Raw genomic sequence first — 922,746 nt, 5'->3', positions numbered from 1 at the left:
AACTACTACAGTTGGAGTAATTATCCCTGATATCTCAAGCACATTCTACGCGGAATTAGCAAGAGGTATTGAGGATATTGCTACAATGTATAAATATAATATTATTCTAAGTAACTCTGATCAAAATAAAGATAAAGAGTTGCACTTATTAAATACCATGTTAGGCAAACAAGTGGATGGTATTGTATTTATGGGTGGCAATATAACAGAGGAACATGTTACTGAATTTGAAAAGTCTCCTGTACCAATTGTGCTTGCGGCTAGTATTGAAGAAAGCAAAAAGATTTCTTCTGTTAACATTGATTATGCGCAAGCTACGTACGATGTAGTAACTAGCTTTGTTGAAAAGGGCCATAAATCTATTGGAATTGTCCTTGGATCCTTAGAAGAACCAATCAACAAAAATGAGAAATTAGGCGGTTATAAAAAGGCATTAGAAGCAGCTGGAATCGAATTTAATGAATCCTTAGTTGTTGAAGGAGATTATAGCTATGAATCTGGTATGGAAGCTTTCGATAAATTAATTGAAGGTGATAATAAACCAACGGCAATCTTTGTTGGTTCAGATGAAATGGCTCTAGGTGTCATTCATGGAGCAGAAGACAAAGGATATAAAGTTCCGGAGGATTTCGAAATTGTTACCTCTGATAATACAAAATTAACACTAATGGTTCGCCCGCAACTGACAACTGTTGTACAACCATTGTATGATATCGGTGCCGTGGCTATGAGATTGCTTACTAAATATATGAATAAAGAAACAGTAGAAGATCATATTGTTACACTTCCACATCGTATAGAATCTCGAAAATCTACAAAATAAGTTTAGATACGGAAAAGACCAAAACCGGATTAAACATCCAGCCTTGGTCTTTTTTTGTTTAAGAAAAAAGGAAACGAGAAAAGAGTTGCTAGGACGGACAAAATATATTGCATAATGACGAATACTCTCTAATTTAGTGCGAAACACCAATCCAATCCAATTCACTACTCTACAGACACGATGCACTGTCTGCTTCCTGCAGAAACTAAAGACGCGAGGAGCATGGCGCTCACTTCATGGAAAGCGAAGTATATTCAGTTTGCGGGTGATTATCACAAACCTTCTTTCGTAAAATAAATAAAAACCCCAAACCATTATACGAATAGTTATTAGTGTGTACGAATAATAGTTTGAGGTTATGGTTATTGAAATATTTATGTTCCAACCTTATTGGAGTTAATTATTTTCTGTCTTTTTATCAGGCTTTTCTGTTTGTTCTTTATTGTTTTGCTGGTTATTTTCTGGTGGCTTGTCGTCTTTAGGTTTGTCATTATTTGGCTTGCTATTTTTTTCTTTGTTGTCTTTTGGCTTGTTCGCTGTTTGCTCTTTAGTATTGGTCTTTTTTTCTTGACTTTCCTTTTTAGTTTGACTCTCTTGCTTTTCTTGTGAATTGCCAATTACCACTTCATTTGATGCCTTTGATTCTTTCCCAGCAATATCAACTGCTTTAACAATATATTTTCCATTACCACCTTTAAAACTTAAGGTATTTGCTGCTTTTAAACTCTTTACTTTTTTGCCATTTTTATAGACCCGGTAACCAATTACATCTTTTTCGCTATGCTTGCTCCATTTAATAGTGTCACCTTTAAGATTGACTTTTAGTGCACTAGGAGCCTTCCCATTGTCTTCAATTTTATTGCTTGGAATGATAAGATTCTTGAGCTTTTGATTGTTCTCGCTTAGAATACTTGGATCGCTGATACGAATACCAAATAGCTTTTCGATATAGTCTGGATTTAGCATTAATCCTGGTTCAGCGAATTCACTTGGAGTAGAATCTAAAGCCATGTATTTCTTATCACCGATTTTTACATATTTACCTGCAACTAAACTGTCGTCCCTCTTAGATGGAACCGTTCCTGACTTGAATAAATCAGTTGTCACTAATCCGGCTTTTGAGCATCCCTCAGAAGGCAGTAGTCCAGAAATAGAACATACAGATTGTCTTACGATTCCACCAGGCATCTTGAAGCTTTTGGACGGAGCTACAAGATCAGGTGCAACGTCATATGCAGCATTCAGTAAATCTGCCCATAAGTAGTTAGTACGGTTACTATAAGAAGGCAGCGAACCAGTTTGTAAAGATTTTGGTGTATCATAACCTGTCCAAACTCCAAAAGTTACATTTGGATTTGTCGCAACTAACCAAGAATCTGTAAAGTCTTGGGCTGTTCCGGTCTTACCTGCCCAGTCAGAATTAAATTTTAGGCGGCTGTTTACGGCAGCGGCTGTTCCGCGATTCATCACATCTCTCATCATGTCTAATGTTAAGTATGCGGTTTGTGGGCTAAATACATCGACAGGTTTTACTTCATGCTGATAAATAACATTGCCATCTTTATCTTCAATCTTGTCAATCATATAAGAATCGATAAATTTCCCACTATTAGCAAAGGTAGAAAAGGCATTGGTATTTTCTTCAACAGTTATACCATCCTCCAGTCCACCGATAGCAGTAGCCCTGTTTGAAGCATCAGCAGGAGTTAATGACGAAACGCCCATTTTTTCTAAGAATTTAATTGGTTTCTGTGGCAATATATCAATATATGCTTTTACTGCTGGAACATTGTATGATTGCTGTAGTGCATATCTTGCTGTTACTAAACCATGAAATCGCGAGTCATAGTTGTTTGGCCAAATACTCCCTGGTTTACTAGGATTTAATCTTAATGGAACGTCTGGTAAAACACTTCCAGGCGATAATGTTCCCAGTTCAATTGCTGGACCATAAACTAAAAGTGGTTTCATGGTTGAACCATTTGATCTGACACTACGTGTGGCATGATTTGTTGCTTCTCGATTATAATCACGCCCTCCAACAAAACTTAAAATAGCCCCAGTTTTGTTTTCTATCAAAATTGCTCCAGTTTCAACAGGTTCCATAATAGTCACTTTTTCTTTTGTTTCTGGATCAATCACTTGTTGTTTCTTATCTGGTCCAAAAAGAGAGAAATTTTTGACTGCCTTTTGTTGAATATCATAGATTTTTTTATTGATGGTACTATGAATTTTGTATCCATTTTGATGGATCTGACGATCAGCAAGTGTAGTGTATTGTTCTGCTAATACATCGTCTTCTTGCAAGTCTTCTTTTGTATATCCATCTTCTTTTGCTAACAATTCGGCAATAATTTCTATGCTTCTTTGTTGGATTTCAATCGTAACAGCCGGATAATCTTCAATTGGACTTTTTTGCGGACCGATAAAATCCTTCGTTATGTCATATTTCATGGCAGTATCATATTCTTGTTTAGATATTTTCTTTTGGTCATACATTCGGTTTAAAACTGTTTTCAATCGATTTAAACCTGGTTCTAAATTCTTTTTTAATTTTCCTTCTTGTGTAAAAGGAGTGTAGCCAAATGGACTTTGTGGAAGCCCTGCGATAAATGCAGCTTGAGGCAAAGTTAAATCCTTTGCATCTACACCAAATATACCATTTGCTGCAGCCTGTACACCTGCAATGTTTCTGCCAGATGAATTTCTTCCTAAGGTTGAAACATTTAAGTAAGCTTCTAATATTTCATCCTTCTCAAAGAATTTCTCTAGCCTCAGTGCTAGGAGAATTTCTTTTGCTTTTCGTTCAAAAGAGACTTCGTTAGTTAAAATTTGATTCTTTATTAACTGTTGAGTTAACGTACTTCCACCAGATTGCGTAGAAGAGTTTGCTACTTCTTGAAATAATGCACGGAAGATTGCTTTTGGAACTACTCCGTTATGATTGTAGAAATTTTCATCTTCAGTAGCGATAACAGCATCTTTTAAATAGGGAGAAACATCTTTAATTTTTACTTCTTCCCTCTCAAGGTCTGTAGGCACTTTTCCTAAATACTCATTGTTAGCAAAGAATAACTCTGAAGTTTCTTCGTAATTATAAATATCTTTTTGCATTGTTGTGTAAGGACGGATTGGCTCATCCTTAACAAGTGATGCAAAGTATCCTGCACCAATTCCTAGCCCAAATGCACCCCCTACCACAGTAATGATGATAAAGAGCAAAGCTATATTCCATGTTACTTCATAGGTTAAACGGGCTCCTTTCAGTGTTCGTTTATTGGTGAAGAAGTTTTTAAAATGGTTTAAAGCATTTTTCCACTTCGGCCTTTCGTTCATGGTATCATTCCCCCTAAAATCACATACATTATAGCATAAAGGAGAGGGGAATATAGACAGAGTTCGATATTTTTCCTGTTTCTTCGAATAATTGTTTGACATTAACAGCTTTTATGTGATAAAAATAAACTAACTATATATTGATTCGTTATTGCTTTGAAGGGAAGAAGTAGTTCTTTTATCACTATAAACAGAGAGCCATTGGTCGGTGCAAAATGGTATAAATAAAAGAATGAATTACCTCCTGGAGCTTTCACTGGGAAAGTTATAGTAAATTAGTAGCAGTGAACGGCTTGAACCGTTATTCAAATGAAGTGGAGAATCTATTTTCTCAAGTTTTGGGTGGTACCGCGCTGATTTGGCGTCCCTGCATATTAGATGCAGGGACTTTTTGTGTTTTTAAATCAATAACGAAAAATAGGACAAGGATATTTTACTTTATAATGGAGGAATATACATGAATTTACTAGAAGATCTTCAATGGAGAGGTATTATTTACCAACAGACAGATGAAGCAGGATTGAAAGAACAATTGGAAAAAGGAATGACTAGTTTATATTGTGGCGTTGACCCTACTGCTGATAGCATGCATATTGGACATCTATTACCGTTTTTAACATTAAGACGTTTTCAAAACGCTGGACATCGCCCAATTGTGTTAGTAGGTGGGGCAACAGGTTTAATTGGGGATCCAAGTGGAAAAAGCGAAGAAAGAAAGCTACAAACATTAGATGTTATTGGCTATAATGTAAAATGCTTACAAGGACAATTGGAAAGAATCTTTGACTTTGATGGAACAAAAGGTGCAATTATGGTGAATAACTATGATTGGGCAGGGAAAATGGATATTGTTACATTCTTACGTGATTATGGAAAACACATTGGAATTAATTATATGTTAGCAAAAGATACCATTGCTAATCGTTTAGAAACAGGGATATCTTTTACTGAATTTACGTATACAATTTTACAAGCATTAGACTTTTTACATTTATATGAACATCATGATTGTAAATTGCAAATTGGCGGAAGTGACCAGTGGGGGAATATTACAACAGGGTTAGAATTAATTAGAAAGAACATGCCAGAAGGGGCTAAGGCGTATGGTTTAACCATTCCACTTGTGACAAAGGCAGATGGTACGAAGTTTGGTAAAACGGAAAGTGGTGCTGTTTGGTTAGATCCTGAAAAAACAACTCCTTATGAATTTTATCAATTTTGGATTAACACAGCAGATGCTGATGTGATTAAGTATTTGAAATTCTTTACTTTCCTTTCTAAAGAAGAAATTGAGGAATTAGAAAAGTCTGTACAAGAAGAGGCTCATCTCCGTAAAGCTCAAAAAACATTAGCGGAAGAGATGACGAAATTAATTCATGGAGAATCTGCCCTAGAACAGGCACAAAAAATAACGGCAGCGCTCTTTAGTGGAGATATAAAAAATTTAACGGCAGAAGAAATCAAACAAGGTTTTAAAGATGTGCCAACATATGAACATACAGAAGGAGAAGCTCTGCTTGTTGATTTATTAGTGGCTGCTGGTATTGTATCCTCGAAAAGACAAGCGCGCGAAGATATAACAAATGGTGCTGTCTATATTAATGGAGAGCGCAAACAGGAACTAGATTATGCACTTACTGAAGAAGATCGAATTGAAGGACAGTTTACCGTAATCCGTCGAGGCAAGAAAAAATATTATTTAATTAAGTTTTAATGGCAACCACCCTAAAAGGAAACTTTTAGGGTGGTTTTTTTGAAATGAAATAATGGTGTTTAATAAAATGAAATCAGTTTGTCGACAAACTGATTTTAGAAAAGTTAAAAGGGATTTTGATGCATTGCTTGTAGTGTGTAAGGGGTGAGATTCCTGTGGATTAGCGAGACAGCCTGAGATCCTGCAGGCTGTCAGCAGACCGCGGCTCAGCGCAAGTTCCACGGAAAGCAATGTCACTATTCTAAGAAATTATTAAATATACCATAGACCAACTTCTATTTCTAAAATTCTAAGGTTTGTCTACTGTCTGATGAAAGAACCATTTTTCATCAGACAGCATTTTTATGGCAACATTTTGTTACAATATATTGTCTAAAATGTGAAAAAGATATATTTTTTTCCATTTCTAATCTGTTTATCCAACAAATTGTTTTATACTTATAATAAACAATTGTTGAAGGAGGGAGAAACGGGAAGATGTAATAGACTTACTTTTCCTGTGAAATCAATGAAACTAAACAGTGAAGTCTTAAATGTACCGTCTCCTTTTTTAGAGTATATTGTAATGCGAATGTTTATGATGAAGTATTATGAAAAGGATCATTATTCTATCGCTTTTCAATACCCTTTAAGTCGTTTTGAGAGCAGCTATGTGATTCCGGAATTTCAAATGCTTTTTGATAAAGTAAAGTGGAAAAATAATATTGTTACTTTAATTAATCTACGGGCAAATATATATGAACAAATCCTCCTGCAAGTGAATCAATGTGATAGTCGATCATCCTATATGGCGATAATAGATTATTTGAATCAACAAACAAAAGTAGAAGATCGAATGGACTGCTTTCCGACAATCCTAACAGGAGATCTCGTTTCCCCCGAATGGAGTGTGGACTTCCAAAAGGACGGTATAATAGAACTATTTAAGAATCAAGAGATATTAGGGGATAAAATATGTCTTACTAGCAGGGAAGAAAAGGGGAAAGAAAAATGGGAATTTCAACAAATAATAAACCAGGTTGTCCATGAATATTGGCTTGTATATGAACAAAAAAGAGAAAAGACTGTTATTCAGATTAGTCTCCCGAATGTTAAATATACAAGAGATATAGAAATGAGAATAAAGGATTTGTTCTTTCCTTTTTTTCACCAAGTGCAAGTAGCAACATTTTTTTATGAAGAGGGATTATTTATAAATAATATTCTTGTAAAAAGACCAAAAAAGAAAGAAAAGGCTAATTGGGGAGAGCTCCTTTTTCCTTTGGGAGGAAAAGGGAATTGTGACTAGAAAAGACATAATGTCATTAAAAAAAGCCCTAATTCCAAAAGGAAAAAGGAGCTTTTTTTAGTAATTCTATTAACGAGAATAGAACTCAACGATAAGAGCTTCGTTAATTTCAGCTGGTAATTCAGAACGTTCTGGTAAACGAGTGAATGTACCTTCTAATTTATCTGCATCGAAAGTTAAGAAATCAGGTACGAAGTTATTTACTTCTACTGCTTCTTTAACAACTTCAAGGTTGCGAGATTTTTCACGTAAAGTGATAGTTTGACCAGCTTTAACGCGGTATGATGGGATATCAAGGCGTTTGCCATCTACTAAGATATGACCATGGTTAACTAATTGACGTGCTTGACGACGAGTACGAGCTAAACCTAAACGGTAAACAACGTTATCTAGGCGAGTTTCTAATAAGATCATGAAGTTTTCACCATGCTTACCAGTCATTTTACCTGCGATATCAAAAAGATTACGGAATTGACGTTCGTTCACACCATACATATGACGAAGTTTTTGTTTTTCTTGTAATTGTAATCCGTATTCTGATAATTTTTTACGTTGGTTTGGACCATGTTGTCCTGGAGCGTAAGGGCGTTTATCTAACTCCTTACCTGTACCACTTAAAGAAATACCAAGACGACGAGAAAGTTTCCAGCTTGGACCTGTATAACGAGCCATAATTGACTCCTCCTTCATGTTTTTATTTGGTAAAATAAAAACAGATGTAACATGTCTTCTTGTTTATTTTGTCTTCCTGTACCTTCGCCCTAGCAGCCAAGGGTTACTCAATACACCATCAAATCAATATTTGAGGAACAAAATAAGACAAAAAGTGTTTACATATGCTGCGCTATTTTACACAAAGAATATTATATGTTTTTTATAGGTGAAAAGTCAAGTAGTATTTGCAGATACGTTACTTTTCGAGAAAATCGTAGTATATCAACAAGATCTTATCATTTTTTTTCTACCTATTTATTGCCAATATGATATAATTAGTATAATTTAACTAGATTATCCTATTAGGTAATATATCCTAGAAATCCTTTTACATATATTTCATTGAAAGCCTATTGGGTAGCAATACTTTGAAGGATTTTATGCGTAATATTCCTCCAGTTTGAATAGGTATACATTATAAGTAATTAGAACTGTTTTTTGTTATTAGCATTATTAGTTAATGTCCTCCAAGAAATTATTTCCCTGTTATTAATTATGTGCTTTGTTTCTCAGAAATTTGTTGCGATTTAATTTCCAAAACTATATTTATTATTAAATAACCAAAATGGGATGGGAATTTATTTATAATGAGATTGCATATATCGATTTATTTTGTCTATGTAAATTATGAATAAATAATCAAAGAATGAATAGTTAGGTGAATTAGGTGATAAATACATGGACTTCCTTGGCCACCAAAAAATATTAATGTTAAAAAGTCGTTTTTTTGATTTATATAATACGAAAGTGATACATGAAAACATTGGCATCATCACGCAAGCTGCACTTGAAGCAATCCGAGAAGTATTTGGTGCCGTTGAAGTAACTTTGTATACTAACGAAGAATGGGATGTTAATTGGAAGATTGTATCTTCAACTGTATTAAAGAATTGCGAAGATAAAGCTGTTTGTCTGAACGAAGACATATCTTTTCTATGCGAATATAAATTTTCTCGAACTTCTATAAAAGATGATTTGGCACATGATTATATGTTGTTAGCACTTAATAACAAGAAAAAAGAAAAAGTCGATTATATTTTAGCGATTAAAATGAAGAAGGAAATATTGGATGACCCCAATGAAGAGAGTTTTTTGTTAGAGATGGCAGGGAAAGAAGTCGGAAGTTTTTTTGCGAATATGCAGAATATTGCGGACGCAATGAAAGAAAAAAAGAAATACAAGCAGTTATTTAAAGTGACGGAGAAATTTCATTCATCCATGATGATGGAAGACGTATTAAGAGAAGTTATCTTCACTTTAAAGGAAGTTTACCCATTCTATCATTATTTTCTTCTGCTTTCCCACGATAACAATAGTCCAACAGATTTACCAGTTAAGGACTTAGAATATGATGGCGAAAATATGGCTGCGATGGAAGCTTATGTCACTGCTGAATTGCAATTCGAAAACTTAAAAGAGGAAAAAAGTTCAGTTATTTATGCTCCTTTAAAAGGAAAACAAGGAGTCTATGGCGTTTTGCAAATTATTGTTCCAAATGCAATCTCCTTTCCGAAAAACGAAGTGGAATTTATTTCTTTATTAGCTAATACAGCAGGAGGGGCTTTGGAAAATGCTCAGTTATATCAACAATCAAAAAAATTAGTTACAGATTTGCAACTAATTAATGAGGCATCTCATCAATTAAATTCTAATTTGCGCTTAAACGAAATAATGACCTATATTTGTGAAAGAATATCTGCTAGTTTTGATGCACAAGAAGTAGGATTTATCTTATTTTCACTTGAAAACAATTCTACAAAAGTGCTGTCAGGGAGCTCTTCTTTCTTTTTTAATCAAGAATCACAGCAATATATTAAATATGTTAAAGAAAAAATTCAAATCGAGAAAGATTCTCTGTTTCTAGGAGATTTTAGTATGCAGCTTGAGGGGGCACGATATAAATCCATTATGGCTGTGCCGATGATGCAAACAGGTGTATTAAAGGGGGTTGCGATTGTCATGCATCCTTCTGCCTATCATTTTTCCTTTGATACATTTAAACTATTACAATCATTGATTCATCATTCGACCCTTGCCTTAACCAATTCTTTGTTAAGAGAAGAATTAGAAAAAATGGTTGTTACAGATCATTTAACAAAATTATATTCAAGAAATTATTTGGATGAAAAAATCCAAATGTCTTTACGGGAAGATAAGGAAGGAACGTTTATTTTAATTGATATCGATGATTTTAAATTGATAAATGACACATATGGTCATCAAATTGGCGATGATATTATTATACAGGTAGCGAATATTATTAAAGATAATATTCGAAGTTCTGATATTGGTTCTAGATGGGGTGGAGAGGAATTAGCCATTTATCTTCCTAGAGTTCCTCTTTCTTTAGGTGTTACTATTGCTGAAAGATTAGTAAAAAAGGTAAGGGGAAATTCTAAACCAGCAGTAACCATTTCATGCGGGGTTTCTTATTGGAATAAACAAAGTAATGATACGTATAATACCCTTTTTAAGCGTGCTGATAAAGCATTGTACACGGCAAAAGAAACAGGAAAAGACAAGGTTATTATTCAAAATACTCTTCTTATTTAGAGAATAAAAAGGTGTTTTACCTTTCTCCACAGGAAAGATAAAACACCTTTTTTGCAAGCTGACAATAACAAAATTATTCTTATAATTATAAATACTTAACTAAAGTAGAAGCGAATAATTCTAAGTATTTTTGATCCAATTCATCAAATCGATTCTTTTCTGGGGAATCGATATCAAGTACTCCAATTAATGTGCCATCTTCTTTGACTAATGGGATGACAATTTCGGATTGAGAAGCTGCATCACACGCAATATGGCCAGGGAATTGATGGACATCCTCAACTCTTACAGTTTCTTTATTGTGAGCAGCTGTACCACAAACACCTCTCCCAAATGGAATACGAACACAAGCAGGTAATCCTTGGAATGGTCCAAGAACTAGTTCATTTTCTTCTACCAGATAAAAACCTACCCAATTGATGTTTTGCAAAAATTGATTCAATAATGCGGAGGCATTAGATAGATTCGCAATAGCATTATGTTCTCCCTCTAATAATGCACGTAATTGCTTTTCAACTAATTGATACTGTTGTTCGCGGTTACCATTATATGTTTCGACACTAAACATGTATATCACCAATCTTTCTCATTTTAAATGTTGTTTTTTGACGATAAATACAGAAGAATCCAGCACTTTGTCGGAAGGTTTTTAAAGGATTCTTCCTACTGATAAAGAAATGTAATTAAATAGAAAACGATTGTCTTTACAAAAACAGTCTTTCTCAATTATATAGAAGTTTTTAATATTCAACCATACTTTTTAATGATTCGCAACAGAAAAGAGGTAGACTAGATGAAAGAAATTTCAACAAGGGATGCCATTGTGGAAGCAGCCGTTTCTTTATTTAATCGAAAAGGCTATCACGGTACTTCTATACGTGATATTGCTGGATTAGCAAAGGTGAATATTGCCAATATATCGTATTATTTCAATGGGAAACAAGGATTGTTAGAGTATTGCTATATGAACTTTTTTGAAACGTATTTAGAACTGCTTGAACAAGTATTTCTTCAGTCTGATAGTCCAACAGAGAAATTGAAGAAAATGGTGGATTGCATTATTACCTATCAATGTAAAAATCCACAGCTGACAAGATTTGTTTTACGAGAGGTATCCATCGATTCACAAGTTGTAAGAGAAATAATGTCCACCTATTATGTGAAAGAAAGGTATATTTTTACGCAAATCCTTGAAAAAGGAATCGAGAGGAAGGAATTTAGAAAACAATCTATTTCCTATAGTATTATACAATTAAAAGGACTGCTCTCGATGCCTTTTATTCATTCTTATTATGTGACCGAAGTTCTTCATATTTTTTTAAATGAGGACTACTTTAAAAGAAAATATTTAGAAGAGATTCATCGGTGGATTCACGATGTTGTTTGTTTGAACGAAAAAGAATTATTGATTATTCCATAACATGACGTCCCAGCCTTGCCCTAAATCTTTTGCCTGATGAGCATCAGATCCATATACTAAAGGGATATCACGGTTTATCGCTTCCTGCACAATCCATTTAGGGGGATATGGTTCTTTGCAATATGGCTTATTTACGCCTGCACCATTATAATCCAGTTCATATCCATGTATTTTCACTTCATCTAAAATGGTGAAAATAATAGTTTGAAAGTTTTGTTCCTGTGGATAAAGCTGCTGGAACTTATGTATAAGGGTGATGTGGCCTAGTCTTTTTGGCTTGGCTGGGCCTAAGTCTGCTTTAATCGATTTAAGAAGTGTTTGATAGTAGCAGTCATATAGTTTTGAAACTCCCCCATACTGTTCCACCATATGTCCAAAATATTCAGGACTATAATCCACACAATCATAACGATTAGATAATGGATTTTTCAAAAAGTGAACACTTAGGATACTGTCGTCCAAAAAATGTCCCCATTCAGCTAGAAAATCTTTTATTTCTAGTTCGAATCCTTCTATATAATCTATTTCAAGTCCTATATTGATCTTTATTCTTTCTTTATATTCTTTCTTGATATGCTGAACTTCCTTTATGTAGAAAGGCAATGCTTCCAGCGTTATACTACTATCCTGTGTTGGGGTGGTATCGATAAAACTTTTTGGTAAGGGTGCATGCTCTGTAAATGTCATTTCCGTAAAACCCAGCATAATTGCTTGTTCAACGTATTGCCTAAGCGAATCCTTCGTTCCATGAGGACAAAATGGTGTATGGATATGTCCGTCCTTCTTCATTGTAATTACCATCCTTTCTATTCCTTCTATATTCAATATATACTTAATTTAACAGCGAGGTAAATAAAGAAGTTTTCCTACGTGTATTTTTAAATGAATCCTTATATAATGAAGATATCTATCGAACTTTGAAAAAAGAATACGAAATTATGAAAAAAACGTAAAATAATAGTCAAAAATTGTCGTTTACATGTTATCATAAATACAAAGAATTTTACTTGCTTATAAGGAGACATCTCTTAATTGTTTTAACATATTTCGTTATCACATAGATTTGTTGAACTTAATAAGTTTTTTAGGGCATTTAATCCTTTGTCTTTATTTACGGATTACTGCTGCTTAATTTTGATTAACAATAGTGAAAATAGATACGGAATTATGGCCGGTGTATGAACAGGGGGCTTCAAATGAATTACATAATTGGAGGAATAGGAATAGTTATTTGCCTATTCGTAGCGGGATATTTTATTAAAAGAAAGTATTATAACGGAGTAGATGAATTAGAAAACTGGAAAATAAATATCATGAATCGTCCAGTACTGGAAGAGCTCGCGAAGGTTAAACAATTAAATATGATTGGACAAACTGAAGAGTTATTTGAAAGATGGAGAAAAGAATGGGACGATATCGTTACGGCTGAATTACCTGAAATTGAAGAGCTGCTTTTTGATACAGAGAGTTATATTGATAAATATAATTTTCCAAAAGCGAAAAAGACACAAGATATTATTCGGATGAAAATGGAAAGTGTGGATAAAAGAATTGATACACTATTAGAAGAGCTTAATAACCTTGTCGGCAGTGAAGAAAAAAACCGCACTGAAATGGAAGAACTTAAAGAATCTTATCGTGTCAGCAAAAAAAATCTTTTAGCCCATCGCCATACTTTTGGTGATACAGAGAAAAAGATTGAAACAATGCTTCAAGAAATAGCGGAATTATTTATTACTTATGATGAGAAAACGAATAATGGAGATTATTTAGAAGCAAGAGAAATAGTATATAAAATCCAGGATCGTTTATCAACTATTACTTATTTGATTGAAAAAATTCCTCCATTATTAATTGAATGTCAAACGAAGCTGCCAGAACAACTTGATGAGTTAAAAGATGGGTATGCAGATATGATAGAGCAAGGATACATTTTAGAACATTTGCAAATGGAAGAAGAAATAGCAAGTTTAACTAATGAACTTGCTTCCACAGAAACAGATTTAAAGGAAGGAAATGTGGAAGCTGTAGAGAAGGTTGTTTCTGAAATTCAGGATAAACTAGATTTACTTTATGACTTATTAGAAAAAGAAGTGCTAGCAAAAAATTATTGCCATATCAATATGAATGCAACAAAAGAAATCTTAGCAGATGTACAGCAAGGAAATGCGCAGCTTCAAGTAGAGGTTGGATTGTTACAAAAGAACTATAATTTAGATAATGAAGATATTGAGCTTCAATTTAAGCTAGAGAAGAAATTAAATTTTCTTTTCAAGCAATATGAAGTATTAGAGCATAAACTACTGACCGAATCAGCAGCACATACACTTTTGGGAGAAGAGTTAAAAGTATTAAAGGAACAGTTAGAAAATGCTTCTTTAGAACAAAAAGCACTATTTGAAAAGCTTCATGCCCTTCGTAAAGACGAAGTTTCTGCCCATAATCGCTTAAGAGAATTAAGTAAACAAGTGGCCGATGCGGTAAGAAGAGTGACAAATAGCAATTTGCCAGGTGTGACAGAGGAATATAATCAACTAATGCAAGAAGCAAAAGAGAGTATTGATCAAGCAAAAAGAATGCTAGAGCATACGCCGTTAAATATGGTTGAAGCGAAGAAGATCATTGATGTGACCGAAGAAAAAGTGACAATGCTAGTAAACGTAACAATTGAATTGGTTGAAACGGTTTATTTAGCAGAGAAAATTATTCAATATGGAAATAGATATCGTCGTAAATATCAAAAAGTCCATCAAGGTTTATTAGAAGCTGAAGCTCATTTTAGAAACTACCGCTATAAAGAGGCATTGCAATATGCAGCAGCCACCATCGAAGAAATAGAGCCAGGCAGTATGAATAAAATCGAAGCTTGGTCAAATGAATGGAAAGAAAATCAACATTAAGAAGCCAAAGTAATATGTGTAAAAAAGTCTGAGGAAATCAACTCAGACTTTTTTTTACGGAATGAAGGGAATGGTGCAGCTTATCCGTGTATTTGCAAAAGGTTTAACATATGGTAGCATTATAAAGTAAAACTTTCATGGTGGGGCTTAATACCTAAATGCAACGGGCATCTGTCGTTAAGTGTTTGGCTTAGCGGATATCCTGTCAAAGAGTATAAAAAAGCAGCGCAGTTTTCAATCGATAAATATTCTTTTGAAAAACCACTTCTTTCTAGAAAGATCCTATTTTTAAGATATGATACGACTAATGGCTGTTAATAAATATATCCATTTAACTAAGTAAAGTTAACTTTTTCAAGGAAAGGAAATTCCGATGTAATGATCTATATAGATAATAGTGCTACAACTAAACCTTTTTCAGAAGTTCTTGAATCTTATACAACAGTATCTCAAAAGTTTTTTGGAAATCCATCCTCGATCCATCGGATAGGTATGGAAGCGGAGAAACTACTAATACAGGCAAGAGAGCAAATTGCTGAGCTCTTAGAAGTAAAGAGTAATGAAATATATTTTACTTCAGGAGGAACAGAAGGGAATAATACTGTTTTAAAAGGGATAGCTCGTACGTTTAAAGGAAAAGGAAATCATATAATAACAACAACTATTGAACATGATTCTATTCACAAGGTAATGGAACAATTAGCAGAAGATGGTTTTACTATTACGTATGTCCCCGTTAATAAATATGGACAAGTTTCTGCAGAAGATATAGTCAAACATATTCGTAAAGAAACCATCCTAGTCTCAGTGATGCATGTTAATAATGAAGTAGGTTCAATTCAGCCGATTGAAGAGATAGGCAAGTGTTTATCTAATTATCCGAATGTTTTTTTTCATGTGGATGGAGTTCAAGGAATTGGAAAGCAGCCAATTTCTTTAAAGAAGGCTAATGTAGACGCTTATACGATTTCAGCACATAAATTTCATGGACTTAAAGGGAATGGCGTTCTTTATATAAAAGAAGGTAAAAGAATTCAACCACTATTAGCCGGCGGTGGTCAAGAAAATACTTTTAGAAGTGGAACAGAGAATGTAGCTGGGGCAGTAGCAACTGCCAAGGCATTACGGATGCAGTTACAAAATCAAAAAGAGAAAATGTCTGTCCTCACACAAATAAATCTTTATTTGCGTGAACAGCTAGCTAGAATAGATGGTGTCTCTATCCATTCGCCAGCTCTAGGAAAAAGTGTGGCCCATATTCTTAATTTCTCTATTGAAGGAATAAAAGCAGAGGTATTTGTTCATGCATTAGAAGAACGTGATATTTATATTTCTACAACGAGTGCATGTTCTTCCAAAACTAATAAAGTTAGTAAGACATTATTAGGTATGGGTGTACCCGAACAAATTGCTGAAAACTCTTTTCGAATTAGTTTATCGTATGCAAACACAATGGAAGAAATGGAAAAAGTAATGGCTGCAATACAAGATATTAAAGAATGGTTGAGAGGTGTAATGAAATGAAATATGATCGTATTTTAATACGCTATGGGGAACTATCTACAAAGGGGAGAAATAGAAAACAATTTGTAGATAAATTAAGACGGACAATTGCAAAGTCTTTAGAGGCATTTCCGACTGTGTCTATTGAAGCAAAAAGAGAAAGAATGTATGTATTATTAAATGGGGAAGATGTTGACGGAATTTCCAAAGTTCTAAAAAATATCTTTGGTATTCAATCTTTTAGTCCTGCAATAAAGCTAGAAAGAGATATCGAAATAATCAAAGCGGCAGCTTTAGAAATTGTTACTTCTTTATATGAGGAAGGGTCTACTTTCAAAATAAGTGCTAGACGCGCAGATAAAGGGTTTGAACTTGACACTAATGAAATCAATCAGACAATTGGTGGTCATTTATTAAAAAATATCCCTGGTTTAAAAGTAGATGTTAAAAACCCTGATATAAATGTCCAAATTGAAGTCAGAACAGAAGCTATCTACCTTTCCTGTGAAAATATAGCAGGAGCAGGAGGATTACCTTCAGGAACAAGTGGAAAAGCAATGTTGATGTTATCTGGAGGATTAGATAGTCCGGTAGCTGGATACTTGTCCATGAAAAGGGGACTTGAAGTAGAGGGAGTACATTTCTTTAGTCCGCCGTTTACTAGTGAAAGAGCAAAACAAAAGGTAATTGATATTTCGGAGAAACTGGCCAGTTTTAACGGACATTTTGTTTTGCATATTGTTCCATTTACGACAATTCAGCAGTTGATTCATAAACAAATTCCAGAGAACTATACGATGACTGCAACACGAAGAATTATGTTAAGAATCACAGATGAAATTCGGAAAAGACAAGAAGCATTAGCTATCATTACGGGAGAAAGCTTAGGGCAAGTGGCGAGCCAAACGCTCGAAAGCATGTATGCGATCAATGACGTGACTAATACTCCTATTTTAAGACCTTTAATAACAACAGATAAAACGGAAATTATTGAATGGGCAAAGAAAATTGATACCCATGATATTTCCATTCGTCCATATGAGGATTGTTGTACAGTATTTGTGCCTTCTTCTCCAAAAACAAAACCGAAAAAGGAAAAAATACAGTATTATGAAAGTTTTACTGATTTTGAGCCCTTGATTGAAGAAGCAGTCAAAAATGTGGAAACGATAATTCTGAAAAGAGAAGAGAGTAATAAAGTAAACACGGAAACGGATTCCCTTTTCTGAGCGAAGCAGTATAATTTTTGGTAACAAAAATTCCCAATATTTTATTTTTGTGAAGAATTACCAGTAATTAAAACGAATGAATGCCATGTGTATTACACATTCTATTATCACAAGGAGGTGATACACATGGCAAGCAGCAACAATTCAAATCAATTATTAGTACCTGGAGTTTCTCAAGCTCTAGATCAAATGAAATATGAAATTGCTACTGAGTTTGGTGTAAACTTAGGTGCTGAAACAACTTCTCGCGCTAACGGTTCAGTTGGTGGTGAAATCACTAAACGTTTAGTTCAAATGGCTGAGCAACAATTAGGCGGCGGTTTCTCAAAATAATTGAATAAAATGGCTACAAGGAGCAAGGCATAACGCCTTGCTCTTTCTTTGCGGTATTGTTTAAAAATAAATGGGGCTGAGACAAAACTAAAAAGGATATGCTTAAAGCTGAATAATCATTTGTTGAATTAGACGAATGATAAATAAAATCTATTTTTGTTTCTCTCCCCGCGGAAAGCGAGTGACTGGAGCGCAATGGAACGAACTTGTTTTTTAGCTATAAAAAAGATAAATCAGCGAAAAGAAAAACCCGAACTATTACGATGTTTTATTGTATTATAGTTTGGCTTTTTCTTTATGTAAAATTCTTTTGTCCCACCCTCTTCTATCGAACTTCCATGTAGATATTAGAGTAATTCTTTAAAAAACTATCAATTTCCTAGTGCTTTGAAATTTAAATAATTTAAAAAATACAAATGGGGTAGTATAATGGGTTAAGTATTTACAATTAGAATCAGGAGGAATTGATTATGAAGACGGAAGATTTAATAGCTCCAAAACAATATAATTTTGTTTCGGAGATTGAGAAATTTGCCCAGAATCAAGATAGACTTGCATTGAAATGGGAGAACGAAGAAGGCGAAACAAAAGAAGTTACATATTCCTCCTTAATGAAAGCAGCAAATAGAATAGGAAATGTATTTAAGGATGAGGGTTTACAAAAAGGAGATGTCGTGCTTGTTATTGTTCCGCGAATAATAGAAGCATATCAAGTATATTTAGCTGCATTAAAATTAGGATTAACGATTTTACCAAGTTCCGAAATGCTGCGTGCCAAAGATTTGCAATATCGGATCAAGCATGGAGATGTAAAAGCAGTTGTTAGTTATTATCCTTTCATAGGCGAATTAGAACTAGTGGAAGATATACATATGATTAAACGGTTTGTGCTGGGAGAAGAAAAAGAAGGATGGATGCATTTAGATGCAAGGGCACAGGATGTTTCTGACGAGCTACAGTTAGCTCCTACATTGAAAACAGATACGGCTTTTATTTCCTATACTTCAGGAACTACAGGGAACCCAAAAGGTGTTGTACATACGCATGGCTGGGCATATGCTCACCTAAGAACAGCTGCTCCAAATTGGCTCTGTATTGAAGAAGGAGATTTAGTGTGGGCAACAGCAGGACCTGGATGGCAAAAATGGGTATGGAGTCCTTTATTATCAGTATTAGGTTCAGGAGCAATTGGACTTGTTTATCATGGTAGATTTAATCCGGAAAAATATTTACAGCTTTTGGAGAAATATGAGGTTAATGTTTTCTGTTGTACACCAACGGAGTATCGTCTAATGGCGAAAGTGGAGGATATTCATAAGTATCAATTAAACCAATTACGAAGTGCTGTTTCTGCTGGCGAACCCTTAAACAGGGAAGTAATTGATGTATTTAAAGAACATTTCCACCTAGATGTACGTGATGGATATGGACAAACAGAAAATACATTATTAGTTGGGATAACAAAAGGAGTCGAATTAAGACCTGGATCCATGGGAAAACCAACACCAGGAAATTTGGTGGAAATTATCAATGAAGATGGTGAAATTTGTTCAGTTGGTGAAGTAGGAGACATAGCAGTTCACAAAGATACGCCAGCGTTGTTTAAGGAATATTTAAAAGAACCAGAAAGAACACAAAATCAATTTCGCGGGGATTATTACGTTACAGGAGATCGTGCGAGAAAAGATGAAGATGGCTATTATTGGTTTGAAGGTAGAAGAGATGATATTATTATCAGTTCTGGCTATACGATTGGACCATTTGAAGTGGAAGATGCGCTTGTTAAACATAAAGCGGTGAAAGAATGTGCGGTTGTAGCAAGTCCAGATCCAATAAGAGGGAATGTAGTGAAGGCATTTGTCGTCCTTAGAGATGGAATCGAAGGAAACGAGGAATTAACGAAAGAGCTGCAATCCCATGTAAAGAAATTAACCGCTCCTTATAAATATCCTCGGAAAATAGAATTTATGAATGAGCTACCAAAAACGACGTCAGGTAAAATTAGACGAGTTGAATTAAGAGAGAATGAAAAAAATAGTAAGTACTAAAATAGTATATTAAATGAAATAGGGAGACAAAAAGGGCACTTTAAAGAGTGTCCTTTTTGTAAAAAGAAAAGTGGAAATGGGAGGGGTTTTCATGAAAAAACTTATTTATGGTGGGAAAATATACACACTTAAAGAAGACGGAGATCTCATAGAAGCTATACTAACAGATGGACAGTATATAGTAGATTATGGTGATAAGGAATATTTGCAAGAAAAACATGGCGGAACCATAGAGGGAGAAATAGACTTAAAAGGCGATGTGCTTCTACCAGGCTTTGTCGATAGTCATATGCATTTGATTGGCCACGGAGAAAAGCTTTTAAGACTAAATTTATCTGCTTGCACATCAAAAGAGGAAGCTTTACAGATGTTAGCTAGTTATGCAAGGGATATTAAAGAAGGGCAATGGATTATTGGCGATGGTTGGAATGAAAACATGTGGCCTGAACAGAAAGTCCTGACAGCTAAGGACATCGATCAGCATGTTTCTAATCATCCCGTTCTCCTTAATCGGATATGCAAGCATGCGATTGCGGTGAATTCATATGCTTTAAAGATTGCCAATATTACAAATGATACACCAGTTCCATTCGGGGGAGTTATGGAGAAGGATGAATTAGGCAATCCTAACGGTGTATTTAAAGATCAAGCTCAAGAATTAATTACAAGTGTTCTACCAAAAGTAACAGACGAATATGTGGAGAATGCATTGCGAGCGGGAATTAAAGATGCTTATCGATTAGGCCTTACTGGAGCTCATACAGAAGACTTAAATTACTATCATGGATATAAAGGAACATATCAGTCCTTTAAAAAAGTAATCGAAGAAGAGGGCAATCTATTTAGAGCCCATCTGCTTGTGCACCATGAAGTGTTTGAAGAGATGATAGAAGATGGTGGGAAATACTTAGGTGGTTCCGAATGGGTAGAGTTTGGTAGCATGAAGATATTTGCAGATGGCGCTTTCGGAGGAAGAACTGCCTTTTTAAGTAGACCGTATCATGATGATCCTTCGACAAATGGAGTAAGTATTTTTACCCAAGAAAGGTTAAATGACCTAGTAGCAATGGCTAGAGAAAAAGAATGCCCGATTGCTGTACATGCCATTGGGGATGCTGCCTTTGAGATGGTGTTGAATGCCATTGAAAAGTATCCTTTGCAAGGCTTTGGGAGAGACCGTCTTATCCATGCAACCATGCTGCGCAAGGATTTAATCGAACGCTTGAAGGGATTACCTTTAATACTAGATATCCAGCCTAGCTTTGTAGTTTCCGATTTTCCATGGGTTATCGACAGACTGGGAGAGGAAAATTTAGCATACTGTTATGCTTGGAAAACTTTATTAGAAGAAGGGTTGCATTGTGCAGGAGGTTCAGATGCTCCAATTGAAAATGTGAATCCTTTAGTAGGAATTCAAGCAGCAGTGACAAGATCTAACCAAGAGGATAAACAAGGAAAAGGATATATTCCCAAAGAGGCTTTAACGATTTATGAAGCAGTTTGCCTGTATACAAAAGGCAGTGCCTATGCAATTTGTCATGAAGAGGATCGGGGGAAAATTGAGAAAGGGTATGTAGCGGATTTTACGATTTTAAATAAGGATATTTTTCACGTAAATCCACATGAAATAGAGAAAATCAAGGTAATGAAAACGATTGTTGGAAATGAAATAATGTATGAACGTAATTAACAGAGGAAGTTAATCCATTCCAAAGATTTCTAAAAAAGATTGATTGTCAGCCTCCAAAAAAATATATATAATATGGAATATTTCGATTGTAGAAAGAAGCGATGAAAAATGGAGAAAAATAATGTACGGATAGGGGCCATCTTTGCGGGAATTTCCTATTTAATATGGGGGCTGTTTCCGATATATTGGAAACATCTGCAAGGAGTAGGAGCAGATGAAATACTTGCAAACAGAATAGTTTGGTCGTTTATTTTTATGTGTATTTTACTAACTATTACACGGAAATGGACACTGTTTTTTCAAACACTACGATCTTTTAAGTATCAAAAAAAACAGGGGATTATGCTATTTATAGCCTCTGTGCTAGTTAGTTGTAACTGGTTTATCTATATTTGGGCGGTAAATGCCAACAAAATAATCGAAACGAGTCTTGGGTATTATATAAATCCATTAGTAAGTGTATTATTAGGCATTTTTGTGATGAAAGAAAAATTATCGAAGATCCAGTATGTTTCCGTTTTATTAGCTGCAATTGGAGTTTGTATTATTACATTCGCCCATGGAGCCTTTCCTTGGATAGCAATATCTTTAGCAATGACATTTGGTTTATATGGCTTGGCCAAAAAATTAATCAAAGTTGATTCCGATGTAGGATTAACATTGGAAACCATGTTTATTACCCCATTTGCACTCCTTTATATCGGTTATTTATTTGCTAAAGGGGATCATGCCTTTTTGGCCATTTCAACCAGTTTAGACTTTTTGTTAATTATATCAGGCGTGTTAACAGCTGTTCCGTTATTATTTTTCGCTAAGGGAGCGCAACGAATTCCTTTATCCATGCTAGGATTCATACAATACTTAACACCTACATTGACATTAATTCTTGGTGTATTTGTCTATCATGAGCCTTTTACAACGGCACACTTATTAGCATTTATATTTATTTGGTCTGCATTAACAATTTATTCTCTTTCACGAACAAAGCTATTTTCTTCAGCAAAAAAGAAAGAAGCTAAAGGAATAGCATGAGAAGTAAAATAATAAATATTGAAGTTGGTTTTTCTGAAACATTTTTGTTGGTAGGACGTATAGAAAATAGAACAAATATTAGGGGGTTTTGAGTGAATGAATGGAAAACGTTGGGCGGCTTTAGGAATAGCAGGTGTTATTTTTGCCTTCTCCATTATTACTAGTTTGGTATCAATAGCATTTACAACCGATGTGGAAGAGTTATTTGGGCAATTTCTAGGCGAAGGTAAAGCGCCTTATGTAGAAGAATACATAGAGGATGGTAATATTGCTAAGAAAATAGCGGTTCTAGAAGTGTCTGGAACGATACAGGATACTGGGGATGCTGATTCTCTTTTTTCAGCAGCTGGTTATAACCATACTTCCTTTATGGAAAAGCTGGATTACATAAAAGAAGATCCAAGTGTAAAAGGAGTTATTTTGAAAGTGAACTCTCCAGGTGGAGGAGTAGTGGAAAGTGCGCAGATTCACGATAAAATAGTGGAAATTCAAAAGGAAGCTAAAATACCTGTCTACGTATCAATGGGATCAATGGCAGCTTCTGGTGGTTATTATATTTCAGCTCCTGCTGATAAAATTTTTGCAAGTCCTGAAACATTAACGGGATCGCTTGGTGTTATTATGAGTGGATATAATTTTGAAGGTCTTGCTGAAAAGTACGGAGTCGAGTTTGTTACAATTAAAAGTGGTAAATACAAGGATATCATGAGTTCTACTAGAGAAATGACAGAGGAAGAAAGAGAAATTTTACAACGATTAATTGATAATTCTTATGCGGGCTTTGTTAAAGTCATTGCAGACGGACGAGGTATGAAAGAGGCAGAAGTAAAGAAAATCGCAGATGGTCGTATCTATGATGGAAGACAAGCGAAGGAATTAAATTTGATTGATGATTTTGGTTATTTTGATGATGTTGTAGAAAAGATGAAAGCAGACTATAAATTAAATGATGCTGCGGTTGTTAAGTATACGGACAATACTGGCTTTGGTTCCTTGTTTGGCATGACTGCGAAAAAATTAATAACAAGTGAGGATAAAGAATTAGCAAATATATTAAAAATCGTCACAAATGCTAACTCACCTCGTTTAATGTATTTATATGCAGAATAGGAGGGGAACTAATTGAGTAATGAACATGAAAAGTTGGAAACTGAAAATTCTTTAAAGGAAGAAACGGTGTCAGAAACTACTTTTTCGTACAATGAAATAGTAGATAGGAATGAGCAGACACCAATTGTACCAAAAGAAAAGAAGTTGCCATTGGGGGAAGTTTCTTATGTATATGCAGGATTTTGGATGCGCTTTTGGGCATATTTGGCAGATTTAATTATTGTTTCAAGTGTTAATCGTATTCTAATCTATCCTATTTTACGAATAGCAGATGTCCCGTTATATGAATCAGGTATTTTCTCTACGGTAAACATTTGTACTGCTATTACGTTTTATTTATATTTTGTGCTAATGACAAAATTTTTGAAACAAACATTAGGGAAAATGATTTTTGGGTTAAAAGTAGTCCCGATAAACAAAGAAAAACTAACATGGGATACTATTCTTTTCCGTGAGTGGATAGGCCGATTTATCTCCAGCAGCTTTTTCATTTTATATGCTTTAGTTGCCTTCTTACCAAAGAAACAAGGAATTCATGATTTATTTGCTGATACGGCAGTAGTACATGATCGTTAACAGAAAATGAGATTAGGATTGCAGTATTCTAACTAATATAGACCTGAACAATTATATGGAAATGTTTATTTTTCGTATAATTGTTCAGGTTTTTTGTATTGATTGGGTGAGATACGGATTCTGGTAATTCCACCTGACTTAGCATGTTTAATTTTGGCTGTTTTATCCAATAATAATAAGCTGAAGGGAAGTGTTACCAAAATGAAAGTTCTTTTCATTCTAGCTATTATAATTGGTGCTTTTTTATTACTTCTACTATTTTCATTTTTTTAAAATTAACGATACATATCCGCTATTACCATAAGAAAGATAACGATGATTTAAAAATAGAAGTTCGTGCGTTATTTGGAATTATTCGCTATAAGAAGACAATACCTCTAATTAAAATAGATGAGGACTCTCCGACATTGGTAATAGAAGAAGAAACAGAAATAACAGGCAAAAAAGAGAAAATAGAGGATACAAAACAATTTTCCGGCTCAGATTTATTAAATTTTTTGTCCAATTCCCAAGAGCTATTAAATCATGTTGTTCATTTTCACCGCATAGTAAGGTTATTTTTAGCAAAACTAACAATAAAGAATATAGAATGGAGCTCTATTGTAGGTTTAGGAGATGCCGCACATACAGGGATGATTTCAGGTGCTATTTGGTCAGTAAAAGGCAGTATCATCGGAATGATTAGTAATTATATGAAGCTGCATGATATGCCGAAAATAAACATCTATCCTCAATTTCAGGGAGTTGCCTCTGAAACATTATTTTCTTGTATGATTCAATTTCGGTTAGGGCATGCTATGATGGCAGGAATTAAACTGGTGAAATATTGGAAAGATGGTTTCCCTAATTTTAAAACAAAGGAAACGTCTATCCAAAGTAAACAATAGACAATGGAGGAATAGGAAAATGTCAGATCATCCGATTCAAGGCTTAATGACAACTGCAATGGAAAATTTAAAAGAAATGATTGATGTTAATACGATTATTGGCGATCCTGTGGAAACACCAGATGGCAGTGTGATTTTAACTGTGTCTAAAGTTGGATTTGGATTTGCGGCTGGAGGCAGTGAATTTACGTTAGAGAACCATTCATTAAATGATTCTTTAACAAAGCATCCTTTTGGTGGAGGTAGCGGTGGTGGAGTTAGTATTACACCAATTGCATTTCTGATTGTAAATGCTCAAGGAGTAAAAATGGTCCACTTAGATGAAAGTACTCATCTTTATGAAAAAATCTTGGATATTGCTCCACAAGCTGTTGATAAAATTCAGCAAATGTTTGCTAAGAAAGATTCGTCTTCTGATTCCAACAGTAGTGAAGGACAATCACAGCAACAAAAAGAAGATATTGAATTTTAATATTCAGCAAGCCGCAAATTTAATTGTTAGCAAAACGAGTTCACAAGAATCGGTGAGCTCGTTTCACTTTGCCTGTAAATGTTCTTTAAACAGTTCGTATTTTTTGCAAATAGTAGCAACTATCGATATGATGAAAGTAATTACATAAGAATATGGAGGAGAGACCAATGGCAAATGTAACTTTTAAACATAATCCAGTCACACTGATTGGGAACGAAATCAAAGTTGGAGACAAAGCTCCCGATTTTACAGTATTAGCGAATGATATGTCAGAAGTATCTTTAGCTAGCTCAAAAGGAAAGATTCGTCTTTTTAGTGTAGTTCCTTCTGTTGATACAGGTGTCTGTGATGCACAAACAAGAAAATTTAATGAGGAAGCTTCCAAGCTTGAGAATGTGGAAGTAATAACAGTGAGTGTCGATTTACCTTTTGCGCAAAGAAGATGGTGTGCAGCAAGTGGGTTGGATAATGTTATTACCGTATCAGACCATAGAGATTTGTCTTTCGGGGAAGCATATGGTGTAGTGATGAAAGAATTGCGATTATTAGCACGTGCGGTTTTCGTAGTAGATGCTAGTGATACAGTAACATATGTTGAATATGTTAGTGAAGGAAGCAACCATCCAAATTATGAGGCAGCAATCAAAGCAGTAAAAGAAGCTAATTAATTTGCTGAATGGCAGATAAAACAATCGATTATCTGGTTAATTTCTTAACCGTATGATAAGCTAGAGTTTGGCCTTTTAAAAGGGACAGACTCTTTTTATTTGGCTTATTTTTTAAGAAATCTATAATAATTAGGTGATAAAATGAACATTTCTCCAGTAGAAGAATTATTTACAGTTTTTAATGAAACAGCTTTGATTATACAAGAGGAACTAGAATATACGTATTTAGAATCTTTAGCTTTAACAGGAGAGAATATTTTTCAAGAAGCGATTTTACAGGAAGAATTGAGTGAATTAAGTAAAAAAAGATTAAAAAAATCATATGAATCGATTCACTTGGCTAAATACTCAAAAGAGGAAATTCGTAAAGCGTTTCAATTAGTCATTTTAAAAGGGATGAAAGAAAATACACAGCCTAATCATCAAATGACACCAGATTCAATTGGAATCCTGTTTGGTTATTTAGTACAAAAGTTTTATACGAAAGAAGAACTTCGGTTATTAGATTTGGCAGTTGGGACAGGGAATTTATTAACCACTGTGATGAATCATCAAATCGGTAAGAACATCGCTGCCTACGGTGTTGATATTGATGACTTGCTTTTACAGTTAGCGTTAGTAAATGCTAATCTTCAGGAACAACCGATTGAATTTTTCAACCAAGATAGTTTAGAACATTTGTTTATCGATCCAGTAGACGTTGTCGTAAGTGATTTACCAGTAGGGTATTATCCAAACGATATTCGTGCGAATGAATTTAAAGTGAAAGCAGAAGATGGGCATACATATGCACATCATTTGTTCATCGAACAAAGTTTAAATTATGTTAAGCCTGGTGGCTATGCTTTCTTTGTTATTCCCAATAATTTATTTGAATCAGAGCAAGCGGCTAAACTTCATGACTATATAAAAGAAGAAGTACACATACAAGCAATAATGCAATTGCCAGAGACGCTTTTCAAAAGTAAACAGTCCGCAAAAAGTATATTGATTCTACAGAAAAAGGGGAATAATATAGTAGCACCAAAGCAAGTTTTACTTGCAAAAGTGCCTAGCTTCTCTAATATGCGTGCAATGGAAAAAGTTTTAAGTGAATTGGACACATGGATACAAGCAAATAAATAAGGATAATAATTTAAATTACGTTAAGTGTTATAAGACAGTTTCCTTTTATTATATAGAAGATAATCGGCATAAATTTGTCTTTTTTTCGAAAAAACGACGAAAATCTAAAAAAAAATGAATAACTGGGCATAATGTGCTTGAAATGTTTCTAGTAGAATGTTTTAATGAAAAACTGAAAGAAGTAAATCTTGTCTGTTGTATGATCCGATCTGTTCAATGTCAGGCAAATAAATAAAAAGTTGTTATACAAAAGGGGAGTAAATCATTTTATGGCAAAAATAATTGCGATTAATGCTGGTAGTTCTTCACTAAAGTTTCAATTGTTCGAAATGCCAAGTGAAGAAGTAATTACAAAAGGTTTAATAGAGCGTATTGGATTAACTGATGCTGTATTTAATATCTCTGTCAACGGAGAAAAAATCAAGGAAGTTACAGAAATTCCTGATCATGATGTCGCTGTAAAGATTCTTTTAGGCAAATTAACAGAGTTAGGTATTATCGCTTCTTTAGATGAAATCGAAGGAATTGGTCATCGTGTAGTTCATGGCGGAGAAGAATTTGCTGATTCTGCATTAATTACAGATGATGTAATTGGTAAAATTGATACTTTATCTGAATTAGCGCCTTTACACAATCCAGCTAACTTAACTGGTATTCGTGCATTCCAACATGTATTGCCAAATGTACCGGCTGTAGCAGTATTTGATACAGCGTTCCATCAAACAATGCCGGAAAAATCTTATTTATACAGCCTTCCATATGAATATTATGAGCAATATGGAATTCGTAAATATGGTTTCCATGGAACAAGCCATAAATACGTGTCTCAACGCGCTGCTGAATTATTAGGCCGTCCTATTGACCAATTACGTTTAATTTCATGTCACTTAGGAAATGGCGCTAGTATTGCAGCTATTGAAGGTGGAAAGTCTGTTGATACTTCAATGGGATTCACTCCTCTTGCAGGTGTTACAATGGGAACTCGTTCTGGTAATATTGACCCTGCGTTAATTCCATTTATCATGGAAAAAACAGATCAATCTGCTGATGAAGTATTACAAGTGTTAAATAAGAAGAGTGGTCTTTTAGGAATCTCTGGTTTCTCCAGTGATTTACGTGATATTACAGAGCAAGCAAAAGAAGGCAACGATCGTGCGGAACTTGCATTGAGAATTTTTGCAGATAACATCCATAAATACATTGGCTCATATGCATCTGGAATGAACGGTGTAGATGCAATCATCTTTACTGCTGGTATTGGGGAGAATAGTGAAATTGTTCGTGCAAGAGTTCTTCAAGGCCTTGAATTTATGGGAGTATATTGGGATCCAACATTGAATAAAATTTCTGGAGAAGAATCATTCGTTAACTATCCACATTCTCCAGTAAAAGTAATGGTAATTCCAACAAATGAAGAAGTAATGATTGCAAGAGACGTTTGTAGATTAGCTGGTATTTAAGTTAAGTCTGCAAAGATCTAGGATAAGAATAACAAGACAATCTTTTTCGTAGCTCAATGTACGATAAAGATTGTCTTTTATTGGCTTCTTTTAGTAAAATAAGGAATGATTCTTATTATTCAGGGGGGATTAAATGCTTACAAAAGCTGAAGCTTATTATTTGGATAAAATAGAACAATGGGAAAAGGAAAGGAAAAGTGAGCGCCCAATCAAAATTCTCCATCTTTATTCAGATTACATAGATACTGGCTTATCCTATTTACCTGAATGGCAAAAACAAAAAATTGTACGATCACTTAATAATATCTTATTTCATCTTCATGCCATCTTAATTAATTCCACATTTCAACGAAACACCGCCCAAAAAATTATGCAGCAGGCAAGAGTACATAATGAATCCATCTTCACTTTAAGAGATATGACAAAATTGAGTATAGACCAATTACAATCCATTGCAGAAAAACAAATGGCTCATTACAGGATGCTTGCCTCGGTCCAAGGGCTTTGGCTTCAAAGCATACTGGTTTTTTCATGGGAGATTTTCTCTCGATGCTTATTATTAATCTTCGATCCGTTCAGGTTCTTGCTTCGCTATATGGGAGACCAGCAGATAGTCCCAATGAAATCATGACGGCATTGAAAGTTTTCTGTGCAGGCTGTTTACCGCATGAGCAGCGAAAAGAAGCATGGAATGAGCTAATGGATGAATTAGAGCAAGAACAGCAAGGTTTCTTTTATGATGGAAAGGATGAAATAGTTCAGGAAAAGATGCTGCATTCTTTATTAAATGAGCTGATAAAGCTTTCCTTTATTTTATTTCTTAAAAGGAAATACAGTAAGGCTGGTACCATAATAGGAGCAGCTGCGAATTACCATTTTACGAAAAGGATGACGGAAATGGCAAATCATTTTTATCAAAAAAGCTATTTACTAAGCAAACAAGATAGAATTTATCCGACTTTGAGATAGGTGCAGCAACCGTGGACTAAAATACGGATGGAAGTTTCTTATAAATGGAGAAAGGGGAAACAATGGAAGACTTTTCAATAGACGAATGGGAACAGGAAAAGAAAAGACTTGAATATACGAAAAATTATATGAATGACGTTTTGCATGAGGCGCAAATCAATCAAGGGACTTTACAGGAAAATGTGCGAGAATCCATAAGCAATGAAGAGGCGCTTGACAGTAGTTTGAGTTATATCAACTATTTAACGAATAGTAAGTTTTTGCAGCTTGCAACAACCGAGTTAAGTATTTTAAAACGTATTTTAGATGCTCCCTATTTTGCGCGGATTGATTATCAAATGAAAGGGAAGTCCCAAAAGAATGTCTATTATTTAGGAAAGACATCGCTTTTTGAAAAAGACACACAAAAACCAATTATAGTAGACTGGCGTTCACCAATTGCAAATGTCTATTACGATGGACGATTGGGAGAAGTTTCATATGAAGTCAATGAAGAAACGATTGATGGGCATTTATCGTTAAAAAGACAATTTAAAATTGAAAAAGGGGAGCTCCTTCATTATCAGGATATAGATTTAACGACGACAGATGAATTATTGCAGCAATCTCTTGCTGGAAAAGCAGACCAACGACTAACAGAGATTATTTCAACCATTCAAGCAGAACAAAATGAAATAATTCGAGCTGATTTAAATCGACCGATCATTGTGCAAGGAGCGGCCGGAAGTGGTAAGACAACTATTGCTTTACACCGAATATCCTATTTTATCTATAACTATGCAAAATATTTTCAACCTGAGCAATTAATGATTATTGCGCCAAATAATATGTTTATCGGATATATTGCACAAGCACTGCCTGATTTGGGCGTAGAGAAGATTCGCCAAACGACATTCCTAGATTATGTTTTACTATGCATTGGCAAGAAAATGAAAGTAATTCAGTCAAATAAAAAACTACTAACATTTATAAATCATACGAACAAACAAGAAGAATTGGTTAAGTGGCTTTCCCGTTATAAAGGATCTTTAGAATATAAAAAGGTAATGGATAAATATTTAGTGGATATATGTAATGAAATGAGTCCAAAAGAAGATTTTCGGGTAGAAAAATTCCCGTTATATGGAGCAAAGAAACTGGAGCGTTTATTTAAGAAGGAATACGATTATCTTCCTTTAATCAAACGGAAAGAGAAAATAAAGGGAATCTTACAAGCTGATTTAAAACGGAAAAAGAAAATAATCTTAAGTAAGTTGGAAGATAAGTATGAAGATGCATTAGATCGAGCCTTAAAGATAAAAGAAGATACAAAGCGTAAAGAGAAAGTTGTCTATTTTCTAGACACGAAGGCAGAAAGATTAGCAACAGTAAAGAAAGAAGCATCAACTGCTGTTAGAAGATATATGAAGACGATGGAAACAACCGATTTATATGGGTATTATTCCAGATTATTTGCGGATAAGGAGCTCCTTAGAAAATATACGGAAGATTCGCTAACAGAAAAGCAATTAGATTATTTGATTGCCTTCCAGCGAAAGATATTAAAACAAAAGAAAGTGGAAATCGAGGACTTAGGGGCATTATTTTATTTGCAGTATAAAATATTTGGCATAGATAAAGAATATCGAGCGAAGAATATTGTCATTGATGAAGTGCAGGATTATAGCGAATTTCAGCTATATGCCTTAAAAGCAGGACTAGAAACAGATATGTTTACCCTTGTTGGAGATTTAGCACAAGGGATTCACTCCTATCGAGGATTACAGAACTGGCAGACATTACAGCAAACTATTTTTCCGCGCGCGAATTATATGACCTTGCAAAAAAGCTACCGGACTACGATTGAAATTATGTTTTTGGCAAATGAAATTTTGCATTTAGTCAATGAAGATTTGCCCAAAGTAAAACCAGTTGTCCGCCATGGAGAAAAACCAACTGTTCATTTATATGAGCAAAAACAAGAATTGGTTGACAGAATGATTCAAGTAGCAGATCGACTGCATAATGACGGTTATCACTCTATTGCTATTATTGGTAAAACAGAGGAAGAATGTAAAGCAATATTGAAAGAGATGCAAAAAAGAAAAGTGCCTAATGTCCAATTTCTTCAAGAAAATGAAGATCTTGAAAAGAATTATTTAATTATTGTCCCAAGCTACCTTTCCAAGGGACTGGAATTTGACGCAGTTCTTCTTTTTACGTTAAATGAGTCTTTTTCCCAAGAAGAAATAGATTTAAAGCTTTTATATGTAGCAATGACAAGACCAATGCATCGCCTTCATTTATTTACACGCGACAAAGCATCGTTATTATTGGATAAGACACATGAAGCATATTTTACAGTGGAGAAAGAAAACGAGCGAAAGAGTGGGGAAAGATGAATAAACAAATCCATACGAAGCATCAATACTTACAGGTGGGCTGTAAAATAATAACCGTTAGTGATACAAGATCTGAGGAAAATGATAAAAGCGGTAAATTGATGATTGATCTGCTAGAACAGGAAAACCATTCTATACAAAAGTATGTCATTGTAAAGGATGAGAAAGAACAAATTGTACAAGAAATAATAACGGGCGTGCAATCAGCTGAAATAGACTGTATTCTCCTAAATGGAGGGACAGGAATTTCACCAAGGGATGTTACCATCGAAGCTATTAAACCTCTTTTAACAAAAGAATTAGATGGATTTGGAGAACTGTTTCGAATGTTAAGCTATACAGAAGATATAGGCTCTAGTGCCATACTAACAAGAGCGATTGCTGGAACGATTAATAATACGGTCATTTTTTGTACTCCAGGATCTACAGGGGCTGTACGGCTTGCGATGAACAAATTAATCCTTCCTGAATTAAGTCATGTCGTCAGCGAGTTGCATAAATAATAATAAAAAGGTCAATAACTTTTCATGTAAAGAAAAGGGTTGACCTTTTTTATATATAAAAATAGATTTATCTAGTAATGAAATGTATAAAATAATGCATAAAACATTAAGCTTATTTTTATAGATACAAATAATTAGTTTATTAATAGGATGTATACTGAGACTTCCTATCTTTTTGTGTGTATAAAAATAAAATTATTTAAATTTTTATAAAAATTCTATTGAAATTATTAGGGAAAGTTGTTAAAGTGATACATATAGTTTTTGAATAAAAATATAAATAAATGAATATTTATTCGCATATAGGAGGAATTAGGTAATGGCAAATCCAAAAGTAGTCTTAGCATATTCAGGAGGATTAGATACATCTGTAGCAATAAAATGGTTACAGGATCAAGGTTATGATGTAGTAGCTTGCTGCTTAGATGTTGGTGAAGGAAAGGATTTGAACTTTATACAACAAAAAGCACTTTCGGTTGGTGCAGTTCAATCTTATGTCATCGATGCAAAAGAAGAATTCGCACAGGATTTTGCACTTACTGCTATGCAGGCACATACCCTTTATGAAGGAAAGTATCCCCTTGTCTCTGCATTATCTAGACCTTTAATTTCCAAAAAATTAGTAGAAGTAGCAGAAAAAGAAAATGCTATTGCGGTCGCACATGGATGTACGGGAAAAGGAAATGACCAAGTGCGTTTTGAAGTATCTATCCAAGCATTAAATCCTAATTTAAAAGTATTAGCACCAGTCCGCGAGTGGGGATGGTCTCGTGAAGAAGAAATTGCTTATGCAAAAGAAAAAAATATTCCAATCCCGGTTAACTTGGATAGTCCATTTTCTATAGACCAAAATCTATGGGGAAGAAGCAATGAATGTGGAATTTTAGAAGATCCTTGGGCTGCCCCTCCAGAAGAAGCGTATGACTTAACAGTAAGTCTCGAAAATGCTCCTGATCAAGCAGATATTATTGAAATTGAATTTAAGGAAGGTGTCCCTGTCAGCATAGATGGTATTACTTATTCTTTATCTGCGCTAATTCTTGAGTTAAATAAGATCGCCGGAAAACATGGTGTGGGTAGAATCGATCATGTAGAAAATAGATTAGTAGGAATTAAATCAAGAGAAGTGTATGAATGTCCAGGTGCTTTAACATTGATGAAAGCACATAAAGAATTAGAAGATATTACGCTTGTAAAAGAAGTAGCACATTTTAAACCAGTTATCGAAAAGAAAATCACAGAAGTTATTTATGAGGGACTTTGGTTCTCTCCAATTACAAAAGCATTGCAAGCTTTCTTGCAAGAAACCCAGAAAAACGTGACAGGAACGGTTCGCGTGAAACTATTTAAAGGGCATGCGATTGTAGAAGGAAGAAAATCACCATATTCTTTATATGATGAAAAACTTGCTACGTATACTTCCGACGATGAGTTTGATCATGCAGCAGCGGTTGGCTTCATTAAACTTTGGGGACTTCCTACAAAGGTTCAAAGCATTGTGGAAAACGACAAGAAGGTGTCTGTGTGAAGAAATTATGGGGAGGTAGATTTACAAAATCTGCCGAGGAATGGGTAGATGAATTCGGTGCGTCCATTTCCTTTGATCAGGAGCTAGTATTAGAAGATATAGAAGGGAGCATTGCCCATGTGGCAATGCTCTCTAAAACAGGGATATTGTCAGTAGAAGAGGCAGAGAAAATCAAAAATGGGTTACTTACGTTAAAAAAGCAAGCAGAAAAGGATGAATTAACTTTTTCTGTAAAATTAGAAGATATCCATCTTAATTTAGAAAGTAAATTAACGGATTTAATTGGTCCTATAGGTGGGAAGCTCCATACTGGTAGAAGTAGAAATGATCAAGTTGCAACAGATATGCATCTTTACCTGCGAACACAAGTAAAGCAAATTATTCAATTATTGAATGAGCTGCAAAGCGCGTTGTTGGAAAAGGCAGAGCATCATATTGAAACAGTAATGCCTGGGTATACACATCTTCAGCGTGCCCAGCCTATCTCTTTTGCGCATCATTTAATGGCGTATTTCTGGATGTTTGAAAGAGACAAACAGCGATATCAGGAAAACGTAACGAGAATTAATGTATCACCACTAGGTGCCGGTGCTTTAGCAGGAACAACCTTTCCTATTGATCGTTCCTATAGTGCTGACCTACTTGGCTTTGATTCCATTTATGAAAATAGTATGGATGCAGTAAGCGATCGTGACTTTATCCTAGAATTTCTATCAACTAGTTCTATTTTAATGATGCATCTATCGCGCTTTAGTGAAGAAATTATTCTTTGGTCTTCTCAAGAATTTAAATTTATTGAATTAGACGATAGTTTTTCCACGGGAAGCAGTATTATGCCCCAAAAGAAAAATCCAGATATGGCTGAATTAATCCGTGGAAAAACCGGGCGGGTTTATGGAAATTTAATGGGCTTGTTAACTGTATTGAAAGGTTTGCCTTTAGCTTACAATAAAGATATGCAGGAAGATAAAGAAGGGATGTTTGATACCGTAAAAACGGTGGTTGGCTCTTTGCGCATTTTTGCTGGTATGATTCAAACAATGAAGGTTAATGAGCAAGGAATGGAAAATGCCACGAAAAATGACTTTTCTAATGCTACAGAATTAGCTGATTATTTATCAGAAAAAGGGATGCCTTTCAGAGAGGCGCATGAAGTAGTAGGGAAATTGGTTCTATATTGTGTGAATAAAAAATGTTATTTGCAGGATTTAAGTATTACAGAATTACAAGAAGCGAGCAGCTTATTTGAACAGGATATCTACCATGTATTAAATCCCAGAACGGCAGTTGAAAGACGAAATAGTGCTGGCGGAACTGGATTTACCCAAATAAAGCAAGCGATTGAAAAAGCAAAGCTTTGTGTTTGGGAAAAAGAAGAAGTGAAGTAAAAGAAGAAAGTTCTATTATTTGATTGCAAACACTGCTTTCTATAATAGAACTTTCTTCTTTTTATATCTATTGATCACTGCTTCTAACAATTAAAACATCACAAGGAGCATTTCTGGTAATTCCTTCAGAGACACTACCGATAATAAATCTCTCAACGGCATTTAAACCTGTCGCTCCACACACGATTAAATCTGCTTTATACTTTGTCGCAATTTCCCGAGGAACTACTGCTCTTGGAGAACCGAATTCAATTGCCTTTACAACATTCTGAACTCCTGCTGCAGTTGCTTGAACAATATATTTATCTAAGAGCTCATTAGCGAATTCATCTGATTTAGCTGCAATGGATTGATCGTACGCAGCTACCGTTGCAAAAGATCTCGTATCAATAACGTGGGCAATGACAAGCCTAGCATTATTTTCTTTTGCTATCGAAATCGCTTTCTTTATAGCATTATCAGCCTCATCTGAACCATCTACTGCCACAATAATGTTTTGATAGTTTACGTTCATAGCATTCACTCCTTAAGTTTATCTCCTTCTATTATATACCCAATTCATGCATAAGGTTAACTTTTCATTCAAATAATAGGGAAGAAAATAAGAAAGGAAGGAATAGGGATGCACAAACAAAATGAAAGAATACAGAATGATTTTGAATTTGATGAAAAGGGAAGCGAAGAAGTAACTGCCCAAGTGATGGATTCCTATAACGACGGCGCGGTTGATGCCTTCTTGGACAAAGAGCAGAAACAAATAAAAGACTAAAACAAAAAGGACAGTAGGAAGAGCAAAACTAGTTTGTTTAATCTACGGATACATGAAGTAGGCTGAACCTCCCTCAGCGCTCCCTACTAACCAGCCTATGAGTGCTGTCATAAAAAAGTCGTTTTTTTAATGAATAATTTTTGGTACCTCATCTGAACTCTATTTGTTAGTAATTTCTTGGAATGTAGTAAGGCTGATAGATAGGCTGAGGATAATTGGCGTCAGCATAATAATTTTGGCTAGGGCTATTTCTACTAATAGCCGGACCTAGAATCGTTGTTTTATTAATAGGAGAGATGGTGGATTTCCACTTATTAAGATCTAATGAATAAGTATGTGCCATTAAGTCTGGAGGAGTTAGACGAAGTAAATCAGAGCCAAAGATTGCTTCAGGTGTAGGTGCATTGAATATAGCTAATAAATGCGTCTTATTTGTATTTGCGATTTCATAATGCCACCAGCCTTGAGGAACATTAGCTACTTGGCCAGGCGTAATGGTATAGTTTAGAACTTTTTTTGTGAAAGGATTTAACAGTGAAACAGTAGCAGAACCAGAAATGCAGTATACGAGCTCTGCCGCATTTTGGTGAATATGTGGTTCTACAACAATATCTTTACTTAAATAGATATCTAGCAAGGATACATTTTCTAACGAATTTAACTGTTGTTCTCCTAAAACATTAATATAGTTATGACTATCTCTTGTGAAAAAATTACTTTTATTTACATCAAAATGGTATTGGACTTTTGGATCTGTATAATCTACATATTTAACCATTCTCTTCATCCCCCTTTTCTGCCCCTTTTAAGTTTAGGTATTTTATGTAAAATATAAAATTAGGTGCAAGTACATTTAAAAGAGATGATAATAGTGGTTTTAAGTATTCTAACCAAATATAAACCCCAACGATTATATGGAGATGCTAGAGGAAACTCCGAATTATCGTTGGGGTTTTTAGAAAACAGGTTTGTGTTTGGCACCCGCATAATAATTAGCAAAAAATCAAGCGGATTTTCTTATTTACCATTTATTGAATAATTTGAAGCTCTTTCGGAAATTTTGTTAAAATCTCTACTCCATCTTTTGTAACATATACATCATCTTCTATCCGGACTCCTGCAACATTCGGTACATAAATGCCCGGCTCGATTGTATATACCATACCTTCTTGTAAAACAAGGGAATTTGTTTCAGTTAAGGAAGGGAATTCGTGAACACTAATACCCAATCCATGTCCTAAACGGTGAGGGAAAAACTCTCCATAACCAGCTTCTCTTATTGTGTTACGAGCAGCTAGATCAACAGTAGCACAAGAAACGCCAGGCTTAGAGGCTTCGATAGCTGTTAGCTGAGCTTTTAAAACTGTATCATAAATATCCTTTTGCTTCTCATTAATGTCGCCAAATGCCACTGTTCTTGTTATATCAGAACAATATCCATCAACAACAACCCCCAAGTCGAATAATACTAAGTCTCCTTTTTTTATTTTTGTCTCTCCTGGATTTCCATGAGGGGAAGCGCCGTTCACTCCAGTTAGTACCATGGTTGAAAAGGACATCTTACCAATTCCTTGTTTCTTTAATTCATATTCAATAGCAGCTAGAATTTCCATTTCAGATTTGCCTTCTACTATTTCATTACAGCCTACTTCAATAGCAAAATCAGCCCATTTACAAGCTTCTTTTATCTTAGCTAATTCATCTGATGTTTTTATCATGCGCAAAGTATTAATTTTTTCTTCTGCAGAAACATATCCTTCAATGTTAGGAAATGATGTTTGAAGTGCCTGATATCTTGCCACATTCATGTGATCCATTTCAAGAGCTACTTTTCTTGTACGGCTTGTACGGCTTTGAACCATACTTTGAATAGTTTCCCATGGATTTTCTGTATCGCTATAGCCGATGATATCATAGTTCCACCCGGCATCTTTTGCATCATTTGTTTCCATTGCAGGACAAACTAATATCGGATCGTTTTCTGGGAAGACAATCAAAGCCAATAATCTTTCATGTGGATCACTATAGAATCCGCTAAAATAGAAAATATTATCTGTAGATGTTAAAAAGGTGAAATCAATTTCTTCCTGCTTCATCCAATTTGCTAGAGACGCTATTTTTTTTTCCAATTCAACCTACCTCCAAGTGTTTCTTAACAAGTCTATACTTTTTCCTTTTTCTTATATTGTAGGACGAGTTAAATATTATTCTTATCCTATAAGATTATCAACATAAGTCGTGTATGTAAATATTTAGACTTGCGAAATTTTCTGTGTGAATAGATGCTTTAGCTAATTTTAAATACTTTTTTTATTCTTGTCCGCATAGGATAGTATCAAGGAGGTTTTAGCGACTATGAATAAGAATAGATATTTATTATGTATATTACTATGTGGTGTTCTTTTATATTATGGCATGCCAAGACTTTCTCCCTTCAGTGATGGGGTTGAAGGAATATTTTCGATTACATGGCTAGCCTTTGCCTTAATGGTGGTAGCGGGAAATTTAACGGCATTACTATATACCCCTAAAAAACCACGAACAGCCAAAAGGTCTTATAGTAAAGTGCAGAAAAAGAAGAAAATCTATTATTACCAATAAGATAAAAAAGGAGAGGGATAGAATTAAAACGAACAATCTATCTCCCGTTATTAATAAATAAGGACCGTTTGTTGATAAATAATTATATGAGGCTTTATTGGTGATATACGTATAGTGGTTCGATTTATCTTCGGCTGGGATTATTTTCTTCCAGCCCTTTTTTGCTTGTAATATGTTAAAACCAATCAGACTTTTTAAAAAGAAATAAGATGTTCACAAAAGATATACTCCACACAAAAACGAAATGACTGAATGTTTTAATGCCGATTAACAGAGAATTCATTGAATACCCTAGTAGTTCACTCTATAATAAAGATATACAAGCTTTTTTCAATAGATTTTTTACTTAGGGAAAACATAGATACTAAAGAAGGCAGCTTTAAAGAGAAGAAATTAATAGTTAGCCGCAAACTATTGAAACATAGATGAATAAATTATAATAAATTGCAAGAAATGGTATGAAAATGTCTAGTACAGGCAGTATTCGCTTAGAGCAAACGAGAGATATAAGCAATAGAATTTTCTAAGTTTGTTTGCGAGAAGCAGTGTGCTTTTCTTAAAAGAGGGTGGTAATTTGGCTACAAAACATGAGCAAATATTAAATTATATTGATGAATTACAAGTAGGAGAAAAAATTTCTGTTCGACAAATTGCGAAAGCATTAAATGTAAGTGAAGGAACAGCATATAGAGCGATAAAAGAAGCAGAGAATAAAGGGTATGTAAGTACCATTGAAAGAGTTGGTACGATTAGAATTGAACGAAAGAAGAAAGAAAATATTGAAAAGTTAACCTATGCAGAAGTAGTTAATATTGTAGATGGACAAGTTCTTGGTGGGCGAGCTGGTTTACATAAAACTTTAAATCGTTTTGTTATTGGGGCGATGAAATTAGATGCGATGATGCGTTATACAGGTCCTGGAAACCTTTTGATCATAGGGAACCGTGTACGGGCACATGAACATGTATTAAAAGCTGGTGCTGCGGTTTTAATTACAGGTGGATTCGATACAGAGGAGCATGTGAAACGTTTAGCAGACGATTTGCAACTCCCAATAATTTCAACAAGCTATGATACATTTACTGTGGCAACGATGATAAACCGGGCAATCTATGACCAGCTCATAAAAAAAGAAATTGTTTTAGTAGAAGATATTTTAACACCGCTTAAAGATACGATTTATCTAAAGACAACAGATGATGTGGCTTTATGGCATAAATATAATAAAGAAACATTACACGGTCGTTTCCCAGTAGTGGATCAAAGCTTAAAAGTACAAGGGATGATTACTTCAAAAGATGTCATTGGAAAATCGATGGATATGACGATTGATAAAGTCATGACAAAACACCCAATGACGGTTAGTGGCAAAACAAGTGTTGCTTCTTGTTCTCATATGATGGTATGGGAAGGAATTGAAGTCCTGCCAGTTGTAGATGAAGCAAATAAGCTAGAAGGGATTATTAGTAGACAAGATGTATTAAAAGCGTTGCAAATGAACCAAAGGCAACCGCAAATTGGGGAAACGATTGATGATATTGTCACAAAGCATGTCTTATTGACTAAAGGAAAAAACAAAGGGGAAACAAGCTTTTCCTGTGAAGTAACTCCGCAAATGACTAATCACTTAGGGACCATATCTTATGGGGTGTTTACTACGGTTGTTTCCGAAGCGGCGAACAGAGTACTAAGAGGGTTTAAAAAAGGTGATTTAGTTGTCGAAAATATGACCATCTATTTTATTAAGCCAGTTCAAATGGATAGTGTCATTGAAATAGTTCCTAAAATTTTAGAAGTTGGACGAAAATTTGGGAAAGTGGATGTAGAAGTGTTTAACCATGGAATACTTGTTGGAAAAGCGATGATGATGTGTCAATTAATTGATCGTCATTAATGAAGGGAGAAATAAATGAAACAGAAAATATTAGATGCTATAATAGCCTTTAATACTATCATTATTCATAGACACGTCCGTCCAGATCCAGATGCATATGGATCGCAAGGTGGATTAGCAGAAATCATAAAAACTTCTTTTCCGGATAAAAACGTCTATACGGTAGGAAAAGAAGAAGCTTCCTTAAACTTTTTGCGAAGACTAGATGTCATTGATGACAGCACCTATGCTGATGCGTTGGTGATTGTATGTGATACGGCTAATCAAGAAAGAGTATGTGATCAGCGCTACCTGACTGGGAAAATGCTAATAAAGATAGATCATCATCCCAATGATGATGCATATGGCGATATAGTTTGGGTAGAGACTACAGCAAGTTCCACAAGTGAGTTGATCTATGAATTTTATTTGTATGGAAAAGATCAGGGGCTAAAGATGAGTGATGAGTCTGCGAGGCTGCTATATGCGGGAATTGTTGGAGATACTGGGAGATTTCTATATCCAAGCACATCAGAAAAAACATTTCATTATGCTGGAGAATTAATCAAATATTCTTTTTCGCGCACAGAAATGTATGATCAAATGTATGAACTCGATCCTCATATTGTCAAGCTAAGTGGCTATGTTATGCAAAATTTTCAAGTTCATGCCAATGGAGTAGCAAGTATGAAGCTTAATAAGGAAATATTAGCTCAATTTCAGGCAACTCCTGCAGAGGCATCGTTACTTGTTAGCAGTTTAGGGAGTGTAAAAGGTTTAAAAGCATGGGTCTTTTTTATTGAAGAAGCAGATCAGATTCGCGTAAGATTGCGTTCCAAAGGTCCAGTTATTAATGGAATTGCAAAAAATTATAATGGTGGAGGACATCCAATGGCCTCAGGCGCAACCATTTATCAATGGGATGATGCAGGTAAAGTAGTGAAGGATTTAGAGGAAGTTTGTAGATAAGGTAATTCTCTAATAGTTTAATTATTCGTCAAGAAAGAAAAAAGGTGCTGCTCCGTTATGCTTGACGGATAGCCCCTTTTTTTAATCGCCAAAGGTGACTCTTAATTCGACATGAACTGTTGTATAAATAATCAACTCTGTTACTTTAAATTTATAACGCTTTTTATCAGAAACAACTACTTTGTTTTCAATCGATTTTTTTAACAGTGCGCGACTTTTATAGACCATATCGAGGTCTTTTGCAATAATGGTCGATAAATCTTCTTTAATGGCATCTTCCATCTCTAAGGCATTAAAGGGCTTAATATCATATTTTTCTTTATCTGCATTGCTAATCTTTACAACGATATCCTCGACTGTCAGCTTTTCTTCGGTCGTTTTATTTTGGGCAGCAAATTCCTCTTGCCATATTTTTTTCTCTCTTTCTAAATCCTCAATAGTTGCTTTCTGTGTTTTAATTTCCGAGCTATATCGTTCCTGCCATACACCAAAAATAAAGACAAAAATACACCAACTGATTACTCCACCGATAACCATTCCGGCAAAAAAACGTTGTACAGCTTGATTTTTATAATATGGTGGAATTCTCATTTATATATACTCCTGTGTAATCCACTTAATAATTGTAATGCCTGTATGTGCTCCTCCAAAAGCAGAAACAATTAATAAGATTTGTTTGAACAAGTCTTTTGTACCAGCATCATAGATTCCCTTTTCAATCGTATCAATAGCATCAAATGTCCCGCCAATCGCTGTAACAATCGCCCAAATTTTGATGATTCCAGAAATGCGAATGATTTCAGTAAGGAGTGGTTTTCCAGTTAGAAATGCAGCAAGTCCACCTAAAAGTGCGCCTCCTAAAATAACCCCTAAGGCAATAAAGTAGCTTTCGATGAAGGTAGGGAAGAATGGTTGTTGATTCATACGTTTACCTCTCTAACTTTTATTAGTTTTTGTTTCTATCCAAGCAGCAAATCAAATAGGAATGATTCTTCTCCATAGAATAAAATATTTATTCTCACGGTTGTGTATTTTTTCTCTTTCGCATATCTTGTAATCTTCTATTCTTATTATTATGGACAATCTATTCCATTTATGAATGATTTTAAAGGTCACTTATACTTGTGTGGAACTTTAACGTCATTTCTTAATAAAGAGAACATATTTTCTTTTTTTGCTGTGAACATCTATAATGAAAGGAAAAAGTCTTTTATTTTGAGATAAACTAATAAGATAGAATAATAATTATTGCTTTTTAAAAAGGAATAGCCTTTATAGTGGTAAAAGGTTATAAATAAAGAAAAAATGACACCTTTTCCAAGCATTTTTTACATATTTTCTTGTTTAGAAGGAATAAAAAATTTTAAAGAAAAGTGGTGAATTAATTTTATGTCTTTTATACATCTTCAAGTGTCTAGTGCATATAGCCTTTTATCTAGCACGCTTTCAATTAAAGAGTTAGTTACAAATGCTAAAAAGTATGGCTATCGTTCCATTGCTTTAACGGATCGCAATGTGATGTATGGTGCAGCTTCTTTTTATAAAGAATCATTAAAGCAAGGGATAAAACCGATTATCGGACTAACGGTTGATGTAATAAGTGAATGGGAAGAAGATAAAGCTTACCCATTGGTCTTATTAGCTAGAACTAGTCTCGGCTTTAAAAATTTATTAAAAATAACGAGTGCTGTTCAAACAAAAAACCCACAAGGAATTCCTGTGAAATGGTTAAAGCATTATGCCAAAGGCTTGATTGCAATCTCACCTGGATTTGAAGGAGAGATTGAACAAAATTTACTGAAGGATGATTCGGAATCAGCAAGAAATACATTAATGTTATGGAAGTCCATTTTTGAACCAGGTCAATGCTTTTTATCTATTCAAAGACACGGCATTGCTATTGAAGATGCATTAAATGAAAAGTTATCCAGATTAGCTTCCGAAGAGAAAGTGAAGCTGGTAGCAACGAATAATGTATTTTACTTGGAGGAGGAGGACCATTTTGCTTATGAATGCTTAAAGGCAATCAAAAATGGGGAGAAGCTTTCCGATATAGAGCAAGATGAATGGAGTTCTAATCAACATTATCTAAAAGACAAAGAAGCAATGATCACGTTATTCAATGATCAACCAGATATTCTGGAAAACACATGGAAGGTAGGAGAGTCTTGTCAGATTGAAATGAATGGCATACTTGCAACCTTGCCTAAATATACTGTACCTGCAGGCAAAAATGCTCTTAGTTATTTGAGAGAATTATGTATGGCTGGTTTAAATGACAGATATTCTCATCCTTCTCCAGAACACACTGCACGGTTGGAATATGAATTGGACATCATTGGGAGAATGAATTATAGTGACTATTTCTTAATAGTTTGGGATTTTATGAAGTTTGCGCGAGAGAATGGAATATTAACAGGTCCTGGAAGGGGTTCAGCTGCGGGATCTATTGTTGCTTATGTTTTACATATTACAGATGTAGATCCTATTAAATATCAATTGCTTTTTGAAAGGTTTCTAAATCCAGAGAGAATCTCCATGCCTGATATCGATATTGATTTTCCTGATAATAAGCGGGAAAAAGTTATTTCATATGTGAAAAATAAATATGGAGAGCTTCATGTTGCGCAAATTATTACCTTTGGTACACTTGCTGCTAAAGCAGCCTTACGCGATGTTGGCCGAGCATTTGGCTTATCTGTTAAAGAGTTGGATGAACTGTCAAGAATGATCCCATCAAAACTAGGCATTAATCTCAAACAAAGCTATCAAGAATCCATTCGTTTGCAGCAATTTGTTGAATCATCTCCTCGTAATCAAAAACTATTTGATACTGCATGTAAAATCGAAGGGCTTCCAAGGCATACATCAACCCATGCTGCCGGCGTGGTTCTTAGTCAACAGCCCCTTGTTGATATTATTCCGATCCAAGGGAGCCATGACGATATTTATTTAACACAGTATAGCATGGAATATTTAGAGGAACTAGGCTTATTGAAAATGGATTTTCTTGGATTAAGAAATCTATCTTTTATTGAAGCTATTCTTGACATGCTTTATAAAGCGACGAAGAAAAGAATAGATATACGAAAAATACCAATTGATGACCAAAATGTTTTCAAGCTATTAAGTAGAGGAGAGACAACTGGGATCTTTCAATTGGAATCAGAAGGAATGCGTAATGTATTAAAGAGGTTACAGCCAACTGATTTTGAAGATATTGTAGCTGTTAATGCGCTTTATCGTCCAGGACCAATGGAGAATATACCTCATTACATCAATAGAAAACATGGCAAAGAATCGATTAACTATTATCACCCTGATTTAGAAGAGATACTAAAGAGCACCTATGGAGTGATTGTTTATCAAGAGCAAATTATGCAGATTGCTTCTAAAATGGCAGGGTTCTCACTAGGAGAGGCGGATTTGTTAAGACGAGCTGTGAGTAAGAAGCAAAAGGAAATTCTGGAAAAAGAAAGGATTCATTTTGTAAAAGGAGCAGAAAGAAAAGGATATCACGAAAAAACAGCGAATGAAATATATGAGTTAATTGTGCGTTTTGCCAACTATGGTTTTAATAGAAGTCATGCAGTAGCATATAGCATGATTGCTTATCAGCTTGCCTATTTAAAAGCAAACTATCCTCTATATTTTATGGCGGCACTATTAACATCATCCCTTGGAAACACAGGGAAAATAATTCAGTATATTCAAGAGTTAAAACAGATGGATATTGAATTGACTCCGCCTTCTATTAATCAAAGTAATTACTTTTTCCGTGTAGAAAAGAATAAAATTCGTTATAGCTTAGCAGGCATAAAAGGTATAGGCGGAAATGTATTAAGAGAAATACTTAAGGCGAGAAGTCAGAAAAAATTTGAAGATTTATTTGATTTTTGTATACGAATATCCCCGAAGACGGTTAACAGAAGAGTGCTGGAAATGCTTATTTATTCCGGAAGCTTTGATGAATTCGGAGTTGATCGTGCTATTTTGCTGGCATCTATTGATGTAGCGATACAGCATGCACAATTGGTTCACCCAGAGGATGAAGAGCAAAATGATTTATTTAGTGAGGATGATTTCTTTTTTAAACCGAAATATGTAGAAGTAGAACCACTTAGAGTGGAAGATAAATTGGCTTTAGAAAAAGATGCCTTAGGATTTTACTTATCAGACCATCCAGTGTCTATCTATAAGCCGTATCAAGCAACTCTGCAAACCTTTGCTATTAATGAAATGGAAGTAGGAAAAAAACATAAAAGCATTGTCTATGTAACAGAAATAAATATCATTCGCACTAAAAAAGGAGAGCCAATGGCATTTATCCAGCTTAGTGATCAGAGTGGAGAAATGCAGGGTGTTATTTTTCCAACTATTTTTAAGAAATATCAAAGTCTGCTTAACTCGGGTGAAATCGTATATTTGGAAGGGAAATGTGAAGAAAGAAACGGCAATAAACAATTTGTTATTCAATTAGTTGAATCGATGAGGACGATTGTCCAGTCACTTTCTAAAAAGGAACATAAGTTGTTTATTAAAGTGATGAATGAGAAGCATATGATGAACCAAAGATTAGAGCTATTGGCGGTTATGAGGAAATTTCCAGGAACTACTCCAGTTATTATTCATTATGAGGAAACAGGAAAAAACATCGTTTTAAACGAAGAATATAAAATTTCACCAAGTAAGGAATGTATCGCTGAATTATCTACTTTACTAGGTGCTAATCGCGTTTTCTTATCTGAATAAAACTTTACAACTTTAAAAAGTTGTTATATTGTTTAATAAGCTGACTGGTCAGACCACTTAGCCTAAATTTTTGGATTGGATTTTTTGTACTTATACTTTATTTATTTTCTAATAACATTGCCAAAAAAAAGGCAAGAAAGAAGTGAGTGATGACATAAGGTGAATGAATCATCTTCAAAGGAATCCAAATTATATGTGGATATCGTGAATCATTTACGAGAAATGATTAATCAAAACGGCCTGAAACCAGGGGACAAGCTTCCCTCTGAACGAGTATTAAGTGATACCCTACACGCAGGCAGATCATCCATTAGAGAAGCTCTGAGGGCATTAGAGCTGCTTGGACTGATTGAAACAAGAAAAGGGGAAGGAACCTTTCTTCGTGATTTTCAAGGTCATAAATTAGTAGAATTGATCAGTACTTTTATATTGCAGAATGATAAAGCAAAACAAGACGTTTTGGAAACTAAGAATTATATTCAATTAAATGCTCTATATATTGCCATGGAAAAAATTACAGAAGATGAATTGGCACATTTAAAACAGTTGGTAAATGAACGAGAAATATCAGAAAGTGAGTTTTTCTTTCAAATCATTAAAATAGCTGATAATTTCTTGGTCCATCGTTTATGGACTATTTTAAATGACTATTATCATTCACTAACAATTCCTGCGAAAGAATGGAAGAGGGAGGATTACCTCCTTCTTTTAGATTCATTAAAACAAAAGAATCAAATGCAATTATGGAGTGTATTTAGTAATTACAATAATTTCAACTGATTATTGGTGCTTGGAAATGATAGGAATCCGATTCAAATCTAAATTGTTACTTATGGGGAGGTTTCCATATTGATTAAGGGAATATTTTCGAAATCAAAAAAACTAAAATATGCAACATTACCTTCAGAATTATCAAAAAATGAAGTTCCTGAAGGGATTATGACAAAATGTTCTAATTGTAAGAAAATAATGTATACACGTGAATTACAGAAGAATCATAAGGTTTGTCTAAATTGTGGGTATCATCTGCCCATGAAAGCTTATGAAAGAATGAACTGCATCTTAGATGAAGCAACTTTTGTTGAGCTAAATGCAGAAATGAGAACCGGAAATCCTTTGCAATTTCCTGGTTATGAAGATAAAATTGCCGGTGATATAAAAAAAACAAATATGAATGAAGCTGTTGTTACAGGAACAGGAGAAATAAATGGCAAAAAAGTAGTAATAGCTGTAATGGATTCTTCTTTCCGGATGGGGAGTATGGGTTCAGTAGTTGGAGAAAAAATTACTCTCGCTGTTGAAAAGGCTGACGAGCTTTCGCTACCCTTTATAATTTTTACGGCTTCTGGTGGAGCAAGAATGCAAGAAGGCGTGCTAAGTCTTATGCAAATGGCGAAAACAAGTATAGCATTAAAACGATTTAGCGATAATGGCGGTTTATATATTACCATTATGACCCACCCAACAACAGGAGGCGTTTCTGCAAGCTTTGCCTCACTTGGCGATTATAATTTTGCGGAACCAGGTGCATTAATTGGTTTTGCGGGACGTCGTATTATTGAACAAACAATAGGAGAAGAGCTTCCGGAGGACTTCCAAACGGCAGAGTTTTTACTAAAGCACGGTCAATTAGATGCGGTAATACCTAGATTAGAATTAAAAGAAAAACTTAGCCTAGTGCTTGAAATGCATCAAACTGGTGGTGAATTAGAATGGTAGGATTAGATTTTGATAAACCAATTAATGAATTGAAAGATAAAATCCAAGAATTAAAAGACTTCTCGGAAAATGCGAATGTTGATTTAAGTACAGAAATTGAGAAATTAGAAATACGTTTAAAAAAACTGGAAAAAGATGTGTATGATAATATGAAACCTTGGGATCGAGTTCAAATTGCTAGACATCCAAATAGACCAACGACCCTTGACTATATTCCCCATTTGTTTACCGATTTTATCGAATTACATGGAGATAGAGGCTTTGGAGATGACGAGGCAATTGTAGGTGGAATTGCGAAATACAAAGGACTACCAGTAACGATTGTCGGCCATCAAAGAGGAAAGGACACGAAGGAAAATATTCGCAGAAATTTTGGAATGCCTCACCCAGAAGGATATCGAAAAGCCCTGCGCCTAATGAAACAAGCGGATAAGTTCAATCGTCCCATTATTTGTTTTATTGACACAAAAGGTGCATATCCTGGTAAAGCTGCTGAGGAAAGAGGACAAAGTGAAGCTATTGCCAAAAATTTATTTGAAATGGCATCGATGGAAGTCCCAATTGTCTGTATTGTAATTGGAGAGGGTGGTAGTGGTGGTGCTTTAGCACTTGGCGTTGGTAACCATATTCATATGCTAGAGAACTCCACATACTCGGTTATTACACCAGAAGGAGCAGCATCTATTTTATGGAAAGATGCTGGGCAGGCTAAACAAGCAGCTGAAAAAATGAGAATTACTGCACCAGATTTAAAAGAGTTGAGCATTATTGATTCCATCATTAAGGAAGTAAAAGGTGGAGCACACCATAATATAAAAGAACAAGCAGAACAAATTGATGAAGTATTATATACATCTCTAAAAGAGTTAAAAGAAATGACAAAGGAAGAACTTGTGAATCATCGCTATGCTAAGTTTAAAAATATGGGTGCCTATTTAAATCATTGATAACCTTTTTTAAACGAGATTGGGAATAAATATTCCAAGTGACAAAAACCCCCATACTTATACGGAGATAGTAAAAATATTTCGTATAAGTATGGGGGTTTTTATTAGGTATGAAAATGCGGTAAGAAGGTAAAAATGTACTTTGCAGAAGATTTTATAGAAGCAGTAATTAAATGCATATTATTTTAAAACTATTAACGCTATTTTTTATCATGTTTCTTTTCTGACTGTTAGTTAATATGTTTAAAGTTTGTAATAACGGGAAATAGCTACAAAAATAACGTCGTATAAAACGTTTGCATTTTGCTGATTATTCCGTCTTTTATTTTTTTTTCATATTAAGTTGAGATACACGATTCTTCATGATATGGTAGAATTGTTTAATGGATAATTGGATAAATGCAAGATAAATTAATAGAGAAAAGCCAATTTCTTGATTAATTTACAAAAGTTAGCATTACATAGATTATATATGTAATTTTTGTGAAAAATGTTACAGACAAGTAATTTGTTATATAATAGTATATGTATGTTATGCTACATAATTTATTTGTTAATGAAATTATGAGGTGAGGAAATTGACAGTTAAAAGAATTGGTGTATTAACAAGTGGTGGTGACGCACCAGGAATGAACGCGGCTATAAGAGCAGTAGTTCGTAAAGCGATATTTCATGGTGTGGAAGTATATGGGGTAGTTGGTGGTTATGCTGGGCTAATTAGTGGCAACTTCAGAAAATTAGAAGTTGGTTCAGTTGGTGATATAATCCATCGTGGTGGAACTTTCCTTTTCTCTGCACGTTGTGAAGAGTTTAAAACAAAAGAAGGACAACAAAAAGGGATTGAGCAATTAAAGAAACATAATATCGATGGACTAGTTGTCATTGGTGGAGATGGATCTTATATGGGCGCGAAGGCGCTTACAGAACAAGGATACCCTTGTGTTGGAGTTCCAGGAACGATTGACAATGATATTCCAGGCACTGAATTCACAATTGGTTTCGATACTGCTTTAAATACAGTTATTGATGCAATTGACAAAATCCGTGATACTGCTACATCTCACGAGAGAACATTCATCATTGAGGTAATGGGAAGAAATGCTGGTGACATCGCATTATGGGCTGGTTTAGCTGGTGGTGCTGAAACAATTCTTATTCCAGAAGAAGGCTTTAATCTGGAGGAGATTGTAGGCAGATTGAAAAAGGGTCAAGAGCGCGGTAAAAAACATAGTATTATTGTCGTAGCTGAAGGAGTAGCCAGCGGTGTTGAAATCGGTAAATTGATTGAAGAAAATACAGATTTCGATACTCGTGTGTCTGTGTTAGGACATATGCAGCGTGGTGGATCACCTACAGCCCAGGACCGTGTATTAGCTAGTCGTCTAGGCGCATATGCAGTTGAGCTTCTAGTAGAAGGCAAAGGCGGAAGAGCTGTTGGTATCGAAAAAAATCAATTGGTTGATTATGATATCATCGAAGCGTTAGCACGTAAACATACGATTGATAATAATTTATATCACTTATCAAAAGAATTATCCATTTAATAAACAGCAGGAATTTATGATCTTCTAGTGCATTTTATGATTAGATAATTCATAAATTCCTAAAATGCTGTTTTAGTTCGCTATTATTATTTACTAATATTTATCGGAGGTTATTATTAATGCGTAAAACGAAGATTGTATGTACTATTGGTCCTGCAAGTGAAAGCGTAGAAAAATTAACGCAATTAATGGAAGCTGGAATGAATGTTTCACGTCTTAACTTTTCCCATGGTGATTTTGAAGAGCATGGAGCAAGAATAAAAAACATTCGTGAAGCAGCTGAAATTACTGGTAACAATATTGCGATTCTTTTAGATACAAAAGGTCCAGAAATTAGAACAAACAACATGAAAGATGGTTCTATTGAATTAGTTGCTGGCAATGATATTATCGTATCTATGACAGAAGTAGAAGGTACTACAGAGAAATTCTCTGTTACTTACGAAGGTTTAATTGATGATGTGGAGCCAGGTAGCAAAATTCTATTAGATGATGGTTTAATCGGCCTTGAAGTAACGAAAATAGACAAAGCTGCTGGAGAAATACATACAAAAATATTAAATTCAGGGACTTTGAAGAATAAAAAAGGTGTTAACGTACCTGGTGTTGCTGTAAATCTTCCTGGTATCACGGAAAAAGATGCAAATGACATCCTTTTTGGTATTGAACAAGGAATTGACTTCATTGCAGCATCTTTCGTTCGTCGTGCGTCTGATGTTCTAGAAATCAAGCAATTATTAGAGGATAATAATGCTTCTCATATCCATATCATACCTAAAATCGAAAACCAAGAAGGTGTAGATAATATTGATGAAATCCTTGAGGTTTCTGATGGACTAATGGTTGCACGTGGTGATTTAGGAGTAGAAATTCCTGCTGAAGAAGTACCATTAGTTCAAAAAATGCTCATTAAAAAATGTAACACATTAGGAAAACCAGTTATTACAGCAACACAAATGCTAGATTCTATGCAACGTAATCCACGTCCAACTCGTGCAGAAGCAAGTGATGTAGCAAACGCAATTTTTGATGGAACAGATGCTATTATGCTTTCTGGAGAAACAGCAGCAGGATTATATCCTGTGGAAGCTGTACAAACTATGAATAATATTGCAGCAAGAGCAGAAGAGGCATTAAACTATAAAGAAATCCTCTCAAAACGTAGCAAAGATTCAGAGCATTCTATTACAGACTCTATCGGACAATCTGTTGCTCATACTGCGTTAAATTTAGAAGTTAAAGCAGTAATTACACCAACTGGTAGTGGTCATACTGCAAGAATGATTTCTAAATATCGTCCAGAAGCTCCAATTATTGCGGTAACATATGATGCAAAAATTCAAAGACAATTAGCGCTAGTTTGGGGAGTATATCCACGCCTTAGCCAAAAATCAGAATCAACAGATGAAATGCTAGATGTAGCAGTTCAAGAAGGTGTTAACAGCTCGATTGTTACACATGGTGATTTAGTTGTGATTACTGCTGGACTTCCAGTTGGAGAAGCAGGTACAACAAACATCATGAAAATCCATGTAATTGGCGATGTGCTTGCTAAAGGACAAGGAATTGGCCGCAAAACAGCCTTTGGTAAAGCTGTAATTGCTACTAGTGCTAAAGAAGCCCTAGATAAAGTTAATTTCGGTTCTATTCTTGTAACAAATGCTACAGATCGTGATATGGTACCTGCATTAGAAAAATGTAGTGCCCTAATCGTTGAAGAAGGTGGCTTAACAAGTCATGCTGCGGTTGTAGGATTAAATATTGGAATTCCTGTTATTGTAGGAGTAGAAAACGCAACTAGCATCTTAAAGGATGGCTTAGATATTACAGTGGATTCTCGTAGCGGCTATGTATATAGCGGACATGCGAGCGTACTATAATCTATAAAGCATAAAAATTGGAAGAGTATCCATACCTAATAATCATTAGGCAATGGATACTCTTCTTTTGCAGTTCTTAAATATCCAAAGGAGAGGCTATAAGCAACAACGTGTTATAACATTAATTAACAGGGAAAACAATAGGCAGCTAACTATCAGCACAGATCAAAAAAGGGTATAATAAAAAGAAAGGAAATGAAAAGGAGGATGGTGACAATTTGAGAAATTTTATGATCAGCTTGCTGTTATTACCATTAATTGAACTTGTGATTTTTCTGATAGCTGGAAACATAATTGGTATACCAGAAACCTTAATTATTGCAATAGGCACTGGAATTCTAGGCGGTATTTTACTAAAGAAACAAGGGTTAAAGGCGATTCGTAATGTTCAAGTTCAAATAAATCAAGGTATCATGCCAGGAGATGCTATATTAGATAGCTTTTGTATTCTTATTGGTGGGCTTTTATTACTGTTTCCGGGCTTTTTAACAGATATTGCAGGTGTCCTTATTCTATTTCCTCCAACAAGAAGAATTGGAAAAAATTTATTCATAAGAAATATACAAAGAAAGCTGCAAAAGAGAAATCGAGTTACCATTATTCACTCATATAAATAAGCATAAAAGGAGAGTCTGATTTTCTTACAATAGTAAAATAGTCAGACTCTCTTTTTTTGTTAAATAAGTGATAAGATTTTTTAGATAGCAGAATAATTATTATGTTTATTTGTATAATGAATAAACAAAGTAAATAGGATTTTTGGTATAATAAGTTGCAAATGGGGCGAAAGGCGATAAAAATCTATGTTCAGCTTATTAAGGAAATGGAATACACTTCGAAATCAAATTTTATTTGTATTTTTATCCGTAATGCTAGTCGTACTTTTATTTGTGAGTATATTGATATTTAATCAAGTATCTACTTTATTAGAAAAAAATGCAGAAAAACAAATTCAGCAAGTTGCAGTGGAAGCAAGTGGAAGAATTGAAACCCTGTATGAGCAATTAAATATGGCCTCAAAATTAGCGGCAACGAATGATAAAGTACAAAAGCTGTTAACAAGGGAATACGAACACAAGAAAGCGACCTTTTATGAAAAACAAGAATTAATGGGGACTGTTAATACAGTTACAGCAAATTCTGATGGAATTTTTTCGTTTCAATTATTTACCAGGGAACAGGAACGAATACTCCCACTTGATGATGCAAAAATAATGACAGATTTGCATGCTGATTGGGTAGAAAAGGCGGACCAAGCAAAGGGGAGTCTAGTTTGGATTGGAGAAGATCCGAATGACAGCAATTATTTTCTTGCTATAAGGAGAGTAAATTTAATTAATCGCAGTTTTACCAATGGAGGATATTTACTCTTTAGTATTTATGCTAATTATTTTCAATTTGCTAATCAAACATTAACAGACAAAACGGATCAGTATTTTATTCTTTTAGATGAATTAAATAAACCGATTATTACTAATTATCAGCAATCAAGTGAGTTCATTTTACAGACCAAGAAAAAAACAGTACCAATAAATGAAAGGGATTACATGATTACGAAAAATTCTTCGTATATGACAGGGTGGACTGTCCTTATTTTAACTCCCTATAATACGTTAACGGAAGGCATAACGGTTGTGCGCACAAGCATTCTTCTTGCTGGCATAATTGGATTAATGATTTTCTTTGTATGCTCTTTTTTTCTTTCTAACATGATTACTCGCCCGATTATCCGCTTAACGAACACAATGAGATTTGCAAGTGAAGGGTCTTTGCCACTGACACCAAAGATTCCCTCTGTAAATGAAATTAATGAATTAAATAGTACATACAATCAGCTCGTAAAAGAAACAAACCATTTAATCACAATGGTTTATCAAAAAGAAATTACTCGAAACCGTAGTGAATTAAGAGCTTTGCAAGCACAAATTAATCCTCACTTTCTATTTAATACATTAGATGCTCTCCATTGGTCATTAGAGGAAAATGACGAAGAAGAATTAGCCGAACTAGTTGTTACCATGTCTAATTTATTTCGCTATACCATTTCGCGATCTACAGAGGATGAGTGGGTTCGCATAAAAGAGGAGATTGCCCACATTGAAGACTATATGGAAATAATGAAAATGCGATTTGGAGAACTATTGAAGTGGCAAATACAACTCCCAAAGGCGTTTGAAGAAGTGAAAATCCCCAAATTTTTAATACAACCATTAGTAGAAAATGCTGTCTTACACGGAGCTGAGAATAAGGTAGGACAATGTACTGTTGACGTTATTGTGCAACAAGGAGAGATGGATAACAACATAAAGGTAATTGTTAGAGATGATGGAATTGGCATAAGCGAGTCTAAATTAAAGAAGATTAAGGAATCGATGGAAAAGGAAGGAATTTCTTCAGCCACAGGTAAGGGAATGGCTATTTCTAATGTATATAAAAGGCTTACACTCTATTATCAGGAAAGACAGCAAAAGGGATTAATGATAGAAAGTATAGAGAATAAAGGGACATTCATTTCTTTTGAAATTCCAAAAGATGGGGGTATGTAAGATGTATGCGAAAACAATATTGATTGTTGATGATGAGCCGAGATCGAGAGAAGGAATCAAAAAAGTACTGGAGAACTGGTCTAGCGGTCAATATCAAATTTTAATTTCGGAAAATGCAGAATCGGCCATTGATATTATGCAAAAACAAAAAATAAATATTCTTCTAACAGATATTCGCATGCCTAAAATAACTGGAATAAAAATGTTGAAAACAATCAGAGACCAAAAACACCTCCCTGTTGTTATTGTTATCTCTGCATATTCAGAATTTGAATATGCGCAAGAAGCTCTTCGCTTAGGTGTTATTAATTATTTATTAAAGCCAATTAGTAAAAAAAAATTAATAGAAGCTGTCGAAGATGCCCTAAAGATTGATAGAGATAAAGACAGAAATGATATTATCTCAAAAGTAGTTGATAATAAGCTGATTGATGCAAGAGTAACAAAAGAATCAGTAAGAGAGCCAATTCAGAAAGCCTTACAATATATTGATAGTCACTTAAATGAGGAATTAACCCAACGTGACGTAGCCGCTCATGTGTATTTAAATCCAAGTTATTTTAGTGTACTGTTTAAGGAAGAGATTCGGTTAACGTTTAGTGAATATATCACCAGAAGACGAATTCAGCATGCGAAAAATCTACTTATCTCCACAAAACTTTCCATTGCGGATATTGCAGAAGAGTCAGGATACAAAACGGCCAAATATTTTATTAAAATATTTAAAGATTTAGAAGGAATAACACCAAGCGGTTACCGAAAAATAAATAACGAAAATAATGAAAGGGCTTTCTAAAAATAGTAGAACTTTTCCTAATCATTGTTACCTTTTTTAGAAAAATCATTAATGATAGACTTTAGATTGTAACAAAGAAATAATTAAAAAGGAAAGTATAGGGGGTAGTTTAAATGTTTCATAGAAAAGTACTGTCAGCATGTCTATCTGTTGCTTTATTGCTGGTATTAGTTTTAGCAGGATGTTCTTCATCCACCTCTTCTAACAATGAAAGCGCTTCAAAAAATGGAGATAAAACAGTGATTAAATTCATGCATCTTTGGCCAGAGGGAAGTTCAAAAGCACAGTTCACTATTGTAAACGATATCATTAAACGGTATGAAAAAGACCACCCAGATGTAAAAATTCAGACAGAAATTCTTGGAAACGAGCAATATAAAGATAAAATTAAAGTATTATCAGCTTCAAATGAGCTACCAGATATTGGTGTGACATGGGCAGCAGGATATATGCAGCCGTTCGTTAAAGGGGAAATGTTTGCTCCGTTAGATGATGTAATTGATAGTAATTTTAAAGACCAATTTGTTGCAGGTACAACAGAGGCATTTGCTATGGATGGGAAAACATATGGTCTTCCACTTGAATTAAATATCACACCTGTTTATTACAATAAAGAAATCTTTGAGAAATATAATTTAGAAGTTCCTGCAACATATGATGAGTTTTTAAATGTTGTAAAAACGTTAGCTGATAACGGTGTTACACCAATTACTTTAGGTAATAAAGACCGTTGGACTGGTTCTATGTGGTATATGTATCTTGCAGATAGAATTGGTGGACCTGAAGTGTTAACGAATGCGATTAATCGTACTGGAAGCTTTGAAGATCCAGCACTTGTTCAAGCAGCCGAAGAAGTAAAAAAATTAGTGGATATGGGCGGATTTGTCAAAGGGTTTAATGGTCTTTCCAATGATGAGGCAAAAGGGTACTTTATGAATGAGCAAGCAGCTATGTATTTAATGGCGACTTGGGAATTGCCAAACTATACAACAAGCCCAGATGTTACACAAGAATTTAAAGATAAAGTAGGATACTTTAAGTTCCCAACATATGTAGGCGGAAAAGGAGACATAAACAGTTTTGTAGGTGGTCCTGGTGTTGGACTATTTGTTTCTGAAAAATCAAAGGTAAAAGACGAAGCGAAAGAATTTGTCGCATATTTAGTAAAAGAATGGGGCAAAAACTCTGTTAAGGATGCAGGTGTAATTCCAGCGACAGTTGTAGACACTGCCAATATTGAACTAGATCAAATGTATATCGATATTTTAAATGATCTTGGAAATGCTTCTAATTTAACTTTATATGCAGATGTTCAAATGAGTTCTAGTGTTGCACAAGTGCACTTAGATATGATCCAATCACTATTTGGCGGTCAGGCAACACCAAAAGAATTTACAGCCAAACAAGAGCAAGCTTTAGCGGAAGAAGAATAATAAACAATGAGGTGGAATCTATCGGATAAAAAGGTGGATTCCACTATTTAAAAGGTAATCACTTTAGATAATTAGGAAGATATACACATTATTGATTTTTGAGAAGGCTCTGTTAAACAATGATATTGGTTACATGTATAACTAGTGAATAATTATATATCATTTAACAAAGCTCCTCCCAATCAATAAGGAGGGAAAGTAGAAAATGAAAAACGTAATGTCAAACAAATGGGTAATCACTCTTTATGTGCTCCCTGCACTGTTGCTCATTTTAGTTTTAATCTATATTCCTATTGTATTAACAGGATATTATGGCTTAATGGATTGGGACGGTATTGGGGCTAAGACTTTTATTGGACTAGATAATTATATACAGCTTATGAAAGATAAAATGTTCTGGTCTAGTACGTATCATTCCGTTTTATTAGCCGTTTTTTCTGCAATAAGTCTTATTGCATATTTAGTAATTTCACTTATATTAGCAAGCAAGATTAAGGGAGCTGGAATACTTCGCAAAATATATTTAATTCCGATGTTATTATCATCTGTAGCTATTGCACAGCTATGGTTGAAAATTTTTGATCCAACAAATGGAATGTTAAACAAGCTTTTAACCATGTTTGGAGTAGAAAATACACCCTTATGGCTTGCAGATCCCAATTTAGTACTATACTCCATTTTCATTCCAATTGTGTGGCAATATGCAGGGTTTTACATCATTATTTATTATGCAGCTTTAAAAGGAGTAGCGGATGAAATTATTGAGGCAGCTAAAATAGATGGGGCAACCCCATTGCAGATTGCTTATAGAATTAAAATTCCATTAATTGCACCAGTAATAAAAGTAACTATTGTTTTAGCCATTGTAGGTTCTTTAAAATACTTTGATTTAATCTATGTAATGACTGGTGGAGGACCAAATGGAGCAAGTGAAGTAATGGCCTCTTATATGTATAAAGAAGCATTCAAAACATATGATTTTGGCTACGGCAGTGCCATTGGCTTTGCTTTATTAATCATTTGTCTTGTTATGACATGGGTTATACAAAAATTAACAGCATCAAAAGAAGATGCTCAGTATTAAGGAGAGAGGTAATCATGAGTGAAGTAATCCTGAAAAAACAAAATAAAACTGAATTATCCACATCTCCTAAAACGAAAGGATCTCTAGGAAGCAAGATTGGATACGGTCTTTTGTATCTAGTGCTTGGAGTAATTGCCATTTTTCAAATATACCCACTCGTTTGGTTATTCTTCTTTTCCTTAAAAACGAATCAAGAAGTTTTCGGCTTATCTCCATTTGCTCTTCCGAAAGACCCACAATGGGGGAACTATGTAAAAGTATGGACCCAAGGGAACATCAGCTTATATTTCTTTAATAGTGTATGGATTACAGTCGTAGCAGTAGTATTGACGGTTATACTAGCAAGTTTTGTTACCTTTGCGATTACAAGAATGCACTGGAAGCTAAGCAAACTTGTTCTTGGTTTGTTCATGGTGGGCATTATGATTCCATTACATTCTACGTTAATCCCTTTATTTAGTTTCTTTAATAACTTGGAGCTGATTGATAATCCTATTTCTATTCTTTTATCCTATACAGCGTTTAATTTGCCGCTAACTATCATGATTCTATTAGGATTCTATCAGGCACTGCCAAGAGAATTAGAAGAGGCAGCTGTAATGGATGGTTGTTCGATTCATCGTATATTCTTTCAAATTACATTGCCCATGACGACTCCTGTTATGGCTACAGTTGTTATTATAAATATGATTTATAACTGGAATGAATTTGTATTTGTTAATACGTTCATTAGCTCTGATCAATGGAAGACATTAACGGTTGGTGTAAATAACTTTGTAGGTCAATATTTAACAGATTGGGGAGCGATTGGAGCAACCTTAATGATTAGCATTATTCCTATTTTAATCGCGTTCATTCTATTAAGTAATAAAATTGTAGAAGGTTTAGCAGCAGGATCTGTAAAAGGATAATAAAAGAGGGGTTCATCTGATGTCCAAAAATTTTTTTTAATATGCACCATTCTTAGATTGGCGCGTTCTCAAGCTTTACATTAGGCTTTCGAGGTGCAGGTGGCGGATTAGATTTAGAATCAGAACGTTCTCCGAAACAAAATATTTAAGTTTTCATCGCTAATAATGAAAACAATGCCTAGAAGGAAAGAGAAAGAAGAGGGGATAGTATGACAACAAAACCAATGGGAAAATTATATATCATCTGTGAATGGATAATGAAGCTGGCCTCTGTTAATTTGTTATGGATTATGTTCACTGCAAGTGGTCTTTTCCTATTTGGTTTTATGCCTGCAACAGTTGCACTTTTTACCATTGTCCGTAAATGGTTTCGGAAGGAAACAGAAGTTCCTATTTGGAAAACATATCTATCTGTCTATAAAAGCGAATTTACCAAAAGTAATACTTTTGGGTTCATATTTATAGTGGCTGGTCTTATCTTGTATGTAGATTACTATCTAATCTTACATTTAGACGGATTTATGCGGATTGTTTCCATAAGTATTTTACTACTTATTACATGCCTATATGCTATCACTCTTTTATTCTTCTTTCCTGTCTATGTACATTATCAGTTAAGATTCATCGATTACTTTAAATACTCCTTTTTTCTAGGAATTCTAAATATCCATATTACATTATTGATTTTGCTTGGGTTAGCAGCAGATATTTTTCTATTATTATATATACCTGGACTTCTCCCTTTTTTTAGTGGAATTTCCGCAGCATGTATACTAATGTCAAGTAGCATTCTGCTTTTTCAGCGGCTGCAGAAGCAGAACATGAATAAAGCGATTATTGAATAAGAGGAAGTATATGACTTATTGTTTATAAAATATATTAAAATTCGCAAAAAATATAGTTTGTATATTGAATAAACAAACTTGAGCGTGGTATAATTGGATTAACTTGATGGGAGAGATAGAATGACAACTATTCAAGAAGTAATAGATAAGTTAATGGAGCCAGCAAAAATGGTTGATTCCACAACAGATGTATTAATAAAAGGGTCAGCCGATACGGAGGTGAAGAGAATTGTAATCGCATTCACGGTGACGCAACAAGTGTTGGAGAAAGCGATATCGATTGGAGCAAATATGATTATTAGTCATGAAGGACCATTTTATAGTCATGAGAATAGGAAAGAATTATATGAGAAAGATCCAGTATACATGACTAAGCTCCAATTAATAGAAGATGCTGCTATTAATATTTTCCGCTTTCATGATTATTATCATCGTTACAATCCAGATGGCGTTATGGTGGGATTAATTCAAAAGCTGGAATGGGAGAATTATATTGAAAAGCATCAATCCATTGCAACAACTATTGTCACTCCAAAGAAAACTGTCGCTGATATTGCAACATACGTGAAAGTTAAGCTTGATGCCCCGTTTGTAAGAGTGGTGGGGGAGTTATCCATGGAATGCCAAAGAATTGGCTTGTTAGCAGGTTATCGCGGAGGAGGCGAAGTAGTAATCCCTTTATTTCAAAATCAAAATTTAGACCTAATTATAGCTGGAGAAGGACCAGAATGGGAGTCTCCTGAGTATGTCAGAGATGCCGTTCAACAAGGAAGAAAGAAAGCATTAATCTTGATTGGGCATGCAGTTAGCGAAGAGCCTGGCATGGAATACTTAACCACTATACTAGCAAATGATTTTCCACACATTCCTGTACATTACATAAAAGAAAAGCCACTATTTCAGATTATTTAAATAGCAATATATTTTTAGTTAATCTACCATACTAGTATGGCTAAAATAAGTTAACAAAACCTGCTTCATACAACCAGTTTACTTTTCTCATTTCACTAATCACTCCACTACCGAGATTATCATCATTAATATTGCTTGCGCCATCTATTAGTTATTCATAAGAGGCTATTGCTGTTTTTTTTAAAAAGTAAGCGCTTTATTTTTGATGTGTTTACTTCATTCTCTAAAAAGATGAAGCTTTATAATAGTCGGCTGCGATATAGCAAAAGGCTACAGATAGTATTAAAAACAGAGGGGGGTACTTATGGAAACAGAGGTTGTTCATTCACATGTAAATAAAACAATGAAGGCAAAAAGAAGCAAATTTAAAACAACATTAACAGCAATTAGAAAGGATTGGCAGCTTTATTCATTATTAGTTTTACCACTTATTTATTTAATTATTTTTAAATATGGTCCAATGTTAGGAAATGTTATTGCTTTTAGAAGATATATGCCAGGTGGAAAAATTTATGGTGAACAATGGGTTGGGTTGTATTACTTTAATATGTTTATTAATGACCCAGTTTTTTGGAATGTATTTAAAAACACATTTATTTTGGGCGGAATTACCTTGTTATTTTGTTTTCCTATGCCCATTATATTTGCTCTTCTTTTGAATGAAGTGAAATCCAAAAAGTTTAAGAAGTTTGTACAAACAGCTTCCTATCTACCGCATTTCTTATCTATTGTTATTATTGCTGGAATGATCTTGCAATTAACAGCGCTAAACGGTTCCATTAATGGAATAGTCGAATTTTTCACCGGAGAAAAAATAAGCTTTATTCAAAGTCCAGAATGGTTCCGCACTATTTATGTTACCTCCGAAGTATGGCAAGGAATGGGTTGGGGGGCCATTTTATACTTAGCTGCATTAACAACGATTGACGATTCCTTATATGAAGCAGCGAAAATTGACGGTGCGAACAGATGGAAGCAAACCCTTCATATTACGATACCAGGGATATTGCCAACTATCGTTACCTTATTAATTTTGAATATTGGCAGCTTTCTTGCAATTGGCTTTGAAAAAATCTTATTAATTTATAACCCATTAACCTATGAAACTTCTGATGTTATTTCAACTTATTTATATCGTGTTGGTTTAGAATCCAATAATTTTAGCTATGCAGCAGCTATTGGATTATTTGAATCTATTATTGGCTTAGTGCTTGTATTAACGGCGAACAGCATATCAAGAAAACTAACAGAAAGAAGTTTATGGTAGGGAGGGAGATTTAATGAAAGAATCGAAACAGTACAAAGTTTTTAAAGTCTTTAATGTTTGTATTCTCTTAATTATTATATTTTGTACGTTATATCCATTTATTAATGTAGTTGCACAATCCTTTAGTAGTGAGTCCTATATCAATTCTGGACAGGTAAATTTAATACCAAAAGGATTCAATGTAGACACATATGAGAAGGTACTTTCTGACACCATGTTTTGGATTAATTATAAAAATACGGTTGTATACACAGTGGTAGGAACAATCATTTCTATGTTTTTAACAACAATGTTTGCATATGCGCTTTCTAAAAGAAGATTAGTAGGACGAAGATTTTTAACTGTATTTGCTGTATTTACGATGTTTTTTAATGGCGGCTTAATTCCCAATTATGTTTTAATCAATTCACTAGGCTTTGGCAATACAATGTGGGCTATTGTCATTCCTGGTGCAATTAGTATTTATAATATGCTGATCATGAAATCCTTTTTTGAAAATATGCCAGAAGAATTAGAAGAGGCAGCCTCTATTGATGGTTTAAGCACATATGGCATTTTACTAAAAATAGTATTGCCGCTAAGTAAAGCAGTAATGGCCACTATGGTGTTATTTTACGCAGTCGCTTATTGGAACTCTTGGTTCAGCGCTTTTATTTATATGGATAAAAAAGAATTATTTCCAGTAACGATTTATTTGCGGAATATGATTGCGGGAACAACAGGTGGAATGTCAGCAGGTGCTACTTCAGCTGATAACTTAACTCAAATTTCCGCTAATATTAAATCCGTAACAATGGTCTTAACAATTTTGCCAATATTAACGGTATATCCATTTGTACAGAAATATTTTGTTTCTGGAGTAATGCTAGGCTCTATTAAATAGTCAAAATAGGACCTGCTGGAGTTAGGGAGTTCAGCGTAGGTTATTATTCCATATGCCTTTTAAGGAAACAACTTACGCTTTTCCTATATATATAAGGGGAGGAAATGCCATGAAAGAAAGTTGGAAAAAGGTTGGGTTATTTCTAGGTCTAATAGTATTCGTAATGATTGCTGTTGCTTGTTCAAAGAATGATTCAGCAAGTAAGGAAGTAGAAGTAGCAACAAAAGGGGCAATGGAATCATATAGCGCAGGTGACACCTTTAAAGCAACAGAGCCATTTGATTTATCTATTTTATATATGGATCAGCCGACATATCCATATAAAAAAGACTGGCTATTATGGGATAAGATAAAAGAAATTACGAATGTTACCTTGAAGCCGACAATTGTACCATTGAGTGATTATACGCAAAAGAGAAGTTTGTTAATTAGTTCAGGAGAAGCCCCAATCGTTATTCCAAAAACCTATCCAGGAGAGGAAGCTGCCTTCGTGGCATCAGGGGCGGCACTTCCGGTAAGCGATTACATTGATAAAATGCCTCACTTCAAAGAAAAAATTGAAAAATGGGATATGGGTCCAGAATTAGATACATTACGACAAAATGATGGGAAGTTCTATGTCCTGCCAGGTTTACATGAAGAGGTTTGGCCAGATTATACGTTAATTGTAAGAACTGATATTTTTGAAGAAAATAATATTGCTATTCCAACAACTTGGGATGAACTATATACAGCAATGAAGAAATTAAAAGAAATCTATCCAGATTCTATTCCTTTCTCTGATCGTTTTACATTTAACAGTACATTAAATATTGCTGCAACAAGTTTTGGAACGAAAGCAGGTTGGGGATTTGGAAACGGATTATCTTATGATCAAGATGCTGATGAATTTGTGTATGCAGCAACAACCAATAACTATAAAGAAATGCTCACTTACTTCCATAAATTAGTAGAAGAAGGGCTGTTAGATGAAGAGAGCTTTACACAAAGCGATGATCAAGCGGTACAGAAATTTGTAACAGGAAAATCATTTATTATAAATGGAAATTCTCAAACAATCAACTTGCATCGAGTTGATATGGATAAAACGTTAGGAAAAGGGAAATATTCTATTTCCAAAATCACGGTTCCCGGCGGTCCTGCTGGTCAATTAATGTCAGGGTCTAGATTAGAAAATGGTGTAATGATTACCTCCAAAATTAAAGAAAGTGAAAACTTTGAAGCAATTCTTCAGTTTATTGACTGGTTATATTACAGTGATGAAGGACAAGAATTCACTAAATGGGGGGTAGAAGGAACAACATTCACGAGGGAAGATGGAGTAAGAAAATTAATGGAAGATATTAATTACAATGGATTAAATCCAAATGGAACAAAGGATTTACGGGTTGACTATGGATTCTCTGGTGGAGTTTTTTCCTATGGAGGAACAACCGATTTACTTCATTCGATGATGAGTGAAGAAGAGATTAAGTTCCAAAATGATATGAAAGCAGTAAAAACGCCAATTCCAACTGATCCGTTAATTCCATATTCAATTGAAGACAGAGAAAAAGCAACATTACAAAGTACACCTTTAAAAGACTATACGAATCAAAATACATTAAAATTCATTTTGGGAACACGTGATTTAAGTGAGTTTGATGCTTTTGTAAAAGAATTACAAAGTCAAGGATTAGAGCAATATGTGGATACAGCAAATCAGACGTATCAAGAATACAAGAAAAATAACAAATAAATAAAATGGATAAGTTCATTCCTAGCCATCCTGATGAAGGGTAAGAAGAACTAACCTAAACTAGTCCTAACTGTACTGTTATGTGAGGCTAACCAGCAGTGGGGAAAAAAGAAACACACACTGCTGGTAATATTATTATATTCTGAAAGAAGGTGACAAGGATGAAGCAGCAAAGAGAGTTTGGGCAAGGAGTTTTATATACATTTTGTAATTATGTGTATTGGGTTTTACTAACGAATATCTATTTTGTCGTAACAAATCTTATCTTTATTTTTTTCTTCATGACATTAACACCATCGTTTTCAAATATTCTCATCTATGCTCTTGCCTTAATACCGTCTGGACCTGCTATATCTGGACTGCTTTATTCGATGGAGAAATTAGTAAGAACGAAAGAGCTATCACCAACAACTGACTTTTTCTATGGATATCGATCGAATTTAAAAGGCACATTTTTTCTGTGGATAATAATCTTAGCTGTATTCTTTGTCTTATTCATCGACTTACAATACCTTCAAATAACCATAACACCAGTTAATCAAATCATTTTTATTGTTGTGCTTGCACTTACGCTTATTTGGACAATGCTTAGTATAAATATGTTAATAATTAATGCAAAATATACTTTTCGAATAAGGGATTTAATAAAGTTGTCTGCGTATTATCTATTCATAAAATGGAAAGAAACAATAGGTAATATATTGATTCTCTTTTTTACTGCTGTTGCAACAGTAATCACTAATGATTTCTTAATTGTTTTCATTGCTAGTTTGCTTGCATGGATAATGGTGTTTAATTCTAGAGAGCTGCTTAAACATATAGATCGTAATTTTTTGAAAAAATCTCCTTCTAACAATATAAGTGAAAAATATGATGCACCACCTTTGCAAGGTTCATAAATGAAAGGAGAAGTACTAAGAAATGACTCTATATAAAAAAATAGTTTATAATCTCTTCATTTCATTTAAAAGAAATTTTAATTTGGAAGGACACATATAGATGGAAAGAGAAGTAGTTTAGAGGTTATGAGAAAAAATGAGGAGGAAGACAAAATGTTACCCTTAATGAAGAATTTATCCGGAAAAGTAGCAGTTATTACTGGAGGTGGAGGCGTACTTTGTGGCTGCATGGCGAAAGAGTTAGGCAGACAAGGAGTAAAGGTAGCCATTTTGAATCGTACATATGAAAAAGCGCAAAAGGTAGCAGAGGAAATTAATAACGAAGGTGGCATGGCTATTGCTATAGCATGTGATGTTGTTGATGTAAACAGTGTGAAGGAAGCGGAAAAAATAGTCTTAGATACTTTTGGAAACTGTGACATTCTTATTAATGGGGCTGGAGGAAATCATCCAAAAGGTATTACTTCAGAAGAAATTCTGCGATTAGAAGATCTTGATAAAGAAGGAATTACTAGTTTTTTTGATTTAACAATGGAGGGATTTTCCTTTGTATTTAATTTGAATATAATCGGTACTTTAATTCCTACTCAAATATTTTCAAAACAAATGGTTGGAAAAAGTGGAACCATTATAAATATATCCTCTATGAGCGCCCCAAGTCCAATGACGAAAGTACCTGCTTACAGCGCAGCTAAAGCTGGTATAGAGAATCTTACAAAATGGTTGGCTGTTCATATGGCTGAAACAGGAATTAGGGTTAATGCAATTGCTCCAGGCTTTTTCTTAACAAAACAAAATGAAGGACTGCTAAAAAATTCAGATGGGACTTATACAGAGCGGACGAAGAAAATATTAGCCCATACACCAGTAAAAAGATTAGGAAAACCAGAGGACTTATTGGGGACATTATTATGGCTAGTGAATGAAGAAACAAGTGGTTTTGTTACAGGGATTAGTGTGCCAGTTGATGGCGGATTTATGGCGTACTCAGGTGTTTAAAAATACTCCCTGATAAGAAAGGATTAGTTATTCTAGCTAGTGACGGGCAATCAAAATGAGATCTTCCACTGATCCTTAAGTGAATTGTAGATTTATAGAGTATTTAGTCCCGTTAGTATTAGGGTGGAGGTGAATCCTCACTATTATCCTATAAATAGTTAAATATTCACTTTGGTAAACCTATCATTTTTTAGATAGGAAAAAAGATAGAACATGTTATCAAAAATAATATTTCCCGGAAAATTTCACCATGCAGCACCTTGTTGGGATTAAATGTATTTTTTATATTCCGTTTGGATAATTTATCAGATAAAGATTCAAAAGATTATCGAAGGTACAAAATAGATGAAGCGGCATTTGTAGAGAAATCCCTTCAATCAAATGGATTAATTGCTACAAATGCAAAGGCTTCCTTAGCAGCAGATGGACTTTTTCACCCTACATATGGTTGGATTGGTTTGGAATACGCTGATTAGAACTGGCGTAAGACGTTATGATGCTAATTGTTTATACGTTTTTAGTTTGCTTTAAGTGGTAAAAACCTAATATATTTAAACTTTATCTAAATCTAAAGAGAAATTATTATTCTGGATGAAGCATAAATTTTAAAAAATTCTCGGTTGAAAAAGCAGCAGCACCTAATGCAGAGGAAGCAAAATTAATATCAGAAAAATGGATAGCAAGTTGTGATTGGTGAAAGGGCAAAGTATAATTGTCTATTATTTTTTTCACTTGTGGCTCTATCCATTTTTTAGCTAAGGTAAGTCGATTGCCGATTATGATTTGCTCTGGATTGAAGATATGAATAATATTAATAATTCCAGCACCTAGATGATTGCCAACTTCATTGAATAAATGGATAGCTTGCGTATTTCCTTGGTCGGCAAGCTCAATCAAATCATTCAAATAAACCTGACCTTTTATACCTAGCTTTAATTCGACAGCCTTGTTGAGTAAATATTGTTCGGAAGCGTAGAGTTCCCAGCAGCCTTTATTGCCACAGCGGCATTCTAATCCATCCTTTTGAATTATCATATGGCCGATTTCTCCAGAATATCCGAGGTTTCCTTTATACAGTTCTCCATTAATGATAATTCCAGCGCCGATTCCAATAGCAGCACTTACATAGATTAAATTTTGATAGGTCTGACCTACTCCGAATTTTTTTTCTCCATAGGCCCCGGCATTTGCTTCATTTTCAACTAATACAGGAAGATGGAATTCTTCTTCCAGATGGCTTTTTAGTGAAACATTATTCCAATCTAAGTTTGGAGCGAAGAGAATGTCACCGTCCATATTTGTAATCCCTGGTGCCCCAATCCCTATGCCAATTACTCCATAAACAGAGTTAGGAGCAGTGTCTATTAACAAAGTAATAATCTTTTTTATTATTTGTAGTGTATCTTCATAAGATAAATTAACATATTTTTCATTTATACGGTATATGATATTCCCCTGCAAATCAGTTAAAATTCCTAATAGATAGTTAACGCCTAAGTCAATACCAATGGAATAACCGGCCTTCTCATTAAATAGAAGCATAACAGGTCGCCTTCCTCCACTAGATTCACCATGCCCTGATTCATAGATCAATTGTTCATTAATAAGCTCTGATACTAAGGAGGAAACAGTCCCTTTTGTTAATCCTGTCTGCTGGGCAATATCCGCCCGAGAAATAGGCGCATTGTTCTTAATTAAATTTAAACAAAGAGATTTATTTTCTTTTTTTACTAACTGCTGATTCCAAGTAATATGCATCCTTTTCGCAATCCCCTCTTATCTATTTCTGAAATTCATATGAATATAATTACTTTCAGAAAGGTCTTTCTCTTCCAATTGATTAATTATACTACAGTTTATCTATTAACCAAACAGAGTGGATTGATAAAGTTAGTTCGTTTATTTAATATACAAACTTATATATAATTGATATAATTCCTATAGAATAGGGTTATCTATATAGAGGAAAAAGGATAATTTACTTGAGAAAATTCTTGCTTCTTTTTTATGGTGGCCATTCAATCAAAAATATCATAGCTGGCGGAGGTGCTAATGGAAATGAATTACAGAAATTTAGGGGGTACCGGTCTAAAAACCAGTGAAGTCAGTTTCGGTACATGGGCTATGTAACGGAATCTATATATATTTCATTTTATATAAAAACGAAAATAATCCTTTAAGAATGGTTATTTTCCGATTTAACGTTATGCTCCTCCTCTAACGGCATTATCGATAGCCAATCTTGAAACTTTTGGATATATATTTGATGAAGTACTTTAAATAATTGAAATAGTTTTTGCAGTGAAGATATGTCCAACCCAAACTGGATACATTTTCTAATAATTGTTTGTACACGATTAATAAATCTCTGCTATATTCCTCAATCGTATTTTCCATTCTATTTTTCCGTTTATCCATATCCTTTTTTGGATGTAGTAATATATATAAATCATTTTTATCCCTTCATTGGCAGACACATCCTCCAAAACGAGTAACTCATCGATAATTCAGTTATAAGAGATGGATCTATTAGTTTTTTCGAAAAAGATACAATCGAAGAATCTGTTTCTACAAAGGTTAACGAATTTCTTTCAGAAAGAGATAAAATCTTTTTTTCTACCATGTTGTCACTTCTTTTAATTTGTTTGTTGATAAAAGGAAATATATGGGGGTGGATAACTTGTGATTAAATCGATTTTATTTATATTTTATTTAATGTATACCTCTATGATAGTAGAAAAATCATTGTTATTTGTCTATTAATATTGGTTTTGTTTTAATAATATATATTATTAATGTTTATATTAAAATTATAGACTATTATTTTTTATTAAAACACTTAAAGTAATTGAAGTTTATATTAAATATAAAGATATATAAGAAATTGCTAAAGAATTTTTACATTAATGTATTTTACATAAAATTAACATTTATGATTTTAATTAATATTAAGAATTGTATATAATCTATTTAATGTTAAATATAGAAGGGGAGTAATATTCTTGTTTGAAAGGAATCTATATAAATTCTCAGCAAAGAATAGTATTAGAGTAAGTAAGTATAAAATGAAAACCACTACTTATTATCTCCAAGAATTAGGAAATACATTATATAATAAGTTAGTTAATATAACGATTACCAGAAATAGAATAAATAACTGTCTTTTTCTTTTGTCATTCATTTTATTTCAACACCTCACCTAATTATCAAATTCTACAACTGCAATAAAATCCTGATGCTAGACTAAAAGTAGACACAGATTGTTAGTAGGTTGGATAAGTTATGCATTTGATAACCTAACTTACTTTAACGGAAGGTCAAAACTTGTGGAAGGTAATAATTTTGCTTAAGTGTCGTAAACAATATAAATTTCTATATACAAAAACCCCGCTCAATAAGAGTTGGGTTTTTTAATCCTCTATCAAGTATTAACATATGATCGTTTTTTTTCCCTTCCGACAATTTTTAAAACTCTTTTAATTTGTTTTTTTTCTGGTGGACATGGAGCCTTTCCTGTCTCAATTCTAACTAGTGGACATGCAGCACCTTGACAAGATGGTCTAAAGAAACATTTTTGACAACCCGGGTCTTCACCTTCATCATTCATTATCCAAAGTGCGTATTTGTCCATATCAAGTGTCATTTTTCCATCTGGGTGAATTCTACCTACATGATTTTTTTCGTTGTATAATGCAACTGTGCATTTATAAACAATTCCATCTGAACCAATCACAAAAGAATTATGCTTTGCAGCATAGCAGACGTTTCCGCCGGGTTTAAGTATACTATCCATTACATTATTTAAACCTTTTTCTACAGCTAGGTCACATAAACTTAGTGCAGCATTTGTTGCATCTTTTTCCGAAAGAACATTTAAGTCTTCGTCATTTTCTCCCCCCCATTGACCAACAGGGAAAAAGTTAACAGCATATCTCTCATCACAATCAAACTCTTTCACAATTTCATCAATAAAATCAGGTACTCCTTCCAAGTTTTCCTTAAGGAAATTCACCCTAATTCTACATAGGAATTTAGCTTCCATTGCTTTCATTGCTTTCAAATTACTCCAAATCTTGTCAAAGGTAGGTTGTCCTCCTTTTAAGTGTCGAGTACAATTGTGATATTCGGGATTACCGTCAACAGTGACTTGAAAGTATGATACATTGTAATTTATTAATTTTTCTACGTTTTTTGGTGTTAAATTGAAACCATTTGTTGTAACACTTGCTGTATATGTGATGTCATACTCCTCACATATTTGTTTAAATGCTTCAGATAAATCTTCAATAACATCCATAGCTATTAATGGTTCTCCTCCGAACCAGTGAATGTTTAAATATTTTAAGTATCTTGCTTTGCTTCTAACATACTCTTTAATACCATTACGAACTTCCTGAGTCATCTTACCTTTTTCAAACTTTTCATAGCAATATGTACATCTAAAGTTACACTGCTCAGTTACAAGAAAGATTAATTGTAATGTGTCATCTCTTCTGCCGACAATTTCGTGTAACATACGGGCTCTAAATAGTTCATTTGTATCCTCTTTGACGATAAATCCACGCTCAGCAAGTAATTTAGGCAGACCTTCTAAGTCTCCATTATAACCTTGACTAAGTATTTTTTTAACATTAGATACATGTTGCTCTGGAACGCTGATAAATGACCCCGTATATGTATTAGAAAGGTATAAACTGCCGTCTAACTCATCAGACGCTTGTATTGTATACCTAGATCTTTTCCATTCTTTAGTTTCAATTAATTTATTTTCCTTTGGTATCTTAACAAATGGTTCCAAGAAAATCCCGCCTTTCTAAAGATAAAAGGAGGAAAAATATTCCTCCTTTTAAGTGATACATTAGATAAAAAAATCCCAAGTTAGTAAAGTAGTTATATACTAAATCAGCAACTGTTGCAATTAGTATTTGCTACTGCACCACGAATAAGAAGATCCATATCTTCATTGGTTGTATCTAGGCAGTCAAAACCTATTGACAAATCCAAAATTCCTAATTCTTCCATATCTTTCACCCCCTTTCAAGTAAAGGATTGTATTAAACTAATTGTTAACTGAAGTTTCAGTATTGTTTATGTTATAAATTTTTCTGATATATTCTGCTGCAGCGTAAGGGGGAGGCATGTGTCCATTTTCAACTGATTCTCCAGTTGCTGTTATCCATCCGTTTCCATTAGGTATAGCTACTTTGTGACCATCATTGATAAGCAACTTAGCATTACGCTGGACAACAGGTTTACTCCACATGTTGGGATTCATATTAGGGAAGAATATAACAGGTACCTGACTACAAAGAATAAGCATTGATAATAAGTCATCTGTAGTACCATTAGCTGCTTTGGCAAGTGTATTAGCTGTGCATGGTAGTATAATGAAAGCATTAGCCCAATCATTCAAGTCAGAATGGGGAACATTAATTCCATTCTTACTTTGATAAAAATCACTATATAGTTGGTTTTCTACTAATGCATTTAAAAATTCTAAGGATATGAAGTTCTTAACATTTGGTGAAGCTACTATTTTAATGTCTGCATTTAACTTTTCTTTGAAAATTCTAATGTAAAGAGGTAACTCAATTAAACCAGAAGACCCTGTAACTCCAATTAATAAGTTCATTTTAAATAGCTTTCCTTTCTAATACTTGTTTTAATTTCAATTTCTTTACATAAAATAAGGCAATAAGTGCAACAGCGGTTTCTATTAATCCAGCAATAAGAAACATTATAGAAGGACTGTAAAGATCAGTTAAGAAACCGAAAATAAAGTGGGAAATAGGTGTTGACGCCATTGAAAAAGTCATCAATACACTACTAACTCGTCCCATAAGTTGTTGTGGAACAATAGTTTGAAGTATAGTAGGAATAAATACTCCTACAAGAGCAGTAAAAATACCAACAATAAATAAGGATACTAGAATATAAGTAAAAGAATTAAACCAAGTAATTATTCCAAAGAAAACACCTTGACCAAGGAAGCCGATGAGAACATAATTCAAAGATGGTGTCTTAATTGATTTGAATGTAAATATTCCACCAGCTATAGCTGATCCTAAAGCTAAAGACATTTGTAACATTCCAAGACCATTTGCTCCGAATTCTAATACCTTTACTTGAAAAGGTAATACGGCCATAATTCCGTTAGCCCCTATATTTGCTAATGTCATTGTACTAATGAGTATGATTAGAATTTTTTCATTTTTGACAAAGAGTAAGCCTTCCACTACATCATCAATAAATTTTCTTACTATTTTCCCACCTTTATTTATATATTTTATTCTTTCCTCTTTTAAATCGATAAAATTGATTGAGATTGCAGATAGTATAAAAGATATGAAAATGAGCAGGTATATTAAACTATAAGAATATAAGCCAAGTAAAAATCCACCAATTGCTGGACCAACAATGTTTAAAATTCTTACCATAGTATAATAACTGCTGTTTGCTTTTGAGTATAATTCTTTAGCTACTAGTCTTGGCTTAATGGCATCTGCTGCTGGCCAATAAAACGCATCAACTATCCCAAAAGTGATAGAAATTATGATAATTAGCCATAATGGTATGGTAGAAAAGATAAAGAATGAATAAAAGACAGCAATAATTATACCTCTTAATAAATCAGATGAAATCATAACTCTTCTAGGACCCATGTTATCTACTATGGCGCCACCTATAAGACCAAAGACAAATCTTGCAATTCCCATTAATAGTAATACTGTTCCCATTATGTAACCAGATTGATGGACATCTACAATGTACCAAGATAAAGTTATTGTGAATATTGCATCTCCTATACCAGAGAATAAATTCCCTAGAAAGTAAAAATTGAAATTTTTTACTTTAAATATATTAGACAATTCTGTTCCTCCGTAATATTGAAAATATTTTATTTATGACAATATTATACAATTTAAGAATTAAAAAAAAAGTTTAAAAATGTCGAAAAATATTATTTTTTCAAAATTTCAATAACTAAAAGAAGTTGAAATGAACATTTAATAGTTTCCCAATATTTAAAGATAATTTAGTAAAAACAATGTTAGATAACCAAAACAGTTCGCGGAATTATTAATTAAGTGTACAAAATAGAATTAATATTATTTTTGGTATGTTAAAAAATCATTAAAATTATTAACATTAAGTATATTATCTATTTTACCAATCTCATATTATTTTTTCGGAGCAGAAAACATATTCAGAAACTTAGTGTTTCTACCTTTAATTCCTTTAAGTGTTCTTTTATATTATTTAATAAAAAAAGGCTGACTCATTAACTGTCAGCTTTTTTCATTGAATAACATTTATTTAATTAACTTCTACATATAAATCAAGAAGTATCCAACTTTCTCCACTTCTTACCCAATCTACAAAATAATCATATGTTCCATTATTTTTAGCTACTATTTTTACAACATGTCGTACATTCGTAATTTATCGTTATCTAAGAAATCATAATTATGGAAAGCTGCTTTACCTACAACTTTTAAATCTGCTTTAGTAGTGGCTAATGTTGAAAAGACAGGTGATTTACTTTCTGTTACCTCCTTTTTCTCCACTTCATAAGTACCTTCATCTTTATTTAGGATTATTTTGTATGCTTCTGCATCTTCACTAACCTTCTTATTACCATATATATGTTTATCTTCTCCTTCAACCGTATATTTTACTTCTTGGAAAATTTTATCTTCAGATGTTTTTGGCTCTAAAATCTGTGTTTCTCCTTCTTCTGCTTTTGAATAGATGTTAAAAGTAGCCATAATACTGAAAACAATTGTTACAAAAAATGCTTTTTTAAATGAATAACATACTAAGTTTACAAAAGTTGGGGAAAAACAAAGCGGTTTAGATGTAGTCCTATGGAAGTGAAGAATATTCAGTCTGCGGCTGCTTACTACAAACCTTCTTTTTTAATGAATAAAAAACCGAACAATTATACGAAACTTGGATTAGCTTCTCTGTATAATTGTTCGGGTATATATTTTGGTTGGAATGCTAATGTTCCAGCTTTTTTTTATGTAACTTTTATTTGGGTATTTCACTATCTCCTTTAATAAACCTCCATATATCATGAAAAACCTTAGCTCGATGTAAGGAAGTAACGATAACGAGTGAAACTGGACCAATGATGAGACCGATGAAACCAAAAAGCTTAAACCCAACAAACAAAGCAATTAAAGTAGCTAAAGGATCAAGTCCGATATTGGATGAAAGGATTTTTGGCTCCATGATTTGTCTTTGAACTAAAACGATGATATATAGCACGGACAAGCCAATCGCCAGTACAATCTGCCCTGTAATAATTTCGTAAATAATCCATGGAACAAAGATTAACCCTGTACCAAGATAGGGGATAATATCTACAATTCCAGTTAACAGTGCGATAGTAATAGCATAATCCACTCGAAGAATTAACAAGCCAATTAAAATAATGACAGTCGTAATAGAAACAAGCGTTAATTGGGCTTTTAAAAATCCAAACAAAGCCTTTTTTAATTCAAAGAATACTGTTTTACCGCTATTTAACCACTTGGAAGGAAAGAACTTCCCAAATTTTAATGATAATCGCGCCCAGTCCTTGCTGATAAAAAAAGTGGCTAAGAGAGAAAAAATGAGGACGCTTGCTGCATTTGGAAACCAGGACAGGAAAATAGGGATATTAAGAAAGAAAGATTGTAAAAAATCTCCCATTACCGTTCCAACTTGTTCGCCCACTTTATCTATATTTGTCATAATGGTATCTTGTTGACCTGTACCGAGATTATTGAACGTTTGAGAAATTTTATTATATAATGGAATAATTTGCGCTGCAAACAAATCTTCTATGTATCGAATAATGATGTCTATATGTTTGGGAACGACTTCTCCAAGATAGGCAGCTCCTGCTACAATTTCAGCAATTAGTAAAGAAACCAAACCAGCAAAAATGGATAAAATGAGTAAAATACTTAAAACAACAGCAAAAGCCCTTGGTAATTTGCATTTAAATTGTAAAAAATTAACGAGTGGATTCATTAAAAAAGCAATCAGAAATCCAATAATAAAAGGATAAGTTACTTTGGATAAATAAAAAAAGCTAACAAATAATAGGATAGTAGCTGCTATCACTATGATAAACCGAATGGTTCGGTTAAGATAAGTTAAATTCAATGTCAATCCTCCCGTTTTTAGTATAATAGAAAATGGACCATTAGTGATTAGGAACTAGATATAGATTATATATATTCCTTTTTTATTTATATTTTCTATACTTATGCTTTTTTAATCGAAATTCCTGCTTATTAATTTAAATATAGAAGAGAGAATTTTTTAGTCAATGGCTTTCGAAAAGGAGAGTTAGTTATGTTTTTATTTAGCCAGCCATATTTATTTCTATATTTGCTGTTAGCAATTGCTCTTATAGCTAAGAACAATTCCTTGATTATCGCAGTTGTTTTCTTATTAGTATTGAAATTAATTGGGGTAGATAGTAAGTTATTTTCATTGATTCAATCTAAAGGTATTAATTGGGGCGTAACGATTATTACGATAGCTGTTCTTGTTCCGATAGCCACTGGAGATATTGGTTTTAAAGATCTTACCGCTACCTTTAAATCACCGTATGCATGGATAGCTTTGATTTCTGGAATTATGGTTGCTCTGCTCGCAAAAGGAGGAGTTAGTTTATTAGCCGATTCTCCAGAAATTACAACAGCACTTGTTCTAGGAACCATTTTGTCTGTATCGGTTTTCAATGGGGTGGCAGTAGGCCCATTAATTGGCGCTGGAATAGCGTATGCAGCCATTAAAGTAGTAGAGTGGATAACCTAATCCGCTCTCTTGCTCTAATTTACCGTTTAAGATATAAGACAGGATAAAGGAATTTATGGTATAATTTTTAAAGGAAAGAAATATAGTGTAAAGGAGAATCAGAAAAAAATTTTTTTACTATATCTACAGTTTTTAAGTATAAAATATGAGACATTTTGAAGTTTTTTGTTTATAATGAATGTGTAGTTACATTTTATCTCATCTATAACGTACCAAATAGTTTATTTTTTTATTTGAAAATGTAAGCATTTTCAAATGGATGATGCTCACTTTAATTTTTTTTGAAAAAACTCCCCCATCTTTTTATAAAATAAATCCGGATTATATTATTAATTGATTTTTTGGTACATATTCAGTTAATCTAACAAAATAGTAAACATTTATTTAAGGTGAATTCCATCGTTTTGTTTTACAGATTTTCACAATATTGGTAACTACGACAGGGACAATACTGGGAGTTTGAATGGGTTGTACTAACTAAAAGAAAAGGTGTAAAGGAGAGATATGTATGGCTGTTACAAAAGGGCTTGAGGGGATTATTGCTACAACATCTTCTATTAGTTCCATTATAGATGATTCACTTGCTTATGTGGGTTATGATATTGATGTGTTAGCAGAGCATTCCAGTTTTGAAGAAGTAGTATTTTTATTATGGCATCAAAAGTTGCCAACTGATACGGAACTGGCAATGCTAAAACAAGAATTGGCAGATAATGCTGAATTACCTGTCTCTTTGATTGAACAAATGAAGCTCATGCCATTAAATAAAGTGCATCCAATGGCAGTACTTCGTTCAACTGTGTCTTTGCTAGGAGCATATGATGAACAAGCAGATGCTATGGATACTGAAGCAAACTATTTAAAAGCTGTAAGACTTCAAGCAAAAATTCCAACTATCGTAACAGCTTTTTCAAGATTAAGAAAAGGGCTAGATCCAATTTCTCCAAGAAAAGATTTAGGATTTGCTGCTAATTTCCTTTATATGCTTAACGGAAAAGAACCAGAAGCGATTGCTATTGAAGCCTTTAATAAAGCACTTGTGCTTCATGCTGATCATGAATTAAATGCGTCTACATTTACTGCAAGAGTGTGTGTAGCTACTTTGTCTGATGTATATTCTGGTATTACTTCAGCTATCGGGGCGTTAAAAGGACCTTTGCATGGCGGCGCAAACGAAGCAGTAATGAAAATGCTGAAAGAAATCGGAAGCATTGATAATGTCGAGCCATATATTCGAGAAAAGATGGCAAACAAAGAAAAAATAATGGGATTTGGCCATCGAGTTTATCGAAAGGGAGATCCTCGTGCCAAACATCTAAAGGAAATGGCAAGAAAATTAACACAATTGACGGGTGAACCTGAATTATATGATATGAGTGTAAAGATTGAGACATTGTTAAAAGAAGAGAAAAATTTAGTGCCAAACGTAGATTTCTTTTCAGCTTCTGTTTATCATAGTTTAGGTATTGACCATGACTTATTCACCCCGATTTTTGCGGTGAGCAGAGTTTCTGGCTGGCTGGCTCACATTCTGGAGCAGTATGATAATAATCGCCTGATTCGACCTAGAGCAGATTATATTGGGCCAGAGCGCTTGGAATATATTCCAGTTCAAGAGCGATAAAAAAGGATATAATTTCCCATAGAGTAATAGAATAATATATACTTAATGATGGGTTAATTTACTTTGCGTATTGGCGTTTTCCTTTTTTTTATTCGTCAGAATAGTAAATATAATTAGCTTATAAAAGCTTGTTATAATAAATTTATTTCATTCTTTTTCCAATGAATGTTATTACATTGGAAAAGGAAACTATTTTTTACGGAGGGATAGAAACATGCAAGGAGAAAAAATTACAGTAGTAGATGGAGTATTAAATGTACCAGCAAATCCGATTGTTCCTTATATTGAGGGAGATGGAATTGGACCAGATATATGGGCAGCATCATCAAGAGTGTTAGATGCAGCTGTTGAAAAAGCATACAATGGGGAAAAGAAAATTGTTTGGAAAGAAGTACTAGCTGGTGAAAAAGCATTTAATGAAACTGGAGAATGGTTACCTTCTGAAACATTGGATGTAATTAGAGAGTATTTAATTGCTATAAAAGGGCCATTAACTACACCAGTTGGCGGTGGTATTCGTTCTTTAAACGTTGCCCTGCGCCAAGAATTGGATCTTTTTGTTTGTTTACGTCCAGTGAGATGGTTTGAAGGAGTTCCTTCTCCTGTTAAAAGACCTCAAGATACAGATATGGTTATCTTCCGTGAAAATACTGAAGATATTTATGCAGGAATTGAATATGAGAAGGGTTCAGAGGCTGCTTCAAAATTAATTAACTTTTTACAACAAGAGATGGGAGTTAATAAAATTAGATTCCCTGAAACATCTGGAATTGGAATTAAGCCGATATCAGAAGAAGGAACAAGTCGTTTAGTAAGAGCTGCGATTAATTATGCGATTAAAGAAGGTCGTAAATCGGTAACTCTAGTACATAAAGGAAACATTATGAAATATACAGAAGGCGCATTTAAGAACTGGGGTTATGAATTAGCAGAACAAGAATTTGGAGATAAAGTATTTACATGGGCCCAGTATGATCGCATTAAAGAAGAACAAGGTTCTGATGCAGCAAATAAAGCTCAATCTCAAGCGGAAGCAGAAGGTAAAATCATTATTAAAGATTCTATTGCTGATATTTTCTTACAACAAATTCTTACTCGTCCAAAAGAATTTGATGTAGTTGCGACAATGAATCTAAACGGAGATTATATTTCTGATGCTTTAGCAGCACAAGTGGGTGGAATCGGTATTGCTCCTGGAGCAAACATAAATTACGAAACTGGCCATGCTATTTTTGAAGCTACACACGGAACGGCTCCTAAATATGCTGGTTTAGATAAAGTAAACCCATCTTCTGTTATTCTTTCAGGTGTTCTATTGCTTGAACATTTAGGCTGGACTGAAGCTGCACAATTAGTGATTCAATCCGTGGAAAAAACAATTGCTTCCAAAGTTGTTACATATGACTTTGCTCGTCTAATGGATGGTGCTACAGAAGTGAAATGTTCCGAGTTCGGTGATGAATTAATTAAGAACATGAATTAATTAAGAACATGAATTAATAACAAATTGAAGAAGAGATCGTCTCATCTCTTCTTCCTTTTTGTCCAAAATAGAAGATTTACGGTATTGGATTAGAATGGGATAAGCTGGGAAAAGTATTTACTAAATAGAGTAAAAGGGGACTCTGCTTTGTAACTGCTTATTGGTGGGCTTCATTCATTCTCGGTCTAATAAGGGGGAAATAATATGGTTAAACGTAAGAAGATTTCCATCATTGGTGGAGGTTTTACTGGGGCTACAACTGCTTTTTTGCTTGCTCAAAAAGAACTTGGTGATATCGTATTATTAGATGTTCCGCGAAATGAAAACTCTACAAAGGGAAAAGCATTAGATATGTTTGAAGCAAGTCCTGTACAAGGGTTTGATGCAAATATAACGGGAACTTCCGACTATAAAGATACAGCTGATTCTGATATTGTCGTAATAACTGCTGGTATGGCAAGAAAGCCAGGTATGAGTAGAGATGACCTTGTACAAACAAATCAAGCTATTATGAAATCGGTAACAAAGGAAATTGTGCAATATTCACCTAATTGTGTCATTATCGTGCTTACGAACCCTGTTGATGCCATGACATATACTGTTTATAAAGAATCAGGCTTTCCTAAGAATAGAGTAATTGGGCAGTCGGGGTTTTAGATACAGCACGCTTTCGCAGCTTTGTGGCAATGGAGTTAAATCTTTCCGTTAAGGACATTACAGGATTTGTATTAGGCGGACATGGTGATGATATGGTTCCACTTATACGTTATTCCTATGCAGGTGGTATTCCATTAGAAGCACTAATTCCAAAACATCGCTTGGATGAGATTATTGAAAGAACAAGAATTGGTGGAGCGGAAATTGTAAATTTACTTGGAAACGGAAGTGCTTATTATGCTCCAGCAGCTTCTGTGGTAGATATGTGTGAAGCTATAATTAAAAGTCAAAGACGTATCCTTCCTACTATCGCTTATTTAGAAGGAGAATATGGCTATAACGATCTTTATCTAGGTGTACCTACAATTCTTGGCGGAAACGGAATCGAACAAATTATTGAACTGGAACTAACTGAGGAAGAAAAGGCAGCCTTAGATAAATCTGTTCACTCCGTTCGAAGTGTATTGACAGTATTAAATTAAGTATAAAAGTCGGCAGCTCGATAAAAAAGAGCTAGCCGATTTTTTTATTTCATTTAATCAATAAACTTAACCAGAGACACCTATAATAATTTATAAGAATTATTTCCTATTTGTAAACAGGATATAAATGTTTTTTCCATTTTTATTGGACAATATATTATAATGTAAATAGGTATAAGGGGACTTTAGGGGAATTAACATATTTGGAGGCTGTATATGAAGAAAAAGGTTTTAGTTGTAGATGATGAACAATCTATCGTAACTCTACTTAAGTATAATTTACAACAGGCAGGTTATGATGTATTAACTGCCATGGATGGAGAAGAAGGATTGAATCTAGCATTAACTGCTAATCCGGATGTCATCTTACTAGATTTAATGCTGCCAAAAAAAGATGGGATGGATGTTTGTAAAGAATTACGCCAACAGAAAGTGTTAACTCCTATTTTAATGTTAACAGCTAAAGACGATGAATTTGACAAAGTTTTAGGGCTTGAACTAGGTGCAGATGATTATATGACTAAACCTTTTAGCCCCCGGGAAGTCATTGCTCGAATTAAAGCTGTATTAAGACGAATTCAAATGCAAGTGCCAGCAGCCTCGGATGAAGTAGATGAAGAAGAGGACGATGGTATTAAAATAGGTGAATTAAGAGTGCTTCCTAATTATTATGAAGCATATTTCAAAGGGGAACTATTAGAGTTAACTCCGAAAGAATTTGAGTTATTATTATATCTTGTTAAAAATAAGGGAAGAGTTCTTACAAGGGATCAACTATTAAGCGCTGTTTGGAATTATGACTTCGTCGGAGATACAAGAATTGTAGATGTACATATTAGCCACTTACGTGAAAAAATTGAAGAAAATACGAAAAAACCAATATATATTAAAACGATTCGTGGATTGGGTTATAAGTTAGAGGAACCAAAGTAAATGAAGAGCTTTAAATCTCGATTAATGGCGAGTGTTTTATTTACTATATTTATTGTGTTTTTGTTCGTAGCAATATTTATTGAATCATATAATAAAAAGACGTTTATGGACTCTTTTGACAGTCGATTGAAACGCGAAGGTACTTTAATCGCAAAGCAAATAATGAAAAATGGCGATGGGTTAGACATTAATAATAGTCTATTAAAAGAATATAGTGAAGCATTAGATATACAAATTACTGTTATAGATGAAACTGGAGAGATTCTCTTTAACGAAGGAGAGCTGCAGACAGATACAGAATATGAAAATCGAATGCAAAGGCTGCTTTCAAATGAAAAAGCAAAAGCGGTATCTATTAATGGAAATCCTAACTTTCACTTTTATCAACAACAGTTAACTGGTGAAGAGGGGAGATTAGGATATCTATTAATTGGTGCAAAAATAGAAGAAATAGAAAAGGCTTATCAGCATATTAATTGGATTATTTTTGCTTCTTTTTTCTTGTCGCTTTTAGTGATTTATTTAATTGGCTATAAATTAATTTATCGTTATACGAGACCTATTGAGTCAGCTACCAAGGTTGCTGTCGATTTAGCGAATGGGAATTACCATGCGAGAACCTATGAAGATCGAGTAGATGAAACAGGAGTACTTAGTTCTTCGCTAAATAAAGTAGCTAAAGATATGCAAGAGATGGTAAAAGCACAAGAAATTCAAGAAGATCGTCTAGGAACATTGATTGAGAGTATTGGTAGCGGATTATTATTAATAGATAGCCGAGGATATATTAATTTAATCAATAAATCCTATAAGGATATGTTCTTTGTCCGTTCTGCTGATTATCTCTATAAACAATACTACAAAGTCATTCCATATAGACAAGTGACTGATTTAGCGGAAGAAATATTTATGACTGAACATAAAGTAATCCGAGATATGACCCTAGAGATTAAAAATGAGAAAAAAAGCTTTCAAGTGTATGGAGTACCTATTATTGGGACGAATGACAGATGGATGGGGATTTTACTCGTTTTTAATGATATAACAGAATTGAAAAAGCTTGAGCAAATTCGTAAAGACTTTGTAGCCAATGTCTCTCATGAATTAAAAACTCCTATTACTTCTATTAAAGGCTTCTCGGAAACACTTCTTGATGGAGCGATGGAAGATAAGGAGACGTTAGAGGAATTTTTACGAATCATTTTAAAAGAGAGTCACCGATTACAGACGTTAATTCAAGACCTTCTGGATCTTTCAAAATTGGAACAGCACCATTTTGCCCTTAATAAAGAGGAATTTAATCTGATGGAAATTCTCAATAAAGCGACAAAAATGTTGGAAGGTAGAGCGGAAGCGAAAAATATTAAGTTACTGTTTCCTCAAGCGAATGAAATTGTTCAAATTGAGGGTGATAGAAGTCGATTAACGCAAGTTTTTTTAAATCTTATAACGAATGCGGTTATCTATACTCCGAATGATGGAGAAATTACTGTCTACGTCGTGGAGAAGAAAAAGAAAATCGAAATAAGAATTCAGGATACTGGAATTGGAATAGAGCAAGAAGAAATTCCTAGAATATTTGAACGCTTTTATCGAGTGGATAAAGCGCGAAGTAGAAATTCTGGAGGCACTGGATTAGGACTGGCAATCGTGAAGCATTTAGTAGAGCTTCATAGAGGAACAATTCAAGTAGAGAGTGAGATGGGAGAAGGAACGACTTTCACTGTTATTTTGCATAAGGAATTTCCATTTTAGGAAAAAGGCTGTAGCTTAAGTGTTTTAACTAAACATAACCCCAAACAACTATACGTAAAATGCTGGAAAATTCGTATAATGTTTTGGGGTTTTTAATTTATTTTAAGAAAGAAGATTATCCTTTATCTCAGTCGATAGTCTCCAGTTTGTACACCGATGAACAGTCTCCTCCGCTTTTCATTGTCTAGCTGCGGAGCCTATCGGTTAGCAAACTTCCGACGATCTCCTTACGATAAGTCAACATCGACTCTCTATCGTTCGTCGTGTATCCTTTATCTTAGTCGATAGTCTCCAGTTTGTACACCGATGAACAGTCTCCTCCGCTTTTCATTGTCTAGCTGCGGAGCCTATCGGTTAGCAAACTTCCGACGATCTCCCTACGATAAGTCAACATCGACTCTCTATCGTTCGTCGTGTATCCTTTATCTTGAGAGAATCGCTCCAGTTTACAAGGCGCTAAACGGTGCCTTCCGCTTTTCATTGTCTAGCTGCGGAGTCTATCGGTTAGCAAACTTCCGACGATCTCCCTACGATAAGTCAACATCGACTCTCTATCGTTCGTCGTGTATCCTTTATCTCAGTCGATAGTCTCCAGTTTGTACACCGATGAACAGTCTCCTCCGCTTTTCTACTTCCTTTACATTGTTTTTACATTTGGTTTATGGTGGGTTTACACTTTGTTGGTACAATTATTTTTGAAGTCCCCCTTATCCATTTGGTTAAGGACTTAAGCTAAAAGCTACCCCGCTTTTGGCTTCCCCTTTTAATAGTGGGTATGGTAGGAAAGGAATCGTAAATGATTGTTGGTAGAATTGTGATCCTCTTATCCATGCCAGTGTCGATATACCTAAATTGTTTTTTGATGCTGTAAAAATAGCGGAGTTTGTTGCTAAAAGATGTGTACTGCACGCTTATTTCCTTGTAGGGTGAAATAAGCACGTGTCTGGTAAGACCTCTTTTATCACAATCTCTGCTTTTTTACATTTATGAATATGTCATGTAAAATAAATAATATTAAGTCGTGTAATAATCCCCGTTTATATACGAGAAAATATACCATATTAAAAGGATGGAGGAGGATTTCTTGAAAAAGAAATTAATCTTAATTGACGGTAATAGTATTGCGTATCGAGCGTTTTTTGCTTTGCCTCTATTAAACAATGATAAAGGTGTGCACACAAATGCTGTTTATGGTTTCACGATGATGCTTATGAAAATTATTGAAGAAGAAAAGCCAACACATGCTCTTGTTGCCTTTGATGCAGGGAAAACAACTTTTCGCCATAAAACGTTTAGTGAATATAAGGGGGGCGCCAAAAAACGCCACCAGAATTGTCGGAGCAATTCCCGTATATTAGAGAGTTGTTGAAATCCTATGGTATCCATCATTACGAATTAGAAAACTATGAAGCTGATGATATTATCGGAACACTTTCTCTTCAAGGAGAAAAAGATGGTTTTGAAGTAGTTGTAATTTCTGGTGATAAAGATTTAACCCAATTAAGTTCGGATAAGACAACTGTCTATATCACTAGAAAAGGAATTACAGACATGGAGTCCTATACGCCAGACCATATCCAAGCAAAATATGGCCTGACGCCTGACCGAATTATTGATATGAAAGGTCTAATGGGTGATAGCTCAGATAATATTCCAGGTGTCCCCGGTGTTGGAGAAAAAACAGCTATCAAATTGCTGAAGGAATTTGATTCCTTAGAAAATTTAGTCCAATCTATTGACAAAGTAAGTGGTAAAAAGCTGAAGGAAAAGTTAGAAGAATTTAAGGACCAAGCATTAATGAGTAAAGAACTTGCTACTATTTTCAGAGAAGCTCCTTTAACCATAACATTAGAAGATACAGAATTTCCTGGGATGCAAATAGAGAAATTAAAGGAGATTTTCAAAGAGCTTGGCTTTAATTCTCTTCTCGAAAAATTAGGAGATGCACCAGAAAAAGAAGAACTTGTTTTAGAAGATATCGAGTTTAAAACCGTTGAAAATATCACAGACGATATTTTTTCTGATAGGAATATTATGTATGTTGAAGTATTAGAAGATAATTATCATTATGCACCTATTCTAGGGATTTCTCTTTTAAATGATAATGGCGCATACTTTCTTCCAATTGATCATGCTTTAAAGTCGTCTGCTTTTAAAAATTGGGCAGAAGATGAGAAGAAAGAAAAGATTGTTTATGATGCTAAAAGATCGGAAGTATCGTTACGTCATCAAGGAATTCATTTAAAAGGAATTACATTTGATATTCTTATCGCAGCATATTTAGCGGATCCTTCTGCAACGATTGAGGATGTTGCCTCTGTTGCTAAAAAATATGATTTTACTAATTTACAATCAGATGAAGTATTTTATGGAAAAGGAGCAAAAAGAAAGGTTCCCGAACAAGAAATATTAGCAGACCATCTCGTGAGAAAGGCATTCGCATTGAAGGCTATCCAAGAGACAATGGAAGATGAATTGAAAAAGAACGATCAAGAAGCCTTATTTTACGATTTAGAAATGCCTTTAAGCTTGGTACTTGCTGATATGGAATCAACGGGGGTTAAGGTGGATGTATCTCGCCTAAAAGCAATGGGGCAAGAGCTTTCCGAAAGATTGAAAGAAATTGAAGGGCGAATTTATGAGCTGGCTGGTGAAACCTTTAATATCAATTCTCCAAAACAACTTGGTGTGATTTTATTTGAAAAACTTGGATTGCCAGTTGTAAAGAAAACGAAGACAGGCTATTCCACATCTGCTGATGTATTAGAGCAACTTGCTAGTTCACATGAAGTAATTAGAGAAATATTAGAATATAGGCAACTGGGGAAATTGCAATCAACCTATATAGAAGGCTTACAAAAAGTGGTCCATAATGGAAGAATTCATACAAGATTTAACCAGGTACTAACACAAACAGGTCGCTTAAGTTCGATTGATCCTAATTTGCAAAATATCCCGATTCGTTTAGAAGAAGGAAGAAAAATAAGACAAGCGTTTGTGCCGACAGAAGAGGATTGGGTAATTTTTGCTGCTGATTATAGTCAAATAGAGTTACGGGTACTTGCTCATATCGCTAATGATGAGAAATTAATCGAAGCATTTAGAGAAGATCATGATATTCATACAGAAACAGCTATGTCTGTTTTCCATGTAGAAGCTGACGAAGTAACCTCTAATATGCGAAGACATGCTAAAGCAGTTAACTTTGGTATTGTATATGGAATTAGTGATTATGGACTTTCTCAAAGTCTGCATATTACAAGAAAAGAAGCGGCGAAATTCATTGAACGTTACTTAGAAAGTTATCCAGGAGTAAGAAATTATATGGAAGAAATTGTGGCAGATGCAAAGCAAAAAGGCTATGTCTCCACTTTGCTTCAGAGAAGAAGATATTTAGCTGATATCACAAGCAGAAACTTTAATCTTCGCGGTTTTGCAGAGAGAACGGCGATGAATACACCAATCCAAGGAAGTGCAGCTGATATCATCAAAAAAGCGATGATTGATATGGCAAAGCGCTTGGAAGTAGAAGGGTTGAAAGCAAAATTGTTGCTGCAGGTTCACGATGAATTGATTTTTGAAGCTCCTAAAGACGAAATAGAAAAGCTGAAAGAAATTGTGCCAGATGTAATGGAACATGCAGTTGAATTAAGCGTGCCTTTAAAAGTGGACTATTCTTACGGTCCAACTTGGTATGATGCAAAATAATAAAGACTGTTCTCTAAAAGATTATTCTTTTTTCTATAGAAATAATTAGGCGATAGTTTAAAGGAACAAATTTTCACGAATCTTATAATAGAAATTTTTTACATGAAAGGAGGGGATGGAAATGCCAGAATTACCAGAAGTTGAAACGGTACGAAAAACGCTGAAACAGCTGACGCAAAATAAAGTAATAAAAGAAGTGGTTGTATCATGGGCAAAAATGATTAAAAAACCAGAAAATGTGGAAGAATTTTCGGATGCATTGGTTGGTCAAACCATTTTAGATGTTAAAAGACGTGGGAAATTTATATTAATTGAAACAAATGATTTTACCATCGTCTCCCATTTGCGAATGGAAGGCAAATATGGAGTATTTCAAGCACAAGAGCCAGTTGATAAGCATACCCATGTTATTTTCTTTTTTGAAGATGGTTCAGAGCTACGGTATAAAGATGTCCGGAAATTCGGTACCATGCATTTATTTAAAAAAGGGGAAGAATCAAACGCCATGCCTCTTTCGCAATTAGGACCTGAACCTTTTGCTGCTGACTTTACGATAGCGAATTTTTCAGAGCGTTTATCGAAAACAAATCGCAGTATCAAAACAGCATTGTTGGATCAAAAGATTGTGGTTGGGTTAGGAAATATATATGTAGATGAATCTTTATTTCGAAGTGGCATTCATCCGGAGAGAACAGCAAATTCCCTAGATGTGAAAGAAATAGAAAAATTATATAAAGAAATCATCGCTACTTTATCTGAAGCGGTCGAAAAAGGTGGTAGCACGATTCGCTCTTATGTAAACACCCAAGGACAAATTGGAATGTTTCAGCTTGAACTATATGTATATGGTCGTAAGGGCCAAGAGTGCAAAGTATGTGGCCATACTTTAGAAAGAATTATAGTCGGGGGAAGAGGAACCGTTTTTTGTCCTAATTGCCAAAAAAAATAAAACAATAAACCTGAATTAACATTGGATGGGCTCTTTCCATATAGTATATTACTATTGATTTGGAAGGAGCTTATCTTTATGGTCCAGGTGTTTTCTCTTTTATTGTTAGCAATCGCTGTTAGCATCGATAGCTTTAGTGTTGGTTTTACGTACGGACTTCGAAAAATGAAAATGCCCTTAAATTCTATCCTGATTATCGCCTGTTGTTCCGGTTTAACACTTCTGATAGCGATGTTAGTTGGTCATGTTATCTCAAGGATATTCTCCCCTTCGTTTGCAGAGAGTATAGGTGGGATTATTTTAATCCTATTAGGTGGTTGGATTCTTTACCAATATTTTAAGCCGAGCAAGGAAAAGGAAATACTAACAGAAGAAAAGAATATTATTAATTTTGAAATAAAATCTTTAGGGATTGTCATCAATATTTTAAAGAAGCCATTAACAGCCGATTTTGATAAATCAGGAACAATTACAGGGCTAGAAGCAGTTGTGTTAGGTTTCGCCTTGTCTTTGGATGCATTTGGAGCTGGAATTGGTGCCTCTATGCTAGGGTTTCCTCCATTATTTTTAACACTTGCTGTGATTTTTATGAGTACTTCCTTTGTTTCATTAGGGATTTATCTAGGGAGATTTCTTTCAGAGAAAAGTTATATGGATAAATTCTCCTTTATTCCTGGGATTATCCTAATCATTATTGGGATCTTTAAACTTTAATTATTTATTTATGAAATAGGTTGTTTCTTTTAGGCGGTGAACCTCCTTGGTGAATCGCCTTTAGAATTCATCTATCTTCTCTATTAATAAAAAGAGAAGGCTTTTTTATCGATTTTGTTACATACTAAAAATCAATAAGGTAGGTATTTTTATGACGTTAATAGTTGGATTAACGGGAGGAATTGCGAGTGGAAAATCAACAATCTCCTCCTATTATCAATCACTAAATATTCCGATTATCGATGCGGACATTGAATCAAGACTTGCTGTAGAAAAAGGAGAACCAGCATATCTAAAGATAGCGTCTCATTTTGGCAAGGGAGTTTTACATTCAGATGGAACGCTAAATCGTCAAAAGCTGGGAGAAATTATTTTTTCAAATGAAGAGGAACGCCGTGTGCTTAATAGCATTGTGCATCCTGATGTTAGAAGAAGGATGGATGAGAAGCAGAAAAAAGCAGTGGAATCGGGCGAAAAAGTAGTGATCTTAGATATTCCCTTGCTCTTTGAAAATAAACTAAATCACACAGTTGATCGAACAATCTTAGTATATGTGGATCAGGATACTCAAATTACGCGATTAATGAAAAGAAATGATTTAAGTTATGAGCAAGCGCTCAAAAGAATAAACGCTCAAATGCCGTTACAGGAGAAACTTGCTCTTGCTGATGAAGTAATTAATAATAATGGATCGATGGAAGAGTCAATCCAACAAGCAAACAGAATTTTAAAAAAATGGAATGTTTCCCCTCGCTGAATTTCATCTTTTGATAGAGAAATTTAGATAATTACTTGTACAAGCTTGCAATTTTATATAATATGAAGATAAGTATATACATGGAACAATGAATTCGGAGCTGATAATAGAAATGAGATGTCCTACCTGTCAACATAATAACACCCGCGTTCTTGATTCACGACCAGTTGATGAGTATAAATCGATTCGAAGAAGAAGAGAATGTGAGGCTTGTGGGAATCGATTTACTACTTTTGAAAAGGTAGAAGAAATTCCTTTGATTGTAGTGAAGAAGGAAGGGACGCGTGAAGAATTTAGCAGGGATAAAATATTGCGTGGCTTAATAAGAGCTTGTGAGAAGAGACCGGTAGCTTTAAAACAATTAGAGGAAATAACAGCAGAAGTAGAGAAAGAACTTCGCAGTAATGCTGCTTCCGAAATAAAAAGTGAGGCAATCGGTGAGATGGTAATGGATCGATTGGCGAAGATCGATGAAGTAGCGTATGTACGTTTTGCATCTGTATATCGCCAATTTAAAGATATTAATGTGTTTATTGATGAATTGAAAGAATTAATCAAAAAAGATTATTAAAAAGTTACATGGAAAAGATTACTAAGGGAGCTAAAGATTTCTTTGGCTCTTTTTTGCCTTTCCTCCCTCTATGGCGGGAAGGATTGAAATAGAAAGGAAGGATGATGAGTATGTCTCAGCATTGGCAAGACCTGCTTCCTGTCGATAGATATCGAGTAGCGGTGAATGGACTGTTGAGTGATTATGATCGAAAGACAATCACCTTCTTATATCAGCCATTAATTGGGACAAAGTGTTTAGCTTTATACATGACCTTATGGGCAGAAGTGGAAGAGAATCGCTTGTGGTCTCTGACAAATACACATCATAGCTTAATGAATTTTATGAGTTGTGGTTTAAATGATATATATGAAGCAAGACTAAAGTTAGAAGGAATTGGTCTTTTAAAAACATATTTAAAGAAAGAAGATGGCAATCGGTCGTTTATATATGAACTACAGCCGCCTTTATCACCCGCTCAGTATTTTCTTGATGGAATGCTAAATGTTTATTTATATAGAAAAATTGGAAAAGCACAGTATAGCAGATTGAAGAAGTTCTTTTCTGATGAAAAAATCGCAGATCCTAGTTTCCAGCCAATAACGAAAGCATTCCAAGAGGTATTTATGTCTGATCATAGTGGTGCTGTTCGAGCAATACATGAATTAGAGGAAGAAGAGACTACTGATCAGACCTATGTGGGGAGAGAAGAACAACCGGGAATACAAATTACTAAGAGCGACTTTGACTTTGAATTGTTATATGCGGGAATTCACGATTCTTTATTATCGAAAAAGGCATTTACGAAAAAGGTGAAGGAAGCGATCCAAAATCTTGCCTTTATTTATGGAATTGATCCAATTCAAATGAAGAATATTGTTATTAGTGCGATTAATCAACAGGATGAGATTGATATTGAAGAGCTGCGTATAGCTGCTCGTGATTGGTATCAATTTCAACATAATGATTTACTGCCGATGTTAGTTGATCGGAAACAGCCGCAAAAGGATTATTCATCAACCGATGCTCCAAAATCACAAGAGGAAGAATTAATCTATTATTTAGATCATGCTTCACCGCGCCAAGTGTTGAAGGATGTTTCAGGAGGTGCAGAACCTTCCAAAACAGATTTGCAAATAATTGAAGAAATTATGTTCTCGCAGAAGCTGCTCCCGGGTGTAATAAATGTGCTGATTCAATATGTTATGCTTAAAACAGATATGAAATTGACAAAGGGATATATAGAGAAGATTGCTGGCCAATGGGTTAGAAAGAATATCCGTACAGTAAAAGAGGCAATGGATCTAGCGAAAAAAGAGCACAAGCAATATATGGAATGGGCTCAAGGTAAAAAAAATCCACAGTCGAAGTCAACTCGAAAAGCTATCCGGACAGAAAAAATCCCCGAATGGTTTGGGCAAAATCAGGATAACGAAGGAACGAAAAAAACGGAAGAAAATACTTCTTCCAAGGAAGCAAACGATCAAGATTTGGAACAAAAAAAGCGTGAACTGGAAGAGCGCATAAAAAAATTATAATATCAGGTGGTGGAGTAAACGGTGGAAAGAATTAACGATACCTTAAAGAAATTTGGTGCGGGTAATAATTTTCAGGAACGATACCGTGCTATGAAACAGGAAGTGCTTGCACATCCTGATGTAAGGGCCTTTCTACGAGAGCATGAGGACGAGCTTACTTCCAATGCAGTTGATGTTGGCATGATAAAGCTATATGAATATGCCAATCAAAGCAAAGCTTGCAATAAATGCCCTAGTCTTCAAGGATGTGTAAATATGATGCAGGGATACCATCCTAGTCTAGTAATAGTCAGAGGGAATATTGAGATTCAGTATGACCGTTGTCCCCGTAAGTTGACGGAAGATAATCAGAAGAAAAAAGAGAAGTTGATTAAAAGCTTATATGTACCAAAGGATATTCTGGAAGCTTCCTTCAATACCATTGATCTTGACGGAGAGAGAATGGAGGCAGTGGAAGCTGCTATCCGATTTGTAGAGGATTATAAACCTGGTGAAAGACATAAAGGAATCTATTTTTATGGAGAATTTGGGGTTGGCAAATCATATATTTTAGGAGCCATTGCTAATAAACTTTCTCAAAAGCAAATTTCGTCTATGATTGTATATGTTCCTGAATTATTTAGAGAAATGAAGAGCTCCATTGCTGATAGCACATTAAATGATAAAATCGAAAGTATAAAACGTGAGCCTATTTTAATGCTGGACGATATCGGAGCAGAAACAATGTCTAGTTGGATTCGAGATGAGGTGCTTGGACCGATTTTGCAGTTCAGAATGTTAGAGAATTTACCTACGTTATTTACGTCTAATTTTGACTTTAGTGGCTTAGAGCATCATCTTACTTATTCGCAAAGAGGAGAAGAGGAAAAGATGAAAGCGATGAGAGTAATGGAGAGAATTCGTTACTTATCTACACCTATTCGCGTGAAAGGAAAAAATAAGCGAACATAATAGAGTTAAAAAGTTTCAATTTTTAGTAAGGAGAAGTGTGCGTTGACGGAAATTTCAAATGCAGAAAAATTAGTAATAAAGCGGTATAACCAGTTTCTTTTCTTTGTATCGATGACGATATTGTTATTATTAATTCCCTTTTTTCTGTCTTTTTATAGTCCGGGAATCTATAAAATAATCCTAGCGTTATTGGTATTTGGTTTAACCTATACGTATATAACAAAGAATAGAAGATTACTTGCATATATAAGAACTCGATGCGAAAAACGATCCATTTCGTTTCAAAAATTGTATAGTGGATATATTATTTTGTATGCTCTCGTATTAGGAGCTATCCTATTGTTTTTGTGATGGAATTTTATTAATGATGAAGATAGACTAAGTCGATAATCTGTCTCTGTTTGTCGATAAAAGGATATGGGAGAAGTATAATTGCATTTTCACACATTGCTTGGAGTGGAGGGGGTGAGACTCCTGTGGGATTAGTACGAACCTCACGGAAAGCGAACCCCTGAAATGGAAAGTAACATCCCTATTCGAAGGAATTGATAAATATACTGTAGCCAAACCTCTATTTCCAAAATATGGGTGTTTGACTACAGTGTGAGACAGACTAAGTGGATAGTCTGTCTTTTTTGTTTTTTAACTATTTTTTATAAACGTCCATTCATCTGCATACATATTTTATAGTCTAATTTCTACCTCTCCCCCATATATATGAAATCGAGGACTTCTTTATAAAAGGGGGGATACGGTTGATTGAAATTCAATTTCATGATCAAAAAGATGCTTTGAGGTTTTTGCGCATACTGAAGAAACAAGTAAAATATGCGGAGTCGTTTGACAGAATGGACGACGACAATAAGTGTATTATTGTTAAAACAGATGGAAGCAGTAAGGAGATAAAGAAATGCTTAACTGCTTTTATCTTGCATATAAAAACAGATGATTGGGCAAGAGAAATATTAAAAAATCGTTATTTCTATATGGATGAACTAGAACAGCGAAGTATATTAGAAATACTTCATAGTTTAGTGGAGGAAGAGCGGGAAGGACTTACCACTTTAACAAAAGAGATAAACATAAAAAGTTGTCTGACAGAGTGTATGAATAACTTCATAATAGAACAACATAAAGAATTTTCCTTTGATTCCTTTGTGACCTTTCGATTAAAGTCTTTTATTGGAAAGTTGATAAAATACATAGAATTATCGATTGATGAGTACAAAATGGAACAAGAATATCAGGTGTTTATTCATACTTTGCGAAATTCCCTTTCCAAAAAGGCTGCAAAAGTGAATCATATCCATGTGTTAATCGATCTAGAAATACAATTTTTTGATACAGAATACCGGGAAATTCCCCAGCAAGAGCTAATGATGCTGTATGATCAAAAAAATGTTGTTTCTTCTACCCATTATATCGATCCCTATTCTCTAGGACCATTGCTTGCCCTCGCACCGAAAACTATCTTTTTGTATACAGAGGATAGAGAGTTACCTATTGTGCGAACTATTGTAAATATTTTTGAAGAACGAGTACAACTTTTAGAAAAGGAACAATTTTTTCTAAGAATAAGCACACAGACAGAAATGAAGTAAGTTTCCCTTTAATTCCCTTGATTTTATGTCTAGAAAAGCATATAATAACGTACATAAATTAACTATAACTTATACCTGTAATGATAAGGACAATAGTTTTCTTGTACGGTTTTAAGAGAGGGAAGGATGCTGGGAACTTCCTAACACGATAAGATTGCTTACCACCTTTAAACTTCAGTCAGGAACGGGATTATCCTCAGTAATGACTGGCGGTCTCAGCAGCCGTTATCTGTTTAAACTAAAGCCAGACATTTTCATTGTTTGGGAATTAGGGTGGAACCACGTGTTTTTACTATAAAACTCGTCCCTTCGTATAGGGACGGGTTTTTTTGCGTTTTAATCGGTTCTTATCGTACAAGGAAAGCTTAATGGCAAAAATAAAGGAGGAAGTTTCATGTCAGAATTAATTAAGATTACATTTCCAGACGGAGCGGTAAAGGAGTTTCCAGAAGGGACTACAACAGAAGATATTGCAGGTTCCATTAGCCCAGGCTTAAGAAAAAAAGCACTAGCAGGGAAGATTAATGGCTCTTTATATGATTTGAAAAGACCTATACTAGAGGATGCTTCTTTTGAAATCATTACACCGGATAGCCCAGATGCTTTAGAAATCTTGCGCCATAGCTCAGCACACTTAATGGCACAAGCTATTAAACGAATTTATGGAAAAGTCAAGCTCGGTGTAGGGCCAGTTATCGAAAATGGATTTTACTATGATATTGATTTAGACCAATCGTTAACACCAGAAGACTTACCAGCAATTGAAAAAGAAATGAAAAAAATTATTAACGAAAACCTGGAAATTATCCGTAAAGAAGTAAGTCGCGCAGAAGCGATTGAGCTTTTTAAAGAAATGGATGATGAATATAAACTAGAATTAATTGAAGCAATTCCTGAAGACGAGACAGTAACATTATACCAACAAGGAGAATTTATTGATCTTTGTCGCGGTGTTCATGTACCATCTACTGGAAAACTAAAAGAGTTTAAATTGCTGAACATTGCAGGTGCATACTGGAGAGGGAACAGCGATAATAAAATGCTTCAACGTATTTATGGAACAGCATTTTTTAAGAAGAATGAGTTAGAAGAGCACTTACGCTTTTTAGAAGAGGCAAAAGAAAGAGATCATCGCAAAATCGGAAAAGAATTAGATTTATTTATGACTTCTCAAAAAGTGGGACAAGGCTTGCCGCTATGGCTGCCAAAAGGCGCAACAATCAGACGCATTGTAGAGCGTTATATTGTAGATAAAGAAGAGCGATTGGGCTATAACCATGTATATACACCAATCATGGGAAGTGTCGATTTGTATAAAACATCTGGACACTGGGATCATTATCAAGAAGATATGTTCCCTGTGATGGAAATGGATAATGAGCAGCTAGTTCTTCGTCCGATGAACTGTCCGCACCATATGGTTGTTTACAAAAATGATATTCACAGCTATCGTGAATTACCAATCCGTATCGCAGAACTTGGCACAATGCATCGTTACGAAATGTCTGGTGCTTTATCAGGATTACAGCGTGTTCGCGGGATGACTCTAAATGATGCACATATTTTTGTAAGACCAGACCAAATTAAAGATGAATTCAAGCGTGTGGTAAACTTAGTGTTAGAAGTATATAAAGACTTTAATATTACAGATTACTCGTTCCGTTTATCTTATCGTGATCCTGCAGATACAGAGAAATACTTTGATGATGATGCGATGTGGAATAAAGCACAAAGCATGCTGAAAGAAGCAATGGACGACCTAGGTTTAGATTACTTTGAAGCAGAAGGAGAAGCAGCTTTCTACGGTCCGAAATTAGATGTGCAAGTGAAGACAGCCTTAGGAAAGGATGAAACACTTTCTACTGTCCAATTGGACTTCTTATTACCTGAACGCTTTGACTTAACATATGTTGGAGAAGATGGAAAGCAGCATCGTCCAGTAGTTATCCACAGAGGTGTAGTGTCAACAATGGAGCGTTTTATTGCATTCTTGATTGAAGAATACAAAGGAGCATTCCCTACATGGTTATCACCAGTACAAGTACAAGTTATTCCAGTATCACCTTCTGTTCATTTTGAATATGCAAAAGAAGTACAAGAAAACTTACAAAGACACGGTTTCCGCGTAGAGTTAGATGAGCGCGACGAGAAAATCGGCTATAAAATTCGTGAAGCACAAATGAAAAAAATTCCCTACATGCTAGTAGTAGGAGACAATGAAGTGGAAGACAAAGCCGTAAATGTCCGCAAATACGGAGAACAAAAATCAGAAACAGTTTCTTATGTAGATTTCTTAGAAAAGTTAACACAAGAAGTGAAATTATCAAATTAAAAGAGTTGTAATTCCAAACGGGATTTTCTAATTTTCAACCTATATTCCGAGCTTTTCTGAAATTATGCATAAAAAGTATTGCATTGAATCCATTATTTTGATAAAATTTTTCTCGTTGTGATATTTCTTTCGTTGACTTATAGATATCAATTGTGATATAGTTACTAAGGTAAATTGAATACGAGTTTGAGGAAAAGAAGAAGCACCCGCTTCTCACCTGATTGACACAGATTCCAAGTAGTTAACAGGTATTACGTAAAACATTTTAGGTATTACTTTTGTTTCGTAAGTGTGGGTGAATTCATCATCCACACTTTTTTATTTGGATGATAAAGATTACAAAGCCTACGATGTCAACTTGGGAGTCAAGTGTCAATTAGTATCTAAACTAGAGAAGGTGACCTAGGATAGAATATTCTTGACTCGAACGTTGTATTCGTCATTAACCTTGGAGGTGTTTAACTATTAGCAAAGATATGATTTTAAATGAAGGCATTCGTGCTAGAGAAGTTCGTCTTATTGACCAAAATGGAGAACAGCTTGGGATTAAAACGAAATTTGAAGCTCTTGAAATTGCAACACGTGTTAATCTTGATGTGGTTCTTGTTGCTCCAAACGCAAAGCCGCCGGTAGCTCGTATCATGGACTACGGTAAATACAAGTTTGAACAGCAAAAGAAAGAAAAAGAAGCACGTAAAAATCAAAAAATCATTAATATTAAAGAGGTTCGCCTTAGTCCAACTATAGATGAGCATGACTTTAATACAAAGCTTCGTAATGCTATTAAGTTCCTAGAAAAAGGCGATAAGGTAAAAGCATCCATCCGTTTTAAGGGACGTGCTATTACACATAAGGAAATCGGTCAACGTGTACTTGTTCGTTTTGCAGAAGCTTGTGCAGAAGTTGCCACTGTGGAATCACATCCAAAAATGGACGGTCGAAGCATGTTCATGACTTTAGCGCCTAAAAACGACAAGTAAGAGGAGGAATACCAAATGCCAAAAATGAAAACTCACCGCGGAGCTGCTAAACGTTTCAAAAAGACAGGCTCTGGTAAATTAAAACGCTCAAAAGCTTATACTAGTCACTTATTTGCTAACAAATCTACTAAGCAAAAACGTAAACTTCGCAAAGCTGGATTAGTATCCAAAGGCGATTTCAAACGCATTCGTCATTTATTAGACAACATTAAGTAATTTTTTCAATATAGGAGGGAAATAATATGCCACGTGTTAAAGGCGGTACAGTTACACGCAAACGTCGTAAAAAAGTTCTTAAATTAGCTAAAGGTTATTATGGTTCAAAACATACATTATATAAAGTTGCAAACCAACAAGTAATGAAATCATTAATGTATGCATACAGAGATCGTCGTCAAAAGAAACGTGATTTCCGTAAATTATGGATTACTCGTATCAACGCAGCTGCTCGTATTAATGGTCTTTCTTATAGCCGTTTAATGCACGGATTAAAATTAGCTGGTATCGAAGTAAACCGCAAAATGCTTGCTGAACTTGCTGTAAGCGATGAAAAAGCATTTGCTGAATTAGCAACAGTTGCAAAACAAAACTTAAAATAAGTTTTTAAAAGAAGGTAGCTTATACCTTCTTTTTTTCTATACTTTTTTGCGAAAGGGGAAGAGCATGTGATTACATATGTATTAATCTATTTGGCAGTAGTGAATATATTCGCATACTTTTTAATGGGAATAGATAAAAAAAGGGCTATTAAGCATCAGTATCGGATAAGTGAAAGGACATTATGGATTACGGCTATTCTATTTGGGGCGTTTGGTTTATTTATTGGAATGCAAAAGTTTCGTCATAAAACAAAGCATGCTTCTTTCAAATATGGTTTACCTCTCTTGACATTACTAGATGCTGGGATTGTACTTTACATACTAAATGTTTAGGCATATTCTCGTCTTTTTTCTTATACACTGTAATAACAACATGATTCTATAGAGCAGAAGGTGATAAGATGGAAGAGCAGTTATCAGTCCTCTTTGTTATGGTAGAAGTTAGTGGCATATTAGCACCGATTATTTTTATTTTATTCCATACACTTCGGCAATTTTTGTTTATTCCTCCTATTCTAGTCTGTATTGCGGGAGGAATTTTATTTGGAGTGACGCTTGGCACCATCTATTCTATTATCGGCTTAACCATTAATTGTCTCTTATTCTATGCAGTCATTCACCGCTTGCCAAAAACACATAACAAACTATCTCATCTTAAAAAAAGATGGTTTGGTGAATATCGTAATTTAACACTCGGACAAATCTCCATTTTAAGATTGATCCCAGTGTTTCATTATCATTTATTAAATTTCTGCTTGTTGGAAAAAAGAAAAAGTTTAAAGGAATATAGTAAAACTTCTTTTATAAGCAATATTCCTTTAGCATTTTTCTATACTATTTTTGGCCAATTCATAAGCCAATTCTCGTTGACGATGGTTGTTATCATTATGTTTGCTTTGGCAATTCTTGTTTATATCTTACGAGAAAAAATTACGATAATAAAATGGAGAGAATTTTTTAAAGAGGCTCATGAATAAAAAGAGAGAATGAAGATCTTCTTTCTTAAAATGAATAAACCCCCAAACAATAATACGAAGCTTTCTTAGTAAGGAAGTATCATTGTTCGAGGGTTTATTTGGTTGATTACGTATGTCTGAGCTTCCGGTATTTACGATTTTTTAAACCGTGTCCATTCGATTCTTGCCTTTGGATAGATAGACAAAAGCGACTGCTCTATATAGGCTTTGTCTTGAGTGGACAACTTTGTATTATAAGGATTTGTAGGAAAGAGTAAAATGTGATCCACTTCTTCAGCAGCAGCGTATTTTTCCCCCTCAAGCAAATGACCTTTATATGTTAGTAAGAGATTCATTCTTATATTGTCTTTATTATCAAACAAATAAAATGTTCCACGCTTTTGCGCGAATGTTAATCTTCGCTGCGGATTCGTTAAGAAAGAAGTGAGTCGAAACAACCCATAAATAAGAAATGCGAGAAGAACGAATAACAAAAGCCATTTCATAAAAGAGCCTCCAGTAACTTAAATTTTCAGGATTAACTAATAGAATACGAAAGAGAACATAAAAGGTTTCATTTTTAGAAAAATATTTTAAAAAAGAAATAAAAATAAATAGAAACAAAGAATTGATACATAATATAAGCAAGGATTCTATTCTGTACCCATATGACGAAGGAGAAATCTCTTTTCAATAAAGCTATAAGTAGTATTTTATATTTTGTACTATAATTATTTTCTAGTATAATAATGAAGAATATATTATATTAAGGGAGTCGAAATAATGGCGAAATTAGATGAAACATTAACAATGCTTAAGGATCTTACTGATGCAAAAGGTATTCCAGGAAATGAAAAAGAACCAAGAGAGATCATGAAAAAGTACATAGCAGAATATGCAGACGAGGTAACAACAGATAATTTAGGAAGCTTAATTGCTAAGAAAGTTGGCCAAGCAAATGGACCGAAAATAATGGTTGCAGGTCATCTTGATGAAGTTGGTTTTATGATAACCCGTATTGATGATAAAGGTTTTCTCTATTTTCAAACAGTAGGCGGTTGGTGGTCACAAGTAATGTTAGCTCAACGAGTAACAATTGTAACAAGCAAAGGAGAGATCACTGGTATTACAGGATCCAAACCACCTCATGTATTAAGTCCAGAAGCAAGAAAGAAACCAATCGACCTAAAAGATATCTTTATTGATATTGGCGCATCTTCTAAAGAGGAAGCGATGGAGTGGGGCGTGAAACCAGGCGATATGGTCGTTCCATATTTCGAGTTTACGGTCATGAATAATGAAAAAATGCTGCTTGCAAAAGCATGGGATAATCGTATTGGCTGTGCTATTGCGATAGATGTATTAAAGAATTTAAAAGACAGCAACCATCCTAATATTGTCTATGGTGTTGGTACTGTTCAAGAAGAGGTCGGTCTTCGTGGAGCAAAAACAGCTGCAAACTTTATTGAGCCGGACATTGGTTTTGGAGTAGATGTTGGTATAGCTGGGGATACACCAGGAGTAACAGAAAAAGAAGCATTAAGTAAAATGGGCAAAGGTCCACAAATTATTTTATATGATGCTTCCATGGTGTCTCATAAAGGTTTACGTGATCTGGTAACAGATACTGCTGATGAGTTGAAGATTCCTTATCAATTTGACAGTGTGCCAGCAGGTGGTACAGACTCAGGCTCCATTCATTTAACACATAATGGAGTGCCGGCTTTATCTATCACGATTGCAACTCGCTATATTCATTCACATGCTGCAATGCTGCATCGTGATGATTATGAAAATGCTGTTAAGTTAATCGTCGAAGTAATAAAAAAATTAGATCGTGAAACAGTAAATTCATTAACATTTGCATAATTAAAAGGGAATTTGATTTTTAATCAAATTCCCTTTTTTAAGAAGCTTTATCGACAAGTCCTATATCTTATCCCTAATAGCTATATGATATTTATTCTAGTGGAGGTATCTTAGTATTCAATATCGCTGCCTTCCTTGCTTTGAGCAGGCGGTTAATATTGATTACAATCGTTTTAACAGCAGCGTAAGTTGGTACTGCAAGAATCATTCCTAAAATACCTGCTAAATTTCCTGCTACTAATAGCAGAATAATAATGGTTGCTGGATGTGTATCCAATCTTTTTCCAAGAATTAAAGGAGATAGAATATTTCCTTCAATTTGTTGAGCAATGGTAATGACGATAATAACTAGTAAGGCTTGTGTTGGTGATGTGAAAATAGCGATAATAACAGCAGGAGCACCACCGATTAATGGTCCAACATATGGGATCATGTTTGTTACAGCCACAAGTAAAGCCATTACAAGCGCATAATCAAGACCAATTATTAAATAACCAATTAAAGCCAAGGTTCCTACAAATAGAGCTACAATAACTTGTCCTTGTATGTAGGCAGCAATTGTTTCGCTTGTATCTTTGATAATATGTAATCCTTCTTTACGATAAGATGCAGGGAAAAATTTAGAGAGAGCCTCTGGAAATTTGCTGCCATCTTTTAAACAATAGAAAAGTAAAAATGGAACAGTGACAATCGTAATGGTTATATTAGTCATAGTGCTGATGATTTTACCGATTCCATTTGTTATATTGCTTGGAATTGTTTGAGCATAAGCCTTTAAGTTTTCTGTTATATCTTCAATTTTTACATATTCTTGATTCATAATCCATTTGTACTGTTTTGTATCATTTAAGTATTGGAAATATTGCACTGCTTCATCAGCATATTTAGGTATATTTTTAAATAACTCACTAAATTCTTTGCTGATCATAGGAACGATACTGCCAATAACCAAAATCAAAATGCCGATAACACCAACATAAAGAATAATAATGGAAAGTGTCTTTGGAATTTTATTTTTTTGCAAAAACTTAACGATTGGATTAAGTAAAAAGTATAAGAAACCAGTAATGATAATGGGAACAAAAAGAGTAGAAAATAACACTGCAACTGGTTTAAATAAAAATGAAATTTTTGTGCATAAATAAACAATCGCAACAATGATAAGAACTTGTAATAACCAATAATGAAACTTCTTTTTTGTCAAAATTTTTCACCTTTTTCATATTTTGTATAGCAAGTATAGCATATTCGCTCTATTTCTTGTAATGATAGCCAAACATTATATAAAACGATTATAGCATCCTTATATCCATCATGATATTAACGAAATAACTGTGAAAAAAGTTTCAAAAAACGATAAAAAAATAATGGTATTTTGGGAAGGTGAGAGGTAGAAATAAAAAGAAATGATACAATCTACTCCACTTGTATGAAAAGATTGTATCACCCTTTAACGTAAGCAAAAAAAGTCGTGTTACTCTACATTGATAATTTTTAAATGGGAAATATTTAAGAAATTACGAATGTTTAGAGCGGTAGCGCCGAATAAAGATGCCTTAGAACCCAGACGTGAATTTTCAATGGCGATATCTTTATTAAAGGAACTTTCTAGGTTATTATGAATGATTGAAAGTATATCAGGGATTCTTCGAATAACAGAACTATTCATATATATAATCTTTGGAGCAAAAAAAGTCATTATATTGTTTAACCCTTTTGAAAGATTATAACAATGTTGCTGAATGAGTTCTTGTATAGCTGAATCATTATCATAATAATGCTCAGCTAATAAATCTGGTGTAACATTGGATAATTGTTTTAACTCTTTAAACTGCTCTAGAAGCACCTTATCGGAACAATATTGCTCTAAGCAGCCTTTATTTCCACATGGGCAAGTTCTGCCATCAGGATAAAGAATTGAATGACCAACTTCACCAGCTCTTCCGTCTAAACCTGTAAACAATTGCCCATCAATAATAATTCCAGCACCAATACCACTATGGATACTTAAACTAATTAAGTTATTAAATTCTGTTGAAAAAGTAGACTCTCCAATGGCAGTTAAATTAGCTTCATTTTCAATATGGATAGGATACTGATACAGTTTCGTTAACTTTTCATAAAGTTCTATTTTGTCTAAATCATAATAGGGAGTAAATAAAATGTTATTTTTATTTACAATACCATGTATAGCAATCCCAATCCCAACAATACCATAGGTTGTCAGATTACTTATTTTCGCATATTTTTCAATAATATCAGAAATATGGGTAAGAACATTTTCTTTCTTAATAAACGTACCCCTTTCTTTATTATAAAAAACCACTTCTCCATCTAAATAAGTAACCATTGTAGAAATAAAGTCATAGCCAAGCTCTATGGCAATCGAAAGACCAGCTTTCTTATTTAGTTGTAAAAGAATTGGCTTTCTTCCCCCAGAATGACTACTTTCGCCAATGCCGATTTCTTCTATTAATTTCTCTTCAAGTAACTTCTTTGTTATATCAGAAACAGTTGCTTTATTTAACCCAATATTAGCCGAAAGGGTTGCCCGCGAGATAGGGGCATGCTGAACAATTTGCTCCATAACAAGAGAAGCATTTTGTTCTCTAATTACATATTTGTCTGTAACCATTATTTTCCTCCAAACAGTTTATCACCTAGTAACGATGTATGTATTGTTAGGTTACCATACTAATTATAATTCTTCTATCAAATTTATTAATAAAATAACAAAAATAATATTGTAAGCGCTTGACAAAAAGCAAAGTTAGATTTATGATAAATTCAGTTAGTATATTGAACTAACAAATAGAAAGTAAATTAATAGATTTGTAGAAAATGGATGAGAAAAGAAAAAGTAAGTTTAAATGATCTTGATTTTTATAACAAATAGGAGGGAATTAGAATGGAATTTTTTCCAATGATTAAAAAAGTAAAATATGAAGGACCAAAGACGGAGAATATTTATGCATATCGTCACTATAATCCAGAAGAAGTTGTATTAGGAAAAACGATGAAAGAACATTTGCGTTTCAGTATGGCATGGTGGCATACATTAACGCAGGATGGTTCTGATCCATTTGGTGCTGCTATAAATAATCGTAACTGGTTTGGTGAAACGCCAATGGAAACAGCAAAAAATCGTGTAGAAGCTGGATTTGAATTAATGGAAAAAATGGGTTTTGAATACTTCTGTTTTCATGATGTGGATATTGCTCCAGAGGGTGATACGCTTCAAGAGTTCTTCGATAATTTAGATGTAATCACAGATTTAATTAAAGAAAAGATGGATCAAACAGGGATTAAATTACTATGGAATACAGCTAATATGTTTACAAACCCTCGCTTTGTACATGGTGCTGCTTCTTCATCCAATGCAGAAGTTTTTGCATATGCTGCTGCACAGGTGAAAAAAGGCTTAGAAATCAGCAAAAAGCTTGGCGGCAAGAACTATGTATTCTGGGGTGGACGTGAAGGTTATGAGTCTTTATTAAACACAGATTTACAATTAGAACAAGATAACATGGCTCGTTTCTTCCATATGGCAGTTGATTATGCCAAAGAATTAAACCATGAAGTTCAATTTTTAATTGAACCAAAACCAATGGAGCCATCCAAACACCAATACGATTTTGACGCTGCTACGGCAATGGCATTCTTACAAAAATACGATCTTGATAAATACTTTAAACTAAATCTAGAAGCAAACCATGCTACATTAGCAGGACATACTTTTGAACATGAAATGGCTGTTGCGAGAAGTTATAATGCACTTGGATCCCTAGATGCGAACCAAGGAGATATAATGCTTGGATGGGATACAGATGAGTTCCCAACTAATATCTATGATACAACTCTAGCAATGTATCAGGTGCTTGAAAATGGAGGAATTGCTCCAGGTGGTATTAACTTTGATGCGAAAGTTCGCCGTTCTTCATTCTCTATGGAAGATTTAGTGCTTGCACATATTGCTGGTATGGATACTTTTGCACGTGGACTTAAATCAGCTGCAAAACTAAAAGAAGATGGTTTCTTCGATAAAGAAATTGAACGTAGATATAAGAGCTATACAACTGGAATTGGTAAATCTATTGTAGAAGGAAAAGAAAATCTGAAAACATTAACTGAATATGCATTACAACATGATCAAATTGAAAATGAGCCAAATCATCTGGAATTCTTAAAATCTCGTTTGAATGATTATTTAGTATAATACAAATAGAAAAATAAGTAATATAACACCAATAAAGGGGTGTCTCAATAGAAGGAGTTGGCATCACAAGTTTATTAGTAGTAGCTAATTGAAAAAATCTACTAGAAATACTTGTGGAGGTCGAAATCTCTCTGAATGAGACATCCCTTTACATTGGTCTTCAGAAGGGAGCGTTTATAAATGTCATATGTAATAGGGATTGATTTAGGAACAAGTTCCTTAAAGGGATTGTTAGTGGATAAAGAAGGCAAGGTTCTTATCACAAAGAGCTCCGAGTACGAGCTTTTAACTCCACAGCCGAAGTACAGTGAACAGAATCCAAATGTGTGGATAGAAGCATTAGATATTGTACTAAAAGAAATTATTGAGGCATTTCCAGAAGCAGCATCCAAAACGGAAGGAATTAGTTTTTCTGGACAGATGCATAGCTTAGTTTTATTAGATGCAAATGGAAGAGCCCTCAGGAATGCTATCTTATGGAATGATGTAAGAACAAGTAAGCAATGTCAGGAAATAATGGATAGGGCAGGACAAGAAGTTATTAGCATCACGAAGAACAAAGCACTAGAAGGGTTTACCTTGCCTAAGCTGCTTTGGGTAAAAGAAAATGAACCGACTATATGGGAACAGGCAAAGCACTTTTTATTGCCTAAAGATTTTTTAGGATTCTATTTAACTGGTAATAAGCAAATGGAGTATTCAGATGCTGCTGGAACATTAATGCTGAATGTGGAAAAGAAGGTTTGGAGTGAATCAATTGCTGAATTATTTGATCTTCCATTAGGTATTTTTCCTAAGCTTGTTGAGTCCTCTGACAAAATAGGCGTAATGAAAGCAGAACTTGCAAAAAAGTATGGTTTTACAAATGATATTGCTGTATTTTCTGGAGGAGCAGATAATGCCTGTGCAGCAGTTGGTGCAGGAATTGTTAAAGAAGGTATGGGATTAGCTAGTATCGGAACATCAGGCGTATTTCTTTCCTATGAACAAGATGGGAAAGAAGATTATGCAGGGAAAGTTCATTATTTCAATCATGCAATAAAGGATAGTTTTTATTCCATGGGGGTAACATTATCTGCAGGATATAGTTTAAATTGGTTTAAAAATACGTTTGCTTCAGAGAAAAGTTATGATGAGTTACTTTCAAATATTGAAAATATTCCAATCGGTTCAGATGGATTAGTGTTTACTCCTTATATAATGGGAGAAAGAACACCCTATACAGATAGTCAAATAAGAGGCAGTTTTATTGGAATGGACGCTAGACATACAATAGATAACTTTGCACGCGCTGTTGTAGAAGGTATTACTTTTTCATTGAATGATAGTAAGATTTTGATGGAGGAAAATGCGAATAAGCAGTTTACACGCATTGTTTCCGTAGGCGGAGGAGCAAAAAACAGCAAGTGGCTACAAATTCAAGCAGATATTTTTAATACGCCAGTTGTTAATTTAACAGTGGAACAAGGGCCAGGTTTAGGTGCGGCGATGGTTGCTGCAGTTGGGTTAGGGTGGTTTGCAACGATGAATGAGTGTGTGGAAAAGTTTGTTCAATATAAAGAAGAATTTCACCCTATTCCAGAAAATGTGAAAAAATACGAACAAGTATATAATATTTATAAAGAAGTTTATGCGGAGACGAAAGAAACTTCACATAAATTACAAGCGTTAAATGAATTAAAACAAAACTAAATGGTCGGAGTCCAATAGTATATCGAGCTCAGAACAAAGGTTAAAATAATGTGTCTAATTTTTGGGGACACTCCAAAAGCCTGTGGAGTCTTAGGTTTTGCATCCCGCAGGAGTCAGGTGTCCTCCGCTCCATTTTACTCCGTTTTTAAAGATTATTTAGTTTTTAAGCAAACTAAAATTACTAGGAGAAAATGGAGCAGACTGAATAAAAACCCGAATAATTATGAGAAAATCCAATTATATTGGCATTTCCCTCTAATCGTTCGGGTTTATGGTTGGAATAGTTGTTTTACTTTAGTCCATTTTCTAATGTCTGCAGCATTTCTACTTTATCTTCTTCAGAAGAATTTTTCCAAATTACTTCGAATAAAACGCCTAAACCAGGCAGCATTTTTTCTTCTCCGTTTTGGATAGCATCCACGATTGTATCTTTTAATTCATCTTGAGAATTGCCAGAAACATTATGGATTATTGCATTTCGTAAATTTAAATTCATAATAAGCACCTTCTTTCCCATTGTTACCTATCCACATCCAATCACTTATTGAATGATATGGTATAGAGTTTTTGTAAAACATATCTATTTTTATCATTTCACTAATGGCGTTTATTATGTATTTTATTTACGCTATAATAGAGGCAATAGAGATCAATTGGTGATTGTGAAGGAGAATAGCAAGTGAAACACATACTTTCGGTTAAAAATCCACAAATTAAAGAATGGAAAAAACGATTAACAAAAAAGGAAAGAGATAAAACGGGAACGTTTTTGGTGGAAGGCTTTCACCTTGTGGAAGAAGCATTCAAAGCAGATTCTATTATTGATTTAATCGTTTCAGAGGATATCGATGTACCTGCTTGGGATTATGGAGATACTCCGATAACGATCGTTACAAAAGAGATTATTAAGGAGCTTTCAGATACAGAAACACCCCAAGGCATTCTGGCCTTATGTAAGCAGCAAAGCCATCCAGAAATTCTCCCTACAGCGCAAACTTTTATTGCGATTGATCAAGTTCAAGATCCGGGGAATTTGGGAACGATTATCCGAACAGCTGATGCAGCAGGAATCGATGCGGTTATTATCGGAGAAGGAACGGTAGATATATACAATCCAAAGGTAGTTCGATCAGGCCAAGGAAGCCATTTTCACTTGCCAATTATAAAAGCAAATTTAGCATCGTTTATGGATGAATTAAAAGAAAGAAATATTCCCATTTATGGCACTGCCCTTGAAAATGGAAGGGATTATCGGGAGGTAGAAAAAACAGCCACATTTTGTTTAATTGTTGGGAATGAAGGTAATGGTGTAAGGAAAGAAGTATTAAGTAAGACTGATACCAACCTATATATACCAATTTACGGGAAAAGTGAATCTTTAAATGTTGCAGTCGCAGCTGGTATTTTAATGTATTATTTTAAATAATGTGTTGGTAGGCTGGCAAAGGCAAAAAAGGCATTTGAAAACTAATTAGATATATATTATAATTAAAATCAAATTACATGAAAAGACATTGATGGAGAAAAGTAATTGATGATTTTTAATTAAGGGAGAAAATGCCGCAGACTGTAAGCATTTTTATTAAAAACATGAATGAAGTTCACCTCCTGAGTCGGCATCGGGACCATTTTTCTTGTTTAGAAAGATGTAAAGATGTACCGGTATAGACTACCGTTATCCAAATGAAGTGAACTTGTTTTTTTTATACATACAAGTTAATTAGGGTGGTACCGCGACAATAACCTCGTCCCTTTTTGGGGATGGGGTTTTTTTTATGCCAATTTTCATGCGAGAACAAACCATATATAAGGAGGAAATGTAATGGAAGATAAATTAAAAGAATTGCAAGCTGAAGCACTAACACGCATTGAAAGCAGTATTGATATGAAAGAACTAAATGAAATTCGTATCGCATACTTAGGGAAAAAAGGCCCAATTACAGAAGTATTAAAAGGAATGGGCAAACTATCTGCTGAAGAAAGACCAAAGATGGGGGCGTTAGTAAACGTTATTCGTGACGAAATTACAAGCCGCATTGAGGCTAAACAAAAGGCGTTAGAAGAAGCGCTCGTCCAAGAAAAAATTGCTTCTGAAACAATTGATATAACTCTACCTGGTCGTCCTGTTTCTACAGGTAATCATCATCCTCTAACAAGAGTCGTAGAAGAAATTGAAGATTTATTTATTGGAATGGGCTATACCGTTGAAGAAGGCCCCGAAGTGGAAAATGATTACTATAATTTCGAAGCATTGAATCTGCCTAAGGATCACCCAGCAAGAGATATGCAAGATTCATTTTATATTACAGAAGAAACATTGCTTCGAACGCAAACATCACCAATGCAAGCAAGAACATTAGAGAAACATAAAGGGAAAGGTCCAGTGAAGATTATTTGTCCGGGTAAAGTATATCGTCGTGATAATGATGACGCGACACACTCCCATCAATTTATGCAGATTGAAGGACTTGTGGTTGATGAAAACATTCGTATGAGTGATTTAATTGGTACGCTTGAAGTTTTTGCGAAGAAAATGTTTGGGGAAGATAGAGAAATCCGTTTACGCCCAAGCTTTTTCCCATTCACAGAGCCTTCTGTTGAAGTGGATATTTCTTGTTTTATTTGTAAAGGTGCAGGCTGCAGTGTCTGTAAAAAAACAGGCTGGATTGAAATTCTAGGAGCTGGAATGGTTCATCCAAATGTATTGGAAATGTCCGGTTTTGACTCTAAGAAATATTCTGGGTTTGCCTTTGGAATGGGTCCAGAGCGAATTGCGATGTTGAAATATGGAATTGATGATATTCGTCATTTCTATACAAATGATGTACGTTTCTTAAAACAATTTTCAGTACCGGAATATTAAGGGTGGAGGAGAAAAAATGTTAGTATCCTATAATTGGTTAAATGAATATGTAGATTTAAATGGCATAAGTCCTGATGAACTAGCAGAAAAAATTACAAAGAGTGGTATCGAGGTAGAAGGCGTCGAGGTTCTTGATGAAGGAATTAAAAATGTAGTAATCGGTTATGTTGTCGAGCGTGAACAACATCCGAATGCAGACAAATTAAATAAATGTTTAGTCGATGTTGGCGAGGGAGACCCAATCCAAATTATCTGTGGCGCTCCCAATGTAGATAAAGGCCAAAAAGTAGCTGTAGCAAAGGTTGGTGCAGTTCTTCCAGGTAACTTCAAAATTAAAAAAGCGAAGCTACGGGGGGAAGAATCAAACGGGATGATTTGTTCCCTGCAAGAGCTTGGTATCGAAGGAAAAATTGTCGCAAAAGACTATGCGCAAGGAATTTTTGTTTTTCCAAGTGATGTAGAGGTCGGAAAAAACGCATTAGAATATTTACAACGAAATGATGCTGTACTAGAACTGGGGTTAACTCCAAACCGTGCTGATTGCTTAAGCATGCTTGGTGTAGCGTATGAAGTAGCTGCCATTTTAGAAAAAGAAGTAAAACTACCTAATACAGAATATCCAACTATTAACGAAAAAGCATCTGATTATATTAAAGTTTCAGTAGAAGAGAATGCAGATGTACCATTATATACAGCAAGAGTGATTAAGAATATTAAAATCGCTCCATCTCCATTATGGATGCAAGGAAAATTAATGGCTGCAGGAATTCGCCCACATAACAATGTGGTCGACATTACGAACTTTATTTTACTAGAATATGGTCAACCGCTGCATGCTTTTGATTATGATAAAATTGGCTCAAAAGAAATTCTCGTAAGAAGAGCACAAAGTGGTGAAAAGATTACAACACTTGATGAAACAGACAGAACATTATCAGAAGATAATCTACTTATTACGAATGGAAAAGAAGGAATAGCTGTTGCTGGTGTAATGGGTGGTGCGAATTCTGAAGTTCAAGCTGGCACTACTACTGTTTTATTAGAATCGGCTTATTTTGACAGTAAAGTAATTCGCAGATCCTCTAAAGTAATTGGTTTAAGAAGTGAAGCGAGCGCAAGATATGAAAAAGGAATTGATCCAAATCGAGTACGTGAAGCTGCAGATAGAGCTTGTCAATTATTACAATTATATGCTGGCGGAGAAGTGCTTGAAGGGGAAGTCGCAGTTGATACACTAACTGCCGAGCCAAAAGTAGTTTCGATTACGCTCGAAAAAATCAATCAAACATTAGGAACGACATTAGAGACGAATGCAGTAACGGCTATTTTTAATAGTCTTCAATTTGCGACACAAATGGAAGGTGATACATTCATCGTAACTGTGCCAACAAGAAGAAATGATATTGTTATCGAGGCAGATTTAATCGAAGAAGTTGCTCGTCTTTATGGCTATGATAACTTGCCGAAAACATTGCCGATAGGTGCTGCTACACCAGGTTCTTTAACTGCTTATCAGAAAAAACGTCGTATGGCACGAAGATATTTAGAATCGGCTGGGTTATATCAAGCAATTACCTATTCATTAACAAATGAAGCGAAAGTGCATAGCTTTGCTTTAGAGAAAAGAAACCCAATCAACCTTGCAATGCCAATGAGTGAAGAACGTGCATTATTACGTCAAAGCATCGTGCCACAGCTGCTAGAGGTGCTTAAATATAATGCAGCAAGACAAAATGAAAACATAGCTGTTTATGAAACAGGGGTTGTGTTCTTAGCGAATGGAGAGCAGGAGCTTCCTGAGGAAAAAGAACATCTAGCTGGTGCAGTTACAGGCATTTGGAGTATGCACCCATGGCAAGGAGAAAAGAAAACTGTTGATTTCTTTGTTGTAAAAGGTGTATTGGAAGGATTATTCCAAAAGTTAGGTGTTATGGAGCAAATTACATTTGCTAGAGCGAATTTGGATGGTATGCATCCAGAAAGAACGGCTGAAATCGTTCTTAATGGGGAGATCATTGGATTTGTCGGTCAAGTGCATCCGCAAATGCAAAATGATTTAGATTTAAAAGAAACATATTGTTTCGAACTAGACTTAAGTAAGTTATTTGCTGTAGAAGTAGAAGCATTACATTATACGTCCATCCCTCGTTTCCCGTATGTAACAAGAGATATAGCGCTTGTTGTTGAGAAAGACGTGTTAGCTGGTACGCTTCAAGAAGTTATTATTGAAGCTGGCGGAAAGTTATTGAAAGATGTCCAAGTGTTTGATTTATATGAGGGCGAAAAAATGGAAGCAGGCAAAAAATCGATTGCATTCTCTTTAACATATTTTGATCCAGAACAAACATTAACAGATGAAATGATTAGCAAGACCCATGACAAAGTACTTGCTGCAGTAGAAGAAAAAGCTGGTGCTTCGCTAAGAGGCTGAGTCGGATAAAAAAAATCCCAGAGTTCAATTCTGGGATTTTTTTATTGAAGCTGGTATGTGGTGAACACAACAGCCTGAATTCATTTTTTCTTTCCATGGGGCGAATCGGGAGAGAAGCATATAATTACGAAAACGGTTTCGAATGGCAATTCTTATTTATTCACTATTTATGGCGATAATAGTGAATAAATAAATTAAAATTATATGATTTTTTAAAAAAATTCAATAAATTGGTTATTTTTATATTGATTTTTTGAAGTAATGATATTATTATATGTTTTGTAAGCGATTTCTGTAAGTGCTTTCGAAACCGATTTCGTTAAATTGAAATCTATCATTTTTGGGGGTGTTCATTTCTTTATAGAAATCTCATATTTAAGAAAGACTATTAAAATATTAAATAATTTTGGGGGGTTATGATTTTGAAAAGAATGAAAAAGTTTGCTGCCATAGGTTTATCGTCATTGCTTGCACTGTCTTTAGCAGCTTGTAGTGGGAATGATACATCAAGTAAAACAAGTGGTAAAGATGAAAAAATCACGTTGGATTTTTGGACATTTGGTTCGACTGGTTATGAGGATTTAGCAAAAGAATACGAGAAAGAAAACCCAAATATTAAAATTAAAGTAAAGGCATCTGAAACAGCTGATCATCATGATGCGCTTTTTACAGCATTATCTGCGGGTAGCGGTGCACCTGATATTACGATGTTAGAGATTGACCAATTTGACCGTTTTAAAGTAGCTCAAGATCGTTTTGAAAATCTATATGATCTTGGTGCGAAAGATGTGAAAGACCAGTACTTAGAGTGGAAATGGAAGAGTGGAGAAAACCAGGACGGAGATTTCTTATTTGGTCTTCCTACAGATATTGGACCTAAAGGATTGTACTACCGAACTGATGTATTTGAAAAAGCAGGACTTCCAACTGATCCACAGGAAGTAGCCAATCTGATTAATTCACCTGAAGCATTTGAAAAAGCTGGATTACAAGTTAAAGAGAAAACAAAATTGCCATTTGTTGATAGTATTGAAATGGCATATAGAGCTTATCTAGATTCTGCAAAAACAGCTTATTTGACTCCTGATAATAAATTAAATTTAGGAGCAGACAGTGAAGTGAAAAAAGCATATGACTATGCTATTCGCTTAAATGAACTTGGAATTATAGGTAAATATGATATGTGGACTCCAGAGTGGGCAAATGCTGTTAACAAAGGCGAATTTGCGGCAGAGTTAGGAGCAGGATGGTTAAAAGGATGGATGGAAGGAAATGCTCCTGATGCTGTTGGGAAATGGAGAGTTGCTACATTACCAACTGAGTTTGCTGCAAACTGGGGTGGTTCATACATTGCCGTACCATCTGAAACAAAACATTCCCAAGAAGCTTATGATTTTATTGAATGGCTTGTATCACCAGAAAATCAATTGAAATCATTCCAAAGCCATGGATTATTCCCATCTGCTCAATCTGTATATGATATGGAAGAATTTAAAACGAATGCAGATGAATTCTTTGGTGGCCAAGCAACAGCTCCAGTATTTGCAGAAGCTGCAAAGGACATTAGTGGCATAGGATATAAAGGTGAAAAATATGCTTCAATCCATAGCGAAGTATTGAATGCGCTTAAGAATGTCCAAAATAAAGGAGCAGACCCAGAAAAAGAATGGAAAGCTGCCGTGAAGCGCGCAGAAGATTTATTAAGCCGTTAATCTAGCATTTGTTCTATAAAAAACAAAGTTACTAAAATCTACTAACCTTTAAATAATTTGAAAAGTCGGTCGGCTTACATATATGAGCCTTTAGCGAGAAAAAGGTTTGTGGTAAGCCGGCGATACTTCATATATTGGTTTTTGTGAGGAAAATGAATAATGATGGATAGATAGGGAAGTTTGGACGTTTATATGTACCATGCTCCCTCGAATATGAAAAGAGGTGGGGAAATGAATCCTAGCAGTAATAAGGAAACTGTGAACACTGTCAGTAAGAAGCAACCTATTCATAAAAAACAGAAAAAATTTAGGTCGGAGCAAAAAAAGGATATGCTGTCAGGATATTTATATATAGCGCCTTTCTTCATAATTTTTGCCGTTATCGGCTTATATCCTATGCTTTTTAGTATTTACCTAGCCTTCCAAAAATGGAATGGCTTAAGCCCGATGACATTTAACGGACTGGCTAATTTTGAGACTGTACTCACGGATCCTCTATTTTGGAAATCGGTTTATAATACGATAATTATAGGAATTATGGGAACAGCTCCACAGTTAGTCGTCGGTCTTATTTTAGCTTATTTGTTGAATATGGCTTTTCTTAAATTTAAAAGCTTCTTTCGTGTAACAATTTTTATGCCCTATTTAACTTCCATGGTTGCTGTAGCCCTTATCTTTAGTGTGTTATTCAGTAATCATGAATCTTCTTTAGCCAATTATGTATTAACTCATTTCTTTGGACTTGACCCTATCCAATGGGCAGCCTCTGAATGGGGGACGAAAATTGCGATATCCATTATGGTGTTCTGGCGATGGGTAGGATATAACACGATTATCTATCTAGCTGGAATTCAAGGTATACCAAATGATTTATACGAGGCAGCTACCATTGATGGTGCCAATAAATTTCATCAGCTTTTTTACATTACTATCCCAATGATGAAACCATTTATTATTTTAACGGTATTCACTTCAACAGTTGGTGCCATGCAGTTATTCTCTGAACCAACTGTGTTTTTAGGAACTGGTGCTTTCACAAGGGATGAAGCGATGACAATTGTTATGTACCTGTATAGAGATGCATTTAAATTGCAGTCATTTGGAACCGCATCCGCAACTGCAATCATTCTATTGGTCATTATATCATTATTTGCTGTCATAAACTTAAGTTTAACGCAAGGATTTAGAAAGAAAAAGAGAGGTGTGGATCAATGAGGAAGCATGACAAAAGAAACCGGAGAAAGTTTTCCATAGGCAGATTATCCGTTTACTTATTTTTATTTATTGCTGCTATCGTTTCGTTGTTTCCATTTTACTGGATGTTTGTCATGGCAACAAGGCCGAGTGCTGCCTACAATTCCATCCCACCAACTTTAACACCAGGAAATATGCTGGTTGAAAACTTTAAAAAGGTATTAAGTCAAATTGATTTTTTTGGTGGGATGTGGAATTCATTTATACTCTGTTTTGTTGTAACGATCATAGTACTACTCATTAGTTCATTAGCAGGCTTTGCCTTTGCCAAATTTAGATTCCCAGGAAGAAACATTTTTTTCATTGCTATTTTGGTAACCATGATTATTCCACCGCAATTAGGGTTAATCCCACAATACTTCTTAATTTCTAAAATAGGACTTCTAGATACCTTACAAGGAGTTATGATTGTATCCTTTTTAAATCCTTTAGGGATATTTCTAATGCGCCAATATATATCCGAGGGAGTTCCTGATGAATTAATAGAAGCAGCGAAATTAGATGGGTGCTCGAATTTCCGTATCTATTGGGGAATTGTATTACCGATTATCTTACCAGCGTTTGCTACTCTTGGAATTATTGTATTTACTGCTGTTTGGGGAGAGTTCTTATGGCAGTTTACGGTTTTAAGAGATCCAGAAATGTATACCATCCAGGTTGCATTAGCACAGTTGGGCAATACTCATAATATTGATTTCGGTATGATTTTATCTGGTGTGTTCTGGGCAACTGTTCCATTATTAGTCATTTTCTTATTATTTAACCGATTATTTATATCAAGTATTACGGAAGGGTCTGTGAAATAAAGACTATTTCCTGCCATGCTATTGTTTCATTCTCTAACTTTTATTAATCTAATATTAGGAATGAATTTAGACGGAAATAGAAGGGAAAAAACGATGAGTTTAACGATAAAGGACATTGCACAATTGGCAGGGGTATCACCATCAACCGTTTCGAAAGTATTAAATAATTATGGCGAAATAAGTGAGATGACTAGAAAAAAAGTCATGACAGTTATTAATGAAAAGGGCTACGCACCAAATTTTTCGGCTCGGTCACTGGCAACGAAAAAATCAAATCTCATTGGTCTTGTCTATGCAGGTAAAATCAATGTAGACATGACCCATCCATATTTTAATGAAGTTATTTCGACTTTTAAGAAAAATATTGGATTACTTGGATACGATATCTTAATGTTTTCTAATGAACAATTTCAAGGAAGTTATTTAGCAAGATGCAAGCACTTTAATTTGGATGGCTGCTTGATAATTGCAGGTGAAGAAGTAGAGGACGCTACTTTTGAACTTGCTGAGAGCGGTTTTCCTTGTATTGGAATTGATATTGAATTAGTAGGTCCAAAAGCGAGCTACGTCATGACGGACAATGTAAATTTATCAAGGAAAGTAGTAGAGCATTTTTATTTGAATTCTCTTAGAAAAATTGGCTATATTGGCGGGATGAGTGAATCCGTCATTTCTAATTTAAGGTTAAAGGGATTCAAGGATGCGATGAATCAGTTTGGTCTTGAAATCAGGGAAGAGTGGATTCAATATGGAGATTACCATGAAGAGAGTGGTTATATCGCAATGAAGAGAATACTAGAGTTGAAGGATTATCCAGAAGCTATTTTTGCTGCATCCGACTTAATGGCTTTAGGTGCACTAAGAGCTATTAAGGAAGCTGGACTTCATACACCTAGAAACATCCGAATTGTAGGATGTGATGATATTGCTGCTTCCCGCTATAGTGATCCTAAATTGACCACGGTCAAACAGGATAAGGAGAAAATCGGTAAATTATCTGCTTTTATGCTAAATGACTTGATAGAAGGAAAATCAAAATTAAAGCCAGTGTATACAGACTCTAAAATTATTGTAAGGGAAACGTGTGGGACGAACAAAGCCTACAGGTGAGCTCTGGGCTGATTTAGGAGCTTTCTTACATAAATAATAAGACTTGTATGGATGTCAGGAGGTTTTTTGGTGAATTATTATGCAGTATTTGATGTAGGTGGCTCTGCAATAAAATTTTCGCTTATGAATGAATTGGGAAACTTTGTAGAAAAGTCTTCTGTTCCTACTCCAAAAGATGGAATCGATTCTTTCGTGGATACAATCGAAACAGTAGTGAAGAATTTTCAAGAAAAGAATGAGATAATCGGTATCGCCTTAAGTATGCCAGGAGCAGTAGATGTAGAAACAGGATTTATAAAAGGAACCTCAGCTCTGCCATATATTCATGGGCCGAATATAAGGGATGTCATCCAAGAACGGACAAAATTGCTTGTTGAGCTTGAAAATGATGCTAATTGTGCAGGGTTAGCGGAGGGATGGATGGGTGCTGCAAAAAATGTCGATGATTATATTTGTATTGTAATTGGGAGTGGTATTGGTGGTTCTATTTTTCTAGATAAGAAAATTCGTCATGGTAGCCATCTTTTCGGAGCCGAATTTGGTTACATGATTTTAGAGGATTATCTGAATCAGCCGCTAGGGGAATCATGGAGTTCTCTTGCAGCAACTGGAGGTTTAATTAAGCAAGTTGCGAAACGGAAAAACTTGGATCCAATAACTTTGGACGGTCAAATTGTATTTAACATGTCTGATGAAGGCGACTGGGAAGTACAGGAAGAAATAGAAAAATTCATTAAGCGCTTAGCTGTAGGAATTTATAATTTACAATACATTATTGATCCGGAGAAAATTCTAATCGGCGGAGCAATCAGTAAACGCGAAGGGCTTATTGAACAGATTAACGAAAAGCTAAAAATTATGAAGCCAACAGAAGAGTGTTTAAACATTCAAGTTCAGCCATGCCAATTTGGAAATGACTCGAACTTAATTGGAGCTCTATACCATTTCTTACAAAGAAGATCTAGTCCATTAAGTGGTGTATCTAAAGGGAAATAAGTACATCCTCTTTAAAACCTGTATCTGGATAAGAAAGAATAGGGGGAGGTTGCCTTTTAGTGTTTTTTCTCATTCACTTCTATAGCTGGAAGGAATGTCATTTACGTGTTAATTTTTCAGTAGTAATCATTTGATTGTACATAAAAATCATCCTTTCTTTTAATGTTGTTGGTAACTTCATTTTACTCAAAAGGATGATTTTTTTTGTTCCAAAAATCAGCTTTCATTACTTTTTGGACAGCCCCCTACTCACTATGTGAAGCTAGTTTTGTCCCAGTCTGTTTTTTTAATCATAATTATTTCTCTATATCAAAAGTCTTAAGATAGAATCTATTCGAATGACTTCCCTACCAAGAATAGTTCATGATATGATAGAAACTAGGATTCTTTAGATTGGAGGCATGGGCGTGTCAAATACCCCTAAAAATCGTACAAATGTTGATATATATGGAACACAATATACAATAATAGGGAAAGAACCTTCTAACCATGTTAGACTGGTTGCCTCCATAGTTGATGAAAAAATGCGTGAAATTCATGTTTTGAATCCCTCACTTGATACCAATAAACTTGCTGTACTTACCGCAGTAAATATAGTAAACGACTATGTAAAGCTAGAAGATCGAGTGAAAGAATTAGAGGAAGAATTAAAAAGAAGAGAAAAGGACTGACATTGTTCATGTTAGATATTATTTTGGTTATATTGCTGCTTTTTGGTCTTCTTAGAGGACTAAAAAGAGGATTTATTATGCAAATTATACACTTAACAGGATTTATTGTTGCGTTTATTGTTGCTAATAAATATTACATCCCATTATCGCAAAAATTAACACTATGGATTCCATATCCAAATATAGGGGAAAATAGTTTGCTGCAATCTTTTATTCAAACGGCAAATATGGAAGATGTCTTTTACAGAGGGTTCTCCTTTGTGGTGATATTTTTTGTAGTGAAAATTATTTGGCAAATTATTGGAAGTATGATAGATTTTGTTGCTAGTATTCCTATTTTAAAACAGTTAAATACATGGGCTGGTGCGGTCCTAGGATTTGTCGAAACGTATTTGCTATTATTCCTTCTATTATTTATTTCTATTTTAATTCCGGTTGATTTTATTCAATCTCAATTAAATGAATCCTCGGTTGCCGCATGGATGATAGAAAACACTCCATATTTTTCAGAGAAAATAAAAGATTTATGGTTTGATTATATGGCTTCATAGAAAGAGGAAACTCTTCTAGCTTTATATGTAGCTAGAGAGTTTTTTTGTTTAGTTAAACAGGTGCTGCATGATTATTGAATTTATACAGTTCATGGTATGATAGGTAGGATGAGAAGATGAGTTATTTTACATATGTGGGTGATAAAGGATGATTACAAATAAAGATATTATTCGATTATTAGAGCAAATCGCGATATATATGGAGTTGAAAGGAGAAAATCCATTTAAAATATCTGCCTTTCGAAAAGCTGCCAATACGATTGAAACAAGTGAATTAAACTTAACCGAAATAACCGATCTTACGGAACTGCCGGGAATAGGAAAGGGAACAGCAGCTGTTATAGAAGAATATCTAAAAGAAGGTAAGTCGTCTGTTTTACAAGAGTTAAAAGACGAAGTTCCAAAAGGGTTAATACCATTGCTGCAGCTGCCAGGTCTCGGTGGGAAAAAAATTGCAAAATTATATAAAGAGCTATCTGTTGAAAATGCAGAGGATTTAAAAAATGCATGTTTAAAAGGAGAAGTGCAAGCATTAAAAGGTTTTGGCAAAAAGACGGAAGAAAAAATTATGGAAGCCCTTCAAAATGCCGGTTCTCGCCCAGAGCGACTGCCGATTGCATTTATGATTCCGATAGCAGTTTCCATTGAGGAACACCTAGCTAAGATGGCAGGTGTTGTGCAATACTCTAGAGCCGGGAGTTTAAGAAGAGTTAGGGAGACGATTAAAGATTTGGATTTTATTATTGCCACAAAAGATCCTAATCAGGTGAAAGAGCAGTTGATTCAGCTTCCGTCCATAAAAGAAGTAATTGGAGCAGGATTGACAAAAGTTAGTGTAATTCTGGGGCTGGATTATGACGTTTCTATTGACTTTCGGTTAGTGAAACCAGAGGAATTTGCAACAACCTTACATCATTTCACAGGTTCAAAAGAACATAATGTGCGAATGAGACAGCTAGCTAAAGAACGCGGAGAAAAAATAAGCGAGTATGGTGTGGAAAATAATGAAACAGGCGAAATAAAAACCTTTAAGACAGAAGAAGCGTTTTATCATTATTTCGAACTGCCCTTTATTCCTCCTGAAATAAGAGAAGATGGGAAAGAAGTAGAAAATTATTCAGATGATAGTGAGCTTATTTCCTTGGAAGATATTAAAGGAGATTTGCATATGCATACTACTGCGAGTGATGGTGCACATTCATTAGAAGAAATGATAGAAGCAAATCGAAAATTAGGCTATCAATACATGGCTATTACAGACCATTCTCAATATTTAAAGGTTGCCAATGGATTAACACCAGATAGAGTGAGAAAGCAAATCAAAGAAATTAAAAGGTTAAATGCAAAATATGAGGATATAACTATTTTAGCTGGTGCTGAGATGGATATATTACCAGACGGCACACTAGATTATGATGATGAATTATTGAAAGAATTAGATATTGTAATTGCCTCCATCCATTCTGCCTTTTCACAATCGAAAGATAAGATAATGAATAGATTAAAAGCTGCCATGGAAAACAAGTATGTTAATATCATTGCACACCCGACTGGTAGGAAAATTGGCAAAAGAGATGGTTATGATATTGACATGGAAATGCTTATTCAGTTAGCGAAAGAAACGAATACTATCTTGGAATTGAATAGTAATCCTAACCGCTTAGATTTAAATGCAGCACATGTCAAAATGGCCCAGGATGCGGGCGTAAAGATTGTAATTAATACAGATGCTCATTATAAGCATGAGCTTAATAATATGGCTATCGGAGTATCCACCGCGAAAAAGGGCTGGATAAAAAAATCTACTGTATTGAATGCAATGTCCAAAGAAGAATTATTAGCCTTCTTATATAAAGGATGATCAGTATATAGGTAAGTAGTTAGCTTGGAAAACAATGGCTGAAACTCTGCAAGGAAAAGCTGTTTTCGCCTCAGTCCAAGTGTTGAAATGAAAAGCAATCTCTCTGTTGAAAGATAGCTCAACGGAAAAGAACGCTCAAAAAGTCAGAAGAACCATTAAAAAATATGATTAAACCCGAAATGGGGATAGCAAAGGAGATTACTCCATGCAGGAAAGAGTATTTAAAACGTTAGAATTTGATAAAATTAAAGATCAATTAATCGAACATGCATCTTCTTCATTGGGAAGATATAAAGTGGAGGAATTAGTTCCATCTACTGATTATAATGAAGTTGTAAGATGGCAAGAGGAAACAGATGAAGCTGCTAAGGTATATCGCATGCGTGGATCCATCCCTCTTGATGGAATCTATGATATCCGCGCCCATGTGAAAAGATCTTCTATTGGCGGTATGCTTAGCCCATCTGAATTAAATCAGATTGCAAGTACTGTTCATGCTAGTAGACAAATGAAACGATTTATTGAAGAATTTCATGAAGAAGAGCCTATTCCGATACTGTTTACTTTAACAGACAGTATCATGGTGCTTGCTGAAGTAGAAGAAGAAATTAAGATGGCTATTGATGAACAAGGTGCAGTGATGGATAGTGCAAGTGATGCTCTTAGAACGTTAAGAAATCAGCTGCGTAGAAATGAATCAAAAGTACGAGAGAAACTAGAAAGTATGATTCGTTCCTCAAGTGCCCAAAAAATGCTGTCTGACAGTATTATTACAATTAGAAATGATCGGTATGTTATCCCGGTTAAGCAAGAATATCGAGGCAATTATGGGGGGATTGTTCATGACCAAAGTGCCTCTGGGCAAACCCTGTTTATTGAACCACAGTCTGTAGTGACACTAAATAATGAACTTCAAGCTATTCGGGTCAAAGAACAACAAGAAATTGATCGTATCTTAACGCAATTAACTGCACTTGTAGCACAATATGAAGAAGAGCTATTGCATATTGTCACTGTATTAGCAGAAATTGATTTTATGTTTGCAAAAGCAAAATATGCTCACCGCTTAAAAGCATCCAAACCAAAAATTAATAATGAAGGAAAGATTGTTCTTCATAAGGCGAAGCATCCACTTATACCGCCAGAGGTTGTGGTAGCGAATGATATTATTCTTGGGGATTCCTATACATCTATTGTTATTACCGGACCAAATACGGGCGGTAAAACAGTAACTTTAAAAACAGTAGGTCTATGTACTTTAATGGCACAGGCAGGCCTGCAAATACCAGTATTAGACGGTTCAGAAATGGGCGTTTTTAAATCTGTATACGCAGATATAGGGGATGAACAGTCTATTGAACAGTCTTTAAGTACGTTCTCTTCCCATATGGTTAATATTGTTAGTATTCTTGAAAAAGTGGATCATAAAAGTCTTGTTTTATTTGATGAATTAGGAGCTGGTACAGATCCTCAAGAAGGAGCAGCTCTAGCTATTTCAATTCTCGATGAAGTAAATAAACGCGGGGCAAGAGTTATTGCAACTACTCATTATCCGGAGTTAAAGGCTTATGGATATAATCGCGAAGGCGTTGTAAATGCAAGTGTGGAATTTGATATTGAAACATTAAGTCCAACCTATCGATTACTCATTGGAGTCCCGGGAAGAAGTAATGCCTTTGAAATTAGTAAGCGCTTGGGTTTAAAGGAAGATGTGATTAATACAGCTCGGTCACATGTAAGCGAGGATAGTAATAAAATCGAGAATATGATTGCCTCTCTGGAGAATAGTCGTAAGCAAGCAGAAAGAGAGCATGAAGAAGCGAAAGATCTATTAAAACAAGCGGAAATGCTTCATCGTGATTTACAGAAACAAGTAATGGAATATTACGAGAAGAAAGAAACACTGCAAGAAAAAGCAAAAAGAGAAGCGAAAGAAATTATCGAAAATGCTAAAAAAGAAGCCGAAGCGGTTATTGGCGATTTACGAAAAATGCAGCTCGAAAAACGAGCAGAAGTAAAAGAACATGAACTAATTGATGCAAGAAAACGTTTAGATGATGCAACACCACAAATAGAAAGACAAAAACAACCAGCTGCATCGAAGACGAACCATGTTTATCAGCCTGGCGATGAAGTGAAGGTTCTAACCTTTAATCAAAAAGGCCAATTACTAGAAAAAGTTTCCGACAAAGAATGGCAAGTCCAAATTGGTATTATGAAAATGAAGGTCAAAGAAAAAGATCTTGAATTCATCAAAGCGCCTAAGGTAGTAGAAACAAAACCACTAACTACGATAAAAGGAAAAGACTATCACGTTAGCTTGGAGTTAGACCTACGTGGCGAAAGATTTGAAAATGCTCTTGCTCGAGTAGAAAAGTATATAGATGATAGCTTGCTTGCTGGCTATCCGCGAGTCTCCATTATTCATGGGAAAGGAACAGGAGCCCTCCGTTCAGGTGTTCAAGAGTATTTGAAAAATCATCGCGCAGTAAAAAGGATTCGTTTTGGCGAAGCAGGAGAAGGCGGCAGCGGCGTAACGGTTGTCGAATTTAAATAAATATTCTTTTGGAGAATAATGGTAGAGGAGAAACCTTATGGCACAATTTTGGGAAAATGAATATGTAAAAACGGCCGGCGATTATAGTGTTGTTATTCTAAGCCTTGTTGTATTTTTAGCTATATTTGAACTTGTAACAAAATATAATAATTGGGATGAAATAAAAAATGGGAATCTAGCAGTTGCGATGGCGACAGGCGGAAAAATCTTTGGAATAGCGAATATTTTCAGCCATTCAATTATGCAAAATGATTCTTTACTGAAAATGATTATCTGGGGTGTATATGGTTTTGTCCTATTGTTAATTGGTTATTTCATCTTTGAATTTTTAACCCCTAAATTTAATATTGACGATGAAATAAAAAATGATAATCGAGCAGTCGGCTTTATTTCTATGATTATTTCTGTTGGTTTATCTTTTGTAATTGGTGCAGGTATCTCTTAATAAATATAGTATTTTAAAGGAAGGTTGGACGTAAATATTCAAAGCCAAAAAGCCAAACAAATCACATTCGCATGATTGTTTGGCTTTTTTAGTTACTATTAAAAAGGCTGTTTTTATGCGGAATTGTGTCAATTAAAGGGAAAGTAGGCTTATACATAATCCAATGAATATGTTCCTCCATATAATAAGCTAGTACAACAATAGAATTAAATGGAGGAATTGTGTTGGAAACAGAGAAAAGATGGTTAAAACTTTATCCTGAACAAATTGCCAAAAATGTTTATTATCGTGCAGATACTCTCCCACAATTATTAAAATACGCGGCAAATGAGTATCCAAAACATAAAGCTATTCATTTTATGGGAAAAGAAATGACGTTTAAAACACTTTATAAGAAAACATTGCAATTTGCAGCTTATTTACAGCACTTAGGTGTAAAAAAAGGGGACAGGGTTGCAGTAATGCTGCCGAATATTCCACAAACAGTTATTAGTTTCTATGCAATCTTGCAGGCGGGAGCTATCGCTGTACCAGTAAATCCGCTTTATCAAGAGCGAGAAATAGAATTTATTATGAAAGATTCAGGGGCGAAAGTAATTATAACATTAGATATGCTCTACAATAGAGTGGAAAGAGTAATGAAGCAAACAGATCTTGAACAAATTATTGTTACATCTATTAAAGATTATCTCCCATTTCCCAAAAATATTGTCTATCCATTCATTCAAGCGAAAGAGCAAGGAAAACCTCCAACAATTTCATCATCAAACTCTACTCATCTATTTATCCAAACATTAAAGTCCAAAGAATCAGTACTAAAGGAAGTACCGATAAATTTTGAAGAAGATATAGCGATTCTACAATACACTGGCGGAACGACAGGTTTTCCAAAGGGAGTTATTCTCACCCATCAAAATTTAGTAGCCAATACTTCTATGTGCAGACAATGGCTATATAAGATGGAAAAGGGAAAAGAAAAAATGCTTGCCGTCATGCCATTATTCCATGTGTATGGGCTTATGACAGTTCTTGTATTATCAGTAATGGAAGTATATAAAATGATTCTTGTTCCGAAATTTGATGCGAGTGGTTTGTTAAAAACAATCCATAAACAAAAGCCAACTGTCTTTCCAGGAGCACCTACTATCTACATTGGTTTAATGAATCATCCAGACATAAGCCAATACGATCTTTCCTCGATTAAAGGAGCGATTAGTGGTTCTGCTCCATTACCAGTTGAGGTTATTGAGAAATTTGAGGAGAAGACAGGCGGGAAAATAGTAGAGGGCTATGGATTAACGGAAACTTCTCCTGTTACCCACGTGAATTTTCTTTGGGACAATGAAATTGTAAAAGGAAGTATTGGTGTTCCTTGGCCAGGGACTGATGCAGCTATTTTTTCATTAGAGTCAGGTGAAATATTGCCAGTGGGAGAAGTTGGTGAGCTTGCAATTAAGGGGCCGCAAGTAATGAAAGGATATTGGAACAATGAAGAAGAAACCAATAAGGTTTTAAAAGATGGCTGGTTACTAACTGGTGATATCGCATATATGGATGAGAAAGGGTATTTTTATATCGTCGATCGGAAAAAGGACATTATCATTGCAGGCGGCTTTAATATCTATCCTCGTGAAATTGAAGAAGTTTTGTATGAGCACCCAGCTGTTATGGAAGCATCAGTTGTGGGAGTGAAGGATTCTTATAGGGGAGAGACAGTGAAAGCATTTATTGTATTGCGCGAAGGAATGACGGTTACAGAAGAAGAACTGAATCAGTTTATGCGTAGGAAATTGGCATCTTTTAAAGTACCTCGTATTTATGAATTTAGAGAAGAACTTCCGAAAACGGCAGTAGGAAAAGTATTAAGAAGACAATTGAAGAAAGAAAGTGAAGAAGAAAATGAGTAATAAAGCATTGCAGATTGTGGTTTTATTATCGAGAACCGTTTCTCCTGAAGCTTCCCTCGTACTTGAAGCAGAACAACCATTGGTAGAAGAAAAAGAGTTTATCATCAATCCGCCAGATGCGATAAGTTTAGAAGAAGCCCTTCAATTAAAAGAAAAATATGGTGGGCGTATAACGGTGCTGATGGTAAGTAAAAAAGAAGGAGAAAAGCAATTGAGAACAGCTTTAGCTATGGGAGCAGATCAAGCTGTTTTAATAGAATCTAATCCTAATGAAGATCATCCAGCTCATATAGCTAAAAAGATACAGGAATATTTGCAGAATATAGACTACGATGTTCTATTAGCAGGAGATTTTTCTACAGATGGAGCAACAAGTCAAGTAGGTCCTAGGGTTGCTGCTTTATTAGATATTCCCTACTTTGTGAAAGCAATTCGAATCGAACAAGAGGAAAAACATGCAAGAATTATAAGAAATGCAGATGGAGACATCGAAACATATCGAGTTCCGTTTCCTTTTTTAGCTACCATTCCACAAAGTTTACATGTTCCAAGATTGCCATCACTTGCTGGAATCATGAAAGCAAAAAAGAAGCCTTTTCGAATCATCCAGTTAAAGGACAGTCGAGCAAAAAAAACGCTCAACCACTATTCGTATCCACAATTAAATCGTAAACAAATAATGTTGCAAGGGGAAATAAAAGATCAAGTTGCTTCATTATCCAAATTATTAAAGTCATAGTAATGGAGGAGTTAATATGAAGGGAAAAATCGTTGTGTTGGGAGAACATCAAGAAGGAAAACTTGCCTCCATTACCCTTGAATGTATTTCAGCAGCAAAGGAATTACAAACGGAGGCAGAAACGATTCTCTTGCTAATGGGAGAGGATATGAGAAAGAACGCATCTGAATGGGATGAAACGGATGTCGATCAAATCATTATCGTGGAACATCCTTTGTTAGCTAGATTTTCGAATGAATCATATATAAAAGCCCTCTTATCTGTTTGGGAACAACTTGAACCCTCTATTCTTTTATGTGGACATAATGATATCGGCAGATCCATCTTCCCGTATTTAAGTGAGAAATGGAATCTATCCTTATTTTCAAATATAGAGAGTTTTGTCTTTCATGATAATAAACTGTCTATAACTCGGTCTGCTTATTCTGGAAAATTAACGGAACGGACAGAAGTTGAAGATTCTTCTTTTCTTATGACAATAAAGCCCAAAAAATGGATGACTCTCCCAAAGAAAGAGAAAACAAAACCGAATGTTCGTTCTTTGAAAGTAAATATCGATAAGCCAGTAGCTACTTTAATTGGACTCGAACAAAAAAGAGAAAAGGCAGCTGGCTTAGTAGATGCAAAAATTATTGTTGGCGCTGGAAGAGGCATTCAAAACGAAGAGGGATTTGCACTAGTGAAGAAATTAGCTGACACTCTTGGCGGAACAGTTGGTGTTTCCAGAGGTGCAGTAGAATTAGGAGTATGTGATGCTTCTATTCAGCTTGGTCAGACAGGAAAAACCGTGGCTCCAGATATATATATCGCCTGCGGAATATCAGGGGCTATTCAACATCTTGTTGGCGTAACATCTGCTAAAACCATTATCGCTATTAATAAAGATCCAAATGCTCCCATTTTTGAAGTAGCTGATTATGGGATTGTAGGAGATATTTTTGAAATAATACCTTCTTTATTAAAAGAATGGGAATGATCTAATTATGGGTGAATGTATTAGCTGATAGTAGGGGAAAATGATATTTGAAACATATTATTAGTATCATCTAAGAAACCATGGTATACTTTCGATATTGTTAGTTTATCAAATAAGGAGGCAAATTATAAATGGCCATTACACATGCAACAGATCAAACATTCCAAGAAGAAACAGGTTCAGGTGTAGTATTAGTAGATTTCTGGGCACCATGGTGCGGACCTTGTAAAATGATCGCTCCAGTTCTTGAAGAACTTGATGGCGAAATGGGAGATAGTGTAAAAATCGTTAAAGTAGATGTAGATGAAAACCAAGGATCAGCATCTAAATTTGGCGTAATGAGCATCCCAACTTTACTTGTTCTTAAAGACGGTGAAGTAGTAGATAAAGTAGTTGGATTCCAACCAAAAGAAGCTCTTTCTGAACTATTAGCTAAACATGTTTAATGAAACTCTTTCATTTTTGAAAGAAAAAGACCTGTAGACACCACTAGTGTCTGCAGGTTTTTTTATGGAGAAAAAATAAACTTGCTGGTAGAAATGGAAAATATAATCATAATTCGATAAAAGCCGTTATAACAAAACATCGCAATAAAATCATTCCCCCTCTTTTCTCCTTATTTTTCATATAACAATAAACCGTTTTCCCTAAAATATTCCCATTCCATACTTTTTCCTTGATGAATCGATGAAATTCTCTATAATTAGAGAAGATAGTATATATGTTCGTTTATAAGGTTTGTGAGCTGGGAGGGAAAATTGTGAACGACATCATTAAAAATAAATTAATGATCTTACCTGATCAGCCTGGATGTTATTTGATGAAGGACCGACAAGGTACCATTATTTATGTAGGAAAAGCAAAGGTATTAAAAAATCGAGTTCGTTCCTACTTTACAGGCTCTCATGATGGCAAGACATTAAGACTAGTCAATGAAATTGAAGATTTTGAATACATCATAACCTCTTCCAATATTGAAGCATTAATATTAGAAATAAATTTAATTAAGAAGCATGATCCAAAATATAATATTATGCTGAAGGATGATAAAAGCTATCCATTTATTAAATTGACGGCTGAAAGGCATCCAAGGCTGATTACAACTCGAAATGTAAAGAAAGACAAGGGCAAGTACTTTGGCCCATATCCAAACGTCCAAGCAGCAAATGAAACAAAAAAACTGCTTGATCGCATTTATCCTTTACGTAAGTGCAATGTGCTGCCAGATAGAGTTTGTTTATATTATCATTTAGGACAATGTTTAGCTCCTTGTGTAAATGAGGTTACCGAACAAGAATATAAGAAGATGACAGATGATATCATCAAGTTCTTAAATGGTGGATATAAAGATATTAAAAAAGAACTATCTGAAAAAATGATGGCAGCATCAGAAGAATTAGACTTTGAACGCGCTAAGGAATACCGTGACCAAATCGCTCATATCGAAGCAACAATGGAAAAGCAAAAAATGATGATGACGGATTTAGTAGACAGAGATATTTTTGGCTATTCCTATGATAAAGGCTGGATGTGTGTTCAAGTATTTTTTGTTCGTCAAGGAAAGTTAATTGAACGCGATGTTAGTACGTTTCCTATTTATCAAGAGCCTGAAGAGGAAATGCTAACATATCTAGGGCAGTTTTATGAGAAAGCCAATCATTTTAAACCAAAGGAAATTTATCTTCCAGACGAGATCCAAGGAGATATTGTCGAAGAATTATTAAATGTAAAAGTGATAAAGCCGCAGAGAGGGCAAAAAAAGGAACTTGTATTATTAGCTAATAAAAATGCGAAGAACGCTTTAACAGAAAAGTTTGCATTAATCGAACGTGATGAGGAGCGTACGATAAAAGCAGTGGAAAACCTAGGCAGACAAATGGGGATTTACACACCACTGCGGATTGAAGCATTTGATAACAGTAATATTCAAGGGACGAATCCAGTTTCAGCGATGATTGTCTTTATCGATGGAAAACCAGCGAAACGAGAATACCGCAAGTATAAGATCAAATCGGTAAAAGGACCAGATGATTATGAATCCATGCGGGAAGTAGTTCGAAGAAGATACCAGCGTGTTTTAAAAGAAGGGCTGCCGCTTCCAGATTTACTATTAATTGATGGTGGAAAAGGGCATCTTGAAGCAGTTAGAGAGGTTCTACTCGATGAATTAAGCTTAGATATTCCAGTTGCTGGTTTAGTAAAGGATGATAAGCACCGCACTTCTCAACTGCTATTCGGAAATCCATTGGAGATTATCCCGCTTGAGCGAAATAGTCAGGAATTCTATTTATTACAAAGAATCCAAGATGAAGTTCACCGCTTTGCCATTACGTTCCATCGTCAATTAAGAGGGAAGAATGCTTTTCAGTCTTTATTGGATGACATTCCTGGGATTGGAGAAAAGCGCAGAAAATTACTTTTAAAAACCTTTGGATCTGTGAAGAAAATGAAAGAAGCTACGATCGAAGAATTTGTGAAAGCAGGTATTCCCGCAAATGTGGCTGAACAATTACTTGCTAAATTAAAGGAATAAAAAATTAATTGTCGGAATGAATCCACTGTGCTATAATGATGGCAACTTATAACTTAATAAGTGAAGGTAGAGGTGCGAGCTTCAAGAGTAATAATTCGGAGAAGAATGAGCTTCAGGGAAGAATTATGAAAGGGATAGATCGCCGAAGTAAGGAAAGTTCTCATGACTTTCTTTGCTGGTTTTGCATTGAATAAATGTAAGACTGTCAAAACAAGAAACTGTTTTGGAGAGCTATCTCACTGTTTGTGCATATTTATAATGTATTTAGCTGCACGGCAATGAGATATTCTCATTGCTTTTTTTATTTGTCTTTTACTAATTAAGATTGCGAAAGAGGAAAAGAAAAGTACATAAAAAAAAGCAATGAGAAATAAAAAGAAACCTCTAAGATTACAAGAAGGTAGGGAATGAAGTGGGATTAGTTGTACAAAAATTTGGTGGTACTTCCGTAGGCAGTGCAGAAAGAATTCTTCATGTAGCAGAAAGAGTAATCGAAGAAAGAAATCGTGGCAATGATGTAGTCGTCGTCGTATCCGCTATGGGGAAAACAACCGATTCGCTTGTAACGCTTGCAAGTGAAATAAATCCAAAGCCATCTAAACGAGAAATGGATGTCTTACTATCCACAGGAGAGCAAATTACCATCAGCTTACTATCTATGGCTTTACAGGCGAAAGGAGTAGATGCCATTTCCTATACTGGTTGGCAAGCAGGAATAGAAACAGAGAATGTTCATGGGAATGCGCGAATAGTAAATATACAAACAGAAAAAGTACAAGAACAGATACAACAAGGAAGAGTAGTAGTAGTAGCTGGATTTCAAGGAGTAACTGACACGGGAGATATAACAACACTTGGACGTGGTGGATCTGATACAACGGCGGTTGCGATTGCAGCAGCTTTAAAAGCGGATAAATGTGATATTTACACAGATGTAACAGGCGTATTTACAACCGACCCACGTTTTGTGCAAAGCGCACGAAAACTATTAGCTATTTCTTATGATGAAATGCTGGAATTAGCTAATTTAGGGGCAGGAGTCCTGCATCCAAGAGCAGTAGAATATGCAAAAAACTATCAAGTACCATTAGTGGTTCGCTCAAGTATGGAACAAGAAGAAGGAACAATCATCGAGGAGGAAGTTTCCATGGAACAAAATTTAGTTGTACGCGGAGTGGCATTTGAGGACAATATTACGAGTGTGACGGTATTTGGATTAAGAAATCCCTTAACAAGTCTCTCTACTATTTTTACCACCCTTGCGTCCCATCATATAAATGTCGATATTATTATTCAAAGCTTAACAAATGACCAGCTGACAAATTTGTCTTTTTCGATAAAAGATAGTGACTTAGAAGAAACATTGAATGTGCTAGAAGAAAATAAGGCGGAATTAGGATACGATAAAGTAACTTCTGAACAAGGATTGGCAAAAGTATCGATAGTCGGTTCTGGAATGATTTCTAATCCGGGAGTTGCAGCAGATATGTTTAAAGTATTATCACAAGAAAAAATTATTATTAAAATGGTTAGCACATCCGAAATTAAAGTATCAACGGTAATTGAGAAAGAGAAGATGGTAAAAGCAGTAGAAATTCTTCACGATGCATTTGAATTAAGTAAACTACCTGTGCATGCATAAGAAATGATTAGTAGAAGCAAAAAAGACTCCAAAGGAAGGAAGACTATTAAAATTCTTCTTTCTTTTGGAGTTCTTTTTATCCTTCTACAGGATCTTTACTATCCCAGCGAACCGTTATGGTTACTTTTTTTTCTTTTCTTTTTGGGTCTTCAAAGGCTTCTGCAATAACTTTTTTTGTCTGTTCGTATTGTTGAGCTAAATAACCTGCTTCTAATTGAAAGGTGCATTTCCCTTTTTCCTTTAATCTTTTTTCAATCAGCTCGCTGGATAATTGATAGATAATTTCATTTTTTGTTTGTTTAACAACTTCTAAATTTCCCCATCCGACCTTTTGAAAAAAAGCATACGCTTCTTCTACAGTATTTAAAGGAAATAATCGGGCAATACGTTTACCGGCCCAATATAACAGATCAGGCGTGTCCCGACCTAATAATTCGGGGATAAGTATCTCTCGAATTAATTCATATCCATACGCGGGAACAGTAAGGGGATCTGACTCCACCTGTGTTTTTTCTTCTAAGGATGTTAAATCACTCAATATGCTCTCCTCTTTCTATGATTCTATTATATTTACATAATTACAAGATAGTCTCTTCCTAAAAGTTATCATTTTTGGCATTTGCAATATTTCCATACATCGGTTTATGTAAAAAGTACGGAAACCAAATAAAATAGAATAAAATATATTGTCTAAATAGTATACTGTAAAAACGGAAAAAAATCATAAGAAAAGGGAACGATTTTTGAATTAGGGTGACTAAAAAACGTGAAAAATCTATTTAAACAATAAGCAATTTTTTAAATAATGTCTTAATAATTTTTTTCCTTTTAAAGGAAAAAATCTTGCTTCCATAACGATAAAATCAATATTTGTTCAAGTTCTTTACATTGATTCTATTATTTGATTTGTTTGTTAAATTTATGCACAGAAGAGAAAGGAGGAAATTTTTCCTTTTTTGGGACATATAGATAGAAAAAAAGCGAAAGAAAATTTATTTAATGTATCCGTTTTCTTGACCGCATTTTTTTTTAAGAGTACAATTAAATTGTCACTAAATTGTAAGAATTTTTGGTTATGTTATCGCTTTATGGGCAATGGGAGTATGTCATCAATTAGGGGGGAATTTTATGGCAGCAAATCGAGAGTTTTTATTCAGAAGGCTTCACTCGTTATTAGGAGTGATTCCAGTAGGTGTATTTTTAATCCAACATTTAGTTGTCAATCACTTTGCAACTAGAGGTCCAGAAGCTTTTAATAAGGCAGCTGGCTTTATGGAGCATTTACCTTTTCGGTATTTTCTCGAAATTTTTGTAATATTTTTACCGATTTTGTATCATGCGATTTATGGAATTTATATTGCGTTTACAGCCAAAAATAATACAAAAAATTATAGTTTTTTTCGAAATTGGATGTTCTATATTCAAAGGGTGACAGGGATCTTTACGTTAATTTTTATCGTATGGCATGTTTGGGAAACAAGAGTAGCAGCTCAATTAGGCCAAGAAGTAAATTATGACATGATGAGTGAAAATTTAGCAAACCCAGGGATGCTTGCATTTTATTTAGTGGGTGTTATCTCCACGATTTTCCACTTCTCTAATGGCTTATGGTCATTCTGTGTAAGCTGGGGAATTACTGTTTCGCCTAAGTCTCAACGAATTAATACATATGTAACGCTAGGAATATTTGTTGCATTATCAATTGTAGGTGTACGAGCAATATTGGCGTTTGTTTAATAAATACTAGATTAGTAGAGCAATAGATGAAGGAGTGAACGGTTGTTATGAAGAAAGGGAAAGTGATCATCGTTGGCGGTGGTTTAGCAGGATTAATGGCAGCAATCAAAGTAGCAGAGACAGGGACTCCTTTAGAATTATTTTCCCTTGTGCCTGTAAAAAGATCTCATTCTGTTTGTGCCCAAGGCGGGATTAATGGAGCGGTAAATACAAAAGGAGAAGGAGATTCTCCATGGGAACATTTTGATGATACGGTTTATGGCGGTGACTTCTTAGCGAACCAACCACCGGTTAAAGCAATGGCTGAGGCAGCTCCTGGCATTATCCACTTGATGGACAGAATGGGAGTTATGTTTAACCGTACACCAGAAGGATTACTGGACTTCCGCCGCTTTGGAGGAACACAGTATCACAGAACGGCTTTTGCAGGTGCAACAACAGGACAACAGCTTCTATACGCATTGGATGAGCAAGTAAGAAGATACGAAGTCGACGGACTTGTTGTGAAGTATGAAGGCTGGGAATTCCTTGGTATTATCACAGATGACGAAGGAGTATGCAGAGGAATTAAGGCACAGGATTTAAAAACAATGGAGATTAAATCCTTCCCTGCAGACGCTGTTATTATGGCAACTGGCGGCCCGGGAATTATCTTTGGGAAATCCACAAACTCTATTATAAATACTGGCTCAGCAGCATCTGTTGTTTATCAGCAAGGAGCTTATTATGCAAATGGTGAATTTATTCAAATCCATCCAACTGCAATTCCTGGTGATGATAAATTACGTTTAATGAGTGAATCAGCTCGTGGAGAAGGCGGTCGTATCTGGACATATAAAGATGGTAAACCATGGTATTTCTTGGAAGAGAAGTATCCAGCTTATGGAAACCTTGTACCAAGGGATATTGCTACACGCGAGATTTTTCATGTATGTGTCGATCAAAAGCTCGGCATCAATGGAGAAAACATGGTGTATTTAGATCTATCTCATAAAAATCCAAAAGAGCTTGATATTAAACTGGGTGGTATTATCGAGATTTACGAAAAATTCACTGGTGAAGATCCTCGTAAACTTCCGATGAAAATTTTCCCTGCTGTTCATTACTCCATGGGTGGATTATGGGTAGATTACGATCAAATGACGAATATTCCAGGCTTATTTGCCGCTGGTGAATGTGATTATTCACAGCATGGAGCAAACCGCTTAGGTGCCAACAGCTTGCTTTCAGCTATTTATGGCGGCATGGTAGTAGGTCCGAATGCGGTTAAATATATAAGCGGATTAAGCAAAAGTGCAGAAGATTTATCATCATCCATCTATGATTCCGCTATTAAAGCAGAAGAAGCTAAATGGCAGGGCATTTTGAAAATGGATGGAACAGAAAATGCCTATGTGCTTCATAAGGAATTAGGGGAATGGATGACAGATAATGTTACAGTGGTTCGTTACAACGATAAGCTGCTGGCAACAGATGATAAGATACAAGAACTGTTAGAGCGTTATAAAAAAATTAATATCAATGATACAGCAAAATGGTCTAACCAAGGAGGCGTATTTACGCGTCAATTAGAAAATATGCTTCAGCTAGCACGTGTGATTACTCTCGGTGCATACAACCGAAATGAAAGCCGTGGGGCACATTATAAACCAGAATTTCCAGAAAGAAATGATGAAGATTTCCTAAAAACAACAATGGCTAAATTTGTTGGCGCAAATGAGGCACCAGATTTCCATTATCAAGAAGTCGATACCTCCTTAATCAAACCAAGAAAAAGAGATTATTCAAAGCAAAAAGAGGGAGTGAAATAAAATGGGGGAGCAAAAAACTGTAACATTACAAATTGAAAGGCAAGATGACCCTAATTCACCATCTTATGTAGAAGAATTTAGTTTACCTTATCGTCCTAATATGAACATCATTTCTGCATTAATGGAGATTCGCAGAAATCCAGTTACAAGCGACGGGAAAAAGACCTCTCCAGTTGCTTGGGATATGAACTGTTTGGAAGAAGTTTGCGGAGCCTGTTCTATGGTCATCAATGGAAAACCACGCCAATCCTGTACAGCACTCATTGATCAATTAGAACAGCCGATTCGTCTAGAGCCAATGAGAACCTTCCCTGTGGTGCGCGACCTGCAAGTCGATCGAAGCCGCATGTTTGACAGTTTAAAGAAAGTCAAAGCGTGGATACCAATTGATGGCACATATGATTTAGGGCCTGGACCAAGAATGCCAGAGAAAAAACGCCAGTGGGCATATGAGTTATCGAAATGTATGACATGTGGAGTCTGCTTAGAAGCTTGCCCAAATGTAAATAGTAAATCTAATTTCATTGGACCAGCACCTCTTTCTCAAGTCCGTCTCTTTAATTCACATCCAACAGGAGAGATGAATAAGGAGGAAAGACTGCAAGAGATAATGGGAGACGGCGGACTGGCTAACTGTGGTAATTCTCAAAACTGTGTGCAGTCCTGTCCAAAAGGCATTCCACTAACTACATCAATTGCAGCCTTAAACCGAGAAACAACGTTCCAGGCATTTAAAGAGTTCTTTGGAAGTGACCATTAAACAAAAGACCACCAGTTAAGGTGGTCTTTCTTGTGCTAATATTTTTCCATAAATTGATGATAAGTGAAAATGAATTCCTCTGCTATTGTTTGTTCCTCGCTAGCTAGTCTACTTACATTTGTCTTTAGATATTCAATAGCATGTTCGAGGGCTTGCAGATTCTCTGTTAAGATACGTTTATCTTCTTCATTTTTTATATCAGCAGTCTTTTGCCCGTAATCATACTCGTATAAGGTATCATATAATTCATTATTACTGGCCGATAAGACCATTTTTCTTTGCAAGCATGGCAGACAAATTCCGCATGGAACTTTCGCTGATATATACCCATCTCCTCGTATTCGGAGACACTCTGCCGTGTTTTTTATTTGCAGCTTATATTCTTTAGGAATCTCATTGATGACACGATGGAAGGGTCTATATAAGATAGGCGTCTGGATAGTCAAATCAAGCTCCAAGCTGGAATAAAGAGCATTTATTAGATTAAATGTTTTTGGATGAGTAGCTTTAAGCAGTACATCTCCATCGATAGAAACATCCTTATTAATTTTGCTATTTTGATAGACATATACAGTACCTTTCCCGTTAAAATATGTTTTTGCTGCTGCAATCGATACAAGCAAGCATATGCTAGCGGCTGATCGATTTCTTCTGATCTTCTTGCAAATTGCCGAGCCTAAATGAATAATCTCTCCAGCATCTGAAACACTACTTCGTAAAAATGTAGCTAGTTTTTCTTGTTTGCTCTGTTCATTGTCCATGTTTTTTAGTCGAATGTAGTCAGAAGTGATGGGCGGATCTATGCAATTATTTTTCGCAACACCCACAAGTGATGCTATATCATCCAAAAATAAGGTTACTTCCTGATGATTAGGAAGGTAAAAAGATGGAGCAAAAAGCTCTGCTTCATTTTGCTGGAAAGTCAGATAAACAGGTTCATCCATTATCCAATCTATTAGCTCTGTTAAGATAGCTTTATTTTTTTCCCAGAGGCTTAAATTAAAAACAGGCACAATTAAGCGATTATTTTTTCGCGCCTTTTTCGTTTGTTGCTCAAAATAAAATAGACTCCCCATAATCGTTACCATATCAATATATGTAGTACTATTCTCTTCATAATCAAAATACATATCCTGAAGAATTTCTATATGTAAATTTGCCAATAATTCAATGTTTAAGTCCATCAATATCACCAAAACTTTCTTTGATAACAGAAATTTACTACGAACTAAGGTTCATTGTTTAAATTATAACACGATTTTTTTAGAAAGCTTGGAAAAAGGGATGATAATTGCACGTACTACATTTTGACTATTTTATAATGAAAATTCGTGTGTTGAAAGTTCATAAGTACGTAAAATTATCGTCAAATGTTGGGAATGGAGTACTAATCATGAAAAACCGAAAAAACCTTTCCTAATTTGCTTAAATCCAGTCACTCCAAGGTGTCATCTTACATAATATATTCAGACTATAACTATACCCATCCCAAAGTTCATAGCTGGCAAAGGCAAGGAGGGTTACACTACTTGAAGGAGAATGAATTTACTCACAAGCCATTATTAACCAAAAGAGAAAGAGAAGTATTTGAGCTGTTAGTCCAAGATAAAACGACTAAGGAAATCGCGAGTGATTTATTCATAAGCGAGAAAACAGTTCGAAATCATATTTCTAATGCTATGCAGAAGCTGGGCGTGAAGGGGCGTTCACAGGCTGTTGTAGAACTCCTTAGAATGGGAGAACTAGAACTATAATAAAGAAGATGATCTTGTATAAGCGGGCAGGAAATTCCACTCCTTTACCGCTTATATGGGTCATCTTCTTTTTAATGTGAATAAGTAGTGGAATCATGGCTTTATTCGGCAATTTTTACATGGACATTAACTTTTCACCTTATACATTTACGAGGGGAGAATTGTAGATTATAATTAGAGGTACTGATTTATAGAAAATTGTCGGATATTCATTATATTTGTATATTTATATATGGGAGTTGTAATCATGATGACTGAAGAAAAAGATGTAAAGGAATACTTAAAGAATATAGCTACAATCGAAAAAGATATGCGCTACATATCTGGTATTATCAAACAAAAGGGAAGAGAGATTTTAAGTAATTATACGATGACTCCTCCTCAATTTGTTGCCTTACAATGGCTATTTGAAGAAGGGGATATGACGATTGGGGAATTATCTAATAAAATGTTCCTTGCGTTTAGTACTACGACAGATTTGGTTGATCGGATGGAAAAAAATCAGTTAGTTCAAAGAGTGAAGGATCCCAATGATCGACGTGTGGTTCGTATTCATATGCTAGAAGAAGGAAAAAGATTAATTGACGAAGTTATCAAGAAGCGTCAAGGTTATCTTCAAGAGGTATTAAATGAGTACTCAACGGAAGATATTGAAGAATTAAAGAAAAATTTTATGCGGTTACATCAAGTAATGCGAGAAAAATGAGGCGGTTTTTTGGAAAGAGCAATAGGGGTTATAGATTCTGGGGTTGGTGGATTAACAGTTGCAAAGGAGATAATGCGCCAGCTTCCTTTTGAAAATATCGTTTACTTAGGGGATACGGCAAGATGTCCATATGGCCCAAGAACGGGAGAAGAAGTGAAGAAATTTACTTGGGAAATGACTAGGTTCCTGTTGAAGAAAAACATAAAGATGCTTGTGATTGCCTGTAATACAGCTACTGCAGTCGCACTAGAGGAGATACGCGAACAGCTGTCTATTCCGGTGATTGGCGTAATCGTTCCAGGTGCACGGACAGCAATTAAGGTAACGAAAAATAATTATATAGGTATGATTGGAACATTAGGTACTGTTCGAAGTCGGGCATATGAAACAGCATTAAAGAAGATTAATAATCGAGTGAGAACAATTAGTTTAGCATGTCCAAAATTTGTCCCTTTAGTGGAGAGCGGCGAATATGATGGACCAGTCGCAAGGAAAATTGTGAAAGAAACGCTATGGCCATTAAAGAATAAAGAGATAGATACTCTAATTCTTGGTTGTACCCATTATCCTTTGTTAGCAAAAGTTATACAGGAAGAGATGGGAAAAAAGGTAAAGGTAATTAGTTCTGGAGCAGAAACTGCCCGCGAAGTTAGTACTATTCTCAACCATCATGATGAACTTGCTTCTGGAGAGAATCAAGTAGAACATTATTTTTATACAACTGGATCAAAAGAGATGTTTGCCCGCATCGCTTCCAATTGGCTGAATCAAGAAATACATGCTGTTGAAACAGTTAAATTAACATAATAAAGAAGACTGTCTTCTGTTCTATTACATCATGTTTAGACGATTTCCCATCTAAACATTTTGCAATGGAAATAGGGAGACAGTCTTTTTTTGAAAAAAATATCCTAAAGACGGTCTAAAAAAAATATAGGCTCGTATATATATTAGTACAAACTGTCTTAGGAGTGATGAAGATGTCTAAGAATAACAAATTGACCATTGTTTCAGCGGTTATCATATCATCTGTGTTGATCTCTGGTTGTAGCTTGTTAGGAGATAAAGAAAAAGTCGATCCACCGCAAACTACTTCGTATAAAGAGGATGCAGTTAAAAAGGATGCGGATAAGGAAACAACTGGTGAAGTGGCGAAAGAGGATGCAATGCCAGTTGAATTATACTTAATGGATAAAAATGGGTATGTCGTTCCTCAAACATTAAATCTGCCAAAAACGAATTCGATTGCAAAAGAAAGCTTGGAATATTTAGTTAAGGGTGGGAAAGTTTCTGAATTGCTACCAAATGATTTTCAAGCAGTAATTCCTCAAGATACAAAAATAAGTATTAATGTAGATAAAGATAAAGTGGCTACTGTAGATTTTTCCAAGGAATTCAAAGAATACGAGGCTAAAGATGAAGAGAAAATCTTGCAGTCCATTACATGGACATTGACACAATTTGATTCCATCGATAGTGTGAAGCTTTCGTTAAATGGTCATGAGCTGACAGAGATGCCTGTAAATAAAACGCCAATTCAAGGGGCATTAACAAGAGCGGATGGCATCAACATTAATACAGATGATGTCACAGACATTACAAACACAAGACCATTGACTGTTTATTATATTGGTGGAGAGTTGGACTCCTATTATTATGTGCCAGTAACGAAGCGTATTAGTAATGGCGAAGAAAATAATGTCGCTGCTGCAGTAGGAGAGCTAATAGAAGGACCTGGTATGGGCGGAGGAGCAGCTCTGACAAGCTTATTACCTAATGACGTAAAGCTGTTGGATGATCCAATTGTAGAAGATGGCAAGGTTACGTTAAACTTTAACGAGAATATATATTCGAGTGGCTTAAATGGAGAAGAAAAGGTACTGGCTGATGAAGTATTAAATTCATTAGTATTATCCTTAACAGAGCAAGAAGGCATTGAAAGTGTTGCTGTTACTGTGAATGGAGAAGCAGATTTAGTGAACGCAGAAGGAAAAAGTTTAACTAAACCAGTGACACGCCCAGAAAATGTGAATACTGGTAGCTTCTAATAATGGATAAAGGGGACGAGAATAGTTATATTCTTGTCCCCTTCTTCGTATGAGCGTTATTTTTTGGGAGACAAAAACTTTCCTTAGCAAATAATAAATATTAACTTATCACTTTACATTCATTTAGTAAAACACCTTTTTGAATCCACGTTTCGACCATATGATTAAAAAAATCAGGCATAGCGAAAGATACTCCATGGCCAATATTAGGGATAATCACGCCGATTCCATTCGAATTTGCCGCTACAATATCTTTTGCAGATTTTTTCATCATGGCTTTTTCTTTTTCACCAACCGTAACCAATATTTTTCCAGTGGCCTCTGCAAAGTTTTTAGGGAGTTGATAGGACATATTTTCTACCAATACTCGAACAAGGGTATCAGAACTTATTTGACAACTTTCTTCATAATATTTTTCAAAATAGTCATTGCTGATATATAGTGTTCTGGCTTGCAGTTTGGAAAAGGTCTTATTTTGAATTAATGGGTAGGTTAATGCAATAGTAGGTTTTATTACTTTCTTTGCCCATAAAATCGGTCTAACTGAAGCGCTATTGATTATGGCAAAATTCATTATATCTGGTTTCATACTGATCATTTCCACAATGACTTGAGAACCTAAAGAAAATCCAATTAAGATTACTTTCTTTCCTCTAGCTTTATCTTCCACTAATTTAATTAATGCTTGTGCACTCCCTTTTATAGTAAATTTAACTTTATCATTATTCAATCCATGTTCAGGTAAGAGGGGAACAACACAGTGATAATGAGTGAAGTATTGAATTTGCTTATCCCACATCCAATCACTTACTCCACCACCATGTATAAATAGCATCAGTGGAGCACTTTTATCACCATACTCCTGATAGTGTAAAGACATGTTTTACCTCTTTTCTTTGATTAGTGGTATAAATTGGCTTGTTATAATAAATACGTTCTTAGGGTGAAATTGTTTCGTTCAAATGAAATAATAACTTTATTTTTATTTAGTGATAAGTGATTCTAGGAATAATGGTTTGCTTTCTGTAGGTGAGCGAATGGATATCATCGCATAAACTTCACAAAACTGCCTTTGGAAATAAGAAAGAAAGGGTATATACTGATATTAGACGGATGATTTTAAGCGTAGTAAACTATAAGAAAGTACATTAATTTACATAGTTCAACATAAGAAATAACAAATAGAGACTAAAGGAGTTTTACAATGAAAGAAATTATTATTGCAACTAAGAATACAGGCAAAGCAAAAGAATTTGTACAAATGTTTTCACCACTTGGCTATGAAGTAAAAACACTATTAGATTTTCCAGATGTCCAAGATGTAGAAGAGACAGGAACAACATTTGAAGAAAATGCTCTCCTTAAAGCAGAAACGATTTCTAAGCTGTTAAATCGTGTCGTTATTTCCGATGATTCTGGTCTTGTTATTGATGCATTAAATGGGAGACCAGGAGTATATTCCGCACGTTACGCAGGAGAACAAAAGAATGATCAAGATAATATGGACAAGGTTTTGTATGAATTAGAGGGTGTACCATTAGAAAAACGAACTGCTCGTTTTTGTTGTACATTAGCAGTTGCGATTCCAAATGAAGACTCCTTAACATTTACTGGAACTTGTGAAGGGGTTATTCTGGAGGAAAGAAGAGGAGAATATGGATTTGGCTATGATCCAATCTTTTATGTAGAAGCAGAAGAAAAGGCAATGGCGGAATTGCCGCCTGAAAAGAAAAATAAAATTAGTCATCGTGCAAACGCATTGAAAAAACTAAAAGAACAGCTTCCGACTGTTTTTAAAGAAGGGAAATAGAACTGGATGAAAATTTTGATTGTAAGTGACAGTCATGGATTGGTATCCGAGTTAGGTGCTTTAAAAAAAAGACATGAAGAAGATGTCGAGTTATTTCTGCATTGTGGGGATTCTGAGCTATCAGCAAGTGAGGAAGTGATGAAGGGGTATATTACTGTTCAAGGTAACTGTGATTATGAAGACAAATTTCCAACAGAGACCACTCAAGAAATTGCAGATAAAAAGATTTTTTTAACACATGGACATCTATATGGCGTCAAATCCTCCCTTAATAACTTGCTGTATAAGGCAAAGGAAGTGGGGGCAAATATTGCCTGTTTCGGCCATTCTCATTTCTTGGGGATGGAAGTAGTTGATGATGTTCTTTTCATTAATCCCGGTAGTTTAAGACTGCCTAGAGGAAGAAAAGAACAAACGTATGTTATTTTAACGATTGAAATGGATCGATTTGTGACAGAAGTTTATGATTTTCATAGTGGATTACTACCAGAATTAACAAGTGAATTTCCTTTTTAGTCGGCTTTTTCCTAATGAGGAAGAAAAAAATTCCTCATTAGGAAAAAAAGGTTCACTAAACTATTGACTTTATGTTGCTATAATCATATAATAACTATTGTCCTCATAAGGACTGAATAAATACATAGCATGTCCCAGTAGCTCAGCTGGATAGAGCAACGGCCTTCTAAGCCGTCGGTCGGGAGTTCGAATCTCTCCTGGGACGTATTTTTGTAAATAGTTAATTGGTTGTTTCAGGGCTTTTTGTAAATGCGTTATTGACGAATAATTAATGAGAAGATTTGCTTAGAGATACTATTCTAATGAACTTGTATATGATATACTAGTTGAGGTAGTTATCGCTGAAATAATTGATTGCAATTTAAAACATGTCCCAGTAGCTCAGCTGGATAGAGCAACGGCCTTCTAAGCCGTCGGTCGGGAGTTCGAATCTCTCCTGGGACGTAACAATAAAGGATTCTGTCGCAGCTTCGGCCATCGATTCAGAATCCTTTTTTATTATGCAAGCATTTTAAGCTATGCTTTTAAATGCCCCTCCAGTTTAATGTAACTGGAGGGGTTTTTATGTGAGAAAAGAAGAAATTTTACCTAATTAAAGGTTGGGACATATCAAAAAAAAGAGGGGGCGTTCCCCCTCTTTTTCTGGCTATATTTTTTTGCGTTCCACTGTTGTATTCATCGTTTGAGATGGTATAACATCTACTTCATTATTATCGAAGTTTAATTTATTTAGCTTCTCTTCTTCTGACTCTGTGTCATTATCGAGAAGAACAATGTATTTCCCTTCTTGTAACTCTTTTTCATATGGCTCTGTATCAGTATCGGAAAAGAAAGTCTTTAACCGATCTAAAAAAGATGTTGGTTCTACTTCATCAATTCCACTTGCAGTATCTACATTTGTCTCTTGCTCGATTAATGCAGTTTGTTCGCTTCTTGTAATAACGGAAATATGATTTGGTGAATATCCTTTAGAGAGAAGTTCCTCAATAGCATTTACTGTAGCTTCAGGAGAATCATATATACCTACAACACTTTTTGTCATATACCTATTCCTCCTTTAAACAATTAGTTCTTGCATATAGTATATATTCCCCCTTATGAAAAGAATAAACAGAGATTTTTTTAGAAAAAGAGTCCTTTATTAGCTGTTAGGAAGTTTTGTTTTTCAAATAGAAAGAAAATTTTGTCTATCTTATATTAGAATAATGATGAAGGAATAACCTTTGTGAAATCCTATTATAAGCTCTTGTTTGGTTATCTTTTTTTACAAACGATGTAAGAGTTAGAAAGGGATACCCCTTTTCTATATAACGATTTATTCGCACTGAACTTTCCCAATCTACAGATGCAATAGGAATTGGCAAGGAAAAAGGGGGAGAAAATTACCTGGAAAGGAATAAAGAGAAACAAAATAGGTAATAATGGAAGTAAGAAAAATAATGTTCAGAAAATCACGTAAAATACTTGAAAACGCTTACTATTATTATGTATAATAGATTTAAGTTAAATAAACTAGAAATGAAACAATGTGAATAGATGAACATTAATATAAAAAATATAGAAGGAGATATGCACCATGATTCTCAAGGAATTAGGAAGAAGTAGGCTTATAGTTATTAATTATTATAAGAATGGATTATTAGAAACAATTAAAGGACAGGTTCAGAAGTTAAATCTCAACGATCAAACAATTGATTTAAAAGATGACAAAGAAAATACGTATCAAATCCGTTTATCGTGGATTCAAGATATATGTGCCGTATCTTAATTTAACTCTCTAATGCAATCGCTTTCTTTAAGTGCGGTTGCATTTCTTGTTTTAGGGAGTATGTTGCGCAATAAAAAAACGTGTTAGATTATTTAACACTTTTCTTTAAAAGAAAGAATTATTTTATTATAATGAGCACCATAGGAAAATGGAAATGTAAGAAAGTGATGTATTTTCAGTAAAAAAAGAATTTTAAAAAATTTTTTGAACGATTAAAAAGTACAGGCATTCTTTATAGACCAATAATGTAAGCGTTTCCTGATTAGTGGGTTGTTGTTTAAATAATCAAATAATTCTCAAAAATGGTGTTGACTCCTGTTTAAATTCAGCGTAAGATAACCTCAATAAATGAAAAACACAAGATGTTCAACTTGTAAAAACAGGCAAAAGACAACATGACAAACTGACTTTGTTTAACATAGTAAATATAGTAATTCGATGAAGAGGATAAGTAGTTTTCTATTTGGATTCCACAGAGAGCCGGTGGTTGGTGTAAATCGGTGAACCAATAGTTAATGAACTCACCTCAGAGTGTTAGCTTGAAAGGTCTCCCTATTAGAGCTAACCGAGTGTTTCCACTCGTTATCAAAAGAGAACGAACCGTTCATAAAGTGCATACGCTTATCCATTAGTGTATGAATGAGGGTGGTACCGTGGAAAGGAAATGCCTTTTCACCCCTTTGTTTACTAAAAGCCATTAGTAACCATTGGAGGTGGGAAGGCTTTTTTGTTAGAAAAGCCTTTCTTGGTAGTATTTATGTAAAGAAGTAAAAGGAAAGTATTTTAGGGAGGTTATACAAATGTTACAGGAGACTGCCTTTGAAAATACAAAGGCCCAAGTGAAACCGTTAACTGGTGCTGATCTCTTATTGCAGGCTTTGGAGAAAGAAAATGTAGAATTTATTTTCGGATACCCTGGAGGGGCTGTTTTACCAATTTATGATAAGATTTACGATTCGAAAATATTTCATGTTTTACCTAGACATGAGCAAGGCGGCATTCATGCAGCAGAAGGGTATGCGAGAATTTCTGGAAAACCAGGAGTAGTCATTGCAACATCAGGTCCAGGTGCAACAAATATTGTAACAGGGCTTGCCGATGCGATGATGGATTCATTACCGCTAGTTGTCTTTACAGGCCAAGTAGCAACAGGGGTGATTGGTACAGATGCTTTTCAAGAAGCGGACATTTTAGGGATCACTACCCCAATAACAAAATATAATTGTCAGGTTCGTAACCTTGAAGATATTCCAAGAATCATTAAAGAAGCGTTTTATATAGCGACAAGTGGAAGACCTGGTCCTGTATTAATTGATATTCCAAAGGATATTGCTGCAACCATTTCAGACGTTCCTGCTGAACAGGATATTGAGCTTCCTGGTTATCAGCCGAAGACACAGCCGAATTACTTGCAGATTCGAAAATTAACAGAAGCTGTAAGTGCTGCAAAAAAACCAGTAATTTTGGCAGGTGCTGGTGTCAATTTTGCAAAAGCGAGTGCAGAATTACTGGAATACGCAGAACAACAACAAATTCCAGTTGTACACACGCTTCTTGGATTAGGTGGTTTTCCAGCTGATAATAAGTTGTTTGTTGGGATGGGAGGAATGCATGGGTGCTATGCTGCTAATATGGCCTTATATGAGGCGGATTTATTAATCAATGTCGGAGCAAGATTTGATGATCGGTTAACAGGAAATCTAGTTCATTTTGCACCAAATGCTATTAAAGCCCATATAGATATTGATCCAGCAGAAATCGGCAAAATTGTCCCAACGAAGATTCCAATAGTTGCAGATGCGAAAGAAGCATTAACTATGCTAATAAAACAAAAAGGCTTGCAATCAAACCATAACGCATGGTTAGAAAAGATTGAAAATTGGAAAAATGAGTATCCGTATTATTACAAAGAATCCAATCTTCTAAAACCGCAGCAAGTTTTGGAGATGCTCTTTGAAAAAACAAAAGGGGAAGCGATTGTTACAACAGATGTTGGACAGCATCAGATGTGGGCAGCGCAATACTATCATTTTAAAGAATCCAATCGCTGGGTAACATCTGGAGGATTAGGAACAATGGGATTTGGTCTTCCATCCAGTATTGGAGCGCAATTAGCAGATCCAAAAGCAACAGTGCTTGCAATCAGCGGGGATGGCGGCTTCCAAATGTGCAGTCAAGAGCTTGCTTTAATAAGAGAATTAAATTTGCCAATCAAGATTATTATCTTTAATAATCGGGCGTTGGGAATGGTAAGACAGTGGCAAGAAATATTCTATGAATCTCGTTTTTCACATAGTAAAGAATCTTATCAACCGTCCTTCGTTGCTTTAGCAGAAGCATATGGAATAAAGGGATATCAAATCTCATCAGTTGATGAAGCTGCTAATATTCTGGATGAAGTGTTAGCGATAAGAGAACCTGTATTATTGGATTTCCGTATTGATCCAGATGAAAATGTCTATCCAATGATTGCACCAGGGAAAGGATTACACGAAATGGTAGGGATGAAGCCATGAAGAAAATAATTAGCCTAACTGTTATGAATAAATCTGGTGTGTTAAACCGAATTACTAATCTTTTTTCAAAACGAAACTACAACATTGAAAGTATATCGGTAGGGCATACGGAGCATGAAGGAATTTCAAGGATTACTTGTGTGGTGCATGTTGAGAGTGATGGCATCATTGAACAAATCACAAAACAGCTAAATAAGCAGATTGATATTTTGAAAGTGGTGGATATCACCGATCAAGCAATTGTCCAAAGAGAGCTGGCTTTAATTAAAGTACTTGCAACACCGCAGACAAGGCATGAATTATACTCAGTTATTGAGCCATTTAGAGGTTCGGTAATCGATGTAAGTAAAGAAAGCCTCGTTATTCAAATTACTGGTGAATCATCAAAAATTGAAGCTTTTATTGAACTGCTTAGACCATATGGGATTAAAGAGTTGGCTAGAACAGGCACAACCGCATTCCCTCGTGGCTCTCAAAAAATAGCAAATCATAAAAGTAACTATTCTATCGTTTAATTCTAATATTAAATAAATCTAATTTTTACAGACGAAAGGGAGATTAATTATGGCAAAAATGTATTATAACGGAGACGCAAATTTAGGATATTTTAACGGGAAAACAGTTGCAGTGATTGGTTATGGATCACAAGGCCACGCACATGCTTTAAATATGAAGGATAGTGGTGTTTCAGTAATCATCGGGTTAAGAAAAGGGAATTCATGGAATAAAGCAGTGGAAGACGGATTTGACGTATTTCCAGTTGGAGAAGCAACAGCTAAGGCTGATATTGTGATGATTTTGCTTCCAGATGAACTACAAACAAAAGTATATAATGAAGAAATTAAACCTAACTTAACAAATCAAGCGTTAATGTTTGCCCATGGATTTAATATTCATTTTAATCAAATTGTTCCACCTAGTGAGAGTGATGTACTATTAGTTGCTCCTAAAGGTCCAGGTCACCTAGTAAGAAGAACATATGAACAAGAAGCAGGAGTCCCAGCATTATTTGCAATCTATCAAGATGTAACTGGTGAGGCGAGAGAACTGGCACTTGCTTACGCAAAAGCGATTGGAGCATTACGTGCAGGAGCGCTGGAGACAACGTTTAAAGAAGAAACAGAAACAGATCTTTTTGGTGAACAAGCGGTTCTATGTGGAGGGCTTACAGCACTAGTAAAAGCAGGCTTTGAAACATTAGTAGAAGCTGGATATCAACCAGAATTAGCATATTTTGAATGTTTACATGAGCTGAAATTAATTGTTGACTTGATGTATGAAGATGGAATGGCAGGAATGAGATATTCTATTTCTGATACCGCACAATGGGGCGATTTTGTAACAGGACCACGTATTGTTACAGATGAGGTGAAAAAAGAAATGAAAGCTGTCCTTACAGATATTCAAGAAGGTAAATTTGCAAAAGGATGGATTCTTGAAAATCAAGCGAATAGACCAGTATTCAACGCAATTAATGATAGAGAGAGCGAGCATCTAATCGAGAAGGTTGGGAAAGAATTGCGGGCAATGATGCCATTTGTTAAAAGCTCGCGAAAGAAAGAAGTGGTGGGTAGTGGCAAAAATTAAGATATTTGATACGACATTGAGAGATGGAGAGCAATCTCCTGGCGTAAACTTAAATTTGGCTGAGAAGTTGGTTATTGCTGAGCAGTTAGAAAAATTGAATGTAGACATTATAGAGGCAGGCTTTCCTGCTGCCTCTAAAGGTGATTTTCAATCTGTTCAACAAATTGCACGTACAATAAAAAATAGCTCTGTTACCGGCCTAGCAAGAGCGGTAACATCTGATATTGATGCAGCTTGGGAAGCATTAAAGGATGGAGCAGAACCAAGAATTCATGTATTTTTAGCAACAAGTCCTATCCATCGGGAATATAAGCTAAAACTTTCGAAAGAGCAAGTGATCGAAAGAGCTGTTTCAGCTGTAAAGTATGCAGCTGAAAGATTCCCAGTTATTCAATGGAGTGCAGAGGATGCATGTCGGACAGAATTGCCATTTTTAGCAGAGATAATAGAAGAAGTTATTCAAGCGGGAGCACGAATTATTAATATACCAGACACAGTAGGCTATATAACGCCTAACGAATATGGAGAAGTTTTTCAATATTTAAAAAATAATGTTCCATCTATTGACAAAGTTTCTCTCTCTACACATTGTCATGATGATTTAGGGATGGCGACAGCAAACTCATTAGCTGCTATCGAAAATGGGGCAACACAAGTAGAATGTACGATTAATGGTATCGGAGAGCGTGCTGGCAATGCTTCTATGGAAGAAATAGTGGTAGCGCTTCATATTAGAAATGATCATTATCAAGAAAAAACAAGAATTAATTTAAAAGAAATTAGTAGAACAAGCAGTCTTGTAAGTGAATTAACGGGCATGCTAGTTCCTGGAAATAAAGCGATTGTTGGTCGCAATGCTTTTGCTCATGAATCTGGTATTCATCAGGATGGTGTTCTTAAGGAGAAAACGACTTATGAAATTATTTCTCCAGAGCTTGTAGGCTATGTAAACAACAATAATATGGTTCTCGGGAAGCATTCAGGCAGCCATGCGTTTAAAACAAAGCTGAACGAACTAGGGCTGCGAGTGAATGATGAGGATGTGAAAGATCTTTTTATGGCCTTTAAGGATTTAGCAGATCATAAAAAAGAAATTTCTGATGAAGACATTATTGCCATTGTTTTAGAGAAGAAGCTAGCTAAAGAAGAGAAGTATTATGAGTTAGTGGACGTAAAGGTTCAACATAAAAATGATAATGAAGCAGATGCAACAGTGAAACTTTTCGGTCCGAAAAATGAACTGATTATTCAACATGGCACTGGTTCTGGAAGTGTTGAAGCATTATATAACACATTGGAAATGTCTATATCTGGCCAGGTGAAGTTGGAAGATTATCGAATTCAGTCACTGGGAGCTGGCAGAGATGCATTAGCTCAAGTATTTGTCAGAGTTCAATATGACGAAAAAGAAAGTACAGGAAGAGGTTTAGACCAAGATGTATTAATAGCCTCTGCAAAGGCCTATATAAATGCGATTAATAGAGGGATTCTTGCCAAAGAACAATTTCTTGAAAAAGTGTAGGGATTGAGGTCTAAAACATCAAGCTTTGATATAGGGAGCGAGTAGAAATGAAAAAAAGAATCGCCGTATTGCCAGGTGATGGAATTGGACCTGAAATAGTAGCAGGCGCTATGAAGATTTTGCAGTTAATAGAGACATTATTTAGTCACCAGTTTGAAGTTACATACGCAGATATTGGTGGATGTGCGACAGATAAAACAGGAACACCATTACCTAATGAGACGATTACCATTTGTAAAAATAGTGATGCAATTCTTTTAGGGGCAGTAGGTGGACCGAAATGGGATGCGCTTCCTGTTGAAAAACGTCCAGAGCAAGGACTATTAAAAATAAGAAAAGAATTGAACTTATTTGCGAACATTCGTCCAACAACCTGTTATGAAAGCTTGGCGGAAGCATCTCCCCTTAAAGCAGATATTATTGAAGGAGTAGATTTGGTTGTTGTCCGTGAATTGACAGGCGGCATCTATTTTGGAAAGCCAAGCGAACGAACGATTATCGATGGGAAACCTGGTGCTGTAGATACACTATTATACAAAAATGAAGAAATCGAGCGAGTTATTGAGAAAGCATTTGAAATTGCTAGAACGCGATCAAAAAAAGTTACTTCTGTTGATAAAGCCAATGTTTTAGAGACTAGTAGAGTATGGCGAGAAATCGCAAGTAAAATAGCGGAAAAATATCCAGATGTTATGCTTGAACATATGCTTGTAGATAATGCAGCAATGCAGCTTGTTCGAAATCCAAAACAATTTGATGTGATTGTCACAGAAAATATGTTTGGTGATATCTTAAGCGATGAAGCATCCGTGCTAACAGGATCATTAGGAATGTTGGCATCAAGCAGCATGTCAGCAAATGGACCATATCTTTATGAACCGATCCACGGATCTGCACCAGATATCGCTGGAGAAAATATCGCTAATCCCCTTGCAACGATTTTATCTGTAAGTATGATGCTGCGATTATCTTTTCAAATGGAGAAAGAAGCTTCGATTATAGAAGAGGCGGTAAATAATGTTCTAAATCAAGGTTATAGAACAAGAGATATTCTTTCACCAAACTGTAAAATTGTTTCGACGACTGCGATGGTGGAAGCAGTTGAGAAAGAAATTCATCAGCTTGCAAAAGTGACACAAGTATTATAACAAGGTTGCTCTGCTGTGGGATAATGAGTTTGGCTGATAAATAGCGTGGTTTGGCTGAAAAAACAGAAGTTTGGCTGATAAGTAGCGTGGTTTGGCTGAAAAAACAGAAGTTTGGCTGATAAATAGCGTGGTTTGGCTGAAAAATCAAGAATTTGGCTGATAAGCAATGCAAGTTAGTTGAAAAAATAGAAAATCACCTAAGAACAGCTCAAATTAATGTAAAAATTGCACAAAGGGCATATAAATAAACACAGTTCATCAAAAGTGGCAGTGATTGGATAAGGGACTAATAATAGAGAGAAATGAAATGTTAAAGGGCTCGTCAAAAGAATACTTTGACAGCCCTTTAATCAACAACAGGGAAAAAATATGGATTGGAGGGTAAAGTAATGGGAAAATCCATTATCGATAAAATTTGGGAAAAACATGTAGTACATAGAGAAGAGGGAAAGCCGGATTTATTATATATTGATTTGCATCTTGTCCATGAAGTAACCTCACCGCAAGCATTTTCCGGATTAAGAATGAAAAATCGCAAAGTGAGAAGGCCAGACCGAACTTTTGCCACAATGGATCATAATGTGCCAACGATTAACCGCTTTAAGATAGACGACGAAATTGCCTTAAATCAGATGACCACATTAGAAAAAAACTGTGTAGAATTTGATATCCCATTAGCTGGTCTGCAAAGTCCGGAGCAGGGGATTGTTCATGTGATTGGTCCAGAACTTGGATTAACTCAGCCTGGTAAAACAATCGTTTGTGGGGATAGTCATACATCAACCCATGGTGCGTTTGGGGCACTAGCATTTGGAATAGGCACAAGTGAGGTAGAACATGTACTTGCTACGCAAACGTTATGGCAAACAAGACCTAAAACATTAAAAGTTGAGGTCAATGGAAAGCTAGCCTTTGGTGTGAATGCGAAAGATGTCATTCTTTATGTGCTTTCTAAACATGGAGTCAACTTTGGAACTGGCCACGTTATTGAATATACAGGGGAAGTGATTCGCAATCTATCGATGGAAGAAAGAATGACCATATGTAATATGTCCATTGAGGGCGGAGCGCGTGCAGGCTTAATTTGTCCAGATGAAACGACTTTTGCCTATTTAAAAGGCAGAAAACACGCGCCAGAAAATTGGGATGAAGCAGTACAAGAATGGCGTAATTTAGCTTCAGATAAGGATGCTATTTACGATAAAGTTATCACGATTGATGGCAATGATATTGCGCCAATGGTAAGCTGGGGAACCAATCCATCTATGACGGCTAAAGTAGATGAAAAGATTCCAACAGCAGATTCTTATCAAGAGGAAACGGATCGTCGCGCTTTACATAGTGCTCTTCAATATATGGGGCTAAAAGAAGGAATGGCGATTACCGATATCGCGATCCAGCATGTGTTTATTGGTTCTTGTACGAATTCAAGAATAGAAGATTTAAGACAAGCAGCATCAGTGATTAAAGGACAAAAAGTTTTTCCTGGAGTAAGAGCATTAGTTGTTCCAGGTTCCCAGCAAGTTAAAAAACAGGCAGAAGCAGAAGGCCTAGATAAACTGTTTGTTGAAGCAGGGTTCGAGTGGCGAGATGCAGGATGCAGTATGTGCTTAAGCATGAATAACGACGTAGTTCCAAGCGGTGAGCACTGTGCTTCCACTTCTAATCGTAATTTTGAGGGAAGACAAGGAGCAGGTGCAAGAACCCATTTAGTCAGTCCTGCAATGGCAGCAGTAGCAGCGTTAAATGGACGATTTGTTGATATTCGCAAAGTGAATACAGAATTACAAGCAACAGTGTAAAGGAGGAGTCTCTAATGAGTGGCTTTAAGAAGCTTTATGAAAAAGCAGTAGCAATGGATCGAGTAAATGTGGATACAGATCAAATTATCCCTAAGCAATTTTTGAAACGTATCGAAAAGACAGGATTTGGTAGATTTGCGTTTTTTGATTGGCGCTATTTGAAAAATGGCGAACCGAATCCTGAATTTGAACTGAATCAACCTGAAAATCAAGGAGCCTCTATTTTAATTGCGAATAAAAACTTCGGATGTGGATCTTCAAGAGAGCATGCACCGTGGGCTTTGCAGGATTTTGGCTTTTCCGTTGTCATTGCTCCTTCTTTTGCAGATATCTTTTATCAAAACTGTTTGAAAAATGGGATGCTTCCAATTCAATTGCAGACAGATGAAGTAGAATATCTTTTAAAAGCTGCCCAAAGCCAACCCTATTTTCTTCATATAGATCTTGAAAAAGAGAGAGTAGAGGACGACCAAGGGTTTTCAACATCGTTTTCTATCCATCCATATTGGAAAAAAATGTTGATTAACGGCTGGGATGAAATTGAAATCACCCTTCAATACAGTGATAAAATAGCAGAATATGAAAATAGAGCCGTTTCAAAATAATCTAATGAAGGGACCCTTAGGAGATCACATCATTATCTTCTAAGGGTCTTTCCTTTTGCTGTTGTTTGTATTTGTAGATTAAAAATATTAGCAGCAACCACATTATGGAAGAGGTAGGTTGCATCCTAGAGAAAAAAAGCTACACTAGCAACAAAAAGAATATGTATAGGCGGTTAAAAGGATGAAGAAACGGGAGCAGGAAAAAAAGGATAACGTTGTTTTTTTTCCCGATTTAGATAAACGATTATTGCAAAAAGGATTAGATGCTATTCAAGAAAAGCAATACAAAGAGGCTATTTCATTTTTAGAAGAAGCAAAAGAACGAAATCCATTTCATCGTGACATAAACATTGGACTCATTCTCGCTTACTATGAATTAGGATTGTTGGAACAGGCAAAGCATCTAGCGAAGGAAACACTGAAACAAGATGATGGAGACTACATCCATGTACTTGAATTGTATATTATGATTCTAGTCCAGCTACATGAATATGAAGAAATAGTTACTACGATTGAAGGTTTGCTAGAAGAACACCAAATACCAGCAAATAAAATAGAACATTTCTCTAAAATGCTTTTATTTAGCAGAAAAATGGCTGAGTCCGCTTCCATATCGCAAGCGGATGATTATCGAGAAGAGGAATCTGAAGAGACAACCGAGAGTTTAATGAACTTAGAGGATCCTCAGGAAGAAATGTTGCTAATAGCTAAAATGTCTAGCAAAAATATTCGCGCATATATAGAAGAAGTAAAGCAGTATCTTCTTGATGTGGAGAAAAATCCTTTTTTAAAAACGATGCTAATCAATATTTTAAGAGAGCAAGAATATGAAAAAGAAGTAGAAATTGAGAAGTTTGATCGAAAGATTGTCATACAACCAACAGCATTAAAGGATATGAAAGAACAGGAGCAATATAAGAAAATTATTACTATTCTCATTGATTATGTGGAAAGTAATAACCCTATTTTATTTGAAAATATTAAAATGTTAATAGATCGACAAATGTTTTTGCTGTACCCATTTGCGCTAGCAGAATACAAGGATGAAACATGGGCTGCGGCTTATCATGCAGTTGTAAATCAATATTTTGGCCAAGAGGATGAGGAAGAAATATTTGTATTATACGAAGTAGATGAGACTGAATTTGAACAAGCAAAAACGTTTATTTATCAGCTGGAGCAAATTTCTTATCCTAATATTTAGGCAAGGATGTTGAAACAACTAGAACCTATGATATAATGTAATGGTTGCATTTAGAAAATGCGAAGATGTATATTTCTTACTAGATAACTTTTTTCCTATTAGGAGGTTCTTTCTGTTTCGATAGAAATAGTAGCCAAACAAGAATAAAGAAGTTAATCTATACATTAGTAGAAGTAATGAAAAAGTAGAATAGATTGTTGGAGGGAATTTATAGTATGTCAGCTAAATGGGAAGTTTTAGAAGGGAACCGCGGTGTTCTTACAATTGAATTAGATGCAGAAAAACTAAACGAAGGTTTAGATTTAGCATTTAAAAAAGTAGTTAAGCAAGTAAATATTCCAGGTTTCCGTAAAGGTAGAATTCCACGTGGAATGTTTGAACAACGTTTTGGTGTTGAGTCTTTATACCAAGATGCAATTGATATTCTTTTACCAGAAGCTTATGCAAATGCAATTGATGAAACTGGAATCGAGCCAGTTGATCGTCCTGAAATCGATGTAGAACAAATCGAAAAAGGAAAATCTTTAATTTTCAAAGCAACTGTTACAGTGAAACCTGAAGTAACATTAGGTGAATACAAAGGGTTAGAAGTACCTGCTGTAGAAACAACAGTTACAGATGAAGAAGTTGAAGCGGAAATTAAAGCATTGCAAGAAAAACAAGCTGAATTAGTAGTAAAAGAAGAAGGAACTGCTGAATTAGGAGATACAGTTGTTATCGACTTCGAAGGATTCCAAGATGGAGTTGCTTTTGAAGGTGGAACTGCTGAGAACTTCTCATTAGAACTTGGTTCAGGACAATTTATTCCTGGGTTTGAAGAAAAATTAGTGGGAGTTGCTACTGGCGAATCAACTGAAGTTGAAGTTACATTCCCAGAAGAATACCATGCTGAAGATTTAGCTGGTAAGCCTGCGACATTTAAAGTAACAGTTCATGAAATCAAAGGGAAAGAACTTCCTGAATTAGATGATGAATTTGCTAAAGATGTTGATGAAGAAGCGGAAACATTAGCTGAATTAAAAGAAAAAATTAAAACTCGTTTAGAAAATGATAAAAAGCATCAAGCAGAGCACACAGTTCGTGATACAGTTGTAGAAAAAGCTTCTGAAAATGCGAAAATGGATATTCCATCAGCAATGATTGATACAGAAATCGACCGCATGATGAGCGAATTTGAACAACGTTTACAAATGCAAGGTATGAATCTTGAGCTATACTTCCAATTCTCAGGACAAGATGAAGCAGCACTTAAAGATCAAATGAAAGAAGACGCTGAAAAACGTGTTCGTTCAAACTTAACACTTGAAGCTATCGTTGCTGCAGAAAACATCGAAGTAACAGAAGAAGAAGTGAATGCTGAACTCGAAAATATGTCTCAAATGTACAATATGCCAGTAGATGCTATTAAACAAGCATTAGGCGGAGTTGAAAACTTACAAATGGACATAAAAATGAGAAAAGCAATCGATTTCCTTGTAGAAAACAGTAAAACTGTTGCATAATAGAAGTAAGTAAAAAAAACTAAGGCGCGACTATTTCGTGCCTTAGTTTTATATTAGTGTTAAATAACATATAATATGGGTAACTATAAAATAAGTTACTCTAACCGTACAGGAGTATACAATCAAATAAGAGATAATTTTCCAGATTTAAAGAAGCAAAATCTGGTTATGATTAAAGAAGTATATCCATTTTACCGTTATTGGATGATAGAGAACTGCAAATCCGAGTTGTATTATTTCCTGTACATTACTATCATGTGATACAATTCAATACATAACTGTTGAAAAAAGTAAAATTTGTTTCTGAACAAATAATAATCCGTAACGGTAAAAATATACAAAAGAAGTTTTAAGGGGTGAAGGCATGTTTAAATTTAATGACGAAAAAGGCCAGCTAAAATGTTCATTCTGCGGAAAGACACAAGATCAAGTTCGTAAATTAGTTGCTGGACCTGGTGTATACATTTGTGACGAATGTATAGAATTATGTACAGAAATCGTAGAAGAAGAATTAGGGACAGAAGAAGAAGTAGAATTTAAAGATGTACCAAAGCCAGCAGAAATTCGCGATATCCTTAACGAATATGTAATTGGACAGGACCAAGCGAAAAAGGCTCTTTCTGTTGCAGTGTATAATCATTACAAACGTATTAACTCAAATAGTAAAATTGATGATGTAGAATTATCAAAAAGTAATATTGCGTTAATCGGACCAACTGGTAGTGGTAAAACACTTCTTGCCCAAACATTGGCAAGAATATTAAATGTACCATTTGCTATTGCAGATGCAACTAGTCTAACAGAAGCTGGATATGTAGGGGAAGATGTTGAGAATATTCTTTTGAAATTAATCCAGTCTGCAGATTATGATGTAGAAAAAGCAGAAAAAGGTATTATTTATATAGACGAAATTGATAAAGTAGCACGTAAATCTGAAAATCCTTCTATTACACGTGACGTTTCCGGTGAAGGGGTTCAGCAAGCATTATTAAAAATTCTAGAGGGTACCGTTGCAAGTGTTCCGCCTCAAGGTGGCAGAAAGCACCCTCATCAAGAATTTATTCAAATTGACACAACGAATATTCTCTTTATTTGTGGTGGAGCATTTGATGGTATCGAACCAATTATTAAAAGACGACTAGGTCAAAAAGTAATTGGATTTGGTTCTGACGGTAAACAAGCTGAAATAGAAGATAAAGATTTATTATCTAAAGTACTTCCAGAAGATTTATTACGTTTTGGCTTAATACCTGAATTTATTGGTCGTCTTCCAGTTATTGCCAGTCTTGGTCAATTAGACGAAGAAGCATTAATGGAAATATTAACAAAGCCCAAAAATGCATTAGTAAAACAATTTAAGAAAATGATGGAATTAGATGATGTCGAATTAGAATTTGAAGAAGAAGCACTGAAAGAAATTGCTAAAAAAGCAATTGAAAGAAAAACAGGTGCACGCGGATTACGTTCTATTATCGAAGGCATTATGTTAGATGTTATGTTTGACCTGCCTTCAAGAGAAGACATTGTTAAATGTGTCATTACGAAAGAAACAGTAACGGATAATGCTTCACCTAAGCTTGTTCTAGAAGATGGAACAGTGGTGGATAAAGAAACAAAAACTTCAGCTTAACAACAGTTACGAGAAGAATCAATGATATCTATCATTGATTCTTTTTTTGCGGGCGAAAGTAGAAGGATGTAACAATTGCTACAAGCCCATACTTCGATTTTAATCATCAATTATATATCATTCCTATATATTTTTTCCTTGAAATCTTGTTTATTCCAACAAAGGGAAGGAGATACTATTTTTAAAGACAAGGCACAATTTGTATATAGTCTTTATGGAAGAATCTATTTATAGCCTGATGTGACTGCGGAATTTGATGCTGATATTCAATCAAAAAATTTTCCTTTCCATCTGAGCTGTAGGGATAGATACATATCGCTAACCATTGAAGGAAACTTGAGCTAATACATGTGCGAAGTTTTAAAACAACAAGATTTCAGGAGGTAATTTTTTATGAGTTGGGCGGAGATTGCTTTATTTGTACAACTATTCTTTGGAATTATTATCGGACTATATTTCTGGAATTTATTAAAGAGCCAGAGAAGCCAAAAAGTTTCGATTGACCGGGAATCAAAAAAAGAAATGGATCAATTAAGAAAGATGCGCGCCATTTCATTAACGGAACCTCTTTCTGAAAAAGTACGTCCAACAAGCTTCTCAGATATTGTGGGACAAGAGGATGGGATCAAAGCTTTAAGAGCCGCTCTCTGTGGACCAAATCCCCAGCATGTCATTATTTATGGACCACCAGGGGTTGGAAAAACAGCTGCAGCTAGGCTTGTATTAGAGGAAGCAAAGAAAAATCAAAAGTCACCCTTTAAGCCAAACTCTGTGTTTGTAGAATTAGATGCTACAACAGCTAGATTTGATGAAAGAGGGATAGCGGATCCATTAATCGGTTCTGTACATGACCCGATTTATCAAGGGGCTGGAGCAATGGGGCAAGCTGGAATCCCACAGCCAAAACAAGGTGCTGTTACAAATGCACATGGCGGCGTTCTATTTATCGATGAAATCGGAGAATTGCATTCTACGCAAATGAATAAGCTTCTAAAAGTATTAGAGGACAGGAAGGTTTTTTTAGAAAGTGCTTATTACAATGAGGAGAATACGCAAATTCCTTCCCATATACATGATATTTTTAAAAATGGACTACCGGCTGATTTTCGTTTAATCGGGGCGACGACAAGAACGCCAAACGAGATACCTCCAGCCATTCGCTCGAGATGTATGGAAGTGTTTTTTCGAGAATTAACGAAAGAAGAAGTGATTCAAATTGGCAAAAAGGCTGCTGATAAGGTGAAGATGAGAATAAGTGAGAAAGCCCTTGATACACTCTCTGAGTATGCAAGAAATGGAAGAGAGGCTGTTAATATGGTCCAGATTTCTGCTGGACTAGCAATTGGAGAGGATCGCGATTTTATAAAGGATGATGAAGTAGAATGGGTGATTCATTCTAGTCAACTTTCTCCAAGAATGGAAAGGAAAATTAATAACCATTCTGTTATTGGAGCTGTTAATGGATTAGCAGTATATGGTGCCAATATCGGGGCTTTGCTGGAAATTGAAGTAACAGTAATTCCAGCAAAAGATGGAAAAGGAAGCATAAATATTACTGGGATTGTCGAGGAGGAGAGTATTGGCGGACAAGGAAAATCCATTAGACGGAAAAGTATGGCGAAGGGATCCATTGAAAATGTCATTACTGTATTACGTTCTATGGATGTTCCTGCAGATCAATTTGATATTCATGTAAACTTTCCAGGCGGTATTCCAATTGATGGGCCTTCTGCAGGCATTTCAATGGCTACAGGGATTTACTCAGCGATCTACAAGCAGCCTGTTGATCGGCAAGTAGCGATGACCGGTGAGATCAGTATTCACGGAAAAGTGAAGCCTATCGGGGGAGTTGTCGCAAAGGTGAAAGCTGCTAAAGCTGCGGGTGTTCAAAAAGTTATTATCCCACAGGAAAATATGCAAGCAATATTAGAGGAAATAAAGGATATCACCATTATTCCTGTGAAGACATTAAATGAAGTGCTGGAAAATGCGCTCCTTAAAGAAGAGTGGAAAGAAGAAGCAATCCCAGCTTCCACCATTGCATTAACAAAGAAAGAGAGTATATAATTTTAAGCTAAAATGCTAATTAAATTAAGCATTGTCACTGTCGGCTAATTCTGTATAGAGAGAGTTAGTCGGCGTTTTTTTTGTGGGAAAATAGCCTAAACAAGCTTTATAGTTTTTCGTGCAGAAATATCCTTTTAAAATAAGGCTATATTTTCTTAAATCCAATTATTATTATATAATTGAATATATATGTGTAAGCATAAACAGTCTTTTTTCTTGAATGGAAATCGTCTAAATAAGCCATTTTAAATAAGGAAGGCTTGTTTTTAATTGCAATCTTTTCTTTTTATCTTTCTGCTTTCTGCTTTCTTTAATGAGCTATTTTAATAAGGATTAGCAAAAAAACGAAGGCGAAAAGTAGTTCTATTTTTACGGCTTGTCTAATAACCCTAGTTAATAGACACATTTTCATAAATAAGATAGAATTGTACAAAGCATTAGAATGCAAAGGGAGCCTATGTGGTAAATAATGATTAGAAATAGGCGATATAAGGAAAGAGATTTTTAAAGCTGGAGGTGCAACGTGATGGAGGAAAATAAAAAAACAATAGTCCCCCTCCTGCCGCTTCGGGGTTTACTGGTTTATCCAACGATGGTGCTTCATTTAGATGTTGGTCGTGATAAGTCAGTGCAAGCTCTCGAAAAAGCAATGGTAGAAGACCATTTAATTTTTCTTACAATGCAAAAAGATATGGATATAGATGAACCTGAAGAAGAGGATCTATATAAAATGGGAACTTTAACAAAAGTGAAGCAAATGTTAAAGCTGCCAAATGGAACAATTAGAGTTCTTGTTGAAGGGGTACAAAGAGCAGAATTAGAAGAATTGATGGAGGAAGATGGTTATTTTGCTGCAAGACTACGTTTGTTTGAAGAAGAAACTACCAAAGACGTAGAAGATGAGGCATTAATGAGAACAATGCTTCAATATTTTGAGCAATACATAAAAATTTCTAAAAAAATATCGCATGAAACATATGCAGCTGTTTCCGATATGGAAGAGCCGGGCAGAATGGCCGATATTATTGCTTCCCATCTACCAATTAAATTAAAAGAAAAACAGCAAATTTTAGAAACTTTAAATAATAAGCAGAGAATGAATTATGTTATCGACATTATTCAAAATGAAAAAGAGGTGTTAAACCTCGAGAAGAAAATAGGTCAGCGCGTAAAGAAATCAATGGAAAGAACACAAAAGGAATATTATTTACGCGAACAAATGAAAGCCATTCAAAAAGAATTAGGTGACAAGGATGGCAAAACTGGCGAAGTAAGTACACTGCTTGAAAAAATTGAAGAGGCGGGCATGCCAGACCATGTAAAGGTAACAGCATTAAAGGAATTAGATCGCTATGAAAAAATTCCTTCTACCTCTGCAGAAAGTTCTGTCATCCGCAATTATATTGACTGGCTCTTGGCATTACCATGGACCAATGCAACAGAAGATGATTTGGATCTTATTAAGGCAGAAAAAATCCTTAATGATGATCACCATGGACTAGAAAAGGTAAAAGAAAGGGTATTGGAGTATTTAGCTGTACAAAAGCTGACAAATTCTTTGAAAGGCCCTATTCTTTGTCTTGCTGGACCTCCTGGAGTGGGGAAAACCAGTCTTGCTCGTTCTATAGCTCGCTCCTTAAACCGTAACTTTGTCCGCATCTCTTTAGGTGGTGTGCGTGATGAATCAGAAATTAGAGGTCATAGACGAACTTACGTTGGGGCGATGCCAGGAAGAATCATTCAAGGAATGAAAAAGGCAGAAACCATTAATCCGGTATTTTTATTAGATGAGATTGATAAAATGTCTAATGATTTCCGAGGCGATCCTTCATCAGCCATGCTAGAAGTACTTGATCCAGAACAAAACCACAACTTCAGTGATCATTATATTGAAGAAACTTATGATTTATCGAAAGTTATGTTTATCGCAACAGCTAATAATTTAGCTACCATTCCTGGTCCATTACGTGATAGAATGGAAATTATCTCGATAGCTGGATATACAGAAATCGAGAAAATTCATATTGCGAAAGATCATCTATTGCCTAAACAAATTAAAGAGCATGGATTATCGAAAGCGCAGCTCCAAATTAGAGAAGACGGACTCCAAAAAATTGTTCGTCTCTATACTAGAGAAGCTGGAGTTCGTACTTTAGAAAGACAATTAGCTACAATTTGCCGCAAAACAGCAAGAATGATTGTAACAGCTGAGAAGAAAAAAGTCGTTATCACAGCTAAAAATGTAGAGGATTTCCTTGGTAAGCCAATTTTTCATTATGGTCAAGCAGAGGAAGAGGATCAAGTTGGCGTAGCAACTGGTCTTGCCTATACTACAGTTGGCGGTGATACTTTGCAAATTGAAGTATCCTTGGCGCCTGGAAAAGGTAAATTAGTCTTAACGGGAAAATTAGGGGATGTAATGAAGGAATCTGCCCAAGCGGCATTCAGCTATATACGTTCTAAATCGGAAGAGCTGGGCATTGATGCGAATTTCCATGAGAAATATGATATTCATATTCATGTTCCAGAAGGTGCTGTACCAAAGGATGGCCCATCAGCAGGAATCACCATGGTAACCGCACTTGTTTCTGCTCTTTCTGGAAAGCCAATCAAGAAAGAGGTTGGAATGACGGGAGAAGTAACATTGAGAGGTCGTGTTCTTCCAATTGGAGGATTAAAGGAAAAATCTCTTGGTGCTCACCGTGCTGGGTTAAAGACAATTATTATCCCGAAAGATAATGCGAAGGATATCGATGATGTTCCTGAAAGTGTAAGAGAAGAACTAGACTTTATCCTTGTTTCACATGTAGATGAAGTATTAAAACACGCGTTGAACGGAAGTGTAAATCTTTGAAAGTAAATCAAGCAGAAATAGTAATTAGTGCCGTAAAACCAAACCAATATCCTGAAGGAAATCTGCCAGAGTTTGCTTTAGCGGGTAGATCGAATGTTGGTAAATCTTCCTTCATTAATCGCATGCTTGGGCGAAAAGCATTAGCTCGCATTTCCTCGAAGCCAGGGAAAACACAAACATTAAATTTTTACTTAATTAATGAAATCATGCACTTTGTAGATGTACCTGGTTATGGATATGCAAAGGTTTCGAAAAAGGAAAGAGAAGCATGGGGGAAAATGCTGGAAACGTATTTCACCTCTAGAGAACAATTAAAAGCAGTAGTTTTAATTACGGATCTTCGCCATCCGCCAACTGCTGATGATATTTTAATGTACGACTTTTTAAAGCATTATGGGATTCCATGTGTGGTTATTGCGACAAAAGCCGATAAAATATCCAAATCTCAATGGCAAAAACATTTAAAAGTTACAAAAGAAACATTAGGACTAAGTGCAGATGATTACCTTATCCTATTCTCATCTGAAACTGGAGAAGGAAAAGATAAAGTTTGGTCATTACTAGAGCATTTAGCTAATAAATAAAAAAAGCGACTCACATCAGCTAGCTAGGTTGAAAAGTGAGTCGCTTTTTTATTTGTTTATAAATGAAATAATATCCTGAATAGCAAGCCTAAAAAGACGTCCAACCCGCGGAAAGCGAACAGGAATCATGCTTGTGAGTTATTCTCATGTATTATGTACGAACATCATTATTTCCTCTTTTTCGAAACTAAATAATATCCCCCCAAGATAATGAATAAAATAGGTATTAAATTATTTAACGTATGAGGACTTATTTTTAAGAATGTTAGCGAACCAAGAATTTCTTGATAGAAAAGCAAAAGAACAGCTAACAAAAGAAAAAGAAGACCGTTTAATAAGCTTTGCCCTGTTTTTTGATTTTGAAGAATAAAGCCAAGAGCGATAATTAGAATAAAAGTGCCCGTATGATCAGGCCAAATAGCAAGTTTATTTACTAAGTGAAAGTGTAAACCAAAGCCAGTTAAAATCACACCTGGCAAAATAACGCCATAATCCTTTCCTCCATAACCTTGAAAAAGAAAAGCAATCCCAATGATAATTAATAGGGTTGGCCAAGTGTACAGATTGGGTAGAATAGTAATATCAAATTCCTTTAAGATAAAATAAAATCCAAAACCGATTAATACGATACCAGAGAACCATTTTTGTGTTTTCATTATTTCCTCCACTTCCAAAAAACTAAGCTTGAATACATAGAAGATTTTTGTTACTGTACAATGAGTAAAGTGCAATATTGTACAAAAAAACGAATAAAATAACGATAATTTTGCAAAAGAAGTACAAACTATTATAGTAAATAACGTAAGTATAATTCTTTTTCTATTATCAATACTATATCTTACCATATGAATTCACAATTTGTTCACAATTAATAGGCAAATTGTTACCCATTTTTGAAATGATTTTGTTATAATAACTACATGTTAATAATTATTATAATTTAATCCGTTTATATAAAAGGTTTAAAAAAATTCAATAGGAATAATTAGGTATAACTTACTTTGGGGGTGTCACAAAGAAATGCATATAGTAGCTGTCGGACTAAATTTTAAAACGGCCCCAGTAGAAATTCGTGAACGTTTAACATTTGATTCAGAGCAAATAGGGGAAGCTATGAATCAATTACAACATAAAAAAAGCATTTTAGAAAATGTGATTATTTCAACATGTAATCGTACGGAAATATATGCAGTAGTAGATCAGCTTCATACTGGTCGCTATTATATTAAACAATTTTTAGCAGAGTGGTTTCAATTGGAACAAGAAGAGTTTGTTCCTTATTTATTTGTGTATGAACAAGATGGTGCATTAAACCACTTATTCCAAGTGACATGTGGCTTAAATTCCATGGTGGTTGGAGAAACACAGATTTTAGGGCAGATACGAACTAGCTTCTTAACAGCGCAATCCATTAAATCGACTGGATCGGTGTTTAATCAATTATTTAAGCAAGCTATTACCTTTGCGAAAAAAGCACATACAGAAACAGATATCGGTGCGAACGCTGTATCTGTAAGTTATGCTGCGGTAGAATTGGCGAAAAAAATATTTGGTACCTTGCTAAATAAGAATGTCCTTATATTAGGTGCAGGAAAGATGGGCGAGCTTGCTATTCAGAATCTGTATAGCAATGGAGCAAAAAACGTAACTGTGATAAATCGCACATTTGAGAAAGCAGAAGTACTTGCACATCGTTTCGAAGGTCAAGCCAAACCGATGAATGAACTACAATGTGCTTTAATAGATGCAGATATTGTGATTAGTTCAACAGGGTCTAATGCATTTGTCATTACAAAGGCAATGATGAAGGGCGTGGAGAAAATTCGTAAAGGGAATCCACTATTCATGGTTGATATTGCTGTGCCAAGAGATTTAGATCCTGAAATCGCGGAATTAGATAGCGTATTTCTTTATGATATTGACGATTTAGAAGGAATTGTAGAAGCGAATCTGCAAGAACGACAAAAAGTAGCAGAAAAGATTATGATCATGATAGAGGCAGAAATTATCGAGTTTAATCAATGGCTTCACTTATTAGGTGTGGTGCCAGTCATTTCTGCTCTTCGCGAAAAGGCACTTGCTATTCAAAGTGAAACAATGAAAAGTCTAGATCGAAAACTTCCTAACCTTACTGAAAGAGAAAGAAAGATTTTAAATAAGCATACGAAGAGTATTGTGAATCAAATGTTAAAAGATCCAATTCTTCAAGCGAAGGAATTAGCGGCTCAACCGAATGCAGATCAATCAATGCAGCTTTTTATGAAAATCTTCAATTTAGAAGCCGATGCACCGAAAGAAGCGAGCGATATAGGAAAGAAAGAAGAGAAAGAAGCATTTTCTCCAATTGCACAGCCGTCTATTCAAGTATGATTGAGATAATGTTTTAATTACTGCCTAATGTGAATGAGCTCTTGATTTCTTTCTTTGTCATCCGATAATAAACTTTTCGGGTCGTAGTTTCACTTTCCTTTTCTTAGGTTAAAATATAGATGGGGTTATAGAAATAAGAGTTATATTAAGTTGAAAAACTTGGTATTATGATCTTTTATGTTCAAAGGGGAAGCGCTGATGCAGGATATATTTATGACTAGACTCCATGAATTCACGATTATTCTTTATGCGTTATCTGTGCTATTATATTTTTTTGATTTTATGCATAATAACCAGAGAGCAAATCGAGTCGCTTTCTGGTTACTTTTATTTGTCTGGATATTACAATCATCTTTCTTAATTATCTATATAGTGGAGATGAATAGGTTTCCGATTCTCACAATTATGGAAGGATTATACTTTTATTCTTGGGTATTGGTAACCTTTTCTTTGGTAATAAATAAGTGGCTGGAAATTGATTTTATTGTATTTTTTACAAATGTAGTCGGATTTATTGTTATGGCAATACATACTTTTGCTCCTGCACGAGATTCTGCCAGAATTCATGTGGAACAGGTTGTTTCTGAGTTACTGTTCATTCATGTGACAGCGGCCCTTTTAGCCTATGGAATGTTTACGATCTCTTTTATTCTTTCTGTCCTTTATTGTATACAATATGATTTATTGAAACAGAAAAAATGGGGAAGGAGGGTAATGCGGATCGCCGATTTAGCCAAACTAGAACATATATCTTACTTATTAAGCGTGTTTGGTGTACCATTATTATTAATTGGCTTAATTCTTGGGGTGCAATGGGCCATTATTCAAAAACCTGATTTTCTCTGGTATGATCCGAAAATTATCAGCTCCTTTATTGTGTTACTCGTATATAGCAGCTTTTTGTACTTACGAGTTTCTCGAAAAATGAGGGGGAAAAATATTGCCCTCTTAAATATTGCTAGTTTTTTAATTATGTTAATTAATTTCTTGTTAGTAGGTAATTTTTCCACCTTTCATTATTAAAAGGAAGACTACATAACGGAAATATGTTGGAGGTACTTTTTATGCGTAAAATAATTGTTGGTTCGAGGAAAAGTAAGCTTGCTATTACTCAGACAAATTGGGTAATTAATCAGCTGAAGAAATTAGATTCTTCTTTTGAATTTGAAGTGAAAGAAGTGGTTACCAAGGGAGATGTTGTGCTCGATGTCACTTTATCCAAGGTTGGAGGAAAGGGGCTATTTGTAAAAGAAATCGAGCAAAGTATGCTGGATAAGGAAATTGATATTGCTGTTCACAGTATGAAAGATATGCCGGCTGAGCTTCCAAAAGGATTAACCATTGGCTGTATTCCTGAGCGTGAGGATTATCGAGATGCTTTGATTAGTAAAAATCATATTCCTTTAAAAGATTTAAGAGAAGGGGCAGTCATTGGGACAAGCAGCTTGCGAAGAGGTGCTCAATTACTTGCAGTTCGTCCTGATCTTGAAATCAAATGGATTCGCGGAAATATAGACACCCGTCTAAATAAGCTAGAAACAGAAGAATATGATGCCATCATATTAGCTGCTGCTGGGTTAGCGAGAATGGGATGGACAAGCGATGTAGTGACAGAGTTTCTAGAGCCTGAAGTATGCTTACCGGCAGTTGGCCAAGGTGCCCTTGCTATTGAATGCCGCGAAGATGATAAAGAGGTATTGGAACTTTTAAGCAAGCTGTCCAACCAAGATACGACGCGTACTGTTTATGCAGAAAGAGCCTTTTTACAGCGTATGGAAGGCGGCTGCCAAGTTCCGATTGCAGGGTTTGCACAAGTAGAAAAAGATGAAGTGTCATTAACAGCATTAGTTATTTCACCTGATGGCAAACAGATATACAAGGAAGAAGTATCGGGAAAAAACCCAGTAGAAGTAGGGGAGCAAGCAGCAGCCATTTTAACAGACAAAGGTGCGAAGGCCTTAATTGATCGGTTGAAAGAGGAGAATGTTATCGATGGTTAATCTGCTTCTTGGAAAAAAAATTCTCGTCCCTCGATCAAAAAAACAAGCGAGTGTGTTATCAAAGCAGATTATTGATCTAGGCGGTATTCCGGTTGAAGTGCCTTTAATCGCGTTTCGAGAAAAACAACTTCCAGATGGAGTAATTGCTTCTTTAAAAAATAAAGCATATGATTGGCTTGTCTTTACGAGCCGTAATGGAGTAGATGCTTTTTTTAAAGAAATGAACAGATTAGAATTAACCCTTGTAGCTCCAATTGCTGTTATTGGCGAAAAGACAACAGCTGCTATTGCGGGATATGGGTATCAAGCTGATTTTATGCCGACAGATTTTGTTGCTGAACAGTTTGCCAAAGAGTTTGCAGCCATTTTGGAAAAACAACAGAGAATTCTAATTATAAAAGGAAACAGATCAAGAGAATTTCTAGCAGAGCAATTAAAGAAAGCCTGTTTACAAGTAGATGAAGCTATATTGTATGAAACGTATTTCCCGCTAGAAAGTGAAGAATTGCTTGTTAATGAAGTAAAGGAAAATGATATAGAGGTATTACTGTTTACCAGCTCCTCCACCGCCCATCATTTTATGCAAATCATCCAAAAACATCAATTGATTGATAGGGTGGAAAGGTGTATCGTGATTAGTATTGGACCAATCACAACAGAAACCTTGCACAGCTATGGAATGCATGTAACAATCACAGCAAAACCATATACAACAGATAGTATTCTGGAACATTTAGTGCAGTATTTAACAAATTAAGTTGGGGGTAAGAACATGGTTGAATTTAAACGTCATCGCAGATTAAGACAATCTGCCAATATGAGAGCATTAGTGAAAGAAACATATGTACATCTGGATGATTTAATTTATCCGATTTTTATTACAGAAGAAGAAAATAGTAAAACTGAAATTTCCTCTATGCCTGGTATTTATCAGTTTTCCATTGATCGATTGAAGGAAGAGATGGATGAGGTTCAAGAGCTTGGAATCAAATCTGTGTTATTATTCGGTATTCCAAAGGAAAAAGACGAATGTGGAACGCAAGCATTTCATGATCATGGTATTGTTCAGGAAGGTATCAAATACATTAAAGCTAACTATCCGGAAATGATTGTCGTTGCAGATACATGCTTATGTGAATATACTAGCCACGGACATTGTGGAGTAATTGAAGCTGGAAGAGTGCTTAATGATGAATCATTAGAATTACTTGTGAAGGCTGCAGTAAGCCAAGCAGAAGCTGGAGCGGATATTATTGCCCCTTCTAATATGATGGATGGCTTTGTAGCTGCGATTAGAAAAGGGTTAGATGAAGCTGGATTCATTGATATACCAATTATGAGTTATGCTGTAAAATACGCTTCTGCCTTTTATGGTCCATTCCGTGAAGCTGCTGATAGTACTCCACAATTTGGAGATCGCAAAGCCTATCAAATGGATCCCGCTAATCGTCTGGAAGCATTTAGAGAAGCTGAAAGTGATGTAGCAGAAGGAGCAGATTTTCTTATTGTTAAGCCAGGTCTTCCTTATTTAGATATTGTTCGTGATATGAAAAATGAATGGAATCTGCCGATTGTTACCTATAATGTAAGTGGAGAATACAGCATGGTAAAAGCTGCGGCACAAAATGGCTGGATTGAGGAAGATAGAATTATAATGGAAACAATGATTAGTATGAAACGTGCTGGAGCAGATTTAATTATTACGTATTTTGCTAAAGATGTTGCACGTATGTTAAAAGAACAATAAAGGAGGAAAGATAAATGCGTTCCTATCAAAAATCAGAAGCTGCATATAAAGAAGCAGTAGAATTAATGCCAGGAGGGGTAAATAGCCCTGTCCGTGCCTTTAAATCTGTTAAAAGAAACCCAGTGTTTATGGAGGCAGGGAAAGGCTCTAAAATCTACGATATTGATGGCAATGAATATATTGACTATGTTTTATCATGGGGGCCGCTTATTTTAGGACATGCTGATGATCGAGTAGTCGAGGGTATTAAAAAAGTTGCTGAAAAAGGAACTAGTTTTGGAGCACCAACGTTAATTGAAAACGAACTTGCTGCCCTTGTAAAAGAACGAGTGCCTAGTATCGAAATCGTTCGGATGGTTTCTTCTGGCACAGAGGCTACAATGAGTGCAATCCGTTTAGCTCGAGGCTATACGGGGAGAAATAAAATTCTGAAGTTTGAAGGTTGTTATCATGGTCATGGCGATTCCTTGCTTATTAAAGCAGGATCTGGGGTAGCGACACTTGGTTTACCAGATAGTCCTGGAGTGCCTGAAAGCGTTGCAGCAAATACGATTACGGTTGCTTATAATGATTTAGAGAGCGTAAAATACGCCTTTTCTATGTATGGCGAAGACATTGCAGCTATTATTGCGGAGCCGGTTGCGGGAAATATGGGAGTTGTTCCTCCGAAGCCAGGGTTCCTGCAAGGTTTGCGTGATGTGACAACAGAATATGGTGCTTTACTTATTTTTGATGAAGTCATGACAGGATTTCGTGTGGACTACGGATGCGCGCAAGGCTATTTTGGCATTACACCTGATATAACTTGTCTCGGAAAAGTAATTGGTGGAGGATTACCTGTTGGTGCATATGGTGGAAAAGCAGAAATTATGAACCAAATTGCGCCAAGCGGACCAATATACCAAGCTGGTACCTTATCTGGTAATCCACTTGCAATGACAGCAGGTTTTGAAACAATATCGCAATTAACAAAAGATACGTATAAAGAGTTTATCCGAAAAGCGGACCGTTTAGAAGAAGGCTTAAAAGAAGCAGCTGCAAAATATGAGATTCCGTTCACAGTAAATCGCGCTGGCTCTATGATTGGTTTCTTCTTTACTAATGAAGATGTAAAAGATTATGAAAGTGCAAAAACATCTAATCTAGATTACTTTGCAGCCTTTTATAATAGTATGTTAGAACAAGGCGTATTTCTTCCTCCTTCTCAATTTGAAGGGATGTTTTTATCTACAGCATTAACGGATGAGGATATTGAGCACACGATTCGTGCTGCTGAACAAGCTTTTTCTACGTTGAAGGCTTAAATAAAACTGTAAAGTAACTTATTCGTTATAGAAAAATAAAACAGCCTAAAATCCCCATGGCAATTTATCGGGATTTTAGGCTGTTTTACTTGATCCCATCTTTCTATGTATTCAAATTACCTAGAACTGTCGATTTTTTGCCACTTTATGAAGGGAAATAGTATGTTATGATGCAACTATTAATAGGACAAGAAGGGATTTTTATGGATTCATTTATAAAGATGCAGGACGTTAGTTTTACGTATGATCATACTACTATCTTACATAAAATCAATTTGGATTTAGAAAAGGGCAAATCATATGCTTTAATTGGTAAGTCTGGAGTGGGGAAAAGTACACTTCTCCATCTTCTCGCTGGTTTCTTAAGCCCAACGGAGGGAGAAGTATTAATGGATGGGAAGAAAATCCAGCATCCACAAAAGGATATTGGCTTTATGTTTCAAGATTTAGGCCTTTTTCCTTGGTTAAAAGTTTTTGATTCTATTTCAATGCCTTTAAAGTTAGATAAAAGAAAAGCAAAACAGGAAATAAAGGAAAGTGTAACAGCATTAATAAGAGAAGTGGGATTAAGTGGGATGGAGAATAAATATCCAACGGAGTTAAGTGGAGGGCAGCAGCAAAGGGTAGCTTTAGCAAGAACACTTATTAATAAACCTGATTTGTTGCTAATGGATGAACCAACATCTACATTAGATGAAATGACAAAAGAACAAATTCAACAGTTAATTGCTGAGCAGGTGGAAAAACGGCAGACCACGTTATTGTTTGTTACACATAATATTGAAGAGGCAGTCCTTCTTGGGGAGTATATTTTATTGCTACAAGATAATGGTGATATCGAGATGATCGAAAATCCCTTATTTGGAGTAGAGAGAGCAAAAGAAAATTTGTCCTTCTATAAGGCTTGTATTGAAGTCCGAAAAAGATTAGCGGTGGTAGAGGTATGAAGAACATTATAAAAAAAATCATCGTGAATCAACTATTCTTAGGTTTTATAAGTGTCGGTTTATTTTGGTATATTGTCTATTTTCTCCTCCAGTCTCACACCATCCCATCTCCGCTTTTAACAGTTACCTATATGTGGCACGACAAATATATATTGCTTCTTCATTCAGGAGCCAGTTTGTTAAGAATTTTCATTGCATTATTTATTTCTTTGGTAATAGGTATTCCCATGGGAATTATTTTAGGGAAAAATAAGAGAGTTAATACATGGCTATCCCCTTTTTTATATTATATATATCCAATTCCCAAAGTAGCATTTTTACCGATATTTATGATTTTGTATGGTTTAGGAAACGAGTCTAAAATCATGTTAATTATTTGGATTATTATTTTTCAAATCATTTTGTCTGTCAGAGATGGTGTCTTACAAATACCGGCAAGCTATTTCAAAGTGATGAACGGCTATCGGGCAGCTATTTTTCAGCAATTCATTTATTTAATTTTTCCAAGCATACTACCTGCGATATTTACGGGGATAAGAATCAGCATAGGGATTAGTTTAGCAACCTTATTTTTTGCCGAAAACTATGCAACGACATATGGAATTGGCTACTATATTATCAGCGCCTGGACAAAAATGAATTATGAAGAAATGTTCGCAGGAATTGTAGCCTTAGGATGTATTGGTTTATTGCTATTTATTTTATTAGATAAACTAGAATTAAAAATGACACCTTGGAATTATAAGTAAAGAGAGATACATATAGTTTAGAGGGAAGGCGTTAATTTGTTCCATTTAACTTAAGAAAGTAGGCTGGGGGGAGCACATCAGCATGTACTTCGCGCAGCCCCATAGGAGCATTCCTGTGGGATTAGTCATAAAGAAGATCCTCTATGCTGCATATATCAACTGCAATCAATACGCAGCAAGGAGAATCTACTATGAATAGTATTCGTAAACAAATTAAATCAGTCTACTTGTATTCTGTTTTTCCTAAAAAGTATACTTTTTAATTTGGCAATAAAGTAAAGTCTGTTAAATCTTCATAGGTATAGCTTTCTTTAATTTGCCCTTTCTCTTTTGTCCATTGAACAATCGAATCAAAGGAATTTTTTGGCACTACACTGGCATAAGGAAAGCTTTCTTTTGTTGATAAATAATTGCTCATAGCATCAGGAAATTGGTATTTAGTTAATATATCAGCATATTCCTTAGCTTTTGTATTGTTCATATAGTCAATAGCTTTATTATAAGCTTTATAAAAAGCTTTGATATCTGCTGGTTTAGAGGATATTAGTTCATCTGAAAATAAAATGGTTCCTCCTTTAATCCCTGCATCTGTTGAGCTTCCTAAAAGGTGAGCTCCTTGGCTGACTAGCATGCTAGCCTGTGGTTCTGTAAAAACTACTCCATCCACTTTATCTGCCATAAGTGCTTCCGCACGGCCAGAAAAAGAAGGGATTTCCACGATATTATAAGTGAAGTCTTCTTTCGCTGCAAAATCATCCATAATATATTCCAAGATAAAATTCGGTACAAGTGAAACATTTTTACCATCTAACTCTTTCATCTCTGTCACTCCTGAGTTTGGAGAGGAGAGAATTTTAAAATCTTCACTTATATCAGAAGTAATCTTCATCTTTATGCCATTCTCCATAAAAGCTGCTGCTGTCATGACATCTGCGATTGTCCCGTCTACTTCATTCGCTTGGATGGCAACATTTCGATCAGTAGGAGCAGAGAAGGATTTGATGGAAACCTTTAGTCCTTCTTTATCAAAGTAGCCATTTTCTTTTGCCAAAATAATCGGTATTGCTGATTCTGCGGGCAAAATGCCGATCGTTAGTTCTTCCCCGGATGGTTTTTCAGTCGTGTTACTTTTTTGATCATTTGTTTTAGTTGCTGTTGTCTTTCCACAAGCAGCAGCAACTAAAACGAAAACGAGTATGAAGGATAGGGTCCATATTTTTTTCATCATTTTTCTCCTAAATAGTTATAATTTTTTTAAATGCCTCTAAGTCTATTAAATAAGGAATGGCATTTCTTTTTAGTAAAAGAGGATTAGTCTGCATATCATTGTGACCATTTTCACAAGTGAATGCAAGTTTAAATTCTTTTTCTTTTAAAGTGAGTACATTGGATTCGTTAAATAGGCCAAATGGATAGGCAAATACATTTTTATGGTTGATTAGAATATGATTGTTGCATTCATCTAGATCTTTGGCAAAGGTTTCTTTACGAGATGTCATTAATAGACTTTCTGACTCACTTGTACGTATATGCATATGATGTGTATGGTTGGCATATTCAAATACGTCTTTCATTTCCTCTAGGTCCCTTGCAGATAAACATACAGATTTATCTTTTACAAATATACGTTTATTATCATGCAGCCATCCTGTTACCACAAATGCTGTTGCGTGAAATTGATATTTTTTGAGAATCGGGTATGCATATTCTTTGATGGATTGAAAGCAGTCATCAAAAGTAAGTAATATTGATTTTTCCGGTAAGGGATTGCCTCTTTCATAATATGCCTTTACTTCCTCTAAAGATAAAGTGTGGAAACCATTGTGAAACAAATACTCCATTTGTTGTTCAAATTTTTCTAGTGTAATGAAAAGGGGAGAGGGCAAGAAATCCTTATATGCTTGTTTGACATCAATGGGATGTTGTTCTGCTGCTTGAAAATCTTCCTCTTTTCTTATTTCGTGATACATTAACACAGAAAAAGCCATCATAAAACCTCCTCTTTCATAAAATGCAGAATTTCTGCGTTTCCAATTTAAGTAATTTTGTTAACTTACAAAATCTTCTTTTATTATATCGGACCCTAATAGGAAAAAACGGCTAGAATTATAAATAGTTTTAACAATTTGGTGTATAAATTCAGAAAAATTAGATTTTTGTTAAAGTTCGATTCTTTCTTAGCTAAACAAATAAAAGAAATATTCATAAAGTGTTACAGATAATCATAAGTTTTTAAAGACAATAGTGATATACACGTGAAAGGAATGAGAGGAGGAGTCGCTTTGTCTCAAGAAAATTCGTCTATTTTACGGTTTTCGTTGGAAGAGTCCGTCTGGTTTCAAAAAGGACAGGAAGTAGCAGATCTGCTTTCCATTTCACTTGATCCCAATATAACAATCCAAGAGAACGATCAGTATATTATCATTCAAGGCTCTTTAGAGCTTAGTGGTGAATACAAGCGCTACAATGAAGGGGAACAAGAAGAGGAGGAGGTTTTTAAAGCTCCTAAATTAGTGCATTCTGTTATGGAGAGAGAGGAAGGGGTATGTGAATTTTTACACCATTTCCCTGTCGATATTACGATTCCTCTTGAAAGAGTGACAAGTCTTGATGATGTGGAAATCGAGATTGATACTTTTGATTATGTTTTTCCCGAAAGAAGCTGCTTAAATTTAACGGCTGATTTAACTATTTCTGGCTTGGCTTCAGAAGAAGTGGAGGAGGATATAGCGGAAGAGGAAAGGGAAGAAGAATTGGAAGTAGCACGGCATACGCAAGAAGAGGAAGAAGTAGTGGAACTAATACGGGATCATTCGAAGGAAGAAGAGGAGGTTTTAACTGATTCCATAGAAGAACCTGTTGAAATTGCCGTTAGTCCATTTCAAAATGTTAGTCCCTTACTAGAGGAATTACGTGAAGAGAAGGAAACAGAGGATGACTTATATTCTTCCTTCGAACTAGAGGTTAGAAAGACTCCAGAAGAGGATGATGAATGGAGCACAAACGAACATACAAAGATCCCTTATTTTTCTGAGGAAGTTAGAAAAGAGGAGGAGGCTGCTCCTGCAGAACCAGAGATGAAAGTTTCCATATTACGTAGTGAAGAAAAAGTATTTACTGCAGAAGAAGTTTTCCAGAAACCGGATCACGAGTCCTCCTCTGAAGCAAAGCAAGAAGAGGTTGTTATGGAAGAAGAAGAACTAGAAGAATCATCTTCTTCTCCTAATGAGGAGCCTAAAAAGAAGAAAGGCCTTTTTAATAAGACAAAGTCTCTTACTTTTACAGAATTTTTTGCTAGAAAAGAAGAAGAGAAGCATACAAAAGTGAAAGTTTGTATTGTACAGCAAGGCGATACATTAGAAAAATTAAGTGACCGATACAATGTAAATATCCATGCATTGTTAAAAGAAAATCGCATGGAAGCAAATCAAGATATATATGAGGGGCAAGTTCTATATATTCCTGGGAATTTTGTAGAGAAATAGGGCACAAACAGCAGGCAGGAGAAAATCCTGCTTGACTGTTTTTCTTGACTTTTCACCCGTCTTTTACTCTTGAAGTTTAAACGGTAAGAGAGTGAAAGGAATTGGAAGGAAAACAAAACAGAGTCGATTGTTAATCGAATATATGGTAAATGCCCGAATCGTCAACTAACCATCGATAGAAACGGAGAAGATGGCAGTTTCACTTTATGAGAAAGTGTGGGCGGATATGAATGAACAAAACATATTAAAGAAGTATACACCGATTTTGAAGCCATATGCAGTCGAACCGAATTTTGTAGAGGAGTTCGGAAAAGTAGCGAAGATTTACAGTAATAAAGGAACTTTTGCTTTGAAACGAATGGATCCTCATCACGGTGCTGATTTCACCCGTCATATTCGAATGCTATATCAAAAAGGCTATAATCGGATTGTTCCGATCTATCCAGCTGTAGATGGTAGATACGCTATTTTTTATGATAATAAGCTGTTCTACTTAATGCCCTGGTTACCAAATGAGGAAAGAGAGAATTATTCCAGGAAGCATCAGCAAATGTTTCGCGAGCTTGCACGCCTTCATATTTTATCTTCGAAGGAAGTGAAAATTGAGAAGGAAGATCGACAGGAGCATTTTGAAAATACACAGTTAGATATTGAAAAAGAACAAGAGTTTTTAAATGGCTTTATTGAGCTATGCGAAAATAAAGAGTATATGTCACCATTTGAATTAATGTTCTGTCTGTATTACCATGATATTCGGCAGGCGTTGATCTATTCGGAAACAAAGCTAAAAGAATGGTATGAGGAAACGAAAGAAGATGAAAAGGCAAGAGTCTCCATTATTCATGGGAAACTGTCACCAGAGCATTTTCTTTATGATGATAGAGGATATGGCTACTTTACTAATTTTGAAAAAGCTAAGTATGGAACGGCCAGTCATGATTTACTTCCATTTCTCGCACGCTCATTAAAAACGGGACCGAAGCAGAACGATGAATGTATTGAGTGGCTATATACGTACTTTAAGCATAATCCGTTAAAATACGATGAAATGCTATTGTTTTTAAGTTATTTAGCTCATCCAGGCCCCATTATTCGAGTTTGTGAGAAATATATGAAAGCAAATAAGAAAGACATTAATGAACGAAAATATGTTCAAAAGCTGCTTAAACAATATTGGCTTTTAAAAAATACTGAATATGTTGTTATGCGAGTGGATGAGATAGAAAGACAAAAAAAAGCACAGCAGGATGCTGCGGAACAAGCAGAGACCCAGGATTAAAAAACTTGGGTCTATTATTATTGGGTGTAATAATTGTCACCATTTTTTCACATGTACATAAAGTAAAGACAAACAAAAAAGGAAATGAATAAAATTAAAAAATTTAGGCAATCCTTATTGACGAGATTAAGTTATTTTCGGTAGTATAGCATATATAAAATAAATTATTAAAGCAATGACAGGGAGTAGTACAATGAAAGTTGTTTCAAAGAGAGGAAATCAACAGCTGCGAGATTTCTATTCAACCCATTGGAAGGTAGCCCTCGAGCTTCTTTTGCGAACGGTGTGCTTATTAGTAAAAGACGGACAGTATCCGATATCATCTTTTAAAGAGCCAATACCTATTTTGTATTGGAAAAAAGGTGGTACCGCGAACAAACTCCATTCGTCCTTTTAAGACGAGTGGAGTTTTTTATTTGCTTTAAAAAGTACAAAGGAACACGATTAGGAGGAAATTAGGATGGAAATGAAAGAAATCTCCATGCCGACAAAGTATGATCCAGCAAGTATTGAAAAGGGTCGCTATGATTGGTGGTTAGAAGGCAAATTTTTTGAGGCAAAGCCAGATGAAGGAAAAAAGCCTTATACAATCGTAATCCCGCCTCCAAATGTAACAGGTAAACTGCATTTAGGGCATGCATGGGATACAACATTACAAGATATTTTAACAAGAATGAAAAGAATGCAAGGTTATGATGTATTATGGTTACCTGGAATGGACCATGCCGGTATTGCTACCCAGGCAAAGGTAGAAGAAAAGCTGCGCGCCCAAAATATAAGCAGATATGATCTTGGTCGTGAAAAATTTGTAGAAGAAACATGGAAATGGAAAGAGGAATATGCAAGTCATATTCGTGCCCAATGGTCTAAATTAGGTCTAGGATTAGATTATTCTCGTGAAAGATTCACATTAGATGAAGGGCTATCCAAAGCAGTTCGTGAAGTGTTCGTTTCTTTATATAAGAAAGGGCTTATCTACCGCGGAGAATATATTATCAACTGGGACCCAGCTACCAAAACTGCACTCTCTGATATTGAGGTTATCTATAAGGATGTACAAGGTGCCTTTTATCATATGAAATATCCTTTAGCAGATGGATCTGGATATATTGAAATAGCAACAACTCGTCCAGAAACAATGTTAGGCGATTCAGGTGTTGCTGTTCATCCGAAAGATGAAAGATACCAGCATTTAATTGGTAAAAAAGTAGTTCTTCCGATCGTAGGCAGAGAAATTCCGATTGTTGCGGATGATTATGTGGAAATGGACTTTGGATCAGGCGCTGTTAAAATGACTCCAGCCCATGATCCTAATGATTTTGAAGTTGGAAACCGTCATAATTTAGAAAGAATCTTGGTAATGAACGAAGACGGTACGATGAATGAGCGTGCTGGCAAATATGAAGGAATGGACCGTTTCGAATGTCGTAAGCAAATTGTCAAAGATTTACAGAAAATGGGAGTTTTGTTCAAAATTGAAGAGCATATGCATTCTGTTGGTCATTCTGAGCGAAGTGGTGCAGTAGTAGAGCCGTATCTATCTACGCAATGGTTCGTTAAAATGCAGCCATTGGCTGATAAAGCAATCGCCCTGCAAGATAAAGATGCTGAAAAAGTTAACTTTGTTCCAAATCGCTTTGAAAACACGTATATGCGCTGGATGGAAAATATTCGCGATTGGTGTATTTCTCGTCAGCTTTGGTGGGGGCATCGTATTCCTGCTTGGTATCATAAAGAAACAGGTGAAATTTATGTAAACCATGAAGCACCAGCAGATATAGAAAATTGGACACAGGATACAGACGTATTAGATACATGGTTCAGTTCAGCATTATGGCCATTCTCTACATTAAACTGGCCAAATACAGAGGCAGAAGATTATAAGCGCTATTATCCTACTGCTGCTTTAGTAACTGGATATGATATTATTTTCTTCTGGGTATCTCGCATGATTTTCCAAGGTATTGAGTTTACTGGGGAAAGACCATTTAAAGATGTATTAATTCACGGACTTGTTCGGGATGAACAAGGTCGCAAAATGAGTAAGTCTCTAGGAAATGGTGTCGATCCTATGGATGTAATTGCTAAGTATGGTGCAGACTCCTTACGTTATTTCTTATCAACAGGAAGTTCACCTGGTCAAGATTTACGTTTCAGTATTGAAAAAGTAGAGTCTACTTGGAACTTTGCGAATAAAATTTGGAATGCTTCCCGTTTTGCGTTAATGAACATGGATGGTTTAACGTATGATGAGATTGATTTATCAGGTGAAAAATCAGTTGCGGATAAGTGGATCCTAACGAGATTGAATGAAACTATTGAAACTGTGACACGTCTATCTGACCGCTATGAATTTGGAGAAGTAGGAAGAGTCCTTTATAATTTTATCTGGGATGATTTCTGTGACTGGTATATTGAGATGGCAAAGCTTCCATTATACGGTGATGATGAAGCAGCAAAACTAACAACACGCTCTATTTTAGCGTATGTGCTTGATAATACAATGCGTTTATTACATCCATTTATGCCATTTATCACAGAAGAAATCTGGCAAAACCTTCCGCATGCTGGCGAATCGATTACTGTTGCAGACTGGCCAGAAGTAAATCCGGCATTTACAGATGATAAGGCTGCAAATGATATGAAGCTATTAGTAGAAATCATTCGCTCTATTCGTAATAGCCGTGCAGAAGTCAATACACCAATGAGTAAGAAAATCAGCATTTTATTAAAAGCTAAAGATGAAGAAGTGAAAGCTACCCTTCTTGAAAATAAATCTTTTATTGAGCGTTTCTGCAACCCGGAAACATTAAGTATTGATACAGATATAGCTGTACCGGATAAAGCTATGACGGCTGTAGTAACAGGTGCTGAAATCATTCTTCCTTTAGAAGGTTTAATTAATATGGAAGAAGAAATAGCTCGATTAAATAAAGAGTTAGAGAAATGGAATAAAGAAGTAGAACGTGTTCAAAAGAAATTAAGCAATGAAGGCTTTGTAAAAAAAGCACCAGAAAAAGTAATTAACGAGGAAAAAGCAAAAGAAAAAGATTATTTAGAAAAACGTGCCGCAGTTGAAGCACGTATTAATGAACTAAAAGGTTAATTTCATAGTAGAACGAAGGGTGTCTCCGCTATCAAACCTTTGAGGCACCCTTCTTCTATGGATGAAGCTTTTACTTTTCATAATACTAGCCAAAGTTAATTAGAGAAAATACTGGCAATCATTAATCTTATAAGAGGGTGTAGCAATGTTTCATAATTATGAGGAAGCATTAAATTGGATTCATTCTCGTTTGCGTTTTGGAATAAAGCCTGGGTTAACAAGAATGGAAATGATGATGGAAAAGCTAAATCATCCGGAAAAACAGATAAAGACAGTTCATATAGGTGGAACAAATGGAAAGGGATCTACTGTTACTTATTTAAGAAATATTTTGCAACAAGCAGGATTAACAGTTGGAACCTTTACTTCTCCATACATCGAACAATTTAATGAGAGAATTAGCGTAAACGGAATACCAATTAGCGACGAAGAAATTTTTGCATTAGCAAATAAACTATTACCAATTGTCGAAGAAATGGACCAGATGGAGATTGGTGGACCAACTGAATTTGAAATTATTACAGCGATGTCTTTCTACTATTTTGCTTATATCAATAAAATGGATATTGTCATTTATGAGGTAGGATTAGGTGGTCGTTTTGATTCAACTAATATCATCTCCCCTTTGCTTTCTATTATTACAAGTATAGGATTAGATCATACAGCGATTTTAGGAGACACCTATGAAAAAATCGCCTTTGAAAAAGCTGGCATTATTAAAACAGAAACGCCGATTATTGCAGCAGTGAAACAAAAGGGTGCTCAAAAAGTAATCGTAAATCAGGCAATGGAAAGGAAAGCGCCTATCTATCTATTAGATAAGGACTTTATGATTGATAAATACCATTCAACACCTTCTAGTGAATCATTTGAATTAAAGTCAATGTTTTTTAAATGGGAAGATTTACAGATTACCATGTTTGGTAAGCACCAAGTGGAAAATGCATCACTAGCTGTAATGGGTGCCCATCTATTGCAGGATACATTTGAATCCATAAATGAAGATAGTATTCGAAAGGGATTATACCAATCCAAATGGCCTGGTCGATTGGAAATTCTGTCAGGAAATCCTTTTGTCGTAGTAGATGGGGCGCATAATGAAGAAGGAATCGATGCACTGGTAGATGTATTAGTTAATCGCTATAAAGATAAGAAAAAACATATTATCTTTGCAGCACTTTCTGATAAAAAAACGGACAAAATGATTGCTAAATTGGATCAAGTGGCAACTTCAATTACTTTTGTTACATTTGACTATCCAAGGGCTGCAAGCAGCAAGACATTATATGAAGAAAGTAACCATCCATCGAAGGAGCAGAATAGCGACTGGCAGAAAGCAATTCTCACGCAACTGGAAAAGATTAGAGTAGATGACCTGTTCCTTATAACGGGATCTTTGTACTTTATTTCAGAAGTAAAGGAATTTTGGAGAAACTATCTGAAATAACTATATCGCACAAAAAAATATAGATTATTAGAAAAGAAAAAGGTAGTATATATTTATTAGGTTTAAAATGTGGGAATTTTAAGAATTTGATGCGATTTTTTTGTTTCTATATAAATTAAAAGTTATATAAAAATATAAACTTAACCGACAGATGAAAGGTAGGGGGAGAGAGTGGATGATTAATCCAAGCTACAAAAAAATAATATGGACAGTTTGGACACTCCTTCTACCTTTGGGTTTGTGGTTTTCTTATACCTTGTACCCTCCGCAAATTTATGATAAGGGTTGGGAGTTAGTTGCTTTTTTACTATTTATGACAATTGTCGCTAGTATGCCGATGATTATAAATGGCACCCCTGTGTTTTTTCTGCAATGGGCAACTTTATCTGTTTTCTTAATTTTTGGATTAGTTACGGAAATTATTCTTGTACAAATCTCATTATTAGCGGTGCTCTATCAGGCTAAATTAGATAGGAAGTCGTTATTCCGCTTACCTATGAATTCGATTATGTTTTTCCTTGTTTCCTTTTTTAGTGGGATTATTTACTATAGTTTCGGAGGGGGACATGGATTTGATATTGCCTTAAATTTTAAATCATTTTATTTAATTACTGTATATCTTATTTCCTATCTCTTACTCAATACTTTGGGTATCTTTTTTATTGTTCGCTTTATCTATAAGCGAAAGCAACGGTTTGTCACGAAAGACTTAATTTGGGAAATAATCACAACGATTATCACATATCCGGTAGGTATTGTTTTATATCTCATGTATGAATATATTGGTCTAGCTGCCTTAATCTTAATCGGTGTTCCATTTATATCGTTATCGCTTATATTAAAGCTATATCATTCTAGTCAAACGGCAAATGATTATTTACGAAAAACAGCCGAGATTGGCCATCAACTTTCTCAAAATTTGTATGTAAATGAAACAATCGATTTCTTTATCGAAAAGCTATATGAATTATTTAAAGTTGATTTCGTGTTTATTCATCAAGTTAATACGAATGAAGAATTAGAAATGATATCACGTGTGGAGCAGCAAGAGAAATTACCGCTATTACCTGAAATAATGAAAGAAAATGAGGGGATATGTGGGAAAGTGTTGGCGTCGAAAAAAGCAGAAGTATACCATTCTAAACAGGATTGGCAGAAGGTAAACAAGGGGTATATGCCGGATGGAGTTCAAAGTATACTTTGTATGCCGCTAATTAAAAATAATAAAGTAATTGGTGTTTTATTGCTGGGAAGCAGACAGAAGAAGGCATTTGCAAACATCAAGTTAATGGTTTTGGACCTTTTATGCAGCCAATTTGCCATTGCGCTAGAAAACGCTAAATATTTTGAAACAACAAAGGAAAATAGTGAAAGATGTGCTCTAACGAAGCTATATAACTACCGCTATTTTGATAAAATCTTAAGTGAGCAGTTCACTGAATTGAATGAAAAGAATTTGGACAATCTAGTGCTCATTATGTTGGACATTGACCATTTTAAAGCGATTAATGATCAATATGGTCATCAAGCTGGAAATGAGATTTTAATAGGTTTCGCCAAAAGAATTCAAAATCTTATTGGTGACCACGGATTGGTTGCTAGGTATGGTGGAGAAGAATTTGTCATCCTCTTAAGCAATATAGAGAAGAAAGAAGCATTTGATTTAGCGGAGTTTATCCGCAAGAGGATTGCCTCTAGTCCATTTGTCATTAAACAAAATATCGATGATCGTCACCAAGTGAAAAATGTAAATATTACTGCTTCCCTTGGATTAGCTTATGCGCCAGTAGATGCGGATGAGCCGTTAGCATTGATTCGCCATGCGGATCGTGCATTATATGTGGGTGCTAAACGAGCAGGACGTAATCGTGTCGCGGGTTATGTGAAATAAAATGCTTCTTGCAAAAAGGGTCGAATAACCAGAAAAGTATATTTACCTAACTGTTTGATAGTTGGGTGAATAGTCAATAATTAAAAGCTCTTTGAACTTCTTGGGAGAAGTTCATTTTTTTTTGAGATTTTATCGTAAAGCGATTATTGATCCCCCTTATAAAAAGGCTATACTAGTTCAAAAGTACTTGATATAATGATGGTAATATTGCGTTTATAAAATAAAACTAGTAAAAGAGTTATAAATAGAGGTGCAATTTAATGAGGAGAACGAAATTAGCTAGTAAATTTTTCACCGTGTTATTGATATTAGTATTCATTTTACCTGTACAGACTAATGCATCTACCACTACTCCATCTGTTAGCTTTTCTGTTACCCCATCCCAAAATATTATTGTAAAACCAAGCGGTGGTGTAGCACAAGGAAATTTAGATGTTCGCTTGACACCGGAAGGGAAAGTGACCAGCAGCAATCGTTCTCCTATTGATTTAGCATTTGTATTCGATAAATCAGGATCGATGGACGAGCTTGGTTATAATCCATACAAATTTCAAAGTGCAAAAAATGCAATTACACAGGCTGTTAATTACTTTAGTGAAGATCCAAATGTATATGATAGATTTGCATTTATTCCCTTTTCAACGGATGTAGAAAAAGAAAAAATGGTTTATTTTCCTATTTATGCTTATAATTCAGCTGATAATGTCAGAAATAATTTAAAGACTATTAATAATGTAGCGAATCGCCTTGTTGCAACTGGGGGAACAAATTATACTCAGTCCTTTCAAACAGCGGGATCTATGCTGGCAAGCGGCAATAATAATGCTAATAAATATATTGTATTTTTAACAGATGGCGAACCAACTTCTTCTATGATGGAGGAAACATTTACAGATAAAGTTTGCACAAATTATTATTTCTGGCAATCATGTTCAAATAAGCAGGTTAAGGATACAGTTACGTATACTATTTATACAAATAACACTGCTAGAGCTGTTAGATCCAATGGAACTATCGTTTCAACAAGTTTAAGTTATGTGGAAAAAGCAATAAAATCTCATATCGAAACAGAGGTAAATAATCTTGCCGCCAATAACTATAAACTCTATTCCATTGGTTTTGGAACAAACAAGGATGTAGATATGAGTTATTTGAATAAATTGTCCGAAACAACAGGCGTAACAGCCCAACAAGCATCTGAACAATCTATTGCAAAAATATTTGAGACGATTTCGGAAAAAGTAAATACACCTACTATTTCAGCTACGATAAAAATAAATATTGCGAAGTTTGGTAACAAGGTCAAATTAAGTGATAATGCAAATGTAACAACAGATAGCGTGGGGGATATCATTATTAAGAAAGACATTCTTTTCCCTGTCAATCAAGAGCCATCAGGATCTATTGATATGGCTTTGCCGTTGACTTTTAGTGAAACGGGAACGTATGTATTTGATGATATAACTTTGCAATATAAAGATTTAGACGGAAATAATCAAACTAAGAAAACAAGTGCAACAATCCAAGTAAAAGAGGATGCACCAGCTAGTTTTTCTTCGACCATGATGTTAGAAAAAGAAGTAAATGAACTAAATGATTTAATTAAGACAAGCAATTCATCAGATAAAACGAATCATTTTAATGTCAAATACACGCTGAATCCGATTGGTCTTGTGAATAATACAGTAAGTGGCACGCTATCTAACTTAGTTATCGAACAACCTTTGCCAGATAGTGTATCCATCGTCACCACAGATAGTGTGAAAGAAGTGACAAAGGATGGCAGTCGATATGCCATTATTACTTTACCGAATGAGATTCATTACTCGACTGGAAGCTTTACTCCTTCGACAATTAATAGAACAGTTGAATATAAGATCAATTATGCTGTAAATAATATAAGTATGCCAAGAGCAGACTTATATTTTAAGGATTCTCGTTTCCAGCCTATAAATGCCACAACTATATCTCCGTCTGCACAAACGATGAATATGAAAGTACAATTAAAAGAGTTTACAATGATTAAATATACTGGAGATGCAGCAGGGATAATCGAAAAAAGGGAACAAGAAACAAATAAGAAAGTAGCTAATACCGAATACCCAAATGATTATAATCTTGCTAATAAGCCTGTAAAAGAAATGGTATTTGCGCAAGAATCTGAAAACCAAACCATTGAAATTACCTATTCAGATAACAGTAAAGCATATTTGCACTTTTTACCTGACTTTGAATTAATTGGACAGGATACTAAAAAACGCTATAAGAGTGGTTCCACTTCAACAGAGTTTATTGATACTGTATTAACCCAGAAAGTACCAGGACAAAATGTGACTTATGCTTATAAAATCGATAACGGTTCTGAGAGTACTGGCTGGAAAACATTCAAGCCAGAGGATAATATCAGCATCGAGACATCAGGGGAAAATACGCTATCGATCAAAGCAGCTGGTGGGTTTGCGAATAATACAGAGATAATAAAAACGATTAAAATAGCATGGCCGATAACTTCCATAACAATTGAGCCTAATCCGATAGAAATGAACGTTGATGGTACAAAGAGCTTTACGATAAAAGTCGAGCCGAATCATGCTACGAATAAGACTTTGGATATAGCTGTCGCTAATCCATCTATCTCTAGCTTAATTCCTGGACAAAATACCTTAATAGGAAATGCAGCAGGAATGACAGAATTAATTGTGAAGACGACAGATGGATCCAATCTTGTACAAAGGGTTCCAGTACATGTTATAGAACCCTATGTAAAACTAGAGGATATTTCATTTACGAAGCCAGTTTATACAATCGAACGTAGTGCTGAAACAAATGACAAGCTTATAGCAGTAGATGATCTCTTAATCTTTAACCCTGCTAATGCAACAGATAAAGAGATTGAGCAAGTTCTGTCAAATGCTCCTGATACCGTGGAAGTAATTAAGCAGGATGGTCAATATTATTTGAAAGCAGCGGATGTTGGTTATGCAGAAATAACCGCCATTGCAGAAAAGCAAAAAGATGGTACCCAACCTAAAGATTCTACCCTTTTCAAAGTAGTAAAAGAAAAGGAAGGAAATAATGGCAGTGGAGAAGACAGAGATGGACGCTGGTAAATTGTTTGTACCCTAGCGGAACAAAGACTGGAACACAAGTATCCCACAAATTAAGCCCGAATAATTACAGGGAGGTAAATAGTCTCTCGTGTAATTGTTCGGGCTTTTTGTGATATTTAGGAAAGGTGGTTTGTGATTATCACTATCAGACTGACTACTAATTATTCAATCACAAAGTCATCCGGTATTATTTGTAGTCGATCCACTATAGGAAGTGCATCTATTCCTCTTAATAAAACATCTTGGTCATAATCAACGATAAATCGAGAAAGCATTCCTTCCCTTGAATTTGGGATATCAGAAATGGAAGAGAACTCTCTGTTGGCGCGAATTGCATTTATTTCGAGAGAATCTCTTGCAAAAACGCCACCTTTAATATAGAACAGGGAACCAACACCATATAATTCTGCGTTTTTTTCCGTGTAAAAGAAAGCTTTTAAAGGTTGGATGATTGTCTCCTCCTCTGGAAGATAAGGAAAACCAGTTTCTTTCATTGGATGAAAATGATTAAATTCATTCATCCTTGTAATCGTCAGTTTTTCCTTGGCTAATAAAATCAGTTGTCCCACTTGATTGGCACCTGTTCTGTTATCAATATATGGCAAGCCAAGAATATTAATGTTGGAAACGAAGCTTTCATTTAATGTGTAAACAACAGAGTTAATTTTGACTATATCATTTTCTCCAGACTCTTCTCCTTTTTCATCTCCGTTTATAGTAAATGAATCTAGACTGATCATATTGCTATTTAAAGAAATGGTTGTATTTAAAGGACGGATATGGATAGACTTCCCTGTAAGAATATCTCCGTTGATGCTGATACCGTTATGAGGATTACTTTTATTGTCAGCAGCAGACTCGATATTTAAATCACCTGCAACAAATAGATTTCCTTGTAAATCCATTTCACCATCAAAATTGATTAGATGTAAATCACCCGAAACATAAATATTATCCGCTAACTTTAATTGGTTGTTGCTTACTAAATATAAATCACCGTTAACAACCAAATCTTTGTCGAACGTAATAGGATAATTGCTGCTGTTAATAACGGTATCTCCATTGATGCTTACTTTGTTCTTGAAATCTAATGGATGATTGTCACTCTTAATCTGAAAACTATTGGAGAGTCGTTTGAGAGAATCTCCTAATACAGAAGAAGGTGCTTCTTGTTCTGGGACATTTTCAATCAAGGCAGCACTGTTTGGTTGATCGTTCACCATACTAGCCACTTTGTGCTGAAGAAGACTTGGAAAATTAGCTGTTTCACTTATATCTCCAATAGCTATACTATTCAAATTATCATCTGTTCTTAACATAGTATCCATTCGTTGGATAAAAGTACGGTTGTAATCAATATTAATAAATTGACTATCATGATTTAAAGAAGGTACTTCTCCTTTATAGAAATTCTTGTCTTTCAGCACTGGTAATAAGTTTGCAGAACTACTATAAATATTACCGGTAATAGAAGGGGGAAGAGATGATTTTTCTTGTCTACTCCCATTTTTTAGCTGGTATTTCGCATGATCATTAATTTGAAGCTGATTTGCATAAATATTGCCATTAACATTAGGTGATCCGTTAATAAATAGTCCTTCATCATCCTGTTCAGAATAAGATCCTAGCGCATACTTCAAAAAGCTAGGAAGGGGAGATAAAATTACTCGCTTCTTTAAAGTTCTCGTGATAGCTCCTTCTGTTTCGTTAGGGTTATTGGTTACAAGAATAATTTCTAGCACTCTGGTGAAATCCAATCCTCGATCAATCGAATAAGTGCTATCCGAATCGTAAGTATTTTTAGAGCACGCTTTATGAGAGGGAATCTCTACTTTAGTAGCAGCGCTTAAATCCACTACACTAAGACAACTAATCGCTTCATTATACGGTTGATTTGCTAAAATTTTATTTAATGTTGGCATAATAACATTGGATGCAAGCTGTGTATCAAAAGAATCACTCACGATATATTGGTTATCGATCTGCTTATAATCTAACGGTAAGGATTGTAAGGCATTAGCCATTTCGTACGTTATTTCTTCGAGTACTTTTTTGCTCTCGTACGTAATACTGATATCTGATTCTCTCGTCTCTACCCTTTTTGTACTGCTTATACTAGATGCTACAATTGCAAGACCTATTGTGGTGAAAACTAATGAAATTAATAATACGGTAATTAGGGCGTTCCCTTTTTGATTCCAATTGAACATAAATGGTATTCTCCTTAAAAGCCAAATTGACTTTCTAAAGTTAAAGGTCGATTTAATCGTGCTTGATCAATGACAAAAGTGATATAGATTAACCCATGAAGGCAACGATTTTTATCTTCTTGGGCCGTTTTACTACAGGACAACCTTATTTTAGAACCAGTAAAATCCCCGCTCCCCTCTAGAATTTGATTATTGATCGAAACAGCAGTAATCGTTTCGCTTTTAAGCTGCTGATCAACAAATTCAATACTTCTTACTTTTGCATTCTCTGATGTTATTTTTTCTTTCTCATAAGTATAAAAAGAAGAATTCTCTTTAGTATTCTTTTCAAATACAGTCTTTTCTGTATCATAGAAGCTGATTTTCGAATCACCTTCTATCGTCACATAGTCATAAGGGATACTGTTAAACGAGTTCATCATCATAGAAATGGCATAATCTGCATCGTCGCGGATTTGTCCTTCTATCTGAATTTTATTATATAAAGATAACCCAGACTGAAAGACACCATAGATGACCGGCAAAACGATCGCAAGAATAGTGATTGTTGCCAATAGTTCATATAGTGTTATCCCTTTTTCATCGAAGATCCTCACTTTTGATGGCTCCCTCCATGGAAGTATTGTACTCTTTTTTGTTTACATTCCATGTAACAGTTACCGTTAAAGGAATGAAAAAATTGCTGTAATTTTTATCTAAAACAGGCTTAATGGTTACATGATAATCAATATTATTAATTTTAATAGGTGTACAGGAAGCTTGATTATCTTTGTTCCAGATTACTTTATACTCATTATTGCAGATGAACAGCTCACCTGTTGCTTCCTTATTATGGTCTATTCTATTTTTTATGCTGATAAAGGAGTCTTCTTGGGTAGTTTGTTCCATGTATGTCAAAGCATTTCTAGCAACATTTATACCAGCAGTTTTTTTCTGATTAAGATTTGTATAGGAATAAGCCTGAGTAAAAAAGTTCATTATACCTAAAATGATTATACTAAGGATAGTAAGAGACAATAAGACCTCTATTAACGTCAATCCTTTGGAACTAGATATCAGCTTTGAAATTTTCATATTTTTTACCTACTTTCAAAAATACTAATCTTATTATACAATACTAAATAGCTATTATAGGATGGGAAATACCAAAAAAATAATACAAAAGTTTTAGATAATTTACAAAAAATGTCGTATGATTAGAGAAATGATTCGAAAAGAGGAGGTGTTTGAATGAGTGTATATATTTTGGCGCTTTTGTCCTTGATTTTTGTTGTGCCTATTCTGTATATCTTGCCTTTAGGACTTTCGAATCAAGGGAAGTTTACTATTATCGGATTAGCGTTTTGTATTTCTGCTATCGGATTACTTTCAAGGGAGCTCTTTTCTTTCTGGCAAAGTATTTTAATCATGCTGTTGTTCCTTATTAGTGCAAGCTATCTTTTGTTGAAAAATTGGTCAACAGTACTTTTTGTCATGCCAGAAGAAGTAGAAGAATCTGTTATAGAGAAGAGACAAGAACCACGAGAAATAAAGCCTATAAAAACTACCCAGAGTGACGTAAAACAAGAAGGGGATATCATTACCTATGTCCCAGAGGTAAACCGAGAAGGTATTTTAACAAATGAAGAGGATATCATTCAGGAGGAAACAGTCGAGAGCATAGACATAAACCTTGATGTGATGGAACAGTTAGAAGTTGTTGAACTGGATGAAGAATTTTCACTTTCCATAGAGGAAGAAGTTATCGATAAAGAAATAGATAAAGAACCAGCGGAGACAAACTATCTAGCTGAAATTGAAAAAATGCTGGAAGAAAACGATCTTTCCACTGCAAATGAAGCAAATGAGGAAATTGCCGAAGAGGATCAAATAGAGGAAATCTCTTTTTCTATTAACGAGGACGCTGAAGTTGCAGTGTCAGTGGAAAAGATGGAACAGGAACAGATCTGGAATAATATAGAAGACAATGATTTAACGGAAGAGGAAAAAACAATCCTATCAGAAGAAATGACTGCTATAAGTGAACATATAGAGGAATCGCAAGAGTTTTCTGCGATTGAAATGTTGGGTGAACAAGCAGAAGTATCCCAGAATCAAAGCCAAGAAAATCAAATCGGATCAGATGACGACAAACACGAAAATGTGGTAAGTGGATTAGCTCATAAGATAATTAACAATACTTTAACACAATTAGTAATGTTGAAGAATTCCATGGATATGGAAGAATTTGAGACTGTATTAACTCTGTGTTTGAAGAAGCCTATTCCTTTAAATGAATATTTTGCTTATTCTGCTTTGTTAATCGATGCATATGTTCAAAATAACGAAAAGGATAAATTAGAAAGTTTAATATATTCACTTAGGGAAAAATTTATGGAACAACCGATTGTATTGGAACAAATCAAATTTATGGAAGAAAAGTATCTGAAGAATAGATAGTATAGGGGAGATAGATTATGAAAATTAGCACACAGTTTAAAGGTTTACCGATTATCAGCATTTCTAACGGACAACAAGAAGGAAATGTGCAGTCTTTAATCATCAATCCAGAAAAAGGTTTTGTGGATTTTTTAACATTAGAGCAAGAAGAATGGCAAGAGAGTATTCAAGCAATCCCTTTTAAAAAGGTGATTGGTGTAGGGGAATATGCTGTAACGATCGAAAGTGCAAACTCTATCATTGATTTAACACAGATTCCTATTGCTAGTGAGCTGGCAAGCAAAAAAATCGCGATTATTGATACAAATGTTATTACGAGAAAAGGAGATCTTGTAGGTAAAGTGACAGAGTATCAAATGAATGAAGAGACAGGTGAAATCATTGGACTTGTTTTGGAGGAACAAGAATCAGTCATTTCATCCGAAGCTGTTATCACCTATGGAAAAGATATCATTATTGTGAAAGAAGAAGTAGCTACACCTAATTTTGTTCAAGAAGAAGCTGTATCTTCAAATGACCACTTAATCCAAGCGTTAGAAGAAGTGGAGCGAGAAAATGAAGCTGGTCTTAATGGGTTAAAAGAAAAACAAAGAGAATTATTGCTAAATAAACAAGTAACAAAAGATATTTATGCAGCAGATGGTGAATTGATTGTTGCAAAGGGTTCGATATTAGCACTAGAGGATATTGAGAAAGCGCAAAACGCGGGACCGAGTGTAGTAATTGATTTATCCATGAGTGTGAATGCATAACAAAAGGAGTCATTACTTCATGAAAAACGTTCAAGCTGTAAAGCTATTTATAGCTATAGCCATTACAACTGCATTTATTTTTAGTTTTTCGCATTTTGGTGTAAAGGCATATGAAAGGATTTTTTCGACCAAGCAAGGGTATGAAGAGGGTACAACTGTGGGTGGAATAGATATCTCTGGAATGTCTTTAGAAGAAGCTTTAAAAGCATTGAAGGATTCTCAAGAAGAATGGATTCAGGCAGTCTCCATTAAATTAAATTATAAAGAAAAAACAATTGACTTTGCTACTGATTTATTTACATTCCAATTCCAAGAAAGCTTAGAAAAGATCCATCAGGGCACAGACAATGCATTGATTGTATCGTTAAATCAAGATGATTTAATCGGATTACTTTATTCAATATCTCCCTATCTCGTAGAAGAAGATGTTTTTTACGTCAATAAATGGAGTGATTCTTTAATAGCGATAGCTTCCCAGTTAGACAAAGGAAATCACGAACTTGCGCTCCAAGATTATTTAGTCAGCCAAAAGGAAGAAGAAGTAATCTTAGTAGATACTACATTAGACGTTCAGGAAAACAAAAAAAATGTTGCAAAATGGGTAAAGCAATTTCCAAGTATTGAAGTGGGGCAAGAAGCGACGGTCTCGTTGCTAGATATAATGGGAAAACAGACAGATTCCTATTCAGATACCACCTTAAGTATGGTTGCGACAGCTTTTCATCAGCTAGTCTTAGCAACTAATTTTACTATTACTGAGCGGTTTATAAGTAATCAATTGCCTAACTATGCTCCATTAGGATATGAAGCGAAAATCAATCAATCTAAAAAAATGGATTACCGGTTTTATAATCCTAATGCTGCTGCTTATCAGCTTCAATTCAAAATGTCTGGCAATAAATTATATGCTTCGGTAGTCGGGGTTCCGTTTTTATTTAAATATGATGTTGTTCTCTCCAATCAGGAAGCATTTAAGCCAAAAACGGTCATCCAATTTGATTCTTTATTAGAGTTTAATGAATATAGAACCATCACAGAAGGAACAGATGGACTTTTAATTAAAGTCTATCGTTTAGCCAAAAATGAAGATGGAGTCGAAGTGAAAAAAGATTTAATGAGTGAAGACTTTTATCCTCCAATCAATAAAGTAGTTGCTTCTGGATTAATAAAAGAACAGGAAACAGTGATTGATACAGATAATGTCGAAGATTCAACCGATTTAAATGATCCTTCAGATTCTGAAGAAAACATCAAAGAGGAAGAGAAGGATAGTAACAATCAAACGACAGTGAATCCTTCACAGACAGAATCAAACAATCAGGATTTGAAAGAGAATAAGGAAGAGACTCCACAAGCAGAAATAGAAAAATAATAAGTATAGAAATCAGGAGCTAAAGCAATGAAACAAATACGAAAGCGTTTAGGAGATTTGTTGGTGGAGGCTGGCTTGTTGACAGAAGATCAATTGCAGCAAGCACTTAAAGATAAGCATCCAGATCAAAGGCTTGGAGATAGTCTGCTTCAAAAGGGTTATATTACAGAACAACAATTGATCGAGGTATTAGAATTTCAATTAGGTATTCCTCATGTTAGTTTGTATCGCTATCCCTTTGATCCTAAGCTATTTACGATCGTTTCAAAGGAAACAGCGAAAAGACAGTTAATTATTCCGCTAAAAAAAGAAGGCGAAAAGTTATATGTGGCAATGGCTGATCCAATGGATTTTTATACCATAGATGATTTGCGCTTATCTACTGGTTTTCAAATCGAGACAGCTATTGCGACAAAAGATGATATTTTGCGTGCAATCAATAAATATTATGATATGGACGAAGGGTTTGAAGAGTTGCTATCTGATAATGGCGCAGTTGGCGAAGATGTGAGCGACAGCATGGTTGAACAACAAGATACGCCGATTGTCCGCTTAGTCAATCAGATATTATCGAATGCTGCGACCCTAAAGGCAAGTGATATACATGTGGACCCTCAAGAAACGAAAGTGGTAATCCGTTATCGGATTGATGGTGTATTGCGTATAGAAAGAGTTTTGCCAAAACATATGCAAAGTGTATTGATAGCACGGTTGAAGATAATGGCAAACTTGGATATTACAGAGCACCGCATCCCGCAAGATGGAAGAATGAAGTTCAATTTGGACTTTCATCCCATTGATCTCCGTGTATCTACACTTCCAACTATTTTTGGAGAAAAGGTAGTTATGCGAATTTTGGATCTTGGAAGTACACTAAATGATTTAGATAAACTAGGTTTTAATAAAGTGAATTTAGCTAGATTTACAAAACTTATTGAGAAACCAACCGGGATTATACTTATTACAGGTCCTACAGGATCTGGTAAATCCTCCACACTCTATGCAGCGCTAAACCGTTTAAACAGTGAAGAAGTCAATATTATTACAGTAGAGGATCCGGTTGAGTATCAATTAGAAGGAATTAACCAAATTCAAGTAAATACGAATGTAGGGATGACATTTGCAAAAGGGTTACGGGCAATATTACGTCAGGATCCTAATGTAATCATGGTCGGTGAGATACGAGATAAAGAAACAGCAGAGATAGCCGTGCGTGCTTCTTTAACTGGTCACCTTGTTTTAAGCACCTTGCATACAAATGATTCACTAGGCTCTGTTACAAGACTGTTAGACATGGGGGTAGAGCCATTTTTAGTGGCTTCATCTGTAACAGGAATTGTAGCACAGAGGCTTGTTCGTAAAGTATGCAGAGACTGTGGACAAGTTCATAGTGCAACAGTAAGAGAAAAAGAAATCTTCGCAAAACGGGGTCTAACAATCGAAAAAGTTGTTAGAGGAAAAGGTTGTGCTTCTTGTAATATGACAGGTTATAAAGGAAGAGTAGCTATTCATGAAGTGCTAGTTATCAATGAGGAAATGAGAAAAGTCATTATGAATGGCGAATCTTTTTCGAGATTACGAGATCTTGCAATGAAAGCAAAAACCATCTTCCTAATTGATGATGGATTATTAAAGGTGAAGCAAGGAATTACTACTACAGAAGAAGTATTAAGAGTAGCTATCCCTGATTAGGAGGGACATTATTGAACCATAGTATTGATTACTTATTGAGAGTAGGCTTTGAATTAAAAGCATCAGATATTCATCTTACAGTTGGTGTTCCTCCTGTTATGAGAATAAATGGAGATTTAAAGCGGTATGGCAAAAATAATCTAGAACCAAATGATACAGAAATAATGGCAAGAACAATGGTTCCAGAGAAGTTATGGGAAGTCTTCCAAGATCGTGGTGAACTTGATTTCTCATACAGTTTAAAAGGAGTGTCTAGATTTAGGGTTAATGTGTATAAGCAAAGAGCATGCATTGCTTTAGCTATTCGAGTTGTACCAACATCGATCCCTAGTCTAGATGATTTAAAGCTTCCTGCTATTATAAAGAAAATTGCTGAAAGGCCTCAGGGGCTTATTTTAATTACAGGACCGACAGGCAGTGGCAAATCAACGACATTAGCGGCGATGATTGCCTATATGAACGAAACTATGCGCAAGCATATTATCACGTTAGAGGATCCGATTGAGTATTTGCATAAGCATGGCAAGTGTATTATTGACCAACGAGAAGTTGGGTTTGATACCAATAATTTTGCCAATGGCTTACGAGCATCTTTGCGCCAAGATCCAGATGTGATTCTTGTTGGAGAAATGCGTGATTTAGAAACAATTCAAACAGCCATTACAGCAGCGGAAACGGGGCATTTGGTACTGGGAACACTCCATACATCGAGTGCTCCAGCAACCATTAACCGAATTATTGACGTTTTTCCACCCACGCAGCAGGATCAAATTCGAATCCAGTTGGCTTCTGTTTTAGTAAGCATTGTAGCTCAACGCCTATTCCCAACCCCAGATAAATCGGGAAGGGTTTCAGCAACAGAGATTCTTGTGAACAATTCAGCTGTAGCCAATTTGATTCGTAATGAAAAAATTCATCAGATTTTAAATATTATGCAAACCTCAAAAGCAGCTGGAATGCATACATTGGAAAGCAATGTAAAAGAATTAGTTCACGCTGGTGCTGTATTAAGAGAAGCTGCACTTCCTTATCTACAAGAAAAGGAGCAATAAATATGGCTCGCTATAAATATACGGGAAGAGATCGAAAAGGAACAAAAAAAGGGATAGTAACAGCTTCATCCAAAAGAGAAGCGATCGTGCAGTTAAAAGAAAAAGGGATTAAGATAACAGAAATAAATGAAGTTCCTGAAACTCTTTTAACAAAGGAAATTACATTTGGCAGTCCTGTAAAGCTCCAAGACTTTGTCATTTATTTGCGCCAGTTCGCTACCCTGATAAAAGCAGGTATATCAGTAGTGGATGCAACTGCGATACTTGCTGAGCAGACAGAAAGTAAGGCATTGCGGAAGGCTTTATTAGTGGTAGAACAAGATTTAAAAGATGGGAATCCTTTATCCACAGCAGCAGCGAAACATAGAAAGGTTTTCTCCAGTATGTTTGTAAATATGATTCGCGCAGGAGAAGCTACAGGGAGTATGGATGAGACTTTAGAAAGATTAGCCAATCATTTTGAAAAACAGCATTACACAAAACAAAAAATTATTTCAGCCTTAACATATCCGATTGCGATTGCCGTTATTGCTTTTATAGTTGTTATATTTTTATTGGTGAGTGTTGTACCAACGTTTGTGGATATGTTTGCTGATTTTGATAGTGAGTTACCTGCCATTACACAATTTGTTCTATCGGCAAGCAGCTTTATGCAAAAATTTTGGTGGCTAGTATTTTTGTTGCTGATCGCATTTATTATTGCCATCATGGTTATACGAAATAATAAAGCATCGAAGTATTATCTCGATTATTTTCTATTAAGAGTGCCGATTTTTGGAAAAATTCTGCAGAAAGCAGCGATTGCGAGAATGACCCGCACACTTAGTTCGCTATTTTCAAGCTCTGTTCCCATCTTACAGGCCATTTCGATTGTCGAAAGAGTTATTGAAAATGAAGTAATGGCAAAAGTCCTTGTTCAATCAAGAGGTGCGCTTGAACAAGGTCAGTCATTAACTGTGCCAATGAAAGCCCATTGGGTGTTTCCGCCACTTGTGACGCAGATGATAGCAATAGGGGAAGAAACAGGATCATTAGATGACATGCTTGCAAAGGTAGCTGACTTCTATGAAAAAGAAGTCGATACAGCAACAGATCGACTAAAGTCCTTGATTGAGCCTATTATGATTGTTTTTCTTGCAAGCATTGTTGGAACAATTGTGTCATCTATCCTAATACCAATGTTTGAGATTTTTAATCATGTCCAATAATTTCTAGAGGATTCTAGTAAAAAAAAGATATAATTAAAATTAACAATCTAGTATAATAGTAATAGATTTAAAACAAAAAATACCAATTTTAAGGAGAAAGATATATGCGTCAATTAATTAAGCAACGTATTAAAAATGAAAAAGGATTAACACTTATCGAGTTATTAGCAGTTATTGTTATTTTGGGAATTATTGCAGCGATTGCGATTCCTAGTATTTCAGGGATTATTCAAAAATCAAAAGAAGATGCAGTTAAGGCTGATGCGATTACAATTCTTAATGCAGCTAAAAACTATGTTGCGGGTAATGATATGGCAAAAGGTGGTACCATTAGTGATGAGGAGCTTTCAAGTTATGTTAGTGGTGTAAATTTAAAAGAATTTGGTGAGTATACTGTTACTGTAGGAGAAGGCGGTACAACATTTGGTTTGAACGCTACTAATGTTGAGGCAGGAAAAATAAATATCACATTTACCAATGCTACAATTGACCAAATTAATAAATCAAAAAAAGGGCAAAAAACAATACCTAGCACCACAGGTAGTTGATGTATTTTTCTAAAAGATAGGAGTTTATAACATGATCTACCTACTAATCTTCCTATACGGCATAACCCTTGGCTCATTCTATAACGTAGTAGGTTTAAGGGTGCCATTAAATGTATCGATTGTTAGGCCGAGATCTCATTGTTCAAGCTGTGGACGCACGTTATCAGCGATGGAACTTGTACCAGTTTTAAGCTATGTATTATTAAGGGGGAAATCAAAATGCTGTAAAGCATCGATTTCCCCCTTCTATCCTATATTTGAGCTTTTGACAGGTATTCTCTTTGTCGTTAGTCCGCTTCTGCTTGGCTGGAGTTCTGAGCTGTTTGTTTCCTGGACACTTATTTCCTTATTTATCATTATTACTGTTTCTGATTTAAAATACATGATTATCCCAGATAAAGTGCTGTTGTTTTTTTCGATTGTTTTTATGATCGAACGATTCTTTATTCTTTTGCATCCCTGGTGGAGTTCTTTGCTGGGGGCAGCGGTTGGTTTTACGCTTCTTCTAGTTATTGCGATTGTATCAAAAGGAGGAATGGGGGGAGGAGATATAAAGCTTTTTGCGGTAATTGGCTTTGTTTTAGGGACTAAGCTAGTCCTTGTCTCCCTTTTTCTTTCGACCTTTCTAGGGACAATTGGCGGTATTATCGGAATGGCTATTGGTAAATCAAAAAAGAAACAACCAATTCCTTTCGGTCCGTACATAGCCTTAGGAACTCTTATAACCTATTATTTTGGTAATCAGATTATCCAATGGTATCTAAGTATTTTTCTTTAAAAGGCTGATACCCTTTTTGGGGAGTAATTTTTCTTCCTCCATCTAGTAACAATAAGGAGTTTTCAATATGGCATTAAATTTTAATTTTGGAAAAAATAAAGTAGTTAACTTAACCATAAAAGATCATGTAATACGATTTGTGGAAATGAAGAATTCCCAAGATGCTGTAGTGCAAAATTTTGGAGAACGCTATTTGCCGCCTGGATTAATTCATGATGGAGTGATTCAAGATGTCGAGAATTTTTTATGGATTTTAGAAGAATGTGTGGATGAATGGAAACTATCAAAAAAACAAGTTCGTTTTCTAGTTCCTGACTCCTCCATTGTCATTCGAAAGCTCCCTATTCCGGAAGATGTAAGCGAAGATGAAATTAAAGGGTACTTGTATATGGAACTTGGAACATCGATTCATTTGCCATTCGAGGATCCTGTATTTGATTATTATCTATTGAAAGCAAAAGAAAAAAATAAGCAGCAAATTATTTTATTTGCTTCACCAGAAGAAAGTGTCGCCCAGTATGCGGATTTATTAGAAGAGGCGAAATTATCGCCACAATCTGCTGATATATCTGCGTTAGCACTATATCGCTATTTCTATCGCTCTGAAAAAGTCGAAGACAATGACATTATCATGTTAGTTGAAATCGATATTAAAACAGTGAACGCAAGTATTTTTGAAGAACATTATCCTTTATTGATGAGACATTTATTACAAGAGATGGAGGAAGACCACTGGACCGTTACGACAGATGAGTTACTACTGCAAGAAAAGCTGACATTTACTGGCGATCATACTGAAGTTTGGAATGGTCTTGAAGATGTTTATAATGAATTAGAAAAAGTGATGAGCTTCTATCGCTATACTTTAAATAAGGGTGACAAACTAGTAACAAAATTAGTAGTAACAGGTGATCATCCGTGGCTTTCTGCCATTATTGAAAATATGGTGAATCGTTTTGAAATTCCTGTTTTTGAATTAAAAGTGAACCAATCAGTTTCTAATAAGCCTATACCATCGAGTTTCCTTTTAAACATTGGTTTAGGATTAAAAGAGGTGTAAAAATGTTAGTAGAAATTAACCTCCTTCCTAAAAAAGAACCAAAGAGAAAGTCGCAATTGCTTTGGATTATCCTAGCTTTCTTGATTACTTTTTTATTAATAGGCTTATTTATCTGGCAGTATATGACTAAAAAAGCTGAATTAACGGCAACAGAAAACTCGTTAAAAATGACGACTAATCTGGTTGATACTTACAATCAGAAGTTAGAGAGGTACAAAAGTTCACAGTCTGTCCAAAGCCTTGAATCAGCAATCAGTTGGGCGAATAATCAATCAATGGATTATGTTCTTTTTCTGCAGGAATTAACAAAGAACTTGCCGGAAAGAGGTTTTATTCAGGAACTAAAGGTATCTGATGACCATAAGACAAACATGATTGTCCAGTTTGATACAAAAAGTGATGCTGCCTATTATTTAAATTCTTTGCTTGAAATTAGCTGGATAGACGAGGCGCTTTTGACGGAAGGAAAATCAACCGATGTACTTGAAAATAAAATTAGCGAACAAGTAAATCAAGCCATTGATATTTTAAAACAATCAGAAGTGGAACCTCGCTATTTTGCAAGCTACGAATTTGTCCTAAATAAAGCAAAGCTGCGAGATGAAATGGAAAAGCAAAAAGACAAAAATGAAAAAGGGGAGGATTCCCCATGAAATTAAGCGATCATAAGCCAATGATATGGTTTGCATTTAGCATTATTTTCCTCGCATTAGGAGCGATATATAGTTATTATTTCTATTTAATGCCTTTAAATAATGAACTAGCTATGAAAAAAACGGAGCTGCAAATGACAGAGCAGCAAGCGGATATTTTGGAATCCAAACTAAAATCGACTGGTTCAGAAACAAGTACGAATACTATCGAGTTGCAGAAAAAGGTACCGGTTAAACGCTTATTAGAACAGGCGCTTCTTGAAATAGAAAAAGCAGAAATTATTTCTGATTCGAATATACTAGAAATAAGTGTGAATGGATCTGACGTTGATGAAAATGTTACAGATGGAGAAGTTTCTACAGCAGATGAAGCAATCGATGATGCCAACAAGCAAGAAAATAGGGAAACAGATGAAAAGAAAAATACAGAAGAAATCATCCTCCCAAGTGGTATCCATCAAACAACAATCAATATGATAGGAGAGGCAGCTACTTATTTTGAACTAGAAAAATTCTTAGAAAAAATCCAATCCTCTCAGCGTATTATGACCGTTGATTCTTTAAATATTACTGGACCTAAAGAAATCATCGCCGTTGAAGAAAGTGATCAACAAATAGATTTTGAATTAACAGTGTCTGTATATTATTATCCGACATTAACTGATTTAATGGAGGATCTTCCGCAATTGGATCCACCAAAGGTATCTGAACGAAAGAATCCTTTTGATACTGGAACATTAGAAAATAGTAAAGATCAATAGAGGAACTGAAAAAAGAAGGTGGGTCTAGCGATGCTAAAAACTAGACTAAATAATAAGGGATTAACCTTGATGGAATTGCTTGCTGTGATTGTCATACTTGGAATAATAGCTGCAATAGCGATTCCCTCTGTCTTAAAAGTAATAGGAGATATGCGCGATCGAGCTTTTATTGCAAACGCATGGAATATGAAGGAAGCTACTGATTTTTATATTAAGGAAGCGACAACTAGTGGAGCAGATGCAAAGGAAAGAATCACTTACTTTGAACTTGTTGAAAGTGGGTATATGGGCACGTTTCATGATCCAGATACAGATCGAGAGTTAGTTCCATCAGATAAAAGCTATGTAACCATTCAAAATAACATAGCGATTGCTGTTTGTTTAAAAGGGGAAAATCGGAAGCTTTGTACAGAAGAAGAGGGAGTAGACCAAGCTATACAATATAACGATCTTTCTCCAAGTCAGATTGTGTCTAACAACAACTGAATTTGACGAAATCATTCTATAACAAGACGACAAAAGTCTTGTTATTTTTTTTTGCTTGTATGATAGGATTAACGAAATAAATGGAAATGGGGGTAGGACGAGTGAATGAAAAACCGGAGAATCGCAAAACGATAACGATTAAGATCAACGGAAATGACCGTCCATTCCAAAATAAGGACAATGACGACATGGTGGAGCGGAGTGAACCTTCTGTTTTTTATAAGGATCAAAATAGCGAAGGAAAAGAACAGGATATTTTTAAAGAAGAGTCTGCGGCTGGACAAGAAGCTGAATTTGAGGAAAGCTTTGATTGGATTTTGCCCGCATCAGAGGAAATTCCAGCAAAAAATAAAGAAAAAAGTATATTTAGCTTTCAATCGTCTGTAAATAAAAAGGACAAGCAACCATTCAAAAAAGGCAAAAAAGAGAAAGAGGGAAAGAAAAAGCGGTTGCCAAAGGAAGTAATTGCTTCTATTTTCTTTGCTGTATTTTTTGCTGTCATCTTAGGCACTAGCTTTGGATTTATTTTATTAAACATGGTAAGCAATGATCAAAGCAACACTACAAATGGAAAAATAGCAGCTTTGGCCAATGATTCTTCCGATAAACCTAAAAGTGGACAAGCTGTATCGACAACAGAAAGTGCTACCAAACCGGATATTACTACATATGTCCTTCAAAAGGGAGTTTTCTCTAATGTAGAGCGTGCGAAAAGCGAGCAGCAGAAGCTAACAGATGCAGGGAAGAAGAGTCAAATTCTTCCGATAGATAAGCAGCAGTTTCTTCTTGTTGGTGTTGTGAGTAATTTGGAGAATGCGAAAGCATGGCAGAAACAAGTAAAAGATACTTACGCAAAAGAGATGGTGTTTAGTGGCAATGAAGTGAAAAATGTCTCGAAAGAAGAGAAGGAGATTATTGAAGGATCGTCCGCTATCTATTCTGCCATTCTGCAAATGGTAACAAGTGTTCAATTTGATCAATCTATTGCAACGGAGGATAAAAATAAGCTAGAGAAGGCACTCTCTCTAGTCGACGAGAAAAAAACAGCCAAGTTTACTAATGAAAAAGTAAAAAAAATGGCAGCCTATCTTTTAGAAGGTGGTGAGCTTACCATAAAATTAAAGGAAAAGAGCAGCGAGAACGAAATAGCGGAAGTTCACCAGAAATTGCTAGACTATTTAGCTGTATATGTCTCATTATAATGGATTAGGGGAGCGCACTGTTTATTAAACGGTGGCTCCTTTTCTTTGTTTCAAAGGAAAGTTGATGGGGAATGGTACCCCATCTATACAGCTTCGAACGATTGACTAGAGTATAGATTATCTGCCGCAATACAACTAAATAGGCAAAAATATCTTTTGTATTAATTGTATAAATATTTCTACAAATTTCGTCATATTACATTTTATTTACTATTATATAAAATTTTTCGTTTCAAAATTGTATATCGGCGAATTCTTTGATAGGATTAATCTGTATCTCACAATTTGAAATAGTAGGTAGGTGTAATCATGTTAAAGCAAACCCTCATATTGGCCTCTTCTTCTCCTCGACGAAAAGAGCTCCTTGAAGAACTCCAAATACCATTTGTAATATCCAGTAGTAATGTAGATGAAAGTTTCGATCCTTCTCTTTCTCCTAATGAAATTGTCATGGAATTAGCGAGACGAAAAGTTGAAGCAATTTATGCTGATGAACAGTATCCATATATACTAGGTGCTGATACGATAGTATATCTTAATGGTGCGATATTAGGCAAGCCTGCTTCGCATGGGGAAGCGTTTCGTATGTTAAGAGAACTTTCTGGCAAAACGCATTCTGTCTACACTGGTGTCGCCATTATGGCAAATGGAATATGTTCCACATTTTATGAAAAAACAGACGTGTTATTTTGGGAATTAACAGATGAAGAAATACACGATTATTTAGACACCGGGGAACCATTTGATAAAGCAGGTGCGTATGGAATTCAAGGAGTAGGCAGAACGCTCGTGAAAGAAATTAAAGGAGATTATTTCACCGTAGTCGGTCTTCCGATTTCTCGAACGGTACGCGAATTGAAAGCGAAAGGCTTCAATATGCCTAAATAATTCAAAGGTCCCTTATTCTTTTCTTCCCAAAATCAAATGATAGGGAGGAACTAAGAAAGAATGGATTCACTATTAATAAGAGATTTTCCAAATGATGAACGACCAAGAGAACGTTTTATGAAACAGGGACCAAAAAGTTTAGCAAATCATGAACTGCTTGCTATCTTGATTCAAACAGGTTCCAAAAATGAATCTGTATTAACATTAGCGAACAAACTTTTAGTCCATTTTGATGGACTTCGCTTATTGAAGGATGCAAGTCTTGATGAGTTAAAAGAAATGAAAGGAATTGGAACGGCAAAAGCGATTCAATTGATGGCAGCAATTGAATTAGGGAGACGTGTTTCCAATTTAGAATTTACCGATCGATATTGTATTCGATCACCAGAGGATGCTGCCAAATATATGATGAATGAAATGAGATTTCTAACTCAGGAGCATTTCGTCTGTCTATATTTAAACACTAAGAATCAAGTCATGCATAAGCAAGTCATTTTTATTGGTAGTTTAAATGCTAGTATCGTCCACCCTAGAGAAGTATATAAAGAAGCATTTAGAAGATCTGCAGCTTCTATCATTTGTCTTCACAATCATCCATCAGGCGATCCATCCCCAAGCAGAGAGGATATTGAAGTGACAAAAAGATTAGTGGAATGTGGAAAAATAATTGGTATTGATCTGCTAGATCATATCATAATTGGGGAAAATAAATTTATCAGCTTAAAAGAAAAAGGGTATGTATGATACTGTTCTTTTTTGTAGATATAAGCTATAATATAATTTATGATTTTTTGGCTATTTATGTCTAAACATGACAAAATATAGATAAGTAACATTTAAAGGAAATTACAAAGAGGAGAACATCTACCTACTTTATAATATTGCATTAGTTTCAGAAAGGGAGATACATTTATGTTAGGTTTTGGAACAAGAGATCTTGGAATTGATTTAGGAACAGCAAATACGCTAGTTTATGTAAAAGGTAAAGGAATTGTACTAAGAGAACCGTCAGTTGTTGCACTACAAACCGATACAAAGAGCATTGTAGCGGTTGGTAACGATGCAAAGAATATGATTGGTAGAACACCAGGAAATGTTGTTGCACTACGTCCTATGAAGGATGGTGTAATTGCAGATTATGAAACAACAGCAACGATGATGAAATATTACATTAAACAAGCAACAAAGAATAAGGGCTATTTTTCTGGCAAACCGTATGTAATGGTTTGTGTACCATCAGGCATTACAGCTGTAGAAGAAAGAGCTGTAATTGATGCAACACGTCAAGCTGGTGCAAGAGATGCCTATACGATTGAAGAGCCTTTTGCTGCTGCTATTGGTGCTAATCTTCCAGTGTGGGAGCCAACTGGTAGTATGGTTGTTGATATCGGTGGTGGTACAACAGAGGTAGCTATTATTTCCCTTGGTGGTATTGTTACTAGTCAATCCATTCGCATTGCTGGTGATGAAATGGATGACGCAATCGTTAACTATATTCGTAAAACGTATAATTTGATGATTGGGGAAAGAACTTCTGAAAGCATTAAAGTGGAAATTGGCAGTGCTGGAAACCCAGATCAAATTGAAAACATGGATATTCGCGGAAGAGACTTATTAACAGGTCTTCCAAAAACAATTAAAATTACTGCAGATGAAATTTCGAAAGCGTTAAAAGATACAGTTGCTGCAATTGTTGATGCAGTCAAAGTAACGTTAGAAAAAACGCCTCCAGAATTAGCTGCAGATATTATGGATCGTGGTATAGTTCTAACAGGTGGTGGAGCATTGCTTCGTAATCTTGATAAAGTTATCAGTGAAGAAACAAAAATGCCTGTTGTGATAGCAGAAGATCCATTGGATTGTGTAGCTATCGGAACTGGTAAAGCTTTAGACCATATTCATTTATTCAAAAATAAAGCAAAAGATTCACGATAATTTTAGTAGAGGTGTAGAAGCATGCCACAGTTTTTTATGAATAAACGCTTGATTATATTGCTTGTTAGCATCATTATTCTCGTGGCATTAATAGGGTTTTCATTGAGTAATCGAAACAAATTAACCTGGCCGGAACAATTCGTAAAGGATACTACCGGCTGGGTTCAAACCCTTGTATCTAGACCTGCCCATTATGTGGTGGGTTTTGTTGATAATGTCCAATCCTTGCAAGATACATATAAAGAGAATAAAGAATTAAAGGCAAAGCTAGAGGAAAATGCTCAGCTTAAATATCAGGTTCAAGGTCTCAAAAAAGATGTACAGGCATTACAGGAAACATTGGAAGAAAAAGAGTCATTAAGTGACTACACACTTATGAAAGCAACGGTAATTCGGAGAAATCCTTCTCAATGGACAGAACTAGTTACCATTAATCGGGGAGATAATGACGGCGTAGAGAAAAATATGGCGGTTATAACTTCTGCTGGGTTAATAGGAAAAATAAAGTCAGTAGCACCTAATACTGCGACTGTGCAGCTGCTTAGTTCTGAAGATCCAGCTAATCGAATTTCTGCTTTTATTCAGTCAAAAGATGATGGTAAAAAGAAGAAAGAAAAATCCGAAGTTTTTGGGATTATTGCTGATTATGATAAAGAAACAAAGCAATTAATTATGACTTGGGAAGAAGTTCCTAATGGGTTGAAAGTGAAAAAAGGTCAGCTTGTTACAACCTCAGGTATGGGTGGAGTCTTTCCGAAGGGATTAGCTATTGGTACAGTAGATAAAGTAGAGCCAGATGAAAATGGACTGCAGAAGAAAGTATACATTAAGCCGGCAGCGGACTTCTATGATATTGAGCATGTAATGGTGGTAGACAGGGCAGCGTTATCTCCTAAAGAGGAAGAACAATGAGAAAAGTTTTAATTGGCTGTTTAATTTCCTTTATGTTTATTTTGGAGAGTGTATTTCTTGAGTTGCTCCCTACAGATCCTTTTGGGAAAAACTGGATTTTTGTCCCGTACTTTTTGCTCATTACTATCCTTTTCTTTTCTGTTTATGGAAATAGAAATGTTGGTGTCATATATGGCTTTGTTTTTGGACTACTTTTTGATATTGTTTATACAGAAATTTTAGGTATCTACTTTTTTACTTTTCCTTTTATCATTTATATTTTTAATAAATTGATGAAAATTTTTCATAGTAATATTGTTGTTGTATCTGTGATGAATTTACTCGCTGTTTCGGCACTGGAAATGATTGTGTATCAAATGATAAAAGTGATAAATTTGACAACGATTGATTTTGCGAGTTTCCTACATTTACGACTTCTACCGTCTTTAGGATTAAATCTTATTTTTATCATCATTGTCGCTTATCCTTATAAACGATTATTTGAGAAGTATGCAGCAGAGTTAAAAGAATGATATAGTTAGAATGCATGATAATAAATTTCAGGTTGGACATTAAGTTGTCAACAATCTGAAATTTATTTGATTAGTGACTATTTGTCTTTTGTTCTTTTTGAGAAGAAATATATTTAGCTCGAAAAGGAATTTTAAAAGCGTTTGTCGAATGATATAAAAAGGAATTAGAAATAAAGGTCTAAAGTCTTTAATGTTATATCATAGTGTTGGTGAAAGACACTTATTTAAAAAGTGAACGGAGAAGTAAAACATTATTTTTGCATGTGGAAACAGCATTTATGCAAAGCAGTAAATGCTTTAAGTTAAAGTGCCAACCATCTATCAAATTAAATTGTTGGATCGATTAGGAGACTTGTATCATCTAATAGACAGCATGATACTTGTTTAGAATCGATAGCTCTTCTTTATTTGATAAGGATGTTTGCGCTTTTTTATGCAAAGTGAGATTTATAAGTATAACGATATCCGAGCATTTGCGTCTTATATCTAAGGAACGATAGACTATTAGTATGGTGGATGAAATAGATGTATTATGTCTTTATGTCCAAGCAGGATAAAGAGACGCTTACGCTTTTCTTACAGAGGTGAACAACTTGAAATGAAAAAAAGGCAACTAGTAACAATTAAAGGAACAAAAAATGGGCTGAGTTTGCATCTATATGATAATTGTTCTTACGAGGATCTACTAAAGGAATTACAGTATAAATTGAATGAGAGCTCCAGTCTACATAATGAAAATCGAGACATAAAAGTGACAGTAGAGCTTGGAAATAGATATGTAACAGATGAACAAAAAGAAACCATTATTCATCTCATTCAGGAAAAACAAAATTTAACTGTTCAAGCGATTAATAGTAATTTAGTGACAAAGAAAGAAGCGGAGAACTGGCTAAAACAAAATGAATTGAAATCGATAACCAGTATTGTGCGCTCTGGTCAAGTTTTAGAGGTCCCCGGTGATTTATTATTAATAGGTGATGTGAATCCAGGTGGAAAAGTAATCGCCGGCGGCAACATCTATATTATGGGACAGTTAAAAGGAATAGCTCATGCTGGATATAATGGGAAGGATGACGCGGTCATTGCTGCGTCCGTTATGAAACCGACACAAATTCGAATTAGTCGTTTTATTGAGAGAGAGCTTGGAAATACCTCATCTGAAAAAACAAGAGAAATGGAATGTGCATATGTGAATGACAGTGTCATTAAGATTGATAGATTACAAGTATTACCACATTTAAGACCTAATTTGCTGAAATTGGAAGGAGGATATTAAGATGGGAGAGGCAATTGTTATAACATCAGGAAAAGGTGGAGTTGGAAAAACGACCACTTCTGCAAACATTGGAACAGCACTTGCGTTACAAGGGAAAAAAGTTTGTTTAATAGATACAGATATTGGCTTGCGAAATCTTGATGTCGTGATGGGATTAGAAAATCGTATCATTTATGATTTAGTAGATGTGGTGGAGGAAAGATGTAAAATTCATCAAGCGCTTGTGAAAGATAAACGATTTGATGATCTATTATATTTATTACCTGCTGCGCAAACGAGTGATAAAACGGCTGTACGACCAAATCAAATGAGAGAATTGGTTCTTCGCTTAAAGCAAGATTATGATTATATCATCATTGATTGTCCTGCAGGAATTGAACAGGGATATCAAAATGCAGTGGCTGGAGCGGATAAAGCCATTGTTGTTACGACTCCTGAAATATCTTCTGTTAGAGATGCAGATAGAGTAATTGGGTTATTGGAAAAAGAAGAGCAGATGGAACCTCCTATGCTTGTTATCAATAGAATTAGAAATCATATGGTGAAAAATGGCGATATGTTAGATATTGATGAAGTAACTAGCCATCTATCCATTGATTTATTGGGAATTGTAGCAGATGATGATGCGGTTATAAGAGCTTCTAACAACGGGGAGCCGATTGCTTTAAACCCCAATAGTAAATCTGCGATTGCTTACCGAAATATTGCAAGAAGAATTTTAGGCGAAACGGTTCCTTTGCAGCAGTTAGAAGAAGAATCAAAAGGCGTGTTTGCAAAAATTAAGACATTCTTTGGTGCTAGATAAATACAACGATTGTAAATTTATAAACTTGTATAAATAAGTCGGTTGCGAAACTGTTTTAAAATATGAACGAAACTTCTATCTGCTGATAGGAGATAATCGTAATAGCTGGCCCTGTAAAGAGTAAATTGATTCATGCGTAATCAATTTATTTCTTTACAGTTTTTTTATATCTCTACCATTCTTTTATTAGTGGCATAACTTATAGCTCCCTAACATAAATATAGGGTAAAGAGGACAAGTATGTTAGGGGAGAGGAGTATATGGGGTCAAGAAATGATGAGGTTAGAAAAAAAATCGAGAGAAGAAGAAAAGAACGGGCGAGAATAGAAAAAAATATTGATAACCGAGTGCTTTGGTCTGATGAAGAGGACAACTTCGATTATACGTTTTCATCAAAAGAGGAAAATTACCCTCCTAAAATTCACCCTTTATTTCGAAAAGATTTATTTATGTTGAAAATTTTAGGAGCAGCTATTCTTTTTCTTGCTGTTGCCATCATAGTAGACCATCCATCCACAAAAATAGCAAAAGTCGAAAATGCGATTAGACAAGCAATGTCGACAGAATTTAATTTTATGGTTGTTACAGATTGGTATGAAGAGAAATTCGGTAAACCATTAGCTTTTTTACCGGAACAAAAAGGAAAAGAACAAGATACAGAACAATTGCAACAATATGCTTTATCTGCTTCTGGTAAGGTATTAGAAGAATTTCAGAAAAACGGGCAAAGAATTGCGATAGAAACCGGAGTAGATACAACGGTACAATCCTTTAATGAAGGACAAATTACCTTTATTGGCGAGAAAGAAGGCTTTGGAAAAACTGTCGTTATTAAGCATAGTGATCAGAGTGAATCATGGTATGGCAACTTAGAAGAAGTGGATGTAAAGTTATATGAAAATATTAAAAAAGGAACAAAAGTTGGAAACGCTTCAAGATATGAAGGAGATGAAACATTAGGTTTATTCTTTTTTGCGATTAAGCAAAATGATGATTTTATCGATCCTTTACAGGTGATTGAAATTGAATAGGTTTCTTAGCGTTTTTAAGTACCTTCATATTCATCCACTATTATGGGTTGTCATTGCTATCGGGGTAATGACTGCCCATTTTTATGAATTATGCTTATTGTTTATGATTATTTTTATTCATGAATTAGGTCATGCGTTTGCTGCCGCATTTTTTTCGTGGAGAATAAAGAAAATATCTTTATTACCATTTGGCGGAGTGGCGGAAATGGATGAACACGGAAATCGTCCTTTGCGAGAAGAGGCAATCGTTATAATATCTGGACCTATACAGCATATTTGGCTGGTTGGATTAGGGTTTCTTTTATGGCAGTGGGGGATTTTCACAGAATCCTTGTATCATACCTTTATTCAATATAATTTCATGATCCTTTTCTTTAATTTGCTACCAATTTGGCCATTGGACGGTGGCAAATTGATGTTTCTTTTATTTTCCTTGAAAAATTCCTTTCCCAAATCTCATAAATATACGCTTTATTTTTCCATTGTTGGAACCTTAATCTTTCTGTTAATGGTTCTTATTATGATGCCGAAGAATGTAAATGCATGGATTATTATTAGTTTTTTAGTTTTTTCTATTTATTTTGAATGGAAACAAAGAAGGTTTCTGTTTATGCGATTTTTACTGGAACGATATTATGGGAAATCGACTGAATTAAGAAAGTTACTTCCTCTAGAAGTCCAAGAAGACGATTCCTTATTGGATGTGTTAGAGCGATTTCATCGAGGATGCAAACATCCGATTATTGTAAGGTCCAAGCGGAAAGAAAACACGATTTTGGATGAGAATGAGCTATTACATGTTTATTTTAAAGAAAAGAACGTAACGGCAAAAATAAAAGAAATACTATGCGTCTTATAAGATATACATAGTTAAAACGGTGATTACTGATGAGATCTCTTTAGTTAGAGTTTACTTGAAATTTGTCCAATAAATAGGTCCTTAAGTTTACTAAAACATTTCATCTAAGCTACAATAAAAGGATAACCAGAAAAAGAGGATGTATGATGTTGAATCAAGTAATCATTAATATAAAAACAAGAGAAAATAGATTTGCTTATCTAAAAGATGGGAAAGTAGAAAAAATATATGTCCAGCAGCCGCAATATAAAACAACTGTTGGAAATATTTATTTAGGACAAGTGACAAAGGTGATCCCAGGAATGAACGCTGCATTTGTAGAAATTGGGGAAGGCAAAGGAGCCTATTTGCCGAGAGAGAAAATGGCTTCATTTGTGCGGAGTGATGGAACTTTAGAGGAGAAAAAAAAGAAAAGTGTCTCATCTTATATAAAACAAGGAGAACGAGTATTAGTTCAAGTAATAAAAGATGCTGCTGGGCCAAAAGGTGCTAAAATAACGGGGATAATTGAGATTAACGGAGAGCATTTAGTGTATATGCCTTATGGGCGATATGTAGCGGTATCCAAAAAAATTCATTCTCATACTGCGCAAAAAGAGTTAAGAAGCATAGGGAGTCGTATAAAAACAGACAAAGAAGGCTTAATCTTTCGCACATCTGCAGCTAATTGTTCGGAAGAAACAGTAAAGGAAGAGCTCGAAGCATTACGGCAGGAATATAAGAGATTGGAACAAAAAGCTAGCCAAAAGAAAATAATGCTTGTCTATGAAAATGATGAATTTACTAAACAGTTGAATGTTCTCTTTAAACAAATGAAAGAGGGAGAAGTTATTGTGGATAGTCTTGAAGAGCAGAAAAAATGGCAAGCGATGTACCCCCATTTAACTGTTTCGTTTCATCAAGGAAATGAAAATTTATTTTCTTATTACCATGTCGAAAGGGAAATAGATAAAGCTTTGAAAAGAGTTGTTTGGCTAACAAATGGCAGCTATTTGATAGTCGATCAGGCTGAGGCGGCGACTATTATTGACGTAAATACAGGTAAATATGAAGGGAAACATCAGTTAGAGCAAACGGTCTTTCAAACAAATATACTTGCTGCAAAGGAAGCTGCAAGGCAAATTAAATTAAGAGACCTTTCTGGCATTATATTAATTGATTTTATTGATATGAAGAGCGAGGAAGAAAAGAAAGTGCTGGATATCCTGGAGAAGGAATTGCAATCAGATAATAGACAATCGAAAGTAATTGGATTTACTACACTAGGAATATTGCAGCTCACCCGAAAGAAAACGATGAAATCCTTATCCGAAACACTGCAAAGTAAGTGTGTGATTTGCGAAGGCACAGGCTTAGTGAATAGCGCAAGTAGTATGGCCTTTCAATTAGAAAGAGAGTTATGGGAATATCGCCATATGGATATCGAACTTGTGGAAGTTATCGTATCACAAGATGTCCATACTCTATTTACGGGAGTAGGAAATAAACATAAAAAACGATTAGAGGAAGTATTAGGCTTTATGATTAAAATGGAAATAGCTGAATTTCCAAAGCCGGATTATTTTATTCGAATGGTTAAATGATTCACCATAATGCTAATAATAGATAATATGATTGACAGTATCTTTTAAACATGTTAGTATTTTAATGTTGTTTGTAGCACCCGTGCTCTACAACCGCACATAGCAGGTAATTAAGCTTTTGCTTCGCAAAACGCCTGTCATTGGCGAGTCTTAGTCTATTAAGGAGGTGCAGTTTAATGTACGCAATTATTGAAACAGGCGGAAAACAAATCAAAGTTGAAGAAGGTCAAGCTATCTACATCGAGAAATTAAACGGTGAAGCTGGTGACACTGTTACTTTTGATAAAGTTCTTTTCGTTGGCGGAGAAAATGTAAAAGTAGGAAGTCCAGTTGTTGAAGGAGCTACTGTTACAGCTAAAGTTGAAAAACAAGGCCGTCAAAAGAAAATCATCGTTTTCAAATATAAAGCGAAGAAAAATTATCATAAAAAGCAAGGTCATCGTCAACCTTACACTAAAGTCGTTATCGAAAAGATCAACGCATAAGGTTGAATTTGTATGATCGAAATTACGATTAACAAATCGAATGATGGTCTCATTCATTCCTTTACGATAAGTGGTCATGCTCTTTTTGCGAATAGTGGGGATGATATCGTGTGTGCAGGAGTATCAGCTGTTTCTTTTGGAAGCATTAATGCCGTTATTTCTCTTACTGGTATTACACCCATTATAAAGCAAGGAAAGGATGGAGGTTTTATTTCTTGTACGATTCCTGGAAATATTCCGGCAGAGACAAGAGATAAAATTCAACTTCTATTAGAGGGAATGATTGTTTCTTTAGAAACAATTGAACGAGACTATGGAAAATACGTAACTATCACTTATAATTAAATAGGAGGTGGAACGAAATGTTAAGATTAGATCTTCAGTTTTTTGCATCTAAAAAAGGGGTAGGTTCTACTAAAAACGGACGTGACTCCATTTCTAAACGTTTAGGAGCTAAACGTGCAGATGGTCAATTAGTAACTGGTGGAAGCATTCTTTACCGTCAACGCGGTACAAAAATCTATCCAGGAGTAAACGTTGGTCGTGGTGGCGATGATACACTATTCGCAAAAGTTGACGGAATCGTTAAATTTGAGCGTCTTGGTCGTGATCGCAAACAAGTTAGCGTATACCCAGTAGCACAAGAAGCATAAGATAATGTTCAGATAGGCTGGCTCGTTTAGGGTCAGCCTATCTGTTTGTTAAGGGATAGATTTTTTTGATTAAGAATATATGTTGTGATCAGATAGGTGAAGGATGATTTCAACACTTAGACAAAAAGCAGGAGGGGCTTTTTGTCTAAGTGTTGAAAAATAGAGAGAAATCAATTGCTTTTTTGTATGCAATCAAGAAGGTTGCCTCTTATGTATATAGTTTGTTGTTACCACAGTCTTCATATACTTCGCTTTCAACATTTCTTGATCGAATCAATCCAAAATAACTTGGTGCATAAATTGGATAGAACTTTTAGAAAACGGGTATTTTTTAATTCATATTTTCCAGTAGTAAAAACCTAAAGTTCAAGTGGATATAATTGAATGGCTAACATGATGGAGTTATCGTTTTTGTTCATAGATGGTTCATTTTTTGTTATACTTACTTCAAGCAGTCTTCTAAGACTTAATAACCTTTGTAGGAGTACAAGAATGAATAAAGACTGGAATACGATAGAGTTTTTAAGACATGTTCGTCATGATTGGCTAAATAAAATTCAATTGATAAAAGGGAATTTGGATTTAAATAAACCGGATCGAGTGAAAGAAATTATTAATGATATTATTACAGAGACAAAACAAGAAGCTAAGTTATCAAATCTAGATATTCCACAATTTGCTACAAAATTATTAATCGCAAACTGGGAAAATTATTATTTTCGATTGGAATATGAAGTGTTGGCCGAAGAAAAATGTCAAGGGACAGAAGATGAAATACTTGCCAAATGGACAACCTTATTTTTCCAGACGTTAAATCAATATAGCAAACCCTTTGCAGATAATCATTTATACATCTCCATTCATTCCATGGTAGAAGGATTTCGTTTGTATGTTGATTTTAACGGAGAGCTGCTAGATAGTGAATCTATGTTTCAATTTCTTCATCAACCTTTTTCTCATTTGAAATTGGAAAATATTGAAATGAGAAAAGAAGAACTCCTATTTGAAGTTTGGATGGATAGAGAGCAAACAGGTAAATAATAAGAAGGACTTGTTTGCAATAGCATAAAAGAAAATTGTGATTTTTAGAAAAAATAGCTGCAAATGTTTGTAGGAATAAAATAATTAGTCCTTCTAGTGAGGAGAGCAACCCTCCTTTCATAAGGATTAGTCCTTGTTCACTATTAGACAAGTAAGCTGCTTATGTTTTTCTTAATAGGAGGAAATAAATTTATGTTTGTGGATCAGGTTAAGATTTATGTGAAGGGCGGAGATGGCGGAAATGGTATGGTAGCCTTTCGCCGAGAAAAGTTTGTTCCAAAAGGTGGCCCAGCTGGTGGCGATGGTGGAAAAGGTGCAGATGTAATATTCCAAGTAGAAGAAGGTCTGCGTACTTTAATGGATTTCCGATATCAACGTCATTTCAAAGCACCTCGCGGAGAGCATGGAATGTCAAAAAATCAGCATGGTCGCAATGCCAAAGATATGATTGTCAAGGTTCCGCCTGGTACAATCGTTGCAGATGCGAATACAAAAGAAGTTATTGCGGATTTAACTGAACATGGCCAACAAGCAGTAATTGCACGTGGCGGTCGTGGAGGAAGAGGAAATTCTCGTTTTGCAAGTCCATCTAACCCTGCCCCAGAATTATCGGAAAATGGGGAACCAGGTCAGGAAAGAGATGTTACTCTGGAGTTAAAGGTATTAGCAGATGTTGGTTTAGTTGGATTCCCAAGTGTTGGTAAATCTACATTGCTGTCTGTTGTATCTGCTGCCAAACCAAAAATAGCTGACTATCATTTTACAACAATCGCTCCTAATTTAGGAATGGTGGAAACAGAAGATAATAGAAGTTTTGTTATGGCGGATTTGCCGGGGTTAATTGAAGGAGCTCATTCGGGTATCGGATTAGGTCATCAGTTTCTTCGTCACATTGAACGTACAAGAGTTATTGTCCATGTGATTGATATGGCTGCTATTGAAGGCAGAGACCCATATGAGGACTATGTTACGATTAATAACGAGCTTCAGGAATACAATATGCGCTTATTAGAAAGACCACAAATTATTGTTGCTAATAAAATGGACATGCCAGATGCAGAAGAAAACCTTAAAGTATTTAAAGAAAAATTAGAGGAAGACTATCCAATTTTTCCAGTGTCCGCTTTAACTAGATCAGGTCTGCGTGAACTTCTTTTTGCAATTGCGGATAAATTAGAGAATACTCCTGAGTTCCCATTAGAGGAAGTAGAAGAGGAAGCAGGTATTCACCGCGTTGTTTATAAACATGAAGTAGATGAGCGTCAATTCTATATTACAAGAGATCCTGATGGTAGCTTTGTTCTTTCAGGTGAAGGTATTGAAAAGCTATTTAAGATGACAGATTTCTCTCGTGATGAGTCTGTTCGCAGATTCTCTCGTCAAATGCGCGGCATGGGCATCGATGAAGCATTACGTCAGCGTGGCGCTAAAGATGGAGATACTGTAAAGTTAATGGAATATGAATTTGAATTCATTGACTAAGAAAACATGGTTTAAAAAAGATGAAAGATCTTCCCTCTCGTAAAAATAAATAATACGAGAGGGCAGTTTCTCATACGGAATAGAATGACTAAATCGAAATGTCTAGTTCTTATAAACCAGAGTTATTTCTATCATACATATTAAGTATCCGTTATACCTTATAGGGGTGAGCAGATGAAACAAAGTAAAATAGATCATAAATTTTTTATTGTAAGAGAAGATGTACTATCAGAGGCAATGCGCAAAACCCTAGATGCTAAAGAGCTCTTAGAAAGAGGAAAAGCAGAATCTGTCCATGAGGCAGTAAAAAAGGTAGACCTAAGCCGAAGTGCGTTTTATAAATATCGTGATACAATCTTTCCTTTCCACACAATAGTGAAAGAAAGATTGATTACGTTATTCTTTTATATTGAAGACCGATCGGGTACCTTGTCTAAATTGCTAAGTGTTGTTGCTTCTGCTGGATGCAATGTACTGACAATCCATCAAACGATTCCGCTGCAAGGAAGAGCCAATGTAACACTGTCGTTAAATACCGCAGAAATGGAAATATCCATTGATATGTTGTTAGAGCGATTGCGTATGCTTGAATTTGTGGAGAAAGTGGACGTTTTGAGTACGGGCGCATAAAAAGTCATTTATTTATAAGGAGACCCTGTTGTTTATTAGGAAGATGACTTTTTCAGTCAATCTTCTTTTTATAAAGATTAAATTCAGAATAAATAATTTTTTTTGGAGGAGAAAGAAGTGAAAGTAGGCTACTTAGGTCCAAAAGCAACATTTACAAATATGGCGGTAAATCAGCAATTTCCTGGGGTGGAATCCATTCCTTTTCTAACCATTCCCAATTGCCTCGATGCTGTGATGGAAGATAAAGTGGATGTTGCTTTAGTTCCGGTTGAGAACACATTAGAAGGATCGGTCAACATTACATTAGATTATTTAATACATGAAGTATTTTTACCTATTCATGGGGAAGTGACGGTTCCGATAAAACAACATATAATGGTTCATCCATTCCGGGAAGACACATGGAGAGAAATTGAAGTAGTCTATAGTCATTCCCATGCAATTGCTCAATGCCATAAGTTTCTACATACAGAATTAAACGGGATTGCTTGTGAGTATATGACGTCAACAGCAGCAGCAGCACAGTTTGTTAAAGAAAATCCGCATATCAACGGGGCTGCTATTGGCAATTTGCTAACAGCTGAAGAATATGGTCTGAAGATTGTAAAACATAATATTCATGATTCAATGAATAATCATACTCGTTTTCTCATTTTATCGAAAAATCCTGTACATTATTCAGCAACAACAAGTCAACTGGTTGGTCATAAAACAAGTCTTATGGTCACTTTGCCTGCCGATCGTTCTGGTGCTCTCCATCAAGTATTGTCTGCCTTTGCATGGAGAAAACTAAACTTAGTGAAAATTGAATCAAGGCCAACAAAAACTGGATTAGGGAATTATTTCTTTCTTATTGACTTAGATAGAAAAATGGATGATGTATTAATACCAGGTGCTATTGCAGAATTAGAGGCAATAGGCTGTGAAGTAAAGATACTGGGGAGTTATCCTTATTACATGACGGAATAGATAGAACCACTATACGAAGAATGACAAAAAATCACTAATGACGATTAAAGTCTTAGTGATTTTTTGTCATTTACGTTAAGCTTCTTCTTCCATTAAAAAATCTGCTTTTCGTAAAGCTTCTTCTGCCTCTAGTAATGTATCAAGGGATGGTGCGGTAATGGTATGCAGATGAATACCTGCCGTTAATTCAGATAAATAAGCAGCATTTGTATGCTTAATTTTCTTCATAAATTGTTTCACTTCTTTTCGATTAGAGACGAGGATGGAAGCCGTCAAATCGCCGTATACTGGATGTTCAATTGTGACATCCTTAACAGTTACTCCATTATCAACAAGGATATTTAACTCTTCCTCCGTTTTTTCTGGTGGATGATTACACGCAATAATTCTTTCGTAGAGCATCGGTTTTGATTCTTGTAAATATAAATAGCCTTGACTAGTTGCCAAAATTGGTTCATTTTTCGCCTTTAGCAGTGTAATATCTCCAACAATTATTTGTCTACTAACATTTGTCAATTTTGAAAGTTCACTGCCGGTATAAGGTCGATTTTTCTCTTTTAGTAAAGTAAGAATATAAGCCCTTCTTTCTTCACCAAGCATTTTTTTTGATTCAGTCATCCAATCTCTCCTTTTGTTGCAGTTACTCTGATTAGAAAGCTTCCTTTTCTTTATCTGCTTTTTCTGTTATCTCCGGTAAAGGTAACAACACAAATTTATTTGGCATTTACTTTAAAAATAGTGGCAGTTAGCCTGTTTCACTTGAAAGGGAGAACTCAGTATTTATTTTTCTTTCTTTCTATTTTACCAAAAGAATATCTAAATGAATAAACCAATTTATTTTTATAAATTAATGGCGAAAAGAAGGACAAAGATCTGGGCAATCTTTGTACGACCAGAACACATATTTTGAAAAAAAACGCATAGATTTTTGAATAGAATGATAACCATTTTGCAGTGTGAACATAGACTATATGGACATATGCATAGGAGGGAATCTATAGTGAAGATCCATATTGTTCAGAAAGGGGATACTCTTTGGGAAATTGCCAAAAAATATGGGGTGAATTTCGAAGAGTTAAAGTCGTTAAATTCCCAATTGACTAATACTGATATGATTATGCCTGGCATGAAAATTAAAGTCCCTACTTTAGGAGGGAGTATAAAGAAAGAAGCTCCTCAAATGGGATCAAAAAAAGAAATGCCGATTACGATGGAACCAATTGTGAAAGAAGCACCGAAAAAAGAAATGCCAGTAAAAGAAACACCAAAAAAAGAAGCGCCAAAAAAGGAAATGCCCAAAAAAGAGATACCAAAAGAGAAACCATTTACACCAAAAATGCCTGCTCCAATCATTCCCGAAATTGATATAACGAATTATTATTCCATGAATATGACTAATGTTGATGTGGATATTGATGTGGAAATGAAAGAAAAACCGGCACCGGTAAAACCGACACCAGTAAAACCGGCACCAGTAAAACCAGCACCAGTAAAACCGGCACCAGCCAAACCAGCACCAGTAAAACCAATGCCAGCCAAACCAGCACCAACAAAGCCTGAACCAACACAACTTGCACCTGTTTTGCCAAATCAAGAACCAGTTCAAAAAGATGTATGTCCACCCATTGTCCCTTATCAGCCTTATTGTTATGAAGTATCGCCAATGATGCCAGGTAGCGGTTTTCCTCCAGGGGTTTGCCCTCCTGAAGGAGTTCCGGTTGAACAAGTTGCATCCCAAGTTTATCCAACATTTCCTGGAGTAGAATTTACAGAAAAACACCATTGGGAAGAGTCTTCCTCGTCCTATTCTGCTTTTATAAATCAGGCGCCTTCCCATGTTAATCAGATACCACAGGAAAATAGTCAAAAACCATGGGCTCAGTTTAGTCAGATGCCTATAGAGAATGAACCTACTTCCCATGTAGCTGGTGCAGCTCAAAAACCAAATGTTGCGCATAAACCAAATGCACCTACGCACACAGCGGTTCATCCGACTATTACTCTTCCTGTTAAAGAGGATTGTGGTTGTGGTCCATCATTCCCTACAGCAAGCAATTTTCAAGTAGATGGAATGATGAAAGGAGCCACTTCTGGAAAAGGAGGAATGCCACAAGGATTCGACCCACAAATGGGAGGACATCCAATGGGTGGAGGATTCGACCCAGGAATGGGAGGAATGCCACAAGGATTCGACCCACAAATGGGAGGACATCCAATGGGTGGAGGATTCGACCCAGGAATGGGAGGAATGCCACAAGGATTTGGCCCAGAAATGGGAGGATATCTAATGGGTGGAGGATTTAATCCAGGAAAAGGAGGAATGCCACAAGGATTCGACCCACAAATGGGAGGACATCCAATGGGTGGAGGATTCGACCCAGGAATGGGAGGAATGCCACAAGGATTCGACCCACAAATGGGAGGACATCCAATGGGTGGAGGATTCGACCCAGGAATGGGAGGAATGCCACAAGGATTTGGCCCAGAAATGGGAGGACATCCAATGGGTGGAGGATTTAATCCAGGAATGGGAGGAATGCCACAAGGATTTGGCCCAGAAATGGGAGGACATCCTATGAGTGGAGGGTTTAATCCAGGAATGGGAGGAATGCCACAAGGGTTTGGTCCAGAAATGGGAGGACATCCAATGGGTGGAGGTTTTAATCCAGGAATGGGAGGAATGCCGCAAGGGTTTGGCCCAGAAATGGGAGGACACCCAATGGGTGGAGGATTTAATCCAGGAATGGATATGAGAGGAGTGCCACAAGGATTTGGCTTAGAATTAGGAGGCTATCCGATGGCGGGAGGATTCACTTCAGGAATGGAAATGGGAGGACATCCGATAGGATATCAACCATCTATAAATCAATCTCCGTATCCTCAAGATGCTGTTGGAAATACGCCAATCTCATATACAACGGAAAATTATGGTGCAGATCAAGAAGCGCCATCATATGAAGGTAGTAGTATGGCGCAGCCAGTTTCTACAGACGTGACATCACCTGTATATGGACCGGGAGGGAATGCTCCAGTATTCACACCGCCTTATAATCCTACTATTGGGCAGCCGCCATTTATGAATCCATATGGCATGAATCAAGGTACTCCATTTGGAATGCCAAGATACCAAGAGGATGAAAGCAGTGATCTATGATTTTTATCATAGAGGGGACGATACTTTTTTTTATCGTCTCCTTTCTTTATTAGAAAAAAAAATACCAATCCAAATTATCGAATTAAACAGGATTAGAAATGATGTATATCTAATAAAAACGAAGCAATATTGGATAATTTTAAAAGGGTACAATAGTTATCAAAAACTCAAGGTTCAAGTTGCTTTTACAAGAGCACTTAAACAAGAAGGTTTTACACAGACATATCAATTTTATGATTTCGATGATGAGCCAATCATTATCGATAATAAAGTGTATGGGCTGATTGAATATCTTCCCCCTCATAGAGATACTTTTTCCTATCATAGTAAGCGGAATAGAAGGGAAGCACTTCAATTATTGGAACATTATTATTCGGTTACAGAGCGACTGGTAGAAATATATAAGTATATCTTGCCAACTTTTCATTTAATAAAGAAATTTGAACAAAGGCTAGAAGAATTTCGAGGGAATTTACTAATTATTGAGCAATATATAAAAAAAGACATAGCGGAGGAAATAATGGAATGGGCTGATTATTCATTTGGTTTAATAAAAAAACAAATGGACTACTTGGACACAACCCCAAACGTAATCATACATGGGGATGTTGCTCATCATAATTTCTTACGAGTTAAGAATAATGAATTATACTTAATTGATTTTGATTTAATAAGTATTGGTCCACGAATTGCTGACTATTTACAATTTGCTAATCGCATTCTCCCTGATATAGGATGGTCTTTACAAGATTTACAAAAAATGCAAGTATATGCCGATCTTTTTAAAGATAAATGGTTTTTAACAGCTTTAATATATCCGACAGATATTTTGAGGGAATGGAATAGAATAATCAGAAATAAAGATGTAAATAATGACTTCTTGTTAGATCAAGTACAATTACTAACAACTAATCAATATAAAAGGAGGAAGAAGTTTTATCAAAAACTTCAACAACTCGTAGGAACATAAGACATGAAAAAGACTGGCTAGACTTTACAGTATGTTTCTTTCCAAACAGTAGAAGATAAAAGAGAGCAAGGATATTGCTCGAGATTTACATGAAGGGGAGAATTCTACTATGCGTAAAGTTAAACTAGTTGCTCCAGTTCTGTTGACACTGTCTTTTGGATTGACAGGTTGTGGTGTAAATGAGGATGAGACTGCTGATCGAAATCGCCTTAATAATACTAGGCCGATTGGATACTATTCAAATGAACAGCATGAAGGAAACAATGGCGTCGGCAATACAGATAACGATGGACCAATTACAGAAATGATGGACCATACTTTTGGGGATGAAGGCAATAGAAATGGATCGAATGTTCGAAATGTAAACAATAGAAACGGAACAAACGTTAGAAATATAAATAATCGCAACAATGATCATGATAACGTAAATACAAATGATCGGGATGAAAGAGTATCCTATGACACGGAATTAGCTGAAAAAATATCCGATCGGGTTACTAAAATGGATAATGTTAAAAATGCACGGACGCTTGTTTATAGAGAGAACGTTTTAGTTGCATTGGAAGTTGAAAACACAAAGAATATAGCCAAAACAAAAGCGCAGGTAAAAGACAAACTAAATGATTTACTAAATGGAAGAGATATTTCAGTCGTCACAGATAGAGGAGTATTTAACAGTATAGAAGATATAAATCGTTCGATTCGAAATGGTCAGCCGCGACAAACGATTAACAATAATATTGAAAATATTTTTCAGGATTTAAATCCTGCAAGAGATAACAGATAAAATAAAAACTAACTTTGAGTGGAATAAACCACTTGGAGTTAGTTTTTATACATTTGTTCTTTATAAGGAACATATTAAAAAAAGTAGACAAGATTCACCCAAATTATAAAAGAAGAAAAGAATGAATACTAACAGAAAAAAGAAAGAAGGAAAAGAAGGTGTTCTATATAATGAATTAGTTGTTGTAATTATAAAAGAAAAGATGTATACTTTATAATGAAAAAAACATTCGTTATAAAGAACTATCAGAGAATTAGTTAAAAGCCGAAAATGGCGGAGGGATATATGGTGAGAGTGCTAATCGTAGGTGGACAAGAGAATAAAATTAGATATGCTCTAATGCAAGAACTTTCAAACAAGCAAATTTATCATATAGTAGCTGATCAAGCAAATGATAATAGTATCCTTACCTCTCTAGTTCAGCATCAAGTACACACTTTCTTAAACACGATGGAATTAGCAGGTTTAATGGCAAAGTATCAAATCGATTGTGTAATTGACTTATCGAATGAGCCAATTATATCAAACAAAATGAAAGACTCCTTTGAACAGTCAGAGAAGAATATTGGCCGTACGATTGAAGTACTGGAAGCATGTGTGGAAGCTAAAGTAGAAAAAATTATCTTTCCATCTACCATAGCAGTTTATGGGGACTTGGAAGGAGTGATCACAGAGGATATGACTTTACAACCAGTACTATTTGAAGGATTATCGAAGAAGATAGTGGAAAAATACATACAAAATTATCATACATTATATGGTCTTTCTTATACGATTTTAAGATTTCCTATTCTTTATGGAGAATATTCCTTCCATAATCAGAATGACAATATAGTGGAAACAACAATCAAAAATGTGCTAGAAAATCGCCCGTCTAATTGTTTTAAAGATGGAGAACATAAGAAGCATTTCCTATATATTAGTGATGCTGTTAGAGCCTTTGTTTCTAGTTTAAATAAAGGCGGGAATGAAATTTTTAATATTTGTCCAATGGAAAAATACTCGATGAAAGAAGTTGTCTCTATTATTCAGTCGTCGATAAAAGAGGATTCTCTCCCTCACAAGGGTTTGAAAGAAGGAGAGAAAAGTAGAATTTCAATAAAGAAGGCACAAGTCCATCTAGGATGGCAGGCACAAGTGCCGTTTTTAAAGGGGATTCGTTTAGCGATAGATAATATAAAAATAGGCACCAAAAAAGAAAAATGAACTATTGAATAGGATTCTTCAATAGGAAAAGAATATGCAAACTGGAGTGAGGTACTACAATACGTTATGAGAGAATCCTCCGGAATAAGATTGCTATAAATTAGGAATGAAATTATTTTTTATGGTGAGAATAATAGAGAGTAAGGTTGTTTTAAAACCAAGCTTTAGATTGACAGTACCCTATTTCCTTGGAAATAAAGCTACTGTTGTGAGTAATGTGAAGAGGTGGTTATAATGAAAACCAGATTCCTTTTATTTTCAACTGTTCTTCTTGTCAGTATTCTTACTGTCTTTTTATCTAATGGACAAGTATATGGAAAGACTGGAAGCGGTGTCTCTCAAAATGAGAATCCTAAAAAGTTGGAAGTCGTATTGCAAAGGATTTATTTAGACGGAGAAATGAGTGAAGAAACAATAGAAGAGACAGTATGGTCGATGGAAGATTTCTGGTCAAAGTATGATAAATGGCAGCTGGTAGATATGACAAGCAGGGAGCTTGTTTTTAAACAAGAAGTTGATGATATATCACCATTGTTGAAAACAAATGGTTATTTTGGTATTAATGAAGAAGGGATATTAACCATTTATAATGGAAAACCTGCTGAAGAGAACATTATTCAGTCCTTTTTCCAGATTGATCTGAAGAAACTGGAATCGAAACAACATGAAGATTTACAAAAAGGGATTCCGATTAAATCAAGAGATCGCTATGTTAAAGTACTAGAAACCTTTAAAAACTTAACAACAATTGAAACTACTAATTAAGGAATTGGCAGTGAACAGAGGAAGCACAATGAAATGTGTCGAATCTGCTCACTTTTTTTGTTTTTTTGTAAGAATATTATGAAAAACATCTATAATAGCAGTTCTACAAAATAGTATGATAAAATAAGGGCTAGGATTTATCCCACACTCAAGGGGCACGGAGCCCTATTTATGGAAGTTTTCTTTATAAGGGAGAGAAATTAATTTGTACGAATATATAAAAGGGAATGTAGAATTTGTTGGACCAGAATACATCGTAGTGGAGAATAATGAGATTGGTTATCAGATTAAAACACCTAATCCATTTTCGTTTTCTGCTTTTTCAGGTAGTAAGATTACTGTATATACATACCATTATGTTAGAGAAGATAATATTAGCTTATACGGTTTTCGTTCGCAAGATGAAAAAGCTTTATTTACAAAGCTCCTTAACGTTTCAGGAATTGGTCCTAAGGGAGCATTGGCTATACTTGCATCTGGAGAACCGAGCCAAGTAATATCCGCCATTGAAGCGGAAGATGAAGTATTCCTTGTGAAGTTCCCTGGTGTTGGCAAGAAAACAGCAAGACAAATGATTTTGGATTTGAAAGGAAAATTAGCAGAGTTTATGCCAGATTTCTCTCCGGATCTATTTACAGTAGATAAGCATGTAGCGAAAGCAGAAAGTGATTCAGCAATGGATGAAGCGATGCTTGCTTTAACTGCACTTGGATATTCGGAGAAAGAAGTCAAAAAAATTATCCCACATTTAAAGAAGGAACAGTTAACAACAGATGGTTATATCAAACTGGCATTAAAGCTTCTTTTAAAAAGATAAGTGTGGTTCAACGAATTAATTTTGGATAAACGACTATCTAGAAGAAAGGAGTGAATGCTATGGATGATCGAATTATTTCAAGTGAAGCAGATAATCAAGATTTATCATTTGAAAAAAGTCTTCGACCCATTCAATTACAGGAATATATTGGGCAAGATAAAGTAAAAGAAAATTTAAAAGTGTTTATTGAAGCGGCTAAATATAGAGAAGAAGCTCTCGATCACGTATTGTTATATGGCCCACCTGGATTAGGGAAAACCACACTTGCTACGATTATTGCTAATGAAATGGGAGTTAATATTCGAACAACTGCTGGTCCAGCAATCGAAAGACCAGGTGATTTAGCAGCAATTTTAACTGCCTTAGAACCAGGTGATGTGTTGTTTATTGATGAAATACATCGCTTGCCGCGAGCTATTGAAGAAGTCTTATATCCTGCAATGGAAGATTACTGTTTAGACATTGTAATAGGCAAAGGTCCTAGCGCTCGGTCAGTCCGGCTAGATTTACCTCCATTCACGCTTGTGGGTGCGACAACCAGAGCTGGTTCCGTTTCTGCACCGTTAAGAGATCGTTTTGGGGTTCTATCTAGATTGGAATATTATGAGGTAGATCAACTCAAAGATATTGTTTCCCGAACAGCAGATGTACTTCAAATTGGAATAGAGGACCTTGCCGCATGGGAAATTGCTAGACGTTCAAGAGGAACACCTCGAATTGCGAATCGCCTTTTACGAAGAGTGCGGGATTTTGCACAAGTAAAGGGTGATGGAATGATAACGAAAGAATTGGCAGATCATTCCCTTGAACTTTTGCAAGTAGACCGTTTAGGGTTAGATCATATTGACCATAAATTATTACTAGGAATGATTTATAAATTTAAAGGTGGACCTGTAGGATTAGAAACCATTGCTGCTACAATTGGAGAAGAAGCACATACGATTGAAGATGTCTATGAACCATATTTGCTGCAGATTGGTTTCTTGCAGCGAACTCCTAGAGGAAGAAGTGTCACCCATCTTGTTTATGAACATTTAAATATAAAATTGGATTGAGGAAACATCTAAATAATAAAAAAGAATATGCGAAATGAAGGACGAAAACAATGAATGACATTCCTAAGTATATAATGACTATTGGTGTGATTGTATTTCTTATTGGATTAGTAATGCAGTTAGTCCCGATTGGAAAACTTCCAGGTGACATTTTGATAAAAAAAGAGCATTCAACTTTTTATTTTCCGATTACAACTTGTATTGTGATTAGTATTATTTTATCTTTAGTTTTTTATTTTATTGGGAAATTTCGCTAAAAAATGATTGTATAAAAGAGAATAGGTGGATAGACATGAAAGTAGATTTATTTGATTTTCATTTACCAGAAGAATTAATTGCGCAAACTCCATTAGAGGATCGTACAAGCAGCAGACTCATGATCGTTAATAAAGAAACTGGCGATTTAGAACATCGCAAATTTAAAGATATATACGAGTATATTAATCCTGGAGATTGTTTAGTATTAAATGATACAAGGGTATTGCCAGCAAGATTACATGGCGAGAAAGAAGATACTGGAGCACATATTGAAGTATTATTGCTGAAGCAGCAAAAAGATGACATGTGGGAAACACTTGTTAAGCCGGCAAAAAGAGTTAAAGAAGGTACCGTAATTTCCTTTGGAGATGGAACACTAAAAGCGGTTTGTGTAAAAGAGTTGGAACACGGTGGTCGTATTCTTGATTTTCAATATGAGGGCATTTTTTATGAAATCTTGGATCAACTCGGCGAGATGCCGCTGCCTCCTTATATTAAAGAAAAACTAGACGATCAGGATCGTTATCAAACTGTTTACGCGAAGGAAAGGGGATCTGCAGCAGCTCCAACAGCAGGGCTCCATTTTACGACAGAATTGTTAGATGCGCTGAAAAAGAAAGGTGTACATATTGCCTTTATTACTCTGCATGTCGGTCTAGGCACTTTCCGGCCTGTAAACGTCGAAGATGTAGATAAGCATGAAATGCATGCTGAGTTTTATCAGCTTAACAAGGAAACAGCTGCTTTATTAAATAAAGTAAGAGGTCAGGGCGGACGAATAATTTCTGTAGGAACAACCTCAACTAGAACACTTGAAACAATTGCTGCTGCGAATAATGGTGAATTTGTAGAAAGCAGTGGCTGGACAAGTATCTTTATTTACCCTGGATATGAATTTAAAGGAATTGATGGCATGATTACGAATTTCCATTTGCCTAAATCGACGTTAATTATGCTAGTAAGTGCACTGGCAGGAAGAGAGAATGTACTTCATGCTTATGAAACAGCAGTCAAAGAAAGATATCGTTTCTTTAGTTTTGGCGATGCAATGTTTATACAATAGTAATAGATCCGCATGATAGGGTTTATCAATTGCTTGAGTTTCGTAGTAATATTCATTAGAATAATATAGTTGATTCTATTGCTTTTTTGTTAATAGATATTTTTCATTAAAAATGGAAGTGAATTATGAATCTCGAGGAAGATTCACTTTATATGAAGGAGAAAATAATTTGACAGCAATACGTTATGAATTCATAAAAACTTGTAAGCAAACAGGCGCCAGATTGGGGATTGTGCATACACCTCATGGATCTTTTGAAACGCCGGCTTTTATGCCAGTTGGAACGTTAGCAACAGTAAAAACAATGGCTCCAGAAGATTTAAAAACGATGGGAGCAAATATCATTTTAAGTAATACGTATCATTTATGGCTAAGACCAGGTCATGACATTGTAAAAGAAGCGGGCGGGCTTCATAAATTCATGAATTGGGATAAAGCGATATTAACGGACTCTGGCGGATTTCAAGTTTTTAGTTTAAGTGATTTCCGCAAAATTGAGGAAGAAGGTGTACATTTTCGTAACCACTTAAATGGGGATAAATTATTCCTTTCTCCAGAAAAAGCAATGGAAATCCAAAATGCATTAGGGTCAGATATTATGATGGCATTTGACGAGTGTCCGCCATACCCAGCAGAATATGATTATATGAAGAAATCAGTGGAACGTACTTCTCGTTGGGCAGAACGCTGCCTAAAGGCACATAATCGTCCAGAGGATCAAGGTTTATTTGGTATTATTCAGGGTGGAGAATACGAAGAACTTCGCAAACAAAGTGCAAGAGACTTAGTTTCTTTAGATTTACCTGGCTATGCAGTCGGTGGATTATCAGTTGGAGAACCTAAGGATGTGATGAATCGTGTCCTCGAATTTACAACACCATTAATGCCGGATAATAAACCGCGTTATTTAATGGGAGTAGGTTCACCAGATTCATTAATCGATGGTGCGATTCGTGGGATTGATATGTTTGATTGTGTGTTACCAACTAGAATAGCAAGAAATGGTACGGTGATGACAAGTGAAGGCCGTCTTGTTGTGAAAAACGCTAAATATGCTAGAGATTTTGGACCTTTGGATCCAGATTGTGATTGCTATACTTGTAAAAATTATAGCCGGGCATATATTCGTCACCTTATTCGATGTGACGAAACATTCGGAATAAGGCTTACATCTTACCATAATCTATATTTTCTGTTAAACTTAATGGAGAATGTCCGAGACGCAATCAGAAACGACCGTTTAGGAGATTTTAAAGAAGAGTTTTTCGAACGTTATGGATTTAATAAGCCGAACGCTAAAAACTTTTAATAGAGAATTTGAAAGGAGGGGAAATATAGATGGGAAATTTAGCTGGTTTACTACCGTTTATTTTAATGTTTGTACTATTCTATTTCTTGCTTATCCGTCCACAGCAAAAGCGTCAAAGAGCTGTGCGTGATATGCAGAGTAGCTTAAAAAAAGGGGACAAGATTGTCACGATTGGCGGCATGCATGCTACAATCGATGCAATTGATGAAGGAACGGTTGTGTTAAAAGCAAAAGATGGTTCACGCCTGACATTTGATCGTAATGCAATTCGTGAAGTCGTAGAATCCTCTGCTGCAGTAGCTAGTCCAACATTAGAAAAAACAGAACAATAAGTAAAAAAAGTGCAGTCTTAAAAAATAAGACTGCACTTTTATATTTTATTTGAAGTATTTTTGGTTAGTTATTTTTGGAAAGATTTACCCCTAATATCCCTCCCATCATACAAATAAGGGTATAACATACATGATAAATGGTTTGTTCTATCGTAAATAGTTGGTCTGAGCCTAAAAAGGAAAATAAAAAAATGATGATGGAATAGATGAACCCAGTAAGTCCCCCAAGAAACCAACCTCTTTCTTTTCCTTTCCCGCCAGAAATAAAACCACCTGCAAATAAAGTTATAAAGGATACGGCTGTAATAATATGTTGCAGGGATGATTCTTGAATAGATGTAAATCTTAATAAAAGGGAAAAGAACAAACTACTTGCTATTAACATAATGAAAATGGCAATTAGACCGTATAAAATGGAACTGCCAACATGTTTACTCTCTTCTATTGTAAACCTCTCCTTTCCAAAACATCTAAAGTTTTCTATAAAAGTTCTCTAGTACAAGCATATTCAGGAAGGAAGAAAATAGAATTAAAAAATATTTAAAAATACATTTTTCTCTCATCGTTATAATGCTGCTTTCCCGTATTATTTTTATCTTATAGAGCAGATTAAAAGAGAACATATTTGATCGGAGGAGATAATATGGACCAGTATTTGATCATTTTGTTTAGAACGATTTTAATCTATTTCTTAATCGTTCTTATTTTTCGAATGATGGGAAAAAGGGAAATAGGGGAATTAAGCATACTAGATCTTGTTGTATTCATTATGATCGCAGAAATTGCTGTTGTTGCTATAGAAGATTATAAGGATCCGATTTTACCAACACTATTTCCAATGTTTATCCTTCTAGCCATCCAAGTGCTTCTTGCGTTCTTTTCCTTAAAAAGCAAAAAAATGCGTGATTTTATTGAGGGAGAACCAACATTGATTATTAAAAATGGCAAGATTGACGAAAAAGCCATGAGAAGTCAGCGCTATAATTATGATGACTTATTAATTCAGCTGAGAGAAAAAAATATCCGAAATATTGCAGATGTAGAGTTTGCCATACTAGAAACATCAGGTAAACTTTCTGTATTTGAAAAGGAAGAAAATAAGTCATCTATTACCATCCCATTAATTATGGATGGAATTATTCAAGAGAGCAACCTAGATAGAATAGGAAAAACTAATCTATGGTTAAGACAGCAATTGAAAGATAGAGGATATGTTAATATAAAAAATATCTCCTTTTGCAGTTATCAAGAAGGTGAATTTTATATTGATTTGATTGATCATTAAAGAAAGAACAACAATGAAATCTTTCAGTAAAAAAGCAACCAGTGAGAAGCGGAATGCTCATTGGTTGCTACAGTTTAAGTAGTTTTAAGAAAAAAATGGACCAATCCAAGGGATTTTTGCTAAATCTCTTTTGTTCATTAAACGGAAAAGGAAAAGCAATACGATATAAAAGATACAGATTAAACTAGTAATACTAATGATTTGTATCAGAATGGAAGGGAATGTTATTGATTTGACTAAAAGAGAGCCAAGATAGGCAGTTAGCATGATAACAAGCAGCATTTTTACATAATCTTTCACAATAATCGAGAAACTGATTGTTTTTAATATTGTAGCAAAATGAAGGATCGTTACTAAAACAAATCCAACAATTAGAGCAATAGCTACGCCGAAAATTCCAAACTCTGGTCGACTTGCAAGAATAAAAATTAACGCTGTTTTAACGGCTGCGCCGATAAAGCTGTTAATCATTGCTGCTCTAGCAAAATTTAAGGCTTGCAAAGTAGCCTGGAGTGGGCCTTGGTAATAATTAAGAATAAAGAACGGTGCCATAAGCTGAATAAAGGAAGTGCCTCTTGTGCTTCCGTACATAATGGTCATTAAAGGCTCAGCCAAAACATACAGCACTACAATGGCAAGTCCACCTGTCATAAAGGTGAATTTAAGTGCTTGCTGTAATAAATGTTCGATTAGCTTTAGTTGATTATTAGCCTTTGCTTCACTAATAGCAGGCACAAGAGATGTTGATAATGATTGAGTGAAGAAGGATGGCAGCATTAAGAGTGGGAGTGCGAATCCAGTTAATACTCCATATTGTTTTGTTGCATTGATAGCAGAAAGACCAGCTAATGATAAACTATGGGCTACAACAATAGGTTCAATAAACCAGGCAATGCTACCAATCATACGACTCCCCGTTGTTGGTAAAGCTATTGTCATTAATTCTTGGAAAGTATTTTTTCCATTATGTACATATTGGAAGAATTTTTTCCGTAAGTGAAATTTCTTTTTCCATTTAAATGATGCCAGTAAATAGAATAAAGACGCAAGTTCTCCAAGAACAGAAGCTAACATTGCCCCTGCAGCAGCATATTCGACTCCAAGAGGTAGAAAAGCTTTTGTTAAAGTCGCAATTAACGCAATCCGAACGATTTGTTCAATCACTTGAGAAATTGCAGCTGGCTTCATATTTTGTCTACCTTGAAAATACCCTCTTAAAACAGATGAAACAGCGATTATTGGGATAATTGGTGTAATCGCAAGAAGTGGCAAAAGAGTTCTTTCATCTGTAAATAGTGTTTGGGAAAGATAAGGTGCTAAAAGAAATAAAGCTGGAGTGAAGATTACTGTTAGACCTAATGTTGTACTTAATGAAATGATTAAGATGCTCTTGACTTTTCGTAAATTCCCTGCAGCTTCTGCTTCGGCAACATTCTTAGAGATAGCTACAGGCAGTCCAAGCTGAGTGATGGTCACAACTAATATCATTGTCGGATAAACCATCATGTAGAGTCCAACCCCATCATCTCCGATAAATCGTGCAATAACAATTCGATTTATAAATCCGAGGACTCTAGTAATAAATCCTGCTATAAGTAAAATCATTGTTCCCTTTAAAAACTTAGACATTCTATTCCCTGCCTTCTCAAATAGCGAATAATACTATACAATTATCTATATGCAACAGAGTGGACAAAGCATGACAAGGTTTTTTATAAAAGTACGTTTGTTGTAAGGAAGAGACGATATTTTATTGTTAGGATGAAAATGGAATCATATTTTTTCTATGTAAATTGGTTTGCTTAGCATTATGGAGGTATAGAAGTAAAAGCAGATAGCTCATGTTTAAAAGGAAACATAAAATGACTGTAATGGAGTGAATAGGAATGTCGTCAACATCAACACACATATATGACCAATATCGTTCACAAGTTAAGCCTGTATTAAATAGCAAGATAGAAGAGTTTCACTTACTAGGCTATGAGACTATTAAGGAAGACGAGCTATGGGTATTTTTAACGAATAAAAAATGGAGAAAGCCCGCTCAAGAAATTAGAATTTCGGAGCTAGTACAAGATATACTGAATGTTAAGGTGGCAGATTATATGAACTTTGCCACTATCGAGGCATATAAAACGGCAGATCTTTTCTCTGTCTTATCAGAAGAAGAGAAAAAAGAATTATTGAAATAATGGAGTTTTATTAATCAAAACTTCTTCTGGTAGTTTTTTAATTGATGATGGTCTGGGATGGTGGTATTAAAAGCCAAGTCGTTAACTTTATGTGACAATTAGAATAACTTTACTAGTATATTTTTCTATACAAATTGACAGTCATGATAAACTGTTCCATAATGAGTTTATTCTAAGTAACAGAAGAAATCGCTAGTTTAATTTACTGGAAAGAAGTGAACCGCAAAAATAGAATAACACCTAATTATAAGGTTCATATTAAAAGAGGACATCATTTTTGATAAATAACAATGAATATGGCTAGTATTAGTTGGGGAAGTTTCTGCTTTGTATTTCATGAGGAGGATTAATACATAATGGTTAAACGCAGTAGAATTGTTGCTTTTTTGTTAATCATTGTCTTGGCGGCAGGATTAATGGGAGGAACAACAAATAAAATTTTAGACAATATTAAGCTTGGATTAGACCTTCAAGGTGGATTTGAAGTTCTTTATAAAGTAGAACCGCTGGAAAAGGGCAAAGCAAAAATTGATGAAGCGGCTTTAAAAAGTACAGCTCAAGCTCTAGATAAAAGGATAAATGTTTTAGGAGTAAGCGAGCCTGTTATTCAAATAGAGGGAAAAGACCGAATAAGAGTTCAACTTGCTGGTATAACAGATCAAAATGAAGCAAGAGAAATGCTTTCAACAGAAGCTAACCTAACATTCAGAGATATCCACGATAAGAAATTGCTAGATGGCTCTGATTTAGTGCAGGGAGGAGCAAGTCAAGAATTTGACCAGTATGGAAAGCCTAGTGTTTCTTTAAAACTAAAAGATGCAAATAAGTTTAAAGAAGTAACGCAATCAGTTTTAGGTAGTCCTTTAGTCATCTGGTTAGACTTTGAAGAAGGAGATTCTTATAACGCGGAAGCAGCCAAAGAAGAACCAAAATACTTATCCGCACCGATGGTAAGTGAAGTGATTAATTCGGATACTGTATCTATAACTGGTAATTTTACCGTAGATGAGGCGACCAGATTAGCTGAATTATTAAATGCTGGGGCGTTGCCGGTTAAATTAACGGAAGAATATTCAACAAGTGTTGGTGCACAGTTTGGAGATCAAGCGTTAAAAGATACAGTATATGCGGGCATAATTGGTGTAGGCCTAGTATTTTTATTTATGCTTCTCTATTACCGTCTGCCTGGATTAGTTGCTATCATTACATTGTCCATCTATGTTTATCTAAATCTGTTGGTTCTTGATTTAATGCAAGGGGTATTAACGCTTCCAGGAATTGCGGCACTTATTCTCGGTGTTGGAATGGCTGTAGATGCAAATATTATTACCTATGAACGAATCAAGGATGAACTGAGGGTAGGAAAGTCGCTGCGAGCTGCATTTCATGCAGGAAATAAAAACTCCATTGGAACCATTCTTGATGCAAACTTAACTACCATTATAGCTTCGATTGTTTTATTTATTTATGGGACAAGTTCAGTAAAAGGGTTTGCTACACTCTTAATTGTTAGTATATTAGTAAGTTTTATTACTGCTGTTTATGGTTCTAGATTATTACTCGGTTTACTAGTGAAAAGTAAATTGTTTGATAAAAAAATTACGTGGTTTGGAGTCAATCGTAAAGACATTAAGCATATTAGCGAAAATTACGATACTTTAACATTGCCAACCAAATTTGATCGTCTTGATTTTGTAAAATATAAGAATATATTTTTTACAATTTCTAGTGTTTTAATTGTGGCAGGGATTGTGATTATGTTTATATTCAAGCTTAATCTTGGAATTGATTTTGCAAGTGGATCTCGTATAGAAGTTATGGCAGATAAAGCATTAACAACTGCTGAAATTGAAGATCACTTAGATAAGCTGAATGTAAAAGCAGACGATATCATCATTTCAGGTGATAAGCAAGAGACTGCTGCTATTCGTATTAAAGGTGATTTAAGTCAAACTAAAATTAATACGATAAAATCAGAGTTTAATAAGACGTATGGGCATGATCCAAACGTCAGCAGTGTATCACCAACAATTGGGAAAGAATTAGCTAAAAATGCCTTTAAAGCGATAATTTTTGCCTCTATCGGAATCATTATTTATGTGGCAATTCGCTTTGAAGTATATATGGGTCTTGCAGCTGTAATAGCATTACTGCATGATGCCTTCTTTATTATCGTGATCTTCAGTCTCACACGACTAGAAGTAGATATTACTTTTATCGCAGCCGTGTTGACAATTGTCGGTTACTCGATTAACGATACGATTGTTACCTTTGATCGTATAAGAGAAAATTTAGCGAAGAAAAAGCGTATCAAAACACCACAAGAAATTAAAGATATTATCAATAGAAGTATTCGACAGACATTCGCTCGTTCGATAAATACTGTAATAACGGTTGTGATTTGTGTAGTGGCTTTATTAATATTCGGAAGCAGTGCCATCACAAACTTCTCTTTAGCGTTATTAATTGGTTTAATCGGCGGTGCCTATTCTTCTATCTTTATTGCATCCCAGCTTTGGTATGTTTGGAAGAAGAGAGAGTTAAAGAGAAAAGGTGTCTTAATTACGTATAAAGAAAAACGCCCAATTTCAGACGAACCACAAGTATAAGAAACACTTCAAAAACCTGTCTCCTAAAGCAGAAGGAGCAGGTTTTTGTATGTTCGCTAAAAAAATACTTGTTTATGATAGTGGAAAGATGGAAAATAGGAAATAATAGAACCAAAAATACAAAGGGAGGGAAGTAAATGAAATTTCAATGGAATATGCTTTTGGGAATTATTTTTGCTTTAATTGTTGCGGTCTTTGCTGTTATTAATGTCGAACCGGTTTCTGTTAATTACTTATTTGGCGAAGGGGACTGGCCGCTTATTTTAGTCATATTAATTTCTGTTCTTCTTGGTGGATTAATTATTGGCTCTGCTGGAATTATTCGTATTTATTCATTGCAACGTAAAATTAAAACATTGGAAAAAGAAAAAAAGGCATTAGAACAAAAAACGGATGATAAAAAAGAGAAGGAAAAGGTTCTAACAGATCTAAAATAAAAAGGGATGTCTGCAAGAAGAAATTCGTTGGGGAGTGTTTACTTCGATTAATTTCTTTTCAGACATCTTTTTTTGTCTATTTTTTCATCGGAAATGATTTCTTAAATAATTTTTTTATATTTAAAGTTATTATGAAAAAAATGACTATTCGTTTTTCCATTCTTCCTGCATTGAAACGACTTCTTTTAACTTGTATAATAGTTAGATTGAGGTGATTGAATGTTACGTTCCAAAAAAAGATGGATACAAGAAGAAACTTCTAATCAAGAAACTATTTCACTATTAGCAGAAGAGCTAAAACTAGCACCAATTGTAGCCTCTCTTTTAATGAAAAGAGGTTATCATACATCAGAGGAAGCAAAAGCTTTTTTATTTGATGATAATAATGATTTTCATGATCCTTTCCTGCTTTTAGGAATGGATATAGCTGTAGATCGAATACAAAAGGCAATTACTAACAAAGAATTAATTCTTATTTTTGGAGATTATGATGCCGATGGAGTAACTAGCACGACCGTTATGATGAAAACGTTAGAGGGTCTTGGAGCCAATGTGCAATTTTATATTCCAAACCGATTTACCGAAGGATATGGCCCTAATGAGAGGGCTTTTCGCTATGCTAAAAGCATTGGTGTTCAATTGATTATTACAGTCGATACGGGTATTGCTGCTGTTCATGAAGCGGAAGTGGCAAAAGAATTGGAAATAGACTTAATCATTACCGATCACCATGAGCCAGGACCAATATTGCCAGAGGCACTTGCGATCATTCACCCCAAGATAGAAGGTAGCGAGTATCCGTTCCGTGAGTTAGCAGGGGTAGGCGTTTCTTTCAAGCTATCTCACGCTCTTTATGGAAAAGTTCCCCATCATTTATTGCCATTTGCGGCAATTGGAACAATCGCTGATCTTGTCTCCTTAACAGGAGAAAATCGCCTTCTTGCGAAAAAAGGCATCAGGGCACTGCAAGAAACAGATAATATCGGTTTAAATGCATTATATCGTCAAATGAATATCGACAAAAATACGATTAATGAAGAAACAATCGGATTTATGCTTGCACCACGTATTAATGCTATTGGCAGATTAGGAGATGCGGATCCGGCTGTTGACTTATTATTAACAGATGATCCAGAGATTGCAAAAGAACTAGCATTAGAAATGGAAGAAACAAATAAAGAAAGACAAGCGATTGTAAATCAGATAACAGTGGAAGCGATGGAACAAGTGGACGAGCTCTATCCATTAAATGAAAATCGTGTTCTAATTGTAGGGAAAGAGGGCTGGAACCCTGGCGTTGTGGGGATCGTTGCTTCTCGATTGGTAGAAAAGTACTATCGACCAACGATTGTATTAAGTTATGACAAGGAAACGGGAATAGCAAAAGGATCTGCTCGCAGTATTGAGGGATTTGATTTATATAAAAATTTATCGACGTGTAGAGATATTCTGCCTCATTTTGGTGGGCATCCAATGGCTGCAGGAATGTCTTTGAAAATAGAAGATGTAGATGTTCTTAGAGATAGTTTAAATAGATTAGCCTTTGAACAATTAACAGAAGAAAATCTCATTCCATTAACAAAGGTGGATGGCAGCTTTTCAATAAGTGATATATCTATTAAATCAATAGAGGAAATGCAAATGCTCGCCCCATTTGGAGTCGATAATCCCAAGCCTAAATTAACCTTCTGTGATCTAGAAATCGACAATATGCGGAAAATAGGTTCCAATCAAAACCATTTAAAGATTGTATTAAAAGATAATGAGTTTGAATTAGATGGAATAGGATTTGGAATTGGTGACTTATGTGATCATATCTCTCCAAGTGCAAAAGTGTCTGTATTAGGGGAGCTTTCGATAAACGAATGGAATAATCGTAAAAAACCACAAATCTTTATTCAAGATATGGAGGTTCCTCATTGGCAGCTGTTTGACTATCGAAGTTTAAGAAAAGTGAATCAATTATACGAAGTAGTGCCTAAAAATGCACAGTGGATTTTTTTTCATCAAGATTCTGTTCCTAAGGATATGGATGAACAAGTCTCTTATCAGGTGATTGAATCAATAGAGCAAGCAGCATTCCTAGAATCGATGAATAATACTATGGTACTGGCAGATTATCCCCCTAGTTTGGATATGCTAAAAACATTGTTATCTAACAATGCTCCTGAAAGAATCTATGCTGTTTTTTATAAACAACAAAGTGACTTTTTTAGTACCATGCCAACTCGTGATCATTTTAAATGGTTCTATGCTTTTTTAGCAAAACAGGGGAATTTTCACCTGCAAAAATTCGGCGGAGAGCTCGCTAGAAGAAAAGGTTGGAGTAAAGAAACGGTAGATTTTATGTCAAAGGTGTTTTTTGAATTAAATTTTGTTACAATGAAGGATGGATTTATTTCACTGAATAAGAATGTTCCAAAAAGAGATTTAACAGAATCTATCTCTTTTCAACAAAAACAAGCGCAATTTGAGCTGGAAAATGAATTAATTTATTCATCTTATGAACAACTTAAAAATTGGTTTGATCTTATTCTAAAGAAATCCGTCAATAATGAGGAGGAAGTAAAAGAATGGATTTAAAACAATATGTTACGATCGTTGAAGATTGGCCAAAAGAAGGGATCAGATTCAAGGATATAACAACATTAATGGATAATGGTGATGCATATAGATATGCAACAGATCAAATTGTAACGTATGCAAAAGAAAAAGAAATTGATCTTGTTGTGGGACCAGAAGCAAGAGGCTTTATCATTGGCTGTCCTGTTGCTTATTCGCTTGGAGTTGGCTTTGCTCCAGTTCGTAAAGAAGGCAAATTACCGAGAGAAACGATTAAAGTAGAATATGGCTTGGAATATGGAAAAGACGTATTAACAATCCATAAAGATGCGATTAAACCGGGCCAACGTGTTTTAATTACAGATGATTTATTAGCGACAGGCGGTACAATTGAGGCGACAATTAAATTAGTTGAAGAACTAGGTGGGGTTGTCGCTGGTATTGCATTTTTAATTGAATTGTCTTATCTTGAAGGACGTAAAAATTTAGATGGATATGATATTTTAACATTAATGGAATATTAATCCGTATACATGAAAAAAAGAGCGCTGATCAAGCGCTCTTTTTCATAATCGAAAAGAAAAAGAAAGAAAAAATTGCTATGTTTAGGCAGAAATCGCCTTCATTCGACATTTTTCTTTCTTTCCATATAAAAATTACTTCCAATCCCTTTACAATCTCCCTTTTTTTTTCGATAATAGTAATAATCATTCTAAAATAAATTTTATTCTTTTTTGTAATCTTGCATAAAAGTAGTAGGATAGAAAGAATGTCTAAAATATGCTAAATTTAAATAATATAATTGTAATATGAAAGGTGATTACATGGCGAACGATCAAGTGTTAACCGCCGAACAAGTCATCGATAAGACTAGAGGATATTTAAACGAAGAGCACGTAGCTTTTATTGAAAAAGCTTATGACTATGCAAGAGAAGCTCATCGTGAACAATATAGGAAATCTGGGGAACCATATATTATTCATCCAATCCAAGTAGCAGGAATTTTGGCTGATTTAGAAATGGATCCAGCAACAGTAGCAGCAGGTTTTCTCCATGACGTTGTTGAAGATACGGAAATTACTTTACAAGATATAAGTAAAGTATTTAACAGTGAAGTGGCCATGCTCGTTGACGGTGTAACGAAGCTCGGTAAAATTAAATATAAATCACATGAAGAACAGCAAGCAGAAAATCATCGCAAAATGTTTGTAGCGATGGCGCAGGACATTCGTGTTATCCTAATTAAATTAGCAGACAGACTTCATAATATGAGAACATTGAAGCATTTACCTGCAGAAAAGCAGCGTCGTATTTCAAATGAAACATTGGAGATTTTTGCCCCACTTGCTCATCGTCTAGGAATCTCTACAATTAAATGGGAACTAGAAGATACTGCATTACGCTATATGAATCCACAGCAATATTATCGTATCGTAAATTTAATGAAAAAGAAAAGAGCAGAACGAGAACAATACCTAGATGAAGTAGTTACTGAAATTCGTGAAGGTACGGCAGAAGTAAAGATTCAAGCAGATATTTCGGGAAGACCAAAACATATATACAGCATTTATCGCAAAATGGTTTTACAGAATAAACAGTTTAATGAAATATATGACTTATTAGCAGTAAGGATTGTTGTCAACAGTATTAAAGATTGCTATGCCATACTAGGGATTATACACACGCGATGGAAACCAATGCCTGGCCGCTTTAAAGACTATATAGCGATGCCCAAGGCTAATATGTATCAGTCTCTCCATACAACTGTTATCGGTCCTAAGGGTGATCCTTTAGAAGTGCAAATTCGTACACAGGACATGCATCGAATTGCTGAATACGGGATTGCAGCTCATTGGGCCTACAAAGAGGGAAAATCCGTAAATGAAGGATCCTCATTGGAAGAAAAATTAACTTGGTTTAGAGAAATATTAGAATTCCAAGATGATATCGTAAATGCAGAAGAGTTTATGGAAAGTCTGAAAATTGATTTATTTTCAGATATGGTGTTTGTTTTTACACCAAAGGGAGATGTGTTTGAGTTACCTTCTGGCTCTGTACCAATTGATTTTGCTTATCGTATCCATTCAGAAATCGGAAATAAAACGATTGGAGCAAAAGTGAATGGCAAGATGGTCACTCTTGATTACAAGTTAAAAACAGGTGATATTGTTGAAATCCATACGAGTAAACATTCGTATGGACCAAGTCAAGATTGGTTAAAAATAGCGCAAACATCCCAAGCGAAAAATAAAATTAGACAATTTTTCAAGAAACAACGTAGGGAAGAAAATGTCGAAAAAGGGAAAGAATTAGTTGAAAAAGAAATTCGTAATATGGAATTTGATTTAAAAGAAATTCTTACACCGGAGAATGTGAAGGCAGTAATTGAAAAATTTAATTTTATGACAGAAGAAGATATGTATGCTGCTGTAGGCTACAACGGAATTACAGCACTACAAGTTGCCAATAGGTTAACGGAAAAATGGCGGAAGAAAAGAGATGCAGAACAGATTTCAACTATCTCAAATGCAGTTGCTGAATTAAAGTCTTTTTCCAATAATAAAAAGAGTGCTTCTGGTGTTCGAGTAACAGGGATTGATAACTTATTAATTCGTTTATCTCGCTGCTGTAATCCAGTGCCAGGTGATGAGATAGTTGGTTTTATCACAAAAGGAAGAGGAGTTTCCGTTCATCGGGCAGACTGTACCAATATTGACACTGAAGATGCAAAGGCTCGACTAATTCCTGTGGAATGGGAAACGAATTTAAATAACCGCAAAGAATATAATGTTGAAATTGAAATAAGTGGCTATGACAGAAGAGGTTTATTAAATGAGGTTCTCCAGGCCGTTAATGAATCGAAAACTAATATATCAGCCGTATCTGGTAAGTCTGACCGTAATAAAGTTGCGACGATTAACATGAGTATTATGATTCTAAATGTCAATCATCTTCAAAAAGTTGTCGATCGAATTAAACAAATTCCAGATGTCTATTCTGTACGAAGAATAATGAACTAAGGAGTCTTTAGTGTGCGTGTAGTATTACAAAGATCAAAAGAAGCAAAAGTGGAAGTAGACGGAGAGATAGTTGGCGCTATTGAGAAAGGGTTCGTTCTTCTTGTAGGTATTACACATAGCGATACATTGGAAGAGGCTAAATACCTTGCAGATAAAATTATCCATCTTCGCGTTTTTGAAGACGAGAATGGGAAAATGAATCATAGTATTTTAGATAGGGAGGGAGCCGTTTTATCGATTTCCCAGTTTACCCTATATGGAGATACGCGTAAAGGAAGAAGACCTAACTTTATGGATGCCGCAAAGCCAGAGCAGGCAAAGGTGTTATATGATCAATTCAATACGCTTTTACGTAGCCATGGCCTAACTGTTGAAACAGGTATTTTTGGTGCGATGATGGATGTTCAGCTAATAAACGATGGACCGGTAACATTAATATTAGATAGTAAATAATTAAATGATTGATTCCTATACAACTAAAAAAGGTTAGAACCATAAGTAATCTAGATAGAAAAAAGCCAAACAATCACGAAAGCTCGGATGATTGTTTGGCTTTTTATTTTTTTTATGACTATTCACTAAACAGGCTTTAATAGCTAAAATAATTCTCTAAGCCATTATGGATAGCTGTTGTAATGGTCTCTTGATACTTGTTAGAAAGTAACGTTTGTTCTTCAGCGGGACTACTTAGATATCCCAACTCTAAAAGAGAGGCAGGTTGTCTATTTTGCTTAAGGACGACATATGAATTTTGTTTAACACCTCTGTCCTTTCGATCGGTTGCTTCAATGATACTTTTATGTAAGCTGGTTGCTAATTTTTTCTGATTAGATGTGTAGTAATAGCTTGTAACACCATTTACGGAACGATCACTTATGCTATCATAATGAAGGCTTATAAAAGCATCTGCATGATAGAAATGGCTTATATCGACCCTTGTTTGTAACGGGATAAATAGATCGTTTTTTCTAGTTAGGATTACCTTTGCACCAGAGGCTTCGAGTTTATTAGCAAGTAACTTTGCGGTACGAAGATTTAATGTCTTTTCAAGTGTACCGATAATGCCTATTGTGCCACTATCCTTTCCACCGTGCCCAGGATCTATAACGATTGTTTTTCCCTTTAAATCCTTTGTAGCTGTAGCATTAGTAATTTGGAGATCATTTGATGCCGAATCTTCAACCAGCCATTCCGCAATATATCCAAATTCGCCGTCTGCAAGTTTAATTTTATACCAATCATCAATTATTTCTACTGCTTGAAAGGTTTCGCCGTTATCTGCGACAAGTAAGATTTTTGAATTGACGGTTGCATCGCTTCTAATATTTGTTCTATCATAGAGCAGTTTAACTTTCTTATCGATTGTTTTTCCTTTTCTACTTTCTATATCACTACTCTTTAACAGATCTTTATGAACCCAGCCGATATTACCAGAGTATTGAATTTTTGCCCAATTAGATTCTTCTTCTATTATAGTAATTACAGTGCCAATGCTGATTTTCCCGATGATTTTTGCACTAGTAGATGGATTGCTGCGAAGATTAATCTGATCTTCTGCAACAGTAGCTATTTCCTGTTTAGACTTTTTTTGTACTCCTGCTTCTGTATGATTAGAAGAATCTTCAAACAGAAGATAATCATTGTGAACCCATCCAGTTCCTAAAGCTGTTCTGATTTGGTACCAATCGTAATTTACGGAAAGGACGGTAACTTCAATTCCTTTACCTAAAGTGGTAATTACTTCATAATTTGTACCTGGTCCTTTTCTTAGGCGAAGGCCATTCTCTGTAATTGTGGCTTTGTTTGAATGGGAAGTAATTGCTTCTTCTTCTTTTTCCATTTGGCCGTCAGTTGTACTTTTTCCATTTTTGGTTACTAAATAAGCGGCTACCCATCCAGTAGAAGAAGAGGTATATTGAATTTCAATCCAATCCTTTTCTTCCTTTATTAAAGGATATGCTTTTCCTATCTCCATTTTCCCAATAACATTTTGATCAAGCCCAGGATTTTCTCTAACGTTTACGACCGTATTAGCTTGAACAGTTGATTGATTTTCTGCTGATACATGTTGATACTGTGTAGGAATGAAGAAGATGCTGACTAAAAGTAATAGCATCCATCTTATATTCTTCAAACAAGCTGCACTCCTTCCGTAATTGTCTAAAGCTGACTAGTATAATTTCACATAGAATAAGATTCTTCTTTTTGAAGGTATATTCCTTTATGCTACTCTTATTTTTTTTAATCAAATTTAGACAAGAAACTATTTTTTTGATGAAATTTTTTAGCCACTCATGGTAATACTATAAAAAAATAACAGAAAAAAGGGTGAAATGCATGAGATTTGGTGAAAAAAGTTCATCAACTAGTGAAATTGATTCAAAATTACTAGGTGTCGATTTTCACGATTTTATTCAAAGAGAAGGAAATTCAAATGCGGTTGAGCTAGCTTCTGAATTCGGTCTTTCATTAGGCGAAGTAAAAAAACTAAAGAAACAGCTAGGAAAATTATAATAGAGCGGGAAATCATTTTCATATCCTATTGACAATACAATCTTTCCTATTTATTATTAATTAAATAATAATAAATAATCTAGTAAAGCCATTGATCGAGAAGAGTATCTAAGAGACACATGAACAGAGAGGAAATGTCATGAAGGCTGCAAGCATTTCTACATGATGACTTAGAGAAAGAACACTCAGGGAGGCTTTCTTCTGAAAATATTCTTCATTAGTAGGTAGAAACGTGCGCAGGCGTTAACTGCAAAGTGGGAGATTTAAGAAAAAATCTTCAATTAGGGTGGTACCACGGGAAAAATCTCGTCCCTTGTATTCAGATGGATGCAAGGGACGAGATTTTTTTATTTGAAAATATTACGAATTAAGCGCGGATATCAGCGTTTTTCTAATAGCAGGGAGGATACATAAAATGCATATTAATATTCCAAGAGGAACCCAAGATATTTTGCCAGGGACCGTAGAAAAGTGGCAATATATTGAAGGGAAAATTAAACAACTTTGTGATCGATATCAATATAGCGAAATTCGCACTCCTATATTTGAACATACAGAATTATTTTTACGAAGTGTTGGAGACACAACGGATATTGTTACAAAGGAAATGTATACTTTTGAGGATCGAGGAAAAAGAAGCTTAACATTAAGACCAGAAGGAACAGCGGCGGTTGTTCGTTCATTTGTGGAGAATAAAATGCATGGATATGCATCTCAGCCAATTAAGCTCTTTTATTTAGGGCAAATGTTCCGCTATGAGAGACCACAAGCTGGACGTTTTCGTCAGTTTGTTCAGTTTGGTGTGGAAGCAATTGGGAGTAAAGATCCTGCTATTGATGCGGAAGTAATTGCACTTGCATATTCCGTTTATCAAACAATGGGATTATCAAAGTTAAAAGTAGTTGTTAACAGTTTAGGTGATAAAGAAAGTAGACAAGCTCACCGAGAAGCGCTAATTGCACATTTTCAACCGAGCATCGGGGAATTTTGTCATGATTGCCAAACAAGACTAGAGAAAAACCCAATGAGAATCCTAGATTGCAAAAAGGATCATGATCATCCATTAATGAAGTCTGCACCATCTATCCTAGAGTACTTAAATGAAGAGTCAAAAACATACTTTACAAAGGTACAAAAATATTTAACGGCTTTAAATATTCCCTTTGTTGTTGATTCCAATCTAGTTAGAGGTTTGGATTACTATAACCACACAGCTTTTGAAATAATGAGTGAAGCAGAAGGGTTTGGGGCTATTACTACATTATGTGGTGGAGGCAGATACAATGGCTTAACAGAAGAATTAGGCGGTCCTGAAGCTCCTGGAATCGGCTTTGCTATGAGTTTAGAACGATTACTTTCTGCCCTTGAAGCAGAAAAAATCGAATTACCTATTGAAAAGAAAGTGGATTGCTATTTAGTTTCGTTAGGAGAAGAAGCGAAGGATTACACGGTAGGATTAGTAAATGAGCTTAGACAGGCTGGTTTCTCTGCTGAAAGGGATTATCTTGATCGCAAAGTAAAGGCCCAATTTAAAGCAGCTGATCGTCTTCACGCTAAATATGTCGCTGTTTTAGGAGAAAATGAATTGCAAAATAACAAAATTAACTTAAAGCTGTTAGAAACAGGAGAACAAAAAGAAATTCCGCTAACCGAGCTTGTAAGTGCCCTAAAGGATTTTAGTGCATTCTGAGCAAGGGGGATGAAGGGTAGGGCTATTTTCTTTGTTTTCAATATGGAAATAAAGAAAATAAAACATATGAATGAGTCGTTAGGAATATAAAAATGTGAATAAACAAATGTTGATTATAGGGAGGATACTTCATGTTTGGAAGAACATATTTTTGTGGTGAAGTAACAGAAAAATCGATTGGTGAGAGTATTGTTTTAAAAGGCTGGGTGCAAAAAAGACGAGATCTAGGCGGGCTGATTTTCATTGATTTACGTGACCGTACAGGTATCGTTCAGGTAGTATTTAATCCAGAGATAAATAAAGAGGCAATCGAAATTGCTGATAAGGTTAGAAATGAATTTGTACTAGATATAAAAGGAAAAATAGTTGCACGCCAAGAAGGTACAGTTAATGAAAACCTTAAAACAGGAAAAATTGAAATAATTGCGGATGAAATTAAAATCATTAATGAAGCAAAAACTCCTCCATTCGTTATTTCTGATCAAACAGATGTTACAGAAGATGTACGTTTAAAATATCGCTATTTAGATGTTAGAAGACCTGTTATGTTTGAAACCTTAAAAATGCGTCATCAAGTCACAAAAGTGATGAGAGATTTTCTTGATAGTGAGGGGTTTTTGGATATTGAAACACCAATCTTAACAAAAAGTACGCCAGAAGGGGCAAGAGATTATTTAGTACCTAGCCGAGTTCATCCAGGTGAATTCTATGCATTGCCTCAGTCACCGCAAATTTTCAAGCAATTATTAATGGTCGGTGGAGTAGAGAGATACTATCAGATTGCTCGCTGTTTCCGTGATGAAGATTTACGTGCAGATCGTCAGCCAGAATTCACACAGCTTGATTTGGAAACAAGCTTTATGAGTCAGGAAGATATTATGAGTATGATGGAAGCAATGATGGCAAAAATCATGAAAGAAGTTAAGAATATTGATGTTACACTCCCATTTCCAAGAATGCCTTATGATGAAGCAATGAGTAGATATGGTTCAGATAAACCAGATACTCGTTTTGAGATGGAATTAGTTGACCTTTCTGAAATAGTGAAAGACTCTAGCTTTAAAGTATTTGCTTCAGCAGTTGAAACAGGTGGTCAAGTAAAAGCAATAAATGTAAAGAATGCTAGTGGAAACTATTCTCGTAAAGATATTGATGCATTGACAGAGTTCGTAAAAGTGTATGGAGCAAAAGGTCTTGCTTGGTTAAAAGCTGAAGAAGACGGCTTAAAAGGGCCTATTTCTAAGTTTATTTCCGAGACAGAGCAAAAAGGCTTTGAGCAAGCGTTAAATATTGAAGCAGGAGACCTGCTTTTATTCGTCGCTGATAAAAAGAATGTCGTTGCCGATGCATTAGGAGCACTGCGTTTAAAATTAGCAAAAGAGCTAGATTTAATTGATCAAAGTAAATTCAATTTCTTATGGGTGACAGATTGGCCATTATTTGAATATGACGAAGAAGAAGGCCGTTTTTATGCAGCACATCATCCATTCACAATGCCTCAAAGAGCGGATTTAGAATTACTTGATACGAATCCTGAAGCAGTGAAAGCACAAGCTTATGACATTGTGTTAAATGGTTATGAGCTAGGCGGTGGTTCTCTACGTATATTTGAAAAAGAAATTCAAGAAAAAATGTTTAGCTTATTAGGATTTACTAAGGAAGAGGCTTATGCTCAATTTGGTTTCTTGTTAGAAGCGTTTGAATATGGAACTCCACCACATGGAGGAATTGCAATTGGTTTAGATCGCTTAATTATGCTGCTATCTGGACGTACGAATCTTCGTGATACGATTGCATTTCCTAAAACAGCAAGTGCAAGCTGTCTTTTGACAAATGCTCCAAGTGAAGTAAGTGAAAACCAATTAACAGATTTACATTTATCTTTGAAACTGAATAAATAATGATTAAGAGACTGGAATAGAAGTATTTCACCAAATGTAGACCCGAACAATTATGCGGAGATATCAACAATATTTCGTATGATTGTTCGTTTTTTTATGTCGAAAAAGACGTTTTGTGTTTATTTACTGGAGTTAAATATGTATCGCTTTATACTGGCTACCAGAGCATTTAGCTATGAATAGAGATCGATCCTCTTTACTCATTACATATTTTGTTCTTTAGTACTTGCAATATTTACAACTATCATTTAATTGGAAAATTTTAATTCTTATCGGGAAACAAGGAAAGGGTAGTGGTAGCTGATAAAAATTTATGTTATATTTCTTAAGTAATAATTTTATTCTTTCAGAATGAAAATTCCTGATAAGGGAATATGTAAACATAATTAGTTGGTAGGAAAAATTAAATGGAGTTGAAAACAGATGTTGCATCAATTTTCGAGAAATGAGCTAGCCATTGGCAAAGAAGGGCTAGAGACAATGAAAAACAGTACGGTTGCTGTTCTAGGAATCGGAGGCGTTGGTTCCTTTGCTGCCGAAGCGTTAGCTCGTTCAGGCGTAGGAAAATTAATCTTAATTGATAAGGATGATGTGGATATTACGAATGTCAATAGACAGGTAATTGCATTATTATCTACAGTTGGCCGTCCTAAAGTAGATATTATGAAAGAACGTATTGCAGATATTAATCCAGACTGTGAAGTAATTGCATTGAAAATGTTCTATACCGAAGAAACATATGAAGAAATTTTTGCTTATGGCTTAGATTTTATCATAGATGCATCTGATACGATAGCTTATAAAATTCACTTAATGAAAGAGTGTTTAAACCGAAATATCCCAATCATTTCAAGCATGGGCGCAGCAAATAAAATGGATCCTACTCGTTTCCAAATTGCAGATATTAGTAAAACACATACAGATCCAATTGCAAAAGTTATTCGTACAAGACTTCGTAAAGAAGGAATTAGAAAAGGGATTAACGTCGTATTTTCAGATGAAAGTCCCATTGTAATTCGTGAAGACGTTCGTAAAGTGGTCGGAAAAGATAATGCGCCGATTCGGAAGGCGAAAATGCCACCATCTTCAAACGCATTTGTTCCTTCTGTGGCTGGGTTAATAATGGCTAGCCATGTCGTAAAAGAGTTACTAAAAGAGATAAAAATCACACGTGTAAAAGACGAGAAATAATCATATAAAATGACGGTAAATATTTCTTGATTGAAAAAGATTGGAACAAGTGTCTAGCTTCATTTAAACCAAAACAATTATACGAAAATGCTGGGAAAAGCTACGTATAATTGTTTTGGTTTTTTTTACATAGTGTTTTGCCGACTATTTATATAATTGTTAGAAAAACTAGCTGAAGCCTATTGACTAGTATTGGAGTATTAGTGTACTATGTAGATAATACACTAATACAATGAGGTGATTTAAATGAATTCGTTTAATGGGCTATTAAAAAAAGATTTAAAACTTGGTCTTCCTTTTCTGTATACGAGTATTATTATTGTCAGTTTGGGATTGATAACGTCTATTGTACTATCTAGTTATTACAAAACAATTATGTTGGTCGCAATTTTTGCCATCACTTTCTGTTTTGCGCATGTGTTTTACCTTCCATCCTTTTTGTTAACTTCTTTAAATATAGAAGGGAAAACACAATTATGGCTTCATAATCCTAACAGCAGCATAAAACTCCTTTTATCAAAATGGATTGCAGGAATCCTGTATTCGATAATATCATTGTTTTTAATGTTTAGTGTGGCAGTGATTAGTATGAATGTTGGAGAATTGAAACTAGCTTTCAATCAAACAAATTTATTTTTTATGTGTTTAATCCTGTTAGGAATATCCATATACCTCAGCAGCTGGGTCTTTTTCTCATGGACACTTTATCACAGCATGAAAAAAATCGTATGGTTAAATAAAATACGCTGGGTCGTTTTAATCCTTCTTTGGAATATTTGGAATATTGCTGTCTATTGGTTTAATAGAATCCCGGTTATTGATGCTCTTAAAAGAAAATCAGTAATTTCTGTAGACAATACACTTGCTTTTGAAGCACGTCGGAATTTTTTTAAGGCTTCTATAGAAACAACAGAGATATCTATTCTTTCATTATGCGGATATATTCTAACACTATTCTTCCTATTTCTAATAGCTTCTTGGTTATTGGAAAAGAAAGTGGAGGTGTAGATTACCATGGCAGATGAATTTGAATCATCCAGACCAATTTACATGCAGATCGTAGAAAAAATTACACAGCAAATTGCGCGCTATGAACGGATGCCAGGAGATAAATTGCCATCTGTTCGAGAAATGGCTATTGCATCTGGAGTTAATCCAAATACAATTCAACGGACGTACGGTGAATTGGAAAGGATGAAGATTGTGGAAACGAGAAGAGGTCAGGGTACATTTATAACCGAATCAGAAGATATTATAGAGGAGCTAAGAACAAAGCTTCAACATGATTTACTGGAACAGTTTATTCGTAATATGCAAGAGCTAGGAATCAAAAGAGAAGAAATGGTTCAGTTATTAGAAATCTATCTTCAAGAGAAGAAGGGTGAAAAGTAAATGATACAATTTCGCAATGTAACCAAAAGATATGGTAGAGAGTATGCAGTGGAAAATGTAAATTTAACCTTAGAAGAGGGAAAAATTTATGGTCTTCTTGGTACAAATGGAAGTGGAAAATCAACCACGTTGAAAATGATTGCTGGTCTTGTCCAGCCGACTAATGGCGAGGTGTTAGTCAATGGAAAAAATGCTACACGTAGAATTGCAGAGGATGTTTCCTATTTAACGGAGCTAGACCGTTTTTATGAATCTTTTACTATTCAAGAAATGATACGATATACAGCATCGCAGTTTCATGATTTTCAGCTTGGTAAAGCGCAAGAATTACTAGATTTTATGCAGTTAGAGCAAAATAAAAAAATAAAGAATCTTTCGAAGGGAAACAGAGGAAGACTGAAGCTTGTTCTTTGTTTAGCTCGGACAGCGCCAATTTTATTACTGGATGAACCTTTTTCAGGTTTAGATCCACTGGTGCGGGAATCAATTGTTAAAGGATTATTAAACTATATTGATTTTGAAAAACAGACCGTTGTGATAGCAACACATGAGATAGTAGAGGTTGAATCCATTTTAGATAATATAGTTGTTTTAAATAATGGGAATGTAATCGCCAATCTTTCAGTAGAGGATTTAAGGGAAGAAAAAGGTCAATCCATTATCGAGTGGATGAAGGCAAATATAAACAAATGAAAGGCTGGTAAATAATAGTGACATCCGTAGTGGAATTAAAAAATGTCTCAAAAATAATCAATGGAAGAAAAATAATTGATTCGTTGAGTTTCCAAGTAAAAGCAGGAGAAGTATTTGGTTTTCTTGGTCCAAATGGTGCAGGGAAAACAACGACAATCCGGATGATTGTTGGTCTCATTAATATGAGTGATGGGGATATCACTATTTGCAAGGAGAGTGTTCGCGATCAGTTTGAGAAAGCAATCCAGCATGTTGGAGCCATTGTAGAGAACCCGGAAATGTACAAATTTTTGAGTGGGTATGAAAATCTTCTGCACTATGCTCGAATGGTGAAAGGTATATCAAAGCAAAAAATAATGGAGACAGTTGAATTAGTTGGTTTAAAAGATCGAATTCATGATAAAGTTCGCACTTATTCACTTGGAATGCGACAACGTTTAGGCCTTGCGCAAAGCCTTTTGCATGATCCTAAAGTATTAATCTTAGATGAGCCAACGAATGGATTAGATCCTGCAGGGATAAGAGAGATAAGAGACCATTTAAGAATGCTAGCTAGAGAGAGAAACATGGCAGTTATTGTTTCCAGTCACTTGTTAGCAGAGATGGAAATGATGTGTGATCGCATCGGCATTATTCAAGAAGGTAAACTGGTCGATGTACAGTTAGTAAAGGACTTTGTTGCAGTAGAGCAAGTATTTGAAATGGAGCTTTATCCTGTTGATAAGGCCATAAGTCATATACAGGGAATGATGCCGGAAGTGCAAGTTATGCCAAGAGAGCAGGGAGTTCATATTACGGTAACAAAAGAACAAATACCTGGAATAATAAAAGCACTTGCTTTACAGGACGTTCAGATTTTTGGCATAAAAGAAGTATCAAAAACATTAGAAGATCGATTTTTAGAATTGACTAACCACAGGGAGGATCTGAATTAATGCAGCTAATAAGAAATGAATGGATGAAGATATGGAAACGTCCAGCAACATTAGTAATGATCGTGCTCTTATTAATTGCTGTTTTATTGCTTGGTGCTTTTAATAAATATCAATCAAGTGGATTTTCTGTCCCTGATAATGAGAACTGGAAACATGGACTTGAATTAGAAAATAAGCGCTATAATGAACAGCTGGAAGATGAACACCTTCCTGAAGAAACAAGGAATTATTATACAAAAGAAATAGCTATAAACGAGTATCGAATTACACATAATTTTAGTACAAATGTAGAATACTCTGCATGGGATTTTGTTGCTGATAGTATCCAACTGCTTAGTCTTGCAGGCTTATTTACAATTATTATTGCAGCTGGAATCGTAGCAAACGAGTTTAATTGGGGTACGATAAAACTTCTCCTTATTCGTCCATTAAGCAGAATAAAGATTCTATTATCAAAATATTTAACGGTATTACTTTTCGGGTTATTAACTATTTTTATCATCTTTGCCTTTTCTTTTATATTAGGTGCCATTCTGTTTGGACTGCCGAAAGAAGTGTATCCATATTTATTTTATTACAATGGGGTAGTGAAGGAACAAAGCATTCTCATGCATTTAATAAGCTATTATGGATTAAATTCGATCAGTTTATTTATGCTCACTACTATGGCATTTATGATTTCTTCCGTTTTTCGGAATAGTTCACTCGCAATTGGGATATCGATTTTCTTAATGTTTATGGGGAATACAGTCACTTTATTATTAGCGAAATGGTTTGATTGGGCGAAATATTTATTATTTGCCAACACCGATTTAACGCAGTATTTGGAAGGAACTCCTTTAGTGAGCGGCATGACTTTGTCTTTCTCCATTACTATGCTCGTTATTTATTTTGTCGTATTCATTGGCTTAGCTTTTTGGGTGTTTAGGAAGAGAGATGTTGCGGCGTAATTTTTCATAGAATGAGGTCTTTTATGGACTTCATTCTATTTTTCTTCTTTCCTATCTTTACGTTATAATGGAAGTAAGAAGTTAAACAAGAAGGTGTATAAATGAACGGGGAACCACTTGCTTATCGAATGCGCCCGACGAATCTTGATGAAGTAGTCGGGCAAAAGGATATTATCGGAAAAACAACCAGTTTATATAAAATGATTAAAAATGGTCATGTTCCATCGATGTTATTGTATGGAGAGCCTGGCATTGGGAAAACCTCGATTGCCTTTGCTATTGCTGGTACAACAAAATTACCTTTTATTGCACTAAATGCGACTACATCAGGAAAGAAGGATGTGGAAGCTGTAGTGTATGAAGCAAGATTGACAGGGAAAGTCATTCTTTTTTTAGACGAAATTCATCGTTTTAATAAAGCGCAGCAGGATTATTTACTTCCTCATGTGGAGAGAGGGGATATTGTTTTAATAGGTGCTACTACGGAAAATCCCTACCATGATGTAAATCCTGCGATTCGCAGTAGATGTGGACAAATCAAGCAGTTAAAAAGATTAACGGATGATGATATTGAAGAATTATTGCATCGAGCATTACAAGATGAAAAAGGACTTGCGAATCTGTCCATTCAAATTTCAAAGGAACAGATTGCAAAAATTGCAAAAGGCACTAATGGAGATGCAAGAAAATCATTAACTCTTTTAGAGTCTATTGTCTATTCATCTGATAAAGAGGACGACGTTTTTATTATCAAGGATGATACCATTGACCAAATGATTGAAAAAGTCGGTGTTTTTGGGGATAAAAAAGGCTCGCATTTCTATAATTTATTATCTAGTCTACAGAAAAGTATCCGAGGCAGTGATGTAGATGCCGCTCTATATTACCTTGCTCATTTATTAGAAACTGGAGATTTAGTTGCCGTAAACAGGAGATTGCTAGTTATTGCCTATGAAGATGTTGGCCTTGCCAATACATCTGTCGGCAATAATGTTTTAGCAGCAGTGACGGCGAGTGAGCGACTTGGTTTACCAGAAGCGCGAATTCCTTTATCTGTAGCGGTTGTGGAAATGTGTTTATCCTCTAAATCTAACGCAGCCTATAAAGCATTAGATGCTGCCATAGCAGATGTCCGCAATGGGAGAGTCGGGGATATCCCTATGCATTTAAGGGATGGTCATTATGAAGGAAGCAAAAAGTTAGGACATGTCGGATATATTTATCCACATGACTATCCAATTGGAACGTTTGGTGGATGGGTTGATCAAGAATATTTCCCGGAAAAACTAAAAGGAACTCAGTATTACCACCCAACTGAAGCTGGTGAGGAGAAGAAGCTGGGAGCGATATACGATAGGCTTAAAGGATTTAAAAAAAATAAATAAGCATAGACTTATATAATGGAGTCTAGTTAAATGGCATGCAAGAAATGTATGGCAGTCATTTAACTAGGCTTCTTTTTTTAGGGCTTGTTAGAAATATCTATACGAACATTCTCAAAAGATGGTAGATAATATCGTTTTCGCCAATCTATATTTTTTGTTATAATCTTCATTTTTTCAAATATCTAAGAAAAATACTGACTTTCCTCTATTTTATAGATTGAAAAAGAGGCAGCTAGAGATTAAATTGAAAGTGCTTACATTTTGGTAGGCGGTTATTTCGCTAGCGAATAATTAAAAACAAGGGGTTGAAAAAATGAAAAAGTCGATTAAAAAAGTATTATTGCTTCTTTTATGTTTTCCGTTTTTATTAATTGGTTGCTCAAGCGAAAGTAATTCAACATCTGATGATGGGAAGGTTGATGGAAAAACCCAGATTAAAATTACATGGAGAGATGTAGGAGAGCATGATAAATTAAAAAAATATTTAACAAATACATTTATCCCGGAATTTGAAAAGGAGAACCCAGACATAAAAATAGTTTTATCGCCAATTACAGCTAGTGAGGGGGATTATTTCTCTAAAGTGGCTTTATCGATGCAATCAGAAAGTACAGCACCTGATGTGGTTGCAGAAGACTCCTTTATGTTAAATTCAGATGCGAATGCAGGCTATTTATTACCCCTTGATGATTATGTGCGTGATTGGGATCAATGGAAATATTATACAGAAAATTTAAAATCAGGCTCGATTGGAGAAGATGGAAAATTATATGCCATCCCAGGAACTTCTGATTCTCGCGGGTTATGGTATAACAAAAATGTTTTCAAAAAAGCTGGTTTGCCAGAAGACTGGCAGCCTAAAAATTGGGATGAGATTATAGAAGCTGCTGAAAAAATAAAAGATTCAGCTAAGGATGTTATTCCTCTTTCTATGGGAGTGGCTAAAGCAAACGGGGAATCCGTATCGATGCAGACTTTTGAAATGCTGCTCTATGGCACAGACGATGTGTTATTTGATGCTGATACAAAGAAATGGCATGTGAATACTAAAGGAATCGAGGAATCCTTACAATTTATTGATCAAGTTTATAATCAGAAAAAATTAGGTCCGCCACTATCTATTGCCATTAACAGCAACTATAGTTCCGTTTTATTCCAAGAAAAGTTCCCTAATGATGAAGCAGGAATTATATTAGATGGATTTTGGAATACAGGTAATTATACAGAAACAGGAGCAGTTCCAATGGATAATGTCACAGAACGATTTGGTTTTGCGGCCATGCCGACTCAAAATGGACAAGAGCCTGGCACTACGACTATGTCTGGAGGATGGACATGGGCAATTCCATCTAAAGCAAAAAATCCAGATGCTTCATGGAAGGTTATCCAAGCTTTAGGTGGGAAAGAACAGCAGGCAGCTCGCGCTGTTGCAGAAGGAAACTTAACAGTACGTGATGATTCAGCGGAAGTACCCGCCTATAAAGAACAAAATTTCATTTCGGAAGCAACGGAGTATTTGAAGAATGCTCATTTCCGTCCTGCTAATGACAAATATCCGAATGTTTCCGTAGAAATACAAACAATGGTGGAGGCAGTCGCAACTGGTAGCAAGACACCAAAACAAGCTGCCGAGGATTATGCGAGCAATGTAATCAGGATTGTCGGTGAAGGAAACGTAGTTAAATAACTGTACAAAAGGCTGAACACATGACCAGCAGGGAAATTTACTACCTATTCCTTGTATGGTCATCACCTTTTGTTATAGTGATAACCTTTTTAAAGGTGGGATGAAATTGGAAGCAGTATTAGGAAAAAAGCCGAAACGAAAAGGAAAGTCGGATCATGTTAAGGCAGCTATTTTTCTCGCTCCGACCTGGCTTTTATTATTGATATTTTTCATTGGACCGATGCTATTAACATTACTTTTTTCATTTACAAACTTAGCTCTGACTGGTGCGGAAGCTAGTCAGCTAAGGTTTGTAGGATTTGAAAACTTTACCCGGATGTTTCAAGATCCCGACTTCCGTGTCAGTGTGTGGAATACAATTGTTTTTGTTTTTTTCTCAGCGGTGCTCGGACAATGTTTCTTTGGCTTTTTGATCGCTTTTTTAATGAAAGAGAAAAACAAAACATTTAGAAGAATTGTTGGTCTAATTATAATTGCTGCCTGGGTAACTCCAGAAGTCGTGGTAGCATTTTGCTGGGTGGCATTTCTTGGCGAAAGTGGAACTGCTAATTGGCTGTTGAGTCTTTTTGATATGAAGCCGATTGCCTGGCTATTTACTTTTCCAATGGTGAGTGTTGTGATCGCGAATATGTGGAGAGGAACTGCTTTCTCCATGATGGTATTTCAAGCAGCTTTAGACGATATTCCAAAAGATGTAGAAGAGGCAGCCATAATGGATGGCGCCCGTCGATTTCAGGTTATTCGCTATATCACCATCCCCATGGTAAAAGGGACAATCGCCACAAATATGATGTTAGTTACGCTGCAAACACTTGGTGTATTTGCTTTAATTTATACAATGACTGGTGGCGGTCCAGGGGTAAGTACAGCAACGCTTCCTGTATTTATGTATAAACAAGCATTTGTCAGTTATCAGTTAGGGTATGGGACAGCGATTTCTTTTGTGTTATTAGTATTGGGTGCAATTGCCAGCTTCATATATATGAAAACCTTGAAAGTGAAAGTGTAGGTGAAGTGAGTTGGTTCAAAAAGGATATAAAGTGGAAAAACTTATTCATTATTTAATCCTGTCTATTCTGGCAATTTTGTTTTTGCTGCCGTTATTATGGATGCTATTTGCATCAGTAGATCCAGGGGCAATTCAGGCACTGAAGATGCCAGAAAAGATAACCTTAGACAACTTTAAGTCGATATTATCTGAAGCTGCGATTTTGCGTTCGTTTTTTATTGGAATAGGAATATCGACTTCACAGGCATTGTTGGTTGTGATTTTATGTGTGCTGGCTGCTTATCCATTGTCTAGGTATACATTAAAATATAAAAATAGTTTTATGATGACCATTTTGTTCATGACTTCCTTACCAATGACAGCTGTTATTGTACCGGTATTTCAGCTATTTCTTTATTTGAAATTTCAAGATTCTTTGATAGCGATGACGCTTTTTTAATAGCTTCTTCCTTGCCATATGGTATTTGGATGATGAAGAATTTTATGGATTCTATTCCCTTGGATTTAGAAGAATCAGCATGGGTGGACGGAGCATCTATCTTTCAAGGAATAAAAAAAATTGTTGCTCCATTAATGCTTCCCGGAATATTCACAGTTGCTATCTTTACTTTTACAGGCAGCTGGGGAAATTATTTTGTTCCTTATATCCTCATTCAAAGTCCAGAAAAGCTGCCGGCTTCTGTAACGATCTTTCAATTTTTCGGTAACTTTGGAATGGTTAATTACGGCAGATTGGCAGCATTTTCGGTAATGTATACATTGCCTGTCGTTATTTTGTATACAATTTCACAAAATTTTATGTCAAAGGGCTTCAGTTTAGGCGGAGCTACGAAAGGATAGGGTGCTATGTTTTATATAATCGAAAAATTAGAAGCTAGAATGAAAGAATTAAATCCTTACCGATACATGGAAAGACAAAGTCTTAACAATTGGAAAGCAAAAGAAAGTATAGAAGGAGCAGAGAAATATCCACCTAGTATTACTACTGATTGGCAAGACTTTTCGTTAGGCGATATTTGGGAAGGAAGGGACTATTATTTATGGATTCAAACAACCTTTAAAGTTCCTAAATCAGATGGAAGGATAGTCTTACTATTGGACTTTGGTCGAACAGGCGGTGGCTATAACTCCGGATTTGAATCCTTGCTTTTTGTAGACGGCCAACCATACCAAGGCGTTGACTCCAATCATAAAGAAGTCTTTCTTGACCCTGGCTATTATGGAAAGGAAGTAACACTTTCCTTGAAATTATGGTCCGGATTAGAAGGCGGTGGTCCTGAGCAAATCCAATCACATACATTTAAGATGGCTGAATATACCATTTTAAATGAAGAATGTGATGATTTATATTTTACCGCAGATTGTGTTTTAAAAACGATTAAACAATTAAAGGAGGATGACTCAAAACGATATGAACTTTTGCCTTTATTAGAAAAAACCATGAAATATATCGATTGGTCCTACCCAGGCAGTCCTGCTTTTTATAAAAGTATAAAGTTAGCTAATGATAATTTACAAAAAGGAATAGATGCTTTAGACAAGCGAGAGTTAGTAACAATCACCGCGATTGGTCATACCCATATTGATGTCGCTTGGTTATGGAGACTGAAGCATACAAGAGAGAAAGCCGCTCGCAGTTTTTCAACTGTTTTACAGTTAATGAAGCAATATCCAGACTATATCTTTTTACAAACTCAGCCTCAACTCTATCAATATATAAAAGAAGATTATCCGGAGATCTATGAACAAATAAAAAATAGGATAGAAGAGGGCCGTTGGGAAATAGATGGTGCTATGTGGCTGGAAGCGGATTGTAATATACCATCTGGCGAATCACTAACTCGGCAAATTCTCCATGGAACACAATTTATAAAAAAAGAATTCCATAAAGATGTCCACTATCTATGGCTGCCAGATGTTTTTGGTTATTCATGGGCTTTGCCTCAGATTTTAAAAAAGAGTGGGATAGATACATTTATGACGACAAAAATAAGCTGGAATCAATACAATCGGATGCCACATGATACTTTTGTCTGGCGGGGGATAGATGGATCAGAGGTGTTAACCCATTTTATTACTACACCAGAACCAGGAAAAGACATAGTAGATAATCAATGGGCATCTCGCTGGTTTTATACGTATAATGGACAGTTAGAACCAGAAACAGTGTTAGGCAGCTATAAAGCTTATCGGAATAAAGATGTAAATAAACAACTGCTTATTTCGTATGGATATGGAGACGGTGGCGGTGGAGTCACAAGAGATATGTTAGAAAACCGCCGTCGTATGGATAAAATCCCAGGTCTTCCACATGTGAAAACAGGGCGTGCGGATGAATTTTTTCACCAGCTTCATGACACTATTGATTCTACAGAAAATTACGTTCATACGTGGGATGGGGAATTATATTTAGAATATCATCGAGGAACCTATACATCTCAAGCCTTTGTCAAAAAAATGAATCGTAGACTAGAGTTAACTTTAAGAGAACTAGAAATTTTGTATACAGCTGTACAAGACTCAAAAGGAGTTCATTATCCAAAAGAAGAAATAATGAGCATATGGGAAGTGTTATTGCGTAACCAATTTCATGATATTATTCCTGGTTCATCCATAAAAGAAGTTTATCAAGATCATAAGGTAGAAATAGGAGAGGCGATGGAAAGCTCTACTCAACTCTTAGCACGGTTAGATGAGGCAACAATAAATCAATGGACCATATTTAATTCGGCTGGCTGGGTGAGAAAGGAATTAGTAATAATTGATAAAAAAGAATCTGGTAAATTCATAACAGATTCTGGAGAAGAATTAGAAGCAGTGCCGTGTGAAGCAGGATATCTTGTCCAGACACCGAACATACCAGCTTTCGGAACTTGTATCCTGAAATTTGAACCGATGGAAGCAAAAAGGCTGGCAACTCCTTTTATGAAAGCAATAGAAAACGGTATAGATACGAATTATTATCTAATTCGCTGGAATGAGAAAGGACAGTTAATTAGTATTTATGATAAACAGTATCATCGCGAAGTACTTAAAGAAAATGGCTTGGGGAACAGGCTTCAATTATTTGAAGATAAACCAATGAACTTTAATGCATGGGATATCGACATATTTTATCAAGAAAAGTATAACGAGTTAGCCGCAGAATCAATTATCATTAAAGAACAAAACAACCTATACGCAAAGGTTAAATTTGTTTATTCATTTGGTACTTCGAGAATTATTCAATATATGCAGGTTTATAAACATTCACGTCGAATAGATTTTATTACAAAGACAGATTGGAAAGAAAGGGAACAATTACTGAAAGCAGGATTTGATGTCGATATTCGCAATACTGTCGCAACCTATGATATTCAATATGGCAATGTCCAGCGGCCTACACATTGGAATACAAGCTGGGATATGGCGAAATTCGAGACAGTAGCACACCAGTGGGTGGACTATTCGCAAAGGGACTATGGAGTCAGCATACTTAATGACTGTAAGTACGGCCATGATATAAAAGACCAAACAATGCGGATTACCTTATTAAAAGGGGGAATATATCCAGACCCAACAGCTGATATAGGAATGCATGAATTTACGTATAGTCTTCTACCACATAAAGGAGATTTCGTAAATGGAAGAACGGTTGAAGAAGCTTGGGCTCTAAATCAGCCATTATCCGTACTACAAGGGAAACGAGTAAATCAGAGACTATTTAAATTGCATACAGCAGAAAGCGTATACATTGATGCTGTGAAAGCGGCGGAAAATGGTCAAGGGATTATATTACGACTGCATGACCACCTAGGAAGTAATAGAGTGCTAACTTTAGAACCATTATTTGATTGTCGACAATGGAATGAAACAAATTTGCTGGAGGAAGATATGGAACCTCCTGTGGATATAGAGGGAAATATTACATTGGAGTTAAGTCCCTATGAAATAAAGACGATACGAATTGTATAAAGCTAAACATTTTTTTAGCGATTAATAGGTGGAGGGTTTATTCCCACCTATTAATCATCTTTATACCATAAGTTTACATACCTCTTTCTAAATATTGTTTTTATTATAACGGAAAAAATATAATTGGAATAATAACAAAGAGGGGGATAACATGTTTCGGAAAACTATTTTTAAGAAACTATTTCTATCATTCTCCGTGGTTATCATTATCTATACTTCTATTATTTTGTTTGTGACTATCTCGCAAGAATATTCCCAAAATCGGCTTGAAATAAATAAATTAAATGAAATGTTTTTGGAAAGAGAAAGTAATATAATTGACTATCGCCTAGATGTTTCCTTAAATGTGGTCAAGCTGTTATCCCAGCAAGATGTTATTGCGGAATTTTTAAAGGAAAATCAGTTTAATTATAGTGTCTATAGTAAAATGTTTAATGAGTTAACAGGCAATCATTTTTCAAACGATCAGTTAGGTTTTAATCTTGCTGTTTTAAAAGATTATGGGACAGATGTAACTAGTTCAGATGGTTATTTTTTGTTTAAAGACTATATGAAATTTATCCATATGGATGAGAATATCACAGAGTTAGAAGCTTTTATGGATTTAAAGGGAAACAATGATTTACAGTGTTATGACGCCAAAGATAAACTAGTTATTGTCAATAAAATCTATTATCAGCAGGAAAAGCAATATCTCTATTTTTTCATTGTGTGGGAGAAAAAGGACTTATTAATGAGCAATTTACCAGATGCGAATAGTATTCTTGCGATGGTTGATTCGTCTGTCTTAGCCTCTACAACCATTATGGGAGAAAACGTACTAGCTAGTTTTTTACCGGTGAAAAAAACCAATGAAAATCAAATTGTCTATCGCTCGGTTAATAAATACGATGGCTATCAAAAGCGCTCCAATGCGATACCAACTATTCATTATTTATATATAACGAATGTACATACAGGAATTGGATTACCAATTCATACCCTTACCAGTATCGGAGTAATTTTGATTGTCCTTCTTTTGTTAGGTTTTGTTCTAACTACCACTTTAAGCAGAAAATCATATTCACCCATTGAAGAAATTATCAAAAATATTAAAAGTGGAGAGGAAAAAAATAGTTCGGACAGTTATATAAAAAATGAGTTGGATTATATTATCTCTAAAATTCATATTATCAATAAAACCAATCAGAACTTAGTACAGCTTCAACAAAGCTCATTAGTTGATTTGCAAGAAAACTTTCTCAAAAACATCATTTATGAAAATTATGATAAGCAGAATATGGAGAGAAGGTTGAAACTCCTGCAATTAGATCCATTCAGTCAGGGCGGCATTCTTGCCATTATAACCATGCAGGGGATTTCTGAATGGGAATCCAATTTAAGCGAAGGGAATATTTTAACATTAAGGAAAAAAGTACTAGCTTTATGCAATGAAAAAGAAACCAATCAAAAATTTATTTCTTTTCCCATTGATTATAAACATTTTTGTTTGTTTTTTGCAGAAAAAAATCAGCATCTTATTTTAGATGTTTTACATCGAATGATTGGGAGGATAGAGCAAGAATTAGGAGTAGAAATTACTTTTACCCTCTCACAAGCCTTTCCATCTTTAAGCGAATTGCCAAAAATATTTAAATCTTCCTTTCAGCTTATGGAACAGAAATACTCTTTTATTGATACAAAATCTCTATGCAGCAGCCATATTCCATTATCATCTGGGAAAGATTATTCCTATAGTGTAGAAACGGAAAGTATTTTAATAAATTTTATGCAGAAAAGAGAGTTGAAGCATGCCAAGAAATTGATAAATGAGATAGTTGAAACAAATTTTAGAGAAGAAAGCATGGATATATATAATATATATAATATATATGATTTTCGAAATGCTCTCATCAATACGATAAAAAGAATTTTAAATAAATGTAATCTGTCTTTTAGTGATTTTTTAAAGAATAATAAAGCGCTATTCTTTCATTTAAACAGTTCTGATATCGAGATACTAAAAAATACCTTCATCGATATATTCAATGAGTTAATGTTACTTCTAGAAGAAAAGCACTCCATTAAACTTTCTACAGTTGAAAGTGTTCTTCGTTATATTCAAGAAAATTACACAAGCGATCTATCTTTAGGCGAAGTAGCAGATCATTTTCAATTAAGTGAATCCTATGTTAGCAAGTTGATTAAAGATCATTTAAAATCCTCGTTTAAAAATTATGTAAATCAATTGAAAGTAGAGAAATCAAAAATTTTATTGGAATCGGGTAAATATATGGTATCAGAGGTTGGTGAAATGGTTGGCTGTAAAAATGTGAATACTTTTATTAGGATTTTTAAGCAGCAGGAAGGAATAACGCCAGGAAAATATGTTATTAATAAAATGGCTAAATAAATAGTTACACAGAGAACGGAATACATCCATCAAATTTTTTTACATGAATAAAACCAAAACAATGATAGGAGATATTTTGACTATCTTCGTATTTTGGCTTGTGTTTATCTTGAGGGTGGAACATAAGTATTTCAACCCAATATAACCCCGAACAATTATACGTACATATTAGAGAAAGTTCGTATAATTTGTTTGGTGTTTTTTATTTATTTTAAGAAAAAAGGTTTGTGGTAATCACCCGCAGACTGAATACACTTCGCTTTCCATGGGGCGAGCGCCAAGCCTCCTCGTTCTGCAGTGACCCCTAAAAGTTAGACGCAGTTATTTCATTAGGCAACTTGTTGAAAATGAGTTCGGTATTGTACCGGACTCATTTTGAATTTTCCCTTTAACCGTTTTCTATTATAGTATTCTATATATTTTTCTAATTCTAGTTTAAAGTGGTTCACACTTTCAAATTCCTTAAAATAAAGGAGTTCTGACTTCAGTATCCCAAAGAAGTTTTCCATTACAGAGTTATCGTAACAGTTCCCTTTACGTGACATACTCTGTTTAATCCCTTTTGCTTGAAGCAAGTTGCGATATTGTTTCATTTGATAATGCCAACCTTGGTCGGAATGCATGAGTAATTGATGCCTTTTTGGTAAGGATTCTAATGCTTTTTCTAACATGTCCGAAACTAATGAATACGTTGGTCGAGAACCGATGGTATACGTAATAATTTCCCCATTAAATAAATCTAATACAGGCGATAGATACAGCTTTTCCCCAAATAACTTGAATTCTGTAATATCTGTTACCCATTTTTCATTTGGTGCGTCCGCACTAAATTGACGGTCTAAATGATTTGGCGCAATTTTACCGACTGTGCCTTTATAAGATTTATATTTTTTCATCCTCACTAGACATTTTAAACCCAGCTCTTTCATGATTCGTTGAACCTTTTTATGATTTACTTTTTTTCCACGATTCACTAGCTCATCCCGAATACGTCGGTATCCGTAACGACCTTGATGTTCTTCATAAATGGCTTGGATTTCTCTTTTTATATCGGTGTCTGGATCAGGTCGATTCATTCGTTTTACTAAATCATAATAGGTGCTGCGTGGAATGCCAGCGAGTTTTACGAGTGACTTCACCGAATACTTATGCCTTAACTCATAGACTACTTGTGCTTTGTCTTGTTTGGTGATTTTTCCTTGTTTTGAACTAAGGCATTCAACTTTTTTAAATACTCATTTTCCATTTCCAGTTGTTTTATTCGATCTTCTAGTGCTTCAAAAGAACGGTCAGTAGAACTTTGTTTATTTGAATCTTTTTTCATGGATAGACGCCCCTGTTCCTGTGACTGAAGGGCCACTATCCCTTGTGTTTCAAACTTTCTTTTCCAAACAGCTAGAGTGGAATGCGCTGGGATATTAAAAATAGCTGCCGTTTCACATAGAGAAGTACCATTTTCAGTCATATATTGTAGTACTTCTAGTTTAAACATTTGTGTATAACTTGTACAACGTTTCATCAATGCCTCTGCACCATTGTAGTTGTATTGTCTTACCCATTTAACAATCGATTTGTGATCTATTCCAAATTGATTTTCCAATTTCTCTGTAACTTTCTTTTCCGCTTAAATAGCGAGTTACGGCTTGTAGCTTCATTTCCGCAGTAAATTTGGACAAAAAAACTGCACCTCCAATTATTGTAGATAGTGTCTAACAATTGGGGTGCAGTTCATTCCTGCGGGGTCTTGGACTTTCTCGCAGCTCCCATAGGAGTCTACGTGTATTCAGTCTGCTTTGTTTTTTCCTAGTAATTTTAGTTTGCTTAAAAACTAAATAAGCTTTAAAAAAGGAGTGAAATGGAACGGAGGATACTCGACTCCTGCGGGAAGCAGAGCAAAGCCTAAGACCCCACAGGCTTTAGCCGAGGAGACTTAGGTTGCTCCCCGGCGCATCGTGTGTCTGTAGTGTAATGGAACGAATTGGTTTCACCACTGAATTAGAGATTGTTCGTCTTTATCCAATATATATTTTGTTTTGTCTCATTTATGTTTTTAAAGAAAAAATTTTAGTAGATATTTCGATTTTTTAAATAAATTTATTCCATTAATCCAAATTACTATTAAAATAGAAGAAAGATACTAGACGAGAGGGACGTGAAATGGTGAAAATTGATAAAATTGAAGTCCAACATGTGAAAATGCCGCTGGTTAGTCCGTTTAAGACAAGTTTTGGTGAACTGTTAGAAAAGGATTTTCTGATCATTAAAATATATAGTGGTGAGCACATTGGGTATGGAGAGTCTGTCGCTTTACCTGATCCTACTTATAGCGAGGAAACAACTGGAACTGTTATTTATATGCTAAACGAGTTTTTGATACCACTCTTGTTTAAAGATGAGATAACGCACCCAGATGAAGTTTCAGTAAGATTCGCTCCAATCAGAAGAAATAATATGGCAAAAGCAGCTTTAGAAGGAGCAATATGGGATTTATATAGTAAACAGCAAGGTATTTCTCTTTCGAAAGCGCTTGGAGGTATTCAAACATCGATTGATGTTGGGGTAAGTATTGGAATCGAACCAACTACAGACATGCTTTTAACAAAAGTGGAACGCTTTTTGAATGAGGGCTATAAAAAGATTAAAGTGAAAATTAAACCTGGCTATGACTTAGAGCCTTTAGCAAAAATAAGACAAACCTTTGGTTATGACATCCCACTAATGGCAGATGCGAATTCTGCCTATACGTTAGCAGATATCGAGCGAATTAAAGAATTAGATCCACTTAAGTTGATGATGATTGAACAGCCATTAGCATATGATGATATTATTGATCATTCTATTTTGCAAAGTGAGCTCGCAACACCAATATGTTTGGATGAAAGTATTCATTCAGTAGAAGATGCTCGAAAAGCGATTGAATTAGGAAGCTGTAAAATAATAAATATTAAGATTGGCCGTGTCGGCGGTTTGACGGAAGCTAAGAAAATACATGATGTATGTAAAAAACACGATATTCCTGTATGGTGTGGCGGCATGCTGGAAGGCGGAATCGGAAGAGCGCATAATATCGCGATAACCTCCCTTCCGGCTTTTACAATTGCGGGGGATACATCTGCATCGAATCGATACTGGAAAAAAGATATTATTTGTCCAGAGGTCACATTGTCTACGCCAGGCAAAATAGAAGTACCAAAAGGAGCCGGTATTGGGTTCGATTTAAACGAAGCAGTGATTAATCAGCATTTAATTTCAAAGAAGGAATATGCTAATCCATTCATTTAATAAGGGGGGAACGACGACAGTGGATCCTTATATAATAAGAGAAGTAACTGAAAAAGCTGAAATCCAACTGGTAGTTTCCCTTCAAGATTCAATTTGGGGCAGGACTAATACTACACCCTATCCATTTTTAGTTGCCTCTATTCATAATGGTGGAATGATTATAGGGGCTTTTTTGAAAGAAGAACTGGTAGGCTTTTGCTATAGTTTCCCTGGTTTTCATCAAAAGGAAATCTATTTAGTGTCCCATATGATGGCAGTGAAAGCAAAGGATAGAAATGCTGGATTGGGCTTTAAAATGAAAGTAAAACAAAAGGAAATGGCCTTGAAACGTGGCTATTCAAAAATTATTTGGACTTTTGATCCGCTAGAATCACGGAATGCCAATCTAAATATAGCGAAACTAGGAGGGGTAGTGAAAACATATTATCCTAATCATTACGGATCCATGGAGGATGAATTAAACGGAGGCCTTCCTTCAGACAGGTTTTTGTTAGAGTGGGATATTGGGAAACTATCAGTAAATCCTCATCCGGCAGGAGAGCAAATTCCATCACTTGTTACTTGGAAAACGATAAAAGAAATCCCTATTCCTTTATCTTTTGAACTCCTATCCAAAAAAGCGGATACCTATAAGGTTCCTGTTCCTAAAAATATACATACAATAAAAGAAAAAGATTTTGCCACAGCCGAAAAGTGGCGTATGATGCTTAGGAATGTTTTTACTCATTTGTTTTCAAGGGGATATATCATTCACAGCTATCACAAGACAAATGAACTAGTGAATTATTATATTGTAAGCTTAAACAAAGAGAATGAATGAACTTATTTGAATAACGAATTACATAAACGAGGAGGGGAAAAATGCACGAACAAATAGACAGCTGGGTAGATGGGAAAAAGGAAGAGATAATAGCTATGTATCAGTTTCTTCATAATCATGCAGAAATAAGCTGGGAAGAAGTCGAAACAACGAAATTTATAAAAAATGAGCTGGAGAAATTATCCATTCCCTATCAATTATTCGATGATCAAACTGGGATTGTTGGGGAATGGGGGAAAGGAAATAATCCTGTTATAGGGTTGCGAGCAGATATGGATGCATTATGGCAGCAAGTGAATGGAGAATGGAAGGCCAATCATTCATGTGGTCATGATGCACACACGACGATTTTGCTTTTTACCTTAAGATGTCTGAAGGAACTAGGCGTAGAACCAAATGGGAAAATAAAGTGCCTGTTCCAACCTGCTGAAGAGACTGGTGCAGGGGCAATTTCCTTTATTAATAAAGGGCTTCTAGACGATATTGATTATTTATTAGGATTACATGTGCGACCAATTCAAGAAATGAGAATGGGAGAATGTTCTCCTGCAATCTATCATGGAGCAGCGGCAAGCTTTAAAGGAAAACTATATGGAATGCAGGCACATGCCGCAAGACCGCATTTAGGGATAAACGTTATCGACAGTCTTACAGCTATTAATATGGCTATTCGTTCTATTCCGTTGAACCCGATTATCCCTGCTTCTGCAAAAATGACTTTTGTCCAGGCGGGAGGAAAGAATTTTAATATTATCCCCGATTATGCGGAGTTTGGCATCGATGTTCGTGCCCAAACCAATGAAGAGATGGAACAATTGATTTCCAGACTTGAAAGCCAAGTGAAACTTGCAGGTGAAGCGAATGGTGCTCGAGTTGAATTAGAACTTCTATCCGATATGCCAGCAGCAACACCAAATAAATTGATGGAAGAAATAGCAGCTGAAAGCATTAAAGAAATACTAGGAGCGAAAGGGCTTGTGAAGCCTCCAGTAACACCTGGTGGAGAAGATTTTCATTATTATGCGAAAGTAAAGGAACAACTGCAAACAACAATGATTGGCTTAGGCACAGATTTACAGCCCGGATTACATCACCCAGACATGTATTTTCAGTTAGAAAGCCTACTGCATGGGATAAAAATCATGGCTTTATCGGCAGTAAAATTAATGGAAGAAAAACAATAGATTGAAGGAATTTCTTCTTTTGGCAAAGGAGGAATTCCTTTTTTTAATCTAGTAGATGCTTCTATGTACAGCAATAAAAAAAGCAAGTTTATCGAAAACGAAAAAATATGATATCCTATTGAATAGATAGGATATAAACTAATTATACTGAATAAAGAATGAATATCAGGTCTTTACTGCAACAATTATAAAAGTAATTATGCTATAATGCATAATGGCAATTATACAGAAAAAACACTTACGATAGGGAAAGCAAAAGGGACTGCAGATGAAATCATTAATAGGCCAAGATAAACCAGTTCAACGACTTTTTATTTTTATTATAGGGCTTTTGATTATGTCATTAGGCATTGTATTAATTATTACTGCAAATTTAGGTTCAGCCCCATGGGATGTTTTGAATATTGGATTGCATATTCAGTTTGGTCTGACCATCGGCAGCTGGGCAATAATAGTTGGTTTTTTAATCCTATTGATAGCTGCCATCCTTTCAAAAAAACTTCCTCCTTTTGGTGCTTTATTAAATATGGTGTTAGTAGGAGTATTTATTGATTTTTTCCTACTACTTCCCTTTATGAATACCCCTTCGACCCTTTATCAAAAATGGATTATGTTTTTAATTGGATTGATTATAATGGGCTATGGAATGGGATTCTATATTTCTGCGAAACTTGGTGCAGGACCGCGAGATAGTCTTATGATTGTCTTATCGGAAAAATTTGGCGGGGGCATAGCAAGAACGAGATTATTAATGGAGGCAATTGTTTTAATAATAGGATGGATACTTGGTGGACCTGTATCATGGGGAACGATTATCTATGCTGCCTTAATAGGAAGAGTTGCAGGATGGAGTATCCCACAGTGTACAAAATGGACGAACTATATATTGGACCGAAATAAAAGAACGGTGAATAATATTCACCAACATAATATGGAGCGGGAGGCAAAATAATGAAAATATCTACAAAAGGAAGATATGGATTAACTATTATGATGGAGTTAGCAAAAAAGCACGGAGAGGGACCGATTTCATTAAAATCAATTGCTCAAACCAATAATTTATCCGAGCATTACTTGGAACAATTAGTTGCTCCGTTGCGTAATGCTGGGTATGTGCGCAGTATTCGTGGAGCATATGGTGGATATGTATTAGGTGATGAACCGAATAAAATTACTGCTGGAGATATTATTCGGATATTAGAAGGACCTATAAGTCCTGTCGAGGGAATCGAAGATGAAGAACCAGCTAAGAAAGCTTTATGGATGAAAATCAGAGATGCGGTAAAAGATGTATTAGATTCAACCACAATTGAAGACCTAGCTAACCATCAAGAAGACGATAACTCAGATGGTTATATGTTTTATATTTAAGAAGCTGTTTTTTGGAAAATCGATGGCTGTTTTTTTATAATAGCAATCAAGTATGTAGAAAGCTCTTTGGATGATTTTTTTTAATATTGGACAAAAATAGAAACCTGAAATGATCACAACTAATTAATTGTAGGTGAATAACTTGGAACATATTTATGTGGATCATGCGGCAACTTCACCCATGCATCCAAAAGTAATCGATAGAATGTATGAAGTCATGAAAGATCAATTTGGTAATCCTTCAAGTATTCATGCCTATGGAAGACAGGCAAGAAATATATTGGATAATGCTAGAGCAGTAGTTGCTTCTAGTATAGGTGCACACGAAAATGAAATTATTTTTACGAGCGGTGGTACAGAGGCAGATAATTACGCTATCTTTGGAATTGCAGAAGGCAAAGAAGCGAAAGGAAAACATATTATTACAACGGAAATTGAACACCATGCTGTATTGCATGCTTGCCAAGAATTAGAGAAAAAGGGCTACGAGGTTACTTATCTTTCTGTAAATGAATACGGACTAATAGATTTGAATGAATTCAAAGCAGCATTAAGAGAAGATACTATTCTTGTTACGATTATGTATGGCAATAACGAAGTGGGTGCGATTCAACCGATAAAAGAAATAGGCTTATTGTTAAAAGATCATCCTGCTGTCTTCCACACAGATGCGGTACAAGCCTATGGTTTAGAAGATATTGATGTAAAAGAACAGCACATCGACCTTTTATCCGTTTCTTCTCATAAGATTAATGGTCCTAAAGGAATAGGTTTTTTATATGTTAAGAACGGCATTAAACTAAATCCTCAATTATTTGGTGGCGAACAAGAGAAAAAAAGAAGAGCTGGAACTGAGAATGTTCCTTCTTTAGCAGGCTTTCAGCTAGCAGTAGAAATTTCTCAACAGGATAGATTGCAAAAGAGAGAGCAGTTTAAAAAGTATAAAGAAATCCTAATTGGTATCTTAAAAGATAATAATATTTCATTTAAACAAAACGGATTAGTTGATAATACCTTGCCACATGTTTTAAACTTAAGCTTTCCCGGTACAAATGTGGAAGCAATGTTAGTTAATCTTGACTTAGCAGGTATTGCTGCTTCGAGTGGTTCCGCATGTACTGCTGGATCAATCGAACCTTCTCATGTGTTAGTAAGCATGTTTGGCAAAGAATCGGAAAGAACAAAAAATTCCATTCGATTTAGCTTTGGATTAAATAATACGGAACAACAAATAGAAAAGGTCGGTCATGAGTTAGTCAAAATCATTAACCGTCTGACAAAATGATAACCTTCCCTTCCATGTAAAGGGAAGGGCTAAGGGGGAAATGGAAAATGGAAAAAGCACCAAAAGATACCCGGGTAGTAGTAGGAATGTCTGGTGGAGTTGACTCATCAGTTGCTGCGTTACTTTTAAAAGAACAAGGCTATGATGTTATCGGTATATTCATGAAAAACTGGGACGATACAGACGAATTCGGTGTCTGCACTGCAACGGAGGATTATGAAGATGTCATTCGTGTCTGCAATCAGTTAGAGATTCCTTATTATGCGGTGAACTTTGAAAAACAATACTGGGATAAAGTGTTCACTTATTTTCTTGATGAATATAAAGCGGGGAGAACACCTAATCCCGATGTAATGTGTAATAAAGAAATTAAATTTAAAGCTTTCTTAGAGCATGCAATGAGTCTTGGAGCTGATTATCTTGCAACAGGGCACTATGCACAAGTAGTCAGAGAAGATGGTCAAGTGCGCATGCTTAGAGGGAAAGATGATAATAAAGACCAAACATATTTTTTAAATCAACTAACAGAAGAACAATTAAGCAAAGTAATGTTCCCTATTGGCGGCATGGAAAAATCAAAGGTTCGTGAACTTGCTGCTAAAGCAAATCTTGCGACAGCAACCAAAAAAGACAGCACAGGTATCTGTTTCATAGGAGAGCGTAATTTCAAAGAATTCTTAAGTGGATATCTTCCTGCGCAAAAAGGAAATATGGAAACAATGGATGGAGAAGTAATTGGCCGTCACGATGGACTTATGTATTATACAATCGGGCAAAGACATGGTCTTGGCATTGGCGGAAGTGGAGAACCTTGGTTTGTTATCGGCAAGGATTTAAAACGGAATGTCTTATATGTAGGTCAAGGATTCCATCACGAGTTGCTTTATTCTGACAGCATTATTGCGACCAACGTTAGCTGGGTATCCAAAGATCGCATTGGTACATCATTTGAATGTACAGCTAAATTTCGTTACCGTCAACCAGATAATAAAGTAACGGTAGAGGTTATCGATGAAAATACAGTCAAAGTTATCTTCCACGAACCAATTCGTGCTGTAACGCCAGGACAAGCAGTTGTATTCTATCAAGGAGAAGAATGCTTAGGCGGAGGAACAATTGATAAAGTGTTCCGTGATAATGAAAGATTAACATATGTAGGTTAAGGATGAACTGTCGACTAACATTAGTTGGTCGACAGTTTTTACATACTGCAAAAAGCAGCTAGCAATTCTCCTGTAATAGGAGGATTTGCTAGTTTCTTTTGTGTAGTTGCTTTTCTCATTTTTGATTAGAAAATATGCTATACTACCAATAAGAAATGGAGTGTTTTAAGATGGATAATAGTCAATTAGGAATACAATATATGCAAGAAGGCAAATGGGAAGAAGCGGCAAAAATTTTTATGGAAGAGATTGAGAAAAATCCGAACAATGCAGTTTCTTACGTTAATTTTGGCAATGTTTTATCAGCTTTAGGTGATGATACAAGAGCATTATCTTTCTACCAAAAGGCGATTGAAATAGATGATACAACGGCTGCAGCCTATTATAGTGCAGGAACCGTTTATTATGAAAAAGAAAATTTAGAATCCGCAAAGAATATGTTTGAACTAGCATTAGAAAAGGGACTAGAATCAAGTGATAATTTCTTTATGCTTGGACTTACTTATGTTGGTTTAGATAAAGGGAAATTGGCAATCCCTTATTTTCAAAGAGCAGTTGAACTAAATAGTCAAGATGCAGAGGCGTTCTTTCAACTAGGGCTCTGTTTGGCACAAAATGAATATATTGAAGAAGCAATTACACAATTTCAATCCTGTCTAGCATTAGATGCCACTCATGCAGATGCTTATTATAATTTAGGGGTTGCCTATGGTTTTAAAGAAGAAACAGCGAAAGCAGTCGAAATGTTCAATAAGGCGCTAGAAATCCAGCCAGATCATCTTCTTGCTGGTTACGGAAAGCAAATTATCGAAGAAAAGTAATGGAAAGAGAAATGAAATGTAAGGGAAGAAAGGAGGAATTCAGTTGAACGAGCAGAACTCTTTGGATCTTTTTGAAAAGGAAAAAAAGTATGTGAAGGGACGACATCTTGTTACCATTTTTCATAATGAACAGAATCTTTACTCTGTGATAAGAATAAGAGTCGATGAAACGAATCATGATTATGACGATAAAGAAGCGGTTATTACTGGCTATTTGCCAAAGATGAACGAAGAAGAAACGTATACATACTTTGGTGATTTTAAAGAGCATCCGAGATTCGGTTTACAGCTGCAGGCAACTTCCTTTCGAAAAGAAATGCCACAAACAAAGCAAGGGGTTATTGCTTATTTATCGAGCAACTTATTTAAAGGGATTGGGGAAAAAACAGCAGAGAATATTGTGGATACATTAGGAGAAGAAGCAATCTCCAAAATCATGAATCAGCCATCGATTTTAGAGACAGTGCCCAAACTTGCATCAGATAAAGCGAAAATCCTCTATGATACATTAATGAAAAATCAAGGGTTAGAGCAAGCAATGGTTTCTTTAAATCAATATGGGTTTGGTCCGCAATTGTCGATGAAAATTTATCAAGTATATAAAGAAAATACGCTAGAAATAGTCCAGACAAATCCATATAAATTAGTGGAGGATATTGAAGGGATTGGTTTTGGAAAAGCAGATGACCTTGGTTCACAGATTGGAATTACTGGGAATCATCCAGATCGATTAAAGGCTGGCTGTTTGTATATCTTAGAGTTAAGCAGTAATCAGGAAGGCCATGTCTATCTCCATGCCGAATTTTTACTAGAAAAAGTAAAAGCCCTGCTTGAAGAAAATCAAAAAGAGGAGATAGAATTTTCGCAAATAGCAGATCAGGTTATTCAGCTGGAGGAAGAAGGGAAAATTATAGTGGAGGATAAAAAAATATATTTACCTTCATTGTTTTTTTCAGAAAAAGGACTTGTACGAAATATAAAGCGAGTAATGGAGCAATCTGAATATAAAGACCAATTTCCAGAATCGGAGTTTCTGCTGGCGTTAGGAAACTTAGAGGACCGTATCGGTGTTCAATATGCTCCCTCTCAACGAGAAGCGATTCAAACGGCGCTTATGTCCCCGATGCTAATTTTGACAGGTGGTCCCGGAACGGGGAAAACAACTGTCATAAAGGGAATTGTTGAATTATATGGTGAATTGCACGGCTGTTCCTTAGAGCCTAATGATTATAAAAAAGATGAACCCTATCCATTTATTCTTGCGGCGCCAACTGGCCGAGCGGCTAAACGAATGGCTGAATCAACAGGTTTACCAGCAGTTACTATTCATCGATTGCTGGGATGGAATGGGACAGGAACATTTGAACGGGATGAGGAACATCCTTTGGAGGGAAAAATCCTCATCGTCGATGAAACCTCGATGGTTGATATTTGGCTAGCCCATCAATTATTTAAGGCTTTACCTGAACATATTCAAGTAATTATTGTAGGAGATGAAGACCAGCTGCCATCAGTAGGACCGGGCCAAGTATTAAAAGATCTACTTGATTCAGCATGTATTCCTACTGTTAAGTTGAAAGATATTTATCGACAAGCGGAAGGATCATCGATAATCGAGCTGGCACATGAAATGAAAAAAGGCCAGCTGCCGGCTAATCTTCTTGTGCCTCAAGGGGATCGTTCATTTATAAAATGCTCTTCCAGTCAAATTCCGCAGGCAATTGAAAAAATTGTTTTGAATGCGAAAAACAAAGGCTTTGCGCCAATGGATATTCAAGTATTGGCACCGATGTATAGAGGACCAGCAGGAATTGACCGCTTAAATGCCATCTTACAGGAAATCTTAAATCCTAATCCAGATGGCACCAGAAAAGAACTGAAATTTGGAGATGTTACATACCGGATCGGTGATAAAGTCCTTCAGCTAGTCAATCAACCAGAAAGCAATGTTTTTAATGGTGATATGGGTGAGATTGTATCGATCTTTTATGCGAAGGAAAATACGGAAAAGCAAGATATGGTTATTGTTTCGTTTGATGGAATAGAAGCAACCTATACGCGACAGGATTTAAATCAAATTACGCTGGCTTATTGCTGTTCTGTCCATAAATCACAAGGCAGTGAGTTTCCAATCGTCATTATGCCCGTCGTCAAAAGTTATTATCGCATGTTAAGAAGAAATTTAATTTACACCGGAATAACTAGAAGTAAACAATTTTTGATTCTTTGTGGAGAAGTGGAAGCAATGGAATTAGGCGTTAGCCGGAATGATGAACTAAATCGGCAAACAACCTTAAAAGAAAAAATCAAAGAGGCATTTGCCGATGTATATCAACCAGACGAGACGATGGAAATAACAAAAGAGAATTCATTTGATTTATTGTATGAAGGTAAAATCAATCAAATCGATCCAATGATTGGAATGGAAAATATCTCCCCATATGATTTTATGGAAGCATCTGAATCCTAAGAAAATTACTTAAGTACAAACTTTTTAAGAAAACCTCTATTTTTACGGAGAATTCCTCTTTTTTAGAGGATTTTTTTTGCCAATGTTTGTACTACATGTTTTAAAGTTCTAGGTGAAAAATAGTAATGCTATCTTCTTCGAAAAAATCCAGTCGGATTCTAATTTTCCAATAAAAACAGCCAACTCCTAAAAATACTGGTATATTTGGATGGGTTAAAGAGCATAATGGGAATACTTACCTGGAATTTCCATGTTAGGTGGAATATTTCATGAAACGAATGAAGATGAGGTGTTTCCTATGCTCAAATGTCCAAATTGCCAGAGCAAAGATATTGGGAAAATTGGAATAAATCAATATTACTGCTGGAATTGCTTTATTGAATTATCGCTTACGAAAGGGATTATTCATACACATCAAGTAGAAGAAGATGGAAGCTTAAGTTCTTTAGACGACTTATTTGACGAAGAAGAGCGTCGATTAAGCTAAGTTTTTCTCCGTGTAAACTTGGCGCTCACTTCCATATAAAAAGGGGTGCAAAGTAAATGGGTAAAGCGATAAATACAGCAATAGCTATTGGGGCTGGTGTAGTGGCACTTAGCTATATGCAAAAAAATAATATGATGAGTCAAAAACAACTGAAAAAAGTGCAGAGGAAAGTAATGAAGATGTTTTAATTGTGAGTTAGTAGACAAGGCTGGAACGAACCTTCCTGCCGAAATTTTAACCCAAGCAATGATACCGGAATCAAAAAATTCGTATCATTGCTTGGGTTTTTTCATTTTATTATTATGTTGATAATTATAGTCAAGCAGGCGTTCGGTTGTCCTGCAGCCACGCTATGTGTCGGTAAGCAAGCCTAAGTCTGTGGGGGATTACATAGATAGCTAAGCCGTTTTTACAATTTAATACTAGATAAAAAAATGCATAAAAATTCCTATTATCTCTCACAATACATTAAAGAGGGAGGAAAGGAAATGGATATAAGAATAAAATGGTATTATCGATTAGGATTTACCTTATTACTTTTTATCGTTTTATTTATTTTTATAAAATTATCACCGATATGGTTACCCATTTTAAGTCTTATAACAAAGGTTATAACTCCTTTTATTATTGGTGCGTTTTTTACGTACTTACTTCATCCAATAGTAGAATTATTACATAAAAAAGGTTTACATAGAGGGTTGTCTGTTGCATTTATTTATATTTTATTTTTTGGCGGGATTGGGTATGCGATCTATAAAGGTATCCCCATTCTTATTGAGCAGCTGGAAGAGCTGACAGTTAGTGCTCCAAAGCTTGCAGAGCGATATAAAGATTTAATTGATTCGATTCAAAATAAAATGGAATCTTGGCCGCTTAACCTACAGGAAAAAGTTGACCGTGGAATTGACATATTTGAAAGGAAAATGGAATCCCTTTTGAATAAAGTAATTAATGGTGCCATGGGGATTGTCAATTATTCGATTATAATTATGCTTATTCCCTTTATCTCTTTTTATATGTTAAAGGATATAAATGCGGTAAGAAAAGGCTTTAATGGATTAATTCCTAATAAATGGCGCAATAGTGCTCGCTTATTTTTAGAGGATGTAAATGAATCATTAGGCAGCTATATAAGAGGACAATTATTGGTTTGTACAATAATTGGAGTTATTTCTATGCTTCTTTTTTTGATTTTTCATATGAAATTTGCCCTTGTATTAGGAATGATCATAGGAATAACGAATGTCATTCCGTATTTTGGACCGGTAATTGGAGCTGTTCCAGCTTTAATTGTTGCAAGTACTGTTTCTGTGAAAATGATCATTATTGTCGTGATTATCATTATTATTCTGCAATTTCTCGAAGGAAATATATTATCGCCATATATAGTAGGGAAAAGTACTCATATGCATCCCTTGTTTATTATGTTTGCGCTATTGCTAGGAGAGGAGATAGGCGGGATGATTGGAATGATTGTGGCAGTCCCTTTATTATCCATTGTAAAAGTAGCAATCATTCATATGAAAACCCATTTTGGAAAAAAAGAACGAGAAATAAAACGTATATAAATAGACCAATATTGACAATACTGCCTAATAATCAGTATAATTCGAATGAAGCATATATCGATAAAATGGTGAAAGAAATAAGTAGATTATAGTCCACTCTAAAGAGAGGAATTCCCTTTGGCTGAAAGGAGTTCTAGGTGAAGGATAATTGAAAGCTAATTCTTGAATGCAGCTAATCACTGCCGTTTTCCGCGTTAAGGAATGTTGAGAGATGGATATTATTTATTATTATTTTTTTATACTTTTATCCATAATCAGGGTGGTACCGCGAGCAATACTTTCGTCCCTGTCCAGGGATGGGAGTTTTTTTTATGCCTTAAAACGGTAAACGTTAGTGGTTGTAGCAAATACATAAGAAAAAACAGGAGGATATGTGATGAAAAACTTAACTGGTGCAGAAATAAGAAGCAAATTTTTAGAATTTTTTCAGGGCAAAGGGCATGCGATTGAGCCAAGTGCATCTTTAGTGCCTCATGATGATCCGTCATTATTATGGATTAATAGTGGTGTAGCTACCTTAAAAAAATATTTTGATGGTCGCGTTATTCCTGAAAATCCAAGAATAACAAATGCGCAAAAATCAATTCGTACAAACGATATTGAAAATGTGGGCAAAACGGCGCGTCACCATACTTTTTTTGAAATGCTTGGTAACTTTTCGATTGGGGATTATTTTAAAGAAGAAGCAATCGAATGGGCTTGGGAGTTCTTGACAGATGAAAAATGGATTGGCTTTGATAAAGAAAAGCTTTCTGTAACCATCCATCCAGAGGATGAAGAAGCATATGTTTTATGGCGAGATAAAATTGGCATACCAGAGAATCGCATTATTCGCTTAGAAGGTAACTTTTGGGACATAGGTGAAGGTCCAAGTGGTCCTAATACAGAAATATTCTATGATCGTGGTCCAGAATATGGCAATGATATCAACGATCCAGAATTATATCCAGGTGGAGAAAATGATCGTTACTTAGAAGTATGGAACCTTGTTTTCTCTGAATTTAACCATAATCCAGACGGCACTTATACACCTCTGCCAAAGAAGAATATTGATACAGGTATGGGCTTGGAGCGTATGGCGTCTGTTGTTCAAAATGTTCCAACAAACTTTGATACAGATTTATTTATGCCGATTATTCGCGCGACTGAACAATTAGCAGATGTCCGGTATGGCAAGGACTCTTTAAGCGATGAAGCATTTAAAGTAATCGCAGACCATATACGTACAGTGGCTTTTGCAATAGGTGACGGGGCTCTTCCGTCAAATGAAGGAAGAGGTTATGTGTTAAGACGTTTGTTGCGCAGAGCAGTTCGTTATGCAAAGAAAATTAATATCAACAGACCATTTATGTTTGAATTAGTTCCAGTAGTGGCTGAAATTATGGTAGATTATTATCCTACTGTAAAGGAAAAGACAGAATTTATTCAAAAAGTCATGAAAAGTGAAGAAGAACGATTCCATGAAACATTAAATGAAGGTCTTGCTATCCTTTCCGAAGTAATGGAGAAAGCAAAAGACAATGGAGTTATAGCTGGAGAAGATATTTTCCGTTTGTACGATACGTATGGATTCCCAGTTGAACTTACAGAGGAATATGCAGAGGAGCAAGGTCTGGCTATTGATCATGAAGGTTTCGAAAAAGAAATGGAAAGTCAGCGTGATCGCGCCCGAAAAGCACGTCAAGAAGTTGACAGCATGCAAGTTCAAAGTGGAGTGTTAGGCAATATTAAAGTGGAAAGTGAATTTATTGGTTATGATCAGTGGTCAAATGAAGCGCAAATCGTGGCTTTATTAAGAAATGGTCAAGAAGTAGAGACTGCAGAAGCTGGGGATGAAATTCAGTTTATATTAGACAAAACACCATTCTATGCAGAAAGCGGCGGTCAAATTGCTGACAAAGGAACGTTAAAATCGGATCATGTGACAATTAGCGTGGAAGATGTTCAAAAAGCGCCAAATGGTCAAAATTTACACAAAGGAATAATTGAAACAGGAGCTGTTAGGGTAAATGATAGATTAGCAGCTAAAGTGGATAGTAAAAATCGTTCCAAAATTATAAAGAACCATACAGCAACTCATTTATTACATCAGGCATTAAAAGATGTTCTTGGAACACATGTTAATCAAGCAGGATCTCTTGTACAACCAGATCGTTTACGTTTTGATTTTTCTCATTTTGGGCAAATTACTGCAGAGGAATTAGATGAGATTGAACGAATCGTTAACGAAAAGATATGGGAAAGTATTGCAGTTCAAATTGATTACAAGGATATCGAAGAGGCTAAAGCAATGGGTGCAATGGCTTTATTTGGTGAAAAATATGGAAAAGTAGTACGTGTTGTCCAAGTTGGTGAGTATAGCTTAGAACTATGCGGCGGGTGTCATGTTGATAATACTTCAGCAATTGGTTTATTTAAAATTGTTTCGGAAGCTGGAATTGGCGCAGGAACAAGACGTATTGAAGCAGTAACTGGACAAGCGGCATACCAACAACTGACAGATCAAATTCACTTATTAAAAGAAGCGGCGAATAAGTTAAAAACTAGTCCCAAAGATGTCGTTACTCGCGTAGACAGTCTTCTTACAGAGGTGAAGCAATTACAACGGGAAAATGAATCACTTGCTGCAAAACTAAGCAATATTGAAGCAGGCAATCTTGTTGATCAAGTGAAATTAGTGAATGAAGTCCCAGTATTAGCGGCTTCTATCCCGAATGTAGATATGAATAATCTTCGCACAATGGCAGATGAATTAAAACAAAAAATAGATTCTGTCGTATTAGTACTTGGAAGTGTCAATGAAGGAAAAGTAAGTATTATTGCTGGTGTAACCAAGGATTTAATGGATAAAGGTTTCCATGCAGGAAAGATAGTAAAAGAAGTAGCTTCCATTTGTGGAGGCGGCGGAGGCGGCCGTCCAGATATGGCTCAAGCAGGCGGTAAAGATCCTTCTAAACTAAATGAAGCATTAGAATTTGTACAAGAATATGTGAAATCCGTTTGATATTAAGGACAAGTAGTGTAAAATGTAGATAACTCTTAACAGAAATTGTTCGAAAAGGAAATGGGGTGTTCAAAATGAGCTCATTTGATAAAACAATGAGATTCAATTTTCCAGAAGAACCATATGAACATGATGTAAAAGAAGTACTTTATCAAGTTTACGATGCACTTCAAGAAAAAGGCTATAATCCAATCAATCAAATTGTTGGTTATTTACTTTCTGGGGATCCTGCTTATATTCCCCGTCACATGGATGCACGCAATATCATCCGAAAATTAGAACGAGATGAAATTATTGAGGAACTTGTAAAGTTTTATTTAAAACAGCAACGAGAGGAATAGACGTATGCGATTAATGGGCTTAGATGTTGGCTCAAAAACAGTAGGAGTTGCTGTTAGTGATGCTTTAGGATGGACAGCACAAGGAATTGAAACAATTAAAATTGATGAAGAGAAAGAACAATTTGGGCTTGACCGTATTGCGTCCTTGATTGTTGAGTATGATATAGGTAAAATAGTGGTTGGACTTCCTAAAAATATGAATGGCAGCATAGGCTTTCGTGGAGAAGCTAGTCAAATGTACGGGCAGCTTTTAGAAGAACGATTTGAACTGCCGGTTGTTTTTTGGGATGAACGACTAACAACGATGGCTGCTGAAAGAATTCTATTGGAAGCAGATGTTAGTAGAAAAAAACGTAAAAAAGTAATCGATAAAATGGCTGCATCTATCATTTTGCAAGGATATTTAGACAGTCAAAAATAATGAGGTGGAAATATGGAACACGGTGAGACTAATACAATTACAGTTGTAGACGAACAAGGAAATGAACAATTATGTGAGATTCTATTTACATTTGAATCAGATGAATTTGGAAAATCATATGTATTATATTATCCTCTTGGAGATGAAAGCGATGATGAAGAAATCGACATCCACGCATCTTCCTTCATTCCAAATGAAGAAACAGGCGACGGTGAACTATCTCCGATTGAAACTGAAGAAGAATGGGATTTAGTCGAAGAAATGTTAAATACATTCCTTGCTGAACAAGAAGAAGAGTAATAACGGATAGAAGAAAAGAGAGTCCTTTTGGGCTCTTTTTTTATTTTTTGTTAACTACTAGTCCAGCTTTCAGTAGTATGTAAATTTCACTAAAAGCTACAACTTTCTTAGCAAAATATAGTATAATAGGTCGAGATATGTAAAAAATGTTGGAGTGGTGTGTGTCAAGGAGGGAAAAGATTGACGAATAATAAAGACGAGAACAATACAATAAATAGTAAGAAGGAGTTATTTATAGCTAATTTAAATCAGAGACAACAAGAAGCAAAATTAGTCAGAAAAGTCGTGGTCATTGTTGCCTTAGTATTAATTATGATTGTAGCAGTTGTAGGGACGTCTGGTTACTTTTACATAAAATCAGCATTAAAACCAGTTAATCCAGATAGTGATAAAGATATTGTAGTGGAAATCCCGATTGGGTCTGGTGTAAGCACTATTTCCCAATTGCTTGAAGATAAGGGACTTGTAAAAAACGCAAAGGTGTTTAAATATTATGTGAAATTTAAAAATGAGTCGAATTTCATGGCTGGAGAATATCATATGAATCCATCCATGTCGATTCAAGAGATTATTGACAGCTTGAAAACCGGAAAAATTATGCAAGAACCGGTCTTTACCATGACGATACCTGAAGGAAGACAATTAAAAGAAATTTCCGCTATTATCGCGAAGAAGACAAACCAAAAGGAAGAAGAGGTTTGGAAACAATTAAACGATGAAGCATTTATCAAAGGGCTAATGGCCAAATATCCAGATTTATTAACAACAGAAATTTGGGCGAAAAATATCAAATATCCGCTAGAAGGTTATTTATTTCCTGCAACTTATTCTTATTATGAAGAAAAGCCAACATTGGAAGCAATCATTTCCGTAATGCTTGATAAAACAGAAAGTGTAGTAAAAGCATATGAAACGGAAATTGAACGAGATAAATTAACCGTCCATCAATTTTTAACAATGTCTTCGTTAATTGAAGAAGAAGCAACCAAAAATGTGGATAGAAAGAAAATTGCCAGTGTGTTCTATAATCGTATCGAACAAGGGATGCCATTGCAAACAGACCCGACAGTACTTTATGCTTTGGGAGAGCATAAGGATAGGGTTTATTATAAAGATCTAGAGGTAGATTCACCTTATAATACCTATCAAAATGTAGGCTTACCACCTGGACCTATTGCCAATGCAGGAACTGTTTCTATGGAAGCGGCATTGCATCCGGATGATACAGATTATCTCTATTTCTTAGCTTCAAAAGATGGGAAAGTGTACTTTTCTAAATCGCTTAATGAACATAATGAATTGAAAGCAAAATATATTACAGAGAATGACTAACATTCTTCAACAAAAAAAAGACTACAGTCAAACAAAAAGATGTTTGGACTGTAGTCTTTTTTTGAAATTACGTTATTTTGTTCGAAAAATTGTCATCTTTTATATGGATTGCTGTTGATATCTGAAGATTTATTAGCATTCTCCTATATTTTATGATAAAATGGTACAAGTGTTTTTGAGTATACATTTAATGAAATACCCAAATTATATACACTTTTTTGATGTGTTAGGTTCTTAATAAGAAGCTAACTATTTTTAGGTAGAAGAAAAAAGGATAGGGCTTTATGGATTAATTAGGAGGGACTCATCCTTGCAAAATAAACAAATCCTGGAGTATATTGAAAATTTAATTCCAGAAAGAAATAACCAGATTAGTGAAATGGAACATTATGCGAAACAAAATGAAGTTCCCATTATGGAGTTAATAGGGATTGAAACATTATTACAATTACTACGAATTCAGCAGCCTAAAAAAATATTAGAAGTTGGCACGGCGATAGGATATTCTGCCATAAGAATGGCGGAAGCATTACCATCTTCTCAAATAGTTACGTTGGAAAGAGATGAACAAAGGTATTTAGTAGCGAAGGAAAATGTCGAAAAGTTTAAGCTTGAAGCACAAATTGTCCTTTTACAAGGTGATGCCCTTGAATTAGGTTCCATAGTTGAGCAATATGGACCGTTTGATGCTATCTTTATCGATGCGGCAAAGGGACAATATCAAAAGTTTTTCGATCTTTACAGCCCTTTGTTATCGAATGACGGAATCGTGTATACAGATAATATATTATTTCATGGTTTAGTGGCAGCAGAAGAGATAGATAGTAGAAATCTTCGTCAATTAGTACGGAAAATAAGAAATTATAATCAATGGCTTATGGGAAATCAGGATTATCACACAGCAATCTTGCCTGTGGGAGACGGTATTGCAATTAGTAAAAAGAGGGGATAAGAATGAAAAAACCGGAATTACTAGTAACGCCAACCAGTATAAACGATATAGAGCCGCTTATTGATAATGGAGCAGATGCTTTTGTTATCGGAGAACAAAAATTTGGTTTGAGATTAGCCGGTGAATTTAATCGGGACGATGTAAAAAAGGCGATTGAAATCGCACACCAAAGAGGGAAAAAAGTATATGTGGCTGTAAATGCAATTTTTCATAATGATAAAATCGAGGATGTAACAGAATATCTGCGGTTTTTAGTGGCTGTAAATGCGGATGCAATATATTATGGCGATCCAGCTGTTTTAATGATTGCCAGAGAAGTTGTGCCAAATATGAAATTGCATTGGAGTACAGAAACAACAGGGACAAACTGGTACACATGTAATTATTGGGGACGCAAAGGTGCAAAAAGAGCGGTCCTAGCAAGAGAAATTAGCATGGACGCCATCATTGAAACAAAAGAAAATGCAGAAGTGGAGATTGAAATCCAAGTTCATGGAATGACGACGATGTTTCAATCAAAACGTACTTTACTAGAACATTACTTTCAATATCAAGGGAAAGAAGTGGAATTGGAAGCAAGTAAATCAGATAAGAACTTCTTTCTGCATGATAAAGAAAGAGAAAATAAATATCCAATTTTTCAGGATGAAAATGGGACACATATTATGAGTCCAAATGACATTTGTATCATTGATGAGCTTGCAGATCTATTGGATGCTGGCATTGATTCTTTCAAAATCGACGGTCTTTTGAAAGAACCAAGCTATATTATTGCCGTTACTGGACTATATTATCAAGCAATAACTTTGTATTTAAATGATCCAGATCGATATGAAGAAGAAAAAGACCATTTACTTGCTGAGATAGAAAAAATTCAACCACCTAATAGACCATTGGACACAGGATTTTTCTTTAAAGAAACGGTTTACTAAACAAGTGGAGGAGAAGGGAAAATGACATTAGTTAAAGATCCTATTTCTGAAATAAGAGATGGAAAAAGAGTAATTGTAAAGAAACCGGAACTGCTAGCACCTGCTGGTAATTTAGAGAAATTAAAAATTGCTGTTACATACGGTGCAGATGCTGTCTTTATTGGTGGACAAGAATATGGGCTTCGTTCGAATGCTGGAAACTTCACTTTTGAAGAAATGAAAGAGGGAGTGGAGTTTGCTAAGAAATATCAAGCAAAAATATATGTTACTACCAATATATTTGCACATAATGAAAATATTGACGGTTTAGAAGAATACTTACTGGGCTTAAAGTCAGCAGGTGTACATGGAATTATTGTGGCAGACCCATTAATTATCGAGACATGCCGTAGAGTAGCACCCGAAATAGAAGTGCATTTAAGTACACAGCAATCTCTTTCTAACTGGAAGGCAGTTCAGTATTGGAAGGATGAAGGTTTAGAACGGGTTGTGCTTGCCCGTGAAACAAGTGCAGAAGAGATAAAAGAAATGAAAGAAAAAGTAGATATCGAAATCGAAACATTCATTCATGGCGCAATGTGTATCGCATATTCTGGTCGTTGTACATTGAGTAATCATATGACGGCTCGAGATTCTAACCGCGGCGGCTGTTGTCAATCATGTCGCTGGGATTATGATTTGTACAAGCTAGATGGTGCGGAGGAAAAGCCTTTATTCTCTGAAGGTGATGCTCCTTTTGCGATGAGTCCAAAAGATTTAAAGCTTATCGAATCTATTCCACGTATGATTGAACTAGGCATAGACAGTTTAAAAATTGAAGGTAGAATGAAATCCATTCATTATATTGCTACAGTTGTTAGTGTTTACCGAAAAGTGATTGATGCCTATTGTGCAGATCCAGATCATTTTGTCATTCAAGAGGAATGGCTTAAAGAACTAGATAAATGTGCAAATCGAGATACAGCACCTGCTTTCTTTGAAGGTCAGCCAGGGTATAAAGAGCAAATGTTTGGAAATCATAGCAAAAAGACCACTTTTGACTTTGCTGGTTTAGTGCTCGATTATAATGAAGAGACAAAAATAGTAACATTACAACAAAGAAACTTCTTCAAACAGGGGCAGGAAGTGGAATTTTTTGGTCCGGAAATTGATAATTTTACAATGGTTGTTGATAAAATTTGGGATGCAGACGGAAAAGAAATCGATGCTGCAAGACATCCTTTACAAATTGTTAAATTCAAAGTGGACCACCCTGTTTATCCAAATAATATGATGCGAAAGGAGCTTTAATAAGCATGCAGCCGAAACCAGTAGTTATTGGTGTCGCAGGTGGCTCCGGATCTGGAAAAACAAGTGTGACCAAAGCTATATTTGACCATTTTAAAGGACATTCGATTTTAATGATCGAACAAGATTATTACTATAAAGATCAATCTCATTTACCATTTGAGGAAAGATTAAAAACGAATTATGACCATCCGTTAGCATTTGATACAGAATTATTAATTGATCATATTCAAAAATTATTAAATTATGAAGCAGTGGAAAAGCCAGTATATAATTATGCCATGCATACCCGCTCCGATGAAACTATCCTAGTTGAACCTAAGGATGTAATCATTGTGGAAGGTATCTTAATATTGGAGGATGAAAGTCTTCGTGATTTAATGGATATGAAGTTATTTGTTGACACAGATGCGGATTTACGTATTATCAGAAGATTAATGAGGGATATCAAAGAAAGAGGAAGAACGATTGACTCTGTAATTGAACAATATGTTAATGTAGTTCGTCCCATGCATAATCAATTTATTGAACCAACAAAAAGATATGCAGATATTATAATTCCTGAGGGCGGTCATAATCACGTAGCCATTGATCTTATGGTTACAAAAATTCAAACAATTCTTGAACAAAAATCACTTTTATGAAACAATAGAAAGTATTCATGAAAAATTTCTGGGAAATAGGCTGTTCCATTATAGACAGCCTATTTTTCCAAATATGGATTATGCAAGAAACCAATGGGTTAAAATAATGGGATAAATAAAAGAGCTCTCTGTAATGATATTTGATAATTTTTATCCTATTGTTAATTTCATAAAAATAATCATTCTTTTAACAAAAATCGCTAATTAGTGAAAAAATGTTAAATCATTACAGGCAATCTAATAGAAAATGCTTTCTTTTTTCTTCAATCCGTATTAAACTCATTCTATTAGAAAAAAAAGCGCGTCCATTTCTAAGATGTCGTGCTATTATCTTTAAATACATAATTATTAGGGATTTTACAAATAGTTTCATGGCTATTCATTAATCCCATACTTGAAGGAGTGAAGATTTTGGCAATCGAAAAAGAATTTCCAATGACATTAGCAGGTAAAGAAAAATTAGAACAGGAACTAGAACAGTTAAAAACAGTTAAACGTAAAGAAGTTGTAGAACGTATTAAAATTGCACGTAGTTTCGGTGACTTATCCGAAAACTCAGAGTATGATTCTGCGAAAGAAGAACAAGCTTTTGTAGAGGGTCGTATCACTACGATCGAAAATATGATTCGAAATGCAAAAATTATCTCGGAAGATGAGTTAGATCGCGACACTGTTTCACTTGGTAGTTCTGTTACATTCGTCGAGCTTCCAGACGGTGAAGAAGAAACATATACAATCGTTGGTAGTGCGGAAGCAGATCCATTCGAAGGGAAGATTTCAAACGATTCTCCAATCGCTAAAAGCTTAATTGGCAAAAAAGTTGGCGATAAAGTAATTGTACAGACTCCAGGCGGAGAAATGAATGTACAAATCGTTACAATTAAATAAGTAATTTAATGGAATGGATAACGGAATAAAAAGTTATCATGGACTTGTTTATAAATGGGACACCTCGTCAACACTTTTGATGAGGTGTTTTATTTATGTGGAGAAAAAGAATAGTTGGCATCGGTATCCTTTTTTTATTTGCTTTATGTATATTGCTAGGAAGGCTAATACAAGTGCAGTTAATAGAGACAAATCATTTCACTAAGCATAATATTAATTTGGTGGAAGCAAGTGTAAAACAAAGATCACAAGAAATGCTTTTGGACAATGGTCGGGGAACCTTTCTTGATAAAAATGGAAATTCGCTAACACATCAGACAAAAGCAGTTTTAATATTATTTCCTTTTTTAAAAAAAATGGATTGGGATAGCAAAAAAGTAGCGGATATTATTGGGACAAGTGAATACAATGTAAAGAATAGTATTATCGATGCAAAAGATCCGGTTGTTTTTGGAGGAAAGAAACCATTGGAATTAACAAGCAGGCAAATGTCTGCTATCAATCAGCTGAAGATTCCAGGTGTTTTTGCCGCAGAGAAAAAGTTTCATATCAATAATAGTATCGCCGAACAACTGCTAGGGATTACTGGTCAAAATGAAGAGCAATTAGGAAAGCGATATCCTGATAGAAAGCTAGGAGGTTCTACATTAATTGGTTTAACAGGCTTAGAAAGAAGCTTTGATGAATTTCTTTTGCCTGATGGCGAATCGAAGCTTGTCTATCATGTAGATGCAAAAGGAGGACCACTCTTTGGCTTAAATGTCAAATATGTAGAACCTGCAAATCCGTTTTATCCTGTAAATGTCCGCACAACCATAGACACAGATTTACAGCAGATGGCAGAAGACTTAGTAGATGAACAAGGCATAAAGAAAGGTGGACTAGTTCTGTTAGATCTAGAGGATAATTCGATTGCTGCAATGGTTTCTAGGCCGAAGATAAATGCAAAAGATCCTTATCAGACAGATGGAGTTAATAACTATATGCTAAAACAGCAGATTGTCGGCTCTGTCTTCAAAACAGTCATTGCAGCAGCTGCGATCGACAATAAATTGGATGATAACAATAAGCAATATGATTGCAGCAAGAAAATCAATGGCGAAGAGGACTTAACATATCAGCATGGAATGTTAAATTTTACAGATAGCTTTGCAGTTAGTTGCAACAATACCTTTGGGACAATAGCGAAGAAGTTAAGTGATATAGATGAAAATTTAATCGAGGAATATGCAGCTAAATTATCATTGACTAGCCTGGTGGGGTGGCGAGGCAGTGTTTTTCATTCCCCTGATTTTAAACAATTTAGTGGCGAAGAAATGGGAAGAGTGTTTTTGAATGAGGAGGCGAAAAAGGATAAGAACTATGTTGCATTAACGGGAATCGGACAGCATGAGGTACGGGTTACACCATTAGAAGTGGCAAATATGATGGCGACTATTGCTAGAGGAGGAGAAAAGGAAAGTGTCAGAGTTGTTTCAGATATTCAATACAAAAATGGCACAACCTTTTATTCCTTTGATAAGCAAGAGTTAGATGGAGGAAAAATATCTCCTTATACCGCCTCAAGGCTCCAAAAACTTTTAAGAGAAGTTGTTACAAACAATAAAGGAACTGGCAGATGGTTTCAAGATCTTCCCTATGAAATTGCTGGAAAATCAGGAACGGCAGAAACAGGCGTATATAAAGAGGAGAAGCAGTTACATAATAAATGGTTTGCAGGTTATTTTCCTTATGAGAAGCCTAAATATGCCTTAGTAACAGTGAATTTAGATGTTTATTCAGACGAAGGCGGGGTCAACCAACTATTTGCAGAGGTAGTTAAAGGAATCGATAAAAAGCAGCAAAATGCTGCTCGCTAGTACGCCAATAGGATCTTGCTTTTCTAAAAGTGTACTGCCATGTTAAAATATGTACAGTGAAAGAAGAAAAGTGAGAGTTAAATCAACTTATATAAAGAGGAAATGGAAAGAAAATAGGAGGAGAAACACCTTGAGTAATGAAATAAATAATGAAGGTAAAACGAGATATGCACAACGTTCTAAAAGAAAGAAAACGAATCTTATTTTAAATGGATTAATCGTTGCTGTGATTTTACTAATTGTATTTGTATCATATTCTATTTTTCATACAAATGATGAAAAAAATACAGCTAAAAATAAAGAAAACGAACCGAAATCAGGTCAAGAAGTATCGGATGAGAATAAAACAGCTGCTTCGACGACTAAATCAGATAATAAAGAGGAGAACACTACTTCAGAAGAAGAAAAAGAATCTGATGGGGAGGAAATTGTCACAGAAGGTGGCAGTGACTCGAATGTTATTAAAACGATTGAGAATCCTTCCTGGAAGCCTGTTGGAACATCCCAAACAGGGGAGCATGTAGCTACTTATTCAGAAGGGGCAGACTGGAACGAACAAATTAAAGCATTATCTTATGCAACCGGCTTAGATAGCGGGAATATGACTGTTTGGTTCCTTGGTAATAATAATCATGATCCTCAGAAGTCTATTGGAACAGTATCATCTAAAGATAAATCTGAAAAATATAGAGTATATATAGAATGGGTAGATGGAAGTGGATGGAAACCAACGAAGGTAGAAGAAATAAAAGACTTAAATATTCGTTAAACTCGAACTGGAGAATCAAGCTCCAGTTCTTTTTTATTGTTTTTTAAAACTGCTTTTTCATTTTAAAATGGACAACGGCGGTGTAATAAGGCCGACCATTCTCTAGTAAAGTAACTTGATGGGAGACAGAATGAACAGAAAGCAATATAGCTTTATTGACTTCTACTTGTTCATTGATTTTTTTCTCGATTGCTTTTAGACTTTCTCCTTCAAAAAACTCTACCTTATCTTCTATCATTTCTAATTGGATATTCATGCTTAAATCTTCCTTTCTTCCTAACAGTAAAAATATCATAACATAAGGAGACAATGGATTAATATTAATACATAAAAACAGTCTGATAAAGATTGAAAATAGGGAATAAACTTACTATTTTTTGCATCTTGATAACAAAAAGAAAGATATGATAAATTAAGAACAAGAAATATTTAAAACCATAGTATACTTATAGGAATTATATATTTAAGAAAACAGGGGTGCAATGCTATGGGAAAAGAGTTTCTTGAGATTTTTGAACAATGGGCGGATTCTTACGATGACAGTCTCACTAACAATAAAGAATACGAAGCTGTTTTTCACAAGTATGATTATATATTAAAAATGGTAGCAGAACGTGCCACAGGGCATGTTGTTGAATTTGGGCCTGGTACAGGAAATTTAACTGTTAAACTGATTGAAAAGGGTTTAACGGTTACCGCCATAGAACCATCGCCTGCAATGAGGAAGTTGGCGAAGGAGAAAATTAATGCAAAAGCAACCATAATAGATGGGGATTTTCTTCACTTTAAGCTAGATCAGCAACCAGATACCTTTGTAAGTACTTATGCTTTTCATCACTTAACCGACCAAGAAAAAGAAGAAGCGATTAAACAGTATAGTAATCTCCTCCCTTTAGGTGGTAAAATAGTGTTTGCAGATACCATGTATGTCACTAAAGATGCGTACGATGAGGCAATTAAGAATGCCAAGGAAAAGGAGCATCACCATTTAGCAGAAGACTTGCAAAGAGAGTATTATACAACAATCCCCTTTCTAACGGAAATTTTAGAGAAGTATGGTTTTTCCGCATATTTTAAGAAGTTGAATGACTTTGTATGGATGATGGAAGGGGAAAAAATAAGCGAAAGAGGTAAGTGAATTGAAAATCGCAATAATCGGTGCAATGGAAGAAGAAGTAACTTTACTACGTGAAAAAATAGCAAATAAGAAAGAACAGACAATCGTTGGATTTCAGTTTATTGAAGGTGAATTATTTGGGAAAGAGGTTGTTTTACTTCGTTCTGGCATAGGAAAAGTGAATGCCGCAATGAGTACAACGATTCTAATGCAAACATTTAAACCAGACTATCTAATCAATACAGGTTCAGCAGGAGGATTAAATCCAACTCTTGAAGTAGGAGACGTTGTTATTTCGAGTGAAGTACGTCATCATGACGTAGACGCCACTATTTTTGGTTATGAATACGGCCAAGTTCCACAAATGCCAGCAAGCTTTAAGGCGACTGAAAGATTAATTGCTGCAGCAGAACAAAGTGCAAAGGAAATTGGCAATCATTCTGTAGTGACAGGTTTAATTACAACTGGTGACTCTTTTATCAATCAACCAGAAAAGGCAGCCTTTATAAAATCAAAATTCGAGAATCTGCAAGCTGTTGAAATGGAAGCAGCTGCAATCGCTCAGGTTGCTTATCAACATAATATTCCATTTGTTATTATTCGCTCTTTATCTGATATTGCTGGGAAGGAATCCCATTTATCTTTTGATCAGTATTTAGAAAAAGCGGCTGTCCATTCAGCAAATCTAGTGTTAGGAATCGTTGAGAGAATATAAAGAAGAGCAGAAGGGGAAACCCTTCCTTTCTTTTCTTCTAAATGCAAGTAAACAACTAAGAATAATAAGTTATAGAGAAATTTTTGTCTAGAAAGAAACTTGTTATATAGGGGAAAAATAAGTGGGTGGTGTGGAGTTTGAATGTTTATCGAAATGTGCATGAGTTAATAGGTCATACACCAATGCTTGAATTGACTCATTTTTCATTACCTAAAAATGTTCATTTATATGCAAAATTAGAATTTTGTAATCCGGGTGGAAGCATAAAAGATAGACTGGGTTATGAATTAATTCAAGAAGCGTTAAAAAGTGGAAAGCTTACTAAAGGTGGTACCATTATTGAGCCTACGGCAGGAAATACAGGTATTGGGTTAGCTCTTGCCGCATTAAATACAGGAATAAAGGTAATAGTTTGTGTGCCGGAAAAATTTAGTATCGAAAAGCAGGAAATTATGAAGGCATTAGGGGCGGAGATAATTCATACGCCTACTTCCTTTGGCATGCAAGGGGCAATTGAAAAAGCGAAAGAATTGCAGCGGAACATACCTAATGCTTATGTACCAGGACAATTTGAAAATGAAGCAAATCCAAATACTTATTATAAAACACTGGGGCCAGAAATATGGGAGCAATTAAATTATCAGGTTGACGTATTTGTTGCTGGTGCTGGAACAGGTGGTACTTTTATGGGAACAGCCCGCTATTTAAAAGAACTAAATCCAGCTGTCAAAGCGGTAGTAGTAGAACCAGAAGGCTCTATTTTAAATGGTGGGAAAAGTGGACCACATAAAACGGAAGGAATTGGGATGGAGTTCATCCCAGCCTATATGGATACCAGCTATTTTGATCAAATTTCTACCGTTTCTGATGCAGATGCATTTGAGTATGTGAAGCTTGCAGCTCAAAAAGAAGGTTTGCTTGTAGGAAGTTCCTCTGGAGCCGCTTTATATGCCGCTGTACAGGAAGCGCAGAAAGCAGAAAGTGGCAGTAATATCGTTGTGGTTTTTCCAGACTCTAGTGATCGTTATATGAGCAAAAAAATATTTGATGGAGGGATTTAAATGAAAAGAAAAACAAAATTAATACATGGTGGAATTCCTGGAGACCCGCACACAGGAGCAGTGAACATTCCGATTTATCAAGTAAGCACATATAAACAAGACGGTATTGGCAATCATAAAGGCTTTGAATACTCTAGAACTGGAAACCCTACTCGCCATGCATTAGAAGAGCTTATCAAGGATTTAGAAGAAGGGAAAAGAGGCTTTGCATTTAGTTCTGGTATGGCAGCAATCACTGCGGTTATGATGCTATTTAAGAAGGGGGACCATATCCTCTTAACAGACGATGTATATGGGGGAACCTTCCGTGTGATGACAAAGGTTCTGAATAAGTTTGGAATAGAGGCAACCTTTATCGATACAAGTGATATTAACAATATCCAAGAGGCTATAAAAGAAAATACAGTAGCTTTGTATATTGAAACACCAACAAATCCATTATTAAAAATCACAGATATTGAAGCCGTTTCACGGATTGCAAAAGAAAAGGGATTATTAACGATTGTTGATAATACTTTTTCTACTCCTTATTGGCAAACGCCATTAACATTGGGAGCAGATATTGTCCTTCATAGTGCCACAAAGTATCTTGGTGGTCATAGTGATGTGGTATCCGGGCTTGTTGTTGTAAAGGACGAAAAATTAGGAGAAGAGCTTCATTTTGTGCAAAATTCAACTGGTGGAGTGTTAGGACCACATGATTCTTGGCTATTAATAAGAGGGATGAAAACACTAGGAATTCGAATGGAAGAGCATGAAAGCAACACAAGGCAAATCGTTAGTTTTCTAGAAAAACATCCAGCCATTGCAAAAATATATTATCCAGGACTGCCTACACATCCAAACCATGAAATTAGCAAGAAACAAGCACATGGCTTTGGAGGAATGGTAAGTTTTGATGTGGGAAGTGCAGAGAATGCTGATAAGCTTTTAAATAAAGTGAAATATTTTACACTTGCAGAAAGTTTAGGAGCTGTAGAAAGTCTAATCTCTGTTCCAGCAAGAATGACACATGCCTCCATTCCGCCTGAAAGAAGAGCAGAGCTAGGGATAACAGATGGTCTTGTAAGAATTTCTGTTGGATTAGAAGATATAGAAGATTTAGTGGAAGATCTAAAACAGGCATTACAATAATGATCGACAAGAGATTTACGGATAGGAAACCTATTTGTAAATCTCTTTTTTTTATGGATGAATCGTGATGAAGCGCAATAATTTTTTTTTCCATAATATCGCAATTTAGCTATTGATTTCATAAAGCTTAATCTACTATTCCTATGTTATGGTAATTATATAGTTTAGTAGAAAGTAGGGGAAGAAATGGAGAAAAAGATAAAAATTTTAACAGATAAGATATCTGATTATCAGCAATTTGGCACCGTTTTGCTAGCTGTTGGAGCATTTTTTTATATAGGAGTAATTATTCCTAAAATGGATAAGGTAACAGGTTATAATGAGGGCATGCTTATTACTTCGATTGTCTTCTTAAGTGTTTCGATTTTATTCTTTGCCAAAGCGAAGAAATTAAAAAAACTTTTGGATGAATGGAAAGAATCGTGATGGAGAGGAATAGGATGTTAGACAATGAGATGCCAGCTAAAGCAACACCCGAACTTATAGGAAGTGTGGAAACTTCGTATAATTGTTTGGGTTTTTTATTTGTTTAAAGATTGCTTTATGATGTTTGTTGTTATCACGATCTGCGCTTGAAAGGAAGAGGGAGAAGGTAACAGAGTGATTGCTGATCAAAGAAAAGAGACTTGGGATTACTCTTTTTTATTTAATTACGAGCCGCTCTACCCTATTGTAATAAGGATTTCATTCTCAATACATCGGGCAGCATAAGTAGCTAATTTTGTTCCTTTTCCTTCAGAAAAGCTTTCTATCCCTTTTATTAGTCCAATGGTTCCAATCGAAATTAGATCCTCTGAATCTTCACCTGTATTTTCGAATTTTTTTACAATATGAGCAACTAAGCGTAAATTATGCTCTATTAACATATTTCTTGCATGCGAATCTCCTTCAGCCATCAATCGTAAATATTTTTTTTCATCACTCGCTGATAATGGTTGGGGAAATGCATTATTCTTTACATAGGACACAAGAAAAACTAATTCTTTGAGTAAAGCTCCAATTGACAATAAGATTCCAGACATTTTTCCACCTCCACATTCAAGGACATTTGCCTATACTTCATTACTATGTGAAAAGAGAGTAGGTTTTGCATGTCCAACCGACAATAAACTTTGGAAAATATATTTTATTTTGGTTTATTGTCTGCATATTGTGGGTAGTGTCAGGAAATACCTTTCTACGATAAAAAAGAGCTGTAAAGGTTCGATTTGCTGCTAGTAGTTCACAGGCTGAACATAGAAGAATCTCCCAGTTTGCTACGAGGCTACGTTTTATTTTCCATTTATTATTAAAATCTTATTAAATTCTTTTTATTACCTTGTATAATACATATATTAATAACTTTTTTCTATTACTCGGAGGTGGACCAAATGGATACGAAATATTTAGATTTGCTTACAGAAAAGTATGATTCGGAAGAAAAAGTAGTAACAGAAATCATCAATCTGGACGCAATATTAAATCTTCCTAAGGGAACGGAGCATTTTGTCAGCGATTTGCATGGTGAGTTTCATGCTTTTCAACATGTATTAAGAAATGGTTCAGGAAATGTGAAAGAAAAAATTCGCGATTTATTTAAAGATGAGCTTTTAAGTGCTGAAATCGATGAATTCGCCACTTTGGTTTATTATCCAGAAGAGAAATTGAAAAGAATAGTGAATTCATTTATACATACGAAAGAACTAGATAAATGGTATGCAGATACCATTGAAAGAATGATTCGCTTAGTTTCTTATGCATCCTCCAAGTATACCAATTCCAAAGTTCGTAAAGCATTACCACAACAGTTTGTTTATATTATTGAAGAATTATTATATGAAAAAAATGAATTAAATAATAAAACAGATTATTATTCAAGCATCATTAACAGAATAATTTCACTAGGACAAGCTAATAAACTAATTATCGGACTTTCCTATACTATTCAAAGACTGGTTGTCGACCATTTGCATGTTGTTGGCGATATATACGACCGGGGGCCTTATCCTGATAAAATTATCGATACATTAATGGATTATCATTCCGTGGATATCCAGTGGGGTAATCACGATGTTCTATGGATTGGTGCATATGCAGGATCTAAAGTCTGTCTTGCTAATATTATTCGGATATGTGCAAGATATGATAATTTAGATATTATTGAGGATGCTTATGGGATAAATTTACGTCCACTCTTAAACTTAGCAAATAAATATTATAAAGATAACAAAGCTTTTCGTCCAAAAATGAATGCCAAAGAAAATACAGACGAAAATATTTTACAAATCACAAAAATTCACCAAGCTATTTCTATTATTCAATTTAAACTTGAAATACCTATTATTAAAAGGCGACCTGATTTTCAAATGCACCACCGCCTGCTTCTAGAAAAAATTGATTATGAGCATAATACCATAGATTTAAACGGTAAAATTTATTCGCTTGAAAATACCTGTTTTAATACAATTGATCCGAAAGATCCATCTCTCCTTTTAGAAGAAGAAGAGCAAGTTATTAATAAACTGCTTTTTTCGATTCAACATTCTGAGAAACTAGCAAAACATATTCATTTTCTTATAAATAAGGGGAGTTTATATTTAAGATATAATAGCAATTTATTAATCCATGGTTGTATTCCATTAAATGAAGATGGATCAATGAAATCGATGCGTATAGACGGAAAAGATTATCGAGGAAAAGAATTATTTGATCTATTTGAATATTATTTACGTTATAGCTTTAATCATCCTGAAATAACTGATGACTTTGCAACAGATTTAGTTTGGTATTTATGGACTGGGGAAAATTCCTCGTTATTTGGCAAAAAAGATATGACTACATTTGAACGTTATTTTATTAAAGAAAAGGAAACACATAAAGAAAAAAAGAATCCTTACTACTCCTTACGGGAAAACGAAGAGGTCTGCCGCCATATTTTGGAGGAATTTAATTTAAACCCTGATCAGGGGCATATTATAAATGGTCATACACCTGTTGCAGAAATTAATGGAGAAAATCCAATTAAAGCGAATGGAAAAATGATTGTGATAGATGGCGGATTTTCCAAAGCCTATCAATCTAAAACAGGAATTGCCGGCTATACCTTATTATATAATTCCTATGGCATGCAATTGGTTGCCCATAAGCGCTTTACTTCAAAAGAAGATGTGTTAGAAAATGGCACCGATGTCTTATCGGTAAAAAGAGTAGTAGACAGAGAATTAAAACGGAAAAAGGTACTTGAAACAAATGTAGGGCAAAAGTTACTTGAGCAAATGAATGATTTAAATCGATTATTAGAATATCGCTATCTAAAAAAATAAGAAAAGAACAAGCAGTGTGGCTTACTGTTTCCCACTGTTTGTTCTTTTCTTATTTCTTCATGCTTGGTGGCTTGCTACATTATATCTCTTTCCCTACGTTAGTCTGTGTCTTTATCCGCCCATAAGATTGATTGTCGACTCTGTAAAATAATTAAAAACATTTTTATCCACCTCTCCTTAATTTTTATTTTTTTCTATTTTTTTAGAAACGTATGATTGAATATTGTTTTCTTCTATTTTCTTCCATGATTTCTTCAATCATTTGCTGATGAGTAATTTCTTCGGCTGTCATCTTTTTGGGATGAACGGTAATGGTAAAAAACAGCATATTTATTATCATAGTTAATACCTCCTATTTATTATTAGTAATGGAAATTTGAAAAATATCCAGAACGAATTTGCTTTGTTTTCGTTTCTTCGAATATTTGCTCGATCTCCTGTAAATGATTCTGTTCTTCTTCCGTCGGTCTTTTCCTATTTATAGTTATGGTAATAAAGAAAATATTTAAGGTCATGTCTTCACCTCCTATATGTGAATGTTTTACAACCTATAGCCCATTTCATGGAGTTTTCTGCGATTTTCTTCTATTCTCTTTTCCATTTCAATTTCTTGTAAAAATTCAGCATTTGTATATTGCTTTTTCTTAAACGTAACTGTTAAAAAAATTAGATTTAATGTCATTTTTCTTTCACTCCTAGTTTAAATTTTTCCATAAATGGAATTTTTTTCTCGTGAGTGCACAAAAAAACCGCAAATAGACTGATCTGCGGCTTAAAAAGGGCATAATAAAACCGCAGGACACGACTACCCTGCGGTTGGATAATTTTAGTTAAATGAAAACTAAGATAAATAATCCCATTCCGAAGCGGTTGAATTCGTGTACGTTAAATATTCAATTAGTACTACATTGTTTAATTCTGGTAAAATTCTGATCATTTTATTCAACCTCCTTCGATTTTTTTTGTTCTCACATTGGTAATTATATCCTCGAATGCCAATCTTGTAAACCTTTTTTTGAAAAAATGGATATTCCACACGGTTTTTTAGGGTTTTTGTTATTCCAGTCTGCTGTTCAAATGGAAGGAATAATGTTATTTCATTGATGTACACATATACATGCACCAGGGGAAAATCTTAGTGTGCAAAACTTGAAGAGGTATCCGATTGCCAAGCAGTATTTCTCCAAAATCAAGGAAGTTACTTGATTTAAAACTGCCAAACATGGAAAAGGAAAGTAATTTTCAATTCGTTGCTTTTCCCTTTCGAATCCAATTTGATACAGAAAATTATAAAAGTCAACAAACCTTTGGTTCTTTTAGATATTCATTCAAAATAGCGATTGAATATAGTTAGAGGGATAATAAATTGTTTAACATAATTTGTATTTACAATTATTTTTATCATCATTATGTTTTTAACTATGGTTAAAAATAGTAAAAGATAATTCAAAAAAATAATACCTCAAAAATTTTTAGTTAGAATGACTTTTAATCACAAACGTTAAATTGTGAAAAGGGTAATTGAAGAATTAGTTATTGTAGACAGTGAGACTATAAATAAATCTTTTAATGTGGAACTATTATTATTAAGAATGAATCTTCTAAAACTTATATCGTTAAAAAGAGGGATAAAGCCACAAAAATTGCTAAAGCACTTAATACTACTCTTGCTAAGTTTAAAAGAGGTTAAGCCTTCTAAGAAAAACTGGAATTTAGACTATCCTGAAGACAAAATGCTATAAAATGATCTGAATGGATATGTTATACAATATGATTACCTCACACATCCCTGTTCTTTGGAATGGGCATTTTTTCTTTATTAAATCAAAAAATTAAAGAAATATTTCATACTTAGAGTTAATATGAGGATAATAAAATACAAAAAGGGAGAGAATTGGAAATGAACAGATATAAAAATAGTATAATTTTTTATTTTATAATGATAGTTTTTTTTGTAGTGTATGTGAAATTAGTAGGTTATGTGTTCAATAGATGGATTCCATTAAGTCCGACAGCTGATTTATTTACTATTATAATTATTGGGCTTATTGTTATACCGGTATCCGCAATCTCTGCTCATCATTTAATAAAATTAATCCAAAAGTAATGAAGGCTTTCCTTTTTACTGGCATTATTGTTGTAGATGCAGCATTTTGCAGGGTGATCATTATGGTAAATAGTTCCATTTATTTGGATTGATTATGTTACCTGGACTGTTAAAGAGAAATATCTAATATTTATTTTGACTAAAATTAAAAATCGTAGAAAACCTTCACCTTAATTGGTGAGGTCTTTTTTAATCAAAAAAAATAAGGCACAATGCCTTATTCTTCTTCTTCATAAGGTTTATGTTTGATTTCAATGGTACGTTGGTCATCGAAACCAACTACAGGATGTAGATTATAAGATGTGTGTTCAAAATCTACATGAGAATTAGAAACTGTAAAGATAGTAATTGTTTCATTATCTGAGTCAACAACTGAGTATTTAAATTCATTGGCTAAATCTTTGAATAAGGAATATTCTTCGTGGATTGTTACAACCCAATTATAACCTATTGTAAATTGTTTTGTTTTCATAATACCTCCAAATATGGTCATTTATACCTTTTATTGTAAGTGATTTGGTGAAGTTTGGCAATTAGAAGATTTACTATTTGGTATCTTTTTTATTATGTTTTTTATTATGTTTTTTATTATGTTTTTTATTATTTTAAAGTAAACTGAAATCAATGGTTGGTCATGGTGATTAGTCTTATTACCAGAAATTTATGCTGTGTCTCATGCATTAGAATTTAAGCCTAAGTTAAAAGAAATGATGTTAGGGGGATGACAAGGTATGTTAACTATTTTTAATGAAAAAAACAAGAATAATGATAAATTCGAAGAAAGTTGCAATGTATTATAAAAAACTAGTTGGATTTTGTAATTACCAGCAGCTAATGTATCAGATTTGGTGATGAACAGACAATCATTAATTTAAGTTTCCTATAATAAAAGTAAAATTGAAAAAAGTCCTTGCTTTTGACGTAACGTCAAGTGTTAAAGTTCAATATGAAAGGGAGTGATAACAAATGTCAATAGAGAAAAATTACTCTATTGGAGAATTTGCAAAGCTAACTGGAGTCACTGAACGAACACTGCGTCACTATGATCAGATGGAGCTATTGAAACCTTCTGGATACACAGAACATGAACATCGGATCTATAACAACAATTCCATCGCTCAGCTTCAAAAAATATTATTACTAAAGTTTTTGGATTTGTCACTTGGAGAAATTTCAGAATATCTTAAGCAACCGGAGCAAAATTTAGCAATGACACTGGTCAATTATGCACAGATGCTGGAAGAAAAGCGAAAACAGATTGGAAACGGTTTTACAAGCCATTACCCGCGTTCAAAGTATCGTTTCCGGACCCGAACCCGTCAATCACGATTCGTTGCTTGTACTCATTCATGCTTTGAAAAATGAGGAAGCTCGAAATCGTTGGATTAGTGAACATTCGTCCGATTCGGTGCATAATAAGCTACACTCGCTTACTGTGCAACTTGAATTAGAAAAGGAAATGGCCACATGGACTGGTAAAATGAAACGATTTATTTAAGAAGGAAAGGCACCTAATGATACTAACGTTCTTGCATACATTGAAGAGTTGGTATCTGTTATGAAACCTAAAGTAGAACCACTATTAGATGATGTAGCGAGAAAACAGCTCGAAAATAATGAAGGTTCTTTTGAGGAGCCAAATCCTTACTTATTTCCTAGTGCTTTTAACAAAGAAGAAGAGATGTTTATAGGAAAGGCTATGGATGAATTGATTCGCAGTAAGGTATATCTTAATCGGCAAGATAATAGTAATTGATTACGTTCATCAAATTTTCTCCAGCAAGGGGATAAAGGCAATTTATTGTTTAGTCTTTAATTTTAACCCTGCACTTCGATAAAAGCTCGAAGTACAGGGAAAGATATTTTTATTTTGCTTGTGTTTCTAATCGAATTCCTTTTCCTGTCCCTCTAAGGGCAAGGATTTTGGGCGGTCGCACGTACTTTTCATCAGATAATGCTGACCATTATCTGATGAATCATGGAAGCCATACATCGCCTCTAAAACGTGATACGCTAAATCACTATTTGCGCGATATTTTCCACCTTCGATAATCGCTCTAGCCATGTCAGCAACGCCTAGACCTCTATTGTTTTGGGTATATCCATAAGTAAGAGGAACTTCTTTAAATTCTTTTTCATCACGTTTTCTTATTTTCACAGGACCGCTGAAGGTGTTAGGGTCAGGAACAAGTAATGTACCTTCACTTCCATAGACTTCAATAGGAGGTAACGATGTACCTCCGAAAGCATCGAAGCTCGTCGTAATGCTTCCAATTACACCTGAAGCGAAATCAATCACTCCTGAAATATGCGTAGGTATTGATACTTTCAATTTCGTGCCCGCTTTTGGTGTACTAAGTATCGTTCTTTCTGGGTAACTAATGCGAGTGGAACCAGAAATTCGTTTAATCGGTCCTAATAGAGCCACTAATGCTGTTAAGTAGTAAGGTCCCATATCAAACATAGGACCCCCGCCAGTATCATAATAAAAGGCAGGGTCTGGGTGCCAATGCTCATGACCACGGCCAATCATAAAGGCAGATGCACCAATTGGTACTCCTATTTCTCCTTGCTCAATCAGATTAACAGCAGTTTGAATACCAGCACCTAAGAAGGTATCTGGCGCACTACCAACGAGCAGATTATGCTTTTTAGCGGCTTCTAAAATTAGTTGTCCTTCCTCGCGTGTCACAGCAAGTGGCTTTTCTGTATAGACATGCTTACCGGCCTCTAATGCCTGAATGGTTACGGAAGCATGCGCTTTAGGAATCGTTAAGTTTATCACTAGTTCTATCTCTGGATCCGAGAGTAATTCTGCAACGGAATAAGCCAATGGTATACCAAATTTTTTGGCTTGAGTACGGGCACGCCCTGTATCTAAATCTGCACAAGCCACCAGCTCGAGATAAGGAAGCTTCGGGCAATTTTCCATATAAACGGAACTAATATTTCCACAACCAATGATGCCAATTTTAAGTTTCCTCATAAGAGATCCTCCGCTTCATTATGTTTCTGATAGTATTTGCTGTATCCTTCCTTATTGACTGTCCCCCATACCTGTATAGTTACGTACGTTTTCATAACTAGAAGCTGTGTCTACATTTTCGATACGTTTTTTTCCTTCAGCTGCCCATAGAAATCCGCGGCGCATAATGAGTGAAACTTCTGGCATAGCAACGATATTAGCTTGATGCCCTAATGAATTATAAAACACATTTCCAAAGCCCCAGCGTTTGGTCCAAACTACAGGCATATCTACCGCTTTATTAGCAGAGTGTGGTCCATGAATAACTGGGAAGCGGGTGGTAGCTAGCACTTCAACAGCTGGATCGTAATGAAGGTAATATTGCTCACTGGTAACTTTAAAATCCGAGAGTCCTTCTAATAGTGGACTAGAAGTATGTTTTATGTTGACCATGTACTCCACACCATCATTTCCAGGATGGGCAACCCAATTACCGCCAGTCATAAATTGCCAGTCAACATTATTACGAAAGGAATCACACATTCCCCCATGGCATCCAGCTAGACCAACACCAGAAGCAACTGCTTCAGAAATATTTAAGATATACTTTTTTTCAATTTCTCCCATTGTCCAGTGGGGAACAATTAGATCTAAGCTTTTTAATTTTTCTTTGTCTGCGTAGGAGTCTAATGAATTAGATACTTCTACTCGGAAGTTCTCTTCTTCAAGGATTCTTTTAAAAATTTCTGCTATCTGTTCAGGCTGATGACCATCCCAGCCACCCCAAACGATTAATGCATTTTTTTTCATAGTATAAGCAGCTCCCTTAACTTTTTTAAACGTCAGAAATTCGTATCCATTGACGATTTTTAATGGATATATCAACGGCTTCTAAGACTTCCTGGCACTTTACACCATCACGAAAGTTCGGAACAGGCTGTCGATCTTGCTGGAAGGCTTCCATAAGTTCAACCATCTCGTGAATAAACGTATGCTCATAGCCAATTGTATGCCCTGGCGGCCACCAATTTTCAGCAAAGGCGTGCGAAGGGTCAGTTGCTAATACGCGTCGAAATCCTTGCACATCCTCCTTATCATCTGTAAAATACACTTGTAGCTCATTCATACGCTCAAAATCGAAGATAACGCTACCTTTACTTCCATTGATTTCAAAGGAATTGGTACTGCGATGCCCTGTAGCAAAGCGAGTTGCTTCAAAGCTTCCTAAAGCACCGTTCGCAAAACGAGCCAAGAACAGTGTCGCGTCATCAACAGTTACTTTACCTTTTTTATCACTATCACTACCTTTTGCTGATAAGCCCATCATTTGTGAAGGAATTGGTCGTTCTTTTATAAAGGTCTCATTCATACCAATAACCTCTGTAATATCTCCGATTAAAAAGTGAGACAGATCTATAAGATGCGCCCCAAGGTCTCCATGAGAACCGGAACCAGCGATTTCCTTTTGAAGTCTCCAGGCTAGGGGGAAATTGGGATCTACAAGCCAATCCTGTAAATACCAAGCACGGAAATGATAGATCTCTCCAAGACGTCCTTCCTCTATAAGCTTCTTAGCCAGCATAACAGCAGGGGCAAAGCGATAGTTAAATCCAACCATATGTTTAATACCAGCAGCTTCCACTAAATCAAGCATTTCACGTGAGTCTTCTAATGTAAGCGCTAACGGTTTTTCGCAAAAAACATGCTTGCCGGCCTTAGCAGCGGCAATGGTAATTTCTTTATGTACATTACTAGGTGCGTTTATATCGATTAAATCAATGTCATCTCGTTCTAACAGGCTCTTCCAGTCGGTTGTATATTCCTCCCAGCCAAATTGCTTGGCTGCAACTGTCACACCATTTTGATCCCGTCCACAAATAACCTTCATTTCAGGGTGAACAGTATTTGGGAAAAAGAGTGGAAGATCCCGATATGCATGACTGTGTGCTTTACCCATAAATTTATAGCCGACCATTCCAATTCTAAGTTTTTCCATAGCGTGTCTCCTTTTCATATAATAAAATAACGATGTTACCAATAAATCTATCATCAATAGGTTTGACACAACAAGTAAAAACTTATATAATCCTAGACAAAATTTAGTATTCACTAAAGGATGGTTTTTTTCGTATGTTAATATATGAAGCACACCATTTTAATTTAATAGCAAACTATCAAACCGTTGATTTAAACTTTCCAAGTCATCTCCACCGTTGCTTTGAAGTATTATTCCTCCTTGAGGGGGAGATGGAAGTTATTATTAGTCAAAAAAATTATCATGTGAGTGCTGGACAATTTTTATTAATACTGCCTTATGAAATTCATTCATTTATTACAAAATCTCATTCTCGTGCTAATATTTGTGTCTTTTCGCCTGAATATGTCCCCACTTTTTATAAAATGATAGAAAATAGTTCCCTAAAAAATCCGATTTTTAACCTATCATTGGCAGCCAACACCCTGTTCACTAAGGCGCTTTTTAATGATAATGCAAATCTTCTTGAACAAAAAGCATCACTTTATCTGTTATTATCTGAACTAATGGGACAAACAAGCTTAATTCAAGGAGAAAAGCAAGATCAAGAATTATTACATAAATTATTAACTTATATCCAGAATCATTTTACCGAAGCAATTTCTTTAAAAAGTATCGCTAGTAACTTAGGGTACAATTATAATTACTTATCGAAATATTTTAATAATAATGTTAATATGTCTTTTGTTGATTTTTTAAACGGAACAAGAGTGAATCATGCATCCTATCTTTTAATCTATTCAGAGAAAAATATCTCGGAGATAGCTTTTTTATGTGGTTATGAAAGTATACGTTCATTTAATCGAAACTTTCTAAAGATAAAACAATGTACACCAAAGGAGTATCGAGAAAGGCACCCTCGGCCGTTTAGTGATCTGGATCCTTTTCTTACTATTTGATTTTTAAATCGAAGTTTAGGGGATGGGACTTCTTAATTTGTATGCATCGAATTTTAGCATCCACCGCATAGAGTTTTGATTTGCTTAAGTAAATGGACTTGGAATAGGACTGTCCACTTGGCGGACAGTCTTTCTTTTAAATGGTTGATGAAGAGGAAGAATAGTCTTTCCATTCGGCTATATAGAAGGGAATAAAGGACAATAAAAAAGAAGCTCGCAGCATCCACTAAGTTTATTTCCTTTGCATAGAAATTATGACAGCATGGTTCTTCTGTTATTTAATCTATTACTTTAAAAAACTCGAAACAATTACAACGATAATTATAACAGAGAGAATAAGTATAGCTGTCCCTTTGTTGTCTTTCATTTAAACACCTCTTATAAAATAACAAGTATTATAAATTTCATATAGATAACCATTAACTATATTCGCTATTCTTCCCCAAAAGACTTATATATATCCAATAGCGTTAATCCATCTTGAATCAACGAACCTGGTTACTTTACATGTAATGTTGCCAATAATTTTACTGATAAGATTAGAAGATTAATTTTTAATATTATCCAGTATAACATTTATTACTTCTGCTGCTTGTAATGTACCATCAACAACAAAGTCTGCATCAGGTTTAATTGTTTCAAGCATATTAAGATAACCACGCCTACCTCTAGATGTGTAATTTTTCATATCAGATAAAATATCCTCCGTTGAGCTATTGCAAAAATCTCTAGTTACTCTCCTTGCCAAAGCAATGTCTAATGGAGTATCAATAAATATGGAGAAATCAATGAATTTACTTACTTGACCATGTTTATAAGAAAATGGAAAGTCTAAGATTATATAATCAAGCGATTCCGTTAATAAAACTTGTAAGTCCTTTATTAAAGGACTTACATCCCAATCATTAGCGTCTCCGCCATTATCTACCCAGTTAATAATATCATCTGGACCATTGAAATCATATTCATCAAAGAACAGTACCTTAGAATTATGTAATTTCTGATTTAGAAGTTTTGTTATTGTTGTTTTTCCACCACCAGATACAGCAGAAATGGTAATAACAAATGGTGTTTTTTCTTTTATCATATTGTCTCCATTCACTTTAATAATATATTTATTCTTTATTAATCCAAATTTCTCCTGCTTGCGCTAAGCTGCCCTGTTTATTATATAAGAACAAATTCAGCTCAACGCTTGGGGGAACTGCATCAATTGTTCAATAAGCGCAGTTATATAGGGATTACCTGATAGTTAGTAAATAAAGCCTATGACTTTTTTTATAGAAGCTTTAATTAGTCAAATTTTAGACTACTAAGTACAAGCCATTACATTATATAGATTGATGAGGCGATGACAACATGAAGGTCAACATTATCGAGGGTCCTAATACGAATAAAGTTATCCAAGATTGCTATCATTTCGATACATTAGGATTAAGAGAAGTAAACGTTGTAAAACCAACATACTATACTTATTTGATAATTAGGTTCGCTAATTCGGATTTAAACATCACAAGCATCGCCTTTTTAAGTAATAATTAATATTTATACGATTAATTTATAAAAATGTTTCATAAATTAACACAAAGAAAGAGGGAAGGAAAATAAAAGCTATAACAATTAGGCAACCTTGGGCAACGTTGATTGCTCTTGGTGGAAAAGAATTCGAAACGAGATCTTGGCAAACTAAGTATCTTGGAAAATTGGCAATACATGCCGGTAAGAGTGTAGATAAGGAAGCATGGCATCATAAAAGAAATACAAAAAACATTAATAAAACATGGGATAAAACTAATCAGTGATTTGCCTATTGGATTCATAATTGCTATTGGTGAATTAGCAGATTGTCAAAGGTTTATAGGTGATTATGGATACTTTGCAAGAACCGAAAAAGCATAAATCAGTGAGAAAGAATATCTATTTGGGGATTTTAGTGAAGGGCGATATGGATGGAGGATATCTTCTGTAATACAAATAGAGCCTATTCAGAAAAAGGACAGTTAAGCCTATGGGAGTGGAATGAAAGAAATGATGGATTACCCAGTATTCTAGATTAACAGATTAATAATGTAAGGGAAGTGATCCTCATGAGACTTAAAGAATTAGAGATAAATACTAGTACAATGCGCCTAGAAGTTGATATAATGGAACAAAAAGGAATCTTTGCCATTGTTGTGTGTGATGGAGGAGCTAAGCTTACTAGGCTACCGGAACATGGGGAGACAAAAATCATTACTCATCAAGGTAAAGTTAAAAGGGTAAAGTTTGATGAAGGAGAAGAATTTTAATAATAAGAGTAAAAGAACAAGATATGATGAACTGGATACTAAAAATTACTTGAAAAAGGTTGAAAAAAATTATTGAAAATAAATATATATAATAATAAAGGGAAACTTAAATTCAAGGAGTATATGGAAACCCATCATCAAAAGGATGAAATACTCATGATGGCAAATGAGTTAGAATTAAATTTAGAACATAGTAAGGAATATAATATGACTTTAATAGGTTTATTAATTCCACTAATTAGTGTTTTTCTCACTTTTTTTTCTTCGTACTTATTGTTTATTGGGAAAGTAGACTTTGATTTAGCAATTAAATCTATCGAATTAAGAGAAGAGTATCAGCCAATTAATATGGGAGCAATTCTTACGTATTTTGCCATAATATGGGGTTCATCATATTTTGTATTAAGTGTGTTGGCCTTTTTTTGGTTGTTTTTAACACCGAGAAGGAATATAGCATATTTAGCTGTACTAAAAACATTTGAATAATAGTTCTACCAGTCATCAGGAGACCACTGAACAAGCGGTTAATACCGTTTGTTCAGTGGTCTCTTTAAGTAATTTAACATAGGTTAAAAGGTTTATTTTTGGTATAATAAAGAAAAGTGGTTCATTTTATTGCAATTATTTTGGTGCTTTAAAGGGGATAAATTTGAAGTTACACTATTATATGGTAAATCTACTGTTTATAGTAATTTTTGTTCTAGGCTTAGTTGAGAGTATACATACTGGTGATTTTAAAGGGATATATATATTTATTATGTTGGGTATTTTAGTAATAGTTAATTTGCTCATGTTTATATTAATTAAGCTATTAGGAAAAGGCATCGATTATATATTAAGCAAATATGATCAAAGAAAAATGAAGAACTACAATATGCTAGAATGGATGGGAGAAGCTATATGGTTAGATCTATATCATGATTTAGCTAAGAAGAAAGTGTTTGATAGACATAATATTAGTAACAATTATAATGATATTAAAGAAATAGTTAAAGAGAAATACAAAAGTGAAAAAGAGCTTCGTTCTTTAGAATTATATTTAGAAGTAAGAAATGAAAGCCAAGTACTAAAAACTTTAAATACGGTTACTCAAACTACTTTAGTAGCTATAATAACTTCTTCTTTAGTTAGTTTTATGAATGGCATGATAACATTAAAATCTTCTGGTGTAATATATTTAGTGATTTTTATGGTAGTTTGGATAATGTTAATGATTGCTATAAATTATTTTAGTAAAGAGATGAGTAAAGATAAGTTGCTTCTAAAATTGGTAAAAGAATGTACTAGTGAAATAGCAAGTACTTAGTTGTTAAAAAAAGAGTAAGAGTTCTACCAGCAAACTGGAGGACGCTAAACAAGCGGTTAATACCGTTTCGTTTGGTGTCCTTTTTTTATTTATCCAAATGAGGTGATAATGATGAATCCACTATTAAAAACACAGCTTAAAGAATGGGAAAAACAACATCTTAAGACTCAATCACCTAAGAAAAAATCAGTTGCAAAAAAGGAAGAAGAGCTTTCACACAGAGACTTAGAAGAGCTAATGGGCATGAGAAAGCCTATATATAGAAGACATAATGGTGCTTTAAGACAAAGGGGTATCATGAATGGAGATAAATATCGCAGAATTAATTAGGGATTACCGAATGATGAAAAGAGAAATTGAAAGGCTGCAAAGAATTATTTATGGGAAATCTGTACCTATGCGATCCTGGGGAGTGGCTCAATATGGTGTTGAAGCAACATTACCTCATGGGAGTTCTGGCAAAAGCTAAGCAGAATTGAGGGACATGGATATTCGAGAACAGAAACAAATAATGCGATTGCGAGAATATCAACGAAAAGTATTCGCCATTGAAAGCGCTGGAGAATTCTTAGACAAAGAAATATTGAAAATTGTTTATGATTGTATGCTAAACGGAATGACTCGGAAGCAAATAGCGGTACATTTAGAGATTTCTAGAGATTCTGTTGATAAATTAAGAGCTGATATAAAGGCGCAAATCGGCACAAATACGACTTTTTCCAAACTTTTGCATGGTGAAAAATCGGCAGTGTAAAATGGAAGGCAGGATGGGGAGGCGGTTAATAAGCTGCTTCCTCTATTTCGTTAGAGAGCATTATCTTCGGTAAAGTAAAATAGTATTACCATTTTTCCATATTTACCCGATATATTATTTGGAGGTGTTTTATGGAAAAAATAGATTTTAGTCCTGTTGGGAATACAGTAAATGGAATGGCTATCCAATTTGGAATAGTCATGATTACTGGAGCAATAGCATTTATAGTAGTTTTTATTTTATTAAGAGCATTAAGATTTCCAAAACAATTAGCTAATTTTCTTGCGACTGTAGCATTGTTGGCTGCTTTATATTATTCTTTTACGACAAATTATTTATCATGGGTCCAAAGTTTGGTTGGATAATAGCAGGAAAATATCTCCTTTTGTCGAATTATAGGAGTTAGAATGCTTATAGGGGGGAGATAAAAATGACTAACTTAGGAAATACACTCAAGTTAGGTGCTACTGTTTTTTCGATTGGCTTTGGATTTTTATTAATATTATTAAAGCTATTAGATTATTACAAATACAAAATTTATGGTCAGTGGCTTAGTAATGCTTCATATGAACAAATAGATGCAGTGTTTGCTGCAAGCGGTATACATGATATGATTTTCAAATGCTCTATAGTATTAGGGATCGTTGGTATAATTATTTCTTTCTCAACCATTTCACAAGTTAATAGCAAATCAAGATGAATAAAAAAATTATTTAAGAGTCCCTGCGGCTCTTTTTTTGTTCAAAACAATATAACGAAAGGAGTGGTGGTGATGTAAATGGCGAGAGCAAGAGATCCAAACAGAGATAAAGCGTATAATTTATGGAAAGAACGCAACGGAGAAATAACAAATAGAGAAGATAGCAAATCAACTCGATATAGACGAGAAGAAAGTGGCTGTCTGGAAGTCTCGTGATAAATGGGGACAGGATAACAAAGACAATGTTGTACAACAAAAGAATAACAAACAGCAAAAGCTGCAGAGAAAACAGAATAGTGAAAAACAGGAACCTTTATTAACTCGGACGAACTAACGGACAAACAAAGGCTTTTTTGCATTTATCATCTTAAATACTTTAATGCTACTAAGGCCTATCAAAAGGCTTACGGTTGTGCTTATTCGACTGCTATGGTAGAAGGGCACCGCCATCTAAGAAATCCTAAGATTGCAAGAGAAATTGATAGAATAAAAGAAGAACAAATGAATGAGTTGAAGCTAGGTGCTAAAGATGTACTTCAAAAATACATTGATATAGCTTTCGCAGATGCAACAGACTTTGCAAAATTCGGTAAAAAAGAAGTCAAGCGATGGGAGCCTTTGGTCCTTTGGAAGATGAAGATGGCAATCCAATCATGGTAGAAGTGAACTACATTGATTTTATAGATTCATCTAAAACAGTTATCATAACCAACGAGGATGAAATGAGGAAGGTATTAGAAGATGAATCTAATTAAGATAACCGACCTCATCAATAAGAACTTCTACTCCTTATGGTTAGCCGAACAGTCTCATATAATTGCTAAAGGCGGACGTTCTTCCATGAAATCGTCTGTAATTAGCTTAAAGCTTGTTACGGATTTCCTTAATGATCCATTAGGCAATGTTGTATGTTTAAGAAAAGTCGGTAAGTACTTATCAACTTCTATTTACGAACAAATAAAATGGGCCATTTATATGCTAAAAGTAGAAGAGGAATTTTACTTTGGTAAGAGTCTACTAATGATAAAGCATAAGGCAACAAATACAGCCTTTTATTTCTATGGCTGTGATGATAAATGGTATACAACATGAACCATTTCAAAAAGTTAAGCGAATTACCAACTAATGATGATATCTTAATGATTAGTACAGCATCCGATACAGGGCACCAAGTATCTGCTACAACTCACTTAGCTTTTGGTTTTACTAAGCGGAGAAACGTTATTTTGTTAGATACCTGGTATTATAGTCCAGATAACAAAGTGGAAAAGAAAGCACCAAGTGAACTATCAAAGGATTATAAAGAATGGCTTGATAAGATTCGAAAAGAATATCATCGTCCTATCGATAAAATGACCATTGATAGCGCAGAAGGAGCATTAAGAAATCAAATATACAAAGATTATCACCTTCGGTTAAATCGGGTTGCTAAGAAAAAGAAAATCGATATGATTGATAATGTTCAAGACTTGCTCGCACAGGGTAGGTTTTTTTATTTGGACACAGATAATAACAAGATATTTATTGAAGAGCATAAAAAGTATCAATGGGATGCTGAGTCTAAAAAGACAGATGATCCGAAAGTTATTAAAGTAGATGACCATACTTGCGATGGATTCCAGTACTTTGTTAACGACAATTTGAAAAAGTTAGGACTTAAATTTTAGTAGGCGGTGATTAAATGTTTAAATCACTTATGAGCAAAGTAAAGGGTGTGTTGCAGAAAATGGGGATAGTGAAAACAGTAAAACAATTATCTGATATCAAAAACATTCCAGTTAGCGGGGGTAATGTTAACTTTTTTGCAACACATGAACATCAAACAATAAAGTTAAACGGGTATATCCCACTTACATTTGAGGAATATTCACCGATTAGCAGCGACATAGAAAGTTTGAAAGATAAAGTCATAGAGAAAGTGATTGAATCACTTGTAGGAAAAAGAAGCCGAATAGACTTTTTATTATGTCTGGAAGGGATATGTGGAAATAGTAAAATAACAATTGGAGCAAAATATAGCTAAAATGAAAACGAGGGATAACAAACCAATAGGTATGTAATATAACTAGTAGAGGTGATATTTATGAAAGCAACATTTATAAATGATTTATTGAAAAGAAAAAAACAAAAGCAAAAGAAAGATAAAGGTAACGAAAATTATATTTTTGAAGCATATAATTTTCTGAAATGATAGCATTAATAAATATATTTAAAGATTCTTCCACAAGGAGGAGTCTTTTTTGTAATTATTACAATATTCACATGAGTTTTAGGTGAAAAGTAACAGGTTTAAAGAACTAGACAAACTACCTTTACAATGTTAATCTATTTGGGAATAATTACATATTGAAAGTGGGGAAATATTGTGAAAAAGATTTTAGCTTTATTTTTAGCACTGGTATTAGTAGTTTCTTTTGTATTAACAGAAGGTTCTTCTCATATCTCAGCAACAACAGAGAATCCAACGCCTATTGCAGAGTATAATTTTGACAATGATAATGGAACAACAGTCACTGATTCAAAAGGTTCATATAAAGGTACAGCAAATGGAACTAAGTTAGTCGATGGTCCAGAGGGAAAAGTTAGAAGTTTTAATGGGACTAGTGATTATATTGATTTCAATAAACCTGTCATTCCTAGTGATAAGCAAAGTATAAAATTTAAAATTAAGACTAGTAGTAAAAAAGAACTTGCGGCTATATTATCGCAAACAAATGGGACTGAAGATTTTGGTACTTCGGTGTTTTTAAATAATGGGAAGATAAAATATGTTAATTCAAATGGGAATAAGAATTCCACATGGAATTTTGATATTATATCTAACAAATCAGTAAATGATGGTGAATGGCATGATATCCTGGTCGTTTGGGATGGAACTACAAAAAGTGATGCGGTAAAAATCTATATTGATGATTTCTCGAAACCTGATATAACTGGCAATGCAAGAAAAGCCGTAGAAAAAGGGACAAGTAATTTACGAATTGGTAGAAAAGCTGTCACTAAAGATGTTGCTACTAGTTATTACTTTGAAGGACAATTAGATAGTATTCAAATTTTTAACGATGTAATTGAACCAAGTAAAGAACAGCATACTTCGAAGTCAAAATTGTATGTAGGTAATAAATCTTTCTACAAACTAACTTCAAATGGTGAAGTTTATGCATGGGGAGAAAATAGCTATGGTCAACTAGGTTTAGGTGATACAAGTAAAAGAACATTGTCTAAAAAAGAGAAAATAAATCTTCCAGAAAAAGTTACAGATATATCTGTTGGACAAAATTTTGTAATTGCATTAGGTGAAAGTGGAAAAGTATATGGTTGGGGAGATAATTCTTCTGGGGTATTATCTGATGAAATAGGTAGTATTAAGAGTCCAGTAGAAGTAGAATCTGAAATATCCGAAATCGTTAGCGAAGATTAATAAATTTATAGGTTTAAAGAGTCCAAGAGTCCTTATTATGGGGGCTCTTTTTTATCCCTTTTAAGAAGGTAAGTCCATGATTTAGAAACGAAAAATGAGTAAGTTGTTTTAGTTAAAACTATATATTGGCTAAAAGTCATCAAACGATGGCTTTTTATTATGCTATGAAAGGATAAGGGGAAAATGGAAAAACAACATGGATTAAGTTTTGCAATAGGTGTTATTGGAGGGATTTGGTCAGTAATGGTGGGGGGTTTGGTCTAGCTGTATCAGTACTGTTAGTAGTCATGCTTGCCGATTATGTGACCGGATTATTATGTGCATTTGTAAATAAAGAATTAAATAGCGCAAAAGGACAAGAGGCTTTAAAAAAAAGTTGATTGTCCTTATTTTAATTTACTCTTTTTAAACCACAGGCTCTGCCTGTGTGAAAATAAAACTTGTAGAGTCGTATTAGAAAAAAACTCCAATCGTTATAATAGAAGATGGCCGTCAAACCAACTTCAAATAACGAGAGGAGTTCTGCTCATGTCGAGCGACAATAGTTTATCACATACAAGATGGAATTGTAAGTATCATATCGTATTTATTCCCAAATACAGAAGGAAAGTAGTATATGGGAAATTAAGAAAAGATATAGGTGCTATATTGAGAAAACTATGTGAAATGAAAGATGTAGAAATAATGGAAGCACATGCCATGCCAGATCATATACACATGCTGGTAAAAATACCACCGAAAATGTCTGTTTCGTATTTCATGGGATATTTAAAAGGTAAAAGTTCATTGATGATCCATGATAGACATGCAAATTTAAAATATAATCATGGAAATCGAACGTTTTGGGCGAAAGGATATTACGTAAGTACGGTTGGATTAAACGAAAAAACAATTGCAAAGTATATACGAGAGCAAGAAGCAGAGGACCGTTTGCGAGATAATATGAGCAAACGAGAATACGTCGATCCATTTAAAGATAAGTAGGGAGAGTAAACGGTTGGCGGTCAATTTAGAGGTCCCTTTAGGGGCTTCGTTGGTAAAGTGCCCTTATAGGGCGAAATTAAAACCGCCGGTTCTACCGGCGGATACTTACTTGGTCTTTTATATCTTATTGAAATATCCTTGAACGGAACTGCAACCGGAGGAGAAGGGGCAGCATGGGCGTACGAATCGTTAGTGGTAACAATTGAACCAGAGAACGCAACTAATAAAACCATTAAATGGACAAGTAGTAATCCTGAAATTGCGACTGTAGATGATAATGGAAATGTAATTGGAAAAAGTCCCGGGAAGGTCACTATTACAGCATAAACTACTGACGGTAGTAATCTAAAAGCAACAACTGAAGTGACAGTTAATGAAGCAGAAGTAGAAGGTAATAAAGGTATCCTTAAATTAACTACCACTACTGGTGACTTGCATGAATATGACTTATCTAGAACTGAGATTAATAATTTCATAGCTTGGTTAGATAAAAAAGGAGAAGGTAAGCCATATTATGAATTTAAACTAAATGTAACAACTGGGAATATCAAATCAAGAACAGAATATATAATGTTTGATGAGATTGTAAGTTTTGTAATAGATGAATATTAATATGGGTGCCCTGTTCTTCGGAGTAGGGGCTTTTTAATACTAAATGTTCTTAAAGACCTATAAAATAAAAAAAGGCTGCCAAATTGCGACAGCCCGAAACCTTATGTTTAATAAGCTTTTTATTATTATTGAACAAAATTAGATATTAGCTTGATAATGCCCAATATAATATCCACCAGAATAAGTAATACCTTTAAGATACCAAGTAATACCGTTTTCTGTATAAGAATTTGCAAATACATTTTCTGTTTTGTAAACATAATTATCGACTAATGCAAAAGGAGCTACAACTGATTTTTCTGGTTGACTTTCAGTGATTGCTGACGCTGAAGCAAAGGATGGAATGGCTGGACCTGCAAAAGCTAGTGCTGCAATGGCGCTAATTGCGATTTTTTTTACGATCATTCCTAAACACTCCTTAATAATTATATTTTTGTAACGTTACACTATACTAATTCTCTTTTTCTATAAAATTTCCTTGTAAAATATTGTTAATAATATGTGGAAATTCTTAAGGCGTAGTTACAAATATCACATAATAAGTAATAAAAATACAAACAGACTAAATTTATTCATATATACTCTAGGATTTTTCCAGAACATGAGAAATTATTTACTAATTAAGGAGGAATGAGGAATGATTTTTTTAAGGATATAGAACATTAGTAGAAAATATATTTATTTTGAAGTTAAATCCAAGTATCAAAAAAAAGACCTTATTTATCCAAAACAAATAATCCGCATAAAGTAACGGGGATGGAGTTTCAATAATGTACCCTATGAAAAAAAGTATCAGCATGAATGTTATTTACACAGCATTCATGCTGATACTTTTAATAAAATCCATTGATGACTTATGCTCTATTTTTAAATTTAAGAGCTACTAAGTATCCAGTCAAAAGGAGAATCAACACACGTATAATTCTGCCAGCGTATTGTCCCACAGAACCATCTTCTTGATTTGATACAAATTCACTTGTGTAATAAAATAAAATAGTCGCAATAATGAAGTATAATAAATATCCTAAATATCTCATTTTGTGATATCAATCCATCCATTCTTTTTATACCAATCTTTACTTTCAATAACATTTGCTATTATACTTCCTAGATTACTATAGTTTAGAGCAAAATCAATAGCTACACCAATTATTGTTGCTATTGCCACACCTCGTATTGTTTTAATTTTAAGTTTTTTAGCTTGTGATGTGGCCATTTATGTATCAGGTTAATACTGATATGCGAGCAACTCTTTTCCAAGCTAAAAATAAAGGATTTGAGTATTTAGTACCAGTAATGCCAAATGCTTCATTTAAAATCCAATTTTAAAGAGAAAGTTGATAATATGAATTTTATTAAGGCGTATCTGATTAGTATTGTATATTATATAATCGTTTTTTCTCTTGTTTTTATTTACCAATTTGGTACAGAATATATAATAACAATAATTTTTTATCAGGTTATTTATTTAAGTGTAATTGTTATTATACTTAGCATGATTTTAGAACAAATTATAATTTTTAAAAATCATAGTAAATTGTATGTGATGTTCGCTGGATTTTTATTTGGAATATTGATTTCTATTTTATTTGGTGTCTCTAATACAAATAATTTAGAATTCCTCTATAATTTGTTGTTAGGGGTTATATTCAGTGTTGGTTCACTAATTTTCACTAGCATTAGAAACAAAAAGAAGATTAAAAGATAGAGAAAGTAAGCAACCGCCGGTAGAACCGGCGGTTAATTTCCCCTATACGTGTCCCTTTATAACGAGGCCCTTCTTAGAACAATTTCCTGTAAAAGATCAATCTAAATGACGATGCAAAAAATAATAATTAAGTAGCTTTACTGTGTTATTCCGTAAGTTGTCATTAAAATATCTATGCACTTCGTGAAAACCATTGAAATAGAAATTATACTCGGTAAAATAACCATCATTCTCACCTTTTACTAACTTCCATCTACGTTTATACATCTTATTATTGTTTTCACGCATATCTTTTTGTACCTGTTTCATCGTGTGTTCGATTAAGTTTATATAGACTTGCCTAAGCTTAAAGGGAGCTGCATTAGCAACTTTTAAATCACGATCAAGTACTGTAAGAAGCATCGGTAAGTATATAGCATTTTCAAATATGTTTCTATCGTCTTCAGATAATCTACTCATTATTTCTGCTCCGTTTATGCTTTTTCTACATCAACTAATTTTCTAAATGATACGTAATGTATATAATCTTTTTCATCTTGTATACGTAACTGATTATTAAGATAGTCAATATAAACAGTACGGCCAATCAAAGTGTTTATGTATCCATTATTATATAGACTGTATTTAAGAAGCTGATTATATTCCATTGCTTCATGGATCAATACGTCTATATCACTCCACTTATCTTCGTCTAGTTCCAGGCTTCTCAATCTTATTATTTCTCACAATAACTTCTTTTACACCTGCAACATGCTCTGGTAACATAATTGCAACCCACTTCTTAGTATCACGGTCTTTTAAATATCCCTAACTCCTTTTTGATAGGATTATTATATAAGAACAATCGTTCGATTTTAATGTTATTTTCGAACTAAAGTTCTTATATAATAATTGGAAAAGGAGGTAGCTTAAGATGATAAAGCAACTAAAAAGAGCATTTGTGGAAGGTAAACCAATTGAGAGTATCTATATTAAGAAAGATAATTCTGTGTCTCAAAGATCAATTTTAGTAAATAGAGTAACCGAAACATATATAAAGGCATATTGCTTAGCGAGGAAACAGCCACGTATCTTTAAAGTTGATTCCATTTTAGCTGCTTCCTTCAAAAAAGAGCAGGGGAATTATTGCATGCATAAGCCTTTTTGAAAAAACATTTGACTTAGTCATTGGAACTTTATAAACGATGCACAAAAAAAATCCCCGCTCTTTGTAAGTGGGGATTACTATTATTATTGAAATGCAAAGTCTGCTCCGTGCTGTGCCTGTTCATTAGTAAATCCATCAAATACTAGTTGGTCAACAAGTCCAGACTGTGAAAAACTTGTGTAATCCAGATAGCTTTGTGCTGTCAGCTCTGCTTGTTCGTTCCAATCTACTTCCGTGTCCATTATTTCCATAGCATAGTTAATTGAGTCTTGTGAATAGCCTTCAAATGATAATTGATCAGCAAGTCCTTTATGACTGAAAGAAGTGTAGTCGATATATCCTCTAGCAGCATTTAAAGCATTAGCACCTTCAACTCCAGCGGCCGCAGCTTTCTTCTCTGCTGCTTCTTCTTCAGCTTTCTTCTCAGCTTCAGCTTTTGCCTTTTCTGCTTCTTCTTTAGCTTTCTTTTCTTCTTCCTCTTTGGCTTTTTTCTCTTCTTCAGCCTTTTTCTTTTCGGCTTCCTCAGTTGCAGCCTTTTTTTCTGCTGCTTTCTTCTCTGCTTCTTCTTTTCCAGCTTTTTCACTACTATCATTTGTTGAAGCTACTTCTTCACTTGTCTTTTCGTCTGTAGTTGGAGCGGTTTGATCATTATCTTCGCCCATATTTGCTAAGGATCCGATAAGGATAACCGCTAATAACCAAACCCACCACTTTTTATAAAATGGTTTTTTTACTTTTTCTTTTTTTGCCAAGATGATTTCCCCCTAATTTCCTATATTTATCTATCTAGCAACAAGTATTTTACATTTATAGAGAAAATAATACTATAGATTCGACAAAAATAGACAAAGAGGAAATTAATAAAAAAGACCCAACTCGTTTGAGAAGGGTCTTTTTTATTAAGCATTAACCGTCTTTGTTGATTTAGGTTTCATGAATAATGCAAGGCATCCAGCAATTAGTAAAAAGATGAATGCTAGTGTAAAGAATAATCCATTGATTACGAATCCATAGAATGAATAGATGATTAATAAAGCACCACATACTTTTCTAACAATTGATTTTGGTACCCATGATAAAAATCCTACAAATATAGCTAAAATACTCAACCAAAATACAGAAGCTCCGTCATTGGCCATATCAGCAGATTCAGTAAAAGCACCTCCAGCAGTAACAAGTATTCCTGAGATAATACCGCTAATTCCACCAAGTATACTTAGAACAGCAACCCAAACTTTCATGTAGTTTCCCCCTATATAACTATGAAATTATATCTATTTAGCACTATACATTTTATAGTTTAAAGGGAAATAATACTATAGATTCGACAAAAATAGACAAAAAGAAATGATAAAAAAGACCTGAATCGTATGTGAACTGTGCCCCATCTTACGGGATGTTTTTATAAAAGTCTAAAAGATATTTTTTATTCTCAAATTATTCTACAGTAATAATCCCATCATCCAGCAATTCTTTGATTTACGAATTTCACTTGCTGTATCAATTTCTTGTTTGTTTTCTAAATTCTGATCACTTATCATACTTTAGGGTAGAGGGATTTATAGACCAAAATAATAGGAGATAATTGTATATTCTATATAGCTGCCTCCTACATTACTAAACACTATAAGCTGCACGCATAAGAAAAGCCTACTCAATAGAGGAGGCTTTTCTTTTAATTTACTCTTTTTAAACCACAGGCTCTGCCTGTGTGAAAATAAAACTTGTAGAGTCGTATTAGAAAAAAACTCCAATCGTTATAATAGAAGATGGCCGTCAAACCAACTTCAAATAACGAGAGGAGTTCTGCTCATGTCGAGCGACAATAGTTTATCACATACAAGATGGAATTGTAAGTATCATATCGTATTTATTCCCAAATACAGAAGGAAAGTAGTATATGGGAAATTAAGAAAAGATATAGGTGCTATATTGAGAAAACTATGTGAAATGAAAGATGTAGAAATAATGGAAGCACATGCCATGCCAGATCATATACACATGCTGGTAAAAATACCACCGAAAATGTCTGTTTCGTATTTCATGGGATATTTAAAAGGTAAAAGTTCATTGATGATCCATGATAGACATGCAAATTTAAAATATAATCATGGAAATCGAACGTTTTGGGCGAAAGGATATTACGTAAGTACGGTTGGATTAAACGAAAAAACAATTGCAAAGTATATACGAGAGCAAGAAGCAGAGGACCGTTTGCGAGATAATATGAGCAAACGAGAATACGTCGATCCATTTAAAGATAAGTAGGGAGAGTAAACGGTTGGCGGTCAATTTAGAGGTCCCTTTAGGGGCTTCGTTGGTAAAGTGCCCTTATAGGGCGAAATTAAAACCGCCGGTTCTACCGGCGGATACTTACTTAACAAACGAACCCGTTAAGTTTAAGTACATGGGAAATAAGTTTGAAATCGATTCAATGAGTGTATTTTTATAGAGAATTTCTTATAGTTCCAGTTGTTTTTTGCGCAGTACCTGAGATTATCTCGATCCTATACTCCTTACCTTTTTCCATCCAATAGTCTAGTGTAGCTTCGCCACCCTCTTCGAACAAGCTTAAACCAGTACCGCCCATAGTGACCCAGTTATTTCCGATCTTTTCTTGCACAGATAAACCTGCAATCCCAGTTGAATAAAGCTTTATTTTACCATACTGTCCTTTACCAACCACAGCTCCTGACACCGCTTTCCATTCAGGCGGACTTATAGTAACACTTGATGAATCTGCATATGCACTTAAATCCACATATAGTGTAGATAGTTCGTTACTTGCTGAAGTTAGTTGGCTTTCAGTATTTCCTGATGCAGCAAAAGTTGGAATAGCAGAACCACCTACAATAGCTATTGCTGCAGTAGCACTCAGAACTAGTTGCTTAATTTTCATTTTTGGGAACACTCCTTTTTTAATAATTTTTATAACTGTTAGTTACAATGTACTTATTCTACTTTTGGTATTAAATACCTTTTTGGGAAATGTTAATTATTTGGAAAAATAGCATAATGAGTAGATATTACTATGATTTTATGGCACCCCTCATAGGACAATGAACCAAATTTGTGAGTACTTTCACTTATACTAACCTGCCCCGTTTGTTGTTATATAAGAAAACTCAACACATTTTACAGTGAATTACATCAATTATTAAATAAGAGGAGTTATATATCGGGAGTACTAGATGTCAAAGTAAGCAAAGCTGAAGATCAATTATAATAATTTTTTTGGACTAATAAATACGAGCCATCACTTCATATAGATAAATGAGGTGATGACAACATGAAGGTCAACATTATCGAGGGCCCTAATACGAATAAAGTTATCCAAGATTGCTATCATTATATTGTAAAGAAATATAGAGAGGAGCAAAATAATCTTGATAGGGATTTACGCAAGGGTGTCGACAGAGGAACAATTAAAGGGATTCAGCATAAACGGCCAGATTGAAGAGTGTATTCAATTAGCTGGAAATGAAGAATACCTAAAATACGTTGATGAAGGAATAACTGGCGAAATAATGAATAGGCCTGCGTTGACTAGATTACAAGACGATATTGAAAAGGGACTTATTCATAAAGTGATATGTTATGATCCTGACAGGTTATCTAGAAAGTTATTAGTACAGCTAATGATTACGGAGACACTGCAGAAGAATAACGTAGAGTTACAGTTTGTCAGAAGTGATTACAAAAACGACGCTGAAGGACAATTGTATTTCCAAGTTAGGGGTGCCTTTTCTGAATTTGATAAAGCTAAGATTAAACATAATACTATGACAGGAAGATATCGAAAAGCCAAGTCTGGCAAGGTTGTTAAGAACAATCATTTATATGGCTACCATTATAATAAAGAGAAAGAAACATACGAAATAAATGAAGAGGAAGCAAAAGTAGTCAGGATGATCTTTGACTATTACACCAATCCTAACAGTAAATTTCAGGGTATAAATGGTATTGCTCTTCACCTGACAGATATAAGTATTCCAACAAAACGTGGTGCAAAGGTCTGGCATCGGCAAGTAGTTCGTCAAATATTGATGAATGAAGCATACACAGGTAATTATTATCAGAACAAATATGATACGGTTGGTAATTATGTAAAAAAACAAGCAGGGGAAAAAGTGGAATATGGAAAAATCAGGCCGGAAGAAGAATGGTTAAAAACGGAGATACCTGCAATTATTTCACTAGAACAATTTGAATATGCCCAGTCCCTATTAGAGCAGGGGAGAAGACGCCAAACAAAAGTTAGCTTTCATCATTATTTATTATCTGGTTTAGTAAGATGTGATCGTTGCGGAGGAACTATGACAGGTAAAAAAACGAAATCACACGGTAAAGATTTTTTTATTTACACATGTCGTAAAAACTATGCTGGTTCAAAATCAAAGGGATGCGGTAAACAGATAAGCGAAAACAAATTAAATAAGTATGTGTGGGACACTATAGTGGATTTACTCAGCGATCCAAAGAAAATTGCTGAATTTAGAGAACAAGATGAAAAGACCTATTTAAAAGAAGAAATGGAATACGTCTTAGCAGAAATAGAAAAAGCTAAAAAGGGCCGCAAGCGTTTATTCCAACTTGTCAGCCTAAGTGAAGATGATGATATGGATCTGGAAGAAATCAAAGAACAAATAAGAAATCTTCAAATAAAAGAAAAGAAGTTACAAGATAAGTATAACGAAATGTTAAATGAAAATGAAGTAGCTGCAGGTAAAGAACCAAGTGTGGTTGCCTTGGAATCTGCGATCAATATGTTTATGAAGAATAAGAAAAACGAATTTTCTTTTGAGCACAAACAAGAAATATTGAGAAGGGTAATTAAAGAAGTAATTGTTGTAGACAGTGAGACTATAAATATACAAATCTTTTAATGTAGTACCCTATTGTAATCAAGAACGAAATCCTTATGCATCTAAGAGCCTTGAAAAAAACCAAAAAAGATGTTTCCTTGCATGATCCAATTGGTCAAGATAAAGAGGGGAATGAAATCAGTCTTATTGATGTGCTGAAATCAGAATCGGAAGATGTTGTGAATACGATTCAGTTGAATATGGAGCTGGAGAAAGTAAAGGAATATATTGATGTTTTAGATGAAAGAGAAAAAGAAGTAATCATCGGCAGGTTTGGTCTAGATTTAAAGAAGGAAAAAACACAACGAGAAATTGCAAAAGAATTAGGAATTTCAAGAAGCTATGTTTCAAGAATAGAGAAAAGAGCATTGATGAAGATGTTCCATGAATTTTATCGAGCAGAAAAGGAAAAAAAGCGAAAAAATGAATAAAAACTTTACATAAGGATGTTCTATAGATTTGCATTCTTATGAGGAAATCGTTTATATAGACACATCAATAATGGTATTTTAAGGGATAGAAGAGCAGCTTAGTCGCTTCGTTTTTTAACATTTGACTAAGCGGCTTATTCTATCTTTTATTTTTTGCATAATGAAGGGATTCTGTATTGTCGGTTGCTACCGTTTTTACAACTTCGCCTTGCCGATTTTTATAAATTTCATATTCACGGTAAACTTCCACTATAAACCCATCCTCTTCTTTTGTTTCTTCTAATTTATATTCAAGATCAGGAGCTCCAAATATTTCATCTCCATTACTGCTAACTTCTTGCTCTTCCTTTATAGCTCCGTAAAAGAGAACATTATTTTTGTTAATTTTTGCGGTTGGTGTTTCTATGTAAGCAATAAAACCCAATAGAATGATTATGGATATTAAAGAGATTTTTTTCATTTTGTGCTCTCCTCCTTCCATACATTGTATGCATGTCCTTTAGAAGTATGCGAATAAGAAAAGGAAGAACGATTGCGTAATTGGAAAATTTAATCATTTTTAAAGTGGGTTAATCATATCGTTAGAAAGGTACAGGCCTTCCTTTTTTATAAAAAAAGGGAACAGGTACAAACTTAGAATGCAAAAAATGTCTCAAAAAAATTTTTCAATTCTTGTAAATGTTTTATAACATTTGTAATATACATGAAATATAAATCTGCTAAAAGCAGAAAAGATTAAAGTTCATCGAAGGGGTTGAAGACCTATGTTTATGAGACATATACTATTCATTACATTATTGATATCCTTGATTAACAATTTCTGGCCCATTCCTAATATAGATGATTTACAGGATGTTACATATCAAGAGGGGGACGAAATTTCCATTTCTGAGCTAAAAGATGCGGTAAGAAGTATGCAAAAGAAAGCTGATATCAACTCCTATTTCACGATGAAGCATGCAGTAGTAAGTGGGGAATTATATAACAATGAAGTTTGGAGATTTGATTTGGGTTTAAACACACCATATCAATTTACTGCTGAAAATGACAGCATTGACATAGCAGGTTTGCAAAAAGGATTGGTTAAGTTTATCGTGTTTTTTAGTTTTGGAGAAAATGAGAATTCCATTATAAGTAAGTCCATCTATTATTGTGATGAAAATGATTCCATTCATGAGGTGAAATTTATCGAGAATACAGAAAGAGAGAGTATTATCTTTTCATAAAAAAATAAATCAAGAGAGAAAATTGTTGTTTTTTCAACTCTGCCTATTATGCCGGCATTTTCCCGCAGATAATAGGGCTAGAATCTAACATTCGGTATATGGGCTTTTAAACAAGCGAATTTTCACCATCTATCTATACTATTAGAAAGGTGGTGAAAAGCATGGTTAAAATTTTTATCGATCCTGGTCATGGTGGTTCAGATTCAGGTGCAGTAGGAAATGGACTGCAAGAAAAAAATATTACCTTAAGTATTGCTCAACAGATTAGAAGGTTTCTTCTGAATGAATATGAAGATGTAGAAATTCGGATGAGTCGCAATAATGATTCAGCCGTAAGTTTGTCCGCAAGAGTGAATGCTGCTAATAACTGGAATGCTGATTTTTATCTTTCTATTCATGTAAATGCAGGTGGGGGTAATGGCTTCGAAAGTTATATTTATCCGGGAGTTGGTGCACCTACGACGACTTATCAGAATGACATTCATAAGGAAGTAATAGATGAGACAGGATTTAATGATAGAGGAAAGAAAAATGCAAATTTCCATGTATTAAGAGAAACAACCATGCCCGCTTTGTTAACAGAAAATGGCTTCATTGATACAGTAGCAGATGTGAATCAGTTAAAAGATAGTAATTTTATTACAAAAATTGCTAAAGGGCATGTCCAAGGATTAGAAAGGGCTTTTTCTTTGCAGAAGAAGAAAAATCAACCACCGATCTATCGTGTACAAATTGGAGCATATAAGGAAAAGGAAAATGCAGAAAAAAAGGCAATGGAAGCAGCTGAAAAGGGATTTGATACAGCTATTTTATTTCGAAACAATCTGTTTAAAGTACAAATCGGGGCATTTAGTAATAGAAAGAACGCAGAGCGTTTAGCAGAAAAAGCGAAGGAAGCTGGGTTTCATGTGTTTATATCTCGTAAGTAAACAACATTTATTTGCGGATATATAGGAAAAAGTTAGAAATGGGACAATTGCCTAAAACATTCACAACAAATTAAGAATATTTTATAGAAAGAGAGGAGGAAAATGAATGGCTGGTTATGGATACCCAAATCAAGTACCAGCAGCTGTTCCGCTTGGTGGATTTGGACCTGCACCTTTTGGCTATGGTGGTGCCCCTTATCCTGCTTATGGCGGTGTATATGGTGGTGCTGGTGGTTTCTGGTACGCATTTTTAATCATTCTTTTTATTGTTATCATTCTATTTTGGGGTTTTTGGGCATTCGGTGGCTTTTATCGCTAAGAGAAAAAGACGAAAAAGTTAGATGTTCTAATAGTAAATATAGTAATTCCTATACAAACAGGTTAATTCATATAGATTCTAGCATCATGTATCTGTTTTAGATAACGATGCTTTTTCTTTTGTTATCAGAAATATTTAACTATTTTAACAGAAAGAATGGAAATATTTCGATAGTCAAACTATAATGACATAGTAGTAACAGTGGAAGGAGATGGAGAAAAGTGAAGATAGAAGAATATCAAGCTACATGGGATTTAGAAGGATTATTTCCTGGAGGAAGTAATTCTCAAGAGTTTAGAGAGCATTTAGCTTTGTCTATGGATGAAATTGACAAATTATCAGCATATGTACATAAGTATGAGCCATTACAGGAGACGGACAAAGATTCATTGCAGCAAATTGTGAATCAGTTTGAAGTAGTCGTAAAGAAAGTAAGACAAGCAGGTGCTTTTGTCAGTTGTTTAGAGGCACAGAATATGGAAGATAAAGGAGCAAGCGCTTTAAGAGGTAGAGTAACTGAATTAAGTGCTGCGTTTCAAAATGTATTAACGGTTCTAGATGGGAAATTATCCTTATATAGTGATATGGAATGGGATTCCTTGTTCAAAGGCAGTAATCTAGAAGAACTTTATTTTGTCCTGTCAGAAAGAAGAGCGGCTGCTAAAGAAAAATTATCCGAAGAAGAAGAAACACTGATAAATAAGTTAAGTGTCGATGGCTATTATGGCTGGGGCCAAATGTATGATACCATCGTTGGAAAAATTCAGATTCCTTTTGATGAAGAATATCTCTCCGTTGGACAAGCTGCTAATAAATTTTCAAACCCTGAACGCGCGGTTAGAAAAAAGGTGTTTAAAGAATGGGAAAAAGCATGGGATGCAAATGGGGAAATTCTGGCAAAAACATTAAACCATTTAGCTGGTTTCCGATTAAATGTTTATGGGATGAGAGGCTGGACTAGTTTCTTAAAAGAACCTTTAGCGATTAATCGGATGCAAGAAGAAACATTGCAGGCGATGTGGAATGCAATTTCGAAGAAAAAACAGCCATTTGTACAATTTTTAAATAGAAAAGCTAAATTGTTAGGTTTAGAAAAATTAAGCTGGTATGATTTGGATGCTCCTCTTGGTAAAATAGAAACAAAAATGTCTTACCAAGAAGGTGCCGAATTTATTATTAAGCATTTCGAGCAATTTGGTGCGAAAATGTCAGGATTCGCAAAGAAAGCATTTGAAGAGAGATGGATTGAAGCAGAAGATAGAAAAGGGAAAAGACCAGGAGGCTTTCACACCTATTTCCCTGAAAGTGCTCAGTCACGTATTTTTATGACGTATTCTGGCACGCCATCAAATGTTTCAACTTTAGCCCATGAATTAGGGCACGGCTTTCATACATACGCTATGCGCGATATGCACACATTAAATAGAAATTATGCAATGAATGTCGCAGAAACAGCGTCTACATTTGCGGAAATGATTGTATCCGATGCAGCTTTAAAGGCTGCTAAATCAGAGGATGAAAAGCTAGTATTATTGGAAGATAAAATTCAGCGATCTATAGCTTTGTTAATGAATATTCATGCTCGTTTTCTTTTTGAAACAAGATTTTATGAAGAACGTCAGAATGGATTAATTTCAAAGGAGCAATTAAATACGTTAATGCTTAATGCCCAAAAAGAAGCATATGGGGATGCTTTAGAGGAATACCATCCTTCTTTCTGGGGCTCAAAATTGCATTTTTATATTACAGGTGTACCTTTTTATAATTTCCCTTATACATTTGGGTTTCTATTTTCACTTGGAATTTATGCAAAAGCATTAGAGGAAGGAAAGGGCTATGAAGAGAAATACATTGCCCTATTAAGAGATACAGCAAGCATGACAGTAGAAGAATTGGCATTTAAGCATCTTCAAATTGATTTAACAAAAGAGGATTTCTGGAATAGTGCTATAGATCTTTGTATTAAGGATGTAGAAGAATTTTTAGCATTAACGAATGAATGAAAGGTCTTTTTATAGGATTATATAGAAATGACTAGAACCACAGCATTCGTTTAAAAGGAATATAGATAAAAGACCTCCTACATACCAAAAGCTGCTGGTGTGTAGGAGGTCTTCATTTTTTGATGAATAGCTTTAGTAAATGCTTATATTTTTTTCCATTTGAAACTGCCAATCATCAAGATGGAAAGAATAAGCATAAGAAATAAATAAATATGGCTCGGTATAAAAGTAAAAAATAGACAGCTAAAGGTTAAAATACAGCCAGCTGCTGTTATCGGCAGGCCTGTAAAAAAGCCATGACTTTCCGTAATATTAAATCGAGCTAATCGAAAAGCGCCACACACAATATAAAGGACTGTAAAGAAAGATCCTGGTGCTCCCAACTCAAATAAAATCCCTTGATACACTAATAATGCCGGTGCTACCCCAAATGAAATGATATCACTCATAGAATCAAGCTGTTTGCCAAGCTCTGATTCGATATTAAATTTTCTGGCAGTCATTCCATCCAGTCTATCTGCTAATGCAGCGATAAAAATAAGTAATAGACTTAATTGGAGATGTCCCTTTAAACTATAGATAATTGCAAAAGCACCTAATGAAATATTTGTTAAAGTTAACACATTAGCGAGTTGAGTTTTAATTTTCTTGATAGTTTGTTCTAAAACTCCATGTAAAAACATTAGATTCACTCCTAGTATGAAATGTTTTGCATTTCATACAACCATTTTTTTATATAATCATATATAATTCTAATTAGTATATGATCATTCGTAAAGAAAAATTTTTATTTATTGGAGGATTGCTTCATTGAAAGAAACAATTTATCGACTTTGTATTGAACTGACAAATGGAAGATGGAGTTCCTATATGATTAAGAAATTTGCTTATTCTAGATGGAGCCGATATTTAATTCCTTCCTTTGCAAAAGTTTATAAAATAAATATAGAGGAAATGGACAAACAACTAAAGGAATACGGATCCTTACATGAATTTTTTGTTAGAAAATTAAAAGCCAACTGCCGAAATATTCATGCTGATCATAGAGAAATAATTAGTCCTGTTGATGCAGTGATTGAGGATATTGGAGAAGTAAGAGAAGATAGCTCTATTTTAGTTAAAGGAAAAACGTATTCTATTCATGAAATGCTTGGGGATGAAAAAACAGTGGATAAATATATTGGTGGAACTTATTTAATATTTTATTTAAGCCCAAGTCATTATCATCGCATTCACTGTCCTGTCACAGGTACTGTAACAAATCGTTGGACACTTGGAAATAAATCGTATCCTGTTAATAAATATGGTTTAAAGTGGGGGAAATCTACCCTCTCCAAAAATTATCGGTCTATAACGGAATTAAAGACAGAGGAAGGAAACGGGATATGTATTGTGAAGGTTGGTGCCATGTTTATTAACTCTATCGTCCTAAACCATAAGAAAGACCGCGTAGTTCAGGGAGAGGAAATTGCTTATTTTTCATTTGGCTCAACTGTTGTGTTACTATTTGAAAAAAATACATTTAAACAGAAAGGCTTTCATTCCATTCCATATCCGGTTAAAATAGGAGAGGTTATTGGAGAGAGCTTCGAAAAGCGCAATGAATACAAAAATTAATAGTTTAAAAGAAAAACAGCCTTGTACAAGGCTGTTTTCAAATGGAATATATTATTACTTTTATTGGGTTAAGAGGAGACTTTTATCTTGTTGCTTAAAGAACGTCGGTGAATCTCTGTTTCGATGAGACGAATAAATTCAGGGCTTAAGTTTAATTCCCTTGCTTTATGATAGGACTCAATCAATAATTCATCTGACAGTTTTCGCATGCCAGAAACACCTCCATTCAAATATAATGAGAAGATTTTCATAGAAAACATATATAAATGTAGTTGTTTTCAGTGTTGAAATAAGATTTTTTTAATTCGCTGATTAAAAAGTGCATACTAGATGTATCATTCGACAATGTTTATCAGAAAACTAGCTTGTCTATGTAAAAAAATTGCTATGTAGAGAACACTTTTAATCTTCTTTTTTTAGTGGATTAATCTTGGAAGTTTTTTGGATAGTATATTGTATCCTTACTTTAACAAAAATAAACATAGAGAACAACTGTTCGTTTATCCACAGCGTTCAGTGGATAACCTGTGATTATTTTGTTGAGAACTATGTGGACTATATGTAAATCAATGGGTATTATGTGTATAATGTTATCCACATATGTTGAAAAATGCGTATTTTGTCGAAAATTATTTTGCTATTATTAAAAAAAGAATGAATATGGTATCTTCTTTAAGAAGAAAAACGGTATAATATTATTTTCTTCTATCGTAAAAATGGTTACCATAACAATAGGAAGACATACTGGTTAAACTGGTTAAACTATAGAAATGAAAGAATTAAGAGGTGTTTTTTAGTGTTAAATCAATTTTTGCCAAATCAGTTTGTTAAAAATATATTTGAAATTTCCCCAGATGATTTAAAGAAAAAAGGAATAAAAGGCATCATAACAGACTTAGATAATACGTTAGTAGAATGGGATCGCCCGCTTGCGACTCCTCAAATTATTGAATGGTTTGCAGAAATGAAGAGAAATGACATTAAAGTCACAATTGTTTCTAATAATAAAGAAGCAAGAGTAAAATCATTTTCTGACCCGTTGCATATTCCTTTTATTTTTGCTGCTAGAAAGCCGCTTGGTCGTGCTTTTAAAAAAGCTATCATGCAAATGAATACAAAAAAAGAAGAAACAGTTGTAATTGGTGACCAATTATTAACAGATGTTCTTGGTGGGAATCGTAGTGGATTTCATACTATTTTAGTCGTGCCTGTTGCGCAAACAGATGGGTTTATGACTAGAATTAATCGTAGAATCGAAAGAAGAATTTTGAATTGGTTTCGTAGAAACGGAAAATTAACTTGGGAGGATTAATACGTGACAGAAAGAATACATTGTATCGGCTGTGGAGTAGTTATTCAGACGGAGAATAAGAATGAATTAGGTTATGCACCTTCTTCTTCGTTAGAAAAGGAAGAGGTTATTTGTCAAAGATGTTTCCGTTTAAAGCATTATAACGAAGTACAAGATGTTTCTTTAACAGACGATGATTTTTTAAAGATTCTAAATGAAATAGGGAAAAGTGACAGCCTAATAGTAAAATTAGTAGATATTTTTGATTTCAATGGAAGCTGGTTACCTGGTCTTCATCGTTTTACTGGGAACAATAAAGTAATACTAATAGGAAATAAAGTAGATCTTTTACCAAAATCGGTGAAACACCATAAGGTTATCAATTGGATGAAAAAAGAAGCAAAGGATTTAGGATTGAGACCAGAAGATGTATACCTTGTCAGTGCAGAAAAAGGAAAGAATATTAAAGAAGTACTGGATGCAATTGAATATCATCGTAACGGAAAAGATGTTTATGTAGTGGGCTGTACAAATGTAGGGAAATCTACTTTTATTAATCGAATTCTTAAAGAGGTATCTGGAGAAGAAAATGTAATTACAACATCACATTTTCCTGGTACAACGCTAGATATCATTGAAATTCCATTGTCGGATGGTAAATACCTAGTGGATACCCCTGGAATTATTAATCACCATCAAATGGCTCATTTTGTTGATAAAAAAGATTTGAAAATTATCACGCCAAAAAAAGAAATAAAATCGAGAATTTTTCAATTAAACGATCAACAAACATTATTCTTTGGCGGGCTAGCTCGATTTGATTTTGTAAAAGGCGAGCGCAGTAGCTTTGTATGCTATTTCTCTAATGAAATAACGATCCATCGGACGAAGTTGGAAAAGGCAGATGAGCTGTATGAAAAACATGCAGGTGAATTATTGACACCTCCCAACAGAGAGCATTTGGAGGCTTTTCCAGAGTTGGTAAGGCATGATTTTTCTATAAAAGAACCAAAAACAGATATTGTGTTTTCAGGCTTAGGCTGGATAACGATTAATGAACCGAATATTCAAGTTTCTGTTTATGTGCCTAAAGGGGTACATGCCTTGTTGCGTAAATCGTTGATATAATCTGTTTTGCAATAAAGCAAGGGGAAAAGGAGAGCAGCTATTTATGAAGAACTATGCAGTAATTGGTGATCCAATTCAGCATTCGATGTCACCTGTTATGCATAATGATCTTTTTCATTTCTATGGTTTGGATGCTGAAATGAAAAAAATGCATATTAAAACAGAGAGGCTCGAAATGGGACTAAAAAGTTTGAGGGATAGTAATATAGATGGCTTTAATGTTACCGTCCCCCATAAACAAGCAATCATTCCCTTTTTGGATGAACTAGACCCATTGAGTGAAGCGATTGGCGCAGTTAATACGGTGGTTTGTAAAAATGGAAAGTGGGTTGGGTATAATACGGATGGGGAAGGGTATTTAAGAAGTCTATTAGACCAGCTATCTAACTTGAAGCAGAAAAAAACATTGATTATTGGTAGTGGCGGTGCCGCAAGAGCAATCTATTTTTCACTAGCTAATTATGGAGTACACCATATAGATATTTGTAATCGTACGCTTTCAAATGCAGAAAGGCTGAAAGAAGCGTGTCCTTTTTCAGTTGTAACAAATATACTGGAAGTTGCTTCAGTGGACAAAAATCTTGAGGAATATGATCTTATCATCCAAACAACTTCCATTGGAATGTCACCAAAGATAGATGTTTCGCCTATTCAAGTAAGAAATTTGAAGCAGGGCACATTCGTTAGTGATATCATCTATAATCCATTAGAAACAAAAATATTAAAAGATGCAAAAGCCAAAGGCGCTGTAACGCAAAATGGAATTGATATGTTTGTATATCAAGGAGCTTTAGCGTTTGAGAAATGGCAAGGAATTTTCCCAGATACAGCTAGAATGAGACAAAATGTTTTAACACAATTAGGAGGATCATCATGTTAAGAGGTAAACAAAAAAGGTTTTTACGAGCAAAAGCACACCATTTGAGCCCTATATTCCAAGTAGGAAAAGGTGGCGTTAATGACAATATGATTAAACAAATTAGTGAGGCATTAGAGGTTAGAGAACTATTAAAGATAAGTATTTTGCAAAACTGTGATGAGGATAAAGATACGGTAGCAAGTGAATTAGTAAATGGAACAAAAAGTGAGCTAGTTCAAATTATAGGAAATACAATTGTATTATATAAAGAATCAAAAGAAAATAAAACGATAAATTTACCATCATAAGTCGGTAGAAGAGGCGATTTTTTTGAAAAAAGTTGGAATATTGGGAGGGACGTTTGATCCTCCTCATATAGGACATCTAATTATAGCAAATGAAGTACTGCACGCAAAAAAATTAGATGAAATATGGTTTATGCCAAATCAAGAACCTCCACATAAAATAAAAACAGGGACGGTAACAAATACTCAACGAGTAGAAATGTTACAATTATCAATAGAATCCACTTCCTCTTTTCGCATCGAAACGATGGAATTAGACAGAGAGGGGAAATCCTATACGTATGATACGATGAAGCTTTTAAATGAGGCTTACCCAGACAATGATTTTTATTTTATAATTGGAGCCGATATGGTAGAATATTTGCCAAAATGGTATAAAATTCAAGAACTTATGGAAATTGTACAATTCATAAGTGTGAACCGCCCTAAATATCAACTAGAAACGGCTTACCCAGTGCAGTATGTAAAGGTTCCTGATATAAATATTTCTTCGAGCTTAATTCGTGAAAGGGTTAAGGAAGGGGAAACCATTTCCTTTTTAGTCAGAGATGAAGTAAAGAGATATATTGAGGAGAATCGTCTATATGAATCGTGAAGAAGCATTACAAATAGTAAAAGAACAAATAACGGAAAAGCGTTATATTCATACAATCGGTGTAATGGAAACAGCAATTAAGTTAGCGAATAAGTACGGTGGAGATGCTAGAAAGGCAGAAATAGCAGCGATTTTTCACGATTACGCAAAATTTCGCCCAAAGGATGAAATGAAAAAGATTATCATACAGCAAAATATGGATCCTAATCTTTTATTATTTCATTCAGAACTTTGGCACGCTCCAGTTGGTGCTTTTTTAGTTGAGAAAGAAGTCGGAATAAAAGATAGAGAAATATTAGATGCTATTAGATACCATACATCAGGAAGACCTGAAATGAGTATGCTAGAAAAAATAGTCTATTTAGCCGATTATATTGAACCTGGCCGAGCTTTTCCAGGGGTAGATGAAGTAAGAGAATTGGCAGAAGTGAGTTTAGAAAGAGCTTTTTTGCAAGCGGTGAAAAACACGATTATGTTTCTTATTCGGAATAATCGAGCTGTATTTCCTTTAAGCTTTGAAACATATAACAGTTATTGTATAAAAATGGAGGTTGATTGAATGGATGAACGTACTTTATTATGGACTGCTGTAAAGGCAGCTGATGACAAAAGAGCAGAGAATATTGTTGCCCTAAATATGAAAGGTATTTCTCTTGTTGCTGATTATTTCGTAATCTGTCATGGTAATTCTGACAAGCAAGTACAGGCTATTGCGAATGAAATTAAAGAAAAGTCTGGTGAACTTGGAATTACGGTTAAACGTTTTGAAGGTTATAATGAGGCAAAATGGATCTTAGTTGATTTAGGAGATATTATTGTCCATGTCTTTCACCGCGATGAAAGAACTTATTACAATTTAGAGCGTCTTTGGGGAGATGCACCAGTGGAAAATGTGGAAAGTGTGATCAGTCAATGAGTTATGAGCAGTTTGCCTATCTTTATGATCGCTTAATGAATGATGTACCTTATGAGAAGTGGATACAGCTTATCAAAAAGGCAGCAGCCGATTATAAAGTTAATGGAGCAAACCTTTTAGACCTAGCCTGTGGAACAGGAGAGTTATCGATTAGGCTGGCACAGACTGGTTATAATGTAACTGGGATTGATTTATCGGAGGATATGCTAAGTGTTGCTCAAGCGAAGACAATGGAAGCAGGAGAATCTGTATTTTATATAGAACAAGATATGTCTCAGCTAGAGGGCTTACCCGTTTTCGATCTTATTTGTATTTGCTGTGATTCCATCAACTATTTAAGAACCGAAGAAGAAGTCATAAATACTTTTGAAAGTGTTTATGCCCATTTAGATGAAAAAGGCTTATTTATATTTGATGTGCATTCCTTGTATAAAATGAATCAATTATTTATCAATCAAACCTATACAGTCAATGATGAGGATTTAAGCCTTATATGGCAATGCTATGAAGGAGAATATCCCAATAGTGTTGAACATGATTTAAGTTTTTTTGAATTAGATGCAGCCTCAGGAATGTATCGTCGATATGATGAACTCCATTTTCAACGAACTTATTCCGTTGACCAATATTCGGAATGGCTCGAACAAACTGGGTTTACTTTATTGAAAGTTGAAGCCGATTTTTCTCAAGATATATTAGATGAAAAGGCAGAGCGAATTTTCTTTTATTGTAAGAAAAAATGAGATGTTTCCTCAGTAAAGCAGTTTTGCAGTTGCAAGATAAATGCTTCTAGGAGAAAACTTGGAAACATCCTTCCTACATATTGTTTTTTATGGCGAAAATGTGAAAGGGGGAAATGGTCCTTGGATGGATCATTTCCCTTTTTCCTATTCTAAAAACAGCCATTTGTAATTTTTTTTGAAAAATTTGAAAAGGGAGAAGGAATTCGAATGGGTAAAGTAGAAAGTAATAGGAGCATTATATATTTTTATGCCATGTGACAAGATTTTTAAGGGATTGCTTATCATCCTCATATTTTGCCTGTGTTGCTTGAAATAGTTGATTAAAAGTATCTCCTATTTGACGTTCCAAAACATTTATTCCTTCGCCTGTAATCCCGCCCTTTACACATACCTTTTCCTGTAATGTAGGTAAAGTGTAATAGCCCTTCTTTAATAATTCTCCTAAGCCAATAAGCATTTCGCTAGCTAATTTTGTTGCTGTTTCTGTATCAATTTCTGTTTCATCTACAGCGCCTTCTATAAATCTTTGGGTAAGATAGCTGAAAAAAGCTGGTCCGCAACTTACTATATCAGAGGCAACCCTCGTAATGTCATCTTCAATTTCTAATGGTGTCGAAAATTTTTCATACAAACTTTCTAATTGTTTTTTCCACTCTTCCGTACAATTGCTTCCAAAGGAAAACAAAGAAACGCCTGCCAATGCTCTATTGGTAATGCTTGGTATAATGCGAGCAACAGAGCACCTAAATAAAGAATCAAGCTGGTCAGGGCTTATTGGACTAGTAATCGAAATAACGCATTTTTCTTCTGTTAAAACGGGAGAAATAGTATGGGCTACCTCATACATATCATGTGGCTTTACACATAAAAAGATAAGCTCTGCTTTTTTTGCTATTTCGATGTCGCTATCGCATATATTTATGGTAGGATACTCTTCCTTAATTTCTAAAGCTTTGTTTCTTGTTCGATTGAAAATAAATAAGTCTTCGGGGGAAACCGCTTTTCCATCAATCATTGATTCTATTAGTATTTTCCCCATATTTCCTGTACCAATCATTCCAATTTTCAATTTTCCTTCCCCCCTTAAATTGAGCGTTTTCTCATATAACGATATGTAGCAACATTTCAAAATATACCTGAAAGGATGATTAGTTATCATGGACTGGCTTCGTAAAAATAAGAAAATAATTTTCTTTGGTTTAGGTGGCATCGTACTTTTATTGCTATATCGTTTTTACCCTATTCTTATCTCGAGTAGTGAAGAAGAACAAATTCCCCATGAAAACTTGTTTGCTGAAAGAAACTTAGAGGAGAAGCCAGAAGAAGCACTAGAGGAAGAACCGCCTGTTACCGTAATGCTGGTAGATGTGAAAGGGGCGGTTAAGAATCCAGGTGTTTATGAAGCGAATGAAGGAGAACGGGTGAATGATGTGATTGAAAAGGCAGGCGGAATTTTGAAAGATGGAGAAAAAAATGCAGTGAATTTTGCAATGAGAGTGACAGACGAAATGATTATTAATGTTCCTTATATAGGAGAAGAGGGGGAAGCAGCTAATGGAAATGCAGTTGGTAACGAGACTTCCGTTCCTTCAAATGAAGGTACAGTAAATATTAATAAAGCTAGTGAAACGGAATTGCTTGAATTACCAGGAGTGGGTCCGTCTAAAGCAGCGGCCATTGTGGAGTATCGTGAACAGAATGGAGGTTTTTCTACAAAAGAGGATTTAAAAAACATAAGTGGAATTGGAGAAAAAACATATGAAAAATTAGAATCCTTTATTTCGATAAAATAAATCTAGGGATATGTATTTAAAGCAAGAGATTGCTTTATGTGCCGCATGGAAATCCTTTTCGCAATTGACTGGTGACATAGTTCTCGATAAACTTAATGAGGAATGAAAAGTATTAGAGTTTTTCTCAATTCGGTTTATGTATGGGAGTGAAAGTGAAAGTGGAAAGAATTTCATGGGATGAGTATTTTATGGCACAGAGCGAATTGCTGGCTTTAAGAAGCACATGTACAAGATTGGCAGTGGGGGCAACAATAGTTCGAGATAAACGGATAATTGCTGGAGGGTACAATGGCAGCATCGCTGGTGGTGTTCATTGTATTGATGAAGGCTGCTATGTAATTGACAATCATTGTGTCAGAACTATCCATGCGGAGATGAATGCTATCTTACAATGTGCTAAATTCGGCGTTCCAACTGCTGGGGCAGATATATATGTTACGCATTTTCCTTGTCTTCAATGCTGTAAGGCGATTGTCCAAGCAGGTATTAAAACAGTTTATTACGAATTGGATTATAAAAATCATCCATATGCGCTAGAGTTGTTTGAACAGGCTAATATTGAAACAGTGCAAGTGGAAAGAAAAGAGCTGGAGAAAAAAGAGGAGAAAAAGGCATTAGTAGAAGCTCTTGTAAAACAATTAAAAGAAAATAATGCAGATTCTGTAGAGGCAAAGGCTTTGGAAAAAAGAGCGGCAGAATTATTCTCCATTATACCTACCGCAAAAACGTCTATTTAATTAAACCTCTCTACTGCCTGTCTACAGCGGTCTTGTGAGGAGCGATTTATGATTCAAACAAAGCTATTGTACTTCGCAGTATCAGCCTTATTCGGCTTGTTGTGTGCCTATACACAACAGGTATTGGTCTATATATTCTATTTTTTATTTATAGGCTGGTTACTTTTTATGAAGAAAGGGAGATGGAAATTAGCTGCTTTTCTGCTGTGTACATTTCTTTTATTCCTTGTTCGAGGAGGTTATGATGATCATGGGAACAGCTCGAAAATAAGGGAGGATACTTCCTCTTTCTTCGTTACTTTTATAGAACCAGCTGAGATAGATGGAGATAGGTGGCGGGTAGTAGGTAGGGAAAAACAAACAAAAGAAAAGCTACTGCTTTCTTACAAAATAGAAACGAAAGAAGAAAAAGCCTTTTTAAAAGCGAAGAGGGTGATAGGGAAGACATGCTCTATTAAGGGATCTTTGTCACTTCCATCTTCTCAGCGAAATGAAAATGGTTTTAATTATCAGCAATACCTGGAAAATAATTCTATTTATTGGCTAGTATCAGTGGGGAATTTGGATTTAAGCAGTTGTGTGACAGAAAGAAATATTATTCTATCATTAAAGCAGCTAAGAGAAAAAGGGACTATTTGGATTGAAAATCATTTTTCAGAAACAACAATTCCAATTGCAGAAGCTTTAATTTTTGGTGATCGTAGTATGATGGAGGAAGATCTGCAAAAAGCATTTCAACGTATAGGCATTATTCATCTACTAGCTATTTCTGGTTCCCATGTTGTCGTTTTAATAGGTATCGTTTATTTTTTACTAATACGAGTTGGTTTAACGAGAGAAAGAGCTAGTACTATTCTGCTATTGCTTTTACCAATATATGCAGTTTTAACCGGGCTAAGCCCATCCGTAATTAGAGCTGTATTTTCTGCTTTTATCCTCTTAGCTATAAATAAATTTTATACTTCCTCTTCTTTGCCGATGATCGATATAATCAGTATAGTTTTTACCGTATGTTTATTTATTCAACCAAGAATGTTATTTAGTGTTGGATTTTTATTATCTTTTATCGTCTGTTTTTTTCTCATTGTTTCATCCTCACTAATTAAAGAATACCATTCCTCAACCATTAAAATGTACTTCTTCCTGACATTTATTTCTGAGTATGCTGTTATCCCCGTTATCCTATACTACTTTTTTGAAATTCCCACCTTATCTTTACTAGCAAATCTTATTTTTATTCCTTTTTATACGGTAATTGTTTTGCCGTACTTACTTGTTCTCTATGTCCTTTCCTTTGTATTCCCACCATTTATTTCTTTTTTTTCTTTCCCGTTAGATGCTGTCATCCTATTATCTGATAAGCTGGTGTTGAAATTATCGAATTTTCCATTTAGCACCATTATATTGGGAAGGCCATCCTTCTTTTTTATGTGCGCTTATAGTCTCAGCCTGCCCATCTTCTTTTATTTATACGAGAATTTGGCGAAGACTGTAAGAAAGTGGTTATATTGTCTTCCACTCTTGCTTTTGAGTGTTCAATTTCTAAACAATATCTATCCACCAAAAGGAGAAATTACTTTTATTGATGTTGGGCAAGGGGACAGCATTCTTATTCAACTGCCATATAATAAAGGAACTTATTTAATAGACACCGGTGGTACTGTCAATTTCCCGAAAGAAGACTGGCAAAAGAGGAAAGACCCTTATGAAGTGGGAGCCAAGACCGTTGTCCCCTTTTTAAAAAGTAAAGGGATTCGTACAATTGATAAATTAATCTTAACCCATGGTGATTTAGACCATATAGGAGGAAGTACTGCTATTATTGAACAATTACGTGTAAAAGAGATAATGTATCCAAATGTGAAAGGAGATTGGTCTGTGGAAGAAGAGCACTTACTAAAATTAGTGGAAAAGAAACGAATCCCCATTCGTTTTATGCAAGCAGGTCAGAAGTGGAGTACGGGGAAGGAGTCTTTTATGGTTTTAGCACCAATAGAGAAGGAGAATTTAACAAAAAATAATAGCTCGATTGTCATTTTTGCAAAGATCGCTGGTATTACATGGTTATTTACCGGAGATTTAGAAAAAGAAGGAGAATTAGCACTTATGAACAAATATCCGGATTTAAGAGAAATAAACGTTTTAAAGGTAGGACATCATGGTAGTAAAACTTCTTCAACGAGTGTATTTATAGAGCAGCTTAGACCGAAAATTGCCGTTATATCAGTTGGGATAAATAATAGGTATCATCATCCCAGTATGGATGTGCTCACCATTTTAGAGGACTATAAAGTGAAAGTATTCAGAACAGATGAAAATGGGGGAATTTCTTTTTATTTTTCGGAAAAAGGTGGCACGTTTCAATTGCAAATTCCATAGAATATAGCAATAGTGAATGGCTATAATAATGGAAAAATGTCATCTAAATACCTATCCGATTGGAATAAAAAATACTTACCTATATGGACATGAATCGTACTGATTTCCTTTGTTGTCAAGAGTTGACACAAATAGAATTTAGCCATTGGAGCACACTATTAATATAATTGCACCGTTACACATTAAGTATCCTAGGCCTTAATGTGTAACGTTCATTATAGATTGAAGGAAGGTCCTTAAGATAGTCATTTCTTTGCTGCTAGTAAATCTTCCTAGAGCTTAAACCAAAGCTTTAGGATAGAGTTTCGTTAACAAGAGATGATGTCGAAAGGACCTTCTTTCTGTATGTAAATTTTCGAAAAGAAGGACAACTGTTAGGAATTTCGTATATAATAATTGATTAGGGATAGTTTTCTATGTAAATAAGGAACAATGGTTTTTTTAGGGAATGGGGAGAAGAAATGATCGAAGAATTATGGAAAAAAATAAAGAATAGAGATTTTTCTTTTGTCTATCTATTATATGGGCTTGAGTCTTTTCTAATAAATGAAACAAAATATTTATTATTGCAATCATTATTAAACGAAGAAGATGAGGATTTTAATTTATCTACATATGATTTAGAGGAAACACCAATAGAAGTAGCGATAGAGGATGCAGAGACAATCCCATTTTTTGGAGAAAGAAAGGTTGTTGTATTAAATAATCCCTTTTTCTTAACAGCTGAAAAGTCTAAGTCTAAAGTGGAACATAATGTAAAAAAACTAGAGGAATATTTGAAAGAGCCATCTCCGTTTACAATTATGATTTTTATAGGAAGTTACGAAAAATTAGATGAAAGAAAGAAGATAACCAAACAACTAAAAACAACAGCATCTATTTTAGAAGCAAAAAAATTAAATGAACAAGAACTAAAGAAATGGTTAAAACAACGTGCTGCATATAATCATGTGGAGATAAATGAAGATGGACTTGATACTATTTTAAGTCTCGCTGGAACTAATTTGTCTCTTTTGACAACTGAAATTGATAAGATGGCTTTATACGTCCAAGATTCAAAGTTAATTACGAAAGAGATTGTGGAAGAATTAGTTGCTAAATCGCTTGAGCAAAATATTTTTTCTCTTGTCGATAAAGTAATCTCTAAAAAAATAGATGAAGCTTTGCGGATATATTATGACTTATTAAAACAAAATGAGGAACCGTTGAAGATTCTATCTATCATTACGAATCAATTTCGCTTAATTTATCAAGTGAAAGGACTTGCACAAAAAGGATATGGACAACAGCAAATTGCTAGTGTTTTAAAAGTTCATCCATTCCGAGTAAAATTGGCAGCTGGACAAGCTAATCGATTTACAGAAGAGGAACTAACAAAGTGTATCCGTCTATTTGCGGAAGGTGACTATCAATTAAAAACAGGGACAATGCCTAAAAACATGGTCATAGAAATGATTCTGTTTCAAATAGGACGTGGAGTATAAAGGCGATCTAATCAAAATGAGGTAGGACTGCCTCTCGTTCCTATAGGTGTCTTGAGTGTGGTGACGATAAAACTTTTTAACCTGAACAATTGTATGAAATTGTTCAGGTTTTTCTCTGTTTAATTCATGTTTAGTGGAATCAGTTTGCCCAAGCTTTATAAATAAAAAAAGACTATCAGGAAGATAGTCTTTTTTACTCATTATGCGTTTAAAGCATTTTTTCTTTTAGCTAAACGAGATTTTTTACGAGCAGCAGCATTTTTATGAATAAGACCTTTAGCAGCAGCTTTGTCTAACTTACTAGCAGCTTCTACAAAACTTTCATTTGCAGCAGTTGTATCATTAAGAGCAATAGCAGCTTCAGTCTTTTTAACAGCAGTACGCATTGCAGATTTAACTGTAGTGTTTTGAGCGTTACGAGCTTCACTAGTTTTCACACGTTTAATAGCAGATTTAATATTTGGCATTTACGTTCACCTCCTAAAACGAAGCATCAAGTTCATTATTTAAACTCGATATATACATTCCTAAAAAACTTAAAGAACAAGTGATATTTTATCAAACGAGGACTAATAATGCAATACCTCCAGTCAAATTGCACAATATGAATTTTTTTGAGAGAAAGGCAATGCTAGTAATAATAAAATGATTAATTGAATAGGAAGGGGATAACAATGGAGGAAAAACTAGATTTAAGTATGTATTCAGTACGAACAGATTTGGCAATTGAAGCAAAAGATTTAGCTTTACATAATCAAGGGCTTGTTCAAAATGAACAAGATCAGTCACGTCTCGATGGGGTAATTATCAAGGAGAAAGAAGAAAATGGTATTAAGATGTCCTATGTGGAGGTCACCAAAAAGGGCGAAGAACTAATCGGGAAAAAACAAGGGAAATATTTAACGATAGAAGTGTTAGGTATTCGACAGCAAGATACTAAATTGCAAGAAAAGGTAGAGCAAGTATTTGCAAAAGAGTTTTCTCAATTTTTAAAGCAGAGCGATATAAAAGAGGATGCTTCTTGTTTATTAGTTGGTCTTGGGAACTGGAATGTCACTCCTGACGCATTAGGACCCCAGGTTTGTGAGAATATACTAGTAACGAGACATTTATATGAATTGCAGCCAGAAAGTGTGGAAGAGGGCTATCGACCGGTATCAAGCTTAGCCCCTGGTGTGATGGGGTTAACAGGAATCGAAACAAGTGACATTATAAAAGGGGTTGTCGAGAAAACAAATCCTGATTTTGTGATTGTTATTGATGCTCTTGCATCCCGCTCTATTGATCGTGTGAATTCTACGATTCAAGTTTCCGATACAGGTATCCATCCTGGCTCTGGTGTAGGTAATAAACGGAAGGAACTAAGTAAAGAAACGCTAGGCAGACCAGTAATTGCTATCGGTGTACCAACTGTCGTAGATGCTGTGTCTATTACAAGTGACACAATTGATTATATATTAAAGCATTTTGGCAAGGAGCTAAGAGAAGGAAATAAACCATCGAGAGCTTTGGCGCCAGCTGGCTTGACCTTTGGTGAACAAAGAAAATTAACGGATGAAGATTTACCAGAAGAGCAGCATCGTAAGACATTTCTAGGTATTGTTGGAACATTGCCTGAGGAAGAAAAGAGAAAGCTAATCTATGAAGTATTATCACCAATTGGTCATAACTTAATGGTAACACCTAAAGAGGTCGATGTCTTTATAGAAGACATGGCGAATTTACTTGCAAATGGCTTAAATGCGGCGCTTCATTCAGCGATCAATCAAGAGAATGTAGGGTACAATACCCACTAAATTTATTAAAAGGGTTCTACCATTTCTAGTTACTTCATATATTTCAATAGAGTTACTAGGGATGGTAGTTTTGGAAAATACAAACTTGGTACTGAAAATAAAGGAGATTGATCAAGTTGAAACTATATACATTAGGTGCTGTCGGAATTGTTTTGTTGATGTTTATTTGTGTATTATTTGGCATGCAGCAAGCAAATAGTGGAATTCATAAAATGAAAGGGTATGAAGATGAGGGATTCCAAAGTGCTGTAGCCATAAATAAGGAGAATGGAAATTTAGAAGCATCTGTCCTTGGAGAAAATATTACTAGTCATGATCTGGATGAAAAGAAACAGCAATTAGAGGAAATGAAAGCTTTTAATTTATTGTCTAGCATCGGAAAAGGAGTAGCAGATACGATATCTTCTGTAGCAGAAAAAGGAGTCAATCTTGTTGGAGATATAATGGAAGAAAAAGAAAAATAGAAGACTGTTTAGTAAATCATTTTACTTTTCGTTGAATCTTATTCTTCACACTGCTATAATCAAAAATAGTGTACATGCGCGATTATTGTAGGAGTGAACTAAATGAACAGAGAAGAGATGTTAAAGAGACAATCAAAAATTAGAAATTTTTCTATTATTGCACATATAGATCATGGGAAATCAACCCTCGCTGATAGAATATTAGAAAAAACAAATGCACTCACAGCACGTGAGATGAAAGATCAGCTTTTAGATTCAATGGATTTAGAAAGAGAACGCGGAATCACGATTAAACTAAATTCCGTCCAATTAAAATATCAAGCAAAAGATGGAGAAATTTATACATTACATCTCATTGACACACCGGGACACGTGGATTTTACATATGAAGTATCTCGAAGCTTGGCTGCTTGTGAAGGGGCTGTATTAGTAGTTGATGCCGCTCAAGGAATTGAAGCTCAAACATTGGCTAACGTTTATTTAGCGATTGATAATGATTTGGAAATTGTTCCAGTTATTAATAAAATTGACCTACCAAGTGCTGATCCTGAAAGGGTTAGAAATGAAATTGAAGATGTTATAGGGTTAGATGCTTCTGAAGCAGTGCTGGCTTCTGCGAAGGCTGGTATTGGGATAGAAGATATCCTCGAACAAGTCGTAGAAAAGGTTCCTGCACCACAAGGAGATCCAGAAGCACCATTAAAGGCACTTATTTTTGATAGTTTATATGATGCTTATCGTGGTGTTGTTACTTATATTCGAGTAGTCGATGGAACAGTTAAACCTGGTGACAAAATCAAAATGATGGCAACAGGAAAAGAATTTGAAGTTATTGAAGTAGGTGTGTTTACACCAAAAGCAGTTAATGCCGATCATTTATCTGTTGGGGACGTAGGATTCTTAACAGCAGCAATTAAAAATGTTGGCGATACTCGAGTAGGTGATACTATCACTAATGCGAAGAACGGTGCAACAGAAGCACTGCCTGGCTACCGTAAGCTAAATCCAATGGTTTATTGTGGTTTATATCCAATAGATAGTGCAAAGTTTAATGATTTACGTGAAGCATTGGAAAAATTAGAGCTTAATGATTCTGCGTTACAATTTGAACCAGAGACATCGCAAGCATTAGGATTTGGTTTCCGTTGTGGTTTCCTAGGTTTGCTTCATATGGAAATTATTCAAGAGCGCATCGAGCGCGAATTTAAAATTGACCTAATTACTACTGCACCAAGTGTTATTTATGATGTTATTTTGACAGATGGAACAGAAATAAAAGTAGATAATCCATCAGCAATGCCTGATCCTCAAAAAATTGACAGAATCGAAGAACCATATGTAAAAGCAACGATGATGGCCCCAAATGAATATGTTGGTGCGATTATGGAATTATGCCAGCAAAAGAGAGGTGTCTTCATCGATATGCAATATATGGATGAGACTCGCGTTAAAATAACGTATGAAATTCCTTTATCGGAAATTGTTTATGATTTCTTTGACCAATTGAAATCAAATACAAGAGGATATGCGTCTTTTGATTATGAACTAATTGGCTATAAAACATCGACGTTGGTTAAAATGGATATTCTGTTAAATGCAGAACAAGTAGATGCACTTAGCTTCATCGTTCATAAGGATTTTGCTTATGAAAGAGGAAAAGTTATTGTAGAGAAATTAAAAGAGCTTATTCCGCGTCAGCAATTTGAAGTGCCGATCCAAGCTGCAATTGGGCAAAAGATTGTTGCTCGTTCTACTATTAAGGCGATGCGCAAGAATGTATTGGCTAAATGTTATGGTGGAGATATTTCTCGTAAACGTAAATTGCTAGAGAAGCAAAAAGAAGGGAAAAAACGAATGAAACAAGTTGGTTCGGTTGAAGTACCGCAAGAAGCGTTTATGGCTGTATTACGTATGGACGACAATAATACGAAAAAGTAAAAATGACAATAAAAGCATTGCATGGTCATTATGCAAGAAACTTGCTAATCGCAACATGGACTGCTATAAGTAAAGGGGTAGATGCCAGGTAGGTATCAACCTCTTTTCTTATTTTTATTGAAACAAGTAGGAGAAACTTATTGGTTAATATAGTTTAATTAATTTAAAGGTTGTGAAAAATTGATACAAGCAGCATATATCCATATTCCATTTTGTGAACATATTTGTCACTATTGCGATTTTAATAAAGTATTTTTAAAAGGACAGCCAGTTGATGAATACTTAGACTCTTTAGAGAAAGAGATGAAGCTGACCATTGAAAAATATGGACAACAAGAGCTGTCAACGATTTTTGTCGGAGGAGGTACACCAACAAGCTTATCAGCTTCCCAATTAGAACGACTTTGTGGAATGGTGAATAAAGAACTTAAGCTTCGTCCAGAGCAAGAATATACGTTTGAAGCCAATCCTGGTGATTTAACAGAAGATAAATTAAAAGCTTTGTATGAAGGAGGCGTGAATCGTCTTAGCTTTGGAGTACAGTCTTTTAATAATGAGCTACTAAAGAGAATTGGGAGAACGCATAAGGCGGAAGATGTGTTTTCATCCATTGAAGCAGCTAAAAAAATCGGTTTTAATAATATCAGTGTAGACTTAATTTATAGTTTACCAGGTCAAACGTTAGAAGACTTTCAAGAAACATTAAAGACAGCATTTACATTAGATATTCAGCATTATTCAGGATATTCTTTAATTATAGAGCCTAAAACTGTCTTTTATAACTTAATGAGAAAAGGAAAACTACCTACACCTGGAGAAGATGTGGAAGCAGGTATGTACAGCGTCTTAATGGACGAGATGGCAAGACATGGTTTTCAGCAATACGAAATTAGTAATTTTGCGAAGCCTGGATTCGAAAGTCGGCATAATCTCACATACTGGAATAATGAAGAGTACTTTGGGTTTGGAGCTGGATCCCATGGTTATGTACATGGGAATCGCTATTCTAATTATGGACCTTTAAAGAAATACATGCAGCCTTTAGAGCAAGGTGAGTTTCCGATTATGCATGAACATAAGGTAACCGTTATAGAACAAATGGAAGAGGAATTATTCCTTGGGTTAAGGGAAAATAAAGGAGTAAGTTTATCTTCATTTGAACAAAAATATAATGAAAATGTATTAGAGCTATTTGATAAGGAAATAAACAAGCTAATAAGCAGAGAGCTTATTGAAATAGAAAGTGATTATTTAAAATTAACACATAAAGGCAGATTTTTAGGGAATGAAGTGTTTCAATCCTTTATCGGAGTTCTTGAATAATCATAATCTAGGTTTGTCATGAAGTAGTATACGAGAAGGGAAAAATTTCTTATAGAAATAAGGTGCAAATTATTGACACAGCCCCTTTGTTTTTGCTACTTTATATATAGATTTAGCACTCGTTAATAAAGAGTGCTAACAGAGGTGATTAATGTGTTAACTGATCGTCAATTATTAATATTGCAGGTGATTATTGATGATTTTATTTCAACAGCACAACCAGTAGGCTCAAGGAGCTTATCAAAGAAAGAAAACATTACATTTAGCTCCGCCACTATTCGCAATGAGATGGCAGATTTAGAGGAATCTGGTTTTATCGAAAAAACCCACTCTTCTTCTGGGCGTGTTCCTTCAGAGAAGGGTTATCGTTTTTATGTTGATCATCTTTTATCACCACAGAAATTAAAGCGTTCAGAAATATTGAGAATTAACTCACTGTTTGCAGAAAAAATATACGAATTAGAAAATATTGTACAAAAATCTGCTAAAATATTGTCTGATTTAACAAATTATACTACTATTGTCCTTGGGCCTGCCGTTAAAGAAAATAAATTGAAGAAGATTCAAATTGTTCCTTTAAACAACCATACGGCCATTGCTATTATTGTGACAGACTCAGGACATGTGGAAAACAGAATGTTTCACTTGCCAGATTCTGTTCACGCAGGGGAAATAGAGAAACTAGTAAATATTTTAAATGACCGGTTAACGGGTGTGCCGATTGATAAGCTTCATAATAAAATCTATAAGGAAGTCGCTACCTTATTGAAACAGCATATTAGCAATTATGAGTATTTTATCAACTCTCTTTCTGAAACCGTGAAAATCGATACCCATGAAAAGTTATTTTTTGGTGGCAAGACAAATATTTTGAGACAGCCTGAATTTCATGATATTACAAAAATAAGAAATTTGTTAAATATGATTGAAAAAGAGGATGGAATACCAGAGCTCATTCGTAATAACTCATCCGATATTAGTATTAAAATCGGGAGAGAAAATAATAATACGGCAATGGAAAATTGCAGTATTATCTCTGCTTCTTATCGGATTGGGAATGAGCAAATTGGATCGATTGCGATTCTTGGCCCAACAAGAATGGAATATTCAAGAGTTGTGAGCTTATTAAATATATTATCGAATGACCTGACAAAAGTACTCACTAATTTGTATCAAAAGTAACTTCTGTGGAATATTTAAAAGTGTGGATTGAAGGTCTAAAGTAAGTAAAGAGAAGGTTGGTGAATTTCTATTTGCCAATCTGTCCCGTCTTTATGTAAATAATCCTTTAAGGGAGGTGAACAAGTTGGCAGAAGAAAAAGCAACGAACAATGCAGAGATGGAACAACAAGCAGCACAAGAAGACGTTAAAGTCGAAGAAACAGTTGAAGAAGTTTTCGAAGAGGCAGAAGCGTCTCCTTCCAATGAGGGAAATGTAGCTGAAGAATTAAAAGCTGCTAATGATAAAATTGCAGAGCTAGAAGCTAAATTAGAAGAAGAATCTAATCGTTATCTTCGCTTGCAGGCTGATTTTGATAATTCACGCCGCAGATCAAGGCTCGATATGGAAGCGGCTCAAACATACAGAGCGCAAAGTCTTGTCATGGACTTATTACCAAGCATCGATAATTTGGAAAGAGCATTAAAAATTGAGGCAGTAGATGAACAAACACAAAGTTTATACACAGGTGTTGAAATGGTTTATCGCGGAATCCTTGATGCTCTTAAAAAAGAAGGTGTAGAGGCTATCGAAGCAGTTGGAAAAGAATTTGATCCACATCTTCATCAAGCAGTAATGCAAGAAGAAGTCGAAGGAACGGATTCAAATATTGTGGTAGATGAGTTCCAAAAAGGGTATAAGCTTAAAGACAGAGTCATTAGACCTGCAATGGTTAAAGTAAGTCAATAAGCGTTACATATTAAAAAATAGGAGGGAAATTTCCATGAGTAAAATTATTGGAATTGATTTAGGTACAACAAACTCTTGTGTTGCTGTACTTGAAGGTGGAGAACCAAAAGTTATCCCAAATCCAGAAGGCAATAGAACATCTCCATCTGTAGTAGCATTCAAAAACGGAGAACGCCAAGTAGGGGAAGTTGCTAAACGTCAATCTATTACAAACCCAAACACTATTATGTCTATTAAACGTCATATGGGTACGGACTATAAAGTAGAAGTAGAAGGCAAAAACTACTCTCCACAAGAAGTTTCTGCGATTATTCTTCAATACCTAAAAGGCTATGCAGAAGAATACTTAGGAGAAAAAGTAACGAAAGCAGTTATTACAGTGCCTGCATACTTTAATGATGCAGAACGCCAAGCTACGAAAGATGCTGGTAAAATTGCTGGTTTAGAAGTAGAACGTATTATTAACGAACCAACAGCTGCAGCATTAGCATATGGTTTAGATAAAACAGACGAAGATCAAACTATCTTAGTATATGACCTAGGTGGAGGTACTTTTGACGTATCTATCCTTGAACTAGGAGACGGCGTATTTGAAGTAAAATCTACTGCTGGTGATAACCGTCTTGGTGGAGATGATTTTGACCAAGTAATCATCGATTATTTAGTAGAGCAATTTAAAAAAGAAAATGGCATCGATCTAAGCAAAGATAAAATGGCTCTACAACGTTTAAAAGATGCTGCCGAGAAAGCGAAAAAAGATCTTTCTGGTGTAGCTTCTACACAAATTTCTTTACCATTTATCACAGCTGGAGAAGCTGGACCACTTCACTTAGAAGTAACTTTATCTCGTGCTAAATTCGAAGAAATTTCTGCTTCATTAGTTGAACGTACAATGGGACCAACTCGTCAAGCGCTTAAAGATGCTGGTCTAAATGCATCTGAAATTGACAAAGTAATCCTTGTAGGTGGATCAACTCGTATCCCTGCGGTTCAAGAAGCAATCAAAAAAGAAATCGGTAAAGAGCCGCATAGAGGAGTAAACCCTGATGAAGTAGTTGCAATGGGTGCAGCTATCCAAGGTGGTGTAATTACTGGTGATGTAAAAGACGTTGTTCTTTTAGACGTAACACCACTATCATTAGGAATTGAAACAATGGGTGGGGTATTTACAAAGTTAATCGAACGTAATACAACAATCCCTACCTCTAAATCACAAGTATTCTCAACTGCTGCTGATAACCAAACAGCTGTAGATATTCATGTACTTCAAGGGGAACGCCCAATGGCTGCGGATAACAAAACATTAGGCCGCTTCCAATTAGCTGATATTCCACCTGCACCACGTGGAATTCCGCAAATCGAAGTTTCATTTGATATCGATAAAAATGGTATTGTAAATGTTCGTGCGAAGGATCTTGGTACAAATAAAGAACAAACAATTACGATTAAATCTTCTACAGGCTTATCAGACGAAGAAATCGATAAAATGGTAAGAGAAGCAGAAGAAAATGCTGAAGCTGATAAAAAGCGTAAAGAAGAAGTGGAACTAAGAAATGAAGCAGATCAATTAGTTTTCACTACTGAAAAAACGTTAAAAGACTTAGAAGGTAAAGTGGACGAAAGTGAAGTTGCCAAAGCAAATGAAGCAAAAGATGCTTTAAAAGCTGCTATCGAGAAAAACGAATTAGAAGAAATTCGTGCGAAAAAAGACGCTCTTCAAGAAATCGTTCAAGCTCTTTCTATGAAATTATATGAAGAAGCAGCACAAGCGGCCCAAGCTGCACAAGGTGCAGACGGCGGTGCATCTGATAAAGATGACAACGTAGTTGATGCAGAGTTTGAAGAAGTAAAAGACGATAAATAAAAGAAATAAAACCATATACGTCTAGCGAAAAGTCAAAGTCAGGTTATCTTGACTTTGACTTTTCTTTTCAATCGGAAGTTTTTTAAGCGATAATTAGGAAAGATAGCAATAAACTATTGTACTTTAGAAAAGCAAAATGATACAATAGCATCTATGTGAAAAGAATCGGGGAGTGGTAATCAATTATGGATAAACGGGATTACTATGAAGTCCTTGGAGTCAGTAAAGGGGCTTCTAAGGATGAAATAAAAAAAGCGTATCGTAAGCTTTCAAAAAAGTATCATCCAGATATTAATAAAGAAGCAGATGCAAATGAAAAGTTTAAAGAAGTGAAAGAGGCCTATGAAGTACTGAGTGACGATCAAAAAAGAGCGCACTATGATCAGTTTGGACATACAGATCCTAATCAAGGCTTCGGCGGCGGCGGAGACTTCGGTGGTTTCGGTGGTTTTGAAGATATCTTCAGCACTTTCTTTGGTGGTGGAGGATCAAGAAGAAGAGATCCGAATGCTCCGCGTCAAGGGGCTGATTTACAATATACGATGACACTATCATTTGAAGAAGCAGCATTTGGGAAAGAAACGGAAATTGAAATACCAAGAGAAGAAAATTGTGAAACATGTAATGGCACGGGAGCAAAACCAGGGACTAAGCCAGTTACATGTAAGCATTGTAGTGGTACTGGACAATTGAATGTGGAGCAAAATACACCATTCGGACGTATTGTGAATAGAAGAACATGTAATTACTGTAATGGAACTGGTAAAGAGATTAAGCATAAATGTTCAACTTGTGGCGGAACTGGAAAAGTGAAAAAACGTCGCAAAATTAGTGTTAAAATTCCAGCAGGTATCGATGATGGTCAACAATTAAGAGTCTCTGGGCAAGGAGAGCCTGGCATAAACGGCGGGCCAGCAGGAGATTTATATGTTGTGTTCCACATAAGAAGACATGACTTCTTCGAGCGTGATGGAGAAGATGTATATTGTGAAATGCCGATTACTTTTGTTCAGGCTGCTCTAGGTGATGAAGTGGAAGTACCTACCATTCATGGCAAAGTGAAATTGAAAGTACCTGCGGGAACACAGACTGGAACAAAATTCCGCCTTAAAGGCAAAGGGATTCCAAATGTACGTGGATATGGCCAAGGTGACCAGCATGTAATCATTCGCTTAATTACACCTACAAAATTATCTGATAAACAAAAACAACTATTACAGGAATTTGCTGAAGTATCTGGAGATACTCCTCGTGGAGAAGAAGAGGACAGTTTTTTCTCTAAGGTAAAAAAAGCATTTAAAGGTGAATAATCAAAAAGGAGTTGGTAGAAATGAAATGGTCAGAAATCACAATTCATACGACAAATGAAGCGATTGAACCTATTTCAAATATTTTGCATGAAGCAGGTGCTAGTGGGGTAGTTATTGAAGATCCCTTTGAATTAATTAAAGAAAGAGAAGACCAATTCGGCGAAATCTACCAACTAAATCCTGATGATTATCCAGAAGAAGGCGTTCTAGTTAAAGCGTATTTACCAATCAATAGTTTTCTTGGTGAAACAGTAGAGGCAATTAAAGAAAATATCAATAATTTAGTACTGTTTAATATTGATATTGGATTAAATAAAGTTTCCATTATGGAAGTAAATGAAGAAGAATGGGCAACAGCTTGGAAGAAATACTATCATCCTGTTAAAATATCCGAGAAATTTACGATTGTGCCTACTTGGGAGGATTATACACCGGTCCATACGGATGAATTAATCATCGAATTGGATCCAGGGATGGCTTTCGGAACAGGAACGCATCCGACAACTGTATTATGTATCCAAGCTTTGGAAAGAATAGTAAAAAAAGGCGATATGGTTATCGATGTTGGTACAGGTTCTGGTGTACTAAGTATTGCAGCAGCCATGCTGGGAGCTAAATCTGTGCTTGCTTTAGACTTGGATGAAGTGGCTGTCCGTTCTGCTAAATTAAATATTAAATTGAACAAGGTTCATGAGAAAACATCTGTCCGTCAAAATAATCTTTTAAATGGTATAGAGGAGCAGGCAGAGGTAATTGTCGCAAATATTTTGGCAGAGGTAATTGTTCGTTTTACAGATGATGTTTATCGTTTACTTCAAAAAGATGGATACTTTATTGCTTCTGGCATCATTCTTCAGAAAAAAGAAGAAGTAAAGGATGCTATTATCGCATCAGGCCTAGAAATAATAGAAACAGTACAAATGGAAGATTGGGTAAGCATTACGGCTCAGAAAAAGAGCTAATGGAAGAAAATCTTTCATAGCAACAAGCTATAAGAGTAAGCGTATATTCTAAAGGAAAAAGGAAGTTTCGTCTTACGATTCTTCCTTCTCTATTGCTTAAAGGAAAGTAGGTATTCGATTGCAGCGTTATTTTGCTAAAAACGAAGAGGATACATTTTTTATTCAAGAGGATGATTATCATCATATTGTACGTGTGATGCGAATGGATATTGACGATGAAATATATTGTGTCAACAGTCTTCAGCAGGCAGCACGGTGCAGAATAGAAAAAATTTCCGAAAACGAAGTCATTGCAAAAGTGGTACAATGGTTAGAAGGAGAAATAGAATTACCTGTTTCTGTTTCTATTGTGAGCGGACTGCCAAAAGGGGATAAGCTGGAATGGATTATCCAAAAAGGAACAGAATTAGGTGCTTTTAAGTTTATCCCTTTTATCGCAGCTCGCTCTGTCGTTAAATGGGATGAGAAAAAGGGTGGAAAAAAATTAGTTCGCTGGAATAAAATTGCAAAAGAAGCAGCAGAACAATCCCATCGAACCATGATACCAGAAGTAAGTTCTCCAATTAGTATAAAAGAGTTGATAAAACTTTCAGAAGGTTATAATGTAAAATTAATAGCCTATGAAGAAGAGGCAAGAGAAGGCGAATCGTCCGTGTTAACGAAAAGCTTGCAATCGATGACAAAAGGACAATCTATCCTTGCTCTATTCGGCCCAGAAGGTGGCCTGACTGAATCTGAAGTAGCATTATTAAAAGAGCATGGTTTTATGACATGCGGACTTGGTCCAAGAATATTAAGAACAGAGACTGCCCCATTATACCTATTGTCTGCTGTATCTTATCATTTTGAATTGATGGAGTGATAAAAATGCCAACAGTTGCTTTTCACACTTTAGGATGTAAAGTAAACCATTATGAAACAGAAGCGATCTGGCAGTTGTTTAAACAACAAGGCTATGAACGTGTAGAATATGAAAATATATCTGATGTATATGTTATTAATACATGTACCGTTACAAATACAGGGGATAAAAAGAGCCGCCAAGTAATTCGTCGTGCAGTTCGTAAAAATCCTGATGCAGTTATTTGTGTTACAGGGTGTTATGCCCAAACTTCTCCAGCAGAAATAATGGCTATTCCTGGAGTTGATATTGTAGTTGGTACACAGGATCGCGTGAAAATGCTAGAGTATATTACGCAGTATAAAGAAGAAAGACAACCAATAAATGCTGTTGGAAACATCATGAAAAATCGTGTGTACGAAGAAATGGATGTACCTGCTTTTACGGATAGAACAAGAGCTTCCTTAAAAATCCAAGAAGGATGCAATAATTTTTGTACATTCTGTATTATTCCATGGGCACGGGGATTGATGCGCTCAAGAGACCCGCAAGAGGTTATTAAGCAAGCGCAGCAATTAGTGAATGCTGGCTATAAAGAAATTGTATTAACAGGAATTCATACAGGTGGATATGGCTCAGATATGAAGGATTATAACTTAGCTAATTTACTGCGTGATTTAGAATCCCAGGTGAAGGGACTAAAACGCCTTCGTATTTCTTCTATCGAAGCAAGCCAAATAACAGATGAAGTGATTGAAGTCTTAGATAAATCAAAAATAATAGTAAATCATCTTCACATCCCGATTCAATCTGGATCAGATACTGTTTTAAAAAGAATGAGAAGAAAATATACGATGGAATTCTTTGCTGAAAGAATTACAAGATTAAAAGAAGCCTTGCCAGGGTTGGCCATTACCTCTGATGTAATCGTTGGTTTCCCAGGAGAGACAGAAGAAGAGTTTATGGAAACTTATAATTTTATTAAAGAGCATAAATTCTCTGAATTGCATGTGTTTCCATATTCAAAACGAACAGGAACTCCTGCTGCGCGAATGGATAATCAAATTGAGGAAGATGTAAAGAACGAACGAGTCCATCGTTTAATTTCGCTTTCTGATCAATTAGCAAAGGAATATGCGTCTAACTATGAAGGCGAGGTAGTGGAAGTTATTCCAGAGGAAGTCTACAAAGAAGATGGCAATGGAAAGCTTTATGTTGGATATACAGACAACTATTTAAAAGTAGTTTTCCCAGCAACAGAAGAAATGGTTGGGAAAATTGTGAAAGTCAAAATAACGAAAGCTGGCTACCCTGTAAATGAAGGACAATTTGTCCGGGTTTTAGAGGAAGTAGAAGATCAAGCTGCGATTGTTTCTTAAGTTAAGCTAGCTACAACTGTTCCTTTTTGTTTTATAAAATTAATTTTAATAACATTAAATGTGGAAGCTCTTTGTTTGTTCAAAGAGCTTGGCATATATCTTTAATTAGTACATATATCAAAGGAGAATCTTAATGAACATTGCAAAAATGATTGATCACACTTTATTAAAAGCTGATGCAACGAAAGAACAAATTGTGACTCTTTGTGAAGAAGCTAAGCAATACAAATTTGCTTCTGTCTGCGTAAATCCAACATGGGTTAAAGCTGCAAGTGAATTGCTTAATGGTACAGAAGTAAAGGTATGTACAGTGATCGGTTTCCCTTTAGGAGCATCTACTTCAGCAACAAAAGCATTTGAAACAGAAGATGCCATTAAAAATGGGGCAACAGAAGTAGATATGGTTATTAATATTGGCGCTTTAAAGGATAAAAATTTTGATTTAGTCAAAGAAGATATTAAAGCGGTTGTGGATGCGGCAAAAGGTAAAGCCTTATCGAAAGTGATTATTGAAACTAGTCTCCTAACAAATGAGGAAAAAGAAATTGCTTGTAAATTAGCAGTAGAAGCAGGAGCTGACTTTGTAAAAACATCAACAGGATTTTCAACAGGCGGAGCAACAGTTGAGGACATAACATTAATGAGAAAAACAGTTGGACCAGATATAGGTGTGAAAGCTTCTGGAGGTGTACGCAGCAGTGAAGACACGGAGAAAATGATTGCTGCTGGGGCTACTAGAATCGGAGCAAGCTCTGGAGTTGCAATTGTGAATGGTTTGACAAGCAATAGTGATTATTAATATATCCTTTTAAAAAATCCTTAGAAAACAATTATTTGTTTTCTAAGGATTTTTTTGTCAATCTATCGCTGCTGTGTCATTAATAACTTTCCATATAAATTTTTCGATAATTAGTTGGGGTAGTGTTCATGATTTTTTCGAAGTTTCGATTAAAGCTGCGAATGTTTCGATAGCCAACCATATCGGCAATTTCGGTAATTTTACTATCCGTTGTTTTTAATAATTGAGAGGCCAAGGTTACACGATGCCCATTCACAAAATCAACAAATGGTATATGCAGTATTTTCGTGAAAAATCTTGATAGGTAGGAATAATCGTATCCAAATTTTTGTGATAAATCCTTTAAGGAAAGCTCCTCGGTAAAATGATTTTGGATATAGTTCAGTAAATCATGTAATAAATAATCATCTCTCCTTGTTTCCTCTTTGAAAGATGTTTGATTTAGCAATTCCGCACAAATTAAGTACAGAACCCCTTTTTTGGCAAACATCGAACTATTATTGTTGGAGAATATCTCCTTTATCATCTCTCTTGTGGCAGCCTGTAACTGAAATATTGGATGAATTAAATCTTTGTTTTTACTAAGCTGATAAAATTGATTAACCAATTCTGGAGAAAAAACATAAATCCAGGCGTGGTTTTTCTGATTGCTTTGTAAACTATGTATTTGATTCGAAAGAATGAGAGCGTTTTCTCCTTCGTGGAGAGTATAAGATTTATCTTGTATGGTAAGCTCCAGTGTGCCTTTATCAACCATCACCAGCTCCAAGCTGCGGTGAAAATGAGGCAGGTTGGTAGGATTGAATGCTGATATACGATCAAAATCTCCATTTTGTCCAAAATAATTTGATTGATAGTATAACATTCAATGTACTCCTTTCAAGTCAAATTTTGTCCATAATTATACAATTTAAGTACTAGTTACGTCAAACCTTCGTGACTAAAATTAATCTGTGATAAGAAAAGGTTTTCTCATTTCTTATCGCATAACATTATAAAATGGTAACGTTCCCATTTATTGCGTTTATTCATGGCTAAAAAGGAGGATTATGATTAAGTCATTTGCTGCCTGTTTGTAATAATTGGAGAACAGCGCCGAGGATGGGAGAGAAAGTAAAAATGATTATAAATTTTGTATACACACCTTTACATGTTTTAAGAGATATTATTGATTTTACTTAGTGAAAAAATTTTACCAAGCCTATTAAAGGCGATTACCCATAGTTAAGGAGAAGGAAAAATCTCCTCTTCGGAAAATTTATTTATAAGTATATTTAGCTATCTTTTGAAATATTATTTTGGAAGTAAACAAATTAAAAAAAGAAAGCGTGTAGATTCCTATTGAATAATTACCAATGGATTTGGAGTTACGTAAAGAAGAATAAGAAAAAAGTAATTGTTGCATCCTTGATTTTATTAGCAAATTCTTTCTTTGTAGTGATTATTCCTATTTTAAGCGGAAGATTAATTGATGAAGTCATTGAGAATAATCAAGTCCAACTCTTAGTACCTATTTTACTAGCAATGATAGGAGCGACACTGATCAGAACTGTTACTCGTTACATCTATCAAATGTTATATGAATATGTTGGTCAAGACGCACAGTTTGATATTAGGCAAGATATGTATAAAAAGCTTCAAGAGCTTGATTTTGACTTTTTTAATCATAATAGAGTAGGTGATATTATGGCGAGAATGACTGGTGATATGGACGCTATACGCCATTTTGTTTCATGGGTCTGCTATAATATCGCTGAATGTGTTATCTGGTTTGTCGTTGCCATTATCGTAATGATGAACATCGACTGGAAATTAACGTTAGCATTACTTGCTGTTACACCGTTTATCTTTATTTTTACACAAAAAATGTCCAAAGCAGCTCATCCAGTGTTTCTAGAAATCCGTGAAAGTTTTTCCAGACTAAATTCCATGGTGGAAGAAAATATTAGCGGCAACCGAGTAGTTAAGGCATTTTCTCGGGAAGAGTATGAAATCGAAAAATTTAATCATTTTAATGATGACTATCGAAAACGTAATCTTGATTCTGCTAATGTTTCAAAAAAGTATTTGCCATGGCTGGACGGATTTGCCGGAGTATTAGCTGTCATTACTTTATTATTAGGTGGCTTATTTGTTATACAGGGGAATATGTCCATAGGTGACTTGGTTGCATTTAACGGATTTATGTGGCTTTTAAATATGCCAATGCGCATGAGTGGATGGTTGATAAATGATGTACAGCGATTTAATGCATCTTGTGTAAAAATTAGAAATTTATTAATAACGGAACCACAAATTATGGTAGAAGACAAAAAGAAAGGCAAGCAAATTGCTGGATATGTAACATTTAAAGATGTCTCTTTTGCGTTTTCCGACGACCCTGAAACCCCTATCTTAAAAAATGTTTCCTTTACCGTCCGACCGGGGCAAACTGTTGGGATTTTAGGGGAAACCGGATCTGGTAAATCAACGCTTGTTAATTTAATTGCAAGATTCTATGATCCAACAGAAGGAGAAGTATTAATTGATCAAATAAATGCAAAAGAATGGCCAGTGAGGAAGCTTCGTGATCAAATTTCGATGGTTATGCAAGACATTTTTTTATTTTCAAATACAATTGAAGAAAATATTTCCTTTGGAAAACCATATTTAAACATGGAGCAAATACAGCGTGTGGCTGCGATTGCCGATGCCCATAACTTTATCGTTAAAATGCCGGAAGGGTACGATACAATCGTAGGCGAGCGCGGGGTGGGATTATCTGGTGGTCAAAAGCAAAGAATCTCCTTAGCAAGAGCGTTAGCGAAGGATCCATCTATCTTGATATTAGATGATACAACATCTGCTGTAGATATGGAAACAGAAAGTAAAATCCAAAAGGAATTAAATCAATTGACACAAGATAAAACAACCTTCATTATTGCACACCGTATTTCATCTGTAAGGGATGCGGACTTTATTTTAGTTCTTGACAAAGGGGAAGTGAAAGAACAAGGGACACATACAGAGCTTGTGGCGAAAAAAGGGATGTATTACGATGTGTATAGAAGACAATTAGGATTAGTAGAGCAGGAAAAAGGAGGAGCAGCCATTGGCCCGTAATAAGTTTAATGTCGACGAAGAATTAGAGACCGAATTTAACTGGAGTCACTATAAACGAATTGGTGCTTATATTAAACCTTATAAGAAGGCATTGTTTATTACATTGCTAATCATCTTAACAGCCAACGTGGCAGGAATGCTCGGTCCGTTTTTTACAAAAATAGCAATTGATGAAATTATCCCAGATAAAAATATTCCATTATTAATCGGGATTAGTATTTTATTTGTTCTTTCTCTATTTGTAATTGGTATATGTATGCGGTATCGCATTCAATGGATTACGCAGATTGGTCAAAATATTCTAAAGGATATGCGTTTAGATATTTTTCAGCACTTACAGAAGCTGCCCTTTTCCTATTTTGATAATCGCCCTCATGGGAAAATATTAATCAGAGTCGTTAATTATATTAATACATTAAGTGATCTATTAAGTAATGGGCTGATAAACCTGATCTCTGATATCATCAGTGTCATTATAACGTTAATGTTTATGTTTGCCATTGACGCAAAACTAACACTATATAGTTTAGCACTGCTGCCGATTTTAGGAGTCTTAGTATGGGTAATCAAAAATATGCAGAGAAAAGCGTATCAAGTGTTAAGCAATAAACAGTCCAATATGAATGCCTATATTCATGAAAGTATTGCCGGCATAAAAATTACGCAATCCTTTGCAAGGGAAGAAGAGAATTTTGAAATTTTTGATGAAGTAAGCAATGAAACGCGAACATCCTGGCTTAAGGCAGTTTCAATCCAGTTTCTTCTATGGCCAGGTGTTCAAAATATCTCTGTTTTAACAACAAGCTTAATTTACTTCGTAGGAATACGGCAAATTGGGGTAGATGTTAGTACAGGTACACTTGTAGCGTTTATTGGCTATGTCAATAATTTCTGGAACCCAGTTATTAATATGGGGAACTTCTATAATGCGCTTATCACTGCTTCTGCTTATTTGGAACGTATTTTTGAAACTCTGGATGTTGAACCAGATATTAAGGATCAGCCAAAAGCAATCCCAATGCCAGCGATTAAAGGGAATGTCACCTTTGAACGAGTTACCTTCCGTTATGAAGAAGGGAAAAACATACTTAGTGATGTCAGTTTTCATATAAATGCAGGTCAGAGTATCGCATTAGTCGGCCCCACAGGTGCAGGTAAATCTACTATTATAAATTTGTTAAGTAGGTTTTATGATGTAAATGAAGGCAGTGTCAAAATTGATGGGGTTGATGTAAGAGATGTAACATTAAAATCTTTACGGTCGCAAATGGGTGTGATGCTTCAAGATACCTTTGTATTTTCTGGAACCGTTCTAGATAATATTCGCTATGGAAAGCTAGATGCAACAGAAGAAGAAGTGATTACCGCAGCTAAAATTGTTAGAGCACATGACTTTATAAAAGATTTAAAGGATGGATACCATACTGTGGTAGAAGAAAGAGGTAGTACTTTATCAGCGGGGCAAAGACAGTTAATATCTTTCGCAAGAGCTCTCTTAGCAAATCCCAAAATATTGATATTAGATGAAGCAACCAGCAGCATTGATACAAAGACGGAAGAACTTCTCCAGGAAGGAATTACTGAATTGTTAAAAGGAAGGACATCCTTCATTATTGCCCACCGTCTATCAACAATTAAAAATAGTAGTCAAATATTTTATGTGGATGGTGGGAGAGTTGCAGAAAAAGGCACCCATGATAAGTTAATGGCACAAAAAGGATTATATTATCATTTATATCAATCACAATATGATTTATTGAAGGTTATGTAAAAAAGGAGGGAGGGACAAAGCAAAATAAATAATGGATAAAGACGAACAATCTCTAATTTAGTGGTGAATCCAATTCGTTCCATTGCGTTACAGACACTCCCTTTCCGCGGGGAGCAACCTAAGCCTCCTCGGCAATGCAGTGACCCCTAAAAGTTAGACGCAGTTATTTCATTAGGCAACTTGTTGAAAATGAGTTCGGTATTGTACCGGACTCATTTTGAATTTTCCCTTTAACCGTTTTCTATTATAGTATTCTATATATTTTTCTAATTCTAGTTTAAAGTGGTTCACACTTTCAAATTCCTTAAAATAAAGGAGTTCTGACTTCAGTATCCCAAAGAAGTTTTCCATTACAGAGTTATCGTAACAGTTCCCTTTACGTGACATACTCTGTTTAATCCCTTTTGCTTGAAGCAAGTTGCGATATTGTTTCATTTGATAATGCCAACCTTGGTCGGAATGCATGAGTAATTGATGCCTTTTTGGTAAGGATTCTAATGCTTTTTCTAACATGTCCGAAACTAATGAATACGTTGGTCGAGAACCGATGGTATACGTAATAATTTCCCCATTAAATAAATCTAATACAGGCGATAGATACAGCTTTTCCCCAAATAACTTGAATTCTGTAATATCTGTTACCCATTTTTCATTTGGTGCGTCCGCACTAAATTGACGGTCTAAATGATTTGGCGCAATTTTACCGACTGTGCCTTTATAAGATTTATATTTTTTCATCCTCACTAGACATTTTAAACCCAGCTCTTTCATGATTCGTTGAACCTTTTTATGATTTACTTTTTTTCCACGATTCACTAGCTCATCCCGAATACGTCGGTATCCGTAACGACCTTGATGTTCTTCATAAATGGCTTGGATTTCTCTTTTTATATCGGTGTCTGGATCAGGTCGATTCATTCGTTTTACTAAATCATAATAGGTGCTGCGTGGAATGCCAGCGAGTTTTACGAGTGACTTCACCGAATACTTATGCCTTAACTCATAGACTACTTGTGCTTTGTCTTGTTTGGTGATTTTTCCTTGTTTTGAACTAAGGCATTCAACTTTTTTAAATACTCATTTTCCATTTCCAGTTGTTTTATTCGATCTTCTAGTGCTTCAAAAGAACGGTCAGTAGAACTTTGTTTATTTGAATCTTTTTTCATGGATAGACGCCCCTGTTCCTGTGACTGAAGGGCCTCTATCCCTTGTGTTTCAAACTTTCTTTTCCAAACAGCTAGAGTGGAATGCGCTGGGATATTAAAAATAGCTGCCGTTTCACATAGAGAAGTACCATTTTCAGTCATATATTGTAGTACTTCTAGTTTAAACATTTGTGTATAACTTGTACAACGTTTCATCAATGCCTCTGCACCATTGTAGTTGTATTGTCTTACCCATTTAACAATCGATTTGTGATCTATTCCAATTGATTTTCCAATTTCTCTGTAACTTTCTTTTCCGCTTAAATAGCGAGTTACGGCTTGTAGCTTCATTTCCGCAGTAAATTTGGACAAAAAAACTGCACCTCCAATTATTGTAGATAGTGTCTAACAATTGGGGTGCAGTTCACAAGCCTGTGGGGTCTTAGGCTTTGCTCTATTTCCCGCAGGAGTTGAGTGTCTTCCACTCCATTTTTAAAGAGTATTTCGTTCCAACATTTTTTTCAAAAGAAACTAAATGGAGCAGACTGAATACACGGAGACTCCTATGGGAGCTGCGAGAAAGTCCAAGACCCCGCAGGAACGAGGAGGTTTGGCGCTCGCCCCATGGAAAGCGAAGTGTATTCAGGCTGCGGGTGATTACCACATACCTTCTTTCTTAAAATAATAAAAAACACAAACAATTATACGAATTTTTTTTAATGTGTACGTATAATTGTTCGGGGTTAGATTTAGTTGAAATACTTATGTCCCACTCTCTTTTTAGCATTTCACTATAATCCATCAGCTGTGTAATCGCATAATCAATTTGCCAAAGCGCTCGGCAAAGGGTAGAACTAGGAGCGAGGACAGAACATTAAATAATAGGCTTGCATGAGCTAATTGAACATCCATTTCTGCTGTCATATTTTTGACAATAGCAGCTAAATCATTGATAAATGGATAAAACAAAATGACCCCTCCAATATTTAACCAAATATGGGCATAAGCACAGAGTTTTGCACTTTTTTCTGTGCCTATTGAGGCTAAAAAAGAAGTTATACAGGAACCAATATTAGACCCCAACATAATGGCTATAGCAATTTCAATTGGAAGCAATCCTGCTGATAAAAAGCCCATTATAATCCCAATTGTCGCTGTACTTGATTGGATTAGGGCAGTTATAATAATGCCAACTATAAGGGCGATGAAAGGACGGTCTGCTAATGAAAGGAAAAAGGAATTTAATGCAGGATGATGTTCCATCATTCCAGCGAAATATTTAAAGCCTCGCATGGTTGTAAAGACAATGGAAATACCGAATAAAATGAAGCCGATACTTCTTAATTGATATTTGTTAATGATAATCAAGAGCACACCTAGGATGGCAAGTGGCAGCAGATAATTATTCATGTTAAAAGTAATAAATTCAGTTGTGAATGTGGTGCCGATATTTGTTCCTAAAATAATCCCGATAGATTGAGGAAAGGTTAAGACTCGTGCTGAAATTAGTCCAATCGTTAAAACCATAACGGCAGCGCTGCTTTGAAGAAGTGCTGTAATAATAATAGAAACAAGTAACCCCTTCCATGGCTTATCTGTCAATTTTTCGAGCGAGTTTTTTAGTGATTGAGAAGATAAATTAAATAAACCTGTCCGTAAAAGGGTCATCCCATAAATAAATAAAAGAATAAGTATAATAAAAAGTATAAGATAAATCATTCTAGACTTCCTCCTTATCAGAACTATATGAAATAAAGAAGGCGGACATGTCATTTTTAACTAATTAATAAGGACAAACCTGGCACTTATACTAGAGGACAGAGTGTTTAAAAAAATGGATAGAGGGAAAAATACAAAAAGAGAAGGGATTGGAGGGAGAAAAAGGCTAATTCCTTATATAAAACACCTTTTTTTTACGTTTTTTTAAAACAATTTGTCTAACTAGGTCAAATACAGTTGACCTTGTAACTTTGATATATTATAATGTCAAGGTACATGGAAACCATGTTGATGTTAGTGTGTTGTGTTCGGAGGGAGGGAAAGAGAATGTCTAAAACCGTCGTTCGTAAAAACGAATCGCTTGAAGATGCTCTTCGTCGCTTCAAACGTTCAGTATCAAAAACTGGTACTTTGCAGGAAGCTAGAAAGCGCGAATTCTACGAGAAACCAAGTGTGAAACGTAAGAAAAAATCAGAAGCAGCAAGAAAACGTAAGTTCTAAGAGAGGGTGTAGCAAAATTGAGTCTTCTCGAACGCTTAAATAATGATATGAAGCAAGCGATGAAAAACAAAGAAAAAGATAAACTAGTTGTAATTCGAATGATTAAGGCTGCCATTCAGAATGAAAGTATTAAGCTTGGTAGAGATCTTTCTGAAGAAGACGAGTTATCTGTCCTTTCTCGCGAAGTAAAACAACGCAAAGACTCCCTCCATGAGTTTGAGAAAGCAGGTCGTGAAGATCTTGTTGACAAAATACGTGCGGAGTTAAAACATGTTGAAATATATATGCCAGAACAACTTTCAGAAGAGGAGTTAGCAGAGATTGTGAAACAAGCAATCGTTGATACTGGAGCTTCTTCAAAGAAAGAAATGGGAAAAGTGATGGCTGCTTTAATGCCTAAAGTTAAAGGAAAAGCAGACGGTTCACTAGTAAATAAACTTGTACAACAACACCTTTCATAAATAAGTTTATGTTTTAAAGGCTGCGGATTATATCTGCAGCCTTTTTACATAGTTAATAGATTTTTTGTTTTATCTATTTCTAATATAACATATAATAAAAATAGATGATTTTATTAAAAAAGTAACTCTGTTGCTTTCCTTCGGTAGGGCCATATCTTATCCTTTGTTTTTCTCGATTTAACGATAAAAATCATTAACTAAATAAAATTTTTAAAAAATGAAACTTTTTATTTAGTTAAACGTATACATAGCCATAACATTTTTCTATTACCATTTAGGAAAGGAGGGAGAATTTGAGAAGACAAAAGAAAATATGGATGATTCCTCTTCTTTTTATTTTTTTTCTATCCTTCATTCCTAGTATCATTTACGCTAATAATGAAGAAAAAGTATATGTAGTGCCAATAAAGGATACGGTTGAAAAAGGGTTAAGTCAGTTTATAGATCGGGCAATTACCGAAGCAGAAGAAAATCAGGCTAGTGCGATAGTCTTTGATATGCATACACCTGGCGGAGATGTGTCGGCTGCTATTGAAATAGGAAAGAGAATTGCAGAAACCGACATAAAAACGGTTACTTTTATTAACCAAGATGCCATTTCCGCTGGTTCCTATATTGCATTAAATACCGATGAGATCTACATGGTGGAGGGAGGAAGAATAGGATCCTCTGGCGTGATAGACGGACAAGGGAATGCAGCAGAGGAAAAAGCTCAATCTTACTGGATCTCTGCCATGAAAGGGGCAGCAGAAAAAACAGGGAGAGATCCACTTTATGCAATGGCGATGGCAGATAAATCTATTTCTATTCCAGGTATGAAGGAAGCTGGCAAGTTTTTAACTTTAACTTCATCTGAAGCAAAAGAGATAAATTATTCCAATGGTACAGTAAATAGTTTAGATGATGTGCTAAATCATTTAGGGTTACAGAATGCAAAGATAGAAAAAGTTGATGAAAGCTTTGCAGAGAAAATGGCAAGGTTTGTAACAAATCCTATTATCATTCCTATTTTATTATCAATTGGGAGTCTCGGGTTAATCATCGAATTATATTCACCTGGATTTGGACTGCCGGGAATAGCGGGAATATCTGCTTTATTGCTCTTTTTCTATGGTCATTTAGTTGCAGGACTTGCAGGATACGAAAGTCTCATTCTCTTTGTGATTGGAATCCTTTTAATTATACTGGAATTCTTTGTCGTCGGTGGAATAGCTGGAGCAATAGGGATTGTTGCTGTCATTGCAAGCATGTTTCTTGCAAGTGGAGATATTGCGGTCATAGGGATAAGCCTTGCAATCGCAATAGGAGTTTCGATTATAGCATCTATCTTATTAGTAAAGGTGTTTGGTAGAAAAATGAAATTCTTTAAAAAAATCATATTAACAGACTCAACCAATACAGAAAGTGGGTATGTTTCTAATCAGAACCGCAATGATTTGGTGGAGAAAACAGGCGTTACCTTAACTGCCTTACGTCCTGCCGGAGTCATACTTATTGAGGATGAAAGAATCGATGTCGTGAGTGATGGTAGTTTTATTGATAAAGGTAAGAAAGTAAAAGTAGTAAAAGCAGAAGGTTCAAGAATTGTTGTAAGGGAAATACTAACGATAGATATACAAAAGGAGGATGAGTAATGCTAGTAGGCGGATTTGAAATATTTTGGATTATTGTTGTAGTATTGGCAATTATTTTATTAGGGGTGCTATTAACGTTTGTGCCAGTAATGCTCTGGATTTCTGCTTTAGCTGCCGGAGTGAGAATTAGCATTTTTACATTAGTAGGGATGCGTTTAAGAAGGGTTATACCAAGTCGCGTTGTAAATCCGTTGATTAAAGCCCATAAAGCGGGATTAAATGTAACAATCAACCAATTAGAAAGTCATTATCTTGCCGGTGGTAATGTTGATAGGGTCGTAAATGCTTTGATTGCTGCCCATCGTGCTAATATTGAGCTAACATTTGAAAGATGTGCTGCAATTGATTTAGCAGGGCGTGATGTATTAGAAGCCGTACAAATGAGTGTTAATCCAAAGGTAATTGAAACACCTTTTATCGCTGGTGTTGCAATGGACGGTATTGAAGTAAAAGCGAAAGCAAGAATTACTGTTCGTGCTAATATTGAAAGACTAGTAGGTGGAGCTGGTGAAGAAACGATTGTAGCCAGAGTTGGGGAAGGTATTGTTTCGACAATTGGTTCTTCTGATAATCATAAAAAAGTATTAGAAAATCCAGATATGATTTCTCAAACCGTTTTATCTAAAGGGTTGGATGCTGGTACAGCTTTTGAAATTCTATCGATTGATATTGCAGATGTAGATATCGGTAAAAACATTGGCGCTGAATTACAAACAGAGCAAGCAGAAGCAGATAAGAAAATTGCTCAAGCAAAAGCAGAAGAGCGTAGAGCGATGGCTGTTGCCCAAGAACAAGAGATGAAAGCAAAAGTTCAAGAAATGCGTGCGAAAGTTGTCGAAGCAGAAGCGGAAGTTCCTATGGCTATGTCTGATGCGTTGCGTTCAGGGAATATGGGAGTAATGGACTATATGAATTTACAAAATATCACGGCTGATACAGAAATGAGAGGCTCTATCGGTAAATTAACAGATGACCAGAAAAATAAAGATGATGAGTAAACTTTAAGAAAGGGAGGGAAAAGATTTGGAAATCCTTCCAATTATAATTGCGGTTGTAGTTTTTCTCTTCTCTTCTGTTTTTGATAATAGTAAAAAAAAGCAGGTGCCCAAACCAAAGAGACCACAGGTGCCAAAACAAGTAAATGCAGAAGTGGAGAGAGAACGACAAGTCATGACTGCCCCTGTAAGGCCCAAAAAAGTGGTTCAGGAGGAAAAGCCGCTTTCTGAGCTGGAAAGGCTGCAAAGGGAAAATGCAAGTTTACAAAAGAAGATTAAAATGATGGAAAAACAACGAAATAGAGTCGTTTCAGGACCAACTTTAAATAAGAACCAATTTCCTAAAGAGTCTGAAGGCTTATTTACAAAGGATAATATTGTTCAGGCAGTAGTATTTTCGGAAGTATTAGCATCGCCTCGTTCAAGAAATCCACATCGAGCTTCAATGCAACACAGAGTAACAAATAGAAAATAAAAACAATAGAGAGTTATTATCGAGCGTTATTTCTCTTTGGAGAATTGACTTGCTAGATAATAGCTCTTTTTTGTATAAAAGGATAATTTGAAGAAAATGTCCGCGAATGCGCGATGTAAAAGTTTTTCTTAGCATAATGTAGGACTCCGTGAATATGATGATAGTAAGTGTAAGAAAGCGTACTGTCTATCCAGAGAATCTCATAAAAGAGAGGAAAGGGGGTTCTTTTTTTATGGCTAAAAAATGGGGACACAACTTGCGGAACTGGATGATAAAAAATTTAGAACTTCCTCAAGATGTCATGATGGACTTACCTAGAATCACAATGATCGGACAAATACATATTTATGTAGAGAACCACCGAGGGTTAATAACCTTTTCAGATAAAGAATTGCGATTGCTTTTAAAACAAGGGCAGCTGTTGATTAAAGGAAAAGGGTTTGTTATAAAGACAATTTTACCAGAAGAAATATTATTAGAAGGGAAAATAGATCAAGTTTTATACATAAATGAATGATTTGGGAGGAAATTATGAAAAATCATTGGATAGAATATTTAACAGGGATTATTACAGTGAAAGCAACAGGAAAAGGTTTAGAAAGGTTTTTAAATAAGTTATTAAAAAATGGTATGTCTGTTTGGAACGTAAAGAAGCACGGACCGCAAGCTGTAACCTTTCAGATTAGTCTAAAGAATATCCATTCTCTTCGTCATTTAGTTAGAGGGAGCGGTATAAAAATAGAGTTTCAGCGCCGAGCTGGAGCTCCGTTTCTATATAAAAGAATGTGGAAAAACAGCGGTTTTGTGCTCGGGTTATTCCTTTTTTTAGGACTAGTTCTTACTTTATCCAATATGGTCTGGGGAATAGAAATCAAGGGAGCGAATCCGGCGACTGAATATCAAATTCGTAAGCAGCTGGATAAGATGGACATAAAAATTGGTAAATCACAGTTTTTTGCAAAGGAATTAGATGAAATCCAAGCGGAATTAACGAATAATATTGATGCAATTACATGGATTGGTGTGGAGTTAAAAGGGACAACTTATCATTTTCAGGTGGTTGAAAAAAACGAGCCGAAGAAAAAGAAAGAAGCTGGTCCGCAAAATTTAATAGCGACGAAGAAAGCGACAATTGTAACAGATTTTGTGGAATCTGGTACAAAACGATATGCCATCAATGAGGTTGTGAGAAAAGGACAATTGTTAGTTGCAGGCAAAATAGGGAATGAAGATCATGCGAAAAGCGTATCTGCTAAAGGGAAAGTATGGGGAGAAGTGTGGTATACGACAGAAGTGACTGTTCCTTTGAAAACTACTTTCCAAGTATTTAATGGAGCGGAAAAGCAAAAAATTTATATGAAGCTTGGTAAGTGGAGTATTCCTGTATGGGGGTTTGGCAAAATAGAGTATAAGGAATATGAGGAAGAGGAGAATGAGTCAAACGTTAAGTTTTTTAAATGGGAATTACCAATTAAGATTGTAAATAAAACATATCGGGAAAAAGAGATTGTAACAAGAGGATATAGTGAGAAGGAAGCTATCGAGAAAGGGAAGGAGGATGCTAGAAAGGATATTATGAAACGAATTGGTGAAGATGGGAAAATTAAGGAGGAAAAAATTTTACAACAAGATATAAAGAATGGTAAAGTTAAATTAAATATAGCTTTTACAACAATAGAAAACATTGCGAAAGCACAACCTCTAACTCAAGGAGATACAGAATGACAGAAGATTTAAAAACGATGAATGTAAAGTTGAAAGATCCAAACGAAGCAATTGCTTTACTTGGTAATGGAGATAGCAATCTGCAAGTGCTTGAAAAAGAATTAGATTGTAACATCGTAACGAGAGGAGAAACGCTGCTTGTTTCTTCTGAGAATCCTGATTCAATAGAGCTCGTTGGGGATATTGTTGATAAACTTTTACAAGTAATCCGAAAGGGTGTTTCCATCAGTCAACGAGATGTGGTGTATGCGATCTCTTTGGCAAAGAAAGGAACGCTTGAATATTTTGGGTCACTATACGATGAAGAAATAGCGAAAACGATTAAAGGAAAATCAATTAGAGTAAAAACGATCGGCCAAAGCGAGTATATACGCACGATTAGAAGAAATGATCTAGTTTTTGGGATTGGTCCCGCAGGAACAGGTAAGACGTATTTAGCCGTTGTGATGGCGGTAAATGCTTTAAAGAGCGGGAAAGTAAATAGAATTATTTTAACAAGACCTGCAGTGGAAGCGGGGGAAAGTTTAGGTTTTTTGCCAGGAGATTTAAAAGAAAAAGTAGATCCTTATTTACGACCGTTATATGATGCATTGCATGATGTGCTTGGTATGGAGCATACTGCTCGTTTGATTGAAAGGAATACAATTGAAGTAGCTCCACTTGCCTATATGCGCGGGAGAACATTGGATGATGCTTTTGTTATATTAGATGAAGCACAGAATACAACCCATGCACAAATGAAAATGTTTTTAACAAGACTTGGTTTTGGATCCAAAATGGTAATTACAGGTGATAAAACACAAATAGATCTGCCAAAGGGCGTTAAATCAGGTTTAGTAGTTGCAGAACAAATTCTGCAAAATGTAAATGGGATTGGTTTTGTTCATTTAGAAGAAAGCGATGTAGTGAGACATCCATTAGTCGGAAAAATTATTCATGCATATGGAAAGCAAGTTATGTAAAAGAAAAGAAGGACAATATCGTAAGTTTATTCAAACTTACGATATTGTCCTTCTTTCTATATTGGATACATTCAAGATACATGAAATATTCGAAAAAGGATGAAAACGATCGAAAAAACTGTTATCATTTTACATATCATCAGATTTTTTTCTTTTTAATTAATAGTGGTTTTACTTATCTATTGAGGAAAGTAATAAGTGTTTGAATCAGCTTTTAGAAGGAGAATTTACATCTAGATAGGTTAAGGATTAAAAAATAGGTTTAAGATGATAGAATAAGCAAGTGAACCTACTTTTTGAAATAGGAGGTAAATATGAACGTTTGGCAGAGAATGCGTAATAACTTAATAAAACTAATGAATATTACCTTTTTTAAAATAATTCTCTTTGTTTTACTTGGTGTCATTTTATTCTTTACACTCTATGGAAACGTAAAGCCGGAAAAATTAAATGTACAGTTATTTTCTGTAGCGGATCAAACTATTAGGTCGCCCATAACGGTGGAAGATAAAGAAAGTACAGAGAAAAAGAAGGAAGAAGCAAAAAATCAAGTACAGGATGTCTATGTGGTTAATAAAGAAATTGCCCAGAATCGTGTGGATTTAATATCTTCTATATTTGATTCTGTAACAGAGGTAAATAATGACGTTGAGAAACAACTGGAAGAAAAAAGAAAGAAAGCAGAAGAGGAAGAGAAGAATAAAGAATCAATAAAAGAGCCGTCCGTTGATGAGAAGCTTGAATTACTAAAAGGTAAGCTGACAAATGAAGTAACGAATGAAATTATGGACCGCTCTTTAAAATCTCTTATTCCTTATTCGGAAGATCAGTTAGAAATCGCAAAAGATATTACGGTTACAGCTATACATACAGTAATGAATGGTAAGATTCCTTCAGATGAGGTGGAAAATGCTAAAAAAAGAGTGGAGGATATCTTAAAGGTAAACGATGGTTTAACATCTGATTTAAAGAGTGCAAGTATCGATTTAGGTAGATTTGCAATCATTCAAAATGAATTTTACGATCCTACTGCAACAGAAGAGATGCGTCAGCAAGCTGTTGATGGTGTGGAACCGATAAGAGTACTTCAAGGCCAAGTTCTTGTGGAAGAAGGCCAACTGATAAGTAGAGAGATACATAGACAGCTTGAACTTGTTGGATTATTAGACAGCGATAATTCCATTCAGCCATTTATCGGTTTAGGTTTAATCATCCTGGCGATGCTAGCGGCACTTTATTTTTATACACTTAAAAGAACATCGAAGGAGAAGGAGAATAATATCCAGTTCTATTTAATGTTCTTTCTTATAATTAGTGTAACGATTGTATTAATGAAAACAATAAGCGCCTTCCAACAGTTTGAATACACAGAGATTGGCTATATATTTCCAGCTGCTATGGCGGTTATGTTAATTAAGATATTAATGGAAGAAAAATCTGCTTTATTAGTAACGATTATGCTTGCGGTTTGTGGAATGATTATGTTTAATGAAGGTGTTGCTGGAACTTTTAATGTAGGAATGGGTATATATATTATTACTAGTGGTTTAGCCAGTATTTTATTTTTAAATAAAAGAAATCAGCGGACCAATATTCTTTATGCAGGATTCTTTATTTCTTTCATAAATATTGTTACGATATTAGCGATTTTATATTTGCAAAACGGACATTATGGTGCAAAAGAATACGGTGTATTCCTTTTACTGGCCGTTATTTCCGGAATAAGTTCAGCTGTTTTAACAATCGGTTTCTTACCTTTCCTTGAAACCGGGTTTGGGGTGCTTTCTACCATTAAGTTAATTGAGCTCTCCAATCCTAACCATCCATTATTACGTAAAATCTTAACAGAGGCACCTGGTACGTATCATCATAGTGTAATGGTTGCCAATTTAGCGGAATCAGCATGTGAAGCGATTGGCGCCAATGGATTATTGGCAAGAGTTGGTTGTTATTATCATGATATCGGGAAAACAAAAAGGCCACATTTTTTTATTGAAAATCAAATGAATATGGGAAATCCACACGACCGTATTCCCCCACAGGCTAGTAAAAATATCATTATTGCCCATGCAACAGATGGAGCTGAGTTATTAAGAAAATATAAATTACCGAAGGAAATCGTCGATATTGCCGAACAGCATCATGGAACCTCTCTCTTAAAATATTTTTATTTTAAGGCAAAGGAAAAAGGGGGAGAGGTAAAAGAAAGTGATTACCGTTATCCAGGCCCAAAAGCTCAAACGCGTGAGGTAGCAATTATAGGAATTGCGGATAGTGTAGAAGCTGCTGTAAGAAGTTTAAATGCACCAACCACCGAGCAAATTGACTCATTAATTAAGAATATTATTTCTGACCGTTTGCAAGATGGACAATTGGATGAATGTGATTTAACATTAAAGGAATTAGATATTGTTCGAAATACATTAAGTGAAACGTTAAAAGGGATTTTTCATTCGCGAATCGAATATCCAGAAATGAAAAAGTAAAGGAAGTCGAATATGAATTTAGAAATTGATTTTATTGATGAAACCGAAAAGGTGAAGGAAAGTGAAATTGCGAAAATCGAGGAAGTCTTACAATTTGCAGCCGAAAAACTAAATCTCCAAGGAGAAATTGAGCTTTCCATTACCTTCGTTCATAATGAACAAATTCAACAAATAAATAAAGAATATAGAGAAAAGGATCAACCGACAGATGTTATTTCTTTTGCGCTGGAGGAATTAGGAGAAGGCGAAATGGAATTGGTTGGAGAGGGACTTCCTAGAATGTTAGGAGATATTGTCATTTCTATCGATAAAGCGGAGGAACAGGCTAATGATTATGGTCATTCTTATATGAGAGAACTTGGGTTTTTATCTGTTCATGGCTTCTTGCACTTACTAGGATATGACCATATGACAGAAGAAGATGAAAAAGTGATGTTTACTCTTCAAAAGGATATTTTAGATGAGTTCGGATTACAAAGATAATAGAATTCGAAAGAACAGTCAATTATCCTCCTTCCGTTTAGCGATATTGGGAATATTAACTGCTATTAAACAAGAAAGAAATGTAAAGATTCATTTGGTTATTACCATTCTTGTTATTATATTGGGCCTTTTAAATGATTTGTCCAAACAGGAATGGATGTTTATTGCGTTTTGTATTGGATTAGTAATTAGCCTAGAACTGATAAATACGGCAATAGAACGTGTGGTGGATCTTGTTACTAGTGAATATCATCCATTGGCAAAAGAGGCAAAGGACATAGCTGCTGGTGCTGTTTTTATCGCAGCAATTCTTTCGATTGTGATTGGCGGAATCATCTTTATCCCGAAAATATGGAGCGCTATAACAGGTTAGAGAATAAAAGCTATCTGATAAAAATTAAATTTTAGACAAATAATTATTTGTTTAAGATTTAATTTTTAAAAGGTAGCTTTTTATTTTGGGGGTTTTATACGTTCATTAATCACTCCCTACTTCTTTCTCTTTATTGTGCTTCCAAATTAGTATATAATTTTAAGACAGTACATTTTACATAAGATTAAGTGTTACTGAAGTTTGAAAACGTTCCATTTATTCTTTAAAATAATGGGTAAGGCGAGAATAGGGCTTACTAAAAAGAGATACTCACTAAAATGAAAAGTTATTTTAAAATAAATCTTAGCGCTAAAGGGGAAAGTATTTGGCTAAGCAAGAACCTTTTCGGCTTGTGATATAGCCAAAAGTGGACTTGAAATAGCATGAAAAGCTGCTTTAAGAAAAGAGGGATTTGTATGAAAAAGGAACTTCTAATGGAAGAAGCAAAGCTTGCACGTGAGAAAGCGTATGTACCTTATTCAAAATTTAAGGTAGGAGCAGCTCTGCTTTCGGAAAAGGGTGTCGTTTATCGCGGGTGTAACATTGAAAACGCAGCGTACAGTATGACGAATTGTGCAGAACGAACGGCATTGTTTAAAGCTGTCTCAGAAGGTGATACTACTTTCAAGAAGCTTGTTGTTGTGGCAGATACAGAGGGACCAATTTCTCCATGTGGTGCTTGCAGACAAGTGATTTCTGAACTTTGTCCAAAAGACATGGAAGTAATATTAACGAATTTAAAAGGCGACGTACAAACATTAACTGTGGCAGAGTTATTGCCAGGAGCATTTTCACCGGAGGATTTAAATGAACATTAATAATCAAACAGAACACAAATCAGGATTTATCTCCATTATAGGAAGACCTAATGTTGGAAAATCAACATTTTTGAACCGTGTAATAGGGCAAAAGATTGCGATTATGAGCGATAAGCCACAGACTACAAGAAATAAAGTTCAAGGTGTACTTACAACAGATGATGCACAGCTTATTTTCATTGATACACCTGGAATTCATAAACCGAAACATAGACTTGGCGATTTTATGATGAAGGTAGCGCAGAACACACTGAAAGAAGTGGATCTAATCCTTTTTATGGTTAACGCTGAAGAAGGCTTTGGTAAAGGGGAAGAATTCATTCTTGAGAAATTTCAGTCTGTAAAAACACCAATATTTTTAGTGATTAATAAAATTGATACGATTCACCCAGATCAATTATTTGCCATTATTGAATCATATAAAGAGAAGTATCCGTTTAAAGAAATTGTTCCAATCTCTGCTCTAGAAGGAAATAATGTCGAAACATTATTAACACAAATCAAAAAGTATTTACCAGAAGGACCGCAATTTTATCCAGCTGATCAAGTGACAGACCATCCTGAACGCTTTATTGTTTCTGAGTTAATAAGGGAAAAAGCACTGCACCTAACAAGAGAGGAAATTCCTCACTCCCTCGCAGTAGTAATTGAGAAGATGGAGAGAAAATCAAACGATGTTATTAACGTAATGGCCACTATTATCGTTGAACGAGATTCTCAAAAAGGGATAATTATCGGTAAACAAGGTAGTATGCTGAAAGAAATCGGAAAAAGAGCAAGAACGGATATTGAAAATCTTCTTGGAAATAAAGTCTATTTGGAATTATGGGTGAAAGTACAAAAAGATTGGCGCAATAAAATGACACAATTGCGTGATTTTGGGTTTAGAGAAGACGAATATTAATAATTAGAACGGAACAGCTATAAAGGCTGCCATAAGAAAAAGAAGGAAATCCTGTTGTCTCCTTTATTTCAGCAATAGGAAAACGTATTAAACAAGAAGGCATTCGGTTATTTGAAAATTATACATGCAATCAATTAGCAATATTTTCGTCTCATGATTTTATAAAGACAGGCTATGATAAGATTAAGGTTGTAAACAGCTAGTTAAAAATCGAAAGGTGGGGTTTTACATGTTAGACTTTACCTGGAAAGTTTTTTCCCAAACAGGTAACATTGATACTTATCTACTCTTTAAAGAATTAGAAAAGCATAATCATGAAATACCAGGAATGCAAGAAGAGGAACTAGCGGAACTCGATTATCCCATTTCATAGTACTGTCCTTATAGTAAGGGATGGTGAATGGTGATGCTGGAAAAGTGTGAAGGGATTGTAATTAGATCCATCGATTACGGTGAATCCAATAAAATAGTAACTTTGTATACAAGAGAATGGGGAAAGGTTGGGGTAATGGCTAGAGGTGCAAAAAAGCCTAACAGCAGGCTTTCTGCTGTAACCCAGCCTTTTGTCTATGGATATTTTCTCGTCCAGCGAAGTAGTGGATTAGGGCTTTTACAGCAAGGGGACATAATATCGAGTATGCGCTCATTAAAAGAAGACATTTTTCTTACTGCATATGCTAGCTATATAGTAGAGCTTACAGATAAATGTACAGATGAAAAAAAGCCCAATCCTTATCATTTTGAATTATTATATCAAACGTTGAATTACATGAATGAAGAATATGATCCGGAAATATTAGTAAATATCTATGAACTAAAAATGTTAAACAGCTTAGGATTATATCCAGTATTAGATCGCTGTGTTTTTTGCGGAGCTACAGAGGGCCACTTTTCTTTTTCTATCAGAGAAGGTGGATTAATCTGTCATCAATGCCTGGAAAAGGACCCTTATCATTATAAAATCTCACAGGCTACAGTAAAGCTGCTCCGGGTTTTTTATTATATGGATATTTCCCGTCTAGGAAGTATCTCCGTAAAAGATTCCACTAAGAAAGAGCTGAGTATGATTATTGATGCTTATTATGAAGAGTATTCTGGATTGTATTTGAAATCTAAAAAATTTATTCAATCAATGAAAAATTTAGGGGATTCCTTTACATAAAAGTAATTGAATGAAGAGTGATCTTCATCAAGAAGAAATCGAAGCAAGGTTGACAACTAATATTTTTTTCGTTATTATTCATGTAAATAAGAGTGTTGCATTGAAAAGAAAGTAGTACTTAATTCACCTCATGAAAAGCGAGCTTGGGATAGTGGAAGCCAAGTTCATGAGCGTTAAGGAAGGCGTTCTTGGAGCAACTGCGTATGAAAGCGGCTGTAGTTATACAGCAAATAGGGTGGAACCGCGGGTTAACTCTCGTCCCTATGTCAAGAGATATTTGGCATAGGGACGAGAGTTTTTTGTGTTCTTTACGAGAACAAACTCTACATAAATCTATGCTGAATATACGTTTTATAAATTCGGAGGTGTAGGAAAGCAATGAATATTCAAAACATGATTTTAACATTGCAAAAACATTGGTCTGACTATGGTTGTATCCTAATGCAGGCATATGATGTAGAAAAAGGTGCAGGGACGATGAGTCCATACACTTTTTTAAGAGCGATTGGTCCTGAACCGTGGAATGTTGCATATGTAGAGCCATCAAGAAGACCGGCAGATGGACGATATGGAGAAAATCCAAACCGCTTATATCAACATCATCAATTTCAAGTAATTATGAAGCCGTCTCCTGACAATATTCAAGAATTATATCTAGATTCTCTAAGAGCACTAGGGATTAATCCGTTAGAGCATGATATTCGCTTTGTAGAGGATAACTGGGAAAATCCTTCTCTAGGCTGCGCAGGTCTTGGATGGGAAGTATGGCTTGATGGAATGGAAATTACTCAATTTACGTATTTTCAACAAGTTGGCGGTATTGAATGTAAGCCAGTATCGGTTGAAATAACATATGGAATTGAGCGATTGGCTTCCTATATTCAAGATAAAGAAAATGTTTTTGATTTAGAGTGGACAGATGGGTTCACAATCAAAGATATTTTTTATCAACCAGAATTTGAACATAGTAAATATACATTTGAAACGTCTGACACTGATATGCTGTTTAATCTATTCTCAATCTATGAAAAAGAGGCGCATAGACAAATGGACGAAGGGCTAGTACACCCTGCCTATGATTATGTATTAAAATGCTCTCACGTTTTCAACCTATTGGATGCTAAAGGTGCTATTTCTGTTACAGAAAGAACTGGGTATATTGGAAGATGCAGAAATTTAGCACGTAAAGTGGCAAAAACTTTCTACGAAGAAAGAGAAAAATTAGGATTCCCGATTTTAAAAAGTAAGGAGGGAAAAAGTCATGAATAAAAGAGACTTATTATTGGAAATCGGTTTAGAAGAAATGCCAGCACGTTTTATCTCTGCTAGTATACAATCACTAAAAGAGAAAATGGAGGCTTGGCTTGCGGAGAAACAATTGGGTTATGCTTCTGTTCAGGCTTTTTCTTCCCCGCGTAGATTGGCACTTCTTGTTACTGGCTTAGATGAATCACAGCATGACATGGAAGAAGAGGCAAAAGGTCCTGCAAAACGTATTGCATTAAACGAAGCTGGTGAATGGTCTAAAGCAGCTGCGGGATTCACCAGAGGGCAAGGCTTAGCGGTAGAAGACATCTATTTTAAAGAGATAAATGGTGTGGAATACGCTCATGTTAAAAAATTTATTAAAGGGAAACAGACAAGTGAACTATTATCAGAATTAAAAGAGTTGATTCTAAGTTTAACATTCCCGAAAAATATGCGTTGGGCCAATAATGAATTACGATATATTCGTCCAATTAAATGGCTTATTGCCTTATTTGGAGAAGAGGTTATTCCATTCTCTATTACTAATGTAGAAACGTCTAATCAGTCACGTGGTCATCGCTTTTTAGGTGGAGAAATCGTTTTTCAAAGCTCTTCAGATTATGAGAAGAAAATGTTGGCTCAATATGTGATGGTTAATGCAGCGGAAAGAAAAGAAGCTATCGTTTCACAAATAAATAAATTAGAAGAAGAAAACAATTGGATCATTCCAATTGATGAAGATTTGTTAGAGGAAGTTACTAATTTAGTTGAATATCCAACTGCCTTATATGGGACTTTTGATGAGTCTTATTTAGAGTTACCGACAGAAGTATTAATTACGAGCATGAAAGAACATCAACGCTATTTCCCAGTTAAGTCGAAGGAAGGAAAGTTGTTACCTTATTTTGTAACTGTTCGGAACGGGGATCATCAACATCTTGACAAAGTTGCAAGGGGAAATGAGAAAGTATTAAGAGCTAGACTTGCTGATGCTGCGTTCTTCTACAAAGAAGATCAAAAGTTAGCGATAGACGACCTTCTAAAAAAACTAGAAGCAATCGTATATCATGAAGAAATTGGTACTTTAGCAGAAAAAGTAGCTCGTGTTCGTTTACTTGCTTCTAAGTTAGCCGACGAATTACAGTTAACTTCTGAAGAAAAACAGGATGTCGATAGAGCTGCGCAAATTGCTAAGTTTGATCTTGTAACAAATATGGTTTACGAATTCCCTGAGCTGCAAGGATTAATGGGAGAACGTTATGCCCTTCAAAAGGGAGAAAAAGCATCAGTAGCGAACGCTATTAATGAGCATTATATGCCGCGTCATGCAGATGACGAAACAGCACCAAGTAATGTGGGGGCAGTACTTGCATTAGCAGAAAAACTGGATACAATTGTTTCATTCTTTAGTATTGGATTAGTACCAACTGGTTCACAAGATCCTTACGCATTAAGAAGACAGGCAACTGGAATTGTCCAGACCCTAATAGATAAAAACTGGAATATTTCGATTGAGCAATTGGTTGAACTGTCGATACAGGCAATAGAGAATACGTCAAAAGTTTCCGGGCAAGAATTAGTTGATTCAGTGCTGTCATTCTTCAAATTACGAGTGAAGTATATTTTACAAGAACAAGGCATCCGCTATGATATGATTGATGCAGTTTTAGCAGAAAAAATCGGTGGGGCTGCAAGTGTTTTAAGAAAGGCAAAAGTTCTAGAACTACACAAAGATGATGCTAATTTCAAGGAAGGCATAGAAGCTTTAAGTCGAATTATCAATATTTCCAATAAGGCAGTAACCGTTTCAGCGGTTGATCCTAGTTTGTTTGAAAATGAATATGAAAGTGATCTATATAATCGTTTTACAGCAGTTAAAGAAAAAATTAATACCAAAGTGGAAGAAAAAGAGTATTTTGAGTTATTATTCTCTTTACAAGAAACAATCTCCGCATATTTTGACCATACTATGGTAATGGCTGATAATGAGAAAATTAAAGAAAATCGTCTAAATTTAATGGCGGAAATGGCTTCTTATATTAAAGGTTTCGCAAGTGTAAATGAAATAATTGTGAAGTAGTAACTAGATAGTTTAACAAAAAGCTAGGCAGGGGATTCCCCTACCTAGTTTCCTTTTGTTATGATTAGGCATAATGAATATGTACTTGAATGTTAAATATGGTTGTAGCAAAAGAGTTATCTTTAGATTCTTTTTCTTTTGATTCTGGCTATTTCGTATATAATAGTTAGTAGATATCGTTACCTAAATGAAGGTGGTGAATAGGAAATCGAACTGAATAAACGTCAAGAAAAAATTATTGAAATTGTAAAAGAAAATGGTCCGATAACAGGCGAGCATATTGCGGATAAATTAAACTTAACAAGAGCTACTCTTCGACCAGATTTAGCGATATTAACAATGGCCGGCTTTTTAGATGCAAGACCTCGTGTAGGTTACTTCTATACGGGCAAGAACTCAGAGCGGCTAGTAATTGATAATATCCGTAATATCCTTGTGAAAGATTATTATTCACATCCAGTAGTTGTTCACGAGAATTCCTCTGTCTATGATGCCATTGTCATTATGTTCACAGAAGATGTTGGAACTATTTTTGTTATTGATGAAGCTTCCACATTAACTGGAGTTGTTTCCCGCAAAGATCTATTACGAGCAAGCATTGGTAAACAAGAGTTAAACTCTTTGCCTGTCGCTATTATTATGACAAGAATGCCGAATGTCACATATTGCTTTAAAGAAGAAATCTTAGTAGATGTTGGCTGCAAGTTAATGGATCACGAAATAGATGCACTTCCAGTTGTAGAAAAAAATGAAAATGGTCTTCTTGTAATAGGAAGAGTTTCGAAAACAAATATTACTAGAGCGTTTGTAGACTTGTCTAACAATCGTAAAGGAATTGTGGAGGAACATAATGACTGAAAGACAAATTATTTATGTTGTATCTGATTCAGTTGGTGAAACAGCTGAACTAGTAACAAAAGCAGCAATCAGCCAATTTTCTGGACATAATGTAAATGTATTAATTAAAAGGTTCCCGTTTGTGGAGGATAAATCGAATATACATGAAGTAGTCATGCAAGCTAAAATGGAACATGGGATGATTGCTTATACGCTTGTTAAACCAGAGGTTCGCAACTATATGAGTGAATTGGCTCGCCAAGAGGGCGTATATGCCTGTGATATTATTGGTCCGATTATCGATCAATTCCAAGTTTTATGGGGGAAAACGCCTTTATATGAACCAGGGCTTGTCCGCAAACTTGATGAAGATTACTTTAAAAAAGTTGAAGCGATAGAATTTGCTGTGAAATATGATGATGGAAGGGATCCAAGAGGGTTAGAAAAGGCAGATATTATCTTAATTGGTGTATCACGAACATCCAAAACGCCTTTATCGCAATTTTTGGCACATAAAAGAGTGAAAGTGGCAAATGTTCCAATCGTGCCAGAGGTTGATCCGCCAAAAGAACTTTTTCAAGTACCAGCAAGTAAATGCTTTGGCTTAAAAATAAGCCCGACGAAATTAAACAATATTAGAAAAGAACGCCTTATTTCTCTGGGCCTAAGTGATCAAGCAAGCTATGCTCAAATTGAAAGAATACAAGAAGAATTAACCTATTTTGATGATATCGTAAATCGCATTGGCTGTCCGGTTATCGATGTTACGAATAAAGCAGTGGAAGAAACAGCAAATATTATCCACAATTTATATTATCGCTCTAAGTATAATGCAGATAATTAGTTTTTATCTATAAACAGCAATTGGTAAAGACTTGGTTCTCCAAAGTAGAATCAAGTTTTTCATTATGGCTGCTTTACCGCAGTCAATAGAAAAATTCGCTTTGTTTCGCATTTTTTTGTTCTAGTATGATCTAAAAGGAATAATTATAGATAAAAAAAGATGGAATTTCAAGCTGATTTATACTATAATAAAAAATTGTGATAAAAAAGTATCATGTTTTAGGTTTAGACTTGGCTTATTACGAATAAACTATTTATTGTGAGAAGTCAAGGGAAGGGATAAAAAAATTTTCGACATTACTTCTTTCGTGAAAAAATAATTTAGGAAGAAGGAATATGTGGAGTGATGTAGAATTAATAGTACATTAGGAAAACACATGATATATGTTGATGCTGATTCCTGTCCTGTAAAAGAAGATATTGTCGAAATAGCTTCTTATTATCATTATGAATTGCAGTTCGTTGCATCCTATGCCCATATGAAGCGGGAGAATGACGGACAAAACTGGAAGTATGTGGATAGTGATAAAGAAGCTGTTGATTTATTTATTATGAATGCTACCAAAAAACAGGATATTGTCGTAACTCAAGATATTGGCTTGGCCTCCACCTTATTGCTAAAGCAAGTTACTGTTCTTTCACCAAGAGGGGTAATGTATGAGGAAGAAACGATAAATACTGCATTAGATATGCGTTATTTATCTGCTAAAGCAAGGCGAAAAGGGGTATATGGAAAAGGTCCTAAACCATTTACAGAGGAGGATCGACAAAAATTTAGAAGAAATTTTATAAGGATTTTGTCGAAAAATGAAGGAGAATCGATTGGACACGTCGAATAATTCATTAAAGTAGGCAATAAGTAGGGAGATGTGTTAGAAAATGGTGGCGCGCATTCCTGAAGAAAAACTTAATGAAATTAAACAGGCAACTGATATTGTAGAGGTCATTGGAGAACATGTATCCCTTACAAGACAAGGGCGCAATTTCATCGGTCTTTGTCCTTTTCACGGCGAAAAAACACCTTCTTTTACTGTATCGCCAGATAAGCAGATATTCCATTGCTTTGGCTGTCATGCAGGCGGAAATGTATTTACCTTTCTAATGGATTTAGAAGGCACTTCCTTTGTAGAAGTGGCTACAAGTCTTGCAGACAGAGCAAGCATTGATTTAGGAATTGAAATCAGTGAATTAGAAAAAAAACCAGCTATCCCCAATGATTTACAGCAAATGATTGATGCACATGAATTATTATCTAAATTCTACCATCATTTGCTCGTAAATACAAAGGATGGTCAGCACGCATTGGAATATTTGACTAATAGGGGCTTTACATTACCTATTATTGAAAAGTTCCAAATAGGCTATACATTAAACTCTTGGGATTTAGCTGTGAAGTTTTTAGGGAAACGTAAATTCGATGTTTCGTTACTAGAAAAAGCTGGTTTAATTGTAAAAAGTGAAAGGGATGAAAAATATTTTGATCGTTTCCGCGATCGAATTATCTTCCCAATCAGTGATCGAAATGGTAACACAATTGCGTTTTCTGGACGTGCATTAGGGGATAATAATCCCAAATATCTTAACAGTCCCGAAACACCAATTTTTAATAAAAGCAATACACTTTACAATTTTCATAAAGCAAGGCCGATTATAAGGAAGCTACAACAAGCTGTTTTATTTGAAGGGTTTGCAGATGTTATAGCTGCTAATAGAGCGGGAGTGGAAAATAGTGTTGCGACAATGGGTACCTCCTTAACGGAGGAGCATATCGCAATTCTAAAAAGAAACGCGCGAAATATAACGATTTGTTATGATTCTGATTCAGCTGGGATAGAAGCGGCCTTTCGTGCAGGACAGCTTCTTACTAAGGCTAATTGTATTGTTAAAGTAGTAATGTTACCAGATGGAATGGACCCCGATGATTATGTGAACAAATTTGGGGAAGATAAACTACAGCAGGAAATTCTTCATGGTAGTATTCCTTTTATGGGATTTAAAATGCTGTACTATCGAAGAGGGAAAAATCTTCAAAATGAAGGAGATAAACTCGCCTATATAGAAGAAGTAATAGGAGAAATTGCTAAACTGGATAAGGCGGTAGAAAAAGACCTCTATTTAAGACAACTGGCGGATGAATTTTCGTTATCTTTAGAGGCATTAAAGCAGCAAGAAATGCAGATGGAACAATCAAGTCCAAACGAATATGTTGATGAAAAAACAGTTGTTCCTGTAAAACAATATACAGTAAAAAAAAGAGCAACTGGTTTACTACCCGCATATCATACTGCAGAAAAAAGACTGCTTGCACATATGTTTAAAAGTGAGGATATTGCCTACAAAGTGCAAAGCTCATTACAGGGAAGAGCATTTAACATTGATGAACATCAAGCAATTTTTACTTATCTCCTAGCTTTTTATGAAAAGGGTCTAGGCACTGATACAAGTTCATTTATGAATTTTATTGATGATCCTGATTTACAACGGATTGTAGCCGAGATCGAAATGATGGAAGTGAATGAAGAGGTTAGTGAATTAGAGATTAGTGATTATATGAAACAAGTTACTAATTATGAAAAACTGCTTGAAATAAAGGAAAAAAAACAACAGCTTAAAGAAGCAGAACGTCAAAATGACTATATAAAAGCTGCTCAAATTGGCATGGAAGTATTATTATTAGAAAAAACGTTAAAATAGGTATATTATTGTCTTGATTTTTTGGAAGGAGGGGGACAAATGGCTGAAAAGTCTGCCCGTTCAAAAGAGATTGAAACGGAACTAACCCTTGATCAGGTAAAGGAACAATTAACAGAAGTAGGTAAGAAAACCGGTGTGCTCGCATATGATGATATTGCGGAGAAATTATCTAGTTTTGAATTAGATTCACACCAAATGGATGAGTTTTACGAATTTTTAGGTGATCAGGGAGTCGAATTAATTGGTGATGGAGAAGAAGAAGCTCCAAATGTCCAAGAACTCGCTAAAGGGGAGGAAGAATTCGATTTAAATGACTTAAGTGTTCCCCCAGGTGTAAAAATAAATGATCCAGTTCGTATGTATTTGAAAGAAATTGGAAGAGTTGATTTGCTTTCAGCAGAAGAAGAAATAAACCTAGCAAAACGTATTTTACAAGGTGACGAAGAAGCAAAACGTCGTTTAGCAGAAGCTAATTTACGTTTAGTTGTAAGTATTGCCAAACGCTATGTTGGCCGTGGAATGCAATTCCTTGATTTAATCCAAGAAGGTAATATGGGTTTAATTAAAGCTGTTGAAAAATTTGATTATGAAAAAGGATTTAAATTTAGTACGTATGCAACATGGTGGATTCGTCAAGCGATTACGCGTGCAATTGCCGACCAGGCAAGAACAATCCGTATTCCTGTTCATATGGTGGAAACCATTAATAAATTGATACGTGTTCAACGACAATTACTACAGGATCTTGGCCGCGAACCATCTCCAGAAGAAATTGGAGAAGACATGGATTTATCACCAGATAAGGTAAGAGAGATATTAAAAATTGCACAAGAGCCAGTTTCTTTAGAAACACCGATTGGTGAAGAAGACGATTCCCATTTAGGTGATTTTATTGAGGACCAAGATGCTACTTCTCCTTCAGAGCATGCTGCATATGAATTGCTTAAAGAGCAATTAGAAGATGTATTAGATACACTTACAGATAGAGAAGAAAATGTATTAAGATTGCGTTTTGGACTAGACGATGGTCGCACACGTACACTAGAAGAAGTTGGTAAAGTATTTGGTGTTACACGTGAACGTATTCGTCAAATTGAAGCAAAAGCATTAAGAAAGTTAAGACACCCAAGCAGAAGCAAACGATTAAAAGATTTCTTAGAATAAGTTGCCAAAGGTTTAAGTGGTCTTCAAGTACGATCCTATAAAGAAATAGTTTACTTCCTGTAAGAAGTGGCTATTTCTTTTTTTTAAGGTTTTATTTTTTCTTGGTTTACTTAAATTAAACTACAGGAAGTGATACTTAAAAATGCAAGATCAGCGAAAAACAATTATTGTTAAGGAAATCGCTTATTGGAAAGAAAATAAAATGCTTCCAGAACATTATTGTGATTATTTACTTACCCTATATACAGAAGGTAATGGGGTGGAGGAAAATACAATTAGTAAAAAAAGAAGTGGTTTCTTACTTTCTTCTTTACTATTTTTTTCTTTCATCCCAATAACTATATTTTTATTATATTTTACTGAATTGTCTTTTATTTTGCAAATGGCTATTTCACTAATTTTTCTGATTTTTTGTTTTGGCGGTATTTTTTTGTATAATAAAAAACAGTTAAATGTAGATATACCAGCCACCGTTGCTGCTATTATTTTTCTTTTATTCAGTGTAGCATTTGTTTTGTATTTTTTTGTAAATAAAATAATATTTTTATATATTATTTTATTTCTAAACTGTTTATTTTGGTATATATGCGGTAAAAGGTTTAAACTGCTATATTTTACGATTTCTGCTTATATTGGAGCTTGTTTATTAGTCATACTTGTTGTATCCAAGTATATGTTTAACTAGAACTTGAAATGTGGGGGATATAATGAATACAGATAGATTATCAAAACGATTAGAAACCGTTGCTAAATACATACCTAGAAATTCGAAATTTGCTGATATTGGTTCAGATCATGCTTACTTGCCATGTTATATGATAAAAAGAAAAGAGGTTCAGTCTGCCATTGCAGGTGAGGTGGTGGAAGGACCTTATCAATCAGCGGTTAAGCAAGTAAAACAAGAAGGATTAACTTCGAAAATATCTGTACGAAAAGGAAATGGTTTAGAAGTAATCGAAGGAAATGAAGTAGATTGTATTACCATTGCAGGAATGGGCGGGACATTGATTGCATCTATTTTGGAAAATGGAAAAGAAAAATTGCATTCGGTACAGAGGTTGGTCCTTCAGCCCAATATTAGTGCATTTTCTATTCGCGAGTGGCTATTAAAAAATAACTGGACTTTAGTGGCAGAAGAAATTTTAGAAGAGGATGGGAAAATATACGAAGTTCTAGTAGCGGAAAAAGGGGAATCTCCATCTTTAAACGAAGAAAGTGCCCTATTATTTGGACCATTTTTAATGAAAGAAAAAGATGCAGCATTCGTTAAAAAATGGGAGCTTGAGAAAAAGAACTGGCAAAGAATTCTTACACAGTTGGAATCTGCACCAGATTCTGTGGAAAATACGCAGAAACGGACAGAACTGCAGCATAAGATAAAATTAGTGGATGAGGTGATAAACGATGAAGAATATTAATGGCTATGAAATAATATCTTTATTTGAACAATTTTCCCCTAAAGTGTATGCAATGGAAGGCGATAAAATCGGGCTGCAGGTGGGAGACTTAAGTAGACCAGTTAAACGCGTTATGATTGCTCTAGACGTTCTCGATGAGGTAGTGGAAGAAGCAATATCAAAAAAGGTGGATTTAATCATTGCACATCATCCTCCTATTTTTCGCTCTCTTTCCAAAATAACAATGGACAATCCATCAGGAAAATTAATGCATAAATTAATTAAGAATGATATTACTGTATATGCTGCTCATACGAATCTTGATGTTGCAAAAGGTGGGGTAAATGACCTTTTAAGTGATGCTTTAGGTATACAGGATGCTGAAGTTTTAGTTCCTACTTATGAAGATAAATTAAAGAAATTAGTAGTATATGTGCCGAAAGAACATGTTGAACAAGTGAAAAAGTCGATTGGCGATGCCGGAGCAGGATCAATAGGGAATTATAGTCACTGTGTTTTTTCGACGGAAGGAATTGGAGAATTTCAACCATTAGAAGGAGCCGTTCCCTACATAGGTAGCGTTAATAAGCTGGAGCAAGTAGAAGAAGTCAAGATAGAATCGGTTTATCTTGCTTCGAAAGAAAAGAAAATAGTAAAAGCAATGGTAAAGGCCCATCCTTATGAAGAAGTAGCTTATGATATTTATGATTTAAAGATAAAAGGTGAGCAGTTAGGATTAGGGCGTATTGGAAGAGTAGAAGAGACAACATTGGGAAAGTTTGCTGACCATGTCAAAAAGGTTCTTGAAGTGGACAGAGTGCGTGTAGTGGGGAATTTAGATTCTCCAGTTAAAAAAGTAGCCGTATTAGGAGGCGATGGCAATAAGTATTATTCCCATGCCTTAATGAAAGGGGCAGATGTCTATATTACAGGGGATATGTATTATCATGTTGCCCATGATGCCCAAGCAGTGGGACTAAATATTATTGATCCTGGACACAATGTTGAAAAAGTGATGAAGAATGGTGTAACAAAGGTTTTAAAGAGAATGTGTGAGGAGAAAGGCTATGAGGTGGAAATTTTCCCTTCTGTAACTCACACCGATCCTTTTACATTTGTATAATCTAGATTTAAGGTAAAAAGCGGACAAACTTTTGGAGTGCAGACCAAGGGAGTGTCTGCTTTTTTCTTTGTAAAGAAAGTATAAAAGGGGCGTTTTTTAAGGTGGTACGCTGAAAAAGGAGTGAACGCCGAAGTTAGAGAGAGAAAAGAGTAAAGCGGTGTTCCTGAAAGGGATGAAAGCTGAAATTGGAAAGAGAAGAGAGTAAAGCGTGTTCATAAAAGGAATGAACGCCGAAATTGGAGAGGGAAGAGGACAAAGTGGTGTTCATAAAAGGGATGAACGCCGAAATTGGAGAGAGAAGAGAGCAAAGTGGTGTTCATAAAAGGGATGAACGCCGAAATTGGAGAGAGAAGAGAGCAAAGTGGCGTTCATGAAAGGAATGAACGCCGAAATTGGAGAGGGAAGAGGACAAAGTGGTGTTCATAAAAGGGATGAACGCCGAAATTGGAGAGAGAAGAGAGCAAAGTGGCGTTCATGAAAGGAATGAACGCCGAAAATGGAGAGGGAAGAGAGCAATGTGGTGTTCATAAAAGGGGTGAACGCCGAAATTACCAGTGAAGGAAGAAAACAAGCGTTCATAAAGAGAGAATGTACCAAAATAAAAACAAGCACTCCATTTAAAGAAGAGAGTGCTTGTTCTATACATTATTTCGCCTTAACTTTTGGCAAAATCTTATTTAATGGAACTTTCTTTTCAAATTGCCATGTATTCTCGTCTTCTGGATCGTATTGGTCTAGAAAATTTATTACCTCTTTCGTAATAGGAGTTGGAGTGGATGCACCAGCAGTCACTGCAACACTGCTTGCTCCTTTCAACCATTCTAGCTTGAGTTCTGAGATGTCTGCTATACGATAAGCAGTAGTATGGGCAATTTCTTCGGAAACTTGTGCTAATCGATTTGAGTTATTACTCTTAGGATCGCCAACAACAATTAATACATCCGCTTCACCTGCTTGTTTAGCAACAGCTTCTTGTCTAACTTGAGTTGCTAAGCAGATTTCTTTATGAAATTCAGCTTGTGGGAATTTTTCTTTAATGCTTTCCATTAAATCAGCTACATCCCATTGACTCATCGTTGTTTGGTTGGTAACGAGGATTTTTTCATGGTTAATTTCCAAGCCGCTAAGATCCTCAAGTGTTTCTACTAGGGAGACGGCGTGTGGAGCAACACCAACAGCTCCTTCTGGTTCAGGATGGCCTTTTTTTCCAATATAAATGATGTAATAACCTTCTTTAACCTTTTCGCTAATTAAATCATGAGTTTTGGTTACATCTGGACAGGTTGCATCCAATGTTACTAACCCTTTTTCTTTTGCTATTCTGCGGACTTCTGGTGATACACCATGGGCAGTGAAAATGATTGTTCCCGAATCAACTTTGTCTAATATTTCTTTTCTATTTTGTCCGTCTAATGTGATAATACCTTCCTCTTCAAAGGCATCTGTTACATGTTTATTATGAACAATCATCCCCAAAATGTAGATGGGGCGAGGTAATGTTTTATCTAAAGCAGCATTTCGAGCAATTACCATAGCATCAACAACACCGTAGCAATAACCTCGTGGTGCAATTTTAATAACTTTCATTCTCCGATTCCTCCTGCATGATCCTACTATATAACAAATATATTAAGTTATAGATACTATTATTTCCTTTATAATATAACATGTTTATTATATATAACATAAGAGAGGTTTACAAAGCATAAGTGTCTGGAAAATAAGTTAGCCAAAAAGGATAAAAAAAATACTGACCAATAGAAGCAAAAACCGATCCAATTTAATATACTGAAGGTTTTTGCTAGTTAAGGCCAGTTGAATTTATACATAAAGTTTGGGTTTTGAGGCACCAGATGGGTTTTCTGAGAATGATTCTGTTTCAAAATCATGATGATCTGTTTCTGTTTTTTTAACTTTTTTCTTTGTTTGTGGTTTGCTAGTGGTTTTGTCATTTATTTCCTTACTAGTTTTTTGCTCCGTAACTTCTGTCTCTTCTGTCTCCTTGTTTGAACTTGTTAGTCCTCTATACATTTTCCATATCGCAGGGATGTTTTTCACCATTGGTCCATATTGGTTAATCATGGGACCGATTTGGCTTGCTGTATTAAGGAATTTTTGAGAATTAGCCAAAAATCCATTAATGGAGGAAGGGTTAGTTAACGTTTTTAGCAATCCACCGCCTCCAGAAGCGGCACTTCTTGCTCCAGCATTCGTAGCTGCCCCAGCAGTATTATTGCCTCCTCCAAGTAACCTTGATAAGAGTCCACCGCCTCCGCCATTTCCTCTGCTTGGCATTGCACCTCTCCCCATCGGACCGCCAGGAAAATTTGAAGGACCTCGCATTCCTGGCATTCTTCCGCCCATTGGCGGTCCTTGAAACGGTCCACGCTGTCTTGGTGGCATCATATTTAAAACGCCTCCTTTCACTTATACTACTTTATAGAATATGCAGTTGATACTAATATGTTTAGGTTTTAACAGAAAATTTGGATAGCTAGCAAAAGAAAGATAAAAGCTAGAAATAGAGTAAAATACATTGGTAAAAATAAAAAGGGCGCACGTTATAGCCTTTTAAGCGATTTTTTATTATAATTAAATGATGGACAAAAGAGCTATAGGTAAATGTCAAATCTGTGCACACTCATTTATCTGGCTAATAAGGAGTTTTTATATGAGTAATAATCTATTTAACCAATATGAATTAAAACCATTTATTATAGATGCAATTGATGAATTAGGTTTTTATGAGCCAACGGAAATTCAGCAGAAAGTCATTCCGCTTGTCTTAAAAGGGGAAAGCGCTATTGGTCAGTCGCAAACAGGAACAGGCAAAACGCATTCTTATGTATTGCCGATCATTGAAAAAATCAATCCGGAAAAGCAAGCAGTACAAGCAGTTATTACAGCGCCGACAAGAGAATTGGCTAATCAAATCCACCAAGAAATACAGAAAATTACGAAGCATTCCGCCCAGCCGATTTCTTCGCGATTATTTATTGGGGGAACGGATAAACAACGTTCGATTGAAAAATTAAAAACACAGCCACAAATTGTTGTTGGAACGCCAGGAAGAATTAATGATCTTGTCAACGAGCAGGCATTATTTGTGCATACAGCAAAAATCCTTATTGTCGATGAGGCAGATCTGATGCTAGATATGGGCTTTATTGAAGATGTGGATCAAATTGCTGCAAAAATGCCTAAAGATTTAAGTATGTTTGTGTTCTCAGCAACAATACCTGAGAAATTAAAACCTTTCTTAAAGAAATATTTAGAAAATCCAACCTTTATTCATATTGAGCCAAAGCAGTTAACGGCAGCAAAAATTGAACACGTATTAATTCCTTCGAGACATCGAGATAAAATTACAACGGTATATGAGGCATTAGTAAGCTTTAATCCTTATCTTGCTATTGTATTTACGAATACAAAACAAATGTGTGATGAAGTTGCAAATGGATTATCAAGTAAAGGTCTTAAAGTTGCTAGAATTCATGGTGGCTTAACACCTCGCGAACGTAAAAAAGTAATGAAGCAAATTCTTGATTTAGAGTTTCAATATATTGTGGCAACAGACCTAGCAGCAAGAGGAATAGATATTAAAGGAATCAGTCATGTTATCAACTATGAGCTTCCGTCAGACTTAGATTTTTATGTACACCGTGTTGGTAGAACGGCCAGAGCTGGATATTCAGGCATTGCATTAACGATTTATGAGCCTTCCGATGAGGATAAACTTAATCAATTAGAAAAACTAGGCGTTGAATTTAAGCATATGGATCTAAAAAAAGGTGAGTGGATTGAATTAGATGATCGCAATCGTCGTAAAAACCGCAAAAAACAAGTAGATGAAATTGATTTAAAGGCTAAATCTCTTGTCAAAAAACCGAAAAAAGTGAAACCGGGCTACAAGAAGAAAATGCAGCAGCAAGTAGAAACAATTAAAAAGAGAGAAAAGCGTATTAAGAGTAGAAGAAAATAGGTGAAGAGGAGAGATTGAATTGCTGAAAATAGGTTCACATGTATCAATGAGCGGAAAAAAAATGTTATTAGGGGCGAGTGAAGAAGCTGCTTCCTATGGGGCAAATACTTTCATGGTCTATACAGGTGCACCCCAAAACACGAGAAGAAAGAAAATAGAAGATTTAAATATTGCTGCAGGGCAACTTCATATGGAGCAAAATGGAATTGATGATATTATTGTACATGCACCGTACATTATTAATATTGCCAATACTACAAACCCGGCAACCTTTGAATTGGGTGTAAATTTCTTACGCAGTGAAATTGAGAGAACAGAAGCGTTAGGAGCAAAACAAATCGTGTTACATCCCGGTGCACATGTAGGTGCTGGTGCGGATGTAGGGATTAAAAAGATTATTGAAGGCTTGAATGAAGTACTAACAGGAAATGAAAACTTACAGATAGCTCTTGAAACAATGGCTGGAAAGGGCTCTGAATGCGGCCGTACATTTGAAGAACTAGCGATGATTATGGAAGGCGTTACACATAATGATAAATTATCTGTATGCTTTGATACATGTCATACACATGATGCTGGTTATAATATTGTCGAGGATTTCGATGGGGTATTAGAGGAATTTAATCGAATCGTTGGAATAGATAAATTAAAGGTATTGCATATTAATGATAGCAAAAATATCGTTGGTGCAAGAAAAGATAGGCATGAGAATATTGGGTACGGGCAAATTGGCTTTGATGCATTAATGAAAATTGTTCATCATTCAGAGTTAGCGGATGTTCCAAAGATATTGGAAACACCGTATGTTGGTATCGATAAAACAAACAAAAAAGCGCCATATAAACATGAAATTGAAATGATTAAAAAGAAAACCTTTAATGAAAACTTATTGCAAGAAATCCTAGAAAGTTAAAAAAACGCTCATTTGAGCGTTTTTTATTTCCGTTAAGTAGATTACTGTTCGGCAAATAAATTAAATAAATCATTTAGTTCTTTTGCTGTCGCAGGACTTGTTAATTTAGCTACCTCTCTAATTAATTGCGCACGTTCATTAGGCTTAAAAATATTCACTTTTCGGCCGTTAAGGTGATTAGCAAGCTTTACTGCTTCTTCATTTGTAATTTTAATTTTGAATTGCTTGCTGTATTTCAATAATTCAGTAGAGGTTATGTTGTTAATTTTATGATTGATTATGTTTTCAAAAATTTTCATGTCATCACTCCCCATTCTAACATATGAGGGGAATAACAAAAATGTGCTAACTTTTTTGATTTCTTTGGCAAACTTATCTGAATGAGATATCTTTACAACAATCAATCGTTCTTGTATACTGATTTTGAATCATTTATTGTGAATAAATCGTAATGATTACTATAGATTTATATTTATATATTGGGGAATTAAATATTTATCAATATTATGTTTTCTTTCCTCATTATTCCATGTAAGTATTTTATAAAAAGTGTAAGAAATGAGGTGGAGAAATGAATGTACAAACTGCACTTGATATTCTGAAGGAAAAAGGATATAAACATACCGATAAAAGAGAAGATATATTAGCACTATTTTCTAATGAGAATAAATATTTAACAGCTAAGGATGTTCTGGAATCGCTAAAGGATGATTATCCGGGTCTTAGTTTTGATACTATATATCGAAATTTATCGTTATTTGAAGAGTTGGAAATTTTTGAAATGACGGAATTAAACGGAGAGAAGCATTTTCGGTTTACTTGTTCGCACCAACACCACCATCATCATTTTATTTGTTTAGATTGTGGAAAAACAAAAGAAATTATTACTTGTCCAATGGAAGAGTTATCAGAAAGCTTGAAAGGATACGATGTATCTGGTCATAAATTTGAAATTTACGGGAAATGCCCAGAGTGTAGAAACTAAAAAACGAAGCATATCATAGATATCGCTTCGTTTTTTAGAGGTTTTTAGTATCTTTGCAACGAAATGAAGGGGTTATTTCACAGAAGAATTAGCCCATTCATCTACCCATTTTTTTGCTTCACTCCAGGAGGTTACGCGTTTAACGCCGTTAGGAATTGGTTTTCTATTGTAAGGTGTGTCAAAAAGAATAACCGGTATCCCTAATTCTTCATGAAGCATCACTGCATTATCATGCTTATCTTCAAAGAAAATATCGACCTTATTTTTTTTGGCGGCCGCTATTTTATGATGGGAACCAATTAACTCGATATGGTTAAAACTGATACCTTGATTAAGAAACCATTCTTTTGTCAATTCAAGCATTCCTTCGCCTCTAGCACTAATAAAGATAAGTTCATGTTGTTCAGCCCATTCTTGGAGAACAACATTTGCACCCTCGGCAAGAGGAGAGGCTGTATAAATTCTTGCCTCGTTCTCGATAAACCATTTGTCGAATTCCTCATTAGATACATTTACAAGAGGGTAAAATTCGTACTGTACAACATCCTCTAGCGTAATATTTAATTGAAAGCTCTCATTTAAAAAAGGAATAAATGCAGCTGGGCTGGTTACTGTTCCATCAATATCGATTCCAAAACGCAATTTCTTCATTTTGTGCTCCTTTTCCACGTTGTTCTTTTCTAGCTTACCAAATTATAGGGATAAGGGAAAGAAGGAAGGAAGAAATCATGTAAAACTTTAACAGACATACGAATCAAAAACTTGGTGATGATAATAAATGCTCCTATGAAAGAAAGCGAGGGATTATCATGGCAGATCAAAATAGCAATGAAGGATATGGTCACGATTTTCAGGATAGAGAGCGAACTGAATCACCTGTTGATTATTTGGAAGAAACATCAGCAGAAATAACACCTCCAATGACTTATAATGCTACACCTCCGATGACTTCTACTGGTACACGCCCAGTCACTTCTGATGCGGAGGGAGACAGGGGAGTAGTAGGCGGTAAAGGGATTGGTATTACGGCGATAGTTATTTCTATCCTCTCTTTATTTGTAATGCCTATCATTTTAGGGATTGTTGGGATAGTATTAGGATTCGTCGCAAGAAGCAAAGGAGCAAGTTCACTAGGAACATGGGCTATTGCATTAGGTGCTATCTCCATTATCATTGGAATTTTTATTGCTCCATTCTTTTAACAAGAAAAGGCAATTAAAAAATCTAACCTCTTATTTGAGGTTAGATTTTCTTAAATTTATGGCTGGACACTGATAGTATCCATCTCTTTTTCTTCTGCAGCTTTTTTTGCAAAGTATTCCGCTGCAATTGCATCGATTTCTTTCTTTAATTCTTCGACCATCGTATCTTCTGGAACCTTGCGGACTATTTTGCCTTTACGGAAAAGTAGGCCTTCTCCACGAGCTCCAGCAATTCCGATATCGGCTTCTCTTGCTTCTCCTGGTCCATTTACTGCACAGCCTAGCACAGCTACTTTAATAGGTGCCTTTATAGTAGAGATATAATCCTCTACTTCGTTTGCAATACTGATAAGATCAATTTCAATACGGCCGCATGTTGGGCATGAAATTAATGTTGCAGCATTAGAGGAAAGTCCAAATGACTTTAACAGTTCTCTAGCGACTTTTACTTCCTCAACTGGATCAGCACTTAAGGAAATACGTAAAGTGTTACCGATGCCTTTGCTTAAAATAGCTCCTAACCCAGCCGCACTCTTTACAGTACCAGCAAATAACGTACCAGATTCTGTTATTCCTAAATGTAGTGGATAGTCAAAAGCCTTTGCAGCCTTTTCATATGCTTCTATTGCTAAATTAACATCAGAAGCTTTCATGGAAACAATGATATCATGAAAATCAAGGTCTTCTAATATTTTGATATGATGCAGGGCACTTTCAACCATGCCATCTGCTGTTGGATATCCGTACTTCTCCAAGATTTTCTTTTCTAACGATCCGGCATTAACCCCAATTCGAATAGGAATTCCTTTCGCTTTTGCCGCTTTTACAACAGCTTCCACTTTTTCTCTTTTCCCAATGTTGCCCGGATTAATTCGGATTTTATCTGCTCCGCCTTCAATTGCTTTTAAAGCTAAACGATAATCGAAATGGATATCCACTACTAGTGGTATATTTATTTGCTTTTTAATTTCACTGATAGCATTTGCCGCACGTTCATCTGGACATGCTACGCGCACGACTTGACAGCCAGCTTCTTCTAAGCGTTTAATTTGGGCTACAGTAGCTTCCACATCATGTGTTTTAGTTGTGGTCATACTTTGGATAAATAATTCATTACTTCCCCCAATAGTGATATTACCTACTTTTATTGGTCGGGTTTTTGTACGATGTATAATTTCACTCAATGGTGATTCGCTCCTTTTATATTGGACAAGCCAAAATAATTAGCTTTTTATTTAAATCTTGATATCCTTACCTATTGTATCAATGAAACATTGAAATTGACAAGAAACTTGCTAAAAAATGCTTAGCTTTTTACTGGGAGCACCTCAAGGATGGGGATAACTAACTTGTTGATTAAAACAAAAAACTTCCTCAAATTAGATTATTTTTGGAAGTTCTCTTTTATGCTATTTATAAATCGGAAAGAGATAGGTTTTGCCAATTTGAATATCTTCCGGTTTTAGTCCATTATTTAATTTTTGAAAGTCGTTCACTACTGTCTCAAGACTTACGGATAAACCGCCAGTCGAATATTGTTCAACAATTGAGAGAACGGTGTCACCAGATTTTACTTTTTGCTCAAAGGATGAGGCCGAATCTTGAGGTGTGCCCTGTGTTTCTATTGTCGGTTCTTGTTCTTTTCGGGAGGAGAGTGTGCCTTCGTTTAAATCAATATAAATGACATATATGGTAACTAGAACAACAAAGGTAATAAAAAACCTTTTCATCGTAAATCCCCCTAAACTGATTATAGGAAATTATATGCTTGTCCACTATCGATTAGACCAATGAAAATGCTAGGAAGGTGGATATAGGTAAAAAGTCATAAAAATTAACATTAAATTACTTTGCTTTTACATGTTCTTAACAAATATTTGTGAAAATGTTTGAGTAGGGGGGACAAGTAGATGAATAAAACCAAGGACAGGAAAAAAGAAAAGGAAAAGCTTTCTATTCAAAATCGGTTATTTCTGTTTATTTTACCGTTATTTATTATTACAATTTTAATCTTGACATTTATTTCTATTAACAGTTCTACTAAAATGATGATTAAGATGATGCATGAAAGATTAGAAAAAGAGGCAAATACTATTTACGTAATGGCGCAAAATACAATGTTAATGTATGTTGGCCAGGAAGAAAAGTTCCAAACAAAAATGGAACAAATAATTAGAGATCAAGATGCTAGTTTTGCTCAAGAAGGTTTAAATGCCTCTTTTTTTGTACTCACAGAAAAGGAGGTTAAGCCTTTTAAAGTAAGTCAAACGTCTGATTTTACGTGGGAGAATTCCTTCATTCAGAAGATACATGATTTAGAGTCAGGAGTATTGGAAACGAAATGGAATGGAAAAACATATACCGTTGCTTTTCAGCAAATCCAAGAATTGAAGGGGATATATTTATTAGTTGTACCGCAAGAAGAATATTTGCATAATGTAAAGCAATTAAAAAATAGTCTACTACTGTTTTCGGCATTGAGTATTATTATTATAGCAATGGTTATTCGTTTTTTTGTCAAAACGATGGTAAGTCCCTTATTGAAATTACGGGAAATCATGAGGATTGCCAGAAATGGTCATTTAAATGAGGTAACATCCATTAAAACCTCAATACCAGAAATAAATTCGCTTATAAACAGTTACAATTTATTGATTAAGCGGTTAAAGCTTGTCCTATCTGAGATGCAAGCAACAAGCGCTCATTTATCCAAAACAAATGATATATTACATACTGAAGCTGTGCAGATGATTGGAAGTGGAAAAAGCCTCACGGAAATGATAAATACGGTGAAAAATGGAGCTGAGCAAACAGCTATTAGTTCCGAACATAATATTAGTGTTTTTCAAGAAATGAAGGCATTAAGCGAGCAAATTGAAAAAAGCAGCCAGAAAATAAAGGATCATACGGAAGCAATGAATCTCGCTGCTATTCATGGTGAAGAAAATATGAATAATTTGTTTGCCAGCCAACATATGCTACAAGACAAAGTGAAAGTGATATATAGCAATAATGATCTTTTAAATAACCATGCATTATCGATTAAAAAGGTGGTAGAAGATATTAAAGGTTTGGCTGAACAAACTAAGCTTTTAGCTTTGAATGCCACATTAGAAGCGGCTCGAGCAGGCAGCCAAGGAAAGGGATTTGCTGTAGTAGCAAATGAAGTGAAAAAACTAGCTATTTTATCATCTAAATCCGCTGAAGATATTAAATCCTTCACACTCGATATGGATCTAATTATTCAAAAGTCATCATCTGATTTAGAAGATATTCAAATGAACTTTACGAAAAGTGAGGGTTTAGTTCAAAAAGCAACAGTTTCCATTAATCAGTTATTGCAAGGAATTTCTCTTGTCAATACGGGACTAAAGGAAAATCATTATTTATTAAATGAACTTCAAGCCTTTTTTCCTAAAATGGAACATAGTACACTCCATGTTACATCGATTAGTCAACAAACACTTGCTAGTTCTGATGAAATGAAAAGAATAGGAGACATACAGCAAGAGAGTATTCAGGTAAATGCAGAGATAAGTGCAAGATTAACAACGTTAGTAGCAGCCTTAGAAGAGAATATTAAGATGGAAGAACAAAAAGCTCCTAAGGATGGGAGCGAATAAATTAAATGATCAGACGACTAATCCCGTTCGTAGCTTAAGAGAGACAATATCCTTTATAAATAAAAAAGCCAAACAATTGCACAAAGCGTTCGTGATTGTTTGGCTTTTTTTCTAAAATACCTAGCCTATTTTTTAAGGTTGTAGTGGCTTTTCTGTTTGTATTTCTTTAATAGCTAAGCAGACAAGGAATAAACTAATAAACCAATTTAATAAGTATCCATTAGGAACAACTGTCTGTAAACAATCCATAATAGCAAAGAAAATTACTGGAATAGTGATACTGTAGACAGTGATTTTCCAGCACTGTGCATAAGTCAATCCTTTGCCGAATATTCTCGCGAAAAAGCTTCCAAACATAGCAAGCACAAGAGTTTGTAAGACTTTATAGAGAAGCATGAACAGAATGTAAATAACAACTAATATAATGATAAACACATAGGATAATGAATCCATGCCTTGGATAAAGTCAATGAGCTCCTCACTTGTCATGGTAAAGTTACCGAATGAGGAATATGCAAATGTTTGAGCTTGTCCAGAAGTTACTATTACGAATTCATTCTTTAAAAGGGCTACTGTATTGCCGTAGGAACTAACCTTCGCGTGATCATAAGTTCCTGAGGAATCAACAATGATTGTTAAATCCGGTTTTTCAATAATAGTAGGTTCTTCATCATTATCTGTATGTAGGATATTATCACTTATTGTAAAAGAAGGTACTTCGTCCTCCATGGTTACACTAAACGTATGTATTGCTTCATTTATTCCCTTATTTAAATAATATAGATTAGGTAGTGAGGCAATAATCGTCAAAAGCAACAAATAAATAATGGTTTTTCCGATACCTTGAAAACGGAAGCTTGCTATATCTTTTGGAGAATAGAGGCTTCGATAAAACTGCTTAAAAATATTCATTCTTACACATCCTTCAAAAGTTTCATCCCTATTGTATCTTTTTACAACCGATAGATACAAGTCCGAGCATTTGATTTGCAGAAAAAAGTGTGGTAAACAAGATGAATGGGTAACATAATAGATAAATAAGAAGAAAAGAGGATCGTTATGGATATTATTTATTGGACAATTATCAGTATATTATTCATTATTGCGTTTATTGGACTGATTTATCCAATCATTCCAAGCGTGATCTTTATATTAGCCGGTTATCTTTTATATGGTCTGTTCTTTTCATTCGAAGAACTTAGTATCCTTTTTTGGATTATCCAAGGTATGTTTGTAATCTTATTATTCTTTGCCGATTCCGTATCCAATTGGATTGGAGTAAAGAAATTTGGAGGGTCAAAGGCTGGTATCTGGGGAAGTACAATAGGGTTACTTATAGGTCCTTTTGTTATTCCTGTGGTAGGAATTCTTCTTGGCCCATTTATTGGGGCGGTCCTAGCTGAACTCGTGGTTAGTAAGACAAATTGGAAGAATGCCCTGAAAATAGGAGTAGGTTCATTAATAGGCTTCCTAAGCAGTGTAGTAACAAAAGGAATTATCCAAGCAATCATGATTATTTATTTCCTCTTTAAAATATAAAAAAAGCTTATAAGATGAAACTTACAAACCTCTTTCTAAAAAAATGAATAAAAAACCCGAACGATTATTCGAAAGCATTGGCATCTTCAGATACTTGTTCGGGTAACTATTTGTTTGAAGTAATGGTATATCAGCTTCTTTTAATTAAGTCCACAAATATCGACCGGACAGTTTTGACAATCAACTGCTCTTTTTAAATAGGCAAGGTTTTTCACGGTGATTTTTTGGTTGCTATAGTCTATTACTTCCCTTTCTCTTAAATCTTTTAATATTCGTTGAATCACTTCTCGTGTTCCAAAAGTTAAGTTTGCTAATTCTTGATGAGTGATAGGGATATCAATCAAAATTCCTTCATTATTTTTTATTCCAAAGGAATGACATAATCGGATTAAAATACTGTAAAGTCCCCCTTTTTTTCCATTCATAATAAGATCTTGGCATTTCATATGTGCTTTTAGATAGCCTGTACTTAACCAACTTGTAATAGAAGTTAATAAGACTGGATCTTTTAATGCTAATTGTTCAAATTCTGTTCGATCTATAGCAAGGACATCACAATCAGTCATACTTTTCGCAAAAAAATAGTATTTAGGAGAATGTTTAAATAATTGATATTCTACTAACAACTCCTCATCATGAAGGATTTTAATGACGAATTCTTTTCCTTTTTCGTGTACTCTTCCAAGCGAAATGGTTCCATTTAATAATATATATATCTTTTGGACAGGGTCTTTTTCTTGGAAAAGTAAAGTCCCTTTTTTTATATGCTCTATTTTTTCAATCTCAAAAAAATGTTGTATAAGTAAACTATATAATGATAGCTGCACTTCATTCATAGGAAAGCACTCCTCTAAAAAGCCTCTTTCCTTGATTAAAAAACATTGTGAAATATTTGTCAATCTGAAAATGGGATATATTGGAATAGGAGAAAGTGTAATAATATTTAGGAATATCAGGAATGTTGATGCATAGGGCGAAAATGGAAAAATGACAATTTAACGAACTTATTCAAGGAGAAGTTTTAGATATAATTAGTATATTTATAAATAGGTAATTCTTTGGGGTGATGTTAATCACAAGAGAATATAAGCATTATTACTTAAGAATTCCAAGAGAGAAAGTTAAAAATTTAAAGCAATAAAATGATTTTCTACTTGCTGAACGCGAAAGGAAAAAGGCAATTGGCATTAGGTGTTTAAGCTCATTTATTCAGATGTTTTAAAATAATAACAAATGGGTACTTTAAAGAGGGAATCTTTTCAAGCAAATTGATTGAAAGTAAGCACTTTATTTGATAATGTATTGTTAAAGGCCTTCTCATATAATAATTGTCGGAATAGGGCAAACTATTAGAGGGAAGAACATAATACATAAAATATTAGGAGGAATTAGACATGGCTTATTCATTACCACAATTACCTTACGCTTATGATGCATTAGAACCACACATTGATAAAGAAACGATGAACATTCACCATACGAAACATCACAATACTTATGTGACAAATTTAAACAATGCATTAGAAGGAAATGATGAATTACTTTCTAAAACAGTGGAAGAGCTTGTATCTAATCTTGATGCAGTTCCAGAATCTGCTCGCACTGCAGTTCGTAACAATGGTGGCGGTCATGCAAACCATTCATTATTCTGGGAAGTAATTTCTCCAAATGGTGGCGGTCAACCAACTGGTGATTTAGCTGCTGCTATTGACAGCAAGTTTGGAAGCTTTGAAAACTTTAAAGAAGAATTTTCAAAAGCTGCTACAACTCGTTTTGGCTCTGGTTGGGCTTGGCTAGTTGTGAACAACGGTGAATTAGAAGTTACTAGCACACCAAATCAAGATAATCCATTAATGGAAGGTAAAACACCTGTTTTAGGATTAGATGTTTGGGAGCATGCATACTACTTAAATTATCAAAACCGTCGTCCTGAATACATTAATGCATTTTTCAATGTTATTAACTGGGATGAAGTAGCTAAACGTTTTGCTGCTGCAAAATAAGAAATAGAAATGTAAAAACCTGTAAGCATAAATTGCTTACAGGTTTTTTTGTCCCATTTTATTTATCATAATTTGGTCTTATTTTCATAATTGTTAGTTTTTATATATAATGCATAACGAAATTTGTTTTGTTAGAAACTACTCTAGAACAAAGGGGAGTTTCTATGATGAAAATAGGAAAATTAATAGGTGATGTAGAGCTAACAAAAGACTTGAAAATTTTGTTGCTTACAGGGGGGCTGTACTCACTTAGTGTAGCACTTTCTAATACTTTCGTTAACGTGTTTTTATGGAAACAATCAGGTGAATTTAGAGATTTAGGCTTGTATAATCTTGCGATAATCTTGTTGCAGCTATTTACCTTTACACTTGCTGGCAGATGGGCGAAGAAAATTGATCGAGTTATTGTATTTCGAATTGGAGTAGCTTTCCTTACCATCTTCTATTTAACAGTATTATTAATAGGAGATAAAGCATCAACGTTTCTGTTAGTACTGGGAGCCATTCTTGGAATTGGCAACGGATTTTATTGGTTAGCTTATAATGTCTTAACTTTTGAAGTGACAGAACCAGATACGAGAGATTTCTTTAATGGTTTTTTAGGATTGTTAAATTCTGTTGCTGGAATGATTGGACCAATGATTGCAGGATATATTATCTCCCAGCTCACGAAGTCAACAGGGTATATGATTGTTTTTGGAATGTCTCTTGGGCTTTTTCTTCTCGCAGTTGTTTCAAGTTTCTTTCTAAAAAGACGGCCAGCAGAAGGTAAATATTTTTTTAAAAGAATTGTCAAAGAGAGAAAACATAATTATAACTGGAAATTGATTACGAATGCCCATTTTTTCCAAGGTTTACGAGAAGGTGTCTTTGCATTTATAATAACTGTCTTTGTTTATATAGCAACAGATAGTGAATTGGCTTTAGGAAAATTTGGGTTGATCAATTCAGGAATTTCCTTTATTGCCTATTATGTTGTTTCAAGGACAGTCAAAAATAAGAATCGTAATAAGTCCATTTTAATTGGCGGAATAATGTTATTCTTATCGATGTTTATTATTGTTTTTGACTTTTCTTATACGAAATTATTGATTTATGCAGGTATAATAGCTATTGCTTACCCACTGATTTTAGTACCTTACACCAGCTTGACTTTTGATGTTATCGGAAAAGGCTGGAAAGCAGGAGAAATGAGAATAGAATATATAGTAGTGAGAGAATTATTTCTCAATTTGGGAAGACTTTTATCGGTTATTCTTTTTATCATTGGCGTCAGTGTATTCAATCCAAATAAAGTAATCCCAATACTGTTATTTATACTTGGGAGCGGACATTCTCTGATCTATTTCTTTGCTCGAAAGATTAGATGGAAAACGGCATAAAGCAAAAAAAGGATTTGTCATATTTACAGATCCTTTTTTTGCTTTATCAATAAGTTGAGAAAAGAGTATTCAGTTAAATATAAAATAATCATATAGTAATCTTTGTAAATTTCCTTTAAAATAGAAAATAGGAAAGTTTTGGAGGAAAAGGTGGGATCGATCGTGGGGGAAAAAAAGAAAAAAAAGAGAAATCCAATACCTTTAAGGGTAAATATTATCTTCTTTGCGGTATTTTTATTGTTTTCAGCACTTATTTTAAGATTAGGATTTGTCCAAATTGTTTATGGAGATGAATATAAAAAGCAAGTCGAGAAAAAAGAGGACATTACTATCAGCACATCTGTTCCAAGAGGAGAAATTTATGATCGAACGGGAAAAAGCATTGTAAGTAATGTCGGAAAAAATGCGATTACCTATACGAATTGGAAAAAATATAAACCGAATGAAATGCGGGATACCGCTGAAGAATTAGCAAAAATTATTAAGATGGACAGTGAAAAAGATCTAAAAAAAATATCAGAAAGAGATAAAAAGGATTACTGGATTCTCATTCATCCGAAAGAAGCAAAGAAGAAAATATCCAAAAAAGAAAATGAGAAACTACAACAACAACATAAGGATGACAATAAAGAATACCAAAAAGCATATGATGAGCTTTTACGTGAGCGAATAACAGAAGCGGATTTAAACACACTTACAGATCTAGATATGGAAACATTAGCTATTTATCGCGAATTTCAAAGCGGATATTACTATACACCACATATTGTTAAAAATGAAGGTGTTACTGATAAGGAAATCGCTATAATCAGTGAAAATTTGGACAAACTGCCAGGTGTCGATACAGTTCGAGACTGGGACAGAAAATATGATTTTGGTTCGACATTAAAAACCGTATTAGGGAATGTCAGTACTTCACAAAGAGGCGTTCCAGCAGAAGAAAAAGACAGCTATATCGCTAAAGGCTATAGCATGAACGATAGAGTCGGACTAAGCTATTTAGAAAAACAATATGAAGATATTTTAAAAGGACAAAAAAAGAAAGTTAAATTTATCAAAGATAAAAAAGATGAAATTGTTAATTCGGAAGTGATTTCCAACGGAGCTGCCGGTAATGACTTAGTTTTAACAATTGATATGAAATTACAGTTAGAAGTGGAGAAAATTATTGAAGAAGAGCTGAAAAAGACGAAATATGGCTATGCTGGCACTCAATATTTAGATAGAGCATTTGTCGTATTGATAGATCCGCATACGGGCGAAATATTAACGATGGCCGGAAAGCAGTTAGATAAAGACGATAAAACAGGAAAGCAAGTTGTGCAGGATTTTGCGTTAGGAAATATTACTACTTCTTATAATGTTGGGTCAGCTGTTAAGGGAGCAATGGTTTTAACTGGCTATAAGGAAGGCGTTATTCGACCCTATTCGGTGTTACGAGATGAGGTAATTAAAATCAAGGGTTCGCCCGATTTTAAGTCGCATTCAAGCTCGCTATGGGGAATATGAATGATTTGACTGCATTAAAAAAGTCCTCTAACGTATATATGGCAAAAGTAGCTTTAGCAATAGGGAAGGAGAGCTATACGAGACCAGGACAAACATTAAACGTGGATCCTGCTGCATGGGATAAAATTAGAAATTCTTTTAGTGAATTTGGCTTAGGGGTAAGAACAGGAATCGATTTACCGAATGAGATGGCTGGCTTTAAAGGACAAGATATAACAGTTCCTGGTAATTTAATGTTCCTCTCCATCGGGCAATATGATACATACACGAATATGCAATTAGCTCAATACGCCTCTACCATTGCTAATGGAGGCTATCGAATTCAACCTAGACTTGTGAAGGAAATAAGAGAATCAGCTCATGGAGATAAGAAGTTAGGTCCAATTGTGCAAGAAATTCAACCCAAAGTTTTAAATAAATTAGATTTAAAACCAGGCTGGATTGAACAAGTTCAAACTGGTTTTCGAATGGTTATGCAACCAGGAGGAACAGGTTCAGCTTTTATAGGAGCACCATATAGACCAGCCGGTAAAACTGGAACTGCACAGGAGTATTATACTGGTCCATTAAGAACTAATCATGATGTCCCACCACCTGAGGTTATGAATTTAAGCTTAATCACCTATGCGCCTTCCGAAAACCCAGAGGTTGCTATGGCTGTAATAGTCCCTTGGGTGTACACAACCAACAATGGACCATCACCAAACTTAACTATCGGAAAGCGTGTTATGGACAAATATTTTGAATTAAAGAAAGAAAAAGAATAGTTTAAGAGATTCATAAATAAAAAACATTATCTATGGGTATAGTCGTTACTGCCTTTTAGATAGTGTTTTTGGTTTTTTTTGGATAAAAGAAACGTGGATATATAGAGGTATTTACTCTCATATTAATGAATAACAGAGTAAGTTATAGCATGGTTTGATACAGTCAATAATCCTAGCATATTATTCCAATTAGTTATTAATAGAATAATCTACGATTTTCTATTACAATAGAAAAAGAATATCGAAGGAAAGTGTGATTAAACGTTGGGAAAAAAGAAAAAGAAAAAAACGATACCTGTACGTCTTAATATTATTTTCTTTTTTGTCTTTTTATTATTCTCCGCATTGATTCTGCGTCTAGGCTTTGTGCAGATTGTTTATGGTGAGGATTATAAAAGAGAATTAGAGAAAACAGAAGATGTTACAGTAAATACCTCTGTGCCACGTGGCAAAATGTATGATGCAACAGGAAAAGTGATAGTAGATAATGTAGCAGAAAAAGCAATTACTTATACGAATTCTGGTGCGAAACAAGAAGATATGCTCAAAACCGCTGAATTACTATCAAAATATATTATGAAAGATACGAAAAAGGTGACGGAGCGCGAGAAAAAAGACTATTGGATTATAAAAAATAAAAAAGAAGCGGAAAAGAAAGTCACTGAAAAGGAAAAAAAAGCTTTAGCTGAGAAGTATCCAGATCAAGAGGAATATAATAAGCAAGTGTATCAATTGCAGCTTGATCGGATTACCGAAGAGGATATAAAAACACTTACTAATCATGATTTAGAAGTGTTAGCTATCTATCGTGAGTTTATCAGCGGATACAAACTAACACCGCAAATGGTCAAAAATAAAGAGGTAAGCGACAAAGAATTTGCTGTAGTTAGTGAAAATTTAGAAGCCTTACCTGGTGTAGGTACCACAACAGACTGGGAGAGATCCTATTCGTTTGGAGATACGCTAAAATCTGTTTTAGGGAATGTAAGCTCCGCCGAAAGAGGACTGCCGGCAGAGAAATTAGATTATTATGTTTCTAGAGGATATAGTAGAAATGATCGGGTCGGTACCAGTTACTTAGAACTTCAATATGAGGATGTTCTAAAAGGGCAAAAAGAGAAAATTCGCAATAAAACAGACAAAAAAGGTAATATAGTCAGTACCGACGTCATTACAGAAGGAAAACGCGGTAATGATCTGGTTCTATCAATCGACATGGAACTTCAATTAAAAATAGAAAAAATCATTGAGGAAGAATTAAAAAAAGCAAAAACATTTGCGGGAACTAAATTACTTGATCGAGCCTATGTTGTGTTAATGAATCCAAATACAGGGGATGTCCTGTCAATGGCAGGGAAACGACTAGTGAGAAATGATAAAACAGGTAAAATGGAAGTTCAAGATGACGCGCTTGGTAATATTACAACCACTTACAACGTAGGTTCTGTTGTCAAAGGTGCAACTGTCTTAACTGGTTATAAAACAGGAGCCATTTCTCCTGGCACCGTATGGAATGATACTCCTGTGAAAATTGGAAATACTACCAAAAAATCGTGGACAACTATGGGGCCAATCAGCGATCTTACCGCTTTACAACGCTCATCCAATGTTTATATGTTTAGAACGGTGATGAAGATGGCTGGTGCTAACTATGTTTACGGTAAACCACTATCTGTTTCATTAGCTGACTTTTCGTTAGTGAGAAATGAATTTGCCCAATATGGACTTGGAATCCGTACTGGTATTGATTTGCCGAATGAGCAAGTTGGCTTTAAAGGACAAGATACATTACCAGGTTTCTTACTGGATTTATCCATTGGACAATATGATACGTATTCGAATATGCAGCTTGCACAATATGTTTCAACCATTGCTAATGGCGGGAACAGAATGGAACCGCATATTGTAAAAGAGATTCGCGAACCAGTGGCAGATGACAGTACACTTGGACCAGTAGTAGAAACAGTTAAACCCAAAGTATTAAATAAGGTTGATGTTAAACCTGAATGGATCAAACGAGTGCAGCAAGGATTTAAAATGGTGGCACAAACTCCAAAAGGTACTGCTTATTCTAATCTAGGTGGGAAGGATTATTCACCTGCGGCAAAAACAGGGACAGCAGAGGCATTTTACGATGGACCTTCTCGCAGTGAGTATGGAAAAGAACCGCCGCAAGTTATGAATCTAAGCTTAATCAGCTACGCACCTTCCGATAACCCAGAAGTAGCAATGGCTGTAATGGTTCCATGGGCATACCAAGGAAGTGTAGATAATGGTTCCAATAAGAAAATCGGGGAACGTGTATTGGATGCGTACTTTGATTTGAAAAAAGAAAGACAAAAAGAAGAGAAAAAAGACAAATAATAGGATCAAAAAGGACAAAACTACCATTTACTAGTTTTGTCCTTTTTTTATAAAAAAAACAAGGAATACCCCAATTAACAAAAATAGGGCGAAAACCCTCTAAATTTACAATGTGTTTACATTGATTTACAAATAGTTAAAACCAAGTTAATACTAAAGTCTTATAGTTATCTTGTAAACAAAACAAGCATCCTTAGGGGGTAAAGAGAAAAATGAAGAGCCTTAAAACAGTAGGATTGACAGCAATGATTGGAACAATGTTAGCATTATCAGCGTGTGGTGGAAATAACGATGCCAGTTCATCTAAGTCATCTGATTCATCAAAAGATAATGGAACTGAACAATTATCTGGCCAAATAAAATTAGACGGTTCATCAACTGTATATCCAATTATGGAAGCAATCGTTGAAGAATACCAAGCAGAGCAGCCAAACGTGAAAGTTTCTGTAGCATCATCTGGTACAGGTGGCGGCTTCAAAGCATTTATTGCAGGGGAAACAGATTTCAGTAATGCATCCCGTCCAATTAAGGATGAAGAAAAATCAGAGTTAGAATCAAAAGGAATTGACTATACAGAATTAAGATTAGCATATGACGGTTTATCTGTTGTAGTGAATAAAGATAACACATGGGTTGACCACTTAACATTAGATGAATTAAAGAAAATCTGGCTTGAAGATGGTACAACAAAAAAATGGTCTGATATCCGTGAAGGATGGCCAGAAGAAGAAATTAAATATTATTCTCCAGGAACTGATTCTGGAACATTCGATTATTTTGACGAAGTGATTTTAGAAGAGCAGCCAATTGCTAAAGCAGCGACATTATCAGAAGACGATAATATTTTAGTACAAGGGGTAACAGGCGATAAAAACGCAATTGGATACTTTGGCTATGCTTATTATGCTGAAAACAAAGATAAGTTGAAAGTAGTACCAATCGACGGAGGGAACGGCCCGGTTGAACCAACAAATGAAACGGTTGAAAGTGGCGAATATTCCCCATTATCAAGACCATTATTCACTTATGTAAAAAATGAATCGGTGAAAAAAGATGAAGTAGCTGATTTTGTAGAATTCATGATTGAAAATGCGGCTGACTTATCAGAAGATGTAGGCTATGTAAAATTGCCAGATGAGGAATACAAAAAAGATTTAGAATTAATCGAAGGACTTAAGTAATAAGTTTTGATGGAAAGCTTTGTACTTAGCTTTCCATCTTGCTGTTGGATTAAGGGGGACTTAAAAGCATGATTAAACAAACGACAAATGTGCATGCAAGATCTGTACAAGAATTAATTGCTGAAAAAAAACAAAAAAATAATTTAAGTAAGCTGTTAGAAAAAATTATGCCTAAAGTATTATTGATTACTGCAATCTTTTCGGTATTAACGACGCTCGGTATTCTATTTACATTAGTAATGGAAACATTTACTTTTTTCGAAAGAGTGAATATAAAAGAGTTCTTAACAAGTAAATCATGGTATCCATTTTCTGATCCAGGTTCTTTTGGAATCATGCCACTTGTGTCTGGAACGTTAAAAGTAACGCTGATTGCTGGGATTGTTGCTGTGCCAATAGGGTTGGCATCTGCCATTTTTTTAAGTGAATACGCGAGTGATAGAACAAGAAGAATAATTAAGCCAATTTTAGAAGTACTTGCTGGTATTCCAACAATTGTCTACGGTTTTTTCGCTTTAACATTTATAACACCATTACTTAGATCCATTATTCCTTCTTTAGAAATGTTTAATGCTTTAAGTCCAGGAATTGTTATTGGGATTATGATTACGCCAATGATTGCTTCTTTATCAGAAGATGCAATGAGTGCTGTTCCCAGAGCAATGCGGGAAGGAGCATTAGCAATGGGTTCTACTAAATTAGAAGTTGCTTTAAAGGTAGTCTTACCTGCTGCAGTTTCTGGAATTGTTTCTTCCATTGTATTAGCTTTATCAAGAGCAATTGGGGAAACAATGATTGTCGCAGTTGCAGGAGGCAGTACACCTAATCTAAGCTTCAATGTAACAGAATCTATACAAACTATGACAGCCTATATTGTTCAAGTAAGTCAAGGAGATGCAGGATATGGAACAACGATTTATTACAGCATTTATGCGGTTGGATTTACATTATTCCTGTTCACTTTCTTGATGAATCTGCTTGCTCAGTACATTTCTCGTCGTTTTAGGGAGGAATATTAAGATGAAGTTAGTAAACCATTCAGAAGTTATTAAGCGAATGAAACCAAGATTAATGAAAAACATCATAATGAAAGGATTATTTTTTAGCGCAACTTTATTTGGTTTAATTGTTCTTGGTGTCCTTTTTTATCGAGTATTGACTCAAGGAATTGGCTATTTAGATTTTCAGTTTTTAACAAGCTTACCTTCCCGTAAACCTGAAAATGCTGGCGTCTATACTGCATTGATAGGAACAGTGTGGCTTATGGCGGTAGTTGCACCTGTATCACTTTTGATTGGAGTGGGCACGGCGATATATTTAGAAGAATACGCAAGTAAAAATAGATTTACGAATTTTATTCAGATTAATATATCGAATCTTGCGGGTGTACCATCCATTGTTTTTGGTCTATTAGGATTGACACTATTTGTTCGTGCTTTGACACTTGGAACAAGTGTCCTTGCAGCAGGCTTAACAATGAGCTTATTAGTATTGCCAATCATTATTGTTGCAGCTCAGGAAGCTATTCGATCCGTTCCTAGTGAATTAAGAGAAGCCTCTCTTGGAATGGGAGCAACGAAATGGCAGACAATTGTCAGAGTAGTCATGCCTGCAGCTATACCAGGTATTTTAACTGGAGGAATATTGGCACTTTCTCGGGCAATTGGCGAAACTGCTCCACTAGTAGTATTAGGTTTACCTTTATTCCTAGCATTCTTGCCGAGAACTGTTTTTGATATGTTTACAGTGCTGCCAATGCAAATCTATAACTGGACAGGAAGACCGCAAGAAGAGTTTCAGAGTCTTGCAGCAGCAGGAATAATTGTTCTTTTAGTTTTATTGATTTTAATGAATTCTATTGCAGTATTAATTCGAAATAAATTTCAAAAACGTTATTAAACGTGTAGGGGGAACTTCAAATGAGTACAGTTTTTGCAGATAAAATTAAAAAAGCAGTAGAAATAAATGCTACAGACAGTAGAGTGAAAAACTCTGTTTATAAAACAAATCAGCTTAATTTGTGGTATGGGGATAACCATGCGCTGAAAAATATAGATTTAGACATTATCGAAAATGAAGTAACTTCTATTATTGGACCATCAGGCTGTGGTAAATCAACATATATCAAAACTTTAAATCGGATGATTGAATTAGTGCCAAGTGTAAAAACTTCAGGGGAAATTAATTATCGTGGCAGAAATATTTTTGATAAAGATTACGGAGTGGAAGAACTAAGAACAAAAGTTGGAATGGTCTTTCAAAAACCAAATCCATTTCCCAAATCTATTTATGAAAATGTTGCATATGGACCAAAAATTCATGGGATACGAGATAAGAAAATTTTAAATGAAATTGTCGAGAAAAGTTTAAGGGGAGCGGCAATTTGGGATGAAGTAAAAGATAGATTAAACCAAAATGCATATGGACTTTCTGGTGGACAACAACAGCGTCTTTGTATTGCAAGATGTCTTGCAATTGAACCAGATGTTATTCTTATGGATGAGCCAACCTCTGCACTTGATCCAATTTCGACATTAAAAGTGGAAGAGTTAGTTCAAGAACTAAAAGAAAACTACAGCATTATTATTGTTACACATAATATGCAGCAAGCAGCCCGTATCTCTGATAAAACAGCATTCTTTTTAAATGGAGAAGTAATAGAGTTTGATGTAACCGATAAAATATTCTCTAATCCAAAGGATAAAAGAACAGAAGATTATATTACAGGTAGATTTGGATAATTATTTAAGCTTAATTCCGAAAAAGGAGATCTTACTATGCCAGTTAGAGAGAAATTTGAAGCAGGGCTTAAGGAACTGCAAGAGAAACTGACAGAGCTTGGTGAATTTTCGATTCAAGCTCTTGAAAGATCATTAGAAGCACTTGAAACACAAAATATAGAAATGGCTTTAGAAATTATTGATGATGATCAAAAGGCTGATCATTTGTATGAAGAAATAAATGACTTTGCGATTCTATTAATTGCGAAGCAGGCACCTGTAGCAATTGATTTAAGAAGGATTATTGTTGGAATTAAGATTGCGACTGATATTGAAAGAATCGCAGATTTTGCTGTTAATATTGCAAAAGCTACTATTCGAATTGGGAATCAAGAATTAGTGAAACCGATGATACATGTTAAAAAAATGTTAGGGATTACTAACGAAATGCTGCGCTTATCCTTAAATGCTTATAATAAAGAAGACACAAAACTAGCTCGAAAAATCGCGGAAATGGATGATGAGGTAGATGCTTTAAATAAACAAGCGTTTGTGGAGCTTTTAGAAATTAGTAAAAATAAACCTGAGTATTTACAGCAAATTTCGCAATTGACATTTGTCTGTCGTTATTTAGAAAGAGCAGCAGATCATACTACTAATATAGCTGAAAATATTTTCTATTTAGTTAAAGGCAGACAATATGATTGGTAAATAAAAAAAGACCGGAACAAAGGATTTCACCCCAAATATTATACGGAGATACTAACAACATCTCTATAATATTTGGGGTTTCATTACTTCATAGCTTTTAACTAATTAGTGTGCTTCATTTATACTTAATAGCTAAATATGGATTGTTCGACCTTTTAGATTACTTATTTAATTATGTTCCAGTTCGTTTATTTTGTAAGAGTTTCGGCAATTTTTTTATGACTCATGTCACTAGTTAAAGGAAAGCTGCCAACTTGAATTTTGGTATGGTAGCCATTATCAATTAAGTATGTTTCAAACTCTTCTTGATCTTTGACGATTTTTTCTTTATATAATAACTCAGCAATTTCAGAAATGCTCATACCGCTTTTAACTTTTAACGTATAGGCAATGTTATCTTGTTGTTCTTCTGTTGGCTCTTCTTGTGTTTTCTCTTTTTCATTTGCTGCTGATTTTGCTTGCTCTTGTTTCTTCTCTGCTATTTGCTTTTGTAAATTATTATATTCGTCCTCTGCTAACACAGTAAACCCCTTTGTTTGAAGATAGGATGTTGCTTCAGATACACTTATCGTTGCTTGTTCTTGACTTTTATTTTCTAAATAGTAATAAAAACTTCCAATAATGCTTGCTGAAAGGAGCATTCCGATGGCAAATGAACGTAAACTATGTTTTTTCATTTAGTTACTTTTCGACCCTTTCCTTTATAATTTGCTGAACTTGAGTGATAGATAAGGAAGATTGACTGGCAATCTGCTCAATTGGTACACCACTTGCTGCAAGGGTCCAGACTTGGTTTTTAATAATAGCGTGAATGGGCTGTGGTTTATCCCTTTCCATTGCGGATGGTTTTTTTAGGGTAGAAGATGGCTTTAAAGAAAAATCTTCCTCACCGATCATTAACTCTTCTTCTAATAGTTTTAATTTCTTTTTTATTTTGTATAGCTCTTGTACTTGTTGAATGGAAAGCTGATCTATTTCCTCTCGTAAATCTTTAATGGGATCACGAAGGAAAAGAGACAGAATAAGAAGGAATAAAGAAATTCCTATAATTACTAACATTACAATTAACATAATTCACCTCAGAATAAAATCTTCATTTCAAATGATATAAATAATAAGAGACCTAAAGAAGAACAATGCAAGCTAAAGATATTTTATCATTAACTATCGGTAATTCCTATTAAATCAAGATCGTGGGTGACAATATTCGAATAGATGTGCGAAACAGTTAAGAATATGTCGTAATTCATCTGGAATTTTTAAAACCATATGTCGAATCGATGTTGTAATAGCTAATGGAAAAAGGCAAAAAAAAATTTTTTGCTCCATTACAATAAACGTATGTATGTTTAAGCATAATCCGACAAAATCTGTTCGTTGTGGCAATACTCATTCAGTGGTAACATAATAGATATAATTAGCGAACTAAAAGGAATCTTGTATGCATATACTAGTAAATTGCGGTACATACACCTATGAAATGAAATGACATTTGATAAATAAAATTTAGAAAGAGGTGCAATTTCTATTGATTGAACAAATTGTAAATTTAAGACGTAAAGGACTGTCTTTCCGGAAAATTGCCATCGAACTAAATTCAACTGTAGGAAAAGTTCAGTACCAATGGAAAAAATATGTGAAGGAACAAGAACAAGATGGGAATGTTGGACAAGCAGAGGAGCAAAAGAAGGCAATCCAAATGCAAAAGCAGGAATCATATATAACGGAAAGCTTTTGGACAAGCGTTGATTTATTAGCAAAGAAAAATGGGATGGAGGCTTGGTTAACGTCAGAAGACACTGCATTAATATTTTGGAGAATTCCCGAAGGAAAATGGCAGTTAATTTCAACTTATTATGATATTGATCCGGAAACTTGTTCGCTTGCAGTAAAGATTAATGATATAACTAGCATTATCTATAATGGAAGAAATGCGCATAATTCTCGTATTCTGCCTGTTGAAAATAGGCAAGAATCAGTTGTGTTACAGGACTTATCACCAAATAGAAGTTTTTGTTTTGAAATAGGGGTTCTTGATGTGTATCAATCCTTTTTACCGATATTACAGTCAAATCCCTTGCATACACCGAGAACTGCCCATAACCAAACAGGCCAACTAGCAAAGGATTTACAGGAGTGGGAGAATGGGGATGTTTCTGTCCCGAATTGGATTGAACATGTAAGCACTTATAGTTATTATGAATTAGAAGAGCAAGAGGATGTGAAAAAGAAATGAATGGTTCTTATTTTCAGCTGATTGTAATTAATAAGATTCCTTTTATGAACTATTTTTCAAAAGATAAACAGAAGAAAAAGGAATTATATACACAAACTATTAACTTTATCAAGTTTCTTTTCGAAACAGAAAAGAATCAACTTCCATATACCATTCAAATTGTTGTGCCGCCAATTTTTCTCGAACTGCTTGATGTGCAGTCATTTCGAGAAGAAATAACAGAATTTTTAGAAAAATACTGTTGCGATGATGAATTGTATTCTTTCTGGATAGAAAAAGAAAAAAATCTATTAAAGGTCCTTAAGTCGCTTCTTCAAGAAAAGCGGATCGAATTGCTGGCAAGTCCCGCTTCCTTTTCGCCTTTATCAAATGTATCGACAAGTACAGGTATTCAATTACAAATAGAGATAGGCTTATCTATTATTGATGATTATTTAGACTACCGACCGACAGGATTCTGGTTTCCAGAAGGAAATTTTTCACCTGGTTTAGATTTATATTTGAATAAAGAGAACTTTTCTTATAGCTATCTTAACAGTAAGACAATCAATCATAGTGATCCCTTACCAAGCGGTACAGGTATTGCAGTTGAATCACCACATAATATTGTGTTTTTTCCTGTTGAAGAAAAGCTGTATCAACTTTTTAAAGGGGAGAATGTAACGAAACAAATATGGGATAAATGGTTATTAGATTTGCTAGAATCCTATCCTCCATACATAAATGAGTCCATTTTATCCTTATCAATTGATTTAGCTGACTATGTGAAGATAACAGACGAGCTGAATAAAAGTATTCGTTATTTAAATGATGAAGGCTATGTGGTTCATATCATGCCTGAAACATATATAAAGCAATTCAGTCAAGGAATGGATCGTGTCCATCTCTGTGCTTCCTTCCTAGAACGTAGAGGGGGAGAGGCGGTTGTTACACATAGTTCTTTCTATGCTGCTTTAGCATTTTTGGAAAGAGAGCTTCATGAATGGAGACAAATTTCTTTACCACCAGCAACTAATAGAGTGCAAAAGCAATTGGAAAAGGAATGGTTGTTATTAAGCGCTCTCCTTTATCAAGATAATTGGACAAGTGAAGAAGTAACAAACCATCTAGAAGCGGCAAAGAAGTTAAGCGGATTTTGGATAGGACCAATCGATAAAGACTGGCTTTCCTTAAGAGAAAGAGAACAACCAATTTTAAATACAACAATCCAGAACCATAAAACGGTTCGGTCTCAAAAGGAACCAACAAACAAGAAGAGCATTTTAATCTTATCTTGGGAGTACCCGCCCAATCTAGTTGGTGGTCTTGGTGCTCATGTAGTTGGGTTAACAAATAGTTTAATAAAAAATGGCTATGAAGTTCATCTTGTTACAGCACAAGCGATGAACAAAAATCCAGAAGATGTAGAAGAAAAGGCTGGCTTATTTGTTTATCGAGTTAAGCCGATTTATAGTAAAGAGCAAAACTTTATTCACTGGATTGGCGGCTTAAATTTAGCAATGTGGGAAAAAGCAATAGAGATAGGAAAGAACACAACATTTGAATTAGTGCAAGCACATGATTGGCTAGTAGGTGCAGCTGCTATTTCTTTAAAGAATCAATTAAATATTCCTTTAATAGCTACCATCCATGCAACTGAGCATGGAAGAAACGGTGGTATCTATACGGAAATGCAGAAATTTATCCATAGGCAAGAAAGGCAGTTAATAGACACAGCTGATTCTTTAATTGTGTGCAGTGAATATATGCAGAATGAGATAATGACTATTTTTGATGTAGAACAAACGAAAATTAATATCATTCCCAATGGAGTCGAAATGCTGAAAAAGGAAGCCGTTTCAGCAGCTCCGGTTGATAATTTCTCAAGAGACAACAAAAAAGTTGTTTTTGCCATGGGGAGAATGGTAAAAGAAAAAGGCTTTGGAACATTATTAGAAGCAGCAAGAAAATTGCATAAAAAGCGAAATGATCTATGTTTTGTTATTGCTGGAATCGGTCCAATGTATGACGAATATCAACAATTTATTGAGAGACATCAATTAGCAGAAAGTGTTCATTTAATAGGCTATTTGCAGGAAGAACAGAAGAATGCACTCTATGCACAAGCAGATATAGTTGTTATACCAAGTTCCTATGAACCATTTGGAATCGTAGCATTAGAATCCCTTGTTTTCGCCATTCCAACGATTGTATCCCAGACAGGCGGCTTAAAAGGAATTATTAAGGATGGAGAAACAGGACTATATATGGAAACAAATAATGCAGAGAACTTAGTAAAGAATATCGAGTATTTGTTAGAAAATCCAGTCGTAGGTAAAGAAATTGGTAAGAAGGGGCAAATATTAGTTAGCCAGCTTTTTAGCTGGAATCGAATTGGCGAAGAGACAAAAAGAGTTTTTGATGAATTGATTGTACAGGCAAAGGTGAAGGAATCCATATCTAATTAAAAATATTAGAGTAGGTGAAGGAAGAATGAAAATTGAGGCCAATTTACAAAAAGACTATCAAAGTGTTCAAAGAAAGTTATTAGTAAAAAAAATAACGACAACTCCTGGAATCTGGGTTGATGGAAAAACGTATTGGATTCAAAATGGTTATGAAAAATTAATACCAGAACATTCTATTTCCGTTCATGTAAAACAAATACACAAGCACTCGAAAATTCAATATAATGAGATTTTCGTCAGAAATCACTCTCAAGAACCCCAAAAAATGAAAATCCTAGTGTTGAATTATTTTTCAAAAGCTTTTCATAATCATCTTTCTTTTGTATCACCTACGGAAAACGTTATCTATCATTCCATTGATGACCAGCTATATTTAGTAAATGGAGAACATAACTCAAACAGCATGGAACAGAGAACCGTACAACCTCTCTGGAATGTGCATACTGATCATATATGGAGCAATAATCAAAATGGAGTCCTAAAATATCAGCCTATGGCAAAAGGCTCCAGTGTAAGTATTTTTTCTTTAAATATGGAGGTAATGCCTCAATCAACTGGTATTAGTCGCGCTTGGTCCATTATGGGGACAGAAAAAAAGGATATTTTAGATATGAATCATATTCTAATGCAAACAAGTACTAGCATTTCCTAACAAAAGATGTTATCATATAAAAGTCGTATGCACGAACTAGCAACCTATAGTTTGGAGGGAAATAAACATGCGTGTAAACATTACGTTAGCTTGCACTGAATGTGGTGATCGTAACTACATTTCTAAAAAAAATAAACGAAATAATCCAGATCGTCTTGAGCTAAAAAAATATTGCTCAAGAGAAAAACGTACTACAGTTCATCGTGAAACAAAATAAGCAGAAGGGGGATATCCCTTCTGTTTTTTTTTCATATTTATAACGAAAATTGTAAAGAAGGTGTACATAAAATGCAGGAAAAAAAACATTTCCGATCAGAAATGATAAAACAACTCCAGTCAATTAATAAACCACTATATGAGCATATGTCCTACCAAATAGCTTCCCGATTATATAATGATGCTGCCTTTATCTCTGCTAGTCATATTGGGATAACCATTTCCAAATTTCCTGAGGTGGATACATACCAAATTATTCGTACAGCTTGGAAATTAGGCAAAAAAGTAAGTGTTCCAAAGTGCATACCTGCAACTAGACAAATGAGTTTTCGCGAATTAGAGCAATTTAATCAACTTGAATCGGTCTATAGTAACCTGTTTGAACCAGTTATAGAAAAAACGAAACAAACGGATTCCAAACAAATTGATTTACTGCTAGTTCCTGGATTAGCCTTTTCGCCTAAAGGATATAGATTAGGATTTGGGGGCGGTTATTATGACCGATTTTTGCAAAATTATGATGGACAAACAATATCACTGGCATTTTCCATGCAAATACAGCAGCAAATTCCCATTGAGAACCATGATTTAGCTGTTCAGAAGATCATTACAAATGAAGGAATTATTTGCGCAAATGAGTAGTATGATGTATGCAGTAGTCATTTTGTTTGTCTCTTATTTGGCATATAAACGCAGGTCATTAACGAAGAGTGGTGCGATCGCGGCTTTTTTTGTTGGGAGCGGAATTGCGCTAGGATTTGGCTCTAAAGGATTAGTAGTTCTAGGAGTATTTTTTGTTTCTTCTAGTATGTTTTCAAAATACAAAAGCAAAACGAAACAGACGATGGAGGACAAAACCAAAAAAGGGTCGAGACGTGATGCATGGCAAGTTATGGCGAATGGAGGCTTTGCAGCAATAGTTGGTATCATCTATTTTTTTACAAAAGAATCAGTCTGGATTATTGTATTCGCCATACTTCTAGCGGCTGCCAACTCGGACACATGGGCATCAGAGATTGGATCGTTAAGCAAGAAAAAGCCAATCTCTGTTCGAACGTTTAAACAAGCGGCCACTGGAACGTCGGGAGCGGTCAGTGTCCTAGGAACAATTGCAGCATTTGCTGGATCACTATTAATAGCTTTAACAGCGAATTTCTTATTTGCTCTGGAGCCTGGTAGTTTTGTGGTCATCCTTGTTTTTGGATTTTTAGGTAATATCGTGGATACACTTTTAGGTGCCTTTGTCCAAGTTGAATATAAATGTCCTGTTTGTGGTCGAATAGTTGAATCAAAAGTAGAATGTCACACTACCTTAGTGAAAACAAAGGGTTTTGCACTTTTTAATAATGATATGGTAAATGTTCTTTCCGGTTTTTTAGCTGCGTTGGTATATGTTTTTTTCTTTTAGTAATATTTTAACCGGGTCCATACAAGAACATTTTCATTCGTTAATATGGATAAAAAATAATATTATTACCAAACTAGTTAATAGGAGGGATTTCAAAAATGTCAAAAGTATTCTCCGTTTTACTAATTGTTTTAGGTGGATATTATTTATTTCAAAAACGATATCGTGTCATTAATACGGTATTAAGAAGTCCATTTATTCGTAAATATGCAGTTAGAATATTAATGAATATTCCAAGTGTAAAAAGAATGACAATGAATTCTGTTTTTGGACGTTCGCAAAATACGATTTATCAATGAATAAAAATGAACTGATGAGACGGAAAATAGCGTTTAAATGAGCTGGGAATAAGTAACCTCACAAAAATAAGAGCAAACAATTACAGAGAAGTAACGTAATTGATTGCTCTTATTGGCTTTTAAAAATTTACGGACAGCCAGTGTATGCCTGAATGCGCAAAGTCTTGTGAATCTAAGCTCTGCTTTTAAACTGTAAAAACTCAGTTGTCCCGCTAATCTAAGCTAAGTGTATTTAGTTTTCCTATTAGTATTACAAACGATATCTTTTTTACTTTTAAAGTGGTGGATTGTCTACCCCTATGCGAATCCAATCTTCTTTTGATGGTCCATAAACTCCAAAAGGCTTGATTCCAGCTTGACGCATCAGAATTGTAACTTGTCCACGGTGATGAACGATATGCTTAATGAGACCCATTAAAATTTGAGCATTTGTTTCTTCTCTGCCAAATGCGGTTTGCACGTCCTTTAAGGATTCGTCTGTCCATTGTTCTTCTATCACTTTGATTGCAGTAGAACTGAGAAGTTTAAATGTTGCGGCTATTTCTTTAGCTGTAGCTGGAATTATTTTTGCGTTATCTAGTTCATTTATTTTTAGCCCGAAATGAGCTAAATATTCAGGGATATTGGTTGTGAAATGCCAAACAATTCTTCCTAATGTTCGACCTTCAGGGTAGACTTTTTGCTGTAAAGATTCATCGGTTAAACCTTCTAAAACCTTTTGAGTCAGCTCTGCCTCCCACTTCCACTCTCTAATAAAGTCTGTAATCGTTACATACATAAAAATACCTCCATAGTCAAATGTCAAAGTTTTTTAATTTCATACAGGAAAAATTTCCGCTTTTTATATACGATAATTGCTTGATATCCTTTGACATAGTGCTAAATACTTGCTATCTTAATATCGAATCGAACAATTGTTCTTATGTGAATAATATCAAGAATATCGACATATATCAAATATCATTTGTTTGAGTGGTGAAAATTTGATAAATAGACATCGAAAAGGAAAGGGGATGCGCAAAGTGTTCATAACATAAGGGCATCAATGGGTTACTTTTGTTCTATCCTTTTTTTCATTTTGCCAATGTGTTTTTAATCTTCTTAAAAAGGTAATAACAAATAATAACCTTTACGTCTTCAAGCGGTATGTTTATCGAATGTCACTCTCATTTATAAAATACATAAAATAAGCTAAAATGAAAGATGGATTTTGTGACATTTAAAAGAAATGAAGGAAAAAAAGAAACATATATAGTATTGTTACATAGAAAGCGTATTTCCTTAAAAAGGAACTATTTAAGAACTTGAAGAATATAGTGTCATTACCTTTCAAGATGTTCGGAGAGTAGGGAGAGAACAGATGGAGCTAGAACATTATAAGTATTGGAGAATCATCCATATACTAGTAAATGAATATCAGTATAAAATTATCTACTTAACAGAAGATCAACAAGAAATATGGCTCGAGGCTCAAGAGAATAAATCAAAATCCCCCGTTATTCGTCTATTTCAATTTGATATTAACTGGAGTAATTGGTTAAGCAGGGACATAGAAAGGACAGCGTTAAATGCTGAAAGGATAAGAAGTTCGCTGCATAGTCGTTCCCTTAAAGTGGTGAGCATTTATATATCCGCTTATCCGCCTGTAGATTCATATGAACATATTATCAATCCAGTATTTTTAAGTCCAAATAAAAAAGTACAAATTGAATCAATACTTCTCGATCGATCCGTTCAAGACTGGAAAATAGGAGAGCATAAAATAGCTGAATTACAACGTATGCCAGAAACGGAAGCAGAGCGAGAAACCCATATACAAGAATATAAAGAAGCAATCTTTACGAGCTTAAGACAAAAAGAAAAAGAAGAAAGACAGTTATTTAATTTTGGAAAACCATTTATCACGTATCTTTTCATTGCTATACAAGTGATTGTATTTTTCTTAATGGAATTAAGCGGCGGAAGTACAAACAGTGAAACGCTAATTAAATGGGGAGCAAAAGTAAATTATTTAATTGCCAATGGGGAATGGTGGCGATTTATAACACCTGTTTTTTTACATATTGGTATATTGCATTTACTTATGAATTCCATTGCCCTATATTATGTTGGGCCACTAATTGAGCGGATTTTTGGATCATGCCGATTTTTGTTTATTTATTTATTTGCTGGGTTTAGTGGGGTATTTGCTAGTTATTTATTAAGTCCATCTTTATCGGCTGGTGCAAGCGGCGCAATTTTTGGTTGTTTTGGAGCTCTTCTTTATTTTGCCTGGCGCTTTCCACAGCTTTTTTTTCGTGTTATGGGTTGGAACGTCATTATTGTCATTATTATCAATCTTATATTTGGTTTTACTATACAAGGAATTGATAATGCAGGACATATTGGTGGCTTGCTAGGCGGCTTCTTAGCCACAGCGATTGTTCATTTTCCAAAGAAGAAAAACTGGAAAATTCAGCTTGGTGCCGCCTTTGTTACTATACTGCTTTTGGGAATTGGTGTTCTTTATACATTCCATCAAGATGTACTGCAAAGACAAGATCAATCAGCCTATAAGCTGGTCCATGAGTATATTCAAGATGAAAAACTTCAACAGGCTGAGTTGGCTTTGGAGAAACTTGAACCAAAGGATAATGAAGTTTACTACTTTTTACTTTCTTATATTCAACTTAAGAAGCGTAATCTACATGATGCAGAGAAGAACCTGCAAAAAACAATCGCGATAAATCCAGAGTTTCATGAAGCATATTATAATTTAGCGGTTGTTAGTCTATATAATAAGAAATTGGAAGAAGCAAGAGAATATATACAAGCAGCTTTAGCTTTGGACAAAAACAATCCTGAATATCTTCTATTATGGGATAAAATTAAAGAGTAGATATTTGCTGTCTTAAAACAATTGCTTCACCATCTGCTGTTGTAAATAAGATAAGAAGATGGTTATCATTAATTAATAATACAGGGATAGAACTACCGATGGGATCAGCAATGGTTCCATCTTCTTTAATAACGCCAAGAAAATAATTTTTATAGAGACCCTCTGTTAATTGGCCGATTATTTTTGCGCTTTGTTCTTTTGAAAAGTTCGGAAGAGGTGCATCGTTATAGTTGATTAAGTCTGTAAGTAATAGTTTGGTCTGATATTGCTCGGGTGAAATATGGAATTTTTTTAATGCTTGAAGATAAGCATACTCTACATAATTTAATGTTTCTTTCTCCAAAGCTTTTGCCCAATCTTTCTCTGTTAAGTTACTGGGAGTATGAAAGTTTAGGGGAGCATTTTCAAATTTGGAGTTAATAATATATAAGCTGTCTGCGGAAGTTTTTTGTGAACTGAAAATTCTTTCACTATTATCATGTATTTCCGCATAATGAAAAGTTATTGTTTGTAAAAAGTTACTTTCTCTTTCCACAATTGTTTTTTTTTCTGAAAGCTCTAATGTGTTTTGTTTCCATTCTCCCATTTTATTTATTAGTTTTCCATTTGCATACAGAAAGCTCATATCCTGTCGTAAATATGCTACTTTATTAATGGATGAATGGCTCTCCCAAAGTATGCTGTATTCATCGAACCTTTTTTTGCTAAAAGTAAGGGTCGTGTTTGCTTTCGGAAAGGTGACTGTAGGATCAATCGGAAAATAGGTGATACTTTCCTTAGCAATCTGCTTTTGCTGAAAAATATAGAAAATAGAAATAAGGATAATAAGAGAAAGACTTAAACGAATAAAATCTTTTTTCATTATTTTCACCGCTCCATGTTAAGTATGCTCAAAATATGAGCCTGTCTCATCTATACTTCTTTCAATATATGTATGGAAAAGAAAATTATGATAAAAAAAGAAAGAGGAGGGAATATCTTTTGTTTTCTAGCTTTAACCATATATTTACTTTCCTAATAAGGGAAAAGAATCTGCTGTTGAGGAAACAGTCCGTATCCTTTATACTTAATTTGAAAACGATTAATTTATCACTTTATGCAAACCTTTGCAGTGGATAGAAAAAGAATGAAATCGAGGGGTACCATGCAAACAATTTATGACGTACAGCAGTTTTTAAAAAAGTACGGGACAATCATTTATGTTGGAGATCGAGTAGGCGATTTACAATTAATGAAATCCGAAATTAAAGAATTATATCAATCTCAATTAATAAAAGAACAAGAATTCGATTCTGCTATGCGACTGCTTAATCAAGAAATACAATACTTAGAGGATAAGAGAAATCGGGGGAATGTGTGATGCAAGAAAAATGGGTAGCTGGAATAGATTTAGGCGGAACAACGGTGAAAATTGCTTTTTTATCTTTAAATGGCGATTTAATTGATCATTGGGAAATCCCAACAGATAATTCTGAGGAAGGGAAAAATATAACATCTGATATTGCAAAATCCATAGATGCTAAATTGAAGGAATTAGGTCATTCGAAAGACGATGTTTTAGGTGCAGGAATGGGTGCGCCAGGTCCTTTTGATTATGAAACAGGAATTATTTTTAATACGGTAAATTTAGGCTGGCCCGATAATTTTCCTTTAAAGGCTCGCCTTGAAGCAGATTTAGGATTGCCAGTAACGATTGATAATGATGCTAACTGTGCTGCTTTAGGTGAAATGTGGAAGGGAGCAGGAGAGGGAGCAAAGGATTTAGTTTGCGTAACACTGGGTACTGGTGTTGGCGGTGGCGTTATTATTAATGGAGATATTGTGCAAGGCGTTAAAGGAGCTGCTGGTGAAATAGGTCATCTAACTGCAATTGTGGAAAATGGAGCTCCTTGTAACTGTGGGAAAACTGGCTGTTTAGAAACGATTGCATCTGCAACGGGAATTGTTCGTTTAACGAAAGAAAGATTAGCGGAAAGACATACATTAAGCGAGCTTCATTCGTTACTAGATCAAGAAGGGGCGATTACAGCAAAAGATGTATTCGATGCAGCGAAGAAAGGGGACGAATTAGCTAATGAAATCGTTCAATTTGTTGCATTTCATTTAGGGCTAGTATTAGCAAATATTGCTAATACGTTAAATCCTGAGAAAATTGTCATAGGTGGAGGAGTATCAAAAGCCGGAGATGTCCTGTTAGATCCTGTAAAAGAGAATTTTATGAAATTTTCCTTTAAAAGTGTAGCAGAGTCAACGGTCATTGATGTTGCGACACTTGGAAATACAGCAGGGGTAATTGGTGCTGCGTGGTTGGCTAAAAATTAATCGAGCTAAGTGTAAATAGATAGGATATTAAGCATGATAATAAATCTTCTTCCGCTGCGAAGGAGATTTTTTTTGCTGCCTTTAAACAAAAAAGAAACTTGTCGTTAAAATTCATGAAACTTTTCGTCAGATTGGACGTTTAAAAAAGAGTAAGCTATTATAATAATACACAAAGATGAAAATTTGATTAAAATTTCATAAAGATTAGCTTTATATAATAAAATTATTGTAAAATGTGTAAAGTAATAATTTTCGAGATTTTGTTTGATCAATAGTTAGGAGGATTCACCATTGTTTAAGAATAAATTGGAGTGGTCAAAGCTATCACTTATAACGATTGCAACAGTTTTACTATGGATTAAAACAAATATTGCCTATATTACTAGCTTTGATATTAAAATTGAAAATTGGATTCAACAATTCATATTAATCATTAATCCTTTAAGTTCGATATTATTTATACTAGGAATATCCATGTTTTTCTCAGAAAAAAATCAAAAGCGATATATATTTATTTCAAGTTTGATTCTTTCTTTTGTTTTGTACGCAAATGTGGTTTTTTATCGAGTATATACAGATTTTTTAACCCTGCCGCTTTTATTTCAAACAAGTAATATGAGTGATTTAGGGAGTAGTATTAGGGAGTTAATACATGTTACGGATATTCTTTTCTTTGTTGATATTATTTTGCTAGTTGTCATTATGAAAAAGAAACCAGCCTTTGTAAAAATTCCGCAATACACAAGGGTTCACAAGAGTATTTTCTATTTACTTACAATAAGTTTAGCTTTTTTTAATTTAAGTTTAGCAGAAACGCAAAGAACGCAATTGCTAACTAGAACATTTGATAGAGAGCTTTTAGTGAAAAATATAGGAACGTATAATTATCAACTTTATGATATTTTCCTGCAAACAAAGACTTCTGCACAAAGAGCTTTTGCAGATGGTAGTGAATTAACAGATATGGTTAATTATAATCAGGCTAATTATATAGAACCAAATAAGGACATGTTTGGTATTGCTAAGGGGAAAAATGTAATTATGATTAGTCTAGAATCTACTCAGTCGTTTACAATCAATCGAGAAGTTAATGGCGAAGAAATTTCACCATTTTTAAATGACTTTATTAAAGAGAGCTTTTATTTTGAAAATTTCTACCACCAAACTGGACAAGGTAAAACTTCAGATTCGGAATTTATTGTAGAAAATTCAATGTATCCATTAAGTAGAGGGGCTGTTTTCTTTACTCATTCTGGGAATGAATATCAAGCGGCTCCTGAGATTTTAAATGAAAATGGTTATTACACAGCTTCCCTTCATGCAAATAATAAGAGTTTCTGGAATCGTGATATTATGTACCAAAGTATAGGATACCAACGATTTTATGAGATAAATGATTATGATGTGAAGGAGGAAAACTCTGTTGGCTGGGGTTTGAAGGATATTGACTTCTTCGAGCAATCAATTGCTCATTTAAAAGAAATGCCGCAGCCTTTTTATAGTAAATTTATTACGCTGACAAATCATTTTCCTTTCGAGTTAGATGAAGAAGACAAATTTATCGAGCCATTAACAACTGGCAGCAGAACACTGAATAATTATATTCCTACTGTCCGTTATCAGGATGAAGCATTGAAAATTTTTATTGAGAAACTAAAAGAAGAAGGTCTCTATGATAATAGCATTATTGTCCTGTATGGAGATCATAATGGCATTTCCGAAAATCATAATAAAGCAATGAGTGAGTTATTAGGAGAAGAAGTGACTCCTTTTGTAAGCACTCAATTACAAAGAGTACCTTTTGTTATCCATATTCCCGGAATGGAAGGGAAAACATTGTCAACAGTGTCCGGTCAAGTGGATATTAAGCCAACTCTTCTTCATTTGCTTGGGATTGAGACAAAAAATGATATTCAATTTGGATCTGATCTTTTCTCTGATAACAATGATCCATTTGTTGTCTTACGAGATGGCAGCTTTATCACAGATGATTATGTGTATACGAAAGAAGTTTGTTATGATCGAGCAACTGGAGAAGCAGTCGATGGAGACAGATGTGAGCCTTATATAGAGCAGGCGAATTTAGAATTGCAGTATTCTGATAGTATTATTTATGGAGACTTATTGCGGTTTTATGATAAAGAAAAAGGGATGCTTGATATAGTAGAAGAAGCGAATAAAAAAGAGTAGAGTAATAGAGCTTTGTGATAAATGTAGAAATATCTACTTTGTCATAAAGCTTTTTTTTATGAATAAGGAAATGTACCATAATGAATGTTTTTTAGGGAGGTTCATATATATATAGGGAGAGGAGTGGGCATATGGAGATCAAATTAAGACCAGGAGATACACTTTGGTACTATAGTCAGCTTTTTATGGTTCCCTTGAATCTTATTTTAGACAGTAATCCACATGTTAACCCGAATAAATTAGCAGCTTCTGAAACCATCCAAATACCTGGATTTGAATTACAGGTTCATCAGATAAAGTCAGGAGAAACTCTGTGGAAATTGGCAGGAGTAAGAAATATTTCGGTGGATAGTATTTTGTTATTAAATCAACATTTAAATCCAAATAATCTTCAAGTAGGCGATGAAATTTATATTCCAAATCGCATTATTGGAAGAATAGTGCAGGGGAAGAAAAAGTATGATTATCAATCCTTGCAAGTCGATTTAACGAGATTAAAGAAGCTTTTTCCATTCATTCAAGTGAAGACAATTGGTAAAAGTGTATTAGGACATAATATTGAGGAAATTAGAATAGGAAAAGGTACAAAAAAGGTTCATATAAATGCATCCTTCCATGCCAATGAATGGATTACTACGCCGATTTTAATGGTATTTTTAAATGACTTTTTACTATCTTTAACGAATGGGACAAATATCCATTGTGTTCATACAATGCCATTATATCAGTCTATTGATCTTTCCATTGTACCGATGGTCAATCCAGATGGAGTTAATTTAGTCTTGAATGGTCCCCCAGAAGAAGAGAAAGAGAAACTTATCTCGATAAATGAAGGAAGCACTGATTTCACTAGCTGGAAGGCGAATATACGAGGAGTCGATTTGAATAATCAATTTCCGGCAAATTGGGAAATTGAAAAGGAACGGAAAGAACCAAAAGCGCCAGCACCAAGAGATTATCCAGGAGACGCTCCTTTGTCTGAACCAGAGGCTCAAGTGATGGCGAAGCTCGCATATAAAGAGAACTTTGACTGCTTATTAGCATTGCATACGCAAGGAAAAGAATTTTATTGGGGCTATGAAGGATTAGAACCAGCAGAATCGCAAACGATAGCGAATGAATTTTTTAGAGTGAGTGGATATAAGGCCATTCAAAATGTAGATAGTCATGCAGGCTATAAAGATTGGTTTATTCAAGAATTTAGAAAGCCTGGATTTACTTTAGAGCTGGGTAAAGGGATAAATCCTCTTCCTTTATCCCAATTTACTGAAATCTATCATGACACATCTACAATCTTCTTAGCGTCTTTATATTTGTAGTTTTACAGTAAATGTAAGCATGGATTGTCAATAAGTGCCTAATATTGAGGGATATTTCTTATTTTATTAAAATATCACAGCATATTTGAAAAAAAGCCGAAAAAATCGGCTTTTTTATGTTACTATTCTATAGAGTAAATAAAACATGAAAAGTAGTATAGGAGTGTGAAAAATGTTTCCATTAGGTAAGAGAAACACACTAGGAATAGTTCTTCTCTTCACTTTTTTCACACTTATTCTGTCTGGTTGTGTCCCAAGACAGAATAATTCAGCCAGTGAAAATGAAGCGAAGAACAAAAATATCCATAACAACACGATGCTTCCTCCTATTAGTCCAATTGAAGGAGATTTTGAGCAAGTATATGGCTGGATAAAAAATGATACAATTTGTTATTCGGCGAAAGTAGAGGGTGTTAATAAAATTTATACATATAACATCTATACTGGAAAGCATAGCCCTTTATATAAATCGGTAACAGAATTGTCAAATGTGATAATAAATAAAAATCAACTTTTAATATACAATGCTCTTTCTGATGAAGAAGGGGAAATTCATATAATTGATATGAAAGGAAATGAAGTGCTTACTAGAAAACTGCAGAGCTATGAAACAGATTTTGTGTGGAATCCTTATAATGAAAATGAACTGTTAATTACGACCTTCACCAAGGATTGGGAAAGTAAAGTATCTGTATTGGATATTCAAGAAAATGAATTAAGTGATTTTCCTGTGTCTACGCCCTTTCCTCAATGGCAATCAAAGGAAAAAGTAATGTATTTAGATTGGGACCAAAGCTCCCCTTCCTTTTACGCTCCTCTTAAACTATTCAATATGGAAACAAAAGAAGAAAAAGAATGGGACGTACCTGATATTTATTTTATAGAAGAGAAAAATGGTTATCTCCTTACTCTGTCCGGTTCATCTAAAGAAGAGGAAGCCATTTATACTTTTTATGATTCTGAATTAAAGGAGCAAGGAAGTGTTCGCCTACCAAGATTATCTAAATTTTCCAATTGGTTGATACCAAACTATACTTTTTATGAGAATAAATTTCTTACTTTTGTTCCCAAAAATAGTGGTAATGCGGAAACTTATCAAGATGGCTTTGATCTTGTTGAAATAAATATGGAAACAGGTGAAAGCCAAAAGGTAGATACGGAAATGGAATTAGAAGATCAGCCCATCCAAATTTCTAGTGATGGAAAGTATATTCTATTTGGTTATTACTATGAAAATATGCTGGATATGAAAACGGGTGAAATTAGCTCCTTATTTTCTACCACTATTCACAATAGTTGATGATGGCATAAAAATATGCCATCATAATCATGGAACTTAAATCAAGTATCTTTGTCTTAAATAAGATTAAATAGCCGGTTGAAAGGAGAACATAGTTAATGGCAATTGTAGATGTAACAGTTATACCAGTAGGAACACAAACACCAAGTGTAAGTGCATATGTAGCAGATATACAAAAAGTGCTTATGCATTATGAAGAAAAAGGGCAAATTCGGTTCCAATTAACACCGATGAATACAATTATTGAGGGAGAGCTTCCTGTTTTATTTGAAGTAATCCAAGCTATGCATGAAGTTCCTTTTGAAAAAGGTCTTGTTCGTGTTTGTACGAATATCCGAATTGATGATAGACGGGATATAAGTAGAAAAATGGAAGATAAAGTAGAACGTGTTGTAAGTCAATTAGAGAGTAAATAGGAGGGGGTATGGGATGGAGTATAAACAAATTCCTTTAGGGCCAATCCAGACCAATTGTTACTTAATATGGAATGAAAATAAGGATTGTTTGGTGATAGATCCTGGGGCAAATGGAGAAAAGTTAATCAAGATAATTCAGGAGTTAGGATTATCTCCGATAGCTATTCTGTTAACACATGCTCACTTTGACCATATTGGTGCTGTGGAAGATGTTCGAACAGAGTATAGTGTTCCCGTTTATGTACATATCAAAGAGGAAGAATGGCTAATTAATCCGAAATTAAACGGTAGCGAAGCATTTAGACTGCCAAATCCGATTGTAACAAGACCTGCCGAGCATTTCTTAGATGAAAATCCAAGCATGACAATCGGTGATTTTACTTTTCAAGTGATGGAGACACCAGGGCATTCTCCAGGCAGTGTTACGTTCTATTTTAAAAAAGAGAATTGGGCATTTGTAGGCGATGCGCTTTTCTATGAAAGTATTGGCAGAACAGATTTAGTTGGCGGTAATCAAAGAACATTACTAACAAGTATCCATGAAAAGTTATTGAATTTGCCTGAAGACACATTAGTGCTTTCCGGTCACGGTAGAAAAACGACGATTGAGCATGAAATGGATCATAATCCATATATTAATGGCTTTTAAATAAAGAAAAAGGGGCTGAGACAAAACTAAAAAGGATATGCTTAAAGCTGAATAATCATTTGTTGAATTAGACGAATGATAAATAATATCTATTTTTGTTTCTCGCCCCATTTTATAAGGTTAGTGAAATGGAGTGGAAGACACTCGACTCCTGCGGGAAATAGAGGAAAGGCAGAGACCCCGCAGCGCAGTGAGGAGGCTCAGCTTCCTCCCCGCGGAAAGCGAGTGTCTGAAGCGCAATGGAACGAACTTGTTTTTTAGCTATAAAAAAGATAAATCAGCGAAAAGAAAAAACCGAACTATTACGATGTTTTATTGTATTATAGTTTGGCTTTTTCTTTATGTAAAATTCTTTTGTCCCACCCTCTTTCTTATTGCACCATTGTTTTATATGCGCATTGATCACAACCAGAAATAATATTTTGTTTCTCAATTAACTGGACATCTTTAAACAAAGCTTCAAACATGCCCGTAAAGAAGGATTGGTGCATAGTACACACTTTATTTTTATGTTCTATAGCAACTTCTTTAAATGGACAGTTATAAATTTCAAAATATAAAGATGTTTGATCGTCATTCCATTCCAATGCAGGTAACTGTCCAGTCATTAAACTAGCATTTTGTAATAAACGTAGCTTATCCTCATTCGATAATAGAGCTGTGTTGTTTGTAATACGAGCAATTTCCTGCTCCATCATCTCTTTACCAAATGTTTTTCCTGTTTCATAAAGTGCCTTGCTGCCATCTGCTCCAAGACTTTCAAACGTTTTCAATAAAATGCTGCTTAATAATTGATAATCTCGAAAAGGAAAGCTAAATTGAATAACTTCATCTGATAAACGATATAGTCTGCTGGGGCGACCACCTTTGCCTGTCTTTTTTGTTTCTGAGCGTAGCATTCTTACATCTTCTAACTTAGATAAATGCAAGCGAGCTACGTTTGGATGGATGGAAAATTCATCCGCTATTTCTTGAACCGTGACATCTTGATGACGTTTCGTAATGTACTGATAAATATAGAAACGAGTTGGATCAGATAATACATTTGTAACTTTTAGTGTATTTTCCATATTAAATGTTCCTCCTAAGGACTAATTTTCTTTATTATAATATAGCAATCTACCATAAACATGGTTAAAACGATAAGTTTATAAAATGTTCACAACTTCACAAATATTTTGTTCATAAATTGTACATATTCACTATTTGAAGCATGAGCAACGTTTTAAATGGATTATTAAAAGAGAAGTGGAACTTATTGTTAATTTTTATTGACAGATTTATTATTTAAATTTTATAATGTATATATGAACATATATTCATATAATATAGGGGCGATTGTGATGGATTACGATGTAATAATAATTGGCGGCGGGCAAGCTGGACTTGCGATGGGCTACTTTTTAAAGAAAAGCGGCTTATCTTTTCTCATAGTAGAAAAAGAAACTTCCATAGGTGAAAGCTGGAGAAAAAGGTATGATACATTAACTTTATTTACTCCACGTTTTTACAGTTCTCTACCTGGGTTGCCGCTGAATGGGGATTTAGATGGCTATCCCACAAAAGAAGAAATAGCAGACTATTTATTTGATTATGCAACAACGTTTTCGTTGCCAGTTCAATTAAATACAGAGGTAAAAGAACTATCAAAGACCAAGGAAGGTTTTAAGGTAGTCACGAATGCCAGTTTATTAGCAGCTAAAAAAGTGATTATTGCTACTGGATCCTTTCAAAAACCATTGATACCTTCATTCGCTTCTACCATATCTAAAAATGTGGTCCAGCTTCATACATCGCAATATCATAATCCGAAACAAATTAAAGAAGGACCGGTTTTAATTGTAGGAGCTGGGAATTCAGGGGCGCAAGTTGCAGCGGAGCTTTCAGACAAATATTTGGTATACCTATCAGTAGGTCATAAAATTCGTTTTTTACCACAAAATATAGGGAATAAGAGTATTTTCTGGTGGTTTGAGAAAATGAGAATATATAAAGCAAGTACCAATTCTAAAATAGGTCAATGGCTAAGGAAGAAACCAGACCCACTTTTTGGATTTGACTTAAGAGCAAAAATAAAAAGTGGAGCAATAACAGTATTTCCGCGTACAGAAAGAATTGTTGATGATACTTTTGAGTTTCTAGATAAACGGACACTAAAAGTTAACACTGTTATCTGGGCAACCGGTTTTTATCATGATTATAGTTGGAGTACCATTCCACAAGTAGTGAATGTAAAAGGCGATCCTATTCATAAAAAGGGAATAACGAATATTGCTGGATTGTATTTTTTAGGATTACCATGGCAAAGAAATAGAGCTTCCAGTCTGCTTCAAGGAGTTGGGGATGATGCAGCATATATTTATCAACATGTACGGAGAAACATGGAATAAAGAAGTAAATATCATATTATTAGAAACAGGAGGAAGATAAGATGGGACATTCTCATGGGCACGACCATAGTCATCATGGACATCATCATGGATTCTCAGAAATAAGAGAAGGAAATAAAAAGGGCTTACTTATAGCGTTAATCATAACAGCAGGTATTATGATGTTAGAGTTTTTTGGCGGCTTACTTACAAATAGTCTTGCTTTATTGTCAGATTCTGGACATATGCTAAGTGATGCAAGTTCTCTTTTTTTAAGCTTTCTAGCAATCTGGTTCGCCACACGGCCTGCCTCTTCGAATAAAACCTACGGCTATTATCGTTTTGAAATTTTAGCGGCTTTATTTAATGGTGTTACTTTATTTGTTATTGCCTTTTTTATCATATTGGAAGCAATCGAACGTTTTTCCCAACCACCGACTGTCTCAAGTGGAACGATGATGATAATAGCTGTAATTGGACTATTAGCGAATATGATTAGTGCTTTAGCTTTAATGAGAAAAGGCGATGTAGAGGGCAATGTTAATTTACGAAGTGCTTATTTACATATCTTAGGGGATGCGTTAGGTTCTGTTGGCGCAATTATTGCAGGCTGCCTCATGCTCTTCTTTAAGTGGTATATTGCTGATCCAATCATATCTGTTGTAGTGGCGCTATTAATTTTGAAAAGCGGCTGGGGAGTAATTAAAACGTCGATCCATATTTTAATGGAAGGAACACCAACCACTATTAATCAAGAAGAGGTAAAAAAGGAGTTGGAAGGAATCGCTGGAGTAATCGATGTACATGACTTGCATATATGGACAATCACCTCAGGATTAGATTCACTAAGCTGCCATCTATTAATTGATGATAAGAGTGATAGTCAAGTGATTCTACAGAATGCGATTGATCGTCTGAAGACTAAATTTAAAATGGAACATACAACAATCCAAATCGAAAAGTCACAGATTCAGCATGAGGATATGAATGTATAATAAAAAATAAGGGACTGGAACAAAACTAAAAAGGCTATGCTTAAAGCTGAATAATAAATTTGTTGAATTAAACAAATGATAAATAGAATCTATTTTTGTTTTCACCCCATTTTATAAGATTAGTGAAATGGAGAGGAAGACACTCGACTCCTGCGGGAAATAGAGGAAAGGCTGAGACCCCGCAGTGTGGAGGCTCAGCTTCCTCCCGCGGAAAGCGAGTGACTGGAGCGTAATGGAACAAATTGGTTTCACCACTAAATTAGAGATTGTTCGTCTTTATCCAATATATATTTTGTTTTGTCCGCCCTTCTTTTTTGACAAAAAAAAGACCCGAAACACGGGTCGCTACTGGGCTAGCTGGATTCGAACCAACGAATGACGGAGTCAAAGTCCGTTGCCTTACCACTTGGCTATAGCCCAAAATAGTTGATATATATAGTATGGATAGGAGCTGTTTTTTTATACAGACTATTGGAACTTTCTTGGAAAGATTGTTAATCAATGTATCAATGGAAAAATACAATCCAATTGTATAAGTAGCTCTAATATTAAATTCGTAAAAAAATTAAAAAGAAAGAAGGAATTTACCCTTTTTTTGTCGAAAGATATATTTGAATAAATATAAAGGTGGTGTTAAATATAAGTGTTATCAATTGAAGCTCTAGCAAATCGTATTATTTGTGAGGCAGTAGAACAGAATGCTACTGATATTCACATAACCCCAAAACAAAAGGAATCTGTCCTCCAATTCCGAATTGCCAATCATTTAATTAATCACTTAGTAATTTCAGCAAATGAATGCGACAAGTTGATCTCTCATTTCAAATTTACAGCATCTATGGATATTGGCGAAAGAAGAAAACCGCAAAATGGATCTATTTCCACAACAGTCAAAGGTCAGTATATTGGCTTACGACTTTCAACCTTACCATCTCACCCTCATGAGAGTTTAGTAATTCGTATACTTTCCGACCAAAATATGCTTCCAATCTATCACATCTCTTTATTTCCGAATATTTCTCGTAAATTAATCTCCTTGTTAAAGCATGCACACGGATTAATAATTCTGACCGGTCCAACTGATAACGTTACGTAAATATTAATAAAACAAGACATCAGTAATCGTAACTAAATCTTTTCCGTACTTACATCTGTCTGGTCTTTGTGGAGGTTGGGGGATTAGTTCATAATCAATTTTCTTTATAAATCTGGAGATAAACATTCTTTTTTCTTCTTGAGTGAGAAAATGGAAAGTTTGATTAAAAGTGAATACCACATTTTTTATTTCTTCAATATCAACTTGTATAGGTTTCTTCTTTTCAGATAACTTTCGTTTTAATTCTTCGAACAGTTCTCTGGTTTCTAACATTCTATGTTCAAATTCGCTATCACTAATTAAATCTGATGCCCATGCACGTTGATATTTCTCTCTTTTTTTCTCTAATGATTTTAATTGGTCTGTCAAATGTTTGGTCTCATCTGGTTCTTCCGTAATTTCTATTCCTTTTAAATCAATATTTTTCATATAAATATAAAGTGCGTCCAAAAAACGTTTTTCTCCAATTTGTTTAATTTTTTTACCTTTCAAATAACAAGAACTACACTTATAAATTGTACTTTGATATTCAGTACCATCTTTCCGCTTACGTAAATATCTGTTAACTGCTAGCGGTTTTTTACATGTAGGACATGAAAGTTTACCTTGAAATAAATAGTTACCAGTCACTTCTCTCCTATGATGTTTAGAACGATCATTTAAAATTTCCTGTAATTTTTTATATTGAGATTTAGAAATTATTCCTTCGTGTGTATTTTCATATACCTTATCATTCCATCTTGTAGCACCATATATAGCTGGGTTTTTAAGAATTCTTAAAACACCCTTAACATGCCAAGTTCTATCGTCATTAGTTTTATTAAGATAATTCGCCAACTGTGTTGCTGACATACCGTTAAATGTTTTCTCGATCATATCATATACAACTTTTGATTTCTCATTTTTGATTAACTTTTCATCTTCCGTTAAATCAAAACCATATGGGATTGCTCCAACTCGCTCACCGTCAGAAACTTTTTGTTCTAAAGCTACTTTTATTCTTTCTGATAAATTTTCGGTTTCCCATTGTGCAAGTAATGCGACTAGGCCGATGAACATTCTCCCCATTGCGTTGGATGTATCATAAAGTTCTGTCGCTGATTTAAATGAGCAATTATGCTTATCTAACATTTCTAACATTTCATAAAGATCCTTAACTCTTCTTGTAAAACGATCAAGTCGATAAACTAAGATCATAGATATTCTTCTGTTTTTGACATCATCTAACAGTCTTTGCAATTCTGGTCTATTCATATCTTTAGCAGATATTCCTTCATCGATATAAAATTTAAAATCATTCCATCCTTGTGCTGCACAATAGGCGATCAATCTTTCTTTTTGAGCACCTATAGAATATCCTTCATTTGCTTGTTCTTGAGTAGAAACACGAATGTAAATTCCAACTGTCATTAATATTGTCTCCCTTCAAAAAAGGAGAGCCGTCGCTCCCCCAATTTAAATTCCTAGCTAGTAATTTAAAGATCGACTGTAAATCTAATTGCTTTTCCTATGATTCTTGCTGGATTTTCTTTGTTAACAATAATAGGTTCATAAGCAGGGTTTTCAGGCATTAACATAACAAGACCACCAAGTTTTTTTACTCTTTTTAAAGTTGCCTCAGTATCTCCGTTTACTAACACTGCAGCTATTTCTCCGTTTTCTACATCGCTTTGTTGTCTAATCATTACTGAAGAACCATCTGGAATAGTAGGCTCCATTGAATCACCTTTTGCATCGAGGTAATAAATTTCTCCATATGGTAAATTTTCAGGTGATTCATATCTATATCCAGCAAAATTTTCTTCTACATATATTGGATCTCCACAAGCAATTGTCCCTAAAATAGGAACTTTAACTAATTCTGTAGTAGTAGAGTATAGGTTATTAGGCTTGTCTTCCGTAAGATCAGAACGATAAATACCAAAATAATCAGCCATTAATTGTATCTTATCTATTCTTGGATATGTATTACCTTTCATCCAATTAGAAACGGTTGTTTCTGGAATGTTTAAATCTCTAGCCAAATCAGTTTGATTTTTCCCCATTCGATCTAAATATTTTTTAATATTCTTAGCCATAATTTGTTTTAAATTTTCTTTCTTGTCCATTTTTGCACCTCCTTTCTTCATTAATATTACCGTTTTTCGGTAGTATTGTAAAGAGGTAAAATACTTTTTTTCGGTACTTTTTTTAGTTTTAATGATTGACAATACCGTTTAAAGGTAGTATATTAAAAACATAGAAATAAGGAAAGGAGTTGAGAGCATGAATAGAGTATTTCAAATATCATTAGCAGCAGCTAGAGTGAATGCAGGTTTAAAGCAGATGGAAGCAGCAAAAGAACTTGGTATTACTGAAAAAACTCTAGGTGGATACGAACGAGGTCAAACCGCTATTCCTGGTCATGTTTTACAAAAAGCAGCAAAACTTTATGATATACCTTCTGATTTGATTAGACTTCCTAATGTTAATGATGGAAAACATGATGATGAATTTTTTTTAAATAGTAGTACCGTTTAAAGGTAGTCAGGAGTGGTGAAGATGAAAGGAATAAAAATCAATCCACCAAACATAAGCGATGAAACTATGAAAGAAATGGTGAAATTCTTTATGGAAACTTCAATACCAAGAATCATTGCATATGAAAAAGAACAAAAACAGAAACAAAAACAATAAACCCAATACAATCCAAAGCGCTGTGAACCGAGCCAATGACGGTTAATGATGAGATTAATAGCTTATGTGACGGTAGCAACGTTAGAAAAGAATAAGGAGGGTTACATATGAAAATCAAACCAGCTGAATGGTTAAAGTTAGCACCAGCTGATCGTTATATCAAAATCGTTAAATCATCCAAATATGTGAAGGGATGTAAATAATATTTCACCGACAAAAGTCGGTACTCTTTTTAGCCAATGTGCGAAAAAAGATGAACGAATCAATGAATATTTTAAGGAGGTGAGCATAGTGAGCGAAGAAGTTATCAACGCAATATTTGACGGTGATCTACATACAAGGATTCAAAATGTAGAGTTCTCCACAAGTCCAAGAGCAATTATCACAGTAGGTGAAATGATGGAAGGGGTTGAATGAAATGAATGCAGCAGAAATGAGAAAGAAATCTACAGCTAATCGACATAAAGTAGCTGTGGCAAACTTAGAACAATTTATCAATAGAACAAATGAAATTATCAAAAGCAAAGCTAATGATGGTCATTTCAGTTACATCACTCCAGTTCCTAGTGATCCTTTATGGAATGAGTATCAATGTACAGAATCTATAGCTAATTATTATCGGAGTAATGGTTTTAAAGTCACGGTTCATAATTATCTGTTGAATGTAACAATGACTATCTCATGGTTGGAGGAAGGTTAAGAATGCTTGAACATCCTATGATAACTCGAATAAATGCCACTGGCTATCCATCAAAAGATATCGAGCCGCAGGAAGAAAAACCAAAGAAAGTTGCTTGTAAGGATGTTTATGGAAATGTGGTTTTTGTTGGAGAAGATGTTTGGATCCATAACGGACAAGTTATTCCAGATGATAGGTTAGAAGAATACTTGATGGATGTTTTAGATTTTGAAAATAAGAAAGCAGAAGTGGAGAGATAAATATGGCGACTGTAAAAATTGAGTTAGATGTTAATTGGTTAGATGAAGGAGAAAACCTTGATGATCTTATTAAAGGTGAAGTAATTGCTGGTTTACAGGATCGATTGATTAAAAAAGCAGAGCAAAAGGTATTGGCGAAAATTGAGCTCCAAGCTGAGGAAAAAGCCAATGAAGTTGTTGATAGTTTTATTCACGGCTCTTTGGAAAAGAAAATCGAAGAATTAAAAATACCATTCAAGAAAAATAGTTGGGGATCAGAAGTGGAGTTAATTCCAATCAGTGAGTTTATTGGTATGAGATATGAACGATATTTAACAGAAAAAATACTAGATGAAAATGGACGTGAAGCAAAGTACTCCAGTGATAGAAAGTTATCAATTAGTGAATATTTCATCAAGAACTATCTAGCTAAAGAGTTAACTGGGAAAGTTAGTGCGATGATTCAAACAGCACGTAAAGATGCAGAAGAAACAATTGTAAAAGCTTTAGAAAACAACCTAAAAGAGCAACTTTCAGTAGATATTATTAACAGATTAAACATTCCTAAGATGTTGGAGAGTTTACAAAGTAAAGCTTTAGAACTAGAGAAGGAAGAATAGGAGGACAAGCTATGAAGCAAGGTAAGAATCCAACTAAAAAGCAGAAGATACACATTAAAAGCTATGGGTTAAATCCTGATAACTGGCTGATTTATAAGAATGCTGGTGACCAAGTTTCATTGGTTCATAGATTTACAGGGACGACAAGAAAAATCCCAAAATAAAAGACCCGGGTTGGCGCACGAGTCAAGCGACTTTCAAACAAATAGTTAAGTACATGATAGGACATATCGTTTTAAAAATCAAGGGGAGGTTTGGAAATGTCCATAAATTCTAACGCTGTATCCACAAAGAACATGAATAGGAATGAGTGGCTTTTAGAGCGTACGAAGGGCATTGGTGGTAGTGATGCCGGAATCATTCTTGGTTTAAATAAATACCGCACTAAATTTGAATTGTGGTTAGAAAAAACAGGGCAAGTTGATCCTGAAGAAGTTGATAATGAAGCTGTTTATTGGGGCAATCAAATGGAGGATGTTGTAGCAAAAGAATTTGAACGGAGAACAGAAAAGAAAGTTCGTCGTGCAAATTATATGTTTAGTCACCCTGATTACCCTTATATGAAAGCCAACCTGGACAGAATGGTTGTTGGAGAATCGGCGCTCTTAGAGTGTAAAACTGCTTCCGCCTATCTAATGAAAGAATGGAAAGGCGATGAAATTCCAGAATCATACTTAGTCCAAGTTCAACATTATCTAGGTGTTACTGGAAAAGAAAAAGGATATATAGCTGTCTTGATTGGTGGCAATAAGTTTATTTGGAAAGAAATTGAGCGAGACGAAGAACTAATAAACATTATTTTCGAAGCTGAAAAACATTTTTGGGAGTATCACGTTTTAGGAGGGATCGCTCCTGAGTTGGATGGTTCAAGTGCAGCTGAGAAATATATTAAAGAACGATATGAGAAGGCAGAAAAAGAAAAGGAAACCATTCTCTCAGCAAATTCTATTGAACTATTAAATAACTACGCCTTGATTAAGGATAACGAAAAGTTAGTGCTTGCTGCTAAGAGAGAAATTGAAAATAAGTTAAAGGCTGAGTTAAAAGATGCTGAGATAGCAGTCATGGATAATCATTTAATTACTTGGAAATATGAAGTTCAAAACAGAGTAGATACAGCTAAACTACAGGAACAATTTCCAGATGTATATAAGCAAGTTTTAAAAGAAATTTCTCTAAGAAAATTTAAGGTGAAGGAGCTAGATAATTAATGGCAACTAATCAAGGTTTAAAAAATCAATTATCCAATCAAGGGAATGCTACTACTCAGGTTTCAGCACAAAATTTAGGACTTAAATCTTTACTAAATACACCAACTATGCAAAAGAAGTTTGAACAAATATTGGATAAAAAAGCACCACAGTTTATGTCTTCACTGCTGAATCTTTATAACGGTGATACTTATTTGCAAAAGGCTACTCCAATGTCTGTTGTAACATCTGCACTAGTTGCAGCCACTTTAGACTTACCAGTTGATAAAAACTTAGGGTATGCGTGGATTGTTCCTTACAACGGTACAGCGCAATTCCAGCTAGGTTACAAAGGATATATTCAATTGGCACTAAGAACAGGACAGTATAAATCAATCAATGTCATTGAGGTTCACGAAGGCGAATTAATCAGCTGGAACCGTCTTACTGAAGAGTTGGAACTAAATCTTGATGGGGCAACTTCTGACAAGGTAATTGGGTATTGTGGATTCTTCCGTTTAACGAATGGTTTTGAAAAGACAGTGTACTGGTCCAAAAAACAAATTGAGGATCATAAGAAGAAATTCAGTAAATCTGATTTTGGCTGGAAAAAGGATTTTGATGCAATGGCCAAAAAAACTGTGCTTAGAAATATGCTGAGCAAGTGGGGAATCCTGTCTATTGAAATGCAAAGTGCGGTTGATAAAGATGAAAAAGAATTTCGGGACATCAAAGATATAACAGACGATCAAGAAAGCATGCCAGAAATTATTGATTATCATGAAGAAATTCAAAGTGATAAACCGCCATTTGACCCTAACCAAGAAGTGAATTTTGACTAATGAACATTATCCCGGACAAAGTACCAACAAACGTGGTTTTGCCGGAATGGATTTGGGAGCAAGCGGACGATAAGCAGGGGTTGCAGCGGTTGGTTTTACAATACATCAATCGTTGCTATCCAGGATATCGAGTTAAGCAAATATCAAATGGAATGGCGATCTGCTACAGAAATTAGGGGGTGAGGGCTTGGCAGATGTGCAATTGGAGCACGGCTTTACGAAAATAGCCAATGAATTATTAGAACACATGGCTACCATCAAGCTGAGCCCCATTCAATATAGATTAATATTTGTAATTTGGAGATACACATATGGTTTTAATCGAAAAGAACATACTTTATCTCAAAGTTTCTTAAGCACTGCAACTGGATATGACGACAGACAAATACGAAGAGAGTTGCAAAAACTGGAACAAAGGAAAATTATCTATCAAAAAATATCCAATGGTCGTTCAAGGGTAATCGGTTTTAACAAAAATTATGATAAATGGACGGATGAAGAAAGGGAGGGTAAAACTCCCCCGGGTAGAATTACCCCGGGTAAAACTACCCTCCCTACCCCGGGTAAAGTTACCCCAGGTACCCCGGGTAAAACTACCCCCCAAGAAATAAATAACTTAAATAAAAATCTAAATAAAAATAAAGAGGATGAGGAGAATACTTTGAATCGAATTTTAGAGCTTTTAGAAAAAAGTAAAATCATCAATCCAGAAGACATTACAGAATTTCTTCGAGATGACATTGACGATGTAATAAATAACTTTGGTTTCGAACAACCTGAACAACTTATTGAAGAAGCGATAAAAGATGCAGCACGAGGTAACGGAAAGACATGGAAGTTTGTTTACAAAAAACTGTGTAGTTGGAGGAAGAAAGGTATTACAACTTTAGCTGACCTAGAAAGTGAGGATGATACAAGTGGGGGAAGCAAGAAGTATCGCTCAGGTAATGGAAGAACTCCAAAAAAGAGTAGCGAATCGATCACAGGGAACAAAGTCGGATGGATCGGGAAACGAGATTAAATACAACTGTTCGAAATGCGAAGATAAAGGATTTTACCTAGAGGACATTCCGGATTTAGATGATGAAGGGATCCAAAGGAAATGGCCAAATGGGGAACTTAAATTCTATCTAACTATGAAAGATTGTACTTGTGCCAAAAAGAAACGTTCTAACCATCTTCTTAAATTTAGTGAGATAACAGAAGAGTTTCGGAAAATCAATTTCTCTAACTTCATTCTGGATGGTAAAGACCAGGTAATTAGAGATGCTTACAGATGTGCTGTTGCTTACTTTAAAAACTATGAAGGCATTAAGACTAATCGTGTAAATAGCATATCCCTTCTTGGACAACCAGGTTCAGGGAAAACACATCTTCTTATCGCACTAGCTAACAACCTAATCATGAAGAAACAAGTGAGTGTATTGTACTTCCCATTCGTGGAAGGATTCAATGATCTAAAAGATAACTTTGACCGACTAGAAGAAAAACTAACAAAAATGAAACGTGTTGATGTGTTGTTTATAGATGATTTGTTCAAAGGTCGTGACTTTCCTACAAACTTTCAGATTGAACAGATGTTTGCAGTTATTAACTACAGATACATCAATCATAAGCCGATTATGATTTCTTCTGAGAAAACAGTCGATGAACTTTGCGATATTGACGAAGCCTTAGGAACAAGAATTTTCGAAATGAGCAAGGATTATACAGTTGTTATCGAAGGTGATCGTAAGAAATTAAATCATAGATTGGTAGGCTTAGACAATGTGTAATCTATGCAACGGAAAGAGAGTTGTCCATGAGTTTGAAGCATACGGCATTCGCTATAAATCTTGTCTTAATTGCCCGCCTATAACAGAAAAAGAGTTTCATGCTGATTTAGATGTACTCAAAGAGCGAATAAAAGCATTTAAGAAGGAAATGAGTGCAGTTGGCAGCTAAGAAGAATCGAACATCACCGCACAACTATAAGCCGAACGGAAGGGCAAGGAGTGACAGGGAAATAACAGTACTCGAAGATTGTAACTTTGAGTTTTATGAAAGTGACTTAAAAGAGATTTCTAAACAGTTTAGAGATTACCGAGATATAGAACAAATCGCCAAAATGATGAATCGTGATCCAGATGAAATCATGCTGGCAGTCATTCATCTAGCAAAAAGCAAAAAATTAAAACAAGTGAACAGGAGGAAGGGAAAATGAAGTGCTGTTATCCAAATTGCAATCAAGATGCAAGCAGTACTTGGGCGCTCGTTCCATTGTGTGTCCATCATCATAAATCCATCGAAGAAGAAACGGACAAGTATTATAACCAAGATCGAAGTAAAAGAATTCCTTATGGATTAAGAGAAAATTATTTGAAAATTGCAAGCCAAATACCATGGAGTTATAAGGAGTGGGAAATTTGATATCATTCACAGTTTTTGGAGAACCAGTAGCGCAAGGAAGACCACGTTTTAGTAATCATGGCGGCTTCACAAGAGCTTATGATCCTAAGAAATCAAAGGATTTTAAGCAATATGTAAAATTAGTTGCTACTGAACATAGACCACCTGCTCTTTTAGAAGGTCCGTTATTACTGGAAGTTAAGGTATACAAACCTACTTTAAAGAGTTTTAGCAAAAAGAAGACTGCAGCTGCTGAAAGTGGAGAATTACGTCCAGTCACAAAACCAGATGTTGATAACTATGTGAAAGGTATCAAGGATGCTCTTAAGCAAATCATTTGGAATGATGATAGCCAAGTAGTGGATTTACACGTTAGCAAATGGTATTCACAGACTCCTAGAATCGAAGTAACTGTATCGGAAGTGAAGACTCATGAGCCCAGTTATCATCAGAAGACAGCGGAAATATGAAGCTGTACAAGCAATTAATGATCTTGTAAGTCGAGGTTATGAGATTACTTATCCCCTTACTGAGATTAAGAAAGATGGAAAAGTATTTGACCGAGATAGTTACAACAGAAAAATCTTTGTCCAAAACACACATAGCAGTTGTTGGATAGCCAAATTAAGAAAAGTGGAAGGTCAATAGGAATGACATTAGAACAAGAGAAAGACGATTTAAAAGCAAAACTTATTAATCTAGGATATTTCAAAACTCCTGATAATCGACAACTCTACGAGCTTACATACCAGGAGCTTAAAAAAATATATAACCAATTAAAAGGAGCGAATTAACATGTCATATGTAGATTTCAAAGCTTTAGTAAAGAAGATTAACCTTAAGCCAAAAGGTGTGAAAGAAATAGTATTGGAAGTAAGTGATTCTGCTTTAAAGGGACACTTAGATAAATTAGCGGAAATGATTGATGAAAAAGCAGAGATTCAAATTGAATCAATGGTTGTTAATTATAACGTTACTTTAAACGCTCAGACTAATCGTCCTTTGACCGAGTACAAAGTAAATAACAATGGTGTGGTTGAGGAAGTAAAGCCAACATTTGAGCAATTAGAAGCTGACTTGGACTTGCCAGAAGAGAAAATAGAGACCAAAGAAGAGAAAAAGGAAATCGATCGTGAACATATTGATGCGTTTATTGCAGCTGGTCTTGCTCCACAATTAGAAAATTATCCTGAAAACTTCGCTGATATTGTTAAACGGAAAACAGAAGGTGAATCTTTCAGTAAATTAGCCAGTGAATTAGAAATCAGTTCTGGTACAGTAGCAGACTTAATAGACGATTATCGAAAAGAAGTAGCTCCACTTGCTGAAGCTTGGTGGGAATGGAAAGAAAGCCAAGGTGAAACAAAAACGGAAGAAAATGAACCGAAAAATGAAGAGCCAGTAACAGAAACCGAGGAAAAAGAACAGGAAACAGGAGAAAGTGAACAATCCGAGGAAAATGAAGATGAAGATGGTGCTGCATAAGTAATAGCTTCACTCTCCTTCCTACTGAGGGAGAGTGATATGTAAGTTTATTTAAAGAGTTCATAGAAACCCATTTGCATTGGATAGATCCAGATATAACCTCCAAGAATTAAAATAATAGGTCCAAGAAAGAAATTAAAAATTTTATTTGGAAGCCATCTGAAAAGTAATGAATACAAAATTGCTATTACAAGAAAAGTCACAAATAAGATCAGCAATGGTCCAATAAACATCATTGAATTTAAAGGAATATTATCGAACAAAATTAAACACCTCCATTTGACATGGTTATATTTTACTAATTATTTAGTTATAAAGAAACATTATTTTAGGAGGAATCAAAATGAGCATAACAAGTTTACTAGATATGACAGTATGCTTGATGTGCAATGGACATGGAACTATTTATAAAGATAAAACTTGCCCACGTTGTAAAGGGATGGGCGAGCATCCACTAAAGGTCAAAAGAAAGAAATGGAATAAAGTATGAGTTTCCTAATTGGTTTTTGGGTCGGTCAAGTATCTATATTTTTGATTATGTATTTGGGATATAGGCACCAGGAGAGAAAACATAGATAACTTATGTGCAGCAAAGAGGGTGATTAAATGATTAAAATATTGGAGTTATTTGGTGGGATTGGAGCGCCTAGAAAGGCATTGCAGAATTTAGGTGTTAAACATAAGTCTATAGATTACGTAGAGTGGAATGAAAAGGCGGTAAGAACCTATAACTCTATGTTTGATAATCGGTATGAACCAGAGTCGGTAGTAGGTTATAGTTTACAACCAGATATTTTAGTACATGGATCACCATGCCAAGACTTTAGTATTGCAGGTAAACAGTATGGTGGGAATGTTGAAGATGGTACCAGAAGTTCATTGATGTTTGAAACCATAAAGATTATCGAAAACCTTGGAGTTTGGAAACCTAAAGTAGTTATTTGGGAAAATGTAAAAAATGCACTTTCTAAGAAAATGGTTACTGCATTTAATCATTATTTGAGTGATATGGAAAAGTTAGGTTATACAAATTCTTATCAAGTTTTAGATGCTAGAGACTTTGGCATTCCGCAAGCTAGGGAGAGATTGTTCACAGTTTCAATATTAGATGGTGGGAAGTTCAACTTTAATAAACTGCGAAAAAAGCCTATGCGATCAATTAAAGAATTCCTAGAAATTGATGTGGACGAGAAGTACATTTTTACGCAACCAAGCATGGTAAAGAAATTACCTGGAATGCCTATAGTTTCTGGTAGCTATAATGGTCGAATGTTAGATGAAGTAAAAGACTTTGTAGATACAATTACAACAAAACAAATGCGTTGTCCAAATAGTGGTGTAGTAAAGATGAAGGATGGTCAATACAGGTACCTAACAGAAAAAGAATGTTGGAGACTAATGGGGTTTGATGATAGTGATTATGAAGCAGCCTTAAAAGAACATCCTTCAAAAGTTGGTTGCTTGAATGGAACGCTATATCATCAAGCTGGAAATAGCATTGTTGTTCAGATATTAGAATCAATCTTTGAATTAATACTAAAAGGGAAATATGAAGAAGAATTTTTAGAAGAAGAGAACGGGCAGTTGCAATTAATCTGCTGAACAGTTCGAAACTTATCCGCAGAAAGGAAGGGTGAAATGAATAAAAGAACATTTAAATCAGTAGATGGTTTAGAACTTCTAGTTAAAAGTCGAAAGTCGGCTGTTATTTTTGAAATCGTAGAAGTACCTGCTGCTAAACATTATAATTTCATTTTTTGTTTTGAACCTGAAGTGTTTAAAGAATTACAAGAGTATATCGAATTAGTTGCAAATCAATCATGGGATAATTTGAATCCAAAAGAAGCAAATAGTTTCGGTGCGGATTACTGGGAGTATTACGATAAGGAACTTGATAACAATGGGATGTTATCAATCGGAGATAGCAGATTAAATATATCGAGACCATCTGCAGAAAGTAATCGATTATATAAATTCAATAAAAGGAAAATGGAGTCTTTTATATATGATTTTAGAAAGTTGATGGAAGGGTGAAGGGAAATGAGTAAGTTTATTGGGCATAAGAAAACAAATGACATTGATTTTGGTGATTATGTACAAATAGAACAACATAGATACAACTCACCAAATGAAATGTATATCCATAAGGTTATTGGTGCATTAGAATCAAACACTTATGTTGATGTTCCGGTTAGGTGTGGTAGTGAAGAAAAGATTCACAATGGCATGGAAAAGGTATTAAGGGTAATTTGTTGTGGAGTTGATGAAACAAAAGTGTTTAGAGTAAGAGAAAAGGATTGTGTGAAAGTCGATATGAATAATAATTCTCTAGAAAAAGAGATAAAAAATCTTAGAGAAACTGTTGAGGACCTTAATGAATCTCTATTCACTGAAAGGATGAAAAATGAGGGATTGGAAATACAAATTTCGGCTCTTAAAGAAGAGAAGTCATTCTTTCTTAAAGCTTATAAAGATAAAATCATGGATGAAAAATAAAAAAAGACAGGATTTCTCCCATCTCTTAATTAATCGGCAAATTAATTATATCACTAAATGGGGGGAGTCGTCTTGAAACAAATGTCTTTTGTGCTTCCTGAGATAGATAGAAAAGCAACACAGCAGGCTGTGGAGGGCGAATTAGAGAAATACCGATTATTCAAGTATCTAGAATTTGAAGAAAGAGAGGCAAGCATTACTGCAAGTTCAGAACCTAGATACCATGGACCAACAAATCAGACAAGCGACCAGACTTCCAATATTGCTACATACAACGTAGATCAACAAGCATATAGACAAAACTTCATCAATAGAGTAGAAAGAGCTGTAGCAAGGTTACCTAAGATGGAACGTTTCTTAATCGAAGAAAGGTATATGACCAATGAAGCTGAATATATAACGGATTACAATGTGTATTGCTTTAAGTTTCAGCCGCCAATTAGTCATGTTACTTATGGTAAAATTCGTTGGAAAGCCTTTTATCGGTTAGCGTTAAATTTGAATTTGTTAGCAATTACAAAATAAAGAAAAGGTAAAGCATTTGCTTTACCTTTATTCGTTACCAGCACTTTCAGGTGGCAACAATGCTTGATCTAACAATTCTGGGGTAACAAACTCTTTAGCGGCGTCGGGAAGTAATTCTCTACCTGCACCTGCTAATTTTCGTGCAACAATTGGATTTTGTTTATATAGATTATATAATCTGGTAGAAAAAGACAAAATCCAGTTCTTTTTTGTTAGCATATCAAGCTGTGTTTTTAGTACCTCGATATCTTTTTGTAATGATTGTATTTGCTCTTCTGTATTTTCCCTATTTATTTGTTCTTCCTCGAATTGCTCTTTAAACCTATTTTCAAGTTCATTCAACTTTTGAATATATATTTTACTCTCTTCTCGTGTAAAAAAATCATCGAAACCTTCAAGTGAGTCTATCTTTTCTTTGACCTCATTTAGCATTTCTTCATGTTCAGATACTTTTCTATTTAATGGTTGAGCGCTCAAACTATTGTAAATGTTTTTTAACCAACTATCGATTTGTTCACGTACTTCTTCGGAGGTTAATTCATCCTCTTTTTGTTCAAAGATAATATCACCAGGCTGCATTGTGATGGAAAATGAATCATTACCCAGCATATAGCGTAGCTTAAATTCATAATCTTTCTGATACTTATAAATTATGTAAAGATGTTTTGCTTTAGGTGAAAAATCCTTAGTTTCTATCACGAAGTCCTCTGAGACAAAGAAGTCTGTATTCAATTGCTCTCGAATATTTTTTATAAAAACCTCACTAAAGTGTAAATTTGACATAAGTATTCTTAACCATCCTTTTATGTAAGATAGTGATAAATACGGAAAAGATGAAAAAATGTTTCAATAAAATTAAAAAAATATAAACAATTATTTTCTATTAAGTTTAAATTGTTTGCATTTCTTCATGTTAAATTTATATTATCAAGAAAATATTCAAAAGAGAACGTTCCTAGACTCATAGGAGCGTTTTTCTATTTTAATTAACAAATACTCTAATAAGTTATTAAAATGCGAAATAAGCCAATTATGTAAGTCTGAATACTATTATAGGATGTGGTGATTATGAAACTAAAAGATCATCTACGAACTGACAACTTAGAAAAGATAAATAATATTAGGAAAGAGAAATTATCTAAGCATGACTTACGTGAATTGATGGGTACTAATAGGGACACCTATAAACGACACAATGGGGCGATTAGGAGGAAATAGCCATTGTAACTTTTTTATCAAATAAGCAGGGATTTTGACAATTTAGTCGAACTGTTTGTGAGTTAAAGATAAAAGGAGTGGGGAATATGCTGGCTTTACCTGGAAGTTGGAGAAGTGAAGAAGTTGCAATGAAAATTAATTATGTTTGTGGTTTTTGTGGGAATAAAGTAGGGCCAACTAGGCAATACACTTGTAGAAATAATAATGGATCATTTGGGAATATTTATATATGTCCAACTTGTAATAGACCAACTTTTATGACAGGGGATAAAATAACACAAGTACCAGGTCCAATTCCTGGAGAAGAAATTGAACATCTTCCAAAGGAAATAGAAAGTTTATATAACGAGGCCAGAAATTGTATTTCTGTCAACGCGCATACATCAGCAGTGTTATCTTGCAGAAAACTTCTCATGAACATATCTGTTTCAAAAGGAGCTCAATCTGGTAAAAGTTTTGCTTTTTATGTAGATTTCTTACATGATCAACATTATATTCCTCCAAATAGTAAAGAATGGGTTGATCATATTAGAAAAAAAGGAAATGAAGCTACACATGAAATACCAGAAATTAGTAAAGAAGATGCAATTGAACTAATGGAATTTACAGAGATGCTATTGAGATTTGTTTATGAAATGCCCGGTAGAATGAACAAATATAGAAAAGAGTAGTTAAATTATAAACGATTTTAGCATTCCTTCAGGAGTGCTTTTTATATGCAAAAAAGACCCATCAAAGGGTCAAATAGTTTTCTTCATGCCACACTGGCGGCATTCACGTAGGAAAACATAATCTTTAACAGAACTCTTAAATTGAGCATTGCCGCAGTTGTCACAGATTCCTGCCAGTTTATCTGGGTAATCTTTATAATCATAAATGATTGATGTATCGTAACCTTTGTATTTATCTTCTGACATTGTTATTCACCTTGAATCTATAATTTAGTTTCACAGAAATTAATTATACAAGGATATTAAGAAATAGATATAGCGTTTTATGTCGTTATTTGTTGAACGATAGTGATTGTTCTTATAGTTCCTTTTACTCATAACTAAATGAATGAAGGAGTGGGTATTATGAATGAATGTGCCTGAAAATGTTATTACTGATACGACATCAATGATGAATTCAATGGTGTTTCATATAATTGCAGCATTGCTATTTTCTTTTATTCCTGTATTTTTGACGGCAATTATTTTATTGATATTTAAATTAATGGGAATTACTTTTAAAAAGTGGATGGTGAATATTTTTCTATATTTAGCATTAGCTTTAAGTATGTATATCTTCATAAAATTTGGATTACCAATCATGCAAATTAGTTTCTCAGATAGTTTATTTTAAGCATTCCTTTGTGAGTGTTACTCTTAAAATTTTGCAAATAATGTCGATAAAAGACGAACGATAGGATATTGTGCCTAACCTCCTGAAAGTCCATAATTAATTGGGTGGAAGGAGGTGGGCAGTTTGGATAAAGTTATGTTTGGAAAATTATTGGGAGAAGTTTATCGTTCTCAAAATAGAGAAGGTTATGCTCCTGTAAAAGAATCAACTATTTTTGGATTACTAAATGGATTTGAACATGTAATCGATGAAGAAATCGAAAGAATTGGTTTTGTGTCAAAAGAAGAGTTTACCATTGTTGGAGATATTCTTAATGAGTATTTCCTAGATGATGAAAAACTCAAAAACCTAGAAGGTTATTACGACATTGAACCCGAACTAGATAGACAGGGGATATCTAGAGCTCAGGCTATTCAAATTCTTACTTATTATAAAGCTAATGGTCAATTTGGGAATGTTATTGAAAAATTTAATTCTCAGCATTCGCCAACAGAATGCAAAAGATTTGAAATAGCTGATTATGATAAGTAAATAGTTAGCGTGACGATAGATAAGAAATATTGAAGCATCCGAATAATCGGGTGCTTTTTATTTTTGAGAAAGAAGATATATGTCGTATTTAGTCGAATGATTCGTGTAGGAATAAATGCCTGTTTATAGGATAATATACTTAGTTTGAATTTTGGAGGAGAAAAATGAAAAAGATATTAATGATTATTTCCGCAGTAACAATTGTAATTTTTAGTGTATCCATCTATGCGTTTAATGGTAGTAAAGTTGAAGCTGCTACTGTTGGTCAAAAATTAACAGCACCTGAAGAAGGTTGGCAACGGTATGATGATTTGGATTCTTTAATAGAGTACGATGGTGGTTCAGCTGCATGGACAGCCAATTATAAAGATCCTAGTGAAACTGCTCAGTATAAAGGGAGTGCTCATGGAGCATTAAAAGGGAAAAACTCAAAAGTAACATTTGCGTTTGAGGGGTCAAAATTTTCTTTAATTATAACTACAGCCAAAACTTATACAAATTCAATAACTGTTAAAGTTGATGGAAAAGAAATTGGTATTATGAATGCTCAAGTTTCAGCAACCTCGTCTGATAAAGTAACTACACAGATTGTTGGATTTACTAAAAGTGGATTAGAGAAAACAAAACATTTAGTAGAAATTCAAGTGAAAAAAGAGGGGAATTCTGAAGGTTATTTTGATTACCGTTTAGATGCCATAGATATTGATAGTGACGGAAAATTAATTCCAATTAGTGAGTATCAACCAGCACAATCTAATATATATGTTGGTAATGATGCAATGTATCAATTAGATAAGAATGGTGATTTATATACTTGGGGTAGTAACAATTATGGACAACTCGGATTAGGTGATACATCAAGTAGGTCCATTTCTAAATCAGAGAAAGTTTCCATATCAGAGAAAGTTACCGATATAGTTATTGGAGAACGTTTCGTGATTGCACTAGGTGAAAGTGGAAAGGTATATGGTTGGGGAGATAATACAGGAAAGTTATTAAGTGACGATGGTGGAATTATAACTTCACCTGTTATGATAAAAGAAGGAATTGGAGCAATATTTAAAGCTGAATAGCTATTAAACTAGACATCTTTTGAGATGTCTTTTTATTTTGTAGAAAGAAGGATTATTCTAGAAAAAAATCCAAAAAAACTATCAAAACTATTTACAAATGTAAAAAGATATGTTATTATTAATATATAGAAAAGGAGGTGAACAAATGAAAGAATGGCTAGGGAATATTAAATTGACAGACATTTCGATAATAATCGTAATGTTAGCAGGAATAACAACATTTATAAAGAATCTGCTAGACATAATAGACAGACTCAAGAAAAAGAAAACAAAGAATCGAAAGCCAAAAAAGAGACAGAAAAAGAAGCGTAAGTAAAAAAACAATTAAAAAGAAAAGGAGGTGATAACCTCACTTCCTTTTCTAAAAATAAATTATAATTAAAGCCAAAAGCCATTCTTTCAAAAATAAATATGAAAAAATTACTAAAGTATTTTGATTGGTCAGTTATCACGTTAATGTTATTTGTTATAGTTTTTGTACTAGATTTTAAAGAGAAGCCTTTCATATCCTATAGTTTTATTGGTGTATTTGTATTAGTAGTCATTACTAGTATTCTCCGTTATTATGTTGATAAAAAGGCATAAAAAAACGCCCCTAAAAGGAGCGTAAGTAAAAAAACAATTAAGAAGTAATACTTCTTATAAAGAGTATATCCAAAAATAAATTAAATAACAAGGAGCAGTTAGTATATGGAACTGACACCTGATTTAAAAGCCTTAATTGCAGAAGAAGTATTAACCAAACCAGAAGTATTAGATTTATTAGGATTATCAAGACAATCTATGCATAGTCACTTAAAAAGGGGGAACATCAAGCCTTTTAAAGAAAGTGGTAATACACAATTATTCTTTAAAGAAGATGTTATGAAGTTTAAGGAAACACTAGAGGAAAATAGAAAGTTGTATAGACCTTATGACGATAAAGCATCTGATTAAGCATTCACATTTTTACTGTGGATGCTTTTTTTTTGTGGAAAGAAAGGTGAGAAAATGAATGAGCAGTATCTTAAAGTGTATAAAGAAGTGGTTGAGAACAATGCCTAGAAAACCTATGAGACCTTGTGCAGAGATTGGCTGTGGAAATCTAACAGAGAAAACCTACTGCAAAACCCACCAGAAAATTGGTGAGGAAAACCGTAGGAAATCCACACAAATCTATAACAGATATGGCAGGGATTCAGGGATAGCTGCTTTCTATAAATCTAAAGAATGGAAGCAGATGCGTGCTCTAGCATTTGAGCGAGACAATGGACTGTGCCAAAGATGTTCTAAGGAAGGAATTTTAAAACCTGCTAACGTTGTTCATCACATTGTGGAAGTAAAGGACGATTGGAATCAACGATTATCGTTATCAAACCTTGAATCTTTGTGCCATTCATGTCATAACGCACATCATAAAACAGGCCCCCGGCGTTAAAAAGTTTCAAATCGAATGGTCAGGAAGCGAACCCGCCCCTTCCGTACACAAAAATCCGTTTATTCATATTTTTTTAAGGAGGTGAATGGACATGGCAGGGAGACCAAGACAGCCATTAGAGGTAATTAAAGGAAAAGGACGTTCTAATCATCTTACGAAAGCTGAAATGAAGGCTCGGGAAGAACAAGAAAATGCTATTAGAGGTAGTACAGAAAATATAGAAATTCCTTCTTATCTAACAAAAAAACAGAAAGAAGAGTTTCAAAAAATATCGAATGAATTAATTAAATTAAAGATATTTAGCAACTTAGATGTGGACGGACTGGCTCGGTATATCGATAGTAGGAGTGAATATATAAAAATAACAAAGTTGTTAAGAACCTTAAAACCAGTTGAAATTGTAGATGGACAAAGGATTATAAACGATGCATATACAAAATTGCAGAAAACGAAAAATTTACTTTTTAATGAATGCAAAGGAGCAGCAAGTGAACTTGGTTTGTCCATTACATCTCGTTTAAAACTTGTGATACCTAAAGATGATAAAGATCGCAAACCTAAAACAGAAGCCGAGAAACGTTTTGGTGGTCGATTATGACATTGTTAGAAAGAGTCTTTAAGTATTGTGATAATATCATTAACGGAAAAATCAAAGCATGCAAAAAACACATTTGGGCTATTAAACGCTTCTTGAGGGATTATGAAGATTGTCAAAAAGATGACAGTCTTTTTTATTTTGATGAGGAAGTACTTGATGATTTTTACTGGTTTGCAAAAGAGTACAGACATGTAGAGGGTGTTTTGGCTGGTGAATCTATTGAACTAGTTGATTTTCAGCTTTTTTTATCGGCTAATATTCTTTGTTTTAAGAAAAGGCGTAATGGTGCTCGTAAGATTAGAAAAGTATATATTCAGTTAGCACGTAAGAATGCTAAATCTCAATTCTTGGCTATATTATCAGGATATATAACTTTCTTCGGTGACGAAAAGCAACGTGTATTTATAGCAGGTTGGTTAAAAGAACAATCAGAGGAAGTTTATGAAGCGATAAGAACAGGAATTGCTTCAAGTGAGTTGCTCGAAGGAAAATGGAAAGAAGCCTATCACAAAATAGAAATTTTACGAAATAAATCAGTTATTATTCCATTGTCAAAAGAAGCACGAAAAAGTGGAGATGGTAAAAACCCATCAGTAGGAATTGTGGATGAGTACCATCGACATGACACCAGTGAAATATATGATGTATTATCTTCCGGGATGGTTGCCCGTAAAGAACCGTTAATGGTCATAATTACTACAGCGGGATTTAATCTTTCGTCTCCTTGTTATAAGGAATATGAGTATGTAAGTAAAATTTTAGACCCGGATATGCCGCAAGAAAATGACGAGTATTTTGCAATTATTTGTGAACTAGAAAAGGATGATGAAGGAAATTTAGTAGATGATATCAAAGATGAATCTAATTGGATAAAAGCTAACCCTATTGTTGCTACCTATGAAGAAGGGATTACTGCTATTAAATCAGAATTAAGAGTAGCTCTAGAACAACCAGAAAAAATGAGAAGTTTTATGACTAAAAATATGGACGTATGGCTTGATTCAAAACCTAGAGGCTATATGAAAATGGACAAATGGAAATTAGCAAAAGTAGAACCATTTGAATTAAAACAATATCCACTTTATTTAGGGTTAGACTTAGCCAGCACAACAGACTTAGCAAGTTTAGGAAAAGTATTTAAACTTCCAGATAAATATGCATTGAAACAACATTCGTTTATTCCAGAAGATAAACTTCAAGAAAGAATGAATACTGATAATGTTCCTTTTGATACTTGGAGAAGACAGGGTTATTTAACTGCTACTCCTGGAAGCGTAGTTGATTATAGTTATATTGAACAATATATTTTGAATCTAAGAGAAGAAGGTTATAACATAGTAGAAATCGCATATGACCAATGGAATGCTTCACATTTGGTTCAAATTTTAGAAAATCATGGGTTTACTATGGTGCAAATGCCACAGGGGTTAAGACATCTATCGTTTCCAACAAAAGAATTAAGAAGTGGGATTTATAGAAAAAGCGTTGTTCATTTTGATGACCCCTTATTACGGTGGGCAATGAGTAACGCAGTAACTAAAATGGATGCACAGGAAAATATTATGTTAGATAAAGAGAAATCAATTGAAAGAATTGATCCGGCTGCTGCAACAGTAAATGGATTTGCACGAGCGATCGTTGGGCAAGTTGCCGATCTAAGCGCCCACTTCTTAAATAATTGGAGGATATAGGAGGAAAACGAATGAAAATACTCAAAATACAAATAAATTGTATAGTTTCAGAAGAACAAAAAGAAAAAATCAAAAAAGACATAGAAAAACAAGTAGCGAGCGGTGTTTTAGTTCATGACAGCACAGTTAATGTGGAAGTTATTGAATTTGATGATACCGAAGTCAAATTCAAAGGGGATGATGGTGTATGGCGAAAGGATTTAGGAAAATTTTAATAGCTTTTATTATGTCGTTCTTCACCCAGTGGTTGGAGGATTTTTTTATTTTGACGGGGGCAGTAATCGTTATTGTTAACACATATCTAATATCAATTGTGGAAGGAAACATATTAGCTGGTAATTATCTTTTGGGATTTGTCCTCATTATCACAGGAGTTGCAATAGCCAAGCGATAGAAAGGGGGTGAGAAAGTGATTTTTCGAAATGCGCTGGCTGCCAAGAATGAAACTACCGATTTAAAAGATCCTGCCCCTTGGTTTTTGAAGATGTTTGGTCATCAAGCATCTAGTGGTGAAACTGTCACAGTAAATTCGGCTTTAGGTGTTCCGGCTGTTTATGCTTGTGTAAACATTTTAGCGAATGGTATTGCCACATTGCCGTTTCAGATGTACAAAAAGACTTCCACAGGGAGGGTGCGTGAAAAGAACCATATAGTGTCTAGATTATTAGAAAAACGCCCTAATCCTTATCAGAGCCCTTTTAAATTTAAGCATTTGATAGAAACGCATAGAAATTTATGGGGGAATGCTTATATTAACATCAGCTGGGGAGCGGATGGGAGACCAAAAGCATTGTGGCTGCTTAATCCATCAGTAACAGAACCTGTTGTTGATATTCCTACCAATACATTGTGGTATCACACGGTTTTACCAAATGGAGAAAACGTAAAAATTGGTTATGGGGATATTATTCATCTAACCACCCTATCTACAGATGGGATAAAAGGGAAATCTCCTATTCAAGTAGTTAGAGAAACTATTGGTAGTTCACAAGCTTCTCAAAAATTTAAAGGGAAGTTTTTCAAAAACGGAGTATCAACTAATGGCTTTTTGAAGATACCAGGAATGCTTAATCCTGATGCAAAAGATGTTGTTAGGTCAGAGTGGGAAAAAGCTAATACAGGTATTAATAACGCTCAACGAATCGCCATTCTTGATGCAGGACTTGATTATCAAAGTATATCCATGCCATTAAAGGATGCTCAATTTGTAGAAAGTATGAAGTTTGATAAAACAGAGATTGCTACTTTTTATAATATTCCTTTACACATGGTTAATGAATTAGAAAGAGCTACGCATTCAAATATCGAGCAACAGGCGATTGATTTTATTCGTAATGTACTAAGTCCGATTTATACGCAATATCAAGAGGAATTCTCATATCAACTCTTTTCGGAAAAAGAACAATTACGATACTACTTGAAATTTAATCTAGAAGCTCTACTTCGAGCGGACAAAAAGACTCAAGCAGAGTTCTACGCCATTATGCTAGACAAGGGTGTATTTAGCATCAATAAAGTGCTTGAGCTTGAGGATATGGATGGTATTGAGGGTGGAGATAAACACCGTGTGGACCTTAACCATGTGTCTCTCGATATCGCCGATGAGTACCAGCTTGCTAAGTCTGGATTGAAAGGAGGTGAGGGAAATGAAGAATAAGAAAAAGTCGCTTATGACGGTGAAAAACCTCACTTCATCATCAGCTGACCTTTATATTTACGGTGAAATAGTAAATAATACGGATTGGAAATGGGATGAATCAGATGTAATGCCAGAAGATGTATTAAATGCATTGAATCAGATTAATAATCTAAGCGAAGTTAATATATACATCAATAGTCCAGGAGGTTCTGTTTTTGCTGGTCTTGCTATTTACAACATGTTAAGTCGTAACAAGGCTAAGAAAATAGTTCATGTGGATGGCGTAGCGGCTTCTATTGCGTCTATTATTGCTTTGGCAGGGGATGAAATTAATATACCATCAAATGCCTTTATGATGATTCATAAACCACTTGTAGGAATGTATGGAAATGCTACCGACTTAAGAAAGGCTGCAGATGATTTAGATGCACTTGAAGAAGGTTTAATGAATGTTTATACAGAAAATCTTGTGGAAGGTGTAGAAGCTGATACTATCCGTGACATGCTTCAAAATGAAACGTGGCTAAATGGTAATGAAGTAGCTAAATACTTTAATGTAAAGGTTACAGAAGCCAAAAATTATGCTGCTTCTGCGGTGGATTATTTAAACAAATATGAAAAAACACCTAAAATACTTATCAGAAAAGAAGAAACACAAAAAAATGAGACTTTTGACAAAATAAAATTTCAAAACGAGCTGGACCTACTTGCATTGTAAGGTCTATTTTTTATGCTCAAAAATAGGAGGAAATTATGAAAACTTTATTCACTAACGCACTACTAGCATTAATGCTGAACAAAAATATTTTCACTGTACAAATGAATGGTGGAATGACTAAACGAGAGCAAGAGTTACGTCAATCTGTTTCCGATTTAAAAGATGAAGCAAAAGCATTGATGGAAGATGGAAAGCACGAAGAAGCTCAGGCTAAATTGAAAGAAGCGAAAGCTGCTAAAACAGATCTTGACAATTTTCTTGCTTTACAAGTGGATTTTGAAAATTTAAGTGTTCCTGAGCCACAAAATAAAGCTGCTAAACTTCCTAAACAAACAAAAGAAGAAAAACCAGAATATAAAGCACTTTTCTTCAAAGCTTTGCGTGGTCAATCTTTATCTAGTGATGAATTGAATGTGATGGACCAATACAAGGCAAGAATTACTGCTGGAAATGGTGAAGATGGCGGCTATATTATTCCGGAGGATATCCAAACTCGAATTAATACGTTGCGACAATCATCTGATGATTTAAGACAATATGTTCAAGTAGTTCCTGTTTCTACTAACAAAGGGGCTCGCACATTAGAACGTCGTGCAGATCACACTCCTTTTGCTCCATTATCTGAATATGGTGATCCAAATGCTATGCAAGAAATTGCATCTCCTAAGTTCGATCGATTAACATACGCAATTGAGGATTACGCTGGATTCTTGCCAGTACCTAATACAGTGCTTGAAGATAGTGACCAAGCGCTTGAAGAATACCTAATTCAATGGATTGGTAAAAAGTCAAAAGCAACTGACAACTATCTGATTCTGCAACAAATTGAAACATTAACTAAAAAAGATTTAGTTGACTATAAAGGAATTAAAACAACTCTAAATGTCACATTAGATCCATCGTTTGCGATTGAAGCAACTATTTATACAAACCAAGATGGTTTTAATTATCTTGACCAATTAGAAGATGGAAATGGTCGTCCATTGTTGCAACCAGATCCACAAAGCCCAACAACTAAACTTCTATTTGGTAGAAAAGTAGTAGTGTTATCTAATAAAACTATCGCAACCGATGAAGGAAAAGCACCATTTATTATTGGTCTATTAAGCGAAGCTATTGTCCTTTGGGACCGCAAGCAAATGTCATTAGATATGACTAAAGAAGGTGGTCAAGCATGGAGAACAAATACAACTGAATTCCGCGCAATCCAACGTGAAGATGTAACAAAATGGGACCCGGAAGCTGTAGTTTATGGTCAAATTGACATTTCTACTACTCCTGATGTTATTCCAGAAGGGTAAGGTGAGAATTGATGAAAGCAAAAGCAAAAGTAAAAATTGAAAGATTCCGTGATAAGTATACAAAAAAGATCTATACAAAGGGTAACCTTTATGAAGGTACTTTAGAACGTATCGAAGAACTCCAAGCTAAGAACTGGCTTGGAGATACAATTAAAACTAATTTGGAAAAAGATAATCATTTACCTTCTTTGGATGCCACTGTAGAGGAGATCAAAGCTTCTGTAGATGCGCTTAAAAAAGCAGATTATGAAAAATTAATCTCATTAGAAAAAGAAGGTAAGAACCGTAAGAGTCTTATCGAGTTCCTAGAAGAACAATCTAAACTCGCAGGATTAGCAGAACAAGACGAGTAATCGTCCTTTTTCTTGAGGTGATAAGAGTGGAAATTGCTGAATTAAAAAGGTATCTACGAATGGATTATCCTATGGAGCCAGAAGAAGAACAGGATCTATTAGACTTTTATGATCGAGCAAAAATTTATATTAGAAACCAAGTTGGAGAGATTGATATAACTAACGAAGAAATGAAAAAACAATATGATCAAGCTTGCGCTATGTTAGTACAGCATTGGAATGATAACCGCGAATCCTTTCGTATTGGGAATGCTTCATATGAAATTCCATATTCATTGGATAGTATTGTCCGTCAATTGAAATATTGTTATGGCGGTGGTATTGAATGAATCCAGGAGACTTAGATCAAAAGTTAATATTCGAAATTCCTATCGGTGGAAAAGATGCTGATGGTTTTCCTATTCTCGAACCATCCACATATACAACAGCTTGGGGGGCTCTCAAAACATTAAAAGGGAGCTCTTTTTTTAGTTCTGCTAGAGAAAACTTGCAAAACAATCGAGTGTTTACAATACGTTATCAAAAAAGGTTGATGGAAGATCTGCGTCCTAGTGGCTTGAAAGTCCTGTGGAGAGGCATTTCTCACGATATTGAGTCAATTGATAATGACGATGGTAAAAACGTCTCTATGACTGTTATATTGAGGGCGGTTAGCTGATGAAATTTGAAATGCATGGCTTACTGGAATTGATGGTCCAATTAGAAAGAACTAGCACAGGGATAGAGGAAGGTAAGAAAGAAGCGCTAGAAGCAGGCGGCAAAGTCATGCAACAAGAAGCGAAAAAAACCGTGAGAAAGCGTACCGGAAACCTAAAGAACCATATTGAATTGTCAGAAGTAGAAGACGATAACATTTTTGTTTATGTGGACAATCAAGGAAAAGCATATTATGGATTCATGCATGAATTCGGTACTTCTAAAATGCCTGCAAAGCCTTTTATGGCACCGTCTTTAAATAAAAGTAAGATGAAAATTAACCAAGCAATGGCAGAAAAATTGCGTAATCGTTTGAGGGGAACATGATGAATCTTAATCAATTAATCTTAAATACTCTTAATGATGTCGATTCTCCTGTTGAATATATGACTTATTCAGGTACTGAAAGGACCTATATTACATTTTTTGAGTATGACCAAGACGTTGGATTAGAGGCTGACGATGAAGAACAAAACAGTGTGCATTATATCCAAATTGACGTTTTTTCACCAGGTAATTTTTTATCTATAGTGAAAAATGTTAAATGGAAAATGAAACAAGCTAGATTCAAAAAGAATTTTGAAACGGAAATGTACGAAAATGAAACGAAGCTCTATCACAAGATGCTTCGTTTTTATTTTATATCTGAAACGGAGGAATAAGGAATGGCAACAATCGGTTTAAAAGATATATACTTTGCGCCAATTAAAGAGGATTCAGAAGAAGGGACAACATACGATACTCCATTTAGAGTAGGTAAAGCAATTACAGCTAACGTGCAGCCACAGTTTAATACAGCTGATTTAAGAGCGGATGATGGAGTAGCAGAAACAGCGGAAGCTAGAGGGGTTACAACCGTTGCGTTAAATACAGATGACTTAGTAGCTATAGTTCAATCAAAATTGCTAGGTAAAAAGATTAATAGTGATGGAGTTTTAATGGACAGTGAGGATGATCGTCCTCCATATGGTGCATTGATGTTTAGGTCAGAAAAGGCAAATGGAGCCTATCGATACACAGTTCTTTATAAAGGGAAATTTACTCCACCAGAAACAAATTATGAAACGAAACAAGAAACCCCAACTTTCCAAACACCTACCATCAATGGCCGTTTCTTAAGACGAGCATCTGATAATCAAATTGGTGGACAAGTTGATGAAGATGATCCAGCGATTGATCCAACTATTATTGATAATTGGTTTAAATCTGTGTATGAAGAAACACCGGAGGGTTAATCGATGAAAATTGTATTTAAAAATGTAGAACAAGTTGATGGTGAAATAAAAGTTAATGAAAAAGTTTTTACTATTCCTCATGCTAACGCTAAGCATTATCGCCAATTATTAAAGTTTGATGAAACTATCGATTACTCCAACATGGGTGTGGAGGAACATGATGAATTGGTTGGTTTTGTTTGTGACGTATTCCAAAATCAATTTACAATTGATGAGTTTTACGAAGGTATTCCTGCTCATGAAACGGTCGGAACCTTAATTAATGTGTTTGCATTTGTTCGAACTGGAAAAACTCCTGAACAATTAATGGCAGACCAAGAGGAAGAAAAGGAAAAAAACGCCTAACACCTGATGAGTTATTTGCTCGTCAGGTTAAAAATGCAAAAAAGGAAATGACTAATGTTAAAAAGTTATACAAATCTTTATTAAAAAGTGGGTGGACTCTCAATCAGATAGATGAGATGGACATCCATTTTTATTTTGAACTTGGTAATTCAGATCAAGAGAAGGTCTATATCGATGAAATCAAATTATTCTAGGAGGTGACGGTTATGGAAGTAGGAGCATTAAGAACAAGAATATCACTTGATTCCGCACAGTTTCAGCAAGGGATGGCTGGTATTAATCGGCAGCTGAAAGCTTTACAACACGAACAGAAAGCCGTCACCTCATCTGGTACTGGCTTCGCTCGGGGAGTAAATGAATTAAGGGCTAAGTCTGATGTGTTAAATCGTACTTTAAGAGTCCAGCAGGCACAAGTACAAGAATTAGCAAGAAGGTACGAAGCTAGCAAAAGGGCAACGGGTGAAAATTCTAGAGAAACCCAAAACGCTCAAATTGCATATCAACGAGCAGTTGCGGATATGCGTAGAACAGAATCTGCATTACAAGGTGTTACAGCTGAAATAGAGCGCCAATCAAATCCTTGGAATACATTGAGTCGTAACATGAGCAATACTGGAGAACGTCTCAAACAAGCAGGAAAAGGGATGAGTGATTTTGGTCAAGCGTACAGCACAAGAGTAACCGCACCTATTGTTGCTAGCGGCGTGGCAATGTTTAAGGCAGCATCTGATTATGAATCCGCATTTGCAGGTGTTAGGAAAACAGTTGATGCTACTGAGAAAGAATTCTCTCAACTTTCGAGTGGAATTAGAAATATGGCAAAAGAAATCCCTGTTGCAGCAACTGAGATTGCGGCAATTGCTGAGTCAGCGGGACAACTTGGTATTCAAACAGAAAACATCATGGGCTTTACTCGTGTTATGGCTGATTTAAGTGTAGCTACAAATATGACTAGCGAACAGGCTGCTACTGATTTGGCTCGTCTTGCAAATATTACTCAAATGCCACAAAAGGAATTCGATCGTTTAGGATCTTCTATTGTTGCGCTGGGTAATAACTTTGCCACAACTGAATCAGAAATTGTCTCCATGGCTCTTAGATTGGCTGGTCAAGGTGCACAAATTGGTTTGACAGAGGCACAAATTAATGCCCTTGCAACTGCGATGTCATCTGTTGGGATTGAAGCAGAAGCTGGTGGTACTGCGATGTCTACCGTTTTAAAGAAAATGCAAACAGCTGTAATGGACAACGGAAAAATGCTAGGAGAGTTCGCCAAGGCAGCTGGTGTATCTGCAAAAGACTTTGCTGACCAATGGAATAAAGAGCCTATTGAGGCATTAGATACTTTTATTAAGGGGTTAGGAAAATCATCAAAAGAGGGAGAGAACTTAGCTGAAATTTTAGGGTATTTAGGTATAAAGGGCATACGTGAACAAGATACGTTGTTACGTTTATCAGGAGCATCTGATGTCCTTACAAATGCTGTGAAAATATCTAGTGACGCTTGGAAAGAAAATAACGCGTTGACTAAAGAATCTGAAACTAGATACGGAACAACGGAAAGCCAATTAGTCATTCTGTGGAATCGTATTAAAGACGTTGCAATTACTACTGGAAATGCTTTAGTTCCTGCTGTAATGGATGCTATCGATGCAGCTGAGCCATTTATAAAACAAATAGAATCAGGAGCCAAGAAATTTAGTGAATTAGACAAAGAGCAACAACGGACAATTTTGAAAATGATTGGATTAGTTGCAGCTGTGGGTCCAGCTACTTTTGCTCTAGGTCAGTTAACTATTGGCATTGGTGGCGTTTTAAAAATAGGCGGCTCTTTAGTTAATCTATTTGGAAGAAGTGGAGGAACGGGGCTCTTAGGAAAAATCGGAATGTTAGCCCCAATGGCTACATCTCCAGTAGGGTTAGCGATAGCGGGGGCTGGCGCTTTAGCATTGGGTATATACGCTGTCTCAGAAGCTAGTAAAGAAAGCACTCAAAAAACTCTTGAATCTATTGAATCACGCAAAAAAGAAATTGATTCTACAGATAAGCTTATTTCGCAGTATGAAAAGTTACAGAAGAAGAATCAATTGTCGACTGATGAAGTCTTACGTTACATGGATATTGTGGATGAGCTTAAAAATACCAAAGGTGAAGATACAATCAAAGCATTAACTGATGAACAAGCAAAACTTCTTGAAAAATCAGGTCTCACCAATGAAGAGATGGAAGAATTTTTAGGATTAAACGATAAAATTATTGAAAAATCTCCTTCTGCAGCTAAGGCAATATCTGAACAAGGTAATGCTTATGCAAATACCTTAGATGAACTCAAAAAGTTAAATAATATGGAACGTCAACTTTTGATGGAAGATACTTATAAAGCAGTAAGAAATGAGATGGATAAGCAAGAAAGTAATCTTAAAAGGCAAGTAAATCTTCAAAACGAAATAGCTGAAAAAGAAAAATACCGAACCGAAGTTCAAAAAGAAATTCTTTCAAATGGAAAGAGAAATCGCGAAATTGACTTAGAGTTAGTTGACTTACGTGGTAAGCTAGTCAACGCCAATATTGAAGAACGCCAAGAGATTGAAAATAAAATCAGTATTTTAGAAAATGAAAAAAGTCAAATTGGTACACAAAATAATTTACACCAAGATACTATTGATCGCATCGAAACTCAAATTGAAAAGAAGAAAAAATCTCTTGAAGAAACCAATAAAGAACTGAAAGCATTTGATGAGTTACTTGCGGATTACGCTCAACAAGTATTATATGAACAAGGGATTGTGTCGGAAAAAGGGAAAGCGAATGAAGCGATCGTAAAACAACAAAATGAAATTAATAAAGCCAGAGCAGAATTAGAAAAATTCGGAGAGAAAAACGGTCGTCAAACTCATGAATATAAAGAACAAAATGAAAAGCTAAATGAACAACAAAGAAAACTTGATGTTGCCAAACAAAAGCTTGCTGAAATGAATGAGGTTGCTGGTAAGACTGTTTATAAAGATATTGAAACAAAAGTAAACCCAACTATTAGTTCTATTAATAAAGCTCTCGCTTCCGGAGTGCAAAAAACTGTTAATATAAAAACTAATCTTGATGGGAATTACAGGCGTTTAAATGATCCAACTGCCAAAGCGTTTAATATTACAACTGTTGGAGGGCATCATCTTAAATACGCAACAGGAACTGACCATCACCCAGGGGGACCATTTATTGCAGGTGAAGAAGGATTTGAACTTGGGCGTATGGGTAACCGTTGGGAATGGTTAGAGTTCGGGCAATATAATAAGCCTGCCGGTTATCAAGTATTTACTCATGGAGAATCAAAAAAGATAATACAAGCTTTAAATAATATGCCGGGATACGCAAGCGGAGCAAGTCCTAGTGGTCAAGCTATGCAGATTGTAAATCAATTAGATCGACATGAGCAGCGGCCGTCCACACAATCTAATAGCACAAATTCCAATAGGCCCATTTATTTAACAATAGAAATGGATGGGGAGACTGTAGCCCGAAAAGTTTATCCATCTATCGACAGAATGCAAGCTGATGATATAGATATAGAAAAATTTAGTTTTAAAGGAGGTGCTTAACATGGATTATCTAATTATAGAAAAAAATGGAGAATATATAGATTCTCGAACAATAGAGGGCTTGAATCTTTTAAGATTCCGTAAACAATCCATTGTTGGCTCTCCCATTTTATCTGATGTAGATGGTAGAAGGGGTCAGGTATCAAGAGGTAAAAAATTTGGTGTTAGACCAATCGCTACAGAATGGTGGTTAGAATCAAGGGATTTAATTGATTTAGATTTTCTTGTGGATGAAATGATGAGACTTTTCCACTCCGAAAAAGAGATAGGTATTATTCATTCCAGGCAACCAGGTAGAAGGTGGTATGTTAATGCTGATTCTGATTTTGAGCCTAATTACATTAATTCTTATACAGCAACAATAGAATTAACTTTGGCAGCCACATACCCATATGCAAAGAGTCTTGGAACTAGTTTAAGTCCTAAAACCTTTGATTCTGACTTATGGCAAATTGGACAGGGATTGATATCTGAAGAAACTCCTTATGAATTTTCTTCTAGTCGTTTTAGGGTTTTTAATCCATCAGATATTACTATTACTCCATCTGAACATCCAATTATTATAGCTGTTACTGGTTCTACTAATAATTTTTCATTGACGAATCTTACGACTGGGGAGAATATAACATATTATGGTTCCAGTTCAAGAAGTGATAAATTGATTTTTAATCGTTATGATCACTATAAAAATAATGAAAACGTTATGTCGAAAACAAACCATGGGGCAATAACATTAAAACCAGGATGGAATGATTTTGTGGCAACTGGGAAAGGGAGCGGGACTATTAGTTTCGACTTCCCTTTTTATTATGTGTAGGTGTTAACTATGATAAAAAAGTTGATGGTACAAAGTATATCTGGTCAATTGAGAAGGCTAGCAAATTATTCTGTAACTAGACAGTCAAATATCGAAATGGATAAAGTCCTAAAAGTAATAGTTGTAAAAGATGATTCGAATATAAATTCCTATCCTTTAGTCGATAACTTCAACTACTTGATTTACGAAGGAACATACTTTGTAATTACTAATTGTAAAGAAAAGATGATTGGAGATACTGTTAAAAAAGAACTGGTTGGGATTTTAAAAGCATCATGGGATTTAGAAGGACATCGAATTTACGAAACAATAACCGGAACTTATACAATTGAATCAATGCTTACATTCGGTCTGAAAAATAGTGGCTATGATTTTATTGTGGATAAAACAGGCATAACAAAATCGTTAGAAGTGGAGAATTTTGGAGACGATAGTTCATTCGGATTACTAAAATATATTTTAAATCGCTTTGAGTGTGAATGTGAAATTATTGATAAGACAGTATACGTAGCCAAACAAATTGGTCGTGTTTTAAATAAGCAGATAAGGCACCAATACAATGTTAAAGATGCAGTGAAGGAAATGGATACATCTAACTTTTTTACTCACATAGAGGGTTTTGGAGCGATTGATGAGAAAACAGGAAAGTACATCGCACGAACTAGTTATACTAGTCCCTTAGCAACTGAATTGGGGATTTATAGAGTAGCTCCACCAGTTCGGGACGAAACTTATCGTCATAATGATTCTCTTTATGCTAGGTTGGTAAGAGAACTAAACGATAAGTTAAATGTATCAATCCAACTTACAGCTACTGAACTAGCAGAAATGAATCTTCAAGACATAAGGAAAGGTGATTGGATATTGGTTATCCTAGAGCCTTTAGGTATTGATGTGCGTATTAGAGTAATAGAAATAGAGGATTATTCTAATGAGGATTTAGATCCTGTATTTACTTTTGGAACCGCCCGAAAAAGTGGTAAAAAAATAATATCCAGTTTAAATAATTCTAGTCAATTGATTACTAGCGTTATAGATGAGCGTGGAAGAATAAAAACCCAAGCAATAGATCAAGACAACCTTGTTATTAATCTTGAAAAAGCTAAAGGACAAGTAAGAGAAGATCAAGTGGTAATTGGACCTGAAACAAAATTTGCAGAAGGTTATGATCCAAGTCATCCTAATATACCACTTGCAAATGCGTTGCAAAATGGTTTGATGAGTGCTAACGATTTTATGAAAGTAGCTAGTATTATTGTGGATGATAGCGGCAATGTTCAAGTGAAAATCCCTTTAGCTTCTTCCGCAAATAACGGTTTATTTAGTTCTTCTGATTTTACGAAATTAAATCGAATACAGTTACCAGCAGACGGACAAGTTATTGACTTGTCTTTTATTATACAAAGAATCAATGAGTTAGAAGAAACAAACGAAGGGTTGAAGGAGCAAATTGACAACCTTGAACAGCGAGTAGAACTATTAGAGCAAGGAGGCGGTGATAATGCCTAGATGGCCATATAAAACAATTGGGGCAACAATTGATCGAGTCTTTAGAAATAACATGAATGATAACTTTAAAGACATTGAAGCAGATTTTAAAGAGTTGAATATAAATTTTGATAATGCTGTAGAAACAGTATCTGATAAAGCATTTGACAAAGTAATAGGGGCAGCTAAAATCGAATGGTTACCTCCTGTTAACACGTTTAACGATTTAGAAATCACTTATCCAGATGTTGTCGAAGGTAAAACAGTAATGACTCGTGACAGCGGGAAGATTTATCGATTTGACGGTGAGAATTGGATAGAGATACAAAATATTGATCCATCCGCTATTAATGAAGTGGATAATCGTCTTACCGCAGAGTTGGCAACTAACACACAGCGAATAGAAGATATAAATACAAACGTGTTGATGTATGGAGTTAAGGGAGATGGGGAAACAGATGATATACCTATTCTCCAAAGTTTAGTTGATTCGTTGCCTCCTGGATCAAAGTTAACTTTTCCTCCTAAACGAGTTTTTAAAATTTCAAGACCTTTAGTTATCACTAGAGGCGATATTAGAATTAACTTTAACAATTCGCCACTTAGGTATGTAGGTACAGAAGATTTAGAATCAGACAATGGAACAGGGCGGATGTATGGAGCTATTACAATAAGAGGAAAACTGCTTGAAGAAACAAGAACAAACGTAGTGGATATTATCCCTAATGAAGGAATTATTGACAAAGAATTTTATGTAAACGGTGATAATTTTAAAGGCTTGAAACAACCATTTACGCAAGTAACAAAAGTAGTCACTACGTTAACAGATGCATCTACTCTTTTTACAAAAGGTGATTATGTATCTGTTAACGTGAAAAATCATAGCGGTACATGGGATAAAAATTATGGCGATAATCCTTCTATGTTAAATGTAATCGCGCGAGTTATCTATGTTGATGGCGCTAATGTGTATGTTGATGTTTGTTCAGACTTGCGTTTTAATAGCTTAAAAGTAAATGGGACAATCGCTTTATTAGAAACGGTGGATAATGTAACAATAGAAAATTTAGTATTTGAGGATATGAACGATACACCTATTCCTGCAACTATTACCGACAACAGTGAACGGGACAGTTGGGTAGGTGGAATAAGTGTAAGATATGCAAGTAATTTTACACTTAATAATTTCAAGGCTTCTCGTCATCGTTTCCCTGCATTAATGTTGAGAAGTGTATATAGTCCAATTATTAATAATTTCGTTGCTAGTTATCCACGTACAGTGATGGCTGGCTGTGGTTATGGAATGCAGATTGGCTCATCTGTACATGGTTCTATTAAAAATGTTCGTGGTTACGGATTACGCCATTTAGTTGATTTTGCTTCAAGCGGACATATGCGAGTAGAAAATGCAAGAATGCCGAATGATTGGCATGGAGCGTTCGACTGCCACGGGATGGGCGAGTTTGATATTACTTATGTTAATTGCGTGGGTAACTTCTTAGCAAGTAATGGAATAAATGAATTTCCGGATATGGTAGGAAATATTTCGCTTGATAATTGTAAAGGTAGTTTACAAATGGCCTGGACACAAAGAATCCATGTGAATAATTCATTAATTTACATGGACGCAAAGCGAATTACAAGAAGCCCGCATGTTGAAATACTTAATAGCAAATTAATGTTCAAACGAACAAAGTACAATTTTGTTGCTGCAGTTCGTGGAGTTTATATGCAAACTGCTTTTATTATAGATAACACATCAATTGAAATTACAAACGAAAATAACCCTCACCAAGAATGGACAAATAGATTATTCGAAGTTGATGCTTATAAAAATGTAAGGATAAGCAATGTGCCATTTGTTCGAAATCTTCGTGATGATGTAATGTTGATTAGTCTAGCAAAATGTACAGATATTACTATTAACGATAACACACTTACTAATCTTGGGTTTCATCTAACAAATACAACTAGCATTGATGATAATACTGTCCTTGCAGATAACTCAATGGCTGGCGGGATTTTACGCATAAAAGATAATAAAATAGACGAATCAATTAATGCGTCGGACTCCAAAAACTTTTTTTCCATAACTAATGTGGATGATATATCGTCATTTCTCGTTAAATTAGATGGAAACATGTTTTATTCATTAGGTAAAACACGATGGATACGCACAGAAATTAACTCGTTTAGTGTAAATATTATAGCGGTTAACAATTTATTCCGCGGACGAGTAGGTGCTTATTATACAGCAGGATCTGTTTGGCCAACATTTATTACCAGAGTAGGTAATATTGATTTATCAGATACGGACGAACCAACAAGGCTAAAGAATTATAACATTCCTGGTATAGGAATAGAGATACCGGCTGGATGGAGCGAATACAAATACGCATTTAGGACCGAGCGTATACAACCAGATACCAATTATGTGGTGTACGTTACGCCTGAATGGGATTGCGGTAACTGGTGGATAGAAGAAAAGTCTATAAATGGTTTTACATTAAAATTTAGCAAACCACCGACTGCTACTTCTAGAGTAACTATGGACGTAACTAGAAACTAGGTAAAAGGAGTGTTATAAATGGGGCTTATAGTGACTTACAATTATGAGTTAACTTATATAAATACAAAAATACAATTCGATGATAAATTTCGAGTTGAGTTTCCGGATGTTAAAGATCGCATAACAGAAATCATAAAGGTTAAAGATGCATACTGCGAAATTGTGAAAATTGAAGGAAATAAGGAGAAAATGGATATTGTATTATCTATTTACAAAGATAGAACTAAAACATACGTCTTAGAGACAAAAGTATATTCGTTTGTTCCGTCTTCGTCTGATTCGATGGATAGCTTTATGCAGGCGTATGAATACCTTAAAAATTTGCCAGAGTTCGAGTATGCTGTATATGTAGATGATCAGAATTCAACTCCAGTTTAGGAGGAAATCTATGAAATTTTTAATGATATGTCCAATTTGTAATTCAACCAATGTCGAAGTGTTTCCGACTATAGATATGGAAGTAACTTTTATTTGCCAGGACTGTAATTATAGAGAAACTACTTATGAAGAGGATTAGTTAGTCTCATTGGATGCTATGGTATGGTAACAAATAAAGGAAATCCCTCCTTTTCTGTCGAATAAATGCAGAAAAAAGGAGGGCATTTACTTGTTAAATCAACTAGAAATTAATTTAACTCAACAAATTATTAACAATTTTATTTCTGCTTTTCGAAAAAATTTAGAGGTGGAGATAAAAAAATTAAAGAGTAATAACTTAAAAGTTGAAAAAATATTACCTAAAGTTTTAATTGTAGATTTTGGATGTGAAGTTACATTTTCGATAGAAAAGGGCCATATTATGTTTGTTCTTAAACATAATAAAAATAGAACCAGTACAAATTTTATCATTGGAGATGTGATAGATGTGTTTGATGATACAGGTTTGTGGGCAGCTAAAAAGGTTCTAACCTTATTCTCTTTATCTGACTGTAAGTATATTGAATTTAAAAAAAACTCTTTTAATGGTGTGAAACCATTTAGTTTAAATGGTGACGATATAGAAATGTATATGGAAGATGTAACGTTTGTGTCTCCATCCGGAAAAGAAACAGAAGTAGAATTTGCATTTGTTTTTTCCTATTCTAAATTGATTAGTGTTATTAATGAAATAGAATCATTTACGAGTAATTTCATATTTGCATATTGGAATTACTTTGATCGATTTAAAGCGAAGTTAGATTCTACTTCTGATAAATATAAAGAATATATAAGTCATCTAAAAAGCATATCAACTGATATGGATTATTATTTTTATGATGAAAAAGTACTAGAAAGAGATATAGAGAAATTTATTAATGAAAATTCAATTATAATTAGTGAAATACTTGGGTTAGAAAAACCTATAGTTCAACCGAAATTGAAAGATATAAAACAAATATACAACCAGAAACTAATACCAGATTTAATGGGTTTTGATTCAACACGTGATAATTGGACTATTGTCGATTATAAAACAGGCAGAAGAGCAAATTTAGTGAATTCCCCTGGAGGAGTTAGGGTAAAGTTTTCAGATGCGGTTGCTAAATTAGAAGCACAACTGAGAATCTATAGAAAATACTTTAACGAATTAGAACATCGTGAGTACTTTAATAAGGAATATAATACTAAAGTACATGAATACCCTCATACAATTGGGATTATAGGGTACGTTGATAAAGAATCTCGGAAAGATTTTAACGAATTATTAGATGAAAAAGGAAGATGGTTTGAATTAATTCCCTATAATGATTTACAAGCTAGATTTAAGAAGCTGATTGATTTGATTGAAAGAATAAAATGAAAAGAGGTGTTATAGAGTGGAATGGTCATATTTAAATAATCAACAGAGAGAGAAATTACAATATGCATATGACTTATTATTCGAAGTGAAAAATGAAATTGATTATAAGCACCGAGAATACTCGCTCATCAATACATCAATATATGCACTAGAGGATGCAATTGAAATTGAAAAAGTAAAAAACACACCAAGTAAGTGTGTTTTTTTATTACCTCAAAGGGGGTGAAAACCTATGTATAGAGAGAAAAAGGGGGAATGGGAAAATGCCAACACAGGAGGTACCTACATTGGAAGAAAGAGTTGATAATCATGAAGGAAGGATAAAAGCACTTGAGGATTATCAGAAGGAACAAGAAAAACTAAACCAAGAAATTAAAACACAGTTATTAGCCACGGAAAATACTGTTTTGAAAGAATCCGGCAAGCAACAGGATTTAGTACAAAAGCTACTTGATCATGTTTTAGAAGAAGATAAAGAAGACCGTAAAACGTCAAGAGACAGTAAGACGTATACACAACAGCAAATATGGAAATTAGCAGTAGCCCTTGCAGGAAGCGGAGGGCTACTTTATTTGTTGATTGAAAAATTATTTACACGATAAGGAGTGTTAGGAATGGACAAAGGTACATTAATCAGAACAATCGTATTAGGAATAGCGTTTATTAATCAATTTTTAGTTAGTTTTGGTCTTTATGAAATACCAGGAACAGAAGAGCAGCAAACAGCGTTTATATCAGCTGTATTTACAGCAATCGCAGGAACAATTGCCTGGTTTAAAAACAATTACGTGACTGCAAAGGGTAAAAAGCAAAAGGATTTATTAGTTGGTCATAACCTAGCTAAAAATCAATCAAAAACAAAGTAAGAGTAGCTTAATAGCTGCTCTTTTTCTTTTATAAAAATAAAAATGGAGAGTGATTAAATTGTCATTTATCAATGAAATCTTACCACATGCTAAAAAGGTGGGAAAAGAATCAAATATCTTAGTGTCTTTAATTCTTGCACAAGCTATCCATGAATCTAATTGGGGCAAAAGTGGACTAGCCCAAAAAGGTAAAAACTTATTTGGTATCAAAGGAACTTATAACGGCCAATCGGTTACCATGAAAACTTGGGAAGTATATAACGGTAAATCAGTCTATGTGGATGCCAAATTTCGAAAATATCCTTCATGGTATGAGTCTCTACGAGACCTTACTGCTCTATATGAAAATGGAGTATCTTGGGATAGAAACAAATACAAAAAAGTAATTGGTGAAAAGGATTATAAAGCGGCAGCAAAAGCAGTACAAGCTGCAGGATATGCTACTGATCCAAACTATGCAATAAAGCTTATTCGTACTATTGAGGATAATAACCTCACTCAATATGATGTGGATGGAGTAAAAGTGGAAAAGCCTAAGAAAACAACTTCTTCCACAAAGGATAATGTAAAAACTTATCAAGTAACTAAACAATATAATGGTTATGCTACTGCAGCAGATGCTAAGTCTAAGAAGGATAAAAAGACTACTGTACCAAAAGGCAAATATTATGTTTTTAATGAATCCCAAGGCATGATTAATGTCACGACTAAAAAAGGGGTGCCAGGTAGCTGGATTAATCCTTTTGAAACAACTGCCAAAACAACTAAGGCTAAACATCACATTGTTAAAAATGGAGAAAATCTCACAAAGATTGCTAAGAATCATAAAACATCAGTTGCAGCAATACAAAAATTAAATCCTAGTATTAAAAACCCTGATTTAATCTATCCAAAACAAAAAATTCGCATAAAGTAACACGGATGGATATAAAATAGTTTACAACATGATCTCCACATAAACCCTGCTCTTTGGAGTGGGGGATTTTTTTGTTTTTAGGAGGGATTTTTCAACATTTATAGAATATAATATTAAGAGAAAGAGGGAGGATTATTAATGAATGAAAAAAGAAAAAGACAAGTATTTATAGTAAGCTTAATAGTAATAGTGGCATTAGCAAATTTATTGTACAACATATTTTCTAACGCTGTTACAGCAATAATCTCTATGGTTGTTTCATTAATAACAATAATTATCATAGTTCAAGATATGCGAGGGAAATTCAAGATATCAACCAAAAACTAAAGTTCCACTCACTCTGAGTAGGAGCTTTTTTATTTTGTATTTTTTGTGAACTAAAAGGAATTTACTTCCACAATAAAGAAACATCCTATAGAAAGGAGGGATAAAATGACCGACTATGATTTATTACTCCAATTAAAAGAACAGTACGAATCCACGCAAGACGCCTCAGATCTAAAAATTCTAATCGATTTCTTCTTAGAATTATTTCCTGTAAAAGATTAATCTAAATGACGATGCAAAAAGTAATAATTAAGTAGCTTTTCTGTGTTGTTTCTAAGATTGTAATTAAAATAGCGATGCACTTCATGATATCCGTTGATATAAAAATTGTATTCCGTAAAAGCTTCGTCACTTTCACCCTTAACCAACTTCCACTTATTCTTATACATCTTTTTATTATTCTCTCTCATGTCCCTTTGTACTTGTTTCATCATGTGTTCGATTAAGTTTAAGTAGACTTGATTGAGTTTAAACGGTGCAGTCTTAGCTACGTTAAAGTCACGATCAAGCACAGTCAACAACATAGGGAGATATATAGCATTTTCAAATATATCTCTTTCTTCTTCGGATAATCTACTCATAATTTCTGCTCCGTTTATGTTCTTTCTACATCAACTAATTTTCTAAATGATACGTAATGAATTTGATCTTTCTCATCTTGAATGCGTAACTGGTTGTTTAAATAATCTATGTAAACAGTACGGCCAATCAAAGTATCTATGTATCCATTATTATATAGACTGTATTTAAGTAGCTGATTATATTCCATACCCTCGTGGATCAATACATCTATATCATTCAACTTATCTTCGTCAAGTTCAGGTTGTTCAATTTTATCTTGATTATTAATTTCATTTTTTACAGCAACTACATGTTCAGGCAGCATCATAGCAACCCATTTTTTCGTACCCCGGTCTTTTAACATATCCCCATCTCCTTTTCGATAGGATAATTATATAAGAACAATTGTTCGATTTCAATATTGTTTTCGAACGAACGTTCGTATATAATAATTAAAAAAAGGAGGTCTAACTGATGAAAGGTTTACTTAAAAGAGCTGTAGAAAGTAAAGAGGTTTTAGAAATGATTTATCAAAACAATAAAGGGGAATTCAGCCAACGTAGGATTCAGGTTATTAAAATGAGTGAAGAGTCCTTTAGTGCTTATTGCTTTACTCGTAAGCAGCAACGCACTTTTAAGATAAGCAACATTCTATCAGTTGGACCAGTTCGGAAAGTAAGGAGAGGTGCATAATTTTGATGTTAGTAAAACCTAAGAAAGTTAAAAAGCCATCAAGACCAAGCCGAGATAAATTTGAATTAGAGGAAATTGCTAATACTTTAATCGAAGCGTTAGAGGATAAGGCTGAACTTAGATTAACTGTGTGGAAGAGAGAAGATCCAGTCCGAGGGAAAGTAGTTAAAATGGATGGAAATACTAAACTCATACATATAGAGAAATTTGCCGAAACAATCAAAGTTCCATTTATAGATATTTTGCAAGTGAAGAAAGTATGAATAAAAGCCCAACTCATTTGAGAAGGGCTTTATTTTATCTTAATGTGATATCTGTAATTTTGTATCCGTCAACAAAATCATCGATAGAGTCACCGTATACTAAGCCTTCTTCCACAGTGAATTCAGCTTTTTTATAAAGCTTCTGTCCATCTTCATCTGCGATTTCCACATTGTAGAGAAGCGTGAAATTTTTACCATAACTTTTTCCATCCCAGTATTCGAATTCTTGGTCAGTATCTTTAATTATTTCATAATCTTTTCCTTCACTTATAAGAGATTCCACATATTTTCTTTCTTGGCTCCGATAATCATCATATGAACTGTATACTGGATTAGGATCATTGCCATAAAGCCTATCCCAATCTTCATAGGAATAACCTTCTAGTATTTTTTCTTCTGACGAATCCAGTGTTTTTAAATATTCATAATCAAATACATCAACAAATTCTTCTGATGAAAAGATATTTAAAAACTCATCTCCATTTTTTACAGCTTCCATATACGCTTCTGCTGTTTCCCTTGCTTTTTTTTCTTCACTGCTGCTACAGCCAGATAATACTAAAATCCCTAATAACACTGGCCATATAATTTTTCTCAAAGTTGTTCCCCCTTACTTTTGTTTATCTAATAATATCTTATAGTTAATGGTTATAAGATACTATTATTTCGACAAAAGTAGACAAAATGTCATGTTTGTTTTTTGATTATATTATTATACATAGGTATTGAATACTGGATTAGGTTATGTATTGATTCAGATATCTCCATTGATATTAAATGTATTGAAACAAATCGGAAGGGCTATATAATTGCTTGAAGAAGAATAGGGATGATGTGTAAATAATTAGTTATATTTACGTAACGCTACCAACTGGGTCTGGCAAGACAACAACACTCTACTCTCTCCTAAATGAAAATGCACATCTTTATCAGCGAAATGTGATTAGCTTAGAAGATCCCATTGAAAAAACGCAGGAAAACGTTTTGCAAATTCAAGTCAATGAGAAAGCTGGTATTACGTATTCCACTGGCTTAAAAGCAATTCTTCGCCATGATCCAGATATTATTATGGTTGGAGAAATCCGCGACAAAGAAACTGCTCATATTGCGATAAGGGCGAGCTTAACAGGTCATTTAGTATTGAGCACAATGCATACGAGAGATGCGAAAGGTGCGATTCATCGACTGTTAGAGTTTGGTATTAAAGAGACTGAGATTGAACAAACCTTAATCGCTATTACTGCTCAAAGACTAGTTGAAATGGTATGTCCTTTTTGTGATAAAGATTGTTCCCCTAACTGTTACCGTTTAGATAACCGCTTAAAAAGATCAACAGTGTTTGAAATGATTACAGGCAGGATGATTTCTGATATTCTCTATAACCGAACAGAAACTAAGAGAGCTAACTATAAATCACTAGGAGATATTATTTGTAAAGGGATTGCCCTAGGCTATATAAAGAAAGGAGAATATGAACGGTGGATTTATGATGAAAAATAATCATGCATGGTCTAATATAGAACAAGCGAAATTTTTAAAGTGTATTGGTGAGCTGCTGGATAGAGGCTATTCGATGGCAGAGGCAGTCCAGTCTTCTCGTTACTATATGCCCGATCGTCGAATGGAAGATATTAATGCATGTTACGGTTCTTTAAAAGGAGGAGAGTCGTTTTTTGAGAACCTAGTAAGATTCAATTTTGATTATCAAGTGATAAGTTTTGTTTACTTTGCTGAAAAGCATGGCGGATTTGCTAGTGCTTTTCAAGATGCAAGTAGAATGATTCAGAATAAGCAAGATACGATAAGAAAATTAAGAAAAATCCTTACCTATCCTCTTTTTCTTTTGTGTTTTACCTTCGTTTTATTTTTCTTTGTTCAAAGTATCCTCATCCCGAAGTTTAATTCTATCTTTTTAACGATGAATATTAACAAGAATTTCTTTCTCCTATTTCTCCAATTTATTGGTCACATTATTCCATTTCTTCTTGTTTTCTTATCCCTATGTTTTATTTCCGCGCTTCTCTACTATTATTTTTCTTTTCGAAAATTAGATGTTATCAAGCAAATAAATGCACTAGCGAGTATTCCGATGATTGGAATATTTGTTAGACGTTATTTTTCCTATCTACTATCCGTGCAGTTAAGTTATTTATTATCAAGTGGTTTTTCGATTTATGAGTGTATGCAATTTTTTCTTGAAAACAAGGAGCAAAAACTATATTCCCAAATAGGCGAAATCACTATTTCACAGTTAAAAAAAGGAGTGCGACTTGAACAAGCTTTTGCTTCCTTTGATTTTTTGGAAAAAGAGCTATTACAAATTATTCAGCACGGCCAGGAAAATGGAAAGCTTGATCAGGAATTCTATTATTTCGGAAACTATTGCTTAACACAAATAGAAGAAAATTTACAAAAAACATTAAAAGTCCTTCAACCTACATTGTATACAGCTGTTGGAATTCTAATAATTTCTATTTATTTATCTGTGTTAATGCCAATGTTTCAATTACTGGACGGCTTTTGAAAGGAGAAAAAAATGAAGAATGAGCAAGGATTTACCCTAATTGAAATGATGATTGTTTTGGTAGTTATTTCCATATTATTGATTATCACCATTCCCAATATAACCAAGCATAATTCCAAAATCAATAATACTGGGTGTGAAGCATTAACAAAGATGGTACAAGCAGAGGTTCAATCTTACTATATAGAGCATAAAGCGTATCCAGAGAATCTTGCTAAACTGGAAGAAGAAAATTATATAACAGCAGACCAAAAAAAATGTCCCAATGGCAAGGCGTTAATTATTAAAAATGGAGTAATTACTACCTCGGGATCAGACAGTCCATGATAAATAATCAAAGAGGTTTTACGTTAATGGAAATGTTTGTTGCCATGTCTTTACTAGTTGTTCTTTCCTCTCTATCCATATTCCTTGTTACTTCCCAACAAACTTCTCTTAATGAAACTCACTTCTTAACCCAATTGGAAGGTGATCTTTATTATGCTCAAGCGTATGCGCTAGAAAATCAAATGCCCATTCAAGTGAGGATATATCCAACTTTACATTATTACTACATGCGTGCTGATGCTAATACTGGGAATATTGTGGAACGTTATTATGCAGATGATATTATTTTTTCTACTAACGCGACACTTTCCTTTAACATTAATTCAAATGGTAATTTTTCGAAATTTGGCACTTATGAATTTAGAATTGGTAAACAACCCTATAAATTAACCGTTTTAATAGGGAAAGGACGATTTTATGCGACTAAATTGTAAAGGCTTTATGCTGCCGGATTATTTATTGTCCTTTACGATATGGTTGTTGATAGCGCTAACATGGATGCCGGTTTATGTCCATGTGCTAAAACAGCTAGAAGATTCCGAGCATAGTAAGCTAGTAAATGAATTATTTTATAACCATTTAATAGAGCTTAAATTAGGGGAAGTGGAAAGAGGAAATACGACTATTGAAAACGAAGGTACGAGCTACTCGATTGTCTGGGAAAAAGATAGTATTGTCTGTTTGCAATATAAAAATGTATTTCAAAAAAACAAAAAAATCTGTGAAGTGTGGAAAGAATGATTAAACGAATACTTCTTAATAATAAGGGCTATGTTTTGGCAGAAATGCTTCTTTCTTTTTTTATTTTCACGATTATACTTACTCTCCTGTTAACTCCTTTGCGACTTATGCTTGACAAGCACTTTTCGGAAAAAGAATTACAAGAAATGGAGTGGGAAGTGTTCATTCTTGAATTAAAAAAAGAAACAAAAATGTCACAAGGGATTTCTGTTTCAAACAATAAATTGGTGCTCTATGTGGATGGAAGGGTTGTTACTTATGAAAAATATGGCAGCAGCATTAGAAGGCGAGTAGATTCAACAGGGCATGAGGTAGCATTACAAGCTATTAACAAAGTAGAGTTTATTATGCAGAAGAACGGATTTCGAGTTAAGGTAGTAGACCGATTTGGTAGGGAAAAAGAGTCTAGTATAAGATCTTATCTTACATTTTTGGAGTGATCGGAATTGATCAAGAACAATAAAGGATTTATTTACCCATTATCTTTATGTGTATATATTCTTTTTATCCATTTTTTATTTATACTGTATGGAATTTATGTGAATAAGAAGGGGATAGATGCAGGAGTGAAAAATAGCAATATTCAAGAATATTATTTTCTATCTTCCTTAAAAGAAATTGAGCACGAACTCTCTACAAATGAACATCCTGACCTTTCAGGTACAAAGAATTTTTCACATGGTAATGTCTTTTATACAATGGAAAAAAATTCACGTATGACTGTTAAAATCGATTATCAATTAAAGATGCAAGGGGCGATAAAGCCGATTTATGCGATAAGTTACTTTGATATAGAGCAGAATAAAATGACGAAATGGGTTGAATGAATAAAAAACAAATGATAGGGCTATCCTAGTACAAATGCTAGAGTAGGTGATTAGATGAATACCAATGATTATGTGAAGTATTTAACCCAAACATTTGTCCAGTACATGGATCAGCCCAAAGAAGAAAGAAAAAAGTTAAAAGCGGAAAGAAAAGGACTGAAAGAACCTTTCATGTTGAGGTGGTTTGGGATTTTACCTTATTTAATTTTATTCAGTTTTAAGCGTAGAAAACTAAAAAAATAGTTTGGGAAAGGAGTAGATACTGCCTTTGACAGTAATTTACTCCTTTTTTAACTAAAGATGATCTTTACGAAACAGCTTCTGAAGCTAAATAAAAAAGTCCGCCATTAATAATCGAAATATTAATCTTTGGTTCGTACTGCTCCTGTAGAGCTAATCTTTCCGTCTCCAAGGTTTCTTGTCCTTCCTCCATGCCTTCCATATCTTCATAAAAATGCTCTAGCAAGTCTAAATCCTTTTTCCACCTTTTTTTTGCTTCATCTGCCCATGTATGATCTTCTGCTAATAAAGATTGCTTTATCATATTCTCAATTCTTGTTATCCCACTTATTGGCATGATTAAGGGAGAAAGTGTGAACGCATAATCAGGAATTTTGGCAGAAAGGTTCATTTTCTCTACTTTTGCTTGGAAATCTGTTGCGATTTGACCATTGATAAGCTGCAGTCCAATCGATTGAAATACATCTCGTTTTCTGTCACATTGATACGAAATTTTCACATTAAGTGCAAGCCATGGTTGTAAAGCGGTTTGCTGCTTTCCGTGTGTTATCTTATTTTCATATAAACGAATATACTTCGATAAGTTTTTTGCAGAAGCAAAAAGTTGATGAAGACGGGGAGACCCAAAGTGAATCAGTTCACCCTTCAAATCCTCTGGTGCCAGCTTTGGATCAGTAATGAGGGTAAGACTGGCAGGATTCGGAACACCACCAGTCTTTTCAAGATAATGCCAATAAAACGGTCGATTCATTAACTCCTTGTCCATTTCAATTGTTAATTGGACAATGAGATAACCAGGTTTATTCTCCACTATCTCACAATCATTTGCGATGAAAAATCGTTCAAGAAATTGATGAATTTCCTGCTGCTTCATACGGCTGATCCTCCTTCATACTTTGTGCGAATTCAATCATGCTTGTTAAATTATCCATTTTGATTTTCATTTCTCCTTCAGATTTAGAGTGGGAGAAAATATCAATCATATAATCATCCATATTGCCAAAATCCAATTTCGTCAAAATATCATCTAGCTCGCCAATAACTTTTTCAAAAAGATGGATTTTTTCATAAAGTAATTTTAAAATATGATCTTCCACTGTGTCTTTTACGGCAAAATTATAAATCTTCACATCTTCTTTTTGACCAAGTCGATGAATCCGGCCAATTCTTTGCTCCAATCTCATTGGATTCCATGGTAAATCAAAGTTTATAATATGATGACAAAATTGGAGGTTGATACCTTCACCGCCGGCCTCTGTGGCAATTAATACTTGTGCATGATTCTGGAAGAGATCTCGCATCCAATCCTTTTTGCCTCGTTTAAAGCCGCCGCGAAATGGAACAGATGTAATACCGTGCTGCTTCAAAAACCATTGTAAATAAAGTTGCGTAGCCCTATATTCGGTAAAGATGATTACTTTATCATTTATCTTCTTAATAAGCTCTAGTGCCTTGTTTGCCTTTGAGTTTTGCTGAACTGCTTCGACTTTTTTTATTAGTTCTTGTATTCTTTGTTGGAATTGTGGTGTTGGATTTTCCACTTTTCTCACCATGTTTTGCAGTGTATAATATACTGCTTCCCTGCTGGAGCATGCCTCTCTTTGTAATGTAATCATCGAAAAAGGACTGCGGGAATTTTCGATGTTGCTAGAAAGATTGGTTTCTGTTTTTAAATCTACCAGTCCTTCATACAATGCTCTTTCTTCTTTCGTAAATTCAATAGGAACGGCTTCAACAATTCTTTTGGTCCATTCAATCCCTGTATCATGGCGTCTGTTTCTGATCATGACTTTATTAACCAATGCTTTTAGATTTTCATCGTCATCAATGGAGCGAGCATCTTTTTTATATTTTTCATAGAAAGATGATTCACTTCCTAGATGACCTGGTTTTAATAAAGATACTAAATTAAAAATTTCGCTAATTCTATTTTGGATAGGGGTAGCTGTTAATAGCAAACAAAATTTCTTTTTTAAATTTTGGACAAACTCATAGTTTTTTGTTTTATTGTTTTTTAGTTTATGGGCCTCGTCAATAATCACCAAATCATAGTCCAGATTGTTTATAATATCACGATGAGGCTGTCTTTTTGCTGTATCAATAGAAGACACGACAATGTCGCATTGCTCCCAAACATAGCTTTTGCGCTGAACCATTGCAGGAATATAAAATTTGCTATTTAACTCATACGCCCATTGTGTGACTAGAGAGGCAGGAACTAAAATAAGCACTTTTTTTACTAAACCACGAATCATGTATTCTTTTAGTATCAATCCTGCTTCAATCGTTTTTCCAAGACCTACTTCATCTGCCAAAATAGCTTTTCCATTCATATCTTCTATTACTTTTTTCGCAACCTCCAGCTGGTGAGGTAATGGAGAAAGGTCTGATAGGTATTTAGGGGCTTGGAGACCTTCGAATTCTGGTATGATATTATGTTGTTCCACTTCTACTGCTAGCTTATATAGTTCCCAATTGGCCCATGGGCCATCATCTGAAATTCGCTTTAATAGCTGATTATTCCACGAATCATCAAAATTGATTTGGAGCGTCATCTTTATTCATCCTTTCTAATGTTTCCTTTGGTAAAGCTAAAATATTATGTATATAAGAATTAAAAAAAGAGAGCTAGTAAACATAAAAACTTATTGCCACCTTTTCATTCGGATGTTAGGATAAAAGGGTAAAAAAGTTTTTAATTTTGTCACAATTTATTTATATTGGGACAAAACATGAACATTAAATGAAAAATGATCAAATATTAATCGTATTTTGCTAAGTACATAAACAAACATTATTTCTGGTAGTATTTAGTATGACCAATGGAGAAAATTTTATGAATCGCGGATGAGAAATAGGGGAGAGACTACGTTCGTAGCGCCGAAGGAGCAAGCAATATTATTTGTGAATCTCTCAGGCAAAAGAACTCTATTTGGACGCAGCTCTGGAGAGTGCTTACAAGTACATGTGTAAGCCACCAAAGGGGACAGCCGACATTATATCGGTAAACTTTCAGGTGCAAGGACAGAGCCCTTACTTTTTTTAAAAGGGGGGTTTCTGTCTTTTTTTGTTGCCATTTTATGATATGCAATAAATGAGAATGTCTAATACATAGGGGAATGGAGTGTTGTTCATTGACTTTATTAAAGCAAACACCGTTATACGAGGTGTATAAACAGTATGGCGGAAAGACAATCGATTTCGGAGGCTGGGATTTACCTGTACAATTTTCTGGCATAAAACAGGAGCATGAGGCTGTTCGTACAAAAGCAGGCTTATTTGATGTTTCTCATATGGGGGAAATCGAGGTTAAAGGGAACGATAGTTTAGCTTTTCTGCAAAAAATTCTTACGAATGATATTGAAAAAATCAAAAATGGTGCTGCTCAATATTCAGCAATGTGCTATGAAAATGGTGGCACTGTGGATGATTTATTAACATATAAGCTAGCGGATAACCACTATTTATTAGTTGTAAATGCATCCAATATTGAAAAGGATTTCGAATGGTTACAAAAGCATGCAAGTGGGGATGTAATCTTAAGTAATTTATCAGAAGATTTTGCTCAATTAGCACTGCAAGGTCCATTAGCAGAAGAGGTTCTAAGGAAAATAAACCCTTCTATTGATTCTTCTATTAAATATTTTCACTTTCAGAACAAGGTGAATATAGCAGGTAAAGAAGTTCTTTTATCCCGTACTGGCTACACAGGTGAAGATGGATTTGAAATATATTGCCAAAGTGAAGATGCTATTGACTTATGGAGAGAAATTTTGACAACAGGAGAGCCGCTAGGTGTACTTCCTTGTGGGTTAGGTGCAAGGGATACGTTGCGCTTTGAAGCAACACTCGCCTTATATGGGCAAGAATTATCAGCAGATATCTCTCCTTTAGAAGCTGGAATTGGCTTTGCTGTTAAAGTAAATAAAGAAGCAGATTTTATTGGAAAAGCAGCTTTAACGAAGCAAAAAGAAGAAGGACTGATTAGAAAATTAGCCGGTATCGAAATGGTAGATAGAGGAATACCGAGACATGGCTATAAAGTATATGCAAATGGATTATGTATTGGGGAAGTAACTACTGGTACACAATCACCAACCTTAAAGAAAAACATTGGTCTTGCATTAATTCAAAGTGATTATACAGCAATAGATACAGAAGTAGAAGTAGAAATTAGAGGAAAGTATTTAAAGGCAAAAGTAACCAAAATTCCTTTTTATAAACGAAAGTAATTTTTAGGCTTTTTTCTACAAATAAATCAAATGGGCTAATGACTGGGGGAAAAACGAATGAAGCATCGTTATTTACCGATGACGGAACAGGATCAAAAGGAAATGCTAGCGGCAATAGGAGTAAGTTCAGTAGAAGATTTATTTTCAGATATACCAGAAAAAGTGCGTTTTCAAGGAAACTATTCGATTAAACGCGCAAAAAGTGAATCAGCTTTATTGAAAGAATTAACAAAACTTGCCCAAAAGAATGCTGATGCAAAAGCGAATGTTTCTTTTTTAGGTGCAGGAGTTTATGATCACTATTCGCCTGTTATTGTCGATCATGTTTTATCACGATCTGAATTTTATACAGCCTATACTCCATATCAACCAGAAATTTCTCAAGGGGAATTACAGGCTATTTTCGAATTTCAGACAATGATATGTGAACTGACGGGAATGGACGTAGCAAACTCTTCTATGTACGATGGAGCAACGGCATTAGCAGAAGCAGGAATGTTAAGTGCCGGTACGACGAAACGGAAGAAAATTCTTCTCTCAAGTGCTGTCCACCCTGAAGCAAAAGAAGTAGTGAAAACCTATGCAAAGGGACAGTATATTGAAGTTCAAGAAATTCCTCATAAAGACGGGATAACAGATATAGAGGCATTAGAGGATATGGTAGATGATACAGTTGCAGCTGTTATGATTCAATATCCGAACTTTTTTGGAAGAGTTGAGCCGCTTAAGGACTTAGAAGCAATTATTCATGCCCATAAATCATTATTTGTTGTATCTAGTAATCCATTAGCTTTAGGGGCGTTGACACCACCAGGAAATTTTCAGGCAGATATTGTCGTGGGGGATGCGCAACCTTTTGGAATTCCAATGGGCTTTGGAGGTCCGCACTGTGGTTATTTTGCGGTAACGTCAAAATTAATGCGTAAAGTGCCTGGGCGTTTAGTGGGGCAAACTGTAGATGACAATGGTCAAAGAGGTTTTGTGTTAACTCTGCAGGCGCGAGAACAACATATTCGCCGTGACAAGGCAACTTCTAATATATGCTCGAACCAAGCACTTAATGCATTAGCTGCTTCCGTTGCTATGACCGCACTTGGAAAACATGGCGTGAAGGAAATGGCGATTGCTAATATCCAGAAAGCCCATTATGCTAAAACCAAATTAAAAGAAGCAGGATTTGAAATAGTGTATGAGGGACCATCCTTTAATGAGTTTATTATTAAATGTAATTCCTCTATTTCGGCAGTAAACCGAGCGTTATTAGAAAAAGGTATGATTGGTGGCTATGATTTAGGAAGAGACTTCAAACAATTAGAAAATCATATGCTCATTGCCGTAACCGAATTGCGTACAAAAGAAGAAATAGATGAATTCGTTGCAGAAATGGAGGATTATCATGTCTAATAAAAATCAACCTCTTATCTTTGAAAGCAGTACACCAGGCAGAATTGGCTATAGTTTGCCAGAAATGGATATTCCAGCAGCAGATCTTACGGAATTGCTGCCGAATGATTATATAAGAGAAGAAAATCCAGAACTACCAGAGGTCTCTGAATTAGATATTATGCGTCATTATACTGCATTATCCAAACGAAATCATGGCTTGGATTCTGGTTTTTACCCATTAGGTTCTTGTACGATGAAATATAATCCAAAAATAAATGAAAATGTGGCAAGATTTAATGGGTTTGCCCATATTCATCCGCTCCAAGAAGTGTCAGCTGTACAAGGGGCTCTTGAGTTAATGTATGATTTACAACAGCATCTCGTCGAAATCACAGGGATGGATGAAGTAACCTTGCAGCCGGCTGCAGGTGCACATGGCGAATGGACGGGTTTAATGCTGATTAGAGCATACCATGAAGCCAATGGAGATATGCATCGTACAAAGGTAATTGTTCCCGATTCTGCGCATGGAACCAATCCTGCTTCGGCAACTGTTGCTGGCTTAGAAACAATAACGGTTAAATCTAACGAACATGGACTTGTTGATCTAGAGGATTTAAAACGAGTAGTAGGAGAAGATACTGCAGCATTAATGTTAACAAATCCTAATACTTTAGGTCTATTTGAAGAAAATATTCTAGAAATGGCGGAAATAGTCCATAATGCCGGTGGGAAATTATATTATGATGGCGCTAATTTAAACGCTGTTCTTTCTAAAGCCAGACCTGGAGATATGGGCTTTGATGTTGTTCATTTAAATTTGCATAAGACATTTACAGGACCACATGGCGGCGGTGGACCGGGTTCAGGACCGGTAGGAGTGAAAGCTGATTTAATTCCATTCTTGCCAAAGCCAGTATTGACTAAAGTAGGGGAAGAATTTGTATTAGATTACAATAGACCTCAATCGATCGGCAGAGTTAAGCCATTTTATGGTAATTTTGGGATTAATGTCCGTGCTTACACTTATATCCGTTCTATGGGACCAGATGGCTTAAAAGCGGTCACAGAAAATGCTGTATTAAATGCAAACTACATGATGCGTCGTTTGGCTGAATATTACGATTTACCATTTGATCGTCATTGTAAACATGAATTTGTATTAAGCGGAAGACGACAAAAGAAGCTAGGTGTCAGAACACTTGATATAGCCAAAAGGCTTCTGGATTTTGGCTATCATCCACCTACTATCTATTTTCCGCTTAATGTAGAGGAGTGTATAATGATTGAGCCGACTGAGACCGAGTCAAAAGAGACATTAGACAGCTTTATCGATGCAATGATCCAAATTGCAAAAGAGGCAGAAGAAACACCGGAAATCGTTCAGGAGGCTCCACATACAACGGTGATCGGTCGCTTGGACGAAACATTAGCAGCGAGAAAACCTGTTTTACGCTATACAAAGTAATTCGTCTGGGTGCTATGATTTAAGTAATAAAAAAGCTGATGTCCAAGTAAATTGGCATCAGCTTTCTTCTATATAATAATTTCAATAAGAGCATTATTATTTTTTTGCTTTAATTTTCCCTGTCCACTTTTTAAATCCGCCTTCTAATTGGGTTAAATCCTTGTACCCTTTACGATATAGAAATTGAGCAGCTCTGCCGCTTCTCATCCCATTTTGACAGTATAGATATACTGGTTTATCAGGACGGATTTCACTTTTTCTCATCTTTAGCTGTGATAGTGGAATATTTCTTGCGCCAAGTACATGTCCTGCCTCATATTCGTTCGGTTCACGTACATCAATTAATTGTGCTTTTCTGTAGCCTTGACGAAATTCATCTTGGTTAACAGTTTTAACAATTCGGCGTTGATACAGCCACATCACTAATGAATATACAAGGAATGCGACTAAAATGATGAGAAGAGTATAAATCATTGTCAATTCTCATTTCTCCTTTCAATTACTTGCACTATCTCTATTATATCTATCAACTGGTATAGTAGTAAAGTAAATACTTACATGAACCTTCTAAAGTTTGAAGAATAGCATGTTTTTCATGCAAGTTACTTTTAAATAATCTGATATTTTGATATCCTTAGTAAGGATTTAGGAATACATCATACATAGAAAAAGAGGGTTCATCATGGTAAAAGAAACATGGAGATTTATTGATTCAGGCAATCATTCTCCTTCTTTTAATATGGCATTAGACGAAGCTTTATTAGAATGGCATTCTAAAGGAGTTTTTCCGCCGGTTATCCGTTTTTATGGCTGGAATCCTGCTACTTTATCTATTGGATATTTTCAGAAGGTAGAGAAAGAAATTGATTTAGACGCAGTGAAAGAATTGGGACTTGGATTTGTTAGAAGACCGACAGGCGGAAGAGGTGTACTGCATGAACACGAATTAACATATAGTGTTATTGTTTCAGAAGAGCATCCTAATATGCCTAAAACAGTTACAGAAGCATATCGTGTAATTTCGGAAGGCATTTTAAAAGGTTTTCATTTTTTAGATTTGGATGCCTATTTTGCAGTGCCGAAAACAGAAGAGCAGCGAAATAATTTAAAAAGCCCAAGGTCCGCAGTATGCTTTGATGCTCCTAGCTGGTATGAATTAGTTGTGGAAGGCAGAAAAGTTGCTGGAAGTGCACAGACAAGACAGCAAGGTGTAATTTTGCAGCATGGTTCCATTTTACTTGATTTAGATGAGGATAAATTATTCCGTTTATTTAAGTATCCAAATGAGCGTGTTAAAGAGAGAATGCAAAAAGCATTTAAGAGCAAAGCAGTGGCAATTAATGAGTTAACCACAAGAAATATTACCATTGAAATGGCGAAAGAGGCCTTTAAAAAAGGGTTTGAAGAAGGGCTGCAAATTCAATTAGAAAACTATCAACTAACAGATGAAGAAGTAGAATATGTTGAAAAAATTGCCAAAGAAAAATATGAAAACGATGAATGGAACTTTAGACGATAACATCCTTAAACACGAAATTCTTTTATTAATGGAATTTCGTGTTTTTTTGTGGACAATTGTTAATGTGAAAACGAGTATTCGCTTATAAATGCAAAAAAATTTGAGCTATTTTATCAATCGATAAATCGCTCTATTCCAATTGCTTATGCTTTTTTGTATGTTGCAAGTGCAAAAAGAGTTGAAAATCCTTTTAAATAACCCGTTATCTTAATTTCTCTTTCCTTTTCTTTAGAATCTATTTATTTTATCATTTGACAAATAGGTTAACACTCTATCTATATACAATATATAGATGTTTTGCATTTGTTTATATACTATATATTGATTTCGCTGTTTTTGTGTGATAGATTTAGGTTATCACATTACTAGACACCTATTGATGGATTTATCCCACTCTTAAACTTCTATAAGGAGAAGGGTAGATATCAACTGTTTGGAAAGGTATGTATGGATCAATTAACCATGATTATGGATAGAAGTTTCTTAATTTAAGTTTAATAGAAATTTTTCATCAATTAGTTAGCATTTTTTTATGAGTGAAGGAGTTGTCTGCATGTCAGTATTGTTAAGCCAGGGTATTAAGTTAAATGTTGAGAAGCTGAATAAGGATATTGCTTTATTTCCGGAGGTCCATCCAATTACCCCAGATATGAAGCTAACATATAAAGGCGTTTCTCGACTGGTAATGCTTGATCGTTATACGTATAAAGATACAGAGAAAATTACATTAACTGCTGGTGATTTTGTGGTTTTAACTATTAAAGAGGATCCTAAGTTTCCCGCAAGAGGACTAGGATTTATTCAAGAAATTGATCATGTCTTAAACACGGCAACAGTGTTAGTAGAAGAAGATTATCGTGGTGTGCTGGAAGGAAAAGAAGCAGAAACAGGTGTTGTCATTCGTTCTTTAGAGGTTATTGAAAAACCACTGGAGCTATATTATGAGCAAATCGCTAAGCGTAATGCAACTGGTCTAGCGTCAGTAGAAAAGACGGAAGAGAAAAGAAAAGAATGGTTCGAAAAGTTTTACCATGAGCTTGTTAATTTGAACTTCATCCCGGCTGGTCGTGTGTTATATGGAGCAGGTGCAGGAACAGATGTTACATATTTTAATTGCTATGTAATGCCTTTTGTTCCAGATTCAAGAGAAGGTATTTCTGAGCATCGTAAGCAGGTTATGGAAATCATGAGTCGTGGAGGCGGTGTAGGAACAAATGGATCTACATTAAGACCGCGGAATACATTAGCCAAAGGAGTTAATGGAAAATCTTCAGGTTCTGTTTCTTGGTTGGATGATATTGCAAAATTAACCCATTTAGTAGAGCAAGGTGGATCTCGTCGTGGCGCTCAAATGATTATGCTAGCTGACTGGCATCCAGATATTATTGAATTCATTATTTCGAAAATGCAAAATCCCCGCATTTTACGGTTCTTGATCGATAATACACAAGATCAAACCATTAAAAAATATGCACAAGATAAATTAAAATTTACGCCATTAACGGAAAAAGAGCGTGCCATGTATCGAGGCATTCTAAATTATAAGAATATCCCTGGCCAAGGTGGTTTTAACGAGGAAATTTTCAGGGATGCAGAAGAAAAGCTTTCAATCGGCGGGACATATTCCGTTCATCAGACAGAATTTTTAACTGGCGCAAATATTTCTGTCTGCTTAACAAATGAATTTATGGAAGCGGTGGAAAAGGATGAAGAATATGCACTTCGTTTCCCAGATGTAGAAAGTTACGATGAGGAGCAAATGCAACATTATAATGAAGAATGGCATAAAATTGGTGATGTAAGAGAGTGGGAGGCAAAGGGAAATAGAGTTCGTATTTATCGTAAAATGAAGGCAAAGGAATTATGGAATCTAATTAATATCTGTGCAACTTATTCTGCAGAGCCCGGTATCTTCTATATTGATAATGCGAATGAAATGACAAACGCAACTAGCTACGGTCAAAAAGTTGTCGCGACAAACCCATGTGGTGAGCAGCCGCTGGCACCATATAGTGTATGTAACCTTGCTGCTGTTAATCTTGCAGAAATGGCAGATAAAGAAAACAAGACCGTTAATTTTGAGAAGCTTAAGAAAACAGTAGAAGTAGGCGTAAGATTGCAGGATAATGTTATTGATGCCACACCTTACTTCTTGGAAGAAAATAAAAACCAGGCTCTAGGAGAGCGCCGTGTTGGACTTGGAGTAATGGGCCTTCATGATTTACTCATATACTGTGAAACAGAATATGGCAGTGAAGAAGGAAATGTCTTAGTAGATAGAGTATTTGAAACGATTGCAACAACTGCATACAGAAAATCGATTGACTTGGCAAAAGAAAAAGGCAGCTTCCCATTCTTACAAGCAGAAACAGAAGAGGAAGAAGCGGGATTACGCAATGCTTTTATTCATACTGGCTACATGAAAAAAATGCCTGAGGATATTAGAGACAATATTCTTCAATATGGTATCCGTAATTCCCATTTACTAACTGTTGCACCAACCGGAAGCACAGGTACAATGGTTGGGGTATCAACTGGTCTAGAGCCATACTTCTCCTTCTCTTACTTCCGAAGCGGGAGACTTGGAAAATTTATCGAAGTAAAAGCAGATATTGTTCAAGAATATTTAGATGCACATCCAGAGGCAGACTCAGATAATCTTCCCAATTGGTTCGTTGCTGCAATGGATCTGGCACCTGAGGCTCATGCTGATGTACAATGTATCATTCAGCGATGGATTGACAGCTCTATTAGTAAAACGGTAAATGCGCCAAAAGGATATAGTGTAGAGCAGGTTCAGAAAGTATATGAGAGATTATACCGTGGCGGCGCTAAGGGTGGTACGGTATATGTTGATGGTTCACGTGACAGTCAAGTGCTAACATTAAAGGCAGAAGAGAATACATTCGAAGATATACTACTACAAAAACAGGAAAAAACACATGTTGTTCTTGTTGATACAATAAATGAATTGCAATCAACAAACGTAACGATTGGGTCAGAGATAGGCGATACTTGTCCTGTATGCAGACAAGGCGTCGTCGAAGAAATTGGCGGCTGTAATACTTGTACGAATTGCAACACACAATTAAAATGTGGACTTTAATAAATTTTAGATATAGAAAAATGGCTGAATTGAAAACATTCTCCCAAAAAACCTCTTCTTAATATTAATGAAGAGGTTTTTTTATAGTTGAAAGTTGAGAATGAATTTATGTGATACTAAATAGGGACAGGAGAAGTTGCGTAAAAGTAGTATAACAGCTTATAGTAATGAATAGAACTCGGAGAGGATATATTGAAAAACGGTATTCCTCCTAACCATTGAAGCTTGGAGTTGTGCTATTAAAGCGATGAAACTTCTTAAAGGAGTGAAACAGATGAAAACTATTTCGATTTTAATTGCAGATGATGAGGAAGAGATTGCTGATCTGGTTGCAATCCATTTAGAAAAAGAAGGTTACAATTGCGTGAAAGTGCTTAATGGCCAAGATGCAATATTAGCTATCCAGACACGGTCCATTGATTTAGTGATTTTAGACATAATGATGCCGATAATGGATGGATATGACGTAACTCGCCTGATTCGGGAAAAATATAATATGCCTATCATTTTTTTGAGTGCAAAAACTTCTGATTTTGATAAAGTCCATGGATTAGTGATTGGAGCAGATGATTATATGACAAAGCCATTTTCTCCCATTGAATTAGTGGCACGTGTAAATGCTCAGTTACGACGATTTATGAAGCTGAATAATCCAATCGCAAGCACTAATAAAACAATCTTGGAATTTGGTGAAATAGTCATTTCACTTGAGCAACGTACTGTGTTGCTTCAAGGAGAAACGATTGAACTGACACCGAAAGAGTTTGATATATTACATTTGTTAGCCAGTCATCCGAAAAAAGTTTATAGTGTTGAAAATATCTTTCAAAAAGTATGGGGGGATGCATATTTTGAAGGAGCTAATACGGTAATGGTGCATATACGTACATTGAGGAAGAAGCTTGGAGAAGATAAGCGGAAAAATAAGATTATCAAAACTGTATGGGGAGTGGGGTATGCTTTCAATGGCTAAATTTATGCGCAGTTTTCGTGCTAGAATAACTGCATTATTTGCTGCCAGTATGTTTCTGACAGGTATCATCACTTATTTCATTTATAAAGTGTTACAACTTTACTATCATACGATGGTTCAATATGGTGATTCACTAGTACTACTTCGTCAATTCATCAAAAGTATTGGAGATTTTGCCTTCTTCTTTATATTATTTTTCTGCCTGTCCTTATTGTTTTTTTATATACTCACAAAGCCTTATTCAAATTATTTCAAGGATATATCCAATGGAATTCATTATCTTTCTCATGGGAATTTTAAACATAAAGTAATAATCAACTCAAATGATGAATTTGGAGATATTGGACAAGCAATTAATCTGGCTAGCGAGAAATTAGAAGATGCCATACAAAGAGGCGACTTTTCAGAAAGTAGTAAGGAACAGTTAGTTGTAAATTTGGCTCATGATTTGCGTACTCCCTTAACTTCTATTTTAGGTTATTTAGACTTAATCCTGAAGGATGAGAAGTTGACTAAAGAACAACGGAGGCATTTTTTAACGATTGCTTATACTAAATCCCAGCGTTTGGAAAGATTGATTGATGAATTATTCGAAATTACTAGAATGAACTATGGGATGCTGCCAATTGATAAGAAGGAAATTAATATAAGTGATTTACTTCTTCAATTAAAAGAAGAATTATATCCTGTTTTCGAAAAAAATGATTTGATTGCCCGAATAAATATTCTCCCCCGTTTACTTATTTGGGGAGATGGAGAGTTATTAGCTCGTGTATTTGAAAATCTTTTAACTAATGCTATTCGATATGGATATGATGGCCGGTATGTGGACATTAATGGTTTTGTTGAAGAAAATGTAGTAGTTGTTCAGATTGTGAATTATGGAGATAGTATTCCGGCTGAAGAACACCCTTTTCTTTTTGATATGTTTTATACAGGTGATAAAGCACGAACTCAGCAAGAAAATAGCACAGGCCTTGGTTTATTCATTGCAAAGAATATTGTGGAGCAGCATAATGGCACGATAAAAGCTGAAAGTAATTTGATACGTACTGTGTTTGAAGTACGTTTACCGCAGGAAAATGCTCCAATTGAAATTTTATAAAGAATTTAAGAAAAATTTAAACTTTACCCTACTCTTTTTTTAAAAAGTTGCCCCTATTCTATTATTTATAAGAATAAGGAGGATTTTAAAATGAAGAAGTGGGGATGTTTATTGTTATTATTAATAGGTGTGTTTTTTTTCTTTGTCTATAAAGAATCTCCTCTTTCAGATAAAATAGTGATTCAAAAAAACAGTGGATATTTAGACAATCGTGCTAACGATGAGGGTTTACGAAAAATAAAGATTTCAAGAGAAATGGTCTTTCAAGGAAATTTGCTTCTGATTAATAAAGAATTTCCGGTTCATCAAGAGAGTATAAAGTCAGATGTTGTCGAGTTATTCAGACATAAAGAATGGACACAGGGATTTGTGCTGTTCGATAATAAAATTAAATTGTCTAAGGAGGTACTCCATAAATTCTCAGAGATGATAGCTGCCGCTAAAAAGGAAGGGGTTAATCATTTTCTAATCAGTAGTGGCTTTCGAGACTTTGAGGAGCAAAATGTTCTGTATCATGATATGGGGGCAGACTATGCTTTGCCGGCAGGCTATAGCGAACATAATTTAGGTTTATCACTTGATGTAGGATCTACACAAATGAAGATGGAGGCAGCACCTGAAGGTAAATGGTTAGAGAATAACGCTTGGAGATATGGCTTTATATTACGTTATCCCAAGGATAAAACAGAAGTTACTGGAATTCAATATGAACCTTGGCACATTCGCTATGTTGGATTGCCGCATAGTGCAATTATGGCGGAAAAGGATTTAGTTTTAGAAGAATACTTAGCTTATTTAAAAGAAGAAAGAAACATTTCTATTACGCTAAATGAGAAAAAATATGATGTCTCTTATTATCCACTCGCAAAAACTACGGATATTCATGTACCAGACAATCTTCACTATGAGCTATCAGGCAACAATATAGATGGTGTTATAGTGACAGTATTTAATGGGGAAACAAATCCTTCTCAGATGGATAGATAAGGGGGATGCAAAATGTGATTAATCCCAAAACTGAATTACATGTAAAAGAAGGCTGTGAAATGCACAGTCTCTCAGACTATAGACAAACTCTTTGAAATTTGAGGTTTTGCCTATGGTCTTTTTTTATGACCTCTTCTAATAAGGTATTTATTTCCGCTACAGGGGTTCGCTTTCCTTGGGTCGAGCGCCGAGCCGCTTCGTCTCATACGCTCCTGCAGGGTCTCAGACTTTCTATCAGCCCATAGGAGTCTCACCCCTTCCGCTCCAATTATTGGTAGAGAAAGTAATGATTTAAAGTAATAACTTCTTTCATTCTTAAATAAAACTCTAAAAAACTTAACTAAATTATCATAAAAATTAAAGTGTAGATATAAAATGTTTTTAATAAAATTAATATTTTGTTTTATTTTATTAAAAAATATGTTAAACTAATTTTGTGATAAATAGAAAGGAGTGAGGTTGTGTGGATATAAAAGATGTGCCAAACTGGATTTTAACATTAGAAATTGAAGATCTTGAATTTATCAAGAAGTTTATTCTAACTTCAGGATCGTTAAAAGAAATTGCCAAAATCTATGAGGTTTCCTATCCAACAGTGAGACTTAAACTTGATCGTTTAATCGATAAAATTAAAATGAATGATGTCTTGGAAAACGAAGAGTTTATTAAATTTATCAAGGGCCTCTCAATTGATGATCGTATAAGTGTGGAAGATGCAAAATTAATTATTGAAAAATATAAAAAAGAAAGGAATGAGAAATAATGGATATAGATTTTTATGGTGTTTTTATTACTGCTGGTATTTTAGCTGTTCAGTTCTTCTTTTCAACTAGAAACAGCATTTACTGGGGAGCAGTTTTACCTTTACTTTATATTGGATTTGTTACATGGATGCTGGCAACAGATCGAATCGAAAGTTTTATTGCATACATCCTTATTCTGTTATTAGGAAGTTTATTTCTTCTTGCAGAATGGAGTGGCGGAAGAAAATATCTTCACGAAAAAAGAAGAAAAGAATTAGATAAAATGAAATCTCATGATATGAAATAGCGAAAGCTTCGTAAAGGTACTTCTGGACTATGTATATTGGTCACGAATAAATACCTAAACAATAATGTAATGGAACTTACATATTATTGTTTAGGTTTATTTCTATTGCGATAGTGAATTCTTCTTTTTAACAAATTCGCAAATGATTGCTAGATTAAGTTATGATTTATACTGTTTTCACCATACATACACTATAGGGAACAACCGGTTTTTAATAAAAACCAAATGGCGGAACGCCAAAGCCGAAACCAAATGGTGGATAACCCCATCCTCCAACAAATGCTGGACTAAGCAATGCACCAGTTGCAAATCCGCCTAATAATCCTAGTCCAAATCCAAATCCTGGTCTTCCAAACCCTGGTCTTCCAAAACCAAACCCTGGTCTTCCGAATCCTGGTCTTCCAAAGCCAGGTCGAATTCTTCGTAGGTCATTTGTATAAATGTATTGATTTTGCATAACATTTCCTCCTCTTTGTATTTTTGTTTTAACACATATCCTTAAAACAAACTTCATCTTTTTATTAGCTTTTTTGCAAGGGAAAGTGCCTAGATTTTTCTGCTTTCGAAATAGTGTATGTTTCTCAGCGCTATTTTGCTTGATACAAATGCCTAACAAGCATACGGCAATTTTATAATTTAGCTAAAAAGATGCTTATAAAACCACTAACTTTTAACTTGTCTTCTGTACTATTTTTCACTTTGTAATACTAAATTTGAGGTAGGGAGGTGTAGGGATTCCATCTATATCTTTCGTCTTAACCGCTTTTAAAAGGAGTGATTATATGTATATAGACGGGGTATTTTCTGGCGGGGGAATTAAGGGGCTGGCATTAGTAGGCGCCTATGAGGTAGTGGAACAGCGTGGCTTTCAGTTTGCTAGACTAGCAGGAACAAGTGCTGGTTCCATTATTGCAGCCCTAATTGCTGCAGGCTATACAAGCAGAGAGATAGCAAAGCTACTTGAAGAATTGGATTTAAATTCGTTTTTAGATGAAAGAAAGTTATTCATACCCTTTCCCCTTGCAAAATGGTTCTTTCTCTATTGGAAATTAGGACTATATAAAGGGGAGGAATTAGAAAAATGGATAGAAGAAAAATTAGCAGCAAAAGGATTAAGAACTTTTGCGGATATTCCTCATCAAACATTACGTTTTGTCGCTTCAGATATTACAAATGGCGTATTAATGATCCTGCCAGATGATTTACCGAAATATGGTATCAATCCTCAGACATTTTCCATTGCAAAGGCTATTCGAATGAGTTGCAGTCTTCCTTATTTTTTTGAACCAGTGATAATCGGCAATAAGGCAAATAAAAATGTCGTTGTCGATGGCGGTGTATTAAGTAATTTTCCAATGTGGTTATTTGATCAAGAAAATGTATTGAAAACACGACCGGTATTAGGGATTAAGTTAAGTCATAATATCACGGAGCATCCAAAGCATAAAATCACAAATGCCATAGATTTATTTGCAGCAATGTTTGAAACAATGAAAGACGCTCATGATTCGAGATATATTTCGCGTAAACATGAGAAAAATATCATCTTTGTTCCAACTGAAGGGGTTTTAGCAACAGAATTTGCGCTTACGAAAGAGGATCAAGCGAAGTTAATACAACTAGGGAGAGATTGTGCCATGAAATTTTTTAAATCATGGGCTTATTAAATAGTTCTTTAAAGAGGTGTATCGCTATTGATAAGAATGTTAAAAAGAAGAATCGAGCCTTTATAAGGAAGCTCGATTCTTCTTTTTGCTCTTCTTGCCTTCAATAACAGTCAAATGAGCAGTGCTTTTACTTCTTTTATGCTTATTTGCTTTTATGGAAGAGGTTTTTGTTGATTGTTGTTGTCCAGAAGATGATCTGTCTTTTGTCTGTAGCCTTTTCTTTGATTGCTTTGCAGCTTTTAGAAAAGCTTTTTGCTCTCTTTTTTGGGGACTAGATGTACTTAAATGGCGATAAATGAACCATATAATGCCACCGACAGCAACCATCACAACAATGTTTAGAAAAAATCCACTAGGATTCTTAATTAAATTTACAGTTAGACCAATGAAAGCAAGGAAAATGATACTTCCAAATAAAATAAGTGAAAATCGGTTCTTCAAAAAAGCCACCTCCCTAAAAGCATGATGAGCATTTTTTCTAACTTTTAAACTATTAATAAGAAAAGTTTATTCAAAAAAGGTTAAATTGTTCACTTGAAAAAGTTTTCAGAAAAAAGATTTTTCGTATTGGTAGGGATAATACCCATTAAAAAAGGGATAATCCCTTTTTAAAGATAATACCCATTACTTCTATTTATTCAATCATTTGTTGTTGATAATTGTGCTTCAGTTTCTTCCTCGCGTCTTTTTAATTCATTGAAGGAAAGTATCGCTACTTCTACTTGATCATCACTTGGTTCTTTTGTCGTTAATAATTGCAGCCATAGTCCAGGTAAACCAAGATATTTTAACACAGGAACGTCTCTTAATTTATTCGTGATTTGAAGTACTTCAAATGAAATCCCGATAACTACTGGAATTAAAGCAATTCGGATTAATACTCTTTCTAATAGATTTTCTGGATAGAAGAATAGATAAAGAAATAAACCAACTATTACGGTAAAAAGGATAAAGCTTGATCCACAGCGATAATGTAATCTAGAAGCTGCTTGCACATTTTGCACAGTCAAGTCTTTCCCATTTTCATATGCGTTAATTACTTTATGTTCAGCTCCATGATACTGAAATACCCTTTTTATAATGGGAGTGAGGGAAACAAAGTAAATATATCCAAGTAAAAGAATTAGTTTAAACAAGCTTTCTAACAATATTTGGGCAACATGACCAGAAATGATAGGCATAAATAAAGCTGCTAAAAAGGTTGGAATAAGCGTGAAAATGAATTTTCCGAATAGAAAGGATAGGACTCCGAGAACAGCTACCCCTAAAATCATCGATAATTTAGAAGGTTCTTGTTCTTCTAATTTATAATCTTCAGAAGGATCTAAATCAAATCTGTCTGTTGAGAAATTTAAATGTTTTGTTCCATTTCCACTCGATTCAATAATGGCAATAAGCCCTCTTAAAAATGGAATTTTTTTTAATCTTGTAAGCTTTTCATTATACGTTCTTGGAAGATGAAAGTAATCTACAGACTGATCTTTTCGTCTAATCGCGGTGACATAATGATGTTTACCACCAAACATTACACCTTCTACAACAGCTTGGCCTCCGTATAATGGTTTTTGTTCACTTGACATGTATAATTACACCAACCTCAGGATAAATTAGGTGAAAACAACAAGCTTCCTATAAAAGGGAAGAATATGAAGGTTGTAAATTCCCCTATTACTATATTACTAAAAAATTCAAAAAACCACTAGCAGGACATTCCTTTCTTTCATATTACTTTGTTCAAAAAGATGTTAAAGAGATATTTTGCAAGGAAAGAAAAGGAATGGGACATACTAATATTCGGAGGTGGACAGGATGGGTAATCAACAAGATTCACATGAAAAAGAAAGACCAATGTCTTTTATTTCATTAGTAATTTGGACAGGAATGTTTGGCGGAATATTCTGGACGTTTATCGGTTACATAGGATATATTTTTAATTTTACCGAATTACGCCCTAATTTTATTTTAGAACCTTGGGCGATTGGGAGCTGGAAATATGGATGGCTTGGAACGATCATAAGCTTCATTGCCATAGGTTTTTTCTCCACTGGAGCAGCCTTTGCCTATTATTTAATATTAAGAAAATTTAAAACCATTTACATTGGCATGGGGTACGGTATTGCTTTGTTTGTTTGTGTTTTTGTTATTTTAAATCCCCTTTTTCCAAGTATGGCACCTTTTTTGGAATTAAAAAGAGATACAATCATTTCGTCAGTTTGTTTATACGTTTTATATGGGGTATTTGTGGGAACTTCAATCTCTTATGAAGAAAGTGAAATTCAGTTGAAAAAATATAAAGACAAAAAAGCAGTTACGAATATGACAGGGAACGAAGGGGATTAAACCTATAGAATATTGAAAAGGGCAAACGAACTCTGATTTTTTCAGTTTTTTAAGATGTTTTTTGGATCAGCTAGTTAGGGTAACTAAAATCTCTGTTTACATGCAATTTTGCCTGTATTCTACCTGTATTTATGTTAAACTAATTAACATGAGTGTACTTTTTTCATCATTCAGATTTTTACCTTGTCTAGAATAGGGAAGGCTGAACTGTGAGCCTCTAGAAAGTGTATAAACTAAGGGAGAGGATTATAAATGGAGAAACTGAAAAGAATAAGAGAAGCGCTGACAGAAGTTGGGGCAGAAGGTATTTTAATAACAAGTACCTATAATAGACGCTATGTAAGCAATTTTACAGGTTCTGCTGGAGCAGTCTTAATCAGTGGAGAAAAAGCGTTATTCATTACAGATTTTCGTTATGTAGAGCAAGCTGGGAATCAATGTATTGGTTTTGAAATCGTCCAGCATAAAGGAGCAATTTTGCAAGAGGTTGCTACTCAAGCAGAGAAATTAGGAATCAAGAAATTGGCATTCGAACAAGATTATACGACTTTTACTCAGTATAAGGAGTTAGAAACAGTAGTAAAAGGTGAATTAGTGCCTGTTTCAGGAATTATTGAAAAGTTACGCTTGATTAAGACAAATGAAGAGATTAAGATATTAAAGGAAGCTGCTAAGATTGCTGACGCTGCTTTCACCCATATTCTTGATTTCATCAAGGTCGGGAAAACAGAATTGGAAGTTTCGAATGAATTAGAGTTTTTTATGAGAAAATTAGGCGCCACTTCATCTTCCTTTGATACTATTGTTGCATCAGGAAAAAGATCTGCATTGCCGCATGGTGTAGCATCCGATAAAGTGATTGAAGCTGGTGATTTCATTACATTAGATTATGGTGCGTATTATAATGGATATGTATCTGATATTACGAGAACGATCGCTGTCGGTAACCCAGATGAGAAATTAAAAGAAATCTATGATATTGTTTTAAAAGCTCAACTTAAGGGTATGGAAGGCATTAAACCAGGTATGACTGGTGTCGAAGCAGATGCACTTACGCGTGATTACATAACTGAAAAAGGATATGGAGAGTATTTTGGACATACAACCGGACATGGAATAGGGTTAGAAGTACATGAAGGACCGAACCTGTCCTTCCGAAATAGTGCTCCATTAGAACCAGGTATGGTAGTAACAGTAGAACCAGGAATTTATATTCCAGGTCTAGGTGGAGTGCGTATTGAAGATGATACAATTATAACCGAAGATCATAATGAAGCTTTAACCCATTCAACGAAAGAATTGATTATTTTATAGGAGGATTACTGCATGATATCAGTAAACGATTTTAAAACAGGTTTAACAATTGAGGTAGACGGAGGAATTTGGCGCGTACTGGATTTCCAACACGTTAAACCTGGTAAGGGTGCAGCTTTTGTTCGTTCCAAATTAAAGAATTTACGTACAGGTGCTGTTCAAGAAAAAACTTTTAGAGCTGGGGAAAAAGTGGCGAAAGCACAAATTGATAACCGTAAAATGCAATATTTATATGCAAATGGTGACCAGCATGTATTCATGGATGTTGAATCTTATGACCAAATTGAACTTCCTGAGGCTGTTATTGAATATGAATTAAAATTCTTAAAAGAAAATATGGAAGTCCATATTATGATGTACCAATCAGAAACATTAGGGGTAGAATTACCAAATACAGTTGAATTAGAAGTTACCGAAACAGAACCAGGTATTAAAGGGGATACTGCTTCTGGGGGTACTAAACCAGCTGTAATGGAGACAGGGCTAACTGTTCAAGTTCCTTTCTTCGTTAACCAAGGTGATCGTTTAATCATTAATACATCTGAAGCAAGTTACGTTTCACGCGCGTAAACAGGCAGGGAAATCAGAGGATATACTTTATTTTCCATTTGCTTTTCTTTCCATAATCATGTATGATAAAAACATAGAAGCTGCGTTGTACGTTATCGTATGAAGTTTCAACCTTTATCGATAATTAGGGAGTTCTATATTAAAGCAGGATCAGCAGGCCTAATGCCATTTGTCATTAGGACATATGATGAGAGCTTTTGCGAACACCCACCTGGTGGAGCAGGTTTTGAAACTCCATACATCAAAGCGGCAAATGCGGCAAAAAGAAGGAAACCATTGGTTTCCTTCTTTTTTTATTTTAATCGATCGTAGAAACCACTAATTTTTCTATTTTTATAACTAATATTTACAGCTATTTTTAATAGCATAATTGTTATTATTAAAATATGTAAGCGCAATCATAAGTGTGAAAGGATTGATTCTTTATCAAAAAAACTATAAGGTGCATATTGCAAATGATCAATCAAGCGGCTGCAGAATGCTTAGTGATACTATTCATCCCGTAGGTGCAGAAGTATTGGCGACCTACTGGGAGACAGAACCAAAGCTGTGTAAAAAAATATCTGGTTCATTATAGATCATCGAAATAGCTTACTTTAAAGATAGGGGATAGTTAATGATGACAAAATTAATTAATCGTACCATAGCTGATCGTTGGGAAGATGGCCTATTAATTGGAAATGGAAAGATTGGGCTGGCACTATATGGAAATCCACATATAACTTATTTGGATTTTACAGTTCAAGACCTATTTCTAAAAGGTAATCAAATGCAAAAGCTGCCATATTTAGCTCCCTATCTGGAAGAACTTCGCTCCATTATAGATATGCAAGGCTATAGGGAAGGAATTAGATATTTTTATGAGAGAGCCCAAGAACAAGGCTATAAGGGTTTAACGATGAGTGATCCTTTTATACCAGCTGCTAGGTTCCTTATAGAGATAAAACAAGCATCAATAGAAAATTATCAGAGGATCACTGATTTTCAAAATGGAATGATTCAAGTAACTTATGATTCTTCAATAGGAGGCAAGGTAGAAGAAACCTTATTTGCCTCCAAAAAGGAAAATTGTATTTTTGGTAAAATTAAAAGTGAAAAACCGTTAACTGGAAGCATTATTCCGGTTAATTGGAAAGAAATAAAAATGGAAGAGAAGATAACTGTCGCAGCGAATGGCAAGTTAAAATGGGAACATAGATATCAAGATCAAACTGGCTATGATGTAATCTGGTCTATCGATTCCACTGATGGGAGAATCATCTCTAAAAGAGATAGCCTGATGTTTCATGATTCTACCACCATTTATTTTACAATCCAATGCGTTGAAAAAAACAGAGAGGAAAGACAAGTCCGTTGTTATGAAAAGGCAGTTATTGAACACAAAAAAATTTTTTCAAAAAATTTAATGCTGTCAAACTTTTATTAACGGATGAACAAGGAACTATTTATCTTGAAGAAGTTCTTTCAGAAATGAGAACTAGAAAACAAATAACACCAGTATTTATGCAGCTTTTTTATCAAGCATCACGATATGTCATTCAATCAATGGCAAATGGAATTCCGACATTGCAGGGAATCTGGTCGGGAACCTTACATCCTGCTTGGAGTGGTGATTATACATTTGATACAAATGTCCAGCTGGCTATTTCATCATTAGCAAGCAGTGGCTATTTTGCAGAATATCGCAGCTTTTTTGAACGATTAAAAAAGTATTATCCAGATTTTAGAGAAAATGCGCAATCCTACTATGGATGTCATGGATTTTTGGTACCTGCACATGCCAGTACTACAGCAAAACATGTACATTGGAATGAAGAATGGCCGCTCATTTTTTGGATATCAGGAGCCGGTTGGCTCGCTTACTTTTATCATGAATATTGGCATTATACAAAAGATGCAGCTTTTTTGAAACATGAATGCATCCCTTTTTATGAAGAAGTGCTGGCATTTTATTTAGACTTTGCACAGTGTAAAGAAGGAAAACTTCGCTTGTCCCCAAGCTATTCAGCTGAAAATGGAATGGGAGACAATACAACAATGGATATTGCGATTGTTAAGAGTGTGTTAAAGTACTATATTGAGGCGAAAACCTGCTTGGGTGAAGAAGTGGCAAAGATTTATAAGCAATTTTATAAACAAATCCCACCTTATCGTTTGTTAGAGGATGGTGGTATAGCGGAATGGCTAGATCCAAGAACAGTAGAAAATGATAATCATCGTCATTTTTCCAATTTGTATCCGCTTTTCCAAACAAAAGAGATAAATCAAGATACACCGGAATTATGGGAATCTGCAAAAATAGCTTTTAGAAAACGAATGGATTCTTGGTTAAATAATATAGAAGGCGATACAACATCTTCCCATGGGAGAATGCACGCAGCAATGTGTGCGATTAGTTTAGAGCAAACAAAAGAAGTAACAGAATCTTTAGAAGCACTGGTGTTGGAAAACGCATTTATGGATTCATTGGCAACTGCCCATTATCGAGATAAAAATATATTTAATGTAGATGCGAATGGTTCTTTGCCGAAAGTAATTCATGATTGCCTAATTTATTCGGAACATGAGGATAGTGTCACGATCTTAAAGACGGTTCCTTACTTTTTAAGCAGAGGAAAGGCTACTGGTATTTGTTTACCCAATAATTTTTATGTCCAAGCTTTAGAATGGGATATAGAAAAGGGTGATGTTTCTATCACTTTAGAACAAAAGGAAAATCGCTTTCCAAATCTGAATTTAGGTAATCAATATCATGTGAAAAAGGAGACCACGCATCTAAAACAGTTAAATAAAAATATGTGGCAATATACTTGGACTTGTACTTTTGATACATGGGAAAAAAGATAAGTCTTTGAATAGTACTTGCTAGAAGATGTTATTAACAATGCAATAACGAATTAGACACAGATATCGTCTTCATCTAAAAATAGTGCTGTCTAAGTAGAGAGGCGATGAAAGATGCGTAGTAAATTTATACCTATAAAAAGAAGATTGATGCTTATGTTCTTAAGTGTAGTTATCCCAATATTTATTGTAGGGATTTATTTAACGATAAATATAAGGCAGGATATGATTAAGTCTCGAGAAAGAGATATACTAGTTGAAACCGAAAGAGTAAGGAAGGGGCTAGAAGATAATTTCACTTCCATTATCCAAATATCAGATTGGATATATCAGGATGAAGGCTTGGAAGAGCTTGTAACAAAAAGGTATGCCAATCCAAAAGAAATGATTGAAGGGTATAATGAATTCACTTTATTTGATTATTTTCTTAGGTATCATAGTAATTTAGCTAATATTCGATTTTTTGTAAATAATAAATCATTTATGACCAATTCGAACTTCGTTTTTGCTGATGAACAAATAAAAGAGATGAATTGGTATGAAATGGCTCTAGAGGGAAAAGGAAAGATTTATTGGTGTAATCTAGTAGACCCAGTAACAGAGAAACCTTTTTTGGCATTAGTCAGAAGTGTGTATAACTTGGAAAATCAGTTTCTTGGTATTCTTGCCATTTATGTGGATGAGTTATCGTTAATGGATATATTAAATTCGGCAACAATTGATAACGCTTTACTATTAGATAAAGAGCTAACGAATTTTCAATATACAAACCATACACCGAAAAACTACTTAACAAAACAATTGCAAAACAAAATGAAAAATCACCCAATAAATGTTGGGGAGACATATTCCATTGAAATGAAAGAAACAAAACCATTTATATTTTATGGGCAAATGTTAGATTTGCCTAAGTCCATTACGAATCATTTTCAAGTAGTGACAGTAATGAATAATCAAGAAATATTGAACGAAGTAAATAAAATAATGATAAAGAGCTATACAATTATTAGTCTTGTTATGTTACTAGTATTATTTGTTATTAAAAGATATACAAGTTCTATGGATAGAAGGATATTACAATTAAAAGTTTCTATGCATAAAGTGGCAAACGGTGATTTTGATATTCCGATAACGATTGATGGCAATGATGAAATAAGAGATATCTATATTCAGCTTTATACAACAATGGAAAGCCTAAGAGATCTATTGCATAAAAATTATCAGCATCAATTACAAGAAAAAAGCTGGCAGCTGCAGCAGAAGGAATCGGAATTTAAATTATTGGCGAGTCAAATTAATCCACACTTTCTTTATAATACATTAGAAATGATACGGATGAGAGCATTAAAGAATAAGGATAAAGAAGTATCGGAAAGTGTAAAAATTTTAAGCAAACTATTAAGAAGATCCCTTGAAAATAATCAGCAGAAATATGTGAAATTAAGTGAGGAAATTGATTTTTTACTGCTTTATCTGCGAATTCAGCAGCTTCGCTTTGGAAATAGAATTAGATATGAAATTACATCAGATGTAAATACAGCACAATATAATATTCTTCCCCTTATCTTGCAGCCTATTGTTGAAAATGCATTTGTGCATGGGATTGAAGAAAAAGTAGAAAGTGGACTTATTCTAATAAATATTGTGCAAATGGAAGAAGCTATTCATATTTTTATTCAAGATGATGGCAAAGGCATATCGAAAGAAAAATTAATCGAAATTCAACAAATATTACATAAAGAGAAAATAGGAAACCGCATTGGCTTGAATAATGTGAACGAAAGAATAAAAAGAATGTATGGAAAAAAATACGGACTAACAATAACTAGTACAGAAGGGAAGGGAACGATTGTTAAAGTTACCATCCCAATAAAAGCATAGGGGGCGTATAAAATGAAGAAAGTACTAATTGTTGATGACGAGCCGGTAATTAGAGAGGGACTTCCTTATATTATTGATTGGCAGGAATATGGATTTGAAATTGTTGGTGCTGCTCAAAATGGGAAAGAAGGAATAAAACTAATTAATGAATACCAGCCTGATTTAGTAATAACAGATATACGAATGCCTGAGATGGACGGGTTAGAAATGATACAGACTGCCCAAAAGAGAGGAGAAACTTTTTATTCTATTATTCTATCAGGATATTCAGAATTTACTTATGCTCAAAAAGCCATTCGCTTAGGAACAGTATCATATTTGTTAAAACCAATAGATGAAGATGAATTAACAGATATATTGTTAGGGATACGCAAAGAAGTAGATAAACAGAAAGGGACGAATAATGATATCTACAATCTTCTAAGGAAAAATATTTTTGAAGGAGATTTTAAGCCCTGTACGCTTGAATATCGTTTAGCTTGTTTAATTCGTTTTCCAAACCAATCAATAGCAAGGGAATTTCAGACAAGAATAAGGGAGAATAAAAACGTTCTTTGCTATTTATTCACACACGATGATTATACGTATGCTTTGACGCTAATTTTAGATGATTTTGATTTAGATACCGTGGAAAAGGAACTACTGTCTATAGCCAGTCAAGAAGGTGAAGTTATACTTCAGTCTTCATGGCAAAATAAAAGCAGTCATTTGAAGCAGCTATATAAAGAGATAAGAAAGTTAAAGGATATTACCTTTTCTTATGCCAACTTAGGGGTTATTTCAAATGAAAGGATAAAAAGTTTACAAGCTAAAACTCATTTTACAGGAAATATACCAGAGCAGCTGTTAAAGGATATTTTGTATGATGGAGATCTTGCAAATTCTTTATTTAAATATAAGGAAAACTTCCGTTATCATCCCCTCCATGAAAATGAAATCAAATGGAATGTCAGTAAGGAGTTACAAAGTGTTGTAAATAACGTGATAGATACTATTAACCCAACAGATAGAGAGCGCTTGCAGGAAGTGGCGAATACTGCTGAAAGGAGTATTGCAAGAAGTAGGACGATGGAACAGTTAATGAAGGAAATGGAAAATAGTTATCGTGTGTTACAGCAAATTGTGAATGAAAGCTTTAATAGAATTAATACGATCCAAGAAATAGAAAGATATACACAAAAACACTATAAGGAAGATTTAAATCTAAAAATTATATCAGAGCACTTTAATTATAACAACGCTTACATCGGCAAGAAATTCAAAAAAGAAACAGGAAAAAGCTATTCTCAATATTTAGATGAAATACGAATGGGCAAAGCAAAACAACTACTAAAAGATTCTAATTTGATGATTTATGAGATTGCAGAAAGAACAGGTTATGCTAATTTGGACTATTTTTATAAAAAGTTTAAGCGACACTGTGGCATGTCACCAAATGAATACCGAAAATTACAAGGCAATGGGTGAAGCGATGAACAGTAGGCAGCTTTATCATATTCTAAATTACATATCCACTTTCTTTCTTTTGAATCTATGTTTTGTATTCAGTAATATATTATTCTTTACTGCTTTACTACTTTTTCCATTTTCCCTAGAAAATATTATGCTGTTTTATATATCACTTCTCCCTATGGGAGCAAGTCTCACTGCCCTTTTCTCAACTAACGGACGATTGTTAAGAGAAGGAAGTATCACTCCAGTAAGAGATTTTTTCATGGATTATAAAACAAATTTTAAACTCAGTTTTATTTATTGGTTTATACAGTTAACCATCCTTTTTATCTTATTTATTGATTTTTTTTATATACTACAAAAAAATAATTTAATACTGGCTTGTGTAGTTGCTATTCTTTTAGCAATCGTCTTTATCACCACAAGTATTGGTCTTAGTGTATTAAGCCGATTTGAAAGTAATATGAAAACACTATTAAAAGCAGGACCATTTATATTGTTGCGATTTCCAGGAAAAGCATTTTTACACTTGTCCACTTCTGTTATTCTTATTGTTTTTTTTTACTATGTCCCCGCTGTATCCTTTTTATTTGCTTTTAGCCTGTTCGGCTTTATTTTAATGTATTATACAAATCCGGTGCTGTATCAGCTAGAGAAGGAGTTAAAAAAATGAAAACCAGTCCAAAAAACTATCTATATATTTTTATCCTTTTCGTAATGTGTCTGTTGGTAAGTTGCAATCAGGAAAGTGAACATGCTTCTCCCAAACAAAGCAGCATAAACTTAAAAAACATCGAGCAGGCAAGTGAGTTGCATATTAAACAACAGGACAGTTCGATAAAACTCAGCAAAGAAGGAAGTGATTGGACTGTAAAGGAACAGACTTTCCAAGATGATATGGCAAATCAATTTGTGCTAGCTTTTTCAAATATGAGAGGAGATAAAGTGAAAGAGCAGAATGAAATGGATTTATTATTCGAGGTGGCAGCAGATCAATCACAAATGAAGTTATATAAAAAGAAAAATCAATATTATTTAGTGAGACAAAACCAAACTTATCAGCTTTATAATGTTCCAAATCTTGTGAAATACTATTCGCCGGTCATTTTTTCGGAAAAGAAGGCATTTCCGCTAGAAGCAGATCAGATAAAAAAAATTGAATTTCGGGGAGAGCGAGATCATTATTCCTTGAGTAAACAAACTGATTATTCATCTGTAGAAAAGGCCCCCTTTATAAGTGGATGGTTTCTTCATGACTATTATTCACACGACTATTCAGTGGAATACAAAAAAATGGATGAAATCTTATCTACACTTACACATTTAAAAGTATCAGATCCATCAAATGAAATCGATCAAAGTAAGCTGATCAATTGGAAGGAGATTATTATTCAAGAAGAGGGCAAGGAATATACTTTAAAATTGTTAAAGGATGAAAATAATCAATACTATGCTACCGTTAATAAAGAAAAAAATTTGTTTGTCGTTCCAAAAGGGCAAATCGAAAATTTAGTAAATCGCCCTTTTTCTATTATCGATAAGTTTCTGTGCCTTATTATGGCAGATGCTTTGAACAAGTGGACAATTGAAGGCAAACAATCAGAGCAGATAACTGCTATCCATCGACTTAATAGTACATCAGATAAGATTATTTCTACCTTTCAATTGAATAATAGCAATATAGATGAAGCAGACTTTCGAAATTTATATCAATATATTGCTGTACTATCTGCAAATAAGGAATATAAAGGAGAAGCATTAGAAAAGAAACCTTATTTGAAAATGGCGTATGAGTTTGCGTCTGACGGAAGAGAACATAGTCGAAAACTAGAATTTTATCCTTTGAAAACAAATAATAACATGTTTGCTATTAAAGAGAATGGCAATATTGATTTTGTTATCAAAAAAGACCAATTAGTAACGATGCTTAAGCAAGTTAATGAATTTGATTAATCGAGCAATTAGATGGCTGAAATTCTTTCATATAAGGTAGTTTAGAAATATATCCAATAGACAAATTGGTAGCAGTACTTCTAGAAGATAAATTTGCATCTTATCAAAGTGCTCATTCAGCCATGAGCACTTTGGGTTTATTTTAAAGAATATATCAATAAATTAAACGCTTTCAAAACACTATTTTTTACTACTTACTACACTAAGAATTACTATTAAAAATGAAAGCGTATCCAATTATACTTTATTTATAAAGAAGTTACTTTAGATAGGGAGTGGGGAGAGATGGAGATAGCACCTCTTGTTAAGCAAGAAAAAAAGCCCCAAAAGGAGAAAAAAATAACCTGGAAAAAGCTGAAAGATCAAAAAGTACTTATCATCATGGCACTACCCTTGGTAATTTGGCTTATCATTTTTTGTTATCTACCTCTTTTTGGATGGATTATGGCTTTTCAAGATTATAAGCCAGCATTAGGAGTACTAGAATCTCCATGGGTTGGTCTCAAGCATTTTAAAGCGCTGTTTGAGGATGAATTATTTTATCGGGCATTAATTAATACATTGGGTATGGGTGGATTAGGAATTGTTTTTGGAACCGCAAGCTCAATTGCTTTGGCTCTCTTATTAAATGAGCTGCGATTCACAAGATTTAAGAAATTTACACAGACCGTATCATATCTTCCGCATTTTGTATCGTGGGTAATTGTAGCAAACATTGTAACTACCATGCTTTCAACAAATGGAGCATTGAATGAATTATTATTGTCCCTCCATATCATTGATACCCCAATACAATTTATGAGTGATCCCAATAAGTTTTGGTATATTGTCACATTCTCTGATGTTTGGAAAGAGATGGGGTGGAATGCCATTATTTATCTCGCCGCAATGGTGAGTATCGATAAAGAAATGTATGAAGCAGCTTGGGTAGATGGAGCAAGTCGCTTTAAACAAATGATCCACATTACACTTCCATCTATCAAACCTATTATCCTTATATTACTAATTTTGAGTATTGGCAATCTTATTAATATTGGATTTGAAAAACAAATGCTGCTTGGAAATAATATCGTAGCAGATAAAGCGCTTGTACTGGACAAGTATGCTCTTGATTACGGTATTGGTATGTTTAGATATTCCTATGGTACAGCAATAGGAATTTTTAAATCAGTCGTTAGTATTATTCTTATCTTTATATTTAATAATATTGCCAAAAAATCAGGAAATGGCGGACTTATGTAAGGAGGCTAAAATGACAAATTTATTCAGGAAGAAAAAGAGCATAAATCGACCTACTGGCTTTGATTTAGTCATTGGAGCAATAATGATTATCATCATTATCGCCACACTCTATCCATTTTTAAATGTTCTAGCTATTTCATTAAATGATTCAGTGGATACAGCTAAAGGTGGATTGCGCATTTTGCCAAGGGAATTTACTTTTGCAAACTATATAGAAATCTTCAGCAATAATGATCAACTGCTGTTAGCCTTTACCAATTCTGTTTTAAGAACAGTCATTGGTACTATAGCAGGAGTTTTATGTACATGTGTGATGGCTTATGTCATTAGCCGAAAAGACTTCATCTTTCGAAAACATCTTACAACATTATTGATCGTTACGATGTATGTCAGCGGCGGACTAATCCCTGGATATATTTTAATTCGCAATTTAGGATTGATTAACAGTTTTGCTGTCTATATTATTCCAGCATTACTAAGTGCTTTTAATGTAATCGTTATAAGATCCTTTATTGATAGTTTACCAGATGCACTGGAAGAATCAGCAAAAATAGACGGAGCAAATGACTTTGTTATATTTTACAAGATTATTATGCCGTTATGCATTCCAGCGATTGCCACAATAGCTCTTTTTATCGCTGTTGGTCAATGGAATAGCTGGTTCGATACCTATTTATATGCGAGGGGGAATGTTAATCTAACAACACTACAATATGAATTAATGAAGATTTTAGACAATGCTAGTGCACAATCAACGGGAAATGTCAGTAATTCAGCTATGGAGCAATTAAATGCAGGAAAAACTACTCCAGAATCTATTAAGATGGCAATCACTATTATTGCTACTGTACCAATATTGCTAGTATATCCATTTCTGCAAAAATATTTTGTTTCAGGATTAACATTAGGAGCAGTGAAAAATTAATCAGCTAGGTTAGCCTATTTTGCTTATTATTAGGAGGGATTTTTTTATGAAATGGAAGAAAATGATAATGGCAGGTTCGGTGTTATCGGCAAGTCTGTTACTTGCAGCTTGTAATAAAGCTGTTGATTCAGAAAAAGAGAAAGATGGAGACATAACAACCTTAACGTTTTTTAGTGCGGATTTAACGAAGGATGACAAATTTGATAATCCGGTTGCTAAAGAAATTACCAAAAAAACAGGGGTAAAATTAGAAATTTCTCATCCGGTTGGTGGCGATACACAAGCAGTTCCTTTAATGATTGCTAGCGGCGATTATCCTGACTTAATTTTTGGCAAAGGCGATCTTAATAAATTAATTGATGCTGGAGCTGTTATCCCATTAGATGAACTGATTGAAGACAAGGGGGATAATTTGAAAGCTCTGTATGGTGATCAACTAGTCCGCCTAAAGAACAATACAGAAGATCCGCAGATTTACCATGTGGGTACAGGCGGCATGACGAATACAGTATTAAATCCTAGCGGAACATTTAAAATACAATTAGAAGTATTAAAAGAATTAGGCTATCCAGAGATTAAAACTTTAGAAGATTACGAGAATGCTTTAAAAGCTTATAAAGAAAAGTATCCGCAAATCAATGGACAAGATACGATTGGCTTATCTTTATTAGGTAGTGACTGGAGATGGCTCATTACAGTAGGAAACCCAGCAGGATATGCATCTGGATATCAGGATGATGGGCAATGGCTGGTGGATGAAAGTACAGGCGAGACAAGATATAAATTCCAAGATGAGAAAGTAAAAGAGTACTTTAAATGGCTCAACCATATGTATGATGAAGGATTAGTAGATCCAGAGAGTTTTACTCAAAAATATGACACATACATTGCAAAAATATCTTCGGGCCGTGTCATAGGTTTAGCGGATCAAAACTGGGATATAAATGATGGAATTGCGGCTCTTAAAGCAGATGGACAGTCGTGGAGAACTTATGCACCACTTCCTGTGACATTAGAAGAAGGTATTTTACAGCCAGATACAAAAGACTATGGATATACAGGCACGGTTGGTGTTTCCATTTCCTCTACAAGTAAACAACAAGAAAAGGCTTTTGGATTTTTAGACTGGATGGCGTCAGAAGAAGCACAAATCTTAGTTAACTGGGGGATAGAAGGAGAAAACTATGAAATCAAGGATGGAAAACGTGTTGCGACCGATATTAAAGAATCGCAAACAGATCCTAATTATTCCCTTAAAACAGGAGTCGGGAACTATATTTACCCGTTTCCACAATGGGGAACAGGAGCAGTTGACTCCACTGGGCAACCAATATCAAGGTCTGATACGAAAGAATTAGCCATGTCGAATTATACGGAGGAAGAAAAAGAGGTTATAAGTAGTTATGGTCATGAAGTGTGGGCAGACTTCTTCCCATCTCCAGATGAACTAGGTCAGACAAAGCATGGTCGTGCTTATGAAATAGCTATTCCAGCAAGCAGTGATTTGACAGTGATTCAACAAAAGGCAGACGACTACACAACACAAGCAATTACTGATATTATCATTTCCCCTCCAAGTGAGTTTGAACAGAAATGGTCAGAAATGCAAACAAAATTAAAGGAGATGGGGATTGATAAAGCTAGTTCGGATATGACTGGATTAGTAAAAGATCGAATGGAGTTATGGGAGAATTAAAGATTTACTTTTTTGGGTGAAACATCTGAGGAAATAAAAACTATTTCTTCTTAAAACGACTCTGTTGGAACAAAGCAGAATAGTTTTTCCTATCTTTCTAATGTTTCATCCCTTTAAGGGGAGATTGGTTATGGCTGTGATAAGTTTTGATGTAGGTGGAACATTTGTGAAATATGGACTAATTGAACGCTCTAACATTGTCCAAAAGGGCAAATTCAAAACAGATAGACATGACAAAGAAAGTTTTCTATCTAGTTTGACTGCAAAAATAGTAGATTTGAGCCTATTAGCATCTATTAAAGGGATAGGTATAAGCTTTCCTGGATTTATAGATTCAGTCAATGGAGTTCCTCTTCTAGCAGGTGCAATTACTTCTATTAATGGAGTAGATATAGTAAACGAATTAAAGAAAAGATTAACAATAGATTGTCCAATCTATATAGAAAATGATGCGAATTGCGCCGCGCTAGCAGAAAAGTATAACGGTGCAGCAATCGATAATAATGACTTTATTCTCTTAACACTGGGGACTGGAGTTGGTGGCGCGATTTACTATCAGAACCAAACAATAAAGGGCCACTCTTATCGAGCTGGTGAATTAGGCATGATGCTTACAGATTATGGGAGATTCCCAAATAAAACACTTCATGAGTTAGCATCCACAAGCGCACTTATTAGCCTTTATAAGGAAAAATATGGACTCCCGCCTGAAGCGGAAATAGCTGGTGAAGAAATATTTTCTTTAGCAACAGATCATAAAGTAAAAGAGATAATTAGAGAGTGGTGCAAGTACGTTGCAGTAGCGATATTTAATTCTGTCGTTATTTTCAATCCCGAAAAGGTCCTAATTGGAGGCGGCGTAAGTCAAAATCCTGCACTATATCCTTATATAAACGAGGCATTAAACACAATACCATACTGGCAAGATTTCATGGTACCTGTACAAATATGTAAGCATTATAATGATTCGGGCTTATGGGGGGCATATATTTTAGTTGAAAACCATTTAAAGCAAGGGGAGTGTGAAAGGAATGAAATTTCTTAATGGCGGATGGTTAGTTAAAGACGGTTTTGAAGTGAACTATGCTACACATGTGTATTCAACAAGACAATCAAAAAATATCTTAACTTTATATGCTCCTTTTTCCTATATAAATCATAAAGGGGCAACATTAGATGGAGGGATGATGACTGTTGAACTATTCACTCCACATCCAGATATAATTGGTGTCAGAATGTACCATTATAAAGGAACAAAAAAGCTTGAGCCGCATTTTGTTATCAATAAAAAAGAAATTGTTCCAGATATTTCAGAATCGGAATCTACCTATTCTTTTGTTGCCGGGGATTTAAGTGCCATTGTGACAAAGGGAGAAACCTTTACGATTACTTTTAAATATAAGGGACGAATTCTTACAGAAAGCAATCCGAGAAGTAAAGGATATATTAAAGATCCACAGGGAGATTACCATATCAGCGAACAATTGTCTATTGGTGTAGGAGAGAACATTTATGGTTTAGGGGAACGGTTTACCCATTTTGTGAAAAACGGGCAAACAGTCGATATTTGGAATGCGGATGGTGGGACTGGTACGGAACAGGCATATAAAAATATTCCATTCTACGTAAGCAACAATCGGTATGGTGTATTTGTGAATACTCCAGGCAAAGCTAGTTTTGAAATTGGAAGTGAAAAGGTTTCGAAGGTGCAATTTAGCGTACCTGGTGAAATGATGGAATATTATGTTATTGGTGGCGGAGATCTAAAGCAAGTGTTAGAAAATTATACTGACTTGACAGGGAAACCATCAATGCCACCCGCATGGTCCTTTGGTCTTTGGTTAAGCACTTCCTTTTTAACTGATTATGATGAGAAAACAGTTACTTCTTTTGTTGATGGAATGGCAGAGCATGATATTCCTTTAGAAGTTTTTCATTTTGATTGTTTATGGATGAAAGAATATGAATGGTGTAATTTTACTTGGGATCAAGATATCTTTCCAGAACCTGAAAAGATGTTAGCGAGGTTAAAAGCGAAAGGATTAAAAATCTGTGTGTGGATTAATCCGTATATTGGCCAAAAGTCACCTTTATTTGATGAAGGGATGGCAAAAGGCTACTTCTTAACAAAAGCTAATGGTGATATTTGGCAATGGGATAAGTGGCAAGCAGGAATGGCAATTGTGGATTTTACCAATCCTGCGGCTGTGAAGTGGTATCAGTCCCAGTTAACCTCTTTGCTTGATATGGGAGTCGACTCTTTTAAGACAGACTTTGGCGAACGAATACCAATAGATTGCGTTTATTATGACGGGTCTGATCCGGAAAGAATGCATAATTACTATGCCTATTTGTATAACGAAGTAGTTTATAACCTTTTAGTAGAGGTGCGCGGAAAAGAAGAAGCAGTAGTATTTGCCAGGTCTGCATCCGTTGGTTCGCAAAAGTTTCCGGTACATTGGGGTGGGGATAATACTTCTGATTATCCATCAATGGCTGAGACGCTTCGGGCAGGGTTATCTTTTGGTCTTGGCGGTTTTGGTTATTGGAGTCATGATATCTCAGGATTTGAGGCAGGAGCAACGCCAGATATTTATAAAAGATGGACGCAGTTTGGTTTATTATCTTCCCACAGCCGCTATCACGGAAGCTGGGAGTATAAAGTGCCTTGGATGTATGGAGAAGAGGCAGTGGAGGTTACACGCACCTTTACAAAATTGAAACTGAGTTTAATGCCATATTTAATTGCTCAATCTATATATACTGCAGAAAAAGGGATACCTATGATGAGACCAATGGTTTTAGAGTTCCCAGATGATATATCCACTCATACTTTAGATCGTCAATACATGCTCGGAGATAATCTATTAGTAGCACCAATTTTTAGAGAAGACGGCAAAGTTAATTTTTATGTCCCAGAGATAAAAGGTGTTTGGACCAATTATTTAACAGGAGAATTATATGAAGGTGGTCATTGGTATGAGCAATCGTATGATTATTTTACACTGCCGTTATTGGTCCGCCCAAATAGCATTATTATCGAAGGAAGCTGCAAGGAACAAGCAGTATATGATTATACGGAAAAGCCGAAGATTCACGTATTTGATTTACATGAAAACCAACTCCTTTCAGCTGCAATATATAGCAAAGATGGGGAAAAACAAGCGAATGTCATGGTATCGAAAAAGCACGGGCGGTATGAAATAGAGGTTACTGGCATAAATAAATATGAAATTATTTTACATGGAGTAACGGATATTCCTCCAGCCCCAGAAGTGAAGGTAGAAAATAATTCCACCCGGATTATTTCATCAAAACAAAAATGGACACTTGGCTAAACGAGTAGAAGGGTTAAGGAAAAGGAAGGGACAGAAGTTATGTACCATAAACAATTGGATGACTTTCCAGCCGATTTTCTATGGGGAGCTGCATCTGCTGCGTACCAAATTGAAGGAGCTTGGAATGTTGATGGAAAAGGACCGTCTATTTGGGATACTTTCTCTAAAATAAAAGGAAAAACATATGAAGGAACAACTGGAGATGTAGCCGTCGATCATTATCATCTATACAAGGATGATGTGAGATTGATGGTAGAAATGGGTTTAAAGGCATATCGCTTTAGCATTTCTTGGAGCAGAGTAATCCCAGATGGAGACGGTCAGGTGAATGAAGCAGGTTTATTATTTTATGAAAGATTAGTAGATGAGTTATTGGTTAATAAGATTGAACCGGTTATCACTCTTTATCACTGGGATTTACCACTATCATTACAGGAGCGCTTTAATGGCTGGGAGTCTCGAGAAACAATTAAAGCCTTTAAAAAATATTGTGAAGTGTTATATCGTAGATTGGGAAAAAAGGTTACTTACTGGGTATCCATGAATGAACAAAATGTTTTCACCACACTTGGTTACCGATGGGCCATACATCCACCTGCGGTTACCGATTTAAAAAGAATGTATGAAGCCAATCATATTATTAATCTTGCAAATGCGGAAGCAATTAAGTTATTTCATGAAATAGTACCGAATGGAAAGATCGGACCAAGTTTTGGGTATGGACCGATGTACCCTTTAAATGCAGATCCAGCTAATGTATTAGCTGCAGAAAATGGCGAGGCATTTAACAATGATTGGTGGCTAGATGTATATTGTAAAGGAACTTATCCAAAGTTTGTCAAGAAACAACTAGAGAGACTTGGAATTGCTCCCACCGTTTTGAAAGAAGATGAAATTTTATTAAAATCCGCTAAACCAGACTTTTTAGGTATTAATTATTACCATGGTGGTACAGCACAGCAAAATCGACTGGAGCTTGCTGACAAGAATGGCGAAAAAGAATTTTCAGGAACTGATCCATATTTAATGCAGCCTAAAAGCGGCCAAGCAGTATCTCCAGAGATTCCGATGTTTAATGCAGTCGACAATCCATATTTGCAAAAGACAGATTGGGGATGGGAAATAGATCCAATTGGTTTTCGAATCGCATTAAGAAGAGTACAGGCAAGATATGATTTACCAATTTTTATTACTGAAAATGGCTTAGGTGCTATTGACACAATCGCTGAGGATGGCCGCATAAAGGATCATTACCGTATTGATTATTTAAAAAAGCATATAATAGAAATGAAAAAAGCAATAACAGATGGAGTGGACATTATCGGGTATTGCGCATGGTCCTTTACTGATTTATTAAGTTGGTTGAATGGATATAAAAAACGTTACGGTTTTGTTTTTGTAAATAGAACGGAGCATGAAGAAAAGGATTTAAGAAGGATACCGAAAGAAAGCTATTATTGGTATAAGCAGCTTATTTTAGAAAATGGTATGTCGATTAAATAGCGGAAAACAACCCCCTGTTTTAAAGAAATTAATAAATATACTTAACTCAAACTTCTATTTCCAAAAAATAAGAGTTTGTCTACAGTCTAAGAGTAGGATAAATATAAATTATCCTACTCTTAGTTTTTGGCCAGGGTAAATTTTGTCTACATTTTTCAATTGATTCCATTCCTTTATTTTTCCCGCACTTGTATGAAAATTTTTTGCTATTCGGCTGACTGTATCTCCTTTTTTCACCACATAATAGACAGCCTTTTGGGATGGTATTTTAATTTTTTGTCCGACATTGATGATATCTTGGTTTTCTATCTGGTTAAAAGCACGTAGAACTTTAATTGTTGTCTCATATTTTCTGCTAATTTGATACAGGGTATCTCCTTTTTTTACAATATATTCTGTATTACGTGAGGGGGTTGTATTAGAATCTGATTCGAAATATGGTAATGGATTGACTGCGTTAGATTTATTGATATTCCAACGACCAATGTGTAATTCAAAGTGCAAATGCTGACCTGTTGATTCTCCTGTACTCCCCATAATGCCAATAACTTGTCCTTTTTTTACATAATCGCCAACCTTCACTTTTCGAGATCCTCTTTTCAAATGCGCATACACTGTTTCATATTCTTGTCCAGATATTTTATGAAGAATCATAATGCATTCTCCGTAACTCGCCGAGTAATAGGATCTGCTGACAATCCCGTCAGCACAAGCTTTAATTGCATTGACGCCATTGTGGGCAAAATCTATCCCAAAATGCATGTTTTTACCAGTTACACGAAATTCGTTTGATATATATGTCACGGAAGTTGGTTTAGAAAACATATCATATCACCTCATGATAGCATATGATGAAGTGCTTATAATTGGTTGGACTTTCCCTTTTTATTTCTTAGAAGGCATATCCCATAATCGCAGCAATTTTTCTAGGGATATCGGTGTTATCTAAAACACCATGAAATTCTTCTGCTCCTGTCCCAACTGCAAATACAACAATCATATTGCTTGTATGGCCGCCTGTTGAACTAAGCTGCTGGGTGAGTGAATCTACAATTCCTGCATGATAATGGTTCGCGATAATAGTGCCAATTTTCCAGTCCATTTGTTGTTCTCGATATACTTGTCCGTTATTTACTTTCGGATTTATTTGCAGCTGAAGCAGCTCATCTTTCCTGAGGTCTATTCCAGCATAGTCTTTAAAAACTTTCTTTATGCTTTTTGCCGTATAGCCATTATTTGTTTTTTTCTTTATTAATTGCTGAGCCATATAATGAGGGGACGCTGAAACCTTTTTTAAACCACTAATATCTAACGCTTCTGTAGCAGATATGCCCATTGTTTCGTGATCTGCTGCAACAACAACCAATGTATCGTTTCTTTTCTTCGCCCATTCCACACAGTACTTAACCACTTCATCAAATGCAACTGTTTCTTTCCATATACCAGTTATATCAGAAGCATGTGAGGCGTGATCTATTCGACCTCCTTCAATCATTGCAAAAAATCCTTTTTGTTCACTTGATAGCACGTCTAATCCCTTTTTCGTCATTTCCTCTAATGTTGGTTCGGTTGTTTTGATATGACTTCTATCAAGTTGAAAATTCAAATGAGCATCACCGAATAATCCAAGCCATTTTTGGGACTTCGTTTTTTCTAATTCCTCAGCAGTTGTTAGAAAATCATATCCAGCTTTTTTATAAGCATCTATAAGATCTGTTCCCCGTTTATCCTTATGAGTAAAATATTTTTTGCCTCCTCCCATGATAATATCCACCTTATTACTCAATTGTTGTTTAGCAATTTCCTCCTGATCAGCCCATCTATTATTGACGCTTGCGGTAAAGCTGGCAGGTGTGGCATCTGTAACAGAATTTGTTGTGATGATGGCCGTTTTTTTTCCATCTCTTTTAAATTTGTCTAAAATACTATCTACATTTTTTCCTTCTGCTGTAATACCAATCATTCCATTATTTGTTTTCCTTCCAATGGCAAGAGCTGTCCCTCCGGCAGCAGAGTCTGTTACCCGATTATTGCTAGATGAAGTATGAACAATGGCGGTATGGGGAAGCGTTTCTATAAAAAGTCTCCCATTTGCTCCATGTTCAAATAATCGAGCAATCTCCATTTGTCCAACTCCCATACCATCGCCGATGAGCAAGATAACATTCTTTGGTTTCCTCTTTTGTTCCTTACTGAAAGCAGGCTTTTCTGTTCTTGGTTGCATGGAAAGAACAAGAACAAAACTTAGACTTATGGAAATAAAGACGAGAAGCAGCTTTTTCATGTTTTTTTCCCTCCCTACTTTTGGTTTTTAATTAGGTATAGCATTTGAAAAAAAGTGGTTTTTTAACCATGTATAACTCAATTGTCTGAAGTCAGCAGATTTTTGTATGTAGTGGAGGTTAGGATAGACGTTCTTTCCCAAAGAATGCATAAATGGCAGAATGTATGATAAAGAGAGTCTACTCTTGGGAAATCAGCTGAAATTCCTTGCAAGGTAGGGATAAACTGCAATAATCAGAAGGAGAAACGTAGGTAGAAAGGGAATTATTTAGTTTATCGGAGTAAAAAAAGGGAGAGAAGATTATGAGTAAATCATTTATTGAACAAGTACATTATATTAGAATTCCTGTAAAAGATTTAGAACTGTCTGCAAGATGGTATAGAGATGTATTAGGGCTCCAGTTACTAAACAATACGGGGGAACTTGCTATTTTAAAAGTAAATGAAGGACCTTTCTTACTTATCTTAGTTCCTACCAACGATGAAACATTTGCACATTTTACAATTGATAATGAAGAAGAATTTAGCATTGGCTTTACAAGTCCACAGTTATCTGAGTTTCATCAACACTTAATGGACAATCAAGTTAAGGTAGAGGATATAAAGGAAGACAATGGTCACTTCTTTTTCCATTTTTATGACCCAAATGGTAATAAGCTTCAAGTCCACTGGTAAGATGAACATAAATTAAATTATCTTTTCCTTAATGAAATAAGATGAGGGTGGGACAAAGCAAAATAAATAATAGATAAAGACGAACAATCTAATTTAGTGGTGAATCCAATTCGTTCCATTGCGTTACAGACACTCCCTTTCCGCGGGGAGCAACCTAAGCCTCCTCGGCAAGCCTGTGGGGTCTTAGGCTTTGCTCTATTTCCCGCAGGAGTTGAGTGTCTTCCACTCCATTTCACTCCGTTTTTAAAGAGTATTTCGTTCCAACATTTTTTTCAAAAGAAACTAAATGGAGCAGCCTGAATACACGGAGACTCCTATGGGAGCTGCGAGAAAGTCCAAGACCCCGCAGGAACGCTCGCCCCATGGAAAGCGAAGTGTATTCAGGCTGCGGGTGATTACCACATACCTTCTTTCTTAAAATAATAAAAAAACACAAACAATTATACGAATTTTTTTTAGTGTGTACGTATAATTGTTCGGGGTTAGATTTGGTTGAAATACTTATGTCCCACTCCCATATTTTTTGCCTGAAAAAACAACCTTCGAATACTTGTACCTCAACCATTCTCCTAAAAACAATCAGAAAAAATAGCTGAATTAATGGGGAGATGACATAAAAAATGAAGACAAGCATACATTTTAATAAGTCATCCTATATATGTCATTACAAAGCAGCCAATCTAAACTAGGAAATTTCATTAAGGAGGAACTATTGTGAATACTATCTATTCTTTTTTGCCTAAAGCAATCGAAAATCTTATTCTCACAATCCCTCCATCAGAAAGATTAGGGATGGAAGAGATTCGAGTACGCATAGGTAGACCTTTAGAAGTATTTATAAATGGACGGTCTATCTTTTTTCCGTTTATTGTTTCGAAAGAGGATGGAAACCAATTATTGAATAAAATCAGTCAGTATTCCGTTTATACAATGGAAGAAGAATTGAAAAGAGGATATATCACGGTTCAAGGTGGACATCGGATTGGCCTAGCAGGCAAGGTCATTTTACAAGATAGCAAAGTTAAGGCAATAAGGGACGTAGCATCTTTTAATATTCGAATTGCAAAGGAGCAAATTGGCATAGCAAATCCATTTATTCCTTATTTATATGATAAAGGGAAATGGCGTCATACGATGATTATTGGTCCTCCGCAGACCGGGAAAACGACTTTATTGAGAGATATTGCTAGATTGATTTCTTCGGATGCGGATAATTCTTTAATAAAACCAGCAAAAGTAGGAATTGTGGATGAGCGGTCTGAAATTGCCGGATGCTTGGATGGTATTCCACAAATGACATTTGGTCCTCGTGTAGATGTACTGGATGCTTGTCCAAAAGCAGAAGGAATGATGATGATGATTCGCTCCATGAGTCCAGACGTCCTCATAGTGGATGAGGTTGGTCGGAAAGAGGATGAAGAAGCAATACTAGAAGCAGTGAATGCAGGTATTCAATTAATAATGACTACACATGGTTCAAGCTTGGAAGAAGTAAAAAAACGACCAATGCTTTCTAGCATGATAAAAATGGGCATATTCGAACGATATATTGAATTAAATAGAAGGAAAGGTCCTGGGACTGTAACAGCGATAAAAAATGGACAAGGCCAGTTATTGATGGATGAAATGAAGGTGAAATAAATGATTAAAATAATTGGTGCAATCTTGATCCTTGCTTCTACAAGCTGGGGTGGAATGGAATTTTCCAAGCTATTAAGTCAAAGACCGAAGCAAATACGCGCATTAAAATCTGCCCTGCAATCTTTGGAAGCGGAGATTATGTATGGACATACCCCCTTGCATGAAGCAAGCAGACGCTTAGCTGAACAATTAAATGAACCATTACATTCCTTTTTTGCCGGTTTTGCAGAACGCTTGCTTAAAGAGGATACAACGGTGAAAGAGGCATGGACAGCCTCTTTGCATGAGATTTGGAAAAAAACAGCGATGAAGGATTCAGAATTAGAAATTATGAAACAATTTGGAGAAACATTAGGAAGGCATGATCGTTTTTCTCAGCAGAAGCAGATCATGTTAACACTTACCCATCTGGAAAGAGAAGAAGAGGAAGCAAGGGAAATACAAGGGAAATATGAAAAAATGATAAGGAGCTTAGGATTTCTTTCGGGTCTGCTGATTGTCATTTTATTGATGTAGTTTAGGAGGAGACTTTTATGGGTTTAGAGGTCGATATTATATTCAAAATCGCTGGTGTTGGAATCGTTGTTGCTTTTTTACACACAATCCTCGACCAAGTCGGCAAAAAAGAATATGCACAGTGGGTCACATTATTTGGATTTATTTACATTCTATTTATGGTAGCGAATATTGTAAATGACTTATTCCAGAAAATTAAAGCAGTATTTTTATTCCAAGGGTAAGGGAGGATATCATCATTGAAATTCTTCAAATAGTTGGAATTGCACTTGTTTCCACATTTTTAGCACTTGTTGTAAAAGAACAAAAGCCAAATATCGCCTTTTTATTAGTTGTTTTTGTCGGGTGTGCCATCTTTCTTTTTCTTGTAGACCAAATAGCTGCAATCATTCAAATGGTGGAAAGGATAGCATTGAATGCAAAAGTAAATACCGTTTATGTCGAAACGATTCTAAAAATAATTGGTATTGCCTATATTGCAGAATTTGCTGTGCAAATTACAAAAGATGCTGGACAAGGATCGATAGCATCTAAGATTGAACTAGCAGGGAAGATATTGATATTGGCAATGGCTGTTCCGATTTTAACCGTCTTAGTAGAAACTATTTTAAATATGATTCCCAATTAACTTAGGAAACCGCTTATTTCGAGGTGAAAAAATTGAAAACAAAGTTGAAAGTCGTCCTACTCGTTATGGCAGCTCTCTTTTTTCTATATCAACCGATTGTACAAGCCTCACCTCATGAATCACAAGACTCACAAGAAGCAGAAGCAGCAGAAGAAATAAAGGAAGAAGGAATGGACCCCACAAAAATAGTTGAATCTCAACTAGAATCTCTGGATCTTAATGAATTAACAACTTTTTGGGATTCCATCAAAACAGAGTATGGTGGATTTCTGCCAGAAAGTCAAAAAGGCAGTCTATATGATTTTATGACAGGGGATAAAAGCTTTGATTTACAAGGCTTCTTCCATGGGATACTTCAATTTGCTTTCCACGAGATTATTGTAAATGGCAAATTATTAGGTTCGTTAATTCTACTGACTATTTTTAGTGTCATGCTTCAAATGCTTCAGAATTCATTTGAGAAAAGCTCCATCAGTAAGGTAGCATACGCGATTGTCTTTATGGTTTTAATAATTCTTGCATTAAATAGCTTCCATGTTGCTATCACTTATGCAAGTGATGCTATTTCGAAAATGACCCATTTTATATTAGCCTTTGTCCCGTTATTGCTTGCCCTTATGGCAGCCTCTGGCGGCGCCATATCTGCTGCCTTCTTTCATCCAGTTATCTTATTTTTGATGAATACAAGCGGTATGTTAATTGAATATATTGTGCTGCCCCTATTATTCTTATCAACCCTGCTTCATGTTGTGAGCAGTTTGTCCGAGCAATATAAAGTTACTCAGCTCGCCAATTTGCTGCGTAATATTAGCATTGGGATTTTGGGTATTTTCTTAACAATCTTCTTAGGAGTAATTTCTGTGCAAGGAGCATCATCTGCAATCACAGATGGAATTACAATTAAAACAGCTAAGTTTGTAACTGGTAATTTCATCCCGGTGATTGGACGGATGTTTACCGATGCAACAGATACGGTCATTAATGCTTCATTATTATTAAAAAACACGGTTGGAATCGCAGGAGTTGTTATTCTCCTTCTTCTCGTAGTATTTCCTGCCATAAAAATTTTAATGATTTCCTTTATCTATAAATTTGCAGCAGCCATTCTCCAGCCAATTGGCGGCGGGCCAGTTATTAAATGTTTAGATGTTATTAGTAAAAGTGTCATTTATGTCTTTGCGGCACTTGCAATTGTATCCCTAATGTTTTTTCTAAGCATTACAGTGATCATTGTTGCCAGTAATCTGACGATGATGGTTAGGTAAAAAGGGGGCGAAAGAATGAATTTTATTACAGAATGGGTAACAAATATTATTCTCTTTATACTGTTAGCAACGGTTGTGGATATGCTATTGCCTAACTCTACTTTTCAGAAATATGCAAAGATGGTCGCAGGCCTGCTCCTAATAACCGTCATTTTAACACCTGTATTTAAGCTGATATCCAGTGACTTTGAAGCCGTGTTTTCAGCTAGTGCAATGGGTGAACCTGAACAAAAAAATATGAATAATTCCATTGAATTAAAAAAAAGAGAAATACAAGCCTCACTTGATGAATATACATTAAATAAAATGGCTGTCCAATTAAAAGAGGATGCAAATGAGGAGTTGATAGCAAATTACGGAATGGAGATTAATTCAATTCAATTATCAATTGACAAAGAAAAGGAGGGTGGCTTTCCTGCAAATCTAACTGAAATGGTTATTCATATGAAGGAAAGCCAGGATCCCAATAATGTTGTGGAAGCTGTAAGCCCTGTTCGAATTGATACACAGCAACCTCTTCTTGATAAAAAGGAAACAAAACAAATGGACACAGAAAGTATTATTTCCTTTCTTTCTGAAAAGTGGGAAGTGCGAAATGATGCAATTGTAATTATGTACGAAGGAGGGGAGGAGGGGAAAAATGGATAAAAAGGACAAAGGGCCATTAAGCTGGTTGAAAAATATTCTGTCAAATGACGGAAACGAAAAAAAACAGGGGAAAACCACTTATATTGTCATCGTTGTATTATTTGGAGTCGCCATTATGCTGTTAAGCAATATGTTCTTTAAAGACAATAATAAAGCTCAAGAAGTCGCTGCTTATAATAATGAAGCTTCTTCTGAAGAGGCGGAAGAGACATTTGGGCAAAAAGCCAATAGTAGTAATTTAACTATTGCTGATTATGAAGAACAATATAAAAAAGAAATTAAAGAAGCAATATCAGCGATAGCAGGGGTTAAGGATGCAATTGTCTATGTAAATATAGAGGGATCAGAAAAGAAAGTATATGAAAAAAACCAATCCCAAACGATCCAGAAAACAGAAGAAAAGGATACACAGGGAGGTAATCGAAATGTGGAAGAAACATCGAATGAAGAAACAGTTGTATTAGTACCAAATGGAGATAAACAAGTTCCGATTGTAGTGGAGACGATGAAACCTAAAATAGCCGGAGTTCTCGTTGTTGCAAAAGGAGCTGGAGATATAAAAGTAAAAACAATGATTGTTGAAGCAGTTACTCGGGCGCTGGATGTTCCTAGTCATAGAGTTTCTGTACAACCTAAACAAAACTAAGGGGGAAGAATAGATGTTATTAAAAAAGCAAACGGTATGGTTGTTAACAATGTTAAGCTTGGTAGTTGTGTTGTCGGTATACTATATTACTTCACCGGAATCCCGATTAAATGAATTTGCAGCAACAGAGGAAGATAATAATAAAGCAAAGAGCAATGATGCAGAAGAAGCAGCCAAAGATAGCAAAGGAGAAAGCACAGTTACTACTACAGATTCTGAAGCAGTATTTGAACAAATGCGCCTAGATTTAATGGAACAACGTGACAAAATGAAAGAAGAGTTAGTAAGCATTCAAGGATCTAAAGATAAAACAGCAGAAGAAAAAAATGAAGCTACTGAAAAAATCAATGAACTTCAAGAAATGACAGATAATGAAAAGATAATGGAAAGCCTTATTAAAGCAGAAAACTATGATGATGTACTTGTTCAGACTGCTGATGATGGCACAGTAAAAGTAACAGTGAAAGCAGAAGAACTTTCCGCAGATGCTGCCAATGAAATTGTTCAGCTTGTCCGCAAAAATATGGATGCACCAAATGCAAATGTTGCGGTAAAAATTGATCCGAAATAAATAGAGATATGAAGCAGCAAGGACAAGAAGAGGGGAAAAGCGAATAGTACGTTTAAAACTGTAGATCACTGCTAGTAAGTGACTACAGTTTTTTAAATAGATCAGCACGAGTAGCAGGAAGATAATGAAGCTTTCTCCTCAACATATCTTATCTCTTTGGAGAAATTCAGTTAAGCGTATTTGAAAGTGAGATTAGATAATTCGAAGAGCAGCAGTCTCATTTAAGAAAATAGTATGGAATTTTAAAACGACGGTTATGAGGGGAAAACTTCCGATATTCTTTCAGAAGCTTTCCTCCTCACGATAATTAATTTTTGCTCTTTTTTTAAAGTAAATATAATAGTAAGCGATTTCGGATAATTGGTCAGCTTTAATTAGTTATTTTAAAAAGATAGTGGTATGATAAGTAGGTAGAAAGAGAGATGATTTCCTACAGATTTAGCTTTCTGAGAAAAATTTGAAAAAAGATTTAGTAGCAAAAAAGTCATGTTTTAAAGATGCATATTGAATTATCATAAGGTCTTATCGTATGATATTAGTATCTAGTCCTAATAGAATGATTTAAGGGGTGCAATTATATGTTAAAGATTTCAGAAATAAAAGAACTAATAAAATTAATAGATGAATCGACTATTAGCAATTTTTTATATGAACAAGATGGTGTGAAAGTTGAAATTCAAAAGAACGTTGGGGAAATAGTAGCACAAGCTCCAGTTGTGACAAAAACCATTCAACAACAAGAAGCCAAAGCAACAAAAGAGGTAGCAGTAGAAAGTGTAGTTGCAGACACACCTGTTAAATCAAGTGATGATAACTTACATAAAATTACTTCTCCAATGGTAGGAACTTTTTATCAATCAGCCTCTCCAGACTCTCCTTCATTTGTAAAAGTGGGGGATAAGGTTACAAAGGATTCTGTTGTTTGTATCGTAGAAGCGATGAAGCTATTTAACGAAATTACAGCAGAAGTAGATGGCGAAATTGTAGAAATCCTTGTAAAAGATGGAGAACTTGTTGAGTACGGGGAACCATTATTCCTAGTAAAGGCGTAACAAAGAGGGGTTAATCCATGATAAAAAAACTATTAATCGCAAATAGAGGAGAAATAGCTGTTCGTATTATCAGAGCTTGTCGGGAGCTGGATATTCAAACGGTAGCTATATACTCAGAAGCAGATCGTGAGGCTTTACATGTCCAAATCGCAGATGAAGCATATTGTGTTGGACCAAAAGCTTCAAAAGACAGTTATTTAAACTTTACAAACATAATTAGTGTAGCAACTTTAACAGGATGTGATGCTATCCATCCTGGATATGGTTTTTAGCAGAGAACGCTGACTTTGCAGAACTTTGCAGAGATTGCAAAATCACGTTTGTAGGACCTAGTCCAGAGGCTATTAATAAAATGGGGACAAAAGATGTTGCAAGAGAAACAATGCGTCAGGCAGGTGTGCCAATTGTACCTGGTTCCCAAGGCATTATTAAAGATGTAGAAGAGGGAATGGAATTAGCAAAAGAAATAGGATATCCAGTAATTATTAAAGCTACAGCAGGTGGCGGTGGTAAAGGTATCCGTGTAGCCAAAACAGAAGAAGAGTTGATTAAGGGGATTAACATTACCCAGCAAGAAGCATTAACGGCGTTTGGAAATGCAGGTGTATATTTAGAAAAATATATCGAGGACTTCCGCCATGTTGAGGTACAAGTGCTTGCTGATAATTATGGGAATGTCATTCACTTGGGCGAAAGAGATTGCTCGATTCAGCGAAGATTACAGAAGCTGTTGGAAGAAACACCATCTCCAGTATTAACTGAAGAAATGCGGGCGAAAATGGGAGATGCTGCTGTAAAAGCTGCAGCTGCAGTAAATTATACAGGTGCAGGAACTGTTGAATTTATCTTTGATTATCAGAATCAAGCATTTTACTTCATGGAAATGAATACTCGTATTCAAGTAGAACACCCAGTAACAGAAATGGTAACAGGTATTGATTTAATTAAAGAACAAATACTAGTTGCATCAGGTAAACCTCTTGAACATAATCAAAAGGATGTTACATTTACTGGCTGGGCAATTGAATGCCGTATCAATGCAGAAAATCCTGCGAAAAATTTCATGCCTTCACCAGGGAAAATTAAGATGTATTTACCGCCAGGTGGTTTAGGAGTACGTATTGATTCAGCTGCTTATCCTGGTTACACGATCCCTCCGTACTATGATAGTATGATTGCGAAAGTGATTGCCTATGGATCTACTAGACAAGAAGCTATTTCCCGCATGAAACGAGCACTGAGTGAATTTGTAATCGAAGGTGTCGATACGACGATTCCGTTTCACTTAAATCTCCTTAATCATGAAAAGTTTGTGGCAGGCAACTTCAACACAAAGTTTTTAGAAATGTATGATTTAATGAAATCAGAAGATTAAAAGGAGGAATAGGTAATGAGCGAAACAACAAGTTTAGAAATGAACCAAGAGTATACTGGTCTAGGAAAAGTAGAAATTGCTCCTGAAGTAATTGAGGTTATCGCAAGTATTGCTGCTTCTGAAGTAGAAGGTGTTGCACAAATGAGAAGCAATTTTGCATCTGGTGTTGTGGAAAAGTTCGGGAAAAAGCTCCATAACAAAGGTATAAAAGTCGACCTCAGTGAAGAAGGAATAAAAGTGGAAGTATTTTGTGTAATGAATTTTGGTGTATCTATTCCGCATGTTGCTCAGCAAATTCAAGATAACATTCGTCAAACGTTAATCAATATGACTGGCTTGGAAACAGAGGAAGTAAATATTCATATTGTTGGTGTTCAGTTCGAAACAGCAAAACAAGAACCTGAATTACAGCAAGAAATGTAAGGAATAATACGCCCTAAAATTAGCATAGAGTGACTTTAAATAACAAAGGCTGAACTGGAAAGAACAAAATAGCAACTAATAGGTCTTCCTCTTAGTTGCTATAAGTTTTTTCTATGGACAGTCTTTGTTTTTGTGAGAATGACCAGAATAGTAAACTAATTATAGGTTTTTTTCTTGTAAGATAGAGTTTTGTTTTTATTTATGCTATTATTCATGTAGCATAGATAAATAGGTTGTCTTAAACCTATGGAAGGATTTTAAAGGAGCTTAAATAATGAAGAGAAGAACTGCCAGAGAAAAGGCCTTACAGGCACTATTTCAAATTGATATTAGTGATATAGACAAAGAAACAGCAATAGAGCATGTATTAGAAGGAGAAAAATCTGATCCCTACCTTACAAAATTAGTGGATGGGGTATTAAATAATCAAGTTTCTATTGATGAAACCATAAAGCAATATTTAGAAAATTGGACGTTAGAAAGAATTGCAAATGTAGACCGAAACATTCTACGTCTTGCCACATATGAAATGATTTATGGACAAGCAGATGATGTACCTGTAAATGTTGCGATTGATGAAGCTGTTGAGATTGCCAAACTTTATGGTGATGATCAATCTGGTAGATTTGTTAATGGATTATTATCAAAGATAAAAGAAAATCAGTAATATTAAGAGAAACGTTGGTTTGATGAAAAAGACTGATTAGTGGACAATGTAAATCTATTTTGGAATATCAGCAAATATGATTTGTTATCATCCTAAATTGTTTCCTTCTATAACCTATAAACATGAATGATTAAGGGATGTGGTGTACGATACTACACCCCTTTTTCCATCCTGTATAAGGAGTTTTTATAAATGGAATCACGGTATTTAACGGTACATGCTTTGACGAAATACATAAAAAGAAAATTTGATGCAGATCCTCATTTACAGCAAGTCATGGTAAAAGGCGAAATATCCAATTTTAAGCAACATTCAAGTGGGCATATGTATTTCACCTTAAAAGACGAGAAAGCCAGAATTTTAGCAGTTATGTTTGCCCGGAATAATCAGCAAATGAAGTTTACGCCTGAAAATGGGATGAAAGTGCTGATTAAAGCAAGTGTTACCGTTTATGAATCAAGCGGGCAATATCAAATGTATGTGGTGGATATGCAGCCAGATGGCATTGGTCAGCTCTATCTTGCTTATGAACAGTTGAAAGCTAAATTGGAACAAGAAGGATTGTTTCTTGCAGACCATAAACAGGCAATCCCTAAATATCCGAAAACCATTGGTGTTATTACCTCACCGACCGGAGCTGCGATTAGAGACATTATTACAACCATTAAAAGACGCTACCCTATTGCAAACATCCAAATCTATCCTGCGTTAGTACAAGGTGAAGCAGCGGCTCCTTCTATTGTAAAGGCAATTCAACGGGCGAATGAACAGGAGTCTCCTGCAATTGATGTCCTCATAGTAGGCAGGGGCGGCGGTTCCATTGAAGAATTATGGGCTTTTAATGAAGAAATCGTTGCCAGAGCCATTTTTACTTCCAGAATTCCCATTATTTCTGCTGTCGGTCACGAAACAGACTTTACCATTGCAGATTTCGTTGCAGATATGCGTGCACCGACACCAACTGGTGCAGCAGAGCTCGCTGTTCCTCATATCGATGAGCTGGTGGAAAGGATTTTGTCTAGACAAAGCCGTTTAATAAGAGGGATAAAAGAAAAAGTAGAATTGCAAAAGTTACGTTTAAATAGAATTCAACGTTCCTATGCTTTTCGTTATCCTAAGGTTTTATACGATCAAAAAATGGAGCAATTAGACAAACAGACAGAATTATTAATACGAAATGTACAAAGAGTTTTTGAGCAAAAGAATAATCAGCATCAATTAATACAAAAGCAGCTAGTAAGAAATCACCCACATCATTATGTGATGAAGGCACAACAAGATTTGGCTAATTTACAAAAAAATATGATTCGTAATACGGAGCTAATTCTTCAAACTAAAAAGCAGTCTTTTCTTTCGACAATAGGAAAGATGGATGCATTAAGTCCGTTGAAGATAATGGAAAGAGGCTACAATGTAGCATATGATCAAAATGGGAAATTAATAGCCAGTATAAAGCAAGTTAAGCCTAAGGAGCATATTGAATTAAACTTGGCCGATGGTACGGTACAGGCAGAAATTATGGAGATAAAGGAGAGATAAACATGGCAACTAATCGAGAAAATAAGCCAACCTTTGAAGAAGCGATGGAAGAATTAGAACGAATCGTTGAAAAACTAGAAGAAGGAGACGTTCCTTTAGAAGAGGCTATCAACACGTATAAAAAAGGAATGGAGCTTTCTAAATACTGTCATGAAAAATTAAAAAATGTCGAAGAACAATTAGCGGAAGTAGTGCTAGAAAACGGTAAAAAACAACCTTTTTCTATCGCTGAGGAGGAATAACACTTGAATAAAATTTCTTTGTCAGCATTTACAAAAGACTATAAAGAAGTACTAGAAAAAGAATTAAAGAAAAATGTCGAGAAGCTTAATGCTCCTTCCAGTTTAAAAGATTCCATGCTCTATTCCTTAAATGCAGGGGGGAAGAGAATCCGACCACTGCTTTTATTTGCTACCCTCAAAGCATTTGGAAGAGATCCACTTGAAGGTTTGCTGCCAGCGACTGCCATTGAAATGATTCATACTTATTCTTTGATTCATGATGATTTACCAAGTATGGATGATGATGACTTGCGGAGAGGCTTACCGACGAATCATAAAGTTTACGGAGAAGCGACTGCTATTTTAGCAGGTGATGCACTTCTTACATATAGTTTTCAAATCATGACATATATGACAAACCAGAATATCCCATCCGATAAGATTCTTGCTAGTATTGGCTTTTTAGCAAAAGCAGCTGGAGCAGAAGGGATGGTAGGTGGACAAGTTGCTGATATTGAAGGGGAAAGCAAGACGTTAAATCAAAGTGATCTTGAACATATACATCTACATAAAACAGGAAAGCTGTTAGAAGTAAGTATCATAATTGGCGCGTTATTAGCAGATGCTACTAGCACGGAATTGGAAACATTAAAACGTTTTGCTTATCATCTAGGCTTAGCCTTCCAAATTAGAGACGATATTCTCGATTTAGAAGGGGATGAAGAAGTGATTGGAAAGCCAATTGGCAGCGATACGGATAACCATAAAAGCACCTATCCGAAAATATTAACAATGGATGGAGCAAAAAAAGAATTAGAGCTGCATATTAAACAGGCTAAAGACCTTCTTTCCGGTTTAAATTTTGATCGTTTCCTATTAGAAGAAATTACAGATTTAATTGGCTATAGAAATAATTAAAATATCTTTACTAAACGGTTTAAAAGCTTTTTATAGATGGTATATAATAAAACTAAGCGAAATATATATTAGGAAATATTATTTAGAATAACGAATAACACATATTAGGGTGTCTCAATATTTGACATTGCTAATGCTTTTTCAAAAGATAATTTGTAAAAAGCACTAGTGATGTTCCGCTTTGAGGCATCCTTCTTTTAAGCGCGAAAGTACTCTGTTTGCTAACTATGTAGAATTACTACTATTATCAGTGAAGAAATGGTATAATACATATTTAATAATACGAATAAATTAGGTTTTTTGATAAAAATAAGGTATTCTAATATATAATACGATCTTGATAAATGAAATGGTTAAACGGAAGGAAGATATACCAATTAGTCAGTATTTTTCATCGCTTTATTGGTTATATACTGAATGAAAGTGAGTTGTTACAAATGGATTTAATGTCTATAGAAAATCCAGCTTTTTTAAAAGGATTATCGAACGAGGAACTGAATAGCCTTAGTGAAGATATCCGTCACTTTTTAATTAATAGACTTTCTCAAACTGGTGGCCATATTGGTCCGAACTTAGGAGTGGTGGAATTAACCATTGCTCTTCATAAATGTTTTGATAGTCCAAAAGATAAATTTCTTTGGGATGTAGGTCATCAATCTTATGTTCACAAAATATTAACTGGCCGCGCAAAGGATTTTGATACGCTTAGACAATATAAAGGCTTAAGTGGTTTTCCAAAAATGAATGAAAGTGAGCATGACGTATGGGAAACAGGTCATAGCTCTACTTCCTTATCTGCTGCAATGGGAATGGCTGTTGCAAGAGATTTAAAAAAGGAAGATTCCTATATCATTCCTATTATTGGGGATGGAGCTTTAACAGGCGGGATGGCTCTTGAAGCACTAAATCATATTGGCGACGAAAAGAAAAACATTATTGTTATCTTAAATGATAATGAAATGTCGATTGCTCCAAATGTTGGCGCTCTTCACCAAGTATTAGGAAGATTAAGAACTGCTGGGAAGTATCAATGGGTAAAAGATGAACTAGAAATGCTCTTAAAGAAAATTCCTGCCGTAGGTGGCAAGATGGCCGCAACTGCTGAAAGAATTAAAGATAGTCTTAAATATTTGTTAGTTTCTGGTGTGTTTTTTGAAGAGTTAGGTTTTACGTATTTAGGCCCAGTTGATGGTCATGATTATGACGACTTATTTGAACAGCTAAACTATGCAAAGAAAACATCTGGTCCTGTTTTACTGCATGTCATTACGAAAAAAGGTAAAGGGTTTTCTCCGGCCGAAAAAGATAAAATCGGTACATGGCATGGAACAGGTCCTTATAAGATAGAAACAGGAGATTTTGTAAAACCTGCTATCACTGCACCGGCATGGAGTAAACTAGTGAGTGATACGGTGTTAAAATTGGCAAGACAAGACGATCGAATCGTTGCTGTTACTCCTGCCATGCCCGTTGGCTCAAAATTGGAATCATTTGCAAAAGAATTTCCTAGTCGAATGCTTGATGTTGGGATAGCGGAACAGCATGCTGTAACATTAGCAGCCGGACTTGCCACACAAAAAATGAAGCCGTTTTTAGCTATTTATTCGACGTTTTTACAAAGAGCTTATGATCAGATGCTTCATGATGTTTGCCGTCAGAAATTAAATGTCTTTATTGGCATCGATCGTGCTGGCTTAGTAGGAGCAGATGGGGAAACCCATCAAGGTATTTATGATATTGCGTTTTTACGTCATATGCCAAACTTAGTTTTAATGATGCCTAAAGATGAAAATGAAGGGCAGCACATGGTAAATACGGCAATACAGTACAATGATGGCCCAATTGCAATGAGATTTCCAAGGGGAAATGGCATAGGTGTGGAGCTCGATTCTACATTAAAGACGATTCCAATTGGTACATGGGAAGTATTAAGAGAAGGATCTGATGCAGCAATTCTTACATTTGGCACAACGATTGAAATGGCAATGGAAGCAGCCAACCAGCTTGAATTACAAGGGATTCATGTTAAAGTGGTAAATGCGAGATTCATTAAGCCTTTAGACGAAAAAATGCTTTCTGACTTATTGAAAAAGCAAATACCAATTTTAACGATTGAAGAAGCTATACTGCAAGGCGGATTTGGAAGTTATTGTATCGAATATGCCCATGACCATGGTTTTGGAGCAAATGTAATAGATCGCATGGGAATTCCAGATGAATTTATTGAGCATGGAGACGTAAATTCATTATTAGAAGAAATAAATTTAACAAAAGAGGAAGTTGTAAAAAGAATTTCAGCCATTGCTAGAAAAAAACAAAAGAGGGCTTAGAGCATTCATGAAGAAAGAAAGAATTGATGTATTATTAGTTGAGCAAGGTTTATTCGAAACAAGGGAAAAGGCAAAAAGAGCTGTAATGGCTGGAATAGTCTACTGTGAAGAGAATAGACTAGATAAACCCGGTGAAAAAATAAATGCAGATTCTAAGTTATCTGTTAAAGGAAAGACGCTTCAATATGTGTCAAGAGGTGGCTTAAAGCTTGAAAAGGCACTTAAAATATTTGATGTTGATATGAAAGATAAAGTCTTACTTGATATTGGCTCCTCGACTGGAGGATTTACGGATTGTGCCCTGCAAAATGGTGCGAAACAATCTTATGCATTGGATGTAGGCTATAATCAATTAGCATGGAAGCTTAGACAAGATGAACGTGTGATTGTCATGGAAAGAACCAACTTTCGTTATGTAACTCCTGTCGATTTAAAAGGCGAGATGCCGAATATTGCTTCGATTGATGTTTCTTTTATTTCTCTGAAGCTAATTTTACCAGTCCTAAAGACATTATTAGTTTCCGGCAGTGATGTTATTGCTTTAGTGAAGCCACAATTTGAAGCTGGAAGAGAACAAGTTGGGAAAAAAGGAATTGTCAGAGACCGTAAAGTTCATGAATCTGTTTTAGAAAAAATTATTGATTTCTCTATAAAAGAAGGATATATCGTTAAAAACCTCTCATTTTCACCAATTACCGGCGGAGATGGTAATATTGAATTTTTACTTCACCTCTATTGGGATGAATGTGCAGAGGAAAAAACGCATTATTATCAAATAAAAGAGACGGTAGAAGCGGCACATTCCGAATTGAAAGCAAAAAAAGAAACGGAAGAATAAGCTATGTAAAAGGGTTTGACTGCAGCAAGAGAACTATTAGTGCGTGGGATGCTAATAGAAAGGTTCTCCATGCAGGCTGACCCTTTTTTTGCTTGTCTAGCATGAATAAAGATAGAGCGGAAATGTATTTTGTTTTCTTTGTTCTTGTAAAAAGACGAACAAACACGGTAAAATAGATAAAAGGAAGCTTGTCTAAAAAAATCGAATGAACGTATGATAAGGAACAAATACTTTTAATAAAAAGTGATACATAAGGAAATAAAAATGATAACCAATGATAAAGGATGGAATATATGAATAAGGGCCAGAGGCATATAAAAATAAGAGAAATCATTACAAATAATGATATTGAAACACAAGATGAATTAGTAGATGAACTGAAAAGTGCTGGATATAATGTAACACAAGCTACTGTATCAAGAGATATTAAAGAGCTGCATTTAGTGAAAGTGCCACTTCAGGATGGCAGATATAAATATAGCTTACCAGCTGATCAGCGCTTTAATCCATTACAAAAATTAAAAAGAATGTTAATGGATTCCTTTGTGAAAATCGATTCAGCTGAAAATTTGCTTGTTCTAAAATCGTTGCCAGGTAATGCACAAGCGATTGGAGCATTAATTGATAATCTTGATTGGGATGAAATATTGGGGACGATTTGTGGAGATGATACCTGTCTAATTATTTGTCGCACTGCAGATGATGGCAAGAAAATTAGTGATCGTTTTCTTGATATGCTTTAATTTGGGGGGACATTAATTGCTAAGTGAATTATCGATTAAAAATTTTGCAATCATTGAAAGTCTATCCATATCCTTTAAAAAGGGGCTGACTGTATTAACTGGTGAAACGGGCGCAGGAAAGTCTATCATTATTGATGCAATCAATTTATTAGTTGGCGGCCGCGGTTCGGCGGAATTTGTTCGGCATGGAGAAGAAAAAGCAGAAATAGAAGGGCTATTTTATATAGAAGACGGTCATCCCTGTTTTCAAAAAATGAATGAGTTTGGTATCGATATAGATGAGGGTGCTATTGTATTAAGAAGAGATATTGCTTTATCTGGTAAGAGTGTCTGCCGGATAAATGGCAAGCTTATCACAATCGCCGTATTAAGAGAAATAGGTTCCACTTTAATTGATATTCACGGTCAGCATGAACATCAAGAATTAATGGATGAAACAAAGCATTTACAGTTGCTGGATACTTTTGCAATGGGAGAATTAGCTCCTGTTTTAGAAGAATATGAAGAAATTTATCGATCTTATACACAAACTCAAAAGAAACTTATGAATTTAACAGAAAATGAACAGCAAATGGCCCAACGACTTGATTTACTACAGTTTCAGTTCAATGAAATTGAAGGTGCTCATTTGAAAATCAACGAAGATGATGAACTGTTAGAAGAAAGAAAGAAATTAAGCAATTTCGAGAAAATTTATGATAGCATACAAACAGGTTATACTGCCCTAAGAGGAGAACAAAAGGGGCTGGACTGGCTTGGCGAGGTTATGGGAAATATGGAGGAAGCTGCAAGCTTAGACACCGAATATAAGGAAATGGCTGAATCTGTCTCCAATAGCTATTATATTTTAGAGGATATTGCAAGACAGATGAGAAGCGCTTTAGATTACCTGGAATATGATCCCGAAAGGCTTAATGAGATTGAAACAAGACTGAATGAAATCAATACCTTAAAACGTAAATATGGAAAAACAGTAGCAGAGATTTTAGAGTATGCTGCGAAAATCGAGGAAGAATTAGAAACATTACAAAACAAAGAAACGCATATCGATTTGTTGGAAAGGGAGTTAGCCTCTCTTAAGAAAGATCTTTTAGTGGAAGCAAAGGAATTGACTGCCTTAAGAAAGAGAGCGGCTCTTCGTCTCACAGATAGTATTCATCAAGAATTAAAAGAACTCTACATGGAAAAGACTGTTTTTGAAGTAAGAATTCATGCAGATGAGAATAATGTTACGAAAAAAGGGATAGACGAAGTGGAATTTTACATTTCTACAAATCCTGGAGAACCATTAAAACCACTATCCAAAATTGTTTCCGGTGGAGAGCTTTCCAGAATGATGCTAGCTTTAAAAAGCATTTTCTCTAAGCATCAAGGAGTGACATCCATCATATTTGATGAGGTTGATACCGGTGTGAGTGGAAGAGTAGCACAAGCAATCGCTGAGAAAATCCACCATGTGTCGGTTGATTCTCAAGTGCTCTGTATTTCCCATCTGCCGCAGGTGGCAGCAATGGCAGATACCCATCTATTTATCGCTAAAAAAATTGAAGATGGCCGCACATCTACGTCTGTAACACCATTAGTGCAGCAAGATAAGGTAAAAGAGATAGGACGAATGATTTCAGGAGCGGAAATTACGGAATTAACAAAAAAACATGCAAAAGAACTGTTAAAATTAGCGCAAAAAGCTAAGAATAAAATATAGACACGTAAAACCTCTGTATATGTGCAGAGGTTTATTTTATTCTTATGAAGAGTTGTCTATTTAATGGTGCATGGGAAACTAATTGCAAAGATTATCCATTATGGGTAGGTATTTAAAATTTTTAACAGTTATAAATGATGCTGTTACAGGCAAACTTATAAATGTAGCCGGAGAAGTAGTGGTGAAAAGAAGCGAGGAGAGTGAAGTGAATTGAAAAGTGATATCCTTAGAAAAATAATTGGTGGGATTCTCCTTGTTTCATTAATATCTTTAGTATGTAATCAATCATTTCAAGAATATCTTCATATCCCAAAAAGCATTACATTGTTTGAAGGACAATCAATGGAGATCAACAATAGTGAGGCGATTTCTGTGACAGCAAATGTAGCAGACGAAGATTCGGTTGTTGCATTAAGTCAAGAAAAAGGGAAATTTTCTTTGCAAGGAAAAGTTAGTGGGAAAGATGAGATGATGCTTGAACTTGCAGGTATTCCAATAAAAAAAGTGGATGTGAATGTTCTTAAAGACTTTAAAGTAATTCCCGGTGGTCAGTCCATTGGGGTGAAACTAAATACTGTTGGCGTACTGGTGGTAGGGCACCATCAGGTTAATACAGAAGAAGGAAAGCAATCACCTGGTGAAAAGGCTGGAATAAAAGTGGGCGATATGATAGTCGAAATAAATGGTATGAAAATAGAAAAAATGGCAGATGTAGCACCTTTTGTTCAAAAAGCAGGCGAAGGAAACAAACCTTTAGATTTAGTTGTAAAAAGAGAGAAAGAGGAGTTTAAAACCAAGTTGATGCCCCTAAAAGAAAAAGGGGATAACACATATAAATTAGGGCTTTATATAAGGGATTCAGCAGCTGGGATTGGAACAATGACTTTCTATCACCCAGACTCCATGAAATATGGAGCGTTAGGACATGTAATCTCAGATATGGATACAAAAAAACCAATCGTTGTGGATGATGGAGAAGTACTAAGATCAACTGTAACAAGTATTGAAAAAGGAAGTAATGGAAATCCTGGTGAAAAATTAGCAAGATTTTCAGAAGATAAAGAAATAATCGGGGATATTAAAACAAATAGTCCTTTTGGAATATTTGGTGTATTAAATAAACAAATTAAAAATGGCATAATGGATAAGCCAATGCCAATAACGTTATCAGACCAAGTAAAAGAAGGGCCAGCGCAAATCTTAACGGTTGTAGATAATGATCAGGTGAAGCTATTTGATATAGAAGTAGTAAGCTCTGTCCCTCAAAAGTATCCTGCAACAAAAGGATTAGTCATCAAAGTGACAGATAAAGAATTATTAAGCAAAACAGGCGGTATTGTACAAGGAATGAGCGGAAGTCCAATTATTCAAGATGGCAAGGTCATCGGAGCTGTAACCCATGTATTTGTAAATGATCCGACAAGCGGATATGGGGTTCACATTGAATGGATGTTAAATGAGGCAGGAATCGATATTTATGAAAAAGAGCAAAAAGCATCATAAAAAATAAAATGTCTCATGTAAAAGGATGAATCGACAATCCTTTTACATGAGACATTACTACTACTACGCATTTTGCATAATGAAATCTAACAAATAACCAACCGTGATAAATAATCCAAACATGGTGTTTGTTAAACCAGTGTTTTTCATGGCGATCGGTGTTTGGCTTCGATCTCCTTTAAAGCCCCTAATGGCATCTAATGGCTTTTTGAAACTAAGCAGTACGATTAATAGCCAAGGACTAAAGAAGCCGAGAGCAACGAAAATAATAATCCAGAGGTATGATAAGATAAATAATGCCGCAAGTAGGTTAACCGCTTTGTTAAAGCCGATAAGAATAGCAATCGTCTTTCTGCCACCTAATGTATCCTCTTCAATATCCCTAATATTATTCGATAAATTAATCGCACCAATTAGAATAGCGATTGGAACAGAAATAAGGATGCTCTCCTCGCTAATGTGACCTGCTTGGATAAAGAAAGAGATAAGGATGAAGATACATCCCATACATATGCCAGAAAAAACTTCTCCAAGAGGTGTATAAGCTATTGGAAGCGGACCTCCTGTATATAAATAGCCAATCGCCATGCCGAGAATGCCGACTAATGCAATCCACCAAGAAGTATTAGAACAAATATAAATACCTAAAAGTAGTGCAATTATATATAGGCTGATTGCCATATTTAAAACTAATTTTGGCTTCATTCCATGATGAACAATTGCTCCGCCTATTCCTACTGAATCTGCAGTATCAATTCCTCTTACATAATCATAGTACTCATTAAATAAGTTGGTTGCGATTTGAATAATCAAACAAGCAAACATCATGGCAAAAAATAAACCCCATTTTGTTGAGGCATGAGGGAAAGATAATACCGTACCAATGGAAACTGGTACAAAAGAAGCTGTTAACGTATGCGGTCTCGTTAGCTTCCATAGTATTTTATAAGTGTTGTTTTCCTTAGTGACGTTCTCCATAAAAAAATCCTTTCTATACTTTGGGAAAATGAAAACACAAATACTTAATAAATTTGTGCAAGCTTTATCTGTTTTATACAGATAAATGTAAAAACAAAAAAACTAGACGTTTTTGTGTCCAACTTTAATAATACCGCATAAAGTTGTATCCCAACAAGAAAATATTCATAAAAAAGTCATAATTTTTTCTTCCAAATAAAGAAGTGTTTGGGTATATGGAAGATAAGTCACTTGATTGCTTTTTCTATTGCCAAGTGTTGTGTATAATAAAGTCGTAAAGATTTTTCGACAAAAACATGAAGGATATCGAAATCAGTCGAAAACGTGAGAAAATGAGAGAAATAATGGGGTTTTTCCTATTTTTTAAGTTTTTTTTATAAAATCAAAGGATTTTTGGTTGCTTTGTCGAAAATGTCATTTAGAATAAAAATATAGATAAAATTAGAGACATTTGGATTGAGGGAGGAAACAATCGTTGAAGAAAATAAAAGTATGCATTGTGGATGACAATCGTGAACTGGTAGGATTATTGGAAGAGTATATAGATGCTCAGGACGACATGGAAGTAATTGGTGTTGCCCATAACGGCCAGGAGTGTCTAGAGCTAGTAGAGCAGCTAGAACCAGACGTGATGGTGCTAGACATTATCATGCCTCATTTAGATGGTTTAGCCGTATTAGAAAGAATGCGCCAAATGAATAAACCTATGCCTAACGTGATTATGTTAACTGCCTTTGGTCAAGAAGATGTTACAAAAAAAGCGGTTGAATTAGGTGCCTCTTATTTTATTTTAAAACCGTTTGACATGGAGTATTTAGCAAGCCATATTCGTCAAGTAAGTGGCAAAACAACCGGATTTGTCAGAAAATCTTCTTCTTCTTTCAAAACACAAGAACCAAAAACGAAGAATTTGGACGCAAGCATTACAAGTATTATTCACGAGATTGGTGTTCCTGCCCATATTAAAGGATACCTCTATTTACGCGAAGCCATTTCCATGGTTTATAATGATATCGAATTATTAGGATCCATTACAAAAGTATTGTATCCAGATATCGCGAAGAAATTTAATACAACAGCAAGCCGTGTCGAGCGGGCAATCCGTCATGCTATTGAAGTGGCGTGGAGCAGAGGCAACATCGACTCCATCTCATCCTTGTTCGGCTACACTGTCAGCATGTCCAAAGCAAAACCAACTAACTCAGAATTTATCGCGATTGTGGCAGATAAGCTGAGATTGGAGCATAAGGCTTCCTGAGAGGGTTAGGGCTGTTGGTAGGAGAGGGTTTTAGAGAAACGGTAAAACCCACCAATATGTAAAAGATAAACTTTCTCTTTGGATTTAAACCAATAAATTTTTACCAACAAACCCAATAAATCAAATGATTTATTGGGTTTGTTTTTGTTGAGTATAAGTAAGAAAATAAAAGGACCTAAAAAGTTGAAAAACAACCTTTTTGTGTCCTAGGGGGGAGTGACTCTTTAAACAGATTTATTACTCTATTAAAGTGATTCAGCACTTTTTTTCATGAATCGATAACTATCTTTATGTTTGAAATCATTCTCGCTATAATTTAAGCTATTACAAGCAAAAAATAAATTCTCTAGCCAGTCTAAATCCTTTTGTTTGCATGCTGAAATACACTCTTGTTCTATATAAGGGGTAGCTATTGCTTTTCCGAGTTCACGAAAAAGCTCAATTGCTTCAAGAGAACCTGGCCAATTTCTATCTTGTAATAATCTTGCTAATTTAGGTAAAGCTTTTTTATTGTTTGGATATCCTATTTTTTTAATAACCCTAACACTATTTTCCCAGCACTCTTTCCCGTATTTAGGGATAATCATATCGGCTTTATCTGGAGGCAAATTAATTAGAAAGTCAATTGCTATCTCTTGATTTTCTTTAGGTAATAGCCAGTTTAAATTATATACATAATATAAAATTTCAGCATCCTCTATTTCGTCAATCCTAAACATAATGGTACCTCTCTGTTACTTAATTGGATTATGTTTTAATATAACAGCATAGTCTATTTTAGCCATTCTTGCTTTAGATTAATGTTACCATGTATTCGAGAGGGATTAGGGATTTCCTATAAAATTTTTTCAAGAAGGGAAGCAAATAGGAACAAAAAGCAATGGGGACAACAAAATACTAAAAAGCAAGAAAATGAAGCGCTTTAAATAGCTAGAATAAAAAACACGCCCATATAGTTATATTCCCGCGATTATTTAACTGATTAATCCAAAATAAGGAATTTATTTTAAAAAATTGAAAAATAATCGTTCAAAGATTTGCTTTCTGCAGATTAACCTGTTACTATTAAGGAGACTTATTTTTGTTCTTTAGAAAATAGTTGAGAAATACATATTTCTTTATTTTTTACTACGAGCAAGGATAGTAATACATTTGTGCATAAAGCACATAGGAGGAAACAAGAAATGGCTACAGGTAAAGTAAAATGGTTTAACGCAGAAAAAGGTTTTGGATTCATCGAAACAGAAGAAGGACAAGATGTATTCGTACATTTCAGCGCTATTCAAACTGAAGGTTTCAAAACTTTAGACGAAGGTCAAGAAGTAAGTTTTGACATAGAAGAAGGTCAACGCGGACCTCAAGCTGCTAACGTAGTAAAAAACTAATTTAACAAAAGTAATACAGGCTCTGACTTAGGTTAGGGCCTGTTTTTTTCATCTAACCAAAACATTATGTAAATGGCTTTATATAATGAAGTTCTACATAAGGAAGTGATTTTGTTATGACGAAAATATTTGCACACAGAGGTTTTTCGGCACATTATCCGGAGAATACAATGAAGGCTTTTATCGAGGCAGAAAAGGCAGAGGCTGATGGGATTGAAATTGATATTCAAATGTCTAAGGATGGAGAAATAGTCATCATCCATGATGAAAAGGTTGATCGAACAACGGATGCTTCAGGCTATGTGCAAGCATTCAGTTATAAGGATTTAAGATCATTTAATGCAGGACATCGATTTAAGCAGGACGAAAATGAGCCTATTCCCACATTAATCGAGTTATTTGATTGGATGCAAGATAATGACATAATCTGCAATATTGAAATGAAGAATAACAAGATTGCATATGAAGGAATGGAAGAGAAAACGATTGCTCTCATCCGCAAATATGGTTTTGAAAAAAGAATTATTTTCTCCTCCTTTAATCATTATAGTCTTGTACATACTTATCGCATCGCTCCAGAAATTGAAACAGCTCCTTTGTTGTCTGATGGAATTTATCAGCCTTGGATTTATGCCAATGCTATAAATGCTAAAGGATTTCACCCTAATTATAAACGGATAAATCCAGAGATAATAAAAACCTCAGAAGAAAATAATATTAAAGTTAGGGCATATACGGTAAATAATCCGAAAACGATGCAAGCATTAATGGATGCTGGAATATCTGCCATTATTACAGATGAGCCAATTATTGCACGAACTGTCCTGACACAATCATAAAAAATGGGTTTTCTGCTGTAATCTCTAATATAGAGAAGAGGCGGAAAACCTTTTTTTGCAAGAAAAGAATTCTTAAACAACTATTTGAATATTCCACCTTAATAAGTTAGCGTCTCAAAATATTAAAACAGACATAACCTTTCTACTTTTCAGAAATAAAAGAAAATGGGAAAAAAATTGCATAATTTTTAGGGAGTAGGTATAGTATAGATATGAAATAAATTGCACGGATAGACAGATGGGAAGTGTGCGAATGATTGATCGAATGATACAGTCAACCTCTTATACGCTTTTTGATGAAATAAAGGAAGGCATAATTATAGTAGATAATTGCGGAGTTATCTCTTATTTCAATAAAAGTGCGCAAAGTTTGATGCAGAACCAATATTCACTTCAAAAAGACCAGCATATTTTATCCGTTATCCCTAACAGTGGGATGATGAGAGTATTACATACGAAAAGAATAGAGGAGCAGAAAAAGTTTGCTGTTTCTGAAACGGATTATCTTCTTATTTCCCGTTATCCATTGATAGGAAAAGATAATAGTATAATCGGTGCTGTAGCGGTATTACAAGAAGAGAGTCAAAAAAGACATTGGATAGATAAAGATAACCTTCAAATGCTGCTAACATTGCTTTTGCAAAAAAGTGCAGAAGCCTATGTTGTAGTAGATGAATTTGGTCATATTGTTATGCAAAATTCGTCATATAAAGAATTGGCTGTGCTTCTTGATCAGCAAAATAATCATCAATTAATGAAAAAAAATAGAGAAGAAGTTATTCAAACAAGAAGAGATGCAGAAATAATCATTCAGACAGGCACCTTATGTTTAACGGTAAAAAGTACACCTATTATAGTGGATGGAAAATTAAAGGGCTGTTTGCAAATTCTTCATAATGAAACAGAAACGGCTCAGTTAAAAAAGGAACTTCAACAGACAAAAGCCATTATCCGAGGATTAGAACAAAGCTTTCAGTTTGATGATTTTATATATCAGTCTCCATCCATGAACTTTGCTATTGAACAGGCAAAGTTAGCAGCAGGGAGTAAACAGGTTATATTTATCCGCGGAGAAGAGGGAACTGGTAAGTTTATGCTTGCAAATGCCATTCATAATTGGGGTGGAAATAAGTTTCATCTATTTAGACGGATTCGTCCACAGAAGCATCGAGAACAGTTACGAGCATTTTTAAATAAAAAGAACCCTTTATCAAAAGGAACTGTATATCTTGAAAATATTACCTGTTTATCGATGGCTGAACAAACCTTGCTTTTAAAAAGATTGAAGGAATTAGAACTGGAAGAGAAGCAGCTATCATCTTTTCGCCTTATTGTTTCCTCCCCTATTAAGCTAGAAAAAGCACTAATGGCAGGGGATTTTTTAGAGGAGCTTTATGATGAATTAATGAAATCAAATATATACTTACCACCTTTAAGGGAACGTAAAGAGGATATTTATCTGCTAGCAAAACATTTTCTTATCGAGTTGAACGAAGACAGTGGAAGATGGATAACTGATATTGACCCAGAAGCACAGACGGCATTAAAAAATTATGGTTATACAAGGAATATCCTTGAATTAAAGGCAATCCTCCAGCTTTCGATGATACAAGCTAAGGAAGAAGATACCGTGCTCAAATTAGAGCATCTCGCGCCACCGCAGGTAATAAAAAAGCATCAAGCGGAATTTCAAGAGGAAGCCAATGCTGACAATCAAACATTATCTGACCTGGTAGAGAAATACGAGAAAGTTATTATCGAACAGACATTGAGAAAGCTAGATGGAAATAAAACATTAACTGCTAAAACATTGGGTCTGTCAGTCCGTAATTTATACTATAAATTGGATAAGTATCATTTAAATTAAATTTTTTAGGGGCTTATAAAAATGAGGAAATATCGCATATTGGTCATAAACCCACGGGCAGGAGAAACCGAAATCGCCTTATATGAAAATGAAGTTCCGATTATTGTAGATGATTTACACCATGATTCCAATAAATTGCTAGAATTCCCTTCGATTGTTGCTCAATATAAATATCGATCAGATGAGGTTTTATCTTATTTAGTAAATAAAGGAATCAACCTTTCCAAATTGGCAGCTGTCTGTGGAAGAGGCGGGCTGCTTAAACCGATCGATGGTGGAACTTATTCGATAAATGCTGCTATGCGGGAGGAGCTGTTCGCTCAAACAAGAGGAGAGCATCCTTCCAATTTAGGAGCGCTCATCACTTATGACATTGCTGAACATTTAGAGATTCCTTCCTATATAGTTGATCCAGTTGTTGTCGATGAAATGGACGATATTGCGAAGGTTTCTGGATATCCGAGCATTACAAGAAAAAGTGTTTTTCATGCACTTAATCATAAAGCAACGGGAAGACGAGCAGCGATGGAGTTAGGCAAAAAATATGAAGAAGCACATTTGATTATTGCACATCTTGGGGATGGAATTACAATTGGTGCACATGCAAAAGGAAAAGTAATAGACGTCAATAATGGTTTAAATGGGGAAGGGCCATTTAGTTTGGAACGGTCTGGTACTTTGCCTCATGGTGATTTAGTTGATTTATGCTATTCAGGTAAATTTACATATGAAGAAATGAAGCATCAATTATTGTATCATTCTGGAGTGAAATCCTATCTTAATAAAGTGCCTGAAGGTTCTTTTGACATAGAGGAAGAGCTTGGTAAACGAGATAATCCCAATATTCTTATTTACGAGGCGTTAGCTTATCAAATTGCTAAAGAAATTGGCAGTGCGAGCACCGTGCTTTTTGGCAAAGTAGATGCCATTATCCTGACAGGTGAACTGGCCTTTAGTAACCGTTTTGTAAAATTAATTATGGAACGTGTTAATTGGATTGCAGATATAATGGTATATCCAGGTGAAAACGAACGTCAATCTTTAGCAGAAGGTGTTTTAAGAGTATTACGTAAGGAAGAGAGACCAAAAGAATATGGGGAAAGAGAGGAGTGAAGATAGATGGCTAAAGAATATGATCTTGTCATTCTAGGAGGAGGAACGGGTGGTTATGTTGCAGCGATCCGTGCTTCTCAATTAGGTTTAAAGACAGCAGTGGTTGAAAAAGGAAAATTAGGTGGAACGTGTTTACATAATGGCTGTATTCCAAGTAAAGCGTTATTAAGAAGTGCTGAGGTTTATGCAACAGCGAAAAAAAGCGAGGAGTTTGGAATTATTTCCTCAGATATAAGATTAGATTTCAATCGGGTGCAAGAAAGAAAATCCACCATTATAAGCCAGCTTCACAGCGGTGTTCAGTATTTAATGAAAAAAGGAAAAATTGATGTTTATGAAGGAAATGGAAGAATAATGGGACCATCCATTTTTTCCCCGATGCCAGGCACTATTTCGGTTGAAATGAATAATGGAGAAGAAAACGAAATGCTGCTTCCGAAACATGTAATCATTGCAACAGGGTCCCGGCCAAAAAGCTTACCTGGCCTAGAGATTGATGGTTCGACTGTCATTAGTTCAGAAGAAGCGCTGCAAATGGAAAAACTTCCTTCGTCCATTATAATCGTTGGCGGGGGAGTAATAGGGGCTGAATGGGCCTCCATGCTTGCTGATTTTGATGTGAAAGTAACTATTTTAGAATATAGTGACCGATTGGTGCCAACAGAGGATAAGGAAATCAGTAAAGAATTACAAAGAATTCTCAAGAAAAAAGGAATTCAGATCGTAACGGGTGCTAAAGTACTTCCCGAAACCTTACAGAAGAATGTGGATAAAGTAATCATTCAAGCAGAAAAAAATGGTGAGACCAAGTCCTTTGAAGGGGAAAAGCTGCTAGTATCTGTAGGCCGCATAGGAAATGTAGAAGGAATTGGTCTTGAAAATACCGACATTGCGGTTGTTCAAAATCAAATTCAAACAAATGAATTCTATCAAACGAAAGAATCACATATTTACGCAATTGGTGATTGTATAGGAGGATTACAGCTTGCGCATGTTGCCTCCCATGAAGGGATAATCGCTGTGGAGCATATAGCCGGTGAAAAACCACATCCACTGGATTATAAAACAGTTTCCAAATGTATTTATACAAGTCCTGAGATTTCCAGTGTAGGATATACAGAAGAAGAAGCAATTGAGCTTGGATTTACGATTAAAAAAGGCAAATTTTCCTTTAAAGCGATTGGAAAAGCGCTTATTTTTGGAGAACAAGATGGATTTGTCAAAATAATTACAGATCAAGAAACCGATGATTTATTAGGTGTGCATATTATAGGGGCCCATGCAACAGATCTTATTGGAGAAGCTGCTCTTGCCAAAGTGCTAGACGCAACAGCTTGGGAAATTGGGAATACAATTCATCCCCATCCAACACTGACAGAGGCAATTGGAGAAGCAGCCCTTGCTGTTGAAGGAAAAGCCATTCATGGTTAATAAAGAAATCAAAAAATAATGTCTAGCTAAATAGGGGGAACAAACATGAATCAATTAGGAGGTAATAGTATGACAATGGTTCATAATCGCCATTTAGAGGCGGGATTAACGGATGATCAAGTATTAGAAATGTATGAGCAGATGCTCCTCGCCAGAAGAATTGATGAAAGAATGTGGTTACTAAATAGAGCAGGAAAAATTCCTTTTGTTATCTCTTGTCAAGGGCAAGAAGCAGCCCAGGTAGGAGCAGCATTTGCCTTCGATCGGGAAAAGGATTACATGCTTCCATATTATCGTGATCTGGGTGTTGTATTAACCTTTGGCATGACACCGAAGGAAATAATGTTATCGGGCTTTGCGAAAGCAGAAGACCCAAACTCAGGCGGAAGACAAATGCCAGGACATTTTGGGCAGAAGAAAAATAGAATTGTTACAGGTTCATCACCAGTAACGACTCAAGTACCTCATGCAGTGGGAGTTGCTTTAGCTGGGAAGATAGAAAAGAAGGATTTCGTAACCTTTGTCAGCTTTGGAGAGGGTTCTTCTAATCAGGGAGACTTCCATGAAGGGGCCAACTTCGCTGGTGTGCATAAGCTGCCTGTTATTTTTCTTTGTGAAAATAATAAATATGCGATTTCCGTTCCAATTGAAAAGCAATTAGGATGTGCAAATGTTTCTGACCGTGCAATTGGTTATGGCATGCCGGGATACACTGTAGATGGAAATGATCCAATTGAAGTGTATCGAGTGACGAAAGAGGCGGTTGATAGAGCAAGAAGAGGCGAAGGGCCGACTTTAATTGAAACGATTTCTTATCGTTTAACTCCTCATTCTTCTGACGATGACGACAGCAGCTATCGTGCGCGCGAAGAAGTCACAGAAGCTAAAGCAAAAGATCCATTATTCACTTTTAAAGCGTATTTGCTTTCTACAGGAATACTAACTGAAGAAATGGATCAAGAGTTAAATAAGAAATTGGCAGATGTGATCAATGAAGCAACGGATTATGCAGAAAAAGCACCATATGCACAACCAGAAGATACATTGAAATATGTATACGGGAATTAAGGGGGAAACAGAAAGATGCCAGTAATATCCTATATAGATGCAGTAACTCAAGCCATTCGGGAAGAAATGGAGAAGGATGACAAAGTATTTATTCTTGGAGAAGATGTAGGAGTAAAAGGTGGAGTTTTTAAAGCGACAACAGGTCTGTATGATCAATTTGGAGCAGAGCGAGTAATAGATGCACCTTTAGCGGAGTCGGCAATAGCTGGGGTAGGAATAGGAGCTGCAATGTATGGCTTAAAACCAATTGCCGAAATGCAATTTGCTGATTTTATAATGCCTGCTGTCAATCAAATTGTTTCAGAAGCAGCAAAAATAAGATATCGATCTAACAATGACTGGACTTGTCCAATTGTTATTCGTGCTCCATATGGAGGAGGTATTCATGGTGCGCTTTATCATTCTCAATCTGTAGAAGCTATGTTTGCTAATACACCAGGACTAAAAATTGTTATGCCTTCTACACCATATGATGTCAAAGGCTTGTTAAAAGCGGCAATTCAAGACCCTGATCCGGTATTATTCTTTGAACATAAGCGTGCTTATCGATTAATTAAAGGTTTTGTTCCAGAAGAAGATTATGTGTTACCAATTGGTAAAGCAGATGTAAAGCGTGAGGGCGAAGATATAACAGTCATCACATATGGTTTATGTGTCCATTTTGCCTTGCAGGCTGCTGAAAAGTTAGCAGAGGATGGCATTTCTGCACATATTTTAGATTTGCGAACAGTTTATCCACTCGATAAAGAGGCTATTATTGAAGCCGCTTCTAAGACAGGAAAGGTTCTGCTAGTAACAGAGGATAACAAAGAAGGTAGTGTTATTAGTGAAGTTGCAGCAATTATTGCAGAAAACTGCTTATTTGATTTAGATGCACCAATTATGCGTCTAGCGGCTGAAGATGTTCCGGCAATGCCATATGCACCAACAATGGAAAAATTCTTCTTGGTAACACCAGAAAAAGTCGAAACAGAAATGCGCAAGCTCGCAGAATTTTAAGTCGTACAACAAGGAGGGAAAAAGAATGCCGATTGAAAAGATAACAATGCCTAAACTAGGAGAAAGTGTAACAGAAGGAACAATTAGTAATTGGATTGTTGCTGTAGGGGATGTCGTAAATAAATACGATCCTCTTGCAGAAGTAATGACAGATAAAGTAAATGCAGAAATTCCATCTTCTTTTTCGGGAACCATTAAAGAACTTCTTGCAGAAGAGGGGCAAACACTTGAAGTAGGGGAAGTAATTTGTACCATTGAAGTAGAAGGGGACGATACGCAGGTAGAGAAAGAAGTAAAAGCGGAATCGAAAGAAAAAACTGAAGCACCTTTAGCTGATGCTGCTACAAGTCAAAAGGCAAGATATTCACCAGCTGTTTTACGCCTTTCTCAAGAAGCGGGAATTGACTTAACGCTTTTAACTGGAACAGGTGCAGGGGGAAGAATTACTAGAAAAGATGTTCAAAAGGCAATCCAAGAAGGAATTCCCCAAGTTAAAACAGAAGAAAAAAGTTCTGTTAATGGAATAGTTGAACATGCTCCTCAACGAGAAACAATCGTACATAATGTGCCAACAAGTGCAGGGGATAAGGAGTTTCCAATTACGGGATTAAGAAAAGCAATTGCTAACAATATGGTAAAGAGTAAACATGAGATTCCTCATGCCTGGACAATGATCGAAGTGGATGTTACCAAACTGGTTCAATACAGAAATAAAGTGAAAGACTCCTTTAAAAAAGAAGAAGGCTATAACTTAACATTCTTTGCTTTCTTTGTTAAAGCCGTTGCGCGTGCATTAAAAGAATTTCCGCAAATTAATTCGACTTGGGCAGGCGATAAAATTATCCAGAAAAAAGAGATTAATATCTCCATTGCTGTTGCGACAGAAAATGCACTGTTTGTCCCAGTCATCAAAAATGCGGATGAAAAGTCGATAAAAGGAATTGCTAGAGAGATTACAGAACTTGCAAACAAAGCGAGAACAGGCAAGCTTACAGTTGATGAAATGCAAGGCGGCACATTTACTGTTAATAATACCGGATCATTTGGCTCCATTCAGTCAATGGGAATTATCAATCATCCTCAAGCAGCGATTCTTCAAGTGGAATCAATCGTGAAGAGACCAGTTATTAAAGATAATATGATTGCGATCTCTGATATGGTGAATTTATGCATGTCTCTTGATCACCGTGTATTAGATGGTCTTATATGCGGAAGATTCCTTCAGAGAATCAAGGAAATATTAGAGACAACGTCAGAGGAAACAACACCAATATATTAAAGACTGTAATGAATAAAGAAGTTTTGCAATCAAATAAATTGAAAATGAATACTTTTTTTATAATAATGTAAAAAGAAGATATTTCATAAAAGGAGCGAAACGATGAATATTGATTTTAATTTATTCATGAATGATGTTGTCCGTCAAGCACGCCAAGAAATAGTAGAGGCTGGTTACGAAGAACTTACAACAAAAGAAGCTGTAGATGAAGCATTATCCCAAAAAGGTACCACTTTAGTGATGGTTAATTCTGTATGTGGATGTGCAGGTGGAATTGCAAGACCAGCTGCAGGTTACTCTTTACATTATAAAAAAAGGCCAGATCAATTAGTAACTGTATTTGCAGGACAAGATAAGGAAGCAACAGAACAAGCCCGTTCATATTTTACAGGTTTTCCTCCTTCCTCTCCGTCTTTTGCATTAATGAAAGATGGTGAGCTTGTTAAAATGGTAGAACGCCATGAAATTGAAGGTCATGATCCTATGCAAGTGGTAGAAAAACTACAAAATGCATTCGAAGAATATTGCACAGAAGTAAAGTAAGCTTGCTTTATTGATGATAATATTGCACCTTGAAAGTTAAAGTAAATTTGGCTTTCAGGGTGTTTTTTTATGGAAATAGAAGTTGGCAATGCTTTTTGCAGCAAGAAAAAAGATTAAAAAACGTGTACTAGATAAAATTAGCGACATGAAATTATCCAACTTTATTATTTATTTGAAAATTACATTTTTTCAGAATAGTATTTCATTTGATGAATTTGTATAAATTATATTGAATAATTATTAGCATGTGTTAAAATTCATATTGTTGCATGAATATAAATTGAAAGACTATCTAATAATTTGCAACAAACTACTAATATTAATAGAGAATAAAAGCATAAGTATGTATAGGGGGATTTTAAGATGAAAAAATTATTAGCATTAATGCTGTTGTCTATAGTAGTCATTTTAAGTGCATGTGGCGCTTCTACTGATGAAAAAGGTTCAAACAGTGGAAATGAATCGGCTGATAAAAAAGTACTTGTGATGGGAACATCAGCAGATTATGCACCATTTGAATACATCGATACTGCAAAAAGTGATGAGATTATCGGTTTTGATATTGATTTAGCCAAAGCACTAAGCGAAAAGCTAGGTTACCAAATTCAAGTGAAAGATATGGATTTTAGCGGGTTAATTTCTGCCTTACAATCTGGCAAAGTGGATTTGGTATTATCTGGTATGTCTCCAACACCGGAAAGAGCAGAAAATGTTGACTTCAGCGATGTCTATTTCACGGCAAAAGACTTAGTTGTAACAACAAAAGATAGCAATATTAAAACTGTTCAAGATCTTGATGGGAAAAAGGTTGGAGTACAACTAGGATCGATTCAAGAAGATGCAGCAAAAGAAATCGCTAAAACAGTAAAAGTTACAGTAGAGAACCGTGACCGTATTCCTCAATTAATTCAAGAAATTAAAGCAGGTCGTTTTGATGCAGCAATTATTGAGGATGTTGTTGCAAAAGGTTATTTAAATAAAGAAGATACATTAACATCTTTCCCGGCGAAAGAAGCGAATGAAGACGCTGGTTCGGCTATTGCATTTCCTAAAGGCAGTGACCTAACAGAAAAGTTCAATGCTGAATTAAAGAAAATGAAAGATAGCGGCGAAATTGATAAGTTAGTTGTAAAATGGTTTGGTAACTAAGATAAGGTATATGTGGGGGATAGTTTAGGGCTGAATATGCCCTAAACATTTTCTTGTTTTTTAAGCTATATAATAGATAAAAACATCCCCCGTTTTTTTAGAAAGGATTGAGATAGTTATGGGCTTAGATTTCCAACAATTTATTCCTTCTCTCCCATATTTGTTAAAGGGAATCACTGTGACATTGCAAATTGTTGTGGTGGCAGGAATAATTGGTTTTGTTTTAGGTATTATACTTTCGATATTTAAACTTAGTAAGCTGCCAGTGCTTAGCTGGATTGCTGCTATTTATACATCAGTTTTTAGAGGAACGCCCCTTGTTCTTCAATTAATGATTATCTATTTTGGTGTACCACAATTAACTGGTATCCAAATTGAGCCAGCTATTGCAGCAATTCTTTCCTTTGGTTTAAATTCAGCTGCTTATATTTCAGAAATTATTCGAGCTGGAATTTTAGCAGTAGATCGCGGCCAAAAAGAAGCTGCTATGGCGTTAGGTGTTTCCCCTAGGCAAGCAATGTTCGATTTAATTTTGCCTCAGGCTTTAAAGAACATTTTTCCAGCATTAATCAATGAAGCTGTTTCCTTAACAAAAGAGTCAGCTGTTGTTACTGTTATTGGTGTTACAGATATTATGCGTAGAGCTTATATAATGGGCGGCGAAAAATATGCATACTTGGAGCCAATGATTCTTGCCGGCCTTATTTATTACGTTCTAGTAATGATACTGACAACATTGGCAAAAGCAGTTGAAAGGAGAATGAGAAGAAGTGATTAATGTTGAAAATTTGCATAAATCTTATGGCTCTCTTCAAGTTTTAAAAGGGATAAATACGCAAGTAGAAAAAGGCGAAGTAGTAACGATTATTGGTCCTTCTGGCTCAGGAAAGTCTACCTTTCTGCGCTGTATTAACTTACTGGAAGTACCTACAAAAGGAAAAGTAATAATTGATGGTACGGATATTACTGATAAAAATACAAATATAAAAAGAATAAGAGAAAACGTTGGGATGGTATTTCAACATTTTCATCTTTTCCCGCATAAAACGGTTTTACAAAATGTGACATATGCACCAATCAAAGTAAAGGGACTAAGCAAGAGTGAAGCGGAAAAAATGGGTCAAGAGCTTCTTGCTAAAGTGGGGCTTGCCGATAAAGCGCATGTATACCCTAGCCGTTTATCAGGCGGACAAAAGCAAAGGGTGGCAATTGCACGTGCCCTTGCCATGAATCCAGAAGTAATCCTATTTGATGAACCAACGTCAGCTTTGGATCCTGAAATGGTTAAAGAAGTGCTTGAGGTAATGAAGTCACTCGCAAACACTGGAATTACCATGCTTATTGTGACACATGAAATGGGCTTTGCCAGAGAAGCGGCAAATAGAGTTCTATTCTTAGATGGTGGAGTGGTAGTGGAAGATGCTCCTCCAGCTGAGTTCTTTACAAACCCTAAAACAGACCGCGCCAAAGAGTTTTTGGAGAAAATGCTATAAGAATGTTAAACAGGTTTCTTTGTCAATTAGATGAAGAAACCTGTTTCTTTTTGATAAAATGGACTTTCTATTCCGCATAAAGATACAACAATCACACAAACTAAGGAAAAAAAGAGAGTGTGATTGGATGTTGAAACTAGTTTTGTCTATTCTCTTAACAATCTCCCCCGTATGGCCGTTGGGGATAAATCCATTACCAGGAGATCCTTTTCTAATTATTAATAAAAAAACGAATCAATTAACCTTGATAGACGAAAATCGAGTGCAGACAACAATAAGTGTTTCGACCGGAAAAAAAGAAGATTTAACGCCAGAGGGTTTATTTACGATAACAGTTAAAGCCACAAATCCCTATTATCGAAAAAAAGATATTATGGGAGGAGATGAGGAAAATCCATTAGGGACACGATGGATTGGTTTTGATGCAAATAATACAGATGGAAGAATGTATGGGATTCATGGCACAAATAATCCAGGAAGTATCGGGAAATACGTGTCACAAGGCTGTGTACGCATGCAAAATGAGGCAGTGGAATCCATTTATGATTTCATTCCTTTAGGAACAAAAGTGTTGATTACCAATTCAGATAAAAGTTTTCAAGAGCTAGCGAAGGAATATGGGGCGATTGAATAAAAGCGAAGAAGTTTTATCCTTCTTCGCTTTCTTAACCTTAAATTAAAATAACATTCCAATTCCAATCAACAGGGTAGATGCAAGCATAACAAAGATCATTAAATATACAACAATCTTTTGTAATCTATTTTTCTTTTTCTTCATAGTATCCTCCATGTCTTAACCATTCTTATTGTCTATTTTACTAAGAATAACAGAATGGTACAACTATAAATAGATGGAATATTTGCTTGTGGGAATTTTTCGATATTTATAAGAAAAAATGAGATTCCTCTCTTATTATTTTTATTTGATGTTCTTTTTTTATAGGCGTATACTAATAATGTCACTAATTTTTGGAGGAACGAAAAATGATCAATCAAGAACGTTTATTAAATCAATTTTTAGAACTGGTACAAATTGATTCGGAAACAAAATATGAAAAAGAAATCAGTATCGTACTAAAAAAGAAATTTGAAGAATTAGGCTTAGAAGTGATAGAAGATGATACTACAGCTATTACTGGTCATGGTGCAGGAAATTTAATTTGTACGCTTCCTGCAACGAAAGAGAACGTGGATCCTATTTACTTTACCTCACATATGGATACAGTAGTACCAGGCGTTGGCGTAAAACCATCCATTAAAGATGGATACATAGTAACAGACGGCACAACAATACTCGGCGCAGATGATAAAACTGGACTATCTGTTATGCTTGAAATACTTACAGTAATCAAAGAAAATAATATTCCTCATGGAACGATCCAATTTATCATTACAGTTGGAGAAGAATCTGGATTATTAGGTGCAAAAGCACTTGATCCAAAATTAATCCAAGCAAAATATGGGTATGCACTAGATAGTGATGGGAAAGTAGGAAATATCGTTGTGGCAGCACCAACACAAGCAAAAGTTAAAGCAACGATTCTAGGAAAAACGGCTCATGCTGGCGTAGCACCTGAAAAAGGAGTTTCTGCTATTACTATTGCATCAAAAGCGATCGCAAAAATGCCACTAGGTCGTATCGATAAAGAAACAACAGCTAATATTGGCAGTTTTGCTGGTGGTAAACAAACAAATATCGTTTGCGACCATGTAGATATCCTTGCAGAAGCACGTTCATTAGTAGAAGATAAAATGCTTGCACAAGTAGCGAAAATGAAGGAAGCATTTGAATCGGCAGCTAGTGAAATGGGTGGACAGGCAATTGTCGAAGTGGATGTTATGTATCCAGGCTTTAAATTTGGCGAAGGTGACCATGTTGTAGAAGTAGCGAAAAAAGCGGCAGCAAAAATCGGCAGAAGCTGCGAACTACAACAAAGCGGTGGCGGAAGTGATGCCAACGTTATCTGTGGTTTTGGTATCCCAACGGTTAACTTAGCGGTAGGTTATGAAGAGATTCATACAACTAATGAAAAAATGCCAATCGAAGAATTAAATAAATTAGCTGAAATGGTACTTGCTATAATAGATGAAGTAACAGGTCAATAATTATATGATGGAGTTGTGGGTGTTTCCTTTTTAGGGAGCACTCTTTTTAGTATAAATCAAACAAATGTTTCTATTTTTACTTGCATTTATCTAGAAAACAGAGGAAAATATTGTATAGGTAAATACTACTGTAAAATAGAATCTTTGGGGGGAATATAAATGGAAGAAAAGAAGGTTGTTATATTTAAAGTGGCAAACGGAGAATATTCCGTAGATGTTTCTTATGTCATATCAATTGAAAAGGAAGAGCAGATTACCCCTGTTCCTCAATTGCCATCCTTTGTCAGAGGAATAAGAAAAGTAAGAGACGAGCTTATCCCTGTTATTGATTTACAGATGGTTTTATATAATCAAAAAACAGAAGAAAATGAAAATAATAAATTAATTGTTGCACGAACAGAAGATATTTCGTTTGCAATGATTGTAAATGATGCAAAAGAGATTCTTGATATAAAAGACGAAGTAATAAAAGAAGTGGGCATTTCCGCTTATCAGAAAACAGAATATATAACAGGTGTTCTTAATTTAGAAAATCGTTTGGTATTAATGCTTGATCCAACTATTTTACTAGAAACACTTGAAGGTGTAAAAGAAATTAAAGACTATATGAAAAATCAGCCTGCGTAAGCAGTAAGGTTTGCGCTAAAAGCAGAGGAATAGAAGTGACTATAAATGATCTTAAAGAATTGGTGAAAGCAAAATGAAAGAATTTTATCCAAAAAAGGGACGAGTTATTTTACACGTAGATATGAATAGTTTTTATGCATCTGTTGAAATGGCTTATGATCCACAGTTAAAGGGGAAGCCATTGGCAATTGCAGGAAATGAAAAAGAGCGCAGAGGTATTATTGTCACTTGCAGCTATGAAGCAAGAAAATTTGGTGTAAAAACAACCATGCCTTTATGGGAAGCGAAGAAAAAATGTCCGGATTTAATTGTTTTGCCTCCAAATTTTGATCGTTATCGAACGGCATCTCTTGCGATGTTTCAAATTCTTCACGAATTTTCCGATATTGTTGAGCCTGTTTCCATTGATGAGGGATATGTAGATATTACGCATTGCCATGAGTTAGGAACACCGATATATATTGCAAGAACGATTCAGAAACGAATTTTTGAACGGTTAGACTTACCATGCAGTATCGGGATTGCCCCTAATAAATTTCTTGCCAAAACAGCTTCTGATTTAAAAAAACCAATGGGAATCACGATTTTAAGAAAACGCGATATTCCTAAAATACTTTGGCCGATGCAAGTAGAAGAAATGCATGGTATAGGAAAAAAAACAGGGGAAAAACTAAGAGCAATTGGCATAGAAACTATAAAAGATTTAGCAATGGCGCAGTCTATTCTTTTAAAAGCAACACTTGGCATCAATGGAATTCGTTTAAAGGAGAAAGCCAATGGAGAAGATAATCGACCAGTTGATCCAGAAGCTGCCAATGAATTTAAAAGTATTGGCAATTCAACAACATTGCCGCGCGATATAAAGAATCAGCAGGATTTATTCCAAGTATTGGCATCTTTAGCGAATAAAGTGGCTACAAGAATGAAAAGAAAACATGTACATGCTAATCATCTATCTGTAACCATTCGCTATGGGAACAGAAAAAACTATTCCAAGAGCAAAAAATTAGCAAATCCAATTAAATCAGAGGAAGAGATATTTCAGCAGAGCAAAGAGATTTTTACGACAGCATGGGATGGAAATCCTGTTCGTTTATTAGGTATAACAGCAGGAGATTTAATCGACAATAATATTGTAGTAAAACAACTTGATCTCTTTTCCTTTGAAAAAGAAGCAGAGAAAGAACCATTATGGACAGCAATAGATAGGCTGAAAGAAAAATATGGCGCTTCTATTATTGAACCAGCATCAGAAAGAAATAATATTTCGAAAAAAGAAGAAGACATTGGTACCAAAACTAGTTTTAATAAAGATTTTTTGCAAGGAAAGAAATTTTAGTTAAGTTATTTGTGACAAAAAAAATTTTTTTAAATAATCAAGAAAAGTAGTTGCATTTTAGTTGCATAACTTAAAAAATCTTGCTAAAGTTAAGTGAATTCTACTATAAGGATACATAGTTTAGAAGGGACGTTAGGAAAAATGACAAAACAGCAATTTGGTGTAATCGGTTTAGCGGTTATGGGTAAAAACCTTGCTATGAATATCGAAAGCAGAGGCTATACTGTTTCCGTTTTCAACCGTTCAAAAGAAAAAACAGAAGAAATGCTTAAAGAATCAGAAGGCAAGAATATTGTTGGAACATATACATTAGAAGAATTTGTACAATCTTTAGAAGTTCCACGTAAAATCATGTTAATGGTTAAAGCTGGTCCAGCTACAGACGCAACAATCGAGCAATTAAAACCTTTATTAGATAAAGGCGATATTGTCATCGATGGCGGTAACACATTCTTTAAAGATACACAAAGACGTAATAAAGAGCTTAGTGAACTTGGTATTCACTTCATCGGTACAGGTGTTTCTGGCGGTGAAGAAGGAGCATTAAAAGGACCTTCTATTATGCCTGGTGGCCAAAAAGAAGCATATGAATTAGTTGCTCCGATTTTCCGAGATATTTCTGCAAAAGTTAACGATGAGCCTTGTACAACTTATATCGGTCCAGACGGTGCCGGCCACTATGTAAAAATGGTGCATAACGGAATCGAATATGGAGATATGCAATTAATCTGTGAAGCATACTTCATCATGAAGCATGTTTTAGGCTTAGAAGCACAAGAACTTCATGAAGTATTTGCAGAGTGGAATAAAGGGGAGCTAGACAGCTACCTAATTGAAATCACTGCAGATATCTTTACTAAAGTTGACGAAGAGACTGGTAAACCTTTAGTAGATCTAATCTTAGATACTGCTGGTCAAAAAGGAACTGGTAAATGGACAAGCCAAAGTGCTCTAGACTTAGGTGTACCACTTCCAATGATTACAGAATCCGTATTTGCTCGTTTCATTTCTGCAATGAAGGACGAACGCGTAAAAGCAAGCAAAGTACTTTCTGGCCCAGAAATTAAACCTTTCACAGGTGATAAAGCAGCATTTATCGAATCAGTTCGTAAAGCTCTATACTTAAGCAAAATTGTTTCTTATGCCCAAGGTTTTGCGCAAATGAGAGAAGCGTCAGAAGAATACGATTGGAACTTAAACTATGGCGAAATCGCAATGATTTTCCGCGGTGGTTGTATTATTCGCGCTCAATTCTTACAAAAAATTAAAGATGCATATGATCGTGATCCAGAATTGAAGAACCTTCTATTGGATCCATACTTCAGTGAAATTACTGAAAACTACCAATCAGCATTACGTGAAGTAATTTCTGGAGCTGTCTTAAACGGTATTCCTGTACCAAGCTTTGCAGCAGCATTATCATACTTTGATAGCTACCGTACAGCAACTTTACCAGCAAATTTACTACAAGCGCAACGTGACTACTTCGGTGCTCACACATATGAGCGTCTTGACAAAGAAGGAATCTTCCATACAAACTGGATGGAAAAATAAGAATGGCGATAAAAAGCACACTACGATTTTATATGTAGTGTGCTTTTTTTTTGAAGGAGAAGGTGGTGTTCATGAGATGGATGAACACCAAAAATAAGAGAAGGAGAGGAAAAGAGGTGTTCATAAGATGAATGAAAACCACAAATAAGAGGGGGAGGAAGAAAAGAGGTGTTCATAAGGTGAATGAAAACCACAATGAAGAGAGAGCAGAGGAAAAGAGGTGTTCACAAGATGGATGAAAGCCAAAAATAAGAGAAGGAGGAAGAAAAGAGGTGTTCATAAGATGGATGAAAGCCAAAAATAAGAGAAGGAGGAAGAAAAGAGGTGTCCATAAGGTGAATGAAAACCACAATGAAGAGAGAGCAGAGGAAAAGAGGTGTTCATAAGGGAATGAAAACCACAATGAAGAGAGAGCAGAGGAAAAGAGGTGTTCATAAGATGAATGAAAACCACAATGAAGAGAGAAAAGCAGAAAAAAGGCGTTCATCAGCCATTTTAGAACCAACAAAAAAAGAAAAAGGCAGTAAAGTGACCTTCATACATAAATTTTACGTATCCAAAGAGTTTAAACAACTACAAAATCTACAAACAAATTACAACGAGAAGACAAAAAAATATGCTGCTATAACAAGCAGCACAATCATCTAGCAAATTACTTTTTCACAAAAATAAATGTATTAAAAACAATCTACTCTTTAAAAGTTATATCAATATAAACAATTTCCGATCTGCTGCCAATTCTAATGGGCGGTCCCCAAAATCCAAATCCAGAGGAAACTATTGCATGAAGCTGTTTCTTTTTCTTATAGCCCCAGTCCAACTCAAAAACTCGTTTGGTAATTAGATGGTTTGGTGCCATTTGCCCGCGATGGGTATGTCCAGATAGAATGATATCAATTCCATCATTCATTGCTGCTTCCAGTTCATCTGGCTGGTGATCCATCATCAGAATTGGTAAATGGTTACTTTCACTTTCAAGAAGGCTAGGAATGGAAAGTCTTTCTTGGTCCGTTTTATCTTTACGACCAATTAATCGAATGGTTTCATCGATAGTTACTTTTTCGTCCATTAAGATGCGAATACCAATTCGGTTCATTTCTTCTAGAAAAGTTGGAATCATTTTGCCGTAATATTCATGATTACCTAATACCCCAAAAATACCTAAAGGAGCTTGTAATTGTTTTAATTGTTCTCCCATATCCTTTTTCAAAAAAGGAATGGGATCGTCATCAATGATATCCCCAGGCAGCAAGATTAAATCTGGCTCTAAACCGTTTATTTTCGTTACAAGGCGGTTTAGATGACTTTTCCCAGATAAAGTACCAAAGTGCATATCAGAAGCCATAGCGATCCTCAGAGAGTCTCTTTTCGCTTGTTTTTTGTCTACTGTGAGTTTATAGGTTCTAATAACAGGAGAATAAGCGTTAAATGTTCCGTAAATAAGTAAAAACAGAAGAATTACCGCGGCAGCACTTCCTACTATTTTTGTTGCATCTTCTGACGGAATAGATAGGTTTAATAAAAGCCATCCTAAATTAGCTAATGGAAACAGTATGATACCATATTCAAAAATAGCAAGCCAGTACGCACCAAGTACTTTAAATATGGTAATGGACTTAAGGAAATGGCTGACAATATATGAATAAGAGAAAAGAATAACTGCTCCAATATAAATGGATGGATAGGTTAATAGATTTAAGGAATCAAGCCATACATAACCATTCCATCCTAAGTAGAAGACGAGTAGATTATATAAAAGGAATACGAGAATGACAGATAGGATTAATTTGATTTTTTTCATGAGAAACTCCTTAGACTGAAATCATAATTTAGGGAAAGAAAAAACGTGAATACAATAAGATTCACGTTTTTTAGAGAGTCACTTGAAGTGTGAGTTAGCAAACATCTACTTCAAATTGATTAACTGGCCACCAGAAGAAACCATCTTTTTCTAATAATTCATCAGCTTCTTTTGGTCCCATTGTACCAGAATCATAATTAGGGAATTGAGTAGCAGGTGTTTGTTCCCAAGCTTGGGAAATTTTATCGACATAGCTCCATGATAATGCCACTTCATCCCAATGTGTAAAGTTAGTAGCATCCCCATGCAAGCTATCGTCAATTAGCTTTTCATATGCTTCTGGCGTATTGATTCCTGCAATACCAGTATTAGCATAGCTTAGCTTTATTGGTGTTGCTTCCATATTTTGTCCTGCTTTTTTGGCGTTTAAATGTAAAGTAATTCCTTCTTCTGGCTGAATGTGAATAACAAGAAGATTTGGAGTGATTTCTTGATTTGGACGATTATATAAATTCATTGGAATATCTTTAAATTGTACCACTATTTTTGTTGATTTACTTTCTAATCTTTTACCAGTACGGATATAGAATGGAACACCAGCCCAACGGAAGTTATCAATCATTACTTTTCCAGCGACAAAAGTTTCTGTGTTGGAGTTAGGGTCTACCATTTGTTCTTCGCGGTAGCTCGGTACCTCAACATCTTCCACAAGTCCTTTTCCATATTGTCCTCTTACAAAGTATTTATCAACTTCATCTACTTCAACAGAACGCATGGCACGGAAAACTTTCACTTTTTCTGAGCGAATCTCATCTGGTGTAAGTTTAATTGGTGGTTCCATTGCAAGTAGTGCAACCATTTGCAGCATATGGTTTTGAACCATATCACGAAGTGCCCCGCTTGTTTCATAATATCTTCCACGTTCTTCCACGCCTAATACTTCACTTGAAGTAATCTGAATGTTACTGATATAGCGGTTATTCCATAGATTTTCAAAAATCGCATTGGAAAAACGGATTGTTTCGATATTTTGAACCATCGCTTTTCCTAAATAGTGGTCAATTCGATAAACTTCATCTTCAGAAAAAGCAGTACGAATTTGTTCATTCAGTTCTTTGGCCGATTCTAAATCATGACCAAATGGTTTTTCGATAATTAGACGTTTGTACCCTTTTACTTCTGTTAGTCCATCCTGCTTTAAATGAATGGCGATAGGACCAAAGAATTCAGGTGCCATTGCTAAGTAGAATACACGATTACCATTTAAGTTATGTTTTACATCTAATTCATCAGCTATGTTTTTAAGCTCAACATAAGAACTTGAATCTGTAACATCATGTGAATGATAGCAGAAATAAGAAGCGAATGTCTCAAGATCATCATTTTTAGAACTTGCAATTGCTTCAGAAACAGAATTAACAACATTTTGTTTAAACTGTTCTTGTGTTAATGTTCTTCTCCCGACACCTACAACCGCAAAATTTGCTAATTTACCTTTTTTATACAATCGATAAAGAGAGGGGAAAAGTTTTCTATTCGCTAAATCTCCTGTTGCCCCGAAGATCATAATAAGTGCATTTGATGTTTGTTTTTCATTCACTTTCTAGTACCTCATTTCATTTATATATGTATGAAAATTATTAAATTGCTGTTTTACATAGGTGCATTTTCACTTAAATAATACATGTACCTATACAGTTATAAAATTTTATCTTTTTCTTAAGGAGATAGCAACAAATTTGTTTATAATTTTTGCAAATATTTTTACTATTTGTATTTACAGCAGAAATTTTTCATTCATCCAACATGATATTACAATATATTAGCAAAAGTTACTAGTTAAAAGATTTACGTATTTGGATAAACAGGCAGCTGTAAAGTATACTTAATACGTCTATTCTAATTTAGTATTTAATGATACGCTTTTATTTATACAAAGGTTTCATGACAAGAAAGAAAACGAAAGGGGATTAGTAAGCTTATTATGAAGTTGCAATTTTTAGGAACTGGGGCAGGTATTCCAGCAAAAGCAAGAAATGTTACAGCGATTGCTTTAAAGCTTTTAGAAGAGAAGGGAAGTATTTGGCTATTTGATTGTGGCGAAGCAACGCAGCATCAAATTTTACATACCAATATTAAACCAAGAAGAATTGATAAAATTTTTATTACCCATTTGCATGGAGACCATCTATATGGTTTACCAGGCTTTCTCGCCAGTCGGTCTTTCCAAGGGGGAGAGACACCACTAACGATATATGGCCCGAAAGGAATTAAGGAGTATGTACAAGTTAGCCTTGCTGTCAGCAAAACTTTTTTAAAGTATGCGCTAAATATTGTAGAAATCGATGAAGGCATTATTTTGGAAGAACAAGATTTTATCGTGGAAGCAAAAATACTTGAGCATGGTGTTACAAGTTATGGCTATCGGATTATAGAAAAGGACCGACCTGGAAAATTAGATACAGATAAATTAAAGCAATATGGAATAATGCCTGGCCCTATTTATAAAAAAATTAAAGAGGGGGAAGACCTCGTCCTTGATGACGGTACGGTTGTAGGTAGCCAAACCTTTCTTGGCCCGAATATTAAAGGGAGAATTATCACTATTTTAGGAGATACAAGAACCTGTGCTTCTGCTGAGATTTTGGCAAAAGAGGCTAAAATATTGGTTCATGAAGCAACCTTCTCCGAAAAAGAAAGTTCCATCGCAACGGAATATTATCATTCTACAACGGCACAAGCTGCCAAAACAGCTAAAAAGGCAAATGTAGACTGTCTCATTCTTACACATATTAGTGCCAGATATGATTATGCATTAACAGAACAATTATTGCAGGAAGCAAGAACTATCTTTCCCAATACATATATAGCAGAAGATTTTTCAGAATACGAGATATAAGTAAAAGGATGTTGTCAAAAAAGCGGCAACATCCTTTCTATATTTAAATAATGTTATTTGGACAGTTTTAGTTCTTCTGTAAGTGCTTTTCCCATCCTTTTGGATTGGGCTGTTGCCTCTTCCATACACGAAATGAAGGCCTTCTGTACATCATATTGCTCAAGAATGTTAATGCCTGCTTCTGTTGTGCCACCAGGACTAGTTACATTCTTGCGAAGCTCAAGTGCACTCTTGGGGGACGATGCGATCATTTCCGCTGCACCAAGGATTGTTTGTACAATCAACTCATTAGCTACTTCCCGATTTAGTCCGATTTTTACAGCTCCTTTTTCCATCGCTTCCACTAAATAATAGATATAAGCTGGACCGCTTCCAGAAAGACCGGTTATGGCATCTAATTGTTCTTCTTGAATAAATGTAACTAATCCAACTGTTTCAAACATGTCCAGGACGAATGTTTTTTGTGCTTCTTCTACAAAGGAGTTGAAGGCAATACCTGTTGCTGATTTTCCAACTGTTGCAGAAGTATTGGGCATAGCACGTGCAATGGGAACTTCCAGTCCGATTAGCCGTTGCAGACTGTCCATATTTACGCCAGCAAGCACGCTAATGAGCAGCGTTTCTTTTGTGATATAATTTTTCCATTGTACAGTAGCTTCTTTTAGATCTTTCGGTTTCATCGCGAGAATAATGGCATCAGCTTCTCCAACTAATTTTTCTATATCGAAAGAGTATTTAACACCATAGCGATTCTGTAATTCAATGAGTCTTTCTGTATTACCGCGGTTTGTGACGGTAATTTCTGTACTCTCCTGCAACTTACTAGAAACAATCCCCGAAATTAACGCTTCGCTCATAGAACCAGCACCAATGATAGCAATTTTTTTCATTTTTATTCCTCCTATAAAAACGTTGTATGGAAATAAGAAAACCTCTCGTCATAATGAAAGGACGAAAGGTTTTTTCCGCGGTACCACCTTAGTTTAACTATAATCAGCACATGTGCGTGATTATACAACTCTTTTCCGGTAACGACGGTTTACGTTTAGGTTTGCCTAACAACTCCTAAGTAGGTTCAATGAAATGGATCTTGATGAAGTTTTGCAGCCATAGAACTTCACTCTCTAGCAAGCCATTGTCATTTACTAATCTTAATCATCGCATTCCTATGATAAATTTATTTGATTATGCAAGAAAAAAGGCTTGTCTGTCAATAGAAAAATAGAGTAGTGGGAAAATTAGTCCGTTGATTGTATAATTAAATTTAGAATTTTACAAAAAAAGGGGATTCGCAATGAAGAATAGAATAAAAGGTTCTTATCTATATTTCTTGATAGATGATAATCTCATCTATTGTTACAAATTAGAGTCACACACATACATTACATTAGATGACTTAAAAAAAACTAAGCATTCTGCTCTTTATAATATTAAAAATAGACAAGAGTTTCAAAGCTTTGAACATGAAAATAGTGAAGCAGTGCAAGGTCTTGGATTATTTTTGGATGAAGAAAGTTTAAACGAAATAGTTACGTGCATCAACAAAGCGATAGAAAACAACAGAAGAAAAGACCGTGAAACATAAAAAAGCTATTCATCTTGTTGCATCCCCATATATTGCAAGTAGATTAGCTGTTGATCTTCAAGGGAATAAGGAAAAAACAGATTATATCAGGACTAGTCAGCTTATATGGAGAGATAGAGGAAAAGTATCTTTATACGGATCCTGATTTTCTTGAATATTGGATTCGCTACCTTGTTTATTCAGGTGCATTGGAGATGAAAGGAATTCCTAAAAATAGGAGACGTTATTTTGTTTGTTTAAAAAAGATGAGTGAAGCGCTCAGTTGTTATTTTAAATTTTCTATGTGAAAATGAGAAGGGAAACATCAAGGCCAAGAAAGAGAAAAGTTGGATTTAATCGATATAATATATCAATCTATTGATGATTATTTAGGAAATAAGAATAAGGCATTTTTACATGATGCATGTGCTTTTTGAGGTGGATAATGAAGGAATTAAACGGAAAGAACATAGTAATTACAGGTGCTTCGTCTGGCATAGGAGAGAAAATTGCTATAAAAGCTGCTCATTTGGGGGCTCGTCCTATCCTTCTGGCTCGTTCAGAAGATAAGCTCGCTGCTATTTGCAAGAAAATAAATAATCAGTTTCCCGGACAAGCTCTTTATTTTACTTTAGATGTAAGCAATTTGGAGCAAGTAAAGAAAGTCTTTGCAAAGATATATCAAGAAGTTGAATTTATTGATATATTAATTAATAATGCTGGATTTGGTATCTTCGATATGGTTCATGAAGCAAAAATGGAAGACATTAATCGATTGTTTCAAGTAAATGTAATGGGGCTTATTGCTTGTACCAAAGAGGTATTACCTTCGATGCTAAAAAATAATGAAGGCCATATCATTAATGTCGCCTCCCAAGCAGGAAAACTAGCTACTGCTAAATCAAGTGCCTATGCAGCGACAAAACACGCTGTTCTAGGATTTACAAATAGTCTTCGAATGGAAGTGGCTAATTCAAATATAAAAATCTCTGCTGTAAATCCAGGACCAATCGAGACAAATTTTTTTCATATAGCCGACAAAACGGGGAATTATGTAAAAAATGTGCAGAAATTTATGCTTTCAGCTGATACAGTGGCTGATAAAATAATAAAATTAATGCTACATCCAAAACGTGAGTTAAATTTACCTGTGTGGATGAACTGGGGAAGTGTTCTTTATAATCTATTTCCGGGAATTGCAGACAAGCTTGTTGGCGGGATTTTAAATAAAAAATAGAATGAGCTAAAGTGAATTCGTAATATAACTATAAACAACATCTTGAACTAGATCATAAAGGTCATGGACAGGATGTTGTTTTTTTAAAGCGATAATATGGACTGCTAAGCGTTCATAATCATGAAGAGAGAGTGAATCGGGTTCCAAATGATATTGATTAAGTGATTTTTGAATCATTTTTTTTATGAGTAATGTATTCATCTTATCTTTCCTTATTAATGAGTAGTTTTTCTTTTAATAATAAAAAGTGAAAAAATCAGATTATCCGTATAAACACTGAATGTACTAATACCTTTCAAGGAAAAAGTAATATAACTACTATTTTACTACTTATGGACGAATCTTGATATGTTGAAATAATCTAGAAAAGGAAAAATCCTTCCATTGTGAAAATTAAATACGGAATAGATAGGCACTTTAAAACAAAGTGTCTCAGACTGTAGACAAACTCCTGTATTTTTGGAAATAGAAGTTTAACTAAAGAATATTTATTAACCTCTTTGAATCAGGGGGTTACTTTCCACTCCGGGGGTTCGCTTTCCGTGGGGCTCGCGCTGAGCCGCTTCGGCTTTCAGCCTGCAGGGTCTCAGACTGTCTCGCTAATCCCACAGGAGTCTCACCCCCTCCACTCTAAGCAACGCATAAAAATGCAATTCTACTTCACAAATATCTTTTTGTCTACAAACTGAGGCACTTTAAAACAAAGTGTCTATTTTTATGTTTTAGAAGATTGGCGTGTGATTTAAGGAAAATACAAATGAATCAACTCTTTGGGATAAGTATTAGAAGAAAAACGATTAGAATCTGGTGTATCACAAAATAAGCTAGCAGTTCACGATGGAGTTTTCAGTAAATCTAGAAAAATATTAACCAGTTAATTATTTTTTGTGAAATATGTATTTTATATTGACTATGATAAAATCTTAATATAAACTACAAATAATTAACTGGTTAACAAAAAGATGAGGTGATTTAAATGGACAAAAACACAGAAGCACTAGAGGCTTTAGAACAATTCATCAAGGAAAGAGAAGCTGTTGATAAAATAAGAAAACAGATGAAAATAAGCCAAGAAGAATCAATTATATCGGATTGGACACTGACTCAATTACACATCGTGGCAACTATTAAAGAAAGTGGAAGAGCAAATAATACTACATTATCTGAAAGTTTAAATGTATCTAAACCAGCGATTACAAAAGCTGTCAGGAAATTATTAGAGCATCATATCTTAGAAAAGGTACAAGATGAAGATAACAAAAAAGAAATTTACTACTTGCTAACAAAATCAGGAGAAATGCTTGCTCTTATCCATGCACAACTACATAAACAGGCAAGGGAACGTTATTTGCGTATTTTGAATGAATTTAAACCAGCTGAATTAGAGATCATTATTCGCTTTTTAAATGCTATAACGGAAAGTATAAAGTCTCAATAAGTCTAAAAAGGAGAATATGTATGTCTCGAAAAATGTCTCAAACGAAAATGTTATCTTTATATTTGTTGAGTATTAGTAGTTTTTTCGTTTCTTTAAATCAAAATATTTATACACCGGTGATTCCGCTTATTCGAGATTCCTTTAATGTTTCTATCAGCTGGGTGAATTTTACTGTTAGTAGTTTTATTTTTATCATAGCACTGATTCAAATTATTTTAGGGACTATGATAGATACGAAAAATCAAAAACGTTTATTAATACTTAGTTTTATTTTCATTGCTATTTCAACGATTGCCTGTTCGTTTGTAACCAATTTTATACTCTTTATGATTTTTCGGATTGTTCAAGCAATCGGTGCAGGGATTGTCCCTTTAGTGGCAATAAATATGATTTCACACTTATTTGAAGGGGAGAAAAGAGGGAGTGCCATGGGGACGTATCAAATATTGCTCACCCTTGCTCCCGCAGTTGCCCCAATATTAGGAGGAATATTAGGAGAACATTTTGGTTATCCAGGGATTTTCCTATTTCTTTTTATTGTTGCGATCGTCTTGCTGCTGTTTATTATATATACACTTCCTGATAGTGGTGAAAAAGTATATAGTCAGAGAATATCACCAAACTTTATTCAAACCTATCAGGCTATCTTTTCCAACCAAGTAGGTTTTATAACGATAACAGTAAGTTTTTTTATCTTTTTCATTTACTTCGCTATTATCGTATTTTTACCGATACTACTCAACGACCATTATCATATATCCTTGCAAAATATCGGGTTATTATATTTACCTTTAACAGTAAGTATGATTTTAGGGAGTATGCTCTTCAAAAAATTGCAGATAAGAATATCGTGGAGAAAACTGTTTACGATTGTTCTTTTTTTGATGCCTCTGCTCATTATAATTTTTGGTTTACTTCATACGAAATCAATCATAGGGTTAAGTATTCTATTATTTATGTATGGGATAACAGTAGGGTTTGCTTCTCCCTTATTTTCAACGGTTATCAGTAATGAATATAATGAAAACCGTGGTGCTGCTTTAGGTTTGTTTAATTTCATTCGTTATTCTGGTATGGCAGTCGGAGGCATGTTTATTGGATTAAGTCGCATACTACCAAGCTCTTACATCTTTATCTTTTTAGGTGTGTTACTACTTCTTCTTTCTTTATTTCAATATTCAAGTTTAAAAAAGACTTGGAAACAAAGATAGCCTAAACACTATAAACAGTCCATTTTAAGTTTGATTAGCGTTTTTTCTGAAGTGAATGGGTCTATAAATAATAAAGGAAGAGGTTAAATGAAGCATTGTTAGATGTAGTATGACGATAGTGATTTCTCTTTCTTAAGTTTAAAAAAATAGTATCTTTGTTCAAAGTATTATATACTAATTTTTATCTAATAAAAGGATTATCACTAATTTTTGATAAAATAAATGATAAGTTCGAACCTATAAGGAGATGAGATAAAATGGAAAAAGCAACTTTTGCAGGTGGATGTTTTTGGTGCATGGTATCCCCATTTGAAGAACAGCCAGGTATTGGCGGTATTGTTTCAGGTTATAGCGGGGGACATGTGGAAAATCCAACTTATGAACAGGTGAAAACTGGAACGACAGGACATTTTGAAGTAGTGGAAATCACATATGATCCTGAAGTCTTTCCATATGAACGTTTATTAGAGTTATATTGGCAGCAAATTGATCCGACAGATCCAGATGGCCAATTTCATGATCGTGGGCCACAGTATCGAACAGCTATTTTTTATCATAATGATAAGCAAAAAGAACTTGCAGAGAAATCAAAACAAGCTATGGCGGCAAGCGGAAAATTTAGCAAGCCCATTGTTACATTAATTGAACCAGCAGCTATCTTCTATCCAGCAGAGGACTATCATCAAGATTATCATAAGAAGAATAAGCAGCATTATAAAGAGGATAGAGAAAAGTCAGGAAGAGATGTGTTTATTAAAGAACACTGGTAAAAAAAGAAGCGAATTTTGCTAAACAAACTGTCTGTAATGATAGATTGTAGCAAAATTCGCTTTTTGTGTTTTCTTTGAGTCTATCTTCCTATGTTTTGTTTGATTATCCTAAACAGCAATAAATATTTTTATTTTTAGGCTAAAGTATTGTCGATACTTGTCGATATGATATAAGGATTAGATCAATGAAAAGAGGTAGTTTTAATGAAATTTTTACAAAATATCAATATTTCTAAAAAAATATTGATTATTATTATGTTTAGTACTATTGGACTGGTGCTGATCGGATTATTTGGAATGTATGGAATAAAAGAAATGGCGAAAAGTTCCAAAGAAATGTATGAAGAAAATCTATTACCTAATACTTACATAGCAAAGATCCAAAACTATCGCCGCACGAACGATAGCTTAGTTATAGAGCTAATGATAACAGAGGATAAAAAGAGAAATGAAGAGTTATTAGAGACTATTAAAAAGAATTCGGAAGAATCGGATAAATATGTCAAAAAGTTAGATGCTATTTCGCTTTCCAAAAAAGAAGAGGATGAATATAAAATTTTTAAGGATGCCTATACAGGCTTTAGAAGTCTTCAAGATGAAGTGATATCATTAGCAAACAATAATTTAAATGACTCAGCCTATAATCTTTATACGAAAAATCTTGAATCGAAGAGAAATATTATTAATAGCCAATTGGATGAACTCCAAACAGCAAATGAGGAAAATGCAGAACAGATATCAAATGAAAATAACAAGTATTATATGAAAATGATATATATTTCTTGGGGAGTTATATTTGTTGCTGTTGTACTTGCTGTATTATTAGGTCTCTATATTTCCGCAATGATTGTTAGCCCAATTAAACGTCTACAGATTTTAATGGAAAGAGGAGGACAAGGAGATTTCTCTGCAAGATCAAGTTATAAGGCAAAGGATGAAGTAGGTTCTCTATCCGATAGTTATAATAGGATGGCGGATGGTATGAAGGGGCTTATCGAAATGTTATCGGAAACGTCCCATCATCTCGCTTCATCATCGGAACAATTGAGTTCCAGTTCAGAAGAAAGCAGCAAAGCAAGTGAACATATTTCTGAAACAATCCAGCAGCTTGCAGAAGGGTCTGAAACACAAATGAGATTGATGGAATCAAGCTCAGCTGGTATCCGTAATGTAAATGAAACGACTGGACATATAACAGTGCGTGCAAAAAAAGTGGCAGAAACAGCAGAGCAAACAGCGGATGTATCGCATGAGGGTGCAAAACGTATTTCAGAAGTAACGACACAAATGAAATCCATTAATAATAATGTGATGACGCTTGCTGAATCAATAGCTACATTAGAAACTAGAATAAATCAAATAGGAGATATTACCATGGTAATATCGGACATTTCTTCCCAAACCAATTTATTAGCATTAAATGCAGCCATTGAAGCGGCAAGAGCTGGAGAACAAGGAAAAGGTTTTGCTGTTGTAGCGGATGAGGTAAGGAAATTAGCGGAACAAACTGCTGGATCGGCTGAGCAAATTACTGGTCTCATCAGCCAAATTCAAATTGATTCTAAGAATACTTCCTTATCGATGACAACTGCTGCAAATGATGTAGATGCAGGAATAACAATTGTCCAAGATGCAGGAGAATCATTCCATAGAATCGAACATTCTGTACAAGAACTAGTTATATTAGTAGAGGAAGTAAGTCAATCGCTTGATCAATTAAAAGAACATACGAATACAATCAATGGTTCGATTTTGGAAGTGAATTCGATGGCAAGTGAAGCAGCAGCAAGTACAGAAAATGTATCTGCTGCAACCGAAGAACAGGTTGCATCCATGCAAGAAATAGCAGCTTCTTCTACATCATTAGCACAATTAGCTTCCGATTTACAAGATAAGATAAAGCAATTTAAAATATAAAATTTCATAGAGAATTGCTTAAAAATGTATAGCAGTTCTTTTCATTTAGTATTCGAATAGGTATGTAAGCAAATATAAACCCGAACTATTATACGGAAATGTTAGTGGGAATTTCGTATAATAGTTCGGTTTTTTTTATTCAAATGAAACGAAAGAATGATAGATTTAGAACTTGATCTAGAGGTTGTAGCACAACCCTTTCTTATGTGTTCAAAGGAATATCGTATAGTAATAGCGTATTTAAAAATCTTTATCCTTTTGGCTATGTCCTCAAAATATAATGTAAAATTAATTATAGTATTCCGAAAAAAGATGCACATGCTCTAATCGAAAATGCTTCCGTTATATTCTTGTTGGGTGGAGATACACTTAACTTAAATAGTTTTTTGCAGGAATATGAACTGTTTGATTTGATTCGAAAAAGCAAGGCTGTTGTAATGGGGGCAAGCGCTGGTGCAATCAATATGTCCGCAAAATGGTTATGCTCAAAACATTTTGGCTATGAAGTGGAAATAAGCACTGTATATGATGGAATTAGTCTTGGCAATTTTTCGATTCTGTCTCATTTTGACCTAGAAAATAACCTTGCATTGGTTCAAAAAGAACTATCTCCTTTATCAGAGGAAATTGACATTTATGCATCGAATAAAGATTGTGCTGTACGAGTAAAGGAAGATAAAGTGGACATTTTAGGTGAGGTGTATTTAATTTCCCACTCAAATATTAAGAAATTAGAGGAGACTCTCTAATTTTTATTGAAGTCTAAGCAATACCTTAGACTACTAAGGATGATATATATTAGAATTAACGGAGTATTAGAAATATTAACGAAAGTGGGGATATAGATAATGGAAGTAAAACTGCTAACTCTGCAAACGAATAATATCAAAGAAATGAAGAGTTTTTATGTAGAGACTCTTGGATTTCCATTGATTAAGGAAGATAGTCATAGCTTTTGCATTAAAGCGGGTTCAAGCAAATTGAAATTTACATCAGAAAATGTATTGGGTAATCCATATTACCACTTTGCTTTTAACATTTTTGCTAATAAATTTGCAGAAGCAAAGTCATGGGTAAAAGAAAGGGTTGCATTAAATGTTAATGATGAGGGAGAAGATGAAGTGTATTTTTCCAATTTCCAGGCTCATTCTCTCTATTTTTATGATCCTTCTGGAAATATAGTAGAGTTTATTTCAAGGAACTCTATTTCCGAACAAGATGAGGCTCCTTTTTCTAGTGAAAGTGTCATAAACATCAGCGAGATAGGGGTAACGGTCAGTGATGTAGCAGCCGCAGGGAAAAGATTGATGGAAGTGGGAATTAATGAACGGGATAATCAACCTTTAGATCTAACATCCATCAACTTTATGGGAAATAAATCAAAAGGCATCTTCTTAATCCTTAATAAACCAGGAAGAGAATGGTTTTTCTCTAATAAAATTTCAGCTGTATTCCCTCTGGAAATTATCACCTCGCAACATCACACAATTGTGGTTGATGTAGAAGGGAATTTAGAAGTTAGCTAGAATCAATATAAAAATTTTTCCTTGTTGATAAATTCAGAGGATTTTAATGAGTTAGATGAAAAAGAGTTTGTAGTAGAAGGAATTATTACTGATACCGAGCATATTGGGGATGCTGACTATCATTTTTTTACAACTAGAGAAAATATGAAAGCAATGTTTGGGATTGACACACTTTATCAGGTAGAAATGAACATTCTGCATGGATATAAGAAAGAAAAAGTTAAGTTGATTCAATCCTTATTACAGGATCCTGCATATTCCAATACAATTCTCTATAGCCGTGCTGAAGAGTTGGCAGAGTTGGAGCAGCAATTCCTTCAACGAGTATTCCTTCTTTACTTGGCAGTAGCCATGATGATTATATTTACTGTTATTGGGTTAATGAACAGTACTGCCAGCAGTATTAAGGAAATACTGAAAGAACTTAGTATGTTGCGAGTATTGGGGAGTACTAAGAAGAGGTTACTTTCATTATTACTAATGGAAGGCGCATTACTAACAACAACAGCTGGTGTATTAGCGATTGGATTATCTACTTTATCGGCATATTGCTTCATTCAAGGCTTGGATGCCAATACATTTGCAGTATTACCAAAACTTCTGTTGGGATTATTTTTATTATCACCTTTGATTGGTTTAGGAGCCGTCTTAATTCCCGCACTATGGGCAACAAGATTAGACCTAATGAAAGGAATGAGAGAATAACTTGATTAAATTTGATAAAGTTATAGTTTTAAATCTCTTGATAACAAATTAATTGATTGCGGCTTGCTTTTTTCAAAAGTTCCAGTTATTAATGTGGTTCTTAAGCTGTTTATTGTGTAGAAAATGGAGCAAGTTTGTAAAATAAAAAGAAATAAAGAGACTGGGACATAAGTATTTCAATTAAATTTAATCCCGAACAATTATACGTACACACTAAAAAAAATTCGTATAATTGTTTGGTTTTTTTATTTATTTTAAGAAAGAAGTTTTGTGGTAATCGCACGCAGACTGAATACACTGCGCTTTCCATGGGGCGAGCGCCAAGCCTCCTCGTCACTACGTTCCTGCGGGGTCTTGGACTTTCTCGCAGCTCCCATAGGAGTCTCCGTGTATTCAGTCTGCTCCGTTTTATTTTCTTTTGAAAAAAATGCTGGAACTAAATAATCTTTAAAAACGGAGTGAAATGGAGCGGAGGACACTCAACTCCTGCGGGAAGTAGAGCAAAGCCTAAGACCCCACAGGCTTGAAGCCGAGGAGGCTTAGGTTGCTCCCCGCGGAAAGGGAGTGTCTGTAGCGTAATGGAACGAATTGGTTTCCCTACTAATTTAGAGATTGTTCGTCTTTATCCATTAATTATTTTGTTATGTCCCACTCTCTTTTTAGTTGGGATAACTAGTCTATGAAAAAATGTCATGTATAATTGACATTTTATCAAAATGTCATATATAATGTACTTATAGGTCTTCGTGAAAGGATGTCTAACTTGAACAGGGTCAAAGAGTATAGGAAACATTGCAGTTTAACCCAAATTGAACTCGCTAAGAAAGTAGGTGTAGCAAGACAGACCATTAATTTAATTGAGAATGATAAATATAATCCCTCTTTGTCTTTATGTATTTCCTTAGCCAAGGAGCTTAACACAGACCTTAATACACTATTTTGGGAGGATAATACTAATGAGGAATAAGATACTTAATCGTTTTATAGGGGTTTATGATGATCGAGATGAATACCAGCTCTATGAAATCCATAAAGAATTAGCCTTTTCTGGAATTATGCTGTGGTATTTGACTACACTATTAATGATTATTAGTCTCATTATCGACACAATTCATCATACACTTTCATTTGCAACTCCTTCGCTTTTCATTGTTAATATGATTTATGCAATTTTGACACTTATAAAAATAAGAAAAAGCAGCTTGATGAAACGGATTGTGCTTCTATAGAAGAGTACGAAGAAAAGAAAAAGCAATTGAAAAAATCGTCATTCCTAGCTGGCATTCAATGGGGCTTAAGTATGTTAATTTTGATGGAATATGTATTTCCGTATTTGTCAACAGGTGAATTAAACCTTGAGTGGTGGAACGTATTAATCTGGCTTTTAGGTGGAATGTTATTTGGTATGACAATGTATTTGTTCTCTAAATCAAAGCTGCAGAAACACTTTTGATATAGTTCGGCTTTAAGATCTTGAACATAGATACTTGCTTATAAAGGGAGCTTATGATCCAAAAGGGTATAATAAAACGAAGATAATACTAATTATTGAGAGACATAGAAACATGGAAAAAGATTGTATTTATTATTTTAGCTGTATTATCTCATGTTTCTTTCATTTGGCTGTCCTTAACTAATGTTGAATACAATAATGCTGGAAATGCAGACAAAAAGAATTACTCGTATTCCTAATAAAAAATTAGTTTAGTTTGCTGGCAAAAGTCCTTGAGAGTAATCCCATTCTCAAGGACTTTTGTATTTTTGCTATATTCAAGATCTAATTATAAAGAAAAGCACTAACCAGTATATGTATTCAATATTATTCCTCCATATAAAACGCAGCTTTCGAAGGCCGTGTATTAAAGATAAATAATATAATCGTTACTGCAAACATTATGATGCTTCCTAATATGATAACAGACTTAATGGAAATCATTTCAGCCATTATCCCAAAAAGTATGGTCGAAATAATGATAAAAAAGGCTTCAATGCATCTGTACACACTGCCAACCCTTCCCATTACATGTACGGGAATATTCTTTTGATAAAATGTGTTAAATCCTGTGTTGAGAAAAGCCATCGAAAAGGAAAGAACAAAAAAACCAATTGCCGCTATCAAAAAATTAGCGGAAAATGCATAAATCATATACCCGACTGATACCATCAAGGATCCAAGTCCAATCAGCCAAGAGGTAGCAACCTTTTTAACAATTATGATATTAACTAGTGCGCCAACAATTATCCCCGCACCAGCAATACTCACGAGAAATCCATAATCTCTCTCTGACAATAGAAGTACTTCTCTTGAAAACGCTGCTTCAAGTGAATCTACTGCAGTTGCTAAAACCATTATTGTACTAAAGAGTAAATAAATAATGATAATATAGAGATGGTTCCGGCTAAAATCTACAACTAATCTCCAATCTTGTCTTAAAATCTTTAAAGATATTTTTTTATCTTCTGTTTCAATAAAATCATTTCTTTCAATATTTGGCAGAATAAGTGTGATAAGAGCTGAAATGAAAAGAGCTATTGCATTACTATAGATGGCAAAATTAGGTGTACCAATCATAAATAGCATTCCCGCAATGGCAGGTCCTATCACAAATGCTCCAGAATCAATTAAGCTTCGAAGTGAATTAAACCTTTTTCTTTGATCTGGAGGAATTAACTTGGTAATGTACGGTACTGACGTTTGTTCATACATGGAACTAGCTACATTAATAAAAAAAACGATTGTATAAATGGCAGAAAGAGATGATAGGGAAGGCAATAAGGCAATGAACACTGCTTGGAATATGTTCAGCAAAACCATCAAATGCTTTTTATTCAATCGGTCTATTAAACTACCGGACCAAAAGTTTGTAAAAAATGCAGATAGAGCCCTAAGTATATATAACCCCGAAACAGCAAGTACCCCCATCCTATCAAGAACGATTAAATTTAGCGCTATAAAATAGACCCATTCTCCAATACTGGAAATACCAATGCTTGATAATAAGATAGAAGGGTATTTCCACGACTTCACTAACTTGTTTATACGCAATTTATTTCCTCCTTAAAATGCAAAATTGGATAATAAAAAAACTCACCCCCAAGATTTAGTCTTGAGGACGAGTTGCTGCGCGCCGTGGTGCCACCCCAGTTTGACAATATGTTACCATATTGTCCTTTGTAGGTACGGTATGAAGAACATACATATACCCTAGCTCGATAACAGGAGCATCTGTCACACCATCACCCATATGGATCCGATGTGCCGCTCAGAGGCTTGCTTCCAACCATTATTCTTACTCCTTTCCACCAACAGGAGCTCTCTTTGAAGAATTGTATGATTGTACTCTTCTCATCATCGCATGTATTTGTTTGTGGCATTTTATTGTTTTTTACCATATCAAACCTTCGCGGGGATGTAAAGAAATTTTAAATAATAATTTTAATATGAATGTGTATATTTACTTTTTTTGAAGGGGCAAGGTAGCTCTATTGTATTTACGATAACAGGGGGTACTTCAATTTCTGCAAGCTATGCAAGTGGTTAAAAAGCCATATGACTATTGAGTTCTTCTAATAACTCCTGCGTATCAATGATGTATTGAAATCTTAATGAAATAAAGGCTATATTTTGTGATAATAGTATACTAGTAAGTTTACCAAACTTGCTATATTTTTCAATAAAATGTATGATAGTTTTATGATTATCGAACAAAAAAATAAAGATCAAATTAAAGTACAAATATTTAAGGCTTTGGCTGATGAATCCCGACTAGAAATTATCCGGATTCTTAGAGATCAAAAAACAGAATTAAGTTGTGGAGAGGTAGGTGAAAAAATTAATATTACAAAATCAACAGCTTCATACCATTTTAAAACTCTAAGAGAGGCGGGACTAACATCAACTCGTAAAGAAACTCGAAATAAGTATGTTAAATTAAATTTGGACACGTTTGAGAAGTATTTACCTGGTTTCCTAGATTCATTGTAATCTAGGGTGTTTTTTTGCAATATAGTTCGATAATCATTAAACTATAGAACAATGGAGTGACAGTTTTGAATAAGAAAATATCTATTACTTTTTTCTTAATAATGTTTGTTATTGGTACTGATACTTTTTTAATATCGCCACTAATCCCAACTTTACAAAGTGCTTATCACATACCGATAAGTTGGTCAGGATGGTTGGTAAGCAGTTATGCTTTGGGATATGCCATTTTTGCTTTAATAGCAGGACCAATCTCTGATGGAGCAAATCGCAAGAAAATAATGATTGTTGGTTTGGCTGGATTTTCTATATCCACTTTTATGTGTGGACTGGCAGCAAACTTTTGGACTATGATTTCATTTAGATTGTTGGCAGGAATAAGTGCTGCTTTTGTAACACCGCAAGTCTGGGCTTCGATCCCAATTTTGTCTAGGCAGCAAGACATTATAAAAATAATGGGCTATGCAACTGGCGGTTTGGCTTTTTCTCAATTAATAGGAATTCCGATTGGAAGTTTATTGGCAACCTTTAGCTGGCATACCCCTTTTTACATAATTTCTTTTTTCTCCATTTTTTTGATTGTAGTTGTTTTCTATTTTATGCCTACCATTAAAGCCATAAAGGATAGTGAAAAACAATCAGTTTTCAAGCGATATCGAGGTATATTTAAAACGGAAAATTCCATAAAATATTTCACAGCTTATTTTATATTCCAAGTAGGTAATTTTGCTGTATTCTCTTATATTGGTACTTGGTTTTCCAATCGTTTTTCGTTAAATGTATCTGAAATTGGCTTAGCAATGATGGTATTAGGACTTGGCAATATTATTGGCTCTTTTTTTGGGAGTGGATTGGTGAAAAAGTTAGGAGAACCAAAATCTTTACTCGCAGCCTTAGTAATGTTAATTTTGTTTTACTCAGCACTTCCATTTGTACCCAATTTGTTTATAGGGGAGTTGTTTTTCTTTTTCATATTCTTAATTAACGGAACTCTTTTTCCAGTATTTATGAGTATTTTGCAAAGCTTAACACACTCAGCTCGTGGGACTGTTTCCTCTTTAGCGAATGCTGCTATGTATGCGGGGACAACCATTGGCGGAGTTATTGGAGGGATTCTTTTTAGCCGAATTTTTGGTTTTACAGCAATAACATTTTTTACGGTAATCATGTATTTAACCTCTATTCTCTTATATAAAAGCAGTGGATTATTTAAAAACAGGCAAGATGAGCTTTCCAAGAAGGCGATCTTATAACAAATAAAGAATTAATTATAAGAAAAGCCATCGTTTCGATGGCTTAATCTGAATACATTATTATTTAGTAGAATTAATGTTGTTAAGCCTTAAATTTTAACTTTGCACATATTCCTTTAAAAAGTCATCGACGGCTTTTTCATAAGCCTCTTTGTTTTCATTATAGCTTTGAGCATGTGTACCATTAACAGCGAAAAATAATTTTTTCGGCCCCTTTTTTTTATCGAAAAGTTTTTGTGTCATTTCTGGCAAGATAAAATCATCTTTCTTGCTATGGATAAATAACATCGGACTTTTTATTTTATAAATGACAGAGATAGGGGAAATATCTTTAATCGAATAGCGAGCTCTGGCACGTAAGAATAAATTAGCGATAGGAATAAAGACTTTTCCAGGCAGTTTTATTTCCTGTTTGATGACATAATTTAACAGCTCCTTGAAATCGGAAAAAGGACAATCTGCAATATAGAAATCGGCTCCATCCTCGATTCCTCCAGCATAAAGAATCATTGTTGCTGCACCCATCGATTCCCCATGTATCCCCAAGAGTATATCTTTTCCTTTTTCTCGTTTAAGCCAATCGACAATTTGCTTTAAGTCGAATTTTTCGTAATAGCCAAAGCTTGTATTTTTCCCGCCCGATTCTCCATGTCTGCGATGATCATAAATAATACCGTTGAAGCCTCTTTCTAAAAATAGGTTCATATACTTAATCGAACTCGTTTTATTTTCCGTGACTCCATGGGAAATAATGATATATTTCTTCGTATCAAAAGGCTCTACTAGGATTGCTTTTAAATCATAACCATAAGGAGATGGAATGGTAATTTCTTGTTTAGTTAAATTTTCATAAGAAACAGGGTCTAATCTACCAGCTTCTTTTTCTCTATTTACAATAAAATCATTGTCTTTTTTCTTCATATACATTAATCGATTGGAACAGTATAAACCAATGGAAGTAATAAATAATAACACAGAAAATAAATAACGAAACAGCTTTCTCAAACCGATTCCTCCAGTAAGTTGAAAAATTTAGCAGAAACTAATTTGAGTGTATCATTTCTTTAGAAAGAAACAAAATGGACAACTTCTTTAATTATTAAAAATTAGACGTATATAGATGCATGGTATGATAAAAAATTTTATGCGAAATGAAATAAATGGTTACAAATAAAGGCAGATGAGAGAGAAGAAGCCACACCTTCATAGAAGGTGTGGTGAAGAATAGATTATTGTTTAGAATTTTGTCTGTTTGTTGGATGAATGGCCTTTTCTAATTCTTCTGCGGCAATTGTTTGTTTGACAGTATCTGCATTAGGCTTACCAGCTTGACTGTAGCCTTTGTCACGTTTCTGAGTCATCATTCTTTCCTCCTTGTGTAGAAGTGATGATACTAGCAATCGTCTTAGTATCCAATTCTCTAATATAACTTGAGTAAAAAAATATGTTATTATACATACAGCATAGTAAAAAGAAGGGTGAATTATGGCAGAACATCATTTTTATTTAAAAGCTGATTGGCCAGGATATCGAAATGATATTGGGACAATCGAAAGTGGCAATTTAAAAACAAAAATATCGATTCCAAAAGAAATGGAAGGACCTGGTGTCGGTACTAATCCAGATGAAATGCTTCTCGGAGCAGCAGCAACTTGCTTTATTATTACCCTTGCTGCAATGATGGAAAGAAGTAGACTTGAGAAGGAAAGTTTAACATTAGAATCAGAAGCAGTAGTTGATGTCACAAACGGTGTATTTACTTACCAGAAAATTATTCATCGCCCGAAGATTGTGCTCAAAAAAGACGCTGCTGAAAAAGACATAAAGCTTGCGGCAAAACTTGCGCACAAGGCGGAAGCAAGCTGCATGATTACAAGAGCAATTAAAGGGAATGTAGAAGTCGAATTAGAAGAAACAATAGAACTTGCACTGTAAAATCCAAAGAAGGAGGGGGATTCAGATGGCAAAGCAGCGGAGACATGTACCAAAAACAAAACAGGAGGATAAGCCTGTTACATTAGGGGATCTTCTAAATGAACAGTTAGCAGATCAACTGAAAAATAAAAAGCAAGAACTGAAACAACAAGAAGAGGCCAAGCAAAAAGCAGAAGAAGAAAGAAAAAGAGAAGAACGTCGACAAAGAGAAAAAAATAAAAGTTTTGAAGAACTGTTAAATGAAAATGCAATGAATTGGAAGGATTTTAAGTAAGAAGAAAAGGATATCGATAAAGGTATCCTTTTTTTAATAATTACTTTATTTCTGTTGTTTTGGTGAAATTTTCTTCTTTTATTTGACTATTTTCTAGGGGAAGCAAAGCTTGGAATTCTTGAAATAACACAACAATTTCCGTTTGTTCATTGATTAAAGCAATATTGGCATCATAGTCTTGTTCAGTCTGATAGGTCGTGATTTCCAGCCATTTTGTCGGATCATCATTACTTTGTAAATAGGTTGTTGTTGAATTGATATACTTGCGATAGATGTTGCTTGCTTTCTCTTGAATATAGAAATATTCTTTGATTTTATCGGTTGGTATATGATATTCATATACTTTTACATACATTTTCTCTCCTCCTTCGTTTTTAATTAATTTGTGATTCTTATTTTAGCATGTTTACAAAGCCATTTAGTGAGAATGTATCAAGATAAGAATATTTTGTGCTGAATATTCTGTGGATTTGATCTGGATAAATGTTTGTTTTGCCTATAATATAGGGGAAAAAGAGTTAAGTTGAATCGAATTTGGAGATGGTAGAGTGGTAAACTTGCAATTAAAGGGTAGAGAAAACATAGTCGAACGGAAAATTCGCTATGATTCTACTATAGAAGAATATCAATGCAAACTTCTTCAATCGGATAAAAGGAAAATCACCCTCTTGCATCAAGTGGAAAAGTCATTTGAAATGAGGAAAGGCAAACAAAAACTAGTTATTCCGAAAGGGACCTATACGTTTGCTTATTATTGGTTGGATCAGCCATATAATTTATATTTTTGGCGAGATACAACTGGAAAATATTTAGGAGCGTATTTCAATATTGTGAGAAAAAATTGGTTTCAAAATGATATGGTTATCTATGAAGATTTAATTATTGATATTGTCATTAAACCTAATCAAATGTATTATATTTTGGATCAAGAAGAATTACCTCAGCCCATTGAAACGTTTGAAAAAGGGTTTGTTCAAAAAGCATTACAACAATTGTTAAAGCGGAAAGATGGTATTCTTACAGAGGTTTCTAGAGAAACAGCAGATTTTTTTCGCTCATAAAATGGAGCTATGTACTTATTTAGCTTAAATTGGCGGAATTTATTTGAAAGGGTGAAAAGCTTGGCTATTACCCACGAATTTGGGATCATTCAAAATTTCAATAAACGGCATGTATATAATCATTACACCCCTGATCTTTATGATTGTATACCTGTAAATGATCATTTTATACAAGAGTTGATAAAACCATTAGCAATGATGAAAACATATTTCCATACATATGAACGACCGGCTAATGGTTTGGCCTATTACGGAATAACACTTATACCTCCTGAATCATTACCAATATTTTTAGATATTGTTGCGGATAAAAAATCAGGGGAGCTTATCGATCTAGCTCGAAAAATAACAGCAGCGCAGGAAGCAGAAAAATACATGATTCACTATGGGATTTAAGCCATAGTAAATCATGTATTTTTGTCGCTTTATTTTTTACTTTTACTTTGAAAATAAGGAATATCCAGAAACGTAAGACCTATTGCTAAGCCTAGACAGGTAAAAGAAAATGCAAAAGTCTTCTGATCCGGATGAAAAAAATAAGAAAATAGATAATTAACTAAGCTGAATAAGAGAAAAAAGCAAATACATTGCGATACCTTCTTCGCCAATAAAGACCAGCTAAAGTTTTTCTTCCACGTGAATACTGCCATCCATAGTAAGTAAAATATAAAACAAAATAGGAATATGATATATCCAATGATAAAATAAAAGGGAAAAGTGGTATTAAAATCTTTATAGATAAAATAAAAAGCTATTCCAGTTAGGAGGAAAAAAATAATATATAAAAAAAGGGTTAGCCTGCTAAAAAAATTATTCATATTACACCTTTTTCTAACTTTTATTAATACTATGATTCTAGCATTACACTACAATTATTATAAGCGAAAGTGGTAGATTAATCCAGCAGGCTAAAATAAATGTCAGTAAGAGAGTTAAACTTCATCCTCATCATCCAAATCTCTTCCTTTTTTATTCCGTAAATAATAAGTATAAAGTACAGGTATGATCCCGCATATAAATACTATTCCGCCAATAAGAACACCATTTACGATACGCTCTCTATCAGAGAGGATTATCAGAATTCCAATAAGCACGGAAAGCAGAGTGACAATAGTAATAGAAAGAGATAGCCCCTTTTTAGGGTCCTTTTTGCTGTTTTCATGATCGACGCTTATATTCATTGATAGATAAGCTGAAATGATGCTAGTAATAATAAATACATACCATAACGGATTGTCTCTCATTCCAGCTAAGCCCTTTGTAATAAGGTCATAAGCTAATATGCCAATAATTCCAAGCGTTTGAATGATATAGGCTACTTTAATATTTTGTAAGTTTTTCATAATTAGACGTTCATCTTTTATTTTTTTCATTTTTCTTCCTCCTTGTCTACCCAAAATAATTCATCTAATGTTCTGTTGAGGGAATAACAGAGCTCAAGACAAAGTTTTAAAGTAGGATTGTATTTTCCTTTTTCAATAAGACTGATTGTTTGACGAGTAACGCCAATCTTATCCGCTAATTGCTGCTGGGTTAAATCTGCTTGAATTCTTGCAATTTTAATATGGTTCTTCAAGGCAATCCTCCTTATTGATGGAATGTATATATTACATTATAACCAATATATATTACTTAATGCAACATATATATTCCATTTGGTGGTTATTGATCCATAAAAAAGAGAGAATCACTACTTAAATTCTCTCTTTTTAATCATCTATTTTTTAGTGAACGCCATTACTTCTTGCGAACTTGGAATAGAAGAGGAGGCCCCTTTCCGTGTTACAGCAATGGCAGCAGCTTTTGCAGCCATTTGCAAGGCACTTTTTATTTCCTCCTGCTGGGAAATTTGACTTAAAAAGTATCCTAAAAAGGTATCGCCAGCAGCGGTTGTATCAACTGCATCTACTTTAAAAGCGGCTTGTCTATGTTCTTCGACACTATCTTTATAAATTACGCCTTCTTTGCCCAATGTTAAGACGATTTTTAGCTGCTTGTTTAAGGATAAAAGTTTTTGGAAAATCTTGTCATTTGTATGTTCGTTCGTAATGGCTTTTGCTTCTATTTCATTTAATATTAAGTAATCAATTTTTGAAAAATCTAGGGTGGTAATTGTCTCATCGATAGGTGATGGATTAAGGGCAATTTTTAATCCTCTTTTGTGCGCAGTTTCCACTATGTATGCTAAATCGTTTATTTCATTTTGCAATAACAGTAAATCGTTCTGGGAAAAATTCGCTAAAACTTGGTTAATATGATCGATCGTTATTTCTTTATTTGCTCCGCCTAATAAAAGAATACAGTTTTCTCCACTAGCAGAGACTTGAATAATGGCGTGGCCAGTTGTGTTCCCATTCTCATCAATCCAATCAACATTTACATTTGCTTCCGCTAATACTTCTTTTAAAAATAAGCCGTCTTTTCCAATATTTCCTCCGTGGTATACTTGTGCTCCAGCTTTAGCAAGTGCAATTGATTGATTTAATCCTTTTCCGCCTGGAAATTCATCATAATTCGTAGAAGATAAAGTTTCGCCAGCAGAAACAAAGTGAGGAACCGAATATACTTTATCAATATTTAAAGAACCAAAGTTCAAAATCTTCAAGTCTTTCACCCCATAGTTTTTAACTTATTTATAGAATATCACTGATTCTACTTTAAATAAACGGGTTAAGTTTGTTAAAGTAATAAGATAAGAGGAATTATTAGGAAATTTTAGGAGCGTTTTGGGTAGTAAGCAAGAAATGATAAATGATTGGGTAAAGGCTGATTTAAAAGGAGGAGCAATAATATGAAGCATGCCTTAATTATTGGAGGCACAGGAATGCTTTTTGATGTGTCTGGATGGCTGGCTGAGCAAGAGGATTGCAGATTATCTATTGTTGGCAGAAAAGCTGCCCCAATAAATAGTTTAATAGATATCCTGGACGATAAAACGAAAATAACCCCCTTACTGGTTGATTATACAAATCACACTGCGTTTAGGGAGAAATTAGAATGGACTATACAACAGAATGGACCAATTGATTTGGTTGTAGCATGGGTTCATTCGATAGGAAAAAATGCTTTGAATATAGTGAAGGACGAACTTTCCGAAAGCGGACAGAAATGGCGTTTGTTTCACATTACTGGGAGCAGTTCGGATTTGTCCAAAATAAAGAAGGAACTAACGATTCCCCCTAATTGCAGCTATCATCAGATTCAATTAGGATTTATTGTGGAGAATAGCGCTTCCAGATGGCTTACACATAAAGAGATTTCTGCTGGGGTGATCGATGCGATACAAAATAATTGGCAGAGAAAAATAGTAGGCGTAGTGGAACCATGGGAGAAGAGACCATAGACAATGTTTAAAAAGGAAATGGAGGAAAAAAAGATGACAGAAGATTTTTATTGTGATGAAGTTCTTAGTGGAAAAACAAAGGTTAGAAAAGTGATGGAAACAGAAAATGTGTTAGCGTATTATCATACAAAACCTTTTTATCCAGTTCATATAGTAGCAATTCCGAAAAAACACATCGCTTCTCTTATTACATTAGAAGAGGGAGATAATCATTTACTATTGGAGCTTTTGGGCGTTGTAAAGCAAGTAGCTGCTAGTGTAACCAAGGAATATGGTGCATGCAGAGTTATCACCAATCTTGGCAAGTATCAAGACTCCAAACATCTTCATTGGCATATTGTTCACGGCAAACCGCTAAGGTAAATGGTCGAATCTAAAAAAATAGTAAAATATCATTATTCATTTTAAATACTGAATATTTCTGAAACGGATGCTGAAGGCATTCCCTTTTTAGATGACTATTTATATAAAATGTTGTGGACGGGAAAAAGATAAAAATACGGAAGAAGATTACCGATAAAAAAGAAGAAAGGAGAATTATTGTCGTTTAAAATCAGCAAAAAAGGATTTAAAAATAAATGAAAGCTTGAAGGTCAATTGTCTTTTATATTAAGTATAAAATTAATGAAACTAAACAACGATTATAGAGAGACTTACAGGGGGAGAGTTTTTTGCGAAAAAAAGTGCGTTTATTTATAGCTATTATACTGCTGGTATCATTATTTGTTCCTTATGGTTCTAACAGCAAAATAAAGGCAGCATCAAATGCGATATCGATTAATTTCCAAGCAGATGATGCAGTGATTGATCCAAATCGCCCATATATTTATATGGTAGAAATAGGTAAGCCTCTTTTGCAGAGAGTAAATTATCTAACGGGAGAAATAAAAAAGATAAATCTTAAATACCCAGCAGAAAAAGTGGAAGTATACAAAGATAAAGTCTATGTGACTCAGCATTTAATGAAACATTCGTATTATACGGAAAAGGGCTTAAAAGGAGCCATTGCAGAAGTGGATGCCGGAAATTTTACTTTATTAGATACCTTTCCAATATCCACAGATCCATGGGATATTGCGATAGATCAGAATGGCTACCTTTATATAACTCCTGGTTCTAATCAATGGGAAACTATTAAGGTTTATTCCTTAAATACGAAAAAAGAAGTAGCAGAAAATGCTGGCGATGATAATACATCCATTTACATGGAATCTAGTATTTCCTACAATGAAAAGTTACACCGTCTTTATACATTGGACTCAGAAACAAGTCCAATAGATGCCTATGCCTATCTAATTGATAATGGCAAGATTATAAACCATTATGACTCCCCATATCACGGAGACTATCATTTAAGCTCGGAAATGGTTTTAAGCCCAGACGGACAATATATGTACAATATGAATGGGGTTGTATTTCGTTTATCAACTGTACAAGAAGAGGATATGACTTTCGATTTTGAATATAGAATGGCCTATGATGAGGAAAATAATGAATATGAAACTTTTAATGACATTGCCTTTGATGATTCTGGAAGCAGAACTTATATAGCTAGTAGTTTTGGGGGAATAGATGTTTATGGCTATGGATCTGCCGATTATTACTATTCATTAAAAGAAGATTATTTTGTTCATTCTCTCTTTTATCAAAATGGATTAATTGCTATCTATGAAGATGAGAACGGAAATAATTATGTAGAGTATATGAAAAACACTGAGCCGTCTTCCTTTGAATTAACGGATTCATTGTTTTATGATGTTAAAAATGACGAGTGGGCAAGTTTAAGACAAGATAGTAGTAATCTGGAAATCGATTCTGAACTTTTATTCTTTTTAATCAGGGGATTAGATGGAAGGATAGAAATGGAATAACTCTTATGGAGGGGGATAAGAAGATTCCTATTCAAATAGAGTCTGATGATAATTATTTGCATATACTCCCAGAATTATTAACAAAGGGAAAAAAATATAAATTAACGATAAATAAAAATGCTATTACTGGTTATGCAGGCAAAAGCTTGGATCGTGATATTGTCATAACATTTGGGACGATTGTTGAACCAGTGTCAGAGGTGTTTCTGGAAAAAGATAGTTCACAATCGCCCAAGATGTATACATTTATTGGAGGAACTACGGGAGGAAGCAATCCTCTTTATGAGTTTTATATAAAAGAGGGAAATAGTTGGAAAAAAGTACAAAGTTATAGTAGGAATAATAAGCTAGAATGGCATCCAGCAAGTACTGGAACTTTTCAATTTAAAGTATACGCGAAAAGTTCTGGTAGTAGGAATCTTTATGATTCTGTACGCGAATTTAGCCAAAAAGTTACAGATACAATAAAGCCAAGTATTACTATTACACAAAAAACTAAGAAACCAACAAACCGAGATATAGAACTCGAAATAACCGCAAAGGATAATTTTAGAATTCGGTATATCCAGCTACCTGATGGGAAGAAAGTGAATAATGAAAACGTAAAGTATATGGTGAAAAAGAATGGAACATATACCTTTACTGTTGTAGATTTGGGAGGAAATAAACAGGTTAAGTCTATAACCATAAAAAATATCGATAAAACACCTCCAAACGAACCTCAAATTAAGGAAGTTACAGATAAGTCGACAACTGTATCAGGAAAAGGAGAAGTAAATGCAAAAGTTGTTGTACTGGCAGGTAAAAAGGAACTAGGAAAAAGTACCGTACAAAAAGATGGTCGTTTCCAAATAAAGATTTCAAAACAAAAGGCAGGAACCAAATTAGTAATTAAGATAATAGACGCAGCTGGGAATAGTACATCCAAAGCAATAAAAGTTATCGACAAGACTCCTCCAGCAATGCCAAAGATTACGACAAATGTAACATCGAAGACGACACTTATTGCTGGAAAAGCAGAAGCGAATGCAACTATTACTATTTATAATGGAAAGAAATTCGTGCAAAAAACAACAGCTGATGCAAAAGGTTCCTTTAAAATGACAATCAAAAAACAAAAGAAAAATACAAGCTTATTGATATATGCACAAGATAAGGCAAAGAATAAGAGTCAAGCAACAAAAATAAAAGTGAAATAAAATAATAGGATATCGTTTGTGTAAGGAAAGACGATATCCTATTATTATAGTTTTTTCCATCGTTTCTAAAATTCGAAGTTTTGGCAGAAATGAGTGAACATTTTGAGATGGGGAGTGGAGAAACATTTTGAATAAAATAGAGCTGATTGAATTAACCTCAGAAAATATACAAGCAAATGGCTGCTATTGTTTAAGAAGCAAACAGAAGTCAACAGGCTATCAAGCAAAAAAAGCATGGTTAATGGATCAATTTGGACAAGGATTGAAATATATTCAACTAATGGAGAATGACAAGCTCGCCGGTTTTATTGAATATACACCCATTGAACATTCCTCCAGAGTAGTATATGGGGAAAATTACTACATCATCCACTGTCTATGGGTAAATATAACGGGTAAAGGCTATGCAACTCAGCTAATTGAAAAGGTAATTCAAGATGCAAAAGATCATAAAAAGAATGGCGTTATCGTGGTAACAAATCCAACAACCTCTTGGACGCCAAGTAAGGAAGTTTTCTTAAAAAATGATTTCACTGAACTAGAATATGCTCCCTATGGATTCGAGTTATTAGTCTACAAAATAAATGAAGCAGCAAATCCATATTTTCCGAATGATTGGGAAGAACGACTGACTCGTCATAACAATCAATTAACCATTCTCCGTACAGCGCAATGCCCATATATCGATATAGCCATCGATAATGTAATAGAAGCAGCTAGTAAATTACAAATAAAGGCAGAAATTCACCATCTCCAAACACGTGAAGATTTATTAAAGCTATCGCCAACTCCATATGGTGTTTATGGAGTGATTTTTAAGAATCAATTAGTCGCTTATCACCGGCTTACAGTTCATTCTGCGATGAAAAGAATAAAGGAATTTATATAAACAGAGAATTACCGAAAGTGGACCTCTTTGCAGGAATCCACTTTTTATTTTTGAAAATATTTAAAAAAAGTAAAACTTTTTAGAACTCTATCCGTCTATACATAGAATTTTTAATAAAGGAGGGGAAATGGTGGAAAATGAGAAAGATAAAATCATCCTAGAATGGTATGAAAAGTTTGGAGAAGCTATTTTTAAATATATTTTCATCATGATTCAAGATTATCAGCAAGCAGAAGATTTAACAAACGATACTTTTTTGAAAGCTTTTATCCACTTGGATACATTTAAAAGGGATGCAAGTGAAAAAACGTGGCTGTATCGGATTGCTCATAACCTCACCGTCGATATGATTAGAAAAAAGAAGCCGGTAATACTGCTAAAAGAAGCTTTTCTATTCAATAAAGATAAGAATCCATTGCCAGAAGAGATGTTGCAAATTAGAGAACAATCATTAGAAATTTACAAGGCGTTAAGTACCTTGAAATCAACTTATCGAGAAATCATTATTCTAAGAAAACTAAAAGAGTTCTCTATTGAAGAAACAGCAGGGATTTTAGGATGGTCAGAGGCTAAAGTGAAGTCAACTTTATTTCGAGCAATGAAAGCTTTGGAGAAAGAATTAAAAAAGGAGGGAGAATTAAATGGAAAAATTATATAAGGAACAACTAGATGAGGAATTGAGGGACTTAGAAGCTGATATATATTGGGATAAAGAACGAAAGAATGCTTTGCATTTAAAGCTGAAAGAGCAGATGAAGAATAATCGGAAAACGAAAAATGCACTTCAACCATTCCCTTTTGTGGCAATTATAGGAGCAGCAGTGATCCTCTTTCTTTTCACTCATATGGAAATGGAATCACTCCCATTTGAAAAAGGGGGAGCAAAAAATGCAGCTTTCGATATGGAAGCGGATCAAGACGAAAGAGTAGTTTTTACAGTTGAAGAGCAGAATAAAATCGAAAATAAAACAACTGTTTATCTATCAGAGGAAGCGACATTACCATATAACCTAAATACTAATAATTTATCTTCCATTGTAGTTGTCGGTGAACCAAAATTAAGCGTGAGAAAAGAAAAGAGTTCCATTCTAGTTAATGTTGATTATCCGTTAAAGAATGGCCAAAATTTTTCTATCCGAACAGAAAAAAAGCCTAATAATATGCGAGGAAACGGAATAAATAGTGTGGTGAAAAAAGAATACGAGATCACGATTAATAATCAAGAGGCTGTTTTAGTAGATATGGAGAAAAAGCCAAAATTAATACTAAAAACAGATAGATACCAATATACTATCTCGGGTGTAAAAGATGTAAGAGATTTAATCAAAATTGCCGAAATGATAGAATTTTATTGAAGAACAGAATGATAAATTTGTGATTGGAAAATTAATTGTTATTGCTAGCGAGGAAAATCCGAATGGTAAAAATAAGGGAGAGTTAATACGTTGAGAAATAGGGGTTCTGTTGTTATTAGCCAAGGGAACAAAGTTTGCTTAATTAAAAGAGTAAGAGATAATTCCGTTTATTTTGTTTTTCCTGGCGGAGGAATTGAAGCAGATGAAACGCCTGAGCAAGCAGCTAAACGGGAAGCATTCGAGGAGTTAGGGGTAACTGTCGAACTAAAAGAATGCCTTGTAGAATTAGAGAAGCAAGGAACTCAGTATTTTTTTCTAGCTGATATCATTCATGGAACGATTGGATCAGGGCAAGGTGAAGAGTTTACTAATTCTAATCGAGATCGTGGCACTTATTTGCCTATGTGGGTAGACATAGATGATTTAACCGTTATGGATGTAAAACCTAATATCGTAGCTAAAAAAGTGCAAGAATATTTTGCTAGAAAGCATTCATCTTAGAAAAAGTGACCTTTTTATCGAAGGTCACTTTGCTTTTTTGGTTTTGGAAATTTAATCATATTTTGAGGTTTAATGGTATAATTTTGAAGGGGAGCGAATCGAGTTTTAATCTTAAACGCTTATGCTAAAAAAGCATCATAACAGGTTGAATGGAATGAATTTGAATTTTGGAAATTGTTCTTGGCTGACAAAATTGACAAATAAAATAAAAAATAAGTAGGCAGACGACATGAAAATAGAAATACGAACATCGCGAGAGAAACCAATAAAGGCTTGCGAGGTGATAGAACTATATAAAAATGCAGGATGGTGGAAGGAAAGAACGGAAAAGGATATAGAAAAAATGTTATCCCAAACATTTGCTGTAGGTGCATGGGAAAAGAACAAGCTCATTGGGTTTGCAAGAGCAATAACGGATGGGATTTTTAGAGCGTATATAGAGGATGTCGTTATTTCCAGCTCCTTTAATCGGAAAGGAATCGGCACAAAGCTAATTGCTAAAATGGTAGATGAATTATCCAATATTGATGTTATCAGTTTATTTTGTGAGGAAGATTTAATTCCCTTTTACAACAAGAATGAGTTCAAAAAAAGCAACTCACAGTTTGTCATGCATAAAGTAAACAGATGAAAAAGGGACATATATTTCCCTAGTTTTGATAGGAGGGAGAATTTGAATTTAATAGAAAATATATTTCCAATGAAGGAACAAGAGTTAAAGTACTTCTTAGCAAATAAAAAAATGAAAGAGATAGCATCGGATGAAAAAACAAAACAGAAAGTCATCCTGTCCATGCTTAAACATATTGGCTCCCCTGATAGCGAGTTAAGAGATAACTTGATTTATCAAACATTTTGTCAGTTTATATTGGAATCCAAACTAGATAACGATCTGTTAACTGAAATATTAGATATTTGTATAAGGGATCAATTTTTATTTAAAGGAATTGGCGAAAAGAATACAGATTCTGTTTTCACTCGTTCTTTCACCTCTTTATTAATAGCACTTATACTTTATCAAGATAATCGCGATAATTTCTTATCAAGGGCAAAGGTTCTTGAAGTGAAAGATAAGTTGATTAGCTATGTAAATCTTGAAAAAGATGTAAGGGGATATGTTAGAGAAAAAGGATGGGCCCATAGTATGGCACATGTAGCTGATGCTTTCGATGAACTTGTCAAAAATACAAAAATGAAGCAAAGTAATTATCCGGAAATAGTGAGGGCGATTTTGGGTAAAATCTATCAGGCGGAAAGTGTTTATATTCATGATGAAGAAGGGCGCATGATTATTCCCATTGTACAAATGGCAGATAACGGGTTAGAGAAGTCAGTGTTGGAATCTTGGATAAAAAATAGGAGGAAGGAGTTAGAGAAAGATAAGAATGAATTAGAGGAAGTAAATTATTGGTTTTTGGTAGCAAATTACAAAAATTTCTTAAAAAGTTTATCGCTGACAATAATAGATAAACCTTCCTTATCTTCTCTACAGTCAGTCGTACTCCATGCTATAAAGGAGATTTATTAACGATGGACTGGACACTATTTGATACGCCAGATTATTTACAGGGAGGTAGTGCTAAACAGCAGCAAGCATATTTAGCATTGAAGAAATTAAAAATAAATGAAATTTTACATTCTTATAAGCCAATTCTTTGCGGAACCATTCCAATTGGAGTGGATATAGAGTCTTCCGACTTAGATATTATAATGGAAGTCTACGAATTTGAAATTTTTAGCCAGATTGTCATCGATTATTTTGGAAAAATGAATCATTTTCGTCTAAAAAGATTAATGATTAGAGAAGTGGAAATAATCAAAGTAAATTTCTATTTTGATGGTTTTGAATTTGAATTGTTTGGTCAGCCTATCCCGGTTAAGCAGCAATATGCGTATCTCCATATGATAATTGAACACGCCGTTTTAAGGATAAATCCATCCATAAAAGAAGAAGTACTTATACGAAAGAAACAAGGTTATAAAACAGAGCCAGCTTTTTGTCAGGTTCTAGGGTTAAAAGGTGATCCTTATCAGGCGCTGATTGAATATGGGAAAGAAAAGAGATTCATTTAAGTATCAGTAGAAAAAGGAAGGGACAACAGTGAAAAGAAAAATAATCGGTGAATGGAAGTTTTATCATTCAAAAAATATTCATAATAAAGACAAAATTGTAATCTTATATCATGGTTGGGGTGGAACAGCGAAGGGATACATAGAGTTGGCCGAAAAAGTGGCTCAAGAAGGATATGGCGTATTAATTCCTGATATCCTATATCACGATGAAAGATTTCCTATAGAAGATCACTTTGGTTACAACATTACTCAGCAGTACTTTTGGGATACTATTTTCCATACTATTGATGAATTTAATGAGTTTTTAAGCGTAGTAGGTGTAAAGAAAAACAGTATCCTATTAATAGGCAATTCAATGGGGGGATTTATAGCCAATGGTATTTTTGCGAGAGAGCCTGACATAAGAGGCTTAGCAAATATCAATGGATCGGGTTCCTTCCTCCTTACAGAAAAATTATTTCGAATACGAGATGATAGAGAAGAGATGTCTCAAGAAGAAGAGGAGCTAATAAAGAAATACGATCCAATAAGCACAACGAGGAGTCTATCACCAGTTCTTCTTATGCATGGAGATAGTGATACGATAATTCCAATCGAGGGTCAAGAAAATTACTATAAGTATCTTAGCCAGGAGAAGGGACGAACCAATGTGGAGTGGGAAATTTTTAAAAAAGTGAATCATGCATTTACACCGGAAATGGTAGAGAAACTTATTGCTTGGTTAAAGGAAATTTAAAAAAGGCTGAGGGGATAGGATGGACTTAATATTTATACGACATTAAGAGGGAGAACATACACTTAACTTCCTGCTAGTTTACAAAAAAGAAATCCTTCTCTCACAAAAAAGGGGAGGGGTCAAGCTAATAAGCTAAAGGAACGTTTGCCTTTAGCCACTCAGGATATTGTGTTTATTAGCCCCTTAGTAAGGACATTGGAAACAGCTATGCTATGGACTGATGAAGTCGATTGTCAAAAAATAGTAACTCCTTATGTTTCTCCAAGAATGTTCCCTCTCTTAACGAATAAACAAACCTTGCCTTGTGATCTAATGATGGAAAAGGAGAAAATACTAGATATTTTTCCTGTCTTTGAACTAGACGACAATCCTCCTGCGTCATTATGGGAGAAAGGATTTAATACAGTCATAGACGAGGATATCCATATAATAAAAGAAAGATATCAAGAATATGCAGACCTACCATTAAATGCAAATAGAGGTGGATCCTTTAAATTTATTCAGTTAATTATGAAGATTGAAAGCTTAGCTGATATAAAGTTAAATTATTTTGATTTGCAAGTTGAAGTGAATAAGATGATGTATTCAACCTTAGAGTATCAATTGAAATTTTTTTAACAGACTTAAAGCAAATATCTTTTAATAATAATAATTTAGTGTTAACTTTTAAAAATGCAAGTATGGTTTATTGTCTATGAATATCAGAAAAGAGAACGTGACGGTGTATCGAGTAGTGTTTTCACTGATATCAAAGTTGGTTTTACATATATTTATTATGAAAAATGGCTTTTGTATTTATTGATAGCATCGCTTTTAGTTAACTTTTTTATAGCAGGATTCGAAACAGTACTAATATTCAAATATTAGGAAAAACTTAGGGAGTAATTAATGAAGAATATAATATTAGGTAATATCGTATGAAAGCATTTACATTTTTAAAGGTCTATGATAATATAATTTCATAACTTGTAGGACATGAGACAAGAGAGGGAAAAAGAATGGGACTTAATTCCATTGATAAAAAAAATATTGTTAATTCAGTTTATGAACAATTAAAAGAACATATTATTAACGGTACTTGGCAACCAGGAAGTAAAATTCCTTCCGAAACGCAATTACAGAAATTGTTTAATGTAAGCAGAGTGAGTATTAGAAGCGCCATACAGCGTTTGAGGGATTTAGGAATTGTTGTTACATATCAAGGAAAGGGAACTTTCGTATCAGATGATATTAATGGAAAAAGCATCAATGATTTTGTTCCGGTAATGCATCTTAGCGAAGAAGAATTTTTTGACATGATGGTATTTCGCCAAACCATTGAATTCAAATGTTTAGAATTAGCTGTACAGAATGCAACAAAAGAAGATATTGATAATATTGAAGAGATTCTAAATGATATGTTTCGATATAGAGATGACTATAAGAAATATTCGGAAATAGACTTTAATTTTCATTTAGCTATAGCTAAAGCGTCAAACAATATCGTTTTTTATAGAGTGATGCATTCAATTAGAGATTTCTATTATTATTATTTAGAAGAGTTAAATAGAGTGATTGGGATTACTTTAGATAGTATTGAAGCACATTTGCAAATCTTTCGAGCTATTCAAAATAGAGATGCAGAATCTGCTAAAACTAGTCTTAGTAAATCCATGGAAAGTAATATTGAAATTATAAAAAAAATAAAGAGTTCAAGAAAATAATTCACCTCTTTTGATAGAGGTAATTATTTTTCATGCCTAACTTGTAGGACAACTAACGAGTTGATGATATTTTAATTCAAAAATTAGGAAGGAGTAATGAAATGAACCACTTAGAAATTCGTGATGTAAAAGTAATACTAACTGCACCTGGAGGAATCGATCTAGTTGTTGTAAAGGTTGAAACAAACGAACCAGAATTATATGGACTAGGATGTGCAACCTTTACTCAACGAATATTTGCCGTAAAATCAGCTGTTGAGGATTATCTTAAACCATTTCTAATCGGGAAAGATCCAAGAAGAATTGAGGATATTTGGCAGTCTGCAAATGTAAGCGGATACTGGAGGAACGGCCCAATTATGAATAATGCACTTTCTGGGGTCGATATGGCTCTTTGGGATATTAAAGGCAAACTGGCAAACTTACCAGTCTATCAATTATTAGGAGGTAAGTGCCGGGATGGAATTCCTCTCTATCGGCATGCGGACGGTCCAGATGAAGTGGCAGTGGAGGAAAACATCATAGCCCTTATGGAAGAGGGTTATCAGTATGCTCGTTGTCAGATGGGCATGTATGGTGGAAGTGGAACCACTGATACAAGGTTAATAGCCACTGTTTATGAGAAATCTAACAAAATAGTTCCAAAACGATCACCTAAAACATCATTAGCAGGATGTTATTTTGATCCAGAAGCATACTCGAAAAGTATAGAAAAACTATTTGATCATCTGCGCTCTAAGATTGGATACAATATGGAATTTATCCATGATATTCACGAAAGACTTCCAGCAATTGAAGCTGTAAGATTAGCAAAAAAATTGGAACCTTATCATCTCTTTTTCCTAGAGGATCCCGTTGCACCTGAGAATATTGAATGGTTGAAAATGATTAGACAACAGACGTCTACCCCAATAGCAATGGGAGAATTATTCACGAATGTGAATGAGTGGAAAAGTTTAATTGCTAATCAGCAAATCGATTTTATTAGATGCCATGTTAGTTCGATTGGCGGTATTACACCAGCTAAGAAACTAGCCACTTTTAGTGAACTATACGGGGTACGTACTGCTTGGCATGGACCAGGTGATATTTCACCTGTAGGAGTAGCAGCTAATCTACATTTAGATTTAAGTACACCTAACTTGGGCATTCAAGAATGGACTCCATTCAATAATGCGCTGGAAGAAGTTTTTCCGGGGTGCCCACAAGAAGAAAATGGCTTTGCTTATGTAAATGAAAAACCTGGATTAGGAATAGACATTGACGAAGAAAAAGCAAAGAAATTTCCCGTTGCAGGTGGAATACCGTCTTGGACTTTAGCACGTATACCAGATGGAACTGCTGTAAGACCATAATATGATTTTCTTTATTTAAGTATGATTCAACAGTGTAAAGCTTTGCTAGATTTGTAGTCACGATAAAAATGAGAAAATGGTTATATGACATAAGACGGGGCAAAGGTGGATATCTTATTGTCGTAATGAAACTATTTTAGGAGGGTTGGTAAGTATGAGGCTCTTGGTATCATAGAAATAGTATCGGTTTAATAATGGATATTTATAGATGAAAAGGAGTGATTTCTAATGAAAGTAGGAGCTTATGTAAACTCTATGCAAGTAGAAATGATAGAAAGAGAGATACCGACTCCTAAGGAGGGAGAGGCCTTAATCAGGGTATCTTATGCGGGAATATGTGGAACGGATATGATGATTTATCATGGATTACATCCAAGAGCAAAAGCACCACTAATATTAGGACATGAGTTTAGCGGTGTAGTGAAGGAAGTTGTGGAAAATGAACAGATAAAAAAAGGGGATAAAGTAACCGTTGAGCCACTTTTAAGCTGCGGAAAATGTGCAGCTTGTACTAATGGCCAAATGCATGTTTGCGAAAAATTGCGATATATAGGGATTGATCAAGATGGTGGCTTTGCTGAGTATACTACTATTCCGATTAACAGACTAAGAGTACTACCAGATGGAGTTACAGAGAAAGAAGCAGCTATGCTCGAGCCTTTGGCTGTTGCGATACATACTGTTAGACGTTCAAATATGAAAGTCGGAGACACGATAGCAATTCTGGGTGCCGGACCCATTGGTTTGCTTATTGCTCTTATTGCGGAACGGGCAGGAGCAGGAAAGATATTCATTTCTGATGTAAGTACGATGCGTCTAAAGATTGCCAGAGATATGGGCTATGAGGGCATAGATGCAAAAACCATGGATATTGTTCAAATAGTTAAAGATTCAACAAACGGTGTAGGAGCAGATGTGGTATTTGAAGTAGCTGGAAATCAAATTACAGCTAATCAAATGATTGATTGTATCAAGTATCAAGGGGAAATCACAGTTGTTAGTGTTTATAAAAAACCCCCTACTATTAATCTTGCAAGTATGCATTTTAGAGAAATCTCACTTAAGACAACAAGGTGCTATAGTTCAGATGACTTTACAAAAGCTATTGAGTTACTTGGCCAGCGTAATATAGATCTTAATCCATTAGTTTCTCATGTCCTTCCATTAGAGGACATAAAACTAGGTTTTGATTTAATGGAAAAACCAGATGAATCATTAAAAATTTTATTTAAACCATAAGGAGTTGGTGAAGATGACGCAAGCGTTTGATTTATCGGGAAAAGTAGCAGTTGTTTCAGGAGCTACTCGGGGAATTGGTCAAGGGATTGCTATTGGACTGGCAGAAGCTGGTGCAGATATTGTGCTTTTACAACGAAGTGATGATACATCCACTGAAGAGAAAATAAAAGCATTAGGTGTTCGTTGTAAAATTATACAATGTGATCTCATGAATCTGAATGAAGTAAAGCAAGCAATTCCAAGAGCCATTGAGACTATGGGCTCAGTTGATATCCTTGTAAATAATGCTGGGATTCAAAGACGTTCACCTGCAGTAGATTTCTCTGAACAGGATTGGGACGACGTATTAAATGTGAATTTAAAGGCAGTTTGGATTCTTTGCCAACAAGCAGGAAGACATATGGTTGAAAAAAACAGTGGGAAAATTATTAATATCGCTTCTCTTGCTTCGTTTCAAGGTGGTCTGTTTGTTCCAGCCTATGCTTCTGCTAAAGGGGCAGTGGGTCAACTTACAAAGGCTCTTGCAAATGAGTGGTCATCACAAGGTGTAAATGTGAATGCCATTGTTCCAGGTTATATTGCTACAGAAATGAATACTGCTTTAATCAATGATCCTGTACGCAGTAGACAAATCACAGAAAGAATACCTGCTGGTCGATGGGGGAACCCAGAAGACTTCAAAGGTCCCGCTGTATTTCTAGCATCTGATGCAGCCGATTATGTGCATGGTCATCTGCTTGCAGTTGATGGCGGATGGTTGGGCCGCTAATTAAAATAGCTTTAAAATTTCATCATGTCTTGTTTAACTAGTCTGAAATGGTTATGACTTTATTGTCATAAAGAATGATTACCATAAAGGGGAAAAAGGGGGAGACTAGTATGAGTTTAGAAAGAAATAATTCTATAAAAGATTTTATTCCAGTACCAGCAATGAAAAAACGAATATTCGCTGGATGATTGTATCTATGTGTTTTTTAGTCACCACTATTAACTATGCAGATCGGGCAACAATTTCAATAGCTGCCTCACCTTTACAAAGTGATTTAGGGATTAGTGCTATAACAATGGGGTATATTTTCTCTGCATTTAGTTGGGCTTATGCTCTTGGTCAAATTCCAGGAGGTTGGATTTTAGATAAGTTTGGAACAAAAAAGTTCTTTTTTGGAGTCTATTTCTTTGGTCAACCTTTACTTTATTACAAGGGTTTGTTGGATTTTTTAATGCTAGTACTGCCATAGTAATGCTATTTATTCTAAGATTTATTGTGGGGCTAACTGAAGCACCTTCTTTTCCTGGAAATAGTCAAGTAGCTGCATCTTGGTTCCCTGATAATGAACGTGCAACTGCATCAGCTATTTTTAGTGCCTCAGCGTTTCTTGCTATAATTATTTTTAACCCATTTATGTCCTGGATAACACAATCGTTTGGTTGGGAATACGTTTTTATTATTATGGGCGCATTAGGTATAATGATTGCTTTAGTTTGGTTAAAAGTAATCCATAATCCGAAAAATCACCCGCGTGTTAATCAGGCAGAACTGAACTATATAGAGCAGGGCGGCGGGATACTAGAGATGATGGAGAAGGGAGCCAATAAAGAAGCCAGTGGCATCAATTGGTCACATATTAAACAGTTACTGAAAAGTCGTATGTTAGTAGGAGTATATATTGGACAGTATTGTATTTCAACACTTACTTACTTCTTCATGACTTGGTTTCCTGTTTATTTGATTCAAGAACGTGGGATGTCTATCCTTGAAGCAGGATTTGTTGCGACATTACCTGGACTTAGTGGCTTTTTAGGTGGAATTTTAGGAGGGGTCTACTCTGATTATTTATTAAGAAAAGGTAAATCTCTTACTTTTGCCCGTAAAACTCCTATAATTATTGGTATGATTCTTTCAGCAAGTATGATTATTTGTAATTATACTGATGCAGAATGGCTAGTTGTAGGGATTATGGCCTTAGCTTTCTTTGGTAAAGGATTTGGACAATTAGGCTGGGCTGTAATGGCTGACTGTTCTCCAAAAGAAATTGGAGGGATAAGTGGAGGCTTATTTAACACTTTTGGAAATATTTCAGGGATTACAACACCTATCATTATAGGTTACATCATTGCTGCAACAGGTTCCTATAATGGTGCGTTGGTTTTTGTTGGAATTAATGCAATAGTTGCTATGATTAGTTACTTATTTATTGTTGGAGAAATTAAACGTGTTGAATTAAGCAATTCTGCTAAATAGGAACTTAATGCAAAATAACCCTATTTTTGAAAGGGTTATCAATATAGTGGGATTAGAAGAATTAAAACTTATTGGATTCTATTCGATTATTATATATATCGGGATAGTTTTTCTAATTAATAACAAATAATTAAGCAATGAAAAAATATCAGGAATAGTAACAGTTGTCAGTGCAAATTTCACTGAATAAAAAATTCTAAGAAGTTATTTCTTCTTCACACTAAAAAATAAGCGTGTCTTATAAAACAAATGAGGTTTGTTATGGGAGAAGGAATTTACAAAACTCTATAGAATATAAAAGTTAGTTACAATATGAAAGTGTTGTCTGAATTGAATTACTCATAATTTATAAGGACCTTCTTCTATGAAAGAGAGGTTCTTTTTTTATTAACTAGTAGGAGAATAGTATTAATTATATTGATAAATTTACAGAAAGAGTTTTTTAGGGGAGAGAATGATGAAGAAAGCACAGCTAGTTATTGACGCTCAAAATGGGATGTTTCAAGAAGGGGATGTTGTTCATAATAGTAAGAATAGAGAATCAAACTTAGTTGATAATTGAATCAAAACAATATGTCTTTGATGTTTTATACGATGAGGAATTAGGATAGATTGTTCAAACTTCCTATTGTCAAATTGGAGGATGTATAGTTAATTACATTCCTTGCCAATCTAAAATCTCGGCTATTGAACTCTCTGCAAGGATGACCTTTAAAGGATGAAACCTGTTGCTAATGGAATCTGCTTAACTTGTAACGAAGACACATATGAAATGCAAACATAGAGAATAGCATGAATTCTATAATTTTTTTAATACAATGAGGTTGATAAATCTCATTATATTTCTACCCTCCACCCATAGATTTATAATCGCAGTGAGAAGTACTTGCGGAGCAACAAAATTTGCAAAATTTTATTACTTAACTTTTCACTGTTTTTCTAAGTTTTGTATAACTAAATATCGTTTGCAAAGAAGAACACTAACTATTAGCAGAAAAACTAAAATAGAAACCAAGAGATATTACGAACGAGGAAATTTAGATGCTTTAAAGAGAAGAAACTCGAAAACAGAGAAAATAAATCCAATTGTGAGTTTCTTCTCAACATAAGATAATACAAATCCATGTCATTATGTAGGATATAAGTAGTAATGTACTATTTAATTATCTAAGAAGTTTTTGAAAATGTATTTTCAATGAAGTAAACAACATTGAAAAATATAGCGTCAAAAATAAATGAGTGAAAGAAAATCTAAATTTTTTGCTGACATGTGGAAGTTTTCAGTATGTGTAAATCATACTCATATATGATTTATTTACTATTAAATGTTACCCAAACTTTATAAATAAATGAATCCTCTACCTTTAATCCTGGACGAATATTGAAACTTTTTTCTGTATGAACAACATAATCAGGATTAGAAGCTAGGAAAAATGAAAGAGCATATGCTATTTTATAATCTGGTGTAATATACCCATTTATTGTTCTACCATGTATTTCGTTTGCTATAGAATCAGCCCATACCTCTGATTCTCTTAAAGTTTCAAAAATAATACTTTCTTTTTTCCATTCTATCTCCATCATTTACAACCTCATTTCTTTATTTCTTATGTTTCGGTTTATTCTTTAGGGCATTTTGCAAGTTAAATATCGATAACCATATCTTTCCGGATTTGTACCCGTTATATGCCAAGAAAGATTAACTATATCACCTTTTTTGAGTGGATAACTTTGACCCTTAATTTGATAATTTTTCATGCTTCCATGAAAATTATATGATGCTCCTTCGGAATGAGGTTCATATGGTGTGTTTATAGCTTTACCGTTTACTGCTGCAGAGGGCATTTTAACTACTACAATTGGACCCAAAAATGATCTAGCTGAAGAAGTTAAATGAAACCCCCACATTAAAGATCTATAACTACCTGTGAGATTTTTAACTTGCATTGTTACAGTGGCAACATTATGTGAATGAGTTCTATTACAACTAGGTGGTCCTAAAGAAATTGCAGCATCAGGGCTACTCAGATTGTTAGGTCTATCTTCAACTTCTAAATCACTAATAATTTCATTTGATCCTTCTTTAATTATCTCATTCTCAGAAAAACCACCACCCTGGTACTCTTCTGCATTTCCTATACCAGTATTAGTGAATAGAAGTAACAAAACTGCTAATATTCCGGATTTTATTATTTTCACTATATTACCTCCCACATGATTTTTGGTATTTTGATTCCATTTTAAGGATAACACACCTATTTTTCTGAGTATACAGAAAATTTTGATTATGTTCATTTGATATTAAATTTAACTTATTATGATATAAGAATAAAAATATACTATGTCGCAATCTAAATAAAAAAAAGGAGGAAAGAAGTGTACCTATCCTTCCTAAATTGATAATTAAATAGATTCTTTTTATCGTATGTACTGGTATTATTATTAATTAATAAAGAATGTTTCTTTTTGTAGGTTTATAAAAAGATTGATCATTTAAAACAAAGTTCGATTATTTAAAATAAAGTTTGATAAAAATATCTATTTTGTATAGTAGTTCTTTGTTCCGCAATCGGGCCAGATTGTTGTATAAAAAAAGGGGGAGTCACAAATTTTAGTAAAAACAAATAAAAATTATATTTGGGTATTTTTCATTATCTTTTTTGTTCTTTGGTGTGTGAGAGAATTATGGTTAGTCCAATACTTAGACATGATGGAGTCCATACCAAGGGCTATAACATCAGCAGTTATCAAAATAGCCATTTGGGTCACTCCTGTTATATTTTTGGTTAAAGTTATGGAGAAACATAATCCGTTATCCTATTTAGGCTTACGTTACAATTTTAAAAAGGGGTTAAAATGGGTATGTTGGGTGTCTTTAGTTTTCATATCTTATTTTGTAATTTTAAATTTTATCGTTTTAAAAAGTAATATTGATTTTCAAATGGGGTTGCATGAGTGGCTTAATATAGTTCTGTTGGTGGGAATTACTGAAGAAATTGTGTTTAGAGGTTTTTTACTAAGAAAATTAATGGATTCTTATAAATTCTGGATAGCAAACACAATTACAGCTTTGCTCTTTGTATCAATTCATTTCCCGATTTGGTTTTATAAAGACCTATTCGAGTTTTCATATCTTTTAAATGGCATAACAACGACCTTTGTTTTAGGTATTATATTGGGATTTATATATAAAAAGAGTAACTCACTTTGGTCAGTAATTATTGTTCACTCTTTATATAATTTGTTAGTATCACTGTTCTACTAACGGGCGCGATTGTCATTTTATATTTTATAGTATTCGTTCTCTTTAGGGCTTAACTCTAAGTTCACCTATTTGTTCTAACAGTTATATCTGCGTCTGCGCTAATAATCAAGAGAGACATAGTAAATCCTAAGGCTATAATTGAAGTGAAAATAATCTTTTTTTATACATTTTTTTCCTCCCGTTATTTTTAAAAATTTTCATCACAAACCTATTTATATATAGTAGTAATATTATAATTAATTATAATAATATACACACATATATATATATATATATATATATATATATATACTATATATTGGTAAAGTTTACTAATATTGGAATTAGGAGGGTGCTATGTTTATCATGAAATTAACAAACAACTTTTTTATCAGGCTATTAATTTGTTCTGTTTCTTCAGCTTTTTTTCTTGCTTTTTTTTTGTTTTACTTTATTAACTCGGTTCCATTTTCCTTTTTCGACTCTTTTGATTTAGCTTCATTCATGTTATTTTTTACTATTTTTAGTTTAATCTATCTAGTAATAGGAGCGCCAATTCAGTTTTTCTTTAGAAAGTCCCTAAATAATTCCTATATTAAAAATTTTGTATTATTTTTTATAGTAGGTTTTATAGTTAATTTGATTTTCTTTCCGATTGCTACCGATCTAAATCCCAAATTTTACTTAGACCAAAATTTTTACTATATGATCATCTCTAGTAGTGTAATATTCTGGTTGAATGATTTAATTTTCTTAAGAATTAATCACGAGAAATTAAAATTCTAAAATCATATTAATAAATATATCAAGAGCCGCATTATCTAGTATTTCTTCTAATAGTTTTACTTTATGATGTTTATAGAGATAATAAATTACAGTTAGGTTTCGTATCAGTATATTTTTTTGCTAAAATGCCTTGACCATATTTCTTGTTTTAATTATGTAAGGTTACAAGTGAAAAAACAACGGGAAGTCCACAAGAATTCTATGGCAATGTACATAAGTACAATCTTCCATAGTCTAAAATGTACCCTATGTAAAGGACAAAAAAAGCCTAGACTACGTTAAGTAGAGATGATTTTCCGAAAGAGACAGATTGGTTTCAGATATCATGTTGAATAGGATGGGTGTATATGCAGGTAAAAAGAAAATTTGGTAACCATAAAAACTGGAAACGGATAGTAGAAAAGCAATATGCTCAAACGTTTATGAAGACAGAAGAGTTTACAGGATATTTGGCGCTCTTTCATTCAATAAAGGTAGTGGAATCAGTAACAAAAAGGTATGATCAGAAAGCTGTGTGTATCCTTGATGATGGCTATATGTGGCTTCATCAGTTTCCCTTATATAAACATCATTCTGTCACTACTATGTTTAATGCAAATGGTGATATTGTGCAGTGGTATATTGATATTTGTCTGGAAATTGGAATAGAGAAAAATGTTCCTTGGATGGATGATTTGTTTTTAGATATTGTAATGCTTCCATCTAACGAAATTTATTTACTGGATGAAGAGGAGCTGGAAAATGCATATAAAGAAAATTCAATCACGAAACAACAGTATAACCTAGCATGGGAAGAAGCGAACGGCATTATAGAACAATTAAAGCTTGATCAATTCACCTTATTAGCATTAGCTAAAGTACAGAAAAAACAAATGGAGAGGCTGTTAAAATAATTAGAAAGCATCCTTATACCAATTAATTTATTAAACAAGATAGTTCCAATTTATACTTTTTTAATTTGAAAGTGTTTTGTCTTTTTATAAGTTTACTAATATTTCTCTCCGTTATCTAATTTCAATATGAAAAGAAAGGTTAGTGGGTGAGGCTGAACAAAAAAGCAAATAAAAACCACTAAACTTCAAGTGGTTTTCGTAAATTTATATTAATTTCCCATTATAAGCGTGCCTAGTATGTGGTAAAAAACAGGGAACAAAAACAATACTACATTGGCAATTATACCTACTAATGATAGGGTATCTCTACTCCGTTTATACCCTAAAAAGCCGATGACTGCTCCAATAGGACACACAAAAAGCGGCATAAGCACAGGTAATCCTTGAATCTTCTCCAACGGAATGATGTCTGTAAAAAAATTAACAATCAATAGTCCAAGGACAATTGGAAAAAGAATCGATAGTACACCTAAAAAGCTGCTTTTATTGCTTTGTTTTTCTCTGATATTCTGATGCACATTCATACTCCTTTCAAATTGCTTTTCATAAATTCATTTTTTGAAAACATGACAGGATAAAACTTTATATGTATACTTTACTATACAATTATTGGAAGTGTATGTAATTTTTTAAAAAAAGTTGTATTTTTACATTTAATAAGAGGGAGAATAATTTTGCTAATATCTGATAAACTGTACGGGAATTTTGAGATAGAAAAAGTTTTAATAGAATTAATAGAAAGTAAGCCAATCCAGCGATTAAAAGGAATTCATCAAGGGGGAGCAAGTTATTTAGTAAATGAAAACTGGAATGTCACGCGCTATGAGCATTCAATTGGGGTTATGCTTTTAATCCGAAAGCTTGGAGGTTCGATAGAGGAACAAATTGCTGGTTTATTGCATGATGTGTCTCATACTGCCTTTTCCCATATTATTGACTTTGTCTTAGATAAACAGAATGAGAATTATCATGAGGAAATATTTCTTTCTGTGATAAAGGATTCTGAAATACCGATAATCTTAGAAAAATTTCATTATGACTATGAGAAAATAATCGGAGACGATTCTAAATGGACCATTTTGGAGCAACCTGCACCAAAATTATGTGCCGATCGTGTGGACTATACATTACGAGATATGTATACATATGGAAAAATATCGTTAAAGGAAGTAGAAGGGTTTTTAGAAAATATTGTAATAGTTGAAGGGAAAATGTGTTTACAACATGTCGATTCGGCAGAATGGTTTGTTGAAACCTATTACAAAGAGGTCATCGATTTTTTCATGCATCCGTTAAATATTTATGGATATGACCAGTTAACAAAAGTTTTAAAAGCAGCATTAGCTCATAGCATCCTACAATTTTCTGATTTTCTAGGGGAGGATAAGGAGTTAATTCATAAAATAAGTACAGCCAAGAATGTGGAGCTCCAAATGCTATGGAATAAGCTCCATCCCAGTGTGAAAGTAGTCGAAGATGAAGAGGATTTTGATATCCATTTAAAGAATAAGGTTCGACTTATTGACCCATTAATTTTCTGCCGAAATAAACTAATAAGTGCTTCAAGCCTTTCGCAAAAAATTCAAGGGATGAATCATGCAGCTTTGCAAAAAGCGAGTAAAGGTGCTTATGTAAAAGTGATAGAAGCGTAAGGGAGTTGTTTTATTGGTTACTCTTTTCAATCCCTTCTGTACTAACTTTTAAGCATGCAAAGTAAATCCATATATCGTTCTAATAGATTAATAGATAACTATTGCCTCTGACTTACTGCATGATTCTTAAATTTAATGGTTAATCCCTTTCGAAAAAAGTCATATGTTGTTTTTCGGTTTTATAGTAATGGATGCGGTCACTTAATGTTCCAGTATGAAATTCGAATTTATGGCCATCTGGATCAGTAAAATAAATGGATTTTTTATCTTTTTCATCTCTTTCTCTGCCATCGAGAAGGGAAACATTAAGATGCTCTAATTTTTTTAATGTTTTATCATAGTCAGCTTCCTCTATCGAAAAGGCAATATGTGTATAAGAATGGTGAATCTCGTTTCTTGGAATATCTTTCTCTTCATTTAAGGCTAACCATATTCCGCCTAAATCAAAATAGGCGGTAGAACGACCTTTTACTAACAATTTTGCATCAAATACCTGTTGGTAAAAAAGAATAGATTTTTCTAAATTGGAAACAGAAAATAAAAAGTGATTAAGTCCTTTTATCATTGTAATCCCTCCTGTTATTATCATTTTTTAGAGTTAAGGTAAATCCTTTTTTAATAGTAATACAGTATATTAAAAGGATACTAGTTATTTAATGATAAAAGAGACATTTCCATTAAATTTTTTTCAGATAAACATAGCTTACTTTATCATATTCCATTTTCTCTTCATAAAAGCGATGGGCATCGATTCGCTGTAAACCAGAGGATAAAGATATGATAGGATAGTCATTAGCGACAGCCCACTCATGAACATAGTTTAATAATAGCTTTCCATATCCTTTCGACCGATGCTTGCTGTCTGTAATTAATTCGCATACCCAGATGAATTTGCCGTTATACAAGGTTATCATAGGCATAAACCCACAAAGGGCGACAATTTCATTCTGATTATAAAGTGCAATCAAACGGTAGTCTTCTTTTTGAACAGACTCTGACACTAATGTAAGATAAGTATCCAAATTTAATTGCTTTCTCAATTGTTTCATAACAGGAAAAGCTTTTTCCCATTCTGCTTCAGAAGTTAATTCTTTAATAAGTAATTGGTCATTTAACATATCCATTCCTCCCTTTCTATCTCTAATGTAATGGCAATCTGGTATAATCTAAAGTACCAGAATTGTCCTTTTTAAAGGTATCAGCTGAAGGGAAGGAGTGGATACTAATGCTAGAATTAACACCAATTTTACAGAAGGATAGTGGTAAGCCCCTTTATATGCAGTTAGCGGATTTTATTAAACAAGAAATTATGAATAACCATATTTCACCGAATGAAAAATTGCCATCGAAAAGAAAGCTGGCGGAACATTTGCAAATTAGTTTAAACACAGTCCAATCGGCCTATGATCAACTTTGTGCAGAAGGATATGTGGAAAGTATTCCGCGTAAAGGATTATTTGTATTAACTATTGATGAAGAATTTCGTAGCCGGCTCGATACTGAAGAGAATAAGGAAATGCAAAAGGTAGAACAGGCAAATCCTGTGAAAATAGACTTTAATTCAGGAAATGTCGATAGTAGCTATTTTCCTTATAATACTTGGAGAAAGCTTTCTATGCAATCGATATATGAAGACCAAAACTTCTGGTTTTCGAACGGAGATCCACAAGGGGAATTTAATTTAAGAGAGCAGATTGCTAAACACTTATATGCGACAAGAGGCGTAAACTGTCATCCTGACCACATTATTCTAGGTGCAGGTACGCAAATGCTAATTGGGTTAATTGGTTTATTAATCGGAAGGGATAAAACATACGCTCTTGAAAATCCAGGCTATCATCGAATTAGAGTTGTTTTACAAGATATGGGGATTAACGTTTTACCAATTTCGGTTGATGACAATGGCATGAATGTTTCACAGTTGAATAAGAGTAAAGCAAATATTGCTTATGTAACGCCTTCTCATCAATTTCCATATGGAATGATTATGCCTATTACACGTCGATTAGAATTGCTTAAATGGGCAGAAAAAAAAGGCGGTTATATTATAGAAGATGATTATGATGGGGAGTATCGCTATAAGGGAAAGCCGATTCCGGCACTTCAAGGACTAGATAAGAACAATCGGATTATTTATCTAGGAACCTTCTCAAAATCCTTAATTCCATCCCTGCGCATAAGCTTTGCTGTCCTCCCAAAATCTTTATATTCTACATATAGGAAGCATTTTACCGTGTATAAACAGACTGTTTCTCGCATGCATCAAGACACTTTGTATCGTTTTATTAAAGAGGGCCATTGGAATAGTCATTTAAATAAAATGAGAACATTATATCGAAAGAAGCGCCAAGTATTACTGCAAACGATTCAACATTATTTAGGTGGATTTGTAAAAGTGATTGGAGAAAATGCTGGTCTTCATATTGTTTTAGAAGTTTATACTGAGTGGACAGAAACACAATTAATAGAAAAGGCATTGGCCTGTGGAGTTAAGGTATATCCGCTTTCCATGTATTACTTTGAGAAACGCTATACAGGTAATCCAAAAGTAATTTTAGGGTATGGGGGATTAACAGACGCAGAAATGGATGAGGGTATTGGTTTACTGAGAAGTGCTTGGGAGATCTAGAGTGATTAATGAAATTAGCTAAACAAAAGCCATTTTTAAGATGACTTTTGTTTAGGAATTTTAGATTATTCTTGCGAGAAAATTATCGATATGTATCATGAGTAGGCGTAAATAAATCCTCGGCAGCATTGCGAACTATGGAAAAATGATCGACATTATAATGGCCATGTAATATTGTATTGTGATGCTTTATAATGGTCTCGGCAGAAAGGATAGAAGAATCGGTTGTGGAATGTCCATCCCCAACTAGGGTGACATCCATATGATTAACCGTTGCTGTTCGGACCGCTGTATCAATACAATAAGGAGTTTCGCACCCCATAATAACAAGATGGCGCATTTCTTTTTCCTGTAGATACTCTAATAAACCTGTTCCATAGAACGCGTTGGTTGCATATTTATCAAAGATTTTAACTTCGCGAGGGACATTTATATCGGGGTGAATGTCAAATCCAGGTCCTTTTCCTCCTGCAACATCTTTATCTCTTACAAAAATGATCTCTATCCCTGATTCAATAGCTTTCTTTATTACTAAATTGATTGTTTCTAATAAACCTTGTTTGTTATAGACCCCTTTTGCTTCTGCATTTCCTTCAACCAGCTCTTGTTGAACATCAATAATTAATAATGCTTGATTCAATCGAAAAACCCCTTTAAGTAAGAATAGTAGTAGCTTTTTAACTATGATATTATATTCGCGATTGTGGAGAGATTTTCCTTTTGGAGATTAAATAAACTTTTAGAGGCTTTTTATTCCAAGTATTAATTTGAAGGATTTTCTATTTTTAGTAGTTTGCTTAAGTCCTTCTCTTGAGTCGATAATAAGCACTGTTTTTCCAATCCAAATTCTAGTATATAGTGATTGAAATTTAATAGGTCTCTTTATTCCTTTTTCCTCAAACTCTGTTCCATCTTCTAATTCTGTTTCTGTTCGTATAAGCCATTTGTTGCCTATACCAAATTCTATGTATTTCAAACTGAATCCCCGTTTCTCCTATTTAGTTAAGGTGTTATTTCGATAAGAATAATATATTGGTGTTAAAATAATCGTTCAAAACCAAGATGAAAACCGCTTTTCAAGAGACAGAGCCCAAAAAAGGGTGTCATAAGCAAGATGAAAACCATTATTCAAGAGACAGAGCTCGAAAAGGTGTTCATAAGCAAGATGAAAACCACTATTCAAAAGACAGAGCTCGAAAAAGGTGTTCATAAGCAAGATGAAAACCATTATTCAAGAGACAGAGCTCGAAAAAGGTGTTCATAAGCAAGATGAAAACCATTATTCAAGAGACAGAGCTCGAAAAAGGTGTTCATAAGCAAGATGAAAACCACTATTCAAAAGACAGAGCTCGAAAAAGGTGTTCATAAGCAAGATGAAAACCACTATTCAAAAGACAGAGCTCGAAAAGGTGTTCATAAGCAAGATGAAAACCACTATTCAAGAGACAGAGCTCGAAAAGGTGTTCATAAGCAAGATGAAAACCATTATTCAAGAGACAGAGCTCGAAAAAGGTGTTCATAAGCAAGATGAAAACCATTATTCAAGAGACAGAGCTCGAAAAGGTGTTCATAAGCAAGATGAAAACCACTATTCAATAGATAGAGTCCAAAAAAGGTGTTCATAAGCAAGATGAAAACCACTTTTCAAAAGACAGTGCTCAAAACTAGCGTTCAAAACCAAGATGAGCTCCGCCCGCCTACAAAAACAATAAGTAAAATTGGCATTCATCCATCATAAAAAATGGTTCATAGAAAAATTCTATGAACCATTCGGGGAACAAGCTCCGAAAAAAACACTTATCCTATTAACGATGAGCTTCATAAACAGATGCTTTGGAAATCTTTTTAATGAATGCTATTTCATCCGCAGATAGAGGGGCACTGTTAACTGCTTTTGCGTTAGCGCGAAGCTGTTCTGCTGAGCTTGCTCCAGCAATGATGCTAGCAACAGCGGGCTGAGCTAAATTATATTGCACGGCAGCCTCTGTAAGTGTACGATTATCTAAGAATTTTTGTTCCAGTGTATGTAACACTTCTGTTAGTTCTTCACCAGAATAATCTAAATAGCCTTTCTCCGATAGTTTTTCACGATATTTAGGGCTTAATAGACCTTTTGCAACCGGTCCGCGAGTGACAACACTAATATTGTTTTCGGCAAGTAATGGCAGTGCTTCTTCCTCAGGACGTCTGTCCAAAATGCTGTATTGCATCATCACAGAAACAATCGAAGAACGTTTCACATATTCGCGAATGACATTAGGACGAATGGAGGAAATGCCATAATAATGAATAAATCCTTCTTCTTTTAATTCTTCAAATGCCTCAATCGTTTCCTCTATCGGATCTGCCATCGTGCCTCCATGCAGCTGATATAAATCAATATAATCTGTGCCAAGGCGCTTTAGGCTTTGTTTTACTTGTTCTTTAATATAGGCTTTACTTGCATCCCAAACCCAGCCTTCTTTTCCTTCTTCCCACTTATTGCCTACCTTTGTAGCAAGAATGACATCTTCGCGATTATTCTTGAAAAACTGACCGAGCAATTGCTCATTTTTCCCTTGATCATATAGATCCGCTGTGTCAAAATAATTAATTCCTTCTTCAAGTGCTGCTTCTAAAATTGGGAAAGCAGTTTTTTCTTCGGTACCGAGACTCATACAGCCTAGACCTAATTTGGAAACAAATAAGTTAGAATTGCCTAATTGAGACTTTTGCAAAATTGAACACCTCTCCACTAAAGATATCTCTTATTGTACGAAAGATGCTGTTTATTCACAAAGAATATGGCTTATTTTTGAGAGCTGTCAGCATTTGCGTTTATCCAATCTTTTACATAAGTAAATTCCGTTTGGTATTTTTTAAGAATATAGCGGATTTCCCAAGCCTTTCCTGATAAAATAATTCCTTTTTCCTGGATATATACTTTCAAAAGCTTCCCCCAATCCTTTCCATTGAACAGAAATGAAGTATAATAATCTATATGTCAGAGCTTTGGCTTAATAGAACAGGAGTGTGTCAAATGAGTACATTGGAAGAAAAAACATTAAAAACAGAGCATATTTATAGCGGGAGAATCATTCAAGTTCAAGTGGATGAGGTCGAATTGCCGAATGGGAAAACGTCCACGCGCGAACTTGTAAAGCATCCAGGCGCGGTTGCTGTAATAGCGATAACGGATGATAATAAACTAGTTATGGTAGAACAATATCGAAAGCCGCTTGAAAAAGTAATTGTGGAGATTCCTGCTGGGAAATTAGAAAAAGACGAAGAACCAGCTCTTTGTGCTAGAAGAGAGTTAGAAGAAGAGACGGGATATGAATGTGAATCTCTGGAATTGGTAAGCTCATTCTATACTTCCCCAGGATTTGCTGATGAAATTATTCATGTATATGTGGCAAAAGGATTAAAGCAAAAAGAAAATGCAGCCGGACTTGATGAAGATGAGTTTGTGAATGTATTAGAAATTACACTAGATGAGGCATTGGAATTTATCAAAGAAAAGCGTATTTTTGATGCTAAAACGATTTTTGGGGTACAATATTTACAAATTGCAAATTTAAAGGAGTAAAAATGAATTCGTATTACACTGATTTACATATCCATATTGGTAGAACAAAGAGCCGGAAACCGGTAAAAATAACAGCATCAAGAAACTTAACTTTAACGGCAATCATAGAATATGCCAGTAAGCAAAAAGGTCTTGATATGATTGGGATCATTGATTGCCATTCTCCTGAAGTAATATCGGAAATGGAGGAGTTAATAGCACAAGGGAAGATGCTGGAATTAGCCGATGGTGGGGTAAGAATGGAAGGGATTACGATTATTCTTGGCTCAGAGCTCGAAATATATGATTCTTTCTGTAAGGGTCCTATTCATGTGCTATGCTATCTACCGACATTGGCTAAAATGAAGGAATTTTCTAATTGGATTTCTCACCATATGAAAAATGTAACATTAAGCTCGCAGCGCCTTTATATCAGTGGAAAGGAATTACAGTATAAAGTAAAGGAATTAAATGGATTATTCGTTCCTGCCCATGTCTTCACACCGTTTAAAAGTTTATATGGCAGCGGAGTTAATCGTTCCTTTAAAGAAGTTTTAGACGAGAAAATGATTGATGGGATTGAGCTTGGTTTGAGTTCTGATACCGAGATGGCAGACCAAATCAGAGAATTACATTCTTTTTCATTTATAACCAATTCTGATGCCCATTCTTTAGAAAAAATGGCTCGGGAATATCAGGTCATGGAAATGGAGGACGCTTCTTTTGCTGAATTTGCAAAAGTTCTTCATCAAGAAGAAGGTAGAAAAATTATTGCCAATTATGGATTAGATCCGAAATTAGGTAAATATCACGAAACAGTTTGCATGAAATGCTATGCTCCATTTTCGGAAGCGACAGGGATCTGCACAGAATGCGGAAGTCATAAATGGGTAAAAGGGGTGGCAGCAAGAATTAGCGATTTAAAAGATGCAGCCAGTGCACCTAGTAGACCTCCGTATATTCATCAAATTCCGTTAGAATATATACCTGGATTAGGAAAAAAAACGCTGCAAAAATTGCTAGATTATTTTTCAACTGAAATGCAAATCATTCATGAAGCCCCCTATGAAAAGCTAGTGGAGGTTGTGCCAAAGAAAGTGGCAGATTATATTGTTGCAGCGAGAACGGGAATGGTAGACTTGCAAGTTGGCGGGGGCGGCAAATACGGCAAGGTTAGAGTAGATAAGTTATAGCAAAAATCCCACATCACAATTGTGGGATTTTCTGCATTATGCCAAAGAATAAAGACAAATATCTCTTAATTCTGCTGTATCGGCACTTAGTGTTTCATTTTTCAAAATCCCATCTAATGAGAAGCCAAGTTTTTCTGGGATAGCACGGCTTTTCATGTTGGTGGAATCTACTCGTATCTCAATACGATTAGCCTCAAGTGTACTTTGTGCGAACTGTATTAATGCTTTTGTACTCTCGGTAATATAGCCTTTTCCTGTATGAGCTGAATCACACCAATAGCCTATTTCAAACACGCGGACTTTCCAATCGATCGAATGTAGACCGGTTGATCCAATAAATTCATTTGTTGCTTTTAAATAAATATGTAATCGAATAGCTTCTCTTAAAATATATTTGGCATATGATTCTCGTACGCCTGCTTCCACTTCCTCTAGTGTTTGCTCCTGATTGGCAAAACTCATCCAAGGTTTAAAGTCTTCTTTAGACCGCTGAATGCTTTCATATACATCTTTGCCATCTCCTGGCATACAGGGGCGTATGACTAGCCTTTCTGTTTCGATCGTTTCTGGTAAATCGATTAATATTGGTTTCAAAACACTCACCTCCATTTGCTAATTCTATCGATCTCTATAATCAATAATATAATAATCTTATTATTTTTTCATTTCCATTAATAATAGATTTATAGTCATATGCCCTTTTTTTTTGCATAAACATTAACTAACAGAATTGGCGGGAGGAAAGGCAATGAAAAAGAAAAAATATCAGAATATCCTAGTGAATCATATACGCGATCATTCCTCAATTTACTTATTTATCATTGTATTGTTTTTAATGGGGGTTATTTTTGGTGCAATTGTAGTGAATAGTTTGTCTCTCTCCCAAAAGGAAGATCTCTATTATTATTTAACACAGTTTTTTGGACAGGTTTCAAATGGACAGGTAGCGGACAGTAAAGATTTGTTTTTTCAAAGCTTTTCGCATAATAGTAAGTATATAGGTTTTATTTGGCTGTTAGGTATTTCGATCATTGGATTGCCTATTATTTTAATTCTACTATTTATTAAAGGGATGGTAGTTGGTTTCACGGTTGGCTTTTTAGTAAATCAAATGGGATGGCATGGATTTTTACTATCATTTGTGTCGGTTCTGCCACAAAATCTAATTGTTATTCCAATTTTTATAATTTCTGCTACACTATCAGTAGCATTCTCTTTTAAAATGATTCGCCAGCAATTTATGAAGAAAAAGGGAGAACCAATGCTGCCGCTGTTTGCTAGATATACTATTCTTCTAATAATGGCCTTTATAGTAATCGGCATTGCTGCTGCAGTAGAGGCATATATTTCGCCATTATTAATGAAAGCTGTCATTAATATGGTACAATCTATTATTATTACTATCCCTTTTGGATAGTGGGAAGCTTGTTGATTTATTATCAATGATAGTCATTATAAATTAATAATTATTATTAATTGTTATTTATAATAATTTTTATTAGGATTCTTTTCCTACTTCTGTTATAATGAGATGGACAGTGGCTAGGGAGGGACTTTCGGAATGGAAAGTAGAATAGATAGAATAAAAAAGCTGTTGCATTCTTCGAGCTATAAATTAACTCCCCAAAGGGAAGCAACAGTTCGAGTATTATTAGAAAATGAAGAAGACCATCTCAGTGCAGAAGATGTATACTTACTCGTTAAAGAGAAATCTCCTGAAATTGGATTGGCAACCGTATATCGCACACTTGAACTACTAACGGAATTGAAGATTGTTGATAAAATAAATTTTGGTGACGGTGTTTCTAGGTATGATTTGAGACAAGAAGGTGCAGCCCACTTTCATCACCATTTAGTATGTATTGAATGTGGAGCAGTGGATGAAATTCAAGAAGATTTACTAGGAGATGTAGAGAAATTAGTAGAGCGTGACTGGAATTTTAAAATTAAAGATCATCGTCTAACATTTCATGGTATTTGTCATCGTTGCACGGAAAAAAGCGAGGATGTTTCATCCGCAGAATAAACCTTTTCAGTAGAGAAGGTTTTTTATTTTTGTTAATTACTAATCGAAAATAGGAATGTTACCTTTATCGCATTTACATAAGATACCAAATGAAAAAGTGGAAGTAAATTATTCAACGCATAACGCTTTAAATAATATTTATTTCTATTATAATAAGAATAATAGGTCCATTAGGTATATTAAATGTCCAATCTGGCATAGCTTGTATTATAGAAGTTATGGAGGGATTTTGGATGAGATGGACAAAAGCAATTATAAATACACTAAAAGTATTTCTCCTATTTACAGGATGTACGATTCTTTTTTATTATGCAATCGTTTGGTTTAATCAAGAATATCAACAACTACATCGCTATGATGAGCCATCAGGTTCTGCCATCAAGGTGAATGCAGATAATAGTCTGGAAACAGAAAAATATTCATGGAGGGATCGAATATTCCTGTTTTACTTAAATGGGGAATAGTCCTATGGAAGATCAATTAAAAGATTTTATACATTATTTATTAGTGGAAAAGGGTTTAGCGAGTAATACACTTGTATCATATGAAAGAGACTTGAAAAGCTATATAAAATATATGAAAAATGTAGAACAATGTAATCTCAAAGAAATACAGCGTTCCCACATTATTCGCTTTTTAGGTTTTTTAAAGGACCAAGGAAAGTCCTCTAAAACAATCGCACGACATATAGCATCTATTCGTGCATTTCATCAATTTTTATTCCGCGATCGTGTGCTTGAAGAGGATCCAACTGTACATATTGAAACACCGCAGGCAGAAAGAACATTGCCAAAAGTTCTTTCTATGGAGGAAGTAGAAGCACTGCTTGATTTTCCTCATAAAAATGACCATTATGGACTCAGAGATAAAGCGATGCTTGAGCTTCTCTATGCAACAGGAATCCGTGTGAGTGAGTTGATCAATTTAAATATGGATGATGTTCATCTTACAATGGGGTTTATCCGCTGTATAGGAAAAGGGAACAAAGAAAGAATCATCCCTATTGGCGGAGCAGCTACGAGGGCATTGGAGGATTATTTGCATCAAGGGAGACCAACATTTTTAAACCAAAAGAAATCCACGGAGCATTCCTTGTTCTTAAATCACCATGGCAATCGATTAACAAGACAAGGCTTTTGGAAAATTTTAAAGCGTTTAGGGAAGGAAGCCCATATTGAAAAAGAAATAACACCGCACACATTAAGACATTCGTTTGCAACTCATTTATTAGAAAATGGTGCTGATTTAAGAGCGGTGCAGGAAATGCTCGGTCATGCTGATATCTCGACAACTCAAATATACACCCATGTAACAAAAACTAGATTGAAAGATGTATATAGTCAATTTCATCCTCGTGCCTAGTGGGCGGGAGAGAGTTTTTATTTAAAAGGGTAAATAGTAAGGAGAAAAAGACACTGTCAGCAACTTATAAAACAGTAGCAGGAAAAGTATAGTTTACGGATAGCTCCTTGGATAAATTGAAGTCTTGGGGCTATTTTTGTTGTATTTAAATGTACTCTTCTTCATCAGCTTCATTCAAATATAGTTTTTTTTACTCGGCTCCATTTCCATATATTTTGTTTATTCGGATAAGAATTCTCTAAGTATTTGTATCTTTCTAAAAGTCCTCAATTCTAAGTATTCTTTCAATAAATCCTCATTAAGAAAACTCCTTTTTTCGTTATTTAACTTTCACATTTATAAAAGCAATAAAATATTAAATCCATTTCATCCTTATAAGGCTCAAGGATTGCAGGATTTCAAAAAATATACTAAGGAGGATAGAATCTAATTTTAGAAAATTTAGTAGGAAAAAGCAAAACTAGCGTTTGAGGGAGTCAAGTCTTTCGGGATTTAAAATTATCAGAGACAGCATTTGAATGAAGAGTTATTTAGGAAAATAAAGGAATATAAGTAGGTCTTTGGTATTTAGCTATTTTTCACCTTATCATTTTCCATTCCCTCATTTATAATATATGTATGTAAAATATTTACATGGCAGGGAGGGAGCCATTTGAATGATAGAAAACAGTTAAAGGCGTTGGCAATGAAAAAAATAGCTCAGCTCATGGATTCTTTATCCGATGAATCAAAGGATAAATATCGTACGGCAATCCATGCGTTTGCTGACTTATATCTGGAGGACGAGCTCGTCTTTCGGGAACTCTATTTTGCTTATAAGCAAGGGCTCCGTTCCTATGATATAAAGAGCACCAACCAGGAGGCCATTTATTATAGAAAAGAGGATAAGGAGCATGTGATTCAGTTTAGACAGTCCCATTATCGTTTACAGGACCATCTTTTCTTCCCCTTCGTTACTTCCTGCATAGAAATAATGAGAGAAGTGCTGCCATTAGGGTCAGTTGTGGAACTGAATCCCCTTTACTTTCTGCCAGAACAGCAAACTTCTTCAGCAGCCAAAATTGTCATCACTAAACGTTATACCGTTCCAACAGGCTATCAAACGTTTTTTCCGTACGGCGGTGTGGTTTATCCTGTAGGAGAAATGAAGAAAGATGCTATCCTTTATTTCACAGAGCCTTTGATTACAAATGTCCTACATATGGGTTTTAAAGATGAGATGGAAGAAGCATTTGAACTGCTTATGAAAGAAGAGCTAGTTGTAGAAAAAAAGATGACATCAATTGAGTTTTCCGCACAGGACATGCAATCGTTACAAGTGGAAATGGAAAGAGCTGGTGAAAGATAATGGCAAACTATACGTCAAGCTTTTCCTCTAGCTTAGTATCAAATATGATCTCTTTTTTGGAAGATGCCAAAGAGGGCATACAGAAAAATTTTGAGCAAATGGACTTAGAAAATGCCTCTGTCGAAGAAGAGATGCGGGAAAAAATAGAAGAAATGATTAGAGAACTGAATCGACTGATTGTCGCTATTGAATCCGTTCCTTTTAGATGAGAAAATAGGAGAGAGGAGTTTACCATTGGGAACCGCACAGATAAAGATGGATATCCGTGAGTTACAGGCAACTTTACAAACCCTGCAATCCAGTATCGATGAGTTTAGTAGTTACACAGACACCTTTCGTACAGGCACAAGAAATCAGTTGAAAAACTTTCATTCTGATTTCATCGATAAAGTGGATGCTATTCTGGATCATATGAATAATGATGTAAATAAAGAGTTAGTAAAAAATATGCATGCTGTCTATACAGCTGGTAAAAGTATATTGGAAGAAATGACAAAGGCAGACGAAGAAATCAGCAAGGACATTCGGAGCGGCCAGTCATGAAAAGGGACTTGAAAATTAACTATGGGATTCTGGATCAGATCATTGAACAGCTTCATACATATAAGCGGGCCCTTCATCAGATGCAGACTTCTCTAAATACGATAGCAGGCTATACAGAGAGGAACGCGGGAAAGAGTCTGGAAGCATGGGAAGATCTTATGCAGGAATCCAAGAAAAATATCCAAAGCTACCAGACGCAAATAGAGGATTTATTAACATTGTTTGAAAACTATGTGGCTGATACAACGGCCTACATTACCCCTATTTCCAGAAACAGCATGATGAGAGTCGATCGGAACGATATTTGGGGGAATCTCACCCAAATTGAATGGGGAGTAACCTATAGACTTAGCCGCGCCATTCAGGAAACATATCGGTCCCCCAGCCTTCTATTTAGTCTGTTTGACGATACAGATCTGGAAGAAAGAGAGCGAAGCAGATATAATAAACAACAGCTGGAAAGCATTCGAAATGATATGGAATCTGTTCAATCCAAGTTAAAAAATAAAATGGAAGAGCTGTGGGATCTCTATGAGTCAAAAGTAAAAAAGTATGAAAACACAGATGATGAATATGCAAACAAGGCCTCTCAGGTCAAGGATCGCTATACAACCTTCTCTGAAAAGGTAAGCGATGTGATTTCTGTAACAGCAGAGGGAGCTTGGGATTTTGTAAAGGGGCTCGCAGTAGCGATTTATGAGATAGCCAAAGGCCTTATTACGCTTGTGATCGATGCTGGAATCGTAGCCGCATCAGGAATCATTCCAGATTCTATAGAGCCGGATTTTCTAAAAAAAGCTTCTACGAAAAGGATAGAGAGTGCTACAGAAACGCTCGATGCGATTATACACGATCCCGCAATCGTCCTTGAATCGATGGCGCAGTCTATAACAGACACCGCTGAAAAAGAAGGGATCATGTATGTATCGGGAAGTGCAGCCACTTCCTTTATCCCATACGCCGGCCAAGCCAAATACCTTAAGCTGTTAAAAGGAGAAAAAAGTATCAATAAAGCCAGCGGAACCCGCTCAGTCGTTTCACGAAAAACAACAGAATCGCTCCAACGGATCGATGGAAGCAAGAAAGAGAACAGCCTATGGCCTAATGGCATAAAAAATAGTGGAAAACAATATGTCCAAGAAGTCACCCACTTCTTTAGACAAAACTTTATGCCCAATCCGTCCTTCCAACTAAGTACAGCGAATCAGGCTCCTATCAATGTGTGGAGCAGAGCCACAATAGAAAATCGGATGGATTCCATCGTTCCAGCCTCTTTGAGGAAAGTGGAAGGGAAGGGGACTACTAAGGGTACGGGTAATACTAGTAAGGCTTTTGATGATGTAGTTAAAGATGGTAGTCACTTTTTAGATGAATTTAAATTGAAACCTAATGTAAAATATGAAACGAATGGATATCTATATCAAACAGATGAACTAGGAAGAATTGAGAGAGCTTCTGGAGAATTAACGTTAGAGATGGGAGAACGTAATAGTAAACATCAGTTAGCTGCTGGTGGAGAAGACCGAGTTAAAGCTCCTAGTACTCAAGGCGATCATGGTGGACATTTAATCGGTACGCAATTTAATGGATCTCCGCTAATTGATAATATAGTTGCAATGAATGGTAATGTTAATGTAAGTGCTTATAAAAAATTGGAATTTGCTTGGGCAAAAGCTTTAAGAGATAAGAGGGAAGTTATAGTTGATATTAGACCTGTATATGAAGGGGATTCTGTGAGGCCAGTTAGCTTTAACATAAAATACAGAATTGATGGAGAAAAATTTAAAGCCAGTTTAAAAAATGTATATGGAGGAAAGTAAATGAATACAGAGAACATGGAAAGTATTTATCAAAAAGTAGCCATACAGTTAAACAATATTATTCCAGAACCATGGGAAAAAGTAATGGTATATTCAGAAGTTGATGAATATAGTGATTCGACGGTATTTTTCTACTATCCAAAAAATAAGCAGGAACCAATATACAGTTTAGATATTGAAGATATGGAAGGAATTGATGAAGACGAGACTGATCGACAATTAAATCTTCTTGACAGCATCTTTAGAGAGTTATGGGAAGAATTTAAAAGAAATAAGCAGGAACCTTGGACTAATTTAACATTTGAGTTATATTCTACTGGTAAGTTTGATATTGAATTTGATTATACTTTATTAGAGGAAGAAAATAATTATAATCATTATGAGAGATTAATTATATGGAAGTATAAAAAATTAGGAATTTTCCCTGATGAAAAGAGAGAAAGTGATGTGAAACTAATTAGAGAATATATTAATACACAAAAATGATTTCTACTAGAGTTATAGATATAAGGTGTTTGAAAATACATACTCCATGATGGTGTGCAATGATAGAATAGAAAACGAAGTACGAGCTTAGGCGAGATGACATTTTACTGTGCGACGAATATAAAGACATGGAATGGACATAAAACTAACGAACTCGTAAGTTTTAACGTAGTAGTTGTCATGACATACAATAGGTGTCATACTGTTATTACAAAACTTACAAATTTAATGTTTATTAAAAACATATGAACTTAAAGCACTTGATTGTCAATTAAAGACAACAAGTGCTTTTTTGTATGGAATGTACTCTTTAGACAACATAAATAATGAGTGTATGATTTCATTGCTCATGAAGATAGTATCATCATGGAGTATTGATTTTATATTTGGATTTTGTGAGAAGTACGATAACTAGGCGAAATAACATTTTAAATAGTAGGGGTGGTTTAATAACATGGAATGGCTGACAAACTAACGAGATTAGCTCCTGACGATAAACAAGAAGTAACACGAAAGTGCTTGCATGTGCTACCTTGGCTTAAAGTTTTTGGTTGGTTTTTTACTATAGACGGTCGTAAAATATTCGCTATTGGTTTTAAAATGGTAAATATTTAATCTGCCAGTGAAAAGGTAAGATTGTGGTAGGAAGGAATGAATGATTTATATTTTTTAGAACCAAAAGTATCAGGTGGCCAGGGGGAATATACCATTTAGGGAATAGAAGAAGAAATTGCAACAGAAGAGAGGGGATATCAGAACAGATAAAATATTTACATTATGAATTTGAAGGATGGATAGGAGCTAACCTTTTAGAGTCAACTCCTGCCTTCATCGTGCCAAGTAAACTTGGAACAGAATTAGAGAATAGTGATTTTATCGATTACAAAGTCAGATGAGTTTATAGAAATATATCCAGATAAAGAAATCCCTACATTTAGCAGACGTATTCTGCTTGGTAAAATGGAAGTAGAAGAAGAGAATTTTAAAAATTTGGTGAGGACATCATTTCTGTTTACCCCCTCAAGGCGAGTTAGTTGTAACTCTTCCACCTCTAACACAGGAATAAATTATATAAAACCATAGAGATATAAACAATTAGACTGACCTAGCAATATGGTGCAGTGATAAAACATCTTTGAGTTAGTACTTTGTTTAAGTGTACAGTTCAAAGGTGTTTTATGGGGCTCATTTATTTAGGTTAGTCAACTTCGAACAGTGTTCTTTTTTCTTTTCATCTGAAAAAAGGTATAATGAATAAGAAAATGGAAAACAATTTTTATTTTTCTAAAATGAAAGATAACAATCTTGAAAAAGATGTCAGACTTCTGACGATTATGCTATAATTTTTATGGTTAATAAAGATACATATAGTAGGACAAAATAGGTTAAATCATATGGTAAAAGGAGGAAAAAGATGTCAACATATAAATATAATCGCGTTTTCTTAATTGTAATGGATTCTGTAGGAATTGGCGAGGCACCTGATGCGAAAAAATTTAATGATGAAGGAGCACATACATTAGGGCATATTGCTCAAAGAATGAATGGTCTTCATATGCCGAACATGGCGAAATTAGGTCTTAGTAATATTGAGGAAATTGCTGGTGTTGAGCGTGCTGATAATCCACTTGCTTATTATACAAAAATGCAAGAAGCATCAAACGGAAAAGATACCATGACTGGACACTGGGAGATAATGGGTCTAAACATTGCAACACCATTCCGCGTATTCCCGGAAGGATTCCCAGATGAACTATTAAATGAAATCGAAAAAAAATCTGGACGCAAGATTATTGGAAATAAACCAGCTAGTGGAACGGAAATTCTAGATGAGCTAGGTGAAGAACATATGAAGACCGGTGCTTTAATCGTCTACACCTCAGCAGATTCTGTACTGCAAATTGCTGCACATGAAGACATTGTTCCTTTAGATGAATTGTATCGTATTTGTGAATTAGCAAGAGAATTGACACTCGATGAGAAATATATGGTTGGTCGCATTATTGCTAGACCATTTATTGGCGAACCAGGCAACTTTAAACGTACTGCAAATCGTCATGACTATGCCCTAAAGCCATTTGATCGGACAGTAATGAATGAATTGAAAGATAATCAAATTGAGAGTATTGCTATTGGGAAAATCTCTGATATTTATGATGGAGAAGGTGTGACCAAATCATTGAGAACGGTCTCTAACATGGATGGGATGGACAAACTAGTAGATACATTAAAAATGGATTTTACAGGTCTAAGCTTCTTAAATTTAGTAGATTTTGATGCTTTATTTGGACATAGAAGAGACCCAATTGGCTATGGAAAGGCATTAGAGGAGTATGATGCTAGACTGCCAGAAGTATTGGAATTACTGAAGGAAGATGATTTGTTAATCATTACCGCAGATCATGGAAATGATCCTATCCATCATGGGACAGATCATACAAGAGAGTATGTGCCGTTATTAGTATATAGCAAATCTTTAAAGGAACCGAAAGAACTGCCTCTACGTAAAACGTTTGCTGATATTGGAGCAACGGTAGCAGATAATTTCAGCGTGAAGATGCCAAAGCATGGCACAAGCTTCTTAAATGACTTAATATAAGGGGAATAAAAAATGAATTATACGATGATTAAGCAATCAGCTGATTTTTTAAAACAAAAGTATGCAAAAACACCTAAAATTGGTTTAATTCTTGGCTCTGGCTTAGGAGTTCTTGCAGAAGAAATCGAAAATCCAGTAAAAATACCTTATGAAGAAATCCCAGAATTTCCGGTATCAACAGTAGAAGGTCACGCTGGACAACTTGTATTCGGTACAATTAAGGGGATCGAAGTGGTAGCAATGCAAGGTCGTTTCCACTTTTATGAAGGGTATACATTTGATAAAGTAACTTTCCCTGTTCGCGTTATGAAGGAATTAGGAGTAGAAAAATTAATTGTAACTAATGCTGCAGGCGGGGTGAATGAAAACTTTGCACCTGGTGATTTAATGCTAATCTCTGATCATATTAATAATATGGGCACCAATCCATTAATCGGACCAAATGACAGTAAGTTAGGGGTGAGATTCCCTGATATGTCAGAAGCATATTGCAAAAGTCTGCGTGAAACAGCACGCAAGGTCGCAAGCAGTATTGGACTGAGTATTCAGGAGGGTGTCTATGTGGGAAACACAGGTCCATCATATGAAACGCCAGCAGAAGTAAGAATGCTTCGCGTATTAGGCGGCGATGCAGTGGGGATGTCGACTGTTCCAGAAGTAATAGTCGCTCGTCATGCAGGTCTGAAAGTATTAGGGATTTCTTGTATTTCTAATATGGCTGCAGGTATTCTAGATCAACCACTGAATCATGAAGAAGTAATCGAAACAACAGAAAAGGTAAAAGCAAACTTCCTGCAATATGTGAAAGAGCTAATTAAACATATAGGTGCATAATGAAGTTTTCATCCTAAAGAGTTACTGATTTACCGGTAACTCTTTAGACAGCTATATTTTTACACCGTTTACATAAATCAAAAAATTAAAAAAAAGCAGTAATTTGACTTGGGTTTTTGCAATTTTAAAGAAAATAATTCCATACATATGAAGGAGAATTCAAATTATGGCATTCAGAATGGTCGATTTAATTGAGAAGAAAAGGAACGGTTTAGAATTATCCAAAGAAGAAATCTCTTTTATTATTAAAGGCTATACAGATGGAACGATTCCTGATTATCAAATGAGTGCATTTAGTATGGCTGTGTTTTTTCAAGATATGACAGCAGCTGAACGTGCTGAATTAACAATGGCAATGGTTCATTCAGGAGATGTCATTGATTTATCTGCCATTGAAGGAATTAAAGTGGATAAACATTCAACTGGGGGAGTTGGCGATACTACCACATTAGTATTGGGACCATTAGTGGCATCAGTAGGTGTTCCAGTGGCGAAAATGAGTGGAAGAGGACTCGGTCATACTGGTGGAACCATCGATAAATTAGAATCAGTAAAAGGTTTCCATGTGGAAATAGAAAAAGAAGCGTTTATTGATCTAGTAAATAAGAATAAATTAGCGGTTATTGGACAAAGTGGGAACCTCACTCCTGCTGATAAGAAATTATATGCTTTACGAGATGTAACCGCGACTGTTAACAGTATTCCATTGATTGCCAGCAGTATCATGAGTAAGAAAATTGCAGCAGGCGCGGATGCTATTTGCTTAGATGTGAAAACAGGTGCTGGAGCATTTATGAAAACATTGGATGCATCCAGAGAGCTTGCTGAAGCAATGGTGCAAATAGGGAATAATGTGGGCAGGAAAACAATGGCGGTTATTTCTGATATGAGTCAGCCTTTAGGATATGCAATCGGAAATGCACTAGAAGTAAAAGAGGCAATTGATACATTAAAGGGGCATGGACCAGAAGATTTGACGGAACTATGTTTAACTTTAGGAAGTCATATGGTCTATTTAGCTGGAAAGGCAGAATCAACGGATAGAGCGAGAGAAATGCTGCAAGAGGTAATAGATAATGGCAAAGCGCTCGAAACGTTTAAAATTTTCTTAAGTTCCCAAGGTGGTGATGCTTCTGTTGTGGATCAAACAGATTTATTACCTAAAGCTAAATTTATAACGGAGCTTCCAGCAAGAGAATCAGGCTATGTCGCAGAAATAACAGCGGACAGCATTGGGACTGCTGCTATGTTATTAGGAGCTGGCCGAGCAACAAAAGAGTCAGAAATTGATCTGGCGGTAGGCTTAGTTTTACGCAAGAAAATAGGAGATAAAGTGGAGGCTGGCGAATCACTCGTTACAATTTATAGCAATACTGAAGAAGTAGACGATGTAATAAAAAATTGGTTGAAAATATAAAGCTTTCACCCAATGAAGTAAAAGCCCCTACGCTAATTTATGAAATAATTACAGAATAAGAAGAAAAGACTCACGATTGAAGCTAGCGTAATTGCTGATCATTTGTGAGTCTTTTGCTTTCTTTATTGAAGAGGAATAGCTAAAGTTTTATTGTACTTTTTCACATAATGCAATCCGCCAATATGCAGTTCCAGCGGCCGAGATTTTGTGTCAAATAGCAATGATCGCTCATTATTAATTGTTCCATCCTTGTTAGTGATCAACTGGTGATTGGTTGTTGTTTTTAAAGGAATTCTTTTTTGCTCTTCGTTAATAATACTTACTTTATCGAATAAAACAGAATCACTCGTGGAGATACTTATTGATAGCATATCATTTAACTGGATGTTCTTTATGGTTAATTCATCATTCTCTAATGGTATTACTCTATTTTCTTCTTTCTCTGTAAGCGCAATGGATTTATTTATCGATTTATAACCGATAAAGTCTTTCATGTGAATTTCGAGTGAATGGATATCTTCTGGAAGGCCATCATATTCAATCGAAAATGGATTGTTTTTGTTAATGGATGAAGAAGTAGTATAGCCTTCTTGGGAGAGAGGCTTACCATTTGCGACTAGCTCTACTCCATTAAAACCATAATTGAGTCGGTCATAATTATCGACATGAAACGAGCCTTCTATAACCGTTTGAGTAGGAGTAGCTGTGATTCTTTTAAAATGAATAGTACCTTTATCTACATTCCATTTTTTATTAATAGATTGCTTCATTTTTGTTTGTAATGCTTCCTTATGATTATAGGGAAAGGAGATATCAGTTGTACCTTCCATTGTTTCATCATCTTTCCAGTAAACATAGTGCAGCTGGAGCTTTTTCGAAAAAGCATTAATGGGATCAAAATTTAATATTCCCGTGATTTTTGTTTTGTCATCATTTTTTTCAAAAACAGAGCTATTCATTTTTGCATTTGTAAAAAAACCAGTAATGTTCCTTGGAGAAAAAATATGATCTAGATCATCTGGCAAGCCTTTATCATTTTCTAATGTAATATAAACAACCAATCTATTTTCATCGGACATAAGTCCATTGATTGTTAATACAGTACCATTTTCTAATAGATAAGACTTCTCAATATTTTGTCCGAATCCATTTTCATTTAAATCTTTTAAGGATTGATTCATAATGGTATCAAATCCTAACAGTTTTTTGCCGTAATAAGCCAATGCACTTGATTGATACGTCATAAAAATTAAGAGAATAATTGCAGCAGCAGATAAGGGGTACCATCTCTTTAGGTTAGGAGAGTTTGTTTTTTTATCAAAAAGTGCTTTGCTTAGTCGCTGTTCTAATTCTGGCGGAGCTGTTATTTCTGCGATTTTCTTTTTTTCCTCTAGTAGTTTATCCTCTAAAGATTTCACTTGTCTTCCCCTCCATACATCTTCTTTAATCGTTTTAAGCCATTGTGTATTCTAGATTTTACGGTGCCGGTAGATACTTTCATGATGCTGGCAATCGTCTCATTATCGAAATCGTGAAAGTACTTTAGCTTGATTGCTTCCGCTTGGACTGGGGTTAATTTTGTTAATAATTGTATAATGTCTAGTGTTTCTACTGAATATTTATATGGATCGGTTGTATGTAAAAGATTGTGCTGCTCTAAGTCATCCATAACTATTTCTCTACGTTCCTTTTTTAATTTCCCCTTACAAATATTCACTAAGATAGTTTTACTCCAGCTATAGAAAGATTCAATTTTTTCGAGCTGAGCAATTTTCTCATATAAGATGACGATCATTTCTTCCATTGCATCCATCGCATCATGAGAATTCCCCATATAGGAATACGCTAGACGATAATAATCGTCTTTTTGCTGCATCACTAATTGAAGCAAGGCTTTTTTATTCCGCTTTTTTGCCTTCTGTACAAGTTGTTCATCATTCATGTCTTCACCTCTCGCTTATAAGAGTATTGTAGCGTTTAAAAAGTTCATTTTTTTTGGATTTAATATATGAATATTTTCAGGATAACAAAAAGACACCCAATGGCTTGCAATCTGCCATTGGGTGTTTGTCTTATTGTTTTGTTAAGATTACTGGTCCATTAGCTGTAATGGCTAAGGTATGTTCATATTGCGCAGAAAGGCTGCCATCAACAGTTCGTGCTGTCCATCCATCCAAATCAACCTTGGCATGATACATACCAATATTTAACATTGGTTCAATTGTAATAACCATTCCCTCTTTAAGAGGTGTGCCAACATGTGGAGGGCCATAGTGAGGGATTTGTGGGAGTTCATGCATTTCTCTGCCAATTGCATGTCCTACAAAATCTCGCACTACCCCATAACCTTTTGCTTCTGCGAACATTTGAATGGCATGGGAGATATCGCCTACTTTGTTTCCGACGACTGCTTGTTCTATTCCTATGTATAATGCCTCTTCAGTTGTTTTTAATAAGTTTTTTGCCTCTTCGGAGATATTCCCAACCGGATATGACCAGGCGGAATCAGCAAGCCATCCATCTAAGTTTACTACCATATCTACCGTAACAATATCTCCGTCTTTCAAGGGAATTTTGGAAGGAAAACCATGACAGATTACGTCATTAATAGATGCACAAGTTGCAAATGGATAACCTTGATAGCCCTTTTGTTCTGGAGTGGCTCCTCTTTGTAAAATAAAGTTTTCCGCAAATACATCGATTTCTTCCGTAGTAATCCCCGGTTTGATTAACTTTTTAATTTCTTTATGACAATCAGCAAGAATTTCTCCTGCTTTTCTCATTTTTTCAATTTGCTCAGGTGTCTTTAAATGAATCAATTGTTAACCTCCTTTGAACTCCTTTCATTATAACCTAGATCAGTAAACTAGCCTAACGATACCTATAAAATGCATGAAACATTCTATCTTCCTTTAGTGCTATTCAAATTATTTCATGAATATTCTTCATTGACTGTATAAACTTGTTTTTTTTGGAAAAAATGGATGCTATATAGAATGGAGGGTCAATAGATGAAACGCATCATATCATTGTTAATCATTACCTGTTTTATGACATCAATTTTGGCACCGGGCACTTTAGCTGCTGAGAAAAAGCAAGAATTAGTTGAAAATGTAAAATCAGCCATTTTAATTGATCGAGATACAGGAACTATTATGTATGAAAAAAACAGCGAGGAAAAACTTCCTCCTGCCAGTATGACAAAAATAATGACGATGCTTCTGATCATGGAAGCAATTGATCAAGGAAAATTAAAGTTAGATGAGAAAATACGTACAAGTGAGCATGCGGCATCTATGGGAGGCTCACAAATTTTCCTTGAACCTGGGGAAGAGATGACAACCGAGCAAATGTTAAAAGGAATTGCCATTGGATCTGGAAATGATGCAGCTGTAGCAGTTGCGGAAAGATTAGCAGGATCTGAAGAAGAGTTTGTTCAATTAATGAATGAAAAAGCAAAAGAATTAGGCTTAGAAAGCACTAAGTTTCAAAATGTTACAGGACTTCCAGTAACAGATCATTACAGTTCTGCAAAAGATATGGCATTAATGGCAAAAGAGTTGCTGAAATATGAGGATATTACGAAATTTACTGGCACATATGAAGATTATTTAAGAGAAGATACCGAGAAGAAGTTTTGGCTAGTTAATACAAACCGTCTTGTTAAGTTTTATCCAGGCGTGGACGGATTAAAAACAGGGTTTACGGCTGAAGCAAAATATTGTTTGACCGCAACTGCTATGAAAAATGGAATGCGTGTAATTGCAGTTGTTTTCGGTGCGCCAACCTCGAAAGAAAGAAACGCTCAAGTAACAAAAATGCTGGATTATGCATTTAGTCAATATGAAACACATCCTTTGCATAAACGAGAAGAAGCGATTGGCAAAGTAAAAGTAAGCAAAGGATCAGAGAAAGAAGTAACAGCCGTTACGAGCGAACCAATTTCTATCTTAACGAAAAAAGGGGAGCAAATCGATAAATTACAGAAAGAAATTACGATGAATAAAAAATTAAAGGCTCCAATTGAAAAAGGACAGGAGATTGGAAAAATCACCTATAAACAAGACGGGAAAACCCTTGTGACAAGTCCATTGGTAGCACAAAAAGAAGTGAAATCGGCAAAATGGTGGACATTATTTAAACGATCTGCCGGAATGTTTACAAAAACAGAATAGTTTTATTTCTTTTGTCGAATTCATTTATTTTCCTTCTGTTTTTAGCGAAAGAACACTAGTTTTGTCTGTGGAGAAGGAAATTGCATGAAAACCTAGAATAGTTTCTTTAAACCAAATAAGGAGGCTATTCTAGTGAGTCTTAATATTGAGTTGGAAATAAAAAACAATGTACTTTGTATACGCCTATCTGGGGAATTGGATCATCACTATGCAGAAGAATTACGGACAAAAGCAACAACTGCAATAGAGAGCTATAGTATTCGTCATATCGTGTTAAATCTTGAACATTTAACATTTATGGATAGTTCTGGCTTAGGGGTTATATTGGGAAGATATAAGCAAATTAAACAGCTTGGAGGAGAAATGGTCATTTGTGCTATCTCTCCAAGTGTTCAGCGTTTATTTGATATGTCTGGTATGTTTAAAATTATGAAGCTGGAAACAAATGAAGAATTTGCCCTACAACGATTGGGGGTAGCTTAAAATGAGAAACGAAATGCATATTCAATTTAGCGCACTTAGCCAGAATGAGTCATTTGCACGTGTAACGGTTGCTGCATTTATTACACAGTTAGATCCAACAATGGATGAATTAACGGAAATTAAAACAGTTGTTTCAGAAGCTGTGACTAACTGCATTATCCACGGTTATGAAAATGATCCGAATGGAATTGTTTATATTTCTGTTATATTAGAAGATTCATACATTGATTTAACCATCAGAGATGAAGGGAAAGGAATTTTCGATGTAGAGGAAGCAAGACAGCCATTATTTACGACAAAACCAGAACTTGAACGATCTGGTATGGGATTTACCATCATGGAAAATTTTATGGATGAAATCGAAATTCAGTCAAGTCCAGATAGCGGAACAGAGATTCGTCTGCGTAAGCATTTAATGAAAAGCAAAATGCTAAGCAATTAAGGAGAATCGTCTATGGATGTGGAGGTAAAGAAAGACAAGAAGGAAACGTATCTAAAAGACCATGAAGTCAAGGACTTAATAAAGCGAAGCCAAGATGGAGATCAATCAGCAAGAGATACTATCGTTCAGAAAAATATGCGTCTTGTTTGGTCAGTCGTACAAAGATTTTTAAATAGGGGATATGATCCTGATGATTTATTTCAAATAGGATGTATCGGGCTATTAAAATCAGTTGATAAATTTGATTTAAGCTATGATGTAAAATTTTCTACCTATGCAGTACCAATGATTATTGGAGAAATTCAACGATTTATCCGTGATGATGGGACGGTAAAGGTTAGTAGATCGTTAAAAGAATTAAGTAATAAAATTCGAAAGGCGAAGGACGAGTTATCGAAGCAATATGGCAGAACACCAACAGTCGGGGAACTTTCCGAGTTTTTAGAGATACCTCCAGAAGATATCGTTCTCGCACAAGAAGCTGCACGAACGCCATCCTCGATTCATGAGACTGTTTATGAAAATGATGGGGATCCCATTACATTACTGGATCAAATTGATGATGGAAATGAAGGGAAATGGTTTGATAAGATTGCTTTACAGGAAGCTATTAGGGAGCTTGATGAACGAGAGCGTCTGATTGTTTATTTACGATATTATAAAGATCAGACTCAATCCGAAGTAGCGACGAGGCTTGGGATTTCTCAAGTTCAAGTTTCTAGGTTGGAGAAAAAAATATTAATACAAATGAAAGAGCAAATGGATCTTTAAAGATAATAGCCGTCAGTCCGCATCGTGGATTGGCGGCTATTTTATTTTTATATATAAAGTGAAAAAATTACCATTTAACAGTCTTTCATATTTTTATCATGATAATCGAATACTACAGTCATGGTGAAAACAACGTGTTAGGACGTGAAAAAATGGCAGAGACAATATATATCAGAATGAGACATCGCATTCAAAAAAAGTCAAATGAACGGATATTTCTGAAAGATCTTGCACAAATCATTGCAACAGATGAATTGCTGTCTACACTAAAGGATGTATGTCTATACCATATTACAGAACAAGATAAGAATATTATCATTATTGATAGTACGTTAGTTATTCGCGAAATTAAAAAAATCGATAAAGAAGTAGAAATCCAATTAATAGGACCAGCTCAAACGATCATTGAGGTTGTTTTTAAGAAGAGGAAAGTAACACTTCCGTTATTTATCCTAGTTTGGCTATTACTTTTTATTGGTTCTGGATTAACGATTATGAACTTTCATGAAGATGTAAGCATGCAATCTGTCCATCAGAGAGTTTATAAAATGATTACAGGGAAGGAAGTCGAAAAACCATTAATTTTTCAGATTCCTTATTCCGTAGGATTAGGTTTAGGAATGGTTATTTTTTTCAACCATGTGTTTAAGAAACGCCTTAATGAAGAGCCTAGTCCATTAGAAGTGGAAGTATTCAATTATCAGCAGTCCTTAGATCAGTACATGATTATGCATGAAAATAAAGAAAGCATAAAAAAATCAGATGATCATTAATATCTTATTTGTGATTTTTGTCGGGTTAGCGTGGGGAATAACCGTTGGGGCTGGTTACGTAGCCTTTTTAACCGTATTTGGTATTATCCCAAGGCTGACACAGCTAACCAAAACCTTTAGTAAGATTTATGCATATGAATGGGCTGCTGTTTTAGGAGCTGTTTCTGGGACACTTGCTTTCTTGAGAGAACCTAGTTTTTCCTTACCATCATTTCTACTTATCATAATAGGCATTGCAGGAGGAATTTATATTGGAATGATAGCAGCAGCATTAACAGAAGTGCTGGATGTATTCCCCCTTTTAGCAAAGCGAATTGGAATTGCTGACAAATTATTAGTATTAATGATGGCTCTTGTATTTGGTAAGATCTTTGGCTCCTTATTTCATTGGATATATTTTATTCCTTGAGGCTGAATGTAATGGAGAAGAAAGGAAGTATGGGAAATGGAAAATAGGAGAAAAGTAATCTTAATAACAGATGGAGATGAATATGCCAGAAGAGCTGTTGAAATGGTTGCGAAGGACGTTGGGGGAAGATGTATCTCTACCTCCTTTGGAAATCCAAGCAATCATAGTGGAGAAGAAATATTAACTTTTATTAAGCAAGCGAAAAATGATCCAGTACTAGTTATGTTTGATGATAGTGGCTTTGTGGGAGAAGGAAATGGCGAGAGTGCACTAAAATACATAGCTACTCATCCTGATTTAGAAGTCTTGGGAGTACTTGCCGTGGCAAGCAGAACAAGACGAGAGGAATGGACAAAAATTGATGTTGCCATCGACCAAGATGGTGAATTGACGCCATATGGAGTTGACAAATATGGAATTCCAGAAATGGAGTTAGGAAGAGTGAATGGAGATACTGTGTATATTCTAGATGAATTAAATCTTCCGCTTGTTGTTGGCATTGGAGACATTGGGAAGATGGGGAAAAAAGACTCTTATGAAAAAGGTGCCCCGATAACACGGAAAGCAGTAGAATATATTTTAGAAAGAAGTGGTTTTTATGAGCAGCAAGACAGAAAAGAAGATCCAGATATACGAAGAACTAGATAAAATCGAAAAGTATATGAAGGATCGGGTTGGGCTTGGAACTAGCTTCGATCTGGGTGTTCGAAAATTTAAAGTAATGCGAAAAGAAGTCAATTTATATTATGTAAATGGACTATGTGATAGTGCGTTGATTGCCGAATTATTGGAGCAGCTACTATTTTTAAATGATACGGATCGTAAATCGCAAGCAAGAGATACATTTGAAATCATACAGAATCAATTGGTCCACCAAAGTGTACAAGTTATTGAAAAAATGGATGAATTAGTAGACCAAGTTCTGTCTGGATTAGTAGCAGTTGTTATAGAAGGATACGATCATGGTCTTATTATTGATGTGCGAAGCTATCCAGGAAGGATGCCAGAAGAACCAGATACAGAAAAGGTAGTCAGAGGTTCACGCGATGGATTTGTTGAGAATATTATCGTTAACACTGCTATCACTAGAAGAAGGATTAGAGATGAACGATTGCGCTTTGAGATTATGAGAGTGGGAGAGCGTTCTAAAACCGATATTGCCGTAGGGTATATTGATGGAGTGGCAGATCCTGATTTAATTGAAATTGTAAAAAAGGAAATGAAAAGCTTAAAAACAGATGGACTAACAATGGCTGATAAAACGATTGAAGAGTTTTTATTAAAGCAAGGCTATAATCCCTACCCTCTCGTAAGATATACGGAACGAGCAGATGTAGCTGCGACCCATTTATTAGAAGGTCATGTCATTATTTATGTCGATACATCTCCAAGTGTCATTATAACACCAGCAACTTTTTTTCATCATTTGCAGCATGCAGAGGAATATAGACAATCGCCAATGGTTGGAACCTTTGTGAGATGGATTCGCTTCTTAGGGATTATTGCCTCTATCTTTTTCCTGCCATTTTGGTTTTTAGCTGTGCTGGAGCCATCCCTGCTGCCAGAAAGGCTTGCTTTTATCGGGCCAAATGAAACAACAAACATTCCAATTGTTGTACAAATTTTCATTGCAGACCTCGGGCTTGAATTTTTAAGGATTGCTGCCATTCATACTCCAACACCATTGTCAACCGCGATGGGATTGATAGCAGCTGTTCTTATTGGGCAAATTGCGATTGATGTTGGACTATTTGTTCCAGAAGTTATTCTGTATGTATCAGTTGCTGCAATAGGTAACTTTGCTACACCTAGTTATGAACTTGGGATTGCTAACAAAATTGTTCGACTCGCCTTGTTAATCGTTGTAGCCATTTTTCATACACCTGGCTTTGTTATTGGAATGACCCTGTACCTTCTATTTTTAATTCGAACAACCACATTAAATGTTCCATATTTATGGCCATTTATTCCTTTTCATCCAATAGCTTTGTCCCAAATTCTCATTCGCCGTGCAGTTCCAGGAAATAAAATTAGACCAAGTCATTTGCATCCACGGGATCGAGTTAAGAGATAGTGAAAGTATATTTATGCGGACCGATTACTTCTTTTTAATACAGGAAATAATCTGTCCGCTCCTTTGTTAAATTAGCTAAACAGCTACTTGAGAATTGGCTGAATTTATGGTACATTTGGATAATTAAACAGAATTATTAATAAAGTGAAACTTTCATTAGCGCTTCTTTCTCAAGTTTATCACGGTGAGACTAATGTTAATAATGATGATATTTATATGTTTCACAAACAGACAAGTTCTTCTTTAAGTAGACTGTCTGTTTTTAATAGGGGATATAATTTTATAGAAGAATAGAGGGGAATCTATGCACTATTACGGAACTTCGAAAGTGAACGATGCAGGTCATCTTGAAATAGGTGGAGTCGATACGCTGGAATTAGTCGAAAAATTTGGAACACCTGTTTATGTATATGATGTTGAATTAATTAGAGAAAGGGCGAAAGGCTTTAAGCAGACTTTTGATCAACTTGGAGTAAAAGCTCAAGTAGCTTATGCAAGTAAAGCTTTTTCTACTATAGCAATGGTTCAACTAGCAAACGAAGAAGGCTTATCATTAGATGTGGTTTCCGGTGGTGAGTTATACACAGCAATCGCTGCAGATTTCCCTGTAGAAAGAATCCATTTTCATGGGAATAATAAAAGTAAAGAAGAACTTATAATGGCAATTGACAAACAGATTGGCTGCATCGTTGTCGATAATTTTTATGAGCTTGAGATGCTTACTCAACTATGTGAAGAAAAAAATAGGAAAATGTCGATCTTACTCAGAGTGACTCCTGGAATTGAGGCGCATACTCATGATTATATTTTAACTGGTCAGGAAGATTCTAAATTTGGGTTTGATTTACAAAATGGACAAGCAGAAAAAGCATTGTTAGAAGCGATTAAATCGCCGTATATAGAGGTACTAGGCCTTCATTGTCATATTGGGTCTCAGATTTTTGATACAACAGGTTTTGTTCTCGCTGCCCAAAAAATAATGGCACAGTTATCAGAATGGAAGGCCAATCATCATTTTGAATCAAGAGTATTAAATTTAGGTGGTGGATTTGGTATTCGTTATACCGAGGAAGACCAGCCTATTCAGCCAGCTGAGTATGTAGATGTAATTATCAAGGAAGTAAAGGAACAAGTTAACAACTTAGAAATGCAAATGCCGGAAATTTGGATTGAGCCAGGCAGATCTCTTGTAGGGGATGCAGGAACGACTTTATATAAAATCGGTTCACGAAAAGAAGTACCGAATGTCAGAAATTACCTGGCAATAGATGGAGGGATGAGCGATAATATTCGTCCTGCTTTATATCAGGCCAAATATGAAGCGGTACTGGCAAATAAACCGCTGCAAGCCCCAGATGAGACAGTTTCTATTGCAGGAAAGTGCTGTGAATCAGGAGATATGCTTATTTGGGACCTTCCTTTACCAAAAGCAGGGGATCATGATGTACTTGCTGTTTTCTGTACAGGAGCTTACGGATATTCGATGGCAAATAATTATAATCGAATCCCAAGACCACCTGTTGTGTTCGTGGAAAATGGAGAAGCAAGATTAGTAGTGAAGAGAGAATCATTTGAAGATTTATTACGCTTAGACTTGCCATTAAAAGAAACAGCTTCATTAAAAAAATAAAGGTAAAAAAGGGAGTCGCTAGGACTCCCTTTTTTATCTGAGTAGATAATAGTTAAGAGAAGAAAGATTTGATTGCTTCTACGATACTTGTAAAGACTTCTTTAATCTTTGCTAAAAACCCTTTTCCTTCTTCGCTTTCTAAATAGCCAGTTAATTTATCCTTTGCTTCACTCAGTTGATTTCCAACTTGATTCCAGTCAATATTAAGTTCTTTTAATTTATTAAAGAAAGAAATAAGACTTTGAAGCTGTTCATCCGTTAAACTGATATTTAATTCTTTAGCAGAATCTTGAATAATTGTTTGTACTTCTTCAACTGTTTTAGGTTTTTGCTCTGCTATTTGCTCCTTCACTTTAGCCATTAAAGCAGTAGCTTCCTCTTGTCCGATATCTTCCCCTAAATTAGCTGTCTCCACCATCTCTTCATTGGCAGCTTGCTTTACGTCTTCTGGGATAACAGTATCTGTTGAAACTTCGTATGCTTTAATAATTCCTGTTAATGCAGCTGTACCAGAAACTTCAATAGGGGCAGTAATATAAATTTTTGCATCCTTTACGCCAGCAGTAATCAAGGCATTAATGTACATTTCGTCCGTAACCCAATTGATATTTTTGGTAGTAACCTGAATTCCAGTACCTTTGTCCCCGATTGTAATGGCCGAAGAAGAAATCGCTCTAGTACCAATTAACGATTTTGAAATGTACTTCCCTAAATATTGGTGCTCTTCTTTATTAGAAACAGTAATAATTTCTGCATCTTCAGGTGCTTTCATTTCTGTTAATAAAAGCTGTTTTTGTTCCGGTGTTAAGTTTTCGCCAAGGGTAACAATCATGTCACCAACTGCTACATCAGCATAAGCTGGAATCGGTATTAATAGTAAGAAAGCTAGGACCATCCATATCCATTTATTTTTTTTCATTCGTTAACCTCCTGTTTTCCTTCTGCTGAACTAGGTGAAAAGTTGTGCTATCCATATTTGGTTAAAATAGCATAAATTTGCGTGAGATAAAATAACTACAACTAATAGACGTAACTCATCCATAATAAGTTTCCTCTTCTAGTTATATTGTCTTCTTTCCCTTTATTATTCACTATAACTCCTGAAAAAATAAAGTTTTTCTGTAGCTTTTTTGCATAGGATGCATATTTTATATAGTATTAAATAAATTTAAAGTGGTAAATATTTTGATTTAGTTTGGAAAGTAAAATGATTTTCTTTTAAGAAGCTAGATAGCCATTTTCTCAAAATCTTTATGTGTAGAATTCAGAGTTGACTTGTTCGGGGGTAAACAACAAAGCGATCAACGGGCAAGAATAATAAGAAGTGAAGGAAGTAAAGGGAATGATATTGGAAATAAATTTAAAAAAGTTTAGCGGATAAATTATTAGCAACGAAGACGAGGAGGGACAACCAGAAATTTTAGAAGTCCTTAAAAATTCTCTTCAACGGATGTATACGGATGAAAGGCCTGGATAAATAGTATTATCTCTATAAGGGTAATTTGGCATAGGTAGGAATGAATCCTTATGCTTAAAAGATTTTCATTGAAGAATATCGCTAATTTATGTATGATAGAACCAATAACATTTATCATATTTTTGGGGCGGTCCTAAATGATTCTTACAAAAGGAAGAGGATGATAAAAATTCGTTTCAGTTTCATAAAGATGAAAAATTTTTAATTTAACATCAGGAGATTGATTGAATCTTATTTTTGATGGGAAAACTGTTAGTGAATATGTTTTAAAAATAATGAGGGATATTAATGATTATTCGATATAAAAAGGCATTTGAAAAGATTGCAATGGGATTGCTTTCATTTATGCCTGCAGAAAAAGATTTAAAAGTATTACAACAAACAATTAAACAATATGAGTCGGAAGAAAATTGGCAATTATTTTTATGGAAGGATGAGGAAGATATTATTGGCTTAATAGGCGTTATCTTTGAAGATGAATCTTCCATTACCATCCAGCATATAACTGTGAATCCATCTCATCGACATCAAGGTGTTGGAAAAGCTATGGTTCAAGCTGTTAAAGGTCTTTATCCGAACCGTACATTAAAATCAAATGAATTAATTGTCAATTTTTTATCTAAGTGTAACGATGGTGTTCAAGTAGATAAATAAAAAAGAGGTGTTTTCTAAGAAGAATCCATTGAATTGGTTCTTTAAGAAAACACCTCTTTTGTGATAAGGGCGGCACTATTAAAAGTGCTTATCCTTTTGTTTTCTTTGAAGCAGTGCGTTTTCTCGTTCCTTTATAACCATACTTCTATCTCGGCTTATATGACGATGAATGATTTCAAAAGGAACCGGCTCTCTAGTTTTCCATTTCAGTCCCTTAATATGTGCTGAATCGATACAGTTCATTTCTAAGTTGTGGTCTTTAATTGGTAAATGATAGGTACAGAAGGCATGATGCTGTTTAATATGCTCTTCTTGTATCTTTAATAACAGAAGTAATTTTGAGTTATCAAGACCTAATTTCTTAATTATATCCTGCTTTTTTTCTAATAGCTGTTTGCTTTTTATGAGCGTTTTTTCTGCTCCTTTAAAATTTTTTCGTCGATGATGATAGGCAGATACTGCCAGGAGAATAAATCCTACCCAAATAGAATCTTTATTGCCAGGATCGACTTTTTTCCAATATTCCTCTAAAATTTCATGACACTCAAAATAATCTTGATCACAATGAAAATGTACGAGAAACTCTATATATTCATTCGGATACATTATTATCTCCTTATTTTTTACTGAAATTAAAATGGGGTTAACGGATCCATTATATGTCTGTTATTATATCGATAAATGATAAAAAATGTAACGATAAGACTTAAAATTAGGGAAATGGTGATTTTTCTGTTGGATAACTATTGTGTTTCGTTTATATTAATACTATCATTATTAAGTTAAAGGGATTCTATTAGGATTTTGGTGAGAATAATGCAATATAATGTGAAAATTGATAGTTTTGAAGGACCATTAGATTTGCTTCTTCATCTAATCAATAAATTGGAAATTGATATTTATGATATTAACGTCGCAGAAATTACCGAACAGTATTTAGATTATGTTCATGCCATGCAAGTGTTACAATTAGACGTAGCGAGTGAATTTTTGGTGATGGCAGCAACTCTTTTAGCGATTAAGAGTAAAATGCTTTTACCAAAGCATGAAGAAGAGTTACTAGATGATGATTTAATGTATGAGCCAGAAGAAGATTCGCGAGAAGAGCTAATTGAGAGGTTAGTAGAATATCGTAAATTTAAAGAGGCGGCAGATGATCTTAAAGAGATGGAATTAGAAAGAGGGCTTATTTTTACAAGACCTCCAAGTGATTTATCAGATTTTAACGTAAGTAATGAAGAAACCATCAAACAAGAGTTAGATGTTTCTTTATATGATATGCTTGCTGCCTTTCAAAAATTGCTAAAACGTAAAAAGTTACAGTCACCGTTAGCAACAAAAATCACGCGGCAAGAAATTCCAATAGAGAGTCGAATGGAAGAAATTGTTGGATTCTTAAGAACTCGGAGAGAGAGAACATCTTTTGCAGAACTTTTTCCAGTCGCAACAAAATCACATATTGTCGTGACTTTTTTGGCAATTTTAGAACTTTTAAAGCGTCGACAAATATTTGTAGAACAAGAAGGAAACTTTGCAGATATTTTTGTAATGGGAAAGGAAGTTGAATAACAGATTGAAAGTGAATGATTGGAAAGCAATCGTTGAGAGTCTCCTATTTGCCGCGGGAGATGAAGGATTAACGGTCAAGCAATTAATGCATGTTCTAGATATGGAGCAATTAGAAGTAGAACAATTAATAGATGAGCTAATCAAAAATTATCGCAAGGATAAAACAAGAGGAATTTCTATTATAGAAATCGCTGGTACGTATCAATTTGCTACCAAGAAACAGCATTCGGATTATCTAAAAAAGTTAGTGGAATCTCCACATGCATCTACCTTATCACAGGCTGCCCTTGAAACATTGGCAATCATTGCATACAAGCAGCCGATTACACGAGCAGAAATTGAGGAAATTAGAGGGGTAAAAACAGAACGCCCGCTTCATACGCTTTCAGCAAAAGCGCTCATTAAAGAAGTGGGTAGAGCAGAGGGAGCAGGTAGAGCAATCCTATATGGAACAACAAAAGAATTCCTAGACCACTTCGGATTAAAGAATATTGGGGAATTACCTCCATTGACAGAAAAGGAAGAAGAGTTTAATCAAGAAGAGGCTGATTTGTTTTTTGAATCGTTTCAGCAAATAGAAGAATAAAAAAGGAGTATCTAGGCAATGGCTTAGATACTTTTTTTATTATTTTTAAAATAAGGTTAATCTTTAGCTGGAATATCTATGTCCAACTCTTCACGTATTTAATAAGAACTCATTCATCAAGATCAGAGAGGACGCAATTTTAAAGACATGATGCTCATCCTTTTATCATACCTTTTATAAGAACGATAATGGAGGAAATGGAGTTGGCACATAGATGAGTAGTTATAATGAATATGTTAGAAATGTGTTGATTTGGAATCAGGAATTAAAGCAGTTATTAGAATCGGAAGAAGTTCAAAAGGAAGAGAGCATTTGGAAAAGGCTCGATAAATTTACGCAGTTAATGGAAGGTGTGCAAAGAAAACCAATCGAAACAGAGGAATTAATTAGGATTCAGCATGAAGCAGAAGAGCTTCATGAACAAATGGAAAGCTATTTTGCCCAAAGACAGCAGCTTGGAACAATATTTATAAAGGAGCCGACGATTGCAGCTGGAGAGCATCAGTTGCCGCAGTTAGCATATGCTTATGATGCCCTTGAACCTTATATTTCAAAGGAGATTATGGAACTTCATCATCAAAAGCATCATCAATCCTATGTGACAGGACTGAATAAGGCAGAAGAGAAACTAAAAGAGGCAAGAAAAAACAATGATTTTGCTCTTGTGAAACATTGGTCTAGGGAGCTAGCATTTCATGGTTCAGGACATTATCTCCATACAATTTTTTGGAATAATATGAGTCCTAAAGGTGGAGGCAAGCCTAAAGGAGCGTTACTGGAGGAAATTAGGAGTTATTTTGGTAGTTTTAAGGCTTTTAAAAATCACTTTTCGGAAGCAGCAAAAGCGGTGGAAGGTGTTGGATGGGCGCTTTTAGTATGGTCTCCACGAGCAAGGCGCCTAGAAGTTCTTCAATCTGAACGACATATGCTGTTAACCCAGTGGGACACCATTCCATTATTAGTACTTGATGTTTGGGAACATGCATACTATTTGCAGTATAAAAATAATAGAGGCGATTACGTAGATAATTGGTGGAACATTGTTAATTGGAAAGATGTTGAAAATCGATTTTTAAAAGCAAGTGAATTGAAATGGCGCCCCTATTAAAGGGAAGTCATAAGCATAATTTAATAATATCAGAAATATATGCTATAAAATATGCAGTCCATTATAGGATTGCATATTTTATTTGTGAGGAAGCTCTATTTATTAGTCATATGCTTGTCTTTTTTTTCATAAACTTGTACAAACCATTAAAGGAGACGAGGTTGTGTTAAATGAAATTACGTAAACTTATTATTCTTACAATCATTACCTCCATTCTGTTTCTCGCCATTCCCCAAAAAAGCAGTGCACAAATGTATGTAAGTGCACAAAGTGCGATATTAATGGAACAAGACTCTGGACGAGTTATTTTTGAAAAGGACGCACATACAAAAAGAAGGATTGCTAGTATTACAAAAATAATGACCGCGCTGCTCGCGGTGGAGTCTGGAAAATTAGAGGAGACAGTGACTGTTAGTAGTAATGCAATTAGAACGGAAGGATCATCTATTTACTTACAGGAAGGGGAAAAAATTAAGCTCGAAGATCTTGTATATGGATTGATGCTTCGCTCAGGAAACGATGCCGCAGTTGCTATTGCTGAAACTGTTGGTGGAAGTCTAGATGGCTTCGTCTATTTAATGAATCAAAAAGCAGAAGAAATCGGCATGAAGAACACTCATTTTGCTAATCCTCATGGACTTGATGATCATGAAGACCATTATTCTACAGCTTACGATATGGCACTGCTTACCCGTTATGCAATGAATAATGATACATATAAAAAAATTGCTGGGACAAAAAGCTATCGTTCGGAAAGTACAAATAATGAGTGGGATCGGGTCTGGAGGAACAAAAACAAACTTTTAACAAGTCTATATGAACATTCAACAGGAGGAAAAACAGGGTATACAAAGAGAGCAAAAAGAACATTGGTCAGTACAGCGGAAAAGGATGGAGTAGAGTATATAGCAGTAACGTTAAATGATCCGGATGACTGGGATGATCATATTAATATGTTTGAAACCGCGTTTAAAACATATAAAAAAGTGCAGGTCATTGAGGAAGGGAAAATAAAAACAGTTAAAGATAAATTTTATAAAAATAAAGTTTATATAAAGTCTGATATAGAATACCCAGTGACAGAGAAAGAAGAAGATTTATTTAAGGTTGAGTATAGCTTAACAAAGGTCAAGAAAAATTGGAAAAAAAATCAGGAAGAAGTACCTGAAATAGTAGGAGAAGCAAAAATATATTTAGATAGTAAGCTTGTAGATAGCGTTCCTATTCATTTTAAACATATTAAGGCAAAAGAATCAAAAGGCTTTCTAGATTATTTTAAGAATATGTTTACAGCAATGACTGGGGTTGGCCAGGATGGTTAATTATATTTGGGCAGCACTAGCTATTATAGGAATTGTTTTTGCAGCAGTTAATGGAACGATGGATGAAGTAAATAAAGCGATTTTTTCTGGAGCAAAAGAAGCGGTAACAATATGTATTGGTCTTATAAGTGTTTTAGTTTTCTGGCTGGGGATGATGAAAATAGCAGAACAGGCTGGGTTACTTCAAAAACTTACAAATCTATTTAGACCAATAGTAGCAAAGCTTTTTCCTGAGGTTCCAAAAAACCACCCAGCGATGGGGTATATATTATCGAATATGATTGCTAATATATTTGGGCTAGGTAATGCTGCAACACCGCTAGGAATTAAAGCAATGGAAGAATTGAAAAGATTGAATGGGGGCAAGAATTCAGCAAGTAACAGTATGATTACTTTTCTTGCCTTAAATACATCATGTATTACTTTAATTCCGACAACGGTTATTGCAATCAGAATGAATTACCATTCTGCTTCTCCAACCGATATAGTAGGACCAACCATTATCGCAACCATTTTCTCCTGTATAGGTGGGATTTTGATTGATCGCTATTTTTACCATAAGAGAATGAGAAAAGGGTGATGTATGATGGAGATAGTATCTTTAATTTCATTGTGGATGATTCCTTCCCTCATCGGGTTTATTTTACTGTATGGAACATTTAAAAAGGTTCCAACATACGAAAGCTTTGTTGAAGGTGGAAAAGAAGGAATACAGATTGCGTTCTCCATCATTCCCTATTTAGTCGGAATGCTTGTTTCTATATCCATTTTTCGAGCATCTGGAGCATTAGAGTTTTTTATGAGTTTTCTTAAGCCTGTATTAGACTTTATCGGTGTTCCCTCCGAAGTAGCACCATTAGCAATTATTAGACCAATATCAGGAAATGCAGCGTTGGGAATGACAAGTGATTTAATCGCAACATATGGTCCAGATTCCTTTATCGGCAGGCTTGCCTCTGTTATACAAGGAAGCACCGATACCACTCTTTATGTATTGACCGTTTACTTTGGGGCAGTAGGGATAAAGAAAATGGGGGATGCCTTGAAAGTTGGATTACTAGCGGATCTCATTGGATTTATCGCTGCTATTGTAGTTGTAACTTTAATGTTTGGTAAATAATTATAAAATGTCTTAGGGAAAGTTTGTTGTTTTGGAACTATTCCTAAGGCATTTTTGTTTTTTGTTTGGCAGATTCTTTCTAAAAGATTGTTAAGGTTAATGAGAAAAAACATCACACGATAAAAAATTTAATTTAATGAACAAATCCCTCATTTAAAGATTTCTTTGAAATTTCGTCAATTTATGTCATAATTCATAGGAATGGCAAAAAAAGAACGATCAAGGTTTTGAAATTAGTCTATTTTAATAATAGGATTAAAAATAAACGCTTAGAAGATGTTTTGTAAAAACGATCAATCATTTTTTACTGTTGAGAAATTGGATGAGGTGATTTAGATGGAAAGACTACAAAAAGTAATTGCACACGCTGGAATTGCATCAAGAAGAAAAGCAGAGGAATTAATTCTTGAAGGAAAAGTAAAAGTTAATGGAAAAACAGTTAAAGAACTAGGTGTGAAAGTAGGCTCTAACGATAAAATTGAGGTAAGTGGAATTCCTGTTGAGAGGGAAGAACCAGTTTATTTTATCCTCTATAAACCAAGAGGGGTAATTTCTAGTGTCAATGATGATAAAGGAAGAAAAGTAGTAACGGATTATTTTTCTGAAATTGAAGCAAGAATTTATCCTATAGGACGCTTAGATTATGATACTTCAGGTATCATTCTTTTAACAAATGACGGGGAATTTGCAAACCTTATGATGCATCCAAAAGGAGAAATTGAGAAGGTATATGTTGCAAAAGTCAAAGGCATCCCTGCTCGGGAGAAAGTAAAGCAACTGGAAAGAGGGATTATGCTTGAGGATGGAAAAACAGCCCCTGCCAAGGCAAAAATTCTCTCTGTCGATAAGAAAAAGGAACAAGTATTGTCGAACTGAAGATTCATGAAGGAAGAAACCGCCAAGTGAGAAGAATGTTTGAGGCGATAGGAACACCTGTAATGAAATTAAAAAGAGAAAGATATTCATTCTTAAATTTAAATGGCTTACAGCCTGGAGATGCTCGTGAATTAACTGCACATGAAGTGAAATTACTAAGAGCAGAAGCGCAAAAGAAAAAAGGATAACCAATATATTTTTGTATTCTTCAGCGTCTATGTCCTTGCATTGCATAAAAATGCTTACCTACTTAATACGGCAGAAATAACACAAAAATGTTCATAAAAGTTTCACATATTGCAATGGATGATAACAATATCTACATGATAATAATGCTATAATAATTGTGGAAGATTAGATAAATCATTTATATAAATTACTATGTAACTGGAAAAATGCAGTATAAATAATAGACGATAATATAAATTGCTATTACAAATAAACATGGCACTTATTTATACATGCAGCTAACGAAACAGCAAAAAAAACAATCGTTTCGTGTATTTTTGTTAGGAGGGTATGAACGATGGAGAAAGAAATAAAAATCCTAGTGGTAGATGACGAAGAAAGAATTAGACGTCTTCTAAAGATGTACTTAGAAAGAGAAGAGTTTATTGTAGAAGAAGCGGAAGACGGAATGAGTGCTCTTTCTAAGGCATTAAACACAGATTATGATGTTATCTTACTCGATCTAATGATGCCTGGTAAAGATGGTATGGAGGTATGCAAGGAGCTAAGAGAAAAGAAGACTACTCCAGTAATTATGCTTACAGCCAAGGGAGAAGAAGTAAATAGAGTTCAAGGATTTGAAGTTGGAACAGACGATTATATCGTAAAGCCATTTAGTCCAAGAGAAGTTGTTCTTCGAGTAAAAGCTATATTACGTCGCTCTACTAAAACGACTTTTGAGCAAAGTGATAGTTCTTCAAAAGATGTCATCATCTTTCCAGCATTAACTATTGATCATGATGCACATCGCGTATTGGCTAGTGGAAAAGAAGTAAGTTTAACTCCAAAAGAATATGAACTGCTATATTTCTTAGCTAAGTCACCAGATAAAGTATTCGATAGAGAATTACTCTTAAAAGAAGTATGGCATTACGAATTCTTTGGTGATTTAAGAACAGTCGATACACATGTTAAACGATTAAGAGAAAAGTTAAACCGTGTATCAGAAGAAGCAGCAAGCATGATTGTGACAGTTTGGGGAGTAGGATATAAGTTTGAGGTTAACAATGGATGAAGTTTTGGCGGAGCGTAGTATTTAAGCTTTGGATTACTTTTTTATTATTGGTTTCCGTTGTATTAACGATTCTAACAATCATGCTTCTTGAGTATTTTGAGCAGTATTATACAGAGCAGACGGAAACAGAATTAACAAATACTGCGACAAAAATATCGGAAATAATGAAAGAGCATAATAATCAAATAGGATTAGAAATTGTTGGAGAACTCCTTGATCATTCGACAGGGGCCATCATCGTTTCCTCTCCAGATCAAGTTTATTATTACCCAGAGAATGGCTTGCAAGAACTTTCTTATTCTTTCATTCAGGGAAATGAAGACTTAAATAAGGTGATGACAAGCAATAAGACAGCTGTTGTAAGGACAGAATTAACAAATAAAGACAATAAACCTGAACAAGTAGCGATTGTCGGATCCCCTCTCCATGTAAATGGAGAGGATGGAGCTGTTTTTATTTATCAGTCCTTACAATCGATGAATGAATCTAAACAATCCACCGCCAAATTTATTGTGTTAGCAGCTGTTATTGCGATTATTTTAACAACGATTTTTGCTTTTTTCCTTCTAACAAGAATTACTGCTCCGTTAAGAAAGATGAGAGAGGCTGCATTTGAAGTTGCCCAAGGTAATTTTGCAACAAAGGTTCCCATCATGGCACAGGATGAAATTGGCGAACTTTCCATCGCATTTAATGAAATGGCGAAAAGATTAAACTTTAATATGAATGCCTTAAGTCAAGAAAAAGAGCAGTTAGATAATATTCTAAGTGGAATGGCAGATGGAGTGCTAACCCTTAATCGAAATGGTAGTTTATTACTTACGAATCCTCCAGCTGAGAAATTTTTGCAGCATTGGTATTATGAAAAAGGCGAATTAAGTGATATGCATGCGCAAATCCCAGAAGAACTACGTAAGTTGTTCCAGCTTGCTGTTCATACGGGTAATGAACAAATAGATGAAATCACTTTACAAGGAAGAAACTGGGTAATGATTGTCAGCCCTTTATATGATAAGAAGGATATTAGAGGAGCAATTGTCGTCATTCGCGACATGACAGAGGAACGTAAATTAGACAAGCTTCGGATTGATTTTATTGCTAATATTTCTCACGAATTAAGAACGCCAATAAGTATGTTACAAGGATACAGTGAAGCGATTGTGGATAATATTGCTGAGTCAGAAGAAGAAAAGAGAGAGATGGCTCGTATTATTTATGATGAATCATTACGAATGGGTCGTTTAGTCAATGAATTTTTAGATTTAGCCAGAATGGAAACAGGTTATCTTGAATTAAGGAAGGAAGCAATTGATTTATATCCTTTTATTAATCGCGTAGCGAGAAAGTTTAATGCTATCGCTAAAGAAAAAGAAATTACCTTTACTGTCTCTATATCGGAGGATATGGGGGAATACGAACTTGATCCAGATCGTATCGAACAAGTTCTAACCAATATTATGGATAACAGTATGCGTCATACCCCAAGTGGTGGAACAGTCTTTTTAAGAGGCAGATCGGATGATTATGGAGTGTATCTAGAAGTAGAGGATACCGGTTCTGGAATTCCAGAGGAAGATTTACCATATGTCTTTGAGCGCTTTTATAAAGCAGATAAAGCTAGAACGAGAGGTAATGCTGGGACAGGCTTGGGATTAGCTATTGTCAAAAATATTATTGATTCCCATGGCGGAGATATATCTGTTTATAGCAAATATGGGCGAGGAACGACATTTTTTATCTTTTTACCTCGAAATAAAGAAGAAAATTAGAGAATGTGCCGATTCTTCTTGATTCACAAGAAACAATTTAACATAATAGAACGTATGGGGTGTCTAAAAAAGTATTTGGCCCTGCAAGGTATTTTCCATTTTGTATGTATGAAATTGTTACATACAGATATATAACTTGTGAGGTCAAATTTTTCTGGGCATCTTTTCTTGTGTTTACAGACTAATGGAATAATAGAAATTAGAATAATTACATATAACGAGTGAAACTAAATAAGTTATATTTACGACTAATATAGTGAACGGGGGAGGGAATGAGATGAACTCCGTTTTTGATGAAATCTATAATAAGTATCATCATGACGTTTTTCAATTTTTATTTTATATGGTGAACCATAAAGAAACGGCCGAAGATTTAATGCAAGAGGTCTATATTCGTGTACTTAAATCTTATCATCGCTTTGAGGGGAAAAGCTCTGAAAAAACCTGGTTATTTAGTATTGCAAGGAATGTCGCAATAGACCACTTTCGCAAACAAAAAAATTGGAAAGACCGTATCATGGATAAGTTCGACTGGTCGAAACAGCAAGTAAAAGCAGATGGATTTTTACCAGAAGAAATCACCTTGCAATCAGAAGAAGTAAAAGGTGTTTATCATGCCTTGCAATATTGTACAGTAGACCAACGGATGGTTATTGTGTTTCGGTATATTCAAGAATTATCTATTGCTGAAACAGCCAAAGCACTAGGATGGACAGAAAGCAAAGTCAAAACAACCCAGCACCGTGCCCTCAAAGCACTGCGGAGCATTTTAGAAGAGTACGATGGAGAGGAGGATTCTTATGCCGAAACAAAAGTGGAATGATGACAAAATTAAACTGGTGCTTAAACAAATGCCGTATATAAAAGATGAAAGAAGTCCAGAATTCATCTATCATACGATTCAAATGAAAAGGAAGAGAGAACGAAAATCGCGCAGATTAATGCCTGTTCTGGCCACTGTATGTACGGTTATGCTCCTGTTCATTATTAGTCAAAGCTTCTTTGATAGTAATAGAGAGGACTCCTTTAAGGGTGAAAGCAAGATGGCTGATAATTCTGCTGAAATGAAAAATAAAAGCTATGATACAGCTGAGACCGCTGAAAGTGAAAATTATGACATGGCAGACGAACAAGAAGAAAGACGAACTACTTCACTCATCCCATCGGCTATTTACGAGAATGAGGTAGGAAAGCAAGAATTATTAACGTATCCAATACCAGATAAAAATGTCCAAGTTATTGTTCCTGTCAGCATTTTAGTAGAAAATCCAAATCAGCTGTCTAGATTTGATTTGTATGTTGAAAACGTGAAGAAAGTAATAGGTGTTAACAAACAGTTAAGCAGCAATTTTCCGATTAGTCCAGAGCTGTTTGCATATGATTTAAGAGATGATTACATCGAAGTAAATGTGAAACAGGATTTTGCAAATTTTGGTTCACATTCTGAAGACTTTTTTAATACAATGGTTCAGCAGCAGTTACAAACCATTGGCGCCAAGAAAATGGAGTTTTATACAGACGGTAAACTAGGAGCAGTACTAGGAAATCGCGAAGAAACAAGTATTGATTATAAACCATTAGAGAATAGAGCATATTTTCTTTTAGAGAATGATGAATCAGATGATCAACCATTATATGTGCCTTGGGAAAAGCCATATGATACGATTGAAAATGCTTTTGATGCCATGGAAGATAATATGGAGACACATGGTTTGGCAGCTTCTATCCCTGATACTATTGATATTGATAAGGTTTCAAAAGACGAGAATAAGGGAGAACTAGTTGTTCATTTATCTAATGAAAGTAAAATGGAAGAAGACCAAAAAACATTACATGCGATTGAGTCCATTTTATTAACAGCGAAAGATTTTAAATATTCTACAGTAAAGTTTGAGAATACCAATGTTAAAGAAGTAGGTGGATTTGAGCTAACGAAAGAATTAGATGTTCCGGTTGCCGCCAATAAAGTTGATATTGAGCAATAATAAAAGAGAATCTTTTTTATTAGTACTAGTAAAGTTATATAAAAGATAATATTACAATCGTTCATTTACGTGCTTTAGCACTTTATATAGAGAAAAAACATATTAAGATAGGGTTTGACATAAGTATTTCAACAAAATAAAACTCCGAACAATTATATGTATATCCTAAAAATTCGAATAATTGTTCTGGAGTTTTATTTCATTTAAGAAAGAAAGTGTGTGGTCATCATCTGCAGACTGAATACATTTCGCTTTCCATAGGACGAGCGCCGATCCACTTCGTTATTTCGAACTACTAAAAACCTATATAATGAATAAATTTTCAGATAAATGATATATAAATAGAGATGCTTAATCATTATTTAACTTATCAGTTATATCCCACAATAGACCAACAATAACTCCTAAAAAAATAGATATTCCATATAAATGGGTCATATCAGTAGTGCTAATAATACTTAATCCAGTATGGACTACCCATCCCGCTACTCCTCCAGCGATTACACTCACAAATGTTAAGTTTCCACTTCTCCTTTTAATATTTTTTTTCAAACTGTACACTCCTTTAATAGCTTTTTCCTATTAGTATTAAGAGAATATTTGTATAACCTAAATCTCCAAAAGATTAAGAACAATTCTTTAACATTCTATTTTATTTTAACATAAATTTACAAAAAACTTGTTTGAAAATAAGAATTATATAAGAAGTGAACTTTAGTGTACTTAGTATGAATATCCATAATCAGCCATACATAAGAAAGAAAATATAAAAAATCCAATATGAGGTCTGCTAATGGTTATGTTTTTTTACGTTTACCCCTTAGACTCGATATCCATTTTTTAGGATGTTTTAATTACCCTAGAATAAAATCAGAAAGAATGTAGACAATATATCTTGTCTCTTTCCAATTAAAATCAGCTATTGGCACATACATAAGAAAGATATGCATTTTTCTCTATGTATTCTATAGTTCTAACCTTTAACATGTACTCATAAGTTGAAAGAGAAGATTGGAGAGGGACAGATAGGAAACTTGTGTGGAGAGTATTCTATATATCTTTGCAGGCGATTAAAACATACATAGAATGCTGATAAGCGAATAGAATAGTGAGTTAAGCGCTCTTGTAAAGAAATCTTCTCTTCTTGTGGAATTCTTTATAACGATTGGTATGATATTTTATCAACCAAAAGCGAATAGATAGTATTCAACAGAACACGATCATAAATAGAATGTCGGGCACGGACAGAATAGGAGGATACCAAATGGGAGACTATATTAGGAGGATTCTTATAGCTGCTATTATGCTTTTGTTCATCAGTTTATTATTTTTAGGAGGGAAGCATTCTCAAGCACAGTCTTTCTCCTTAGCGGAACGAACAAAAACGTGGACTTGGCCCAGTGAAGGAATTATTACGGATACCTTTAATACTAGAAATGGTGCACATAAAGGAATAGATATTGCAGGAAATTTGGGAGAAGACGTTTATGCAGTTGATGAAGGAATTGTAACCAGATCTTATTATTCCCAATCTTATGGAAATGTTATTTTTGTTAAACATAAAAATGACCTTGAAACGGTCTATGCTCATTTGAATAAACGATTCGCAAAGGAAAAGCAATTGGTAAAAAAAGGAGAAGTAATCGGTGAAATGGGCAATACAGGACAGTCTTCTGGCGTTCATTTGCATTTTGAAATACATAATAAAGAGTGGACTATTGCAAAGGAAAACGCTATTAATCCAATTTTAGTTTTAGGAGAAGTAGAGGTAGGACAGACAGTGAAAATAGCTGTGGAAGAAGAGAGTGAGGCAGCCATAACAGAGCGATCCGAAAACCTTCCCCACAGACCACATGCGAACTTAGTTCACGAGGAAGAAAAGAAGTTAGAAAAAGAATACATAAGGAGAAGTATAAAGGAAATGGAAATTAATATAGAAGAAGATAACTCGGAATTATCGACGATACCCTACAAAAAAGCAAGTATTTATTTGAAAAGTAGTAAGTATCTTTTATTTTAGAAGACACAAGTGAGGATTATACATAAAAACTATATAAAGAAAGGTAAAAAAGTGAGCTTTTCTGAGTGATGAACCACGAAAAGAGTTCACAAGATACTATGTTCTAGTAATGAATAAATATAATAGTATTTTGTGAATTCTTTTTGAGTTTAAATGACAATATTTGTGAATTTATGAACAAAGTTTGAATTTATAAGCAAACTTCTTCACAAATATTTATTCTTTAGGGTATAATAACTTATGTAATAAAACAAATTAATATTGGTCTATCTTCGGGGCAGGGTGAAATTCCCGACCGACGGTGATGAGTTTGTACTCAAAGTCCGTGACCCTACTACGGTAGGTTGATTTGGTGAAATTCCAAAACCGACAGTAAAGTCTGGATGGGAGAAGATGGAGGTTCTGCAATCGTTCAAATTATCTATTAAGAACGTTTATTAAGTTTGCGTACCTTTAATTACTCCCTCAAGTCTCTAGAGCTTGAGGGTTTTTTATTTGGTGCATTCCTAATAAATTGCTGAATCTTTCTTCTTAGGTAGATGGATCCTAATTAGAAGGAGAGAAGAAAATGAAGAAAAAAATGAATGTAAGAAAGTATGTTTTAATTGGGATGATGAGTAGTTTAGCATATGTGCTAATGATGCTCAAATTTCCGATCCCACCTTTTCCAAGTTATTTAAAAGTTGATTTTAGCGATATTCCAGCTTTAGTTGCTGCACTTATTTTAGGTCCAGGGGCTGGAATATTAGTTGAGTTGATTAAAAATATATTAGATTATTTAATAACCGGAAGTGATACTGGAATTCCTGTTGGTCATTTCGCGAATTTTATCGCTGGAATTTCTTTCATCTTACCGACTTATTTTATGTATAATGCAATTAAATCCAAAAAAGGAATGGCTATCGGCTTAGCCCTTAGTATTATCATAATGACAGGATTATTAAGTTTGTTTAATTACTTTATTATGTTGCCATTCTATAATACATTAATGAAAATACCGACTGATACAACTTTATTAAAACAAACGGTTCTTTCAGCGATTATTCCATTCAATTTGTTAAAAGGAGTAATCATTTCTATCATTTTTGCATTAGTATTTTCAAAAATGGGTGTATGGATTAATAAACAAATCCCTTCCAGAAATGTTTAATCAAGAAAAACAGTTCAGTGTCTATCTGAACTGTTTTTTTTATGGCTCGAACCGTTAAATATAAAAGAACAGAAAGGAATTATTATCCCTTTCTGTTCTGTGTATGATAAAGAGCACTATTCGAATTTAAGAGGATCTCCATCAAAGGATTCGTCGCTCACTTTAATCGAATCTGTCGGACAACCTTCAAAAGCATCTAACATATCATCTAATAATACTTCAGGTACTTCCACTGTTCCTTGATTATCATCTAACATAACGAAAGCAATCCCTTCGTCATCGTAGTCATAAATATCAGGTGCCGCTGCTCCGCAAGCTCCACATGCAATACATGTGTCTTTATCAACAATTGTATATTTTGCCATGAGTAAAAAAACCTCCAGTGTTATTCATACGGAGTATATACATGACTAGCATACTCCTTACTATTATCTTATTGTAAGACTGAATCTTTAACTTTTCAATATAAAAGAAAGATAAAAAGTAGAAAATAAGAACTACCTTTCTTAAAATAGTCAAAAATTCAAACGCTTCCCAATGTATTTAAAGTCCTTTTCATTGAAAAATATGTGAAGGATGTGTTATCAAATTACACTATAAAATAAAATTCATGGTAAAATATAAGAAATGTTACAAACAAATTTCAACAAAATTTGTCAAACTGAAGGAAGATGAAAATATGTCCTTTTTTAAAATGATCATTTTAAAGTGTCTATATAAAATGAATGGAGAAAGAACTATTTACTCTATTCTTCATATATTAAATGGAAAAAAGTCATCCCAAACCATCCAAGATATCCATATTTTTCAGCTGACCTCCCTATTTCAGTCATTCCCTTTATTAACAAGAGAGCAACTGGATCAAATAATCTATACTTTACATAAGGAAGAATGGCTGGAAAAAACAGGAGAAAATCATTATTTTGTTAAAAATGATAGAAAGCTAGAATTAGAAGTATTACTGAAGGAAAATCCATTTCCTAGATATTTGAAAGGCTGGAGATATCATTCAGTAACTGGGCCATATTGGCAAAGACTTTCTTTATTTGTACAAGTTACTTCTCACTTATCGAAAAAAAGTAATCACTATATGCCGATACAAAGAAATCCTGCAACACAACTATGGTTGAAGGATACTTTATATACTATGTCGTCTATAGATAGAAGTAAAATGAATCACTATCTCTACCAAGAAATAGTTAACTGTCTGGAAGAGAGTGAATTAGATCCTTTACTTCTTATTATCCGACTAACCGGAAGTGATAGAATAGGTCTAACTTCAGAGCAAGCAGCAATAGAATTGGAACTAGATCCTTACTATTATCAGTTATCTTTCCTTGCTATTCTTCATTACATGATAGAAAAAATTCTATCTGATAAGGGGGAGTTTCCACTGTTAAGTCAAATGATTAAGGAAGGTAAGAAACCATTTACACTTACGGAGTCAACGGCTAAAACATTTAATTTAATTCAAAAGGGGTTAAGTATCGAGCAAATTGTTCGCGTGAGAAATTTAAAACAAAGTACAATTGAAGATCATATTATTGAAATACTGTTGAATGTGCCTAACTTTCCTATGGCTAATTTAGTGAGCAGTGAGAATATAACAAAAATCAAAGCATGTATGGAACAATCGCCTTCTAAATCTTTAAAGGTAATTAAGCAGCAATTAGCAGATGTTTCCTACTTTGAAATACGTGCAGTGATGGCAGGATACGGTGATTTTTCATGAATTTAGAAGCAATCTTAAAAAAGTACTATCAGTTAAGTGCTTTTCGAGGTGGGCAAAAAGAAACGATAGAATCCATTCTTAACAAGAGGCACACATTAGCGATGCTGCCAACAGGGACAGGAAAGTCTTTGTGTTATCAATTAGCTGGCAAGCTTTTGGAGGGAACGGTAATTATTATTTCTCCTCTCTTGTCACTCATGCAGGATCAAGTGGAGCAAATGAAAATGAAAGGGGAAAAAAGAGTCGTTGCTTTAAATTCCTTTTTGAACCCGACAGAAAAGAATAAAGTATTACGCCAAATTAAGCAATATAAGTATATCTTTATATCCCCAGAAATGATTTCATTTCCACATATCATTGACCAGCTGCAAAAAATGGAAATTAGTCTATTCGTTATTGATGAAGCCCATTGTATTTCCCAGTGGGGATACGATTTTCGACCAGATTATCAAAAATTAGGGGAGATTCGACAAAAATTAAATAATCCCTTAACTTTAGCTCTAACCGCAACAGCAACGGAAGCAGTTCGTGAGGATATTATAAAGTCCTTACATCTAGAAATGGTAGAAGAAATCATTTATTCTGTCGATCGAGCAAATATTGCTATAAATATAGAAGAAGTCTCACACGTTCAAGAAAAAGTGGACAAGCTTTTAGAATATATTCAAAGGCTTGATGGGCAAGGAATTGTGTATTTCTCTAGCAAAAAGCTAGCTGAACAAACAGTAGCTTTTTTAAAAGAGAAATCTTCCAAACGAATAATGGCATACCATGGCGGGATGACACAAGAAGATCGTATTCTTGTTCAACAGCAATTCCTAGCAGGACAATTAGATGTTATTTGTGCAACAAGCGCCTTTGGGATGGGGATTAATAAGGAAGATATTCGTTTTATTATTCACTATCATCTGCCAACACAATTAGAATCCTACCTTCAGGAAATAGGCAGAGCTGGTAGAGATGGCAATCCGAGTGTTTCCATCATCCTGTATACTCCAGGCGATGAGTGGATTGCTTATCAGTTAATTGAATCGGAATTGGCAGATGAATTACAAATCAATCAGTGGAAAGCACGCTTAAAAAATTTCCCTTCATTTGAAGCATGGCAGAAAAAAGAGGGATATCAATTAGAAATGCTATTTACCGAGACCCAATGGCGCGTGTTGGAGTCTTATATTGAACCGAATAATAAAACGATCTCCGAGCTATTGCATTCTCTAAAATTATATAATGATTTTAGAGAAAATCGGGTAAATGAAAAAAGACGTAAAGTGCAAGACCTAATGGAATGGCTACACTCTATATCTTGCCGGAGAAGGTATATATTAGAGTATTTCGGAGAAAAGTACGAAAGCAAAGAAAATGAAAATTGCTGTGATAGATGTGGAATAGAGTTATCCAATTTCTATCATAAAAAAAGCATGGAGGATGACGAGGTACTAGTGGATTGGAAGAGTCAGCTGGCATTTATTTTAAATATAAAAAAGTAGGATATATAAATGAATAAAGCAAAATATACGGCCCTAATTAATCAATTGTCAGACCGAGACTTAATAAAAAATGTGTATATAACACAATTTATTCTCCTTATTGTCGCTTTCATACTGTATACTTTTATTTTTCAATCGAAACCTCCGTTAACAACAGTATTTAAGTATGAACAGACAGATTTTATCATTGGTTTAATAGCAGGATTAGCAATAACAGGAATAGATATATTCTTGATGATACGATTTTCTAAACATTACCACGATGATGGTGGCGTGAATAAGCGAGTCTTTCAAAATAGGAATCCTTTTCATATTGCATTCATAGCATTAATGGTAGCATTTAGTGAAGAAATACTATTTAGAGGAGTAATCCAGACGAATTTAGGACTGCTGCTAAGTTGTCTCCTTTTTGCTATGATGCATTACCGCTATTTATTTAATCCTTTTTTATTTATGAATGTCATATTGGTAAGTTTCGTTATCGGTATCTTATTTGAAGTAACAGAAAATCTCTGGGTGACAGTGATTATGCATTTTCTTATTGATTTCCTACTCGGTTGTATTATTCGATTTAAATTATTTCAAAAGAGTTGAGTATATCAAGGGAAATGTCTATGGAATAACCGCTCCTTTTAGTTGGGGATTTTATGGGGAATTGTAAGGATGGGATGTTTATGAAAAAAGAGGATCCATATAGAGTTCAGGCAGAATTACAGAAACAAAGATTAAAGAAAGTGACAAGTGATGAAGAAGTACCAGTTACAGAGGAAAGAGAAGAATCTTCCCTCCCATCAAGAAGTACTGTTCACAAAAATAAGAAGAAAAAAATAAAGATACCAATTATTAGCTTGTTAGCATTTTTATTTATTTTACTACCAGTAGCTTTATTATTAATATTAAATGGTAAAGATATTTCCAATCTTTTATCAACAGAGAATACTTCAGGAGTATTTGAAAATGTAAATATTCAAAAAGGGTACTCACCTAATAATAAAACAACACCTGACGATAGTGACAATAATCAAGACGAACTTGTAATTGAAAGTAATTCAACAGTGAAAAAAGAAGAAATTCCTGCAGATAAATTCAAAGAAAAAGCTGATGAAAATGTAAAAGAAAAAGAAAAGAAAAAAGAAGCAGAGAAACAAAAAGAGCAAAAAGAACAAAAAGAACAAAAAGAACAAAAAGAAGAAAAGCAACGTTCAGAGAAAAAGGTAGAAAATGAGCCGAAGCAAAAAGAAGAGGAATCAAGTCAAACTAATCCTAATGAAAAAATTGTGTACCATACGGTTGCAAAGGGTGAAAATTTATATCGAATAGCTTTAAAATATTATCCCAATGGAGATGGTATGGGGAAAATCAAAGCAGCCAATAATATGACAACAGATCAAGTGCAATTAGGGCAAACGCTAAAAATTATCATGGAACCATAATAACTTATTCTAACTTGTCCTTCCTCCACATATAGTTAAGTAAAGGTGTTGGAATTATTGTTTATACATACAACGCTTGGTAAATCAGACTTGATGTGCTATTTAAAGGAGGAAGTGACTTTGGAACGATCAATCTTCCCTGAAAGATATGATTTGGATGGAACGACGAAAAAGGTTCTCCTAAAAATCATTGAGAAAAAGAAAAAATATGATAAATTAAAAAATCGGCATTTGTTTATTATGTGGTTTACTATTTTTGCGTCATTTTGTTATTTTATTTGGTTGTATAAACATATAGCTATCCCATATTCTCATTCATTTGCAGTCATGTTTTCTGTATATGTAGAAGAGAGTGCAAATTTATATCTCTTATTTCTGTTGATTGGAGCATTTGGGTATATGAATGTCATGAGACAAAAAAGAGACAAAGCAGAAAAGGAATACCATGACTTACGCTGTGAATTTATTGATAAAAGCAAAGATTTATTCGGAAATAGTGAGACTTGGAATGTTCGGCATGAAATTTATAATACAATCAAAGAATCATATGACATTAATTTATTCCATCAAGCGAAGTGACAATTAGTTATGTGGGAAGATTACATATCCTCTTACTTGTTTAAATATCTGCTTTATATCTTATATCTATAAGTAGTTAAGTTGAAAAAAGCGGAAATATAATTAAATAGATAATACTCAGTTCCAGCACAAAAAATAATTATTAGGAAAAACGGAGCAGACTAAAATACACGTAGACTCTTATGGGAGCTTGCGAGAAAGTCCCCGCAGGAACGCAGAGGAAAATTGGCGCTCGTCTCTTGGAAAGCGAAGTGTATTCAGTCTGCTTATAATGACTATATGAATAAAAAGTTGAAACAGTCATACGAAATATTGTTGGTATATCTAAGCATTTCTCTCTGAATGGAAAACTTGTGACCCTGCACTGTATTTATATAAAGAAAACACTAAAATATCTTCCGTTGGGCACGATCTTCTTTAATAATTTCTACTGCTTCTCTAAATCGTTGCGAGTGGACGATTTCTCTTTGTCTTAGAAAACGAAGGCTATCATTTAAATCTGTGTCATCACTCATATTAATAATCCATTGATAAGTAGCTCTCGCCTTTTCTTCAGCTGCTATATCTTCATACAGATCTGCGATGGGATCTCCTTTAGCTTGTATGTACGTTGCTGTCCAAGGATTTCCAGCAGCATCATGGTAGAATAAGGCGTGGTCATGATTGACATAATGGTCACCAAGTCCAGCAGCTTTTAGCTGATCTGGAGTGGCATCTTTTGTCAGTTTATAGATCATAGTCGCAATCATTTCTAAATGAGCAAATTCTTCTGTTCCTATATCTGTTAATAACCCAATAACCCGATCAGGTATGGAGTACCGCTGATTTAAGTATCTTAATGCTGCTGCTAGTTCTCCGTCTGCCCCGCCATATTGCTCAATCAAAAATCTAGCAAGCATAGGATTACAAGTACTTACTTTAACAGGATATTGTAATTTTTTTTCGTATATCCACATATGGTTTCATTCTCCTTTATCGCAAAATTATTTAGAAACATATTTTTTATACTTGCCAAGGCCAAGGAGCAGCATCCCAATCCCATGGGGAACCAGATGGGCTATTTCCAAATTGTAATAAAGGGCCAAAATTATTTTCATATATTTTTTTGAATTTTTCTCTTTCTTTTACATAATGGTTAAATTGATTTATGGCATCTTGATCATAATGATGAGTATCTAAATATAAAGTAAGTTCAACTAATACAAAGTCTACAGCTTGAAGCTGTTCTAATAATTGATAATATTCTGGTGGCAACTGCTTCATTGACTTTTCACTCCCTTTTCGTTTTTTCATATGGGCTGAAGTATGGGTCATAAAATGCCTTCCATAAGGTTCCTGCTTTTAATGCTTCCATAGGACTAAATTGGGGCAGATGTGGTGGCTGAAAACCTAAAAATAAATTAGGCGGTGTGGAAAAAACCTTTGTTTTTATGGGGGGGCAAGGATCAAATGGACTGATATAAGGGTGATATTCTCTATAAAATGAAGACATAGAATTCCCTCCTTTTTTTTTATTTACTTTACATCTTATGTTGAAAGATTTAGTTACATGCTTGCTTTTAATAAAGCAGCAAATTGGTTTTGGTTTAAGTATGAATAGATGAAGGGAAGGAAAAAGAGAAGCTGAAATTCTTGAGTAAATAACTTATCATTCGGAGCTGTATAGATGGGAAGTGAATATAGAAAAATTTTCTTGAAAATGGTATTTCGTGTAAGAGATGTATTAAAATATAAACATTATCCTTATTCAGATGGAGAAAGTTAGGGGGACTTTATGATATATGTACTTGTTGGATTTGTTTTGCTTGTTTTGGTAGGGATTGCTTTAATTTTACATATGAGAAAAATGGCAAATGAGAACCATGTTAAATATGAAATGTTTTATTTTCCTAATTTCCCTGCTTCCTTCCGTGAAATCACTCTTTTCTTTATTTCAGATATTCATAGAAGATCAATTGATGATTCTGTTATTAACGAGGCGGTGAATGAAGCTGAGATAGTGATAATAGGTGGAGATCTTTTAGAGAAGGGAGTAAAGTTGGAGAAGACACGTGACAATTTGCGGAAGTTAAAAAAAATCGGGCCTGTTTATTTTGTCTGGGGAAATAATGACTATGAGATAGACCGAGATGTTTTGGAGACTTTATTAATAGATGAAGGTATTATTTTATTGAATAATAAAGCAATAACTTTTCAATCTGCAGATGGGGAAAGCTGGTCCTTAGTCGGTATCGAAGATTATTCATTAGAATATGATGATTTAGAAAAAGCGTTAGAGGAAGTGGAGGATAGTGATTTTAAAATATTAGTCAGTCACAATCCGAAAATAGTGGAAAAGATGGAAGAGAATGAGCAGATTTCCTTAGTGTTAAGTGGCCATACCCATGGTGGCCAAATTCGAATTTTGGGATTTGGTCCATACGAATTAGGAGGAACGAAAGTAATTGGAAATACAACTATATTTGTCAGTAATGGATATGGCACGACAAGCATTCCATTAAGGCTCGGCGCACATCCAGAAACACATATTATCAAAATTCAACATAAACAAATGGATAAATAAATTTCCAACATGGATGATGATTTGGCCAACATTTCTTTTTGAATGCTTGGCTTTTATATATCATCCTCCACTTTGTAATATTACTCACCGATTCCTGCTTTCTTTCATAAACTGAACTAAGAGTTTTTTCAAGGAGCAGGCAGGAGGCGTAGTCATGCGTTTGGAGAGATTAAATAGCAACAGAATTAAAATCCATCTGACCACAGATGATTTGTATGAACGTGGATTGACCAAGGAAGATATATGGAAAGACTCGATAAAGTGGCAGTATTTTTTTCATGAAATGTTAGAAGAAGCAAATGACATATTTGATATGGAGATACACGGATCGGTAGCAGTTGAGATATTTTCCATGAAAGCACAAGGAATGGTAATGATCTTAACAATAAGTGAAAATGAATTGGATACGGAAGAATTATTATCAGAGGGCTTTTTAGAGATGCAAGTGACGGTAGAAGAAACAGTGGATATATTATATGAGTTTACTGATATAGAATATGTAATTGATGCGGTAAAACAGTTAGAGCAAAATAATTTTAAGGGTGGTTCTTTATATAATTTAAATGAAAGGTATTATTTATGTTTTGTCGATATTTCTTCATTTAAGGAAGAACAAATTATCGCTATTCTAAGTGAATTTGGAGAAGCGAGTTTAAAAAGTATATATGTTATTGAAGAATATGGGAATGTCATCAAAAAGGATAATGCCATTGAAACATTAGTACATTTTTTTTAATCAGCCATTTTCAAGGTAGAACAATTCCAATTTTTGAAGTTAATCTCAGATAACGGGGATATAGGAACTTCGACGGAGTTTGGAATTATCTATCTTTTTTTGTGTGTTTAAAGGGGATTTTGTACATAAAAATTTCTTAGTTGATGATTGGTAAAACTTGTTGAAAGTGTTAAAATGGAATGGGGAAGATACATAATAGTATTTCACCACTAGATTTTTGTTTAGCCTCAGGAAAAGCTGTATGGGAAAGTGTAGAAGAAAAAGGAATTAATGATAATTAAATGAGGGTGAGGTAGGACAAAGAATCGTTTAATTGAATATACTGATACTAGCAATGGGGAAAAAACAGTTTATCACAGTAAAAAAAGAATATATTATGGAATGAAAGCCTTCTGAAAGGAAGGGATTCGTATAAATCTAAATAAGTAAATAAATGATCTTGCATAATGTAAGTAAAAGTGTATACTGTGCTTAGAATTAGCAAATAAAATTGTATTTATGTTTTGCATTCTATTGAAGCTAAATAATTATTCTTATAAAGAAGAACTGCAGTGGATAACTACAAGTAGTTTTTTAGGAGGATTTATTAATGGTAGCCAACAAATCTAATGAGAAGAATCATGTAGAAGAGCAACACGATGTTTTGAAATCAACACAAACAGTAATTCATAAAGCTTTAAATAAACTTGGATATTCAGATGAAGTTTATGAATTATTAAAAGAGCCGATTCGAATGATGACAGTCAAAATTCCAGTGCGGATGGATGATGGGACTGTAAAAATCTTCACAGGCTACCGCGCTCAACACAATGATGCCGTGGGACCAACAAAAGGAGGAATTCGTTTTCATCCTAATGTTACGGAAACAGAAGTGAAAGCACTTTCTATTTGGATGAGTCTAAAATGTGGAATCGTTGATCTTCCATATGGTGGCGGAAAAGGAGGCATTATCTGTGATCCACGTGATATGTCTTTTCGTGAATTAGAAAGATTAAGCAGGGGCTATGTACGAGCAATCAGCCAAATTGTTGGACCAACTAAAGATATTCCAGCTCCAGATGTTTTTACTAATTCACAGATTATGGCATGGATGATGGACGAGTATAGCCGAATTGATGAATTTAACTCCCCTGGATTTATCACAGGAAAACCACTTGTATTAGGTGGTTCACAAGGAAGAGAAACTGCAACGGCTAAAGGTGTTACTATCTGTATACGAGAAGCTGCAAAAAGAAGAGGGATAGAGATAGAAGGAGCGCGTGTCGTCGTACAGGGATTTGGGAATGCGGGTAGCTTTTTGGCTAAATTTATGCATGATGCTGGAGCGAAGGTAATTGGTATTTCGGATGCATACGGTGCTTTACATGATCCTGAAGGATTAGATATTGACTATTTACTAGATAGACGAGATAGTTTTGGCACTGTTACAAACTTATTTAATAATACCATCTCAAATAAAGAATTATTGGAGTTGGATTGCGATATTTTAGTACCTGCTGCGATAGAAAATCAAATCACAGAACATAATGCAGATAATATTAAAGCAAGTATTGTAGTAGAAGCGGCGAACGGACCAACTACATTAGAAGCTACTCGTATTTTAACAGAAAGAGGAATTTTATTAGTTCCAGATGTATTAGCTTCAGCTGGCGGAGTAACTGTTTCTTATTTTGAATGGGTCCAAAATAATCAAGGGTATTATTGGACAGAGGAAGAAGTGGAAGAAAGACTGGAAAAAGTAATGAGTAAGTCCTTTAAAAACATTTATGATACTGCCAAAATACGTCGAGTTGATATGAGGCTGGCAGCATATATGGTGGGGGTTAGAAAAATGGCGGAAGCATCTAGATTCCGTGGTTGGATATAAATTTGATTAAATCTATTGCTGATTTTACAAAAATCTCCTATCCTTATAGGTAGGGGATTTTTTATATTGGACCTTTTTTGAGGGACGCCTTTTCGATTATGAATCATCTAATAGCTAAAAAAGAATGCATGATAGTAAAGCAAGGATTTTTTTAGAAGGGGCTAACCTTTTTGTAAAATGTTAGGAGTGACTATGTTGAAACGAGAAGAAGCAATTATCATTGGTGCTGGTCCCTGTGGTTTAGCAGCAGGGATCGCTTTAAAGGAAATAAATATAAATCCGTTAATCATTGAAAAAGGAAATGTTGTAAATGCCATACATGGTTATCCTACTCATCAAACTTTTTTCAGTACAAGTGAAAAGCTGGAGATTGGGGATGTCGCCTTTTTAACAGAACAATATAAACCAAATCGGAATCAAGCATTAGTCTATTATCGCGAAGTGGTTAAAAGAAAAGATCTTCGTATCCATGCATATGAAGAAGTATTAGACGTTCAGAGAACAGACGGAACAGACGGACAGGAGTTTATTGTAAAAACGAAAAAAGAGGAGTATATCGCTCCTTATGTTATTGTTGCTACTGGTTATTATGATCATCCCAATTATATGAATGTTCCAGGCGAAGACATGGATAAAGTAATGCATTATTTTAAAGAGGCACACCCTTATTTTAATCATGATGTCGCAGTAATTGGCGGGAAAAATTCAAGTGTGGATGCTGCGATCGAGCTAGTAAAAGCTGGTGCAAGAGTAACAGTTTTATATAGAGGGAGCGAATATTCCACTAGTATCAAACCGTGGATTTTACCAGAATTCGAGTCTTTAGTCCGCAAAGGAATTATTAAAATGGAATTCCATGCAAATGTTGTCGAAATAAAAGAGGGATCTCTTCTGTATGAAGTAAATGGAAAGCTTCATGAAATAAAAAATGACTTTGTTTTTGCAATGACCGGCTATCATCCTGATCATGCATTTTTGAAAAAAATGGGCATTGAAATTGAGAAAGAAACAGGAAGACCTGTATTTGATTCGGAAACTATGGAAACAAATGTGGAAGGAATATTTATTGCTGGGGTAATTGCTGCTGGAAATAATGCGAATGAAATCTTTATTGAAAATGGTAGATTTCATGGTGCGCAAATCGCAAAGGCTATCCAAGAAAAAAATAAATGAGACCGTGCAACTCTTCTATAGGGGAAAAGGGGAAATAAAATGTTGGCGATTTTTTCAGCCGGACTTGCACCAGGTTTAGCGTTATTAAGCTATTTTTATTTAAAAGACCAATACGGTTCTGAGCCAATATCACTTGTTATGCGGTCTTTTATTACAGGGGCACTTCTTGTGTTTCCTATAATGTTTATCCAATATGTTATTCAAGCTGAGAATGTCATTCCAGAGGGAATTTGGAGTTCCTTGCTTACCACAAGCTTATTGGAAGAATTTTTTAAATGGTTTATTGTTTTTTATACAGCGGTGAAGCATGCTGATTTCGATGAGCCTTACGATGGTATAGTCTATGGGGTTGCCGTGTCCTTAGGATTTGCTACGATGGAGAATATTTTGTATTTAGTGGCAAATGGACTAGAGTATGCAATCGGAAGAGCCTTGCTTCCTGTATCTAGTCATGCCCTTTTCGGGGTTATTATGGGTTATTATTTTGGAAAAGGTAAATTTATTGTTCCTAGAGGGAAATGGCTTGTCTATTCCTTGCTTGTTCCTTTTCTGCTTCACGCTATATATGATTATATTGTCTCTTTAGAGAAAAATTGGCTTATCTTCATCACCCCTTTTATGTTTTATTTATGGTGGTTAGGCCTTAGAAAGGTGAAAAGTGCTAGAGAACTAAGTAGCGAACCTATTCGAAAAATGACGGGAACCTAAATAAGAATAACGTAAAGGATATATTTACCATGAAGAAAGAGGAATGGTTAAAATCCTCTTTGGAATAAGCATTTATAACATCTAGCATGTAAGAAAGAAGAGTGATGTCATTCACTCTTCTTTTTTTTTGTATAAAAAACCAATTGCTACAAAAAATACAGTTAATGTTAATAGTAATTAGTTATGGGGGTAATAAGCATGAATAAAAAGTTTTTACTCACAAAAATATCAATCAGCCTTTTTGTTATGTCAGGACTACTAGTATTTCCTTTCGCCGAACAAAAAGTACATGCTTTTTCCAATCAGGTTATTCAGCATGGAGCGGTAGGAGATGATGTTATTGAATTGCAATCAAGACTTCAATATGTAGGATATTATAATGGGAAGATTGATGGAGTATTTGGTTGGCAAACTTATTGGGCACTAAGGAACTTTCAATATGAATACGGTTTGCCGATTGATGGATTAGCCGGTACGAAAACGAAAAATAAGTTAGCAAGTGCAACAAAATACAATGAGCAATTTGTCAAGGAACAGATAAATCGCGGGAAAAAGTTCTCTCATTATGGAGGAGTAGATTTAGAAAAGCAAAAAATGCCTTCTTCGAACAAAAGCAAAGCAAAAAAGCAAAATGATACAGCACAAAAGAAAACAAATAATAACGATCAAGCATCAAAACAAAAAAATGCAGCTGGAAACAACAATACGACTAATAAAAGCAGTAATCAAGGGGCAACTAATAACGACAATGCTCCCCAAAATACTACTAATACAAATGGCGGAGAAAATACAACGGGGAAAAAACCAACTGCAGCTAATGTTCCAAATGGTTTTTCACAAAATGATATTCAATTAATGGCAAATGCTGTATATGGTGAAGCAAGAGGAGAGCCATATGTAGGACAGGTAGCTGTAGCATCAGTAATTTTAAACAGAGTTAATAGTTCAACATTTCCAAATACCGTATCAGGCGTAATCTTTGAGCCGCGTGCCTTTACAGCAGTTGCAGACGGACAGATTTGGTTAACGCCAAATGAACAAGCAAAAGAGGCAGTTCTAGATGCAATAAATGGGTGGGATCCTACTGGAAATGCTCTGTATTACTTTAATCCAGATACAGCAACAAGTGGATGGATCTGGGGTCGACCACAAATTAAACAAATAGGTAAGCATATATTCTGTAAATAGTGGGGTGAGACAATGTTAAGAGGAATATTAATAGGAGTATTAACACTCGGTGTCGCAGGGGTGGCCTTTTGGGGCTATCAAGAACATAAAGAGAAAAATGCTGTATTATTAAACGCAGAGAATAACTACCAGAGAGCTTTTCATGATTTAACTTATCAAGTAGACCTACTTCATGATCAAATCGGGACAACTTTAGCAATGAATTCACAAGAATCTCTGTCTCCTGCATTGGCAGAAGTATGGCGAATTACTTCAGAAGCCCATTCAGATGTAGGTCAATTACCATTGACATTATTACCATTTAATAAAACAGAAGAGTTTTTAGCGAATATCGGAGATTTTAGTTATCGGACAGCAGTCAGAGATTTAAATAAAGAACCGTTATCGGATGAGGAATCCAAAACGTTAACAAAGCTGTATAAAGATGCAGCAGACATTCAAGATGAATTACGAAACGTGCAGCATTTGGTACTAGAAAATAATCTTCGCTGGATGGATGTTGAAATGGCATTAGCTACCGATAAACAATTGGATAACACCATTATAGATGGGTTAAAAACGGTAGAAGATAAAGTAGAAGGTTATCAGGAAACAAGCTTTGGTGTGACAAATGTAAATATGGAAAAGAAAGATGAAAACTTTAAAAATTTAAAAGGCAAGACAATAACAGAAAAAGAAGCCAAAGAAATCGCAAAAGAATTTGCAGATTTTAAAAATCCTGTTGATGTAAAAGTTACAGGAAATGGTAAAGGATCAAACTATGGTTTTTATAGTGTTTCTCTTAAAGAAAAGGGAACAAATGTAGAAGCTAGCATGGATATCACGAAAAAAGGCGGATATCCAATATGGTCAATTGTTTCTCGAGAAGTTAAGAAAGATAAAATAAGTCTAAATGAAGCAAGTAATCAAGCAGTTGAATTTTTAAAAGAACATAAATTTAAAAATCTAGCGTTATTTGAAAGTATGCAGTATGAAAATATTGGTGTGTTTAATTTTGTCACTGAAATAGATGGAGTGAAGATTTATCCAGATAGTGTCAAAATGAAGGTTGCATTGGATAATGGAAATATCATTGGTTTTGCAGCAGAGGATTATTTAAAGGCAAATAAAGAAAGAGAAATAAAAGATCCGGTTATTTCCAAACAAGATGCACGAAAAAAAATTAATAAACAAGTAAAAATAATGGATGATGGATTGGCAATCATCTTAAATGACATGAATGAAGAAGTATTATGTTATGAATTTATCGGGACATTAGGTGAAGACACTTATCGAATTTATATAAATGCTGATAATGGAGTGGAAGAGAAGGTAGAGAAGTTAAAAAATGCTGAACCTGTATATGAAGAAGTTGTGTAATTAGAAAAGAGCTGTCAACAAACTTTAATAAAAGTCTGTTGACAGTTTTTTAATTATAGGTACATAGAATTAGAATTACTGTGTTGTTAATGATGGAATGGACGGTATTGCCAAATATAAAACATTCATGCAATAATGATACATAAAAGTAGGTATTTTGGTATAAATAACTGGATTCGAACGTTAGGTCTTTAGGTCTACTTAAGATTTTCTAAACGAACTACATAATTTATATAGAAAAAATAAGATCAGTAGCATTAAAACGTTTATATAAATAGGAAGGAAAGTGTGAGATAAAGTGATTTCAATAGGAGACACATTAGTCATTGAACCGATTCATGGCGAAACAAAAGTAGAACAGTATAAAAGTCGTATTTTAGGAGTCGAGGAGAAATCAATCAGTATTGAATATCCAATTCACCTTGAAACTAACAAGCTTGTTTTTCTCATGAATGGAGCTCAGTTAAGGATTAACTTTGTAACAAACGAAGGTAATGCTTATTTATTTCATTCAGAAGTTATCGGTAGGAAAAAAGAGAATAATGTTCCCCTGCTAATCCTTTCGCTACCTCCTGATGATCAAATGATTAAGATTCAGCGAAGACAATTTGTAAGGATTGAAACAAGTGTTGATATGGCTATCCATCCTTTCGAGAAAGAGAACAATTTAGAACCATTTACAACTGTTTCTCTGGATTTTAGTGCAGGCGGAGCTGCGGTAATAGTTCCGAAACATATAAAACTTCAGCAAAATAGTAAAATTAAAGTTTCAGTAGTCTTACCTTTACAAAATGGTGAGTATAATTATCTACATTTATCTGCGAAAATAAAAAAAATCTTCGAATACAACGAACAGAACTATAAAATGGCTATCGAATTTTTGGACGTCGATCCCGTTGATCGACAATCCATGCTAAGATTCAGCTTTGACCGTCAACTATCACTGAAAAAGAAAGGGCTTGAAATTTGAATAAAGGCATGCATTTACTCCGATACTATTCCTATAATCTAAATATTACATGAGTCTAGCTTTGTTTATAAGAGCAGTAGAAAAAGGAGTTGCATGGAGTGAAAACGGTTGAAAGAATTTTATTAAAGATTATCGCCCTTCAAATTGTCTTTTTTATTATTGGGCAAATGCTTCATACTTGGGATTTTATACCGGAAATAAGAACAATCACTCAATATGAAGGTGTCATGGATTCGAATTTTGTCTCCTTTCTTGAGACCTTCGGTAGATAAGGATGATTATTCATAAATTGTCCTATCCAAAGAGATAGATAAAAGAGAGGATTTAATGATAAAAAATCGAAAGAATATGTTAAAATAAAAGAAAGTGAAGCCGTAAAAGCAAAGCTTTCTCTCCGTATTATTAATGTTGTTTCTCTTTTGTTAATGGGACTAGCTATGATTTCCCATTCCTTTTAGAGGAGAAATAGAATAGGAGAATTTTTTAATAAGTTAATTGGTATATTTGAGCCAGTAGTTCAGGAGGATTTATGGAAAAGAAAATTAGCATTGCAATTGATGGACCTGCAGCAGCAGGAAAAAGTACTGTTGCAAAGATTGTTGCGGAACAATTAGGATACATTTATATTGACACAGGTGCTATGTATAGAGCATTGACCTTTAAAGCAATTAATCATCATTTAAATTTAGAAGATGAAAAAAGTTTAATAAATATGTTAAATGAAACAGTTATTGAGCTTTTCCCAGGTGAACATGGTCAACTAATTTTTTTAGATAACAATGATGTCACAAAGGAAATTCGTTCAAGTGAAGTAACAAACTCTGTTTCCATTGTTTCTAAACATAAGCTCGTAAGGGAAGAAATGGTAAGAAGACAACAAATGTTTGCTGTAAACGGCGGGGTGGTAATGGATGGTAGAGATATTGGTACCCATGTGATTCCGACCGCTGAAGTAAAGGTCTTCCTTTTAGCTTCTGTTGATGAAAGAGCAATTAGAAGACATAAAGAGAATGTATCAAAAGGTTATCATTCAGACTTAGAACAGTTAAAACGAGAAATTGCTGCAAGAGATAAATTAGACTCAGAACGTGAAATTGCTCCATTGAAGAAGGCGGACGATGCGATTGAATTGGACACAACTTCTTTATCCATAAATGAGGTAGTCGAAAAAATTATGGAGCTAACTAGAGAAAAAATAAGTAATTAATGAAAACGAAAGCAAAAATCACTTAATCTTTCAAACTAGTCTAGTGTTTCTTACTTGACAAAAAAAGAAGTTTGTAAGAACTTTAAAGAGAAGGTTTCTTATAAATCGTATGCATGATTAATTTATTTTCGGTTGCCTAAACATTCTTTCGAGAATGTTTAGGCGCTATAGAGTCGAAGGAGGAGTACATATGTCTGAGGAATTAAATGATGTAGTTGTAAATAATTATACTGTCGGAGACGTAGTAAGTGGTCAGATTACGAAAGTGGAAGAGAAACAGGTGATTGTTGCAATCAGCGACAGTAAACTCGATGGGATTATACCAATAAGTGAATTATCTAGCCTTCACATTGAAAAAGCGAGTGATGTAGTAGCTGAAGGAGACAAACTTGAGTTAGAAGTAATTAAAGTGGAAGAAGATGCTCTGGTTTTGTCAAAAAGAAAAGTGGATGCGGAAAAAGCATGGGATCAGCTTGAAGAGAAGTTTAATTCTGGCGAAGTGTTCGAAGCAGAAGTAAAAGACGTCGTAAAAGGCGGACTTGTGGTTGATCTTGGTGTCAGAGGCTTTGTTCCTGCTTCCTTAGTAGAAGCTCATTATGTAGAAGATTTTTCTGATTACAAAGGGAAGATCATTTCTTTTAAAATTGTAGAATTGGAAAAAGACAAGAGTCGCCTTATATTATCCCACCGTGCAGTTGTTGAGGAAGAGAAAAATAAACAAAAACAAAACCTCCTTGACTCAATTGAAGTTGGCGAAACACTTACAGGTACCGTGCAAAGAATTACAGATTTTGGTGCTTTTGTTGATTTAGGCGGAATTGATGGATTAGTTCATATTTCTCAATTATCTCATGATCATATTTCTAGTCCGACAGATGTAGTTCAAGAAGGGCAAGAAGTAAAGGTGAAAGTATTAAGTGTTGATCGTAATAATGATCGTATCTCTTTATCTATTAAAGAAACACAACCAGGACCGTGGGCAGACATTGCAGCGCGTGCTGAAAAAGGTAGTGTTCTAGATGGAACTGTAAAACGTATTGTTTCCTATGGGGCTTTTGTTGAAGTATTCCCAGGGGTTGAAGGTCTTGTTCATATATCTCAAATTGCCCATAAGCATATTGGAACACCTCACGAAGTATTAAAAGAAGGACAAGAAGTCCAAGTAAAAGTTTTAGATGTGAATGAAGAAGAACAACGCCTTTCTTTAAGTATTAAAGAATTAACAGAAAAAGAAATAGACGAAGAAGAAGTATATGAACTTCCTGAAGAATCAAAAGGTTTCCAATTAGGAGATATGATTGGTGAGCAATTGAAAAAGTTAAAAAATTAATGTTATATAATCAAGAGGTGGCCATTTTGGCTACCTCTTTGTCTTTTTACTTATTATCGTTTAGTAATCTTCCTTCTTCTGGACTTTGTAAGCGAGTGGAACCATTATAATGAAGTGCTTGATCGCGATCAGATTCTACTCTGTTACTATTTTTTAATTTTTTTTCCTGTCTATCTTTACCCATTTACAATGCCTCCTGTTTTTCATTTCCATTATAAAATGGATGTCTCCTTCTTTTCTTTCATAGAAGTTCTTTTTATTATTCTTCCGTATGCAGAAAATACTTAATGAAAAAAATTCCTAAAAAAATTACCGAATAGTCCCTATGCACTCTTCTATCTTTTTCGTTTAAATTACATAGTTCCGAGACATAATGGAAAAATAGAGGAGAGTGAGGATATGGAAGGATCAATCTTTTTATTCTGTACATGGTGTATCTGGATAATAACAACGTTTTTTATGGACAAAAATAATCCAAAGCGAACAAAATATTCTATTTATATATTAACAGCAATTATTTTAAGTCCTTACCAGTGGGAATGGCAAGGAAAAAGTTGCTCCATTTTGCTCCTAGTTGTGTTAATAATGTCGTTTTTTTATACAGGTACTTTGCGATGGAAGAACTGCATTTATACGATTGTTTCGTCTTTTTTTATGATGTTAGCTTATGTTACATATGAGTTAATGGCCATCATTGATCCTTTTTGGGTATTCATTCCGGGTGTATGGCTGAAAACAAGTATATTATTTACATTCCTTATCTTGGTGCACAAAAATATATCTTGCCAAATACTTGTTTTGCTGATTGGAAGTATTAATGGGGAGATAGTTTTAAGCTTCCTTTTAAGAAGCTATCAGATGGATTATTCCATTGGTTCAATGGCCTTTTTCGATTTTTTAACACTTGGTTTGCTAGGATTGATTTCTCTTTATTACCTAAAAATAACACTTGTTAGATGGGAAAATTATGTATTTTTGCTTGAAAAGGAGAGACAAAAAAACTTATGAGTAATCTCGTTTATCCAATTCTATTTGGAGTAATTGTTGGAACCTTGTTAAGGATGTTTATGCTGCGCACTGATTATAGACAATATCCGACTTATTTACATGGGAAAATCATTCATATAGCGTTAGGTTTTATTGCAGCAGGTTTAGGATCCGTAGCAATACCATCCATATTAAACAAAGATTTTACAGCAGTAACTTTCCTTACTGTTGCCGCCTCTCAATTTCGTGAAGTTAGAAATATGGAGAGAAATACGTTAACAGAACTAGATAGTTTTGAAATGGTACCAAGAGGAAAAACATATATCGAAGGAATCGCGATTGCTTTTGAAAGTAGAAATTATTTAGTAATGTTTGCTGGCTTAGTCAGCACGTTTGGTTATATTGTTTTCAACATATGGACAGGAATACTTGCAGCAATCATCTCGGTTGTCATAGCGAAGAAACTAATGTCTGGTGGTCAATTAAAGGATATAGTAGATATAGAATATGTTCAACCGACATTTAAAGGGGCTGGTTTACATATTGATACCATTTATATTATGAATATTGGGTTACCGGAGCGACAGAAAGAAGTGTTGAAATATGGAATGGGATTTATTCTCACACCAAAGAATTTTAATGCGAGAACTACCATTGCAAATTTAGGTCAAAGACAAGCAATTTTATATGATGTTACAACGGCTCTGGGTGTATACCGTGACTCCGGAACACCTGCGTTAGTACCTCTAGCTAAGAGAGACCTAGAAGATGGAAGAGTTGCTGTATTTGTGTTACCTCAAATACATAATGAAAAAAAGGCCATTCGTATCATTGGTGCAGTTCCAACTCTAGAAAATGCGATTCGCATGCCAAGTAAGCGTGAAGAAAGGGAGGATGAGTTAGAATGACTTTAGAGAAATACATTTTAGCCTCCATAACAACTAATCCAAATAAAGTTGCTCCAGGAACAGGTGTATTTTATTGCCAAGATACAAAGGAATTAGAAACAGTTGCGACTAATTTAGAAGCGATATTAGATGGGATTGCCCATAAAATCAGCGAGGAAGTTTTTATTATTGTAAAACATTAATTATCATAAGAGAGCTAGAAAAAAGTAAGGTTATGCAAAAGAAATATAGTTTTATGTTGCTAGGTTATCATCTCTTTGATAAACTATTTTAGTTAGGGGTCTACCTCTCAGTTTAAGGGTTAACCCCTATTTTACTATTTTTTGTTAAAGGGTATTACTTGAGCAAATCGATTATTGGTTTTGTTTTGAAGGAGAATTTTTTGAATTAGTGTTTATGACATACTCAAAACGAAGCTATAAAAACGGAAAGTACAAAAAAGCTTTAGTGCTTACGTTCATAAAAGAAATAAATAATCTAAGAAATGTTCTTTAACATCGTGATTACCTTAGGTTTATACTGCTAAGGAATCATGCTGCATGGATAGAATGATTATGTATATGAAGGGATGATAGCGATGGCGAAACCAGTTATTGCAATAGTTGGACGACCGAATGTTGGGAAATCTACTATCTTTAATCGGATAGTAGGAGAACGGATTTCTATTGTAGAAGATATACCAGGAGTAACGAGAGATCGTATCTATAGCTCGGCAGAATGGTTAAATCATGATTTTAACCTTATTGATACAGGAGGTATTGATATTGGGGATGAACCATTTTTAGACCAAATACGTATGCAGGCAGAAATTGCAATTGAGGAAGCAGATGTTATTATTTTTATAACAAACGGTCGTGAAGGTGTTACTTCCGCAGATGAAGAAGTGGCGAAGATTTTGTATAAAGCGAAAAAGCCTGTTGTGCTAGCTGTAAACAAAGTAGATAACCCAGATATGAGAGAACAAATTTATGATTTTTATTCATTAGGATTTGGAGAACCGTTTCCGATCTCTGGTTCACATGGTCTAGGACTTGGAGATTTATTGGATGAAGCTGCAAAGCATTTTCCTAAGCGTGATACAAAGGATTACGATGATGATGTTATTAAATTTTCGCTTATAGGAAGACCCAATGTTGGGAAATCTTCATTAGTGAATGCAATGTTAGGCGAAGACCGCGTAATCGTAAGTAATGTTGCAGGAACAACGCGTGATGCAATTGATTCCCAAGTAACGGTTAATGGTGAAGAATTCGTGATTATCGATACAGCTGGAATGAGAAAAAAAGGAAAAGTATATGAGTCTACAGAAAAATATAGTGTCCTTAGAGCATTACGAGCAATCGAAAGATCGGATGTTGTCTTAGTAGTTATTGATGGGGAAGAAGGCATTATTGAACAAGATAAAAAAATTGCTGGTTATGCTCATGAGGCAGGAAGAGCAGTTATTGTTGTTGTAAATAAATGGGATGCAGTAGAAAAAGATGAAAAAACAATGAAAACCTTTGAACAAAATATAAGGGAGCATTTCTTATTCTTAGACTATGCACCAATTGTATTCTTATCTGCGAAAACAAAGAAACGTATTCATACTTTAATTCCGATGATTAAAGTTGCCAGTGAAAATCATACACGCCGAGTGGAAACAAGTGTGTTAAATGATGTTATAATGGATGCGGTTGCGATGAATCCAACTCCAACAGATAAAGGAAAAAGATTAAAAATATACTATACTACCCAAGTTGCAGTTGGACCGCCTACTTTTGTTGTTTTTGTAAATGATCCAGAATTGCTTCACTTTTCTTATGAGCGATTTTTAGAAAATCGGATTAGAGATGCCTTTGGTTTTGAAGGAACACCGATTAAAATATTTGCAAGAGAAAGAAAATAAAAGAGGTGTAAAGGATGAAAGATAAAAAATCCGTAGCGATGATTGGTGCTGGAAGCTGGGGGACAGCACTATCATTAGTACTTGGCGACAATGGTCATACTATTCATATTTGGGGAAAAGATGAGAAAAATATTGCAGAGATAAATAATTTACATCAAAATAGTAAATATTTGCCTGGAATTACCTTACCCAATGAAGTAAAAGGCACTACTTCGTTAGAAGAGAGTGTTCATGATGTGGATATCATTGTTTTAGCTGTACCAACAAAAGCGATGCGTGAGGTAATTCCTCAATTACTCCCGTATATTAAAGAACCGAAAACGTTCGTTCATGTAAGCAAAGGAATTGAACCTGGTACATTACTTAGAATTTCTGAAATAATGGAGGAAGAGATACCTGAAAGCATCCGAAAGAGTATTGTTGTGCTCTCTGGACCTAGTCATGCGGAAGAAGTAAGCTTGCGTCATCCGACGACTGTTACAGTATCTTCTAAAAATATGAAGGAAGCTGAACTGGTACAAGATTTATTTATCAATCATAATTTTCGAGTATACACAAATCCGGACCTTATCGGAGTAGAAATTGGCGGGGCGTTGAAAAATATTATTGCAGTGTGTGCAGGGATTGCAGATGGATTAGGTTTTGGTGATAATGCAAAGGCCGCATTAATTACAAGAGGACTTGCTGAAATGGCAAGACTTGGAACAAGAATGGGCGCAAATCCACTTACTTTTGCTGGTTTGACTGGGATTGGAGATTTAATTGTTACTTGTACAAGTGTTCATTCAAGAAACTGGCGAGCAGGTAATATGCTTGGAAAAGGTCATGCACTAGAAGAAGTACTGGAGCAAATGGGAATGGTTGTAGAAGGAATTCGAACAACGAAAGCAGCCCATCAGCTTTCCGAAAAATACGATGTTACGATGCCTATCACAAATGCATTATTCGAAATTTTATTCAATGGCCAAGATGCAAAAGCAGCAGTCGAAAGCTTAATGGCCAGAGGAAAAACGAACGAAATGGAAGATTTAATAAACATTCTTGCTTCTCAGTACATAGAATAAGGAAAAGATGTGTACTTTGTAAATCCTTTCTTATGAAAGGAGAATGAACGAAATCTTTTTATGGAAATTTAGGCGTTTTAATGGTTCGAAAATGGATGTAATAACATAAAATGCCTTGAAGCAACCTAGTGGAATGAACAGGGTTTGGGTCAAATAGTCAATGGAAATCAAAGTGAGAAGTTTCCCCTACTTCTTACTTTGATTTTTTTTTGTTTTTCGACGCTTTACATTATCCTATATTGTTTGAACGATATATGTCTTTGTAACAGTTTGGCAAGTTTAATAGACTGGCTGATAATCAGATTAGTTTTTCTAGTCTTTTATAGGTGATTCCAAACAAAAAGTGTCATATCCCTTCTCTTCTTGTATATATTGAAGAGAAGGTTTTATTTATTCATACACAGAACAAATGGGATTAATATAGTTTATAAATGAATTCATGCTAGTTTCATAAAAAGAAAACGTATAGATGGGCATCATTTTTACGTTCATAAACAAAGGTCTTATTACTTTAAAATAAAAACTAGCAAAAAAAAGGGGAGGAAAATAAAAAATAAGGCATAAAGAGATAGGACAACATCATAAATATATATTGTCTAATAGTATTAAATGGATAATTCTATCCCATGTACTAGGAAAAGTTCAGGAGGGGATCACTTGGAAAAGGTAAATATTTTTAAAGATATTGCCGAAAGAACGGGCGGTGATATTTACTTAGGTGTAGTAGGAGCAGTGCGTACCGGAAAATCAACTTTTATAAAAAAATTCATGGAATTGGTTGTTATCCCAAACATGGACAATGAAGGTGATAGAGCTCGGACTAAAGATGAGCTTCCACAAAGTGCAGCAGGAAAAACAATTATGACAACAGAGCCAAAGTTCGTTCCAAATCAAGCGGCCTCTATTAAAGTAGATGAAGGATTAGAAGTGAATATTAGGCTTGTAGATTGTGTCGGGTATACTGTGCCGGGTGCACAAGGTTATGAGGATGAAAACGGTCCTAGAATGATCAATACACCATGGTATGAAGAGCCTATTCCATTTCATGAAGCTGCTGAAATAGGAACAAGAAAGGTTATTCAAGAACACAGTACAATTGGAGTCGTTATTACAACAGATGGTACGATTGGTGATATTCCAAGAAGTAACTATCTAGAAGCTGAGAATAGAGTAATTGAAGAGTTAAAAGAGGTTGGTAAACCATTTATTATGATTATTAATAGTGCTCAGCCTTATCATCCTAATACTGATGCTCTAAAACAAGAGCTTTCCGAAAAATATGATATTCCAGTTATTGCCATGAGTGTAGAAAGTATGCGTGAAACAGATGTATTAAATGTTATGCGAGAAGCATTATTCGAGTTTCCAGTTTTAGAGGTAAATGTAAACTTACCAAGCTGGGTAATGGTATTAAGAGAAAATCATTGGTTAAGAGATAATTATCAAGAAGCAGTAAAAGAAACAGTTAAAGACATTAAGAGATTAAGAGATGTGGATAGAGTCGTTTCGCAATTTAGTGAATATGAATTCATTGAAAATGCTGGTCTTGCAGGTATAGAAATGGGGCAAGGTATCGCAGAAATTGATTTGTTTGCACCAGATGAATTATATGATGATATCCTTAAAGAAATTGTAGGTGTGGAAATTAGAGGAAAAGACCACCTACTAGAATTAATGCAAGATTTTGCACATGCTAAAACGGAATATGATCAAATCTCAGATGCTTTAAAAATGGTGAAACAAACTGGGTATGGCATTGCTGCCCCCTCATTAGTGGATATGAGTTTAGATGAACCGGAAATCATTCGTCAAGGCTCGAGATTTGGGGTTAGATTAAAAGCCGTTGCACCATCCATCCATATGATTAAAGTGGATGTGGAAAGTGAATTTGCCCCAATCATTGGATCTGAAAAGCAAAGTGAGGAATTAGTAAGATACTTAATGCAAGATTTTGAGGATGATCCATTATCTATCTGGAATTCGGATATTTTTGGAAGAAGTTTAAGTTCCATCGTCCGAGAAGGCATACAAGCAAAATTGTCATTAATGCCAGAAAATGCACGTTATAAACTGAAAGAGACATTAGAAAGAATTATTAACGAAGGCTCTGGTGGACTCATAGCAATTATTTTGTAAGGACTCTATTTTAGAGTTCTTTTTTTGATGAATAAATAAAAAGGCATTTCTTTTATTAGATATATACCCGTTTATAACTTTGTTGAAACAACGGGAGAATAGTTCCATTTCTGCTCAAATTATGGATGAAATTGGTAAAAATATGGTTTTAATGTTACGCTTTTATTTCAAAATAAGAAAATATTGCTATCAATATATAAAATTTCTTGATATGCAGAAATGATTATGATAATCTTTTAAAGGAATTAGCGTTATAAAAGGTTTCTTAATCTTTATTAAAAGCTTAAGGCTTTTCATACTGGAATTTCTTTTTAGTAGAAACCAATTGGTCTCAATTAAGAAAAAATTCAGTAGGACGTATATAATTCCGTTAATTTGTTTACAAATAAAGATATGAAACTAATTTTTAGCTTTTATTTGAAACACTCGGGAGGAGGTGAAAGGCATGAACAAGACAGAATTAATCAATGCAGTTGCTGAAGCAAGTGAACTATCAAAAAAGGACGCTACTAAAGCAGTTGACGCTGTTTTCGATACAATTTTGAATGCTTTAAAAGATGGTGATAAAGTACAACTTATCGGTTTCGGTAACTTTGAAGTACGTGAGCGTGCGGCTCGTAAAGGTCGTAACCCACAAACTGGTGAAGAAATTGAAATCGCAGCAAGTAAAGTTCCTGCTTTTAAACCAGGTAAAGCACTTAAAGACGCAGTGAAATAATTACATACAATGATAGTATTTCACTAAAACCGCGAAAATTATCGCGGTTTTTTTCTGTTATTTTTAATGGTGCAAAGAAACAAAGCTGAATTATGTTCATTTAATTCGGAAAAGATAAAGCAGACCCTTTCCTAAGTGCCAATTGTATCCCTTTACTTTTTCTTGTGATATAATAATTAGAATATGTGATAGAAATGGAAAGTATTTTTTTTAAGTTTGCTTTGTTAATTTGTAGCTCTAAGATAGATAGACAATCTTTCGAAAGATAGTTTCACCTGTCTTAATTAAAAGCAGATGCGAGAAACGAAATTATAGAAAACCAGGAATAAATGGGGAACAAGGGTGATGTTATGGTTATGCAGGAATTAATAGAGAGTGTAAAAAAAAGAGTGATTGAGCGAACTTCGAATCATTATTTGCAAAAACATATACCAAATCCGGTTATAGATGAACATAAGATTTTACTAATTATATCTGTCCTTTTAGAGGCAAATATACAAAAACAAGAAATAATTACATATGCAACAACTATTACACTTATACAAATTGCCCTTGATACCCATGAGCTTGTTACAAATGAAAAGATGCATAAAGGGAACGAAAGAAATCGACAGTTAACAGTATTAGCAGGGGATTTATATAGTGGGCAATATTATAAAATATTAGCTGAAATCGAAGACCTTAAAATGCTTAAATTCCTTGCAGAAGGAATTAAAGAGGTAAATGAGAATAAAATATTCTTTTATCATCAGAATGCGAAAACAATAGAGCAGGTAATAGAAAGCCTGAAAAATATTGAGGGAGCATTAATTAAAAAGCTTGTGGACTTTTATCAATTAGATGGATGGAAATCGCTTGTAGAGGAATATTTGTTTCTTTATCGAATACAAAAAGAAAAAGAATTATATGACCGCACGCAAGGATCAATCGTTGTCGAAACATTTTATAAGTATGAGAATAAGAACAATTTATTATCTATAAGTGCTAAAACAGCCGTATTAGATAAATATTTAAAAGAGACAAGTTCACGACTAGAAGAGATGCTAGAAAATCTTCCTGAATTACAAGCAGTGTTTAGAGAAAATACCTATCAGTTATTAAATGCAATAAACAAACAACAATTGTACGTAGAGGAAGGGTAATTAAAAATGCAAGAGCAGCAATCTAAAGAAGAAAAGGTACATAATGTATTTGAAAAAATTTATAGTAATTACGATAAAATGAATTCAGTCATCAGCTTTCAGCAACATAAACTATGGCGAAAAGACACGATGAAGAGAATGAATGTGCCTAAAGGAGCAGCATGTTTAGATGTATGCTGCGGAACAGCTGATTGGACAATTAGCCTAGCAGAGCAAGTTGGACCAAACGGCAAAGTAGTTGGACTTGATTTTAGTGAAAATATGTTGAGTATCGGTAAACAAAAGACAATGGGATATGAGAATATTGAGCTTATTCACGGGAATGCTATGGAATTGCCATTTGATGATAATCAGTTTGATTTTGTGACAATCGGCTTTGGTTTACGAAATGTTCCAGATTATTTAACTGTTTTAAAAGAGATGCGAAGAGTGGTAAAGCCAGGTGGATTGGTAGTTTGTTTAGAAACATCCCAGCCGACAATGCCGATCTTTAGACAGGGATACTACTTTTATTTTCGATATATCATGCCGGTTTTCGGGAAATTGTTTGCGAAAAGCTATAAGGAATATTCATGGCTTCAAGAATCGGCACGTGACTTTCCGGGTATGAAAGAACTTGCTCTGATGTTTCAAGAAGCTGGACTAAAGAAAGTGACATATAAGCCTTATTTTGGTGGTGTTGCTGCGGTTCATATAGGATATAAATAATCGTGCAATCATAGAGGAGAGTCTAAATCAAAATCCAATAAGCAATATTTGGATCAAGATGGGAGGACTACATTTTAATCCTGTATTCTTGTCCTTGTATTTAGACCTCTTTTTTTCATAAATAGGATTAAATTTATATATAAGCATTTTTATGCTGGATAATTATTTTAAAATATCGATACAAGTTGGGTGAGTAGTTAGTGAAATTAAAAATGATGTACTCATTTTTGAATTCGGATATAGATAAGATTGAGAAAGCTTTGGAAGAAACGGTACAGGCGAACTCTTCCATTTTAAGAGAATCATCGTTACATTTATTGCAAGCAGGTGGCAAAAGAATACGTCCGATATTCGTATTGCTTGCTGGACAGTTTGGTAACTATGATATTCAGGTTATAAAAAAGGCAGCTATTTCATTAGAATTAATTCATATGGCATCCTTAGTTCATGATGATGTTATAGACGACTCCGATTTAAGGAGAGGCCAACCGACGATTAAAGCAAAATGGGATAATAAAGTAGCCATGTATACAGGGGATTATATTTTTGCTAGGTCAATAGAAATTATGAGTGAGATAGATAAGCCAGCTGCTCACAAAGTCCTTGCTAATACGATAGTGGAAGTATGTATCGGTGAAATTCAGCAAATAAAAGATAAATACCGATTTGATCAAAATATAAGGGATTATTTTCGACGAATTAAACGGAAAACGGCATTATTAATATCGGCAAGCTCGTTAGTAGGGGCTATTGTTTCTGATGTTGAGGAAGATTATCAACAAAAGTTATATCGATTTGGTTATTATGTTGGAATGTCTTATCAAATCATAGATGATGTTCTCGATTTTGTAGGTACGGAAGAAGAATTAGGAAAGCCTGCTGGTGGAGATTTACTTCAAGGAAATATTACTTTGCCTGTTTTATTCGCGATGGAACAAGAAAAAGTGCGCGATAAAGTGATAACTGTTCATGAGGCAATGCCTAAGAAAGAGTTAATGGAAATTATCTCCATGATCAAAAATACAGATGCTATCGATCGTTCCTTGCAGGTTAGTGATTTGTATTTAAAAAAGGCTTTGCAAACTATCCATGATTTGCCAAATGGAAAAGCAAAATCTGCACTTAATAATATCGCTAAATATTTAGGAAAGCGCAAATTTTAAGGAATAAGCATACCTTTTGTACATGTTTTTGATGAAAGCGTTTTTAAATTTCTTTTGCATAAATTGGGTTTTTGTGGTAAGTTTTTCATGAATGACCATGTTTACTAGTCTAATACATATGGTAGGAGTGAGCTTATGGAAAGAACATTTCTAATGGTAAAGCCAGATGGGGTACAAAGAAATTTAATAGGGAAAATAGTAACCCGTTTTGAAGAAAAAGGTTTTCAACTTGTTGGAGCAAAGCTTATTCATATTACGGAAAATTTAGCGGAACAACATTATGCAGAACACAAAGGCAAGCCGTTTTTTACACAATTAGTAGATTTTATTACTTCAGGTCCTGTTTTTGCAATGGTTTGGCAAGGAGAGGAAGTTATTGCCAAGGCAAGACTGATGATGGGAAAAACGGATCCTTTGGAAGCTTTGCCTGGTACGGTTCGTGGTGATTTTGGAGTAGTAAAACATAAAAATATTATCCATGGGTCTGACGGGATAGAAAGTGCTCAAAGAGAAATTGCTCTTTTCTTTAAAGAAGAAGAAATAGTAGAGTATAAGAAACTATTAGATAGTTGGATTTACTAATATAGCTTACTTAGCTGTCCTATGCAGGGCAGCTATTTTTTTTGAATGATTAAACTAAGAGACCGGCTACCTTGGAGTATGGGCGATGATATCCAGCCGCTTCCGCTTTTGATGTCTAGCTCCGGGCACTAGGGGCTGATGGGCTTCTCGACCGTTCCCTAGGATAAGGCAACATCGATTCACTAACGTTCATCGTGTATCCTATATCTCAGGAACGGTCGCTCCATCCCACACGCCCCTACCGAGTGCCCTCCGCTTTTCAATGTCAAGCTTCAGCGCCTATCTTCTAGCAAACTTCGGTCGCTTCCCTACGATAAGTCAACATCGTCTCACTGCTTCCCCGTGTTTCCTTTATCTCAGTCAGCGCCCTCCAGTTTGTACGCCGATAACCAGTCGCTTCCGCTTTTCTAGTAATTATATGAATTATCGGAATAAAATTTGGCCGTTTTGTGGGAAAATCGTATATACTTAAAAAGTAGTTGATTTTATTATACTTGTGAGGAATTTTAAATGGAGAAGGATTTTCAAGATTTTATAAAGAATTTTTACAAATTATCAGGAATAGATTTGTCTTTGTACAAAGAGGCACAAATGAAAAGAAGGTTGACATCTCTTTATGAAAAAAGGGGTTTTACTTCTTTTGAAGATTATTTTAAAGCGATACATAAGGATAAACATTTATTGGACGAGCTATTAGATCGAATGACAATTAATGTTTCTGAGTTTTACCGGAATTATAAGCGCTGGGAAGTACTGGAGAAAAAAATCTTACCCTCTCTTCTACAATCAAAAGCACAATTAAAGGTTTGGAGTGCCGCCTGCTCAACAGGAGAGGAGCCTTATACTTTATCTATGCTTCTTTCCAATGAAATGAAGTTGAGAGACTTTCAAATTCTTGCGACGGATATTGATATTAACGCCTTAGACAGGGCAAAAAAGGGCATTTATTTAGAGCGAGCATTAAACGAAGTACCATCCGCTCAAAAAGATAAATATTTTGAAAAAGATGGTGCAATGTTCAAAATAAAAGAGGAAGTTAAAAGAAATGTAACATTTAAGAAGCAAAACTTATTATCGGATTCGTTTGGCGGACCATTTGATTTAATTGTGTGTAGAAATGTTCTTATCTATTTTACAGAGGATGCAAAAGATTTACTTTACCATAAATTTTCTCAAGCTTTAAAACCTGGTGGAATTTTCTTTGTAGGGAGTACAGAGCAAATTTTTACACCTGCTAAATATGGATTTGAGACAGCAGATACTTTTTTTTATCGGAAAATATAAGTTAATGGCAAAACAACACTGCAAATTTATCGTTGTTTTGCCATTGTTTACATGATTGCTATTTTTCTTATGAAAAGGATTATCGCGTTGTAATATTTTGTGAAGATTTTTAGATTTTCACTATTCATAACAGGATTGGTATGTTATATTGGAACATAATCACTTTAAAGCGTTGAAGGGAGAAAGGATTCATTATGAGATATTTAACATCTGGGGAGTCACATGGTCCCAAATTAATCACAATTATCGAAGGACTTCCTGCTGGAATGCCTTTATTAGCTGAAGATATAAATAAGGAGTTAGCTAGAAGACAAAAAGGGCATGGCAGAGGAAGAAGAATGCAAATAGAAACAGATACCGTTGAAATTGGCGGCGGTATTAGACATGGTTATACGCTAGGTTCACCGGTTTCATTGATTGTAGAAAACAACGATTGGAAGCATTGGACTAAAGTTATGGGACAGGACCCAATTGATGAAGCGGAAGCAAACGAAATAAAACGAAAAATAAGTCGTCCACGCCCAGGGCATGCAGATTTAAATGGCGCTATTAAATATGGTCACCGCGATATGAGAAATGTGTTAGAGAGATCTTCTGCCCGTGAAACGACAGTTCGTGTAGCGGCAGGGGCAGTGGCGAAAAAGCTCCTTGATTTACTAGGGATTAAAGTTGCCTCACATGTCGTTGAAATTGGTGGTATAAAATCAAATATAACTAATTATGAGTCGATTGAAAAACTTAGGGAAATTACGGAAAATTCTCCTGTTCGCTGTTTAGATGAAGAAGCAGGCTTAAAAATGATGAATGCCATCGATGAAGCGAAAGCAAATGGTGATTCCATTGGCGGTGTAGTAGAAGTAATAGTGGAAGGTATGCCGATTGGTGTGGGAAGCTATGTGCACTATGACCGTAAATTAGATGCAAAGCTTGCTGCCGCAATCATGAGTATAAATGCATTTAAAGGAGTAGAGATTGGAATAGGCTTTGAAGCTGCTAGAAAGCCAGGAAGTGAAGTTCATGATGAGATTATATGGGATCAAGAAAATGGCTATTCTCGCAGAACAAACCGTCTAGGTGGCTTAGAGGGTGGAATGACAAACGGTATGCCAATTGTTGTAAGAGGGGTAATGAAGCCAATTCCGACCCTATATAAACCATTAAAAAGCGTGGATATCGATACAAAAGAAGAATTTACAGCTAGCATTGAACGCAGTGATAGCTGCGCAGTTCCAGCGGCATCTGTAGTAGCAGAGCATGCAGTTGCTTGGGAGCTTGCTGCAGCTATTGTTGATCAATTTTATGCTGATCGATTTGAAGGACTTGTAGCTAATATTGCTGAGCACAATAGACATGCGAGGGAATTCTAATGCAGACTGTTTCCATTCAAACAATGTCAAAACATTATGATGTATGGATTGGGGAGAATGTAATTGCAGAACTTTCAGCATTTCTGCAAAAGGAATTTGCTGATGTAACAAAAATTTTAATTATTACAGATGAGTCAGTTGAAAAGCTGCACCTGAAAACGGTTGAAAAGAAACTTTCCTCCTTTCCTGTCGTTAGCTATACAGTGCCAGCAGGAGAAAAGGCAAAAACATTTGATGTTTTTTATGCTTGTTTGACCTATATGCTAGAACAGCACCTTGACCGTAAATCGCTAGTGTTAGCATTAGGGGCGGAGCCGTTGGGGATTTAGCAGGCTATGTAGCTGCTTCCTTTATGAGAGGAATTCCTTTTATTCAAATCCCAACCACTATTTTAGCTCATGATAGTGCAGTTGGCGGAAAAGTAGCTATTAACCATCCTTTAGGTAAAAACATGATTGGTGTTTTTAATCAGCCAGAAGCTGTCTTTTATGATACAACGTTTCTATCTACACTGCCGCTTCAAGAACTTCGCTCAGGATTTGGTGAGGTAATCAAACATGCATTAATTAGCGATATAAGCTTTTATCATGAACTACGTAGCAAGATAAGTGATTTATCACAAGTAAAAATTGCTTATTGGTCTGAAATTCTTGAGAAAGGTATTCTTGTTAAACAAGCGATTGTTGAAGAAGATGAAAAGGAAACAAGTGTACGTGCCTTTTTGAATTTTGGGCATACATTAGGTCATGCAATTGAGGCAGAGATGGGGTATGGAAAATTTACTCATGGAGAAGCTGTCGTGATTGGAATGATATTTGCGATAAGATTAAGTAAGCGAAAATATGACATAGCATTTTCGCTAGAGGAGTATATAAAGTGGCTTAAACAGTTAGGATATACTTGTGATATTCCCAATGATTTAGAAATAGAACGTTTAATTGATCGAATGAGACAGGATAAGAAATCTATAAATGGGACGATTCGTTTTGTCCTTTTACAAGAAATAGGATCTCCTGTACTAGTAGAAGTGAACGAAGCGGTAATTAGAGAAGAATTAGGTTTATTTAAAGGTGGGAAGTAGATGATTAGAGGCGTTAGAGGAGCAATAACGGTTGAACACAATATCGAAGCAGAAATTTTATCTGCAACAGAAAGACTTTTTAAAGAGATGATAAACGCAAATAATATAAAAGCATGTGATGTGGCATCCGTATTTTTGTCAGTAACAGATGATATAAATGCTGCTTTCCCAGCTAAAATTATTCGTATGCAAGAAGATTGGACATATGTACCAGTTATGTGTATGAAAGAAATAGCAGTTCCTCATTCATTAGAAAAGTGTATTCGGATTATGATGCATTGGAACACGGAGCTGCCGCAAGAGGAAATACAGCATACTTATTTAGAAAAAGCAATTCAATTAAGACCTGATTTAACAAAACAATAAACTTGAGGTGAAAAATATGAAATGGAAACAGCAGCTTTTAGGGTTGAAAGCTTACCAGCCTGGTAGAACGATAGATGAAGTGAAAAAACAATTTAAACTTGAACATATTGTTAAGCTTGCGTCTAATGAGAACCCATTTGGAAGTTCTCCAAAAGTATTAGAGGCTTTAAAAAAAGTCGATGGCTCTTATGCATTGTATCCCGATGGATATGCAACAAACCTTCGCTATGCGTTAGCTGATTTTTTAAAGGTTAAACCAGAAGAGTTAGTGTTAGGAAATGGTTCTGATGAAATTATCTTAATGATATCTAGAGCCTTATTAAGACCAGGGTTAAATACGGTAATGGCTAGTCATACATTTGGACAATATAAGCACAATGCAGTCGTTGATGGAGCAGAGGTTCGAGAAGTTCCTCTAACAGAAAAAGCAGAACATGACCTGCCTGCAATGCTTAAAGCTATTGATGATAATACTAGTGTTGTCTGGCTATGCAGCCCAAATAATCCAACCGGTACATATATCCCTGAGCAGGACTTACTTGCTTTTCTAGAAAAAGTTCCAGAGGATGTGCTTGTAGTACTTGATGAAGCGTATTACGAGTATGTAGTGGCAGAAGACTATTATGAAGCTATTTCGCTCACACGACAGTTTAATAATTTAATCGTTTTACGAACATTTTCAAAGATATACGGTCTTGCGAGCTTCCGTGTAGGATATGGTGTTGCCAATGCTAGCTTATTAAACACATTAGACCCGGTTAGAGAACCATTTAATGTTAATACATTAGGGCAAATCGCAACAGAAGAGGCCTTAAAGGATCAAGAATTTGTGGAGTCTTGTCGACAGAAAAATAGAGAAGGTCTTGAACAGTTATATCGTTTCTGTGAGGAAAATAATTTATCCTACTTCCCATCACAAACAAATTTTGTGCTAGTTGATTTCAAAATAGATGGGGATGAAGTATTTCAATACTTAATGAGTAAAGGGTATATCGTCCGTTCAGGTGTTCCATTGAATTATCCAACCTCTGTTCGAATTACAATAGGCTCAAAAGAAGAAAACGATGGTTTGATTGAAGCAATGAAACAGTTTCTTGCTGAAAAGAAAGTGGCGCAATAACAATTGGGAATAGAAGGCGGTGATAGAATGAACGGTCGCGTCTTCATAATAGGTTTAGGACTTATAGGTGGATCGTTAGCTTTATGTATAAAAAAAGAACACCCAGAAAGCATCATTACAGGTTTTGATATTTCCGAGGATAATTTGAAATTAGCCAGTATGATGGGGGTTATTGATAATCTTTCAACAACGATAGAAGAAGGTGCAAAAACTGCTGATTTGATTATTCTTTCTACACCAGTTAAAGAAACAGAAAAAATCATCGAAATACTTTCTAAAATAGAATTGAAAGAAAATGTTATCATCACAGATGTTGGAAGCACTAAGTCTGTTATTACAGAAAAGTCACAAGTACTATTAGATAAAAACGTTACTTTTATTGGGGGACATCCAATGGCTGGCTCCCATAAAAGTGGTGTTTCCGCATCAAAAGTACTTCTTTTTGAAAATGCTTTTTATTTATTAACTCCCCATGAAAAAATCAAGGATCAGCATGTTCAGTGTTTATTAAAATGGTTACAAGGCACAAATGCGAAATTTCTTGTTATTTCTCCTGAAGAGCATGATTTGTTAGCTGGGGCTATCAGTCATATGCCGCATATAGTTGCTGCATCACTGGTGCATCAAGCAGATCAGATTAGTGAAAAGCATAAGCTAGTAACTAGGTTAGCAGCCGGAGGATTTAGAGACATTACGAGAATCGCCTCTAGCAGCCCTTCAATGTGGCGTGATATATTAATACATAATAAAAACGTGTTAATTGAGTTAATGAATGAATGGAAAAAAGAAATGGACAGAGTCCTTACTCTCATTGAAAATGAACGGGCCGAAGAATTATATGACTATTTTTCCCGAGCAAAAAAAGTAAGAGATGGTTTGCCCCAAGATCAAAAAGGGGCAATCCCAGCTTTTTATGATTTATTTGTAGATGTACCGGATTATCCAGGGGTTATATCTGAGATTACAGGTTATTTAGCTCAAGAAAAAATAAGTATAACGAATATTAGAATAATGGAAACCAGAGAAGAGATATTCGGAATTCTGGCAATTAGTTTTCAAACCGAAGAAGATAGAATAAGAGCACAGAAGTGTATTGCTACCTATTCTAATTATGATACTACGATTGGATAAAAGGATGTGAAGCTATTGGACTTAATCACACTTAAAACAAAAAATCGAGGTTTAAAAGGAGAAATTGCAGTCCCAGGTGACAAATCGATTTCTCACCGCTCGATTATGTTTGGATCGATAGCAAATGGGACAACAACGGTTACAAATTTTTTATTAGGCGATGACTGCTTAAGTACGATCGCTTGTTTCCGGAAGCTAGGTGTTCTAATAGAACAAAATGAAAAAGAAGTGGTAATACACGGAAAAGGAATGGAAGCATTACAAGAGCCAAAAGATATATTGGATGTTGGGAACTCGGGGACGACTATCCGCTTGCTAACAGGAATATTATCCGGTTTACCATTTCATAGTACGCTAATTGGTGATTCATCCATTGGGAAACGGCCAATGACAAGAGTTGTTGCTCCTCTAAGAGAAATGGGGGCGAAAATTGATGGCAGGGAAGACGGAAAATATACTCCTTTATCCGTTCGAGGCGGTAATTTACAGAGTATTACCTATCGATTACCAGTAGCAAGTGCTCAAGTTAAATCAGCGATTTTATTTGCAGGTCTGAATGCAGATGGAGTTACAAAAATAATAGAGCCTGTACCTACTAGAGATCATACCGAAAGAATGATTCAGCGATTTGGAGGCGAAATTAGCAGAAAAGACAAGGAGATCTTTGTAGAAGGTGCTCAAAAGCTTTCTGGAACCAACATTCATGTGCCAGGAGATATTTCTTCTGCAGCCTTCTTCCTTGTAGCTGGTTGCATCGTTCCTAACAGCAAAATTTCATTAAATAATGTCGGGCTTAATCCTACTAGGACTGGTATTTTAGAGGTTCTTCATAACATGGGAGCATGCATGGAGATTCATAAAAATGATACCGATGTATTTGAACCTACAGGAACGATTACTGTGTCTACAAGTGATTTAAAGGGAACAACGATTGAGGGAGAAATTATTCCGAAGTTAATTGATGAAATTCCGATTATTGCTTTATTAGCTACCCAGGCTGAAGGGGTAACGGTTATAAAGGATGCGCATGAGCTTAAGGTGAAGGAAACGAATAGAATTGATACAGTAGTAACCGAGTTAAAGAAATTAGGTGCGGATATACAAGCGACAGAGGATGGTATGATTATCCGGGGAGGGAAGAAGCTTATCGGAACGAAAGTGGATTCCCATGGAGATCACCGTATCGGAATGATGCTGGCGATTGCTGCGCAGATTTGTGAAGGCGAACTTACCCTTGAAAATGCTAAGGCAATTTCAGTATCTTATCCTTCGTTTTTCGAGCATCTCAATGAATTATCGAATAGAAAATAACAGAGCCCGTCGATGAACATAGTATGTTTATCGGCGATTTTTTTCTGGCAGTAAATAAGATTAAATTCTTGCTGGAGGAATATTTGCAAATCTTAAATCATAGCTTGTCTTAAAAAGATTAGGCGGTGATTTAAGATGCGATATATCATCGAAAATATACATTTATTAAAGAGGCAAAGAGTAAAAAAGACATCCATTCTAATTGAGGATAACAGGGTGGAATTGATGAGAGATACCTTTAACTCCTATCAATATATGCGAATGGATGGTTCTCCTTATATGATGGCTCCCACCACAGTTATGCTTGATAATCATGTCACGAGAATTCTTTCCTATACTCAACAAAAACAATACATTGAAGAAAATTTAATTAAAAAAGGGTGTACAACCTTGCTGTTTTATTTAGAGGTTAACAGAGAAAGGGAATTGCCGTTACAAGTGAAAAAAATGAAGACTCCTTTGTTAAACTGTGCGATTGATTTTGTTGCTGGCGTGAAAATTCCTTTAAAACTGCTATCACCAAGTTTTATACGAGGATGCAAAAGAGAAAAAATCCCTGTTATATTTATCGAGGTAGAAGATGTAAAAGCGTTATACCGAGTACCTTGGGGATGGATAAAAGAAGCCCTATTCCCCTATAACGCTCCATTGGTTCCCATTTTTTTAACAAAAGATCAACAAGAAAAGAAAATAGCACAAAAAATGTGGTCAAGCTTAATGAGAGATGTTAAAATACCCTCTATTCCTCATGAGATAAAAGAAGGAATAGCGATAGCTTATCCGGATTTAGTGAAAATGGGGATATATCCATTTAAAGGTAATATATATCAAGGTGGAGAAGTAACATATAATTTATTTGCTATGGATGATGCAATCATAAATATTGAAGAAAATGATTTGTTTCATTATCATTATGATAGAATACAAATGACCATACACAAAGGTAAATGTATTCGAGCAGGGGATAAAGTGTTTTACCGCCCTGGCTTTGGTGAATTACTGGAAGTAAAAGTACCTTCCTTCCTGACAGTATAGAAGGGGATTAGAGAGGATTATTATATGGAAAGAGTTAATGAAATTATATCTTTATTAGAGGACGGTCAACAAGACAAAGCGTTAAAATATTATCAGGATGTATTAAAATCAGGGAATAATGAAGAAAGATTTGTGCTGGGGGAAGAATTATTTCAGTTAGGCTTTTTGGAGGAAGCAAAAGATTTATTCTTAGTTTTACTGGAAGGTTACCCAGAAGAAGGAGAATTACTTGTTCTTGTCGCGGAAGTAGAAATGGAATTAGGCAATGAAGAAGCCGCGATTTCTTATTTAGAACAATTAAACCCAAATGATCCTTCATTTCCTCAAGCATTGCTTTTGCTTGCTGATCTCTATCAAATGGATGGGTTATATGAGGTTAGCGAACAAAAACTAAAAGAAGCGCAAAAAATCTTACCAGATGAGGTAATTATCGATTTTGCGTTAGGTGAATTATATGCAGAACAAGGAAAAATTACCGAGGCGATTAAGTCCTACCAAAAGGTATTACCCAAAGAGGAAAATATCGCTGGCGTAAATATAAATGGGAGAATTGCAGATAATCTAAGTGCTGGGGGTGCATTTGAGGATGCTATTCCTTATTATGAAAAAGCACTCGAGGAAAAAGTCGAGATCAATACGCTCTTTAATCTCGCTTTGACTGCATCGCAAGCAGGATTATATACAATTGCTATAAATCGGTTTGAAGAGGTAAAAGGATTGGATCCCTCTTATCATTCCTTATATCTTTATTTAGCTCGCAGCTATGAGCAGGAGGAAATGCTGAATGAAGCGTATAATACAGTTATCGAGGGAATAAAGCAAGATGAGTTTAATAAAGATTTATACTTATATGGTGGTAAATTAGCTTTAAAACGTGGTGACGAACAAAAAGCCGAGGAACATTTTAGAGAAGCGCTTGCAATAGATCCTGAATTTACAGAAGCAGTTCTTTTATTGAATAAATTATTTTTAACACAAGATCGATTTGATGATGTTCTTGAGCTAATTGAGATGATGGATAACCAAGAAATAGAAGAACCTCAATTACATTGGGATGCTGCTAAAGCATTTCATGGAATAGAAAAATATTCAGAGGCATTAAACAAATATCAATTAGCATATACTTTCTTTAAAGAACTTCCAGATTTTCTATATGATTATGGATATTTTCTTTTAGAAGAAGGAAAAAGAAAGGATGCTGCCGAAATTTTTAATATGCTTTTACAAACAGATCCAAGTAATGAAGAGTATATTGAAATATTACAACGCCTTATGGATAACGAATAAGGTTTTTGGATGAACAAGTTTTAATTGACGTTGTAAAAGGCTTATCGAGTGCAAAGAGAATTGTCATTTCCTTAGACGCAGGTAAAACAGGTTGGATAGTAAAAATTTGTTGCAAGCAGAGGAGGGAATTACAAAATGAAAACCCCTGTATCTGTCAACGAGAAAAAAGACTTCATTCGTTGGTTTTTGAATCACTATCAATTGAAGAGACGGGAATGTGTATGGATTTTAAATTATTTAATGAGTCATGATCAATTGATGGAAAAAGTCCATTTTGTTGAAAATGCAGAGAAATGTCCAAGAGGTTTAATTATGTCCACGCATTGTGTTGATGAAGTACCTTTTAGATTTTATAAAGAAAATGTGATGACTACAGATGCAGAAAAGTCTTTTCATGATATTCGCCTTAATCGTGATGAAGATATTTATATTCAGCTTAATTTTTATGCATCGAATCAAGTTCATCAATATGCAGCTGTGTTAGTAGAAAATCCATTTATGCCGAAAAAACTGCAAATTACCGAAAAAGATAAAATGATTGCAGAACAATTTTTAGTGAAGAGTATAGAAAAATTCCAAAAAGAAAAACTTCTCCAGTTAATTGATGAGGCGCTAGATAATGGTGATAAAGAGATGTTCATTACCTTAACAAATCAATTGAAGTTCTTTCAAAATAAATGAAAAAGCATGTAGTCCCGTAAAGCCGATAATAGACTTTGCGGGATTATTTTAATATCGATAGATTTTCCGATGCTTTATAAACTATGGTAAAATAGGAGGATAAAGATAGTAAAAGGAGAAAAAGTGTGAGAAGCATTTACATGATATTAAGTAATCGATCTTTTATTGGACTATTACTCGCTATTAACCTCTTCGGAACTGTGTATGGCTATTATTGGTATAGATATCAGTTAGCAGAAACACCTGCGAAATTTTTATTGTTTGTACCTGATAGTCCGACGGCAAGCCTTTTTTTTGTGTTAGTATTAATTGCGTTTTTATGGAGAAAAAACTGGCCACTAATTGAAGCGCTGGCATTAGTAACATTATTTAAATACGGTATATGGGCAGTAGTTATGAACTTCCTTGTTTATTTTGAAACAGGAACAATCGGCATTGATTCATGGATGCTCATAATTTCACATGGGGCTATGTCCATTCAAGGATTATTATATATTCCTTTTTATCGTTTTAAATGGGGGCATATTATTCTCGTAGCGATTTGGACATTACATAATGATGTGATAGATTATGTGTTTAAAATGATGCCTAAATATAGCGTATTAGATCAATATATGGCAAATATCGGCTACTTTACTTTCTGGCTCAGTGTTTTAAGTCTATTGATTGCCTATTATGCCTATAAAAAGAGCGAGGAATTACAATGGAGGATTCAATAGAATTGCATTTTTTTTAGTCTAACCTTGTCCAACTCATCATACATTTTTAATAGTAGATAGAGGAGGGACAAGAATGAAGGCTAAATTGGTTATGTTGTTAATGATATTGATTTTACTTTTGCCTATTTCTTTTTCTGTATATGCAGACCAAAAAACGCCTGCAAAGGAATTGGATGAACTAGATACGCTTTCAGATGAGGTATTACAGCTTGTACGATCAGAACGTTATGAGGATGCCAAAAAAATTCTTGATTATTTTTCAAACCAGTTTAGCTCAGTTAGTGTAAATGGAAGTCCGTTTACAGTAGATGAACGGAGGATTTTAACTGGTACACATGATGAAGCGGTAGAGGCAATCACTAATCAATCGATTAAAAATGACGAACGGATAAATTCGGTAACAAAATTTCGATTGGCGGTTGATGCTGTTTCATCAGGTGAACAACCTTTATGGACTCAGATGGAAGAACCTGTTATGTCAACCTATCGAGAGATGAAGGATGCTATCCTTTTAGATGATAAAGAAAAATTTGATGAAAAGTTAGATTCTTTTCTATCGTTATATCAAATTATTTATCCGAGTCTTAAGCTGGATGTTTCCGCTGCACAATTTCAAGAATTAAACTCCCTTGTAGAGTTTATGAATACGTATCGGTTACAAGTTTTTAATCAACAAGGAGATTTAGAGGAAGTAACCCAATTAGAAAGTGAATTGCAGGATGTTTTTAATCAACTCTATGAGGATGAGGCAGATCCCTCTTTATGGTGGGTAATTATTTCGACGGGAAGTATTATTATTCTTACTTTATCCTACGTTGGCTGGCGGAAATATCTCGGAGATAAAGCGGAAAAAAGAAAAACAAAACAAAAAAGGGATAATATTTGACTTTGGTGTTTTTCCTGCTTACAATAAAAATATACTACTAGAAATAATAGGGGGAAAAACATGATTTTTATATATTTTATTCTAATTATTCTCATCCCTATTTGGGCACAAATGAAGGTGAAGAGTGCATACAAAAAATATTCCAAAGTAGCTTCTTCCTCCCATATGTCCGGTAGAGAGGTAGCGAGAAGAATATTAGATTCTAATGGGCTTTATGATGTATCTGTCGAGGAAACAAGAGGGGTATTATCTGACCATTATGATCCCCGTTCTAAAGTTGTCCGTTTATCGACTGATAACTATCATGGTCATTCAGTAGCAGCAGCAGCTATTGCAGCACATGAAGTTGGTCACGCTATCCAAGATCAGCAAGAATACTCTTTTTTACGTTTTCGTTCTACATTAGTTCCAGTTGCTAACTTTGGAAGCAATGCATCATGGATCTTTATCTTAATAGGGATGTTCGCACAACTTCCTGGAATGATGTTATTAGGAATCATCTTAATGGCTGCCGGCGTACTGTTCCAATTTGTTACACTTCCAGTGGAATTTAACGCATCGAACCGTGCGATGGATCAAGTTGTGTCATTAGGGATTATAAGAAACGATGAGGAAAGAGAAACGAAAAAAGTGTTGAATGCAGCAGCATTAACATATGTGGCAGCGGCAGCAGTTGCTGTTCTCGAACTAGTTCGTTTGCTGTTGATTTATACAGGAATGTTAAGAGATGAATAGAAATTAAAAATAAGCTGGGCTTTAATTTATTCAGTCGAAACTAAACCCAATCAATGATACGAAAGTTTTTTGTATCATTGGTTGGGTTTTTTTCATCAAAAAAGAAGATTTGTGGTATTACACGGAACTTCTTATGGGAACGAAATATATTGATGAATCAACTTATTTGAATTTTGATTTTTTAGAAAATTATAGATTTTAAAAAATGCTAGGTGTATAATAAACAATGCCATTTACATAAAAGAAAACAAAAAGAAAGAAGGGTTTTTTTGCAAACTGCTGAATATGTACAAGGGAAAAAGCGGCAGGAGATGACCATTTATCGGATTTTATTTGCGATAAGTCTTGGACATTTTTTGAATGATTGTATGCAATCGGTTGTGCCTGCCTTATTTCCTGTTATCCAAAAGTCAATGGAATTAAATTATACCCAAATTGGTTGGATTGCCTTTGCTTTAAACATTACATCCTCTATTCTACAACCTGTGTTTGGTGTTTTGGCAGATAAAAGGCCAGCACCATATTTATTGCCGATTGCAATGTTCTCAAGCTTAATCGGAATGCTAGGCCTTTCTCTCGCTCCAAATTTTTACTTGGTCTTATTATCCGTTTTATTTATTGGATTTGGTTCCGCTATCTTCCATCCAGAAGGATCTCGTGTTTCTTATATGGCAGCTGGAGCGAAACGCGGGCTTGCCCAATCAATTTATCAAGTGGGCGGAAATGCAGGTCAATCATTAGCACCTGTATTTACTGCTTTTATTTTTGTACGAACAGGTCAATTCGGAACCATTTGGTTTACTCTTCTAGCTACAATTGGCATGATTGTATTATTTCAAGTATCAACTTGGTATAAGAGAGAATTGTATATTAGAAATCCACAAAAGAAACAACAAGGAAAGCGGGAATTTGTTGTTAATAAAGAAATTATTCTGGCAATATGTTTATTAATTTTCCTTGTATTTGCACGTTCTTGGTATGGAGCGGGAATTAGTAATTTCCTTCACTTTTATTTAATTGAGAAGTTTAGCTTAAGTATTGAAAATGCGCAAATATTTGTTTTTGTGTTTTTACTTGCTGGTGTAATTGGGACTTTTCTTGGAGGACCATTGGCAGACCGCTTTGGGAAAAGAACGATTCTTCTCTTTTCTTTAATCGGATCTGCACCGTTTGCTTTACTGCTCCCACATATGCCGTTTTGGCTAATAGGGCCTTTATTATTTATTATTGGCTTTATTTTGCAGTCTAGTTTCAGTGTGACCGTTGTTTATGCACAAGAACTGCTTCCAGGTATGATTGGCCTTGTGTCAGGCTTAATTGTAGGGTTAGCATTTGGAATGGGGGCACTAGGTGGAGTAATCTTTGGTGTTATTGGAGACACATTTAGTTTGCAAGCAATTATGATTATTTGTAGCCTGCTGCCGCTTTTAGGAATATTGACATATTTACTGCCGACGGATAAGCGAGTTAGTGAAATACATTCTACTTTAAAATAGATAATAGTTAGTATGACATCACTTATAGGCGCCGTAATAAGCTTCGTTCTTGAGCTAATTATAATTAAAATAGACCATACGTTCGTTTTGTGCTATGATTGCTCTAAAAGAAAACAGGAGGAGTTAGGATGGCACTAACAAATCTAAATGTAGAAGAGCGAATGAAACATTATAAAATAGCTGGTTTAAGCATAGCGGTAATACAAGATGCAAATCTTAATTGTATCAAACAGTATGGTGTGAAGGAAGCAGGTAAAACGGATATTGTTAATGAACAGACACGCTTCCATTCTGCTTCTATAAGTAAATTTGTGACAGCTATGTTGGTTTTAAAGCTAGTAGAAACTGGACTGCTTGATTTAGATGAAGATGTTAATGTTAAACTTAGCTCTTGGCGTTTAACAGCAAATAAATGGATAAAAGGCAAAAAAGTAACTTTAAGAGATCTTTTGAGTCATCAATCAGGGATTATTGACCCAGAAGGTAGTTTTAGGGAATGGAAAGAAAACGAGGAAGTTCCTCCTATGATAGACATATTAGAAGGAACTTCCGTATTCAATCGGCAGAAAATACAGATCAGTTGTGAACCAATGAGTGCATTTCATTACTCGGACGCTGGCTTTTGCATTATTCAACAACTGATTGAAGATACTTTGCAGAAATCTTTTCACATAGTATTAAAAGAATTTCTCCTTCAGCCTTTACATATGAATCAGAGCTGTATTGATATAAGAGGTGTTGAAAATATTTCTTCTGGTCATGATAATAAAGGACAAATTATCTACGGAAACTACCCCTTTTATCCTTATCCAGCAGCCTGTGATATTTGGACTACTCCTGCTGATTTAGCGATTTTAGTATTGGAATTAATGAATGCTTTGGAAGGTAGAAGTCAATTAGGATTATCGAGGCAAAATGCTAAGGAGATAATCAGTCCGCAAGGGAACATAAATTGGATCGGACTGAGCGTGTTTTTAGATAGCTCTAATAAAGAAGTGGAAATTTCTGCATTAGGATGGGGGATTGGATTTCAGAGCATGCTTGTAGCTTACCCATTATTAAAAAAAGGGGCGATAATTATGACAAATACTGATTTAGGTGTACATCAAATGAAAGGGATAATAGGAGAGATCTATCATTCTATTTTTGGCAATGATTATTAAGTCAATAGTAAGAGCAAAAAAATTGTATTCATCGTTGCAAGTAATTTAATATTAATTGCAAAGTGAATACAATTTTTTAGTTTATTTATCGAGAGGTTGTTTATATTCATCTAAAGTGAAACCTTCGCCCATTACATCATGAACGATACTAACCGATACAAACGCATGGGGATCTATACTTGTAATGATGCTTTTTAAACGAACAATTTCTGTTTTTGCGACAACACAATAAAGTACTTCCCGATCTTGTTTAGTAAAGGAACCATGTCCTTTTAAGACAGTAACACCACGATCCATTTCACTCATTATCTTATTGGCGATTTTTTCATTGTCGTCAGAAATGATCATTGCTCCTCTAGCTGCATATGCCCCTTCTTGAATAAAGTCGATTACTCTTGCCCCGACAAAAACAGCAACCAATGTATACATCGCTTCTCTATATGATAGATACGTGATTAACGAAAGCGTAATGACACAAAAGTCAAAGAAGAACATGGTTTTTCCCATACTCCATCCGAAATACTTAAACCCTAATCTAGCTATAATATCTACTCCGCCAGTTGTCCCTCCATAGCGGAAAATAATACCTAAGCCGACACCAATAAATGTTCCTGCGAATAAAGCAGCTAGAGTCAAATCTTCAGTGAGGGGAATATGTAACTCGATCTCTGGAAGCTGGAAAAACCAGAGGAAAATAGAGACTGCAACCGTTCCAATAATCGTGTAAATAAAGACGTTTTTCCCTAATAACTTCCACCCGATGAAAAACAAAGGGATATTAAGTAGTAAATTTGTGATGGAAGGATCCAAATTCCATTCAGCATATAATAAAAGCGTAATACCGGTAAAACCACCTTCTGCTAAATTGTTCTGCATATTGAAATGAACAATACCGAAGGAAAATATCGCAGATCCTAAAAGGATGAACAAGATATTTTTAACTTTAATACTTTTAAACATCGACTCGCCTTCTTTCTTAGTACAAAATGCACTATTATTAGCGTATCCATTATATCGAATCACATGCAGATGGGCAATCTAGCAGATAAGCAAGCAATTAGTTAATGTTAGGAAAAGAAGAGCATGCATTTTTAGACACTTATATTAATATCGTCAAAAATGTTTGTAAAAATGGTTTAGATTAGCTAACATGGAATTGGATAAGATTACTTATTGACTTGAGGTGCTTATATTGAATCAGGATAAAACGGTAAAAGATATACAAAGAGAAGTAGATGAATACATCGGACAATTTAAAGAAGGGTATTTCAGTCCGCTGGCCATGCTTGCCCGACTGACAGAAGAGTTAGGAGAGCTGGCTAGAGAAGTAAACCATTACTATGGGGAGAAACCAAAAAAAGAAACGGAAACAGAGAAAGAAATTACGGATGAAATTGGGGATATGTTGTTTGTGTTAACTTGTTTAGCCAATTCACTTAATATCGATTTAGAAGAAGCACATAATCGTGTTATGCATAAATTTAACACACGGGATAAAGATCGTTGGACAAGGAAAGATCAATAAAGACAAAATACATATTAAGGAGTTAGGACATTGAATAAAGTAAAAATCGTAATCGCAGGACCTAGAGGCAGAATGGGAACAGAAGCAGTTTATTTAATGGGAAGAACAGAGAATTTTGAACTTGTTGCAGTTTTAGATCATAAGAATGAGGGGAAAAGCTTAAAAGAGATAGAAGGCTTTGCTTCTTATGATGTACCAATATATACGGATATAGAAAAATGTCTACAAACAGAAAAACCGGATGTGCTTATTGATTTAACAACGCCTGAGTTCGGCATGCATCATGCTAAAACAGCTTTAAGCTATGGTGTTAGACCAGTAGTAGGAACAACCGGGTTTACGAAAGAAAACTTAGCCGAATTAGAAAAATTATGTGAAGAAATGGATCGCGGCTGTATCATTGCGCCAAATTTTGCTTTGGGTGCTGTGTTAATGATGAAATTCTCTAAAATGGCTGCACGCTATTTTGCCGATGTGGAAATTATGGAAATGCATCATGATCAAAAACTGGATGCACCATCTGGAACTGCTGTGAAAACAGCTGAGCTTATTGCAGAAGTAAGAGAAAGCAAAAAACAAGGACACCCAGACGAAAAAGAGACCATACCAGGCGCAAGAGGCGCAGATTTCGATGGAATGAGAATACACTCTACACGTCTACCAGGCTTAATTGCCCATCAACAGGTTATGTTCGGATCAGATGGAGAATCATTAACCATTAGACATGATTCTTATAATCGGGCTTCCTTTATGTCAGGTGTTAAATTTGCAGTAGAAGAGGTATTAAAGCTAAATGTATTGATATACGGTTTAGAAAATATTATGGAGTAGGAGTGGAATTAGGATGAACATTGCTTTAATTGCTCATGATAAAAAGAAAAATGACATGGTTGCTTTTGTTGTTGCTTATAAAAATATATTTGCAAAGCATACTTTATACGCAACTGGAACAACAGGTGGTAGAATTCAAGAAGCAACAGGATTAGATGTACATCGTTTTCATTCAGGACCACTCGGCGGTGATCAAGAAATAGGCTCGTATATTGCTAATAATGATATGGATATGGTTTTTTTCTTTAGAGATCCTCTAACTGCACAGCCTCATGAACCTGATGTTACAGCATTAATCCGTTTATGTGATGTTTATTCTGTTCCGCTGGCAACAAATATGGGAACTGGAGAAGTATTAATTCGAGGACTCGAGCAAGGTGACATAGATTGGAGAAAGATAGTTCATGGAAAGACAGAACCAGTGGCAAAAAAATTCACAGAAAAACTCAATGAAAACTGATGAAGTTGATATACTCGCTTTTGGTGCTCATGCCGATGACGTAGAAATCGGCATGGGTGCAACCATCGCAAAATATGCTGCACAGGGGAAAAAGATTATTATCTGTGATTTAACAGAAAGTAATCTTTCTTCAAATGGCACAGTAAAAAGACGTAAACAAGAAGCGGAAAAAGCAGGAGAAGTGCTGGGAATTGCTGAAAGAATGACATTGCAGATTCCTGATCGAGGTTTATATCTAGAAGAAAAAGCTATAAAAAAAGTAGTGGAAGTGATTCGTACATACAAACCAAAGATTGTGTTTTCTCCTTATTGGGAAGATAGACATCCGGATCATGGCAATTGCACCAAAATTGTGAATGAAGCAGTCTTTTCAGCAGGGATAAAAAACTATCAGGTTGGAAATACATCAGCACATAAAGTACAGAATCAATACTATTACATGATAAACGGTTTTCATAAACCTGATTTTGTTATTGATATTAGTGATTATATGGAGCAAAAGCAAGCTAGTCTTAATTGTTATCAAAGTCAATTTGTTAAAGGTGAAAACAGTGTGGAAACTCCGTTAACAAATGGCTATATTGACACAATAGAAGCAAGAGAAAAACTTTTTGGCAAAGAAGTTGGTGTGATTTACGCAGAAGGATTTATTAAATCTAAGCCAATATTATTAAATCAAGATTTATTAGGTGGAGACAAATGAAAAAATTAAAAATCGGCATTACCTGTTATCCGACAGTTGGCGGATCAGGGGTTATTGCAACAGAATTAGGAAAGATGCTGGCTGAGAGAGGACATGAAATTCACTTTATTTCTTCCAGTATTCCTTTTCGTTTAAATAAAATGTATCCGAATATTTATTACCATCAAGTGGAAGTAAATCAATATGCTGTTTTTCAATACCCGCCATATGATTTAGCATTAAGCAGCAAAATGGCGGAAGTCATTAATCGAGAAGAGTTAGACTTGTTGCATGTTCACTATGCAATCCCACACGCTGTTTGTGCTATATTAGCAAAACAGATGAGCAACAGGGATGTCAAAATAGTTACAACACTTCATGGCACCGATATAACAGTACTAGGATATGATCCATCACTTGCAGCGGGAATACGTTTTGGAATTGAAAAATCAGATCTCGTAACAGCAGTTTCTAATTCATTAATCGCCCAAACTTATGAAGTAATTGAGCCAAACAAAGAAATACTCCCTGTTTATAATTTTATTGATGAGCGAATTTATCGGAAAGTCGATGCAAGTCATTTGAAAAAAGAACTGGCGATTTCCGATACAGAAAAAGTTGTTATTCATGTCTCTAATTTTAGAGGAGTAAAAAGAGTTACAGATGTTGTACAAGCATTCCATCAAATCGCAAATCAGATTCCCGCAAAACTATTGCTTGTTGGTGATGGACCTGAAATGTCGAAGGTGACCAAATTAGTGGATGAGCTTCAATTAAGACAAAAGGTATTATTTCTTGGCAAACAAGAGAATTTGGAGGAGCTCTATTCTTTAAGTGATCTCATGCTGCTTCTTTCGGAAAAAGAAAGCTTCGGTTTGGTGGCATTAGAAGCTATGGCATGCGGGGTTCCCGTCATAGGAACAAATGTCGGCGGTATTCCTGAGGTAATTGTTCCAAATGAGACAGGGTATATTTGTGAACTTGGGGATATAGAAGATATTGCTAAACATTCGATAAAGCTGTTAACGGATGAAAAGAAACATGCCCAATTTTCGCAGCATTCTATTTCGAGAGTACGAGATTATTTCCGGGCCGATATCATCGTTGACCAATATATAGAGATTTATAAATCTATTTTAGAAACTGGTGAAATGAATGATAAATCCGTTTGAAGAAGCTCTCCCGATTATTAATAAAATCGAGAAAGCAGGTTATGAAGCATATTTTGTAGGAGGAGCAGTTCGAGACCATTTATTAAATAAGCAAATTCATGATATCGATATTGCTACTTCCGCAACACCGGAAGAAATTAAATCGATCTTTCCTCACACTATTGATGTAGGGATTGCCCATGGGACTGTGATGGTAATATGGGATCAACATACATATGAAATAACAACATTTCGAACAGAATCCGCATATAGAGATTACCGCAGACCAGAGCAAGTACATTTTGTACGGGAGTTAAAAGAAGATCTTAAACGCCGTGATTTCACTATTAATGCAATGGCGATGGATAAAAACGGTCGTGTCATCGATTATTTTAATGGGAAAGAATCCTTAGAAAAAAAAGAAATTAAAACAGTTGGCAATCCGAACGAACGTTTTCAAGAAGACGCGTTAAGAATAATGAGAGGAATTCGGTTTGTGAGTACTTTAGGCTTCCACTTAGAGAAAGACACGCTAAATGGCATTAGAAACAATCAACAGCTTCTTTCAAAAATAGCGGTAGAGAGAATAACAGCTGAATTTGAAAAACTTTTACAAGGTTCATGGTGTTTAGAAGCTTTAAAAATTATGGTAGAAACTAAAATATATCAATTCTTACCGATGCTATCATCAGAAGAAAAAGGGATTTCTATGTTCGCGAAATTACCACTGACCAAGCTTGGATTGCTAGAAAAATGGGCTGTTTTAATTTTATGTCTTGGAATGAAGGAAAAGCAGCAAATAGAATTGTTTTTACGTGCGTGGAAATTATCAGTCAAGCAAATAAAGACTATTCAAAAGATAATATATTGGATGCTGCAAAGAGAGCAGATGACTAATTGGTCTAATCAGGCGCTGTATTTTGCAACATTATCTGTTGCGGTTAGTGCGGAAAAAATGTATCAATTGTTAAAAAATTGCGAGGTAAACATAGATATTGTTCATTTAGAAGAAAAGTATGAGAAGTTGCCGATTAAATCAATGGAAGAACTAAAAATCTGCGGAAACGATCTATTAAGTTGGACAGAAAAAAGACCCGGTCCATGGATAAAAGATGTTCTCTCCTTAGTGGAAAGGAATGTCGTGGAAGAAAAACTTTCTAATGACAAGCAATTAATAAAGGAGTGGCTGAAACGATGTCATCAGATATAAGAAAAGGTTTAATTGAAGCCTTTACTAATAATCCTGATCAATACTTATCTGGTGAATCACTAGCAGAACTTTTAGGGTGTTCGCGAACAGCCATTTGGAAACATATTGAGTCATTGCGAAAAGATGGCTTTATATTAGAAGCTGTCCGAAAAAAGGGCTATCGAATTATCAGTTCACCAGAAAAAATTGTACCAGATAAAATATTCTTTGGTTTAAATACGATGTACATGGGTAGAAATATCCATTTTGAAGATTCGGTTGATTCTACTCAAACTATCGCTCAGAAACTTGCGCTAGAAGGAGCAGAAGAGGGAACCTTAGTGATAGCAGAAGAGCAATTAGGTGGCAGAGGACGGTTAGAAAGAAAATGGCAATCACCTAAATATAAGGGAATATGGATGAGTCTTATTTTAAAACCGAACATACCGATAATGAGAGCGCCGCAGCTGACATTGCTGACAGCTGTTGCAGTCGTCCAAGGAATTCAAGAAGTAACTGGGGTACAAGCAGATATTAAATGGCCAAATGATCTTTTATTGCATGGGAAAAAACTAACAGGCATCTTAACAGAAATGCAAGCAGATAGTGATAGAGTTCATTCGTTGATCATCGGAATAGGAATTAATGTGAATCAGCAGCTTGAAGACTTTGAGAAAGATCTCCAATCAAGTGCCACTTCTATTTATCTGGAAACACAAAAGAGCTGGGATCGGGCAGAACTTATCCAAGGAATCATGTTGCAGCTGGAAAAATTATATCAGCTTTATTTAGAGAAAGGTTTTTATCCAATCAAGCTTCTGTGGGAAAGCTATTCGGTGAGCCTAGGACAAAAAGTGACAGCTAATACGCTGAATGGAAGCATAGCGGGACTTGCAAAGGGTATTACAGAAGATGGTGTTTTGCTACTTGAAGATGAGCAAGGGCTATGCATTCGATTTACTCTGCGGATATTTTGTTGGAAACGTAATTTGCCCATAGTCAGGATAGAGAAATATTTGTTATAATGCTTTTGTCGGGCAGTATCTTAATGAACTGCACCAGTATGTTTGAATGTGCATAAACCATAATTTAATCTGCCTAGATCCACAATTGGACAAGGACAGAGGGATGAAAATAGACATATAAAACAATCCTTCTATGCTTTGTAGAAGGTTTTTTTTCGTGTAAAGCCATTCCCTCTTCCTATTTAAAAGGAGGAAAACTTAGTGAAAGCAACAACTGATTTTATCAAAATGAAGCAGAAGGGTGAAAAGATTACGATGATCACCGCATATGATTACCCTTCTGCTAAATTAGTTGAACAAGCAGGAACAGATTTAATATTGGTAGGGATTCCTTGGGAATGGTTGTACATGGATATGATTCAACTGTACCAGTAACAATGGATGACATGATTCATCATGGAAAAGCGGTTAAACGCGGTGCTGAAAATACGTTTATCGTCATTGATATGCCGTTTATGAGCTATCATTTATCTCGTCGCGATACTTTAATAAATGCGGCACGCTTGATCCAAGAAACAGGTGCAAATGCAGTGAAAATAGAAGGTGCAGACGATGTAATTGAACAAATCAACTATTTAACAAATGCTGGTATTCCAGTGATGGCACACTTAGGTTTAACCCCTCAGTCAGTAGGTGTATTAGGTGGTTATAAAGTACAAGGAAAAAGTTCGGATGAAGCGAAACGGCTTATGGATAATGCATTAAAATGCCAAGCTGCAGGAGCTTTTGCGATAGTATTGGAGTGTGTGCCGATGCAAGTTGCTAAAGAGGTGAGTAAGAGATTGGATATTCCTACAATCGGTATCGGAGCTGGAAGTGAAACAGATGGGCAAGTTCTTGTTTATCACGATTTGATCACCTATGGTGTGGATCGAGTTGCAAAATTTGTAAAACAATATGCAAATGTCAATGAAGCTATTTCTCTTGCAATCGATCAATATATTTCTGAAGTGAAAATGGGGGCTTTTCCAGAAATGAAGCATAGCTTTCAGATGAAAGCGGAAGAAATAAAAAGCTTATATGGAGGAAACACCCAATGAATATCGTCACAAATCCAAAACAATTACAGGATATAACTACTTCGTTACAAAAAAATAAAGTAACCATTGGCTTTGTGCCGACAATGGGGTATCTACATGAAGGTCATCGAGCACTGCTTAAAGCTGCAAGAGAACAAAATGAAATTGTGATTATGAGTGTATTTGTTAATCCACTGCAATTTGGACCAAATGAAGATCTTGCTTCCTATCCAAAAGATTTTGAACATGATAAACAAGTGGCAATGGAAGAAGGAGTAGATTATTTATTTAATCCCTCGGTGGAAGAAATGTATCCAGGGCAAATGTCTGTGACTGTAAAAGTGGAAAGACGTACGAACTGTTTATGTGGTAAGTCAAGACCTGGTCATTTTGATGGAGTCGCAACTGTATTAACGAAATTATTTCATTTAGTTCAGCCGACGAATGTTTATTTTGGTAAAAAGGATGCACAGCAAGTCGCAGTGGTAGATGGATTAATAGAAGATTTTCATTTTCCTATTAATCTAGTTGCAGTGAATACGGTCAGAGAAGAAGATGGCTTAGCAAAGAGTTCTAGAAATGTTCGCCTTACGCCAATAGAAAGACGAGAGGCAGGCATTTTATATAAATCTCTTAGTATAGCTAGAAGTGAGTTAATAAAAGGAACGGCAGATATAGAAGCATTAAAAAAATCTATTATCACTTTCGTTGAAAAAGAGTCAAGCGGCAAGGTTGACTACTTTGAGATATTATCCTATCCCCAATTAGAGACATTAAAGGAGCTAAATGGGAAGATGGTTATAGCGATTGCTGTCCACTTTAGTAAAGCAAGGTTAATAGATAATATAATCTTTGAATTAGACCATGCATCTAGGTAAACATTGACAAAAATGGAGGGTTATCCTTATGTTTCGGATAATGATGAACGGAAAAATCCATCGAGCTACTGTAACAGAAGCAAACTTAAATTATGTTGGCAGTATTACAATTGATGAAGATATTTTAGATGCGGTTGGAATGGTAGCGAATGAAAAAGTTCAAATTGTAAATAACAATAATGGCGCAAGATTAGAAACATATATTATTCCTGGAGAAAGAGGAACTGGGACGATTTGTTTAAACGGCGCAGCCGCAAGATTAGTTCAAGTAGGAGATATTGTTATTATTATATCTTATTGTTATGTTTCAAATGAAGAGCTCACCCAGCACCAGCCTAAAGTAGCGATTATGGATGAAAATAATCGCATTACAACTATTCTTCAGCAAGAACCAGAGAAAACAGTATTATAACAACTGAAAATTCTTAAAAGCCAAAATAATTATATAAATATTTCTTAACATGTATGTATATTGTTCAGGTTTCTATTTGGTTGGAATATTTGTGTTCCAACCTTTTTTCGTTTATTTTTCTCTAAAGTGTAAAATAAACGAAAAAAGCACAATAAAAGAATCATTACATAAAGTAGGAACATCTTTCCCTTTTTTCATTTTTATGATACCGTTTGATTGACTGAAAGTTTGAGGTGGACGTAATGAGTAACAAATTTGTAGTAGTTGATTTGGAGACAAACGGTAATTCTCCGAGAAAAGGGGATCGAATCATACAGTTTGCAGCGGTAGTTATAGAGAATGGGAACATTGTAGAGGAGTACTCTTCCTTACTTAATCCTCTTCAGCCAATAACACCGTTTATTGAAGAATTAACTGGGATCACAGATGAAATGGTGGAATCAGCGCCAATTTTCGAAGAAATAGCAGACAAAATTGTTCATTTATTAGAAGATGCTTATTTTGTTGCACATAATGTTTTATTTGATTTATCTTTTTTAAATGAGGAGTTAGAGCAGGCAGGGTGTAGACAATTTTATGGCCCTATCCTTGATACAGTTGAACTGGCAAGGATTTTATACCCTACAGCAGATAGTTATAAATTAACAGACCTTGCCGCACAGGAAGGAATTGTCCATACTAGACCGCATCAGGCAGATAGTGATGCTTATGTGACAGCAGAATTATTGCTTTTATTACTAGCAAAACTGAAAGAACTGCCTCAAGTTACGACAAAGCAATTAGAATTTTTAAGCTCATCGCTAAAAAGCGATTTAGATATTTATTTACAATCATTGCTGCAAGAGAAACAATCAAAAGTTGAGTATATTCCTGAAAGCTGGGAGGTATATCGTGGATTAACGCTAAAAAAATTACCTAGTAATTTGATTAGTAACCAAAGTAAAGATTATACCGATTCTTTTGATGTTAATACTGTAGAAAAACGGATGAAAGATACTCTATCTTTTTATCAAAAAAGAGAAGGGCAGATCGAAATGATGAATGCCGTTCATCAAGCACTAACAAGTAATCAGCATGGACTTATTGAAGCGGGTACCGGTGTTGGAAAGTCTCTTGGTTATTTAGTGCCAGCTGCTTATTTTTCGATAGAGAACAAAGAGCAAGTTATTATTAGTACATTTACCACTCAGTTACAGGAACAACTATTTCATAAAGACTTGCCTTTGCTTAAAAGAATTCTTCCGTTTCCAATTACTTATACGCTTTTAAAAGGCAGAAATCACTATATTAGTTTAGATAAATTTGAAGTATCCTTAAAGGAGCAAGAGGATAACTATGATATTATTTTAACAAAAATGCAGATTTTAATATGGTTAACCGAAACGGAAACGGGTGATAAAGATGAATTAAATTTAACAAGCGGTGGAATAAATTATTGGGAAAAAATTAAAAATGATGGGAATTTTTCATTACCAATTTCAAAAGAATGGGCCCTGAAGGATTTTTATCGGAGAACCCGGAATGCTGCGCAAAAGGCTAATATGATTATTACGAATCATGCTTTGCTTGTAAAAGATTTAACAGCCGATCAACATTTGCTACCATCTTATCATTATGCCATTATCGATGAGGGCCACCATTTTGAAAAAACAGCTACTAAGCATTTTGGTTTCCGCTTTTCATATGTAGCCGTACGATTAAGTATCAATGCGATTGGGACGACAGATCAAAAGCAGCTAATGTATCATTTAGAACATATGCTAGGTGATTTATCTCTAACGGATAAAATAGAATTCAATCAATTTATTTTATCGCTACATGAAGAATTAGATGAACTGTTTCGTGCTGTTCTACGTTATGTGAAAAAAACAAATCAATCAAGTAAAGAAGGAAAAGGTAGCTATCGTATAAAGAAAACAGATACAGGAGATTGGAATGCAGTCAAAAGTGTTGCAGAGAGAATGGTTTTTCTCTGGAAGGATGGAAGAAACGCGCTTAGAGAAAAAGTGCTTCGATTAAAAGAGCAAAATAGGAAATTTAGCTCTTCGCAAATGCTTGTAGTTGAACGAATTGAATCGATATTAAATGACTGGCAAATATATATTAATCATTTGCGAGAAATGTTTTTGCGCGAAGGAGACAATATAGCCTGGTTGGAAGCAGATAAGAAAAATTTTCCTAATAATGCTGTTTTGTATACACAGCCATCTTCTGTTGCAGAACCTTTACAGAATCGTTTTTTTAATCAGAAACAAAGCATTGTTTTTACCTCCGCAACTATAACTGTAAATAATTCATTTGATTATTATGTGAAAGTTTTAGGGCTAGGGAAAAACCAATTAGAAGTTCAAATAGATTCACCATTTAACTATGAGAAACAAGTACAACTGCTTATCCCAACAGATGTACCCGAAGTAAATACAGTCTCATTAAATGAGTATGTATCTACTATTGGCGAACAAATCATTAACATCGCGCAAGCTACGAAAGGGAGAATGCTTATTCTTTTCACAGCAAATGAGATGCTGAAAAAGACATATGATTATATGAAAGAAAGTGGCTGTCTAGAAGAATATGCTATTTTGGCCCAAGGAATTACCAATGGAAGTCGAATGAGATTAACACGTAATTTTCAACGATACGATAAGGCGATATTATTGGGAACGAATAGTTTTTGGGAAGGAATTGATATTCCAGGAGAAGACTTGACCTGCTTAATTATTGTTAGACTTCCGTTTTCTTCACCGGAAGATCCATTAACAGAAGCGAAAAATGAACGTATTAAGAATGAGGGCGGAAATCCCTTTTTAGAAAATAGTCTTCCAGAAGCAGTTTTGCGATTTAAACAAGGATTCGGAAGATTAATTCGTACAGAAGAAGATAAAGGATTTATTATTGTATTTGATCGCCGAATTGTTTCCACTTCTTATGGAGAAACCTTTTTAAAATCTATTCCTGCTGTGCCAATTAAGCAGCTAAATAATACCGAAATGGTCAAATTTATTGAAAAGTGGCTGAAGTAGAAGTAGATAACTATTTTGTTCTCTAATCAATGCAGCTTGCATGCACATCATCTTCTAGAAAAAATAGAAGAGGAAGTGGATGCCGGCTGGTCATTTCTAGCAAAAAACTACCGATTATTATTATTATTATTTCTTTCTGTTTATAAATCCTGTTATAATAACCTATGTATAAAATAATGTATTAAAGAGTGATGTAAAATGAAGAAATGGATTTGGATAATTGTTGTTGTTGTTCTTATTGGACTAGCTGTAAGTATTAATACATATGTTCAAGCGATGAAGCCTGTTAAATCTGCAAGAGAAGTTGCAGAAAATATTGCTAAGAAAGAAGCCGATTTGAAAGAGGTCGACAGCTTTCAATTATATAATGGCAAGGAAGCCTATTATATTTTAGAAGGTAAAAACGATGATAATAAGGATATTATTGTTTGGATTAATGAAAAATCCCATAAAGTTACCGAAAAATTGAAAAAAGATGGGCTGACCAAACAAGAAGCGCTTAATATATTATTATCGAAGCAGACACCAGAAAAAGTCAATCATGTGTGTTTGGGAATGTATGATGGTATACCTGTATGGGAGATCTATTCTCATACAGATAAAGATTCCATAAACTATCATTGGATTGATTTTGAAACAGGAGAAATTCTTTTAACAATTGAAAATTATTAACCAATAGGAGTGGTAAATAACAATGAAAATTCAATTAGCACAAAGAGTGAATGCATTAACTCCATCAACAACTTTGGCCATTACTGCAAAAGCAGCTAGTTTAAAAGCAGATGGTCATGATGTGATCGGTTTAGGCGCTGGAGAGCCTGATTTTAACACTCCTCAAAATATTATTGACGCTGCGGTTAGAAGCATGAATGAAGGACATACTAAATACACTCCTGCATCAGGCTTACAAGTACTAAAAAAGGAAATTGCGGCAAAGTTAAAGCGAGACCAAAAACTAGATTATGAAACAAATCAGATTATCGTCACAAATGGAGCAAAACATGGATTATACACTTTGTTCCAAGTAATTTTGGACAAAGGGGACGAAGTTATTATTCCTACTCCTTATTGGGTTAGTTATCCAGAACAAGTGAAACTGGCAGAAGGAGAGCCTGTTTTTATTGAAGGTTACGAATCGAATGAATTTAAGATTACCCCAGAACAATTAAAAGAGGCTATAACTTCAAAAACGAAAGCAATCATTATCAATTCGCCAAGTAATCCAACTGGAATGATCTATACAGAAGAAGAGTTAAAAGCAATTGGGGAGATTTGTTTAGAACATAAAATTTTAATTATCTCTGATGAAATTTATGAAAAATTAGTTTATGGAGATAGCAAGCATGTATCAATTGCTTCTCTATCCCCTGAACTGAAGGAAGCCACTATTATTATCAATGGGGTTTCCAAATCTCACTCTATGACAGGCTGGAGAATTGGCTATGCAGCGGGTTCTAAAGAAATTATTACAGCGATGACAAATCTAGCAAGCCACAGTACTTCTAACCCGACGACACCATCTCAGTATGCAACGATAGAAGCTTATGCAGGCCCGCAAGAATCAGTCGAAGAAATGCGTCAAGCATTTAATAAGCGCTTAGATATTATTCATGAAAAATTAAATAATATTCCTGGATTTTCATGTTTAAAACCAAAAGGGGCATTTTATCTTTTCCCTAATGTGCAAAAGGCAGTAGAATTAACTGGATTTAAGTCTGTAGATGAGTTTTCAACAGCTTTATTAGAAGAGGCATTAGTAGCAGTTGTTCCAGGTTCAGGATTTGGAGCAGATAGCTACATCCGACTATCTTATGCAACGTCACTTGAAAAATTAGAAGCTGCAGTAACGCGAATGGAGCAATTTGTCGAAAAAAAGATGGTCGTTAACCAGTAAAGTTTTATTAGTAGAGTATGCCCACAAAGATACTATATCTTTTAGGGCATTTTCTCTTTTTCTATTATTTATTTTGGAAGAGAAATTGATCGGAGTAGGATTAAATAAAAAGAAAAGTCTTTGTACACGCCAATATTATACTAGAAGGTGATCGATAGTGTTGATTGTCTACAGATGTAAAGGTATAATGTTTTGGTAGAATATTTTTTATCGAGTAGAATAATTTCTATTAAATCTGCTACTAATAGTAGACAATCGGTTTTTAATACCCAATTTTATATAGGGCAAGCCGTAGTATCTATTTAAGTACATATATTTATTTGTTTTTGGAGGAGTTAATCGTGATTAAAGCAACTATTGCCGAGTTACCAAAATATGTTGATAAAGAGGTTAAAGTAGGCGCGTGGATTGCCAACAAGCGATCTAGCGGAAAAATTGCCTTTTTACAGCTTCGCGACGGATCAGGATTTGTACAAGGAGTTATTGTTAAAAGTGACGTAGCGGAAGAAGTTTTCCAAACAGCTAAATCAATTACACAAGAATCATCCGTATATGTTACTGGTACTGTTCAAAAGGATGAACGTTCCCCGTTTGGGTATGAGTTATTAGTAACAAATATTGAATTGATTCATACTTCAACAGATTATCCGATAACGCCAAAAGAACATGGAACAGAATTCTTGATGGATAATCGTCATTTATGGTTACGTTCCAAGCGTCAGCATGCCGTAATGAAAGTTAGAAATGAAATAATTCGTGCAACGTATGAATTTTTTAATGAAAATGGATTTGTAAAAGTAGATCCACCCATTCTAACAGGAAGTGCTCCTGAGGGTACAACAGAACTATTTGCAACTAAGTATTTTGAAGAAGATGCTTATCTTTCACAAAGTGGACAACTTTATATGGAAGCAGCAGCAATGGCGTTAGGAAAGGTATTTTCATTTGGCCCTACATTCCGTGCCGAAAAATCTAAAACACGCCGTCATTTAATCGAGTTTTGGATGATTGAGCCTGAAATGGCATTTGTAGAGTTTGATGAGAATTTAGAAGTTCAAGAACAATACGTATCATATGTTGTTCAATCTGTGTTGAAAAATTGTCAGCTTGAGCTTAATACGCTAGGAAGAGATGTTTCTAAATTAGAAAAAATCACTGCTCCTTTCCCAAGAATAAGCTATGACGATGCAATCACATTCTTACATGAAAAAGGCTTTGATGATATTGAATGGGGAGATGACTTTGGATCTCCGCATGAAACAGCTATTGCGGAAAGTTTTGATAAGCCTGTATTTATCACTCATTATCCAACTAAAATTAAACCTTTCTATATGCAGCCAGACCATGAAAGAGAAGATGTCGTCCTTTGCGCAGATTTAATTGCTCCAGAAGGCTATGGTGAAATTATTGGTGGTTCAGAGCGTATCCATGATATGGAACTATTAAATAAACGAGTAAAAGAGCATCAATTAGATCCGGAAACATACAAATGGTATCTAGAACTAAGAGAATACGGTTCAGTACCTCATTCTGGTTTTGGTCTCGGATTAGAAAGAACAGTTGCTTGGATTACAGGAGTGGAACATGTTCGGGAAACCATCCCATTCCCAAGATTATTAAATCGTCTATATCCTTAATAAACAATAGTAGGGTAGAAAATACGGAAAGTTTAGGTGGAGGACCTCACAGCGAATAGATAATGTGAGGTTTTCATCTTTGATAACATTCCTCGTTTTCTCCCTTCTTCTTTTTGTTAACTATTGCTAGGTTTGGGTGATTTTCATTATTACATGCTTATTGTCAACATGATATACTTAATTAGAGGTGTCCTTATGAATAAAACAATTTTTTTAAAATGGCTGCAAGAAGGGAATGTAAATATTCCTTCCACACTTCTAACACATTATAAACATTTAAAAATAAATGAAAAAGAATTAGTTCTTTTACTGCAAGTACATTATTACTTAGAGCGAGGGAAAGATTTTCCGACCCCTGCAGAAATAGCTGCACAAATGACAATAGATATTAATGAATGTCATGAATTATTAAGTCAACTTATCCGCAAAGGCTTTATCGACATATTAGATGGAAATAGTGATACCGGAATCCGATTTGAGAGATATTCCTTGGAGCCTCTTTGGAATAAATTAATTGAGCAATTTCTCCTTAATAATAAAAAAGAAGAAGAAGCTTTAATAGAAAAAGAAGAATCAGATTTATATACTTGTTTTGAAAGAGAATTTGGAAGACCATTGTCTCCTTTTGAAATTGAAACATTAAATATGTGGGTAGACGACGATCAGCATGAAATAGCAATTATAAAAGCAGCGCTTAGGGAAGCTGTGATTTCAGGTAAATTAAATTTTCGTTATATTGACCGAATCTTGTTTGAATGGAAAAAGAATGGAATTAAGACAATCGAGCAAGCAAAGAGCCATGGGAAAAAGTTTAGACAGCATCAATCTGTTGGCTATAAAGCAGAACAATCGGAAGAATCTTCTAACAAAAAGACAGTGCCTTTTTATAATTGGTTGGATCAATAATCTTTTGATGGAGAGGAAGAATGTGTAGGAGAAAATAAATGGGACCGATCCTTTTAACTTTCCTTCTGAGAACTAGGTTCTTCCTAATATAGGATAAAAAGCAGCAAACTTGCGCAATAAAAGCTAACATAGAAAGATAGGATTGTCAAGAGAATAACGTTTAGATTTTCATAAAAACATCTACAAATAGAAAGAAAGACTTCTTAGGTAGATGTTAGTCTAACTATTCGTAGAATGACTCTTTTTTATTGCGAGTAAGTATAGTATATTCATTTCGGAGGATCACATGTTAAAAAAAGATGAAATTAGATATTGTCTTGATACGATGGGAGAAATGTTTCCTGAAGCGCATTGTGAATTAGTTCATTCTAATCCGTTTGAATTAGTGATTGCCGTATCATTATCTGCCCAGTGTACCGATGCCCTTGTTAATAAGGTAACAAAAAATTTATTTCAAAAATATAAAACACCAGAAGACTATTTGAGTGTTCCCTTGGAAGAATTACAGAATGATATTCGTTCAATCGGTTTATATCGAAATAAAGCCAAAAATATTCAAAAGCTATGCCAAATGGTTTTAGAAAAATATAATGGTGAGATACCAATGGACCGGGATGAACTGATTAACTTACCAGGTGTGGGAAGGAAAACGGCTAATGTTGTTGTTTCTGTCGCTTATAATATTCCCGCTATAGCTGTTGATACCCACGTGGAAAGAGTTAGTAAGCGATTAGGTATCTGTCGTTGGAAAGACTCCGTTTTAGAAGTAGAGAAAACACTTATGAAAAAAGTTCCCAAAGAGGAATGGTCTGTAACGCATCATCGTATGATCTTTTTTGGAAGATATCATTGTAAAGCTCAAAACCCGCAATGCGAGGTTTGTCCACTACTAGCATTGTGTAGAGAAGGGAAAAAGAGAATGAAGACAAAGGGTGTTGTCTGATGGCTAACAATCAATTAGATGCACCACTTGAGCTTATATATGGACCGTTCCCCGTTATAAAACAATTTCCTTTTATTGCTGCGGATAGTTTTGAACTAATGCCAGCTTTTTTACATGAGGCTAATTACTATCATAATAAGGTAGTTTATCAGCCTTGGAATAAAGAAAACTTTCCTGAGTGTGTAAAATTGGTGTTTGATAAGTGGAGACAGCTTAAACAGGAAATACAATTATTTGTGAAAGAAAGAGATTCTAATAGACTTCAACAAGGACTAACGATTGGAGCAGAATACTTCTTAGAATGTTTATATTGGGTTAATGAAAAGCCAGTCACATTTAAAAATGGTTTGGTAGATCCTAGTTTAGAAGTAAAACCTTTCAATTTAGAAGATCGACTTCAGTTTATTTTAAAAAGATTAAATGGCTATCATTCCTTTAAACAACTGGATGAGTTATATAAAGAATTAGAAAAACAGTTTGCGATTAAATTAGTTAAATTAAAAAGAAGCAATTAAATAATAAAAGAAGCCAGAACATAAATGTTCCAACAAAAATAAACCCAACCAATTATACAGAGATGATAACTTCGTATAATTGATTGGGTTTATTTATTCATTAATAAAGAGGTTAGGTTAATTTAACTAACCATTCAACAGGGGGAGGAAAGCCCCCACTGTTGGAAGTTCGTATTATTGAGAATCATTTTGATTTTGTTCTCTATTACGGTTTTGGTTCTGGTTTGGGTTTGGGTTAGTATCATTAGGGTTAGGATGATTATTTGGTCCATTATTGTTCCCATTATTGTTGTTGCCATTGTTGTTTTCACCATTATTTCCATTCCCACCGTTGTTCCCATTGTTATTATCTTGATTGTTTTGATTTTCATCTCCATTGTCTGAATCGCCATTGTCGCCATCATCTTGATTGTCATCAGAATCTTCGCCATTTGAATCGTCTGGCTTTTCTTCGTCATCTATCGTTTCATTTGGGTCCTGTGGCGGCTGTTCCTCAATCTTTTCCGGGACAGTAATACTTGCAGACGCAGGATCACTTTCTTGATCACCTTTAATTACTTTTACGGCGAAATTATAGGTGCTGCCAGGAGTAGGTTTAGCAATTTTTAAACTTGTGTCAGAAGTAACAGTCAATTGCTCACTAGCTCCACCATCTACACTGACGCTGACATCAAATTTGATGCCATCTTTCTTGCCGTAATTCCAAGATAAGTCAATTTCATCACTGTTTTCATTATAACTAGCTTTTACTCCATTTGGTGCGTCTGGCTTATTATATTTCTGTGAAACTTCATTAAGAATATTTCCTTTTACCGCATACTCGGTCTGTATTTGACTACTTGGCGTATAGGAACTTGCTAACCGGGCCGGATAGGTGCCTTTCTCAATTTTAACGGTTTCCACACTATCTGGTTTCTTGAAATCTGGTGTTTCTACATCTTCGGAAATATGCCCCATGACAGCTTTGAAAATCTTTTGAGCAACTTTTTGATCAGGCCCAGGCTTAATTGGATTTTTTCGTTCTGTGTATCCGGTCCATACAGCCATGGTGAAATTCGTTGTATAACCAGCGAACCAGGCGTCGGGTACACTGCTTGAATCTGTTATACCCCATTTAGTTCGTTCTTCTTCTGTATAGTTAGTTGTTCCAGTTTTACCAGCAACAGGCAATCCAGGAATATTTGCAAGTGTCCCCGTTCCGTTGCTGCTTGTAAGGACCCCTTTTAACATATCAGATATTAGGAATGCAGTATAATCCTGCATTACTACTTTTGATTTAGGTTCCATATTTATTTTTGTACCATCTTTTAATTTAAAGGATCGCACAGCATGAGGGGCATTATATACTCCTTCATTACCAAAGGCGCTATAAGCTCCAGCCATTTCTAATGTGCTAGCTTCAAATGATCCAATCGCATAAGATTCATATTGTTTATCAAGAGGGATACCAAGATTTACAGCGAAATCTATAGCTTTTTCCGCACCAACAGCTTGGAACGCTTTAAGAGCAGGAATGTTTCTTGACATTTCTAACGCTTTTCGCATAGTCATAGAGCCTTTATACTTATTATCCCAGTTGTTAATCGGTGTTCCGTCTGAATAGGTACTGCGTTCATCAACGATTGTTTGATAAGTACCCCATTTTAAATGTTCAATAGCTGGACCATAGTCTAGGACAGGCTTAGCTGTTGATCCTGGAGGACGCTTCATATCTGTTGCATAGTTTGTGCCTAGCTTTACTTTAGGATCACGATCTCCGCCAAGTGCTAAAATACCGCCTGTTTTTGTATCCAACAATGTAATCCCAGCTTGGAAATCTTTGTCAGGGAAAGGAACGATTTCTCCCTCATACATTAATTTATCTACATATTCCTGAGCTTTCATATCCATTGTTGTATAAATTTCTAATCCATCTGTAAATACATTAACATCTGGATATTTTTTCTCAATTTCGGCAATAACTTGTTTTATAAATGGATCAAATGGCAGGTCATTTGATTTACGTTTTTCTTTTTTCACTAATGTATCTTCAACAGAAGTCTTTTGTGCTTTTTCCATTTCTGCTTTAGAAATATAACCATGCTGGTGCATTAAAGATAAGACGATATTCCGTCTTTTCTCTGCTCTTTCGGGATTATTAAACGGATTATACGCATTTGGCGCCTGTGGCATTCCTGCGAGAAGAGCTGCTTCAGGCAACGTTAATTCGTCTAAAGGTTTGTCAAAATATACCTTTGCTGCGGTTTTCACCCCGCTCATATTTTCAGACATAAAGATTTTATTGACATACATCTCAAATATTTCTTCTTTGGAGTACTTGCGCTCTAATTCAAGAGCTAGCCATGCTTCTTGCGCTTTTCGGCTCAATGTTTTTTGTGGCTGGTTAAAGAAGAAGTTTTTCACTACTTGCTGTGTGATCGTACTTGCACCTTCAGAACCAAACCCGTCTCGGAAGTTCGCAATAACTGCTCCGCCTAAGCGAATAGGGTCAATTCCATGATGCTTAAAAAATCGCGAATCTTCGGTTGCGATAAACGCATCTTTTACTAAATCAGGTATATCTTCATAGTTTACATAGTCCCGGTTAACGGCACCTACTTTGGCTATTTCTTCATTATTTTTATCATAGATAGTAGAAGAAATAGGATCTTTTAATGTCTCTGGATTTAATTCAGGTGCGTCTTTTACCATAATAGCAAAGGCCACTCCACCGGCAATAATGCCGATAATACCGATTGTTAATAAAATAAGCAGAACGCGCTTAAACAAATTCATACCGCTTTTTTTCTTTCCTTTTTTAGGAGCTTTTTTCTTAGAGGCTTCAAGTTGTTTACGGCGCTCCTCTCGCGTTTGATATTTATCTGTCATAATTATTCCTACCTTTCTTTCTAAAAACAAAAGGAATTAGTTGAATCCATAAATAGTATCGATTACTTTTATATAGTCAATTCGAGGTCGATAACCTAGGCTGATGGAATGACCATTGCTTGCTAATTCTTGTTTTGTAATCGATTTTCTTCCGCCATTTATCATTCTTTCCCAAAATATAAATAGTTTTTCTGCATCTAAATAGAATATTTCATTCGTTTCAGAAAAAGAGATAATGACAAAGCAAATTCCTTGTTGCTCACATACCAAGCGCATATGCCTGATTTGGTGTTCATGGAAGTTATTCAGCGGGAAGGAAGTGGTATGCTTCGTTTCTTTCGCTTCAAAGTCAATATATTTACCTCGATAAACACCGTTATAGTCTGTAGTGGAAGCTTGTTTAAAATAGGCTTCTTTTATTACTGCAGCACTTCTTTTAGGGTAATCGACTTGAACAATTTGAACAGGCGTTGGCTTTTTATGTATGACAGCCTTACCAAATTCTAAATAGTATTTGTTGGTTTCGTTCAAATCATCCTCTAGTGTCATTCCCCGATTACTATAACTTACCTTTTTTTGCGACTTGGTATGTACATTTTTCAAGGGAGTGTACCTTTTCCCATTTGGATAATGAATCTTCATATTTCCACCTCACAAAGATTCTTTCAAAGTATAACTTAGTGCAATCAACAAACAATAATACCATAAAGCGTTCATAAGAGGTGAACAATTTGATAGGTAAAAAATCATATTTTTCTTCCTTGGAAGAAGAAAAACTTATTAATAGAATAAGACTAATTACCGATATGCGCAACTTTGACAATATTTCAAGAACGAAAGCATATCTCCACTATTATAACAAACATAAAGAAATACAATGGGCGTTTCTCGCGAGTCAGGTTTCCCGAAATGCAGGCTGGAATATGTGCGATTTGAATGGAACTTGGCTCCCACAAGTAGTTAGTCAAGAAAAAAGACAGCAAATATACTTAACTTACGAGAAAGCAAATTGGCTGATTTTTCAAGATGCATACCCCCAATTATTACTCTATGAATATTCGACGAAAAATAACTTGCCAATGTTTCATTTATTAAAATTTTTTCAAGTGTCCTCTTTTATGGAAGAAGAATGGAATCATTATTGGAAGGAAAAAGACAAGAAAAGATTAATGAATAGCTTAATCATCAATGAACAAAATGTTATTCATCAGCCTGTCATGGAAAACAAAAGAATAAAACATCATGTTTTTCATTATCTTCCATATCTTTTTCAAGATTTGTTTCATTTTAATGCAGTCCTTTTTCCAACTACACAAGGAACACTTTATGGGGCAAGCGTTTCTAACTTCACATCACTAAGCGCACGGATTAAGCTTGGCAATACATTAGCAAGTCTTTTATTTAAACCTAATTTATATCAAGAGTTCTATGATTTTGCAAGGAAAAATGAACATACAGGTTCGAGGAGAGATTATGAAAAATATATATATCCTAATTTAGCCAATACAACACCCATTTTGCGAGCTGCTTATCCAGTGATAAGGCATCAACATATACTAAGGGGGGATTGGTTCAAAAAGCATATTAAGAAAAAGTGGCGAAACCTTAGTGAACAGAAAGAACCTTTTCATATAACAGATTGGTATCTGAGAAAACAGCGGCAGTTACATGCACTTATTCGTCAGGAAAACAAATGGTTTAACTAATTTTTGCTTAATCTTGTCGAAATATAAACAAGTAATAAGAATATGTACTTTCTTTGCCGAATCTCTTCTAGTTTTGTCAACGATGCAGGATATTTGCTAAAAAAAAAGAAATGAGTATATATCAAAATAGCTTGGGGGGATTTGCGTGGAAAATGCTTATACAAAAGAAAAGTTATTGAATATGTTAGAGGAAATTCAAGAGGAGCTAGATACATTGGATGAAGTGCTTTTAAATTCCGGTAAGCAAAACATGCAACTTGTGAAAGAACATATTACTTCTTTAACTGATATAGAAAGAGGAATCGCTGCAATGGAGAAAAAAATAGCAGGCAGTAAATTAAATATTCGAACAGATGGCCAACGACAACGAATGCCTCTTTACTTGAACTTAGCAAAGTAAATCGTTAAAATAAAACCATTAACGATAATAGCAAAAAATGGAGTGGCAAAATTGACGGAAAATCATCAGTTGATGGAACATACAGCTAAGCTTCTAGAAGCAGTAGAGTATGCAGTAGATACGTTTTACAAAGTGAAGGAATCAGGGGTAAATGAGGATTTTTATGAGGTTGTCCGACCATTTGCCAATCAGATTAAAGTGCTTAATGATAAATGGAAAGAAATGGCGACAGAGTGGGTGCGGAAATCCAAGCCTGATTATTTGAATACAATACAAATAAATACAGCGGCTGATCATATCGAAATTATTTCCATCCAAGCATTTTTTACGCAAACAAGTAAAAAACGCTTTCTTGATTCAGCTAAATCGGTAAAATATATATTGCAAACATTACTGGATGCGTTAAAAAGTGAATCGAAATAAGGGATCGCAAAAGGGAGATGAAATTTCTCTTTTTTTTTGCTTTTTTGATAAATATAAAGTTCAGTTCCTTTTGGGATAACAAAAGAGGTCAAATTAGTTGTACATCAATGCACAGTATAGGCGGTATTATCATATAGTAGATAAGGATATCTTTAACGTGGGAGGATAGAATTTCATGCATAAAGCATCTAATCAACAAAGCTGGAACATACCATCTTATCATACCGCTTATACGCATCCTGTGTCTTTTGATAACAGACAGTATCATCCATATTTAAATCAAGGTCAATGGAATGGAGCAGGCATGAACGGGCAAAATTTCTATAACATACCACCGATGCAGCCGAATTATCAAAATAACCAATCAAGTTATTACCACCCGCAAAATGCTTATAAAAACAATACACAAGATATATTCCAAAATCCACTTCATTATATGGAGAACAGCGAACAGAATCAATATACAACCAATTATATGAATCAAAATCAAGGCTTTATGAATCCATATCCAAAGCAGTCCTTTATTCCAAAAAAACAAGGAAATATGAAAAGCATCATGAATTCTTTTAAATCACAAGATGGTTCTTTAGATTTTAATAAAATGATGGATACTGCAGGAATGATGATGAATGCAATGAACCAAGTAACAGGCTTGGTAAAAGGAGTCGGTGGAATCTTTAAGGTGTAACATACCATACTAATACGAAGTAATAAGCGGAGGCTGTCATGTGACAGCCTCCATTTCTTTTTCTCTACTTACCAGCGGTGTGCTTTTGCATTACTTCTTAGAATGATATTATTCTGAGACATTTGCGTATGCCCATTTACTTGGGATTTAGAACGTTTAGGTCTCGTCCAATTGTGATGAAAAAGCGCAGAATGAGAATCTAACTGATCTCTATAACTCATCATATCACCTCAGGAAGTAAGATTAGAAAGAAGTAGAAGGGATAGAAAAGATATCTCTCCTTCTAGCGTATAGAAGGAGAGGATTTTCTTTTAACACCCACTATTAATATGTGCAGAGAAAGGAGAATTTACTCTTTCTGAATTAGTTTCTATCCTCAATCATAATTTTTTTCCCTTTTTGTTTAGGGACTTTAATTGTAAGCAATCCATTTTGATACGATGCTGTTACTTTTCTTTCATCAATTGGATGAGGAAACGCAATGCTTCTGCTGTTTCGTTTATACGTTTTACTTGTATGAAATGTTTTAGTCTGCGAATTTTCCTCTGTTAGAATTTCCTGATGATTAATGCTGATAGTTAAATAATGATCATAGATGTCCAATTGAATTTGCTCTTTATTAACTCCGGGCAGTTCTGCTTTAATAATCGTGGCACCTTCTGTTTCATTTACACTTAATGGAAAAGCCATATTTGGAAATGGGTTACTAAAAAATTCATCCATTTGCTGCAGGAAGTTTTTCACTGGCTTTTCCTGAAAAAACTGATTCATGGAACGCATGAATCCATTAAATGGTTGCGGTGTTTTTTCTTTTTTGTTTGGGTCGATTGGGAAATTGGATGACATAATTAAATTCACTCCTTACACTTAAAACATGAATGAAAGATTCAAACATTTTTTAATTACTTTTAAGATAACTGAAAGGGATATACCTTTTTTTCCTATCCTATGCCCAATAGCTTAAATTGGTGTTTGGATTCTCATATTTTGAAATACAATATGCTCAGGTGGGTTTTTCGTTCATCCATATTGAAAAAAGTGATATATTAAAGGAAAAAGAAAGAAAGGAAGTTTTTATAGATGAATCATATTGTAGTTGACAATGAACAACTATCCTATATAGAAGAAGGAAAAGGAGAAACCGTTATATTAATTCATGGTTTTTGCGGCAGTGTTGATTATTGGGAGTATATTATTCCACTCCTTTCAGAAAATTTCCATGTGATAGCAGTAGATCTAAGAGGACATGGCAGCTCTACCTATAGGGGCGAATCATTTGAGATAGAAGATTTAGCCAAGGATATAAATAAACTATTGGAAAAATTAGAGATAGACAAAGTATATATGTTTGGCCATTCGCTCGGCGGCTATGTAACATTGGCATTTGCTGAACTTTTTGCCGAGCATTTAAAAGGATTTGGCTTAGTACACTCCACTGCTTATCCTGATACAGAAGAAGGGAAAGAAGGACGATTAAAGGCTATTCGTAAAATCCAAGATCTTGGAATAAAAGAGTTTGTCAATGGGCTAATTCCTAATTTATTCGCAGATGAATCACTAAGGGATTTACCTAATGAAATAGAAAAAGCGAAAAAAATTGGCTATCAAACCGATGGAATTGCGGCGATGGAGACACAAGCAGCAATGAGAAAAAGACCAGATAGAAATGGTGTAATTGAACAGGCAAATGTTCCTGTTGTACTTATAAAGGGGACGAAAGATAAAGTGGTTTCCTTAGATCGCGTTACTTCTGCTTCAAATCCGAAAGTGTCAGAAGTTCAATTAGAAACAGGGCATATGAGTATGCAGGAAGCCCCACAGAAGTTGGCAAACGCCATTTATTCCTTTATTTCGTCAAATAGTAAATAATGGTTGCTTTTTTCTTGTTAAAATCTCTTTTAAATCGAACGTCTATTCGGTAAAATAGATATAGTAGAGGTGAAACAAAATGAAAGTACGTAAAAATCTTCAAGAAATTATAAGGGATTTAAAAACAAAAGATGAATATAAAGAGAGAATTTCTTTTTGGCATACAATAGAAGCGAAAGAGGCGGTTACCGTTCCTCTTCCAGATGATTTAATTCCTAATTTAAAAGATGCTTTGCAAAAGCGCGGGGTCACCCGGTTATATACACATCAACATTCATCGTATCAAGCAATTCGGGAAGGAAAAAGTATCGTTGCTGTTACCCCAACAGCATCAGGTAAAACGCTTTGCTACAATCTGCCGGTCATCCAGTCGATTGCAGAGGACAAAAACGCCCGAGCATTATATATGTTTCCTACAAAGGCACTTGCACAGGATCAGAAAAGTGAATTGAATGAATTAATTGAAAGTGCAGAACTACAAATAAACAGTTATACATATGATGGAGATACACCAGCTTCTATTCGGCAAAAAGTTCGAAAAGCTGGCCATATTGTTATTACCAATCCAGATATGCTTCATTCTGCCATTTTGCCCCATCATACAAAATGGGTATCTCTATTTGAAAATCTTAAGTACGTCATTATCGATGAGCTGCATATATACAGAGGTGTATTTGGGAGTCATGTAGCCAATGTTATCCGTAGGTTAAAACGGATTTGTGCATTTTATGGCAGCAATCCTATCTTTATATGTACATCTGCTACGATTGCAAATCCAAAAGAATTAGCGGAAAATTTAACAGAACAGCGGGTTCAATTAATAAATAATAATGGTGCTCCAAGTGGAAAGAAACATTTTGTTTTTTATAATCCTCCTATTGTGAATATCCCTTTGAATATAAGGAGAAGTGCTACTTTAGAAGTACGCCAATTAGCAGGTGAGTTGCTAAAAAATAAAATTCAAACAATTATTTTTGCCAAAAGCCGTGTACGAGTAGAGATATTACTTACGTATTTACAGGAACTTGTCAAATTTCAACTTGGACCTAAGTCTATTCGCGGCTATCGAGGTGGCTATTTGCCAACAGAAAGAAGAGAAATTGAACAGGGATTACGTCAAGGCAATATTTATGGAGTGGTCAGTACAAATGCGTTAGAGCTAGGAGTAGACATTGGACAACTTCAAGCTTGTGTCATGACTGGATACCCGGGTACAATTGCAAGTTCGTGGCAGCAAGCAGGAAGAGCAGGTCGCAGACATGACGAATCTCTTGTCATTATGGTCGCTAGCTCAAGTCCTCTTGATCAGTATATGGTGGCAAATCCAGATTATTTTTTTAGCAGAAATCCAGAAACGGCGAGAATAAATCCTGATAATCTTATTATTCTCATAGATCATATGAAATGTGCAGCATATGAACTACCCTTTAAAGAAGGGGATACCTTTGGTAATTGTGAAATTACCGAAATTCTTGAATTTTTAACAGATGAGCGCATTCTCTTTCAAAATGGGGATAAATGGTATTGGATGAATGATTCTTTTCCAGCTCATAATATTAGTCTCCGTTCCGCTTCTCAAGAAAATATTGTTATTATTGATATCTCGGATGTAAGTAAAAGCAGAGTAATTGGAGAAAGCGATCGCTTTTCAGCGATGACGTTATTGCATGAAGAAGCAATTTATATGCATCAAGGAATTCAATATCAAGTAGAAAAGCTTGATTGGGAAGAAAAGAAAGCCTATGTCCGCGAGGTAAGTGTCGATTATTATACAGATGCAAATTTAGCGGTATCTTTAAAAGTGTTAGAAGAAGACAATAAAAGTAACTATCAAAAAGCAGAAACTGGATTTGGTGATGTCAGCATTGTTGCAATGAGCACCATTTTTAAAAAAATAAAATTTGAAACCCACGAAAATATTGGATCTGGCCCGATTACTCTGCCAGAAGAGGAGCTCCATACAAATGCAGCATGGATCTCTTTCCAACCAAGTGATCTAGAATGGGAACAAGAGCAAACAGAACAGGGGCTATTAGGGGCTGCTCATGCGTTAAAGCATATTGCCCCATTACTTGTCATGGCAGATCCACAAGATTTGCATGTAGTCCCACAAGTTAAAGCAGAACATAATGAAAAAGCAACAATATTCTTCTATGACCAATATCCTGGCGGGATTGGTTTAAGTAAGAAGATATATGAAGAAATGCCTGCAGTATTAAAAGAAGCAAAAAAAATGGTGGGAAATTGTTCCTGTGAATACGGCTGTCCTTCCTGCATAGGGACAGAGAGCCATGCACATAACAGTAAAAGAGATGTAATGAAAATTCTCTCGCTTTTAGAGAATAGTGAGATTTCCATATAAGGGGATTAAAATGTCTATTAAAAATAAATTGAACAGAATGAAGACGCATCTAAAAAAAGAAGAGCAAACCCTTCCTGTGAAAAATCCCGAAGCAAAAAAAGGGACAATCCCATTCATGAAGGAGTGGGAACAGGAAAATGTCTCGCCTTATTGGTTAGATAGTGAATATTGCTTAATTCGGGAAGTGCGCTATCCTCTTGATTATAAACACGGGAATTATACGTTTCGAGATTTTTGTGGGGTGGTCGATGAATGGAATAAGGCAAGCTATGATCATCCCCTTTCTGCAAAAGGACATCAGCCTAAGGATTTATTCTTTTTTGATACAGAAACAACAGGACTTGGAGGCGGTGCAGGCAATACTATTTTTATCCTTGGTTACGCTCAGCTACAACAAGAGGAGATCGTTTTAAAACAGCATGTATTGCCACATCCTGGAGCAGAAGTGCCTTTATTTAATAGTTTTTTAGAAAATGTAGACTATACAACGCTCGTAACCTATAATGGCAAGGCCTTTGATTGGCCGCAAGTAAAAACAAGGCATACGCTAATTAAGGAGCATGTACCAAAGCTTCCTGAATTTGGTCACTTTGATTTGTACCACGCTTCCCGCCGTATGTGGAAGCATCGTTTAGAAAGAACAAAATTATCTATCGTGGAAGAAGAAATTCTTGGAGTAAAACGGAAGGATGACATTCCTGGGTTTCTTGCTCCGATGATTTATTTTGATTTTGTAGAACGAAAAAATCCTGAAGGCATGCTTGGCATCTTAAAGCATAATGAAATAGATATTCTTTCTTTAATCACCTTGTACACCCATCTAAGCAGTCAATTGCTAAGAAAAGATCAAGAAATCAGTGCAAGAGAGACTTTAGAGGTAGGGAAATGGTACGCAATTATCGGGCAAACGGACGTTGCCAAGCAAAACCTAGAGAGTATCAAGGACCAGGATAAAGAAGTGCTTTTAGAAGCAGCTTTTTTATTGGCTAAGGAATATAAAAGAGAGAAGAAGTTTGAAGATGCTCTTAGCTTGTGGCAAAAAATTACGGAAACATATACATGGGAGACGAATCAAATTATTGTAATTCAATCACTTATCGAACTAGCAAAATTCGCTGAACATAAAGAGAAAAATCCGCAAAAAGCATTGCAACTCACAAAAAAAGCGCAAAATCTACTTTATGAACAAGAAACTTTACCGAAGATGGAGCAGGAACTCCAAAAAAGGTACGAACGTCTAATTAGAAAACTGCATACGATTTAATGAATTCAATAATTCCATTAATAACCTAGTTGGATGTACTCTCTTTCCCTATTAAAATTAGTATTGGAAAATACTATTTTCCTGAATGAAGATAGGGAAAAAGAAGTAATTTCATAGAATGATAAATAGTCTAATTGAAACACAATGGAGTGAACGAATTGTATAAAGTAGTTATGTGTTTATTTTTTGTGCTAGTTTGTTTAACCATGATTTTATTTTCAACTCTAAAAGACAGCTTTTATACCTTCCTTTTATACAATTTTTTGCATTGATAAACAAAGCTTTAAAAAACATAACAAAATAGGTGTTTGTATTAGTACAAGATTATCCCTTTCAACATAAGTTGTTACTGTAAGATAACTAATTTATTTGAGAGGAGATTTTCTTATGCATTGTAAACCTAATAATATTTTACCTGCAGTAGTTCATCCGACAAAGTGTTGTGTGAATAACACTTTTACAAATAATATTGTGCCACATATTCACCCAACGCATACTACTACTGTAAATCATGTGAACTACGAGCACCAACATTTCTTCCCGCACACTCAATCTAGTGAGACAGTAGTAACTAATACTCAAGCTAATATGGGTCCTGCTCCAGCTCCATTCCCAACTGCGCCTACAGCACCTGCTTTTCCTCAAATGGGAGGAACTCCATTTACAGCTACTGGTCAATTCTTCCCAGGTCAAGCTGGTATGTCTGGAATGCCTGGTGGATTTCCATTCAGAAAACGATAAGGAAAAAACGCAAGAGGCTTTTTCAGTTCCTTGTAGATGATTGTAGACAAAAAGGGATCGGAATGTTTTCATTCTGGTCCTCTTTTGTCATTTCGGGTCTGTTTTTTTCATTATTATACGGAGTTTTTTGCTATAAAACAGAACAAATTAGCCTTAAGCTATAGATTAATGAGAATACGAGGAAGAAGTAGTGTAGCATTTCTTTTTTATCTGGAAATGAGTGGAAATATATTAGGTGGATTATTTTCATTCATTTTATCAAATACTTATCATATAATGAATCTGTAATGTTAGACTGGCTGGGAAAAGCAATCTTTGGCTAAAAAAGTATAAATTCTTTATGGGTTAATATATTTATGATATATTTTAAAGTAACTACGGTAATTGTGAAGGAGTTCCTTATATTATTATGAAAATAGCCGTCATTTCTGGCTATAAGCCTTTCGAAATTGGAATATTTAAGCGAGACGAATTAGCAGCCGAATACATAAAGATAGCAATTAGAAAGAACTTGCTAGCAATGCTGGAAGAAGGACTTGAGTGGGTATTAATTAGTGGCCAGCTTGGAACAGAGCTATGGGCTGCAGAAGTAGTATATGATTTGCAGATGGAAGAATACCCAGACTTAAAACTAGGGGTGATTACGCCTTTCCTTGAACAGGAACAGAATTGGAAAGAGGCTAATCAAGAATGGTATGAAGAAATAATCATGCAAGCTGATTTTGTTGATTCTGTTTCGAAGAAGCCCTATGAGAGTCCCCAGCAATTAAAAGATAAGAATATTTTTTTACTAAAAAAAAGTGATGCATTACTGCTTTTTTATGATGAAGAGAAACCTGGCAGTCCTAAGTACTTATATGAGCTAGCACAAAAGTATCAAGAGCAAAACACGTATGAAATTCGTAAAATTCAATTTTCAGATCTCCAAGATATTGTTGAAGAAATAAGGTTTCAGGACGAGTATTAATAGATTTATTGACAAAATGGCGTTTCTTTGAAAAAATAATTGAGATAAATGGTAATCGACTGAGGTGAGCGATAAATGCTATCAGATAAAATGAAACTAACAGCAAAAGATATTTTAGAAAAAGAATTTAAAACAGGTGTAAGAGGCTATAAACCAGAAGAAGTTGATAAGTTTTTGGATTTAATTATTAAAGATTATGAAACCCTTCACCAAGAAATTGAAGAACTGCAACAAGAGAATTTACGTTTGAAGAAGCTAGCAGAGGAAGCTAGTCGTAGACAGCCTGCTCCAACGACCGCTGGAACTACAAACTTCGATATCTTAAAAAGATTATCTAATTTAGAAAAGCATGTATTTGGAAGTAAGCTATATGATTAATGTTATTTAATAGACTGTGCATTATTGTAGTTGGAAAGATTATAAATTCCTATAATAACCATTGCATTAACTAGGTAAAACAACTATAATAGCTATTGTATCAATAAAACGCTTTGGTAATCGCTGCAAACATTGTTTGTAGAGGAAAGTCCATGCTCGCACAAGCTGAGATGCTTGTAGTGTTCGTGCCTAGTCAAAAAATAAGCTAGGGCAGCATATTAATGCTGACGGCAGGGAAAATACCTAAGTCTTCGGATATGGTATGAATACTTTTAAAGTGCCACAGTGACGTAGCTTTGTCAGAAATGACAAGGGTGGAACGAGGTAAACCCCACGAGCGAGAAACCCAAATTATGGTAGGGGAACTTTCTCTGAGGAAATGAACGGAAGAGAAGGACAGAAATTAATTTCTGTAGATAGATGATTACCGCCTTAGTACGAGATAAAAAGTCGCATGAGTACAAAGGAACAGAACATGGCTTATAGAGCGTGATATTGATTATGATGATAATAACATGACAAAGGGTGACACGTAGATTTGTGTCTGATATGCTGGGAGAATTTTTTCTAATCAGTATGTCATTCATATAATCTGGTCATCCTTTTTATATGGAATATACATACTAATTTGAAGCTACAGAAAGAGTAATAATGATACATAAGAAAATACAGCTAAAAGGATGATAAAGGAGTCGTTATGAGAAATTTTGACTTAATTGCTACTGCAGCAATGGGACTTGAAGCAATAGTTGCAAAAGAGGTAAGAGAGCTAGGCTATGAATGTACGGTTGATAATGGTAAAGTTTTATTTAAAGGCGACGAAAAGGCAATTGCAAAAAGTAATATGTGGCTTCGTACTGCTGATCGTGTAAAGATTAAAGTTGCTGAATTTAAAGCCACAACCTTTGATGAGCTTTTTGAAAAAACGAAAGCAATAAGATGGGAAGAATATCTTCCGGTAAATGCACAATTCCCTGTTTCAGGTAAATCTGTGAAATCAAAGCTTTTTAGTGTATCGGACTGTCAAGCAATTGTTAAAAAGGCGATTGTTAATCGGATAAGCACTCATTATAAGAAAACAGGTTGGCTAGAGGAAAACGGCGCGTTATTTAAGATTGAAGTTGCTATTTTAAAGGATATCGTTACATTAACGATTGATACTTCAGGACAAGGACTCCATAAAAGGGGATATCGTGCAGGGCAAGGGGAAGCACCTTTAAAAGAGACACTTGCTGCTGCCTTAATTTTATTAACCAATTGGACTGCGGATCGACCTTTTGTAGATCCTTTTTGTGGATCTGGTACCATTCCAATTGAAGCAGCTTTAATTGGGCAAAATATTGCACCTGGCTTTAATCGTGATTTTATCTCGGAAACATGGGATTGGATGCCAAGTGAAGTCTGGGAAGAGGTACGTCAAGAAGCAGAAGAAATTGCAAACTATGATCAACCACTGGAAATCATTGGCACAGATATCGATCATCGGATGATTCAAATAGCGCAAGAAAATGCTTTTGAAGCAGGATTGGGAGACCTTATTACATTTAAGCAAATGCAAGTAAGAGATTTTACCACAATGAAAGAGAATGGTGTTATTGTGGGTAATCCGCCATATGGAGAACGGTTAGGCGATAAACCGTCTGTTCAAAAAATGTATCAGGAAATGGGCCAAGCATTTGCACCACTTGAAACATGGTCTATTTATATGCTTACAAGTGATGAAGAGTTTGAAACACATTATGGCAGGAAAGCGACGAAAAAGCGTAAACTATTCAATGGATTCATTCGAACAGATTATTATCAATACTGGGGCAAGCGAAAAAGAGACTAATACATAAAGTCTGCTTTTTAGGAAGTTACATCTGATAAATAAGTATATTTTTTGAGTAACAGTATATATTTATTCTATACGTAATTTTCTGGAGGGAAGTTTTATGAAAGATAGTAATATAGATTATACAAAAATAATCGGTGCTTTAAACTCATCAGTGAATTTAATAGAAGAAGAAGGTATTGCCGATCAAGCTGTTTTACAGCAATTATCTACAGCACAACAAATGGTTCAGCAGGCCATGACTTATTCCTTATCAAGGGATAGAGGGTAAGAGAAAGCAAACTGTTATAATCCAAAACAAATAATAATGAAATGATGTAAGAGAGGGTGCCTGATTCTTTTGAAGGCAACCCTCTTTTCACTTGAATATTGCAGTCAAATTGACTATGATTAAGGTTCGTCATGAAAAAATTAAGCAAATTATTCTTTGCTTATTAAATAGATAAAGATTAAAGACAAGCAGCATAATTCGTAGGTCGGAGGGGTTTACATGCAAAATAGCATGCCATTTGAAGTATCAAAAACTGAATCATTTTACGAGAAGCTGGGAGAATGGATTGGCGATGTCTTTTATGACATTCTTCCAGAAGCAGGTTATGAACTACGTGATGAGCAAGTATATATGGCTTATCAATTAGAAAAAGCGTTTAAGGAAAGGAAAACAATTTTTGCAGAGGCTGGAGTAGGAACTGGAAAGACCTTTGTCTATTTATTATATAGCATTTGTTATGCCCGTTATGTAAACAAGCCTGCCATTATTGCTTGTTCAGATGAGACGTTAATTGAACAGCTAGTTAAAAAAGAAGGCGATATTGCAAAGTTAGAGGAGGCGCTTGGATTAAATATTGATGTTCGTTTAGCTAAATCACGAAATCAATATTTATGCTTAACTAAACTGGATCAAAAAATTACATTCGAAGATACGTATAATACGATTTATGACAGCCTTCCAGATTTTGTGCACGGAACAGGTTCATTACAATCTTTTTCACCCTATGGAGACAGAAAAGACTATCCAGATTTGAATGATAAGGAATGGGAAGGGGTAGCATGGGATTCCATGCAAGATTGTTTTACTTGTGATAAAAGACATCGCTGTGGGCAGACATTACATCGAGATTACTATCGTAATGCTAAGGATTTAATCATTTGTTCTCATGACTTTTATATGGAGCATATTTGGACAAAAGAAGCTAGAAAAAGGGAAGGACAGCTTCCTTTATTACCTGATAGTGCTTGTGTTGTTTTTGATGAAGGACATTTATTAGAATATGCTGCCCAAAGTGCATTAACATACCGATTGACAGAGCAAAACTTAGAAAATCTCTTAACGCGTTTAATGGCAAACGATGTACGTGAGAAAACCTTAAATATTATTGAAGAAACTATTTATCAAAATGAACAGTTTTTTAGAGAACTAACAGATGCTTCCTATAAAACAGAGGGTTCAGATAAACAGGAAATCAAAAAAACGGATCGAGTAATCCAAGCCGGTAAAAAATTAGCAGGCTATATTTCTGAGCTAGAGGAAGAGCTTGTCTTTGAAAGTGAAATGTATGTTATCAATGAGTACGATTTAAAAGTTGTAGAAGAATATTTAGAGCAGATTTCTCATTCGTTAGGGTTATTTTTAAAGGAAATGAACGGAATAACCTGGTTTGAGGAAAATAACGGGGAAAGAACACTTGTTATTATGCCAAGACTTGTACAAGATATTATGCAAGAAGAAGTATTTAGTCAACAAAAACCGATTGTCTTCTCTTCGGCAACATTATCTGAGAATAAATCCTTTGAATATATGGCCAAAAGTATTGGCGCAGCTGATTATTTATCGTTTTCTGTTGATTCTCCGTTTGATTATGAAGAGAATATGGCTGTATATATTAAGTCATTCAATCAGAATGAAGACAAAGAAAAACAAGCATATTGTTATGAAGAGTTAATAAAAGCAGATGGTCGATCGCTTGTTCTTTTCAATAGTAAAGAAGATTTAGCTAGATTTAAGGACAATCTGCCACAGGAATTTTCTTTGCCGATATATTTTGAAGGGGAAAGAGAAATTAGTACCCTTGTTTCAAAATTTCAAAATGAGGAACAATCAATCCTTTGTGCAGTAAACCTATGGGAAGGACTAGATGTACCAGGGCGATCATTAGAAAACGTATTTATCTATTCTTTGCCATTCCCTCCAAATGATCCGGTTTATAAAAGCAAACGGGAAAATGTGGAAAATCCTTTTCTAGAAGTCGATTTACCATATATGGTATTAAGACTGCGTCAAGGTGTTGGTCGTTTAATCCGTACACATGAAGATAAAGGTACCATTCATTTATGTATGGATACCAATGTAGCAGACCTAGTAAAGAATGCTGTAATCGAAGCATTACCAGTAACAGCAATGTAATTGGTTAAATAATAAAATGACTCATAAGAAATTCTAAGTTGTTATCGAACAATGCATGAATAATCTTATGAGTTTTTTTGTATGGTTATTTTCTTATAGGATTGTCCGATTCTGTGCGTGATACCATAAAACTTTTTTAGGTTATACAAAGTTTCTAAGTACATTCATCTAATTGTTTGGTTGTATATTTGCTTGGAATACTTCTATCTCAACGCAAAACAATATGTTAAGATAAAATTATATAGATAAGAAAAGAGGAGAGTATATTGTCTATTAATCAAAAAGAAATGGAAGAACAATTTTTAAATTATGTGAAAAAGATAGGGGCATACAATGAAGCACTTGCTCTAATTTACTGGGATTTACGTACAGGTGCTCCAAAAAAGGGAGTAGACCAACGAACAGAAGTAATTGGTGTCCTATCCTCTGAATTATTTGAATTATCAACTTCTGAAGAGCTAGAATCCTATCTTACTGTCCTGTCTGAGGAAAGTATCCAAGATCAATTATCACTAATTACAAGAAAGACAGTGGAAGAAATGAAAAAGGAATTTGATCGCAATAAAAAAATTCCTGCAGACGAACATAAAGAATATGTGATGCTCCAATCAAAAGCGGAAAGTGTATGGGAAGAAGCGAAAGAAAAAGCGGATTTTTCCTTGTTTCAGCCTTATCTTGAAAAATTAGTAGAGATGAATAAACGATTCATTGAATATTGGGGACATAAAGAAAATAAATATGATGTTTTATTAGATATGTATGAGCCAGGCATGACGGTTGCGATTTTAGATGAAGTATTTTCAAATGTAAAAGATAAAATTATCCCGTTAGTACATAAAATTGCTGCTTCAAAGAATAGCCCGACTACTGACTTTTTATTTCACCCATTTCCAGCAGAAAATCAAGAGGCGTTTAGTCTTGATGTATTAAAACAAGTAGGTTACGATTTTGATGCTGGACGTCTAGATAAAACGGTGCATCCATTTGCGACTGGAATCAATCCTGGAGATGTTCGAATTACAACTAAATACGATGAATCTGATTTTAGAGTGGCAGTTTTTGGAACGATCCATGAAGCAGGTCATGCACTGTATGAACAAAATATTTCGAAAGAGCTAATCGGAACACCATTATGCACAGGTACCTCAATGGGTATTCATGAATCCCAATCACTATTTTATGAAAATTTTGTGGGAAGAAATCTTGCTTTCTGGAAGCATAATTATGAAGCTTTGAAATCATTTGCTAATGGTCAATTTGATGAAGTGACTGTGGAAGACTTTTATCGAGCAATTAATGAATCAAAGCCTTCATTGATTAGAATCGAAGCAGATGAACTAACATATCCACTACATATTATGATCCGTTATGAAATGGAGAAGGGCTTATTTGATGGTGATTTCGAAGTGAAGGATTTGCCGGCTATATGGAATGAAAAGTACAAAACTTATTTGGGGGTAGTTCCTGAAAATGATGGAGAGGGTGTTCTCCAAGATGTACATTGGGCAGGGGGAAGCTTTGGATATTTCCCATCCTATGCTCTAGGCTATATGTATGCTGCCCAACTAAAGCAGGTAATGGTGAAAGATATACCTGATTTCGATGCGTTATTAGAGCAGGGTAACTTGCTTCCTATTAAAGAGTGGCTGAATGAAAAAATTCATCGTTTTGGGAAAATGAAAAAACCGCTCGAAATATTAAAGGATGTAACAGGGGAAGGATTAAACGCCCAATATTTAATTGATTATTTATACAAAAAATATAGTGATGTTTATCAGCTTGAACTTTAATAGATCTATCCTCCGATCGCGATATGGAGGGATTTTTATAAGGTAGCTCTCAATAAACCAGAATATAAGCTAAGCGGGTAAACTTCTCTCGTTTCGGCACATATTCCACAATTGATAAATATACTAATATATGTTTATGAAGAAGTGAGTGTGATATATATGGTGAATTATTATTGTAGCTACTGCCTGACCATCTATAAAGAAAAGACAAAATGCAAATGCTGTGGGCATAAAGCGGAGAATCTAATAAAAATAGAAGTACAAAGCCATACAGATAGTAAGTAAATTGTGAAAAAAGCAGAAGAAATATTTACTTCTGCTTTTTTCGTGTTTGTTCTATGATAATATGCAATAAGAGTTATCTATCATCATGTGGAAAATAACAAACAAGTTATGAGACAAAAAAATGTGGCAAGCTAAAAGATTGTCAAAACAATACTTTAAATCTCTAAAATTAGCACAATGTTTAATTGCCCAATATTTTGAAGCGAAATCGGCAGGGTTAGAGCCTTATCAAACCCAGAAAGCTTCGTTTGACCTGCTAAAACAGTAGGTGGTGTAATATCTATTTCAATTCCACTTTGAGATACAAAGGTAGATAAATTTCCAGCAAGCATATTACCTAATTCCCCAGAGAATGATTCTAGCATTGGCCCTTCCAAGAACATCCCATACATGGATTCGCCAATCTTACCAAAAACCTGTTCGTTTCCGTCAATAATAATTCGACCACGGAAATCACCTGTTAATCCTATTAAAACCCCTAAAGATTGTAAAATAAATGGTGATACAGTTAAACTTGGCTTCTCAATTTGTAGTTCGCAGGGAATAACACCTTTTACAGCTTCTATAGTTGCGTTTAAAATTTCAGTAGTACTTTTTGTTAATGTCACTAACTATTCCCCCATCCGTCTGATAAAAATATCTTATCATAAATTAGACCTATTTTGTTTATATTTTTTTATGAAAATAGGTTATTTTTCGTGGTACATATTTCCTATTTTTGTTGGTTTAACAGACTTTATAAGAAAAAATACTAAAAATTGGATAACTTTTTTCTTATTGAAAATGATTTTCAATAATGATATTATTTAATTGAGATAGAGAATTATTCTCAGGTAAAATGATAGGGGTGTAACGAATGATAGCTTTTCCTATTGGTGTAACGATTATCAGTTATTTATTTATTATGAAATATGTTTTACATAATACTACAAATGCAACGAAATAAAGGAAATAACATATAAAAAGGATTATACTGTTTTTCCTTTACAGCACTCCTACAGGTAGGTACATAGTGCTGTAAAGGAAAAACAGTTTTTTATTTTATTATGTAAATTATAGTGAGGGAAAAAGTTATAAGGGTATTTCTTATCTTACCGTCACACACATTAGTCAGTACTTAAATTACAAGGAAAATGAACCAAGTTATTTTGTCTTCGCTTTCAATTTTCAGTTTATTTTACTTTATTGTTATGTGGAAAATAGTTAAAATAAAAGAAATACATAGATGAAAAGGAGTATATCATGCTTTCAACGAATATAGACACATTACATAAATGGGCAGCATATTACCAATATTTTTTGGCATATGATGATCAACAAACTGCGCAAAGATTGCAAGAGCTTATTAAAAAAGCGACAAGACAAGAATTTATTGCAACTTTTTGTGGTCATTATTCTGCCGGGAAATCAAGCATGATTAACAACCTAGTTGGTACAACAGTTTTACCAACAAGTCCTATTCCAACAACAGCTAATATTATCCGAGTAAAAAAGGGTGGCAAGCAGCTGAAAGTTTTATATCATTCTAATCAAGCAGATGTCTATAAAGAAGTGCTTGATATCAAAACAGTTCTACAGGCAACAGAAAGAGTGGAGGATATAAAGGAATTAGAGGTTCAATTAGATACGGAGCTGCTAATAAAGAATGCTATTTTAATGGATACCCCAGGAATAGATAGTACAGATCAAGCTCATCAATTAGCAACAGAATCTAGTATCCATCTTGCAGATATTATTTTTTATGTAGTTGATTATAATCATGTTCAGTCGGAAATCAACTTTGACTTTACAAAAGAGCTTGTGGATTCAGGTAAGAAATTTGTGTTAATTGTTAATCAGATGGATAAACATCGAGAAGTAGAAATTTCGTTTGCAGATTTTAAGCAAAGTGTATATGATTCTTTTTTATCCTATGGGATAAAGCCAGAGAAAATATTCTTTACAACCTTAATCGAAACCAATTATTTCTATCAAGGATTGGCAGAATTAAAGACCTATATTATAAGAAAAATGGAAGAACAAGAGTTAATACTGCCTTACTCCTTGGAAGAATCTTTTCAAAAGCTATATAAAGATCATATTTCCTTTATAGAAACAAAGAATGCTGAAATAATCGCTCCTTTCGAAGATCAGTTATCAGAATTAACAGAAGAAGAGTATCATTCTTTAGAAGCAAGCTTAGAGTCAACCAAAAAAGCCATTCAAACAATGGATGAAACTGAAAATAAAACAGTAATGTCATTAGAAAATGAGTGGCATTCAATTATTAAGAATGCCTATATCATGCCATATAATCTTCGGGAACTGGCTAAATCATATCTAGAATCAGAACAGAAAAATTTTAAAATTGGCCTATTTGGTAGTAAAAGCAAAACGCAAAAGGAAAGAGAAGATAGACTTTTAACTTTTTACACAGAATTGGAAAAGCTTGTTCAAATTCAATTAATAACACCATTATCTCAGTTTTTTGAGAAACAGGGGAAGGCAGAGTTTTTTTCGCTAATTAAAGGACTGACATCTATTTTAAGTATCCAGACATTAAAAGCGTTAGTAAATAAAAACGCACAGCTTTCCGAAAATTATGTTCTAGTCTATTGTGAAACAGTTGAAAATGATTTGAAGCAGTCTTTCAGGAAGGAAATCACCCAACTATTTAATAGGTGGAAAGAAGAACGAAAGCAACAATTACAGATTGAAAAAGAAAACCTTCTAAAAGAACAAAAGAAATGGCAAGCATTTGTAAACTGTAAGGTGAAAAAAGAAGAAGTAGAGACTAAATGGCAAGTGTGGAAAGAAGAGCTGGAACATCTTTGTGAAGCACAAAACGTAGACGAGAGCATTTTGCGAAGTTTACTTGATACAAGCGAGGAAGAGATAACTTATCGGTCACTATCCTCTTCCAAAACAAAAAACGTACAAAAGAATCTAAAACCTGCTGAAGTTCAAAAACAAAACGAAAGGAAGGAAATGGATACAGATTTATTATTAAAACAGTTGCGCTTTTTAAGCAGCAGGCTTCAACAAGTAAAGGGATTTGCGCATATAGCGAAGAATTTATTCCATAAAGCTGCCATTATTGAAAATCGAACATATACTATATGCTTATTTGGAGCTTTTAGTGCTGGAAAATCTTCATTTGCCAATGCATTACTTGATTATCCCATTTTGCCGGTATCACCAAACCCAACAACTGCTACCATAAACAGAATATTACCAATTGATGAAGAGCATCCACATAAAACAGTTATTGTAAAATGGAAGTCAGAGTCAGAAATGCTTAGAGAAATAAATGACTATTTACAGCTAGTGAAGGAAGAGGCCAATTCTTTAGAAGCTGCACAAAAGATAATAAACACGCTCGCGGCAAATCCAATGGAGAGATATGCTAATGAATTTCGCTATCTTCAAGCTTTCCTGAAAGGGTATTCTGACCATCGCCATTATTTAGGCAGTGAGACCAATATTGAATTAGAAGAGCTTTCAAATTATGTGGCAATAGAAGAGACCTCTTGTTTCGTGGCATCCATTGATGTTTATTTTGATTGTCAGATTACGAGAAAAGGAATAACACTTGTTGATACTCCAGGAGGAGACTCCATTAACAGCAGACATACGGAATTAAGCTTTGAATTTATGAAAAAGGCAGATTGTATTTTTTATGTCAGCTACTATAATCACGCATTTTCCAAAGCAGACCGTGCGTTTTTAATGCAGCTTGGACGATTAAAGGATGCCTTTGAAAAGGATAAAATATTCTTTGTCATTAATGCAATTGATTTAGCAAAGGATCAAGAAGAGCAAGCAGCAGTAGAGGAATATCTGCAAGAGCAATTGCAGTTATATGGGATACGTTCGCCAAGAATTCTTCCTGTTTCTAGTCTTTATTATAAGCATGATGTTTACGGGAAGTGGATGCAAAAAGCAGAAGAACAAATGTATGACTTTATCGAACATGAGTGGCTGTCTATGATGCTTCAATCTGCTCAAAAAGATTACGTGGAAACAATAGATTTATTAAAGAAATTGGTGGAATCAACTTTTGCAAAAAAAGAAGTAGCAGAACAAGAGTTATCGAGATTGAAGGAGGAAAAATGGACCATTCTATCTCAAATAGAAAGTAAAGATTTCCAGCATGCTCTGGAAAAATTCAAAATGGAAGTAGAGGAGCAATTGTTTTATATAAAGCAAAGAGTGATGTTTCGACTGCATGAGATAATGAAGGAAGCTTATCATCCATCAATCTTACGAGGAGACAATAAGAAAAGGGAAATATCACTTGCGACTACTTCGTTTCTCATTCAGTTGAATTTTGAATTTGAACAAGAGTTACGAGCAGTAAACGTGAGACTAGATCAACTCTTTTATAAACAAAAAATAGAGGGTTATGAGGAAGTTCGGCATTTGATTCAGTCTATCAATAAAGAAATTCGTTTACAAGAAGAAATAGAAAGAGAGTTAGATTCTAATATAATATTTCATGCCCCTTTTAAAGAATTAGATACTATTCTTAATAAAATTGGCATCAAATATTACAAAAATCCGAAGAGTTTTTTTGAAAAGAATGAACGAAAGAATATGGGAGTAGAAATGGAACAATTGGTGGATGAGCATGGTAACAAATATATAAAGGAACAAACTAACTCCTTTTTTGCTTTTTATAAAGAATTGTTTGCACAACATATCGATATACTTCTTGTTAATCTGAAAGAACAAGTAGCCGAATATTATGATGGCAAAACGGCATTATTAACTGAACATGAAAATATTGAAAAACTAGAGTGGATTATTAAAGAATCAGTACAAACAGAGTTTGCGCAACAAACGAATTAGAAAAGAGAACAGTCGTGGAGGGATAACGATGGAAATTGTAAAAAGTGTTGATTGGTTAAATAAAAACATAGATCAAGATACGATTAGGGTAATTGATTGTCGCTGTGATTTAAAGAATCCTGATGCCGGTATCGAGTGGTATAAAAAAGGTCATATCCCAAATAGTGTTTATTTTCACCTGGAAAAAGATCTTTCCGCTCCAATAAGCAACCATGGGGGACGGCATCCATTGCCAAATATAGAAGAATTTGTTCATAAGTTAGAAAACATAGGTGTTGCAAAGGATACAATAGTCATTGCCTATGATAATGGGGATGGGGCATCTTCCGGGAGACTATGGTGGTTAATGAACTATATAGGTCATTCGAAAACATACATTTTAGATGGCGGCTATAAGGAATGGCTAAAGAAGGATTATCCTACTTCACAAGAAGTCCCTGCTTTTTCAAAGAGTAATTTCTCTCCTCTGATTCAGTCGCATATGATTGCCACTTATGAGGAGGTTTCAGAATTAGTAAAAACAAAAGACCAAGATAAGATATTGATTGATTCTAGGGAGCATAAAAGGTATACAGGAGAAATAGAGCCAATTGATAAGAAAAAGGGACATATTCCAGGAGCAATAAACTTTGTATGGACAGAAGGGATAGAAAACGGCTTCTTTTTAGCAGAAAGGGAGCAAAAGAGTAGATTCTCTTCTCTAGATGCAAATAAAGAATATATTGTCTATTGTGGTTCTGGCATAACTGCTACTCCTAATTTTATTTCCTTAAAAATGGCTGGACTTGATAAGGTCAAGCTTTATCCAGGCAGTTTTAGTGATTGGATTTCTTATGAAGAAAATGAAGTTGAAACCTGTTTGCCAATTGACTTGAAAGATGAAAAAGAGGAGAATTCTCTTTGAAAAAATATAAAGAATGAGACTAACTTTTAATTTTATGGGAAATGAACAAAAATAGGGCCAAACAATCAAACTTTTAAGTGATTGTTTGGCTTTATTTCCTTGTGGCGGATCCGAATGCCTCGTTAGACTCATAGATGCTGCCCTCAATATTCATATTCTATTATTTATCTATAGTGTTTGTTTACCTATGAATGACTACATTATTTCGTTTAAATTGTTTGAAATTCAACCGTCCTCCTTTTTCTAAAGGTGCATTTTTCATTAAGGAATAAGACAATAAAAGAAAAACAATTGATAATCCAAATAAAATGGCAACAAATTTTAAATGATGTTCAAAAAATGTGGTTATGAAGATGCTCATATCACCAAATATAACAGCAATCGTTCCGAGTATTAGCAGTAACGTGGATGCAGCGAGTAAAAACGCCGTTCCATAATTAAACCAAACCGTTTTTGCTAGCATTCCCAAACTAAATAGAAAGAAAATCCAAGAAAAATCTATCCAAAAATAAATAAGCCAGTTTGTGGTGTGGATGGATTTTGCAAAGTGAAAAAGATAATTGCCGCTTGTTAATAGTGTAGTGAAAAGATAGAATAAATTAAGGATTACTCCACTCAAAACACTATAAATGACTGCGGAAAGATAGAAAGCTAATACAAACTGTTTTCTTGTCCCGCCTAATGAAAGGATATATTGATAACTAGTAAAATTAATAAATGGGAATGAAAGGAAAACGACAAATAGGGGACCGAACAAAATGAAGGAACCAGATTCTGCTACACCTATATATCCTAAAATATTATAAAAAACAAACAGAACAAAAGTAATACAAACGTTGATATAAAATGTCATGCTCATTTCTCGCATCATTAATCGGAATGGTCCTCTAAAAGTATTCATATTTTTTGTCCCTCTTTTCTGGTTGTATAGTTAACAAGATAATCCTGTAATTTAGCTTTTTCTATAGTAACACCTGCATCTTTTGCTTTAGATATCCAGTTATCCGAATAGATGTCGTCCATCATCACAGTCATTTGTTTTCCGAGTTTTCTTTTCTCTAAAATGGGATATCCTTCTATTAAAGGCTCAATTGCTGAAGCTAATCCAGATAAATGAACTCCACGACTTTTTAATTCTTCTGTTTCCTCAAACCGTACGATTGTCTGCTCGTTAATGACGGCAATTTTTTCACACAATGCTTCCATTTCATCAATATGATGTGTCGATAGAATGATTAAACGTGGATCTTCTTCATACGTATTTAAAAGTGCGTCATAGAACTGTTTTCTCATATGAGCATCCAGTCCATTTGTTGGTTCGTCCATAATCGTTACAGGTGATTTACTAGCTAAACCAAGGATGATTTGTAACATCGTTTGCATTCCTTTAGAAAAATTCTTGATTTTCTTTTTTCGTGGTAGTTCGAATAGAGAAACCAGATGTTCGGCTAATTCTGCATCCCAGTTTTTGTTAAATAATGCACCGTAATGTAAGGCATCTTCGACATTCCAGAGAATCGAGAATGGATGATTTTCTTGTATATAAGTGATATTGTTCATTGTTTCTGTATTATTATATGGGGTAATCCCACTTACATTGATCGTACCAGCATCAATATCCTCCATGCCTGCTAAAAGTTTCATAAACGTTGTTTTACCAGAACCATTTCGACCCCAGAGACCCATGATGATTGGTTCTGATTCCTCAATACTTACATTCCGCAGAGCAGGCGTATTTCCATATGAAAAAGAGACATTTTCAAGTTTAATCATGCTTATAATCCTCCTTAATTATTTTTAGTAATTCTTCTTTTTTTAATTCAAGACGCTTTGCTTCCTCAAACATTGGTTTTAAATAATCGTTGTAGAATTCTTCTTTGCGCTTTTCAAGCAACTTTTGCTTAGCATTTTTAGAAACAAACATTCCAACTCCCCGTTGCTTATATACATATCCAGCTTCCACTAATGCAGCGAGTCCTTTTTGCACCGTTGCACGATTCACTTGATAAAATTTAGAAATTTCGGTGGTGGAAGGAATTTGGTCACCTTCTAATAACTCACCTTCGACGATTTCATTCGCAATCATATCTGAAATTTGCTGGAAAATAGGTTTTGAATCATCAAAAACAGCTTTCACGATCTACCCCTTCCTTATAACGTTGATTGGTTGATTAGTTGTGTAATCAACTATAAAACAATAACGAAATATTGTCAATATACTTAAGCGGATATTTATTCTTTTAAGTAAGTAATAGAAAAAGAAAAAGCTACCAGCCACAATTTTTGGAGATTCTGTTATAATGAACTAATGGATATAAAGGAGAGATGCATTTTGAACAAGGAGAAACAGGCAAACCTAATGTTAGTAGATGGAATGGCGCTATTATTTCGTGCATTTTTTGCTACAGCAGTAACAGGTCAATTTATGGTCAATACAAAAGGAATTCCAACCAATGCGATTCATGGTTTTGTAAAACATTTTTTTACAGCGATTGAACATTTTAATCCCTCTCATGTGGCGGTCTGCTGGGATATGGGGAGTACAACATTTCGCACAGAAATGTATCCTTCGTATAAAGCGAATCGTTCGGAAGCCCCAGTTGAACTCATTCCACAATTTGATTTAGTAAAGGAAGTTGTCGAAAGTTTTAATGTACCGAATATAGGCGTAGCAGGATTTGAAGCAGATGATTGTATAGGAACGATCGCAAAGCAAATGAAGGGGGAAGCAAATGTCACTATTCTTACAGGAGATCAGGATATCCTGCAATTATTAGATGACCATATTTCCGTAGCTCTATTAAAGAAAGGCTATGGTAATTATATGCTTTATACACCTTCTAGTTTTCAAGAAGAAAAAGGAATAACGCCAAAACAAATGATTGATTTAAAAGGCTTAATGGGCGATACAAGCGACAATTACCCCGGAGTTAAAGGAATTGGCGAAAAAACAGCATTGAAGCTGCTGCAAGTTCATGAGAATGTCGAAGGAATTCTAGCTAATTTATCCCTTCTTACAAAGGGACAACGAACAAAGATTGAAGCGGATCTTGAAATGCTTCATTTAAGCAGGCAATTAGCAGAAATTAAATGTGACGTACCAGTAAGCTGTTTGCTAGAAGACAGTTACTTAAATATCAATCCAGAAACTGCAGTAAAAAAATTCGAAGAGCTAGAGTTTAAAAGATTTCATCATTATGTAGAAAAGAAAGAGGCACTTACTTTATTTTAATAAAAGATTAACCCAAAAGATTAGGCGGAATGTTAATGGAATGTTTCGTATAATCTTTTTTTATTCGTTTTGTTTTTTAAAGGGAAACTAGACATTTACATTTTTTACACAATATTTTTTTCTGTTCCTTTGTTCTATGTCTATTTGTAAGAAGGGGGAAAAGAATAAGAGAAGCTGGATGAGGCTTTAATACAGCCCCATCCTCATAGAGAATTACTGGACTATCATTACTTTGTATTTTTCTTTTTCGCTGCATTTTCCAATTTACTTTTTGGAGATGGAGTTATATCGGCGTCTTGACCGTAGCCTTGTGGATTTACTCCTCCAGCTGTTTTTCCTCTGTTTCCATGGTTTTTACTCATTGTATTCACCTCATCAACTAGTTGTGGAAATAAAAATTCATTCATAGTATGAACAACCAAGAATAATATCATCCATAAAGAAAGAGACTATTTAAAAGAGGTGATGAAGATGAATAAGGGCATTTATGTTGCTTTAATTAGTATTGGGATGGCACAGTTTCTAAAGATACCTATACAATTTTTAAAAACAAAGAAGTGGGATAAAGGTTTGTTTTTTCAATCAGGCGGAATGCCAAGCTCTCATTCGGCAGGCGTATCTTCCCTTACAACATTTATTGCATTAAAGCGTGGTTTACCAACCATTGACTTTGCTATGTCTTTAATTTTTGGTTTAATTGTTATGTATGATGCACAAGGGATTAGAAGACAGACTGGTGAATTAACCTTAAAAGTGAATGATTTAGGCGAGTTAGTCGATAAAATTAATAAAGACAAAAATATCGCCTTTAAGGAGCAGCAGCCAAAAAAACTGAAAGAAATGCTTGGCCACCAGCCTCAAGAGGTGTTAGGAGGAGCTTTATTAGGGGTACTAGTTGGTTTTCTTGGCCATGTATTTACAAAAAAGAAACGTTCATTACTGCGGTGGTAAACGAAAGGCTAGAGAAATAAAGTTCTTATGATCTCTAGCCTTTTTAATTGTATAACTAGAATAAGAAAAATAGGTGACAAACGTTTGGAAAGAGACAGAAAAATGTTGAAAAAGCTAGAAAATTGTCGTGATATAAAGTAACATATAGGTAAAAGGATAGAGGGGAATGTACGTTAAGTTTGAAAACGGTAGAGGAATTTTTGCTCTTTTTAGAAAGTAAAGGCTTTTCCTTTGGTGAAGATGTGATAGGTTTTATTTATTTTGGTAAAGCATATACAAATGCTACAGATGAACTTGTCATAACTGCAATTGAATGTACTTTAAAAATACAAAAAAAATTTGATGGCAGTTTTTTTGTTTCCTTACTCGAGATGTTTAACGACAACGAATTGAAAACAAAAAAAGAAGTAATCGGCTTTATAAAAAGAAATCACTTATTTCCCCTCTAGAAAAAGAGGGCTATTATTTTCCATCCAGAAAAGAGGATATTTCGATCCAGTTATCAGATAACCCGAGCGATTATACGAGAAAGCAAGAAAATTCGTATAATCGCATGGGTTTTTGCTCTTTTTAAGTATTTTAGAAGTATCCTTCGCGCTATACAGCTGTTATTTGCACCTTAATAGTCTAAATGCTGTTTCATTAATCATATGCAGTCATCTAGATTATTACTTGACTAACTTCAGGAAAAACATAAATAACCAGTTGTATGATAGCAGCACTACTTACAAGTATTAATGGTTTTTACCAAGCTGCGACTTGCTCCAGCCACTTTCCCATTGATTATTAGGTTTATTTTATGATTGAAATCACTATTTTCTAAAAAAATCCAGTTTGAAAGCTATGTATATTTTATTACTTTTGATGGGAAGGCTTAAACAGAATGGGTGAAAACTTCCTCATTTATTTTTTCTAATGGCAATTCTTGCTAATTCGTCTGCTGTTTTATTCTCATTACTTGGAATCCATTTAATAAAGAATAACTCTAATTGACTGATAAGCTTTAATGCTTGCTCCAATAGCGGAGCGAATTTTTTGTTTTTCGCAAATTCCTTTTCCACTGCGCGACTTACGAGTTCCGAATCAGTACGAAAACTTACGGAAAGATATTTATTATGGATACAGATTTCTAAGGCTTTTATCAATGCATGATATTCCGCTTCATGATTACTCATTGAACCAAGAGGAAATGAATATTTTTCTGCAGAACCATGACCTTTTATGAAGATACCAGCACCACTTGGACCAGGATTTCCAGCGCTAGCACCATCTATATAAACTTCAATCATTTTGCTACCTCCAAAAATTTTGATATGATTAAGCAATGATTATGTACGATCTGTGACTATTTTATTTTCATACTAATCGTATAAATTGTATATATATCATTAAACTTCTATCGACTTATTATGAGTGGGAAGTTTCCATCAAGGTGGAAAAGAAAAACAAAATAAGAAATAAGATGTATAATATTATAAATGAAAAGATTGGTTTCTAAAAGTCCGTTGCTTTTGCAATAGTTACAGTAAGAAGTGAAATACTGAGAAGTCCAATTGATTACGGTAGATGGGAGAAAGTGAGAGATCCTACAGCTGAAGGGAGGAGCCAAAAGGATTTTGGGCTCCATCTTCAATCTTTATAAAACATAAGGATTGGTGGATTTTTATATCTTTTAGTGGAGAGAATTAGTTTTTTCCTTAACGGACAGTAAGAATAATCCCGCTCTTATTGACGTCATTCTATATGTAGAAAGGTTGTTCCGTTGTGAAATACAAATTAGAATATAAATTTCAAATGAAGAAAAAGAAAGATTTTATCTACTTTACATCAGATTGGATCCAATCAAGTCTGGCTCTCGAAGCGGGGGATGAGTTGGAAAAACGTAATGATGTAGCAGATATTCTTTTTTATGATGAAAAAGGCACAAGCTGGACATTAAAAGAATTACGGAAACTAAATGAAGAAATAGAAGAAGAGCCTCATGACTTTACGATATATTTTGATGGAGGTTACCATAAGGAAACAAAAACGGCGGGAATCGGTGTCGTACTTTTCTTTCATCAAGGAAAGAAGAAATTTAGAGTTAGGGCAAATGAATTATTTCATGATATCCTCTCCAATAATGAAGCTGAATATGCTGCTCTTTGTCATGCATTAAATCTCTTAGAAGAATTGGAAGTCAAGGGTGTTACTTGTGAAGTGAAAGGGGATTCTCAAGTAGTACTGAAACAATTAGAAGGCGAGTGGCCATGCTATGAAGATGATTTAAATAATTGGCTCGATCGGATAGAGGCGAAAATCAAAACTTTACGTTTGAGCATGGTTTATACTTCAATTAGCAGAAACGACAATAAGGAAGCAGATAAACTGGCAACTCAAGCGTTAGAAGGGAAACGTATCTATAGTAAAATGCAATTGCTCTAATCGGCCAGTAAGAAGAAAGGAGGGGTGAAGCTTGCAAAGGAAAAAATGGATGAAAGAAGCAGATGAATTAATGCAAGATTATTGTAAAGATTGTTTTCTATACCGACAAAACAAAGTAGAGTATGGTAAAAGGGGAGCTCACCGCTTTTGTATTTCGCAATGTACGGTGGGAAATAAGCTAAAGGAATATGGGGAAAAACTATCGAGTTCAAAATGATGGGGTGATTTTCCATAAGCAAAAAATAAAAGGGAATTTTGCAAGAAGAAAATTCCTTGCAAAATCCCCTGAATACTATTATTAATAGATATTATTATTAATTATAGTTTAACAACATTAGCAGCTTGAGGTCCACGGTTTCCTTCAACGATTTCGAAAGAAACTTCTTGTCCCTCTTCTAATGATTTAAAACCTTCGCCTTGAATAGCAGTGAAATGTACGAATACGTCATCTCCGCCTTCAACTTCGATGAAGCCAAAACCTTTTTCGTTATTGAACCATTTTACTTTACCGTTTTGCATAATAAATTTCCTCCTAAGCCTTTCAAGACACATGAATTGTGCCTATAAAATAAATATTTTCATAGAACAAAATAATAATAGAAAATAATTATTCTGAATTTTGTTAAATGATGTCTATAATATACACGATTACCCATATGTAGTCAAGGTTTCTAAGCGTTTTTTCGGAAAACTTAATTAAATTTTTGGAAGGGTTTTCTTATTAGCTGAATAAAAAGAAAACGAATACATAGGATGATTAAATTTGGTGTGATTTTAAAATAAATGGATGAAAATATAAATACTTGGATGGGGAAAAAAGGAGGGATCTGAAAGAGGTTTTTACCCATACTATTAGGTTACATAAATAATGATTTTCCACATATGATGAAATAGCAGTTTTGTTTTTTTAGGAAATAGAATAAGAGGGTGGCTTAATGTATCGATTTTCAATGGAAAAGGAAAATTGGATTTTGCGATTTACCCCAAATATTGTTCTAGAGGAAGACAGTAAGGAAGCGATAGTAAAAAGTATTCTTCAATTAGGGAGTGTGCTGCCTAGTTTTTCACATGGCGAGTCCTTTGTCATTATGGTAAAAAAAATTGGCTTAATCGTATTCAATGTAGAAAAAATCCCATCTCTTATTTTAACGGTATCAAACATTATTGAAAAAGAAAATTGGTATATCCAAACAGACAGCAAAATAAGGAAGTATTTTATGTAAACTAGCTGACAGCTAGTTTTTTTCATTAAAACAAACAGAAATTATTTTAAAAACAACCTGTTTGCGCTTTCATTGTTGTACCTGCGGGATTCAGTTCTGACAGGCTTTCGGAAGGATTTTTTCAAGCAAAAATTTCCTGTAAAAAAAAGCAAAAATTAACCTTTAAATCATTGAATTATGGGGGAAATATGTTTTTATTAACATGATTACTAATATATAACTAAGTTTATTTTTCAATGAAATAAACCTATAACAAGTAAAGTAAAAAAATAAATAAAAGGGAAGATTTATTAAAATGATTGAAACGATTGTAAAGAGCAGTCAAAGTCCGTATTATGAAATTTCCAGAGAAGACCAGATGATCCTTAGTCCGTTTGAAGGCACTGTTAGTGAGATTCTAATGAAGGAAAAAGCTTATTTCTATGAGTGGGAACCAATTTTGACTATTAGAACATTAGCAGGAGAAATAAAAGATGTCAGTGTTCCTTTTAGTGGATCTGTGGTGGAACTTTTAGTAAAACCTGGTGATAAAATTGCAATAAATACGAGGTTAGCTTCTTTACAGGATGATTTATTAGTTACTGGTTGTGATTGATGATGCAAATGCATAGTGCTTTGCGAAATCTGAAAAAATATAAAATTGGTTATCGAACCTTTAAAACAGCAGTTGCGGTAAGTATAGGAATAACTATCGCCCAGTTTTTTCACTTAGATTTCTATGTATCTTCTGCGATTATAACCATACTTTGTGTTCAAAACTCGAAGAAAAAGTCTTTGCATAGTGCATTTTCACGTTTTATCGCATGTATGCTTGCCATTCCATTTTCCTATATTTTCTTTGAGGGGATGGCGTATGAACCGTATATCATTGGTTTATTATTGCTATTATTTATCCCAACCACTGTCTTACTTAAGGTAAATGAAGGGGTTGTAACAAGTACTGTTATTATCCTCCATATATATTCCACCAACCATATGACTTGGGACGTTGTTCTTAATGAATGGGCATTGATCGTAATTGGAATTGGAGCAGCATTACTTGTTAATAGCTATATGCCTAGTCTAGATAAGGAAATGAAAGTACATCAAAAGGATATTGAGTCCTATTTTAAAGCATTATTGATGGATATGGTTGTTTACTTGCGGACAAATGAAATCACAGAAGAGTATGCTTCAAAATTAAAGCGTGCATCAGATATTGTACAATGTGCAAAATCAGTCGCCTATCGTGATGTAGAAAATCATTTTACTCGAAAAGAGAATTATTATTATCATTACTTCACAATCCGAGAAAAGCAATTAGAGATTATATCAAGGCTTTTTGATCGAATTTTATCTGTAGAGACATTAGATAATCAACGAGAGCTGGTGGCAGACTTTCTGGAAGAACTTAGTTTATGTGTCCATTCAGGAAATACGGCCGTATTATTTTTAAGTAAACTCCAAAGAGTAGAAGAGCTGATCAAGCATGATAAACTGCCTGCTGACTGGGATTCATTTGAAGAACAGGCGCATGTTTTTTTTGTTTTAAAAGAATTAGAACAGTATTTACAAATTAAAAAATCCTTGAAGGTGGCATATTAGTTATCTAAAGGAAAGACGGAGAATTTCATTTGCTATGTTCTCCGTCTATTTATTATGGATAGGCAAACTTCCCTTTTGTATTGGTAAATTAATAGCATAAATATAGTAATCTCTATAAATTATTGAAACACTTCTATCCCAAATTATTCATGGAATAGATTGGCTGCTAATAATAAACCACAAACTGACTAGGATCCTGAAAACCAAGTTCACTTTGTGGTTTCGCTTTTTGTTTTTACCACAATTTCCTTCGGAAATGGATAAATTCATAAAATCAGAAACCTCATGAGCTGGAATTGGACAGACTTCTCCCTTGTTAGAACGCGTTTCACAAAAATTGTTTATATCTGCAGGACTTATTCTATTTTGACTTGTAATCGTTGGATATTTCGTAACGTTTGCCAGAATGCATCTTTGTATAAGCAACTACTACATAATTTGAACGTGATATAACGAGAAGATCGTATAACTTTACCCGCGATTTTAATGAGTTGACTGCGTAACGTTTCCATCGTTTGATTTCGCACTTTGTTTGGCAAACAAATTCTTCGGAACCAATTATGGAAATTATAAGCTAACACGGACATTTGGAGACGCATGGCATTTGTTTTTTGAGAATGGCTACTCAACCAATCAAACGCAAAACCATTTTTACCTTCCTTGATAAAGTTCTCCATCGTTCCTCGATTTTGATAGGTCTTTACTATGTTTTTGGCGTTGGCAGAAAGACTTGTCACAATAAATGTATAGGTAAATAAGAGTTCATCAGTTGGCTTTTCTAGCTTAATGATGACTCTTCGTTCAGTATGCCATGATGCAGCTTTATAGTTCATTTCTTGATAAAAGACACAAGGTTTCGATGTGATTTCAAGGTTTTTTGTAATCTGTGCTTCTAGTTCTTGGGCAAACCCATTTAATTTGGCATTCGCTTTTAGGCGAATCACAAAATGCACGTCATATTTTTCACACAATTCATATAACCCTGGAGATGCAAACCCACTATCTCCGCGAATGATGATGGGACAGTGGGGATACAGTTCCTTAAAGTGAATCAGAACAGGTTCCAAAAATTCAACCACGCCATTTGACGTATACACATTTCCACTTCGGAGGACAGCCTTGATACAGTCACCCGTAAGCCCATCAAATAAGAACAAAGGATGAAAGCCCATCGTCCGATAATGTGCATTATAAGCGGTATTTTCTTGATTTCCTGTTGTCTCGAAATTAGCAGAATCTATATCGAAGATATAGCCGTCACTTGGCTTCACCAGCTGTACACGATCAAATAAGCATTGGATAGTCTGTTGAAATTGATTAACGGTTTCTTCGTCTACTTTTGAGTTTAATCGTGAGATGGTAGGTTGGGAGGCCAATCGTTCTTTAGAAAAAACGCGAAGCATCGTTGGTTCGACTTGAAGGTCATCGGCTGCATTGTCTGTATGATAGCCTGCGAGATGTTGATACACTTTTTGCATGATGACATCATGATTAGAATGAGTGTGATGAGAGGAAGAATCTGAAATGTTGATTTTTTCTTTAATCATTTTCGTAATGTCCAGTTTCTCATCAAATTCTTTGTATAAAAGCAATCCTGAATCGGACAAGAGATCGCCGCCATCAAAATTAATCTTTACTCTTTTATTGAAATGTAAGCTCGTTTCTTGTACACTTTTCATATGGAACCCCTCATTTTTCGTTTTTTTTGTGGTGATTAAAACATATCAAAATTGAGGGTTCTTTTCACTAAAAAAGTGAAAATAAAAAAGCGAGAGTCTCTTAGAGTGATAAGAGTTTCTCGCTTTTTTGTATGAATAATGTAGGTTGTATTTATATACTCTCTTTATATTTAGAAATTAAATATTCATTGTTTCCGACTAATCCAAGTTTAAATGCTTTATTTACTATTTCTGACACCTGTCCTGAATAAAATGTATTTCCAGAATGTTTGAGCCTATCTTCAAGAATACCCTTATGAAAGCTTGAAGTGTCACGAGCTAAATCTTTATTTATTATTTTATTATCTTTAATAGCTTCATTAAAAGTAGAAAAACCCATTCTATTCTTCATTTCTTCTACAGTATTATTACCATACTTGTTTCCTGTTTCCATGTGTTTTTTGAACCTTGAAACTAAAGATAACTGTGTATATGCATGAAAGGATGCTTTGTCATTAATTTTCATATAATCACCTTACCTTATTCGATTAAAAAGCTGATATTATCATAGAATGTAGTGTTATCATAGTAATTTAGGGCAGAAATATTTATTGCACCTGAGCTTAACAAGTTCTTTGGTATTTCATAATACTTAATCCATCCATACACAATATTATCTGATCCTACTAGTGGTTCATCTGGCAAGGCTTTAATTGTCTGAGCAGTAATATCTGTTCCACCACTGTTAATTCTCAACCAACCTTGACGTTCAGTACCCTCAACATAAATTGCTAGATAAACATATTCTCCTTTTAAAGGAATACTTGCACTAAGTTGATTAAATTCAATATCTTCCCACAGGAAGTCATTGCCATCTGATGTAATACCAATTATTTGCAAGTTTGTTAGGGGAGTTGCCGGTCCTGCTAAGGTTTTAGTAGGAGTTACTGAAAATACAAACGAAAATGATAATACTGCAACTGCAATAATTCCGAGAATCTTTTTCATACTATTCCTCCTAAATTTTTTTTGTATAAATTTAATATCGACATTAGATGCAAGTTGTATATAGGGAAATACTACCATATTAAGAAATTTTTTTATTTTTGTTTCTTCAGGAAATTCAGTAAAAGTTCATATCAATTGTCTTCGTGCCCGGGAAATCGACTGACTTCTCCCTTGGATGATTACGTCTTTTTCAAATTTGACTACATCTTCATGAAACTACTCTATTTTGACCCGCAGGTTTTGGATATTCCCTAATGTTAATCATTTCCGTAATACCGAGCTTTTCATCAAACTCTTTGTATAAAAGTAACCCTGAATCGGACGTAAGGTCACCGCCTTCAAAATTAACCTTTACTCTTTTATTGAAACTTAAGTTCGTTTCTAGTACACTTTTCATATAGAACCCCTCCATTTTTTGCTTTTTTATCGTGATTAAAGCATATCAAAAATGAGGGTTCATTTCACTTGAAAAGTGAAAATAAAAAAGGGAGAGTTTCTTAGAGTGATAAGAGTTTCTCGCTTTTTTGTTCTTTCGTATGAATAATGTAGGTTCTATTATCCTCTAGTTGCATTTCTACTGCTTTTCCCCTTTCTATACAATTATCTTTTTTGCGATTATAATATTATTTTGTATAAAATAACAAGGAACGTAAGTTATGAAAAAAGGTGATATAGATGAAATTAATATTGGCAGAAAAACCATCTGTATCGAAAAACATTGCAGATGCTTTAAAAATAAAAAACAGACAAGATGGCTATTTTGAAGGAAATGGCTATATTGTTACATGGGCTTTTGGCCATTTATTGCAGTTAAATGATGCGAAAGACTATGATGAAAAAATGTCTACATGGAAGTTAGAAAATTTTCCATTTATTCCTCCGAAATTTCAATATAAAGTAAAGTCTGATCCGAAAGATAGAGACAAGCCCGACCGTGGAGCAGAAAAACAACTGAAAATTATTCATAGGTTAATGAAAAGACAAGATGTAGATTCAATCATATCTGCCTGTGACTATGATCGAGAAGGACAGCTAATTGGAGATAGTATTATTTATAATTTAAAAACGGAAAAAGAAGTTTACCGACTATTGCTGAATGAATGGACACCGAATGAAGTATTGAATGGATTAAATAATCTTCGTTCTAATAAAGAGCTGAGACCTCTTCAAGCTGCCGGAGTTAGCAGACAATGGGCCGATTGGTTAATTGGTATTAATTTAACCTCTGTGGCAACCTTGAAATATCAAAAAGGCAAAGGGAAGGCATTGAATATTGGAAGAGTTTTATTGCCAACGCTTAAAATCATTTATGATCGTGATAAAGAAATCGAAAATTTCGTTCCAGAAAATTATTATAAACTGCAAGCAACGTTTTTAACGGAAAATGGAAGTAGTTATACAGGTACTTATCTAGAAAACAAAGAAGAAAAGTTTAAAGAAGAACTATATTTGAAAGAAATAGAAGAACAGATTAAAGGCAAAACAGCAGTTGTAATAGATAAGAAGGTACAAAAGAAAAAGGAATATCCGCCTTTTTTGTTTAATCTTTCTAATCTTCAAGGCTATATAACTAGCAAATATAAGGGATGGACAGCTGATAAAGTATTAAAAGTTGCGCAAAGTCTCTATGAAAAGAAATATATCACGTACCCAAGAACTGCGAGTATTGCCCTAGAAGAAAGTCTTATTGCGAAAACAGAAAAAGTGGTAAATCTCCTCGCCGCAGATTTACCGTTTAAAAATGAAGTGAAATTTGTGCCATCCAAACGAATTTTTGATAACAAAAAGGTGGAAAGTCATAGCGCAATTATTCCTACTTATGTTCTCCCCAAAAAATTAAGCCAAGAGGAAGAACAAGTATATGTAGCAATAAAAAATAGGTTATTAATGCAATTTATGCCTGTTGCTGAGGTAGAAGAGACGAGAATCATCACAAGCGTGAATCAAGTGGAATTAAAAGGAAGATTCGTAACAAAAGGAAAAGTTCAATTAGTAGAGGGCTGGAAAAAAATTGAAAATATACAATCGAAAGATGTTATGCTTCCGTTAGTAAATTTGCAAGAAGAGGTTTTAACACAAAAAGCATCCACTAGCATCCATACTACACAGCCGCCAAAGGAACATACGGAAAAGACACTGCTTCGGCTGATGGAAACTTGCGGGAAAAATTTTGATGCGGATACAGAGGAAGATGTATTATCCATTTTAAGCGGATTTAGCATTGGGACGCCAGCTACTCGTGCTGAAACGATAAAAAAACTAAAAGATATTGGTTATATAGAAGCAAAAAATAAAAGCTTAGTTTGTACGGAGTTAGGAAGAAGAATGGTCGAAATCTTTCCAATTAAAGATTTGTTTAACTTAGATTTCACAGGAAGACTTGAAAAAACACTTTATGATATTGAAAAAGGACAATTTAGTAAACAACAATTTTTGCAAATAATTAGCAGCTTCACAACAAACGCGGTGGAAACAATAAAGAAGGAAGAAGATATCATTATCCAAGAAGTTACATATACCAAGGGCAAAACAGAAGTATTGGGGAAATGCCCCCTTTGTGGTCATGCTGTTATAGAAGGAAAAAAGGGGTTTGGCTGCAGTAACTGGAAAAATGGCTGTAAATATGTCATTTGGAAAAATGATAAATTTCTTGGGACCATGAAGAAGAAGCCGACGAAAACGATGGTTAAAGCACTACTCAAGAATGGGAAAGCGCCAGTTAAAGGATTAATTAGCAAAAAAGGAAATAAATTTGATGCTATCATGAAATATGAGAAGAATCAGGATAACGAGTATTTTAGTTGGAAAATGGAATTTCCCGAATAGATTTTGCTACAAATTTGTATCAGTGCTAAAATAGAAAGATAAAAGCACATGGAATTTACTTGAGGGAACGAGTTTTTTAAGAAGCTTATGTTAGAAAGAATCTTGTTTCCTTATTTTTTTTATAGTAAAATGCTTAAGAAATACTTTTATGCCACACTATTTTAACTAGCTTATTCTAAAACGTTTATTCCCTCTGTAAAGAGGTGAATTTTTTGTTTAAACAAGTATTTACATACATATAACGTAGACAAGCATGATGGAATAGAATAGAAAAAAGGATTAATCCTGGTAAAGGAGGGGTTGAATTGCCGACACCTAGTATGGAAGACTACATTGAGCGCATTTACAACCTAATAGAAGATAAAGGATATGCACGAGTATCAGATATTGCCGAAGGCCTATCTGTCCATCCCTCCTCTGTAACAAAAATGGTTCAGAAATTGGATAAGGATGAGTATCTGGTTTATGAAAAATATAGAGGCTTGGTTTTGACCCCAAAAGGAAAGAAAATCGGCAAGCGATTAGTGTATAGACATGAACTTTTAGAGCAATTATTAAGAATTATTGGGGTGAAAGAAGAAAATATATATGATGATGTAGAAGGAATAGAACATCATCTAAGCTGGGACTCTATTGATCGTATTGGTGATTTAGTGCAATTTTTTGAAGAGAATCCAAAACATGTAGAAGAGTTAAAAATAATTCAGCAAAAAAACGATTCAATCGAATAAAGAAAGGGCAATTTTCTCTAGGTGTGTGCTTTAATAAAGCAGAATAAACGCCTACAGAGAATTGCCCTTATTGTCTATTGGAAAACGGTTAAAAAATAGGTGGATAATTGTCAAAGTTATCTATTATCGAGTAGGGTAAATCTTCTTGCTCTCTTTCATTTTCCATAATTTCTACTCCGTCAATTATCCCAGTTTCGATATCAAGCAAAGCTTTTCGATAGGAAATTACTCTACCATTAGATGTTTTAAAACTAATAATGTCTCCCATATAATTTCGTTCTACTGCAACAATTTTTTCCATAATTAGCTCCTTTCTTCGTAATCACATACGATTTTTTCTTGCCAATTAATGTATATAAAATAGTATATACAAACCCATTTGAAATTATCATGAATTGCCGGATGCAGTGATAGATTATAGAAGAAAATATATTTAACATTACCCTATATTTTTATTTTCATGCAACTAGCTAAATGATATCCTTAAATTAACAATTTTAGAAGAGGTGAGAAAATGGGGAGATATGACTTAGAGGAGTTTTTAGCTAAGACAGAGCAGCAAGATAAAAATGAAGGAATTTTCGAACTAGAAACAGAAAGGATGCTTGAAATTAATTTAACAAATAAAATTTGGGCGAAAGCAGGAAGTATGGTTTCTTATCGAGGAAATATTCGGTTTACTCGCGAAGGTATTTTGGAACACGGAATAGGTAAAATGTTTAAAAAAGCGTTAACTGGTGAAGGTGCTTCTTTAATGAAAGCAGAAGGAACGGGTAAACTTTACTTAGCTGATCAAGGAAAGAAAATTTCCATTCTCCGTTTAAATGGTGATTCTATCTTTGTAAATGGCAATGATTTACTAGCATTTGAGCCGTCTATCAAATGGGATATTAAGTTAATGAAAAGAATTGCCGGGATGCTTTCTGGCGGCTTATTTAATATTAACCTGTCAGGAAGTGGCATCGTTGCGATTACGTCACATTACGAACCATTAACATTAAGAGTTACTCCAAATAACCCTGTATTCACAGATCCTAATGCGACAGTTGCTTGGTCGGGAAGTCTACAACCAGAATTTGTAACAGACATTACTCTTAAATCATTTTTTGGAAGAGGCAGCGGAGAATCCATTCAAATGAAATTTTTGGGAGAGGGCTTCGTCGTTATTCAGCCATACGAAGAAGTATATTTTTCGAATAGTGGAAGCAATAACAGTTAAATAAACTCTCATTAAAAAGAGGGTGGGACAAAGCAAAATAAATAATGGATAAAGACGAACAATCTCTAATTTAGTGGTGAATCCAATTCGTTCCATTGCGTTACAGACACTCCCTTTCCGCGGGGAGCAACCTAAGCCTCCTCGGCAGAACGAGGAGGCTTGGCGCTCGCCCCATGGAAAGCGAAGTGTATTCAGGCTGCGGGTGATTACCACATACCTTTTTTCTTCAATAAATAAAAATCCCAAATAATTATACGAATCCTTTTTAGTATGAATGTATAATTGTTCGGGTTATATTAAATTGAAATACTTTTATCCCAACCTCTTATTTTAAGTTGGAATCTTATGTGCCAGCTATTTTTACTTGATGTGTGTCATTTCCACTCATAAGGTGTTTCTTGATACACATAATAATTCAGCCAGTTGGAAAATAGTAAATGAGCGTGGGACCGCCAACTATTTAATGGCTTTTTATTAGGATCATTCTCGGGAAAATAACCGAGGGGTAGGTGAATATTTAAACCTTTTTCTTTGTCTCGTTTATATTCTTCAGCAAGTGTGCTAGAATCATACTCTAAGTGACCGGTAACCATGATTTGTTTGCCTTTATTTCCACTAATAATAAAGGCGCCAGCTTCATCAGAAGCAGACAATAGCTCAAGTTTTGGATGTGCTTTGATTTCTTCAATTGATACATTAGTATGTCTTGAATGGGGAGCTAAATAGCTGTCATCAAAACCACGCATTAATTTATCTGCCGGATTTAAGACATGGTGGGAGTAAATTCCATAACACTTTTGTTCCAACTCATACTTATTAATGCCAAAATGGTGAAATAAAGCTGCCTGAGCTCCCCAGCAAATATGCAGAGTAGACGTTACATTTGTTTTCGACCATTCCATTATCTTGGTTAATTCATCCCAATAATCAACTTCTTCAAAACTCATTAATTCCACAGGCGCTCCTGTAATAATCATTCCATCGTATTTATTTGTTTTTATTGCTTCAAAATCGCGATAAAACTGTTCTAAATGATAGGAACTTGTATTCTTTGACTCATACGATGCTGTTCTCAAAAAGGAGATATTGACCTGCAAAGGAGTATTCCCAAGCAAACGCAATATTTGTACCTCCGTTTTTTCTTTTTGAGGCATTAAGTTTAATATTAATATGTTTAATGGTCGAATATCCTGGGTTCTTGCACGCCCTTCTTCCATTACAAATATATTTTCATCTTCAAGTATTTCTCGTGCTGGCAAGAGCTGAGGAATTCTTATAGGCATAAAGGTATGTCTCCTCCTATAGTTATAATCGTCTTTTCTGTATTGTCTGTGGTGTCACTGCCGTTTTTTTCATATCAATCGCATTTACACGATAAATTAGTTATTACTTTCTCCCATCAATATCATAGCTTATTATAAATTTGATTGGAATATGTCGCAATCATAATGTTTTGAATTTTTGAAAGATATTATATAATCTTGTGAAAGGAAGGAATGTTAAAAGGGATTTATGGATTATTTTTAAGTATATTTGTAAGATAATGATTTTGTCGAAACGTGTATGTATCACGTCTCTTTTAATGTACAATGTTAAAGGAAGACTGAAATTACCAGAGGATAATCATGGAGGTATAGACGAAAATGAAATCTGACATCGAAATTGCTCAACAAGCTGTAATGAAACCAATAATACATATTGCCGAAAAGCTAGGTTTATCAGATGATGATCTTGAATTATATGGAAAATATAAAGCGAAAATAACAGCATCAACCTTAAATAAGTTGAAAAATAATAAATCAGGTAAACTTATCCTTGTGACGGCTATTAATCCAACTCCTGCTGGAGAAGGCAAATCAACTGTTACAGTCGGATTAGGAGATGCGTTGAATAAATTACAGAGAAAAACCGTCATAGCAATGAGAGAACCTTCTTTAGGTCCTACAATGGGGATCAAAGGAGGGGCTGCAGGCGGAGGAAAAGCGCAAGTATTACCTATGGAGGATATTAATCTGCATTTTACTGGAGATCTTCATGCTATTACAACAGCCAATAATGCGTTGGCAGCTTTAGTAGATAATCATATACATCAAGGCAATGAATGTCGTATTGATCAGCGCCGTATAGTCTGGAAAAGAGCAGTTGATCTAAATGATCGTGCGCTGCGAAAAGTAGTGATTGGTTTAGGTGGTCCATTACAAGGAGTTCCGAGAGAGGATGGCTTTGACATTACGGTTGCTTCTGAAATTATGGCTGTATTATGTCTGGCTGCAGATATTAAGGATTTAAAAGTTCGATTAGCTCGAATGGTCGTTGCGTATAATGTAGACAGAGAACCTGTAACCGTGGGAGATTTGAAGGTAGAAGGTGCGCTTACATTACTATTAAAAGACGCAATTAAACCAAACTTGGTTCAAACAATCGAGCATTCTCCAGCGATTATTCATGGCGGTCCGTTTGCCAATATTGCCCATGGCTGCAATAGTGTCATAGCAACTGCTGCTGCTGTCAAATTAGGAGACTATGTTGTCACTGAAGCTGGGTTTGGTGCGGATTTAGGAGCAGAGAAATTTTTAAATATTAAGGCTAGGAATAAAGAGATAGATCCTGAAATCGTCGTGATAGTTGCGACAATTCGTGCCTTAAAAATGCATGGAGGAGTCGAGAAGAAAGAGCTAGGTGTTGAAAATATAGAAGCGCTGCGAGCGGGTTTTGCTAATTTACAAAAGCATGTAGAAAGTATTAAAGAATTCGGTTTACCATTTGTTGTTGCTATTAATAAATTCGTAACAGATACTGAATTAGAAATTAGTGTGTTGAAAGAGCTTTGTGAACAAGCACAAATTCCTGTTGCTTTAACAGAGGTTTGGGAAAAAGGTGGAGATGGCGGTATAGAACTTGCTCAAAAGATTTTAGCGATTCTCGAAAAGAAAGAACAAAGTTTTCGACATTTATATTCGCTTAATACTACAATAGAAGAGAAAGTGCTTGCGATTGCCACAAAAATTTATGGAGCGAATAGGGTAGAATATTCTTCAAAAGCAAAGAAACAGATTGCCGACTTTGAAAAATTTGGTTGGGGGCATCTTCCTATTTGTATGGCGAAGACACAATATTCTTTATCCGATGATCCATCATTGATTGGCAGACCAGAAGGATTTTCAATTACAATCCGTGAATTTAAGCCATCTATTGGGGCGGGCTTCCTTGTAGCACTCACTGGTGAAGTCATGACAATGCCAGGTTTACCGAAAACTCCTGCTGCTTTACACATGGATGTTGATGAAGACGGTAAAGCAGTTGGATTGTTTTAATATCCGGATGTATTAAGGAAAAAGGAGAACAAAGGATGTTTGATCCCACAGCGTTTGAAAATATGAGAACAGTAATGGAAGGCTTGATATATGATAAAGATTTAGATGGGGATATTATTGTCTTAGATCGAAATGATGTATTTAATAGTAGTAAGCTATCAAGAAATTATACCATTACTTTTCGATTGAAAAATCAACAAAATGCTAAGCTAATGTTTGAATTATCCGCTGATTTACAAAATTTATCGGCTGAACTTTTAGCGAGTGTAAAAAAAGAAAAGTGGATTGGTGCAACCGTATATATTCATCTTTTTTTACGACATAAACAAGACAAAACTCTTTATCCCTTGATACAGCAATTAGTGGAAGAGATATGGGGAAAAGATTTGAAGATTAGGCAAGAAATCAGCTATCAGCCACTTGAGGCGGAGCAAACGATTCTGAATCATATTACGATTGATTTTAATCGTTTAATCACAGAAGAACAGATAGATGATATGATTACGATGATGGAATTTATGGAAAAAACTTTAACTGCACTTCAATCGATTGATTCATTATTAACTGTATAAGGAGAGTGTAAAATGAGCATTTACGATTTTAAAGTAAAAACGATGGATGGAAAAATGCAGGCATTAAGCACTTTTAAAGGGGATATCCTATTAATTGTGAATACTGCAAGTAAATGTGGTTTTACTCCTCAATTTAAAGAGCTGCAAGAATTGTATCAAATGTATAAAGAGGAGGGGTTTGTGGTTCTGGGTTTTCCAAGTAATCAATTTATGAGTCAAGACCCGGGAACAAATGAAGAAATAAAATCATTTTGTGAAGTGAATTACGGTGTGACTTTTCCGATGTTTGCTAAAATTGATGTGAATGGTAAAGAAGCAGATCCTCTTTATCAATATTTAACAAAAGAAGCACCAGGTGCATTAGGTGTGAAAGCAATCAAGTGGAATTTTACGAAGTTTCTTATTGATCGCAATGGAAATGTCGTGGACCGCTATGCACCAAGTACAAGTCCTAGCGAGATAAAAGCAGATATTGAAAAGCTTATCCGATAACAGAAAAAAATAGGGATCTTCTGCTTTTAGTGAACGAACACCCTGTCACTAAAGGCTGAAGATCCTTATTTTTTATGATAAGGAACGATTAACGATAAGAAAAGAGGCGGATAAATCCACTTTTTTTCTCCTTCGTTTCCCGCTCATTTAGATCGGCCAGCTTCTTCTTTCTAGATTTAGCATAGTATTGTTCCTCTTTTTCTTTTAGAACAATTGGATTTTCTAATAAAGTTATTTTTCTTTCTTGACTGGCAATATGTTCTTGCTGAAATTCGATATGCTCTTGCTGCTTTTTTAGTTGCTGTACTAATACTTGATTGAAATTTTTTTGGAGTTCTAATTCTTCTTTGATTGTTTGTAAATCCTGAAGAATTTTTTCCGTAGCTTCAGTGGCAATGGGGATAGAGGCAGGTAAAGGCCTTGTCAGCTCATCTTCAATTTGTCTTAAAGACATTTGTTTTTCATTACGCATTTGTTTAACTTTTACTAAAATATCTAAGCTTTTTTGATCGAAATATCGGTAGCCATTTTCGCCAATAATGACTGGTATGAGTGTTTTCAATTCTCTTAACCAATTTCGAACAACACCAGGACCTTCATTAATATATTCCGCAGCTTCCTTCACACTTAATAATTTGCTGTTTTCTTCCTTAATCGTAAGTTCTTTTTTTTGTACGCTTAACATTCTATACACCCCTCATTATAAAATAATCGAAACAGACCAATGGCAAGAAGGACGTTTAAAACCCTTGTCTTTATAATTTTCGTGAAAAGAAAAAAAAATCCTTTGACGAGCTTTGTCTAGTTTTGTTGGATATACATAATTATTAGAAAAATTATTATTATGGTATCTTTACAAAAATTCTTAATAATAATACGATAGAATAGGGATGCTGGAAAAACATTCCTGCAATGAAGAAAGGAGGAGCTAGGATGAATACAAATAAAAATATATCAATACAAACAAAAATGAAAAATAAGAGGAAAGAGGGTTCTTAGTGGAAAAGACAATCAAGGGTTTAGAGGAAATTAAAATAGTAAGCTATCATGATGATCTTGCTGGTAAAGTGGCCGACATGTGGACAAAAAGTAAAGATTCATGGGGAGGAACAGGAAAAACAGAAGAACAAGTACGCGATCAACAGCAAAGCTCAGATAATATCGATACCTTCTTAGCTGTTATAGGAGAAGAAGTAGTAGGGTACTGTGGTTTTTCTGTTTATAAAGAAGATGCAGGAGCCTTGTATGTTCCTTTATTAAATGTTCGTCCAGATTATCATGGCAAGAAAATTGGTAAGCTGCTTTTGCTCCATGCACTCAATGCAGCGACAGAATTAAAATGGCCAAGACTGGATTTATATACTTGGGCAGGTAATCTTAAGGCAGTTCCATTATATAAACGCTGCGGTTTCTTTTGGGAGGATAACGACCAATATACACATCTAATGAATTTTATCCCAACAGTTCGAAATGACGCAGTAATAAATAGTTATTTAAAAAACATGGATTGGTATGCAGATTTAAAAAGAAATCTTGAAATAAAGCCAGATGGGGTGTTTGAAAGAGGCTTTACACATTATGAATATGTGTGGCAAAAAGAAACAGAGACGATTGTTGTAAAATTTGAAAAAACAAGTAGAGGAATCTGCTCTTTGGAAACTAAGGATTTTCAGATTGAATTAACAATGGATAATCATAAATGCATAGAAGAAATAGAGCATAAGGTCTATTTAAAGATAAAAAATAAAACAGCAAGCCCAATTTCTTTAGAAGTATTGGCAGATAATCAGGACAGAATTCAATGCAGTTTTCAAAGATCACAAGAGATAAAGGGTAATCAAGAAATAACGATTTCTTCTTCTTTTGTGATTGAAAAAGGAGAAGAACCTGTAAATGGAAAAACCTTTCCGGCATTAAAGGTTGCAGTTAGAATCAATGGACTAGAAACAGGCTTACAACTGGGGGTTTTCCCACAAGCACCTATTTCGATTGAGGGAAAGGAAATAGAGGCCATTTTAGCGAAAGGAATGAACACATACTTAGATTTAGAGATTAGAAATAATTTAGAAAAAGATATTTATGGATATTTCACCATTCCTAAAAATGACCGCTTACATTTTGAAGGGGATAAGTATTCTTTCGATCTGGCTAAAAAAGCGAAAAAGTGGATTCGCATTCCGGTTCAAGTGAAGAGTTGTGGTAGTTTTAAAGAAAAAATCATCGGAGAAATTGTGGAGAATGAGCAGGGAATTTTAACGTTTGAAAAGGAAATTGCGCTTGCCTTCAAAGGGATTGGTGAACAGTTTGTAGTAGAACAAGAAAAGAGTTGGCAGGTTTATAACGGTCCACATCAACTTACCGTAAGCAAAATGGATCTTACGACAGAAATTGCTCATACAGACTTTGCTCTGTTTGCACCGTCTATTGGAAAGCCTTATTCTAATGAGCTGTCTAAACAAAAGCCATATGAAGTTCGTACTGAAAAAACTGGAAACAGTATTAAACTGGAACTATTCTTTAAGTCTAATGCTTTTCCATATCTAGATATTATGTTAACAAATCAGCTCTTTGCGGAAGGGTTGATTAAACGTTGGATAACCATTGCTAATAATAGTTTGGAAGAAAAAGAAATAAGTGTACAGGAAACTTTTTTTGACATATGGCAGAATCTCTATTTCCCTTTAAATGGGGAAGTTGTTTCCTTTAATGAATGGAACCTCGTACAACCTTTTGAATTAAATTCTAAGGATATAACGGGGAATTGGTATTTTTCTTCTCCAAATTCTAGCCCATTCGGTGTTGCATGGGCTAAAGAAGCCCGCGTTAAAATGGATAATTGGAAGGTGCATATAGAATCCACACGCATGCTCGGAAAAAATGAATCCGTTGCTTTTTCGCCTCTTAGAGTGAATATCGGTGCCTATCGTAATTGGCAGCAATGGGAGTTAGCAGCAGAAGGGCTACAGAAAGAGCACGCAAGTACTGTTATCTCAGGATTTAAAGTTGAATTTAATGAGGAAAATCTTATTATAGATAGAGATAATGACTTAAAAGTACGAATAAAGAATTATAGTAATCAAGCAATACAAGGTGAAATGACCATAACAATGAATGAAAGACAAGGAGATTCACAGAGAATTGATACGGAAGCATCCGAAGTCTACCAAATTCAGCCTCAAAGGGATCTTCAATTAGGGCTAAACACAGTGAAAACAACCATTTCTTTGCCGACAAAAATAATAGATACCGAAGATTTACTTTTTGTACCAAGTAGTAAGAACATGACAACAGAAGTGATAATAGAAGAAGGAGTTACCATATACCATGTTTCGAATGGAATAATATCTTTTAAAGCTTCTCCTGATTACTATCCAGGCGTCTATTCTTTAGTAGTAAATGGGAAAGAATGGTTGGATCATGCATTTCCTAAACCTATCGCAAAAAGTTGGTGGAATCCGTGGTGTGGGGGCATTAAAAATGGTCCGCCAGATTTAAATGTATTTTCTGTCTTAAAGGAAGAGACAGCTTGTGCATTTACTAGTTTAAAAGATATCCATCATAACGAATGGACTGGTGTGAAGCTGGTAACAACGATAAGGCATCATGAGAAATGGAATGGGTTAAAGTATGAACAATATTTCCTTACAATGCCAGGCATTCCTTTGCTCATTACATTTGTAGAAATAATTGATGATGCAGGCAGACGTATGGCAGAAGAAGAATGGCATACAAACCTATTTATCACTTGCAATGAGGAGGAAAAAGCTGTACTCCATATTCAGGATAACAAGGTTAGTACAAAACAATATATGGTTGCTTCAGAAGAGCAAGAAGTTAATATAAAGGGTCATTCCTATTTATCGCTAGAGCAAGAAAAGTGTTATTATATTGCAAGTGATAAATCAAAAGGTATAGATTTCTATAGTAATAAAGATGTGATACAGTTGATTTCCTATGCTAAGTGCAGAAGAACAGAGAACCGCTTATTTACAGAACCAACCTATCTTCTGTTTACCGAGGGGGAATTACAGTCTTCTTTAGTTAATAAGGTAAGGCAAATAGCATTTTCAGAAAGGGAATACGTAGATGAAAATAATTGATGCCCATATACACTACTCAAATATTGGATCGTTTAAAGAGACAGCTCGAGATCTTTCCTTTGTAGATTATAGTTATAAAGGTTTGAAAGAAGAGATGAGGAAGGCTGATATTGTCCTTGCGATTGGGATGGGGGTTACAGAAACGCCAGAGATGGGCTTTCCTGATTATAAGGCCCAGACCCCAATGGGATTAGATTTGGACTTATTGGTTCCAGACAATGTCGTCTGCTGTGCTGGGATAAATCCATATGATATGGATTTATCGGCACAAGAACGATTAGAGCAGGAGATTCAAAAGCCACATGTTGTGGGAATAAAAATTTATTTAGGCTACTACCCTTTTTATGCCTATGATGAGGTATATGAACCTGTTTATCGACTAGCAGAAAAGTATCAATTACCAGTTGTGTTCCATACTGGAGATACATACTCTGAAAGAGGATACTTAAAATATAGTCATCCTCTTGCAATTGATGAAGTGGCTGTGAAACATCGTAATGTGAATTTTATGATGGCACATTTCGGTGATCCTTGGACATTGACTGGTGCGGAAATTATTTATAAAAATTCGAATGTATATGCCGATTTATCTGGTTTAATCGTTGGAACAAAAAAAGAACTGGAAGAAGCACATGAAGGGATTTTTCTCGATCATTTACGCCATGCATTAGTTTTTGCCCAATCATATGATAAATTGCTTTTTGGGACAGATTGGCCGCTAGCCCCATTTGAACCATATATAGAGTTTATAAAAAAGCTCATTCCAGAAACTTACCATGAAGACGTATTTTATCGAACAGCATTAAAGGTATTTCCAAAAATAAAGCCCTTTTTAAGTAAAAAATAGGAAATGAATAATGAAACGAAAGCCGGAGTAGAATGATTGAATTTTCTACTCCGGCTTTCGTAATTATATTGATTGTTCTTTCATATTCGAAAAACTACTTTTCATGATACAATATGGACATAATAGATTGCTGGATGTGAGAATAAATGAAGCTTATTACGAAAGTAGAAAATATAATAGAGCAAGAGATGGAGAATGATGCTAGTGGTCACGATTGGTATCATGTAGATAGAGTACGTAAAATAGCCTTATTACTATCAGAAAAAGAAGGAATTGAGTATTCTCATATCATAGAACTGTCTGCGTTATTGCATGACATTTCAGATGAAAAATTAAATAAATCCAAAAGCGAAGGGCAACGAAGATTAGCAAATATACTAATGCAGATTCCAATTGAGAATCAAGAGAAGGAACAGATTAAAGCTATCATCGAAACAGTTGGCTTTAAAGGAGGAAATGGGATAACTCCCAAAAGTCTGGAGGCAAAAATAGTCCAAGATGCTGATCGATTAGATGCGATTGGAGCACTTGGCATTGCTCGTACATTTGCTTATGGAGGAAGTATAGGAAGTCCTATTTATGATCCACATAGTGCAATAAGGGAAAAGATGACAGAAGAAGAATATCGAAAAAACAACTCCTCTTCTATTCACCATTTCTATGAAAAACTATTGAAAATTAAAGACCTTTTACATACTGAAAGTGCTAAAAAAATGGCAGTGGAAAGGCATCAATTTATGGAAAGCTTTCTAAAAGAATTTTATAAAGAATGGAATGTACAAAATGAAGAGTATTTCAATTGAAAATGTAACAAAGACATATGGAGAGAAAAAGTTATTTGAAAACATCTCTTTTTCAATAAGTGAAAAAGAACGGGTAGGTTTAATCGGCATCAATGGAACTGGGAAATCATCCTTATTAAAAATAGTTGCTGGAATAGATATTCCAGACGAAGGAGATATCATAGCACCGAAGGATTTTCGTTTCGCCTATTCTGCCCAAAGCCCAGAATTAAATCCAGATCTTACCGTATTAAACCAAGTATATGCTGGTGATGCACCGGTCTTAGCATTAGTTAAAGATTATGAAGCAATGTTAATGGAAATCAACCATGATCCAGAGGACAATAAGCTTCATGAAAAATTATTTGATTTACAAAAAAGAATGGATGCTTTAAATGGCTGGGAAGTTCATACAAATGCAAAGACGGTGTTAATGAAGTTAGGAATTACTAATTTTAATAAGAAGATTGGTGAATTGTCAGGTGGGCAAAAAAAACGGGTTGCTTTAGCACAAGTTCTGATTCAAGAACCAGATTTGCTTATTTTAGATGAACCGACAAATCATCTTGATTTTGAGGCAGTTAAATGGCTGGAAGATTATTTAAGCAGATACACAGGAGCACTTTTATTAGTAACACATGACCGCTATTTCTTAGATCGTGTCACAAACAGAATGTTTGAATTAGATGGGGGCAATTTGTATAGCTATAAAGGCAATTACGGTGACTTTTTACAGGCGAAAGCTATCAGGGAAGAAAATGAAGCAGCTACTCTTGATAAGCAAAAGAATTTATTTAGAAGAGAATTAGAATGGATTAGAAGAGGGGCAAAAGCGCGTTCTACTAAACAAAAAGCCAGAATTCAGCGCTTTGACGCATTAGATGATAAATTAGCTAATGTTAAAGCTAAAGATAAATTAGATATCTCCTTGAAAGGAAGTCGATTAGGCAAGCAAGTCTTTGAATTGGTGGGGGCAAACAAGCGTTTCCATGATAAAATAATCTTAAATAATTATAATTTGCTTGTAAAACCAGGGGATAGAATTGGAATAATAGGAAAAAATGGGACTGGTAAATCGACCTTCTTAAATATTTTAGCAGGCAAGGCATCCCTCGATTCTGGCGAAAGAATCATTGGGCAAACAGTAAAAGTGGCTTACTATACGCAAGAAAATGAAGATATGGATACATCTAAAAGAATGATTGAATATCTAAAAGAAACGGCTGAAGTAATAGAAGCCTCTGATGGAAAAGTCATTACAGCTGCCCAAATGCTGGAAAGATTCTTATTCCCTCTTCATACCCATGGAACGATTATTGGAAAGCTATCTGGTGGGGAAAGAAGAAGACTTTATTTGTTGAAAATACTAATGGGAGAACCAAATGTACTCTTATTAGATGAGCCGACAAATGATTTAGATACACAAACATTAATGGTTCTGGAAGATTATTTAGAAGATTTTAACGGCGTGGTTATTACCGTATCCCATGATCGCTATTTTCTTGATAAGGTTGCTGAACAGCTGTTGATTTTAAAAGGAAATGGTATTATCGACACCTATTATGGCAATTACAGCGAATATTTAGAGGTGGAGAGAAAAGAAGAACAACAAATAAAAGAGAAAACAGAAATACCACTTCCTAAAAAGGAACCAAAGGAGAAAAAAGTAAGACTAAGCTATAATGAACAAAGGGAATGGGCAACCATTGATGAGGATATCGAAAAAGTCGAAGTAAGATTAGCTACTATAGAAACAGAATTAGCCGAGACAGGCAGTGACTTCGAAAAAGCAGCTGAGTTAATGAGCGAGCAAGAACAATTAAATAACCAATTAGAACACCTAATTGAACGCTGGAGCTATTTATCTGAAATCGCTGATAAGTCATAAAAGCTGTTTATTTTCGATATAGCATCAAGCATGATAAGATAAATGTTGAAAAAGAGGGGGATGGAATATGAGAATTATTTCTATAGAACCAACACCAAGTCCTAATACGATGAAAATTAATTTAGATCAAGAGCTGCCAATGGGAAAAAGTAATAATTATAAGCTTGATAATTCAGCGGAAGCACCTGAATTAATTCAAAATATCCTTTCCATTGAAGGGATTAAAGGGGTTTACCATGTAGCTGATTTCCTAGCGGTTGAAAGAAATGCCCGCTATGATTGGAAAGAATTACTTTCAAAAGTGCGGAATGTCTTTGGGGAGGACGAGGCTACAGAGGTGTCAAAAGAGATAAATGAGCATTATGGGGAGATAAATGTTCAAGTTCAAATGTATAAAGGTATTCCTATGCAAATTAAATTATCGGATGGCAATGAAGAAAGAAGATTCGGTTTACCTGACACCTTTATTCAAGCTGTATCGGAAGTTCGTACACCTGAAGATAATGTAGTAATGACACGTAAATGGAAAGATTTCGGTGTGCGCTACGGTGAATTTGAGGAAATTGGGCATGTAATGGTGGAAGAACTTGTTGCTGCATACCCACAAGAGCGAATTAATGCGATTATTGAGCATGCAAAAAATCCGCAAACAGAAGCAAATGATAAACAGGTACGAGTGCGAACAAAGCTGTCATTTGCAGATTTAGAGAATCAAGATTGGAAAGTTAGATATCAAAAGCTAGAACAAAGCGAAGATCCTACAGTAGATGATATCCCTGTGCTAACGAAAGCACTAGATGATGAAAAACCATCTATTCGCAGACTTGCGACTGTCTATCTTGGAATGATTGAAGATACAGCTGTTCTTCCTTCCTTATATAAGGCACTAAAGGATAAAACGGTAACGGTGCGGCGCACTGCAGGAGATTGCTTATCCGATTTAGGGTTTCCCGAAGCAATGGAAGAAATGATCCATGCATTAGATGATAAAAGCAAGATTGTTCGATGGAGAGCCGCTATGTTCTTGTATGAAGTTGGAGATGAGCGAGCATTGGCTGCGCTTAAGGCTCATGAGGACGATCCAGAATTTGAAGTGAGCTTACAAATAAAACTAGCTATTGAACGAATTGAACTAGGGGAAGAAGCAAAAGGTTCTGTTTGGAAACAAATGACCGAAGCGCGAAAATAAGCTGTAACTATATTTTCCTAATGCTAAAGATTGTACGAAAAACATTTCTAATGTATATTTAGGAATAGAATATACGTATATAATGGAGGGATTACTTATGTCAATGGCATATGATGAGTATATGAAACAAGTAGTAAAACCGATGAGAGCAGAATTAACCCAAGCAGGCTTTGAAGAATTACTGACAGAAGACGCAGTGGAGCAATTTATTGAAACAAACAAAGGTACATCGTTAGTAGTTGTTAATTCTGTTTGTGGATGTGCTGCAGGTTTAGCAAGACCAGCGGCAACTCAGGCAGTGCTTGCATCTGAAAAAAAGCCAGATCAACTAGTAACAGTATTCGCTGGCCAAGATAAAGAGGCAACAGCAAAAATGCGCGAATTCTTCGGGGATATTGAGCCTTCTTCTCCGTCCATGGCATTAATTAAAGATAATAAAGTTGTTCATTTTATTCATCGCTATGATATTGAAGGAAATTCAATGGAAGCAATTATGGAAAATCTTGTATCAGCTTTTGAACAATATTGCTAAAAAATTTGGTTCATGAGAATAAAGGGTTACCTTTTTCTCATGGACTTTCTTTTTTAGTTCTTTTTGTATAGGATTTATATTCGTCGATAGATAATTTAAAATTATCTATTTTATAATGAAGACCTAATTTTAACATGATTCGCATTGAATATAGTATTACATAGAAGTAGGAGAAAAAATATGATTGTAACAACTGCCGGTAGGACAAATAAGGATATGCAAATTCTCGCAGATAGAATTGCCAAAGACTTCAACTGCAGATATGTCAGGAGAGAAAAAGTATCTATTCAACACTTAAAAGAGCAATATCAATCAGATATTCTGATAATTGGAAAAAATAGATTTGAATTCTGTTCATTAAATACAGAGGAGCCTTTCTTTTTTCATCCGAATTCAGCAGTCTTTCGAATAAAAAGGCTGATGAATAAGGAAAATGATCCTTTTATTGTTGCGACAAATTTAGCAAAGGGAAAAAGTTTTTTAGATTGTACTTTAGGTCTTGCTTCTGATAGCATTGTTGCAAGTTATGTGGTGGGCAGTAGTGGAAACGTAGAAGGATTAGAAGCGAATCAAGTGATAGCATTTCTTGTTAAGACAGGTTTGAAAGAATGGGAGACAAGTAATCCTGCTATCGATGAAGCAATGCGAAGAGTTACAGTCAAGCATATTAACGCATTAGAAGCACTTGCTCGAAAAGAAGACAATAGTATTGATTGCGTATATTTTGATCCTATGTTTGAGGAAACTATTTCATCTGCTGGAATCAACCCGTTAAAACAACTAGCACATTATGAAGAAGTGTCTGTAGAATTAATCAATCAAGCAAAGCGAGTGGCGAAAGAAAGAGTCGTTTGGAAAGATCATTTTAGGAGCAGCAGATTTAACCGATTTCAATTTGAACAGGTAAAGCGAAAAACAGCAAAATTTCATTACGGAATCTGGTTGAAAAAAGAATGATAAAAAAATGATAAAAAAATAGCCTCAATGATAAGGATAATAGTAGAAGATTAGATAGTAAATAATATATACTTAATCTATAAATATTTTTTCGATTTATAATAACATCAGGATGCGGAAAGCGAGGTGTAATAAATGCCTAATTGGCTTCGTAAAAGCCTGGTCGTATTTGTTTCTATTTTAACGTTTGGTCTTGTTTCACCATCACCAGCAACCTTTTTAAATAATAATAATAATGATAAGAAACCAATTGATGAGCGAGAAGTACCATTTGCTAGAGAAAGTATCGAAGATGAAGCGATATTTGTTGATAGTACTGAGGGGAATTTCTCAAGAGAAGATTTTATCAGCAAAATGATGAAGGAAGCAGAAGCACAAAGCTATTTAAAATTCGGGCCAAAAATTAAACCAGTAATTGAAGATGAATTTCGTTTAGTTGTTCTTCCAAATATGGAAAAAGCAATTAATGAAGTAACGCATATTTTTCCAGAAGAAGAGTTAAGTTATTTAACAGTAACTGAATTTCCTGCTGCAGGTACAAGTGAACGGATATTTCATATTACGAGAGATAACGAGGATATTATCCGATTTCATGTAAGAAGGGATCGTCCCCCACAGGAAGGTTATTATTTTAACTTCCATTACCACACGTATCATGATCAATTCCAAACTCATTATGCACTTGGAGAAATTTACTGGGATAAAAATACTCCGCCAAAGTGGATGAGCTAAAAAGGAAAATTGAAACTTTTTTATCTATGATTACGTAAAGGAACTATACTGAAAAAACTTGGAGGTAGAAAGATTATGGCAATTAGTTTATCCAAAGGACAAAAAGTAGATTTAACAAAAGGCAATCCTGGTTTATCAAAAGTAATTATTGGTTTAGGCTGGGATTTAAATAAGTATGATGGCGGAACTGATTTTGATTTAGATGCTTCTGTATTCTTACTTGGCGAGAATGGAAAAGTAACAAATGATGCTGACTTTGTATTTTACAATAATCCAACAGGTGGAAATGGTTCGATTGTTCATTCCGGAGATAATCGTACAGGAGCAGGCGACGGAGACGATGAACAAATTATCGTAGATTTAAAAAGTATTCCAGCTAATATCCAACGTGTTACTTTTACCATTACTATTCATGATGGAGAAGCAAGAAATCAAAATTTTGGACAAGTTTCTAATTCGTTTGTACGTATTGTTAACGAAGAATCTAATGAGGAATTGATTCGTTACGATTTAGGGGAGGATTTCTCTATAGAAACAGCGTTAGTTGTTGGGGAACTATATCGTCATAATAATGAATGGAAATTTAGTGCTATTGGCAGTGGATACCAAGGTGGTTTAGCTGCATTAGCAACAGACTTTGGTCTGCAAATTGGCTAAGACTTTATAAGCATATTTTAGGAGGAACCTTTTTTCATGGGAATATTTGAAACGATTATGGATACATATGCACAGTTTTTTAACTGGCAAATGTGGGGAGAGGTACTAACAGATCCAGTCAGCTGGGGCTATATTGGAACACTTGTAATATTGGAAGGCTTATTATCAGCGGATAATGCATTAGTTCTTGCCGTTATGGTTAAGCATTTACCACCAGAACAAAGAAGAAAAGCATTGTTTTATGGGTTACTAGGTGCATACATATTCCGCTTTATAGCTATCGGTATTGGTGTTTATTTAATCGAATTCTCATGGGTGAAAATACTGGGAGCGGCCTATTTGGCGTATCTTTCTATCAAGTACTTCGTAGATCGTAAAAAAGCTGCGAATCAGGCAGAAGACGGAGAAGAAGAAAATAAAGGCATCAATAAAAATGGAATTCTTATTCGCACATTTGGCTTATTTTGGGGAACGGTAATTTCTGTTGAATTAATGGATATTGCCTTTTCGGTGGATAGTGTATTAGCAGCATTTGGTGTCAGTAACCAAGTGTGGGTATTATTACTTGGCGGTATTCTAGGTGTCCTTATGATGCGTGGTGTAGCGGGTGTTTTCCTTAAATTAATTGATAAAATTCCAGAGCTGGAAGCAACTGCTTATATTCTAATCTTGATTATCGCAGCGAAGATGCTATTAGGCGTTTTTGATATTCACATCGAACATATTTATTTCTTCGGATTGCTAGTAATAGCATTTGGAGCCACTTTCATTGTTCACTTTAGAAATAAAAAGAAAGCAGAACAACAAGGCGAGGCTTAATAATTTCTGAGGATATTTCTAGTTTCTTTAAAGTAGTAGTACTAGGGATATCCTCTATTTTGTTAATTAGAATACTTCAATACTGAAACCACTTCTCGAAAATCCTCCTTTATATATATCTTTTGTATATCAGACGACTTCATCCTAAAGTCATTCAATAAGAAGTAATACTCAAATATTGAATTTTATAGTAAAATAGTAATAATTATCCTGCTTTAAATAAATTATTTATTAACAAAATTTCAGAATAGTATATAAATAGAATGAAAATACTGGAATGGAGTAAAGGAAATGAAATTATTCTCTGACTTAAATGAAAAACAATTGGAACGTCTTTTCTTCCAGTTACCAGAAGAGGTGTTTAGCACTTCGGAGAAAGAAGTATTATCCTATGCACTTGCTTCAACATTGTATATGCCTGCAACTAGACCTAATATTTATCAGGATTTATTGAGAAAGAAACATCCTGCTTTAACCTCTATGGTTATTTGTCTTGAGGATTCAATTGGCGATCATGAGGTGGATTTAGCAGAAAGAAAATTAGTAGAAGAGTTAACTGATATTAATCAAGCCATACAAAATGGACTTCTGCTAAAAAGTGAATTGCCATTGATTTTTATCAGAATACGTTCTATTGCACAGTTTTTAAGTTTAATGGATATACTTGGTGATAAGATCGCTTTATTAACAGGTATAGTAATCCCAAAATTTGAAGCAGAAGCAGGAGAAATTATCTTAAAAGAATTACAAAAATATAACAAGCTCGGATACTGTTTATATGCAATGCCGATACTGGAGACGAAGAAAATAATTGAAAAAGAAACGCGAATGAATGAACTCCTCTCTATCAAAAATGTGCTTGATCATTATAAGCACTTAATTTTAAATGTTAGAATAGGAGCAACTGATTTTTGTGGATTATATGGGATACGTAGAAGCCCAGAAACAACCATATATGATATTGCCATTATTCGCGACTGTATTTCAGATATTATTAATATCTTTACACGTGCAGATAGTGCCTATGTCGTTTCGGGACCAGTCTGGGAGTATTTTACGACGAAAGAAAGAATTTTAATCCCACAATTAAGAGAGACACCTTTTCGAAAACGTTATGGAAAAGCTGGAATGAACATGCGAACACAGCTAATTGATAAACATATGGACGGATTAATAAGGGAAGTTATGATGGATATAACAAATGGATTAACAGGGAAAACCATTATTCATCCGACCCATATAAAGCCAGTTCAAGCATTAAACGTAGTTCCCTATGAAGAATATTTGGACGCATTAAATATTATGGATAGCAATAATGGAGAAATTGGTGTTGTAAAGAGTAGCTTTTCCAATAAAATGAATGAAATTAAGCCTCATTTATATTGGGCGCAGAAAATTATTTTAAAATCAAAGGTTTACGGGGTGTTCCATGAAGGAGTTACATACATTGACTTACTTAAACAAGAAAATTTCATTACCAATCATTGATCATTTACAGATGGATATTAATGTCGAAGAAAATCCATTTCAGCTTCCTATTGAGGACTTTTTTAAAATGGCTGCAAGAATCAATAAAAGACGGGCATTTTTATTTGTCAGTAAACTACTGGGAAAGCATTTGCCAATTGAGCCAAAAAAAGGTCTGCTAACAGGTTTTATGCTTGCTGCGAGATATGAAGAAATTATGACCGGAAAGCATTCACCGCAAAGGGAGAGATTATTGGAAATTTATCATGATACCTCTTTGCCTTTTGTGGACAAGCCCTTTATCCAAAAAGAAGTATCCAATCCTATTATTATAGGGTTTGCCGAAACAGCAACTGCACTAGGTCACTCTTTTTTCCAGGCTTTTAAGCAAGCATCCTTTTTTCATACCACAAGAGAAAAGATAAACGGGCTGGATCCTATCATCTCATTTGAAGAAGAACATTCACATGCTACTTCCCATCGATGTTACGTGAAAAAAGACATTCTTGATAATAATAGGGAAATAATCCTCGTTGATGATGAACTCACAACTGGAAAAACAGCGATCAATATCATCCGAGATCTTCATAGAAAATATCCAAGAGATAAATATACGGTGGCATCCATTCTTGACTGGCGCTCTAATAAATGGCAATTAGAAATGAAAGCTCTTGAAGAAGAACTGCAAATAACGGTTCATTCTGTCTGCTTATTGAAAGGATGCTTTGAATTAGTTGGAGAGCAAATAAATCTTCCACCCATAATGGAGAGTTTGGTAACAAATGTTGGAACTCCATCTGTAGAATATATTAGTCTAGAAAATTATGTGAAAGCTCGCATTATACCATTGATTTCCACAAATCTTGCAGGTGAGCGCAATGACTTCAAATATTTAAAGGATACTGGAAGATTTGGTATATATACAGAAGAAGGAACAGATGAGTGGATAAAACAAGCTGCAAAGGTGCTTAAGAAGAAGAGGGTGGGAACTAGTCTTTGTGTAGGAACAGGGGAATTTATGTATATACCCATGAAGTTAGCTAGTTTCATGGGGGAAGACATATCTTATCAATCGACAACAAGAAGTCCAATTTATCCAAATGATGAAGAGTATTATGGAGCTCAAACAGCATATTGCTTTGCGAATCCAGAAGATTTAGAGATTGTAAATTACTTGTATAATATAAAGCCTAATCAATATGATGACATTTTTCTGTTTTTCGAGAGAAACGTGAAAGAAGATAGTTTAAAAGAACTGCTAACAGCTTTAAAAGCAGTACAAGTAAAAAAGATTAATGTTGTTTATTTTAGTGGGAGGTAAAGATGCATTTAAACATAAATCAGCAAGCGAAATTCGGATCTTATAATAGTGAAGATGTCATTTTTCTTTTGAAAAATTTAAATGGAATACTCTTAGAAGGTTCCACCGAGGAACGAGAAAAAAAGATTCAAAGTGGGGCACATTATAGCGAAACATTACCAATCGAATATAATCCACCAGAACATTATTTACAGCTTTTTTGGAAGACACTGCATGTATATAAAAATAAGGTTGCACTTAGTACTGCCGTTGTTGCAGAGCAGATATATCGTAAACATGGAAAACAAACGGTTTTAGTTTCATTAGCAAGAGCAGGTACTCCTATTGGGATATTAATCAAACGATATATAAAAGAAAAATATCATGTTTCTTTACCGCACTATAGTATTTCCATCATTAGAGACAGAGGGATAGATGAAAATGCTATTAAGTATATATTAAAATCACATAAAGAATCTGCTATCCAATTTATTGATGGCTGGACAGGTAAAGGCGCCATTTCAATTGAATTAACAAAAGCGTGTGAAAGTTATTTAAATAAATATCATGTTCAATTAGATGATACATTAGCTGTACTGGCAGATCCAGGATACTGTACCACGCTTTATGGAACGAGAGAAGATTTCTTGATACCGAGCGCTTGCTTAAATTCTACTGTTTCTGGGCTTGTTAGCCGCACCGTATTAAATGAAAGATATATTCAAATGGATGATTTTCATGGTGCGAAATATTATCAGGAATTAGAGCCGTATGATGTATCGAATATTTATTTAGATGAAATTACAGAAGCTCTACAAAAAATTAATCCAAAGCAAGTAGTAGAAAGAATGAATGAGAATCTTCTTGATCAATCGGTTGATTTTCGGGGGATGAAAGAAGTTCAAGCCATTAAGGATGAATTTCAAATTGAGAGCACGCATTATGTAAAACCCGGAGTTGGAGAAACTACAAGAGTCCTATTAAGAAGAATACCATGGAAGATATTAATGAAAGATCCTGACAGTCCTTATGTGCAGCATATCGTTATGCTTGCCAAAGAAAGAGGCGTAGAAATAATTCCATATCCCCATATGAGCTATACATGCTGCGGTTTGATTAAAAAGGTTGTGCAAAAGGGATGAAATTATTTGCATCTGACCTAGATCGAACATTAATTTATTCAAAACGTGCTTTAGAAGAAATGGAAACTCCTTGGAATCAATCAATGATTGGGGTCGAAGAGAAGAATGGGAAGTATGTCTCCTATATGACAAAGGTGAGCTATAATTTATTGAAAGAGATTGCTTCCCGCTATTTATTTATTCCAGTAACAACAAGAACATATGAGCAATATAAGCGGATTTTTATTTTTGAAAGAGAGGTACCAGTATCTTACTGTGTAACCAGTAACGGAGCAAGAATACACTATAATGGAGAAATCATGACAGAGTGGGAAGAGAGGCTAAAGGGGAAGCTTGGTGTGGAATGTAGTGAAAAAGAGGAAATATTGGCAATGCTCCAAGCGTATTCTCTCCCGGGAGATTTGAAAATTGCTGATAATCTTTTCTTTTATTATGTGTTAAATACAACAATAGCCGCTGATTTAAAAATAGAACTATCAAAGATTGCAGCAAAAAACGGCTGGAATATCTCTTTACAAGGAAGAAAACTTTACTTTATGCCAAGTCCTGTTTGCAAGGGAGAGGCAATAAAATATATTAAGGAACGAGAAGGAATCGAGCAATCAATTGGAGCTGGAGATTCTTTATTAGATCTACCTTTTCTAAATATATGCCAAACTGCGTTTATTCCTAGGCATGGAGAGCTAATAGGTGGTGGAGCAAGTAGATTTTCTCATAAAGCAACAAGTCAAAAAGGTGCGTTTGCTGGAGAAGAAATCATAAGAAAGGTTCATAAGGAATTTATTATTTAACGACTCTAAGGCGACCATAATTGGTCGCCTTAGAGTCGTTAAAAAGATGGATTTTGTTGGAAGGTAAATATATTTTATAGATCATCAGGTGAATCTTTTATCAATTTGAGCAATAAACAATAAATGGCGACAAAGAATAAATAGCTGCAAACAAATATAATAATCCCAAATAAGATAGATTCGAAAAAGATGGCCATAAAAAAACTAATTATTAGAGAAATAAAGATTAAATCAACAAAAACATACATGTTGGAAGATAGAACATTTTGTACATAATTTAAATCTGTTTCAATTTCATGATACGTGTATTTTCGAAAAAATGATCTCATAGTTAGCACCTACTCGCCTAATGTACTGTATTATATGCACACCCAGAAGGTTAGGTGCTAAAAACACAGAATTGGAGAATATAAAGAAAAATCTTACGAAAGGTTTCCTTTCTGACTACAAAAAATGAAACTTTTTTATTAAAAATTCGTAAATAAATATAAAGTAGAATGTTTAGTGTTCACATGGAGCTATGCTATGATAAAGATAGAAAGTTATCTTTGGGTTAAAATTAGGAAGTGGAGAAAATGAACAAAGACTTTTATACCGTTAATAATATAATACTTCCATTGTCTGAAGAAAATTGGTTTAATCTTTTGCTAAAGCCTATTAAAGAAAGACCATTATATGATACCACTAATCGTATATTTACTTTTGGGCAGGCAGTCGTTAAATTACTAGGAATATCATTAGACGAGGATGAATATTATAATCAGCTATTTAATTGGATATATAAAGATAATACTGGCTTACACTTATTAACAGATGAAACACTTGATAGGACAATCGACAATCAGCATTTTCAATCTATTCAAAAAGTATTTAATCGAATGAATGAGCAGAATTTGTCCATTAATCGATTTGTTGCGTTTCTTGATGGGGAAAATGTACTGATAAAATCTTCAGTTCCGGCTATTCATCGGAAATTGCGCGAAAGCTTTATTAAAGTAATTCAGCATTTTGTAGAAATAGAAGAAAACGGCATAAAAAATAAGGATTTACGAAGATTAGTAGTGGATATTGTAAAATGGTCGATTAATCATTTACAGCCTGCCTTACAAGAAACGGTACTAAGTGAAAATATGCCTAAGTTTCTCTGGTATGGGGATGCGAATAAAAGTCAGTCCTATTTTATCTATTATCTCCTTACTATTGGATGTGATATTGTCATGGTTCATCCTAATGGGGAAGATATTTTGGAAAAAGTAAAACTGGATAAGGAGCTTTTTTTTCAGCATCAATATCCACAAAGAAAAGAGCCTGAAAGTTTTCCTACAGAAGAAAGAAAAAGAACAGCGACAGTAGCATATCGGGCATCAAAGGAAATAGAGAGTATACTCCATCATGAAGGATCCAACCTATATAAACCATGGCAATTTAGGGATTATATCCCGTTTTCTGTTACCCTAAAAACTACATATGATGAAATTTTTCTTCTGGAAAAAGAGCTGGCTATGATTCGACCAAATTTCGAAGTGAAAAATGGAGAAGTGCATATCCCGGCTATTTTTGCTAAAATATTTGGTGTAAGTAAAAATCGAAAAGAATACTGGGATCGCATTCACGAAATAGTCAATCGAGATGAGACGCTATTAATTAAAGAGTTTCCGTTTACAAGGGCCATTATTAGCGATTACCGATACCATTATCGGGGAGCACTTGGAAGAAACGGCTTACTCGATCCGGAGAAGTTGATGAGTGCCCATTATTGGAATTATAAACAGCTGCCACTAGGCTTACAAAAAGGGATAGCAGCTGCAATTTCAAGGGTGTGTTCTAACCCAGTACTTATAAAACAGTCGAATGAATCAAATGAAGATGTAGCAATTTTTCTATTTTCTCAATGTTTACTTATACCAGATGAACTATTAAAAATGCTGCAGAAATTTGATTACTCACAAGAAGTACCAAGTATTGTATTATTTAAAACCGAAAAAAATGGCGTATTTACGCGAGAAGATGCAGCAATGTTAGTTTTAATGAATGCATTGGGTCTTGATATTATTATTTATAATCCAGCTGGTCATGTTGATATGGAGAACTTTATGCAAGACAATTTATTCGATACCCATTGGCTGGAGGACGTTGTATTCGACATGGAATACAAAGAACCATCCTTTTTAAAAAGGGGATTATTTGGCGGATTTTTAAAGAGTAGAAAGGGAGATAATGGATGAATATGCAACCATCAAATATAAACAATGCGGATAACCAAGTCGCAGAATTATTAACAGAAGAAAAAGTATCGGAAATTAAATTGGCGCTTAGAAATGAGCCAGAGGTGCAAAAGTTGGCCCAGTCTATTGATGAAAAAGATCAAATACAGATACTTGAATTCGGTAAAGAGCCGGCAACGCAAATTTCAAAATTCTCCGATAAAATCCTTAACAATATGAGAACAACTAAAGTAGAAGATTCTGGAGAATTATTAAAACAGCTCGGCAGAATCATGGATAAATTTGATAAAAAAGATTTTGAGGATACGTCAAAAGGTTTCTTTGGCAAACTGTTTAAAAAAAGCGAAAAGATTATGGAAAAACTTTTTGGTAAATATCAGTCTATGGGACAAGAGATTGATAAAGTATATGTTGAAATTTCCAAATATCAAAATGAAATGGTTGATTCGACATCGATGCTTGATGAAATGTATGAGCAAAATTATCAATATTATTTGACGCTCGAAAAATATGCTGTTGCGGGAGCAATGAAGTCAGAAGAATTAAAGACGCAAGTACTTCCGCAAATTGAAGCAAAAGCAACTGCTGGAGATCAATTAGCGGGAATGCAGCTTGACTCCCTTAGAAATGCAATAGAACTCCTTGATCAGCGGGTTTATGATTTAGAAATGGCTAAAATGGTTGCCTTGCAAACAGCACCGCAAATACGCTTGCTTCAAAGAGGGAATACAAAATTAATAGGAAAGATTAATTCGGCATTTGTTACTACAATTCCAATTTTCAAAAATGGGCTAATCCAAGCTGTTGCTGCAAAAAGACAAAAATTAGTTGCAGATAGCATGAGTGAGCTGGATAGAAGAACAAACGAAATGCTTGTCAAGAACGCTCAAAATATATCCCAGCAGAGTGTTGATATTGCAAGGCTTGCAGGAAGTCCTAGCATTAAGATTGAGACGATTGAAGAATCTTGGAATATTATTATAAAAGGAATGCAAGAAACAAAAACAATTGAAGAAGAAAATAAGCGATTAAGAGAAGAAGGCACAAAGAAATTAGAAGAATTACAAAATAACTTTAAGCAAATGAAACTTCAAGGTTAAATGGTATAAGGGATAGATATTTTTAATCACTTTTTATGAATTGTGGTTAGTGTTAACAGCATGAAAGAGTTCAAATGGATTTATTTTCCGATACGACTGATCGTCCGGGAAAATAAATCCGTTAGCTACTCTTAAATAAGTATCATCCTAATTTATTACCCTTATCATAAGATAATAGATAAATATTAATCGAGGGCCTTCTAAAGTTAATATTCTATGAAAATGAGTAATAGCTCTATTTTAAAAAGAGGACTTTATAAAAAATGAAATTATATCATACATAGGAGTTGGGAATAATGGCGATTAATTTACAAAAAGGTCAGAGAGTTGATTTAACAAAAGGGAATCCTGGATTAAGTAAAATTTTAATTGGACTTGGTTGGGATCCTGTTCAACAAAACAAGGGTGGGGGCTTATTCGGTTCTCTTTTTGGTGGAGGACAGGCAGCAAGTATTGACTGTGATGCATCTGTAATCATGGTAAATGAACAAGGTAAAGTTCAAGCGAATAGTGATGTTATTTATTTTGGGAATTTAAAAAGTCGCGATGGCAGTGTAATCCATTCAGGTGACAATCTAACAGGTGATGGGGATGGAGATGATGAACAAATCCGCGTTGATTTAAGTAAAGTTCCTGCACATATACAAAAACTCATTTTTGTTGTGAATATTTATGATGCAGTAAAGAGAAGACAAGATTTTGGGATGATACAAAATGCCTTTATTCGAATTATTAACCCATTGACGAACCAATCACTTATTCACTACAATTTATCAGATGATTATGCTGGGAAAACGAGTTTAATCGCTGGGGAGTTATATAGACATGGACAGGATTGGAAGTTTGCAGCTGTTGGCACAGGTACAAATGCAGGTAGTTTAGGAGATGTGGTTAAATCATTTTCATGATCGGACTATAGCAATCGAATTTTTACAATCCATCTATTATTCAACGAGGGAGGAATAGAAATTGAGTATTAATCTTTCTAAAGGCCAACGTATTGATTTAACTAAAACAAATCCAGGATTAACTAGAGCAATTATTGGATTAGGCTGGGATATCAACCAATATGATGGTGGGGCTGGCTTTGACTTAGATGCATCGGCTTTTATGGCCGATGACAATGGGAAAGTAATAAATGATGTAGATTTTATCTTCTATAATAATCTTGTTCATCCTAGCGGCGGTGTGGAACATACAGGTGATAACCGCACAGGAGAAGGCGATGGGGATGACGAGCAAATTATTATTGATTTCACAAAAATCCCTGCACATGTAAGCAAAATTGGGATTGCGGTAACCATCCATGATGCTGAAGCAAGAAGGCAAAATTTCGGACAAGTGTCCAATGCCTTTGTTCGTGTTGTAAATGAAGATAACAACATGGAAATATTACGCTTTGATCTAGGGGAAGATTTTTCAGTTGAAACAGCTGTGATAGTATGCGAACTTTATAAACACGGCGGAGAATGGAAATTTAACGCTGTTGGCAGCGGCTTTTCTGGAGGACTTGCTGCTCTATGTCGGAATTATGGTTTAGAGGTTTAATGAGGGAAATTAGTAAAACTTTTTCTTGATTTTACATCTCGCTGACATATGTCCAAAAGAATGAACATAGAAGTATGCATTGATTTCTCTATGTTTCATTCTTTTGGATTTTTTTAGGAGTTATCACCCAATATTAACTAGTATTTTGCGTTGACTCCCCATGCTATAATTTTAATAGACTAGTATTATTCTTATCCGTTAAATAAGTAATGGGCAGGAAGCGCAATCAGTTTATTGGGGAGGAAGAAGGATGAGATGGCTCAAAAGATTGGCACCAGTAGGAATGATAGCAGCAACCAGTATTCTTATGGGAAACTCACAGCTTCCTAATAATGAAATATGCTTAAAAAACCTGTCTGATCTAACAGTTATTAAAGCACATCTTTCCACCGAGGCAAAAGAAAATTTAGGGAATATTATTTTACTGCCTGATGCACATTTTGACCAAGCAGAAGCAGCTACTATTATTGAAAGATTAAATAAGTTACCACCTACTCTATTAAATAAGATACAATCTAGTGGAATAAAGGTGAAATTGTTTACAGGTAAATTAACAGATAATAAAACGGCGCAGAAATTTGCCGGTATTATTCCTAGAGGTTACAACTCCCAAAAAACATGGGATGATGTACCTGGTATTGGTGGAGGCAAGGTTGTGCTAGTGAAGATTGGTGCAAGCGAAAAAGGAAAAGGTCATAGTTCAGTTAATTTAGAGTATCATGAATTAGCTCATTCTATTGACTATAAAATTTTAAAAAATGCAAGTAAATCAGAACGTTATAAGGCAATATGGAATGAAGAAAAAAGGAGTCTATTTCCAACTAGACAATATTTTCTTCAGTATGCGGAAGAATATTTCGCCGAAACATTTGCTATGTTTTATGTTGGCGGAACAGACAAGGAAAAACTTTTTGAATCTGCTCCAAAAACATATCATTATATCGCTTCTATTAAATAGCTTGATTAACAAAAAAAGGGTGTTTTAATAATGAGACAATATTTAGATCTTTGTGAACATATTTTAACAAATGGTGTAAAAAAAGAAGATCGTACAGGAACCGGAACTATTAGTACGTTCGGATATCAAATGCGCTTCAATCTTTCCGAAGGTTTTCCTTTAATTACGACAAAAAAACTCCATTTACGTTCGATTATCCATGAATTACTTTGGTTTTTAAAGGGTGATACTAACGTGAAATACTTACAAGATAATAATGTTCGAATTTGGAATGAATGGGCAGATGAAAAAGGGAATTTAGGTCCTGTTTATGGTCATCAGTGGCGTTCATGGACGACTAGAGAAGGAAACACAATTGACCAAATTTCAGAATTGATTCATGCCATCAAAACAAATCCTGATTCCAGAAGATTAATTGTAAGTGCATGGAATGTAGGTGATATTGAGAAAATGGCATTGCCACCTTGCCATTGTTTATTTCAATTTTATGTAGCAGATGGCAAATTATCTTGTCAATTGTATCAGCGATCAGCAGATGTATTTCTAGGAGTGCCTTTTAATATAGCTTCCTACGCATTACTAACACATATGATTGCACAAGTTTGTGATTTAGAGGTAGGAGACTTTGTACATTCTTTTGGTGACGTGCATATTTATACGAACCATATTGAGCAAGTAAAGCTGCAGCTTACGAGAGATCCTAAGCCGTTACCACAGTTAAAAATTAACCGAAATGTAAAAGATATCTTCTCTTTTGAGTTTGATGATTTTGAAATTATCAATTATGAAGCACATCCTCATATTAAAGGAGCAGTAAGTGTATGATTTCTTTAATTGTTGCTATGGATCGTAATAATGTAATAGGAGTAAATAATCAATTACCTTGGCATTTACCGAATGATTTGAAGTATTTCAAAAGAGTAACAACTGGGCATCCAATCGTAATGGGTAGAAAGACAAGGGATTCAATCGGCAGAAATTTGCCTAATCGTGAAAATGTAATTATTACGAGAAATCCTGCGTATCAGTGTGAAGACTGCACAATCCTCCATTCTGTTCAAGAATTTTATGAGTGGAGCAAAGAGAAACAGGCTGAGGAGATCTTTATCATTGGCGGTGCAGAGCTTTTTGCAGAAACAATTAAGAAAACAGACAGATTGTATATAACACAAATTGATCATAATTTTGCAGGAGATACCTTTTTTCCGGCATTAAATTGGCAGAAATGGAAGCTGGTAAGTGAAAAAAAAGGGGAAGTTGATGAGCAAAATATTTATCCGCATACTTTTTTAGTTTATGAGAGAGTGTGATAAGGGATAGAAAGACAAGGACATAAGTATCCTAACTAGCGATAAAGTTGAGAAGAATGAACTTAAGTGTTTTTTAACTAATTAACCCCGAACAATTATACGTACAAGATAAGTTCGTGTGATTGTTCGAGGTTTTATTAATTTTAAGTAAAAAAGGTTTGTGGTGATCACCCGCAGACTGAATAAACGATTTTCAAATCCAGATTTTTAATGATAGAAATGGACTTGATTATATTTTGGGAGGTTAAACATTAAAAACCTTATCCTGCAACCATTAGAAAATCAATTGTCTTTTTTTATTGCATACTTAAATTTATCTCCACGCAAAACTTGTTTGGAAATATGCAAGGGATTGTTGTGTGTGTCATAAACCTTATCTTTTACCAACATGAGAGCAGAGCCCCGAGGTATATCTAATAAGTTAGATTCTTCTAATGTTGCATAACAAATTTCGATTGTCTTGCTGCCTGTATAAGGGGTGATACTGTACTTATCTTCTAAAACAGCATAAAGGGATCCATTCAAATTTTCATCTTTTAATGAATCAAACTTTTTGGTGAAAAACACTGTTTCAATTCCAATCGGTAAATTATCCACAATCCGGAGTCTTTCGATAATTAAAATATCTTCTGGTTCTGTTAGATTAAAGAATTCTATTTCTTGTTCCGTAGCTTTACGATAATAAACTTTTTGTGTTTTAGTTGTTAAAGTTTTTCCAAGTGTCTCCACGTTGCTAGTAAAACTCATAAAAACTCGATTATTTTGTTCGAGCATGGGGGCAGCTACAAATGTACCTTTCCCATGTATTTTAACAAGTAAATCTTCTTCTACTAAAATTGAAATGGCTTTTCTTACAGTGCTTCTACTTATTTCGTACATTTCACTTAATTCGAATTCTGAAGGAATACGCTCATCTTGTTTAAATTTCCCCTCATAAATATCTTTTCTAATTGTTTCCGCTAATTGGTGGTAAAGTGGTTTACTACTAGTTATATTTAAATTTTCCATATGAATGCCTCACTAACAATTTTAGTTATATAATACCTAAAAATGCATACAAGTGCAAATGAGATATTTCTAAAGTTGTATGATGTTGTATCTAATTATAGAAGAGTATATCAGGGTGAAACAAAATGAAAACAGTTACTTTGATAAAACTTGTATGTAGATATATCTAAAATATGTTTACATGGAGGAAAGTATATGCTATTATGATCTTGTCCTTAGGCAGACATCATAGGACATCACAAAATAAAAAGGAGATTGTTAAAATGAATGTTAACGAAATTTTAGTAGAGATTTTAGAGAAGAAAAAAGAAAATGGTGGAATTAAAAATGTTGTATGGATTGCAGCGGGTGGATCTAATGGTGGGTTTTATCCAGCACAATATTTTATGGATAGAGAATCAACAACCATTCGATCACAAATGTTTTCCAGTAATGAATTTGTTTATGCTCCGCCAAAGTTTTGTGGTCAGGATACATTAGCAGTACTATGTTCAATGAGAGGAACTCCTGAAACAATAGAGGCTGCTAGAGTGGCAAAAGAACTTGGTGCTACAACAATTGGATTATATGTTGAACCATCTGGATTGACAGAAACATGTGAATATAACATCCAATATGAGAGTATTGCGATTGATTCAAGTAAAACAGAGAGGGTCAATTCCAGTTTCGGTTTACAGATTGCTATCACATTATTGCATTTATTGGAAAATTATGAAGGATACGATGATGCGATGGAAGGCTTTGAAATAGTAGATACTATTTATAGAGATGCTGTGGAATATACAACTCCACTGGCAAAAGCTTGGGCGGAACAAAACAAAAACGAACAAAGTATTCACGTTATGGCGAGCGGTCCAGCAATGGGATCTGCATATATATTCTCTATATGCAATCTAATGGAAATGGTGCAAAAGGATTCCCCTACTGTAAATAGCTGTGAATTTTTTCATGGGCCGTTTGAAACTATTGATAAAAACACTTCGGTATTTTTATTAGCCTCTGAGGGCAGAGTGCGTTCTGCAGATGAAAGAGTAATTAAGTTTTTAAAGAGATATGGTGGAGAAAAAGTATATGTCCTTGATGCTAAAGAATTAGGAATTAATAGAATAAAGGACTCGGTTTCTGAATATTTCAACCATATTTTATTTTCCCCTATTTTAAATAATGTATATCTAAGACAACTATCTTATGCTACTAAAAATGATTATATGACCCGTAGATATATGTGGAAAGTTGAATATTAAGATAGTTTTCTAGAAAACTATTATTGAATAAATCAGTATGTCAGCTTGAGAAGGAGGTAATCTATTTGAGGAGATTTTTATTAGCCTCGCACGCCAATTTTGCAGAAGGAATTTACGGTTCATTGAGGTTAATCATGGGTGATCAGCCCAATGTAGAGTTTCTTTGTGCATATATGACAGAAGATTTTGACTTGAACAAAGAAATATCTTTCATTCTAGAAAACTTAAAACCAGAAGATGAATTAATTGTTGTAACCGATCTCTTAGGGGGGAGTGTTAACAATGAATTTATGAATTATGTTAATAGAATGGATAAGAAAGTCTTCGTAGTATCAGGACTTAATTTAGGATTATTAATTACCCTATTATCAAGACAATTTGAAGAAAAGGATACAGGACAAATTATTGTTGAATCAATAGATGAATCCAAGGAATCTATTTGTTTATGCAATAAAATCCTAGAAGATTCTCAAAATATAGATGATGAGTTTTAGAAATGAGGGAAGGTTATGATTTTATTAACGAGAGTGGATCATCGTTTATTACATGGACAAGTTGCTGTTTCTTGGACATCAATGCTCGGTGCAGATTGCATTTTAATTGCCAATGATGAACTAATGAAAAATGACCTAAAAAAAACAACAATGAAGTTAGCTAAACCGGCTAATGTTAAATTAGTCATAAAAAATATCGAGGATTCGATTAAAGCAATTCAAAGCGGAGCAACCGATAAATATAAATTATTTATTGTTGTTGAATCTATTGCAGATGCCGCTAAGTTATCGGAAGCCATTCCAGAAATAAAGCAAATTAATTTAGGTGGAATAAAGGCAAAAGAAGGATCAAGAAATGTTTCGAAAGCAATTAATGTTCTACCAGAGGAAGAACAATTACTGAAAGAAATGTTGATGCGAAATGTGGAAATTGAGATAAGACAAATTCCTAATGATAAGAAAATTTTGGCCAAAAATGTACTGTAATGCATATAAAAAAGGGTGTTCCTACCCTTTTTTATATGCAAGCATTTTGTTTCCTGAGTGTTTTTTATAAGAATTAATAAGGAGGGATAAATGGTGTTAGAGGTTATATTAATATTTCTCATTGCATGTTTTGGATATAGTGATTATTTTACAGGAAAAACATTACAAACACGACCGATCGTTTTAGGACCACTTGTAGGATTGGCTTTAGGGAATTTAGAAGCTGGATGTATAATTGGTGCCACTCTGGAGCTAGCGTTTATGGGGGCCGTTGGTGTTGGAGCAGCACTTCCTCCTGAAGTCGTTTCGGGGAGTGTTCTCGGTACTGCTTTTGCCATTATTGGGGATAAAGATGCCGGGATGGCAGTCGCATTAGGTTTGCCGATCGCTATGCTTGTTATGATGCTCCGCAACTTTCTTTTTATCGCTATTGTTCCATTATTTGCAAATAAGGCAGATAAGTATGCGGCTGCAGGAGATCTTAAAGGGGTAAGCAGAATGCACTGGTATGGTGGTATATTTGGAATGTATCTTCCTTTAGCAATTTTGACCACGCTTTCATTCTATTTAGGATCGAATGTAATGGAAAATGTTTTAAATATGATTCCAACCTTTATTCAAGATGGACTATCTATTTCGGCGGGAATTCTGCCTGCGCTTGGTTTCGCCATTCTGCTTCGGATGATTTTGAATAAAAAAATTGTTCCGTTTTTATTCATAGGTCTTATCCTAACAGCTTATCTCAATTTGCCTGTTCTTGCTGTAGCTATATTAGCTGTTTGTATTGTTTTCATTATGTCTCAAACGAGTGAAAAACAGATGGCTGTCGGAAATAATGAAATGGAGGTAGAGGATGATGACTTCTAATAGGAGCAATGTTTCTAATAAAGGACTTGGTGAAAAGACAGGGCTGGAAACTACGACAATTACTAAAAGTGACTTAAGGAAAGTCTTTTGGAGATCTTTGCCTTTTGAAATCTCCTGGAACTATGTAAGACAAGGCCATATGGGATTTGCCTCCTCCATGATACCTATAATTGAAAAATTATATAAAAATAACAAAGAAGAGAAAGCAAAGGCATTACAAAGGCATATGGAATTTTTTAATATTACAGTTTATTTTTCAACGTTAGTATTAGGTATTATAACAGCAATGGAAGAAAAAAGAGCAAGGGATCCCAAAAACTTTGATATCGATTCGATCAATAATGTCAAAGTAAGTTTGATGGGTCCATTGTCAGGAATAGGAGATTCAATTTTCTTAGGAACACTTCGCATTATTGCAGCTGGAATTGGAGCATCACTAGCCTTAAATGGAAGTCTTTTAGGTGCCATTCTTTTTTTACTGATATACAATATCCCAGCACTTGGAATGAGATATTTTGGAATGATGAAAGGTTATGAACTAGGAGCAGGTTTATTAGATAAAATTCAAAAGTCCGGTTTAATGGAGAGAATTACAAATTCCACAGCGATATTAGGTTTAATGACAATAGGGTCAATGATTGCGACAATGGTTGTTGTAAAAGTACCCCTGAAATTTGGTACTGGTGATGCAGTGACGAAAGTACAAGATATCTTAGATGGAATCATGCCTAGTCTCTTACCCATTGGTGTTACCTTCTTAATTTACTGGTTGCTTGGTAAAAAAATAAAGACAACTTGGCTGTTAATGGGAATTATCATTGTTTCAATTATCTTTGCATGGTTAGGCATCCTTGCTCCATAAACAGTTTTTATCTTCAAATTAAAAATGGCAGGTGATTAGACCTGCCATTTTTTCTATAGCATTTTTTGAAGAAAATAAAAAACCTATCATATTGATATGATAGGTCAGACTGTAGACAAACAGAGATTTGATTACTTCTTCATCTTTTTTATAACGGAACATCAAGGATTGTTAAAACTTGCGGCTATACATAAAGATACACACAAAAATACATTAAGGCACTCCCTGCTAATACGAATAGGTGCCAAATAGCATGGAAATAGGGAATCTTTTGCATAACGTAGAAGATGCTTCCAATAGTATATAAAAGGCCGCCCCCTACGAGAAGCATAAAGCCAGTGGTGCCGATGGCATGATATAACGGGACGATTGCCATCACAATCAGCCAGCCCATAATAACATACAAGATGGTTGAAGTAACAATATATTTTTTTACATAATAACATTTAAAGACAATACCAATAATGGCTAATGCCCATACGATTCCAAATAGTGTCCAGCCTAACCCGCCACGGATAGCAACTAAAACAAAAGGAGTATAGGTACCTGCGATTAAAAGATAGATTGAAGAATGATCGAGGATCTCGAAAAAATCTTTCACTTTTTCATGGGTAATGCTATGCAAAAGGGTGGAGCATAAATATAGGATAATCATAGTTGCTCCAAAAATAGAAAAACTGACGATTCTCCAGGGATTATCTGTTTCAACTGCATTAATGATCAGCATCACTAGCGCCGGTATACTTAACAGAAAGCCAATCCCATGGGTAATACTATTTGCAATCTCTTCTTTTAATGAGAAATCTTTAATCGAAAAATTCATAACTTTATTCACTCCTTATCCCTTAATTGTAATGGATTTCTTTCATAAAAACAAACAATTGCCGAATATGCCGTAGTCAATAATTTTACGCAATCAAAAATGTTTAAAAAAAAAGAAAATTTAAAATTTTGTTAGTGATAAAAGAATAATTCATGGTATAATGTACAAATTAAAATTGTTAGAAATGAGGGTGTGGAAATGGAACAAAATGTAATGAAAAAATGGGTGCAATTAGAGGATATTATTATTGCATACCAAGGTATTAAAGACATAGTAGCCCATACTCCCTTACAAAAAAATTATCGGTTATCCGAAAAATATGATTGCAACATTTATTTAAAAAGGGAAGATTTACAGCATGTGCGTTCCTTTAAACTAAGGGGTGCTTTTTATTCCATGAAGATGCTGGAAAAAGAGAAAATGAAAAATGGAGTAGTTTGTGCAAGTGCAGGAAATCATGCGCAAGGTGTAGCCTACTCTTGTCGTTATTTAAATGTGCATGGGAAAATATTCATGCCTGCAACAACACCAAAGCAAAAGGTTACACAAGTTAAAATGTTTGGCAAAGAAAATGTAGAAATTGTTTTAACAGGTGATACGTTCGATGATTCATATGTAGAAGCAGTTGCCTGTGCAGAAGCGGAAGAAAGAGCATTTATCCATCCATTTAATGATGAAAATGTTATTGCCGGACAAGGCACAATGGCAATAGAAATGATGAATGATATTGACGTCCCGATTGATTTTGTGTTTGCAAGTATCGGAGGCGGTGGTTTAATGGCAGGGTTAAGTACATACATGAAAAGCGTTTCTCCAGCAACGAAAATGATTGGTGTAGAACCAGCTGGTGCCCCTTCGATGAAGGAAGCCTTGATTAGAAATAAAGTAGTAACATTGAACAAAATTGATAAATTCGTAGATGGAGCAGCAGTCAAAAGTGTTGGACAAAAGAATTTTGAAATTTGCAGAGATTATGTAGATGATATCGTATTAGTACCTGAAGGCAAAGTATGTACCTCTATTTTGTCTTTATATAATGAGCATGCCATTGTCGCCGAACCGGCTGGAGCTCTCCCAGTTGCTGCTCTAGACTTGTATAAGGAAAAAATAAAAGGCAAAAATGTTGTGGTTGTCATTAGCGGTGGTAATAATGACATTGATCGCATGCAGGATATTAAAGAACGCTCTTTATTATATGAAGGATTATTATATCACTTTATTGTTAATTTTCCGCAAAGGGCTGGTGCTCTAAGAGAGTTTTTAGATGATGTTTTGGGACCTGATGACGATATTGTCCGATTTGAATATGTTAAAAAGAATAATAAGGAAAGTGGACCTGCACTTGTCGGTTTAGAACTGAAAAATAGGGATGATTACAGAGAATTAATTGAAAGAATGGATAAAAAGGGATTTCCGTATACGGAAGTGAATAGAGATTCTAACTTATTCCATTTACTAGTATAATATCTATTTAATAGGACCATGCGTGGTTATTATGCGCATGGTTTTTTGATCATGTATCATTATTATTGTTTATAAAGTCTTTGTAGTCAGTTAATTCGCCATGGATTGTGATTCAATTCACAGGTTACGAAATGCTTAATTTGTGGTATAGTGGGTAATATATGCTCAATAAAATAAAATACACAGTAGCATAGGAAAATAATAAAAATAAATGTATAATAAAGTAAGCGCTTAATTGAAAAATGAAATGATTAATAGGAAGTGTGAAATGAGAAAAATCAAAATTGTAACAGATTCAACGGTAGATTTATCGCAAGAAATTTTAGAAAAATATGAAATTGAGGTAGTATCTTTATCTATTTATATTGATAATAAATCATACTTGGATCGAGTAGATATATCACCTGCGGAATTTATTGATAAGATGATAGAAGCAGATGAGTTACCTAAAACCTCTCAGCCATCTGTTGGCACTTTTGTGGAAAAATATGATGAACTTGCAGACGAAGGATATGATATTATATCTATTCATATGACGGGTGGAATGAGTGGGACAGTAGAATCAGCTAAAAGTGCCAGCCAATTAACAAAGGGAACGGTCTTTGTTGTAGACTCGGAATTTATTTCTAAAGGTTTATCTTTTCAAGTATTAGAAGCAGCAGAAATGGTGAAAAATGGGCATAATGCAGCTGAAATTTTGCAAAGATTAAATCATGTAAAAAAACATACGAAACTTTTTGTTGTAGTAGATACATTAGAGAATTTAATGAAGGGCGGAAGAATTGGAAAAGGGAAAGCTTTTCTCGGCTCTTTATTAAATATAAAACCCATTGCAACTCTAGAGGAAGGTGTATATACACCTGTGGCAAAAGTACGAAGTCGTTCACAAGCAGTGAAGTTTTTAGCTAGTGCCTTTACGGAAGACAGCATCGGAAAAAAAATCAAAGGGGTAGGGATTACACACGCAGGAAGCCTAGATGTTGCGCTTAAATTAAAAGAGGCAATAGAAAAGGCTACTGGTTTTAATAGAGTTGATATTGACTATACAACTCCTATCATTTCCACACATACCGGACCAGGAGCAATCGGGTTTAGTTATTATATGGAATAATCCTTCTTTTATTGTTTGTAGGATTCAGTAAAAGGCAGATTGCTGCTCCATAAAATAGAATGTAGTGTTTATTACACCTTTTTTAACAACAATTTAAAAAGAATAAAAGCCAAGCGGTCATACGAAATTTCCTGTGATTGTTTGGCTTTTTTCTGTCCAATTACTTGTATCTGATCTGCTTATATTTTTTGAGGGTAAAAGTAGACTTCTTTTATTCGTTAGGAGAAAGACCTATCATGACCCTTCATTTTTAAAATTAGTGAATTAAATAAAAAATGGGGTAATTAAAGGGATTTTAAGCGAAATTGTCGAATCAACATATAAATTAAGATTACGAACATAAATAAATAACGATATATAATTCAATTGTAATTAGAAGAAGTAATTCAAATATCGTATGTCTCTTGTAGACTAAGGAATATAAGAAATAGGTGGCCAGTATGATAAAAAAATTTTATACTATTCCGTTTGTGAATAAATATCAAGTTATTTCTTTTTTTCTGCCTTTTTTTCTTCTCATGCTTTTTGTAACATTCGTTTTTTATTGCCAGTATAAAGAGTGGAAGACAAATTTTGAAAAGGATGGGGAAGAAATCCTAACTCTATTAAGTAATAATGCTTCCTTGCAAATGCGGGAAGCGAAAAGGACTGATTCAAAGCAGCTACTACAAAATATGATCAACTCTTCAGATTTTAATAAAAATAATTCCGAAATAAAGAAACTCATGTATATATCGGTGTTAGCAGAAAATGAGAAGCAAAATCATATAGCTGTCATCTCTCAACAAAATCAAAAAATAGGAATTCATTATGTTGATACTATAGCAGATAAAATAATGCCAACATATAAGAGAACAATTACCATGCATGAAATTCAGCACAGTAACATATACAAACTTAATAAAGACCATTATATGAGCTCTTTCATTCCTATTAATGATAAAAAAGGACAATTGATGGGCGTTGTCGGGATGGAAAGGAAGCTCAATGACCAGTTTTATTTTCTGAAAGAACTCGCACTTCAAACGATATTCTTCCTTTTAATTAGTTTTATCTTCCTTTTTATTTATATAAGAAAATGGTTAAATAAAATCCTTCACCCTATTAACAAAATGATGGTAGGTTTGAATGAAATAAGTGGTGGGAATTTTGATGTTAAGATGGATATAAATGATAACAAAGAATTACAAGGGCTGATGAAAAATTATAATGAAGTTGTTGATAATCTTGCGTCTCTTTTTTATCGTTTAACCAATACTGCTAAAGAGCTTGGAACAATATCAAAGGATTTTCAACTCACTACAATGGAAGAAGCACTTAGGCAAATGGATAATATTGTAGATTTTTTGAAAATTAATAAAGAATTACAAAAAGCGGAGAAAATGAATGCAGTTGGTCAGCTTGCTGCATCCGTTGCTCATGAAATAAGAAATCCGATGACTGTCGTCAAAGGCTTTTTGCAAATTTTTTATGCAAAAGAACATATGAGTGAAGAAGAAAGAACATATATTAAATTAATGATTGAGGAAATGAATCGCGCAGAAACAATTATTAATGATTATTTGTCTTTAGCAAAGCCTGATGTGGAACAATCACAAAAGGTTAATGGAAGAGACTTGGCAAACAAAGTTATTGACTTAATGCACTCTTATGCAATGATGAGTAAAGGTATCCACTTTAAAAAGAATATTCAACAAGTATACATAGAAGCTAATAATAATGAATTAAAGCAAGTACTTATAAATATTTTAAAAAATGCAATTGAGGCAATGAAAAATGGAGGAACGATAACCATTAACCTTTATCCAGCAAAGGAATATGGGGTATTTGAAATAGAGGATACTGGAATTGGAATGACAGAAGAAGAGATAAACCGATTAGGTACTGCGTTTTATTCGTTAAAAGAAAAGGGTACTGGGATGGGTTTAATGGTTTGTTATCAGATGGTTGAGCAGATGAAAGGGTATATTGAAGTACAAAGTGAAAAAGGTAGGGGCACGTTATTTAGAATTTTCATCCCTCTCTATCTTAGTGAGTAAAAAAGTAATTCTTCTTATATATAGATGGAATATAGAGTTTCATAAAAGAAAAAAGTTTTTAATGGGAGAATTTTTTTCGCAGTGATTAGGATGCATATTGGGAGCTTATTGGAAAAAAATAAGTGCATAAATTCATTTCGAATTCTCTTCAATATGCTATACTATAAAAAATGAAGGTAGGTGAAAAGATGAAAAAACCATTTACCTTTCTTGTTTTATTATTTTCTCTTTTAATGCTTGTTTCCTGCTCCAATCAGACACTCTATAATACAGAAAAAGATATGGTAGTTATGAATAAAAAGGATATACCAGTCAGCTTTTTACCAAAAGATTTATCAATAGTATCTGTTGGAGATTCTCTTACACAAGGTGTTGGTGACAGCACTGGAAAAGGGGGATATGTTCCATATCTGCAAACTTTACTTGAAGAAACCAAAGGAGTAAATAAGGCGGATTTTTTGAATTATGGGGTAAGAGGCAACAGGTCTGATCAGTTATTAAAAAGAATTAAAACAGAGGAAGTTAGTGAGTCAATTAAAAAAGCAGACGGTGTTATTATTACGATTGGCGGAAATGATATTATGAAAGTCGTCCGGAATAATATTACCAATTTGCAAATGGATTCATTTTTGGCACAATTAAGCGAGTATGAAGAAAATCTCAATAATGTTTTGGCTAGTATACGAGAATACAATCCTAAAGCTGTCGTAATATTAGTTGGGGTCTATAACCCATTTATCAAGATGTTTTCTGATATCAAAGAAATGAATCAAATTGTGGCCGATTGGAATAGCACCAGTGAAGGGGTATTAGCAAAATATAAGCATACATATTTCGTTAGTATCGAGAATATTTTTGAAAATCCAACGTCAGATTTACTGTATGAAGATTATTTTCATCCTAATGACAAGGGGTATCAGCTTATTGCTGAAGCCATCTACGAAAAGATGTTAACAGCACCACTAGCTGATATACTAGAGAATTTGCAGACGGAGAATTGAGGAGAAAAGGTTGTTTAAGAATAAGTGGAAACTAGCATTTTTAACATTAGCAGGTGCTCTTGTACTGGGAATCATATATATAGCGATAATGATATTTAAACCAGTGGAGAAGACACCGATAATAAAGCAGCAAGGAGAAGAAGTTCCATTTGCTGTTACGACAAATCGAGAGGATTTGACGAAGTTAATTAATCATTTTCTAGAAAAAGAAGGGCTTAATGGTCCGATTCATTATGAAATAAATATAGCGGATCAAGTAGAGCTATATGGAACGATGCCAATTTTTCATACAGATATTCAAATGAAATTAACATTTAAACCAATAGCATTAGAAAATGGGGATTTATTATTAAAACAGAAAGAAATAAGTATTGGTCATCTGCCGTTACCCGTATCTTATGTAATGAATTTTATTGAAAATCAATATAATTTTCCAGATTGGGTTGATATTCAGCCAAATGAAGAAGAAATATATGTTCATTTAACTAAGATGGACTTGAAAAACGGAATGTTAGTAGAGGCGAAAACATTTGATTTAGAGAAAAATATCATTCAATTTAATTTATTGCTGCCAACTGAATAAGTAATATTTGTAAGGCTATTTCTAAAAAATCTCCTGTCCAAGATGATAAATGATTATTGGTGGGAGATTTAAGAATAGCCTTTTTATGTTAACAGGAGAAAATTAATAATTCACAAGTTTTTTCATCGGTTCCTTCGATAAGAAATCCACTATATGTTTTATCGGCTTCTAATTGGAGAGCAGGAAATTTCTTTAGTACTTCCTTTGTTTCTGCATTTCTTGCCTCTAAATAGACAGTCATTGGAAACAACCCTAAATAGGAACTTGCACCTTTATAAGGTATAGATGGAAATACGATATCTCCTTTTTGAACGGCGATATCAATGGTTGGCAGGTTTTCTGCCAGTTGAATGATCCGTAGTTTTGTTTCGTTTGCTGGTACAATTGGAAATTCAGGAAATAACTGTATTGTTAGGTTTCTTTCATTGCCGGCAAAAGCAAAAGTATGATATACATTACTATCTATCTTCAATATTTGACTAGATAATGGATCAATCTGCTTCCCAGTTTCATATATATCCAGTTGATATTTTCCAGTAGGTAATGTTAATTCATTACTCATCGTTTTAAACGATACTTCTTTTAACAGACATTTACCATTCATGTAAATATCAACAGTTGGCAAGTTATTAGTAGCTTGTAAGAATCTGACTTTTCCATACTCATTTTGCCTCTGGATATCCGAAACAATAGCAGACTTACTTTCCTTCTTTAAAGCATGGTTTAAGCTTTGAAGATGCTTATGATAATAATATACATGTAATTCAGGATTCGTATATTTATAGTAATCACTTAATACGTTATACATTCCGGCTTCCTGTATGGAGTGAAAATGATCTCTCGTCATCGAACTTCCTCCTCGTGTTCATATTTATCCTATTTTTCATTATGATTTAAAAGTAAACGCAGTCTGACAGATATAGAAAAGAGTCTTTTGAAAATAGAATATGCTAAAGATTAGGGAGAGTGCCTAATAAAATAGGCTTTACAATTTATTTGAATATTTATATAATAAAATTAATAAATGAAAGGGGCTGATGTTTTATGAGCAAAATTACATTTTTTAAATCAATTATTCATATAGCATACAGCCCAAACGGTTACCTCAATAGATGAGATTTGTCATGAATAGATAGATGATACATTCTTATGTAGGGACTTCTAAATGTTTGTAGGGAAAACATGGGCTGTATGCACCATGTTTTTTTATTTTACAAATATTTGGAGGTCAATACATGGAATTAACCCAGATTGGTTTGAACGAAAATATTAAAGAAGCATTTGAGATGGTTGCAAAGGAAAATCAAATAATCGGCAGAATTTCTTTAGAACACAAAAGAATGTATCGAGTATGGACCGAATATGGTGAGCTGTTATGTGAAGTTTCCGGAAAATTAGCATACGTAGCAAAATCAAGAGAAGAATTACCTGCAGTAGGCGATTGGGTAATTGTTTCGCCGAGAATTCCTGAAGAAAAAGGAACCATTACAAACATATTGCCTCGAGTAAGCAAATTTTCTAGAAAAATAGCAGGTAATAGTACCGAAGAACAAATAGTAGCAGCCAATGTTGATACTATTTTCTTAGTTAATTCATTGAATGAAGATTTAAATATAAGAAGAATAGAGCGCTATTTAACTTTAACATGGGAAAGTGGAGCAAGTCCGGTCGTTGTTTTAACGAAAGCAGATTTAGCAGATGATATTAATGAAAAAGTTACTTTAGTAGAATCAGTAGCTTTTGGCGTTCCTATTATAGCAGTGAGTATTGTGAATAATATTGGATTAGAAACGTTGAAAACATTCCTTTCTCCTGGAAAGACAGTCGCTTTATTAGGTTCATCCGGTGTCGGGAAATCTACTTTGACAAATTATCTATGTGGATTCAAAAAACAGGAAGTCCAAGGAATTAGAGAGACAGATGCAAAGGGTCGGCATACGACAACAAACCGAGAGATGGTCTTGTTGCCGAATAGGGCAGTATTAATTGATACTCCTGGAATGAGGGAATTGCAATTATGGAATAGTGAGGAAGGTATTGCTAATAGTTTTTCTGAAATAGAAGCGTTTGCAGCGTATTGTAAATTTCGAGATTGCCAGCATGAAAAGGAAATAGGCTGCGCAGTAAAGCTTGCTATTGAAAATGGGAAAATCGAAGAAGAACGATTACGCAGCTACAAAAAGCTGTTAAGGGAACTAGCTTTTCTTGAAAGACGACAAGATAAAAAAGCGCAATCAGATCAAAAGAAAATATGGAAAAAAAGGAATAACCAATTTAAGATAAAGTAATTATTACTTGATTACTTTTTTATTGTAAATCCCTTGGTCTTATGAATCAGGGGATTTACGTTCCTTTTAGAGACTTAATTTTTGCATATTTCTCTTATAAACATTAAGCTAATAGTGTGAAATCATGATGATGTGGGAATATAAGTGAGAGAAAGTTATTCAGGGGGGTATATAAGTGGATGAAAATGTAAAAGTAGCAACATTTGCAGGAGGATGTTTCTGGTGTATGGTTAAGCCTTTTGATCAGGAGCCAGGTATTATCAAAGTAGTTTCTGGGTATACAGGGGGACATAAAGAGAATCCAACCTACAAAGAAGTTTGTTCAGAAACGACGGGACATTATGAAGCAGTCCAAATTACATATGATCCACATGTTTTTTCGTATGAAAAATTGCTTAGTATTTATTGGCAGCAAATTGATCCAACTGATGCAGGCGGTCAATTCTATGATCGCGGGCAATCCTATCAAACAGCAATCTTTTACCATAGTGAGGATCAAAAGCAAGCAGCTGAAAAATCTAAACAACAATTAGAAGCAAGTGGGAGATTTAGTAAACCGATTGTGACTAAACTTCTTCCAGCATCAACTTTTTATCCTGCTGAGGATTATCATCAGGATTATTACAGAAAGAATCCTGAACATTATAATCGTTATCATATTGGTTCAGGACGTGCAGCATATATTGACGAGAATTGGAGCGATCAGTAATGGAAAAAGACAAACTAAAAGAAAAATTAACGCCCATACAATATGAAGTTACTCAAAACAATGGAACCGAACCACCATTCCGTAATGAATATTGGGATGAATTCGGTGATGGGATTTATGTAGATATTGTTTCAGGAAAACCATTATTCAGTTCACTTGATAAATATGATGCTGGCTGTGGGTGGCCAAGTTTTACAAAACCAATTGATGAAGAAGAATTAACAGAAAAGAAAGACACAAGTCATGGAATGATACGTACCGAAGTGAGAAGTAAAGAAGCTGATTCTCATCTAGGCCATGTATTTAATGATGGTCCGCAACCTACAGGCTTACGCTACTGCATGAATTCAGCAGCAATGAAATTTATTCCAAAAGAGGAATTGGAAGAAAAAGGATATGGTAAATATTTAAGTTTATTTAGATAATAAAAGAAAAGGGGATGGGACAAAACAAAATATATATTGGATAAAGACGAACAATCTCTAATTCAATGGTGAAACCAATTCGTTCCATCACACTACAGACACACGATGCGCCGGGGAGCAACCTAAGTCTCCTCGGCTAAAGCCTGTTGGGTCTTAGGCTTTGCTCTGCTTCCCGCAGGAGTCGAGTATCCTTCGTTCCATTTCACTCCTTTTTTAAAGCTTATTTAGTTTTTAAGCAAACTAAAATTAGTAGGAAAAAACAGAGCAGACTGAATACACGTAGACTCCTATGGGAGCTGCGAGAAAGTCCAAGACCCCGCAGGAACGAGGAGGCTTGGCGCTCGCCCCATGGAAAGCGAAGTGTATTCAGTCTGCGGGTGATTACCACAAACCTTTTTTCTTAAAATAAATAAAAACCCCCAAACAAGTATACGAATATTTTCTAATATGTACGCATAATTGTTCGGGGTTATATCGGGTTGAAATACTTATGTCTCACCCTCAATAAAAGAAAAGGGGATACCTATCAAGGCATCCCCTTTTCTTCAAGGAAGTAATTTTTTGCTAATTAGTGATAATAGAAGATATTTGGATCAAATGTTGATCGGTTATATTATATCTTGATTTATGTGCAGAAATTTGAAAAGTAACTTTATGGTCCGTATCTTTTAGGCCGCTCGTGACATAAAGTGATCTTTCTTTTTTAAATGGCCACCATGTGGAAATAGTAGTTACATAGTTATTGTCTATAAAAACATCCATCATTCCGCCTTTTTCGCTTCTGATTACGTTTACCCCTAAAAAAGGACCAGTAAAATGATATTCAATATTAGCGCCAATCTTACTGGATGTATAATAACCATCTTTCTTTCGAAAAGAAGGATCGATTGATTCAATAGGATAACTGGTTTTCATCTCCAAACTAGATACCTCATTAACAGGTATAGTAGAAGTTAGTACTGTTTTTTTGTCGTGAATTGCTTTTTGCAGCGTATCAACGATTTCTTGAGCATATAGATAATACCCATAGTCATTTGGATGTACAAGATCATTTGTTAATCGCTCAGGCGATAATCTAGATTCTCGAAAAGGAAGTCTCATATCAATATTTGTTGCATAAAAATTTTTAGATAATTTTTTTATAACGTTCACAAAATCCTCATTATCCAGACTGCTTTCTGTGATTGTTATTAATTCTGCATCCGGATAACGGTACACAACCTCTTCTAATAAAGATTGATAAAAAAAATAAAATTGCTTATCATCCATATATTTTCGATCATTTTCTCCAAATACAATAAATACTAAATCAATATTATTAGATAAACTATTTTTCAATTTATATAATCCCTCAAATGCAGTGGCTCCGCTTTGAACTACTAACTGTTTCTTAAATGAGCCTCCATATTTTTTTGTTAAGCTCCTTTCCACAAGGTGAAACCATTTTCGATGGTTGTTGCTTGCGCCTGAACTCCTGCCAATACTATCGCCAACAATTAAATAGTTCACTTGTTTTCCATCAATAATTTTATCGTAGACATTTCTTTTCGGTTGTTCAGAATGAACCAATACATATGTCATGCTGATTATGACAATAAAAATGAGAGAGTAAATAAAATATTTCAAACCCTTTTTCATTTTGCTTTTTTATTACCCTCCTTATTAATTAACGAATATCAACTCTGTTCATTAAATTACCCTCCAGAAGTACAAGGTAACCAGTAATTTTATTGTATTTAGAAAGATTAGTAATTTAGGCTCTCCTGCTAATTGCTATAGAATGAGTTTAAATTCAGCTAAATCACTTGCACCATTATTTTCAATTATGTATAGTATACGTTATATCTATCGATCAAGGAAGGTGAGATCATGACTAAATCCTTTTATCATTTTCTTATGAAGTTTAGACATCCCGAACCAAATGATCAAATTAGCGAATTTGCGAATGAAGCTTATCTTGATCATGATTTCCCCAAAAATAGTTTTGATTATGATGAAATAAGCGATTATCTAGAATTAAATGGTCATTATCTTCCAAGCATGCGTATATTTGATGAGGCATGGGAGAAATATTTATTTCAAGAAGAAAAGAAGAATTATAGCTATTGATAACATCCAACGATAATTTGTTTGGATGTTTTTTTATTCTCATATTGTGGCCAACCTAAAAGGTTAATTATTCCTTAAAATATTAAGAAAAAAGGAAGAGCTGCAGCCCGTACTTAAACATTGGAAAGTATTCTTCCTATTAACATATATACATATAATGAATAAACCGTTTAAGAAATGTTGGATAAATAACACAATTCAGAAGACAAAGAATTTTTATGCGCGAATAGTGATTTATTGCATATGATAGTAGTACCAAATAAGTGAAAGTATAGACGAAAAAGGATGGAAATTACATGGTAACTGAAGATAGGATTATATTCCTTTAATATCCCCCATCTTCATAGATCAAATATTCTACTCAAGAGTGTGGGGGAAAACCGCATAAATAGGCAATGCCACACAATCTTGTTTAGAGAGGATTTGTTATTATGGCGAATCGAAAAAAACCTAAATTCAAAATTGGTGATACTGTTGTGATCACGATATACGGAACAGTAGGAAAAATCACGGACGTAAAATATTTGGATCATATGCATGTATATGAAGTAAATAAAAGTGAAGGTTTATATTTGGAATCCAGTTTGCAAATGCTTTCTGAGTATGATGGTGAAATTATGGATTCAGAGAAAATTGATATTGAGTATCGTTTCTTTATTGGTGATTTAGTAAAAGTGAAAGGATATGGATCCAATCTTTTTAAAATAATGGGTTTTCGAACAGAAATTTGGAGATATAAAAACGATGCATGGGAAGATGTAATTTATGAGCTTTCTAGAGTAAGTGATGGAGAATGGCTAGAAGCAGGGGAAGATGAATTAACCTTGGTAGCAGATGCAGATAGCGCGGATTCATTTATACAAAAATTAGGACTACTCTATATATTGGATAAAAAACAAAAATCCATTGAGTTAAAAAAGTCAAATAGCTCTTTCCAGCAGACAGAAAAAGAATTATTAGAAAGAAGTAAGGAGAAGAAAGAGCTCATTGACGGATTGCTAGATATCTATAATGATTACAGTATTTTATATTCTTTATTCAAAGATATCGAATATGAACAGGTTATGAAGTTAACTCTTCGAAAACTCAAGTTGGTCAGCAGTAGATCTGATAAAGACAATGAAACGAAAATCTAGAATAATAGATAGATAAACATCGGTATGCTGCTAATGACTAGAAGGGCAAAAAGCTTTTGTAAAAGGGAATGAAAGATAGTGAGGATTTCACTGTTTTCTTCATTTAAATCTATTTTTATTTCTTCGAATAGGTATTGGATTTTATTCATTTTTCGATGCCTCCCTTTTTTATTTAAACTATATGTGGACCTGCTGCTGAACATGTCTACTTTTCCAATTAATTTTCTATAGACTAAAGATAATATTTCTTGAAAAAAAGACTGTTTTGTCAGATAATTTTATTGTGAAAGCATTTTTTTCTTAATGTCACATATATTCTTTAAAAAAGGGGGCGATAAGCATGAAAGAAATCGACGTAATTATTGATACTGAGGAAATAGCAGAGTTTTTCTTTCGTGAGCTATTAAAAAGGGGATTCGTTCCTAGTGAAGGTGAAATTGAAGAATTGGCTGACATTACATTCGAATATTTATTAGACAAATGCATTATTGACGAAGAAATTGATGAATAAAGATAATAAAAATGGTGAGGAAATCTCACCATTTTTTTATACATAATTTTATAATACTCTGAAAGCTTGAAATGTCATATTATCGTTTGCGACCGGTTGCAGAGTATTCTTTTCCATGCGCTTCCTGTTCAGCAATAATAGCCTCTTTTGGTATATGATTATTTTTCTTTGGAGAATTAATCCTATTTCGATGTTTTTTGCCCATTATAATCCCCCTCCTGAAAGAATACTTTATTTTCCTATAAAATAGGATGAAAATAGTTTTGCCTCACTTAGTGTAGGAAAACTAATTTTAGTATAACCTTATGAAAAATTGTTATGCTAAAATTAAATATGTTTTACAGCATATTAGAATATGATATAGTACAAATAGTGAAGTTTTCATAAGCATGTAATATTTGGATAGAAACAATGAAATGAGTGTCAATTGGAGGAAATAAAAATGAGTGTACATATTGGTGCAAAAGAACAGGAAATTGCAGAAACAGTCTTACTTCCAGGGGATCCTTTAAGAGCAAAATATATTGCTGAAAATTTCTTAGAAGATGCAGTATGCTATAATGAAGTTCGTAATATGTTTGGCTATACAGGGACATATAAAGGAAAAAGAATTAGTGTACAAGGTACAGGGATGGGTGTTCCATCTATTTCTATCTATATTAATGAATTAATTAGCAGCTACAATGTCCAAAACTTAATTCGTGTTGGTACATGTGGCGCTATCCAAAAAGATGTAAAAGTAAGAGACGTCATTCTTGCAATGAGTGCTTCAACCGATTCTCAAATGAATCGCTTAACATTTGGGGGAGTAGATTACGCGCCAACTGCAGACTTTGATTTGCTTAAGAAAGCGTATGATAGTGGATTGGACAAAGGACTATCTTTAAAGGTAGGAAATGTCTTTACCGCAGATATGTTTTATAACGACAATTCCGAGCTGGAAAAATGGGCGAAATATCAAATCTTAGCAATAGAAATGGAGACAGCTGCACTTTACACGATAGCTGCTAAATTTAATCGTAAAGCACTTTCTGTTTTAACGGTAAGTGATCATATTTTAACTGGTGAAGAAACAACAGCACATGAAAGACAAACCACATTTAATGAAATGATTGAAGTGGCATTAGAAGCAGCAATAAAATAATTAATAATAGAAAAAGGTATGCTTTTTGCATACCTTTATAAAATCCAGTAGTTAGAAAATTTAATGATATGTAAGGTGACATAAATGAAGAAATCAGTAGCCATCTCTTCTTTAGCATTAGCGATTGCAATGTTAACGGGGTGTGAAAAAGTAGATTTAAAATCAATACAAGATAAAGTTTCTTTTTGGGATAAAAATGAAAAGGAGCAAGAAGTGGAACAACCAGTTAACAAAGAAGATCAGGTCAAGGATGAGGAACAACAAGCTCCAGAGAAAGTATCAGAAGAAGAAAAAAAACCTTGGACACTAGAGTCTGTTTTTTTTAATGACATAAAAGAAGTAGATGGTAGAAAGGTCATTCAAAACCCGACAAATATTGTTTCGCTCGTCAATAAAGAATTTGGCTTACCAGATGGATATGCTCCAGAGGATTTAGTGAGACCTAAAGTTGAATTTTCATTCGGTAATCAAGATATTGAAAAAAGTTATATGAGAAAAGAAGCGGCAAAGGCATTGGAGGACATGTTTAACGGTGCGAAGAAAAGTGGCATTACACTTTATGCAGTTTCTGGATATCGTTCTTATAATCGTCAAACCGAGGTTTATGATGCAGAGGTTAGCCGGGTAGGAGAAGAGAAAGCAGTACAAGCCGTTGCATACCCTGGAAATAGCGAGCATCAAACAGGGCTTGCTATGGATATATCAAGTGAGAGTGCCGACTTCTTATTAACAGAGGGATTCGGTGAAACAAAAGAGGGAAAATGGTTAAAGGAAAATGCTCATTTATATGGATTTATTCTTCGTTATCCAAAAGGGAAGGAGAAAATCACGCAATATAAATTTGAACCGTGGCATTTCCGATATGTAGGTAAAAAATCTGCAAAAGATATTTATGAAAATGACTGGACTTTAGAAGAATATTTTAAGGTTGTACGAAAAATATAAGCTAGGGTGCAGAAAAGGAATATCTCTTTAATCATTCCTTTTCTATTCCCTATTAATAGAATAAGTTTCCTTACATTTGATTAAGTAAAAATAAACATGGTATTCTATTTCCATACATAGTGTAAAACTCTCTTGGAAACGAAAGTGGTGAAGCATTTGGATAATGGTAACAATAATACAGAAAAAGAAATAGAGCAAGAAAGTGAGCAAGGGTATATAAAAATTAAGAAGTTTTATTTTGTCATGCTTTTATTTGTAGTAGTTATTGCCGCTGCTGGGATTACAACAATTGCCTTTTCTTTTGGTGATGAACCTGCAGTTAAGGTGAATAATCAGAGGGAAGAATTCAATAAACTTTATACAGCGTATGATACATTAATGGATAACTATTACAAAGATTTAAATTCAGTGGATTTAGTGAATGGTGCTATTGACGGTATGTTTACAGCACTTGATGACCCTTATTCTGATTATATGAATGAAGAAGAGGCTGGAAACTTTCAACAAAGTATTTCCTCCTCCTTTGAAGGCATTGGAGCAGAAATTCAGCAGTTAAATGATAGCATTGTAGTAGTATCGCCAATAAAAGGATCACCAGCTGAAAAGGCAGGCATAAAACCGAATGATAAAATTCTGACAGTAGACGGTAAGTCATTACAAGGAATGAGTTCTTCAGAAGCTGTTCTTTTAATTCGCGGTGAAAAGGGAACAAATGTTGAATTAGAAATAGAACGTTCTGGTGCAAGTGAACCGTTAAAAATGACGATTACAAGAGATACGATCCCGATTGAGACTGTTTATGGAGAAATGGGTAAAGACAAAATTGCCAAAATCCAAATAACTAGCTTCTCGGAGCATACAGCAACGGAATTAGTTGATATCTTAAATAAATATCAAGAAGATGGTATGAAAGGCATAGTTCTTGATTTACGTCATAATCCAGGTGGGTTACTAGAAGAAGTCAAGAAAATTGCTGGTCTATTTGTTCCAGATGGGGAAATTATTTATCAAATCGAACATAAAGATGGAACCGTAGAAAAAGTTACTTCGCAAAATAGCAGCAATATGGACATTCCACTTGTTGTGTTAATTGATGGTGGAAGTGCAAGTGCCTCAGAAATATTAGCTGGTGCTGTTAATCAATCTGCCAATGTTCCGCTTGTTGGCGTTAAGTCGTTTGGAAAAGGAACTGTTCAACAAGCAAAAAGTTTCACAGATGGAAGTAATATTAAATTTACGGTCGATAAGTGGTTAACACCAAACGGTAGCTGGATTCATGAAAAAGGGATTGAGCCAACCTATAAAGTAGAACTTCCAAGTTATGCAAGCCTAACAATGATTAATCCAGAAAGCAAATTGAAAAAAGGCAGTAATTCAGAAGAAGTTAAAACGGCGCAAGAAATGTTGAAAGCATTAGGATATGATGTAGACAATACAAATGGCTATTTTGATGATAGTACGGAAAAGACTGTAAAAGAATTTCAAAAGAAAGAAAAATTAAAAGAAGATGGAATTATTACTGGAAAAACAACAACAGAATTAATGAATAAACTCCGGGAAAAACTTCAAAAATCAGATACACAAATGAAAAAAGCAATAGAAGTATTAAAAGATGAAATGAAAAAATAAGACTTTCATGAAAAAGGGTGACAGACAATTGTCATCCTCTTTTTCTTAGGTTGCTTTTAAAAGTAAGCCATTGTATGACAAGTAGTGAAAGTATGCATGATCCTTTTCGCAAAAATTAATATAAATAAAGGAAGATATAAGATGAAACAAACAGATATATACGTCCTTTCTGGATTTTTAGGCAGTGGAAAAACAACATTATTAAAAGAAATATTAAAAAAGGAACAAGAGCTTGGTAGAAAAGTGGCTGTCTTAATGAATGAATTAGGCAGGATTTCCATAGACTCCAACGAAATAGATGGTGATATTCCATTAAAAGAGTTACTTGGTGGGTGTGTATGCTGCACAATCCAAGATGAAGTGGAAGCGCAAATACAAACTTTATTAGTGGAAGAAAAACCAGATGTTATTTATTTTGAAACAACAGGGGCTGCACATCCTGTTGAAACGATAGATGGGATTCTTTCTCCTCTTTTTGCCAATCGTCTACGGTTTAAAGGAATCATAACAGTTATAGATGGAAGACAGTGGCTTGAGCGATCAGCGTTAAATGCACCAATTCAACAACTTATTCTTGAGCAAGCAAGGCACGCAAGTATATTAATTATTAATAAAGAAGATCAGTTAACTGAAGCTGAAAAAGCCAAAATTAGTTTTGAGCTTCAATCGATTAATCCACATGCTTTAAGTGTGCTGACTAATTTTTCCAAATTCCCTTTTGAAAAATTACTCCAAATGGCAAGCCATGTCTATAAGGATATCGAAAAAACCTCCATCCATAGCTTGCATTTAAGTACATTTGTGTATACATTTCAAAAGAGCATTGGAGCAGACCAATTTGAAGATTTCTTAAGAGCGTTGCCTGATACGATTTATCGCATAAAGGGATATGTTCAATTTCACCAAGCAAAACATCCAGACTTATTTCAGTATTCATACGGCATGCCTTTATTTATGAGAGAAGACATGAAAATGCCATTGAATATGGTATTCATTGGAGAAAATGTTGATTGGAAGAAGATAGAGGCAGCGTTGGATCAATTATAAATGGTATGACATTTTAACAAATGAAGATAAATTAGAGTATAGAGAAGAAAATAGGGCAAACTTTCAATAGTAAAAATCATATTGAAGGTGGTTTATTGTGAACAAAAAAAATTTCCTGTTACTTTTTCTTTGTTATATTCTTATAATTCCTGTACCTTTAGTGAAGGGAGCCGAAGAAAATATTTATTCTCCGATTAGTTTTGATATTCAATTATTATCATGGAACGTGATTAATGAGATGATTCCAAAATATAGCAAGTTTACGATTTTAGATATTGAAACAGGTAATCAGTTTAAGGTACAACGGAGAGCAGGCAGCCAACATGCAGATGTACAGCCATTAACTGTAAAAGATACAAAGATAATGAAAGAAATTTATGAAGGGAAATGGAGTTGGAGAAGAAGAGCGATTCTCATTATGGTAAATGATCAATGGTTCGCAGCATCTATGCATGGCATGCCCCATGGAGCAGGTGCCTTAGCAAACAACTTTCCTGGACATTTTTGTGTGCATTTTTTAGGAAGCACAACACATAAAACAGAGAAGATGGATTTTTCTCATAAATTAATGGTCTATAAAGCAGCAGGTCAATTAAGACAGTACATAGAACAAATGAATCCAAACGATGCAGTCAAAGCCTTTATCGCAGGGATAAAAGAAAAGGATGCAACCATTTTATCATACATTACAACGAAGCAAGATTGGTCTTCAGAACTAGCTTTGATAGAGAATATTAAGATAAATCGTTTAAATGAAGTTAAGCCAAAGGTTTATGAGCAAGCACTACAAGTTACTCTTGCCATTGAGTGTAATGTATATATGAAAAATGCCAGAACAAGAAATATAAAAAAAGACCTAGTATTAGTTCGGACTTCACCATTAGAAGGATGGAAGGTGAAGGTTGAAGATTCATCCATTTGAATAGTTCCTATAAAAGAAAATCCCAGCACTTTTAAATCTTGTAGTGCTGGGGTTTTTTACTATTGTTTAAATAATAAACTGAGTAAATTTATTTCTTATCCTTTCATTTCTCCAAATTTAATAAAGGTTTTTTCATCTTCAACCAAACCACAAGCAGCGCATTGAACTCGATAATCTGGACCAGAATATCCCATATGGAAAGGGGATAAATTCTCAGATGAATATTCCTCTAAAACCTGACCAGTTTGCGGATCGACCTTAACGGATTGAGGAACTTGCTGAATAATATTAAAGCGACTGCGATTTGTTTTGCAATTGGGGCAGCAATACGGTTTGTTCATATCATTACTCCATTCTTTATAAGGTATATTAATCCATATTAGGTTTCCAAATTTACCGTTTTTTATGCATATAGAAGAAATGAGAATGAATTATGAGTGTTTGTAACAAACACTAAATTTTTGTAAACTGTTTGTCTTTAATGTTATTTAAAGGCAGTCCCAAAAAGTCTGTCAAGTATGTAATTTACTCTAAAATATAGTTATACTTAAAAAAAATAGAAAAAAAGGTTTTTTTATCCATATTCTCTTTCAAGAAAGAAAGAGAAAAAATTAGTTGATATAGCTATTAACCTATTATATATTCCTTTTTTACCCATGAGAAATGCTTCCTATTTCCTTCTATTGGTTTTAATATCCAGAAATATGACAAAAAAACATATGATAAGATGTTGTTGTAAGTCGAAACAACAAAATCTATTACTATTTCGATTTGGACAACCAAGGAGGAAATAAACAATGAAAAAGAAGAATTTAATTTTATCAGTGGCAGCAGCTTCAACGTTATTGATGGCTACTCCACTCGCAAATAAAGCGGAAGCTTCAACTGTTCAACCACAGGAAGCCAAAACAATCTATCAAGCACACAATCTTTCAGAAGAACAGCTAAATAAAATTTTTCATAATATAGCTTCTAATTATCATATAGATATAGATAAAGTTTTGAATGAATTAATAGGATCAATGGATAAACAACAAGCATCTTATCCTGTTACTAAACAAAAGGATATGCAAAAAGAAGTACAAAAGGAAACAGTGAAACCAAAAGAAACAGCAAAATCAAAAGAAACAGCGAAACCAAAAGAAACACAGAAAGAAACAGCAAAACCAAAAGAAACTAATAATGTACAACAGCAATCAAATTCAAAACCTAATACAACAACACAACAAAATACTACTTCTGAATCTACAAAAAATAATTCAGCTAATGCAAGTTCTTCCGTCAGCGCATTTGAAAAGCAAGTAGTAGATTTAACGAATAAAGAAAGAGCGAAGAATGGCTTGCCAGCACTTACTTTAGATAATGAATTAAGTAAAGTTGCAAAAGCAAAGTCACAAGATATGAGTGCAAATAATTATTTTGATCATACAAGCCCAACATACGGAAGCCCATTTGATATGATGAAACAATTTGGTGTAACGTATAAAGCAGCAGGAGAAAATATTGCCAAAGGTCAAAGAACCCCAGAAGAAGTAGTAAATGCATGGATGAATAGTGAAGGGCATCGTGCGAATATTTTAAGCAATAAATTTACCCATATTGGTGTTGGTTATGTAGAAAATGGTAATTACTGGACTCAACAATTTATTGGTAAATAAGCATATCTTTTCTGCAAGTTTATAAATACAGCTTCGTTTTAATTGATGACGAGGCTGTATTTTTTTGTATTTCAAACATCTTTTTATCTGAAAAATGGAAATTCAAGAAAGGAGAGCTATTTTTAAACAAAATAGTGGTATTTTTGAGTAGAAATTTATATAATGATTTTTCCTGAATATCTACTTTTATATAAAGCAAACTAAAGAATAGGGCATCAGGTGATAAATTTATTGTATAGGAGAAATTATTTGTGGAAATTAGACAAGGACATATAGATGATTTAGCATCAATTATGGAGATAGTAAAAAAGGCTTTAGTTATTATGCAAGAGGAAGGTAATGATCAATGGTCTCATAAATATCCAAACGAAGCCAGCTTCCTGGCTGATATCGAAAACAATAATCTTTTTGTAGCTATTATGGATGATAAAGTCGTTGGATCCATTACAATAGATCAAATTGGCGGTAAAAGTTATGAGAAAATTAATTGGAGCTATGATAATAAGGAATACATGGTTATACACCGATTAGTCGTTGATTCTGATATCCGTGGAGGCGGCATTGCAAGTAATTTATTAGCATTTGCTGAAGTGTATGCGATTGAACAAGATATTTTTTACTTAAAAACGGATACATATTCATTAAATGATAAGGCCCAAAACTTATTTGTGAAGAATGGATATAATAAGGTTGGTTCGACATTTTTTGAAGGGAAAGACAAACCGTTTTATTGCTATGATAAATTATTTCTATAATTATAATCAGTCATTTTAAAGAGGATAAAGGAAAGGAGGGAAGTCTACATTCCCTCCTTTCTCATTTCTTTACAGGGAAAGGAAAGCTGCAATATTCCATTCTCATATTTCTTGTTGATCTCTTTTTCCTTTACATATGCGGGTATTTTTATATTCTTAATGAAATGTTTATTCTGCCGTTCTTTTGATAGATAGGCACAATCAGGAATGATGGTTTGATAATGACCTTCTATACGCAGTTGATTGTTATTTAAATGAATCGAAAGCTGATTCATATCTATCCCTGGTAATTCTATGTCAATATAATATCGAGAATGAAATAGATAAAAATCGCAAGCAGGAAAAGCATCACTATTTTTTATGGATGCAGCTGGATGGGAGAACCACTCTTTTTCATTTGGTTCAAACATATCTTTCCAGTAGTCTTTCTTATGACTATTCTCTGAAAATTGATAGATTTTTTTTAAGTTATCAAAACTCATAAATTCTCCTCTTTCTATTAATTCATTTCTGTAACATCAATCTCTGAATAGTGAATATCAATATTCTTTAGAATTCTTATTTCCAAAATATCATCCTTATAAAGTGCGACAGATCCTTTTTTACGAACAATTGCTGGAAGGGTAATTGTATGCTTATCTTCAAATAAGGGAATATGTTGTATAATTAGTTGATTGGAAGTATAGAAAATTTTAATATGCTCTAACCAACTGCTATCGAGGATAGGAATTCGGACATAGACATGATGATGCGTCTCAAAAACAATATAATTAAATTTTTCGGCATGGTTAATGTTATCTTTACGAAAATTTGCTTCTTTTGAAAAGCTTTGGAACATTTTCTCTGGTTCCATTTTTTGCAGAGATTCAGGCATGAGTTTATCCATCATTTCTTGCACATACTTTTGGATATCTTGCGGATTCATTTGGTCCATTCTACTTTTGGCGTCTTTATTAAAAGGGAATAAATTCCACGGGAACATTGGAAATTCATCCTTTCTTACTTACAAATATATGCTTATTTTTTATTGTATTCACACATGACAAAAGTGTGTATTTGCCTAGTAAATTGAAGGAAATACTTTCTAGATGAATGACAAGATGGGGGAACAGTTTCAAATCAAAAAGGAAAAGCTTGATCTTCCAGAAAGAGGGTTGGGACAAAAGAATTTTACATAAAGAAAAAGCCAAACTATAATACAATAAAACATCGTAATAGTTCGGGTTTTTCTTTTCGCTGATTTATCTTTCTTATAGCTAAAAAACAAGTTCGTTCCATTGCGCTTCAGTCACTCGCTTTCCGCGGGGAGGAACCTGAGCCTCCTCACTGCGTGCAGTGACCCCTAAAAGTTAGACGCAGTTATTTCATTAGGCAACTTGTTGAAAATGAGTTCGGTATTGTACCGGACTCATTTTGAATTTTCCCTTTAACCGTTTTCTATTATAGTATTCTATATATTTTTCTAATTCTAGTTTAAAGTGGTTCACACTTTCAAATTCCTTAAAATAAAGGAGTTCTGACTTCAGTATCCCAAAGAAGTTTTCCATTACAGAGTTATCGTAACAGTTCCCTTTACGTGACATACTCTGTTTAATCCCTTTTGCTTGAAGCAAGTTGCGATATTGTTTCATTTGATAATGCCAACCTTGGTCGGAATGCATGAGTAATTGATGCCTTTTTGGTAAGGATTCTAATGCTTTTTCTAACATGTCCGAAACTAATGAATACGTTGGTCGAGAACCGATGGTATACGTAATAATTTCCCCATTAAATAAATCTAATACAGGCGATAGATACAGCTTTTCCCCAAATAACTTGAATTCTGTAATATCTGTTACCCATTTTTCATTCGGTGCGTCCGCACTAAATTGACGGTCTAAATGATTTGGCGCAATTTTACCAACTGTGCCTTTATAAGATTTATATTTTTTCATCCTCACTAGACATTTTAAACCCAGCTCTTTCATGATTCGTTGAACCTTTTATGATTTACTTTTTTTCCACGATTCACTAGCTCATCCCGAATACGTCGGTATCCGTAACGACCTTGATGTTCTTCATAAATGGCTTGGATTTCTCTTTTATATCGGTGTCTGGATCAGGTCGATTCATTCGTTTTACTAAATCATAATAGGTGCTGCGTGGAATGCCAGCGAGTTTTACGAGTGACTTCACCGAATACTTATGCCTTAACTCATAGACTACTTGTGCTTTGTCTTGTTTGGTGATTTTTCCTTGTTTTGAACTAAGGCATTCAACTTTTTTAAATACTCATTTTCCATTTCCAGTTGTTTTATTCGATCTTCTAGTGCTTCAAAAGAACGATCAGTAGAACTTTGTTTATTTGAATCTTTTTTCATGGATAGACGCCCCTGTTCCTGTGACTGAAGGGCCTCTATCCCTTGTGTTTCAAACTTTCTTTTCCAAACAGCTAGAGTGGAATGCGCTGGGATATTAAAAATAGCTGCCGTTTCACATAGAGAAGTACCATTTTCAGTCATATATTGTAGTACTTCTAGTTTAAACATTTGTGTATAACTTGTACAACGTTTCATCAATGCCTCTGCACCATTGTAGTTGTATTGTCTTACCCATTTAACAATCGATTTGTGATCTATTCCAATTGATTTTCCAATTTCTCTGTAACTTTCTTTTCCGCTTAAATAGCGAGTTACGGCTTGTAGCTTCATTTCCGCAGTAAATTTGGACAAAAAAACTGCACCTCCAATTATTGTAGATAGTGTCTAACAATTGGGGTGCAGTTCAGCGCTGCGGGGTCTCAGCCTTTCCTCTATTTCCCGCAGGAGTCGAGTGTCTTCCACTCCATTTCACTAATCTTATAAAATGGGGCGAGAAACAAAAATAGATTTTATTTATCATTCGTCTAATTCAACAAATGATTATTCAGCTTTAAGCATATTCTTTTTAGTTTTGTCTCAGCCCCGGTGTTAATTTCCGTATTGTTTATCACTAAATTTGTGTTTTTGAATTTTAAATAGTCGGCTTGTTAAGAAAATTGCACCGGTTGCAAGGCCGATAATGAGACCAATCCAATAGCCGAAGGGTCCTAAGTTAGTGTAGGCAGCAAGAAGATATCCGCTAGGTAGACCTATCACCCAATATGATAGAAAACTCATGAGAAGGGTAACATTTACATCTTTATACCCTCGCAAAGCTCCTTGGATTGGTGCTTGAATTGCATCAGATAGTTGAAAGAATATCGCGTAAATAAGAAAGTGGGCTGTTAATTGGAGAACCTCCCAGTCATTTGTATAAATACCAGCAATGTTAGTTCGAAACGTCAAAAGAATCATTCCACTTATAAATGCGATGCTTATAGCAAGCCCAACACCTAACCAGCTATATGTTTTGGCATCTTTCATACGTCTAGCTCCTACTTCATAACCAACTAGAATGGTTAATGCGGTAGAAATACTGAGGGGAACCATATACAAAAGAGATGCAAAATTAATTGCTGATTGGTGGGCAGCAATTGTATTTGTATCATAATTGCTCATTAAAATCGTTACTGCACTAAAAATACTTGTTTCAAAGAATACAGAAAAACCAATCGGGACGCCAATTGTCAATATCTCTTTCCATTTACTCCATGATATAGTCGGAAAGTGGCTAAATAACTGAAAAGCTACAAAAGGGTGTTTTTTATGAACGATATAAACCGCAATAAAGAGCATAACCCAATAAGTAATACTTGTTGCATACCCAGTGCCCACTCCACCTAATTCAGGAAAAATCCAAATACCATTGATCAGTGCATAATTTAAGAGAATATTAATCGGTATTGCAATTAACGTTATAAACATGGAAATTTGCGTCTGGCCAAGAGAATCAATAAAAGAACGCAGTACAAAGTATAGAAAAATAGGTATAATTCCGGTACTCAATGCGATTAAGTAATGATATGCGACTCTATAGACATCCTGTTCTAAGCCGAGATTTGCAAGAATTGAATCTAAACAGAAATAACCAATAATTAATAAGGCGATAGCCATAGTAAAAGATAAGTATGCTGCTTGGATAACAGAAAAAGATACGCCTTTTTGCTCATTTTTCCCCATTAATTGGGAGACAATTGGAGGTAAAGCCAGCAATATACCACTAAGTCCTGTATATATTGGCGTCCACAAGGAGCTGCCGACTGCTACTCCGGCTAAATCAACAGGACTATAATGTCCAGACATCGTCGTATCAAAAAAACTTAATGCAAAAATACCAACCTGCGTAACCAATACAGGAAATAAAATAATAATCATTTGAGAAAGCTTTTGTTTTATAGAATATGTTTGTTTCATCTGCTTGTCCTCTTTCTTAACAATAACGTTTCGTATTATATCATAGATAAGGAGATTGAAGGAGAGAAAAAAACGAAAACTTCTAAATTGTTCGCAAATAGGAAGAGGAATCGCATTCATTTTTTACTTGCAAAGTATTAGTATTCCCCTTATCATGAAAGTTAAAAATATGAAAGGGTAGCACCGCTTTTTTCTATTCAATTGGTGTAGATAATGGGATAGCAAATACTTTTAAGTACCTATATGTTTTTTGTTACCTGATTCATAAATAAATAAGCATATGCTTATTTATAATACATAAATGAGGGTGGATAAAATGAGTAACAAAGACCAATCTTTAAATGTATTATCTTTAAAAGAGTCAGCAGATGTGTTAAAACTGCTTGGAGATAAGACAAGGTTATCAATTGTTAGTTTGTTGTCTGAACAAGCATGCTGTGTATGCGAATTGGTAGAAATATATAATATGTCGCAGCCAGCTATCAGCCAGCATCTACGTAAAATGAGGGACTTAGGGATTGTTAAAGAACAGAAGAAAGGTCAATGGGTCTTCTATTCATTAAATAAAGCAAGTCAATATGATGGATTGATAAATGAACTTTTACAGCATATACCAAGTCAGCATGGAAAAATGACAAGGTTAAAAGAAAAAGGCATTAAAATATTATGTAACTAATGGAGGTAGTCTTGATTTGCTACACACATTTTTAGCAATTATTATTTTTTTATTAACATTAACTTTTGTGATTTGGCAGCCCAAAAACCTTTCTATTGGTTGGTCTGCTTGCGGGGGAGCGATATTAGCTTTATTAGTCGGGGTAGTAGATTTTCATGATGTTGCAGATGTGACTGGAATTGTTTGGAATGCAACACTTGCATTCATCGCCATTATCATCATCTCCCTTATTTTAGACGAAATAGGTTTTTTTGAATGGGCAGCACTACATATGGCTCGAATGGCCAATGGAAGCGGGCTAAAAATGTTTTTCTATGTTTCCCTTTTAGGTGCTCTTGTGGCAGCATTATTCGCAAACGATGGTGCAGCGCTTATTTTAACACCGATTGTGCTGTCGATGGTTCGAGCATTAAAGTTAGAAGAAAGAATGGTTCTTCCATTTATTATGGCAAGTGGTTTTATTGCGGATACCACGTCCTTACCCCTAGTCGTCAGTAATTTAGTAAATATTGTTTCTGCTGATTTTTTTGGAATTGGATTTGTTGAATATGTTTCTAGAATGATTATACCAAATCTATTTTCTTTATTGGCAAGTATGCTTGTTCTATATCTCTACTTCCATAAGAGAATTCCTAAAATATATGATTTAAACCATCTAAGGTTGCCAGCAGAAGCTATTAAGGATCGACAAATGTTCCGGATTTCCTGGATAATCTTAGCCTTTCTTCTAATTGGATATTTAGGCAGTGAAGTTCTGGCGATTCCGGTATCCGCTGTTGTTGGCGGCATTGCTCTTGTATTTCTTATTTTTGCAAGACGAAGCAAAGCAGTATCTATCAGAAATGTAATAAAGGGAGCTCCATGGTCAATTGTTTTCTTTTCGATCGGAATGTATGTAGTCATTTACGGACTACGTAATGTAGGGTTAACAGGCTTGTTATCAAGTCTTATTCAAGTAGCTGCCGACCAAGGCTTGTTGATTGCGACAATCGGTATGGGATTTATTGCAGCTGTTATTTCTTCTATTATGAATAATATGCCTACTGTTTTGATTGATGCTTTAGCTATAGCGGATACAAATGCAACAGGAGTAATAAAAGAAGGCTTAATTTATGCTAATATTATCGGCTCTGATTTAGGACCAAAAATCACGCCTATAGGTTCATTAGCAACTTTATTATGGCTTCATGTATTGTCGCAAAAAGGGGTCAAGATTTCATGGGGAACTTACTTTAAGACGGGAATTATTTTAACCATTCCAACCCTTTTGATTACATTAATTGGTTTATACTTATGGCTATCGATCATTTCTTAATAGACATAAGAAAAATCGTTTATGGGAACAGTACTGGCAAAGATAAATCATAAAATACACTATTATTTTTAGGAGGGTGATCATGAAAATTGTTATCATAGGATCAGTAGCGGCAGGTACATCAGTAGCGGCAAAAGCACGGAGAAATGACGAGCAGGCAGAAATCACACTTTATAATGCCGATTATGACATTTCTTACTCCGGTTGTGGGATTCCTTATTTCTTAGGCAGAGAAGTTGATGAAATAGAAAGTTTAACACCGAGAAATCCAGCTTGGTTTAAGAAAAGATATAATGTAGATATTTTTGTCAGGCATGAGGTTATCGCTATCGATGTAAATCGTAGAAAGATCCAAGTGAAAAACTTGGATACAGATGAAGTGATAGAGGATATTTATGATGTATTAGTATTTGCAACAGGAGCATCACCTTTAACGCCACCAATTGAGGGGGTAGAAAAAGACCATGTTTTCCACATTCGAACCATTCAAGATACAAGTGCTATTGACAGGTTTATAAAAAAGAAGGAGCCAAGAAGAGCTGCAATTATAGGTGCAGGGTATATTGGTTTAGAGATGGCTGAACAGCTAACAAACAGAGGGTTAGAGGTTACATTAGTGCAACGCAGTAATCACATATTATCACATATGGATCAAGATATTGTTACATATGTAGAAGAACATCTAGTAAAAAAAGGGATTAACCTTCTTTTGAATGAGGAAGTTAGTGAAATAACTACTAACGAAATAAGAACAAAATCAGGAAATGTTATAGAAACAGATTTGGTTATTTTAGCAACAGGGGTTAGGCCTAATGTTCACTTAGCAGAGTCAATCGGTGTAAATATAGGACATTCTGGTGCTATTGCCGTAAATAATAGGATGCAAACTAACTTACCTAATGTATATGCGGTAGGGGATGTTGCAGAGAGCTATTCTCTCATTACCGGTAAATCATTATATCGGCCATTAGGAAGCACAGCAAATAAAATGGGAAGAATAGCCGGTGATGTTATAACAGGGGGGGCTTTAGAACATAGAGGCATTTTAGGAACTGCTATTCTTCGTGTTTTTGACTTAGCTGTTGGACAAACTGGTATGAACGAAACGGAAGCATTGGAGGAAGGCTATGATATAGAAGTTCTCCATAATATCAAGCCTGTAAGAGCTGAGTATTTGGGTGGTAAACAATTAGTCATTAAGGCAATTGCAGATCGCAAAACAGGTAGAATTTTAGGTGTACAAATAGTAGGGGAAGAAGGAGTCGATAAAAGAATAGATGTTTTTGTTACAGCCATTACATTTAAAGCAAAAGCGGAAGATTTATTTCATCTTGATCTTGCATATGCCCCGCCTTTTAGTACGGCAAAAGACCCTGTTATGTATACTGGAATGGCTTTACAGAATGCTATTGAGAAGAAAAATCAATTAATCACGCCAAAAGATTTAAGTGAAAAGATAGAAAAGAGAGAGGCTATTCAAGTTATTGATACACGCTCTGCAAAACAATTTAATGCTTCATGTGTGGATACAGCTATTAATATCCCTTTGGGTGATTTGCGAGAGAAATGCAAGGAACTAGATCCAAATTTACTCACTGTTACCTATTGTAATAGTGGTGTAACCGGAAATGCTGCCCAAAACGTACTACGTAATTTAGGATTTATGAATATCTATAATCTTTCTGGTGGAAACAAGAATTATCAAAGTTATAAAAAGAAGCGATAATTTACTATGATATTCATTCATAGGCGAGAATGAATACATGGAGGATTTCTCCATCCAATTTTCGTTAGATTATTATAGAAGAATAAAAATAAGATCAGTGATAGTTATTTTTCTATCGACTGATCTTATTTTAGTATCGGAGCTAAATTACGCCTCTCTACAATCATTTGTCGTCTCTTCCGTATTTTGACGTAAAGTGTATAGAGTAAATAAATCTTTAGGAATTTCGAATAGTTGATAAGGGATTCCAGAAGTATTTAAAATTTGTAACAGATTACTTCTTGTTTCATTTGCTGAAACCGCATAGGGAAGCTTTTCAGCCGCTTTTAGTGAGCGGATATTATTACTTCTAATTCGCATTAATATACTTTCAATATTCAGCTCAAAAAATGCTTCAGCAAAGAATAATTCTTTTGCTATTTGATTGTATCCCATGCCATGATAAGGTTTTCCCAACCAAGTACCGAGGAAACCGATATTTTCGTTTATATCATATAGATTAATGGTACCAATCGGATTTTGCCATTCATCTAATATCGTTCTAGAGATAAGTTCTCCTCTTTCTTCCGCTTCTATTGTCTGCTTGGTAAGAAAAAGGTATTCTTCATATGAATAAGCTTTTTGACGCACGAAAGGGAAGACATCAGGGTGCGTCATTAAAGGATATAACGCTTGACATTCCTCAAGATCTCTTTTTTTTAACACAATAATCCCTCCAGTTGAGGGCAGAACTTATTCATGAAAAAGAAAAAGCCCACCCTCGAAATTTTTAATCCATTTGAAAAAAAATTTCGGGGTGGGAATCGAACCCACTAGAACCAAAGCGGTGGCGCACCATTTGCCTTCCCATCTTTAATTATTATCTCATGATAACAAATTACTTTTCTATATCATACAAAATTTCGGTGAAATTGAAAATAGGAAAATACAAACAAATTGTAAAATTTTAATGAAATGATGTAAAGAAAGGTAAATTATTTCACTATAACAAAGAGGGATGAAAACTTCCGCCAATTAATTGGACATAAATTATTTCAAAATGAAACATTTATATGAAATAATCGTATATAATAACATAGCAATTATTATTTTAGTTGGAGGTTTCTTTCATGGATTTAAATAAAGACAGATCATCAAATGATGATAGAGTTTTTGCGATGTTGATTTATGTGTCTAGTTTTTTTACTACTTTTATCGGGCCATTAGTTATCTGGCTCGTGAAAAAGGATTCGCCTTTTGTGGATTATCATGGTAAAGAATATTTTAACTTTTTAATTTCTTATGCCATTTATTCCTTTATAGCATGGATTCTTGTGTTTCTTTTAATAGGATTTATTATTTTACCAATAATCGGAATCATGGCATTTGTATTTACAATTATCGCTGCCATTAAGGCTTATGAAGGCCAGGATTATCATATTCCTTTAACGATTCGTTTTATCAAATAATCATTGTTAGATCATTAACTGTTTATAAAATGACAGCCTATTCGTTTAAATCAGCGACCAATTTCGGTGACCCGCTTTTTAACGAATAGGCTGTCATTTTTCGGTTTTTATATTTCCACAATCAATACTTACTAATAGATTAGACTCTTTTAAAATTTTTCTTCTAATTAATCATAGATTTCAATAGAAATTAATAGAATAAGAAGAATGAGAAAGATAAGTGCACAGCCGCGCTAACCTTTCATTACAAGAATGGATATAAAGGAGTCTTCATGATGAATATTGAAAAATACTATAAATATACAGCCATATCTTCCTTGAACGCTAGTTTAATTAGTTGTATTCCTCTATTCCTTTTTATAGGCATATTTTTATTGAATCATTCAAGTATTACTTTTCTTTACCTTTTAGTCCCATTTGCAATGTACAGTGTAATTTGCTTTTGTCAATTTTATTTACATAAACAGCGTTTAGAGAAAATGGATAATTTTTTCTCCGTAGGACAGGCAAGATCCATTTTAAAATCCAATACGGTAGTTTTATCTTTTTTACCTGCCCCATCCTTAAGAATGATTGTTTTTGATAGAGAAGGACAAGAGATAGGGGAAATAAAAGATGAAAAATTCTCAGTCATTCGTTGGTATCTACCATTCTTATTCGATCGATTTTATACAAAATCGTACGGCTTTTATAATACGCAAGGGGATCTCCAATATGTTTTTACCTTAAAAAGAGACAGAATAGATATACAGAATAAGGATAAAAAAATAATCAGCAGAATTTTAGAAATAAAGACCGAAAAACGATTAGTGAACCAATTTCTTTATGGGGAAGACACAATCATAATGAAAAAAACCTTTGGTCACATGGAGTACCAGTTTGAGCAAGAAGATGGTCATAAATTAGCTCAGTTAAGAAAGGGCTGGATGCCGAAAGAATGGGCAAAACGTTTTCAAGATCCTAATCTGCCGCTGTTGACAATTGATCACCACGCGTCTGATAAAGAGGTTATTCACCTCTATGCGATATTAACAAAGTTATTCGCCTATACGAATCATTAATATGGGGGGAGTTGAGCATAGAAAGTTTTCCTTTGATAAGCTGATTTAATGAAAACTGACTAAATAATAATAAACCACTAAAAGGAAAGTAGGAAAAAATGAGTATTTTCTCCTGAAAAACATTGGCAAAACATTGGTAATCTGCTATCATAATTTCTTGTGGCTACCTTATTGAATGCTAAAAGTCATGTCAATCATTGGCATGCTTATATTGTATTTATAGGGAAGCGGGTAGGGAGAGGGATACAACTAAATAGGTATATCTGATGAAAGATTATATTTTTTCATTTTTTCAGCTAAAGGAAAGTCAAACATCCATTAAACAAGAGGTACTTGCAGGGATTATTGGGTTTTTTACTGTTGTATACATCGTGGTAGTAAACTCCTTAATCTTAGCAGAAGCAGGTATTCCGTTGGAAGCAGCAATCATTGCAACCATTTTAACATCCGTTGTTGGCTGTTTTTTAATGGGCTTATATGGAAATGTGCCCGTTTTGCTTGTACCTGGTATGGGTATCAATGCTTTGTTTTCTTATACCATTGTAAATTCAATGGCTCTAACCTGGCAAGAAGCGTTGGCAGTAGTGTTTGTTTCTGGAATTCTCTTTATGATTGTGGCTTTTACCAAACTAGCTAGAATTGTAAGTGATTCTATTCCTGTTTCGTTAAAAGAATCGATTAGCGTTGGATTAGGTCTATTTTTAATGCTAATTGGTTTGGAAAAAGGCGGGATAGTAGAAAGAGGAACAAATTCAATTATTGCCTTAGGATCTTTTAATGATTTACATGTATTGGCAACAGTACTCACATTTTTAATAAGTATTATTCTGTTTTTAAGAAATGTGAAGGGAAACTTTCTGATTACGATTATTGTTGGTACTTTCATTGCTTGGCTGTTTGGACTGATCAATGTAAACGCAGGAAGTAGCCAATCGATTCACCTTCAAGAATACAGGAGTGTGTTCGGCCATCTGTCTTTTGATAAACTTGTAACGATTCCTTTTTGGATTGCCGTATTTTCTCTTACAATGGTACTTGTGTTTGAAAATATTGGATTGGTCAATAATCATGTTCAATTTATAAACAAACCTAAGCGATTTCAAAAAGCTTTTCGAGCTACTTCTATTTCTGTTTTTCTATCTAGTTTATTTGGCACAAGTCCAACGGTAGCTACTGTGGAAAGCTCTGCAAGTATGACTGCTGGTGGGAAAACAGGCTTAACCGCTGTAACGACAGGTTTTCTGTTTATTTGTTCAGCATTTTTTATTCCTGTCATTAAATTAATCCCAGACAGTGCTATTGCACCAATTTTAATCATTATTGGAGGGTTAATGCTGCAGAATATCCGAAATCTGGATTTAAAGGATTTAAGTGAAAGTTTTCCTAGCTTTTTTATTATTGCGATGATTCCGTTTACGTACAGTATCGCAGATGGCATGGCTATTGGGTTTATTCTTTACCCGATTTTAAAGATTGCATTAGGGAAAGCGAAAGAAGTTTCACTGCCTTTGTATTTCATATCCTCATTATTTTTGATTAATTTTGTACTTCAATATACACATTAATCTAAGACACGTCCATTCTGAAATTTGAAGTTATTTTCTTATTTCAGAAGTTGTCACTAGCAGTCTGACATCACTCGTTTGTGTATGAGTATATGCTTTTTGTCTTAGCAGCTTTACTCTATTTAACGATATGTCAGACTGCTCTATATATTTTTAGAATTCCCCGTTTTTTTCAAAAAACCTTTTAGAAAAATAGTATGCAAAAAAGTTCTTTTTTCTAGATAAACTATCATTTTTATTATCAAGGTCCTAGAATCAAAGAATCTATTCTTCATTCCCTTTAAATACAACTTAGATAATCCTTAAACTTTCATGATGACATTTTTTTGTGAAAAAATTATTTTCTTACAAGCAAGGTTCGACAACCTTCTACTTATAAATTTATTAAAATGACAATAACTAAGCGTAAAAAGATTGACGGAGGTAAATAAATGGAAGTTTTTGTGGCGAGACAGCCACTATTTAATCGAATCGAAGAAGTTTATGGATATGAACTACTTTATAGACATAACAATATTAATTCCTTCCCCAATGTGAATGGTGATCAGGCAACGACAGATGTTATTATTAATAGTTTTCTTAATATTGGAATAGATAAATTATCAGATGGTAAACCTTGCTTTATTAATTTTACGGAGAATTTATTAGAACTTAAGCTTCCTACATATTTTCACCCAAGGGATATTGTAATAGAAATTCTAGAAACAGTTGTTCCAAGCCAAAAAATAATAGATATTTGTTTAGAACTCAAACAATTAGGCTACAAACTAGCTTTAGATGATTTTATTTTTGAGAAAAGTAACCCATACTCTTATTCTTTGCTAAGATTAGCAGATATGATTAAAGTCGATTTTCAAAATACGACAAAAGAAGTGCGAGCAGAAATAGAAGATGTTGCTAAAAAGCATCATCTTGAATTAATTGCTGAAAAACTTGAAACAAGTTCGGAGTATAAACAAGCAAGAAATAGAGGCTATCATTATTTTCAAGGTTATTATTTCTCAAGACCATTCATTATGTCTTCCCATGATGTGCCAACCTATATGCCGACGTATTATAAGATTCTTGAGCTACTACATGATGAAAATCCAGACATAAACCGTATTTCTAAATTGATTGAACAGGATATTTCTTTATCCTATAAGCTTTTAAAATTAATTAACACACTAGAATATGGAGTAAAACAAAAAGTAACTAGTATTAAGCATGCCATTATATATATTGGGCTTAGAGAACTTCGAAAATGGATTTATATTCTTACAGTTAGGGAAAAGGACTGGAAGAATGGAATTTCTTTAGAAGTGATGCATAATTGCTTAATACGTTCTAAAATGTGCGAATCAGTAGCAAAGCTTGTACCGGGAAGGATAGAATATGGAAGTTTTTTTTTGACGGGCATGTTCTCTCTTATGGATACCATTATGAACAGGGATATGGATAGCATTCTTTCCGATCTACCATTGGATGAAACAATTGTACAAGCTTTATCAGGACAGAAAAATGTTCAACAAGACGTGCTTCAATTGGTCATTGCAGCAGAAACAGCTGACTGGCCCGGAATTGCACTTGGTTGTAAAGAATTAAATATTCAAGAAAAAGAATTATTTAAAGTATATGCAGAATCTATTTCATGGGCAAAGAAGCTATTAGATGATGATTATTTATATGGATGAATGGAAATGACCTTAACGACTTGATTATAAGCTGTTAAGGTTTTCTCTTTTTTAGTCAGGAAGAATTGATTGCAGGTTAGACAAAGGAACAGTAAAATAAATAAGAAACAAATTCAGCTTGGAGGAATTATGAAATGAATATAAAAATTACAAAATGTCATGGAAGTGGCAATGATTTTTTAATAATAGATGAAATTTCAGACGCCTATCAGTTTTCCGAAGAAGAAAGAACGGAGATAGCTAAAACGTTATGTAATAGAGGTTCTTCTTTAGGGGCGGATGGTATTCTTTTTGTAATGCCTAGTCAAGTTGCGGATGCAAGAATGAGAGTTTTTAATGCCGATGGTTCCGAAGCTTCCATGTGTGGAAATGGGATTCGTTGTGTCGCTCGATATGTTTGTGAACTTCTTCAGGTAGAGGAAGCAGTGATTGAAACAATGAAAGCTAATTTAGAGGTGAAAAACGAAGCAGATATTTATCCTAATATTCCAACATATTTGGTAGAAATATCTCCTGTATCTTTTCAAACAAAGGACCTGCCATTACAGGTAGAATCGACTACACTAATAAATGGGAAAATTCCGGGATTAAATAATGATTTATTATTTACTGCTTTAGCTGTGCCTAATCCACATTTAATTACACTTGTAGATAAAGCAGTACTTGATTCTGATATTCAAGAAACATTAAGTAAATATGTGAATGGTCCGAATGAGTATTTTCCAGACGGTGTAAATGTTAGCTTTGTATCGATATTAGAAAAAGGTAACATTTATGTACGTACATACGAGAGAGGGGTAGGGTTTACAAATGCTTGCGGAACTGCTATGTCTGCTTCAACCCTTGTTTCCATACTAAATGGGTTTAATCAAGAAAATACCTATGTAGATGTGTATAATAATGGAGGCAAAGTCCGCTGTTATGTTCATCATCGTAATGATCAATATCGTATTGATTTAATTGGCAATGCCACTTATGTTTATCGTGCTGATGTATCGTTTAAATGGGATGCGATGGAAAGTTTTTCCGTATCGAATAAGTCCTATTTTGAGGAAGAAGCTGTTCAATATAAAAAACTGCAACAAGAAGCAAAACAATATGTCGAAAACCATTTAAAATAAATTTGCAGAGAACAGTAGTTGGTTAGTATGGGAGGAAAAGGTTAGGTCTATTCAACATTATGTTATGTGGAATAGGAACTGACCTTTTTGTTACCGTCTTGAGAAGATTTTAAAGTGATTAGAAAATGGACAATAACCTGCATTTTTAGCAGGAAAATAGCAAGGATAAGAGCGCCAAAAAGAGGAAAACTAGACAAAATCTTGTATAATTTTTTTCTATTTGCAAATGGTAAGGATAAAAGGAATAAAGGACATGAAACCAATAAAGCCGTTTGAACCACTACTAACAGAAGCAATTCCAAAAGGGGATCAATGGATAGCTCAAGTTAAGTGGGATGGAACAAGAATTCTCTCCTACTATGATGGAGAGAACACAAAATTATTTAATCGAAAGAAAAACGAAAGAACGCAGCAATATCCTGAATTACTAAAGACTAGTTCCTTCGTACAGGCAAAAAATTGTATTCTCGACGGGGAAGTTATTGCTTTGCAGGATGGGAAACCATCCTTTTATGAAGTAATGAAACGGGACAGAGTGAGAAATCTTGAGCGATTAAGTGGTCTGCAAGAAGAGATTCCCATTACCTATATGGTTTTTGATATCCTGTTCCTCGATGGACAGTGGTTAGTAGATAAGCCGTTACTGGAAAGACAAAAAATATTGCATGAAAAAATAGCTGAGACGAAAGTTGTTCGACTTGTTGAAAATTTTGCTGATATGCAAGGTTTATTCACTGTTTGTCAACAACATCAGTTGGAAGGAATCGTCTGCAAGGATCTTGGCAGTTCCTATGTTCTGGGCGGAAAAGATGCAAGATGGCTTAAGAGAAAAAAAGAGCAGGATTTAATTGCTATAGTGGGAGGAGTAACAATTAAACATAAAACGGTTCATTCTCTCCACCTCGGGTTATTTGATGAGTCAGGACAGTTGGTTTATATTGGAAGTGCCGGTTCGAGTAAATTGACCGCAAACGACTGGGCTGCTGTCTCCAAGGCGATTGAGCCAATCATTATAAAAGAAAGTTCTTTTGTTAATCTTAAGGAAGCGAAAGATGGAGTCTGGCTGCGACCAGCACTCACTGTCAAAATCTCCTTTTTAGAATGGACAGAAGGCAAAACATTAAGGCATCCAGTCATCGAGTCATTTGTCACTATTCCCATTGAAGAATGCACATTAGAATAACAACACGCATATCTAATAGTATTTTAGAAATAAGCCCAAACATTAGACAGAAAAAATTCCGTACCATTGTTTGGGCGTTTATTGTCTTTATGTTTAAATACAAGGATTTGATAATTCGTTTTCGCAATTATCTATTTAGATGTTTTCCTGTCCCTTCCTCGTTTTGTATATTTGTTAACACATCTAGTACTTGCTGGAAAGGTTGTTTTTCTTTTGCCTCAAAATAACCAGCGAAAGAATGAATCCCATTTTGAAGTCTTTGTAATACAACATCCATTGAAAATTGACTAGGATGAAGATCTTCTGTTAATTCATCCCATGCAATTGGGCATGCAACATATCCGCCTTTATTACCGCGAATGGAATAGGGAGCGATAATTGTTTTTCCTTCACTATGTTGGATGTAGTCAATGTATAATCTGTTTCTGCGGTTTTTCTTTAATCGTTCTATGGTGAAAAGCTCTGGATTTTCCTCAATCATATAATTAGCAATAAATTCTGTGAATAAACGTACTTTTTCATAAGTAAATGTTCTTTCTGGAAGTGGTAAATACACCTGAATTCCTTTATTTCCTGATATTTTCACAAAAGATAAAAGCTGTAATCGTTCCAAAATCTGTTGCAGAACTTTTGCAGCTTTAATAGCCATATAAAAATGTTCCACAGAAGGCGGGTCTAGATCAAAGACAATTTCAGAAGGCATGCTATTAGAATAAATTGTTTCAAAAGGAATGTGAAATTCAAACGCTAATTGATTTCCGAGCCACATAAGCGTTTCTACATTATTACAAACAATATATTCTATGTCTTCGTTTTTATATGTTTCCACATAAGAAGGAGCGTAGTCTGGACATTGTTTTTGATAGAAAGATTCGCCAAATAAACCATGGGGAAATCGAATTGTAGTCAATAAGCGATTTTCTAAAAAAGGAAGTAAATATGGACTGACTTCTTTTAAATATAAAATATAATCAAGTTTCGTAATCTTGGTATTGGGAAAAAGAGGTTTATCAGCATGAGTAATAGGCGTAGACTCTGTTGCGATAACATTCTCTAATGTACAGTCTTTCCAATCTTTATTATATAAAAATTGGATAAAAACAGGATTGTTTAGTCTATGCTGTTGAAAAGAGGAAAACTGTAATTCTACGCAAATTCCGGGATCTAGAAAATAAAAGTTGTCATCTTCCTTTATAGCATGTTCTTTTATAATCTGTAATAATGCTGTTTTTTCTGCTCTTTTTAAGCCATTTTGAAAAGAGCCTACAGGGATTATGTTCTCATTTCCAATGACGCTGACACCAAATGAGTCTGTTTTTTTATGATAATTACTAATAAAAAATGCAGCTTTATGCATTTGTCTATCCTCCTGATTTGACTATCTCTTACTAGTATAACTATTTAAGTACATAAGTATGAACAGTGTCTGTTACCAATAATTAAATAGTATGAAAAAAAACCGGTGACACAATGTATAAATAGATAGAAGTAAAGCGATGATGAATTTTGCTTTTGCATTCAACTAATGAGATGGGAGAATAAATATGCATACAATGTGGAAAGGAAATATAAGTTTTGGACTAGTTAGCATACCGATTAAGCTGCATTCGGCAATAGAAGATAAAGATATTAAGCTTAGAACACTTCATAAGGCTTGTCATGCCCCGATTAAATATGAAAAAAAATGTTCTGCTTGTGGAAATGAAGTTGCTCCAGAAGAAATCGTGAAGGCATATGAATATGCAAAGGGAAAATATGTTGTCCTTGATGAAGAAGACTTGGGAAATTTGCGTAAAGAGAATGAAGATAAAGCAGTGGAAATTATTGATTTTGTGAAGATGGAAGAGATTGATCCCATTTACTTTGAAAAATGCTATTATATGTCTTCCGGTGAAGGGGGGAACAAGGCTTATGCCTTATTAAGACAAGCTTTACTTGAGACAGGGAAAGTTGGAATTGCGAAAATTATTATTCGTTCCAAAGAGCAGCTGGCAATTATTAGGGTGTATGAAAATACCCTCGTAATGGAAACCATACATTTTCCTGATGAAGTTCGTAAAGTGGACGATGTACCAAATGTTCCGGAAGTAAATCAACTCGAGAAAAAAGAATTGGAAACAGCGATTTTATTAATTGACCAATTAACAACAGAATTTACTCCGGAGAAATATACTGATGAATACAGAACAGCTCTTCTTGAATTGATTGAAGCGAAGAAAGCTGGCAAAGAGGTAGTGACAGGCACAGATAAGCCAAGGGAATCTAATGTCATGGATTTAATGGCTGCACTACAAGCATCTATTGATAATACAAAGCCTAAGAAAACTGAGGAAAAAAAGAAAAAACAACAAGAAAGAAAGTTGTAAAAGAAGCTTAAAAAAGAAAAAGACAAGGTGCTAGCTTTTACTATTTTAGGAATAGCTAGCACTAAAATATAACAGCGAGGGATTTACATGGAGAAAAGAATAACATCAAAATATATCGGTATAATGTTAGCAATTATCCTGATTTTTAGTGGGCTATTTTATATTATTGCAAGACATGTAAAGAGCTCTGATATTATTTCATTTGACGAGACAATCATCCACTTTACGCAATCATTCATTTCAGAAGATTTAACAATATGGGTTGAAAGAATTACCTTTTTAGGATCTAGTCTGTTTATTGCAGCCGCGATACTAGTTATTACAGTACTTTTACTATGGAAGAAAAAGTATGCTTTAGTTATTTTTTTCATTTCAACTAATAGTTTTGGTGCATTATTAAATACACTTCTTAAATGGTTCTTTAAAAGAGAGCGTCCGGATATATTGCCTGTTATAATAGAAAAAGGCTATAGTTTTCCAAGTGGACATTCTATGGGTTCGCTAATTTTCTTCAGCTCATGTGCATACTTATGTATACATTTGCTTAAATCTACTGGGAAGAAAGTGCTGGCTTACATAATTGCCTGTTTTTTTATTCTTTTAATAGGGACAAGCAGAGTATATTTAGGTGTCCATTATCCAACAGATGTTGTTGGTGGCTACTCAATAGGTATCGCCTATTCTGCTGTTTGCATATTAGCATTTCGACTATATGAATTTAAATCGAAACGCTAGTGTGAATGCAGAATGAATAATAATTAAGCGGAGAAGAATGAAATATTTTTGGGGGAAATGAAATGAATCAGCATATTATTCCAGCATCATCCAATATGAAGGAATTTGAAGCATTTTTAAAAAGTGATTATGAAATTGGCGTATTTTTAGAAGTACATGTTTCACAGTTAAAACATATAAGTTTGCTTGCAAAAAAAGCAAATAAGAAAATGATTTATCATGTTGACTTAATCCAAGGATTAAAAAGTGATGATTTTGGAACAGAGTTTATCTGTCAAGAATTTAAACCATATGGACTTATATCTACAAAATCATCGGTTATCTTAAAAGCAAAGCAGAAAAACGTGATAGCAATCCAAAGGGTATTTCTCCTTGATAGTCATGCAATAGCGAAAAGCGTTAAGCTAGTTCAACGAACACATCCTGATTATATTGAAGTGCTTCCAGGAACAATGCCTTGGATGATTAAAGAAATAAAAGAGAGTTTAAATGTACCTATTCTTGCGGGTGGTTTGATTCGCTCGGATAAGGATATAAGTAATGCAATTGAAGCAGGGGCTACTAGTATAACTACTTCAAAAAAAGAATTATGGCAAAAAATAAAGTAAATAATTTTTTTATAGTGAAAACGATAAAAATAATTGACAGACTGTCAGGAAGCGTTTACAATTACCTTACAAGTTAATTTAATGTGTTGGAGAAAAGGAGATACACGCAGTAGTCACCATAATTTTAGTGGCTTAATCTGTCGTGTTCTCCTTTTTTGCATGTTTTAATGACAATCACTCTGTAATTATGCTAAAAATAAATATTAGTATGATGGTAGTTTAGGGGTATTTCATTTTAAGATAATTATCAGAATAAAACAGAGTGAAACAAGGAAAAGGGGGATTTTGATGTCTGCGTTTATGGGAGAAGTTGTTGGAACCATGATTTTGATTATATTCGGGGGAGGAGTCGTAGCTGGTGCGAATTTAAAGAAAGCGTTCTCTAATGGGGGAGGATGGATTGTGATTACTCTTGCCTGGGGGCTGGCGGTTACGATGGGAGCATTTGCTGTCGGAAGTATCAGTGGGGCCCACTTAAATCCAGCAGTTACCATCGCGCTGGCAATAACAGGTGATTTTGCTTGGAATCAAGTATTGCCATATATCTTGGCACAAATGATCGGCGCTTTTTTAGGTGCATGTATTGTATATTTACACTATCTCCCGCATTGGGGTGCAACAAAGGATGCGGAAGCAAAATTAGCAGTCTTTTCAACAGGTCCTGCTATTCCACATACCTTTGGAAATATATTAAGTGAATTGATAGGAACGTTTATGTTAGTGCTTGGGTTATTCTTTATTGGAGCAAATAGCTTCGCTGAGGGACTTAACCCGCTTGCTGTAGGTTTGCTTATTGTTGTAATTGGGATGTCATTAGGGGGAACAACTGGCTATGCCATTAACCCAGCACGTGACCTTGGTCCAAGAATTGCCCATTTTGTTTTACCAATTGCCGGCAAAGGATCATCGAATTTCCGCTATGCATGGATACCAGTTGTTGGTCCCATACTAGGTGGATCCCTAGCAGCCGTTTTTTATACGTATATCTTTAAAGGGGTTGTCTTATCAAGCTTTTGGATTGTGATAGCGATTACTGTCATTGTATTATTACTTGCATTTTTTAAGACAAAAGGGGAAAGTAAGAGTATTGGTAAAAAAGTAGCATAATCATTTACTAATGGGAGGTTTTATTTTATGGAAAAATTTATTTTATCATTAGACCAAGGGACAACAAGTTCTAGAGCAATTATTTTCAATAAAAAAGGGGATATTGTCCATGTAGCACAAAAAGAGTTTACACAAATATTTCCGAAGCCAGGCTGGGTTGAACATAATGCAAATGAAATATGGGGTTCTATTTTGGCAGTTATTGCGACAGTTTTATCAGAATCGGATATTAAGCCGGAACAAATAGAAGGTATCGGGATCACCAACCAACGGGAGACGGCAGTTGTATGGGATAAAAATACTGGGGCGCCCGTCTACAATGCTATTGTGTGGCAATCAAGACAAACAAATGAAATTTGCGAAGAACTAAAAGCACAAGGGTATAATCAGCTTTTCCGTGATAAAACAGGACTTTTAATTGATGCTTATTTTGCAGGTACAAAAGTAAAGTGGATTTTAGATCACGTGGATGGAGCAAGACAAAAAGCGGAAAATGGGGATTTATTATTTGGTACAATTGATACATGGCTAATCTGGAAATTATCTGGTGGGAAAGCGCATGTAACAGACTATACAAATGCTTCACGTACGCTAATGTTTAATATCTATGATTTAAAATGGGATGACGAATTACTTGAAATATTAACAGTTCCAAAGACTATGCTGCCAGAAGTAAAAGGATCTTCTGAAATATATGCTCATACAGTGGAAGGGCATTTCTTCGGAAATAGAATACCAATTGCAGGAGTGGCAGGAGATCAACAGGCTGCTTTATTTGGTCAGGCATGTTTTGAAGCGGGAATGGCGAAAAATACTTATGGCACTGGCTGCTTTATGCTAATGAACACAGGTGAAAAAGCAGTAAAATCAGATCATGGCTTGTTAACAACAATCGCATGGGGAATAGATGGAAAAGTGAATTATGCGCTTGAGGGAAGCATCTTTGTGGCCGGATCTGCTATCCAGTGGCTAAGAGATGGATTGAGAATGATAAAAGATGCCAAAGATAGCGAAGACTATGCAAGCAGAGTAGATTCTACAGATGGAGTTTATATTGTACCAGCATTTGTTGGACTTGGGACTCCTTACTGGGACAGTGATGTTCGCGGGGCAATGTTTGGGGTAACGAGAGGGACAACAAAAGAGCATTTTATTCGGGCGACACTAGAATCACTTGCCTATCAAACAAAAGATGTTTTGGGTGCAATGGAGACTGATTCGAATATTCAAGTCAAAACATTACGAGCAGACGGAGGAGCCGTTCGAAATAATTTCCTTATGCAGTTCCAGGGAGATATTTTAAATGTTCCTGTAGAAAGACCTGTTATAAATGAGACAACTGCATTAGGAGCAGCTTATCTTGCTGGTTTAGCTGTCGGTTTTTGGAAAGATCAAAAGGAAATTGCGGAGCAATGGAGCCTTGATCGTTCCTACGAACCAAAAATGGAGGAAGAGACAAGAGAAGCATTATATACTGGCTGGAAGAAAGCTGTTAAAGCCACGATGGCTTTTAAATAAAAGGAATAGCTTTCTGTTTAAAAGTTTAATAAAATAGTATAAATACTATGAATATATAGATTAATATGATATAATAAAAACAAGTTAATATTTTTTGTCTGGAGAAATGGAGAGACCACAAAGCATTATCGTTTAATTGGTAATGTAGCTTTGTGGTCTCTTTTTGTTTGTGTTTAGATCATGTACGAACCAAATTGTTTTGAATGAATAACGTAAGGAAATTATTTAACTAACAAGTTTTTTAAGATATAGGGAGGGTTTTACTTTGCAAAAGAAGCCAAGTAGTAGAGAAAAAATGCAACAACAGTTAATGAATAATAAATTTGATGTGTTAGTTATCGGGGGAGGCATTACAGGAGCGGGTATCGCTTTAGATGCCGCAGCAAGAGGAATGGAAGTTGCTCTTGTAGAAATGCAGGACTTTTCAGCAGGAACTTCAAGCAGATCAACAAAGCTCGTTCATGGAGGTCTCCGCTATTTAAAGCAATTCGAAGTGAAGATGGTTGCAGAAGTAGGGAAAGAGAGAGAAGTGGTGTATGAAAATGGACCACATGTAACTACACCAGAATGGATGTTACTTCCCTTGCACCAAGGAGGAACGTTTGGTAAATTTTCCACCAATATCGGTTTAAGAGTATATGATTTTCTTGCTGGAGTGAAAAAGACGGAACGTAGAAAAATGCTATCGAAAGAAGAAACCTTTGCGAAAGAACCATTAATTAAGAAAGATGGGCTTAAAGGTGGAGGATATTATGTGGAATATCGCACAGATGACAGTCGCCTGACTGTGGAAGTAATGAAAAAGGCAGTTGATTGTGGTGCAACGGCGATAAATTATACGAAAGTAGAGAACTTCCTATATGATAAAAACGGTAAAATAGAAGGCGTAGAAGTTAGAAATCTTATCTCTAATGCGGTTTACCCCATTTATGCCAATGTCGTGGTAAATGCAACTGGACCATGGGTTGATACATTAAGAACGATTGATGGAAGCCGAAAAGGAAAAACGCTTCAGCTGACAAAAGGGGTTCATTTAGTTATTGATCAATCTGTATTTCCTTTAAAACAAGCAATTTATTTTGATACACCAGATAAGAGGATGGTTTTTGCCATTCCGCGGGATGGCAAAACATATGTTGGGACAACAGATACTTTTTATAGTGAAGATCCCATTCATCCATCGATGTCGAAAGAAGATAGAGATTATCTTTTAGAAGCAATTAAATTTATGTTTCCTTCGATCTCTGTTTCCGCAGAAGATGTGGAGTCAAGCTGGGCGGGAGTGAGACCGTTGATTTTGGAAGATGGAAAAGATCCATCCGAAATTTCTCGAAAGGATGAAATCTGGGAGTCTGACAGTAAACTTATTACTATTGCTGGAGGGAAATTAACTGGTTATCGTAAAATGGCTGAAACAGTTGTTAATCTTGTTTCCGCTAGATTGCAAGAGAAGACGGGGAAATCATTTAAACAATGTATGACAAAGACAATGCCAATTTCCGGTGGAGATGTCGGTGGTTCAAAAGGGTTTTCTGCGTATATCCAGGATATCTTAACAAAAGGAATGAATGGAGGACTCTTAAAAGAGGAAGCAGAAAAAATTGCAAGACTATATGGCAGTAATGCTCCTATTCTTTATGAACTTGCGAAGGATTTAAGCGGGAAACATGAAGAACTTTCTCCGGTCCTACTTGCACGAATTCACTATGCAATGGAATATGAATTTGCAATGACTCCGACAGATGTACTCCTCAGACGGACAGGAATGCTGCTATTTGATATTGCAAAAGTAAAGGAAGTAAAAGATGCGGTAATTGAATACATGGCAGAATATTATGATTGGAGCGTCGAAAGGACTAACACTTTAACAGCCGAACTAGAAAAGGAAATACACAAAGCAACTGTACCGTTCGCAGGATAATTGAAAGTTAATAGGGAATAAGGCTATCCTCATTAAAACGAAATTTCTTAAAATATATGATAGGTTGGTTAGCTGGAGGTGACGCGCTTATGTGATTCATGCAGTCGCCTCTAGCTAACAACACGCCAGGAATCGCACTGATCAAATTGTGGTAATTAAGTGTATGAAATGGAGATTGATAATAGTAAGAATAACGATTTTACCATCCACAAAATAATGTTTTTACAAAAATAGGGAAACTAATGGTTGACTATAAGCAAATTTTGCGATAAGATGTTCCTTGTATGTATTTGAGGTTTAACAGAATTTTGTAGAATTATTGTGTAAAGTAACAAGAAATTTATAAGTAAACGGAACAACTATATAATAGCATTCAAAACAATTACACTCCATTTATCTTCAAAAACACATTTAAATCCTTCCTAATGCGGATTAATCCTTCCATTATTTTTTCGAAAATGTATTTTTGTGTTCTGCACAATTCACCCTAAATTCACACTGGCACGGTCTAGGAACCGTAAGGATGAAAGAGAGGTAGGGCTTTCGTTGTTTTAGGCATTACACCATTTTAATAGATGTGTATTTCCTTAAATATATGCATTGCTTAATTGTATTCAATCGATGAATACACGAATGGGACCTTTAAATCTGAGTTGATCATCAGATTTAAAGGTCCTTTTTTATTTGATAAAGCTGATCTGGTACTTTCCTCTATTATTATAAGAAAATAATGGGAAGATTATTTTCTTTAAAAGGGAGCTATGATATGATACAAATGAACTTATCAATACATAGTGACTGACGACATAAATGGAAATAACCATATGGGAGCTGTGTATATGTATAGCCGGTCGTCTGGGCAGAAGGGCATAAAGCACTTCTTTTTATAATTTACCAGGAGGTATATACATGTCGGAAAAATTAATTTTAGACGGAAATGTAGTAGCAAATGCAGTAAAGGACGAATTAAAAGGAAGAATAAGTGCTTTAAAGGAAAAAGGGATTACTCCATGCTTGGCAACGATATTAGTTGGCGATGATTCTTCATCCGCAACGTATGTACGAATGAAAGGAAATGCGTGTGCAAAGCTCGGCATAGATTCAAGAAAAATTCATTTAGATAAACAAACAACGACAGAAGAATTGTTAGCAACGATTCATTCATTAAATAACGATGAAAAGGTGCATGGCATTCTTTTACAACATCCCGTTCCAAGCCATATAGACGAACGGAAAGCATTTGAAGCAATTGCGATTGAGAAAGACGTAGACGGTGTTACTAGTTTTGGATATGGGCAAACAGCTTTAGGATTTGGTAAATATCCATCCTGTACTCCAGCAGCTATAATGAAAATTATGGAGCATTATAATATAGAAGTTAATGGGAAACACGCTGTAGTAGTAGGGCGTAGTCCGATTTTAGGGAAGCCTGTTTCTGCATTGCTTTTAAATAAAGATGCAACGGTGACAACCTGCCACTCGAGAACGGTTCATTTAGAAGATCATGTCAAACAGGCAGACATTGTGATTGCTGCTGTTGGAAAACCTAATTTTATTCAAGGTGAATGGATTAAACCAGGTGCTGTTATTTTGGATGCTGGCTATAATAAAGGCAATATTGGAGATGTTGATTATGAAGCTTGTTTAGAAAAAGCTTCTGCCATCACCCCAGTTCCTGGAGGAGTTGGACCAGTTACGATTAGTATGCTGTTAAAGCATACGGTTGATTCTGCAGAAGCAGCAATCGAGTAATAATGAAATCAAACAATAGAATATGAAATTTCTTAAGTTTTGAAAACGTTATTGACAAAAACGCAAAAAAATTATATTATAAATGTAACGCAATTAAGTTCGGTATATGTTTTAAGGATAAGGTGGTCGTAGCTGCAACGTATGTAGGCGATTTTCTTCTACATCATTTCAGCTACGGCTTTTTCATGTTAAATGACGTATCGATTCCTAAAAGTTATATTAGGTGCTTAGTGTGTAACACATTTTTGGAGGTTTTACAATGAACACAGGTAAAGTAAAATGGTTTAACGCAGAAAAAGGTTTTGGATTCATCGAGTCTTCTGAAGGTCAAGACGTATTTGTTCACTTCTCTGCAATTCAAACAGAAGGTTTCAAAACTTTAGAAGAAGGCCAAGACGTAACTTTTGAAATCGTTGAAGGTAACCGTGGACCACAAGCTTCTAACGTAACTAAAGCTTAATAAAAAAAACAAAAAAAGGTGATGCCTTTCAAAATGCATCACCTTTTTTAATGATGTTTCACATAAAGCTTTGTTTTTCAGTGAAAGGAAGAATAACGAAAATAAATGGCTTAGATTGGCATTTAGATAAAAATTCTCCATCAACTTCATTATATTCATCCGTTAAAAAACCACATAATTTCCCACTAAAGTATGGTATGCAGGCTTTTAATTGATCCTATTTACCTTAATGTTTTGGAAAATGAAAAAAAGTGAAATAAAATGGAGAGTATATATTTATAACAAAATAAAACAATACACTCTAGGTTGGTATTTTCTAAACAAATAATGTCCCTAATAATAGGGCGGTGTTTTAAGGTCTATATAAGAGTAATCATGCGCTAAAATTAGTGGAATCCATTCATTTAAAATGATAAAGATCCTATCCTACGACATTTCTGGCCCTATATTCTAAGGAATATCAATCAACGGAGTACAATAACAAGGAGGAAAAAGTATTGACAACTTTTTCAGATTTTAAATTAAGCAGCAGTTTAGAAAAAGCATTATCAAATATGGGATTTGAAGAGCCAACACCAATTCAGGCGCAGGCGATTCCGATTGCATTATCAGGTAAGGACATGATTGGACAAGCTCAAACAGGTACTGGTAAAACAACTGCCTTTGGTGTGCCTTTACTAGAGAAAATTGAGGTTGGCAAAGCAGTTCAAGGACTAGTAATTGCTCCAACAAGAGAATTAGCAGTCCAAGTAGCAGAAGAATTAAATCGTATCGGCTCTGTAAAAGGAATCCGTACATTGCCAATATATGGTGGGCAAGACATTAACCGCCAAATTCGTGGGCTAAAAAAGAAGCCGGAAATTATTGCGGCTACACCTGGTCGATTAATTGACCATATTGAACGTAAAACAATTCGCTTACAAGATTTAAAAATGATTGTTCTTGATGAAGCGGATGAAATGCTTAACATGGGATTCATTGATGATATTGAAAGGATTTTAAGTGAAACGCCAGATTCTCGTCAAACATTATTGTTTTCAGCAACAATGCCGAAAAGAATTCAAAGCCTTGCAGAAAGATTTATGGTTGAACCTCAAGTAGTAAGAGTGAAGGCAAAAGAAATGACTGTTACAAACATTGAGCAACATTATATCGAAGTGCAAGAGCGTCAAAAATTCGATGTGTTATGCAGTTTGCTGGACATTCAATCACCTGAACTAGCTATTGTTTTTGGTCGTACGAAGAGACGTGTCGATGAAGTGGTAGAAGGCCTTATTAAACGTGGATACTCTGCAGAAGGAATTCACGGTGATATTCCACAAGGTAAACGTGACCAAGTTATTCGCCGTTTCAAGGAACAAAGCATTGATATCATGGTAGCAACAGATGTAGCAGCTAGAGGCCTTGATATTAGCGGTGTGTCTCATGTTTATAACTTTGATATCCCACAAGATCCAGAAAGCTATGTTCACCGAATTGGTAGAACAGGACGTGCTGGTAAAAAAGGACTAGCTGTAACATTTGTATCTCCTAGAGAACTTGATCATTTACGTATTATTGAAAATGTTACGAAGAAATCAATGACGAAAAAGCCAATTCCTTCTCTAACAGATGTGTTAGCTGGAAACCAACAAGCAACAATTAGTAAAATTGCAAAAACAATTGAAGAAAATGACTATGCAGAGTATAAGCGAGTTGCAGAAGGCTTATTAGAAGAAACCGATTCTGTAACACTTCTTGCAGCAGCATTAAAGCTTCTTACAAAAGAGCCAGATGCTACACCAGTTAAATTAACGGCTGTTGAGCCATTGCGTTCAAAGAAAAAAGATAACCGATCTGGCGGCGGTAATCGCAGACGTCGTTCTGATCGTGGGGGAGAACGCGGCAGCTATGATAGAAAACGCCCGAACTCTTCTGGTGATAGAAGACCTAGAAGTCGTAACAGAAGTAAGTAATCGTTTATAGCTTACTTTATACCGTGGTTTCCCTTTTATTTGGAAGAAAATATTGGTATTTGATGTTTCAACGTTTTAAATGAAATAAATTGGGGAAACTAGGTAAATGAAGGATAGGATATATCCTTGTTATTTAAATCTAGGAGGCAATAAAAAAATGGCAACAGGTAAAGTAAAATGGTTTAATTCAGAAAAAGGCTTTGGATTTATCGAAGTAGATGGCGGAGAAGATGTATTTGTTCATTATTCTGCGATCCAAACAGAAGGATTCAAAACTTTAGACGAAGGTCAAGAAGTTAATTTTGATATAGAAGAAGGCAGCCGCGGACCACAGGCTGTTAATGTAACAAAACTATAAAATGTAAGGAAGAGTCCTACGGGGCTCTTTTTTTTGCTAAATGAATGCTATTTGGATAAAATAAGAAAGAATACTTTCATCAAGCCTAAATGAATTTGCTTGATGTTTGTTTCTTAGCGGATCATTGAGTTGTGATTCATATTGGGTTTAAAGTTCAGTTTGTTTTGATCTGTTAAATGATATAGAGAAAGAAAGAGGTGCATAACATGAAAGAATTTACGGTGAATTTTCATGTAGAAGATGGAGTAGACCAAATGATTGTGCAAAAACTAAGTGAAGATGATTTTAATCGTGTTACCAGTGGCGGTACACGTCAATTATTTGAATTAGATACAAATATCGGATTCTTTATATATTTTGACGCTGAAGACGAACAAGGTAAAGAATCATACTTAGTCCTGCAATATGAAGAAGAAAAGGAAGAACCAACAGCATGCTTTAGTTTTCAATTAAAAGATTTTTATCAATTTGTTGCCCTGCACCTAAATGATCTCCAGTATGAAGAAGGCGAAGAAGAGGAAGAAGAAGACTTTGGTCCTATTCACTATCTGGCTCATTTAATGCACCATATTGTAGAGGATGGAAAATTGGTAGAAGTATAAAGAGAAAAGCTGGAGATTATTTTCTCCAGCTTTATTAGCTTAATTCCATTTGAACGGAATTGGTTTAATATTAATCCTCTAAATAATGTTGCTTGCAAAATGCTTGTATTTCTGCTAATTCATCTTCCTCTAAACCATAATCCAAATATTTATTTTCTAAGCTATCATAAAAATGATAATTCAATATATGGGAACCATTGTCGTCCACAGAAAATAAGATTTTTATTTGTAAATGATCTTCATTTGCTAATTCATCTTCCTCATCAAACTCAACAGTAAGGAAAAATTCAAAACGCTGGCCAGCAAGGATGCCGGTAGGATCTTTAATTTCCTCAACTGTATATTCTTTAATGTTCACTATTATAAACCTCCAATAAATTCAAAACAATATTATAGTACTTTCACTTTGAAAATAATATCATATTAAAGTCAGAATAGCTAATTGTATTCCTTTTAGGGGGCGAATCGATTTAAAAAAAATAAAGTAGTTTTTAAAATAATATTTGCATTGGAGGTAGAAAGTATGGCATAATAAACTGTTTGACATTTTTATTAGTATATGGTATATTTAATATTAGATTTTAGTTTTTAGATTATATTTTTTGTTTACACTTGTTTAGGGATTTTTTAATGTTTTTCTCTGGTTTACAAGTGTTTTTTATTTTATCCTGTTAAGACTTTCGTTTTGTAGTTCTTGAATGAGTTTGTAGAAGTAATGTTTTACTTTTTATGAACAGAGATGGAAAACTAAAGTTTTAACAAATAATTAGCTTCCTGGAGGTGCTTCATTTGGCAATGGGATTTGGTAGAAGAAATAATGAAGAAATTGTTAAAGAAGAAGTGGTGGTTTGGGATTGTACATCAGATACGTGTAAATGTTGGATCCGTGATAATTTTAAAAGCAGTGAGACACCAAAGTGCCCAATCTGCGGAAGTGACATGGTAAAAACAACTAGAGAGCTTCAAGTGGTTAATAATAATAGTATATATTCAAAATAAAAAAGGAATTTTCCAAAATAGGATGGACCTCACAAGATTTTCTGGGTGGATAATCTTGTGAGGTCTTATCCACCGATGGAGATTTTTTTATTTGCGTTTATTTTAAGCTGGGACTTAAATAAATATATTCCAGCTTAAAATAAACGCAAATAAATATATAAATGCAAACATTTTTGTTTGAGCTCTTTGGATCATTTTTATCATATACACTATGGTGCTAGAGACACCTAGACTCCTAAAGCCAGGAGAGTGTCTCTAGCACCATTTTTTCAATTTTAATACTGAATGGATAAAACTTTTTTAGTTGGAAAAAGAGTGCAGCCTTCATACACTTCGCTTATCATGTGAAGAGCAAAGTGTATGAAGGCTGCGATAGTAATAGCGAAGCTAAAATTTATTTCTTGTACCAAAAACTTGCTTAATTATACAGTCAAATTAAGCATTAATGGAATTAAGGATGTACCCCATAGGACAGTAATCCACGCTGCTAATATCATGGCTAATGTCGAGAAGGTCGCTTCTTGTTCACCAAATTCCATTGCTTTTGATGTTCCAACTCCATGCGCTCCCATTCCAAGCGCTAGGCCCTTTGCAATGGGAGATCGAAGGGATAGCCATTTTATTGCATATGGACCTATAATTCCTCCAAGAACCCCTGTTATAATGACGAATATCGTTGTTAATGTTGGCAAACCACCGATTTCTTCTGAAACAACAATAGCAATAGGGGTAGTTATGGAACGTGGTAAAATACTCATAATAAAATCATTATTTAAACGAATCAAAATAGATAATAAATAGGATGAAAAGATGGCGACTAAAGTGCCTGTTGTTACACTGACAATAATAATGGAAAAATGCTTTTTTAATAAATGTAAATTTTTATAAATAGGAACAGCAAAAGCGATAGTCGCCGGACCCAATAAATGGGTTAATGGCTGGGCTGATTCCATATAAGTCGTTGCTGGAATATGAAAAACAGTAATAAATAAGATCAGCAAGATAGGGGTAACTAACAATGGGTGAAATAGCGGCATATTATATTTTTTATAACATGCTTTTGCTATTCGATAAAGCACATAAGTAATAATGGTAAGAATTATAATTTTGATCATTTGCTAAAACGTCTCTTTCTGTTATATATTTTTTCAGCAGTAAAACCTGTAGCCCCCATAACAAAAAATGTGCTTATTGCAATTAGTAAGACTGTTTCAATTCCTTTTATATTTAAAATTTCGTTGTAATTAACAATTCCAACAGCTGATGGAATAAAAAATAACAACAATTCTGCAAGCAGCCAAGCTGCCCCTTTTTCTACCCATTCCACTTTCACTAATTTAAGCTTTAAACCAATAAAAAGAATTATTAATCCAATCATTGAAGCAGGAATTGGTATTGTAACAATCATTTTAATTCCCATCCCGATAAAAAGAAAAACATGAAGGAATATGATTTGCCCAGCAATTATCACTATATTCTTCAATGAGATCACCTTCTGATATTCATTTGATGGAATGAAATCTTCCATCTCTTTCGTATATGAATATCATACGCTTAACTTAGTTATTCGTAAAATACATAGTAATTATAGTTAATATAACTAATAGTTATAATGATATTAGAAGATATATGGACTTTATTCATTGTTAAGAACAAAGTCAATGAATCTTCTGCTAGCAACGGATAAATAGCGATCCTTTTTCGTAATGATGACTAGTTCCCAATTGGTAATAGGCTCTAAGTCAACAAAGCGAACTTGATTATTATTTGCTCGATTACATATTGATTCGGGGAGGATTGAAATTCCTAGATTTGCTGCCACAATCTCAACCATAAAGTCCCACTGGGAGCTTTTGAAGATAATATTTGGCTCAAATCCTTCTTGGATAAATTTTTTGCGCATAATTTCATATAAGGCAAATTCTTCACTGTAAAAAATAAATTCTTCTTCTTTTAATTCTTTCATTTGCACCTTTTGTCTATTTGCAAACCGATGAGATACAGGTACAATTAATTTCATTTCTTCCTTTACAAGTGGGAAGATGTTAAAAGCTTCATCTGCTAAGGGAAGTACAGCGACACCCATTTCAAATTCACCCTCTTCGACACTTTTAACAACTTTTGCCGCACCATATTCTTTTATATTTATTTGGATATTTGGATATGCTTTATGAAATGCGGCGATTATTTTTGGGAAGAATAAGCTTCCGATGATTGGCGGAAGGCCAATATTAATATTTCCTCTAGTTAAATTGGTCATATCGTGCAGGGTAGATGACATTTCTTCCACTTGTGCAATAATTTTTTGCCCATATTCATATACGACTGACCCTGCATCTGTAAGCTCATGGGTTTTATTGGAGCGGTGAATTAGGGTTAAACCAATCTCGGCTTCTAAGCTTTTGATTGCTTTACTTAGCGCAGGCTGTGAAATATGAAGCTTGTCTGAGGCTTTTGTCATATTCTTTTGTTTCACCACTTCCACGAAGTAATGTAGCTGTCTAATTTCCATTATTTTTCCTCCTTTTATGATTGAAAAGGGCTGTCCCTATCATAGAGACAGCCTTGTGACTGGATGGAAATGGACATTAGCTTTAACCCCTTTTCCATCCAGTTATTTAGGGATTTTTTTTAGAAGGGATAAGTTTCTAATCATTGAACCAACAAACATAGTTCCAGCTCCTCCGAAAAGAAGAATCAAGACCGTTTGCTTACTAATAACATCAAGTGGATAAAGAATACTACTTAAGATTGCAAGAAACCCAACCAACGTTAAAACCCAACCGAATTTTGTCATAATTAACTTCCTGTCCTTTAAAAAATAGATAACTATTTATTTATTTTACGCAAAGAAGAAGGGAAGTACAACTATTGTGTGATTCTTTTTAGCAAAAAATACTTTTTACACTAAAAATATAAAAATGGATAAGAATATTAGGTTTAAAGAAGGAATATAGGTGGGTATACATAGATTATCATTTTGAAAAGGTGGGAACATCATGAGTATTTTTCACGAATTAAAAGAGAAAATCGTCTTTCCTCGTAATTGGAAAGATAACTTAATTGCCCACAAAAAATATGAAAAATTATACAAAAAAAATCCGACAGAGCTTATATACAGTAATATTTACCGTATTCAATCAAGAGAACAAATAGAGAAAAAATAGACTAGGGTGAAATCCATCCTAGTCTTTGTTATGTTGCAAAATATACTTATATATTATTAGGCCATCGATGTTTCTTTTAAATAATCTGAAAAAACTTTTTGTACAAGATCTTGTTCTTGGATATCATCAGCGCTATGTAAATCCTTAATACAGACAACGTATACTGATTTTACAAATAAGTGAAGTGCTTCATCATCGGTTAATTTCTGGATTTTTTTAATTAACTGATTATCAGTAATGTAATTAACAATACGACCAAGGAATTCCTTCGGATAATCTTTAGGTTGTTTCCCTGTTTCTTCTTGAAAAATTCCCCCTTGTCCTTCAATTTCGACATGACGTATTACTTTTTCTAATTCTTGAATACTAAATATCTCCATTGATTAAACACCTCTTTCCCTCTAGTATTATAACAGGCTATTAAACTGTAGTAAATTAGTGTTTTTTCACTATTTGAAAAAGATTATTATAATAGTATTTTAAAGGTGTTATATAAAAGAAATAGACGATTTTTGCTGTGGAATTTTTTAAAATTAATCGAATCCCCTGCAAAACAGGGAATCTAATGGTACAATATTTATGATTAATTAAATCAGCATTTCTTAATCTAATTGAAAGAAATGGCAGAAGTTGTGAGAAGGAGTAATAATGGATAATAATACAATGTATCATATGGTAAAAAAATTTCATGAAGCATTTGGACACGAAGTAGCTACAGAACCTACTGCAATCGCAGAAAAAACAGCTGTTAATCGAGCCGTTTGGACTGGAGAAGAGTTAGTAGAATTTTTATATGCAACAGCAGAAGGGGACGAAAGTAAATTTAAAGCGTTATATGAGCAGTTTTTAAAGGGATTAAATAAAGCTGCTGATAAAATACTTACAGAAAAGAAACCCGTTGACGATAAATTAGTAGCACAAATGGATGCTTTAACGGATGTAGAATATTTTAATCAAGGAAGTTTTGTCATTGCCGGTGTAGAACCATTTTCACTCTTCCAAATTGTTCAAGAAGCAAATATGGGCAAGCTGTTTGAAGATGGTAAACCAAGATTTAGAGAAGAAGATGGCAAAATTATTAAGCCGCCAAATTGGGAAAAAGATTTCGCTCCTGAAGGGCGCCTACAAGCAGAAATAGAAAGACAAAGAAAAAATAAAGACAAATAGCAGTTGAATATTCAATAAAAAGACGAACACGAATAATTAATAAAAGCCTGCAAACGAGCTTCTATAATTATCCGTGTTTTTAATTAGCTATAAAAATAACGTTTCTGTAATAGCTTTTTCATAATAAGTCTTTTCGGATGATGTTGCTTTTCCCTTCGAGCAATACTTAATAATGCACCTTTTTACTTTTTAAATTAACTTATTTAGAGAGTACAGATGCCGGAATGAATATCGATGGATTGCCAGAAGCGTACGGGGCAACTTCGTATTGCTGGAAAATGAGTACAATTCCGTTGTCTGCTAAATAGAAATTCGTTTCGTTTGTCACTTTAAAATCCGTGAATTCTTCTGGATCTGCGAAAAATATTTCTGGGTGTTTTTTCATATATGCTATTGCATAAGTTGTTACTTTGCCATAATGTTCCTTGGAAGGTAGAAAGTCATCCAATGTTAATAGCTTTCCTGATTTGAGGTCGAAATTATAGGTTGTTATCACCGTATTTCCATGTGCTCCCCCAGTAAATTGATAGTCAGAAAATAAAATGCTTAATTTATTATTTTGGTTGTATTTCACTTGATAGTTGGTTATGTATTCGAACTGACAGGCAGATGCTGATTCTTTACAGATCGATTCTTTTTTGAGTTTTTCCATTTCTTTCATTAACTTTATGTATTGATTATACGATGCTTTTATATGTTGTAATAAGATTTTGTTTACACTATTCTGCGCTTTGTTGTTAGGGGCACTAACTAGAAATGGATATTTTAGTTTTTCAATATTTTTATATTGTTTTGTCATAACAACATTTGGTGATTTAATGGCAACTGTAGATATAGGTTGAACAAAGGTTATCAGGATTAACATGATAATAAATGGTACCAATATATATGTTTGTCTTTTCATACATCACTTCATTCCTTTCTAGTCTTCATGCTATTTTTCCCTTTTTTGAGTGTATAATGTATGGATATAAAAAAAATGCTAAAAGGTGTAGATTATTCTACATCTTTTAGCATTTTTTCAATCGAATAAAGTTGTTTATTTAAGTCATTAATAATGGTCATTTGCTGTTTATGTATGGAAGGCTATCTTTTTCTACCTTTAATCTTTCTATTGCTCTCGCTTCTTTTCGTTTTAGAAATTGTACTAAGATAAAAATCAGCAAAGCTGGAATGAAGATGTAAAGGAGTAGAGTTGGTAAAAGTAATAAAAGAACGCTCATCATTTATCTCCTTTAATTTGTCTCATTTAACAATTTTTCGATGTTTACAATTCTTTCTTTCACTTTGTTTAGTGCTTCTATTTGTTCCTTTTGATAGGCTATATTTTCTTTTTCTAAGTTCAACTTTTCATCTGCGCGCGTTTCCGCTCTTTTCATATATCTTGCTATATAAAATATGAAACCAAGCACAATTAGAATAGGAATACTGACGATAAAGAGATTGATCACACTGAATACTTGCATTTCGTTCCCTCCTGAAATAATTTTTGGTTTACTCCTTTCTTTTCTTAATCGTGACACTGTCAGCCAGGTCTGCAATTAATTCCTCTGATAAAGGAAGAGAAAAGGGAATTAACGCATAATACTTCATTGCTTTTCCATCTTCAGAAATTTCATGATGCCCTTTAATTAACTCGGCATTTTCTAATTTTTGAAGATGCAAATATAATAAAGGTCTACTTATTCCAAGTTCTCTAGCTAGTTGGCTGACATATTTCTTTTCATTTTTCAAGATAGCGATAATTTTCAAACGATATGGGTTTGATAATGATTCAAGAATAAGTAGTAATTTGTCTCCGTTTTTTATATGTTTCATATGTAATAATAATATTACAGGTATAAAAGAAAGGCAAGTAGATATTTGCGTATATTTTGCAAACAATAGACAGAAAGTGGATAATTAGATTAAGGTATAAATCATAAATTTTTATGGAGTTGATAAAATGGGCTTTTTAAATGGGCTGATGGGAAATGCAAGTGAAACAGATGTGAAGGAACTAGAAAAGGAATTAAGCAACGTAATCGGTTCTAATGAAACAATCGAGCTTGCTTATAAATTAGTCAGAGATTTAATTGTGTTCACAGACTTACGACTAATTTTTGTCGATAAGCAAGGATTGACAGGTAAAAAAGTCGAGTACTTGTCTGTACCATATAAAAGTATTTCGCGTTTCAGTATAGAAACTGCAGGTCATTTTGATTTGGATGCTGAATTGAAAATTTGGATCTCTGGTGCAGAATTGCCAGCCATTTCTAAACAATTCAAAAAAGATAATAGCATTTATGACGTGCAAAAAGCATTGGCAAGTTATGTTGCTAAAGCCTAAATTTGAAGATTGCAGCCCAGCATAAAAGCGAGAATGAAAGCTGGGCTGTTCCTATCAATTAATAGCAGGAATGTAATATTCTTTGTGGAATATTTATTTAGTATGGTGGGAATAGGATAAATCAGGGAAGAAGGAAAGAGAATGGTTAAAGAGGGGGAATACAATGAATTCAAAGGCTAAATTCTCAGGGAAGTCCATATTGTATGATCGTTATCGTCCAGGTTATCCTAAACGTTTTTTTAAGGAGCTTATTTCCGAGTATAGTGGCTCGAATGATCATTTTGTCATCGCAGATGTCGGAGCAGGCACAGGAATTTTTACCGAGTTAGTTGCGAATATCGGCACATATATTTTCGCCATAGAGCCGAATGATGAGATGAGATCTATTCTGAAAGCTAGAATGGAAGACTTCAAACAGGTGACCTGTCTAGATGCATCAGCCGAAAACACGGGAATCGCAGATAATAGTGTAGATCTAATTACAGTTGCACAGGCGTTTCATTGGTTTGATGCCAATGTTTTTAAAAAGGAATGTAAACGTATTCTGAAGGAAAATGGTCAGGTCATGCTCATTTGGAATAGTCGTGATCATACGAGTCAATTAAATTCGGAAACTGCTAAAATATCGAAAAGATACTGTCCGAATTTCCAAGGGTTCAGTGGCGGAATAAATATTGAGCGTTTGGGTCTGCAGCATTTTTTCACAAATGGATATGAACATTATGCGGTATCCAATCCATTAAAAATGAATAAAGAACATTTTATTGGTCGAAATCTTTCCGCTTCTTATTCTCCGCAAAAAGACGATCCTTTTTATGATGAGTTTGTAGAAGAACTAGGGTTTCTTTTCGATAAGTACAGTAAAGATGGAAACATTCTCGTTCCTAATGATCTGCATGTTTATGTAGGCGCTGTCATTTAGATGAAGGGCAAATTAAACCAAAAGATGTTGACATTAAGTAGGGATCTATTTACAATAAGTCTTAATAAATTTGTTTAGCGTTGATAAGGAAAAGTAAATAAGGGGAGATTTTAAAGAGAGCTTCTGATGGTGGAAAAGAGGCAAATGAACCTTATTGAAAATGACCTTGGAGCTTCGTACCGAAAGCGATTCGTGAGTAGACTACGACGAGATAGGCACTCGTTATAACAGCAGCAGTATCTCTTGTTTTTTTAGACGTACTGATTAGAGGCAAATAGTTGTGAACTATTTGTAAAGCTAGGTGGTACCACGGGTTAACTCGTCCTAATCTTTTTAGATTAGGGCGTTTTTTTTATGCTTTTTTATTTGAAGAATAATTTTCAAATGAATGAAAAGAAGAAGCAATTTTATAAAAGGAGGAAGTAAATATGAGTATATTTATAGGAGGAGCATGGCCATATGCGAATGGCTCTTTGCATTTAGGTCATGTGGCAGCATTATTGCCAGGAGACATTTTAGCTCGTTATTTTCGGCAAAAGGGAGAAGAAGTTCTCTATGTATCAGGTAGTGATTGTAATGGGACACCTATTTCTATTCGCGCCCATCAAGAGAATTCATCCGTTCAAGAAATAGCAGATCGCTATCATAAAGAATTTTCGCAGTGTTTTGCTAAGCTAGGCTTTTCGTACGATCTTTACACAAGAACAGACGCTAAACATCATCATGCATCAGTTCAGGAGATTTTTCTAACTTTATTGAAAAAGGGCTATTTATCCAGAAAAACAGTAGAGCAGACATACTGCCAAAAGGACAATCAATTTTTGCCAGATCGATTTGTAGAAGGAATTTGTCCCCATTGCAAGCAAAAGGCCAGAGGAGACCAATGTGATCACTGTTCTACGATTTTAGATCCACTAGAATTAAAAGATAAACGCTGTAAAATTTGTGGGGAGGAGCCTGTCATTAAGAAAACAGAACATTTCTATTTCACTTTTAGCGATTTTCAGAAAGAGCTTGAAAACTATGTGAAACAAGCAGAAGATAATCAGCTTTGGAATGAAAATGCAATTTCCTTAACGAAAAGGTACTTGCGAGAAGGACTGCCAGACAGGGCGGTAACTAGAGATTTACCTAATGGGATTGACGTACCATTAGAAGGATTTGAAGGAAAGAAAATTTACGTATGGATCGAAGCGGTAGCTGGCTACTTAACAGCAAGTATGGAGGCTTGTAAAGAAAAAGGTCTTCATATGGATGATTATTGGGGCTCTGAAACAATATCTTACTATGTTCATGGCAAGGACAATATTCCGTTTCATACAGTTATTTGGCCGAGTATTTTACTTGGATTGGGAAGAAAATCGCTACCAACCCATATTGTCTCCAGTGAATATCTAACATTAGAAAAAAGGAAATTATCTACCAGTCAAAATTGGGCTGTTTGGGTTCCTTATATTTTACAGAAATATGATCCTGATTCGATTCGGTATTTTCTAACGATAAACGCTCCAGAAGCAAGGGATACCGACTTTTCTTGGCGAGAATTTATTTATAGCCATAATAGTGAATTATTAGGTGCCTATGGGAACTTTGTGAATCGAACGTTAAAGTTTATTCAAAAAGCTTATAATAGCAAGGTTCCTGATAAACAAGTTTCCCAAAAAATCATTGCTAGCACAGAAGATGTTTATCAAAGCGCTGGTAATTGGATAAAAAGAGGAAAAAGCAAAAAAGCATTAGAAGAAATTTTTTCTTATATTCGGTCTGCAAATCGCTATTTTGATCAACAAAAACCGTGGGAACAAGTAAAAATAAATAAGGAGGCTGGTGAAATGACATTAGCAAATTGTACATTTATGATTGTCAATCTCGCCCACCTTCTTGAACCATTTCTCCCATTTTCCGCGCGTAAAATTAGAGCAATGCTTGGAATTACAAATATAGAGTGGCATATACAATATACACTTCCTAAGGAAATAATATATGTCGCTCCCCTTTTTGAGCGCTTAGATTTAGGATTAATAGAAGAAGAACTAAATCAACTGATAATGGGACAAAAACATTCCTGATTTTTGTCATTTCTCTCCTCTTTTTAAGGTGATTGAAAAAGGGGAGAGCTGAAAAATATGCTGTAGAAAATTGCTGTATTTTCAGAGGAAAATAGCTTGTACTTAGCGAATAAATTATCTATTGCATGATTCTTTATAACTTTTTCGTGATATATAGAATATACTAGGTTAAATATAGGATTTTGAAAAGAAGTGTTTGCTTGGCAATATATCGATTGTAACAGAATAAATTAGATGATAACGAAAGAGCGAATGGTAAAAGGGCTGAAGGAGGCATTTAATAAATAGGAGGGAGCGGAAATGAAGTGGAGTGAGTTTGTATCACCTGGAACAAACAGAGTCTTGCCAGTTATTGTCGAGGTATATGGAAAGAAATATCCCCCTTATGCAAGTAAACTTTATCCCATATGTTATACAAGCTTTAATGATTTAGGTATTCTGTTTACACCATGCGGGTTATTTAGACGGAAAAAGAAACGGAATTTACGAACCATTCGGTATAAAGACATTGTTTCTGTGGAATTTAATGTGCAACGAGTTCCTACTGTTTATCTATATCTTTTAGGCTCCTCATTACATGTCAATATGATTATCCAATTAAAGGATCAATCGATTTTACATTTAGAAAGTGAAGACATCAGTATTTTGCCAGAAGTATTTCAGCTATTAAAAAAACATAAGGTAGTCAGGAAAGATCCTCAAAAGCTTCAAACTATTTTAAAAGAAAAAGATACAATGGAAAAGTTTTATTCCTATGTAGATAAGCATTTACAAGCAGATATGCACTACAGTAAGAAAGAACCTAAAATAAAATAGTGGCCATGAAAAGAAAAGGATCATCTTTTACTTTTTTCAATCGCTTCTAAAATAGCTAAAGCCTGTTTATTGTATATGGAAACAGAAAAATGCATGGCTGGTACAGACATATGCCGTCTATTGGGATTATGGATTTGTTTTCTTTTTAAAGTCATACAAAAATTGCCTCGTTACTTTTTATTTATAGGTTGTCCGTATAATTGGTGTTTTTATACAAGTAATTTAGAAAATGAAAGACAGGATATAATATAACAGCAAGAAAGTGAAAGTAAACGATATATGATATTAATTTTCCAGCTCCTTCTTCAAACTGGTGAAAGCTTTAACATTAAGGATTATGCTTAATAAATAAGAGTACTCCTAAAATAAAGAAAAATGGTGTTAGTTATTCGTCCAATAAAATAATGTCATTAAGATACCGCCTGCTATCGGAAAAATCAGTGGCAAATTTCCGAACCTCCATTTATTAATACGTTTACCATTTATTGCGAAATATTAAGCCGTGACATTAAAAAGATTTTAATATATAGCCTAAAAAAGAAGAGTCTTAGAAAAGGAGAGGGGTTTTTTAGAGTAGAAATCTCCCCTCCTTTTCTATAGACTCTTTTCATTAGGCACGTTTAGCTAGTAAGTTCAGTGCTTTCTTATTCATGTCATGAATATCTTCAAATGTTTCTGATACTGCTACAGTCATCTTTCTCCTATTCGGATTCATTGATTTTTTTGTCTGGTTCTTTGGTTTATTGAATGGTGCAGGAGTAGAAGCAATTGCAGTTTTCTTTTTTTCTGCCATATCAATTCCTCCTTTATAGAAAATTTTATAAAATCCGGCACAAGCTATTAATCTCCAAAACTATAAAACTTTAGATCGTGAAATTTTGCTCATGCTTTTTTTCTACATATTATTATACTACAAAGCAGGTAAAAAGGAGCCTTAAACCATGTACCAATCGAAAATTTGTGCTAAGTTAAGGATGTGGGAAGCATCAATTCCATCCACTTCGACGAACTGGGAGCTGATACCTATCAACATATTATAACTTTCCCCATAATATGCAACGATAAAAACATTTTTGACTAAATCCTCATTATTTATATTATTTTCTTGGTCTTTTAAGGGGATACTTTTCCCTGCTAGAAGATCTTGAATAATATTTTCTTTCACTTCTCTGTCTAAAAAGCTAATATTATAGCAAATTTCTACACTATTAAAAGCAGATTCTAAGTTTTGCTTTAAATCATCCCCGCTTGCACTAATTGCAAAAGGGAAAATCGCAATATGAAATTGAAATGTGTCTGCATACAGGTTTAAATAAGTACGTAATTCATCTTTATATTGAGGCCAATGCTGGGGAAGATTACGTTCGATAAAATGATCAGCTGTTTTGGAAATAACTTCAGTAAAATTCTGAACCTTTTTAGCATTGTAGCCTAATACTTCTTCATTTTTGCGAATCGTTTTTCGAATATAATTACTATGTTGAAATTCAGTATTCCAAATTTTAAGAATATCAGGTGTTTGGAAAACCGCAATATCAATGAAAACGGCAGCACTTGCTAACGACAAAATCATTGTCCAGTCAGACATTTGCAGCTGCTTTGTCAAGATTCCAAGACAAACAAGGAGAAAAAATAAAACATAATATGATTTTCGAATTGCTTGAAGATTTTCCACATATTTATCTGTTCGCCACCAAAAATAGATGAGTGAAAGAACAATCAATAAAATCATTGCCGTAATAAAAACAAAATAGATTGCCGCCAATGTTTATCCTCCCTTTAATCGCTTACCAAACTATTATACCACGCATTAATAATTGTAATGGAAAATAAAAGAAAAAAGAAATCCTTCTTTACATATAAACGTATAGATAGTTCGACATTTTCTATAAAAGAGAATGGATTTACACCCTGAATTTTTCCTATTTTAATTGAATGTTTGGATGAGAATAAAAAAGTAAAGGGAAGTGAAAGCATATAAAATAGTCCCTCTAGGATAATCTAAAGTTATCCCTTATAATAAGAAAATAATGGTAAACAAAAGACGTACAGAGAAAAGGGGAATAAGGATGTTTCCAATATTAGAGACAGAGAGATTGCTATTAAGAGAGATTAAGAAAGAGGATGCTGGAGATTTATTTGCTTATTTTTCTAATGAAGAAGTTATGCAGTACTATGGGCAAGAAGCATTTACAAGTATGGAACAAGTAGAAGCATTAATTGGACATTTTGCTAATAACTTTGAAAATCAACGAGGAATTAGATGGGGCATGCAGATCAAAGGAACTACTCGACTTATTGGTACACTTGGTTTAAACAATTTAGTTCTTTCTCATAAGAGAGCAGAAATCGGATATGAAATCAATCCTGAATATGGTCGCTCTGGTTATACATCTGAAGCAGTCCAAAAAGTTGTCTCCTATGCATTAGAAGAGCTTCATTTAAATCGGGTGGGAGCTATGATTTATTTAGAAAACGAAGCATCAAATAAACTGATTCAAAAGCTTGGCTTTCAGCATGAAGGTATTTTGAGAAAGTACTATGAACAGAATGCAAAGGCCTTTGATATAAATGTATACTCTATTCTGAAAGATGAATAAAAAATGCTGGGTGGGATGAACAATTTGAAATCTAGAACAACGATTTATTTTGTCAGGCATGCACATTCCGTATATTCGGCAGATGAATTAGAAAGGCCTTTGTCGGAGAAAGGCCTTTCTGCTGCTAAACAAGTCGCTAAACGAATGGAAAAGGAAGCTATCGATATTGTTTTATCGAGCCCATATAAGAGAGCGATTCAGACCATAGAAGGGGTTGCAGAATATTTTCAAACAGATATCAAGCTTATACACGATTTTAGAGAACGTAAATTGGCAAAAGGATCTATTCCTGATTTTAATACTGCCATCGAAAAAGTTTGGAGAGAGGAAACCTTTTTCTGGGATGGTGGAGAGTCTAATTTAATAGCCCAAAAAAGAGGAGTCCAAGCTTTATTTCACATACTAAAGCAATATGAAAATAAAAGAATTGTTATCGGAACACATGGAAATATCATGGTTTTAATGATGAATTACTTTTCAAAGGAGTATGATTATACATTTTGGAAGAATTTAGAGATGCCTGATATTTATAAATTAATATTTGAAGGGAAGCAAATATTAACGGTTGAGAGAATATGGGAGGATAATAATGAATAGACATTTATTCTTATTTGGCGGCGGCCCGCCATTTACCTATAAAATGGCAAGAAAATTTTCCGAACTGGTTTCTGTACGGACAGGAAAAATTTCTTTTCTAATTATCGATAGACCAAACTGGAAGGAGTATATGGCTAAGTATACAAAAAAATTGATAGAAAATGGAATAACAGAATTCCAATTTATCCCTTTGCTAACTATTTCAGAGAAAGACGCCGTTGAGCTGCTAAAGAATAGTGCCGGGATTATCATTGGTGGAGGTAATACGGAACAATATGCAAAGTATATTGTCGAGACATCTTTATCAAGGATTCTCCAAGAACAATTTTCAGCAGGAGTACCAATTGCTGGATTTTCTGCGGGAGCTCTTATTAGTATGGAGCATTGTATCATTTCAGCAAATGACAATGAAGATCAAGTTTTTAAGTGGCAAACAGGATTAGGGCTGTTGAAAAATACAGTTATTGCAGTTCATTTTAGTGAATGGATGGATGAAAATCATTTAAGGAAAGCTGTTATAAAGTTTCAGCCACATGTACATTTTGGAATAGATGAAGGTACGGGCATGTATTTTTATAACAATCGGTTAATGGCTGTGGAAGGAAATAATGTTTATCAGATTAACAACAATCGTCTCGAAAAAATGGAAAAAATCAATCTTTTATAGGATTATAAATTTTACGCAATCAATTTTATTAACCATAAGGAAAGAAGACCTTTAGTATAGTATTTTTATGATTAACCTTTTTTACTAGGAAGCTATTTATTATAACCTAGTCTAAAATGAAAAAGATTAAATGATTGTATTTTTTATTTTCGGAAAATTTCGTTGTTTTTCGTTTATGCAGATTGTTTACAATATAGATCTAGAAGGGTGGATAAAAATGGTTCAAACAACAGATCCCATTTACATAAGATTATTAGAGGAAAAGGATGCAGAGGGACTATGGAACCTAGAATTAAGAAATCGAGATTTTTTTAAAGACTATTCGACTGCTCGGAAGGAAGAGTTCTATACATTGCATTTTCAAGAACAGCTTATTAACACATGGAAAGAAAATGCAAAGCAAGACAGTGATTATCATTTTGGCATTTTTCTACAAGAGTCCAATGAGTTAATTGGGAGTGTTAATTTATACATGGTAAGACGAGAGCCAGCACATAATGCCATTGTTGGTTATGTTCTTGATAAAGACAGTAACGGCAAAGGCTATATGACTCTTGCTGTGAAAAAATTAGTTGATTATGCCTTCCATACACTTAGTCTACATCGATTAGAAGCAGGAGTGATGCCCCATAATGTTGGCTCGATTCGCGTATTAGAAAAGGCTGGGTTTCACAAAGAAGGGATAGCCAAAAGCAATGTGAAAATAAATGGAGAGTGGAAAGACCATCAAATTCTGGCTATCATTAATCCTAATGATTAAGGTTAATGGATTAGGAATCTTTTGCCGACTTCAGCCGTAAAGTAATAAAAGGAGAAGGAGGAGGAAATGGATGATAGCAGACGTTCAAATATTGCAACAACAACTAAAGAAAAATGAAACGATACAAGGATCTCTTAGATGTTCATTGGAAGTGTTTATTTATAAAAAAATAGTGCGTCCGGGTATGCTGGCAGCAACAGAAAAACGATTAATTTTCTGTGCAGACTCCATTCCTGGAAATGAACTAATCGAAAGTTTTGATTATGCCAATTTAGAAGCCATTCAGTTAAAGCGAAATTTAATGAATCAATATATAACGATAAAATATAAAAAGGATACAGTGAAATTTAAACAGATTATTAGTGAGGATATAGAGGATTTTATGACGAAAATAAAAACGTATAAATAACTATTTATCCTGTGACAATAAAAAGAAAGGATTATGATAAATGAAATTAATTACAATTGGCAAAGGAAAAAGCATAGAACAATACAATTCTGTGTCTGCTAGCTATTGTAAAATCATGAAAACAGATGAAGCTACGAATATTGGTATTATCACGCTTGGTCCAAAAGGCATATTAGCTAATCATCAAGCACCGGTTCCACAGCTGTTCCATGTAGTCGAGGGTGAAGGCTGGGTTAGAGATATCGATGATAGGAAGCTTCTTATAAAGAAAGGGGAGGCAGTTTTTTGGGAGCAAGGAGAATGGCATGAAACAGGATCTGATACTGGTTTGACAGCATTCGTAATTCAAGCTTCAAACTTAAAAGAGCCTTTTTAAAGCTACCTAGCTATCTATTATTATCATAAATGTGAAAGGCAAGGTGCTTTCTATATCATATGGACAGTGGAGAATAATGGATAAAAGATTACTAGTAATGATATTCGTTCTTGGTATGATTGTCATTCCTCGTATGTTTTTTATATGTAAGAATCATCACCCATCCAGTAAACGAATTGTTCTATAAAACGGATTTGGAAATATAAAAATTAAGCCCGGATAATGAAGATGGGAAATTACTTTAAGAGTGGAGAAAAGGTATATGGATTATTCACTTATACTACTATTTTGTTTTGCGATTACACTTCATAATATAGAAGAAGCAATTTGGCTGCCTAAATGGTCTCAGCAATCTTCCAAGTTTCAAAAGCCTGTTACTTCAAGGGAATTCAATTTTGCTGTTATTTTTGTAACTATATTAGCTTATCTGTCTGCAATCAGTTTTTTATACAGACCAGAATCAGTTTTATCGAAATGGATTTTTGTTGGATTTTTAGGTTCTATGATATTAAATGCTATTTTTCCGCATCTTATTGCAACTGTTTGGTTGAAAAAGTATGCACCCGGACTTCTTACTGGTTTATTACTTAACCTTCCAATCAATTCATTCGTAATTTATCAAATGTTATCCATAAATTTAATTAGATGGCATGAGCTAGTCATTTCCACATTTACTGTAGGAATTACTTTAGTGGCGCTTATTCCTTTTTTGTTTAAAATTGGTGGCAAAATAACACTTTCTAAAGATAGCGCTTTGGATTAAAAAATGGATTGGAAAGAAAACAGGAAATCTGATTGTCGAAATGAAAAGGAACAAAAAATCTCATGGCAAATGCCATGAGATAACTTTTATTTTTGTTTTATAACGCGTTTATATATGTATAGACCAATTACTGCAAGACCAATCACAGCAAGTATAACGTATGCTACATTGGAGTACATGTCCATATAATGAACGATGTCTTCCCAAGAATCACCAACTGTAGCGCCAATACGAATAAGAACGAAATTCCATGTGAATGTACCTATAGTTGTTAAAAATAGAAAAATACCAAAGTTCATTTTTGCCATGCCTGCTGGCAGCGAGATTAAACTTCGAATAAGTGGAATAAAGCGGCAGAAGAAGACTGTCCAATAGCCAAATTTATCAAACCAGCGATCAGCTTTATATAAATCAGCTTTTTTTAAGCGAAGGATATGGCCCCATTTTTCAATGATTTTTTCCAATCTTCTTATATCCAATAAAGAACCAATAAAATAAAGAATAATAGCTCCAAGTACAGAACCAATTGTAGATACGGTGACAACGCCTGTTATGGTCATACTAGTCTTTACAGTCATTGCGCCTCCAAAGGTCAAAATAACTTCCGAAGGGATTGGTGGAAAGATATTTTCAAGCATAATTAATAGTAAAATACCAAAGTAACCAAAATTTTCCATTGTTTCTATAATCCAATTTTCCATTCCGTGCACTCCTTATATTTTCCATTCACATATATAAAAATATCTTAACATATGCTTTTAAAACCATCTAATATAATCCTATTTCTCCAATTATGATATCATTCACATTTTTACAAAATGAGATGTTGTTATTTGGTAATTGTGCTAAAATAAGGATTAATTCAATAGATTTATAGGAGAATGTATATGTTTGATTATTGGATTCCCAATGCGTTAAGTACAAGTATAATGACTATAATTGGTTGGGGCATACTTATCGGTGCAGTATGTTATTTGTATAGAAAACAAACAGAAAAACCTGTTATATGGAAAATGGTCATTATTATATACATTGGTTTATTTTGCTTTAACTTTTCATTTATCGTTAGTGAAACACCAGTAAAGATAGCTATTTTACCACTTGGTGTATGGATACTTATATTGGTTTTTGGAAAGCGGAAAGAACGTTGGAAGGTGTATCGACCATTTGCTTGGCTTGGATTCTTTGGAAATTATATTTTTCTTATTACAACCTTGCTTAGTTCTCTGGTACAAAGTTTGTTGTATCCAACTGATAAAGTAGAGACTTTTTTAGCTGAACTAAATAATCCTGGCATTCTATTAATTCATCCTTCAGGCAAACAAGCAGATCTTAATAAAGAGCTGTTTATAGAAAGTCTGTCCTCTTGGGGGATTGGGAAAATGGATACACAGCAATGGTATTATGAATCATTTCCAGAAATTAAGGAGGAAGAATTGGAAGAGGAAGGACAGATGCCACATCAGACAATGGAACGCTTTCCCTATATTCTTATAGGAGCGACTCCAAAGTGGGGGATTGGCTATGAATCTACCATTTATATGGAAAGAGATGGAAAAGGGTTGCTTATTTCAACAGAAAAGGGTCAGTACTATTTTCGCTCCTCTGAATCTGTATTAAAAGGGGGAACAGAATAGATGAAATTTAACAGAGTATGGTATTTATTAGTTGTAGTCATGATTGCTATAAGCTTATTTATTTTTCTTTTCTTAAAGGAAGCTGAAAGCTCTCCATCCGATCTTCCAAATGAAACTAGTATAAGAAAAATGATTGAAGATACTGGTGAAATTAGCATAAATATAGTTTTTGACCAAAGAGCATTAGATGAAAAGCATGTTTTCATTCCCCATCTTTCTAGTGATAAACAATATGGCTATAGTTTATTAGAATGGATAGATAATAAATGGGAAGTAACCTATGTAACAACCACTGGAGAACCGCTTTTATGGAGGATAAAGGCGGGAAATCAGTCAGAATCCTATTTTCTATGGAATCTTGATTCAAAAAATAAGATAGAAACTCTTACTTTCTATTTAATAAGAGACCGACATTTTACCAGTGGCTGGAGCGGTGAATGGTATGAACCAGCAATTCAAATTGAGGAAGACGTATCAATCAGTGGAAAACCATATGGTATATACAAAGTGCCAGATAAATGGGGAGCCATATGGAATGCAGCACAAATAAAGATAGAGAATCAGGAGGAAGATTTTATTTCTTCTAATGGAGAAGGACTATATTATGGAATTAAAGGATTTGATAAGAAAAATAATTATATAGTGCCACTTAATAGCTATGAAAATGGTGGAAATACTATTTCAGGTGCAACAATAGAAAATATAACAATTATGGATGAATGGGAAGGTGAACAATGGTAAAAGGCTCTCCATAAAAAGGAGAGCTGAGTATCTAATATTTATTTTTCAAATTTTGGTTTCATTTTTACAATAAACAGGATGGATAGTACAGCAATTATCCCTAGAAAAACTTCAATTATAAGTAGGTTGGTGATAGTACCCGCCTGATATAATGCTGGGAAGAAATTGACAGCTGCGTGTATAAGAATCGCATAAATAACATATATAAATTTTTGCTGTCTAATTGCATATAGGACTAATATGGATAATGCAAGATGTAGCGCAAGGGCAAAAACTCTTTCTAAGCCGCCAGATGCAAAAAGCATTACATTAGCCTGTTCAAATTGCTCTTTAATATTGTTAATGTCTTCAGGTTTAGCTGCTGGACCTAATAATGTTTCCAAGTTCCCCGTTTTTATCATAGATGAAATGAGCAGAGAATTCAGTGCTGACATGCCACCAATAAATATAGCTTCTATTCCTCCATGTCCTAATCCATATGATAGTCCATCATTAAATTGATGATTGTTCTTCAACCATACTGTAAAAGCAAAATAGCGACCGAATTCTTCAAATATACCAGCAGCAAGGCCACCGTATAATGCAAAAAGATAAGGATTACTGCTCCATTTTAATTCAGTGCCAGTCGGGCTAAGCACGATGAAATGAACGATTTTTTCAAGAATTTGTGAAAATACAATGAAGATTACAATACCAACAAGTAAGGATTTCCAAGACATCATTTTTTTTCTTTGTAAATATACCATTAATATAATTGGAACTATTACTGAAAGAAATAGTTGCAGAGATATCCCAATATAAATAGAGTTCATTCTTTTTATTCCTCCTATTCTAGTTCAATCTGTTATATTAAGTGTATAACAGATTGAAGCTATACGTCAATGATTAACCAAGCTAATTATGTGAAAAAATTAAAAAGGAAGTGACCAAATGATTGAATTAACTGGTAAATATAATAGAGCTAAAGTATTTACGGATCAATTAGAAGAAGTGGCTGAGGCACAGATTAAGGAATTATGTGATCAGGAATTTGCTAAGAACAGTAAGATTAGAATTATGCCAGATACACATGCAGGAGTTGGCTGTACGATAGGTACAACAATGACTATTCAAGATAAAATTGTCCCTAATCTAGTAGGGGTAGATATTGGTTGTGGCATGGCGGTAGCAAAATTAACTGTAGACAGAGCAAATTTGAATTTTGATGAATTAGATGAAACGATTCGCAAGTTCATCCCAAGTGGATTCTCAATCAGAGATAAAGCTCATTCATATAAGGAACAAATTGATTTAGATGAGGTGAAAGCTCCAATAAATAAAAAAAGAGCAGAACACAGTATTGGAACCTTAGGTGGGGGCAATCATTTTATCGAGTTAAATGAAGCAGCTGATGGCAGTGTATATATCGTTATACATAGTGGAAGCCGTAACTTAGGTGCACAAGTAGCGGAATATTACCAAACACTTGCTTACGATAACTTAGTTAATATCGACGGGATAAAAAAAGAAATGATTGTTAAATTAAAGAAAGAGGGCAGGCATGCTGAAATTCAGGAAAGCTTAAAAAATATGAAGCTGCCAAAAATAAACAAAGAACTTGCTTATTTAGAGTCGCAAGGATTTAAAGACTATATGCATGATATGAAGATTGCGCAAAAATATGCTTATTTAAATCGACTTGCCATGATTGATGTTATTGTTACAAAGATGAATTGGGCAGTTTTAGATCAATTTACTACTATTCACAATTATATTGATATGGAAAATATGATATTAAGAAAAGGAGCTATTTCTGCTAGAAAAGGAGAAAGAGTGATTATTCCCTTGAACATGAGAGATGGCAGCATTATTGCCTTTGGAAAAGGAAACGATGATTGGAACCAATCCGCTCCACATGGAGCAGGAAGATTGATGTCGAGGACCAAGGCGAGAAAGACCGTTAGCTTAAAAGATTTTGAGACATCCATGAAAGACGTTTGGAGTACTTCCGTGAAGAATAGTACGTTAGATGAAAGTCCATTTGCGTATAAACCAATGGAAGAGATAATTAAACATACAGCAGAGACTATTGATATTGCAGAAATTATTAAGCCGTTGTATAACTTTAAGGCAAATTAAGAAGGAAATAGAAAGGATGAAATAAATATAAGGAGAGAGAAAGCATTTTTCTTCTGTCGCTCTCCTTATATGTACATTCAGAAGAATTTCAAAAGTGAGCGAAATAAAAATCGGAAAAATCCATAAAAAATTTCAAAAAAGTCTATTAATATGTCTAAAAGGCTCCCAAAAAAGGAGTCTTTTTTCGTTTTTTTCCGTTCAAGCTATAACCTCCCATTTTTCATTAACGTATGGCACCATGCTCGATTAACCATTTGCGTAATATGTAAATCAACAGCAAGACTTGCTAATGTGAAATGATATTAAGATTATTTAATTTTGATTTTCGTAGATTTATATATGTTTGTGCTCAAAGGAACGTCTTTAAAAGTAACATGGATACTAAGTGATAGCGGGGCGAAATCATTTTCTTTTGTATATTACTTAGAGATAATGACAAAAGCGGCTCGTGGATTCAAGGACCACTTAGAGACGTCTTTTACCCACGCTGGAAAGCTGCAATCCGTTTCTGTACTACTGCTGGAGGAACTAGTTGGATATGTTCACCTTTATCATTGCAGGTGAACATTCCTTTGAAAACATCGGGCATGGCATCGTACTGTTTTTCTAACTGTTCATTAAATTTTTTGAAACAGTCATAAGGATATATTTCTAGCAGGTAGGGTAGCAAAAAAGCAGACCGCAAGATTTCATATTCCTGATAATTATATGGAGTACTTTCGGGGCGCTTTGTTAAGATTTCCAACATCCTATTCATTAAAATGGCCACCTCTTCTTCACTTGCAAAGCCAGCATATCCTCGAATCGCAGTAAGTCGCATATCTAAATATCGCTCTTTTTTATATGCTTTTAAAAAAAATCCTTTCCGTCATCTGGCAAGTCAAATACTAATTGCTTTAATAAGGCATTACGTTTGGCAATATCCTTTGTATTAAAATATGTTTCCATTTTTTTGTTTTTTTCTTCCATGCATCCTACCTACTTTGTTTGTTGATCTAATTTTTGTAGTCTCTTCTCGTGATTCTTACATTTTGTGTATTCTTAAGGTTATTAGTTCCACCATACTAATTTTACTAAATACCACGTTAGTTAAAGATGAATTTTCAAAGAATTATATTATTTTTTAGGTGCGTTTATTATAATTTATCAGTCTTCCCTTAAACATCATCTTCTTTTCGTTAAACTATAAACCTTTGTAGCAATGATATGTGGTGTAATCCGTTCTTTTAATGTAGGAAATACAGAACCCACATACTCTTCGGGATTTCGAATATAGGCTTTTTCGTACATATAAATGGTAAATGAGCAGGAAACACGGACATAAATATCTCCATCCATATCATATGGTTCTGAAATCGTCAGAACTTCAAAAGAGTCATCGAATTTATTTGTTTTTGCGTTAATCCGCTTTGTTACATTCTCTTTATATTTCGTTGTTCTCATTGGCTTGTAATGAAAATCAACGACGCCAATTGCTTGAATCATATATTCCTCCCAATTAAATCATTCGAACAAATATTATACCATTTATTTATAGGCTCTGTTAAAGTCTGTTGTTGATATTTCGATTTATAAGAACTTACATTCTGTAATGGATATAACTATATAAAAATGGTGATGAACGTGTGAGCAACTGATATTCTTAAAGCCATACAAAAACTAAATCCAGCAGAAAAGCACCGACTATGAGAGTATTTAATTGATGCACTTACTGTATCTTCTTCGAAAGGAACTGGCACATAATCAATGATTGTTGATGGAGATGAAGTAACGAACAAGTTTATGTCTTAGTCGCAAGAACCGTGAAGAGATGACTTTTTTTGCAGGTATTGGGAATGGGTCGATTAACAAATGAGCAGTTAGACAAAGCTATCGGTCATAAACTTTCAAATGCAAGTGTTTTACGCACCGATTCTTGGCATGCCTTTAAAACATATGCTGCTGAAAAAGGGATGGATATTTTTCAATTCAAGTCAGATGGTAAGGTTCGCACAAAGAGACTATACCATATCCAGAACGTTAACTATTATCACCGAAGGCTTAAAGGAGGGATACAACGTTCTAATGGAGTTGCAACTAAATACCTGAATAATTATCTTGCTTGGTTTTAGGTGTTAGAATCTATTCAATATCAAAGGAATCCTATTACTATGGATGACTTGTTGATTAAAGGGAATTTAATATAAAATATGGAAACGTATGATACACTTAGGTTATCAAAATTGACGATATAAGCATTACTGCTTGTTTAACTAACGAGGGATTTAGTTGAACAACAATTCCTACATCACGAGATAGGTACTTAGTGCTTTTTAGGAAATAAAAACCATTTACATACTTAAAAATATAGATGGTGTATGTAGAATATTCTTTTTTAAGGTTGGCAACATAAATTTCCTTCGCCATTTTCGAGAGCAGATTTTAGACTATCAAGAACTCCTGACCAAGCCATTTGGTGCCAATTAATTGCTTCGGTCCAGTCCTCATTATCTTTAAATCCAATATGTTTAACAATAACCTTGGTAGAATCCTCATTGATTGATTTAAAACTTACGTTTACATTTGTTAATTCATTTTTATTGTTCATTAATGTCTCAAATTGGTCTGGTCCTTTCCAAGTAAAATGTAGCTCTTTTTCATTAATAAGTTTTGTGATTTTACAATCCTTCGTATTCATACCCTCCTTATTTCCAGGTATAAAGTAAAGTTCATATGCACCACCTTCTTTAGCTTCTACAACAGTTTCAGGTGCAAACCATTCAGAAACTCTTTCAGAAATTGTCCAGGCAAACCACACTAAATTTAATGGTGCATTAATTGTTACATCTTTAATAATAGTTTTATCATTTGTAGTAGTTGTCATAAGAACTCTCCTTTGTAAAATAATTACACTTTAATATTATTATAATTGGAAAAAATTTGAAATGGTAATTTGAATGTAAGTTTCATAATCCTCTTTACGAACGGGTGCAGTATTCCTGTAGTAAATGGAATTTTGCCTATGGAAGTAAAGAGGGAGGTTCATTGAATAAGGTAATAAAAAGGGTAAGTTTCCAAATGAAATGATAAAATAAAATTAAGTACTAATAAGAGGTTAGTTTCCTGAGTAGAGAGGAGAAAAAATATGAGAGAGTGTAAAAATATTGAAGAGGTAAGAGAAGGTGTTAATATGGATTTTGAAAAGACATCAGAAGTGATTGGAAATTTAGAAAACCAAGTAGAACGTTTGGATAAAGAAGTTTATAACTTGAATTCTAAGATTGAACTTTTAGAAAATCTTTTGATGAAAATTATTGAGGACCAAACTATATCTTCAGATTTACTATCTGATATTAATTATATTGTTTTGAAAAAAGAGTTAAGTGGAGAAGAAAAAGCCCAAATTCCATTTTTGCTTCTTAAAATCCAAAAAGAACATATGCGTGAAGGTAAAATACCTACCTTAGAAGAATTCCATGATGAATTACTACAAGTTTTGGGAGTTAATCAAAACGAGAAAACAAATTATCCAATTCAAATTTCAAATCAACTGCTTCAAAAACATATGCATTTAGGTGAATTTCCGGTTGCAAAAGAAATACTAGCAAAAAGATAAAAACTTGAATTTTTAGCCCCAATTAACTTTACAAACCATAACGTACAAATGGATAGTATAGAAAACAGTGAAAATGAAAGCAAATTAAATATAGATTCTAACAGTAATGAAGTTTGTACAAGAACTTATATTGGTGAATCAGAGATATAAACACTTAAAGGAAAAAATAGATTAATTTTAGAAAATGATGTCTTATATATGTTTAATAATAAATAATAATTAAACATAAAGATACTGAAGATGTTAAAGCACTAAAGAGAGTTGAGGCTGTAATTCAAAAAGTAAGGATTATCCCTGATGAATACAATTCAAATCCTGATATTATTGAACAAATCTATAGAACAATGATTTTCTTCTTTTATAAATCACGAATTAGTTCATCATTCAAAAATTAATACTAGGCAAGGGTAAAAAACTGAATTTACATAAGGCAATGCTATAAATTCATAGACTTTTTTGTATTTTTGATGATGGAGCTTGTGAATCAATGCACTTAAACAGTTGGGAGCTTTCAAATAATAGAGCGTTTTTCTTATAGTGCTATGGGAAGATTAGTTTAAGTACATTCCTTCATAAAATAAAAATAATCCTCTTTATTGGAGATTTTAGACATAAAGAATAAAAGGTATAAAACAAAATCCTCTATTCTTGGGGAGATAGAAGAGGCAGTGTAATTACCCAAAAACTCCAACAGCAGAAAGACCTTCTCCCTATTTAGGAGAAGGTCTTTCTGCTGTTAAACGGCTTTATCTTTATCTTTTTCTTCCTTTACCCAAAAGTCTGCATTTTTGATTCCCAATGTTTCTGGATTAAAAACAGGATCTAAACCTTGCTTTTTCTGTTTTTCATAGTCTTTTAATGCAATGAAAGCGGGTTTAGCCAATATCACGATAGCAATCATGTTAAGCCAAACCATTAAGCCTAAACCAATATCACCAAGTGCCCAAGCTAGGCTGGCTGTTTTAGTGGACCCATAAAAAGTGGCAAAAAGTAAAACCAGTTTCAGTAAGTCAGAAAAAAATCGGTTATTTCTATTACGGAGCAGATAGGTCAAGTTTGTTTCTGCAATATAATAATAGGCCATGATAGTCGTGAATGCGAATAAAAACAAAGAAATAGCTACAAAACCAGAACCAAATCCAGGGATTTGACTATCGATTGCTGCCTGAGTAAACCCTGGTCCAGCCTCTACACCTTCTACATTATTAATAATCATTGTTCCATTTGGGGCTTTTGTATTGTACATTCCTGTGAACAAGATCATAAAGGCAGTAGCTGAGCAAACAAGCAAGGTGTCGATATACACAGAAAATGCCTGAACAAGTCCTTGTTTTACAGGATGGGATACTTCTGCAGCAGCTGATGGGTGTGGTCCGGTTCCTTGTCCTGCTTCATTTGAGTAGATTCCCCGTTTTACACCCCATGCAATGGCCATACCCATCATGCCACCGAATGTAGCTTCAAGGTTAAAGGCACTTTTAAAGATCAAAGTAAAAACTCCCGGTAGTTCTTTAATGTTCATTAAAACGATAACGATGGATAAAAGGATATAGCCTAGAGCCATAATCGGAACAATTACCTGAGCTACATTTGCTATCCGTTTGACACCACCAAAGATGATGAACCCCAACAGTAAAACTACCAATAGTCCTGTTATATATGTAGGCATGTTAAAGGCGTTTTTCATGCCAACTGCTATTGAATTCGACTGGACACCTGGCATTAATATCGACATGGAAATGATTGCTGCTCCTGCAAATAGAAATGCAAACCACTTTGATCCGATTCCCTTTTCGATATAATATGCAGGCCCTCCTCTATACTGGCCATCTTGCTTTACTTTATAGATCTGTGCGAGTGTTGATTCAATAAAAGCTGTAGAAGCTCCTATAAAAGCCATAAACCACATCCAGAACACGGCACCAGGTCCTCCAAAGGCAATGGCAGTAGCTACCCCAGCAATGTTACCTGTCCCAACTCTACCGGATAATGCGATGGAAAGTGCTTGAAAGGAAGAGACTCCAGCCTCTGAACTCTTTCCATGGAACATGAGGACAATCATTTCCTTTATATGTCTAATTTGAAGAAATTTAGATACAAACGTAAATATAAGACCGATTACTAATACAATATAAATGACTGGGGTACTCCATAGTATCCCGTTAATAAAAGTCACGATTTCTTCCATATTCATACTCCTTTAAGTGGTGTGTTTTAATATTCAGAATTTAATTATAATTTATTAGAAACTATAATACAATAAAATTTATTGCCCTATTATCCACAGTAAGAAGCTTTTATTATTTTTTATATTAATAGATGAATCTAAAAGTCCAATGATCTACAGATAATTTAGTAAGGTCTTTTTAGATTCTTCTCCTTTTTAATCCTACTAGAAGAAAAATTTTTAAAAAGAACATTGTGAATCATTTCTCTCAAACTATAGGAGACTTTCCTAATGTAAAGGGAGGCCTTTTTCATGTGGTGCTAAAGTGGAAGTAAACTGTAATATGTAAGATCTTTCTTATGGTAGAAATGGTCAGTTTAGTAAAAGATAGGATTAAACCGACAAAATGGTGCACATAATGTCGGACGGATACATACAACTCCTGTTATTCTATTGATGAAAGGGGGGCATTTAATGGATTTGCTTAAGAACATGAATGATGCAATGGGATATATTGAGGAGAACCTCACGAACGAAATAGACTTTAAAATAGTGGCAAGAATCGCTCATTGCTCCGAATATCATTTTAAAAGAATGTTTTCTTTTCTTGCAGGTATAACATTATCAGAATACATTCGCCGTAGACGACTGAGTTTGGCTGCATTTGAGCTTACAAATAGTATTTTAAAGATAATTGATATTGCGGTTAAATATGGATACAATTCTCCAGACTCTTTTACTAGAGCTTTTCAAAATTTCCATGGTGTAACACCATCAGAAGCAAGAAACAACGGACAGCAATTAAAAGCCTTTCCACCAATGACCTTCCAATTATCAATTAGAGGAGGAAATGAAATGAATTACCGAATTGAACAAAAAAAAGCATTTAACATAGTTGGTATGATGAAAAGAGTTCCAATTATTTTTGAAGGGGAAAACCCGGAAATTACAGCAATGTGGAAATCTTTGACTATGGAAAAAATAGATCAATTAAAAAAACTCTCTAATGCTGAACCTAAAGGAATGATTCAAGCATCTACAAACTTTTCTGATGGACGTATGGAAGAAAAAGGAGAGCTTGATCAGTATATAGGAGTGACAACAACAGAAGAATGTCCTGAAAACTTTTCAAAACTTGAAGTTCCTGCTTTAACCTGGGCGATATTTGAATCAACGGGAGCTTTTCCTAGTACTTTACAGGAAACTTGGGGGAGGATTTTTTCTGAGTGGTTTCCATCTTCCAATTATCAAGTAACAGAAGGACCCGAAATCTTGTCGATTAAAACCCAAGATTTAACTTCACCATTTGTGAAAAGCGAAATTTGGATTCCAGTTTTAAAAAAATAATTTTATTTTTTAGATCAAAGAGCTGCTTGGGTCAGCTCTTTTTTCTATAGGAGGTTAGTTTAACAAGAGGTGAGATAAATCGGTTAGTAATATATTTGAATCGGAGAAAGGGATTTGTTCGCCTAAATTACAAAGATTGTTAAGGGAACTTTCATTTATGAAAAAAATAAGTTTAATCTTATCCTATATCTTCTATCAGTTGGTTTTATTTGTTTGCAAGCAAAATAGTGAAGTAAAGGTTGATAATCGACAAAATTATCATAAAAGTATAGAAAACTATTTATCCAATAGAGAACAGTTATGAATCATTAGTTATAGGGGATATAGAAATAATTGAAATTTGGGTTGATGAAAAGTCAGAAACCATTATGAATACAGAAGACACATATACGATTTATTCTTTAACCATTAACTCAATCCAAAAAATTAATAGGGTATGTCACTAACAGATGCCTTAGTTTAATAAGCAAATATTATAAAATGGAACTTTATTTTATAAGAAATATCATCTTTAAACTTTAACAGAGCCTATTTATAAGAAATTTAGTAAAAATATTATTTTAAAATTCGCAAAACGTGTTAGGATGTAAAGACTAGAGTTGTTAATTGATTTTTCTTTATTTTACATATATATCTATTTTAGGGGGGAACATGAAGGAACTAATTGTCGGAATATTCATTTACAATGAAGTAGAAGTATTGGATGTTGCTGGTCCATTTGAAGTTTTTTCTTTAGCTGGTGGGGAGAATAAATTATTCCATGTCTATACTATTTCAGAAAAAGGTGGAACTATTTTAGCAAGAAATGGTCTTAGAATAGAAGCAGATTTTTCTTTTGAAAACCATCCTGTTCTGGATATTCTCATTGTTCCAGGCGGCTATGGTGCAGAAGAAATCGAAATTTATAATCCGGTTTCCATTAAGTGGATTAAAAAGCAATCAAGGAAAGTGGAATTTATGACTTCTGTCTGTACAGGAGCATTTTTATTAGCGAAGGCTGAGTTGTTGGATAATTTAAAGGCTACCACGCACTGGATGGATATTGATCGCTTAGAGCAGGAATTCCCAAAGGTTCAGATAGTTAGGGAAGTGAAATTTGTAGATGAAGGAAAGATACTAACTTCTGGTGGGATATCTGCCGGAATCAATATGTCCTTTCATATAGTGGAGAAGTTATACGGCGAGGAAGTAGGAAGGGAAACAGCAAAGCGGATGGAATATGATAGATAATAAAGGAAGAGATAAATAGATTAGTAGGAGGAAAATGGAAATGAAGAAAATTACTGTTTTACATTATGATGCATTTACTGATCAGCCGAATAAGGGAAATCCTGCTGGAATCGTGTTAGCGGGAGAGCAATATACCGAGATAGAAATGCAGAAAATAGCCAAAGAGGTAGGTTTTAATGAAACGGCGTTTGTTTTACCATCAGAATGTGCTGATCTAAATATTCGTTATTTTACTCCTGGACATGAAGTGAATCTTTGTGGTCACGCTACTATCGCTACTGTTTTTGCACTAAAAACGATGGGGCTGCTCTCAGACAAAGAACTTTATTCCATCGAGACAAAAGCGGGAGTGCTTCCGATTAAAATTAATCATCGTGATCAGTCTAAGCCTGCCATTACGATGAAGCAAGTTACACCGCAATTTAAAGAATTCAAAGGTTCACGTTTAGCATTAGCAGAAGCAATCGGTCTTAAAGAATCTGATTTAGATACAAATTTTCCGATTCTTTATGGCAATACGGGGCTGTGGACACTCCTCATTCCTATTAAAGAACTGCGTGTATTTTCAAAAATGGCTGTTAAAAATGACTTGTTTCCAGCTATTTTAGCGGAAATTCCTCATGCATCCATTCATCCATTTTGCCTAGAAACCTATGATATAAATGCAATTATGCATGGAAGGCATTTTTCTTCTCCTTACTCTGGGACAACCGAGGATCCAGTTACGGGCACAGCGTCAGGAGTGATGGGGCATATTATATTAAGTATGTAGATGAGGCATGGAAAAATAAGTCTATTGTTATTGAACAAGGTCAGGAGATAGGTCATGATGGGAGAGTATCTGTTATTGTTTCTGAGAGGAATGGTCAATTAGATGTGGAGATTAGTGGAACAGCAGTATTTGTCAAGGAATTAATAATAACTATTGATTGAATATAATGATTAGGAAAAGGAGTTAATTACATGGAAAGATTAGAGCCAGTAGAAGCAGCCCGCCTTTTTATAGATACATATTATGCAAACTGTAATGCTGCTGTTTTAGCCGGAAGTGTAGTAAGGGGACAAGCAACAGCTACTTCCGATCTTGATATTGTCATTTTTGATGAAAAGATCGTCTCCTCTTATAGAGAGTCTATGATGGAATTTGGTTGGCCAATTGAAGTATTTGTACATAATTTATCTTCCTATAAAGATTTCTTCTTAATGGACTATAATATAGCCAAACCTTCTATGCAGCGAATGGTTACAGAAGGAATCATATTAAGAGACGACGGAGCTTTGCAAGCAATCAAACAAGAAGCAAAACAAATGCTGGCAGAGGGACCGAAAGAATGGTCAGAGGAAACAATTCGTACGAAGCGTTACTTTATAACAGACGTGCTAGACGATTTGATAGGAGCGGACAATAAACAAGAGGAAATTTTCATTGCAAGTACATTAAGCTTTCTTCTCCATGAATTTGTTTTAAGAGTAAATAAGCAATGGATTGGCACATCGAAATGGATGGTCAGGGCTTTACGACAATATGATTCTCTATTTGCAGATGAGTTTATTGAAGCATTTGATTGCTTTTATAGAACCAGAGAAAAAGATAAAATTATAGAAATTACGGAAAAAGTATTAAAGCCATATGGAGGCAAGCTGTTTGCGGGATTTTCACTTGGTAAGGAAACATAAAACCTAATTTGTACCTTCGCTAGTCTCCTGGTTTTTATATATGATTTATTCTTTGCCGTATTTTCATAGTATCTAAGGAGATAAATGACTTATTGACCATTATTTACCATTATTTTTTCTAATCATAAATGATTAGATTTACGATATGTTTTATTTGGCTAGACTATTATAAAATTAATAGGACGAAGATCTGGGAGGGAAAAGGAAGATGACTATAATTGGTGTGCATCATGTGCAAATAACCATTCCTAAAGGAATGGAACAAAAGGCTAAGGATTTTTATTGTGGCGAGCTAGGTATAAAAGAAATAGCGAAGCCTGCATCCTTACAAGGAAGAGGGGGTTTTTGGCTATCTCTAGGAAATATGGATGTACATGTTGGAACAGAAGAAGGATTTGATCGTTATTCAACTAAGTCCCACCTTGCTTACCAAGTAGATAGTATGTTGGATTGGAAAAATAAACTGAATGATCTAGGAGTAGAAATAACTGATTCTATTCCTATTGAAGGCTATGAACGGTTTGAGTTTCGTGACCCATTTGGAAATCGCGTGGAGATTATCGAAAAAAAGATATCGGAATAATTAATAGGCTAAACTAGTAGTAAAATGCGAAAAGGAGTAAGCGGATGAAAGAAGGATATATAGAGGTTACAGGAGGAAAAGTATGGTATATCATACATAATGAGACAGCAGAAGGGACTCCACTGCTTATTTTACATGGAGGACCAGGTTCTAGCTCATACTCTTTACAGGGGTTAAAGGACTTGGCAACCGATCGACCAGTCATATTATATGATCAGTTAGGCTGTGGAAAGTCAGATCGACCAGATGATGATTCCCTATGGACATTAGACAGGTTTGTCGAAGAAGTCGCGCAAGTTCGTAAAGGATTAGAATTGAAAAAAGTCCATATTCTTGGCCATTCATGGGGCACAACTCTTGCCGCTGCTTCTTATTTTAATAATCGAGAAGGAATTAGCAGCATTATTTTCTCCAGTCCGTGTTTAAGTGCACCATTGTGGGAAAAAGATCAAAAGAAAAATTTAGCTTTATTACCACTAGAGGTGCAAGAAACGATCAGAAGCTGTGAAGAAAACGGAACGACAGATACACCTGCTTTTCAACAAGCGATTGAAGTGTTTAATGATCATTTTGTGTGTAGATTAAAGCCTTATCCAGAACATTTAAAACAAGGAAAGCACTTTAGAAATCCACATGTGTATCAAATAATGTGGGGACCTTCAGAATTTACTGTACAAGGGAACTTAAAAACATTTGATTGTACGGAACAGTTAGCAGAAATTTCTATACCAACATTGTATACATGTGGGCGCTATGATGAAGCAACACCAGCATCAACAGAATATTATAGTAGCAGAACTCCACATGCATCTTTTCATGTATTTGAAGAAAGTGCCCATATGGCCTATATAGAAGAACCTGAGCAGTATAGACAGGTAATGAATGAATTTTTAGCGCCATTAGACAAGTTATAAAGCGGTGCGAGGAAGCTGAAAGGTCGAACAGATCTTTTGGCTTTTGTTATACCATAAGAAAAAAAAGCTAAAAATCTACTTTCTCTTTCTGTTTTTAGGTGATTATTGGTATACTACTGAATAGAGGTTCTACATCTAAAAAGATGTAAAAACGATTTTAAAAGTAAAATGAGGGACAATGCGTGGAAAAAAAATCATCAAGAAAGCTTGCAAGGTATTCACTTCTTATTATGGGATTGGGGTTTATCCTGACATTTCCATTTCAAGATAATAGTTGGATACATTTAATTCATGGCGGTTTTGAGGCTGGACTTGTCGGTGGTCTAGCAGACTGGTTTGCCGTTACAGCACTATTTAGACATCCTTTAGGTTTGCCAATCCCACATACTGGTTTATTACCTAAAAATAGGGATAGGATGGTAAATGGGCTAGTGACTGTTTTGAAAAAGGATTGGTTATCAAAGGAAAGTATCCAGGATAAAGTGAAGAATATTCCTTTTACCGAAAAAATCACTGCCGCCATCAAAACAAGAATAGAAACAGAGCCAGTAAAGAAAGCAATGATAAAAGCTACACAGCAAGCAATTAGAAATATAGACGTCGAAAAAATAACTCCATTCGTGCGTAAGCAAATGTCAGCAGCTTTATCAGATGTACAAATAAGTAATATTCTACAGCTGCTTACAAAGCAATTAATTTCAGAAGAAGTGGATAAGAAAGCATTGGATCATGTTCTAGTAAAAACGGAAGCTTGGCTGCGAAAAGAAGAAACAGCTCTAAAACTTGGTTCTGTTTCGATGAATGTGTTAAATAATGTTGAGGCAAGCGGCATGCTGCAATTTGCGTTAAAGACATTGCAGAATATTTTAACAGAAGAAAAGTTAGGGCAAATTGTCCAAAATCTTTGCTTAAGTGGAATGCGTAGTCTTCAAAAAGATGGGGAGCAAAACCGTGAAGCATTGGTTCACTACATTCGTAAGGAAATTGAAAGCCTTCCAGAAAACGAGAAAGTATTAGCAGGAATCTATACATGGAAAGATAAAGTCCTTGATTCGCTTGAGTCCAATCATACAATCTTAACAAGCCTCAAGCAAGCACAAGAGAAAGCAATCGAACTTCTTGAAAATGAGGAGTTTATGGAAACAAAAGCTCTTCCATTTATTCTTCAGCTAGTGGGAAAAATTGAAGAAAATGGCGAAAAGATTGATCCATGGATTATTCACCAAATTTCTCATTTTATTGAGAAAAACCATGATCAAATTGGCAATTTAGTAAAAGAAAATCTGGATAAGCTGGATAACGAAACACTTGTCGATATGATTGAGAATAATGTAGGCAAAGATTTGCAATGGATTCGGGTAAACGGAGCCGTATGCGGATTTATTATCGGTCTGTTTCTAAGTGGAATTCAGTTAGTGGCGAATATTTTATAAGAAGATAATAATTGAAAACGGCAAACAAAACCAATGCATAGTTTTGTTTGCCGTTTTAATTTGTTTAATAACGATTATATTCCAATTTAATAGGGGGGACGCTTTTGAAAGTTTGGTTTTGAGAAGCTTTCAGATGAGAAAAATAAGCTAAGACTCAATAAACCAGTAATTCCACCTATACATATAGATAATACGAGAAAATCCTGTATGCTGTCCTCCAAAAATCGCTACATCAAGAACGTACTGAAATAAACCGATAAGTCCCCCATTAACAGCACCAATCACGATTAGCATTAAGGCAAATTTCTGTAATACACACATCTTTTAACCTCCTATTTGTTAAGAAATTTACTAGTATGTTTATCCCTCTTTTATAAAAATAAAATACAAGAAATATTACCAGTTTTTGAGAAAAAGAACTATAATAAAAAAAGACTTAATTTTACAAAACATGTTTGGAGTTAAAAAAATGAAAGGGATACAAACACCGATTTGCAGTGCTGGGATAGCGGTTGTCTTTAGATAAAGTTCTATTATTGAAACGAGCAACTCCAGTATTTAAGATATGTGGTGTTGCATAGGGGGAAGCCTAGAACAGGGGGAAAAAGCTTAGGAAGCAGTTTAAGAGAGGTAAAGGAAGAAACAGGTATTACCAAGCTAGCCCTTTATAGTTCGAATACATTTGACCAAATATATTCGCCTGGAGAAAACTCCCTATATATTACCCCAGTATTTGTTAGCTTTATAGAGGAAAATCAAGATGTACGTTTAAATAATGAGCATAGTGGCTATAAATGGTTGTCTTTTGAAGAAGCAAAGGAATTCGTAACACTGCCAGGAAATAGAGGTTCTTACCTTTATCGAAAAGAACTTTATTAAGAAAAAAACTACGGAATGGTTACGTATTAGAGGGGAAAATGTGGGAGAGTAAAATGATAACATATATTTACATGGTAAGACACGGTGAATCGCCAAAAGCCCAAGGAACAGAACGAACAAGAGGGTTAACAGAAAAAGGAAAAGAGGATTCTGAACGTATAAGCAAAATGCTACAAAAGGAAGAAATTGATCTTTTTGTTTCCAGTCCTTATCAACGTGCTATCTTAACCATTAATGATTTAGCTGCAGCCTTGGGCAAAGAGGTGTTCATTATGGAAGATTTAAAAGAAAAAGTGTTTAGTCTAGATACTGTTCCATTAACTAATAATGAATTGTATCCATTTCTTAGTAAATCGTTTTCGAATCCAGATTATGCGTTAGCTGGAGCTGAGTCTAATAGAGTATGTCAAAAACGGGCAATAAAGGTTTTAAAACAGTTACTAACTACATATGCAGGAAAAAAGATCGCAATCGGAACCCACGGTGTAGTAATGACGTTAATGATGAGCTACTACGATAGGCGGTTTGATTTAGAATTTTTACTTCATACGACAAAGCCAGATATTTACCGAATGAAATTTATGAAAAATGAATTAGTAGAAGTGGAAAGATTGTGGGAGTGATTTTAAGGGGAGGACTTTCTTATGAATGAGCAAAGTGCGACTAATAAAGCGGCATGGGAATATCGTGCCTATGAATTTTGGATAAAGCGAGATGGCCGCCCAAAGGAAAAAGCGAAAGAAATAAGGAAAGACCCTCGAGCAAGTTTAAAAAAGCATCAAGCATTATTAGAGAATGTTGAGGGGAAAAAGATAGCAAATCTATGTGGATCAAATGGCAGGAAGGCAGTGCCATTAGCACTGTTAGGAGCTGATGTGACAGTCTTCGATATATCAAAGGAAAATGAACAATACGCGAACGAGCTAGCTTATTATGCTAATACTTCCATAAATTATGTGGTAGGAGATGTTTATGACATCGATTTACAAACATATGGAGAAACGTTTGACATTCTCTATTTGGAAGGGGGAGTACTCCATTATTTTCATGATTTAGATCAACTTATGTCCCTTTTATTTTCAATTTTAAAAAAGGATGGCACAATGATTCTAAGCGATTATCATCCTTTGCTGAAATGCTTGAATAAAGATTTCTCGGCGATGCACACTTATTTTGATACGGAAATACATTCAGGCGATATCGCATATAAACATTTTTTCCCTGAAGAAGAGCAAGATGGTTTTCACGATGTTTCTCTCCGCTTTTATACACTTAGCGAAATTCTTAATGCAGTTATTACGGCTAGGTTTACATTAGATCGATTTGAGGAACATCCTGGATGGAAAAAGGAGAATATTCCATGGGAATTTACGATTATTGCCAGGAAATGAATTGAGAAAATGATAATGAAATTTCACATGCTTATTTGATGGAAAGGGAACGATAGGATGAATCGCAAAATGAGGAAATCCCAAAATAATAAAGCTATTTATGGTGTTTGTGGGGGATTGCTGAGTTTTTTGGAATTACGCCACTAGGTACTCGCTTAATCTTTATAATCACTATGCCAGTATCCATTCTAATTTATATTATTTTAGTAAATAGTATGTCTGATTCCCCGAGAAGCTTGTAAATAAATTACTAGGAGATTTAGAAATGATTAATGCATTAAAGTCGGATTGTCAAAATTGCTTTGGATTATGTTGTGTAGCATTGCCATATGGAGAATCAGCAGATTTTCCCTTTAATAAAGAGAGCGGGATACCATGCAGAAATTTATGTTCAGACAATGCTTGTTCCATCCATGATAAATTGAGAAAAACAGGATTCCGCGGCTGTGTATCATATGAATGCTTCGGTGCAGGGCAGCATGTATCCCAAACCATTTATAAAGGGAAAGATTGGCGGAGTGGTAAGCATGCAGAAGAAATGTTCCTTATCTTTCCGCTTGTTCAACAACTACATGAAATGCTCTGGTATCTAAATCAAGCACTTACGTTAAAGGAAACTGCTTCTTTTCATGATAAACTTCAACTTATTTATGATGAAACCGTTGAACTAACGGAAAGAACACCGCAAGAGATTTTAACAATTGATCTTAATTCCCATCGAAGGAAAGTTAACGAGCTCTTAATTGCTGCAAGTATAAAGTATAGAGGGAGTAGGACGAATAAAGGGAAAAAGAGGTTGAAAAATAAATCGGACCTTATAGGGGCCGATTTAAAAGGATTAGATTTACAAGGAGAAAATTTTCGAGGCAAGCTGATGATTGCTGCAAATCTAAGTAATAGTGATTTGCGAGGAGCTGATTTTATTGGTGCGGATCTTCGAGACGCTGACTTAAGGGTAGCAAACCTGGAAGCTGCGCTCTTCCTTACACAATCGCAAATTAATTCCGCTATTGGCGATGTTCATACTAAAATACCAAACTATTTAGAAAGACCCAAACATTGGATAGAGAGAGAGATTTTGTGAATATTTATGGAGCTTTTTTATGGAATGCGCTCTTTCTTAACTGAAGTCCTAAACCGGCTTCAGATTTTTTCATTTAAAAGGAAAGGACAAATTTAGAAATGCATACATATTCATATAGCTACTAATTGTTAGATCATCCATAGAAAGAGGCGATATTACATGGTGAGACTAAATACTTTATATCAGCATAAAGTAAAGGGCTGGCAATCAAAGCAAGTTATTTATCAAATTCCTCCCTCCATTGGAGAAACAATTGTCATTGAAAAAGCTTATTACAAAATTGTGAATATCATCCATTACAGCGAGGAGGGCTCTTTAGAGGTAATAGCGGACACTGAATAATAACTTACAGAAAAAAGCTGTGAGATAGGTAGAAATATTTGTTGTTTCTTAAGACCAAATACCCATAGTTTCCATTATCCCAATTAAAGATGTCTAATTATCTTCATTTAAGCTATAATAGTAATAGACACACTCGAAAAGGAGAATGTATGAAAACAAAGGCTAAGATTAAAGGTGTAAAGTATAGCACAGATTACAAATTTCCAAGGTATAAAGTGAAGTTAGAAACACCTGAGGGGAAAGTATTAATCATTGCCTTCGATCATACTTTAGCTTCCAAAACAAAAGGGTATGTTCCATTAAATGTTAATTATGATGGAGAAGACATGGGGAATAAATTGTCATGGTATTCTAAAAAAATTGAAAATATGACCATTAATGACTTTTTAAGAATTTTAGCTGGTAAAATTGATAAGTTTTATAAAGTTAGTTAAGGAGACTCTCTGTTTGAGAGTTTTTTTTATTATTGCAAAGATAACGCTTACAAAAGAAGAGATGCTTCATATTATATATTAGATAATCGAATAGGATAGGAGCATGTATATGATATTCGAAGCGTTCCCATTGCTAGTGAAGTTTTTATTTTACCTAATATTTATTTTATCGACGAATCATACTTAACAGGAGCAATTTTCTATGTTTAAAGAAAATCTTGTTACTGAATACAAAATATTCAAATGCAAAATTATTTGCTGAATTCTAAACTGAATTTAGCTTTTTTTTATTAAGTAATCACGATATAAAGAGTACTATGATAACGGAAGAAAACTATTTACGCTTAAAAAGTGAATCCTATGGTATATCTATATCGTCTAACTTGCGAATCTATAAGGGGGGGAAGAAGTGATTTCGAAAAGACTAGAACATTCATTATTAAGAGAGCTAGAAGAGAATGAATTAGAAGAGCTGTTAGAAGAAATTATGATTTTGTATGGTGATGAACTGACAAGGTTGGCTTATACATATGTAAAAGATATAGAAACGGCAAAAGATATTGTGCAAACTGTTTTTATTAAGTGTTATACCCATTTAAAGACGTTTAAAGGAGAAGCAAAATTAAAAACATGGCTTTACCGAATTACAATCAATAAGTGTAAAGATCATATAAAAAGTGCCTATGCGAGGCGGTTTAGCTTATTTAAGAAAGATATAAATCATAAGAGCGCCACTATGCCGTCACCAGAAGAAGAAGTAATGATTCAAACGATGCAAGCAGAGCTAAAAAATATAATTTTAAGTCTTCCGCCAAAATATGCTGAAGTAATCCTTTTATACTACTATGAAGAGCTAGATATAAATGAAATTGCAGATATTCTCCAAATTTCTAAGAATACTGCGAAAACGAGACTGAGAAGAGGTAGAAAAAATCTATTGCCATTTCTACATAAGGAGGAATTCAGATGAAGAATGATTCCAAAGTTATAAAAGAGACACTAGGTGATGTTATGGAAGATGTAAACTTTTCTGAAAGTGATCGACAGAAAGTTATATTCGAAGTGAAAAAGTTGGAGAAAGAGAATGCCTCGCATCCTAATATACTCCTTTTATATAAAAAGCATATCGTAGCAACTATCACGTTTTGTTTATTTATCTCGATGCTGCTGACTTTTCCAAAATTGTCTCCAACTCTTGCAAACACACTTTCCTCTCTCCCTTTTATCGATTCAATTTTCAAAGCATATGGGGATGGAGGGTTAAAGAAAGGGAAGGAAAGCAAATTAGTATCAAATATTGTTGCCACATCGAAAAGTGATGAGGTAGAAATGACGATAGAGGAAGCAATTTATGACGGGGAAAGAATCTCCTTTAGTTATGTAGTGGAATCAAAGGAGCCAATAAGAGAGTATCAGATTGATAATTTTAATGTTTCCTTTAAGGAAGAGGCAAGCGCAGCTACAGGTAAGTTAACAGATGGGAATTATGAAATGGTGACTGCCAATAAAGTAGCTGGGATTGGAACAGTTATTTTTTTACAAAATGAGGAATTACCAAAGGAAATTGAAGTTCATCCCTATTATGCATTAGTAATAAACGGAAAGTATGAGATTTTTCAATTTGAATTTAAACTTAGCAAAACGGAAAACGTAAAAACGATTGCTCCGATGATTACGAGACAAAGCAATGAGAGTGAGTTTACTGTGAAGGAGATCAAAAGAACGCCAATCACTACTGTTGTTAATTTGAGCTTTAAAGGTCCGGTGACGAAATTCAAAGATAATATGATGATGTTTCGACTAATCACAAATGAAGGAGAAGTAATTCCTTGGATTTCCAATACCAATGGCTATGGTGGAATCACAATAAAGGGTAATTTAGAAGTAATGGATTCTATTCAAGAATCATTTGAAGGGTTAGAGAAAAAAAATACAGATTCGGTGACTATTCAACCAATAATCGCCAATAATAATCAGACTAATAGTCCAACTGAAAAACCATTTAGAGGAAAGGGGACTAAATTAGATTTAGACGATTTGGGAAAAATCAATATTATTGGCGTTAAGTATACGGGAAATGTAATGAAAATAACGTATGAATTAAATAGCCAATTTCCTTTTCTACATTCGAATTATTTTACATTAAAGGATCATTTGGGAAAAGTATATTATGGTGCTAATACATCCAAAACTTTTAAAGAAAAGGATCATTATATTATCGAAGAAGAATTTATGAATATTCCCAGACAAGGGCTAACGATTGAATATATGCAAGAAGAAGCTCCTCGAATATTAACAGATTTAGAAATTGAAGTTCCGTTAAAATAATCTTAGAATGAAAAAAATGGAATACTAATAAACTAGACCAAATTGCATAGGATTTGGTCTTTTCTGATTCCTATTGTAGATGAGTTTGCGAATAAAAAGAGATATTTTTAATGTAAGATTTATATTGCATTCTATCGTTGTATAATGTAAGATAAATCTAACAAATTGTTGAATATATATTTCATTGTGTAGGTGAGTATATGGCAAGTAAAATGAAACTAGCAAGAATAGAAAAAGGTTTAACACAAGAGCAGCTTGCAAAACGAGTGAATGCCACTAGGCAGACTATCGGGTTGATTGAAAAAGGAGAATACAATCCTAGTCTGAATTTATGTATTGCTATTGCTAAAGAATTAAATACAACATTAGATGATTTATTTTGGGAGGTCGAGTTGTCATGAGATCTTGGATATCTTTTTTATTACCTAATGATGAATATAAGGAAAAAAGGATTTTGTACTTTTTTTCAGAAGGAGCAATAATCCTTTTGCTTATCCTTGCAGGAATGCTTATTTTGAATAACTATGTTAATTTAGATGCTAAAACATCTCTATTACTACCTATTGCGATATTTCTCCTTTATGTGTTAGGGCGGTATATACTATCTGGTATTGAGTATGCAGATATTGCAACAGAAGATTCCTATAAGAAAGAATTAAGAAGTATTGTGATGAAAACAAGTAGTTTTGTTATTTTATTTTTCTTGTTTTATGCTATTTTTTTAGGTTTGCCAGCCAACATAAATGAATGGATGGAAACAATTGTGTTAATAGTGTTCGCAGGTTTGCTATGGTTTTTCGTTAACTACATTTCTTTAAAACGTTCTTATAACAAAAATAAGGATTTGCTATAAACAATTTATATGTTCATTTGTTAAATAATAAAATAAACAAAGATTATGAAGATAATAGAATCCAAGCATTCCTTGTTTGCTTTTTCGGTGCAAGAACACAATGTTTTTGCACCGCTTTTATTATATTGTCGCTATTACAACGCTTCAAACCATTTTCCAAATTTACGAATACAGGACTCTTCTTTCTTTTCTTCATATATATGGAAATCATCTTCCGTAAATTCAGCAAGTGTTTTATTAAAATGGTTGGGAATGAAAATATACCAGAGATCAGACCATTTATTATTATTATCTAAACCTCTTATTTCTTCAGCTATCGTTCCTTGTGATTTGCTCGCAAAGTACGTTATTTGTTCACCATCATAATAGGCCAAACACGATCTAAATTCGCAAGCACGGTTATTTTCCTCTTTTAGTAATTTTAATATACCAGTAATACCGATAGTATCTAACATATGGTTTACATATGCTCTAGGAAAACCGTTTAATTCTTCGATGAAAAAACCAGAATCTAAAGCAATGCATGGTCTCTTAACGATTTCATATGCTTGCAAGACTTTTTGTTTAGCAATCTCTTTAATATCGTCAGTACGTGGCTCGCTTAACTCTTCCTGTATAGGAGTCACTTTTATATTTTTTAATTCCTTTTCAGCAGATGCAACTTTTCCTTTGTTGGTTGTTACAAATATAATTTCCTTCATCAAAGTGTCTCCTTGTGTTCGTAAATTACTTAATGAATTTTCCTGTTCTTTTAATATAACAAAATTTATAGAGAAAAAGAGAATTTTAGCTGATCGGTAAATAACTTTTTTACATTTTCATATAATGATCATAAAGAAGGGAGAAGAATGAATCCGATTGTTGTTATGATAATAATAGGATTGACTGTTCTTATAGATTATTTTTGGCTTGATAGAAATAAAAGCAGATGGGGATGGATGAAAAACTGGTCTAGCTTTGGCAAGGGGCTATTCTTTTCAGTGTTTATTATCATTTCTATATTAATTTATGTTGGATTAAGTGCAGTATATTTTTAAGGATATTCGTTAAAAAATGAGATTAAAGAACAAATACCTATAGCAAAAGTGATGCATCTTAACCTTGTTTGTAGCTAGAATAACAAATGAATATGCGATATGATAGACTCAGGAATCAAAATGAGATTATTGGCAATAGAGTGTATGGTGGAGGATGAATATGGAAGTTTTTGCAGAGTTTTTAGCAGGGATTGATAATCCAGAGCATCGGGATCGAACAGAAGAGGTCTTGCATTGGGTAATGAAAAAATTCCCCAGTTTAGTGCCGAAAATTGCTTGGAATCAGCCGATGTTTACGGATCATGAAACATTCATAATTGGCTTTAGTATTGCAAAGCAGCATTTGGCAGTCGCACCTGAAAGAGCGGGAATCATCCAATTTTCAGATGAAATTGTACAAGCAGGCTATGATCATACGAAGCAGCTCGTACGAATAAAATGGAGCAATTCCGTTAATTTTTCTTTATTAGAAAAAATGATTGACTTTAATATTACTGATAAAGCAGATTGTAAGACATTTTGGAGAAAAGAGTAATAATAGAAGGGTGTACTTGTATGGCAAATAGAAAATTAAATCCACAGGTGGAGGAATTTTTAAGCAAAGATAGCCAGTGGCAGGAAGAATATGTGAAGCTACGACAGCTTGCTCTTGAGTGCGAAGAGCTGACGGAAGAATTTAAATGGATGCATCCATGCTACACTTATAAAAATAAAAACATTGTGCTCATTCATGGATTTAAAGAATATTGTGCTCTTTTATTTCATAAAGGTGCTCTCTTAAAGGATCCTCAAGGAATTCTAGTCCAACAAACAGAAAATGTCCAGGCAGCGCGGCAAATTCGCTTTAAGAACTTACAAGAAATAATGAAAAGGGAATCTGCCATAAAAGAATATATTCTTGAAGCAATTGCAGTGGAAAAATCAGGTTTGGAAGTGATGGTAAAAGAGCACAAAGAATACAGTATTCCTGAAGAACTTGAAAGGAAATTTGAAGAAATACCTGCATTAAAAACTGCTTTTGAAGGATTGACACCAGGGCGCCAAAGAGCTTACATTCTTCATTTTTCCCAGCCAAAGCAAGCAAAAACAAAAGTAACAAGGATTGAAAAGGCAATGGAGAGAATCCTAAATGGCAAGGGATTAAATGACTGCATTTGTGGCCTTTCCCAAAAAATGCCTAATTGTGATGGCTCACATAAATTTGCCGGCAAAAAATAGTCGCAAAGGGACTGTATTAATGTTTCTGAAAGGAAGCTGAGAACTGTCTTTTTTGTTTTATTTGAAAAAGAAGGAATTTTCTGTCTAAACATAGAATTATTCATAAAAATATGTTTAGAGAGGTGTAAGAATGGACCAAATTAGTTGTATTTCCTACATATTGCATCAGTCTCGCGAAGAAAACATACAAAAAATAGCAATTGATCTATTAATTGGAGACATTTCGTTAAAAGAAGCAGAAAAAATTTCTCCTAAAGTGAAGAAAGAGCTGAAGAAGGCAGAAGCATTGTATAAAAGCCATCGAGTTGATTTAAAGGCGGTTTCCGTATTTGTACAAGACTTTATGTTTGTAACAGGATAGTTTATTGATAAATAAGTCTATTGTTAAAGTATTTCTTTCCATAAGAGATACTTTTTATTTTACTCTGTTTTTTTATAAACAATAAAAAACAAATAATTATTAATAAAAATTTATTGTAAAACGATAAATTATATGGTAATTTAAAATAGAAATAAATTAGTGAGGTGTTTTTGATGAAACAAGTATCAACGCTCTTTTTAAAGATTGCTGTTATTCTTATTGGCGTACCTATTCTGGCCTTATGTATCTTCTTAGTACCAGAAATCGGAAATTTTGCTGCTGAGTTGTATCCAAATAATGCTTATTTAAAATATCTGATAATGTTTGATTTTTATGCAGCAGCAATTCCTTTCTACTATGCATTATATCAAGCATTTAAACTGTTAAACTATATTGATAAGAATGAAGCATTCTCGGAGTTATCCGTTAATGCACTAAAGAAAATAAAAAACTGTGCTCTTTCTATAAGCGCGATTTTTGTGTTGGGATTGCCGCTATTCTACCTTTTAGCAGAAAGGGATGATGCGCCAGGAATTATTTTAATTGGACTTGTTCTGATTTTTGCTTCGATGGTCATTGCCGTTTTTGCAGCAGTGCTTCAAAAGCTATTAAAAGAGGCAATTGATATAAAATCAGAAAACGACTTAATCGTCTGAGGTGATACAAATGGCAATTATAATAAATATTGATGTAATGTTAGCAAAAAGAAAAATGAGTGTAACAGAATTATCGGAAAAGGTTGGAATAACAATGGCTAATCTTTCTATTTTGAAAAATGGAAAGGCAAAAGCAATCCGTATTTCAACATTGGAAGCAATTTGCAAAGCATTGGATTGCCAGCCAGGCGATATACTGGAATATAGAAATGAAGAGGAAATCTAGTGATAAGAGCATTAAAGCAGCTTATTTGTTTCGGGTGGCAACAAGCTTTAGCTTGTGTTTTTCCTATAGCTATTTTTGCATCACTGGCAATGACAAAAATGATAGAACTTCCCTTGTTACCAAGATACGATTGGCTGCTTCTTATCTGTCTTTTTATGCAGTGGGTGATGGTCCGTACTGGTTTGGAAACGATTGATGAGTTAAAGGTTATAACCGTTTTACATTTGATTGGACTTGCCCTTGAGCTTTTCAAGGTTCATATGGGTTCATGGTCTTATCCAGAAGCGGGCTTTACAAAAATTTTTGGCGTCCCTCTCTATAGTGGCTTTATGTACGCAAGTGTTGCGAGTTTTTTATGTCAGGCATGGCGGAGGTTAAAGGTAGAGCTAGTAAATTGGCCATCTTTTTTAGTTGTTGTGCCACTTGCTGCTGCTATATATTTGAACTTTTTCACCCACCATTTTTGGATAGATATTCGTTGGTATTTATCTGGATTAGTCATAATCGTATTTTGGAAATCCTGGGTATTTTACAAGGTAAATGGCATTAAATATCGAATGCCGCTAGCACTCTCTTTTGTACTGATTGGATTTTTTATTTGGATAGCGGAAAACATTGCAACTTATTTTAGTGCATGGGAATATCCCAATCAAAAAGATGCTTGGAGCCTTGTTCATGTTGGGAAAGTGAGTTCATGGCTATTATTGGTGATAGTTAGCTTTCTTATTGTGGCAACTTTGAAGCTGGTTAAGGGGAAAAAAACCAGCTTAAATAATGATGGGAAATAAAAAGCGTAAACAGATAGCTCCTTGATGTGAATGAAGTCTTGGAGCTATTATTAAATTTATTTTAGTCTTCCTCATCAGCTTCATTCGAGTACACTTCTTTTCCTACTCGGATCCATTTCATCATATTTTGTTTATCTGGATAAGTTTCCTCTAAGTAATTGTATTTTCTAAAAAGGCTTGTCCCTTTTTCGTTAATCTAGCTGGCTTTAGGGAGAAAAAGGTATCGATTCTAAGTACTCTTTCAATAAATCCTTCATTTTCTAAAAAAAGGATGAAATTTTCAAATTGCCGCTGTTGCATATCATAATCTTTTGCTGTTGGTAAAGCAATGCCCTTATGTATCTCTCTTAGAACGCTGTAGGCAGCCCTCATTTAGAAACTCCTTTTTTCTTTATTTTAAACTTTCACATTTAAATCATTTCGAGTAATCGCATAGATAAAACTACAAATACTACCAATAAAATCTATCATTATGGCAAACAATTGATTATGTCCTTCTATTTTAAAACAAAGCTCCATTATCATGGTCTGGATTAAAATAATGAAAAGTCCACTAATAGACTGAAAAATAAGAGCTTCAAAAAGTTCATCTATCTTATTTTCTATTAAAAATAAGATAGCATAAAGAAATAGATAACAAAAAAGCTCGCGAAAAAACCTTTTATCACATTTATCATAAAAAAATCCTCTAATTTATTTTTGAACTATTCGATATTTTACCAAAGAACAGAGCTAATATGTTTTAAAACCAATAAAATAATAAATCCATCTCATCCTTATAAGGGTCAAGGATTGCAGGATTTCAAAAAATATACTAAGGAGGATAGAATCTGGTTTTAGAAAATTTAGTAGGAAAAAGCAAAACTAGCCTTTGAGGGAGTCAAGTCTTTCAGGATTTAAAATTATCAGAGACAGCATTTGAATGAAGAGTTATTTAGGAAAATAAAGGAATATAAGTAGGTCTTTGGTATTTAGCTATTTTTCACCTTATCATTTCCCATTCCCTCATTTATAATATATGTATGTAAAATATTTACATGATAGGGAGGGAGCCATTTGAATGATAGAAAACAGTTAAAGGCGTTGGCAATGAAAAAAATAGCTCAGCTCATGAATTCTTTATCTGATGAATCAAAGGATAAATATCGTACGGCAATCCATGCGTTTGCTGACTTATATTTGGAGGACGAGCTCGTCTTTCGGGAACTCTATTTTGCTTATAAGCAAGGACTCCGTTCCTATGATATAAAGAGTACCAACCAGGAGGCCATTTATTATAGAAAAGAGGATAAGGAGCATGTGATTCAGTTTAGACAGTCCCATTATCGTTTACAGGACCATCTTTTCTTCCCCTTCGTTACTTCCTGCATAGAAATAATGAGAGAAGTGCTGCCATTAGGGTCAGTTGTGGAACTGAATCCACTTTACTTTCTGCCAGAACAGCAAACTTCTTCAGCAGCCAAAATTGTCATCACTAAACGTTATACCGTTCCAACAGGCTATCAAACGTTTTTTCCGTACGGCGGTGTGGTTTATCCTGTAGGAGAAATGAAGAAAGATGCTATCCTTTATTTCACAGAGCCTTTGATTACAAATGTCATCCACAAGGGTTTTAAAGATGAGATGGAAGAAGCATTTGAACTGCTTATGAAAGAAGAGCTAGTTGTAGAAAAAAAGATGACATCAATTGAGTTTTCCGCACAGGACATGCAATCGTTACAAGTGGAAATGGAAAGAGCTGGTGAAAGATAATGGCAAACTATACGTCAAGCTTTTCCTCTAGCTTAGTATCAAATATGATCTCTTTTTTGGAAGATGCCAAAGAGGGCATACAGAAAAATTTTGAGCAAATGGACTTAGAAAATGCCTCTGTCGAAGAAGAGATGCGGGAAAAAATAGAAGAAATGATTAGAGAACTGAATCGACTGATTGTCGCTATTGAATCCGTTCCTTTTAGATGAGAAAATAGGAGAGAGGAGTTTACCATTGGGAACCGCACAGATAAAGATGGATATCCGTGAGTTACAGGCAACTTTACAAACCCTGCAATCCAGTATCGATGAGTTTAGTAGTTACACAGACACCTTTCGTACAGGCACAAGAAATCAGTTGAAAAACTTTCATTCTGATTTCATCGATAAAGTGGATGCTATTCTGGATCATATGAATAATGATGTAAATAAAGAGTTAGTAAAAAATATGCATGCTGTCTATACAGCCGGTAAAAGTATATTGGAAGAAATGACAAAGGCAGACGAAGAAATCGGCAAGGACATTCGGAGCGGTCAGTCATGAAACGGGACTTAAAAATTAACTATGGGATTCTGGATCAGATTATTGAACAGCTTCATACATATAAGCGGGCCCTTCATCAGATGCAGACTTCTCTAAATACGATAGCTGGCTATACAGAGAGGAACGCGGGAAAGAGTCTGGAAGCCTGGGAAGATCTTATGCAGGAATCCAAGAAAAATATCCAAAGCTACCAGACGCAAATAGAGGATTTATTAACATTGTTTGAAAACTATGTGGCTGATACAACGGCCTATATTACCCCTATTTCCAGAAACAGCATGATGAGAGTCGATCGGAACGATATTTGGGGGAATCTCACCCAAATTGAATGGGGAGTAACCTATAGACTTAGCCGTGCCATTCAGGAAACGTATCGGTCCCCCAGCCTTCTATTTAGTCTGTTTGACGATACAGATCTGGAAGAAAGAGAGCGAAGCAGATATAATAAACAACAGCTGGAAAGCATTCGAAATAACATGGAATCTGTTCAATCCAGGTTAAAAAATAAAATGGAAGAGCTGTGGGATCTCTATGAATCAAAAGTAAAAAAGTATGAAAATACAGATGATGAATATGCAAACAAGGCCTCTCAGGTCAAGGATCGCTATACAACTTTCTCTGAAAAGGTAAGCGATGTGATTTCTGTAACAGCAGAGGGAGCTTGGGATTTTGTAAAGGGGCTCGCAGTAGCGATTTATGAGATAGCCAAAGGCCTTATTACGCTTGTGGTCGATGCTGGAATCGTGGCCGCATCAGGAATCATTCCAGATTCTATAGAGCCAGATTTTCTAAAAAAAGCTTCTACGAAAAGGATAGAGAGTGCTACAGAAACACTCGATGCGGTTATCCACGACCCCGTAATTGTCCTTGAATCGATGGCGCAGTCTATAACAGACACCGCCGAAAAAGAAGGGATCATGTATGTATCGGGAAGTGCAGCCACTTCCTTCCTCCCATATGTCGGCCAAGCAAAATACCTTAAGCTGTTAAAAGTGGAAAAAAGTAAAAATAAAACCAACGGAATCCGTTCAGCCATTTCACAAAAAACAACAGAATCGCTCCAACGGATCGATGGAAGCAAGAAAGAGAACAGCCTATGGCCTAATGGCATAAAAAATAGTGGAAAACAATATGTCCAAGAAGTCACCCACTTCTTTAGACAAAACTTTATGCCCCATCCGTCCTTCCAACTAAGTACAGCGAATCAGGCTCCTGTCAATGTGTGGAGCAGAGCCACAATAGAAAAGCGGATGGATTCCATCGTTCCGGTCTCTTTGAGGAAAGTGGAAGGGAAGGGGACTACTAAGGGTATAGGAAAAGGAGAACAAGTATTAGATAAGGTCAAAACATATGAACAAGCTAGAAACAAGGCACTTGACCTAGTTGGAGATTTAGGACCAAACTCACAGCCATACACAGGTACGCTTAAGTCAAGTGTTGGATATGGTCAAGTTGTTGGTAGGCAGTCTGCTGACGGAAAAGTAAGATGGAGATTAGATTATGACCCTAATAAGGGGACACATATAAATATTGAGGATTTTCGTAATGGTAAAGGGGCTAATGCCCGAAAAATCGCTATCCCATTTGAGGGTAACGAAAGCACCTTTAAATCTTTATTAAAACAATTAAATAGATAAGGGGATTTTAGATGAGTTTATTTGATGAGTGTATTGAAGCACTGGATGAGGATGTACATGTCTTATCTGATAATAATAGAGAGCAAATATTAAGCAATTTTGAAAGTTCTTTTCCATTTGCTGAGTGGGGGCGTATTGAATGGGAGAAAGTGTCTAATCATGCTGCAGTGGATACAGTCGATGAGATAATCTCCTTTTTACACCAAAACATAGATGAATACAGTAATGTTGTTTATATAATTTGGGATGAAGGGACGTTACCAATTATCCAATCTACTTTAGATAAAGTATTTAAAGTTATAGATGATGTTACTGCTGTAAGTTTTGATACATGGATATTTTCACCATCTGCAGGATATGTTATTGAAATATTTCATGATGGTGAAGTAAAAGTAGGATTAAAGTAGAATGGATTTAACCCTCAAAAGAGAATTAATGTTACTCATTTGAGGGTTTTTTTAGTGACGGAGTGCCGAATTAACTGCTTTTTATTCAGAGGATTGAAATAACTCTTGTAAGCCGTATATTATATTTTATTGATTTACATTGACGTACAATTGCTTTAAAATGTGTACCTTATCTAAAGTATTTTATATCCTATAAATAACCTATAAATAATCAGATACCACCATTCCTAACCTCAATACTTTACCTTTGATTTCTCCTTGCCTTTTAAATTTTTCGCAACTTTTACGTACATAGAACGATGACTATAGCAAGAGGACTACTCCACCTCGATTAACTCCTGAATGTCGATGTCTAACACTTTGCAAACCGTTTCTAATGTTGATAGATACACTCTGTCCACATTGTCTGAACAAAGATGGCTGATTGTATTTGGTCGCAAACCTGTCATTCGTGCCAATTCACGCTGTGAAAGGTCTCGTTCTTTAAGGATTTCCTTTAGCTTGATTGTAATAGGCATGGTACTTCCCTTCCTCTTATTCATGTTACCTTTTACGATACATCACAAACTTGTATCGGTAAAGGGGTTGATTGTATCGCTAAAGCCGCATACAATGAATTTATATTAATTATAGCGGCTAAGCGTTACGTTAATTGAGATTAGCGTAACGGAGGGGGAAACTACCATGAAAGTTATCGGATATATTCGAGTATCTACACAAGGACAAGCAAGAGATGGTTACAGTCTTGCTTACCAAAAAGATGAAATCAAGACTTACTGTCAGACTCATGGATACACGCTTTTACGCTTGTTTAGGGACGAAGGTATCAGTGGGGCTAAAGTAGACGAAGAAGCGTTAGAAGTGGACAGATTAGGCTTTCAGGAGATGTTGGAGTATCTCACCCATCAAAAGGTGGATTATGTTGTCACACTGAATACAAGCCGTTTATGGCGGTCAGACATTGTGAAAGTGTTAGTTCATCGGGAATTGAAAAAGTATGGAATAGACATTCGGAGTATTGAACAACCACAATACAGTATCCATAAGAAAGACCCTAGCGATTTTTTAATCAATGGTTTAATGGAGTTATTAGATCAATATCAACGATTAGAAATCTCTTTAAAGCTAGGGAGAGGGCGGAATAAGAAAGCCCAACAGGGCGGCTATTCAGGTGGAAATGTCGCATTAGGCTACAAAGTGGAAAAAGGTAAGAAAATCCTTGTCATAGATGATAGACAAGCCAAAACCGTACAACGAGTGTTTGACTTAAAGGAACAGTATCCTTCATGGTCATTAACTCAACTAGCGGAACAACTGAATGAGGAAGGTCATCGAACAAAACAAGAAAAGTTGTTTACTAAAGTCCAAGTCAAAAGGATTTTAGATAGAAAAGCCTTTTATAGTGGGTTATACCACTATGGTGACATAACAGCAGATGGCAAACATCAAGCCATTTTATAACGGTTAACAGATAGAGAATGGATAGGCTTTCGTACCCTTGCGAGTCCCTAGAGACTAACGCTCGACCTAAGGTTGCTGACATTCTCTGTCTTACTTTATCCGTTCAATCGAATATAGGGGTGAGGTTTTCTGATGAGAAGAGATAAGTATATTTATATAGGACTAGATTTACACAAGTTTCAACATACAGCGGTGATATTGGATTGTTGGAATGAAAAGCTAGGGGAAATGACGTTTCAAAATAAACCAGCCATCTTTCCAAGTTTACTAGAGTATGTGAATAGGTATTTAACAGAAGATTTGACCCCTATATTTGGATTAGAAGATGTAGGTGGTTACGGACGAGATTTAGCGTTGTATCTGCTTGAACAAGGTTACATTGTGAAATTTGTTAACTCCTCTTTATCCAATGCAGAACGGAACAGCTATGCGATGACACAAAAGAATGATAGTTGGGACGCTCAATGTGTGGCAAGGGTTTTAATACGTGACCTACCGTATTTACCTGAAGCTACACCATCTGATATTCATTGGATAATCGCTCAACTTGTTGGTAGAAGAAATGCTTTAGTGAAAACACAAACATCCTTGAAAAACCAACTGCATATGCAATTAAACTATCATTATCCAAGTTACAAGGATTTCTTTTCAGAAGTAGATGGAAAAACAGCTTTAGCTTTTTGGGAAAGCTACCCTTCACCATCTCATTTGGAGGGGGAAACAGTAGAGGACTTACGGAAGTTCCTATTAGAAGTGAGTAACAATGCTTGTTCCACTAGAAAGGCAGAGCAAATATTAACACTTGTTCAAGCAGATGGAGAAGTAAAACGAGAATACCAAACATCAAGAGACTTTATCATTCAAAGCATAGTTCGAGATATTAGCTTTAAGAAAAGGGAAATCAAGAAGGTAGATAGAGAATTAAAAGTAACTATTCAGAAGTTAGGTATGCAGCTTGAAACCATGCCAGGGATTGATACGGTTACTTCATCCGCTTTAATTGCTGAAATCGGAGACATTCACCGGTTCGCAAACTCTGACAAATTAGCAAGATATGCAGGGATAGCCCCTATCAAGATGGGTTCGGGTGGCAAGGAAACGATGAAGAAAACGAAACAAGGCAACCGAAAGCTATATGATGTTTTTTACAACCTAGCTGTTCAACAAGTCCAAGTAAGTAAGGGGAATAAAATTCCTCGTAATCCTGTGTTTTATGCTTACTATAATCAAAAGCAAAGTGAAGGGAAATCCAAGTCACAAGCCCTTCTCTGTATTATGAGGAGATTAGTCAGAATTGTCTATGGTATGATGAAAAATAAAACGGCTTATATTCTGCCAAGAATGCCTGAAACGAAGGCAAGTTAATTAGTTTGGGTGGTGGTTAAATAGACTGCCATCCTTTTATTAAGTACTAATTTAGATATTCCTAAGGGTACGGGTGATGTTACTCCTAAAAAGAAATCTGTACTAGATTTGCTTAAAGAGCGTTGGGAAGCAGGTAATAATTTTAATAAGGAAAATCGTCCTCGTTTCCCTTATAATGATGAGGTAGAGTTGGAAGCAAAAGAAGTAGGGGGCAAAAAGTAAGTAGTTGACTCAAATGTACCCAACAAGGAAATAGTATCGAGAAAATTTACTCAACTTAGTGAAGTGCAAGAAAAAAACAGCTAAGAGTTACTTAAATGAAATCACAAAAAAACATTCTTGGGGTTCTAAAATAACAAATGGGACTTTTAATTCTAACGCTTTCAAAGAAGGGCGACTTAAAGTGAATTAATATTAGAAATACCTGTACAAAATAAACTAATTCAGCAAACAATTCTTGATGAGGCAACAAAAAGCAGGATTATTATTAGGGATATTAAGGGGAAGGTGTATAATTGACTATGAAAATTTATTATTGTGACGAATGGTCGGACATCAAAAAGAAGCCTTGGAACATACTTGATGTCCGTACTGCATACACATACCATCAAAAACAAGAACCATATACGGCGGTATTATTAGAGGATGAGAAACCTAAGTATATTGTAAATGTTACAAATGAATGGGTTTCGTTGGGGTTTTATGATGACCTGATTCGTAAATATTTAAATTATGATTTTGAAGTTATGAGTGATGGTAAGATTTTTTTAAGAACAGCCATGTATTGGGAATATGATGATGAAACTGACATGGAAGTAAGCACCTTGATTTTGGGCTTCCGAGAAGATGGCTTTATAGCAATGGAAAAGAGAGATTTAAAGACCGGTTCAGTCGAGGAGCGCGAAACTAGCGATATCCTTGAAAGAAACTGGGATGTATTTCCTGAATTTGGTCATTACAATTATTTGTGTAAAGAGGAAAGATAACGTGTTTAGAGTACTCTAATGCCTAAATTAGTTATACGAAAGGGGTTTACGTGTACATAAAGCAAGTGAATTAAAATACAATTAAGATATTTGAGTTGGACAAAAAGAGCAATGATATGTTTGAAAAATAGAGACTCCATGAAGGTACTGCACATCATGGAGTTTTATTTTATATAGGATTTATAAAAAAATACGAAAATTGGATGATTTGACATTTACATGGTGTGGGGGACTTCTGATACTGCAAAACACGCAAACTAAAGACAATGACAAAGCTCGTGGCAATAAACAATAGGGTAACGTGAAAGTGTGTTCTGTTATTAATTTAGCTTAGCTTATTAATTATAAGTTGTATTCTTACTAGAAGCGGTCGTATAGTACTTGCTATTCATTTAAAAAGTGTTACGAAAATTAACATTTATGTAATGAGAGGTTAAAATACGCTAAGATAAAATCGAAGTAACATCAGAAATGGGTGAAAACATAAAAATAACTAGTAGGCTTAATTTAATGATTAAAAATGGAGAATAATCATTAGTGGGAGGTTAATTATGGAAAATGCTAACTTTAGTAGTTTAACAGAAGATGGTAAAGTAATATTTTTCCTTGGACTCTCAGAAAAAGTTTTGTCGGTATTTTCTCGCAAAGAAGATCAAATGTTAGCCCAAGAAGTTATATATAAATGTTGGGAATGGCTAAAAGGGAAAGAAAATATAGGGGTTATTCTTTATGAATTGTTAGATAATGAGGAAAATAGTATAACAATAATTCAAGAGATGTCAGATAATGAAACAGACTTCATAGCTTGGAACTGTGTTATTGATGCAGTTGCTTATACTAGTAGAAAAGCATTTGAAAGAGAAGGTGTCAAATATTATCCAGAACCAATTGCTTTAGTTAATGATACATTAGTAGACCATTTTATGGATTGTTTTGGAAAATGTGTAGAGAATGCAGATAGTTATATTCAAAGAATAAATTTTTTATTGGATAATTATAAGAATGGGAATATTGCGAATGATTGGCGGACAGAAATTTTAAAGGAATTACAACTATACAATTAACTATGACTCTATTATTATATGAACTTTCTTGAAAAGTGCTACAGAAACGGTCGATGCGATTATACACGATCCAGTAATCGTTCTTGAATCGATGGAATCAAGTAAGAGAACATCCTATGGCGTAACAACATAAAAAATAGTGGAAAATAATATGTCAAGAAGTCACCAAAGAATACTTATTTGAATGTAAAGTTGACACATTAAATTAAGGGAGCATTTTAATTGGATACCTTTGAGAATTTTTTAAAACATAATACTGTTGATGAAAGGATTATCTTAAAATATAAAGATAAACTTCCGGGAGAACTGATAGAAGTATGGTATAAATATGGTTTTGGAACATTATTAAACGGTTTTTTAAAATTAATTAATCCAGATGAGTATTTGGATATTTTAGAAAGATGTTATAGAAGGTACGAGCAAGCAATTCCAATTTTTACGACCTCGATGGGTGATATTATCGTGTGGGAAAAAGATAAATATGTTAATTTGTTGAACTTTAGGAAAGGACTCGTACACATTGTTTCATCTGGCTTTAACTTCTTTTTTGATGATTTAAAGGATAATGACTTTATAAATGATGAATTAATGTGGGAACCATACCCTAAAGCTTATAGTAAGTATGGTAGACCTGATTATGAAGAATGTTTTGGATACACTCCTTTACTAGGTCTAGGTGGATCTGAAAAAGTAGAAAATCTAAAAAAGGTAAAAATAAGAGAACATATTCTTATTATTACAGAATTTATGGGACCGATTGAATAGAACCAATCTCAAGATAAGCACTTGATCGCATTTAAGGTATCAAGTGCTTGTTTGTATGTAATATGCTTAGTTAAGCAAATGAATAATACTGCTTGAAATAGAGACCCCATGATGGCAATACCATTATGGAGTACGGTTGTAATACTAACTAAAGATACGGGCTCCTTTTGATTAGTGTAAAGCATTTAAACTAAAATGAATAATAATGCATGTGCGCTAAACAATGGATAACCTAAAAAGGTCACATAATGTACAATTTCTGCAGCGGTAGGGTGAAGAGGTTGAACGTTGTTGGGTATATACTTGTTTCAACGTAAGTCGCTCCCTTTTGTAACAGTACAACCTCAGTAGACTAACAGTTGGCAGCATTTTTATTAAATAGGAGGAACATGATTAATTAGATTAAGAACAAATCTGGGTGATGGACCTCAAACTGAAGTTTCTACTTTTAATGAGGCATTATTGGCGATGTCTGATGCGAAGCTGGAAGAATTTGTGGTATATTAATCCATGCAAGGAAGCTCAATAATTTCATGCCAAAAGGGTACAAAAAGCAAAAGATAAGATATCCACACTATGCATACATCATAGCCTGATCTTAATATATACTAGAGGTGCTTAATTATGGAAAATGATAGTAAATATACAAAGGATTTTGTCTTGAAAAACGGTGTAAACTTTGATGATTTATGGTTTACTTCATATAGTGACGAGATTCTTGATAACCCTGAAGATGAAGGTGGAAAGCCATTTACCGGATTAGCATTCGAACTGTACGAAAATGGGAATCTAATTTATTTTTGTTTCTATAAAGATGGATTAGCTCATGGTTTAAATCGCGAATTTTATGAAAGTGGAAAAATAAAATGTGAAGAGTACTTTAAATATGGACTAGTTAATGGAAAAAGTATTTGTTGGCATGAAAATGGAAATGTTAAATCGACAAGTGAAGTCGAGTTATCGATTGAATTGAACTATAAAGAATGGGACGCCAATGGAAAACTTATAATGGAAAAGGAATTAGAACAAGATAAAGAAAATGCGCAATATGCTATTTTATTAACAAGAAGAGAAATAAATCGTAACATAGGTAGGTAAGAAATCATTGAATAATAGATTTGTTTCAATTTAGAATATAAACATTATGCAAAAATAGAATGAAAAAGTGGTGTTTTCGTTGTTATTAAAACCGGAGTATGCCCAAAATATAATAGTCGGGGTAAAAACTTCTTCTCAATTCTCATGGTATCTAACAGAAAGAGATGTTTGGATACTAGATATAGTAAAATATAAAAAATTATATGAAAGAAATGGATTTAGTTTTGATATGGACTTTGCTCTTTCTCTAAGAAATAACATTTCAGTTGTAAATGAAAAGAATTATCGTCTCTATTTACAAGAATATACTGATTATCTCGTACCGTCTTCAGAATTAAAAAAGTTAGTTGAACATCATGATTATGGAAGTACTATTCTAGAATTGAGGCCATCATTATTTATAGACTTTAATCAAAAAAGCTTCTCTCTCTTTATCCTGAGTTATTACCTTTTGAAAATTATGTTCCTAATAATTGGTCAGGGATTCGTGATGATTTTACTAGTGATATTCCTGAAGAGGATAGATACTGGATTTTTGATAATATTAATTACATAGACAAACTATTTAATGAGAAAGAAAGAGAGTAAAGGAAAAATAAACCTCAGAAGATGATAGGTAATAGATGGAATTTATCACTTCTGGACATTGACAGTGAGAGGGAGGCCAAATAAATACTTACTACCAATTTTCAAGATACTTTTAAAAAACACAGAAGATTCTATTCTAAAGTATGATTTAGATATAGTTATAAAGAAGATTGTAAACAAAAGCTAGGCATTGAATTTGTAGATGAAATATAAAAGAAGAGTTAGCTAATGATTGTGCCAACACAATTAATATTCCTAAATGAGCATCAAGCTATATGCTTGGAAAAGGCCCAAAAGCAAATACCCTATGTATAGGAGGTAAAAAATAATGAGCTATGAATTTATTAAGACAAACCAAGAAAATAGTTTTTATCCAGTGACTGAAAATAAAATAAAAGAGGCTGAGAAGGCACTTAATTTAAAATTCCCTAAGGAGTTAGTTCATTTTTATAGAGAGGTGGGCTACGGTTTTATTAAAGGTTCAGAATTTAATATTAATCGAATTATGGGTCCCTATTCTGTAAGAGATTTTCGATTAAGAGTTAATGATTTTGAGTTTTATCCCGACATAGAAATCTATGAAGAATTTGAGAATAATAAACTAATATTTTTTGAAGGCAGTGAATCAGCATTAATGTCCATCGAATTGAATGATAATAATAGAAATCCAGTTTATTATTATGACGTTCAAATTGCCACTTCTCTTGAAGACTTTTTAAGAAAGATGGAAGAAAATGATAATTATTACTTAGAGTTACTACCTGATTAAAGAACGGTAATAAAACATATCTTGAATGTTTTTACGCCTTCTTTAATTTATAATAAATTAACTGGTATTTTAGACATTACAGTGGAAAAATTCAGCAAACAAAATTTGGTCACAGAATAAGTCATTTATTGGTGGAGAGTATTTAACTATCCACAAGCGAAAATTGATAAAGTAAAAAGCAATTGCAGATGGAATGGAATTTGGTTTTGTAGTTTTCAAGGGTGCTGGACTTGTGGTAGAAACTAAAGATGTACCAGAAATTCTCTGGTTAAAGTAATGTCAAGGCACAATTTGAATGGCTAAGATACCGTAATTGGAAGAAGACTAGAAGGTGTGATTTGGCACCAGATGAAATGAACCTAATACCTATTGGAATACAGTGAACAACTATTCATAATGGTGACAGATTCAATGGAATGTAGGTAGCTGCCCGAGATAACCAAGACAGTTGGTATACTCACGGTACTGCTTTTTATTGGGGACATAAAGTGTTTTCTGCACGCGCTAAAGAAAAGTATAGATTTATTTAAAGGAATAGTAGAAAAGGATGAAACCTATTTCTGGGAAAGTCAAAAAGGTCAAAAGGATATTGAAAATCACAAACCTAGAAAACGTGGTGGTTCTTCTACTGTCGGTATCCATAATGTGGAAATGGATTAGAGACTGGAATAGATGATGAAACTGCAAGAAGGCTGGATACCTTTATAAAAGATTCAAGAAGGTGAGAGAAGAATAGTGATGACACCAGAAGAATTTATTAATAAATGGGATTATATTAAGAATGGCCCACTGAACAAATTTAAAGAAGCAGATTTAATGAATACATATTTTTCGGATGAAGTTAAGAGGTTTTTGTCTATAGGAGGTCTACCGGAGACTCCACCGCCGTATTTGGAATTTACTACGTCCCAATTTAGACCTATTACCGATGTATTTGATATGCCAGAAGAGTTTCAAAAATATTGGTTTTTAGGGTCAACTGGTTCGGGGAATCCAATCTGTATAACGGAGAAGGATGAAAACATAGTGTCACTTACTAATGGGGATAATTATAAAGTGATATTTGTTAATTCATCTCTGAATCAGTTTGCAGAATGTATATTAGCTTATGTATCCATGATTGATAAAGCAATAGAGATTAACGGAGAGGATGCCTATATTGATAACGATATACCTAAAGTAGTAATGGAGTGGCTAAAAGGGGAACTAGAGAAAATTGATAGTAAGTGTATGGAAGCAGGATTCTTTTGGTCTACTGAGTTTGAAAATCTATTTGTATAACCTCTCGCGTATGGGAAGATCCTTAAAATATAAGAGCTTTAAATTAGACAGAAGTCTTCAAACCCACACCAAACTTATATAAAAAGAGTCAATTAGTGTAATGCCAAGGAGATAAACTGTTAGGTAAGCAATTTAATTCTTTGATAATTTTAGAGAAAGAGAAATGGGATAATATAGGAAATGATAACCTTACAAAGGAGTTTAAAAACCAAAATATTTCAAGGATGTTAGAGGGAAGTACTTCTATTGTAGAACATGGTGGTAAACATAAATCATATATACTTACATAAAAGCCTATAGACGAGGGGAGAGAAGTGTTCAAACTATCAAAAATACACTAAAATATGTGAAAACCTGTTTATCAATTTGGAAAGAAAGGGCAGTAATTTAGGAATGGTAGAAAAATGAGTGAAAAGTTATCTAAAGATGAGTTAGTTGAACTAGTAAAAAAAATATGTAATCCTAAGCAGTCTGATGAAAAGGTAAGTGAATATATAGAAATTTTGGAAGAAAATGTTCCTCATCCTGCTCCGAGTGACTTAATTTTTTGGAATGATGAGGATTTATCTCCAGAGGAAGTAGTAGAGATTGCCTTAGCATATAAAGAAGAGAACTAATCGGTAAAGGGGGTGATTGCATCGCAAAGCCCCATACAATGATTTGATTAATATAGAGGCTAGCGTTACGGTAATCCTAAAGCATAACATGTTATGAAGTTATCAGAAATATTCGAGTATCTACACAAGGTCAAGCAAGAGGCGGATATAGCATTGCATATGAAACGGTGAAGAAGACGAAACAAGGCAATCAAAAAATCAAAAGCGATAGGATATCGGCCATTATTTTTAGATACTCCTAAAGTTGTAGATAATGCAAGTAGTCTTATTCCATGTACTTCTGGAAATCCTCCCTTACGCGTTCCTAGGAAAAAATTTACTAGAGTTAATGGGATTCCCCGGCTCTATAAGTTGGCTAGGTTATTAAGCAAAGTATAAAATTCCTACTCCATAAAATAAACATCCAGTTATTAAAAATGGAAATGAATGACTCTGCAAATGTTGTATTTTTACCTATACTTTTTGGCGATGTTAGTAGCCTATCTAAATATAGAGGCTTTCAAAACGTTTATAACAATATTGTAAGAAAAATAGAAGAATTAAGAGAAAGGTGGTTATCTAAATGAAATTGAGTGAAAACACTCAATTAGTAGAAGAAGTAATGGATTTTATACGTCATAATAAGATGTTTAATATGAATAACTTTCATGTAAATAATTTAGAGGTAATAAATAATTTCAAGGAAGCACAAAACCTTGCCTGGTCTCAGGACTCAAGTGAAGTTGATACTGTATGGGAAAATGTTAAATCACAGGAAGCAGGAAGTATTGTTCAACAGGTATATGATTTGGATTTAGTAACTGAACAGGATGATTTATATGATTTTTTTAATGACTATAACAATTACTCGAACGACTTTCTTCCTTTTGATTATATTGATATTAATGAGGAAGTTGAGGGTGACCTCATGATGTGTGCATTAAATCGATTAGTTAATGGGAAAACAGACAATTTTTATGAAAAAATCTTTGAGATTTATAAGCAAGGAGGGTGGCCATGTGGGTGGAAGGGGACATACCCGATTGGTGAAATTATTGTGTATGTGCCTTAAAATAAAAAAAATACAAATCTTGATTGGCAAAGTGCCTTTTCAAGGTTTTTTTTAATTTATAATAAATTAAACTGATATTTAGTGAAACAAAATGAAAATAATTTGTTTGAGAAAGGAGAGCTTAGGATCCTAGTACCATCAAGGCATTATATTTTAAGTGGTTTGTGAAAATAAGACGATAATTAGGTGAGATAACATGGTACATGCAGGTGGAAGGGGTAAGAGTTGACTTTGAGAAAGGTGGTATAAAAGTAATGAACGATGGTGTATTTAATAATTTAGTTGAAGAGGTAATTCGGTTCTCGAAAAATTTCCAGAGCGAACTTACTAATAATATTACCAATAAAATTGTTATTATTAATGATATAAAAAAAGCAGAATATTTAGCTTATGATGAGATTTTTTGTGAGGATGAGTATAATTGGAAAGATATCAGAGAACTGGAAATGAGTGAAGTTTGGGAGACTTATTACGCAATGTCAGAAAAGGAAAAGCCTAAAGGATTGGAAGAATTATTAGAAGTTATTGCTGGTAATGTGAGCAAAAGCTCATGTAAATATAGTATGTTTTATAATGATGTTGTAGCAGACCTTACTAATTGTGCCATTAATCGAGCGGTAAACGGAAAGAATAACACTTTTTTTGAAGATTTGTTTGAGATATATCAACTTGGTGCCTTTCCTTGCGGTTGGAATGGTGCTTATCCAGAAGGAAAAATTATTGCTTATACATTGGATTAAAAATAAAAAATCAGAAAGAAAAATGCACGTCAACTTAGAAAATCAAGAGATTTACATGAGTAGAACTTAGTTTCAAAGGTTCCTCAATTTAAGTGTGGATATATTTAGTACTGAAGAGATTAAAGATTTAAGAACAACTATATCAGATGTCAATCCAAACGTGTTTATGTAGGAGGAAGCCCCGTTAAAGCACATGATAATTGTTAGCAGTAATAGATTAGAGGGTGGAGTTATGTCTCTGCCTCATGCTTTAAGACTAAAATAGGAGGCTACTATTATGGAAAAACAAGGGTGCGTTTCAGTTTGGTTAGGGAATATAAACGATGAGGACTCAATAGGAGAGTATGTTGATTTAACTTATGATGAGGATGGCGAGTCTGTCCCATCCCAATTCTTTATCGATTTTAAGATTGATGTGGATGAAACAGATGAGGATACGATAGAAAAGGAAGTGTATAAGAATAGTAGTAGTGATATTGCAGCATTATTAGAAGGGTGTTCGTATGAAGAAATTGTCATCCCAAAAATCCAGAAAAGTATAAATCTAAAGAAATCATATAATGCTGTGATTTTAATATATAATTTTCAATATCAAAATGAAATTAGCTCAACAGATGATTTTGATTTTATTGCTGCAACAAATTATGAGTAAGATAAATTTTAAAGATATGGAGAATGGAATTAGTTAATGGTCAACTCAGAAATTACTTATCTCTTCTTAGTAGCCTTATGTTTTACACTTACTATATCAGAAGTCAAAAGAAGGAAATATAAAGGCACGGAATAATCTATGGTTTTTTGAAAGATATAACGACTTATATCATGCTAGGTCAACCGGAAACATAGCTAGTTAATCATTTTGTTGGAGGTTGAAATTAGCAATAGAACAATGAAAACTTTCTCATGAAAAGAAAGGGCTTTCCAATTGAAATAAAGAGTGTATTTAAGTAGATGAAATTTAAGTGAAGGTTTCCGATCAAAGGAAGAACTTTTTTAATAATAATGCAAATAAATAGTAACTAATTATGGTGCTGTTGTAATGGAAGATTTAAATTATGAAAGGAATATACATACATTTAAATATTTACTAGAAAACAATTAAATGTATCAGGAGGGAAAATGAAAATACTAATTAGTCAACCAAAAATGGAAAACAGCTTACAACAATTGATAAAAGAAATAGAACGTTTTCCCGAAGTCGATTTCATTCTATTTCCAGAGGGTTACTTTACTGCTGATTATATCGAAGAAGTATGTAATCTAGCGATAAAATATCATACATATATAGTTACAGGTTATAAAGATAAAAATAAGAAAGATAGAGCATTTATAGCCAATCGCGCTGGGAAAATAATTATAGAAAGAGCAAAAACGCCTGAGAATGAAATATTATATACACCGTCTAAACAAAAGGATGAAAATGTTTCATTCGGTTATTTATTATGCAGAGAGATATTTCAAGGAGTAGCAGGTTTAGAGAATGGTAAGGTTGAGATCATTTTTAATCCAATAGGTGTTGGAATGTTTAGCGAGAAACAATACGAAGAATGGACAAGTGAAGCAAGAAAAATAGCAATGAAAGAAAATGCTATCGTAGTCGGAACAAGTCATGCTGATGGCTCCTATAGAAATGGCGGTTTTTCTATCCCAATTGCTTACTGTTTTGATCAAGAGGGAAATGATTTATTGCTTTCTAAAGATGATATTCGCACTAGAATTTTTGATACAGAGACTAATAGTATAAAGATAGCAGAGTAATAAAGATAGAAGAAGAAGGGGAATTTAACATAAATTTTAACTTCCCTTCTGTAACTAAATTTCACTCCATAATAAAAAAGTATATAATAAACACTTGCAAATCGTAATCATTTCGTTTTATTATAGAATAGTTATTACTTCATCAGAAATAACTAAAGTGGAAAGTTTAAATCGGAATGATGACGATTTATTTATTGGGAGTGAGAGTATTGAATAATAAGAAAATCCCTGTTACTGTTTTAAGCGGTTATCTCGGGTCGGGCAAAACTACTTTGCTAAATCATATTCTATCCAATAGGGAAAGCCTAAAGGTGGCTGTGATTGTCAATGATATGAGTGAGGTAAATATTGACGCTTCATTGGTGAAACAGGGCGGTTTTTCAAGAACGGATGAAAAATTGGTGGAAATGCAAAATGGTTGCATCTGCTGTACACTTAGGGAGGATTTACTAATTGAAGTGGAAAAGCTTGTGCAATTAGGTGATATTGATTATATCGTAATTGAATCAAGCGGAATTAGCGAACCGATTCCGGTTGCGCAAACATTTACATATGTAGATGAGAGTGTAGGGATTGATTTATCGCGATTTTGTCAGTTAGATACGATGGTTACAGTCTTAGATGCTCATCGTTTTTGGCATGATTATGCATCTGGTGAAAGTCTTTTAGACCGAAAGCAAGCAGTGGGTGAAATGGATGAAAGAGAAATAGCAGATTTGTTAATTGATCAAATTGAATTTGCGAATGTCATTTTGTTAAATAAAACGGATTTAGTTTCGGATAGCAAACTACAGGAACTGAAAGCAGTTATCCAAAAATTTAACCCGGAAGCCAAAATTATAGAAAGTGAATATTCCAGAATTCCTTTAAATCAAGTTTTAAATACTCAGTTATTTGATTTTGACGCTGCTAGTCAAGGTGCAGGCTGGATAAAAGAATTAAATGAAGAGCATATTCCAGAGACAGAGGAATATGGAATTTCTTCCATTGTGTATCGTAGCAATAAACCTTTTCACCCTGTGAGATTAATGCAGTGGTTGCAAGACTGGCCAGTTGAAGTAGTTCGGGCGAAAGGATTTATTTGGTTGGCTACGAGAAATGATATTGCCGGATTACTTTCCCAAGCTGGACCGTCCTTAACCATACAAGAAGCGGGCATGTGGATAGCAGCTTATTCGGAAAGCGAGCAGAAAGAAGTTTTAGAGGAAGATCCAGATTTACAAAAACGTTGGGATCCTCTTTACGGAGATCGCATGACAGAGTTAGTGTTTATTGGGATTGGCATGAATCAACAGCAAATGGAAGAAGAGCTAGATGCTTGTTTATTGACTGATATGGAAATGAAAAAGGATTGGACTAAATTTATTGATCCACTGCCTGCGTTTTTTTGAGTAAAAAAATTCAATTTTATTAGGAGGAAGAAAAAATGAGAGTGAAAATTACTTTAGCATGTACAGAAACAGGAGATAGAAATTATATTACAACAAAAAACAAACGAAATAATCCAGACCGTATTGAGTTGATGAAGTATTGTCCGCGTTTAAAAAAGCGCACTTTGCACAGAGAAACAAAATAATTTTTTTATAGTCATTAAATCGTAATCATTTCGTTTTATATAATTCGAATGTATTGGAGGAAGTAGAAATGGCAAAAAAGTCGAAAGTAGTAAAAGAAAAAAAACGCCAAGCCATGGTTGAAAAATATGCAGCGCTTCGAATGGAGTTAAAAGAAAAAGGAGACTTGGAAGCACTTAGAAAGCTACCAAGAGATTCCTCACCGACCCGTTTGAAAAATAGATGTGAAGTGACTGGTAGACCAAGAGGGTACTTAAGAAAATTTAAAATGTCCCGTATTGCTTTTAGAGAATATGCCCATAAAGGACAAATTCCAGGAGTGAAAAAATCAAGCTGGTAATGAATAGAAAGAAAAGTCGTCAGCTTATTGGTTTGACGACTTTTATCTACACAAAAAATGGAGGAATAAGAAATGAATTCCGTTAATCCTGTATTAGTGCAAATTTTTTATCGAAGCGCGATTGCTAACTTGCCAGAAAAAAAACGGGAGATTTATCGATACATAACGAGTAAAGAAGAAGAGTTAGAGAAGATAGCTGTAAGCGAGAAACAGTTTATGGAGCTGATGGTTAATCATTCCCCATTTAAAGAGGCGTCTAACTATTTTTCCCTCAGTATGTCAACAATTAAAGAGATTATGGGTGAGGCACAAGCGGAAATCGATTTAATGATTATGACCAGAATTAATCAAATGAGATGGATTAATTACTCCAAGACTGATAGAAAAGCGCGAAAAAATAAAAAATGGACATTTGTATTTGTCTCTTAATTTTGCCATAATGGCACTCTTATTTAAATAGGATACGTTGGAATAACATACATAGCTACCATGCTTATCTGTTTTTTCACATTAACCTGGTATGTGTTTCATCCTTTACACTTTAAGCAATAAGAGAAGCGGGGCAGAAATTTATTTTGCTTCTATTTTATAGCTTAGCTTATGTTTGCTTAAAGTCGTCTGGACAATCAATGGATGCAACATAAATTTCATCTTTTGCAGGTTATTTCATTGGGGTATACAGAAAAGACCAGAAACTGTATTCTTAATATATAAGGTAAAAAAGATATTGGGTTTTGAAAAGGTGAAAAGTATGACAAACATTAAAGATCTAGCAAAGATGGCTGGTGTTTCTGTAACAACTGTTTCCCGTGTCCTTAATAATCATCCATATGTAAGCAAAGAAAAGAGAAATGCTGTATTAGCGGCAATTAAAGAAAGTAATTATGAACAAAATATTAATGCAGTTCATTTAAGTAAAGGAAAAACACAAATGATTGGTGTTGTCCTTCCTTTTTCTGACCATCCTTATTTTGCGTTGCTGCTAAAAGGGATAGCAAAACAAGCGCTGGAGAATAATTATAAACTTGTATTGTTTCAGACGGATTATATGGAAAGCAGGGAATTAGAGGCATTACAAATGTTGAAGCAAAAGCAAATTGACTCCCTCATCATTTGTTCGCGAACTTGCGAATGGTCTGTAATTCAAGAATATCTTTCCTATGGAACAATTGTTTTATGTGAAGACACAAAGGGGAAGGAAGTTTCTTCGACATTTGTTAACCAATATAAAATTTTCAAAGAAGCTTTAGCATTTTTACATAAAAAGGGTCATCAAAAAATCGGCTACTGTATTGGAAGAAAAACGGGTCCAAGCAGCCAATTACGTGCAAATGCCTATCAAGAGTTTCTTTTGGAACATCAACTTCCTTATTGTGAAGAATATATTATCGATCACTGTAATTACTTTGAAGATGCCAAAAAGGTGATGGATCATTTACTGCAAATGGATAATCCTCCATCTGCTTTAATTGTGACAAGTGATCAAGTTGCAGCAGGAATTGTTATCTATTGTCAAAAACAAGGAATCAAAATTCCAGAAGAGCTTGCGATAATAGGTTATCATAACGAATCCATTGCAAGGCTGATGGAAATATCTACAATGGAAATTCCGCTTTTAGAGATGGGAAAGAACTTATTTCAACAAGCTATTAGCAAAGAAATATCGAAAGAAGAAATGTTTTTTCGTTTTATTGAAAGAACCACTGTATAAACAAGTTGTTCTTTAGCTGCAAATAAGAAGAGGATGAGACATAAGTATTTCAACCCAATATACCCCCGAACAATTATATGTACATATTAGAAAATATTCGTATAATTGTTTGGGGTTTTTATTTATTTTAAGAAAAATGGTTTGTGGTAATCACCCGCAGACTGAATACACTTCGCTTTCCATGGGGCGAGCGCCAAGCCTCCTCGTTCCTGCGGGGTCTTGGACTTTCTCGCAGCTCCCATAGGAGTCTACGTGTATTCAGTCTGCTCCGTTTTATTTTCTTTTGAAAAAATGCTAGAACGAAATAATCTTCAAAAACGGAGTGAAATGGAGCGGAGGACACTCAACTCCTGCGGGAAGTAGAGCAAAGCCTAAGACCCCACAGGCTTGAAGCCGAGGAGGCTTAGGTTGCTCCCCGCGGAAAGGGAGTGTCTGTAGCGCAATGGAACGAATTGGTTTTACCACTAATTTAGAGATTGTTCGTCTTTATGCATTAATTATTTTGTTATGTCTCAACCTTTTAATATTTTTTAACTCGCCTCTTTACGATTTTGCTCTAATTAGAAGGAAAAAGGAACAAGTTTTATTTTTTGACTAGGTTTTAGTAAGGATAGAAGCGGTATATCTGCATCAATTACCTTTCCGATAACGTTGACTCGCTCATCTGCTGGAAGATCGCACAGGGTGATTTGTATTTCTCCGCGATAGCGTCCATAGAGGTCATTATCTCTTGTGATTGTGCCGGCTGGACGTGCTTCTGTGTTCTCTGGGTAGATATTCTCTAGACTTCTCGTACCTAGGAAGCGGAGAACATCACGGGAAAGATCAGGACGAAGTTGGAACTCGCCTTCTTGATAATCCTGGATACGGATGGAGACATAATGATGCTGATCAAAATCGATTAATTTATGAAGTAGTGCTTCACTTACTCCAGGATCACCAATGTAAACATCCTCAACCCCTGCTAGAAATAACTCTAATGCACCATGATATGGCTCTAAGTGCCGATGATTTTCCAATGTAGGCAGCCCGTCAAATAGAGGACCACGTTTTTCTTCATCACCTGGAATATATGCACTAATAGGTATTCCGAAGCGCTGGAAGATTTTATTTTGCGATTGAAAAAAAGAAAAGGATAATCCCGTTTCTTGTCTTGGATAGAAATTATGCCATGCTATCAATTGGTTGGCATTCAGACCAGCTTTTATAAGTGCAGACAAGTCCTCCTCTTGGAAAGCACTAGCATTAAGAGCCAATTTAAAATCTTGGGAAAGGGTTAAAATCATTTCATTATCAAAACCATCATCTAATCGAAGACCAATAACCCTAGCTTCTTTAACTCCATTAAACTGTTTAATCCTAAATGACTAGGAGTTCTTAAGGAAACATCGGCAAAAACCTCTATTCCTGATTCAGCAGCTAGAGTCATAAGTGCTTTAGCTCTAGTCGCTAATTCTCCAGACTCCTCCGGAATATGGAGGGAGGTGAATGCCCGCTTTACTCCTAATTTTCCAGCGCGGGTAATTCGTTCTTCCGCTAAAGGATCCTTTAAATAAAAGGAAATGCCAATCATTCAAACTCACCAGCCATTTCATCTTTGAAGCCAAATAAATACGTAAAAACAAATCCAGCAGCATAAGCAATTAATACCCCTGCTAAATAT

The 922,746-nt window shown here is 34.8% G+C and carries 939 protein-coding genes, 3 tRNA genes, 2 other RNA genes, 21 pseudogenes, 5 riboswitches and 12 other annotated features (2 of these 982 running past the window's edge); of the genes and pseudogenes, 783 read left to right on the top strand and 182 right to left on the bottom strand.

The features are described from left to right. Positions 1-823 carry the 3' portion of a catabolite control protein A gene (gene ccpA, locus C2I06_RS11740; RefSeq protein ID WP_095332429.1) on the top strand. It extends 176 nt beyond the left edge of the window, so 823 of the gene's 999 nt are visible here — the last part of the coding sequence; its start codon lies off the left edge, out of view; it ends in the stop codon at positions 821-823. A gap of 396 nt (positions 824-1,219) precedes the next feature. Here the strand turns inward: ccpA and C2I06_RS11735 are convergent, their stop codons facing one another. Further along, positions 1,220-4,159, bottom strand: coding sequence for a transglycosylase domain-containing protein (locus tag C2I06_RS11735; RefSeq protein WP_123258088.1), 2,940 nt, complete (start codon positions 4,157-4,159; stop codon positions 1,220-1,222). 147 nt (positions 4,160-4,306) lie between these two features. Beyond that, positions 4,307-4,531: a binding site (T-box leader), on the top strand. Positions 4,532-4,616: 85 nt separating this feature from the next. Here C2I06_RS11735 and tyrS point away from each other — a divergent pair. Both tyrS and C2I06_RS11725 read left to right on the top strand, forming a co-directional pair. Then, positions 4,617-5,873 (top strand): tyrosine--tRNA ligase, encoded by a 1,257-nt coding sequence (gene tyrS, locus C2I06_RS11730; RefSeq protein WP_123258087.1) that lies wholly within the window; start codon positions 4,617-4,619, stop codon positions 5,871-5,873. A 565-nt stretch (positions 5,874-6,438) separates the two neighbouring features. Continuing rightward, positions 6,439-7,161: a hypothetical protein gene (locus C2I06_RS11725; protein ID WP_141231360.1), complete on the top strand. Its 723-nt coding sequence runs from the start codon at positions 6,439-6,441 to the stop codon at positions 7,159-7,161. Between the two features lie 69 nt (positions 7,162-7,230). Here C2I06_RS11725 and rpsD read toward each other — a convergent pair whose 3' ends face one another. After that, positions 7,231-7,833, bottom strand: a complete 603-nt coding sequence (gene rpsD, locus C2I06_RS11720) for a 30S ribosomal protein S4 (RefSeq protein ID WP_095332421.1) — start codon at positions 7,831-7,833, stop codon at positions 7,231-7,233. 720 nt (positions 7,834-8,553) lie between these two features. On the opposite strand from rpsD, the gene C2I06_RS11715 reads away from it, so the two are divergent. After that, entirely contained in the window at positions 8,554-10,428 is a 1,875-nt protein-coding gene (locus C2I06_RS11715) for a sensor domain-containing diguanylate cyclase (protein ID WP_095332419.1), read from the top strand. Between the two features lie 85 nt (positions 10,429-10,513). Here the strand turns inward: C2I06_RS11715 and C2I06_RS11710 are convergent, their stop codons facing one another. Then, positions 10,514-10,996, bottom strand: coding sequence for a GAF domain-containing protein (locus C2I06_RS11710; RefSeq protein WP_047941831.1), 483 nt, complete (start codon positions 10,994-10,996; stop codon positions 10,514-10,516). A 225-nt stretch (positions 10,997-11,221) separates the two neighbouring features. On the opposite strand from C2I06_RS11710, the gene refZ reads away from it, so the two are divergent. Then, positions 11,222-11,848 carry a forespore capture DNA-binding protein RefZ gene (refZ, locus tag C2I06_RS11705; protein ID WP_095332417.1) on the top strand — a complete coding sequence of 209 codons (627 nt, stop codon included), beginning with the start codon at positions 11,222-11,224 and terminating at the stop codon, positions 11,846-11,848. On the opposite strand, the gene hisJ is transcribed toward refZ, so the two are convergent. After that, on the bottom strand, positions 11,831-12,637 hold the full coding sequence (hisJ, locus tag C2I06_RS11700) for a histidinol-phosphatase HisJ (RefSeq protein ID WP_123259148.1): 807 nt from the start codon (positions 12,635-12,637) through the stop codon (positions 11,831-11,833). The genes refZ and hisJ overlap by 18 nt on opposite strands. A 407-nt stretch (positions 12,638-13,044) precedes the next feature. Between hisJ and ezrA the strand changes: the two genes are divergently transcribed. The 20 genes from ezrA to argH all read left to right on the top strand — a co-directional run bounded on the left by ezrA (position 13,045) and on the right by argH (position 35,650). Further along, the gene (ezrA, locus tag C2I06_RS11695) at positions 13,045-14,748 is read left to right on the top strand and encodes a septation ring formation regulator EzrA (protein WP_123258086.1); all 1,704 of its coding nucleotides are present in this window, start codon (positions 13,045-13,047) and stop codon (positions 14,746-14,748) included. Between the two features lie 378 nt (positions 14,749-15,126). Next, a complete protein-coding gene (locus C2I06_RS11690) occupies positions 15,127-16,272 on the top strand; it encodes a cysteine desulfurase family protein (protein ID WP_123258085.1) in 1,146 nt (381 codons plus the stop codon). Further along, the gene (thiI, locus tag C2I06_RS11685; protein ID WP_095332411.1) at positions 16,269-17,480 is read left to right on the top strand and encodes a tRNA uracil 4-sulfurtransferase ThiI; all 1,212 of its coding nucleotides are present in this window, start codon (positions 16,269-16,271) and stop codon (positions 17,478-17,480) included. The genes C2I06_RS11690 and thiI overlap by 4 nt, the downstream gene beginning before the upstream one ends. Positions 17,481-17,606: 126 nt before the next feature. Continuing rightward, complete coding sequence (locus C2I06_RS11680; RefSeq protein WP_031534962.1) at positions 17,607-17,813, top strand: alpha/beta-type small acid-soluble spore protein; 207 nt, start codon at positions 17,607-17,609, stop codon at positions 17,811-17,813. A gap of 470 nt (positions 17,814-18,283) precedes the next feature. Next, positions 18,284-19,861 (top strand): acyl-CoA synthetase MbcS, encoded by a 1,578-nt coding sequence (gene mbcS, locus C2I06_RS11675; RefSeq protein ID WP_095332407.1) that lies wholly within the window; start codon positions 18,284-18,286, stop codon positions 19,859-19,861. A gap of 91 nt (positions 19,862-19,952) precedes the next feature. Next, the gene (locus tag C2I06_RS11670) at positions 19,953-21,551 is read left to right on the top strand and encodes an amidohydrolase (RefSeq protein WP_095332405.1); all 1,599 of its coding nucleotides are present in this window, start codon (positions 19,953-19,955) and stop codon (positions 21,549-21,551) included. Between the two features lie 108 nt (positions 21,552-21,659). Next, on the top strand, positions 21,660-22,583 hold the full coding sequence (rarD, locus tag C2I06_RS11665) for an EamA family transporter RarD (protein WP_123258084.1): 924 nt from the start codon (positions 21,660-21,662) through the stop codon (positions 22,581-22,583). A gap of 96 nt (positions 22,584-22,679) precedes the next feature. Further along, positions 22,680-23,693 (top strand): signal peptide peptidase SppA, encoded by a 1,014-nt coding sequence (sppA, locus tag C2I06_RS11660; protein ID WP_095332402.1) that lies wholly within the window; start codon positions 22,680-22,682, stop codon positions 23,691-23,693. 123 nt (positions 23,694-23,816) lie between these two features. Then, positions 23,817-24,269: an RDD family protein gene (locus C2I06_RS11655; RefSeq protein ID WP_412973427.1), complete on the top strand. Its 453-nt coding sequence runs from the start codon at positions 23,817-23,819 to the stop codon at positions 24,267-24,269. Positions 24,270-24,676: 407 nt separating this feature from the next. Next, the gene (locus C2I06_RS11650; protein ID WP_249928303.1) at positions 24,677-25,156 is read left to right on the top strand and encodes a DUF2953 domain-containing protein; all 480 of its coding nucleotides are present in this window, start codon (positions 24,677-24,679) and stop codon (positions 25,154-25,156) included. Between the two features lie 19 nt (positions 25,157-25,175). Beyond that, positions 25,176-25,628 carry a GerW family sporulation protein gene (gene ytfJ / locus C2I06_RS11645; RefSeq protein ID WP_095332397.1) on the top strand — a complete coding sequence of 151 codons (453 nt, stop codon included), beginning with the start codon at positions 25,176-25,178 and terminating at the stop codon, positions 25,626-25,628. Positions 25,629-25,795: 167 nt separating this feature from the next. Next, complete coding sequence (gene tpx / locus C2I06_RS11640; protein WP_095332395.1) at positions 25,796-26,296, top strand: thiol peroxidase; 501 nt, start codon at positions 25,796-25,798, stop codon at positions 26,294-26,296. Positions 26,297-26,437: 141 nt separating this feature from the next. After that, complete coding sequence (locus tag C2I06_RS11635) at positions 26,438-27,421, top strand: class I SAM-dependent methyltransferase (protein WP_095332394.1); 984 nt, start codon at positions 26,438-26,440, stop codon at positions 27,419-27,421. Between the two features lie 269 nt (positions 27,422-27,690). Beyond that, positions 27,691-28,881 carry an acetate kinase gene (locus C2I06_RS11630; protein ID WP_095332392.1) on the top strand — a complete coding sequence of 397 codons (1,191 nt, stop codon included), beginning with the start codon at positions 27,691-27,693 and terminating at the stop codon, positions 28,879-28,881. Between the two features lie 133 nt (positions 28,882-29,014). After that, positions 29,015-29,512, top strand: coding sequence for an EcsC family protein (locus C2I06_RS25830; protein WP_123258082.1), 498 nt, complete (start codon positions 29,015-29,017; stop codon positions 29,510-29,512). After that, entirely contained in the window at positions 29,431-29,850 is a 420-nt protein-coding gene (locus C2I06_RS25825) for an EcsC family protein (RefSeq protein WP_164463678.1), read from the top strand. Before C2I06_RS25830 ends, C2I06_RS25825 begins: the two co-directional genes overlap by 82 nt. 44 nt (positions 29,851-29,894) lie before the next feature. Next, a complete protein-coding gene (helD, locus tag C2I06_RS11615) occupies positions 29,895-32,231 on the top strand; it encodes an RNA polymerase recycling motor HelD (RefSeq protein WP_095332389.1) in 2,337 nt (778 codons plus the stop codon). Further along, positions 32,228-32,734 (top strand): MogA/MoaB family molybdenum cofactor biosynthesis protein, encoded by a 507-nt coding sequence (locus tag C2I06_RS11610; RefSeq protein WP_095332387.1) that lies wholly within the window; start codon positions 32,228-32,230, stop codon positions 32,732-32,734. The genes helD and C2I06_RS11610 overlap by 4 nt, the downstream gene beginning before the upstream one ends. 319 nt (positions 32,735-33,053) lie before the next feature. Then, positions 33,054-34,262: an argininosuccinate synthase gene (locus C2I06_RS11605; protein ID WP_095332385.1), complete on the top strand. Its 1,209-nt coding sequence runs from the start codon at positions 33,054-33,056 to the stop codon at positions 34,260-34,262. Next, on the top strand, positions 34,259-35,650 hold the full coding sequence (gene argH / locus C2I06_RS11600; protein WP_095332384.1) for an argininosuccinate lyase: 1,392 nt from the start codon (positions 34,259-34,261) through the stop codon (positions 35,648-35,650). The genes C2I06_RS11605 and argH overlap by 4 nt, the downstream gene beginning before the upstream one ends. A 67-nt stretch (positions 35,651-35,717) precedes the next feature. Here the strand turns inward: argH and C2I06_RS11595 are convergent, their stop codons facing one another. After that, positions 35,718-36,164 (bottom strand): universal stress protein, encoded by a 447-nt coding sequence (locus C2I06_RS11595; RefSeq protein ID WP_095332383.1) that lies wholly within the window; start codon positions 36,162-36,164, stop codon positions 35,718-35,720. 108 nt (positions 36,165-36,272) lie between these two features. Here C2I06_RS11595 and C2I06_RS25025 point away from each other — a divergent pair, with 108 nt between their 5' ends. Continuing rightward, positions 36,273-36,419, top strand: coding sequence for a hypothetical protein (locus C2I06_RS25025; RefSeq protein WP_163188279.1), 147 nt, complete (start codon positions 36,273-36,275; stop codon positions 36,417-36,419). A 166-nt stretch (positions 36,420-36,585) separates the two neighbouring features. On the opposite strand, the gene C2I06_RS11590 is transcribed toward C2I06_RS25025, so the two are convergent. Together C2I06_RS11590 and C2I06_RS11585 are read right to left on the bottom strand one after the other, a co-directional pair. After that, positions 36,586-37,197 carry a cupin domain-containing protein gene (locus C2I06_RS11590; RefSeq protein ID WP_095332381.1) on the bottom strand — a complete coding sequence of 204 codons (612 nt, stop codon included), beginning with the start codon at positions 37,195-37,197 and terminating at the stop codon, positions 36,586-36,588. A 250-nt stretch (positions 37,198-37,447) separates the two neighbouring features. Next, complete coding sequence (locus C2I06_RS11585; protein ID WP_095332379.1) at positions 37,448-38,548, bottom strand: M24 family metallopeptidase; 1,101 nt, start codon at positions 38,546-38,548, stop codon at positions 37,448-37,450. 226 nt (positions 38,549-38,774) lie between these two features. Between C2I06_RS11585 and C2I06_RS11580 the strand changes: the two genes are divergently transcribed. The 3 genes from C2I06_RS11580 to C2I06_RS11570 all read left to right on the top strand — a co-directional run bounded on the left by C2I06_RS11580 (position 38,775) and on the right by C2I06_RS11570 (position 41,862). Beyond that, the gene (locus C2I06_RS11580) at positions 38,775-39,020 is read left to right on the top strand and encodes a hypothetical protein (protein WP_095332378.1); all 246 of its coding nucleotides are present in this window, start codon (positions 38,775-38,777) and stop codon (positions 39,018-39,020) included. 574 nt (positions 39,021-39,594) lie between these two features. Further along, on the top strand, positions 39,595-40,914 hold the full coding sequence (locus tag C2I06_RS11575) for a CBS domain-containing protein (RefSeq protein WP_095332376.1): 1,320 nt from the start codon (positions 39,595-39,597) through the stop codon (positions 40,912-40,914). A 15-nt stretch (positions 40,915-40,929) separates the two neighbouring features. After that, positions 40,930-41,862 carry a DHH family phosphoesterase gene (locus C2I06_RS11570; RefSeq protein ID WP_095332374.1) on the top strand — a complete coding sequence of 311 codons (933 nt, stop codon included), beginning with the start codon at positions 40,930-40,932 and terminating at the stop codon, positions 41,860-41,862. Between the two features lie 81 nt (positions 41,863-41,943). On the opposite strand, the gene ytrI is transcribed toward C2I06_RS11570, so the two are convergent. Then, positions 41,944-42,453, bottom strand: a complete 510-nt coding sequence (gene ytrI / locus C2I06_RS11565; RefSeq protein ID WP_095332373.1) for a sporulation membrane protein YtrI — start codon at positions 42,451-42,453, stop codon at positions 41,944-41,946. Then, a complete protein-coding gene (gene ytrH / locus C2I06_RS11560; protein WP_016202788.1) occupies positions 42,454-42,786 on the bottom strand; it encodes a sporulation membrane protein YtrH in 333 nt (110 codons plus the stop codon). Positions 42,787-43,251: 465 nt separating this feature from the next. Between ytrH and dnaE the strand changes: the two genes are divergently transcribed. The 20 genes from dnaE to C2I06_RS11460 all read left to right on the top strand — a co-directional run bounded on the left by dnaE (position 43,252) and on the right by C2I06_RS11460 (position 67,493). Continuing rightward, positions 43,252-46,614 (top strand): DNA polymerase III subunit alpha, encoded by a 3,363-nt coding sequence (gene dnaE / locus C2I06_RS11555; protein WP_095332372.1) that lies wholly within the window; start codon positions 43,252-43,254, stop codon positions 46,612-46,614. Positions 46,615-46,773: 159 nt separating this feature from the next. Then, positions 46,774-47,394, top strand: coding sequence for a FadR/GntR family transcriptional regulator (locus C2I06_RS11550; RefSeq protein WP_095332370.1), 621 nt, complete (start codon positions 46,774-46,776; stop codon positions 47,392-47,394). 69 nt (positions 47,395-47,463) lie between these two features. Then, entirely contained in the window at positions 47,464-48,333 is an 870-nt protein-coding gene (gene accD / locus C2I06_RS11545) for an acetyl-CoA carboxylase, carboxyltransferase subunit beta (protein WP_095332369.1), read from the top strand. Continuing rightward, positions 48,327-49,280 (top strand): acetyl-CoA carboxylase carboxyl transferase subunit alpha, encoded by a 954-nt coding sequence (gene accA / locus C2I06_RS11540; protein ID WP_095332367.1) that lies wholly within the window; start codon positions 48,327-48,329, stop codon positions 49,278-49,280. Before accD ends, accA begins: the two co-directional genes overlap by 7 nt. A 578-nt stretch (positions 49,281-49,858) precedes the next feature. Beyond that, complete coding sequence (gene pfkA, locus C2I06_RS11535) at positions 49,859-50,824, top strand: 6-phosphofructokinase (protein WP_217275753.1); 966 nt, start codon at positions 49,859-49,861, stop codon at positions 50,822-50,824. A 119-nt stretch (positions 50,825-50,943) separates the two neighbouring features. Further along, positions 50,944-52,704 (top strand): pyruvate kinase, encoded by a 1,761-nt coding sequence (gene pyk / locus C2I06_RS11530; protein ID WP_095332365.1) that lies wholly within the window; start codon positions 50,944-50,946, stop codon positions 52,702-52,704. A 218-nt stretch (positions 52,705-52,922) separates the two neighbouring features. Then, a complete protein-coding gene (locus tag C2I06_RS11525; protein ID WP_095332364.1) occupies positions 52,923-53,321 on the top strand; it encodes an FxsA family protein in 399 nt (132 codons plus the stop codon). A 186-nt stretch (positions 53,322-53,507) separates the two neighbouring features. After that, complete coding sequence (locus tag C2I06_RS11520; RefSeq protein WP_095332362.1) at positions 53,508-55,250, top strand: cache domain-containing sensor histidine kinase; 1,743 nt, start codon at positions 53,508-53,510, stop codon at positions 55,248-55,250. 1 nt (position 55,251) lies between these two features. Continuing rightward, on the top strand, positions 55,252-56,046 hold the full coding sequence (locus C2I06_RS11515) for a response regulator transcription factor (protein ID WP_095332361.1): 795 nt from the start codon (positions 55,252-55,254) through the stop codon (positions 56,044-56,046). 113 nt (positions 56,047-56,159) lie between these two features. Further along, positions 56,160-57,479, top strand: a complete 1,320-nt coding sequence (locus C2I06_RS11510) for an extracellular solute-binding protein (RefSeq protein WP_123258080.1) — start codon at positions 56,160-56,162, stop codon at positions 57,477-57,479. Between the two features lie 205 nt (positions 57,480-57,684). Then, on the top strand, positions 57,685-58,563 hold the full coding sequence (locus C2I06_RS11505; protein WP_095332358.1) for a carbohydrate ABC transporter permease: 879 nt from the start codon (positions 57,685-57,687) through the stop codon (positions 58,561-58,563). Positions 58,564-58,577: 14 nt separating this feature from the next. After that, complete coding sequence (locus tag C2I06_RS11500) at positions 58,578-59,474, top strand: carbohydrate ABC transporter permease (RefSeq protein ID WP_171509848.1); 897 nt, start codon at positions 58,578-58,580, stop codon at positions 59,472-59,474. A 209-nt stretch (positions 59,475-59,683) separates the two neighbouring features. Then, positions 59,684-60,319 carry a YesL family protein gene (locus C2I06_RS11495; RefSeq protein WP_095332356.1) on the top strand — a complete coding sequence of 212 codons (636 nt, stop codon included), beginning with the start codon at positions 59,684-59,686 and terminating at the stop codon, positions 60,317-60,319. A 120-nt stretch (positions 60,320-60,439) separates the two neighbouring features. After that, positions 60,440-61,231, top strand: coding sequence for a Nif3-like dinuclear metal center hexameric protein (locus C2I06_RS11490; RefSeq protein WP_095332355.1), 792 nt, complete (start codon positions 60,440-60,442; stop codon positions 61,229-61,231). A 304-nt stretch (positions 61,232-61,535) separates the two neighbouring features. Next, on the top strand, positions 61,536-62,498 hold the full coding sequence (locus tag C2I06_RS11485) for an ABC transporter permease (protein ID WP_095332353.1): 963 nt from the start codon (positions 61,536-61,538) through the stop codon (positions 62,496-62,498). A 13-nt stretch (positions 62,499-62,511) separates the two neighbouring features. After that, positions 62,512-63,381, top strand: coding sequence for a carbohydrate ABC transporter permease (locus C2I06_RS11480; RefSeq protein WP_095332351.1), 870 nt, complete (start codon positions 62,512-62,514; stop codon positions 63,379-63,381). Positions 63,382-63,490: 109 nt separating this feature from the next. Then, positions 63,491-65,119, top strand: coding sequence for an ABC transporter substrate-binding protein (locus C2I06_RS11475; protein WP_095332349.1), 1,629 nt, complete (start codon positions 63,491-63,493; stop codon positions 65,117-65,119). A 161-nt stretch (positions 65,120-65,280) separates the two neighbouring features. After that, positions 65,281-66,018 carry a DUF624 domain-containing protein gene (locus C2I06_RS11470; RefSeq protein WP_123258079.1) on the top strand — a complete coding sequence of 246 codons (738 nt, stop codon included), beginning with the start codon at positions 65,281-65,283 and terminating at the stop codon, positions 66,016-66,018. Positions 66,019-66,171: 153 nt separating this feature from the next. Next, positions 66,172-67,017, top strand: a complete 846-nt coding sequence (locus tag C2I06_RS11465) for an SDR family oxidoreductase (RefSeq protein WP_095332345.1) — start codon at positions 66,172-66,174, stop codon at positions 67,015-67,017. 263 nt (positions 67,018-67,280) lie between these two features. Then, positions 67,281-67,493 carry a hypothetical protein gene (locus tag C2I06_RS11460; protein WP_123258078.1) on the top strand — a complete coding sequence of 71 codons (213 nt, stop codon included), beginning with the start codon at positions 67,281-67,283 and terminating at the stop codon, positions 67,491-67,493. 106 nt (positions 67,494-67,599) lie between these two features. Here C2I06_RS11460 and C2I06_RS11455 read toward each other — a convergent pair whose 3' ends face one another. The 6 genes from C2I06_RS11455 to ytvI all read right to left on the bottom strand — a co-directional run bounded on the left by C2I06_RS11455 (position 67,600) and on the right by ytvI (position 76,176). Continuing rightward, entirely contained in the window at positions 67,600-68,775 is a 1,176-nt protein-coding gene (locus C2I06_RS11455) for an ROK family transcriptional regulator (protein WP_123258077.1), read from the bottom strand. Between the two features lie 1,663 nt (positions 68,776-70,438). After that, complete coding sequence (locus tag C2I06_RS11450; protein ID WP_095331410.1) at positions 70,439-71,815, bottom strand: radical SAM/SPASM domain-containing protein; 1,377 nt, start codon at positions 71,813-71,815, stop codon at positions 70,439-70,441. Between the two features lie 261 nt (positions 71,816-72,076). Beyond that, positions 72,077-72,649 carry a flavoprotein gene (locus tag C2I06_RS11445; protein WP_123258076.1) on the bottom strand — a complete coding sequence of 191 codons (573 nt, stop codon included), beginning with the start codon at positions 72,647-72,649 and terminating at the stop codon, positions 72,077-72,079. A 1-nt stretch (position 72,650) separates the two neighbouring features. Continuing rightward, positions 72,651-73,886 (bottom strand): MFS transporter, encoded by a 1,236-nt coding sequence (locus tag C2I06_RS11440; RefSeq protein WP_164463676.1) that lies wholly within the window; start codon positions 73,884-73,886, stop codon positions 72,651-72,653. A 549-nt stretch (positions 73,887-74,435) separates the two neighbouring features. Beyond that, complete coding sequence (locus C2I06_RS11435; RefSeq protein WP_095331416.1) at positions 74,436-74,786, bottom strand: hypothetical protein; 351 nt, start codon at positions 74,784-74,786, stop codon at positions 74,436-74,438. A 265-nt stretch (positions 74,787-75,051) separates the two neighbouring features. Further along, positions 75,052-76,176 carry a sporulation integral membrane protein YtvI gene (gene ytvI, locus C2I06_RS11430; RefSeq protein ID WP_095331420.1) on the bottom strand — a complete coding sequence of 375 codons (1,125 nt, stop codon included), beginning with the start codon at positions 76,174-76,176 and terminating at the stop codon, positions 75,052-75,054. A 192-nt stretch (positions 76,177-76,368) separates the two neighbouring features. Here ytvI and C2I06_RS11425 point away from each other — a divergent pair, with 192 nt between their 5' ends. The 21 genes and pseudogenes from C2I06_RS11425 to C2I06_RS11325 all read left to right on the top strand — a co-directional run bounded on the left by C2I06_RS11425 (position 76,369) and on the right by C2I06_RS11325 (position 99,426). Next, positions 76,369-76,836: a DUF441 domain-containing protein gene (locus C2I06_RS11425; RefSeq protein WP_095331422.1), complete on the top strand. Its 468-nt coding sequence runs from the start codon at positions 76,369-76,371 to the stop codon at positions 76,834-76,836. 508 nt (positions 76,837-77,344) lie between these two features. Continuing rightward, positions 77,345-78,460 carry a citrate synthase gene (gene citZ, locus C2I06_RS11420; RefSeq protein ID WP_095331424.1) on the top strand — a complete coding sequence of 372 codons (1,116 nt, stop codon included), beginning with the start codon at positions 77,345-77,347 and terminating at the stop codon, positions 78,458-78,460. A 214-nt stretch (positions 78,461-78,674) separates the two neighbouring features. Next, positions 78,675-79,943, top strand: a complete 1,269-nt coding sequence (gene icd / locus C2I06_RS11415) for an NADP-dependent isocitrate dehydrogenase (RefSeq protein WP_095331426.1) — start codon at positions 78,675-78,677, stop codon at positions 79,941-79,943. A gap of 204 nt (positions 79,944-80,147) precedes the next feature. Further along, positions 80,148-81,082 (top strand): annotated as a pseudogene (gene mdh / locus C2I06_RS11410) (malate dehydrogenase). Positions 81,083-81,298: 216 nt separating this feature from the next. Next, on the top strand, positions 81,299-82,015 hold the full coding sequence (locus C2I06_RS11405) for a response regulator transcription factor (RefSeq protein ID WP_095331430.1): 717 nt from the start codon (positions 81,299-81,301) through the stop codon (positions 82,013-82,015). Continuing rightward, positions 82,016-83,770: a two-component system histidine kinase PnpS gene (gene pnpS, locus C2I06_RS11400; protein WP_095331432.1), complete on the top strand. Its 1,755-nt coding sequence runs from the start codon at positions 82,016-82,018 to the stop codon at positions 83,768-83,770. It abuts the gene before it with no gap. Between the two features lie 1,069 nt (positions 83,771-84,839). Then, a pseudogene (polA, locus tag C2I06_RS11395) lies at positions 84,840-87,478 on the top strand (DNA polymerase I). 121 nt (positions 87,479-87,599) lie between these two features. Next, positions 87,600-88,427: a DNA-formamidopyrimidine glycosylase gene (gene mutM / locus C2I06_RS11390; protein WP_095331436.1), complete on the top strand. Its 828-nt coding sequence runs from the start codon at positions 87,600-87,602 to the stop codon at positions 88,425-88,427. 78 nt (positions 88,428-88,505) lie between these two features. Then, the gene (ytaF, locus tag C2I06_RS11385) at positions 88,506-89,141 is read left to right on the top strand and encodes a sporulation membrane protein YtaF (protein ID WP_123258075.1); all 636 of its coding nucleotides are present in this window, start codon (positions 88,506-88,508) and stop codon (positions 89,139-89,141) included. Positions 89,142-89,292: 151 nt separating this feature from the next. Then, positions 89,293-89,898 (top strand): dephospho-CoA kinase, encoded by a 606-nt coding sequence (gene coaE, locus C2I06_RS11380; RefSeq protein ID WP_095331440.1) that lies wholly within the window; start codon positions 89,293-89,295, stop codon positions 89,896-89,898. Positions 89,899-90,010: 112 nt separating this feature from the next. Further along, positions 90,011-90,469, top strand: coding sequence for a transcriptional regulator NrdR (nrdR, locus tag C2I06_RS11375; protein WP_095331442.1), 459 nt, complete (start codon positions 90,011-90,013; stop codon positions 90,467-90,469). 110 nt (positions 90,470-90,579) lie between these two features. Further along, on the top strand, positions 90,580-91,986 hold the full coding sequence (locus C2I06_RS11370) for a replication initiation and membrane attachment family protein (protein WP_123258074.1): 1,407 nt from the start codon (positions 90,580-90,582) through the stop codon (positions 91,984-91,986). Between the two features lie 21 nt (positions 91,987-92,007). Beyond that, on the top strand, positions 92,008-92,937 hold the full coding sequence (dnaI, locus tag C2I06_RS11365) for a primosomal protein DnaI (RefSeq protein WP_095331446.1): 930 nt from the start codon (positions 92,008-92,010) through the stop codon (positions 92,935-92,937). A 42-nt stretch (positions 92,938-92,979) separates the two neighbouring features. Further along, on the top strand, positions 92,980-93,288 hold the full coding sequence (locus tag C2I06_RS11360) for a hypothetical protein (protein WP_095331448.1): 309 nt from the start codon (positions 92,980-92,982) through the stop codon (positions 93,286-93,288). A 404-nt stretch (positions 93,289-93,692) separates the two neighbouring features. Continuing rightward, positions 93,693-94,538, top strand: a complete 846-nt coding sequence (ytxC, locus tag C2I06_RS11355; RefSeq protein WP_123258073.1) for a sporulation protein YtxC — start codon at positions 93,693-93,695, stop codon at positions 94,536-94,538. Between the two features lie 71 nt (positions 94,539-94,609). Then, positions 94,610-94,850, top strand: a binding site (T-box leader). Between the two features lie 82 nt (positions 94,851-94,932). After that, positions 94,933-96,870 (top strand): threonine--tRNA ligase, encoded by a 1,938-nt coding sequence (gene thrS / locus C2I06_RS11350; protein ID WP_123258072.1) that lies wholly within the window; start codon positions 94,933-94,935, stop codon positions 96,868-96,870. Between the two features lie 188 nt (positions 96,871-97,058). Then, positions 97,059-97,196: a sequence feature (ribosomal protein L20 leader region), on the top strand. Positions 97,197-97,346: 150 nt separating this feature from the next. Further along, positions 97,347-97,850, top strand: a complete 504-nt coding sequence (infC, locus tag C2I06_RS11345) for a translation initiation factor IF-3 (protein ID WP_016201804.1) — start codon at positions 97,347-97,349, stop codon at positions 97,848-97,850. Between the two features lie 15 nt (positions 97,851-97,865). After that, positions 97,866-98,066 carry a 50S ribosomal protein L35 gene (rpmI, locus tag C2I06_RS11340; protein WP_016201803.1) on the top strand — a complete coding sequence of 67 codons (201 nt, stop codon included), beginning with the start codon at positions 97,866-97,868 and terminating at the stop codon, positions 98,064-98,066. A gap of 26 nt (positions 98,067-98,092) precedes the next feature. Next, positions 98,093-98,449, top strand: coding sequence for a 50S ribosomal protein L20 (rplT, locus tag C2I06_RS11335; RefSeq protein WP_031534824.1), 357 nt, complete (start codon positions 98,093-98,095; stop codon positions 98,447-98,449). Between the two features lie 66 nt (positions 98,450-98,515). Beyond that, a complete protein-coding gene (locus C2I06_RS11330) occupies positions 98,516-98,782 on the top strand; it encodes a DUF1294 domain-containing protein (RefSeq protein ID WP_095331454.1) in 267 nt (88 codons plus the stop codon). A 68-nt stretch (positions 98,783-98,850) separates the two neighbouring features. Continuing rightward, on the top strand, positions 98,851-99,426 hold the full coding sequence (locus C2I06_RS11325) for a TVP38/TMEM64 family protein (protein WP_095331456.1): 576 nt from the start codon (positions 98,851-98,853) through the stop codon (positions 99,424-99,426). Positions 99,427-99,557: 131 nt separating this feature from the next. On the opposite strand, the gene C2I06_RS11320 is transcribed toward C2I06_RS11325, so the two are convergent. Then, a complete protein-coding gene (locus C2I06_RS11320; protein WP_123258071.1) occupies positions 99,558-99,911 on the bottom strand; it encodes a sigma-w pathway protein ysdB in 354 nt (117 codons plus the stop codon). Positions 99,912-100,188: 277 nt separating this feature from the next. On the opposite strand from C2I06_RS11320, the gene C2I06_RS11315 reads away from it, so the two are divergent. Further along, positions 100,189-101,274 carry a M42 family metallopeptidase gene (locus C2I06_RS11315; protein ID WP_095331460.1) on the top strand — a complete coding sequence of 362 codons (1,086 nt, stop codon included), beginning with the start codon at positions 100,189-100,191 and terminating at the stop codon, positions 101,272-101,274. Between the two features lie 91 nt (positions 101,275-101,365). On the opposite strand, the gene C2I06_RS11310 is transcribed toward C2I06_RS11315, so the two are convergent. Beyond that, a complete protein-coding gene (locus tag C2I06_RS11310) occupies positions 101,366-102,478 on the bottom strand; it encodes an AI-2E family transporter (protein ID WP_095331462.1) in 1,113 nt (370 codons plus the stop codon). A 270-nt stretch (positions 102,479-102,748) separates the two neighbouring features. Beyond that, positions 102,749-103,909: an ROK family protein gene (locus C2I06_RS11305; protein ID WP_123258070.1), complete on the bottom strand. Its 1,161-nt coding sequence runs from the start codon at positions 103,907-103,909 to the stop codon at positions 102,749-102,751. Between the two features lie 273 nt (positions 103,910-104,182). On the opposite strand from C2I06_RS11305, the gene xylA reads away from it, so the two are divergent. Both xylA and xylB read left to right on the top strand, forming a co-directional pair. Beyond that, positions 104,183-105,490: a xylose isomerase gene (gene xylA, locus C2I06_RS11300; protein ID WP_095331466.1), complete on the top strand. Its 1,308-nt coding sequence runs from the start codon at positions 104,183-104,185 to the stop codon at positions 105,488-105,490. Between the two features lie 180 nt (positions 105,491-105,670). After that, positions 105,671-107,182, top strand: a complete 1,512-nt coding sequence (gene xylB, locus C2I06_RS11295) for a xylulokinase (protein WP_123258069.1) — start codon at positions 105,671-105,673, stop codon at positions 107,180-107,182. Between the two features lie 289 nt (positions 107,183-107,471). Here the strand turns inward: xylB and sspI are convergent, their stop codons facing one another. Continuing rightward, entirely contained in the window at positions 107,472-107,678 is a 207-nt protein-coding gene (gene sspI, locus C2I06_RS11290; protein WP_047941909.1) for a small acid-soluble spore protein SspI, read from the bottom strand. A 183-nt stretch (positions 107,679-107,861) separates the two neighbouring features. On the opposite strand from sspI, the gene C2I06_RS11285 reads away from it, so the two are divergent. From C2I06_RS11285 to C2I06_RS11195, 19 genes are all read left to right on the top strand, one after another. Then, positions 107,862-108,608 (top strand): TrmH family RNA methyltransferase, encoded by a 747-nt coding sequence (locus tag C2I06_RS11285; RefSeq protein WP_095331470.1) that lies wholly within the window; start codon positions 107,862-107,864, stop codon positions 108,606-108,608. Between the two features lie 79 nt (positions 108,609-108,687). After that, positions 108,688-108,938, top strand: a binding site (T-box leader). Positions 108,939-109,004: 66 nt separating this feature from the next. Continuing rightward, positions 109,005-110,045: a phenylalanine--tRNA ligase subunit alpha gene (gene pheS / locus C2I06_RS11280; RefSeq protein ID WP_095331472.1), complete on the top strand. Its 1,041-nt coding sequence runs from the start codon at positions 109,005-109,007 to the stop codon at positions 110,043-110,045. A gap of 16 nt (positions 110,046-110,061) precedes the next feature. Further along, on the top strand, positions 110,062-112,476 hold the full coding sequence (gene pheT, locus C2I06_RS11275) for a phenylalanine--tRNA ligase subunit beta (RefSeq protein ID WP_123258068.1): 2,415 nt from the start codon (positions 110,062-110,064) through the stop codon (positions 112,474-112,476). A gap of 431 nt (positions 112,477-112,907) precedes the next feature. Then, a complete protein-coding gene (locus C2I06_RS11270; RefSeq protein WP_095331513.1) occupies positions 112,908-114,188 on the top strand; it encodes an ABC transporter substrate-binding protein in 1,281 nt (426 codons plus the stop codon). Positions 114,189-114,419: 231 nt separating this feature from the next. Then, a complete protein-coding gene (locus tag C2I06_RS11265) occupies positions 114,420-115,403 on the top strand; it encodes a carbohydrate ABC transporter permease (protein ID WP_235850296.1) in 984 nt (327 codons plus the stop codon). Further along, positions 115,400-116,248, top strand: coding sequence for a carbohydrate ABC transporter permease (locus C2I06_RS11260; protein WP_095331478.1), 849 nt, complete (start codon positions 115,400-115,402; stop codon positions 116,246-116,248). The genes C2I06_RS11265 and C2I06_RS11260 overlap by 4 nt, the downstream gene beginning before the upstream one ends. Positions 116,249-116,341: 93 nt before the next feature. After that, positions 116,342-117,358 carry a LacI family DNA-binding transcriptional regulator gene (locus C2I06_RS11255; protein ID WP_123258067.1) on the top strand — a complete coding sequence of 339 codons (1,017 nt, stop codon included), beginning with the start codon at positions 116,342-116,344 and terminating at the stop codon, positions 117,356-117,358. Between the two features lie 69 nt (positions 117,359-117,427). Next, entirely contained in the window at positions 117,428-118,354 is a 927-nt protein-coding gene (locus C2I06_RS11250; protein WP_095331482.1) for an ROK family protein, read from the top strand. A gap of 407 nt (positions 118,355-118,761) precedes the next feature. Further along, positions 118,762-119,025, top strand: a complete 264-nt coding sequence (gene zapA / locus C2I06_RS11245; RefSeq protein ID WP_047941918.1) for a cell division protein ZapA — start codon at positions 118,762-118,764, stop codon at positions 119,023-119,025. An 8-nt stretch (positions 119,026-119,033) separates the two neighbouring features. Continuing rightward, complete coding sequence (locus C2I06_RS11240) at positions 119,034-119,576, top strand: CvpA family protein (protein WP_095331483.1); 543 nt, start codon at positions 119,034-119,036, stop codon at positions 119,574-119,576. A 148-nt stretch (positions 119,577-119,724) separates the two neighbouring features. Continuing rightward, on the top strand, positions 119,725-121,437 hold the full coding sequence (polX, locus tag C2I06_RS11235) for a DNA polymerase/3'-5' exonuclease PolX (RefSeq protein WP_095331484.1): 1,713 nt from the start codon (positions 119,725-119,727) through the stop codon (positions 121,435-121,437). 205 nt (positions 121,438-121,642) lie between these two features. Next, entirely contained in the window at positions 121,643-123,994 is a 2,352-nt protein-coding gene (locus C2I06_RS11230) for an endonuclease MutS2 (protein WP_123258066.1), read from the top strand. Positions 123,995-124,031: 37 nt separating this feature from the next. Then, positions 124,032-124,439, top strand: coding sequence for a DUF350 domain-containing protein (locus tag C2I06_RS11225; protein WP_095331487.1), 408 nt, complete (start codon positions 124,032-124,034; stop codon positions 124,437-124,439). A gap of 224 nt (positions 124,440-124,663) precedes the next feature. Further along, complete coding sequence (locus tag C2I06_RS11220) at positions 124,664-126,346, top strand: long-chain-fatty-acid--CoA ligase (RefSeq protein ID WP_095331489.1); 1,683 nt, start codon at positions 124,664-124,666, stop codon at positions 126,344-126,346. Continuing rightward, positions 126,339-127,085: an electron transfer flavoprotein subunit beta/FixA family protein gene (locus tag C2I06_RS11215; protein WP_123258065.1), complete on the top strand. Its 747-nt coding sequence runs from the start codon at positions 126,339-126,341 to the stop codon at positions 127,083-127,085. The genes C2I06_RS11220 and C2I06_RS11215 overlap by 8 nt, the downstream gene beginning before the upstream one ends. Before the next feature lie 16 nt (positions 127,086-127,101). Then, positions 127,102-128,061, top strand: coding sequence for an electron transfer flavoprotein subunit alpha/FixB family protein (locus C2I06_RS11210; RefSeq protein WP_123258064.1), 960 nt, complete (start codon positions 127,102-127,104; stop codon positions 128,059-128,061). A gap of 131 nt (positions 128,062-128,192) precedes the next feature. Further along, on the top strand, positions 128,193-128,507 hold the full coding sequence (gene trxA / locus C2I06_RS11205; RefSeq protein ID WP_047941926.1) for a thioredoxin: 315 nt from the start codon (positions 128,193-128,195) through the stop codon (positions 128,505-128,507). 314 nt (positions 128,508-128,821) lie between these two features. Continuing rightward, entirely contained in the window at positions 128,822-130,594 is a 1,773-nt protein-coding gene (uvrC, locus tag C2I06_RS11200; RefSeq protein ID WP_095331493.1) for an excinuclease ABC subunit UvrC, read from the top strand. 59 nt (positions 130,595-130,653) lie between these two features. Continuing rightward, positions 130,654-130,836: riboswitch (Lysine riboswitch) on the top strand. Positions 130,837-131,006: 170 nt separating this feature from the next. Further along, positions 131,007-132,236, top strand: a complete 1,230-nt coding sequence (locus C2I06_RS11195) for an aspartate kinase (protein ID WP_123258063.1) — start codon at positions 131,007-131,009, stop codon at positions 132,234-132,236. A gap of 76 nt (positions 132,237-132,312) precedes the next feature. Here the strand turns inward: C2I06_RS11195 and C2I06_RS11190 are convergent, their stop codons facing one another. After that, on the bottom strand, positions 132,313-132,774 hold the full coding sequence (locus tag C2I06_RS11190) for a YslB family protein (RefSeq protein ID WP_095331496.1): 462 nt from the start codon (positions 132,772-132,774) through the stop codon (positions 132,313-132,315). Between the two features lie 590 nt (positions 132,775-133,364). Between C2I06_RS11190 and C2I06_RS11185 the strand changes: the two genes are divergently transcribed. Genes C2I06_RS11185 through sdhB form a run of 3 tightly spaced genes read left to right on the top strand, consistent with a single transcriptional unit; the run spans position 133,365 to position 136,544 of the window. Then, the gene (locus tag C2I06_RS11185; protein ID WP_095331498.1) at positions 133,365-133,973 is read left to right on the top strand and encodes a succinate dehydrogenase cytochrome b558 subunit; all 609 of its coding nucleotides are present in this window, start codon (positions 133,365-133,367) and stop codon (positions 133,971-133,973) included. A 47-nt stretch (positions 133,974-134,020) separates the two neighbouring features. After that, on the top strand, positions 134,021-135,784 hold the full coding sequence (sdhA, locus tag C2I06_RS11180; protein WP_095331499.1) for a succinate dehydrogenase flavoprotein subunit: 1,764 nt from the start codon (positions 134,021-134,023) through the stop codon (positions 135,782-135,784). A 1-nt stretch (position 135,785) separates the two neighbouring features. Beyond that, positions 135,786-136,544: a succinate dehydrogenase iron-sulfur subunit gene (gene sdhB / locus C2I06_RS11175; protein WP_095331501.1), complete on the top strand. Its 759-nt coding sequence runs from the start codon at positions 135,786-135,788 to the stop codon at positions 136,542-136,544. Positions 136,545-136,579: 35 nt separating this feature from the next. Here sdhB and C2I06_RS11170 read toward each other — a convergent pair whose 3' ends face one another. After that, positions 136,580-137,728 (bottom strand): hypothetical protein, encoded by a 1,149-nt coding sequence (locus C2I06_RS11170; RefSeq protein ID WP_123258062.1) that lies wholly within the window; start codon positions 137,726-137,728, stop codon positions 136,580-136,582. A gap of 345 nt (positions 137,729-138,073) precedes the next feature. Here C2I06_RS11170 and gerE point away from each other — a divergent pair, with 345 nt between their 5' ends. From gerE to C2I06_RS11150, 4 genes are all read left to right on the top strand, one after another. Continuing rightward, positions 138,074-138,298, top strand: coding sequence for a spore germination transcription factor GerE (gene gerE, locus C2I06_RS11165; RefSeq protein WP_016201768.1), 225 nt, complete (start codon positions 138,074-138,076; stop codon positions 138,296-138,298). Positions 138,299-138,545: 247 nt separating this feature from the next. Then, entirely contained in the window at positions 138,546-139,004 is a 459-nt protein-coding gene (locus C2I06_RS11160) for a MarR family winged helix-turn-helix transcriptional regulator (RefSeq protein WP_095331504.1), read from the top strand. Positions 139,005-139,013: 9 nt separating this feature from the next. Then, positions 139,014-139,811: a glutamate racemase gene (gene racE, locus C2I06_RS11155; protein ID WP_095331506.1), complete on the top strand. Its 798-nt coding sequence runs from the start codon at positions 139,014-139,016 to the stop codon at positions 139,809-139,811. Positions 139,812-139,984: 173 nt separating this feature from the next. Next, entirely contained in the window at positions 139,985-141,052 is a 1,068-nt protein-coding gene (locus tag C2I06_RS11150) for a GerMN domain-containing protein (protein ID WP_095331508.1), read from the top strand. Positions 141,053-141,152: 100 nt separating this feature from the next. Here C2I06_RS11150 and C2I06_RS11145 read toward each other — a convergent pair whose 3' ends face one another. Next, positions 141,153-141,932, bottom strand: coding sequence for an alpha/beta fold hydrolase (locus C2I06_RS11145; protein ID WP_095331509.1), 780 nt, complete (start codon positions 141,930-141,932; stop codon positions 141,153-141,155). A 324-nt stretch (positions 141,933-142,256) separates the two neighbouring features. On the opposite strand from C2I06_RS11145, the gene C2I06_RS11140 reads away from it, so the two are divergent. The 4 genes from C2I06_RS11140 to C2I06_RS11125 all read left to right on the top strand — a co-directional run bounded on the left by C2I06_RS11140 (position 142,257) and on the right by C2I06_RS11125 (position 143,822). Next, entirely contained in the window at positions 142,257-142,862 is a 606-nt protein-coding gene (locus C2I06_RS11140; RefSeq protein ID WP_095331510.1) for an XTP/dITP diphosphatase, read from the top strand. A gap of 6 nt (positions 142,863-142,868) precedes the next feature. Then, positions 142,869-143,378: a metallophosphoesterase family protein gene (locus C2I06_RS11135; RefSeq protein WP_095331512.1), complete on the top strand. Its 510-nt coding sequence runs from the start codon at positions 142,869-142,871 to the stop codon at positions 143,376-143,378. Positions 143,379-143,509: 131 nt separating this feature from the next. Next, positions 143,510-143,583: transfer RNA gene (locus C2I06_RS11130), tRNA-Arg, on the top strand. A gap of 165 nt (positions 143,584-143,748) precedes the next feature. Continuing rightward, positions 143,749-143,822, top strand: a tRNA-Arg gene (locus C2I06_RS11125). 202 nt (positions 143,823-144,024) lie between these two features. Here C2I06_RS11125 and C2I06_RS11120 read toward each other — a convergent pair. After that, on the bottom strand, positions 144,025-144,420 hold the full coding sequence (locus C2I06_RS11120) for a general stress protein (protein ID WP_095331515.1): 396 nt from the start codon (positions 144,418-144,420) through the stop codon (positions 144,025-144,027). A 534-nt stretch (positions 144,421-144,954) separates the two neighbouring features. Here C2I06_RS11120 and C2I06_RS11115 point away from each other — a divergent pair. The 14 genes from C2I06_RS11115 (at position 144,955) to yihA (ending at position 164,167) form a co-directional block, all read left to right on the top strand. After that, positions 144,955-145,146, top strand: coding sequence for a YolD-like family protein (locus tag C2I06_RS11115; protein ID WP_095331517.1), 192 nt, complete (start codon positions 144,955-144,957; stop codon positions 145,144-145,146). A 429-nt stretch (positions 145,147-145,575) separates the two neighbouring features. Continuing rightward, positions 145,576-145,829, top strand: a binding site (T-box leader). Positions 145,830-145,946: 117 nt separating this feature from the next. Further along, on the top strand, positions 145,947-147,662 hold the full coding sequence (gene ilvB, locus C2I06_RS11110; protein ID WP_095331518.1) for an acetolactate synthase large subunit: 1,716 nt from the start codon (positions 145,947-145,949) through the stop codon (positions 147,660-147,662). Next, complete coding sequence (ilvN, locus tag C2I06_RS11105) at positions 147,659-148,177, top strand: acetolactate synthase small subunit (RefSeq protein WP_095331520.1); 519 nt, start codon at positions 147,659-147,661, stop codon at positions 148,175-148,177. The genes ilvB and ilvN overlap by 4 nt, the downstream gene beginning before the upstream one ends. Before the next feature lie 49 nt (positions 148,178-148,226). Continuing rightward, positions 148,227-149,249 carry a ketol-acid reductoisomerase gene (ilvC, locus tag C2I06_RS11100; protein ID WP_061798688.1) on the top strand — a complete coding sequence of 341 codons (1,023 nt, stop codon included), beginning with the start codon at positions 148,227-148,229 and terminating at the stop codon, positions 149,247-149,249. Beyond that, entirely contained in the window at positions 149,236-150,771 is a 1,536-nt protein-coding gene (locus C2I06_RS11095) for a 2-isopropylmalate synthase (RefSeq protein WP_123258061.1), read from the top strand. The genes ilvC and C2I06_RS11095 overlap by 14 nt, the downstream gene beginning before the upstream one ends. A gap of 47 nt (positions 150,772-150,818) precedes the next feature. Beyond that, complete coding sequence (gene leuB, locus C2I06_RS11090; protein WP_095331523.1) at positions 150,819-151,919, top strand: 3-isopropylmalate dehydrogenase; 1,101 nt, start codon at positions 150,819-150,821, stop codon at positions 151,917-151,919. A gap of 389 nt (positions 151,920-152,308) precedes the next feature. After that, on the top strand, positions 152,309-153,721 hold the full coding sequence (leuC, locus tag C2I06_RS11085) for a 3-isopropylmalate dehydratase large subunit (protein ID WP_123258060.1): 1,413 nt from the start codon (positions 152,309-152,311) through the stop codon (positions 153,719-153,721). A gap of 14 nt (positions 153,722-153,735) precedes the next feature. Further along, positions 153,736-154,326 carry a 3-isopropylmalate dehydratase small subunit gene (gene leuD / locus C2I06_RS11080; protein WP_095331526.1) on the top strand — a complete coding sequence of 197 codons (591 nt, stop codon included), beginning with the start codon at positions 153,736-153,738 and terminating at the stop codon, positions 154,324-154,326. A gap of 181 nt (positions 154,327-154,507) precedes the next feature. Further along, entirely contained in the window at positions 154,508-155,530 is a 1,023-nt protein-coding gene (locus C2I06_RS11075) for a tetratricopeptide repeat protein (RefSeq protein WP_123258059.1), read from the top strand. Between the two features lie 215 nt (positions 155,531-155,745). Beyond that, positions 155,746-157,032 (top strand): trigger factor, encoded by a 1,287-nt coding sequence (gene tig, locus C2I06_RS11070; protein ID WP_047943562.1) that lies wholly within the window; start codon positions 155,746-155,748, stop codon positions 157,030-157,032. Positions 157,033-157,396: 364 nt separating this feature from the next. Continuing rightward, positions 157,397-158,662, top strand: coding sequence for an ATP-dependent protease ATP-binding subunit ClpX (gene clpX / locus C2I06_RS11065; RefSeq protein ID WP_047943563.1), 1,266 nt, complete (start codon positions 157,397-157,399; stop codon positions 158,660-158,662). Between the two features lie 393 nt (positions 158,663-159,055). After that, positions 159,056-160,729: an ATP-dependent protease LonB gene (lonB, locus tag C2I06_RS11060; protein WP_095331529.1), complete on the top strand. Its 1,674-nt coding sequence runs from the start codon at positions 159,056-159,058 to the stop codon at positions 160,727-160,729. A gap of 526 nt (positions 160,730-161,255) precedes the next feature. After that, complete coding sequence (gene lon, locus C2I06_RS11055; RefSeq protein ID WP_095331530.1) at positions 161,256-163,583, top strand: endopeptidase La; 2,328 nt, start codon at positions 161,256-161,258, stop codon at positions 163,581-163,583. Continuing rightward, entirely contained in the window at positions 163,580-164,167 is a 588-nt protein-coding gene (gene yihA / locus C2I06_RS11050) for a ribosome biogenesis GTP-binding protein YihA/YsxC (protein ID WP_047943566.1), read from the top strand. The genes lon and yihA overlap by 4 nt, the downstream gene beginning before the upstream one ends. A gap of 167 nt (positions 164,168-164,334) precedes the next feature. On the opposite strand, the gene C2I06_RS11045 is transcribed toward yihA, so the two are convergent. Further along, on the bottom strand, positions 164,335-164,823 hold the full coding sequence (locus tag C2I06_RS11045) for a LiaF transmembrane domain-containing protein (protein WP_123258058.1): 489 nt from the start codon (positions 164,821-164,823) through the stop codon (positions 164,335-164,337). Positions 164,824-165,187: 364 nt separating this feature from the next. Here C2I06_RS11045 and hemA point away from each other — a divergent pair, with 364 nt between their 5' ends. The 8 genes from hemA to C2I06_RS11005 all read left to right on the top strand — a co-directional run bounded on the left by hemA (position 165,188) and on the right by C2I06_RS11005 (position 173,284). Then, positions 165,188-166,537 (top strand): glutamyl-tRNA reductase, encoded by a 1,350-nt coding sequence (gene hemA / locus C2I06_RS11040; RefSeq protein WP_095331533.1) that lies wholly within the window; start codon positions 165,188-165,190, stop codon positions 166,535-166,537. A gap of 198 nt (positions 166,538-166,735) precedes the next feature. After that, positions 166,736-167,560, top strand: coding sequence for a cytochrome C assembly family protein (locus tag C2I06_RS11035; RefSeq protein WP_095331535.1), 825 nt, complete (start codon positions 166,736-166,738; stop codon positions 167,558-167,560). Positions 167,561-167,601: 41 nt separating this feature from the next. Next, positions 167,602-168,537 (top strand): hydroxymethylbilane synthase, encoded by a 936-nt coding sequence (hemC, locus tag C2I06_RS11030; protein WP_095331537.1) that lies wholly within the window; start codon positions 167,602-167,604, stop codon positions 168,535-168,537. After that, positions 168,530-169,294 (top strand): uroporphyrinogen-III synthase, encoded by a 765-nt coding sequence (locus C2I06_RS11025; RefSeq protein WP_164463674.1) that lies wholly within the window; start codon positions 168,530-168,532, stop codon positions 169,292-169,294. Before hemC ends, C2I06_RS11025 begins: the two co-directional genes overlap by 8 nt. 15 nt (positions 169,295-169,309) lie before the next feature. After that, positions 169,310-170,284, top strand: a complete 975-nt coding sequence (gene hemB, locus C2I06_RS11020) for a porphobilinogen synthase (protein ID WP_095331541.1) — start codon at positions 169,310-169,312, stop codon at positions 170,282-170,284. A 14-nt stretch (positions 170,285-170,298) separates the two neighbouring features. Continuing rightward, positions 170,299-171,588 (top strand): glutamate-1-semialdehyde 2,1-aminomutase, encoded by a 1,290-nt coding sequence (hemL, locus tag C2I06_RS11015; protein ID WP_095331543.1) that lies wholly within the window; start codon positions 170,299-170,301, stop codon positions 171,586-171,588. Between the two features lie 203 nt (positions 171,589-171,791). Further along, on the top strand, positions 171,792-172,535 hold the full coding sequence (locus tag C2I06_RS11010; RefSeq protein ID WP_095331607.1) for an ABC transporter ATP-binding protein: 744 nt from the start codon (positions 171,792-171,794) through the stop codon (positions 172,533-172,535). Next, positions 172,532-173,284, top strand: a complete 753-nt coding sequence (locus tag C2I06_RS11005) for an ABC transporter permease (RefSeq protein WP_217279674.1) — start codon at positions 172,532-172,534, stop codon at positions 173,282-173,284. Before C2I06_RS11010 ends, C2I06_RS11005 begins: the two co-directional genes overlap by 4 nt. A gap of 259 nt (positions 173,285-173,543) precedes the next feature. Here C2I06_RS11005 and C2I06_RS11000 read toward each other — a convergent pair whose 3' ends face one another. Together C2I06_RS11000 and C2I06_RS10995 are read right to left on the bottom strand one after the other, a co-directional pair. Then, positions 173,544-174,509 carry an ABC transporter substrate-binding protein gene (locus tag C2I06_RS11000; protein ID WP_095331545.1) on the bottom strand — a complete coding sequence of 322 codons (966 nt, stop codon included), beginning with the start codon at positions 174,507-174,509 and terminating at the stop codon, positions 173,544-173,546. Positions 174,510-174,519: 10 nt separating this feature from the next. Further along, positions 174,520-175,272, bottom strand: a complete 753-nt coding sequence (locus tag C2I06_RS10995) for a polysaccharide deacetylase family protein (RefSeq protein WP_095331547.1) — start codon at positions 175,270-175,272, stop codon at positions 174,520-174,522. Between the two features lie 294 nt (positions 175,273-175,566). Between C2I06_RS10995 and spoVID the strand changes: the two genes are divergently transcribed. The 6 genes from spoVID (at position 175,567) to C2I06_RS10960 (ending at position 187,602) form a co-directional block, all read left to right on the top strand. Continuing rightward, complete coding sequence (gene spoVID, locus C2I06_RS10990; RefSeq protein ID WP_235850298.1) at positions 175,567-176,769, top strand: stage VI sporulation protein D; 1,203 nt, start codon at positions 175,567-175,569, stop codon at positions 176,767-176,769. Between the two features lie 190 nt (positions 176,770-176,959). Beyond that, positions 176,960-178,048 carry a spore coat protein YsxE gene (ysxE, locus tag C2I06_RS10985; RefSeq protein ID WP_235850299.1) on the top strand — a complete coding sequence of 363 codons (1,089 nt, stop codon included), beginning with the start codon at positions 176,960-176,962 and terminating at the stop codon, positions 178,046-178,048. 166 nt (positions 178,049-178,214) lie between these two features. Beyond that, positions 178,215-178,444: a binding site (T-box leader), on the top strand. Positions 178,445-178,508: 64 nt separating this feature from the next. Continuing rightward, positions 178,509-181,154 (top strand): valine--tRNA ligase, encoded by a 2,646-nt coding sequence (locus tag C2I06_RS10975; protein WP_123258055.1) that lies wholly within the window; start codon positions 178,509-178,511, stop codon positions 181,152-181,154. Between the two features lie 145 nt (positions 181,155-181,299). Continuing rightward, positions 181,300-182,601 carry a bifunctional folylpolyglutamate synthase/dihydrofolate synthase gene (locus tag C2I06_RS10970; protein ID WP_123258054.1) on the top strand — a complete coding sequence of 434 codons (1,302 nt, stop codon included), beginning with the start codon at positions 181,300-181,302 and terminating at the stop codon, positions 182,599-182,601. Between the two features lie 175 nt (positions 182,602-182,776). Then, positions 182,777-184,492: a sensor domain-containing diguanylate cyclase gene (locus tag C2I06_RS10965; RefSeq protein WP_235850300.1), complete on the top strand. Its 1,716-nt coding sequence runs from the start codon at positions 182,777-182,779 to the stop codon at positions 184,490-184,492. 260 nt (positions 184,493-184,752) lie between these two features. Next, entirely contained in the window at positions 184,753-187,602 is a 2,850-nt protein-coding gene (locus C2I06_RS10960) for a vWA domain-containing protein (RefSeq protein WP_095331553.1), read from the top strand. Positions 187,603-187,763: 161 nt separating this feature from the next. Here C2I06_RS10960 and C2I06_RS10955 read toward each other — a convergent pair whose 3' ends face one another. The 3 genes from C2I06_RS10955 to C2I06_RS10945 are packed head-to-tail and all read right to left on the bottom strand — an operon-like array spanning position 187,764 to position 190,886. Further along, positions 187,764-189,812, bottom strand: coding sequence for a hypothetical protein (locus C2I06_RS10955; RefSeq protein WP_095331554.1), 2,049 nt, complete (start codon positions 189,810-189,812; stop codon positions 187,764-187,766). A 14-nt stretch (positions 189,813-189,826) separates the two neighbouring features. Further along, positions 189,827-190,408: a type II secretion system protein gene (locus C2I06_RS10950; protein WP_123258053.1), complete on the bottom strand. Its 582-nt coding sequence runs from the start codon at positions 190,406-190,408 to the stop codon at positions 189,827-189,829. Next, positions 190,392-190,886, bottom strand: a complete 495-nt coding sequence (locus C2I06_RS10945) for a type IV pilus modification PilV family protein (RefSeq protein WP_095331557.1) — start codon at positions 190,884-190,886, stop codon at positions 190,392-190,394. Before C2I06_RS10945 ends, C2I06_RS10950 begins: the two co-directional genes overlap by 17 nt. Before the next feature lie 156 nt (positions 190,887-191,042). Between C2I06_RS10945 and C2I06_RS10940 the strand changes: the two genes are divergently transcribed. The 30 genes from C2I06_RS10940 to pheA all read left to right on the top strand — a co-directional run bounded on the left by C2I06_RS10940 (position 191,043) and on the right by pheA (position 218,876). Beyond that, positions 191,043-192,251: a hypothetical protein gene (locus C2I06_RS10940; protein ID WP_123258052.1), complete on the top strand. Its 1,209-nt coding sequence runs from the start codon at positions 191,043-191,045 to the stop codon at positions 192,249-192,251. A 17-nt stretch (positions 192,252-192,268) separates the two neighbouring features. Further along, positions 192,269-193,003 carry a PRC-barrel domain-containing protein gene (locus C2I06_RS10935; RefSeq protein WP_095331561.1) on the top strand — a complete coding sequence of 245 codons (735 nt, stop codon included), beginning with the start codon at positions 192,269-192,271 and terminating at the stop codon, positions 193,001-193,003. A 19-nt stretch (positions 193,004-193,022) separates the two neighbouring features. Beyond that, positions 193,023-194,375, top strand: a complete 1,353-nt coding sequence (locus C2I06_RS10930) for a G5 domain-containing protein (RefSeq protein ID WP_164463672.1) — start codon at positions 193,023-193,025, stop codon at positions 194,373-194,375. Positions 194,376-194,402: 27 nt separating this feature from the next. Then, the gene (locus tag C2I06_RS10925) at positions 194,403-196,067 is read left to right on the top strand and encodes a GspE/PulE family protein (protein WP_123258050.1); all 1,665 of its coding nucleotides are present in this window, start codon (positions 194,403-194,405) and stop codon (positions 196,065-196,067) included. A gap of 11 nt (positions 196,068-196,078) precedes the next feature. Then, positions 196,079-197,119: a type IV pilus twitching motility protein PilT gene (locus tag C2I06_RS10920; RefSeq protein WP_095331567.1), complete on the top strand. Its 1,041-nt coding sequence runs from the start codon at positions 196,079-196,081 to the stop codon at positions 197,117-197,119. A 2-nt stretch (positions 197,120-197,121) separates the two neighbouring features. Further along, entirely contained in the window at positions 197,122-198,327 is a 1,206-nt protein-coding gene (locus C2I06_RS10915; RefSeq protein WP_123258049.1) for a type II secretion system F family protein, read from the top strand. Positions 198,328-198,431: 104 nt separating this feature from the next. Beyond that, positions 198,432-198,875, top strand: coding sequence for a prepilin-type N-terminal cleavage/methylation domain-containing protein (locus C2I06_RS10910; RefSeq protein ID WP_123258048.1), 444 nt, complete (start codon positions 198,432-198,434; stop codon positions 198,873-198,875). A gap of 31 nt (positions 198,876-198,906) precedes the next feature. After that, positions 198,907-199,653 (top strand): prepilin peptidase, encoded by a 747-nt coding sequence (locus C2I06_RS10905; RefSeq protein ID WP_123258047.1) that lies wholly within the window; start codon positions 198,907-198,909, stop codon positions 199,651-199,653. 67 nt (positions 199,654-199,720) lie between these two features. Next, positions 199,721-200,713, top strand: a complete 993-nt coding sequence (pilM, locus tag C2I06_RS10900) for a type IV pilus biogenesis protein PilM (RefSeq protein ID WP_123258046.1) — start codon at positions 199,721-199,723, stop codon at positions 200,711-200,713. 2 nt (positions 200,714-200,715) lie between these two features. Continuing rightward, entirely contained in the window at positions 200,716-201,366 is a 651-nt protein-coding gene (locus tag C2I06_RS10895; RefSeq protein ID WP_123258045.1) for a fimbrial assembly protein, read from the top strand. Continuing rightward, positions 201,363-202,127 (top strand): pilus assembly protein PilO, encoded by a 765-nt coding sequence (locus tag C2I06_RS10890; protein ID WP_095331579.1) that lies wholly within the window; start codon positions 201,363-201,365, stop codon positions 202,125-202,127. The genes C2I06_RS10895 and C2I06_RS10890 overlap by 4 nt, the downstream gene beginning before the upstream one ends. A gap of 30 nt (positions 202,128-202,157) precedes the next feature. Beyond that, on the top strand, positions 202,158-202,613 hold the full coding sequence (locus C2I06_RS10885; protein WP_095331581.1) for a prepilin-type N-terminal cleavage/methylation domain-containing protein: 456 nt from the start codon (positions 202,158-202,160) through the stop codon (positions 202,611-202,613). A 101-nt stretch (positions 202,614-202,714) separates the two neighbouring features. Beyond that, positions 202,715-203,815, top strand: a complete 1,101-nt coding sequence (locus C2I06_RS10880) for an SPOR domain-containing protein (RefSeq protein ID WP_164463671.1) — start codon at positions 202,715-202,717, stop codon at positions 203,813-203,815. A gap of 309 nt (positions 203,816-204,124) precedes the next feature. Next, the gene (locus C2I06_RS10875; protein ID WP_095331585.1) at positions 204,125-204,703 is read left to right on the top strand and encodes a Maf family protein; all 579 of its coding nucleotides are present in this window, start codon (positions 204,125-204,127) and stop codon (positions 204,701-204,703) included. Positions 204,704-204,763: 60 nt separating this feature from the next. Further along, on the top strand, positions 204,764-205,447 hold the full coding sequence (gene radC, locus C2I06_RS10870; RefSeq protein WP_095331587.1) for a RadC family protein: 684 nt from the start codon (positions 204,764-204,766) through the stop codon (positions 205,445-205,447). A gap of 168 nt (positions 205,448-205,615) precedes the next feature. After that, positions 205,616-206,638 carry a rod shape-determining protein gene (locus C2I06_RS10865; protein ID WP_047943598.1) on the top strand — a complete coding sequence of 341 codons (1,023 nt, stop codon included), beginning with the start codon at positions 205,616-205,618 and terminating at the stop codon, positions 206,636-206,638. A 21-nt stretch (positions 206,639-206,659) separates the two neighbouring features. Continuing rightward, positions 206,660-207,550 carry a rod shape-determining protein MreC gene (gene mreC / locus C2I06_RS10860; RefSeq protein WP_095331589.1) on the top strand — a complete coding sequence of 297 codons (891 nt, stop codon included), beginning with the start codon at positions 206,660-206,662 and terminating at the stop codon, positions 207,548-207,550. Beyond that, entirely contained in the window at positions 207,547-208,062 is a 516-nt protein-coding gene (gene mreD / locus C2I06_RS10855) for a rod shape-determining protein MreD (protein WP_095331591.1), read from the top strand. Before mreC ends, mreD begins: the two co-directional genes overlap by 4 nt. Before the next feature lie 598 nt (positions 208,063-208,660). Next, a complete protein-coding gene (gene minC / locus C2I06_RS10850) occupies positions 208,661-209,338 on the top strand; it encodes a septum site-determining protein MinC (protein ID WP_123258043.1) in 678 nt (225 codons plus the stop codon). A gap of 1 nt (position 209,339) precedes the next feature. After that, positions 209,340-210,143 carry a septum site-determining protein MinD gene (minD, locus tag C2I06_RS10845; protein ID WP_095331595.1) on the top strand — a complete coding sequence of 268 codons (804 nt, stop codon included), beginning with the start codon at positions 209,340-209,342 and terminating at the stop codon, positions 210,141-210,143. 260 nt (positions 210,144-210,403) lie between these two features. Next, positions 210,404-211,174, top strand: coding sequence for a M23 family metallopeptidase (locus C2I06_RS10840; protein WP_095331597.1), 771 nt, complete (start codon positions 210,404-210,406; stop codon positions 211,172-211,174). Next, positions 211,167-212,033, top strand: coding sequence for a M50 family metallopeptidase (locus C2I06_RS10835; RefSeq protein WP_095331599.1), 867 nt, complete (start codon positions 211,167-211,169; stop codon positions 212,031-212,033). The genes C2I06_RS10840 and C2I06_RS10835 overlap by 8 nt, the downstream gene beginning before the upstream one ends. A gap of 146 nt (positions 212,034-212,179) precedes the next feature. Beyond that, a complete protein-coding gene (locus C2I06_RS10830) occupies positions 212,180-213,616 on the top strand; it encodes an Rne/Rng family ribonuclease (RefSeq protein ID WP_249928302.1) in 1,437 nt (478 codons plus the stop codon). Between the two features lie 81 nt (positions 213,617-213,697). After that, positions 213,698-213,777, top strand: a sequence feature (ribosomal protein L21 leader region). A gap of 15 nt (positions 213,778-213,792) precedes the next feature. Next, complete coding sequence (gene rplU, locus C2I06_RS10825; RefSeq protein ID WP_016201698.1) at positions 213,793-214,101, top strand: 50S ribosomal protein L21; 309 nt, start codon at positions 213,793-213,795, stop codon at positions 214,099-214,101. A gap of 12 nt (positions 214,102-214,113) precedes the next feature. After that, positions 214,114-214,446: a ribosomal-processing cysteine protease Prp gene (locus C2I06_RS10820; RefSeq protein ID WP_123258042.1), complete on the top strand. Its 333-nt coding sequence runs from the start codon at positions 214,114-214,116 to the stop codon at positions 214,444-214,446. A gap of 17 nt (positions 214,447-214,463) precedes the next feature. Beyond that, complete coding sequence (gene rpmA, locus C2I06_RS10815) at positions 214,464-214,754, top strand: 50S ribosomal protein L27 (RefSeq protein WP_016201696.1); 291 nt, start codon at positions 214,464-214,466, stop codon at positions 214,752-214,754. Between the two features lie 492 nt (positions 214,755-215,246). Beyond that, on the top strand, positions 215,247-215,795 hold the full coding sequence (locus tag C2I06_RS10810; protein ID WP_095331603.1) for a Spo0B C-terminal domain-containing protein: 549 nt from the start codon (positions 215,247-215,249) through the stop codon (positions 215,793-215,795). Between the two features lie 192 nt (positions 215,796-215,987). After that, positions 215,988-217,277: a GTPase ObgE gene (obgE, locus tag C2I06_RS10805; protein WP_047943608.1), complete on the top strand. Its 1,290-nt coding sequence runs from the start codon at positions 215,988-215,990 to the stop codon at positions 217,275-217,277. 174 nt (positions 217,278-217,451) lie between these two features. Next, a complete protein-coding gene (locus C2I06_RS10800; protein ID WP_047943609.1) occupies positions 217,452-217,907 on the top strand; it encodes an ACT domain-containing protein in 456 nt (151 codons plus the stop codon). A gap of 117 nt (positions 217,908-218,024) precedes the next feature. Continuing rightward, entirely contained in the window at positions 218,025-218,876 is an 852-nt protein-coding gene (pheA, locus tag C2I06_RS10795; RefSeq protein ID WP_095331605.1) for a prephenate dehydratase, read from the top strand. Positions 218,877-218,951: 75 nt separating this feature from the next. On the opposite strand, the gene C2I06_RS10790 is transcribed toward pheA, so the two are convergent. Further along, a complete protein-coding gene (locus C2I06_RS10790; RefSeq protein WP_047943611.1) occupies positions 218,952-219,494 on the bottom strand; it encodes a transcription repressor NadR in 543 nt (180 codons plus the stop codon). Between the two features lie 382 nt (positions 219,495-219,876). Here C2I06_RS10790 and safA point away from each other — a divergent pair, with 382 nt between their 5' ends. From safA to yajC, 11 genes are all read left to right on the top strand, one after another. Further along, positions 219,877-222,030 carry a SafA/ExsA family spore coat assembly protein gene (gene safA, locus C2I06_RS25820; protein ID WP_206427994.1) on the top strand — a complete coding sequence of 718 codons (2,154 nt, stop codon included), beginning with the start codon at positions 219,877-219,879 and terminating at the stop codon, positions 222,028-222,030. Then, complete coding sequence (locus tag C2I06_RS10780) at positions 222,020-223,000, top strand: phosphotransferase (protein WP_164463669.1); 981 nt, start codon at positions 222,020-222,022, stop codon at positions 222,998-223,000. The genes safA and C2I06_RS10780 overlap by 11 nt, the downstream gene beginning before the upstream one ends. A gap of 109 nt (positions 223,001-223,109) precedes the next feature. Next, the gene (locus C2I06_RS10775; RefSeq protein ID WP_095331621.1) at positions 223,110-223,787 is read left to right on the top strand and encodes a YhcN/YlaJ family sporulation lipoprotein; all 678 of its coding nucleotides are present in this window, start codon (positions 223,110-223,112) and stop codon (positions 223,785-223,787) included. Positions 223,788-224,072: 285 nt separating this feature from the next. Continuing rightward, on the top strand, positions 224,073-224,993 hold the full coding sequence (locus tag C2I06_RS10770) for an NAD-dependent epimerase/dehydratase family protein (RefSeq protein ID WP_163185479.1): 921 nt from the start codon (positions 224,073-224,075) through the stop codon (positions 224,991-224,993). A gap of 234 nt (positions 224,994-225,227) precedes the next feature. After that, positions 225,228-225,758 carry an intercompartmental signaling factor BofC gene (locus tag C2I06_RS10765; protein ID WP_095331625.1) on the top strand — a complete coding sequence of 177 codons (531 nt, stop codon included), beginning with the start codon at positions 225,228-225,230 and terminating at the stop codon, positions 225,756-225,758. 205 nt (positions 225,759-225,963) lie between these two features. After that, a complete protein-coding gene (gene ruvA / locus C2I06_RS10760) occupies positions 225,964-226,575 on the top strand; it encodes a Holliday junction branch migration protein RuvA (RefSeq protein WP_123258041.1) in 612 nt (203 codons plus the stop codon). 59 nt (positions 226,576-226,634) lie between these two features. Continuing rightward, entirely contained in the window at positions 226,635-227,630 is a 996-nt protein-coding gene (gene ruvB, locus C2I06_RS10755) for a Holliday junction branch migration DNA helicase RuvB (RefSeq protein ID WP_095331629.1), read from the top strand. Between the two features lie 50 nt (positions 227,631-227,680). Beyond that, positions 227,681-227,887, top strand: a complete 207-nt coding sequence (locus C2I06_RS10750) for a DUF2905 domain-containing protein (protein WP_095331631.1) — start codon at positions 227,681-227,683, stop codon at positions 227,885-227,887. Positions 227,888-227,922: 35 nt separating this feature from the next. Continuing rightward, positions 227,923-228,951, top strand: a complete 1,029-nt coding sequence (queA, locus tag C2I06_RS10745; RefSeq protein ID WP_095331633.1) for a tRNA preQ1(34) S-adenosylmethionine ribosyltransferase-isomerase QueA — start codon at positions 227,923-227,925, stop codon at positions 228,949-228,951. A gap of 169 nt (positions 228,952-229,120) precedes the next feature. Then, positions 229,121-230,260: a tRNA guanosine(34) transglycosylase Tgt gene (tgt, locus tag C2I06_RS10740; protein WP_095331635.1), complete on the top strand. Its 1,140-nt coding sequence runs from the start codon at positions 229,121-229,123 to the stop codon at positions 230,258-230,260. Positions 230,261-230,289: 29 nt separating this feature from the next. Beyond that, positions 230,290-230,592, top strand: coding sequence for a preprotein translocase subunit YajC (gene yajC, locus C2I06_RS10735; protein ID WP_095331637.1), 303 nt, complete (start codon positions 230,290-230,292; stop codon positions 230,590-230,592). A gap of 64 nt (positions 230,593-230,656) precedes the next feature. Here yajC and C2I06_RS10730 read toward each other — a convergent pair whose 3' ends face one another. Next, on the bottom strand, positions 230,657-231,007 hold the full coding sequence (locus tag C2I06_RS10730; protein ID WP_328824417.1) for a TIGR04086 family membrane protein: 351 nt from the start codon (positions 231,005-231,007) through the stop codon (positions 230,657-230,659). Positions 231,008-231,235: 228 nt separating this feature from the next. On the opposite strand from C2I06_RS10730, the gene C2I06_RS10725 reads away from it, so the two are divergent. Next, positions 231,236-231,877 carry a DUF421 domain-containing protein gene (locus C2I06_RS10725; RefSeq protein ID WP_095331641.1) on the top strand — a complete coding sequence of 214 codons (642 nt, stop codon included), beginning with the start codon at positions 231,236-231,238 and terminating at the stop codon, positions 231,875-231,877. Positions 231,878-231,961: 84 nt separating this feature from the next. Here the strand turns inward: C2I06_RS10725 and spoVB are convergent, their stop codons facing one another. Beyond that, the gene (spoVB, locus tag C2I06_RS10720) at positions 231,962-233,506 is read right to left on the bottom strand and encodes a stage V sporulation protein B (RefSeq protein WP_123258040.1); all 1,545 of its coding nucleotides are present in this window, start codon (positions 233,504-233,506) and stop codon (positions 231,962-231,964) included. A 257-nt stretch (positions 233,507-233,763) separates the two neighbouring features. Here spoVB and C2I06_RS10715 point away from each other — a divergent pair, with 257 nt between their 5' ends. From C2I06_RS10715 to dtd, 7 genes are all read left to right on the top strand, one after another. Further along, on the top strand, positions 233,764-234,069 hold the full coding sequence (locus C2I06_RS10715) for a post-transcriptional regulator (RefSeq protein WP_095331645.1): 306 nt from the start codon (positions 233,764-233,766) through the stop codon (positions 234,067-234,069). Between the two features lie 356 nt (positions 234,070-234,425). Next, entirely contained in the window at positions 234,426-236,678 is a 2,253-nt protein-coding gene (secDF, locus tag C2I06_RS10710; protein ID WP_095331647.1) for a protein translocase subunit SecDF, read from the top strand. 137 nt (positions 236,679-236,815) lie between these two features. Continuing rightward, the gene (locus tag C2I06_RS10705) at positions 236,816-237,115 is read left to right on the top strand and encodes a LapA family protein (RefSeq protein WP_095331649.1); all 300 of its coding nucleotides are present in this window, start codon (positions 236,816-236,818) and stop codon (positions 237,113-237,115) included. A gap of 219 nt (positions 237,116-237,334) precedes the next feature. Beyond that, positions 237,335-239,698 carry a single-stranded-DNA-specific exonuclease RecJ gene (recJ, locus tag C2I06_RS10700; protein ID WP_123258039.1) on the top strand — a complete coding sequence of 788 codons (2,364 nt, stop codon included), beginning with the start codon at positions 237,335-237,337 and terminating at the stop codon, positions 239,696-239,698. Continuing rightward, complete coding sequence (locus tag C2I06_RS10695) at positions 239,689-240,201, top strand: adenine phosphoribosyltransferase (protein WP_095331653.1); 513 nt, start codon at positions 239,689-239,691, stop codon at positions 240,199-240,201. Before recJ ends, C2I06_RS10695 begins: the two co-directional genes overlap by 10 nt. 300 nt (positions 240,202-240,501) lie before the next feature. Further along, positions 240,502-242,697 (top strand): RelA/SpoT family protein, encoded by a 2,196-nt coding sequence (locus C2I06_RS10690; protein ID WP_095331655.1) that lies wholly within the window; start codon positions 240,502-240,504, stop codon positions 242,695-242,697. A 12-nt stretch (positions 242,698-242,709) separates the two neighbouring features. Further along, a complete protein-coding gene (gene dtd / locus C2I06_RS10685; protein ID WP_095331657.1) occupies positions 242,710-243,150 on the top strand; it encodes a D-aminoacyl-tRNA deacylase in 441 nt (146 codons plus the stop codon). A gap of 136 nt (positions 243,151-243,286) precedes the next feature. Here the strand turns inward: dtd and C2I06_RS10680 are convergent, their stop codons facing one another. Beyond that, positions 243,287-244,831 carry an N-acetylmuramoyl-L-alanine amidase family protein gene (locus C2I06_RS10680; RefSeq protein ID WP_123258038.1) on the bottom strand — a complete coding sequence of 515 codons (1,545 nt, stop codon included), beginning with the start codon at positions 244,829-244,831 and terminating at the stop codon, positions 243,287-243,289. Between the two features lie 203 nt (positions 244,832-245,034). Between C2I06_RS10680 and C2I06_RS25020 the strand changes: the two genes are divergently transcribed. From C2I06_RS25020 to C2I06_RS10610, 15 genes and pseudogenes are all read left to right on the top strand, one after another. Then, on the top strand, positions 245,035-245,211 hold the full coding sequence (locus C2I06_RS25020; RefSeq protein ID WP_164463668.1) for a hypothetical protein: 177 nt from the start codon (positions 245,035-245,037) through the stop codon (positions 245,209-245,211). Between the two features lie 82 nt (positions 245,212-245,293). Then, positions 245,294-245,528 (top strand) — a binding site (T-box leader). A 98-nt stretch (positions 245,529-245,626) separates the two neighbouring features. Continuing rightward, positions 245,627-246,901, top strand: coding sequence for a histidine--tRNA ligase (gene hisS, locus C2I06_RS10675; protein WP_123258037.1), 1,275 nt, complete (start codon positions 245,627-245,629; stop codon positions 246,899-246,901). Between the two features lie 131 nt (positions 246,902-247,032). Beyond that, on the top strand, positions 247,033-248,802 hold the full coding sequence (gene aspS / locus C2I06_RS10670; RefSeq protein ID WP_095331663.1) for an aspartate--tRNA ligase: 1,770 nt from the start codon (positions 247,033-247,035) through the stop codon (positions 248,800-248,802). Between the two features lie 423 nt (positions 248,803-249,225). Further along, a complete protein-coding gene (locus tag C2I06_RS10665) occupies positions 249,226-249,993 on the top strand; it encodes a tRNA threonylcarbamoyladenosine dehydratase (protein ID WP_095331665.1) in 768 nt (255 codons plus the stop codon). Between the two features lie 246 nt (positions 249,994-250,239). Then, positions 250,240-251,001 carry a hypothetical protein gene (locus tag C2I06_RS10660; protein WP_095331667.1) on the top strand — a complete coding sequence of 254 codons (762 nt, stop codon included), beginning with the start codon at positions 250,240-250,242 and terminating at the stop codon, positions 250,999-251,001. A gap of 6 nt (positions 251,002-251,007) precedes the next feature. Further along, the gene (locus C2I06_RS10655) at positions 251,008-251,385 is read left to right on the top strand and encodes a GntR family transcriptional regulator (protein WP_095331669.1); all 378 of its coding nucleotides are present in this window, start codon (positions 251,008-251,010) and stop codon (positions 251,383-251,385) included. After that, on the top strand, positions 251,386-252,078 hold the full coding sequence (locus tag C2I06_RS10650; protein ID WP_095331671.1) for an ABC transporter ATP-binding protein: 693 nt from the start codon (positions 251,386-251,388) through the stop codon (positions 252,076-252,078). It abuts the gene before it with no gap. 17 nt (positions 252,079-252,095) lie between these two features. After that, positions 252,096-253,013, top strand: coding sequence for an ABC transporter ATP-binding protein (locus tag C2I06_RS10645; RefSeq protein WP_095331673.1), 918 nt, complete (start codon positions 252,096-252,098; stop codon positions 253,011-253,013). After that, a complete protein-coding gene (locus C2I06_RS10640; protein ID WP_095331675.1) occupies positions 253,013-253,963 on the top strand; it encodes an ABC transporter permease in 951 nt (316 codons plus the stop codon). Before C2I06_RS10645 ends, C2I06_RS10640 begins: the two co-directional genes overlap by 1 nt. A 101-nt stretch (positions 253,964-254,064) precedes the next feature. Next, positions 254,065-255,348, top strand: a complete 1,284-nt coding sequence (locus C2I06_RS10635) for a replication-associated recombination protein A (RefSeq protein WP_123258036.1) — start codon at positions 254,065-254,067, stop codon at positions 255,346-255,348. 313 nt (positions 255,349-255,661) lie between these two features. Then, the gene (locus tag C2I06_RS10630) at positions 255,662-257,035 is read left to right on the top strand and encodes an extracellular solute-binding protein (protein WP_123258035.1); all 1,374 of its coding nucleotides are present in this window, start codon (positions 255,662-255,664) and stop codon (positions 257,033-257,035) included. 106 nt (positions 257,036-257,141) lie between these two features. Then, entirely contained in the window at positions 257,142-258,044 is a 903-nt protein-coding gene (locus C2I06_RS10625; RefSeq protein ID WP_206426390.1) for a carbohydrate ABC transporter permease, read from the top strand. Between the two features lie 10 nt (positions 258,045-258,054). Continuing rightward, positions 258,055-258,884: pseudogene (locus tag C2I06_RS10620) on the top strand (carbohydrate ABC transporter permease). A gap of 6 nt (positions 258,885-258,890) precedes the next feature. After that, a complete protein-coding gene (locus tag C2I06_RS10615) occupies positions 258,891-261,998 on the top strand; it encodes an alpha-mannosidase (RefSeq protein ID WP_123258034.1) in 3,108 nt (1,035 codons plus the stop codon). 151 nt (positions 261,999-262,149) lie between these two features. Next, positions 262,150-264,390 (top strand): helix-turn-helix transcriptional regulator, encoded by a 2,241-nt coding sequence (locus C2I06_RS10610; RefSeq protein WP_123258033.1) that lies wholly within the window; start codon positions 262,150-262,152, stop codon positions 264,388-264,390. 329 nt (positions 264,391-264,719) lie between these two features. On the opposite strand, the pseudogene C2I06_RS10605 reads toward C2I06_RS10610, so the two are convergent. Beyond that, a pseudogene (locus C2I06_RS10605) lies at positions 264,720-266,066 on the bottom strand (IS3 family transposase). 484 nt (positions 266,067-266,550) lie between these two features. Here C2I06_RS10605 and menC point away from each other — a divergent pair. The 24 genes from menC to C2I06_RS10485 all read left to right on the top strand — a co-directional run bounded on the left by menC (position 266,551) and on the right by C2I06_RS10485 (position 291,570). Then, positions 266,551-267,672: an o-succinylbenzoate synthase gene (menC, locus tag C2I06_RS10600; RefSeq protein ID WP_095331733.1), complete on the top strand. Its 1,122-nt coding sequence runs from the start codon at positions 266,551-266,553 to the stop codon at positions 267,670-267,672. Positions 267,673-267,691: 19 nt separating this feature from the next. Then, positions 267,692-268,492 (top strand): GNAT family N-acetyltransferase, encoded by an 801-nt coding sequence (locus C2I06_RS10595; RefSeq protein ID WP_164463667.1) that lies wholly within the window; start codon positions 267,692-267,694, stop codon positions 268,490-268,492. A 41-nt stretch (positions 268,493-268,533) separates the two neighbouring features. After that, the gene (locus C2I06_RS10590; protein WP_095331691.1) at positions 268,534-269,676 is read left to right on the top strand and encodes a M20 peptidase aminoacylase family protein; all 1,143 of its coding nucleotides are present in this window, start codon (positions 268,534-268,536) and stop codon (positions 269,674-269,676) included. Positions 269,677-269,944: 268 nt separating this feature from the next. Continuing rightward, a complete protein-coding gene (locus C2I06_RS10585) occupies positions 269,945-270,628 on the top strand; it encodes a YczE/YyaS/YitT family protein (protein ID WP_095331693.1) in 684 nt (227 codons plus the stop codon). After that, positions 270,628-271,047, top strand: coding sequence for a cysteine metabolism transcriptional regulator CymR (gene cymR / locus C2I06_RS10580; RefSeq protein WP_095331695.1), 420 nt, complete (start codon positions 270,628-270,630; stop codon positions 271,045-271,047). The genes C2I06_RS10585 and cymR overlap by 1 nt, the downstream gene beginning before the upstream one ends. 142 nt (positions 271,048-271,189) lie before the next feature. Continuing rightward, positions 271,190-272,332, top strand: coding sequence for a cysteine desulfurase family protein (locus tag C2I06_RS10575; RefSeq protein ID WP_123258032.1), 1,143 nt, complete (start codon positions 271,190-271,192; stop codon positions 272,330-272,332). A 47-nt stretch (positions 272,333-272,379) separates the two neighbouring features. Continuing rightward, the gene (gene mnmA / locus C2I06_RS10570) at positions 272,380-273,495 is read left to right on the top strand and encodes a tRNA 2-thiouridine(34) synthase MnmA (protein WP_095331699.1); all 1,116 of its coding nucleotides are present in this window, start codon (positions 272,380-272,382) and stop codon (positions 273,493-273,495) included. Between the two features lie 170 nt (positions 273,496-273,665). Beyond that, a complete protein-coding gene (locus tag C2I06_RS10565; RefSeq protein WP_095331701.1) occupies positions 273,666-274,316 on the top strand; it encodes a tetratricopeptide repeat protein in 651 nt (216 codons plus the stop codon). A gap of 43 nt (positions 274,317-274,359) precedes the next feature. Then, on the top strand, positions 274,360-276,786 hold the full coding sequence (recD2, locus tag C2I06_RS10560; RefSeq protein ID WP_095331703.1) for an SF1B family DNA helicase RecD2: 2,427 nt from the start codon (positions 274,360-274,362) through the stop codon (positions 276,784-276,786). 298 nt (positions 276,787-277,084) lie between these two features. Beyond that, positions 277,085-277,273, top strand: coding sequence for a hypothetical protein (locus C2I06_RS10555; RefSeq protein WP_047944344.1), 189 nt, complete (start codon positions 277,085-277,087; stop codon positions 277,271-277,273). A gap of 56 nt (positions 277,274-277,329) precedes the next feature. After that, positions 277,330-277,461 carry a YrzQ family protein gene (locus C2I06_RS10550; protein WP_082138431.1) on the top strand — a complete coding sequence of 44 codons (132 nt, stop codon included), beginning with the start codon at positions 277,330-277,332 and terminating at the stop codon, positions 277,459-277,461. A 300-nt stretch (positions 277,462-277,761) separates the two neighbouring features. Then, on the top strand, positions 277,762-278,841 hold the full coding sequence (locus C2I06_RS10545; protein ID WP_095331705.1) for an AI-2E family transporter: 1,080 nt from the start codon (positions 277,762-277,764) through the stop codon (positions 278,839-278,841). Between the two features lie 59 nt (positions 278,842-278,900). Continuing rightward, positions 278,901-279,132: a binding site (T-box leader), on the top strand. Positions 279,133-279,217: 85 nt separating this feature from the next. Continuing rightward, positions 279,218-281,845: an alanine--tRNA ligase gene (gene alaS / locus C2I06_RS10540; protein WP_123258031.1), complete on the top strand. Its 2,628-nt coding sequence runs from the start codon at positions 279,218-279,220 to the stop codon at positions 281,843-281,845. A gap of 74 nt (positions 281,846-281,919) precedes the next feature. Next, complete coding sequence (locus C2I06_RS10535; RefSeq protein ID WP_047944338.1) at positions 281,920-282,186, top strand: IreB family regulatory phosphoprotein; 267 nt, start codon at positions 281,920-281,922, stop codon at positions 282,184-282,186. A 4-nt stretch (positions 282,187-282,190) separates the two neighbouring features. Then, positions 282,191-282,607: a Holliday junction resolvase RuvX gene (gene ruvX, locus C2I06_RS10530; RefSeq protein ID WP_095331709.1), complete on the top strand. Its 417-nt coding sequence runs from the start codon at positions 282,191-282,193 to the stop codon at positions 282,605-282,607. 12 nt (positions 282,608-282,619) lie between these two features. After that, positions 282,620-282,907: a DUF1292 domain-containing protein gene (locus C2I06_RS10525; RefSeq protein WP_047944340.1), complete on the top strand. Its 288-nt coding sequence runs from the start codon at positions 282,620-282,622 to the stop codon at positions 282,905-282,907. Positions 282,908-283,087: 180 nt separating this feature from the next. Further along, entirely contained in the window at positions 283,088-284,239 is a 1,152-nt protein-coding gene (gene mltG, locus C2I06_RS10520) for an endolytic transglycosylase MltG (protein ID WP_123258030.1), read from the top strand. Between the two features lie 310 nt (positions 284,240-284,549). After that, complete coding sequence (locus C2I06_RS10515; protein WP_235850302.1) at positions 284,550-285,191, top strand: O-methyltransferase; 642 nt, start codon at positions 284,550-284,552, stop codon at positions 285,189-285,191. Positions 285,192-285,193: 2 nt separating this feature from the next. After that, on the top strand, positions 285,194-286,123 hold the full coding sequence (locus tag C2I06_RS10510) for a peptidase U32 family protein (RefSeq protein ID WP_123258029.1): 930 nt from the start codon (positions 285,194-285,196) through the stop codon (positions 286,121-286,123). Positions 286,124-286,144: 21 nt separating this feature from the next. Continuing rightward, on the top strand, positions 286,145-287,413 hold the full coding sequence (locus C2I06_RS10505; RefSeq protein ID WP_123258028.1) for a peptidase U32 family protein: 1,269 nt from the start codon (positions 286,145-286,147) through the stop codon (positions 287,411-287,413). A 5-nt stretch (positions 287,414-287,418) separates the two neighbouring features. After that, positions 287,419-288,054, top strand: a complete 636-nt coding sequence (udk, locus tag C2I06_RS10500) for a uridine kinase (protein WP_095331717.1) — start codon at positions 287,419-287,421, stop codon at positions 288,052-288,054. Positions 288,055-288,465: 411 nt separating this feature from the next. Then, positions 288,466-288,942 carry a transcription elongation factor GreA gene (greA, locus tag C2I06_RS10495; protein ID WP_047944032.1) on the top strand — a complete coding sequence of 159 codons (477 nt, stop codon included), beginning with the start codon at positions 288,466-288,468 and terminating at the stop codon, positions 288,940-288,942. A gap of 95 nt (positions 288,943-289,037) precedes the next feature. Continuing rightward, positions 289,038-290,801 carry a peptidoglycan D,D-transpeptidase FtsI family protein gene (locus tag C2I06_RS10490; RefSeq protein WP_095331719.1) on the top strand — a complete coding sequence of 588 codons (1,764 nt, stop codon included), beginning with the start codon at positions 289,038-289,040 and terminating at the stop codon, positions 290,799-290,801. 130 nt (positions 290,802-290,931) lie between these two features. After that, positions 290,932-291,570 (top strand): DUF1510 family protein, encoded by a 639-nt coding sequence (locus C2I06_RS10485; protein WP_095331721.1) that lies wholly within the window; start codon positions 290,932-290,934, stop codon positions 291,568-291,570. Between the two features lie 43 nt (positions 291,571-291,613). Here the strand turns inward: C2I06_RS10485 and C2I06_RS10480 are convergent, their stop codons facing one another. After that, positions 291,614-291,826, bottom strand: coding sequence for a YrzA family protein (locus C2I06_RS10480; protein ID WP_095331723.1), 213 nt, complete (start codon positions 291,824-291,826; stop codon positions 291,614-291,616). A 231-nt stretch (positions 291,827-292,057) separates the two neighbouring features. Here C2I06_RS10480 and C2I06_RS10475 point away from each other — a divergent pair, with 231 nt between their 5' ends. From C2I06_RS10475 to C2I06_RS10455, 5 genes are all read left to right on the top strand, one after another. Continuing rightward, a complete protein-coding gene (locus tag C2I06_RS10475; RefSeq protein ID WP_123258027.1) occupies positions 292,058-292,708 on the top strand; it encodes a class I SAM-dependent DNA methyltransferase in 651 nt (216 codons plus the stop codon). A 1-nt stretch (position 292,709) separates the two neighbouring features. Beyond that, positions 292,710-293,402: a 5'-methylthioadenosine/S-adenosylhomocysteine nucleosidase gene (gene mtnN / locus C2I06_RS10470; protein ID WP_095331727.1), complete on the top strand. Its 693-nt coding sequence runs from the start codon at positions 292,710-292,712 to the stop codon at positions 293,400-293,402. Between the two features lie 137 nt (positions 293,403-293,539). Beyond that, positions 293,540-294,463, top strand: a complete 924-nt coding sequence (gene cysK, locus C2I06_RS10465) for a cysteine synthase A (RefSeq protein WP_123258026.1) — start codon at positions 293,540-293,542, stop codon at positions 294,461-294,463. Next, positions 294,464-295,597 carry a bifunctional cystathionine gamma-lyase/homocysteine desulfhydrase gene (locus tag C2I06_RS10460; protein ID WP_095331729.1) on the top strand — a complete coding sequence of 378 codons (1,134 nt, stop codon included), beginning with the start codon at positions 294,464-294,466 and terminating at the stop codon, positions 295,595-295,597. 186 nt (positions 295,598-295,783) lie between these two features. Next, the gene (locus tag C2I06_RS10455) at positions 295,784-296,023 is read left to right on the top strand and encodes a YrhC family protein (protein ID WP_095331731.1); all 240 of its coding nucleotides are present in this window, start codon (positions 295,784-295,786) and stop codon (positions 296,021-296,023) included. Positions 296,024-296,271: 248 nt separating this feature from the next. Here C2I06_RS10455 and C2I06_RS10450 read toward each other — a convergent pair. Continuing rightward, positions 296,272-296,619 (bottom strand): annotated as a pseudogene (locus tag C2I06_RS10450) (sigma-70 family RNA polymerase sigma factor); the annotation flags it as partial. 348 nt (positions 296,620-296,967) lie between these two features. Here C2I06_RS10450 and C2I06_RS10445 point away from each other — a divergent pair. Then, on the top strand, positions 296,968-298,899 hold the full coding sequence (locus C2I06_RS10445) for a fructose-1,6-bisphosphatase (protein ID WP_095334342.1): 1,932 nt from the start codon (positions 296,968-296,970) through the stop codon (positions 298,897-298,899). Between the two features lie 202 nt (positions 298,900-299,101). On the opposite strand, the gene C2I06_RS10440 is transcribed toward C2I06_RS10445, so the two are convergent. The 3 genes from C2I06_RS10440 to C2I06_RS10430 are packed head-to-tail and all read right to left on the bottom strand — an operon-like array spanning position 299,102 to position 299,581. After that, the gene (locus tag C2I06_RS10440; RefSeq protein ID WP_082138421.1) at positions 299,102-299,239 is read right to left on the bottom strand and encodes a YrzI family small protein; all 138 of its coding nucleotides are present in this window, start codon (positions 299,237-299,239) and stop codon (positions 299,102-299,104) included. Between the two features lie 22 nt (positions 299,240-299,261). After that, positions 299,262-299,414, bottom strand: a complete 153-nt coding sequence (locus C2I06_RS10435; RefSeq protein WP_095258116.1) for a YrzI family small protein — start codon at positions 299,412-299,414, stop codon at positions 299,262-299,264. A 26-nt stretch (positions 299,415-299,440) separates the two neighbouring features. Further along, complete coding sequence (locus tag C2I06_RS10430) at positions 299,441-299,581, bottom strand: YrzI family small protein (RefSeq protein WP_095258117.1); 141 nt, start codon at positions 299,579-299,581, stop codon at positions 299,441-299,443. A 483-nt stretch (positions 299,582-300,064) separates the two neighbouring features. On the opposite strand from C2I06_RS10430, the gene C2I06_RS10425 reads away from it, so the two are divergent. Continuing rightward, positions 300,065-300,253, top strand: coding sequence for a hypothetical protein (locus C2I06_RS10425; RefSeq protein ID WP_123258024.1), 189 nt, complete (start codon positions 300,065-300,067; stop codon positions 300,251-300,253). A 970-nt stretch (positions 300,254-301,223) separates the two neighbouring features. Here the strand turns inward: C2I06_RS10425 and C2I06_RS10415 are convergent. Next, entirely contained in the window at positions 301,224-301,478 is a 255-nt protein-coding gene (locus C2I06_RS10415) for a hypothetical protein (protein WP_095322344.1), read from the bottom strand. Between the two features lie 494 nt (positions 301,479-301,972). Here C2I06_RS10415 and C2I06_RS10410 point away from each other — a divergent pair, with 494 nt between their 5' ends. Both C2I06_RS10410 and C2I06_RS10405 read left to right on the top strand, forming a co-directional pair. Continuing rightward, on the top strand, positions 301,973-302,371 hold the full coding sequence (locus C2I06_RS10410) for a MerR family transcriptional regulator (protein WP_095334338.1): 399 nt from the start codon (positions 301,973-301,975) through the stop codon (positions 302,369-302,371). A 193-nt stretch (positions 302,372-302,564) separates the two neighbouring features. Next, positions 302,565-302,762 carry a hypothetical protein gene (locus C2I06_RS10405; protein WP_095334337.1) on the top strand — a complete coding sequence of 66 codons (198 nt, stop codon included), beginning with the start codon at positions 302,565-302,567 and terminating at the stop codon, positions 302,760-302,762. Positions 302,763-302,888: 126 nt separating this feature from the next. On the opposite strand, the gene C2I06_RS10400 is transcribed toward C2I06_RS10405, so the two are convergent. From C2I06_RS10400 to C2I06_RS10390, 3 genes are read right to left on the bottom strand one after another with little or no spacing between them, the layout of a single operon-like run. Beyond that, complete coding sequence (locus tag C2I06_RS10400) at positions 302,889-303,992, bottom strand: Gfo/Idh/MocA family protein (protein WP_123258023.1); 1,104 nt, start codon at positions 303,990-303,992, stop codon at positions 302,889-302,891. A 51-nt stretch (positions 303,993-304,043) separates the two neighbouring features. After that, positions 304,044-304,781 (bottom strand): ThuA domain-containing protein, encoded by a 738-nt coding sequence (locus C2I06_RS10395; protein WP_095334343.1) that lies wholly within the window; start codon positions 304,779-304,781, stop codon positions 304,044-304,046. A gap of 25 nt (positions 304,782-304,806) precedes the next feature. Then, the gene (locus tag C2I06_RS10390) at positions 304,807-305,967 is read right to left on the bottom strand and encodes a Gfo/Idh/MocA family protein (protein WP_123258022.1); all 1,161 of its coding nucleotides are present in this window, start codon (positions 305,965-305,967) and stop codon (positions 304,807-304,809) included. Between the two features lie 134 nt (positions 305,968-306,101). On the opposite strand from C2I06_RS10390, the gene C2I06_RS10385 reads away from it, so the two are divergent. Beyond that, positions 306,102-306,905, top strand: coding sequence for a helix-turn-helix transcriptional regulator (locus C2I06_RS10385; protein WP_095334334.1), 804 nt, complete (start codon positions 306,102-306,104; stop codon positions 306,903-306,905). A 547-nt stretch (positions 306,906-307,452) separates the two neighbouring features. Here the strand turns inward: C2I06_RS10385 and C2I06_RS10380 are convergent. Continuing rightward, positions 307,453-307,992, bottom strand: a complete 540-nt coding sequence (locus C2I06_RS10380; RefSeq protein ID WP_123258021.1) for a nucleoside/nucleotide kinase family protein — start codon at positions 307,990-307,992, stop codon at positions 307,453-307,455. 272 nt (positions 307,993-308,264) lie between these two features. Here C2I06_RS10380 and C2I06_RS25015 point away from each other — a divergent pair, with 272 nt between their 5' ends. The 20 genes and pseudogenes from C2I06_RS25015 to C2I06_RS10295 all read left to right on the top strand — a co-directional run bounded on the left by C2I06_RS25015 (position 308,265) and on the right by C2I06_RS10295 (position 316,970). After that, positions 308,265-308,447, top strand: coding sequence for a hypothetical protein (locus tag C2I06_RS25015; RefSeq protein WP_141231373.1), 183 nt, complete (start codon positions 308,265-308,267; stop codon positions 308,445-308,447). A 545-nt stretch (positions 308,448-308,992) separates the two neighbouring features. Next, the gene (locus C2I06_RS10370) at positions 308,993-309,193 is read left to right on the top strand and encodes an XtrA/YqaO family protein (protein WP_123258020.1); all 201 of its coding nucleotides are present in this window, start codon (positions 308,993-308,995) and stop codon (positions 309,191-309,193) included. Positions 309,194-309,265: 72 nt separating this feature from the next. Continuing rightward, positions 309,266-309,679 (top strand): hypothetical protein, encoded by a 414-nt coding sequence (locus C2I06_RS10365; protein ID WP_164463665.1) that lies wholly within the window; start codon positions 309,266-309,268, stop codon positions 309,677-309,679. 163 nt (positions 309,680-309,842) lie between these two features. After that, the gene (locus C2I06_RS10360) at positions 309,843-310,499 is read left to right on the top strand and encodes a hypothetical protein (RefSeq protein ID WP_123258018.1); all 657 of its coding nucleotides are present in this window, start codon (positions 309,843-309,845) and stop codon (positions 310,497-310,499) included. A gap of 108 nt (positions 310,500-310,607) precedes the next feature. Further along, positions 310,608-310,829, top strand: a complete 222-nt coding sequence (locus C2I06_RS10355; RefSeq protein WP_412973429.1) for a hypothetical protein — start codon at positions 310,608-310,610, stop codon at positions 310,827-310,829. Next, on the top strand, positions 310,801-310,968 hold the full coding sequence (locus C2I06_RS25510) for a hypothetical protein (RefSeq protein WP_249928301.1): 168 nt from the start codon (positions 310,801-310,803) through the stop codon (positions 310,966-310,968). Before C2I06_RS10355 ends, C2I06_RS25510 begins: the two co-directional genes overlap by 29 nt. A gap of 15 nt (positions 310,969-310,983) precedes the next feature. Then, complete coding sequence (locus tag C2I06_RS25505) at positions 310,984-311,253, top strand: hypothetical protein (protein WP_235850369.1); 270 nt, start codon at positions 310,984-310,986, stop codon at positions 311,251-311,253. A 131-nt stretch (positions 311,254-311,384) separates the two neighbouring features. Further along, positions 311,385-311,618: a hypothetical protein gene (locus tag C2I06_RS10345; protein WP_095334328.1), complete on the top strand. Its 234-nt coding sequence runs from the start codon at positions 311,385-311,387 to the stop codon at positions 311,616-311,618. A gap of 65 nt (positions 311,619-311,683) precedes the next feature. Beyond that, positions 311,684-311,953: a hypothetical protein gene (locus C2I06_RS10340; RefSeq protein WP_095334327.1), complete on the top strand. Its 270-nt coding sequence runs from the start codon at positions 311,684-311,686 to the stop codon at positions 311,951-311,953. Positions 311,954-312,031: 78 nt separating this feature from the next. Next, a complete protein-coding gene (locus tag C2I06_RS25500) occupies positions 312,032-312,169 on the top strand; it encodes a phage terminase small subunit-related protein (protein WP_235850368.1) in 138 nt (45 codons plus the stop codon). Beyond that, positions 312,105-312,287, top strand: a complete 183-nt coding sequence (locus C2I06_RS25950) for a terminase gpP N-terminus-related DNA-binding protein (protein ID WP_338134289.1) — start codon at positions 312,105-312,107, stop codon at positions 312,285-312,287. Before C2I06_RS25500 ends, C2I06_RS25950 begins: the two co-directional genes overlap by 65 nt. Further along, on the top strand, positions 312,269-312,613 hold the full coding sequence (locus tag C2I06_RS10330) for a terminase small subunit (RefSeq protein WP_123258017.1): 345 nt from the start codon (positions 312,269-312,271) through the stop codon (positions 312,611-312,613). The genes C2I06_RS25950 and C2I06_RS10330 overlap by 19 nt, the downstream gene beginning before the upstream one ends. Continuing rightward, entirely contained in the window at positions 312,562-312,708 is a 147-nt protein-coding gene (locus C2I06_RS25010) for a hypothetical protein (protein WP_164463664.1), read from the top strand. The genes C2I06_RS10330 and C2I06_RS25010 overlap by 52 nt, the downstream gene beginning before the upstream one ends. Further along, positions 312,695-313,620, top strand: a pseudogene (locus tag C2I06_RS10325) (PBSX family phage terminase large subunit). Before C2I06_RS25010 ends, C2I06_RS10325 begins: the two are co-directional and overlap by 14 nt. Positions 313,621-313,634: 14 nt before the next feature. Then, a complete protein-coding gene (locus C2I06_RS10320; protein ID WP_123258016.1) occupies positions 313,635-313,976 on the top strand; it encodes a hypothetical protein in 342 nt (113 codons plus the stop codon). Positions 313,977-314,318: 342 nt separating this feature from the next. After that, the gene (locus tag C2I06_RS10315; protein ID WP_123258015.1) at positions 314,319-315,374 is read left to right on the top strand and encodes a LamG-like jellyroll fold domain-containing protein; all 1,056 of its coding nucleotides are present in this window, start codon (positions 314,319-314,321) and stop codon (positions 315,372-315,374) included. A 233-nt stretch (positions 315,375-315,607) separates the two neighbouring features. Next, entirely contained in the window at positions 315,608-315,754 is a 147-nt protein-coding gene (locus tag C2I06_RS10310; RefSeq protein WP_164463663.1) for a phage holin family protein, read from the top strand. A 148-nt stretch (positions 315,755-315,902) separates the two neighbouring features. Next, positions 315,903-316,358, top strand: a complete 456-nt coding sequence (tnpA, locus tag C2I06_RS10305; protein WP_095330205.1) for an IS200/IS605 family transposase — start codon at positions 315,903-315,905, stop codon at positions 316,356-316,358. 138 nt (positions 316,359-316,496) lie between these two features. Beyond that, complete coding sequence (locus C2I06_RS10300) at positions 316,497-316,685, top strand: Ig-like domain-containing protein (protein ID WP_206427993.1); 189 nt, start codon at positions 316,497-316,499, stop codon at positions 316,683-316,685. Between the two features lie 36 nt (positions 316,686-316,721). Next, positions 316,722-316,970 carry a hypothetical protein gene (locus C2I06_RS10295; RefSeq protein ID WP_123258012.1) on the top strand — a complete coding sequence of 83 codons (249 nt, stop codon included), beginning with the start codon at positions 316,722-316,724 and terminating at the stop codon, positions 316,968-316,970. 138 nt (positions 316,971-317,108) lie between these two features. Here the strand turns inward: C2I06_RS10295 and C2I06_RS10290 are convergent, their stop codons facing one another. The 3 genes from C2I06_RS10290 to C2I06_RS10265 form a co-directional block, all read right to left on the bottom strand. Next, entirely contained in the window at positions 317,109-317,375 is a 267-nt protein-coding gene (locus tag C2I06_RS10290) for an LCI fold-containing protein (protein WP_123258011.1), read from the bottom strand. A 1,399-nt stretch (positions 317,376-318,774) separates the two neighbouring features. After that, positions 318,775-319,137, bottom strand: a complete 363-nt coding sequence (locus tag C2I06_RS10270; protein WP_123258007.1) for a YhjD family protein — start codon at positions 319,135-319,137, stop codon at positions 318,775-318,777. Between the two features lie 14 nt (positions 319,138-319,151). Further along, positions 319,152-319,388, bottom strand: a complete 237-nt coding sequence (locus C2I06_RS10265) for a YolD-like family protein (RefSeq protein ID WP_249928300.1) — start codon at positions 319,386-319,388, stop codon at positions 319,152-319,154. Positions 319,389-319,591: 203 nt separating this feature from the next. Here C2I06_RS10265 and C2I06_RS10260 point away from each other — a divergent pair, with 203 nt between their 5' ends. After that, on the top strand, positions 319,592-319,825 hold the full coding sequence (locus C2I06_RS10260) for a WYL domain-containing protein (protein WP_123258006.1): 234 nt from the start codon (positions 319,592-319,594) through the stop codon (positions 319,823-319,825). An 83-nt stretch (positions 319,826-319,908) separates the two neighbouring features. Here C2I06_RS10260 and C2I06_RS10255 read toward each other — a convergent pair whose 3' ends face one another. Further along, on the bottom strand, positions 319,909-320,577 hold the full coding sequence (locus tag C2I06_RS10255) for an Ltp family lipoprotein (RefSeq protein ID WP_123258005.1): 669 nt from the start codon (positions 320,575-320,577) through the stop codon (positions 319,909-319,911). A 147-nt stretch (positions 320,578-320,724) separates the two neighbouring features. After that, complete coding sequence (locus tag C2I06_RS10250) at positions 320,725-321,066, bottom strand: hypothetical protein (protein ID WP_123258004.1); 342 nt, start codon at positions 321,064-321,066, stop codon at positions 320,725-320,727. A gap of 571 nt (positions 321,067-321,637) precedes the next feature. Between C2I06_RS10250 and tnpA (C2I06_RS10245) the strand changes: the two genes are divergently transcribed. Then, positions 321,638-322,093: an IS200/IS605 family transposase gene (tnpA, locus tag C2I06_RS10245; protein ID WP_095330205.1), complete on the top strand. Its 456-nt coding sequence runs from the start codon at positions 321,638-321,640 to the stop codon at positions 322,091-322,093. Between the two features lie 178 nt (positions 322,094-322,271). Here the strand turns inward: tnpA (C2I06_RS10245) and C2I06_RS10240 are convergent, their stop codons facing one another. Next, entirely contained in the window at positions 322,272-322,724 is a 453-nt protein-coding gene (locus tag C2I06_RS10240; RefSeq protein WP_123258003.1) for a hypothetical protein, read from the bottom strand. 390 nt (positions 322,725-323,114) lie between these two features. On the opposite strand from C2I06_RS10240, the gene C2I06_RS25005 reads away from it, so the two are divergent. From C2I06_RS25005 to C2I06_RS10230, 3 genes and pseudogenes are all read left to right on the top strand, one after another. Continuing rightward, positions 323,115-323,282 carry a hypothetical protein gene (locus tag C2I06_RS25005; RefSeq protein WP_164463662.1) on the top strand — a complete coding sequence of 56 codons (168 nt, stop codon included), beginning with the start codon at positions 323,115-323,117 and terminating at the stop codon, positions 323,280-323,282. Further along, positions 323,233-324,711 (top strand): recombinase family protein, encoded by a 1,479-nt coding sequence (locus tag C2I06_RS10235; protein WP_275068607.1) that lies wholly within the window; start codon positions 323,233-323,235, stop codon positions 324,709-324,711. Before C2I06_RS25005 ends, C2I06_RS10235 begins: the two co-directional genes overlap by 50 nt. 17 nt (positions 324,712-324,728) lie before the next feature. Continuing rightward, positions 324,729-325,121: pseudogene (locus C2I06_RS10230) on the top strand (sigma-70 family RNA polymerase sigma factor); the annotation flags it as partial. 139 nt (positions 325,122-325,260) lie between these two features. Here the strand turns inward: C2I06_RS10230 and C2I06_RS10225 are convergent. Next, positions 325,261-325,581, bottom strand: a complete 321-nt coding sequence (locus C2I06_RS10225; RefSeq protein WP_095334289.1) for a hypothetical protein — start codon at positions 325,579-325,581, stop codon at positions 325,261-325,263. A gap of 304 nt (positions 325,582-325,885) precedes the next feature. On the opposite strand from C2I06_RS10225, the gene C2I06_RS10220 reads away from it, so the two are divergent. From C2I06_RS10220 to C2I06_RS10205, 4 genes are all read left to right on the top strand, one after another. Beyond that, the gene (locus C2I06_RS10220; RefSeq protein WP_095334288.1) at positions 325,886-326,347 is read left to right on the top strand and encodes a hypothetical protein; all 462 of its coding nucleotides are present in this window, start codon (positions 325,886-325,888) and stop codon (positions 326,345-326,347) included. 161 nt (positions 326,348-326,508) lie between these two features. After that, positions 326,509-327,276, top strand: a complete 768-nt coding sequence (locus C2I06_RS10215; protein ID WP_123258001.1) for an N-acetylmuramoyl-L-alanine amidase — start codon at positions 326,509-326,511, stop codon at positions 327,274-327,276. Positions 327,277-327,382: 106 nt separating this feature from the next. Then, entirely contained in the window at positions 327,383-327,595 is a 213-nt protein-coding gene (locus C2I06_RS10210) for a sporulation protein YjcZ (protein WP_095334286.1), read from the top strand. Between the two features lie 221 nt (positions 327,596-327,816). After that, positions 327,817-329,598: a M3 family oligoendopeptidase gene (locus tag C2I06_RS10205; protein WP_123258000.1), complete on the top strand. Its 1,782-nt coding sequence runs from the start codon at positions 327,817-327,819 to the stop codon at positions 329,596-329,598. Between the two features lie 143 nt (positions 329,599-329,741). On the opposite strand, the gene pssA is transcribed toward C2I06_RS10205, so the two are convergent. Further along, positions 329,742-330,281 carry a CDP-diacylglycerol--serine O-phosphatidyltransferase gene (gene pssA / locus C2I06_RS10200; RefSeq protein WP_095334284.1) on the bottom strand — a complete coding sequence of 180 codons (540 nt, stop codon included), beginning with the start codon at positions 330,279-330,281 and terminating at the stop codon, positions 329,742-329,744. Between the two features lie 127 nt (positions 330,282-330,408). Between pssA and C2I06_RS10195 the strand changes: the two genes are divergently transcribed. Then, the gene (locus C2I06_RS10195; protein ID WP_095334283.1) at positions 330,409-331,215 is read left to right on the top strand and encodes a phosphatidylserine decarboxylase; all 807 of its coding nucleotides are present in this window, start codon (positions 330,409-330,411) and stop codon (positions 331,213-331,215) included. 68 nt (positions 331,216-331,283) lie between these two features. Here C2I06_RS10195 and C2I06_RS10190 read toward each other — a convergent pair whose 3' ends face one another. Next, entirely contained in the window at positions 331,284-331,424 is a 141-nt protein-coding gene (locus C2I06_RS10190; RefSeq protein ID WP_016202937.1) for a sporulation histidine kinase inhibitor Sda, read from the bottom strand. A 569-nt stretch (positions 331,425-331,993) separates the two neighbouring features. Between C2I06_RS10190 and C2I06_RS10185 the strand changes: the two genes are divergently transcribed. The 8 genes from C2I06_RS10185 to C2I06_RS10150 are packed head-to-tail and all read left to right on the top strand — an operon-like array spanning position 331,994 to position 337,052. Further along, entirely contained in the window at positions 331,994-332,527 is a 534-nt protein-coding gene (locus C2I06_RS10185; RefSeq protein WP_328588029.1) for a YqeG family HAD IIIA-type phosphatase, read from the top strand. A gap of 3 nt (positions 332,528-332,530) precedes the next feature. Then, positions 332,531-333,634 carry a ribosome biogenesis GTPase YqeH gene (gene yqeH / locus C2I06_RS10180; protein WP_123257999.1) on the top strand — a complete coding sequence of 368 codons (1,104 nt, stop codon included), beginning with the start codon at positions 332,531-332,533 and terminating at the stop codon, positions 333,632-333,634. 43 nt (positions 333,635-333,677) lie between these two features. Beyond that, a complete protein-coding gene (gene aroE, locus C2I06_RS10175; protein WP_123257998.1) occupies positions 333,678-334,514 on the top strand; it encodes a shikimate dehydrogenase in 837 nt (278 codons plus the stop codon). Continuing rightward, positions 334,508-334,801: a ribosome assembly RNA-binding protein YhbY gene (gene yhbY, locus C2I06_RS10170; RefSeq protein ID WP_016202941.1), complete on the top strand. Its 294-nt coding sequence runs from the start codon at positions 334,508-334,510 to the stop codon at positions 334,799-334,801. The genes aroE and yhbY overlap by 7 nt, the downstream gene beginning before the upstream one ends. Before the next feature lie 22 nt (positions 334,802-334,823). Beyond that, entirely contained in the window at positions 334,824-335,393 is a 570-nt protein-coding gene (locus C2I06_RS10165) for a nicotinate-nucleotide adenylyltransferase (protein WP_095334276.1), read from the top strand. Beyond that, positions 335,383-335,952 carry a bis(5'-nucleosyl)-tetraphosphatase (symmetrical) YqeK gene (yqeK, locus tag C2I06_RS10160; RefSeq protein WP_095334274.1) on the top strand — a complete coding sequence of 190 codons (570 nt, stop codon included), beginning with the start codon at positions 335,383-335,385 and terminating at the stop codon, positions 335,950-335,952. Before C2I06_RS10165 ends, yqeK begins: the two co-directional genes overlap by 11 nt. Further along, positions 335,953-336,309 carry a ribosome silencing factor gene (rsfS, locus tag C2I06_RS10155; RefSeq protein ID WP_095334273.1) on the top strand — a complete coding sequence of 119 codons (357 nt, stop codon included), beginning with the start codon at positions 335,953-335,955 and terminating at the stop codon, positions 336,307-336,309. Further along, positions 336,306-337,052 carry a class I SAM-dependent DNA methyltransferase gene (locus tag C2I06_RS10150; protein ID WP_123257997.1) on the top strand — a complete coding sequence of 249 codons (747 nt, stop codon included), beginning with the start codon at positions 336,306-336,308 and terminating at the stop codon, positions 337,050-337,052. The genes rsfS and C2I06_RS10150 overlap by 4 nt, the downstream gene beginning before the upstream one ends. A 235-nt stretch (positions 337,053-337,287) precedes the next feature. Here the strand turns inward: C2I06_RS10150 and comER are convergent, their stop codons facing one another. Next, the gene (gene comER, locus C2I06_RS10145; protein WP_123257996.1) at positions 337,288-338,121 is read right to left on the bottom strand and encodes a late competence protein ComER; all 834 of its coding nucleotides are present in this window, start codon (positions 338,119-338,121) and stop codon (positions 337,288-337,290) included. Positions 338,122-338,209: 88 nt separating this feature from the next. On the opposite strand from comER, the gene C2I06_RS10140 reads away from it, so the two are divergent. The 4 genes from C2I06_RS10140 to holA all read left to right on the top strand — a co-directional run bounded on the left by C2I06_RS10140 (position 338,210) and on the right by holA (position 343,445). Next, positions 338,210-338,845 (top strand): helix-hairpin-helix domain-containing protein, encoded by a 636-nt coding sequence (locus tag C2I06_RS10140; RefSeq protein WP_123257995.1) that lies wholly within the window; start codon positions 338,210-338,212, stop codon positions 338,843-338,845. 158 nt (positions 338,846-339,003) lie between these two features. Then, a complete protein-coding gene (locus tag C2I06_RS10135; protein WP_095334265.1) occupies positions 339,004-339,582 on the top strand; it encodes a ComE operon protein 2 in 579 nt (192 codons plus the stop codon). A 48-nt stretch (positions 339,583-339,630) separates the two neighbouring features. Next, positions 339,631-341,961, top strand: coding sequence for a DNA internalization-related competence protein ComEC/Rec2 (locus C2I06_RS10130; protein WP_095334263.1), 2,331 nt, complete (start codon positions 339,631-339,633; stop codon positions 341,959-341,961). A 461-nt stretch (positions 341,962-342,422) separates the two neighbouring features. Next, positions 342,423-343,445, top strand: a complete 1,023-nt coding sequence (gene holA, locus C2I06_RS10125) for a DNA polymerase III subunit delta (protein WP_095334261.1) — start codon at positions 342,423-342,425, stop codon at positions 343,443-343,445. Positions 343,446-343,645: 200 nt separating this feature from the next. Here holA and rpsT read toward each other — a convergent pair whose 3' ends face one another. Next, positions 343,646-343,912 (bottom strand): 30S ribosomal protein S20, encoded by a 267-nt coding sequence (gene rpsT, locus C2I06_RS10120; RefSeq protein WP_016202952.1) that lies wholly within the window; start codon positions 343,910-343,912, stop codon positions 343,646-343,648. Between the two features lie 207 nt (positions 343,913-344,119). Here rpsT and gpr point away from each other — a divergent pair, with 207 nt between their 5' ends. The 12 genes from gpr to deoC all read left to right on the top strand — a co-directional run bounded on the left by gpr (position 344,120) and on the right by deoC (position 358,030). Next, the gene (gpr, locus tag C2I06_RS10115; RefSeq protein ID WP_095334259.1) at positions 344,120-345,241 is read left to right on the top strand and encodes a GPR endopeptidase; all 1,122 of its coding nucleotides are present in this window, start codon (positions 344,120-344,122) and stop codon (positions 345,239-345,241) included. A 116-nt stretch (positions 345,242-345,357) separates the two neighbouring features. Further along, positions 345,358-345,705 carry a DUF3679 domain-containing protein gene (locus C2I06_RS10110; protein ID WP_095334257.1) on the top strand — a complete coding sequence of 116 codons (348 nt, stop codon included), beginning with the start codon at positions 345,358-345,360 and terminating at the stop codon, positions 345,703-345,705. A gap of 102 nt (positions 345,706-345,807) precedes the next feature. Next, on the top strand, positions 345,808-347,643 hold the full coding sequence (gene lepA / locus C2I06_RS10105; RefSeq protein ID WP_123257994.1) for a translation elongation factor 4: 1,836 nt from the start codon (positions 345,808-345,810) through the stop codon (positions 347,641-347,643). A gap of 180 nt (positions 347,644-347,823) precedes the next feature. Continuing rightward, positions 347,824-348,966 carry a radical SAM family heme chaperone HemW gene (gene hemW, locus C2I06_RS10100; RefSeq protein ID WP_095334253.1) on the top strand — a complete coding sequence of 381 codons (1,143 nt, stop codon included), beginning with the start codon at positions 347,824-347,826 and terminating at the stop codon, positions 348,964-348,966. Between the two features lie 153 nt (positions 348,967-349,119). Continuing rightward, positions 349,120-350,148: a heat-inducible transcriptional repressor HrcA gene (gene hrcA, locus C2I06_RS10095; protein WP_095334251.1), complete on the top strand. Its 1,029-nt coding sequence runs from the start codon at positions 349,120-349,122 to the stop codon at positions 350,146-350,148. A gap of 124 nt (positions 350,149-350,272) precedes the next feature. Then, the gene (gene grpE / locus C2I06_RS10090; protein WP_275068604.1) at positions 350,273-350,875 is read left to right on the top strand and encodes a nucleotide exchange factor GrpE; all 603 of its coding nucleotides are present in this window, start codon (positions 350,273-350,275) and stop codon (positions 350,873-350,875) included. 34 nt (positions 350,876-350,909) lie between these two features. Beyond that, positions 350,910-352,739, top strand: a complete 1,830-nt coding sequence (dnaK, locus tag C2I06_RS10085; protein ID WP_095334249.1) for a molecular chaperone DnaK — start codon at positions 350,910-350,912, stop codon at positions 352,737-352,739. 185 nt (positions 352,740-352,924) lie between these two features. Further along, entirely contained in the window at positions 352,925-354,049 is a 1,125-nt protein-coding gene (gene dnaJ, locus C2I06_RS10080; protein ID WP_047941309.1) for a molecular chaperone DnaJ, read from the top strand. Positions 354,050-354,069: 20 nt separating this feature from the next. Beyond that, entirely contained in the window at positions 354,070-355,011 is a 942-nt protein-coding gene (gene prmA, locus C2I06_RS10075; RefSeq protein WP_095334247.1) for a 50S ribosomal protein L11 methyltransferase, read from the top strand. 118 nt (positions 355,012-355,129) lie between these two features. Further along, on the top strand, positions 355,130-355,873 hold the full coding sequence (locus tag C2I06_RS10070) for a 16S rRNA (uracil(1498)-N(3))-methyltransferase (protein WP_123257993.1): 744 nt from the start codon (positions 355,130-355,132) through the stop codon (positions 355,871-355,873). Between the two features lie 5 nt (positions 355,874-355,878). Further along, complete coding sequence (mtaB, locus tag C2I06_RS10065; RefSeq protein ID WP_095334243.1) at positions 355,879-357,231, top strand: tRNA (N(6)-L-threonylcarbamoyladenosine(37)-C(2))-methylthiotransferase MtaB; 1,353 nt, start codon at positions 355,879-355,881, stop codon at positions 357,229-357,231. Between the two features lie 133 nt (positions 357,232-357,364). Further along, positions 357,365-358,030, top strand: coding sequence for a deoxyribose-phosphate aldolase (gene deoC / locus C2I06_RS10060; RefSeq protein WP_217279777.1), 666 nt, complete (start codon positions 357,365-357,367; stop codon positions 358,028-358,030). 79 nt (positions 358,031-358,109) lie between these two features. Here the strand turns inward: deoC and C2I06_RS10055 are convergent, their stop codons facing one another. Then, a complete protein-coding gene (locus C2I06_RS10055) occupies positions 358,110-358,895 on the bottom strand; it encodes an AraC family transcriptional regulator (RefSeq protein ID WP_095334239.1) in 786 nt (261 codons plus the stop codon). A 476-nt stretch (positions 358,896-359,371) separates the two neighbouring features. On the opposite strand from C2I06_RS10055, the gene C2I06_RS10050 reads away from it, so the two are divergent. Together C2I06_RS10050 and C2I06_RS10045 are read left to right on the top strand one after the other, a co-directional pair. Beyond that, positions 359,372-361,132: an ABC transporter ATP-binding protein gene (locus C2I06_RS10050; protein WP_123257992.1), complete on the top strand. Its 1,761-nt coding sequence runs from the start codon at positions 359,372-359,374 to the stop codon at positions 361,130-361,132. Beyond that, positions 361,122-362,903 (top strand): ABC transporter ATP-binding protein, encoded by a 1,782-nt coding sequence (locus tag C2I06_RS10045; RefSeq protein ID WP_123257991.1) that lies wholly within the window; start codon positions 361,122-361,124, stop codon positions 362,901-362,903. The genes C2I06_RS10050 and C2I06_RS10045 overlap by 11 nt, the downstream gene beginning before the upstream one ends. 171 nt (positions 362,904-363,074) lie before the next feature. Here the strand turns inward: C2I06_RS10045 and C2I06_RS10040 are convergent. Both C2I06_RS10040 and C2I06_RS10035 read right to left on the bottom strand, forming a co-directional pair. Further along, a protein-coding gene (locus C2I06_RS10040) for an IS3 family transposase (protein WP_095334233.1) occupies positions 363,075-364,420 on the bottom strand; the annotation gives its coding sequence in 2 pieces (ribosomal slippage) (positions 363,075-363,976 and positions 363,976-364,420; 1,347 coding nt in all). A 429-nt stretch (positions 364,421-364,849) separates the two neighbouring features. After that, positions 364,850-365,767 carry a Na/Pi symporter gene (locus C2I06_RS10035; RefSeq protein WP_095333822.1) on the bottom strand — a complete coding sequence of 306 codons (918 nt, stop codon included), beginning with the start codon at positions 365,765-365,767 and terminating at the stop codon, positions 364,850-364,852. 327 nt (positions 365,768-366,094) lie between these two features. On the opposite strand from C2I06_RS10035, the gene rpsU reads away from it, so the two are divergent. From rpsU to C2I06_RS09905, 25 genes are all read left to right on the top strand, one after another. Beyond that, positions 366,095-366,268, top strand: coding sequence for a 30S ribosomal protein S21 (rpsU, locus tag C2I06_RS10030; RefSeq protein WP_003152957.1), 174 nt, complete (start codon positions 366,095-366,097; stop codon positions 366,266-366,268). Between the two features lie 17 nt (positions 366,269-366,285). Continuing rightward, complete coding sequence (locus tag C2I06_RS10025; RefSeq protein ID WP_095333823.1) at positions 366,286-366,729, top strand: GatB/YqeY domain-containing protein; 444 nt, start codon at positions 366,286-366,288, stop codon at positions 366,727-366,729. Between the two features lie 293 nt (positions 366,730-367,022). Beyond that, positions 367,023-368,363: an NfeD family protein gene (locus C2I06_RS10020; RefSeq protein WP_095333825.1), complete on the top strand. Its 1,341-nt coding sequence runs from the start codon at positions 367,023-367,025 to the stop codon at positions 368,361-368,363. Further along, a complete protein-coding gene (floA, locus tag C2I06_RS10015; RefSeq protein WP_095333826.1) occupies positions 368,363-369,361 on the top strand; it encodes a flotillin-like protein FloA in 999 nt (332 codons plus the stop codon). Before C2I06_RS10020 ends, floA begins: the two co-directional genes overlap by 1 nt. Positions 369,362-369,386: 25 nt before the next feature. Beyond that, positions 369,387-369,833 carry a hypothetical protein gene (locus tag C2I06_RS10010; RefSeq protein WP_095333828.1) on the top strand — a complete coding sequence of 149 codons (447 nt, stop codon included), beginning with the start codon at positions 369,387-369,389 and terminating at the stop codon, positions 369,831-369,833. Positions 369,834-370,065: 232 nt separating this feature from the next. Further along, entirely contained in the window at positions 370,066-370,350 is a 285-nt protein-coding gene (gene yqfC / locus C2I06_RS10005) for a sporulation protein YqfC (protein WP_016202973.1), read from the top strand. Positions 370,351-370,364: 14 nt separating this feature from the next. After that, positions 370,365-371,558, top strand: coding sequence for a sporulation protein YqfD (gene yqfD / locus C2I06_RS10000; protein ID WP_095333830.1), 1,194 nt, complete (start codon positions 370,365-370,367; stop codon positions 371,556-371,558). Beyond that, a complete protein-coding gene (locus C2I06_RS09995; RefSeq protein ID WP_095333832.1) occupies positions 371,555-372,520 on the top strand; it encodes a PhoH family protein in 966 nt (321 codons plus the stop codon). The genes yqfD and C2I06_RS09995 overlap by 4 nt, the downstream gene beginning before the upstream one ends. 314 nt (positions 372,521-372,834) lie before the next feature. Beyond that, positions 372,835-375,006, top strand: a complete 2,172-nt coding sequence (locus C2I06_RS09990) for an HD family phosphohydrolase (RefSeq protein ID WP_095333834.1) — start codon at positions 372,835-372,837, stop codon at positions 375,004-375,006. 12 nt (positions 375,007-375,018) lie between these two features. Continuing rightward, positions 375,019-375,489 (top strand): rRNA maturation RNase YbeY, encoded by a 471-nt coding sequence (gene ybeY, locus C2I06_RS09985; protein WP_095333835.1) that lies wholly within the window; start codon positions 375,019-375,021, stop codon positions 375,487-375,489. Further along, positions 375,467-375,862 carry a diacylglycerol kinase family protein gene (locus tag C2I06_RS09980; RefSeq protein WP_123257990.1) on the top strand — a complete coding sequence of 132 codons (396 nt, stop codon included), beginning with the start codon at positions 375,467-375,469 and terminating at the stop codon, positions 375,860-375,862. Before ybeY ends, C2I06_RS09980 begins: the two co-directional genes overlap by 23 nt. A 416-nt stretch (positions 375,863-376,278) precedes the next feature. Then, positions 376,279-376,680 carry a cytidine deaminase gene (locus tag C2I06_RS09975; RefSeq protein WP_095322359.1) on the top strand — a complete coding sequence of 134 codons (402 nt, stop codon included), beginning with the start codon at positions 376,279-376,281 and terminating at the stop codon, positions 376,678-376,680. Further along, on the top strand, positions 376,670-377,584 hold the full coding sequence (era, locus tag C2I06_RS09970; protein ID WP_217279781.1) for a GTPase Era: 915 nt from the start codon (positions 376,670-376,672) through the stop codon (positions 377,582-377,584). The genes C2I06_RS09975 and era overlap by 11 nt, the downstream gene beginning before the upstream one ends. Positions 377,585-377,813: 229 nt before the next feature. Next, positions 377,814-377,957 carry a YqzL family protein gene (locus C2I06_RS09965; RefSeq protein WP_082138270.1) on the top strand — a complete coding sequence of 48 codons (144 nt, stop codon included), beginning with the start codon at positions 377,814-377,816 and terminating at the stop codon, positions 377,955-377,957. 33 nt (positions 377,958-377,990) lie between these two features. Next, a complete protein-coding gene (recO, locus tag C2I06_RS09960; protein ID WP_095322373.1) occupies positions 377,991-378,746 on the top strand; it encodes a DNA repair protein RecO in 756 nt (251 codons plus the stop codon). 378 nt (positions 378,747-379,124) lie between these two features. Beyond that, positions 379,125-380,015 (top strand): glycine--tRNA ligase subunit alpha, encoded by an 891-nt coding sequence (gene glyQ, locus C2I06_RS09950; protein WP_047941289.1) that lies wholly within the window; start codon positions 379,125-379,127, stop codon positions 380,013-380,015. Then, on the top strand, positions 380,008-382,074 hold the full coding sequence (glyS, locus tag C2I06_RS09945) for a glycine--tRNA ligase subunit beta (protein WP_095333838.1): 2,067 nt from the start codon (positions 380,008-380,010) through the stop codon (positions 382,072-382,074). Before glyQ ends, glyS begins: the two co-directional genes overlap by 8 nt. A gap of 207 nt (positions 382,075-382,281) precedes the next feature. After that, positions 382,282-382,932 carry a transcriptional regulator CcpN gene (gene ccpN / locus C2I06_RS09940; RefSeq protein ID WP_047941287.1) on the top strand — a complete coding sequence of 217 codons (651 nt, stop codon included), beginning with the start codon at positions 382,282-382,284 and terminating at the stop codon, positions 382,930-382,932. Further along, on the top strand, positions 382,925-383,755 hold the full coding sequence (locus C2I06_RS09935) for a pyruvate, water dikinase regulatory protein (protein ID WP_095322362.1): 831 nt from the start codon (positions 382,925-382,927) through the stop codon (positions 383,753-383,755). The genes ccpN and C2I06_RS09935 overlap by 8 nt, the downstream gene beginning before the upstream one ends. A 376-nt stretch (positions 383,756-384,131) precedes the next feature. Next, the gene (locus C2I06_RS09930; protein ID WP_095333840.1) at positions 384,132-384,593 is read left to right on the top strand and encodes a YaiI/YqxD family protein; all 462 of its coding nucleotides are present in this window, start codon (positions 384,132-384,134) and stop codon (positions 384,591-384,593) included. Positions 384,594-384,633: 40 nt separating this feature from the next. Then, a complete protein-coding gene (gene dnaG, locus C2I06_RS09925) occupies positions 384,634-386,448 on the top strand; it encodes a DNA primase (RefSeq protein WP_095333842.1) in 1,815 nt (604 codons plus the stop codon). 39 nt (positions 386,449-386,487) lie between these two features. Then, positions 386,488-387,612, top strand: coding sequence for an RNA polymerase sigma factor RpoD (rpoD, locus tag C2I06_RS09920; RefSeq protein WP_047941284.1), 1,125 nt, complete (start codon positions 386,488-386,490; stop codon positions 387,610-387,612). Between the two features lie 142 nt (positions 387,613-387,754). Continuing rightward, a complete protein-coding gene (locus tag C2I06_RS09915) occupies positions 387,755-388,297 on the top strand; it encodes a hypothetical protein (RefSeq protein ID WP_123257989.1) in 543 nt (180 codons plus the stop codon). A 22-nt stretch (positions 388,298-388,319) separates the two neighbouring features. Next, positions 388,320-389,030, top strand: coding sequence for a tRNA (adenine(22)-N(1))-methyltransferase (locus C2I06_RS09910; protein WP_095333846.1), 711 nt, complete (start codon positions 388,320-388,322; stop codon positions 389,028-389,030). Next, on the top strand, positions 389,017-390,132 hold the full coding sequence (locus C2I06_RS09905; protein ID WP_095333848.1) for a Nif3-like dinuclear metal center hexameric protein: 1,116 nt from the start codon (positions 389,017-389,019) through the stop codon (positions 390,130-390,132). The genes C2I06_RS09910 and C2I06_RS09905 overlap by 14 nt, the downstream gene beginning before the upstream one ends. Positions 390,133-390,777: 645 nt before the next feature. Here C2I06_RS09905 and C2I06_RS09900 read toward each other — a convergent pair. Together C2I06_RS09900 and vrrA are read right to left on the bottom strand one after the other, a co-directional pair. Then, positions 390,778-391,719 carry a 4-hydroxy-3-methylbut-2-enyl diphosphate reductase gene (locus C2I06_RS09900; RefSeq protein WP_095333850.1) on the bottom strand — a complete coding sequence of 314 codons (942 nt, stop codon included), beginning with the start codon at positions 391,717-391,719 and terminating at the stop codon, positions 390,778-390,780. Positions 391,720-391,953: 234 nt separating this feature from the next. After that, positions 391,954-392,538 carry a VrrA/YqfQ family protein gene (gene vrrA / locus C2I06_RS09895; protein ID WP_235850356.1) on the bottom strand — a complete coding sequence of 195 codons (585 nt, stop codon included), beginning with the start codon at positions 392,536-392,538 and terminating at the stop codon, positions 391,954-391,956. A gap of 265 nt (positions 392,539-392,803) precedes the next feature. Between vrrA and C2I06_RS09890 the strand changes: the two genes are divergently transcribed. Both C2I06_RS09890 and C2I06_RS09885 read left to right on the top strand, forming a co-directional pair. After that, positions 392,804-394,114, top strand: coding sequence for a DEAD/DEAH box helicase (locus tag C2I06_RS09890; protein ID WP_123257988.1), 1,311 nt, complete (start codon positions 392,804-392,806; stop codon positions 394,112-394,114). Between the two features lie 19 nt (positions 394,115-394,133). Then, positions 394,134-395,027: a deoxyribonuclease IV gene (locus C2I06_RS09885; RefSeq protein WP_095333854.1), complete on the top strand. Its 894-nt coding sequence runs from the start codon at positions 394,134-394,136 to the stop codon at positions 395,025-395,027. Positions 395,028-395,068: 41 nt separating this feature from the next. On the opposite strand, the gene C2I06_RS09880 is transcribed toward C2I06_RS09885, so the two are convergent. Continuing rightward, a complete protein-coding gene (locus C2I06_RS09880) occupies positions 395,069-395,326 on the bottom strand; it encodes a DUF2624 family protein (RefSeq protein WP_016202998.1) in 258 nt (85 codons plus the stop codon). A gap of 272 nt (positions 395,327-395,598) precedes the next feature. On the opposite strand from C2I06_RS09880, the gene zur reads away from it, so the two are divergent. Further along, a complete protein-coding gene (gene zur, locus C2I06_RS09875; protein WP_095333856.1) occupies positions 395,599-396,012 on the top strand; it encodes a zinc uptake transcriptional repressor Zur in 414 nt (137 codons plus the stop codon). Between the two features lie 72 nt (positions 396,013-396,084). Here the strand turns inward: zur and C2I06_RS09870 are convergent, their stop codons facing one another. Then, positions 396,085-396,663, bottom strand: coding sequence for a hypothetical protein (locus C2I06_RS09870; RefSeq protein WP_095333858.1), 579 nt, complete (start codon positions 396,661-396,663; stop codon positions 396,085-396,087). Between the two features lie 158 nt (positions 396,664-396,821). Here C2I06_RS09870 and C2I06_RS09865 point away from each other — a divergent pair, with 158 nt between their 5' ends. Further along, entirely contained in the window at positions 396,822-397,214 is a 393-nt protein-coding gene (locus C2I06_RS09865) for a DUF4190 domain-containing protein (RefSeq protein WP_095333860.1), read from the top strand. A 56-nt stretch (positions 397,215-397,270) separates the two neighbouring features. On the opposite strand, the gene ispG is transcribed toward C2I06_RS09865, so the two are convergent. Beyond that, positions 397,271-398,389 carry a flavodoxin-dependent (E)-4-hydroxy-3-methylbut-2-enyl-diphosphate synthase gene (gene ispG / locus C2I06_RS09860; protein ID WP_171510336.1) on the bottom strand — a complete coding sequence of 373 codons (1,119 nt, stop codon included), beginning with the start codon at positions 398,387-398,389 and terminating at the stop codon, positions 397,271-397,273. A 234-nt stretch (positions 398,390-398,623) separates the two neighbouring features. Further along, a complete protein-coding gene (locus C2I06_RS09855; protein ID WP_095333861.1) occupies positions 398,624-398,944 on the bottom strand; it encodes a LysM peptidoglycan-binding domain-containing protein in 321 nt (106 codons plus the stop codon). 180 nt (positions 398,945-399,124) lie between these two features. Between C2I06_RS09855 and C2I06_RS09850 the strand changes: the two genes are divergently transcribed. After that, positions 399,125-400,837 carry a methyl-accepting chemotaxis protein gene (locus C2I06_RS09850; RefSeq protein WP_123257987.1) on the top strand — a complete coding sequence of 571 codons (1,713 nt, stop codon included), beginning with the start codon at positions 399,125-399,127 and terminating at the stop codon, positions 400,835-400,837. 132 nt (positions 400,838-400,969) lie between these two features. Here the strand turns inward: C2I06_RS09850 and C2I06_RS09845 are convergent, their stop codons facing one another. Further along, a complete protein-coding gene (locus C2I06_RS09845; RefSeq protein ID WP_095333865.1) occupies positions 400,970-401,749 on the bottom strand; it encodes a DUF1189 domain-containing protein in 780 nt (259 codons plus the stop codon). Positions 401,750-401,896: 147 nt separating this feature from the next. On the opposite strand from C2I06_RS09845, the gene C2I06_RS09840 reads away from it, so the two are divergent. Beyond that, complete coding sequence (locus C2I06_RS09840; RefSeq protein ID WP_095333866.1) at positions 401,897-402,376, top strand: DUF456 domain-containing protein; 480 nt, start codon at positions 401,897-401,899, stop codon at positions 402,374-402,376. A gap of 140 nt (positions 402,377-402,516) precedes the next feature. Here the strand turns inward: C2I06_RS09840 and C2I06_RS09835 are convergent, their stop codons facing one another. Then, a complete protein-coding gene (locus C2I06_RS09835; protein WP_095320794.1) occupies positions 402,517-403,212 on the bottom strand; it encodes a Crp/Fnr family transcriptional regulator in 696 nt (231 codons plus the stop codon). A 558-nt stretch (positions 403,213-403,770) separates the two neighbouring features. On the opposite strand from C2I06_RS09835, the gene C2I06_RS09830 reads away from it, so the two are divergent. From C2I06_RS09830 to phoU, 10 genes are all read left to right on the top strand, one after another. Then, complete coding sequence (locus C2I06_RS09830; protein ID WP_095333868.1) at positions 403,771-404,379, top strand: superoxide dismutase; 609 nt, start codon at positions 403,771-403,773, stop codon at positions 404,377-404,379. 164 nt (positions 404,380-404,543) lie between these two features. Further along, positions 404,544-405,761 carry an MFS transporter gene (locus C2I06_RS09825; RefSeq protein ID WP_095333870.1) on the top strand — a complete coding sequence of 406 codons (1,218 nt, stop codon included), beginning with the start codon at positions 404,544-404,546 and terminating at the stop codon, positions 405,759-405,761. 162 nt (positions 405,762-405,923) lie between these two features. Then, entirely contained in the window at positions 405,924-407,270 is a 1,347-nt protein-coding gene (locus tag C2I06_RS25945) for a penicillin-binding transpeptidase domain-containing protein (protein WP_338134282.1), read from the top strand. A gap of 5 nt (positions 407,271-407,275) precedes the next feature. After that, complete coding sequence (locus tag C2I06_RS25940) at positions 407,276-408,037, top strand: penicillin-binding transpeptidase domain-containing protein (protein ID WP_338134281.1); 762 nt, start codon at positions 407,276-407,278, stop codon at positions 408,035-408,037. 264 nt (positions 408,038-408,301) lie between these two features. Continuing rightward, the gene (locus C2I06_RS09815; protein WP_095333873.1) at positions 408,302-410,401 is read left to right on the top strand and encodes a peptidoglycan D,D-transpeptidase FtsI family protein; all 2,100 of its coding nucleotides are present in this window, start codon (positions 408,302-408,304) and stop codon (positions 410,399-410,401) included. Between the two features lie 212 nt (positions 410,402-410,613). Next, positions 410,614-411,582 (top strand): PstS family phosphate ABC transporter substrate-binding protein, encoded by a 969-nt coding sequence (locus C2I06_RS09810; protein ID WP_095333875.1) that lies wholly within the window; start codon positions 410,614-410,616, stop codon positions 411,580-411,582. A gap of 68 nt (positions 411,583-411,650) precedes the next feature. After that, entirely contained in the window at positions 411,651-412,601 is a 951-nt protein-coding gene (pstC, locus tag C2I06_RS09805; RefSeq protein WP_123257986.1) for a phosphate ABC transporter permease subunit PstC, read from the top strand. 1 nt (position 412,602) lies between these two features. Then, positions 412,603-413,481 (top strand): phosphate ABC transporter permease PstA, encoded by an 879-nt coding sequence (pstA, locus tag C2I06_RS09800; RefSeq protein ID WP_123257985.1) that lies wholly within the window; start codon positions 412,603-412,605, stop codon positions 413,479-413,481. Positions 413,482-413,501: 20 nt separating this feature from the next. Further along, entirely contained in the window at positions 413,502-414,323 is an 822-nt protein-coding gene (gene pstB, locus C2I06_RS09795; RefSeq protein WP_095333881.1) for a phosphate ABC transporter ATP-binding protein PstB, read from the top strand. A gap of 36 nt (positions 414,324-414,359) precedes the next feature. After that, positions 414,360-415,013: a phosphate signaling complex protein PhoU gene (phoU, locus tag C2I06_RS09790; protein ID WP_095333883.1), complete on the top strand. Its 654-nt coding sequence runs from the start codon at positions 414,360-414,362 to the stop codon at positions 415,011-415,013. A 188-nt stretch (positions 415,014-415,201) separates the two neighbouring features. Here the strand turns inward: phoU and C2I06_RS09785 are convergent, their stop codons facing one another. Together C2I06_RS09785 and C2I06_RS09780 are read right to left on the bottom strand one after the other, a co-directional pair. After that, positions 415,202-415,690 carry an endolytic transglycosylase MltG gene (locus C2I06_RS09785; protein ID WP_095333885.1) on the bottom strand — a complete coding sequence of 163 codons (489 nt, stop codon included), beginning with the start codon at positions 415,688-415,690 and terminating at the stop codon, positions 415,202-415,204. 4 nt (positions 415,691-415,694) lie between these two features. After that, on the bottom strand, positions 415,695-416,084 hold the full coding sequence (locus tag C2I06_RS09780) for a hypothetical protein (RefSeq protein WP_095333887.1): 390 nt from the start codon (positions 416,082-416,084) through the stop codon (positions 415,695-415,697). Between the two features lie 457 nt (positions 416,085-416,541). Here C2I06_RS09780 and C2I06_RS09775 point away from each other — a divergent pair, with 457 nt between their 5' ends. The 7 genes from C2I06_RS09775 to C2I06_RS09745 all read left to right on the top strand — a co-directional run bounded on the left by C2I06_RS09775 (position 416,542) and on the right by C2I06_RS09745 (position 422,271). Further along, a complete protein-coding gene (locus C2I06_RS09775; protein ID WP_095333889.1) occupies positions 416,542-417,249 on the top strand; it encodes a DUF4912 domain-containing protein in 708 nt (235 codons plus the stop codon). After that, positions 417,246-419,696 carry a glycosyltransferase gene (locus tag C2I06_RS09770; protein ID WP_095333891.1) on the top strand — a complete coding sequence of 817 codons (2,451 nt, stop codon included), beginning with the start codon at positions 417,246-417,248 and terminating at the stop codon, positions 419,694-419,696. Before C2I06_RS09775 ends, C2I06_RS09770 begins: the two co-directional genes overlap by 4 nt. 25 nt (positions 419,697-419,721) lie before the next feature. After that, entirely contained in the window at positions 419,722-420,348 is a 627-nt protein-coding gene (locus C2I06_RS09765) for a hypothetical protein (protein ID WP_095333893.1), read from the top strand. A 67-nt stretch (positions 420,349-420,415) separates the two neighbouring features. Then, positions 420,416-420,565 carry a 50S ribosomal protein L33 gene (gene rpmG / locus C2I06_RS09760; RefSeq protein WP_016204868.1) on the top strand — a complete coding sequence of 50 codons (150 nt, stop codon included), beginning with the start codon at positions 420,416-420,418 and terminating at the stop codon, positions 420,563-420,565. Between the two features lie 71 nt (positions 420,566-420,636). Further along, positions 420,637-421,206, top strand: coding sequence for a 5-formyltetrahydrofolate cyclo-ligase (locus C2I06_RS09755; protein WP_095333895.1), 570 nt, complete (start codon positions 420,637-420,639; stop codon positions 421,204-421,206). Next, positions 421,178-421,972 carry a DUF92 domain-containing protein gene (locus C2I06_RS09750; protein WP_235850357.1) on the top strand — a complete coding sequence of 265 codons (795 nt, stop codon included), beginning with the start codon at positions 421,178-421,180 and terminating at the stop codon, positions 421,970-421,972. Before C2I06_RS09755 ends, C2I06_RS09750 begins: the two co-directional genes overlap by 29 nt. Positions 421,973-422,070: 98 nt before the next feature. Continuing rightward, on the top strand, positions 422,071-422,271 hold the full coding sequence (locus tag C2I06_RS09745) for a hypothetical protein (protein ID WP_095333897.1): 201 nt from the start codon (positions 422,071-422,073) through the stop codon (positions 422,269-422,271). A gap of 274 nt (positions 422,272-422,545) precedes the next feature. Here the strand turns inward: C2I06_RS09745 and C2I06_RS09740 are convergent, their stop codons facing one another. Continuing rightward, positions 422,546-423,049 (bottom strand): DinB family protein, encoded by a 504-nt coding sequence (locus tag C2I06_RS09740; RefSeq protein WP_095333899.1) that lies wholly within the window; start codon positions 423,047-423,049, stop codon positions 422,546-422,548. Between the two features lie 582 nt (positions 423,050-423,631). On the opposite strand from C2I06_RS09740, the gene C2I06_RS09735 reads away from it, so the two are divergent. Next, complete coding sequence (locus tag C2I06_RS09735; RefSeq protein WP_123257984.1) at positions 423,632-425,149, top strand: rhomboid family protein; 1,518 nt, start codon at positions 423,632-423,634, stop codon at positions 425,147-425,149. On the opposite strand, the gene C2I06_RS09730 is transcribed toward C2I06_RS09735, so the two are convergent. Then, positions 425,139-426,011 carry a hypothetical protein gene (locus C2I06_RS09730; RefSeq protein ID WP_123257983.1) on the bottom strand — a complete coding sequence of 291 codons (873 nt, stop codon included), beginning with the start codon at positions 426,009-426,011 and terminating at the stop codon, positions 425,139-425,141. The genes C2I06_RS09735 and C2I06_RS09730 overlap by 11 nt on opposite strands. Positions 426,012-426,293: 282 nt before the next feature. Here C2I06_RS09730 and C2I06_RS09725 point away from each other — a divergent pair, with 282 nt between their 5' ends. The 7 genes from C2I06_RS09725 to C2I06_RS09695 all read left to right on the top strand — a co-directional run bounded on the left by C2I06_RS09725 (position 426,294) and on the right by C2I06_RS09695 (position 433,345). Continuing rightward, positions 426,294-426,509: a YqgQ family protein gene (locus tag C2I06_RS09725; RefSeq protein WP_047941253.1), complete on the top strand. Its 216-nt coding sequence runs from the start codon at positions 426,294-426,296 to the stop codon at positions 426,507-426,509. Continuing rightward, positions 426,509-427,471 (top strand): ROK family glucokinase, encoded by a 963-nt coding sequence (locus tag C2I06_RS09720; RefSeq protein ID WP_095333905.1) that lies wholly within the window; start codon positions 426,509-426,511, stop codon positions 427,469-427,471. The genes C2I06_RS09725 and C2I06_RS09720 overlap by 1 nt, the downstream gene beginning before the upstream one ends. 291 nt (positions 427,472-427,762) lie before the next feature. Beyond that, positions 427,763-429,661, top strand: a complete 1,899-nt coding sequence (locus tag C2I06_RS09715; RefSeq protein ID WP_095333907.1) for an LTA synthase family protein — start codon at positions 427,763-427,765, stop codon at positions 429,659-429,661. Positions 429,662-429,792: 131 nt separating this feature from the next. Beyond that, the gene (locus C2I06_RS09710) at positions 429,793-430,980 is read left to right on the top strand and encodes a M14 family metallopeptidase (RefSeq protein WP_095333908.1); all 1,188 of its coding nucleotides are present in this window, start codon (positions 429,793-429,795) and stop codon (positions 430,978-430,980) included. A 172-nt stretch (positions 430,981-431,152) separates the two neighbouring features. After that, a complete protein-coding gene (locus C2I06_RS09705) occupies positions 431,153-432,280 on the top strand; it encodes a YqgU-like beta propeller domain-containing protein (RefSeq protein ID WP_123257982.1) in 1,128 nt (375 codons plus the stop codon). A 98-nt stretch (positions 432,281-432,378) separates the two neighbouring features. Next, positions 432,379-432,696 (top strand): MTH1187 family thiamine-binding protein, encoded by a 318-nt coding sequence (locus C2I06_RS09700; protein WP_095333912.1) that lies wholly within the window; start codon positions 432,379-432,381, stop codon positions 432,694-432,696. 13 nt (positions 432,697-432,709) lie between these two features. Continuing rightward, the gene (locus C2I06_RS09695) at positions 432,710-433,345 is read left to right on the top strand and encodes an MBL fold metallo-hydrolase (protein ID WP_123257981.1); all 636 of its coding nucleotides are present in this window, start codon (positions 432,710-432,712) and stop codon (positions 433,343-433,345) included. A 371-nt stretch (positions 433,346-433,716) separates the two neighbouring features. Here the strand turns inward: C2I06_RS09695 and C2I06_RS09690 are convergent, their stop codons facing one another. After that, a complete protein-coding gene (locus tag C2I06_RS09690; RefSeq protein ID WP_095332761.1) occupies positions 433,717-434,415 on the bottom strand; it encodes a helix-turn-helix transcriptional regulator in 699 nt (232 codons plus the stop codon). A gap of 273 nt (positions 434,416-434,688) precedes the next feature. Between C2I06_RS09690 and C2I06_RS09685 the strand changes: the two genes are divergently transcribed. Together C2I06_RS09685 and C2I06_RS09680 are read left to right on the top strand one after the other, a co-directional pair. Continuing rightward, positions 434,689-435,735: a flavin-containing monooxygenase gene (locus C2I06_RS09685; RefSeq protein ID WP_123257980.1), complete on the top strand. Its 1,047-nt coding sequence runs from the start codon at positions 434,689-434,691 to the stop codon at positions 435,733-435,735. A gap of 41 nt (positions 435,736-435,776) precedes the next feature. Next, positions 435,777-436,709, top strand: coding sequence for a cation diffusion facilitator family transporter (locus C2I06_RS09680; RefSeq protein WP_095332765.1), 933 nt, complete (start codon positions 435,777-435,779; stop codon positions 436,707-436,709). A gap of 348 nt (positions 436,710-437,057) precedes the next feature. Here the strand turns inward: C2I06_RS09680 and C2I06_RS09675 are convergent. Next, positions 437,058-437,129, bottom strand: a tRNA-Gln gene (locus tag C2I06_RS09675). Positions 437,130-437,352: 223 nt separating this feature from the next. Between C2I06_RS09675 and C2I06_RS09670 the strand changes: the two genes are divergently transcribed. After that, positions 437,353-437,805 (top strand): ATPase, T2SS/T4P/T4SS family, encoded by a 453-nt coding sequence (locus C2I06_RS09670; RefSeq protein ID WP_249928299.1) that lies wholly within the window; start codon positions 437,353-437,355, stop codon positions 437,803-437,805. 3 nt (positions 437,806-437,808) lie between these two features. Here C2I06_RS09670 and C2I06_RS09665 read toward each other — a convergent pair whose 3' ends face one another. Both C2I06_RS09665 and C2I06_RS09660 read right to left on the bottom strand, forming a co-directional pair. Further along, entirely contained in the window at positions 437,809-439,215 is a 1,407-nt protein-coding gene (locus tag C2I06_RS09665; protein ID WP_123257979.1) for a recombinase family protein, read from the bottom strand. A gap of 65 nt (positions 439,216-439,280) precedes the next feature. Then, positions 439,281-439,913 carry a LexA family protein gene (locus tag C2I06_RS09660; protein WP_123257978.1) on the bottom strand — a complete coding sequence of 211 codons (633 nt, stop codon included), beginning with the start codon at positions 439,911-439,913 and terminating at the stop codon, positions 439,281-439,283. A gap of 157 nt (positions 439,914-440,070) precedes the next feature. Here C2I06_RS09660 and C2I06_RS09655 point away from each other — a divergent pair, with 157 nt between their 5' ends. The 23 genes from C2I06_RS09655 to C2I06_RS09565 all read left to right on the top strand — a co-directional run bounded on the left by C2I06_RS09655 (position 440,071) and on the right by C2I06_RS09565 (position 450,945). Further along, positions 440,071-440,325, top strand: a complete 255-nt coding sequence (locus tag C2I06_RS09655) for a helix-turn-helix domain-containing protein (protein ID WP_123257977.1) — start codon at positions 440,071-440,073, stop codon at positions 440,323-440,325. Between the two features lie 21 nt (positions 440,326-440,346). Next, entirely contained in the window at positions 440,347-440,481 is a 135-nt protein-coding gene (locus C2I06_RS25815) for a hypothetical protein (RefSeq protein ID WP_275068602.1), read from the top strand. 291 nt (positions 440,482-440,772) lie between these two features. Further along, the gene (locus C2I06_RS25810; RefSeq protein WP_275068601.1) at positions 440,773-440,898 is read left to right on the top strand and encodes a hypothetical protein; all 126 of its coding nucleotides are present in this window, start codon (positions 440,773-440,775) and stop codon (positions 440,896-440,898) included. Between the two features lies 1 nt (position 440,899). After that, positions 440,900-441,181, top strand: coding sequence for a hypothetical protein (locus C2I06_RS09650; RefSeq protein WP_123257976.1), 282 nt, complete (start codon positions 440,900-440,902; stop codon positions 441,179-441,181). Positions 441,182-441,183: 2 nt separating this feature from the next. Then, entirely contained in the window at positions 441,184-441,420 is a 237-nt protein-coding gene (locus tag C2I06_RS09645; protein ID WP_164463661.1) for a YqaI family protein, read from the top strand. A 2-nt stretch (positions 441,421-441,422) separates the two neighbouring features. Then, a complete protein-coding gene (locus C2I06_RS09640) occupies positions 441,423-442,019 on the top strand; it encodes a hypothetical protein (protein ID WP_123257974.1) in 597 nt (198 codons plus the stop codon). An 11-nt stretch (positions 442,020-442,030) separates the two neighbouring features. Continuing rightward, a complete protein-coding gene (locus tag C2I06_RS25000) occupies positions 442,031-442,183 on the top strand; it encodes a DUF6906 family protein (RefSeq protein WP_164463660.1) in 153 nt (50 codons plus the stop codon). A gap of 96 nt (positions 442,184-442,279) precedes the next feature. Further along, positions 442,280-443,230, top strand: coding sequence for a YqaJ viral recombinase family nuclease (locus C2I06_RS09635; protein WP_123257973.1), 951 nt, complete (start codon positions 442,280-442,282; stop codon positions 443,228-443,230). Beyond that, positions 443,230-444,051 (top strand): recombinase RecT, encoded by an 822-nt coding sequence (locus tag C2I06_RS09630; protein WP_123257972.1) that lies wholly within the window; start codon positions 443,230-443,232, stop codon positions 444,049-444,051. The genes C2I06_RS09635 and C2I06_RS09630 overlap by 1 nt, the downstream gene beginning before the upstream one ends. A 196-nt stretch (positions 444,052-444,247) precedes the next feature. Continuing rightward, on the top strand, positions 444,248-445,072 hold the full coding sequence (locus C2I06_RS09625) for a replication protein (RefSeq protein WP_249928317.1): 825 nt from the start codon (positions 444,248-444,250) through the stop codon (positions 445,070-445,072). Continuing rightward, on the top strand, positions 444,960-445,826 hold the full coding sequence (locus C2I06_RS09620; RefSeq protein WP_420915963.1) for an ATP-binding protein: 867 nt from the start codon (positions 444,960-444,962) through the stop codon (positions 445,824-445,826). Before C2I06_RS09625 ends, C2I06_RS09620 begins: the two co-directional genes overlap by 113 nt. Next, the gene (locus C2I06_RS24995; protein WP_164463659.1) at positions 445,819-445,995 is read left to right on the top strand and encodes a hypothetical protein; all 177 of its coding nucleotides are present in this window, start codon (positions 445,819-445,821) and stop codon (positions 445,993-445,995) included. Before C2I06_RS09620 ends, C2I06_RS24995 begins: the two co-directional genes overlap by 8 nt. Continuing rightward, the gene (locus tag C2I06_RS09615) at positions 445,985-446,254 is read left to right on the top strand and encodes a hypothetical protein (protein ID WP_123257969.1); all 270 of its coding nucleotides are present in this window, start codon (positions 445,985-445,987) and stop codon (positions 446,252-446,254) included. Before C2I06_RS24995 ends, C2I06_RS09615 begins: the two co-directional genes overlap by 11 nt. Next, positions 446,251-446,460, top strand: coding sequence for a hypothetical protein (locus C2I06_RS09610; RefSeq protein WP_047941231.1), 210 nt, complete (start codon positions 446,251-446,253; stop codon positions 446,458-446,460). Before C2I06_RS09615 ends, C2I06_RS09610 begins: the two co-directional genes overlap by 4 nt. Further along, positions 446,457-446,909 carry a RusA family crossover junction endodeoxyribonuclease gene (locus C2I06_RS09605; RefSeq protein ID WP_123257968.1) on the top strand — a complete coding sequence of 151 codons (453 nt, stop codon included), beginning with the start codon at positions 446,457-446,459 and terminating at the stop codon, positions 446,907-446,909. Before C2I06_RS09610 ends, C2I06_RS09605 begins: the two co-directional genes overlap by 4 nt. Next, a complete protein-coding gene (locus C2I06_RS09600) occupies positions 446,872-447,087 on the top strand; it encodes a hypothetical protein (protein WP_123257967.1) in 216 nt (71 codons plus the stop codon). Before C2I06_RS09605 ends, C2I06_RS09600 begins: the two co-directional genes overlap by 38 nt. A 2-nt stretch (positions 447,088-447,089) precedes the next feature. Then, positions 447,090-447,233, top strand: coding sequence for a Fur-regulated basic protein FbpA (locus C2I06_RS09595; RefSeq protein WP_123257966.1), 144 nt, complete (start codon positions 447,090-447,092; stop codon positions 447,231-447,233). A 1-nt stretch (position 447,234) separates the two neighbouring features. Beyond that, positions 447,235-447,924, top strand: coding sequence for a helix-turn-helix domain-containing protein (locus C2I06_RS09590; protein ID WP_123257965.1), 690 nt, complete (start codon positions 447,235-447,237; stop codon positions 447,922-447,924). A gap of 343 nt (positions 447,925-448,267) precedes the next feature. Further along, positions 448,268-448,414: a hypothetical protein gene (locus C2I06_RS24990; protein WP_164463658.1), complete on the top strand. Its 147-nt coding sequence runs from the start codon at positions 448,268-448,270 to the stop codon at positions 448,412-448,414. Between the two features lie 116 nt (positions 448,415-448,530). Beyond that, positions 448,531-449,526 carry a DNA cytosine methyltransferase gene (locus C2I06_RS09580; protein WP_123257964.1) on the top strand — a complete coding sequence of 332 codons (996 nt, stop codon included), beginning with the start codon at positions 448,531-448,533 and terminating at the stop codon, positions 449,524-449,526. 36 nt (positions 449,527-449,562) lie between these two features. Then, a complete protein-coding gene (locus C2I06_RS09575; RefSeq protein ID WP_123257963.1) occupies positions 449,563-449,958 on the top strand; it encodes a hypothetical protein in 396 nt (131 codons plus the stop codon). 6 nt (positions 449,959-449,964) lie between these two features. Then, positions 449,965-450,420, top strand: coding sequence for a hypothetical protein (locus tag C2I06_RS25300; protein ID WP_206427992.1), 456 nt, complete (start codon positions 449,965-449,967; stop codon positions 450,418-450,420). Between the two features lie 81 nt (positions 450,421-450,501). Further along, entirely contained in the window at positions 450,502-450,945 is a 444-nt protein-coding gene (locus C2I06_RS09565; RefSeq protein WP_123259144.1) for an ArpU family phage packaging/lysis transcriptional regulator, read from the top strand. A gap of 27 nt (positions 450,946-450,972) precedes the next feature. Here C2I06_RS09565 and C2I06_RS09560 read toward each other — a convergent pair whose 3' ends face one another. After that, positions 450,973-451,728 carry a hypothetical protein gene (locus C2I06_RS09560; RefSeq protein WP_123257962.1) on the bottom strand — a complete coding sequence of 252 codons (756 nt, stop codon included), beginning with the start codon at positions 451,726-451,728 and terminating at the stop codon, positions 450,973-450,975. 521 nt (positions 451,729-452,249) lie between these two features. Here C2I06_RS09560 and C2I06_RS09555 point away from each other — a divergent pair. After that, on the top strand, positions 452,250-452,834 hold the full coding sequence (locus tag C2I06_RS09555; RefSeq protein WP_123257961.1) for a DUF4145 domain-containing protein: 585 nt from the start codon (positions 452,250-452,252) through the stop codon (positions 452,832-452,834). A gap of 69 nt (positions 452,835-452,903) precedes the next feature. Here the strand turns inward: C2I06_RS09555 and C2I06_RS24985 are convergent, their stop codons facing one another. Then, positions 452,904-453,080: a DUF8096 family protein gene (locus C2I06_RS24985; protein WP_164463657.1), complete on the bottom strand. Its 177-nt coding sequence runs from the start codon at positions 453,078-453,080 to the stop codon at positions 452,904-452,906. 163 nt (positions 453,081-453,243) lie between these two features. Between C2I06_RS24985 and C2I06_RS09550 the strand changes: the two genes are divergently transcribed. From C2I06_RS09550 to C2I06_RS09405, 31 genes are all read left to right on the top strand, one after another. After that, a complete protein-coding gene (locus tag C2I06_RS09550) occupies positions 453,244-453,507 on the top strand; it encodes a hypothetical protein (protein ID WP_123257960.1) in 264 nt (87 codons plus the stop codon). A 123-nt stretch (positions 453,508-453,630) separates the two neighbouring features. Continuing rightward, a complete protein-coding gene (locus C2I06_RS09545; protein WP_123257959.1) occupies positions 453,631-454,038 on the top strand; it encodes a hypothetical protein in 408 nt (135 codons plus the stop codon). A 164-nt stretch (positions 454,039-454,202) separates the two neighbouring features. Next, a complete protein-coding gene (locus tag C2I06_RS09540; RefSeq protein ID WP_123257958.1) occupies positions 454,203-455,111 on the top strand; it encodes an RCC1 domain-containing protein in 909 nt (302 codons plus the stop codon). A 145-nt stretch (positions 455,112-455,256) separates the two neighbouring features. Then, positions 455,257-455,427 carry a hypothetical protein gene (locus tag C2I06_RS24980; RefSeq protein WP_164463656.1) on the top strand — a complete coding sequence of 57 codons (171 nt, stop codon included), beginning with the start codon at positions 455,257-455,259 and terminating at the stop codon, positions 455,425-455,427. A 374-nt stretch (positions 455,428-455,801) separates the two neighbouring features. After that, complete coding sequence (locus tag C2I06_RS09535) at positions 455,802-456,047, top strand: helix-turn-helix transcriptional regulator (protein ID WP_061800868.1); 246 nt, start codon at positions 455,802-455,804, stop codon at positions 456,045-456,047. Between the two features lie 58 nt (positions 456,048-456,105). Continuing rightward, on the top strand, positions 456,106-456,528 hold the full coding sequence (locus C2I06_RS09530; protein WP_338134279.1) for an HNH endonuclease: 423 nt from the start codon (positions 456,106-456,108) through the stop codon (positions 456,526-456,528). 91 nt (positions 456,529-456,619) lie between these two features. Continuing rightward, complete coding sequence (locus tag C2I06_RS09525; RefSeq protein WP_123257957.1) at positions 456,620-457,126, top strand: phage terminase small subunit P27 family; 507 nt, start codon at positions 456,620-456,622, stop codon at positions 457,124-457,126. Next, the gene (locus C2I06_RS09520) at positions 457,120-458,817 is read left to right on the top strand and encodes a terminase large subunit (RefSeq protein WP_123257956.1); all 1,698 of its coding nucleotides are present in this window, start codon (positions 457,120-457,122) and stop codon (positions 458,815-458,817) included. The genes C2I06_RS09525 and C2I06_RS09520 overlap by 7 nt, the downstream gene beginning before the upstream one ends. 11 nt (positions 458,818-458,828) lie before the next feature. Further along, positions 458,829-459,032 carry a hypothetical protein gene (locus C2I06_RS09515; RefSeq protein ID WP_123257955.1) on the top strand — a complete coding sequence of 68 codons (204 nt, stop codon included), beginning with the start codon at positions 458,829-458,831 and terminating at the stop codon, positions 459,030-459,032. Next, positions 459,005-459,211, top strand: a complete 207-nt coding sequence (locus C2I06_RS09510) for a hypothetical protein (protein ID WP_123257954.1) — start codon at positions 459,005-459,007, stop codon at positions 459,209-459,211. Before C2I06_RS09515 ends, C2I06_RS09510 begins: the two co-directional genes overlap by 28 nt. A 15-nt stretch (positions 459,212-459,226) precedes the next feature. Beyond that, entirely contained in the window at positions 459,227-460,474 is a 1,248-nt protein-coding gene (locus C2I06_RS09505; RefSeq protein ID WP_249928298.1) for a phage portal protein, read from the top strand. Next, a complete protein-coding gene (locus C2I06_RS09500; RefSeq protein WP_123257953.1) occupies positions 460,464-461,174 on the top strand; it encodes a head maturation protease, ClpP-related in 711 nt (236 codons plus the stop codon). The genes C2I06_RS09505 and C2I06_RS09500 overlap by 11 nt, the downstream gene beginning before the upstream one ends. Positions 461,175-461,287: 113 nt before the next feature. Continuing rightward, positions 461,288-462,475, top strand: coding sequence for a phage major capsid protein (locus C2I06_RS09495; protein WP_123259141.1), 1,188 nt, complete (start codon positions 461,288-461,290; stop codon positions 462,473-462,475). Between the two features lie 11 nt (positions 462,476-462,486). Then, on the top strand, positions 462,487-462,828 hold the full coding sequence (locus C2I06_RS09490) for a hypothetical protein (protein WP_123257952.1): 342 nt from the start codon (positions 462,487-462,489) through the stop codon (positions 462,826-462,828). Between the two features lie 26 nt (positions 462,829-462,854). Next, positions 462,855-463,157 carry a head-tail connector protein gene (locus C2I06_RS09485; protein ID WP_123257951.1) on the top strand — a complete coding sequence of 101 codons (303 nt, stop codon included), beginning with the start codon at positions 462,855-462,857 and terminating at the stop codon, positions 463,155-463,157. Beyond that, on the top strand, positions 463,154-463,486 hold the full coding sequence (locus tag C2I06_RS09480; RefSeq protein WP_123257950.1) for a phage head closure protein: 333 nt from the start codon (positions 463,154-463,156) through the stop codon (positions 463,484-463,486). The genes C2I06_RS09485 and C2I06_RS09480 overlap by 4 nt, the downstream gene beginning before the upstream one ends. After that, positions 463,486-463,851, top strand: coding sequence for an HK97-gp10 family putative phage morphogenesis protein (locus tag C2I06_RS09475; RefSeq protein ID WP_123257949.1), 366 nt, complete (start codon positions 463,486-463,488; stop codon positions 463,849-463,851). The genes C2I06_RS09480 and C2I06_RS09475 overlap by 1 nt, the downstream gene beginning before the upstream one ends. Continuing rightward, entirely contained in the window at positions 463,851-464,186 is a 336-nt protein-coding gene (locus C2I06_RS09470; RefSeq protein ID WP_123257948.1) for a hypothetical protein, read from the top strand. The genes C2I06_RS09475 and C2I06_RS09470 overlap by 1 nt, the downstream gene beginning before the upstream one ends. 3 nt (positions 464,187-464,189) lie before the next feature. After that, positions 464,190-464,759 carry a major tail protein gene (locus tag C2I06_RS09465; RefSeq protein WP_123257947.1) on the top strand — a complete coding sequence of 190 codons (570 nt, stop codon included), beginning with the start codon at positions 464,190-464,192 and terminating at the stop codon, positions 464,757-464,759. Between the two features lie 3 nt (positions 464,760-464,762). Further along, complete coding sequence (gene gpG / locus C2I06_RS09460; protein ID WP_123257946.1) at positions 464,763-465,104, top strand: phage tail assembly chaperone G; 342 nt, start codon at positions 464,763-464,765, stop codon at positions 465,102-465,104. A gap of 206 nt (positions 465,105-465,310) precedes the next feature. Next, a complete protein-coding gene (locus C2I06_RS09455; protein WP_123257945.1) occupies positions 465,311-468,700 on the top strand; it encodes a phage tail tape measure protein in 3,390 nt (1,129 codons plus the stop codon). A gap of 1 nt (position 468,701) precedes the next feature. Continuing rightward, a complete protein-coding gene (locus C2I06_RS09450; RefSeq protein WP_123257944.1) occupies positions 468,702-469,517 on the top strand; it encodes a phage tail domain-containing protein in 816 nt (271 codons plus the stop codon). 24 nt (positions 469,518-469,541) lie between these two features. Then, positions 469,542-471,026, top strand: coding sequence for a phage tail protein (locus C2I06_RS09445; RefSeq protein WP_164463655.1), 1,485 nt, complete (start codon positions 469,542-469,544; stop codon positions 471,024-471,026). Then, positions 471,019-473,574, top strand: a complete 2,556-nt coding sequence (locus tag C2I06_RS09440; RefSeq protein WP_123257942.1) for a hypothetical protein — start codon at positions 471,019-471,021, stop codon at positions 473,572-473,574. Before C2I06_RS09445 ends, C2I06_RS09440 begins: the two co-directional genes overlap by 8 nt. Positions 473,575-473,592: 18 nt before the next feature. After that, positions 473,593-473,952 carry a hypothetical protein gene (locus C2I06_RS09435; RefSeq protein ID WP_123257941.1) on the top strand — a complete coding sequence of 120 codons (360 nt, stop codon included), beginning with the start codon at positions 473,593-473,595 and terminating at the stop codon, positions 473,950-473,952. 229 nt (positions 473,953-474,181) lie between these two features. Next, positions 474,182-475,354, top strand: a complete 1,173-nt coding sequence (locus tag C2I06_RS09430; RefSeq protein WP_123257940.1) for a hypothetical protein — start codon at positions 474,182-474,184, stop codon at positions 475,352-475,354. 16 nt (positions 475,355-475,370) lie between these two features. Next, positions 475,371-475,580: a hypothetical protein gene (locus tag C2I06_RS09425; protein WP_123257939.1), complete on the top strand. Its 210-nt coding sequence runs from the start codon at positions 475,371-475,373 to the stop codon at positions 475,578-475,580. Between the two features lie 37 nt (positions 475,581-475,617). After that, on the top strand, positions 475,618-475,956 hold the full coding sequence (locus tag C2I06_RS09420) for a hypothetical protein (RefSeq protein WP_123257938.1): 339 nt from the start codon (positions 475,618-475,620) through the stop codon (positions 475,954-475,956). 12 nt (positions 475,957-475,968) lie between these two features. Beyond that, positions 475,969-476,220, top strand: a complete 252-nt coding sequence (locus tag C2I06_RS09415; RefSeq protein ID WP_123257937.1) for a phage holin — start codon at positions 475,969-475,971, stop codon at positions 476,218-476,220. Positions 476,221-476,278: 58 nt separating this feature from the next. Beyond that, positions 476,279-477,136: a glucosaminidase domain-containing protein gene (locus C2I06_RS26015; RefSeq protein WP_420915962.1), complete on the top strand. Its 858-nt coding sequence runs from the start codon at positions 476,279-476,281 to the stop codon at positions 477,134-477,136. A gap of 138 nt (positions 477,137-477,274) precedes the next feature. Beyond that, positions 477,275-477,463, top strand: coding sequence for a hypothetical protein (locus C2I06_RS09405; RefSeq protein WP_123257935.1), 189 nt, complete (start codon positions 477,275-477,277; stop codon positions 477,461-477,463). A 218-nt stretch (positions 477,464-477,681) separates the two neighbouring features. On the opposite strand, the gene C2I06_RS09400 is transcribed toward C2I06_RS09405, so the two are convergent. Together C2I06_RS09400 and C2I06_RS09395 are read right to left on the bottom strand one after the other, a co-directional pair. After that, positions 477,682-478,044 (bottom strand): YhjD family protein, encoded by a 363-nt coding sequence (locus C2I06_RS09400; protein ID WP_123257934.1) that lies wholly within the window; start codon positions 478,042-478,044, stop codon positions 477,682-477,684. A gap of 14 nt (positions 478,045-478,058) precedes the next feature. After that, positions 478,059-478,388, bottom strand: coding sequence for a YolD-like family protein (locus C2I06_RS09395; RefSeq protein ID WP_123257933.1), 330 nt, complete (start codon positions 478,386-478,388; stop codon positions 478,059-478,061). 110 nt (positions 478,389-478,498) lie between these two features. Between C2I06_RS09395 and C2I06_RS09390 the strand changes: the two genes are divergently transcribed. Continuing rightward, positions 478,499-478,717 (top strand): WYL domain-containing protein, encoded by a 219-nt coding sequence (locus C2I06_RS09390; RefSeq protein WP_123257932.1) that lies wholly within the window; start codon positions 478,499-478,501, stop codon positions 478,715-478,717. 5 nt (positions 478,718-478,722) lie between these two features. Next, positions 478,723-478,980: a YolD-like family protein gene (locus C2I06_RS09385; RefSeq protein WP_123259140.1), complete on the top strand. Its 258-nt coding sequence runs from the start codon at positions 478,723-478,725 to the stop codon at positions 478,978-478,980. Between the two features lie 34 nt (positions 478,981-479,014). Here C2I06_RS09385 and C2I06_RS09380 read toward each other — a convergent pair whose 3' ends face one another. Next, the gene (locus tag C2I06_RS09380; protein ID WP_123257931.1) at positions 479,015-479,578 is read right to left on the bottom strand and encodes a hypothetical protein; all 564 of its coding nucleotides are present in this window, start codon (positions 479,576-479,578) and stop codon (positions 479,015-479,017) included. Positions 479,579-479,832: 254 nt separating this feature from the next. Here C2I06_RS09380 and C2I06_RS09375 point away from each other — a divergent pair. From C2I06_RS09375 to C2I06_RS09340, 8 genes and pseudogenes are all read left to right on the top strand, one after another. Next, positions 479,833-480,480, top strand: a pseudogene (locus C2I06_RS09375) (ATPase, T2SS/T4P/T4SS family); the annotation flags it as partial. Beyond that, positions 480,470-481,504 carry a competence type IV pilus assembly protein ComGB gene (gene comGB, locus C2I06_RS09370; protein ID WP_164463654.1) on the top strand — a complete coding sequence of 345 codons (1,035 nt, stop codon included), beginning with the start codon at positions 480,470-480,472 and terminating at the stop codon, positions 481,502-481,504. The pseudogene C2I06_RS09375 and the gene comGB, both read left to right, overlap by 11 nt. Before the next feature lie 12 nt (positions 481,505-481,516). Then, positions 481,517-481,831 carry a competence type IV pilus major pilin ComGC gene (gene comGC, locus C2I06_RS09365; RefSeq protein ID WP_095332771.1) on the top strand — a complete coding sequence of 105 codons (315 nt, stop codon included), beginning with the start codon at positions 481,517-481,519 and terminating at the stop codon, positions 481,829-481,831. Further along, the gene (gene comGD, locus C2I06_RS09360; RefSeq protein ID WP_095332773.1) at positions 481,828-482,265 is read left to right on the top strand and encodes a competence type IV pilus minor pilin ComGD; all 438 of its coding nucleotides are present in this window, start codon (positions 481,828-481,830) and stop codon (positions 482,263-482,265) included. The genes comGC and comGD overlap by 4 nt, the downstream gene beginning before the upstream one ends. After that, a complete protein-coding gene (locus C2I06_RS09355; protein WP_095332775.1) occupies positions 482,249-482,572 on the top strand; it encodes a hypothetical protein in 324 nt (107 codons plus the stop codon). The genes comGD and C2I06_RS09355 overlap by 17 nt, the downstream gene beginning before the upstream one ends. Next, positions 482,569-483,012 (top strand): competence type IV pilus minor pilin ComGF, encoded by a 444-nt coding sequence (gene comGF / locus C2I06_RS09350; protein ID WP_235850334.1) that lies wholly within the window; start codon positions 482,569-482,571, stop codon positions 483,010-483,012. The genes C2I06_RS09355 and comGF overlap by 4 nt, the downstream gene beginning before the upstream one ends. A 6-nt stretch (positions 483,013-483,018) precedes the next feature. Further along, entirely contained in the window at positions 483,019-483,399 is a 381-nt protein-coding gene (gene comGG / locus C2I06_RS09345) for a competence type IV pilus minor pilin ComGG (RefSeq protein ID WP_123257929.1), read from the top strand. A 54-nt stretch (positions 483,400-483,453) separates the two neighbouring features. Continuing rightward, positions 483,454-483,642, top strand: coding sequence for a YqzE family protein (locus C2I06_RS09340; RefSeq protein ID WP_095332779.1), 189 nt, complete (start codon positions 483,454-483,456; stop codon positions 483,640-483,642). 64 nt (positions 483,643-483,706) lie between these two features. Here the strand turns inward: C2I06_RS09340 and C2I06_RS09335 are convergent, their stop codons facing one another. Together C2I06_RS09335 and C2I06_RS09330 are read right to left on the bottom strand one after the other, a co-directional pair. Continuing rightward, positions 483,707-484,513 carry a YqhG family protein gene (locus C2I06_RS09335; protein ID WP_123257928.1) on the bottom strand — a complete coding sequence of 269 codons (807 nt, stop codon included), beginning with the start codon at positions 484,511-484,513 and terminating at the stop codon, positions 483,707-483,709. Then, entirely contained in the window at positions 484,482-486,194 is a 1,713-nt protein-coding gene (locus C2I06_RS09330) for a DEAD/DEAH box helicase (protein ID WP_095332783.1), read from the bottom strand. Before C2I06_RS09330 ends, C2I06_RS09335 begins: the two co-directional genes overlap by 32 nt. A 292-nt stretch (positions 486,195-486,486) precedes the next feature. Then, positions 486,487-486,578, top strand: a riboswitch (glycine riboswitch). 2 nt (positions 486,579-486,580) lie between these two features. Beyond that, positions 486,581-486,670, top strand: a riboswitch (glycine riboswitch). A gap of 103 nt (positions 486,671-486,773) precedes the next feature. Between C2I06_RS09330 and gcvT the strand changes: the two genes are divergently transcribed. From gcvT to gcvPB, 3 genes are read left to right on the top strand one after another with little or no spacing between them, the layout of a single operon-like run. Beyond that, a complete protein-coding gene (gene gcvT / locus C2I06_RS09325; protein WP_123257927.1) occupies positions 486,774-487,871 on the top strand; it encodes a glycine cleavage system aminomethyltransferase GcvT in 1,098 nt (365 codons plus the stop codon). A 57-nt stretch (positions 487,872-487,928) separates the two neighbouring features. Further along, a complete protein-coding gene (gene gcvPA, locus C2I06_RS09320; RefSeq protein ID WP_095332787.1) occupies positions 487,929-489,275 on the top strand; it encodes an aminomethyl-transferring glycine dehydrogenase subunit GcvPA in 1,347 nt (448 codons plus the stop codon). Next, on the top strand, positions 489,268-490,725 hold the full coding sequence (gene gcvPB, locus C2I06_RS09315; RefSeq protein WP_095332789.1) for an aminomethyl-transferring glycine dehydrogenase subunit GcvPB: 1,458 nt from the start codon (positions 489,268-489,270) through the stop codon (positions 490,723-490,725). The genes gcvPA and gcvPB overlap by 8 nt, the downstream gene beginning before the upstream one ends. A 96-nt stretch (positions 490,726-490,821) precedes the next feature. Here the strand turns inward: gcvPB and C2I06_RS09310 are convergent, their stop codons facing one another. Continuing rightward, a complete protein-coding gene (locus C2I06_RS09310) occupies positions 490,822-491,199 on the bottom strand; it encodes a rhodanese-like domain-containing protein (RefSeq protein WP_371000273.1) in 378 nt (125 codons plus the stop codon). 208 nt (positions 491,200-491,407) lie between these two features. On the opposite strand from C2I06_RS09310, the gene C2I06_RS09305 reads away from it, so the two are divergent. The 7 genes from C2I06_RS09305 to C2I06_RS09275 all read left to right on the top strand — a co-directional run bounded on the left by C2I06_RS09305 (position 491,408) and on the right by C2I06_RS09275 (position 499,465). Continuing rightward, entirely contained in the window at positions 491,408-492,244 is an 837-nt protein-coding gene (locus tag C2I06_RS09305) for a lipoate--protein ligase family protein (RefSeq protein WP_095332791.1), read from the top strand. A 553-nt stretch (positions 492,245-492,797) separates the two neighbouring features. Next, positions 492,798-495,350, top strand: a complete 2,553-nt coding sequence (locus C2I06_RS09300; RefSeq protein WP_123257926.1) for a vitamin B12-dependent ribonucleotide reductase — start codon at positions 492,798-492,800, stop codon at positions 495,348-495,350. Positions 495,351-495,624: 274 nt separating this feature from the next. Then, positions 495,625-496,323, top strand: coding sequence for a response regulator transcription factor (locus C2I06_RS09295; protein ID WP_123257925.1), 699 nt, complete (start codon positions 495,625-495,627; stop codon positions 496,321-496,323). Next, on the top strand, positions 496,316-497,428 hold the full coding sequence (locus C2I06_RS09290; RefSeq protein ID WP_095332897.1) for a HAMP domain-containing sensor histidine kinase: 1,113 nt from the start codon (positions 496,316-496,318) through the stop codon (positions 497,426-497,428). The genes C2I06_RS09295 and C2I06_RS09290 overlap by 8 nt, the downstream gene beginning before the upstream one ends. 90 nt (positions 497,429-497,518) lie before the next feature. Then, positions 497,519-498,415: a VanY-A/VanY-F/VanY-M family D-Ala-D-Ala carboxypeptidase gene (vanY, locus tag C2I06_RS09285; RefSeq protein WP_095332799.1), complete on the top strand. Its 897-nt coding sequence runs from the start codon at positions 497,519-497,521 to the stop codon at positions 498,413-498,415. A gap of 463 nt (positions 498,416-498,878) precedes the next feature. After that, positions 498,879-499,178, top strand: a complete 300-nt coding sequence (locus tag C2I06_RS09280; RefSeq protein ID WP_095332801.1) for a DUF2089 family protein — start codon at positions 498,879-498,881, stop codon at positions 499,176-499,178. Further along, complete coding sequence (locus C2I06_RS09275; RefSeq protein WP_047941163.1) at positions 499,178-499,465, top strand: hypothetical protein; 288 nt, start codon at positions 499,178-499,180, stop codon at positions 499,463-499,465. The genes C2I06_RS09280 and C2I06_RS09275 overlap by 1 nt, the downstream gene beginning before the upstream one ends. 211 nt (positions 499,466-499,676) lie before the next feature. Here the strand turns inward: C2I06_RS09275 and C2I06_RS09270 are convergent, their stop codons facing one another. Next, the gene (locus tag C2I06_RS09270; RefSeq protein WP_123257924.1) at positions 499,677-499,922 is read right to left on the bottom strand and encodes a spore coat protein; all 246 of its coding nucleotides are present in this window, start codon (positions 499,920-499,922) and stop codon (positions 499,677-499,679) included. Between the two features lie 325 nt (positions 499,923-500,247). On the opposite strand from C2I06_RS09270, the gene C2I06_RS09265 reads away from it, so the two are divergent. Then, the gene (locus C2I06_RS09265) at positions 500,248-501,132 is read left to right on the top strand and encodes a patatin-like phospholipase family protein (RefSeq protein WP_095332804.1); all 885 of its coding nucleotides are present in this window, start codon (positions 500,248-500,250) and stop codon (positions 501,130-501,132) included. Positions 501,133-501,192: 60 nt separating this feature from the next. Here the strand turns inward: C2I06_RS09265 and C2I06_RS09260 are convergent, their stop codons facing one another. Continuing rightward, on the bottom strand, positions 501,193-501,582 hold the full coding sequence (locus C2I06_RS09260; protein WP_235850335.1) for an SA1362 family protein: 390 nt from the start codon (positions 501,580-501,582) through the stop codon (positions 501,193-501,195). A 188-nt stretch (positions 501,583-501,770) separates the two neighbouring features. Then, positions 501,771-502,712, bottom strand: a complete 942-nt coding sequence (locus C2I06_RS09255; protein ID WP_095332808.1) for a DUF1385 domain-containing protein — start codon at positions 502,710-502,712, stop codon at positions 501,771-501,773. A gap of 229 nt (positions 502,713-502,941) precedes the next feature. On the opposite strand from C2I06_RS09255, the gene C2I06_RS09250 reads away from it, so the two are divergent. The 17 genes from C2I06_RS09250 (at position 502,942) to C2I06_RS09175 (ending at position 522,190) form a co-directional block, all read left to right on the top strand. Beyond that, positions 502,942-503,472, top strand: a complete 531-nt coding sequence (locus tag C2I06_RS09250; RefSeq protein WP_123257923.1) for a YqhR family membrane protein — start codon at positions 502,942-502,944, stop codon at positions 503,470-503,472. 252 nt (positions 503,473-503,724) lie between these two features. After that, on the top strand, positions 503,725-504,786 hold the full coding sequence (locus C2I06_RS09245; protein WP_095332811.1) for a M24 family metallopeptidase: 1,062 nt from the start codon (positions 503,725-503,727) through the stop codon (positions 504,784-504,786). A gap of 12 nt (positions 504,787-504,798) precedes the next feature. Next, complete coding sequence (gene efp, locus C2I06_RS09240; RefSeq protein WP_047941155.1) at positions 504,799-505,356, top strand: elongation factor P; 558 nt, start codon at positions 504,799-504,801, stop codon at positions 505,354-505,356. Between the two features lie 74 nt (positions 505,357-505,430). Further along, positions 505,431-505,622: non-coding RNA, 6S RNA (ssrS, locus tag C2I06_RS09235), on the top strand. Positions 505,623-505,771: 149 nt separating this feature from the next. Further along, a complete protein-coding gene (locus C2I06_RS24975) occupies positions 505,772-505,933 on the top strand; it encodes a hypothetical protein (RefSeq protein WP_163186012.1) in 162 nt (53 codons plus the stop codon). 39 nt (positions 505,934-505,972) lie between these two features. Then, positions 505,973-506,782: a glycoside hydrolase N-terminal domain-containing protein gene (locus C2I06_RS09230; protein ID WP_123257922.1), complete on the top strand. Its 810-nt coding sequence runs from the start codon at positions 505,973-505,975 to the stop codon at positions 506,780-506,782. Positions 506,783-506,799: 17 nt separating this feature from the next. After that, positions 506,800-508,203, top strand: a complete 1,404-nt coding sequence (locus C2I06_RS09225) for a glycosyl hydrolase family 95 catalytic domain-containing protein (protein ID WP_420915968.1) — start codon at positions 506,800-506,802, stop codon at positions 508,201-508,203. A gap of 111 nt (positions 508,204-508,314) precedes the next feature. Beyond that, positions 508,315-510,081, top strand: coding sequence for a cache domain-containing sensor histidine kinase (locus C2I06_RS09220; protein WP_123257920.1), 1,767 nt, complete (start codon positions 508,315-508,317; stop codon positions 510,079-510,081). 12 nt (positions 510,082-510,093) lie between these two features. After that, positions 510,094-511,548, top strand: a complete 1,455-nt coding sequence (locus tag C2I06_RS09215) for a response regulator transcription factor (protein WP_095332815.1) — start codon at positions 510,094-510,096, stop codon at positions 511,546-511,548. Then, positions 511,436-512,206 (top strand): DUF624 domain-containing protein, encoded by a 771-nt coding sequence (locus tag C2I06_RS09210; protein WP_123257919.1) that lies wholly within the window; start codon positions 511,436-511,438, stop codon positions 512,204-512,206. The genes C2I06_RS09215 and C2I06_RS09210 overlap by 113 nt, the downstream gene beginning before the upstream one ends. Continuing rightward, the gene (locus C2I06_RS09205; protein WP_123257918.1) at positions 512,203-513,486 is read left to right on the top strand and encodes a DUF4340 domain-containing protein; all 1,284 of its coding nucleotides are present in this window, start codon (positions 512,203-512,205) and stop codon (positions 513,484-513,486) included. Before C2I06_RS09210 ends, C2I06_RS09205 begins: the two co-directional genes overlap by 4 nt. A gap of 285 nt (positions 513,487-513,771) precedes the next feature. Next, positions 513,772-514,728: an ABC transporter permease gene (locus C2I06_RS09200; RefSeq protein ID WP_095332819.1), complete on the top strand. Its 957-nt coding sequence runs from the start codon at positions 513,772-513,774 to the stop codon at positions 514,726-514,728. A gap of 10 nt (positions 514,729-514,738) precedes the next feature. Beyond that, complete coding sequence (locus C2I06_RS09195) at positions 514,739-515,653, top strand: carbohydrate ABC transporter permease (protein WP_095332820.1); 915 nt, start codon at positions 514,739-514,741, stop codon at positions 515,651-515,653. Between the two features lie 46 nt (positions 515,654-515,699). Continuing rightward, complete coding sequence (locus C2I06_RS09190; RefSeq protein WP_123257917.1) at positions 515,700-517,349, top strand: ABC transporter substrate-binding protein; 1,650 nt, start codon at positions 515,700-515,702, stop codon at positions 517,347-517,349. Between the two features lie 130 nt (positions 517,350-517,479). Beyond that, entirely contained in the window at positions 517,480-518,394 is a 915-nt protein-coding gene (locus C2I06_RS09185; protein ID WP_164463652.1) for an ROK family protein, read from the top strand. Next, the gene (yicI, locus tag C2I06_RS09180) at positions 518,381-520,687 is read left to right on the top strand and encodes an alpha-xylosidase (RefSeq protein ID WP_123257915.1); all 2,307 of its coding nucleotides are present in this window, start codon (positions 518,381-518,383) and stop codon (positions 520,685-520,687) included. Before C2I06_RS09185 ends, yicI begins: the two co-directional genes overlap by 14 nt. Before the next feature lie 39 nt (positions 520,688-520,726). Next, the gene (locus tag C2I06_RS09175; protein WP_123257914.1) at positions 520,727-522,190 is read left to right on the top strand and encodes a glycoside hydrolase family 1 protein; all 1,464 of its coding nucleotides are present in this window, start codon (positions 520,727-520,729) and stop codon (positions 522,188-522,190) included. A 108-nt stretch (positions 522,191-522,298) separates the two neighbouring features. On the opposite strand, the gene C2I06_RS09170 is transcribed toward C2I06_RS09175, so the two are convergent. Both C2I06_RS09170 and C2I06_RS09165 read right to left on the bottom strand, forming a co-directional pair. Continuing rightward, positions 522,299-523,015, bottom strand: coding sequence for a M23 family metallopeptidase (locus C2I06_RS09170; RefSeq protein WP_123257913.1), 717 nt, complete (start codon positions 523,013-523,015; stop codon positions 522,299-522,301). 67 nt (positions 523,016-523,082) lie between these two features. Further along, the gene (locus C2I06_RS09165; protein WP_123257912.1) at positions 523,083-524,474 is read right to left on the bottom strand and encodes an alkaline phosphatase; all 1,392 of its coding nucleotides are present in this window, start codon (positions 524,472-524,474) and stop codon (positions 523,083-523,085) included. A 302-nt stretch (positions 524,475-524,776) separates the two neighbouring features. Between C2I06_RS09165 and C2I06_RS09160 the strand changes: the two genes are divergently transcribed. From C2I06_RS09160 to spoIVB, 21 genes and pseudogenes are all read left to right on the top strand, one after another. Then, complete coding sequence (locus tag C2I06_RS09160) at positions 524,777-525,148, top strand: VOC family protein (RefSeq protein ID WP_123257911.1); 372 nt, start codon at positions 524,777-524,779, stop codon at positions 525,146-525,148. 714 nt (positions 525,149-525,862) lie between these two features. Continuing rightward, positions 525,863-526,789: a stage III sporulation protein AA gene (gene spoIIIAA / locus C2I06_RS09155; RefSeq protein ID WP_095332841.1), complete on the top strand. Its 927-nt coding sequence runs from the start codon at positions 525,863-525,865 to the stop codon at positions 526,787-526,789. Further along, on the top strand, positions 526,790-527,305 hold the full coding sequence (gene spoIIIAB, locus C2I06_RS09150; protein ID WP_095332843.1) for a stage III sporulation protein SpoIIIAB: 516 nt from the start codon (positions 526,790-526,792) through the stop codon (positions 527,303-527,305). It begins immediately after the preceding gene. A 17-nt stretch (positions 527,306-527,322) separates the two neighbouring features. Continuing rightward, complete coding sequence (spoIIIAC, locus tag C2I06_RS09145; RefSeq protein ID WP_016204918.1) at positions 527,323-527,529, top strand: stage III sporulation protein AC; 207 nt, start codon at positions 527,323-527,325, stop codon at positions 527,527-527,529. Positions 527,530-527,537: 8 nt separating this feature from the next. Then, on the top strand, positions 527,538-527,933 hold the full coding sequence (gene spoIIIAD, locus C2I06_RS09140; RefSeq protein ID WP_047941134.1) for a stage III sporulation protein AD: 396 nt from the start codon (positions 527,538-527,540) through the stop codon (positions 527,931-527,933). Positions 527,934-527,965: 32 nt separating this feature from the next. Continuing rightward, the gene (gene spoIIIAE / locus C2I06_RS09135; RefSeq protein ID WP_123257910.1) at positions 527,966-529,198 is read left to right on the top strand and encodes a stage III sporulation protein AE; all 1,233 of its coding nucleotides are present in this window, start codon (positions 527,966-527,968) and stop codon (positions 529,196-529,198) included. Between the two features lie 15 nt (positions 529,199-529,213). Next, positions 529,214-529,846, top strand: a complete 633-nt coding sequence (spoIIIAF, locus tag C2I06_RS09130; RefSeq protein WP_123257909.1) for a stage III sporulation protein AF — start codon at positions 529,214-529,216, stop codon at positions 529,844-529,846. Continuing rightward, positions 529,839-530,492: a stage III sporulation protein AG gene (spoIIIAG, locus tag C2I06_RS09125; RefSeq protein WP_123257908.1), complete on the top strand. Its 654-nt coding sequence runs from the start codon at positions 529,839-529,841 to the stop codon at positions 530,490-530,492. The genes spoIIIAF and spoIIIAG overlap by 8 nt, the downstream gene beginning before the upstream one ends. A 13-nt stretch (positions 530,493-530,505) precedes the next feature. Then, entirely contained in the window at positions 530,506-531,063 is a 558-nt protein-coding gene (locus C2I06_RS09120; RefSeq protein WP_123257907.1) for a SpoIIIAH-like family protein, read from the top strand. Positions 531,064-531,641: 578 nt separating this feature from the next. After that, positions 531,642-532,115, top strand: coding sequence for an acetyl-CoA carboxylase biotin carboxyl carrier protein (gene accB / locus C2I06_RS09115; RefSeq protein WP_095332853.1), 474 nt, complete (start codon positions 531,642-531,644; stop codon positions 532,113-532,115). A 17-nt stretch (positions 532,116-532,132) separates the two neighbouring features. Next, positions 532,133-533,490 (top strand): annotated as a pseudogene (gene accC, locus C2I06_RS09110) (acetyl-CoA carboxylase biotin carboxylase subunit). Between the two features lie 15 nt (positions 533,491-533,505). Next, complete coding sequence (locus C2I06_RS09105) at positions 533,506-533,913, top strand: Asp23/Gls24 family envelope stress response protein (protein WP_095332855.1); 408 nt, start codon at positions 533,506-533,508, stop codon at positions 533,911-533,913. 274 nt (positions 533,914-534,187) lie between these two features. Continuing rightward, a complete protein-coding gene (nusB, locus tag C2I06_RS09100) occupies positions 534,188-534,580 on the top strand; it encodes a transcription antitermination factor NusB (RefSeq protein ID WP_047941126.1) in 393 nt (130 codons plus the stop codon). A 192-nt stretch (positions 534,581-534,772) separates the two neighbouring features. Further along, the gene (xseA, locus tag C2I06_RS09095) at positions 534,773-536,119 is read left to right on the top strand and encodes an exodeoxyribonuclease VII large subunit (protein WP_123257906.1); all 1,347 of its coding nucleotides are present in this window, start codon (positions 534,773-534,775) and stop codon (positions 536,117-536,119) included. A gap of 2 nt (positions 536,120-536,121) precedes the next feature. After that, positions 536,122-536,361, top strand: coding sequence for an exodeoxyribonuclease VII small subunit (xseB, locus tag C2I06_RS09090; protein WP_047941124.1), 240 nt, complete (start codon positions 536,122-536,124; stop codon positions 536,359-536,361). Between the two features lie 3 nt (positions 536,362-536,364). Continuing rightward, positions 536,365-537,258, top strand: coding sequence for a polyprenyl synthetase family protein (locus C2I06_RS09085; protein ID WP_095332859.1), 894 nt, complete (start codon positions 536,365-536,367; stop codon positions 537,256-537,258). Between the two features lie 437 nt (positions 537,259-537,695). After that, positions 537,696-539,588: a 1-deoxy-D-xylulose-5-phosphate synthase gene (dxs, locus tag C2I06_RS09080; protein WP_095332861.1), complete on the top strand. Its 1,893-nt coding sequence runs from the start codon at positions 537,696-537,698 to the stop codon at positions 539,586-539,588. 7 nt (positions 539,589-539,595) lie between these two features. Continuing rightward, positions 539,596-540,426, top strand: a complete 831-nt coding sequence (locus C2I06_RS09075; protein WP_095332863.1) for a TlyA family RNA methyltransferase — start codon at positions 539,596-539,598, stop codon at positions 540,424-540,426. 293 nt (positions 540,427-540,719) lie between these two features. Beyond that, the gene (gene ahrC, locus C2I06_RS09070) at positions 540,720-541,169 is read left to right on the top strand and encodes a transcriptional regulator AhrC/ArgR (protein WP_047941121.1); all 450 of its coding nucleotides are present in this window, start codon (positions 540,720-540,722) and stop codon (positions 541,167-541,169) included. A gap of 16 nt (positions 541,170-541,185) precedes the next feature. Then, complete coding sequence (recN, locus tag C2I06_RS09065) at positions 541,186-542,874, top strand: DNA repair protein RecN (protein ID WP_123257905.1); 1,689 nt, start codon at positions 541,186-541,188, stop codon at positions 542,872-542,874. 210 nt (positions 542,875-543,084) lie between these two features. After that, positions 543,085-544,377, top strand: coding sequence for a SpoIVB peptidase (gene spoIVB, locus C2I06_RS09060; RefSeq protein WP_095332867.1), 1,293 nt, complete (start codon positions 543,085-543,087; stop codon positions 544,375-544,377). A gap of 63 nt (positions 544,378-544,440) precedes the next feature. On the opposite strand, the gene C2I06_RS09055 is transcribed toward spoIVB, so the two are convergent. After that, positions 544,441-545,355: a 1,4-dihydroxy-2-naphthoate polyprenyltransferase gene (locus tag C2I06_RS09055; protein WP_123257904.1), complete on the bottom strand. Its 915-nt coding sequence runs from the start codon at positions 545,353-545,355 to the stop codon at positions 544,441-544,443. Positions 545,356-545,830: 475 nt separating this feature from the next. Between C2I06_RS09055 and spo0A the strand changes: the two genes are divergently transcribed. Further along, entirely contained in the window at positions 545,831-546,613 is a 783-nt protein-coding gene (gene spo0A / locus C2I06_RS09050; RefSeq protein ID WP_047941117.1) for a sporulation transcription factor Spo0A, read from the top strand. 245 nt (positions 546,614-546,858) lie between these two features. On the opposite strand, the gene C2I06_RS09045 is transcribed toward spo0A, so the two are convergent. Beyond that, a complete protein-coding gene (locus C2I06_RS09045) occupies positions 546,859-547,332 on the bottom strand; it encodes a hypothetical protein (RefSeq protein ID WP_123257903.1) in 474 nt (157 codons plus the stop codon). A 465-nt stretch (positions 547,333-547,797) separates the two neighbouring features. On the opposite strand from C2I06_RS09045, the gene C2I06_RS09040 reads away from it, so the two are divergent. The 13 genes from C2I06_RS09040 (at position 547,798) to C2I06_RS08980 (ending at position 560,413) form a co-directional block, all read left to right on the top strand. Continuing rightward, complete coding sequence (locus C2I06_RS09040) at positions 547,798-547,998, top strand: cold-shock protein (RefSeq protein WP_047941113.1); 201 nt, start codon at positions 547,798-547,800, stop codon at positions 547,996-547,998. A gap of 116 nt (positions 547,999-548,114) precedes the next feature. Next, on the top strand, positions 548,115-548,837 hold the full coding sequence (locus C2I06_RS09035) for a glycerophosphodiester phosphodiesterase (protein WP_123257902.1): 723 nt from the start codon (positions 548,115-548,117) through the stop codon (positions 548,835-548,837). 253 nt (positions 548,838-549,090) lie between these two features. Then, positions 549,091-550,704, top strand: coding sequence for an AAA-type ATPase lid domain-containing protein (locus C2I06_RS09030; protein WP_164463651.1), 1,614 nt, complete (start codon positions 549,091-549,093; stop codon positions 550,702-550,704). A 21-nt stretch (positions 550,705-550,725) separates the two neighbouring features. Continuing rightward, positions 550,726-551,817 carry a butyrate kinase gene (buk, locus tag C2I06_RS09025; protein WP_123257900.1) on the top strand — a complete coding sequence of 364 codons (1,092 nt, stop codon included), beginning with the start codon at positions 550,726-550,728 and terminating at the stop codon, positions 551,815-551,817. Positions 551,818-551,823: 6 nt separating this feature from the next. Next, positions 551,824-553,248: a dihydrolipoyl dehydrogenase gene (gene lpdA, locus C2I06_RS09020; RefSeq protein WP_123257899.1), complete on the top strand. Its 1,425-nt coding sequence runs from the start codon at positions 551,824-551,826 to the stop codon at positions 553,246-553,248. 75 nt (positions 553,249-553,323) lie between these two features. Continuing rightward, positions 553,324-554,316 (top strand): thiamine pyrophosphate-dependent dehydrogenase E1 component subunit alpha, encoded by a 993-nt coding sequence (locus tag C2I06_RS09015; RefSeq protein ID WP_047941355.1) that lies wholly within the window; start codon positions 553,324-553,326, stop codon positions 554,314-554,316. A gap of 15 nt (positions 554,317-554,331) precedes the next feature. Continuing rightward, positions 554,332-555,315 carry an alpha-ketoacid dehydrogenase subunit beta gene (locus tag C2I06_RS09010; RefSeq protein WP_047941108.1) on the top strand — a complete coding sequence of 328 codons (984 nt, stop codon included), beginning with the start codon at positions 554,332-554,334 and terminating at the stop codon, positions 555,313-555,315. A 25-nt stretch (positions 555,316-555,340) separates the two neighbouring features. Next, entirely contained in the window at positions 555,341-556,594 is a 1,254-nt protein-coding gene (locus C2I06_RS09005) for a dihydrolipoamide acetyltransferase family protein (protein ID WP_123257898.1), read from the top strand. A 102-nt stretch (positions 556,595-556,696) separates the two neighbouring features. Then, positions 556,697-557,137 carry a BrxA/BrxB family bacilliredoxin gene (locus tag C2I06_RS09000; RefSeq protein WP_095332881.1) on the top strand — a complete coding sequence of 147 codons (441 nt, stop codon included), beginning with the start codon at positions 556,697-556,699 and terminating at the stop codon, positions 557,135-557,137. A 363-nt stretch (positions 557,138-557,500) separates the two neighbouring features. After that, complete coding sequence (locus C2I06_RS08995) at positions 557,501-558,286, top strand: transporter substrate-binding domain-containing protein (protein ID WP_123257897.1); 786 nt, start codon at positions 557,501-557,503, stop codon at positions 558,284-558,286. 118 nt (positions 558,287-558,404) lie between these two features. Further along, the gene (locus C2I06_RS08990) at positions 558,405-559,064 is read left to right on the top strand and encodes an amino acid ABC transporter permease (protein ID WP_095332885.1); all 660 of its coding nucleotides are present in this window, start codon (positions 558,405-558,407) and stop codon (positions 559,062-559,064) included. Further along, positions 559,057-559,779, top strand: a complete 723-nt coding sequence (locus C2I06_RS08985; protein ID WP_095332887.1) for an amino acid ABC transporter ATP-binding protein — start codon at positions 559,057-559,059, stop codon at positions 559,777-559,779. Before C2I06_RS08990 ends, C2I06_RS08985 begins: the two co-directional genes overlap by 8 nt. Positions 559,780-559,906: 127 nt before the next feature. After that, positions 559,907-560,413 carry a L,D-transpeptidase gene (locus tag C2I06_RS08980; RefSeq protein ID WP_123257896.1) on the top strand — a complete coding sequence of 169 codons (507 nt, stop codon included), beginning with the start codon at positions 559,907-559,909 and terminating at the stop codon, positions 560,411-560,413. A gap of 42 nt (positions 560,414-560,455) precedes the next feature. Here C2I06_RS08980 and prli42 read toward each other — a convergent pair whose 3' ends face one another. Further along, positions 560,456-560,569 (bottom strand): stressosome-associated protein Prli42, encoded by a 114-nt coding sequence (gene prli42, locus C2I06_RS24970; protein WP_235973367.1) that lies wholly within the window; start codon positions 560,567-560,569, stop codon positions 560,456-560,458. 194 nt (positions 560,570-560,763) lie between these two features. Between prli42 and C2I06_RS08975 the strand changes: the two genes are divergently transcribed. The 5 genes from C2I06_RS08975 (at position 560,764) to C2I06_RS08955 (ending at position 566,053) form a co-directional block, all read left to right on the top strand. Continuing rightward, entirely contained in the window at positions 560,764-561,885 is a 1,122-nt protein-coding gene (locus C2I06_RS08975; protein ID WP_123257895.1) for a tripeptidase T, read from the top strand. Between the two features lie 159 nt (positions 561,886-562,044). Continuing rightward, positions 562,045-562,512 carry a chemotaxis protein CheW gene (locus C2I06_RS08970; RefSeq protein ID WP_047941099.1) on the top strand — a complete coding sequence of 156 codons (468 nt, stop codon included), beginning with the start codon at positions 562,045-562,047 and terminating at the stop codon, positions 562,510-562,512. A 73-nt stretch (positions 562,513-562,585) separates the two neighbouring features. Further along, positions 562,586-563,851, top strand: a complete 1,266-nt coding sequence (locus C2I06_RS08965) for a DNA polymerase IV (RefSeq protein ID WP_095332893.1) — start codon at positions 562,586-562,588, stop codon at positions 563,849-563,851. 141 nt (positions 563,852-563,992) lie between these two features. Next, entirely contained in the window at positions 563,993-565,405 is a 1,413-nt protein-coding gene (gene gndA / locus C2I06_RS08960; protein WP_047941097.1) for an NADP-dependent phosphogluconate dehydrogenase, read from the top strand. Positions 565,406-565,795: 390 nt separating this feature from the next. Beyond that, positions 565,796-566,053, top strand: coding sequence for a hypothetical protein (locus tag C2I06_RS08955; protein WP_164463650.1), 258 nt, complete (start codon positions 565,796-565,798; stop codon positions 566,051-566,053). 40 nt (positions 566,054-566,093) lie between these two features. On the opposite strand, the gene C2I06_RS08950 is transcribed toward C2I06_RS08955, so the two are convergent. Both C2I06_RS08950 and zwf read right to left on the bottom strand, forming a co-directional pair. Next, entirely contained in the window at positions 566,094-567,206 is a 1,113-nt protein-coding gene (locus C2I06_RS08950) for a metallophosphoesterase (protein WP_095332900.1), read from the bottom strand. Between the two features lie 94 nt (positions 567,207-567,300). Continuing rightward, entirely contained in the window at positions 567,301-568,773 is a 1,473-nt protein-coding gene (gene zwf, locus C2I06_RS08945; RefSeq protein WP_235850338.1) for a glucose-6-phosphate dehydrogenase, read from the bottom strand. A 417-nt stretch (positions 568,774-569,190) separates the two neighbouring features. On the opposite strand from zwf, the gene rnz reads away from it, so the two are divergent. Further along, complete coding sequence (rnz, locus tag C2I06_RS08940) at positions 569,191-570,105, top strand: ribonuclease Z (protein ID WP_123257893.1); 915 nt, start codon at positions 569,191-569,193, stop codon at positions 570,103-570,105. Between the two features lie 53 nt (positions 570,106-570,158). On the opposite strand, the gene proC is transcribed toward rnz, so the two are convergent. After that, entirely contained in the window at positions 570,159-570,995 is an 837-nt protein-coding gene (proC, locus tag C2I06_RS08935) for a pyrroline-5-carboxylate reductase (RefSeq protein WP_123257892.1), read from the bottom strand. Positions 570,996-571,049: 54 nt separating this feature from the next. Next, positions 571,050-571,273: a binding site (T-box leader), on the bottom strand. Between the two features lie 126 nt (positions 571,274-571,399). On the opposite strand from proC, the gene C2I06_RS08930 reads away from it, so the two are divergent. The 3 genes from C2I06_RS08930 (at position 571,400) to C2I06_RS08925 (ending at position 572,906) form a co-directional block, all read left to right on the top strand. Further along, entirely contained in the window at positions 571,400-571,690 is a 291-nt protein-coding gene (locus tag C2I06_RS08930) for a hypothetical protein (protein WP_123257891.1), read from the top strand. Further along, positions 571,680-571,835, top strand: coding sequence for a hypothetical protein (locus tag C2I06_RS24965; RefSeq protein WP_164463649.1), 156 nt, complete (start codon positions 571,680-571,682; stop codon positions 571,833-571,835). The genes C2I06_RS08930 and C2I06_RS24965 overlap by 11 nt, the downstream gene beginning before the upstream one ends. Positions 571,836-572,111: 276 nt before the next feature. Next, positions 572,112-572,906 carry an SDR family NAD(P)-dependent oxidoreductase gene (locus C2I06_RS08925; protein ID WP_371000274.1) on the top strand — a complete coding sequence of 265 codons (795 nt, stop codon included), beginning with the start codon at positions 572,112-572,114 and terminating at the stop codon, positions 572,904-572,906. A 6-nt stretch (positions 572,907-572,912) separates the two neighbouring features. On the opposite strand, the gene C2I06_RS08920 is transcribed toward C2I06_RS08925, so the two are convergent. Next, positions 572,913-573,107 carry a YqzH family protein gene (locus tag C2I06_RS08920; protein WP_095332911.1) on the bottom strand — a complete coding sequence of 65 codons (195 nt, stop codon included), beginning with the start codon at positions 573,105-573,107 and terminating at the stop codon, positions 572,913-572,915. Between the two features lie 775 nt (positions 573,108-573,882). Here C2I06_RS08920 and C2I06_RS08915 point away from each other — a divergent pair. The 10 genes and pseudogenes from C2I06_RS08915 (at position 573,883) to C2I06_RS24960 (ending at position 581,926) form a co-directional block, all read left to right on the top strand. Next, on the top strand, positions 573,883-574,344 hold the full coding sequence (locus C2I06_RS08915; RefSeq protein ID WP_123257890.1) for a MarR family transcriptional regulator: 462 nt from the start codon (positions 573,883-573,885) through the stop codon (positions 574,342-574,344). Positions 574,345-574,364: 20 nt separating this feature from the next. After that, positions 574,365-575,555: an MFS transporter gene (locus tag C2I06_RS08910; protein ID WP_123257889.1), complete on the top strand. Its 1,191-nt coding sequence runs from the start codon at positions 574,365-574,367 to the stop codon at positions 575,553-575,555. A gap of 257 nt (positions 575,556-575,812) precedes the next feature. Further along, the gene (gene msrA / locus C2I06_RS08905) at positions 575,813-576,325 is read left to right on the top strand and encodes a peptide-methionine (S)-S-oxide reductase MsrA (protein ID WP_095332916.1); all 513 of its coding nucleotides are present in this window, start codon (positions 575,813-575,815) and stop codon (positions 576,323-576,325) included. A gap of 204 nt (positions 576,326-576,529) precedes the next feature. Beyond that, on the top strand, positions 576,530-578,242 hold the full coding sequence (locus tag C2I06_RS08900; protein ID WP_123257888.1) for a methyl-accepting chemotaxis protein: 1,713 nt from the start codon (positions 576,530-576,532) through the stop codon (positions 578,240-578,242). Positions 578,243-578,529: 287 nt separating this feature from the next. Continuing rightward, positions 578,530-578,991: pseudogene (locus tag C2I06_RS08895) on the top strand (Type 1 glutamine amidotransferase-like domain-containing protein); the annotation flags it as partial. A gap of 99 nt (positions 578,992-579,090) precedes the next feature. Further along, positions 579,091-579,768, top strand: a complete 678-nt coding sequence (locus C2I06_RS08890; RefSeq protein WP_095332920.1) for a VOC family protein — start codon at positions 579,091-579,093, stop codon at positions 579,766-579,768. A 24-nt stretch (positions 579,769-579,792) separates the two neighbouring features. Continuing rightward, complete coding sequence (locus C2I06_RS08885) at positions 579,793-580,473, top strand: ABC transporter permease (protein ID WP_095332922.1); 681 nt, start codon at positions 579,793-579,795, stop codon at positions 580,471-580,473. Positions 580,474-581,236: 763 nt separating this feature from the next. Next, a complete protein-coding gene (locus tag C2I06_RS08875) occupies positions 581,237-581,440 on the top strand; it encodes a helix-turn-helix transcriptional regulator (RefSeq protein WP_163188100.1) in 204 nt (67 codons plus the stop codon). Next, positions 581,430-581,702, top strand: a complete 273-nt coding sequence (locus C2I06_RS08870) for a hypothetical protein (RefSeq protein WP_123257885.1) — start codon at positions 581,430-581,432, stop codon at positions 581,700-581,702. Before C2I06_RS08875 ends, C2I06_RS08870 begins: the two co-directional genes overlap by 11 nt. Positions 581,703-581,773: 71 nt before the next feature. Next, positions 581,774-581,926 (top strand): hypothetical protein, encoded by a 153-nt coding sequence (locus tag C2I06_RS24960; RefSeq protein ID WP_164463648.1) that lies wholly within the window; start codon positions 581,774-581,776, stop codon positions 581,924-581,926. 366 nt (positions 581,927-582,292) lie between these two features. Here the strand turns inward: C2I06_RS24960 and C2I06_RS08865 are convergent, their stop codons facing one another. Further along, the gene (locus C2I06_RS08865) at positions 582,293-583,513 is read right to left on the bottom strand and encodes an MFS transporter (RefSeq protein WP_164463796.1); all 1,221 of its coding nucleotides are present in this window, start codon (positions 583,511-583,513) and stop codon (positions 582,293-582,295) included. A 66-nt stretch (positions 583,514-583,579) separates the two neighbouring features. After that, positions 583,580-583,835 (bottom strand) — a binding site (T-box leader). 317 nt (positions 583,836-584,152) lie between these two features. Here C2I06_RS08865 and C2I06_RS08860 point away from each other — a divergent pair. Next, positions 584,153-584,458, top strand: a complete 306-nt coding sequence (locus C2I06_RS08860) for an ArsR/SmtB family transcription factor (protein ID WP_095334221.1) — start codon at positions 584,153-584,155, stop codon at positions 584,456-584,458. 101 nt (positions 584,459-584,559) lie between these two features. Further along, a complete protein-coding gene (locus C2I06_RS08855; protein WP_095334230.1) occupies positions 584,560-585,708 on the top strand; it encodes an MFS transporter in 1,149 nt (382 codons plus the stop codon). A 96-nt stretch (positions 585,709-585,804) separates the two neighbouring features. Here C2I06_RS08855 and C2I06_RS08850 read toward each other — a convergent pair whose 3' ends face one another. Further along, complete coding sequence (locus C2I06_RS08850) at positions 585,805-586,713, bottom strand: alpha/beta hydrolase (RefSeq protein WP_123257884.1); 909 nt, start codon at positions 586,711-586,713, stop codon at positions 585,805-585,807. 224 nt (positions 586,714-586,937) lie between these two features. Next, positions 586,938-587,072, bottom strand: coding sequence for a hypothetical protein (locus C2I06_RS25805; protein WP_268874817.1), 135 nt, complete (start codon positions 587,070-587,072; stop codon positions 586,938-586,940). A 121-nt stretch (positions 587,073-587,193) separates the two neighbouring features. Between C2I06_RS25805 and C2I06_RS08845 the strand changes: the two genes are divergently transcribed. Together C2I06_RS08845 and C2I06_RS08840 are read left to right on the top strand one after the other, a co-directional pair. Next, on the top strand, positions 587,194-587,643 hold the full coding sequence (locus tag C2I06_RS08845; protein ID WP_095334218.1) for an OsmC family protein: 450 nt from the start codon (positions 587,194-587,196) through the stop codon (positions 587,641-587,643). A 25-nt stretch (positions 587,644-587,668) separates the two neighbouring features. Next, complete coding sequence (locus tag C2I06_RS08840; protein WP_095334217.1) at positions 587,669-587,917, top strand: YqkE family protein; 249 nt, start codon at positions 587,669-587,671, stop codon at positions 587,915-587,917. Positions 587,918-587,957: 40 nt separating this feature from the next. On the opposite strand, the gene C2I06_RS08835 is transcribed toward C2I06_RS08840, so the two are convergent. Continuing rightward, positions 587,958-588,272: a hypothetical protein gene (locus tag C2I06_RS08835; RefSeq protein WP_095334215.1), complete on the bottom strand. Its 315-nt coding sequence runs from the start codon at positions 588,270-588,272 to the stop codon at positions 587,958-587,960. Positions 588,273-588,465: 193 nt separating this feature from the next. On the opposite strand from C2I06_RS08835, the gene C2I06_RS08830 reads away from it, so the two are divergent. Beyond that, complete coding sequence (locus C2I06_RS08830; RefSeq protein ID WP_235850364.1) at positions 588,466-588,978, top strand: ribonuclease FAU-1 family protein; 513 nt, start codon at positions 588,466-588,468, stop codon at positions 588,976-588,978. Between the two features lie 51 nt (positions 588,979-589,029). Beyond that, complete coding sequence (locus tag C2I06_RS08825) at positions 589,030-589,374, top strand: short-chain dehydrogenase (protein WP_371473806.1); 345 nt, start codon at positions 589,030-589,032, stop codon at positions 589,372-589,374. A gap of 536 nt (positions 589,375-589,910) precedes the next feature. Here C2I06_RS08825 and C2I06_RS08820 read toward each other — a convergent pair. The 3 genes from C2I06_RS08820 to C2I06_RS08810 all read right to left on the bottom strand — a co-directional run bounded on the left by C2I06_RS08820 (position 589,911) and on the right by C2I06_RS08810 (position 591,583). Continuing rightward, the gene (locus C2I06_RS08820; RefSeq protein ID WP_095334210.1) at positions 589,911-590,351 is read right to left on the bottom strand and encodes a hypothetical protein; all 441 of its coding nucleotides are present in this window, start codon (positions 590,349-590,351) and stop codon (positions 589,911-589,913) included. Next, on the bottom strand, positions 590,348-590,554 hold the full coding sequence (locus C2I06_RS08815) for a helix-turn-helix transcriptional regulator (RefSeq protein ID WP_047941067.1): 207 nt from the start codon (positions 590,552-590,554) through the stop codon (positions 590,348-590,350). The genes C2I06_RS08820 and C2I06_RS08815 overlap by 4 nt, the downstream gene beginning before the upstream one ends. 141 nt (positions 590,555-590,695) lie before the next feature. Further along, the gene (locus tag C2I06_RS08810) at positions 590,696-591,583 is read right to left on the bottom strand and encodes a ribokinase (RefSeq protein ID WP_095334209.1); all 888 of its coding nucleotides are present in this window, start codon (positions 591,581-591,583) and stop codon (positions 590,696-590,698) included. A 186-nt stretch (positions 591,584-591,769) separates the two neighbouring features. Between C2I06_RS08810 and C2I06_RS08805 the strand changes: the two genes are divergently transcribed. The 18 genes and pseudogenes from C2I06_RS08805 to C2I06_RS08715 all read left to right on the top strand — a co-directional run bounded on the left by C2I06_RS08805 (position 591,770) and on the right by C2I06_RS08715 (position 607,484). Next, positions 591,770-592,321 (top strand): short-chain dehydrogenase, encoded by a 552-nt coding sequence (locus C2I06_RS08805; protein ID WP_095334207.1) that lies wholly within the window; start codon positions 591,770-591,772, stop codon positions 592,319-592,321. A 33-nt stretch (positions 592,322-592,354) separates the two neighbouring features. Next, positions 592,355-592,684, top strand: a complete 330-nt coding sequence (locus C2I06_RS08800; RefSeq protein WP_095334228.1) for an HIT domain-containing protein — start codon at positions 592,355-592,357, stop codon at positions 592,682-592,684. 308 nt (positions 592,685-592,992) lie between these two features. After that, a complete protein-coding gene (locus C2I06_RS08795; RefSeq protein WP_123257883.1) occupies positions 592,993-594,192 on the top strand; it encodes a YncE family protein in 1,200 nt (399 codons plus the stop codon). Positions 594,193-594,197: 5 nt separating this feature from the next. Next, positions 594,198-595,391, top strand: a complete 1,194-nt coding sequence (locus C2I06_RS08790; RefSeq protein WP_123257882.1) for an Ig-like domain-containing protein — start codon at positions 594,198-594,200, stop codon at positions 595,389-595,391. Positions 595,392-595,518: 127 nt separating this feature from the next. After that, positions 595,519-596,280 (top strand): GNAT family N-acetyltransferase, encoded by a 762-nt coding sequence (locus C2I06_RS08785; RefSeq protein ID WP_095334204.1) that lies wholly within the window; start codon positions 595,519-595,521, stop codon positions 596,278-596,280. 127 nt (positions 596,281-596,407) lie between these two features. Continuing rightward, entirely contained in the window at positions 596,408-596,938 is a 531-nt protein-coding gene (locus C2I06_RS08780) for an RNA polymerase sigma factor (RefSeq protein ID WP_338134277.1), read from the top strand. Further along, positions 596,922-597,635, top strand: a complete 714-nt coding sequence (locus C2I06_RS08775; RefSeq protein WP_095334203.1) for a DUF4367 domain-containing protein — start codon at positions 596,922-596,924, stop codon at positions 597,633-597,635. Before C2I06_RS08780 ends, C2I06_RS08775 begins: the two co-directional genes overlap by 17 nt. Positions 597,636-597,725: 90 nt before the next feature. Next, positions 597,726-598,136: an NUDIX hydrolase gene (locus C2I06_RS08770; RefSeq protein WP_095258907.1), complete on the top strand. Its 411-nt coding sequence runs from the start codon at positions 597,726-597,728 to the stop codon at positions 598,134-598,136. Positions 598,137-598,365: 229 nt separating this feature from the next. Further along, on the top strand, positions 598,366-598,767 hold the full coding sequence (locus C2I06_RS08765; protein ID WP_123257881.1) for a GNAT family N-acetyltransferase: 402 nt from the start codon (positions 598,366-598,368) through the stop codon (positions 598,765-598,767). Between the two features lie 42 nt (positions 598,768-598,809). Continuing rightward, positions 598,810-599,664 (top strand): DUF2785 domain-containing protein, encoded by an 855-nt coding sequence (locus C2I06_RS08760; RefSeq protein WP_123257880.1) that lies wholly within the window; start codon positions 598,810-598,812, stop codon positions 599,662-599,664. A gap of 2 nt (positions 599,665-599,666) precedes the next feature. Next, the gene (locus C2I06_RS08755) at positions 599,667-600,209 is read left to right on the top strand and encodes a DUF4269 domain-containing protein (protein WP_123257879.1); all 543 of its coding nucleotides are present in this window, start codon (positions 599,667-599,669) and stop codon (positions 600,207-600,209) included. Between the two features lie 28 nt (positions 600,210-600,237). Then, complete coding sequence (locus C2I06_RS08750; RefSeq protein WP_249928296.1) at positions 600,238-600,945, top strand: alpha/beta hydrolase family protein; 708 nt, start codon at positions 600,238-600,240, stop codon at positions 600,943-600,945. Positions 600,946-601,152: 207 nt separating this feature from the next. Then, complete coding sequence (locus C2I06_RS08745; protein ID WP_249928295.1) at positions 601,153-601,563, top strand: hypothetical protein; 411 nt, start codon at positions 601,153-601,155, stop codon at positions 601,561-601,563. A 380-nt stretch (positions 601,564-601,943) separates the two neighbouring features. Then, the gene (locus C2I06_RS08735) at positions 601,944-602,648 is read left to right on the top strand and encodes a FadR/GntR family transcriptional regulator (RefSeq protein ID WP_095334201.1); all 705 of its coding nucleotides are present in this window, start codon (positions 601,944-601,946) and stop codon (positions 602,646-602,648) included. 101 nt (positions 602,649-602,749) lie between these two features. Then, entirely contained in the window at positions 602,750-604,003 is a 1,254-nt protein-coding gene (locus C2I06_RS08730) for an enolase C-terminal domain-like protein (RefSeq protein ID WP_095334200.1), read from the top strand. A gap of 228 nt (positions 604,004-604,231) precedes the next feature. Further along, entirely contained in the window at positions 604,232-605,242 is a 1,011-nt protein-coding gene (locus tag C2I06_RS08725; RefSeq protein ID WP_123257877.1) for a zinc-dependent alcohol dehydrogenase, read from the top strand. Between the two features lie 13 nt (positions 605,243-605,255). After that, positions 605,256-606,011 (top strand): 2-dehydro-3-deoxy-D-gluconate 5-dehydrogenase KduD, encoded by a 756-nt coding sequence (kduD, locus tag C2I06_RS08720; protein ID WP_123257876.1) that lies wholly within the window; start codon positions 605,256-605,258, stop codon positions 606,009-606,011. Between the two features lie 184 nt (positions 606,012-606,195). Beyond that, positions 606,196-607,484, top strand: a pseudogene (locus C2I06_RS08715) (MFS transporter). A gap of 1,311 nt (positions 607,485-608,795) precedes the next feature. On the opposite strand, the gene C2I06_RS08710 reads toward C2I06_RS08715, so the two are convergent. Beyond that, entirely contained in the window at positions 608,796-609,059 is a 264-nt protein-coding gene (locus C2I06_RS08710) for a hypothetical protein (protein ID WP_123259138.1), read from the bottom strand. Positions 609,060-609,110: 51 nt separating this feature from the next. After that, a complete protein-coding gene (locus tag C2I06_RS08705; protein ID WP_095334196.1) occupies positions 609,111-609,683 on the bottom strand; it encodes a hypothetical protein in 573 nt (190 codons plus the stop codon). A 475-nt stretch (positions 609,684-610,158) separates the two neighbouring features. On the opposite strand from C2I06_RS08705, the gene C2I06_RS08700 reads away from it, so the two are divergent. After that, positions 610,159-610,749, top strand: a complete 591-nt coding sequence (locus tag C2I06_RS08700) for a CPBP family intramembrane glutamic endopeptidase (protein ID WP_141231369.1) — start codon at positions 610,159-610,161, stop codon at positions 610,747-610,749. Between the two features lie 1,112 nt (positions 610,750-611,861). Further along, on the top strand, positions 611,862-612,407 hold the full coding sequence (locus tag C2I06_RS08685) for a ribonuclease FAU-1 family protein (RefSeq protein WP_095334191.1): 546 nt from the start codon (positions 611,862-611,864) through the stop codon (positions 612,405-612,407). A gap of 209 nt (positions 612,408-612,616) precedes the next feature. On the opposite strand, the gene C2I06_RS08680 is transcribed toward C2I06_RS08685, so the two are convergent. After that, on the bottom strand, positions 612,617-612,925 hold the full coding sequence (locus C2I06_RS08680) for a hypothetical protein (RefSeq protein ID WP_235850363.1): 309 nt from the start codon (positions 612,923-612,925) through the stop codon (positions 612,617-612,619). Between the two features lie 156 nt (positions 612,926-613,081). Here C2I06_RS08680 and C2I06_RS08675 point away from each other — a divergent pair, with 156 nt between their 5' ends. Further along, positions 613,082-614,059: an HD domain-containing protein gene (locus tag C2I06_RS08675; RefSeq protein WP_123257875.1), complete on the top strand. Its 978-nt coding sequence runs from the start codon at positions 613,082-613,084 to the stop codon at positions 614,057-614,059. A gap of 139 nt (positions 614,060-614,198) precedes the next feature. On the opposite strand, the gene fosM is transcribed toward C2I06_RS08675, so the two are convergent. Together fosM and C2I06_RS08665 are read right to left on the bottom strand one after the other, a co-directional pair. Next, on the bottom strand, positions 614,199-614,624 hold the full coding sequence (fosM, locus tag C2I06_RS08670; protein ID WP_123257874.1) for a FosM family fosfomycin resistance protein: 426 nt from the start codon (positions 614,622-614,624) through the stop codon (positions 614,199-614,201). A gap of 112 nt (positions 614,625-614,736) precedes the next feature. Further along, a complete protein-coding gene (locus tag C2I06_RS08665) occupies positions 614,737-615,177 on the bottom strand; it encodes a GNAT family N-acetyltransferase (RefSeq protein WP_123257873.1) in 441 nt (146 codons plus the stop codon). Between the two features lie 107 nt (positions 615,178-615,284). Here C2I06_RS08665 and pdxR point away from each other — a divergent pair, with 107 nt between their 5' ends. Next, the gene (gene pdxR, locus C2I06_RS08660) at positions 615,285-616,688 is read left to right on the top strand and encodes a MocR-like pyridoxine biosynthesis transcription factor PdxR (protein ID WP_123257872.1); all 1,404 of its coding nucleotides are present in this window, start codon (positions 615,285-615,287) and stop codon (positions 616,686-616,688) included. Positions 616,689-616,770: 82 nt separating this feature from the next. Here the strand turns inward: pdxR and C2I06_RS08655 are convergent, their stop codons facing one another. Both C2I06_RS08655 and C2I06_RS08650 read right to left on the bottom strand, forming a co-directional pair. Continuing rightward, positions 616,771-617,328 (bottom strand): cysteine hydrolase family protein, encoded by a 558-nt coding sequence (locus C2I06_RS08655; RefSeq protein WP_095334182.1) that lies wholly within the window; start codon positions 617,326-617,328, stop codon positions 616,771-616,773. Between the two features lie 99 nt (positions 617,329-617,427). Then, on the bottom strand, positions 617,428-617,664 hold the full coding sequence (locus C2I06_RS08650; RefSeq protein WP_123257871.1) for a DUF3977 family protein: 237 nt from the start codon (positions 617,662-617,664) through the stop codon (positions 617,428-617,430). A gap of 138 nt (positions 617,665-617,802) precedes the next feature. Here C2I06_RS08650 and C2I06_RS24955 point away from each other — a divergent pair, with 138 nt between their 5' ends. Both C2I06_RS24955 and C2I06_RS08645 read left to right on the top strand, forming a co-directional pair. Beyond that, on the top strand, positions 617,803-617,952 hold the full coding sequence (locus C2I06_RS24955) for a hypothetical protein (RefSeq protein ID WP_164463646.1): 150 nt from the start codon (positions 617,803-617,805) through the stop codon (positions 617,950-617,952). Between the two features lie 109 nt (positions 617,953-618,061). Beyond that, on the top strand, positions 618,062-618,313 hold the full coding sequence (locus C2I06_RS08645; protein ID WP_123257870.1) for a hypothetical protein: 252 nt from the start codon (positions 618,062-618,064) through the stop codon (positions 618,311-618,313). A 180-nt stretch (positions 618,314-618,493) separates the two neighbouring features. Here the strand turns inward: C2I06_RS08645 and C2I06_RS08640 are convergent, their stop codons facing one another. Further along, a complete protein-coding gene (locus C2I06_RS08640; protein ID WP_123257869.1) occupies positions 618,494-619,405 on the bottom strand; it encodes an aldo/keto reductase in 912 nt (303 codons plus the stop codon). Between the two features lie 71 nt (positions 619,406-619,476). Further along, a complete protein-coding gene (gene mciZ, locus C2I06_RS08635) occupies positions 619,477-619,617 on the bottom strand; it encodes a Z-ring formation inhibitor MciZ (protein ID WP_047940302.1) in 141 nt (46 codons plus the stop codon). A gap of 90 nt (positions 619,618-619,707) precedes the next feature. Between mciZ and C2I06_RS08630 the strand changes: the two genes are divergently transcribed. Continuing rightward, positions 619,708-620,256: an NUDIX domain-containing protein gene (locus tag C2I06_RS08630; protein WP_123257868.1), complete on the top strand. Its 549-nt coding sequence runs from the start codon at positions 619,708-619,710 to the stop codon at positions 620,254-620,256. A 2-nt stretch (positions 620,257-620,258) separates the two neighbouring features. Continuing rightward, positions 620,259-621,428 (top strand): endonuclease Q family protein, encoded by a 1,170-nt coding sequence (locus tag C2I06_RS08625; protein WP_123257867.1) that lies wholly within the window; start codon positions 620,259-620,261, stop codon positions 621,426-621,428. A gap of 36 nt (positions 621,429-621,464) precedes the next feature. Here the strand turns inward: C2I06_RS08625 and C2I06_RS08620 are convergent, their stop codons facing one another. Beyond that, positions 621,465-622,022 carry a GNAT family N-acetyltransferase gene (locus C2I06_RS08620; RefSeq protein WP_123257866.1) on the bottom strand — a complete coding sequence of 186 codons (558 nt, stop codon included), beginning with the start codon at positions 622,020-622,022 and terminating at the stop codon, positions 621,465-621,467. 154 nt (positions 622,023-622,176) lie between these two features. On the opposite strand from C2I06_RS08620, the gene spoIIM reads away from it, so the two are divergent. From spoIIM to C2I06_RS08560, 12 genes and pseudogenes are all read left to right on the top strand, one after another. Then, the gene (gene spoIIM / locus C2I06_RS08615) at positions 622,177-622,845 is read left to right on the top strand and encodes a stage II sporulation protein M (protein ID WP_123257865.1); all 669 of its coding nucleotides are present in this window, start codon (positions 622,177-622,179) and stop codon (positions 622,843-622,845) included. 144 nt (positions 622,846-622,989) lie between these two features. After that, positions 622,990-623,454: a ferric iron uptake transcriptional regulator gene (gene fur / locus C2I06_RS08610; protein ID WP_095334167.1), complete on the top strand. Its 465-nt coding sequence runs from the start codon at positions 622,990-622,992 to the stop codon at positions 623,452-623,454. A 233-nt stretch (positions 623,455-623,687) separates the two neighbouring features. After that, positions 623,688-623,918 (top strand): YqzK family protein, encoded by a 231-nt coding sequence (locus tag C2I06_RS08605; protein WP_047940308.1) that lies wholly within the window; start codon positions 623,688-623,690, stop codon positions 623,916-623,918. A gap of 4 nt (positions 623,919-623,922) precedes the next feature. Further along, a complete protein-coding gene (xerD, locus tag C2I06_RS08600; RefSeq protein WP_095334178.1) occupies positions 623,923-624,816 on the top strand; it encodes a site-specific tyrosine recombinase XerD in 894 nt (297 codons plus the stop codon). Positions 624,817-625,468: 652 nt separating this feature from the next. Beyond that, on the top strand, positions 625,469-626,164 hold the full coding sequence (locus C2I06_RS08595; RefSeq protein WP_095334371.1) for a DUF4176 domain-containing protein: 696 nt from the start codon (positions 625,469-625,471) through the stop codon (positions 626,162-626,164). Continuing rightward, on the top strand, positions 626,164-626,373 hold the full coding sequence (locus C2I06_RS08590) for a hypothetical protein (RefSeq protein ID WP_095334370.1): 210 nt from the start codon (positions 626,164-626,166) through the stop codon (positions 626,371-626,373). The genes C2I06_RS08595 and C2I06_RS08590 overlap by 1 nt, the downstream gene beginning before the upstream one ends. A gap of 25 nt (positions 626,374-626,398) precedes the next feature. Then, the gene (locus C2I06_RS08585) at positions 626,399-626,707 is read left to right on the top strand and encodes a hypothetical protein (RefSeq protein WP_047940544.1); all 309 of its coding nucleotides are present in this window, start codon (positions 626,399-626,401) and stop codon (positions 626,705-626,707) included. Continuing rightward, positions 626,704-628,527, top strand: coding sequence for a DNA/RNA non-specific endonuclease (locus C2I06_RS25485; RefSeq protein WP_249928294.1), 1,824 nt, complete (start codon positions 626,704-626,706; stop codon positions 628,525-628,527). The genes C2I06_RS08585 and C2I06_RS25485 overlap by 4 nt, the downstream gene beginning before the upstream one ends. Beyond that, positions 628,528-629,013: an immunity protein YezG family protein gene (locus C2I06_RS08575; RefSeq protein WP_123257864.1), complete on the top strand. Its 486-nt coding sequence runs from the start codon at positions 628,528-628,530 to the stop codon at positions 629,011-629,013. It begins immediately after the preceding gene. Between the two features lie 1,414 nt (positions 629,014-630,427). Next, positions 630,428-631,612 (top strand): phosphopentomutase, encoded by a 1,185-nt coding sequence (gene deoB / locus C2I06_RS08570; protein ID WP_095331741.1) that lies wholly within the window; start codon positions 630,428-630,430, stop codon positions 631,610-631,612. 12 nt (positions 631,613-631,624) lie between these two features. Further along, positions 631,625-632,446, top strand: a complete 822-nt coding sequence (locus C2I06_RS08565) for a purine-nucleoside phosphorylase (protein WP_095331743.1) — start codon at positions 631,625-631,627, stop codon at positions 632,444-632,446. 166 nt (positions 632,447-632,612) lie between these two features. Next, positions 632,613-633,922 (top strand): annotated as a pseudogene (locus tag C2I06_RS08560) (pyrimidine-nucleoside phosphorylase). A 63-nt stretch (positions 633,923-633,985) separates the two neighbouring features. On the opposite strand, the gene C2I06_RS08555 reads toward C2I06_RS08560, so the two are convergent. From C2I06_RS08555 to map, 3 genes are all read right to left on the bottom strand, one after another. Beyond that, positions 633,986-635,281, bottom strand: coding sequence for a DUF4179 domain-containing protein (locus tag C2I06_RS08555; protein WP_123257863.1), 1,296 nt, complete (start codon positions 635,279-635,281; stop codon positions 633,986-633,988). After that, entirely contained in the window at positions 635,278-635,805 is a 528-nt protein-coding gene (locus C2I06_RS08550) for an RNA polymerase sigma factor (RefSeq protein ID WP_095331749.1), read from the bottom strand. The genes C2I06_RS08555 and C2I06_RS08550 overlap by 4 nt, the downstream gene beginning before the upstream one ends. A 130-nt stretch (positions 635,806-635,935) precedes the next feature. Then, positions 635,936-636,682 (bottom strand): type I methionyl aminopeptidase, encoded by a 747-nt coding sequence (gene map / locus C2I06_RS08545; RefSeq protein ID WP_123257862.1) that lies wholly within the window; start codon positions 636,680-636,682, stop codon positions 635,936-635,938. 192 nt (positions 636,683-636,874) lie between these two features. On the opposite strand from map, the gene C2I06_RS08540 reads away from it, so the two are divergent. From C2I06_RS08540 to lysA, 9 genes are all read left to right on the top strand, one after another. Next, the gene (locus C2I06_RS08540; RefSeq protein WP_123257861.1) at positions 636,875-638,038 is read left to right on the top strand and encodes a D-alanyl-D-alanine carboxypeptidase family protein; all 1,164 of its coding nucleotides are present in this window, start codon (positions 636,875-636,877) and stop codon (positions 638,036-638,038) included. Positions 638,039-638,170: 132 nt separating this feature from the next. After that, on the top strand, positions 638,171-638,521 hold the full coding sequence (gene spoIIAA, locus C2I06_RS08535; RefSeq protein WP_047940316.1) for an anti-sigma F factor antagonist: 351 nt from the start codon (positions 638,171-638,173) through the stop codon (positions 638,519-638,521). Position 638,522: 1 nt separating this feature from the next. Next, entirely contained in the window at positions 638,523-638,963 is a 441-nt protein-coding gene (gene spoIIAB / locus C2I06_RS08530; protein WP_047940317.1) for an anti-sigma F factor, read from the top strand. Between the two features lie 12 nt (positions 638,964-638,975). Further along, positions 638,976-639,734: an RNA polymerase sporulation sigma factor SigF gene (sigF, locus tag C2I06_RS08525; RefSeq protein WP_095331755.1), complete on the top strand. Its 759-nt coding sequence runs from the start codon at positions 638,976-638,978 to the stop codon at positions 639,732-639,734. Between the two features lie 152 nt (positions 639,735-639,886). Beyond that, positions 639,887-640,507, top strand: coding sequence for a stage V sporulation protein AA (locus tag C2I06_RS08520; RefSeq protein WP_095331945.1), 621 nt, complete (start codon positions 639,887-639,889; stop codon positions 640,505-640,507). Then, a complete protein-coding gene (locus C2I06_RS08515; protein ID WP_164463645.1) occupies positions 640,497-640,916 on the top strand; it encodes a stage V sporulation protein AB in 420 nt (139 codons plus the stop codon). The genes C2I06_RS08520 and C2I06_RS08515 overlap by 11 nt, the downstream gene beginning before the upstream one ends. Positions 640,917-640,952: 36 nt before the next feature. Beyond that, a complete protein-coding gene (gene spoVAEA / locus C2I06_RS08510) occupies positions 640,953-641,564 on the top strand; it encodes a stage V sporulation protein SpoVABEA (protein WP_123257860.1) in 612 nt (203 codons plus the stop codon). Continuing rightward, positions 641,515-642,990: a spore germination protein gene (locus C2I06_RS08505; RefSeq protein ID WP_095331757.1), complete on the top strand. Its 1,476-nt coding sequence runs from the start codon at positions 641,515-641,517 to the stop codon at positions 642,988-642,990. The genes spoVAEA and C2I06_RS08505 overlap by 50 nt, the downstream gene beginning before the upstream one ends. 304 nt (positions 642,991-643,294) lie before the next feature. Continuing rightward, complete coding sequence (gene lysA, locus C2I06_RS08500) at positions 643,295-644,620, top strand: diaminopimelate decarboxylase (protein WP_095331759.1); 1,326 nt, start codon at positions 643,295-643,297, stop codon at positions 644,618-644,620. Between the two features lie 52 nt (positions 644,621-644,672). Here the strand turns inward: lysA and C2I06_RS08495 are convergent, their stop codons facing one another. Continuing rightward, complete coding sequence (locus C2I06_RS08495; RefSeq protein ID WP_123257859.1) at positions 644,673-645,539, bottom strand: DUF1002 domain-containing protein; 867 nt, start codon at positions 645,537-645,539, stop codon at positions 644,673-644,675. Between the two features lie 846 nt (positions 645,540-646,385). On the opposite strand from C2I06_RS08495, the gene C2I06_RS08490 reads away from it, so the two are divergent. Then, positions 646,386-646,751, top strand: coding sequence for a GNAT family N-acetyltransferase (locus tag C2I06_RS08490; RefSeq protein WP_095331763.1), 366 nt, complete (start codon positions 646,386-646,388; stop codon positions 646,749-646,751). 78 nt (positions 646,752-646,829) lie between these two features. Here the strand turns inward: C2I06_RS08490 and C2I06_RS08485 are convergent, their stop codons facing one another. Next, positions 646,830-647,357 (bottom strand): DUF309 domain-containing protein, encoded by a 528-nt coding sequence (locus C2I06_RS08485; RefSeq protein WP_095331765.1) that lies wholly within the window; start codon positions 647,355-647,357, stop codon positions 646,830-646,832. A 210-nt stretch (positions 647,358-647,567) separates the two neighbouring features. On the opposite strand from C2I06_RS08485, the gene C2I06_RS08480 reads away from it, so the two are divergent. The 11 genes and pseudogenes from C2I06_RS08480 (at position 647,568) to C2I06_RS08430 (ending at position 658,329) form a co-directional block, all read left to right on the top strand. Then, positions 647,568-648,320: a segregation/condensation protein A gene (locus C2I06_RS08480; RefSeq protein WP_095331767.1), complete on the top strand. Its 753-nt coding sequence runs from the start codon at positions 647,568-647,570 to the stop codon at positions 648,318-648,320. Between the two features lie 4 nt (positions 648,321-648,324). Beyond that, entirely contained in the window at positions 648,325-648,906 is a 582-nt protein-coding gene (scpB, locus tag C2I06_RS08475) for an SMC-Scp complex subunit ScpB (RefSeq protein ID WP_095331769.1), read from the top strand. A 214-nt stretch (positions 648,907-649,120) separates the two neighbouring features. Continuing rightward, positions 649,121-650,014: a superoxide dismutase gene (locus C2I06_RS08470; RefSeq protein WP_095331771.1), complete on the top strand. Its 894-nt coding sequence runs from the start codon at positions 649,121-649,123 to the stop codon at positions 650,012-650,014. Between the two features lie 170 nt (positions 650,015-650,184). Continuing rightward, positions 650,185-651,336, top strand: a complete 1,152-nt coding sequence (locus C2I06_RS08465; RefSeq protein WP_123257858.1) for a D-alanyl-D-alanine carboxypeptidase family protein — start codon at positions 650,185-650,187, stop codon at positions 651,334-651,336. Beyond that, positions 651,329-651,916: a nucleoside recognition domain-containing protein gene (locus C2I06_RS08460; RefSeq protein ID WP_047940328.1), complete on the top strand. Its 588-nt coding sequence runs from the start codon at positions 651,329-651,331 to the stop codon at positions 651,914-651,916. The genes C2I06_RS08465 and C2I06_RS08460 overlap by 8 nt, the downstream gene beginning before the upstream one ends. A 6-nt stretch (positions 651,917-651,922) precedes the next feature. Next, positions 651,923-652,456, top strand: a complete 534-nt coding sequence (locus C2I06_RS08455; RefSeq protein WP_095259116.1) for a spore maturation protein — start codon at positions 651,923-651,925, stop codon at positions 652,454-652,456. A gap of 336 nt (positions 652,457-652,792) precedes the next feature. Further along, positions 652,793-653,520, top strand: a pseudogene (gene rluB, locus C2I06_RS08450) (23S rRNA pseudouridine(2605) synthase RluB). A 338-nt stretch (positions 653,521-653,858) separates the two neighbouring features. Next, positions 653,859-654,575: a response regulator transcription factor gene (locus C2I06_RS08445; protein ID WP_095331777.1), complete on the top strand. Its 717-nt coding sequence runs from the start codon at positions 653,859-653,861 to the stop codon at positions 654,573-654,575. After that, entirely contained in the window at positions 654,572-656,344 is a 1,773-nt protein-coding gene (locus C2I06_RS08440; protein WP_095331779.1) for an ATP-binding protein, read from the top strand. The genes C2I06_RS08445 and C2I06_RS08440 overlap by 4 nt, the downstream gene beginning before the upstream one ends. A gap of 277 nt (positions 656,345-656,621) precedes the next feature. Continuing rightward, positions 656,622-657,167, top strand: coding sequence for an RNA polymerase sigma factor SigX (gene sigX / locus C2I06_RS08435; RefSeq protein ID WP_095331781.1), 546 nt, complete (start codon positions 656,622-656,624; stop codon positions 657,165-657,167). Then, positions 657,145-658,329 (top strand): GerMN domain-containing protein, encoded by a 1,185-nt coding sequence (locus tag C2I06_RS08430; RefSeq protein ID WP_095331783.1) that lies wholly within the window; start codon positions 657,145-657,147, stop codon positions 658,327-658,329. Before sigX ends, C2I06_RS08430 begins: the two co-directional genes overlap by 23 nt. Positions 658,330-658,680: 351 nt before the next feature. On the opposite strand, the gene C2I06_RS08425 is transcribed toward C2I06_RS08430, so the two are convergent. Continuing rightward, the gene (locus C2I06_RS08425) at positions 658,681-658,881 is read right to left on the bottom strand and encodes a hypothetical protein (protein ID WP_123257857.1); all 201 of its coding nucleotides are present in this window, start codon (positions 658,879-658,881) and stop codon (positions 658,681-658,683) included. 712 nt (positions 658,882-659,593) lie between these two features. Between C2I06_RS08425 and C2I06_RS08420 the strand changes: the two genes are divergently transcribed. Both C2I06_RS08420 and C2I06_RS08415 read left to right on the top strand, forming a co-directional pair. Then, positions 659,594-660,349, top strand: a complete 756-nt coding sequence (locus C2I06_RS08420) for a M23 family metallopeptidase (protein ID WP_123257856.1) — start codon at positions 659,594-659,596, stop codon at positions 660,347-660,349. A 264-nt stretch (positions 660,350-660,613) separates the two neighbouring features. Continuing rightward, positions 660,614-660,748: riboswitch (FMN riboswitch) on the top strand. 169 nt (positions 660,749-660,917) lie between these two features. Beyond that, positions 660,918-661,499, top strand: coding sequence for an ECF transporter S component (locus C2I06_RS08415; RefSeq protein ID WP_047940335.1), 582 nt, complete (start codon positions 660,918-660,920; stop codon positions 661,497-661,499). A 116-nt stretch (positions 661,500-661,615) separates the two neighbouring features. On the opposite strand, the gene C2I06_RS08410 is transcribed toward C2I06_RS08415, so the two are convergent. Further along, positions 661,616-661,864, bottom strand: coding sequence for a ferredoxin (locus C2I06_RS08410; protein WP_047940337.1), 249 nt, complete (start codon positions 661,862-661,864; stop codon positions 661,616-661,618). A gap of 314 nt (positions 661,865-662,178) precedes the next feature. Between C2I06_RS08410 and C2I06_RS08405 the strand changes: the two genes are divergently transcribed. The 5 genes from C2I06_RS08405 to C2I06_RS08385 all read left to right on the top strand — a co-directional run bounded on the left by C2I06_RS08405 (position 662,179) and on the right by C2I06_RS08385 (position 666,733). Further along, positions 662,179-663,231, top strand: coding sequence for a YpbB family protein (locus tag C2I06_RS08405; RefSeq protein ID WP_164463644.1), 1,053 nt, complete (start codon positions 662,179-662,181; stop codon positions 663,229-663,231). Continuing rightward, entirely contained in the window at positions 663,228-664,721 is a 1,494-nt protein-coding gene (locus tag C2I06_RS08400) for a RecQ family ATP-dependent DNA helicase (RefSeq protein ID WP_123257855.1), read from the top strand. The genes C2I06_RS08405 and C2I06_RS08400 overlap by 4 nt, the downstream gene beginning before the upstream one ends. A 9-nt stretch (positions 664,722-664,730) precedes the next feature. Continuing rightward, positions 664,731-665,315, top strand: a complete 585-nt coding sequence (locus C2I06_RS08395) for a CPBP family intramembrane glutamic endopeptidase (protein ID WP_095331791.1) — start codon at positions 664,731-664,733, stop codon at positions 665,313-665,315. A gap of 80 nt (positions 665,316-665,395) precedes the next feature. Then, positions 665,396-666,154, top strand: coding sequence for a LysM peptidoglycan-binding domain-containing protein (locus C2I06_RS08390; RefSeq protein ID WP_164463643.1), 759 nt, complete (start codon positions 665,396-665,398; stop codon positions 666,152-666,154). A 120-nt stretch (positions 666,155-666,274) separates the two neighbouring features. Next, positions 666,275-666,733, top strand: a complete 459-nt coding sequence (locus C2I06_RS08385; RefSeq protein ID WP_123257853.1) for a DUF2663 family protein — start codon at positions 666,275-666,277, stop codon at positions 666,731-666,733. 386 nt (positions 666,734-667,119) lie between these two features. Here the strand turns inward: C2I06_RS08385 and C2I06_RS08380 are convergent, their stop codons facing one another. The 3 genes from C2I06_RS08380 to C2I06_RS08370 are packed head-to-tail and all read right to left on the bottom strand — an operon-like array spanning position 667,120 to position 668,225. After that, positions 667,120-667,689, bottom strand: coding sequence for a manganese catalase family protein (locus C2I06_RS08380; protein ID WP_095331797.1), 570 nt, complete (start codon positions 667,687-667,689; stop codon positions 667,120-667,122). A gap of 46 nt (positions 667,690-667,735) precedes the next feature. After that, a complete protein-coding gene (locus C2I06_RS08375) occupies positions 667,736-667,996 on the bottom strand; it encodes a spore coat protein CotJB (RefSeq protein ID WP_047940343.1) in 261 nt (86 codons plus the stop codon). A 7-nt stretch (positions 667,997-668,003) separates the two neighbouring features. Beyond that, positions 668,004-668,225: a spore coat associated protein CotJA gene (locus tag C2I06_RS08370; protein WP_095331799.1), complete on the bottom strand. Its 222-nt coding sequence runs from the start codon at positions 668,223-668,225 to the stop codon at positions 668,004-668,006. A 282-nt stretch (positions 668,226-668,507) separates the two neighbouring features. Here C2I06_RS08370 and C2I06_RS08365 point away from each other — a divergent pair, with 282 nt between their 5' ends. The 11 genes from C2I06_RS08365 (at position 668,508) to rpsA (ending at position 679,834) form a co-directional block, all read left to right on the top strand. Then, positions 668,508-669,296 carry a metallophosphoesterase gene (locus C2I06_RS08365; protein WP_123257852.1) on the top strand — a complete coding sequence of 263 codons (789 nt, stop codon included), beginning with the start codon at positions 668,508-668,510 and terminating at the stop codon, positions 669,294-669,296. Positions 669,297-669,450: 154 nt separating this feature from the next. After that, on the top strand, positions 669,451-670,032 hold the full coding sequence (locus tag C2I06_RS08360) for an adaptor protein MecA (protein ID WP_095331803.1): 582 nt from the start codon (positions 669,451-669,453) through the stop codon (positions 670,030-670,032). Between the two features lie 589 nt (positions 670,033-670,621). Then, positions 670,622-671,899 carry a Glu/Leu/Phe/Val family dehydrogenase gene (locus C2I06_RS08355; protein ID WP_095331805.1) on the top strand — a complete coding sequence of 426 codons (1,278 nt, stop codon included), beginning with the start codon at positions 670,622-670,624 and terminating at the stop codon, positions 671,897-671,899. 195 nt (positions 671,900-672,094) lie between these two features. Further along, the gene (locus tag C2I06_RS08350; protein ID WP_123257851.1) at positions 672,095-673,072 is read left to right on the top strand and encodes a YpdA family putative bacillithiol disulfide reductase; all 978 of its coding nucleotides are present in this window, start codon (positions 672,095-672,097) and stop codon (positions 673,070-673,072) included. A 39-nt stretch (positions 673,073-673,111) separates the two neighbouring features. Beyond that, on the top strand, positions 673,112-673,780 hold the full coding sequence (gene prsW / locus C2I06_RS08345) for a glutamic-type intramembrane protease PrsW (protein ID WP_095331809.1): 669 nt from the start codon (positions 673,112-673,114) through the stop codon (positions 673,778-673,780). A 246-nt stretch (positions 673,781-674,026) separates the two neighbouring features. Next, positions 674,027-674,968 carry a spore cortex-lytic enzyme gene (sleB, locus tag C2I06_RS08340; protein ID WP_235850306.1) on the top strand — a complete coding sequence of 314 codons (942 nt, stop codon included), beginning with the start codon at positions 674,027-674,029 and terminating at the stop codon, positions 674,966-674,968. A 12-nt stretch (positions 674,969-674,980) separates the two neighbouring features. Then, positions 674,981-676,327, top strand: a complete 1,347-nt coding sequence (gene ypeB / locus C2I06_RS08335) for a germination protein YpeB (RefSeq protein ID WP_123257850.1) — start codon at positions 674,981-674,983, stop codon at positions 676,325-676,327. A gap of 298 nt (positions 676,328-676,625) precedes the next feature. Beyond that, positions 676,626-677,297, top strand: coding sequence for a flagellar brake protein (locus tag C2I06_RS08330; RefSeq protein ID WP_095331815.1), 672 nt, complete (start codon positions 676,626-676,628; stop codon positions 677,295-677,297). 98 nt (positions 677,298-677,395) lie between these two features. Beyond that, positions 677,396-677,569 (top strand): DUF5359 family protein, encoded by a 174-nt coding sequence (locus tag C2I06_RS24950; protein WP_163186170.1) that lies wholly within the window; start codon positions 677,396-677,398, stop codon positions 677,567-677,569. 257 nt (positions 677,570-677,826) lie between these two features. Next, positions 677,827-678,504, top strand: coding sequence for a (d)CMP kinase (gene cmk / locus C2I06_RS08325; protein ID WP_095331817.1), 678 nt, complete (start codon positions 677,827-677,829; stop codon positions 678,502-678,504). Positions 678,505-678,694: 190 nt separating this feature from the next. Further along, positions 678,695-679,834 carry a 30S ribosomal protein S1 gene (rpsA, locus tag C2I06_RS08320; RefSeq protein WP_095331819.1) on the top strand — a complete coding sequence of 380 codons (1,140 nt, stop codon included), beginning with the start codon at positions 678,695-678,697 and terminating at the stop codon, positions 679,832-679,834. Between the two features lie 46 nt (positions 679,835-679,880). Here rpsA and C2I06_RS08315 read toward each other — a convergent pair whose 3' ends face one another. Continuing rightward, a complete protein-coding gene (locus C2I06_RS08315; RefSeq protein WP_095331821.1) occupies positions 679,881-680,018 on the bottom strand; it encodes a YpzI family protein in 138 nt (45 codons plus the stop codon). Positions 680,019-680,233: 215 nt separating this feature from the next. Here C2I06_RS08315 and C2I06_RS08310 point away from each other — a divergent pair, with 215 nt between their 5' ends. The 27 genes from C2I06_RS08310 to C2I06_RS08185 all read left to right on the top strand — a co-directional run bounded on the left by C2I06_RS08310 (position 680,234) and on the right by C2I06_RS08185 (position 706,792). Continuing rightward, complete coding sequence (locus tag C2I06_RS08310) at positions 680,234-680,842, top strand: YphA family membrane protein (RefSeq protein ID WP_095331823.1); 609 nt, start codon at positions 680,234-680,236, stop codon at positions 680,840-680,842. Then, positions 680,839-681,729 carry a YIEGIA family protein gene (locus tag C2I06_RS08305; protein ID WP_123257849.1) on the top strand — a complete coding sequence of 297 codons (891 nt, stop codon included), beginning with the start codon at positions 680,839-680,841 and terminating at the stop codon, positions 681,727-681,729. Before C2I06_RS08310 ends, C2I06_RS08305 begins: the two co-directional genes overlap by 4 nt. Beyond that, positions 681,726-681,911 (top strand): capping complex subunit for YIEGIA, encoded by a 186-nt coding sequence (locus tag C2I06_RS08300; protein ID WP_095331827.1) that lies wholly within the window; start codon positions 681,726-681,728, stop codon positions 681,909-681,911. Before C2I06_RS08305 ends, C2I06_RS08300 begins: the two co-directional genes overlap by 4 nt. Before the next feature lie 395 nt (positions 681,912-682,306). Next, positions 682,307-683,617 carry a ribosome biogenesis GTPase Der gene (gene der / locus C2I06_RS08295; protein ID WP_123257848.1) on the top strand — a complete coding sequence of 437 codons (1,311 nt, stop codon included), beginning with the start codon at positions 682,307-682,309 and terminating at the stop codon, positions 683,615-683,617. Positions 683,618-683,631: 14 nt separating this feature from the next. Further along, positions 683,632-684,681 carry an NAD(P)H-dependent glycerol-3-phosphate dehydrogenase gene (locus tag C2I06_RS08290; RefSeq protein WP_095331831.1) on the top strand — a complete coding sequence of 350 codons (1,050 nt, stop codon included), beginning with the start codon at positions 683,632-683,634 and terminating at the stop codon, positions 684,679-684,681. Between the two features lie 657 nt (positions 684,682-685,338). Beyond that, positions 685,339-686,817 (top strand): stage IV sporulation protein A, encoded by a 1,479-nt coding sequence (gene spoIVA, locus C2I06_RS08285; RefSeq protein ID WP_095331833.1) that lies wholly within the window; start codon positions 685,339-685,341, stop codon positions 686,815-686,817. Positions 686,818-687,262: 445 nt separating this feature from the next. Next, on the top strand, positions 687,263-687,535 hold the full coding sequence (locus tag C2I06_RS08280) for an HU family DNA-binding protein (protein ID WP_016203034.1): 273 nt from the start codon (positions 687,263-687,265) through the stop codon (positions 687,533-687,535). A gap of 356 nt (positions 687,536-687,891) precedes the next feature. Beyond that, the gene (locus tag C2I06_RS08275; protein WP_163186176.1) at positions 687,892-688,677 is read left to right on the top strand and encodes a heptaprenyl diphosphate synthase component 1; all 786 of its coding nucleotides are present in this window, start codon (positions 687,892-687,894) and stop codon (positions 688,675-688,677) included. Positions 688,678-688,683: 6 nt separating this feature from the next. After that, on the top strand, positions 688,684-689,385 hold the full coding sequence (locus C2I06_RS08270; protein WP_095331837.1) for a demethylmenaquinone methyltransferase: 702 nt from the start codon (positions 688,684-688,686) through the stop codon (positions 689,383-689,385). A 200-nt stretch (positions 689,386-689,585) separates the two neighbouring features. Beyond that, positions 689,586-690,548, top strand: a complete 963-nt coding sequence (gene hepT, locus C2I06_RS08265; RefSeq protein ID WP_123257847.1) for a heptaprenyl diphosphate synthase component II — start codon at positions 689,586-689,588, stop codon at positions 690,546-690,548. A 135-nt stretch (positions 690,549-690,683) separates the two neighbouring features. After that, positions 690,684-691,130: a nucleoside-diphosphate kinase gene (gene ndk, locus C2I06_RS08260; protein ID WP_095331840.1), complete on the top strand. Its 447-nt coding sequence runs from the start codon at positions 690,684-690,686 to the stop codon at positions 691,128-691,130. A 510-nt stretch (positions 691,131-691,640) separates the two neighbouring features. Then, positions 691,641-692,414: a CheR family methyltransferase gene (locus C2I06_RS08255; RefSeq protein WP_095331842.1), complete on the top strand. Its 774-nt coding sequence runs from the start codon at positions 691,641-691,643 to the stop codon at positions 692,412-692,414. Between the two features lie 194 nt (positions 692,415-692,608). After that, the gene (gene aroC / locus C2I06_RS08250) at positions 692,609-693,781 is read left to right on the top strand and encodes a chorismate synthase (RefSeq protein ID WP_095331844.1); all 1,173 of its coding nucleotides are present in this window, start codon (positions 692,609-692,611) and stop codon (positions 693,779-693,781) included. Next, entirely contained in the window at positions 693,781-694,110 is a 330-nt protein-coding gene (locus C2I06_RS25935; RefSeq protein WP_338134275.1) for a hypothetical protein, read from the top strand. Before aroC ends, C2I06_RS25935 begins: the two co-directional genes overlap by 1 nt. 23 nt (positions 694,111-694,133) lie before the next feature. Next, positions 694,134-694,862 (top strand): 3-dehydroquinate synthase, encoded by a 729-nt coding sequence (locus C2I06_RS08245; RefSeq protein ID WP_338134274.1) that lies wholly within the window; start codon positions 694,134-694,136, stop codon positions 694,860-694,862. Further along, positions 694,863-695,228 (top strand): chorismate mutase, encoded by a 366-nt coding sequence (gene aroH / locus C2I06_RS08240; protein ID WP_095331848.1) that lies wholly within the window; start codon positions 694,863-694,865, stop codon positions 695,226-695,228. A 16-nt stretch (positions 695,229-695,244) separates the two neighbouring features. Continuing rightward, the gene (gene hisC / locus C2I06_RS08235) at positions 695,245-696,348 is read left to right on the top strand and encodes a histidinol-phosphate transaminase (RefSeq protein WP_123257846.1); all 1,104 of its coding nucleotides are present in this window, start codon (positions 695,245-695,247) and stop codon (positions 696,346-696,348) included. Positions 696,349-696,375: 27 nt separating this feature from the next. After that, positions 696,376-697,479, top strand: coding sequence for a prephenate dehydrogenase (locus tag C2I06_RS08230; protein ID WP_095331852.1), 1,104 nt, complete (start codon positions 696,376-696,378; stop codon positions 697,477-697,479). Between the two features lie 15 nt (positions 697,480-697,494). Then, positions 697,495-698,790 (top strand): 3-phosphoshikimate 1-carboxyvinyltransferase, encoded by a 1,296-nt coding sequence (gene aroA / locus C2I06_RS08225; protein ID WP_095331854.1) that lies wholly within the window; start codon positions 697,495-697,497, stop codon positions 698,788-698,790. Positions 698,791-698,925: 135 nt separating this feature from the next. After that, positions 698,926-699,825, top strand: coding sequence for a hypothetical protein (locus C2I06_RS08220; protein ID WP_123257845.1), 900 nt, complete (start codon positions 698,926-698,928; stop codon positions 699,823-699,825). 24 nt (positions 699,826-699,849) lie between these two features. Continuing rightward, entirely contained in the window at positions 699,850-701,112 is a 1,263-nt protein-coding gene (locus C2I06_RS08215) for a tetratricopeptide repeat protein (protein ID WP_095331858.1), read from the top strand. Positions 701,113-701,247: 135 nt separating this feature from the next. Then, positions 701,248-701,793: a ReoY family proteolytic degradation factor gene (locus tag C2I06_RS08210; protein WP_047940375.1), complete on the top strand. Its 546-nt coding sequence runs from the start codon at positions 701,248-701,250 to the stop codon at positions 701,791-701,793. 125 nt (positions 701,794-701,918) lie between these two features. Further along, the gene (gene lhaT, locus C2I06_RS08205) at positions 701,919-702,512 is read left to right on the top strand and encodes a lipoprotein heptaprenylglyceryl N-acetyltransferase LhaT (protein ID WP_123257844.1); all 594 of its coding nucleotides are present in this window, start codon (positions 701,919-701,921) and stop codon (positions 702,510-702,512) included. A gap of 73 nt (positions 702,513-702,585) precedes the next feature. Further along, positions 702,586-703,398: a sporulation protein YpjB gene (gene ypjB / locus C2I06_RS08200; RefSeq protein WP_095331862.1), complete on the top strand. Its 813-nt coding sequence runs from the start codon at positions 702,586-702,588 to the stop codon at positions 703,396-703,398. Positions 703,399-703,458: 60 nt separating this feature from the next. After that, the gene (locus tag C2I06_RS08195) at positions 703,459-704,133 is read left to right on the top strand and encodes a zinc metallopeptidase (protein WP_095259094.1); all 675 of its coding nucleotides are present in this window, start codon (positions 703,459-703,461) and stop codon (positions 704,131-704,133) included. A gap of 311 nt (positions 704,134-704,444) precedes the next feature. Next, positions 704,445-705,629, top strand: a complete 1,185-nt coding sequence (locus C2I06_RS08190) for an MFS transporter (RefSeq protein WP_123259136.1) — start codon at positions 704,445-704,447, stop codon at positions 705,627-705,629. Positions 705,630-705,757: 128 nt separating this feature from the next. Then, a complete protein-coding gene (locus C2I06_RS08185; RefSeq protein ID WP_095331866.1) occupies positions 705,758-706,792 on the top strand; it encodes a serine hydrolase domain-containing protein in 1,035 nt (344 codons plus the stop codon). An 81-nt stretch (positions 706,793-706,873) separates the two neighbouring features. Here the strand turns inward: C2I06_RS08185 and C2I06_RS08180 are convergent, their stop codons facing one another. After that, positions 706,874-707,752 (bottom strand): YitT family protein, encoded by an 879-nt coding sequence (locus C2I06_RS08180; protein ID WP_095331868.1) that lies wholly within the window; start codon positions 707,750-707,752, stop codon positions 706,874-706,876. Between the two features lie 232 nt (positions 707,753-707,984). Here C2I06_RS08180 and C2I06_RS08175 point away from each other — a divergent pair, with 232 nt between their 5' ends. From C2I06_RS08175 to C2I06_RS08095, 17 genes and pseudogenes are all read left to right on the top strand, one after another. Continuing rightward, entirely contained in the window at positions 707,985-708,317 is a 333-nt protein-coding gene (locus C2I06_RS08175) for a nucleotide pyrophosphohydrolase (protein ID WP_095331870.1), read from the top strand. A gap of 30 nt (positions 708,318-708,347) precedes the next feature. Then, a complete protein-coding gene (gene dapB, locus C2I06_RS08170; protein WP_123257843.1) occupies positions 708,348-709,148 on the top strand; it encodes a 4-hydroxy-tetrahydrodipicolinate reductase in 801 nt (266 codons plus the stop codon). 13 nt (positions 709,149-709,161) lie between these two features. Then, positions 709,162-709,608 (top strand): methylglyoxal synthase, encoded by a 447-nt coding sequence (gene mgsA / locus C2I06_RS08165; protein WP_095331874.1) that lies wholly within the window; start codon positions 709,162-709,164, stop codon positions 709,606-709,608. Next, positions 709,598-710,311 carry a bacillithiol biosynthesis deacetylase BshB1 gene (bshB1, locus tag C2I06_RS08160; protein ID WP_095331950.1) on the top strand — a complete coding sequence of 238 codons (714 nt, stop codon included), beginning with the start codon at positions 709,598-709,600 and terminating at the stop codon, positions 710,309-710,311. Before mgsA ends, bshB1 begins: the two co-directional genes overlap by 11 nt. After that, the gene (bshA, locus tag C2I06_RS08155; protein WP_095331876.1) at positions 710,308-711,462 is read left to right on the top strand and encodes an N-acetyl-alpha-D-glucosaminyl L-malate synthase BshA; all 1,155 of its coding nucleotides are present in this window, start codon (positions 710,308-710,310) and stop codon (positions 711,460-711,462) included. Before bshB1 ends, bshA begins: the two co-directional genes overlap by 4 nt. Further along, positions 711,446-712,651: a CCA tRNA nucleotidyltransferase gene (locus C2I06_RS08150; protein WP_123257842.1), complete on the top strand. Its 1,206-nt coding sequence runs from the start codon at positions 711,446-711,448 to the stop codon at positions 712,649-712,651. Before bshA ends, C2I06_RS08150 begins: the two co-directional genes overlap by 17 nt. Continuing rightward, a pseudogene (locus C2I06_RS08145) lies at positions 712,636-713,618 on the top strand (biotin--[acetyl-CoA-carboxylase] ligase). Before C2I06_RS08150 ends, C2I06_RS08145 begins: the two are co-directional and overlap by 16 nt. Before the next feature lie 238 nt (positions 713,619-713,856). Next, positions 713,857-714,695 (top strand): annotated as a pseudogene (gene panB, locus C2I06_RS08140) (3-methyl-2-oxobutanoate hydroxymethyltransferase). Next, entirely contained in the window at positions 714,692-715,552 is an 861-nt protein-coding gene (gene panC, locus C2I06_RS08135; RefSeq protein WP_095331884.1) for a pantoate--beta-alanine ligase, read from the top strand. Before panB ends, panC begins: the two are co-directional and overlap by 4 nt. Positions 715,553-715,580: 28 nt before the next feature. Next, a complete protein-coding gene (panD, locus tag C2I06_RS08130; protein ID WP_123257841.1) occupies positions 715,581-715,964 on the top strand; it encodes an aspartate 1-decarboxylase in 384 nt (127 codons plus the stop codon). A gap of 242 nt (positions 715,965-716,206) precedes the next feature. Next, entirely contained in the window at positions 716,207-718,987 is a 2,781-nt protein-coding gene (gene dinG, locus C2I06_RS08125) for an ATP-dependent DNA helicase DinG (RefSeq protein ID WP_123257840.1), read from the top strand. Between the two features lie 198 nt (positions 718,988-719,185). Then, positions 719,186-719,659, top strand: a complete 474-nt coding sequence (locus tag C2I06_RS08120) for a cell wall elongation regulator TseB-like domain-containing protein (protein ID WP_095331890.1) — start codon at positions 719,186-719,188, stop codon at positions 719,657-719,659. Between the two features lie 22 nt (positions 719,660-719,681). Beyond that, positions 719,682-720,881, top strand: coding sequence for a pyridoxal phosphate-dependent aminotransferase (locus C2I06_RS08115; RefSeq protein WP_095331892.1), 1,200 nt, complete (start codon positions 719,682-719,684; stop codon positions 720,879-720,881). A 344-nt stretch (positions 720,882-721,225) separates the two neighbouring features. Next, entirely contained in the window at positions 721,226-722,518 is a 1,293-nt protein-coding gene (gene asnS / locus C2I06_RS08110) for an asparagine--tRNA ligase (RefSeq protein WP_163186249.1), read from the top strand. A 195-nt stretch (positions 722,519-722,713) separates the two neighbouring features. After that, positions 722,714-723,424, top strand: coding sequence for a DnaD domain-containing protein (locus C2I06_RS08105; RefSeq protein WP_123257839.1), 711 nt, complete (start codon positions 722,714-722,716; stop codon positions 723,422-723,424). 286 nt (positions 723,425-723,710) lie between these two features. Continuing rightward, positions 723,711-724,367, top strand: coding sequence for an endonuclease III (nth, locus tag C2I06_RS08100; RefSeq protein WP_095331898.1), 657 nt, complete (start codon positions 723,711-723,713; stop codon positions 724,365-724,367). Beyond that, the gene (locus C2I06_RS08095; protein ID WP_095331900.1) at positions 724,367-724,882 is read left to right on the top strand and encodes a YpoC family protein; all 516 of its coding nucleotides are present in this window, start codon (positions 724,367-724,369) and stop codon (positions 724,880-724,882) included. Before nth ends, C2I06_RS08095 begins: the two co-directional genes overlap by 1 nt. A gap of 174 nt (positions 724,883-725,056) precedes the next feature. Here C2I06_RS08095 and C2I06_RS08090 read toward each other — a convergent pair whose 3' ends face one another. Together C2I06_RS08090 and recU are read right to left on the bottom strand one after the other, a co-directional pair. After that, positions 725,057-727,750 (bottom strand): penicillin-binding protein 1A, encoded by a 2,694-nt coding sequence (locus C2I06_RS08090; protein WP_123257838.1) that lies wholly within the window; start codon positions 727,748-727,750, stop codon positions 725,057-725,059. A 36-nt stretch (positions 727,751-727,786) separates the two neighbouring features. Then, positions 727,787-728,392, bottom strand: coding sequence for a Holliday junction resolvase RecU (recU, locus tag C2I06_RS08085; protein ID WP_123257837.1), 606 nt, complete (start codon positions 728,390-728,392; stop codon positions 727,787-727,789). Positions 728,393-728,481: 89 nt separating this feature from the next. Here recU and C2I06_RS08080 point away from each other — a divergent pair, with 89 nt between their 5' ends. The 4 genes from C2I06_RS08080 (at position 728,482) to C2I06_RS08065 (ending at position 730,967) form a co-directional block, all read left to right on the top strand. Beyond that, a complete protein-coding gene (locus tag C2I06_RS08080; protein ID WP_249928292.1) occupies positions 728,482-729,456 on the top strand; it encodes a DUF2515 family protein in 975 nt (324 codons plus the stop codon). Positions 729,457-729,601: 145 nt separating this feature from the next. Beyond that, positions 729,602-729,856 carry a hypothetical protein gene (locus C2I06_RS08075; RefSeq protein ID WP_095331906.1) on the top strand — a complete coding sequence of 85 codons (255 nt, stop codon included), beginning with the start codon at positions 729,602-729,604 and terminating at the stop codon, positions 729,854-729,856. A 51-nt stretch (positions 729,857-729,907) separates the two neighbouring features. Beyond that, entirely contained in the window at positions 729,908-730,279 is a 372-nt protein-coding gene (locus tag C2I06_RS08070; protein ID WP_095331908.1) for a YppE family protein, read from the top strand. 175 nt (positions 730,280-730,454) lie between these two features. Continuing rightward, on the top strand, positions 730,455-730,967 hold the full coding sequence (locus C2I06_RS08065) for a YppG family protein (RefSeq protein ID WP_235850305.1): 513 nt from the start codon (positions 730,455-730,457) through the stop codon (positions 730,965-730,967). A gap of 68 nt (positions 730,968-731,035) precedes the next feature. Here C2I06_RS08065 and C2I06_RS08060 read toward each other — a convergent pair whose 3' ends face one another. Both C2I06_RS08060 and C2I06_RS08055 read right to left on the bottom strand, forming a co-directional pair. After that, positions 731,036-731,188 carry a YpzG family protein gene (locus C2I06_RS08060; RefSeq protein ID WP_082138221.1) on the bottom strand — a complete coding sequence of 51 codons (153 nt, stop codon included), beginning with the start codon at positions 731,186-731,188 and terminating at the stop codon, positions 731,036-731,038. Between the two features lie 142 nt (positions 731,189-731,330). Continuing rightward, a complete protein-coding gene (locus C2I06_RS08055; protein WP_123257836.1) occupies positions 731,331-731,813 on the bottom strand; it encodes an Hsp20/alpha crystallin family protein in 483 nt (160 codons plus the stop codon). 234 nt (positions 731,814-732,047) lie between these two features. Here C2I06_RS08055 and C2I06_RS08050 point away from each other — a divergent pair, with 234 nt between their 5' ends. The 11 genes from C2I06_RS08050 (at position 732,048) to C2I06_RS08005 (ending at position 744,576) form a co-directional block, all read left to right on the top strand. Continuing rightward, complete coding sequence (locus tag C2I06_RS08050; RefSeq protein ID WP_123257835.1) at positions 732,048-732,836, top strand: alpha/beta fold hydrolase; 789 nt, start codon at positions 732,048-732,050, stop codon at positions 732,834-732,836. Positions 732,837-732,915: 79 nt separating this feature from the next. Next, positions 732,916-735,198, top strand: a complete 2,283-nt coding sequence (locus C2I06_RS08045) for a DEAD/DEAH box helicase (RefSeq protein WP_095331914.1) — start codon at positions 732,916-732,918, stop codon at positions 735,196-735,198. 10 nt (positions 735,199-735,208) lie between these two features. Continuing rightward, a complete protein-coding gene (locus C2I06_RS08040) occupies positions 735,209-736,462 on the top strand; it encodes a ribonuclease H-like domain-containing protein (protein WP_123257834.1) in 1,254 nt (417 codons plus the stop codon). A gap of 387 nt (positions 736,463-736,849) precedes the next feature. Continuing rightward, complete coding sequence (locus C2I06_RS08035; RefSeq protein ID WP_095331918.1) at positions 736,850-737,203, top strand: CotD family spore coat protein; 354 nt, start codon at positions 736,850-736,852, stop codon at positions 737,201-737,203. 409 nt (positions 737,204-737,612) lie between these two features. Beyond that, positions 737,613-738,170 (top strand): SLOG family protein, encoded by a 558-nt coding sequence (locus C2I06_RS08030; RefSeq protein WP_206427990.1) that lies wholly within the window; start codon positions 737,613-737,615, stop codon positions 738,168-738,170. A 75-nt stretch (positions 738,171-738,245) separates the two neighbouring features. Beyond that, positions 738,246-738,548 (top strand): cell division regulator GpsB, encoded by a 303-nt coding sequence (gpsB, locus tag C2I06_RS08025; RefSeq protein WP_047940407.1) that lies wholly within the window; start codon positions 738,246-738,248, stop codon positions 738,546-738,548. 108 nt (positions 738,549-738,656) lie between these two features. Beyond that, an RNA gene (rnpB, locus tag C2I06_RS08020) (RNase P RNA component class B) lies at positions 738,657-739,036 on the top strand. 209 nt (positions 739,037-739,245) lie between these two features. Continuing rightward, positions 739,246-740,379, top strand: coding sequence for a THUMP domain-containing class I SAM-dependent RNA methyltransferase (locus tag C2I06_RS08015; protein ID WP_123257832.1), 1,134 nt, complete (start codon positions 739,246-739,248; stop codon positions 740,377-740,379). Positions 740,380-740,482: 103 nt separating this feature from the next. Beyond that, entirely contained in the window at positions 740,483-740,653 is a 171-nt protein-coding gene (locus tag C2I06_RS24945; protein WP_163186195.1) for a hypothetical protein, read from the top strand. 219 nt (positions 740,654-740,872) lie between these two features. Continuing rightward, entirely contained in the window at positions 740,873-742,786 is a 1,914-nt protein-coding gene (locus tag C2I06_RS08010; protein ID WP_095331924.1) for an ATP-dependent DNA helicase, read from the top strand. 287 nt (positions 742,787-743,073) lie between these two features. Continuing rightward, complete coding sequence (locus C2I06_RS08005; RefSeq protein WP_420915967.1) at positions 743,074-744,576, top strand: carboxypeptidase M32; 1,503 nt, start codon at positions 743,074-743,076, stop codon at positions 744,574-744,576. A 440-nt stretch (positions 744,577-745,016) separates the two neighbouring features. Here the strand turns inward: C2I06_RS08005 and C2I06_RS08000 are convergent, their stop codons facing one another. Next, a complete protein-coding gene (locus C2I06_RS08000; RefSeq protein ID WP_095331928.1) occupies positions 745,017-745,469 on the bottom strand; it encodes a chemotaxis protein CheX in 453 nt (150 codons plus the stop codon). A 634-nt stretch (positions 745,470-746,103) separates the two neighbouring features. Here C2I06_RS08000 and C2I06_RS07995 point away from each other — a divergent pair. Then, positions 746,104-749,691: a dynamin family protein gene (locus C2I06_RS07995; RefSeq protein WP_095331930.1), complete on the top strand. Its 3,588-nt coding sequence runs from the start codon at positions 746,104-746,106 to the stop codon at positions 749,689-749,691. A 34-nt stretch (positions 749,692-749,725) separates the two neighbouring features. Then, positions 749,726-750,595 carry a sulfurtransferase gene (locus tag C2I06_RS07990; RefSeq protein WP_123259134.1) on the top strand — a complete coding sequence of 290 codons (870 nt, stop codon included), beginning with the start codon at positions 749,726-749,728 and terminating at the stop codon, positions 750,593-750,595. A gap of 181 nt (positions 750,596-750,776) precedes the next feature. Here C2I06_RS07990 and C2I06_RS07985 read toward each other — a convergent pair whose 3' ends face one another. From C2I06_RS07985 to C2I06_RS07975, 3 genes are read right to left on the bottom strand one after another with little or no spacing between them, the layout of a single operon-like run. Further along, positions 750,777-751,496 (bottom strand): hypothetical protein, encoded by a 720-nt coding sequence (locus tag C2I06_RS07985; RefSeq protein ID WP_123257830.1) that lies wholly within the window; start codon positions 751,494-751,496, stop codon positions 750,777-750,779. Then, positions 751,493-752,368, bottom strand: a complete 876-nt coding sequence (locus C2I06_RS07980; RefSeq protein WP_123257829.1) for an ATP-binding cassette domain-containing protein — start codon at positions 752,366-752,368, stop codon at positions 751,493-751,495. The genes C2I06_RS07985 and C2I06_RS07980 overlap by 4 nt, the downstream gene beginning before the upstream one ends. Then, positions 752,361-752,732 (bottom strand): GntR family transcriptional regulator, encoded by a 372-nt coding sequence (locus tag C2I06_RS07975; protein ID WP_123257828.1) that lies wholly within the window; start codon positions 752,730-752,732, stop codon positions 752,361-752,363. Before C2I06_RS07975 ends, C2I06_RS07980 begins: the two co-directional genes overlap by 8 nt. A gap of 222 nt (positions 752,733-752,954) precedes the next feature. Between C2I06_RS07975 and C2I06_RS07970 the strand changes: the two genes are divergently transcribed. Continuing rightward, on the top strand, positions 752,955-753,827 hold the full coding sequence (locus tag C2I06_RS07970) for a 5'-3' exonuclease (protein WP_123260866.1): 873 nt from the start codon (positions 752,955-752,957) through the stop codon (positions 753,825-753,827). A gap of 227 nt (positions 753,828-754,054) precedes the next feature. On the opposite strand, the gene sspL is transcribed toward C2I06_RS07970, so the two are convergent. Then, positions 754,055-754,189, bottom strand: a complete 135-nt coding sequence (gene sspL, locus C2I06_RS07965; protein WP_047940691.1) for a small, acid-soluble spore protein L — start codon at positions 754,187-754,189, stop codon at positions 754,055-754,057. Positions 754,190-754,298: 109 nt separating this feature from the next. On the opposite strand from sspL, the gene C2I06_RS07960 reads away from it, so the two are divergent. Further along, on the top strand, positions 754,299-754,778 hold the full coding sequence (locus tag C2I06_RS07960) for a divergent PAP2 family protein (protein ID WP_123257826.1): 480 nt from the start codon (positions 754,299-754,301) through the stop codon (positions 754,776-754,778). Positions 754,779-754,957: 179 nt separating this feature from the next. After that, complete coding sequence (locus C2I06_RS07955) at positions 754,958-755,227, top strand: DUF6123 family protein (RefSeq protein ID WP_047940419.1); 270 nt, start codon at positions 754,958-754,960, stop codon at positions 755,225-755,227. A gap of 450 nt (positions 755,228-755,677) precedes the next feature. Here C2I06_RS07955 and C2I06_RS07950 read toward each other — a convergent pair whose 3' ends face one another. After that, positions 755,678-756,067 (bottom strand): reverse transcriptase-like protein, encoded by a 390-nt coding sequence (locus tag C2I06_RS07950; protein ID WP_123257825.1) that lies wholly within the window; start codon positions 756,065-756,067, stop codon positions 755,678-755,680. 475 nt (positions 756,068-756,542) lie between these two features. On the opposite strand from C2I06_RS07950, the gene C2I06_RS07945 reads away from it, so the two are divergent. Beyond that, on the top strand, positions 756,543-757,202 hold the full coding sequence (locus C2I06_RS07945; protein ID WP_123257824.1) for a reverse transcriptase-like protein: 660 nt from the start codon (positions 756,543-756,545) through the stop codon (positions 757,200-757,202). A 31-nt stretch (positions 757,203-757,233) separates the two neighbouring features. Beyond that, positions 757,234-757,419, top strand: a complete 186-nt coding sequence (locus tag C2I06_RS07940) for a zinc-finger domain-containing protein (protein ID WP_095331941.1) — start codon at positions 757,234-757,236, stop codon at positions 757,417-757,419. A 101-nt stretch (positions 757,420-757,520) separates the two neighbouring features. Here C2I06_RS07940 and cspD read toward each other — a convergent pair whose 3' ends face one another. Beyond that, entirely contained in the window at positions 757,521-757,721 is a 201-nt protein-coding gene (cspD, locus tag C2I06_RS07935) for a cold-shock protein CspD (RefSeq protein WP_009332654.1), read from the bottom strand. Between the two features lie 416 nt (positions 757,722-758,137). Here cspD and C2I06_RS07930 point away from each other — a divergent pair, with 416 nt between their 5' ends. The 3 genes from C2I06_RS07930 to C2I06_RS07920 all read left to right on the top strand — a co-directional run bounded on the left by C2I06_RS07930 (position 758,138) and on the right by C2I06_RS07920 (position 760,009). Continuing rightward, on the top strand, positions 758,138-758,425 hold the full coding sequence (locus tag C2I06_RS07930; protein WP_095331957.1) for a hypothetical protein: 288 nt from the start codon (positions 758,138-758,140) through the stop codon (positions 758,423-758,425). A gap of 295 nt (positions 758,426-758,720) precedes the next feature. Beyond that, positions 758,721-759,020, top strand: coding sequence for a hypothetical protein (locus tag C2I06_RS07925; RefSeq protein WP_095331959.1), 300 nt, complete (start codon positions 758,721-758,723; stop codon positions 759,018-759,020). Continuing rightward, positions 759,020-760,009: an aromatic acid exporter family protein gene (locus C2I06_RS07920; RefSeq protein ID WP_235850307.1), complete on the top strand. Its 990-nt coding sequence runs from the start codon at positions 759,020-759,022 to the stop codon at positions 760,007-760,009. The genes C2I06_RS07925 and C2I06_RS07920 overlap by 1 nt, the downstream gene beginning before the upstream one ends. A 356-nt stretch (positions 760,010-760,365) precedes the next feature. Here the strand turns inward: C2I06_RS07920 and C2I06_RS07915 are convergent, their stop codons facing one another. The 4 genes from C2I06_RS07915 to C2I06_RS07900 all read right to left on the bottom strand — a co-directional run bounded on the left by C2I06_RS07915 (position 760,366) and on the right by C2I06_RS07900 (position 763,072). Continuing rightward, a complete protein-coding gene (locus C2I06_RS07915) occupies positions 760,366-761,688 on the bottom strand; it encodes an IS1380 family transposase (protein ID WP_123257823.1) in 1,323 nt (440 codons plus the stop codon). Between the two features lie 151 nt (positions 761,689-761,839). Beyond that, positions 761,840-762,193 (bottom strand): hypothetical protein, encoded by a 354-nt coding sequence (locus tag C2I06_RS07910; RefSeq protein WP_095331962.1) that lies wholly within the window; start codon positions 762,191-762,193, stop codon positions 761,840-761,842. Between the two features lie 14 nt (positions 762,194-762,207). Next, positions 762,208-762,675: a DUF4879 domain-containing protein gene (locus C2I06_RS07905; protein WP_164463642.1), complete on the bottom strand. Its 468-nt coding sequence runs from the start codon at positions 762,673-762,675 to the stop codon at positions 762,208-762,210. Between the two features lie 208 nt (positions 762,676-762,883). Then, entirely contained in the window at positions 762,884-763,072 is a 189-nt protein-coding gene (locus tag C2I06_RS07900; RefSeq protein ID WP_095331965.1) for a transposase, read from the bottom strand. Positions 763,073-763,350: 278 nt separating this feature from the next. Between C2I06_RS07900 and C2I06_RS07895 the strand changes: the two genes are divergently transcribed. After that, on the top strand, positions 763,351-765,501 hold the full coding sequence (locus tag C2I06_RS07895; protein WP_095331967.1) for a type IA DNA topoisomerase: 2,151 nt from the start codon (positions 763,351-763,353) through the stop codon (positions 765,499-765,501). 305 nt (positions 765,502-765,806) lie between these two features. Then, positions 765,807-766,232, top strand: coding sequence for a transcriptional regulator MntR (gene mntR, locus C2I06_RS07890; protein ID WP_095331968.1), 426 nt, complete (start codon positions 765,807-765,809; stop codon positions 766,230-766,232). A gap of 88 nt (positions 766,233-766,320) precedes the next feature. Here mntR and C2I06_RS07885 read toward each other — a convergent pair whose 3' ends face one another. Next, positions 766,321-766,533, bottom strand: a complete 213-nt coding sequence (locus tag C2I06_RS07885) for a DUF3892 domain-containing protein (protein ID WP_095331969.1) — start codon at positions 766,531-766,533, stop codon at positions 766,321-766,323. Between the two features lie 213 nt (positions 766,534-766,746). Here C2I06_RS07885 and C2I06_RS07880 point away from each other — a divergent pair, with 213 nt between their 5' ends. Further along, positions 766,747-767,451, top strand: a complete 705-nt coding sequence (locus C2I06_RS07880; protein ID WP_123257820.1) for an AIM24 family protein — start codon at positions 766,747-766,749, stop codon at positions 767,449-767,451. Between the two features lie 374 nt (positions 767,452-767,825). Here C2I06_RS07880 and metA read toward each other — a convergent pair whose 3' ends face one another. Further along, a complete protein-coding gene (metA, locus tag C2I06_RS07875) occupies positions 767,826-768,734 on the bottom strand; it encodes a homoserine O-acetyltransferase MetA (protein WP_095331974.1) in 909 nt (302 codons plus the stop codon). Between the two features lie 360 nt (positions 768,735-769,094). On the opposite strand from metA, the gene C2I06_RS07870 reads away from it, so the two are divergent. From C2I06_RS07870 to C2I06_RS07860, 3 genes are read left to right on the top strand one after another with little or no spacing between them, the layout of a single operon-like run. Then, complete coding sequence (locus C2I06_RS07870) at positions 769,095-770,765, top strand: formate--tetrahydrofolate ligase (protein WP_123257819.1); 1,671 nt, start codon at positions 769,095-769,097, stop codon at positions 770,763-770,765. Positions 770,766-770,800: 35 nt separating this feature from the next. Further along, positions 770,801-771,337: a hypothetical protein gene (locus C2I06_RS07865; protein ID WP_095331978.1), complete on the top strand. Its 537-nt coding sequence runs from the start codon at positions 770,801-770,803 to the stop codon at positions 771,335-771,337. Between the two features lie 12 nt (positions 771,338-771,349). After that, positions 771,350-771,829 carry a glutathione peroxidase gene (locus C2I06_RS07860; protein WP_095331980.1) on the top strand — a complete coding sequence of 160 codons (480 nt, stop codon included), beginning with the start codon at positions 771,350-771,352 and terminating at the stop codon, positions 771,827-771,829. Between the two features lie 88 nt (positions 771,830-771,917). Here C2I06_RS07860 and C2I06_RS07855 read toward each other — a convergent pair whose 3' ends face one another. After that, positions 771,918-772,514, bottom strand: coding sequence for a MerR family transcriptional regulator (locus C2I06_RS07855; RefSeq protein ID WP_095331982.1), 597 nt, complete (start codon positions 772,512-772,514; stop codon positions 771,918-771,920). Between the two features lie 313 nt (positions 772,515-772,827). On the opposite strand from C2I06_RS07855, the gene C2I06_RS07850 reads away from it, so the two are divergent. From C2I06_RS07850 to C2I06_RS07785, 14 genes are all read left to right on the top strand, one after another. Beyond that, complete coding sequence (locus C2I06_RS07850; RefSeq protein WP_095331984.1) at positions 772,828-775,929, top strand: GNAT family N-acetyltransferase; 3,102 nt, start codon at positions 772,828-772,830, stop codon at positions 775,927-775,929. Continuing rightward, entirely contained in the window at positions 775,916-776,776 is an 861-nt protein-coding gene (locus C2I06_RS07845) for an amidohydrolase family protein (RefSeq protein WP_095331986.1), read from the top strand. Before C2I06_RS07850 ends, C2I06_RS07845 begins: the two co-directional genes overlap by 14 nt. A gap of 155 nt (positions 776,777-776,931) precedes the next feature. Next, on the top strand, positions 776,932-777,579 hold the full coding sequence (locus tag C2I06_RS07840; protein ID WP_412973424.1) for an HD domain-containing protein: 648 nt from the start codon (positions 776,932-776,934) through the stop codon (positions 777,577-777,579). Then, on the top strand, positions 777,560-779,446 hold the full coding sequence (locus tag C2I06_RS07835) for an ABC-F family ATP-binding cassette domain-containing protein (protein ID WP_095331990.1): 1,887 nt from the start codon (positions 777,560-777,562) through the stop codon (positions 779,444-779,446). Before C2I06_RS07840 ends, C2I06_RS07835 begins: the two co-directional genes overlap by 20 nt. Positions 779,447-779,513: 67 nt before the next feature. Continuing rightward, positions 779,514-780,635, top strand: coding sequence for a conserved virulence factor C family protein (locus tag C2I06_RS07830; RefSeq protein WP_123257818.1), 1,122 nt, complete (start codon positions 779,514-779,516; stop codon positions 780,633-780,635). A gap of 97 nt (positions 780,636-780,732) precedes the next feature. Then, positions 780,733-781,167: a BrxA/BrxB family bacilliredoxin gene (locus tag C2I06_RS07825; RefSeq protein WP_047940439.1), complete on the top strand. Its 435-nt coding sequence runs from the start codon at positions 780,733-780,735 to the stop codon at positions 781,165-781,167. A gap of 180 nt (positions 781,168-781,347) precedes the next feature. After that, on the top strand, positions 781,348-782,124 hold the full coding sequence (locus tag C2I06_RS07820; RefSeq protein WP_123257817.1) for a class I SAM-dependent methyltransferase: 777 nt from the start codon (positions 781,348-781,350) through the stop codon (positions 782,122-782,124). Between the two features lie 135 nt (positions 782,125-782,259). Next, positions 782,260-782,856, top strand: coding sequence for a YpjP family protein (locus C2I06_RS07815; RefSeq protein ID WP_095331995.1), 597 nt, complete (start codon positions 782,260-782,262; stop codon positions 782,854-782,856). Between the two features lie 75 nt (positions 782,857-782,931). Beyond that, entirely contained in the window at positions 782,932-783,513 is a 582-nt protein-coding gene (locus C2I06_RS07810) for a TerD family protein (RefSeq protein ID WP_095331997.1), read from the top strand. Positions 783,514-783,549: 36 nt separating this feature from the next. Beyond that, positions 783,550-784,332, top strand: a complete 783-nt coding sequence (locus C2I06_RS07805; RefSeq protein ID WP_095331999.1) for a TerC family protein — start codon at positions 783,550-783,552, stop codon at positions 784,330-784,332. Positions 784,333-784,623: 291 nt separating this feature from the next. Continuing rightward, on the top strand, positions 784,624-785,820 hold the full coding sequence (locus C2I06_RS07800; RefSeq protein WP_095332001.1) for an HpcH/HpaI aldolase/citrate lyase family protein: 1,197 nt from the start codon (positions 784,624-784,626) through the stop codon (positions 785,818-785,820). Continuing rightward, positions 785,780-787,120 (top strand): phosphoribosyltransferase family protein, encoded by a 1,341-nt coding sequence (locus C2I06_RS07795; RefSeq protein ID WP_123257816.1) that lies wholly within the window; start codon positions 785,780-785,782, stop codon positions 787,118-787,120. Before C2I06_RS07800 ends, C2I06_RS07795 begins: the two co-directional genes overlap by 41 nt. A 2-nt stretch (positions 787,121-787,122) precedes the next feature. Next, positions 787,123-788,241: a cysteine protease StiP family protein gene (locus C2I06_RS07790; protein WP_206427988.1), complete on the top strand. Its 1,119-nt coding sequence runs from the start codon at positions 787,123-787,125 to the stop codon at positions 788,239-788,241. Continuing rightward, the gene (locus tag C2I06_RS07785; RefSeq protein ID WP_123257815.1) at positions 788,238-789,032 is read left to right on the top strand and encodes an HAD family hydrolase; all 795 of its coding nucleotides are present in this window, start codon (positions 788,238-788,240) and stop codon (positions 789,030-789,032) included. Before C2I06_RS07790 ends, C2I06_RS07785 begins: the two co-directional genes overlap by 4 nt. 74 nt (positions 789,033-789,106) lie before the next feature. Here the strand turns inward: C2I06_RS07785 and C2I06_RS07780 are convergent, their stop codons facing one another. After that, a complete protein-coding gene (locus C2I06_RS07780; protein WP_095332007.1) occupies positions 789,107-789,361 on the bottom strand; it encodes a hypothetical protein in 255 nt (84 codons plus the stop codon). A 246-nt stretch (positions 789,362-789,607) separates the two neighbouring features. Here C2I06_RS07780 and C2I06_RS07775 point away from each other — a divergent pair, with 246 nt between their 5' ends. The 7 genes from C2I06_RS07775 to C2I06_RS07745 all read left to right on the top strand — a co-directional run bounded on the left by C2I06_RS07775 (position 789,608) and on the right by C2I06_RS07745 (position 796,173). After that, on the top strand, positions 789,608-791,257 hold the full coding sequence (locus tag C2I06_RS07775; protein WP_123257814.1) for a YceG family protein: 1,650 nt from the start codon (positions 789,608-789,610) through the stop codon (positions 791,255-791,257). Then, positions 791,254-792,357: a toxic anion resistance protein gene (locus tag C2I06_RS07770; RefSeq protein ID WP_095332011.1), complete on the top strand. Its 1,104-nt coding sequence runs from the start codon at positions 791,254-791,256 to the stop codon at positions 792,355-792,357. The genes C2I06_RS07775 and C2I06_RS07770 overlap by 4 nt, the downstream gene beginning before the upstream one ends. A 296-nt stretch (positions 792,358-792,653) precedes the next feature. Beyond that, complete coding sequence (locus C2I06_RS07765; RefSeq protein WP_095332013.1) at positions 792,654-793,265, top strand: TerD family protein; 612 nt, start codon at positions 792,654-792,656, stop codon at positions 793,263-793,265. Positions 793,266-793,326: 61 nt separating this feature from the next. After that, a complete protein-coding gene (locus tag C2I06_RS07760; protein ID WP_095332015.1) occupies positions 793,327-793,905 on the top strand; it encodes a TerD family protein in 579 nt (192 codons plus the stop codon). 250 nt (positions 793,906-794,155) lie between these two features. After that, positions 794,156-794,863: an anthrax toxin lethal factor-related metalloendopeptidase gene (locus C2I06_RS07755; protein ID WP_095332017.1), complete on the top strand. Its 708-nt coding sequence runs from the start codon at positions 794,156-794,158 to the stop codon at positions 794,861-794,863. A 30-nt stretch (positions 794,864-794,893) separates the two neighbouring features. After that, positions 794,894-795,688, top strand: a complete 795-nt coding sequence (locus tag C2I06_RS07750) for a thymidylate synthase (RefSeq protein WP_095332019.1) — start codon at positions 794,894-794,896, stop codon at positions 795,686-795,688. Further along, positions 795,685-796,173, top strand: a complete 489-nt coding sequence (locus C2I06_RS07745; protein WP_123257813.1) for a dihydrofolate reductase — start codon at positions 795,685-795,687, stop codon at positions 796,171-796,173. Before C2I06_RS07750 ends, C2I06_RS07745 begins: the two co-directional genes overlap by 4 nt. A gap of 282 nt (positions 796,174-796,455) precedes the next feature. Here the strand turns inward: C2I06_RS07745 and C2I06_RS07740 are convergent, their stop codons facing one another. After that, positions 796,456-797,181, bottom strand: coding sequence for a GntR family transcriptional regulator (locus tag C2I06_RS07740; RefSeq protein ID WP_095332023.1), 726 nt, complete (start codon positions 797,179-797,181; stop codon positions 796,456-796,458). A 263-nt stretch (positions 797,182-797,444) separates the two neighbouring features. On the opposite strand from C2I06_RS07740, the gene C2I06_RS07735 reads away from it, so the two are divergent. The 5 genes from C2I06_RS07735 (at position 797,445) to C2I06_RS07715 (ending at position 801,134) form a co-directional block, all read left to right on the top strand. Further along, entirely contained in the window at positions 797,445-798,425 is a 981-nt protein-coding gene (locus C2I06_RS07735) for an SIS domain-containing protein (RefSeq protein WP_123257812.1), read from the top strand. A gap of 65 nt (positions 798,426-798,490) precedes the next feature. Continuing rightward, a complete protein-coding gene (locus C2I06_RS07730; RefSeq protein WP_123257811.1) occupies positions 798,491-798,919 on the top strand; it encodes a PTS sugar transporter subunit IIA in 429 nt (142 codons plus the stop codon). Between the two features lie 15 nt (positions 798,920-798,934). Then, positions 798,935-799,405 carry a PTS sugar transporter subunit IIB gene (locus C2I06_RS07725; RefSeq protein ID WP_095332029.1) on the top strand — a complete coding sequence of 157 codons (471 nt, stop codon included), beginning with the start codon at positions 798,935-798,937 and terminating at the stop codon, positions 799,403-799,405. 90 nt (positions 799,406-799,495) lie between these two features. Next, entirely contained in the window at positions 799,496-800,272 is a 777-nt protein-coding gene (locus tag C2I06_RS07720) for a PTS mannose/fructose/sorbose/N-acetylgalactosamine transporter subunit IIC (RefSeq protein WP_213083968.1), read from the top strand. Continuing rightward, the gene (locus C2I06_RS07715; RefSeq protein ID WP_249928290.1) at positions 800,259-801,134 is read left to right on the top strand and encodes a PTS system mannose/fructose/sorbose family transporter subunit IID; all 876 of its coding nucleotides are present in this window, start codon (positions 800,259-800,261) and stop codon (positions 801,132-801,134) included. The genes C2I06_RS07720 and C2I06_RS07715 overlap by 14 nt, the downstream gene beginning before the upstream one ends. A 184-nt stretch (positions 801,135-801,318) precedes the next feature. Here the strand turns inward: C2I06_RS07715 and trhA are convergent, their stop codons facing one another. Then, complete coding sequence (trhA, locus tag C2I06_RS07710) at positions 801,319-801,957, bottom strand: PAQR family membrane homeostasis protein TrhA (protein WP_047940453.1); 639 nt, start codon at positions 801,955-801,957, stop codon at positions 801,319-801,321. 198 nt (positions 801,958-802,155) lie between these two features. On the opposite strand from trhA, the gene ilvA reads away from it, so the two are divergent. The 5 genes from ilvA (at position 802,156) to C2I06_RS07685 (ending at position 808,155) form a co-directional block, all read left to right on the top strand. Beyond that, positions 802,156-803,421, top strand: a complete 1,266-nt coding sequence (ilvA, locus tag C2I06_RS07705) for a threonine ammonia-lyase IlvA (RefSeq protein ID WP_095332031.1) — start codon at positions 802,156-802,158, stop codon at positions 803,419-803,421. A gap of 268 nt (positions 803,422-803,689) precedes the next feature. Then, a complete protein-coding gene (locus C2I06_RS07700; RefSeq protein WP_095332033.1) occupies positions 803,690-804,532 on the top strand; it encodes a DegV family protein in 843 nt (280 codons plus the stop codon). A gap of 440 nt (positions 804,533-804,972) precedes the next feature. Continuing rightward, positions 804,973-806,571, top strand: coding sequence for a sensor histidine kinase (locus C2I06_RS07695; protein ID WP_095332035.1), 1,599 nt, complete (start codon positions 804,973-804,975; stop codon positions 806,569-806,571). A gap of 188 nt (positions 806,572-806,759) precedes the next feature. After that, a complete protein-coding gene (locus C2I06_RS07690; RefSeq protein ID WP_095332037.1) occupies positions 806,760-807,572 on the top strand; it encodes an SGNH/GDSL hydrolase family protein in 813 nt (270 codons plus the stop codon). 10 nt (positions 807,573-807,582) lie between these two features. After that, on the top strand, positions 807,583-808,155 hold the full coding sequence (locus tag C2I06_RS07685) for a YpmS family protein (RefSeq protein ID WP_123257810.1): 573 nt from the start codon (positions 807,583-807,585) through the stop codon (positions 808,153-808,155). An 88-nt stretch (positions 808,156-808,243) separates the two neighbouring features. Here C2I06_RS07685 and C2I06_RS07680 read toward each other — a convergent pair whose 3' ends face one another. Then, the gene (locus tag C2I06_RS07680; RefSeq protein ID WP_123257809.1) at positions 808,244-809,002 is read right to left on the bottom strand and encodes a DUF4397 domain-containing protein; all 759 of its coding nucleotides are present in this window, start codon (positions 809,000-809,002) and stop codon (positions 808,244-808,246) included. 388 nt (positions 809,003-809,390) lie between these two features. On the opposite strand from C2I06_RS07680, the gene rsgA reads away from it, so the two are divergent. The 3 genes from rsgA (at position 809,391) to msrB (ending at position 811,577) form a co-directional block, all read left to right on the top strand. After that, complete coding sequence (gene rsgA, locus C2I06_RS07675) at positions 809,391-810,443, top strand: ribosome small subunit-dependent GTPase A (protein WP_095332043.1); 1,053 nt, start codon at positions 809,391-809,393, stop codon at positions 810,441-810,443. A 175-nt stretch (positions 810,444-810,618) separates the two neighbouring features. Next, positions 810,619-811,152 (top strand): peptide-methionine (S)-S-oxide reductase MsrA, encoded by a 534-nt coding sequence (msrA, locus tag C2I06_RS07670; RefSeq protein WP_123257808.1) that lies wholly within the window; start codon positions 810,619-810,621, stop codon positions 811,150-811,152. Beyond that, positions 811,152-811,577, top strand: a complete 426-nt coding sequence (gene msrB / locus C2I06_RS07665; RefSeq protein ID WP_047940460.1) for a peptide-methionine (R)-S-oxide reductase MsrB — start codon at positions 811,152-811,154, stop codon at positions 811,575-811,577. The genes msrA (C2I06_RS07670) and msrB overlap by 1 nt, the downstream gene beginning before the upstream one ends. 564 nt (positions 811,578-812,141) lie before the next feature. Here the strand turns inward: msrB and C2I06_RS07660 are convergent. Then, positions 812,142-813,215 carry an SGNH/GDSL hydrolase family protein gene (locus tag C2I06_RS07660; RefSeq protein ID WP_123257807.1) on the bottom strand — a complete coding sequence of 358 codons (1,074 nt, stop codon included), beginning with the start codon at positions 813,213-813,215 and terminating at the stop codon, positions 812,142-812,144. Positions 813,216-813,446: 231 nt separating this feature from the next. Here C2I06_RS07660 and C2I06_RS07655 point away from each other — a divergent pair, with 231 nt between their 5' ends. Together C2I06_RS07655 and C2I06_RS07650 are read left to right on the top strand one after the other, a co-directional pair. Next, positions 813,447-813,686 carry a YozE family protein gene (locus tag C2I06_RS07655; protein WP_047940462.1) on the top strand — a complete coding sequence of 80 codons (240 nt, stop codon included), beginning with the start codon at positions 813,447-813,449 and terminating at the stop codon, positions 813,684-813,686. Positions 813,687-814,117: 431 nt separating this feature from the next. Beyond that, positions 814,118-814,822: a hypothetical protein gene (locus C2I06_RS07650; protein ID WP_095332055.1), complete on the top strand. Its 705-nt coding sequence runs from the start codon at positions 814,118-814,120 to the stop codon at positions 814,820-814,822. Here the strand turns inward: C2I06_RS07650 and C2I06_RS24940 are convergent. Then, positions 814,819-814,971, bottom strand: a complete 153-nt coding sequence (locus tag C2I06_RS24940) for a hypothetical protein (RefSeq protein ID WP_163186240.1) — start codon at positions 814,969-814,971, stop codon at positions 814,819-814,821. The two genes, C2I06_RS07650 and C2I06_RS24940, sit on opposite strands and share 4 nt — an antisense overlap. Positions 814,972-815,162: 191 nt before the next feature. Here C2I06_RS24940 and C2I06_RS07645 point away from each other — a divergent pair, with 191 nt between their 5' ends. Continuing rightward, the gene (locus C2I06_RS07645; RefSeq protein WP_095332057.1) at positions 815,163-815,333 is read left to right on the top strand and encodes a YozD family protein; all 171 of its coding nucleotides are present in this window, start codon (positions 815,163-815,165) and stop codon (positions 815,331-815,333) included. A gap of 79 nt (positions 815,334-815,412) precedes the next feature. Here the strand turns inward: C2I06_RS07645 and C2I06_RS25800 are convergent, their stop codons facing one another. Next, positions 815,413-815,538 (bottom strand): hypothetical protein, encoded by a 126-nt coding sequence (locus C2I06_RS25800; protein WP_095259060.1) that lies wholly within the window; start codon positions 815,536-815,538, stop codon positions 815,413-815,415. Positions 815,539-815,775: 237 nt separating this feature from the next. On the opposite strand from C2I06_RS25800, the gene deoD reads away from it, so the two are divergent. The 5 genes from deoD to C2I06_RS07620 all read left to right on the top strand — a co-directional run bounded on the left by deoD (position 815,776) and on the right by C2I06_RS07620 (position 821,020). Beyond that, complete coding sequence (gene deoD, locus C2I06_RS07640) at positions 815,776-816,477, top strand: purine-nucleoside phosphorylase (RefSeq protein ID WP_047940464.1); 702 nt, start codon at positions 815,776-815,778, stop codon at positions 816,475-816,477. An 84-nt stretch (positions 816,478-816,561) separates the two neighbouring features. Then, complete coding sequence (locus C2I06_RS07635) at positions 816,562-817,422, top strand: M15 family metallopeptidase (protein WP_235850308.1); 861 nt, start codon at positions 816,562-816,564, stop codon at positions 817,420-817,422. Between the two features lie 156 nt (positions 817,423-817,578). Next, entirely contained in the window at positions 817,579-819,051 is a 1,473-nt protein-coding gene (locus C2I06_RS07630) for a lmo1851 family serine protease (RefSeq protein WP_442757172.1), read from the top strand. Positions 819,052-819,192: 141 nt separating this feature from the next. Beyond that, a complete protein-coding gene (locus C2I06_RS07625) occupies positions 819,193-820,098 on the top strand; it encodes a CobW family GTP-binding protein (RefSeq protein ID WP_123257806.1) in 906 nt (301 codons plus the stop codon). A 97-nt stretch (positions 820,099-820,195) separates the two neighbouring features. Beyond that, a complete protein-coding gene (locus C2I06_RS07620; protein ID WP_206427987.1) occupies positions 820,196-821,020 on the top strand; it encodes a hypothetical protein in 825 nt (274 codons plus the stop codon). A 95-nt stretch (positions 821,021-821,115) separates the two neighbouring features. On the opposite strand, the gene C2I06_RS07615 is transcribed toward C2I06_RS07620, so the two are convergent. Beyond that, positions 821,116-821,361 carry a DNA alkylation repair protein gene (locus C2I06_RS07615; RefSeq protein ID WP_095332061.1) on the bottom strand — a complete coding sequence of 82 codons (246 nt, stop codon included), beginning with the start codon at positions 821,359-821,361 and terminating at the stop codon, positions 821,116-821,118. A gap of 456 nt (positions 821,362-821,817) precedes the next feature. Between C2I06_RS07615 and C2I06_RS07610 the strand changes: the two genes are divergently transcribed. Then, positions 821,818-822,678, top strand: coding sequence for a CAP domain-containing protein (locus C2I06_RS07610; RefSeq protein ID WP_095332063.1), 861 nt, complete (start codon positions 821,818-821,820; stop codon positions 822,676-822,678). 251 nt (positions 822,679-822,929) lie between these two features. Beyond that, positions 822,930-823,433, top strand: a complete 504-nt coding sequence (locus tag C2I06_RS07605) for a GNAT family N-acetyltransferase (RefSeq protein WP_095332065.1) — start codon at positions 822,930-822,932, stop codon at positions 823,431-823,433. Between the two features lie 44 nt (positions 823,434-823,477). Here C2I06_RS07605 and C2I06_RS07600 read toward each other — a convergent pair whose 3' ends face one another. The 6 genes from C2I06_RS07600 to C2I06_RS07585 form a co-directional block, all read right to left on the bottom strand. After that, positions 823,478-823,915, bottom strand: a complete 438-nt coding sequence (locus C2I06_RS07600) for an Hsp20/alpha crystallin family protein (protein WP_095332067.1) — start codon at positions 823,913-823,915, stop codon at positions 823,478-823,480. 17 nt (positions 823,916-823,932) lie between these two features. Beyond that, a complete protein-coding gene (locus C2I06_RS07595; protein ID WP_095332069.1) occupies positions 823,933-824,415 on the bottom strand; it encodes a spore coat protein in 483 nt (160 codons plus the stop codon). Positions 824,416-824,800: 385 nt separating this feature from the next. Further along, the gene (locus tag C2I06_RS25795; RefSeq protein ID WP_338134288.1) at positions 824,801-825,403 is read right to left on the bottom strand and encodes an IS3 family transposase; all 603 of its coding nucleotides are present in this window, start codon (positions 825,401-825,403) and stop codon (positions 824,801-824,803) included. Beyond that, positions 825,397-825,498 (bottom strand): IS3 family transposase, encoded by a 102-nt coding sequence (locus tag C2I06_RS25790; protein ID WP_275068613.1) that lies wholly within the window; start codon positions 825,496-825,498, stop codon positions 825,397-825,399. Before C2I06_RS25790 ends, C2I06_RS25795 begins: the two co-directional genes overlap by 7 nt. 136 nt (positions 825,499-825,634) lie before the next feature. Beyond that, positions 825,635-826,144, bottom strand: a complete 510-nt coding sequence (locus C2I06_RS25785) for a helix-turn-helix domain-containing protein (protein ID WP_275068596.1) — start codon at positions 826,142-826,144, stop codon at positions 825,635-825,637. A 237-nt stretch (positions 826,145-826,381) separates the two neighbouring features. After that, positions 826,382-827,746: an MATE family efflux transporter gene (locus C2I06_RS07585; protein ID WP_123257805.1), complete on the bottom strand. Its 1,365-nt coding sequence runs from the start codon at positions 827,744-827,746 to the stop codon at positions 826,382-826,384. Between the two features lie 316 nt (positions 827,747-828,062). Between C2I06_RS07585 and C2I06_RS07580 the strand changes: the two genes are divergently transcribed. The 3 genes from C2I06_RS07580 to C2I06_RS07570 all read left to right on the top strand — a co-directional run bounded on the left by C2I06_RS07580 (position 828,063) and on the right by C2I06_RS07570 (position 831,463). Next, entirely contained in the window at positions 828,063-828,422 is a 360-nt protein-coding gene (locus tag C2I06_RS07580) for an ArsR/SmtB family transcription factor (RefSeq protein ID WP_123257804.1), read from the top strand. Between the two features lie 16 nt (positions 828,423-828,438). Further along, entirely contained in the window at positions 828,439-829,737 is a 1,299-nt protein-coding gene (locus C2I06_RS07575) for an arsenic transporter (RefSeq protein ID WP_095333692.1), read from the top strand. 82 nt (positions 829,738-829,819) lie between these two features. Next, entirely contained in the window at positions 829,820-831,463 is a 1,644-nt protein-coding gene (locus C2I06_RS07570; RefSeq protein ID WP_123257803.1) for an FAD-dependent oxidoreductase, read from the top strand. 147 nt (positions 831,464-831,610) lie between these two features. Here the strand turns inward: C2I06_RS07570 and C2I06_RS07565 are convergent, their stop codons facing one another. Beyond that, positions 831,611-832,168 carry a GNAT family N-acetyltransferase gene (locus C2I06_RS07565; protein ID WP_095333695.1) on the bottom strand — a complete coding sequence of 186 codons (558 nt, stop codon included), beginning with the start codon at positions 832,166-832,168 and terminating at the stop codon, positions 831,611-831,613. Positions 832,169-832,572: 404 nt separating this feature from the next. On the opposite strand from C2I06_RS07565, the gene C2I06_RS07560 reads away from it, so the two are divergent. From C2I06_RS07560 to C2I06_RS07535, 6 genes are all read left to right on the top strand, one after another. Continuing rightward, positions 832,573-832,911, top strand: a complete 339-nt coding sequence (locus C2I06_RS07560) for a DUF4870 domain-containing protein (protein WP_047940478.1) — start codon at positions 832,573-832,575, stop codon at positions 832,909-832,911. Between the two features lie 275 nt (positions 832,912-833,186). Next, entirely contained in the window at positions 833,187-833,972 is a 786-nt protein-coding gene (locus tag C2I06_RS07555) for a hypothetical protein (RefSeq protein WP_095333696.1), read from the top strand. A 266-nt stretch (positions 833,973-834,238) separates the two neighbouring features. Further along, a complete protein-coding gene (locus tag C2I06_RS07550; protein WP_095333698.1) occupies positions 834,239-835,537 on the top strand; it encodes an NCS2 family permease in 1,299 nt (432 codons plus the stop codon). A gap of 431 nt (positions 835,538-835,968) precedes the next feature. Further along, positions 835,969-837,210 (top strand): EAL and HDOD domain-containing protein, encoded by a 1,242-nt coding sequence (locus tag C2I06_RS07545; RefSeq protein ID WP_095333700.1) that lies wholly within the window; start codon positions 835,969-835,971, stop codon positions 837,208-837,210. A gap of 134 nt (positions 837,211-837,344) precedes the next feature. Then, a complete protein-coding gene (dapF, locus tag C2I06_RS07540) occupies positions 837,345-838,331 on the top strand; it encodes a diaminopimelate epimerase (RefSeq protein ID WP_123257802.1) in 987 nt (328 codons plus the stop codon). A gap of 253 nt (positions 838,332-838,584) precedes the next feature. Then, complete coding sequence (locus C2I06_RS07535; RefSeq protein ID WP_123257801.1) at positions 838,585-839,514, top strand: ATP-dependent DNA ligase; 930 nt, start codon at positions 838,585-838,587, stop codon at positions 839,512-839,514. 127 nt (positions 839,515-839,641) lie between these two features. Here the strand turns inward: C2I06_RS07535 and ligD are convergent, their stop codons facing one another. Then, positions 839,642-840,871 (bottom strand): DNA ligase D, encoded by a 1,230-nt coding sequence (gene ligD, locus C2I06_RS07530; protein ID WP_123257800.1) that lies wholly within the window; start codon positions 840,869-840,871, stop codon positions 839,642-839,644. Between the two features lie 187 nt (positions 840,872-841,058). Between ligD and ku the strand changes: the two genes are divergently transcribed. The 11 genes from ku (at position 841,059) to C2I06_RS07475 (ending at position 852,896) form a co-directional block, all read left to right on the top strand. Further along, the gene (gene ku, locus C2I06_RS07525) at positions 841,059-841,880 is read left to right on the top strand and encodes a non-homologous end joining protein Ku (RefSeq protein WP_123257799.1); all 822 of its coding nucleotides are present in this window, start codon (positions 841,059-841,061) and stop codon (positions 841,878-841,880) included. Positions 841,881-841,967: 87 nt separating this feature from the next. Further along, complete coding sequence (locus C2I06_RS07520; protein ID WP_095333707.1) at positions 841,968-842,615, top strand: phosphatase PAP2 family protein; 648 nt, start codon at positions 841,968-841,970, stop codon at positions 842,613-842,615. Positions 842,616-842,677: 62 nt separating this feature from the next. Next, a complete protein-coding gene (locus C2I06_RS07515) occupies positions 842,678-843,223 on the top strand; it encodes a glycerol-3-phosphate responsive antiterminator (protein WP_095333709.1) in 546 nt (181 codons plus the stop codon). A 288-nt stretch (positions 843,224-843,511) separates the two neighbouring features. Further along, positions 843,512-844,330: an MIP/aquaporin family protein gene (locus C2I06_RS07510; protein ID WP_123257798.1), complete on the top strand. Its 819-nt coding sequence runs from the start codon at positions 843,512-843,514 to the stop codon at positions 844,328-844,330. 27 nt (positions 844,331-844,357) lie between these two features. Continuing rightward, positions 844,358-845,848, top strand: coding sequence for a glycerol kinase GlpK (gene glpK, locus C2I06_RS07505; protein WP_123257797.1), 1,491 nt, complete (start codon positions 844,358-844,360; stop codon positions 845,846-845,848). Positions 845,849-846,143: 295 nt separating this feature from the next. Further along, complete coding sequence (locus C2I06_RS07500; RefSeq protein ID WP_123259132.1) at positions 846,144-847,769, top strand: glycerol-3-phosphate dehydrogenase/oxidase; 1,626 nt, start codon at positions 846,144-846,146, stop codon at positions 847,767-847,769. A 784-nt stretch (positions 847,770-848,553) separates the two neighbouring features. Continuing rightward, positions 848,554-848,637, top strand: a riboswitch (ZMP/ZTP riboswitch). Between the two features lie 41 nt (positions 848,638-848,678). Continuing rightward, entirely contained in the window at positions 848,679-849,521 is an 843-nt protein-coding gene (locus C2I06_RS07495) for a bifunctional 5,10-methylenetetrahydrofolate dehydrogenase/5,10-methenyltetrahydrofolate cyclohydrolase (protein WP_123257796.1), read from the top strand. A 259-nt stretch (positions 849,522-849,780) separates the two neighbouring features. After that, entirely contained in the window at positions 849,781-849,981 is a 201-nt protein-coding gene (locus tag C2I06_RS07490) for a cold-shock protein (protein ID WP_016203922.1), read from the top strand. 497 nt (positions 849,982-850,478) lie between these two features. Continuing rightward, positions 850,479-851,936 (top strand): degradosome RNA helicase CshA, encoded by a 1,458-nt coding sequence (gene cshA, locus C2I06_RS07485; RefSeq protein ID WP_123257795.1) that lies wholly within the window; start codon positions 850,479-850,481, stop codon positions 851,934-851,936. Positions 851,937-852,093: 157 nt separating this feature from the next. Next, positions 852,094-852,294, top strand: coding sequence for a cold-shock protein (locus C2I06_RS07480; protein WP_047940491.1), 201 nt, complete (start codon positions 852,094-852,096; stop codon positions 852,292-852,294). 206 nt (positions 852,295-852,500) lie between these two features. Beyond that, positions 852,501-852,896: a cytosolic protein gene (locus C2I06_RS07475; RefSeq protein WP_123257794.1), complete on the top strand. Its 396-nt coding sequence runs from the start codon at positions 852,501-852,503 to the stop codon at positions 852,894-852,896. Between the two features lie 70 nt (positions 852,897-852,966). Here the strand turns inward: C2I06_RS07475 and C2I06_RS07470 are convergent, their stop codons facing one another. Continuing rightward, positions 852,967-853,254 (bottom strand): DUF6509 family protein, encoded by a 288-nt coding sequence (locus C2I06_RS07470; protein ID WP_095333715.1) that lies wholly within the window; start codon positions 853,252-853,254, stop codon positions 852,967-852,969. A 437-nt stretch (positions 853,255-853,691) separates the two neighbouring features. Between C2I06_RS07470 and C2I06_RS07465 the strand changes: the two genes are divergently transcribed. Then, the gene (locus C2I06_RS07465) at positions 853,692-853,895 is read left to right on the top strand and encodes a cold-inducible protein YdjO-related protein (protein ID WP_171510321.1); all 204 of its coding nucleotides are present in this window, start codon (positions 853,692-853,694) and stop codon (positions 853,893-853,895) included. A 422-nt stretch (positions 853,896-854,317) separates the two neighbouring features. Here the strand turns inward: C2I06_RS07465 and C2I06_RS07460 are convergent, their stop codons facing one another. The 4 genes from C2I06_RS07460 to C2I06_RS07445 form a co-directional block, all read right to left on the bottom strand. Then, a complete protein-coding gene (locus tag C2I06_RS07460) occupies positions 854,318-855,010 on the bottom strand; it encodes an LrgB family protein (RefSeq protein WP_095333716.1) in 693 nt (230 codons plus the stop codon). Then, positions 855,007-855,387, bottom strand: a complete 381-nt coding sequence (locus tag C2I06_RS07455) for a CidA/LrgA family protein (RefSeq protein ID WP_235850352.1) — start codon at positions 855,385-855,387, stop codon at positions 855,007-855,009. Before C2I06_RS07455 ends, C2I06_RS07460 begins: the two co-directional genes overlap by 4 nt. A 144-nt stretch (positions 855,388-855,531) precedes the next feature. Next, positions 855,532-856,407 carry a LysR family transcriptional regulator gene (locus C2I06_RS07450; RefSeq protein WP_095333719.1) on the bottom strand — a complete coding sequence of 292 codons (876 nt, stop codon included), beginning with the start codon at positions 856,405-856,407 and terminating at the stop codon, positions 855,532-855,534. 102 nt (positions 856,408-856,509) lie between these two features. Continuing rightward, positions 856,510-856,692 (bottom strand): hypothetical protein, encoded by a 183-nt coding sequence (locus C2I06_RS07445; protein WP_095333720.1) that lies wholly within the window; start codon positions 856,690-856,692, stop codon positions 856,510-856,512. A gap of 202 nt (positions 856,693-856,894) precedes the next feature. On the opposite strand from C2I06_RS07445, the gene C2I06_RS24930 reads away from it, so the two are divergent. Then, positions 856,895-857,062, top strand: a complete 168-nt coding sequence (locus tag C2I06_RS24930) for a hypothetical protein (protein ID WP_164463641.1) — start codon at positions 856,895-856,897, stop codon at positions 857,060-857,062. A 56-nt stretch (positions 857,063-857,118) separates the two neighbouring features. Here C2I06_RS24930 and C2I06_RS07440 read toward each other — a convergent pair whose 3' ends face one another. Further along, the gene (locus C2I06_RS07440; RefSeq protein ID WP_047940501.1) at positions 857,119-857,442 is read right to left on the bottom strand and encodes a hypothetical protein; all 324 of its coding nucleotides are present in this window, start codon (positions 857,440-857,442) and stop codon (positions 857,119-857,121) included. A 268-nt stretch (positions 857,443-857,710) separates the two neighbouring features. Between C2I06_RS07440 and C2I06_RS07435 the strand changes: the two genes are divergently transcribed. Next, positions 857,711-858,229, top strand: a complete 519-nt coding sequence (locus C2I06_RS07435; RefSeq protein ID WP_095333722.1) for a pyrophosphohydrolase domain-containing protein — start codon at positions 857,711-857,713, stop codon at positions 858,227-858,229. Between the two features lie 199 nt (positions 858,230-858,428). On the opposite strand, the gene C2I06_RS07430 is transcribed toward C2I06_RS07435, so the two are convergent. The 3 genes from C2I06_RS07430 to C2I06_RS07420 all read right to left on the bottom strand — a co-directional run bounded on the left by C2I06_RS07430 (position 858,429) and on the right by C2I06_RS07420 (position 860,047). Next, positions 858,429-859,133 (bottom strand): DUF3298 and DUF4163 domain-containing protein, encoded by a 705-nt coding sequence (locus C2I06_RS07430; protein ID WP_123257793.1) that lies wholly within the window; start codon positions 859,131-859,133, stop codon positions 858,429-858,431. 331 nt (positions 859,134-859,464) lie between these two features. Next, positions 859,465-859,695 (bottom strand): hypothetical protein, encoded by a 231-nt coding sequence (locus C2I06_RS07425; protein ID WP_123257792.1) that lies wholly within the window; start codon positions 859,693-859,695, stop codon positions 859,465-859,467. 28 nt (positions 859,696-859,723) lie between these two features. Further along, a complete protein-coding gene (locus C2I06_RS07420; RefSeq protein WP_095333728.1) occupies positions 859,724-860,047 on the bottom strand; it encodes an ArsR/SmtB family transcription factor in 324 nt (107 codons plus the stop codon). Between the two features lie 127 nt (positions 860,048-860,174). Between C2I06_RS07420 and C2I06_RS07415 the strand changes: the two genes are divergently transcribed. The 4 genes from C2I06_RS07415 (at position 860,175) to C2I06_RS07400 (ending at position 864,365) form a co-directional block, all read left to right on the top strand. Beyond that, positions 860,175-860,558, top strand: coding sequence for a PH domain-containing protein (locus tag C2I06_RS07415; protein WP_095333730.1), 384 nt, complete (start codon positions 860,175-860,177; stop codon positions 860,556-860,558). A gap of 163 nt (positions 860,559-860,721) precedes the next feature. Further along, positions 860,722-861,480 (top strand): class I SAM-dependent methyltransferase, encoded by a 759-nt coding sequence (locus C2I06_RS07410; protein WP_123257791.1) that lies wholly within the window; start codon positions 860,722-860,724, stop codon positions 861,478-861,480. A 71-nt stretch (positions 861,481-861,551) separates the two neighbouring features. Continuing rightward, positions 861,552-861,810 (top strand) — a binding site (T-box leader). Positions 861,811-861,908: 98 nt separating this feature from the next. Continuing rightward, a complete protein-coding gene (metG, locus tag C2I06_RS07405) occupies positions 861,909-863,549 on the top strand; it encodes a methionine--tRNA ligase (protein WP_123257790.1) in 1,641 nt (546 codons plus the stop codon). 300 nt (positions 863,550-863,849) lie between these two features. Then, positions 863,850-864,365, top strand: a complete 516-nt coding sequence (locus C2I06_RS07400) for a hypothetical protein (protein WP_095333735.1) — start codon at positions 863,850-863,852, stop codon at positions 864,363-864,365. Positions 864,366-864,385: 20 nt separating this feature from the next. Here the strand turns inward: C2I06_RS07400 and C2I06_RS25780 are convergent, their stop codons facing one another. The 3 genes from C2I06_RS25780 to C2I06_RS07390 form a co-directional block, all read right to left on the bottom strand. Continuing rightward, positions 864,386-864,520: a hypothetical protein gene (locus C2I06_RS25780; RefSeq protein WP_268877141.1), complete on the bottom strand. Its 135-nt coding sequence runs from the start codon at positions 864,518-864,520 to the stop codon at positions 864,386-864,388. A gap of 455 nt (positions 864,521-864,975) precedes the next feature. Continuing rightward, complete coding sequence (locus tag C2I06_RS07395) at positions 864,976-865,158, bottom strand: hypothetical protein (protein WP_095333736.1); 183 nt, start codon at positions 865,156-865,158, stop codon at positions 864,976-864,978. 141 nt (positions 865,159-865,299) lie between these two features. Continuing rightward, on the bottom strand, positions 865,300-866,130 hold the full coding sequence (locus C2I06_RS07390) for a type II toxin-antitoxin system SpoIISA family toxin (protein WP_123257789.1): 831 nt from the start codon (positions 866,128-866,130) through the stop codon (positions 865,300-865,302). Between the two features lie 304 nt (positions 866,131-866,434). On the opposite strand from C2I06_RS07390, the gene C2I06_RS07385 reads away from it, so the two are divergent. From C2I06_RS07385 to C2I06_RS07355, 7 genes are all read left to right on the top strand, one after another. Next, positions 866,435-866,965 (top strand): GNAT family N-acetyltransferase, encoded by a 531-nt coding sequence (locus C2I06_RS07385; protein WP_095333740.1) that lies wholly within the window; start codon positions 866,435-866,437, stop codon positions 866,963-866,965. 24 nt (positions 866,966-866,989) lie between these two features. Next, positions 866,990-867,562: a histidine phosphatase family protein gene (locus C2I06_RS07380; RefSeq protein WP_235850353.1), complete on the top strand. Its 573-nt coding sequence runs from the start codon at positions 866,990-866,992 to the stop codon at positions 867,560-867,562. Further along, positions 867,555-868,229 (top strand): Type 1 glutamine amidotransferase-like domain-containing protein, encoded by a 675-nt coding sequence (locus tag C2I06_RS07375; protein WP_123257788.1) that lies wholly within the window; start codon positions 867,555-867,557, stop codon positions 868,227-868,229. The genes C2I06_RS07380 and C2I06_RS07375 overlap by 8 nt, the downstream gene beginning before the upstream one ends. A gap of 217 nt (positions 868,230-868,446) precedes the next feature. Next, positions 868,447-868,989, top strand: a complete 543-nt coding sequence (locus tag C2I06_RS07370) for a GNAT family N-acetyltransferase (RefSeq protein WP_095333744.1) — start codon at positions 868,447-868,449, stop codon at positions 868,987-868,989. Between the two features lie 70 nt (positions 868,990-869,059). Then, positions 869,060-869,398 (top strand): PH domain-containing protein, encoded by a 339-nt coding sequence (locus C2I06_RS07365; protein ID WP_095333746.1) that lies wholly within the window; start codon positions 869,060-869,062, stop codon positions 869,396-869,398. A 40-nt stretch (positions 869,399-869,438) separates the two neighbouring features. Beyond that, on the top strand, positions 869,439-869,774 hold the full coding sequence (locus C2I06_RS07360) for a cupin domain-containing protein (RefSeq protein ID WP_123257787.1): 336 nt from the start codon (positions 869,439-869,441) through the stop codon (positions 869,772-869,774). Positions 869,775-870,036: 262 nt separating this feature from the next. Beyond that, positions 870,037-870,537 carry an HXXEE domain-containing protein gene (locus C2I06_RS07355; protein ID WP_123257786.1) on the top strand — a complete coding sequence of 167 codons (501 nt, stop codon included), beginning with the start codon at positions 870,037-870,039 and terminating at the stop codon, positions 870,535-870,537. A gap of 86 nt (positions 870,538-870,623) precedes the next feature. Here the strand turns inward: C2I06_RS07355 and C2I06_RS07350 are convergent, their stop codons facing one another. Continuing rightward, the gene (locus tag C2I06_RS07350; protein WP_123257785.1) at positions 870,624-871,238 is read right to left on the bottom strand and encodes a DedA family protein; all 615 of its coding nucleotides are present in this window, start codon (positions 871,236-871,238) and stop codon (positions 870,624-870,626) included. 186 nt (positions 871,239-871,424) lie between these two features. On the opposite strand from C2I06_RS07350, the gene C2I06_RS07345 reads away from it, so the two are divergent. Together C2I06_RS07345 and C2I06_RS07340 are read left to right on the top strand one after the other, a co-directional pair. Continuing rightward, complete coding sequence (locus tag C2I06_RS07345; RefSeq protein WP_123257784.1) at positions 871,425-872,174, top strand: hypothetical protein; 750 nt, start codon at positions 871,425-871,427, stop codon at positions 872,172-872,174. Next, complete coding sequence (locus C2I06_RS07340) at positions 872,175-872,915, top strand: hypothetical protein (RefSeq protein ID WP_123257783.1); 741 nt, start codon at positions 872,175-872,177, stop codon at positions 872,913-872,915. A gap of 38 nt (positions 872,916-872,953) precedes the next feature. On the opposite strand, the gene C2I06_RS07335 is transcribed toward C2I06_RS07340, so the two are convergent. After that, positions 872,954-873,727, bottom strand: coding sequence for a YhfC family intramembrane metalloprotease (locus C2I06_RS07335; RefSeq protein ID WP_095333758.1), 774 nt, complete (start codon positions 873,725-873,727; stop codon positions 872,954-872,956). A gap of 118 nt (positions 873,728-873,845) precedes the next feature. Here C2I06_RS07335 and C2I06_RS07330 point away from each other — a divergent pair, with 118 nt between their 5' ends. After that, a complete protein-coding gene (locus C2I06_RS07330; RefSeq protein WP_095333760.1) occupies positions 873,846-875,033 on the top strand; it encodes an RtcB family protein in 1,188 nt (395 codons plus the stop codon). Between the two features lie 478 nt (positions 875,034-875,511). Here the strand turns inward: C2I06_RS07330 and C2I06_RS07325 are convergent, their stop codons facing one another. Together C2I06_RS07325 and C2I06_RS07320 are read right to left on the bottom strand one after the other, a co-directional pair. Next, a complete protein-coding gene (locus tag C2I06_RS07325; RefSeq protein ID WP_123257782.1) occupies positions 875,512-875,790 on the bottom strand; it encodes a hypothetical protein in 279 nt (92 codons plus the stop codon). A 407-nt stretch (positions 875,791-876,197) separates the two neighbouring features. Further along, the gene (locus C2I06_RS07320; RefSeq protein ID WP_095333764.1) at positions 876,198-876,518 is read right to left on the bottom strand and encodes a hypothetical protein; all 321 of its coding nucleotides are present in this window, start codon (positions 876,516-876,518) and stop codon (positions 876,198-876,200) included. 281 nt (positions 876,519-876,799) lie between these two features. Here C2I06_RS07320 and C2I06_RS07315 point away from each other — a divergent pair. Then, a pseudogene (locus tag C2I06_RS07315) lies at positions 876,800-877,219 on the top strand (IS1595 family transposase); the annotation flags it as partial. 188 nt (positions 877,220-877,407) lie between these two features. On the opposite strand, the gene C2I06_RS07310 reads toward C2I06_RS07315, so the two are convergent. Continuing rightward, a complete protein-coding gene (locus tag C2I06_RS07310; protein ID WP_123257781.1) occupies positions 877,408-877,896 on the bottom strand; it encodes an SRPBCC family protein in 489 nt (162 codons plus the stop codon). Positions 877,897-878,157: 261 nt separating this feature from the next. On the opposite strand from C2I06_RS07310, the gene C2I06_RS07305 reads away from it, so the two are divergent. Then, a complete protein-coding gene (locus tag C2I06_RS07305; protein WP_249928289.1) occupies positions 878,158-878,628 on the top strand; it encodes a hypothetical protein in 471 nt (156 codons plus the stop codon). Positions 878,629-879,364: 736 nt separating this feature from the next. Here the strand turns inward: C2I06_RS07305 and C2I06_RS07300 are convergent. Beyond that, on the bottom strand, positions 879,365-880,816 hold the full coding sequence (locus C2I06_RS07300; protein ID WP_095333768.1) for an alanine/glycine:cation symporter family protein: 1,452 nt from the start codon (positions 880,814-880,816) through the stop codon (positions 879,365-879,367). 453 nt (positions 880,817-881,269) lie between these two features. Between C2I06_RS07300 and C2I06_RS07295 the strand changes: the two genes are divergently transcribed. From C2I06_RS07295 to C2I06_RS07265, 8 genes and pseudogenes are all read left to right on the top strand, one after another. Next, the gene (locus tag C2I06_RS07295) at positions 881,270-882,142 is read left to right on the top strand and encodes an AraC family transcriptional regulator (protein WP_123257780.1); all 873 of its coding nucleotides are present in this window, start codon (positions 881,270-881,272) and stop codon (positions 882,140-882,142) included. A gap of 157 nt (positions 882,143-882,299) precedes the next feature. After that, entirely contained in the window at positions 882,300-882,446 is a 147-nt protein-coding gene (locus C2I06_RS24925) for a hypothetical protein (RefSeq protein ID WP_163188603.1), read from the top strand. A gap of 347 nt (positions 882,447-882,793) precedes the next feature. Further along, on the top strand, positions 882,794-883,372 hold the full coding sequence (locus C2I06_RS07290; RefSeq protein WP_095333780.1) for a DJ-1/PfpI family protein: 579 nt from the start codon (positions 882,794-882,796) through the stop codon (positions 883,370-883,372). Positions 883,373-883,412: 40 nt separating this feature from the next. Beyond that, positions 883,413-884,305: pseudogene (locus tag C2I06_RS07285) on the top strand (PhzF family phenazine biosynthesis isomerase). Positions 884,306-884,335: 30 nt separating this feature from the next. Further along, positions 884,336-885,049 carry a nucleotidyltransferase domain-containing protein gene (locus C2I06_RS07280; RefSeq protein WP_123257779.1) on the top strand — a complete coding sequence of 238 codons (714 nt, stop codon included), beginning with the start codon at positions 884,336-884,338 and terminating at the stop codon, positions 885,047-885,049. A gap of 208 nt (positions 885,050-885,257) precedes the next feature. After that, complete coding sequence (locus tag C2I06_RS07275; RefSeq protein WP_123257778.1) at positions 885,258-885,632, top strand: VOC family protein; 375 nt, start codon at positions 885,258-885,260, stop codon at positions 885,630-885,632. A gap of 44 nt (positions 885,633-885,676) precedes the next feature. Then, the gene (locus C2I06_RS07270; protein WP_095333788.1) at positions 885,677-886,546 is read left to right on the top strand and encodes a proline iminopeptidase-family hydrolase; all 870 of its coding nucleotides are present in this window, start codon (positions 885,677-885,679) and stop codon (positions 886,544-886,546) included. Between the two features lie 182 nt (positions 886,547-886,728). After that, on the top strand, positions 886,729-887,979 hold the full coding sequence (locus C2I06_RS07265; RefSeq protein ID WP_095333790.1) for a DUF445 domain-containing protein: 1,251 nt from the start codon (positions 886,729-886,731) through the stop codon (positions 887,977-887,979). Positions 887,980-888,065: 86 nt separating this feature from the next. Here C2I06_RS07265 and C2I06_RS07260 read toward each other — a convergent pair. Then, positions 888,066-888,300, bottom strand: a pseudogene (locus C2I06_RS07260) (DUF378 domain-containing protein). A gap of 252 nt (positions 888,301-888,552) precedes the next feature. Between C2I06_RS07260 and C2I06_RS07255 the strand changes: the two are divergent. The 11 genes from C2I06_RS07255 (at position 888,553) to C2I06_RS07205 (ending at position 895,290) form a co-directional block, all read left to right on the top strand. After that, positions 888,553-888,858 carry an NUDIX domain-containing protein gene (locus C2I06_RS07255; RefSeq protein WP_163188601.1) on the top strand — a complete coding sequence of 102 codons (306 nt, stop codon included), beginning with the start codon at positions 888,553-888,555 and terminating at the stop codon, positions 888,856-888,858. 53 nt (positions 888,859-888,911) lie between these two features. Further along, on the top strand, positions 888,912-889,481 hold the full coding sequence (locus C2I06_RS07250; RefSeq protein ID WP_095333796.1) for a histidine phosphatase family protein: 570 nt from the start codon (positions 888,912-888,914) through the stop codon (positions 889,479-889,481). 21 nt (positions 889,482-889,502) lie between these two features. Next, positions 889,503-890,249 (top strand): class I SAM-dependent methyltransferase, encoded by a 747-nt coding sequence (locus C2I06_RS07245; RefSeq protein ID WP_123257777.1) that lies wholly within the window; start codon positions 889,503-889,505, stop codon positions 890,247-890,249. 107 nt (positions 890,250-890,356) lie between these two features. Then, entirely contained in the window at positions 890,357-890,491 is a 135-nt protein-coding gene (locus tag C2I06_RS07240; protein ID WP_338134273.1) for a PspC domain-containing protein, read from the top strand. A 23-nt stretch (positions 890,492-890,514) separates the two neighbouring features. Continuing rightward, positions 890,515-891,333 (top strand): pentapeptide repeat-containing protein, encoded by an 819-nt coding sequence (locus C2I06_RS07235; RefSeq protein ID WP_123257776.1) that lies wholly within the window; start codon positions 890,515-890,517, stop codon positions 891,331-891,333. A gap of 159 nt (positions 891,334-891,492) precedes the next feature. Then, positions 891,493-891,675 carry a hypothetical protein gene (locus tag C2I06_RS07230; protein WP_095333804.1) on the top strand — a complete coding sequence of 61 codons (183 nt, stop codon included), beginning with the start codon at positions 891,493-891,495 and terminating at the stop codon, positions 891,673-891,675. A 149-nt stretch (positions 891,676-891,824) separates the two neighbouring features. Continuing rightward, positions 891,825-892,109: a 4a-hydroxytetrahydrobiopterin dehydratase family protein gene (locus C2I06_RS07225; protein WP_047940534.1), complete on the top strand. Its 285-nt coding sequence runs from the start codon at positions 891,825-891,827 to the stop codon at positions 892,107-892,109. 409 nt (positions 892,110-892,518) lie between these two features. Next, positions 892,519-893,079, top strand: coding sequence for a sigma-70 family RNA polymerase sigma factor (locus tag C2I06_RS07220; protein ID WP_249928288.1), 561 nt, complete (start codon positions 892,519-892,521; stop codon positions 893,077-893,079). Next, positions 893,076-894,437, top strand: coding sequence for a DUF4179 domain-containing protein (locus C2I06_RS07215; RefSeq protein ID WP_123257775.1), 1,362 nt, complete (start codon positions 893,076-893,078; stop codon positions 894,435-894,437). Before C2I06_RS07220 ends, C2I06_RS07215 begins: the two co-directional genes overlap by 4 nt. 200 nt (positions 894,438-894,637) lie before the next feature. After that, positions 894,638-894,838: a helix-turn-helix transcriptional regulator gene (locus C2I06_RS07210; RefSeq protein WP_047940535.1), complete on the top strand. Its 201-nt coding sequence runs from the start codon at positions 894,638-894,640 to the stop codon at positions 894,836-894,838. Further along, positions 894,835-895,290: a DUF3278 domain-containing protein gene (locus C2I06_RS07205; protein WP_123257774.1), complete on the top strand. Its 456-nt coding sequence runs from the start codon at positions 894,835-894,837 to the stop codon at positions 895,288-895,290. The genes C2I06_RS07210 and C2I06_RS07205 overlap by 4 nt, the downstream gene beginning before the upstream one ends. Positions 895,291-895,424: 134 nt before the next feature. On the opposite strand, the gene C2I06_RS07200 is transcribed toward C2I06_RS07205, so the two are convergent. Further along, positions 895,425-895,991 (bottom strand): non-canonical purine NTP pyrophosphatase, encoded by a 567-nt coding sequence (locus tag C2I06_RS07200; RefSeq protein ID WP_123257773.1) that lies wholly within the window; start codon positions 895,989-895,991, stop codon positions 895,425-895,427. A gap of 147 nt (positions 895,992-896,138) precedes the next feature. Between C2I06_RS07200 and C2I06_RS07195 the strand changes: the two genes are divergently transcribed. From C2I06_RS07195 to C2I06_RS07165, 7 genes are all read left to right on the top strand, one after another. Then, positions 896,139-896,327 carry a hypothetical protein gene (locus C2I06_RS07195; protein WP_123257772.1) on the top strand — a complete coding sequence of 63 codons (189 nt, stop codon included), beginning with the start codon at positions 896,139-896,141 and terminating at the stop codon, positions 896,325-896,327. A gap of 160 nt (positions 896,328-896,487) precedes the next feature. Continuing rightward, positions 896,488-896,862, top strand: coding sequence for an iron chaperone (locus C2I06_RS07190; protein ID WP_123257771.1), 375 nt, complete (start codon positions 896,488-896,490; stop codon positions 896,860-896,862). 20 nt (positions 896,863-896,882) lie between these two features. Next, entirely contained in the window at positions 896,883-897,545 is a 663-nt protein-coding gene (locus C2I06_RS07185; protein WP_095333813.1) for a DUF1801 domain-containing protein, read from the top strand. A gap of 130 nt (positions 897,546-897,675) precedes the next feature. Beyond that, entirely contained in the window at positions 897,676-897,906 is a 231-nt protein-coding gene (locus tag C2I06_RS07180) for a hypothetical protein (RefSeq protein ID WP_095333815.1), read from the top strand. A 173-nt stretch (positions 897,907-898,079) separates the two neighbouring features. Next, entirely contained in the window at positions 898,080-898,562 is a 483-nt protein-coding gene (locus C2I06_RS07175; protein WP_095333816.1) for a DUF2975 domain-containing protein, read from the top strand. A 10-nt stretch (positions 898,563-898,572) separates the two neighbouring features. Continuing rightward, entirely contained in the window at positions 898,573-898,788 is a 216-nt protein-coding gene (locus tag C2I06_RS07170; RefSeq protein ID WP_047940541.1) for a helix-turn-helix domain-containing protein, read from the top strand. A 2-nt stretch (positions 898,789-898,790) separates the two neighbouring features. Continuing rightward, positions 898,791-899,576, top strand: coding sequence for a DUF817 domain-containing protein (locus C2I06_RS07165; protein ID WP_123259129.1), 786 nt, complete (start codon positions 898,791-898,793; stop codon positions 899,574-899,576). A 150-nt stretch (positions 899,577-899,726) separates the two neighbouring features. On the opposite strand, the gene C2I06_RS07160 is transcribed toward C2I06_RS07165, so the two are convergent. Further along, entirely contained in the window at positions 899,727-899,948 is a 222-nt protein-coding gene (locus C2I06_RS07160; protein ID WP_123257770.1) for a hypothetical protein, read from the bottom strand. 684 nt (positions 899,949-900,632) lie between these two features. On the opposite strand from C2I06_RS07160, the gene C2I06_RS07155 reads away from it, so the two are divergent. From C2I06_RS07155 to C2I06_RS07135, 5 genes are read left to right on the top strand one after another with little or no spacing between them, the layout of a single operon-like run. Further along, entirely contained in the window at positions 900,633-901,328 is a 696-nt protein-coding gene (locus tag C2I06_RS07155; RefSeq protein ID WP_123257769.1) for a DUF4176 domain-containing protein, read from the top strand. Beyond that, positions 901,328-901,537 (top strand): hypothetical protein, encoded by a 210-nt coding sequence (locus C2I06_RS07150; RefSeq protein WP_095334370.1) that lies wholly within the window; start codon positions 901,328-901,330, stop codon positions 901,535-901,537. The genes C2I06_RS07155 and C2I06_RS07150 overlap by 1 nt, the downstream gene beginning before the upstream one ends. A gap of 25 nt (positions 901,538-901,562) precedes the next feature. Further along, positions 901,563-901,871 carry a hypothetical protein gene (locus C2I06_RS07145; RefSeq protein ID WP_123257768.1) on the top strand — a complete coding sequence of 103 codons (309 nt, stop codon included), beginning with the start codon at positions 901,563-901,565 and terminating at the stop codon, positions 901,869-901,871. Beyond that, the gene (locus tag C2I06_RS25480) at positions 901,868-903,508 is read left to right on the top strand and encodes a hypothetical protein (protein WP_249928287.1); all 1,641 of its coding nucleotides are present in this window, start codon (positions 901,868-901,870) and stop codon (positions 903,506-903,508) included. Before C2I06_RS07145 ends, C2I06_RS25480 begins: the two co-directional genes overlap by 4 nt. 11 nt (positions 903,509-903,519) lie before the next feature. Then, positions 903,520-903,915, top strand: a complete 396-nt coding sequence (locus C2I06_RS07135) for a CDI toxin immunity protein (protein ID WP_095328973.1) — start codon at positions 903,520-903,522, stop codon at positions 903,913-903,915. A gap of 317 nt (positions 903,916-904,232) precedes the next feature. On the opposite strand, the gene C2I06_RS07130 is transcribed toward C2I06_RS07135, so the two are convergent. Next, the gene (locus tag C2I06_RS07130; RefSeq protein WP_026906918.1) at positions 904,233-904,433 is read right to left on the bottom strand and encodes a helix-turn-helix domain-containing protein; all 201 of its coding nucleotides are present in this window, start codon (positions 904,431-904,433) and stop codon (positions 904,233-904,235) included. A 166-nt stretch (positions 904,434-904,599) separates the two neighbouring features. Here C2I06_RS07130 and C2I06_RS07125 point away from each other — a divergent pair, with 166 nt between their 5' ends. The 20 genes and pseudogenes from C2I06_RS07125 to C2I06_RS07030 all read left to right on the top strand — a co-directional run bounded on the left by C2I06_RS07125 (position 904,600) and on the right by C2I06_RS07030 (position 921,083). Then, a complete protein-coding gene (locus C2I06_RS07125) occupies positions 904,600-905,376 on the top strand; it encodes a recombinase family protein (RefSeq protein ID WP_123257767.1) in 777 nt (258 codons plus the stop codon). Positions 905,377-905,508: 132 nt separating this feature from the next. Continuing rightward, positions 905,509-906,741 carry an IS110 family RNA-guided transposase gene (locus C2I06_RS07120; protein ID WP_123257766.1) on the top strand — a complete coding sequence of 411 codons (1,233 nt, stop codon included), beginning with the start codon at positions 905,509-905,511 and terminating at the stop codon, positions 906,739-906,741. 521 nt (positions 906,742-907,262) lie between these two features. After that, positions 907,263-907,727 (top strand): hypothetical protein, encoded by a 465-nt coding sequence (locus C2I06_RS07110; RefSeq protein WP_095257360.1) that lies wholly within the window; start codon positions 907,263-907,265, stop codon positions 907,725-907,727. A gap of 551 nt (positions 907,728-908,278) precedes the next feature. Further along, positions 908,279-908,791, top strand: a complete 513-nt coding sequence (locus C2I06_RS07105; protein ID WP_123257765.1) for an Imm6 family immunity protein — start codon at positions 908,279-908,281, stop codon at positions 908,789-908,791. Positions 908,792-909,013: 222 nt separating this feature from the next. Next, entirely contained in the window at positions 909,014-909,556 is a 543-nt protein-coding gene (locus tag C2I06_RS07100) for a T6SS immunity protein Tdi1 domain-containing protein (RefSeq protein ID WP_123257764.1), read from the top strand. 624 nt (positions 909,557-910,180) lie between these two features. After that, positions 910,181-910,654, top strand: a complete 474-nt coding sequence (locus C2I06_RS07095; RefSeq protein ID WP_095328968.1) for a toxin-antitoxin system YwqK family antitoxin — start codon at positions 910,181-910,183, stop codon at positions 910,652-910,654. A 79-nt stretch (positions 910,655-910,733) separates the two neighbouring features. Further along, positions 910,734-911,210 (top strand): hypothetical protein, encoded by a 477-nt coding sequence (locus C2I06_RS07090; RefSeq protein ID WP_249928286.1) that lies wholly within the window; start codon positions 910,734-910,736, stop codon positions 911,208-911,210. A 360-nt stretch (positions 911,211-911,570) separates the two neighbouring features. Further along, complete coding sequence (locus C2I06_RS07085; RefSeq protein ID WP_123257763.1) at positions 911,571-912,011, top strand: SMI1/KNR4 family protein; 441 nt, start codon at positions 911,571-911,573, stop codon at positions 912,009-912,011. A gap of 464 nt (positions 912,012-912,475) precedes the next feature. Continuing rightward, positions 912,476-912,638: pseudogene (locus tag C2I06_RS25475) on the top strand (IS1595-like element ISSpps1 family transposase); the annotation flags it as partial. Between the two features lie 108 nt (positions 912,639-912,746). Further along, on the top strand, positions 912,747-913,292 hold the full coding sequence (locus tag C2I06_RS07080; RefSeq protein ID WP_123257762.1) for an SUKH-4 family immunity protein: 546 nt from the start codon (positions 912,747-912,749) through the stop codon (positions 913,290-913,292). A 404-nt stretch (positions 913,293-913,696) separates the two neighbouring features. Next, positions 913,697-913,909, top strand: a complete 213-nt coding sequence (locus C2I06_RS07075) for a bacteriocin immunity protein (RefSeq protein WP_123257761.1) — start codon at positions 913,697-913,699, stop codon at positions 913,907-913,909. Positions 913,910-914,471: 562 nt separating this feature from the next. Further along, a complete protein-coding gene (locus C2I06_RS25295; RefSeq protein WP_206426398.1) occupies positions 914,472-914,960 on the top strand; it encodes a cytoplasmic protein in 489 nt (162 codons plus the stop codon). 254 nt (positions 914,961-915,214) lie between these two features. Further along, complete coding sequence (locus C2I06_RS07065) at positions 915,215-915,700, top strand: hypothetical protein (RefSeq protein WP_123259127.1); 486 nt, start codon at positions 915,215-915,217, stop codon at positions 915,698-915,700. Positions 915,701-915,977: 277 nt separating this feature from the next. Next, the gene (locus C2I06_RS07060; protein ID WP_123257760.1) at positions 915,978-916,352 is read left to right on the top strand and encodes an immunity 22 family protein; all 375 of its coding nucleotides are present in this window, start codon (positions 915,978-915,980) and stop codon (positions 916,350-916,352) included. Positions 916,353-916,819: 467 nt separating this feature from the next. After that, on the top strand, positions 916,820-917,458 hold the full coding sequence (locus C2I06_RS07055) for a carbon-nitrogen hydrolase family protein (protein ID WP_123257759.1): 639 nt from the start codon (positions 916,820-916,822) through the stop codon (positions 917,456-917,458). Positions 917,459-917,667: 209 nt separating this feature from the next. Then, positions 917,668-918,849, top strand: a complete 1,182-nt coding sequence (locus C2I06_RS07050) for a GTP-binding protein (protein WP_249928285.1) — start codon at positions 917,668-917,670, stop codon at positions 918,847-918,849. A 35-nt stretch (positions 918,850-918,884) separates the two neighbouring features. After that, complete coding sequence (gene rpmG, locus C2I06_RS07045; protein ID WP_016203575.1) at positions 918,885-919,034, top strand: 50S ribosomal protein L33; 150 nt, start codon at positions 918,885-918,887, stop codon at positions 919,032-919,034. Positions 919,035-919,102: 68 nt separating this feature from the next. Beyond that, complete coding sequence (rpsN, locus tag C2I06_RS07040; protein ID WP_095328963.1) at positions 919,103-919,372, top strand: 30S ribosomal protein S14; 270 nt, start codon at positions 919,103-919,105, stop codon at positions 919,370-919,372. Between the two features lie 72 nt (positions 919,373-919,444). Continuing rightward, positions 919,445-919,801 carry a hypothetical protein gene (locus C2I06_RS07035; protein WP_095328962.1) on the top strand — a complete coding sequence of 119 codons (357 nt, stop codon included), beginning with the start codon at positions 919,445-919,447 and terminating at the stop codon, positions 919,799-919,801. A 322-nt stretch (positions 919,802-920,123) separates the two neighbouring features. Continuing rightward, a complete protein-coding gene (locus tag C2I06_RS07030; protein WP_123257758.1) occupies positions 920,124-921,083 on the top strand; it encodes a LacI family DNA-binding transcriptional regulator in 960 nt (319 codons plus the stop codon). A 560-nt stretch (positions 921,084-921,643) separates the two neighbouring features. Here the strand turns inward: C2I06_RS07030 and C2I06_RS25470 are convergent. From C2I06_RS25470 to C2I06_RS07020, 3 genes and pseudogenes are all read right to left on the bottom strand, one after another. After that, on the bottom strand, positions 921,644-921,949 hold the full coding sequence (locus tag C2I06_RS25470; RefSeq protein WP_249928314.1) for a DUF871 domain-containing protein: 306 nt from the start codon (positions 921,947-921,949) through the stop codon (positions 921,644-921,646). Positions 921,950-922,045: 96 nt separating this feature from the next. Next, positions 922,046-922,656, bottom strand: a pseudogene (locus C2I06_RS25465) (MupG family TIM beta-alpha barrel fold protein); the annotation flags it as partial. Continuing rightward, positions 922,653-922,746 (bottom strand): annotated as a pseudogene (locus C2I06_RS07020) (PTS transporter subunit EIIC); it runs 1,270 nt beyond the window's last position. The pseudogenes C2I06_RS25465 and C2I06_RS07020, both read right to left, overlap by 4 nt.

Origin of the sequence: Niallia circulans (genome assembly GCF_003726095.1) — a bacterium.
Classification (GTDB): domain Bacteria; phylum Bacillota; class Bacilli; order Bacillales; family Cytobacillaceae; genus Niallia; species Niallia circulans_A.
The sequence above is the reverse complement of the archived record's forward strand: the minus strand, read 5'-3'. Positions and strand labels throughout refer to the sequence as shown.

Coding starts and splice junctions, on each gene's coding strand:
- C2I06_RS08015 (WP_123257832.1), top strand. CDS start 739,246: ATGAGAAATTTTGACTTAATTGCTACTGCAGCAATGGGACTTGAAGCA.
- C2I06_RS08300 (WP_095331827.1), top strand. CDS start 681,726: ATGACTTTAGAGAAATACATTTTAGCCTCCATAACAACTAATCCAAAT.
- C2I06_RS11325 (WP_095331456.1), top strand. CDS start 98,851: ATGGAAGAGCAGTTATCAGTCCTCTTTGTTATGGTAGAAGTTAGTGGC.
- rplU (WP_016201698.1), top strand. CDS start 213,793: ATGTACGCAATTATTGAAACAGGCGGAAAACAAATCAAAGTTGAAGAA.
- C2I06_RS07110 (WP_095257360.1), top strand. CDS start 907,263: ATGAAAATTTATTATTGTGACGAATGGTCGGACATCAAAAAGAAGCCT.
- C2I06_RS10545 (WP_095331705.1), top strand. CDS start 277,762: ATGGATATAAGAATAAAATGGTATTATCGATTAGGATTTACCTTATTA.
- C2I06_RS09010 (WP_047941108.1), top strand. CDS start 554,332: ATGCCAGTAATATCCTATATAGATGCAGTAACTCAAGCCATTCGGGAA.
- lon (WP_095331530.1), top strand. CDS start 161,256: ATGGAGGAAAATAAAAAAACAATAGTCCCCCTCCTGCCGCTTCGGGGT.
- C2I06_RS08515 (WP_164463645.1), top strand. CDS start 640,497: ATGATCATTAATATCTTATTTGTGATTTTTGTCGGGTTAGCGTGGGGA.
- C2I06_RS09340 (WP_095332779.1), top strand. CDS start 483,454: ATGAATACCAATGATTATGTGAAGTATTTAACCCAAACATTTGTCCAG.
- C2I06_RS24930 (WP_164463641.1), top strand. CDS start 856,895: ATGAGTATTTTTCACGAATTAAAAGAGAAAATCGTCTTTCCTCGTAAT.
- C2I06_RS07185 (WP_095333813.1), top strand. CDS start 896,883: ATGGCAAATAGAAAATTAAATCCACAGGTGGAGGAATTTTTAAGCAAA.
- C2I06_RS07820 (WP_123257817.1), top strand. CDS start 781,348: ATGATTGTAACAACTGCCGGTAGGACAAATAAGGATATGCAAATTCTC.
- C2I06_RS09915 (WP_123257989.1), top strand. CDS start 387,755: ATGCAAGATCAGCGAAAAACAATTATTGTTAAGGAAATCGCTTATTGG.
- kduD (WP_123257876.1), top strand. CDS start 605,256: ATGACGCAAGCGTTTGATTTATCGGGAAAAGTAGCAGTTGTTTCAGGA.
- C2I06_RS07905 (WP_164463642.1), bottom strand. CDS start 762,675: ATGAAAAAGATTCTCGGAATTATTGCAGTTGCAGTATTATCATTTTCG.
- secDF (WP_095331647.1), top strand. CDS start 234,426: ATGGTTAAACGCAGTAGAATTGTTGCTTTTTTGTTAATCATTGTCTTG.
- C2I06_RS08835 (WP_095334215.1), bottom strand. CDS start 588,272: ATGTATGTAAAAGTATATGAATATCATATACCAACCGATAAAATCAAA.
- C2I06_RS08840 (WP_095334217.1), top strand. CDS start 587,669: ATGGCAAAGCAGCGGAGACATGTACCAAAAACAAAACAGGAGGATAAG.
- C2I06_RS11725 (WP_141231360.1), top strand. CDS start 6,439: ATGCGAATGTTTATGATGAAGTATTATGAAAAGGATCATTATTCTATC.
- C2I06_RS07490 (WP_016203922.1), top strand. CDS start 849,781: ATGAACACAGGTAAAGTAAAATGGTTTAACGCAGAAAAAGGTTTTGGA.
- spoIIIAC (WP_016204918.1), top strand. CDS start 527,323: ATGGGTTTAGAGGTCGATATTATATTCAAAATCGCTGGTGTTGGAATC.
- spoIIAB (WP_047940317.1), top strand. CDS start 638,523: ATGAGAAACGAAATGCATATTCAATTTAGCGCACTTAGCCAGAATGAG.
- C2I06_RS10555 (WP_047944344.1), top strand. CDS start 277,085: ATGCTCAAATGTCCAAATTGCCAGAGCAAAGATATTGGGAAAATTGGA.
- C2I06_RS09740 (WP_095333899.1), bottom strand. CDS start 423,049: ATGTATGTAACGATTACAGACTTTATTAGAGAGTGGAAGTGGGAGGCA.
- C2I06_RS11140 (WP_095331510.1), top strand. CDS start 142,257: ATGAAAGAAATTATTATTGCAACTAAGAATACAGGCAAAGCAAAAGAA.
- C2I06_RS08195 (WP_095259094.1), top strand. CDS start 703,459: ATGATTTTTATATATTTTATTCTAATTATTCTCATCCCTATTTGGGCA.
- C2I06_RS09490 (WP_123257952.1), top strand. CDS start 462,487: ATGAAAGCAAAAGCAAAAGTAAAAATTGAAAGATTCCGTGATAAGTAT.
- C2I06_RS08470 (WP_095331771.1), top strand. CDS start 649,121: ATGAGTAGTTATAATGAATATGTTAGAAATGTGTTGATTTGGAATCAG.
- C2I06_RS07880 (WP_123257820.1), top strand. CDS start 766,747: ATGGGGAGATATGACTTAGAGGAGTTTTTAGCTAAGACAGAGCAGCAA.
- C2I06_RS10915 (WP_123258049.1), top strand. CDS start 197,122: ATGGCTCGCTATAAATATACGGGAAGAGATCGAAAAGGAACAAAAAAA.
- C2I06_RS09055 (WP_123257904.1), bottom strand. CDS start 545,355: ATGGAGAACGTCACTAAGGAAAACAACACTTATAAAATACTATGGAAG.
- C2I06_RS07400 (WP_095333735.1), top strand. CDS start 863,850: ATGAAGTGGAGTGAGTTTGTATCACCTGGAACAAACAGAGTCTTGCCA.
- C2I06_RS07510 (WP_123257798.1), top strand. CDS start 843,512: ATGTCTGCGTTTATGGGAGAAGTTGTTGGAACCATGATTTTGATTATA.
- C2I06_RS11225 (WP_095331487.1), top strand. CDS start 124,032: ATGGCACAATTTTGGGAAAATGAATATGTAAAAACGGCCGGCGATTAT.
- C2I06_RS24980 (WP_164463656.1), top strand. CDS start 455,257: ATGAAAGAATGGCTAGGGAATATTAAATTGACAGACATTTCGATAATA.
- zur (WP_095333856.1), top strand. CDS start 395,599: ATGAATGTACAAACTGCACTTGATATTCTGAAGGAAAAAGGATATAAA.
- C2I06_RS09595 (WP_123257966.1), top strand. CDS start 447,090: ATGACATTAGAACAAGAGAAAGACGATTTAAAAGCAAAACTTATTAAT.
- C2I06_RS09480 (WP_123257950.1), top strand. CDS start 463,154: ATGAATCCAGGAGACTTAGATCAAAAGTTAATATTCGAAATTCCTATC.
- C2I06_RS09640 (WP_123257974.1), top strand. CDS start 441,423: ATGGCGACTGTAAAAATTGAGTTAGATGTTAATTGGTTAGATGAAGGA.
- C2I06_RS25485 (WP_249928294.1), top strand. CDS start 626,704: ATGAAAAGGGACTTGAAAATTAACTATGGGATTCTGGATCAGATCATT.
- C2I06_RS08395 (WP_095331791.1), top strand. CDS start 664,731: ATGAATAAAGCAAAATATACGGCCCTAATTAATCAATTGTCAGACCGA.
- C2I06_RS11475 (WP_095332349.1), top strand. CDS start 63,491: ATGAAAGAAAGTTGGAAAAAGGTTGGGTTATTTCTAGGTCTAATAGTA.
- C2I06_RS10705 (WP_095331649.1), top strand. CDS start 236,816: ATGAAATTTCAATGGAATATGCTTTTGGGAATTATTTTTGCTTTAATT.
- C2I06_RS08430 (WP_095331783.1), top strand. CDS start 657,145: ATGCCGAAACAAAAGTGGAATGATGACAAAATTAAACTGGTGCTTAAA.
- tpx (WP_095332395.1), top strand. CDS start 25,796: ATGGCAAATGTAACTTTTAAACATAATCCAGTCACACTGATTGGGAAC.
- C2I06_RS09035 (WP_123257902.1), top strand. CDS start 548,115: ATGACGAAAATATTTGCACACAGAGGTTTTTCGGCACATTATCCGGAG.
- C2I06_RS10635 (WP_123258036.1), top strand. CDS start 254,065: ATGAACGGGGAACCACTTGCTTATCGAATGCGCCCGACGAATCTTGAT.
- sppA (WP_095332402.1), top strand. CDS start 22,680: ATGAATGGAAAACGTTGGGCGGCTTTAGGAATAGCAGGTGTTATTTTT.
- C2I06_RS11145 (WP_095331509.1), bottom strand. CDS start 141,932: ATGTCTTTACACTATCAGGAGTATGGTGATAAAAGTGCTCCACTGATG.
- C2I06_RS09880 (WP_016202998.1), bottom strand. CDS start 395,326: ATGAAAATTTTTGAAAACATAATCAATCATAAAATTAACAACATAACC.
- C2I06_RS09770 (WP_095333891.1), top strand. CDS start 417,246: ATGAATGGTTCTTATTTTCAGCTGATTGTAATTAATAAGATTCCTTTT.
- C2I06_RS07715 (WP_249928290.1), top strand. CDS start 800,259: ATGATGACTTCTAATAGGAGCAATGTTTCTAATAAAGGACTTGGTGAA.
- C2I06_RS07395 (WP_095333736.1), bottom strand. CDS start 865,158: ATGGCAGAAAAAAAGAAAACTGCAATTGCTTCTACTCCTGCACCATTC.
- C2I06_RS08305 (WP_123257849.1), top strand. CDS start 680,839: ATGAGTAATCTCGTTTATCCAATTCTATTTGGAGTAATTGTTGGAACC.
- C2I06_RS07985 (WP_123257830.1), bottom strand. CDS start 751,496: ATGAATACTTTTAGAGGACCATTCCGATTAATGATGCGAGAAATGAGC.
- C2I06_RS07950 (WP_123257825.1), bottom strand. CDS start 756,067: ATGATTGAAGTTTATATAGATGGTGCTAGCGCTGGAAATCCTGGTCCA.
- C2I06_RS07480 (WP_047940491.1), top strand. CDS start 852,094: ATGGCAACAGGTAAAGTAAAATGGTTTAATTCAGAAAAAGGCTTTGGA.
- C2I06_RS07355 (WP_123257786.1), top strand. CDS start 870,037: ATGGATTATTCACTTATACTACTATTTTGTTTTGCGATTACACTTCAT.
- refZ (WP_095332417.1), top strand. CDS start 11,222: ATGAAAGAAATTTCAACAAGGGATGCCATTGTGGAAGCAGCCGTTTCT.
- C2I06_RS10925 (WP_123258050.1), top strand. CDS start 194,403: ATGAAACAAATACGAAAGCGTTTAGGAGATTTGTTGGTGGAGGCTGGC.
- dnaJ (WP_047941309.1), top strand. CDS start 352,925: ATGGATAAACGGGATTACTATGAAGTCCTTGGAGTCAGTAAAGGGGCT.
- C2I06_RS25800 (WP_095259060.1), bottom strand. CDS start 815,538: ATGGGCAAAAAACATCGAAATAGGATTAATTCTCCAAAGAAAAATAAT.
- C2I06_RS07085 (WP_123257763.1), top strand. CDS start 911,571: ATGAGCTATGAATTTATTAAGACAAACCAAGAAAATAGTTTTTATCCA.
- C2I06_RS09245 (WP_095332811.1), top strand. CDS start 503,725: ATGGAGAAACTGAAAAGAATAAGAGAAGCGCTGACAGAAGTTGGGGCA.
- C2I06_RS08920 (WP_095332911.1), bottom strand. CDS start 573,107: ATGAATACATTACTCATAAAAAAAATGATTCAAAAATCACTTAATCAA.
- C2I06_RS09015 (WP_047941355.1), top strand. CDS start 553,324: ATGGTTCATAATCGCCATTTAGAGGCGGGATTAACGGATGATCAAGTA.
- C2I06_RS07385 (WP_095333740.1), top strand. CDS start 866,435: ATGTTTCCAATATTAGAGACAGAGAGATTGCTATTAAGAGAGATTAAG.
- C2I06_RS08725 (WP_123257877.1), top strand. CDS start 604,232: ATGAAAGTAGGAGCTTATGTAAACTCTATGCAAGTAGAAATGATAGAA.
- C2I06_RS07230 (WP_095333804.1), top strand. CDS start 891,493: ATGGTGAGACTAAATACTTTATATCAGCATAAAGTAAAGGGCTGGCAA.
- C2I06_RS09215 (WP_095332815.1), top strand. CDS start 510,094: ATGAAGAAAGTACTAATTGTTGATGACGAGCCGGTAATTAGAGAGGGA.
- ybeY (WP_095333835.1), top strand. CDS start 375,019: ATGAATTTAGAAATTGATTTTATTGATGAAACCGAAAAGGTGAAGGAA.
- xerD (WP_095334178.1), top strand. CDS start 623,923: ATGGAAGATCAATTAAAAGATTTTATACATTATTTATTAGTGGAAAAG.
- tnpA (WP_095330205.1), top strand. CDS start 315,903: ATGTCGAGCGACAATAGTTTATCACATACAAGATGGAATTGTAAGTAT.
- C2I06_RS09530 (WP_338134279.1), top strand. CDS start 456,106: ATGAGCAGTATCTTAAAGTGTATAAAGAAGTGGTTGAGAACAATGCCT.
- ndk (WP_095331840.1), top strand. CDS start 690,684: ATGGAAAGAACATTTCTAATGGTAAAGCCAGATGGGGTACAAAGAAAT.
- C2I06_RS07330 (WP_095333760.1), top strand. CDS start 873,846: ATGATTGAATTAACTGGTAAATATAATAGAGCTAAAGTATTTACGGAT.
- yqfC (WP_016202973.1), top strand. CDS start 370,066: ATGGCTAAAAAATGGGGACACAACTTGCGGAACTGGATGATAAAAAAT.
- thiI (WP_095332411.1), top strand. CDS start 16,269: ATGAAATATGATCGTATTTTAATACGCTATGGGGAACTATCTACAAAG.
- C2I06_RS09650 (WP_123257976.1), top strand. CDS start 440,900: ATGAATGCAGCAGAAATGAGAAAGAAATCTACAGCTAATCGACATAAA.
- C2I06_RS07205 (WP_123257774.1), top strand. CDS start 894,835: ATGAGATCTTGGATATCTTTTTTATTACCTAATGATGAATATAAGGAA.
- ruvX (WP_095331709.1), top strand. CDS start 282,191: ATGCGATTAATGGGCTTAGATGTTGGCTCAAAAACAGTAGGAGTTGCT.
- icd (WP_095331426.1), top strand. CDS start 78,675: ATGCAAGGAGAAAAAATTACAGTAGTAGATGGAGTATTAAATGTACCA.
- C2I06_RS07980 (WP_123257829.1), bottom strand. CDS start 752,368: ATGATTAAACTTGAAAATGTCTCTTTTTCATATGGAAATACGCCTGCT.
- floA (WP_095333826.1), top strand. CDS start 368,363: ATGCTAGTAGGCGGATTTGAAATATTTTGGATTATTGTTGTAGTATTG.
- vanY (WP_095332799.1), top strand. CDS start 497,519: ATGAAGAAGTGGGGATGTTTATTGTTATTATTAATAGGTGTGTTTTTT.
- C2I06_RS07615 (WP_095332061.1), bottom strand. CDS start 821,361: ATGAACAAACCGTATTGCTGCCCCAATTGCAAAACAAATCGCAGTCGC.
- C2I06_RS07695 (WP_095332035.1), top strand. CDS start 804,973: ATGATAAAAAAATTTTATACTATTCCGTTTGTGAATAAATATCAAGTT.
- C2I06_RS09395 (WP_123257933.1), bottom strand. CDS start 478,388: ATGTTAAAAGACCGGGGTACGAAAAAATGGGTTGCTATGATGCTGCCT.
- C2I06_RS11260 (WP_095331478.1), top strand. CDS start 115,400: ATGAGGAAGCATGACAAAAGAAACCGGAGAAAGTTTTCCATAGGCAGA.
- C2I06_RS07225 (WP_047940534.1), top strand. CDS start 891,825: ATGAAAACAAAGGCTAAGATTAAAGGTGTAAAGTATAGCACAGATTAC.
- C2I06_RS07375 (WP_123257788.1), top strand. CDS start 867,555: ATGAATAGACATTTATTCTTATTTGGCGGCGGCCCGCCATTTACCTAT.
- C2I06_RS09165 (WP_123257912.1), bottom strand. CDS start 524,474: ATGAAAAAGCTGCTTCTCGTCTTTATTTCCATAAGTCTAAGTTTTGTT.
- C2I06_RS10385 (WP_095334334.1), top strand. CDS start 306,102: ATGTTAATATATGAAGCACACCATTTTAATTTAATAGCAAACTATCAA.
- C2I06_RS07645 (WP_095332057.1), top strand. CDS start 815,163: ATGAAAGAAATCGACGTAATTATTGATACTGAGGAAATAGCAGAGTTT.
- C2I06_RS11000 (WP_095331545.1), bottom strand. CDS start 174,509: ATGAAAAAAATATGGACCCTATCCTTCATACTCGTTTTCGTTTTAGTT.
- C2I06_RS24955 (WP_164463646.1), top strand. CDS start 617,803: ATGAAAACCATTATTCAAGAGACAGAGCTCGAAAAGGTGTTCATAAGC.
- C2I06_RS11270 (WP_095331513.1), top strand. CDS start 112,908: ATGAAAAAGTTTGCTGCCATAGGTTTATCGTCATTGCTTGCACTGTCT.
- C2I06_RS09120 (WP_123257907.1), top strand. CDS start 530,506: ATGTTATTAAAAAAGCAAACGGTATGGTTGTTAACAATGTTAAGCTTG.
- C2I06_RS09600 (WP_123257967.1), top strand. CDS start 446,872: ATGAGCCCAGTTATCATCAGAAGACAGCGGAAATATGAAGCTGTACAA.
- C2I06_RS10270 (WP_123258007.1), bottom strand. CDS start 319,137: ATGAGTAGATTATCTGAAGACGATAGAAACATATTTGAAAATGCTATA.
- trxA (WP_047941926.1), top strand. CDS start 128,193: ATGGCCATTACACATGCAACAGATCAAACATTCCAAGAAGAAACAGGT.
- comGB (WP_164463654.1), top strand. CDS start 480,470: ATGAAAAATAATCATGCATGGTCTAATATAGAACAAGCGAAATTTTTA.
- C2I06_RS10415 (WP_095322344.1), bottom strand. CDS start 301,478: ATGAAAACAAAACAATTTACAATAGGTTATAATTGGGTTGTAACAATC.
- C2I06_RS10690 (WP_095331655.1), top strand. CDS start 240,502: ATGGCGAACGATCAAGTGTTAACCGCCGAACAAGTCATCGATAAGACT.
- C2I06_RS07740 (WP_095332023.1), bottom strand. CDS start 797,181: ATGGAAAATTTAAATATAACTAGTAGTAAACCACTTTACCACCAATTA.
- spoIIIAF (WP_123257909.1), top strand. CDS start 529,214: ATGAATTTTATTACAGAATGGGTAACAAATATTATTCTCTTTATACTG.
- C2I06_RS09470 (WP_123257948.1), top strand. CDS start 463,851: ATGAATCTTAATCAATTAATCTTAAATACTCTTAATGATGTCGATTCT.
- C2I06_RS10875 (WP_095331585.1), top strand. CDS start 204,125: ATGTTAAAGCAAACCCTCATATTGGCCTCTTCTTCTCCTCGACGAAAA.
- phoU (WP_095333883.1), top strand. CDS start 414,360: ATGCCAGTTAGAGAGAAATTTGAAGCAGGGCTTAAGGAACTGCAAGAG.
- C2I06_RS08355 (WP_095331805.1), top strand. CDS start 670,622: ATGGTAGCCAACAAATCTAATGAGAAGAATCATGTAGAAGAGCAACAC.
- C2I06_RS08950 (WP_095332900.1), bottom strand. CDS start 567,206: ATGAAAAAAATCAAATTAATCCTATCTGTCATTCTCGTATTCCTTTTA.
- queA (WP_095331633.1), top strand. CDS start 227,923: ATGAAAGTAGATTTATTTGATTTTCATTTACCAGAAGAATTAATTGCG.
- C2I06_RS07055 (WP_123257759.1), top strand. CDS start 916,820: ATGAAAATACTAATTAGTCAACCAAAAATGGAAAACAGCTTACAACAA.
- C2I06_RS08455 (WP_095259116.1), top strand. CDS start 651,923: ATGGAGATAGTATCTTTAATTTCATTGTGGATGATTCCTTCCCTCATC.
- C2I06_RS10905 (WP_123258047.1), top strand. CDS start 198,907: ATGATCTACCTACTAATCTTCCTATACGGCATAACCCTTGGCTCATTC.
- C2I06_RS24945 (WP_163186195.1), top strand. CDS start 740,483: ATGAAAGATAGTAATATAGATTATACAAAAATAATCGGTGCTTTAAAC.
- C2I06_RS09175 (WP_123257914.1), top strand. CDS start 520,727: ATGTACCATAAACAATTGGATGACTTTCCAGCCGATTTTCTATGGGGA.
- C2I06_RS10765 (WP_095331625.1), top strand. CDS start 225,228: ATGAAAACCAGATTCCTTTTATTTTCAACTGTTCTTCTTGTCAGTATT.
- dnaE (WP_095332372.1), top strand. CDS start 43,252: ATGTCTTTTATACATCTTCAAGTGTCTAGTGCATATAGCCTTTTATCT.
- ysxE (WP_235850299.1), top strand. CDS start 176,960: ATGGCAGTTTCACTTTATGAGAAAGTGTGGGCGGATATGAATGAACAA.
- C2I06_RS08275 (WP_163186176.1), top strand. CDS start 687,892: ATGCAGGAATTAATAGAGAGTGTAAAAAAAAGAGTGATTGAGCGAACT.
- recO (WP_095322373.1), top strand. CDS start 377,991: ATGCTGGAAAAGTGTGAAGGGATTGTAATTAGATCCATCGATTACGGT.
- rnz (WP_123257893.1), top strand. CDS start 569,191: ATGAAGTTGCAATTTTTAGGAACTGGGGCAGGTATTCCAGCAAAAGCA.
- hemC (WP_095331537.1), top strand. CDS start 167,602: ATGCGTAAAATAATTGTTGGTTCGAGGAAAAGTAAGCTTGCTATTACT.
- C2I06_RS07335 (WP_095333758.1), bottom strand. CDS start 873,727: ATGAACTCTATTTATATTGGGATATCTCTGCAACTATTTCTTTCAGTA.
- C2I06_RS08780 (WP_338134277.1), top strand. CDS start 596,408: ATGGTGGAAAATGAGAAAGATAAAATCATCCTAGAATGGTATGAAAAG.
- rpmG (WP_016203575.1), top strand. CDS start 918,885: ATGAGAGTGAAAATTACTTTAGCATGTACAGAAACAGGAGATAGAAAT.
- C2I06_RS08645 (WP_123257870.1), top strand. CDS start 618,062: ATGAAAACCACTATTCAAAAGACAGAGCTCGAAAAGGTGTTCATAAGC.
- C2I06_RS07860 (WP_095331980.1), top strand. CDS start 771,350: ATGAGCATTTACGATTTTAAAGTAAAAACGATGGATGGAAAAATGCAG.
- vrrA (WP_235850356.1), bottom strand. CDS start 392,538: ATGATGCCACCAAGACAGCGTGGACCGTTTCAAGGACCGCCAATGGGC.
- C2I06_RS09735 (WP_123257984.1), top strand. CDS start 423,632: ATGGAGCTAGAACATTATAAGTATTGGAGAATCATCCATATACTAGTA.
- C2I06_RS09990 (WP_095333834.1), top strand. CDS start 372,835: ATGAACGTTTGGCAGAGAATGCGTAATAACTTAATAAAACTAATGAAT.
- C2I06_RS25825 (WP_164463678.1), top strand. CDS start 29,431: ATGCTTATTATTAATCTTCGATCCGTTCAGGTTCTTGCTTCGCTATAT.
- C2I06_RS10885 (WP_095331581.1), top strand. CDS start 202,158: ATGCTAAAAACTAGACTAAATAATAAGGGATTAACCTTGATGGAATTG.
- citZ (WP_095331424.1), top strand. CDS start 77,345: ATGGCTGTTACAAAAGGGCTTGAGGGGATTATTGCTACAACATCTTCT.
- C2I06_RS11045 (WP_123258058.1), bottom strand. CDS start 164,823: ATGAAAACACAAAAATGGTTCTCTGGTATCGTATTAATCGGTTTTGGA.
- ilvC (WP_061798688.1), top strand. CDS start 148,227: ATGGCAAAAATGTATTATAACGGAGACGCAAATTTAGGATATTTTAAC.
- rplT (WP_031534824.1), top strand. CDS start 98,093: ATGCCACGTGTTAAAGGCGGTACAGTTACACGCAAACGTCGTAAAAAA.
- C2I06_RS09745 (WP_095333897.1), top strand. CDS start 422,071: ATGTCAAAAGTATTCTCCGTTTTACTAATTGTTTTAGGTGGATATTAT.
- C2I06_RS08120 (WP_095331890.1), top strand. CDS start 719,186: ATGAAGAAATGGATTTGGATAATTGTTGTTGTTGTTCTTATTGGACTA.
- C2I06_RS07580 (WP_123257804.1), top strand. CDS start 828,063: ATGAGTAACAAAGACCAATCTTTAAATGTATTATCTTTAAAAGAGTCA.
- C2I06_RS07415 (WP_095333730.1), top strand. CDS start 860,175: ATGGGCTTTTTAAATGGGCTGATGGGAAATGCAAGTGAAACAGATGTG.
- C2I06_RS11670 (WP_095332405.1), top strand. CDS start 19,953: ATGAAAAAACTTATTTATGGTGGGAAAATATACACACTTAAAGAAGAC.
- yqeK (WP_095334274.1), top strand. CDS start 335,383: ATGAATCGTGAAGAAGCATTACAAATAGTAAAAGAACAAATAACGGAA.
- C2I06_RS11490 (WP_095332355.1), top strand. CDS start 60,440: ATGACAACTATTCAAGAAGTAATAGATAAGTTAATGGAGCCAGCAAAA.
- C2I06_RS08010 (WP_095331924.1), top strand. CDS start 740,873: ATGCAAAATAGCATGCCATTTGAAGTATCAAAAACTGAATCATTTTAC.
- lysA (WP_095331759.1), top strand. CDS start 643,295: ATGCACTATTACGGAACTTCGAAAGTGAACGATGCAGGTCATCTTGAA.
- C2I06_RS10895 (WP_123258045.1), top strand. CDS start 200,716: ATGTTAGTAGAAATTAACCTCCTTCCTAAAAAAGAACCAAAGAGAAAG.
- C2I06_RS08245 (WP_338134274.1), top strand. CDS start 694,134: ATGAGAGGAATTCCTTTTATTCAAATCCCAACCACTATTTTAGCTCAT.
- gpsB (WP_047940407.1), top strand. CDS start 738,246: ATGCTATCAGATAAAATGAAACTAACAGCAAAAGATATTTTAGAAAAA.
- C2I06_RS09865 (WP_095333860.1), top strand. CDS start 396,822: ATGGCAGATCAAAATAGCAATGAAGGATATGGTCACGATTTTCAGGAT.
- C2I06_RS07825 (WP_047940439.1), top strand. CDS start 780,733: ATGTCAATGGCATATGATGAGTATATGAAACAAGTAGTAAAACCGATG.
- yhbY (WP_016202941.1), top strand. CDS start 334,508: ATGTTAAGAGGTAAACAAAAAAGGTTTTTACGAGCAAAAGCACACCAT.
- C2I06_RS11570 (WP_095332374.1), top strand. CDS start 40,930: ATGAAACAGAAAATATTAGATGCTATAATAGCCTTTAATACTATCATT.
- ypjB (WP_095331862.1), top strand. CDS start 702,586: ATGAAGGCTAAATTGGTTATGTTGTTAATGATATTGATTTTACTTTTG.
- C2I06_RS09040 (WP_047941113.1), top strand. CDS start 547,798: ATGGCTACAGGTAAAGTAAAATGGTTTAACGCAGAAAAAGGTTTTGGA.
- C2I06_RS09105 (WP_095332855.1), top strand. CDS start 533,506: ATGAGCGAAACAACAAGTTTAGAAATGAACCAAGAGTATACTGGTCTA.
- C2I06_RS10800 (WP_047943609.1), top strand. CDS start 217,452: ATGAAACAAAGTAAAATAGATCATAAATTTTTTATTGTAAGAGAAGAT.
- C2I06_RS10590 (WP_095331691.1), top strand. CDS start 268,534: ATGCACGAACAAATAGACAGCTGGGTAGATGGGAAAAAGGAAGAGATA.
- C2I06_RS09210 (WP_123257919.1), top strand. CDS start 511,436: ATGAGATTGCAGAAAGAACAGGTTATGCTAATTTGGACTATTTTTATA.
- C2I06_RS24990 (WP_164463658.1), top strand. CDS start 448,268: ATGAGCATAACAAGTTTACTAGATATGACAGTATGCTTGATGTGCAAT.
- C2I06_RS07810 (WP_095331997.1), top strand. CDS start 782,932: ATGGCAATTAGTTTATCCAAAGGACAAAAAGTAGATTTAACAAAAGGC.
- C2I06_RS08030 (WP_206427990.1), top strand. CDS start 737,613: ATGAAAATAGCCGTCATTTCTGGCTATAAGCCTTTCGAAATTGGAATA.
- C2I06_RS09620 (WP_420915963.1), top strand. CDS start 444,960: ATGATACAAGTGGGGGAAGCAAGAAGTATCGCTCAGGTAATGGAAGAA.
- comGF (WP_235850334.1), top strand. CDS start 482,569: ATGATTAAACGAATACTTCTTAATAATAAGGGCTATGTTTTGGCAGAA.
- C2I06_RS08415 (WP_047940335.1), top strand. CDS start 660,918: ATGAAGAAAAAAATGAATGTAAGAAAGTATGTTTTAATTGGGATGATG.
- C2I06_RS07300 (WP_095333768.1), bottom strand. CDS start 880,816: ATGGAAGAAATCGTGACTTTTATTAACGGGATACTATGGAGTACCCCA.
- C2I06_RS09000 (WP_095332881.1), top strand. CDS start 556,697: ATGAATATTGATTTTAATTTATTCATGAATGATGTTGTCCGTCAAGCA.
- C2I06_RS07245 (WP_123257777.1), top strand. CDS start 889,503: ATGAATGAGCAAAGTGCGACTAATAAAGCGGCATGGGAATATCGTGCC.
- deoD (WP_047940464.1), top strand. CDS start 815,776: ATGAGTGTACATATTGGTGCAAAAGAACAGGAAATTGCAGAAACAGTC.
- C2I06_RS07280 (WP_123257779.1), top strand. CDS start 884,336: ATGGAAAGATTAGAGCCAGTAGAAGCAGCCCGCCTTTTTATAGATACA.
- C2I06_RS07420 (WP_095333728.1), bottom strand. CDS start 860,047: ATGAAACATATAAAAAACGGAGACAAATTACTACTTATTCTTGAATCA.
- C2I06_RS10790 (WP_047943611.1), bottom strand. CDS start 219,494: ATGACTGAATCAAAAAAAATGCTTGGTGAAGAAAGAAGGGCTTATATT.
- C2I06_RS11255 (WP_123258067.1), top strand. CDS start 116,342: ATGAGTTTAACGATAAAGGACATTGCACAATTGGCAGGGGTATCACCA.
- mutM (WP_095331436.1), top strand. CDS start 87,600: ATGCCAGAATTACCAGAAGTTGAAACGGTACGAAAAACGCTGAAACAG.
- C2I06_RS10510 (WP_123258029.1), top strand. CDS start 285,194: ATGAAAAAACCGGAATTACTAGTAACGCCAACCAGTATAAACGATATA.
- C2I06_RS10410 (WP_095334338.1), top strand. CDS start 301,973: ATGTCAATAGAGAAAAATTACTCTATTGGAGAATTTGCAAAGCTAACT.
- C2I06_RS08370 (WP_095331799.1), bottom strand. CDS start 668,225: ATGTCTTCATTTTATAGAGAATATCACCCTTATATCAGTCCATTTGAT.
- pstC (WP_123257986.1), top strand. CDS start 411,651: ATGATTAAACAAACGACAAATGTGCATGCAAGATCTGTACAAGAATTA.
- nusB (WP_047941126.1), top strand. CDS start 534,188: ATGAAGAGAAGAACTGCCAGAGAAAAGGCCTTACAGGCACTATTTCAA.
- rpoD (WP_047941284.1), top strand. CDS start 386,488: ATGGCTGAAAAGTCTGCCCGTTCAAAAGAGATTGAAACGGAACTAACC.
- C2I06_RS09850 (WP_123257987.1), top strand. CDS start 399,125: ATGAATAAAACCAAGGACAGGAAAAAAGAAAAGGAAAAGCTTTCTATT.
- C2I06_RS08150 (WP_123257842.1), top strand. CDS start 711,446: ATGATAAATCCGTTTGAAGAAGCTCTCCCGATTATTAATAAAATCGAG.
- C2I06_RS10715 (WP_095331645.1), top strand. CDS start 233,764: ATGTCGTCAACATCAACACACATATATGACCAATATCGTTCACAAGTT.
- C2I06_RS09785 (WP_095333885.1), bottom strand. CDS start 415,690: ATGAAAAAACATAGTTTACGTTCATTTGCCATCGGAATGCTCCTTTCA.
- C2I06_RS11265 (WP_235850296.1), top strand. CDS start 114,420: ATGAATCCTAGCAGTAATAAGGAAACTGTGAACACTGTCAGTAAGAAG.
- C2I06_RS07680 (WP_123257809.1), bottom strand. CDS start 809,002: ATGACGAGAGATCATTTTCACTCCATACAGGAAGCCGGAATGTATAAC.
- C2I06_RS10035 (WP_095333822.1), bottom strand. CDS start 365,767: ATGATTTATCTTATACTTTTTATTATACTTATTCTTTTATTTATTTAT.
- C2I06_RS11595 (WP_095332383.1), bottom strand. CDS start 36,164: ATGAACGTAAACTATCAAAACATTATTGTGGCAGTAGATGGTTCAGAT.
- infC (WP_016201804.1), top strand. CDS start 97,347: ATGATTTTAAATGAAGGCATTCGTGCTAGAGAAGTTCGTCTTATTGAC.
- rpsN (WP_095328963.1), top strand. CDS start 919,103: ATGGCAAAAAAGTCGAAAGTAGTAAAAGAAAAAAAACGCCAAGCCATG.
- C2I06_RS08380 (WP_095331797.1), bottom strand. CDS start 667,689: ATGTGGATATACGAAAAAAAATTACAATATCCTGTTAAAGTAAGTACT.
- pnpS (WP_095331432.1), top strand. CDS start 82,016: ATGAAGAGCTTTAAATCTCGATTAATGGCGAGTGTTTTATTTACTATA.
- C2I06_RS10820 (WP_123258042.1), top strand. CDS start 214,114: ATGATCGAAATTACGATTAACAAATCGAATGATGGTCTCATTCATTCC.
- C2I06_RS10390 (WP_123258022.1), bottom strand. CDS start 305,967: ATGGAAAAACTTAGAATTGGAATGGTCGGCTATAAATTTATGGGTAAA.
- C2I06_RS08605 (WP_047940308.1), top strand. CDS start 623,688: ATGAGATGGACAAAAGCAATTATAAATACACTAAAAGTATTTCTCCTA.
- C2I06_RS11170 (WP_123258062.1), bottom strand. CDS start 137,728: ATGGACTTAAACATTGAATTATTGGCAAATTTACATATAGAAATTCTT.
- C2I06_RS07305 (WP_249928289.1), top strand. CDS start 878,158: ATGAGAGAGTGTAAAAATATTGAAGAGGTAAGAGAAGGTGTTAATATG.
- C2I06_RS08775 (WP_095334203.1), top strand. CDS start 596,922: ATGGAAAAATTATATAAGGAACAACTAGATGAGGAATTGAGGGACTTA.
- C2I06_RS08215 (WP_095331858.1), top strand. CDS start 699,850: ATGGAAAGAGTTAATGAAATTATATCTTTATTAGAGGACGGTCAACAA.
- C2I06_RS07995 (WP_095331930.1), top strand. CDS start 746,104: ATGCTTTCAACGAATATAGACACATTACATAAATGGGCAGCATATTAC.
- C2I06_RS09690 (WP_095332761.1), bottom strand. CDS start 434,415: ATGGAAAATACACTAAAAGTTACAAATGTATTATCTGATCCAACTCGT.
- polX (WP_095331484.1), top strand. CDS start 119,725: ATGATTACAAATAAAGATATTATTCGATTATTAGAGCAAATCGCGATA.
- C2I06_RS09580 (WP_123257964.1), top strand. CDS start 448,531: ATGATTAAAATATTGGAGTTATTTGGTGGGATTGGAGCGCCTAGAAAG.
- C2I06_RS10340 (WP_095334327.1), top strand. CDS start 311,684: ATGACTAACTTAGGAAATACACTCAAGTTAGGTGCTACTGTTTTTTCG.
- C2I06_RS09685 (WP_123257980.1), top strand. CDS start 434,689: ATGGATTACGATGTAATAATAATTGGCGGCGGGCAAGCTGGACTTGCG.
- C2I06_RS08035 (WP_095331918.1), top strand. CDS start 736,850: ATGCATTGTAAACCTAATAATATTTTACCTGCAGTAGTTCATCCGACA.
- C2I06_RS09045 (WP_123257903.1), bottom strand. CDS start 547,332: ATGTTTAGGATTGACGAAATAGAGGATGCTGAAATTTTATATTATGTA.
- C2I06_RS10550 (WP_082138431.1), top strand. CDS start 277,330: ATGGGTAAAGCGATAAATACAGCAATAGCTATTGGGGCTGGTGTAGTG.
- C2I06_RS09405 (WP_123257935.1), top strand. CDS start 477,275: ATGAATGAAAAAAGAAAAAGACAAGTATTTATAGTAAGCTTAATAGTA.
- C2I06_RS07180 (WP_095333815.1), top strand. CDS start 897,676: ATGGACCAAATTAGTTGTATTTCCTACATATTGCATCAGTCTCGCGAA.
- C2I06_RS09535 (WP_061800868.1), top strand. CDS start 455,802: ATGGAACTGACACCTGATTTAAAAGCCTTAATTGCAGAAGAAGTATTA.
- C2I06_RS08005 (WP_420915967.1), top strand. CDS start 743,074: ATGGAAGAACAATTTTTAAATTATGTGAAAAAGATAGGGGCATACAAT.
- C2I06_RS09780 (WP_095333887.1), bottom strand. CDS start 416,084: ATGTTAATTGTAATGTTAGTAATTATAGGAATTTCTTTATTCCTTCTT.
- C2I06_RS08505 (WP_095331757.1), top strand. CDS start 641,515: ATGAGCAGCAAGACAGAAAAGAAGATCCAGATATACGAAGAACTAGAT.
- C2I06_RS09550 (WP_123257960.1), top strand. CDS start 453,244: ATGAATGTGCCTGAAAATGTTATTACTGATACGACATCAATGATGAAT.
- C2I06_RS07750 (WP_095332019.1), top strand. CDS start 794,894: ATGAGACAATATTTAGATCTTTGTGAACATATTTTAACAAATGGTGTA.
- C2I06_RS10130 (WP_095334263.1), top strand. CDS start 339,631: ATGATTCAAACAAAGCTATTGTACTTCGCAGTATCAGCCTTATTCGGC.
- glyQ (WP_047941289.1), top strand. CDS start 379,125: ATGAATATTCAAAACATGATTTTAACATTGCAAAAACATTGGTCTGAC.
- C2I06_RS11315 (WP_095331460.1), top strand. CDS start 100,189: ATGGCGAAATTAGATGAAACATTAACAATGCTTAAGGATCTTACTGAT.
- C2I06_RS24985 (WP_164463657.1), bottom strand. CDS start 453,080: ATGTCAGAAGATAAATACAAAGGTTACGATACATCAATCATTTATGAT.
- C2I06_RS08965 (WP_095332893.1), top strand. CDS start 562,586: ATGAAAGAATTTTATCCAAAAAAGGGACGAGTTATTTTACACGTAGAT.
- C2I06_RS11240 (WP_095331483.1), top strand. CDS start 119,034: ATGTTAGATATTATTTTGGTTATATTGCTGCTTTTTGGTCTTCTTAGA.
- C2I06_RS10660 (WP_095331667.1), top strand. CDS start 250,240: ATGAATTCGTTTAATGGGCTATTAAAAAAAGATTTAAAACTTGGTCTT.
- C2I06_RS09230 (WP_123257922.1), top strand. CDS start 505,973: ATGATGACAAAATTAATTAATCGTACCATAGCTGATCGTTGGGAAGAT.
- recU (WP_123257837.1), bottom strand. CDS start 728,392: ATGAAGATTCATTATCCAAATGGGAAAAGGTACACTCCCTTGAAAAAT.
- C2I06_RS11580 (WP_095332378.1), top strand. CDS start 38,775: ATGAATAAGAATAGATATTTATTATGTATATTACTATGTGGTGTTCTT.
- pyk (WP_095332365.1), top strand. CDS start 50,944: ATGCGTAAAACGAAGATTGTATGTACTATTGGTCCTGCAAGTGAAAGC.
- C2I06_RS09500 (WP_123257953.1), top strand. CDS start 460,464: ATGAAGAATAAGAAAAAGTCGCTTATGACGGTGAAAAACCTCACTTCA.
- C2I06_RS09455 (WP_123257945.1), top strand. CDS start 465,311: ATGGAAGTAGGAGCATTAAGAACAAGAATATCACTTGATTCCGCACAG.
- C2I06_RS10995 (WP_095331547.1), bottom strand. CDS start 175,272: ATGGCTTTTTCTGTGTTAATGTATCACGAAATAAGAAAAGAGGAAGAT.
- C2I06_RS10055 (WP_095334239.1), bottom strand. CDS start 358,895: ATGTTATACTATCAATCAAATTATTTTGGACAAAATGGAGATTTTGAT.
- C2I06_RS07765 (WP_095332013.1), top strand. CDS start 792,654: ATGGCGATTAATTTACAAAAAGGTCAGAGAGTTGATTTAACAAAAGGG.
- C2I06_RS08485 (WP_095331765.1), bottom strand. CDS start 647,357: ATGTATCCGAATGAATATATAGAGTTTCTCGTACATTTTCATTGTGAT.
- C2I06_RS07805 (WP_095331999.1), top strand. CDS start 783,550: ATGGGAATATTTGAAACGATTATGGATACATATGCACAGTTTTTTAAC.
- C2I06_RS11435 (WP_095331416.1), bottom strand. CDS start 74,786: ATGGCTACTTTTAACATCTATTCAAAAGCAGAAGAAGGAGAAACACAG.
- C2I06_RS07925 (WP_095331959.1), top strand. CDS start 758,721: ATGATTGAAACGATTGTAAAGAGCAGTCAAAGTCCGTATTATGAAATT.
- C2I06_RS09710 (WP_095333908.1), top strand. CDS start 429,793: ATGGAGATCAAATTAAGACCAGGAGATACACTTTGGTACTATAGTCAG.
- C2I06_RS10260 (WP_123258006.1), top strand. CDS start 319,592: ATGATAAAGCAACTAAAAAGAGCATTTGTGGAAGGTAAACCAATTGAG.
- C2I06_RS25780 (WP_268877141.1), bottom strand. CDS start 864,520: ATGACTTTAAAAAGAAAACAAATCCATAATCCCAATAGACGGCATATG.
- C2I06_RS07595 (WP_095332069.1), bottom strand. CDS start 824,415: ATGTTCCCGTGGAATTTATTCCCTTTTAATAAAGACGCCAAAAGTAGA.
- C2I06_RS25000 (WP_164463660.1), top strand. CDS start 442,031: ATGAAGCAAGGTAAGAATCCAACTAAAAAGCAGAAGATACACATTAAA.
- ligD (WP_123257800.1), bottom strand. CDS start 840,871: ATGCATAAAGCTGCATTTTTTATTAGTAATTATCATAAAAAAACAGAC.
- C2I06_RS09170 (WP_123257913.1), bottom strand. CDS start 523,015: ATGTTTTCTAAACCAACTTCCGTGACATATATATCAAACGAATTTCGT.
- thrS (WP_123258072.1), top strand. CDS start 94,933: ATGTCAGAATTAATTAAGATTACATTTCCAGACGGAGCGGTAAAGGAG.
- C2I06_RS09250 (WP_123257923.1), top strand. CDS start 502,942: ATGGGTAATCAACAAGATTCACATGAAAAAGAAAGACCAATGTCTTTT.
- C2I06_RS25005 (WP_164463662.1), top strand. CDS start 323,115: ATGAAGGTCAACATTATCGAGGGCCCTAATACGAATAAAGTTATCCAA.
- C2I06_RS09565 (WP_123259144.1), top strand. CDS start 450,502: ATGTCTTTTGTGCTTCCTGAGATAGATAGAAAAGCAACACAGCAGGCT.
- C2I06_RS10225 (WP_095334289.1), bottom strand. CDS start 325,581: ATGAAAAAAATCTCTTTAATATCCATAATCATTCTATTGGGTTTTATT.
- buk (WP_123257900.1), top strand. CDS start 550,726: ATGAGGAAATATCGCATATTGGTCATAAACCCACGGGCAGGAGAAACC.
- C2I06_RS09630 (WP_123257972.1), top strand. CDS start 443,230: ATGGCAACTAATCAAGGTTTAAAAAATCAATTATCCAATCAAGGGAAT.
- trhA (WP_047940453.1), bottom strand. CDS start 801,957: ATGAATTTTTCGATTAAAGATTTCTCATTAAAAGAAGAGATTGCAAAT.
- comGD (WP_095332773.1), top strand. CDS start 481,828: ATGATAAATAATCAAAGAGGTTTTACGTTAATGGAAATGTTTGTTGCC.
- C2I06_RS09005 (WP_123257898.1), top strand. CDS start 555,341: ATGCCGATTGAAAAGATAACAATGCCTAAACTAGGAGAAAGTGTAACA.
- C2I06_RS11710 (WP_047941831.1), bottom strand. CDS start 10,996: ATGTTTAGTGTCGAAACATATAATGGTAACCGCGAACAACAGTATCAA.
- C2I06_RS11185 (WP_095331498.1), top strand. CDS start 133,365: ATGGCAGCAAATCGAGAGTTTTTATTCAGAAGGCTTCACTCGTTATTA.
- accA (WP_095332367.1), top strand. CDS start 48,327: ATGGTAGGATTAGATTTTGATAAACCAATTAATGAATTGAAAGATAAA.
- C2I06_RS07370 (WP_095333744.1), top strand. CDS start 868,447: ATGGTTCAAACAACAGATCCCATTTACATAAGATTATTAGAGGAAAAG.
- C2I06_RS09900 (WP_095333850.1), bottom strand. CDS start 391,719: ATGAAAGTTATTAAAATTGCACCACGAGGTTATTGCTACGGTGTTGTT.
- C2I06_RS08095 (WP_095331900.1), top strand. CDS start 724,367: ATGGCTAACAATCAATTAGATGCACCACTTGAGCTTATATATGGACCG.
- C2I06_RS08520 (WP_095331945.1), top strand. CDS start 639,887: ATGGCAGAGACAATATATATCAGAATGAGACATCGCATTCAAAAAAAG.
- rpsU (WP_003152957.1), top strand. CDS start 366,095: ATGTCTAAAACCGTCGTTCGTAAAAACGAATCGCTTGAAGATGCTCTT.
- C2I06_RS09510 (WP_123257954.1), top strand. CDS start 459,005: ATGGCGAAAGGATTTAGGAAAATTTTAATAGCTTTTATTATGTCGTTC.
- lepA (WP_123257994.1), top strand. CDS start 345,808: ATGAACAGAGAAGAGATGTTAAAGAGACAATCAAAAATTAGAAATTTT.
- C2I06_RS08730 (WP_095334200.1), top strand. CDS start 602,750: ATGAACCACTTAGAAATTCGTGATGTAAAAGTAATACTAACTGCACCT.
- C2I06_RS09590 (WP_123257965.1), top strand. CDS start 447,235: ATGTCATATGTAGATTTCAAAGCTTTAGTAAAGAAGATTAACCTTAAG.
- C2I06_RS11025 (WP_164463674.1), top strand. CDS start 168,530: ATGGTTAATCTGCTTCTTGGAAAAAAAATTCTCGTCCCTCGATCAAAA.
- C2I06_RS09205 (WP_123257918.1), top strand. CDS start 512,203: ATGAAAACCAGTCCAAAAAACTATCTATATATTTTTATCCTTTTCGTA.
- C2I06_RS08955 (WP_164463650.1), top strand. CDS start 565,796: ATGAAAACCACAATGAAGAGAGAGCAGAGGAAAAGAGGTGTTCATAAG.
- C2I06_RS07700 (WP_095332033.1), top strand. CDS start 803,690: ATGAGAAAAATCAAAATTGTAACAGATTCAACGGTAGATTTATCGCAA.
- C2I06_RS11405 (WP_095331430.1), top strand. CDS start 81,299: ATGAAGAAAAAGGTTTTAGTTGTAGATGATGAACAATCTATCGTAACT.
- C2I06_RS09660 (WP_123257978.1), bottom strand. CDS start 439,913: ATGGACAAGAAAGAAAATTTAAAACAAATTATGGCTAAGAATATTAAA.
- C2I06_RS07365 (WP_095333746.1), top strand. CDS start 869,060: ATGATAGCAGACGTTCAAATATTGCAACAACAACTAAAGAAAAATGAA.
- C2I06_RS09610 (WP_047941231.1), top strand. CDS start 446,251: ATGAAGTGCTGTTATCCAAATTGCAATCAAGATGCAAGCAGTACTTGG.
- C2I06_RS24995 (WP_164463659.1), top strand. CDS start 445,819: ATGTGTAATCTATGCAACGGAAAGAGAGTTGTCCATGAGTTTGAAGCA.
- ytrI (WP_095332373.1), bottom strand. CDS start 42,453: ATGAGAATTCCACCATATTATAAAAATCAAGCTGTACAACGTTTTTTT.
- clpX (WP_047943563.1), top strand. CDS start 157,397: ATGTTTAAATTTAATGACGAAAAAGGCCAGCTAAAATGTTCATTCTGC.
- C2I06_RS11510 (WP_123258080.1), top strand. CDS start 56,160: ATGTTTCATAGAAAAGTACTGTCAGCATGTCTATCTGTTGCTTTATTG.
- C2I06_RS11215 (WP_123258065.1), top strand. CDS start 126,339: ATGAGTAATAAAGCATTGCAGATTGTGGTTTTATTATCGAGAACCGTT.
- C2I06_RS07625 (WP_123257806.1), top strand. CDS start 819,193: ATGAAACAAACAGATATATACGTCCTTTCTGGATTTTTAGGCAGTGGA.
- C2I06_RS07720 (WP_213083968.1), top strand. CDS start 799,496: ATGGTGTTAGAGGTTATATTAATATTTCTCATTGCATGTTTTGGATAT.
- C2I06_RS11590 (WP_095332381.1), bottom strand. CDS start 37,197: ATGGTTAAATATGTAGATTATACAGATCCAAAAGTCCAATACCATTTT.
- C2I06_RS09495 (WP_123259141.1), top strand. CDS start 461,288: ATGACTAAACGAGAGCAAGAGTTACGTCAATCTGTTTCCGATTTAAAA.
- C2I06_RS09980 (WP_123257990.1), top strand. CDS start 375,467: ATGAGTTCGGATTACAAAGATAATAGAATTCGAAAGAACAGTCAATTA.
- C2I06_RS08495 (WP_123257859.1), bottom strand. CDS start 645,539: ATGAAAAAAAATAAATGGATATGGATGGTCCTAGCTTTCTTACTATTA.
- pssA (WP_095334284.1), bottom strand. CDS start 330,281: ATGTTTTTACATGGAGTTTTAGAACAAACTATCAAGAAAATTAAAACT.
- C2I06_RS09355 (WP_095332775.1), top strand. CDS start 482,249: ATGCGACTAAATTGTAAAGGCTTTATGCTGCCGGATTATTTATTGTCC.
- mgsA (WP_095331874.1), top strand. CDS start 709,162: ATGAACATTGCTTTAATTGCTCATGATAAAAAGAAAAATGACATGGTT.
- hisC (WP_123257846.1), top strand. CDS start 695,245: ATGAAATGGAAACAGCAGCTTTTAGGGTTGAAAGCTTACCAGCCTGGT.
- aroH (WP_095331848.1), top strand. CDS start 694,863: ATGATTAGAGGCGTTAGAGGAGCAATAACGGTTGAACACAATATCGAA.
- C2I06_RS07600 (WP_095332067.1), bottom strand. CDS start 823,915: ATGAGTTTTGATAACTTAAAAAAAATCTATCAATTTTCAGAGAATAGT.
- obgE (WP_047943608.1), top strand. CDS start 215,988: ATGTTTGTGGATCAGGTTAAGATTTATGTGAAGGGCGGAGATGGCGGA.
- lonB (WP_095331529.1), top strand. CDS start 159,056: ATGAGTTGGGCGGAGATTGCTTTATTTGTACAACTATTCTTTGGAATT.
- C2I06_RS09445 (WP_164463655.1), top strand. CDS start 469,542: ATGGTACAAAGTATATCTGGTCAATTGAGAAGGCTAGCAAATTATTCT.
- C2I06_RS09975 (WP_095322359.1), top strand. CDS start 376,279: ATGAAAAAGGAACTTCTAATGGAAGAAGCAAAGCTTGCACGTGAGAAA.
- C2I06_RS10810 (WP_095331603.1), top strand. CDS start 215,247: ATGAATAAAGACTGGAATACGATAGAGTTTTTAAGACATGTTCGTCAT.
- C2I06_RS08420 (WP_123257856.1), top strand. CDS start 659,594: ATGGGAGACTATATTAGGAGGATTCTTATAGCTGCTATTATGCTTTTG.
- C2I06_RS08900 (WP_123257888.1), top strand. CDS start 576,530: ATGAAATTTTTACAAAATATCAATATTTCTAAAAAAATATTGATTATT.
- helD (WP_095332389.1), top strand. CDS start 29,895: ATGGAGAAAGGGGAAACAATGGAAGACTTTTCAATAGACGAATGGGAA.
- C2I06_RS10970 (WP_123258054.1), top strand. CDS start 181,300: ATGTTTCATAATTATGAGGAAGCATTAAATTGGATTCATTCTCGTTTG.
- C2I06_RS25500 (WP_235850368.1), top strand. CDS start 312,032: ATGGCGAGAGCAAGAGATCCAAACAGAGATAAAGCGTATAATTTATGG.
- radC (WP_095331587.1), top strand. CDS start 204,764: ATGGATTCACTATTAATAAGAGATTTTCCAAATGATGAACGACCAAGA.
- C2I06_RS10565 (WP_095331701.1), top strand. CDS start 273,666: ATGGATAATAGTCAATTAGGAATACAATATATGCAAGAAGGCAAATGG.
- rarD (WP_123258084.1), top strand. CDS start 21,660: ATGGAGAAAAATAATGTACGGATAGGGGCCATCTTTGCGGGAATTTCC.
- C2I06_RS07345 (WP_123257784.1), top strand. CDS start 871,425: ATGTTTGATTATTGGATTCCCAATGCGTTAAGTACAAGTATAATGACT.
- nrdR (WP_095331442.1), top strand. CDS start 90,011: ATGAGATGTCCTACCTGTCAACATAATAACACCCGCGTTCTTGATTCA.
- C2I06_RS08065 (WP_235850305.1), top strand. CDS start 730,455: ATGCATAAAGCATCTAATCAACAAAGCTGGAACATACCATCTTATCAT.
- glyS (WP_095333838.1), top strand. CDS start 380,008: ATGAATAAAAGAGACTTATTATTGGAAATCGGTTTAGAAGAAATGCCA.
- C2I06_RS07495 (WP_123257796.1), top strand. CDS start 848,679: ATGTCGGAAAAATTAATTTTAGACGGAAATGTAGTAGCAAATGCAGTA.
- C2I06_RS09525 (WP_123257957.1), top strand. CDS start 456,620: ATGGCAGGGAGACCAAGACAGCCATTAGAGGTAATTAAAGGAAAAGGA.
- rpsT (WP_016202952.1), bottom strand. CDS start 343,912: ATGCCAAATATTAAATCTGCTATTAAACGTGTGAAAACTAGTGAAGCT.
- C2I06_RS25015 (WP_141231373.1), top strand. CDS start 308,265: ATGAAGGTCAACATTATCGAGGGTCCTAATACGAATAAAGTTATCCAA.
- C2I06_RS08765 (WP_123257881.1), top strand. CDS start 598,366: ATGAAAATAGAAATACGAACATCGCGAGAGAAACCAATAAAGGCTTGC.
- pstA (WP_123257985.1), top strand. CDS start 412,603: ATGAAGTTAGTAAACCATTCAGAAGTTATTAAGCGAATGAAACCAAGA.
- C2I06_RS09420 (WP_123257938.1), top strand. CDS start 475,618: ATGCCAACACAGGAGGTACCTACATTGGAAGAAAGAGTTGATAATCAT.
- sdhA (WP_095331499.1), top strand. CDS start 134,021: ATGAAGAAAGGGAAAGTGATCATCGTTGGCGGTGGTTTAGCAGGATTA.
- ruvB (WP_095331629.1), top strand. CDS start 226,635: ATGGATGATCGAATTATTTCAAGTGAAGCAGATAATCAAGATTTATCA.
- C2I06_RS11715 (WP_095332419.1), top strand. CDS start 8,554: ATGGACTTCCTTGGCCACCAAAAAATATTAATGTTAAAAAGTCGTTTT.
- minC (WP_123258043.1), top strand. CDS start 208,661: ATGAAAAAAAGGCAACTAGTAACAATTAAAGGAACAAAAAATGGGCTG.
- C2I06_RS08405 (WP_164463644.1), top strand. CDS start 662,179: ATGTCCTTTTTTAAAATGATCATTTTAAAGTGTCTATATAAAATGAAT.
- hemL (WP_095331543.1), top strand. CDS start 170,299: ATGCGTTCCTATCAAAAATCAGAAGCTGCATATAAAGAAGCAGTAGAA.
- C2I06_RS08440 (WP_095331779.1), top strand. CDS start 654,572: ATGAAGTTTTGGCGGAGCGTAGTATTTAAGCTTTGGATTACTTTTTTA.
- rpmI (WP_016201803.1), top strand. CDS start 97,866: ATGCCAAAAATGAAAACTCACCGCGGAGCTGCTAAACGTTTCAAAAAG.
- C2I06_RS08790 (WP_123257882.1), top strand. CDS start 594,198: ATGGAGGGGGATAAGAAGATTCCTATTCAAATAGAGTCTGATGATAAT.
- gpr (WP_095334259.1), top strand. CDS start 344,120: ATGGAGGAAAAACTAGATTTAAGTATGTATTCAGTACGAACAGATTTG.
- C2I06_RS08185 (WP_095331866.1), top strand. CDS start 705,758: ATGGCACTAACAAATCTAAATGTAGAAGAGCGAATGAAACATTATAAA.
- C2I06_RS09705 (WP_123257982.1), top strand. CDS start 431,153: ATGTTTCCATTAGGTAAGAGAAACACACTAGGAATAGTTCTTCTCTTC.
- C2I06_RS07635 (WP_235850308.1), top strand. CDS start 816,562: ATGAAGAAATCAGTAGCCATCTCTTCTTTAGCATTAGCGATTGCAATG.
- C2I06_RS11230 (WP_123258066.1), top strand. CDS start 121,643: ATGCAGGAAAGAGTATTTAAAACGTTAGAATTTGATAAAATTAAAGAT.
- C2I06_RS08050 (WP_123257835.1), top strand. CDS start 732,048: ATGAATCATATTGTAGTTGACAATGAACAACTATCCTATATAGAAGAA.
- C2I06_RS07275 (WP_123257778.1), top strand. CDS start 885,258: ATGACTATAATTGGTGTGCATCATGTGCAAATAACCATTCCTAAAGGA.
- C2I06_RS25805 (WP_268874817.1), bottom strand. CDS start 587,072: ATGATGACTCAGAAACGTGACAAAGGCTACAGTCAAGCTGGTAAGCCT.
- C2I06_RS09160 (WP_123257911.1), top strand. CDS start 524,777: ATGAGTAAATCATTTATTGAACAAGTACATTATATTAGAATTCCTGTA.
- C2I06_RS10215 (WP_123258001.1), top strand. CDS start 326,509: ATGGTTAAAATTTTTATCGATCCTGGTCATGGTGGTTCAGATTCAGGT.
- C2I06_RS09190 (WP_123257917.1), top strand. CDS start 515,700: ATGAAATGGAAGAAAATGATAATGGCAGGTTCGGTGTTATCGGCAAGT.
- C2I06_RS07690 (WP_095332037.1), top strand. CDS start 806,760: ATGAAAAAACCATTTACCTTTCTTGTTTTATTATTTTCTCTTTTAATG.
- C2I06_RS10490 (WP_095331719.1), top strand. CDS start 289,038: ATGTGGAGAAAAAGAATAGTTGGCATCGGTATCCTTTTTTTATTTGCT.
- ilvN (WP_095331520.1), top strand. CDS start 147,659: ATGAAGAAAATAATTAGCCTAACTGTTATGAATAAATCTGGTGTGTTA.
- C2I06_RS11210 (WP_123258064.1), top strand. CDS start 127,102: ATGAAGGGAAAAATCGTTGTGTTGGGAGAACATCAAGAAGGAAAACTT.
- C2I06_RS25935 (WP_338134275.1), top strand. CDS start 693,781: ATGCAGACTGTTTCCATTCAAACAATGTCAAAACATTATGATGTATGG.
- C2I06_RS07350 (WP_123257785.1), bottom strand. CDS start 871,238: ATGGAAAATTGGATTATAGAAACAATGGAAAATTTTGGTTACTTTGGT.
- C2I06_RS07065 (WP_123259127.1), top strand. CDS start 915,215: ATGAACGATGGTGTATTTAATAATTTAGTTGAAGAGGTAATTCGGTTC.
- xylA (WP_095331466.1), top strand. CDS start 104,183: ATGGAATTTTTTCCAATGATTAAAAAAGTAAAATATGAAGGACCAAAG.
- C2I06_RS09270 (WP_123257924.1), bottom strand. CDS start 499,922: ATGCAAAATCAATACATTTATACAAATGACCTACGAAGAATTCGACCT.
- C2I06_RS10615 (WP_123258034.1), top strand. CDS start 258,891: ATGTTTTATATAATCGAAAAATTAGAAGCTAGAATGAAAGAATTAAAT.
- C2I06_RS08930 (WP_123257891.1), top strand. CDS start 571,400: ATGAAGAATAGAATAAAAGGTTCTTATCTATATTTCTTGATAGATGAT.
- C2I06_RS10475 (WP_123258027.1), top strand. CDS start 292,058: ATGGGAAAAGAGTTTCTTGAGATTTTTGAACAATGGGCGGATTCTTAC.
- C2I06_RS09845 (WP_095333865.1), bottom strand. CDS start 401,749: ATGAATATTTTTAAGCAGTTTTATCGAAGCCTCTATTCTCCAAAAGAT.
- C2I06_RS07290 (WP_095333780.1), top strand. CDS start 882,794: ATGAAGGAACTAATTGTCGGAATATTCATTTACAATGAAGTAGAAGTA.
- C2I06_RS07660 (WP_123257807.1), bottom strand. CDS start 813,215: ATGAAAAAGGGTTTGAAATATTTTATTTACTCTCTCATTTTTATTGTC.
- C2I06_RS11485 (WP_095332353.1), top strand. CDS start 61,536: ATGGAAACAGAGGTTGTTCATTCACATGTAAATAAAACAATGAAGGCA.
- C2I06_RS10840 (WP_095331597.1), top strand. CDS start 210,404: ATGGGGTCAAGAAATGATGAGGTTAGAAAAAAAATCGAGAGAAGAAGA.
- C2I06_RS08550 (WP_095331749.1), bottom strand. CDS start 635,805: ATGAATGATGAACAACTTGTACAGAAGGCAAAAAAGCGGAATAAAAAA.
- C2I06_RS10695 (WP_095331653.1), top strand. CDS start 239,689: ATGGATTTAAAACAATATGTTACGATCGTTGAAGATTGGCCAAAAGAA.
- C2I06_RS07320 (WP_095333764.1), bottom strand. CDS start 876,518: ATGATTCAAGCAATTGGCGTCGTTGATTTTCATTACAAGCCAATGAGA.
- C2I06_RS09840 (WP_095333866.1), top strand. CDS start 401,897: ATGGATATTATTTATTGGACAATTATCAGTATATTATTCATTATTGCG.
- C2I06_RS11500 (WP_171509848.1), top strand. CDS start 58,578: ATGAGTGAAGTAATCCTGAAAAAACAAAATAAAACTGAATTATCCACA.
- C2I06_RS10320 (WP_123258016.1), top strand. CDS start 313,635: ATGTTTAAATCACTTATGAGCAAAGTAAAGGGTGTGTTGCAGAAAATG.
- C2I06_RS10240 (WP_123258003.1), bottom strand. CDS start 322,724: ATGAAAATTAAGCAACTAGTTCTGAGTGCTACTGCAGCAATAGCTATT.
- hemB (WP_095331541.1), top strand. CDS start 169,310: ATGGTTGAATTTAAACGTCATCGCAGATTAAGACAATCTGCCAATATG.
- C2I06_RS08210 (WP_047940375.1), top strand. CDS start 701,248: ATGAAAACCCCTGTATCTGTCAACGAGAAAAAAGACTTCATTCGTTGG.
- deoB (WP_095331741.1), top strand. CDS start 630,428: ATGTCAACATATAAATATAATCGCGTTTTCTTAATTGTAATGGATTCT.
- hemA (WP_095331533.1), top strand. CDS start 165,188: ATGCATATAGTAGCTGTCGGACTAAATTTTAAAACGGCCCCAGTAGAA.
- C2I06_RS09435 (WP_123257941.1), top strand. CDS start 473,593: ATGGGGCTTATAGTGACTTACAATTATGAGTTAACTTATATAAATACA.
- C2I06_RS10535 (WP_047944338.1), top strand. CDS start 281,920: ATGAGCTCATTTGATAAAACAATGAGATTCAATTTTCCAGAAGAACCA.
- udk (WP_095331717.1), top strand. CDS start 287,419: ATGCAGCCGAAACCAGTAGTTATTGGTGTCGCAGGTGGCTCCGGATCT.
- C2I06_RS07190 (WP_123257771.1), top strand. CDS start 896,488: ATGGAAGTTTTTGCAGAGTTTTTAGCAGGGATTGATAATCCAGAGCAT.
- C2I06_RS11445 (WP_123258076.1), bottom strand. CDS start 72,649: ATGAACTTATTAATTGGAGTTACAGGGTCTTCTGGTTTAATTGAGTTA.
- zwf (WP_235850338.1), bottom strand. CDS start 568,773: ATGATCTTCGGGGCAACAGGAGATTTAGCGAATAGAAAACTTTTCCCC.
- msrB (WP_047940460.1), top strand. CDS start 811,152: ATGGAAAAAGACAAACTAAAAGAAAAATTAACGCCCATACAATATGAA.
- tig (WP_047943562.1), top strand. CDS start 155,746: ATGTCAGCTAAATGGGAAGTTTTAGAAGGGAACCGCGGTGTTCTTACA.
- C2I06_RS25815 (WP_275068602.1), top strand. CDS start 440,347: ATGAAAGGAATAAAAATCAATCCACCAAACATAAGCGATGAAACTATG.
- C2I06_RS10665 (WP_095331665.1), top strand. CDS start 249,226: ATGTTGCATCAATTTTCGAGAAATGAGCTAGCCATTGGCAAAGAAGGG.
- C2I06_RS07135 (WP_095328973.1), top strand. CDS start 903,520: ATGAGTTTATTTGATGAGTGTATTGAAGCACTGGATGAGGATGTACAT.
- C2I06_RS24925 (WP_163188603.1), top strand. CDS start 882,300: ATGAAAAAAATAAGTTTAATCTTATCCTATATCTTCTATCAGTTGGTT.
- fur (WP_095334167.1), top strand. CDS start 622,990: ATGGAAAGTAGAATAGATAGAATAAAAAAGCTGTTGCATTCTTCGAGC.
- C2I06_RS11505 (WP_095332358.1), top strand. CDS start 57,685: ATGAAAAACGTAATGTCAAACAAATGGGTAATCACTCTTTATGTGCTC.
- C2I06_RS07870 (WP_123257819.1), top strand. CDS start 769,095: ATGAAATCTGACATCGAAATTGCTCAACAAGCTGTAATGAAACCAATA.
- C2I06_RS07885 (WP_095331969.1), bottom strand. CDS start 766,533: ATGGAAAAAATTGTTGCAGTAGAACGAAATTATATGGGAGACATTATT.
- rpsD (WP_095332421.1), bottom strand. CDS start 7,833: ATGGCTCGTTATACAGGTCCAAGCTGGAAACTTTCTCGTCGTCTTGGT.
- C2I06_RS10345 (WP_095334328.1), top strand. CDS start 311,385: ATGGAAAAAATAGATTTTAGTCCTGTTGGGAATACAGTAAATGGAATG.
- C2I06_RS09305 (WP_095332791.1), top strand. CDS start 491,408: ATGGTAAAAGAAACATGGAGATTTATTGATTCAGGCAATCATTCTCCT.
- C2I06_RS07030 (WP_123257758.1), top strand. CDS start 920,124: ATGACAAACATTAAAGATCTAGCAAAGATGGCTGGTGTTTCTGTAACA.
- rsfS (WP_095334273.1), top strand. CDS start 335,953: ATGGATGAACGTACTTTATTATGGACTGCTGTAAAGGCAGCTGATGAC.
- C2I06_RS09255 (WP_095332808.1), bottom strand. CDS start 502,712: ATGTCAAGTGAACAAAAACCATTATACGGAGGCCAAGCTGTTGTAGAA.
- C2I06_RS07500 (WP_123259132.1), top strand. CDS start 846,144: ATGCAACAACAGTTAATGAATAATAAATTTGATGTGTTAGTTATCGGG.
- tyrS (WP_123258087.1), top strand. CDS start 4,617: ATGAATTTACTAGAAGATCTTCAATGGAGAGGTATTATTTACCAACAG.
- C2I06_RS11425 (WP_095331422.1), top strand. CDS start 76,369: ATGTTTTTATTTAGCCAGCCATATTTATTTCTATATTTGCTGTTAGCA.
- C2I06_RS07325 (WP_123257782.1), bottom strand. CDS start 875,790: ATGAATAGGATGTTGGAAATCTTAACAAAGCGCCCCGAAAGTACTCCA.
- deoC (WP_217279777.1), top strand. CDS start 357,365: ATGAACATTGCAAAAATGATTGATCACACTTTATTAAAAGCTGATGCA.
- hisJ (WP_123259148.1), bottom strand. CDS start 12,637: ATGAAGAAGGACGGACATATCCATACACCATTTTGTCCTCATGGAACG.
- comGC (WP_095332771.1), top strand. CDS start 481,517: ATGAAGAATGAGCAAGGATTTACCCTAATTGAAATGATGATTGTTTTG.
- C2I06_RS07655 (WP_047940462.1), top strand. CDS start 813,447: ATGACTAAATCCTTTTATCATTTTCTTATGAAGTTTAGACATCCCGAA.
- C2I06_RS11465 (WP_095332345.1), top strand. CDS start 66,172: ATGTTACCCTTAATGAAGAATTTATCCGGAAAAGTAGCAGTTATTACT.
- C2I06_RS10610 (WP_123258033.1), top strand. CDS start 262,150: ATGTTTCGGAAAACTATTTTTAAGAAACTATTTCTATCATTCTCCGTG.
- C2I06_RS09440 (WP_123257942.1), top strand. CDS start 471,019: ATGCCTAGATGGCCATATAAAACAATTGGGGCAACAATTGATCGAGTC.
- C2I06_RS07610 (WP_095332063.1), top strand. CDS start 821,818: ATGAAAAAGAAGAATTTAATTTTATCAGTGGCAGCAGCTTCAACGTTA.
- C2I06_RS07460 (WP_095333716.1), bottom strand. CDS start 855,010: ATGATCAAAATTATAATTCTTACCATTATTACTTATGTGCTTTATCGA.
- C2I06_RS11150 (WP_095331508.1), top strand. CDS start 139,985: ATGTCTAAGAATAACAAATTGACCATTGTTTCAGCGGTTATCATATCA.
- C2I06_RS10480 (WP_095331723.1), bottom strand. CDS start 291,826: ATGAATATCCAATTAGAAATGATAGAAGATAAGGTAGAGTTTTTTGAA.
- pstB (WP_095333881.1), top strand. CDS start 413,502: ATGAGTACAGTTTTTGCAGATAAAATTAAAAAAGCAGTAGAAATAAAT.
- C2I06_RS08990 (WP_095332885.1), top strand. CDS start 558,405: ATGGGCTTAGATTTCCAACAATTTATTCCTTCTCTCCCATATTTGTTA.
- metG (WP_123257790.1), top strand. CDS start 861,909: ATGAGTATATTTATAGGAGGAGCATGGCCATATGCGAATGGCTCTTTG.
- C2I06_RS11690 (WP_123258085.1), top strand. CDS start 15,127: ATGATCTATATAGATAATAGTGCTACAACTAAACCTTTTTCAGAAGTT.
- C2I06_RS11495 (WP_095332356.1), top strand. CDS start 59,684: ATGACAACAAAACCAATGGGAAAATTATATATCATCTGTGAATGGATA.
- C2I06_RS08890 (WP_095332920.1), top strand. CDS start 579,091: ATGGAAGTAAAACTGCTAACTCTGCAAACGAATAATATCAAAGAAATG.
- pilM (WP_123258046.1), top strand. CDS start 199,721: ATGGCATTAAATTTTAATTTTGGAAAAAATAAAGTAGTTAACTTAACC.
- C2I06_RS09310 (WP_371000273.1), bottom strand. CDS start 491,199: ATGATTTATACTCTTCTCATCATTTTAGTCGCATTCCTTGTATATTCA.
- fosM (WP_123257874.1), bottom strand. CDS start 614,624: ATGATAAAAGGACTTAATCACTTTTTATTTTCTGTTTCCAATTTAGAA.
- C2I06_RS09730 (WP_123257983.1), bottom strand. CDS start 426,011: ATGAAAAAAGATTTTATTCGTTTAAGTCTTTCTCTTATTATCCTTATT.
- C2I06_RS07450 (WP_095333719.1), bottom strand. CDS start 856,407: ATGGAAATTAGACAGCTACATTACTTCGTGGAAGTGGTGAAACAAAAG.
- C2I06_RS08970 (WP_047941099.1), top strand. CDS start 562,045: ATGGAAGAAAAGAAGGTTGTTATATTTAAAGTGGCAAACGGAGAATAT.
- sleB (WP_235850306.1), top strand. CDS start 674,027: ATGTCAGGACTACTAGTATTTCCTTTCGCCGAACAAAAAGTACATGCT.
- C2I06_RS11160 (WP_095331504.1), top strand. CDS start 138,546: ATGATGACTGAAGAAAAAGATGTAAAGGAATACTTAAAGAATATAGCT.
- C2I06_RS09700 (WP_095333912.1), top strand. CDS start 432,379: ATGGCAATTGTAGATGTAACAGTTATACCAGTAGGAACACAAACACCA.
- C2I06_RS07570 (WP_123257803.1), top strand. CDS start 829,820: ATGAAAATTGTTATCATAGGATCAGTAGCGGCAGGTACATCAGTAGCG.
- accB (WP_095332853.1), top strand. CDS start 531,642: ATGTTAAAGATTTCAGAAATAAAAGAACTAATAAAATTAATAGATGAA.
- C2I06_RS09930 (WP_095333840.1), top strand. CDS start 384,132: ATGATATATGTTGATGCTGATTCCTGTCCTGTAAAAGAAGATATTGTC.
- pheT (WP_123258068.1), top strand. CDS start 110,062: ATGTTAGTATCCTATAATTGGTTAAATGAATATGTAGATTTAAATGGC.
- spoIIIAG (WP_123257908.1), top strand. CDS start 529,839: ATGGATAAAAAGGACAAAGGGCCATTAAGCTGGTTGAAAAATATTCTG.
- C2I06_RS07095 (WP_095328968.1), top strand. CDS start 910,181: ATGGAAAATGATAGTAAATATACAAAGGATTTTGTCTTGAAAAACGGT.
- C2I06_RS10445 (WP_095334342.1), top strand. CDS start 296,968: ATGGATACGAAATATTTAGATTTGCTTACAGAAAAGTATGATTCGGAA.
- C2I06_RS07745 (WP_123257813.1), top strand. CDS start 795,685: ATGATTTCTTTAATTGTTGCTATGGATCGTAATAATGTAATAGGAGTA.
- dnaK (WP_095334249.1), top strand. CDS start 350,910: ATGAGTAAAATTATTGGAATTGATTTAGGTACAACAAACTCTTGTGTT.
- C2I06_RS09695 (WP_123257981.1), top strand. CDS start 432,710: ATGGAGTATAAACAAATTCCTTTAGGGCCAATCCAGACCAATTGTTAC.
- C2I06_RS09680 (WP_095332765.1), top strand. CDS start 435,777: ATGGGACATTCTCATGGGCACGACCATAGTCATCATGGACATCATCAT.
- C2I06_RS09450 (WP_123257944.1), top strand. CDS start 468,702: ATGGATTATCTAATTATAGAAAAAAATGGAGAATATATAGATTCTCGA.
- C2I06_RS07830 (WP_123257818.1), top strand. CDS start 779,514: ATGAGAATTATTTCTATAGAACCAACACCAAGTCCTAATACGATGAAA.
- C2I06_RS08665 (WP_123257873.1), bottom strand. CDS start 615,177: ATGTTAAATGACCAATTACTTATTAAAGAATTAACTTCTGAAGCAGAA.
- C2I06_RS09765 (WP_095333893.1), top strand. CDS start 419,722: ATGAAAATTGAGGCCAATTTACAAAAAGACTATCAAAGTGTTCAAAGA.
- C2I06_RS07440 (WP_047940501.1), bottom strand. CDS start 857,442: ATGGAGATATTTAGTATTCAAGAATTAGAAAAAGTAATACGTCATGTC.
- C2I06_RS07770 (WP_095332011.1), top strand. CDS start 791,254: ATGAATATGCAACCATCAAATATAAACAATGCGGATAACCAAGTCGCA.
- C2I06_RS10405 (WP_095334337.1), top strand. CDS start 302,565: ATGAAACCTAAAGTAGAACCACTATTAGATGATGTAGCGAGAAAACAG.
- C2I06_RS07235 (WP_123257776.1), top strand. CDS start 890,515: ATGATTAATGCATTAAAGTCGGATTGTCAAAATTGCTTTGGATTATGT.
- C2I06_RS09720 (WP_095333905.1), top strand. CDS start 426,509: ATGCAAGAAAAATGGGTAGCTGGAATAGATTTAGGCGGAACAACGGTG.
- C2I06_RS11520 (WP_095332362.1), top strand. CDS start 53,508: ATGTTCAGCTTATTAAGGAAATGGAATACACTTCGAAATCAAATTTTA.
- C2I06_RS08360 (WP_095331803.1), top strand. CDS start 669,451: ATGCGTTTGGAGAGATTAAATAGCAACAGAATTAAAATCCATCTGACC.
- C2I06_RS07060 (WP_123257760.1), top strand. CDS start 915,978: ATGGAAAAACAAGGGTGCGTTTCAGTTTGGTTAGGGAATATAAACGAT.
- C2I06_RS07270 (WP_095333788.1), top strand. CDS start 885,677: ATGAAAGAAGGATATATAGAGGTTACAGGAGGAAAAGTATGGTATATC.
- C2I06_RS10975 (WP_123258055.1), top strand. CDS start 178,509: ATGGAAATGAAAGAAATCTCCATGCCGACAAAGTATGATCCAGCAAGT.
- C2I06_RS07550 (WP_095333698.1), top strand. CDS start 834,239: ATGAAAGATTATATTTTTTCATTTTTTCAGCTAAAGGAAAGTCAAACA.
- C2I06_RS09855 (WP_095333861.1), bottom strand. CDS start 398,944: ATGAAAAGGTTTTTTATTACCTTTGTTGTTCTAGTTACCATATATGTC.
- C2I06_RS25295 (WP_206426398.1), top strand. CDS start 914,472: ATGAAATTGAGTGAAAACACTCAATTAGTAGAAGAAGTAATGGATTTT.
- C2I06_RS07435 (WP_095333722.1), top strand. CDS start 857,711: ATGGATAATAATACAATGTATCATATGGTAAAAAAATTTCATGAAGCA.
- gndA (WP_047941097.1), top strand. CDS start 563,993: ATGACAAAACAGCAATTTGGTGTAATCGGTTTAGCGGTTATGGGTAAA.
- C2I06_RS07195 (WP_123257772.1), top strand. CDS start 896,139: ATGAATCCGATTGTTGTTATGATAATAATAGGATTGACTGTTCTTATA.
- prmA (WP_095334247.1), top strand. CDS start 354,070: ATGAAATGGTCAGAAATCACAATTCATACGACAAATGAAGCGATTGAA.
- C2I06_RS10865 (WP_047943598.1), top strand. CDS start 205,616: ATGTTAGGTTTTGGAACAAGAGATCTTGGAATTGATTTAGGAACAGCA.
- C2I06_RS09475 (WP_123257949.1), top strand. CDS start 463,486: ATGAAATTTGAAATGCATGGCTTACTGGAATTGATGGTCCAATTAGAA.
- pdxR (WP_123257872.1), top strand. CDS start 615,285: ATGCTAGAATTAACACCAATTTTACAGAAGGATAGTGGTAAGCCCCTT.
- C2I06_RS09290 (WP_095332897.1), top strand. CDS start 496,316: ATGGCTAAATTTATGCGCAGTTTTCGTGCTAGAATAACTGCATTATTT.
- C2I06_RS08490 (WP_095331763.1), top strand. CDS start 646,386: ATGATTATTCGATATAAAAAGGCATTTGAAAAGATTGCAATGGGATTG.
- C2I06_RS09560 (WP_123257962.1), bottom strand. CDS start 451,728: ATGTCAAATTTACACTTTAGTGAGGTTTTTATAAAAAATATTCGAGAG.
- C2I06_RS07865 (WP_095331978.1), top strand. CDS start 770,801: ATGTTTGATCCCACAGCGTTTGAAAATATGAGAACAGTAATGGAAGGC.
- minD (WP_095331595.1), top strand. CDS start 209,340: ATGGGAGAGGCAATTGTTATAACATCAGGAAAAGGTGGAGTTGGAAAA.
- C2I06_RS08090 (WP_123257838.1), bottom strand. CDS start 727,750: ATGACAGATAAATATCAAACGCGAGAGGAGCGCCGTAAACAACTTGAA.
- C2I06_RS09200 (WP_095332819.1), top strand. CDS start 513,772: ATGGAGATAGCACCTCTTGTTAAGCAAGAAAAAAAGCCCCAAAAGGAG.
- C2I06_RS10770 (WP_163185479.1), top strand. CDS start 224,073: ATGGTGAGAGTGCTAATCGTAGGTGGACAAGAGAATAAAATTAGATAT.
- C2I06_RS08040 (WP_123257834.1), top strand. CDS start 735,209: ATGTCTATTAAAAATAAATTGAACAGAATGAAGACGCATCTAAAAAAA.
- C2I06_RS08860 (WP_095334221.1), top strand. CDS start 584,153: ATGTATGATAGTTTTATGATTATCGAACAAAAAAATAAAGATCAAATT.
- holA (WP_095334261.1), top strand. CDS start 342,423: ATGATCGAAGAATTATGGAAAAAAATAAAGAATAGAGATTTTTCTTTT.
- der (WP_123257848.1), top strand. CDS start 682,307: ATGGCGAAACCAGTTATTGCAATAGTTGGACGACCGAATGTTGGGAAA.
- nth (WP_095331898.1), top strand. CDS start 723,711: ATGTTAAAAAAAGATGAAATTAGATATTGTCTTGATACGATGGGAGAA.
- C2I06_RS11115 (WP_095331517.1), top strand. CDS start 144,955: ATGATTCTCAAGGAATTAGGAAGAAGTAGGCTTATAGTTATTAATTAT.
- C2I06_RS09415 (WP_123257937.1), top strand. CDS start 475,969: ATGGACAAAGGTACATTAATCAGAACAATCGTATTAGGAATAGCGTTT.
- C2I06_RS07175 (WP_095333816.1), top strand. CDS start 898,080: ATGAAACAAGTATCAACGCTCTTTTTAAAGATTGCTGTTATTCTTATT.
- C2I06_RS09905 (WP_095333848.1), top strand. CDS start 389,017: ATGAAGAATATTAATGGCTATGAAATAATATCTTTATTTGAACAATTT.
- C2I06_RS08995 (WP_123257897.1), top strand. CDS start 557,501: ATGAAAAAATTATTAGCATTAATGCTGTTGTCTATAGTAGTCATTTTA.
- C2I06_RS10430 (WP_095258117.1), bottom strand. CDS start 299,581: ATGACATTAAATCTAATTTTTTTAACAGTTACGTTTAAGAAAAAGCAA.
- C2I06_RS09265 (WP_095332804.1), top strand. CDS start 500,248: ATGTATATAGACGGGGTATTTTCTGGCGGGGGAATTAAGGGGCTGGCA.
- C2I06_RS10960 (WP_095331553.1), top strand. CDS start 184,753: ATGAGGAGAACGAAATTAGCTAGTAAATTTTTCACCGTGTTATTGATA.
- prli42 (WP_235973367.1), bottom strand. CDS start 560,569: ATGGAGGATACTATGAAGAAAAAGAAAAATAGATTACAAAAGATTGTT.
- C2I06_RS25025 (WP_163188279.1), top strand. CDS start 36,273: ATGCACAAACAAAATGAAAGAATACAGAATGATTTTGAATTTGATGAA.
- C2I06_RS10150 (WP_123257997.1), top strand. CDS start 336,306: ATGAGTTATGAGCAGTTTGCCTATCTTTATGATCGCTTAATGAATGAT.
- ytrH (WP_016202788.1), bottom strand. CDS start 42,786: ATGAATCAACAACCATTCTTCCCTACCTTCATCGAAAGCTACTTTATT.
- tnpA (WP_095330205.1), top strand. CDS start 321,638: ATGTCGAGCGACAATAGTTTATCACATACAAGATGGAATTGTAAGTAT.
- yajC (WP_095331637.1), top strand. CDS start 230,290: ATGGGAAATTTAGCTGGTTTACTACCGTTTATTTTAATGTTTGTACTA.
- C2I06_RS09400 (WP_123257934.1), bottom strand. CDS start 478,044: ATGAGTAGATTATCCGAAGAAGAAAGAGATATATTTGAAAATGCTATA.
- C2I06_RS09275 (WP_047941163.1), top strand. CDS start 499,178: ATGGATATAGATTTTTATGGTGTTTTTATTACTGCTGGTATTTTAGCT.
- C2I06_RS09575 (WP_123257963.1), top strand. CDS start 449,563: ATGAATAAAAGAACATTTAAATCAGTAGATGGTTTAGAACTTCTAGTT.
- C2I06_RS08870 (WP_123257885.1), top strand. CDS start 581,430: ATGAGGAATAAGATACTTAATCGTTTTATAGGGGTTTATGATGATCGA.
- aroE (WP_123257998.1), top strand. CDS start 333,678: ATGAAGAACTATGCAGTAATTGGTGATCCAATTCAGCATTCGATGTCA.
- C2I06_RS09185 (WP_164463652.1), top strand. CDS start 517,480: ATGGCTGTGATAAGTTTTGATGTAGGTGGAACATTTGTGAAATATGGA.
- C2I06_RS25510 (WP_249928301.1), top strand. CDS start 310,801: ATGGAGATAAATATCGCAGAATTAATTAGGGATTACCGAATGATGAAA.
- C2I06_RS08845 (WP_095334218.1), top strand. CDS start 587,194: ATGGCAGAACATCATTTTTATTTAAAAGCTGATTGGCCAGGATATCGA.
- C2I06_RS08820 (WP_095334210.1), bottom strand. CDS start 590,351: ATGAAAAAAATAAAAGATGAACGTCTAATTATGAAAAACTTACAAAAT.
- C2I06_RS09330 (WP_095332783.1), bottom strand. CDS start 486,194: ATGACGCTCCAAATCAATTTTGATGATTCGTGGAATAATCAGCTATTA.
- spoIIM (WP_123257865.1), top strand. CDS start 622,177: ATGAAAAAGAAAAAATATCAGAATATCCTAGTGAATCATATACGCGAT.
- C2I06_RS07105 (WP_123257765.1), top strand. CDS start 908,279: ATGGAAAATGCTAACTTTAGTAGTTTAACAGAAGATGGTAAAGTAATA.
- C2I06_RS07210 (WP_047940535.1), top strand. CDS start 894,638: ATGGCAAGTAAAATGAAACTAGCAAGAATAGAAAAAGGTTTAACACAA.
- C2I06_RS07125 (WP_123257767.1), top strand. CDS start 904,600: ATGAAAGTTATCGGATATATTCGAGTATCTACACAAGGACAAGCAAGA.
- C2I06_RS07120 (WP_123257766.1), top strand. CDS start 905,509: ATGAGAAGAGATAAGTATATTTATATAGGACTAGATTTACACAAGTTT.
- C2I06_RS09515 (WP_123257955.1), top strand. CDS start 458,829: ATGAAAATACTCAAAATACAAATAAATTGTATAGTTTCAGAAGAACAA.
- ku (WP_123257799.1), top strand. CDS start 841,059: ATGCATACAATGTGGAAAGGAAATATAAGTTTTGGACTAGTTAGCATA.
- C2I06_RS09830 (WP_095333868.1), top strand. CDS start 403,771: ATGGCTTATTCATTACCACAATTACCTTACGCTTATGATGCATTAGAA.
- C2I06_RS07430 (WP_123257793.1), bottom strand. CDS start 859,133: ATGAAAAGACAAACATATATATTGGTACCATTTATTATCATGTTAATC.
- C2I06_RS10250 (WP_123258004.1), bottom strand. CDS start 321,066: ATGAAAGTTTGGGTTGCTGTTCTAAGTATACTTGGTGGAATTAGCGGT.
- panC (WP_095331884.1), top strand. CDS start 714,692: ATGAATATCGTCACAAATCCAAAACAATTACAGGATATAACTACTTCG.
- C2I06_RS08735 (WP_095334201.1), top strand. CDS start 601,944: ATGGGACTTAATTCCATTGATAAAAAAAATATTGTTAATTCAGTTTAT.
- C2I06_RS11515 (WP_095332361.1), top strand. CDS start 55,252: ATGTATGCGAAAACAATATTGATTGTTGATGATGAGCCGAGATCGAGA.
- C2I06_RS09195 (WP_095332820.1), top strand. CDS start 514,739: ATGACAAATTTATTCAGGAAGAAAAAGAGCATAAATCGACCTACTGGC.
- C2I06_RS07475 (WP_123257794.1), top strand. CDS start 852,501: ATGAAAGAATTTACGGTGAATTTTCATGTAGAAGATGGAGTAGACCAA.
- C2I06_RS07535 (WP_123257801.1), top strand. CDS start 838,585: ATGAAACCAATAAAGCCGTTTGAACCACTACTAACAGAAGCAATTCCA.
- C2I06_RS08105 (WP_123257839.1), top strand. CDS start 722,714: ATGAATAAAACAATTTTTTTAAAATGGCTGCAAGAAGGGAATGTAAAT.
- C2I06_RS11010 (WP_095331607.1), top strand. CDS start 171,792: ATGGATTCATTTATAAAGATGCAGGACGTTAGTTTTACGTATGATCAT.
- C2I06_RS09295 (WP_123257925.1), top strand. CDS start 495,625: ATGAAAACTATTTCGATTTTAATTGCAGATGATGAGGAAGAGATTGCT.
- C2I06_RS08290 (WP_095331831.1), top strand. CDS start 683,632: ATGAAAGATAAAAAATCCGTAGCGATGATTGGTGCTGGAAGCTGGGGG.
- mreC (WP_095331589.1), top strand. CDS start 206,660: ATGCCACAGTTTTTTATGAATAAACGCTTGATTATATTGCTTGTTAGC.
- C2I06_RS07915 (WP_123257823.1), bottom strand. CDS start 761,688: ATGAAAAGTGTACAAGAAACGAGCTTACATTTCAATAAAAGAGTAAAG.
- C2I06_RS24940 (WP_163186240.1), bottom strand. CDS start 814,971: ATGAATAAAATCCAATACCTATTCGAAGAAATAAAAATAGATTTAAAT.
- coaE (WP_095331440.1), top strand. CDS start 89,293: ATGACGTTAATAGTTGGATTAACGGGAGGAATTGCGAGTGGAAAATCA.
- leuC (WP_123258060.1), top strand. CDS start 152,309: ATGGGAAAATCCATTATCGATAAAATTTGGGAAAAACATGTAGTACAT.
- C2I06_RS09910 (WP_095333846.1), top strand. CDS start 388,320: ATGAATACAGATAGATTATCAAAACGATTAGAAACCGTTGCTAAATAC.
- C2I06_RS07855 (WP_095331982.1), bottom strand. CDS start 772,514: ATGTTAAGCGTACAAAAAAAAGAACTTACGATTAAGGAAGAAAACAGC.
- C2I06_RS10640 (WP_095331675.1), top strand. CDS start 253,013: ATGCAGCTAATAAGAAATGAATGGATGAAGATATGGAAACGTCCAGCA.
- C2I06_RS09665 (WP_123257979.1), bottom strand. CDS start 439,215: ATGACAGTTGGAATTTACATTCGTGTTTCTACTCAAGAACAAGCAAAT.
- C2I06_RS07310 (WP_123257781.1), bottom strand. CDS start 877,896: ATGACAACTACTACAAATGATAAAACTATTATTAAAGATGTAACAATT.
- C2I06_RS07835 (WP_095331990.1), top strand. CDS start 777,560: ATGAAGAGTATTTCAATTGAAAATGTAACAAAGACATATGGAGAGAAA.
- C2I06_RS07785 (WP_123257815.1), top strand. CDS start 788,238: ATGAAATTATTTGCATCTGACCTAGATCGAACATTAATTTATTCAAAA.
- mbcS (WP_095332407.1), top strand. CDS start 18,284: ATGAAGACGGAAGATTTAATAGCTCCAAAACAATATAATTTTGTTTCG.
- cmk (WP_095331817.1), top strand. CDS start 677,827: ATGGAAAAGAAAATTAGCATTGCAATTGATGGACCTGCAGCAGCAGGA.
- C2I06_RS08220 (WP_123257845.1), top strand. CDS start 698,926: ATGCGATATATCATCGAAAATATACATTTATTAAAGAGGCAAAGAGTA.
- C2I06_RS08575 (WP_123257864.1), top strand. CDS start 628,528: ATGAATACAGAGAACATGGAAAGTATTTATCAAAAAGTAGCCATACAG.
- C2I06_RS10525 (WP_047944340.1), top strand. CDS start 282,620: ATGGAACACGGTGAGACTAATACAATTACAGTTGTAGACGAACAAGGA.
- C2I06_RS09890 (WP_123257988.1), top strand. CDS start 392,804: ATGAGTAATAATCTATTTAACCAATATGAATTAAAACCATTTATTATA.
- dnaG (WP_095333842.1), top strand. CDS start 384,634: ATGGTGGCGCGCATTCCTGAAGAAAAACTTAATGAAATTAAACAGGCA.
- bshA (WP_095331876.1), top strand. CDS start 710,308: ATGAAAAAATTAAAAATCGGCATTACCTGTTATCCGACAGTTGGCGGA.
- msrA (WP_095332916.1), top strand. CDS start 575,813: ATGGAAAAAGCAACTTTTGCAGGTGGATGTTTTTGGTGCATGGTATCC.
- gcvPA (WP_095332787.1), top strand. CDS start 487,929: ATGAAGCATCGTTATTTACCGATGACGGAACAGGATCAAAAGGAAATG.
- C2I06_RS09810 (WP_095333875.1), top strand. CDS start 410,614: ATGAAGAGCCTTAAAACAGTAGGATTGACAGCAATGATTGGAACAATG.
- C2I06_RS25480 (WP_249928287.1), top strand. CDS start 901,868: ATGAAACGGGACTTAAAAATTAACTATGGGATTCTGGATCAGATTATT.
- C2I06_RS08975 (WP_123257895.1), top strand. CDS start 560,764: ATGATCAATCAAGAACGTTTATTAAATCAATTTTTAGAACTGGTACAA.
- C2I06_RS08685 (WP_095334191.1), top strand. CDS start 611,862: ATGCAGGTAAAAAGAAAATTTGGTAACCATAAAAACTGGAAACGGATA.
- C2I06_RS08565 (WP_095331743.1), top strand. CDS start 631,625: ATGAATTATACGATGATTAAGCAATCAGCTGATTTTTTAAAACAAAAG.
- mnmA (WP_095331699.1), top strand. CDS start 272,380: ATGGAAAAAGCACCAAAAGATACCCGGGTAGTAGTAGGAATGTCTGGT.
- sspI (WP_047941909.1), bottom strand. CDS start 107,678: ATGAATTTAAATTTACGAAATGCAATAATCCATAATGTTTCTGGCAAT.
- C2I06_RS09965 (WP_082138270.1), top strand. CDS start 377,814: ATGTTAGACTTTACCTGGAAAGTTTTTTCCCAAACAGGTAACATTGAT.
- C2I06_RS11455 (WP_123258077.1), bottom strand. CDS start 68,775: ATGCATATTACTTGGAATCAGCAGTTAGTAAAAAAAGAAAATAAATCT.
- C2I06_RS08855 (WP_095334230.1), top strand. CDS start 584,560: ATGTTTGTTATTGGTACTGATACTTTTTTAATATCGCCACTAATCCCA.
- C2I06_RS10955 (WP_095331554.1), bottom strand. CDS start 189,812: ATGTTCAATTGGAATCAAAAAGGGAACGCCCTAATTACCGTATTATTA.
- C2I06_RS25020 (WP_164463668.1), top strand. CDS start 245,035: ATGAGATTTGGTGAAAAAAGTTCATCAACTAGTGAAATTGATTCAAAA.
- C2I06_RS09635 (WP_123257973.1), top strand. CDS start 442,280: ATGTCCATAAATTCTAACGCTGTATCCACAAAGAACATGAATAGGAAT.
- C2I06_RS07160 (WP_123257770.1), bottom strand. CDS start 899,948: ATGAGGGCTGCCTACAGCGTTCTAAGAGAGATACATAAGGGCATTGCT.
- C2I06_RS07800 (WP_095332001.1), top strand. CDS start 784,624: ATGAAATTATTCTCTGACTTAAATGAAAAACAATTGGAACGTCTTTTC.
- C2I06_RS10460 (WP_095331729.1), top strand. CDS start 294,464: ATGAAAAGAAAAACAAAATTAATACATGGTGGAATTCCTGGAGACCCG.
- C2I06_RS07725 (WP_095332029.1), top strand. CDS start 798,935: ATGATTTTATTAACGAGAGTGGATCATCGTTTATTACATGGACAAGTT.
- C2I06_RS10965 (WP_235850300.1), top strand. CDS start 182,777: ATGATTAATCCAAGCTACAAAAAAATAATATGGACAGTTTGGACACTC.
- C2I06_RS10585 (WP_095331693.1), top strand. CDS start 269,945: ATGAAATCATTAATAGGCCAAGATAAACCAGTTCAACGACTTTTTATT.
- C2I06_RS10505 (WP_123258028.1), top strand. CDS start 286,145: ATGACATTAGTTAAAGATCCTATTTCTGAAATAAGAGATGGAAAAAGA.
- gcvPB (WP_095332789.1), top strand. CDS start 489,268: ATGTCTAATAAAAATCAACCTCTTATCTTTGAAAGCAGTACACCAGGC.
- xseA (WP_123257906.1), top strand. CDS start 534,773: ATGGAATCACGGTATTTAACGGTACATGCTTTGACGAAATACATAAAA.
- C2I06_RS07215 (WP_123257775.1), top strand. CDS start 893,076: ATGAAGAATGATTCCAAAGTTATAAAAGAGACACTAGGTGATGTTATG.
- C2I06_RS08800 (WP_095334228.1), top strand. CDS start 592,355: ATGACAGAAGATTTTTATTGTGATGAAGTTCTTAGTGGAAAAACAAAG.
- C2I06_RS08805 (WP_095334207.1), top strand. CDS start 591,770: ATGAAGCATGCCTTAATTATTGGAGGCACAGGAATGCTTTTTGATGTG.
- C2I06_RS25505 (WP_235850369.1), top strand. CDS start 310,984: ATGGATATTCGAGAACAGAAACAAATAATGCGATTGCGAGAATATCAA.
- C2I06_RS07815 (WP_095331995.1), top strand. CDS start 782,260: ATGCCTAATTGGCTTCGTAAAAGCCTGGTCGTATTTGTTTCTATTTTA.
- ytfJ (WP_095332397.1), top strand. CDS start 25,176: ATGTCAGATCATCCGATTCAAGGCTTAATGACAACTGCAATGGAAAAT.
- C2I06_RS11305 (WP_123258070.1), bottom strand. CDS start 103,909: ATGGTTACAGACAAATATGTAATTAGAGAACAAAATGCTTCTCTTGTT.
- cspD (WP_009332654.1), bottom strand. CDS start 757,721: ATGCAAAACGGTAAAGTAAAATGGTTCAATAACGAAAAAGGTTTTGGC.
- C2I06_RS07075 (WP_123257761.1), top strand. CDS start 913,697: ATGAGTGAAAAGTTATCTAAAGATGAGTTAGTTGAACTAGTAAAAAAA.
- C2I06_RS08445 (WP_095331777.1), top strand. CDS start 653,859: ATGGAGAAAGAAATAAAAATCCTAGTGGTAGATGACGAAGAAAGAATT.
- C2I06_RS07775 (WP_123257814.1), top strand. CDS start 789,608: ATGAACAAAGACTTTTATACCGTTAATAATATAATACTTCCATTGTCT.
- C2I06_RS08465 (WP_123257858.1), top strand. CDS start 650,185: ATGAAATTACGTAAACTTATTATTCTTACAATCATTACCTCCATTCTG.
- C2I06_RS07920 (WP_235850307.1), top strand. CDS start 759,020: ATGATGCAAATGCATAGTGCTTTGCGAAATCTGAAAAAATATAAAATT.
- rpsA (WP_095331819.1), top strand. CDS start 678,695: ATGTCTGAGGAATTAAATGATGTAGTTGTAAATAATTATACTGTCGGA.
- rsgA (WP_095332043.1), top strand. CDS start 809,391: ATGGAATTAACCCAGATTGGTTTGAACGAAAATATTAAAGAAGCATTT.
- ilvA (WP_095332031.1), top strand. CDS start 802,156: ATGGAACAAAATGTAATGAAAAAATGGGTGCAATTAGAGGATATTATT.
- C2I06_RS09750 (WP_235850357.1), top strand. CDS start 421,178: ATGAAGGAATTATTTGCGCAAATGAGTAGTATGATGTATGCAGTAGTC.
- C2I06_RS10355 (WP_412973429.1), top strand. CDS start 310,608: ATGATGAATCCACTATTAAAAACACAGCTTAAAGAATGGGAAAAACAA.
- C2I06_RS09935 (WP_095322362.1), top strand. CDS start 382,925: ATGACTGAAAGACAAATTATTTATGTTGTATCTGATTCAGTTGGTGAA.
- C2I06_RS10440 (WP_082138421.1), bottom strand. CDS start 299,239: ATGATAATAAATATGCTGTTTTTTACCATTACCGTTCATCCCAAAAAG.
- C2I06_RS07910 (WP_095331962.1), bottom strand. CDS start 762,193: ATGAAAATTAATGACAAAGCATCCTTTCATGCATATACACAGTTATCT.
- C2I06_RS10370 (WP_123258020.1), top strand. CDS start 308,993: ATGAGACTTAAAGAATTAGAGATAAATACTAGTACAATGCGCCTAGAA.
- lpdA (WP_123257899.1), top strand. CDS start 551,824: ATGGCTAAAGAATATGATCTTGTCATTCTAGGAGGAGGAACGGGTGGT.
- C2I06_RS08915 (WP_123257890.1), top strand. CDS start 573,883: ATGGACAAAAACACAGAAGCACTAGAGGCTTTAGAACAATTCATCAAG.
- C2I06_RS08480 (WP_095331767.1), top strand. CDS start 647,568: ATGCAATATAATGTGAAAATTGATAGTTTTGAAGGACCATTAGATTTG.
- sdhB (WP_095331501.1), top strand. CDS start 135,786: ATGGGGGAGCAAAAAACTGTAACATTACAAATTGAAAGGCAAGATGAC.
- C2I06_RS09220 (WP_123257920.1), top strand. CDS start 508,315: ATGCGTAGTAAATTTATACCTATAAAAAGAAGATTGATGCTTATGTTC.
- spoVAEA (WP_123257860.1), top strand. CDS start 640,953: ATGGAAAATAGGAGAAAAGTAATCTTAATAACAGATGGAGATGAATAT.
- C2I06_RS11635 (WP_095332394.1), top strand. CDS start 26,438: ATGAACATTTCTCCAGTAGAAGAATTATTTACAGTTTTTAATGAAACA.
- C2I06_RS07200 (WP_123257773.1), bottom strand. CDS start 895,991: ATGAAGGAAATTATATTTGTAACAACCAACAAAGGAAAAGTTGCATCT.
- pheS (WP_095331472.1), top strand. CDS start 109,005: ATGGAAGATAAATTAAAAGAATTGCAAGCTGAAGCACTAACACGCATT.
- C2I06_RS11480 (WP_095332351.1), top strand. CDS start 62,512: ATGAAAGAATCGAAACAGTACAAAGTTTTTAAAGTCTTTAATGTTTGT.
- C2I06_RS07970 (WP_123260866.1), top strand. CDS start 752,955: ATGTTAGTAGATGGAATGGCGCTATTATTTCGTGCATTTTTTGCTACA.
- C2I06_RS07150 (WP_095334370.1), top strand. CDS start 901,328: ATGGCAAACTATACGTCAAGCTTTTCCTCTAGCTTAGTATCAAATATG.
- C2I06_RS07520 (WP_095333707.1), top strand. CDS start 841,968: ATGGAGAAAAGAATAACATCAAAATATATCGGTATAATGTTAGCAATT.
- C2I06_RS10380 (WP_123258021.1), bottom strand. CDS start 307,992: ATGATAAAAGAAAAAACACCATTTGTTATTACCATTTCTGCTGTATCT.
- sspL (WP_047940691.1), bottom strand. CDS start 754,189: ATGAGTAAAAACCATGGAAACAGAGGAAAAACAGCTGGAGGAGTAAAT.
- C2I06_RS09335 (WP_123257928.1), bottom strand. CDS start 484,513: ATGAAGCAGCAGGAAATTCATCAATTTCTTGAACGATTTTTCATCGCA.
- C2I06_RS11005 (WP_217279674.1), top strand. CDS start 172,532: ATGAAGAACATTATAAAAAAAATCATCGTGAATCAACTATTCTTAGGT.
- C2I06_RS09300 (WP_123257926.1), top strand. CDS start 492,798: ATGTCAGTATTGTTAAGCCAGGGTATTAAGTTAAATGTTGAGAAGCTG.
- C2I06_RS07650 (WP_095332055.1), top strand. CDS start 814,118: ATGGCGAATCGAAAAAAACCTAAATTCAAAATTGGTGATACTGTTGTG.
- C2I06_RS08230 (WP_095331852.1), top strand. CDS start 696,376: ATGAACGGTCGCGTCTTCATAATAGGTTTAGGACTTATAGGTGGATCG.
- C2I06_RS10910 (WP_123258048.1), top strand. CDS start 198,432: ATGCGTCAATTAATTAAGCAACGTATTAAAAATGAAAAAGGATTAACA.
- C2I06_RS11075 (WP_123258059.1), top strand. CDS start 154,508: ATGAAGAAACGGGAGCAGGAAAAAAAGGATAACGTTGTTTTTTTTCCC.
- mtaB (WP_095334243.1), top strand. CDS start 355,879: ATGCCAACAGTTGCTTTTCACACTTTAGGATGTAAAGTAAACCATTAT.
- C2I06_RS07960 (WP_123257826.1), top strand. CDS start 754,299: ATGAATAAGGGCATTTATGTTGCTTTAATTAGTATTGGGATGGCACAG.
- C2I06_RS08190 (WP_123259136.1), top strand. CDS start 704,445: ATGACCATTTATCGGATTTTATTTGCGATAAGTCTTGGACATTTTTTG.
- C2I06_RS08745 (WP_249928295.1), top strand. CDS start 601,153: ATGCTATGGACTGATGAAGTCGATTGTCAAAAAATAGTAACTCCTTAT.
- rpmA (WP_016201696.1), top strand. CDS start 214,464: ATGTTAAGATTAGATCTTCAGTTTTTTGCATCTAAAAAAGGGGTAGGT.
- alaS (WP_123258031.1), top strand. CDS start 279,218: ATGAAAAACTTAACTGGTGCAGAAATAAGAAGCAAATTTTTAGAATTT.
- C2I06_RS07895 (WP_095331967.1), top strand. CDS start 763,351: ATGAAATTAATATTGGCAGAAAAACCATCTGTATCGAAAAACATTGCA.
- C2I06_RS07735 (WP_123257812.1), top strand. CDS start 797,445: ATGAATGTTAACGAAATTTTAGTAGAGATTTTAGAGAAGAAAAAAGAA.
- hisS (WP_123258037.1), top strand. CDS start 245,627: ATGCATATTAATATTCCAAGAGGAACCCAAGATATTTTGCCAGGGACC.
- leuB (WP_095331523.1), top strand. CDS start 150,819: ATGAAAAAAAGAATCGCCGTATTGCCAGGTGATGGAATTGGACCTGAA.
- C2I06_RS10930 (WP_164463672.1), top strand. CDS start 193,023: ATGAAAAACGTTCAAGCTGTAAAGCTATTTATAGCTATAGCCATTACA.
- C2I06_RS08460 (WP_047940328.1), top strand. CDS start 651,329: ATGGTTAATTATATTTGGGCAGCACTAGCTATTATAGGAATTGTTTTT.
- C2I06_RS08270 (WP_095331837.1), top strand. CDS start 688,684: ATGCAAGAGCAGCAATCTAAAGAAGAAAAGGTACATAATGTATTTGAA.
- C2I06_RS07425 (WP_123257792.1), bottom strand. CDS start 859,695: ATGCAAGTATTCAGTGTGATCAATCTCTTTATCGTCAGTATTCCTATT.
- C2I06_RS09540 (WP_123257958.1), top strand. CDS start 454,203: ATGAAAAAGATATTAATGATTATTTCCGCAGTAACAATTGTAATTTTT.
- C2I06_RS08590 (WP_095334370.1), top strand. CDS start 626,164: ATGGCAAACTATACGTCAAGCTTTTCCTCTAGCTTAGTATCAAATATG.
- C2I06_RS09870 (WP_095333858.1), bottom strand. CDS start 396,663: ATGAAGAAATTGCGTTTTGGAATCGATATTGATGGAACAGTAACCAGC.
- C2I06_RS10210 (WP_095334286.1), top strand. CDS start 327,383: ATGGCTGGTTATGGATACCCAAATCAAGTACCAGCAGCTGTTCCGCTT.
- C2I06_RS09835 (WP_095320794.1), bottom strand. CDS start 403,212: ATGAATGAAGTGCAGCTATCATTATATAGTTTACTTATACAACATTTT.
- sigF (WP_095331755.1), top strand. CDS start 638,976: ATGGATGTGGAGGTAAAGAAAGACAAGAAGGAAACGTATCTAAAAGAC.
- C2I06_RS10940 (WP_123258052.1), top strand. CDS start 191,043: ATGAGTGTATATATTTTGGCGCTTTTGTCCTTGATTTTTGTTGTGCCT.
- C2I06_RS07780 (WP_095332007.1), bottom strand. CDS start 789,361: ATGAGATCATTTTTTCGAAAATACACGTATCATGAAATTGAAACAGAT.
- C2I06_RS11370 (WP_123258074.1), top strand. CDS start 90,580: ATGTCTCAGCATTGGCAAGACCTGCTTCCTGTCGATAGATATCGAGTA.
- C2I06_RS07465 (WP_171510321.1), top strand. CDS start 853,692: ATGGGATTTGGTAGAAGAAATAATGAAGAAATTGTTAAAGAAGAAGTG.
- C2I06_RS10830 (WP_249928302.1), top strand. CDS start 212,180: ATGTTGAATCAAGTAATCATTAATATAAAAACAAGAGAAAATAGATTT.
- C2I06_RS10455 (WP_095331731.1), top strand. CDS start 295,784: ATGGAGAAAAAGATAAAAATTTTAACAGATAAGATATCTGATTATCAG.
- yqfD (WP_095333830.1), top strand. CDS start 370,365: ATGAAAAATCATTGGATAGAATATTTAACAGGGATTATTACAGTGAAA.
- C2I06_RS10435 (WP_095258116.1), bottom strand. CDS start 299,414: ATGACCTTAAATATTTTCTTTATTACCATAACTATAAATAGGAAAAGA.
- C2I06_RS09555 (WP_123257961.1), top strand. CDS start 452,250: ATGCTGGCTTTACCTGGAAGTTGGAGAAGTGAAGAAGTTGCAATGAAA.
- spoIIIAB (WP_095332843.1), top strand. CDS start 526,790: ATGATTAAAATAATTGGTGCAATCTTGATCCTTGCTTCTACAAGCTGG.
- C2I06_RS08540 (WP_123257861.1), top strand. CDS start 636,875: ATGAAACGCATCATATCATTGTTAATCATTACCTGTTTTATGACATCA.
- C2I06_RS08410 (WP_047940337.1), bottom strand. CDS start 661,864: ATGGCAAAATATACAATTGTTGATAAAGACACATGTATTGCATGTGGA.
- metA (WP_095331974.1), bottom strand. CDS start 768,734: ATGCCTATAAGAATTCCTCAGCTCTTGCCAGCACGAGAAATACTTGAA.
- C2I06_RS07555 (WP_095333696.1), top strand. CDS start 833,187: ATGAATATTGAAAAATACTATAAATATACAGCCATATCTTCCTTGAAC.
- C2I06_RS07250 (WP_095333796.1), top strand. CDS start 888,912: ATGATAACATATATTTACATGGTAAGACACGGTGAATCGCCAAAAGCC.
- bshB1 (WP_095331950.1), top strand. CDS start 709,598: ATGAAAACTGATGAAGTTGATATACTCGCTTTTGGTGCTCATGCCGAT.
- C2I06_RS11680 (WP_031534962.1), top strand. CDS start 17,607: ATGGCAAGCAGCAACAATTCAAATCAATTATTAGTACCTGGAGTTTCT.
- aspS (WP_095331663.1), top strand. CDS start 247,033: ATGTTTGGAAGAACATATTTTTGTGGTGAAGTAACAGAAAAATCGATT.
- ytaF (WP_123258075.1), top strand. CDS start 88,506: ATGGTCCAGGTGTTTTCTCTTTTATTGTTAGCAATCGCTGTTAGCATC.
- C2I06_RS08310 (WP_095331823.1), top strand. CDS start 680,234: ATGGAAGGATCAATCTTTTTATTCTGTACATGGTGTATCTGGATAATA.
- yicI (WP_123257915.1), top strand. CDS start 518,381: ATGAAATTTCTTAATGGCGGATGGTTAGTTAAAGACGGTTTTGAAGTG.
- C2I06_RS09655 (WP_123257977.1), top strand. CDS start 440,071: ATGAATAGAGTATTTCAAATATCATTAGCAGCAGCTAGAGTGAATGCA.
- C2I06_RS07845 (WP_095331986.1), top strand. CDS start 775,916: ATGAAAATAATTGATGCCCATATACACTACTCAAATATTGGATCGTTT.
- C2I06_RS10630 (WP_123258035.1), top strand. CDS start 255,662: ATGAAAAAGTCGATTAAAAAAGTATTATTGCTTCTTTTATGTTTTCCG.
- C2I06_RS10400 (WP_123258023.1), bottom strand. CDS start 303,992: ATGAGGAAACTTAAAATTGGCATCATTGGTTGTGGAAATATTAGTTCC.
- sigX (WP_095331781.1), top strand. CDS start 656,622: ATGAACTCCGTTTTTGATGAAATCTATAATAAGTATCATCATGACGTT.
- C2I06_RS09725 (WP_047941253.1), top strand. CDS start 426,294: ATGCAAACAATTTATGACGTACAGCAGTTTTTAAAAAAGTACGGGACA.
- C2I06_RS08910 (WP_123257889.1), top strand. CDS start 574,365: ATGTCTCGAAAAATGTCTCAAACGAAAATGTTATCTTTATATTTGTTG.
- C2I06_RS10935 (WP_095331561.1), top strand. CDS start 192,269: ATGAAAATTAGCACACAGTTTAAAGGTTTACCGATTATCAGCATTTCT.
- C2I06_RS10140 (WP_123257995.1), top strand. CDS start 338,210: ATGGACTGGCTTCGTAAAAATAAGAAAATAATTTTCTTTGGTTTAGGT.
- dxs (WP_095332861.1), top strand. CDS start 537,696: ATGGATTTAATGTCTATAGAAAATCCAGCTTTTTTAAAAGGATTATCG.
- C2I06_RS11035 (WP_095331535.1), top strand. CDS start 166,736: ATGCAGGATATATTTATGACTAGACTCCATGAATTCACGATTATTCTT.
- C2I06_RS11735 (WP_123258088.1), bottom strand. CDS start 4,159: ATGAACGAAAGGCCGAAGTGGAAAAATGCTTTAAACCATTTTAAAAAC.
- xseB (WP_047941124.1), top strand. CDS start 536,122: ATGGCAACTAATCGAGAAAATAAGCCAACCTTTGAAGAAGCGATGGAA.
- C2I06_RS10945 (WP_095331557.1), bottom strand. CDS start 190,886: ATGAAAATTTCAAAGCTGATATCTAGTTCCAAAGGATTGACGTTAATA.
- era (WP_217279781.1), top strand. CDS start 376,670: ATGAACATTAATAATCAAACAGAACACAAATCAGGATTTATCTCCATT.
- C2I06_RS08365 (WP_123257852.1), top strand. CDS start 668,508: ATGATATATGTACTTGTTGGATTTGTTTTGCTTGTTTTGGTAGGGATT.
- C2I06_RS09465 (WP_123257947.1), top strand. CDS start 464,190: ATGGCAACAATCGGTTTAAAAGATATATACTTTGCGCCAATTAAAGAG.
- C2I06_RS11630 (WP_095332392.1), top strand. CDS start 27,691: ATGGCAAAAATAATTGCGATTAATGCTGGTAGTTCTTCACTAAAGTTT.
- ypeB (WP_123257850.1), top strand. CDS start 674,981: ATGTTAAGAGGAATATTAATAGGAGTATTAACACTCGGTGTCGCAGGG.
- C2I06_RS07545 (WP_095333700.1), top strand. CDS start 835,969: ATGGAAGTTTTTGTGGCGAGACAGCCACTATTTAATCGAATCGAAGAA.
- C2I06_RS08180 (WP_095331868.1), bottom strand. CDS start 707,752: ATGTTTAAAAGTATTAAAGTTAAAAATATCTTGTTCATCCTTTTAGGA.
- C2I06_RS10220 (WP_095334288.1), top strand. CDS start 325,886: ATGTTTATGAGACATATACTATTCATTACATTATTGATATCCTTGATT.
- glpK (WP_123257797.1), top strand. CDS start 844,358: ATGGAAAAATTTATTTTATCATTAGACCAAGGGACAACAAGTTCTAGA.
- C2I06_RS10190 (WP_016202937.1), bottom strand. CDS start 331,424: ATGCGAAAACTGTCAGATGAATTATTGATTGAGTCCTATCATAAAGCA.
- C2I06_RS07900 (WP_095331965.1), bottom strand. CDS start 763,072: ATGAAAAGTGTACTAGAAACGAACTTAAGTTTCAATAAAAGAGTAAAG.
- C2I06_RS08045 (WP_095331914.1), top strand. CDS start 732,916: ATGAAAGTACGTAAAAATCTTCAAGAAATTATAAGGGATTTAAAAACA.
- mreD (WP_095331591.1), top strand. CDS start 207,547: ATGAGAAAAGTTTTAATTGGCTGTTTAATTTCCTTTATGTTTATTTTG.
- C2I06_RS11610 (WP_095332387.1), top strand. CDS start 32,228: ATGAATAAACAAATCCATACGAAGCATCAATACTTACAGGTGGGCTGT.
- C2I06_RS10750 (WP_095331631.1), top strand. CDS start 227,681: ATGAATGACATTCCTAAGTATATAATGACTATTGGTGTGATTGTATTT.
- C2I06_RS07585 (WP_123257805.1), bottom strand. CDS start 827,746: ATGAAACAAACATATTCTATAAAACAAAAGCTTTCTCAAATGATTATT.
- C2I06_RS08060 (WP_082138221.1), bottom strand. CDS start 731,188: ATGAGTTATAGAGATCAGTTAGATTCTCATTCTGCGCTTTTTCATCAC.
- C2I06_RS10290 (WP_123258011.1), bottom strand. CDS start 317,375: ATGATCGTAAAAAAAATCGCAATTAGCGCCATTGCAGCACTAGCTTTT.
- C2I06_RS07360 (WP_123257787.1), top strand. CDS start 869,439: ATGAAATTAATTACAATTGGCAAAGGAAAAAGCATAGAACAATACAAT.
- C2I06_RS25830 (WP_123258082.1), top strand. CDS start 29,015: ATGCTTACAAAAGCTGAAGCTTATTATTTGGATAAAATAGAACAATGG.
- C2I06_RS09390 (WP_123257932.1), top strand. CDS start 478,499: ATGAAAGGTTTACTTAAAAGAGCTGTAGAAAGTAAAGAGGTTTTAGAA.
- C2I06_RS07930 (WP_095331957.1), top strand. CDS start 758,138: ATGTATCGATTTTCAATGGAAAAGGAAAATTGGATTTTGCGATTTACC.
- C2I06_RS07170 (WP_047940541.1), top strand. CDS start 898,573: ATGGCAATTATAATAAATATTGATGTAATGTTAGCAAAAAGAAAAATG.
- C2I06_RS25300 (WP_206427992.1), top strand. CDS start 449,965: ATGAGTAAGTTTATTGGGCATAAGAAAACAAATGACATTGATTTTGGT.
- C2I06_RS07035 (WP_095328962.1), top strand. CDS start 919,445: ATGAATTCCGTTAATCCTGTATTAGTGCAAATTTTTTATCGAAGCGCG.
- C2I06_RS07295 (WP_123257780.1), top strand. CDS start 881,270: ATGGATTTGCTTAAGAACATGAATGATGCAATGGGATATATTGAGGAG.
- ilvB (WP_095331518.1), top strand. CDS start 145,947: ATGTTACAGGAGACTGCCTTTGAAAATACAAAGGCCCAAGTGAAACCG.
- C2I06_RS07340 (WP_123257783.1), top strand. CDS start 872,175: ATGAAATTTAACAGAGTATGGTATTTATTAGTTGTAGTCATGATTGCT.
- C2I06_RS08375 (WP_047940343.1), bottom strand. CDS start 667,996: ATGAAGCAGTTGCCACCAGAATATTATCAATTATTAGAACAGCTTCAA.
- leuD (WP_095331526.1), top strand. CDS start 153,736: ATGAGTGGCTTTAAGAAGCTTTATGAAAAAGCAGTAGCAATGGATCGA.
- C2I06_RS10775 (WP_095331621.1), top strand. CDS start 223,110: ATGCGTAAAGTTAAACTAGTTGCTCCAGTTCTGTTGACACTGTCTTTT.
- C2I06_RS08255 (WP_095331842.1), top strand. CDS start 691,641: ATGGAGAAGGATTTTCAAGATTTTATAAAGAATTTTTACAAATTATCA.
- C2I06_RS11605 (WP_095332385.1), top strand. CDS start 33,054: ATGGCAAATCCAAAAGTAGTCTTAGCATATTCAGGAGGATTAGATACA.
- C2I06_RS09075 (WP_095332863.1), top strand. CDS start 539,596: ATGAAGAAAGAAAGAATTGATGTATTATTAGTTGAGCAAGGTTTATTC.
- dapF (WP_123257802.1), top strand. CDS start 837,345: ATGAATATAAAAATTACAAAATGTCATGGAAGTGGCAATGATTTTTTA.
- C2I06_RS07515 (WP_095333709.1), top strand. CDS start 842,678: ATGAATCAGCATATTATTCCAGCATCATCCAATATGAAGGAATTTGAA.
- C2I06_RS09385 (WP_123259140.1), top strand. CDS start 478,723: ATGTTAGTAAAACCTAAGAAAGTTAAAAAGCCATCAAGACCAAGCCGA.
- C2I06_RS08980 (WP_123257896.1), top strand. CDS start 559,907: ATGTTGAAACTAGTTTTGTCTATTCTCTTAACAATCTCCCCCGTATGG.
- efp (WP_047941155.1), top strand. CDS start 504,799: ATGATATCAGTAAACGATTTTAAAACAGGTTTAACAATTGAGGTAGAC.
- C2I06_RS08625 (WP_123257867.1), top strand. CDS start 620,259: ATGAATTCGTATTACACTGATTTACATATCCATATTGGTAGAACAAAG.
- C2I06_RS07410 (WP_123257791.1), top strand. CDS start 860,722: ATGAATTCAAAGGCTAAATTCTCAGGGAAGTCCATATTGTATGATCGT.
- xylB (WP_123258069.1), top strand. CDS start 105,671: ATGTCATATGTAATAGGGATTGATTTAGGAACAAGTTCCTTAAAGGGA.
- spoVB (WP_123258040.1), bottom strand. CDS start 233,506: ATGTCTAAGTTTTTAAAGGGAACAATGATTTTACTTATAGCAGGATTT.
- C2I06_RS08630 (WP_123257868.1), top strand. CDS start 619,708: ATGAGTACATTGGAAGAAAAAACATTAAAAACAGAGCATATTTATAGC.
- C2I06_RS10890 (WP_095331579.1), top strand. CDS start 201,363: ATGAAATTAAGCGATCATAAGCCAATGATATGGTTTGCATTTAGCATT.
- recJ (WP_123258039.1), top strand. CDS start 237,335: ATGTTACGTTCCAAAAAAAGATGGATACAAGAAGAAACTTCTAATCAA.
- C2I06_RS11320 (WP_123258071.1), bottom strand. CDS start 99,911: ATGAAATGGCTTTTGTTATTCGTTCTTCTCGCATTTCTTATTTATGGG.
- aroC (WP_095331844.1), top strand. CDS start 692,609: ATGAGATATTTAACATCTGGGGAGTCACATGGTCCCAAATTAATCACA.
- ezrA (WP_123258086.1), top strand. CDS start 13,045: ATGAATTACATAATTGGAGGAATAGGAATAGTTATTTGCCTATTCGTA.
- C2I06_RS08755 (WP_123257879.1), top strand. CDS start 599,667: ATGGACTGGACACTATTTGATACGCCAGATTATTTACAGGGAGGTAGT.
- C2I06_RS07790 (WP_206427988.1), top strand. CDS start 787,123: ATGCATTTAAACATAAATCAGCAAGCGAAATTCGGATCTTATAATAGT.
- C2I06_RS11120 (WP_095331515.1), bottom strand. CDS start 144,420: ATGACAAAAAGTGTTGTAGGTATATATGATTCTCCTGAAGCTACAGTA.
- C2I06_RS09030 (WP_164463651.1), top strand. CDS start 549,091: ATGATTGATCGAATGATACAGTCAACCTCTTATACGCTTTTTGATGAA.
- C2I06_RS08280 (WP_016203034.1), top strand. CDS start 687,263: ATGAACAAGACAGAATTAATCAATGCAGTTGCTGAAGCAAGTGAACTA.
- C2I06_RS24960 (WP_164463648.1), top strand. CDS start 581,774: ATGTTAATTTTGATGGAATATGTATTTCCGTATTTGTCAACAGGTGAA.
- C2I06_RS10725 (WP_095331641.1), top strand. CDS start 231,236: ATGGACCAGTATTTGATCATTTTGTTTAGAACGATTTTAATCTATTTC.
- C2I06_RS07755 (WP_095332017.1), top strand. CDS start 794,156: ATGAGATGGCTCAAAAGATTGGCACCAGTAGGAATGATAGCAGCAACC.
- C2I06_RS08315 (WP_095331821.1), bottom strand. CDS start 680,018: ATGGGTAAAGATAGACAGGAAAAAAAATTAAAAAATAGTAACAGAGTA.
- panD (WP_123257841.1), top strand. CDS start 715,581: ATGTTTCGGATAATGATGAACGGAAAAATCCATCGAGCTACTGTAACA.
- C2I06_RS11135 (WP_095331512.1), top strand. CDS start 142,869: ATGAAAATTTTGATTGTAAGTGACAGTCATGGATTGGTATCCGAGTTA.
- ahrC (WP_047941121.1), top strand. CDS start 540,720: ATGAATAAGGGCCAGAGGCATATAAAAATAAGAGAAATCATTACAAAT.
- C2I06_RS11470 (WP_123258079.1), top strand. CDS start 65,281: ATGAAGCAGCAAAGAGAGTTTGGGCAAGGAGTTTTATATACATTTTGT.
- C2I06_RS08400 (WP_123257855.1), top strand. CDS start 663,228: ATGAATTTAGAAGCAATCTTAAAAAAGTACTATCAGTTAAGTGCTTTT.
- proC (WP_123257892.1), bottom strand. CDS start 570,995: ATGAAAAAAATTGCTATCATTGGTGCTGGTTCTATGAGCGAAGCGTTA.
- dinG (WP_123257840.1), top strand. CDS start 716,207: ATGAGTAACAAATTTGTAGTAGTTGATTTGGAGACAAACGGTAATTCT.
- C2I06_RS07130 (WP_026906918.1), bottom strand. CDS start 904,433: ATGCCTATTACAATCAAGCTAAAGGAAATCCTTAAAGAACGAGACCTT.
- C2I06_RS08055 (WP_123257836.1), bottom strand. CDS start 731,813: ATGTCATCCAATTTCCCAATCGACCCAAACAAAAAAGAAAAAACACCG.
- C2I06_RS07560 (WP_047940478.1), top strand. CDS start 832,573: ATGGATTTAAATAAAGACAGATCATCAAATGATGATAGAGTTTTTGCG.
- C2I06_RS10655 (WP_095331669.1), top strand. CDS start 251,008: ATGGCAGATGAATTTGAATCATCCAGACCAATTTACATGCAGATCGTA.
- C2I06_RS09645 (WP_164463661.1), top strand. CDS start 441,184: ATGCTTGAACATCCTATGATAACTCGAATAAATGCCACTGGCTATCCA.
- cymR (WP_095331695.1), top strand. CDS start 270,628: ATGAAAATATCTACAAAAGGAAGATATGGATTAACTATTATGATGGAG.
- C2I06_RS08390 (WP_164463643.1), top strand. CDS start 665,396: ATGAAAAAAGAGGATCCATATAGAGTTCAGGCAGAATTACAGAAACAA.
- prsW (WP_095331809.1), top strand. CDS start 673,112: ATGTTGGCGATTTTTTCAGCCGGACTTGCACCAGGTTTAGCGTTATTA.
- C2I06_RS09995 (WP_095333832.1), top strand. CDS start 371,555: ATGACAGAAGATTTAAAAACGATGAATGTAAAGTTGAAAGATCCAAAC.
- gpG (WP_123257946.1), top strand. CDS start 464,763: ATGAAAATTGTATTTAAAAATGTAGAACAAGTTGATGGTGAAATAAAA.
- C2I06_RS09825 (WP_095333870.1), top strand. CDS start 404,544: ATGATGAAAATAGGAAAATTAATAGGTGATGTAGAGCTAACAAAAGAC.
- C2I06_RS08115 (WP_095331892.1), top strand. CDS start 719,682: ATGAAAATTCAATTAGCACAAAGAGTGAATGCATTAACTCCATCAACA.
- C2I06_RS25010 (WP_164463664.1), top strand. CDS start 312,562: ATGGGAGCCTTTGGTCCTTTGGAAGATGAAGATGGCAATCCAATCATG.
- C2I06_RS07445 (WP_095333720.1), bottom strand. CDS start 856,692: ATGACAAAATTCGGTTGGGTTTTAACGTTGGTTGGGTTTCTTGCAATC.
- rpmG (WP_016204868.1), top strand. CDS start 420,416: ATGCGTGTAAACATTACGTTAGCTTGCACTGAATGTGGTGATCGTAAC.
- C2I06_RS10395 (WP_095334343.1), bottom strand. CDS start 304,781: ATGAAAAAAAATGCATTAATCGTTTGGGGTGGCTGGGATGGTCATCAG.
- C2I06_RS09755 (WP_095333895.1), top strand. CDS start 420,637: ATGCAGGAAAAAAAACATTTCCGATCAGAAATGATAAAACAACTCCAG.
- C2I06_RS10650 (WP_095331671.1), top strand. CDS start 251,386: ATGATACAATTTCGCAATGTAACCAAAAGATATGGTAGAGAGTATGCA.